This is a genomic window from Lysinibacillus sp. FSL L8-0312 (genome assembly GCF_038003285.1).
Taxonomy (GTDB): Bacteria; Bacillota; Bacilli; order Bacillales_A; family Planococcaceae; genus Lysinibacillus; species Lysinibacillus fusiformis_D.
Genome location: NZ_JBBOOV010000001.1, coordinates 862,086 through 1,784,831 on the forward strand (window position 1 = coordinate 862,086; position 922,746 = coordinate 1,784,831).

Sequence of the window (922,746 nt, forward strand, 5' to 3'; positions counted from 1 at the left end):
CTAGAATTGTTATAAGCGGTTTCCATTTTAGTTGTATAATATCCTCTTCCTCTATTTTCTCCATCCTTCTAATATCAAGCGTGCCTTTCATTGCGTGATTATCATAATCGCCATGTCCGTAATAAATAAAAATCGTTGGTTTAAAATCTTCCATAATTTGTTTAAAACTATTTTTTGATTCAATTTCTTCATACTTAATCTCAACTTTAAGTGGAGCAAAATAAGATTGAATTGCATGAAATAATGCTTTCCCGTATTTAAACAACATATCATCTGGACGTAGTGTATTAACTATTAAAATCTTAACTGTATCTACAGCAAGTTCATATTCTAATGATGCTCTCATATGATAGCGAATTAGATCATCACCTGAAGTAATAGGCAATCTACTTACAGTCTTTTGCAGGAATAAGGGTATTCCACCAATTTCCATCCACTCCAAAGGTAAGTCTGATATTAACTTGATATGTTCACTATGTATATTAATGATATCTATAACTTCATTAGAATAAGCATTGTTAATTATCTGTTTTAGTTTTCTCATTCCTTCATTAAACCTTGGCACCATATTCCTATCTTCCATATCCACACTTATTTGTGAAATAACTGAAGCTTCATCATAAAATTCTGATGCTGGTATATGTTTACTAGGTATGTAAGGTATTCTTCGTCCCAAAGCATATAATAAATACATGCTATTAATTAGATAAATTTCCTTTTTCCTATCATCTATCATCCCATCTACAAGGTCAAACTGAAATTTAGTCTTTTCCTCAGAAGAAGCCTGAATGACTTTTTCGTTTAATATAGGGTAATACCCGTCCGCATCACAAATTGCCTTCAGTATCTTATTCGGAATTTGCTTTTTTTTCTCTAAAAGATTATTTTTATATTTTACCATCGGATAATTTGCAGAGTGTGCTAATAATACAATATCAGTAGATAACATGTTTATTTTTTCATTTTCTTTAATTGATATCGCCACATTATTATATACATTCCAATTTTTTTTCAAGATTAATTGAATGTCTTCATCAGTAAACTTAAAAATTTCCTGAAAAGAGATATACGTTTCATTATCTTCATTCAAATAACAACTCAATATTGAAGTCAAAAGTTTTTCTGCAATTAATAACTTTATTTCTGAAGCTATTTTTTCCCCTTCCTCATTTTCATAACGTTGAATATTGTTTTTGGGAACTGCTATATTCAATCCCTCTCGTGAATTAGAATATAAACCACGAAGTTTTCTTTTGACAGCTACTAAAGGCAATCTTGATATTGTTGTCATCTCAGATAATGTCGGAAAATTAGTTTTGTCTAAGTCCCACGTAAATCCTGTAAATTTTGTTTCCCAAAATTCATACAGTGATTTCACTAATCTTTCGTCCGAAAAATGATACGTTTGAGGTGTTGATTCCGTTACTATAGGAAGTTCTATATTACCTATGCAATCAAGAATAGTACTATTGTCGTTACCGGGTAAAAAGAAAATACAACCATAAGTATAGCGTTTAAATAAATCTTTATTTGCTTTCAATTCATTTTCACTAATTATATCTATTTGATAATCTAACATCCAGTCTGAACTTAATGGCCAGCTGAGCTGGCATTCTAATATATGAGTAGGTAAGCATTCGATAATAGAAAGGGCTAATCCAATAGGAATTAGTTCTCTTGAAAATTCATTAAAAAAAGTTGGTATTCTAGTTTGGTGAGGGTAAACGATAAAATAATGAAATACCCCCCTAGAATCGTGCAAGTCTACATCATAAAAATCATTCATAGTTTAGCCTCTCTCTTCCATATATTTATCTTCTACTTAATAATTCCATCTTTCTTTTTTTGCAAAGAAGGGACAATACTAAAACCTCGAAAAATTAGAAGAATAGTAAAAAGGATGTAGTGTCTGAAAATTATAACATTTCCTTCAATATTTAGTTTTTTTCATTTTATCAACAGAATATCCCTTGCATAACTATAATAATCAATTCCTTTTTTAACGCAATTGATTAGTAACGGTAAAATTACTTCATTTGTTGGTGTAAACGTCAAAATTATCATATAGTACATATCTTAAATCTATTTCCTTATCGTAACCCACATCCTTCACAATTAACTACTCTGAGATTCGCGACTTTAATTGGAAATCAACAACAGTGTGATACTAGAATAATAGATACTTGTACCAACTGTAACATTAGTAAAGTAATTGTAGCTTAGGGTGATTGTGACGGAATTCCTCCTAAGTTAGTCCAACGTCGCACTAATTGGATTTAGATCGTCCTAGATATTGAAAAAGTTGTCATGTTGGAGACAAATCCATGGATGATAACCCTCGTCATGGTCGTATGTGGAACGGAAACCCTCTATTAAATAAAATGAATTAATTTGGTTTAAGAATACAATATAATTGAAGAGTGCAATAATAGTAATTATCACACTCTTCAACTGCTTAAAATCTATCTTTCATTTCGAATTTTTGATATTGATCTAAAATCGTGTGTTTTATATCTGCTCCATTATCAGTCCAACATATAAACCACTCTTCTTTTCTACTTCGCTCAGACATCTTCTCCATATAGAAATCCCATACCACTGATAGTTTATTTTCCCTTAAATACTTTTCTATATAATCAGCTCTAAATAACAAGTTACTTTCATATCCCATATACTGAGCATCAAAGGCAACTAAATTTTTCTCACTGTCTTTCCAAATTCCCTCAGATATTTGAAATAAATTAAAAAAATTCACTAAATTAGCATTTGGCAAAAGATAGCTACAAGAATTTCTTTCTCCAGAATCAGGATTGATATCTGTTTCCCACAGATATTCCCATATTGCATCTTCACAATCTACATCTTCAAATTCATTTTTATAAAACATATCTGAGAAGGATGGATGCCAATAGTATTCAAATGCAAATATACTATACGTATTTGCCCAAGAAACACTTATATCTCCTTTATTTTGTAATTTCAAAGCAATATATTTTTCTTTATCATTAATAGGTACAAAAACTGCTTTTGACTTTATGAAAAATTCATCTTTGTCTACAAATTTCTTTCCATTTTCTCTTTTTTGGAGAAGCATTTGTGCTAAAGAGATATATTTATTTCCCTCGTACTCAATAAATATAAAATCATCTAGATTATTAAACTCATCTTCACTTTGCGCCCATTTTTTATTTGGTTCATATGGTAAAAAAGATTTAATTAAATCTTTTTTACTGATATCTTTTGTGGGGTACTCCAATAAACTAGGATCAATGTTTCTTAGGAAGGGATCCCAGGGACCGTTATACCTCTTGTAATATTCTTTTTCAACTCCAAGGAAGTGGTCTTCTTCTTTTAAAGTTTCTTCGTTTTCTTCGACAACCGCTTCTATGTCTTCTCCTGATTTAATTTTGAATATGTTATCCATAAATGAATACATTTTTTTATTTTGCAACTCCTTATATTTTTGATATTCAGGAGTATACATCTTTATTTCTTTGAATATAGGATAGTTATCTGTTAATTTGGCTATTAGCTCATATAGCGCAATCCATTGATATTTTTTACCAATACGCTCCACTATATTTTCATGTCTATTATAATTTCTTAAATTCCTATCATAATATCCATGTTTTTTTTCATCATACCCATAGTCAAGAGTCCTCATTGTAGCAATATTACTTAAATCTTGGTCGTCAAATTGATTTTTCCAATCAGATAATGCACTCCCAAAAACATACCTTCCAAAATCTCCATACCCCCCTGTTCCTCTTCCGTATTCAGTTGTCATAGATCTTATTATCGCATGAAATCCACTAAACTCTTCCCCTGTGACTTGCTGCATTTCTATTAACTTTTCATCGACTTCTTGTAAAGAATATATTTTTTTATACCAGTTACTAGAATATGGTGGATTAATCTTTTTATATTCTTCAAGCTCAATAATTCCTTTATTAGCAGCAAATAAAATAATACTTCTCGCATAATCTCTAATTAAAACATTCGGATAGACTTCATCTTGATCGAATATTTTAGCATAAATAATATCAATTATTTTTTCTAATTGTGGTACTTCATTAGACCTTAGAATTGCTCCATATGCACTTGCAAATAGTCTTTCCAATATATATGGGTCATTAACATCAATAAACCTATTAATATTCTTTAAAATAATCGATGGTTCATTAATATATAGTTTTACTAAAGCTTTTGTAGAAGTATCTCTTAGCTTACGGTCTGTACTTGTAAACAACCAAATAATGGTCAAAGACAGCAATTCAAAATTCTCATACTTGAAGTGTTGAAAACTTAAATTTTGTTTTAGAATAATTTCTACCAATCGCGTAGGCACTTCTGGATTACTATTTATAGATATAGTCCAACCTCCGTCCCTTGTACACATTGCTAAAGGATAGATGTAATTATTTAAGAACTCGGCATTTAATGGTGATTCTAAAATATAAGACTGTTTTAATAAGCTTTCATAAACTAAACTTTGTAAATCTTCGTTTTCTTGTCTTAGACATAAATCAATCCAATAAAGAGTTCTTTTATTTATTTTTTGAACATTTCTCCATGATATCCCTCGAGCAAAGGATTCTACTGCATTAAAAGTTATAAATTCACTATCAACTAAATCAAATAATTCCATGTTTAACTTTTCAGGAACAATTATTGATAGACTCTCATTAACTCCATAAAAATAAGGATTATCAGATGACAATATCTCGTCAAATAGTTCTTTACCTTCTTGCTGATACTTTTCTAATAAAACTAAGGATATATATATATCTGCAAATCTTTCATAAGTAAAATATACTAAACTTTCACCACGATACCCTGAATTTATTGATAAAATATTTTCTTCTTCTAACCCTAAAATTATCTCTCTATAACCAGATGTATAAGGACTCGCTGTTCTTTGCAACACTTCGGAAAGTTCACTCAATTCTATATAATGACTTTCACTTTCAATAAATCTCGCAGCAATTTCCTTCAATATTTTATCAACCAGATTTAAAGAGTTTGTGTACGGAAACCTTTTATCAAGTGACAATCTGCTATTAATCTTTTCCACATATCTTTCTAATACCTCGACTATACTCCAACCTCTATATCCAACATATTCTTCTTGGATTGCTTCACAATAAATTTGTAAGAATAAAGGGTTATAGCACTCATTCTCTAAAGATGGGAATATTAATGGATTTATTCTATAGTAATTAAAAAAAGGCTCTAATGCTTCTAAACTTAAATCTTTAAACCCCTTGTGTTCTAATTTATGTAACGGAAAGTCTTCCTCAATATTTTCAGGTAATACGCTTCGAATATAATTACTTCTAACAGATAAGGCTACAGCAATATTGTCAAATTCATTAATGGAATTTAAAAAGTTCAACAAATAATTTTTCCAAAAATGTTTACCTTCACCCTCATTTAAAGCATCTATTATTATTACAGTTCTTTTATTTTTCTTATTTGCTCTATCATTAAATTCTTTAAGAAAAGACTCTTTAGAACCTTTATATTCAATCAAATCAAATAATTGTTTGAAGGGATGATCGTGCGTATTTAAATGTTGGCCTAAAAATAAAAAAACACTGTGACCTGCTTCTTGCAATCTTTTAGCGTTATCGGCTAATAAATGTGATTTACCTATTCCCGCATCTCCATAAATTAACAAATATGGCTCGTTAATTAAAATTGGTTTTACCAAGTCTATATAATCATTTAATTCGCTTTCAAATCTATTTATTGTTTGGATTGAATTAATTAACTCTTCCCTAACATTCTTTTTTTCTTCTTCATATAGCTTGTATCTTACACCATTTAATTCTGCCATAAAGCCATTAATCTCTTCAGAAAGACATTTCAACCTACTATGCAAATAGAATTCTTTATCTTCACAGTCAATCTCTTTTAAATAATTTATAACCTTTTCAATAAACTTTGTATCATCGTATCCTAAAACTTCTTTATGCTTATTGAAAGCTTTACTGAATTCCATAATACTCATTTGCAATTTATCTAAAAACCTACTGAAATGCTGAAAAACTTGATTATTACTTACTAAAGAATTAAATATTGCATTAAAATCCGTTTCTACATTTGCCTCGGAATTATACCGTTTTCCTAAATCCAATATGTTTTGATCTAATATTTTCTCTAGATGTTCATCCGTGTATTTTTCTAAATAGGCTCTTTCTTGAATTTCTAATAAATTTCTTTCGAAATATTCCTGTAAACTCTTATTACCTTCTGCAATACTATTTTGAATATTAGATAAAATACTCATTTCATTTGATTTAAAACTTTTATCTCGGTACTCTTCAAGATATGTAATTAAATCATAAAGATATTGCTCTACAACAGGATGATTTTCTATTTCTTTTAACTTCATAGAGTTTCTATAATGATTTATTTCATCTATTGCTAGCTTAGATAATTGCTCTACAAATGCAGCTTTAGAAACAGAGTTATACGTAGCTCCAAATACATAGTTAAATATTAAAAGCCCATTCTTTTCATCATTTAAAAAATTTTGAAATGTATTTGAATCCACAAATGTACCTTCATAATCCTTTTGAAACGTTTTTATCTTCTTAAATCTCCATTTTATCTTCAGTTTGTCTAATAATGTTACACTTGCTAAACTCACTAAATTCCTAAATAAAGGTTTTATCATAAATGAAATATTAACCATTTTTAATCCCCTTTTAGTAATAAGCTTATCATTGAATAAACTTATTAAAAGTATCAAAATACAGTTTTTTTGAATTGCAGCTTTAAAGAATACAAAATAACTTAAAAAACATGAATTAACCGTTTTTCAATTAGCAATTTGTTAACGCTCATTTTTCTATGTAACGTTTATTCCACTTGGAATTGCGAATAATCTTAATTGTTTATTGATGTTGTTTAAGTACGATTACCCATTATAATATTTTAGTAATTCAATAATCTTTTGTTTTGTAATTTCTTTTCCTTCTTTTATGCGTTCTGGTGTAACGATGTTTGGATGTGCTGAATCATTTCTAAGCTTCACGACAATATCTAATTTTAGTAAAAAGTCATTATTAAAAATGCTGTCCTCAAAATGTTTCTCCAGGTAATTTTTAAAGTCACGATATATTCTTCCTTCTCTTAGCAAGGAGCTTGCATCCTTAAATACCCTTTTCAAAACATATTCCATTGTTCCTAGCTCAAAGCGCCATTCAGTCTCATCATTTTTCAATTCTGTTGTAAAACGTTTAAGTGCCACTGCAAATCTCTTTGTTTGTATCTCATTAAAGTCTTTTTTGAATTTGGTTTGGACATTTGTTCCACATAATATTAAATATTTAATATACCCACTAAACATCTTTGTAAACAATTCTTTTTCCAACGTTTTACAATATGGCATAATAGCAGTAGATAAATCAAAGTCACTTGTCTCTTTATATTCTTGAAACAGAAGCTCTGCAGTGGGAAGAAATCTTTTAGATTCATCTTCTAGCTTATCCCAATAGGGTTTTATCCAATCTTGAACAAGAGGAATATAATATTCAATATCAGACTTTTCTATGAGTTGATTTATTTTTTCTTGTATTTTTTCAGTGATTGCTTCTTCATTAATACCTTCTAAATTTAGTTGATTTTTTATATCAACAACTGAAGTATTTAAAGTTATGAGCCTTGATTTTATATCATTTATATCTTCTATATTCTTCAGTAATTTTTTATACTCAATTACAGCCGTGTTACCTTTTATTTCAGAAACTTCATCATAGTCTTTTAGAAACTCTCTATAATTTTCTACTTCTTTAGAAAATGGATTTATCGTTACCCAATTTCTTTTCAAATTATGAGCTACTACTGGCAATTTTTGATCAGGATCATATGGTGCAAAGATCCAATCATTTTCATTTGTGACCATAGTAACTAAGTCAATAAAGTTTTCGGCCATCAAAGTAAAGGAACACTTCTCCTTAATATTAAAAAAACTACTCCAATTAGCTTTCCAAACTGAGGATTTTTCTCTTGGATTCTCCTTCAAGTAACTTTTTAAATATGCATTCTCTCCCTTAATTACTATCCGATTATCTTTAAATAATTCATTTAATTTATCTTGATTATATCTCCATTTTAAATTGCCGTTTGGCCTGATTCCTCTCCAAGTAAAATCAAATCGGCCCCTAGAATCCATAGGAAATACACGCATTAATGGGTCTAATCTATATCTATCTTTCTCATCTTTTAAGTTATATTGTTCTTTATAAGACTCAAATTTTTCGTAGACTTTATTTAATGTATAATCATTAGATTTTGAGTAAAAATATAACAATTCATGATTTATGGCTGGAGTCTTAATAAGCATCGGCCTCTTCCGCTTTTCAAGAGTTATTTGCATAACATATGAATTTGAGAAAACCTGATCCAACATGAGCTTATAATCTATTACTGAGTTTATAGGTGCTTTAAACACCAAAATTCCACAATCGTCTAGAATCCTTAAAGCGTTTTCTAATATTTTTGCAATAAAAGCTCCATATAAATCTAGCTCATTTTTTTGTCTCAAAGCTCTTCTATTTAAACGCTCTTCTTTTATTTCTTCAATGGAAATGTCTCTCTCTTTACACTTTTTTAGTTGAGCAAGATACCTTTTAATTTCTAAATTAGAATCTTCTTTTACCGTTTCTAAGCTATAGATGAAATCGTCCTTTCCTGTGAACCATGGTACATCTAAATATACAAAATTAAATTGGTTATCATTTATAGCTTCCATAATACTTATAACATCTTTATTGTAAATTAATGTATTCTTATTAAATTGCAACTGTATTTCTCTCCTTTCAATCAATAATTTTAATATCTCTTTTAAGTGAATCTTTACTAGAAGTTTATAAAATACAACTTAGAAAAGTCCTTAATGTATGCTGCCAATATTATAACATCATTTACCAACATTTTACTTTATTAGTAAATAACAATCCCCCAATCTAGTTACAGATAATTTTTGCTTACAAACAACAAAGAAAGCACTCCACTTCTTAGGATAATAAGACTGGAATACTTAAATCTGCTCCCCTGAAGTCTTTTGGAAAGCTAAATTCAATTTAATCACCTTTTATACGTTATTTTCCTCACTAAAACTTAACTCATCATTAATTATTTCTTCTTCTACTCTTTCAAATTCTTCGAACGCCTCATTCATAAATTTCCCAAGCGTTTTTATATATATTAAATTGTCAATTGAAGGTGTTGCATTAAGGTATGTTACTATAGTTTCGTACAATGTAAATATTTCCAGTTGCCCAGGGATTCTTAACCCTAAATTACTAGGCCCAAAAATATACGGTGGTGATTCTAGACCTTCTATATCTATTGTACCTAAACTATCAAACGTACCTAATGGACTTGAATGAATCTGATAATTTGCTTTCTGGTAAAAAGATAGTGTTTCTTCATGATTCCTAACATGAATTTCTAAATCTTTAAAGTAAATGCGTCTGCTAAGACTATCAAATATTGGTCTTGCCCACTCGTAGTCAAATTTAAAACTATCTCCATATTTTTTTAAAAGATTTTTATAATTCTTTTTTAAATCTTTAAAGTAATTATCATTTGAATTGTTATGCCATCTGCATTCTTTATATTCTTCAACTATTGATGCATCATTAAACCGAGTTAAAAGTTCATTCATAATTTTATCGTTATCGTAGTATTTTAAAAATATAAACAGAATAATTTTGGTTTCATGAGCTGTTCTCCAACGAGAAAGTGCTGCGTCAGCAAAACCTCCTTCTAAAAGATAATGTATTTCCTTTGCTAAAAGTATTTGTTTTGCAAGTAATTTCATGAATGTATAATATTTCAAAGAATGTTCAGATGTATTTTCATCTAATATCTTGATTTCATTTGTTTTATTAATATCATTAGTACAAATCTCTTCCGTGATAATAATTAAACTATTAAATAATGCTAATGGCCTTATCCAACGCTGTTTAATACGTGATCTAAATTCAGTATGTATTAACCTTTCTAATTCCAAGGGTTCATACATATTGTCTTTCAAGATTTGATAAAAATTCTCTGCAATATTATTAAATAAGTCATCATCAAGTGAATTATGAATGGCTTGTGTCAAGATTTCTTCAGAAAGAGATTCGCCCTTTTCTTTATAATCCTCAATTATTTTTCCTAATGCCTTATTGAATAAACGCTCAAAAGATAGATTCATTCTATTACCCCCTCAATAAATGTTGATATATCAATGAGTTCTCGTATGTTTGAAATATCGCCTAGATTTATTCCTTATTTTATAAGTATTAGCCCTTAAAAAGAAGGATATCTTTTCCATTATAGCGAACTGTAATAGTAGATTCAAAATGTAAGCTATCATGAAAATATAACATCTAAGTTTTAGTAATATTTTATAAGCTACATGTACTAATGAATAAGTCTGAACAGGCTCGAATCCTGTAAAGCACACATATCAATATGGAGGGATTAAAAAATGAGGCAATTTAACAAGACCCAATCAGTAGCAGTAATTGGACCAGCACGAACAGGTAAAAGCTCATTAATAGCAATGTTTTCGGCAAATGAACGTGAAATTAGAAAAAGTATCTCGGGTGATGGTCTTGACAAGACAAAAAGTCTTATGCGCTTAGTGGTACATCGTGAGTTGGATAAAGAAAAAACTAAAGTACACCTTTCCATAATAAATGATTATGAAAATTTAGAAGTATTAGATCCTGAACTCTATAGACGAATTCAAGAAGCAGAGGAAGTAATCAAGAGTCCTATGAGTTTACAAGACAAGGTAAAATATTTAGTAGATGTCGAGGGGCTAAAATGGAGCCTTACTACTGAAATGTCTGAATGGGCGAAAAAAGTCATCCATGAGGACGTTTCTGAACTAGTAATATTTGATACAGAAGGAGTTGGACTAGATAATAATCCATACATTCCTATCGTAGATAATTATCTTCTTATAGTTTCGAGTAAGAATCGTTTGGAATTAATGAATTGTTTAAAAACGTTAGAAGATTATCTGATTTCTAGTAAAGTTACTTACCTTTTTGCAACTGCAGATGCAGAATATATAAATGATGTAGAATTTTTGGATTATAAACGCGATGAAGTAGATAATATTATGAACGATATTCAGAAAAAAGTAATTAATAAATTAATACCTAATGAAGCAATGGAGCAACTTGATGCTTATCGATTAAGTTCTAATTATATTGTATACCCAAAATTTAGAGATGCTATTCGCGAAAATGGTAAGCTTGTAAAAGGTGTAGCTTCTGCAGTTGAAGCATCTAAAGGTGATTTCAAATTAGAAAGGTTTACAAGAGACTTAAAAATAAAGCTATCTAATCCTAATAATTTAGATACGAAATTAAAAGAATTAGAATCCCTGAGTGTTGAAGAACGTGAAAATATTATTGCATCAATTAAAGAAATTTTATTTGGCGGTCTAAAAAGTGAATTGGGTATATCCAAAAATAATGAACCCCTTACACTCGAAAAGATAGAACGTATTCTTATTAAAGATAGAAATGAAGATATAGATTTTGTGAAAAAAGAGAAATATATTACAAAAGGCCGGACTAGAACATACGACTATACTTCACTTCCATATAAAATTCCTGAATATTTAAAGAATGATGCTAAAGATATAGCGAATGCTCTCAAACAAGAGCTAGAGAAAATGTATGAAAATAATCATAATTTTGAAGCTGGGATACTTGTATTAATTATTCGAGATCTTGTTTCACATAATTTTAATTTTGATCCGATACAAAATGGACACCATTGGGATGAATTCCCACGAAATCTACAATCTATCTACTCACGTCTTTATGTGCCTCTATTAGTTTCAACATCAGATAACCGTGACTATGTTTTTAAACTGGAGAATTATGGTATTAATAGTGGATCATGGAATTATACTACTAGTGGTGAACGCTTGGAGAAAATACGTGAAATAGTTCTGTTTGCTAAGGACTTATATCAGACAGACAACTTTTGGGCAAACAATATCGAAGAGTTAGTTCGAAACTATGCTATAAGTATTTATAGAATTGCCATCGCAATTCAACTGTTTTCAAAACACGGTTATAGCTTATTTGAAGAACAAAAAGCATGACAAATAAAAGCGGATACTTATGAAATTACACACAAACAAGTGAAATGTACCGCGCTTTTAGAAATGTCTATAGAACTGATTGCTAATTGAATATTACTTTTTGACTTAGTTTTACTGATTTAAGCTAGTCTGTACAAGCGTAAATAAAATAACTTTTTCGTTTGTATTTAGTGTTAAAACTACCATATGTATGCCTTACTAAAAAAGAACCCCAAAACTAGCACATTTAAAAACATGCTAGTTTTGGGGTTCCCTTATTTATATATTTCACCATGACCAAATAAAAAACTCATAAACGATATTCAACGGTAATTATACAGTAATTAATCGAATTTATTTTAATCTACATACATTACTATGTAGAATGTACATTTACAAATTATTTAAAATACTAAAAGGTACTTTTGATTATTTTGTTGATAATGCATCAACAAAATTTTGACGTAAGTAAGCAAAGTAACCTTCAATATCTAATTGAGCAAACGGATTAGGATTATTTATTTGCGCATTTTGGCAAATAATTTTTTTGAACAAATGGATATTTATCATAGTATTATTAAATATAGATTCACGTTCAAAATACTTTAATGATAAAATTTCAAAAATTTTAACACTTAGATTATAAATATCTAGAAACGTATTTAAATCAACTTTTACTCTTTCAATTTCCTCTTGCTTACCTATATCATAATGTGCGATTTTACTGTTTCTTAAAAGACCTATGCTATTTTGATCGCTAATCCTTTCGAATTCTTTGAATAGTGATTTAACTTCTCTTAGTTTATTGCGTATAATATTTTTGGTCTCTTCAGTGTTTAAATGTTTAGAATTAACTAGGGCCTTCAAATAAGATAATCCACCATTCTTTTTAGAAGCAAGATTTGCATTGTCTAATACCAATTTATATGTCGTTAAAATCATAGAATCAACGGTATTAGTAATAAAAAGATTAAGAAACGTCAAGTCCCATGGAAAAACTCCGTTACTCTTAAATTCTTCATTAATAAAATGTACTATTTTTTCCATATAAACTAGGTTTGTATGGAATAGTTTCAGATCAGATTGAATAGACTCTAACACCTGCACAAATTCACCATGATATTCATTTGATAAAAGATTTATATAATAATCTTCTATTTTTAAACTCTCATTGGAAAATTGAGCATTTTTGTCCTGCTGCATTTTTTCATACATCTCCATTTCCTCATCATAAGACATAAATATCACCTACCATATTATGATTCGTTAGCATAAAAAAGCACCCTCTTAAATTGATACTTCTATCGTGCTAGTGTTGCCTGGGTGTTTATATGCGTTATTTGGTTGAGAGCTTACTATAAAAAACATGCAAAGTATAATTGCTCTCTTCTTTCAAATATTTAGATAAAAGCAGAAGTACTATCTAGTAATTTTCTATACGGTACTTCTGCTTAAAACAATAATACTTAAAGGTATTTTAAGTTAATAATTCCTCAAAAAATCCAACCTGAACATCAGGCGTAATGTTTAACAATAAACGACAATCAAGTAGCTGATTACCCCATTCACATGACGTTTCTGATACGTGCGCAGAACTATGACATGCAGCGGCATTGGCGTATAAATTGAATTGGAACTTTCCATCTGAGCAATTTGGATTGGAAGAACAGTGCTGCATGCGCTCAATGGCACGTAGCACAATCGGGTATAATAATCAGGCTGCGCAAGTGCTGTTAAACCACCTAAACTACCTTCTGAATCCCCATATGCATTATAAATGAACACACCGTGCATTGATTGGTCCACATATAAGCGTTCCTTTAGCGAAGTCGTTGCGTAACCTGAATGTGCTGCAAGTTCCTTTAATAACACATGGCTAAATGTATGCAGTAATAAGTGGCGTCCTAACAACGGCAATGGGTCTTTATCAAACTCATCCCGGTGATTGTTATATTTTTCAATGATTTCTTTCGTAAGTGTTTCATTGTTCCCACTTATGAAGCTTTTGTGCATCGAACACAAAGAAAATCCCTTCGCCGTAATTTCGAACAGCTGGTAGCCAGTTATTTTTCGGATACTGAGTTACGCGATTTATATGTACATCGCTTTCTTCGAAACGATCGATGTAATCAATGCGGCTAAACCCTTTTAAGACTTGTACTTCTGGTACCGAGTCTACGCGATTAATGGCAGAAAAATACGGTTGTAATGCTGGGTAGATATCGACGCTTTCAGATTTATAACGAATGGCTGTGTCGTTAAAGTACGGCTGAATGAGTGTATTCCATTCTTGTTTTCGAATTGATTCAAACGTTGGTTCCGCGCTCAGTTCGTTTCCAAGTAGTAATTGCTCTAATTTAGGCATGCTCTCCCCAGCCAAATGATAACGCTTTGAATAGAGCTAACATTATATTTATTATTAAAGATACACACAAAAGTATGAAAACCAACCCAATTTTACCATTACCTTTGTTAACAAGAGAAGCTATATTATATATAATATAAAAAATACATAAAAAATGAAATCATAGACATCGTACGTATATCAAATGGAACAAAATTGGAGATTACTTAAAATTTGAAATTGAACTTTCAAAATCCCCACCAAACTGCTGCTTCTTTCAAGCCTTCAATAAACTTTTCTAAGGTTTGAATGGTAATCTTCCTATCCCCTCTTTCAACCCCAAAAATACGTAGTTTGCAGTCAGCATCTTTCAGCTTATTCTTATTGATTGAGTTTTCCAATTTAAGTATTTATTTAATGTTGCCACCAAATAATTTTACTAAACTATCCACAAAATCATTTTATGATAATAAAAAAATTGATAAGGAGAAATACTCCATATCAACTTTTTTTCTTTTGTTAAGATAAGGTATCAAGCAGCTTAGTTTGTTCACACTTATGAATAATTTTCATAAATATTGGACAAATCTACATTAAACGATAATTAGCATTATTTAAACGAATAATCCCCTTTTGAACGATAAATTATAGGAACCATCCGATAATTAGAAAATTGTGACCAAGGTATTTATATTATGTAAACTAAAATTATTTGGCAAGGAGGATTTGGATACGTCAACTACCCATAAGCTGTTGTATATATGGACAAAACTGTGTCTCCCCCTTTAGTGAATTTGTTTAATTGGCAAGATTTATACTGCATATACTGTTTAAGGTAACTCCAATTCCACACGTTTTGACGCTTCTTCATCATCTGATAAAAAAGCTGTTATTGAACGAACTTGTTCGTAACCTGTTGCTATTAAAAATGTTGGTGCGTGTCTATATCTTTTAGCTCCAACTATCTATATAGAAGTCCTTTTCTAGTTGGCGCAGAATTTTTTCTCCATGCGCTCTTACTGTGCCACAACTATGCTTCACCACCATAGGCTTCTGCTACAAATTTTTTACGCATAATCCACACTAGCTTTGTTGCAGTATTCTCTGCTTGTAATTCAGCGAGTACCAATAATGTATTACTAGCCGAATGACCACCACTAATAACTGCAATTTTCTTATTGACATATCTCTTAGTATTAATGTATAGGATACCATATTCAATGTGATCTACTAATGCTTTTTCATTTTATAGCCATCCCCCTGTAGAATTTGCTGGGTTTGGATTTCCCCATGCACCCGTTGCATAACAGCTCTCGCTTCAATAATCAGGAAATCTTAGTAAAAGATGTTTACAAACAACTTAAAGAAAGGTATACTTACAAAGTAATCAAAAAATTCTTAAGGAGGTCGAATGAAATGATCGTTATCGTTAAATTAATGTCATTGGTAGCTACAACTTCAGTAAAAATGAAAATCACACATTCGACCAGATCGGAATGGATCGCTTAAGTTTTTTGTAATTAAGTATACCCATACCGCAGGGAGAAGTGTGCCCCTGCGGTATTTTTGTGCCTTTTTTTACCGTAGAGGAGTCTCTCTACGGTTTTTTTCATTTTTCATGGTAATTTAAGGAGGTGATAATAAATGATATTAAACATTTTTGCTCTCACGATAACTATTACAAAACGTAAGATCTCTCGTGAGCAAGCACTTCATAATGAAAATGTGAAAAAAATCTTTGAAGAGAACCAAAGAAAAATTGAAAGTTATATTCGTATTCGTCAATATTAATTTTGTTAATTAAAAAACATGGAAGGTGGGAATTGAAATGATTTATATGATCAAAAGACGTCATGCAGTTTTATGGCTGGAGAAAGACACAACCACCAGATGAAGTAATATAAAGTGACAATACAATATAGCTATTTAATTTTATAATCTCAGTAAAGCTAACCCGTTCTAATCTAGAACGGGTTAGCTTTAGGAGGCACTTTTTAAGCGATGTTTTATACATACAACTTGATGTAATTTAAGAAAATGCTGAATTACAATGTTAGGGAAATTCTAATTCTAAAAAGCGTAATTCCTCGATACTAAAATTGAACTTGGCATTTTTTATCTTAATTCCATTATTCCGTTAGCCATCCATGTAGCGCAAAAACAGCGCCCCATTGTGGAAGATCATAAGCATATGTCTTCTTAAATTAAAGCCCTCGTTAGTTTAAGATAGTACATAATTATGATATGGTTCACCTTAATGTAGTTAGTTTCCATTATATATATATCCTTACCAGCGATTTATCGCTATTTTCATTAAGACAACGTATAATAAGAGAAGCAGAAGAAAAAGAATTCATTTTTCCTCTAGTTAAAAAAAGAGGTGCAATTATTTGAAACAGTTTGAAACAGCATTACCTGAGCAGTATGAAACATTAAAAAAACAGGCAAATTATACATCTAGCTGGCGAGAGCGTTTAGACGCAGTCGAAAAGTTATCGGCTTATCAACATGACAAAATCATAGATTTATTAATAAATCGTATGCAACATGATACTGTCTACAAGGTGCAAGTAGCAGCCTATGAAGCACTTGCGGCGCTTGGCGAAGACGTAGAGAAGCCATCACCTGCACGTTTTGATATTATTAAAGGAACAGACAAAATTTTCCTGCGGGTTAAAAAGAGCTTGCCGAAGGATCATACAGTGGCAGACTTTGCGGATAAACTAAAACGTATGCGTTTAGATGTCTTTGATGCGTATGAAGGCGATAAAGGTGTACAATTTATGAACTGGTTAGAGGAACGTTGGGCAAAATTGTAATCAGTAGTTTTGCGATTTATGAAGGAAAGTCATTCTCTCCACTTGTGGAGGGAATGGCTTTTTCTTATCTTACGCTGCGGTTCATCGAAACTAATATTAACTTGTATTACTTCTTTTCTTTAATCATCTATCTTCTTTATTGTTTAATGATAAAACAAACACCTTAACAATTTTCTTTAAATATGTTACTCAAGAAAATGGCCTGATTATGGAGTAACATGTTAAACAACACCCTTCAACTAAACTGCCCCGTTAGTTCAATAATCAATAATAAAGAAAAAGATGGTTGCCTCCCCTACCCTACTTGAAGTCGTTGCTAGTTCAAAAAATGTTGGCAGATGACATTTAAAATTGTCTTAGAAATTAATCAATTAGCCTCCATTTTTAGAGAGCTATTATTTATCAATATATTAAAAAAGGGTAACCTATCATCCATAGAACCCTTCCAATTTCTTTTTACAACCATTTTATTCAGATAACATACTCTGCATAATTACTATCGTAGCCCTTTGCATAAAAAGCTGTAGAAACAATATTCAAAGGAAAATCCAAGAAATGTTGGTTTAATAGCATTTCTTGGATTTCGGTTTCTTTCCAAACTTTCATTTGATATTGTTATTAAACGTTTACTAGTGGATAAAAATTATTAATCTTACCAATCAAGCAAACTAAAAGGACTGTCTCCGTTGAAGAAGTATCATTTAAATGCAATGATTCAACTACTTTTTAATATTTATTACTTTGTATCCAATAAATAAAATTAAAAACCAAACTGGGGCGACATATAGAGCAACACGCATATCTGGAATAAACGCCATTAACACAATAACCATTAATAAGAACGTAATGGCAATGTACGTAGAAAGTGGATAAAGCGGAATTTTGAATTTCAGTTCAGCTACTTCCTCTTTCGTTTTTGACTTTCTAAATTTCAATTGTGCTAATAAAATAATCATCCAGCTTGTAATGACTGCAACCGTCGCAACAGCAGAAATATAGATAAACACTTTTTCAGGTACTATATAGTTTAAGACAACCGCCATTAATAATACCGCTGAAGAAAATAAAACTCCTCTATGCGGACTACCGTTTTTGCTTACTGTTTTAAAATATTTCGGACCATTTTTTTGTACCGATAAGTTGTGTAGCATACGCCCTGAACCGTATAAACCACTATTAAATGCAGACATTGCTGCTGTAATAACAACAAAGTTAATAATGTGAGCCGCAGCAGGGATGCCGACATAATCGAAAATTTGAACGAACGGGCTACCTTCTGAACCAACTTCGTTCCAAGGATAAATAACCATCATAACGCCTAATGCACCAATATAGAAAATTAAAATACGCCAAACGATATTGTTAATAGCTGAAGGAATGGATTTGCTAGGATTTTTAGCTTCGCCTGCAGAAATACCAACTAATTCAACCCCACCAAATGAGAACATAACCAATACTAGTGACATTAAAATACCATGGAAACCGTTTGGCATGAAGCCACCGTGTGCCCATAAATTATCGAAGCCAATTGCTTCACCATGGTTGCCAACACCGAAGAAAATAATGGCTAATCCTAGAACGATCATACCGATAATCGCAACAACTTTAATCATCGCAAACCAGAATTCGAATTCTCCGTAAGCTTTTACATTTGCTAGGTTTACAAGCGTCATAATAACAAGGACTACAAGAGCAGTTACCCATTGTGGAATATCAGGGAACCAGTAGTTAATGTATACACCGACTACTGTTAATTCTGCCATGCCAACGACAATCCACATGAACCAATACGTCCAACCGGATAAGAACCCCGCAAAGCGTCCTAAATATTTATTCGCGTACGTGCTGAACGAGCCTGATACTGGTTCCTCTACTGCCATTTCTCCTAATGCACGCATAATTGTGAAAATAACTAATCCACCAATTAAATAAGCTAGTAGAATAGATGGTCCAGCCATTTGAATTGTTGAACTAGAGCCATAAAATAAACCGACCCCAATGGACCCACCAAGTGCAATTAATTGCATGTGACGAGTACTTAATCCGCGCTTTAGCTGTGAATCTTGATGATTATCTTTCATAATGTCTTACTCCTAATACGTTTAGATTTTCAAATACTTGCTCAAAAAAGGAATAAAAAAACGCCCTTTTGGATTAACCAAAAGGACGATTCAACTCGTGTTACCACCTTTAATTTATAAGCAATTCACATTACTTACCTTAAGAAGTACGGTCAATTGACGATACTCTCGCACATGATTACGGGTGCTTACCGGCGTAGCCTACTTAGAATAATCTTTTCGGTACGCAGCTCCAAGATGAATTCCCAATCGTTTTACATGCACCTCTCATCAACCGGTAACTTTCTGTTCGTAAAAATAATTGATACTATTTCTTTTCATAGCCTTTGTTCTATACAAATATTTTTGAATTATTTTTCATTTTACACAAAAAAAATATTTTGTCAATAAAATTTTTCAATTAAAGCTATAAAGCATAATATAACAAGAATATTTGATATGAATCATACATATATTGATTTTAATATTTCATTAAAACAGAAGTCTATTATGATCCTAAGAAGGATTTATAATATATGCGAGAATTATCTATAAAGATAGGATGATGACAATTATTGAAAAATCGGTTCTTGCTATGGTTATTTTACGTGTATTGTCTGGAAGTATTGAAGTAAGTGCTGGCTTATTGATGCTAAAGTTGAATAATTTAGAAAAAGCATTCTATATTAATACAATGCTTGCATTGGTTGGTCCAACAGCTTTAATCGTAACGACAGCCATTGCGTTATTTGGACTAGCTGATAAAATTCCTGTGACGAGAATCATTTGCTTATTTACGGGAATAACACTTATTATTATTAGCTCACATATTAAGTAATATAGACATTCCATGCTCTAATGCTAATTAAACTCTTTCTTACAAACATCACATTTATGAGGCATACCTTTTCGCCCTTTTTAAACAAAATCTTTTAGATTATTTAGTTTGCTGTAGCGTGTGACGACGCTGCGTTTTTTTTATGTATAAGTAACCACTACCTGCACAAATTTATATTAAGTGTATCGCACGCACTTATTCGGTTGTGGCGTTGGTTGACCGCCACAACCTCCCTCATTCAGGGTCACCGTAACTCAGTGACCCTTTTCTAATTTCTATTGTCAGATTGTTTAGTAACATTACACTGCATCAGGCAGTTTTCTACTTGAATAAAGAATGTATCTATAAAGCAATTTCTTTCGGCTTAACAACGATCAACAATATTTCTTGACCTCTACCCATGTTGATAAATAAGTTCTTCTATCTTTGTTTTTGTCAGTTGTACTCTGCCTTGCCTAGTTCCAAAATCTCCTTAAATTATTGATTGCTAGTAAATTGAACTTTTGTGTGACTATTACCTTTATACACAACTCTTCTAGCGCTTCTCTTCTTTGCTGCATCAGCTTCGCTAATCGTGCCTATTATACCTCATCTATACTTTCTATATAATTTTAGTTACTTCATTACCAAACAGCGCTTGCCGCAACTCTAAAAAGTGATACAATTTGATTTTCTATACCCCAAATTTTTTAGATTCCGTATATTGCAGAAGTAACAAATGTTTATTACGTTACTACCCTATAAGAATATAGAATCTAAGGATTAAATTCCCACTCCAAAGACAATTTGTCCAAGACTTATTGTCTTTAAATAAAAAAAACCAAAACTATTAGTCCATTGTTAAGATAAATAGTTTTGGACAAAATATTTAACAATCCTTACAAATTGCTCATGTACTACTCTTTTATAAACCACTATGAATTAACGGATTCGAGCCTTACGGAATCCATCGAAGATACTGAGTGTTGCAGATAAAATGAATACGATGATGACGCCGACGACTATCCATATTTCCAATTGCTTAGTTGTTATGGTAAATAATTTACTCATGTACGTTATAAATTCTTGGTTCATTAAATTTGGATTGCTTAAGATAACAATGAATACAACGGTTGCGAAAAGCTCAACAATAGTATTAAAGATTGCCATTTTTTTCGTCCATTGTCCTTTCAATAATTTGTAGAGAGCTAACCCAATTTCGAGAGCGATGACAGCGATAACAATTGGCCAATAACGAAGTAAAACATCCTGATTGAAAGCTGGCATTACGAAGTTGAGGCCATCACCACCGCCTTCATATATACCTACAAGGTGATTTGCATAAAAATAAAGAGTTGCCCAAATCGCCGTCCACATTAAATAGCCAAATACTTCAAGCTTCGTAATCGCTTTTTTCTTTGGAATATAAATAATGTTTTTCAAATCTTCAGGGGTCCATTTTGTTAGGTTTGCTGACAACGGATGCTGATCTTTTCCTTTATCTGTTCGTTCAATAATGACGAATACGAGTGTTAGCCAGAAAAAGACATGTATTCCTACTTCGATGATTCTCCATATTCCTTCACCCATAATCGTGAGGACGGCATTAATAATCACTTCTTCCCCACCAAAACCAATAAAGTATTCGGCAATAATCGAAATTAACGCAATGACAGCGGCAATTGGGACAATCATTTTTAATAACGATAAATATACATCAAAATAGCGTGGACCAATTAAATGCATTGGTTGATCTCGATAACCACTCGCTAATGCTGCTGGGTTCCCTAATTTTTCAAGTACATCCTTTACATCATCCTCACTGTAATCGTCAGGTAGCATATCCTCAATGGTTGATCGTAACTCAAGTGCGATATCCTCACGATTTTTTTCAGGCAGCCTCCGAGTGACCTCTTGAATATAAATCTCAGTCAGATTCATCTTGATCATCATCTCCTTGTAATAACTCATAAAGTTCTTTTGAATTGTTAATCCATTCTCTTTTTAATTGCAAAAATACCTCTAATCCATAGTCACTTAATACATAATACTTACGCGGTCTACTCTCTGATGTATCCCAGCTGCTCGTCACTAACTCTTGTTTTTCTAAACGGCGAAGCAATGGATATAAGGTACTTTGATCGATGTTAATGCCCGCTTCCTCTAATAATTGAACAAGTGAATACCCATACTGGGGTGTTCGTAATTGACTTAAAACGGCTAATGTCAGCGTTCCTCTCCTAAGTTCTGTCGTTAATGAATTCAGTAACGTACTCATTTACTCACCTCAATTCCACTTACTATATGACATACACTGTATAACTTATACTATGTATCGTACACTATTATTGTTACAACAACAAGCAAATTCAAATACCCTTGTAAGAAATAACATGAAAATGATTTAAAAGGGTGCATAAAAACAATGTTTATATTCTTTGTTAAGAAAACTAAAAAAGCCCAATTTCTCTGAATTGTAGGAGAGAAATTGGGCTTTGACTGCTACACAAAACTTGCCGAACTGTTGCATAAGATAGTCGAGCTTAGTTTAAAATGATCAGTCTCTATATAAAATTATAGAAATGATAGATAAATAGCATACGTGATACGGATCGGCTTCATCTAGTCAATACTAAACATTTTTGTGGAAGGCCATAGTTAGTTCAGTGTGATAGCAAACTCCGAGTTCGGTGCACCAGCAAATACAACCGTTCCATTCTTCGGTAGCTTTACTTTGTTATTGCCGCTTACAACGGTAAAATTGACGCATACGCCCTTCTCATCATAAACCGCAAACGAACTGTTCGATGGCAATTCCACGTTCATTGTTTTCCCAGCTATCGCTTGTGGGATCGTAAACCATTTCGCATGTCCTTTTGCTTGCAACGTTACTTTGGATGACTGCCCTGTATAAAGCGGTTTTACGTTAGTTCCACTTACGTATAAAAATCCGGACATTTCCATATATTCATTCCCGCCTTCCGTATAGAAACGAGTCTCTGTCGTATCACGGCCATTCATCACTGGGATTTGAAGCTGATGCGCCGCCATGTTTGGACCTATAATTTTTCTGCCCTCCCAATAGCCCCCCAGGTCTTCCTGACGATTAATTTGTTTGGTAAGCAGCATTGGTATGAGATATTGAGCAGAACTATATTTTTCGTTCACAAGATAGAACTTCACGCCCTCCCGTTTCTTCCATGCAGCAGCAGTCTCCTTCGATAATACATTGTCTTCAAGCTTCTCAGCTAAATATTGAGTCATCGCAACTTGCCCAAAACCTGGTGCTGTTTGATAGGTGCTCTCTTTTAAATAAGTACGTCCGTTCTTCTCAGTGACGAAGTTGAGCTTGGATGTACCCTCCTCATTAATAAAGCTTCCGTCCGCAGTATATACATACTTTTCTTCGGGATTAAGGGATAAGAACAGTTTTCCGTTCTTCATAATTTCAAGTTTGAAATGACTGAAACTATTCCCGTAAAAGCCTGCTTTCTCTACTAGATCTTGAGGCATCTGAGTCGTTACTGGCTTGCCAAAGGATTTGTTTGGCTTAATATCCTTAATTGTGCCCTTCTCTTTAAGTGCAGCAAGCAGTAAGTCAGTCGCCATCAGTTGATTTGTAACACTGCTACCGCTAGATGACACCACAGCAGCGGCCATCTTCTGTTCTGGTAGAACGACCAGTGTCGCATGTTGTAATATTGTGTCACCGCCCTTAGCCAAACCCTTTATCCCATATTCACTAAATGGATATAGTTTCACACTATCCCATCCAAGACCATAGTTGAAAATATTATCTCCATCCTCTGGCCACATTCCTTTTTTATATTCCTCTTGCTCCATAGCCTTGACTGCCTTCTCAGAGAGAATCTCTTTTCCCAGTCCCATAAACAATTGTGAGAACCTTACCATATCTTCTGCTGTCGAAGAAATCCCTCCCGAACCAATCAAATTCACTGATTCAATAGGAAGTTGCCCTTGATAGGATGGAAAATAAAGTCCAGCCCGTATATCGTCTGCCCATTTATCCTGCGGTGTTTTCGTATTATTAAGCTCTAGGGGCTCTGTAAAACGTTGATGTAGAAATTCGGTGAAGCTCATACCGCTAACTCTTTCCACCAAAATCTCGGCCAGCGTATAGCCGTCATTACAGTATACTGAGAACGCGCCAGGGTCTGCCTTTAAGCTCTGGTTTGACAACTGCTGTAACAAGGTATCATGGACATAGGTATCATTATCTTTAAATAAAATTGCATTACTATACACAGTTCCTTGTAAGCCGGAGGAATGGTTCAACAGCATACGCGGTGTAATGCGTTTGTATCGTTCATCCTCCATCTTAAAATCAGGAAGATAGTTAACAACAGGAGTATCTAAATCGACTTTTCCTTCATCGACCAATTTCATCATAGCCGCTGCTGTATACACTTTACTGACCGATCCAATTCCATATTGGGTATCTTTGGTTAGAGACTGTTCCCCTTTTAAATTGTCCTTGCCTTTCTGACCCGACAAAATTAGCTTGCCATTATCAATTAACGCATATTGCACGCTAGCCGTCCCATAGGATTCCGTGAGTAACGCAGCCTTCTCTGCTGCAATCTTCTCCAGTTTTTGATTAGCTACAACTTGATTAGCTACAACTGTAGTCTTATTGTTAGAAAACGCCATTGCCCCTGTTGGCAGGAACATCGTTAGCGCTAATGTAGCAGCTAATACCCCAGATAGTTTACTTTTCATAACAGAATTTCCTCCTTAGATAAGCAATTGATTTCATCGCTTACGGTTATTTGGACCAAAGAGTTCTCTTTGTTGTCCTTATTAGCAGTATACTTCAATAAAACCAAATTTAGGAAAAATAAAGTAAACAAAAGGGAAAATTTATAGCAACTACCTTTCATTTATTAAAGGATGAATAACTGTATTATAGTTAATTTACCAGTACATAACATTTCAGACGTTAGTCTGAAGACAAGTAATGAGATAAATTGTATATTTTATTTATACTTTTTAACTATAAAAGTATTAGGAAAAATCCTAGACAACCATTACGTATAGATAAAAAATACTACTAAAACGTTCAAGTACATTTATTTGTACAAAACTATACGTAATGCGTTTGTTCTATTGGCATCAGAAAAATTATCAATCTGTATAAATTAAAGTCCAATGATTTTCTCATGTCGTTTTAGCTTTATGCAAATATTCAGACCGTTGACTAAATTTATCTGTCAATCATTGATGTTTCTAAATTGGGGCATTGTATTAAACATTTATTAATGAAGGGATATAAAAGTGTGTCGAGGTGATTTCTATGAAAAAGAAAATGCATTTTACAATTTTAAGTAACGATTCAACAGACGGAGATGGCGGTTACGGAGTAGGAACCCTTGATTTAAATAATGTAACGTCGATTATTATAGATTGTGAAAAAGAACAGGTGTTTATAGATTTAGAAGCCTTACATGGACGAAGTATAATCGAGAAAAAAGTTCGTTTTTCCTCTGATTTAGCTCATGCTAGTGACGATTATTATCGTTATTGGATAGTTTGGGTAGCTATTCAAATTTCTCAAAATGGTCCTTATTATGCGGGATGTACTGCAAGTGAAGTACGGGTATCAAAAGAAGTACGACGTATTAAACTTGGCTATAAATCTTTGCCAGAACAAGTAAATTATTTAGATAAGGCACTTAAAGGGAAAGTTCTCTTGAAACATGTAGATAGTAATTCAAAAAAACTACTTTATCAGTTTTTATCTGAATTTAATGAAGACTATTGGAAATACTCACCTGAAGAATTAAAACAACAATTGTCTGGATGGGAGGATTTATAATGGCATTTGTAATTACAGAATTATGTAGAGATGAAAAAGCGGCTGTCTGTTTGGATGTCTGTCCAGTAAATTGCATTGTTATGACAGATACCCAATATGTAATTAATCCTGATATTTGTATTGATTGTGGAGCTTGTGAATTAGTTTGTCCAGTAGAAGCTATTTTTTTTGAAGATGAATTGCCTGCTGAATATGATTCAGCAACCCTGCTAGCTCTCAATCATTTTCGAAACTAAAATGGATTAGGATTTTATACTTCATATCATAATAGTGCCGTTTGCCCAAAACACCCTCCAGATTTTTTCCCCTTTACAATATTATGCTAAGCAATTTCCTATCTAAAAAAAGTCGAATTCCTAGACAATAAGAAATCGACTTTTTTATATGGCTATTTACAATACCTGCAAACTAATTGTGGTTCGCTTATTAGGTACAACAATAAGGAAAAATATTAAAAAATGCTGGTTTCCTTTTACCCATCTTAACGCTAGGGTTCAAAACCCTTCTGGCTAATGAAAAGTTCTTCTTCCGAAAAATACTGCCTCATTCGTTTATAAACCATTTGATAGACGGATGGATGATACCATTCTTCCATTTCCAGTTTTCTATATAACGCCTGTAAGTCCATCTTGTGTGTGCGTTTACCACCGCGTCCGTCCCCCATAAAATAATCGTCAATACATACTCGGTTAACCAAGGGACGCAATATTTCTGCAAATCGCTCAGTACTTGGTAGTAAGGGTGCGATGGCAACCTGTGCAGGAATACCAAATTCAGCAAGCTGTTGGAGTGTTTTAAGCCTTGCTGAAATGGGTGGAGCATAGGGCGTAAAATGCTTGCGAATATCTTCCCTATCCGTCTCTATGGTCATACTTACCCGTACTTTATCTTTTAAAAGTTGCAGTAAATCGATATCTCGACTTACAAGTGGGCTTCTAGTCTGTACTAATAGGAAGTCAGGGGGATCTTCTACCATAACTTCAAGTAAAGATCGCGTCACTTTTTCCTTATGCTCTATTGGTTGATACGGATCTGTACTTGATGACATAAAAATGGTTACATTCCCTTTTGCTTTGGCCCGATGGAGTTCCTTTTGTAATACATGCGCAGCTCCGTTTTTAACATCGACCCAATGCCCCCACTCACCTTCCCTGAAAAGAGATACAGGCATTTCGCGAACATAACAATAGGAACAGCCAAATGAACAGCCTGTATAGGGATTTAGTGAATGCGTATAGCCAGACAGAAAGCCAGTTCCTTTATTTAGAATGGTTTTCGGATTTTTATAGAATATTTCATGTTTCATAATGGCCCCCATTCATTGTACAGCAATAATTATTCATTATTTGATGAAGCTCGCTTTTCAAGATCCAGGAGCAATGTCTTCATTTCTAATCCACCCCGATAGCCAGTTAAAAAGCCATTCTTCCCTGTTACGCGATGGCACGGTACCGTAAGTAATACTGGATTAGCCCCAATAGCCGCTCCTACAGCACGAACAGCAGCTGGTTTATTTATAGCATTGGCAATATCGGAATAGGATTTCGTCTGCCCATAAGGAATTTCACAAAGTGCATCCCAGACGGCTTGCTGAAATGGCGTACCTACGTACTCAAATGGAACAGTAAAGGTTTTCCGTTTTCCTTCTAGATACTGAGTAATTTCAACAACATAAGGTGCAAGCATTTCATCATCTTCCACAAGAGTACTTCCTGGAAAGCGTTTTTTTGTCCATTCGACTAATTCCTCGAATGGTTTGTTCTGTGAACCTACAAAGACAAGCCCCTTTGAAGTTGACGCAATATATAATTGCCAATCCTTGAACTTTAGTAAAGACCAATATAGACTTGAATTATTCTTTGTTTCCATTATACTTCTCCTCCACTTTACTCATTTGACGAAATTGTGCTGGCGTCTGTCCCGTTTTCTTTTTAAATAAAGTAATAAAATAAGGCGTATTAGCCATCCCCACACATAAAGCAATATCTCCAATCGCTTTATTTGACTGAATCAAATACTTTTTAGCTACGTGTACTCTAACTTCCTGTATATATTCAACTGGCGTCATGCCTTTGATCTTTTTAAATGTTCGATGCATATGATACGGACTTCCATGACAAATATTTGCTAACGATTCTAGCGTTAATTTTTCTGTGAAATTTTTATCAATGTATTCCGTAATTGCATCCACCCACTCGCTATCAGGCAGATTTTCATTAGTGGGCTTGCAACGTTTACAAGGGCGAAAATTTGCTTGGAGGGCTTGTTCTGCGTTTGAAAAAATGCATACATTTTCTTTTTTCGGAACGCGAGATTTACAGGATGGTTTACAAAATATCCCTGTCGACCTTACAGCGTAGAAAAATTGGTTATTGTACGCTGCATCATTATTTATAATGGCTTGCCACTTTTCCTCTGTTATCATTTCTACTTCATTTATCATTCTAGGATGATGGCTCTCTCGATGTCCGTTATCGATACTATCCGACATTTATCTCACCTCTCCTTACAATATACTCTCTATAAATTCAGAATGGACAATTCTAGGAATAGAATAGCAAGATATTGAAGTTTAATTTTTACTTAGAATCGTGAAAAATGATTCCAAGTCCGTAGCGTTCTCCAGCAGTAACTGTGCTTACTCCGTGACGAACCGTATTTTTGTAATATCCTTTTTTACCTAAAACAGGTCGATGGTGAGTAGGAAAGATTAGCGCACTGCCTTGTTCTAAAGTAATGACATGCCCTCTACTCTGAGCACGCGGAATTTGTTCCACTAATAGAGATTCACCACCACAAAAGTCTTGATCTCGTTGATTTAATAAAAATACTACTTGAAACGGGAAAAATATATCACCATATAAATCTTGATGTAAACAATTAAATCCGCCTGTTTCATACTTTAATAGTAAAGGTGTTGGTCTCGTTTGATTATACTCTTCACAGGTGTTCAAAAAATCTTGAAGTTGTTCTGGATACTGTTCTGTCTTCTTTAAATAGCTCAGCCACCGATTAGCTGTTTTTGCTAATGCCAAATAAAAAGCCTCTCTTAAATGTTGGATGATGTCAGGTAATGGATAAGAAAAATATTTGTACTCCCCATTCCCAAAGCGATATCTCGTCATATTGATTGTCGTTCTGTATGACTCTTCCTCACCATACATGTCTATGAAGAATTCACACTCCTCCTTTGTTAAAATCACAGGAAGCTTTGCAAATCCTTGCTCATCTAATTCATGTTGAATGGTCTCCCAATCTAAGCTCTCAACACGTGTTTTTATATGTTGGACCATTTTTATACCCTCCTTTACATTCCTGATAACTAACACTATAACCTCATAAATAGAAAAAAATAAGGAGTTGAGAATGTAAGAGCAAGATAACAAAATCAGTAAAGGCTATGATGTGATTGTTATTACATTACCTACAATTTTCGATATGATTGCAAACCTAGGCGATCTAACAAGGGGGGAAATTTGGACCTTAGTATAGGTAAGCGTAATAAATAATAAAACATCACTGAATCTCTTCTTTAAAAAATCCGGAAAAGCATAGATATCTGAGAAAAACATTGATTTATTTTCTAGGATTCGTTTTGTTTTTATCTTTCTTTGGTTCTGAAGTAAAAGCTATGGAAAGGGTTGATAGTAAAACATTAGAGATAATAGATGGAACAACACTTAACTCAAGGGAATTGGAAGACCTACTTAACTCAAATAAAGAGTTTACTGTTGAATTATCAGACCAACAGGTAGCTGAGCAATATGCAAAAATAAAAGGCGTTACAATTCAAGAAGCTTACTCTAAATTAGCTGAATATAACAAACTTGATACCTTTTCTCCCAAGGCAGAGTCCTGTTCATGGTTTGGAACAAATACGGAAATCCCGATTTTCGGAAAAACTTACAGACCCCTCTTACAAGTATATGTACAGATATGTAGCTCAGGCGGCACACCAAAATATATTAATACAAACCAAGCACCGCTTTTACAAGAATTTGTAGCTAATCCAATCTCTTTTTCAGGCACAATCAAAGTGGAACTTCATAATGGACATTTCTTATTCCTAATCAATGGAAATTTTTATAATTCAACTTCAACCACTCATACTGGTACAATAGGAGTTGGAAACATTTTCACTGCATCCTACTCTGTTGCTTCTTCAAGTAGTTTTTATGCATCATTAACAACAGGTCTAACAAAACGTGATGTTTTAGGTTATTAACCCATTTTTTTCCATTATAGGAGGCTGGTCCATGAAAAAAATACTTTCTATTATTATGCTAGCTACTCTTTTGATAATAGTCGGCTGTGATACTAACATATCAAATAACCAAATGTATAATGGGAATGATTTAAAAGTCGGGATTATCGGTCCATTTCCTGATTTTAGTGAGGAAAAAGTTGTCTTTGAAAAAATAACTTTTGATGATTTGAAAGGAAACACACAAAAAGTTTCAGACGACTTAGACGCTGTAATTATAACTAAAGAATTTCTTTCAGAAGCAGATGATGACCAATACGTTACTGTTTATAATGAATTAGAAATTCCGACGTTCTTTATGCAATCAACTAAGGCTCACATTCCTTTTGTCAATGAGGGAGTGGATTATGATACATTTATTGACATCCAACCCTTGAGTTATGCAACTGGTTATTTAAATACCTCAACTGATAAAGAAATCAAGTATGAAACTTGGAGGTATGAGCTTATCGATCATAAAGAGAACAATTCAAACATACAAGAGTTGTATTCAAGAATTTTTAAAACGATTGATTCACTTAAATAGAAAATGTATTCAAAATCATGGTGACATCCAATATCTGCATTCTATATAAATATACGATGCATATAAAGAATTGGTCTTATAATATCCATGTCTAGGATACAATAAAAAGAGATTAAGGAACCTGAAGCTGGTTGGTGCTGCGTCCCGATTGTTAGACACATACTAACAATTGGAGGTGCTGTTTTTCTATGGGAAAATTTAAGCAGCAAAGAAAGAGAAATCGAGAAGTCAACAAATGTAGATCATAAACCCCTTTATTCATAATTTTTTACTTTCAACATGAATATCCACGCTAGGGTTCGTAACTTTTTTCGCTATTGAAAAGTGCATCTTCCGAAAAATACTGTCACATTCATTTATAAACCATTTGATAGATGGTTGGTACCTTTCCCCATATCGATATCTCGTCATATTAACACTATAACCTGATAAATAAATAGAAAAAAATAAGGAGTTAAGAATATAAGAGCAAGATAACAAAATTAGTAAGGGCTATGATGTGATAAAGTAAAATTACTCTTAATAGGACGAGGAGAATGAAAAGTGACATGGTATGAAATCAATGATGATATTGTTATTACATTACCTACAATTTTCGACATGAATGCTAACCTAGGTTATTTAACAAGGGAAAAAAATGAATGCATGTACGAAATAGAGAACAATATTATGACGAAAGTTATAACTATTGGGAAAATTCAATCCTTAGTACAAATAAGCATAATCAATAATAAACAAATGGTGATTCAATTCCTAAATGATTCTAAACCTATTGAAAAGTGGAAGCGGCAAGAAATTGTAACATATATTCATGAATGGTTTGATCTCGATAATGATTTAACGTCATTTTATGAAATGGCAAAAGCAGACCCATTACTTAAAATACCTGTCCAAAAATTTTATGGATTACGAGTAATCGGCATTCCCGACTTATTTGAAGCTTTATGCTGGGGAGTTTTAGGCCAACAAATTAACTTAGCCTTCGCGTACACCTTAAAGAGGCAATTTGTAGAAAAATTTGGCGATTTCATTGAATGGAATGGTAAAAAATATTGGGTGTTCCCTTCATACGAACGAATTGCACAATTAACCCCTGCTGACCTAGCAAATATTAAAATGACGGTGAAAAAAAGTGAATATATCATTGGCATTGCGAAATTAATGGCAAGTGGAGAATTATCGAGGGAAAAATTAATGGAAATGGACTTTAAAGATGCTGAAAAAAGCTTAATGAAAATACGAGGAGTCGGCCCTTGGACAACCAATTATGTTTTAATGCGCTGCCTCAGGTTCCAAACAGCCTTTCCAATCGATGATGTAGGACTTATTAATTCGATAAAACTATTACAAAATATGAATCGAAAGCCGACAAAAGATGAAATCATGGAATTATCGATACCGTGGAAAAACTGGGAATCCTACGCTACCTTTTATTTATGGCGTGTCCTTTACTGAATAAGTTTAAGATGAGAACAATTATAAAGAGCATGCTTTGAAACAAATGAATCAAAACATGCTCTTTTCAACTATTCTTTGCGAGCTTTCATATAATCACAGGCTCTATTATAAATGTAAATCTATCCTACAATTCATCAATAATATCAATGTGTTACTATGGTAAACTCTCCACGATTTCCTCGTTGGAAGCCCCATCATGCTTTATGAAAAGTTTTCTTGTAAATGCACTAACTGCTAAACTCACTACAATATTAACGCCTAATGCAAGGAACCCAATGTTGATATCTTGTATAAATGTTGGCCAATTCGGGAAAAGGGTACTTAGATTTGCGCCTGTAGCGGCTTGCCAACCTACAATCATAACGCCAACAATTATCCCAGCGAACACACCTTGTAACGACAGTGGATTTTTTTTCATGAAACTACAAACAACAGCAGGTGCAAATTGTGTAACTAATCCATATCCCATTAAGAATAATAGAGTTATAGCACCACCACCACTAAAAGTAAAATAAAGGGCAATTAGGGCAACCAATGGAACCGTATAACGAGCAATAATACCAATTTGTCGATCCGTAATTTGAGGACGAAACGGCTTTATTATATTTTTTGCAAAAAGTGTAGCTGCAGACATCAAAATTAATGAGCCTGGAACAATTGCCGTTAACAGCCCTGCTGCTCCAATAAAGCCTACTATTACTGGGCTAAACGTTTGTGTGGAAATTTTGAATAATGCTAAATCAACATCGCCTCCCGATAAATTCGGGACTTGTAGAATAGCTGCTGCTCCGGTAAATAGGACAAATAATATAAATAATGCATAGATAGGTAGAATAATCGCATTTCTTCTTAGGGCATTTCCACTTTTAGCTGAAAAAGTAGCAACAAAGGTGTGGGGCCACATGTAAAATCCTAATGATGTCAGCATCATTGTTGAAACATACCAAGACGCACTTAAACCTGAGTCTGGAAGCGTTAAGAACCCTGGATTTGTGGCTTCAATAGCTTCCCACATTGGTTGAATACCACCATAATAATGAAATGGTAAGTAGATTCCTAGAAATAAAACAACACCAAGTATAAGGAAGTCTTTAATGACTGCTGTCCAAGCTGAGCCATGAATACCTGAAACCATAACATAGACAATCATCGCAATGGTTCCAATCCAAATCGTGATTTTGGAGTCAATGGCTCCATAAGAAGCTTCAGAAACAATAATGCCAAGACCTTTCAATTGAATGATTAAATAAGGAATTAAAGCCGCCAAACCGACTATTGCTACAACCATTCCAAGCGCTTTACTTTTATATGCCTTCTCAAAAAAATCAGATTGAGAAAGTAAATTATGTTTCTTTCCATAGCTCCATATTTTTGGCGTTAACCAGTAAGCAATGACATAGTTCAGCATCATGATGTTGTAGAATGCTGCCCCACCTTTTCCATACATCCAACCACTTATCCCTAAAAATGCACTTGTAGTATAAATTTCTCCGGCCATTAGCAAGAAAATGAAAATAGAGCCAAAACCCCGACCGCCAACACTCCATTGCTCTAGGCTCATATCCTTCCCTCTACTCGCCATAATGCCTAAAATTAATGCAATTCCTAAAAACACAGCAATAATACCAATAGATATTGTCATGTTACTCCACCTCTGCTTTTACGTCTGGATTTAAGCGATGTACTAAAAGCATGATACCTGTCCCTAATAAAATCCAAAGAACCATCCAAAATAACAAAAGCGGAAGTCCCAAGATATAAGGTTCGGTACTTTTAATAAAGGGAACTCCCAAAGGCATTCCAAAGTATGCAATGAATGATAGTAAATAACAAAGTCTTTTTCGAGTCATTTTATCTATCTCCTTCTTTTATAAGATGGCCTATTGTTTTATTAATTGGGCAAATCCATTATCAATAAACAAGCTTTTGACATCCCTTTTGTCAGCCGCAAATACGATTTGATGTTCATTATTTAGAAAATCAATGGTGTATTGTACAGTGGAAGCTACACCTAGCTTGAGAGCATCTTCATCTAGATCGAAGAAATCATTATGATGCTCTGCCCCAACCCCTTTTTCAAGATTTTTTATTCCAACGAAGGCAAATACACCTGGAAAGTATTTTTCATAAAACGCAAAGGATTCTGAGCCCATCCATGCTGGTGAAGAATATAACGTATTTACACCTAATGCCTTTTCTACAGCAAGTGATGCTATGTGTGCGCAATCGTTTTGGTTGTAAACAAATAAATCCGATTCAATGGGCTCTGTAATAAATTCATATGTGCAACGATGTAGGTCGCAAACTTTTTCTAGGATTCGTTTAAATTCGCTTGCAGCATGTGAACCTTGATCATCATCTAAATATCTGGCAGTTCCTGAGAATTGTAAGCTTTCTGGAATGATATTTACGGCAGAACCGGAATGAATCATGCCAATAGAATAGGTAATGGTTTTAAAAGGATCTAAAGTATTTATTCTCATAGCTTTTAAATTGCTGTAAAAATCTGTAAAGCAATCTAATGGAGCCACCGATAAATCTGGTCTGGAGCCATGTCCACTTTTTCCTTTCAATAGCACATTAAAACTAAAGGAAGCAGCCATTCTCGGTCCTGGTTCAACAGATATTTTCCCTGTTGGAATATCAGATTTTAAATGGATGCCCCAAATGCCGTCAGCCCCTAATTCATATAAGCGTGTTAAAAGATTGTAAATGCCTCCGCCCATTTCTTCTCCTTGCTCAAAAGCAAGAAGTACTTTTCCTTTTACCTTATCTTTATGTTGAACCAAAATCTTCGCTGCCCCTAGAAGCATTGCTGTATGTCCATCATGACCACAAGTATGAGCAGCTTGACTAGTACTAGAAACGACTATTTTTTTCATTTTTAAATTATTTTCGTTTTCTTTCATCGGAAGTGCGTCTAAATCAGCTCTAAGTATCAATGTTTTCCCTGGTTGTTCCCCATGAATAAATCCAATAATTCCACCATTCGGGACGATCTCGTAATCAATGCCCATTTTAGTTAATTCCTCTGTAACTACTTTAATAGTCCGTATTTCCTGTAACCCAATCTCCGGATGCTTGTGAAGATCTCTTCTTATATTAATGACATAGCCTTCGATTTCTTCTGCAACCTTTAAAGCATTAAGTTCAAACTCGATTGTTGTCATTTTATACACCCCTATTTTAATGGATTATTCTATTCCAAATCCTGAAATTCAACAGCAATCCGTTCAAGTGCTTGCTTTATAAGTGGTCTTGGCGAAGGGACACAAATTCTTTGAAAACCTTCCCCTTCTTTTCCGAACATCCATCCATCTTCTAGAAGAACATTCGCTTTATTATAGATACGATGATGAATCTCTCGATCGGAAAGACCATATCCATTAAAGTCCATCCACATCACATATGTGCCGTCTGGAATTCTTACTTTAACTGTAGGCATGTTTTCAGCTAAAAAGCTTTTTACAAACTCCATTGTGCCGTCAATATATTGCGTAACTTGTCCCAACCATTCATCTCCCTCGTTATAGACGGCTATAAGAGCTGCAATGGTAAACGGTGACGGTAACTGCATCCCCATTATGTCATTAAAGGTTTTTCTGCGTTCGGGGTTGGAAATGATGACATTTGTACAATGAAGACCCGCAACATTAAATGTTTTGTTAATGGCTGTACAAGTGACAATATGATCAGTATTTTCTACAACCTTACAGATTGGTGTAAATCTTTTATTTTTCCTAATTAAGTCACCGTGGATTTCATCTGCCACAATGATTACATTATGTTCCTCGCAAATTTTTGAAAGCCTTTTCAATTCTTTATTGGTGAATATATTTCCAGTTGGATTATGTGGATTACAAAGAATAAACATGGTTGTGTTTTTATCCTTTGCTTTCTCTTCAAAATCTACGAAATCAATTGAAAAAGATCCATCTGATTCACATTTCATTGCGTTATTTTGAACAATTCTACCATTACGCTCTATCGCAGTAGTGAACGGTGGATAAACTGGCCGTTGTATAATGATTCCTTCCCCAGGCTTAGTAAATGCTTGTACAGCTATATTCAAAGCATGAACCGTTCCAGGACTATATACGATTTCCTCTCTTTTGATCACCCAATCATGCCTTTTTTTAAACCAATGCTGAATGGATTCAAAGTACTCATTCGGAAAAATAGAATACCCAAAGATTCGATGATCAACCGTTTGATGAAGTGCATCTATCAAAGGCTGCATGACGGGTAAATCCATATCAGCTGTAAATAATGGAATCGTTTCATAATCATATCTTTCTGTATAACCGATGTCTTTAATTAATTCTTCCCCGTCCCACTTTAACGAATAAGTACGACGTCGACTAATTATTTCATCAAAATCATATATCATTCTTTCTCTCATCCCCCTTCCTCGTCATTGCTCGAAAATACGTTTTTTCCGTACCTGAGCAATTATTTTCATCAGTTTAGCACCTTAACTGTAAAATCGTCAATAAGAAAATAGAATTTTCCGAAAATTAAAATTGGGATGTTTGATCCCCTTCACAAAAATTGATTGGTTGTTGAAGCTTCATGATTAATTGAAGGAAATTATTTATGAATATGTTAAAATAAAGGGATGTTTGTTTACTAAGGGGGAATGATCTGTGGAGAAAGAAGAAATCTTTTATGAGCTAATGGAGACACTTTTTGAAACATCTCGATCCATTAGTACCTATGAAAGTATCCCGAGAAAGTACGGTACGGAAGATGAACTATATATGATAGAGGCTCACACACTCAATTTAATAGGTGATAAAATCAAAACAAATACTACTGAAATTGCAGAAATCACACACCGTACAAAAAGTGCAGTTTCTCAAATGATGGATAAATTAATAAAAAAAGAATTAGCATTTAAATATAGAAATCCTGACAATTATCGAGAATTAACGATTGAATTGACACCAAAAGGTCAACTGGTATATGAATATCATAAAAAACTCGATAAAGAAGAGTTTGGCAATTACTTAAAGGATTTGGAAAGATTCACCATTGAAGATTTTCAGAAAATCATTACACTTCTTAACCTAATTAATGAGCGAACAAAAAGTACACTTCATGAAAAAGCCTAAACCTTTTATTGCCATGGTTTGATCAAATTGATACTTTAAAAAAAGAAAAGAGCGTGTTTTGGAAAAAAGATTGATCCAAACACGCTCTTCCAGTCTAGCCATTCACCACAGCTAGAGCGTCTCATCCAATTTCTGAATTTTGGGAGTGGGAAATTAAATAGACATAGCCTAAAATGTCGATGTTGCCTCTCTTTACACGTACAGCGCAATCTTTGTTCGACGTATAAATATCTATGTCTTTCGATAAAGTTTATTTTCAAGATCAAAATGCGACAGGACGGAAAAATTGTCAAGACCGATTCCTTCGTATAAAAAGCTTTTTTCAACTGGATAACCAAAGTTTTTCGAGCATAACCATTTAGCGGACATATTGATTGTTCCTGCGCTTGCCCCCATTACAACAGCTGTGCTTTTTTTAATCAAATCCGTCAATTCATAGTCTATCAAAAACTCATTCTGTTTAAGAGTATCTCCACCTAACAAGAAAATAGCTGACGCATTTTGAAGTATGGTTTGGGCATCTTCCTTCTGTACATGATAATTAATTAAATGATAGTCATCGAACATAATACCTGATAGATGTCTATGATTTCATTTTTAAATATAAAATTCAGTTTTTCAGCCTCTTCCAGAAACAGTTGAATCCATTGCTCATCGTACAAACTGACTACTAGTTTTCGTAAAGTATTTCCTCCTAATCATTTCATTAACAAAGCTTTATCTATAATGTTCGTTTTTTACGCAAAAGTAAAAGTGTCCAGCCAGTGGATGATTCGCATTTCACCGTTAAAAACACGAACAATTAATTAATTCTCGAATATTAACATACGTTTTTATTCTCTTTACGGATTTTCACCAATAATTACTACCAACTATATATCTCACTCTACATACCTTATTGATTAAATAGAGTCAACCAAAACAGCATTGTACGTGTTCACGATTTTAAAGGTTAGCTTAAGAATGAGTTTTTAAAAAGTGTATAAATGGTTGTTCGATTAGATCGGATTTCCGCGAGCAAATATATAAACTTTGCTGAATATCTGCTTGCTGAACAGACACTTTCTCTTTATTATTTTACTGGTATTGTTAATTGGGGAATTGCTATTCCTGTTTCAATTGGCTCTATTGTTGGCTCTTTCTTAGGCTTAAAGATTATTCCGTACATCCAAACAAGATGGGTTCAAATTATATTACCAATCATTTTTTTGTTCTTAATTGGTCAGGTCGTTTCGGATTTAATAAAATAAATCACCCTTACTACTAAGATACCAAGTGATAACAACATACAGTTTAATAATTTAATATGATTTTAAAAAGGGTATGTTAAGAAGCGATTGCTCTTATTGAACAATCGCCTCTTCCCCTTACCTGTATGTATTGGAAAAATGAAACACTATAATGAATCATCCATTTATCTTGTTTTATTGCCTCAGCAATTTTTTTGATTAATTCTTCAAGTTCTGCTGATTGATATTCGACATTGGCTTCACTCACCATATTTAAAAATTGTCTATGAAAGCTCGGTGGTGTCAAGGTTATTCCCCAATAGGCGAGACTTTTAAACGGTCTATTTGTGTTGTGGGCGAATGTTTCAACGTGATGTATTTTTTTACTAAAAACCTTAGAAAGTTATACACGAAATGATTCCAAACTCGTGAATGTATGGCATGGTATCACTCCACCCATTTCTATAATAATTTCCTTTATGACCCGCTAATGATTACGTTTCTTGCAAGAGGATCTTTGCAAGACGAAAAATACCTTCCTCAATTGCTAACTCATCCATTTTAGCAAATCCGAGTACCCATCCTTTTCGATTATTTTCTAAACAATACTTACTAAGTGGATAAACACGTATCCCCTTTTCGAGTGCGAGGCTCGTCATTGCTTCTTCATCAAACGATTCTTCCGCTTCAAGAAGCATATGCAAGCCCGTTTCAATGCCACTTAGCTTGAAACGTTCCGCTAGTCCTGACGCTATGATTGCCTTCGTCATAGCTTCATGTCTACGTCGATAGACATTTCTTGCTCTCCTCATGTGACGCATAAAATGACCGTGCTCAATAAAATGAGCAAGTGTTAATTGCTCCATAATTGGGAGATGTCGATAAGTTAATTGTTGTACTTGCGCAAGTTGGCGAATGGCATCTTTTGGACCAATGACAGCCGAAATTCGTATGCCAGGAGCAACCATTTTAGAAAAACTCATCATATATAATGTGTTTTGGGGTTGTTGGCTAAACAAGGTAGGAAGCGGGCCACCCCGATACCTAAATTCACCATCATAATCATCTTCTACAATCCAAAATTGATCTTTCACAGATTTTTGCAGCAATTGTTGTCGGCGTGGCTCAGACATAATGACACCAACTGCACATTGGTGAGAAGGTGTAACAAAAACGAGCTTGGTTTGTGGATGAATAGAATCCACTTGTATTCCGTACTCGTCAACAGGCACAGCAATAACATTCATGCGCCGATATTTCATGGTCATCCAGGCAGCAGGAAATCCAGGATCTTCAACAGAAACCGTTTCTCCTTCCTTTAAAAGAGCTTGGGCAATCAGATCGATGCTATGCTGTGCGCCAGAGGTTAAGATGATTTGGTCAATATCTACATGTACACCTCTTTCAAATGTCAGGTAACGTTGAATCTGTTCACGTAGCGGTGTAAAACCGTAGGCATCGCCATAACCCCAATTGGTCAGGTCTGTTTCTGCTGAAGCCTGTAAAAAAGATTGTCTCCATTTTTTTCGGAAATGCTCGTCCAAATACGGCTCATGGGGGCAAAAATCGATTGCAACGTTTTGATTTGCTTTACCTCTAAACCAACTGTTTAACTCATCAACTGCCGCGTTTAATAAAGGTAATACTGGCGTAGATGGTCCCTGAAGAATGACCTCTTCTGACGAGTTCTTTTTATATCCCCATTCACTTACCCTTGTTCCACCACGCCAATTTGTCACGGTATATCCACGACTAAATAATTCCTCATAAACAATTTGTATAGTTGAGCGTGAAACACCTACTAATAAGGCGAGTTCTCGGGATGGAGGAAGCAACTCCCCTGGTGGCCATTTTCCTGTTGTAATATGATGAATAGCTTGGTCAAGTAACTGCTGCCATATAGGATTTTTATCGTCTCGGTTAACTTTTAACATTCAATTCACTTCCAATTAGAATAAAGATTGTTAAATTAAGTGAAAATTAATAGTTTCGTACAGTCAATCATTATTATACTATCAAATCGATAATTTTATAGGAATAGGATGGTTTTAGTATACTTTGCTTCATCTAAACAAATGCTATTATTCTTTTAAATGCTACTTCTGCAGCATGAATCGTTCTATCAATATCATGTATGGAATGGGCAGTCGATATAAATATGCTTTCATATTGAGACGGAGGTAAAAGTATACCCTGTTTAAGCATTTCCCTATAAAAACGACAAAACATCTCGGAATCTATTTTTTGAGCATCATCAAAATCTTGTAAAGGATGATCGATGAATGCGTATCCAATCATTGTCCCAGCTTTTGTTGTTTTAAGGGGAATATTATAGTTATGAGCTACTTTGGATAAGCCTTGAATAAGCCTATTAGATAACTTTTCTATATACTCGTAACTGTCAAGATTTAATTTATTTATTGTCGTATACCCCGCTACCATCGCTATTGGATTACCTGATAAGGTTCCAGCCTGATAAATATTCCCTTCAGGAGCGATTTGATTCATAATCTCTTTTCTTCCACCATATGCGCCAACAGGCATCCCCCCACCAATGATCTTACCTAAACAAGTTAAGTCTGGTTTTATGTTATAAAGCCCCTGAGCAGAATGATAATCTATCCGAAAGCCAGTCATGACCTCATCAAGTATAAATAGCCCACCATATTTTGTAGTGAAAGAGCGTATCGCTTGAAGAAATTCAGGATTAGCTGGTATTCCTCCCATATTGCCTGCAAATGGTTCTACTATAACGGCTGCAATTTGTGAGCCATATTTATCAAATATTTTCTTCAAGACTTCGATATTGTTATAGGGAATGGATATTGTATTTTTAGTTATTTCTAAAGGTACACCTAGACTATCAGGGAGGCCTAATGTAGCAATTCCTGAACCTGCCTTTACTAATAGATGATCACTGTGTCCATGATAGTTTCCATCAAATTTCACAATCATGTTTTTGCCAGTAAAGCCTCTAGCTAGTCTAATGGCGCTCATTGTCGCTTCTGTACCTGAGTTAACCATTCGAATCTTCTCTATGGAAGGAATACGAGTAGTTATTAATTCAGCTAGCTTATTTTCTTGTAAAGTTGGCAATCCAAAACTTGTCCCACTATGAATGGCTTCAAGAAGTGCACCTAAAACCTCCTTATCTGCATGTCCATGAATTAATGGTCCCCAGGAAAGAACATAATCTATATAGCTATTGCCATCAATATCATAGATTTTCGAGCCTTTCCCATGGCTAATAAAAATGGGCTTCATCCCAACCGATTGAAATGCTCTTACTGGGCTGTTTACGCCACCAGGCATAAGCTTTTTTGCTATTTCAAAGGCTTCTATTGATTTCATCGTATTTATTTTAAAAACCGCCTTTCTTATTGAACGATCTTAGCATAACGTATTACGGATTGATAAAAAACATCCAAAAATGCGAATTTTAACAGTCCATAAAGTAGGTACACTAAAAAACCACTAACCCTAGATAACTAGGATTAGTGGTGCTTAAAGTGATTTGATTTAACAAGTTTTGAAAACCAGTACTATGTATGTGGGATTTTTTCAATATTGAACATTTCCCCTAGTGCAATTGGATTTTCTTTCGCGGTAATATGTTGTGGAACAATTCGGTAAACTTGAACCGGCCCTCCGAAAACGGCTGATCGATATTTGTCCACATGTTGCTGGGATAAGGGACGGTTATAGTAACCAGGTACATATTTATTTATCATTTCTTGCAACATATGTGTCGCTTCATTTAGATCGACGATAGGTTGAGCCTTACCAAAAACCATGACACTCATATAAGCGGTGTCCGTTTTAGCGGGTACTGGATTAGTAATCGTTCCATATTCTTCGCAAACTGTAAAGCAGACCTCTGGATTCTCTTCCATCACTTGATTTCGTCTCCCGCCAGTGGCTCCATGGAAATAAAGCACCCCATTTGTCCACACAAAATTAAGTGGGATAACATATGGCAAATGACCGTCAACCATACCTAGATGCCCAATGCGAGCTTGCTGCAAAAATGTATCTATTTTGTTCTTGTCCAACACTTCTCTTACTTTGTAACGTACCTTAACCATGGTTATCACTCCTACTTGTAGTATGATGTGATTTTATCAGCCTTTGGATTGAATAAAAACGTCCATAATTATAGCAATCAAGCAATCCATTTTCAGAGGAGCGTTAAATTTTAAAAATTATGATTAACTATTAGCTGGTATAGTTCAAAGTTTTATTATGTGTAAAAGAAATGAGAGTGAAATAATGCTCAGTCCTTTTGCCATTATACAATTGAAATTCACAGAAAATTCTAGAACTACAATCGCATGCTAAGAAAAATTATTTATTCAAAAAAGTGAAATGGAGTTTGCTCTCTATTTCACTTTTTTATCATTTAATTAGCTAAATAGGTCTCCACTTGCCTTCCCCGTCAGCACCAGAAAAAAGCTGTCTGAAATGGCAGCTTTTTTCTGGTGTAACTATGTTTTTTTATAAGTTATCTATTGCTTCCTTTCCTTTCTTCCAATATTGCGAATTCGCCCCACCCCGCTTAACAAAGCAGGAATTAGAATTGGCAACATGACAAAAGTAAGTAGAACAAGCCCTAGAATAACCGTTATGGCTATTTCAATAAGCGTTATGACACCTGAAGGCATTAATGCCGCAAATGTACCTCCAAGAATGATCGCTGCTGATATCACCACACCTCCAATATGACGTGTGGCATCGATAATAGTTTTTGTCGAATTCCCCTCCAGCTCTCTATAACGCATCATCAAGAAGATACTGTAGTCTACTCCTAATGCAACAATCATGATGAAACTAAAGAATGGTACATTCCACGCTAGTTCACTCATATTGAGAAATTTAGCGCTTATAATGCTACTCATACCTATGGCAGTATAGTACGTTATGATTAAAGAGGCTAAAATAAAAATTGGTTTTAGGAAAGAACGAGTAATAATGATCAGAATGATACCAATGCCTATTAGCATGATGGCTGCTGTTCGAGTGAAATCCCCACTCGCAATTTCTTCAAGATCCACATTTTGCGATGTTCTTCCACCGATTGCTACCTTCGCATCACGAAACTCACTACTTTTAATGATCGCTTGTAGCTCTTGCTCAATTTGGTCAACAATTATCATGGCTTCCTTTGAATAAGGATTCACATCTAAAATGATGCCCATCTGAGTTATTTTCCGATTATCGGACATATACATGTTCAATGATTTTTGGAACTCATCACTCACTAAAACATCCTTTGGCATATATAACTTTTCAGAAGCCTCTGATTCACTAAGACCTGTTAAATAGTCTTGCACATCTGTTAAACCTGTGCTGACGTCTTGTAAACCTTTTGTGCTTGCTGATAATCCTGATTGTAAGGTTGCCATTCTATCTGCTAAATCCGTTAGTGCTGTTTGCAGTTGCTTTTGTCCCTCGTTAATCGTCATTAATCCTGATTCAAGGGAGGGTACTTGGCTTGCGATTTGGTTAGACCCCTTTGCTGCAGATTGCAAACCATGCGTTAAGCTAGAAGATGCTTCATATAGTTGATTCACACCTGTTTGTAATTGGGAGAAGCTACTGTTCACTTTGGCAAGTGAAGCATTTACTTCCCTAAATGATGTCATGGCCCCTTCGAATTGAGCTGTCACTGTGTGTAATTTCTCTGATAATTGCTCTAATTGCTGCTTTTCAGTTGATGCAATGCTAAGCGTCGTTTGTACATTCATATCATTAGCTAGCTCTGGTTTTGACTGTACGAGTGCATGCATTGCACTTTCAATTTGTCTATATCCTTTTTCTGCACTTTCAATCCCTTGCCCAATGCTGGTGAAATTCGTACTAAATGAGGACAAACCTTTTTCAAGTTCCGTATAACCATTTAATAATTGTGACATCGAAATGGATAAAGTGTTCGTATTTTCTTTTACAGAAGCTAAACCATTTTCTAGTTCTTGGACGCCATTTGCTCCTGCACTTACGCCGTTTGTTAATTGATCAATAGCAGTCCCTAAACTCGAAACACCTTTTTTCATTTCATCTGTTCCTTGAATTAATGCCTGAACATTTTGAGCAGCATTTGTATCTGTTTGTTGGAATTGTTGCTCAGCTGAAGACAAACCATTACTAATCTTACCTACACCTTCATTTGCATCACCTAAGCCACTCTTTATTTGTTTAGATTGCTCCGTGATGTATAGGTCATCCATTTTTTCTCCAACTGGTCGTGTAGCTGTTAATACTTTAGATATACCGTCAATCTGCGAAATCTTTTCAGCTATTTCATCTAATGCTTGTAATGATTTTGCATTATCCAGTGCTTCATTTGACTGTAAGGCAAGTGTAGTAGGTGATGAAAAACCTGCTGGGAAATGCGCTTCAATCACATTAATCCCTTGCTTTGAAGCATAACGATCATCGATTTCCAACAAGTCATTATAGCTTAGAGAATGACTAGAATTCATGATAAATGGAACGCACAAAATCGCTGTAAAGACTAATGCAACGAAAGGTCTTAAAACAGATAGCCTTGCTAAAAATCCCCAGATTTTACTGTCATTATGACCAGTAAAAGTTTTCGCTGGCCAGAACATCTTTTTCCCCAGTAAAGCCATAAAAAAAGGATTTAAGGTCAATAAGACCAATAAGAGTACAGCTACGCCAATTGCTACAGCTGAACTTGCTCGGTATAACCCGAATTCCGCCAAATAAAGAGCCATAAATCCAATAAACACCGCAAGCGCACTATACAGAACCGTTTTTCCAGCTGTTTTATACGTGCTGCGCACTGCTTTCCAACGATCTTCCTGCTTCACCAGTTCTTCCTTAAATCGAGTGAAGAGTAAGATATTATAATCTGTGCCGATACCGAATAAAATAACAACTAAAAATACTTGAGTAAAATTCGAAAATGGGTAATTAAACTGATCTACTAAGTGTGCAATGATTCCTAGTGACACTAAGTAAGCTACTCCAACCGATAAAAGAGAGACGAATGGCACTATTGGTGATCGGAAAACAAGAATGAGCACAGCGATAATAAAGATAATCGCTATTATTTCTGTTTTCTTAATCCCCTCTTGTGTGGATTGAACGAAATCTTCCATTACCAGACTGTTTCCTGTTAGATAGGTATCTACATTTTTACTATCTATAATTTTAGTAAGCTCCTTCGTTATCTCAGAAATTTCTCTATTATTCTGCTCAACAGAAAGCTGAGCTAGAATGGTAGTTCCATCTTCAGAAATGAGCTGTTTTTTCGTTTGCTCATTATCTAAATGAGTCATAATCTCCTTCATACCAAGCTGAGTTTGTTCTTTTTTTAATTCTTTAATGATTTTTCCTACTTCTTCTTTTTGTTCCTTTGTTAATGCTTGATCATTCCCACTATTGAAGACAGCAATAATTTGATACCTTTCCCCACTATCATTATCCATTTGATTAAGCAGATCTTCTGCAATATTGCTTTGAGCACTTTCGGGAATAGTAATTTGCCCTTTTTCTCTAACCAATTGATCTAAATTAGGCATCGTCGTGACGATAAAGACTGTCATGACTATCCATAAAACGAACGATGCTACTCGCCAATTCATGATTTTTTTCATCATCATTTCTCTCACTTTCACTTTACTAAATTAATAATTATCTAGAGAATGCTAACCTCTAGATAAACGATTATAAAATCATACAGGTGTATACTTTTATTCGTAAATCAAGTATACTTAGCCTCAGAAAACGGGACAATGTTCAATTTTCGTCTATATGTACAACTTTGAACATTGACATATCAATGTGTTCAACTTTAGAAAAATATTTTAGGAGTGCAAAAAAAATGAGTGGGAAAGCAGAATACAAAAGCGCAATTCGCTCAAGAAAAATGATTAGGCACGCATTTGTAGAATTAGTGCTGGAGAAGGATTTAGAAAAGATCACCGTAAAAAATATTGTTGAACGAGCTGAAGTAAGTAGAGGAACATTCTATGCTCATTACTCGGATATTTTGGCAGTTATTGAGGAAATTGAAAATGAACTAATGGGCAAAATGGTAGAGTTTCTGAATGATTTTAAAGCGGTCGAAATCATTCAAAATCCGATGCCTTTCTTTTTAAAAATGGTGGACTTTTTACAACAAGATATTGAATTTTACCGAAAGTTAATCTTTGTACAGGGGGCCTCTTGCTTTGTCGTGAAATTAAAAGACATTCTGATCGAGAAAATCATTAGTTTTCAAGAAACTATTCATCCCAGTCAAGAACGTCAAGAATTTGTATTACGTGTCCATTTCTTAGTAGGTGGGCTAATGTCGATGTATCAAGATTGGTTAGCAGGAAAATTCGATTGTTCATTAGAAGAACTCACAAAGTCCATCAGTCGAATGATGATACAAGGGCTACAATCTTATACGTTCAAATAAAGTGCTATTTACTGCAAAAAAGAAGCTGCAATCACAGCTTCTTTCATATTTATCTCTATACATCAGCTAGCTTTTGGCCATAAACACTTGCATAAATTGCTTAATGAATTTTAGCTTGTAAGAGGAAAATCTATTTATGCCAAAATATTCAATGTAAATTCAGCGAAAAAACAACGAAGGAATCATCAAGATCGAAATATCATTTTCTAGCATAGGCATTTTTAGAAGAATGTGCCAACACTATTATATTTTCCTTCACCATGTTCATATTAAACGTGGTCACTCCGAAAACTAGTTAAATTGGCCATTAAATAAGAAGGAAACACCCTTCTATACATTTAATAATTTAGATCAATAGCAACCAAGATAGCTTAGATGACTACTTGATTTTCACAATTATCTTCCCCTTTGCCCTTCCAGACTCAGCATATTCCATCGCTTTTTGAGCTTCTTCAAATGTAAAAGTTCGATCAATGACGGGTTTGATTTTACCAGATTCAATATAGTCCGCAATTATACGTAATTGATCACCGCTTGGCTTCATAAATAAAAAGGAATATTGCGCATGATGCTTCTTTTCAAGTGCAGTCAGTTTATAACTTGCTGCTGAAAATAATAGGGTTTTGAAAAATCCTGAATCATTTTCTTTAGCAAAACGGGCATTTGGCATGCCAGAAACAGAAACAATTTTCCCTCCATTTTTGATGATCCCGAAAGATTTTTCAAGCGTCTCACCCCCAAGTGTATCAAAGACGGCATCATAATTTCCCAATATCTCTTCAAACTTCTCTGTCTTGTAATTGATCACTTCGTCTGCACCAAGAGATGTGACTAAGTTTGCACCAGCTTCACTAGCAGTTGTTGCTACTGTAGCACCCATTACTTTAGCCAGTTGAATAGCAAAAGTACCTACACCACCAGACCCTGCATGAATTAAAATCTTTTGTCCTTTTTGTAAGTGCATGATGTCATGTAATGCTTGATATGAAGTCAACCCAACGAGAGGGATGGATGCAGCTTCCTCAAAGCTCAAGTTTTTAGGTTTTAGGGCTATATCATCTTCATGTATTGCGATAAATTCGGCAAAAGTACCGATTTTACTTTTACGTGGACGTGCATATATTTCATCGCCCACTTTAAAACGAGTTACTTTTGTGCCAACCTTTACCACAACTCCCGAAAAATCATTTCCAAGGATTAGAGGCATTTTATATTGTATTAACAACTTCACTTTCCCATCGCGTATTTTAAAATCAATAGGATTAATACTAGCGGCATGAATTTCTGCAAGTATCTCATATTCACCAATTTCAGGTGTAGGTATTTCTGCTAACTGCATCGGGGCTTTGCCATATTGATTGATAACCATTGCTTTCATCGTTTATTCCTCCAAATAACTTATCGTATTCTCAATAAAATTCCTTTAATAGCGTCTCAATATTCGTAACAAGTGTTTTTAGTAAACCTAATTTTGTGCGTATATCTATATAATAAAAGTTTTTTGTCCCTTCTTTACGCATTAAAATAACACCGGCATCACGTAAAATTTTAAGGTGATGTGACACAGCAGGTCTAGACAGATGGGTTTGTTCTGTGATTTCGCCTACACGTAATCCTGTTTGACAATCCGTAGCCATTAACACAAGTAAAATAGATTGACGTGTTTCATCACCAATGGCCAATAGTACCTTTTGACAGTTGATAAAATTTTCTTTAATGGTGTGTAGTTGGTCCTGTTTAGTCATGTAAATAATCCCTCCTTTAATTAGTTGAATAGTTTAAGTTATTGAACCATCCTATGGATACAACCATAAAGTACAATGCTATTCTGTGCAATATTGAGAAAGAAAATCGAGACGAATCCAATCTTTGGAGGTGAATTCTTTCTCGACAACAAAAAAACACAGAAGTCACATGGACCTCTGTGTTATTTGCTTTCCTTAATGAGTGCCTTCATATCTCCAACAATAGTTTCAACTGGTACGTTTGTCGCGCCATCATAGTCTTTTACAACTGTGCCGTCTGCGTTCACTAAATAATAGCTCGACATATGTATGACTTGGTCTGAGTTTGGATCATTTTTGACTAATGAATTGAATGATTTACGTGCAAATTGTTCGATAAATTTTTGTTGATAGCCCGTTAATAGCTGCCATTTGCTTTCATCGACAACATTATACGTATTTAAATAGTTCGTTAATACCTCAGGCTTATCCACCTCTGGATCTACACTAAATGCGACAATTTGATAATCCTCAAGGCCTTCATCCTGTAGTGCTTGCTGGACCTCTGTCATATTAAATGTCATTGGCGGACAGATTGTCGTACAGTTTGTAAAAATAAACATTGCTAGCCAAGGCTTACCTTTTAAATCTTCTAGGCTCACTTGTTCACTTTTTTGATTCATTACATTGAAATCTTGGACCTCAATGTTTACAGTTGGCTCAAATTTGTAGCTTCCGCAAGCAGCTAAAATGCTGCTGAATGCTAGAACTAAAACGAGCAGTATACTTTTCTTTTTCATTTGCGGTACCACTTCCCTTCATTTCATCATCTTATTTTATTCATTCTAGAAGCCAAATACAAGGTAATGGACTTACACCCAGATTGCTATTTGTATAACATGTGAACATTAACTGATTCTGGTATTTCATTACACTACATCTTCCAAATGACACATCCTTTTCAAAATTTTTTTGAAAGCTTTTTTTTATTATTTTCGTTATTTCCCAAGAGAAAGAACGGTTGTTATATAACAAACTATTTCTACCTTTTACACTTCTCTGGGTTTTAATAGAAGAATAATAAAATACAGAAAATTCTCTTTTGTGAATATATTTTCTCCTACATTCAACTTTATCAGCAACAAACTATTTCAATAATATTATTTCACTCGAAATTCTCGTTCTCTTTAATACCATTTTATTCTATTAAACACTTAATATTTCTATGTTATTTCTACGCAACTAAACTGACTAAAAATTATAAAAACTCAAAATTTAGTATTGCATTATAAGAATATCCCCCATAAAATAAGTGAATATAACGACGAAAGAAAAAGAAATATGTCGTTTAAAACAGAAATATATAACTTTAGGGGGAATAATAATGGCGAATGTTTCTAGTGAAAAACAGGCTCAATCAATTGATTATCATGCAATTGAGGCAATGGAATCGTTTAATACCTTTGTGAAAAAGAAAAATACCTTTCTTTTCTCGATTACAGCAGTGTTTCTAATTCTTTATATTTTGCTTCCGATCCTTGCCTTCCAACCTGTACTACAACAAAAATTATTCGGAAATATTACGGGTGTATGGGTATATTCTGCAGGGTTATTTATCATGACCATTGTGCTCTGTACAGTATATGTAAAAAAAGCTGCTTCATTCGATAAAGCTGCGGCGGCTGTGCTAGCCGAGTATCATGCGAAAGGTGGTAACTAAATGAATATTGTATCTGTAGGTTTCTTTTTAGCCATTGTTGGATTAACACTTGTCGTTACCTATATTGCAGCAAAACGCACTTCCTCGGCTGCTGATTTTTACACAGCCGGTGGTGGATTAAAGGGGTGGCAAAACGGCTTTGCGATTGCTGGTGACTATTTATCAGCAGCTGCCTTTCTTGGGGTGTCTGGTGCGATTGCCTTAACTGGTTTTGATGGTTTCTTCTTCTCTGTTGGCTATGTTGTAGCAAATTTAGTGCTTCTTTATGTCATTGCTGAGCCTATGCGTAATTTGGGGCGTTACACATTAGCAGATATGTTAACGGCTCGTTTTAATGAAAAACGAATTCGTGGCGTGGCTGCATCAGGTACGATTATTATTGTGATTCTTTACATGATTGCACAGCTTGTAGGTGCTGGTGCATTAATTAAACTACTATTTGGAATTGAATATTGGATTGCTGTGTTAATTGTCGGCGTTATGATGACAACATATGTATTGTTTGGCGGCATGACAGCAACTTCGTGGGTACAAATTATTAAAGCAAGCTTGTTATTATTTGGGACAGGTCTATTAGCGGTATTAGTGTTAATGAAATTTGATTTCTCTCTTATGAAAATGTTTGACACAATTGCAATGGATCATGGGGAAGAATTCCTTGTGCCAGGGATTAAATACACAAGTACAATCGGCTCCGTTTCGATGATGATGGCGTTAGTTTTAGGAACATCAGGTTTACCACATATTTTAATGCGTTTCTTTACCGTAAAAGATGCCAAGACAGCACGTTCTTCTATTTCTTGGACAACTTGGATTACAGCTATTTTCTTCTCACTAACGATCTTCTTAGGGTTCGGTGCGCTAAACTTTGTTGGATTAGATCAAATTCTTGCTGAAAGTAAGGCTGGTAATACGGCTGCCCCACTTCTAGCGCATTATTTAGGCGGAGATGTCTTGATGGCATTTATTGGCGCCGTAGCCTTTGCGACGATTTTAGCTGTTGTGTCAGGCTTAGTGTTAACGGGGGCTTCTGCTATTTCTCATGATATTTATGGAGAAATCATAAAAGGAGGGAAATTAACTGAAAAGCAACAGGTTGTAGCTGCACGTACAGGCTCTATTTCGATTGCGATTGTGTCTATTATTCTTGCATTGTTTGCCCAAAGCTTAAATGTTTCGTTCCTAGTATCCTTTGCCTTTTGTATCGGTGCCTCAGCCAACCTACCTGTGATCCTTTATACAATCTATTGGAAGAAATTTAATTCCACAGGAGCTGTAACAGCTATGGTAACGGGTTTAGTGTCCTGTTTAATTTTAGGCGCAATGGGACCGAATGTCTGGAGCCCCGTTGAAGGTGCAGCCATCTTTGTTGGTCAACCGCTTGTACCACTTGCTGTTCCTGCGATTATTACGATTCCATTAGGCTTTATTGCTGGGTACCTTGGTACAGTTTTGACAGCTAGCAAAGTACCACAGGAAGAAGCTGAACGTATTTATCAAGAAATTCGTGTGAAAGCGAATACAGGCGTATCTGTTTCTGATATTTCTCATTAATATTTATTCACCTCTTGCATAATGAATTCCAATTCAAAAAATGCAAAAAAATAGGCAAAAAATTCGATTTTTCATCGAGTTTTTCGCCTTTTTTGTTATTCAATATCTACTAATTTATTTATTGAACAATACTATTTCTCTTCCAAAAAACAGAAAAAATCCAATTCCCACTAGGTAAATGGTGTTTAATTTTAATTGAAAAAACAAGATTTTCTTGTAAATTTACCCTTCTATTTTTGTCAAGAATCTAGATTTCCCTTTGCTTTATTTATTTATCTGAATTTTCTAAAACCCCCTATATTCTTGAGTTTGTGCCATTTTTTCTCTCTCAGGACTATTTTCTGAAAAATTTTTTTTGCATAATTTTTCTGAAATGTATTGCAATTTTGTGAACTGTTTCATAAAATGAAAATGTGAATTCACTAAACTAGCAAAATCAAGTCTTGAGGTAGAAAAAATATACACAAAATGGGGAATGTTAATGGCGAACAATCAGGCAAAAAAAGGTATCGTGATTGACTATGATGCAATTGCAAACCAAGAATCATTTAAATCTCTTGTACGCAGAAAAAATTCTTTTCTTTGGTCTATAACTGTCATATTTTTATTGGCATACATGTTGTTACCAATTCTGACATCGTACACGACAATTCTACATCAAAAGGCATTTGGGGAAATTACTTGGGTGTGGATCTATGCAGCGGGGCTATTCATCATGACATGGGGGTTATGTCATTTATATGTAGCTAAGGCAAACAACTTTGATAGAGAAGCAAAAGCGATTATCGCTGAATACGAAAACGGAGGTGGCCGCCGATGAGTAACGGAATGAGTTTTACAGCCATATTCTTCTTCGTAGCCATAGTTGGTTTAACATTAGTTATTACATGGTGGGCATCTAAACGTACATCTTCCGCAAGTGATTTCTACACGGCAGGTGGTGGCTTAACAGGCTGGCAAAATGGACTAGCTATCGCTGGAGACTATTTATCAGCAGCCTCTTTCCTAGGTATCGCTGGTGCAGTCGCATTATTTGGATTTGATGGATTCTTCTTCTCTATTGGTTATTTAGTAGCTTACTTAGTGGTGTTATACATCGTTGCTGAGCCATTACGTAACCTTGGGAAATTTACATTAGCTGACATGATTACAGCTCGCTTCAATAATGCAAAAGTTCGTGGAACAGCTGCTTTAAGCACGATTACAATTGTTTTATTCTACATGATTGCACAACTAGTTGGTGCAGGAGCACTTATTCAATTACTTTTAGGAATCGACTACTGGATTGCCGTGTTAATCGTAGGTTTCATGATGACAACATACGTATTATTCGGTGGTATGACAGCGACATCTTGGGTGCAAATCATCAAAGCTTGTCTGTTAATGCTTGGTACAGTGATTATTTCGTTCTTAGTATTAAAAGAGTTTGGCTTCAGTATCTCGACAATGTTTACAGAAATGACAACAGCTACTGATAGTGGTGCTGCTTATTTAAATCCAGGTCTAAAATACACAAATGGACTTGATACAATCTCTATGTTAATTGCCTTAGTATTGGGTACTGCGGGTCTTCCACATATTTTAATGCGTTTCTTTACAGTAAAAGACGCAAAAACAGCTCGTTCATCGGTTATTTGGGCTACTTGGATCGTAGGTATTTTCTACGTTCTAACAATTTTCTTAGGTTTCGGTGCAGCAGCATTCGTTGGGAAAGAAGATATTATCGCTGCAAACGCTGCTGGTAACATGGCTGCCCCACTGCTTGCAGAAGCACTTGGTGGAGACATCCTATTCTCATTCGTTTGTGCGGTAGCCTTCGCAACAATCCTAGCGGTAGTAGCAGGCCTTGTACTTTCAGGTGCATCTGCCCTATCTCATGATATTTATGGACAAATTATCAAAAAGGGTAAAATTACAGAAAAAGAGCAAGTTCTTGCAGCTCGCATTGGTTCCATTACAATCGCTGTTATTTCTATCCTATTAGCACTTGGCGCACAAACATTAAACGTTGCATTCTTAGTATCTCTAGCATTCTGTATTGCGGGATCTGCTAACCTTCCAGTTATTATCTATACAATTTATTGGAAACGCTTTAATACAGCTGGTGCTGTAACGGCGATGTTAACAGGTTTAATTTCTGCATTAGTGTTAGTTGCTATTTCACCAAACGTATGGAATCCAGTTGAAGGTAAGGCGATTTTCGTTGGTGAACCATTAATCATGTTAACGAACCCAGCCTTAATCTCTGTACCACTTGGTTTCCTTGGTGGTTTCATCGGTACATTACTTTCTAAAGAAACGGATGACGCGAAGTATCGTGAAGTTGACGTTAAAGCAAACACAGGTATTTCTGTACAGGACGTATCTCACTAATCACTCAACACCCTCGTAAGCATCTCGCTTACGAGGTTTTACTTTTTCTTCCCTATTCGCTACTATAGAATGAGAAAAAGATTGGAGGTTATGCTCATGTCACAATCAAGGGCTAAAAAGAAACGGATGCATGTTAAACGAACTGTCGGCAAGGATGTTGAAAAAAACCGTCAATCTATATCCTTCAGTACACACGAGCGCATAACAAAAACAAAGAATGAGAAACTCGATCATGATTTCACAAAACATAAAAAGCAGTATAAGGACGACTAACGTTCCCTATACTGCTTTTTCTTTTAAAGCCGATAAAAGGCATTGGTGTTTTGCGTGATAATATGAGCCACTTCCTGTGTCGACAACCCCTTGATGGACGCTATGACCTCAATGGTCGAATGCATCATCCACGGAGATGTACGCTTATTTGTAAACGGTCCTTCAAAAGGCCAAGGACCATCCGTTTCCACCATCATTAGTTCAATGGGATAAGCTTGTATCAACTGTTGAATTTCTTGTTCATACAAACAATCAGGGGTGATCGAAATAAAATAGCCATGCTGAATCATGCGTTTCACCACAGCCTCATCCCCTTTAAACCAATGAAAATGTGCTTGGCGAAGCTGATGTTTGTCAAGTAAATCACAAACGATGCTAGCATCCTCATAGACAGCGTGTAACACTATTGGCTTATCCAATTCCTTTGCCAAGACTATAAAACGCTCTAATAGAGCCACATAAAGTCGGTCATCTATCGTTTGCTGTTGTCTTAAATAATAAGGTAAACCGACCTCACCAACAGCTACCATATGTTCTTTATGTGAACGGATCCAATCAAATAATGCCTCCTCATCGCTTGGATTTGGTAAAGGCTGTTCCGGATGAAAGCCAAAAGCGGCTTTCACTGGCTGATAGTTATTCGATAAATGCAATGTTCTTTTACAGGACGACAACTGCATGCTAACCGCAATCACCGTCTCTACCTCTTCAAGTAAGGCTGGAATTTCCTCATCTCGATACTGATCCAAATGAATATGAGCATCAATCAACAAACATATCACCCTTTTCTTCTTGTAAGTACATAAATAATTGTTGCTTTAACTCGGTGAACGCTGCTGAATGACGAATTTCCTCTTTTCGGGGTCTTTCAAAAGGCACAATGATTTCCTTTTTAACCGTCGCAGGACGTTTGCTTAAAACAAGGATCCGATCCGCTAAAAAGAGTGCTTCCTCAATACTATGCGTGACAAATAGTATTGATTTACGATAGGCTTCCCAGATGGATAATAGCCACGCTTGCATTTCCAGTCTGGTGAATTCATCCAGCGCAGAAAATGGTTCATCTAAGCATAAAATAGGCTTATCACTGACCATCGCACGTATAAAAGATACACGCTGTTGCATGCCGCCTGACAATTCGTTTGGATAAGCATGGATAAATGAACCAAGCCCCACCTTTTCAAGCCACTCTATAGCACGTTCAGCATTTGGTTGATGCTGTAATTCCTCTACGAGTGTGACATTCTCTAAAATCGTGCGCCAAGGTAGTAGACAAGGCTGCTGAGGCATATAACCAATCGTTCCTCTTTTTCGCTGAATGTCCTCTTCATTTAATAAAATGGACCCTTGATCAATCGTAGAAACGCCACCAATTAATTGAAAAAGGGTACTCTTACCACTGCCAGAGGGACCAACAATGGCCACAAACTCTCCATCTTTAACGTCAAAGGATACATCTTCAAGAACTTGCAGGGTATCAAAGGATTTAGCGATGTTTTGAATGCTGAGCATGATAGCCTCTCCCCTTCACCATGAATTTTTCAAGTAAGCGAATACTGCTAAACAACAGTAAGCTTAATAAAACAATCGCAAAAATGGCTACGAATACACGATCAGTGCGGAACGAGGACTGTGCTAAGGTCATATAAACGCCTATTCCTTTTTTTGCACCAAGCCACTCCGCAATAACAGCGCCCATCACACTATACGTCGCAGCAATTTTTACACCTGAAAAAATCGTTGGGTATGCATGAGGCCATTCAAGCTTCCAAAAAGTTTGCGCCTTTGTAGCACCAACCATGGCAAAATAATGCTTTAACTCAGGTGCTGTTTGCCGAAATCCGTCCATTGCCGCAATAACAATGGGGAAAAAGCACACGAGGCAAATAATGATGAGCTTTGGTAATAAACCAAAGCCAAACCAAATAATGAGCAATGGCGCTAAGACAAGAATAGGGATATTTTGCGACATAATTAAAATCGGATAAAACAACTCCCGAATAAATGTAAATCGATGCAAGACAATCGCCACCATTAATCCACAGGCAATACCAATGGCAAGTCCTAATAAGGCTAATTGCATCGTAGCCCAAGCATGTGGTAAAAAGGTTTGATAGGCTTTAAAAGCTTCCAACAAAATACGACTTGGTGCAGGTAATAACCAATGAGGAACTTCAGCCACATGCACAATGAGCTCCCACACGAATAAGAGGAAGGCGATAAAAATAATCGTCCTTCCCTTTTGCAAAGCTTGTTTCATTACTGGTATTTCTCCGTTAATGTATCCATTGTTATACCAGTTGGCTGATATAATATTTTCACTTGTGTAATGACATTGATAGCACCAAGCTCAATCATCTTGTCATTCATTTTTTCAATGATTTGCAGCAACATTGACAGCTCACCTTCCATCGTCGTTTCCAACGGATGTACCTCATATTTCACACCAGCAGCATCTATCACAGCAATCGCCGCATCGACATACGGTATAACATCCTCAAATTTCTCTGTTTTTGGAATGATTTGAACACTGATTAATGAATTCGCCATCTTATTTGGCCTCCTTTTTAGGTAAGAAATCATTTGTAAAGGCTTGTTTCGCATTAAATTCGCCCTCTAACACGTTGTTGCTAGACATCCATTTTGCATAGTTTTCCCATACAGAAAGCTTTTGCTCTCCCCATTGCTTGGCATCATCCTGATATTTATCGGCTAGCCATTCCTGACTTTTATGCACTAACGCTTGATCTAAATCGGGAGCCGCTTCTATTAAAATATCAGCCGCCTCACTTGGATGTGCTATGGCGTATTCATAGCCCTTCGATGCAGCCGCCACAAACGCTTGAACTAGGTCAGGATTGTCCTGGATCATTTTTTCATTTGTAGCTAGAACAGGTGTATAATAGTCCAGCTGATCACTATAATCTGTTAAGTACAGCATATTAATCTTTTCACCCCGTAGCTCAGCTTCAATACCTGTCCACGCGTAATAAATCCAAGCAAAATCAATATCCTTTTGCATCATCGTGAAAAAATCTAAATCTCCTGCATTGACGATATCTAGTTTATGAATGTCTGCCTTTTCTGTTTGCATCAATGATTGTAGGACAGCTTGCTCTAGTGGAGCCCCCCAACCGCCATAGGTTTTACCTTCGAAATCCTTTGGTGATGTAATACCTTTTGATGCAATAGAAGCAAAGCCAGATGTATTATGTTGAATAATAGCAGCAATGGAGACAAGAGGCACATCTTGCACACGAGCCTGTGTAATCCCTTCCTGATAGCTCACACCAAACTCTGCCTTGCCAGAAGCAACAAGCTGATCGGCTCCTGCCTCCCCAGGCATAATAATGTCAACATCTAAGCCCTGCTCCTCAAAATAACCGAGTTTTTTTGCGACATACAGTCCTGTATGATTTGTATTTGGTGTCCAATCTAAGACCACTGATACTTTTTTCAGCTGATCAGTAGCCTGCTTGTCCTCCTTGTCACTACAGCCCACTAACGTTAAAAGTGCAGCCACTAGAATAAATAACCATTTTTTCATGCGAAGTCCTCCTAGTTGATAATGTGAAAGTGTTCATGATTGAATGTTGTCACCAGAAAGAAAGCGTATGCGTTTGGCAAGATATTGCTTGAAAACATAAAAAAACGCCTAGGATTCCTCCCAGACGTATTGCAATCAATCTTCAAAACTTTGCTTTTTTGAATAGATGTTCCCTACGCTGGTACGAGCCAAATCAGGTTCAAAGGGTCAGCGTCTATCGGACACAATCTCAGCTAGCAACTACTAGCCCCCCTACATTCTTGTGCTATGAACTTTTCGTTGATTATTATACCCATAGTTACGCTAAAATGACAAGATGCTATTTTTGACTAACGACTGCTCTCGTAAAAAAACCCAGCACTCCTAAGAGACTGGGCTTATCATTAGCTTAGTTTCTGTTCTTTTTTAGCCGTTAAAACATGGGAAATGGCCCCATCTGTTGCAATATCCACTTTAAACGAACCGTTGGAATGGCGATCAGCACGCGTCAATGTTTGGACATCAATGAGCTCTTGTACACCTTTTTCCGTTTCAATCACTATTTGCTCCTCATTCGTTGCTTGAATAACTGCCACAATACGGTGAGGATTTGCTTTTAATTCTGTTAATACTTTTAGACCACGTTTTGCACGACTTGCCACTTCAACTTCTGCAACATTCATTTTCTTCACGGCTCCACGCTGTGTGACGATTACCACATATTGTGTAGCATCAGGCTGTAGCACATTGACACCGACTAAGGCTTCTCCATCCTTTAGCGTGATGCCTTTGACACCGCCTGTTTTCACCCCTGTAACTGGTAATTCTTCCAGTGGGAAACGAATCGCATAGGCTGTATCCGTTGTTAACATCAGTTCCACATCATCTGTCACAAACGATGCATAGATCATCGCATCGCCCGCTTTAACATTCATTGTTTTTATTGGCTTCGAATAACGCGTCACCGCATAATCTGCCAGTGGGGAGCGTTTAATTTGACCATCTTTTGTAGCTGTTAAAATATACGTATTTGGCTGCTCGAATGTTTCAAAGCCATACACTGCAATAATAGACTCATCTTCCCCTGTTGGCACAATACTTGAAATATGCTGTCCAAGATCCTTCCAGCGAATATCAGGTAGCTCATGAACAGGCTGGTAAATATAATTGCCTCGATTTGTGAACAGTAACAGATGATGCTGTGTATTTAAGGTTGCTTCATACAATAAGTAATCCGAATCCTTCATCGCAAAATCCTGACCATTGGAAGCGGCATGTGAACGTGTGGATGTACGTTTAATATAGCCATCCTTTGTCACCGTCACCACAACCTCTTCACTTGGCACAAGGACATCTAGCGTAATTTTAATTTCTTCTATTTCCTGCTCAATTTTCGAGCGACGTGGCTCTGTGAAGCGTTTCTTAATCTCTAGTAACTCTTGTTTAATGACACGTACAAGCTTGGCTTCACTTTGTAAAATTCCTTCTAGCTTCGCAATCAACTTATTTAACTCGTCTTGCTCTTGACGAAGCTCTGTAATGTCTGTATTCGTTAAACGATATAATTGTAAGCTAACGATCGCCTCGGCTTGTACCTCTGTAAAATCAAACTTCGCTTGTAAATTAAGCTTCGCATCCTTCTTATCGTTAGAAGAACGGATTGTCGCAATCACTTCATCTAAAATGGAGAGTGCTTTAATTAACCCTTCTACAATATGAGAACGATCCTTTGCCTTTTGTAAATCATAAATCGAACGGTTCGTCACCACTTCTTTTTGATGCGCAATATAGGCATCTAGCAATAATGGCAATGTCATCATCGTTGGACGACGATTATGAATAGCAATCATATTAAAATTATAAGCTACCTGTAAATCTGTTGTTTTAAATAGGTATTGTAAGATTCCTTTTCCCGGAACATCCTTTTTCAGCTCAATTACAACACGTAAGCCTGTACGGTCTGATTCATCTCGGATTTCCGCAATACCCTCTAAACGTTTATCTACACGTTGCTCATCAATTTTTTTCACAAGATTCGCTTTATTCACATCATATGGTAATTCCGTGATGACAATTTGCTCTTTGCCACCCTTGATCGGTTCTACTACGGCTTGCGCACGGACAATGATTTTACCTCGACCTGTTTCATAAGCCTTTTTGATGCCATCTACCCCTTGGATAATCCCACCTGTCGGGAAATCCGGCCCTTTAATCACAGTCATCAATTCATCTACTGTCACGTTCGGCTTGTCTAAGCGCATTAACACAGCATCTAGCACTTCATCTAGCGCATGCGGGGGAATATCTGTCGCATAGCCAGCCGAAATCCCTGTAGAGCCATTGACTAGTAAGTTTGGAAAACGTGCAGGTAAAACAGTCGGCTCCATATCTTGATCATCAAAGTTTGGTACAAACTCGACCGTTTTCTTGCCAATATCTCGTAGCATTTCACCAGCAATAGCAGACAGTCTCGCCTCTGTATAACGCATCGCAGCTGGAGGATCACCATCAACCGAACCATTGTTACCATGCATCTCAATAAGCATATGACGTGCCTTCCAGTCCTGACTCATACGTACCATTGCTTCATAAACAGAGCTATCACCGTGCGGATGGTAATTACCGATTACGTTCCCGACAGTTTTTGCGGATTTTCGAAACGGTTTATCCTGTGTATTGCCTTCTGTAAACATTGCATATAAAATACGACGCTGTACTGGTTTAAGACCGTCACGTGCATCAGGCAACGCGCGGTCTTGAATAATATATTTACTATAGCGACCAAAACGATCACCCATCACTTCTTCTAGCGGTAAATCTTGAAACTTTTCTGTACTACTCATGCTTGGTCCTCCTCTTGTTGGATGAATTCATTTTCTAAAATATTTGAATCATCCTCCATACCGAAGTCAACATTGGCTTCGATCCATTTACGACGCGGTTCTACTTTATCACCCATTAACGTCGTGACACGTCTCTCTGCACGTGCACCATCCTCGATTGTGACACGAATTAATGTCCGTGTCTCAGGGTTCATTGTCGTATCCCATAGCTGGTCAGCATTCATCTCACCAAGACCTTTATAGCGCTGCAATATGTAACCCTTTCCAACTTTCTGGATGGCCTTTTGTAAATCGTTTTCTGTCCAAGCATATTCAATCACTTCTTTTTTACCAGTACCTTTTGATACCTTATAAAGTGGTGGTAAAGCGATATAGACTTTGCCTCCTTCAATGAGTGGACGCATATAACGATAGAAGAACGTTAAGAGCAAGACTTGAATATGTGCCCCGTCCGTATCCGCATCGGTCATAATCACTACTTTATCGTAGGCTGAATCCTCCACAGCAAAATCCGTGCCAACACCTGCTCCAATCGCATGGATAATTGTTGAAATTTCTTCGTTTTTCATAATGTCCTGTAGCTTGGCTTTTTCTGTGTTGATGACCTTACCGCGCAAAGGCAAAATCGCTTGGAATGTACGATCACGACCTTGTTTGGCAGAACCACCTGCAGAATCACCCTCAACTAAATACAACTCATTCTTGGCCGCATTGCGAGACTGAGCTGGTGTTAATTTGCCTGATAGAATCGTACTACCTTTTTTGCTTTTCTTGCCATTCCGAGCGTCCTCACGCGCTTTACGAGCCGCTTCTCTTACTTGTTGCGCACGGATTGCTTTACGTACAAGAGAAGCCGATAACTCTGCATTTTCCTCTAGCACATACAAAATTTGCTCTGACACTACGCTATCTACGGCTGAACGAGCCTCACTTGTACCAAGCTTGCCCTTGGTTTGTCCTTCAAATTGTAATAAATGCTCTGGAATACGAACAGACACGATTGCTGCTAAACCCTCACGAATATCTGTCCCTTCAAGGTTTTTATCTTTGTCCTTTAGCAAGCCGATTTTTCTTGCATATTCATTAAATACACGCGTCAATGCCGCTTTTGCACCCGTTTCATGTGTGCCGCCATCACGAGTACGTACATTATTAACGAATGACAAAATCGTTTCTGAATAACCATCGTTATATTGGAAAGCGAATTCTACTTCAATATCATCTTGTATGCCTTCTACATATTTCACAGGATGAAGAACATCCTTTTCTTCATTCAAATACGCAACGAAAGCTTCAATGCCATTCTCATAAAAGAATACATCTTGTTTGCCTTCCTCGCGCTCATCGATTAATTCAATTTTTAAGCCCTTTAATAAAAAGGCTGATTCACGTAAACGTTCTGCTAACGTATCATAATTGAATTTTGTGACAGAAAAAATCGTTTCGTCTGGTAGGAAATGAACAAGTGTACCTGTTTGCTTCGTTTGCCCAATTTCTTCAAGTGTTGTGACAGGATGTCCACCATGCTCGAAGCGCTGACGATACTTTTTACCATCACGATGAATCGTCACCTCTAAAAATGTTGATAGTGCATTAACTACAGAGGAACCTACACCATGCAAGCCACCACTTGTTTTATAACCACCTTGTCCAAATTTACCACCTGCGTGTAGCACCGTAAAAATAATTTCAGGGGTAGGTTTACCCATTTTATGCATACCTGTTGGCATCCCACGGCCAAAGTCGCGCACACTCATACTTTGATCCTTATGAATTGTGACAATAATATGAGATCCAAAGCCGGCCAGTGCTTCATCCACCGCATTATCTACGATTTCATACACAAGGTGATGAAGTCCACGGCCATCCGTTGAACCGATATACATGCCAGGTCGTTTGCGTACCGCTTCTAATCCTTCTAATACTTGTATAGCGTCATCATTATAAACGCTAGTTGACTGTTTATTCGTCAAAAAATTCCCCTCCAAAAAACAAACGCATGTTCTATTTATGTTCTCATCCTAATAATAATAGCATTTCCTGTCAATAGCTAGCGACAGGTCCATTAAATTTTTAAAATTTGCTCACAGTTTTGATCATCTTTATCAATAGTAAACATCTGCAACAGTTGCTTAAAATTGGTATTTAAGCAGGGCAGACTGCTACTAGTATCCATAAACGTTTGACGCGTAGTAGCCGATTTAGTTTCAGCATACATAGAATCTAGTTCAGTGTAAACGCTACAATGTTTATTACGGTTAAACTGGATAAAGTTAGACTTCTATTCTACCAAAGGAATGAAGGATTGACAAAATTGCCTTTTTGCCTATATTTTTATAAAGGCTTTTTTTCACTTTCTAGAATCTCATGTCTGAAAGCCTACCCCTTATTAATAGGTTTTCTTTTGTATTGAATTCAAGGCTCCTAATGAAATCTCCTTCATAACATTGTAGATTAGCAAGAAAAAGTGTAAAATACTTGTTACAAACTATTAGTACCAAGTGATGGACTATGAATGAAAGGAGTCCAGCTATGATCAATGGACTTATTATTTTATGTGCTTATCTAATCGGCTCTATACCTTCTGGATTATGGATAGGTAAAATTTTTTATAATACCGATATTCGTGAACACGGGAGCGGTAATCTTGGTGCAACCAACACATTCCGAACATTAGGGAAAAAAGCAGGTATTGTTGTAACCGTAATGGATGTGCTCAAAGGAACAGCTGCGGTTTTATTAGTAGCACTTCCCGTTTTCTCTGACAGCACACTGCATCCCTTATTACTTGGTCTTGTTGCCGTAATCGGTCATATGTTTCCGATCTTCGCCAATTTCCGTGGTGGAAAAGCAGTGGCAACATCCGCAGGTGTTTTATTAGGCTATTCGTGGCCACTCTTTGTCCTATTATTTATTACCTTTATTGTGACATTAAAAATCACAAAGATCGTCAGCCTAACATCGATGATAGCCGCTTTAGTAGCACTTATCTATGCAATCGTTTATTATTTTGTTACGGGTGACTTTGCATTAGGCATCTTGGTAGCCTTTTTATTTACCTTTATTATTTATCGTCACCGTGCCAATATTACACGTATTAAAAACGGCACTGAGCCAAAGGTAAAATGGCTTTAGGAAGAGAGGAGCATTCGAAATGAACATTGCATTGACAGATGAAGCACTCCAGTGGTTCAAACACGAAATGGAAGTAGAACCAGGTGATACGATTCGTTTTTATGCACGCTATGGTGGCTCTAGTCCTTTTCATGAAGGTTTTTCACTTGGCATGACTCGTGAAGAACCTATTGCTATAGGCGTACAGACAGTGGTTGATGATGTAACCTATTACATTGATGAGAAAGATCTCTGGTTCTTTAACGATCACAACTTACATGTTGACGTTGATGCTAGTAATGATGAATTGCAATATGACTATCGTACATAAAACAGTCTATCCTTTCAGTCCATGAAAGGATAGACTGTTTTTTTATTTGGCTCCATCATGCCAATAGTTAGATTTTCACCCTCACCTCGTTTATCTCTCCAAAAAATTGTCCACTCTATAAATAATGAGCGTATATTTGAGGAGGAAAACACATGTCTATGTCTAACAATATCGATACCTCCCCATCCCATACAAACGATTTGTTGTATACATCCCTAGCTAAAAATAAAAAAATCATTGAACAGGCGCTTGGTCACAGTAATGACATCATCATACGTGAAATTACAATTGGTGAATCTGCCCCTCATAACATCGCTATCATTTCGATCGATGGCTTGTCAGATAAAACGACAATCTCCGATTCTGTTATTGATAAGCTTATGGCAAATATCGAGGAAGAACAAGACATTGAAATAACGACCATTAATCAATATGTACGAAACTCCTATTTAACAGTTGGGGATGTGTCGAATATCGAGCATTTCACAACACTCTACAATGCCATTCTCAATGGGGAAACGGTTATTTTATTAGATGGGTTTGCAGAAGGGATTGTGACAAGTACCAGAAGTGCTAAGGATCGAGCCGTTACAGAGCCATCGACTGAATCTGTTATTCGAGGTCCTCGGGAGTCCTTTACCGAAACCATACGTACCAATACCGCACTCATCCGTCGCAAAATAAAAAGCCCGAATCTCTGGATAAAGTCACGAGTTATCGGTGATGTGACACAAACAGATGTAGCTGTTATGTATATAAATGGCATTGCCAGTGACAAAATCGTCGCAGAGGTATTAGCCCGATTAGACCGCATTAATATCGATGGCATACTGGAAAGTGGCTATATAGAGGATTTTATTCAAGACTCTAAAAACTCTATGTTTCCAACAGTTTACAATTCAGAACGTCCAGATGTTATCGCTGGTGAATTATTAGATGGCAAAGTGGCGATTCTAGTTGATGGTACTCCCTTTGTCTTAGTAGTACCAGCGTTATTTACATCCTTTTTGCAATCAGCGGAGGATTATTATCAGCATTGGATGATTAGCTCACTTGTACGCATACTTCGCTTTTTTGGCATCGGTCTGGCATTAGTCGCGCCATCCTTATATGTGGCTATAACTACCTTTCACCAGGAAATGCTGCCAACACCAATGTTGATTAGTATTGCTTCACAAAGAGAAGGCGTTCCCTTCCCCGCAGTTGTGGAGGCACTCATTATGGAGATTGCCTTTGAGGTATTAAGGGAGGCTGGGCTTCGTATGCCTAGAACAATCGGCCCAGCGGTGTCTATAGTCGGTACTTTAGTTATTGGTCAGGCGGCAGTTGATGCGGGTGTGGTATCTGCTGTAATGGTCATTATTGTAGCTTTAACAGCAATTTGTAGTTTTCTTTTCCCTGCCTACGGTTTGTCGAATACGATTCGTGTGTTACGTTTCCCATTAATGATTTTAGCTGCTATGTTTGGTTTATTTGGTGTTATGTTCGGTATTATGGTCATTATTCTCCATTTATGCAGCATTCGTTCATTTGGTGTACCTTATTTAAGTCCATTTGCACCGTTAGTTTTAAAGGATCAAAAGGATGCCTTTCTTTTGTTCCCTCGTAGAAAGTTACTAACACGACCTCGTTTAGTTAATCAAAAAAATATTGTTAGAGGACATAAATATGTCAATGTAAAGGGCAGGAAATAACTACTGGATAAATGAGGAATGGAATATGGCAAAAATAAAAGTGATTTGCTTACTATGTATCCTCACTTTACTGTTAAGTGGCTGCTGGAGTAAGCGTGAATTAAATGAATTAGCCATTGTCGTAGCACTGGGTATTGACAAAATAGACGAAGAATATGAGATTACCGTTCAAATTGTTGATCCAAGTGAAATTTCGATGCGACAGGCTTCCACGCAACGCTCTCCTGTCGTTAGCTATCATTCGAGAGGCGAGACCATCTTTGAGGCAATTCGAAAAATGACAACCAACGCTGCCCGAAAACCGTATTTTGCCCATCTTCAAGTGGTTGTTTTAGGGGAAGATCTAGCAAAAGAAGGAATTAGTGATTCACTTGATTTAATTGTAAGGGACCATGAATTTCGTAAGGATTTCGATGTCATTATGTCTCATGAAGCGACAGCGAAGGAAGTGTTAAATGTACTAACACCCATTGAAAAGATACCCGCTAATAAAATGTTAAATTCCCTTGATGTCTCTGAAAAAGCTTGGGGCGCCACAATAGCTGTCAATATAGATGAGTTAGTCAATACATTAACGACTAAGCATAAAGGGGCATTAATTACTGCTATTGAAGTACATGGTGATAAGAAATTAGGTGTAGATCAAACAAATGTGCAACGAGTTAAAACGCCTGTGCTGTTGCAGTATGCAGGATTAGCGGTCTTTAAAGGGGATAAATATATTGGACTATTGACTGAGGGAGAAAGTAAAAGCGTTAGTTTCCTGAATGATAAAATACAGAGTACGATCGAAATCATAGCCTGCCCAAAGAAAGGAACTCTATCATCTGAAATCACTCAATCCACAACAAAAGTGAAAGGGTCTTTTGATAACGGAATGCCGAAAATTGATGTCCGTATTAATGTTGAGCAGAACATAGGAGAGGTCGAATGTGATATCGATCTTACAAAAAATAAATCCATTGATTATGTCAATAAAAAAACAGCTAAGGGCATTGATGAACGAATTCAAAAAACATTGGAGAAAATACAACAGCAATATGAGGTTGATGTGTTTGGTTTCGGTGATGCCTTACATCGTGCAGATCCAAAACAGTGGAAAAAAATTAAGGATGAGTGGGCTTCCATCTTTCCAGATTTGGCGGTAGATGTGCAAGTGAAAGTAACGACACAAGGTTTAGGTACGATGCAAAATTCATTATTAAACAAGCCAAAGGAGGAGTAACGAAATGGTGCTAGCTGTAGCCATCTTTATCATTTCAATGATCCTAGCACTTATTTTTATACCAAAGCTAAAAAAGCAGCATGATTCAAAAACCATTGTCGTATTTTCTATTTTGCTTCTCATCGGAACGGCTTTGAATATGGGAAATGCGCTAAAAATCCATATTCCCAGCCCATTGGATTTGATTACCTTTATCTTTACACCAATTAAAGATTATATTGTGTCATTAACAAAATAGATAGAAGGATAAAAAATGGAGGGTTGCTCGATGGAAAAAGAGATTATTAGTTCAAGACAATTTACAATCATTACATTCCTCTATTCTATCGGAACGGCAATTTTAATTATCCCTTCTAGTATTACGGGTGCCGCTAAGCAAGATGCATGGATTGCCGCCTGCATTGGAGTTGTCCTTAGCCTGCTGGCCGTTAAATTATTTTTAACACTAGCCAACCAAACACCGTCACTTAATTTTGTAGAGGCAAATGAAAAAATTCTTGGTCGTTTTTTTGGAAAAATCACAGCCAGTTGTTTCCTAATCTTAACCTTTCTATCTGCTGGAGAATTACTCTATTTTATCGGTATTTTTATGAAAACCGAAGTCATGCCGGAGACTCCGACATTAGCATTTGCCTTGATGTTTAGTATTATCATTATGTACGCTGCTTATTTAGGCATTGAGACCTTTGCCCGTTCAGCAGAAATTATTTTTCCAGCATTTGTATTTATTTTTATTTTTTTTATGGTTTGTATTACGCCTCAAATTACTTTTGAGAACATTCAACCCTTATTAGAAGCAACCAAAACATCTATGCTTTATAGTATTGCACGCTTTATGAGTATCTTTTCCTTTCCACTACTGGTGTTATTAATACTGTATCCTGCTGGTGTCAATGTACAGCCATCTGCACAGAAAGGGTTATATTTTGGGACAATCCTCGGTGGCATCGTCTTAATTACGTTGATTGTGCTATCGATTCTTGTTTTAGGACCTGAGAATACGTCATCTAGAACATTTCCTAGCTATGCCTTAGCGCAAAGAATATCGATAGGGAATTTTTTGCAGCGCATTGAAATCATCATGGCCTTTATGTGGATTTCATCTATTTATATTCGCACATTTATGTATTTCTATACGACTGTTGTCGGTCTTGCGCAAATTTTAAAAATCAAGGATCATCGCCCTCTCATATTACCGATGGGTCTAATTGTCATTGGGCTTTCTCAAATTATTCATCCAGACATTGTACATTCAACCAATTACAATAATGAAATTTGGCCAATCTTTTCTTTTATAATCACCATTTTATTACCGATCCTTTTATTGATTGTCGCAGTTATACGAAATCGCAAAACCAAAGCTCAAAGTACCGAAACGCCTAATACAGAAACAACGAATGACAATCAAAAAGTCTAATTTCTTTTATGGTGAGAAAAGAAATTAGACTTTTTATTAATTAAATATGATATTCAATTTCATCTACAAAATCCCATTCGTATGGTGTTTCTTGGTAAACATAGTAGTTCAACCAGTTAGAGAATAATAAATGCGTATGGGCACGCCATGTATTCATTGGCTCCTGTGATGGATCATCATTCGGGAAGTAATTCACAGGAACAGCGATATCTATGCCCTTTGCGACATCCCGGCTATATTCATCGGCTAATGTTGTCGCATCATACTCCAGATGCCCTGTAATCATAATGTTTTTATTATCTTTTGATTGGACGATGAACACACCTGCATCCTCTGAATAGGATAATAATCGTAAGTCTGGATGATTGCGAACCTCGTCGATCGAAACAGAAGTATAGCGTGAATGTGGAGCGGTAAATAAATCACTGAAGCCACGTACTAAATCCACTGTTAAATCGGTGATTACATGGGAATAGACACCTGAGCATTTAGCTGAAAGTTCTACCTTTCCTATCCCATAATGATGATACAGTGCCGCCTGTGCCCCCCAACAGATATGTAAAACGGATGTCACATTCTTTTTGGACCAGTCCATAATTTCTGAAATTTCCCGCCAATAGTTAACTTCTTCAAAGGCCATTTTTTCTACAGGTGCTCCCGTAATAATCATCCCGTCATAGCGACGGTGACGAATTTGGTTGAACGTTGTGTAAAATAGCTGTAAATGTGATTTACTGACGTTTTTCGACTCATGTGTGGCCGTATTTAAAAAGGTGATATTTACCTGTAGCGGTGTATTCCCTAATAAACGTAGTAATTGAAGCTCCGTTTTTTCTTTTTCAGGCATTAAATTCAATATTAATATGTTTAACGGACGAATTTGCTGTGTTTTCGCACGGTCCTCTTCCATGACGAAGATTTTTTCCTCACGTAAATGTTCTCCAGCTGGTAAATTTTTCGGAATATTAATTGGCATCTTGCGTTCCCCTCTCTTTGATCACTCTCTTTTAGCAAACCTTGCTGACAAATTAAAAAATCCTCCTCATTCCATACGAGATAGAATGAGAAGGATTTTTTCACGTCCACTCTTATCTCTCAAAGGAAAAATCCTTCGCTGGAATTAGCACCTTTCTAACAATTGTTAGAGGTTGCTGAAGCGTCATCGGGCCAAATCCCTCAGCTTCTCTTGATAAGATTATTTAATTACATCGAATTGTAGCATGAATTAGTTAGAATATCAATAATTCATAGAATATTTTGTGATTCAAATGCATGTTCCTCGTTTATTTGATGTACACTAAGCTTGCTATAAGTAGTGTTTCTACATTTAAAATTTATGGTAAACATGCCGTATTTATGTTACCATATAACTTTAGTAACAGAGAGGAACGTGAATACTTTGATTAAAATTGAATTTCCAAAACCTGATGTAGTCATCCGTCAACGTGAACAAGAAGTAAAACCTGGTGATGTGCCTATCACACCATACTTTGGTTTTATTGACTTCCATAAAATCACACGTGATAAAGGCGGCATTTTTTTATTCTATAATGACAAGAATGAGCTATTATTTGTCGGCAAAGCACGTAAAATTCGTCAACGTATTAAAAAGCATTTCGAGGACAATGTATCTCCGATGAAAAATCATCGTGATGAAGTGTTCAAAATTGAGGTCTATGAAGTAGAAGATCCAATGGAACGTGAAATTTACGAAACATATGCGATTAACACTTTCCGCTCCAAATACAATGTAGAGAAAGTCTTTTATTAAGATATCTTGTAAAGAAACCGAAATCTCATTTAATGGGATTTCGGTTTTTGTCTTATATAGAGGTTACGCGATCTATTGGCGTACTCTCGCCGTTTATTCGCAAATCAATCGTGTCTAGCTCAGGATCTTTGGTGATGATTTTATATACATAGGGTTGAGCCACTTTTCGTTGCTCGCTACCTTCTTTCAGTTGGATGACTTGACTATTTTCTTCAGCCGCAATACTTGCCAGCACATTCCCTTTCGAATAATAAACAAGATAATACGTAGAGTCATCTTCATACAATAATTGAATCTTATCATTAGCCTCAATTTTTTGTTGAATATTGTCTGGAACGACAGTTAGCTCATGAATCATTAGTAGTTTGGTAGGCGTTTTAGCGTTACATGCTCCTAACATTAATAAGCTCATTAAACCTAGCAACACGAATTTTTTCACGTTACTCCCCTTCCCTTATGACTATTCTAAGAAAAAAGCTTTACGCTCCTTAGCAATCCAGTCTTCTAATTCCTGATCATCACGTTTTACCAATCGATTGATAAGGACGTCATGCCAAACATAATCCTCTAACAAATAAATATGGACAGGGTCATTGGTGATAAAGGCCATTTCTTGCGTAGATGGAGAGTGACCATAAATCATTTCCTGACCATCTACCGATAAAATAAACCAATGTGGTGTAGACGTTTTTTTCGTGTAGTGTGTAGCTCTATGCTGGTCAATCGACTCTAGCTGTTCCCCTACATATAGGGTAATACCATGAATAGGAACATGCTGTGCCACTTCTTGAATATCTCCCCTTAAAGTATCATACATATCTTCCCACATCGATAGAATCACTTTTTTCTTGGCTTTTTTTAAAAGTGACTGGCAATAGTTGATGATCGCCTCCTTGCCCTTTAGCATGACTACTTTTGGCTCCACTTCCTGCACTTTTTCCTCTAATTTTTCTAATTTCGTACTCATGGATGTAAAATTCGATTGCCAGCGCTGCTGCATTTGCTGTAAAAACACAGACACAGGCATAGCCGCATAGGTCGTTTGTTCAGCCGTTTCTTCTTTTAGCACAATTCCCTTTTCTACAAGGACGTTTAAAATATCATAAATTCTTGCGCGTGGTATACCAGAATTTTTACTGACCTGATAGGCACTAACATGACTTTGCTGCACAAGTGCCGTATAGGCCTTTGCTTCATATTCTGTAAAGCCCATGTCTTTCAACTGGGCGATTAATTCCTCCATGTAATCCCTCCATTATCTTTATTATAGGCTACTGTTGTGAAGATTTGCCAATGAAAAAATGAGGGTTTACAGCGTAATTAAAATTAGTTACTATTTCAGTAGTAACTAATTTTAAAGAGGTGTATTATGTTTTTTGAAGTCGATGTACATATTCTTATCCTGTTAATTTCATTTGGATTTCTGGCGGCTTTTGTCGACTCTGTAGTGGGAGGGGGCGGTTTAATTTCATTGCCAGCTTTATTGTTTGCTGGTCTCAATCCAGCAGCTGCTGTTGCAACCAATAAACTTGCCGGGACAATGGGCTCACTGACATCTTCCATTTCCTTTTATCGTTCTGGTCAGCTTGAAATACGATCCGTTCTCAAATATTTCCCGCTTGCCTTTGTCGGCTCCTTATTTGGTGCATGGACCGTGCATTTAATCAATCCAGCATTACTAAAGCCATTAATGCTCGTGATGCTGGCAGCCGTTGCGGTTTATACAATTTTCAAAAAGGATTGGGGCGCTGTCTCTAGCGTAAAAACTCTCTCTAGAACCCACTTACTATTATTTATGGGATTATTATTTGGCATTGGTTTTTATGATGGGTTTCTTGGACCTGGTACAGGCTCTTTTTTAATCTTTAGCTTCTTGTTGATAGGCTTTGATTTTTTAAAGGCGGCAGGAAATGCAAAGTTTTTAAATTTGGCAAGTAACGTGGCAGGCCTTTGTATGTTCGCCTACTTAGGTCAAATCCATTTTGTTTATGGCTTCGTGATGGGCATTGCTCAAATTGGTGGCGCTATGCTCGGCTCCCGAATGGCGATCAAAAAAGGAAGCGGTTTTGTTCGTATGCTTTTTATCGTAGTGACAGTGACATTGCTTGCGAAAAATGCCTATGATTTTATGATTCATTAAACACAAAAACGCCACAGACTTGTATCTGCGGCGTTCTTTGATTTAAATCATAAGTTGCTCATTTTTGAATTTATGACTTGTGGCTAAGCTAACGAGAATAAAAATAATGAAGGATGCAACAATGGGAATCGTAACCGTGTGCATACCAAAGACGGAAGGATAAAAGCGATCAATGATAATATACAAGGACATGCCTGTAATCATGGACGCAATCGCACCGTATTTATTGGCTTTTTTCCAATACAATCCTAAAACTACTGTCCAGATAAAGACAGCCTCTAGCCCACCAAAAGCAAATAAATTCAACCACACTAATAAATCGGGTGGGTTGAGCGCAAAGATAATAACAGCTAAGCCAATAACCGTTGTCACAACAAAGCTTGCACGTTTAATCTCTGCATCACTAGCTTGTGGCTTCATGTAATTTAAATAAATGTCTTTGACAACCGTGGAGCTGACCAGCATAAGCAGAGCATTGACAGTTGACATGGTAGCAGCCATTGGCGCAGCTAAGACGATCCCCGCTAAAAATGGTGGCAATACCTTTAATGTCAGAAGCGGCATTACTTTATCACCAATCTCAATGTCAGGTAAGACAGGTCGTGCTAATACGCCAATTAAATGCATGCCAAACATGATTGTCCCGATGGCAATCGTGCCAATAATGATGGCTAAGTGCATACTTTTAGAATCCTTATAGCTCATGGCACGGACAGCAATTTGCGGAAGCCCTACAACCCCTACACCAATTAAAATCCAAAATGTCGAAACATACAGTGGTGTTAAATCTCCTTGCGCTCCAAATGGTGACACAAAATTAGGATTTTCAGCGACAAGTGAGTCCATAATATTATCGATGCCACCACCTGCAATAATAGTGCCGATTAATAGAATAATTGTGCCAACGACCATAATCGAACCTTGCACAGTATCCGTTAAAGCAACAGCTCGGAAACCACCAATAATGACATACACTAGCACCGAAATCGCAAAAATAAATAGTGCCGTTGTGTATTTTAGGCCTGTTAATGACTCAATTAAGCGTGCACCACCTACCCATTGCGCCATCATAGCCGAAAATAGAAAAACAATGATACTAATGGCTGATAAAATGACAATGACATGGCTTTTGTAGCGCTCTCGTAAAAAATCGATTAACGTAATAGCTTGGTAACGACGAGCGATAATAGCAAATTTCTTGCCTAAAATCATCAGTACAAAATAACCTGCAGGCAGCTGTGCCATTGCCAATAACACCCAGCCAAGCCCCTTCGTATAGGCTACGCCAGGTCCTCCGATAAAGCTGCTCGCACTGCCGTATGTAGCAATCATTGTCATCGCCAGGATAAAACCACCCATTTCACGACCACCAAGAAAATACTCCTGTAGGAATGAATTAGAGGACCGAATATGCTTATTGGACCAAACACCAATTCCGAAAATAATAATTAAAAATAATAGCAATGGAAATACAACTTGCCAATGCATTAGCGATCCACCTCCTCATCATCAAATGGCACCTCTTTGAAGAAGAGCTTCATTACAATCCAGATGAGTAGGATCATAAAGCCTGTCCCTGCAATACAGCTATAGAAAAACCAAGCTGGGAAACCAAAGACATATGAATAATTTTTGGGGTCTCCCGAGCCTAATCCATAGGCAAAGCCAAACCAAATCGCAAAGTTGACAAGGACTAGTCCTATCCCAATAAGCGCCTCTCGATGCGCTATTTTAAAGCGTTGATCTTTCACATGCAATCCCCCTAACCTTCTCTATTTTACTGATATGTTGGTCTGATGGGAAGAGATGCGAAAAAATTAGGGTAAGCTTACAAGAAAAATCTGTCTAAGGAAATCAAAAGTAAGAGCCTGTGGATGAACATGCATTCTTCTAAAAGCTTAGTACGCCACTATTTGAATCAAAAACAATGCATTTTTTTGTATAAAAATATGGGATATTATTTTACATTCCATATGACATCTAAATGCTTTTCAACACAATCGTTTATGATGATAAAAAATAATAACCTTCGTCACACTAGTTGGGCGAAGGTTATTTCCTATTTATAAAGGGCGTTGTTCCCAAGGCTGTAGCGTGCCAACGATATTGATAGATCGATCATGCTGAATAGCATCGATGACTCCTTGTGAAATTTCCTTATGTGTAAGCCATCTTGACTGACCGTTTTCCATTATGAAACCTAGCTGGACTTGACGATAGTGAGTGATATCAAGTAGATGGATTTTATCTTTGATTTCATTTAGATTAGCGCTGCTGCCTAATACATGAAACAGCTTCCATATTCCTGAAATTTCACTAGCTATGCTCTCTAATACAGTTTCAGCATAGGAGTGAATCCAAGCAATGACCAATTCAATGGGTCCATTATGCGCTATCGTTTCTTCTAGCTTCTCTTTAAGGCTATATCAAGATAATCAACTAAAATTGGTGTGACACGTGATGGATTTGATGATTTACTTATGAAACATTCCATTCGATTGGCATTACGTCCAATTACCGAAACGTCATATCCGTTCTTCACTAACCAAAGGGTTGTGTCAGCTAACATTCCTGTCCCACCAATAACTAATGCGTGTGCCATTCATTTGTTCCTCACTTTTAATTCTTATTTAAGAGAGACTCATCATACTTAGCAGGTGGAATCGACTAGCCTATGCAATGCCTTTTTATCAATTTTACCAACACTTGTTTTTGGTAGTTGATCTAAAAAAATGATTTGTTTCGGAATCTTATAACGTCCTAATTGTTGATGACATAGTTCGTTAAGTTCATCTAAGATAGTCGCTACTTGATGACAACAAACAATAAATGCGGTTACAATCTCACCCCAATAATCGTCTGCTACCCCAATCACGGCAACCTCCTGTACGTCTGGATGCTGCAGCATACATTGCTCCACTTCCTGAGGGTAGACATTTTCACCACCGGAGATAATCATCTCTTTTCTACGACCGACGATATAAAAATCACCATCCTCATCCATCATCGCCAAATCACCTGTTTTTAACCAGCCGTCTTGTAGGATATTGGCGGTTTCTTGCTTGTTATTCCAATAAAAACGGAACATATGCTTACCTCTTACCAGCAGCTCGCCCACTTCACGAGGTGCACAGCTTTGCCCAGCTTGATTAATGATTTTCGCCTCATTAAACTGCATGCTTTTCCCAACAGCCCCTTTTTTCGCGTAAGCATCTTCTCTCGCAATATAAAAATTATTAGGTCCCGCCTCTGTTAAGCCATAGCCCTCCTTAAAGAATAACCCCTTTTTATGAAAGACATCATAAATGGGATGTGGGCATGGGGCACCGCCAGATAAAAATACGTTCATCGAGGGGAAATGATTTTCTCGAAAGTATTCCGTAGCAATCATCGCTTGATACATCGTTGGGACAAAAAGGGAAATCGTCGTTTGATATTGATTCGTTGCCCGCAGTGCGGCTTCCGCTTCAAACTTATCGCCAATGATGACGGTTCCTCCCACCATAAGAAGAGGTATGCATAAAGCATTTAAGCCACCTGTATGAAACATCGGCATATAATTTAATGTCCGATCTTTCTCCTGTAAACCCCAGCTAATAATTGTATTGATTGCGTTCCAATTGACCGACTGAAAGGATAGCACAACACCCTTTGGACGACCTGTTGTGCCTCCGGTATAAATCATTAGCCATGGATCATTCAAGTCCACGTCTTGCCTACTTGGTAGCGTTGCCTTCTCGTGCTTAATGAGATGAAGTGGAAACATTTTTTCTACCACCAAGGAACAATGACTCTCTTCTTCATACAAGAGAATGGAAGGGGTCGCATCCTCCAAAATTTGAGTTAATTCCTCTCTACTTAATCGCCAGTTTAATGGCACATAAATAAGCCCTCGTAGCCCACAGGCAAATAGAATAGCAAAAAGTTGGATATGATTTCTCGCAAAAACTGCGACTCTACTGCCTTTTTTTAGCTGCTGACGCTCGAAAAATTGACTCCATTTGCCGATTTCCTCTGATAATTGCTGATAGGTCCATTGCTCCTCTGACGCTAGATTAATCAAGGCGATGTGATGAGGCGTTAAGGCGGCACGTTTTAAAATCCATTCTTGCTCAACAAACATCTTGACACCCCCATCACATCATAATGGCGCCATCTACATGAAGCGTATGACCATGAACATACGATGCCTCATCAGATGCTAAAAACAAATAGGCATTGGCTATATCCCGTGGGGTTCCTAAACGTTGTAACGGCACGATTGCCCGCATTTGAGCCAAAATATTTTCAGGCATCTTTTTGACCATAGCTGTTTCTGTAAAGCCAGGTGCCACTGCATTGACATTGATGCCTTTACGCCCTAATTCCTTTGCCCATGTTTTGGTCATCCCTACAATGGCAGCTTTCGTCGCTGCATAATTCGTTTGACCAACATTGCCATAGACCCCACTAACCGATGATGTATTAATGATTTTGCCACCTCCAGCTGCCACCATATGGGGAATGACCTCCTGTGTGCAATGAAAAACGCCTGTCAAATTGACATCTAACACCTGCTGAAATTGGTCATCTGTCATCTTTGTTAGCATTGCATCTCTTGTAATACCTGCATTATTCACTAAAATATCAATGCGTCCAGCCTGTTCGATCACTGCTGTCACCAGCTGGTTAACACTCTCTCTCCTTGCCACATCCACCTGTATAAATGAAGCATTTCCTCCTAGTTGTTGAGCTGCGAGATTCCCTGCCTTCTCATCGAAATCAGCGATAAACACCCATGCCCCTTCTTCGATGAAACGCTCGGCAGCCGCATAGCCGATGCCATTGGCTGCACCTGTAATAATGGCTACTTTATTGTTTAAACGCATACTGTCTTCCTCCAATTTCTAAAAAAGCCTCGATTTCAGCTGTTAATTGTGCTAAATCATCCATCAATGGTGAATGCCCACAATCTTTTAAGCTAACAAACTGTGCCGTTTTGCCTAAGTCTTGCAGTAATTCCGCATTCATTTCCTCTGTAATAACTAAGTCACGATCCCCTCTCAGTACTAAAATCGGTATCTGGAGTAGGAGAGCTTCGTGTGACCCTTTTGTCACATCATTGTCAACAGCACTTATATTAAATGTATTGAGTGCATGATACACCTCTGCTAAGTTGCGCTGTGTTAGCATATCCTCTATATATTCTTGGTATTTTTCCTCGTTTGGTTGCTGATGGGTATAAATTAAAGCATTCCATATCGACCGTAAACCTTCGCCGTTTTTTGTGTCATAAAAGCCTTGGATAAGCTTTGTTTTCGATGTATCCACAAGTACATCTTCATAGTTATAGGCTCGCTTAAAGCAGGCTGGATCGCCTGTTCCTAAATCCGTATAAAATGGATAGCCACGTGTAGAAGCGGAGGCCAGTAAGATTAATTGCTGGCAATAACCTGGATAATTGGCTGCAAACTGCATACAAACAGCTCCGCCAGTTGACCAGCCAATCATGTCAAAGCTTTGCAATTGCATCGCATCCACAAATAGCTTAACATCATCACTAAAATCTTTAATGGTATAGATTGGCTGATGATAGGATGAACCTCCAAAGCCTCGTAAATCGATTGCATAGATGGTGTATTTATCATCTAAAGCATCTATCAGCACATCCCAATGCTTAGAGGAAGTCATATTGCCATGAACCAACACTAAAGGATGACTTCCTCCAACTCTTTTGCGATATGCCATCGTCTCACCATTTGCTAGTTGAATTGTTTGTAACATACCATTTCCCCCTTATCCCCAACGTATTGTGATAGCCCCCCAAACATAGCCAATGCCTGCACTCACTAGTGTCACAAGAGCACCTGCTTGAATACGATTTTGCTCCTGAGCTAGCTGTAAGGACAATATTTGATCGATTTGCCCAATATGTCCATAGTCTTGTAAATAAATAGACTGTTCCTGCTGTAAGCCAAGCTCTGCTAAAATATAATCATGTGCAGACCTTTTCATATGCAGCATCGCTAAGTAGTCGAGCTGTTCTTCACTGTATCCACTTTTCGCTAGAGAACAGCGAATAACCTTCAAAAAATGGCTTAATGATTTTTGTTCTAACCTCTCCTTCATCCCAATCGGGTCCAAAACGTCAAGCTGATATAAATTTTCTGTTAAATGGAATGGTGTTAACGGTGTTTTCGTACCTCCAACTGGTACAACTACATCCTCTGAGAAAGAACCATCTGTCATAATTTCCGCCTCTAAAAGCTGATTTTTTTCATAGTTTTTTTGTAGCAATATGGCACCTCCACCAGCCGCCAAATTGTACATAAAGCGCGTTCGTGGATTGCTGTAATCGATAAAATCCACATTGCGATAGCCACCTGCTAAAAGAATGGTATGAATTGTGTCATCTGATGCCATTAAACTTTTCGCTACTTTCAACGCCATGATCGTCGTGCCACAGCGCAATTGCACATCAAATGCCCATGCATTAACCGCACCAAGCTCCTCTTGCATTTTGATGGAGGCTGTCCATAGTGGGTATTCCTTATGCTCTTCACCCATATAGATGATCACATCAATATCTTTCGGGTCCAGATTTGCTTTTTTTATCGCATCCTGTGCTGCCCATATACCCATTTGCACGGTATGATCATGCTCACCAGGGATTGGCTTTTCATGAATACCCATTTTTTGACGGATAATGTCCTCTGGAATATTTGAAAGAGCCGCAATGTCCTGCGAAGTCATTTTATTTTGAGGTAGATAGATACCTGTACTGACAATACCAACAGTCATTCAAATCGCTCCTTTTCCTGGGGCAGAGCTACGGGCTTTTTTCTTTGCTTTAGCTTTGCTCGCCATTTCCAAAACAGCAGTCTTAGTGAGCCAATAATACCTTTCGGGAAAAAGATAACGGCTAAAATATAGAGAATCCCAAAGAAGATAATCCAACGTTCAAAAATAGGGTAATCTCGTGCTAGCCCTGATAATGCATGCTGTGCATATTCAATCACTGCTGCTCCTAGTAATGGCCCTACTAAAGTGCCGACCCCACCAATAATCGTCATTAATAGCGCATCGAGTGTAATATCCATCGCCATCACACTCGTGTTAACGAAGCGTAAAGAAATCGCATATAAGGAGCCTGCAAAGCTCGCAACAATGCCTGCAACAACGGAGGCAATCACTTTATAGTGCAAGGTATTAAAGCCTAATGATTTCGTCCGTTGTTCATTTTCCCGAACAGCAATTAGTAGTCGACCTGTCGGCGAGTTAACAAAACGGTGGAGCGCTAAAAAGATGACAACTAAGCTTGCTAACACAAAGAAATAGAAGGTCATCCGATCTCTAAAAATATCTGGTGCTCGAAAAGTAAAGCCATCATTGCCATACGTGACAGAGCGCCACTTTTCAGCTACTACTAAAAATAACCCCGAGAAGGCTAGTGTGAGCATCGCAAAAAAATGACTTTTCAAGCGCAAGGTTAATAAACCTACTAAAAAACTAACAAAGCCTGCTATTACCATGCCTATCATGATGGACACCAGAAAGATGAATAGTGTGTTATCCATTTGCTTGAGCATGACCGCTGTCGTGTAAGCGCCAATACCAAAAAACATAGCGTGCCCAAAGGAAACGATTCCTGTATAACCGAGCAAAATATCATAGCTCATCGCCAGTATGCCAAAAATGAAAATTTGTGTCAGTAAAATAAGCAGCGTCCTTGAATCATTGACAAAAGGGAGTACGATAAAAATCGCCAATAACAGGAAAAAAGCGATAGAGCGTAAGGACATTTTCTTGTTCATGATGTTCGCTCCTTTCGCATCGTAAACAGCCCCTGTGGACGGAAAATTAAAACGCTGGCCATTAAAATCATATTGACTGCTAGTGATAGCACAGGCACATAATAAGCCATAAAGCTACCTGCTAGCCCTACTAAAATAGCAGCCAACAATGAGCCTGAAAAACTACCCATTCCGCCAATGACGACGACAATAAATCCTAAAATGGCGTACTCCATGCCCATCTCCGCATAGATGACGCCCGAATACGGAGCCATCAACATTCCACTAAGTGCCGCAAGAGCCGCACCCACCATAAAGACATATAGAAATACACGCTTAATATGAATACCAAGAGCCTGTGCCATTTCCTTATCCTGCACACCAGCTCGAACGATCAACCCAATCTTCGTGCGTTTCAGCATATATTGAAAAACACCAAAAATCACAAACCCTATAACAATAATAAATAGGCGATATTTGATGATAATCACGTCACCAAATTCCCAGCTTCCCGCTAAATAGCTCGGCGTTTTTACGGCCACACCATTTGGACCAAAAACCACCTTGATGAATTCCTGCAAAACGAGCATAAGCCCTAACGTAATTAAAATTTGCTGAATATGATTGCCGTAAACAGGCGTAATAATCAATTTCTCTGTAAGCAGTCCAAGTAACGCACCTGTCACAAGCGCACCTATAATTCCTACGATAAAGCTTTCTGTCCACATATAGGTAAAGATTCCCGCATAGGCTCCCCAAACAAATAATCCACCATGCGCAAAATTCAACACATCCATTAAGCCAAAAATTAACGTCAAACCTGCCGCCAGCAGAAATATCAACATCCCTGTTGCCAAGCCATTAATGAGTAAATTGATGAAAAGCTCCAATGATGGTCACCCCCTTTATCCAATTCCTAAATACTTGCGTTTTAGTTCTTCATTGACAATCAAATCCTCCATCATGCCCGAATTTACTGTTCTGCCATCATCGATCAAAGTATAGGTATCACCAATCCGGCTAGCCATCATAAAGTTTTGTTCAACAAGAACAATGGACGTTTTCTTTTTCATTTCCATAATCGCTTCCATCACCTTCTCCACCACTATGGGCGCAAGCCCCTTGGAAGGCTCGTCAATTAATATTAATTGGCTATCATTGATAAAGGCTCTTGCCATGGACAGCATTTGCTTTTGCCCTCCTGATAAATGCCCGCCAGCCTTTTTCCAAAACTTCTTCAAATCGGGAAACAGCTCCAGCACATATTGCTGTCGCTCTAACGTGGCAGTATCCTCCCTATACATGGCTACCTTCATATTTTCCTCTACCGTTAAATCTGCAAAAATCCCTTGATTTTCAGGCACATAACCTATCCCTAATTTAGCCACCTTGTATGTTGGGCTTTTTTTAATGGAGTGGGAGCGAAAGGCGATTTCGCCATTTGTCGCAGGTGTTAATCCCATAATTGTTTTCAAGGTCGTTGTTTTACCTGCACCATTTCGTCCAAGCAGTACGCTAACCTGTCCCTCCCTCGCTTCAAAATTAACTCCCTGCAAAATGTGATATTGGCCGATATGCGTGTGAACCTCATTTAATGTCAGTAAGGTGGTCATCGTACAGCCCTCCTAAATATGCTTGTTGTACGGTATCATTATTCATAATTTCCACGGGTGAACCATCTGCTAGTAGCTGACCATTAAATAACACCATAATGGAATCCGATAAATCTAAAATCATATCCATTTTATGTTCAATGAGCAGAATGGTTTTATTCCCTTGATTTTTAATGGTCCGAATGACCTCTAAAATCGTAGGTACTTCCTCTAAAGACATACCAGCTGTTGGTTCATCGAGTAGCAGAATTTCCGTATCCAACGCAAGTAGCATGGCAATCTCAAGCTTTCTTTTCTCCCCGTGTGATAGGATCGTTGTCAGGGCGTCCCGTTTATTGTCGAGTAAAACGAGTGATAATAGCTCCTCCGCTTTGTCGGTAATCGCCTTATAGCTTTTGTAGTGTCGAAATAGCTGATAACGAATCTTTTCCTTTGACTGCACGGCTAAACGAACATTTTCGAGAACCGTTAAATTTGGAAACACATTCGTGATTTGAAAGGATCGACCCAACCCCATACGTGTTCTTTCGATGGCCGACTTTTGGGCAAGTGATTGCCCTTTAAAATAAACATCACCCGCAGTTGGTTTTAGCTCTCCACTAATCAAATTAAAGAACGTTGTTTTTCCAGCACCGTTCGGCCCTATAATGGACTTTAAATGCTTTTCAGGCATTTGAAAATTAACGCAATCCACCGCCGTATGTCCCCCAAACTGAATCGTTAAATTGTCTGTGTGTAGTATTGGCTCCATCCTCTACTCCCTTCTCCTCTAATAGTTATGTAGAAAGACAGCCATGCTGCCTCTCATTTGTTTAATTCATAACAGGTGGTGCTGTTTCCTCAGGACTTAACTCCCGAATAAGTACGGGTACTGGATAATCCACGCCATCCTGTTGCTCTAAGCGAATGGAATACATCGATTGAAGGGCTTGATGGTCCTCTTCACGGAACGTCATCGTACCTTTTGGTGTCTCAAATGACATCCCCTCCATTATGCCGATCAGCTTGTTGGCATCTGCATCTCCCTCCGATTTTTTCAATGCCTCCATAATGGCAATCGCCGCAGACATACCGCCAGGTGTAAATAAGTCAGGTACTTCATTGAAACGTTTTTGATGTTCCTCAACTAACCATTTATTGACATCATTTTGCGGTAGTGTGTGGTAATACACCGAAAAACCTTCCATACCAACCAATGGATTCATAAATTGAAGCGCTATAATATCAGGTGCTCCCGTTGAAATTTTAATGCCCTTTTCTTGAATTTTAAGATCTGCGATTTGATTCCATGGTGAATTTGCTCCTGCCCAGACAACGAATAAATAATCAGGCTTAGCATCTAGCACCTTTTGTAAATTAGACGTAAAGTCTGTTGCTGCTGGGTCTGCATACTCCTCTAACACAATGTCAGCACCTAATTTCTCCGCTGCCGTTTTAAACGCATTCACCCCATCCCAGCCAAACGAATAATCTGGGGCAAATGTAGCAATCTTCACACCTTTACCAGCAATAGCCGCCGCGGCTGCATAGGCATCCTGTGATGAATTACGACCTGTACGGAAAATATACTCATTAAACTCAGAACCTGTAATACTGTCAGCCACCGCAGGCTCCACCACCATAATTTTTTCATACTCCTCCGCCAGCGGTAGAACAGCAAGGGTATCACCAGAACTTGAAGAACCTACTAAAAAATCAACCTGGTCATCTTCTAATAGCTTTGTTGCTTTCTGCACGGCCACCTCCGGCTTTGTCTCCGTATCCTCATACACAACCTCGATTTTCTTACCATTGACCTCCATCGTCCCACCAGTCGCATACTCAATCCCTAAATCAAATCCCCGCTGCGTCTGCTTCCCATATGATTCAAGCGCCCCCGTTAACGAAGCAAGCACCCCAATCTTAATCGTGCCTCCTTCCGCCGTCACCGCTTTTGTCTCACCATCGGAGGAATCTGCATCTGTTGCATCATCCTTCGTATCCTCCCCACTACAAGCTACCAACACCACAGCCAACATTACTAAAAGAAACCAATACCACCGCTTCTTCATCCTATAACCCCCTTTAAAATAAGCTCCATAGAAAGCGCTTTCTTGCTATGACAACACTATACAAAAGTCCAGTTACAAATTAGTTACAAAAAATGCTTTGCACAAAAGTACAAAGCATTTTTCTGTATCGATGTTATGGAATTATTTATTAAAAATTTAAAAGTGATAAAAGATTTGTCGCTACGCTATTAATTACATCAGGTAAAAAGAAAGACAAAAACGTTGAATGTACAACATTTTTGTCTTTTGTATTAGGAACTATTTTTTAGTGTTTCAAACTGCATTCTGTAGTACGCTTCATGAAGACCATTCCTGCTTCAATACACTATACAAGAAGGAATCTCGCCAAACACCGTCTTTCATTAACATATTTTCACGTAATATTCCTTCTTTGGCCATTCCAACCTTTTCTAAAACCTTTGATGATCCAATGTTTCTTGGGTCACATGTTGCATAAATACGATGGAGCTTTAATGTGTCAAAACCGAAAGTGATCACTAATTTAGCACTCTGCGTTGCTACTCCCTTCCCCCAATAGTCAGGGTTAACAATATAGCCAATTTCCCCCACCTTATTCGTGAAATCCCTAATCATTATCTCAACCGAACCTATTAAAGTTTCTTGATAAATAATAGCAAAAACATATCTTTCCCTTGGTGTTTGTCTTGCTTCATCGAGTGCATCCTGAATGAATTCTTTTGAATCCTCCTCTGTATTCGGTCCCCATGTTTGATACCTACAAACAATCTCCTGTGAGGCATATTTATGAACATCAATCCAGTCATGTGGCGTGAATTCCCTTAAAAATAATTTTTCATTTGCAAGTATCACTTTAATTCATCTCTCCTTCTACACGATTCAACCATTCACTCATCTTGTTCAATCTGCAAATTGTGGCCAGCCTTTTATTTGTCTGACAAAATGGCATTTAAATATGTTGCTTTTTTTAACTTGTTCATATAGTTCATTTCTACTTATGAGTGGCTCTCCCTGCACTACAAATTTGTACCACCCCAATAAGATTCCCTCATTTAAACGACGGAACTAGCTATCCCATAATTAAATCATAGACAGCCATGGTCGACTCCATAGGGGTTGTATTTAATTCGCTCTGTAACTGCTGGACACATTTTTCGTACCATTTGCATGCTAGAGAACGGTTTTGGAGTTGGTAGTAGCTGTACATAAGCAGGCGATAGCCCTCCTCCCATAGTGCATCCTCTCCAATTATTTTCTCTGCATAGTGGATGGCTTTTTTATATTGCTGCTGCCTTGTGGCATTTTGTGCCAAACGTTCTAGAACTTCTATATATAAAAATTGTAGCTTTTCGCGATCTTGAGTAAGCCAGTCGATTTGCTTTTTTTCTGCATATAAGGCGTCTGGATAACTCGCTTCCGCTAACAGTAGCCATTCATCGGACAACTGTGGATCAAATTCCTCCATTCCTAGGTTGTAATAATAGTGAAATCGTTCCACGTCAATTTGGAGAAAGGCAATATTTTGCAACTGATACATATTATTCTTACGTTGAATAAAAAAGCTCTCCTGCCTTGCATGTCGTTGTGGCTCCAACACTTTTAATAATGTATTTAAGACCACTTTAAAATCCCGATCTAAGGACTCGATAGTGCGGTCTGGCCATAATGCCTGCGCTATCTCTTCCTTTGGTGTAAAACGATTGCGATGACAATATAGATACACGAACAATTCCTTCGATTTATCACGTTGCCATTCTTTATCTTCGAGCTTTCTTTGTGCTCGAATTAAACTTAAACTCCCAAAAAGATTGATTTGTATTGCATCATGCGGATAATTGATACTGTCCTCCACTTGAAAATAGCTTCGTAATGCAAGAATGGCTGCATGTTCCACACCTCCTGTTTGGCTAAAATGCAATAGCTCATAGAAAATCATTCGATCACTTGGACCAAGTATCATTTTCCTTTGTAAAAAATAGTCATAGCCATTTGCCAAACATAATTGCGCAAACTGTTGAAAATACGGATGAAATTGGTCTCTATTATTTTCTTGAAACGCGATAACGGATTGATAGAATAGAACATGCATCAAGCCATTGCGATCTCCGCATTCCTGAAATAGTTGTTGTGCCTTCCTTACTAATTGCTTCGCTCGTTCTGTTTCTTGCTGGGAGAGAATGATTTTCACTTCCGCTAAAAGAATGAGGCCTGTCATCCAAGCATCTTGTACTTGCTCGGTTTCTCGTAAGCCCAATGCCAAGTATTTCTTAGCCGCTACTATATCTCCTAAATAATGTTTAGCAATCGCTAGCCCCATATAAGGTTCGGCCTTGACTCGAGAAATATTAATGGCATTCAATAAAGTCAACGCTTTTTCATAGGCTTGACATGCCCCTTGATAATCTGGGAAATCCATTAATAGTAGCGCATGTGCTTTTCTGATATAACCAACCGCCTCTATAAAAATAGACTTCTCTCTTAACCCCCTGCGTATCCCATACTGGGCTGCATACCAAGCTTCCTTTCCTTGTCCTAACAATGCATAGACAAATGCTGCTAGTAGTTCACTTTCACGATGGGTTGCCACAAGCTGAGGTGGCAATTCAAGGCGCTGTGCTAATAATTCCTTCGCCTCTCGTAATTGCCCAGTCCGTAGTAAAACTCGGACATCCACATTCGCTCGTTGCATGACATCCGCTGGCAATGCCACGTCCTCCATAAATAACTGTGCACCCTTGGCCTTCCCTAAGTTCACTAAGTTTTCAGCATATTGCCGTTGAAGTTCTAATAATTCCTCTTTTAGTAAGGGGGTATATTTGGCAAGCTCTAATGCTTTTTCTAAATAAGGCTCTGCTAATGCAGGCTGTATAGTGTCTAAGTAAATATGTGCCAAACCTGCTTGAGATTTTGTCATAAATAGGTGATCCTGCTGCTGCTGTGCGATCATTGCACACTTGTCGTAGGATTGTTTCGCCTTTTCATAATAAGCACGGTAGCGATGGCATTCGCCAACAAAATAATATAATCTATAAAATGTATCTTTTTCTTGTACAGTAAATCGATTGATTTTTTCTAATAACCATTCAAATTGTCCAGCACGTACTAATGGCTCTGCATGACGCTGTAATAGCTCTCCACAAAAATCATGGTCATTCGTTTTAAAGGCATGATAAAGCACAGCTTGAATATTATGCCGTTCCATATAATAGAATGCCGCTTGTTTATGAAGGTCCGTATAGCAACTTGTATGCTGACGCCATTTCATTTCTAAAAACCGACTAAACAAAGCATGGAAGCGGTATAAACCATCTGTTGTCACTGGTTGAATAAATAAATGACGCTGTGATAAAGTATTCAACATTTGTGCCATTTCAAAGCCATAAAAATCTTCCAATAGCTCCGCTGAAAATGTAGGAAAAATAGCTAGTTTTAAAATGGTCTCTTGCTCCGTTGCAGTCATCCTACTATAAACCTCTTCTGACAAATAGGTGAAAAGATCATTCGGAGAAATCATTAGCCAATAATCTAAAGAAACATGATGCCATTGCTCTGCTAACAAGGAAAGACTGATGGCCCAGCCTTCTGTGATCTCCAATATCTTGGCCATTTCAGCATCGGATAAATGCACGTCTACATATTCTTCAAAAAAAACAGCAATTTCCTCAGTTGAAAAGGCCAGCTCGTCCTCGTTGATCACTAGCCACTTCTTTTGCAGCTTTAATTTTCTCATAATATCCCAATTCGGTAATGTTCTAGATGCGATAATAAAATGAATCGCTGGTGGAGCAAATTCAATAACTTTCTCCATAAAATAATTAATTGAAAAGACGTGATCCACTAAATGAAAATCATCAATGACAATTAGAAATGGCTCCTCTATGCTACATAGGCAATTGACAAAAAGCTTATACCAGCGATTCAGCTCCTCCATTTTAGGGAAGCGTGACAATTGATTCCACTCATCGAATGTAGGACCAAAATTCGGCACAGCTCGCTGTATGCTAAAAAAAAGATGTCTTAAAAAGGGTAATAAATTATCATCTTCTTCGGAAATACTATACCAAGAAAATTTATTCGCTTCGTTCGAGAGAAATTGTGTGAGGATGGTCGTTTTACCATACCCTGCACCACTATGAATAAATGTACAAGTATGGTGATGGCTCTTCTTTAATGTCTTCATAAGTGCGGCTCTATTGATACAATGAGTGGATGGACTTGGTGCCATACATTTTGATTGAATAATAATATCTGTCATGTTAACGATAACCTCCAAATTTGTGTAAGGTTACAATAGCTCCATTTTTTCACAAAAATTCAGATTATTAAATTATTGACAGTTTACCATATTTTATCGAATGAATGGCAAAAATAAAAAACCCGATAATCAAATGAATGATAATCGGGTGATTTTCTATGATTATAGTAATTCTTTACGTAATTCAGCAGCTGATTTTGGTGAAAGCAGACTGAATGGAATATCAAATACTGTTTTCGCTCCTTTATCACCAGCTTGACTTAGACGATGCGCAGCACGTGCATAAGCCACTAATATACTAGATGTGAAGTTTGGATTACTTTCAAGTTTTAATGAGAATTCGAGAATTTGTTTATCGTTTGCTCCACTGTCACCACTGCGAATGACAAAACCACCATGTGGCATACCTGTGTGGTTTGCTGTAAATTCATCTTCAGAGATGAAGTTAACTGTTGTGTTATATTCATCGAAATAGTTAGGCATTGTGACAATTTCTTGTTCCACTTTTGCAGCATCTGCACCGTCTTCTAACACAACCCAACATTCACGTGCATGTTTTTCACGTGTTGTTAATTCAGGGTTTTCACCATTACGTACACGTTCTACAGCTTCTTTAATTGGCAATGTGTATTGAACAGCATTTTTAACACCTTCGATACGACGTACTGCATCTGAGTGACCTTGACTTAAACCATCGCCCCAGAATGTATATGTTGTACCAACTGGTAATACGGATTCTCCTAGTAGACGATTTAAGGAGAATAAACCTGGATCCCATCCAACTGAGATAACAGACACTTTAGCAGATTTTTGTGCCGCTGCGTCTACAGCATCGAAAAATTCAGGAATTTTCGCATGTGTATCGAAGCTATCAATTGTATTAAACCATTGTGCAAAATGTGGTCCTTGTTCTGGTAAATCCGTTGCAGAGCCACCACATAAAATCATGACATCAATGTCGTTTTGGAATTTTTCGGCGTCATCTACTAAATATACGCTCGCATTGCTTGCTACGTTTACTGTTGAAGGATCACGACGTGTGAACACCGCTACTACTTCCATATCTGGATTTTGTGAAATAGCATACTCCACACCACGTCCTAAATTTCCATATCCTACAATACCTACTCGAATTGCACTCATTAAAATTCCTCCTAACGATTTCGTGACTTTGTGAAAACTTTCACGTTAAATCTAATTACAATAATACTTTGTGTTAGAAAAATTCACAATAGTTTGAGTATGAGTTTTTCAAAAAGAATTTATATCAGTTTTCTATGGTTTTTATCCAAAAACGGTATGAATGCGGTTACAAATTACTAAATATTCCATGAATCTTAAAGTTATTGTAAAAGCCTTGTAAATAACGGCTATTTTTCCAACCAGTCTTGTACAATAAATGTAACGACAAAAGGGGGCATGTTGAATGAAAAGTACTGGTTACTCATCAAGCACGGCATTGGCACAAGGAGAACTACTTGCATTCCATATGACACAAAATAATACGGCGAACAAGCACCTTGAAGCGAAACAAACTGTTCGTAAACCACATGAAAGTCTTTTACCAAACAATCCTTTATGTATCGGTGTTTTACCTTTTGACGTTATGGAAAACACGCTAGACATCACCATCCAAAAAAATAAGGTGCATGAGGTAGACTTCTACCATAGTGGTAAGGACATCGCTCGCTGGTTCATTAAAAAAAGTGAATACAACAAGCCAAACCCAGACTTCTTTATATGAAGTCTGACATGGTACTTCGTAAGCGTTCTGCTAACTTAATCGGGCGCTTCCTTCTAGCACGATCTCCTGCAAGTCCATCGCTATTGTATCTCCTGAGCCAACTGTGCAAGACGCTTTTCATCAATAATATGGTAGCCTGTCTTACGTTTTTCTAATATCTTCTCTTCACAAAACTGTGCCAATACATATAATAAATGGCGATAAGAAACCCCTAAATACTCACAGATTTCCGTATGCTTTTCCTTATAGACACCTTGATCAGCAGATAATTGAATAAAGGCTGCTAAGCGATTCTCAAACGGATATGCTTGATTTTGTGTATATTTAGATGTCATGTTCGTGGCTTTTTCCCCTAGAAACACACAAAGTCTACGTAAAAACAAGGCATCCACAAGTAACTTTTCCTTACATGCCTGTGTAATGGAGTAACAAATTGTCTTGGTAACAGTTTGTATCCCCTTTGTATACCTCGCCTCATTAAGCAATTCAATTTCCCCCATAAAACGAGGAGCTTCCAAATATTCAATTAGTGAAACTTTGCCATTTTTATGCGTCATATAGAGCTTCGCCTTGCCTTCTATCATGTAATACAATGTATCTGGAAAGGAGCCTTCCTGAAAAATCCACTCTCCTTTGTCAAATTGACACACTTCCAGATAAGGATCGATAGCAAATGAGAAAAAATCATCTATCGGATATTTTTCAAGATATTGGGTACGTGCTTCAGCTGTTAGAATATGCATTTTTTACTCTCCCCTCTAAAAAATATGAGATATCTCACATTATTGTAGCGATGAACATGCTATTATTCAACTTAGTTAATGGAGGTACGGTAATTATATGAACAATCAACGATGGCTTTCTCAGAATTTCTTTACATTTTTCATCACCTGGGGCATTTTCTTACCCTACTGGACAGGTTGGCTTGTGGATGCAAAACATCTGACAGTATCGCAGGCAAGTGTTGTAATGGGCTGTGGGCTACTAGCTCGTGCCACGTCCAATCTTTTCTTCTTTCCAACCCTTGCAAAATATGTACACAATAAACGTCTTATTACGATTTTAGCAGTAGGTGCTCTACTAACTGCATTACTTTATATTCCAAGCACTGGCTTTATCGCATTATTAATCGTGACCATTTTATTTAGTGTCTTTTATCCAGCACTATTACCTGCTGTGGAAAGTAGTGCAGCAACGCTTGTCCAGCATGGCAATATTCACTACGGCAAAAGCCGTTCCTATGGTTCCTTCGGGTTTGTGATTGCTGTATTAATTATTAGTATGTTGACGGGCGTTTTCGGCAAAAACATCATCTTTTGGAGCATGATTATTGGGTTGATCGGCATGTTACTTATGCAGCAATTAGCCACTCCAAAGGAATTACTTGTTGTGCCAACAAAAGAACAACGTGCGAAATCATTATCGATGAAGACTTTATGGACTATCAAGGGCTTCCCGATTGTCTTATTTATCGTAATTTTATTACAGGGTGCACATGCCTCTTATTATAGCTATGGTTATATTTATTTAGAAGACTTACAGGTAGACCCATTCTATATGGGCATGATTATTAACATCGCAGTAATTTGCGAAATCCTATACTTTATGAAGGCCGATACATTATTGACGAAGTGGCGTTCATCGTCATTATTACTCTTAGCAGCAAGCGGCTCTTCCCTGCGCTGGTTACTTATCTTTATGTTCCCGAATGTCTGGGTATTTATTGCTTCACAAACCTTGCATGCATTATCCTTTGCACTAGCACATTTCGCTTTTATCCGCTACTTAACGAAAGCTCTACCAAAGGAACAAATTCCAAATGCACAAGGTCTCTATTCCGCATTAGCCATGGGCTTAAGTACAGCAATCCTTACGTTTTTAGGAGGATATTTATACGAAATATCTCCTGGCCTGTCCTTTGCAGCCATGCTTATTTGTACAGTGCCTGCCATCGCTATTTTGCTGCTGACGCGCAAAAAATATCAATATTAACAAAAAGCAGGTGAGAATAAATATAGAACTTAATTATCATGTATTTTATTAAAATATCACACATTATAGTGGGTAAAAAAAGGATAGATGAACAGGAATTATACCTGTTTACATCTATCCTTTTTGGACAACATATGAACCCATTTACTACTACAACATCTACCACAATACTACAATAAATAATCATTGGCTTCTTCCATGATCGCGCCAGATTGTGGAAGATCGTTATTGAACTAAAGCACTCCGTTAGTTTAAGTGAATTTTCTCACAAATTTATGATATTATACAGTTGAATAGAAAGACAAATTAGAATTTGGAGGTTCACTATGAAAAATGAAGATAAACAATATGCTTTAACTGTTATTACTAATATATTAAAAGTAATGCACAATAAAGAATATGAAAACATTTTAAATTATGTGGATGAATGTGAAGTGGATGATATTGGTGAGTTATTCTATTATGTTCAAGAAACATTAAACTTAAATGGATTTGATTCATTTGATGAATATGGCGCTCCATGTAATTTCCACCCCAAATACGAATATTCACAAATCAACTTCTATGAATTCAATGACAATAGTGGATTTGCTGTTGATTATGCTTTAACTTCAAATTCAAAATTGGCAGATATGTGTTTACAAATGGAGTTTTTATATACGGATGACGGATTAAAAAGTGTTTTTATCACAGTTGACCCACAGTAAAACAATATATTAAAAGGAGAACATATGGAAATATACAATATTAATTTGAATATTCATTATTCTGCTCCACAAGAAGTTTGGGATAAGTTGGAGCGTTTATATAGAGAAATGCCTAACTGGAACAACTTTGTAAACGGCTGTCCACAGTGGTATGGTTCAGATGATAAATTAATAGAAGTAAGTATTGAATCAAGTGGATTACAATTCTATGCTAAGTTACCATCAGAAGAATGGGATGAATGGATTACAATATTTAAGAATAGAGCTACAAAATTATTGGGATATGAAGTTGGCGAACCAGAAGACGGTTTTGAATTTCACTATTATGATTAACCTCACAAATTCCAAGTTGTACATAAGCTTAATTTGAAAATACATATGACACTTCGGTGTTTTTTATATCATCTCCAATTCTTCCAGTCACACCTAATTGCTATTCAACTAAATGCATCGTTAGCTTAAGTACATTGCTTCACAAACTCAAATCAAGATTAACATAAAGCCCCATTTTTAATTCAATTAAATGGCCCTATTAATGAAAAAGGCACAATTCCTTTTCAAGAATTGCGCCCGATTATTTAATATGTCTTCGAAATAGCGGTAATGAAAATAAATAAATATTATATAAAGGAAATATCCGCTTGAAAGTAGAATATTACCCTACAACCATAATTAACTATTCCGATGAGGAGGATTCATGTGCGTCCACGACCATTATTTATTGAAAATCCAGAGCATGATAGGTATGTTAGTCTTGTGCCAGATGGAGATATTGAAGAAATACTTAATAAGCAACAAGCTAAGACCCTTACCCTCTTAGGCAGCGTATCAGAGGAGTTAGCAAGTAAGACGTACGCACCAGGGAAATGGACTTTAAAAGAAGTGATTGGGCATATGACCGACTCGGAACGTGTGATGTCGTATCGAATACTTGCCATTGCACGAAATGAAATTGCACCACTCCCAGCAATGGATCAGGATCAATACGTTTCTGCGGCAAACTTCAACAAATTATCTTGGGAACAGTTACTAGCTGGTTTAGACACCGTACGCTCCAACACATTAAGCCTGATTTCAACTATTGATGAAGCTGCGTGGGTTCGTAAAGGAACTGTAATGAACAGTCCAGTTTCAGTAGGAACCATTGTATATGGCATTGTCGGGCACGAGTTACACCATATGAAAGTGATTAGCGATAAATACTTATAAATCTCTTTCTATTATTGAAAAAAACTAATTTTTCACTTCATACTGAGAAATTAGGTTTTCTCATAGTGAACCTTACTTAGCGTTATAAATCCGCATTTTCCTGACGTTATCCCTATTTATACATTATAATTTCTTATTCAATTATATGTCCCTATAATGATCGAGCACTGATCCTTATTACAGAACCACGCCCGATGGTGGAAGAACTTTATCTACTATATGAAGTCCAAATTCTATACATTTTTTTACCGTCTACCTCCATCTTATCTCTATGCATTGTAACATATACATTCATGTATTCCGCCCATTGTGGTATTAGTTCCGTTAAACAATCAATGACCTTTATATCAGGAGTTGCATAACCGATATTTTCTTTTCTCAAAAAGCCATTGGAGAAATCTTGATATAATGAGTCCGTCCATTCATAAACTTCAAACTGAGAATCAAAAATCCGCTCATCTTCTTGATATTGTCCGTTTACCCAGTATATTTCCATAACAATGCCCCCCTAATTAAATGCAGCGTTCCATAACACTTTGTCCTATAAAGACACTTTCCTAGTTTTCCATGAAAGCGCCCGATTGCTGAATAGCAAGACGGTGATTTGTCTTTTGCCTGTTAAAGTAAAGCATACTGTTAGCTTAACAAGAAATTATTTCCTTTTCTCATAGATTCCTTTTACGAATTGTTCCTTATAATCTGTGTATTCATTGATCCCACCATTTTTCTCTTCTACAAATTTCATTTTCAGTTCTCTGTACTCTTCCCTTGCTGTTTCGTTTGAATTTAAGTAGTTCCTAAAAAAGATTAAATTTTTCCAGAGTTCTTTGTTGTATTCTACTAAGTGAATAAAGTGTGTCTTTTCCTCATAATGATCATCATTAAACTTCGCAAGCACAATTTCATTAGGGCGTTCCACTTTGAGCTTTAAAAAACCAGCTTCCCTTAGCCCTTGAAATATCGATTTATCAACATTTTCAATATCATCAACACCAACGACTAAATCCAATATTGGTTTGGCAACGATATTCTTTATGGCTGTGCTACCAATGTGTTCAATTCTATTCTCTTGAATTGGCGTTGCATTTAAAATATCCTGTTTCACCCTAAAAAACTCTTTTTTCCACTCATCACAATGTGCTTCTAACCTTACCTCATCTCGTTTTAACCCTAATCTCATTTAGTCACCTCATTTTCAATATAGTTAACTAATTCGTTCGATGATTTCTTTATCCTTCTTAAACTCAACTGCAGTGTTAGTTTAAATACACTACTTCACAAGCTAAACTGAATTCTAATGTAATTTTGCCGAATTTCTTTACCATTTTAATCGCCCTTTAGATGATGAAAGACGCATTCCCAACTTTAACAATTGCGCCCTATTGTTCAGTTACTTCATCATAAAACTTACCATAACCGAAGTACGATTCCCACATGATTTTTAAATAATCATTTGAATAACAACAATAATATAATAAAAAACGAAATAAATATATTGATAAACGATAATAAATAGACTAATATCATATTATCATTAAATCGGAGAGGTGCTTCAAATGAATGTTAAACTAAGTTCAACTTTTTTCTTAAAGATCATTGCTTTTCTTATTGGAATTGCGGTACTTGCTGTGTGTATCTATTGGTTACCTCAAGCGGCTTTACGAGATGCCAAAGTGCGTCCAGGAGATTACTCGATATATCCATTGTTAATATGTGCCTATGGAGTATGCATTACGTTTTCTGTTGCGTTGTATCAAGCCTATAAACTATTGAGTTATATCAATATAAACAATGCTTTTTCTGAGCTATCCCTTAATTCCTTGAAGGTTATAAAAAAATGCGCTTTGACAATTATTTTCTTCATTTTGTTTTTAATAGTTTACTTAAGGGTTTCTGCTATGTTCACGGGTGAAGACGCAGCAGGTCCGATAGCACTTGGTCTAATAGGGATTTTAGTAACAGCTATCATCGCTGCCATTATAGACGTACTTCAAAAACCCATAAAAAATATCCTAGAAAATATGTAGGTGTTTCATAATTACCATTTTTATAAAACTCCCTTCGTTGTTGTAGTAATAAATGAGGTCTACTAAATAAAAAAGTACATCACTACTATATAAGTGATGTACCAACTATCCTATAATGTGTGACATTAAAGATAAGTTACTGTTTTAAAATAAAAACATGCGTTCACTTATCTTTAATTTTACAAAGTATTCACCTGCATTCTTATTTTGGATAATACGAAAAACCAGGGTATTTCACCACTGGCCATTTTTCCTTTCTAAGAGCCTGTAGCAACTCAGGGCCAACCTGCAAATTACTTTGCACCAATTCTGTTGGCGTTAAGGCCATCCATTGATTCAAAGATACATCCTGGAATCGGTCACTTTTAAACATTTCTAAAAACCATAATGGCTCTGTGCCAGTATTTTCAACATAATGCCCCGTCGCAAACGGCACATACCCAACATCACCTGCACGATAATCAAATGTTCGTGCTGTTCCATTCCCTGTGAAAACAGTCATTCGCCCTTTTCCTTGTAGATAATATTGCCATTCATCGTTGTTCGGATGCCAATGTAATTCGCGCATCGCCCCAGGCTCAATTTCCACCAGTGCCGCTGCGATATTTTGGGAAATCGGAAAATTAGTTGAATCCACAATACGCACACTGCCACCTGGTGTTTTCAGTGGTGGCTGTGCTAATAAGCGATGCTTAAAAGTTTGTGGAACCTGCCCATAAGGAGACTCCACTTTTTGTGAATTGATGGGACCAGGAACCTGATCCTGATAAATATACACTTGCTCATTCGGAATATGATCAAAAGCACTAATTGGAACCCCAAAATTGGCAGATAGCACATCCTTCGGGGTATGCGCAAACCAATCTGAAATCGACAATGTATTCAGATCTGAGAAATTGCCATCATCAAACACTAATAAAAATTCACAGCCATCCTCTAACCCCTGAATTGAATGAGGAATGCCAGGTGGAAAATACCATAAATCACCTGGTCCTACATCGGCAATAAAATTACAGCCATTTTGATCAACTGCCGTAATCCGAGCATGACCGAGTAGCATATAAGACCACTCCGCCTGCTGATGCCAATGCAGTTCGCGCACGCCTCCCGGTGTCAAGCTCATATTTACACCCGCCAATGTCGTAGCAATCGGTAATTCACGAACCGTAATTTCCCGTGACCACCCACCTTGATTTAATGTCATATGCGTGTCTGAAAACGAGAATCGTAGGTTAGGGATCAAACCCGCATCTGTCGTTGGTGGCACCAGCATATCCGGATTTTCTAAATCCCTCATAATATCGCGTGGCCCCTTATCCACCCCTCCAGCTCCATCATTCCGAATAGGCTGAGGCACCTGAAAATAACCCGGCGGCAAATTGTCCAATCGTTCACCTCTTTATCGTAGAAATTTAAAAAATACTTTCATCCTTCTAAATGTATGGGCACACAGCTTGTACTATTCACTTGCTTTTCTGTTGGGCGAGTGCATGAGAATGGCTATTTGGTTACGAGGAATGATTACTTTTTTGACCGCTTTCCTCACATTATGGAGCGGAGGCATCACTCCTCTAAACGTAGAGCAAATTCATTCCCATGAAAACATAATCAGTCACTGTAGCAAAGCCTCCACTACACATTTATGCAAGATTTGGAGGCCTTCCTGCAATTCGTCATATGTTGCATAGGCATAAGATAGACGAATATGATGATGATCTTGTGGGTCATAAATATAGCCAGGATTGATTAATACTTGTTGCTGCAATAGCTTCATAAAGAATTCTTTGTCTATAAGTGGCTCATGAAACTTGAGCCAAATATAAAAGCCTCCCTTTGGTTTGCTCCAAGTAGCAATGTCTTTAAATTTTCCCTGTAAAATTTGCTCAGTGAAATGGGCTCGATCCTGCAAGTGCTGACGTAAAGATGCAAGATGCGATTCATATTTTCCTGATTGTAGCCAATGTAGGACAATTTCTTGTGAGATAGCACTTGAGCCATAGTCCGTTTGCATTTTTATATCGGCTAATCGTTCGATGACGGTGGTTGGACCAATAAGCCAGCCAATGCGTAGCCCAGGGCTTAAGGTTTTGGAGACACTCCCAATATAAAGGACTTGTCCGCTGCTATCCATTGCTTTAATAGGAGGAGAGGTCGCTTCAAAAAGTAATTCATGATAGACATCATCCTCAATAATTGGAATACGTGATGCCTGACAGCCTTCATAGAGCTGCTTTTTTTCCAGAGATGTCCATACTTGGCCCGTTGGATTATGTAAAGTTGGGATAGCGTAAAATACGGCTTGTTTTTTCCGTTTCCTTTGAGACAATGTTTGGGCAAGCTGTTCATCGCGGTGAATGCTCACCATTTGCATCCCTACTGATTGAAATGGATGGACAGAATTTAAATAGGAGGTTGGCTCCTGAAATACAATAGACCCTTGTTCTAGTAAACCAACGGCAATTAACTGCAATGCCTGAAGTGCACCTGAGACAATGCAGACCTGTTGAGGCTCAGCAACGATGCCTCTTTTTCGTACATAGTCACAGATAGCTGCACGAAGGTGATCATTACCCTGTGGTGAGGAATAGCCCAATGCTTTGGGCTGAAAAGATAGCTCCCTTAGTGAAGCTTCTATGGCCTCTGTGGGCAATAAGCTTGGTGCTAGCTCACCCGTTCCTAAACGAATGACATCCTCACGCTGCTCGTATTCATTAATTAATTGGATAGTGTGATAGTTTGGCTTATGGATACTTGTTTCGATATAGGTTTGCCAATTCGGCTGTGTTTGTTGAATTAATGCATGCCATGAATTATGCGTAACGTAAACCCCAGAGCCTACCTTTGATTCAAGGAGACCTATTGCTTTTAATTCCTCTAAAGCCTGTTGAACCGTGCTACGATTGACGCCAAACTGCATGGCTAACTGTCTTTGGGTGGGCAGTTTTGTTCCTGCTACCCAGTCTCCTCGTTCCACCAGTGCTGTTATCCATTGCACAATTTGCTGTTGTAATGAGGTATCTCTTTGTCTATTTGGCTGCCAGTTCATTTATCCATCACCTTTCCTGCTAGAAAATTGGGTGGATAAAAAACCATCCAATTGGTCGTTTTCTTTTAGTTATACCATATCTAAAATGAGTAGTGAAAGGAGGGATGATTGTTGGAAGCTTTTCTTCATGGCATCATTTTAGCATTTGGACTCATTTTACCTTTAGGTGTACAAAATGTTTTTGTTTTTTCTCAAGGTGCTACACAACCCAATTTATTACGCGCCCTGCCAGCAAGTGTAACAGCTGCCCTCTGTGATACAATGCTAATTGTGCTTGCGGTATTCGGACTATCCTTAATTGTTTTACAATTTGAGTGGCTACGTATCGCTTTAATGACTGTTGGTATTGTTTTTTTACTTTATATGGGCTATACCATCTGGCGCTCAAATCCGAGCACTACAAAAAAAAGTGAACCACTGCCCATAAAAAAACAAATTCTCTTTGCCCTCTCTGTGTCGTTACTTAATCCACATGCTATATTAGATACAATCGGCGTCATTGGTACGAGCGCATTAAAATATAGTGGTACAGAGCAAATGATTTTCACGGTAGCCTGCGTGCTAATTTCTTGGCTATGGTTTTTCGGTCTCACGTTGACTGGTGCCTCGTTCAAAAAACTTGATAGCTCTGGTAAGTTGATGGGCATCTTGAATAAATGCTCAGCCATCTTTATTTGGGCAACAGCGTGTTATCTCGCAAGTGGCTTACTGTAGCCTACATAGAAAATGCTCAGGATTCCTCCTGAAGCATTTCATGTTGTTGAAAAAAGATGATGTCAACGGCAGAAAAAGCAAATTTGCAAGGTGAGAGGTTGATTTCCGTTCCGCCAGCGCCCTTTCCAGGGGGCGTCCGATGAGCCGCTTCACTCACTTACGCTCGCTCCAGGGTCTCATCTGTGACGCTAAATCCCCTAGGAGTGACGCTGGCTCCACTCCAATCAACCATTCTGCAAAGTGTCTTTACTTTTTTCATAGTAGTATAGCGATCAAATAGCCCATTATCTGTATTCTTAGAGGGGATAGGCTCTTATTTTCAATGTGGAGAAGTGATGCGTGACAACACCTCTCCATAAAGAGAAGTGAACACCTTCACTTTATTTAAAAACCTTTGCTAAAAAGGTAACACTTTTGTGGGGTGGAGTGGAAGGCTACTTGACTCCCGTGGGATAGCGAGACAGGCGAGCCTCTAAACGGAGCGGTAGCGGAGGAAGCGGCTCGGCGCTCGCCCACAGGAAAGCAAGTAGCCTGCAACGGAAATCCATTTCTCCCTTTCAATTGACTGTTTTGTTTTTCAACACTAAGAAATGCTCAGGATTCCTCCTGAGCATTTCTTTTAGAGTGAGACAAATACCGTGAGCTGTTCATTAAACAATGTTGTTTCAACGGATTTCGCTTTAGACCACGCTTCACCATAATGAATAGCCTTGACTAATACATTCGCTTGTAATATTGCTTCATGCTGTCGGATGATAGAAAGTACCTTTGTACTACCGTTAAAGGCAATCGACACATATTGGACCACTGGTAGCTGCCATTTTTTCCTTGCGTCTTGAATTGTGCGAATTAATTCTCGCATTTGCCCTTCTTGTAGCAAGCTTTCTGTTAGTTGAACATTCATCAATACACGACATGTGCTATCCTCAGCTAACCTATAATACTCCTTCACAACCGCTTCAGCAACAACATGGGCTGCTAATAATGTTAGCTGTTGTCCTTCCATCTCAAAATTAATCGAACCATTATGCTGAAGCTTTTGCTTTTCTTCATTCGTTAATGCCATCACATATTCTTTTACTTGATTAACCTTTGCACCAAATGCAGCTCCAGCAGTTTTAAAATTCAGCTTATATTGGATGCTTTCATAGGCTGAAAAATCATGCGCCCACCTACAGACTTTGATGTTTAACTCATCTTGAATGAGCTCACTATAGACTTGACAATCCATCAGGTCTCCTTTTACGGCAACAATGAGTTCACTTAAAGGTTGCTTAACCTTCATTCCCTGACTATTGCGAATGCTGCGTCCAAGTTCCACTACTGTTAAAACCATTGCCATTTCTTGTTCAAGCTTGACATCCACTAATTGTTCGTCACATGCTGGGTAGTTCTCCAGATGAACACTTTTCCCACATAATTGACGGTAGATGTCTTCAGCAATAAATGGCGTAAACGGTGCTACCAATTGACAAATAGATGTAAGCACTTCATAAAGCGTACTAAATGCACCTCGTTTATCTGCTGTCAGTCCATTTGCCCAAAATCTAGCTCGTGAACGGCGAATATACCAATTGCTTAACTCCTCTACCAACTGAGCAATTTCTCGTGTAGCCTGTGTAAATTGATAATCATCCATGAACGTTGTGACAAGTTGGATAGTGTGATGGAGACGAGACAAAATCCAATGATCTAGAGGTGATCGACTCCCTTTATTTGTAGCATCATACGTAAAGCCATCGATATGGGCATACATTGCATAAAATTTAAACGTATTGTCAAGTGTATCCACTAGTTTCGATTTCGCATCTAAGATAATTTTCTTAGAAAAACGCTTCGGATTCCAAGGGGAGCTGTCGACTAAAAATGCCCACCGTAAAGCATCCGCTCCATATTGCTCGATTAATTCAACAGGCTCTAAAGCATTACCTTTACTTTTTGACATCTTCTGCCCATGCTCATCTAAGACATGCCCTAACGATAGAACATTTTTATAAGGTGGCTTGCCTGTAAATAACGTCGATACCGCTAATAAGCTATAGAAAAAGCCTCTTGTTTGGTCGATTCCCTCAATGACGACATCTGCAGGGAACTGCTGACGAAAAGTCGTGACATCTTCAAAAGGATAATGCTGCTGGGCAAATGGCATCGAGCCACTGTCAAACCAAACATCAATAACTTCTGGCGTCCGCTTCATGTCTCCTTGACAGACAGGACATGTACAGACAATGTCATCAATAAATGGTTTATGAAGCTCTAAATTTTCATCGAAAGCCCCTTTAGCTAATTTTCTTAATGCTGCAACACTACTTGGAGCCACCTCATGAGCACACTCCCGACAAACCCAGACATTCAATGGTGTACCCCAGTAACGATTACGGCTAATATTCCAATCCACTAAATTTTCTAGGAAGTTGCCAAATCGACCGTCCTTAATATGACCTGGATACCATGTCACTTGCTGATTATTTTGTAAAAGCTGCTCCTTTAATGCTGACATCTTGATAAACCAGCTATCTGTTGCGTAGTACAGCAAAGGTGAATCACAGCGCCAGCAATGTGGGTAGCTATGCTCATATTTCTCTTTAGCAAATAGAAGTTTTTTTGCCGCTAGCATTTTAATGATATCAACATCACAATCTTTTACAAAGCGTCCGACAAGCTCAGACACAGCTTCTGTATAACAGCCTTTTAAATCAACTACATTGACAAAGGACAAACCATGGTACTGTACTGTTTTATAATCGTCCTCTCCATAGGCTGGAGCAATGTGCACAATTCCTGTTCCGCTATGCTCCGTCACGTAATCCGCCATGACGACAACATGCCCTTTTTCGACCGTTACATAAGAAAATAGTGGTTGATAGGAAACACCCGCAAACTCTTGCCCATCATGCTCACTTAGTACTTCGATAGGCTCTGTAAAAACCTTTTCCACCAGTGATTTAGCGAGGATGTATATGTTATCTTCGTGCTTTACACGTACATATTGAAGAGATGGATTCATAGCCAAGGCTACATTAGCAGGTAATGTCCAAGGCGTCGTTGTCCAGCCTAAGAAATATTCGTCGCGATCCCGAAGCTTAAACATCGCTGTAACGGATAAGTCTTTGACATCCTTATACCCCTGTGCTACCTCATGTGAACTTAAGGATGTTTGGCAGCTAGGGCAATAAGGTGAAACACGATGCCCTTTATATAAAAGTTGTTCCTTGTGTACATGGCTTAAAATATGCCACACAGATTCGATATAATCATTGCTTAGTGTCAGATAAGGATTATCCATATCAAGCCAGTAGCCAAGCTGCTCTGTAAAGGTACGCCATTTTTGCTCATAGGTAAAAACGCTCTTTTTACATGCCTGAATAAATCGCTCTACCCCGTAATTCTCAATTTCCTGCTTCCCAGAGATGCCTAATGCCTTTTCTACTCCTAATTCCACAGGCAATCCATGTGTATCCCAGCCTGCTTTTCGTTCAACGAGATAGCCTTGCATCGTTTTATAGCGTGCCACAACATCTTTAATTGTTCTGCCAAAAGCATGACCAACATGTGGTAAACCATTCGCTGTTGGCGGTCCCTCGTAAAATACAAAGGGCTGCTGTCCAGCACGATTGTTGATGGACTTTGCCAAGGTTCCTTCTTGCGCCCACAACGCACGAATCCTCGTTTCTCGTTCAACCATTGTTTCCTTCTTTTGTTCTTCCTGCATATGAGTTCCTCCTATACAATCCATTTTGTATAAAAGGCATACAAAAAACCCCGTCCCAAGGAAAGGGACGGGGTTAACCGCGAATACCACCCTAATTCTATTGACACAATGGTCAATAGCGCTCAGCAACGTACAATCATACGTGTTCTTTTTAACGGTAGACACCCGGATTGGCTTACTCTATTCAGCCAATCTTCTCAGAGAGGATTTTCATGTAACACCTGCACACCGACTTCCACCAAATGTCGGCTCTCTGTAGAACAAAATGAAACACTACTCTTTCTCATCAACGAATTTGTATGCTCTTATTGTCACTCATCGTAACAAATTACCAATTGTCTGTCAACAGTGGACAACCTTAAAAAATTTCATTGAGACAAGTGGCAATGCTTTGATGGAGAGTCATATATTGAGATTGCGGATTGGTTTGAATAAAGCTCTTCAGCAATATTTTGACATTAAATAGCCCGATATAAAAGTTTACTTCATCCAATTGCCCCTTTAATGTGGCTACTGTTGACAGTGTTTGCTGCAATATTTGGATGATTTCATTTTTCCAACATAGCGAAAATCGGGACTAACAACCTTTCCTCCTCATCATGAATAAATACATAAGCAGGTTGTAAATAGAAAGACCAAAGTGCATGTAACATAGCGACATAGGCTGATCCATTCATTTTAGGATTTTTCACTAGTTCATCAATAGCATCCGATACATGTGCCACACTATGTGCCCATCCTTTGCCAAGCACATAGCTTCTTACATCCTTTTCAGATGATATGTAAGTTCGTAACTTCGTTTGACAAGCCTCATGCTATCCTTAGATAAACAAATATCTGTGTAGATCCCTAGCTAAAATAAGTGCGAGCAATAAGATTGTAAACGAGTGAGTAAAAAACCCAATCAGATTCCTTTGAATAATAAATGGTTTAAGCTGTAATCCCAAAGTTCAATGAAGCAACGATGATTCAGCAAGTTTTTTTCTAAAATCCATTCATAAAAGCTGACCTAAATCCATGTATCTCGTAGCTCACTTCAGTAGAACCGATATGTGCTAGCATGGCATGCAAAAGCTGCTGTTGATGCTCTTGCTGCCAAGTAGCCTGACCCTTTTTCAATGCCATTAATCTAGCCTTTAATTCATCTTCCTTCAATACAACTGGCTAATTCCACTTTGCTTATTCATTGTGATACTCCGTACTACTTTCTCGGTATAGCCCATCCAGCTTCCATCCATTATAAAAACGGACATAGGTCAATTCCTTTTGCCAATTATCTAGGTGCACAATCACCTTGCTGCTCCAGGGGAAAGTAGCTGCATAAACCCGACCTCTGCGTACCTCAGCTATGTCATCCGCTACACCAAGAAGTGTAAAAGGTGCATTCGCATTATACATTAAATAATGCTGTCGATCTGAACTGATCTCAAGTTCTTCCATGACCTCCTGATGAAAAACAATCACTTGCTCATTTGCCTGATGAAGTGAATAGATGAGAGCTCCCCCAAATAGCAACATCAATGAAGCCACAATGAGTACATGCTTTTTCTTTAATCCTATGTAAAACGCCCACTGCTTTTCCTTATTGTATAAATGAATATATATTGCTAGACTTATTGGCCATAAAAATAATAACTGCCAACAAAGGACAACCCAAAAAATCTCGCCATCCGAGACAAAATATCGAATGACATTGTAATTCAACAACCATAAAGGCATCGACCACCGCCATAAGGATTCTTCCTGCGGTATACTTTTTAAATAAATCAGTAGAAGAGGTAAGCTTAGGAAAAAGGCTGTCGCATTATCTAATAGAGCAAATACCAATTCAACACCTCCTGCATAGAAAAATGTTACAACTATTGTATTTTAATCCAATTGTACAGAAAAGGCTAGACATTCTAAAACGTTGAATATCTAGCTTCCTTTTATTGAAGTTCCTCCACTATTTTCATCTCTAGGAAAATCGATGAGAGGTTGAGAGGCATTGTTCCCAATCACCTGGCTATATTGTACTTTGATAGCGTTTTGGGACATCCACTAAAGGAAAACGTGTACCATTGCTATGTTTTTGCACCAATTCATCTACAGATAATTATATCCACCACAGACATTGTTTTAAAAATGACCTCACGCTGCTTGAATAGGAGTGCTAGAATCACATTTTCAATCAAAATGCGTTCGTCTTGCTGTACAAGTATATCCTTCTAGTGGTAGTTTGCTTTGCAAAAAGCTTCTGTTGTACTTGAATTTTGCAATAGGCCCAACTGCGTAAATCTTTGCCTCGATGCTTCGATAAATAAGCCTTTAGCTCGCCACGTTCCTCATAGTTTTGTTGGTTATCATAAAATTTAATTAAGACATCCTGCACGATATCTTCTGCACTTTGTCAATCTCTTCCATAGTAAAAGGCAAGACGAATAAGCCTCTCTGTATGCTGTTCCATTATTCTTTCTAGTTCGTAAATGAGCCCTCTCTTTCCTATAAACGGTGCTCATAGCTTCGAGGTTTGCTTTTTTTGTCATTTATTCTAAATCATTGTCAGCAAACGGGCTAATAACCTTTTTTTCCGTTGAAGATAACACGATATTGGTAGAAGGTGTACCATAGGGCATAGCTGCATCAATAAACTGCTCTAATGTTTCTACTGAATAAGTCGCTAGTTTGACAATATAGCTAATTTCCCCCGCCACTCGATAGCACGCCAAGACATCAGGATGAGCCTTACAAAATGCAGAGAGGCTTTTACAATCAATGGATTTAAATAAAATAATGGCCTCAATAGTGCGCTCCATCTTTTTCAAATTCACCCTTGCATGATACCCTTCAATCACACCTTGTTCCTCCAGCTTTTTGACCCGTTCAATAACAGCGGGAGAAGATAAATGAACAATTGCTGCTAATTCCTTCATCGAGATTTTTGCATTGTGCTGTAATTGCTGTAATATTTGTATATCAATTTGATCCATGGTCCTTCACCTTTCTAAATCAATTATTTTTTCTATAATACCTTTTCAAATAAAGTTTTTTATCCAAAATACATTATACAGCTTCTGTTAACATTCAGCTCTTTTGATTACAATAAAAGCAATAAAGGAGGCAGAATCAATATGAAAAAAATATTATTACTTTTAGCAAATGGCTTCGAGGCCGTGGAAGCCAGTGTTTTTACAGATGTGCTTGGCTGGAATAAATGGGAAGGCGATGAATCAACAGAAGTCATTACAGTCGGGTTACATAAACAATTGCAATGTACATGGAATTTTAGCGTCATTCCTGAAAAATTGCTGCATGAAATTGATTTAAAGGATTTTGATGCTTTAGCAATCCCAGGGGGCTTTGAGGAAGCAGGCTTTTACGAAGATGCCTTTAGCGAGGAATTTCAAACAGTTGTGCGTCATTTTGATGAACAGAAAAAGCCTATTGCAACAATCTGTGTAGCCTCCCTAATATTAGGGCATAGCGGTATTCTACAAAATAAGAAGGCGACAACTTATAATCATCCAACAAGTAAACGATTAGAGCAGCTTCAATCCTATGGTGCAAATGTTGCTAATGAACGAATTGTCTACACAGAGCACATTATTACATCTTCGAACCCAGGCACTGCATTCGATGTCGCATTTGGCTTACTTGAAATGCTAACATCACCTGATAATACATTGAAAGTAAAGGATTTAATGGGCTTTAAATAATTTTATAAAGCTGTCCAAAAGAGTTCATTTTGGACAGCTTCATTATGTACATTTGTTTTCTGATATTGATTGTAATAACTTCACTCCTAACTCTTTACTTCTTGAAACTAATGATATAGTTCTGATTAAGGATCAATATATAGGTGTCAATCACGAACCGCTAAGGCACTGACTACCAGTTTTGAGTTAGTAAACATCGTTTAAACATGATTTACAGCAGGATAAAAAGCAGGCTTACACCAAATATTATGATGTAACCCTACTTTTTACTTTATTGCTATTATTTTTCTAATGGTGCTGTTTCTGATGTGTTAAAATCCATTTCCTTCGCGTTGTCTAGCACATCTTTTGGAATCGTAATCGTTGTTACCGCATTGAAATCATGATATTTAATTGTAGTTTGCTGTCTTGTTTTGATCGAATTGCCTTCCACTTTCATCTTTAAGGTCATATCCATAGCAATTTCTTCTACATCAAATGTTTCTTTATTAATCAATAATTTATATGTGAGACTATCAAAGGACATGTTACCTAATTGTGCCTCTAGATCAGCATCCATTCCTAAATTCATTGCGCCAAGCTGCTGCTTCACTAGCTCTGTGAATTTATCCCCAGCACCCTTTAGTGTTAATTCATAACGGTTTGCTGTTTCAACTAATGTGAAATCTTCAGCAAATGCTTGTAGCATCTCCAATTGTTCTGTTGCATCTGGCTGTATCCCTGTTTGGCTAAGTACATCCTCAAATAATTGTTTCGGGAACTTTACCCAAGCCTTTTGCTCTGCCTCATACATATACATACCATCTTTAGCCGTCATATACATTTTAATCGGCAAATTAATCGCTTCACCACTTGTTGGATCTGTTAGCGACATTGTACCATCAGCAAAGAATTGCATCGGCTCTGTAACAATTTCCATCTTCATGTTGCCTTTAGAATCCATTTTCATGGTTTCCTTGCCATCGTTTGCCTCCACTGACTGAGAGATGGTCATGGTAGCCTTCATGCTTTTTAGCTCTTTTTGCTTGGCTACTGTTTTAGTAAATACTTCCTCTAACAAAGCACTATTTTTTGTTGTAGTAGACTGTTCTTCCTTTACCTGCTCCCCTTTAGGGTCTTCCCCTTTTTCTTCCGGTATAGGCTGTGTATCCACAGGTAAGTCTAATGCGTTGACGATAAATGTTGCTAACTGACCACGCGTAACATTTTTATCTACACCAAATTCTGTGGCAGAAACCCCCTTCGCAACGCCTGCCTCATACAGTGCTGTTACTGCCTCTGCAAATGGACTATTTTGCTGTACATCAGTAAATGGGCTTTTGCCTTTCGCTGTTAAACCTGCTGCCTCTGCTACCATTATCGCCATTTGACCACGTGTAATCGTGTCATCTGGACGGAATGTATCATCCTCATAGCCTTGTACAACCCCAAGATTTACTAGTGTAACTATCGCCTTATAGTATGGGCTAGATGAGTCAACATCCTTGAAATTCGGATTTTCTACAGTCAAATCCGTTGTTGTTAATTGAAAAGCACTTGCTATCATCTTTGCCGCCTGTCCACGTGTTACGTCCTGTGAGGGCTTAAATGTACCATCTGGAAAACCATGAATAATATCTGCTGCATGTAATGTGGAAATACCGTTAAAATATGCATGATCTTCGCTCACATCTGAAAATGGACTAGCAGCCGAAACAGGTACTACTGCAACAGCTGTAACCGCCATTGCAGCTGTTGCCGCCGTATAAAGCTTATGTTTTTTCTTTGTCATAATTAATCGTCCCCCCATTTATGTAAAATGTAATGCTTACATATTAATTTTATCTAAAGATTTGGGAAAATGCTAGGTTAGTTGGAAATTAAAATATAATTATCCAATATATCCGTCATTTGGTTCGATCTAATTTTTATCCTCCATATAAAAAAACCGACCTCCTAAGAGATCGGTTTTTATGATGATGATTACTCAGCAGCTTTTGCGCGTAGAACCATTTGTAGGATACCACCGTGACGGTAGTAGTCTACTTCTACTTCTGAGTCGAAACGAGCTAAAGCTTGGAAAGTTTTAACTGTGCCGTCTTCAGATTTAGCAGTTACTGTTAAGATTTCACGTGGTTTTACGTTGTCAGTAATGTTAACAGAGATTTCTTCTTTACCAGTTAAGCCTAGTGTCTCAGCAGATTCACCTGGCATAAATTGAAGTGGAAGAACACCCATCATTACTAAGTTAGAACGGTGGATACGCTCGTAAGATTGTGCGATAACAGTTTTCACGCCAAGTAGGAATGTACCTTTCGCAGCCCAGTCACGAGAAGAACCCATACCGTAGTCATTACCAGCAAGTACGACTAAGCCAGTACCTTGCTCTTGGTATTTCATACATGCGTCATAGATATACTCTACTTCGCCTGTTGGCCAGTAAGTAGTGAATCCACCTTCTGTACCAGGAGCCACTTGGTTACGGATACGGATGTTTGCAAATGTACCACGCATCATTACTTCGTGGTTACCACGACGAGAACCGTAAGAGTTGAAGTCACGGATTGCAACACCGTTTTCAATTAAATATTTACCTGCAGGTGTATCTTTACCGATTGCACCAGCTGGAGAAATATGGTCAGTTGTGATTGAGTCACCGAACTTCGCCATAATGCGTAAGCCGTCTAAGCCTTGGATTGCTTCTGGCTCTTTTGCAAGACCTTGGAAGAATGGTGGGTTTTGGATGTAAGTTGATTTATCATCAAATGTGTATAGAGACTCAGTTGATGTTTCAATTGCATTCCATTTTTCGTTCGCTGTGAATACTGTTTCGTATTCTTTTTGGAATAACTCACGGTTAACAACAGTACTTAATACTGCATTAACTTCTTCTGTTGATGGCCAAATATCCGCGAAGAATACTTCATTACCATCTTTGTCTTTACCGAATGAATCTTTTTGTAGATCGATATCCACTGTACCAGCAAGTGCATAAGCAACAACAAGTGGTGGAGAAGCTAAGTAGTTAGCTTTTACAAGTGGGTGTACACGACCTTCAAAGTTACGGTTACCAGAAAGTACAGAAGTTACGAATAAGTCATTTGCTTTAATTGCATCTTCGATTTCAGGAAGTAATGGACCTGAGTTACCGATACATGTTGTACAACCATAACCTACAGTGTTGAAGCCGATTGTATCAAGGTACGTTTGTAAACCTGAATCTTCAAGGTAACCAGTTACAACTTTAGAACCTGGTGCTAAAGAAGTTTTTACCCATTTAGGCACTGTTAGACCTTTTTCTACAGCTTTTTTCGCCACTAAGCCCGCAGCAATTAATACGTATGGGTTAGATGTATTTGTACAAGAAGTGATCGCTGCAATTGCAACAGCACCTGTTGGAATTTCTACATCGCCTTCAGCGAATTTCGCTACAGAAGTTTTTGCGAATTCATCTTCTGTTAAACCGAAACCTTGTGTACCTTGTGGTGCCACCACTGCTTCTTTGTAACGAGAACGCATTTGAGATAGTGGAATTAAGTCTTGTGGACGTTTTGGACCAGAAAGGTTTGGTTCGATTTCAGCTAAGTTTACTTCTAAAACATCAGTGTAAACTGGCTCTAATGCTGGATCGAAGAACATGTGGTTTGCTTTAAGGTAAGCTTCAACAACCGCGATGTGCTCTTCGTCACGACCAGTTAAACGCATGTAGTTTAATGATTCTTCATCGATTGCGAAGTAACCACATGTAGCACCATATTCAGGAGCCATGTTTGAGATTGTCGCACGGTCAGCTAGTGGTAATTTAGATACGCCAGGTCCGAAGAACTCAACGAATTTACCAACTACGCCACGTTGACGTAATACTTGTGTTACTTTTAATGCTAAGTCAGTAGCCGTTGTTCCGTTTGGAAGATCGCCAACTAATTTAACACCGATAACTTCTGGAATTGGGAAGTATGAAGGCTGACCAAGCATACCTGCTTCAGCTTCAATACCACCTACGCCCCATCCAAGAACGCCGATACCGTTGATCATTGTTGTATGAGAGTCAGTACCTACTACTGAATCTGGGAAAGTTTCGAATGTGCCGTCAGCATTTTCATTTACGTGTACAACTGGAGCTAAGTACTCTAAGTTTACTTGGTGAACGATACCTGTTGCTGGTGGTACAGCACGGAAGTTATTGTAAGCAGTTTGAGCCCATTTTAAGAAGTTATAACGCTCAGCGTTACGTTCAAACTCAAGGTCCATGTTTGCTTGCAGTGCAGATGCATTACCGTATTTGTCAACTTGTACTGAGTGGTCAATTACAAGGTCAACTGGAATAGCAGGGTTGATTTTGCTTGGGTCACCGCCCATTTCCTTCATTGCAGAACGAAGTGATGCAAGGTCAACAACTACTGGTACACCAGTAAAGTCTTGTAATACAACGCGGGATGGTTTGAATGGTACTTCTGCTTCAGGGTCAGCACCATTGCCCCATTTTGCTAATTCGTTTACATGTTCTTCTTTAATTACATACGCATCATATTGACGTAAAACAGATTCTAATAACACTTTAATTGAGTAAGGAAGGTTTGAAACTTTTGCAACGCCAGCTTTTTCAATCGCAGCTAAGTCATAGTAATTGTAAGTTTTACCATTCACTTCGAATGATGCACGGCTGTTGTGTAAATTACCTTGTGCCATTTGCGGATCCCCCTAAATATATCTTTTTGAAAAGGCTTTAAAAATGTGTAGCATCTTTTCTCCAATACCCATGATAGCGCATTTATATTCATAAGTAAATTACATTAATATTATCTTTTTCGATAAGCATAACTTATGACCTTGATTTCTATCCTGATGTTTTTAATTTTTTGATGTGCATAATATCAAGGGTTTGTATTAACGCGGGTTTCTATACCTATCTAACGAAGCATATCTAAATGTATTTAACTGTGGTACAGATTGCGGTACGAGCTGCGGTACACTTTTTGTAAAAAGTGTACCGCAGGAATAAATAGTAAATAAAAATTCATCCTGACACGTATGAGTAGTAGAAAAAATCAATACAACAACTTTTACTTTTAGATTATTAACTTCTTTATAATTAAACATTAAAGAAATGATGCAACTATTTTAATAACTATATAATATACATATACACATATGACAATACCTTACAATTTGTTTCTTCTTGGATAATCAGTTCTGCTTTAATAAAAAACAAACCAGGTGCACATTTGAGCGTCTGGTACCATTCATATGATTAACCAACAGTTTTTCAACTTGTGTTTTTTAAATGTAAATTGCGGAAAAATTTAGGTACTTCTTTTTAAAGACATCGTACTATATTAAAGAGGAGGATTTAATGAAGAAAAATCCGCAGACTGAGGCGAATAAACGTTGGCAAGCGAAGAATAAAGAACGTGCTAAATATCTTAGTGCACGATCTGGAGCACGTAGCTTTATAAGAGACCACGCCTTAGAGGAAGATTTAGACGAGCTCATGGAATTAATATTAGAACGTAAACAAGTATTATTAGAAATGAAAATAAACCAAGATGGCATGTAGCTGTCTTGGTTTATTTATTTTTGTATTTTATTAAGTAATTAATTTGTGGAAATAAAAAAAACCAGGTACTCATTGTTGAATGAGCGCCTGGCCTTTGCTTTAAATCCTAATCAAATTCTTTTTTTATCTGTAATGCAAATTGTTCAATAGATTTTCTATCTTGATAAATTGTAATACCAATACCGGAACGAGTAGCTCTATGAGAGTTATATTCTCCTGCATCAATCCAAAATTGGAATTGATAAATCTGTTCATCAATTAGGTCACTATTATTCGCTAAAATAGCAAATGAAAAAGATGGATCCGTTGAGTCCCATACTTCTGCTTCCAATAATTCGTCCCAATTATTTAATATCAGCGTATGCAGCATTATAAGATCACTTCGTAAAACCAAAAACTTAAAATCTAAATGATGTTCACCACAATTAAATTTAATCAAAATATTACTGGAAACAGTATCACTCTCTATATTAACCACTTCTAAACTTGTCTTTGATGCATCAAATGATCTATCGTATAAGGTTGCCATAATTAAATCTTACCATCCCCAGTTACTACTAATAAATTTCTTAGCGATTTCCCCACTATCAGGTTTGTAAACCGTTACAACCTCTTTTGAATTCCCTATAAACACTACATTAATATTTTGATCTTTATCATAAATAGCTCTAGCACGTGTATGTTTATCCATGAATTTTTTTCCATTTACAATTGCATCAGCAACTTGTTTGGAAGAAAGTTGACGTGCATTAGCCTGTATAACTGCGTGTGAAGAAAATTTCACTGTTGCTTTTGGAATTTGTTTTACAACTAGTTTAACACATGTAGCTGCAACGAACCATACAATCGGAGCGACCCTCGGAGCAACAATAAATTGTTCAGATTCCAGTGAATTCATAAAAGGAGTTCGTGCAGTGTTAATAGAATCCCAAAAATATTGTCTTTCAACATCGGTAAATGATTCATATAGTTCCTTAAATTCTGGATGCTCATTTATATAATTTTCAGTATCTAAAATGTATTTATTATATTCCTCTGTATCTAGTTGAGGAACTAATAATTCAGTTTCCGAATATAAACTTTCATTTTGATCATTATCTGTGAATTCCATTGCTGAGGCAGCTGATGGAAATACAATGCTAATTAATAAAGTAAATGTTAGTAAAATACTAATAATTTTTGTATGTTTCATGATTTATCCCTTCAAACTTGTATTTGATTCACTAGCAAATCCTTACCTCGAGTTAATTATTATCCTATCATTGGTAACTTCCCCAATTCAATATTATGTTCACGCCACTTTTTTGACGGTGTGAACGCCATTAATTTAGCGCTACTCAAAGGAAATTCGTCAAGTCCGCCAAATCACGCCACTTATTCCCATCTTTTTTTAGTGGTATCGATATTTTTTTAGTGCTATATATACATTTATAGCGTTAACTCCATTTTATGCTTGACATTTTCAATAAAAACAAAAAATATTGCTAATAACAAGTTCACTAATTTGACTATTGGCATATCATTTACATTACTATTCTTATAATATTTTTATGAAATGCCCATTACCGATTAAGGTAACAGGCATTTGCTGTTAAACGCTACGTTGTGCAATGATAATCTTCAATCCTTCAAAATCACCACTTGTCATAGTTCCATTATCGAATTTTTCAAGCCATGACTTATCAATCACCTTTTTGTCTACGGCTTGTTGAATGTAATCACGTACTGCAGCTTTTGCGGTTGTGCTTGTGAATTTCATAGTATCATCCTCCTTTTGTTTTTGTGTATCCTCTACAATGAGTTGTACCTTTATGGCACTACTTGAGGGCACGATTACTTGTCCTTCAAATTTATAACCTGCAGGCATCTTCCATGTTGTAGGAATTTCAAAATGAGGTGCATCATACTGACCTACAGGCCAATAGCCTCCCCTAGTGATTCCTAATTTTTTAGCTATTGCCCCAACCTTTGAAAGAGTAGAAATATCATATAAATTTCTTGGCGGTGCTACAGCAATATCCCAAGCTCTACGCGATGTATGATTACTATTTCGTGTCCAGGTAACTACTTGCCCTGGTCTTGTTCTACCTTGCTCATATAGATAGTTTTGGCGAGCTTGGCTACGATATTTCTGTGATGAAAACAAAGTCAATACCTGCCTTGTAGCACTCTTGAAAGAGTAGTCGGCAGGCTGTTTGTGCCATCTTCTCCAGTGTCTTTATAACGCTTCAATAATTTACGGAAAATAGATGTATTGAAATAGAATGTGGCACTTTCTGGATACTCTGCACCTGTTGATCTATTCCCTTTAGCTACACGACCCATAATAGGGACTTGTGTTTTGGTTTTGTCCATACGTGCCTCTAGGTTGATTAGCTGTGCAAATAAATAACGTTTTCCTTCAACCCTCACATACGCTTTCCCTTGTGCACCATGAATAGCATCACGAGCATGCATGGTTGTGTCTGCAAAGTACTGAAGATTCAACGGAATCACTGGTTTCTTTTGTTCCAATTTATTGCCCTCCCCTCTGCTACTACCGTTGTGATATAGAGCTGAGATATAGCCCTGTTACGTTTACAACTTCGCTCGTAACAACAGATTTCAGACAACAGTAAAGTTGACGAATTTAATGTTTTGTTAAATGATTCTGTATTAAAATAGAAAAATAACCAGGTACTCATTCGAGCGCCTGGTTTTTTACGATAAGATGATACATTAAACAGTCATATTCAGTTAGTGCAGAGCTCTTAAAAATAAATGTTTCTTATCTCATAGGTTTATCTTGGAACCACCAATCGCCAACATTATCAACAGCAAAATCTATTTTCCAAGGTCCAATTGTTAGCGATGAATTAATATCTTGATAACGAAACTTGTATTGATATTGATTTATAGAACCTGGGTACCCAGTATTAAATTTATCTTTTGTTCTGACCAAATCCGCTTTCCATGTGCCGCTCACCTGTCTTTCTACTATTAGAGCTGTAACACCAATTGCGCCTAATGCTTTTGATACTTTATCAGATACTAATTTATTAGGAAGCTTTACTCCTAACCATGCACCTATAACAATTACACCTGTCATTAAAGTGGCTACATCACTAAATGATGTAGCTACACCTTTAAAAGAAAGACTGGCTGGAGCTACATAAACATAATCAGTAGCATAAACTGACATATCTGAATTTGTATCTGCATTAAAGTCAGGTTCAGTTATCTCAAGATTAATATCTTTACCATTTAAAGTAGCAATACCAGTAGAACTATTATAAATCAAAGTACTTTTTTCATTTCCGTTATTGAGTGAGTTTACTACAAAACCATCGTCAGTATATTCAACATTAATATCAATATTATTTAAAGAATTAACTAGATTAAAATTAAGCGAACTATCCGTAGTTACAGAATCTACTACCCTATACTCTGTTGGAGCAATTTCTGAGGCATATGCATTAGGAATACATACACTGCTACTTGCAAATAACATAGTTGAACAAAGAGCACTAGCAATTATTTTTTTTGAATTTAACATTTCATCACCTCATAATAGTATTTTTGGTACTATTTTACACCAACTTAATTAGGTATTTATGTAAAGTTATAATTTTCCGTCTCCTTTTTTTTCCTTTCTACTATAATAACTTCTAACAATTAAATTAAAGACAAAAGTCATGATTATCAAATATGCTGGAACTCCCCAATGACCTGTCGTAAATCTATCATAAAACCCCCAAACTAGGACGGATGTAAATAAAAAGACTACTGTTAGTCTTTCTGATTTTGGATAGATTTTATATTTATGCTTTTTTTCCACATCTTTAATATTGTTATTCATTTTTTCGTCACCCCTTTAAATTTTCTTATTAGTATTATATTCTCCAATTAGGGAAAAAATCCCTCTTTCATTTGTTTCTTAGTACTTGGATTCTTGTAGAAAAGCTTCACCCCGTGGATTTGCAACTAGTTATTCATTTATGCATTTTTAATTCAAATGGGGACATACTCATTCAACAAAGGTAGCCCTTCATGTAATACATTTTGTAAGACTACGAATTGAGCTGAAACTCCCCCACCCCTTTGATATCATAGAGTAAATATTTAATAAATACACATACCGATGATGGCTATAGACCCTTTTCAGAAGGGGCATATCAATTAAATTGGAAAGAGCCCAATACATTGGTCATAAGGTACGCGTTTGATTATACGTCTCTACACAGGTAGTTTCACTAAAATATAATTAGTACTTTTGAAGTTTGCACTAGAACTATGCTAGTAAAGGGTCACTACTCGCAGCGTGACCCTTTATTATTTTCTAACCCCACCATGAAACCCATTTAATGTACAATTTCTTTCAAAAACGATGCCGTTCATGCAATAATTCGATTTCATTATTAATTTTCATTCACATAGCCTGTTTTATCCTCAAAATGTGAAGTAACATAAAAGCTCTTAAATCGGAGAATATATTCAGTCCTTTGGGATGAATAATAAAAAAATTTGTAACATTAACATTCATAACACCAATCATTTCAACTCGTTATCACGTTGATATAACTATTTTTTATCTACGGGGCTTGAAAATGGAAATTTATATGCGTTTAGAATTGTTTGTACAAAATTTGAAAAGGTCTATTGACTTTTATAAAAATACAATTCAATTAGAGTTATATCCACAAAATGAGACTAGCTTTAAATAGAAAAACCTTAATGTACTTTTAACGCAATAAAATATTCTTTCAAAGGACCATTATTTCAGCAATATTAATACCTGGCGAAAAGGATATACGCGCTCTTTATATTTATTCTTTCCCAATTGCTCCTGTATCTTTTAAATCTTGCCATTCACTTTGGATTCAATGCCCTTAAAATCGCTAATACTCGAAGGACACTATTTAAATCAGTATCGGGACGTCAAAACAAACCGTGAAAGTTATTGGTGCTTAACAATTTTTTTCAAAAAATATTCCATCGATTTTGTCATATATGCATCTTTCCGTCGTATAAAGACGGTTGAAATAATGCCGTATTTATCTGGGATTGGATGACAATAAACCTTGCCTGTAGTAGAAAGATGTTCAACAGTTGATCGCGGAACAATCGTAACTCCTAGACCAATTGCAACACTTTTTAAAATGGTTTCTAATATGTTAAATTCAATGATCCTTTTAGGGAGTAAGCCCTCGTCTTTAAGCCACTGCTCTAGCTTCGCTCGATAACCGCAACCTTGATTTGACATAAGAATTGGTGTAGTCATAAATTCCTCTATATGAAAAGTTTTTTTGGGGGTTATAAGGACGAGTTCTTCATTACATACATCGTATTGTTCTAAAAGTGGATGTTTAATGGGCCCGGTAATAAAAGCCCCGTCTAATTGGTGATCTGTAACTTCTTTAATGAGTTCTTCAGTTAAACCAGCTTGCAGTGTTAAATCGACATTGGGACACTCTTTGTAATAAGAAGCAAGAATATTTGGCAATATATTCACCGTTTCAACTGTACCAATTTTTAAAGTACCTGCTGGTGAATCACTATCTAAAAATACTTGTTTCAATTCTTCGACATCCTGCAAAATTTTATTAACATATACTAGCATTTTTCTTCCTTCTGCATTTAATGTCATCCCCTTTTTATGGCGGTAAAAAAGCGATGTTTTGAGCTCCTTTTCTAATAGCTTTATACGCGCAGTTACATTAGATTGAACATAATTTAATTCCTTTGCTGCATGGCTCACACTTCCGTGATTTGCGACGCTCTTAAAAATCAACAAGTCTCGTAGTTCCATTAAGTGCTCCTCTTGTAAAATATCATTTTAAATGATGTTATTAATCGTTTTCAATCATTATACATGATGCATATTCTTTTTTATAATGGCTATTGCGGAATTTAAAAAGAATTGGGATATACGGAGTGATAAATGTGAAAAATGTTCAATTATTAAAAGGCGCAGTGGCATGTTTAATAGCAAGTATGTCATGGGGAGCAATGTTTCCAGTCGCGGATCATGCTTTGGCCTACATAGATCCATTCTATTTTTCAACTATACGATATGGAGCAGTAGCTATTATACTAGTCATTTTCTTATGGATAAAAGAAGGAAGACAGGCATTTCATTTTGAAGGAAAAGGAAAGCTGCTAGTCTTCTACGGAACGATGGCTTTTACTGTATATAATGTGCTAATTTTCTATGGCCAAATGTTAATGGGAAAATCAGGTATTATGGTAGCTTCTATTATGGAGGCGCTCATGCCGATGATTTCAATTGGCGTTTTATGGGGATTTAAACATGTGAAACCGAAGAAATACATGATGATCAGTATGGCTATTGCTTTTATTGGTGCAATTTTTGTCATTACAAAAGGTGATATAAGCTTCTTACTTACACTTAAGCATAATCTGTTTTCACTCGCATTTATCCTCATTGGTGTTGTTGGATGGGTGATTTATACGATGGGTGGAGCATCATTTAGTGATTGGTCTACCCTTCGCTATTCAACATTGACATGTGTTTTTGGAACAATTGTAACAGGTTTCTTAACAGTGTTATTTACAATCCAAGGGCATGTGTCTATGCCAAACATAGGAACGATTTCTGTAGTTAAGTATGATTTATTATTCATGATGATATTACCAGGTTTTGTGGCATTACTTAGTTGGAACTATGGCGTAAAAATTTTATCGTCCGTAAATGCAATTTTATTCATTAACTTCGTCCCAATCACAACATTAGTCATTATGATGATCCAAGGATATAAAATAACAATTTTTGATGTTGCAGGGACATTGCTTGTTATTATTGCCCTCATGCGAAACAATGTATATCAGCGTAAAGAAGAAAACGCGCATCAGAAGAATTTACTAAAGGAACAGTTGAGTAAGGTTATTTGATTTAAACGTTTGGAGGTTTTTATATGTATGAAAGTTTATTATTCTTCTTTGCTGCTGCAATTGGCTTAGAGCTTGCTGCAATTAATCGAAATGGTCGAAAAAAAATAGAACAGCAGGCTGAAATGATACAGCTATTAAAAGATGTACTTAGAAAATAATTAAGTTTAATAAAGGCATTATTAGGAATGTGATTACTATGTATCTTCAATGTGTTATAGTGCGTATCTGACTAAGCCATCGACGGGCATAAACCAATTCGAGCTGTGGCGTATACAAACGCTGCGGCTTTTTCTTTATTCATCGCCTTTAAACTATTTGAAACCTTTGCCAGTTTCATCCGTAAATTAATGCAGACAGTTTTCCTTTATCATTATTAGGAGGTTTCCGATGAATACTTTTGCTTTAATAGCTTTTCTATTTGCATCAGCTTCTTTTGCTTTTGCTTCATCAGCTGATGCTAAGATTAAAAAGCTAGAAAAACGTATCGAAGAACTTGAAAAACACAAGTAATTACTTTAATACATAAATAGGTTAATAGAGTGATTAAATTATTTTTTTACGAAAGGAAGGAATGATTAATTAGATGAATAGCATCTCTCCTATCTATAACTCTACATATTCTAGATTATAGAAAGGGGGAGATTTAATATGGGAAATGAAGTTTATAGTACAGACTATGGCAAACATGATAATTTATCATTTGCACTAATCGTTGTCCTATTTATTCTTTTAATTATTGTTGGCGCTCGTTTTATGCATAAGTAACACCTTTATTATTGGCTACATCCATAAACGCCTTCTTTAAGCTACCATAATCTAATGCTATCTAACATCCTTCTACACACTTATTATGATCAAAGGGTCTTCCCCCACCCCAGTGACCCTTTTATTAATTTCTTTTCTTCACCTGCATATATTGTCACAACTCGTTTACTGAACACTTCTTTCAACTATTTCCTTATCTCATTCCTATAGGCTTAACTTCCCTTTTGTCAGCACTGGCTTAGATAATACTTTCACTGTATTCAGCTTCCATGCATAACAACCACTCCTCAAATCACCAAAGTGCAGTTCATCGACCTCTAATTATTTCTGAATTCAATGACCATTTAACTGATTTAGAAGTTAAATGACAAGACCCATTGGTAAATTTGCATTTCCAATTCCATACTTTTGAAGCGCTTTTTTAATTAGAGGACATTCACAATATCCTATGTCCATTGTTTTACCAGCTTGGATAGCAATTGGATCAAGGTGTTGCCCTACTACATGTTTCAATTTTTTCTCACCAAGAGTGATTAAGCTCACTCAAGGTTGCTTAATTGTGGTAGCCTTCATCAGACAATCCCCTTCTAAAGCAAGCTCAACTGCTCATATATTTTTTGACAGGTATGTCTCAAACATGCTATGCACTGTTTCTACCATTTCAAGCAGAACGAACAACTACTTCTGCTACTCCAAAGTGTTCTAACAGCTCTTTACACTACATTAACCTTCATCATTTCGACAGTCTTTTATTTAAAAGATATCCATTAGCTTATGAATATCATTTAGACTGTCTCCAAAACAACATGCTACTACGCAAAAGAATGAAGAGTAAGATATCAAAAGAAAAAACTGTGACAAACATTGTATTTGCCACAGTCTAAAAGCCCCGAATTGAATTGTAGGTGCTATTATAAAATTTTATCCTTACAAATTTAATTATTATTGAATTGGACAGGAATGTACCAAAACTCCTCAAACTTGATGAATGTTCATCGTAACTGCTATACCCGACTATGCTTCCTTGGGTTCAACATGTACATGCACTTCATAAACGCCTTGTTCTTCAACCATATTTTTTTCAACAACAGACGCGACATCGTGAGCTTCCGTTATATCTAAGTTTGCATCTACAAGAATGACGACGTCTATCACCTCGTTGTTACCATAATTTCTTCCTCTGATTTCTTTTAGCCCTTTGACTCCCTCTATTTTTAAAATAATATCTTTGTATGTTTGAAGAATTTTCTCATCAAATCCATCAGAAAGTTCATGAGAAGCTTCTTTAAAGATGTCCCAAGCTGTTTTACAAATGATGAAACCTACCACTATAGCAGTTACCGTATCCAACCAAGGCATATGTAGTTGTGATCCTAAAATCCCTACAGCAGTGCCAATACTTACCCAAGCGTCTGACAAATTATCTTTAGCGGCAGCCATGACTGCTTTACTGTTTATCCTGTCAGCCAATTTTTTATTGTAACGATAGACAGCATACATAACCACTGCTGATCCTAACCCAACATAGGCTGCGATCATATCTGGAGATTCTTTTCCACCTTGAAAAATGGACGTAAAAGCACCCACTAATACTTGAATACCAACGGCCATCATAATAAATGAAGCTACCATCGATGCAATGGTTTCACTTTTCCAATGACCGTATCGATGATCATGGTCTGCAGGTTTTTGAGAAAGCTTTAGCCCTATAAGTACTGCAATAGAAGCAATAATATCGGTCGTATTATTTAGCCCATCTGCCTTCAAAGCTTCTGAACCCGTCATGTATCCCATTGCAACTTTTATGATGGACAAAACTATATAGGCAATAATACTGATGATTGCGCCACGCTCACCTAATTTAAGATTATTATATCTTTCTGCTTCCAATTCACTTACCTCCCACTTACGTACATTTTTATAATAACAACTCAACATCGAGTGGGTCTACAGCAACCTTTTTGCCTTACTATACATAAGTAGGAGGAGTATAAAAGTGTTGATTATGGGAAAAAATACAGCCTTGAGGAAGAAGCTTAGTCACTGGTTGAAAACCTAGAAATTATTATTTTAAACGAATAAAATAATATAGAATCTGTTCTTTAAGATTTTTTCCTCCAACGAACACACCTTACAAAACTTGGTCATTTCCATATTTGGGAGTGACCCTTTTTATGTTAGGTCATTTGTTGACATACAAAGAGCCTGCCCCAATGCCTAAGCAAGACTCTTAATCTCAACTTTCTATCCTCGCAAAAACCCACCTTCTGAATGAATGATTTGTCCAGTTATCCATGTAGCCTCTTCACTTGCAAGAAAGCTAATGGTTTTCGCCACGTCATCCGGCGTACCAATCCGACCCAGTGGAAATTTCGGTAACAGATGGGTTCTAATGCCGTCATTCATCCAAGTAGAATCTGTTGGCCCTGGATTGACAGCATTTACGGTAATATCTAAGGGAGCGAGTTCTTGAGCTAAGGACCTTGTAAACGCTGAAATAGCTCCTTTCGTCGAGACATAGGCTAATTCCCCAACCATCGGACCTAAATCCTGACCTGATGTCATATTAATAATTCTGCCTGCTTTTAAATTGGCCTTTTTCCACAGTCGGGCAAATTCAACAGAAAGAAGAAAGGTTGACCTCATATTGACTGCGTAATGTTGGTCGAGTGTTAGCGCATCTAACTTTAAATAGCCATCTTGTGCTGAATGAGCTGCATTATTTACTAGAATGGAAGGTACGCCTAGTTTTTCAACAACCTTCTGACATATCGTTTGTGCTGCCAGTGGATTTGATAAATCAATCGTCATATCTTCACAAGAGACCCTCATACTCTCTATCTCCATTTGGAATTCATCAATCCAAGCAGGATCAGCTTGCCAGTGTGTGAAAAAAATATTTACCCCATCCGCAGCCAATCTTCTGCAAATAGCTGTACCAATATCTCTTGGATGACTTGCACCTGTAACGATAGCTATTTTATTCATCATTCTTAACCTCCATTTTATAGGATATAGAGGTGTTCGTTGATATAAAAAAGGAGCATAACCAAACTGGTCTGCTCAGTCTTTAGTATTAACGTACAACCTCACCCTAAATAGGCTCTCCTCTCTATATAAGAGGGATGTGCTACTATTTATTTCATAGATTGTTTATGCCAGAGTTTTTCTATACAGCTCTTTCCTAATCAATGATCTGCATTTAAAAAACTTTTGTCATAACCCTTTAATCTAAAATTTTGATATTATTTTGAACATCGATAGAAAATTGCTCTACATCATAATGATGTTTCTTAATCATGTCTTCCGCTAGCTGATAAACCTGCTTTTGTATCCTGTTATTTTTCTCTTGTGTTAAATTAATCCTTATCTGAATTTCCTCAGATGTAATACTATGATCGATACTGAAGATGCCATAATTTTGGTCAATCATTTCTTCAAATAGATTGGCTAGGACATCATTATAGCTTAGTCGCGTTGAGCTAGGCTCTGCTGGTTCGTAAAGATTTTTTAACGTTAATTGAAAAAAAACGGGATTTAAATTATTTTCTTTCAACACGTTCAACATAATTTCTTCTATTTTTTGTTTGGTGCTAGTATCAGCCTTGTCTGGTAATGACACGAGAAGTTCGATTTTGTCATTAGGCAGAACCCCGTAATCTAATTGAAAGCTATAATTTTCTTTGCGCAGGGCATGGGAAATCTCACTGATTAAAAATTGATATTGCTGAATATAACCCAATAATTCATTATTGCTGGGCTGTGACACTGAAACATTGGATTTTTCAGCATATTGAATAGGTGCATTCGCCAAAAGGAAAAATCCACTACAAACAATAACAGCTAGTAGAAACCATAACGTAAATACCTTTTTGATAAACATTTATAGCCCCCTTATTCGGGACTATATGCAAGTTCTGTAAAGCTAATTACGGTAGAATCTTATAAAACAACACACGATCTTGATTTTCGCCACCGTAATTGCTGTGGACGGACACCTTATCCATCTCTTTGTCACCCTTTTCCATTCTAAAGCCCATATTCGTATGAAAGGCTATCGAAATTTCATTTATAGGTGACGTGACACATTTCACAATATTTCGATGATATTGCTTCACTACATGAAAGAATACGTCGTACAACCTTTTTGCAATATTCTGTTTTCTGTAATCAGGATGGACCCCAACAAAATGGATAAATGCTTCATTTGAGTTGGCCTGCGATAAAAACCCTACAAGAAAGCCAATAATTTCGCCATCCTTTTCCATAATTAGGCTAGTATTCGTAAAATGATCAAAAAATAATTTGGGCAGCTTATCTGACATATTCCTATCTCCCCACCACTCATTAATCAATGGAGATAAAATATAGTAATCTGAACTTTTTAAGCTACGAATGTTCATGGAATCCCTCCTCTATTTTCAACTCATCCTGTAACATTGGTAATGGATTAGGTGCTACTACAATTAAATAAATCGTTACAATCACCCTGGCAAACACGCTACCAATACGTATGAATTTGATTTACAAATCAGATAACGTTGGCGTTTCTTTATAGCGCCAACGTTCAAAAAATAAAACTTTCCTCTGGATTATATAAGCACCATATACAATAACCATAAACAGGTATGGATAAAACAATGCTGATGAATAACATCTATATACCCTCCATCTACAATGTTAAATCATATTCTCATTTTACCCTACCATTTATTTCAATTTCAATGATTCAATCAAACCTTTGCCATCACTAATGATTTTAACGTATCACTTAACGTCTGAATGCGATTGGTCGTATCGGTCATCCTCACCAGTAGCTGATTTTCATCTTCCACTGAATGTAAAATATCGCCAGTGGACTCAGCATTTTGCTCGGTCATTTTATTAAGTCTTTCAATTTGCACTTGGATTGTCTCGAACTGTGAAATCGCACTGCTTAATTCATGCATTCCCCTAGTTAAATCTGTATTGGTTTGAGCAAATGAATCCTTCAAGACATTTAAGAAATGACTGACTTCCTGCAACAATTGTTCCCCATGCTGTAACGCTTTCTCACCATCGTCAGAACGTTGATGTGCTGCTGTTGATTTTTCAAACAAGGTTTTCGTCACATTTGTAATACTTACGGTAATCGCCGCGCTTTCCTCTGCTAGCTTGCGTACCTCATCTGCCACTACGGCAAATCCTTTACCATGCTCCCCTGCTCTGGCCGCCTCTATGGCCGCGTTCAATGCCAATAAATTGGTCTGCTCTGCAATATGCGTAATTCCCTTTAATAGGCTATCTACCGTTTGCAAGCTGTGCTGTAGCTCATTTACAGTTTCTGCAGTTGAGCTCATCGCATCACTCATCACGCTCATCTGGGCCATCGCCTCCTGCATTTTGTTCCAACCTGCCAAAACCTCCTGCTGCAGCTCAGTTGATTTTCCTACAGTATCCTTTGATATGGTCAAAGTTTCATTCACGAAATGGACGGAATCGCCCATTGTGCCATGAATCACTTGCAGACTAGAGGCTTCCTGCTGAATACTTGCCGAAATAGCCTCTGTCGCTAGCAATATTTGTTTACTAGAGCCTGAAATCCTTTGCATCGTTTGCTGGAATTGCGTGACATGCTCATCCAAGGCCTGACTGCTTTTTTCGATTTCAAGAAAGGTATTTTGTAACTGATTGAAGGATGCTTGTACCTCATTTTGCTGCGCCTTTGCATGTTCAATCAGCTCATTCCCCCATTTGGCCAGCAAATAAAAGACAATAATCACGCCATTCATAATCGCTAGAAGTGTTACAAAGACGATGATATCATCAAATGGGCCCAACAAGGATGACGAGTTGACCATATATAAAATGAAAAAGCTAAGATTTGTTAGAATACCAAAGAAGACAATTAATTCTTTTTTAAAATACAAGGCAATAATGGCCACCGTGCATAGTAAAATATAATGCTTATTTAATGAAAAGCTATCAAGCAAAAATAGTGTAAAAACAACACTTGATGGAATTAAGCCAAAGATAAAACCTTTGACATACGTTTTGATGGGTAATAAATAATTACAAACTGCCAATGAAATGACAGCAAGCCCAATAAATAAAAAATGTATTCCTTTCGATAGAATCATTGGTCCGCAAATTAAAATGGCTAAGATTGAGATGATAGCCAAATTGACACGGTGGACTTTCCGTGTGTCGTAACGAATTTTATTCTCCATTTTTATCCCCCTAAAAAATGAATGGACATTCAGTTTAATTTTCTATTATTATATAGTATAACTACTACTTTTTGTAGCTAAATATTGCATTCGAAAGCATATTTTAGTCATTTTTGAAATAAAAGGGGGAAATACATTTGACTAATGTCCAACAAATCGCACCAAATTTCTATTGTATTGACACACATGATTTAAATCGTGTGCAGCGAACGAGCTCCTATTTATTAATGGATGAAAAAATTGCCTTGATCGAAACTTCTGCAAGCCCTTCCGTTCCTTATATTATGGCAGGATTAAAGGAATTAAATATTGCATTAGAGGATATTCACTATGTAATCGTGACACATATCCATTTAGATCATGCTGGCGGCGCAGGTTTATTTTTACAAAGCTGTCCTAATGCCAAATTAGTAGTCCATCCACGAGGGTCGGCTCACATGATTGATCCAAGTCGCCTTATTTCCAGTGCAAAGAGCGTTTATGGTGCTGAATTTGATAAACTCTTTGATCCAATTGTGCCTATCGATGCTACGCGAATTATTGAGGTTAGCCATGAACAGCGTCTATCTTTAGGACAACATCATTTAACGTTCTTTCATACAGAAGGTCATGCTAAACATCATGTTTCAATGCTTTATTCTGCTACAAATGGCTTGTTTGTCGGGGATACAACAGGCGTTCGTTACCCAGAAATGGATGGTGAAGCGATTGATTTAATCATTCCGTCGACTTCTCCAAACCAGTACGACCCAGAAACAATGGAGCTATCTCTTCAATTGTATGAAAAGCTCCATGCAAGTGAACTATATTTCGGCCATTACGGTGCGTATAAAAATCCAACAGAGGCTTATCGTCAGGTGCGCTATTGGACGCCTCTCTTTCTAGCAGAGGGTAGAAACGCACAAGCAACATCAAGCGACTTCCAGCAGCAAGTTCGCTATCTAGATGATCGCTTAAAGGCTCTTTTATTCAGCTATTTACAGGAAAACGACATTCCCACAGATCATCCAGTCTATCAAACAATCCCGTTCGATACGATTGTGTCATCAATGGGCATACTGGACTACTTAGAAAAAGTAAATACCCAGGCGTCACGCTAACAGTAAAAAGAGGTGTCTCTAGTGATTTTGGAGACACCTCTTTTCGGGGCCACAAGGAAACTTGCGAAACGCTTAGCTTCTCCACTTGCATCCCTATAAAGGGGACTGCTGCTAATGTAGTCAAAACTAGCCTGTTTTTCAGTAGGATTGCTTTTTTCCTACTAGCTGATGCTTGCTTATTCTTTTTACTAGGTTTAGAAGGGCCATGTATTCACCTAGATAAATTTGAAAAGGAATCATTCTTTTAAACGATCCAAAGCAGCTTGAAAATCCTGTTGCTCCCCCACCTCACGAAATGATTGAAAGGGGTTACTCCCTTTTTTCATACGTTCCATGACAGCAGGAATCGTGAAGAACTCTGGTGATAGACTCTCATGAACTTCCCCCCAATGCAGAGGTGTTGCGACTAAGCCCTGTACATTGCCACGAGTGGAATAGGGAGCAATAATGGTTTTACCCTCAGCATGCTGTAAATAATCTAAATATAATTTTTCATGACGATTCTTTTTTAAACGCTCCATTGTATATAAATTCGGTTTTTGCTGACATAAAAAACGACAAACAAATTCAGTAAACACACGCACCTCTTCATAGCTAAAAGTATTTTCGGGTAATGGAATATAAAGCTGTAAGCCTTTCCCGCCCGATGTTTTGACAAAAGATTGTAGATTAAAAAAGTCAATAATGTCCTTTAAATCAAGTGCACCTGTAATAGCTAATGAAAAATGCTGTGCTGAGGGAGGATCCAAATCGAAAACAATTTCTGTTGGATAAATGGAATGCTGTGTCTGAAATGGAATGTGCAGCTCTACAGCCAGTTGATTTCCTAACCACAAAAGGGTTTCCATATTGTTACATATTATAGTATCAATATGATCCATCGCCGTCGTTGCCACAAAATCAGGCAGTTTTTCTGGTCTACTTTTTTGATAAAAGCTTTCTCCTGGAACACCATGTGGAAATCGTATTAATGTTAGTGGACGATCCTTTAGAAAAGGTAATAAATAGGGCGCGATGCTTTGTAAATAGGATAAATAATAATCCTTTGTTATACCCATTGCAGGCCACACTGGTTTCTCTGGATGGGTAATGGGTACTGATTCGGGGATTGGAAAAAGCTGCCGCTGCATATGCTGCCATTGACAATCTTCTGGTGATAGCTCTAATCGAAAAGCATGAAATCTAGGCTCTCGAAGCTTACTGCCGTCGAAATCTATACATGCGATATCGACACAAATAGAGGGCTCTAACTGCCATAGTCCTTTATGGCGCTGCCCATTTGCCTGAAAGAATGCGACAAGTGTTTGCTGTTCTTCTTCAGCCATGCCATGCTTAAATGTAACGACTTCTCGTACTTGTCCCCCATCATAAATTGAGCCATGAAAATAGCCATTGACCTGATCATACTGCGTTACTATGACCGTCACATAACGCCAATTTTTAATTTTTAACCAATGACTAGAACGGGTGTTATCCAGCCATTTACTTGTTTTCTTCTTCGCCACCATGCCCTCACCATTGTAAACCTTGATGGCCTGCCATACATTCTCTCTGTCCTCATCACCTTGGATCATTTGTATAGACCTTGGATCCTCATAGTCGACGCTTGGCAGTTTTAATCTTGTTGCAAGCTTGGACAATTGCTCTTTACGTGTTTTTAAATAGCGGTTTTGCAGTGACACCCCTTTGAAAACTAGCACGTCAAACACAAGATAGCGAAAAGGAAAAGCTTTTGCATGTGTCTCAATGGCATCTTGATTTTGCATTCTCCCTCTTTTTTGAACAATGGCAAATTCGCTTTTGTATTGATTGCGTAAATAAACTAACTCCCCATCTAAGGTTAGTGGTAAAAATGCTTGAATGGACGCATGTATTTGCTGACAAAAAGCCAAAATTTCAGGAAACAAGTGGTTTAAATTTCGACCATTACGGCTAATGAGCAGCGGCTCTTCATCCCAAACTAATATACAGCGAAAACCGTCATATTTCGTTTCAAATAACCATTCACTGCCACTAGGAATATCATTTGTTTCCGTTAAAAGCATTGGTTTCATTTCACCATACCTACTTTGCTTTTTATTTTCAGTGTTTGATGATTTCAATTTAAGATACATAAAAAGCATCAAAATATATCATAGTAAGAAAAACGAGGTGACAAACAATGCATACAGTGTGGAAAGGCAGTATTTCCTTTGGACTGGTTAATATCCCTGTGAAACTACATGCCGCTACTGAAAATAAAGATGTTAAATTGCGACAGCTTCACAAGGAGTGCCATACGCCGATTAGCTACAAAAAGGTTTGCGAGGGCTGTAACCAAGAAGTAAAAGATGAAGAGATCGTCAAAGCTTATGAATATGCCAAAAATAAATTTGTCGTGTTGGATCAAGAGGATTTAGAAAACTTGCGTAAGGAAAATGAAGATAAAGCTGTGGAAATTATTGATTTTGTGCAATTAACTGAAATTGACCCCATTTATTTTGAGCGCACTTATTTCCTCTCTCCTGATGCAACCGGAGCTAAAGCCTATTCTTTATTACGTAAAACATTAGAGCAATCAGGAAAAATTGGCATTGCTAAAATTATTATTCGATCTAAGGAACAGCTTGCCATCGTGCGCGTCTATCAAAATGCCCTCGTGATGGAAACCATTCACTATCCAGATGAAGTGAGAAGTGTTGGGGATGTTCCAAATATTCCAAGTGAACAGGATGTTGTACCAAAGGAGCTTGAAACAGCTCTATTGCTGGTAGACCAATTGACGACTACATTCAACCCTGAAAAATATACGGACGATTACCGCAATGCTTTACTAGAATTAATCGAGGAAAAGAAAGGTACGAATACGATAGCGACCAGTGATAAACAACGTCCAATTCCTGATAATGTCACAGATTTAATGACAGCACTACAGGCTTCCTTAGATAAAACAAAAAAGCCAGCTACAAGAAAGCGTACTACACGCACAAAGAAAAATGCTTAAAAAAAGCGTATCCTTTTATCGGGATACGCTTTAGAATTGTTGAAGGAAGTGATCCAAATCCTTTTTATGCTGAACTACTAAAATTTTATTTAACAGATCGCTTTGTTGTTTAAAAAATTTAGGTTTCCCCTTCTGCTCAAAGCGTTTATTCCAACGAAACATTTTAAAGAAAATCGAAAATGTTGGCTGATAATGGGCTTTTTCGATACCGATTTTTTGTTTCATAAACCGCTTCATAATACGGAAGACACGAATAGGATAAGGCGTATTGAGAAAGATGATGCAATCAGCTTGTTGGAAGCTTTCAACAACCCACTCCTCTTGATGAATTCCTTCAATAATCCAAGTGTTCGTTTGGAGAATGCTTTGTAAGTGCTCCTTTTTTTCTTCATCTGTTCGCCTAATATCCCCTGAATCCTTTCGAATCCATGCCACATTATCTAATTCATAAAAAGGAATCTGATAGGTTTTAGATAATTCCCTCGCTAATGTCGTTTTCCCACTGCCAACAGATCCAATAATATGTATTCTTTGTGGAAATCCTATCGTCACCGAATCATCTCCCATCTTATGTATCTTTGTAGAAATATTCCCTTTATTATACAATAATTTCAACAATGGTAAAGAGGAGGTTCCTATTTCTTACCTCCATTTAGAAAGAGACTTTATCATCATATTTGATACAGTCGAATGTAAATTCTCGCATCTTCGGATAAAGAGGCTCGATTTAAGCCTCTTTTCTCACCTGATAATGCATTTGCACCATTTGACCATATCGCTTTGTCTCCAGTAGCCTTAAATTTTCGAACGGACGTGGAAATTTAAACAAAGATATCCCTGCACCTAGCAAATGGGGAGTAATGGTAATAATCCATTCATCAATTAACTGTTCCTGTAAAAAGGCGTCTAGAATCCCCGCACCACCAACCATCCAAATTTTTGCACCTTGTTGTTCTTTTAATTGCTTAGTAAATGCGACAACATCCTCTTGAACAAACGTCACATGTTTATCTTTCCCAGATTGAGATGTTGTAAACACATAGCACCTTTTATCAGGATATGGGAACGTATCGCTATGCGCTAAAATATAATCGTATGTTCGTTTGCCCATAATAACAGTATCAATAGTTTGATACATATCGGAGTAGCCATTATCTCCTTCCCCTTCTGTTTCTTCAAGCCACTGTAAATCATCATTTTCCTTGGCAATAAATCCATCTACACTTAATCCGATAAATACCACTATTTCTCGTGACATCTCGTCAACTCCTGTTCTTTTGAAAATCTCTTGTACAATCTCTATACTAGATATAAAACATGACAACTATTGGCATGATTAAATAAAAAGGTGAAAAAATATGTCCAAAGCCAAACGATTAATTGATATTTTGTTATTTGTCAGTGCTAAAAAGAAATTTACAGCGCAGGAAATTGCCGACACATTCAATATTTCGGTGCGAACGGTGCATCGTTACCTTTTAGATTTAAGTGACATGGGGCTACCTATCTATGCGGAGCAGGGCAGACATGGCGGCTATACAGTATTGTCAAATGCGATTCTCCCCCCTATCTTATTTACTGAGGAAGAAGCGGTCTCTATTTTCTTTGCGTTCCAATCTTTGCATTATTATCGTGACTTACCTTTTAATACCGAAATGAAGTCTGTTTCTCAAAAGCTTTATGATTCCTTACAGAAGGAGGCCAAGAAAAAGGTGGATACGCTGCAATCCTATATGGCCTTTTGGAATCCTAAAAGGGCCATTACAACACCACTCTTAACAGACGTTTTAGAGGCAATCATCAAGCAATCACAATTGCATATCCAATATGAATCAAAGTCTGGTATCACTTCAAAGCATGTCCAGCCTATTGGTGTGTACGCTCATGATGGCTTATGGTATATGCCTGCGTTACTATTATCAAACGAAAAAATTTTACTCTTTCGTGTTGATCGTATCCATGCCATTGAAGCCAGCGATGAAAGCCATAAGACGACTATGAATTTGCAGCAATGGCTCGAAAGTGCCTATGAACCTCAACATCCTATTCGCTTATATGTAGAATTATCAAGTGAAGGGGTTCTAAGTGAGCCACATCTTGAAAAAGCTGTTGTCCTACTTAGTGATGGTACAGGCTATATTGATACGATAATCGATCAAGGTGAACTTCAATTTAATAGCTCCCTTTTCTTTCGCCTCGGTCCACATGCGATTGTCAAAGAACCTCAAGCATTAATTCAACTATTGCGTCAGCATGCACACGAGCTATTAGAGATATATCCAGAGCCAAATGAAAGCTAATCTGTTAGATGACAATTTCGTCAGATTCGTGTAACCTTCATCGTTACTACTTTTTAGTAAACTATCTTATACTTGGCTTTGAAGGAGGAGATGACCGTTGCAACCAACCGACAACAACAAACGAATTGATACATTAGACTATTTAAGAGGATTCGCTCTACTTGGCATTATTTTAGTTAATATTCCCGCATTAATGTGGATTGAACCCCCTACATTAACGAGCGATATTGCCTATAGTCGCTTTTTAACTCTTTTTATAGAGGGTAAATTTTTCATCATTTTTTCATTTTTATTTGGTATAGGATTCTATCTTTTTATTTCTCGTGCCCTTGCAAGAAATGAAAAAGCTTATTCCTTATTTAGTCGCAGACTTTTGATGTTATTACTTATGGGGATTGTCCATTTCTATTTCCAACCAGGTGAAGCCTTAACGGTCTATGCCATTTTTGGCTTTTTAGCCTTGCCATTTTATAAAATACGCAAACAATTCAATCTAATCATTGGATTAATCCTATTAGCTATTACTGCTTATTGGGGCCTTAAAATTTTGATGCCCTTTCCACTTATTTTGCTAGGTCTAACTGCTGGTCAATATCGCTTATTTGAAAATATCTCAATTCATCGAAATAAAATCATACTAGTAACGATTGTTATGGGCTGTATAAGTATTGCTAGCTGGATTTATCAATGGCAGTATGTCCCTGATGCAATCGATACGATGGATCAGCTGTCCAAGGATCAGCTAGACGTCCATATTACAAATATCGAGCAATTTGCATTAATCGGATTACAGTTTAGCCCATTCGCTTCGGCATTTTACATGGGGACAATCATTCTATTACTACAAAACTCTTTATTTCAACAACTGTTATCACCATTAAAGGCATATGGACGAATGGCCTTAACCAATTACTTGGGGCAAACCGCACTTATTCTAGTAATCGGTCATGCCTTCCAGCTCATTGGACAGCTTCGTTACATTGAGTCTTTGTGGATTTGTCTAGGTATTTATGTTTGTCAATTGCTCTTTAGCAAGCTATGGTTACATTTTTTCCGCTTTGGTCCTATGGAATGGCTGTGGCGAATGTGCACCTATTGGACAGCCCCTCCCCTACGCCAAAGCAAAAAAGGGCACTAATTATTTATCGTCAATGATAAACACCTATCAGTATTGGATTAAACGTCATATATTGGTAATGTACCCTACTCGCTTTCCATCTTTGCTCATATCTTCAGCAAGAAACACATCCCCATTTTATTTGGTCACTTATTGCATACATACGATTACGGTCAGAAATATGCAGATGTGACTAATTTAAAAACAGCGTAAGCCCAGTGCTGACGCTGTTTTTTTATTTTTATAAAATAGCTATAAGAACCGAAAGTAAACATTTGGGACACTTTATAGGAAACAAAAGAAAATAAATCTAGTGACTCAAACTGTAGATAAACTATTTCTGGAGAGTTCAGATGCTAAAAATAGTTTGTCTCTTGCTTTATAGCAAATTTATCCAACATCATTTATACCTAGTGCTTTCTATGCTACAATTTACTATAAGTGAGGAAAGAAGGGTGTCTTATGAAAATATCTGTTTATGTTGCAAGTGCATTTAGCAAGGATCATAAAGGCGGAAATAAAGCAGGAGTGGTATTTATTGAGAATACATTGACCACTACTCAAAAAATGGCAATAGCCAAACAACTGGGCTATGCGGAAACCGCATTTATATCAGAATCTGAAATTGCTGATTATAAATTTGAGTATTTTACACCAAAAGAAGAAGTTGATTTATGTGGTCATGCCACAATTGGCTCTTTCGCGATACTGATGCATTTAAATAAACTTTTCAGGAATAGCTATACGATTGAAACGAACAGCGGTGTCCTTACTATTACCATAAAAGATGACATCATATTCATGGAACAAAACAAACCGAAATTCTATGATATTGTATCTCCAAACGAGTTCATCGACTGTATTGATAGTAAAGCTATAGACAATAAATACCCAATTCAAATTGTCTCCACAGGCTTAAAAGATATTTTAATTCCTATAAAAAGCGAAACACGATTACATGCACTGCAACCTAATTTTGAAAAAATTAAAACAATCAGCAAGTATTATAATGTTGTCGGGATGCATCTATATACTTTTAATGACAATCGAATTATATGCAGAAATTTTGCTCCACTATACGACATCAATGAAGAAGCAGCGACTGGAACTTCAAACGGTGCATTAGCTTGCTACCTTTATGAAAAGCACTACTTGCAAAAAGAAGTCTATGTATTTGAACAAGGGTATTCTTTACACTCACCTTCCGAAATATTAGTTAAATTAGCAACCAATAGCAAGAATGAAATAGAAAAAGTTTATGTTGGCGGCAAAGGCTATTATTGTGAAACTAAGTGTTTAAATGTAGAAAATATTGAGTGTAAATAAAAAGGTTGAGAAAATAATTTCTCAACCTCAGACTGTAGACAAAGTATCTGATTATTCGATGCTTTGTCTTTTCTTCTTGGTAAAATGCAATCAAATATACCGCTAAAAAAATAGTTGTTCGTCACTCTTATAATCCTTGGACTAACATCTATATACGCGTTAATGCGCCATTAGGCTTTGGTAACTCTTGGGCTGTTATTTGATTCATTTTGCAAAAATGTTTAAAAAATTGTTGTGCCAGCTCTCGTTCATTTGTGTCACTTTTTAATGAAACTATATCAAGCAAAATTTGAGCCATCCATAAATTTTCAAAATAACGATATTTACCTGTATTCCATGTCATTTTTTCAGGGAATTTTTCATTGATATAATAGTGCCAGAAAAGCAGCTGATCCGATTCCTGTTCTGTAAGTTGAATTCTGTATTTTGAATGAGCTGGAATATATCCATCTTCACAAAGCTTGCCGACAAAGTTTTCATTCACCATATAGACACCTAAGATACGTCTGTCTTTTTCAAGCATGCTGGAATCTTTTGCTGTTAAGAGGACAGCGCTATTTTGGTGCAAACGGCTCGGTTTGTTTGGCTTTCCTTTGTTATTACCACTTTTTAATATGCCCGAAAAAACTTTCCACTCTGAAAAAGAACTATCCTGTTCTTCTGTGTCACACCAAAAAACCATTTGTGATGCAGGATGAAGTTTATGGTTTTGCATAAGTTTTTCGTGTTCCAAACGAAGTACCAGTTTTTTTCTTTGTAGTATTTTTTCCTCTTCCTTCTTCCATTCTTCCTCTTTTCGCTCAATTTCCTTTTTTTGTATAATTTCTTCAAGTAACTTAGCATCACTTTTATCATGTATTTTTAGGTGCTTTCCAAATACATCAGGGAAAACAAACCTTTTATTTTCCGATCCGAAATGTATTTCAATACTAGAATCATTATGCTTAACTATACTACCTATGCCAAAACGCTTGTGTGTAACTTTCTTATTGATTAGATTCATTATTCTAGTCCTCCTTAAGGAATAAAAACTCGGTTACTATTAGATAGTAAATTAATCATTTTATTCAACTAACTTCCTTTAAAGCACACATAACTGTTTTGATTTTTTCTTCGGCTTAAAAAAGGATATTAAAAAAACGTACCCAAATTCTATCTGTAAAAAAGGACATCTGAATTCGAAATACGATTTTAAAAAAGTAATTGTAAGACTATTATAACATTTTTTAAAAAAATTACAAATTTATTATTGACATCATATTTTACCATAAGGTAAAATGATTATTTATTCTTTGAATTACCTTGAAATAGCTATGTAATAAAAGCCTCCAAAAATCGCAAAATTTCTGGAAAACACCTCTTTAAATAACCACTTGATTATTGGTGCTAAACATAGGAGGGCTTCATGAAATCAATGATGTTCCCTATAAAGAGACTCCCCTGTTGCAAAAGTTTTTTGTAAGAAAATCAAGTTAGGGGTTTTGTTCTAACAAGCTTCTCACCTTCCTCTGCTTTAGATAGCAGCTTATTTAATTGTGGTCGGTCTGCTTTCGCTCCAGTGAATTTCTCTTTGTTAATAACCGTTGCCCTTCACTCACCACTATTATTCAAAACCTGTCATTTTAAAAAAATGCATTTTATACGCCTATTTGCTTGCAGAATCAACAACCACTCCAATCAGAGCTAAAAAACGAGCCCAGTGTTATATTGTTGTAGGTGGTTTTCTATTGCCTCTTTGCCAACATCAGTAACCTTTTAGGCTATGTATGCCAAATGATTCTTCACCTGTCACTTATCCTAAACATATAATGCAAATAATACCCTTTTTTGTAGGGAGGATTTTATGAAAAATAACAAGGGCTATAGGAATAGCGAGGGGATCGAATCAGTTAGCCAAGCAGCTAAGCTGGCGGTCATTGCAGGAGCCATTACAACACTCGGTGACGCAATAGCGACTATTGCGGCTGGTCTTGCTTTAGAGGATGAGTTGAAGGAAAATGAAAGCAATAGCAATGATATTGACAAACTACAAAAGCAAATTGACGAATTAAATTATGAATTGAAGCAATTAAAAAGGATGTTACGTTAGAACAGTATTTATACCAAAAAACGACAATATCTTTTGGATATTGTCGTTTTTAGGCTATTTAGCAGCCCAAAGATCAATCTCTATTTTAATATCTGGTAGCCCTAAAGCCGTAACATAAGCAACAGTCATAGAGGGATAGGAATCACCAAACATGGCTTCCCATTGCTGATCGAAATAAGCCCAATCAATCTCCTCTGTTGCCCAAATGTTAGCCTTGACTACATGACTAGCATCCAATTCCTCAGCTGCTAAAATCGTTTCTATATTATTAAATGTATTGGTTATTTGTTCCTCGAATCCTTGAGGCAATTGATCATCTTGACCAATACCTATTTGTCCTGAAAATGCATACATTGTTGCATCTTTCGGGATGATTGTTACATGGCTATATTTTCCGACTGGGTAAGGCACCTGCATTGGATTTTTACGCACTATTTTTACTGTCATCTTCCATACTCCTTTAGGTTCTTATTTTTCTAAAAAAGGGCAAACTTATCCCTTGTTCAACGATTTTAGAAAAAAACAGCCGTGGAGAACCCTATACCCATGCTTAAAAAACGAATAGATCTTTTTTTCATGTAAATTCTCCTCCTGTTCCCTAAAGTTATTTTCACTTTACCATTTCTATCCTAGCTAATCAAGGAAGCGTAGAGACGATTTATGAGTTTCTTTATTATTATTTCTCAGGCAATTAACTATATAACCATAACGAATACAGCATATAAATAATAGTGTAAAGCGAAATTAGCCTTACACCTCCGAATTTGTTACCAGGGTCACACCATCCCAAGTGACTCTTCTCATCTTAAAAAACTAGGCTCTCCTAATCGAAGCACCTAGTTTTTTTGTTCCTATGCGTGTTCATTACTAAAATAGCATAGCATCCTCAACAAATTCTGAACAGACTATCTAAAATTGTTATATTCATAAATGCCATAATGGTTCTATACTGCACTTCATTTAATTTTTAACTTACCTATTACTGGATAGGCATAGATAGTCACTTCTTTTTTGGAGGGTGTTTTTCGAATTAGGTTCTATTAAAGGTGAATTGATTTTATACGTTTAGCCCTCTTCGCAATATGAATGCCAAATAAAAATTCACTTTTACTCCATACATAAATTTGCTATACCAATTGTAAAAACTGTTTCAATTGGTTGTCTATCTCAAGAGAATCCTGTTCGTTTTGTCCAATTCCGAAGCAATGTCCCCACTTAGATTCGATTGGTCGATAAACTGCATTAGGCATGTGCTTTACTTCATAAGTATTATCCTCTGGCGGAAAAAAAAGATCGGTCAACCCTGGCATAACAAGGGCTTGAGCAGTGATACAGTTTAACGCTTTTTCAAAATTTCTGTTGTCTTGAGGATTAGCACTTATATCTCCGTTAATACCTGTTCGTAGCATGGCAATCAAGTCGTTTGCATCAAAGGAAAGAAACACTTTATCCCAATAATCTTCTAAATATGCCTTTAATGTTGTGTACCCTTCTTCTTGATAGAGCTGTTCTAAATAGTAGGCTTGAGAAAATCCCCATGGCGCATAGGCACGTCCCATCGCAGCAAGTCCTGCTGTAGGCTGATTAGTGTAGAAGCCTCGCTTCCAGTTGGCGTCTGCTTGCAATGCTGTGATAAGGCTCTCAAAAACAACTTGTGCATGTGGTCTGGTCTTTGCTGTTCCGCCAAACGGTGCAATCCGTTCGACCATCTCAGGATAACTTCTTCCCCATTGAAAGGTTTGCAGCGCACCGAGTGACCATCCAACGACTAGAGCAATTTTCTTAATACCAAATTTTTCAGTTATGAGTCGATGTTGTAACCGAACATTATCATAGATCGTTACAAGTGGAAAATTACCTTTATCCATAGGAGCCTGTGTATTGCTTGGAGAGGAGGATAATCCATTCCCAAACATATTAGGCACGATTATAAAATATTTGTCTGGATCAAGTGCTTTGCCAGAACCAATCAACCACTCATTATCCGTATGCTGGCCAGCAAACCAAGTAGGATAAACAATCACATTTGATTTTGCAGTATTTAAAGTTCCATAGGTTTTATAAGCAAGAAAAGCTTGAGGCAATTTTTGTCCCGATTGTAGCAAGACATCTCCAAGTGAATAAATTTCGTAATCTTTCATAATTCAAATCCCCTTTTATAAAATTTTGCGCGTAGCTTGATTTTTACTCTACGATACTGTTACCATCAAATCAACGAAACGTTTTTGAATATAACGTTCATTTTTTTTGAATTAAGAGGTGCTGTATCAATGGAAATCCGTCAGCTTAAAACATTTTGGACGCTTGCTTCCACTCGCAGTTTTAGTCGCACTGCCGAAGTGTTGAACTATGTTCCGTCTACTGTAACCATGCAAATCAAGGCGTTAGAAGAAGAATTGGGCGTCAGGTTATTGGATCGCTTGGGCAAGAGTGTCGTATTAACAGATGCTGGCCACCAGTTATTGCCCTATGCTACCAAAATATTAAACGATATAGAGGAAGCCCGTTGTGTCTCCAGTCAGAACGGAGAATTAACTGGCACAATTATCATTGGTGCAGACGAAGTACTCTGTACATACCGTTTACCAGCATTACTCAGAGATTATCGTCAACAATATCCCCATGTTCGTCTGCTTTTTAAGCCTTTGTCTGGTCAAAATTTGAAACAAAGTCTAAGAGAAGGAGATGTTGATGTGGTCTTTATGCTAGATGAACCGATCGTATCATCAGATCTTCATACAGAAATTTTATTGGACGAACCGTTTCTTATGGTCGTTTCCCCCGACCATCCATTAGCTTCTCGTGCTACATTAAGCATAGAAGATTTTAATAGAGAGCATATTCTATTAAGTGAAAAAGGTTGCTCTTATCGGACTTTCTTTTATCGTACTTTGGTAAAGAATGGGGCAGACAGCTTGACCGAACTTGAGTTTAATAGTGTAGAAGCCATTAAACAATGTACAATGGCGGGACTCGGTATTGCCTTATTACCAAAAATGGCGCTAAAGGGAGAAATGGAGCGAGGTGAGCTGATCCCTCTACCTTGGGATTTATCTGAAATACAATTTGCCACTCAAATGTTGTGGCATCAAGAAAAATGGATTTCTCCATCGATAAAAGCCTTTACAGATTTAGCAAGAAATTTACTACAGTAATATTCTTAGGAGGAAGGGGCGGATTCAGAAGTTAATGATACTGAATCGACCTTTTTCTAAAGAAAGGAAACAGACTCAAATTAGTGCACAACGGACTTAAAAAATGTGACTACAACATCAAATTAAGGCTGCTTGAGGCTATGTTCAAAGCAATAGAAAAAGCCACCTCCCATTACGGGACATGACTTCTTCCTAAATCTCTTAATATTCACTTTTCAATATTGAAAAAATGGCAAGATCAACATACTTCCCTTTTTCAAGTTCGTGTTGTCTCAAAACACCCTCTTGACTAAAATTTAATTTTTCCAACAATCTTATAGATGAATTGTTTTCTGGCTCTATTTTCGCTTCAATTTTATTTATTGCCATCGACGTAAAAGCAAAATGTATGATCTTACTTAAAGCCTCTTGCATAATACCCTTTCCCCAATGTTCAGGGTTTAAATCATAGCCAATTTCTATGCGGTTATGTTCTTTTTCATAATTCAAATAACCACAAGTGCCAATCACTTTTTTGGTCTTAGCTTCTTCAATTACCCATCTTAAGCCAGTTTGTTCTTTGAAAATTTTATCATACCAGTTTAATTCATGTAATGCATCATCAACTGAAGCAAATAATGTTAATGGCAAATACTTGACCACTTTTTCATCAGAATAAAGTGCAAAAATATCTTTGCAATCATCAACTATACCTTTTCGTAAGATGAAGCGTTCCGTTTCCAATTTAGGAAAATCTTTAAATTCGAAATTTATACTCATCATAACTCCTTTTTTCACCATCATTAGCATTATTCATAAATAAATAGTAACACATTATATTCAGAAAATTATCATAACTATTCAATTTGTACATGCAACTCTTTTTATCATTACAAAAACAAAAGCCACATCTATTGGATGTGACTCAATAATTGATTATTTATAACAAAGTTCGAGACTTAGCACTATTGCCAGATACAATAAATTTATCTGTTTCTTCGTCAAAAGCTATAGTGAAACTAAATTCATTCATTAAGCTTCCTGTATAATCACTAAGACTTAGTGTAGGACTAACCCAAAACACAACTTCATTTCCATCAACCTTCCAGCCGCTCTCAAAGCCTTTGTGCTTATCTTCAAGACGCTTTCCGATAGTTTGTCCGTTATTACTAATGGTATTTTTCACTAAATCAATAAATTTATTTTGTGTTTTTATTTCCATTTAATTCCTCCATTCATACTAATAATAGCTTTAATAGTATTATATGGTTATGAATAGCAAATTAAAACATTTTTGATGCCTAATCTCTAAAAAAAGCAAAGGAAGCTCTCTCTGACACACTTAATATCTCTTTCTAAAATTAAAGAGCATCATTCCTTATTTGAATGATGCTCCACTAAATTAAACTAAGGATCTCCCCTTATTTTCCCAACCACTTGTTAGTGGTACTATGATTTATTATAATCGCTCTAAATCCTGGTATTCTTTCATGTAAGGACCTTCCTCTGCAACAAATGAATGATACAATGCCTTTACTGCGAAGTTTTTCTCTAAACCCATTTCAGATTTTAGCTTTTTTAATTCATCATGCAACGCTCGATGTTCATTGATAAGCTTTAGCATTGTTGTTTTATTATATTTCATTACATCCGTCCTTTTTGTTTATAACTTGAATAATAACTTTAAAATAGTTAAATTCAGGGGAATTATGTGGAACTGCAAAATCCTCGGGCATCTGATGAAGTTCTATTATTTTTTGACGTATATCTGGCCATTTAAATGCTTTATCAATAAACGTTTTAAATTTTTTCATGTCAAAGCTCGGGTTATTTGTTGAAGCTATATTACACCATTATCACTCATAATCGCAAGAACAACTTTAAAGATGCAACAGATACTTTAGTACAACATTACTTTATCACGAATACTTCATTTTCTACACTTCCCATTAATCTACCCCTATTTTCACTTGATTTGACCATTTAAAATGACATAGGATATATTTCCATATAAAAAGCCTCCATCCTAAGATGAAAGCTTTGTAAGTTAACAAAAGTCTATGGCATAAATTCATGAAAACCTTCTTTAAGAGAACTATTCGTAAAGGTTAAGTTCAATTCGGATAAATCACTTTAATCTTCAACTTTGAGGTACAATCATAAGTTACACCTCATAACCCTTGATAGGTAAGCATTTCTAGGCTTACCTAAAAATACTGTGCTCATAAATGCCAGGTTTTTAATTAAGGTTCTTTAATTTTGGAGTATGGCAGGTTTGAAGTAATTCTCGAATATATCCTCAAATCGATGTTAGTAATAAGGGTTTATTAAAGTAATTCAATTGGGGTAAAAGTGGGGTACTACCGTTTTTAAGAGATTGTACCCCACTTTATTAGTTAGCAATTACTATTATATGGCAGGTGTATAAAAATCACTACTCATTTAGGGAGTGATTTTTTTTAATTAACACGGGTTACTTAATTCATTTTTTCTTTTCATTGCAACATTAATTTCAAGTACGTTCATTACTTTATAAATTATTTGGCTATCTTCTAGACCTTGATGGTAAGCATATTCTAAAAAAATCGACTCAACTATATACAATGCACTTTCCAATTCATTTAATAAATTCCTTTGTTCTTCATGAGACAATACTTCCCTCAATCTATCCATTAGAGCGATTGTCTTTGAATGAGCGGATTGGTACTCAGGGTCATTAACACATTTACCAAATGCAACTTTATGTATACGTTCATCTATAATTTCATTAAAATCAACTTCTTTTGTTTTTTCCATATTTTACCCTCCGTTAAATGAGGACATTCACTTTTAATCACAATTGTTTTTGGTTATAATTAATTTTGGTTAGTGAGTGAATGAAAGTGAATGTCACTCGTAATTTTCCACATCTCAAGTTCCAGCTTGAGGTGTGTTTTTTTATTTTTCCTCTTTTTATATTTATCATCTCCGTTACAGATTTCAGAACAAAAGTTCTTCTTTCGCCTGTTACTTTTATGGTAGCACTGTCAACATTGTTTTTAAATGGGTTTAGCACCCAATCAAAAAATATTTGTACAGTTCTTACACAGTTCGACAATTTTCTTGTTTTCAAAGTGAAAAGACCCCAATTAATTTCCCATTAGGTGTCAATATTACTTTTTTTACCACGATTCTTCTCTTACATTTATATAGTCCATAAAAAGCAAAATTCCCTTCCTCCTCCATATAAGAATAAATCTTTAAAAATACACATCTTGTACGGATCCGGTCAAAATAATAAATAGCTAAAAGTTGTAATGTCTCGATGTCCATACTTCAGTATTTGATTTTTCATTAAAAATTAATCGATGGCTATAAAATATATACATGTTTAATTAAATAACCTTTTTTAAAACAAAAGTCACTCAACACATTAATACGTTGAGTGACTTTTAGTATTTTAAATAAAACTGTTCATGGCCTCTTTAGTTTCAATGGAGTACGTTTCTTCTTCATTAATGATAGGTTCATTTCGATCTATCCTTATTTCGCTTTTGAGTGGCCGTTTCATATCTTCCTCAATCAATCTTTTTACATACTTACTGAAGTTACGCGGTTTACCAGTCAACGGGTTTGTTTGTTCTGCATGATTTAATAGTGCAAGGTCGTGTTCATCTTTGATGTTAAAACTAACAGGTTTGTTCTTCCTGCTTTCATTACTCACCCAAATGCCCCCTTTGCTATTGCATAAAATCCAACTGCATTTGCAAAGACAGGGTGTAAAGTAGTCACCCCATTTCCACGCTGTATTGTTGGATTAATGATTTCTGCATTAATGTAATGTTCTATTATATATGGTGTTATTCCTTCTGTAATACCTCCGCAAATAAGTATCTTGTCATTTTTACTCCACTTTAGCTTAGTTGTATTACGTATTATTCCCCGAGCTATCTTCTGGACATCATCTTTATCAGCCACAGTCTCAACCCCGAAATTAAAAGTTGTGCTGGCTTTATTAATATGTCTCTTATCAATAATAGTAGCAGCATTAACAGTTCCACTTCCTATATCAATCACTCTGATAACTCCATCACTTGGTTGCGCCCAAAAAGCCCCACTACCTTCAGGAGCCACGGCCACTTGATCTATGAGGACTTTTCTAATCTTCCCATTAACCTTTATTTCATATTGTCCTTTTAGCATGGCTATAATTGATTCCTTCTCAGCTTGCTTATGCCGTTTAATCGGCTGGCCTGTAACAAAGCTTACTTGTTCAATGTGTGGACAGTAACGGCTTAAATAACGGTGAATTGCTAGTAAGACTCTGATTTTAGTATCTTCATGGGCCTTGCTATCTCCGTACCTGGTACCATCCCCGAATTCATCTTCAAACTGCGCGATTGTACCAGCATACCCTTTGCGACCACCTATCTCAAACTCCATATCATCAGGACCAAATGACTCCTCAACATCACGCTCAAACCAATCGCAGATATTCGTTTTAAATGAATCGACTCCAAATGGTCCTACTACCTTCGCTTTGTGATTCCCTGCATCGATTCCCAAAATTATTCTATTCAATAAAATCCCCTTTCGTTTTTGTATTACAAATGTAGTACATTTTATAACTCAAAGACTCTGATTATTACAATTGTAATAAATATTTTTACTGTGGTTCTTTTACACTTCCCTACCACGTATACCTACATTAAGTCTAGGAATCAATTATGGTTAGGATTAATTCCTAGGGATAAGGTTCAAAAAGGTATGGGGAGGAGGGGAAATTTCGATGGGGAACAGGAGAATCACTCGCTCAGATAAAAAAGTTGATGTGAAACCCACTATCTCAGAAAGTCTCAAGACCACATTATATCGATTTGCTGAAATCTGTGATGAACCTGTTAAAGATGTAGCAGAAAGATTATGTAATACTGGTGCTGTGTCAGAAATCATTGTAGAAGAAATAAGAAAGTGGTTTCGGAGAGATTATCGTTGGAAGAACACCATCACGTTAGGTTACCCAGAAAGACCGAAATTAAAGATAACCGTTCATGCTGATAAAGGTAAAGTAACGATCAAATTTAAACAGAGAGACTACGACCAATTGAGTGTATTAGCTTTTGCACTAGATATAACACCAACCACCACTGCTGCTGTTCTTATTCGTGTGACACTGAGTAATAGGAAGTTCATGCAATGGTACTTATCAACTTATCTTTTACACTTAGATCAGGTTAAGATACGGCAGATTTATCGGTTACTAAAATTATAAAAAGGAGATGACTTGTGGACATAATTGACTTTGTTGGTTATACATTTAGCAGTGGGATCATAGTCGTGTGGATTGCCGAAAAGGTAGAGCGAGTGGTTAAAACTGTGAAGTTTATGTTTGGTGAATCATTTGACGAGGCAATTACTGTGGTGATGAAGGTAGTACCTAAAAAGAAAGAACACGATGAATTAGAAGTTTAACAATTTAGGGCTCTTGTCTGAGCCCTAACCGTTTTTTAGATGTTCATTTATCAATTTTTCCACCTTGGTTTTAAGTGCTTGATTAGCATATCGAAGAACTACATCATCCCCTGCTGTAGCAACCTGTACGTCACTGAAATATTCATCTACATTAGTCCAACCTACTACTCGGATACGTTGTTGCCCTAGTTGTCTTTTGAGTTCAAAATACTCATGACGCAATGTCTTTAATAAGGAATCCATGATTGGAAGAAATACTTCTTTCATTTTAAATTGTTCTACTTGCGGATAATCAATCTGCAATGATTTCACGGCTAATTCTAATAATAAGAATTTGTGTAATAATTGACGCTGTTCCGGATTAATCATCCTCGTCAACCAATGATGCTTTTTGTATTAGATCGAATGAAATTCGTTTTATTGAAAACTCTGTATCTAATAGTAACTCCTTTTTATACGTATCAGCGCCTGTTATTAACCCTACCTTGTCATGTAGCTTATTGTGTTCCCATAGTGTTAATTTAACTAACTTCCTAAGTTTAAACGCTCGCTGGATGGTTTGCTCGATTTCTTCAAGCTCCCATTCCGTCAACTCACGCTTTTTATCGTAAAATTGTTCCTCTTTCCACTTCTTAATCTCTACAAGATGCTCTGGTAGCATCATAGCTGTCCACTTCATGTTTCCGCGGTCATGTAACATACAAATCACACTCCATTAACAGAACGTTCGTTTGTATTATTTTAGAACAAATGTTTGTGTTTTATCAAGTGTAATATCTGGAAATAAAAAAGCCCATTACCGATTGGGTAACGGGCGATTGTTGTTAAATGCTACGTTGTGCAATGATAATTTTCAAACCTTCAAAATCTCCGCCAGTTAACGTACCAGCATCGAATTTTTCCAAGTGTGACTTATCAACAAGCTTTTTATCTACTGCTTGTTTGAGGTAATCACGTACAGCAGCTTTAGTTGTCTCGTTTGTGAATTTCATTGTGTCATCTTCTTTTTCTGTTGGTTTATCGGATTCTTTTGGTTTCATTGCTTCTTCAATTCGTTTTAAGAAACTACTCCAACGATCTTCACTTAAGATTCGGTGAGGGCAATATTTACCGTTCCAATCTTGATGCTTCTTCACTCGGTCAATACCCCATCCAAATTGTTTTAAAAGCTCTGCAATATATTGGACAGCATTTTCTTCAGCCACTCCATACCGAACACCACCACTTTTGCTATAACAAATTTCTATACCAAAAGAAAGGCGATTACCTTTCTTTAGTGCGTTCGGATCTTTGTCACCTCCACCATCACCACAATGCCAGGCACTACGGTTAAATGGTATTGCCTGTATTATTTCTTTATCATCCACAGCAACATGGTAAGACACCTGATTGTTATTGCCAATCATGTATGAAATTTCGTTAGCTGCAGTAGCATCATTGGCTGTATTGTGTACAGTGATATATTGAGGTACCATTGTATATGGCGCCTTGATTGAATACTTGCTTGAAGGTAAAAATGATTGCTTGAATGCATACGTCATTTCACTTTTTCCTCCTTCGAATTGAAGATTTCTAAAGCTTTTTTTACTGGTGCAGGCATGTCCACTCCTAGTTTGGCTGAATTTTCCCCTAAGCTCACCAATTCGTTTAAGATGAACATCAATACCACGGCATCAGGAATAATTTGCCCAATTGAAAAGCCTTGGTCTTGCAGTACTAAATAAATTAAATTAGCTACTACAATCCAAACCCACATCATGCCTTTTTTAATGATGCCTTGATAGCCACGTTTGCTACTAATTGTTCCCCAGTTAGCAGCCATACCTGATAGAAAATCGATTGCATTAAGTATTAAAAGTACCGTCATTAATAGCCCCCAACCGCCTACAAGCCACGACACCACTCCGCCTACTGTGCTAAGTAAAAATTTAAATGATTGTTCCATTTATCCACGTCCTTTGCCCTTTTTAGTGAAAATAAAAAGCCATGAGAAGCATCGAGATTCAGTACTATGTACCGTTGCCCATCTCGGTTGCTCTCATAGCATAAAAAATAACGCTAGCTTATGCTGCGTCTACTTGTTTTCGTTTTTCTGTTCAGTCGCTTTTATTTTGATTGCCTCTTCTTCGGTTATTAACTCTTTTGTAACAGCTAAATCAATTTGTTCCTCGGTTGCTCTGCAATTACACCAATTACGTAAGAATAGATTGTATACAAGACTCAAATTAATTACCTCCTGTTGATAGCATTAATTGCATTAGCAGTTCATCTTGATCGGCTTGTGATTTTTCGAGTTCTGCATTTCTTTTTTCTAACTGTTCCATTCGTGTTAACTGAATGGCTCCGGCATCCGGTAAAAACTTTTCTGTCGACCACTGCCCATTTTCATACTTCTTCCACATATAATCAAAATCCATAGTCTCAATTGGAATATGGTTATCTAGATGCATTTCCTCTGGTACAGCTTTTACCCCTGTACAAATATTTTGTTCGTTTATTTCAGCATAGAAAAACATTTTATATTTCCTCCTTTTATGGGAACTCTACTAACCACCAATAGATAGTTGTAGCGTAATGATTAGATATTCTACCCCTAGCGAAGTTTAGTTGATTACCATTTCGCCAACTGTGTACCATCGAACGTGTACCGCCTTCATTAGAATTATCCTGAAAATGATAAAACAATAAACACTTATTCAGATTAGGCGTAGAACTTAAAGTTATACTTTGTAGATTACTATTTAGAATAGAGGTTCCGCCCCATTGTAATTTGATACTATCGTCAAACTCATAAACTTCATATATGACATTTAAAAAACTGTCTCCTTGATAGCCCTTGTCTCTACGAATAAAGCTAATGCTACTATCAGTAAGAAAAGAACCGGTTACGAAAGAACTCGCCGTAGTCCCTTCACTTGTAGTAAACATTACTCGGATAATAGCTTTATTTCTATTCACCGCATTAATGTTTATGGTTTTCGATAATTCATCAATAGTCAGACTAAATTGTCCCCATTGCCAACTTTTGATATAAGCACCCTTTATCATCGTTCCTACTTGTTCACCATTATCATTAGTGAATGTTTTGCCTGTTAGCACATCGCTAGGTTGTGCGTTTCCTGCCCCCCCTTCACCCTGTAAGATAAAAGACCCTGCACGATAACGAACTGTATATACTCCGTTAGCCTTTGCATTACTAAACGCTGTGCCATTAGCTTTCTTAATAGGAATAGCACCTAAGCCATTAATATTTAATGTCATCGCTGCGGTACTATTTGAGTTAACTGGAAAAGATACACCTAGGCCATCACTATAACTTGTTATCGCTGCATGTGTAACCGTTAATGCGTTCGCTGTCCCTGCGACAGTTCCAAGCCATTTAACTGAATCCGCCGGGGTAATAGTTGGCATTGAATCTTCAATACGTTTCATTTCTGTATCAATCTTATCTAGATTTGCATTAACAGTATTTACATTATAAAATTCATCTTCATTGTCCTTTGTAAACCCATAATTGTCAGTCTCAGTAGGCATTATGGTAACACTTCCTCTCTTAGTTGTTTATGTGTATAGGCAGCCAGTTGAGCATGTGTAAATCGCGCCAATGTGCTGTGTTGGTTGTATCTGACTTCTACATACAACATCATATTTTGAGGCGTCACCCTTTCAAGTAAAACCTCAACAATTTCAAACTGGCGAGACACTGTTAACTCTAACTTTACTCGGACCCACTTTTCAGATGTACTTCGAGTAAGCTCATATTTCCCCTCTCCTAGCAAGCTATCAAGTAGCTGTTTAAGGACAGGATAACTATATGGCGCTTGCTCTTGATACCTTGATAGAATGCGGAAACGACGTGTCTCAAGTGTTTCTGATTCACCTGCAACCAAACCAAGCATTTTCTCATAACGATTGGCACCACGTTCATCAAGAGTTAAGATGAATTGATTATTTAACAATGATTCAGTTAGTTCCCATACTCGCTCTAACGATGGATTTTCAAGTGATGCAATTCTTTGCAGCTCTTTTATTTCGTGCAGGATAGGGGGTAAATAGCTTAAAATATCTACTTCTCTAGCCACTTACAGTCCCCCTTTTAGGTATAGCCTCTTTATCTAACTCAAGATTGCTTGCTGTGCCACTTAATGTTGTGTTGGCTATGTCGATGACTCCATCAATGCCAAGAATACGTGTTTCAATTTGGCTAATACGAACGATTAACCCTGTATTATCTTCTTGTTTTGTAATTGCCTTTGCCCATTGTTCCGCAATTTCTTTAAAGTATCCATCGATTACTTCTTTAATAGCATTTTCCACATCCCCGAAGGACCATCCTGATTGTAAGGTTAATGTTGTAGCTATATTCACTACAGTTTCGTTAACAGCCGAGATTGTGACGACGTGGTCTATAGGAGCAAGTCCTACTCCATCCCCTTGACTATCTAATGGATCTATTAACTGCTGTACCAACTCTACTAAAGCTGTGGACGGCTTCGAATACGTTGAGTCAATGATCGTAACACCAACAGTGCCACCACCATATTTAGCCCGGTAGATGCGCGCACCTCCAACACCAGGTATATTACCCACACGTTCTTTGTAGTCAGCTCGATTTCCACCAAATGAAACACTTTCAAAACTATTGAAATAGCGTGATCTAAAAGCCTCCGTATCTTCCTCATTTTCTCCTGGAATTAACAAATCCGTTAACTGTGCTGTTTCAAGACCTGTAATGTAATCAATTGGTATAAGCTGCCCTGTCTCGAAATTCCCGACCTCGCCTACCGTTTCACATTCTAACTTGAAAATACCGTTTTCTATTTTCTCGAGGGCTACATAGTTGTATTCTTCCTGTGAAAAACGAGCACCTATAGGAACATCAATATTGAATACTCCTTTTCGAATAGCTTTCGTTGCAGGTGTTGGGCTAAGCCCTCGCTCAGCAGCACGTCTTACTAGGTTTTCACGAGGGGCAGTATCTGCGAACATTTGATTTTCATAGTTCAGCAATGTAAAAAGTATTTGAGCTGTCTCAGCTGTATTGGCTGCTGTTGCCTGATAAATCAACGATGTCTCTCGTTTATCCTGCGTTGGTACATTGGATAGTTTCTGAACTAATAAATCCTCATAGGAAGTATTTAATTCAAAGGCTACTGCCATCAATAATCCACCTCTTTCTCTGCTGTGATTTCACCAAATATGGTATGTGCTGTGTATTGAACATGCACTTTATTTTTATTTGTTGTTACTTCAAAAGTATCTACTTCCGTAATGCGATCATCCTGTAGTAAAGCCTCTCGGATGCGTCGTTTTACTTCGCTAGCAACATATACTGTTGGTTGACCAATTAAATCATTAGTTTCAAAGCCTGTGTTCCAACTGTAAATTAGATGATTGTATCGTTCGATATTGAGCATTAAAAAAATCGCTTGTTTCATGGCCTCTAGTTCATCAACGGTGCCATAACAGCGATCTAATTCGTTATTTATTTTGAAAGTATTAGAGGGTTCAACAACTTCCTCAAAGTCTATTAATAAACCATCATTTTCGACTTCCGGCAACATATCATCACACCCTATCCATTACTAAAAAGGGCATACCTCCTTGAATTCTAAGCAATACCACTTTTTCGTCTTGTTTTAGTGCATTAAACACTTTATACATTTGTTTAGCGCCACCGTCTATACTCATTTCCGTTTCATAATCGGTTACATTGCGAGTTAGTTTTAAGTGAGCATCACTAAGGATTAATTTTTGGTCTACTTGTATTTTAAGAGGGTTTTCATTAATCACGGTACCATAACGTACTTCTAAAGGGTTGCTGGCGCGAATGGCATCTAGTGATGTTTGTTTGATTAACACTAATAAATCGTTGATACTACGCATTAAACTCGCCTCCTATAAACACTAAATCCATCGTGTGCTGAGATTCTGTAAATGTGTGCTTGGCACTCTCCACGACCATGTGGTTAGATACAGTCATATCACCGAGATGCAACATAATCGGTAACAATGAGCCACCGCGTACACGAATATCTCCTTTTACTTTATTGATTGATAATTTCCGTGTTTTCTTATTGTACAATTTGAGCAACGTGTCGGCTTTAAGCTTCCCATTTGTGTTGCTTTGAATTGATTCAAAATATTGTAGTACACCCCACCTGTTTTGGTTAGATGAGTCTTGAGCAATATAAATTTCACGCTTCCCTTTATCTTTATTCTCGTATACTAACTTAATTTTGTTATACGTCTCTGAATCAATGGAAGTAGAGTATGAAAAGCTTTCGCTTGTTGTTTCATCAATCAAAATGTTGAGTTTCATGTCCTTCATGTTTTTTAAATTGATGCCATTATGATCAGCAAACAATACGTACATAGCTCCTGTAGCTTGTGTTGTTTGATCAAGAGCGTTTTGTACAATCTCGAAAAGCTCTTTATTGTCTTCTGCCCCAGAAGGGATTACGTACTTCGTGTCATCGACCAAACCAAACTTTAACTTAAAATCAGCAATCAACATTTTGAGTATTTGTGAGGCTGTTTTCTTTGTGTACACGTAGGTATCCTTGTTTTTAAAGTACCTTAGCGCATCGTATGCGACTACTTTTATTTTCTCATTATTAGAGCGTTCTTTTGTAAACACAAAGCCATAAAAGACCTTCTGACCATTATACATAAAGATAACAGGATTACCCTCTTGAAAGTCGAGGGCTTCATCCTTTAGAACTGTGAACGAGAGTTTGCCAGCTGTTTTTCGTCTAGCTGTTTCTAACACTATACCTTCCTCAACCACACATTGCTGTATATACGATCCGTTTTGGATGAGCAGTTTACATTCAGCCAAGCTTCAACACCTGCCCCTCCTTTATAAGATTAGGATTTGCTAAGTTGTTTAATTTCACAATTTCATTAATCTTTGAATCCGTTACAGTTCCGAAATACTTTTTACAAATGCCCCACAAAGTATCCCCCTTCACAACCTTGTGGGTCTTGGCTGTACTTTTTGTGCTCGTGTCACGCTTCTTTTCTACTTTAGAAGTCGCTGGAGCTTTTGCGTTTTTGGCTGTTGTAATAATTTCGACTTTTTTTGTACCCCATGTACGATATTGTTTTAATTCAATATCTACTTCTAAATCAAAACCATTCTCGGCTGATTCATAAATTCCATATGACTCTAATGAAACTAAGATATTTGTATCAAACAACAACGTACCATTAGGTTTCATACGATTGACAAGAAAATAAAAAGGCTTCTGATTAAGTTTCAGCGCCTCTAGTTTGTCCGTATAGTAAGTTGCCGGTTGAAACCCGTTAGGGTAGACCGCAAAAGGGTATTTCACATTTGGCAATAAGATCTTAAAACTAAAATCAGTGAGTCCAGCCTTTTTTAATAGATTAATCTCGCTATTATCAATGAGTGTGATAGTTTCGTTTTTGTTGTTTATATTTATTGTTAACTCAGCAGGCGCAATAGGTAACTGTACGCCATCTAAGAAGAAATTGTACATACCTTGTTACACCCCTTCCGCAACTGTTTGCATTGCTTCTTCTGTTTTTACGACCATTTGATCAATGATACCATCAAGGTCCATGTCATTGTTGATATGATTTTCATTGCTCATTTTGACTTCTATTTTTGCAGTAGTAAAACGATTGATGGCCTCTTGCGCTGCAATATCACGTAGGTATTTCAGATCTTCATTCATCATCTTAACGCCATCGGCTGTTTTCTTAGTATTGTCAGCAGTTTTCTTTCCTGCCTCATTGCCTTTATCGAGTTTATCGCCTAATCCAAGAGATTCATTAACTGACTTCATAAGCGCATCAGTATTGGCTCCTTGCCCTTTCATTGAATCAAGCATATTAGCACCCCAGTTATAGCCTGTGTCCCAAGCATCACCTAAAGACTTCATTTCCATTTTAGGAGCTTCCCAATAATCGTCTGGCGGTTCTCCGACCCAATCATCCAGTGTCCCTTTTAGATTCTCTATATCACTTGTAATGGACTCTCGGTGTGAATATTCAGTACCTGCTTTCAAACCAATAGTTTTACTTATACCATCTGGTAACTTATCGATAAACCAATTCCACGCTCGGATCGCTTTATTTACGGCATCTATTATGGCATTAACAAAACTAGTTGCAAAGCCATCCCAACCTTTAGTCATTGAAATAATTACATCTAACACGTTCGTAGCCAAATTGTAAAATAGTCGCCTTACCGCATAAGTCCTTCCTTGCGTAATATTAACAAAGAATTCAATGTAGGATGCCCACATATTCCATAAATAAGCTATGGAGTTATAAATGAAAGTACCTAACACCATGAATGCACCAGCAACAATGCCTGTAGCACTGATAGATGACCCTGTAAAATGGTTTATTGCAGCTATCGCTAAATAGAATATTACAATTAATACCACTATTGCTCCGATAAGCCATGCAATCGGATTTGCTGCTATCGCAATACTTAGGGCTGCCATAGCTGCTGTGAATCCATATGTTGCCCAAGTAGATAAAACGGTAGTTGCTACATACCATAAATTTCGTATCGCTGCTGTTGCAGTCATAAGTGCGTTTATAGCTATTTCTCTATTATTCCATGCCCATGCTCCTGCATTAATTATTAGCGCTGCTGTAACTCCTCCAATTACTGGAGCAATAAACGACCAGTTATCATATACAAAACTACCTACTGTTGTCATTGCTGTTAGAGTAATATTTATCGCATCTGCAATCATGTATAGAGCTTGTATTGCACTAGCACTAAATTCTTTAAATCGATCACTATTAGCAATTTCATTTATTTTTTGTAATACTGGTCCAAAAGCACGTAAACTTTCATTTTTGAAATAAGTCCACATTTGTGACCACGTCGCTGGCATACTGTCAAACTTTTTATTGATTTCGTCTGTGGCGGCAAACATGGCATTTTTTACGATGTCTGCTGTGATCATTCCGTCTGCAGCTAAGTCACGAATAGCTCCTAAGGGTTCTCCCATATAATCTGCAATAGTCGAAATTAAGTTCGGTGCTTGTTCAAAGATTGAGTTAAGCTCGTCACCACGTAAAACACCTGAGGCTAACGCTTGAGATAACTGGATAGTTGCATTACTTGCTTCAACAGCACTCGCTCCAGCAATACCAAATTGCTTTTGTACAAGTTCACTAAATGCTACCACTTCACTTAAATTACTAAACGAATCACGCGCATTAGTACCAATTCTCGAAACCATATCAGCAGTATCTTTGAATGACGAGTATGAACGTTGTGCAGCATCATGAATAAGTTGTTGGGCAAGTTCTATGTCACTCATGTCACCAAGACCGAAATCTACTTTTGCTAACTGATCGGGGATTACAGGCATATCCTCTACTAGTAGTTGTACACGGGCCTTAGTATTGGTTAATTCATCAGAAATCTCGATTGCTTTACTTAACCCTTGTAATGACAAATAAGCACCAATTAAAGCTCCAACTTTTTTTACCAACCCATTCATTTCATCTGTACCATCCCGTATCCGGTTGTTTAATCCTCCTTGTGCGTTATCTGCGGATCGAATTTCTTGTTCAATCTGATTCATAGAATTTGCTGCATTTCCTAGTTCTCTTCGCATCAACGCTATAGATGAAGTATCAAACAGAGTTCCAGAGGCAACATGCATAGCCTCCATTTGATTAACCATCATTGAAACAGCGTTATGCATAGCTCGAATAGGTTGACTCAAGCGATCTTCGATTTGAATCGCGGTGCGAATTGTTGCCATGAATTCACCTCTTTTGGCATAATAAAAAGCACCCCTTAAAGGATGCTTTATTTCATATATTCTTTTCCATCAATTATTAATGAAACCACATTATTATTTTTAATAATAAACTGGAACTCAGAACGTGTCATAGCTCCTAAACTATTTTGTGAATCTACATAACTTTGAACAATCGTTTGTCCGTTCTCTTTCCAGACTTTCCAATCTCTTACTCCTGCAAACTTAGCTGTTGAAGGGGATTTTAAAACTGATTTTATAGATTCTTGACATTTAATTTGTAATTCTGATTTTTCTGAACTAGTTACAATATAATCATTAATTTTAGATAAAACTTTACCATCTTTGTACATTTCGTTATCAGCGTATCTAATGTTATGTACTTCGCCACCATTCATATATAAAATGATGTTTGAAACATCTCGATTAGATAACCTATAACCTTTTTCTCCTTCGAAATGAGCATTATCTAAGCTTTCATCATGTTTTATAGTTATATCTTCACTTATTCCAACAGAAGCTAATGTTTTAATAACTCCTTCACCCTGTTCAACCGTTAAATCTAATTCTCTTATTAACTTACTTTTAGAATCCATATTGTGTTTTTCTGGATTTTGAGTAATAAATAACACAGGTATAACTATAAAGAAAATAACTATTACTAAACAACCTATTGGTAAACAACCTTTTTTCACATAATCCCTCCTTATACACAAATATACATAATAAGAAGAGATTACACTATAGCTATCTAGCATAATTATCTAATTTTTATCGTTTCTTGCCCTTTTTTGAACCACGTTTCACTTCACGTTCTTGCTTTTTGTCATCTGCAATTTTGATTTGTAGTGAAGCGATGATACACGCTTTATCAACCATGGGCAACGACATAAATTCAGAAGGAAGGCGACGCTGTTTTTGTATCCACCAATGCATTATATTGGCGTCAACATCGCCGTCCTCAATTAGTTTTTTACTTCTTCAACCATATCCTCTAGCTCAGCTTGATACCCATTGACTTCCTGTGCTACCGCTGAGGCATCTGCAATCTCACCGATTGTCAGCATCTTTCCAAGTAAAGCATCTGCCCCCATTACACCATAAGAATCCTGTAGCTCTTTATCGTTTAAATTAGGATATACAATTGATTCTACAGTTAGTAAACGTTGATATTTAAAGTGGTCAAAGTCTGTGTTAAATTGTCCTTTTCGTTTACCTTGTGTAATCATAGAGCGCTTTGTAGAGTCAGATTTCAATTCAACATCTCGCTCTGGCGTGATAGGCGCAAACTCCCATTCAATCGGATTGCCTTGTTCATCCACGAAATTTTTTGAAACAACTCGCTTAATATTTCCATTTTGCTTTTTGTTGTGTGCAAAGAATGCAGCTAAGTTTGACATGTATGATCACCTTATCCTTTTCGTTTTAATTAAAAAGAGCCCACAATGACGTGAGCTCTAGTCTTATAACATTTCCTGTAAAACTCCGAATTCTTCTGGCATATCCCAATCCTCGAATGTAAAGTCGATGGAATCCTCTAGGTACTCCGCATCTGCATCTAATGCAGCGATGATGCCACCATCCATATTACAATCGATTAGGATTGTCGTTTGACGGCCAACTGTTGATGATTTATCCTCATTCGTTACTTGGATATCAAAGTAAACATCTTCTCCAGTGTCTTTATAACGCTTCAACAACTTACGGAAAATGGATGTATTGAAATAGAATGTGGCACTGCCTGAATACTCCGCACCTGTTGATCTATTCCCTTTAGCTACACGGCCCATAATAGGGACCTGAGTTTTGGTTTTATCCATACGTGCCTCTAAGTTGATTAGCTGTGCAAATAAATAACGATTTCCTTCAACCGTCACATAAGCTTTACCTTGTGCACCATGAATAGCATCACGAGCATGCATGGTTGTATCTGCAAAGTACTGAAGATTCAACGGAATCAATATTTTCTTTTGTTCCAATTTATTGCCCTCCTTTATGCTACTACTGTTGTGATATAGAGCTGAGACATAGCCACTGTTACGTTTACAACTTCGCTCGTAACAACAGATTTCTTTGTTTCGCCTTTAGTAACAACAAGTGCATCTTTATCATAGTTTTCAATGGCGCGTAGTCGCTGTAACTCTGAGCGCTGTTTGCCGATATCGTTCCACAAAGAAACCCGTCCATCTTGGTCGTTTGGTACTTCACCTAAATATCGGGTATTAAATAACTTAGCTGTATCGATAGCGATTTGATCTAGCACTCGAACAACTTGGTTCAAGCTGAAATCCTCGTTTTTCACATCCGTGTACGATGTAAATGTATTCACATCTTCAAGCACTCGGACTTCATCACCTACTCGATGGAACACATACTTACCAGCCTTCAATAATGTAGTAAGTTGAGCTTGCGTCTTTGTTTCAGACATATCGAGCGCAAATTCACCGTTATACCTTTTATTAGTATTTGATTTGTTTACGGCCACACCTGCTTGTACGCCAGTTGCCCAATAAACTGCTCCGAATACTTCTTCATCTGTTCCTACTGCATTGTTTTGAACATCAATAATACCTTCATGATCTGTGGCACCTAGTTTATGACCGACTAGCTGGAATTTGCCACCCACCTCGTCACGAATACGTTTTGTATACTCCACGTACAAGGATTTAATCGTGCTTTCAGAAGATAAACAACCCAATGTGTTAAATCCATAAGCCTCTAGTGCATCTAGCGCCTCTTGATGAGCTCCACCTGTGATCGCTGAGCCATTGGTGCCTCCTGCTAACGGTGTTCCTGCTGTAACTGCAAGTGTTGCGTCTGCTTTAAACGTCACGTAATCATTTGCTTTGAGGTCTGTTGCTGTTGCCACACCTGTTTGCAAGTCTACAAGTACATTATCTAGCGCAGTCTGCACATCAAATTTCGTTGGTTCATCCACATTGGCCTGAATAACAATCGTGATATCGTTACCTCGTACGCCCTTGTAATTGGCTGTAGCGAAGTCGTTTGTGGCTGCCACAGCATCAACAGTAAGCTTATAAAAATAGACCGTGATGGCATTCTTAAATACATCACGGATCCCTTTTAGTTTCGGGTGCTTGTAATCATAACCAAATATCTTACGAGAATTGTTTTGAAAATCCTCTTGGGTTACAGCGAATACATCACCATCTACACCCCAATCGAGCGCAATGGGCAAACCAACGTAACCACGCTCACTTAGTTCTACAAATGCCCGAGCCGCACTAATGAAGTTATGGTACGTGCCTGGTAGTGTTTTGTTTTGAGTTAAGAAATTACCTCCGCCTAATGCCAAGTTATTTACCTCCCTTATCAAATTTCTTTAGAATCCCATCCACTTCGGTGAATGAGTACGGTTTGTCAGCTTCTAGTAATGCGTTTAATGCATCACGACGAGCCATGTATTTGTTGCTTTTTACGATTTGTGCTTTCGTAAATTTAGGTGCCTTAAAAGCATTTGATACGTCTTCGAGAGTTGCTCTTGTTTTGTTTTGAATCGCCTCTAATTTTGCCACCACATTCACCCTTTCTTTTTTATGCGTTGTTCTAGTGAGCCCATAAAAATTTTCTCTTCAACTTCTTGCAAGAAGAAATTGAAATGAATGAAATTATGACCTATACTGTCTACAACCTCACTGTTTGCTCCTGTTCCAAGCATTAGCGAGCCGTTTAACAGCGTTATTTCTTTCAATGCTTGTTGTACCTTCAATGTCATATTAGACGCCTCAGACAAACCGTTTTGAGGGAAATATTGCACGTTAAAAAGCGTTGTTACCTTCCACCGTTTACCGATTTGTCGAATATGTTCTAGGTTCAAAAACTGAATAAAAAAAGCAGGAGTGTTAAACCCCTGCGGAATTTCATCTATATATTTTTTGTAGCCATCTCCGAAAGCTTCGTGAAGCTTAACAGATATAGCATTTTGAATATCATTAATCTCCATCGAAAGACTCCCTTAACATTTCGAATAGTTTGCGTTCAAGAATAGCTGGTGCTTGCTGCTCTACTTCATCTGCTGAAATTGTCATCATGAATCGACCTTCTACCCATCCTTGATGGTTTGAAGTACGATGCCCAAATTCAATATACTGCGCATACTCTACTGGGTTAATTACTGAAAGTTCATAAACACTACCTTGCTTTTGAACACCCAACGACTCTGCATATTCTTTAGCATTTTTACTCGAACCTGATTCAGCCTCAGCATGTGTTTTGGCTGTCCACCCTCGTCTTAGAGTACCGTCATCTACAGGGGTTCTACGAATTACTTTACCTAGTAATCTAGCTGCCAATTCTTTAGCTGCAGCCTCACAAAACCTCTCGAAATCACCCCTAGCCAACTTAGCTAACTTTCGCTCAAATGCTTTCAGTTGCCTTAAATCAACGCGGCCACCTCTACCCATTTATGCGTACTTCTTAAATAACTCTAAGACAATTTCTTGGTGATCCATAAAGATACCAGGTTTGCCTGAGCGACTGTATTCTTCGGTAACCTCATCTTGAGTGACAATGAGTTTACATCCGGCAGGTATTTTGTATTCATTACCCAATGATAATTTGATTTGTTCGGCAATAATAGCTGGCCCACCTGAAGAAGAAGCACTTGTTAACGCTTTATGGGATAGCTTACATTTAAGATTTTCATGCAGTGTTACTTCTTGTGGTTTCGTGATATGAGTTACAGGATCTTCTGCGTCTTGCCATGCCTTTACTGTACAACTGCCTCTCCAAAGCATCTCTAATGCCTTTCGTCTAGCACTTACCATGACAGTACCCTGTAGCGAACAAAATCAACTTCATTGTGCCGTAGGTAGGCCATAAAGGCATTAAACTGAGCTTCTGGCGTTGTGTTAGCTTCAACAGCAAAGACAGTGTTTGTATCACCATCCTGTACTTGTTTAGCAACAACACCAAAGTTTAGTGTTTCGACATCCAATAAGCCCATAGCTTTTTTAGTAAGCAGGAACTCTCCTACTACCATATCAATAGCTATTTCTTTTAAACCCTTTGGGATCGATAATAAATTTGTTTGGTTTTTAATGTGACTAGTTACTTTATCAATAGCATGCTTCAACAACATATCGTCTGAACTACTTGGAGCGCTAGATAAGGCCACTCCAAGAGCAGATAGACGCATTACTACATCTAAATACATACGAATCACTCGCTTTCAGACGTTTTACTAGATTGTGCAGCTTTCTTCGGTTCTTCTAATTTTTCCATTGTTGATTCGTTTAAATGTTTTTCATCAATAGTGAATTCTTCACCAACTAAATAACGCTCTCCCTTATAACGTATTGGGAAAGCGCCCTTTTTCACTTTTACTTTAATGTTCGCCATTTCAAATAGCCTCCTTATGCAATTGGTTGCGCTTGGAATACATTTTGCGCTTCTGGGAATGATGGAATGGCTGTAGCTGCTGCTTTTGCCCATGTTGAAACAGGATCTTTCCCTTCTTCATATACCATTCCAATTACCTTACCAATGGTAGTCATTTCTACGTCAGAACCTCCACGTATAAGGCGTGATTCTTCAGGAGTCGGTCCATATAACGATTCGCCGAGTGGTCCATCACCAAACATTACGAATTTATTGTCTGGGAAGTAACTTTTTGTTGTATATGTGCCATCCGCGTTTTGCTCACGATATTTGGTGTTTGAAGTTGATTCATACACAGCGATAGTAGGTAAGCCTTGTTGTGTAAAGAAAGCATTTAAATCTGTTAAATTTGCCACACGAGCAGAACCAGCACCGTATAGATAACCAATAATCTTCGGATTACGTAAAATAAGAGCTGCTATCTTTTTAGATGTTAATGCACGTGTCGGAGTAATATCTAGTGCACCAGACCAACGTTCTAAATCTCCTAAGATATCCTCAGTACCTGAACCCCATTGATCAGCTCCAGCAAGTGCTTCTTTATGATCTGCTGGTACTCCGTATCCAACCGTAAGGGTTTTCGGTGTGCCATCCGCAGTATGCAACGCTAATTTTAATTCACCTGTACTCAGTGCTTGCATACGCATTAATTCAACGATTGCACGAACATCATTAGCTGCTTTATCGATTAAATTAAATACTCGTTGCATCAAGTATTGTTGCTCCTGTGCTGTTCGTGGGAATTGCAATGCGATTAAATCCTTTTCAGTAATTTGGTACTTTTTCTTGATATAAGCAGCCTCTAGTACCTGTTTAGCAGCATCTAATGATCCGATTTCAGCTTCTGTATCGAACGAGTGCACCTTTGCAATAACAGGAAGTTCGTTAGCACCTACAAGATACTCAAATTCTAGTGTATCGTGTTTAACTTCTGGGAAAAGCGCTTCTCCGACTCCGTAGCTTTGATATTTTCGTTCTTTCATGTAATCTAATACTGTTTTTTGACCAAATAATTCTAAAATGTCTGGCATATTGTTTTCCCTCCAATTATCGGAATTTAATTTCTTTTAATGCTGTTTTAGCTGCTGCATCTGGAGCAGTAGGTAGACGATCCTCTAAAACGTAAGCTTCCACAATCAACGAACCAGGTTGTGGTCCATTTGTTACATCAACATCGGTGTACAAGATTCCTTCTGCAGTAGCGTCATTTTTAGGTAAGATAGTTCCTGCCTTAACGACCTTCTTTCCATTTGCATCAGGAGTTACACCTACATCACTCACTAAATACGTAAACGCCTGTACCTTTGATGATGCTAAGAAATTTACACGTTGAAATCTTTCAATTGGTTTTACATATGGCATATATAGCCCTCCTTATTATTTATCCCCAAGGGTTGTTGCTTGCATCACTTGAGCCTTTGTCATTCGCTATTTTTGCGAAGTTAGAACCTACATCACTTGTGCCTGTACCACCGTCTGCGCCCCCGGCAGGATTCCACCCTCTAAATGTCGGTTGTTGTTTTTCTGGCACAAACAAAAAGGACTTTGATTCTTGCAACGTTTTAAGTTGCTCATCAAGCCCTTTAGTGACTTTTCCATCTTCACTTAATTCAATTGTAGTTTTATCAATGAGGCCAGTTACTAAATCAACATCATGTACTTTGCTGTGTAACGATAATTTCAGTGCTGCACTCATACGTTCGTCTTTCAATTGTTGCTCATACTCCGTTTTGGCCGTTTCATTAGCCTGCTGCAAATCAGTAATTGTCTTTTGTAGCTCATCATTACCTTTTGCTTTGTCTTGCAAATCCTTTAACTGAGTTTCGTGGTTTTTCACTTGATCTTCAAGCGTTTTCTTTGCCTTGTTGACCTCATCAAAGCGTTCTTTAGGAATCATTGTTCCATATTTACCAACAATAGCATCAGCTTGTTCCTCACTTAATCCCATTGCAATTAAATCTTCTTTTTTCATGTCTATTGCCTCCTATTTCGTTTTTAACGTGTAACGACACGTTAGGTTTAGCACATATTCTTTAACGTCTACATGCGCAAAAGACGACTATTATGCAACAAATCGTCGTTCCCATTCTGGGTATTTAATCTTGCTATCAATGTAATACACTTTGCCGTCCTTACCACGAGCTATTCGCTGGCTGTAATCATCCTCAAACCAAGGTGCTGTTGTAGTTCTGCATCTTGGATGAAACGGATTAGCAGTAACACCAGGTACGAAATCAGCAAGTTTGAACACCTTGCCGTCCATTGATTGACAGATACTACTTGTACGGCTGTCTAATGTAGCGATAATCTCGTACTTTTCAACATCGAGCTCACCAAATGCATCCTTTTGAGCAATAGCACTAAAAAACGCTGATTCAGTCATAACAAGACGAGCAGCGTTGGAACGTGAAGTTTTCATTTTTCTAGCGATACTAGTAATCATTCGATTAGGTGCTTCACCACGAGCTAATGATTGAATAAGTTCGGTATGCAATGTATCAAGCAATAGGTTTCTGTCTCGCCATATCTTAGCTGAGAAGGTTTGACCATCGACAGTCCATGGCTTACTGATTATTTTAGTGAGCTTTGTTTCATCAATTGCTTGAAGCGTAAAGCCAATTTCAAAAGCTGATTGTATCTCAAATGCGGTGTGATAATACTGTGATTGATACAACTCTTTCATTAACTCCTGCATACCCTCTATTTCCTCGCCATACAGTTCTTCTACATGTTGTTGAAGTTGTATCTGCAAGCTCTCTAAACGGCTTATATGAACACGAGCAGATGCATTTTCGAGTTGTTTCATCCACTTCTGATTTAAAGCATTCTCTTTGCCACGCCTAATGTATTCCTCAACAGTCCAACGAAACTCTTCCAATTCTTCACTTCTTAGTTGTTGTCGTGCTTCTTCTAAAGTCATTTCATTGTTATCAGCAAAACGTTGATACCACTTAGCTATATCCTTCTCAATTTCTTGCATGGTTCTGATATATGCCCTTTCAAGGTCCCTGTAGTAGCTTTCGCTTTTCTCATGCTGCGCTTGCTCCAGCATCTCAAACCGTCTACGCCAATATTCTCTACTCTTTGCCATTATCATCACCAGGCTTCGCACTCATTGATTTGAAATGATCATCATAGCCATCAAACTCATTCAATCGTTCCTGACGTTCTTTCTTATTCCGTTGTATTTCTAACGGAACGTCTTTAACGTAAGGATGTTGTGCTATCTTTGTTTCTTCAGACAAGTAAGGTGATTTATTTAGTACATCTACTACTTCCATCTCATTAATCAGGATGTCACGATTGAAGATGATATTTACGTATTCCCCTTCATAATCGCCCTGACCAGTGTTAGCTAAATGGACATTGATGAACCAAAGTAATTCCTCGAAGGATGCCTGAAATTCTGTTTCAATACCATCAGCATCGAGGTCAATTTCACTATACATAGCTCTAATATTTAATTGATTTGGGTTGTTCGCCATGCGATCATCTTTCGCATCATAACCTCGGCCGTTTTCAATCAGTGCTTTTTTAAATAACGATAATATTGACTTATAATTGTCAGCATTCACTTCAATGTTTAGCGTTTCAACGCCACCTTTTGTTCCATCTTCAGAAGTCACTTTAACAGCTCCAAATATAGAAAGATTGCGCCTAAATTCCCCTAAATCTTGCCCTTCATAGTTATGCAACACCAAGATTGTATTTCTCGCATCTTCCTGCATGTTGTTTTCAAAGTCACTTAACATGGTATTGATTCCATCTTGCAGAGATTTTACTCGTTTAATCAGTGGTATTTCTTTGTTGTTGAATTTAAATGGAATCAATGGAGCTCGCTGCCAATTCATGTTTAATCTATTTTCACCATCATCAATAGTGATATAGGATACTGGAGACTTTGTGACATCTTGTATAAGACGACCAGCAAACCACTGATAATGTTCTACTCCATTGACACTATAAACCTCTACCTTTTCCACTATAACTTCTCTATCACCCTCATATTCTTTCACAGGAAATAAACGAATTGCGAAGTCGAGAATTGTTTGTTCCGAATCCTTCCAATATGGAAGGATTTCGTGTGGAGGGAATCGTTTTATAGCAAACTCACCATTTTCATCGTAAAACGGATAAAGCCACCCGATACCTCCATTCAAGGCATCCTGCCCAATGCTTCTTAACGTACGATGGAATCGTTTGTTGAAAATATCTTGTAGTTTCTTTAAGTACTCGTTATTTTCTGTTTCAATTGTAATCGGTTTACCCAATTGATAATTCACCTTTTGATCTACAAGCTTCGCGTACTGATTATCCAGTATCTTGTTATTTGGAAGGTTATCATTTACTTCTAGCCTTCCTCCATTACCGATAACCCACCGTTTACGCTGTAAAATATCCTGAAAACCCTCATAATAAGCTTCACCTATCAGTATCCACTTTCGCTTCTCGGACTTTTTAAATTTATTTATCTCATTTTCTATCCATTTGATGTCCGTTATAACACTATTTGCGTTAGTTGTTATGTTTTCATTGATGACATCTGTATCTGTTATGGCACCCTGGTACGGAAAATAACTCATGTTCTCACCTCTTTCTAATCAAAACTGAATAATGACTTTTTCATAAGGACTGTATTTACGAAATACCGATCTGCATCAAGTTGATGGTCATTCTGTTTAACTGGCTTATCTTCTCCTCTATCTGCTGCTTTGGCATCCCACATGTATGAACTGAACTCACGAAAAGTCTCTGTACAACAGTCATTGTATTTGATTAGGTTGTTAACCAGCGCGTTTGCTAAGTTTCGTATACCATCAAGCACATCATTCTTGGCCTCTTTAACAGAAAATCCATGTTGCTTTAATGCCGTAATGAATGATTTTGCAGAAGGGTCAACGATAATCTTTACAATTTTTAGATCGCCAACAAATTCCTTCATGTCTTGGCAATATTGCTCGTCGGTTTTCTGTCTACTTGATTTACGACCATCGTAATGGTATTCCTTAACTTTGTACCAAACCTCGTCACATAAACCCCACAGACCGAACGTCGTAGGGTTCTGAGTACCATAATCGACACTTACATAATATTTGGTATAGTTCCTCGGGATTGTTTTGACTGAATGTATCTTCTCATCAAACATGTCGTAGATGATACCCTCTGCCAGCACCCATAACCCAAGGATAAAACGCTGATAAAACACGCCTTTATACATACGTTTGTAACGTTCTTTGATGCGTTGTGACAACGATAAGTTATCATCCATCGTAAAGTGTAAGTGCAACATGTTCTTATCTTCTAATTGGTCTAAATACTCTAATTTGAACCAGTGATAAGGTCCAGCAGGGTTACAGTTAAACCAGAACTTGGCACCATCAACAGAACATCGAGCCGTTGCTTGGTTAACGAATGATTGAGGCATAAGCGCCACTTCATCAAAGAACATTCCAGCGAGTGTAATCCCTTGAATGAGGTCTTGTGAAGCCTCGTCTTTCCCTCCGAATATATAAAAATAGTTCACTTTGCCATTTCGAGTGACAGTGAACATGTTTTCGGAACGATATTCTTTTACTTTGTAGCCTCTGGACATCAGCATTCGTTTTAACGGTTTGAATACGTTACGACGAAATGAGCCGATTGTTTTACCGGCCATACCAAGGTTCTCATCCTCAAAGGTCTCCATTGCCCACATAACGAACGATAGAGACATTACGACTGTTTTACCAGCACGAACAGAACCATCGCAAATAAGGCCATCCTTGTCCTTGTGAGGGGAGTTAGATTGCCACCATTTAAGTACTTTAAGTTGTTTCTGACTAAAGGGTTTGAAGGTGAATAGAGCAGGTTTCTTTCGTTTACTCATCCCAATTCACTTCCTTGCCCTCTAACGCATCTAAGAAACCATCATCCTCAAACTCATCATCATCCTCGCCATTTTCTTTGCGAATAGCGATTTTAGATAGTTCAATGTCTGTTTTAGTTTTCTCCATGTTAAGCTGCATCTGCTCAAGTTTTAGCCTACGTTCGTCATCCTCAGTTGTAAGGTCCATAAACTGCTTAACCAAATTCCGATGTTCAGCGAATGCCCTTGTCTGAGCCTTTATATAGGATTCATAGCGTTCGTGAGCATAGATGACTTTGTAATCTGTTTTGCTCATGCCCTCTGCATCCATCTCACCACTGATTTCTTTTAGATGGTCAAATGGATCTTCAACCCACATAATCTTTTGAGCACGAATGATAGCAGAAAAGCTTAATTCAATTTGTAGCCAAAGCTGATCAACTACGTCAAAGTCCTGCAAAGCCTCCATGATTTCTACTTGTTCATCGAATAGGAACTTGCTTCGCAAACCATGAATCATAGCAGCCCTGTTCCGTTTGGTGAACTGATTCTGTGGATTTGGGTTACCACTCCTCTTCTTCACTCTTCCATCCTTCTTAGGTGGTTCATCCTGTAGGATTTCATCGTTATGAGGTTCGGTTGCATCCTTACTAGAAATAGTTGCAACCTTCTTAATTTTGGTTGCATCCCTAACCCATGGATTTCCGTTTTTAGTATCCCGGCTCTTTTGGCTCTTTATAGTACCCAAAGGAACATCATGCTTTTCAGCTAGTTTAGCTAAAGTAATCTTTGTGGTTTCCCACTCCTGTTTAATTTCATCCCAATTAGCCATATCTCATAAACACCACCTCCAGAATCATGTCTGGTACACGTTGTACTAGACCTCTATATGTATTTCACTCTCAAAAGTAAGTACCGTTGCCCAGCAGTCAAAGGGGAGGAAACTGCTCGATACTCACTTTTCAGGGCAAAATAAAAACATCCCGAAGGATGCTTGTTAGATTACATATTATTAATAGCAATTTTTAATATTTTGTTATAAGGGATAAACAAAGTTTGACCCTCAAATGGCTCAAAAATTACTGTTCTATCTGTAGATCTTTTCATAAAAATATTATAAGCCTCTCCTGGCGAATTTGCTTCTACTTCCACATAGCCAGCACTTTCGCCGTTTTCTAACACTACCTGAACTCCGAATCTAGTCATAATTATCACCTCCCACCCAATCATAAACTAGAAGATGAAATATATGTAATAACTTTTTGCTCTCAAAACCACACCAAACTCTGCCCTCTCAACTCATAGTGTTTTGGCTGTTTGATGCAGTTTTCAAAGCAAAAGAAAAAGCCCTCGTTAGAAGGCTTAATCAGTGATTTCCCAATCCTCTGCTAATACGTCGTTAATCGAAGGTACCCACATTGCATGAGAACCGTTCACCATACGGATTTGTAAATAAGGTTCAACTTTAAACAAATCACCTTCATTCAAACCCCATGCTTCGGCAGTTTGTTTGTTACATTGGATACCTTGTGGATAGCCTTTTTGATACACAACAAACATTCCTTTGCCATTCCAACCTTTTCGGGATACTTTTTTACCTCTTTTTAGTAGTTCGACTGCTTGTCCAAAGTTCATTCGACTACCACCGTATTCCAATGATTGTCCAAATTCCATTTTTGTAATGCCCCCATTTCTCTAAATAAAAGAAAAGCCTCCATCCGAAGATGAAAGCTAAAATATTGTGGTAATCCTAATATCGAGTGCTCACTTTTGACATCGTGGCAGAGCGTACCACGTTATTTCGTAATTGTGTTTTAGATTTATAGTGCATTTCCGTGCACTTTGAACCTGTAGTAAGTTTGACTGAATTCTATGGAAAGTGGACGAAGTTCACATATAAACCACTCCTTAATGGTCAGAGTAAAGCTGTGAATTGATACATTGATAAATAAACCGCAAATAAAAATAGCCCGATTAATAACCAACCATAAACTTTTCTCTCGCTCTGAAATGCTTCAATTCCTTTTGTTAACATGAATAAACCTGAGAATAATACCATTAAAAAAGTCAGATCGTAATCCAGTGTTATAAGTAGGTAAGCTGAAAGAGAGACAGTTATGATAGCAAAAACAATTTGTAAAATGTTAAGCATAATATTCCACTCCTCTTTAAATATCATATAACAAATAAGAAGTCGTGGAAATGATTGTAAATATTTCACCTTTTATATTAATTAAGATACCTAATCTCTTAAAAAATATGGGCCGGCCGTGTATGTCATACTCCGAACAAGTTTGCTCAGCGCGGGTCGGTCGTCGGTCTGTCTTTCCCTAATATTTAGGATTTTATAAATACCAAGAGAGGAAAACCTTTCCGCGCCGACCTACCTCCGAGTTTAAATTATAAATATAAGTGGTTTCAACTATTCGTCATATGCGTTTTTTGCGTCATATGCGACACTTGCGCAATATCGTTTCCTATCATCATATTAAGAATACTTTCTCTGATTCTTCTAATTGTTGCTTCTGATAGCCCCATTGTTTGCCCAATTTTACGCATTGAATAACCATCTAAAATGCAATTAAGTACAAATACCTCACGTTCTCCTATTACGTTGCTTGCACGGTGCTGAATCTCTCTAACCTTCCACTCATAACGTAATACACCATCTGTATAAAATTGCGCTCGTCGTGTAGCCTCGTAGCTAACTGGATCACTGTTGCCACCGCTAGCTTTTGGTAATGTTGCTTCGATTCCCCACATTGCCGTTTTAATGCCACTGTATTCGACTTCTTTGACCATTTCGTTTTTGTTTTTTGCTATTTTAATTTGCAATACCATCCAAGAATAATCCTTTAACCACTGATCTAACATATACTTTTTTACTTCTGTTTTTTGCCCTTGTTTGCCCATTAGGTTTGCCCTCCTAAGTTGTGATATAATACCGTTATCTGACTAGCCTAGAAGGGCATAAACCAATTCGAGCTGTAGCGTCTGATCACGCTGCGGCTTTTTCTTTTCCTCAAAGTGTTCAGCAATTAGATTTTCTCATTCAACACTCTTGCAACATCGTAAAGATAAAAACCACTACTTATCGCTTCATGTAAATCTTCATCAACATTTTCTAAATCATCTAAATTACCTTTATGCGTTGCACCTGTTTCATTAATAATACCTGTTTCTATAAATTCACCTTCAACTGTTTGGGCTTTTAGAACCCATCCTTTTTCATCTATTTCTATAATTACTTTTGTCATTGTTACACTCCTTTACTGTCACTGCACAATATCTTTCAACTAACCACTTTCCTCTTACCTAACAGCCCTCCAGCCCTTGGTCTAATTCATCCTGCCATTGTCTTATATGGTCAATTGTTTCTTGCCAGCCATCTCGACATTCTTTAAAATAAAGCATAGATTCAACAACTTTATCTTTATCACAATCATCAGTGGTCATAGTATTTAGTTTATTGTCCAAACTATCAAAGCCTCGTTGGCATTCATCACGCTTTTTATACGCCTCTTGCATAGCTAATTGTAAGATTATCTGACGTTCATTTATAATTTTGAAATCCAAATTTACCAACTCCCTTACTGCATATTTTCTTTTAATTCTTCACTTCTTCCACCTACGCAAATTACTAATCTGCTCCAGCTCTTTTCCGATGCTACGTAGTTCCCTATAAACCTTGCATCCCCTGCATTTCTTGGTAGGATCATAGGCTCTCTTTTTCGGGCACCCTTTACACTTTAGAAAAGCTATGTGGTCCTGTTGATTGATTAGCCTGGCTCTACGTTGTTTGACTTCCTTGCGAACTGTATTCATTTCCATCACCCTGCTTTTGCCTCTTTACGTGCTTTCCTAGCCTTTTTAAGATCATCATGAGTTATCCAACCACCATCAATCTTTGAATACGTTAGAAGCTTTAATTCGTGAGGAAAACGGTATTCGAACAATTTCTTCCTCAATTCAAATTGCTGTGTAACCATTCCCTTGATGTCAACCACTTCTATATGACCATCTGCATAATGCACTGTGAAATCTGCGTTATAACCAATCTCACGATATTTCTTACCATTCTTTTCAAACTTCGGCAGCAATACAAACCTTGGCTGTAATTCAAAGGAGGTCACAATACCTTGTGCTTGCAGATGTTTCAAGTGATCGTAATATTTTGCTTCCATTGCTGAATCGAATGTATTTCCATCACGTACAACTTTCTTGTTGCCGTATTTTGTTTTGCTCATGTTCGCCCTCCTATTAGCACTCTTAGAAGTCTGCTGATAAAACAACCTAATGCCGTTTTACCAGCAGCGTGTATTTGGTTAAATTAAGCTTCCGTCAATCAACAGCAATTCAGGTTGGTCGCTTTTTAATTGTTCCAAAATTTCTTTGAATGGAGGTTGTTTACCATCCTCGCCCTTACCATAAGCAAATCTTGCTACTGCGTAGTAATCATTGACTTCTGTAAACTCTAAATCCCCTTCGTCCTCAGCGACATTTTCTACATACACCTTTTTAGCTTCTTCCTCAGAAGTTGCCATAATTAGCGCGTAATACGGTTCACTGAATTCATAAAACTTTGCATTATCCATTATTAATTCCTCCATTCAATCTTCTAATTTAACGAGCTGTAATCTGTTATTTACTTCACTTTTCGAACGTCCTTGATAAGCTTTAGATTGATAAAACCTAATTGTTGATGGTTTAACACCACGATCTGCAGCTATTTCATTTACTGTTCCAACGGCAACCATCTGTTCACCTTTGTAAAGTGCGTATTCGTTCATGCTGCACCTTAATAACCATTTTCCTGTCTAGCGTGGTTGACCTTATTCTTAGCGTAGTAAGCATCTTCTACCTCATCCCATTTGAAGCCTAGCAACTTACCTAACAGATAAAATTCCTCAAAAAGCTCCTCCCAAGAGTCGGTATTCTCCCACTGATCCACTTCAAGGATTCTAGAAGTAATCTCTAAAAATTTACGCGTAATATCTGATTCATCAGTTGTAATGTCATCCCAATCTAAAGTTGGATTAATGACTAATTCCAACCCAATACTCAAAATGAAATGCAAGCAATCAACATATTCAACTAACAATGGATTACATTCTTCTTGAACTCCTGTACCTTCACAATAAGTGCAATCTTCTTGTGCATTTTGAAAACCCAAGAAGAAGCCGTTTCCTTTACAAGAGTGACAATGAACCACTTTATGCGTCCTCGGCTCCTGGTCCTTACTCCACTTCTTAAACCCACGCCATTCGTTCGCACATTCTCCTAGCTCAACCTGTAACGCTAGCAACTTCCAGTCAAGATTGTTCTGCCCTTTTAGTTCTGGATGCTCCTGCATGATGTGCTCGTCCAATGCTGCTTGTGTTTCAAATAATTTTGTTAAGTTCAATATTCTCTGCCCCTTTTCCGAATCGTAATAATACTTGATATGGTCTTGCTTCATATTCAAAGAATTTAATTTCACTGATTGGATACCAACGGCTCCGTTCTTCAACTTTGATTTGTTTTTCGAGTGCTGCCCTTGTTTTAGCTCCAATGATTTTCTTCGTAGGTCGTTTTGTTATCATCAGTAATCACTCCTTAGAAAGGTAAATCGTCAGAATCGACCTCTATTGGTCCCTTACTATTAGCAAACGGATCTTCATCTGCTCTTGTATAACTTGGCTGGTTGTTATTACCGCCATATTGCCCCTGTGAACTACCTTGGTGCTGTCCACCTGTATTTGTACTAGATTCGTGGTTTGATGTGCCCTGCGAGCCTACTGTGCCGTTTCTTGGCTCTAAGAATTGGATACTGTCTGCAACGACGTTCGTAAAATAGATTCTTTGTCCGTCTCTCTCATACGAACCTGTTTGTATTTTTCCATCGATTCCAACTAGTGAACCTTTCTTGAGAAAATTAGCTGCATTCTCTGCCTGTTTGCGCCAAGCTTGTATCTGGATGAAATCAGCCTCACGATCTCCACTCTGATTAGCAAATGCTCTGTTAACAGCTAATGTAAATTGAGCCTTTGCAATTCCTTGTGGCGTATAAGAGAGGTCAACGTCTTTTGTAAGACGACCAGTTAAAATTACGCGATTGATCATACAGTTTTCTTACCTCTTTTCCTGTAAATATGAATATGATTTCTGACTGTTTTTTCATTGACCTGATATTGTTTAGCAATCTCTTGCCATGTATGTGTTTCTTTCAGCCTTAAAATGTTTTCATATTCATCTTTTGGTATCTTTTTAATTGCTTTATGGTGCCCATTTCTCAAGCAATCTTGTACATTATCTTTTTGAGTACCAATCGCTAAATTTTCAACTCTATTATCAGAAGGCTTATCATTTAAATGTCTAACAACCATTCCTTCAGGAATTTTGCCTACAATTGATTCGTAAACTAATCTATGAACTAGTTTCTGATATTTGCGTCCTAGTGAAATAGAGTAGTGCCCACTTCTTCCATTTACTTTTGGTTTTAATTTTTTATATTTATTTTCAAGAATTACACCGTGTCGCCCCTTGTTCACCCAACGAGAATAAACATTTCCTTTCACATCAACGTAATAACCTTCATGACCAGGGATAGGAAAATATTTAATCTCTCTCATGCCGAAACCTCCCTCTTATCCCACACCTCAATTATTTTGAATCCTTCTCTTTTGAGTGATTTAAAATCAGGATGTGCAATTGGTACCGTAGCCCATATTCGCTGGTCATTTTCTTTCTTGAACATCGTTGCAAACGTTTTGTATTTGTTGTACTCTACAGGCTTTTGCATATTAACCTTCGGAGTCCGTTTACGAGCACTGGGTATGTCGATTGGTATGCCGTTGCGTCGTCTCATGCAATCAACTCCTCTGCCTGTGCCGTGTAGTAAACCTTAGGTTCATACTGATGATAAAATCCTTTCGGATCAGCATGCATAGCCAGCGCAACTTGTACCTCCAGCTCGTCATAACAAATCGTTTTGGACTTAGCTTCTTCTCCATCCCTCCAGATAATAACTGCATACGGTGTAACGCCAAAGCCTAAATATGTTGGATTCATTGTGCTTCACCACCTAAAGCTTCTTGAGCAATTTTGTAAGCAGATGTTTCCCAACCTTCCATGATTGGTTCTTCAACTTCCATGACTTTTTCTAGTGCTTTACGTAATCGCTGCTCTTCATTTAAAAACTCATTTGTAATGTTTGAAATTGCACATTCTCTATCAATTACCAAACCTTCATTTTCACGCTTTAGTTGTTTTAACTCTTCATTTTGTTGCTTGAGTGTTTTGGCTGCATTGTTTACTAAATCAACATCTTCTTTTTCAATTTCAAAGTTAAAACCTAAATCAAAGTGACGTTCAAAAGTTCTTGCAAAAGATTGTAATTTTTCTACTTGTTCTTTATTCATCACTCATTCCCACTCACTTTCCTTAGAAATACGGCTGTGTTTTCCGCTGTATCGCATGCTAGTTCTTTGATTAGAGCTCGTAATCTCTCAACCTCGGCAACAAGAGCTGGCACATCGTCACGAGCATTAGCTATAAATGCAGCATCTAATTCTTTATTATCAGTCCAAACATCTGCTACATCTTGTGTATGTTTCAGGTAAACCGTACCGTCAGGACTGGAATACCATGGCCCTGATGTAGCCTTCGCCACACGCTCTTTAATAGCATTAAACTGTTTTTGATCCATCTCATTCACTCCCCACTAATTTGTTAAAAGCCTCACGGTTGCCAGTAGCCAAAGCTATGTCAATGGCATTAGCGATGTTAAACGCTTCAATTTCACTCATAAGCTTGTCCATTTCTCTTTCAAGTTGCTCTCTGTGAAGTTCATTAGCTGCTTTTGCTACATCGTTTACAAGCCTCCAAAAGTCCATCCCTTCACCCTCCATCAAGGGGCTGTTGCCCCTCTAAAATCCAATATTTTTAATACGTTTGTCCGTTGTTTCTGTAAAAATAATCGTTTCTAAATTCTTCATCATGCGGCTAATTAGCTTTGGATCATACATATTCATTAGCGCTTTACTTGATAGATTCGTAGTTACGATTGTTGATTTATCTTGTCTTCCATTAACAACAGCTCGTAATAATCTGCTGGTGAAATCCGTAGCCTGTTTGTTCGTATCGATGTTACCTGTTTCTGCTCCTAAATCGTCCAGTACCAAGTAGTCAACGTTCGTTAGTAAATCGGTGAAATACTGCTCAGTGAATGGAGAGTCCTTGTCGTTAAAACTAGATCTAATCTTTCTCAACATTTCATCGATGTCGATATACAAACATGATACATGCAAGCTATTGAGAGCCTTTAAGATGCTCATAGACAAGTGACTCTTCCCAACACCTGGCTTGCCGTTAAACCAAAGATTGAAACGGCGGCCTTGTTGGTAGCGTTCTAAATATTGCAATGCTTTTTGTTTATTTGTCTGTTCTTCGGCTGTCCGTGCAATATAGCTATCAAACGTGGCATCTAATAATGTTTTGTCCTGTATCAAACTTTTATTTGCGAGTGTATTAAACTTAACCTTTGCTTGCTGTTGCTGGAGTTCAGCTTTAAATTCAGCTTCGAATGCAGCATTTTCTTTCTCGCAAAAGCATCTAGGACAAGATTCTTTACCATTTACGATCATCAGTGGAATATCATGTTTCTCACATTTACTAGAAGCCCACATCAACCCCGAGTTCACTTTGTGTAGTACGCTGTCCTTTTGTAGTGTTGTGTTGATTGCCTGCAAGTTGCTGCGCCTCCTTTTTAGCTAATAGTTGGATAGATGTTACGCCTTCATGTTTCCAGTTGCGTAATGTTCCAGTAGCATATTTTTCTTTATTTGTAACTCGGCTATTTATAAGTGCTCGCTCAAACGCTTCGATAATAAGATCCACATCATGATAGGTTGCTAGGTAGTATTCAATGTCATCTCGTAACTTATCACTAGGAAACTTTTGCAGACGACTGACAAAAAACTCATATAGCTTTTGAGCATGCTTCGTGTCTGTAGTCAGTACTTGGTTATTATCAGTATTTGGTTTATTCAATACTTGGTTATTATCAGTACTTAGTAGTCTGCTGTTTTGTACATCTTCATTTTGTACATGTACGTTTTGTACATCTTCATTCTCTACATGTACAAAACCGCAAAGTAGAGAATCTTCTTTTTCTTGAGGAACTTCATGAACTATCGTTTCCCAACTTGCAATGCGTTGCCCTTCGCGTACAGGTTGACGTGTAATGTATCCATGATCTTGTAGTTCCTTAAATCCAGCCCTAAAAGCTCGCTCTCCATCAGTTGAGTGCGTCACTAGTTCATTCATGTGGAACACCCAATCATCCGGCATTGAAAGCATGTATGCCATTATGCCTTTAGCTTTCCAAGATAGCCGGTTATCGTTCAATGCCGTTCGATTCATCACTACATAGTTGCTGTTCTTAGCCACTCGGATGATGCCCATTTGCCCTCGCCCCTCCTAGCCTTTGTATGGTCGAATAATAACCTTGTCGAAATGCTCTAATTCGAAATCCCAGTCGTTAAATGGAGCAAGTAATTCGACTACTGAATCGGTAATTACAATCAATTGAGTTTCGCCTTCGTTTCCAACTTCCTGTACTCCAATACAACTTCGTAGACTGTGTATTAAAGCCTCATGCCTAATTTCATCCCTTTTCAACCTTTCGTATTCTTCAACTGGCATCGTTACTGTAATTTGTTTATCCATGCCTCGCCCCTCCTAGTACGTTTTCACTGACTCCCAACCATTCGCTTCACATGCTAGATTGAATTTATCTACTGGTATGTCGATGTTCACTGGCTCATAAGTTTTTAACCATTCCGTTACGTCATAACTGACCACAGCTTTGTCACCATACTTTTTTATCATCCCTCGCTTATGTGCCTCTGATAATAAACGCACCTCTTCGACATCTTCTGGACCTGGCTTTTGACGATCGTTACGAACAATGATGAAAGCATCTTGGATATCGTCCATCGTTATATCACCGTCTGGATCACTGAAATCTGCTACTTCAATATCTGCAGCTAGATAACGGCTTTCCTTTTCTTTGTGCTTTAACACAATGACTGGCACAGTAGAGATAATTTCATCCTCGCCACCGAAGATGTTTTGTTGAAATACTTGCATGGTTTGCCCTCCATATTTTCAATATTCAAATTTTTAATTACGGATTTGTTCACAAAATCCACATTAAGCTGATTTATCTTTTTCATCGATGATTTCAATGCCCCATGTTTCAGCAACTTTTTTGACTTTCTCATAATACTGATTTGCATCAAACACCATAGCGACATCAACAAGAGCAATGTTATTTCCTGAAAAATACATTCCAATCGTAGGTTCTAATGCACCGTACTTTATTCCCTCAGCATCTTTAGCTTTTGAATCTACAATTTTCACTGCAATTGTTCTTGTATCTGCCTTTTGTAAATAATAAAAAGCAAAATATGAAGGGAATTTTGTTTCACTCAATTGTTTAAACCATTCTGCACTACCAATTTTCATCATTTCTTTGACCTCCTACGGTATAAAAATCATCTTGCCTGTTGCTTAAACTAAGCCCCTATAAACCTTTAACTTCTGAATCAGCTCATAGCATTGTTCTTCATCCATCATGCCGATATGAGCCTTATCAGGTGGTAAATTCATTAATTCTTGCATTACTTGATACGCCTTGCCTCTACCCATTTTCCGATACTTGCCTTTCCATAGTGGATCAAACATTGAATGAGCAGTTTTACGCATTGATCGCAATCGTTTATTTGCTAATGTACCTAGTGGCGTTTTCCCTTTACCATGCGTACCTACATAGGCATCACAAGGTCTACACACGTACATGTTCACGCCATAATCTTGACCGTAAAAATCTTTGCTGGACATAAACTCAGCCTCGTTACCACAGTAACCACAAATCATTTCTAAACCTCCTATAACAGCCCGTCATACATATCACAATGTGCAAAACTACCACTAATTTTGACAATTCGATAGTTTGGATAACGCCTCATATAATCCAGCACCAAGCGTCTGATTTCATCGTTATCCTTCGCCTGCTCAAATATCCAAGCAGGCAATAACACCTTCGTTGGTACATTATTCATTCAGATGCACCACCTAATCTAGTAGATATTCAATTTCAAAAGTGCCACTTAGTTTCTTGGTTCCTCGGCAATATTCGCACTTGTCACATCGATGTGCATTTTTACGCCCTAGCTTCGCATCTATGATGCTTGGTAGCATCGATTGAACATATTCTTTCTCGAAGTCGAAACGCCCTGAATCGAAATGTAAAACGGCTTTGTCAGGTGGTGATTCTTTTGTAACTGCCACAATGTATGGATCATAGTAACGACCAGTGTTTTGAAAAATGATTTCTCGATACACCCACATTTGCAGTACATAATCAAAGGCTTGTACAAATGAAACCCACGTATTGTATTTCTCACTCCAGTAACGCTTTCGAAGCTCTTGAGTGCTCTTTAAATCACTGAAAAATCCGCGTTCATGATTGATGTTATCGACTTTGATTTTCCACTCTACTCCGAATAGTTCACCTGTATAAATGACCTCTTTCTCACCTTGTAAAGCGAACATGCAAAACTCGTCGTTTTTGATAGTCTCGATCATGTCGTCAGCTTTTTCATAATCCTTGTATTTCCCACCTCGACTGCCGTAAATGCTGTTGTGGTTCTGTTCTAGAAATTCAGTAAATGCCATATCATTCTCAAAGGCTGCGTGTAGATATGAACCAACCATTAGAGCTGTAGAGGGAGGACGAGAAAACTCGCCCCTTACCTCAGCAAATGTTCTAGCTTCACATTCCATAGCGCTTTTAAACTGAGATACTGACATATAGTGTTGGTTCGCCTCATTCGAGTGGTAATTCTGGCTGTTCAATCGGAATGTCGTTTGGTACATCTGGTTTCACCTCTGTTTTTGGTTCAACTTGAGCTTTAAAATCATTACCTAATCCACTAGATTGCTTTTTAGCATCCTCTTTATTAAACCAATCATCAACCTTACTCAAGCCATCTCTTAAGCTGTTAAATATGTTAATTAGCTCTACATAGTCATATTCAGTAAATGAATCAGCGTTGTAACCAAACTTTGCTTCTATCATTTCTTGTGTAACACGATGGTTTTCTTTGTAACTACGTAATGCATTTGCGATACGATCCTTTAAAGGACCCTGACTATTACCAGCTAACGTTTCATGACATTGAACAATCGCTTTGTCAATGATGTCACCAGGGATCACGCCTAAAATGCATGAACGTAAACGGCGAGCACCATCATTCGCAACTTTTTCGTAAATATCACGAGGATCTTCTAATTTTTTAATAGACCCTTTTGCTTTCATAGAATGTTTGACGGTAAATACCTTTTCTTGACGGACATTCGTTTCAAGATCCCAACAGAATGCTTTTGCTATCGATTCCCCTTCACGTTGCTCTAATTCCTGAATACCGTATGATAAATTGCCCCAGTTTTGTGCAATTGCTTCTGCTAATCGGATGGATGGACCTGTTACTCGTTGTCCACCACGAGGATATTGATACATAGCAACCTGCGCTAGTGCTGGACGACGGCAAGTATCTAAAACACGTTGCTCGGCTTGGAACACGTTTCGTGGAAACTGTTTTGCCATGAAAATTTGTCCTTTTACTTCCTCCATTTCACGAGATGCACTAGCTTGTGCTAGAGCTCCACCTTGAAATTGAGGTTGTCCCATTTGAGGATTATTGAATTGTTCTGCTAAGTTACTCATTGAAATTCCTCCTGTAGTGCGCTATAATTGCGCTAAATATTTTTTATGCTAAGACCACTCTGCCAAGTGGTTTATTTTTTTGTGCAAAATACTGCATTGTATTGATCCTCAAGATATGTGTGAATGTTATCCATGTGAACGATATCACCGTTTTGAAACTCCATGAAATCATCATTGAATACGATTAAACTTCCATAGATATCTCGAAAATCTCTTTTCATTTCTACATAACGAAATGTTGGTACATTATTTACTGGCTCAATTGTTCCTAACACCATTGGATTTTCAACTTCCATAAGTTGTCTCACGCTATTGCCTCCTTTTGTTTCCGTAACACTTCTGCATAAGATGCCGTGACAAAGCTTATATAACGTACATTATCCTCAACAGCTACTAAAGTAAGGATGATTCCTGTGAACTCACTGATGATGTCATACTCAGCAAATCGTTCCTCAAAATCTTCTGTATCTAGCCGTATCTCACGCATTTTCGGCTTAAATTGAGCAATACTCATGATCTCTCACCTTCTTTCTGATGGATAACCACCAATCTACTTACATCACGTCTTGGCGTTGGCTATTGCTGCTGCTCGGGATTTAAACGGTCCGTCTTGGCATGCTCCGCTCGGTTTATATAAGTAGATTGCTAGCCCCATCAAGCAACCAACAATTTTGGCAAAGCTTACCGTAGGGAGACGGCAAATTGCTGGCTGCTTGACGAGGGCGAATTTTCATTCGCAAACGTCTATGATTATAAAAACGAATTCACAACAGATTTGAATAACTTGTACTTTGTGCGCTGATACTCTGGTAACTCGCCATATCGCTTGATACATGGATGTGTTTTTAACTCCGAGTCCATTATGTGCCCATAAACCCAGCCTTCTTCACGCATTCGGACCAACCAATGTTCATGCATTTCTTCTGGTGTACGTTCATTTTCTAAAGCAAATTTGACTCCCCTTATAGCAGATTCTTTTTGCCAGTCAGGAGCAATGTCCCATAGTGTTTCCGAAAAATTGTATTGGCTCTTACAGTATTCGTAGATAACGTTATTACAAATTTTTGCAATTAATTCTATATTCATTTAATTACCTCCATGTGATATAATTGATTTGTATATGATTGTCAGGCTGTTTAATCCTCGCTCGATTAAACAGCTTTTTTGTATTCATTTAGCCTCACCAACACCCTCTTATCACAAAAGAAATGTACATAAATTAACCTCTGTTTTAACGTCATATGTCGCCACGCTCTAGGCTTGATGCGCATATTCGTCCACCGCCTTTTGTAGTGTCCCTTGACTGTTCAAAGTTTCTACAGCAGACCATAACCATTTTTGTCTATGAAGTATCTCTAGTTGTATTAGCGAATTATGTAGGTCTCGTTCTAGTTGTTTTGCTATGTTGATACGACCTGCTTTTACGTGTAGTTTGATTACATCTGTAAGATCATCGATGCAAGCTACTTCTCTTTTAATCTGTTGATTCAGTTTTTCTAAAGCATCCAAGTAAACATACCTCCTATAAACATCGGTACCATCGGTATTAACTGAGTTACTGCATTCACTGTGTCCATTCCGAACAACATTGCAGCAGCTGGTATCTCCGAGTTGGTTATGTTAATCCACTTCAAAAATGTTGATAAATCCAACACCTTCCTACCACTTTCATATTTGCTTACGCATGATTGAGTTATATTTAATTCTTCCGCAATATCCTCTTGAGTCATTTTTGCTTTCTTGCGAAAGATTTTTAGCATTTTCCCGTGTTCAAGTGCGTCGAACATATTCTTAAAGTCCTCCTAAATATTCCAAATTAGAATAAATTCCATTGTGGAATACTAATTTCTTCCAAGTTAACTTAATATAGTGATAAGAGGTAGTTGCCCCTACCTCTTAGATTTCTACTAGATTGGTAGTTTGATTGAGGCCATTTGCCCTGGCCTCTCCTATGTTTTTCTTGATATACACCTGCCCGTGTTTTATCAAATTTATTTAACAGCACCTATACAGAGCCATTCATTTTCAATGATTTCTTTAATCATCTTGGCTGTCGGTTCTCGTAACCAAACTCGTTTGCCACGAGGTACATCTTGTCTTTGATACTGAAGGATTCGCGGATCTTCAAGAAATTTTTCTTCAAGTGCTTTTCCTTTAAATGTGGTTGCTTTTTCAAGGTCTTTTACTTCCCAAACTAATTTTTCATCCGAAATATCATTTTTCATCTTTTCGAAAAATGCTTCTAAAAGAACTTCTCTAGTAATACCACTAGTTTCTAGTAAGGCTTTAGCAAACTGTTGTGGTTCTGTAAGATTTAATGCATTCATGCTATCACCGCCTTGTTTAGAAACTTTTTAATAAAATAAGCTTGTCCTTTACCAGTAATCTTTGATGTTCTGCTAATGCTGATTTCACCGCTGTTGTGATGAACAGGAGTTTCTTTAATTTCAAACAAACACAGTTCCATTGATTTTTGGGTTGGTGAATTATAATCTGAGCCTTTTCGTTTGATTAAGTAGCCATTTTCTCTTAGCCATTCGAATAGACGTTTTTGCCCAACATCTATACCGTTTTGTTTCAGAATTTTGGCAAATTCGCCAATTAAAATTGATGTATGACTAGCCTGCACTGCATCTGCAAAAAGCACTTTTGGTTTTTGATTTTCTATAATAATTTGCTGCTCGACTATTTTTCTCTTATTATTTTCAATAGTTTTGTTAGCAATCAACAAAGCTTTTGCCATAATTGAAGCTTCATCATCTGTTTCATTAGTAACGATGTAACCACCGTTTAGACGAATTTCTTTGAGAATCATTTTAGCCTGTCTTTTGAATTGTTTCGCAATCGGTTTACGTGATTGCATTAATACTTCATACAAACCATCTTCTGTTAAGAACCAAGATTCTTGTGTTCCGCCAAGGGTGTAAATATTGCTTACTACCTTCTCAGAGTCATCTACTGATTTCATCATCATGCGTGTGTTACTGTGTTCTATCCAATCAGCAACATCCTTGGCAAGAAACAAGGGATTCTCTGATGACCCATATACTTTAAATTTTTTTGTTAAGACAACTTGTTCATAAATTACATGTAATTGATTCATAACTGCCTCCTTGTTTATATGGCTTGTTTTTCACATTGTTGTAAGCTATGTGCAACATCTCGAATAAAAAAAATTTCTCTAGGGTCTTTATCGAAAAAATGACCCAATTTTAATACCATTTCAGCAGTTGTATTTCCGCCTTTTTCTATTGAAATTATTGTATGCCTTGAAACACCAAGGGCAGTAGCAAGTTCCTCTTGAGTTAAATCAAACTCTTTACTCAAACGAAGGTATTTTACAATGTTGTGCAATTTAGATCACCTCATTTCTTTGTTGTACATCGTTTACAATTTCATAGTAATCTATGTGCAACAATATGTCAACTATGTTCTACAGAAAAATTTAACGTAATTACTTAATATAATGTTGTATATGTTTTACAATGTGGTTAATAGAGTTTACAAAGGAGAGTTGGTATGAGTGAACTAGGAGATTTATTAAAAAAACTTAGAGGAAATAAATCGTTAAGAGAAATTGCTGAATTAACAGAATTAAGTCACACCTACATATCAGATATAGAAAAAGGTTTCAGACGTGGTTCAAAAAAACCACTACACCCATCTCCTGACACTCTAAGAAGATTAGCTAATGCTTATAATTATCCATATGAGAAACTAATGAAAATAGCTGGTTATATTGAATTCAATGGTGAAATTTTACCGCCTTTAACTGAGAAAGACGAAAGGGATCTAGAAAAAGACTTAGAAAGAGTACTCAGTGGGGTAGATAGTGGTAGTTACGCTAACTATGGCGGATTAACACTTGATGACCTTGATGATGAAGATCGCGAACTTTTATTAGCATCCATTGAAAATTCTATGAAATTAGCCAAAAGGTTAGCGAAGAAAAAGTTTACTCCTAAAAAATATAAAGATGATAACGAGCAATAGAGGGGTTTGATTGAATGGGTGTAGAAGATATTGTTTTGAACTTGATAAAAAAATATAAAACTGAAGATCCATTTAAAATAGCAAAAGAGTTAGGGATTGTCATTTTATATCACGATTTAGGAAATATTTATGGATATTTCAGAACTTATAAAAGAATGCCTATTATTCATATCAATAACAAAATAGATAAAGAGATGCAACGTGTTGTTTGTTCACATGAATTGGGACATGCTGTTTTACACCCTAAAATTAATACTTTATTCTTCAAAAAGTATACATTCTTTTCAACTGATAAATTAGAATTAGAAGCGAATTTTTTCGCTGTGCACTTATTAATCCCGAATGAAAGTTTATTTGATTCATATGATCAAATGACCATTTTTGATATAGCTGCCTTATATAATGTTCCTATAGAATTGGTGGAACTTAAATTTAAGGGGCTATTTTAATACTAAAAAAAGAACGTACATTCCCTATTTGAAAGGGGTGATGCAAAAACTATTTCCTAATTACACCTGCCCGTGTTGAAAAGGAGATATTAGATGGCTAGACAAAAACTAACTAAAACAAAAAAAGATAGTATCTATAGTTATATCGACACAGACAAAAAGAAGAAATATGCTTATCGATATAAATTTTATGACGACACTAATAAAAGAAAAGAAAAGTCGAGACAAGGTTTCCTTACAATCCAAGAAGCAGAAAAAGCCTTAATTGCAATTAAGGCTAGCATTATGAGTGGTAATGAACAAACTCTGATAAATGAAAATATTACTCTTAATCAGTGGTTCATAAAATGGATGAAGTTAAAAGAAAATAGCTGGGAAATTACGACACAGCGTCATAAAGAAATGTTATGCAGAAGGCACCTGTTACCACGTTTAGGTAAACTTAAACTCAATAAAATAACTAAGTTAGTAGTACAAAATCTTATTGTTGATGATTTGATTGCAAATGGTTACAGCAAAAATACAATTAAATCGGTTTGCGCTACCTTAGGTTCCATGTTAAATGATGCAGTAGCTGAGGAAATTTTAGATCGTAGACGATATACAAAATTGGATATGAGTAAAGCTAAACCTACACGTAAAAAAGATGCGTTAACTGCACCAGAACTAGAAAATGTAATATTGACTACAAAATCTACTGAAAATGCTACACGTTATGCAATTTTACTAACATTGGCTACTACTGGGATGCGTAAAGGTGAATTAGCAGGCCTTACATGGAGCGATTTGGATTTCAAGCAAAATACCATATCAATTACAAAAACACGTGATGAATATGGAGTTCGTTCACCTAAGACCCTAAATAGCATCCGTACTATTAATATGAGTGAGGAATTATCGGAGCATCTAAAAAGTTTTAAAATATGGTGTATTGAAATGAAAAAAATCTACAACGTTGAACTAAAAGAAGATGATTATATATTTATTACTGCTAACCTAGAACCAATTAGCAGTAATTATATATCTAAAATGTTTAATGCTTTAAAGAAGAAACATAATTTTGAACGTTTCTCAGCACATATTCTTCGCCATACATTTGTAAGTATTCTTATTGCAGAGGGAACCGCTGTAACTACAGTTGCAAAAATAATTGGGGATACTCCTGAAATGGTGATGAGGGTATATGCACATTCCCTCGCGGATGAGGAATTAAAAGCAACGCAAATTCTTTCTTCTTTAATTAAAATTGAATAAATCATGATAAACATCAAAATTGGGGTACAAAGTGGGGTACAATCATAAGTTATACCCCACAACCCTTGCTATATCAGCATTTCTAGGCTTACCTAAAAATACTGTGCTCATAAAGATAGTCATAGGAAAGGTCAACAAACAAATATTCATGTTCGTTGATGGCGATGGAGAATGTTCTAGTAATTTCCCCTGTTTCAATATCACGGTATAATTCTGAGATTTCCCCACTTTGATCATTCCGCATTTTAATAATTGTTTGGAGGAAGTATGGGCGCCAGCTCCAGTTCTTATTAATGGCTCTTGGCTGTACTTCCCAGTTACCATCAATTCGCATAATATTAGGTGTTAATTGGAAACCATCCTCATTACATATATAGAGTCGGAAAGAGTAATTATCCAATAACTCGGCAAGATATTCTAGCTGGGATACATTGTCGCTCGTTGGTTTCACACGGTGAACAATTGCCTCTAATTCCTCTCTTAATTTTTTCAACTGCACATATTGCGCCTCTAGCATTTTCTTTTCAGAAGTAATGAATTGCTGGCATTCCTTTTTAAAGCGTTCCTTTAACACATCTTTATCGACAAAGGTCATTGCTGGATTCGCTAGGTACGGACCTTGATAAAATCTACCGCCGTTTTTCCAGGCAAATTGTAGCTGGTACACCGTTTCGATATCTTCAAATAAAAGATTGGCACCAATTTTATAGGCAAGGCTACCAATAGCGGAAATCATGTCCGATTGAGCTGACCAAGAATCATAATTTAAATCACGTGTATTAACCTTTAAAATATGAGGTGCCAATAAAGCAATATGCTCTAAATGACTTTCTGCTCCAACTTCCTGCACAGCGGTTTTCACCCCAAAAGTCGTAAAATAACGCAGGGCGTGGTGTAATTTATTTATATCTCCTAAAAAACGGTGCTCTGATACAACCAGTACGATACGGCGTAAATCCTCTTCAGCTATATATTGTTGGATAATATTAAAATGACTTTCACCAAAATCTTGCATTAGTAAATTTGGATTACTTGGAATGTAAATATCTATATCAGATGCAATCTCATCAATTTGGGCTAATGCCGCATGTAAAATTTTATGCTCCATATCAATTCGATATTCTTCTGGAATATCTTCATTATTGACGAAATCCTTTAAATTAATTTGTTGCCCTTCAATTTGGAGATGTCCGGAAATTTCGTAGGCAATCACCGTATGCGCGTCTGCGCTAAATATCGGTTGATAATACCCATGTATTTGATCTAAATTTGTTAACACTTCAATTGCGTCCATCATCGAAACCTCCATTATGAATAACTTTTTATTGTTATTCAAAAATAACATTATATAGTGCATTAATAGCTTAAAAAATGCTCTCTGACTGTATAATAAGTGGTTTAAAGTAAAATCGCAACTTCACTTATCATAATTAATGGAAAATCTAACCTAAATTTTTGCCTTTTCTTCGCTTTAACCAGTGTTTGATTTTCACCATTTCTAACGACTTTCAGACAGAATAGGTTGCTTTCTCTACTATCTGATCATTTTTAAACCAGTAAAACATTTTTTCAAGGCTGTACTCTCACTATAACGTATGCAGCATACCGCGGAAACAGCCATGACAATACATGATAATAACCCTATCTATACTAAATAAATCAGTCATTTACCCAGCAATTCAGGACAATTTTATGTTATTTCAACCTTCAATACTTATTGTAAAAAAATCTATGTCCAATAGCCCATCTGCTCGAAAAATCTAAACAGTCTGTCGCCCAGAAGTCAGGGATGAAAAAAAGCAGCATTCCAAATTGGAGTGCTGCTCATCATTATTCAGACAGGAAGAAATACCAAATGATTGCTAGTACCATTAACGATAACAGAACAGCTATGGTTACGCGAAGTGGTGAAATTGGCGCATTGCCGCCTACTCGCCCCGTTTGTCCGTTCACCATAAAGCGATAAATCTTTTCCTTATAGCGGAAGGAAGATAGCCAAATCGGTAACATTAAATATTTGTATGTAATATCATCATGATTTGTGGAAAAGCGTAAATTTGATACTACATCCGCACGATTTTCCCAACGAATTTTGGACGTAATTTGTGCATGGAGATGATCATGGATTTCATTTTTTGCTTGGCTCCATCCATCCTGCAAGCCGATACTGTAACGCTCTGATAAAAATCCAGCTACATATTCTGGTTTATAGGCTTTATTATTTAAAAGATTAAAAGGTTCAATCTTGCGCATCATGTCGCGATCATATCGGGTCGTTGCACTGACTAAGTGATCATCGATAAACTCCTGATAAAAGCCACTTGTTGAATACCAATCGGTTTCCGTGTGCGTTTTCCCATCTTTATCAGTAACCGTTCGATGACGTCCATATCTAGCAGAATATCTAGAGCTTGTTTTGGAGTCAAATGTCCAATATGGAAGATATACTCCTTTAAAAGCATCGGGTCTTGCACTAGTTTTAGCAGCTTTCGGTGTAAACCATCTGCCTTTAATCCATTTTTGAAAATGTTCTCCTGCTTGCTTATCTGTTACTTCAAAAGCACATACCCCATTCGGTGCAAGTGTATTTTCAGCGCTAGCCTCCATAACCTGATTGGAACCACAGTAAGGGCAACTATCTGCAACCTGCAGAGCATCATATATCGTTTCAGCAGCACAGGCTTTACAAATGACCGTTTTTTTCTCCACGCCCCAATTGAAATTCCCACGTTCTTCTGCGTTGAAGAAGTCCATTTCCTGGGCAACTTTTTGTTCCTCCTGATCAGGCATTGCTATTTCAGTCTCAAAGCCACAATACGGACAAGTCAGTTTACCCGTGGAAGGATTAAATTCAATTGATGCGCTACATGACGGACATTCCGCATCAAAGTCAAGCTGCACTTGTTTGACATTTTCAACATCTTGCGTTGACATCAGTCTTCATCTCCTTACTTGACGTCATTCTCATCAAAAACATCGCCACATTCTGGACAGAATTTAGGCGGATTCACTGGGTCCTCTGGTGTCCATCCACATTTATCACATACATAAAGTAAAGCGCCAGCTGGTTTTTTTGCCCCACACTCACTACAGAATTTACCTTTATTGACCGCACCACAAGTACATGCCCAGCCCTCTTCCAATGGTTTTGCCGCACCACACTCTGAACAGAATTTCCCCGTGTTTTCATGACCACATGCACAAGTCCATGTATCAGTTGCTTTCGTTGCTTGATTTTGCATCGCAGCTTGCTTATTTTGCTCATTTATTTGATAAAGCTGACTAGCATTGACGCCACCAGCTTGTGCGGCCATATTCATGCCCATAAATCCTGCCATCGCACCGCCCTCATTGTTAGCAGCTGCAATCATAGCCTCTGCCTGCGCACCCGTTAAATGGGCAGCTGCCATGCCTGGATCACGCATAACGGCACTACGTTGTAGCTGTTTAATCATGGCTTCATCTTCATCAGAAGCCTTGAGCGTACTGATACCAAATGACACAACAGCCAAGCCACGTGTTGCAAGCCATTTTTCTGATAATACCTTATTGAGTGCATCTGCTAAAGCAACTGTATGAGCAGGTATTTCACTATAACGAACGCCACTTGCTGAAATTTGCGCGAAAGCAGGCTGTAATGCTGTCATTAATTCCGATTTTAACTGGCTATCAATTGCTACTCTTGTGAATTCATGCTCTACATTGCCACAAACATTTGTATAGAATAATAATGGATCAATAATTTTATATGAATATTCCCCGTGACAGCGAATTGCAATGTCAATATCTAAACCAATATTGCGATCGATGACACGGAATGGAATGGGTGCAGGTGTTCCATATTTGTTCCCTACAATTTCCTTCTTATTAAAATAGTAAACTCGCTGATCCTTCGCAGGCTCTCCTCCAAAAGTGAAACGCTTGCCTATTTGCTTAAACGTTTCCAGAATACCTTGCGACAAATCTGAATCAAACATTATCGATGGTTCTGTTGACGTATCATAAACATATTCTCCAGCCTCTGAAGAAAATTCAACAACTTTCCCCTGCTCAACAATCATCATACATTGCCCTTCATTGATGGCAATAATCGAGCCATTGCTAATGATATTGTCATTGCCTTTATTTGAACCTCGTTTAGAAGTACGTTTCACACCCTTTGTTACAAGAACATCTGCAGATAATGCCTCACAATAGAAATACTCACGCCATTGATCCTCTAAGACGCCTGTTAATGCCCCAACTCCTGCTTTTAATAAACCCATAATTTTTCCCACCTTCATATTAATGTTTAGCTTATTTTATCATCTATCAATACTATGTAATACGCAAAATCAGACAAATTGTTTCATTTTCTTCGTATAATTAAAAAAACGAGCAGCCTCTATGAAATGAATCATAAGAGCTGTCTCGTTACATTTTCTTTATTAGGATAAGGCAGCTATTATAACAAGCACCCATGCGACGATAAATAACATTCCGCCAATTGGTGTAATCGCCCCTAGCTTTTTCACACCTGTCACGGCAAGCACATATAAGCTACCAGAAAAGAAAACAATCCCTGTAAACATCAAATATACTGCCCAAGAAAGCAGACTAGAGCTTCCTAAAAGTGCCTCATTAGAGAGAATACCTAGCCCCATAATCCCTAAAGCATGATACATCTGATATTGCACAGCCGTTTCCCAAATCGCTGCATAATGCGGTGAAGCAAACTTATCCTTCAGTGCATGTGCCCCGAAAGCACCTAAAATAACACCAAGACCTGCCAAAATCGCACCTAACACTAAAAACATTTCCATCTGTTGCTCTCCTATTTTGCCTCAACAGCAATTTCTTTATATTTGGCATCCCAAGCAGGATCAATTTTACTTAAAGAGACCGGGCGCAATGTATCCTTATGCGCAAGAATATGTACGGATTGAGCTGTGGCTGCCACCGTGCCATCCTCATGTAAAATTTCATAGCCATAGGTTGTTCGTAAACGATCATGCTTCTCCAACCAAGTACGCACTGTCGCTACTTGTCCATAATGCATGGCGGCCTTATACGAAATCGATAAATCCATTACTGGCGAAACATAGCCATCTTTTTCTAAAGCAGCATACTCAAAACCTACATCATTTACCAGCTGCGAACGCCCAATCTCCATCCAAATGATATAGTTTGCATGGTACACCACGCCCATTTGGTCGGTCTCCGCATATCGAATCTCAATCTGTTTTTCACTCACAAACATTTTCTTCACCTCGTCCTACATTATAGCGTAAAAGTGTTGGTTTGGCGGGGTTTTTGCTCAATGGAAATTGGAACGTTGAAAAATAGAGGGAAGCATTTCTTAAATATCTAAAATAAATATAGATTTTTCTAATATGAAATATAATTCATATAAACACTGCGGTACCTCTTTATGATTTATAAATAAACATGCACGAGCAGGTACACTAATCTGTATTTACACACAGTGTGTCACTCATTTCATTCAAATAAGTGACCTATTTATTATTTATAACGTACTGACAACACCAAACAGGGTTGATATAGTTTTCTTATATTACCAACATTCTATATGGAAGGACGAAGTTAATTTGAATATACAAGAACAAATAAGAGTTTATTTATAGCCAGCTGGTAAACAGGTTATTTCGTTTGTTGAAGAAGATATAAATATTTTGTCAACTCTTATTGAGCATGATGAACAGATAATATCTGCGACAACCGGTTCAAAAAAGTTAACTTATTTTTTATTCTTGTTAACTACTAAAAGATTGCTTACATTGGAAAAAGATAAAAAAGGAAAATTATTTGTTTCTTACGATGTAATTGCTATTAGTAACTAAATCGTCAACAGAAAAATATTAGCTGTAGAAGTTGATTTCACCTATTTAAAGAATGAGATTAAACTCAAACTAACTAATGATAATGCAACCAAACCTTTCGCGAATGAATTTGAAAATATCTTCGGCATTCCAGAAAAAACAATACCTCAAAAGAAAGAAAAAGCACCTAAAGCAATCAAACTAAACATGACCATCCTGAATGGAAAAGAACAGATAAAAGAAAGTTGTTTTAATACAAACCAAACAAGGCTATGTAAATATTGCTGTCGACTACAAAGAACCAGAAACCTTCAAGTTAATTAAATGGGAACGTGTAGAAAATGTCCAAAAGAGTACTTCAAGTATAGTTGGCTGGACAGTAATCGGAAGTAAATTCGGTAATGCGGGAGCTATAGCTGGAGCAATGGGAGCTAATATCGGGAAAGATAAATCGGTAGCTACCCTATTTTTAAAACGAGAAAACGGAGAGAAAGTGCCTTTAGTCATCAAATCCGATAAGAAGGACCTTAAAAAGCTTTCATTGTTAATTGTTGCCGAAGAGGAAGAGACTACACAAGCAGCTGTCACTCCCCTCCTAACAACATTACCAATACCAACTGATGAATTAATTAAATTGAAAGAACTAATGGATGCTGGTATTTTAACACAGGAAGAATTTGATGCAAAGAAGAAACAGCTATTAGATATATGAGGCTGGGACAGAACTCGATTATTTTGAAAAATAGCGAAAATAGATAATAATTTTTTCGCCTCATTGAGTTAAATATTTCTTCCTAAATCAAAAAAATGTCAGACCGATTGTATCTTGGTCTAACATTTTTTCTTTTGTCCCAGCTTCTTTGTTTTATCAAATTTCACTTAACAGAATTTCATTTACTTATCTGTAAAATATCACTTATAGGTGATATAATTACCAATGTTATACATAATTATCTAGGAGGAATCTAGTAATGCATAGTAGATTTTGGACTATATTCTTTTTAATTATCTTCTTTCCATTAGGTTTATTTTTAATGTGGAAGTACAGTCATTTTACTAAACAAATACGCGTCATTATTACTTTATTTTTTGTAATTATAGTTTTACTATCTTCATGTTTTGGTGGAACAAATAGGGCAAAAGAAGAGGAGTTAATTAAAAAGGAACAGCAATTGGAAGAGAAAGAAAACAAATTGATTAAATTCGAAAAGGATTTAAAAGCAAGAGAAAAGGATATTGATCAGAAAATTAAAGATTACGAGCATAAAATTGAAGAGCAAAAGAAGTTGGAAGAACAAAGAAAACTAGAAGAACAAGAAAATGAACGTAAAAAACAAGAAGAGATAAAGCAACAAGAAGAGCAAAAAAAGCTTGAAGAAACACAAAAGCAAGAAGCTGCTCAACAGACTACTACAACAGCAACACCACAACATACTTTAAACTTCAGAAATTGTAAAGAAGCTAAAGCAGCAGGTTATTCGAACATTAGAAGAGGAGAACCCGGTTACTCATCAAGACTCGATAGAGATGGTGATGGATTAGCTTGTGATAAATAACAAAAGAAAGTCACTCATTATTTTAAATGGGTGACTTCTTATCTTGTTTATATAAAACTGTTCTGTTCTTGGCCACTTTAGTTTCAGTTCCATGATACTTTTAAACTCTTATCCCCTGTTTGTGAAACAGTTAAATTAAAATCAGTATTTCCTTTATTAATTGCCATAAATAATTTCCTCCTTGTGTTGTTTAATTGGTACATCTTAATAATAGACTTCCCACGATGTTCAAAACTCTGTAAAATATACATAATTATTCTAGTGAATATCTATCAAAACTCTATATAAACAAATAAAAAACCAGGTACTCTGTTGAGCACCTGGCTATTTCTTTGAGTGATTTACCAAGCTTGAACCATATTCTAGTATAATAAGTTTACATAACATGGTAATATTGATATAATTTAATAGTACTAACAACATATACAAAGGAGATTATTTTACATGAAAAAACCTTTCTACAAAAAATGGTGGTTTATTTTAATTGTTGCCATCATTGTAATCGGCGCCATTGGTAATATGGCAGGAGGCAATGATACAACAAAGGAGAAGGATTCTAAAGATAAAGTTGAGACTTCTGCAAAAGCGCCAGAAAATAAAGATTCATCAAAAGATGATGAAAAAGCTAAAGAAAAAGAAGAGATTGCCGTAATTGATACTCCTTTAGAAGTTGGAGATGCAGTGTTTACTCTAAATGGAGTTAGTTTAACAGATCAAGTAGGGCCTTCTGTATTACCTACAAAAGCAAGTGGTACATATGTTGTGTTAGATGTTACTTACAAAAACAATGGAAATAAAGCTGTAACAATTGATGCTAGTTTCTTCAAATTAAAACGTGGTGAAAAAACATATGAATCCGATAGTGTTGCTAGCATGTCAGCAAACCAAGGTGAAGATGGTAACATTCAAAATAGCTTCTTCTTACAAGAAGTAAATCCTGACATGGAGATTAAAGGTAAAGTTGTATTTGACCTTGCTCCAGAAGTAGCAGAAGCAACTGATTTACAACTGCAAGTACAAACGGGTATTTTCGGTACTGAAACAGGTATGATTAATCTAAGACATTATTAAAGTCACTCAAATGAGTGGCTTTTTTTAGTTCATATTTAGCTTTTATCTACAATTCTTCCACTAGCAGTCCATTCGTACTCACCTTCACCAGACATTATATGTCGTAATTTTAATAATTCTTCAATTACTATATCTAAACTCTCGACTTTATTAAAACCAAGTGTAACAGGAGCATCATTTAAATTTAATATTTTAGTAGCTTCTAATTTCGTTCAAACAGGTTCTAGGTCAATTTTAGTAAACTGAATAGCTCCAGAATCTCTCTCCTTAACCCTCAAACAAGAGTGCTTTTCTATAAAAATTATAGAATATCTTTTGATATTATTACGCGATTACCTTACAATATTTTTTGTTTACTTCTGAAATTCAGTTAACATTAAATAGTCCATTAATTATATCTGTAATACTATAAAAATAATTGCAGACATAGTTAAAGAGCAGAGCATAACATATTAGATATTTGTGGGTTCATAAGTTGGTAAAAAATACCTGCTACCAATCATTGATTATTGGCTAACTACACATCGGCGTATTGTTCTAGCTCTTGTATGTTGTTTAATGCCATCTTTCCTCATCCTTTCGAATACATAATAAAAAGCCTCCATCCTAAGATGAAAGCTTTGACATTGTGATAACCCTATTGTCGAGAGCTCATTTGCGACTCGTGGTAGAACACACCACATTATTTTGTAGCAAATTGTATTGGGTGCTTTTCCGGGCATTTTGTTGCTGTAGTAAGTTTAACTGAAATAAATGGAAAGTGGAGGAAGTTCATTTATAAACCATTCCTTTATTTATCTCCATATGAAACTTTGAATTGATGCATATGTTGAAAAGAAAAATACTCCTATTAGAAACAAACCATAAGCTTTTCTCTTACTTTGAAATTCTCTAATTCCTAAGGTTAACATAGATAAACCCAAAAAGAATATCATTAGGAAATTCAGCTGGTAATCACTTGTAATAAGTCCATAAGTTGAAAGAGATATTGCTATGATAGCAAAGGCAATTGGTAAAATTTTCAGCATAACCTTCTACACCTCTTTAAATTTCATATTTATTTATCATACTACAAAAAAGAGTAAATGTAAATAAATGTAAATAAATTACCTTTTATATTAATTAATAAACCTAATCTCTTAAAAATATAAATCGACCGTGTATGTCATGCTCCGACAAGTTTGCTCAGCGCTGATCGGTCCTCTATCTGTTTTTCCCTAATATTTAGGTTTTGATAAATACCAAGGGAGGAAAACCTTACCTCACCGACCTACCTCCGATTGTACATTATTATTTTCAACTCCCCTAATGTCGAGGAGATTTATGGAAATAAAAAAAGACTAGGTACTCATGTGAGCGCCTGAACTTGATTAATAACTTGCTGTTGATAATTATGTTGGTTATTTGATGGGTATTAATTCAAATCATTTTAAGAGATTAGAATATAATACTAAACAAACTATAAAGGAGGAATCTAGAAATGTTTAGTAGGCATACACAAACGAGCTGTTGTCAAAGTGAAGCGAACTACTTCCCTAAAATTGTTGCTACTCCTGGCCCCGTTGCACCTGTCACTCCTGGCGTATTAGGTTATGGGTCCCTGCGAGGAGATACATTAGATTTTTTATCGCCTGTATCGACACCCGTTACATTTGAGCAAGTGGGCCCTTTGTCTAATGTAACTGTCAGCCCATCTGGAAATGAATTAGTAGTGCAAAACAATGGCGTATATCAAATTACTATTTCAATAAATGCACAAGCAACAGCACTACCTGATCCAGATCAACCGTATTTCACTGTCAGCATTACCGTAAATGGACTACCTATTTTTTTAGAAGGAATAGCTATTTTTAATGTACTAAATAGAAGTAGTTCAAGCTACATTGTCCAAGCTACTTTATCTGCCGGAGACTTAGTAGGAGTTAGTGCCTCGTCGGATTCTCTAGTCGCTGGTTACGCCAGTCGTTCTTTAACCGTTATTCAAATAGGTGGTTAAAAAGCATTAAGGTAATTGACCTTTGCTGTTAAACACTACGATGTGCAATGTTAATTCCCTTCAAAATCACTTCTGGTAAGTGTACCAACAGCGAATTTATCTAGATGTGATTTATCGTTGGGCTTTTTATCTACTGCGATTTTAGTTAGCTTGTTTGTGAATTGCATTATGTCATCATCCTTTTCTGTTGGTATTTCAGATTTCTGCTGGCTTCATCGATGCCTTAATCCATTTCAAAAAACGATTCCAACGATCTTCATTTAAAATTCATTGCGGACAATACGTGCCGTTCCAACCCTGGTGCTTCTTCACTTACTTAATACCCCAACCGAATTGTTTTAAATGTTTCGCAATGTGTTGAACAGCGTTTTCCTCTGCAACTCGATAACGTAATCCACCACTTTTGCTGTGACACCAATAGAAAGCCAGTTTCCTTTCTTTATCGCATTAGGATCAGTACTACCCACACAATGCCAAACATTTCGATTAAAAGGTATAGCCTGAATGCTTTCTTTATCATCCACAGTAACATGATAAGACACCTGATTGTTGTTGCTAATCCTATATGAAATCTCATTAGCTGTGTGGCCTTGTTGCGTATAGTGATAAATTGAGGCGCCATTGTGTATGGTGCCTTGATTGGATATTTGTTTATTGGTAGCAAGGACTGCTTAAAGCATATGTCATTTCGCTTTTTTCTTCTTTGTATTGAATATCTCTAATGCTCTCTTAACTGGTACATACATATTCACACCGAGTTTTGCTGAAATTTCGCCTAAGCTAACTAGTTCGTTTAAGATAAACATTACTACAACAGCATCTGGAATAATCTGTCCAATTGTAAATCCTTGATCTTGCAGTACTAAATAGATGAGATTAGCTACGATTCAAACCAACTTCATGCTTTTTTTGATGATGCCTTGATACCGACGCTTACTGTTAATCGTTCCCCAGTTAGCTGCCATTCCAGATAAAATCGATTGCATTTAAAATAAAATGTACTGTCATAAACCTCAGCCGCCTACTGTGCTAAGTAAACTTAAATGTTTGTTCCATTTATCTACAATCTTTGCCCTTTTTGAAAGTAAAAAGCCTTGAGGCAAATCGAGAATATTGTGTACCGTTGCCCATCTCCATTAATAATCATAGCGCATAATAAAAGCCCTCCATGTTTGTGGAAGGCTAAAGAATATCCATACCGCCTGTTACTAATCAATATGTACAAAAGAACATCACTTCTTTTTCAAAAATATTTAAAGGTTAATCTTCTTCCATTTACGAATTTTGGTTCTAAAGTTTGTAAATGGAGCAACTGAATTAATGTGAACCCATTTCCAAACAGGCCAATTAGCTTGTGTTTTTGCCCATCGCCTTTGATCAACTTCAAATAATTCCTTCTCAGATAGAATATTTAACCACTCACATAAATTAGTGACCGCTTCATCAAGCATTGATTGTTGTTCTTTCAAAGAGTACGCTCCATATTGTTCATAAAAAGAATTGTACAATCCACCTAGATTATTCCACTTATAGCCTTCTGCTGGCGTGTGTACTTCTTCTCCCTGTTGTTCTTTTTGCTCCCAGTGAAGCAAAAGATTTATCCATCCAAGTTGATAAGAAAGGTTTTCGGATGGAGTTTTATCCACTTCCTCAATCCGTTTGTTTTTCAAGACTTCTGGTATATCATTAAATTCTGCAATATATTTTTTATACTTGTCGTTAATCGTACTAATCAATTCTTCCTTGTTTGCATACTGCCTCACTTTACTCCCCTCTCTTCCATTTATTAGTTCAGCAAAATTGAATGATTTCCTTCTAAAAAATGAAATTTAAAATAATGCTTACCTATCTGTTTGAGTGGCAGATAATGACAGTACACTCAATTATGTTGTGTTTATTCAATGATAGCCCCACTATATTCACAAAATTAGTGATCATTGGTCTACAATCTATAATTGCTAATTCGCTCTTTAAAGACTTGTAAATCTTCTTTCGTTATTGGAGAGATTGTAATAATTTGAATTAAATAAATTTGCATTAGGTTCATTCGTGACTTCCATAGATATATATTTTATTTCACCATTCTTTTCATAAGCAAAAATTAAATACTTCTCTATGATTGTGCTCGTTTTTTCCTTTGCCTCTCCACCAATTATAGCACCTAATGAACCAAAAAGATTATTCCCTGCTATAGCTTTACCAGCATCACTTACCCAACTTTTTTGAATTTCAACATCTGTTTTTATTAGAATATCAATCACTTTATTTATATTTAATTCAATTGTGGCTTGACTTCTTTCAAACACGATTTTATCTTTGCATCTGTAAACAAATATCTCAGCACCTTCGGCAACTGGTAATCCAGCCATATGTTTTACTTTAATACATAGATCTGCATTGAATAGCTGTTGTCGAGATTTAGAACCAAGTACTTTACTCTCTGCCTCGAACTGTTGTTTCTTTTTCGCAGCTTCTCTTTGTTTACGTGCTTCTATAGCTTCAGCGCTATAGGCTCGTTTATAAAGTTTAATTAGAAATCCCTCAAATAAAACAATAATTACCAATAAAATGATAGAAACTAGATAGTCAGCACCTTCATATCCTTTGCTATTTAAAAACATGTTAGTTAAGCCGTACAAGAAATAAAATCCAACTAATGTAATAGCTATTAGATGAAGAACTTTTTTCACCAATATCCCTCCTCCTATATAAATATACATATATAATGAATGGGATTCTATTACAATTTTTAAATTGCTACTTTTATCGACTCATGCACCGTATTATCATGGCTAAAGCTTTTCAGTGCCAATAGCTTTTGACTATAAACTTGTGGTATGTGGTGGTGTGAGAATCATAGATATTTTAATAAAGAAACTCATCTTAGGTTCAAACTATTTAATACTAGAATGCTTAGGCCAACCTGGCTAGGCTCTTAGATTTCTTATTAACTTCTAAAATATTTTTTCGATGCAGTCATGTTGCCCATGTTGAATGCCAAAAACTTTAAGAAAGCTTAGTTTATTGATTTGACCCTCCCCTTACAGGATGCTTTATATTTAAAGTAATTTATAAGGAGGTGATTGTTATGCTGACCATTGGTGAATTTTCGAAAATATCTCATCTTACACTGAAAACGCTTCGCTACTACGATGAAATCGGACTTTTAAAGCCTGCTTTTGTTGATGCTAGAAATAACTATCGTTATTACAATGTTCCTCAATTAGAAACTGCTTTATCCATCTCGCGATTGAAAAACTATTTATTTTCTTTAGAAGAAATCAAATTTATTTTAACTAATTGGGATGATACCGAACTTCTTAGTTCTAAATTGAAAACAAAACAAGAAATTCTTACACAACAACTTACATTTTATGCTTCATTGTTAAATGAATTAAAACTTGATATTCATGAGCTTGATAAAAAGGGAAGTATCATGGGCTATTTAAATGAGATTGAGATTAAACTTGTGGATCACTTACCATATGATATCTTATCTCAGCGAAAGACAATAAATACCGATGATTTTCTAAAACACTTTAATGAGTTGTTTAGTAAAATTATGTTCAATAATTTATTACCTAGTGCAAAACCACTTGCTATTTTCCATAGTGCCGAATATGAACCTGATAATTATGATGTAGAAATGGCCATACCACTTACAACCGCCACGAATGAAACAAGATTATTTAATCCTGGTCTTTGTGCAATGGCTACGCTTATTGGTTCTTATGATAAACTACCTTCCATCCATACAAAACTACATGTTTGGATAACCGAACATAACTATAAACTAAATGGTGCACCGTTCGAAGTTTATCAAACAGATCCCTATAGTACACAAGAGGATAATAATATCACAGACGTATTTTTTCCTATTAAATATAAATAACAAAGGAGTGCCTTACTTTGTACGGTATAAATAATTCTACGATAAAAGAAAAAATCTTCATTTTAGTTGCTGAGATTATCTATTTAGTTATTGCATATTATTTACTTTTCAATACATATGGAAAATCTGCCATTTCTCTAGGGCTTTATATTGCTTTAATTATTACAGCTTTGCGATTAACAGCTATGATGTTTATTTGGTTACCTAGAGGTATTGCAATGCAGGAAGCTATCATGAACAGTATAGCTTTTGGGATTTATTATTTGGGCTTTCCCATTTTAATGATTACGAGCAAACAGGATCCAAACATAACAATGCTAATTGTAGGCTGGCTATTATTTTTAGGAGGAAGTATATTAAACACAGTTTCAGAATTACTTAGAAAACCTTTCAAAGACAATCCTGAAAACAAAGGTAAGCTCTATACGGGAGGTTTATTTAAATATGCGATTCATATTAATTACCTCGGAGACTGCCTTTGGGTACTAGGCTTAGCACTAATCTCTAACAATATTTATAGTTTGCTTATCCCTCTTAGTTTATTCTTCGTATTTGTTTTTGGCTATATCCCAAAATCAGATAATTACTTACAAAATAAGTACGGAGAACAATTTACAATATATAAACAAAAAACTAAAAAGCTAATCCCTTTCATTTGGTAAATAAAAAACATCAGGTTCACCTATTATAGGGTGATCTCAGACTGTCGACTTAAGGAATCGAAAAGTTCACCCTCGATTCCTTTTATCTTCTTTCATTATGTTTAAATATGATAATATACCACCCAATAAAACAGACTCTTCAAGCAAAAGAACTCTTTTAAACAACTTGCCTAGCCAATTTCTTTAAATTCATGGCAGCAAAAATAAGCATCGCCTACCTGGACAATTTATTAAGACCTCTTAAGCTTGTCCATCATATTCCACACTTTTCCTTTGCATCCACAAAGGCGCTCAATACTTTCTTTATTGGATGTCATAGGAAAAGGGCGTACATTTCGAACATGTGGTTGAGCGATAAAATAAATGGCTTGATCACAAACTTAGCATTAACTTCTCGTGCTATAAATTTGTAATAAACCTTAATATGAGAACAATAAAGAGCGTGTTTTGAAAATAAAAACTGTCCAAAACACGCTCTTACTATATGTAGAAGTTTGAAGCCCATGTTGTACGAAAGCACCTATTAGTTGAGCAAGTAATCTATCTATAATCTTTAATGCCATCTTCAAAAGCCTGTCTATCTCCATTCTCAATTCCGTGCAATGCCTCTTGTAAAGCAAATGTACTTTTATAAAATTTAACCCGTTCAAATATTTCATCACCGTTAGGATATAGGTTAATACACATATCCAAAAAATCTTCGCCATAGCTAGAGAGTATTCCAGCAAAGTCATACGCTGGATCTCCTAAACCCGAACCACCAAAGTCTATTATCCCTGAAATCATACTTGTTTCTGGATTCCATAATATGTTAGATGCTCCAAAATCTCCGTGTATAAGTGTTATATCTAAATTTGAGAATACCTTCCCTTTTAGAAACGTTTCAAAAGATTGTGAAATTTCCTTTTGAGCGTCGCTTCTGATAAAAGGAAATACATTATTTTGAATCTTATCATACAGGCTATACATCTCTTCAAGTGGGTTACGAACCTTTAGTTTCAAATCTCGACTTGCTTTTTCCCCTGAAATAGAGTGGAGTTCTACAAGAAAAGAAACAAGTTGTTTGGCCAACCCCTTAACCAATTCAACACTATTAACACCTGTTAAGCTCTCCTTCCACAAAGGAACACCATCTATTAGGTTATAGCCGGTGAAGACTTTACCTGGTTTTAACTCTTCAAAAGACTGATAAATTGAATTCGGAATAGGGGTTGAGATGATACCTTTAATGTATTTTAAAATTTCCGTCTCTCTTCTTAATTGATTGATTCCATTTTTATATTTTGGAAATCTAAAAACCAAAGATTTGTTTACAATGAACACATCATTATTCTGTCCAATTTCATTAGGATAAAAGTCTTCAATGGAAAGGTCAGAATAAAGCGACTGAATGGTTTCAATAAAGTTATTATTCATTTAGTAATCCCCCTTTCGATCACTTTCTATTGTGTTGATCCCCAAATGCTTGTTGAACTAATTACCCGTTTGTTTAAGTACATGAAGCGTTCCTAAATGTAATTACCAATACTCATTGTTTTTATGATTTTTTAAATAAATATATTCTTCATTTTTACTTATCAATCACACAATTCCCCCCTATCAATCGATTTTTCATCATAATTTATATGGTTTATTTTACCATGTTTTTAATTTTTACACAAAGCCAATTTAGCATACATACTCAACAACAAGATCACCTCTAAGAAAAACTAACGAGATGATTTTATCAGCTTTATTTCGAAAGCCTTAATTAATTTTTTATATAATACTTATAATTCCTATCAGCATTAATATAATTATATAGAATCACTACCATAGACACAGGATGCTACAAATAACCTATTCTCTAATTTGTTATTTAGGAAAAAATACTTTTTAATCCAATCTTTACAAAACAATATATAGAAATATTATAAATGAATGGATATAATTTTTTTAGTAATCCTTTTACTATAAAGAATTACTAAAATTCATTTATTAGACGAGCTAAAATGTCTAATATTAACCACTCTATAAATAGTAGAGATTAATAAAGAGGTGTAGCAATTGGAAAATTACTCAATGAGAATAATACCAAGAATTTTTCTTCGCTATTATGAATTAATAGAAGATGAAATGATTTCTCAAGATGAAAAACAGCTAATTAAATTGGCTTTTACTTTATTAAATAAAAGAATAGAAAAAAATATTAGCCAAGATGAAATGGCTGAGAGAACTGGTCTATCCAAAAGTGTTATTTCGAGAATGGAAACCTTTAGCTCTATCCCATCCTCTTTAACCTTAACTAAATATGCAAGTGAATTAGGTATGGAATTAGTCCTTGTTGATAGAGAGCTTTATAAAATGTGGAATACAAAAAATAAATCGATAATGGAAAAGTGAGTTAATGTTAACCTTTTAAATAGTGAGCACTCCGCAAGTCCCTTACAGAAAGGTTGCAATTTTACTGATTACCATTATTCCTTATAAAATCAATACATCATTAAACATGCCCAGGTACTCATTTAAACTATCCTCAATTGCTAGACACTACCTAACAATTACGGTACGTTAACTGAATATCTGGGCTTTATAATTTATTCTGATGAACTTAATAAAATTGTGAGCACAGTACCCCACAAGAAAATCACACCATAATAAAGTCTTTGTAATAGACCTGCTGGCAATGGAAAGAAAAACAAAAGAATGATAAAGAAAAGAAGAGTTATAAGAACAATTAAATTTAAATAGGTCCACCTCTTACCTTTAGTCAATGATTTTGCATAAATCCACAGTCCAAACAAAACAGTAAACATACCTATTTGTGATAATATGGAATGCCAAAATAAATGAACATCTGCAGGTATAAAACCAGATACAATATTTCCTATAGCAAATATAAGAATAAATACTGTTCCTAATTTATTTATTCCATTTCTTTCCAGATACTGAGAAAGATACAACACTCCAACCGAAAATGTTAAACCGTTTACTATAAACAATACATTCATCCAAAAATGATAAGGTGAACAAATTTCATGAGGTGCAATTGAATATGTATACTTCCCACATGATGTTACTCCTAGATCACTCATAGCTTGTTGCATAAAATTATAGGGTACAAGTGCAGTCATAATAAAAATAGGCTCTATCACAAAATATAAAATGGTCACAACCCAACTTACTATTCCTATTTTTTTAGATATATGTAACAATATTTTTCCTCCTTTCTCTATTTATATATTTGATTTCAAAATAAATTACTTCGTTAAACGATAATGAGTTTTAATCCTGCAAAATCTCCATGGATCATTATTCCAAAAGCAAATCTTTCTATTCATTTCTCATATTTAGCTCCTCTAAATCTATATATTTTAAATAAAATTCAATAGACTTTTAACGGATTTTGGGTAAACCCCTTATTCATAGTTAGGAAAAGAAACTAGATGATGCTGTACTTTTTCGGAGGTGCTACTTCTTCAACAGCCCCTACTGCATTTGCTGCTCAATGTTACTGGGTAGGTAAAAGCATAGACATGTGATTACTTAATAATAAAATTATATTTTGCTTTATCTCCCTACGACAATATACTAATTGCTTTGCAAAATAAAAGGACATCCCTCTGTGTAAGGAATGTCTAAGTATGAATCGGCTACACTAAGTTGGACATAAAAAATAAGGGCTAGTACACTTAGACTACCAACTTAAAGGAGCGTGCTACTATGTCACGTCAACGTCGAACTTTTACATCTGAATTTAAATTGCAATTAGTAAAACTTTATGAAAATGGAAAATCCCGTGCAGATATTGCCAGAGAGTACGATATAACGCCTTCGGCTTTAGACCGTTGGATTAAAAACCATCAAGAAACCGGTTCATTCGCTGCCAAAGATAATCGCTCTGAAGAAGATAACGAACTAGCTCGATTACGCAAAGAAAACCAACGTTTACTGATGGAGAATGATATTTTAAAGCAAGCAGCGCTGATCATGGGACGAAAATAGATGTGATTCGAAATAACGCTCACAAATATTCAGTATCAGCAATGTGTGACGTCCTTGATATTCCGAAAAGTACGTATTACTATCATGCCGATGTTTGTGGCAAACGTGCGCTAAAAACTGAAGATAATGAGATTTCCAAAGAGATTGCTCGTATTTTCAAAGAAAGCCGTAATAATTATGGTACGCGTAAAATCAAGAAAGAACTAAGTAAATTACCAGAGCCAAAACACGTATCACGTCGTCGAATTGGTCGATTAATGAAAGGTCTTGGACTAGTATCAAACTATACAGTAGCACAGTATAAGGTGCATAACTCAACATGTAATGAAGCGCCGATAAAAAATGAATTACAGCGCCATTTTGAGCAAGAAGAGCCGTTGGCTGTCATCGTGAGTGATTTAACATATGTCCGTGTCGGAACAAAATGGCATTATGTATGCTTATTTGTCGACCTTTTCAATCGTGAAATCATTGGCCGTAGTGCTGGTGCAAATAAGACAGCAGAGCTGGTTTATCAAGCACTAGTAAGTATTAGAGGTAACTTGAACGACATACAAATGTTTCATACAGACCGAGGTAAAGAGTTTGATAATAAGCTCATTTCAAAAGCCCTAGAAACATTTGGAATCCAGCGATCCCTGAGCATGAAGGGATGCCCTTATGATAACGCCGTGGCTGAGGCGATGTTTAAGGTATTTAAAACCGAATTCGCTAACGGAGCACATTTCTCTACTCTTGAACAGCTCGCTCTTGAACTAGATGATTATGTTCATTGGTTCAATAACATTCGAATTCACGGGACACTAGGCTATTTAACTCCAGTGGAATTCAAGCAACAGACCTTATAATTTTTGTCCAGTTTAGTGTTGACATACCAGTATTTATCTATACAAATCCAACAGATTTAACAGATATCTTTCTAATTCATTGATTGCAAACAATACTTCCTTATGAAGTCTATCTTCAACTACGCTATTATCAGTAAAAACCTCTAAATATTTATTTACTTCTACAAAGAATTTTTCATATTTCTCTAAAAACTCATCAATTGTTTGATCACCAGGTGTTACAGATAAGTAGATAGTTTTGAATAGATTAAAGTCACTATATGCATTACTTAAAAAATAGATTGCCAGTGTTCTATCGCTATTAATATACAATTTTACAAAAGATAGGTTTTGTTTTATTTTATTCAATGCATTGATAAGATTTGTCGTCTGTTTAAGCATATTTGCCGTATTACTATACATCTCATACTCACCTCCATCATAAGCAGCAAATCGGTACATTTCAATATTTTTCCGTAATCCCAGAAACACAGCAACTCTGGGTCGGCCATGTTGTCATTTCTTCGCTGAAAGTTTACCTATGTAGACAATCGTCTGTCTTTCCCTACTATTAAAGTCATAAAAAATATCAAGGGAGGGAAATCTTTTCGCAAACTTTTAAAAATTTAATCCTCAAATATAGAATCAGCTCTGGTGACGATTTTATTTGTGACCTAACTTTATTTTATTAATTGTCTCATGATGATTTCTTCGCCGATTCGTCCTATTAGTCTCTCATTTGTATCTTCAAATCCTACTTTAAAATATAGTTTTTGTGCTGGTATATTATCTTTGTCTACAACTAAAACAATTTCATCGCAATTAGGGAATTCTGCTTTCACAAACTCAACTAGTAAGGTCATTCCCTGTTTTGCGTAACCTTTTCCTTGCTCTGTATGGTTAATTGATAATGCAGTTAATAACATTGCATTCAAATTAGTAGAGTATTTCTTTACTCTTTCATTTGTATTGAGAAGGAAGAAACCCACTGGTGTATTATCACTTAAAATGACAATACGATACTGTCCTTCATTAATTTCTCCAAATTTGCTTGGAAGGGCAGAAAATTGTTTTTGTTCTTCTGTAAGTACAAAAGAGTTCAATTCTTTCATATATTCACTTGAAAAATGCTTTAATTCAACCCTTTTCCATTTTTCCATAAGATCATTCTCCATTCATTTTTTCTATACTTTACCACTTAATTAGGTTTTGGTCATTTATTTATTTGAAATTTCAAAATATAATACCACATAAAAATTTTCTTATTTAACAGTGGATTGTTTCGCTTGCTGGATTCTGTGATGGGACACGTCTCAGAATATGATATTGCTTAATTTAGAGAAGGTTCAGTACTGGAGAAATGCGAGTACTGTAACACGTTTAAAGAAAACGGCATTGTACGAGATATGAGATATCTATTCAACCTGAAAAAAAGACGATTTTCCATTTTTATTTCATTAATTATTTATTTTATTCTTTTGTTAATTGTCCTGAATTCATAAACTTTTAAGAATTTGTGTGTTTCAACTTTAGAAGAAATAACGAAATTACATAAAAAGGGATTTTTGATTGAAGAGGAGTATTTAGCAGAGGTAAGATAGTTGATAAAAGATAGCTGCTTCACGATTTTAGTTTCGTTTATAAAAAAGACTGCTGACAAACATCAAATTTGAGTTTGTCAGCAGTCTGATACTACTCAATTAAGAGTGGTATGTTTCATTAAAAATTAAAGTTTTACGATGTTAGCAGCTTGTGGTCCGCGTTGACCTTCTTCTACTGTGAATTCAACTTTTTGACCTTCTTCAAGTGATTTGAAACCTTCACCTTGAATAGCTGAGAAGTGAGCGAATACGTCTTGTCCGCCTTCAACTTCGATGAAACCAAAACCTTTTTCTGCGTTAAACCATTTTACTGTACCTTGTGTCATGTAAATGACCTCCATTAATCAAATTAAATAAAATCACATTCATAAAAAAACACATATCACAAAAAGCATCTATCAAAACACGATTACTTTTTGTAATATGTGAATTCATTGCATCTTTTTTTTCGGATGATTCTATTGAATACAATATACCATGTAAAATCACCTTTGTCTAGTCCTAAACTGTTTAAATTTTGGAATATCCATTTTTTCTTGAGGTTAGGCATGAAAAGCAATGTTTTTTCCCCTTATCGGAACTTCACAGTATTATTGCGTTTTATAAACGAAAATCATCAGAAACATTTATTATCCAGCTGCTATCAGTGGAAGCCAGAAACGTTACTGCATCGGCAATATCCTCTATTCGCCCTATTCGATTGCAAATAGAAGATTAACTCCCGCTACAATGCTTTCTGAGCAACAGGCGATCATCAAGCATTCAAATCCGTTATTGCAGGAATAGTAATTTCCTTTACACATGAAACAGGTGATAAATGGATGACACATTGCACAATTGATACAATATCTTGTACAGGAATACGAGTCCCTTCATATAAATGAATTGCTTTCTCTGCCCCTTCTTCATAAGGTACTTCTGCTGCTAGCTCCCCTGGGTTAATACATGTGACAGAAATTTTATCTTTTCTTAAATGTTCACGAAGGGCATTTGTAATGCCACGTAAGCCGAATTTAGATGTAACAAATGAAACTTGTGCATTGTTCGTGTGATCTAAGCCTGCTGTTGAGCCAATTAAAATCACTTTTCCATTTTCCGCTTGTCTTAAATTTGGTAAAAGCGCTTGGATATATGTAATTGTAGAAGTTAAATTTATATTGATTATGTTTGAAATATCTACGACTTCATCCAAATCAAATGTATAGTCATCCTCGAATCCACGCTTTTCCCATACGCCAACATTGTAAATTAATACATCGAAAGGAATGTCTTTTACCTTCTCTTTTAAAGTTGGAATTGATTGCTGATTGGACAAATCAATAGCGAGCCAATGACGATTGACACCATCGTTGAGATTTAAGCTTTTAGGTCGAGAACGTGACACGATCCATACAGAGTCTCCCATGACGGGTAAACCTTTGACAAATGCATCACCCAGTCCTTGACTCGCTCCAAATATAATGAAATTCTTACTCATTCCACCATCTCCTTACCAGTTATTGCTATTCATTATAATAATTACAGAGTTATACAGCAATGAAAGTGGTTTATTGCTATGACAAACGTAATTTGACTTCTGCCTTTTTTGCTCTTATATTAACGACGCCACACTAGGGGATTAAAATCAGCACCCTAAGCCTGTAAAGCTGATGCAAAATCTTAAGAAATCTTCATAAATATTCTCAATAATTATTAATAATTCCCATTTACAATAAGGAAAGTCGACAATATTACATCAAGGAAAGCTAAATCATCAGTTAGGAGCGTTTTAAATTGGGCGTAACAGAAATTATCAATAACATTCAATCTTTAATGCTGCCAGTAATGATTATTATTGGTGTTGAGTTTTTACTCATTGCATTCTATTATTTCTTTTATAATAAAAAGGAACCATCCGTTCGGAAACGAAACCACGTAAAAAAACTTATGCTTGGAGCACTCTTCATCGGCTATATTGTTTTTGTTTGTGAGTTAACAATTATTGGCCGAGGCTCTTCTCATTTTCTGCAGATGAATCTCCAACCATTTAGTGGTTATATCGATGCATGGAAAAAATATTCGTTACGAGATCTTCAAAATTGTATTTTTAATATTTTAATGTTTGTACCATTAGGCGTTTTCTTGCCCCTGCTTTTCCCTAAATTTAAACTATTCAAGTGGCTTTTTCTCGTAGTCGTCAGTGCTACATTATCCATTGAAACATATCAAACACTTACAGGAGCGGGAATTTTCGAGCTTGATGACTTAATCAACAACTCAATTGGTGGGATTATCGGATACCAGTTATATAGACTTGTGGCTTCCATTGTTCAGCATAAAAAAGTAAAAATAAAAAGTCTAATTGGCAATCTGGCCATCCCACTCATAATGGGTTTGATTTTTGTTGGGATGATGATTGTCTACAACCAACAAGAGTTTGGTCATCTTGCAATAAATGCCTATACAAAATCGAATATGTCAGGTGTTGATGTCTCCACTTCATTGGACTTAAGTGCAGCACCCACAGTTGCCCCCGTGTATAAGAAAATAATGAAGAATGACGAAGTTGAAACCTTGCTGCAAAAAAAACTAGGTTTATCCGTAACGAGTACAACGGAAAATAGAGGGGATCGCGAAATTTTATTGGCAGACAATGCAGGTAATCCTTATACATTATTTATCAGTTCACAGGGCAATTGGTCATTAACAGAGAATCTGTATACACCTGACCAAACTACAGCAGCAGGACAAGATTCTGTTAACAAGGCGAAGGCAATAATGGACGAACTTGCTCTCCTCCCTCAAGAGGCAGAGTTTACTGTATGGGAGAATGGTGAATTAGAATGGACACTTCCAGATTGCGCTAATATCAACAAAGATTATTGGCTTGGGGAAGTAAGTCTTGGGCTGAAACCAGATGGCGATGTATATTCCTTATCATCTAATCTACGTAACCATCAATTTATAACGGAAGTAAACATTTTGTCCCCTACAGAAGTGTATGAACGTATTAAGAATGGCGAATTTCCACAAATAAAATATAATGCACTCGTAACAGACGAAGAACTTACAATAAAAAAAGGCGATCAACTGTCTATAGAATTAATAGAGCTTACGCATATGTATGATACAAAAGGTTTCTATCAGCCTGTTTACAATGTTTCCGGAACATTGAATGGCAAAAGCTGGTTCACCTTGATTCAGGCAAGAAAATAGCTTTTTATATTCTCCAAACATGAGAAAAGCCCAGGCTCGAATATGAGTAACTGGGCTTTAGGTGTTCGTCCAATTACTGAATTAAGTGTCGAATATACTACCTTTAGTAAATAAAAAGGAGGGTAGTTAATGTCTTATAAACATATAAATATGGGCTGTTGTCAAAAAGAAACAAACTCTTTCCCCAAAATTATTGCTATTCCTGGTCCTGTTCCCACACCCAATATTGGTGTCTTAAGTTATGGATCCATAAGAGGTGACTCCTTAGAAATTATATCCCCTATTGCGGCACCTATTCCATTTCAGCAAGTGGGCCCTTTATCTAATGTCACAGTAAGTCCATCTGGAAATGAATTAGTAGTGCAAAGCAATGGCGTCTATCAAATTGCCATATCGATAAATGCTCAAGCGACAGTAGAACCAGATCCATTACAATCCTATTTTACAGTTAGTATTACCGTCAACGGACAACCTATTTTTCTAGAAGGTCCCGCTATTTTTAATGTGTTAAATAGAAGCAGTTCTACCTATGTTGTTCAAGCTTCATTATCCGCAGGCGATCTAGTGGGAGTAAGTGCCTCATCGGCCAATCCAATCGCTAACTACGCGAATCGTTCCTTGTCCATTATTCAATTGAGTTAGTTGGAGCGTTCATAATATCTATTGAATTTTTCAAATAGCCATAACTGAACTGGGTTACAACAGCTGCGATACCATAGGAATTTAGCTCTCATATCTACCTTTTTAGAGATGGGAGCTATTTTTAGGGAGGCTTAACTTTTTATACTTTGAGTTTTATGTATACTGTGTTTATAGTGTATAGTTAAAAAATTTGTACTAGGTGTGGGTCTTTCTGAAAAATGCTGCAAAAAGTTCAGGAAAAACGAATGATCCTCTGCGATAATGTGTCGTGAAGTTACCGAAAATATCATCTTACACTGTCCATGCATTCCACTGCTTACTTCAGACAGTATTAATAATCAGTTTCATGGAAGAACCAGAGGACATACTAATATATTCTTGCAATGTAGGATAAACTAATGGAGACCCATGTTTTTAATCATATTAGTAGAGAATAAATAAGTAAACGATGTGTGTTAATGCGACTTACATTAACACATTCTCTTTTATTGTACCGCGCTATAAGTTATTTACTCCGTTCGTGAGGATTCACTCCTCTCCGCGAGTATTTCACCCCTCTTCGCGAGTATTTCACCCCTCTTCGCGAGTATTTCACCCCTCTTCGCGAGTATTTCACCCCTCTTCGCGAGTATTTCACTCCTCTTCGCGAGTATTTCACTCCTCTCCGCGAGTATTTCACTCCTCTCCGCGAGTATTTCACTTCTCTCCGCGAGTATTTCACTTCTCTCCGCGAGTATTTCACTTCTCTTCGCGAATATTCATATCCGTCATAGCCTATTCTCTATTCAACATTCATACTTATAAATCCTTATATTTTTGTCAAAACTATTTGATAACTAACCAAATATAAAAGTAGGGACATGATGACAAAAAAACATATCGTATTTCTCCTATTCATTTTAACGTCTGCCTTTTTTATGACCGGTTGTTGGGATGTGACGGAGCCTCAAAGAATGTATTATGTCAATGCCGTTGGGGTAGATTATGAGGATAATCAGTACAAGGTTTATTTACAAATTATTAATTTTGCTGATGTAGCGAAATCCGATCAGCCTAGTGGCAATGTTGCACCTGCTGAAGTAGGCTTTGCTGAAGGTAAAACCGTGGAAGAAGCAATTTATAAATTGTATCGTTCCTCTGACCAGGAGATTTTTTGGGGGCATATGAGGTATTTGCTCTTTACAGAACGAGCCATGGAAAATGAACGAAGTATCCCTGTGATTGATACGTTCATTCGTTTTCGAGAGACTCGTTATCATATTTGGGTCTACAGTACAACGGACCCTATTAAAGATGTCATGCTTATCACACCGATTTTAAGAAATTCTCTGACTTCTTCAAAATTAAGTAATCCTGTCAATACAACGCAACAAGAATCCTTTATTGAGCCTCAAAACTTAAGAAATTTAATTATTGGTTTAAATGAACCGAGCCATGAGGTCAGTATCCCCTACGTGTCCATCATGAAAGATTGGGAAACGATGGATGAAGAAGTTGAAGAAACAACGTTCTCAGGTGTAGGAATTCTCTCAAAGGATGGCTTTAAAGGCTTTATTAAGAATTCTGCAGCAAAAGGCAATCAATGGATGCATAATGAAACTAGTCGCGGAGAGGTCACCTTTAAATTAGAAGGTGGCGAAAGAGATTATCTAACCGCTGATTTAGATAAATTAGATGTCAAAGTGAAGCCTGTCATTAAGAATAATCAAGTGACATTTGATATTACGATTCATTTGCGTGCTACCTTGAATGGATTTAAAGGAAAAATAAACTCTGATGAGGTGAGAGCCAATATTATAAAAGAAGTAAAAAAACAAATATTGACAACCTATGAGGAAGGTTTAAAGTTGGACGTTGATATTTATCGTTTTTCAGAGTATCTCTATCGCTCCAACGTCAAGACGTGGAAAAAGTTAGAGAAAGATGGAAAAATCCCTTTAACAAAGGATTCCATTGGGGACATAACGATCCAAGTAACAAAAATAAACCCGGGTCGTAAAACGTATGAAGAAACCATTGAAGAATAAGACCCCTATACTTGTCAATCAAAACATAGCTGCCAGCAGACAATATATATGATAGAAAGCTGTATAGCCTGTTTTAGAATGATCGGAGGCATCATATTTTCTGACGGATTGATTTGTTGTCTGTATGCTACTACAAATTAAAAATATCAGCTAATATGAATAGTTGACCGCTAAAACAAAAAACCAGGTGCTCATCTTTGAGGAGCATCTGGTTTTATTGTGAAAGTGAATCTTACTAATTTGCTTAGTTTTGATTCGTTATAATACTACGATAAGTTGGAGCACTGAACAAGTTAAAATATTTTCCAATAAACTTTTAAGGGGATTTAATGGTTTTTCGAGAAAATAAATTGCCCTTTCAAATTTTATAGTGTTCATTCTATAAAATACTTTGCAGAGCAAGTAAACAAAAGGACCAGTCACTCTCCATGAATGCTGGTCCTCTCATATTGTTGAAAAAGATGATATTTCACTAAAATTCTATTGCTTGTTTTGTTTTTCAACACTATGAAAATCTCCTTGATCACTATAAAAACATACAAAAAGGACTAGGTCCCTACATCCTCATGTGGGTCCTAGCCTTTTTAGTGAAAGTGAATCTTACTAATTTTTGCTTAGCTTTTGATTCAATTAAGAATACGTCTAAATTCCATAAAGGTTTCATTTTTTCGTTAAAAATAGATAATGCTACACAAAAAGACCAGGAAAACACGAAAAATGTGCTCCTGGTCCCTTTGTGAAAAGTGAATGTTACTAGTTTGCTTTAGTTTTTGTATTCTACTAATGAGTTAGACGAGTGATGTTTTAAAAAAGTTACATCTATTTTAAAAAGTTTTTATTCCACCAATTTTACAGCAAAATCAAACATGCCCTCCGCACCATCTATCGTAATAATGGACATAGAACACATTCCTTCTGACATAGGTATAGCTTCTTCCAGTATTGCGGTGTGTATTTTTCTAGCAGTTAATGTCCCTCGAGCCCATCTCATGCCATCTGAGTCAATCATTTTCCAACTAAATTGTTGTGTGCCTTTATTTTTCACACTGTATTGAATGCCTAGCTTGTCTGGTGAATGGTTACTATAAAAGGTGTCATGAAACTCACCATTTCCAGTTGTTCCATCACATAATTTATAGAAAGCCTATGGTACACTGCTACTTCCTTTTTTTGGGGTTGAACAGCATTTTTCATAATTCTCAATTTTCTCTCTATTTCCCAGGCAATTAACTACTTCAATATAGAGAATCAGTATACTATAGTAGTGTAAAGCTAATTAGCCTTACACCTCCAAGACTTGTTACTAGGGTCACTGTTCATGCAGTGACCCGCTCATGATTGAAACCCCTAAAGGATTTCCATCTTTTGTTTTTCCCTCCCTCCTAGAGCATTGACTTTCACATCAGGGTCCACTAAAAATTGATAGGTCTCTTCGATTTTATGCAACATGAAATTAAAATATTTACCGACCCCAAAATGTATCTCTGGAAAACGTAATGGCTGGTGTTCCTTCGCTTTTACTAAACAAATGACGGTATTTTTCATGATAGCTGCCCCGTCTTCTATTATATAGAAGCTTAAATGACAATATGTCTTCATACCATTTTGCCGATATTTAGGGTTCTTTTATTAGGATAAAAATGATTTCTACACCTATTTCTACTTCCTTGATTGACATTTCCTCCATTTCCCCGCTTTTATACATACAGGTTCCCTTTCCATACTTTACTTTCCTCCAAAAAGAATCTCGTCGATATCGATTATTTTGCATGGCTTTTGCTTATCCTTAATAGTATCGGAAATGACTTAGCCCTTTTCCTAGAGGAGGTGCCCATCATCAAACACACACTATTTTTCATCCTACTGCTTAGCGTGATTCTTTTGCTAGGTGGCTGTTGGAATAAACGAGAGTTAAATGAATTAGCCATTGTTACGGCTGTTGGGGTCGATAAATCAGACGAGCTTGTTGAAATCTCCGTTCAAATCGTTAACCCTAGTCAAGTAGCCTCGAACAAAGCAACCAGCTTTCAAGTTCCTGTTTTCACCTATCACGCAAAGGGAAAATCCTTATTTGATGCCATTCGAAAATTAACAACGCTAACGCCAAGGAAGCCTTATTATGCACATGCTCAGATCATTATTATTGGAGAGGAAATGGCTAAAGAAGGAATGAATAGCATTTTGGATTTATTTCAAAGAGATGCTGAGGGTCGGAGCGAATTTAACATTATCGTTACCCAAGAATCGACTGCACAAGAAATTTTAAGTGTTTTAACACCGCTAGAGGATGTTCCTGCCAGTAAAATGTTTAAATCCTTAAAGGTTTCAGAAGCTGCATGGGGAACGACAGAATCTGTAATTTTAGATGATTTAGTCCAATCTTTAGGTGGTATTGATCATAGTGCCGTATTACCTTCTATTCAAATACTCGGAGATGCGGATATTGGAAAATCTATTAGCAATATAGAAAAAATTGAGAGCCCTGTACAATTACAATATGGTGGAATGGCCGTTTTTAAAAATTATAAGCTAATTGGCTTTTTAACCGAACAAGAAAGCAGAGATTATAATTTTTTAAACAATCATATAAAAAGTACGTTTGAAAATATTGCCTGCCCAGAGCAAGGAAAAATATCGACAGAAATTATCAACTCTTCAACAAAAGTGACGGGCCATTTTCAAAATGACAGCCCTTCCATTACGATTCAACTTGATATTGACCAAAACATAGCTGAGGTAGGTTGTCATCTGGATTTAACGAAACCTGAAACTATCGATACATTAAATAAAGAGACGAGTAGACAAATTAAAGAGAGCTTAGAACGCACGCTTCATACGATCCAAAAAACCTATCAAGCCGACATTTTAAAATTTAGTGAAGTGCTACACCGAGAGGACTACCATGCATGGAATCGAATAAAAAAAGACTGGCCAACCCTTTATCCCGAGCTAACTGTTCGTATTAAGGTCGATGTTCATACAAAAGGAATCGGGACTGCTACAAAATTAAAACTAAATTAAGCAACCAAAAATGACCAGACTCTTTTTCAGAGTGCTGGTCATTTCCATTAACAGCCGCTTCAAATGTAATGAGTGACGTTTCTTGATTAGGTTGTTTTAAGATACGTGTAATTCGCTGAACATATTATGCCAAAGAAAAATGGGAACATAGAGCTAACTATCATTATCTTGTAAATTTGAATTGAACGTTTAATTCAATATTTCTATTGATTTCATGTTGATGACCATTTAATGTACAAATTAGCACAAATTATCAAAAAATACTTTCGCTGAAACAGTACTATTAAGTCGAGAAAGGATGATGGTATGGATTATTTTGAAAGAATACAAAACGCCATAGAGTTTATTGAGGACAATCTACAGGAAAAGTTAACGATCACAGCTATTTCTTCCCAATCTTACTTTTCTGCATTTCATTTCCAACGACTTTTTCAAGCTATTACAGGATTTTCGGTACAGCAGTATATTCGCAACAGAAGGCTTTCTGAAGCGGCCTCTCTATTAGTAACTACTCCCAAGAACATACTGGAAATTGCGATCAACTTTCAATATGGTTCTCAAGAGGCGTTTACACGAGCATTCGTTCAATATTTTGGCGTCACACCTGCTAAGTACCGAAAAGAAGCCAACTCCATACCACTTCTAACCAAAATGAACTTTTTGGATTATAAACTGGAAGGAGAACTCCCTATGCAGCGACCAGAAATACTTCAATTACCTAAAAAATGTATCACTGGCTATGAATACAAAACGTCCTTACAAAACGATCAGTATTATGCAGACATCCCAAGCTTTTATTTAGATTTTGGCCAACAGCAGTATTATGAGCGAATCTCACATAAGGTAGCCCCTAATATGGCATATGGCATTTCTACAGGTTTTCAAGAGGATGGTCAATTTTCCTTTATTGTAGGAGAGGAAGTTCATTGCTTTGAGGAGCAATTAGAGAAAGGCTTCGTTCACCTTGAAATTCCTGCTGGTAAATATGCGGAATTCACATTGAATAGCACTGCGGAAGGAATTCAAAATACAAGACGTTACATTTACGGAGTATGGCTACCAAACTCTAATTATGAGCGAGATGCAGGCCCTGATTTTGAAATAACCGATGTCATGCAATCTATCTATCCACATGATATGAAGATGACAATATACATTCCCATTAAAGAATAAAAAGGAGCAACATCAATGATTATTGAAAAAGTATTTAAACAATTCCCAATCTTACATTCAACAACTTTGGAATTAAAAAAAATAGAAGAATCCCATTTACAAGAATTATTTGCCATTTATGATAATGACAAAGTATTTGAGTACTGCGGAATCATCCCAAAACACAACTTACAAACTGTTCAAAAAATGATTGCTCATTTTGAACGAGATTATTCGAAGAAAAGCAGAATTAAATGGGGTATTTTCGAAAAATCACAAAGTGAAAAACTAGTAGGTATTATCGAAGCAATGGACTTTAATCAAAAAGTAGATATGGTAACAATTGGTTACTATTTAGCTGAGACATCTTGGGGCAAAGGCATCGCTACAGAGGCAGTCGAAATCATTGTGAAATTTTTATTAGAGGATGTAAATGTTAATCGAATTCAAGCTGAGGTCATGCCGTTAAATGAGCCTTCGAAAAAAGTCCTGCTAAAAAATGGCTTTTTAAAAGAGGGTCTATTGAGACAAGCTTCATTATGGTCTGGTAAAGGAGTTGTCGATTTAGAAATATATAGTTTATTGCAAGGCGATTGCAAACATGATCTGCAAAGCTAGACTCTACTTGTGAGTCTAGTCTTTTCTTTTATTCTACAAACAATTGGACATTTTACCATCTCCCAAATGCTCTTTGACATAGATTAGAAATAGGTGCCTCGTGCTAGCAAGACATTCAAACCATAAAGGAGCGTTTAAGGAATGGATGAAAACAGATCTTTAACACGAATGAATTGGGAGTTTAATAATTATCATAAGTTTGCTAAATGCTATTGTGCCTCAAAGAATTTTTGCTCAGGTTACTATTCTGACATCGATCATCATGTGGATGAGGAAGAGTCATATACAATCAAATACTATAATAGCCCCCAATATGAAAAAACATATAAGAAGAAGGAGCAAGCCAAAAAGCAGTGTGACAGTTGTATTTGCCATCATTTAGAATATTTTAAACTTGGAACTTTAGTCGATGTATACCTCTCGAACGGCTGTCAATTTTTAAGTATTTACTTTATCTATCTTGATTCGCAAAGTTGCTGTGGGTATTTCCTTCAAATAGATGATCAAGCCGTTCCTGTGATGATTGACTGTCGACAAATTGATGCGATACGCAAAGCTTGTTCTGCAAGCTAATACTTTGGCTCTTCCCTTTTGGGAGTAGCCTTTTTTATGGTTAAAGAAAGGAAAAAGGCTGGTTATTTGCTATAAAAGCATCACCAGCCAAAAATAACTATCCTTCGTTTATCCATGCAATTAATTGTTCATCAAAATATTCAGGTTCTTCCAGCATAGGATTATGACCACTTTTTTCAAAAATAACTTTCTTTACATGAGGAGTACACTCCATTGCATCCCATAATGATACAGGCGCAACTAAATAATCATACCTACCTAGACCGACAAAAATCGGCATGTTTAAGTGATATATTTGCTGTAAAAGGTTCTGCTCAGCAAAAGCTACACCCCAAAGATAATCAATGATTTCCATATTCGGATACACGCCATCCCATGTAGAGGTAGCGTTGAATGTGTAATCATAAAAGCTATGTGCACCCATCCGAATACACATATGAACAAAACGTCGTTCAGGTTCTCTCTTTAGATCCTGTTCCAATAAAGCAATATCCTGCTGAAATTGATGTTTACGCTTCGCACTTGCATATGCCTCAAAATAAGACAAACTTTGTTGCTGTCTCTTTTGGCTATTCGTTGTTGCTGTATTTAATAGGATCATTTTTTGAACATGCTGAGGGTAGGCTTTGGCATACGCCACCGCCATAAATGCATGCCCCGAATGCCCTGCAATAATTAAGTCATCTAGCTTTAGGATTTGTCTTGCATGCTCTATATCCTCCACTATTTTATCCAATGTATAATCAGCTTGTTTAAATGCACGAGTTGGCTTGCCAAATCCTCGATGATCTAAAAAAATAAGCTGAAAATGTTGGGAAAAGTTTTCAGAGAACAAACGCGGATAATAAACACTGCTACCCACCACCAAAATCGGCTGACCTTGCCCTTTTATACAATAATTTAATTCAAATCCATCACAAATTATTTTTTGATAAGTCATCATCTTAATCCTCTTTTCTTGTTTTGTTTAATCACTTCCTTTCCTCTTGATGTTCCCGTGTCTTTTCCATTGAACGCTCTAGCATTCTATCACCTCATGAATGTTACTATGACATAAACAATACCATTCCTACAGGTTTCTAGCAATTCGAGATCATGTATAATAAACAAAAGGATCAGCATTCCTTAGTAGGCACTCCAGCTAGCCAAGAAGATCAGCAGCAACCTCATGTACAATTTCATGCTGATTATGTAACATTCATTGAAATATTTGGGGGTGCCTATGCTGGAATAGCAGTTCATGCTTTTTCTAATGGCTCTAGTATTGGAAACGAAACCTTTGTCGATTTAACTAACCCTGGATTTTCGTCACCAATACAAAGATGTTCTATCTCCAAACATTCTAGACACTAGCTATGTCTTTTCAATGGATGGTGAGGGCAATCCCATTTTTATCGATTCATCAGGTAAGGTTTTCATTTGTTATCATGATTCGGGAGAAATGAGGCTATTAGTAGATTCATTCGAATTGTTGATTGAAGATTATTTTCGCGAATGGTAATTTATTATAAAATATAACGAGAGGGTTAATAATATGGATAAACAAATAGCACATCTTATCACATTGAGAAAAAACGGACAGCTTGAGGAAGCAAATCAATTGATGGTGGGACTAGTCAAGGAACATCCTGAAAATGCTTACTATCAATTTCAATGTGCCTGGACCTTTGATTCTTTAGGAAAAGAAAAGGAGGCAGTCCCCCATTATGAAAAAGCGATTAAATTAGGACTGGAACCAGATGTTTTAATAGATGCTTATCTTGGTTTAGGTAGCACTTATCGGACATTAGGGCAATATGAGCAAGCCGAACAAATCTTTATACAAGCCATTCACGAATTCCCTGAAGCCGAGCATGTCAAGGTCTTCTATGCCATGACACTTTACAATCTTGGCAACCATGTAAAATCGATGGAGACATTACTTCAGACATTATTACGTACAACCAATCATCAGGGCATTCAAGATTATAAAAAAGCTATTCACTATTACAGCGATAAACTTGATCAAATATGGTCGTAAAAAAACAGGCTCCTATTTAGGGCCTGTTTTAGCATTATTTTGCGACATTCATATTTTTTATTTTTGAAAAAAGGGCCATAAATAAGAATGTCAGTATGCCACTAAAGAAAAATAGATAGCTTAATGGAATGAAAAAGAAATTCTTCTCCACGATCGTTCCATCCGCTAATATTTCATCACCAATAATCCCCTTTATAAATAAACATAAAACCCCAAGTACCATTGGAATTGTAGCTAGTAAATATTTTTTCATTGTTGCTTCCTCCATCTATTTGTTTAAATTTGTATTTGATCAATTATCAAACACCTATTCACTATTGTTATAATAGCTTTATACACATTCTAAGTCAACAATTATTTATCGATAAACAATAAAATATTGTTGTTTTATATAAAATCCTTTTTTTCGCAAAAAGAAGGCATATGTGATAAAATAAGAACATACATTCCATCTCTCTTAATTTTTTTTACGTGTGTTGTTTTGGCTATTAAGAAGGGCTGGTGCGAGTAGCTATAAATAATTATATTTTATAATGTCGGATAATCTGTTATGAAGGCAATAAAAAACAGTTACTTAGTAAAAAGCAACCGTTTTTTAGAATTTATATCGATTTAGAAGCCTGTTGTATGAGTGCAGCGACCATTTTATCCAACTGAGCAAAGCGGTCGTCCTGTGTTTGCCCCTTAGCATAACGATAATAAATTTGCTGACAAATAACGGCTAATTTAAAATAAGCAAATGTACAGTAATAATGAATAGTCGAAATATCTCGCCCACTTTTCTCCGCATATCGTTCAATAAACTGTTGTCGCGTATAAAAGCCTGGTAAAATGGTTACTGGTGGTTCTCCCAGTGCATATAACAACATTTTCGGGTCATCCGCATGCATCCAGTAGCTCATTGCTACACCAACATCGGCTAATGGGTCCCCTACCGTCGTCATTTCCCAATCAAAAAGGCCAATCATTTCGGCATAGTCCTCAGAAAACATCGCATTATTCAATTTATAGTCATAATGAATAATGGTTGCCTCATTATTGGAAGGAATATGATTTTTTAACCACTCTGTCAAAATAGCTACTTCCGCATGCTCTGCTGTTTTGGCCTTTTCATAGCGCTCTATCCAGCCATGAACTTGTCGTTCCATAAATCCATCAGGCTTCACCATATCCTTTAACGCTGTGTCCTCGTAGGGAATGGCATGAAGCGCCACTAAAGAGTCTACCATCATTTCGGACAACTGACGGGCTAGCTCCTCTGTTGGCTCTGTCCCATTTGGAAAATGCGTATCGAGGACAATACCTTTTTTGCGCTCCATTAAAAAGAAGTCGCTGCCAATAACATCTCGATCCTCTACATAGACATATGGCTTTGGAACCGCTGTTAAAAACGGATGCAATGCTGATAAAATTGTAAATTCACGCTTCATATCATGTGCTTTCTTGGCTACTGGTCCAAGCGGTGGACGACGAAGAACGACTTCGAAATCAGCTATTTTTAAACAATACGTTAAATTGGAATGCCCTGCACTAAATTGCGAAATTTCAAGTTCACCCTGTGGTAGCTCAGGAAAATAGCTTGCCAAAAAGGCATGTAATTTGTCCACATCTAAACGCTCACTTGCCCTTACTTGCATCGTATCCATTTTATTCCCTCCCTAAATGATAGAGCTCATGCCCCCATCTACAACAATGACATCACCTGTTACATAGTCTGAAGCTGGTGCTGCTAAAAATAACGCCACACCTTTCAAATCATTTTCTGAGCCTAAACGTTTTAACGGTGTAACGTCCATCAAATAGTCCTGTCCTCGTTCAATTAAAACATTGGACATTTTCGTTGGGAAAAATCCAGGTGCTATCGCATTGACATTGACACCATGTGGTCCCCATTTAACAGCTAAATCCTTCGTTAAGGTTATAACGGCCCCTTTACTCGCATTATAGGCAATGGTATCCATAAAGGCGGGAAGTGTGCCCCCCAGTCCTGCGATGGAAGCAATATTAATAATTTTGCCGCTTTTCTGCTCCAGCATAATTTTGCCCACTGCTTGGCTCATCAAAAAGGTCCCGTTGACATTGACATCAAATACTTTTTGCCAGGCTTCGTAGGGCATATCAATGGCAGGTGTCCCCCATGAAGCACCACTATTATTGACTAAAATATCTATTTTACCGAATGTAGTAATCGTTTTAGCCACCACATTAGCAATATCCTCTGGTTTTGTGACATCACAGGCTAGTGCTAATGTTTGAACACCTAACTTTTCAAGTGCTATGGCAATCTCCTCACACGCTTCCACTTTTCGTGAGCATAAGACGACATTGGCTCCAGCCTCTGCAAAACCTTGAGCAATTTGCGCTCCGAGTCCGCGTCCCCCACCTGTCACTATCGCTGTTTTACCTTTTAAGCTAAATAACTCTAGGACCGTCATTTCATCAGCTCCTCTTGTTTTTTCGCGTGCTTTTTCAATTCTAATTTAGCAATGGTATTACGATGTACTTCATCAGGACCATCTGCTAAACGTAATGTTCGTGAGTTTGCCCATTGTGCAGCAAGCGTCGTATCTGGCCCAACACCAGCCGCACCAAATGCTTGGATGGCTCGGTCAATAACCCTTAGTGCCATATTTGGTGCCACTACCTTAATCATAGCAATTTCAGCTTTAGCCTCTTTATTGCCTACTGTATCCATCATATAGGCTGCTTTCAATGTTAAAAGTCTTGCTTGCTCAATATCCATACGAGATTCAGCAATACGCTCACGCATTACTCCTTGATCTGCCAACGGTCGATGAAACGCCTGTCGCTCCTGAACACGCACACACATTTCCTCCAATGCGCGCTCCGCAGCACCGATGAGACGCATGCAGTGATGAATTCTTCCCGGTCCTAGTCGACCTTGAGCAATGGCAAAGCCTTTTCCTTCTCCCCATAAAATATTGTCCACTGGTACGCGTACATTGGTAAAGGTAACTTCACCATGACCCTCTGGTGCATGATCGTAGCCAAAAGCAGTCAGCATACGCTCTACTTTTACCCCTGGTGTATCCATCGGTACGAGAATCATAGACTGTTGCTCATGGATAGGGGCATTTGTATCCTTATGTTTCCCCATAAAAATGGCCACTTTACAGCGAGGATCCCCAGCACCTGTCGTCCACCATTTATGGCCATTTAAAATGTATTCATCGCCATCTCGCTCAATGCTCGCCTCTATATTGGTAGCATCACTAGATGCAACAGCGGGCTCCGTCATCGCAAAGCATGACCGTATTTCTCCTCGTAACAATGGTTCAAGCCATTGCTTTTTTTGTTGTGCTGAGCCATAACGTACAAGCACTTCCATATTTCCAGTATCTGGTGCATTACAATTAAACACTTCTGGTGCCAGTAGTGAACGTCCCATAATTTCACATAAAGGGGCGTATTCTAAATTGCTTAATCCTGCCCCATATTCACTATCTGGCAAAAATAAATTCCACAATCCCGCCTGTTGTGCCTTCTGTTTCAATTCCTCCATAATGGGTGGAATCGCTCCCCAACGATCCTCCATAGCCTCTACCTGCACTGCATAAACAGCCTCATTTGGATAAATGTATTGCTCCATAAAATTCGTTAGCTTGTCCTGTAACTTCACAACTTTTTCACTATAAGAAAAATTCATTGGAAGATACCCCCTTTGCTTGAACTTTAAAAATGAATGAAAATTCATTTTCATCGTGTTGAAAAACAAAACCATCCATAGCATTTTTGTGAAAGGTGAAAATGGATTTCCGTTGCAGGCTACTGCTTTCCTATCGGCGAGCGCCGAGCCGCTTCCGCTCCGTTTAGAGGCTCGCCTGTCTCACTATCCCCCTACCACTCCAATTCATATAAATGTTTCTTTTTAGCAAGGTTTTCAACTAAAGTGAAGTTATTCACTACCCTTTATGGAGATGTGTTGTCACTTACCACTTCTTCACATTGAAAATAAAGGGCTATTTTGTTCACTACGGCTCGTATGAAAGAGAAGGAAAAGACACTTTTACCACATGGTTGATTGGAGTGGAGCTAGCGTCACTAACGTCACAGGTGAGACCCTAGAGAGAACGCAGTGAGTGAAGCGGCTCATCGGACGCACGCTGGAAAGGGCGCTGGCGGAACGGAAATCAACCCTTCGCCTTGCCAAAAAGTCTTTTTCTGCTATTGCCATAATCTTATTTCAACAACATAAAATGAATGAATATTCATTTTCATTCTTACATTAAATGTTACCGCTATTTTTCTAGTAAAGCAATGTTCTATTATGAATTTTCTAATAAAACAGAAAAAACATGACTTAAGGATTGCTTGCAAGTTATAGCATCTTATTTTCAAAAGAATGCAAAATATCTTTCAATAATTGTCGGATAGCCAATGGTAAATGACGATTTTTTAAAGATACTAAATAAACATTGCGACTTAAATTTGCACCTTCAATCTCTTTTTTTACAATGGTTTTGGCTGTTGGTCCTTGCAAATAGTTTTCAGGTAATATCGTTATCCCTAACTGTTCACGCACTAGTGAGACAGCCGTTTCAAAACGTTCGATTTCAAATTGTATGTTGATGTTTTCCCCAGCCTTTTCAAACATCGTTAAAATATCGTGTCTTGTTTGAAAGCCCTCGGTACTAATAATAAATGGCTCTTCACTAATATCCGAGATGGTTAAAGTCTCTTTCCTGGCTAACGGATGGTGTAAGGGTAACACTGCAACCAACCTCTCTTCATATAAGGTTTGGACTTCCAACTCTGGATCATCCATTAACTGATTCGTTATGATTAAATGGGTTTTATAGCTTTTTAACGATTTCTTCACACGTTTACTGCCTAAAATATCGACTAAATGAATCTTCATTTGTGGATAATCCTTTTTATAGTTAGCGATTACTTTAGGCAACCAATGCTTGATCGATTCCATAACACCAATGGTGATGTCCCTCGTGCCATGAACAATGACTTCATCCATTTCAATTTTCAATACTTCCATATTTTTCACAATAACTTTTGCCCGTTCAAAAAGTAGCTCTCCAGCTTCTGTTAATTGCAGATTTCTAGTATTTCTCTCCAATAAGGGGGAACCAATCTCTTGTTCTAATTTTTTGATAGCATTACTTAAGGAAGGCTGCGAAATATGCATTCTTTCTGCGGCTTTCGAGAAATTTCTTTGTTCTGAAACAGCAATAAAATAGTGTAGTTGTTTAATATCCACTTAATATAATCCTCCTTCATTTATAGTTAAAAGCTATAAGTTAATATTAATTATATATTAGTAATTATAATTATGTGAATATATAATGAATTACAACAATACTTTTTCTACAATAATTTTAACAATGGGGTGAATAGGATTATGTACACACTGACAGATCAAAAACAATGGAAAGGCCGTATAGATTCAACGACAAATACAAGCAGTTTTCGTTTACATCAACAAGTAAAAAGATTGGCGATTAATGATGTAAGCGCTTCAGATAAGAAAAGGGCTGCACTCGTTGGTTTTATTTGCGATGAAGGGGTACGTCGAAATCAGGGTCGTTTAGGAGCAGCCAATGGACCGAACGCACTACGGGAAGGACTAGCTAGTTTACCGTGGACATTTGAGGATGATCAACAAATCATTGATGTTGGCAACATCGTTTGTCTTAATCATGATTTAGAGGAAGCGCAGCGTGAGCTTGGTGAAATTGTCGGAACAGTATTGCAAAAAAAATGTCCATGTATTGTGCTTGGGGGCGGTCATGAAACACTTTATGGCCATTATTTAGGTGTTCGTTCGGCATTATCAAAGGATGCTAAAATCGGCATTATTAATATAGATGCTCATTTTGATTTACGACCATACGATGAACAGCCTTCTTCTGGTACTATGTTCCGTCAAATTTTAGAACAGGATCCATATGCTGATTATTTTGTTGTCGGTATTCAACGCTATGGCAATACAAGAGAACTATTCGAAAAAGCGGATGAATTACAGGTAAAGTATGTGTTTGAAGATCACATGACAGTAGCCAACCAACAGCAATTATTGGATGAGCTACAACACTATATGGATCAACATGATTATGTTCTTTTAACCTTATGTATGGATGTCTTGAATGCAGCGTTTGCTCCAGGTGTAAGTGCACCTTCACCGTTTGGGCTTGACCCATCAACGGTACGCACGATCCTACAAAAAGTCACTGCACATCCCCATACACATTCATTTGATGTTTGTGAGGTCAATCCGTTATTAGATGAAAATGGACGAACGGTTAAATTAGGTGCTTATTTTGTGTATGAAGCACTGAACAACTTACTTAGGGGGCAAGGCTCATGATCGAAATTAATCAAATAACAACGGTGTTTTTAGCCGTCGCACTCTTTGCATTGGGAAGCTTTCTTATTAATAAAATTGGATTTTTAAAGCGATTTTGTATTCCAGCTCCGGTGGTAGGTGGTTTATTGTTCGCTGCTCTCGCTACCATCTTAAAAACAACTGGTGTTCTAGAAATATCGCTCGATACGTCCTTGCAAAGCTTATTTATGATTACGTTCTTCACAACGATTGGCTTAGGGGCAAGCTTTAAGTTAGTGAGACTCGGAGGAAAATTATTAGTTATTTATTGGCTAGCCTGTGGCTTCCTTGCTTTAATGCAAAATGTCATTGGGGTATCACTTGCCTCCCTCATGGGGATTCATCCTTTAATCGGAATGATGGCTGGTGCTGTTTCCATGGAAGGTGGTCATGGGGCTGCTGCCGCATTTGGACAAACATTAGAAGATTTGGGCATTTCCTCAGCCATGACGATTGGGGCTGCTGCCGCAACTTGTGGTCTAGTTGCTGGTGGATTAATTGGTGGTCCGATTGTCAAATATTTAGTCGGTAAATACAATTTAACACCTGATGAACAAGAAGCTGAAGCAGTCGAATATGAAAATAAACACGAACAAATTACATCTGACTCGTTCTTTACACAAGTCTTATTGATTACGTTCAGCATGGCTGTCGGCACATATGTTGGGACATTATTCTCAGAAGCAACAGGCTTCGTCCTACCAGGCTATGTAGGCGCAATGTTTGTGGCTGTATTAGTACGTAATATTATGGATAAAGTTAAACCTCAAGCAATTAATATGAAAAGCATTTCATTAATTGGGGATGTAACATTAGGCGTGTTCCTTTCAATGGCATTAATGAGTATCAAATTATGGGAAATTGCTGATTTAGCGCTACCATTATTCATCATCGTTTTTGTGCAAGTATTCTTTATTGTCGTATTTAGTATCTTCGTTTTGTTTAAGCTACTCGGCAAAAACTACGATGCAGCTGTGATGGTAGCTGGTTTTGCAGGACATGGGTTAGGGGCAACACCAAATGCCATGGCAAATATGTCAGCTGTTGTGCAACGCTTCGGACCTTCTCAAAAAGCCTTTCTTGTTGTACCAATTGTCGGCGCCTTTTTAATCGACGTGTTTGGGATTCCTATTATTATTACAACCATTAATTTATTTAAATAAAAGGAGCTGTGCAGTCTCTAGAAGACAATTGCACAGCTTTTCTATTATTGTAATATCTCACTCACTGTAACAAATTCATAGCCTTGTTTCTGTAAATAAAGAATGACATTTTCTAAACCATTCCCTGTCGTTTGATGAATATCATGCATTAAAATGATACTGCCATCTTTTACAGAGGCTTTCACATACGCTAAAATTTTATCCGCATTATGATGTTTCCAATCTAGTGTATCAATCGACCATAAAATCGAAGGGATCGTCATGAACGAGCGCACTTGATCATTTGTCGCCCCATACGGTGGACGGAAAACGGTTGGGTATTGGCCAATGGCTGTATAAATCGCATTACTTGTGCCATTGACTTCTTGTTTAACCTCCGCTATGGATAAAGCCGTTAATTTTTTGTGATTCAAGGTATGGTTGCCAATTTCATGCCCAGCCTCATAGACTTGCTTGACGATAGCAGCATTTCTTGACACATTTTTTCCTACCATAAAGAATGTAGCCTTCGCATCGTATTTATTTAAAGTCGCCAATATTTGCGGTGTTACCTTGGCGTTAGGCCCATCATCAAATGTTAAAGCTACACGTTTTTTAGCACCCTTCACTACTGGCACACCTTTATTATACACTTTATTATCGGTTAGCTGAATATTGGCTAGCTCAGAAGCTTTGACATACCCTTTTTGGTCGCCCGCTTCTACATAGGCCCAGCCTGCAAGCGTTATGTAATACTGGACAGCTGTATTATTGGCAAGTGTACCAAGAACTTCTCCATGCGGGCTAGCAGTTAAACGTAATTCAGCACCAGCCACAGCGTTGATTCGTTTCTTCGTTGGAACAGGTTTTTTTAAAGCATTTGTTGCCACATATCCTATATCCTGCCCATATTGGACGAAAGACCAGCCTCCAGGTGCTGTGCCATACACATAAATCATGCGTCCTTCATAAAGCGATCCTGCCTGCTGTGCATTTTGGCTTGGCGCAGTAAATAGCGTCGCACCACCCTTTTGAATGACTAAATAGCCGACAGACTTCAACTTGACTAAAACATCAGATGGCACAAAGCCTGCCTGCTCTGGCGTTTGAATATGTGTCCACCCTTTGCTTGCTTGCGTCACTGTGACAAAGTGTCCCTTCGCCAATTCCCCCATCTCATTGCTAGTTTTGGAAGGCTTTTCATAAATGACCGTATCCTTCATCACTTTTTGAATTACCACTGGCCCTTCAGCACTTGCTGACAATTGCCCAGCAAATAAACACATCATCAATGTCAACACGATTGCATAGGGTAAAAATTTTGTCATTGTTCTTCACCGTCCTTAGATGTCTTCCCATGTCGTTTGCTAAAAAAATGCTAAGAATTAACTATCATTATAGAGTAACCATTCAGACCAGAAAATAGTAGTAATCGACTAGATTCCATCTTCCAAGACCCTTCACATCTGTATAATATTAACCTTACTACATTTCTCCTTCCCTTTTTTCTATAAAACTATGCGTAAATTATGATAATGACATGTTGAGCCCTCCTTTTTGTGGAGTGATTGAGTGGCTCGCTCCTATTTTGGAGCGAATTCCCCAGAGCTTCCCCAACCATGAGGGCATCTTCCCCGCATCAATAAGCAAAGGGCTACAAAAAGTAATCGTTTTGCTTGATCCAGGAGAGACTTCCCTCAAAAATGGATTATCTAGCACCATCGCAAAACAAGAAATGTCTTCCTTTCAAATAAGACGTTGGAAACGATGAAAAAGTTGAGATGTTTTCATCTTTTTTCCACTTACAGGGCATCATAGGCAGTTAAAGCATCTTCGATATGAGGGGGTGGCGTCCAAACATAGGTCGGGGCATTGGTTGTAATGAAAAGAAATGATTTTCCTTCTTTTTCGATAATGGACGCCAGACAGAGCCCTGCTTCTGGTGTATATCCTGTTTTCCCTCCTAGTATGGGGCCATCTACACTAGGCACTTTTGTAAACAACGAGTTTGTGATAATTAATTCATTAGGCACATGGGTTGTATAGCTTTTCGAGGTAAATATTTGATAAAAGATAGGGTTTTCTAACGCATAGCGTAGAAGCTTACTGATATCCCGCACGCTAGATACATGTGCCTCATCATGTAGGCCACTGGTATTAACAAAATATGTATCATGCATGCCTAATTCCTGCGCCTTGTTATTCATCAAAGTGACGAATTTGTCCTCACTGCCTGCGATAGCATCTGCAAGAGTTCCTGTTGCATCGGCACCTGAGGCAAGGAGTGTGCCATATAATAAATCCTCCATTGTTACAAAGTCTCCTGCTTGAAAGCCTGCCATCGAAGCATTTTGGGCCGTATAGTTGGCAATCGTTTGAGGTTCTACAATTGTTTGTCTTTGTAAATCCTCTGTCATCTCTATGGCAACGATGGCTGTCATAATCTTGGTTAAGGAAGCTGGATAAATAATAGCATCTGCATTTTTTTCGTATAATACTTCGCCTTGTTCATTGAGCAATAAAGCATTATGACTATGTAATGATGGCAGTTCTAGCTGAGCGCGTTCATATATTTTGTTTGTATAATAAAATAAGAAAACCACGATACAAATACAACAACATAACATCCATTTTTTCATAAAAAAACGCCTCCTACACATTATAATAGGTGGCATTTCTGAATATTCCTTGAGAACAATGTGATGAACTCAAATATCTTTATATGTACTAATCATCTTCGATATTAGAACAAATTCTTGAGATTTCTTTATTGGTTGACTTGAATAATACATCTTGAGTGCCTTTTTTTATTAAGTCCTGCATAGACACCCTGTAAAATTCGCCCAGTCAGACCATGCGAGACAATAATCACTTTTGGGAATTGTTGAATCCCGTCAAGCCAAGATGTTAGTCTGCGCACAACAGTCTCATAACTTTCTCCATCCGGTGCACGAAAATACCAATTAAAGGCATCCGTGTTCGTTAACGATAGCGTATATTTTGTATTATATTACCATATCAAGCATAACTCATTAACTTTTATTGTTTTTATGGACATTTATATGATTATTTACTGTAACATGAATCGTTATTATCCGTGGTAAAATACAAGCACACACTAAAATAATGGCAAACCATTTTTTCATTCGTCTACTCCTTATCTTAAAAAGTGTTATCAAAAAGCTTTTCTGATAGGCCCTGTAAAATATCTTGCTCCTCAAAAGTCATCAATTCTTCTTTCGAGATTGTTGCCTGTTGAATCAATCGGTTTGATTGGATCGTCACCAATTTTTCAAACAGGTTTCGAATATAGCGACCATTCGAGAAATTAGGAATTGTTTCAATTGGCATTTGGCGTAGCTGCACTTTCATATGTTGGGCAAATGCTTCTCCGAATTGATAATCATTCGTTTGACAAAGCATAGCAAAAATAGCAAAGAGTTCATCGGTGCTAAAATTATCGAACTGGACAAAATGATTAAAGCGAGATTTAAAGCCTGGATTAGCTTGTAAAAACTCCTCCATAAGCTCTGTATACCCAGCAACGATAATTACTAAGTCATCACGTAGATCCTCCATTGCTTTTAATAAACTGTCAATCGCTTCCTTACCAAATGCATCCTGTTTATCATGAATTAATGAGTAGGCTTCATCAATAAAGAGAACCCCCCCCTTTGCTTTGTTAACAACTTCCTGAACCTTAAGTGCTGTTTGCCCTACATATCCAGCGACCAATCCTGCGCGATCTGTTTCAACAAAATGTCCGCTTGATAACACGCCAAGATGCTTGTAGATTTGGCCAATAATGCGTGCCACTGTTGTTTTACCTGTCCCTGGATTGCCTGAGAAAACAAGATGATACGTAATTGGAAAGCTTGTTAATCCATGATCGACACGCAGGCTTTGGATTTTAATGAAGTTTATTAAATTATGTAATTCTTTTTTTGCGTTCGGCAATCCTACAAGACTGTCCAATTGCTTTTGTAGTTTAGTAATCTCCTGTTCGATTTCAGGTGTAATGCGCAATCGTTCATCATTGATAAATTCACCACTGTAAATGATTTTGCCATCTTCATTAAAATAATCGCCTCGTCCATGTTTTTTGCCATGAACCAATTCCCCTCTATAGGAAGCCTGTCCATTGGCATAATAAAGCGTTCCATGCCCTGTCATCTTATCTTCTTTAAACTGTCCTTCCGCTTCCAGCATACCCTGCCTAGAAAAAACTTTCCCTTTGCCATGTTTCAGATCTTCAAAGAAATGACCCTCATAGTGGCATGTTGTGACACCACGGGCAAGCTCTTCAGCCGTTGGTGATTCTGTCGGATAATAGAGCTTACCAGCCCCTTGCATATGATGCCAAATAAAATCACCCTCATATTGTAAAAACCCATTTGGATAATACTGCTTGCCTTTTCCTTTTTTCATGCCATGTACAAAATCACCCTCATACTGTGGCTGATTTAAATGAGGATATTGTGCCCGCAATGCTTGATAAGGAGCCGTCACATCCTCTTCATAATATAAGATGCCATAGCCATCCATTAAATCATTGCGAAAATGACCCTCATAATGCTTTTGACCATCCTTATATAAAATGCCATGACCCTGTTTTTTATTTTGAATGAATTCTCCCTGATAAATAAGTTGCCCTTTTAAATACATGATGCCATTGCCTTGCTTCATATGATTGACGAATTCCCCCTCGAATAAGAGCTCGCCATCTTGATCAAAAAGCATGCCTTTCCCATCATAGATATCATGGCCAAAATCATTTTTTTTGACGCCGCCTCGATACATAATAGTTCTATCTGGATAAAATAGTTCTTTTTCTGCATAATTATATGTCATTTTATTGCCTTCCTTTATCATTTCAGTATATGCTCAATTATAGCGTGGAAAAGAATACATATGTGCGAATTTTTAGAATTTAAGGAGACGAGTATGAAAAAAAGATACAAACTACTTCTAGGCATTTTACTACCATTACTTATTCTGTATATCTCAACGATGCTACTAACAAGGGACACCGATTTTACAACAGAGGTAACAGAGCGTCTCGATTTGAAGGAAATTCATGAAATTGAAGTCATTCGTTCTTCGGATGAAAAAACGATCATGCTTACAAATAAAGCAGAAATCGACCAAATAATGCAGCCATTAAAAGACCTGCCATTAAAAAAAGTATGGTTTGCTAAATCCGATTTTAAAGAAGCTTATTGGCTGACGTTATCGATCAATGATGACAGGGAAATCGGTTTACGTATAGATGATAATCACCATTTATTCGTTTATTTATATGAAGAAAATTATATGAAAGATTACAAGCTCAATCATGATGTCGATTTGACATTCATTGAACAACTTTTTCAGTAATAGTAAAACCCGTGCTTAAAATTGCGCGGGTTTTTAAATACAATGATAATTTTGCTGCATTGCCTGTATAGTTTCTATCATCTCTTCTCTCAGCTCGATTGGCTCCAATATCTCTAGATCTGCTCCCTGACTTAAAAACCACCTATTGATGTCGTTTCCAAACACATTTGCTTCAAATAAGTAGGCATGATCATTTTGCGATACGAGCTTGGCTGTCGGAAATCGATTGAAAACAGTTTGGGGGTACTTTCCTCTATAGAGAAATCGTATAGGCTCACTAACATCAATCAATGGCTGATCCTTGTGGAGCTCACCTATTTGAAATGTTTTATCCTGTTCACGAAGATGCTGAATACGATCCATTCGGTAAACAGTTGGACTATCTTGATTATCTGCTAGAACATAAAAATAGGGTGCTGAAAAGATCACAGCTAGAGGCTTTACCATCTTTTCAGTCGAGATACATTCTCCCTCAGCTACATAATCAATTGTCATGACCTTGTTCTTTTGAATGGCTTCTGAAATGCTCCAAATGAATGGTACTAAGGATTGGTTATGTTGTACATCTACCTCTACCGATTTTTCCTTTAATAGTATTTGAGCATCCTGATCTGCTGCCACAATAGAAATAAGCTTCTCCAACAGTTCATTCATCTCAGTCTTACTAAATGCTCTTGATTGAATTAGTATTTTAATAATAACTAATACTTGTTCTTTAGATAAACGATTATGATCTGTTTGTATTAGTTTATATACTTTTTCTGTACGAACATATTGTAAGCGGCAATTGAGTTTAGCCTTTCTCAGATATGTACGAATTTCGTCGATATCCCGTTGTATGGTTTTTTCACCAACCTGATGTGTCAATGCTTCCTGCTTCTTGTTGATTCCTTGGCCATCCATCAATCGATCAAATATCGAAAGAACACGATAGCCTTTGCTTTGTTGTGAATCTACCATATATCCCACTCTTTCTTCTATCATGCCCAACAGATTCTAAGTTGGGCATCATTAACCTTTACTACCATAACCATTATACCTTATCTGCATAATAGGTATTATACGCATCTTATGATAAAACATCATTAAAGCAGCACAATAGACTGTATTTTTAACATAATTAACTAAAATTTTACAATAAATTCGATAAACGCAGCATTTTCGCAATAAAATAAAGTAAAGCCGTTGATTTCCGCTACAGGCGCAGTCAAGCTATTTCCCTCCGCTTCGCTTTCACACAGAAAACGTCCTCTCAGTCCAGAATCTCAACTTCCGCTTCTCCCGCAGGAGTCAGCGCTCTTCATTCCATCAGCTTCTACATAAAGAACTCCAACTACATATGTTGATGAAAAGCAAGCGTTTGAGGTGACCAAGCCTACCAAAATGTACAGAAAGTAAGAACTCATTCAACTTCCTATTTGGGGATTCTATGTGAAGGAAGCTGAACATTTACGATAGTTCAATAACATCAAACAAATCAAAGAAACCATTAAGCATGGTTTTACGGATGCGATGGGTAACTTTAAGAAGTCTAAAAAAATGTTCATGCACGCGCTCTTTTGGTAATAGTTTACCAAATATTGAATATGAAAGAGAGAAAAAAATGACAAAAGCCATCGAGAGCATATCAAACTTCTCGATGGCTTCTATCCCCCAGTCTGAAACTGTTATTTAAATCTCACAGCCGTTCCATATACCAACACTTCTGATGTGCCATCCATTACAGATGAAGTCGCATAACGGACACCTACAATGGCATCTGCTCCCATTTGTTGGGCTTCCTCTATCATTGCCTGTGTGGCGATTTCGCGAGAACGCACAAGCATCTCAGCATACTCTTTCATCTCGCCACCCACAATATTACGAAGACCAGCTATCATGTCTCGACCGATGTTTCTTGATTGAACAGAATTTCCTCGCACTAGTCCTAAAGTGTCGATAATGTCTTTTCCTGCTATCACGTCTGATGTAGCTAACAGCATGATTATGCCTCCTCGTTGTTCAATTTTTGTACGGCTTCCACAGCCTCTTCAATGGAAGACGTTATAACGCCATTACGTTTAATTAACCCCACAACAAATAGATTACGGTAAACGAACTGATTCTCTAGCCCATCTCGGATTAGCGCCTCTATTTTTTGCATATTGTCTCGTCCTTGCTGACGAACATCTGTCAGTACACCAATAATAGGACGATTCAGCATAGAGAACGCACCAATTTCAGCGGCCACACCTGAATCAATTTCAACCCCATCCAATACAGCTATCAATACATCACTATTTTGCAGCATTTCTAAATCTGCTTGAGCAATGGCTAAGCTATCTGCATAGGCTGATTTATCATTGATAGCATCGTTTTCCTGTGGTACGTATAAAGCGATGTCTGGCACGGCCTCCCGAATAGCTGCTGCCAATTGCTCATTGACGAAGCGATCTCCTAAAGAAAATAATCCGTTTGCTAAATATGCTTTCATGTTTAAAACTCCTTAATCGAATGTTTTTTCAAATATAATTTTATGTCTTCCTTTTTCATCAAGAAATGTTGAAACGATATCAAAGCCATGTTTGAGATTGGTAATGAGCATGGCTTTGCGTGTATTTCTACCATATGTACGAACTTTTTGAAATCCTACTTCCTGAATAGCCGCATGCTGCGCCTTCATTAATTGACTAGCAATACCTCGCCCCCGCATTGTCACATGAACACCACCCAACCAACTATAAAAAACGCCATCTGGATGTGGATAGCCCAGTTTAAAGCCGAATAGCGCCTCATCTTCAACTGCCAATAAACAAAGAAGACCTTCTTTCTTTTCTAGCTTTTCGACTGGCAGTTTGGCACCGTCAAAGACGTGAGCATGAATTTCCTGTAATGGCTCAAGCCAAGCATAGGGTATGCCTTCAATCGTCAAAATATGCATGTTCATCACCTCTGTCTGTCATTATAACAGTTCTATAGCCTGATGAAAAAGGCGGCCTTCTGCTCCGAAAGCAATCGTTGCTATCACATAAAAGCAACTATTTTAACCATTTTTCACCCATCCTATTTTCGTCATCCGTCAAATTCAGTATACTTGACCCACATAACAAACATACGTAAGGAGGAAGTCTTATTGACATTATTTACTAGTTGGCTAACAAATTCACTACGCCCTTATTTCGGTCTACATATGCTAGAAAATCATTGGGACACACATCAAATTCGAGAAGATTACTTTATTTGCTTCGAGGGGGATGTGATTAAAAAAAGAATTTTCGTTAATGAGCATAGCTACCAGGAAGCTGATGTGGACATTTTAACACGTAATCGTGAAATGATTGTCCCACAAACCGCACGTGGAAAGGAAAAGAAATTAAATTACACAACGATTTCTGCCGTGAAAGCAACAGGTGTTATTTTTTCTGCTGGTCTAGGCAATGAACACCAGCCATCAAGCTATATTACAGCTCGCAATGCAAAAACATATTATCAGCTTCCGCTTACAGGTTTTGAGCATTTAACGACTAAGTCGGCGATCATGGATTGGCTACTGCAATTTCCGACTCAGCTTCCTACAGATTACGCAGACAAGCTAAAAAAGCTGACAAAGATGAAAAGTTTACGTTATAAGGCTGTACCAGGCGATATTTTTCGTGTAGAGATTGATCTATTCGTCAACGGCTATGTGCTGGTTATTGGCGATTTACGGCAAATGCAAAAAGATCAGTTATTTGCAGAAGATAGTATTTGGCATAATGTGATGACTATGCCTTTATTTATTCGTCCCTATCTGTTGACCACGACAGAGCGTTTGCCTTCTCTTGAGGAAATTACCGCTGCTCCATTAGCTTCCCAAACACAAATCGTCATGGACGACTATTTTATGAGGGGCTGCTATGAAAAACTTGGTCATAAAACGTTAACAGAAGACGATATTTTATTCCCTCTAGGTTACGGACAGACTCTCCACTATGGGAAGGAGCCTCGTTACCGTCTTTCATGGGGCACAGGAACGATTAGCAAGCCAGCATCTATCACTACATTTCAAACAGGCAATCGTTTTACAAACCACGGTGTCTCTGCAGGCGTTGCAACTGATTGGTTGAAATCAGAGGAAGAAAATGTATCTAGATCACTGGCTCATCCGTACTATCATAAAGAACATCAACAGGCATTCGCTGAATTTGGCTTACCAGCAGATATTACTTATGATGAATTTAATCGTCAAACTGGCGGATTAACGCGTCATGAATATCTTCATTATCTCCATAAATCCGAAAATCGCTCACACAAAAAATAGAGGGAGTATCGTCAGGCTCCCTCTTGTCATTTTGTCGATGGTTGATTTCGCCCAATTATGACTTATAATATAAAGATATCATCAACCACTCCATCACTAGAGGTGCATTTTGTATGTATTTTGGCATTATTCCACTCATTCTTTTTGTCATTTTTCTCATTTCTTATTTAAAAGACCCAAGAAAAATGATCAATGGACTATTATTTAATCTATTTATTTGTTCTTTTCTGTTATTCTGCGTCATCGCATCTTTAGCATCTGACCATTACTTTTTAAGGCTCATTGTTATTATCCCTTTTATTGCCCTATTTATCTTGATTCCTTTTGGCATTCTTGCCTTAATGTTTGGTTTATTTTTAAATGCGAGAGTATTGATGAAGCGAGAAGGTCGACGTTTGGCCAATTCTTTAACATTACTGGTCGCCATAGGCATATTGCTATTTATCCTCTTACCGATTATCTATCCAGCGAGTGTGTTTTCAATCCACCTCCAACCGATCTTTGGTGGGATCTCGCTGATCACGTTTTATTTCTTTATCCATTTATCTAATTTTTTGTCCGCCTATTTTCTTTATCAATTCAATCGACCAAAGCTGAATCAAGATTTTATCATCGTGCTAGGAAGTGGCTTGATCAATGACAAAGTACCGCCGCTGTTAGCTAGTAGAATTCAAAAAGCAATGGATTTCTACCATAAGCAAGCGGCTGTTACTACGCCACCAACCATTATTTTCTCTGGTGGACAAGGTCCTGACGAGAATCTACCTGAAGCTGAAGCAATGCAACGATATGCGATTGAAAAAGGCATTCCAATTGAGCATACTTTACAGGAGAACAGCTCTGTCAATACCTATCAAAATATGTTATTTTCTAAACAACTGATGGATGATCGGAAACAAGGTAAGGACTATAACAGTATTTTTACGACGAATAACTTCCACCTATTTCGCGCTGGTATTTATGCAAGACTTGCGGGCTTGAATAGTCAAGGCATAGGATCAAAGACAGCCTTTTATTATTGGCCAAATGCCATGATTCGTGAGTATGTGGCGATTGTTGTGATGGGACGAAAACGACATATGAAAATGATTGGACCTATTGTTGGCATTTCCATCATCTTATCTTTATTTAGTTTTTTCTTTGTATAATGTCTTTCATATGGATTCGCGCACTCTCTATAGGAAGTGTCACGAATCCTTTTATGATTGGTCACACCATATAGTTCTTCATTTTTTGCTCAAATACCGTCTCGTAGTAGTATTTACGAGGATAGCTTTGTTCCTGCAGTACCTGATAGAGAATAGATTGACCTTCCTCGTAGCGAATGCCCTCATCACAATTGTCAAATAGTTTCCGAGATAACTGTCTTACTAGACAAACATCCTTCGCTGCCACCCTCCAGCCAAATCGAATTAAATCCTGCTGATCTAGTGGATCACGATAAGTATCAAGTACAATACAGGCATGCGGCAGATGCTTATTAGCAAATACTAAAACATGCCCTGTATGAATGGACTGATCAAAAAAACGTTCGTAAATTTCTTTTATTGGCACTTGGATATTAAGCACATCCATAATGGCTTGCAACGTTGGCTGAGGAATATAATGATCATTTTCCTCATCTGGATAGTCAAGCAATTCCATGATGGAAGCCATTATCCAAAAATCATAGGTCACTTCCAATGACCTCCCTTTTTTATTGCTGCAAACAGCTGATTTCTTGTTCAATCCTTTGTATAAGATAGGCTAGATTCGACTGCCATTCTAGCCAACTCTCGGACTCTCTCCATAGTTCTGTCATTTCTCTCCCTCCATGCTGATCAGGCTTTTCATCTTGAATGTCCTTTAGATACTGTAAAATAAATGTCAAAGAGTCTTCATTTGCTGTCCAGTGCACTTGTACATTCTTACTTTCGTAACCATAGATTTGACCTGTATCAAGATATTGGCAATAAAGCTCTGCCAGTGCCATAGCGCTAATATCGTAGAAAAAATCGATATCCTCAAAGTTGTCTCCAAAAAAGCCTTTATTTTTCATCATCTGGACAATGCTCCACAAGGTAATCTGACTCGATTCTTTGTGATGCTTCATAAAATCTTGTAAAAAGCCCACTACATCCAAACCTTCGTCACTTTCCAATGCTTTGTATCCCCATGCACCCATTTCCCTACACTTCTCCCTTCATCTATCTAATTAAAGCTTTTCGCAACCATTTGTATTTAAAATTAGCACACCATCAGCGCACATTACTAGGGGGCGTCTCCCAATGAACATGTCAACAGCAAACGATCAAATTAGAAGCATGCTAGAGCTCGTTCCATATGGTTGCGCTATCAGGATTGTCTAACAGAATATTGTCTTATGAGTTGGCGTAGCTAGTCCAAATTTACAGATAGGAGCCAAAGTAAAACTGCATCTTATCTTGCGAATAGCCATCTTGTCCTCTCCAGGTAGCCATTGACATAAAATCCGTTCCACGTCCACGCTCCTTGCGATAATCATCCTGTGATACTAGTAAACCAGCATAGCCCCAGATTTCCATCACAGCATCTCGTTCATATTGATTGGACTTAAATACATCCTTCCAGCGCTTCTCAAGCTGTCTAGCTGCATCCGTCTCATTACAGGATTCTATTGCCGCTATCATCTGTTTTACTATCATTATATCTTCCTCACACACCGTAAACGTCTCTTGTTCTTTCACTAAACATTCTAAATCTAGCAAACAATATAAGAGCCAATTGAGACGAACACCTCCCCACTTCATTCGTTCAAAATTAAGCACATTTAAATCTTCATTTACATATTCTTCATTTGACATGATTTTCTGCTCATTACAGTACCCACAGCCACTATAGGATACTAATGTAACAGGTCGCTCATGATACGTGTGGATTAGTAGGTCATGGGTAAGAGCCCAGCTGGATAAGGCACTGCGCAAATATACTTTACGCGTCGATAAGCTATGCAAAAATGCTGTCACCACAAGCTCCTTTGTTACACCTTCTTCATGAAGATGTCGTAACCTCTGTACACATTCATCATGAGTAATGGTTAATCGGTCAAACATCAAGCCCTTACTTTTGGCATACTGAAAATCTTCTTCTGTATAAGTATATCCGCCTGACCGCCATCTACCTGATTGCCAATAGGTTTGCATTAAAATTTTTTTTGCTTTCTGATCCATTGCACATTCCTCACTATCTATCACAGAATTTCAACTTTTCCTGTAGTATTTCTGCCATCTCTTTCCATGGTCGTTTCCAATAGGAGCTCGCTAGTTCTTCTTCTGTTTGTTCTAGCCAATACTCGCCTTCCATCAGTTCAAACATGTCCATCATGGTTATAGGTGCACATACTGGATTGGCTAACGCTGCAAGCATGGGCTCTGGTCCATCATCCCAATTATAGCCATTCACAATGGCATGCAAAATGACAGCTGATGACACCTTACTTATTTCATGGCACATTGTATCAAGGGATTCCTCATATAAAATGGACTCCACTTGCAGCTGTTCTGCTGCCTGCAAGGTCAGTCGAATGGCTCCAGGCGTATCCAGCAATAAATCCGCAATCCCTCTATGGTCTCTTGCTGCATACCAAGCTGTAGCGGTAATCCCCTCAGGCGCCTGTAAATCTACACCCTCAGCAAGTAGTAATGAAAGTACCTCTGCTTGCTTAAATTTTACAGCCTTTTTAAGCGCCGTATCACCTAGCTTATCTCGTACCTCTAAATCAATATTTTGTGCCAATAGCAGCTTGATTGCTTCAAGTGGCATTCGATTTGTTAGGAAAAGCATTAACGGCGTTCTCCCACGTACATCCCGCTCATTGACATCCAGCTTGCTTACCGCCTCTCGCACGCGCTCAATATCCTTAGTTTTACACACCTTCGCCCATTCCATTTAACTGCCCTCCTTTCATAAATCCATCCATTGCAATAATTTCTGCAGCTCATTTTTCATCGGTGCTTCTTCTTGCTTTAGACGTTGTGCGATCTTCTTGGAACTACCAAATATTCGATATAAAATAAATGCACGCTGGTAGTCTTCTTTTTTCTCCAGTTCTTGCACAAGTGCCGTAAGTAAGTCTAACCCCTTGATGTCCATGCCCTTTAATGGCTTAGCCGATTCACTCCCACCTAATAGAATAGCTACGAACACAGGCATCACCTCCACTGCTAGGCCATGTACCTCCTGAAAAGCCTCGGCATAAGCATCCTGCACAGATTGATGCTCTGTATCCACTAGTGCCATATAATGTTCAACGAGCGGGAAATAAGCCTTACTATAGAGACCTAAACCAAAGACCGCATAGGTGCCAGGCATCGCTGATTTTTCGCTCGGCTCGACATCTTGATACCATGCAAATTCCTCCATAGCAATCTGTGCATAATTCGCTACTAACGGAAAAAGGCTAGGATATTCAAGGCAATTGGCAAAAAACTGATGGAGCTTTGACTTGGCTAACTTTTTAACAGGAAGGTAATTTTTCACTTTACTCTTGAAGGTTAGCTTATAGCCCTTTGGAAAACCTTCCTGCAACAGTTGAATGATATAATGAAGCGCTTCACGATAAGCCGCTTCCTCTTCAACTATTACTCGTATATCAATTGTCTGTAAAACATCATTTGCTTGCCCTTGGAACATCTCACGCTTCCGTATGCTTTCAAAACGACCGCTTCCTTTTTGCAAATAATCAACAGCTTGCTGTGAGCCCAACTGTTTGGCAAGCTCGAGATACTCTAAACGGGTAGCTGGCTCTTTTTGACCAATTTTCAATGCTACATAAAGAAAGAAATTTAGCTTTTCCTGCTCCAGTTGCTGTGCCATATCCTCAGTTTTCAGCACCCACTCTTGGATGTAATCCCCTGTTTGTTCAAAATAGTACGGTAAAAAATATTTCTCTGCCCAGTGCTTAAACGCCATTGTATAATAATAAACCCATTGGTCTAGACGCTCTTTATTGGCACGATGTTTTACTTCTAGTTGACAAATAAGTGGTTCGATTTCACTGGCTGACTGATGAAAAAAATGCGGATTGACTAAATACTGTGCAAAGAAAAATTCATCATGATCACTTGGTCGTATAGGTAGCTCAGCCATTACCTTTGTTTCAATAAATGTGGCCAGCTGCTCTTTCACTAACGCTAGCTTATGATCATGGAGAAGCTTTTTCTGATAGCTAAGCATCGTCCCGTCATGCTCAAATTCAAGGACTACTTGAAAATGGTAATCAAAAAATCGGAAACCATATTGCTCGGATTGAAACAACGTCTCCATTTTTGTACAGAGAGCCGAAAAAAGCTCCTCTATCTGATTTACTTTGGTAAACTCCTGTATGTATGGACCTGCTTCTACCCTATAGGCACTATCACTCCAACTAAATGGCTCATAGACATCAATAAAGATATTGCCATTAGGACTTTTCCCTTTTTTCCAGGCAACTTTTAAATAATGAAAGACACCTGCTTGTAATTTACTTTGTTCTTTTAAGTCCATTATCCGTTTACTTTCTTGTTGATAAACAGCTGTGAGTTGTTCCCACACAGCTGCTAGAAAATGTTCTACACACTGTTGCAATGTCTCACCCTCCCTTTCTACTTTTAGAGAAAAATCTCCCGCTAAAAAGCCTTAGCGAGAGATCAATCTTATCCGATTGTTTTCACAACCGCTCCTTCTTGATTTTTAATATGTGTTTTCAAAATTTGAAAGCTTACACCTGCTAAAGAAGACACAGTGAATTGGCTTTCTTGTGGCACTAGCTTTTGACTTAATTCTTCTACCGCTGCCCTGTTCAATGAAATGGTAATTTCCTGTCCATCCTCACGATAGCCAACTTGGGAATCCGCTTTAAATTGGATTGTTATTTGTTGTCCGACTAAGCTTAGGTTTTTATCTTTTAAAATACGCCCACGTAGTAATTTACTAATGACCTCTGCCTGTTTCGCCCCGAGTTGAATAACATTGGACTGTTTGTTAAACCAACCTTTTTTCCCAATCTCCCAAGCGAGCTGGTCTACAAAAAGAAAACCCGTATTGGAGCCATCTTCCTCCATTCCGTGCTCAACTGCTGCGACAACTTCTTGATTTTGCAGGAGAGAATTACGTGTTAAATCCGTAATATAGCTTGGTATTTGCTCAATACCAGCCTCTAGCACCCCAAGTGTATTCCACGTCTGCATCGCTTCTAGCTCGTCCTCTGAAATACCAACCATTTGAATAAACTCCATTTTTCCATTTGGTGTATTTATTTCAGCAAGCTGTGGATCATATGTGAAGGCGAGTGCGGTTAATTGCGTGTCAGCATCAAGACAGATGGGTCCATTTGCATCTAAATAATCCCCTGCTCTAAAAACATTGCCACTATTAAAGACATATCTGCCCATATTTTGCAGTAAATTTAAAGCCCAAGCAGGTGGCTCCTCTTCATTCTCGTTGCGTACTAAGCGAAATGTCAGCTCAAATCCATACCCACTATATTCTTGATTGTCAAATTCTTTTTCATATAATTCCGAGAAACCATATGTAACAAAATGCCAATGCGGAATCGGGGTTTCACTTTTATAGGCACTTATCCCATCTAAAGGATCTTGTCCTCCTAGCGAGTAGGGAATCATGGTTCCGTAATGCATTGGCTCCTGCTCACTATACACCTGTCTTAATGCCTGATCAATCGCATCCCAACCAACTGCTGTTAGTTCTTCACTCATCTATATATCCTCCTTGCTGATGATTCAATCGTTACACATACGTACCTAGTATTTATGATAGCAATTTTATGGTAGTACTTTAACAGGAATAGGACTTATTTTCAGCTTTCCAACAATTAGGTGTATGGTCATCCTATATGAGGTAAATATTACTAATAAAAAATCAGCAGGCAATCTTCTATTTTACGAAAAAATAAAATGGAAGATTGCCTACCTGATTCAATATATTGATATTAATACGTAATGAAAGGCATTTATAGATTGGAGTATGTCTTCGTTAGCCATACAGCATAACTGGCTCACGAGTAGCTTGTAAATAGTCTGCTAGTTTTCCAGCAAACACTTTTTCTAAATATGGTAATTGTGCTAGGCAATGAGGCGTCATTAATGCTGGATTTTGATAGATTTTTAGACCACCCACTTTTAATAGCGTCGCTACAAATTGGGAACAAAAATAAGCACGCTCACGTCTCACTTCCTTTTGCATCACTACACCAAAAAGACCGATAAAATTATATTTATAGCGATCCCTATTCCAATACATATAGCGCACAATTTTCATCATCTCTAAATATTGATAATGGGATATCCGACAACGATAAATGACACAATCGGCAGACTCAAATAGGCCTCTTTCTGCATCCTCTCGTAAAAAGCCCCCACTTAACGGATTGTTTAATTGCCTTCGACCAAAGCTATACATCTCAGAAAGCCCCTCATCAAAGGCTATGGATGCATGATTCATCTCTTTGCCCGTATACATGCCTATCGCTTTCGATAGTAATGTCCCTGTTTTAGTTAATACTATGTAAATCGTATGTGCCATATCTTCACCTACTCCAATATTCTCTCTCCTACTACCAATACGTTTTAAATCTTCAAATGGTTTCGTGAATTTCCTTTTTTTAATAAGTATACACAACGAATCTTAAATATTTCCTTAGTAGAACCTGAAGTTTTTCTTAAGATTTAGTTTTATGGGGGTGTATTTAGAATTGAATAGGTACGTTGAAATCAAGATTTCTATGATTTCTTTACTACCTTTATTTATATGAATTTAATTGTATTCTTATGTGGGGTATATTTGGAATCCGGAGACTTAATGCGGTTGCGATTTCCTCTAAGTTGAGTTCATCTCCCTTACATAGAATGTTCGTTCGCACATACATTAGAATAAGTATTAGCAAGATAAAATTTATGGAATTAATTAAACCAGGTACTCAATTTAACGAGAACCTGGTTTTTTAATATTTTCATATTTAAATTTAAAATACATATGTAGAATAACAGAAATTATTAATCCTGCTCCGCAAACTATGTAATTGAATGTAGATGATAATGAAAAGATTTTTGAAACTATAAAAAAAACTACAAAATATAGTAATATAAAAATTGAAGCTATTTGCCTACCAGTACTCATAAAAATCACTTCCTAAAATTAATATCGTTCAAATTTCTAAATTAAAATTGAAATTTTTTTTCGTAAAATGACTATTCTTATCTTTTCCATAGTCAATTTTATAGATTTTGTATAAAACGGCTTTTGAATCTATTATTTTATTTTGATGAATCAGTTGAAAGGTCCAGGTACCTTCTAATAAATTAGGCGTAATTTTTAATCCTGCATAATAAATTCGTTCACCATTTTTTTATTCCTCATTAAGCACTCACAGTCCACAAAATGCAATTTTCCTTCTGGGTTAATTATTTGAAAAATAACCGCAGAGTCCTCGGTTATATCTTTTAAGTTTGCCGTATAACAAATTGCTGAATCTAAGGTTGAAAATGCTTTTGTTTTATTTATTACTTCAAAAGTGTTATTATTCAAATCTTTTCCTGTACTCGAATTGTTTACAACCACTTTATTTATTGGCTGGGTTAATAAGTCTTCAATATACGAAAAATTCATCTCATCAATAACATGAATACGATAGCAGTTAGGATCACAAACCCAAAATTGATCATTAATAATAAAAGAAAAGTATTCAACCTTACTTAATATTGAATTTTGATATGTAGGAATTAACCAAAGTAGACCATTTTCACTAACTAATTCTATTTTATTTCTACCTATATCCTTATCCAAATAAACTAATAACACAGAATCCAATTTAGTTAGACTATTATAAATGATATTATACATTTTTATCCTCATTAACAATAAAATTATAAAAGTAGAAGCTGGGACAAAAGTGTTTAATCTAACAAAAATACCGAACTATTATTGAAACGCTAATGAAGTGTTTCAATAATAGTTCGGTTTTTCTAATTATCGTGTTAGTTAATTTAGAGATTATTCGGCTTTATGAAGGAATCATTTAGTTATGTCCTATCCTCTACCTCTCTAGAACTATTTAGAACCACGAATTACATCATTATAAATATTATTTACAGATCTAACTCCAAATTCTAAAAGCATACCAGTTCCGCCGCCTTTTAAGGCACCTTTAGCACCTGCTTTTGCAGCATTATTAATAGCTTTACCTGCTTTTGTATTATTTAATGCTTCTCCCATACTTCTAGCAGTATTATAAGCATCTGAACGAACTGTTGCCATTTAAAAATCATCCTTTATTTTTAATTTAATACTATTAACTAACTATTTTTTTAAAACAAAATTATCAACAAATATTTATATTAGTAAAACATTACAGAACAGGTACATACTAATATGACATAAATAATTTTTTTCTAGCTATAGCTAAACTTAACTCGAGTAAACATTATCCTATCATCACCAACAACACCATTTAAAGGATGAATTGACGCCAAATTTCTGGCGTTCATAGTCTCATTTTATGGCGTGCATATACATTACACGCCAATTAAAGGAGGTGAAATTGGCGTGAATTGGCGTTTGTTTATTCCTTCATATGACAAAAGAAACAATTTTACTTAACCACAAGTAAACACTTGATTTTTTTACTTTTATAATTCTCATTTTAAAATGATATTTTCACAAAACTGTAATACTTTATTTCAGGATAGCTACTTCGCTGTTTTATAATAATTTTCAACCTTTCAAAGTCACCACCTGCCATAATGCCATTATCGAATTTATCCAACTGCTTCTTTAGTTATTGAATTTGTAAATTTTATAATGTCATCATTCTTTTTAATTAGTTCATTACGGTTACTCATAGTCATAGCATGGCTAATGCTTTGCAAGAAACTATTCCAACGATCTTCACTTAAAATTCGGGGAGCACAGTATTTACCGTTCCAGTTCTGATGCTTTTTCACTCGCTCAATACCCTATTGGAGTACTTAGTGTACAAAAAACTGGACTGGACAACTAGAAAATAATAGCTATTAAAAGTCACTCAGATGCAGTGAACCATAAAGTTGAACTATAACTACAATGAATTTCTTCATTTTATTTTAGTTGACTGCACTACATCCAAGTTTCACTAGGCATAGCTACGGTCAAATCGCTAATATCAACCTTATTATTAACTGATTAACTATTAAATAACCTCGTTAAATACACCTGTTGACATAAATAAAAATAAAATATAAAATTGAAATTGTTAACCAGTTAACTAAAATAAAATAAGGCTAGGTGACACAAATGGAGAAAAAAAATGATGTTATAGAAGCTTTGCAACGATTAATTACAGAAAGAGAATCGGCTGACAGAAGAAGAAAAGGAATGAAAGTCAGTCAGGAGGAAGCAATTGTTTCAGATTGGACATTGACACAATTACACATTGTTGCAGCAATTAAAGAGAAAGGAAAGGCGAATAACATCACACTCTCAGAAACTTTAAATGTTTCGAAACCAGCGATTACAAAAGCAGTAAAAAAGCTATTAGAGCATAATATCCTTGAAAAAATGCAGCAAGAAGATAATAAAAAGGAAGTATATTATATGCTAACAAAATCAGGGGAGATGCTTGCGCTTATCCACCATCAATTACATGAGCAGGCAAAAAATCGTTACTTAAGTATCCTTAATGATTTTAACACTTCGGAATTAGAGACAATTATTCGATTTTTAAACGCTATTACCGAAAACATGAAGTCACATTAAAGCTGTAAAAGGAGAATGTATATGTCTCGACTAGCTCAAACGAAAATACTTGCATTGTATTTGTTAAGTATAAGCAGTTTCTTCGCTTCTTTAAATCAAAATATTTATACGCCTGTCATTCCACTCATTCGGGATTCATTTAGCGTATCTATTAATTGGGTGAATTTCACTGTCAGTAGCTTTATTTTTATCATAGCCATGGTTCAAATTTTTTTAGGTGCAGTAATAGATACCCAAAATCAAAAACGGTTGTTGATCTTTAGTTTCTTGTTAATTAGTATCTCAACCACCGTCTGTGCATTTACAACCAACTTTTTAGTATTTATGGTCTTTAGGGTTGTTCAAGCCATTGGAGCTGGTGTTATTCCCTTGGTTACGATAAATATGATTTCACACTTATTTGATGGTGAAGCAAGGGGGAGCGCAATGGGGACGTATCAAATACTACTTTCCCTGGCCCCAGCAGTTTCTCCAATAGTAGGTGGAATATTAGGCGAATATTATGGCTACCAAGGTATTTTTTTATGTCTATTTCTTATTGCAACCCTATTACTTGTGTTTATTATGCTGGCATTTCCTAACAACGGAAAAAGAAATAACGGTCAAGAAAATGCTAGTAGCTTTATCCAAATCTATCGAGCCATTTTTTTGAATCGTGTCGGTTTAATGACGATGACGGTAAGCTTTTTTGTCTTCTTTATTTACTTTGTCATTCTAGTATTTTTACCGATCTTGCTCCACGATCATTATCATCTATCGTTACAAAACATTGGATTATTATACTTACCTTTAACTGTTAGTATGATTTTGGGGAGTGTTATCTTTAAAAAAATACAGAAGAAAGTGACGTTGAAAAAGCTATTTATCACTGTTTTATTTTTCCTCCCGTTGTTAATTATAGCTTTTGGTTTCCTACATACTCAATCAATTATCGTATTAAGTACCCTGTTATTTGTGTATGGCTTAGCAATTGGATTTGCCCCTCCACTATTTTCAACGATTATAAGTAATGAATATAGCGAATATAGAGGAGCTGCCTTAGGACTGTTTAATTTTATTCGCTATTCAGGTATGGCAATCGGTGGTATGTTTTCTGGATTAAGTCTTGTTCTGCCAAGTACCCTCCTCTTTGTTTTTTTGGGTGTTTTATTTTTTCTTATTTCGCTATTTCAGTATTCTAGTTTAAAGCATTGTACTATGTAATAAATATGGTTGCTAGTAGGTTGAGCTATCTTCAAAAATTGGCCGCTTCCCCCATAATTATTATGGTATAATAAACCAATAAGGAGGTTTTCATACAATTATGGAATTATTACTCGGCATTATCCCTGTTTTTCTGCTATTATTTTTTTATCTTGTCCCAGTTGTTTTCATTGTTTGGTTCTTACTTAAATTTATTAACTTACAAAAGGAACAAACTGAAATATTAAGAAATATTTCCGATAAGCTAAATAATTAAAAAAATAATAGACAAAGTCCGAATTTCGACTTTGTCTATTATTTTTTTGTGCTGATTCAAATTGTTAGGATGAGCTATTTTTTATATCAATTTACTTTCTTTTAGTAAATCATAAATGATTGTATCCTTTGTTTTATGAATACCTAATTTACCGATTTGTTTTAAGATAAATGGCGCATCTATATCTGTCAATTTTTTACCATCTAGTAAGCGAGCCGTTGACGCTAATAACGTACGAATATCAAAGGCAGAAGCAAATACTTCAGGAACCCCTCGGTCAATTGCTAATAATTGATAAACCGCCTCCATTGCTGTTCTTACTGAATATTCTGTTGTGAATACGGTATCTCTTTCAGTTTCACTAAAATTCCCTATAAAGGCTAGGTTTACAGATCCTTTTGGGACAACTAACGGACGATCGCCTATTGCTCTCGGCATAAAGTAAGATGTGATATATGGCATATAGCATGGGATTGTCTGACAAGAATTTTGCGCTAAATCTGGAATATCCTCAACAGGTACACCCATATGGTACAACCACTCTTGTGCTATCTCACTGCCACTACATTCCGTAATACTTTTTTTAATAAAATCCCCTGGCTTATTAGATAGTAAACCATAAATCCAAACAACTAATTGATCTTTTGGTTGATTTTTAAAATGAGGTTGTCGATTCAATGTATAGCTTAGCATCCAATTCGAATCTTTTGCTGTTACAATACCACCCGTAACGACTTTCCCCGCATATGGATCTCTTTTACTAATCTTTTCAATATAAGGTGCTACTCGATCATCTAATGTAGTGAGTGTTGCTGAAACAAACCAACTTTCTTTCGGCAAATTATCACAGAATTTTTCTGGTCTTCCAAACGCAGCATCTTGGGCAGCGATGTTTTTCCAAAGAGACCAGCTTCCTCCTAAGTCAGTTGTTTCAGGGGCTGGTGTGTTATTGTCTCCATACGTTGTACTTTCCGTAATACTACCATTTGTCACAAAAACCAATTCATTTTCGGTTAGCTCTATATTTTTTTTCTCACCATTTTGCTTTAACACTAATGTATGAGCTACCTTTTTATCTCCAACATTGTCAATTAGAACATTTTCGACAACCGTATTATATTGGAAATCAACATTATGTTTTTCTAAATAGTTGATCATCGGAAGTACTAGGGATTCATACTGGTTATACTTTGTAAATTTCAGTGCAGATAAATCTGGTAATCCACCAATATGATGGATAAAGCGCATAATGTAACGACGCATTTCCATAGCAGAATGCCATTTTTCAAAGGCAAACATCGTGGACCAATACAGCCAAAAATTCGATTCAAAAAATTCATCAGAGAAAACATCTGTAATTTTTTTATCCTCTAGCTTCTCTTCAGGCGTAAAGAATAATTTAATCATTTCTTCAGACGATTGATCGGATAATGTGAACTTTCCGTCATCCTCTAATCTTTGTCCTCGATTCTCCATTAATCTACATTTTGAATAATTAGGATCTTCTTTATTTAACCAATAAAATTCATCTAAAACCGAAGCATTTTCTATTTCTAATGATGGAATGGAACGGAATAAATCCCATAAGCATTCAAAGTGATCTTCCATTTCTCGACCACCACGAATAATAAACCCTCTTGTCGGATTTAAAATTCCGTCAAGACTACCGCCTGAAATATCTAACTCTTCAAGAATATGAATATTCTCACCTTTCATTTGGCCATCACGAATTAAAAAACATGCGGCTGAAAGTGAGGCAAGCCCCGAACCAATCAGATAGGCTGATTTTTCATCGACACCCTCGGGTTTTTTCGGACGTGCGAAAGCTTCATAATTACCATTACTGTAATACATAATATCGCCTCCATAATTATTATTCCAATATAGAATAACACTCATTGGCACCTAAATGGGAAAAAGAAAGATAAATTAACAAAAAATTCAAATTCGATAGCATGTCTCCTAAATGGATGCTCGTATCATTTGACATCACATCTTCTTGTATTTTTATAAATCATTTCAAAAAACCCTTTTTTAAAAAGGAATTATACAGTATCTACAAATTACATAGCTCCATCTCGATAAAGCATTTATACACTGTTCCATGCTCATTCATTATGCTATACCAGTGGGATAATTATACAATTTCCCGGTTGTTAAATTTGCATAATTATTATATTAAAAAATCTTTTTATAACTAAAAACACCTATTCACTGATCATTCTTTTTTCGAATCTCTCATTATCTCGTTTAAAATGACCTGTAATAGCTAATAATAATGGGACTTCTTTGATTTTAGCCTGCTACTTTCACTGACGCTACAATTTACATACATTACAAATAGAGGTGTTTAAATTGACTACATTCGGAAAATCTATATATATCACATTCATTATCGTTGTATTTTTATTATCAACAGGATGGGATTATTTTAAAAATGGGCATTGGGCGTTGCTTGAAAATCTTTTCTATTCGTTATGGGTGGCAAGCTTCTTATTCCTGACATCATTTATACTTAGAAATAAAAAAAATGACACAAAAAACCAAAGCTGATGGCGTTATTTAATAGGTTACCCATTAAAAATCACTCATGATATTGGCATGAGTGATTTTTTGATAAATCTATCTAGATGGATAACTCCAAGAAGCACATTGAATAAATGATAAATCTTGAAAACGTTTTTCTAAATTTGTTTGGAGGACGATGTTCAAAAACAAGTGTATATTGTTAATATCCAAATTAAGTACTTCTAATCTGCCCCTTTAGCACAGGAAGCGAGTGTACTAAATTGAACAATTGCTACCCGTTAGTTTAAGCAAATTTTATATTTCTCTTGAAAGAATTTTCCACCAAAGCATAAAGTATGCCTGCAATACCAAAAATAATAATAGAACTAATCATGCTAAAATTATATTCTTTTATAAAACGGGCATATAACGTGCACTATTAGTTTAAAAGAAAAAAGAGCTGCCGCTGCAACTCAATGTTCTTCAATACTTATACTTATTTAATATTTCTTTTGGAATATGACAATAATCATTTGGACATCTAGCTAACCTATCTTGATGTTCTTCTGCACTTCTTACATAGTTTGTAAGAGGTAATACTTCAACAACTATAAGATCGTAATCATTTCTCTCATCAAGAAACGCCTTCGCCTCTTGTAAGTGTTCAGGCTTTTCACTATATACTCCCGTTCTGTATTTCTCGCCAATATCCTGTCCTTGTTGATTCAAACTGTATGGATCAATGATTTCAAAAAAATACCCCATTAATTCCCTGATTGTGACAATGGTCGGATCAAATTCCGTTTTTACACATTCGGCGTACCCATCATAATCGCCCTCCAGTGTATGACCTGTGCCATTAGCTCTTCCTGCTTCTGTAAACGTAATTCCAGGTAAAGTTTTTATAAAAGCTTGTACTCCCCATAAACATCCACCTGCAAAATATACTATCTCCATACTGACTCTCCTTTTTATTTAAAAAAATTCATTTCAAGTAATATAGGAAGAACAAATGTAATTACTAAGTCTATTACACATTAAAATAATGACAAATTTTATTATGTCACATTATGGTCCGATTGTTGAACACAAGTCAAGCAACGCTCTTTAACTAACTGCGTCGTTAGTAAAAAAGCATCTCTGTGTATGGTGGGAGATTATTAGACCTGCTATGGTAGGAGGCTGGTCGCGATTAGCCTTTTTTACTTACAGTAATCATCAAAAGACATCATTACTTTAAAGAAAATTTTTCGTTTTTTCTAATTTACACACAGTGGTAATGTTTATAACCGTTTACACATACATTAATGGCGGGATAGCACCTTTAACATCGCCCCCAAGATGTTTTTGTACAATGCTATCCCTTTTGTATGCAATAAAGAATAGATCAACATATCACTACATTCTTCAGTAACACGGTTGCATTCATATTGTCTTAAATGGCCTTCTTCTTATAAAGTTGAATTTTATCAGTAACTTCCTTGCTGCTTTGTTTTCTTCTGTGAATAGTTTTTATCTTTACTTAAAAGAACACCCTCTTGCTTTTTTATGTAAATCAATATTCCCACTGAAAATCAGAAACCCAATTATAACTCCTATTCCTTTAGGATAATGGCAATTTAACAAATAACAGAGGCTACGATTTAATGAAAGTCACTTTATAGGCAAGCACCTCTAGCCACCACATTCATATATTATAATGAAAGGAGTGGCTATTGTGCCTTGGCAACATAAAATTGCTTACTTAATCGGTCAGCCTGTCGGTGTTTCTTTGACAAATGGTCAAGGTACTTCAGGTGTCCTCTGTGGTGTTTCAGGTGGGAAACTACTTGTCCTTGAATATTTGTATCAAAGTCAATTCGCCTTAAAGCAATATGATATTCATATGATTCAAGATGTCAACGGCTTTCCCCCTTGTCAGCAGCCATTATACTAAAAAACATCCGTCTAGGATTTTTTTAGCTTCTATTCCTTTATAGAAGGCTAAAGCCTTTTTCAAGGAAATACTTCCCGCAGCCTTCTCTTAGGTTTTTCTAGCTTTTTTATATGGACTTATAATTAAAAGCTAGTGTCTGAGATAGATAACTATCTTCAACAACTAGCTCAGGCATACTAATAGTAATGTAAAGTTCTTTCAACTTTACGTTATACTCCTTTATGGTACTTGAGGTCACTTTCGTCCAAGTGACCTCCTTTTACACCTACCCTTTTGTTTGTTTCATCCTTTTACCCTATCAAACGGAATCATTGGCACATCGATACGACAAATTCGTTTTTGTAGGAAGGAGGGAAACAATGGGAATTAATTTAAACTTTTGGTCATTTATTTTTTCTTTAGGTTGTACCCTACTATTTTTTCTATCAGGCACATTGAAAAACTTTTTTGACACCTACCTTCATGTTCATCCATTGACATTGACACTACTTTTGTCCATTGTCTGTTTCTATCTTAGCCTTATGGGCATGAAAGATGTAAGAAATTTAACGACCTTGCTTCGGGGAATATTGACAATGGTTATCACACTTATTTTGATTATTAGTATTTCTTTCATTTTATTTTTCGGTCACTTATTAAGTTAAAAAGTCCAAACTTGCATTATTTTTATACAAGCCTCCTTGACGAACATTTGTTCTGTAGTTAAAATAATAAAAAAGGAGGCTTTTTTATGCAAACAACAACGAGCATTGAATTAGTACATTTCTCTGAAGACTATGTGGAGCAATTAAACAGCTTTGAACTACCTGAAGAACAACACCAGTTTACAGCCCTTCCAAAAGAAATTACGATTGAAAAGGTTGGACAATATCCTATTGTCATTTTAAGTAATCATGTGCCAGTTGGTTTTTTTGTTCTTCATGCAACGGATAGAGTAAAAGAATATTCCAGTAATCCCCAAGCAATGTTACTAACCGCTTTGTCTATCGATCATCAACAGCAAGGTAAAGGTTATGCTAAAAAGGCTATGTTTGCACTAGCTGATTTTGTCAAACAGGAATTTAAAGAATGTAACGAAGTGGTGTTAGTTGTCAATCATAAAAACACGGCTGCCCAGCATCTATATGCCAAAGTTGGCTTTGTGGACCACGGAGAAAGAAGAATAGGCCCTATTGGTGAGCAAATCGTTATGAACTTGCCGCTTTGAATCAGAACCACCAGTATAACTGGTGGTTTGCTCTGCGCGTGAAACGCTGGGGTACTGGCCCATGTCTAAAGACATTCTGAATGGTCTGCCAACCGCACTCCGTTTTCACACAAACCGCTAAAGCGGCTTACTTATTTTTTCTTTCTCTTGATTTCTTCTCCTGTGAATGGGTCAATGAATTCTTTCATCGTCATTTGATCTTGCAGGATATCTTCTTGTAATTGATTTTTTATATACTCTTGTATCTTTTTCTTATTTCGGCCGACTGTGTCCACATAGTATCCTCGACACCAGAATTGACGATTACCGTATTTATACTTTAAATTCGCATGTCGGTCGAAAATCATTAGACTACTCTTCCCTTTTAAATAACCCATGAACGCAGATACACTCAATTTCGGTGGAATACTTACCAACATATGAATGTGGTCAGGACAGGCTGTTGCCTCTATGATTTCTACATCTTTTCTTTCACATAATTGGCGCAATATTCTTCCAACATCTGCTTTAATTTGACTATAAATAATCTGCCTTCTATACTTTGGCGCAAAGACGATATGATACTTACAATTCCACGTTGTATGTGCTAAACTTTTGTTATCCATTTATGGTGGCTCCTTTCGTACGAAGTCGGTTGACTAGACCTGACTTTATTGTACGTTTGGAGTTTTTTTATTGTCCATAGCTAAAAGCTTTCCGGAACCCCCTGCATAGCAGGGGGTTTTCAAAGCACACAAAAGTAAACGTCACTCATTTGCATTGTTCAAATGAGTGACGTTGCTATTTTTATGGTCCTTTCCTTATAGAACTAACACTTCATCACAAATAATGTCTATAAAAGCCTAATCATGTGTAATGACAAAAACAAATTTATTTTGATTTGCCATGTGCTACACCCATTTTTGCCCCATCTAACCCGCTAGTAGGCTCATCCAGTGGTACAATTTGTGCATCAGCTACAGAATACTGCTGATAGTGATGCGGGTGTCTGTCCTTTAGTGGGACAAGCAAAAAATTTTCCAGTGCTTCGATCGCCTTGTTGCTTAGAGTCTCTGTTACTTGCCGGCCTAACATGATTTCATTCCCAACACTTGCCACATAAAGTGGATAATCTGGGTCCTGCATCGCCTATCAAAAACATTTGAAAATATAGAGACCGTTAAATACATTAACGATTGGTATGAGAATGAAGAATATGCTTTTCTGAAATATATCCCTAAAGAAGAAAATATAATTAGAGAAATTGCAGATGAGGTTTTATCCTCAATAAAGGATATTCCGAAAAAACAGTCAGATTATGGTTTGATACACGGTGATTTATGGTTAGAAAACATATTGGTAGATAGTCATAATAATTTTACGATGATTGATTTTCAAGATTGCGAAAAAAACTTCTATATATTTGATTTAGCTGTTCCAATCTATAGTGCGATGGAATATTCATTTGTAGGAAACAGTAATATTGTTGACTATGGTCGTTCTATATCTAACGCAATAATTGAAGGGTATCAGGAAGAAAATTCTATATCATCAGAGATGTTAGAAAAACTCCCTCTATTTATAAAATTAAAGGAAATTTTTGAATACAGTTTAATGCATATGTATTGGGACATAGAAAAATTAACTGAAGAACAAATACGAATAATGAACCATTTCAGGATAAGAATTGAGCATAAACACTCCCTTCTGAAAATTTAGGTGAATTTTGTCTATTCAACTAACAGAGCTTTAGTTGAATAAGGCTCATTTAATTAATCAAATAAAAATCTCATACTTAACTCCATTTTGATCAATATTTTTTCAAAATGGAGTGTTTTTACGTTTGCTGATAAATGAAGGAAAAATTTTCTTTAATCAATCTTTATTTTAAAGCTACATGTATATGATGCATCAACAATTTTTCCACCTGTGATTTCAGAGCTTGATTTGCATAACGAAGTACTACATCATTACCTGCAGTGGCAACTTGTACGTCACTAAAGTATTCATCTACTAGTTGCCAGCCTACTACTCGTATACGTTTTTGTGCAAGTTCTCCTTTGAGGTGAAAATATTCCTGTCTTAGATCCTTTAGCAATGAATCCATCATTGGAAGAAATACCGTTTTCATTTTAAACTGCTCCAATCTACAGTAGTCAACCTGTAATGATTTAACTGCTAGCTCTAACAAAAGATATTTATGCAGTAACTGTCTTTCGTTGGCTTTAATCATAATAATCAGCATCCAGTTGAGCTGATTGAATACTTTGAATTGGAATACGTTTCGTTATAAGTAGTGTTTCAAGTATGAGTTCATTAGTATTAATCGATTTAATTATTCCAGTCCATTGTGTGATTTTGTAGTCCTCCCACACTTCTAATTTTATGTGCAATTGCTGATTAAAAGCTTGATCAATTGCTTTTTGTAGTTCTTCCAGTTCCCACTCAGTCAATTCTCTTGGCTGTTCTGGATGCTCTTGTTTATACTCTCTAAGAAGCTCTAAATGCTCCGGCAACATCATCGACGCCCATTTAATATGACCTCTGTCTTGTATCATTAATAAATCACTCCTATGCCAAATGACCACCAACTAAGCGATCGCGCTTAATAGCCGTCCCAGCTTTTGTGAAAGAAACTGCTCTTAATATTGAAGTAGCTCCAAACCTGTTGCGTATTGCATCCATTGTAGGACCGATTATTTGACGCTGTGGCTTACGATCATCGAATAAATCTAATTGGATACTATGCTCTCTTTCCAGGTTGGATATTCGGACAGCTATTTGCCGAGTTGGTTCACCTGTAAAATATTTATCCAGTAATTCAATACAAGTTTTATACATCACAAGTGTTTCACTTGTCGGTACTGCAATTGTTTTAGATCGATGGAATCCTTTGGTCAGAGCGTTTCGACTATAAGAAAGACCAATACTAATTGTACGACCAACATAACCTGCATCCCGCGTTCGCTTCATTACGTCCTCACACATTTCAAGAAGTACTACAGAGATTTCTTTACGTGTATGGTAATCCCTCATCAGCATTTGGCCCTTCCCAAAACTTAACGCTCCGTTTGTTATTAACGGCTCCCCTAATTTGGATAGATCTATTCCCCATGCATGGTAATAGAGTTGATTGCCCATTACACCAAAGCGCTTTTCTAATTCTTTTAAATCTGTATTAGCCAAACCACCGACTGTTTGTATCCCCATAGCATTTAGATTTGCTTCCATCTGTTTACCGATCCCCCACATTTCAGAAAGGGGTTGAACTGGCCATAATTTTTTTGGAATATCTTCATATGTCCATTTAGCGAAACCTGTTTTCTTTGCTTCAAGGTCTAAAGCTAATTTGGCTATTAACATATTTGGTCCCATACCTACTGCACTAGGTATATTAAATTGGTCAAGAATAGCTCTTTGTATTTCCTTAGCCGTTTCCTCAGGTGAACCCCAAAGCTTTTCAGTGCCAGTTAAATCAACAAAACTTTCGTCCACACTATACACATGTATCGCATCAACTGGTACATAATTAGAGATTAATTTAGTAATCGTCATCGACATTTGAATAAAGAAACTCATTTTAGGCTCAAACAATCTAATGTCAGGATGTTTTGGTATCTCATAACGTCTACTTCCAGTTTTGATTTTAAATTTCTCTTTCATCAATGGTGATGCCGCAAGCACTACGCTACCTGGTTGGTCAAAATTTGCTACTACGGCAACTGGCGTTTTTAAAACATCTAGCCCATGTAACATCGCCACGATACTGGCATAAAAGCATCTCATATCGATACACATAATTGGTCTATTGGGCATACCCTCATAATTCATATAACTTCACGTCCCTTACTAACAAAAGGAATAACAGCTAGAACATTCCCAATCAAAAAAGTACGTTTTGCATGTCTTGTAAAACAAAACGCCTGGAATGAATCACCAACAATTTTAATGACTTTTACACGCCTTTTTGTTATGGAGCCATCTTTTGCTATATACATCATATTCACTAATTGTTTATGCTGCATAGCTTTAATCAGTTGTTCTCTCATCTTAGTTTCCTCCCATTGCCTCTCGTAATTTTTTGAAATGATTGTTATTTATTATTAGCACAATGATTTTCCCTTTTACCTATATTACGTAAGAACATTTGTTTGTATACATAATAGAACGAATGTTCTTACCTTGGCAATGTTCAATTTTTGGAAAAAGACCAAGTACTCAAATTTATCCCTGTCAAGTAGAAAGTTGTAAAAAACTAAGCAGCCATCTAGCATTGATATTCTATCAGTGCCAGTGAGCCCTTTTTGGAAATGTTGTATCATCTGTGATTAGGGAATAGGTAAAAAAATCTTGATCAAGAAGTGAACTATGAATGGGAGAAATAAAGAAGAACTGATTTATATCAAATATGGCAAGAAAATTCGAAAGAATATGTCACAGTTAGTTTAGTAGGAGATAATTTTTTAAAAGGGACTTCTTTATAAATAATAGTAAAAAGAGAAATTGCGAGGTGCAATTTCTCTTTTTACTTGAACTGAAATTAACTATAAATCATCCACGGTGACTTCATTATTATATGATTGCCATTTCCGTTTCCATTACCATTTCCGTTTCCATTTCCGTTTCCATTTCCGTTTCCGTTTCCATTTCCATTTCCATTTCCGTTTCCGTTTCCATTTCCGTTTCCGTTTCCATTTCCGTTTCCATTTCCGTTTCCGTTTCCATTACCGTTTCCATTTCCATTTCCGTTTCCGTTTCCATTACCGTTTCCGTTTCCATTACCGTTTCCGTTTCCATTACCGTTTCCATTTCCGTTTCCGTTTCCATTACCGTTTCCATTTCCATTTCCGTTTCCGTTTCCATTTCCGTTTCCGTTTCCATTACCGTTTCCGTTTCCGTTTCCATTACCGTTTCCGTTTCCATTACCGTTTCCGTTTCCGTTTCCGTTTCCATTACCGTTTCCGTTTCCGTTTCCATTACCGTTTCCGTTTCCATTACCGTTTCCATTACCGTTTCCGTTTCCGTTTCCGTTTCCGTTGTCATCACCTTGCTTTACAAACACACCAAATGTTAGTGTGTGCTCACCATACGTTACCGTAATCGTCGTATTACCTTGACCTTTTCCTTTTACCACCCCTGCTTTTACAGTAGCTATTTTATCATTCGCTACTTCATAGGTTGCAAGCTTTGTAACATCTTTTTCTGTTGTTTTCCCATCAAAAGTAGTTACTTCAGTAATCTTCACGGCAACTTCCTTACCTATACTAGTTTCAACCTGAGATTGGTCAATTTCTAGTGTTACTACTTCTACAACAGGTGCTTTAACTGTAACATTTACAGTAACTTTATTATCACCATATGAAATAGTAATAGTAGTCGTGCCCTCACCTACTGCAGTGACTAATCCATTTGCTACTGTTGCAATGTTTTCATCTCCAACCACATAAGTAGCTTTTGTAGTTACATCTTCCTCTGTTGCATCACCTTTTGCAGGCGTTGACGTTTCTGTTACCGTCAGTTGTGCAGTTTCTCCAGCTTTTAGGTCTAGCTCAGTTGGATTTACAGAAAGTGCTGTTACTACTTCATTTTCATATATCTTTGCTTCACCAACATTTCCGGCAGCGTCAGTAATTTTTACTGATACAGCATTAGTTTCTGCTGTTACTGGGAATGTAAAGCTACCGTCTTGATTTAATTCAAAAGGAACTGGTGCTTGTACTTCACCATTTATCGTCGAAATATAGGAAGCTTTTAATTTATCATTTAAATTGTAATTTAAATCGTATAAATCTAACTCTTCATTGTAGTCGATATACTTATCTGTTACCTGTCCTGTAGCGACACCATCAGCTACTGAACCTGTAATTTCTGGTTTAGTCGTTTTCACGACAATTGGCCCAACATAATCGGAAACTGCTCCTGATGCTGCAAGACCAGTGAAGTCAATTGTATACAGGCCATCCGGAATCGTTGTGGCAGGTTCTGATCCCCATGGTTTGTACTGCCCACCAACATTTAGCGTATAAGAGCCTTTTCCTAGCGCAGTACCTGCATGTAGATAACCAATGTAGCCGTCTTCATATTCTCCACCTTCAGGATTCATAATATCCCAAAGCTCGATATAGTTAGTTGTTACGTCTCCAGTTAATGTGAATGAAAGTACAGCTGAATCTTTCACTCCATCGCCGTTAAAGGATAGGTCTGTTTCTGTAATCTTATAATCTTTAATTTCCGTTACTGCCTCGCCACCTAAGTCAGCTGCAAATGGTAATGAAATTTCTGTAGATCCTCCATTGATATAAATATACCCTAATATTTCAGAGCCATTTGGTGCCGTAGCTTGTGAAGCAGTTAATGTAATATTTAACACTTGCTCACCAACTAGATTAAATGTCGGCTGATCTACTGTAACAGTTGCATCACCAAATGTTTTTGTCACATCAATCGATACGTTATAATTGCCGCCGTTCCCTTTAATATCTTTTACTAAAACTTGTTTCGTTACAGAAATATCCTGATCTTTCAATGATTGTGGACCGAAAGTAACTGTCCCTTTCAAGTTTTCTGTAACTGCACCCGTACCATCCAAAATTGCGCTATCAAGTGCATAGGCAAGAATTTCTGGATGAGCTGCTGCATAAGCATTTACACGCCCTGCACCCTGAGAAAACACATCGTATTTTGTTGTATCTAAAACCTGTGCTGTATTAGAAAGCGCCACTTTTACATCGAACGCGTTCCAACTAGGATTTGCTTGTTTAACTAATGCAACAATACCTGCAATATGCGGTGTTGCCATAGATGTTCCTGTTTTACGACCATAAGCTTCCCCATAATCTGCATCAGGGAAATCTTTTTTATACATTGGAATGGTTGACATAATATTTGTTCCAGGTGCACTTACATCTGGTTTAATATCAAAGTTTGGTGTAGATGGTCCGCGCGAACTGGAAGAGTTTACCTCATCCCCCAGTGTCTTTGTGGAAGCGAATTTACTAAAACTTACTTTTCCAGTTCCGCCTGCTAATGCAGCGCGAATTGCATTACCATCCGTTTGAGACATGTCGAATGTTGGCAGAAATTCAAATGAATCACCAAGGAATGTGCCTGAAATGTCCGGTGCATTTGTTCCGCCAGCAAAGTTATGAATTATTGTTGCGACAGCTCCATTTGCCTTTGCATTCGCAATTTTATCAACAAATGCGATACCGCCACGGGAAATCAATGCCACTTTCCCTTCTACATCAATTCCTTCAAAGTCTTTTACTTCTCCGTTTCCAGGAACAGCAACTAGGTCAAATTCTCCTTGAAGCTGTTTTGCTACATCTTTCCCAAAAGTCGTTCCCATTAATGGAAGCTGTTTTGTTAAGTTGTAATTGCCAACTGTAACATTCACTTCCCCGTTATACATTGTTTCAGGATTTGTTGTGTTACCAACAGCAATGCCTAAACGAGCTGTTGCAGGAGTACCCATTGTTCCGCGATTTGGACCAGAGTTTCCTGTTGCAACTACTCCGATTGTTCCAGCCATCATTGCATTATTAATAGCAAAAGAACCAGCATCCGTTTCAGAATTGGCTCCCCCGCCAAGTGAAAGGTTGATAACGTCCATTTTTTCTTTTACAGCAGTTTCAATTGCTTTAACAATACCAGATGTAGCTCCACTTCCGTATGCTCCAAGAACACGGTAAGCATAAAGGTCTACTTTTGGCGCAATTCCTTTAATACCAAATTCGTTAGCGCCGATTGCTGCAATTGTTCCAGCAACATGTGTACCATGAGAAGTATAGAACGAGCTTCCTTTTTCATTAAATTCAGGTGTCCCGACTGGACGCTCTGAAGGTAATGTTTCCGATGCATCGTTATCTGCTCGAGGCTTCGTGTAAGTAGAGGAATTTGGAATAAAGTTTTTTCCGCCTTTATAAATTCCAGCGAATTCAGGGTGATCTGCATCAATACCAGTATCTAATACTGCTACTTTTATTCCTTGTCCTTCAATTCCTTCCTTCCAAAGCTGTTCGATACCAAGGAAAGAATTACTTGTATTCATTTGAGCTTCTACTGAATCTTTCTTCATAAGTTCCGATGATTTCATCGTATTATCTTCTGATGCGTAAACAATTGCATCAGGTTCAATTAATGTAATTCCATCAACTGTAAGCAGTTTTGGGAGATCCTTTGCCTTCACAGTTGCTGCGAAACCGTTTAAAACAGTATCAAATGTGTAACCTTGAGTCATCTCCACATTTTTAATAGCTAACTCTTTTTTAACTTCTGCTTGTTGTACTTTTACATTGGAACGAACTTCTTTTGCTTGGGCATTAGAGAATTTTCGGCCTTTGACTTCACTTATTCCTTGCTCTAATGCAACAGGCTTTTCGGATAAATGAACGATGACTGCAACCTTTTGATTGCCTGATACATTTTCTAAGCTTTCATGGAGGGTTGGACCATCTTTAGACAAGCTTAGCTGTTCAGCAATAGCCGCCTTTAGTTGAATTATACTTTCACTTTGACTATCTTGCTTGAATGGTTTCGATTCTTCAGCACTAGCACTCGACAATGGAACTAATAGAGAAAGCACCATAACGAAAACTAGAATACTACTTAAAAACTTCATAAACTTAAAATTTTTCAAATCTCATTTCCTCCTCTTCCTTTAATTGTCACACTTTTCAGTTTAGTGTGATATTTCCAATTTATCACAATGGAACTAATTCGAGAATCGGAATATTTAAATATTCTGAAATATTGATAATTTGTATCAATTTATGAAAAATAGATTAAATCTATTTTCCTAGTAATTGTATAAAAAAACAGAACTTTCAAACCATAAATAACTCACAGTAATTCATAATATTTCCAATTAACCCCATCAAGGCATCAGTGGCAGATACAGTCAGTGATGTAGTTGCTTATAGAAAATTAGGAGGGCTGTAAAAGGAGGGATTGGAAGGGTCGGTTTATATGTAATCTAGGAAATTAAAATAGCCAGCGACTGTTTTAAAAAGGCCGCCTGCTAATAGATTGTGGATCAAGTGCATCAGTTTTACAGTAATAAGAACGGTATTTTGTTTATCTAGATTCCTTCTATGCCCTATAAGAGCAGTGTAAATTTCATGATTGGATAGGTGAATCATAGAAGAGGTGTATAGGTAAAAAAAGAGCAGTTATAATATCCATAGAATACTATAACTACTCCATATAAAAACATTCCACATCAATATAAAAAATATCTTTTATGACCTTAGACTCTCGCTGTAAAATGGGCAGCATGGCTAAAATATTGTTTATAGGAAACGTACACCCCTCTTGCCTTGTAAAGTAAAAGATTCACCTGTTATGTTGATGATTTTTACACACCTTTTTGTAATGGCACCTGATTTCTCTATCTACATCATATGGACGATTTGGTGACGCTACCGATTCTTTCCTGTTGAACGCCCCTTTACAGCTCTGCATATGCCTTTTACACATTTACAATACTTTATATAAAAAGAACAAATATCTACTTTTCTTTACACGTACATACATTCTTAATTAGAGGTGGTAATTTTAGCTAATTTTTAAAAAGATACGTTCCGTAGCTGCTCTCTAGGCATCTGTGTAAGCCTATATGCTGTTGAAACATAATCTATGATGATGAATATCCCACTTTCATGAGAAAGGATGTAAGTATTAGCTCAAATATCGACTATACCTCTCCCTCTACAGAATTCACTTTTGATGTTAATAAAAGTACGCTTTTTAAAAAGGATTCACAAAATTACATTAATATTCTTAGTGTGGAACAATTAAATACAGTAGAAAATACATCTTTACTCGATATTTTTTTGAGTAAAGAAAATATCGTTGAGCCACACTACCATCAAAATGCCGCTGAGCTCGTCTATTGTATCGCTGGGGCAGCGACGGTTTCCATCTTGAATCCCTTTACAAAGAAAATACAAAACTATCCCATTAGACCTGGGCAAGTTGCCAATATACCGCAGGGCTGGTGGCATTATGAAATAGCAACAGAAGATAATACTCATTTACTTGCGATTTTTGATGCACCAACGCCAGAGGTCATTTTAGGTTCCGATATCTTGAAATTTTCACCAGCAAATATTATGGCGCATACGTATTGTTTAGATGAAGAACAATGGAAGAAAACAATTGCACCGATTGTTCCATCCACTTATATCGGACCACCAAAAGGCTGTCATCGTGTCCAGTCAGCAACCGATCAAACTCCGTCAAAACAAACAATACCGCAGCACTACATGAAGCCATGTCCATACCCTTATCCATATCGCTACCCTAATCCTCACATGTCTCCTTATGGCACCTATTATTAAAGGCTCGTTAGTAAACTTTTATTGTAAAAGATGAATAGAATGTCATTTCCTGTCCATCCTAATCTTAGATAAACTAAGAGTTAGGAAGTGCCATAATGATAAAGGACAATCTAGCATCGTTACAATTTAAGGAAATTTTCAAGCTTTGGTCACAGCTTGGTGTCAATCAAAGCTATATTGCTTCAAGCCATGCCTTTTTTAAGCATACACGTGATAAACATTTAAAAATCATGATCTTGGAGTTTATTCAATGTTTAAAAGAGGAAAATAAGCAGTTGACATTATTATTAAAGGAAAATGGCATGTTGGCACCCACTACAGCAATCGAGTACAGTAAGATGAAACTAACGGATCTTCGTGGAAAATCGGCTATTAATGATGGCGAAATTAGTGCTATTTTATCCATGAATATTGCCTCATCTTTAATTGCTGTAAGCCAAGCACTGGATTTGTCAGTAAAAAAGCTCCACTTAACTAAATATGGTGAACTTCATATGCGTTATGCACTATTAGGGGCAAAATTGATTGACCTCAGTAAGCGTAAAGGTTGGATAGTAGCACCTCAAAGCTAAAAAGAAGCATCCGTTTTATCTAACGGAAGCTTCTTTTTTGACCTACTATCGATTTCTCACGAACAGTAGCTTATACCATTGGTTCACTAGGAATGGTAATACCGATAAGCTATAAATAAAGCCTAGCTGAGCTGTCGTTAATGGAGCTACTTCAAAAACTATTGTGAGCATTGGCATAAACAAGACAATGTGTAAGCTAAATACACCGATGATAAAGGCAAGCCAAGTATATTTATTCGAAAATACGCCAATAGCAAAGATTGATTGTTTGGATCTGGAGTTAAAGCCATGCACTAATCTTGATAGGCATAATGTGGTAAAGGCCATTGTGCTGGCTGTTAACGTATCACCTGTCGATAAACCGATTTGAAACGCAATAATGGTGGAAATGGCGATTAATATACCTTCAAGCACTACTTGTGTTGTAAAGGCTTTATTTAATAAAGGAGTATGAATATTTCTAGGCTTGTCCTTCATTGTTTTCTTATTATTTGGCTCTAAACCGATTGCGATTGCTGGTAGACTATCTGTCAATAGATTGATGAATAATAGATGCACAGGTGCGAAAGGAACAGGTAAGCCTAAAACAGTGGCATATAACACGACAAAAATAGCACCCGCATTTCCTGATAATAAAAACAGAATGGCATTTTTAATATTCGTATAGATGCTACGACCATTAGCAATTGCCTTGACAATCGTCGAAAAATTATCATCAGTTAAAATCATGGACGAGGCATCTTTCGCAACTTCTGTGCCTGTCGCGCCCATTGCTACACCAATATCGGCTTGTTTCAGGGCTGGCCCATCATTGACACCATCCCCTGTCATGGCGACAACATGCCCTTTATCCTGCCAGGCTTTGACAATTCGAATTTTTTGTGCTGGTGTAACACGAGCATACACAGAATAATCATGTATTTTTTCTTGTAGCTCTTGATCGGTTAAACCTTCGAGTGCATGTCCTTCTATAGCTTCTGCTGGATTTTGTAAAATACCAATTTGTTGAGCGATAGCTGTTGCTGTAATTTTATGGTCCCCTGTAATCATGACGGGCTTAATACCTGCTTTTATACAGCTTTCCACAGCCTCTTTCGACTCTTTTCTTGGAGGGTCCATCATCGCTACTAAGCCAACAAAGATTAAATCTCGTTCAGCTCTTGTATCGACTTTTTGTAGAGGCAATACCTCCTTATAAGCAATAGCTAACACCCTTAAACCATTCATAGAAAAATCACGATTCACTGCTTCAATTTTCTGGCGATGCTGCGCAGTCATCTCAAAAATACCAGTTGTTGTTTTGATTCGTGTCACTTTTGGTAAAAGTACATCTAAAGCCCCTTTAGTAATCATGATAGGTTGCTTGTCCATCTGATTAACAGTACTCATGAGCTTTCTCGCTGAATCAAATGGAATTTCAGCCAGTCGAGGATATTGCTCGCGAACTGTCAATTCATCTAAACCATATTGTTTCCCTAATTTCACGAGGGCAATTTCTGTAGGGTCACCAATTTCTTTTTGCTCACGCTCGACAGCGTCACTACATAGAAGCGCTTTTACCATCAGCTCTTTTTCCACTGGGTTCGTTGGATTCAGCCAATCGTGTAGAATCTTTTTCTGGTCGACGAAAACTTCCTGTACGACCATTTTATTTTCGGTTAAGGTACCCGTTTTATCAGAGCAAATAACCGATACACTTCCTAAGCTTTCAACAGCATAAAGCTTGCGGATGATCGCATTTTCCTTCGCCATTTTCTGGGTGCCAAAAGCTAATACAATGGTCACAATGGAGCTCAATGCCTCTGGGATCGCTGCAACAGCAAGGGATACAGCAAACATAAAGGATTCCACTAAGGCCCTTCCTCGAATAAGGTCAATCGTAAAAATAGCTAAACAAATTAGGGTAATGCCTAGTGCTAATTTTTCACCGAATTGATCAAGACTAATTTGTAATGGTGTTTTCTTCTCCTTGGCCGTATCGAGTAAATTCGCAATTTTTCCGATTTCGGTCTGCATTCCGATCGCAGTAACCATCACGATGCCACGTCCATTAGTCACAAAGCTTCCTGAATACACCATATTTTTCTTATCCGCAATCGTTACATTATTTTTCCGAATAGGGTCCGTACTTTTTGCTACAGCAATCGATTCGCCTGTGAGCGAGCTTTCATTGATGTGTAAATTATGGCTTTCCAGTAGCCTGCCATCCGCATTGATGTAGTCGCCTGCCTCCAACATCAGAAGATCGCCTACCACAATTTCTTCAGAAGAAATCTCCACTAGTTGATGATTACGCATGACTTTGGCAATCGGAGAGGTCAATGCTTTCAGATTATCTAGTGACTGCTCTGCCTTCACATGCTGCACCGTGCCTAAAATAGCATTTAAAATGACCACGATCATAATCACAATGGTGCTTCCCACTTCTCCTAGTAGAAAGGAAACGAAGGCCGCAACGAGTAAAATAATGACCAATAAATCTTTAAATTGACCCATGAAAACAGCCCATGTACTTGTTCTTTTCCCTTCCTCTAATACATTATAGCCATAGATTTGTTGTCTTTTTTTGACGTCATCATCGGTCAAGCCTTGTGTGGTGACGTTCAATATTTTCATGACTTCAGCAGATGATTGTTGATGATATTCAGTCATTGGGTTCTCCTTCCATTTACAAGATTTGAAGGTTTCCTTTAAAAAGTAGTATTTACACTTAAATCTCAAACTCCTCAAGTCTGTAAATTCATTAACTACAACAATCTATTCCATAGAGAATTGGAGTATGCTAAGAAACCATAGAGAATTTAATTTTTGAAACGATTCGAAAATAGATTCAAAAAAAGGTATTGGGATGGCTTTCCCAATACCTTACAGGCAGTTGTTCTATTACGAGTTATGATGTGCTGATGAATAATCTACGTGCTGCTCCTGACCAAGAGGTGCTCTTTTGATAGAGAAGATGGCACAAGCTAATGCACAGAGAACTAGAATCGTACCAAAGCTTGCTAAGTGCATAACGGACCCTGTCCAAGCAAACATGGCGCCTCCTACTGCTGATCCGATGGAGATCCCGATTTGCAGGGCAGCTGTATTTAAGCTTTGCTGAATATCAGATGATTGAGGATCTGCCTGAATTAAATAATTTTGTAATGGTGGTGTCAAAGCCCAGCTCAACGCCCCCCATAAAACCGTAAATACTAAAAACAGTGGCAAGGCAATAACTGTATAAGGAATAGTAAATAACACAATGGCAAAGGCAGAGACGATTAAAATAATAGCCTTGCTTGTGCCAATTTTATCACTCACCCAGCCTCCTATAGCGTTCCCGCTAACAGAGGCAATACCGAAAATTAAGTAGCAAATACTAATCCATGAGGCACTCAGATCAAATGCTTCTACTAAAAATGGTGTTAAATAAGCGTAGAGCATGTAATGACCCGCTAACATAAACAGCGTAGTTAACTGTGCAGTTAGGATTTTCAAATTCGCCAATGATTTGATTTGTGCCTTCAGTGGCACTACTTCTCCGATTGGCATTTTTTCAAGCAATAAGGCAATTAAAACCATTGAAATCGTTGACAGGATACTAATACCTAAAAATACAGCACGCCAGCCAAACGCTTCTGTAATAAAAATACCCATTGGCACACCGATTACAAGCGCGGAACTTACGCCCATAAAAACAAGCCCTAATGCTTTGGCACGGTGGCGAGGCTCTACGATTTTAGTAGTAATCGTTAATGATAATACGATGACTAACGCTGTACTCATCGCTGTGAAAATACGAGCAATTAGCACAATGATGAACGTTGTACTAAAGAAGGTCATTAGATTCCCTAACGTGAAAATAAATAAAGAAATAAGGAATAAGCGCTTCCGTTCCACCTTGGCTGTCAAGGATAGTAGGACTGGCGCAGAAATCGCATAAACCAGTGCAAAAATTGTGATTAATTGTCCTGCTGTTGCTAATGATACATGTAAATCCTCTGCAATATTTGGCAGGATTCCACCAACAATTAATTCAACTAACCCTACTGCGAAGGTTGTCACTGCAAGAATATAAACTCTCCAATTCATCGTAATCTCCCTTTCATTACACTTCCATTTTTGTAGGAGATTTTTTTTAAACATAATAAAAAAATCCTGACTACAAAAATGAAGCAAAGTTTTGTAGTCAGGATTTTATGGTTCCTGGTAGAGACCCTCAATCCATATTATTGAGGTTATACAGATCAAATATTTACTTTAGCTATAGTAGCACATCAAAATTTCATTGACAATAGATTTTTTTCATAGAATGAACGCCATCATAAAACCGTGGAATCGAGAGAAAATTTTGAATTTCTGCTTATATTTCGACGAATTTGACCATACATATTAACATACAATAACTATTTTAAGAGGTGATTGTTTGCGCATAGTAGGATTTGTTTGCTATTTTTTAATACTATTTTATGGCGTAGAATTAGTAGTAGAAGAGTTCACGATTGAAGAACCAGCAATCCATTCTCCAGCAAAAAGTAGGCCGTCGCCCATTAAAGAAACCGTTGAAAACTCAAGAATTTGTGTCTATTATCCCACGTATAAAAGCTGTACAGATTTACCCCAAAATTAAAAAGAGGCTACTCAAGGGAGTGACCTCTTTTTCATCATTTTGAACCAATATGAAAATGGCTAAATGGATATAGTATTAATTTTGATTCACCGTAAACTGCATCCTCGGAAATTAAACCATAATGGCGACTATCACTACTTTTTAGGCGATTGTCACCAAGCACAAAAAACATTCCCTTTGGCACTTCTTGTTCATTCACTAATTGTTCCAACGTAAAGTTTTCCGTAATGCGTAATTGATTAGGATCCTCTGTTTGGCGATTGACATAATCTTCTTTGTACGCTTTGCCATTGACATACAATACATCATCTTTCATTTCGACTTTATCTCCTGGAAGACCAATTACACGTTTAATATATAACTCATCCTCTACAGGTGATTGGAAAACAATTTGATCGAAACGTTCGATTTTACTTGTTTTACTTACAATAATAATATCCTTATCATGATACGTCGGATACATCGATGCTCCCTGCACTTTGATCGGCGCAAATAAAAATTGCTTACAGCCAAAAACGACAACTGCTGTAATGACAATAATTTTAATGTAGGATATTATTTCTTTTTTAAAATTAGATGTTTTTTCCTCTTGCATGCTCATTCCCCGATACTGTTTTTTTATATAGTATAACATTTTCTCTATACTATTGACGAATGAATCACATAAATAGTTTCCAATTTATTGACTAAACTTTCGTATAATTGCGTCCAGATTTTTTCATGCTGACGAGTAAAAATGAACCTGTGATACCTGCTGAAATAACATAAAAAATAGACAAGGCTACAAGGTAGCATTGTCTAAAAATGAACGTTTTAGTTGTTTGGTCATTATGAATGGTTAGATAGTGTAGTAGAGTGACGCTGCTCGTTTAATAAATCTGCTGCTAATACGATACCCACTGGTAATGCAAATGCTAATAAAATTGTGCCTATAATCATCACAATCACTCCTTTAACCATTTCTAATGTCAGTATACACTTAATTTTCTGATATTTCAAGAAATATTGGAAAATGATTGATGAAGCCATAAAAAAATCATTCAACTAGGCATGCGCCCTACCTGAATGATTTTTTATCTCTTACATAAACAATTTTAAACACAATACTTGTAGGCCTCTTATCGCTGATTGGACTGGATTTTTTCGCACTTTACGTTTAGGTACATAGCTTTGCATGCAATGATTCAGTGCTGTATACCTAAGCACCTGGGTCCTCCCATTCATTCATCTCCCTCCCTTCATGGCCCAAAGTTGTAGCTAACTTACTTACTTTTTTGTAAATGATTTTTTAAATCTATTTGTATTTCTTCAAGCTCTGTCTCATTCGGAATGTAGTACCAAATATGGTTAATCCTTTGACCATCCCCCTCGTCAAATGACAACTGTTCAATATCTGCATCCATCTTTTTATAAAGACCTTGCAGCTGAATAAGATCCTTGACAGAAAAGTTCATACGCACATTATCACCTAGAACATTCAGCATATCTGTTGCTTTTAATAACGTAGATGGTGTAGAAGCTTTTTTCATTACAGCTTCAATAATTTGGCGCTGACGAATTTGGCGACCAAAATCACCGCGCGGATCTTCGTAACGAATACGTGAAAAAATCAGTGCCTCATTACCGTCTAACGTAATTTCTCCCTCTGGGAAATGATATTCATCAAAAGTTAAATCCATATCATTATTGATGGTTACGCCCCCAAGCGTGTCAATAATTTGTAGAAAACCCTCCATATTAATAAACACATAATAATCAATAGGTATATTTAGAAAATTTTCCACTGTATCTACAGCCATCGGAACGCCACCAAAGGCATAGGCATGATTAATTTTATCAACGGTATCATGACCAATAATTTCTGTACGTGTATCACGGGGAATACTAAGCATTTTCATTGTCTGTTTTTCAGGATTCACAGTAATCACAATCATAGTATCGGAACGGCCGCTATCATCTTTTCGTTCATCGACCCCAAGCATGAGAACCGAGAATGGTTCTTTTTTGATCACTGTTTTTTCTTCGAGTTGTGCAGCATCAGTTGTTTGAATAAGTGGTGTATTTATTTTATTCATAGTTTTTTGGATGGTAAAGTAAGCAGCACCTATAAAAATTAAAAATATTGCTAGTAGGCTACCGACTATCCACAGCCATAATTTTTTCTTGCTCTTTTTCTCTTTTGAGCGTTTCATATTTTTTTCCATACATTAGTCCTTTCTTGCTTAACAATTTTGCCCCTCTTTTTGACGTATTAAGTTGGAAAAAAGTTTATCTAGTCTACTTATATGCATAATGGACGAAAAAAAGACGTACACTAGTATTTACTAAATTAACAGCATACTATTCCCTCATTTGTAAATTCCCTTCCTATTAGAGCCACCTATTAGGCTGACATCCACTTTATTTATTGAAAATTCATTATTATTAATATATAATCTTAAGATACACTGTATCTATAATAGAAACAATTAATATAACTTATTTTAGGAGGAATGACCCTATGTTTCAAAATAGAAGAGAGAAACTAGTTTCCTATATGCAGCAACAGCAAATTGATGTGGCGATTCTTGTACCTGGGTCGAATATGTCTTATTTTACAGGTCTCCAGTTAAAGCAAAGTGAGCGCTTAACGTTAGTGGCTATCACGGCTAACAATCAATTATATTTTCTAGTACCACAAGTAGAACTAACAAAAGTTGATACGGAGTGTGCGAATGCTATCGTATCTTATTCAGATGAAGAGGGACCGACACAGGCCATCTGGCAATTTAAAAAAGAGCTGGGAGCGTCGCAAACACTTGGTGTGGAATTTGACACGATGCACGTAAAGGAACAAAAAGCAATCGAACACCTTACATATAACAATTTATGTGACATCGGTGAATCCATTCGTGAACTCCGTATGAAAAAAGAGCATCATGAAATAGCCTTGATGCGACAGGCTGTACAAATTGCAGAAGAAAGTCTTGAAGCAACATTGCCAACGATACGAGCTGGTGTTTCAGAAATGGAAGTCGCTGCACAATTAGAATATGAAATGAGACGACGTGGTTCAGAGGGAACACCTTTTGGAACCATTGTGGCATCAGGTTACCGAGGAGCGCTTCCCCACGGCAGAGCAAGCATGAAAAAAATAGAGACAGGCGAATTGATCGTCATAGACTTTGGGGCCATTTATAAGGGCTATGTGGCAGATATGACTAGAACGGTAGCTTTAGGGGAGATTTCTCCAACTTTAAAAACGATTTACAGCATTGTTAAACAAGCCAATGAAACGGCAATAGAAGCGATCAAACCAGGCATGACAGCACATGACATCGATGCTATAGCAAGAGGCATTATTCACGCCGCAGGCTATGGTGACAATTTCACACACCGACTTGGCCATGGTATTGGTTTAAGTGCACATGAGGAACCTTATATCATGCAGCGTAATCAGCTAGTATTAAAACCTGGTATGGCATTTACAGTGGAGCCAGGTATCTACGTTCAGGATGTCGGCGGTGTTCGTATCGAGGATAATTTAATTGTTACAGAAAATGGTTATAAGAATTTAATGACCTATCCGAAAGAATTAATCATTTTATAAGGCTGGTGCGCACAATGTTAAATATGATGAAAATACAAAAAGATATGCCGCTACTAGAGCACTATATTTATTTAAACACGGCTGCTGCTTCTGCCATGCCCCAGCCAGTAGTGGATGTAATGGCTAGCTATCTTCAAAAACAAGCGAGTATTGGTCCCTACTTCCCCTCTTTTCGTCAAGAAATATATGCACAGGTAGAGCGTATACGAGAGAAAAGCGCATTATTTATCGGCGCCAAAAAAGAAGAAATTGCCTTTGTGCCAAACGGTTCAATGGCTATTAATTATATAGCAGGGGGCTTGCAATGGGAACAAGGTGATGAGGTCATTGTGCTCGATACAGAAATGTTAAGTAACTATGTGCCTTGGCTTGCCCTTCAGCAACAAGGTGTTCAGTTAAAAGTTTTGAAAACTAATGCGGAGTATCTAGTAGATTTACAAGAGCTGGAGCAACTCATCACGCCACACACAAAATTGATTGCCTTTGCCCATATGTCCAATGCTGCTGGTGCACTCCAGCCCGCCAAGGAAATTTGTCAGCTGGCACAGCAACACCATGTATTAACATTGATTAATGCCAATCAAACTGTTGGTTTAACACCGATACATGTTGCAGAGCTTGGCTGTGACTTTTTAGTTGCCTGTGGCCGAAAATGGTTGCGCGGCCCTGAGGGTTCAGGTATTTTATATGTGCGCCAAGCGCTTATCCCAGCACTCACACCTATTATGATTGGCTGGGGTAGTACCCAGTGGGATTATCAAAACGATGAGTATTCTTTTTTAGAAACAGCGAAACGTTTTGAGCCAGGCTGTCCAATCATCCCAAGTATTTTGGGATTGGGAGCAGCGATTGACTATGCCAACGCTATTGGTATTCACTCTATTTATGAAAGAGTACAACAATTAACAAACTATTTAGTGGAACAGCTCTCAACCATCCCAGGTATTGTGTTATATGGTCCACAAAATAGTGCACATCGATTATCCATTACGCCGTTTAATATAGAAGGGATTTCTCCAGATGAGCTAACGAATGAATTAGCAGAACGTGGGGTCATTATTGAGGCTGGTACATTTATGGCCAATGCCATTATGGAACGTAATCAGATTAGTCAAATGGCTCGTTTTTCCCCACATTATTTTAATACGTTTGAAGAAATAGACACGGCTGTATCGTTCATGAAGGAAATCAGAGCAAAGGCCCAAGATAGATATTAACTATCTTGAGCCTTGTTTCAAGCTTATTCATGATACAGCTTAAAGCTATACTGATCGAAATAACGTTGAATATTCATCGCTCCATATTGAAGAATATTCACCATTTCAGGTAACTTTTCCTCTGTTGGTTTACGATAAATAGGTCCTGCAATCGTTAAAGAAGCAATTACTTCTTTTTTGCTGTTAAAAAGAGGTACACCAAGCCCAAAAACAGAATGAGCATATTCCCCCGTCGAGAAGCACCAGCCTTGTTGTTGAATTTTTTCTAAATCGGCTATCATTTCTTCGGGGTCAGTAATCGTTTCTGGGGTTAATCTTTTCATACCATGCTCCATAATCTCCTTCTTCCGATCCTCAGGTAGATAGGCCATGATGACTTTACAAGAAGCCCCAATATGTAGTGGTGTTCGTGTGCCCATTGACACCGAAAACTTAATTGTTTGAGAGCCTTCAGCTATTTCCACGGTGACGCCATCTTTGCCATCTAGCCAAGTTAGAAATACCGACTCTTTAATGGTTTCTGCAAGATTTTTCATAATTGGCAAAACAAAATCAGAAAGATTTAATTTATCTTTCACCATCTGACCATACTCTAAAAAACGAAGCCCTAATTCATATTTTTTTGTCTCAGGATTTTGAATCAGAAATCCATGACTCTCGAATGTAACTAAAATTCGATAAATAATAGAATGACTAATATTCATCTCCTTTGCTAATTCACGCACACCCCATGTAGGATTTTCTTTATTAAAATATTTTAAAACCTCTAATGAGTTATCCAATGTTTTTAATGTCATTTCACACCTCGATTGTCTCTATAATAGAACCGTATCTTGATTATAAAATGAAGCTGGACAATTTTCAATAAATTCAACTATTTTACAATTAGATTTTAAACAAAATATTGAGTTCGGGCATCCTATCTGTTTAGAGTGATTCTATTCGGGTAAAAGGTGCGCTCTATCCTTCGGTTTGGATATCCTATCCGTTCAAAGCTATTCTATCGGGTAAAAGGTGCGCTCTATCCACTAGTTTTCCTGTTCTATCCTTCACATATTGAGTTCTATCCTTCACATATTGAGTTCTATCCTTCACTTTGAGTATCCTATCCGTTCAAAGCCATTCTATCAGGCAAAAGGTGCGCTCTATCCACTAGTTTTCCTGTTCTATCCTTCACATATTGAGTTCTATCCTTCACTTTGAGTATTCTATCCGTTCAAAGCCATTCTATCGGGCAAAAGGTGCGCTCTATCCACTAGTTTTCCCGTTTTATCCTTCACATATTGAATTCTATCCTTCAGTTTGAGTATCCTATCCGTTCAAAGCCATTCTATCAGGCAAAAGGTTCGCTCTATCCACCAGTTTTCCCATTTTATCCTTCACATATTGAGTTCTATCCTTCACTTTGAGTATTCTATCCGTTCAAAGCCATTCTATCGGGCAAAAGATGAGTTCTATCCACCAGTTTTCTTGTTTTATCCTTCACATATTGAGTTCTATCCTTCACTTTGAGTATTCTATCCGTTCAAAGCCATAGACTTCCACCACCTATGACATTAATATAAATATCCAGCAAAAAGAAAATCAACTCACCTCTATAAAATTTCTTAGAGGCGAGTTGATAATTAGCTAGTCATTTTTCTGTTGAATTCCCTGTACTAATTTCTCTTGAATCAGCAAATATTGGGCAATTTCCTTGTCATCTAATACTTCAAAAAGCTGTACAAAGACCTCTTTCCCGATGGATTGAGCCTTCGCCAAAGCTACTTTCCCCTCTTCCGTAATTTGCAAGCGAATGGTGCGGCGGTCAGATGGATCATAAAGTCTTTCCGCTAATCCAAGCTTAACCAATTTTTCTGCAATGCTTGTCATAGCACCTTTCGTATAGCCAATGGTTTCAGCTAATTCTGCTTGTTTTTGAGGGCCTTTAACATGTAGCTCGTTTAACACTAAAATCGGTGAAATTCCTAAAGGATATGGAAACGCTTTTGTAAAGCGTATAATATTGGCATTATTCACCTGTTCAATCATATGAATGAGTTTAAAAATATTTGTCTGTTTCAAAAAAATCCTCCTCGAACGCCCAGAACTAATGAAGCATTAGTGAACCTCCATCCACCATAATCGTTTGACCCGTGATGTATTGGGAATCGTCAGAAGCTAAGAAAACAGCTACTCGACCGATATCTTGCTCAATATCACCAAAACGACCAAGTGGAATTTTACTTCTAACCGCTTCATAATATTCTGGTTGTGCTTTTGCCCATGCCTGTACACCTGGTGAATCCGCAAGTGGACTAATGATATTGACATTGATACCAAAACGTCCCCATTCATTTGCGGCAACACGAGAAATACCGCGGATTGCTTCCTTAGCTGCGGCATAAGCTGCCTGTGTCTCATGGCCTTGAATACCTGCCCCAGATGCAAAGTTAATAATATTGCCCTTCGTTTCTTTTAAATGTGGGAGTGCTGCTTGCATTAAATAGAAGGTTGGATAAAAACCTGTCCCAAACGATAAATCAAGATCTGCCTGTGTTGTTTCTTCTATTGTAACTTGTTTCGCAGCATGAGCGTTATTAACTAGCACATCTAGTTTACCGTATTTTTCTACGACTGTATCAATAATTTTTGGTAATTGATCGCGTTCCATTAAATTCGCCTGCAAAAACATAGATTTTGGTGAGATTTCTTGCAATTCTTTTGCCATTACCTCACCCGCCTCTGCATTTAAATCAACAATTGTAACGACAGCCCCTTCCTTTGCCATTGCTTTTGCCATCCCACTACCGATACCGCCTGCTCCCCCAGTAATGATAACCACTTTGTCTTGTAGTTTACCCATCGCTAACACATCTCCTTTTCTTTCATTCCTAAATAGTTTAACATTAAACTATTTAATTTTAAACTAAATTGCTTTACCTTTATCCGTCACTACTATCACTTTATAATCATTCAACTAGCTATTATTTTTTGTTAAACGAATAAAAAGAAAAGCCTATTTTGGAGAAAGGTTAATCCAAAATAGGCTTTTCTAAAATTGATCTTTCCTGCAAGATAGTGCCGATTACTCTTTTCAAAACTTCTATTTCTGATTTGATATTACACCAAATATAGACCCTTTAATGTATGCTTGTCCTTGTAATGACTCTAATTGCTCTGGTGTGCCCGTAACTACTGCCCCTATCATTTTCACATCACTTTTATCAATGGTTCCTTTTTCCCCTATTAAAGCTTGATAAACCTGGTTTGTTTCCCATTCGAAGTTCTTGCTTTTACGAAGAAGCTCAATGTTTCGAATAAAGGTGTCAACCTCGTCACTTGAAGAACGTCGAGCTTTTGGTTTTGATTGCTCTGATTGAAACCCATAAATGTACGGATAATTGGCTGCAATCGTATTCTGTCCTTGCTTCAAAAAATTTATGGTATCCTCTGTAAAGGTATCCACCCACCACCAATCTACTTGTACATCAATAGGTAACTTGCTTTTAATCTCATCAAAACTATATGCATTGTCAAAAGAAATTGCTAGTTCTACTAAAGTATTTTTTTCCAATTGATTCAGTTGGCTGATACTATCTTGATAATTATCGTATGAAATCTTTGGATGATAAAAAAACATTTCTAGATCACCAGTGTAGTCATTAAACCGTTCGAATTGATTTGTTTCTGCTAGTGATTCTGAACTTTCTATTTGGATGGAGCTAGAGCCGTAACTTCGTGTAAGCGTTCCAAATAGATTATAATCACTTTCGATAGGCTTCCAAATATATGGTCTATGCTGATCTCCAAGTACCTTATATGTTGTTGTTTTTATTTTGCCTCCAAACAAATTATAGTCATATATCTGATTACTAATTTGAATATTTGGAGCACTTATTTCGTTAAATAAATGAATGTCATCCATTACTTTTTGAGCACTATTTAACGATAAATGCCTAAGACCATACCACAATACTATTAGAACAAGGGGTGTAACGATGAGTGTTATGCTAATAATTTTTATTGTGGACCAAAACTTCGCCTTTCTCATTATTTTTTTCGTCTGTTTCTCATCAAACAAAAAATCATTTTGTTCTTTATTCATAATATATATCCTCCTTAAATCGTTCAGTAAATTCTTCCCTAGCACGTCTGACATGCGTTTTTAGTGTGTTTTCATTTTTATTCATTAAGGTAGAAATTTCTTTGTATGACAATCCCAACTCATATTTCAGTATTAATAATTCCTGATGCAAGATGGATAGCGTTTCAAGTGTGTCTCGTATATCCTTTAATTTTTCCTTTTTTAGAACCTGAAAATCAGGAATATGAATCAATGAAGTCAACTGAACTTCATCAAATTCTGTTGTTGGATGACGCTTTTCTTTTCTTTTGAGATCATAAAACTGATTGGTTGCCACACGATATAGCCAACTCATTACTTTATCTGACTGAATCCCATTTCTATGTAATAAAAATTTATAACATGTATCTTGGACGATATCTTCTGCATCCTCATGGGCTAATCCACGTTTTCTCAAATAACGGTAGAGCAGAGATCCTACTTGCTGCAGAAACTCATTCATTGATTGATTTACCATGTCTACCTCCCTTCTGCCTATACAACGCAGAGCTCAATGAAAAGTTTACATATTAAAAAAATTTCTACTAAATATTTCAGTTTACCGAAAAAATACAACAAAAAGGGAGCTGTGCATAATGGATGCTATACGGGGAGAGATTTCAGTAATATATTTATTGGTTTAGCTTTCGGCTTGTTTATGCACGATACCGTTCAGCTTCAATGGAAAACGACACGTATCGGTGTGGTAAGTTGGAAGACTACTAGATTTATTGGTTCAATTTATTCGACTAATAAAGATGCCGCGAAGACAAATCTCGCCAAAGCACAGTTCTGGTTTTGCAATGTTGGTTTACTATTGCTTTTTCTTGGCATGATAATGTACCCTACTGGTTATTTGAGCTTTTCATAGCAGGGGGTGGCGTTGCTGTAGTGCTGTCCGTTCTGTTGTTTTTTGTCAATATCTTTCCGTATGTAAGTTAAATAGGAAAGCCCCACTTTTATGAAGTGGGGCTTTCCGTAGATTTTATTGTAAGGAATTCGCTTGCATTTGATACATTTTGTTATAAATACCGCCAAGTGCTAGCAGTTCATCATGCGTGCCATTCTCTATAATTTGTCCTCGATCAAGTACAAGGATACGATCGGCATTTTTAATCGTAGACAGTCGATGGGCAATAATAAATGTTGTTCGTCCTTTTTTCAGGACATCCATTGCATGCTGAATAATTTCTTCCGTTTCCGTATCAATATTCGATGTCGCTTCATCTAAAATTAAAATCGCTGGATCAAAGGCAAGTGCCCGCGCAAACGAAATCAGCTGACGTTGCCCTGAAGATAACGTACTACCCTTCTCAATCACTGGCTCATCATAACCATTAGGTAAGTTCGATAAAACCCGTTCGCCTCCTACAGCATTTAAAGAAGCTTCTATTTTTTCGGATGATATATTAGGGTTGTTTAAGCCGACATTTGAAGCAATCGTACCTGTAAATAAGTAAGGATCCTGTAGCACTATTCCCATATGTTCACGCATCGTTTGACGAGGAACAGAGGTGATATCAATGCCATCAATGGTAATTTTGCCTTTTGATGGGTCATAGAAGCGGAATAACAAGTTCATAATGGAACTTTTTCCAGAGCCCGTATGACCAACTAAGGCAATCGTTTCACCTTGATGTGCCTCAAATGATAGGTTTTTCAGCACGTATTCATTGTCTTTATAAGCAAAGGAAACATCCTCGAAAACGACATTGCCTTTATATCGTTGGAGGCTTTTTTCAGAGACAGGCTCACCGTCTGTATCTAGCACCTCGAAAACACGTTTCCCAGCAATTAGAGAACGCTCAAGCTGAGAAAATTGGTTCACGATGTTCGTAATTGGATTAAATAGCTTTGTTAAATAATCGACAAACGCATACAAAGTACCCGCTGAAACCACTTGGGTTGCTGTAAATGATTGCGTACCAAAATAGAAAATAAAGACCGTAAACATAATTAGTCTTAACGTATTCACAAGGTTAAAGGATGTGGCTGAATCGAGCACTAATAGCTTACGTTCGTATGCATAATGCTCATTATTCATGTCATCAAATTCCTTCGTCATTTGCTGCTCACGACGGAATGCCTGAATAATGGTCATGCCTTGAATGGATTCATTAATCATGGCATTAATGTCAGCGATTTTTGTACGAATGACATCATTATACTTTGAGGCAAATTTTCGATACAAAATCATCCATACGTAAACAATAGGAATCATCGTTAAAGCTAGCATTGCCATTTTCCAGTTTAAAATAAAGAGTGCGATATATACACCAATGATGGAAATAAAGCTCGTAACAAAATTGGATAGCACCTGTACATATAAATTACGCACCGCTTCTGTATCATTTGTTACACGCGCAACAATTTTACCTGCTGGTAAATTATCGAAATACTGAATTGGTAAAGTTTGAATATGCTCAAAAACATCCTTACGTAATTTTTGAATGACGCGGTTTGCACCAATTTGTAAATAGATATACATAAAATAGCGTAATATAGCCGTTGCAATGGCTAACAGTAAATAAACGAGTAGTAGCCATGTAATCGGTTTGATTTCAATATGACCAATTGTCATGTAATTATCAATAATATGCTTAGCAATAAATGGCCCAACAAGCTCCGTAAATACGGCGATTGTAAGGAAGAATAAGCCTAGTAATATCGGCTTTTTAAAATGCATCGCATAGCGTGTTAAACGTTGACTCGTACTCATGAGGCACCCCCTTCTAGCTGCTGACGGTCAAATTGCTCTTTATACCATCCTTGTTGCGAAAGAAGTTCCTCATGTGTTCCCTGCTCTACGATTTGTCCATCATCCAACACGATGATAACATCCGCATGCTGAATACCAGATAGGCGATGCGTAGTAATAATCGTCGTTTTCCCATGACGTTCACGCTGAATATTTTCAATAATTCTTGCCTCTGTCTTGGCATCGACAGCCGAAAGCGAATCATCAAGCATTAAAATTTCAGGATCTTTAATCAGTGCACGAGCAATAGATACACGTTGTTTTTGACCGCCTGAAAGAGATACACCTTTTTCCCCAACAAGTGTTTCAAGGCCCATTGGTAAATTTTCTAAATCTTTTTCAAAATATGCGGCACGAATCGCCTGCTGTAATTCAGCTTGTGTCGCATCTTCTTTCCCAAATAATATATTTTCACGAATAGTACGTGAGAATAGCACATGATCTTGCGGCACATAGCCTATCCAATCAAGAATCTGCTCCTTGGTTTGAGAGGTGATGTCGATACCGTCAATGGAAAGCTGCCCCTGTCCGATTGGATACTCTCGCAATAATTGGCGAAGGAAGGTTGTTTTTCCCGCACCCGTCTTGCCGACAATGCCCAGCGTTTGACCTTTTTTCAGGGCAAGTGAAATTTGCTGTAAGTTTTTCACCTGACTCATTGGATATTGGAATGTTAAAGCATCAAAACCAATTGCATTAGGTGTCGCAATCATTTGTGGATTCGGAATATTTTGAACATCTGCATCATAGTTCAATGTTTCCTGCACACGATCCAGTGAGGCATTCCCTTGCTGCATAACATTGATGAGCTCTCCAATCGCAAAGATTGGCCAAACCGCTAATCCTAAATACACATTAAATGTGACCAGTTGCCCAACCGTCATTGCCTCTATCGCCACTAAATGAGCCCCGTAACCGAGTGCTACAACATAGCTAATACCTGTTCCGACTTTCGTAATCGGGCCGAATAATGCATTAATTTTAGCTGTATGAATATTTTTGGCATACACAATCTCACTCATATCCGCAAAATTAGCCTCATCCTTTTTTTCCTGCACATAGGCGCGCACCACTCGAACTCCTGCAACAGATTCCAGTACACTATCGTTCAGCTCACCAAAAGCGTCTTGAGCCTTCATATAGCGTTCATGAACAATTTTACCTAAATATTGTATGAGGATGGCCATAATAGGAACTGGTAACATCGCAAAAAATGTGAGCTTCCATGAAATCATATAGCCCATCGCAAAAATGATAAAGCCCATATAAATCGTTGAATCAATCAACGTCATAATGCCAAAACCAGCTGTCATGGATACGGCATTTAAGTCATTTGTTGCTCGTGCCATTAAATCCCCTGTACGGTTTTTCTCATAAAACGTTGGGGTCATGCGTAAAAAATGCTGCATTAAATTTCGACGTAATATTTTCTCAAGGTTTATAGCTCCTTCAAATAGTCGGAATTGCCACACAAAATTTAATAGATAGCCCCCAATAATAATCCCAATAAAAATGAATACATATTTTGTTAAAATAGCTGGTGTCATTTCTCCTGCAGTCAATAAATCGATAATGGAGCCTAATAAATATGGAGGAATGACCTCTAATCCACTGGCAATCATGAGTACCACAATGGCAACCGTATATTGCTTCCAGTATTTTTTAAAGAACCAGCCTAATTTACTTAACACATCAAACATACATTATAACCTTCTTTCTTCCATGCTGTTGTGGATGACTACCCACTTTCTAGAAATTCCTTTTTGAAAATCATTCGTTGTACTGTGTTTCTCATATACATACACTCCTTTTTAGTATTCACTACAACCTTTTTGGCATGAAAAAAGACACATACCCTAAAAAGAGCATGTGTCTCTTATAAAAGGCAGGATTGAACCCATACCTTTTTATGCAATCTTAAATAAGCGTTAGGCATGGACAATGTATGTAACTGTAATTGAATTTGATACTAATAAAATTAACATTGTCATGCCCTCCCTTGGTTTATTTGTTATAGTGTTCTTGAAGATTATCACACTATAGAAATATTTGTCAACTATCACCCTGTTATTTTTTTATCATTTTCAGGAAATAGTTAGTGCTTTAAAGCGTTGAATTATTGAAAAGAACCAAAAGGAAAGCATAGGCATAAGTGGTTGATTGACTTTAACATTACAGTAAATGTTAGGTCGCTTATATTGACCAAAAGGATGAAATGAACAAAAAGGGTAAAGAGAAAGAAAGTTCCTTCACAAGATTCAAGCACTCAAGGCTCGTTTCTTTTACAAAGCTATTGGTCATAACAAAATGATTATTACACGAAATCATTTTATAGGAAGGCTAACAGAAGAAATATTTCTAAAATTTTCATCTCATGATACACTTTCAATATAGTCATTTTTAGTAAGGGGTCTTTACGTTGAAGACATTTTTAGCAGTTAGCATCGGCGGATTTTTTGGCGCAATCAGTCGATATGGTCTTAATCTGATTTGGCCAAGCACAAACGGTTTCCCTTATACAACACTTTGTATAAATATAGTTGGATGCTTTTGCTTAGCATGGCTTTTCACCACTTTTATAAAACGCACACCGATTGTAGTAGGACTTGGGACTGGCTTTTGTGGTGCTTTTACTACTTTTTCGACATTTTCCTTAGAGACACTGCTCCTCCTTGAAAATAATGAGTGGCTACAGGCTGTACTTTATGTTGCCGTAAGTGTTTTAGGAGGACTAACAGGTGCATGGCTGGGGATACGACTTGCAAGGGGGCGCATGGTATGATTTTGGTCGGGATTGGGGGAATTTTTGGCGCTTTGTCAAGATTCTATTTAGGAAAATTACTTGTACATCCATATCCATGGGCAACTTTTATTATTAATTGTACAGGCTCCTTTGCACTTGGTTTTTTATTCGCCCTGCATGTCGGTGACTGGTTGTGGCAATTGATAGGCATAGGCTTTTTAGGAGCCTACACGACATTCTCTACGTTTGGGTTTGAAACACTACAGCTTATAGAGCAACAAAAATGGAGACAAGCCATTAGCTATATTGCCAGTACCTTGCTAGTTGGAATTCTATTTGCTGCTATCGGTTATCTTGTTGTGTAAAGAGGTGATATGTATTGACACAGCCATCAAATGAGCAACTCCAAGAACTTGAAGCTGAAATAGAACAAACACTCTATTCACTTATTGAGCTAGAATTAGAAGAAAATTATGCCGCAATGAATACACAATTTGCCTATTTACTAGCAAAGATTCAGGCAGCACGGCTAATTGATTACAAGCTGGATGTTCTCGTAGAACCTCAAGCTTATACAACGGAAACTTGTATTCTGCTACAAAGCTTAATTGAGGCCAAGACGAGGACAAATAAAAGGCATAGATTATTAACACACCGTATGATTTTAAAAATATGGTTACGTAAAAATCAACGATTCATGAGGGAATTTTTACCTCAAATGTTTTAGGCGCCTTCTAGTTTTATAAGGGCGCCTCTTTTAAATGTATACGTTCTTTTCCAAATAAAGTTGTCTGTTGTAAAATATCTAAATTAATATAGATGTTTTTCCTTCTATCATCATGGGCAGTTTTGGTTGACGGGATATACCTCAAGGCTCGCCCCATCGCATGCTGTTGCCCTTAACCTACTGAAAATAGGAAGTCCCTACTACTTTCAGCAGAAAAGGAAAAAGTTCGATTTGGAAAACGAATCGTTCTCCAATCGAACTTTTAAGGGCTTTAAGAACAACCTTTTTTTATGTTGAGGTTCTATAATTTAAAGTCGTTATTAACTGCTATTTTTTTATAGCTTCATACGTAAATACCTCTGAACCATTTGTTGGATATTTATTATACTCATAATCCGCAGAAATCGTAACATCTTTAAATCCAATATCTTGTAAAATTGCTCGAAACTCTTCTACTCCATACCACTTTAATGGGAAAACTTCTAACTCAGTGTCAATTAGTTTCGTATTTTGCCATTTCTGATATTTATTGTGAGTAATAGTAAATTGATTAATGTAGTCCACATCTACCAATACTTCTTCCAACGTTATAGAGTCACCGTCTTGATTTTTTAATATTCTAGTTGAAACATAACCCTTCTCAAACGACTCAGGAAGAAAAGTATCTACTATTAAGCGGCCTCCATCCTCTAGGTGATCATAAAAACACTTTAAGGCTTTTAAAGAATCTTCTCTTTGATGCAATAATAGGAACGAGCCAGTCGGAATAATAATCGCCTCATATTTTTGTTCCAAAGAAAAATTGCACATATTTAATGAATATAGATTTGGTGAAAGCTCTCTTTCTGCACAATTTTTTTTGCATAATCGTAACATGTCATCAGAAAGGTCAAAACCTTCAATATTTAGCCCTTTATGCAATAGAGGTATTAAGATACGTCCATTACCAACGGCAGGCTCTAATATCTTTCCCTTAACGCCTTCTAACCTTTCTGAATAATACTCTACATCGCCAAATGTTTTACCAATATATTTATCTATATCATATAATTCTGTAGATAAACTACCATAAAAACTTACCATCTCTAGTCTCCTATCTAGCATTTATTTATTTTCTGTGCTTGTACTATTTTCTTTTGTTTTAAAAGATCTCTATTTTCTCTTTTATCCTTTAATGTCTCCGCCCCCTCTTCTTTATATCTTTCTCTTAATTTATATCGCGGAAGATTTGTAGGTACTAAGCTTTTCGAAGGTTCAGCCTCTAAAAGCTTTGAAACGCCTGTTGATTCGTATGATTTTAAATCATACACTTCAGAGAAATAACTATCGGCTGTACCTGACTCATAGTGCTTTATCTCTGGATAAGAAGAAATAACGCCTTCATAATTTCTTAAAACGACTTTCTCAGGACTGTGAGAAAGTATATAATTTGGCTGTAAAGCTATCTTCCCACCTCCGTTTGGTGCGTCTACTACGAATGTTGGTACAGCATAACCAGAAGTATGTCCTCTTAAAGATTCAATTATTTCCAATCCTTTAGAAATAGGCGCTCTAAAATGGCTAATCCCTTCAGACAGATCACACTGATAAATATAGTATGGTCTAACCCGGATTTTAACTAAATCATGTACTAATTTTTTCATTATTGGCACGCTATCATTTATGCCTGTCAGAATAACAGATTGATTCCCAACTGGAACCCCCGCATTGACCAATTTCTCACAGGCTTCTTTCGCTTCATCGGTTAATTCTATCGATGTATTGAAGTGTGTATTTAGCCATACAGGATGATATTTCTTTAAAATCGTACACAAATCATCCGTTATTCTTTGAGGAAATACTACTGGTGCTCTAGTACCAATTCGAATGATTTCAACATGCGGTATGTCTCTTAAACTGCTTAAAATATATTCGAGAATTTTGTCATTAATTAATAAGGCATCTCCGCCCGATAATAAAACATCTCTGACTTCTTTATTATTCCTAATATAATCAATAGCTCTATCAAGCTGCTTTTTAGGTACTGCCATCCCCACCTGTCCAGAAAACCTTCTTCTTGTACAATATCTACAATACATGGAGCATTGATTGGTTACCAAGAACAATACTCTATCAGGATACCTATGAGTTATACCTGGTACAGGAGAATCTTCATCTTCATCCAACGGATCTTCTAGATCATAGTGACTCTTCATAATTTCAGCAGATAATGGAACAGATTGCATGCGTATTGGACATCGTACATCATCTGGATTCATTAAAGATGCATAATAAGGAGTTATATTCAAAGGTATTGTTTGTAGAGAAATTTTCACTCCTTCTTCTTCTTCAGCAGTTAAGTTTACAACTTTCTTTAAATCATCTAACGTTTTAATAGTGTTCGTTAATTGCCAATGCCAGTCATCCCATTGCTCTTGGGTAATATCTTTCCAAAGTTCAATTTCCCTATAATGTCTTCTTTCACCTGGTTTAAGTTTAGTCTGCATGAATCACCTCTCCTTTGATGTTGGTATAAATAGTCATGAGTTCCTTTGTCAATTCTTTCGCAGGCTCCTCATTCTCACTTAAGTAAAAATGACCACCATTAAAATACTTACACTTATAGTCATTGAGCGTCATTTTCTCCCATAGCTTCACTTCCTCATCAGGAACTGCTGAATCTTGTGCACCTAGCCAAAGTTCCATTGGATAGTTGATAAATGCTTTGTCATCGAATTTAAATGTATCAAGTAAATGAAAATCTCTGCCTGTAACATCAACGATTGAATTAAACAGCTTCGAGTCAGACTCAAGCTCATTTGGCACTCCACCTAGCCTTCTAATATCTGCTATGACACTTTCCCTCGTTCGCCTCGTAAACGGAGCTTCAGGATGCGTCGCATTATTAGATACAGTTATAGGGGACCTAGCAGCTGAAATGATTAATTTTTGAATATATTGACTTTTATCATCCAGTAAACTTGATAAAGCATAGACAAATAGTCCACCTAAACTATGACCAAATAAAACGGCTGGGCGATCAATATAATGAAATACTGTTTTAAAAAGATATTCTTTTGCCTCACAAAATGTTGATAGAAACGGTAAATCATTAGTCATTCCTCTACCAGGTAATTCGAACAAACATACTTCTATATCTTCAGATAAATCTCTCACTAAAGGAACCATCGAAAGTGCCGAACCTCCAGCATGATGAAAACATAGCAATTTTAATTTTGCATGTGGATTTGGGTTATATACTAGATATCCTTTTTCTTGTTTCATCTTCACAATCTATGACCACCTATTATTTTCATAGCTTCCTCCACTGAAAGCTCGCCTTGTTTCACTTTTTCAAGTACTTCAATTTTGCTGTAAGATGGAACAGTACTTTCTTGGATAGGCACAGCTTCTTTTCTAGCCGTAATTTCTTCTACAAACCGATTAATCGTTGGATATCTGAAAAGATCACCAACTACAAACTCATACGAAGGCAACACTTTTCTAAGTAAGTTATATAATTTCAGTACAATTAAAGAATGGCCACCTTGATCGAATAGGCTACGATTCAACTGTACCTTTTTTCCTAAAACTACTTCCCATGTCTCTCTTACAATATCAACCATATCTCCTGACATTGAGATAGTCGATGTATCGGTTAACTGATTAAGTAATTCTTCAGCTTGTTTCCTTAGCAAAACTCTATCAATCTTGCCATTCGTATTGCGGGGTAGCCTTTCTAAAGGAACAATAATATTCGGAATAGCGAAATCCGGAAGTATCTTAGAGATACTACTATTAATGGTCTCAATACTTTGGTCTGTTCCACTTATAAAGGCAATTAAAGTATTTTCACCGTTATTACTTGGAAGACAGATAACAAAACATTCCATACCTGGTTGAAGGGATAATAACGCGTTCTCTACTTCTCCTAATTCTAATCGATAGCCTCGAATTTTTACTTGCTGATCACTGCGCCCATAAAATTCAATCACTCCATTAGCGTTCAACCTAACTAAATCACCAGTCCGGAAGTAGTTAACATCATTCAGAGTATAACTATTTGAGGTAACTAAACCCTCCTCGGTTACATAGCCTTTTGTTACTTGTTTCCCTCCAATGTGTAGTTCACCTATCATGCCAGGGGCTACCGAATTACCTGATTTATCAACAATTCTCACCATTGTTCCTGGTAATGGTTTACCTATTGGACAAAGTCCGGATTTAGAACTGTCATGATTGTTATTACACGTATAAACTAGAGACTCAATTGTACATTCACTTAGACCATAACCATTGTAAAAATTGACGCCGTCCCAAAGCATGTCACATATTTCATTCTTTTCTTCAAGTCTGAACGTATCAGCACCTACCACTATCGTTTTTAAATCTTTTAAGATAATATTTACCTCATTTAAATAGTGAATAAATTCCCTTACTAAAACAGGTGTTGACTCCAAAAACGAAATTTTATATTTAGCTGCCATTTCTGCTAAATATGCCATATCAATTCTTTTATCTTCCTCGCAAACGAACAAGCAGCCATTCGTTGACCATGCCTTCAGCAAATCACCTAAAAAAACATCGGATGTCCAACTCCCTAGTTGAAGAACATGTTGTTCACTAGAAAGGTCATAAAATTGTTTCCAGCTTTGGATTAGTTGTGACAACCCTTCTGTTTTTAATGAAACGATTTTAGGTTCCCCTGTACTACCAGAAGTAGAAATATAATATGCCACATCTTCCGATTTAAATCTGTAAGCCTCGCTTATCATTTCTTTTTCATCCATACTACGTTCAATAATGGTTGGAATGTTATCTAGGAATAATGATGTTTTTGGCTGCAATATGTCTAATGTACGTTTAGTTCTTGCTTCAGGTATACTCGTATCAATAGCACACCATGCCGCACCTATTGTCCAAGCAGCAAAAATACCGATTGCTGTTTCAATACTTTTCTTTCCTACCAGTGCAACTGTATCCCCGCTCTGTACTCCTTCTTCGAGCAGTTGATTTGCCACAATATTGCTATATCTTTTCACATCACGATAACTTAAATTTCTTTGACCATCTGAAATGGCTAAGGAATCATCCCTATGGTCTCCTAAAATGGATTGAATTGAAAAATTTTCAGACGTAGTAGAAAATTCTGTCGTCAAAACATTTTTTAAATATAGCTCTTCGCCTTGTGTTAAGTTAATATTTTGGACCAACATATTATTATAGTTATCTATATTTTCAAATATATACTCAAGTGAATCTAGAAGTCTTAGAAGCTCCGTTTTCTCATAACGTTGTTGATCCCAACCTAATCGTAAGCATATGGAGTCTTGCGTAATATCAAATGTTACCGATAATGGATCAGAGCTTGTTCCATATTGGTGAACCAAATCACCATTCTTTTTATTATTTAAAGTTCCCTTGAAATTTTGGAAAATAACAGAGGTTTTAAAGATTTCTGTATCTCCAGACACCCCACCAAACTGTAATAATTTAGAATACGGAACTCCGCTGTTTTCAGAAACATCTTGCAGATGATCCATTGTCTGTAGACATACTTCTTTTAATGTTAGTTCATCTTCTATATCTATTTTGACGGGTAATGTGTTTATAAGCATTCCATTCATATCACTCGACTCTATTAATTGATATGGTCTTAATGCAAAAGTCGATCCTACGTATAGCTTATTCGTATGTTGATATCGATTGATTAACACGCCCCATATTGTTAAAGCAATACTTGAAGTTGTAACTCTATTCTTTATGCTATAGGCATGAAGATTTTCTGCCGCTCTCTTGCTTAACTCTTTATCGATATACATGAATAATGGCTTTTGAGTAATATGTTGTGACTTTTCTATAGCTAATGTTTCGGCTTCAGCTAAATCACTTAATACATTTCCCCAATATTTTTCCAGTCCTTTTTGATACATTGGATCACTAATATAATGTAAATAAGGTTCTATATCTGGACGAATGGCTAATGAAGTGACATCCTTATTTAACAGCTTAAAGAAATCTTCAAGTGTTTGAGCAATTGACCAACCATCCATAATGATATGATGATGCACCCATACTAATAAGTTTTTAGATGGTTTCCAATTTTGAATAAGATAAAATTGTTGCGTCTTATTCAGCATCGTTTGCTGTAGCCTACCAATCTCACTTTTAAACCAATTCTCTATATTCATAAATTCATCTTGAATCCTTAAATAATTAACCTCGACTACATTGATGTCTTCTACATTGTTTTGAATAATTTGGATTGGTTCTATCTCTTGCTGCCACTCAAATTTTGTTCTTAATGCTGGGTTGGCTTTGGCAGTATTTAACCAAGCATCTTGAATCTCTTCGAATGTAAATGAATTAGGAATTTCATAAGATAAAATTTGCCAATATGCATCTGATGTTGGGTCCTTTAACGTTTCCATTAACATAACTAGCTGCAATGGTGTTAACGCGAGTTTCTTATCATTTTGTAGCATTCTATACTAACCTCCTTCCATATTATTTAAGTATGAGAGACATTTCTGATACCGTCGGGTGCTTCAAAAAGTCTTTCGGAGTAATGTCAATACCATTGGTACGCAATTTAGATACTATTTGAAGAGATTTAATGGAATCTCCACCGATTTCAAAAAAGTTATCATCAATACCTATTTCATTAACCTTTAGTACTTCAGCCCATATTTCTACAATTGATTTTTCCAGTTCAGTTGTTGGCTCCCTGAAATTATTTTGAGCACCATCGGAAAGGTATTGTGAAGCTTCTAAGCTAAGTAGTTTTCTGTCTCTTTTTCCGCTAGATGTTAATGGTAATCTATCTAACTCAACGAACATTGATGGGATATACGTTGCCGGTAAATCTTTAGAGACAGCTTTTTTCAAGTCATTTCTACTTAGACTATCTTTTAAATTTAAAGTGTAGAAGCAAACTAAACATGGTTTGTTATTTTGATCATTCCCTAATACTACCGCTGCATCATTAACTTGTGGTTGCTGTATTACACATGCTTCAATTTCTTCTATCTCAATCCTTACACCGTTTACCTTAACTTGTGAATCCTTTCTTCCTAGAAAATCTAAACTGCCATTCGCTGAAATTTTTACCAAATCACCAGATTTGTAAAAGGTTTTACCATTTCGCTCTACAAAAGCTTTGCTCGTTTCTATTTCATCCTTGAAATAACCTTTTGCTAAAGAAGGCCCTCCAATCATTAATTCACCTGGAAAACCTTTTGGAACTGGTAGCCCAGCTTCATCGACAACTTCTATTTCTACATAAGGTAATGGAAAACCAATATTATAGTGATCTTTTGTTACCTGTTGAACAGTAACTTCAATCCCTGCCTCAGTTGGACCATATAAATTGAATGCTTCGACTTGTGGTAACAACTCATTTATTTTTTTAGCTAATGGAGCTGGCAGAGCTTCCCCACTTAAATGAAGATATTTTAATGGTAAATTGTAATCTTTTTGAGAGTCCATTTCATTGAGCATTAATTGCAACACAGAAGGGACAAAATGACACAAGTCAATTGACTTATCACTAATAAAATTCAATAAACCTAAAGGATCCCGATGCAAGTCTTTAGGAGCAACAACTAACGTAGCACCTGTACAAAGGGTATAAAATATTTCCCAAACAGATACATCAAATGTATATGGCGTTTTAAACAATGTTTTATTACCAGGTTTAATCTTATTTTGGTTTTTTTGCCATTCAATGCGTAAAGAAGCCCCTAAATGTGGACATACTACACCTTTCGGCTCACCCGTCGATCCAGAAGTAAACATAAGATATGCTGGATCATGGACAGAGACACTCCTCATTGCTTTTACATTATTTTTAAAGCTATTTTTTTCTAAAGTATTTACAATTTCCCATTCTCCATAGGGTATTTCATCTATTGTATTTACCATTAAAACTTTTGGATTTAATCTCGCTAATAATTTCTGTGTTCTTGCTATAGGATGCTCCGTATCTAAAGGAACGTATACTGCGCCTGCCTTCAGAACACCTAGTATTACCGCGATGACATCAATTCCCCTGTCCATATAAATAGGCACATAATCGCCTTTTGCAATACCCATTGATAGCAGTAATGAAGCATATTTTTCTGCTTCTTCATTGAGTTGTTCATATGTTAAAGCTCTATCCAGCTCTTGAATGGCAATATAATCCTTATATTTTCTCGCTGCCTCTTCAAATTGACAGTGTAGTGGCTTAGCCTTTTGTATTAGTCCTCCATTATCGTTAGCGGATATAATGGAACCTTTTGTAAATGCAGAACTCCACAAATTATCTGGTTCATTAATTAATGAAGCAAGTAATCTAAAATAATTCTTCACCAACAATTGAATCTCTACTTCTGTGAAATGAGCAAATGAATATTCTATATGTCCTTTTACTTCTCCGTTCTCCACATTGAAGAAACAACTTAAAGGAAATCTTGATCCACCAGTATCTTGCTCGATAAAACTTGTGTTGATATTCTTTAAATCCATTTCAAGATTCACTTTAAGACTGAATGTATTATTTACTACATCAAAATACTCTCTTTTATCAATGTTAGCCGCAATATCAACAATAGAGAAATCTCCATGAGCAATATTTTCATGTACAGTGTTACTGATTTCATGCAGAAGCTCTTTAAAGGAGGCATTTTTATTTAATGAAAGCGTTAAAGGAACTAAATTAACAAACATGCCAACATCATTTAAATTTTCATTTGTCCTACCATGATAAGGAACTCCTATCGTTATTGTGTCCTGCATACAATATTTTGCTAAATTTAGTGCCCAAGCAGTTAGTAATATTGTAAACTGACTCAATTTCATCTCCTGCGAAAATTGATCAATTTTTTTACCTAGCTCTCTAGTGCTTTCAATCTCAAAAATCTTTCCAATTCTTATATATTCTTCGGATTTCTCTCGAATAGGCAGTTGAGCGAGTTTAAATGTCTTAGATTGCTCAACCCAAAAATCCTTTAAATTTTGATCCTTTGATTTATTAACCAATTTATTTATATTATTATATAAATTTTCAGAACTACTTGATTTGATGTCATCTCTAGTAATTTCCTCATTATAAACTTTAGCTATATTTTGAAGTATATTTTTTAAAGATAAGCCATCACATACAATATGATGAGAGACAAGTACAAAAACGGCTCCAGCATTCTCTGTATGAATGACTGCCCCTCTAAACAATACATCGCTCTCTAACTGGAAAGGTTGATTATAAATTGTCTTTGCAAGTGAGCGTGCCTCCTCCATATTTTTCACCTGTAAGATTTGAATGTGATAATCCACGTGCTCTGCTATATCATCTATATTTCTAATTTTTTGTTCAATTCCATAGGAGGCATTTTCTCTAAAATTCACAAAAAAGGCAGCATTTTTCTTAATGTTTTGCACAAAGGCACTATAAAACTTACGTTCATCGAAAAGTCCGTTAATATGAAAAGTAGCACCTACATTATAAAACGGATTTCCTTCATTTGTTTTCCATAAATACCAAAGCCCTTTCTGCATACTCGTTGCAGGGAACCATTCGTTTTTATTATATATAGTAGGTTCATTGTTTGTTGATAGGGCTGGTAAAGTAGAAAGAATATCCAATAAATTACATGGTTTTCTCTGTTGCTGTACTTGCCATGGTAAACAATCAACATGAAACGTTTTTGACACTTTCACAGCAATTTCTGCCGCATCTAAGGAATTTCCTCCAACTTCAAACAAATCTGTTTGTGATGAGCATTTTAAGTCTAAGGTAGAAGAAAAAATATCAATAATCTTCTGCAAAGACTCACTTATATTCGTTGAAGATTCACTTAATTGTTTTCTGTTGAAATAGTCAATATGCTGTTTGTTCAACAATTCTCGATCTATTTTCCCGTTTCTAGTCAACGGTAAATGTTTATGAAAAATAAGTTGAACTGGTATCATATTGTTAGGCAGCTTGTCTTTTAAATAGTTAAATAATTCGAGTTCTGAAATAGAGGATTCCTCTTCTAATACAATGGATGCTGTCAATAGCGTATTTGAAGCTATATGTATTGGTAATGCTATAGCTTGACTTACTCTATTATGTTTTTGAAGAGTACTCTCTATATCCCCTAATTCAATTCTCACTCCATTAATGCTTAATTGAAAATCTTCCCTACCATGGAAATGGAACTTCCCTTGAAGATCTCTGCTGACGACATCCCCAGTGTTGTAGGCTCTTACATTTTCACCGTCAATGTCTAACTGTTTAAATTTTTCATTTGTCTCATGCGGCAAATTAATATATTCTCTTGCTAATCCCTCACCAGATATCCATAATGTTCCTTTTCTATCAACTTCATGAATGATTTGTAAATTTCGATCTAAAATAAAACACTTTACATAAGGTAAAGCAGAGCCTATATGAGGTAGCTTTTTCGCCTTGCCATCCGCTCTCTCCACAATTCCAGAAGTACTTACAACAGTCCCTTCACTTGGTCCATAATTGTTTACTACATGAAAAGGTAAATCTTTTGAAGGGTACTTTGTTAGTTTATCTCCCCCTACCAAAAGATATTTTAAAGCTACATGACTATGATCCCAGTCGAGTTCCATTAGTCGCTCTGCAATTGGCGTAGATACAAATGAATGCGTTACTTGATGCTTTATCCAAGTATTTTTTAATAGCTCTGGGTTCAGTCTTTCATCTTTTGTCGTCATATAAATAGATGCTCTTGAAGCTATTGCTCCCCAAATCTCCCATATGGAAGCGTCGAATCCAGGTGAAGAGGTTAAAGATACTATTGAAGCTTTTGTCACATCAAACGTTTTTGTATGCCAATCGATTAATCGATTTAAAGATTGCCACTCAACGACTACACCCTTCGGTTTGCCTGTAGTACCTGATGTAAAGACAATATAAGCAGCTGATTTTACAGAAAAATGAATATTTATGTTAATTTCCTTATGATCCAAGTTAAAATGTTGAAGAGCATCATCAAGCTTAAAAGTGATCTGATCTTGAAAAGCATTTGCCTTATAAATATCCTGATGCGTAATTATTATGCTAGGTTTGATATCGTCAATGATGTTGTCGATTCTGTCCTTTGGTGTCTCTGGATCGATACAAACAATAACTCCACCAGCAATAAATGTGGATAAATGTGCAACAAGAAGAGCTGGTGACCTTCTAAGAACAATCAAAACATTTTGTTCAGCACCCGGTTTAATCCCCTTCTCTTGCATTGCGGTTGCTAATTTAAACGCTTTATTAGCCAGTTGTTTTAAACTGTATTTATTTTGATTGAACCATAAGCTTTGTTCGTCATAGTAATTGATTTCTTCACTAAAAAAACTTTCATAGAAATTTGACATTCTATTACCCCAATCTAACAAATTATTTAGAAGCATTAATTTTTAGATATTTAGAATATAAATTTGGATTTGCGATTGATAATTTTAGAAATTCCAGTGTTTCATTTTTAGGAAACCCTTTATGCATTAAAATGGAAAAAAATTGTTGAGATAAACTTGCAACTCTGTGAGATTCCACTGTCATTTGTTTGCTCTCTTTCATCTCTTTTAATTCCTGTTTAATGATCTGATAGGGAGAATGGATTTCTTTCTCAAAGTCCTGCTTATCGATTTTCTCTTTAAAAGGAGTCCCAATAATAACTCTTAAACACGCTTGTAAAAAGTGGATAGTTTCTTCTATTTTGAATGTATTTTCATTAAGATTATTTAAAATAGAATGGATGCCATTTTTCTCGTTAACAGGTATTGCCCGATAGTCAGGATATTCCATCTTCATAATATCCGTTAGAATCGTTTTAGGACCCATCTCAATAAATGTGCCAACGTCTTTATTAATGAGTACGTCCATAACTTTTGGCCATCTCACACTTTCCGTAAGTTGTCTACTTAATTGATCTGCTATTTCGTCAGCCCTACTATATAGTTGACCTGAAGCACAGGAAAATATAGGATATCGACAATCATTCATCTGTGTTTGTTGCAGAGCTGCTTGAAATCTTTTTTCTGCTGGCTTCATGAGTCTACTATGAGCAGGAACACTAACAGGTAATATCTTTGTAACCGCTCCCTTTTTCTGTAACTCAATGGAGGCCTGCTCCAATGCATTTTTATGACCACTTAGTACGATTTGATTTGTCGAATTAAAGTTTGCAACAGTTACATGATTATTGTCAGTATCTATTCTTTGACATACTGCCTCCACTTCTTCTCCAATAAGTCCAAAACAAACAACCATACCGCCATCTTGAGTACATTCACTCATAGCAGTTGCACGAAGCTTTACTAATTCAACTGCCTTGGCAAAAGGGATTCCGTCGGCAGCAACTACTGCCGACAGTTCACCTAGACTATGTCCAGTTAAATAGAGTTGTTTTACATCATTATTTTTTTTAAATATCTCCCAGCAGGCAATGCTATAAACTAGAATTGCAGGCTGAACTATTACCGTATTACGAAGTTCTCCATTTTTATTTTCACATGCTTTCAATAAATCATAGCCTAATATATCGCTAGCCTCATTATACAGATCACGAGCTATTTGATAATTTTTGTATAATTCTTGTCCCATAGAATCGTATTGTGAACCTTGACCTGGAAATACAATTGCAGTGTTCAAACGATATCCCTCCCAATGTTAATAGTCATTTTCCTTTCAACTCAATGCTTATTCAATAGTAGAGATAATGCCTCTTCTGATGAAATGTCATCACTTTCAAATGCCTCAAGAATATCGCTTAATTCATCTTTGGCATTATAAAAATGATCGCAGTATACAATTTGGTCTTGGAATGTAGGATTACTATATAAATCAGAGATTTCAAATTTTAAATCAATGAATTTATTTTTAAATAAATGAACAAATCTTAAAGCACTTAAAGAACTTCCTCCTAAACTAAAGAAATTATCAATTTCTTTAATCGTTGAAATACCTAAAACTGTTTTCCAAATTTCACGTATACTCGCTTCAATCTCAGATAGTGTAAACTCACTTTTCACTACTACTTCTTCCGTTGAAATACTTTCGTTTTGATTATTTTTTGACTGATTAAAGCGCTCTACTTCGTTCCAAAAACGCTCGCCAAATGGAATTTTAATAACTGGTTTAAGATAATGGACTTGCTCTAAATCAAAACGTGAAATCAGACTCCATTCATAGCCTTTAGTGAAAAATAAGTTCAATGAATTTTGGAAATCTACAAAATCAATTGGAGGTATGGCCGTATCACTCCCAAAATCTTTTTTATCGTCTAGTATTAACGTAAAGTTCATCGTTTTACCGTTTATTCCTTTTTGATTCAAATACCCAGCCATTGAGTCTAAATATTGATTCACAGCGCAGCATTCACTTGCAGATTTTGTACCCATTAAAGAAGAGATTGAAGAAAATAGGATAAAGAAATCTAATGGCTCTGGATTTAATTCTTTTTCCACTAAATAAGTGCCGATTACTCGGTTATGAATACCTTTTTTGAATTGACTAAGCGTTAATTCTTTTATCCATAGATGGTAAAGTTGTTTGACTAACATGAACGCTCCATTGATTTCACCAAAATCCTGTCTAATTTTCGCAAATGTTTCTTTAACAGCATGTTCATCTGTCACATCACACTGCAAGATTGTAACTGTAGAACCTCGACTTTCAATCTCCAAAATTGACGTCAGTTTATAAATCAACATTTCATCTTCTGGTTGATTATTCTCAATAATCTTTGCCCATTCCATTCGGTCTGGTAATAAATTTCTAGCTAATAAAATTATATTGACATTTTGCTTTTCACTTAAAAACTTCCCTAATTGAACACCTAAATATCCTGTACCACCTGCAATAACATAGTTTCCATTCGCTCTTACTATAATTTCATTGCCATTAAAGTCATCGCTTTGTCTTTCAATAACTTTTGTATATCTTTTTGATTTTCTAAATGCCACTAATTCTGGGCGAAGCTCTTTATCTTGTTGTAACTCTTTTAATAATTGTGTAGCAATGTCTTGAGAACTTCCGTCTAAATCATGGTCGATCGAGTAGGATGAAATAGTCGGCTGTTCCTGTGAGATAACTTTCGCTAAGCCAAAAGTTGTTACCCTAGCAGGAATTATTTTTTCATTGTCCTGAACTTGCTCTGTTAATGACGACATGACATTTAATTGAATTGGATGTGTAACTTCAAACTCTAATAACATCTTTGTTATATTGAATAGTGAGAAAATACCTTCTTCTTGGGATTTCTCCATATTTTCTTTTGATTCCATTGTTTCATCTAAGTGCTTGAATGTGTAAGAATGGATAATCCCTTTTAAATTCCTTAATTCATCCACACCTATATTTTCAAACAGCTTATACATATCTTTTTCGGAATTTATGTCAATACCATATTGTTCCGTTGTATATTTTACAAATTTGTCTGATTCAAGTACTTCAATTATTTTTATACCTAAAGCAGCCATTCTATTTTTTAGCTCAACTATATTTTCATCATCTTTATTCACAAAGAAAAGCCAAGTTGATCCTGCTTTTAATGCTACATCAGTAGTCGTATTATCATAAGGATAATATAACCATTTCTTTTCGAAAAATAGCTCTTTCGTCTGATTTTGGAATGCCTCTTTACTAGATGGCCATATTCTTCTTGTATTAAAAATACTGACTGGCAACGGAAGTAATTGCCCATCTTTAAATAATTCGCGACATTCCTCTGTAACATTGTTACCTTCTAAGTATCGCTGCATTAGCGCTTTATCTGCTGATGATGAAGCGGTAAATTCATCTAGATTTTTAATACTATCAACTTGTGTTTCATGTTCATCAGCTAAAAATATGCCTTGTGTATAAAAATTCTTCGGGACCTTTTCAAATGTTCTTACATTTAATAATCTTTCGACTTTTCGAAGTAGTTCATGACAATCGCTTGCAAAAATACATACTCTAGACTGTTCATGGCTTCTTCTATTATTTAATGTATAGGCTAAATCTTGAATACTGTAATTTTCATTATTTTTAAGGTGACTAGCTAAGGTTTTTATTTGATCCCAAAGCGCTCTACGAGTTTTACTTGAAATAAACAACGGTGTCAGTTTTTCAGTTACTTGCTCCTGTTTATGATGTCGATACTCCTCTAGTACCACATGAACATTCGTGCCACTTATGCCTATTGAATTAACACCTGCTCTTAAAATTTTATGCTCATCAAACGTTTTATTTTCTGAGCTGACTTTGAACGGTGTTTCTTTGAAGCTTATTTTAGGATTTTCTGCTACAAAATGATTAAGACCTGGAACTGTTCTTTTTTCGATGGATAGTACAGCTTTTATTAATCCTGCAATACCTGCAGCATCACCCATATGGCCAAAATTCGACTTAATTGAACCTAATTGACATTCAACAGTCTTATTTGATTTTTGTAGATAGGCCTTTTTAAGTCCCTCTACTTCGAGTAAATCACCTACTTGAGTACCTGCGCCATGCGCCTCAACAAAATCAATATCATTAAATGATAACTTTGCATCTTCCAGAGCATCCATGATTGCTTTAGATTGAGCGTCAGGATTCGGAACTTGCATCCCATTTGATGCACCATCGCTACTTATACTTGAACCCTTTAAGACAGCATGAATGTGATTGTTGTCGTTTATGGCATCAGATAATCTCTTTAGAACAATAGCAGCAACCCCTTCACCTCCGATAATTCCATCTGCACTTTCATCAAATGGTGAACATCTATATTTTGTGCTTCTTACAACATAATCAGGCGCTTCCTCTTCCCAATAAGGAAATAAATTCAAATTCACTCCAGCGACTACCGCTAAGTTACAATCCCCCTGCTTAAGCGCATTTTTAGCAACATGAACAGCGGCTAAAGAAGAGGAACAACTCGTATTAATTGTCATAACTGGACCTTTAAGATCAAATGCATATGATAAATGATAGCCCAGATTAGCAGGTATATTTGAAATAAAAGCCCGCTCATCTTTTTCTTCAAATAAATTTAAATAATCAAATGCAGGATGAGGAGTATGCGCTATAAATACGCCAGTATTTGAATCCTTTAGATGATTTTCCTTGTATCCTGCCATGTACAAGGACTCTAATGCAACCTGTAAAAACAAACGCTCCGCTGGCCCCATAAATTGAGCTTCATGTTCATTCAATCCGAATTGTTCAGGGTCAAACTGTTCAATGTTCGTTAGCCATGAGCCATACGATCTTGGATCATTCGTTAAATTATTTTTCAAATGGTTATACATGTCATGCAATTTAGGGTTAGAATTAACAATTAAATCAAAACGCTCTTTTGAAAATTCAGTCACAAAATCCTTTTTATTTATGAGACCTGTCCATAAATCATCCAGGTTTGAGACATTAGGAAATCTTAAAGACATACCAACAATTGCGAGTGGTTCACTTGTTTCTTTTTCCATTTCATCTAGTAAATTTAATGCTAAATTTGTATCCAACTTATTTTCTTCTACTAAACTTAATATTTTTTTAGACATTGTGCTGTACATCATTTTCTTCTCTCCTATCAAAGTCTTTAATGTATTTTAGTTGAGCGAAAATTGCCACAGTTAATATAATTAAGCCTCCAGCTAGTAAGAGTAGTGTCCCATACACTCCTCGTTCTCCACTACCTAAATAAGGGATAATATTTACGTTTGAGGCAACTAATTTATCAGCAAGTATTCCTCCTAAAATGTAAGCGACGGGTAATGAAATCCAAGCGAATGTTCTAGCAATTGAAAAAACTCTTCCTAATAAATTGGGCTCCGTATGGAGTTGAATTAAAGTTAGTGTACCTGTATTAACCACTGGCAGTAATAACCCTAAACCACCCCAAAAAACGGCAATTAATAGCATATTATTGAATAACCCTGTTAACGTTATAAAAACACCAATACCAAAATTCGAAATTAGTACTAACCATATGATGTGTTTCTTCAATTTGATGAATGACATTAGTATTCCGCCTAATACCATCCCTCCTCCATATATAGAGCTTAGTAAACCAAATTGTTCAACAGTTCCAAAGCTCAATATATACGGCTGTCCAACTACTTGATTGAACCCTAGTGCAAAATTTAAAACCGTAAATAGTAACACTAACGTAAGAAGTGATTTATGCTTGATTAAATAATTGAAACCATCTTTTAGATCACCTAAAATGGAGTTATTTTCATTGCTATCTTCATTTTCACTGTTCTCTTTCACGCTTAATTTTGTCCAAAGTATTAAGAGAATAGGAATGGCAATACAATAAGTAACTAGCTCTGCCCCAATGATATAGATAATACTTCCAAATCCCATTATTACACCACCAATAACAGGACCCAGAACATCACTAGTCGATGATGCCATGGAAAATACACCATTAGCTCTAGATAACTTTTCCTTTGGCACTAAGTTAGGTGCTAATGTTTGTAATGCTGGTGTTTGCATAGAGCTAACTATAGAAAGAGATATAGCACCAGCAATTACATGAACCATACTTATATTCCCTAGTAAAAGGGAGGAGAAAATTATTGAAGAAATAATTAGTCCAATAATATCTCCTAGTAATATTAATAATCGTGGACCTTTCCTATCTATCCAAATTCCTATAAAAGGCGATAACACAATTGCTGGTAGAAATCCTGCAACTAAAACGACCGCAAAACTAGATACTTGACCTGTACTTTGGTAAGCCCAGACACCAAGCCCAAACCTTGCAACAGAAGAACCTAATAAAGATATAAAATGAGTAGCTACAACCATTAAAAAGATTGTAAATCCTCTGTTTATTGGTTTGCTAAAATAAGTTATCATGTACTTTGGGGCTCCTTTGCATTTCCACTACATTCAACCAAAGCTTCTTCAAACTTAGATAAGAGATGTTGAGCTTTTTCATTACTAATCACTTGTGTATCTACCTCTAAGCTTAGATTAAGTTTTCCATCCAAAATAAAGATGTTTATTTCCAAAATATTAGAAAGTTCATTATCAGGATGAATAGCAGGGGCCTGAGGAAGATTTGAGGAGTACTGTAGCACTCCGTTCCCTCCATTTTTACTATTTGTGGAAGTACTAATATCGTTATCAAAATCCCCTAAATAATTGACCAATATTGATGGTTGAATATGCGTAATGTTGTTATTTTCTTTGATCCACCTTGCTATCATAAAGTCCAGTCCACTGCCAATTTCGCTCAATGCTTGTCCAACTGTGTAAAGCATTTCTTCGACAGTATTTATTGTCACCTGTAGCGGATACATCGTAGTAAACCAACCTATTGTTCTACTAAGATCTAATGCTGATTGGCGACTATCTCGTCCATGCCCTTCAAAGTTAAATAACACATCTTTTTGACCGAATATTTGACTAAACGCTTGAGCAAATGTTACGGCAATAAGAACATCAGGTTTATAAATTTCTGAATGTTTTCTAGCATTTAAAAATTGCTTTGTACTTTCCTCACTTAGCGTTTTCGTTACATGATATCGATCCTTAAATAAATAATCTTTTCTGACAGGCTGAATGCATAATGGATGTACATTTTCCACATCTATATTCTCCCAATAAGAATAATTCGTGTGTAATTCTTTTTTATACAATTCTCCTATCCAATCCGAAAATTGCGTCATAGGGAAGCTAATCTTATCTTCACCATTTACAATAGCTACATAATTATTTTCTAATTCCTCTAATAGAACCCTCCATGAAACTCCGTCAACGACTAGATGGTGAATAAAGAATGTTAAAATAGGCTTCTTAGATGTTAGGAACACTACTGCTCCTATTGGTAATACCTTTCCAAAATTAAAGTTATTTTGTAATTGGAATTGAATCTTTTCAATTTCTTCTTTTAACATACTTGGAGGTGTTAATTTTAGATCTTTCACAATTAGCTTAAATGTGTTGACTAAGCTTGGTTCAACAAAAGCCTTTGGTTTGCTCTCGTTCACATCAAACCATGTCAGCAAGCTCTCATTAACCGAAATAATTGATTGGAAAGACTTTTCTAAAGCAGCCACATCCACTTTCTCAGGCAATTCTACTGACATTAATAAGTTCCAATAGTGGGCATGTTTAAATGTTTGTTGGAAGAACCATCTTTGCATTGGAGCAAGTGGAATCTCCTTAGAACTTAATTCCTGCCATTCTTTTTGAATGTCCATTTCTTTAGTAGTGTTCATAGCGATTTTTCGAATACTTCTACAATTAAAGATATGGTCAATTTTCAAATTAATATTTTTTTCCTTTGCCTTTGAGATAAACTTTAATGCCTTGATGGAGTCTCCTCCAATTTTAAAGAAATCAGAATCAATGTTAAATTGACGGTCACTTAAAATCCCTTTTAGTATAGACAGCAACTCTCTTTCAACCTCTGTCAAACTACTAATATCATCTGTCTGAACTATTCTGTCGTCGTATAATTCAGGGCTTGGCAGTGAAAGTCTATCTACTTTTCCACTATTAGCCATTGGAATTTGTTCTATTTTTTGATAATACGTAGGAATTAAAGATTCTGGTAAATATCGTAAAAGGTACTTTTCAATATCTCTTTGATTAATCTCTTGTTGACTGACTAAGTAAGCACACAGCTGTTCACCAGATTCATTTTTATATAATTTAACCACAGCATCTTTAATACTTGGGATTTCTCGCAAATATCTTTCGATTTCTTCTAGCTCCACTCTATGGCCACGAATTTTAACCATATTATCTTTACGTCCATAACAAACGATTTTTCCGTTAGGTAATACTTGCCCCAAATCCCCTGTCTTATATAAATAGCCTGAGTGTAAATGATTAATATGATTAGCTATAAACTTAGTTCTAGTTAAATTAGGCTCTCCCAAATAGCCTAGGGCAACACTCTCACCACTTAATACGATTTCACCAACACCATATGAAGGGACTAGCTGATTCTGATTGTTCAAAATGTAAACAGAAGTGTTATGAATCGGTAATCCGATTGGCGCATGGATATAATCTGAATGTAAATCTTCTTCTGTTACTTCATGATAAATCGTTCCAACAGTAGCTTCAGTTGGCCCATATTCATTAATGATACGAGCATAAGGGAATTGATCTCTCAACGTTTTACATAATGATATATCTAAAGCTTCTCCCCCTAGAATGAAGCACTCTACATTTGGTGCAAATCTCTCATCCTCAATTAAATACTGGATCTGTTTAGGTGTGCCTTTTATCGTTATTGTTTCTTTTATTTTGGCTACACTTTCAAAAGCCTGATCGATTTCTCCTTCACAGCATATTATTTTTCCACCCGTTATTAACGGAATAAACATGGAAGTAATCGTTAAATCGACAGATATTGAAGTGAAAAATGGCATATTTAACGATCTTCCAGTAGGTGAATAGTATGCAGTAGCCCAGTTCAAATAATTATTAAGGTTTTTACCTGAAACAACTACACCTTTTGGTTTTCCAGTACTACCGGATGTAAAGAGAATATATGCAGGAGAAGTTTTAGCAAAAGAATTTAACTCAATCTCTACATGCTCGTCTAGATGAATTGCTTCACTTAGCATATTTTTAGAGCTGCTTTGTTTATATTTTGCGCTCTTCTCTTTAACAATGATGACAGCATCAAATCTATATTGATTTAGCTCATTGCTTACAGTGTATGTCTTCTCAGAACATTCAATTTGTATATCAGCACCGATATCACTGAGAAGCTCTTTTAAAATTTCTTCATTAATAAATAAATCTGTATCCCAATCTAATTTAGTATTCTTATCCATATTTTCTTCTTTAAATGCTTGTAAAGAAGAGACAAATTCATCTTTTTTATCGATATTTAATAAATCTCCCAAGAAGATGATTCCGCCCTCTTTTAAAGAGTCAATAGCTTTTTGAAGTACCACCTTTAAATAGCCATAGCTCGGGAAACAATGAATAACACTATTAATGACAACCGCATCTAATGCTGTTTCAAACTTCTTAAAGGCATGAGCCTTCGAAATGTCAAATTGAATATTGTTAAAGTTAGATTTTTGAGCAATCTGTTTATTCCTCTCGATAATGGAGGAAGATAAATCCATAGCTGTATATGTTTTCGTATATGGAGCAAGAGCAAAAGTTGTCAAACCTGAGCCACATCCAAGCTCTAATACATTTGAATCTTGAGGTAAATACTTTCTTATTTTGTTTACTGCATTTTCCGCATACTCTTGCATTTCTAAGGAACTGAAAGCTTCACCTGTATAACTACTATTCCAACCACTAGCCTCTATTTCTGTTTTCTGCCCTTCTGCAAAATAGTTCCACAAAGATTCGTTCATTAATTCACTTGAATCAACAACAGCACACTGATCTAAATCTGTTTCTCCTAACACCATAACCGTTTGAATATTGTCATTTTCAAATAACAGCCTATTACACAATGAATAGAATTTCTTTTCTGAAATAATAACGTTAGCTTGACTTTGTTTGATAATAGATTCAATTCTTGCTTTTGGATTTTTAGGTGATACAGGTATAAATGTGACATTACTCATTAAACAAGATAAAATACCTAAAATGGCTGTTCTATTATTGTCAGAAATAATGACAATATTTTTGATTTCACTGTTGCTGTTCAATAATTTTCTTGCTATTGATTTACTTCTATCTACCAACTCTTGATATGTTAATGAACCTTCGTTATCTTCTAATGCTGTTTTTTGTGGGTTCTTTTCTGCCATCATTAAAATGGTCTTTAAAAAGTTTCTGCCGTCTTCGACAAATTGACCATTTATAACACTTTTACTATTTTCTACATCGGTGTTATTTAATTCATGCTCATGTAAAACCATTTCTAGTATTTGTAAATACGTTTCAATTAATGAATCAATAAACTTAGATGAATATACACCGTCATAATACTCAAGGTTGCAGAATAACTCTCCACTTGGTAATTCAACGAATTCGAATTCAAGATCCCATTTACTAGTTTTGTGTTCAGAAACAATAGGTGTTAATTCTGCATCGTCAAAAGCTGATGTCGTATTTTTAAATTTAAAATTTTGAAGTGCCACGTTTATATTAAATAAAGGTGAACGACTAGTATCTCGAGGTAAATCTAATTTCTCCACTAATAAATCGAAAGGATATTCTTGATGCTTAAAGCTATCCAATAACATGGTCTTGACATTTCTTAATAATGTAAGGAAATCATCCTGTTCTTCATAATTAATCCTTAATGGGATAGTATTTGTGAATAAACCAATAATTTTCTCTAATTCTTCATTCAATCTTCCAGATACTGGTGTTCCGATCACCATATCCGTATCTCCAGTCATCTGATTAATAAGTTTAAATACACTTGAAACTAAAACCATGTATAATGTACTTTCATGTGTATTAGCAAAAGTTCTTAATTGATCTGCTAATGTAGCACTAATATCAAACCTTTTTAGCTTTCCTGTATAGCGGAAAGTACTTGGTCTTAATTTATCGCCTGTGATTTCGGTAATCGGAAGACTTCCGCTTAATGTATGAAGCCAGTAATCTTCATGTTGTTTAAATCTACCACTTTCTATATTTTCACGTTGCCATGCAGCAAAATCTACATACGTATTTTCTATTTGTGGCAATGTTTCATGTATATTATTACTATTGTACAAAGTGAAAAGTTCATCCGATAATAGCGATAATGACCAGCCATCTACTATAATATGGTGCATCATTAAAGCAAACAGACTTTTATCTTTTCCTGTTTTATATACAAATACTCTTAAAAGGGGTCCCGTTTCCAAATCATACGGAGTTTCTTTCCAACGATTTATTTGATCCATAGCTTTTGCTTCAGCATTATCTTCTAAATGAAAATCTTTGTATTCAAATAAATAGTTTGGTTTTTGCAGTATTTTCTGTTTATTTCCATTCTCATGCTTTACAAAAACTGTTCTTAACGATTCATGTCTCTGTGAAAGTAAATCGAATGTTTGGCGTAATCTCTCAATGTCAACTAACCCGTTAACTTTAAAAATAAACGGAGTATTGTAAACCATTTTTTGATCTGTTAATTGTTCTATAATGCTTAATCTGTTTTGACCGTATGATAATGGATATTCATGATTTTCAACACTAATTTGAGGTATTTCCTCTGTTGATTTTGAATGATCATTGTTTAATTGTTTACTTAGTTGTTCAAATGTAAGGAATACATCATCTAATACAAAGTCTCTCTTAAATTGTTTTTTCAAACGAGTAATAAATTGTAGTCCTGAAAGAGAATTTCCACCTACTGATATAAAACTATCCGTCTGCTTAATATTCTCTGTTTCTAGGATTATTTCTGCTAAACGAATGATTTCTTCAAGATTTGTTTTTCCTTTTACCTCTATAGCCTTTACGCCAGCCTCACTCTGTAACCAATAAGATTTCTCATCAAAGTAGTATGTAGGTAAAGAAATTTTATGATTCTTCTCATCTTGGAATTGTTTATGCCAACTACATTTTTCACCTGTAATAAAATCTTCTGCCAATTTTTTGATATTGTGATCGTCATGGGTTGTCATATCAATAATTTTTTCCCAATTAGCCATATCAAGATTGATTAAATTTTTACATGCGGCTATTAGATCGTCTATTGTCTCAGCAATAATGGCTACTCTTATTTCATGATGCTCCCTACCTGTACACATCGTATATGCTAAATCACTTATATTAATCATATCCCCAGTTAAATTGGAGAAATGTTCAATAGTGCCTCGCAAAGATAATTCAGATTTAGCAGAAAAAGGAATAACATATGCTTTTTTATTATGATCTTTCTTATGGATTTCAGTCTTCGTTGGAGCTTCCTCTAATAGTAAATGTACATTTGTACCATTAAAGCCAAAACAACTTACACCAGCTACAATAGGTTCATTTTCTTTTTTATTTTTTTTAATATTAAATGGTAATGTCGGAATAAAAACTGGAGAATTGACAAAATCAATATGTGTATTTGGTTCAACTAAATTTATTGTAGGTGGAACTATTCCTTTTTTTATTACATGTAGTGCTTTGATTACACCCGATAAACCTGCAGCTCCATCAAGTAAGTGGCCAATATTTCCCTTCACAGAACCAATTGGCAAAAATTGTTTATCATTATTACTTCGTTCAACTGCTTCTTGAAGGCCTCGTATTTCAATAGGGTCACCTAAATGAGTACCTGTCCCATGCGCTTCAATATAGTCAATTTGCTCAGGCTTAATGCCAGCTAAATCCCAAGTTTCGGCTAATAAATCTGCATGTGCTTTAGGATTTGGTGCGGTAATACCTGCTGAAGTACCATCATTATTTACTTTAGAGGCAATTATAACAGCGTGGATATTATCATTATCTTCTATTGCTTGATCTAAAGGTTTTAATAACAGCGCTACTGCCCCTTCTCCTCTTCCTATCCCACTTGCTGAGTCGTCAAATGGCTTACACTTTTGTTGCTCAGACATAATACCCGCAGCATTCATAAAAAGTTTTTCACTATTTATTGGATAAGGAAAAATATTAACACCACCGACTAATGCCGTTTCACAATCATTATTCATTAAACCCACACAGGCTTCGTGAATTGCCAACATTGAAGAGGCACAGGTAGCATTCACAACATAAGACGGTCCTTTTAAATTAAAAATATAAGAAATTCTTGAGGCCGTAAAAGCAGGAATATTACCTGGAACACTTAATGGTGTGAATTCAGCCAATCCTTCAGAGTAATTGGTCATAGCTGCTGAAATGTAAACACCTGTATTTGAATTTTTTATACGACTCCCTGCATAACCAGCATCTTCAAAACATTGGTATGCAATTTGAAGGAATCTACGCTGTTGTGGATCCATCACTTTTGCTTCAGCGGCTGAAATATTAAAAAATCCAGCATCAAATTTATCAATTTCATCTAGCCATGCTGCATCCCAAAACGGCTTCTCCTTTGAAATTTTAAGCTTTTCCATATTATTAACAAGGAATCCCTCACACAACGCTTTCCTACTATCACTTAATTCTGTTATTTTGTCCTGTTCATTGCTTAAAACATTCCAAAATTCATCAAAATTTTTAGCACCAGGTAATTCCGCAGAAATTCCGATAATTGCGATCTTTTTATCTACTTTCGGTTTAGACTCACTTTTAATTTCATTCACCGATTCAATGATTTGTTTCGCTGCATTTTTTGTTAGTTCTTTATTTTTAAGAAGATTTAAAACTTGAGGTATTAATTTACTCATAATATTTACCCTCCTCTATTATCAGATTATTCAAAAAATATTTTTCTAAAGCCGAAAACTCTTTTATCTTTAGTTGTTGCTCTGAAGGAAATTCATTCATTTTACTGCATACGGAAATTTTATAACCATTAATCAAGTTATATTGCTTGAAATAATAAGGATAAGGACTAATATTTTGTTCAATTGAAATTTCATTATTACTAGTCTCTATGGAGAAAGAATCTAAAGGAATGCTTAAACCTAATCCAATATTTTTCACAAAAGCTTCCTTCAAAGTCCATAAATCATAAAAATGTTCTTTTTTCCTTTCAGTTGGCGTTTGATTGTACGAAGCGTATTCTATACGTGAAAAATAATTTTTAATTATTTCATCATCGTAATTAGCTTTCATCTCTTCAATATCAATTCCTACATCACAATTGCCAATGACACATATGACCCATTCACCTGAATGAGAAATGTTAAATTCATAATCTCCATTGATACAGTATGGCTTCCCATATGTATTCGTTTGGATATTTATTTCAGAAGGATGACATTTTAAATGCTTCATCAATAAATATTTCATCAACAATTCAGCTATTAAGGATCTATATGCATCTATTTTATTTAAGTAAGCTTCTATTCTTCTTGCTTTTTTTGTACATACAAAATTCATTAGTTCAGAATAATTTGAAATATGTACAGGTACTTTAATTAAACAAATTTCTATCACATATCACGCCCCCAAAATGTTCTCCACAACCCCAGAGTAAAAATTCCTTAAAATTACATTAAAGGATATTTACTTATAAAAACAAATCTATTTTCCAATTACAATATTAAACACCCTGGAATAAATAGTCAATAAATAACCTGCCTTATTTTATAAAAAATACCAATTATGTTATATTTACCATTCGTTGTTCTTAGTCTATGAGTATTTACATAGAGTCTTGTTAGAACTACTAAAAATCACAAAAAAAAAAGGATTCTTCCCTATAGAAGTCCTTTTAAAACAAAATTATACTATGTTGATATGTATGTTTATTAGGAAGTTTTCTATACCCAACACATTCAATCACTCAGATTAATTTCCAAATACAAATCAGCAGAAGAATATTCTTCATAAAGAAACACAACATACTAAATTGAACAGCTTAAAACATTCCCTCAATCACCTACTTTCAGTGTCCTGCTAAAAAACTTGGACAAGTCCAACAATTTTTAAGGAAGCTTCAATTTATTATTCACAGATAACATACGGATGATCACAATCAAAATAACAATGACTGACAATTGAAGTGGGCTGCTCCACCCTGCCCAGATGCAAAGCCCACACAAAAATGTTAAGACAGCATGGATTTCTTCTCTTAGTGCGAGCGGCGTTCTCCCCGCTAACAAATCTCGGATCATGCCACCGCCAACACCAGTAAACATAGAAGCTAGAATAATAATACCTAGATCATGATGGAGGCTTTGCGCTAACAATCCTCCTTGTATTGCAAAGGAAGCAAGGCCAATCGAATCAAAGAAATAGCCCCAGCGGTTCCAGTGATGAATCCAATTCCTTTTGACAAATAAAATAGTCGTCAGCGTGACTAAAACAACTAATAAGGATTGCCGCTCCCATATATCTGATACTGGTATATCCAGTACGACGTTGCGAATAATGGAACCTCCATAAGATGTAGTAAGTCCAAGCACAAATATACCAATAAAAGAATATTTGGCCTGTAACGCAACAAATGCGCCACTTATCGCATAAGCAATAATACCAATGACATGTAATACTGACCAGGTCACATGATTCAACTCCTCTTTTTTATACCTATATACATAAAAAAGCCCATCATAAAATAGTTGCGTGGTTACTACGCAAGCTATTTTATGATGGGCTAATATTCTAGCAGTTTTACCTACTAATTTATCCATCTCACCATATATACGTTCAAAATTCCATAGAAGCTATGCAATATTACTATGACATAACGACCATAAAATTTCCCAGTAAAATTATAATCGATTTCGTTGTTAAACTCAATATAAAATTTTGATTACAGTGTTTCATACATAATTTGGCCCATTTGGGAAATGTCATAATCACCTAATGCAGCCACCTCAGCTTGGAAATCTGGTGCGTTTAAAATTTCCTTCACCGCCTCAATTAGTTGTTGATTTTCAGGCGTTTTTAATAACACAATGTCGTAACGCTCTCTGACAGCGGGTATAAAATCGACAGGGATGAGCTTGGCGATTTTTTCAATCCCAATTCCAACGTCTGCATATCCATTTGCTACAGCAGAGGCAACGTCGAGGTGGCTCATTTCTTCATGGGTATACCCTTTAATCATGGATGGTGCGATTTCATGAATACGCAATTGCTCGTCTAGTAAAGTGCGAGCACCTGAGCCTTTCTCACGATTAATAAATGTAAATGACTTTGTTTTAAAATCTTCAAATGTGTGGATTTGCAATGGATTCCCTTTTTGAACATAAAAACCTGCTCTACGTGATACAACATTGATGAGGACAAAGGCATGACTCACAAAGATTTTTTTTACATAAGGCGTATTATAATCTCCTGTATCTCCATCAAACATATGTAAACTCGCAATATTACAGTCGCCATGATACATCGCCATGACACCATTAAAACTACCTTCATGTGAACGTAATACTTTCATTGTTTGTCTTTTCTCAAGATATTTTGCTACTATATCCAACACTAAATCTTGCCCACTAATAATAATTTTCGACTGATTTTTAGGTGAAGTAGCTACAGGGGACATAGCTGGAGTGGTACCTGTTTTACGTTTTTGTATATAGGCTTGCAAGTCCGCACGATCTACTCGCATTTGCCGCCCCACACGGAAAACTGGCAAATCTCCCTTTTTCACCAAATCATAAATGGTTAATTTCGAAACCTTTAATAATTGTGCAACCTCTTCAATCGTATAGGATTGATCTTGTGACATATAAACATTCTCCTCCTATAAACCTCTCTTTACATGGTAACGCATTTATAGCTTGATGAACATCTTGAAATTTTCTTCCAACACTATCTTTCTTTTTTACTTATAACTGATTATAATTAGCTATGTCTTGTTATAACGAGTTATAAAAGGAGTACAATCATAGTGAAAAAATTTTATAGTTTATTTGCGACACTATTATTACTAGTTGGTCTATTAGTAGGCTGTGGTAACCAAGAAAAAGAGGTGGCAGCAAACAAACCCGTTGAATTAACAATTTCTGCAGCAGCAAGTTTACAGGATGCCTTAGAAGAGCTTAAAACAACTTATGAAGAAGAGCATGATACGATTAAAATCCTCTATAACTTTGGTGGTTCAGGTGCATTGCAACAGCAAATTTTACAGGGTGCTCCTGCAGATCTTTTCTTTTCTGCAGCGGAAGATAAATTCGATGCACTTGTAGAGAAAGAAATGATTGATCAAAAGCAAGGAACGGATCTTTTAGCGAATGAATTAGTCTTAATCGTGCCAAAAGACAATGAAAAACAAATCCAATCCTTCGAAGATTTACAACAAGCAGAGAAAATCGCGCTCGGTACACCTGAAACGGTTCCTGCTGGACAGTATGGTGTGGACACATTAAAGCATATGCAACTTTGGGATTCACTTGAATCTAAAGTGGTGTATACAAAAGACGTTCGTCAAGTACTTACGTACACAGAAACAGAAAATGTGGATGCAGGAATCGTCTATAAAACGGATGCCCTAGTATCTGATAAAGTCGATGTCATTGCAACTGCAGATGATGCTACACACGCACCAATTATTTATCCTGTAGGTGTGCTAAAAGCGAGTAAGCATACGCAAGAAGCAGAAGATTTTTATCACTTTTTACAAAGTGATGAGGCTATGAATGTCTTTAAAAAGTATGGGTTTAAAGGAGCTCAATAAAAAATGAGTACCGATTTCTGGTCTCCACTTAGACTTTCCATTGAGATTGCCTTCGTCGCAGGCATTATCGCGATCATAGCAGGTATTTTCACGGGCAAATGGATGGCAACCCACCATTTTAAAGGCAAGCTAGTACTAGAAACCGTATTATTGTTACCCTTAGTATTACCTCCTACTGTAGTAGGCTTCCTGCTCATCGTCATTTTCGGGAAAAATAGTCTATTAGGAAATTTTATTATTTGGCTATTCGATCAGCCCGTCATGTTCACATGGTGGGCGGCGGTTATCGCTTCTACCATTGTTGCCTTTCCATTAATGTATCAATCGGCTAAAACAGGCTTTGCCTCTGTTGATCGCGATATTGAACATGCGGCACGTGTGGATGGGGCTAATGAACGGCAGGTCTTTCTTTTTGTATCAATTCCTCTTGCATTAAAGGCACTCGTATCTGGCGGGATTTTAAGCTTCACTCGAGCTTTAGGTGAATTTGGGGCTACCTTAATGTTTGCGGGGAATATTCCAGGGAAAACACAAACAACACCGCTCGCTATTTATATGGCGATTGATGCGGGTAACATGACCCTTGCCTGGACATGGGTTTTGTGCATGATGGCTATTTCCTTCCTTTTGCTACTTAGCATTCATCTTCTAAAAGTATAAAAGAGGTAGTTGGATTGAACCAACTACCTCTTTTTCTCATCCCCCACTGATAGGTGGAATAAAAGCGATTGTGTCACCAGACTTAATGATCGTTGTATCCGTTGCAAATTCCTCATTAATCGCTGTCATCATTTGCTGTAATGATAGCTGTGGATAGTGCTGTTCCATCCACTCTTTCAATTCAGCCACTGTCACATCTGACAGCTCTACAGTTAGCTTAGGCGCACCAACTGCTTCCTGCAAGTGAGCAAATAATAAGATATTAATCACGATTTTCCTCCTTCTGAATGCCTGGTTCCCCTTGCGGATAGGGGACATTTTCTAATTGATCGCCAATCCATTCCGTACCGTCCTCCCAATGCTCTTTTTTCCATATTGGCACAATTTGCTTAATACGGTCAATCGCATACTCATTCGCCATGTAAGCGACTTTACGATGTGGTGATGATACGGCAATGACTACAGCAATATCAGCAATATCTAAATGACCTACACGATGGGTAATGGCTACTTTCGCTTCTGGCCACTGCTCTTGTATTTCCTGCGCAATTTGTTCAAACATTTTAATGGCCATCGCAGGATAAGCTTGATATTCCAAGTGCAATGTTTTTTTACCATTTGTGATTTCACGCACGGTGCCAATGAACAGTGTAATGGCTCCAGCATTTCGACTCAGAACCTTTTGTCTAACTTCCTCTACATCAATGGGTTTATTGATAATTTCAAATAACGCTGTCGTCATGATTCTCTCCTCATTTCCTTCCATAAAAACTCCATATATTGCGCTTCTTCATGTATCGAAAAGGCTGGGACAGTGGGTGAGGAACCCAGTGGATAACTTGGCCAATAGAGCACACAAATGATCTGAGATACTTGCTGTAATAAAGCTTGATCCTGTGCAGTTCGTACAAGCACAACCTTCGGATAATGTTCATTTTTATACCCTTCAACCAGAATGATATCCATTGGAAGGGACGCATAAAGCGCAAGTATTTGAGACAGTTGCCAGCTATTTTGCTGAATACTCATACGTAAAGTACCCTCCCCCTCCACTGCTGTGACACTCGCACCTGCCAGCTCATGTCGACTACTATCCTTCGAAGCTTCTATCATCGGCACACCACCGTGACCATGATGCTTGATGGTTCCTACTCTTAACCCTTCCGTTGTCGCTCTCTTAATCAATTGCTCCATCAATGTCGTCTTACCACTATTTTGATAGCCAACTATCTGTAAGATTTTTCGATGTTGTCCCAAGGCCACTCACTTCCTTGCAAATCTTCTAACAATAAGACCGTTACTGACATGCCTTTTTCATAGCCACGCGAGCCACCTGGTAAGACGATGAACGCATTAGCTGATGCTAAAGAGGAAACTGCACTCGACTTATCAAAACCAGATGGCACAGCCACTAACTGACCTTTTTCATAATAAGCATGTGCTCTTACAAAGCGTGTAAATGGATTAGCCTTTGTGAAATCCTTACCTAAAATAGCTTGCTCTCTACGTAAATGGGGCTGTGAATTACTGTAGGCAGTGCGAATAATCGGACGTACAAAAAGCTCAAAGCCAACATAGCAAGCTGAAGGATTTCCAGAAAGTCCAAATAATAATTGTCCCTCTCGAGCAGCTACTGTAGTCACACTACCTGGGCGCATTGCCACTTTGTTAAACAATACCTTTGCATTTATCGCTTCGTAAATGGCTGGTAAGTAATCGTAATCCCCTACGGAAACGCCACCCGTTGTAATTAACATATCAACTTCCTGTAAAGCTTTTTCAACATTCTCAATACATAATTCAAGATCATCGCTAAACTTGCCAAAATATTTAACTTCTGCTCCAGCGCGCTCAATTTGAGCCATCATCATATACGCATTACTATTGCGAATTTTGCCTGGCTGTAAAGGTTCACCGGGATCTAGTAATTCGCTACCAGTGGCCATCACACCAATGACTGTTTTACGAAAAACAGGTACTTGTTCATAACCAAAAGTAGCGAGTAAGGCCATCACCCCTGGATTAATATATTGACCTTTTTCAATGAGAACAGCGCCTTGCTGCACATCTTCCCCTTTATACGAAATATTGGTCCCCGCTTCAAAATTCCGTTTAATCGACATACACATTTGTTGATTTTCTTCGAAAGTATGGGTTAATTCTAGCATGACTACTGCATCACACCCTTGTGGGATTGGCGCACCTGTCATAATGCGGACAGCTTGTCGATCACCAACTACTTCGTCATAGACATAGCCCGCGCCAATTTCCCCCACAACCTGAAAGCGGACTGGATGTTCTGAGGAGGCTTCTTTACTATCAATGGAGCGAATAGCGTAACCATCATAAGGAGAACGATCAAATGCGGGCACATCATGATCAGCTCGAACAGCTTCTGCTATAAAACGTCCATGGGCCTGTGTTAATGGTACAAGCTCTTTTTTTGCTGGGAAGGCATAGTCCATTACACGATGAACCGCTTCTGCCACAGGGATTGGTTGTCTTTTTTCTATCATTTGGCACACTCCTTTATCCTAATAAACGATAATAAATGCTTTTCGCTTTTTCTATATTTTGTATACCATGTATCACTACGCGCCCATCCTGGAAAATCACAATTCGGTAATCATCAGCTTGGCAGGAAAGCAAATAAGGATTTACCTGAATTTCACCATAGGGACGAAGCTGATTTGCCAACTGCTCGAACGAATAGTGAATTGGCTTCGGAGGGCGTATTTGTACTGCGTCTCGTCCACAAAGTATCTGTAATTTAGTTTGATTTTCATAGGATAAATAAGGGTATGTTGGTTGATTGCCACAAGATGGACAATCAGCTTGCCGTATTTTTTCCACATTGATTTCATAGTGTTGATTTTGCCAAACATCAAACGTTAAATAGCTTTTTCGCAAGGCTTTCTCATCACCAACGAGCAATTTTAAAACCTCTGCCACTTGATAAGCTGCAACGATTTGAACTGTTGGGCTAATAATACCTACCGTATCACAAGTCATTCCTGTATGTGGCATGACATGTAACAAGCAATGCAAACATGGTGTTTTGCCTGGTACAATCGTATAGGTCGCACCATAACTACCAACGCAAGAACCATATACCCAGGGAATACGAGACTTTTGTGCAAGGTCATTCATGAGAAAACGGACATCAAAATTATCGGTTGCATCGACCATCACATCGACATCTTCTAATAATGGCAGCAAGGACTCTGTACAAGCGTCCATAATAGCAGTATTGATTTCTATCTCTGAGTTGATGCTGTGAAGTCTTGTTTTAGCTGCGATGACTTTTGGCATTTTTTCTTGTGCATCTAGCTCTGTATATAATTGCTGTCTTTGTAAATTACTCCACTCTACGTAATCACGATCAATGAGGGTCAGCTTGCCAATACCAGCGCGCACAAGTGCTTCTGCGCTAGCACTCCCTAATGCACCTACACCAATGATTAGGACGTGTTTTTGTTGAATGGACTGCTGCCCTGTTTGTCCGATGGGATGAAATAATTGTTGTCTAGAATATCTATTTTGCATAAGTATGAGGCCTTTCTTTCTTTGAATTTTCGTTTGACCTTTTCATTTATAGCATTATAATAAAAGCAATGTTTTTCAGCAAAATACGTTTGAAGGAGGTCTTTTACTGTGCATCCCACACATCAACAGCAACTAATCCAAGTAGCTGTTTTAACGGTCAGTGATACACGCACTAAAGCAGATGATCATGCTGGTCAGCGCATTCAATCCTTACTTCAAGAAGCTACATTTGAAGTAGTCGACTACCAGCTAACAAAGGATGAACCACTGGATATTGCCAATCATATCAAGAAATGGTGCAGTGATCACACAATCAATACCATTATCGTCACGGGTGGAACAGGATTTACACCAAGAGACCAAACCTACGACACCATTCTGCCTCTTTTTGAAAAAGAAATGATGGGGTTTGGTGAATTATTTCGAACTCTCAGCTATGAAGAAATTGGCCCAAAAGCAATGTTTAGTCGAGCCACTGCTGGAAGCCGTCAGCAAACCGCTATTTATGTTTTACCAGGTTCTACAAATGCGGTGACATTGGCTATGATGAAGCTCATTCTTCCTACTGTCCAACATTTTGTCGGTGAGTTGAATCGCCTATGAAAATTGCTGGAGTTGTATTAGCTGGTGGTCAATCCTCTCGCTATGGTCAGCCTAAAATGTTTGAGCTGTTTGCTGGGCAGCCTTTATATAAACATAGTCTCACAGCCTTGCAAAAAAATCGGCTAGATCCTATCATTATTGCTACGAACGCGCACTTACAACATCAATTTGGGCAGGAAAACGTCCAATGGATCATCGAAAAGCAGCCACATCAAGGCCCACTTTTTGCTTTGCATTCTATCATGACAGCCTACCCTGATGTGGAATGGTTTTCTGTCGTAGCGAGCGATATGCCTTATATGAATGCCAATTTTATCAAAAAAATAGTAGGGCTGATTGATGACGCCTATGATGCTATTGTTCCTACGCAAGCGCTACGGGATCAACCATTGGCGGCATTATATCGACGTACAGCTTTACCAAGGGCAAAGCAATTAACGGAACAAAACAAGCGAAGTATGAAAGTGCTGTTAGAGCAAATTCGTGTTTGCTACGTTCCTTTTGATGACAATAGCCCAACATTTGTCAATATCAACGCACAACAAGATTGGTCACAAACGACTAAAAAGGAGTTTAACGATGAATAATTTTACACATTGGAACGAAGAAGGTCGTCCTAAAATGGTCGATATATCTGCAAAAGAAATCACGACACGTACAGCTATTGCTCGCAGTACGATTATTTTATCGGATGCAGTCTATGAAGCCATCCAACAAGGTGGCATTAAAAAAGGTGATCCGACGCAAGTTGCTCAAATTGCAGGGATTATGGGTGCTAAAAAAACGGCCGATATCATTCCTATGTGCCACCCTATCATGCTACAGGGCACAGATTTCCAGTTTGACTATGAAAAGGCGGAGAATGGCTATGAGCTCCATATTCAAGCCACTGTCAAATGTAGTGGGAAAACTGGTGTTGAAATGGAAGCCCTTACTGCTGTGTCGATTGCTGCCTTAACTTTTTATGATATGTGCAAAGCCGTTGATAAAACAATGGTCATTAAAGAAACCTATCTTGTTGAAAAAACAGGTGGAAAAAGTGGCACCTTTGTGCATAAATAAACAGAAAAATTCGGCATCGTTTTGCCGATTTTTTCTGTTTTTTTACACACTACCCCCCAATGTGAGACATTTCAATTTTTGAATTTTTCCTTTTTGCCATTGTTTGTTCATTGCGTTCATCTGAATAACGATCATTTCTTGTTTCCCAAACGTTCGTAATACATTTGATGATGGCTGCATCATCTTGCCCTGATCGTAACAGCTCTCTTAAATCAGTGCCTTCAGTTGCAAATAAACAAGTGTATAATGATCCTTCTGCTGAGAGACGAGCACGGGAGCAATTGGAGCAGAAAGAATCTGTCACAGACGAAATCACACCAACCTCACCTTGTGCATCTTGATATTGAAAGCGCGTTGCCACTTCCCCCCTGTAATTTGGAGCCACTGGCTGTAATGGAGAAAACTGATGGATATGCTCAATGATATCTTTTTTGGACACCACATCATCTAAACGCCAACCGTTCGAATTCCCTACATCCATATATTCAATAAAGCGTAAAATATGCTGTTTTTCTTTAAAAAATTGAGCCATTGTAACAATGTCTTGGTCATTCTTGCCTTTTTGAACAACCATATTAATTTTTACTTGTAAACCCGCTTCTGCTGCCTTTTCAATTCCCTCTAACACCGGCAATACCTTGCCCCGATGACCATTCATCTCGAAAAAACGTTCTTCATCAAGTGAATCTAGACTAACTGAGACTCGAGATAAGCCTGCTTGTGCCAATGGCTGTGCATATTTTTTTAATAAAGAGCCATTGGTTGTTAAAGCAATATCTTCTACACCCTCTATATGGTGAATACGGGCAATTAATTCGGGCAAATCACGACGTAGCAATGGCTCACCGCCCGTAATTCGCACCTTTTTCACGCCTAATGAAACAAAGATTTTTACTAATCGTTCTATCTCATCAAAATTTAATATTTTATCAGACGGTAAAAATGCATAATCTGGACCAAATACCTCAGCTGGCATACAATAGCGGCAACGAAAATTACAGCGATCTGTTACGGATATTCTTAAATCTCTTAACGGTCTGTGTAATTGGTCTTGTAGATTCGTCATTTAATCTCCTTCTTTCAGTGCATTCTGAGCTGGTAATAGGATGCGGTGTGGATGTGTATAAATATTCAATGAATGCTGTCGGATAAAGCCTACCGTCGTAATGCCAAGCTGCTCAGCCAATTGCAAGGCTAATTCAGTTGGAGCTGATTTAGACAGCACAATGGCACAGCCTATTTTGGAGACTTTGAGTAAAATCTCCGACGATATTCGTCCGCTAAAAACAATTATTTTATCTTGCATACGGATGTTGTTGCGTAAGCAATAGCCGTAAATTTTATCTAAAGCATTGTGGCGTCCAATATCCATACGACTTAACACAATGCCATTGACATCACATAGTGCAGCATTATGCACACCACCCGTTTTCTTAAAAATGTCGGCACCATCCTGCATCGCATGCATTAAACGGAAGCAATCCTCAGTCGACATTTGCACCTGAACGTCTTCCATTTTTTTTGCTGCTAATGCATCATTCGTAAAAACAAATCCTTGTCGACTCATCCCACAGCAAGAGGTAATATAGCGTTTGTTTTGCGTCTGCTGATAATAAGGATTGACATGCTTTGTTTTAATATGCACAAAGCCTTCTTTTTCTTGGTGCCAAATTTCCTCAATATCCTCAAAGCTACGAATCACTCGTTCAGAAGCTAAATAGCCGATGACCATATCTTCTACATACTCTGGTGTACATACCATCGTGACAAATTCTTGCTGATTAATTTTTACGGTCACCGCGTATTCTGAGACGATGAAATCATCCATTTCTTTCACTTGCTGTCCTTCAACTCGCACAATTTTCCTTGTTATTGCTCGCTCCATAAGGCATCCCCTTTATTCACTGATATTCTTTTCAAAAACAAAGACGGAAATCGCAAAATCCTCTTCAATTTTAATATCTGAAAATAGGTGGAGTAGTTTGCTACCCATCAATTCTTCCATACCCTCTGGTGGTGATTGCGTATATAAATCCTGAATCATACTCGTCCTTGCAGCATGCACCATTTTTAATCCTTCTGGTGTACTGGCAATAAATTTTTCTGTCGGTGTGATATTACCGTATAAAGTAGATACAGCCATATTCTCGACAAAAACGGTATGAATACGTTCAGGTCCTTTACCAAATACTTCCTTGCGTAACTTTCGAATCATGTCATTAAATTCGTGTATTTTTTTAGACATAGCAACGATTCTCCCATCGTAATTAAACTTTTTTAGGTAAATGGTTATGAGGGTCACCCTTACAGTTTGTTAATGATATAGCAACTTTTAAAAAAATAAAAGAGAAAATACTTTTTGATAATAATTCTCATTTAATAAATTTTATGATAAATATTGTTCATTTTGAAGGAAAGAGCTATAATATTCATATCACTAATGGAATTGATTTATTTTGATCCCTATGTCACGATGTTGCATAGTGTTTTTAATATTTAAATTCTATTGTTATTAAAAAATAAAAGTAGATTGAGTTTTTAGCAAGGCCTGCTAAGAATTTTATCCACCATGAATCATTAGCATGTCTTGGACATGTTATTTCATGGTGGATTTTTTATTTTTTTAAAAACCGAGACATGGATAACTTGTTATGATCTAGCAATTTGCCTATTTTGAGGTAGCTTCAAGAACAATTGGGAATTACAATGATAACAAGACAATCTTTTCAAAAATAACCAACTCGATTTGTTATTCCCTTTTTGTCTTAAGCTGCAACATGTTGTCCGATTAGTCTCAAAGTGCAAAAGGAGGAAGTTATCTTGACTCAAATTAATATTAATGGCGTATCGTATGATGTAAAAGAAGGAGCTACAATCCTTGATACCATTAATCAGCATGACATTCCGCATCCACAGATCTGTCATGTGCCTGCTGTTGATCCAATCGAAACATGTGATACATGTATCGTGGAGGTGAACGGTCAATTAGTTCGTTCCTGCTCCACAAAGGCAGTAGACGGCATGAATGTTTTATTAACTTCTGACAAAGCAAAAGCAGCACAAACAGAAGCGATGGATCGTCTACTCGAAAATCATTTACTGTACTGTACAGTTTGTGATAATAACAATGGAAATTGTGCATTACACAACACGGCTGAAATGATGGAAATCGAGCATCAAAAATATCCTTACCAACCGAAAGTGGAACCTCATGAAGTGGACATGTCCCACCCGTTTTATCGATATGACCCTAACCAATGTATCGCTTGTGGTCAATGTGTAGAGGTTTGTCAAAATTTACAGGTGAATGAAACATTATCCCTCGATTGGGAAGCCGAAAGACCACGCGTCATATGGGATACTGGCGTTGCAATTAATGATTCTTCCTGTGTAAGTTGCGGTCAATGTGTAACCGTTTGTCCATGTAATGCCTTAATGGAAAAATCCATGCTTGGAGAGGCTGGATTTATGACTGGTCTGAAACAGGATATGTTAGATCCGATGATCAGTTTAATTAAGGAAGTTGAACCGGGCTATAGCGGTATTTTTGCCGTTTCTGAAGTGGAAGCAGCTATGCGTAGTAAACGTACTCGAAAAACAAAAACAGTATGTACTTTCTGTGGTGTGGGTTGTTCATTCGAAGTTTGGACAAAAGACCGTAAAATTTTAAAAGTACAACCTTCCGAAGGTCCCGTTAACGCAATTTCTACTTGTGTCAAAGGGAAATTTGGTTGGGACTTCGTTAATTCTGAGGAACGAATTACTAAACCTCTTATTCGTAAAAATAATGAATTTGTTGAATCATCATGGGATGAGGCACTCGATTTAATTGCCACAAAGCTTGGTGGTATTCAGCAGCAATTTGGTCCTGGTTCTGTCGGCTTTATCTCATCTTCTAAAATTACAAATGAAGAGAATTACTTAATTCAAAAAATGGCACGTCAGTTATTTGGAACAAATGATGTCGATAATTGTTCCCGTTATTGTCAATCCCCTGCTACTGATGGTTTATTACGTACAGTAGGTTTAGGTGGTGACGCGGGTACTATCAAAGATATTGCCAAGGCTGGTCTTGTCATCATTGTTGGGGCTAACCCAGCTGAAGGACACCCTGTTTTAGCAACACGTGTGAAACGTGCACATAAATTACATGGTCAGAAATTAATTGTTGCGGATATTCGTAAACATGAAATGGCTGAGCGTTCTGACATCTTTATGCGTCCGAAGCAAGGTACTGACCAAGTTTGGTTAATGGCCGTTACCAAATATATCATTGACCAAGGTTGGCACGATGAAGCCTTTATTCAAGAAAACGTCCTTCATTATGATGATTTTAAACAAGTACTTGAAACATATACACTTGATTATGCGCAAGAAATGACGGGTATTAGTAAAGAAACATTGATCGAAGTGGCTGAAATGATTCGTGATGCAGATGGTACATGTGTGCTTTGGGGCATGGGTGTAACACAAAATACTGGTGGCTCTTATACATCCGCAGCGATTTCAAATTTACTTTTAGCAACTGGGAACTATCGTCGTCCAGGTGCGGGTGCCTACCCTCTTCGTGGTCATAACAATGTGCAAGGTGCCTGTGATATGGGTACACTACCAACTCTCTTGCCAGGTTATCAAAAGGTAACAGATGAGGCAGCGCGTGCAAAATTCGAAAAAGCTTACGGTGTCCCAATTCAGTCGCAACCAGGTCGAACTAATATGCAAATGTTAGATGCGATTATGGAAGGTAAAATGAAAGCCATGTATTTAGTGGGCGAAGATATGGCGCTTGTTGATTGTAATGCCAACCATGTAGATGAGGTGCTTTCACAACTAGACTTTTTTGTTGTCCAAGATTGTTTCCTATCACGTACAGCACAATATGCAGATGTTATTTTACCTGCTGCGCCTTCCCTTGAAAAAGAAGGTACATTCACGAATACAGAACGTCGTGTTCAGCGCCTCTATAAAGTATTACCAACACTTGGTGAATCGAAAGCAGATTGGGAAATCTTGCAAGCGGTTGCTCGTCGTTTAGGAGCAGATTGGCATTATGATCATCCAAGTGACATCTTTGATGAAATGACCAGCCTGTCCCCCCTCTTCTCACAAGCCAACTATGATGTCTTAGAAGGCTGGGGTAGCTTCTGCTGGGGTAGCCATGATGGTAAAGATACACCTTTACTATATGAAGATGGTTTCAATTTCCCTGATAAAAAAGCTCGTTTTGCTTTAAATGATTGGGTGCAACCTGTGGAATATGAGGCACAGTACGATTGTCTTATTAATAATGGTCGTATGCTTGAACACTTCCATGAGGGAAATCTAACAAATAAATCGAAAGGTATTCAATCGAAAGTACCTGATATTTTCGTTGAAGTATCACCGGAACTGGCGAAGGAACGAGGTATTGCAGATGGAGCCTTACTTCGTTTAGTATCTCCTTATGGTGCATTAAAGCTAAATGCTCTTGTCACAGATCGCGTGCAAGGAAACGAATTATTTTTACCGATGAACTCCGTTAATAAAGATTCAGCTATCAACTTCTTAACGGGCCCTGCAGCAGATGTGAATACATCAACACCAGCTTATAAACAAACAAAAGTACGAGTTGAAGTGCTAAAAGCAAAAGGAAAATCACCACTTCCTCGTACGAACCCACGCTATAAAAAGCGTCATCCTCAAAATGGTGTTGAGGTTCATCGGAAATGGAATCGTCCTGGCTACGTTCACTTAACAACTATTAACGAAAGAGAGTGAGAGCATGGCTGTACCTATTACAAGCATTAAAAAACAACAATTGACGGAAGAACAACTAAAGGAACAAAAATTAGACAATCTAAAAGAACTGCTTTCTGATAATGAAGAAGCCGTTAATCAAGTGTTTAGTATTATGGCTGAATTAAATGATATAGGTGCACTAGAAGCAGCAATGAAGCTACTAGAAGCGAAAGAGGATGTGGCCCATATTGCACTTGGACAATTAACTCGTAAGCCTGTAACCAATATCATTAATAATTTAATGGGCGTTGCAGGAGCATTGACGGAGCTCAATCCAGAAACAACGACTAAGCTAATTGACGGCTTAAATTCAGGTGTAGATGAAGCGAGCAAAGCACTTGAATCCAATGAAAAAGTAAGTGCCTTTAAGCTTATGAAAATGTTAAATGATCCAGATGTCAATCGTGCGCTCAATTTTGGAGTCCATTTCTTAAAGGGACTTGGCAAAGGCTTAAAAGAATAAGGTGGTTCCGACATGTTAGTAAAAGAAGATGTTATCAACGCATTACAACAAGTAGAAGATCCAGAGCTTCATCAGAGTATCGTCAAATTGAATATGGTGCGTAATATTCAAATAAACGGCACCCATCTATCGCTGGATATTATTTTAACCATTCCAGGTTGTCCTTTAAAAGCGAAGATCCAGCATGATGTGGAAAAAGCATTACAAGCGATTGGTGCCTCCAGTGTTGCCATTACCTTTGGGGCTATGACAGATCAGGAACGTCGCACATTAACTGCGTCTCTACAAGCGAAAAATGTGACAGAGCAAGGAATGCCGAATATGCTACTGCTTAATTCTGGTGTGCAATTCATTGCCATCACAAGTGGTAAGGGCGGTGTTGGGAAATCGACTGTGACCATTAATTTAGCAGTCGCCCTTGCCCGTCTCGGCAAACGGGTAGGAATACTTGATGCGGATATCTATGGCTTTAGTATTCCTGCTATGATGAATATTGACCAAAAACCTACTATGCTTGACCAAACAGCTATTCCAGTAGAAAGTCATGGGGTTAAATTAATGTCGATGGGCTTTTTTACCAATGACAACCAGCCTGTTATGTGGCGTGGCCCCATGCTCAACAAATGGATTCGCAATTTCCTTGTCAACACATTATGGGGAGACTTGGACTATCTTCTGATAGATTTACCACCAGGGACAGGCGATGTGGCCATTGATATGGCAGCCATGATTCCTCAGGCACAGGAAATCATTGTAACAACACCACATCTTGCTGCTTCTCACGTCGCATCCCGCGCAGGCTTGATGGCTCAACATACGAAACATACTATTCTTGGTGTTGTTGAAAACATGGCTTATTTTGAAGGAGCAGATGGTCAAAAAAACTATCTGTTTGGACAAGGTGGAGCCGATCAGTTAGCAGATTTACTGCAAACACAAGTAATCGCCCATGTTCCTTTCGCTCAGCCTGAAGAAAATACAGGCTCATCAGTATATGAGGAAGAAACGATTATCGGTGAGATATTTACTAACCTAGCAGAAGATTTGCTTTACCAATAAAACAAAAATCCCTTGATTTGCTTTTACACAAATCAAGGGATTTTTCTGTCACAAATAGCCTGCCTTTTTTAACACTTGCATGAAATAAAAACGGTACGTATTTTGAACGAAGGTATCTAAAGGTAGTCCAACATTGACCTGATATTTCGTAAAAATAAAATAAAACCGTTTATCCCATTTTAAATGCAGGAGCTCCCCTGCCTCTTCACCATATTTCATAGTAAATTCCTCAATCAAAGGCTCAATCATCTCATAACAATAGTCTTTTAAATGGGCGAGTGCTTCAATATCTTTATCCCTTTGAAAGCGTATAATCCAATCCACTAATTGCTCATTCATGTTTGTACGTCATCCTTTTACATAGAGTTTCTTCCTATTAAATTATACTCCTTTTTTACAGAATCGAAAAATGAACAGTTTTTTCAAATAGATGGTTTTAACTTGTTGTCAAAAGGATAAATATTGGCATTCGCCACTAATCAATAGGTCGATTCCACCGCAGATGATATTGAACATTCCTATTTTTCGTTTCTTTATCCAATACTAATAATCTGTCACCTGCTTGAATAACATAGGTCTCCTCTAATGTACGTATACCAGGTTGTTGTTGGTCAGGATTGATAACACCTATATTTTCTTCCCACAATACTTGATGATTATTCATATCATAAAACAAAACCATATGGTCAGCACTTTCCCGCTGTGTTTGACGATAAGACACGAGAGCTGTTTTTTTTGCGATATCCACATCAATCACTTTAGGTTCTAAATTTTGGTAGGCTTGAATGGCAGGCTCTGTTAGAACAGCCTGACTAAAATCTTGAATTACCTGATAGTCCTCTACAGACTGTGGGTGTGTGGCAAAATATCCAGGCAACCCTGTCTCAATGAAGAAACGAGCTGTTAGGAAATCTTGAGCTTTTGGGTTCTCACTTAAAGTTTCACCATCAAAGTGATAGAATTTGCCATCGACACCCTCCAAATATAAATTATTTTGTAAAATAACCATCTGATGTGCACCATTACTTAATTTATCTATTAATGGCTGATATTGCTGACGAAATTCTTGTTCAGAAAGTATTTCCTTTCCTGTTGCTATATCTAACAGTGACAATTGACCAAACTCATCATCACGATGATGAACAAGAAGACCACCCATAAAATTCCCAATCAATGTATCTTTATGGGAAGCTGATTTTGTCCATTGCTTTTCACCTGTCTCTAAATTCACAGCCACAATGAGATAATGAGCAAGCAAATGCGTAATGCCATTCGATGTTCCATTATTTTCAGAGCCCTGCACCATTTGGACAGCGATGTGTTGTGAATCATCTGTATAAATGGGCGAATCAGATTTTATAGGAAAGCTTCTCCCCGCTAAGCCAAAAACAATCATGACTAGATTGCTAACCACTATAAATACAACTAGTAAAATGCTAGAAATAACAAGGCTTTTACGTTTAATGACGATAAACAATAACAGTAAAAATCCTAATCCCAACACGATACATAAAAAAATATCATGCATCAGCCAGCCATTCAAACGCCATGAATACATATATCGTTGAAGAAATTGTTCCACCTCTCTACCTCCTCTAACAGCGATTAACTAAAATCTGAATAGAGCACATAACGGTCACATTCCAAGCACTGAAATAAATAGCCTTGATGATGACCATTGTTCATTAACGATGCTGAAAGCTCATCTTTCGAAAAGCCTGTATAATTATCAAATTGATCCTCAATACCTAGCTCCACTATATCACTCCAGCCAACATAGCCGATAAACGCACAATAGTCCGAACAATGAGCTACCCAATTATTGCCCTGCCAGCTTACGTAGCCGGGCGTTCGATAGAGAATTTCTTGTACAAAGGCAGGGTTAGTAACCTGTTCATCATCCATTAAATCTTGCTGGAAAGAGCCATCATATTTTTGGGCAGCCTCTCCACTGTGGATGCAAGAAGGACAAAGATAATCTACATCCTCAATAGCGTAAATACCTCCTGTGTAATAGACATCCACTTGCTGTTGACAGCAATCACAGACAACGATTTCACCTGTTTCAAAAATTTTCGCCTCAAGCGGTTTAGGAACATATTTAAAGGTTGGAATGATTGTTTGAGTTGGCTGTTGGTCGTTTATTTTTCGTGGTAGCAGAGGATTCACCAAATTTGGTTGATTTATGTAGGTTTGCAGAACACCATATTTTTTTCGATCTTTTTTATCAGCTTTATTCATAATGGTCGTAAAAAGCTGATAAGCCTCTAGGTACATCCTAAGCAAGCAATAGACTTCTACTAGTAGCCTTAACGTTTCTTCCGTTTGCTGCTCCTGCTTTAATCGCTCTTTGAAAACATGCATCTGATTAATCGTTATCGGATCTGAAGGATGAAATTTTTGTCTTAGCTCATGCCATTCCTTAGCAATTGTCATAAAAAATAGACCTCCTTCTCACTCGTCATTTTATTTCACAAAAGAGTAATCTTTTATCATTTGGCAAATTTCCACCTTATAGTTCGCGTACCATTTATCTTGTCCCAAGTGTTGTGCGGTTAAATGTTTGGCATTATCTTTCCATGCTTGAATAGCCTCTAGCGATTCCCAATAGGACACCGTAATGCCTTTTCCTTCCTCGTTCCTGACACTTTCAACACGCAGAAAACCAGGCTGTTGCTGTGCTAGGGCATCGATGAGGTCAGCCATTTTGCCATAGCCCTCCCCATCCTGTTTAGTTCTTTGAGATGTAAAAATCACTGCATAATAGGTTTCCATTTATTTCTCCTCCTCTATTACTTTTATTGTAAACGATAATGAAATTAACTAAAATCAAAATATAGAAAACTGAAAGGATTGTGACATATGGGAATTAATCCAAACATGGCGGAGGTAGCGGCACTTCTTGGCGAAAGGTCAAGAGCAACCATTCTTGCTAGCATGATGGACGGGCGTTTTCATACAGCTAGTGAACTGGCGTATATGGCTGCCATTAAACCACAAACTGCTAGCTTTCATCTTGCTAAATTAGTAGAAGGAAAGCTGATTAAAGTTGAAAAACAAGGGCGGCACCGTTATTTTCAATTAGCTGGTGAGGACATTGCTCAATTTCTTGAGTCTTTTCTCGTCATCTCACCGCCACCTGAAGTACGTTCTTTAAAACAATCTAGCCAAATGAAATTATTGCAGGATGCTAGAACTTGCTATGACCATCTAGCTGGTAAATTAGGTGTCCAATTAACAGAGTCAATGGTGGATGCAGGCTATCTAAAATTAGAGGACAAACAATTTATCCTGACAGATGAAGGCACTTTATTTTTTACTACATTCGGGATGGATCTAGCTGCTTTAAAAAGAAAACGACGCTCCTTTTCACCTGCTTGTTTAGATTGGAGTGAACGACGTTACCATTTAGCAGGTGCACTAGGCCATGGTCTATTAAACCAATTATTAAACCTCGGCTGGCTTACACGTGTACCATCTATTCGCGCCATTAAAGTGACTGAGAAAGGTAAAAGAGGTTTTAAAGAGGTATTTCATTTAGACAGCTAGAAGAATAGAGGGCTTTTGGATTGCCCCACTAGCCCTTTATTCTACTAAAAGTACGATTTACTAAATAAATCCCACTAATGATAAATAACCCACCAACCACTAACGATTCATGTAACGTTTCGTCTAATACTACCCATCCTGTTAGCACCCCAAAAAAAGGTGCTAAAAATAAATAGGCACTTGTTTTTCCTGGATCACTATTTTGAAGAAGATAGTACCAGCCTGCAAATTGAATGATGGAAGAAAAAATACTAAGCCAAAACAAAATCAATAATGACTGTGGATTGACAATAAAGTATGGTTGCTCTAACACAGCACTTCCTAGTAAAAGGAGTAAGCCCCCAAACAGCATTTGATAGGCTGATAAAACCCATGTATCAAAGAACATTCCCCATGTTTTCACTAAAAGTGTTGCAATCGCCCAAAATACAGCGGATAAAAGTCCAAATAGAAGACCTATTTTCAATTCAATTTGTGCCCCCATTGTAATGATCACTCCGATTAAGCCAAGCACAACCCCGATCCACTGATAGAAACGATAGCGTACTTTGGTAAAAATGGTGGCAAATATGACAACGAGTAAAGGGTTTGTAAATGTTAAAATAGATGATTCACTTGCTGTAATGGTGCGTAGACTTAAAAAAATACACCCCATTACACCAGCCGTTTGAAATGCTCCGATGATGCATAGCTTGAGCCATTCTCTCTTTGAGGTCGGATGAGGTCTTTTGAAAATCATGACAACAATGACCATTAGAATCCCTGCCAGCATAAATCGAAGGGCAGCCAATAATAATGGTGATGAATACGGTAATCCTAATTTTACGATAGCAAACGATGAACCCATTAAAAAGGTTGTTACTACTAGTAAAGCAATAAATTGATAGTTTTTCATACAAGATACTCCTAACCTGTTTCATTAATCACTACTATCTGATTATAAACAGGAAGCTATTCAACGCTTATCGAAGTATGGATTACATCCATGTAAAAGAATGGGACAATTAGATTGCTACTTAAAGCGACTTCATTGGGGGAGGTATTTTATTTTCATGAATTTCAATAAAAAATCTTACCTCTAACAACAAAGAGGTAAGATGCTATAACTATCAGTTATCCATAAATTCTTTTAGGTTTTCAACAATTTCTTGTGATCTTGTATGGTGTAAGTAATGGTCACCGTCCAATGTGATTACTTTTCCATGAACTGAATTTTTGACTTGCTCTTCATGCAATGGTATCCAATTTTTTTCAATGCCTTCACTTTTCGCCTGAACAAATAACAAAAGAGGTAAATCTTTAGGGAAAGTTACGTTTTTGGCAGCTATAAAATTCATTTCTATATTTGTTAATTCATTGGAAGTGCTCGTATTATAAAAGTTTTTGTTTGTAATCATCCGTATTTGTTCTTTTGTGTCATCATCATACGGTAGGCCAGCATATGGATCGTCTGAAAATTTTATAAGAACTCTAGCGATCCCGGTTTTTTTGAGAAGTTGTAACGACTTAATTGGGAATTTCGTATCCATACCGTCTTGAGTAGGCACACTGCTATCAATCCCGACAAATGCAGTCACCTCATTCGGATATTTATTGACATAATCAAGTCCATAAATACCTGCTATAGAGTGTCCCATGAGCATATAGCGGTCAATTTTCAACGCCTGTAAAGCTTCATGAATCTCACTCACTATGTTGTCGGTGCTTCGTTCTTTATCGGTATCATCACTTAAACCATAGCCAAAAGGCTCTATTGAAACGACTCTGTAATGAGGAGTCAGTTCTTCGATAAGTGGCTTAAAATCAAGTGTTGGTGCTGCTGTTCCGAAGCCTGGTAGTAGGACGATTGTTTCTGCCCCCTTCCCTTGGATGGTAACATTCATTTTTCCTTCATTCACAGTAATGAGCTGACCATAGTGTTCTATTTTCCCTTGCTCTATTTTGTTGCAGATAATATTTACAATAAACACAATAGCAAGTAGCAGTACTATCGTTAAACCGATAACAGCTATTGTTTTAAGTAAGATTCGAAAAAATTTTTTCATTTTTATGCACGAGGTTCATCTTTGCTCGTGCTTTCCTCCCTTACAACCGTTATTCCAGCTAGCTTACTTAGCTGTTATTGATCAGTGTAAAGGACGAAGATGTCTACTATATGACGGTAATATGAACGCAATATGAACAACAAAAAAATTTCGCTATCTCACGCATTTACTGTGTGATAAGAGGCAATTGGATAATAATGGTCGTTCCTTGTCCAAGCTTACTCTCTACTTGAATGTCTCCTTGATGCAATGATACGATTTGCTTAACGATTGCGAGACCCATTCCACTCCCATCATATTTACGACTATGTGAACGATCCGCCTTAAAAAACCGCTCAAAAATACGCTTCTGATCCTCTAAAGAAATCCCAATGCCCGAATCACTTACTCGTACTATCACATGATGAGCGTCCTGCTTCATACTGACCCCAATCATACTACCTTCATTGGAAAATTTAATACTATTAGTAAGAAGATTGGTCCATACCTGATTTAATTGGTCATAATCAGCCATTATATGAACAGCCTGTAAATGAAGATTAAACTGGATGTTGCGAGCAGACCATTGCGGCTGAATGGCAATAATTACTCGCCTAATTTGCTCATCCAGACTAAACGTCGCACATTGCATTGGCTGTGTCTTCGACTCGAGCAAACTTAGCTTTAACAGGCTATCACTCATCTTAGACATTCGCTTTGCTTCCGACATGATAATATCAAGATAGCGACTTTTCTCCTCGTCTGTAATATCTACTTGCTTCAATGCTGCTGCATAGCCTGATATGGAAGTAAGTGGTGACTGAACCTCGTGTGAGACGTTCGATACAAACTCTCTCCGCATTTGCTCCAATTGCTGTAACCCCTCCGCCATGTCCTCAAAACTTTTGGCCAAGGTACCTAGCTCCCCTGATTGTTTAATATTTAACTCGACATTGAAATCTCCACCTGCAATATGCTTTGTTGCTGTTGTCAATTTTTTTATTGGCTTGACGAGAAACCTAGCAGCCACTATAAACACGACACTGCCAATAACAAGAGCATAAGTAGCAAAATTCAATATCAATTTTATAGCAAAGGAAGTAGAAGGGAGGGAGATGGGTTCGATAAACATCGCCTTAGTCCCCATTGCAGTTTGTAGTGGCATTCCTACAAAAATAGACGAAACACCACCCGGATTAACTTGAATGACTTCCCCATCCTGTACACTTTGAACTTGTGTCATTGTTACATTGGCCAGTGGAACACCCTTTTGCTCTCCGTAGGATTTGAACTGCCCCTTTTCTTCATAAATGCGGATATAGTAGGATTCAAGCTGATGCATTTCACGAATAAATTGTTCTGCTTCATTAAATGGCAATGTCTCAAATATATGGACAATGTCCTGACCAAAATTCACTAGGGGGATTTGTAAGTTTTCATTCAATTTATCTTCAAATACCCATGTTGCCATAAAAAAGGATATAGTTGTGCCACCAATTACGGCAACTAGAAATGTTAAAACGACACGCGTATATAATGATTGAATCATTCGTTAACCTCAAGTCGGTAGCCAAGACCTCGTACTGTCTCAATCTGAAATTCAGTTGTTGCAGTGAAGCGCTCGCGCAGACGCTTAATATGTACATCGATCGTTCGATTATCGCCAGCATAGTCCATTCCCCAAATTTGATCGATCAGCTGCTCTCGTGTGTAGACCTGCCCAGGTGTTTCCGCAAGCTTAAATAATAATTCAAACTCCTTTAGCGGCAGTGAAATAGACTCTGTTCCATTTTTAATTTTATAGGTCTGACGATCCAGCATGATTTGACCAAGTTGAATGATCTGCGAGTAGCCAATCCTGTAGCGCTTTAGAAGAGCCCTTACTCGTACCGTCAACTCTAGTGGGTCAAAAGGCTTTGTCAAATAATCATCTGTTCCGAGCTCAAAGCCCTTCACTTTTTCCCATGTTTCCCCCCTTGCTGTTAGCATTAGTAAGGGAAGCTCAGCATTTACTTTGCGCAGCTCCTTACATAACGTCCAGCCATCCATCGTCGGCATCATAATATCCAGCACAACAAGATCGACAGGCATTGAGTGATAGATGGCTAGAGCTTCTTTGCCATTCTCGGCCTCCATTGTTGTGAACCCGTCTTTGCGCAGAAAAAGGCAAACAAGTTCACGAATATTCGCATCATCATCCGCAACAAGTATAGTCGGCATACGTTCGTTCCCCTTTTCCAATGTATTATTCACATACATTATACTATATATCTGCTTCACTTCCCTTTTACCACACACTGTTATCAATAGCTGACGTCCCAAAAATAAAAAACCCCCTTCCTCTATACGAAAAAACGATAAAGGAAGAGGATTCTATTCAAGCAATCAGCTGTGCAAACCACGCTACATAATGGGCGCCAGGAATCAATAATAGCTGTGCCACAATCGTTCCTAAAAATCTAGAGAACATCATCATAACGGAAGCTTTTTTTAATTCAAGATAACTTCCTCTCTTATTGATAACATCATCGGCCAGTATGGATATTTTAGGATCAATAAATAGAATCAAAAGTATCGTCGCTATGCCATTGATTAATCCAGATGCCATAACCGCAGTAGTCTTTAGTTCTGGTACTAACAAAGTGGCATACAAAGCAGATAAAACGCCAATGGTATAAATCGCTGTTATGACAATATTGATAACAAATAATTTCATTGGTATATCCCGTAAGCTAATACCTTTTAAATAAGTAAAATGAGGTTTATGAATGTGCTTCATACCTCGTCTTACATATTCAAACGTAAAGCCCTTTTTCAATAAAGCGGGGATTGAGCCTCTTTCCTCTGCCAAATGGACGATAGCCCTTGAAAAAATAGCTATGAAGGTTGGAATTAGTAAGATCCCTAGTAATGTTCCAAGTGATGCCGCTCCAATAATCAGTCGAAATTGGTTTTCTACATGTATCAAAGCCTGATCGGCTGGTGCTGTATCAACAAGACTTCCTGTAAATGGTTGCTGCATCATATTCGCCAGCCTCGACACCATGACCATCACATTAAAAAGAGATAAAGCCGATGCTAGTAATTTAACACGTGCCCCTGATAAACGTACGGCATAAGCAAGTGTTTCAATAGCATGAATGATTAAAATGAATAAAGCAATCATGATTAATTTATCTGTGATTAACTCCACTTCTATACCTACTCTTCGCTTTCCTACAATTTAACATTGTGACGCTTCTCCCACAAAATAGTTCCGATTGAAAAGATCTTACCCTAAAAAGATATGGGTAAGATCTAAAAAGCGCTTCTATACAATTGTGCTACGCTGCACTTCTAAACCAAATCACAGCTGGAACATTTATCTTTGTTCAAAGATGACGCCACTTAATTTTCTAGGTGGAGAAATCACCTTATAAGGGATAATGAACTTGTCCTTTTTGTCATGCACAGCGTGACATCCACGCTAGTAAGAGTGGCAGGTCTAAGATTATACACTTATAAATACTGTTCGTATGATAATCTTAACGAATTAGTTTCCACGTATAGGCTGACATTTTGTCATTGAAGTTATAAGACGTTAAATTGAATAATTGTGCTGAACCAGTTGTGTTTGCTATCGTTACACTATTCCCTGTAAAATTACTATGCTCATAGATAGTTATTTCTGTATAAGGTTTTAATAAAATGGATGACACTTGATCATTCCATTGAGAATGTGGAAGATAAGTCAAATCTATTCCCTCTCCATCTATATGCTCAAATAAGTGTGGCTCATCAGTTGGTAGATTGCGAAAATTAGAACGTATTATCTCTTCATGTAATTTCGGATTCCATCTATCACCTATATAGTCCATAATGATCCATCCAGCTTTTGTTTCAAGATTCTTTAGATGCTCTAATCTCACTTTAGCCGCAGTAATGCTATTCAAGTAGGAAGCATAGTAATACGGACTACTCCAAGCCGTACCACCAGAAGACAAACTCGTGAAATTGATATGAATGTGATTTGGGTTATCTTTATTTAATGCTGTCTCTTTTAGCATACTATCAATTGCTGCTTTCTTTTCCTCATAGTTCACATTATATTTATCTTGTACCGTTATTTTCACATTACCATTTGTCATAGAAGTAAATGTTGCGTTACCTTTCCACGCAAAATTTTTATATCCACCAGTCATCGTACTACCAGAATATCTTCTTAAGAGTACGATTTTTCCACGAGAATCCCCTAAAGTTATATTCCCTTCTGTCTTCAAGAAAATAGAATCTCCAAAATACTTATTTTCAAAGGTTCTAGCAAATGACTCTTTTGCTCCTGGCATGGATTCATACTCTTCTTTTAGAGACATTATAATGGTTTCACTTGGATGACTTTTTAAAAATTCTTTGGCTTCATTAATAAATTGCTGGAGTGTTACATAAAGATAAACAGGTCCATGATGTAGAACAATTGTATTATCATCCGTTACACGTCCTCTGATGTCAAAAAATCTGACACCTTGATCCATTTGAGAGCGAAAGTCATTTTCTTGCGTTTTTGCCCATACGGATTTTATAGGATCCTCCAGTTTGAATGTACCACTATCATGGGTTCCTGGAATAGAAATTTCTGCTAATGCACGAGAGTTAGGTATTTCTCTCATCCACTCTGATAAATTTAGATTATTTTGTTCGGAAGCTGCCAGAGAAGTTAAGTGGACACCACCTAAAGAAAAAAGCATTGTAAAGAAAAAACATATACTTGCGATTATTTTCTTACTTTTTAATATCACCATAAATACTATCTCCTTCTCTTTCACTCACTAAAAACTACCATTTATCCAATTTTAGTTGAGGTGAGTATGTCAGATCTAACAAAAGCATTCTATTATACTCCAATATCCAATGTTTTTTGAAAATGGATAGACAAGCTATAAAGAGTAGCTTCAAAAAACGTTTTTCCCAATCTACTTCTTTTAAAATACAAGTCTTATTAGATGAAATTAACAGGTGCATTGCATCGTTTTTTTTATCATAAAAAACGATGCAATAGAAATTCATACCAATTATCAATAGCAAAAAGTAAAGTAATCTACTTTGAAGATTCTAGATTTAATTCTTTTATTCCCTCTTTTAATGTGACTGCATCTATTTTTAATGTTTTCCAGCTGTCTTTAGCTGCATTCAAGTTAGGAAGTAAAAATTTAAATTTATTTTGTTCGGCCTTGTCAGCTGCATTCTCAATATGTCTGAGTACTCCTGTATATTGAGAATCTAAGTCATTCCATTGTGCAGACATAAAAGTAAGAGCATTAATCGCATCATCAAGTGCATTATACATCTCACTAATACTATTATGCGCAACTCCAACTACACGATTTAATGTTAATTTATAATCAACTGTCTGTTGTAATTGTTTTAATAACGGTTCTAATTGACTTAAATTCTCTTTTGCAATCCCCAACATAATACCGCCGGCAATTAGTGTAGGAATAGTAGGCACCGCTATTGTTATTATTCCATCAGATTCTAATTTTTTATAATAGTTTACTGATTCTAAAACTTCATTTAAGCGTTTTTGATCATCCTCAACTGCTGCCCCTTGGTTTTTTAAAATTGACTGTAAGAGCTCTTTGTTACTTCCAAATGCTCTGACATCTTTTCCAATATTGTCTCTTAATTCCGTTAACGCTTCTATTAATTGTTGTGCACATTTTTGATTTTCTTGAATTTCTTCTCGTAAATCTGTAATTCCTTCTATTAATGTTTCTCCATCATTTGCATTTATTGCATATACAATAACATCATAATAATTTTCAAATTTAGTATCGTATTCAATAATCCCCGTCAATGTATCGATCAACTGTTTTTTTACTTTTGTATCCCATGTAAGGGCGTGTGCTCTTGCATCCTTTTGGTCTTGTACAATTTTACCCGGTAAATCCTCGTATCCATTAATATTTATTCCTTCAAAGTTCACATCTGGATTTTTGATCAACATATACGAATAAGCATTCATAGATTTTGCAAAAAGCCCAGCCTTTTGCAAGGTTTCTCTCATTTTGGCTTCATTTGCTGAAAGAGACGTATCATCATAGTTCGTTTGCTCCATTTTGCTTGTAGTTGCATAAGCGGTTACTGGTGATACTATAGAAGTGGATGTCAGGGTTAAAGCGGCTGATACAGCAAGTAGATTGTAAAGAAACTTATTATTCATTTTATATTCCTCCCTATATACTTTTTAAGTTTTTGTGCATTAGTCTTGTGTGAAAGCAATGTCTTTTGCAATAAATTCCGCATCTTTATGAATATCATTCCAACTTTGTTTAGCTGCTTTTAAATCATCAGGTATTAAAGAGAGCTTATGATCTTGCATTTGATCGATATTATCATATAAGTCTTTATAATTTGCCCCCATTGTATTCCATTGCTTTTGGATGTTTGTTAGAGACATGATTGCTTGATCCACTGTTTGATACAAATATGTTAACGTGTCTTTTGTGTTATTAAGTGCAATAACTGCTTGGTTAGCAAGATCAGCTTTTGTGCTTAATTCCCCTATTTTATGGGAAATTTCGTTATAGGCATTCATATGATTAGATGCCATAATACCGGATGCTGTCCCTAAACCAATACCAGCTGCACCGAGTGCTGTAAGGCCACCAACAACAACCGGCGTTGCTGTTCCACCAGTCACAACAATTACTACCCCTCCTGCAATCGTTCCAATAACTAAAATAGCTGCTCCCAATCCTCCTCCAATTGACCATGCTAAAACATTGTTAAAATGATCTTTCTGAGTGGAAGATAGCTGCTGAATTTCAGCATGAAGTTGTGGAATCAATGCTTCTTTTCCAGCTAATATGGCTGTTAATCCACCCTTCCCATCTGGACCACCGACATTATTTTTAAAATCAATTGAATTTGTATAGAGTTTCGTTTTGAAATTTTCTAATATGTTAATTACTTCTGTCACTTCTTTTGAATTTGTATGAATTGAACTGATTAGATCACCAATGCCTTCTTTTAGCCCCTCCCTATCTTTTTTTTGGACAATGTCTATTAATGTGTCGTAATAATTATTAAATTGTTCATCGTAATTCACGATATTACGTGCTGTCTTTTGAATTTTTGGCTTCGCTGTATCTAACCAATAATTTGCATTGATTCGAGACAGATCCTGATTAAGGTGAATATTTTTGATTAATTCTCCCCCTTCTGACCCTAGATCAATATTGGAGAGATTTACATTCGGTTGCTTAATCATTGTTTTTGCGTACAAATCCATTACAAGAATATGAGATCCCGTTTCCGCTAACGCCTTCTTCAGTCCCTCAGGTCCTAATTCATAATTATCCTGTTTTTGAACGACCTCTTTTTGAGCGCTCCATTCTTGTGCAAACGCATGAATAGATGTACTATTATTAGCAGTTAAAAGCGTTGTCAATGCAGCCAAGGTTAACACCTTATACGAAAATTTCTTCATATTTTTTCCTCCCTACTTTTCGATAGGTTTTTACAAATTCTAAGCATCAAAATTTATTAACCTGTTCCTCAAGTTGATTGATTATATTTTTTAATCTTCTTAATGTATCTTGTTGAGACAGTTGATTCGCCGCATCAGCATCAGTTGATAATTTTGTTATATTATTTTTTATTAGGTTCAAATCTGCTTTATAGCGTTTCAATAGGTCAATTTCTACATCTACTTGACTAGCAAATGTATGCAAATCATGCTGCATAAGAAGAAGCATGGATTGTTGTAAATCTGCTATTGTTAGTTTCTTTGTTAAATCATATAGTTTTTGATTTTGGATCTCTAAATCATCTAAATATGCTCTTTGTTCAGCCATTAGTTTGTTAACTTCAGCGAAGGTATTATATGTTTTTTTGATTTTTTCTGGGTCAATTGTTTTCATAAGGTCATACTCTTTTGATTTTGTAGCAGCGGCTGCAGCAATTTCAGCTTGTTTATCTTTCTCAATTTTTTCACGAGCCTCTTTTTTAGCTGCTTCAATCTCTAGAATAGATTTCCCCTGTTCTTTTGCTTCTTGCTCTGCTTTTTTCTCTGCTTCTAGAATAGCGTTGTTAATTTCCTTTCCTTTGTTATAGGCTGCCACCGCTATTTGAGCTGCTGGTTCAATGATATCTTTTGAAAGACTATAAATCTCTTGGAAAATATTGAGTCCCTGTTCATTTAAAGCTCCTGGTATCAATGCGATTTGCTGTAAATCATTGTGAATTGATTTTTTTGTATTTAGTAATTCAGCCTTTAGCTTGTCTATTTTCCCTGTTCCCTCTGCGCTTAGTACCTCCTGCGCTTTTATCACATCAGTATCGAGATTTTTTAGTTTTTTATCAAGCTGTAATTTAAGATCTGTTAGCTCATTCATTTGATATTGAACACTTTCTTCGTTTGTCAGAACCATTTCTTGAAGAACTTCCAATCTATCCAAAAAGCCTTCCTTATTTTCCTTAGTGTCTACAAATTCTTTTAATGTAGGATAATAGGCCTGAAATTTTGTTACAAAGCCTTTACTTTTTGAATTGAGTAAAATTAACTTTGGATAAAGCTCCACTGCCCACTCTTTCATATCTTGTTTTATTAGAAATTGCTCTGTATTTAAAGCTGGTACTTCCTCTAACTGTACATTAGGGTTCATTAAAGCTTTGTCTATATACATTTGAATCAACTTTGATTGTGCACCTAATTTTCTTAATGATGAGGACAGAGCTACGTTCTCCTCTTGCATTTCTACTTGCACTATAGGCGTTGCAAAAGAATGGATAGGACTCACTCCAGTAGCAACAATCGATGTTATTATCAACCCTGTAATTATTTTCTTTTTCATTGTTTGTACCTCCCTACATAGATTGCCACACTATTTTTATTACAATTTGTTCTACATTTGTACACCTCTAATCTACTATTGATATTAGGAAAGTTCTTAATAAGAATAGACATCCCTAATAACATAAATTTTAGAGAAAGACACATATTTTGGCAAAAAACAACATAAATAGGCTATTTAATGATGAAAATAGATTTTTATGTCGTTTATTTTTTTGAAAAAACACTAAAACAAACTAAATAAGTCTATATTTGTTACATTTTCCTAATAATGAGTGGATTCAGGGATCAATATTGACATATTTTTTACTAAAAAACTATATTTTGTATGAATAGATAAACTTAGAAATTCTAATTTTCCCGCTTATTTTATAGAGTTCACGCTATTCACATTTCAACTTCTTCCATTTTCACACTGGATAAAAACTTTTGTCCCCATAGAAAAACACCTTCACGTTGATTTGATAAGTTTATCAACGAAAGGTGTTTTTATTTGTCTTGTTAGATTTTTACTTTGAAAAATGAGAGGTACAGCTTTCGTCTGCTTTTTCACCATTAGCAGCCATTTTTTCTTATTAAAATACTATTTATCGAGAAAGAAAATAACTATAGGAAAAGGTTCACTTTTCTTTGAAGCAACTCTTTAAACTTTGAAACTATCCCCAAACAAGATTGTTTCGTAACCAATGTAGTATATACTATGCTCAAGCTCTTTTAGACCAAATCACTACGGGAATGAGCAGTAAAGACAATAGCCCTCCTGCTAAGGACAATGCCGCATAACTAGCATTCGCTACGACCATTCCTGATAGAGCACCACCAGATGCCCCTGCTAGTGCAACTAAAACATCCATTTTCCCTTGTGTTTTTGCACGTGTAGACGGCTCGGTCGCATCAACAATTTGTGCGGTACCACTAATTAAACCGAAGTTCCAGCCTAACCCCAGTAAAGAAAGTGCTACTATTAATAAAACCATCGAATCGCTTGGAGCGAATGCCGCTAATAAACCCGCTAGTAGCAAGGTAACACCGGCGGCGATACTCATGGCTGTTCGTCCAACTTTATCAACAAGAATACCTGTTACAAGCGATGGCAGATACATAGCCCCTACATGAAATCCAATAACAATGCCTACTTCCGATATTCCATGTCCATGATGTTTCATATGTACTGGTGTCATCGTCATGATTGCGACCATGACAATCTGTGTCAGAACCATCACCGTTGCCCCTACTGCTAGCCCTCTTTTATTGCCAGCTGTATGCAAGGATGGTGCTTTATTATCTTTGTTCATTTTTTGCTGATGTGCCTCAATGGCCTTAGCTATTTCTAAAGGATCAGGACGCAACATAATAAATAACACAAGCCCTGCGACAATAAAGGCAACCGCAGATAATAGAAAAGGACCTGCAAGAGCTGGAACACCAATGGATAGCGCCACTCTCCCCATCATTTCTACTAAATTCGGACCTAAAACAGCACCGAACGTTGTCATCAGCATAGTCGTACTAATCGCCGTGGCACGTTGTTTATCATTGGCTAAATCCGTCCCAGCATAGCGAGCCTGTAAATTCGCCGCAGTGCCAGCACCATAGATTAATAGAGAAGCGAACAAAACGATCACACTATTCATTATAGCGGCCAAAACGACACCTACGGCCCCTATTCCACCGACTATAAAACCTGTTGCTAAGCCTGTGCGACGACCATATCGCTGCGACAGTTTCCCTACAATGAAAGCTGCTCCTGCAGAGCCTAACGTAAATAATGCAGACGGTACACCTGCATAAGCATCTGTTCCTAGCATTTGTTGGGCTAACAGAGCACCTACTGTAATACCTGCTGCAAGCCCAGCCCCACCAAAAATTTGAGATAGACTGACAACGATCAACACACGCCTATATAAGTTTTTTAGTTTCTCTGGGGACGCTATATAGGATTCTATTGAACCTTGATCTTTTACAACCATTTTTCAACCTTCCTTCTCTAAATATAATGTATTCTCTATGTAAATATCCCTTTTAAAGTGCCATCATCTTCAAGGTATTCTATGCATACCAATCAAGATTAATTGAATCTATAAAATAAAGAAGGAACCGTCCTCATTTCATAGACAGTTCCTTTCATCTGCCACCACCCTTATATCGCTAGAGGTATTGGTGTAGAGCATGGGTTACATTGAATTAATACGCATGCATAACCACTTTCTTCTTTTTAGAATAGAGTAAGAAAGTAGTTGTTAAACCTAAGCTAATAATCCCGAAAATAAGCCCCATGCCACTTAAACCGATTAAATCTAGCATCATCCCTGTAGATAAGAGCACGACTTGGAAGACGACCGAATCAATCATATTACGGAATGAGAAAAAACGTCCGTGGAACTGTTTCGGTACTTGTTTCTGGAAAATAACCATCGTTGTCGGGAAAAAACAGCCGACTGAAAAGCCAAAGACCCCAAATGCCACTAAAGCAAAAAAAGGAATTTCCGCCAGTAATAATAATAGCTCCATTGAGCCGATAATAAAGGCTAATGAAAAGAGCAGTGTGCCCATGTGTACACGTTCAGCAATTATTTTTAAGCCTGCAGCACCTAACATAAAGCCAATGCCTTCGACTGTATATAGCAATCCTGAGATGGTTGTTGATTGATGGATTTCAGAAATTTTCATAATGACTAAATTGAAAGAGCCTAAAAATAATGTGGGAATTAACATTAAGACGAGTGTCATCAGGACGACCGGATGCTCCTTCACCATAGGCCATACTTCTTTAAAGTTTCCTTTATCTTTGTGTGTCAGTGTTGCATTTGTCGTTTCATCTAATTGCAGTAAGCTTGTAATAACAAACATGATCACATAGACAATAAATGAAATAATATATAGCCATTTTAAGTCAAAGAAGCTTAACATAAACCCTGCTGCGGCTGTGCCAACAATTCTTGAAATGGTTCTGGCATTCATTTGCCAAGCATTAAGCGTAATTAAATCTTGTTCCTTCGCAATCATTGGAATAATCGATTGCAAGGCAGGCATATAAAACGCGGCGGCTATTTGCAACGTAATTAAAAAAAGAATCATCCAAATAACCGAATTGGTATAAAGTGCGATAAACATAAATAAAACACTAATGATTCGTCCGATGCTTGCCATTTGGACAACCGTTTTTTTCTTCGATTGGTCAATGATGCGTCCTGCCATTGGACCGACGACCAAGCCTGCTAAAATACCACAGGAAATAATTAATGATTTGTGAAAGTCTGAAGGTACTACCTCTTGCATAAAGGCTAGATTTCCAATAATGCCTGCCCATAGGCCAAGTCCGACGACAAATTCACCTAATAAAATAATCCATACGTTTCGATTTCTCCACATGCTGTTCTCCTTGTTGTTTCTTCAATAAAATTTATCGTAACAAACTATTAAATATTCGTACATAAAAATATAGAAAAATTTGTTAGAATCTAAGCCTTCTCTTTCTAGCATTTCTTAATGAGTATACTATTTTTCCTAACTGAAATACTCATCCAAAAGTTTGAACTTCCATCTAAAAGAAAAAACACCGTTTGATGAGCGCATCAAACGGTGTTTTTCGTTAAGACATTTCTAGCTTATGGACAAGTGCTTTTTTTCTACGTTCGATTATTTTTTGGCTGATGAACGTCACAATAAATATTAACCCTACCGTTGTCGCCATCATACCAGCTATAGAAGTATCCCAAAACTTCGCTAAATAATAGCCGATAACAGAAGCAGCAGCACCAAAGAGCATACTATAGACAAACATTTGCTTAATCGTCTTACTAATTAAATAGGAAGTGGCGGCTGGTCCAATCAACATGGCCACTACTAAAATGGCCCCTACACTATCAAATGCCGCAACAGTTGTGAACGAAATGGATGTCATAAAGCCATAATGAAGAAATACAACAGGAATCCCAATAGTAGCCGCATACACAGGATCAAAAGTGGCAAGCTTCATTTCTTTAAAGAATAATAGCAAGAAGGCAATATTAATTACTAGGACGAGTAACAACATCCACACGGCCTTAGGCATCGCTAGCCCAAGCAGTGTCCATTTATCCCAAGGTACAAAAGCAATTTCCCCCATTAGAACATGTTCAACGTCTAAATGGACATTGCCGGCATATAAGGTGATCAGAAGGACACCTGCCGCAAACAAGGAGGTAAAGACCACCCCTATTGCGGCATCTTCTTGAATGCCAGAAGAATGCAATAGTTGCACAAGGTAGGCTGTTAAAATTCCTGCAAACGCAGCGCCTACAAGCATCCAAAAGCCATTTAATGTCTGGGTAACAAGGTAGGCCATCACAATACCAAAGAGCACCGTATGACTGATGGCATCTGCGATCATGGACATTCTACGCAAGATGAGGAAGACACCTGCAATCCCACATGTCACACCAACTAATAATCCTGTGAATACAACCCAAAATTCGATCATCCTACATCACCCTGCTTTCGAAATTGCATTTTTCTACGATATTTACTAATTTGACCTGCAGGACTAATAAAATACGATATAAAGAATATTCCTGCTGCTACTAAGACGATAATCGGACCAGTCGATAACCCTGTTCGAATCGCACTAATAAAAGTTCCTGTTATGCCAGCAATTCCTCCAATCGCGGCACTCAAAATAAGCATCGTGCTTAATTTTTGTGTCCATAGCTTGGCACTTGCAGCAGGAATAATTAATAAAGCAGACATTAATATGACGCCGACAGCTTGTATACCTGTGACAATTGTCATCACAATTAAAACTGTTAAGGTTGCCTTTAAAGCCTCAATCGGTAAGCCAATCCCTTTTGCATATACAGGATCAAAGATGAGTAGCTTCCATTCCTTATAGAGTAAGAGGCTAACCATTATAATAATGGTTGCACTAATAAACAGCCACATTAAATCCGCTTTGGTCATCGTCGCTGCCTTGCCAAAAATAAAATTATTCAGACCGCTTTGATTACCAAGTGGACTACGGTTGACAACTGTTAAAAATACTACACCAACACCAAAAAATACAGTGAGGACTAAACCAATGGCAGCGTCAGCCTTCATTTTTGAAAACGATACAATCCATTGTATACAATACACAGATAATGCAGATGTGATGCCCGCTCCTAGCATTAAAACTGGCAATTCCTTTTGACCTGTTAGCAGGAATGCGAGCGCAATACCTGGTAATGCTGCATGTGCCGCAGCGTCACCAACTAAGCTTTGTTTTTGCAAGAAGGAGAAGGTGCCTGTTATACCAGCTGCAATGCCCAATAGCATTGTTCCACTAAGTACCCACAATAAATTACCACTTAACATTGTGTCCCTCCTTACGCATGCTGCATCATGAATAGTTTACCACCATACGTTTTTTGTAATTGTTCTGGTGTAAAAACATCTTCTGTTGCACCTGATGCTAAAATCGTTTTGTTTAATAGAATTGTATAATCAAAGTATTCTTTGACGGTTTGAAGATCATGATGGACGACAAAAATACTTTTTCCCTGTGCCTTTAAATCTTTTAAAATATCAATAATGGTTTTTTCAGTCGCAGCATCTACACCTGCAAATGGTTCATCTAAAAAATAAATATCTGCATTTTGAGCAAGTGCTCTAGCTAGGAATACACGCTGCTGCTGACCTCCTGACAATTGTCCGATGGAGCGCTCTGCAAAATCCAGCATCCCAACGCTTGCTAACGCTTGTCGCGCAACAATTTTATCTTGCTTGGATGGTCTTTTAAATAAACCCGTATGGCCATAACGCCCCATGAGCACTACATCCAGCGCATTTGTAGGAAAATCCCAATCCACAGCATTACGCTGAGGGACATAGCCAACAACTAAACTTTTCGGCTCAAACACCTTCCCTAAAATTTCAACCTTTCCTACTTTATTAGGAAGTTGATTTAAAATGGCCTTTAAAAAGGTTGATTTCCCTGCACCATTCGGACCAATAATGGCCGCTAGATGACCTTTAGGTACCGTCACACAGGCATTCTCTAATACTGTTTTTTTATCATATGCTACTGATAGATTTTCTACTGTTAATGCATCCATACCATTCACCTACTTTAATGCATCGACGATTGTGTCGATGTTATGTTGATACATACCAATATATGTACCTTCCGTTGTTCCTTCAGCACCCATGGCATCTGAGAATAATTCCCCACCGATGACAATGTCGTGACCTTTTTCTTTAGCCCCTTCAATAACAGCTTTCATCGCTTTATCGGATACACTCGATTCTATAAAGAGAGCTTTAATCTTATTTTCTACTAAAAAATCAACCATTTCCTGAACATCCTTAACACCATACTCTGAATCTGTACTAAGCCCTTGTAAACCACGTACTTCAAACCCTTGGCTTCTACCAAAATAATTGAACGCATCATGAGCAGTTACTAAGATTCGTTGCTGTTGTGGTATTTCGTTCACACGGTTTTGAGCATAGCTTTGTAAATCATCCAGCTTCTTTAGATAAGATGCTTCATTCGTTTGAAAATCATCTTTAAATTCAGGGTATTCTTCCTGAAGTTGTGTACTGATTGCTTTGACAACGCCTTTCCATAGCTCAATATCAAACCATATATGCGGATCATGTAGCATCGAATCATCGTCACTTGCAAGGAGCTGCTTTTCATCTAATGTCTCGCCCACTGCTAAAACCGTTTTGTCCTTCGCCATTTGTTCAAAAATATCGAGCATTTGGCCTTCTAAATGTAAGCCATTGTAAAAAATGACTTCTGCTTTATCCAATTTCGATAAATCACTTTGTGTCGCCTTGTATAAATGGGGATCTACCCCTGGGCCCATCAATGCAGATACTTGTAAATGATCGCCACTAATTTCTTTGATTGCATCGGCTATTTGTCCAGTTGTTGCGACAACAATGCCTTCTTTCTTTCCCTCTGTTTCAGTTGAACAACCGAATAATAGAAGGGAGAGTGATAGTACCATTACACCTAACCATTGTTTCATTTTTTTACCTCATCTTTCTCTTTTTTAGTGATTGCTTGAAAAATAGCTAATATGTACGAAGTAGTGAGTTAGCGGACAAGCCATACCTTTCCTGTCATGCCCGCCTTTTAGCAACTGCTGTCGTTCACATCACCGATTTTTCTCATACAATCGCTTAATTTATATTCATTTTCCTAATAAGCTGGCGCCAGCTCATCCAGAAAAGTATTAACACTATGCCTGCCCCTACAGAATCTGTGAGTTTCCATAGTATTGCCAGAAGGATTAAAATGACCATTGGAAAAATTGTCAGTTTGATATCACCTAAATCTTTCATACACGCACTCTTCTTTCTCTGTAGATATTTTGTTTCCCTTAGGAAAAATATATGCTTAAAACAAAAATAATTCAACCTTTTTATGAAAATTTCTTTTGAAAATTTTTTTTCATTAAGAAAATATAATTTCGCCCAAACAAAAAAATCTCTAATTATTTCATTAGAGATTTTTTATAAAAATACAAAATATATTATACAAACCTTTCACTCTTCTTTTTCCAGTGGCTTCCCTATAAATTCAAATGCATAAATATGAGTTTTAGTTAGTTCGATAATATCTTTAATTAAAGCGTCTTCCGATTTTTCATAACCACTTGCAATCCATTGCATCATCAATCCATAAAAACCGTATGAAGTATAATGCTTGAACATGTCCATATTGACTGGCTGCTGATTGATCGTTTCAAATTTAAATTGCTCTTGATATATTTTTGTAATGGTTAGGGGCATACGTGTATGCAATCCAGGAATTGTATCTTCAACATTCAGCAGCTCGAAAAATAGTCGATGCTTGTAAATATAATGAATAATATTAAAGGACGGTGCTTTCAATTTCGTCGTATACACCTTTTCCCCATATAAATAAGGTTCACCTACTGCGACTTCCAGACCATTCAACATCTGTTCGAGCAAATTTTCCGCTAACTCAAATTTATCTTGAAAATGCACATAAAAAGTACTACGGTTATAGCCAGCTCGTTCCACAATATCCTTCACTGTCAAGGCTTGAAACCCATGCTTTTTAATTAATTCGACAAACGCCTCATAAAAATGACGACGGGTTCTTTCCTGTCTTTGTGTCCATTTTGGCAATTTTACTTCCTCCCTTTTAGACATTTCGGGTAAATATGTCTACTAGTTAGACACTTGCTACGACATTAATGATTGTTTCCAATTTCAAGCGTTTTACAATAAAAGTACACCGTCATTTACGCAGTGTGCAAGAAAAAATTATAATTTAAGGGAGTGTCATATATGGGGAAATTACAAGATAAAGTCGCAATCATTACAGGTGGTGCTTCTGGTATTGGTGCCGCAACCGCTCAATTATTTGTAGCAGAAGGCGCAAAAGTAGTACTTGTGGACTTAAACGAGGAAAAAGGCCAAGCCTTTGCTGCCGAATTACAGGCAGCTGGTGCAAAGGCTATATTTATCAAAGCAAATGTAACAGATGAAAATGAAGTAGCAGCTATTTATCAAACAACAATTGAGACATTTGGCAAAATCGATGTCCTTTTTAATAATGCTGGAATTGGTCGTGTCACACCAACTGAGGAGCTTCCTTATGCGGAATGGCGTCAAACTGTCAATGTAGATTTAGATGGTGTATTTTTAATGGCGCAGGCTGCCATTAAAGAAATGCTGAAAGTGAATAGCGGTACAATCGTTAATACGGCTTCGATGTATGGTTGGGTTGGCTCACCAGGATCAGCCGCCTATAATGCAGCAAAAGGGGGCGTTATTAATTTAACGCGTTCATTAGCATTGGAGTTTGCTACTCGTGGTATTCGTGTCAATGCCCTATGCCCGGGTTTTATTGATACACCGATTATTCCAGAAGAAAGCAAAGAGCCACTACGTCAAGTAACACCTATGCAACGCTTAGGACAACCAGAAGAAATGGCAAAAGCTGTTTTATTCATGGCTTGTGATGATTCAACCTTTATGACAGGTAACACATTAACTGTAGATGGTGGCTACACAGCCCAATAATTACATCGTAAATAATCGCTTCCCCACAAGGGACAGCGATTATTTTTTGTGCTAGAAAAATTTGCAGTTTTTATCCATTTCCTGCAAACTATTACTAAAGCGAGCAAGAAAGGATGAAAACGACGAATGAAAAAATTAGTATGTACCTTATTATTTTCCATTCTGATTGTAGCCAGTGCAGGCAATGTACAAGCTTCTGGCTTTCGAGATGTATCAGAGGATCATTATGCCTATGAAGCGATTGTATGGGCAGAAGAGTATGATATTGTCAACGGCTTTACAGATGGTACATTTAAACCAAATGCCACGATTACTGAACAGCAGTTGGCCAAATTGCTAGCTAATTTTTATGAGCTTGAATCACCCATCGATGAGTTAAAGAAACAGACCCCTACGGCAAACTGGTCGGATGAATTTTATAACCAACTCGCTAGCTATGGTGTACCTTTAAATGGTTATTTTGATAACCGAATTCGAGCGGCTACTGTGAAGCGCGGTGTCATGGCACAAGCAATTGCTCATTTAGCTAGCGGGAAGAAAGGGTTAGATCAATCTATTCAATTTTTACTTGATACCTATATTTCTTCAGGGCAAAATCCACAGTATGAAGATCGAAATTTACAGAAGTTTTATGGCGTAATGAACAATATGACACGTGCACAAGTTGTCACGATGCTCTATCGCATGGATGAACGAAATTTTTATGAAATTTCAGCGGACGCACAGTCCATTCATGATAATGCCAACAATGTATCTTTAAGTACAAGAGCGAAAAATGCTCAAAACCAGCTCGATAAATCATTACAGCAAAATACCCCTAGCAAAAGTGCCTGGGAAGGCGTTTATACGTATTATTATAAATGGGGAAAAGGAACAAATGATTTTAATCGCCGCGATGCCATCATTTCCAATGCCACAAACAACAGCTTTTCTCTTGCTTTAACGGCGAATGATGGCACCGCTTCAGGTAGTGTCAATGGTACCGCCACAATCACAAGCAGTACAAAAGCCATCATGAATAAATCCTCTAATGGCAATCGTTGTGTCGTCGAGGTAGAGCGTTTATCTAATAACGCCCTGAAAGTGTCCGAGATTGATTGCCGTGCAGAGCGTAATGAAAGCACTAATTTCTCTGGTACATTAAAGAAGCAATAGCTTGCAACAGAGTCTGATTCATTCAGGCTCTTTTTTCATTGCCAAATGCTTCATAGCTAAGCTTGGCTATAGCAATAAAATCCTGTAAATAGGCATGCATATGCTTATCTTTATGCCATGCAATATCTGTATAAATGGGCGCTAGGTCGATTGAGGACGGTAGCTCCACTAAATTTCCACTTTCCAACTCTTTTTCTACAACCATTTTAGGCAAAAACGTGATACCTAAGCCTGCCATCACACATTGCTTTATCGCCTCAATACTGGCAAACTCAATCATTTGTGAAGGCAAGACACCTTCTTGCTGTAGCTGTGCTTCTAAATGGTTCCGATAAGAGCAACCCGTTTCTGTTAACAGCATAGTTTCAATTGATAGTTGTTGAGCAGATAAAGGCTGCCTGATTTCTTTAGAGGCACTGACAAAAACAAGCTGTTCTTGAATCAATCGTTCTCGCTGTAGCATGGCGGTTTCCTGATACGTATCTGTTATAAATGCAACGTCGAGTTTGCCTTCTTGTAATAATTCCTTCGCAATGTCTGTCGTATGCACTGGCTTAAAAATGATTTTCACATGCGGTTGCGCTTGTTGAAATTGTTGTAAAATAGTTGGCAGTCGATAGACACATTGGCTCTCCTGTGCCCCCACTTTTAAGACAACTTGCGCCTGTTCATTGGACATCGCTTTTTTCATATCACGATCTAGCTCTAGCATTTTTTTTGCATACTGTTGGAGATGTTTCCCCTCCTCTGTCAGGACAATGCGTTTTCCTAGCCGCTCAAAAAGAATAACACCCAATTCTTGTTCTAATGTTTTAATTTGGGCTGTAATACTGGACTGGGCATAGTCGAGACGCTGTGCTGTCTGGGTAAAGCTTAATGTTTCAGATGCCGTTAAAAACGTTTGGAGCTGCTTCATATCCATTCACTTAATCCCCTTCATTCGGATTTTTCGATAGATTTTACCGAAACATTCGTAAAAATCGATAGTAAAATCCAGTTTACACTAGTTAGTAGTTGAAAGAAAGAAGTTGCGTCTCATGATTCATCGTAAATTCTGGACAACAAAGCAATGTCGAATAATGAACAGATATCATGTTAGCAGGTGTACCACACGACAATTTATATAGCCAAGGATTCAACATTGAACCTATCTACGATTTACGTCACGACGTTATGACTTTCTGATGCTCGAGAGAATTTAAAAAAACATGGTAATCGATTTTGCCAAACCGAGCGACAACAAAAGAACCTTTAATCAAATAAAAAGAAACGGATTTGGAAGCTACATATCGTCCAAATCCGTTTTTAAATCGCGGGAGAAAATTTTGTTCTATTCTTTATATGTCTTTAACATAAGAGCATAAATGATCTTTTTTAGTAGCTAACATACATCAGAAACAAAATGCTATTGTAATTCTTTTCGAAGACATTCAGCTGCAGACAACGCTGTTAAATCTTGAAGGATATCTCCTGGTTTGTTTCCTTCTCCTAAAATATACCCTTCAAAGGTTGTGCCAATAAAGTCAAAGATATGTTGAAACTGCTGAATCATTGGTAAACCTTTCATATAAGGTTGATCTCCACCAACTGCAATTACATAGGCTTTTTTAGAAGACATCATTGCTTTGAAATTAGGATAATTTGGGTCTCTTAAAGTTTGTGACCACCGATCAATAAAGTTTTTCATCGCCCCTGTCATGCTATACCAATAAATAGGGGTCGAAAAAACAAGAATATCATGCGGGAGTATACGATCTATGATGGTGTTATAATCATCGTTTACTTCGGAAAATCCCCCCTCTTCATGTCGCTTATCTATTATTGGTTGAATGACATAATCCTTTAGATAAACTTCTTCAACATTTAAGCCTTGCGTGATTAATTTTGTCAGTGTCTCTACATTCCCATTCGGACGATTTCCACCGTAAATAACTGCTATTGACATATTGATTATCCCCTCTTCCTTAAAATTCCCTACTATTGTTTCCGAATGCTTATATCTTATTATGATTTTACAAATCGATAAAGATGATTATTTCGATAAAATAGATCGAAAAAATTGATTATAAAGAGGTTGCTAAATGGAAAAGAAACAAGTATTACTTTCAAGCACGCTAAAAGGAGAGCTTTCACCCTCCCCTTTTAAAGTCAAATCATATTATGAAGCCTTTGTTTTGGCTATTTTTTAATGTGAGTCGTTCTCTAACATTATTTATTGAACCTTACAATGTGATCAATTGAAAGACGTGAAGAGCCATAAGCTGGTGCAGCTGCTTCACCAATTGCTAATAATAGTATAGGTACTTCATTCGCAGGTAATTCCATGTACTCAGCAAATTTAGCTTTATCAAACCCACCCATTGGAACTGTATCATAACCCATTTCTTTCGCCAATAGCATTATTTGCATAGAAACTAAGCCAGCATCAAAGTGTACGATATTTTCTAATGTTTTTGTCGAAGCTGAGCCATACATTGTTAATGCGTCTTGAGCAAGCTTATTGGCAATTTCTTCTGGCATATAGCCTAATTCCACATTTTTTGCATAGATCTCCTTTGCATTTAAATACATTTCAGTATCACCAATGACAGCAATAATGGCAGAGGCTGTTTCGATTTGCTCTTGATTAAACGAAAAGAAATTAATATTCTTTTGAATTTCCCTATCATCAATGACAATAAATCGCCATGGTTGCATGTTACTTGAAGAAGGCGCTGAAGTAGCATCTTGCAACAGCTGCACTATTGTTTCACGAGAAATTTTAGTATTAGCATTGTATTTACGAACTGATTTTCGCTCCTGCATAATTTGTTTTAATGGTGTAGTTGATAACATGTCATTTCCCTCTTTTTCAAAAAAATTTAAACTGCTTTAATTATTACATTGATATTTCCCATTGTTGCCTTTGAATATGGGCACACTGTATGTGTTAACTCTAATAATTCCTGTGCTTCTTCCAATGCTAATCCTTCAATATGTCCTTCGATGTCAACAGCAAGCACATAGTCAAAAGTAGCTTGTTCCATTAATTTGACTGTTACTTTAATTGTTGATACGTTGTTTAGTTTTTTTTGGCGTTTAATTAAATCTAATGCACTATTAAAGCAGGCACTATAACCTGCCGCAAATAATTGCTCTGGGTTTGTCACATTAGCTAATTTTGAGCCTGGTGGTGCAATTTTTAAAGAGAGTGATTGATCCTCTGCATATGATGTACCACTACGCCCACCATCATTAATCATTGTAGTTGAGTATAATTCTTTCATAACCGAAAACCCCATATCTATATTAGTATTTTAAATTGTATACAATTTAATTTTTACAAATCGAATTGTACACAATTTAATTGCGTTTGACAAGTAGGAACTTTATTTTTAATATAAATGTAATGAGAAGAACTTTAAGAGGGGATTTTTATGCCTAATCATTTAGATAATCAACTGTGCTTTCTTTTGTATGCCACATCAAAGGAAATCATTCGACAATACACATTATTATTAAAGCCATATGATCTAACTTATACAGGTTATATCACTTTATTAGCCTTGGAGGAAAACGAACAAATAACAGTGAAAGAATTGGGACAACGTTTATTTTTAGATTCAGGTACATTAACACCGTTGCTCAAAAAGTTAGAGGCGAAGGGCTATATTTGTCGTGAGCGTTCCAAGGATGACGAACGACAAATGCAAATTTATTTATCAAAAGAAGGCAGTAATGTCCGTTGTATGCTACCAGAAGTGTCACGACAAGTAATGCACCAATCAAATATTTCAGAGCAGCAATTTATACAACTGAAAAATGTTCTTCAAGATATTATGCACAACGACTGGACAATAAAAGATAAAAAATAAAGTAATGAATATTGTAACCCTAAAACTTTTGATTCATGCTATAGCGGCGGTATCACGTAACAATAATTTTATATAATCAACATAAAGAACCGTATTTGGAATTTGCTTATCTTCCAAATACGGCTCTTCAAACCTAGGCATTTTATCAGATGCCATTAACAATTTATAAAATCACCGCTTAACTACCATTTCCCGCAACCCCCTTTTTTTAAGAATTTATCTCTGTGCCAATTACACAAACAAATCCAATAAAAATCCTATTAGAATACCTTCCAGAGCTACATTACTCCCTATCATTATAAAATCAAAAACTAAGTACACCTAATCTAATTGGTGTTGAAGCAATCATATATTTCGTCATTACCTTATTCCTTCATTTAACTATTTTTAGTGTGCAAAATTCAGATCCTGCCACCTACAATCAGAAGCTTAAAATATATTCTAAGACAATTATTTTTTATCGAAAAACAATATTTTTTTATCCTTTATCAACTATTTTATTATTGACATTTTAAATTTCAAATTATAAAATGACCAAAACCTTATATATAAATATGGAAGGGTGATTTGATGAACTATGAGGATTTGATACAGCAAAAAGGTTTTGTTTTTTTAGATAATATAGTAGAGCCTGGTACGAATTCATTGAGAATTTCTATTAAAAGAGCTTCTATCAGTTCTAAAAGCGAGGAGGTAAATGTTGGTGAATATACATTATATGATGTCAACCCAATTGAAATTGATAAGACATTACCAGTGATACATATAGAATTTGATTCGTATGTAGCCTATTCTGTTTTCGATGAGTCATTTCATTTTGTAAATTCAGAAGATAAATTTATTGGTCATTCAGTACGTTTATTCTCAAAGTCTACCTATTTAGATTTTGTAAGTAATGGAACAATTGCTCAGGAAATATACTCCTACAAAGACCTAATTCACTACCAAATTGTTTGTCTTGACCATATAATAGATATTGTTTCTTTCGATAAACCTAGTGTTTTAAAAGAATAATAGATCCTAAAACAGTCAATGAAATATGTTGTCTGTTTTTTATTTTTATCAAAAAGATTACTAAATATATAATTATCGGAAGTATAAAAGATGTCTCAGAGCTACTTAGATCAACACGAAATACAAAAACGACCTAAAGCTTTAAGCTATTAGGTCGTTTTCGTCTATGCTTCTACAGAGATGTGCTGGAAGGTTGTCACATCAAATAATCCTGTATCTGTTAGTTTTAGTGCAGGAATGACTGGTAATGCCACAAAAGAAAACGTCAGGAGAAAATGGAAATCTAATGTTGGGTTGAGCGTCTTTAATGCACTATGCAAGCCTGCTAGCTGTTCCTTTGCTTGCTGAGCAGGGGCATCTGTCATCAAGCCGCCAATGGTTAATGGCATCTCCGCTAGAATTTTGCCATCTGCTACAATCACAAAGCCCCCTTGGATTTCTTGAATGCGTGCAAGCGCAAGTATCATATCCTCATCGTTTGTCCCTACGACAAGGGCATTATGTGAATCATGTGCTACGGTTGTGGCTACTGCCCCTTTTTGTAAACCAAAGCCTTTGACAATGCCTAGGCCTGTCGTGTGTAAATGATGGTGTCGTTCAATTACGGCCAATTTCAGTAAATCTTGTTCTACAGATGGTTCAAAAACGCCTTCTTTCACAGGTACATCCATTACTACATGATTGGTAATGAGCTGATTTGGAACAATCTCCATAACATTAGCCTTCGTACCCTTTGTGAAAGCTAGTTGTAGCCTATCCTTTGTAATGGCTGGTAAATGCACTGATTGGTGGATATGAGCAGGAACAATTAGCTCTTGACGACTTGTCAGCATTTCCCCATTTTCAGCAACCTTTCGACCATTTTTCCATACAGCCTTTGCCTGCATCGTCGACAAATCCTCGACTAACACAAAATCTGCCTTATAGCCTGGGGCAAGTACCCCTCGATCAAATAAACGATAGCATTCTGCTGTGTTCACAGTTGCTAACTGGATTGCCTGTAATGGTGTCATCCCTTCGGCTATTGCCATAGCTATATCATAATTGATGCTACCTTCATCGATTAACTCATCCACATATTTATCGTCTGTACAAAAACCAAAGCGACGAGCATTATGTGGCTGAACAGCCGGTAATAAATCACGTAAATTTTTAGCTGCTGAGCCTTCTCGAATCAGTACATACATCCCTTGCTCTACACGATCAATGGCTTCTTCGGCTGTCACACATTCATGATCTGTCAGTATGCCTGCAGCGCGATAGCCTGTAATTTGTTCGCTCTGTAAGCCAGCACAATGCCCATCGATTACTAGGTTTGCTTGCTGTGATAATAAAATTTTCTGAAGCATGCCCTCTTCCCCATTTAATACGGCTGGAAAATCCATGACTTCTGCCAAGCCACGAACTTGTTCATGTTTTAGAAATGACGCCAAATCCTGAGCTGTTAGTGTTGCACCTGCATTTTCAAACTGTGTACCAGGTACGCTTGATGGCAGCATCACAAAAATATCCATATCCGCTTTTTGTGCATCATCGAGCATAAATTGGATGCCTTCCGCTCCTGCGACATTGGCGATTTCATGTGGATCTGTGATGACTGTGGTAATACCATGAGGTAGTAAAACTCGACTAAATTCCCCCGGCGTTAGCATGGAAGATTCTATATGTATATGACCATCAATTAATCCAGGAATGACGTAGCTTCCTGCTGCATCCTGTTCCTCTTTTGCCTGAAATTTGTGGTTGTGATCCAGTGCCACAATCGTACCATTGTTCACAACAATGTCTGCCTTTTTCCACGTTAACGTATAAACATCGGCCACTTGAGCATTTCTCAGTATGAAATCTGCCTCTAATTTCCCTTGAGATGATAAGATATTTTGCGTTAACTTTTGTAATTTTGTTGTCATAGCCTATACTCCTTTTTCTTTTAAGAACTATCATGCCTGAAAAATACCGATCATTGCAAGTATTTATAGTAGTACAGTAAAAAACGACCATCCATCAATGGTCGTTCGAAAATTCTAGCTCTTTTGGTGGTTGCCCCTTTTTATTCATCAAGCGCATGCGAATAGGTTCAATTTTCAAGGTCACCATTTCGTCTTGATTACCAACGAAGATACTCGTAAAAAATTCAGCTAGTTTATTTTTTAACCCCTCTTCATGGACTTCCGTAAGCCGGCCCTCTATTTCAACATACGTATCCCCAAAGCCTTCATTTTCATAGCCATATAAAATATGGGTATAGGGATTTTTACGAAGTTCTTCCATTTTCTCTGAATGTTTATTCGTTACCGTATATAATACAAAGTCCTCATGTTGAAACGTCATGTAACGAGAGTACGGTTTTCCATTTTCTACAGTCGCCATCGTTCCAATCTTTTCTCGATTTAAAACTTCTAAAATTTCATCACGTACAGAAGTCATTTCATCCCATCCTTTCATCTACATATCTATTTTGCCCTCTCCTCAAAAAGCTAAACCGCCTTTTTTTGAAAAATGTGAAATGACAATTTTCGGCCATATTGAAAATTTATTTGTTATACTAATTGGATGGATAATAGGAATTTTCGGATAAATGAGGGTTAAAAAATGAAACAAGCTTTCTTTACGCGCTGTTTGTTTTTCATAACAGGCATTATCGTGCTATCTTTTGGCATCACATTAACAATTAAAGGGCAGCTTTTTGGCGTTGGCTCTTGGGATGTACTACATATTGGCTTAACAAAAACAGTGGGTTTAACAATCGGCACTTGGTCCATTATATTGGGACTTGCCATTTTAGCATTTGATATGCTGATCACAAAAAAATTTCCATTACCAGGGACCTTTATTGATATGTTTTTAGCAGGCATTTTTATTGATATATTTAATTATTGGTTGCCAGATATCGATGGATTTTGGATGCAACTTGTCTCCTATCTTACAGGGTTAGTTTTATTAGGCTGGGGTTGCGGTATGTATATGGTAGCCAATTTGGGAATCGGTCCACGTGATACGTTAATGTTAATGATGGTCCATAAGCTTGGCTGGAGTGTTACACGTTCTCGTACAACAATGGAAGTGACTGTCGCTGTTATTGGCTTTTTACTAGGCGGTCCTATTGGAATTGGTACAGTCATTATGGCATTTGGGCTTGGACCCATTGTACAATTTGCCTTAACCTATAATGAAAAATTATTTATGAGATGGACTGGCGTGAAAAGCGCTGTCGTATAAGCTTACAAGACAATGCAAAAATGCATTGTCTTTTTTTATACAGTTGCAATATACAGTCCAACTATATATAATCAAACTATATAGTTAAACTGTATAGTTGAGGTGACCTAATGAAAAAACATAAATTACTGCCTTTATCAGAAACCATGCATTATATTTTACTTGCTCTACGTGAACCGTTACATGGCTATGCCATGATGCAAAAAATCGAGGAAATGAGTGCTGGCAGTGTGAGAATTGCTGCTGGCACCATGTATGGGGCAATAGAAAATTTGTTGAAATATCATTGGATTACTCCTGTTGCAACTGAGGATTCTAGACGCAAGGTGTATCAAACAACCGCTGAAGGGCTAAATATATTAGCTGCCGAGCAACAGCGATTGCAACGAATTTTATCTTTATATGAGGGAGCTGATGAACATGATAAAGTTTAAAATCTTTTTTGATATTGAAAAGGAAGAACAATGGTTAAATCAAATGTTATCCCAAGGCTTAGTTTGCACAAACATAAATTCAGCAGGCTTTTATACATTTAAACATACTACAGATCTTGAACAAGTTATCCGAATTGATTATCAGCAAGATCTTCGAAAAAAAGAGCAACCCAACTATAAGCAATTACATGAGGATTTTGGGTGGCGCCCTTTAAAAGAAAAGTCGTATGATGGAACCTACTATTGGTTAAAAAGAAAAGATGGCAACGATGAATTATTTTCGGATAATGATTCGTATATTGCTAAATATAAACGTTTAATGCAGCATGCGAGCCATTGGGCGTTACTCTCTTTTCTTTTGTTAATGATTTTGTATGCCAATGATGGCTTCGATTCCTTTTTCAGTATAAAAGCTGCCTATTATACACCTGGCTTATGGGAGAAAGAAGGTTTAGCATTCCTTTTGGCTTTTTTATTTGAAACACCCTTTGCCCTTATGCGCTTTATTCCACCTTGGCTATTTTTAGCAATATGTGGGATGTATGTAGTCGTTTATTATCGTTATCGGAAATCTATACAGCAGCTGTTATAGAAAATACCAAGGAGCCGCTTACATAGCGTAAAATGGCTCCTCTTTCCTCTATGCTTCTGGTTCAGCACCGTTTTGTCCTGTTGCTTCTATCACTTCTGGTGTACCATCCACAGTATCATCTTCTTGTACATTTTCAGCAGGTGGTGGTGTAATCGTTGCTAATGTAAAGTCATCCTCTTGTAAAATTTCAAATGAAAACTGCCGACGTATATCTCCTACATAAAGAGACGTGCCGATCGCTACATTCGTAACATCAATTTCTATAGTTTCTGGAATTTCAGTTGGCTTCACTTTGATGCGTACCTCACGATTTGGCTGTAGCAGGAAACCGCCATCCGCAACACCGACAGCATGACCAGTCACTGTTACTGGAATGTCCACTTCTAGCTCCTCTGACATATTGATGGACTTAAAATCAACGTGTTTAACATTGCCCTTTAATGCACAACGTTGTACTTCTGTTAATACGGCATTAATTCGTTTTCCTTCTACATCTAGTTGAAAAACACTTTTCGTACCATGTGCTGCTAACAGTTTTGCAAAGGTTCTAGCATCTAACGTAATCGCTGTTGATTCCATTTGAAAGCCGTAGACAACACCAGGAATGTCCCCATTTTGTCGAAGCTGTGTTAATGAAGATTGTCGTCCTTTTTGACGTTTACTGGCAGTTAAAACCATATTCATCGAATATTTCCCCTTTCATGGAAACTAGTCTCATAAAAGGTTTTGCCTTTTCTGTTGTATTTTATACCTACATTGTTTGATGAAAAAACGGATGATAAACTAAAAAACACTTCCTTTGTCTAGATAGCAAAGGAAGTGCCGTATTTCTTAATACAGAGCTATTTTTTTATTTAATAACCCATGTAATTCATGCAATTTTTTAATTTCATAATGCGGTTCAATGTCGCTCGTGTTTTCAACATTATGGATGTTAAACCAGCATGTATCGATCCCTGATAGTAAACCACCTTTTATGTCTGACGTCAAAGAATCACCGATAATAAGCGTTTTAGCTTTATCAAAATGATCAATCCGTTCAAATACATAATCAAAAAAGGCTGGCATCGGCTTTTGATAGCCCGTTTGCTCCGAAATAAAGATACCCTTAAAATATTGTGCTAAATTGGCATCCACTAATCGTTTATTTTGTGTCATCGTGATGCCATTTGACACAACATATAAATGATGACTTTCGGCTAATTGAGCAATGACTTCATAAGCCCCATCCACATAATGATGTGCCTCCTGTAAATATTTTTGGAACAGCGATTCAAAGTAGACGCCATCAACCTCTATCCCAAATTCTTTTAAAGCAATTGCAAATCGTGTATTATGTAGTGTATTTTTTGTTACTTCCCCACGCTCAAAAGCTCGCCACATCGTCTCATTTATCTCCTTGTAACGGGCAATCATCTCTGGCGTAGTAGCTATGTTTTCCTCTTTAAACATGCGGTCCAGCGCCGCATTTTCAGCTAAATCAAAATCTAGTAACGTATCATCCACGTCAAACAATAGTGTCTCATATTTCGTCATATCTGTTCCCACTTTCTTCGATGCATTGTGACTATTTACTCTCTACCATGATAACGTTTTTTATAAGAAATAACAGTAAAATGTCCTATAACAGAATATTAGGACATCAATGCGCTTTAACTCTTCAATTGCTAGCCATATGGAACGGTGAACATTTTCCTATATTGGGTAAAAAAATGTTCGTCTAGTCCTAAAATAGTCCGTTCGGTAATTTCATATTTGAAATTTTCGATGAATATGAGACAATAGAATGCTAGAAAGGAAGATGTACGAAAGATGACGACCTTACAAAAAATAACACCTGTCTTTGATCCATGGGAAGCGTATTTAGATGTGGAACAGCATGGACAAATGACACTATCAAATATTGAATTTACAACTACTAATCTTTGCAACATGCGCTGCGCTCACTGTGCAGTAGGCTATACATTACAAAATAAAGACCCTGAGGCACTACCTATAAACTTAATTTTACAGCGCTTAGACGAGATACCTCATTTAAAAACACTCAGCATTACAGGTGGAGAACCGATGATGAGTAAAAAGTCTGTTCAAAACTATGTATTGCCGCTTTTAAAATACGCACACGAACGAGGCGTACGGACACAAATTAACTCCAACTTAACATTAGAGCCAGCTCGTTATGTATTGATTGCCCCTTATCTAGATGTCCTTCATATTTCTCATAACTGGGGAACGATTGATGAATTTGTAGAAACCGGCTTTGCCATGATGGAGCGCAAACCAACTTATGACCAACGTGCAGCTTTATTCCAACGCATGATTGATAATGCTAAAATGCTAGCTGAGCATGGTGTTATGGTATCTGCTGAAACGATGTTAAATAAAAAAACATTGCCTTATTTAGAGCATATCCATCATCAAATCATTGAGGAAATGAAGTGTGCGAGACATGAGGTACACCCAATGTACCCATCAGACTTCGCAAGTGCACTTAGTTCTTTATCATTAGAAGAAACGCGTGAAGCCATTCACCATCTACTTGATATTCGTGATGAAAATACATGGATGCTATTTGGCACACTCCCATTCTACCCTTGCAGTAGGAATGAAGAGGATCAAAAGTTGCTGCACCGTCTGCGCACAGCGAAGAATGTCACAATGCGAAATGACCCAGACGGTCGTTCTCGATTAAACATCAATATTTTCACAGGCGATGTGATCGTTACAGATTTTGGTGATACACCAGCACTTGGCAATATTGTGCATGACGAGCTACCAGCCATTTTTGATAAATGGATGACAACTGACTTAGCAAAATCACTCAACTGCCACTGTCCAGCAGTCAAATGCTTAGGGCCAAATGTTCTTGTGAAAAATATGTATTATCAAGATGCCGCATTTGTGAGTGGCTCTGCTCGCGTATAAATGTTTTCCAGTAAGTAACTTTAAATAGATAACCTCCATATTGACCAAAGTTTGATCCAAGAAGAGTTTCACTAAATTGCTTATTTACTTAATTTATATTTTTTATAATTTGTTCAACAAGGTATAAAAAATAATGAATGGTCTATACTATTAAAGATTTCACTTCAAATCCAATGACTGGGAGGGTTAACCCGATGAGTGCGATTGATCGATAACTCAGAAGGACCATCAAAGCTGAGTAAAGTACAGTTTTCTTAGGAATATCTTAAGATCCTATACGGAAGCGAGGCAGTGTGTCATGGAGAAAAAAATGTAGTGGTAATCAGACCCGGAAATTTATTTCCGGGTTTTTCTATGTTGTGTGCAAGCCCATGGCCAATAAAAAATCACCTCGACGACTACATACACGAGGTGATTTTATCAAGCTTTATTTGTTCTATATTAATTCCTTTGCCAGGAATTTGTAGGTATTCAAACGACTTTCTAGTTCATATTGATTACAATTCAGCATGACTTCATCGAAACCATACTTCTCTTGCTCAGCGATTAAAAATGCAGCAATGTCTTTTGGTGTCCCAACAAGATTCGCCTTACGGTTATTATCAATTGTCATTTTATCCATTTCCGACAACGGATAATCCTTTGCTTCTTCTGGTGACATCGTTTGAATGATTTGCCCCTTCATCAGTTGAAGACGAGAGATATCAATTGGTTTTGCCAAATATTCCGCTTCTTCTAAAGTTGGTGCAACCGTTGCTGCATATGTCACAATAATTTGTGGCTTTTCCATATAATAAGAAGGCGTAAAATAGGATTTATAGGCATCAAAAATATCCTTCGACATATTGCCAGTGAAGAATTGTGCATATGAATAGCCTACTCCAAGCTGTCCAGCCTGCATAGCACTTTGTCCACTCGATCCTAGTAACCAAGCCTCTGGTAATGAAATATGAGCAGGGGCTGCGATGACTTGATCATAGACATGCTCACCTGTTTTTTGATTATTCATCAGCTTTAAAACGATTTCGAGCTTATCATACTGTTCCGTGAAGCGTTGACGTCTTCCCTCTGCTAATGCATAAATAGCGGCATGGTCGCCACCTGGCGCTCTACCCACACCAAAATCAATCCGATTCGGTGCTAAACCAGATAATGTCTTAAATACCTCTGCTAGCTTATAAGGCGAATAATGCATCATCATAACGCCACCTGTGCCAATGCGAAGACGTTTTGTTTTCGCAGCTAAAAAAGCGGCGGTCACTTCAGGAGCTGAACTTGCTAGTGACTGACTATTGTGATGTTCAGCTAGCCACATACGATGATAGCCAAGTTCTTCACCTAGTAGTGCCAGTTGTTCTGTACGTTGGAAGGCTTCCTCTGCAGAATGACCTTTTGGAATGGGCATTTGATCTAACATACTTAATCTCATTTAAAACATCCTCTCTGTCTCTAAGCTCCCCCTTTTACTGTAATACAGTTTGGATGATTTACAAAATAAAAAACCTTACTCATAAGCTAGTTGTTTCTTTTCCCATGTTTGATAGACCATGCCGACTAGCTTTTGTTGTTGCTGCTGGTTCAATACTACATCTTTAAATTTCATCGCCTGAAGTGAGAATTGCTGCGTTTGTTCGTTGACAACAAATTGTAAGATAGCATGTCCTTTTACACCTTGAAACGTAATATCACCCGATAATTCAACAACCTGCTCCCCTGTTTTTGCTTGATAATAACGCCAGTACGGTTCAAAAAAAGCATAATTAAACGCATTTCGAACTGTGACATCTGAAAAATTCTCCAAATAGCCTTCTTTTACGATATCAATATAATCATGGTCTGTTATATCTTTTTTTGCATTAAAGACATATCCTACAAGCACTCCCATAAAAACCACACAGAGAAATACGCGTAGATGATTTCCTAAACTCATGTCATCACGTCCCCTTTACGTAAAAACACCATCATTTACATAATACATCAAAATAATGACTTCAAGTAGAAATTATTTGAATAATGTAGCAATTACATTCATTTTCTATAAAACCTCTCCATGTACTTAAGCCCAAAAATAATCGATAGTATATTTACAGCTTATCTTCAGTTCGCTACTATCAGATTATTATGATAGAAAAGAGATGACCTGTTGTGCCTTTTGATTTAGATGTAAATATTTTAATGATCTTACTTCTTTTTGGTTTTTTAGCAGCATTTATTGATTCAGTGGTGGGAGGCGGTGGCCTTATTTCTTTACCCGCCCTTATGTTTGTTGGTCTTCCACCCTCTGCTGCAGTAGCAACAAATAAATTAGCAGGTACGATGGGATCACTGACTAGCACAGTGACATTTTATCGCTCTGGCAAGCTAGATATTAAAGCCGTCTATAAGTTATTCCCCTTTGTCTTTTTCGGCTCTATGTTAGGTGCTTGGATTGTCCACTTAATGGACCCCAGTGTTCTCAAGCCACTAATGCTGATAATGCTTGCAGCAGTGGCTATCTACACCATTTTCAAAAAAGACTGGGGAAGTATATCGAGCTATAAAACATTAACACCAAAACGTTATCTCATTTTTGTTATGGTGATCACACTAGTTGGATTTTATGATGGCTTTTTAGGTCCTGGAACAGGCTCATTTTTACTTTTTGCTTTTCTTATGGTTGGTTTTGACTTTTTACAATCAGCAGGAAATGCAAAATTTTTAAATTTTGGCAGTAATATAGCTGCCCTTCTTATGTTTATATACTTAGGACAAATAAATTATGCTTATGGTCTACCGATGGGACTTGCACAAATTGCAGGTGCTATTGTTGGCTCTAAATTTGCGATTAAACGCGGCAGTGGCTATGTACGTAAATTATTTATCGTTGTGACCATTCTATTACTCTTGAAAAATACATATGACTATTTTTCATAATCAGCATTATGCTTATGTATGCCGATACTATTGAAGGATAAAACTTATCTCAATCGAGGTAAGTTTTTTTCTTGGATTAAACTTTTTCCCTCTACTCGCACGTCTAGATAGTGTATACAATTTGACAATGTTAAAAAAGGAGCTTCTTTGGACATGAAAACAAGAAATGCATTTCAACATGAAGAGGTGTTTGTCCAATTCATTCGTGAACAAAAAGAGCGTTTTTATATGCTCGCGTATAGCTATACAAAAAATGAACAGGACGCACTAGATGTTGTACAGGACAGTATCCAAAAAGCCATGCTCTCATTAGATCGACTTGAAAATGTGACCTATATGAAAAGCTGGTTTTACAAAATAGTTGTCCGTACGGCCATTGATTTTTTGCGTAAGCATAAACGCTTACAAGTAACAGATGATGATACATTACAATATTTAACGCCAGCTCAAGAGGATGTTTATGAGAATGTAGACTTGGAGCATGCGTTGGATGAGCTCCCACAAATGTATCGTGAGGTTGTCATTCTCCATTATTTTGAGGATTTAAAGCTCGCTGACGTAGCGAACATCCTTGATATTAAGTTGAGTACAGCCAAATCGCGTCTTTATAAAGCGTTAAAACTATTGAAAATACAATTGGAAGATGTGAAGGGAGAAACTGCACATGGATAAAAAATTACAAAAATTAGAAAAACAATATATGGAGGTTCCTATTCCAAAGGAGCTAGACTTTGTGGTTGAAAGTGCACTAAAACAAGGTCGAAAAAAGAAAAAAAATCGCACACCACAATGGCTACTTGGATCAGCGGCTGCGGCTATGCTGTTTACAGCTAGTTTAAATGTTAGCCCTGCAATGGCACGAACACTTTCTGAAATACCTGTTGTTGGTAGTGTGGTGAAAGTATTAACTTGGACTGAATATGAGGTGGCAGAAGATAATTATGATGCCAACATTCAAGTTCCTTCCATTGAAAATTTAGAGAATCAAGAGCTTGCCAATGCTTTAAATGAAAAATATCGTGCAGAGGGGAAAGCCCTTTATGATAATTTTATTGCTGAGGTTGGAGATTTAAAAGCTAGTGGTGGTGGACATTTAGGTGTTGATAGCGGCTTTGAAATCAAAACAGATAATGACCAAATTTTATCGATTGGCCGTTATGTGGTGAATACGGTTGCTTCCTCTTCAACGGTCATGCAATACGATACAATCGACAAGCAAAATGAAATTTTAATTACACTACCAATGCTCTTTAAAGATCAACAATATGTTGAGACAATTAGTGAAAATATTAAGGAACAAATGCGTACACAAATTGCAGAATCTAATCAAGAAAAAATTTACTGGGTGAAAGGCGCAGGCCTTCCCGATGAAGAATTAATGGAAGCATTTACAACCATTAAACCAGATCAACCATTCTATATTTCAGATCAAGGGAAACTAGTGATTTCCTTCGATAAATACGAAGTAGCACCAGGCTATATGGGAGTTGTAGAATTTGAAATCCCAACAGATGTGCTAAAAGGAGATCTAGTTAGCACAAAATATATTCACTAATTGAGCTTACTATTCATAGGACGAGGTATTTGACGATTGAATCATCAAATACCTCGTTTTTTCATGAGGTCATGCCATTTTTTGCTTATAAAAATGACTTTTTTTGTCTAAGCTAGTATGTATCAATCAATGTTAGAGGGTTTTCATCATGAAAGGTGTAGGATCAATCAGTATTTTACATGTCATCTTCCTATCTATGACTGTTATTGGCTTAAAAAATCATGTAACGATTATTCCCCCGCTGTTAGATGTAGCCAAAAGAGATGGTTGGCTATCGGTTTTACTTGCTGGAGGAGTCATTTTCTTTTGGCTATTTCTATTAGTATATATTCAATCGAAGTCTAAACAGGAACCCATTCGAGACTGGTTAAACGAAAAAATCGGAAACATTGGCTCTTCTATTGTCATTTATACAATTGTCATTTTTATAATGATTATTACAGCTTTTACGATGGTTGAAACCTTGCAATGGGTTAACACAACATTTTTACCGCAAACGCCCGTTATCATCCTATTATTTATCTATACCATTTTGTGTATTCTTCTGGTGACGACGAGCTTGCAGACAATTGTGATTTTAAATGTCTTTGTGTTATTCGGAGTTGTGGTGTTTGGCTTTTTTGTTGCCTTTACCAACCTACAAGTAAAAGACTATGATTTATTACGACCGTTTTTTGAACATGGTTTCCAGCCCGTTTTTCGAGGCATGATTTTCCCAGCATCAGGGTTCATAGAGCTTTTAATGCTACTATTTTTACAACATCAATTTAAAGAACGAATTCGGTGGTATCACTTTGTCATTATGCTATCGATCTTAGTGGGACTCACATTAGGGCCATTAATTGGAGCCATTACCGAATTTGGACCAAGTGAAGCGGCTAAACAACGCTATCCTGCCTATGAAGAATGGGGTTTAGTGACAATCGGGCGCTATATTGAACATCTAGACTTTTTCTCTATTTACCAATGGCTAACAGGGACCTTTATTCGCGTTAGCTTCCTTTTGTATATCGTGGCAGATTTATTAAAAATGACCGGCAATCCGAAGCGAATATGGCAAATGCTTGCTCCTCCCTTCTTTATACTTTGCTTGCCACTCATTATGTTAAATGAAAATTTATTTTTAAAGGTAAAAGGAAATTATATCCTAACTTCTACGTTTATCTTTTTCTTTGCCCTGTCAATTTTTTTCGTAATCGTAGCTTTCTTGTCGGATAAATCTTCTAAAAAGGGGAAAACTGAAAAACAAGACATGAAAAGTGGTGAATCGTAATGCCTCAGCACGAGCAGGCGCTAGATCTTAGTACGCTCAGAAAATTATTTCAAAAATCGGCAGATATTCAATTTCAAGAATACACCTTTAATCAGCAAAAAGTACACTTCATTACATGTGATGCGATGATTGATCAACAAATGCTCAATGAAGTGATTATTGAACGTATTCAATATTTATTTGACCATTTGGATGAGGTCCCCCTTGAAGAGAATATTGCTAGGCATCTTCATATTCCGAGTATTCAAAAAATAGAAGACAAGGAACAGCTAATTACATTTGTTTATAGTGGTTTCCTGTTGCTGTATTTTGATGAAGATAATCTTTTATATGCTAGTAATATTGCGCATAAACCTAATCGTCAACCTGAAGAAACGCGCATGGAGGTTCTTGTTAAAGGACCGAGGGATAATTTCATTGAAGATATTCGCGTCAATATCGCACTGTTACGAAAACGATTGCCAACCAATTCCTTTTGTGTAGAAAAAATGGAGCTTGGGAAACGTTCAAAAACAACGGTTGCTATACTTTATTTTGATGATATTGTGGATATGGATATTTTACATGGGATTAAAAAGCAGCTAGCAGCCGTAGATACAGATATTGTATTTAGTGGTGATTTATTGATGGAACGGGTCAATAAAAATTCTAAGCTTTTTCCAAAGTTTGATTACACAGGGCGACCTGATTATGCCGTTCAAGCCTTAGCAAGAGGTCGATTTATAATTTTTGTTGATGGTGTTGCCTATGCTGTCGTAACACCAGTCAATCTGTTTTTATTACTTAAATCGGCTGAGGATAATGAATATCCTATTATCTTCAGTTCCCTCGAACGATTATTAAGGATATCAGGTATTTTAATCGGCTTACTACTGCCTGCATTTTGGCTAGCTTTAACGACCTATCATCAAAATCAATTACCGTTACAGCTACTCGCAACCGTTGTGCAGGCTAAATCGGGCTTACCGCTCCCCTCTTCGCTTGAAATGCTCTTGATGTTGCTAATGTTTGAATTGTTTCGTGAGGCAGGCTTACGTCTACCCTCTGTTATTGGTGGGACCATCAGTGTGGTAGGCGGATTAATTATCGGAGATGCTGCCATTCGAGCAGGGGTAACAAGTCCTGAAATGATTGTTGTGATTGCTATTTCTACTATTGCCTCTTTTACATTGGTCAATCAATCGCTTGTTACATCCGTTAGTATTTTAAGGATTGCCTTTATTTTTGCCAGTGCCTTTTTTGGACTGTTTGGCTTCTTTGTTTCATTATATTTAACACTCCTTTACCTATGTAATATTCGCATTTATGGCTACTCCTACATGAATCTGGCAACAGATTTAAATTGGGCTACCATTAAAAAATCCATCTTTCGTTTATCACCTAAGGGCTATACAGAGCGTAACAAAGCACTTGCTCCTCAGGATTATACACGAACATCAAAAGGTCACGAAAACAAAGAGTCCTAAAAACAAAGCAAATAGCATCCCTTCAAAAATGGTAGGGATGCTATTCTTTGTACACTCAAATAGTTTGTGCCCTTTCTTTGATACTGTCTAGCACGCTTTCCCAATGACGTTTCATTTCTTCTCGTACAGTCTGATCAGAAAGATGCTCTTGATGAAAGCTAATCGTCGTTTTATGTCGTTCTTTAGGTAGAATACGGATTTGTACAGTGGATGGTCTTGACCACGCTTCTTTTTGCCACGTGAGTCGAAGCTGCTCTAATGGTTTAACAATCCTGATTTCCCCTGTCCCTGTCCTTGAATGGTATTTATGCCCAGCTTCAAAAATAATCGTAGTACCTTCTCCTAACCAGGAATGTACTCCTTCTGCCGTCGTAATAAGCGCCCATGCTTGCTCCTGTGAAATTGGAAATGTCCTTCTAACCCCTACTTGAAAGCCTACACTTTTTGTTTGACCAATGATTTGTTGGTTATCCATTACTTCACCTCATCTATTTCATCATTTTTACTAGTGATTGTTCTATTCGATTTTTTTGCGTATTATTCCTTTCACCATTCAAAAATTTTGCTAACCTATCTAATCCCGCTTCAACATTACTAATTATTTCTATACTAAGTGTGCTTTTAATCAACGAGCTGAGGCCTTTTCATGATCAATAAAAAAAACCCAAGCTCAAAATCATTTGAGTACTTGAGCTATGCTTATTAAAACAAGAATTAGTCGTAATCATTCTCTTCTTCTATTTTTCGAATGACACCTGTCTTTGCATTTACTTCAACTTCATAAATCTTATTTTGAGCAGTCAAAATAAATATTTCATAGACCAAAGTCCCGTTTTCCATATCCATGCCATAATGTATGATTTGACCTGGTACTCTTTGTACAGCAATTTGCATGGCTTGTTGAAGAGATATCCTTTGATTATTTGATGGCATAACCATTCAATCATCCTCCCCTTGCTACATAAACCTATACTATGCATGTATGTGTTTTTATGACAATGCTTGAGAATATGTGTCAAATAGAAAAGGGAGATTGTTTTAAAACAATCTCCCCATTTCTCTACGTTAGTTCAACAAAATCTTGTTGTCTGCTTTGTTCCGATTGTCCCTTACGAAATTGAATATGATGAAGCTTCGCAAAAAGTCCATTTTGAGCCACTAGCTCATCATATGTACCATCTTCTTCAATACCGTTCGATGTCACAACTAGCACGCGGTCTGCATTACGAATAGTTGCCAATCGGTGAGCAATAACTAATGTTGTGCGATTTTCAGCTAGCTCTGTTAACGATTGCTGGATAATCATTTCTGTTTCTGTATCTAATGCAGAAGTTGCCTCGTCTAAAATTAAGATCGGTGGGTTTTTCAGGAACATACGAGCAATTGCTAATCGTTGCTTTTGACCCCCTGATAATTTCAAGCCACGTTCACCAATTTGCGTGTCGTAGCCATCTGGCAGCTCTGCGATAAATGATTGTAAATGGGCCTTTTTCGCTGCCTCTCGAATTTCTGCTTCACTTGCGTCTAATTTTCCGTAGGCAATGTTTTCACGAATCGTCCCTGTAAATAAAAAGACATCCTGCTGTACGATACCAATTTGAGCACGTAATGAAGCCTGCGTCATATTGCGAATATCAATACCATCTATCGTAATAGCACCTTCTGTCACCTCGTAAAATCGAGGAATTAACGAACAAATCGTTGTTTTACCCGCACCTGATTGTCCAACAAAGGCAATGGTTTGTCCGGCTTTTACATCAAATGATAGATCACGTAAAACCTGTTTCGATGCATCATAATTAAAATGAACATTGTTGAATGCGATATCACCTGCTAAGTGCTTGATGACCTTGGCATCCTCACGATCTTGAATTTCTGGCTCCTGCTCAATTAATTCACGGAAGCGCTTAAAGCCAGCCATCCCCTTAGGATAAAGCTCTAATAATGCACTAATTTTATCAATTGGTTTAATCAAAACATTCGTATATAAGACAAAGCTTACTAGTTCACCGTAAGAAAGCTTTCCATTAAAGCTTAACCAAGCACCGACAACAAGTACCACTAATGTTAAAAGGCGTGTCATCATGTAGATACTGGAGTGTGTTCCTGCCATTATTTTATAGGCATATAATTTTGCCGCACGGAAAAATCCATTCTGTTCTTTAAATCGGCTAATTTCAAAAGCTTCATTAGTAAAGGATTTTACGACGCGCACACCGGATACACTGTCCTCCACACGTCCATTGACATCAGCAATTTTGCCGTACATTGTTTTCCATGCATTATTCATTTTGACATTACTAAAGGTCACTAGCCATGTTAAAAACGGCACCATAATCACTGCAATCAAAGCGAGCGTTGGGTTCACATTAAACATAATAGCAAAGGCCCCAATAAAGGTCATAATCGCTATAAATAAATCCTCTGGCCCGTGATGAGCAAACTCCCCTATATCAAATAAATCGTTAGTAATACGACTCATAATATGACCTGTTTTTGTATTATCAAAGAAACGGAATGATTGTCTTTGTACATGTGTAAATAATTCCTGTCGCATATCTGTTTCAATATTAATGCCAAGTTTATGGCCTAAATAGTTGACGATAAAGTTCAAAAAAGTACTAATGGCATATACAAGCAGCAATAACACACTCACTTTTACAATCATGCCCCAATCGCCTGATGGCAACAGTTCATCGATAAACCACTGTACAGCTAACGGAAAGGCAAGCTCTAAAATGGCTACAATAATAGCACTCGAAAAATCGATGACAAACAATCGTTTATGTGGCTTGTAATAGGAAAAAAATTTTCTATACATGTTTGTCTCCTTTCTAAGTTGTAAAAATTTCGCCTATCTTTTAATAGTACCATTTGTGCAATGGTAACGGAAAAGTATTTTTTCCCCATAGCAGTATATTTTTATTTACTTTCATTTTGTCACATGCTATTATAAAAGTAAGAATTGAATAGCTTTTGACTTTATTGTCAAAGGGGAGTAGCTAGCAGATGCGATCGATGCATCTGATTTCACATTCGTCATTACATGGTATCTTACCATCGGGTGTGTTGGCATTTTTTGTCACACAGAATTTATTCTGTGGAATGAACAGTTAATTGCTTAGCAAGACCTTTGCCTGTTTTTTAGGCAGAGGTCTTTTTCTTTTGCTTAAAATAGGGAAAGAATAAGTTAGCAAGCCATTCATTTCTGTTCAACAATTAAAGGAGGAAATACATTTGGAGGCAATTATTTTAGAATACGCATGGGTACTTGTCGTATTAATCGTACTAGAAGGTTTGTTAGCTGCTGACAATGCTGTCGTAATGGCTGTTATGGTTAAGCATTTACCAAAAGCTCAACAACAAAAAGCTTTATTATATGGATTAGTTGGGGCATTTATTTTCCGCTTTGCCGCACTATTCCTTATTACAACACTCGTTAATTTCTGGCAAATTCAGGCAATTGGTGCTGCTTATTTATTGTTTATGTCAATAAAGCATATTTATGATTCCCGGAAAGCCTCGCAAAACTCCGAGGAAGTACAAGAGCCTAAAAAGAAATCTGGCTTCTGGATGACGGTTGTAAAAGTAGAGCTTGCTGATATTGCATTCGCAGTAGACTCTATTTTAGCAGCGGTAGCGATTGCTGTCACACTACCACATATCGGTGATTTTGATATCGGTGGCATTAATGCAGGTCAGTTTGCTGTTATGTTCTTAGGTGGTATTATTGGTGTGATCATGATGCGTTTCGCAGCTCGTTGGTTTGTGAAAGTTCTTGATAAATTCCCATCGCTTGAAACAGCTGCCTTTCTAATTGTTGGTTGGGTTGGTGTGAAACTAGCTGTGTTAACACTGGCACATGAGAAATTAGGCGTGATTCCACATGAATTCCCGCACTCGACTATTTGGAAAGCAATTTTCTGGATTGTTTTAGTTGCTATCGCACTTGGTGGCTACTTAATCGGTGTCAAAAACCAAAAGAAACAAGAACAATAAGACAAAAAACATCGCTTCGATTCATGTCGAGGCGATGTTTTCGTATTTCCTTCAAAGGAAAACGTACAAATTTTCTAATTGAGAACTAATATCAATTAACTTTTGCACAATTTGCCTCGAAAATTAAATTTTTTGTATGTAACCCCCTTTACACTGTATACTAGTAAAGAAGTCATTTACTGCAAAAGGAGGAAAACTTTTATGTTATCTGAAAAATTACACACAGCTCTTAACGAACAAATGAATTTTGAATTTTACTCTGCCCATGCTTATATGGCAATGGCAGCCTATTGCACAGACCAAGATTATGATGGCTTCGCTAACTTCTTTTTAGTCCAAGCCGAAGAAGAACGCTTCCATGCCATGAAATTTTATAATTTCTTAAGTGATATGGGCTATCGTGCAACAATACAAGGCTTTGAAAGCCCAGGTAATCATTTTGATTCGATTTTAGACGCCTTTAAAACAGCTCTATCGCACGAAAAAGAAGTAACACGACGCATTTACAATTTATCAGACATTGCTTTAGATGAACGTGAGCATGCGACTATGGCATTCTTAAAATGGTTTATCGATGAGCAGGTAGAGGAAGAATCAACATTCGATACATTAATCCGCAAAATTGAGCGTATTGAAAATGACTCCAATGCTATCTTTATGCTAGATGCAGAATTAGCTTCGCGTACATTTACACCTGATGCTGAAGCATAAAACATAGTTTTTTTTAAAATCATGAATCATTAGCTAAGAAATGACAAAAGCTACGAAGTTTCATCATAGAAGCTTCGTAGCTTAATTTTTGTACTACAGCTAATTCTGTAGGTGATCGTAATAAAAATCATAATCTGCATAAAAAAGAAACGTCAAAAATCAACGTTTCTCTTTTCTTAATTATGATTGTTTAGGCTCTCGAACTTCTCCATCAAATGCAGCTCGATAAATAGCATAGATATCTTCTCGTTCTAGTAGCATCGGGCTTCGTGCTAAAATTCTTGTTTGTTTCGTTGCATCATCCGTTAATTGTTCTAAGGCTTGTTCTGGTATATTAAATCCTTTTAATGTGGAAGGAATATTAACATCTTGAACGAGTTTTTGTAATGCGTCGACGCATTTATAGGAAGCCTCTTCTTGCGATAAATAGGCAGATGCTATACCCATTGCATCTAAAATATCTTTCAGACGTTTTTCACAGCTTTGACGAATATAGCCCATAACATATGGCAATAGCACTGCATTGGAATCACCATGTGCAATATGGAATTGGCCGCCAAGTGGATAGGCTAACGCATGGACACCAGCTACACCAGCATTAAAGAATGCCAAGCCTGCTAAATAGCTGCCATAGCTCATATCTGTTCGAGCCTGCTTATCTTGCCCCTCATGGACAGCCGTTCGAATCGAATGACTAATTAATCGAATAGCTTGCAGGGCAAGGGCATCTGTTACCTCATTCGCATTCACTGATACATAAGCTTCAATGGCATGTGTGAGGGCATCCACACCTGTAGCAGCCGTTACCTTTGGTGGTAAAGAAATCGTTAAAGCTGGATCTACAATTGCTACATCTGCTAATAAATAATCATGTGTTACGACATCCTTCGTTGTGTCGAGTGATAGCACAGAGATATTCGTTACCTCTGAGCCTGTCCCAGAAGTAGTTGGAATTAAGATTTTGGGCAGCCCTTTATTGTCCAATGTTTTTGTCCCTGTTAGGTTTAAATAATCTGCGACTTGTCCCTCATGTGTTGCTAATACAGCAGCGAGCTTTGCTAAGTCTAATGCACTTCCCCCACCTACACCAATGACTAAATCGAACTGATGATTTCGAGTAAAATCTACAAGTTTTTCGCCAATGGCAAGCGGTGGCTCTGGTGCAATTTCCGTATAAATAGTGGTTGTATACCCCTTTTCAATTAAAGGTTTTTCAACATGATCTGTTAACCCTATTTCTTTTAATAATGGATCTGTCACAATCAAAATATTGCGCGCGTTCAATTTCTCTACCTCTATCAGGAGCTGACTTAAGCTTCCCCAGCCGGTATAGCTTGTAGGTGTAAAGGTTAATTTATGCATGGCTTCTCTACTCCTATCTATTCATAATAACCTTCTGTTGATTTTCTAAATGATTTAAATTGGACAGGATCATGGCCAAACCATACTTGTGAATTCGTTTCATTTGCTAATCTTCGAATCCGTTCAACCGTCGCATTATAGCCTACAGAGTCATAGATAATGCCTGGTGGCTTAACGGGAGGACCAAAGCTTTCAGCCGTATAAATAGCATCCGAGGCTAAAATGATGCCTCCTGTATCGGGCATCTGTATATGCAAACCGAGCATACCCCAAGCATGGCCACTACCAAAATTCAATACTTGGATTCCTTCTGCTAGCTTCACTTGATCCTCGCCACGCTTAATTAGGCGCCATTGTAGATTGTTTTTAATCCACATATCAATGTCACCCCAAACATACGCACCGTCTTTGACGTTTCGTGCATAGGTTTGTAATGTACCGTTAAATTCGTCTTCTTGCACAATAATTGTTGCATTTGTGAACAATTCTAAGCAGCCTGCATGGTCGAGATGCAAATGGGATGCGACAACATATTTGATGTCCTCTGGACGAACGTTTAATTCTTCTAAGCGATGATGCAAATAGCATTCTTCTGGCATATTAATAGGAAATGCCTTTTGCGTAAATTCACCCCAACGGCCATCTGGCCCCATAGAATTTGGATTACACGCTGTATCAAAGAGAATTTTACCCTCTGGATGGTCAATCAGCACTGTATAAACAGGGAATTCCACAAATTCATTTGGTTGGTTTGGATGATCGATCGTTGCTGGATTATGCATGGCAATCATATAGTTTTTATCCATTCGCATCGTACCATTGTCCATTACATACAATTTTGGGTGTTGTTTGATCATTTTCATGTTTCCCATCTCCATTCGTGATTATTGGTTATTCCAAATTACTAGCTTCATTTCCGTCATTTCCTCTATTGCATATTTAATGCCCTCACGACCTGTGCCACTTTCCTTCACACCACCGTATGGCATATGATCTACACGATACGTCGGAACATCATTAATAATGACACCGCCAACCTGTAATGATTTCGTGGCTTGGAAAGCAATCTCAATAGAAGGTGTAAAAATCCCTGCCTGTAAGCCATAATGGGAATCATTGATAGCTACTATCGCATCCTCTATCGATGAGACTGTATTCACCGTAACGACAGGTGCAAAGATTTCCTCACAGGACACACGGCTTTGTGGTTGAGCATTATATAAAACAGTAGGTAATAAAATGTGATTCTCAATGCGACCACCAGTTATAATCTGTGCCCCTTCCGCAACTGCCTCTTCAATCCATTGATAGGCTCGCTGTTGTTCAGCTCGTGAAATCATCGTCGCTAAATCCGTCTTGCTGTCCAGTGGATCACCCATTATTAGCTGTTCTATTTTTACTTTCAGCAGCGATAAAAATTCGTGAATCATACTCTCCATAACATAAATACGCTGCAATGAAATACACACTTGACCTTGATTTGAAAAAGCTCCCATCACAATGCGATCCATTATACGGTCGAGTTGGACTCCTTCATCAATAATAACGCCTGCATTCGAGCCTAATTCTAATGTTACTTTTTTCAAACCAGCTCGATTACGTAAGGAAATGCCTACTGCAGGGCTTCCCGTAAACGTTATCATTTTAACGTGTGGATGTGCTAAAAACATATCCCCTACTAATTTGCCTTGTCCAGTTACAAGATTAAATGCTCCTGCTGGTAAATTGGTTTGGGCTAATAACTTGGCTAAAAAATGAGCAGATAATGCTGTTTGTGTGGCAGGCTTCAACACAATGGTATTGCCTGCCGCTAACGCTGGCCCTACTTTATGGGCTACTAGATTTTGCGGAAAGTTAAATGGCGTAATCGCTGCCACTACACCTATTGGTTCCCGTAATGTATAGGCAAAACGCCCCTCTCCATTTTTCGAGGCATCCATCGGAATCATCTCACCCGTAAGTCGCTTCGCTTCTTCAGCCGCAAATTTATAGGTTTCAATGGTGCGATCAATTTCTGCATAGGCATACTTTAACGGCTTCGCTGATTCCAATGAAATAATGTTTGCTGCTTCTTCCCGATGTTCCGCAAACAGCGTGGCTAAATGTTCCAATATCTCTGCGCGTTGAAAAGCGGTTAAAGCAGCCATTTGAGGAGCTGCAGCCTGCGCACTTTCAATGGCCTCCTGTACATCCTGTTCAGTAGCCATCGCAAATTGTGCAATCACTTCCTGTGAGTAAGGAGCTTGCACCTCCATCCAGTCAGCGGTCATCTTCCATTCCCCGTTGATCCATAAGCCCTTTTTCAAAACTTGTGTCACTCCTTTCTTTATGGTTACGTATTCATTTCAGAAAATAAAGAAATGAATACGTAACCATTTTAGTGTAAAAAACAAACTGACATTACATCAGTTCATTTTTACACGTTGTATTTCTTGGGAAAAGTTTAACAGACTCTGTTTGCTGGATGCAAGTACTTTTTTTTTCCATGATCTCAAATAATTTTTCGATGGCCATAAAACCAAGGTTTTCCTCTGTGGTTAAACCAACTGTTGTTAAAGCAATAGAATGATGTTTACTCAGCTCGACATTATCAATACCTATGACATTAAAATCCTTCGGAACCTGAAAGCCTCTTTCCAAACAAAGATTTAATATTTCAATAGCGATAGCATCTGTAGCTGCGCAAATAGCTGTTGGTCTACTAGCGAGTTGTAAAAGTTCCTCAAAGGCACGTTCAATATCCTTTTTATTAGTATTCGTTAAAAAAGTAGGCACGGCTTTGGCCTCTATCCCATGTTCCTTTAAGGCCCGTTCAAATCCCTGATAGCGCCCATAAAAAGTACTCATTTGATGGGGCCCACCTATCCAGCATAAGGATTGATGCCCTAACGATAAAACATGATTGGCTGCAAGATAACCAGCATGCACATTATCAATCTCTACAAAATGTCTATTTTCTTGATGCTTACGATTAAACATAATAAACGGGATGCCTAGTTTTTCTAGTTTAAAAAACAAATCATCTTGGTACAGCATAGAAGATAAAATGATCGCGTCTGCTTTCGTTTCCAAAACCGCATTATAAATTGAATGTAAATTATCCTCTGTCCCAAAATAGACATTGACTTTATAGCCACGTGCATTAACATAATTCACGATTGCTGTTGTTGTATCAACAAAAAAAGGGTTGTGTAACGGCCCCGAAATCAATGTTATAATGCCTGTTTTTTTCTGAACAAGCGATCTTGCTATATCATTTGGCACATAGTTTAGTTCCTCAATCGCCTTCATTACTTTTTCAATTGTTTTTGGCTTTACCAGCTCTGGCGTATTCAACACCCTAGACACGGTTGTTTGTGAGACACCAGCATGCTTTGCCACATCTTTTGAAGATACCAAAAAAACCACCCATTTCATCATTGTAAAGCTATATTATACCATTTATAGCATAATGGTAATAGGGAAGACCAATTATTGGTTTAGCCCTTTCGTTCATAGGGCTTAGCTGCTTCACTCGCTTTAAAATTGTAGACGGGTTGAATAACTTTTACAATATCCACTGTTTCCCCAATAGCAGCTGTAATTTCTGCCATTGGCTTATAGGCCATTGGTGCCTCATCCAATGTTTCTTCGTTAACAGATGTTGTCCAAACCCCTTTCATCGTGTCTTTAAAATCTTCCATATTCAACGCTTTTTTAGCCGCTCGACGTGAGAACATGCGCCCTGCTCCATGCGGTGCTGAATAATTCCATTCTGCATTGCCCTTCCCAATACAAATAAGAGAACCTTCTCGCATATTCATAGGGATGACAAGCTTTTCTCCTTTATTAGCACGAACAGCCCCCTTACGAAGGGTCATTGTTTCTGTCTCAATATAGTTATGGATCGTATCAAAGGTATCTACAAAATGCCAATCCATCTGTTTAGCAATCGTTTCTGCAATCGTCCAACGATTCATACGTGCAAACTGCTGTGCAATCTTCATATCGTGAATATAGTCATGGAAAGCTTCACCTTCTAAATAGGCTAAATCTTTCGGAACTGGCGGGTGTTGTTCCTTATAGGCTTGAATCATCGTTTGAATCTCCTGTTCCCGTCCTTGCTGCTTAAGCTCTACTATCTTTTCAGTCAAATCTTGTCTACGTAAATTTTCATAAGCTCTCTTTTGATGCCAATTGGCAACCTTTGCCCCTACATAGCGTGAACCTGTATGGATCAATAAATAGTAGTGATTGTCTTCATCCTTTGCCAATTCAATGAAATGATTGCCTCCACCAAGTGTCCCTAATGATAGATTGGTATAGTCATCTTTCAAGCCGCTTGCTCGAAATTGTTTACCTTCAAACTCTAAAAAATGTCGATTGGGTGATACTTCTTGATGAATGTCCTGCCCACTTGGTATATGTGTTCGAATAATGGTATCGAGCTTTTCATAATCCACTGTCGATACATTTAATTGAGCGACTAATACACCACAGCCTACATCTACACCGACAAGATTTGGTACAACACGACCCTGTAATTGAATGGTTGTGCCAATAACACAACCTTTCCCCGCATGATAATCTGGCATAATCCGTACCTTAGTACCTGCCATGAAAGCCTGATCTGTCAGCTCTTGAATTTGCTCGATGGCAGTTTGCAATGCTGTTTGTGCATAAATTTTGGCCTCTGTGTAACGACCTTTAATGTCAATCATGTCTATCCCTCCTTCCTATTTATACGTAAAAATGGAATGAAATGTTTCATAGTGTTGAAAAACAAAACCATCCATAGCATTTTTGTGAAGGGTGAAAATGGGTTTCCGTTGCAGGCTACTTGCTTTCCACTCCATAAAAATGTTTCTTTTTAGCAAAGGTTTTCAAATAAAGTGAAGGGTATTCACTACTCTTTATGGAGGGGTGTTGTCATTCATCATTTTTCCATATTGAAAATAAGAGACTATCCTTTCACTAATCATACAAATAATGGGCTATTTTGTTTACTAGGGCTTGGATAAAAGATAAGAAACAGATACTTTTACACATGGTGAATGAAGCGGCTCATCGAACGCTTCCTGAAAAGGACGCAAACAGAACGGACATCAATCCCTCGCCTTTCAAAATGGCTGCTGCTGCCATTGACATCACCTGTTCTCAACAACATGAAACGTTCTAAAAGATTATACTTTTAGAACGTTTTGCGAAGGCTTATTCTTCATACTGAATAGCTAATTTCTTTGGTATTTCTGGTATATCGTTTGATTTTACATCTTCTTCTTTTAACGTAAGCCTTTGTAGTGCGTACTTTTCTTGTACATCAAAAGGTATTGCAATACTTTCCATTTTATTATGCATTTGACTTCGTGCAAGTAAGCCTTTGTTGGATAAATCAATAGCTAGAATAGCCTGAACAGTTTCCTCTAGCATTTCAAGATCCTTCGTTTTCAGCGGCATTTGCTCGTTCATTAAAAATGGTTGAAGCTGCTCTTTAATATAACCCTGCGCTTCAATTAAGCAAGAAAATTCGTTTAACTTTTCAGCATAACGCTTTAATTGGCGCTTCTCTTTTGCACGTTGTTGATTTAATTCTTGTACTTTTTGTTCAATACGATGCATGCGCTCTTTCACTAAATCCACTAAATAGGCTTGTATACCTTGCATCATTTGTAATACAGTGGCTTCCGCTTGCTGTACTTTGTCATATTGAGCGACACAATCCAATTGCTGCTCATTTAATTTTTGAACTCTCTCTTTGAAAAATTCATTTTGTGTATGCTGACCAAAAATAGCTTTCATAAGCCCTTTGCCATGAATTTTTTTATGCTGCGCATCCAAACGCTCATATTCACGGGAATATTCACTATGCATGTTGCGGTATTCTCGTAACATTTGTTGGTAATACACAGCCATTTCAGTAAACTCTTCCACCTTATCATCCTGTAAATAATCATGTTGCGAGATCGTTTGTAACAGCTGATATAATGTTTGAACTTGTTTAAATGTATTCGCTACCTGCTCGTATTCTTGCTCATATTCTTTAACAATTGCTAAATCCCGTTGATAGCGAGAAAATTCATATTGGGTATCGCCTGCATATTTCTCAATATTCTCTACAGCAGATTGAAAAGGATCACGTTGTGGAATTACAGTTAATTCGAAGCGGAATCGTTCAAGCCATTGCAAGAAGCGGATTAAGATGGCGTAGGTTTTTTTATCACTATTTTCAGCCACACGATGGATGTGGGCAATTAAATGATCGTACTGGCTTTTTTGCCAAAGCTCCTGGTTGTCCGTTTGTTTGGCTTCTAGTGCATCGGTTGCTGAAACCGCTACAAAATCACTCATTAAATGACCAATACGTTGTTGTTCTGAGCTCATAAATGCTGTAGCATGCTCATCGATATCAATGCCATTGATGACACATAAAGGTTCTACCCCTTTATTTTTTAATGCATCTATCAATAATAGTTCGGCATCAATCGCCATAGAACCCGCACGCAGCACCCAGAAAATTTCATCGACACGGTTCATAAGCGCTTCTGAGAAATAAGCCATTTCGCCTCCACCTGCTTCTAATGAGACAGAATCGATAATAGTTACCGATTTTAATAAATCATTTTTCAAATAGACTTCAAGATAATCTAAATGTTCCCGTAAAATCTGAGAGGCAAACGTATCACCAGTTGTCAGTAGCTCTAGTTTACTCATATCAAATATAGCTACAACGCCATCTAAAAAATAGGCTTTAATCTCTTCTTGTTCACCATAGCGTATAAATGTATTTACACCTGTTGGATGCTGATCATCAACTGATAATATTTCACGTCCAAGAAGCCCATTGACAAGTGTCGTTTTGCCCACTCGCTCTTTTCCAACTACTAAGATCATCGTTTGGTTATTGGCATCTTGAATAATCCGATTTAAATGTTTCGCTGTATCTTTCACATATGTATTTTGCACAATGATGCCATACAAATGTCGCAGGTGATCAACAAATTGTGGCAAAATATTATTCGCTGAGGTTGTATATTCGATTGGCGTGTTGTCAATGTTCGTCATCCTCAAAACCTCTTTTCGTATGTATCTATAAAACTATTATAAAGGAAACCATGGCTTTTCTAATACATGGATTGATGAAAAGAGGACAATGTACTTATGTGATTATATAGTAAATAGGAATTCATCCTTATACTTATTCGATGTCTGCTCCATATATGAGCGGTTACTCGGACTAAAGGGAACAGCGTACCCCTCTGAATTCTACTAATTTTAATAGAAGTATGAGGTATTATCATTTTTATTTACCTCTGTTTTTCTATTGCAATGACCTTTCTCCTAAATGAAGTCTATTCCTCTACTCCAGCCATCCGAGCGTAAACAGCGCCAAGTGTTGGCATGCCGCCTTGTGCACCAAATTTTTCTACAGACAAGGAAGCAGCAATATTGGCGAAGTATACGGCCTCATCCAACGATTGTCCCTCTACTAAAGCATAGGCTAATGCCCCATTAAACGTATCTCCTGCTCCAGTTGTATCCACAGCTGTCGTCATATAGCCTGGTACATGGATTGGATAGGAGCCATCGAAATAACATGCACCATCACTACCTCGTGTCAAAATTATTTTATTAGGATACTTTTCTAAAAGTTGCTCGAACGGCTCATTAAAAATTTCAGCACATTCTGTTTCATTTGGCGTTAAATAGCTAATATCCTCCATCCACTGCACATCAAAATTGGCTGCTGGTGCAGGATTTAATAGGACAGAAACACCTGCTTCTTTACATAATTGAATGGCGTAGGCTGTCGTCTCTTTTGGGATTTCAAGCTGTATGATTACCATTTGACTTTTTTGTATCAATTCCTTAGAAGCTTCAAGGTGAGATGGGGATAACGCATAGTTTGCTCCAGGTACAACAACGATTCGATTATCGTCATTGTAAAGAAGAATATTGGCAATGCCTGTAGGAGAAGAAGTACTAGTTACAATCGCATCTGTCTGAATCTGCTCCTGCTGTAAAGTGGCTTGTAATGCCTTACCAAAATAATCCTCACCTACACAGCCAATCATTGCCACTTCACTGCCAAGACGAGCTGCCGCAACTGCTTGATTAGCCCCTTTTCCTCCAGGGACCGTTTGAAATGCATTGCCCAGAATGGTTTCCCCTTGTTTTGGAAAAGTATCCATGTGTACAACTAAATCCATATTTAAACTTCCGATCACTGTAATCATCAATTTCACTACCTTTCTTCTTTTTGATTAGCAAAAAAAGCTGAAATGAACACAATATTGTATTCATTTCAGTAGCTAATTTTATAGTAATATATTTGCAAAAACCGAAAAATCATCTAGATACTTTTCTAATATATCCAATGAAATCACTTGATAAGCAGAAACAGCAGTCATTTGAAATCCTGCATGTTCATTAAGTTTTCTATTGGAGCACCCTGGAAAAATTGAAAAGCCTCTCTACTTGTTACTCAACACTTAAATTTGGTATCAATGACTTGTTTTCAATAGGTGATGATAAGGAAATCAATGTAGTGGAATCGCCATACTTCATACTATCATTTTCAAATAATTCAAGTTCCTTTGTTGATTCAACTACTACTTTAATCAAATAATTATATTCTCCGCTAATTCGGTGACACTCTACTACTTGTGAGGCCTGCTTACAATAATCAACGAAATTATTGCACTTTGTAGTCCGGAAAAGGACAAACGCAACAGTGGTTTTCCCAACTTTTTCATTCGAAACTATAGCTCTGTAGCTCTTAATCACTTCTTGTTCTTCTAGTCTTTTTACCCTCTCTGTTATTGCTGGTTGAGATAATCCTATTAGTTTTCCAAGGGAAGTCATTGACAACCGAGCATCTGATTGTAAACGCATTAGTATATCTGCATCAATACTATCCATTTAAGCACCCCTTCATTTATACGATACTGACATTTCACAATTAATAGCTATCCTATTGTAAGGTGTCTATGCCTCCTACATTATTATATTATACTTCAAATGCAATATCATCAAAATACATTAATTTTATAGCTAAATACATAATAATACCTTTATTATCAAATGTAAAATCAAAAATGACATTAGTATAATTAATTCTATCAACTAATCAGGAGGTCTTTTATAAATGAATAATAATGATTTAACTAAACAAAATGAAAAATCTGTTGCAATACCTTCAGAACGTCTCCCTTGGGCCGGTTTAATTGCACTAGCTATGGCAGGGTTCATATGTATCCTTACCGAAACTATACCAGCTGGTTTATTAATACAGATAAGTGAAGGACTCGCTGTGTCCGAATCTCTTGCAGGTCAACTTATTACAGCTTATGCTCTTGGCTCACTAATTGCAGCTATTCCTATAACCACTGCAACACAAGGGTGGCATAGGAAACCCTTGCTGCTTTTATGTATTATTGGGTTCCTTGTATTTAATACTATTACAGCCCTTTCTTCTAGTTTTACCTTAACTATAATAGCTCGATTCTTTGCGGGTGTAACGGCAGGCGTCCTGTGGGGAATGAGCGCGGGATATGCACGACTTATGGCGCCAGAGTTACTTAAGGGAAGGGCAATGGCAGTGGCCATGATTGGTACTCCTCTTGCATTAGCTTTTGGTGTTCCTGCTGGGGCATTTCTCGGTTCCCTTGTTGGCTGGAGATCTGTTTTCGGAATAATGTCACTCTTAGCAGTATTATTGATTTTATGGATTATCTGGAAAATCCCTGACTTTCCTGGGCAAACATCTGAAAAGCGAATGACCCTGCTCAAGGTTTTCATTACCCCTGGGGTTCGTCCGATTTTATTTGTTGTATTAGTTTGGATACTTTCTCATAACATACTTTATACTTATATCGGACCATACCTCTCCGAAGCAGGTCTTGCGCAACGAGTTGATTTGGTTTTACTCGTTTTCGGTATTGCATCTTTAGTTGGAATTTGGGCTATTGGTATATTCATTGAGCGTATACTACGTACTTTAGTGTTAATGAGTCTAGCCGGATTTGGATTGGCATCATTATTATTAGGTATCGGAATTAGTCACCCTACTATCATTTACATTGCTGTAGCTTTATGGGGTTTAACTTTTGGAGGAGCAGCAACACTTACGCAAACAGCAATAGCAGATAATGCTAAAAAAGGTGCAGATATTGCCCAATCAATGCTAGTTACTGTTTGGAACCTCGCTATCGGTGGAGGGAGTGCAATTGGAGCAATCCTGATGGAATCATTTGATGTAGTATCTTTTCCATGGGTAATGTTTATCCTCATTCTTCTTGGATTTCTAGTAGCGTTTCGCGCAAATGTTTCTGGGTTTCCTCAAACAAAACAATGATTAAATCAGGATATTCCTTGAAACACATAGCCATTTCGTTGCGACTTTATTTCAAACATCTTATCTTTTTTTGTAAACACTGCAACTTTATTTCAAAGGTATATTGTATTGCTATTTAATCAGAGCGGCTGGGACAAAAGAAAAAATGTTAGACCATTTACAAGTTTGGTCTAACATTTTTTTGCGTTATTAGAACACATAAACTTTAATAAATCACAAAAATAACATTCATTTTTTGCTTTTTCTCAATAAAATGAGTTATGTCCCAGCCTCTTGCTCTGCGCGTGAAACGCTGGGGTACTGGCCCATGTCTAAAGACATTCTGAATGGTCTGCCAACCGCACTCCGTTTTTAAGCTACCACTAAAGTGGTCTTATTATTTTCGTTTGTTTGCTTTTATTTCTTCTCCTGTAAAAGGATCGATGAATTCTTTCATGGTCATTTGATCCTCAAGAATATCCTCTTGTAATTGATTTTTTATATATTCCTGAATGATTTTTCTGTTTCTTCCCACTATATCTACATAATATCCTCAACACCAAAACTTTCTATTTCCATATTTGTATTTCAGGTTCGCATGTCGATCGAATATCATTAAACTACTTTTCCCTTTCAAATATCCCACAAACGATGAAACACTTAGTTTGGGTGAAATACTCACCAACATATGAATATGATCAGGGCAGGCTGTTGCTTCTATAATTTCTACTCCTTTTTTTCACATAACTGGCGTAAAATTTTACCTATGTCTGCTTTGATTTGTCCATAAATAATCTGCCTTCTATATTTTGGCGCAAAGACAATGTGATACTTACAATTCCATGTTGCGTGTGCTAAACTTTTATTATCCATTTGGATCTCCTTTCGTACGAAGTCGGTTGACCAGACCTGAATTCATTGTACGATTGGGGTTTTTTTCTTGTCCCTAGCTAGAAGTTCTTTAGAACCCCTCGCATAGCAAGGGGTTTTCAAAAGATACAATAAAACAGCTTCGATTTCTCGGAGACTGTTCAGACTGTCGACAAAAGGAAGCGAGAAGTTCATACTCGCTTCCTTTTGTCATTTTTCATTATGTTTAAAAATGGTCATTCACTACATAATAAACATACTCTTTAAGCATAAAAATTCTTTTAAGCTGCCTGCCATGTTTAACATAAACCATCTCACCTGTAGTAGCGTTCCTTCATTTGTCCATAGGTTAAATTTTCAAGAGATAGTTGATATAAGAGGGTTTGCGGTAAGCCTTTTTCAAATACGAAAATGAACAGCTAACAAAACCTAGAAAATAAGGAAGTTCACCAACTAAGGTAATATTTTTAAAACAATGAAAATGAAAAAGCTATAGTAATACCCTTGTTCTAAATCATATTGATTAACTACAACTAAAGTACTATAATTAATTTTAAAATAGAGATAATAAAAAGAAGGTGGTAAGTGTCTATGGGTCAACAGCAGAAAAATGGTAGAGTCAGAAAAGGAAGCTTAAAAAATCGTATTATTGGAATATCACTTTTACTGTTTATTTCGATTATCAGCATCAGTTCCTATTTAAATATTAAGACAGTTAAAGAAAATGTTTCAGATGCTTTATTAGAAAAGAGTATACAGCAGGTCGATGAAATTGCACGTCAAGTGGAGAATATTCTAGTTTCTAATTCTAATCCTACAGTGGAACTGCAAAATTTCGTTGAAAACAAAGTACAACAAAATGGAATTGCTTATGCAGTTGTCATTGATAAAAATGTTACGGCAATTGCCCATAGTGATAAGGAGAAAATAGGTAAAAACTATGAAGATGATTCCTACTCTGTAGATGGAGCGAAAAATGGGAAAACGATGACTAGTAGATTCTATGCGGATGTTCAGAAAAGTTGGACGTTCGATATAATGGTACCGATTTATATAAATAATACGCTTTACGGATCTATGGATGTAGGTATTTTCGAGGGTGACATCACAAAAGTTACGAATGCCATTTTACTAAAGGAAATTATTACAGTTGCTGTTGGCTGTATTTTATTCATTATTTTAATGATTTTTATTTTAAATAAAATGTTCAAACCTTTACTGTTAGCAGTTGATAAATGCAATGACATGGGAAAAGGAGAATTCACTGAGTTAATCCCCCCAAAATATACAACTAGAAACGATGAAGTAGGTAAGCTTACATATGCTTTAAATGAGATGCAAAATCACTTTGTTGATTTACTTAATGAAATCAGTCTAACTTCGAATAAGGTTACTGCATCATCTGAAGAACTGCGAGATGCAACCAGTACTTCTTTAGAGTCTTCAAAGGATTTATCATCTGCTGTTGAAGACATTGCTAAGGGAGCTGTGGAACAAGCAAAAGATACCGAATACGGGACTGCAAGTATTGGAGAGCTAGGAGAATTAATTGAAAGTAATCAGGATCATTTAGAAAATCTGAATCTATTTGTCGATGAAGTAAGCCATATTAAAGATGAAAGCTTACTCATATTAAAAGAGCTTGTTGCTAAAACAGAAGAAAATAATAAGGCAGCAAAAGAAATTTATGACATCATTCTCACGACAAACGAAAGCTCTGGGAAAATTCAAAATGCAAGCCAGATGATAAGAACCATTTCGGAACAAACGAATTTATTAGCTTTAAATGCGGCTATTGAAGCATCTAGAGCTGGCGAAGCTGGAAAAGGGTTTGCAGTTGTTGCGGACGAAATACGAAAATTGGCGGAGCAATCAAATCAATTCACTAAGGAAATTGCCACTGTTATAGGAGACTTAACAGCAAAAACTGGACAAGCTGTTCAGACTATCCAAGAAGTGAATCATATTGTCAATTCTCAAGCTACAAGTGTTAAAACTACGAATGGCAAGTTTGAAGATGTTGCAAACTCTATTGAAAAAATAAAAACGGTCATTGAGGAATTATATAACTTAGGCAATAATATGGGTGAAAAGAAGGACGAAGTAATAGATATTCTACAAAACTTATCTGCCATATCGGAAGAAAATGCAGCTGGTACGGAAGAAGCAGCCGCATATTTACAAAATCAAACAAACTCCATTTATGAAATTGCCAATTCCAGTGAAGAATTAGCAAAGTTAGCTAATAAAATGCAGGAAAATGTCTCAAAATTTACGATTCAAACAAACTCAACTCGATTGTAAGAACAAAGCCCAATTTCTCTATTTAATTACAGAGAAATTGGGCTTTTTAAACTAGGAATGTCTTACGTACACTATTTAGTTTTCAATGCTACTCGTCACACTAAAAACAAGAATTTTCGTTTATCTTAAAAAATAGTATTAGTGTACATTAACAGTATATGTTCCATTTTCATTATCAAATTTATAAATATATAAATAATACTTTCCTGGTTTTGCATTTAATTTTCCTTTTATAATACTTCCATCTTCCTGTCCATAGGAAGTGTAATTTTGCATATCAGACTCATGATAAAGTACCCATGTCATGCCAATTTGATTTTCATTTACGACAGAAATATCTATTTCTTTTGGAGACGTAACATCGAATTGATATATATCCGTATTATCATCATCAAGCAAGCTACCTTTTATTGGCATATTAAATGGCATTATAGTCGCTTCTTCTGGATGATTATTTGGTTCTATCTCTGTTTGCGCTCCATTCCGTACATTTACTGTATATGTCCCGTTTTCATTATCAAATTTATAAATATATAAATAATATTTTCCTGGTTTTGCATTCAATTTTCCTTTTATAATATTCCCATCTTCCTGCCCATAGGAAGTGTAATTTTGCATATCAGACTCATGATAAAGCACCCATGTCATGCCAATTTGATTTTCATTTACAACAGAAATATCTATTTCTTCTGGAGACGTAATATCGAATTGATATACATTCGTATCCTTATCAATCAAACTACCTTTTAGAGGCATATTAAATGGCATGATAGTCGCTTCTTCTGGATGATTATTCTCTGTCTGCTCCCCTCTCCGTACAGTTACAATTGTTTTAGCTTTACTTGCTATTCCCTTATCATTTTGCACTGTTAATATCACATTATATGTTCCTTCAGCTTCATATATATGAATAGGGTTTGGCTCTTCACTTGTTTTTCCATCACCAAAATCCCAAAGATAAGAAACGATATCTCCATTGTGATCTTTTGAACCATCGCTTTTGAACTGGATTTTTTCATTTTTGATTCCAGTATATGGACCATTTATAGTTACAAAAGGCGCTTGATTTTCTCCCTCATCCGTCGCAATGCCATGGAAAACAACATCATATTCAAACTGGTTTGCCGCATTCACACGGTAGTTTACAAAATACGCTGTCGCTGTTTTATAGCCGCTCCACTCTTTTTGCGACAGTTGCTCCAATACTTGGTTCACTTGCTTACTCATCGTTTTCCAATCTTGAGATTCACCTTGTGTTTCACTACCTATATACGTGCCTTCGAGTGTAAATGTATTAAAAAATTGAGATTTATGTTTTGTCATATTTCCATCTTTTATGTTAGCAATATCGACAATTTCTTGCTCCACTTCGTCTAACGCTTTTGGTTGATGTTGCACTAAATAATCTTCTGATACTTGTGGTACCTCGTATTTTTCTTGATTATCAATCAATTGCTGCATATAGGCTTGGTATTCCGCATTTAGTTGTGGATCTTTACTTAAAGTGTCACGATACGCATCATAATTTTTCACATCGTTCGCTCGAATTAAATCTTGAATCCTATCAAATGTATCAAATTGGTGATTATACATATAAGATTGCAATGCAAATGAATAGTTATAAAAATCCCATGATCCATATTTTGCAAACATTGTTTGTTCAGCTGTATAGCGTTGTGATGGATCCTCCGATAATCCACTAATAATACTCTTACGTGGAACAATATCATTTGTACGCGTTGATCCTGCGAAAAATTCTGCATTTCCTTCCTGGAACCATGTTAGTCGCTCGTTTTGGTACATATCACCTGTTCCGAATAAACCAGGAACCTCATACCTACCCTGTAAATAATGTGTATATTCATGACGGAACAACTCTTCTAAACTATAAATACTTTGCTCTGGCGTCCGTTCATATGTAAAAAACGTTCCATTCTCTTCAATATAAATACCACCATTATTTGTTTCATATCCATACAATTGACGGTTTAATCGATATTGATCTGGAGAGTTATAAATAACTACTGTTAAGACATCGTCAGCATTACCTGGTTCTAATGCTTTATCATTCCCAATTACACGATGATATTGTGCTTTTACTTCTTTTGCAGCCCAGTATAATCTTTGAATTTTGTCTTCTGTTACTTGATCTCCTGTTTTAAATACAATGGATCCATCATCAAATGTATATGTTTTCGGTAGATACTGCTCCTTTCCTTCTTCACGTACTTGCTGTAAATCTACTGTCTTTCCACTATAGTCTTTTCCACCATAATTTGTAGTAATTTGCTCTACTGCTACAAAATAAGCTTCACTTAAATATGGATACATTTGCATCGCTTGTGTAACAACTTCTAAACCTTTATTCGGATTACTATGGAAGCCTCCTAAACGCCCTGCATAATAAATGCCATTATTGATTAACCAACTATTGTTATCTGTCACATTATGTATAAGAGCAATTTTATTAACTTCATTTATGAAGCTATCAATTTTGCCATACCACATCGTCGTATCAGCTTCTTTACGAGTATCATATAAATACGACTGTAAGTCATAATCAATGCCATGTATTACATCGTATATAGCTTGTCCTTTTGACGACTCGTCTTCAAATGTAGAGAGATTTTCGTTATACTGCTTTAAAATCTTCGTAGCAAGTTGAACTGTTTCCGCATCACTAGAAGCATTACCTATTAATTTCCCATAGGCAGATACTACTTTATCTTGTTCAGCTGTACCTAGTTTAAAGTTCGGATTCTTAGCTATTTCTTTTAATGCTGGTAAACACTTATCTTGGAAACTTCTCTCGTTTAAATAACCTAGTTCGTTATTATAAAATGCTACATAAAAAGCCGAACGCAATAGCTCAACAAATGTTTCAATCCCCTTTGAATCATCTTTCGTAAAAGAACTTCCTCTTTTCCCCAATTCATTAATAATCACTTGCATGCGTTCTTCATTTTGATAGAAAGCTTTTGTTTCCTCACTGAATTGGAACAAGTCTGTTATTTGATACCACCGAATATTTCCTAGCGTATCAATTAGCTCACGATCGTTCATTTTATTAAGCTCTGCCATCGAGTACTTTTCCTGCAATTGCTTCGTATCAGCCTGTTCTATAATTGGAGCTGGATGTTGCGAAAAATCTCCAATTTCCAAACGTTCATCAAATGATAATGTTTCATCAGCCTTTGTAGAGTGTACAATTTCATCTTTCGACGTTTCTATGCCAATTGGTTTCATTTGTAATACATTATAGGGCGTTTTTTCTGCTGCTGATGCTTCTGCTTGTAACCCTCCTAACGACAGTGCCATTGTGCTAATCCCAATTAACACTTGATTGAATTTAAATTTTTTCTTCATAATAAGCCCTCCTATAGTACTACATTACTTATTTGGTAATATATTTATTATTTGGTACTATATTACCTATTTTAAAATAACATATTATGTAAAAATATCAATAGATAATGTTATATTTAGGAATTTTTTCTTTTATAATTTGAACACTAAGACACAATTAGACCATAGAACTTAGTACCTTCCATTTATATATGAGTATGGGGAAGCTAAACATTTCTTTAATAGACAAATCACCAGAAACTCATTCAACATCATATTTGGGAATCGTCTGTGGAGGAAGCCGAACATTTACGACGTGAGAATGAAGGGATTAATACTTGGATGTTAGGCTGAAGAGAGGTTTTCTACTAGATAAATAAACGAAATCAATAGCAGTCTCTAGTTTTCATACTAAATGATCTTTGGGTGCTAATTGATCCATCAGTAGTGGAAATCAACAGCTTTACTTTATTTCACTGTAAAAGAAAAAACTGAAGACAACATAAAGTTGTCTTCAGTCTATCAAGTTAATAGGCTATCCGCTTTGCTTCATAGGCAGCAATATGGTCTTCGTATTTAAAGGTTAAGGCGATTTCATCCCAGCCATTGAGTAACGTTTCCTTATAATACGGATCAATCGAGAATTGATACACTGTACCATCTTCACCCGTTACAGTTTGCTCTGCCAGATTTACTTCCATTGTGTACGGCTTTGCCAAACCTTTAGCCAGAATATTATCGCATTCGGCTTCTGTTAGCTTAATAGGTAAAATTCCATTTTTAAAGCAATTATTATGGAAGATATCTGCAAAGGAAGGTGCTATTACTACATTAAAACCATAATCTAAAATGGCCCATGGTGCATGCTCACGAGATGAGCCACAGCCGAAATTATCTTGTGCTACTAGAATTTTTGATGCTTTAAATTCAGGTTTATTTAATACGAAGTCTGTTACTTCATTGCCTTGCGCATCATAGCGCCAGTGATAAAATAAATACTGCCCAAAACCTGTGCGCTCAATGCGTTTTAGAAATTCCTTTGAAATAATTTGATCTGTATCGACATTTTTACGATCAAGTGGTGTGATGACACTATTGACGATATTAATTGGTTCCATTTTTACTCATCCCTTCCGTGTAAAGCAAGATTTACACAGTTTCCTTGACAAATTCACGCACATCAACAAAATGACCTGCAATCGCAGCGGCTGCTGCCATTGGTGGTGATACTAAATGTGTACGAGAACCCGCGCCCTGACGTCCTTCAAAGTTGCGGTTAGATGTAGAAGCACAGCGTTCACCAGCTGGTACGACATCATCATTCATGGCTAAACACATGGAGCAACCTGACTCCCGCCATTCAAAGCCAGCTTCCATAAAGATTTTATCCAAACCTTCTGCCTCCGCTTGCTTTTTCGTAGTATGTGACCCTGGCACAACGATCGCTGTGACCTTATCGTGCACCTTGCGTCCTTTGATGATATTAGCTGCCGCACGTAAATCACTAATTCGTGAATTTGTACAGGAGCCAATAAAGACATGCTGGATGTCAATGGATGTTAAGGATTGCCCTTCCTCTAAGCCCATATAAGCAAGCGCTTTTTGAAGTGCCGCCTTATCAGAGTCATCCTCGTAATCTGCCTGTGTAGGCACATATCCTGAAACACCCGTACCCATCGAGGGATTGGTACCCCATGTAATGATAGGTTCAATTTCTTCTGCTTGTATGATACGAACTGTATCGTACGTAGCATCCTCGTCTGAGGCAAGGCTTAGCCAATAAGCAGCTGCTTCCTCTAATTTTTCACCTTGGGGTGCATATTTGCGACCACGAATATAATCGACGGTTGTTTGGTCAGGTGAGATGAGCCCTGCTTTTGCTCCTGCCTCAATCGACATATTACAAATCGTCATACGTTCTTCCATTGATAATTTGTGGATTGCCTCTCCAGTGAACTCCACAATATGTCCTGTACCAACGCCAATGCCGAACTTCGCAATAATGGCTAAAATAATATCTTTAGCTGCTACGCCAACTTGTAGCTCCCCTTCAACACGAATTTCCATCGTCTTCGGCTTATTTTGCCATAATGTTTGCGTCGATAATACATGCTCTACCTCTGATGTACCAATCCCAAAAGCAATTGCCCCAAAGGCACCGTGAGTGGATGTATGTGAGTCACCGCAGACAATTGTTTTACCTGGCTGTGTTAGCCCTAGCTCAGGCCCGATAACATGTACAATGCCTTGGTCAGGGTGACCCATCCCTGCTAGCTCAACGCCAAATTCTTCAGCATTTTTAGCCAATGTTTCGATTTGATTGCGTGCAATGGGATCATGGATAGTCGGTAAATTTTTCGTTGGTACATTATGATCCATTGTCGCAAAGCTTAAATCAGGACGACGCACTTTACGTCCATTCAAACGTAGCCCTTCAAAAGCTTGCGGAGATGTTACTTCATGAATTAAATGAAGATCAATATATAACAGGTCCGGTTTGCCCTCTTCCTGATAAACTACATGTTTATCCCAAATCTTTTCAATTATATTTTTACCCATTGTCTTCACCTATTTCTTTAAATATATGTTGTCATAATGCTTTGTGAAACAAAGCTAGTATCAATTTCATTAATTACTTTATCTGTCCATTCATTTGTCGAAAGAATACGATTGCCGTCACGGGCTAGATCTGCTGTAAAGTAACCATCATCAAATACCGCACTAACAGCACGCTCAATTTCTGCTGCCTCTTCTGTTAAGCCAAATGAATATTGTAGCATCATAGCGACAGAAAGAATGGTTGCTGCAGGGTTTGCGACTCCTTGCCCTGCAATTTCTGGTGCTGACCCATGTACTGGTTCATATAAGCCAAAATTATCGCCACGGATAGATGCTGATGGTAATACACCTAAAGAGCCAGTAATGACAGAAGCTTCATCACTTAAAATATCACCAAACATATTTTCGGTGACTACAACATCATAGTGTCCTGGGTTTGTAATAAGTTTCATCGCCACAGAGTCTACTAGATTATGTTCCACGATCACATCTGGATAATCTTTTTTCTTAGCTTCTACGACTTCTCGCCATAAGCGACTTGTTTCAAGCACATTCGCCTTATCAACAGAGCATAATTTGCCGCCACGTAAACGTGCTAGCTCAAAGGCATTTTCAACAATACGTTCCACTTCTGCTTTTGAGTAGACCGTTGTATCAATTGCGCCATTTTCAGTACGCATACGTGGTTCCCCGAAGTATACGCCGCCTGTTAGTTCACGGACAATCATTAAATCAACGTTTTCAGCTACTTCACGTTTCAGTGGTGAAGCATCTAGTAAACTCGGGAACGCCTTTACTGGACGTAGATTTGCAAAAAGATCGAAGTGTTTGCGAATTCGCAATAACCCTTTTTCCGGGCGTAATTCAGGTGGATTCTGATCCCACTTTGGACCACCTACAGCACCTAATAAAATCGCATCACTATTTTCACACATCTCGATTGTTTCTTCTGGTAGTGGATTATTATGCTGGTCGATAGCAGCACCTCCAATTGTTGCATACCCTAAATGAAAAGTATGATTAAATCGTTTACCAATCACTTGTAATACACGTACAGCAGAAGCAACAACCTCAGGGCCAATCCCATCACCAGGAAGTACTGTAATTTTTCTCTCCATCATCAAAACACCTTTCTTTGTATAGCGCATTCGCTAATTTAGTAAAGACGCCCACCTACCATTAATTTAGGTGGGCGCATTCATTACGTCTACGCGTAATTTTTTGTGAATGGATACAATACGCCATATCATCATTGCATCCGACTTGTGAATGGTATGTCATACGATTCACTACCTTTAAAACCTATACAGGATGTGCTCCCGAAGGCATGCTATTAAATGACGGTTAATGGCATTTAATAGCAGCTTCTAAACATCTTGAGAGGAGTTACGGCCGGTAGTCGATATATCCTCATAGTAAATTTTCAGCTGCGGTTAAGTAGATCTCAGCCAATTGTTCACCATTGTGAAGCGCAGTATCGAAAATATTAATTTTTCGCACTTGCCGCTACTTCTCGCACAACTTTTTCTTTCCCTTCGTTGATGAATGGCATCATAGCACGTAATTTCGCGCCAACTTCTTCGATTTGGTGGTTCGCACCAGCTTCCTTGAATTTTGTATATTCTGGACGACCATTTTCATTTTCTTGAATCCAACGACGTGCAAATGTGCCATCTTGGATATCTGTTAACACGTCTTTCATACGAGCCTTTACAGTTTCATCAATAATGCGTGGTCCTGCCACATAATCTCCCCACTCTGCTGTATCAGATACCGAGTAGCGCATTGTAGCCATACCACCTTCAAACATTAGGTCTACAATTAATTTAAGTTCATGTAGCGTTTCAAAGTAAGCTAGTTCTGGTTGGTAGCCAGCTTCTACTAACGTTTCGAAACCTGCTCTTACTAGCTGTGTTGCACCACCACAAAGTACTGCTTGTTCACCGAATAAATCTGTCTCTGTTTCTTCTTTGAATGTTGTTTCAAGTAAACCACCTCGCGCAGCACCAATTCCTTTCCCATAAGCAAGTGCTAAATCTTTTGCTTGCCCAGTAGCATCTTGATGGATAGCGAATAGACCTGGTACACCAGCACCTTCTTGGAATTGACGACGAACTAAATGTCCTGGTCCTTTTGGTGCTACTAAAAATACGTCAACATCTGCTGGTGGTGTAATTTGACCAAAATGGATATTGAAGCCGTGCGCAAACATCAGTGCTTTACCAGCTTGTAAATATGGTGCAATTTCTGCTTCATAAACGGCTTTTTGACGCTCATCTGGTAATAAAATTTGAATCACATCTGCTTCTTGTGCAGCCTCAGCCACAGTTTTCACGTCAATACCATCAGCTTTCGCAGCATCGAATGATCCACCTGGACGAACCCCAACTACTACGTCAAAGCCTGATTCTTTAAGGTTTAGTGCATGTGCATGACCTTGTGAGCCGTAACCGATAATAGCGATTTTTTTTCCTTTTAATACGTCCTCGTTGATGTTTTGTTCATAGTACATTGTAGCCATAGTTTATTTCCTCCTAGAATTTGGTTTGGTTTTCATAGCTTTAGCAACTTGCTGTTTCAATAAAGCTATCAATTTTATATGCAAACTATTTTAAAATAGAGAGCTGTGGGTTTGAGATTTTTTGCGTTTCACGCACAGAGGCAGTGGCTCCTGTACGTGTCAGTTCTTTAATGCCATATGGTCGAATGAGTTCGATAAAGGCATCAATCTTTTCTGGGTGCCCTACTACTTGATACGTCACAACATTTTTGGCTGTGTCAATAATTTGTGCACGAAATGGTTCAACAATCGAATTCATTTCCAAGCGTAGATTTGGTGGTGAAATAACCTTTACTAGCGCCAGCTCTCGCAGAACAATTGATTTGTCGGTAATATCATTGACTTTTAACACATCAATTTGCTTGGATAATTGTTTTACTAGCTGCTCGATTTTGCGTTCATCCTCAACATTGACAACAAAGGTCATCTTAGAAAAATTTGGTTGTTCAGTATGCCCTACTGTAATCGATTCAATATTGAACTGTCGCTTCATCAACAAACCTGTCAATCGGTTTAATACACCACTTTGGTTAATCACAGTTACAGTAATTACTCGTTTCAATTCTTTTTCACCCCAATCATTTCATGTAAGCCTTTGCCTGGTGCTACCATTGGGTAAACACATTCAAGCTGTTTCACTCGACAATCAATTAATACTGGCTCATCAGAAAGTAGTGCCTCACGGAAAATATTCTCCGCCTCATCGATTGTGTTAATACGATAGCCTTTAATATTATAGGCATCCGCTAATTTAACAAAATCTGGTTGGATTGGCATCAGCGACGATGAATAACGTTCTTCATAGAATGTTTGTTGCCATTGGCGCACCATTCCAAGACAACTATTATTCAAAATCACTATTTTTACTGGTAAGTTAAATTCCTGTAGAATAGATAGCTCCTGTGCCGTCATTTGGAATCCAGCATCTCCTACAATCGAAATAACTTTTTTGTCTGGCTTCGCAAACTGAGCCCCAATTGCGGCCGGGAAGCCGAAGCCCATCGTACCAAGTCCACCAGACGTTACCCATGCATGATCATTATTTAAATGGTAGTATTGTGCTGCCCACATTTGATGCTGCCCTACATCTGTCGTTACAATGGCATCACCCTCTGTAATCTTGTGCACTAATTGCAATGCCTCTTGTGGTAAGATTTCTTGCGTATTGGCATCTTTGCAATACCACAATGGGTATTCATTCGCATGATTATTTAAAAAGGCTAGCCAGTCTGCTGTATCAGGACCTTCGAAATCCTTTTTCAACAATGCCTTTAACGCCTCTTTTGCATCCGCAACAATCGGAATATCTGTCGGTACGTTTTTACCAATTTCAGCAGGGTCAATATCGATATGGATAATCGTTGCATTTGGTGCAAATGTGGCTAAATTTCCTGTTAAGCGATCATCAAAACGTGCACCGATATTGAGTAGTAAATCTGTTTTTGTGATGGCTGTATTTGCTGTAACCGTACCGTGCATTCCTGCCATTCCAAGGAATAAATCATGTTCCCCATGAATGGAGCCTAGCCCTAGCAATGTATTCGTTACGGGGATACGGTATTTTTCAGCAAAGGCCGTTAATTCCTCACGTGCGTCAGCAAAAAGAACACCTGCACCAGCTAAAATAACTGGATTTTTTGCCAAAGAAATTGCTTGGATCGCCTTTTGAATTTGTAAATAGTTTGGTTTATAGGTTGGTTGATAGCCTGGTAAATAAATTTCATCTGGTGCTTGTGGTGGATTCTCTACATCAAACAACATTTGTGAAACGTTTTTTGGAAAGTCCACAACCACTGGTCCCTTACGTCCAGTGCTTGCAATATGGAATGCTTCCTTCACAATACGTGGAATGTCATTGACATCCTGCACTTGGTAATTGTGCTTTGTGATTGGTGTCGTAATCCCCATGATATCAGCTTCTTGGAAAGCATCTGTTCCAATGACAGATGTAGCAACCTGACCTGTGAAGACAACTAATGGGATGGAATCAATCATGGCATCCGCAATACCTGTTACGAGGTTTGTTGCACCAGGTCCACTTGTGGCAATGACAACGCCTGTTTTACCTGAGACACGTGCATAGCCTTCAGCCGCATGAATAGCCCCCTGTTCATGTCTTGTTAAAATATGGCGAATCGGATTTTTATACATCGCATCATAGATTTGTAATACGGCTCCACCTGGATAGCCAAAGATGATTTCAACACCTTGATCATGCAAAGCCTGCACTAAAACATCTGCACCGTCCTTCGCTTGATAGGTTTGTTCAGCCGTTGCTGTTGTTGCTAATTGTTCTTGTTCATTGATTGAAACATTCGCACTCATCAATTTATGCCTCCTTCATTTCTTTCAAAGTCATACATCAGTGTTCTAGATTAGTAAAGTGCCACTAGCTGGTAAGTCTACCTCTCTTCCTTTTCATTGAGAGTTTGCTCATTACGTCGTGAAAATAATAAAAAAGCCCTTTTCTCCACACGCAAAGAACTACCTTACGTAGGGATGAAAAAGACTTTCCATGGTACCACCCTTTTTTATAGCAAATAATTGCTACCTCGCGAATAAATGACTGCATTTATACACCTATGCAAAAAATTTCACATCCAATAGGGTGTCATAAAACATTTATTCATTAATAACGAGCACTTTCGACTATGCCCGGAGCTATCTAATGGTGTAAACACGTTTAATAGCCCACTCCGAGGGGATGTCGGATCTAGTTGTATCGCCGGCTTCCAGCACGACCGGCTCTCTGGTAGATACAAGGCTCTAGAACCTTTAACCTCATCAACGTTTTCATTTATCTAGTTGTTAAATTTTCATTACGCCACCAGTGGAAGCGTTCGTCACTAATTTTGAATATCTTGCTAACCAACCACGTTTGATTTTTGGCTCAAAGACTGGTAATTTTGCACGACGTTCAGCTAAAACTTCATCTGAAACTTGTACATTAATCGTACGATTTGGTAGATCAATTTCAATAATATCTCCGTTTTCTACTAAGGCGATTGGACCGCCTTCAGCAGCTTCTGGTGAAATATGACCAATTGAAATACCTCGAGATGCACCTGAGAAACGACCATCTGTAATTAATGCAACCTTTGTACCAAGACCACGACCTTGAATCGCAGATGTTGGTGCAAGCATTTCAGGCATCCCTGGGCCACCCTTAGGTCCTTCATAGCGAATGACGACTACATGGCCCTCTTTCACTATTCCATTATCAATGTTTTCCTGCGCTGCTTCTTGGGAATCAAAGACGATTGCCTCTCCTTTGAATACTTTGATGGAAGGATCAACTGCACCTACTTTAATAACGGAGCCATCAGGTGCAATGTTACCAAATAACACCGATAACCCACCTACAGCACTATAGGGATTGTCTTTTGTTCGAATGACTTGATCATTCGTGATGTGATAATCTTTGACAAGCTCACCCATCGTTAAACCTGCAACGGTTGGGCGATCTGGATGAATAGCTCCCGGAATGGATGTTAATTCATTAATAATGGCACTAACACCACCCGCTTTATTGATATCATCCATTGAAATATCGGATGCAGGCATAATTTTCGCTAAATAGGGTACTCGCTCTGCTACTTTATTAATATCTTCAATGTTGTAATCTATTTCTGCTTCATTGGCAATGGCTAATGTATGAAGAACAGTGTTTGTGGAGCCTCCCATTGCCATATCAAGAGCAAAAGCATCATCAATTGACTCTTTTGTAATAATGTCGCGTGGCTTAATGTCTTCCTTGACCATACGAATTAATTGTTTGGCTGCTTCTTTAATCAGCTTGTGACGCTCTTCAGAAGTGGCAACGATTGTACCATTCCCTGGTAGAGCAACACCGAGCATTTCCATTAAACAGTTCATCGAGTTGGCTGTAAACATCCCTGAGCATGAGCCACATGTTGGACATGCATTATTTTCAATATCTAACAACTCTTCAGATGACATCTTTCCTGATTTATGGGCTCCTACGCCTTCAAAAACAGAGGTTAAAGAAAGCTGCTTGCCTGAAGCAGAAGTACCAGCCTCCATTGGACCACCAGAAACAAAGATAGATGGTACGTTTGTGCGAACTGCTGCCATCAGCATCCCTGGTGTAATTTTGTCACAGTTTGGAATATAAAATACACCATCAAACCAATGTGCATTAATAACTGTCTCTGCTGAGTCTGCTATAATTTCACGACTTGGTAATGAATAACGCATACCAATATGCCCCATTGCAATACCATCATCGACACCAATTGTATTAAATTCGAATGGAATACCACCCGCTTCAATAATGGCTTCTTTCACTACATCAGCGAACGTACGTAAATGAACGTGACCTGGTATTATGTCGATATATGAGTTACAAACCCCAATAAATGGTTTGCCTAAATCTTTTGCTTTTACTTTGCCTGTTGCATATAAAAGACTTCGATGTGGCGCTCGATCTACGCCTACTTTAATCATGTCACTTCTCATTTTAAACGCCCCTCATTGCTATCCATACTATGTTCGTTGCTATAGACAAAATGTTCTGTCTTTTTAATTTTTGTTTATAGAGTAGCAGCCTACTAGATGGCTACTGCTGTAACGAACGTGTTAAATTGTTGTTATCATAGTACGAAAAAAAGGTCTCGTCAACAGTATTTTTTGAATTGTTCAAACAATTAAAAAAATCTGTCAAAATTGAAATCGTTTACATGCTGATTAAGCATCAGTTTTATCTCGCTTTGATAAAAATTTTGACATTTCGTTCAAATTTTAATTTTTCAATAATAACCAACAATGTAAGAGACCATTGATTCCCATATTTTCGGACAAGTTGAATCATCTTATCTATAGAGATAACGCTTACAATAGAAACAATTTTTTTAAGTAGCCTGTAAAAAATACTTGATCGGGATCATATTGGTGTCGTATTTTTAAAAACTTTTCGATCTCTGGATACAGTTCGTAGACGGTTTGTGCTGTTAAATGATGTTGTTTGCCCCAGTGAGGTCGGCCATCATATTTTTGCATCAAAGTATGAACCCATTTAAAATAAGGCTCTTCTGACATCCCTTTATACATATGAAAGGCTATAAAAGCAGACTCGCGCCCCTGTGTTGGACTTAAAAAGCCTGCTTCCCCTGCAGTTGTTCGACACTCTAATGGGAAATGAACATTAAAAATCCCTTTTTTAAAGGTTGTATGAATTTCCTCCAAGCATGCTTCAAATTGAGCGAGTGGAATGGCATATTCACTTTCTTGGAACTTCACACTACGAGGAGAAGGATAAATTTCATAGCTTATGCCCACTTTTTCACTTTTCACCACATTTGCGGCTGCTATTTTACTCATAGCACCACTTAACGCTGGTTTCCACTTACAAAGTTCTGACATGGCAAAGAAAGCACCATTTTCTACAATTTGAAGCTTTAACGTTTCTATTTTTTTATTCCATTCACTTTGATAGATGGGTGCTACAGCATTCATCCGTTTTACTTGAATCGTCTCACTACCAGGGAAATAAAACCATTCCACATGGCGATGTTGGCGAATATCCTCTGCGAATAGTGTGAGACCATTGCTCAAAGTTTCTCTTGCCCCAACATAATGCAAGCTATAAAGTGGCATGACTTTGATCGTTACTTTGACAAGGACACCAAGCATACCGAGCGATACGTGTAGTGCTTCAGATAAATCGTCCATTCCCCTCCTGTGCTCCTGATATGTGCCAGTGCCATCTACAAACCCCCATGTCATGACAGCAGACGACAGAGAACCAAGTGTAATCCCTGTACCATGTGTACCCGTTGATACTGCTCCTGCAATCGTTTGCTCCTGAATATCCCCCATATTGATTAAAGCAAAGCCGTGCTTCTCCAGCATTGGTCCAATTTCATATAGGTAGGTACCAGCCCATAATGTTGCCTCCTGCTTTTCCTCATTCACAGCGATTAATCCACGCATATTATGTAAGGAAATAGCGATATGCTCAGGCATAGCCACAGCGCTAAAAGAGTGAGCTGCCCCTGTGACCCGAATCGTTTTTCCCGCTTCACGTGCATGCTTGACAATGGTTGAAACTTCTTCAACCGATTGTGGTAAGTACATTTCACTCGGATAAGAAATAACATTCCCCGCCCAATTTGTCCACTTTTCACCATTACGCCATTTTTCTATAGAAAACATTGTCCATCCCCCCTATATGTTGTGTAAGGCCCCATATACTTGTCCTCTCGAATCCCATGGAGTACTTGAAAACGCTCACAAAGCTCCCCTGCTTTTGCATGTCTAAAATAGATCGTATCACCAATATTAATATGTTTTCCTTTGACCTTTATAGGCGTTTGTACTTCTCCTGCTCCTTCTAAGCTAAGGTATGCAAAATTGCTAGGTTCATAGAATACAGGTAAGCGATCCAATCCAATTGCTCCAGAAGCCGTATAACCCCCACCATGACAAACAACAATATTTTTTTCAGGCTTTCTCGTTACACTCAAAGCAAATCCAGCTGCCTTTTCTAGCTGTAAATGTGTAAATTGATCGAACAATGCAGGTGCATAAAAAGCGGAGCCTACTGTAATTTCAGTCACTTCTTTCTGCTGATTGGTATATAACATGCTCCCTGAGCCTCCACCATTGACGAAGCGTAAGTTTGGAAAATACGCCTTGATATGGGCTATCGCTAAGCGACGAAATTGGGTTACTTGTTTTTTAGCTTGTACTTGCATTGCCTCAATCACTTTGCCTTTTAATGCATTCGCAGGACGATTGCCAACGCCTGCTATTTGAGCCTCATAGCCCATTGCACCTACAACCTCAATCGCTGACGTTTTTTGAATCTCTTGCAAAAAAGGTGTCAGCGTCTCAAGAGAATACAACGATGAACGTTTAGTCCCGAAATACAGTACTTTAAAATCATTCGAAACATTAATATCAATGCAAACCTGTACACGTACACCTATTTCTAGTCCCAGCTTCGCTAATAGTTGGATATGTTCTGGCCGATCCACCATAAAAGTAACGCTTTTCCCGTCTTTGACGAAATGTAGCAAGCGACGAATAGCTGCTTCCTCCATTACTGGATAGCCCAGTAATAAATCATCAAATTGCTGCTGTAGTAAAAAAATGGTCTCTGCCGCTGTGAATGTCATAAAGCCTACAACATTAGCAAGGTTTTTCTGAACATAACGAAGCACTTCAACAGAACGAATCGATTTTGTCGCAATACGAATTTGCTTGCCACCACAAGCCTCTTGCACAGTTCGTATATTTTTATCCAGCGCATCTAAGTCCAACCAAGCAAATGGTCTTTCCAAATCACTAAACGCTCGATCCAATCTTGTCGTCATTTAATCCCTCCTGTATATACTATGTATTTGACAATTTACAGAATAATTTTGTTATTCATGAGTCAAAATAAAAACAACCGTGCGCTTTTTATTCAATAAGTCGACACAGTTGTTTTAGAATGGGACAAACATTTCATTCACCTTTCTATTCAATTGGTTACGATGCGTATAAGAAATCGGCTGCAAGATTTAGCAGCACTAACAAATGCAGACCAGCAATCAGAAAACCTTGACGATTTAAACGTTTCATAACAGCCATATTCATATGCAACACGCTCCTTTTTTCTACATTATAATCCTTTTAAACAGAATTTTCAAACTATTAAAAGGTGAAAATTTAACCATTTTCCATTCATATAAATAAAAAATGAACAACCGTATAATTGATTGAAATTCTGCTTCAACAAAAAATGCATTTTTTCATGGATAAAAAGGTGGTTTTTGCAAATATTTAGTCAAACGGCTGATTTTGGAGCGTTCCATCTATTTTTGGTACGGATTGAATGCGTGAACATACTATAGAAGTAAGCGAAAATCGGTGTATGTACAATATAGAAGTAATTGTAGTTAATGTGGACATTTTCACAATCATTTATGCAGTTGGAGTTACGTTAGTGTGGGCATGATGAAAGAGCTGCATTCATTTGTCTACAGCCATTATGACAGCATGTAATAATTACTAAACAAAATCGCAGTGTTTAATCTACTCCATTCAGGGTATAACTAAGTAATCGCCATTATATCTTAATTTTAAGGAGATGAAAATAATGATTAGTTTCATTTGGTATTTAATCATCGGAGGAATTCTTGGATGGTTAGCTGGCGTAATTTTAGGTAAAGATGTACCTGGTGGCATCATCGGGAATATTATTGCAGGGATTGTTGGTTCTTGGATCGGTAGTATGGTTTTAGGGAACTGGGGTTGGAGAGTAAGTGATTTCTACGTGTTCCCAGCACTGATCGGTGCCGTTGTGTTGATCTTTATCGTCAGCCTTATTTTAAAAGGTATGCGTAAAGCAACTTAAATATGTAATAAAGAGCCATCCATGGTGATGGCTCTTTATTTTGCTTCATTTAGTAAAACGGTTGCTCGGAGTTCATCGTGATAATCATTATACAATTGGTAGTAATACAATACATTTTCCACATATTCCTCACTATGATTGTATTGATACACAGCTTTCTTAATATTACCTTTGGCAGCGCCGTATTTAGCTAAATAATTAGCTGCACTAAATACCGCATCCTCAATATCATAGGGATCGGCTATACCATCCCCATTCGCGTCTACGCCATATCCTCCATATTTAGCAATTGTCTCTGGATTCATTAATTCAGCCTTCGTGATGTTTCCTTTTCCTAGTCCTGAACAAGTAGGATGCTGCCAGCCAACGAACGTGCACGGCATAAATTGCATATGCCCTTCTGCCCCGGCAGATGAAACCATTGATTTCACTGTAGAAAATCTCGTTTCAATTCGATGATGTGCAGCAAGCAATGTCCATGGCACACCATATTTCTCCTCCGCTGCTACATATACCGGAATGTATTTCTCTGGAATGTCCATATCGAAATGTTGTTGAATCTCCTCAATTGCCTTTTGCTGTGCAAGCTTTTCGAAAATCGGTAATGTTTGAAGTTCCTTCCACGCAAAAAATGTCAGGACATACACCGTTATCGCAACGGGAATCAATAATGCTATCATACCCAATTTTGTAGCGGGTGATAACATGGCTTTGTTGTTCTTTTTCTTTGTCATACGTCACACCTAATCTAGTATTCTTTTTCTATATTACCAAATTTTTCGTTATATGTAGTAGATCTTTTAATTTTTGTAAGATAGAAACTTCCAGTTGTAGGATGCTATTCATTTTCACTATAAAAGCAGTTGAAAGGTTTGCTAAAAATATAGTAAAATACAGATTGATTCATTATATTGGATAATAATAGGGAGGCATTTATTTTGTGGAAAGACTTTAAAGAATTTGCAATGAAAGGCAATATTGTCGATCTAGCAGTAGCAGTAGTCATCGGTGGTGCTTTCGGTAAAATTGTTACCTCCTTAGTTGAAAATATCATTATGCCATTAGTTGGTATTTTAACAGGTGGTGTTGATTTAACAAAGAGCTTTGTTTTTGGCTCTGGTGAAGCCCAAGTCAATTTAGGTGTATTTCTACAATCAATTATTGATTTTTTAATTATTGCATTTGCCATTTTTATGGCCCTCCGAATTATGACGAAGCTTACACGTAAAAAAGAAGAAGCAGTCGTTGAAGAGCCAGCTCCTGAATTAGATGCAAAAGAAGAGCTCCTCAAAGAAATTCGTGATTTACTCAAAAAAGAACAAGCCTAACATATGACACCAAAGGATCTGCCTTATTCGAAAGAGGCAGATCCTTTGGTTTTGTATCCTTCTCTTTGGCTGTTCTATCCGCTGCTTTATGCGTATCCTCCACTTTCTCTGCTCTATCCATCTCTTTCCGCGTTTTATCCACTACTTTCCTTACTCTATCCACCAGTTTTATGCGTATCCTCCACTTTCTCTGCTCTATCCATCTCTTTCCGCGTTTTAACCGCTACTTTCCTTACTCTATCTACCAGTTTTATGCGTATCCTTCTCTTTCTCTGCTCTATCCATCTCTTTCCGCGTTCTATCCGCTACTTTCCTTACTCTATCCACCAACTTTATGCGTATCCTTCTCTTTCTCTGCTCTATCCATCTCTTTCCGCGTTCTATCCGCTACTTTCCTTACTCTATCCATCAACTTTATGCGTATCCTTCTCTTTCTATGTTCTATCCTGTTAACTTAACTAGAAGCTCCCACACATTGTTGCTCATAATTTAATAATCAATCTCCTACTATTCCTACGTGATTAACTATAAATAATCTAGCTAATTTTCAGAAAACACCCTTGTTCTTCTTTAGTATCCATGTTAAATTGGTAACAATTATTGAGAATACTAATAAATTGAAAGCGAAAATTGTCGCTTTTAATAATATTGGAGAAAAGAGTGACGTCATGACATTAAACAGAAGTATTGAAACAAAACTTGTACAACTAGGAAATTTAAGTGACCCCATAACAGGTGCTGTGAGCCCGCCGATCCATTTATCGACTGCTTATAAACATGCTGGAATTGGTGAATCTACTGGCTTTGACTATACACGTACAAAAAATCCTACACGTGCTCTTTTAGAAGAAGGGATTGCTGATTTAGAGGGTGGCGATATGGGCTTTGCCTGTAGTTCAGGGATGGCTGCTATTCAATTGGTGTTATCCTTATTTAAACCAGGCGATGAGTTAGTCGTGCCTGATGATTTATATGGCGGTACCTATAGACTATTTAACTTCTTCCAAGAAACCTATAATATCAAGCCTGTTTATTCAAAGTTTGAATCGGTTGAACAGGTGGAAGCATTAATAACTGAAAATACTCGTGCGTTATTCATTGAAACCCCAACAAATCCACTTATGCAGGAATTCGATTTACAAGTGTATGCAGAGTTAGCCCATAAGCATGGAGCCTGGTTAATTGTAGATAATACCTTCTATACACCATACTTCCAACGCCCTATCGAACTAGGAGCTGACATTGTCCTTCACTCTGCTACAAAATATATCGGTGGTCATAATGATGTTTTAGCTGGTTTAGTTGTGGCTAAAGGTAAGGAATTAGCTGAACGCATTGGCTTTATTCATAATGGCAGTGGTATGGTACTAGGCGCTATGGATTCGTGGTTACTTATTCGCGGTTTAAAAACTTTACATCTTCGATTAAAACAGCATGATGCGAATGCAAAAGCCATTGCCGCTTATTTAGAGGAAGAAGCATTAGTGACTGATGTACTTTATACAGGAAAAGGTGGCATGCTGTCATTCCGCTTGCAAAAACCTGAGTGGATTGACCCATTCCTTCGTCACTTAAAGTTAATTACTTTTGCTGAAAGTCTTGGCGGTGTGGAAAGCTTTATTACATATCCTGCCACACAAACACATGCAGATATGCCATATGAAGAGCGTGTTGAACGTGGCGTTTGTGATCGTTTACTTCGATTCTCTGTCGGTATTGAGGAAGCAGAAGATTTAATTGCAGACTTACAACAAGTATTCGATATCCTAAGAAAGGAGGCATAATTTATGAAGCAACATATTGAAACGAGCCTCATTCATGCAGGTGTTCGTGATGGCTATGGTAATAAAAAAGGGGCTGTCAATGTTCCCATGTATCTGTCCTCTACCTTCCATCAAGAAAGTATGGATGAGTTTGGAGAATATGATTATGCTCGCTCAGGCAACCCTACGAGAGACGCATTAGAAAAAGCTGTGACAGAACTTGAAGGTGGTGTTCGCGCTCATGCCTTTTCTTCGGGCATTGCAGCGGTATCAGCAGCGTTAATGCTGTTATCCCAAGGGGACCATATCGTCATGACCGAGGATGTTTATGGTGGAACCTATCGTTTTGTGACAAAGGTGTTACCACGCTTTGGTATTTCCCATACATTTGTAGATTTCACGGATCTAGCAGCAGTAGAATCAGCAATAACGCCAGCTACGAAGCTGCTTTATATGGAAACACCATCAAATCCGACATTAGGCATCACAGATATTCGTGGCGTGGTGGCACTAGCGAAACAACACCAATGTCTGACATTTTTAGATAATACCTTTATGACACCGTTACACCAACGTCCACTAGAACTTGGAGTTGATGTCGTCATTCATAGTGCAACTAAGTTCTTATCTGGTCATTCTGATATTATTGCTGGCTTAACAGTTACAGCAGATGACAAGCTAGGACAAGAGCTATACTTTATCCAAAATTCTTTTGGCAATATTTTAGGTGTACAAGATTCTTTCACACTGCTACAAAATATCAAAACAACAGATGTGCGCTTTAGTCGCTCTGCTGAATCTGCACAAAAAATTGCAACATTTTTAACTACAAATCCACTGGTTGAGCAAGTCTACTATCCTGGACTTGCCTCACATCCAGGGTATGACATTCATCAACGTCAAAGTACAAGTGGTGGGGCTGTATTGTCTTTCCGTTTACCGAATTATGCAGCCGCAAAAGCATTAGTCGAAGCAATGACAATTCCTGTTTTTGCGGTCTCTCTTGGGGGTGTGGAATCAATTCTTTCTTACCCAGCAAAGATGAGTCATGCTGCTATGGAGCCTGAGGAGCGTGCAAAACGCGGCATCACAGATGGACTTTTACGATTTTCAGTGGGACTTGAGCATGTGGATGATTTAATTGCTGATTTTGCACAAGCCTTAGAGATTGCGGCCAAGGCTTGATTGAACCAACCTGAAAGAGACCGTTAAAAAACCCTAACTATTTTACGAAACACTCATTGCGTGTTTTATCATAGTTAGGGTTTTCTATTTGTTAATAGCTAAAGTAGTCATGCCACCGCATCTTTATAATCCTACGTTCAATTTTTCACCTTTCCTAACACACGGTATAAATAATCACCATGCCCCTTTGCTAGTAGCGCTTCTTGCTCAGCAGAAATCCAATAAAATGAAAAAATTAAATCCGCTTCATTTAAGCCCGTTGGATGATGTTGCCATGAATCTTGTGTTTCATCGGATGTTAAATGATAAAAATAACGTTTCTGTAAAATACCTGACGGATGATTAAAATAGTCCTGTGCAATTAACCTCTGAACGACAAGTGTTGTTAGACCAGTCTCCTCCAACATTTCACGCTTCACAGCTTCTAAAGGTGTTTCGCCCTCTTCTACTGTACCTTTGGGCACTTGAATACCTGCACCAACTGAATTCTGTTCAAATACGAGCACTTGTAATTGTTCTTCATGCTCTCTCGTAATATAGCCAAATGCTTTTTCCACTACTTGCATGAAAGTGACCCCCCATTTCGACTGATTGAATGTTACAATAAAGATAAAAATTGGGATTGCAGGTGAAAAGTGTTGACATTTATTATACGACAGATGCTAGAAAATGACATTACATTTGTACAAGAAATTGCTAGAACAAGCTGGCACCATACATATGAAGGAATCATCCCTCGTGATATTCAAGATCGCTTTTTACAAATGGCGTATAGCAGTAACCGTTTAACACAGCGCCTCACTACTATCCTATTTTTAGTCGTAATTGTCGATGAATCGCTAGTAGGCTTTGCTAATTTCTCAAATGTTACACATGTTGAAGCAAAGCTGCTTGCCATTTACTTGCATCCTGATAGCCAGGGGAGTGGTATCGGTTCAGCTCTTTTACAAAGAGGGCTAAACATGCTTCCCAGCCTATCGTCATTATTTGTTTGTGTAGCAAAAGAAAATACAATTGGTATGCATTTTTATCAGGCAAAGGGGTTCGAAAAGCTAGTAGAATTCGATGAGTGTTTCGATGGTTATCCGCTTAAAACAGTGAAAATGGTGAAACAACATGAAAAAGGATAACGGTTGCTTTGACAACTGTTATCCCCATGTTGTTGAAAAAAGATCATGTCAAAGGCAGAAAAAGCAAATTTGCAAGGTGAGGGGTTGATTTCCGTTCCGCCAACGTCCTTTCCAGGGGGCGTCCGATGAGCCGCTTCACTCACTTACGCTCGCTCCAGGGTCTCATCTGTGACGCTAAATCCCCTAGGAGTGACGCTGGCTCCACTCCAATCAACCATTCTGCAAAGTGTCTTTACTTTTTTCATAGTAGTATAGCGATCAAATAGCCATTATCTGTATTCTTAGAGGGGATAAACTCTTATTTTCAATATGGAGAAGTGATGCGTGACAACACCTCTTCATAAAAAGTAGTGAACACCTTCACTTTATTTGAAAACTTTGCTAAAAAGGTAAAACTTTTGTGGGTTGGAGTGGAGGCTACTTGACTCCCATGGGATAGCGAGACAGGCGAGCCTCTAAACGGAGCGATAGCGGAGGAAGTGGCTCGGTGCGCTCGCCCACAGGAAAGCAAGTAGCCTGCAACGGAAATCCATTTCTCCCTTTCAATTGACTGTTTTGTTTTTCAACACTAAAAGGATAACGGTTGCTTTGACAACCGTTATCCCCCTTCGTTTTTAAAAGCATTGTAAGACAACCCATGTCTGATCAAAGCGGGTCTTTTGGCAATCATCCTCACGAATCCAAAAATACAATCTACCGCTATCTCCCCACATATATCCAAGCTCTTCTTCTGAATCAAGTTGAAGCAATAATCGCCAGTCTGTTGCCCCAGCCTCTAATTCCCTTCGAAGGGGATCATTATAACCAGTTGAATCGCCACAATATAAGCCATTGGAGACAAGCTGACATTGTAAGTACATATCCCCTTGAATAGCATCTGGAAAACCGTCTATGCGATGAACGGCTCCATTTGCATCAGCTTCTTCCATCGATTCATATGCAAGGTCTCTCAAATTATCTGCTTCCTCTTCCGTTAGAGTTTCTTCTAAATCATCCCAAAATGGAGATTCCCAGGGCGGGAGTGTCCATTCATTTTTAAATTGCAGACTTGCACTGGCAATGTCGCCATGTTTGAGTAAGATAGCAGGTATTTTTATTCTTGTAAGGCTACTAACTGGTTCTGTGAAATAGAAAACATTGAAGCCATCATAGTCTTTCGGATCGTATCCCCATGGTTGCTCGGCTGCATCATAGAAAAAGGACAATAATCCATCTGTAGGTAATAAATTGTTGGTATCGTAAGGTTTGATATCCTTTACATGTAGTTGGCAAAGGAAATACAACGGTCTCTTATCGTTCGTATATGGCCACACAAAATCTGTGGGAACATCCGGACAGCCACCTATTTTTGAATGGCCAATCGGAATTTCTTCATCAGCATTTTGCTTAGCTACCATACGTATAGAGCTTCTAGTATAAGCTGCTATTTGCTCAGCCTTATGTGCTAACCCATAGTCTTTCAACCATTTGTTCCATTTTTCTGTGTTGCTCAATGCCTTCCCCTCCTACCGTTACACACGTTTTTTATGTAAGATGTATATGCTCAGCTTGGATCACAAGTGCTGTCAAGCCTGTCGTACTACCAGATTCATGCGCCTGCCCTTGATGCCAAAGTACACCCTGTCCAGATTTTATGGTGATTTTTTCATCATCTTCACCACGAACCCAGCCTTCGCCATGCATCACGATAAAAAGCTGAGGAACAGGGGCTTCATGCATACCAACTACCCCATTTGGCTCAATATAGATGAAACCGATATTCACTGGCTCTTCTGTTTTCATAATGTTCCGATAAAATGCATTGTTTGATTGATATTGATGAATTTGCTTCGCTAAATCTTGTGTATATGAGATGAATTGCATTTTTCTATGTTCCTTTCATGCTAGGCTAATTCTTCCTGTGCAAATGCTAGCAGTGTACCATCTTCTGATTTGCCATAAAAAGCAAAGGCATCATAGCCAATACTTTTTATCGTCTCCCAATCTGCTGTTTCTCCGTTGAGTAGCTGTACATTGCCATGTTCATCTACCTCATAGTCTTCTGCTTCTTCGTCATAGTCAATATTATAGAAAAATGATAGGACAACTTCTGTTGTGGGCAAAAGATATTTCCGTAGTGGACGATGGATACGCTGCTCCTCCGTAAATTCATCACAAAATAGCGCATTATAGCCATGTAGGGTTGCATCAAATAGCAAAATTTCCTCCGCCGTTAAAGGGTCTTTTGCAACGATTCTAGCGGTTGCTCCAGTAATGAAAGGCAATGCCTCACCTTCGATTGTTAGTAAATCTCCATAGTACCAAATTTCAAACTGTTTATTCCCTGTGCTGGAACAAAGCTGTAACTGTGATTCAACTGCCTCTAGCTGTTCAACATTTTCTGCATATGACTGTAAATAAGTTGGAATAGTAATATTCATAGCCTTCCTCCCCTTTTCTTCCTTATAACGTATTATAATACATTCCGCCTTCTATTTTTATCCATAAAAAAACCCAGAATTTTTTCTGGGCTTGATGACACTTACTTTTCTAACATGATTAAAACTGACGGGCCTTTGCTTCACTTCGCAAGAGGCGATTATGGAGAGTTATCTCCGTTTCACCATTTACTTGCGATTTGGATCGCTTAATCCTTGACCAGTTGCGGTGGATTTTTTGAGATTTTGGATCTAATTGTTCGAACCTACTCATTTTTCATCCTCCTCATCATTATAGATTTCATAAGTGAAATCTTCTTTATTATGACCAGCTAGGATGAATTTATACAAACGGCCATTCATCAGAAAATAGCTCTACTTTATTGCAAAATGAATGCAGGTTTTACTTGCTTTTTATTTTTTTCTCCAATAAAACTTTGACAATTTTCTCAAGTTGTAGGTCTAAAGAGTAAGGATCTTCCATGACAAACTCATCATCGAACTCACCATACATATAAACATTGCCATTCTTAACAGCAGGTGCTCCCTGCCAAATCGGACTATTCAAAATTTCTTCTGCATCTTCTTGCGAATTGACATAGACAAATACATGATCGCCTAAATACTGTGGCAATACCTCTAATGAGATATTTTCAAAGCCCTCTTTCATGTTTAAAGCTTGCTCTGTTGGAGGTAATTTCAACATCTGATAAATGGTGTTACTACCATAATTCCCTCCCTCAGCAGCTAACACAAATAAACCTGTAGGGCTTAATTGCACGACTGATACCGTTTCACCTTCTTTAATGATGCCATCGATTTGTTTTCGAGCATCTTCTACCCTCTGTTCATAGTCTTCTATCCATAACTCAGCTTCCTGCTCTTTTCCAAATACTTCAGCAATTCTTCTAAATTTTTCTAATGGTCCAGCCGTCGAAAGCTCTTCCCAGTAAGGAATAAAAACAGTGGAGCCGATTTTTTCGTATTGTTCAATATTTTTCTCAATCGACCCAATGATTAAATCGGGCTCTAGCATAATGAGTTTTTCAGGATTCATTGGGAAGCCACCTAAATTCTCGATTTTAGCGAGCGTTTCTTGCGGAATCCCCGCTTTCTCAATCCAACCTTCCGTTAACATGCCTTCACGTACACCAACTGGAATAATTCCTAACTTTAAAAGCTGCCCCATATATTGATCAGCTGCTACACGCTGTGGCTGAGCTGGAATTTCTACATCACCTCTAGGCGTCGAAACAATTCTTGTCTTTCCTTCTTGTACAGCCTCTTGTCCATTCGCTTGTGATTCCACTTGATTTGTCGCAGATGATGAGGCTCCATTTGTATTTGAGCATGCTGCTAGCAGCAATGATAGGCACATAAACAACGTCATAGCCTTTACTTTCATATTTTTGTACTTCGACATTTCATTTACTCCCTTTCGTTGATAATGATTTTCAATTTCACCATCAATATAACACTCGAATTGTTTTGGGAGAATAGCATATCTTCTTTTCCAAAGTGGCAATTCTTCATCTTCCAGTTGCCGCTTTTGCCTCCATGCCACTTTAAATTGTGCTGGAGATACACCCTTGTATCGTTTAAAGCTTCGGCTCAAGGAATGACCGTCAGGATAACCGACATGCTCCGCAATTTCCTGCAACGTAGCATCTGTTTGCACGAGTAATGCCGCTGCTTTATTGACACGCATTTCACCTAAATAATGAATCGGGCTTGTATGCATTTTTTCTTTAAACAGTTTTGATAAATAACCAATGCTACAGCCTAACTCTTGCGCTATGATGTCTAGTGTTAGAGGCATATGCGCATGTTCCTCTATATAGCGAACTGCCTGCGCCACCATATCTGGCTTTACGGGATGAATTCCCTGTCCATGCATTTGCCGCAATAATTCATAGATAAATTGATAGAATAATGATTTTATATGTAAATTTTTCAGCTCTTTGTCATGGGCCTGTTGCCAAACTATCTTCATCTGCTCTGCTCTGTCAAGTAATGCAAGAGGATGAGCTGGCACAAAAGCATATTGATAGTGGAAAGGATTATGATTTTCCATCAAGGCTACCATTTCTTGGCGATGAGGTAACGGAAGTATTGCCTTATAGAAAATCATAAAGTATTCAAACTCTTTCTCCGCTACAATCTCTACATCCACCCCTTTTCCTGCATGCAGGACGTGAAACGGGTGTACCAGATGTCTGTTTTTATCCAGCCAGATTTGAGCATTCCCTCTTTTTGTATAGAGAAAGGCACTGGTCGGCAATCGATAGGGACCAAAATCCTCTCCCTGCTCCATCATTGTCAATCGTACATCCATAATTTTGATGTATGCGTGATTCCATAAAAGTATATGATCACTTAATTTCATCGAGCTCAAGCACTCCTTCTAGTTTAACCAATAGCATGTCTCTAGTTTAACAGAAATCCCACTAATTGATAATAATTCTCATAGATAAAATGCACTTCCTTCAAATGTAGCCAAACAAAATGGACTTGTCATTGCATTGACCAAGTCCATTTTATATCCTTCTTATTTTTTGAAACGATTGCCTGTGTTCACATAGATCATTAAAAAGATCGTCAATGCTACGAAAAGAACAAGTCCGATACTAAAAAATAACCACTGTGTATGAAAAAGTTCATTAAGAATCCATAAAAGCACACAAAAGCAGTAGCCATACATCATTTTCCCCATAAATTTCGCCAATGCTTGCTCATCATACTGCTTTTTTTCTTCTTCTGGCATCGTATTAAATCCTGCGATTAAAAACGCTCCTTTCCCTTGGGACAGCACAATGGCAAAGGTCAGAAATAGCAGCATGATAATTCCATATACAAAGATACTCATCGTTCATCATCCTACTCTTCATTAATAAATTGCTGAATCGCTGGTAGTAATTTTTCATGTAATGGCAATGAAGGGTCTGAATAGGTTGCTAAGTTTCCTGCACGATCTGCTGGAGCCTTTTTCAATACATGGTTCATACCCTCCATATAAAGTAGCTTCGCCTCTGGTTTGCCTTTCTTTAATGCCTCGGCATCGACTTCCTTTACTTGTAAATCTGTTGTTCCTTGTACGATTAATACACGGCTTTTTACTTTCTCCAACTCGTCAGCAGGATGGTACTTTAGCAAGGAAATCAGGAAAGGCTGAACAGATGGACGGAAGAGGGCTTGCAGCTCTGGCGAAGCAGTTGTCACCTGCTTGCCTTGCTTTAAAGCTGTCAAAATATCCGTTGATTCATTGTAAAGCTTCGGTGCTAACTGACCTTTTAATTGCTCTAAGAGTACTACGTCCAATGGTCTTCCAGCACCTGCGATAGAGACGAAGGACGCTACCCCTGTTTTTTGAGCTGCTAGCAAACCAATGAGTGAGCCTTCACTATGACCAATCACGTGTACACTTGTATAAGCTTTATCCGCCATCAATGTTTGTAGGATTTGTACTGCATCATCCACGTATTGATCAAACGTCCCATCTTCTTCCTTTGTTAAGAGCGCTTGATTATCACCAAGTCCTCGCTTATCATAGCGAACCGTCGTAATGCCCTCTTGTGCTAAACCTTCCGCCAGCATTTTTAAGCTATTATTTTTACCAGCTAGAGCGGAATTACCATCTTTATCAGTTGGCCCAGAGCCTGCTATAATGAGAGCCACAGGCGATGGCGACGTGCTCGCTTTTTGTAAAGCAACTGTTAAGTCTCCCTGTTGAACAGGAATTTTTAGTTTTTCATAGGTAACGGGCTGCTCTTTATAAGCCGTTAAAATTAGGGGGAAATTCCCACCATTTTGTTGAAATGTAGCCTCTATTTGTCCATTTTTTAATATGCCGTTTATCGCAATAACAGAGCCGTTCAAATGAATAGATACTTTCACATTGTCATCTGTATACTTGACACTTTGAAATGGAAAATTAGATAAACCTTGTGCTGGAACAGATAATGTACCACTATCCTTCTGTAAATCGACGATAATTGGCAGTGCTCCATTAGGCGTTTCAATATTTCCCTCCCATTTTCCGATAAACTGTTCATTCATTGCACTTTGCCCCTTTGTCTCTTGATTGTCCGCAGTGACCTCTTTTTGCCCACAGGCACTTAAAAGTAACAATGTGCAACATAACAATAACCATTTTTTCATCCAATCTTCCTCTCTATATGAAGATCACCAATAAAATTGGCAATAAGGTAATACCGATTATGATGTAGCTCCATTTATTCGCAAAATTGACAGTCCATCCGATTCCAAATTTTTTCGGCACTAATAAGGATGGATCGTTTTTGTTACAATAAAAAATCCCCCATTTCCAGTATTGATCATCTGCCGCAGCTGTTTCATTTGTATGTACCTCATCAAAACGTTCATTGCTTTTACTGAGCTTCCAAATTAATACTAGTAAGCCACCTAATGTAACGATATTAAAGACAAGAAAAAGGGGAAAAAAGTATGGGGCTGTTTGGTCATGTAAAATAACGGTTGTATAATGTAAAGCAATAAATAGAATCGTCATACTAAAATTAATCGCTGCTAAATACCAGCTACCATATTTGCGTTGAGTCAGTTCCCGATGAACTGAGGCTTCTCTAGCCTGTGCACTCAATTGAATTTTGGCACTTTTCATCCCTTGGCCCATGATGAAAAAGCTAATTTGTATCGCTAATAATATCAGTGGCATACTGATGACGGAGAGCCTAGTTTTTTCAGTCCAACCATCCGCCTCCCCTGCACCATTCCAATGCGTGGCAAAAATTGCTGGAATGGTGTCATAATTCATGTACGTAAAAACAATCAATGCCAGTGTCATGATGATAGGTAAACTAAAAAATAAGGGCGATAGTGTTTCATCTTTTTGGCGGATTGTTAAGTCTGTTACATGCACCGTTTTGATGTTTGTTTCCCATTGTTCCTGTCCCTTTAAATTTTTCGTTTTAACATGGTAACTCATGTAAAGACCAGATGATAGCAGGAGCATGACATACAAAAGGATAAAGGAGATTAAAGACGTTTTCTCCTCTTGCATAGGCGACAAAGAGAATCCGATTTGACCTAGTAAAAATAAGCCTGCAATTCCTCCGATAATTTGACTATAACGCTTCTTCCAAAGCTGTAATTGAGGATGCTTGACATAAGGTTCTGGTATGGAAACACCAAAAACATTCGTTTTTCTTGTTAAATGTGGTGTCATGGTTTCCAAAATACCAACAATGATAAAGATGCCTACTATTATAAGCATACTACCCCTACTTCCATTGTTTTAAAATTCGCTGGAACAAACTTGTTATTTGTTCTTTTTCAAACCCACGTGCAAAAGCTTCCGCCATAATTGGCTTTAAAGCATTTTCCACTTTTTCAACCTCTGTTTCTTCCAGCTCTCGCTTTTGCCCACCAATAATGACTGCCTTCGCTTTCGGTTTTAATTCGATTAACCCTTTTTCCTCGAGTTCATGGTAGCTCTTACTCACTGTGCTTACATTGATACCTAAATCCGTAGCCATCGCACGCACCGCTGGTAATGTATCACCATTTTTCAGTTCACCTTTTGCGATGAATTCAATTAATTGATTGGCTAATTGCTTATAAAGCTGCAATTCACTATTTGGATCTAACCGTATTTGCATATCGCTCCTCCAATCTGTATTGTTAATACCCAAACAGAATCTGTTATGTATAGAGTAATACAGATTTCTCAAAATGTCAAATGAAGGTAATGATGAAGGTGACTAACTCACCTATGTGAATGTCTTATATGATGTTTTACCTTTGAAAGGGGTGGAGTCTTGGCTTGGGTGAGTGCATTTTGCCTTCCTTATGAATTTTATTACCCTAGTAGGAGCGCCTTTCTCTCTGCTTCTCACCCTCAATTAGATTGTTAACAGTGAACCACAAAAAGGACCCAGAATAATTCTGGATCCATGGACACTTATTGCTTCTATTTGATTTTTTACTAGTAGGTTTACGCTTCAACTTAATCTACAGCGAAGCAGATCAATTCTGTTTCACCTTTAGGCTTAAGTTTTAAGAAGCTTCAACCTTAACCAGTTGTGGCGGACTTTCCTGAGATTCTTGGTCTTTGGGTGTTTGACTATTACTCATTCTGCATCCTCCCCATCATATTAGATTAATAAGTGTTTCCGAACTTATTATGAACCTTTGCCTGATTTTTTATTCATGCTTCAAATTTTTTCTGCAAAGACTTGCTGTGCAATGGTTAAGGCATTTTGCACTTTTGGAAAACCGATGTAGGGCACTAATTGTAACAGAGCCTCGACAATTTCTGTTTGTGTTAAGCCTGCATGGTATCCTCGTTGGATATGGGTTTTTGTTTGCGGCGCAGCACCTTGTGTGACAACTGCTGTTATCACGACAAGTGCTCGATTTTTGGCCTCCAATCCTGGTCGTGCATAGACATCACCATAAGCAAATTCAATAATCATTTTGCGTAAATCAGGTGCCACATCGGCTAATGGATCGGATGTAATCATCTGTGTTACTTCTTCCTCAGTCATATATTGTTTGATTGTGTCAAGCCCCTTTGTAAAACGTTCATTCATTTACTGGATTCCTCCCACCATTTTCTTATACAAAAACCCCAATTCCGCGTCTCCAGAATTGGGGATTGTCCTTCACGTATGTAAGGGTCTCTTTTTCACGTCACCCTCTGGCTTAGTTGAAAAAGGATATAGGTTTTCATAGTGCCTCACTGGACAGCTTTAATGAATATCTATGCAAAAGTCACAAGGACATGCACGCAACAATTAATGTTTTACAAGACAGGCTTTTGCTTTGTCAATTTGGATCTTCACTTGTTCGAAGCCGGTTCCACCTAAGGAATGACGGCGTCGAACAGCCGCTTCTGGCGCTAACACATCATAAATATCTGCTTCAATTAGTGCACTTTCCTGCTGCATTTCTTCCAGCGGTAAATTTAATAAGTAAATCCCCTTTTGAATACACGTGAAGACAAGCTTCCCTGTCACCTCATGTGCCTCACGGAATGGCATACCTTTTGTCGCAAGATAATCTGCTAGCTCTGTTGCATTTGAAAAATCAGCATGGACAGCTTGATGCAAACGTTCTGTATTGACGGTCATTGTACGAATCATGCCTTCAAAGATTTTCAGTGAACCAAGAATGGTATGCACAGTATCGAACATGCCTTCTTTATCCTCCTGCATATCTTTGTTATACGTTAAAGGTGTGCCCTTTAACACGGTTAATAAGCCCATTAGATTCCCGTAAACGCGCCCTGTTTTCCCACGAATGAGCTCTGCCATATCAGGGTTTTTCTTTTGTGGCATAATGGAAGAACCTGTAGAGAAGGCATCATCCAATTCAATAAATTTAAATTCATCTGTAGACCAAATAATAATTTCCTCAGCAAAGCGTGATAAATGCGCCATTAACAAGGATGCATTACTTAAAAATTCCACAATAAAATCACGATCACTCACAGCGTCCATAGAGTTGGCATATACCTCACTAAAGCCAAGTAATTCTGCGGATTTTAAGCGGTCGATTGGGAAAGTCGTTCCCGCCATAGCCCCTGCCCCTAATGGCAAAATATCAATGCGCTTGATGGATTCTGTAAAGCGTTGTTTGTCACGCTCTAGCATCCAAAAGTACGCCATTAAATGATGCGCAAAGGATATTGGCTGGGCACGTTGTAAATGTGTATAACCAGGCGCAATCGTTTCAATATGTTCTTGAGCCTTCTCTACTAATGTTTGTTGAAACGTCACGATTAAATCAATTGCTTCCTGCACACGCTTTTTCAAGAAAAGATGCATATCCGTCGCGACCTGGTCATTACGGCTACGACCTGTATGTAGCTTGCCACCAACAGGACCAATTAAATCAATCAGCATCTTTTCTAAATTTAAGTGTATATCTTCATTGGCAACGCTAAATTCAAGCTCACCTGCGATTGCCTTTTCTTTTAATTGGGCAAGACCACCTAGTATGGCCTCTACGTCAGCTACAGGTAAAATTCCTGTTGCACCAAGCATTGTGACATGTGCAACACTACCTTCAAGGTCCTCTAGCACAAGTTGCTGATCAAAGCCAATGGATGCCCCAAATTCGTCTACCCATGCTTCTGCTGATTTTTGGAAACGTCCACCCCAAAGTTTTGTCATGTCAGCTCACCTTTTCCTTTATTTCTTATTGAAAGGTGTAGTGAAAGCATAATGCCTTCCCACACCTCGCTTGTTAAATATTATTTTTTATTAACAGATGAGTTCACTACGGTTGGTAGACCCCATAACTCGATAAAGCCTACAGCAGAAGCGTGATTGAATTGATCTTCCTTCGAGTATGTTGCTAGCTTTTCATTGTATAGTGAATTTGGTGATTTACGTCCTTCTACAATCGCATGCCCCTTGAACAGTTTCACACGTACTGTACCATTTACATATTGTTGTGATTGCGCAAGGAATGCTTCAAGTGCATCACGTAATGGCGAGAACCATAACCCATCGTAAATTAATTCAGATAATTTTTTCTCAATCACTGGCTTGAAGTGTGCTAATTCTTTTACAAGTGTTAAATCTTCAAGCTCTTTATGCGCTGTTAACAGCACTTTTGCTCCTGGGATTTCATAAACCTCACGTGATTTAATACCAACGAGACGATTTTCTACATGGTCGATACGTCCTACACCATGCGCACCTGCTACTGCGTTTAATTCTTGAATTAAATCTGCTAGCTTCATTTCTTTTCCATTTAATGCTACTGGTTTACCAGCTATAAACTCGATCTCCACATATTCTGCTTCATTTGGTGCATTTTCAACAGAAACAGTTAAGCCGTAAGCTTCCTCTGGTGGAGATACCCATGGATCTTCCATAATTCCTGCTTCATTGGCACGTCCCCATAAATTTTGGTCAATTGAAAATGGTGAATCCAATGTTGCTGGAATTGGTACATTATGTTTCATCGCATATTCAATTTCCTCGTCACGACTCCAGCCCCATTCACGTACTGGTGCTAATACTTCTAGATCAGGATTTAATGCTTTAATAGACACTTCAAAACGAACTTGGTCATTACCTTTTCCTGTGCAACCATGTGCAACGGCATCCGCACCGACCTGGTTCGCAATCTCTACTAATTTTTTTGAGATTAGTGGGCGAGAAAGTGCTGATACTAATGGATATTTTTGTTCATACCAAGTATGGGCTTGTAATGAAATTAATGCATAATTTTCAGCAAATTCATCCTTTGCATCTACCATATAAGATTCAATAGCTCCTACTTGAAGAGCTTTATTTTTTACGAATTCAAGGTCTTTCCCTTCACCAACGTCAAGGCATACCGCGATTACATCCCAACCCTGTTCTTTTAACCATGGAATTGCTACCGAAGTATCAAGTCCGCCTGAGTAAGCTAATACAACTTTTTTATTTGCCATTAAAAATGCGCCTCCATTGCTCTATCGATATGTATTTTTATACATTCATTTAAAAGTTTATACACGAATAGTATCATGTTATAAAAATAAATACAAGTGTATTTTTATAAATTCATAGACATTTATTTTACTAGTTAAGCGAACGTCAACCAATCCATCAAATCATTGGAGAAAGTATGAATATTTACTCGAATAAGCGTTTTTTCACTAAAGGCATAAATGTATACTATATAAATGTATCAATAAAAAAGAACCCCGTAGAAAACGGGATTTTTTTTCACGATTTAATTGATTTTGTCTTGTACAATGCATTCTTTGGATTAATGATGATCAATAACAGGGCGGCTACTGAATATAAAATGGCATTATACATCATTAAATCAACGAGATGCCCATTCACTAAACCAATAAAAAAATTAACGAATTGGTGAATGATGATGGGGATGATTAAATTCTGATTGATATTATAAAATCCTGCCATAATAATACTCGTCGCTATGATGGCTATCATAAAGAAGCCACTATATTGGAGTAAATCCATGCCCATAAAGCCAGTCGTAAGCCATATCGGTAAATGCCATAGCCCCCACCAAAACCCGATGATGATAGAGGCGACTAATGCGGAATACTTCTTTTGAAGCTCCAGTAGGGCAAAACCCCTCCATCCCAATTCTTCACCTAATGGTCCTGATAAAAGATTTCTAAAAAAGTAATAGCTCAGTATAACCCAAGAAGAGATTGTAAAAATAGAATCTGTTTGATGATTATTCATAACTAGACTCAAAATAATAATAAAAATGACGACTTGAATCGTCAGCACTGAAAAAATCACCGATCCGTTCAACCTATTCTTAAATTTTTGTTTCACAAAGTGTAGAAAGCTCTGTCCAGGATATATTTTCGGAAATAATATAGCGAAGGCAAAGGTTGATGACCATGCTGATAGACAGCGTATTACATCGAAAACCCATGTTGGAAACCCTAACAGCTTGACAGCTCCTACAAGACAAAAAAGCGGCCAAAAAATGACATTGGTTAAGACAATAAAACTCGCTACAGGTCTTTTTAGCTTCTTATTTCTATTCATGTTGATCCCCCATTTCATTGCACTGAACTTCAGCATAAACCTGGGGGTTGCTCACAGGTCAATCATCTATCTCTATTTTTACTTTATTGGCACATACATTTCTAAAAAAATACGTTCCAGCCCTTCTTCATACGTAACTAGCAGTAGATTGATATACACAAGCCCTAACAGCTCATAGCCCATTTCCTCGGCTACTTTTCTCATACTGGCTTCCACTTGATCGTCCGTATTTTTACCACCTGTAGACCATCTACCATCTTCAATGATTGTATAAAGACATTTTGGATAGGCTCGAATTTCCCCAGCTATTGCCTTGTCATCATCTTCAACTTTTCTGGTAATTATAAATTGTTCTTCTAGTATCCCTTCATCATTAAACCGTATTACTCTTCTTAATGATGTAAGGACCACTGCTTTTTTTAAACTATCAGTGTTTTCTTTTAGAATGTCATATTCATCATAAGCTGTATAATGATCTATTTCTCCCATTATCTCTAGTGGTTTCATTTCTTTTATACTGTATGTTCCTAAACATTGTTTAATTTTTTTACAATCTTCCTTGACTCTTTGTAACTTTTTTAATTGTCGTTTTTTATAGGCAATCTCCTCCAACATTTCCTGCTCTTTTTCTTCTAATAATGAGCGAATGCCCTCGATACTCTTGCCTCTTCTTAATTCCTGTATTATTTTGATTTCCAAATCAATTTCTCGATAAAAATTGACCGTTGTTAGGTCATAGATATCAAAATGGGTATAGCTTCTGTAGCCATTTCCTTTATTTTGCTGAGGCTTTATCAATCCTTTTTCTTCATAAAATTTTATCGTATCTCTAGAAATGCCTAAAAATTTAGCAACTTGTCCAATAGTGTACATTGTATTCTCCTTTTTTAGCTTCATCTTCCCTACTATATCAACAATTTCAGGTAAATATGAAAAAAACTGTCGCCATGCATAGGGAGCATGGCAACAGTCTGATTATTGCTATTTTTTATTGAAAAATGATTTGCCTAGAAATTCAATGGTTGCAGGTGCGAGTGCATATAACTTACTCGATAATCCCATGATCCTTGGTAAATTTACCTCACGAACTGGACGGTCAATTGTTTGAACTGTAGCTTGTGCCACTTCTTCTGCTGATAATAAAAATCTTCCTAAGGACTCCCTGTAGCCACTTGCATCATTTGCCTTATCTAAAAATGGAGTATCGATGGGACCTGGGTGGATGGCGGTTACTTTCACATTGTATGGAGCTAACTCCATACGAAGTCCATTCGTGAAACCGACAATGGCATGCTTGGTAGCAGCATAAACACTCGCTTTCGGTGTTGCCACCTTTCCTGCCTGTGACCCAATAAAAATTAGATGACCATGCTGTTGTGTCATCATTGCAGAGGCTAATCGTTTGGCAAGGTAAATCGGTACACTTACATTCAATTCAATCATTTGAGCAATATCCCCATCCTTTAAAGCAGGGGCTACAGCAAATTTCCCTACACCTGCTGAAAGAATCGCCACATCAATGGGTGGGAGCTGTGAACAAACATCATCGAGTGTATGTAAATTGGTTAAATCAGCTTGGATAACGTGAGCTCCTAAACGTTCTAGCACCTTTAGTGCAACAGCATTACGACCCGTGGCATAAACTGTATGCCCTTGAGCTACAAGTAATTCTGTCGTTTTTAAGCCGACACCACTTGTTGCACCTGTTACGAAGATCGTCTTTTTATATTTATTCATGTGTAAACCTACTTCCTTTGAAATAAATAGATACCCGCTTCGGTCTTCGTTGATTTAATATAATCATTGGCTTCTAAATAATCTAAATGCCCTAGTGTTTTGGACAAGGTTAATCCTAGCTGATGCTGGAATATGGCTGGATACAAGCGTTTTGTTACTTGTACAACCGTTAATTGATCGTCACCTAGCAACTCATTAACTTTCAATGATTGCTGATGCTGGCGCTCTAATCGTTTATCAATTAAAGAAGGAATATCCTCTAAATCGGCCCCATGCCCTGTATGCATCATTTTGATGGGTAATTGGCGTAGAATTTCGAGTGATTCATTGTATTGCAGTAAGGATTTTGGACGTCCTAATGTACGATCTAATGGTGGCTCGATTAATGGATTGGGCGTTATTTTTTCGAGTAATAAATCGCCCCCAATAACATGATGCGTTTTTTCATCCCAGAAAATAAAATGGCTTTGTGCGTGACCTAATGTTTCAATTGCCTTTAATCCTGGATGACCAGGCACTTCATCTCCATCCACCAAAATTTGTGTTAATGGGCGTTCACCCACAAGCTCTAATTCACGACGAACATGTACACTTTTTGTAATATATTCTTGTGGTACCCCATGCTCTAATAAACGCTCACTGTAAAATTGCTCGTGATAGCTTAAAAACGCTTCATCATGACGAAGCCATTTATCATTATAGGCATGCCCCAAAATTTCTGCATGTGGAAAGGCATCGACCCATCCTGCATGGTCAGGATGATGGTGGGTTAACACAACCTGTTCAATATCTCGCATGTCAAAGCCAGCTGCTCGAATTCCCCATTTCAAAGCATCATAGGCTTCCATCGTTTTTGGTCCAACATCAAAAATGCTGAGTGCATCGCCCTTTACAATAAATGCATTGACATCTCCTACTTCATAGGGTGTTGGAATTTCTATTTTGACTATAGACAAAGTTGTCTCCCCCTTTTTACGAGCTAGTGAATACTGATTCATTCTATTTTACAAGTTTTTTCTGTTTTCGTCATCCTCCTGTTGACAGTTTGCTAATTCCTCACTATAATTTTGAATAATCTAATTATTTTTTGTGCGTTGAAGAAGCCGAGTACGTAACTGGTGAAGGTGTTAGAGAGTGTTACATTTGCTGAGAGTAACATCACCCGCTCCCATTACTGAACCTACTTCTGAGCAGTTATGCAAACATAACCGTTTCCCTTGCGATAAGAGGGCTAAGAGTTGTGCCAACAATTGGCAAACAAAGGTGGTACCGCGGAAACGAGAGCGTTTTCGTCCTTCAAGATAAGGACGAGAGCGCTTTTTTATTTTGAACTGGAGGTTTTGTTTATGAAAAAAATAGTATTTATCGGTGCAGGCTCAATGGCAGAAGCATTGATGCAGGGCTGGATAAAACAAAAGGTGTTTACACCACAGGAAATCTATGTCACCAATCGCTCTGACAAAGAACGTTTACAGTTCTTACACGAAACATATGGAGTCCAGTGCCTGTTTGATCAAGCCATTTATCAACAGGCAGATCTTATCATTTTAGCAATGAAGCCAAAGGATGCTGTTGCAGCCATGCGCGATCTAAAACCTAAAATGACAACGCACTCTGCCGTTCTGTCGATTCTAGCCGGTATTGCTATTGAGACGATTACTAAATTTTTAGGAAGTCGTCCAATTGCACGGGTGATGCCTAACACATCTGCCACAATCGGTATGTCAGCAAGTGGGATAGCATTCAATAATGAGGTGTCGGCGGCACAGCGTATTCTTTTCCTCCAGTTATTAGAGGCTGTCGGCTCCGTTATTGAAGTCGATGAGGATCAATTACATGCAGTTACAGCCCTTTCTGGTAGTGGTCCTGCGTATATTTATTATTTAATGGAAGCCTTTGAAAGAGTAGGAACAAAAGTTGGTCTTTCTAAAGATACTGTACGATTACTAATGACTCAAACACTGGCAGGTACTGCTGAAATGCTCAAGCAATCGGTAGATGAGCCGGATGTTTTGCGGAAAAAAGTAACGAGCCCTGGCGGTACGACGGAGGCTGGTATTCAGGCACTAGAGCAATATCAATTTAATGAAGCCATCGAAGCATGTATTAAAGAAGCGGAAGCGCGATCTCGTTCACTTGCAAATGGTTAATATTATGTGCAAAATAGAGTGTATCACTAGGAATTAGGGGGCTTTATTTTGAGTAAATTATTCGAACCATATGCATTACAATCCATTTCCTTAAAAAATCGCATTGTTATGGCACCTATGTGCATGTATTCAGCGCAAGACGATGGCATGGTGACACCTTTTCATTTAGTCCATTATGCGACACGAGCAGCTGGTCAAGTCGGGTTAATCATCTTGGAAGCTACTGGTGTTGTGCCAGAAGGCCGCATCTCCAATAAGGATTTAGGCATTTGGGATGATGCACATATTGAAGGATTAAGTCAACTAGTTGAAGGGATGAAGGCTTACGGCGCTAAAACAGGCATCCAGCTTGCACATGCTGGTCGCAAAGCAACGGTGGATGGCGAAATTTTTGCTCCATCAGCTATTGCCTTTAGCTCAGACTATAAAACACCAATAGAAATGACAGAAGAGGACATTCTTTATGTAATAGAAGCGTTTAAACAAGCAGCTGTTCGTGCCACAAAGGCTGGCTTTGATGTGCTCGAGATTCATGGGGCACACGGCTATTTAATTAGCGAGTTTTTATCACCTGCGACAAATAAACGTCAAGATCAATACGGTGGTTCACAGGAAAACCGTTATCGTATCCTTCGTCAAGTTATCGATGCGATTCGCAGTGTGTGGGATGGGCCATTATTGGTACGTGTATCTGCAGAAGATTACGCTGAGGATGGCACAACAATGGAAGATTTTATTGTTTTTAGTCGCTGGATGAAATCTCAAGGTGTTGATTTGGTTGATGTATCAACAGGCGGTGTTGTACCAGCAGCTATTCATGTCTTTCCAGGCTATCAAGTATCGCATGCAGAGGCCATTAAGCATGGGGCAAACATCCCTACTGGCGCAGTTGGACTTATTACAACAGCTGTTCAAGCAGAAGAAATTCTCCAAAATAATCGCGCAGATTTAATTTTCTTAGCACGCGTTTTATTACGAGACCCTTATTGGCCACTTCATGCGGCTAAAGAATTAGGCGAAGAAGTGCAACCTCCCGTACAATACGTGCGCGGTTGGTAAATTGATTTGCAGTAAAAAAACAGCTTGTTATCCCGCAAGCTGTTTTTTCATTAGAAAAGTGGGTTTTGTTTTAATTCTTCATCAATAGCCTGCACCAATGTCTCTGCGTCCTCTGCTGTCACGACTTCTCCATTAACTAGCGCAAAAATACTTTGCTCACAGATTTCACAGTGAGATGTACAACCAGATTCCTCTATCTCAATATCATCCCGTTCTACTAATTCATCATACGCATCTGCCGCACCAAGTGATAAATTAGTGATACAAAACTCCACTCTATTTTTTAGCTGCTGTTGTTCTTTCTTTTTTTTAAATAGAGAAAATACCATGTTTATTGACCTCCTACTCTTTAAAAACGATCATACCACAATTCGACAAAGTCTATGAAAACCCTTACACTGAACAGCATCATTTCAAAATCATTTTTGACCATCTTGTGAATTATAAATAATTTCTTGTTTGCAATAAATCTAATAATCCATCTGGTACTTGTGTAGATTCCTTATAAAAGAGGTATACGGGTACACTCGGTAATGGGAAATCTTCAAAAGGAACTATATTAAACCGTCCCTCCATCCGTTCTTTTCTCACAATCATACGAGGTAAAAACGACATCCCCAACCCATCCTTTATTAGCCTTTTTACCACATAAGATTGAGAAATGGATACTTGCTTCGTGAAAACATATGTTTCTCTTAATTTACGTAATAGCTCTCCCCAAATTGTTGGATGATGATGCGTAAATAAAGTATACGTTTGAAATAACTCCTCATAATCAATATAAGTGCCTGTTTCATCATCATAGGCATCTAGGGGGATTACTAACTCTACTGGACTATCAATCAGCAGCTCTTGATGCCAATGTCGATAACGTGTTGATAATAATGAAATACCAATATGAGCTTGATCTTGATTGACTAAATCCTCTATTTTAGCTGAATCCTCTACTAAAATTGATATCTCAAGTGAAGGATTGTCATTGATAAATTGATAGATCACATGCGGCAGAATCGTTTCAACCATTAACGGGGTCATAGCCATAATGATTTTTTCTTGAATACCTTTACTTGCTAATCGAATACGTTCAATGCTTTGTTCCCACTGATTGACCATTTGCTGTGCCTCTACTTGAAAAAGCTTTCCAGCGTCTGTTAATTGCACACGATTTTTTTCGCGCTTAAATAATTGTACATGCAGAAATTCCTCTAACTGCTGAATATGAACCGTAATACTTGGTTGAGATAAATGAAGTTGTTCCGCTGCTGTACGAAAATTACAAGTCTGGGCTGCGACGATAAAAGATTGTAACCATTTATATTCCAAAATTTCACCTCAGTGATTAAAAATATTAATTAAATTTATTAAATATATTTAATTTACTAAATTATACAATAAGAATAGAATGATGATGAACTTGATTATGTATGTAAAAAGGAGAGAATCATATGCCGCACACTATATTAAGTCGTCAATTTCAGATGTTTGCTCAACAGGAATGTCAAGGCTCAAGCCCCCTTTATGAACATTTAGCTACTAAAATTGCCAATGATGAAGATTTGTTAGACATTGCCTCCTTAATCCCACAGGATCAGCCTGCGCCCAATTTATTGTTGGCAGCAGTTCATTATTTATTAGCTACATCCAATGATCCTTTGACCAATTATTATGCATCTTTAACACCCTCCCCTCATCCAATACAGGAGGTGTTCCCTATTTTTAAAGCATTCGTACTATCACATACAAATGAATTAACGACATTGTTTCAAGAAAAGCTTGTACAAACAAATGAAATTCGACGTTGTGCCTATCTCTACCCAATGATGACTGAAATCTATGCCAAACATCAACAACCATTGGCTTTCATTGAAATAGGCGCAAGTGCAGGACTTCAGCTTGGTATGGATCACTACAATTATTGCTACAATCAACAATTATCCATTATCAATACGGAAAATGATTATATGTTATTCTCGGAAAATCGTGGTGAAACACTGCCTACCTCCCTTTCCCAATCTCCTATTGTTTGTCAAAGAATAGGGATCGATTTAAAGCCAATTAATCTTGGAAATAAAGTAGAAAGTCAATGGCTTCAAGCGTTAATTTGGCCTGAACATCATGAACGTAGAATATTATTCCAACAGGCCCTCCCCATCATCAATCAATTAGATATTCAGTTAATAAAAGGGGATGCGATTCAACTGATTAAAAAGCTTAGTCGAATAATTGAGCAAGAGGCGATGTTAGTGATTTATCATACACATGTCGCAAATCAAATCCCCATTGAATTACGTCATAAATTAATAGAGCAATTAAAAGAAATTAGCATGGGTAGGCCTCTTTATCATTGCTATAACAATTTATTTGATACAAAACTTCATCAAGATTTTATAGATCAAGGTACTATCATATCCATACGTACAATGCCGCGTCCAGATGGGCATGCACGATGGTTTGAATGGTCAAATAGTTAGCTTAGACGCAAAAAGAAACGCTGTGTCAGACTATTTACACAGCGTTTCATCTATTAATCTTTAAAAATCATATTCTGCATCTTTTTTTGCCCGAATTTCTGCAAAGGCATCTGCTACCATGACTGTATCCTCTGCTAACCGTGCTAGTCGGAAAAGGACATCATCGTTAACAATTTCTTTGCGTAAAAAATCCTTTTCTTCTATAAATACATAGGTCGGAACGATGTGTGCTTTCATATAAGCTAGTATCGGCTTTAGTTGCTGTTCCACCATTAAATAATGCTTGGATGTACCCGCTGTCACAATGACACTGATGACTTTATCGCGGAAGGCATTGACAGGTAAAAGGTCAAAGATATTTTTTAATGTCGCTGGAATCGATGCTTGGAATGTTGGCGTCCCAATAACAATTGCATCTGCAGCCATAATGGTTTCTGTTACATATTTTGTATCGCCTTCGTAGTCGAAGTAATTACGTCCATCACTAAAAACTAGTTGATAGTCAGCAAGATCCAGTAATGTTACTTCATGCTGTGGATATTTTTCTTGTAACATCTCAACTATTTTCTGTGTTGCTGTTCTTGTTTTAGAGCCGACAATAGAACCTGCAAGCGCGACAATTTTCATGATGAGCCACTCCTTATTTTGCTGTATATTTTTTCATCGCTGGAATAATATCCTGACCGATGATTTCAATATTTTTCATAATTTTATCGAATGGTACGCCACCAAAATCGATTTGTGCCATAAAGCGTTGCATGCCATATAGCTCGTACTGATAAAGTAGTTTTTCAATAATTTGCTCTTTACTGCCAACCATTAAAGCATCACGTGTATCGGGTGCTTGAGCAAATTGTTGCTTTGGATAACCTCCGCCACGAATGGCTTGGAAACCACCATTTAAATGTGGATACATGCCTTGCAATGCCTCTTTTGTTGTATCTGCTACATAAAACAAGCTTGTTGTGGCAATAGGTAATTCATTTGGGTCAAAACCTTTGCGTTCTGCCGCTTCTCGATAGGCATCAACAGATGGTTTAAAATTGATAGCAGGTCCACCTAATGTTGTAAGCATCATCGGAATTCCCATATATCCTGCTTTTATAGCGCTGGCAGGTGGACCACCAACTGCTCGCCAAATCGGTAAGGAGCCGTTTTTGGGCTGTGGTAAAATTTGTGCATGGTGAAGTGGTGCTCGAAATTGCCCTTCCCATGTCACCAGCTCCTCGTCATTGATTTTCATAAGTAGCTCTAATTTTTCCTCAAAAATTTCTTCATAGTCCTGTAAATCAATACCCAGCAATTGGTAAGCTCCTACACGTGACCCACGTCCCGCTACAATTTCTGCTCGACCATCTGATATTAAATCAATTGTGGCAAAATCCTCATAGATACGTACTGGATCTGAAACACTTAATACAGTTGCTGAGCTAGATAATTTAATAGTGGACGTTGCCTGTGCAATAGCCCCTAACACGACTGTATGTGCCTGTGTTGTAAAGTACGATTGATGACTCTCACCAATACCAAATACATCAATGCCTGCTTGCTCAGCCAATTGACTAGCCTCTACTAGCTCTTTTAGTCGTTGCTGGGCAGAAATACGCTCGCCTGTTAATGGGTTTGGAATATGATCCCCTAAAGAGTACAGCCCGAATTCCAATCCTTTTGATTGATCGATACGATATTTTTCCATCATGTTTCATCTCTCCTTATTCTAGTGGTTCTAAAATGGCTTCAATTTCTGCACGTTTCTTTTCTAAAAAGGGTGGAAGGTCTAGCTCTTTTCCAAGATCTTCGACTGCTGAATCCACAGTAAACCCTGGACCCTCTGTCGCCATTTCAAATAAAATACCGTTGCGATCTCTGAAATAAAGACTTTGGAAATAATAACGATCGACGACACCTGTACTATCCAAACCCTGTGTCTTAATTTTCGTATCCCATTCCTGTAATTCCTCGACCGTTGCTACACGTAATGCAAGATGGTGAATACTGCCTTTACCAGGTTTCTCGCTTGGCCCTTCTAATTCTTTGACGACAATTTCTCCAAGCACTTCTCCTTCTATCGATTGCAGAATCGTTTCTTTGTCCGTTTCTGCAACAACTGTATAGTGAAATAAATCTTGTAGTAAATTCACGGTTCTTTGTAAATAGCGTACAGTGATTTCAACAGTCCCCATACCTAAAATACGATGTTCCTCCGGTATATCATTGCCATCCCATGCTTGCCATTGTGCAGGCGTATCATGCCCCTGATGATTTAACAGCACCATTCGTAATCCCTCATGATCTTCAAAAAACAAAGCCTCTTTGCCTGCATAAGTAGTGATATCGCTATGTTCTACCTCTAGCTGTTGAAAGCGTTCTTTCCAATATAGTAAGCTTTCGGAGCTAGGTACAAGTAAGCCAATACGAGTAATAGCATTCGTGCCCCGCACTGTACGTCCTGCAACGGGCATTTCAAAAAATGTTAATTCTGTACCAGCTGCTCCAGTTAAGTCACCATAAAATAAGTGATACATAGATGGTGAGTCTTGATTCACTGTTTTTTTCACACGTCGTAACCCTAAAATAGTTGTATAAAAATGATTATTCTGTTTGCCATTTTTCGTTAGCATGGATATATGATGGTGTCCATTTAATTTATTCATCCTACTGTTCCTCCTTTTTCACTTGACTAAGCAAGTGATGTTGTAAAAAAAATTACACGGGCGGCAATTTTTTTTCTCGGCTATGCTTTTCAAGCTTTGTCATCACTTTATATAAAGATTTTATTTCTTCATCTGATAATACTTCTTCAAAAAATGAGGATTGGAAGTGAAGTTGACTTGGTGTTGCTGCATCAATCATTTGCTCCCCTTTTGCCGTCAATGAGATAGCTTTGGTCTTCCAATTTTGTTTACGCTCGATTAGTCCCTCTTTTTCAAGTCGGGCAAGCATGCGAGACATGCCACCTTGTGTAACTGTTACTTTCTCTGCTAATTGAGATTGAGTGATCGGTGCATACGTTTGGATTTGGATTAACACATCGAATTGTGCCGTTGTTAAATCGAAACGCTTTAAAAATTCATTCGATAACTGGTTACTTTGCGTTGTAAAGCGCATCATACGAATCCATGTTAATGTGCCTAATGTATGATTTCTCATGACTTCATCCTCCCTTCAGTTATCACTTTACCACGCAAGTGATAACATTGCAAGAACAATATCTCGAATTTGAGATATTGTTTTACAGAGGAGAGTCCCTATATGATGCCAGGTGATGTAATCGGGTATAAATTTCCCTGAAAAGCAAAAGAAATCCTACCTGTTTCTTCTGAGACGACCATCACAAGTGCATCACTTACTTCACTTAATCCTAACGCTGCACGATGTCTTGTTCCTAATTTTTTTTCACCAGTTTGACGGTCTGATAATGGCAGTACATTCGCTGCCGATTCAATTTGATTTTGATTGACGAGTACCGCTCCATCATGTAATGGATTACCTGGAAAGAAAATGGATTCTAATAAGGAATGCGTTAAATCTGCCCCAATATGAATACCAGGCTGCATCAAATTCACTAACGAATCCTGTCGTTGGATGACAATTAAACCACCATGTCTTCTCAACGACATATTTTGCACACTATGTGATAATTCCGGATACTTTTCTGTAAACGGGGAAAGATAACAATTTAAATAAAACGTCGCGGCTTTCATTTCAATTGTCATAAATCTCTCTTTAATTTTCTCAAAATTGCCAAGGAGACAATTTGCATCTGTATCCATTTCTTGCACACTTTGCTGTAAGGACATAATCACTTGGAGAAGCTCATCTTTTAATGTTTCTTTCATTGGTGAAAAATCACAATTTATTGGATTCATAAAAAGCACCTCTCTTTTCTAAAATTGTGAAGCTTCTTCTTCCATTAGTTTCTCTCGATAAACTATTTTTATGCGTCAAGGAGATGGTGGCTATTTGGCATTTGGCTTCTTCATATATAAAGACAGTAGTAGTCCCACAGCACTTAAAATCGTTGTGACAATAAACGCTGTGCGAATGCCATTTAGCATAGCATCAGCAACACCCATTTCTTGCTGTAAAGTAGTTACCGTACTCATGATGGTTACAAGTAATGCCGTTACTAATGCACCACCGACCATACGCAATGTACTATTCATCGCTGTCGCATGTGCCATCAAATGGGTAGGTAAGGCATTCATGCCAGCGGTTGTCAGCGGCATCATAATCATTGAAATCCCAAAGGAAATCATCGTAAAGAGACATGCCAGTAGCCAAAGTTTTGTATGCATTGATAATGCTAGGAAAGCACCTGAACCCATTAAGATACTGGTGAACCCTACCAGTGCTAAGCCTTTTCCACCCACTTTATCGAAAATCTTCCCTGTCACTGGCGACAATATACCCATTACAAGCGCACCTATCAATAAAACCAGCCCTGTTTCGAGTGCCGACAGCTGCCGTACATTTTGAATATAAAATGTGATAAGTATTTGTGTACCAATCATGAGGGCATAAACTAAACTCGATAAAAAAGTTGTAATAGAGAACATGGCGGATTGAAATACACGAAATTCAAGCATTGGTTTAGGCAATTGAAGCTGACGTCTAATAAATAGAAACAGCGTAATTCCTCCTACCATTAATGATGCAAGTACTGGCATTGATTGAAATCCAACAGCTCCTGCGATGCTGAAACCATATAACAGGCCACCCCAACCTAAAGAAGAATAGACGATAGAAAGAGCATCTAGCTGCCCCTCTTTTTTTGTCGTGACATTTTTCATAAAAATCGTGGCCACAGTCAAAACAATAACTGAAACGGGTAAGACAGTAAAAAACAGATGTCGCCATGTAAAATGTTCTAAAATCCAGCCTGATAATGTTGGGCCTATTGCTGGTGCAAAACCTGTTACAAGGCCAGCTAGCCCCATAATGGAACCTCGCTTTTCTTTTGGATACATCGTTAATAAAATCGTTTGCATTAAGGGCATGATCACCCCTGCTCCAGCCGCTTGAATAACTCGAGCCATAAGTAAAACCGTAAAGGTTGGGGCAAAGGCGCCTAAAAATGTACCCATACTAAATAAAGTGAGAGCCACTATTAACAGTAATCGATTGGAAAAACGACCAATCAGAAAAGCTGTAATAGGTATGAGAATACCATTCGTTAATAAATATACTGTCGTGAGCCATTGTGCTAAATTAGCATCAATCTTGAAATCGTTCATAATTGGTGGCATAGCTATGAGTAATAATGTTTGATTGAGAATAGACACAAATGCTGCAGATAGTAGAATTGCTACTATGACATTTCTTTTTTCGTTCATGAAACTTCCCCCTAAATAGTATGTTAGTTAGTGATAACTAACATTTTACTTAAAAAATATATGCAAACTATGTGAGTGAACCATTAAACACAGACTCCACTCACAAAAGTAGCAACTAAATGTTGAATAAAAATTTCTTGTTGATCTTTTAGAAAATGTTGGTCCCATAGCGCATTGGAAACAAAAAAACCAAACAGGCTCGTTAAAAAAACAATGGCTTGTCCGTTTGTATCTATTTCCTTCATCTTTCCTTGTTCAATTTGAGATTGAAAATAAACGGCCAGTAAGCTTAGTAATTGTTTAGTTTGGTTATCCGAAATTGTATCCATTAACCCTGGTAGCATACTTCTATCTTGTGTAGTAATGAGAAAAATTGGTTTATTTTTTTCCATAAAGGCTAGATATGTGTTAGCAATTTGCTTTAAATCATTCTCTAAGTTTCCGGATAAATCTTGTGCAAATAAATGTTCAAAGTATGGGATATATGAGTGGCTTTGCAGGACAGCATGAAGAATTCCTAGTTTTGTTTCAAAATGACGGAAGACAGTCATTTCACTAACACCAGCAGTGGCAGCAATATCTTTTACCGAAACATTCGAATAGCCCCTTTCTGTCATTAGACTTGTTGCTGCATCAAGAATTTTATCTTTTGTGCCTTTTTTCATTGTACACGCCTCCAAAATGTTAGTTATGACTAACAAAAATATAGAGGATAGAGCTCAGTTTGTCAAAAAAAATGTGTTGTTACTAGAATACATTCTAATAACAACACGGATGAGCTACATATGACCTGCCCGAATTTTCTTCACAATACTAAAAGTCGTGTAGGCAGCAGCAGGTGCTAATACGATAATAAAAATAATCCAAACGGTTAAATTATTTGTTGCTTTTAGCGTTTCATAATTCGAGATGACAAAAATAATTAATCCGAATAGTAATAAATAGCTCAGCACATTTGGAAAAATAACAATTAATCGCAATAGTGCTGGCGGCATCTTTTGTTGATTCAATTAAACCACACCCCTTTTTTCAATTATACGGGAAGTGAAGGATCGATTGTACTATATTTTTCCTTTTAAACGCTATATTTACCTGCAAATCGTTGGCGTTTTTCTACTGTTGTATTTAATTGGTTGATCAATGTAGTTATGCTTTTCATATTTTCCGCTTGATGTATAGCCTTCTGAGCAAATATCTTTCTCCTTGGCTAGTAACAAACATTCCATGAGTCGAACTGAAAATAGTGATAGTAAGAACTATATATAAAAAACATCTATTAGTTGCATGTCAATCAATAGATGTTTTTTAAATTAGTTTAGATTAATTTATTATTTTGCCAAGTAAAAATGGCTTGATCGGATGTCAGTAATGTTTGGGGGAAAATTGCCTGTGCTTCTGCCAAAAATTGTGGTAAATCCTGTGGAAGAAAACGGGCACTTAAATGATTTAAAAGCAAGTAGTCTGCGCCAGCTTGCTGTGCGACTTGTGCTGCTTCCACATTGGTAGCATGACCATAGCTGGCTGCTAAAGCAGTCAGTGTCCCATCAAAGGTCGCTTCATGTACAATGATGTCAGCATCCCTTGATAATTGAATGGCCTCTTCGCAATATTTCGTATCGCCCAAAATCGTCAGTGTGAAGCCCTTTTTTGAGGGGGCAACAACGTCTTTTGCTTGAATCACATGCCCATTTTCAAGCACGACATCGTAACCATTTTTTAATTGACCAAGCAAAGGGCCTTTAGGAACACCAAGTGCCTGTGCCTTGTCGATTAATAATTCACCAGGTAAATCCTTTTGTTCAATACGATACCCATAGCATGGTACAACATGGCGCAATTCCTGTGCATAAATTGCAAAATGAGCATCCTCAAAAATAATCCCTTCTTGCACTTCTACAAAATACAGTGGATACGTTAAATGGGTTTTAGATAAGGCTAATGTTTGTTCAATCCATTGCTGTAATCCTGGGGGACCAAAGATCGTTAAAGGCTCATCCCCTCCTTGAAAGGAACGAGAGCTTAAAAACCCTGGCAATCCAAAAATATGGTCGCCATGTAAATGTGTAATAAAAATTTTTGTTACTTTACGTGGCTTTAACGATGTGTGTAGGATTTGATGTTGTGTAGCCTCCCCACAGTCAAATAGCCACATTTCGCTCACTTCATCTAATAACTTGATCATCAATGCACTCGTATTTCGCTCTTTTGAAGGCATGCCTGCGCCTGTCCCTAAAAAATGTAGTTGCACATATGCCACCTCACTTCTTGTTTCTATCGTTTTATTGTACCTTAACATACCCAATAAGAAAAACCCTTGGTGAACAGATTTCTCCAAAGGTTTCTCTTTTATTTTGGTTGCCATGAGACAAGGGCTGCATGAAAGTCATGACGATAATAATAGCGTCCCTCTTTTTCTTCAATAAAAGGTGAGAGAGCTTCTTCCACATGTGCTTGCTGGACATTTGCCGTTAAAATTTTTTTACTTTGCGTTGTAACAAGCTGTTCATAGCTTTCATATTCATAGACACGTTCCAAAGGGATAATTTGACAATCCGCATAAATATTCATCTCATACAGTAGATTTAAAAATTCTATATAATCTCTACGAGGAAACTTAATTTCATAGCCATACTTTTCATATAATCGCTCATAGTGAGGCTGAATAGGACCTGTCGTCATGCCAATGATGGCACGCTTTTTCGCAAGCCGATTCATATGGGATAAGGCGGCTTTAATTTCATACATCCGATAAAAACAATTCACGCCCAAAACGATATCATGTGGCTCAATTTCATCACTTTCTAGACTTTCCCATTTCGCATGAACATATGAAACATGCTCCTGATGAGGCATACACTGTTGTAAGTAATGCAGCATGCTTTCAGAGCTATCCACACAGGTTAGCTTGTCCACTCGCTCAGCCAATGGAAACGTATAATTACCCCATCCTGGCCCAATTTCTAATACAGAATACTGTGGCTCAATACTTTTTTGAAGCTCCTGAAAAATGCGTTGGGCATAAGGATCAGTTTGTCCTATTTTTTTACGTGCAACGGATTGAGCCCAAAATTGCTCCTCTAACTGATCATTGACCATGCGCTCCGGCATCATTCCATGCCAGTCTTTCATGCCCTCCTGCCATAATGCCTCATAATTAATGGCTAATGGTCCTTTTCTTGTCATATAGATACCTCTAAAGATAAAATTTCATATATTTTTTTCATATCCAGATTTGCTCGAACATGGTCGGCTAACATATTATAGGCGTCCTCTCTTCGTTCTGCATCACTTTTTACATCATTCGGTAAAGCCATTAACCCTTTTTTCACTCGTATTTCATTGACAAGCTGACGAGTAAAGGTGCGATTATGGAACATGCCATGAAAATACGTACCAATCACTTGCTCATCATGACTCACTGCGCCATCTTCTCGACCATCCTCTAGCAGTAGAAAAGGTGATACTTCATCACGTAAAATTTTCGTACGTCCTAGATGTATTTCATAGCCCGTCAATGTATCCTGCCCTCTTGTTCCTGTCATTTGTACCGTTTTTTTAGTGCCTACAAAAATCGTTTCCATTGGCAATAGCCCAAGACCATTTGCAGCTTCACCATTTCCCTCCACTGCTTCAGGGTCTAGTAATGTTTCACCAAGCATTTGGAAACCACCGCAAATGCCAATAATTTTTGTGCCGCGCTCACGTAAATGGGTAATAGCTTGATCGAAGCCCTGTGCTTTTAACCAAGCTAAGTCATCCATTGTACTTTTTGTTCCTGGCAGTATAAGCAAATCCGGTGTGCCTAGCTCATGGACATTGCTAATTAAACGTACACCTACTTCTGGCTCATCGAAAAAGGGATCAATATCAGTGAAGTTTGAAATACGGGGTAAACGAATCATCGCTACATCGACAGTAAATTCGCCTGGTTTTGGCTTTTTAAAGCGTAATGACGATAATGCAAGGGAATCCTCTGCTTCAATATTGATATTGACATAAGGAATCACACCAAGCACCGGGATACCTGTTTCTCTCTCCACCCATTCAAGACCATCATCTAATAATTCACGCATGCCTCTAAATTTATTGATGATTAATCCCTTAACACGGGCGCGCTCATCATCATCTAGCAACGCCAGTGTACCAACAATCGAGGCAAAGACCCCACCACGATCTATATCAGCAACAAGCACTACCGCTGCATCTGCTAAATGTGCCATTCGCATATTAGCAATATCACGATCCTTTAAGTTAATTTCAGCTGGGCTACCTGCCCCCTCTAGGACAATGACATCATATGTATTTTGTAGCGTACGGACAGATTTTTCAACGATTGGCATTGCCTCTTGCACAAAATTATTGCGATAGCTTTTGGCATCCATATTTAAAAAATGCTTACCATGGACGATGACCTCAGACATCATATCTTGCTTCGGTTTCAGCAGAATAGGATTCATATCAGTCGTCGCAATAACACGGGCTGCCTCTGCCTGCACCCCTTGTGCACGGCCGATTTCGCCACCATCCTTCGTAACAAACGAATTAAGAGCCATATTTTGCGATTTAAACGGGACAACACTTAGTCCATCATCCGAAAATATACGACAAAGTGCCGTACAAATCATACTTTTTCCAACATCGGAAGCCGTTCCTTGAATCATAATCGATTTAGCTGGCATAGTCACTTTCCTCCGTCATTATTGGTGTAACGCAGTATATTGTATTAGAGCTGTGCGGGTTTGCCTTCATTTCGGGAGTATTCTCGGAGCAAGCACGAGTATTTCTCTCCGCTCCGCGAGTATTCTTTAGACAAGCGCGAGTATTTCCCTTCGCTCCGCGAGTATTCTTTGGGCAAGCGCGAGTATTTCCCTTCGCTCCGCGAGTATTCTCGGGGCAAGCGCGAGTATTTCTCTCCGCTCCGAGTATTCTCCGATTGATCGAGACTTTCGCGCCGCGCGTATATTTTTCACCCAGCAATGGTGAAGGGTTTTAAAATTCTAGCCCTTTCACCGCTGGGATGCCTTCATCATAGTAATGCTTTGTTGCATCGATGGTTGACACTAAATCAGCCATTGCCGTTAAGGCAGGGTTCGCGCTTCGACCTGTGACCACCAAATGCATCGTCGATGGACGTTGCTGGATCGCCTCTATGACTTCTGTTAGTGGAAGGACATCATCGATAGGAAACTTGGTGATAGCCAATGCATTGTTTAGTTCATCTAGCACCAATAAATCAATACTGTCGTCTTGCAGGGCGGCCTTCGTTTTTTTCCATGCTTTAGCTAAGGCAGCACGATGCTCTTCAGGTGTCTTTGTCCATGTAAAGCCGATACCCATTTGCTCCATTTCCACACCTAACTTGCGAAGGGCAATTTGCTCACCGTACGTACGCTCAGGTGATTTAATAAACTGCATATAGCGCACATTTAAGCCACGGCCAACTGCACGTAATGTGACACCTAGAGACGCCGTTGTTTTGCCCTTTCCTTCACCTGTATATACTAAAAACAAGCCTTTTCTTGCCATGTGAGTAGCCCCCTTACAGCCATGTTGTCTTTTCTGCAAATGGTGTACGCTTTTTGTCGCTTTGCTCCTGCTCTTGTGGATAGCCAATAAATATCGTACCGACTACTTTTTGAGAGGCACTTGCACCAATAAATGCATGCATACGTGAATCATGCACGAGCCCAACACCACGTGTACGCCAAACAAAACCAAGACCTAGCTCATCTGCAGTGAGCCACATGGACATAATGGCACTACATACGGCAAAAACATTATCCTCTGTCGCATCAGTATCACCTTCGACAATGTCTGCAGTAACAACAATGGCCACAGGCGTTGTTTGCACAACCTTTAAAGAGCTTTCCACTAAGTTCGGCTTTGTGGGGAAACGCTCTTGTAAATAGGCACTCGCCATTTCTTCATAACGCTTCATTGCCTCATCTTGAATAACATAAAAATGCCAAGGCTCACGCATACGGTCATTCGGAGCATAGGTGGCTGCTTGTAAAATTTGCTCAATTTTTTCTTTCTCTACTGGTTGTGTTGTGTAATTTCGAATGGCTCTACGCTTTTTTAATGCTTCTATAACGGTCATGTTGCTTCCTCCTTGTGCTCTTCTAAGAAATGATTATGAAAATGTTAATCCCTGCTCTTCAAACCATTGAATTTTCTCACGTACATTGACTACCTCTCCCACGACAATCATCGAAGGATTATGATACCCTTCACGTTCAATAATGGCCGCTATCTCATCTAGCTGTCCTGTAATCGTGCGTTGTTGAGCAGTTGTTCCCCACTCAATGACCGCTACTGGCGTTGTGGCCTGACGTCCGTTTTCAATTAATTTGCGAGCAATGTAGGCAATATTTCCAACACTCATGTAAAATGCGACGGTATCAATACCTGTAGCCAATGCTGGCCAATTCAAAAAATCCTGTCCTTTTTCTTCACGACCATGCCCCGTCACTAGGGCAAAGCTTGTCGCGAAGTCTCTATGTGTCACTGGAATCCCTGCATAAGCAGCTGCAGCAATGCCGGCTGTAATACCAGGAACGATTTCATAGGTTATGCCATGATTTTTTAATATTTCTGCTTCCTCAGCACCACGTCCAAATACAAATGGATCGCCACCCTTCAGACGTGTCACAACTTTACCTTCTTGTGCTTTTTCAACAAGTAAGGCATTAATTTCATCTTGAATAAGGTGGTGCTTGCCTGGAAGTTTACCGCAATAAACGAGCTCTGCATCCTTTTTTGCAAAGTCGAGCAATGTGGGATTCACAAGACGGTCATAGGCAATCACATCAGCTTTTTGAATACATTCCAGACCATACACAGTGATGAGCTTCGGATCCCCAGGACCTGCACCAACGATATATACTATTCCTTCCTTCATTGCTTCGCTCCCATCAAAAGTTGTTGTAAATAGGCTTCACGTTTATCAATCTCTCCATGACGTGTCCATTCCAGAATGCTTGGCTCTAGCAATGCTTGTAATGCCGCCCGTCTTTGCGAACCTTTGTCATACTTAGCAGCAATCATTAATCGAGCTTGCTGTAAAAAGCATACATAGTCATCATAAGCATCATCGAATTGATCTTCTAAATCTGCTTTGATCTTGCGCGCTAGACTGGGGCTTGCTCCCGATGTCGAAACAGTTAACACCAATGGGCCACGACGAACAGTAGCAGGTGTAATAAAATCACTTTCACTTTGTCTATCCGTTCGATTGATTAATTGCCAATGCTGTGCCGCCTCTTGAACAGCTTCGTTTACAGCCGTCACATTCGTTGCAGCAATAATGAGAATGGCATCATCCAAATCACGTGGTTCAAATTCCTTCTGCTTCCAAGTAATTTGCCCCGAATCGGCAAGTGGCTGTAATGTATCATGTAGGGTTGGACTGACTATGACAATATGGGCCTTTGCGGGTAATAGAGAGGCTACCTTCTGCGTTGCCACGTGTCCGCCACCTACAATCACTACGGTTTTATATTCTAGATTGATATGAATAGGAAAATAATTAGTCATCATTTTTCACCTTCTTACAAGCTGTTAACCAATTGTCAACTAGCTTTGGGTTTGATACAAAATGGAAATGTGTATAACCAGCCACCACATTCCCTTTTTTATAGCCTTCTTGCTTTTTGCCAAAACGACCAATCGTCTCGTAGGCTGGTGTGTTGTGGGTACCACTATATTTAGAATAATGGAATTCATGGCCCTTCGCTTCTTGCTCCACACCAATTAAGAAATTATCTGCTGTGCCAAAAATTTCACGATAGCCTAGTGCTGCAAGCTTTGTCTGCATGGCCACTTCCCCTGGAATCACACCTACCATTTCATAGCGTTCACCCTGACTATTTGTAATAGCCTCTGTTAAATACATAAAGCCACCACATTCCGCTAATGTTGGCAGTCCTTTGGCAATAGCGTCTTGAATAGAGTCTTTCACGACTGTATGTGAAGCCAATGTCTCTGCGAATTCTTCAGGAAAGCCACCACCAATATAGAGGCCATCTGCTTCTGATGGTACAGGCTCATTGGCAAGTGGAGAGAAAAATTGTAATGTCGCGCCTTTCGCACGTAGCAAAGCTAAGTTTTCTTCATAATAAAAATTAAATGCTGCATCCCTTGCAACCGCTATACAAATATTTTGTGAAGGCTCCTCAGCAAATAAATGACCTGATTCATGTAGGATAGGGGCTTTTGTTAAGTCAAGTAATTGATCCAAGTCAATCGTTTCTGCCATAAGGTCACCTAGTTTATCAATAAATGAATCTAGTTCTCCCCTTTCAATGGCGGGTACTAACCCTAAATGACGACTCGGAATATCGATGCCTTGTTCACGTTTTAAATAGCCGATGACAGGAATGCCACATTCTTGTTCAATAGCCGCCTTGGCGATTTCATAATGACCGACACTGCCCACTTGGTTCGCAATAACGCCAACGATCCTCGGTTTATCTGACAAAACTTGAAAGCCTCTTACAACAGCTGCTACACTACGCGCCATACTTGCACAATTAACAATTAAAATAACAGGGCTCTCTGTCACTACACTAATATCTGCGGCAGAGCCAGCATCTGATAAAGGACTTTTGCCATCATAGAAGCCCATCACACCTTCAATAATGGACACATCCGCATCCATACTTGCGCGTGCCACAATATCACGTACTGCTTCATGGGAGAACATCCAGCTATCAATATTGCGTGATACTCTACCTGTTACAGCCGTATGATACGTTGGATCGATATAATCAGGGCCACATTTAAAGCCCTGCACTACTTTTCCTTTATTTTGTAGTGCTTTCATCAGTCCAATGGTGAAAGTAGTTTTGCCTACCCCACTACCCGTACCAGCTAGTACAAAACGATTTGTTTGCATGGACTTCCTCCTTAAAATAGGTATCTCGCAACTGAAATCGTAGCATTACCCGATTTCTTCTTTTCTAATAGGAGTGACTTGACCTGTGCATAACGCATAGCCGCTGGTTCACTCACACCATAGGCACCTGTATATTTAAAGACTGTTTCAGAAGGGGAAGGAAATTCGATTTGATTTAATTCCGCCGGGGTATAAGTGACGAACTCCCAATCATATTTCTTGGTAATATCTAAAAAACATTGTTCATCTTTTTTTAAATCAATCGTGCATAATGCCTTCACACTTTTTTTCGAAAGCTTTAGCTCTGCCAAGGTTTCATCAATCACTTGTTCAATTTCTTCCACAGATGTCCCACGATTACAGCCCATACCGAGCACAATAGATTTTGGTCGATAAATAACACCGTTTTCTAGAAGAATCTCTTCCTCTTGTTCTATGATTCGATCCGTTATTAATAGCGTGGCATGAGGTTTAGCCTCGATGGCTGCCTGTGTGGATGGATAGATTTTGATTTGCTCTGGCATGGCAGTATCACGCATCCACCAATCGCGCTCACCCGTTTCCTGCACAATGGCCACACGCTCCTCATTTACAACGGAAGCACTCACTGGTGTCAATTTGTCGGCACTATCCCATACCCACCCAAAACGGGCGCCAAATAAGTCAACAGGAATCGTCTTTTGCACATCAGAAGCTGTTGTAATAATTGGATTTGCACCAAGTGCCGCTGCCACCTCATGCGTTAGCTCATTGGCACCGCCAAGATGCCCTGATAATACGCTAATGACATTGTCGCCTCGATCATCAATTACGACAACGCCAGGGTCTGTCTTTTTATCCTTTAAAATGGGCGCAATCATGCGTACGACCGCACCGAGCGAAATGATTAAAATCAACCCTTTATATTGTTTAAATAGCGTTGGCAATAACAAGCGCACGGTACCTGTAAATAATTGAATATGCTTTTCTGCTTCATCGCCTTGCTCAAATTTACTCATATAATATAAATCACTCGCTGCAAAGGTTTGTTGCAGGCGACGTCCAATTTGAACACCATGCTTCGTAATGGCGACAACCGCATAAGGATTGCGTTGATCAACCTCTGGTAATACACCTTCCTGTAACTCAATCACTTGTCTTCACACCTTTTCTAAAGCCATGTGTAAAGGTTGCATCATATAACTTCGAACGATATTGATCCTTATCATGAATGTTCGGGTCTAATGCCCAACCAGCTAGAATCATTGCATGCTTACGAATACCATTTACACGCATTGCTTCATCTAATTCGATTAAAGTCGTACGCACGATCTTTTGATCTGGCCATGAAGCACGTTGAATAACTGCTACTGGCGTATCATCAGCCCAACCAGCACTTTGTAATTCTTTAACAATTTTTTTTGTAAGTGTTGCACTAAGGAATAAAGCAATTGTACAATGATGGCTCGCCAAGTCACGCAGCTTTTCAAATTCTGGGACAGGTGTACGTCCTTCTGCACGTGTTAAAATGAGGGTTTGTGTTAAATCAGGAATTGTGAGCTCTGCACCAATTGCCGCTGCTGATGCAAAAACAGAGCTAACCCCTGGAATCACTTCATACCCAATGCCTTCCTTTTTCAATAGAGCCACTTGCTCCATGATGGCACCATACATCGCTGGATCACCTGTATGCATACGAGCTACTGTTTTCCCAGCATTAACACGCTCCACCATAACGGCCACCATTTCCTCTAAATGCATGCCAGCAGTTCGAATGACCTCTGCATCAGGTTTGGCTTTCGCAATAAGCTCTTCACTCACTAATGAATCTGTGTACATGACAACGTCTGCTGTTTGCAGCATATGTAAACCTTTAACTGTAATTAAGTCTGGATCACCTGGACCAGCGCCAACTATATAGATTTTCTTCATTATTTACGCACCACCATTAATGTTAGATATTCTAATTCCACACCATCCAATTCACGAACATCCCAAATAACTTCTTCATCAGAAGTGACCTTCGTCACGACAGATGCTTTATCTAATAAATCTAGATCACGTAGCACCTCAAGCATTAAATCGATCACCTTTGCCACTTTAATAAAGACAACGGCATCATGACTTTCAATGGCTTCACGCATTGCTTCATAATCATCATGGGCAGGAATAATGGCCACTCGGTCATCGCCATCAGCTAAAGCAATCCCTAATCGAGACGCGGAGCCATTGAACGAAGAAATCCCTGGCACCGTACGGATTTCTACATCTGGATGCATGTCCTGCATCAACTTCATCATATGAATAAACGTACTATATAGTAACGGATCTCCCTCTGTTACAAAGGCTACATCCTTACCAGCTTGTAGTTTTTCGTAGACAAGTTCTACTGATTTTGTCCATTCACGTTCAAGGACAGCCTCATCTTTGGTCATAGGGAATACAAGGCCAAGCATATCTTTTTCGTCTGGATTAATATAAACATCGACAATGCGATGGGCATAGCTTTTACTACCTCTTAGCTTTTTTGGATAGGCAATAACAGGTGATTCCTGAATCACACGAAACGCCTTGACTGTAATTAATTCTGGATCGCCAGGACCAACGCCCAAGCCGTATAGTACACCTAGATTACTCATTATTTTCTTCCTTTCGATAAGCCGAAATAATATAAATTGGATTTAATGGTACAAAGCGTGTCATATCTAAAATAGGTTTGCTGCGCGCAAGCTGTGCCTGTAAAATATCAACCGCAAAGCCACAAGCCTTAAACGCTTCCACCGCTTTATATAAATTTTCAATGGTCGCTGCATTTAAGACAATACGACCGTTTGGCTTCAAACGACTACAACATAACTGTAGTAACTCCACCATTTCGCCACCCGTACCACCAATGAAAATGGCATTAGGATCTGGGAAGCTGTCTAATCCCTCTGGTGCTTTACTATGAATCGCTGTGATATCAACACGGAACTTTTGCTGATTTTGAAGACAGTTGTCTAAATCAGGTGCATTTTTCTCTACAGCAAATACTTGACCCTCTGACGCAAGTTTTCCTGCCTCAATCGCCATAGAACCCGTACAAGTACCAATATCCCAAATAATGCTATTCTGTTGAAGCTGCATGGCCTGTAAGCTTAAAACACGTATTTCCTTTTTCGTGATCAGTCCTTTATCTGGCTTGCGTTGTGAAAACTCTTCATCATCAATCCCAAGCGTGTAACGTTTCGGTTCCATTATTTGTTGTAAAATCACGACATTTAATGGCGAATAATGAGCGCTTTCCATTTCATCTAACGAATACCAGCCACATTTTTCGTTTTCGCCCTGTAAATTTTCTGCAACAAACGCTCGGTATTCTGTCATACCAAAATGCTTTAAATAACGAGCGAGCGCATTGGGGCTATTATCAGCATCCGTTAAAAGCGCTACTTTCTTCTTCCCATCGATACGCTGTGCCAAGCCTTTCATTGGTCGTCCATGAATACTTGTGACATAGGCATCCTGCCAGCTTTCTCCCATCTTCGCAAAGGCCAGCTGAACAGAACTCATATATGGATAAACCTCAATATCTAGCTTTTTAGCTAGATAGCCCCCAATGCCATAAAATAATGGGTCGCCAGTGGCAAGGATTACCGTATTTCTTGTTTCCTTAGATAATCTTTCAACAAGTGCTGAAATTCCCCCTTTAATGCTGATTTTTTCACCTGTAAAGTTCGGGAAAAAATCCAGTACTCGCTCACCACCAACAAGTACCTCACAGTCTTCAATCCACTCGAGGTATTGGGGAAATAAGCTTGCTAATCCGTTATCCCCGATCCCAATCAATTTCATCGATCGATGCAATGTCATCAGCCCTTCCTAATAATTGTCCCTGCATCGAATAAATCGATGTGGAAAGTGTTAAACCACCTTTTATATGATGGATAGAGGAATAACAGCACGCCTCACATAAATGATGAAAGAATGCATCATAGCCCTTCTCCATCATGATTTCACCTACTTGTGACGCTGTATTTGCCTCACGTACTTGCGCTATTGTTTCTCCATCTGCTCCTGTATCCTCTGCAAGTTGTGCTAAAAAGTTAAAATCGATTGGTGCACTTTTGGAATGAACCATCATGACACCTTGTGCCACCTTAGAAAATTTCCCCATCATACCGACAAGAGAAACTTGTTTGATACCGAGTCGCTTACAATGTTTTAAAGTAAAGCCGACAAAGTCGCCCATTTCAATAAAAGACTCTTCTGGTAAATCGGGGTATTGTTTCATCGCAAATTTTTCGCTGCGACCGCCTGTCGTTACCACTAAATGCTCACAACCAGCTTCTTTAGCTACACTAATGGCTTGTACAATACTTGCCATATACGCAGAACTCGAAAAAGGCACGACGGTTCCCCTTGTGCCTAAAATTGAGATGCCTCCAAGTATACCAAGTCGTCCATTTAACGTTTTTTTAGCGATTTCTTCTCCTTTAGGTACGGAAATCACTACGTTCACGCCTCGTGTAATGTGAAATTCGTCTAATACCCCTTGAACCGTGCTATGAATCATTTTACGTGGTACAGGATTAATGGCTGCCTCGCCAACAGGCACTGGTAAGCCAGGCTTTGTAACACGCCCGACCCCAATCCCTCCATCTAAATGAATTCCAGGTGTATCAGCCCAGCTCACTGTGCCAACAATAAGCGCCTGATGGGTCGCATCAGGATCATCACCAGCATCCTTAATCGTTTCACAGCTGACAGCATTTTCTTCAAATATGCATTTTTCAATTGTAAAGGTTGCATCCCGACCAATCGGTAAATGAATGGTACTCGTCTCCTGCTCTTCCTTTGTAATCAGAGCGAGCAATGCAGCCTTTGTTACCGCAGTTGCACAGGCTCCCGTTGTATAACCGTGACGCATGTCCTTGGGATCCTTTTTTGGCTTCCGCTCCATTATTTTTTCGCCTGTTCATCCGCTAATAGTGAAATGGCATTTAACGCGGCAACCGTCACTGTACTACCGCCTTTACGACCAACATTGGTAATGTACGGAATCCCTTCGAGTTTCAGCAATTCTTCTTTTGACTCGGCTGCTGACACGAAACCGACAGGCATACCGATAATTAAATCTGGTTTTGCTAAGCCTTCTTTAATTAAACGAATCAATTCTAGTAAGGCAGTTGGCGCATTACCAATTGCATAAATCCCACCTTCATGTAATTTTGTAGCCTTTTGCATGGAAATGATGGCACGAGTTGTATTTTGTTTTTTCGCTTCTACTGCGACATCTTCATCCGCTATATAACAATGTAAATCGCCACCATGCTTTTGGAAGCGTTTTTTACCAGAGCCACTTTCAATCATTTGAACATCTGCAATGACATGTCGTCCGGCAAGGATGGACTCAATCCCTGCTTCAATTGCACCAGGTGTAATGATGACACTGCGACCTAGCTCAAAATCCGCCGAAGCATGGATAATACGGCGCACAATCTTCCACTCGTCCTCTGAAAAATCATGATCGCCCATTTCCTCTGCAATAATCGAGAAACTATAATCGTAAATTTTATCTGGGTCTACCGTTAATGGTTTGAAATCTGTTTTAAAATCCATGGATAATGCCTCCTAAAGTGTATGTTGTACAGCCTGTAATATTTCTTCAAATGTTGAATATTGTTGGCCATATTGAATGGTTGGTCTTGCAATAAGAATCGTTTCAATATGACAGGCAAGAGCTGCCTCAAGCTTCTCATCAACTGAGCCAACTTTACCGCTTTCTTTGGTGATCATCAAAGTTACTCCATATTGACGAAACAATGCTTCATTTAATTCCTTTGAAAACGGACCTTGAATAGCTACAATATCTCGTTGTGCCACACCAAGTGCCTCACATTTTTCCATATTGTCCAGTCGTGGAAGCATGCGAGCAATTACTCTCGTATTTTCTAAGCCTTGTAAAACCTTTGTAAAAGTAGCAAGTGTTTTGCTGCCTGTTGTCAGCATGATGACACCTCGCTTTTTTGCCGCTAATTGGGCAGCCTCCTCATAATCCTTCACTATCGTAATGAGAGGATGCGCATAGTGTTCATGGGCACGCTCATAGCGAATATAAGGAACTTGTGCCTGTTCGGCCGCTGCCATTGCATTTTTAGAAGCTTCCTCAGCAAATGGATGAGAGGCATCAACCACCATTTGATAGCCTTGCTCTGTTATGATGGCTGCCATTTCCTCAGCTGTCAGTCGACCTATTAAATGTGGTAGGCCAACGTCAGCAAGACTAGAGGCTGCCGAATCAGTCACGACGGTAGCTGTTACCGCATGTCCTGCGCTTTGCAGGGCAAGGGCTAGATCCCTTGCATCACTCGTCCCTGCTAACATGAAAATCATTTTACTGGCTCCTCTTCATGGTGGTGGTCATGGTCATGATGGTGGTCGTGTCCGTGATCATGATGATGGTGATGGTGATGATGGGCATGTCCATGAACTGCCGCATAGGCACGATAATTTTCTAAATCTTGCATGCCTGTAGATGTACCATTTATCGCTTGTTCAATACGCTCTAATAAAACATTTTGTAAACGTTCATGGTAGCCAAAATAATTGGCAATTTGAACAGTACAATCTGGATATTGTTCATTAAACTTCACACACATATCATTCATACGTTCCATTAAAATACCTGTGAATAAAAAGTATGGGAGCATGATGATTTTTTTCGCACCTAATTTAACACAGCGTTCAATACCTTCTTCAACACGTGGATCTGTTACGCCCATAAATGCACTTTCCACATATTTAACAGGTAATTTTTCCCATAAAAGTCGTGTAATTTTATAAAAATCACCATTTGCAGATGGATCACTGCCACCTCGTGCAATCAATAAAATGGCTGTATCTTGTTGCTCTTGTTCTGAATGAAAACCAATTTCCGCTAGACGATCTTGTAAAATCGCAAATATTTCATCATGAATGCCAATGGTTTGACCATAGGTAAATGTAATGTTCGGATAATGCTCACGCGCATGCTCGATCTCTGCTGGAATATGCAGCTTTGAATGGCCTGCATGAAGTAAAATAATCGGAATTACATGAACCTCTGTAGCCCCTTTCTTCACACAATTCGTAATGCCTTCTTCGATGTTCGGTGAAGCAAATTCTAGGAAACATGTTTCCACTAAAAATTGTGCATCAATACGCGGTGTCATTTGTTCAATAAATGTACGTACCTCATCATTTCCTGCTGCTAAACGGCTCCCATGGCCGACAAATAAAATAGCTTTCATCTCTTTTCTCCTCACTAGTCGCCGCACGGAGCTGGCTCTACTTTTATTTTGGAAGACATATCTTGATACGTAAAATGCAATATCTTTTTCACACGTTTAAAATATTTAAATAAACGTTCATTTGGGTGAGCATTTGCTTTATATTCTTCAATAATATCTGTAATTAGTGGAATCAGTTGTTCAGGCTCCAACCCTTCTACAACAGGCTGTGCTGCATGGGCCGTACGACCAACTGGCTTCGCCCCAATAAAGACATCAAATTTACTTTTGCGATAGACAATACCAATATCATCAAATACAGCCCGGTAACAGGCCATACCACAGCCGTTAAAACCGATATTTAATGTTTTCGGCAAAGACATTCCACCTAATTTTTGTTGTATTTCTTCTGCATAGGGAATCGAATCGGCCTTTTCACCATAGCAAAAATCACAAGCCTTCAAGGATAGCACATCACCAATCGGCGCTAATAAAAAGCCTACTTCCTGTAATTTCTCCGTGATACGTTCAGGGGCAGTCGTTGGGATTTTCAAATGGATTTGATGGTCTGGTGTATATTCCATCGTCCCCTCTTCCCCAACGACCTCTGCTAACGTCATCATTTGCTGAGGTGTGAAAAACTTATTCACCACTCCTGGGCTTACAGCTAATTCAAAAATGGATTCTATTTTTTGCTGTACAAGTTTCGGCGTTACTTTGACTGCACTTGTTCCTTTCACCATTGCGAGTGCCGCTGTAGCCATTTCAAGTGCTGTTTTTTTTGGCTTTGGCGTAGCGGCTACACTGGGTTTATTAAAACGCCCTGCATTAGGATCTGCTGTAAAGTCTTGTCGTGCAGTCCCTGTCTCTTGGTTCATTGCCCAAGGTTCATTTTCTTCACGTAAACGTTGATGTGGACGTAAGGGTTGTTTTTCTTCACCCAATGTATATTTACGTTGATAGCCACGTGGTGTAATCATTTTATTGTCATAGAAAAATGTCGACGAATTACCAATAATGACTGTCGTCAGCATTCCAATGTCATGCTCCAGCATTTCGGCTAATGTTGTCATCGTCACTTCTTGACGATCGCGGTAAGCACTTTTCACAAGTCCTACTGGTGTGTCAGGCGAACGATATTCTAAGAGAATGCGCTGTGCTTCGACAATTTGTCTTGTTCGGCGACCGCTTTTTGGGTTGTATAAAGCGATTACAAAATCCGCCATAGCGGCTGCCTCGACGCGCTTGGCAATTAAATTCCATGGTGTTAGATGGTCACTTAAACTAATCGTACAGGCATCATGCATAATCGGGGCACCAAGTAAGCTAGCACATGAATTGATGGCAGAAATACCAGGGACAATTTCTACCTCAATCCCCGTTGCTTCTGTCCAGCCTAGCTCAATCAATACCTCATACACTAATCCCGCCATACCATAGACACCCGCATCACCACTTGAAATGACTGAGACAATGCTTCCAGCCTCTGCTTGGCGCACCGCTTCCTGCGCACGGGACACCTCTTCGGTCATTCCAGTACTGACAATCGACTTCGCACTGACTAAATCTTGAATCAACTCCACGTAGGTTTTGTAGCCTATGATCATATCACTTTGTTGTAATGCCTCTACCGCCCGTGTCGTAATATGCTTAAAGTCTCCAGGTCCAAAGCCCACTACAAAAATTTTTCCTTTTTGCGCCATGTTGTTACCCCTCTTTCACCTTTTCGATCCCTTTAATGGCTGTCGTTTGTGCTGTACGCTGTAATGTACCTTCACGAAGTGTAAAGACATGTTCGTTGTATAAGGATTCATGATGTAAATCTTGTACAAGTGTTCTAGCATGCTCTGTTGATGGTACACGATACCAATTCCCTTGCGGATAGGCGATGACCACACAAGCATCCTTGCATCGTCCATTACAGCGCGTTCTTGTTGTATGTATCTCTTGATCAAGTGCTTGCTGTTGTATTTCTTCTCGAATAGCTAGGGTAATTTCCTCCCCACCTTTGTTCATGCAACTACTACCATTACAAATAAAGAGATGTGTTTTCATCCCCTCTAAATTCCATGTTGTCATCTTCTGTCTCCCCTCATTTGCTTTCTGGAAAAAGAAAAACCTTTACTCTAATTACGAAGAGTAAAGGTTTTGTAGAAGCCAAATAAAAACGAATAAAATAAAATACAGGTACTCGCTCTTGCTTCAACTTCTCCCTCCGAAAAGTTTGCATGCACAATCAAATAAGCAGGTTTCCTGACTTAAGCTTCATTTTACTATCGCACCTTCCCAAGTTTGCACCAGTGGCTTTGCAATTTCATCAGCTATTACAGTAGCGGGGGCTGTATTGGATTTTCACCAATTTCCCTATTATCTCGAGTTATTCGAGCACTTATCGACGTTTTATATGAAATTTATTATCTTCTTAATAGAATAGAAAACTGTCTCTATCATATCTCATTATTTTAAAATTTCAATATTTCTATAAAAATTTATGACAATTTTATCAATTTTGTGTGTAGACCAGGTATAAAAATTATAATATCTCCTTATTTATGACAATTCAGTAGTTATCAGAATCTTCTCTATTGACCTTCAATTGAAAATATTTTTAAAAAAAGTATAGCATATTTATGGAAAATCATGTTACACTTTGTCGTGAAATCTCACAACTTAATGTTTTTTCGGTGTAAAATACTTATCATTTTGCTTAAAAGGGAAGCCGGTTTGAGTCCGGCGCGGTCCCGCCACTGTATTAGGGAGCTTTATAGAACATGTCACTGTCCAACGGATGGGAAGACCTATAAAGTGTTGAACTAGAGCCAGGAGACCTGCCGAAAAATATGTGATCGTTTCAGCCTACGAGGATAGGTGTGCGGCTTAGCAGATGAGAATGTTATTTGCTTTTTTAGCTATGCACTTTTCCAACAACGGAGAAGTGCTTTTTTATTTACGCACGCTACATTCTAAAAATCTATTAGTAAGGAGGAAAGCTTTTGAAATTTTCATGGTGGAAACTTAGTTATTTTTTATTGGCCTTTTTACTCGTGCCAAAACGTGCCTTTGCTATGCATATCATGGAAGGTTTTTTACCAATCGAATGGGCTATTTTTTGGTGGGTCATCTCTATCCCATTTATTATTCTAGGATTGCGCTCCATTCGCAAAACAATTGAAGAAAACCCTGAAACCAAAATGCTTTTAGGTCTTTCAGGAGCCTTTGCTTTTGTGCTGTCGGCGTTAAAAATCCCTTCGGTTACAGGTAGTTGCTCCCACCCAACTGGTGTTGGACTTGGAACGGTTTTATTCGGACCTCTAGCTATGAGTGTCATCGGAACGATTGTTTTATTATTCCAATCTTTATTATTAGCACATGGTGGGATTACCACTTTAGGAGCGAACGCCTTCTCTATGGCGATTGTAGGCCCATTTATTGCTTACTTTGTCTTTAAAGGGGCTCAAAAAATAGGGTTGTCATTTTCACTAGCTGTTTTTTTTGCTGCGATGCTTGGTGACTTAGGTACATATGTTGTGACTTCTGTACAGTTAGCATTAGCCTTCCCTTCAGAGGTTGGCGGCTTTATGGCATCGTTTACAAAGTTCGCAGGTATTTTTGCCTTAACTCAAATTCCGTTAGCGGTGAGTGAAGGAATTTTAACGGTCATTGTGATGAATTTCTTGAAAAAGTACAATGTCAGCGAATTAAAAATGTTGCGTGTTTTCTCAACAAAGGAGGCACATTAGTAGATGAAACGAAATTTATTACTATTAGCGATTGTTGTGCTGTTAGCTATCATCCCATTGTTTATACAAAAAGGTGCAGAATTTGGTGGTGCTGATGGAGAGGCAGAAGCAGCCATTGGCGAAATCAATGCAGAATATGAACCGTGGTTTGAAAGCTTATGGGAGCCACCAAGTGGTGAAATTGAAAGCTTATTATTCGTGCTACAGGCAGCTATTGGAGCTGGTTTTATTGGCTACTTCATCGGCTATATGCGCGGCAAGCATAAAGAAGGTTAACCCGTTATGTTACTCATTGATAAGTATGCGTATCTTAATAAGCTAGCGTCCGTTCATCCGCTAGAAAAAATGATATTTTCAATTGGTCTACTTCTCGTAACGCTCATCATGAGAGATGAACGACTTTCACTCATTACATTTTTTGTAATGAGTGCTTTTATCATTTTAGGTGCAAAAATTCCGCTTACCTACTATGTTAAGTTATTATTGCTACCTGGATTTTTCTTACTAACAAGTCTTGTATCCATCTTGCTGTCAATCACACCAGCAACTCATGTATTACCTGCCCATCTGTGGTCTTTTACGTGGATGAATTGGACAATTTTCATCGGAAAAGCAAGTGCCCTGTCCGCCCAACAATTGTTCTTTATTGTCCTTGGCAGTAGTAGTTGTTTATACTTTTTAATTTTGACCACATCCGTACAAGGGATTTGCTATGTGCTCCGACAATGGCGACTGCCCTCTTTATTGGTTGAGCTTATTGAACTAACCTATCGTTTTATTTTTATATTTTTAGAAAGCATGTACAGAATACATCTTGCCCAGCAAGCGCGTCTTGGCTACCATTCTCCAATGCAATGGCTACGCTCCGTATCCATGCTTATTGTGGCGCTATTTGCTGAAATGTTTCAGCGTAGTCGTGAGCTTAATAATGCCATGCAGTCACGGGGTGGCGAAGCCGTCTACTGGCAAGAGATGGGCTCCTATAGCAAGAAAAATTGGCTAGGCATAGCGACACTGTTCCTATTCCTCATTGTATATGGAGGGTACTTCTCATGACAGCATTCTATTTTGAACTAAACCGCTTGTCCTATGCCTATGCAGATGGTACGAAGGCATTGTCAGACATTACTTTACACATTCCAAAAGGAAAAAAAATTGCCATCCTTGGTCATAATGGCGCTGGAAAATCAACATTGTTTCAGCATCTTAATGGTATTTTACAACCGTCAGCTGGGACGATTGTTTTTGATGGCAACGAGCTTCAATATAGTCGAAAAGCTTTAAAGGCACTTCGCCAGCAAGTTGGCATTGTTTTTCAAGATGCGGATCATCAACTTTTTTCAGGTACTGTCAAGCAAGATATCGCATTTGGACCACTAAATCTTGGCTGGTCTACCGAAAAAATCGAAGAAAAAATAGCATGGGCTGTTGCGCAAACGGAAATAGGCGATTTACTCGAAAAACCTATTCACTTTCTAAGCGTAGGTCAGAAAAAGCGTGTGGCGATGGCAGGTGTTTTAGCGATGGAGCCCTCTGTCCTCTTATTAGATGAGCCAACAGCAGGCCTTGACAATTATTATGCTACCCAAGTTCTACAGTACCTAGGTAAATTAGAAGACGGCGAAAGAACCATTTTACTTGCTACCCATGACATTCCCCTTGCTTATGAATGGGCGGATCAAATCATTGTCATGGAGGCAGGGAATATCATTTATAACGGAGACCCGATCGAGTTGTTTTATGAAGAAGAATTGCTGCAACGTGCACATCTCGAACGTCCATGGGTTTTTGATATGTTCATGACATTACAAAAAAAGAAGCTATTGCAGGAAAACATTACACCCCCCCGCTCCAAGTGTGAATTACAACAATTAATAGAACAATTGTAGACAAAAGTCATCGAGAAATTCTCTCTCGATGGCTTTATCATTTTTTATTTTCTTTCATATTCAAAAATTAGTAAACTACTACGAAATCAAAAGATTCGATTTATGTTAGCGATACGTCAAATTCGTTGCGATGTCTTTGATGGTTTGGCATGCCAAAAACATATTGGATAAACGTAAAAGAACGAAGCGTGCAATACTTGGAAGTCCATCAGCTGAATAGAGGCTTTCTACTAAATTAGTTGTAAAACAAAAAACTTTAGACAATTCGAAGGAAAAAATAGTGAAAAATTTTCCTCCTTTACGAAACTTTTCTAATCTTTATCCGTATTAATAGAGTCGAGACTTAATTTATAACACCAAGGAGAGATAACAATTGAAAAGTTTGTTTAAAAAATCAGTCGCTATTGTAGCATCCGCTACACTAATGGTTCCAGCTGCTTCTGCCTTTGCTGAAGTACCTCAGCATAAAGCCAAGAATGTACTGGCAAGTAGTATGAAACAAACAGAGCAGAATGAAGAAAAATGGATGAGTAAGGATAAAATTGTTATCAAGCATTCAGGACTTGATAAAAATGTACATAAAAACATTGGCTCCAAAGTCATCCGCTCCATTCCTTCATTAGGCTATGATGTGGTACAACTGAATAAAGGCGTATCAATAGAAAAAGCAGTTGCTTACTATCTAAAGCAAGATGGCATTACAAGTGTATCTCCTAGCTATGTGTATCGCTCTTTTCAAACAGAAGTCGATCCAAAGAAACAAGAGATGTATCATTTAAACCTACTGCAAATGGATAAGGCACTAGAATTAGCGGGTGAGCATGATGTGACAGTCGCTGTCATTGATTCTGGTGTAGATTTTAAACACCCCGATCTAAAATCTCAAGTACTCCCACCCTATAATGCAGCAGCACCAGCGAATACTACTTATCCAGGTGATCACGGAACACATGTAGCTGGTATTATCGCCGCAGCTAAAGATAATGGCATAGGCGGACACGGTGTAAATCCGAAAGCGAAGCTACTACCCATTGACGTATTTAATGGCAAAGAAGGTGCAAATGATTTCATTATTGCACAAGGCATTTTGTATGCTATTGAACAGGGTGTTGACGTCATTAATATGAGTCTAGGAGGCTACGGGGAATCTCCACTGATGAAAGAAGCCGTTCAGAAAGCCGTTGACAGTGGTATTACAATTGTGGCAGCCGCGGGCAATGAATCAACAGATGAATACTCCTTCCCTGCTTCTTATGAGGGTGTTATTAGTGTAGGTTCAACGAATGAGCGCAACAAACTATCAAGCTATTCAAATTACGGACCGTCCGTTGATGTTGTTGCACCAGGTGAAGAAATTTATAGTACCGTTCATGATGACAAAAAAGGATCATCCTTCGTCAAATTCAGTGGTACATCCATGGCATCACCTGTAGTGGCAGGCGTCGCCTCTCTTCTTAAATCAAAATATCCACATTTAAAGCCGCATGAAATAGAGGCAATTTTGGAAATGACGGCACAAGATTTAGGAGCGAAAGGCTATGATCTTACCTACGGTCATGGACTAATCGATCCAGTCAAAGCATTGCAATTCGATTTAAATAAACTACCTAAACACTATTCAGAGTCGAAAGAAGAACGCATACAAAACGCTAAAGTTCTTGCTAAAAATACGTTAAATATCGAACACGGCGCTTTCGAGCAGCAAGATGAAAAGAAATGGTATAAAGTCGATTTAGACGCAAATGAATATGCTCAGCTAACATTAAAAGGTGCAAACAAATATGATTATGCCTTTGATTTATATTTCTACCCAAATAATCATAAGGGTGAAGTAGAGCCGATTCATGTCAATGATGTTCGCGTAGGAAAAAAAGAAGGTTATTTATTTAAAGCAGATCAAAAAGGGACGCTTTTAATTGCTGTCAAAGATCATAATGGTAGCTATAGCTTAAAAGGCAAATCTACTTACACGTTTACAGCACAAACGACGAAGAGCTTGCCAATTGATACATTAGATAAATCTACTATGGCGCCGATAAATAAGTTCCCTTATAGTACGGCAGGCAAAAACTATACCCTTCTGTCAAAAGATCAACAACGAGATCAAGATTATTTCACATTCTCTGTAAAAGAACCAACGACATTACAATTCGACCTGTCGGGTATTCCAGGTGTCACAGCCTCTATGGAGCTTTATCTTAAGGATGACTTTCAGCCGATACCACCAGAAGAAGCTGAGCAAGCTAAAATTGATGACAGCGAGGAAGAACAAGCCTATCCTATGCAAACAGCAAATGGTACAGCGAAAGGTGAAGCAGTTAGCATGATTATCGATGCTGTACCGGATCAGGAATATGTTTTAAGTGTCTCTAATGACAGTAATAGTGAGTTTTCTATGGAAATGTTCTTTAGTGGTGGTATTGAAAAAGAAGAAACGGTTAGTGAATCGATGATTCCTTACACATTAAAAGGTGAAGTGGTTACCCTTCCACCAGACGAAGATGGGCTACCGTTAAATGAAGCCATGTTAGAAGAAGGAATGCCAGAGGGACAATTACCGATTACACCAAGTAAAACTAAAAAACGCAATGAAATTGACAGCCTAATGGGTATGCTAATGAATCCAACGGCGTCAGGGAATCTAGAAAATGTTGAGCCGATTATAAAACAGGCTATACGCTTTGAAATTGGTGAAAATAAGAAAGCTTATTTCCAAACAGACTATGATGAAGATTATTTCTTATTTAAAACGAAGGAAGATGCCCTTTATAGTTTCAGCTTTATCAAAGGGATGAACCAAAAGCCTGCTGGTACCGTATTTGAATATGATGAGGAAGCAAAGGAATTAATCCCTGTTTCTTCCTTAACAAATGACCTTGGATTACTAGCACTACTGCTTGGTTCGACTGGAAATGAAAATGATGCAAAGGTCATCCCATTGAAAAAGGATAAAACCTATGTGGTCGCTGTTGTCAATGCTGGAGAACGATCTGCTGAACCTTATACGTTGAAAACAAAAAAAATCGGTGATATTCCAGCAGATTACAATCCAGACAATCATGAGGAAGCAAAAGCACTGAAAATTCAGCCAGGTACGACTTATAAAGACCATCTTATTTATCAAGATGATGTAGATTATTACTACTATAAGCAAGAAGGCAATGATGAAGTGATGAGTCTGCTTCTTTCTTCTACCCCATTTACAAATGAACAATTAGCTCAACTACCAAAAGAGCTTCAAAAAGAGTTAAAATTTGCTGGCTCTATTATTGAAGATACGAACGGCAATAAGAAAATTGATCCGAAAGAAATGGAAACAGAAATTCCATTTGGACTAAGCGATAATATTCTTGAATTATTACTTGGAATGGGTGGAACAACAGATGTAAATACATCCTTCAAAGCCAAAAAAGACCGCGGTTATTTTATCCTTGTCAACAGCATGGGTCTTGGTCAAGTGTCTGTACAACCTTATACTTTAACGATGTTCAACCATCAGCAAGCAGATGAAGATGCAGATTCTGAATTAGTGAATGGTGTACCAACAAAACCATCTGCCCTGACAAAAAAAGATGATAAATGGGTTGCAACTCAATATTTAAATGCAGGTATTCCTTTCGGTGATAAGGACTATTTTGAGTTTAATAATGTCCAAAAACGCGATGTCGTTTTTTCACTTCAAACAGAAAAAGCATTAGATGGTGTGATCCGAGTGATTGATGCGAACGGAAAAACCGTTAAAACCTTCGATCTTTACGGAGCTGGCGATACTGAAGTTGGTACAGTTGAACTACAAGCTGGTAAATACTATATTGAAGTCAGTGAGTATTATGGCAAAGCAAGCACACAACCATATACACTTGAAATTAAATAAGTAACATCAAGCAACATCCCCTAGATACTATTTGCTATCTAGGGGATGTTTTGATAAAAAAAAGCATCTTCATCCGAAGACGAGATGCTGGCAAGTTCCACCTACATAAAATATTTCACATAATTACAATATTCATCTTGCTTCATATGAAGCTTTTCATAGAGTTTACGTGCATTTACATTATCAGCCGCCGTTTGCAGTGTGACATAGCGAGCACCTTGCTGCTCACAATATCGAAAAACCTTTTCCATCAATGCCTTGCCCACCCCTAGGCCTCTAGCATCTTCTGTTACATAAATATCATTTAAAATATAGGCACATTGTAAAGCGATGGATGAAAATGTTGGATACAATTGTGTAAATCCAATCATCTTGCCATCTACCAATGCTACAAAAATGACAGACTCTTTTAAAGCCAATCGTAATTGTAAAAATGCCTTGGCGCTGCTTATATCTGGCTCGATCCCATAAAATTGACGATATTCATCAAACAGTTTCGATAAATCCTCTAGTTCATGCATTGTCGCTTGTTGTATTTCCATTCCTGTCTCCCCTTGTGTCTTCCCATGATTGTCTAACATGATGAGTCTAGTTTTTATTATATAGGAAATAATGGTATAAAGAAAAGAATAGTCTTCAAAATCGAGAGAGGATTGTTTATTCATTTAAATATTCAGCAACCCTTTTCACAATATGGCACCAATTTAATTCCTTTCTAGCAAATGCTTGAAGCTGTACACAAGTATCGGCCAGCAATGATTCCTGTGTGGCAACTTGCTGCAATGTCCGACCAATCCCCTCCCAATCATGTGTCGGATGAATTGTACCGAAGCGTTGTTGCATTGTAATATCAGCAGCCCCATCAACATCAGTAGTCACGATATAGCAGCCATTTTTAGCAGCCTCTGCAAAAACATGGGCATAGCATTCTACTACAGATGTTAAACAAAAAATTTTAGCCTTACGGTACTCTTCTTCTAATTGCACCTTATCATAAATAGGCCCTACCATCGTTACTTGAGCGGCAGTTGGATGGCCATCTAGCAACTGCCTTAGCTCCTCTTGATAGGAGGCAGACATCGGTCCTACTAAACGAAGCTCCCAGTCTGGAAGCTGGGCAGCTAGAAAGGCTTTGACTGTCAAAATCGTTTGCTTCTCTGGTGCATCTAAGCGCCCCACTGCTAAAATTCTATTTTCCTTGTCATGAAAGGACACAGGTGCTGTGGGAAAATGCTCATAAAAGCCATTGGGGATATGTTTAATCGCTAATTGCGAATACACTTGAATAGCGGTTTGAATGGACACACATTCGGAGGATAGCAGATCACATAATTGCAGTAGCTCTAAAAAGTATGGATAGGATTTTAATCGATGTAACCAAAATCGATTTACATCTAACTTCATATAAATTTTTCCTTGCGGATTATAATGCTTATAGGTTTTCAAAATGGCTAAATAAGATGGATACGGCCCTATGGCAAAGGCAATGTCAATGTCCTTTGCATGCTTGGCTAAATAAGCATTCATATTCGCCACATAATCCTTCTCAAATGGTATGGACTCAAATTTTACAGTTGGAAAGGCCTGTTGAAGAAGGGCTTCATTCATCTCTGTTGTCACAATACTTACTTCATAGCCTAATTCCTCCCCTAGCAAAATAGGCACGAGACACAAATCTTTGAAAATATGTGCATCAGACAGTTTATAAGATTCCACGCTACAAATAAATGCGATCCTTTTTGACATTGTATCCCTCTTTCTAAAAAAGCGCTCTAGCTAGTTTATGACCCTTCCTGCTAAACGTGCATACCTTAGTAAATTTTTGCCCCTATCCTGCTTGTTCTCTAGTAAACAGAAATCGTATACAGAAAAGCGTCTCTCTTAAAAACTTCCTAAAACAAGCAATTGCCTACAATAGCTCTATGTCCACGCATATTGTATTAAAGAATCTGCTCAGTCACATAGAAGAACTCTACTACTAGATAAAGAATGGAGGGATAAAATGAAGATAAGTTTTTTATCACCTGCGTTTAATAGCGAAGAATGGATCTTAACAATGCTTGACAGTATTCCTAAAGAATATGCCTATGAAATTATCATTGTGGATGATGGTTCTACTGACAATACATTAGCCATTTTACAGGACTACCAAAAAAACTGTGCAGCTTTAAAAATCATCGTGCATCCAACGAACCTTGGGGCTAGTGTTGCTTATAATCGCTGCATTGCAGAGGCGACAGGAGACTATATAGCCATCATCGATAGCGATGACCACTACTTGCCAGCTATTCGCAATGTATTAGCACAAGTGGATGGCACATTTGATGTTTACTATTACAACATGATCATTAAAAATGGCTTCGCCTTTATTAAAGATGAATCGAATCGCTATTCCTTACCCGGACAATTTAAAATCATTCGAAGAAGTTTAATTGGGGATGCAAAATTTACAATACGCAAAGATATAGCAGGAGATTGGGATTTTAATTGTGCCCTCATGGATAAAAATCCGACAAGTAAATATACAAACGAATTTGCTTACTGGTACAACTATCCTAGAGAAAACTCAGAATGTGATCTACACCAAAGAGGATTGAAATAAAAGCATGCAGGAGGTGTAATGAACCATACAATGTTTACAAATAAAATATTACTGATTACGGGAGGCACTGGCTCTTTTGGTAACGCTGTACTAAAGCGCTTCCTCAATACGGATATTAAGGAAATTCGTATTTTTTCAAGGGATGAAAAAAAGCAAGATGATATGCGCAAGCTCTATCAGCATAGTAAAATCAAATTTTATATCGGAGATGTCCGTGATATTCAAAGCATCCATACTGCTATGTATAATGTGGACTATGTGTTCCATGCCGCTGCTCTTAAGCAAGTTCCCTCCTGCGAATTTTTCCCTTTAGAAGCTGTGAAAACTAATATTTTAGGAACCGATCATGTCCTAACAGCTGCCATTCAGGCTGGTGTCAAGAAAATGATCTGCCTCTCTACAGATAAAGCAGCCTATCCTGTCAATGCCATGGGAATATCCAAAGCGATGATGGAAAAAACGTTTATCGCTAAATCCCGAATGGTTGATCCTCATCATACGCTCATTTGTGGCACTAGATATGGCAATGTTATGGCTTCACGGGGCTCTGTCATTCCCTTATTTATTGAACAAATAAAAGCTGGAAAGCCGTTAACGATTACAGATCCAAACATGACACGTTTTATGATGACTCTTGATGAGGCCGTTGAATTAGTATTGTACGCTTTCTCACATGCACAAAATGGAGATATTATGGTACAAAAATCTCCCGCAGCAACAATAGCCAATTTAGCTCAAGCATTACTTGAGATTTTTCAGGCAAACAATGCCATCCAAATTATTGGGACACGGCATGGGGAAAAAATGTATGAGGTATTATGTACAAAAGAAGAATCGGCAAAAGCCGTTGATATGGGCAATTTTTATCGAATCCCCGCAGATAATCGGGATTTAAATTATGGAAAATACCTCGATGAGGGCTCTCCTAAAATTACATTAACCGATGAATATAACTCCAACAATACACAACAATTAAGTGTGGCTGACATCAAAGAAAAATTATTGACATTACCGCTTATTCAAGAAGAGCTTCTTTATTGGACTGGAGGAACGCCATGAAATTCTTAGTGCTCGGCGCTACTGGCATGGCTGGCCATACCATTGCCATCTATTTATGTGAACAAGGGCATGATGTGACAACTTACGCTAGAACCCCTTTCCCATCTGGGAACCATATAATGGGCGATGTGATGGACGCTATATTTTTACGGTCGTTGTTAGTAGATCATGATTTTGATGTCGTCATTAATTGTATTGGTGTCTTAAACGAAGCTTGTACGGTATATCCTGCACAAAGCATTTGGCTGAATAGTTATTTACCGCATGCCATTGTCTCTCTCCTAGAAAACCGACAAACTAAGCTGATTCATCTAAGTACTGATTGCGTATTTTCAGGGAAAAATGCCCCCTACTATGAAACTAGCATAGGAGACGGTGAAACTTTTTATGATCGCACAAAAGGCTTGGGGGAGATTGAGCACAACAAGCATTTAACATTTCGTAACTCGATTATTGGCCCTGATTTAAAAAACGATGGCATCGGACTATTCAATTGGTTTATGCAACAAAAAGGTCCCATTCACGGTTATACGGGGGCTATTTGGACTGGAGTAACTACACTTACATTAGCAAAAGCCATTGAACGGGCTGTCCAAGAAGATTTAACAGGACTCTATCATCTCGTCAATACTACGAATATTTCAAAATACGACTTACTTCAACTATTGAATAAACACTTTATGGACAGCAACATAAAAATTCTTCCTCATCGGCTCGTTAATGTCAATAAAACATTAATGAATACTAGAAATGACTTCTCCTTTGTTGTCCCTGGCTATGAGGAAATGATTGTAGAGATGAAGGACTGGATGTTACAGCATAAAGATTTATATCCTCATTATTTTCAAGCTTAAATACACTTTTCCTGTCAACTCCATTATGAGTTTGAATATTCATAATGGAGCCCCCCTATTGAATCACTGTCCCCTCAGGTAGTTGACCATTCTTAATCCAATTTTCTACAAAATGGTTGAAAAATGCAGGTTGGGCTAATGATACTCCATGACCAATGTTGTGCAATATGACACCATGACTATTTGGATGACTTTGAACAAGGGCTTTAGCTGATTTTTTCATAATGCTTTTCTCTTTAGCTCCTACCGTTATTAAAATTTTCCCTTGGGCTTTATGAAAATCATGCGGGATGGAAAACAACATATTTTCTCTCAAAATTTGAATCAATGTCTCTACTTTCATCGTAGCACTCTCTTGATAATAGCGTTCAAAATCAAGATCATTGATGTATAGGGCTTTAGCTTGAAGTTTCGCAAATGTTTTATTTTTTATAAGTGGAAATGTCAGCCGAATGAACGGTTGAAGCATCCATTCCATAGCTGGAGAAGGTATTACAAGTGCACTATTGATAATGGTAAAATCGATTAAACTAGGCTTTATACTTAGCATTTGAATAGCGATTTGTGCTCCTAAAGAGAATCCAATCAGTATGACGGGCTTTCCAGTCGCCTTTTCTTCTAGAAGCTGGAGAAGCTCTCTGGCACTCTGCTCAATGGAGAATGCATCTTGTGACAACAGCTCAGGAACAACACAGTGATAATTAGAAAAATGCTGAACTTGTTGTTCCCACATCCAGCCACCGACTCCACCTCCATGAATAAACAGCATTAGAGGATTATGGACATCTCCATATGTTTTGTATCGCATGTATACACCTGCCTTCATTTTCAATCATGGTCATCTAAAAAATCCTTACTAAAGCTTGTTTGTGATTGATAGGATGAACGTTTCCCTAAATCTACACCACGTTTTATAACCCCCTTCCCAAAACGTCCCTCAATTTCATCCACGATTTTGAGAATAGGTTCATCTTTTACATGTTCTTGAAAATCAAATATCGATAATTGTTGCGAGTAATCCTTACGATCCACTACATTAGAAACCGTCACGCCTAAAAGCCTTACTGGAGACTCATCCCAATGCTTATCAAACAAGGCACAAGCAATGTCATAGATATCTTCAAAACGATAAAGAACATTAGACATTGTTTTTGATCGTGTGTGATTATGCCAACTTGCATCCCGTATTTGAATACTTACAGTGGAGCCCGCTAACCGTTTTGCCTCAAGTCGTTCAACCACCTTTTTACACAGACCTTCTATTGTTTTATGTAGTGCACGGACATCTGTTACATCTTCAGGTAAAGTTGTTGAATTTCCTACGCTTTTCGTATCAAAAACCGCTTCAGGATCGACCATACGTTGATCCACCCCATTAGCTCTTGCCCGCAGTCGCACACCATTCTTTCCTAAAATTTGCTTCATCCTAAACTCTTCCGTTTTCGCCAAATCACCAATCGTAAATATGCCATGTACATTTAATTTTTTGGCCGTACTAGCTCCAATTCCATGCATATCAACAACCTCTCGATGCCAAAGCTGCTGTTCAATATCCCGTATTCGTAGTACGGTAATTCCCAACGGTTTCTTCATATCAGAAGCTGTTTTTGCTAAAAATTTATTTGGTGCAATACCGATAGAGCAAGGTAAATCAAGCTCAGCTAAAATGCGCTCTTGTATTTCCTGGGCAATACTTAATGCATGTTGCTCCTTACTTAACGCTGTCACATCCATATAGCCCTCATCAATCGAAACAGGCTCCACTAAAGGAGTGTAGCTACGAAGAATGGTAAACATTTCTTTGGATGCTTGACGATATTTTTTAAAATCTGGAGGCAATAACAATAGTTCAGGACATTTACGCTTCGCTTCATGGACAGTCATTGTTGTATAAATGCCAAGCGCTCTTGCTTCATAGGAACAGGTTACTAAAATGCCACGTCGCTCTTTTGGGTTGCCCGCAATGGCGATTGGCTTCCCTTTTAAGCTTGGATCATGTGCTTGCTCTACCGAAGCATAGAAACTATTCATATCCACATGAAAAATAACACGCCCTTTATGCGTCATGTCCATCACCTCTTCTCTCTCTTAGCTTTATTATACGCGTGATGACCTTTAGTCAACAAATGCATAATCACCATTACTTTCTAGCAGATCCTTTAAAATAATTAAAGCTTGCTCCAGTTGAGCTTCTGGCGCTGCAATCGCTAAACGTACGGCATTCACTGGCTTTGTATTGCCTACAGCAAAACGTTCCGCTGCATAGACTTGTACGCCGGCTTTGGAGGCTAGCAATTCAAATTGAACTCCCGTAAATTTATCAGGCAAGTATAACCACCTAAAAATACATTCCTCCTCCCCTAAAATGTCGTAATCGCCTAAATATTTATTAACAAGCGCATTTTGCTGCTTCGCATATGCTCGGTGCTTTTCTAAAATCGTTTGTGCCACGCCTTCATGAATCAATCTTGCTGCTAGTTCCAGCATGAGCGGTGACACTGAAATATTGATATTATAGAGCGTTTCTATTATTTTTTTCCTTAATGTTGAAGGTGTCACAAGGAAAGATAAGCGTAAACCTGGCGAGAGCGTCTTGGACAGGCTAGCGATATAAATAACCTTATCGGGTGCAAAAGAAGCAATGGGTGCAAGTGGCTGTTCTTTAAGAAAGCTATAAATCGCATCCTCAATCACAAGCAAATCCTTCTGCCTAGCCACTTCAGCAATCATTTTTCGTGTCTCCACCGACATCGTATGTGTCGTTGGATTATGAAAATCAGGGATCACATAGATTCCTTTAATATGCTCATTTTTACAGGCATATAGCAATCCTTCTCTGGTCATTTCTCCTTGACATTGTTGAATAGCTACAAGCTGTATACCTAACATATTGGCTGCTGTTTTAATACCAGCATAAGTAATGGGATCTGTCCCAATACGGTCGCCTGGCTGAAATAAAGCTGCCAGTGTGCCCACAATGGCATTTTGTCCCCCTGCACCAAGCAAAATAGGCTGATCTGTTTGAAAATTCACCAATTCGAATAGCTTCATCACGGCTTCATTTTGCCAAGCATTGCCCTCAGGCCGACTATACTGAAATAGCTTGCTAAAACTAGGCTCGTTCAACATCTTTTTCATAAAGCGTGCAATATCATCATTGACCAGGTTGTCTGGTAAAACAGAACCCATTTCAATCATAGATGTTGCATGATTGGCTGGCAGTAACATTTTATTGCTAGCCGCATCTGTGGAAACAAATGTCCCGCTGCCAATCGAGGCATAAATGAATCCTTTTTGTCCACACAGCTTAAAAGCTCGTGTAATGGTGCTTAAATTCACATCTAAAAAATCAGCTAATTCGCGTTGTGGAGGAAGTTTCGTTCCTGGCATTAGCTTTCCATCTTTTATGTCTTGTTCCAGTTGGTGCGCAATAGCTATATATAATGGGGCAGAAATATTGCGAATATCTGGCTTCCAACTCATTGGATACTCGTCAAATGAATTAATAGGCATTCACTAAGCCCTTCTTTCTCTTAATTTGCATACAATAGTTTAATTGTCTTGCATACAATGATAATATTGTATGCACACCATGACAATGATATAATTTTTAAAAAATCAGAAAAAAAGGACCGATCATTATGCAATATTCTGAAAGAATCTTAAAAACACCATCCTCATTTATTCGAAATATTTTGAAAGTAACAGATGCAGAGGATGTTATTTCCTTTGCAGGCGGACTTCCAAATCCCGTTTCTTTCCCTATTGATGCGTTAAGAGCATCCGTAGATCATGCTATTACGGAAAATGGTAGCCGACTATTTCAATATTCTTCCACACAAGGTTATGCACCATTACGTGAGTACATTGCCGCAAAGTACCAACGCGTGCATGGGCTTGATGTACAAGCTGAAGATGTCTTTATTACAACAGGCTCACAGCAAGCTCTTGAACTGATTAGTAAAGTACTCATCAATAAAGGCGATGGCATTATCATCGAAGAGCCTGGATACTTAGGAGCCATTCAAGCCTTTACATTAAGTGAGCCTACTTTCTATGGGGTAACACTTGAAAACGATGGTCTTAACTTAGAAGAGTTAGAACGTGCGCTACAACAACCAAATGTAAAATTCATTTATACGGTGCCTAACTTCCAAAACCCAACAGGGCTCACATACTCGAAAGAAAAGCGTGAGCAAATTTGCGAAATAGTGGCAAAATACGATGTTGCTTTAATTGAGGATGATCCATATGGAGAGTTACGTTTCCAAGGAGAGCCGCTTCCATATATCGGTGCTGGAAAATTAGATAATAGTATTTTACTAGGTTCTTTCTCTAAAACGGTCACACCTGGTATGCGACTTGGTTTTATCATTACAAAAAATAAAGAGCTTTTACAGCATATTGAAACAGCTAAGCAAGCGTCTGATCTGCATACAAATATTTTCTCGCAATATATCATCTACGATTATTTAGCAAGTAATGACTATTCGGAACATGTCAAAAAAATTATTACATTATATAAAAATCAATCCGAAGCGATGCTTGATGCGATGCAAGAGTTTTTCCCTGCCCATGTAGAATATACAAAACCTGAGGGAGGCATGTTCATCTGGGCAACAATGAAGGATGGTACATCAGCCCTTGATGTATTCCAGAAAGCGATGGAACAAAAGGTTGCCTTTGTGCCTGGAGATCCATTCTATACATCTAAAACGAATGTCAATACAATGCGTCTCAACTATACAAATGCAACACCTGAAGTCATCCGAGAGGGGATTAAACGTTTAGCAAGTATTTTATAAAAATAGCAACCGTATAAACGCTTTTCATAAACGCTTATACGGTTTTTTGTTGTTCATAAAAAACAGCCCTCTATCAGGAGAGGGCTGTCTCAAAAGCAATTTATTTTGTATATGTTAACACTGCATTTTTCTTGAATTTTGCTAAAGCTTCTGTTGCCTCATTTTTGTTTGTATACTCAAAAATTCGGACATCCTTTTTATCAAATACTGTAATAACCCACATATGAAAAGCTCCCTTCTCCCATTATTTTTGTAATATAACAACCACCAAAATTTGTGAGACTACTTATCAACTGTTTTATAACAATTCCTTACTTGATTCTTATTTTACGCTGTTTTTTTCAAAAAGAAAGCTTTATGTGAAGTTCTTCACAAACTGTTCAATTTCAAAACGCTTTCATTGAACAATTTGTGAAAACCTTTCTTTTATAGGTATAAAAACAGCTAGTGATATCAGATCTATCCATCATTTTTTTATTTCTATCCACTGTTTTTTTGATGTTTATCCACCACTTTTTGATTTCTATCCACCTAAAGCAAAAAACCGCACAGAAGTACGGTTTTGCTGTAGTAGTAGATTTTTCTTTCATAAGCTTAACAAAATGCTTTTTCTTGCTGTTGCGTTAATTCAATCTCGAAGCCTAAATCCTCCAACATACGATAATCACTATTTGCTTCTTGACCAGCTGTTGTTAAATAATCCCCTACAAAAATACTATTGGCTGCATAGAGACCAAGTGGCTGAAGTGAGCCTAGATTGATTTCTCGCCCTCCAGAAATGCGAATTTCCTTTGTCGGATTGATGTAACGGAATAATGCTAAAACCTTTAAACAGTAGCGAGGATTTAATTCCTTTGTTCCTTCCAGCTTTGTACCATCTATTGCGTTCAAAAAGTTTACAGGAATAGAATCAGCATCTAATTGATGAAGGGCACGTGCAATCTGGACAACATCCTCCTTCGTTTCCTTCATCCCAATAATGGCACCAGAGCAAGGTGAAATTCCATGCTTTTTCACTATCTCCACCGTATTAACACGATCCTCATACGTGTGGGAGGTTGTGATGAAGGCATGATGGCGCTCTGATGTATTTAAATTATGATTGTAGCGATCCACTCCAGCTGCCTTTAATTGCTGTGCCTGCTCTTCTTTTAATAAGCCTAGACAAGCACAAACCTTCAAGCCATACTTTTCTTTAATTTCCGCAACTGCCTCGCTCACTACATTGACATCCTTACGTGTTGGCCCTCGACCACTTGCAACAATACAATACGTCCCAATTTTATTGTCAAACGCTCGTTTAGCACCAGCCAAAATTTCCTCTTTTGTAATAAAAGGATATTTTTCAATAGGAGCAGTTGATTTAGAAGATTGAGAGCAATAACCACAATCCTCAGGACAATAGCCACTTTTGGCATTCATAATCATATTCAGTTTTACTTTTTTACCATAATAATGCTTCCGAATGACAAAAGCACCGTCCATTAGCTGTAATAGCTCATCATCCTCACTATTTAAGAGAGCAAGTGCCTCCTCATTGCTAATGATCTTGCCAGCAATTACTTCTTGTGCTAATTGGTAATAATTCATCCTATCTTCTCCCCCTCCACGTGTGAAATGTTCACAGTTCTTGCCGAATGAAATACTTTATACATTCTTTCTGCCAATAGGGCTGATGTTATTGCTAAGCAAACATCAGCGATAATACTACTGAAAAAGCCGATGACAAAAACATGTGACCAGCTTGATTTCATATCTAACCAGAAATTTAATGCTATATATAAATAAGGAATAGCCACCATATAAATAATGATAAGTCCTATAATCGTTGCTCCAATAAAATGCTTTTTCGTTGGGTTCTCTATTCTTTCAATGATGAACCCAATGACATAGGCAGCTAGGGCAAAGCCAATTAGATAACCAAATGTTGGCTGTAGGACATACGTAAAGCCACCGCCCTGTGTAAAAACAGGTAAGCCTACTAAGCCCACACCGATATAGACAAGCTGACTATAAAAACCATTCCGACTACCCAACAAACACCCTGCTAAAAATACAACAACAATTTGTAATGTAAACGGTACAACAGGCAATGGAATTTTAATAAACGCCCCAATCGCTGTTAGTGCTGCAAACATGGCGATCATGACAAGTGCTAATGTCTGATGTCGCTTAACCAACCTTAGCCCCCCTATCTTGGAAAAACTGTTCGATCGTTTCTTTCGTTGTTTGAATCATGAAGGACATTTCTTCTTCAGAAATAATATAGGGTGGCATAAAATATAAAACATTGCCGAGAGGTCTGATGAGTAGACCTTTTGCTAAAGCTCGCTGATAAATGTGATAGCCGATCCGTTCCTCACTAGCGAATGGTTCCTTTGTCTGTCGATTGGCGACAAGTTCAATAGCTCCCACTAAACCAACTTGTCGATACTCCCCCACATACGGAATATCATGAAAGGCTGCCATGGCTAATTCTCGCATTTGTTGTCCTTTGTGTTGAATCATCTCCATCACTTGCTCCTCTTCAAACATTGTTAACACTTCAAGTGCGACACGACAGGCCAAGGTATTGCCTGAATAACTATGTGAATGTAAAAATGCCTTCATCGTTCCATAGTCGTCATAAAAAGCGTTATAGATTTGATCGGTTGTTAAGACAACAGATAACGGTAAATAACCGCCTGTTAATCCCTTTGATAAACACATAAAATCTGGGGTGATGTCCGCCTGCTCACAGGCAAATAACGTACCTGTCCGACCAAAACCGACAGCAATCTCATCCGCGATGAAATGGACCTCATAGTGTGAACATAATGCTCGCAAGCGCTGCAAATAGATAGGTGGATACATTTTCATACCTGCTGCGGCCTGAATAAGCGGTTCAATAATAACGGCCGTAATTTCCTCATGATGTGCTTGAAGCTGTTCCTCTACAAATTGACTACATGGCGCTTGGCAGCTTGTTGGCTCTTCCTGAAATGGGCAACGGAAGCAATCTGGCCCTTTGGCACGAACAGTATCTAATAAAAGAGGTTGATATACTTCATTGTATAGCCCTACCCCTCCTACCGATAAAGCACCAATGGTTTCCCCATGATAGGCATCTGTCAAAGCGAGGAAGCGCTGTTTCGCTGGTTTTCCTGTCTGCATATGGTATTGAAAGCTCATTTTCAATGCCACCTCAATAGCAGACGAGCCATTATCTGCAAAAAAGACTTTATGTAATTCTTGAGGTGCTAAAGCTGCTAATTTTTCAGCTAAATTTATGGCTGGTTCATGTGTGAAATTAGCGAAAATTGTATGCTCTAATGTAAATGCTTGCTCACTTAAAGCTTGGCTAATTCGCGGATTGGCATGTCCAAATAAATTAACCCACCAAGAGGATACAGCATCCAAATAACGATGATTATGTTCATCATAAAGCCACACACCTTGCCCTTTTTTTATGACGATTGGCGGAAATGCTTCGTAATCCTTCATCTGTGAGCACGGATGCCAAACATGTCGTAAATCTCTTGCCTGCAAGTCAGTTAATGCTTGATTCATAGTGAAAGAGCCTTTCAAACAAAGTAGTGTGTGTCATGGCATAATCCATTAGCTGTGACTTGTCCTTCAGCTGTGGAATAATGGCATAAGGTATAGGATAGTACTGTAAAATTGTTTGTATATTGTCTTGTTCTATACTGCTACCCGTGTCTCCATTAAAGACAATGCCAAGAATATCAATTTGACGAGCGCGCAATGCCTCCATCGTTAACAATGTGTGATTGATCGTCCCAAGTGATGTCCTTGTGACCAACACGACTGGCAGCTTGCTACTGACAATAACATCAAGCAGAGTCGTACCATTTGGAGCAGTGAAAGGAACAAAGAGCCCACCAGCCCCCTCGCATATCACGATATCGTAAGCATCTTGTAAAAATTGAATTTGCTGTAATAGCTCTTTGACATCAATTGACTGTCCCTCTAGCTTGGCAGCATAATGCGGTGATGCCGCTTCCTTCAATGAATAGCTATTAATATGCTCTTTTTGCAGCTTTTGTAAAGAATGCTTTTCATACATAGCTGTATCATGATAATAGCCATGCCCATTTTCGTATACCTCACCTGTTTGCACGGGCTTATAGGGTGTGACTTGCAAACCCTGCCTTTGCAAATGACACATCAACATAGTAGTGACCATCGTTTTACCAACATCCGTATCTGTGCCTACAACCCAAAAATGTCGCATTGTTAACCTCCCCCTCTTTGTGTTAACTAATAACAATATAAAAGTTAACACATTTAATTTCATTTTGTAAATGCCTATTTGCATTTTCTAAGAAACTCGTTTTAAAAAAGGGAATTTTGCGATAATTTATGTAAAACTAAATCATTACCTCCTAAATCCTACTCGAGGCTACTTATTCATAAAATAAAAAGGATTGAAAATAACGCTGATATTGAAAGGAGTTTCATCTCATCTTGTAGTATTACACTGTATGGGGGTGGTTGTATGTTTGGCATTTTTAAAGAATCCGAGAAGATCATCGATACATATGAACAAGTGCATTCAATTTTAAAATCTTTACTGACCTATGAACTAAAAGAATTACCGACCCGTTATGAATTTTGGTATCGTGTGGCGATACGTCTTGAGGAGTTTCGCACATTACAGATGGAGCATCGAACTAAGATTTCGATGACCTCATCTGTTGGACGCTTTCATCAAACACAATATGAGACCATCACACAAAAATTAGCAAAGTTTGAGCGATTAGCTGATATCTATAAGCTATTTTGTATCGAAGAAGAACGAGCAGGATTAAATCATCGCCTTTATTTTCATCAAGAAGCTATTGCTGCTCTCTATGAGCACATACAACAGAAGGAGCTTTACACGTATTGTGACGATGTTCAACAGCAATTTTGGGAGGCCGTCCGTGATGACATGCTAAATGCAATCGCACACCTCGATTCATGATGTTGGAGGAGGCTGGGACAAAAAGAAAAAATGTTAGACCAAGATACAATCGGTCTGACATTTTTTGATTTAGGAAGAAATATTTAACTCAATGAGGCGAAAAAACTATTATCTATTTTCGCTATTTTTCAAAATAATGGAGTTCTGTCCCAGCCTCTTGCTGTTTATTAGCCATAAACAGTCCTCCCTGATTGCTTTGCTCTATAGGATATTGCAGTGTTAAAATGACACAAGCGCTAAACCTTCTCTTTCCCATCCGAGATAAAAGTTGGTATATTTTATAATAGGAAGGAGATTTAGTGATATGGTGAACGAGAAGATTTTAATAGTAGAAGATGACATAGATATTATGGAAGTTTTATCGCTAACGCTAGTGAATGCTAACTATACAGTATTAAAGGCACCCTCCCTATCCACTGGTTGGCATCTCGTTGGCACGCAACAACCCGATTTAATCTTGTTAGATGTTAATTTACCAGATGGTACAGGCTTTGAGCTAGCCAAAAAAATCCGAGAAGTATCGGATGCCATTATCATCTTTGTGACCGTCAATCATTTAATTGAACAAAAGCTTGAAGGCTTTGAGGTTGGGGCAGACGATTATATAACAAAGCCATTTATTCCGAAAGAATTATTGGCACGTGTTCAAGCCAATTTAAAAAGAAGAATCCCATCTAAGCAAAATCATGTTGTACATATTGATAATTTATCTATTCATTTTGACGAGAAAAACGTCTATAAAGATGGTCAGCTTCTAAACTTGTTCACAAAGGAAAAACTGCTCCTCTTTTTTCTAATGGAACATGCGAATCAAGTGATTAGTGTTGACCAGCTCATTGACCATGTTTGGGGCTATGACGGTGTCACCGATTTGAAAACTGTCTCTGTCCATATTAGTACCCTTCGGCGCAAAATTGAAGATGTCCCCTCTAAACCAAAATGGATTCAAACAGTGAGAGGATTTGGCTATCAATTCGTCTATAAAAGAGAGTGATGAGCATTAAGATAAGGCTCATCACTCTTGTTAACTATTTACCAATACTTTCGCTAATGGTAATGTAAAGCTAAATATGCTTCCTTCATTTTCAATGCTTTCAACAAAAATTTCGCCATTATGCTGGTGCACAATTTGCTTACAAATGGCTAATCCGATCCCATGTGAATCGGGTTCATGGATATGGGTAGCTCGATAATAGCTATCAAAGATAAAAGGTAAATCCCTCTCAGCAATACCAACACCACTATCGGCTATCGAACAAATCAAATGCTTGTCCTCCACATGCATGGACAATTGAATACCACCACTTGATGTATATTTCATCGCATTAGTCATCATATTTTCAATCACCTGGTTGATTCTTGTCTCATCAATCAGTAGCTGTGCTTCCTGATGACCATAAAAGTGAGCACTATAGGTTAATCCTGACCGTTTGATGTCATCCTTATATCGATTTGCCATTTTTTGATATAATTCCTTTGCCTTTACCTCTGTATAAGAAAATTCTGCTCTACCCGCTTCTAGATTCGCTAAATCAAACAAGTCTTGAATTAAGCTGTTTAATGATAGTAGCCTTTCCTTACTTCTTAGTAAGTATTTCTCTTTAGCCGCTTCCTCCACGATAACGCCCTCAAGCATCAATTCTATATATCCTAAAGTAGAGGTTAGTGGGGAACGTAGCTCATGAGAAATACTATGCAAAAGTTTTTTGCGTTCCAGTTCATTTTTTTCTAAACGTTCATTCATTTTTTTCAAGTGCCGATTGGTTTCATCCAATTCCTTTGTACGTAGCTGTACTCGCTTTTCTAAATCCCCATATATTTTGGCATTTTCAAAAGATACGGCAATTTGAGCAGCTATGACTTTCAGAAGCTGGACATGAGATGGATGGAAGGCATTTGTCAGCAACGTATTCTCAAAATATAAAATCGAAATAATTTCATTTTGATGAACAATCGGTAAGCAAAGAATAGATTTCGCCGTTGAATAAGATAAAAGAGGATGCTGTGTCTTTTGAGCATTTTGAATAATCACATGTTCTTTGCTTTTAAGAACATAGCGTATAATAGACTGCATATTCGCACTAAAGTCCTCTATTTTTTGTTGCTCATACAGCGTAAAGGCATTTTCCGCAGCTTCTGCCTTTGCCAACACCAGTAGTTGCTGCTGCTGTTTATGAATAAAGTAACCACTATCTGCCCCTACATGCTTTAACAGGGAAAACAATATGTTATGCAGGAGATCCTCCATGCGAATGGCTGTTGCAAAAGATTGGGTCGTCTCAAATACAGTCATCATATCAAACGTGAGTGATTGTCTACGCTGACTTTCTGGTTGGCGATTTACTTGATAATCACTTTCCCATCTTCTAGCAATCGTTTCGGCTCCCCATGCTTGCATGCTTTGAATACCATTTAATATATAGTGTCTTGCTGTTTTCATTTGCTGTTTGGCGCGATAATAGTCTGCTGCTCGTTCATAAGCAAGTGCCACATCTTGGATAAAGCCATTCATTTTTGCTAATTGTATAGCTCGGTCATAATAGAGCTCAGCATCTTTTTCTTTGTTGTTGAAACGGTAATTTTCTGCCATTAATAAGATATAGAGATGCTCGTAATTGGCAGGAGAATAACTGGCCCATTTTTTAAATTTTTTTATGCTTTGCTGTATGTCAGATAAATATAAGCGTCGCTCTTGTGCTTCACCATTGAGGCGCTGCAGAAAATGAAATTGCCACATAGCCCGATAAAAATAATAAACGGTAGAAATCGGTAATGTATAGGTTTCTTTACTTAATTCCTTTAAGTATATCAAAATCGCTTTTCCTTGCTTTTCATCGCCTAATAAAAAGGACATTTGTAAACGTACTGAATAATGCATGATTTTAATAGCAGGTTGATCCTGTATCGTAAAGGAGTACCCCCAATGTACAGGATGATGTGGATCGTGCAGAGCATTCATCCATCCTCCCATTTCAGCTAAAAAATCAATCGATAAAGTACTTGCATGTATGGAAAATTCATCTTGTTGTCGCCTAATTTCCTGCTGTAAATCTTGAATGGAAGCCCCCTGAATAAGTCGAATAGCGACAATAAAACAAGAGGCTGAGGATACTAAATGATATAAGCCGAGCTCTTGGCTTTTTTGTTGAGCCTCGTTAATATATTGAATGCTGGCTTCATACGGCTCTGTCCAATGGCTGATAAACACCCCATACACATAATAAGTATGTCCTTTGATATAAATACTCTCTTGCGTATCGGCAACGGTGATGGCCAGTTTTCCAAAGCGAGCAGCTTCTTTTATATTGCCAAATCCCGCATTTAAAAGCATGGCATAATTAATCAATACCATGGCACTTTTCGGTGTCGTACCATACTTCAACTGTAGGCGCATGCCTTTCATTAAAAGAATGCCCGTTAAGTTAGGATTTAACAGGAAAGCACTTGCCGTCATATTAATAATTAAATGAATTAATAGATCAATTTCCTTACTATTTGTTGCAGATTGTTGCAATAAATCCTGGTCAGACATATGTCGCAATGCTAATTTTAATAATAGATATTCTTTGAGAAGCTGTGATTTTTTAGGAGCTGCCGTAATTTTCAAATTTGCAACTTGTAACCCCGCCAAGCCTGCTTCTAGACCAATACTAGGATTATCAGATTCAATATATAATATCGTTTTTAAATTATTAATCATCAACTTTTCTAACACTGTCTCTGAATGCTGCAAAGCTTCTGTTAAATGTATTTCAGAGCGTTCATAGTGCCCTGCAATATATTCACATTCTCCTAAGTTCGCATATAATTTAACAGACAGTTCTCTCCTAGTTATCCAATGATCCGGTGTTAATAGTTCTTTACTAGTTGTAAAAAATTTAAGCGCATTATCAAACAACCCTATTCTTTTAGCCTCTATTCCTAGTTGATAATTCCAGAGAGCCAACTTCTGTTTTTCTTCCCTCGTCAATAATTGCCGGCTGTAATTAAAATGCATAACCATTTCGTTTAAACGATCATGGTCTGCAATCGTTGGAGAATTCTCAGTTAGTAATTGGCCAATTTGATAATGCAGCTTGATGCGCTTTTGTAACGGAATTTCTTGATAGGCTACTTGCTGAATACGATCATGGACAAATTGGAATTTTGTCGAAAATGTATGCAAAATTCCTTCATGTTCAAATGTACTCGCCCATTTATAATGTGCATCTAACGGAATAATAAAACCATTTTCCACAAGTGTTTCTAAATATTTCAATAATGTTTGAGCAGGTAGGGAGACAAGCTTTAAGACATCACTAAATTCAAAACGCTGACCAAAACATGCGACAAGTCGTAAAATAGCATGGACATCGGTCGTTAAATTAGCCATTCTATTCTCAATGAAAGCAAGTAGCTCGTTATTTAAACGAGATAAATTGAATTTCTGACGATTAAACTGCCACTCTTTTGTTGTCGTATTAAAATAAATCGTGTTATCTTGCTGGAGTGAACGGTACGCTTCTTTTACAAAGAGTGGATTCCCTTTGGTCAAATTAAATAATTGTTTAGCAATGACCTGTATCGTTTGCGGCTGAGCATTGAAAGATGCCTCAAGCCATTGCTGCACATGTTGTTCCTGAAGAAGGGGTAAAGGAATATGGTGACAATTGGAAAAAACAGTGGTTTTTTGCTCACTTTTTTTCTCTGTGCTGTCCTCATTCACTCGGAATGTCCCAATCATCATAAAGTACCCCGCTCGTTGCTGCTCATAAATTTGTGCCATAATTTCAAGCGTACTCTGATTGGCCCAGTGCAAATCATCAACAAACCATACAACCGGTTTCTTTTGCATTGCAAATGTTAATAAAATTTTTTGAATCGAAATAAACGTATAGGAATGGAGCTGTTTTGTATTTTGACGAACCTCCTTTTGAAAGCCTACTTCTTCCTTCACAAACCATTTGAGTTCAGGTAATAAATGAATAAGCTCATCTGTCACAACTAATTTGACTTCCCGGAATAATTTTTTCCATAATTGTACGGATTTTTCACCTTCCATATAAACCAATTTCAATAAATTTCTTAACGGATGAACCACAATGGTATAGTCATTTTCTAATTGTAATTGCTCATACTTCGTTGCAATAAAATAGCCCTTTGCCGCCGCAATTTCACCCTTCAGCTCTTGTACTAGCTTGGATTTTCCATATCCTGCTTGCCCTGAAATAGTGACCATTTTTTTATCACCTTTTGTGACCTGATAAAAGTGAGAGGAAAGCTCTGCAAATTGCTCTTCTCTGCCGTAAAGCTTAGTAGACAATCCCGAATTCAACTGTAAATCCTGTTGACCTAGTGGGAAGTCGTCAAGTGATTTATTTGCCGTAAGTCTATGTTGGATAAAGAGCAAATCCTCTTTCAAACCCATTGCACTTTGATAACGATCAACCGGATTTTTAGCTAAAAGCTTGTCAATAATCTTCCAAAGGAGAGGATGACAACTATTTTGAAGGTTCATCAAGGATTCTGGCTTTTTGGTTAAGATTTCGTAAATTAAATCTACAGCATCCTTTGCTTGAAAAGGTAATTGACCGCCCAATATTTCGTAAAAAATCATACCAAGTGCATATAAATCCGTACGATAATCCACATCTAAATGAAGTCTGCCCGTCTGTTCAGGTGCATAATAAGGTAACTGATCCCGTCTTTCATAGGGATTTTCAATTACAACTGGCGATTCTGCATCATATTTCGAACTAAACTCGGAGCTTAATAATTTTATTTTGAACGAATTTGGATTGATTAATATTTGATCAGGATGAAGGTGCAAATAAAGTAAATTACTTTGTTGCATTTTAATACAAATATTCACAAGCTCAATCGCTATTAGTAGAAATTGATGTAAAGAAATAAGGTTATTTCCGAGTTGCTTTAGGGGCACACCATTAAAATTTTCATAGATAATCGCATATTGTTTATCTATATAATCCATAGCAATCGGCTTCAATAGCCAAGGATTTTGCTCATTGGAAAACAAGGTAAATTCATATTGCAGTTTGGCTCTTGTCTCAGCAGAATTTTGATGAATACTTTTTACGAGTACCAGATTGTTAAATTTCTTCATATACATTCTTTGTAAGTGCCAATCTTGATTAGACTGCAAAAGGATACAATCATTCACAAACGAACCCCCTCTTCTATCTAGTTATACTACCTTCATTTGTTAATTAGAATTCCAACGAAACTAAATCACTATTTATACATTTATGCCAAAAATCGAGGTTGTTTTTCAAGCACATTAAAATGAGGTATACAAGAATGTAAATCTTTAAGATACATCCAGAAATTGTATATTAGTGTATAAGCTAATTATACTATTTTTCTATTGAAGGTTCTTCACCTTTTATTCAATACTCAGAAAATTTCACAAAGCTCTATCTAGTTTGGACACGACCTTTACATTCCCTTTCCTCCTACTTTTGTATATGAAATACTATAAAAAACGAAGGTTAAAATTTGGTTAAATAATATTATTATTTTTACAGGCTATACATAAGCCATCTTTATAGAATGGAACATCTTACTTTTACAGACTTACTTTGAGCGATTCATAAAACGGGTGCACGCATATTAGGAGCACCCGTTTTAGGATAGTTATTTTGTTATTCCTTGTTCAAGCATTTGTCTAAACTCTTGTACTTGATCAGCCTTGATGGCTACTTGATAATAGCGCTTTTTTATTCCTAGCATAAATGTCACTTCTACAGGCTCTTTCATTTTCAAAATGAATTGTGGGTAGGCTTCAGCAAAATCACGGGCTATAAAATCAATCGTATCTTTTGATAATTTTCCTTCTAGCTGCTCCTTATCTTCCACGATTGCTGCAATTTGAGCAAATGGAATGGCAGTTCGTTTCATTAGTCCAAGAGATAAATACAATGTATCATTTGTTACGTAAACAGGATTTAAACGAATGGCCTGCATATCCGCTAAAAAGAAAATCACTGAATACATATTAAAAAGGAGCAAAACAATGGAAAGTACTATTGATTTTTCGTGTAGCCACCAGTGAATACCAATCGTTTCAATGGCAATGCCATGAATAATCATGAGCTGAAAAGCGATGTAGCTCGAATTTTTATGTAAAGTTAAGCCCTGACGTTCTTGTCTTTTCCAACTTGCAAAACCATAATATAGCACTAGCATATCCGCACAAATCATCTGAATGATAGCATGCTTGGGTACATGATTTTCTACAGCTTTTGAAAATGAAAAGAGATCTGGCAATGAACTCCTACGCACTTCCATCAGGATTTGGGGCAAATAGCGCACGAGTGTTGCTAGTACGACAATTTCTAATAAAATAATAACTGATTCCATCACAAAACCTGCCCATGTCACAGCCACAAATGGCTGAAGATGCTCCATGGGAATCATAAAGCGTGCGGCAATACAGCCTGATGCGGCTAATAAAATGGCGTGCTTGAACGAAAACCTTCCTTTATAAAGCATCCATAATACGGGCATCACCACAATAAAGTCGATCAATGACCCCATGACAACCCCATTCGTTTCGATTGGTAAAATGGATACACCCAATCCAGTGTTATAGAGTGTATAATTGCTGGCTAACACGATTAATAACAAGCCTAGCCATATATTTTGCTTACTTTTTAAAACCATCCTTCCCTATCCCCCTCCTTATTGCTAATTTTACTTTATTTCAAATGGTTAATTTTGTATATATTTTGAGTATAAAAGATGATCTTTTTCCAAACATGTTCAATTATTTTTCACACTTAGAAATTTTTTACGGTAAACATGTGGCGAGTAGCCAGTGTATTCTTTAAATTTTTCGATATAGTAACTGACCGTACTAAAACCTGTATCACCAGCTATTTCGGTTATAGATAGCTCACCATTCCGCAATAATTCTATGCTTTTGCGCAGTCGGTATTGTAATAAATAGCTAAACGGCGTCATACCCACTATTTTCTTAAAAAAGCGACTGCATTCGGCGCGACTTATATAGACATGACTTGCTAAATCTTCTAACGTTACTTTTTGTTGATAATGTGCATGTAAAAAATCCAACATTACTTTTGCTCGTTCATGCTGTACGATGGAGGATTGATCCATCATTTCTTCTGTCAGCAAGGATTGAGTTAGCATCGATTCCCAAATGAATAGGAGCTCTCTCCAAAACTTTAATTCAAAAAATACGTCTTGTTCCCGCATCAATGCTGCAATCGATGCTATTTTCTGTGCTAACTCCCCCGTCAGCTTGACATAAGGCACTCGATTTTTTGTGATATAAGGCTCAACATATTTTGGGGCAAAGATACTGCCCTCATGACCAGCTATCAGCATTGGGTCCACATTGACACAATAAATCAAAGCTTGTTCAATTTCATAAGGCTTCGCTTCATGCAATACCGAGGCATTGATAAAGAGCCCCTCCCCTTGTTCTAAAATAAATGCATCTCCCCCTACTCGATACTGAGCTCGTCCACTTTTTAAATAAACAAATTGAATTTCCTTATGCCAATGGAGTGGTAGGAAATCCAACCTCTCTAATTGCATGACCGTTTCATACAAGGCAACGGGAAATTCTTTTGTCCCGTGCAGCGTTAATTCTTGTAAATCCTTTGCTATTTTAATATGCGTCAACGGCATCCTTAACACCTCAATATATTGATATTTTTATACGATTAAATCGATATTTATTTACAATTCTCTCCTTTATAATCACCTTATATTGATAGTTTAGGAGATGTGAACAAATGAATCAAATCATCCAAAGAAATCGTACCATGGGCTTCCTACTTGTTATATTAGGGGCAAGTTTTTGGGGAATAGGTGGGACCGTTGCCCAAAAGTTATTCCAACAAGACGATATAGAAGTGGGCTGGCTTGTATCTAGTCGGCTACTTTTGGCTGGCCTACTGCTACTAGCTATTTATAAAATAACCTACCGTCATGACTCAATTTTTGTCATATGGCGCACGAAACAGAATGCTTTTAAACAAATTTTATTTAGTTTACTCGGCATGCTCGCTGTCCAATATACCTATATGATGTCTATCGCGATTGGTAATTCTGCAGTAGCCACCTTATTACAATATTTAGCACCGCTGTTTATCATGGCTTATTTTTTACTAACGAGGCAAAATCCATTGACAAAACAAGATGGGATTGCCGTCACACTTACACTTGTAGGAACATTTTTATTATTAACAAATGGCTCCGTTTCAACCTTATCAGTTCCTTTTATGGCTGTGCTGTGGGGCGTGTTATCAGGGCTTTCAGTTGCCTTTTATACTCTCTATGCGATTCCACTTTTGCAACAATTTCATTCATTACTAGTTGTTGGCTGGTCAATGATTATCGGTGGGGCAGTAATGAGTATTTTCCATCCACCTTGGGCGATTGATGTATCAAATTGGACCTTTTCCACTGTTGCTTATTTTCTCTTTATCATTATTTTTGGCACAATGCTCGCTTTTTGGTTTTATATTGCTAGTTTGCACTATCTCTCCCCTAAGGAGTCAAGCTTACTAGGAAGCCTTGAACCATTAATGGCTGTTATTACGAGTGTCTGGTGGTTAAAAATTACCTTTGGGGGCTATCAGTTTATAGGCACATTACTCATTCTTCTTATGATTTTATACCTCACAGTCTTTCAGAAAAAACAGGTTGAAGCGTAACTTATTCAAAATGTCCCGAAAACAATAGTAAATACCTCCTAAAACAGGACTAGTAATATATAAATTTATACATAAAATTTACATATTTCATCTATCTTTTTTCCTGATTTGTCTACTATACTGAATTTAATAGCAGACAAAAGGAGGTATTTTTATGGATAAAAAAGTTATTTTTTTCGAGGTTGAGGGTGGCACAGATAAAGGACCCGACGGCTATCGCCCAGACACCCTACCGATGGTGGATGCCCTAAAGGAACGTGGGCAAGATGCAGAGGTGCTATTTTTTGATGTCACAAAAAAACAGCAAATCTTTGACTATGTGAAGGAACATGGTGTTGCCTATGTATCGCGTATAAACCCTGGTAACTTACAGCATGAGGAAGCGTATTTTACCATGCTACGAGAGCTGTGCCAGGCTGGAATTATCGGAATGCCACATCCTGATGCGATGATTAGCTACGGCTCGAAAGATGCTCTATCAAAGCTTACATCAACGAATTTAGTACCTGATGATACATATGCCTACTACACTATAGAAGCATTCAAAACGCAATTCCCTATCTCCTTAGCTTCGACAGAACGTGTTCTGAAGCAAAATCGTGGTTCAACGGGTGAAGGTATTTGGCGTGTACAATTGATGAATCCGCTTGCCAAGGGCATCACTGAAGTACCACTTGATGCACAAATCAAATGTACAGAAGCGAAAGATAATCATGTTGAATATTGGCAGCTTGGCGAGTTCATGACATTTTGTGAGCAGTATATTACAGGGACGAATGGTATGTTAATCGATATGCGATTTCTTCCGCGAATTACAGAAGGTGAAATTCGCTTATTCATGTTGAGAAACCGCCCTATTTATGTAGTACATAAAAAACCGGCAGATACTGAGGATGCCTTTAGCGCCACACTCTTCTCAGGTGCCCAATATCGCTATGACCAGCCTGCAGATTGGCAAGAGCTCGTACAAAATTTTTTAGCACAACTCCCACAAGTGACGAACCTATTAGGCAATTATGATTTACCATTGATTTGGACGGCTGACTTTATGTTAGATACGAATGAGGCTGGAGAAGATGGTTATATTTTAGGTGAAATGAATTGCTCCTGTGTGGGCTTTACTTCAGAACTATCGCTAGCGCATGAAGTAGCGGAAGAAATTATCGCCTGTATCCATGAGCATCAAGCAGCACTGATGGTACCATAAAAAAAGTGCGATCTAGAAGATCGCACTTCAGACTGTAGACAAACTCGCTGAATTTTGAGTTTGCCTACAGTCTTTTTTCTTTTACAATAAAATAAAGTAAAGCCGTTGATTTCCACTACGGGCGGACGCTTTCCGCGGGCGGGGTCGAGCTGCTTCCCTCGCTTCGCTCAGTCCAGGATCTCGACTTTCCCGCTTTTCCCGCAGGAGTCGCCGCCCTTCGTTCCAATCAACTTCTATATAAAATACTCTATCTACATAGGGTGTTGAAAAGTAAACTTTTGAGGTGATCAACCATGATGACGAAGAATCAAACCAATGAACGTGAACAATTAGAAATGTTAACGATTGATCAATTAGTTCCCAACGATCATTTAGTGCGAAAACTAGAGGCTGCTATTGATTTTTCATTTATCTATCCTTTAGTAGAACATCTCTATTCACCTAATGGGCGTCCAAGTATTGATCCTGTCGTTCTCTTCAAAATGACGTTTATTCAATATGTTTTTGGCATTCGCTCCATGCGTCAAACCATCAAAGAAATTGAAACGAATATGGCGTATCGCTGGTTTTTAGGATTTGGCTTCCATACAGAAGTCCCGCATTTCTCTACCTTCGGTAAAAATTATGCCCGTCGCTTTCAAGACACTGATATATTTGAACAGATATTCTATCGTATTTTAAAAGAGATTATGCATCAAGGACTCCTCCATGCAGACCATTTATTTATCGATTCTACGCATGTGAAAGCGAGTGCGAATAAACGGAAGTATGATAAAAAGGTCGTGCGAAAAGAAACACGGGCTTATGAAGAAAAACTTCAATTAGAGTTAAATATGGATCGTGAAGAACACGGAAAAAAGCCCTTTCCCCCGGAGAAATTTGAAAAGGAAGAATGGAAAGAAATAAAGGAAAGCACGACAGATCCTGAAAGTGGCTATTACGTGAAGGATGAACGTACGAAACAGTTTGCGTATTCTTTCCATGCAGCCACAGACGAAAAAGGCTTTGTCTTAGGTGCCATTGTGACTCCGGGAAATGTGCACGATAGCCATGTATTACAGCCACTTGTTGAAAGGGTCATTCAAAACGTTCAAAAACCAATCGCTGTTGCGGCAGATGCAGCCTATAAAACACCAGCGATTACGAACTTTTTGTTAGAGAATCAAATGTTGCCTGTTCTTCCGTATACACGTCCTAAAACGAAAGATGGATTCTTCCGAAAGCACGAGTACACATATGACGAGCACTATAATTGTTATCTTTGCCCACAAGGGCAGATATTGAAGTATGCGACAACGACGAAGGAAGGATATCGCCAATATAAATCGAATCCTTTGATTTGTGCGAAGTGTCCAAGCCTTTCCCAATGTACAGAAAGTAAGCATCATCAAAAACTCATTCAACGCCATATTTGGGAGTCGTATGTGGAGGAAGCTGAACATTTACGCCATTCCTATGACATCAAACAAATTTATGCAAAGCGCAAAGAAACGATTGAGCGTGTCTTTGCCGATGCAAAAGAAAAGCATGGTATGCGATGGACAACCTTAAGAGGTCTAAAAAAATTGTCCATGCAGGCGATGCTTACTTTTGCTGCCATGAATTTGAAGAAACTGGCTACTTGGACGTGGCAAGTAGCTTAAGAGAGCAACTAAGCTCGAAGAGTATGTTGAATTTGGTAGTATATTACCAAATGTTAAAAATAAAATAGGAAGAAAAATGACAAAAACCATCGAGAGTGAACTTCTCGATGGGCTTTTGTCTACAGTCTCAAGTGCGATCTAGAAGATCGCACTTTTCATATATAAATCTTAATTGCTTGAATAAATTCATATATAAAATAACCAGCAAAACCAATCAATAAGAATCCTGCAACAATTGTAAATGTCTTAATCATCTTACGGTTCATAGCTTTTCGAGTGACTGACACAATGGTCAGCAAACCGATGTCGTGGAGTAAAATACCGCTAAGAACGCCAGCAGCAATAATTAAAAAGTTTGTCGGCTGTCCTTGTCCATAAGATTTAGCTAGCACTACACCAAATACATTGACCCAAAATACAAGATTACCAGGCGAAATTGCGACCAATAAGCCATTAAAATAAGAGGCAAAAAACGATTTGGTTACTTTTTCTCCTGCTAATGTAATATCATGGTCTGCATTCTTGATAGAATCATAGCCTAACAAGAATAAAAAGCCTGCTCCAATAATCCACATAGGAAGTTGGACCATCGGCATAGCCAAAATAGAGGCTAGTCCCATGTATAAAGCAAAAACTAATACAATGTCAATGGTCATGCCACCAAGCCCTACAGCCCAGCCATGCATAAAACCATTTTTGAGTCCTTGCTTTGTCATTTCTACAGTAATAGCTCCTACAGGCATGGCAATGGCAAGTCCTACCAATACATACGCTACATATAAACTCAAAAAAACACTTCTTTCATGTAATCGATAAGCTTCATACGTCCGTTTATCTTTTTATGATAGCATAAATATACTTAAAATCAAATAATTATTAATACTTTGCTAGACAGTTTTTAATCGTTATAGCATTTGCTTTTTCCATTGTGTTAACAGATCACGTGACTTTACAAGATCCATTTTCAATGCAACTTGCTTAGCGCTACACCGTTTTTCAGCTTTGTTCCACGCCTCTTCTAAGGCAGGTAAATAGCTTAAATTTTTCGTCGCTGCTACTAGCTGTAAAAAAATATTGCCTTGAATATAGTGCCAACGTGGATTCATCCCATCTAGTAGAATAGCTTCTTCAATTAATCGTAATGCCAGATAGGGGCTGCCCTCCTGACGATTCAAAAACTGGGCAAAAGCTCCCCAATAGAGCGCCTTATTGGGCTGCAATTTGATTGCCTCTGCATACTGTGCTGTTGCCTTGTCTCGTTCTTCAGCAAGAACAAAGTATTCCGCCATTGTATAATAAGCATTCGCCTGTGCTTCAATAGACCCTGCTAATAATTCATCGATTACTTTTCCAAATTGCTCATCATCCTGACTCCCAATATAAGCCGTGAGAACATCTCGTTCTGGATAAGAACCATCTGTGCGTTCTACACTTTGTTTCACCTTTTCATCAGTGGGGTGAGGCATACTCGCATACCCGTTCGCCTCTAGCATGGCCACATGCTGTTGGATGAATTGATAGGCCTCCTCTTCAACCACTGCATGATTCATTATTATTCTTTTAGCCAGTTGATAGCTTTCCTTTACCTGTCCACTCAAAAATAAGTCATTAACTTGTTGAACTTGCTCATCCAGTTGTTTTACCACCATTTAAATCCTCCACTTCACAAAAGACAAATCTTATAGCTAGTGTACCATCTTCGCAATAGAAGCAAAAGACAACTTGTCCTAATCTTTCTACAATTCTTTTAATTTAAACGCTTTTACATGCTGTTCAAGTGTATGAGCCATATGATTTGTTTCATTAGAACCTTGTGCTACCTCATCAATACTTGCTGTTGTTTGCTGTGCTGCTACCGTAATCATATTCATCGTTTCTTCTATATCTCTAATGGATTCTGTTAATTGTTGAATCATTTGAACAATACGAGCTGATTTTTCATTTTCAGCGGTCATAGCATGAGAAAGCATAATCATTTCTTCTACCGTTATGGCTACTGCTGTGGAAATATTGCCTAAAGATTGCGCGGTTAAACGCACTGTCTCTGTGCCTTTTTCGATATATTGCGTATTATCATTCGTAGATGTCATCACTTGCTGAACATGTTTCATAATGTCTTGAATTAGCTGTTCGACTTGTAAAACCTCTTGATTGGACTGCTCGGCAAGCTTGCGTACTTCCTCAGCAACAATGGCAAAACCCTTCCCATGCTCCCCTGCTCTAGCCGCCTCGATGGAAGCATTCAAAGCTAGTAAATTCGTTTGGGAGGCTATAGTAGCAATAGAGGTAGTAATCGTTTGTATTTTGGTTGCTGATGTGACCAAGTTTTCGACTGTTTGTCGAACTTCACCTGAACCGTTATGAATCAATGCCATATCATTACTTATATCCTTCGCTAGTCGCTCACCCGCTGTTGCTAATTTCATCGTTTGTCGAGCATTCTCAGCACTGTCATTGGCATTGTGCTGTATCATTTGAAGGTCCTCTGCTAAAGATGTCAGAACATCTGTCGCATTTTCAGCATGATGCATCCCTTCCGTCACAGCACTTGTGACCTCTTCGATATTGTTCGCAACACCTTGAATCGTATTACTCATATCGTGCAACGTGGAAGCGGTTTCATCTGAGTTATTAGCTAAAGTATTAGAAGTGGAGCGCATCGTCATAATCATATTTTGCAAATTAGCGGTCATTCGATTTAAGGTATTTGCTAAATCCTCTACTTCATCCTTACTATGAATTTTTGTTTCAGGTACAGCTAAATTCCCATTCGCAATTTCTTTAGCCTGCTGAATTAGCACACTAATCGGTTTCACTTTTCGACGAATTAAAAAGCCTGTAATGATCGAAGCAATAAGCATAGGGAAAATACTTATTAAGATACCATTTCGCACGACATCCCACGTTCGTTCTTTTACGATATTGGCATCAAAATCGATGACACTAATTGCAATGATTTCTTTACTAGAATCATGGTCTTTAAAAATAGGTGCATAGCCTGATAAGCGATCCATACCAGCAAAATTATAGGGCTGTGAGTATGTTGGATGCTTATGTGTCAGCAACATATCAATGGCTTCTTTATCTAAATAAAATGAATCGCCAGGTGCGAGACCTTCCTCAGCTAAATGTTCATCCAGCGCTAATAATGTGCCATCGAGTGCTAAAATATATTGCGTTTGAAAAATGTCCTTATGGCCCGTTGTCCAGTTTAAATCATGTCCAATACGCGCCTGTGCATCTTGATCGCCCTGAATGGCCTTGTCCATTAATGCTGGATCAATTAAACCTGTTGTGATATTGGCACAACCATAGGCCTCCACGCCAGCAGCATCATATAGTTTATTGTAAGCAGTTATGTATGTAGCGAACGACGTAATCCCTAGCATCACCACTAAAATACCAGCAATAATCGTCCCAAGTTGAAAAGTTAATGAATTGCGTAATTTCACCATTCATCCTCTCCCCTTTCTAATAATCATCTATGAATATTCCCTATTATTCCTCAATCATACTACAAAAAGATGTATTTAAAAAGCATCTTTAATATTACTAATATAATAAAAGCGATGGATAAAAGTTCTGAATTATGCGATAATTGAAGCGAACTCTCTTCATCATGGAGCATTACCTTATCATCTAATAGGAGGGCTTGCTATGAATAAACGCTTTCATTTTATATCGCTTGTTACAGGAAATTTGTTAACGATAGGAGCTATTTTTATTTATGCTATGCAAAGTCAAGTGCATGTAGCCCTCAGTACGTATGCTCTTGTGATGGGGTTTTTAAGTACATTACTTGTGGTTTTCTTTTATATATGGGGAGAAGAAAAACAACAGATACCCAATCGCTTTTTGAAATAATTAGCATAAAATTAGCCTGTTTTGACACACTAAAACGATTGAAAGCAGTTGATTTTATTATGCTGTACATCCCTTTTTACCTTATAGGGTGAAAGGGATTTTTTATGTACAGCTCAAAAGGTGAGAAAAATAAAGCACATGAAATTCTATGATGAGAGGCTAGATTAGTTTGAACAACTTCATCTAACAAAATCTACAAATGAGCTCAATAAATTAGTTTTTTTCATACACAATTAGCTACTTTCTCGAGGTATTCCCCTCTGATTACGTCTAATTATTGTAGTAAAATAAAAATTTTTGTAGAAATTTTTAAAACAATGATTGAGTAGTATATCAATTTTCTGTATAATCAGCTTGTTTGACAATACTTTATATGAACTTGGGGGTAGACAATTGGGTAAAGCATTGATTATCGGAGCTGGCGGAGTTGCCAGTGTTGTGGTACACAAGTGTGTTCAAAATTCGGACGTATTTGAGGAAATTTGTATCGCAAGTAGAACTGTTTCAAAATGTGACGCTCTAAAAGAAAAACTAGACGGCGGAAAAACAAAAATTCATACTGCACAGGTAGACGCGGATAATACAGAAGAGGTTATTGAGCTTATTAAAGCTTTCGGACCGGATGTTGTGATTAACGTGGCATTACCTTATCAGGACTTAACGATTATGGATGCTTGCTTAGCGACAGGTGTGCACTATGTGGATACTGCAAACTACGAGCCACCTGAAACGGCAAAATTTGAATATAAATGGCAATGGGCTTATAAAGAGAAGTTTGAAAAAGCCGGCTTAACTGCATTACTTGGTAGCGGTTTTGATCCAGGTGTAACAGGCGTTTTCACAGCCCATGCTCAAAAACATGAATTTGATGAAATTCACTATATTGATATCGTGGATGCGAATGCGGGAGATCATGGCTACCATTTCGCAACAAACTTCAACCCAGAAATTAACATTCGTGAAATTACAGCGAATGGTCGTTACTGGAAAGAAGGCAAGTGGGTTGAAACAGCACCACTTGAGAAAAAAGAAGTGTATAACCTTCCAGAAATCGGACCAAAAGATATTTATCTTCTATACCATGAAGAGCTTGAATCACTTGCAAAAAATATCAAAGGTTTAAAACAAATCCGCTTCTGGATGACGTTCTCTGAAAAATACTTAACACACTTAAAAGTATTAGAAAACGTTGGTATGACATCTATTGAACCAATCGAATTTGAAGGTCAAATGATTCAACCAATCCATTTCCTTAAAGCGGTATTGCCAGATCCAGCTTCTCTTGGACCACGTACAAAAGGTAAAACAAATATCGGTTGTATCATCCGCGGTCTAAAAGATGGGCAAGAAAAAACGTATTATGTCTACAACGTATGTGACCATGAAGAGTGCTATAACGAGGTTGGTTCACAAGCGATTTCTTACACAACAGGTGTACCAGCTATGATCGGTGCTATGCTTGTGATGAATGGCGAATGGCGTAAACCAGGTGTTTGGAATGTAGAAGACTTCAATCCAGATCCATTCATGGATGCACTAAATAAATGGGGTCTACCATGGCAAGAAAGTCATAACCCAGAATTACTTGACCTTGATTTAGATGCAAAGGAATTAAGCCGATGAAACCAATTGATTTTTCAAAAGTTCCATCCCCTTCTTATGTAGTGGATGAGCGATTATTAACAAAAAATCTTGAGCTTTTAAAATCAATTCAAGATCGTACAGGCTGCCGCATTTTACTAGCCCTAAAAGGCTTTTCCATGCATTCAACATTCCCATTAGTTGGGGAATATTTAGCAGGTATTACTGCTAGCTCCTTGCATGAAGCACGTCTAGGCTATGAAAAAATGGGCAAGGAAGTACACGTCTATGCTCCTGCTTATATTGAGCATGAAATGGACGAGCTTCTAGGCTATGTGGATCACATCGTGTTTAACTCATTTAACCAATGGGCTCAGTTCAAAGAGAAAATAAAATCTGCTGGAAAAACAATTGAATGTGGTATTCGTGTGAATCCTGAGTACTCTGAAATTGAAACAGCACTTTACGATCCTTGCTACACGAACTCTCGCCTTGGTACAACTTTGGCTAACTTCGATAAATCACAGCTTGACGGCATTGATGGTTTACATTTCCATGCGATGTGTGAACAAAATTCCGACACGTTAGAACGTATTATTGAAGTAGTAGAAGAAAAATTTGGTGATGTGTTACATCAAATGAAATGGTTAAACTTCGGTGGTGGCCACCATATTACGCGTGCAGATTATGATGTCGAAAAACTTGTTAACATCATTAACTATATTCAAGAAAAATACAACCTGCTTGTTTACTTAGAACCAGGCGAAGCGGTAGCACTTAATACAGGCTATTTAGTCGCTACAGTACTTGATATTCAAAAAAATGGCATGGACCTTGCTATTTTAGATACGTCAGCAACATGTCATATGCCTGATGTACTTGAAATGCCGTACCGTCCAATGATTATCGGTTCTGGTCAAGCAAATGAATTCGCGCATACGTATCGCTTAGGCGGACTTACATGTCTTGCTGGTGATGTAATTGGTGATTATTCATTTGATCAGCCATTAAAACCAGGCGATCGTCTTGTCTTTACAGATATGGCTCATTATTCTATGGTTAAAAACCATATGTTTAATGGTGTCAACTTACCTTCTATCGTTTCTTATAACGATGAAGAAGGCAGTAAAGTCATTCGTGAATTTAAATTTGAAGACTACAGTGGTCGACTGTCTTAATAACAAACGAAAAGCCCTTCCAGCAAATTGGAAGGGCTTTTTATTATGACCATATTGTCAACCTATGAAAAAAGACGATGTCCATAAACATTTGGTGAGACGAGAGGTTGATAGCCTTTCCGCCATGTTGCAAAGGTGTCTTTTCTTTATCTTATGCCTTTATTTAAATGTGAAGGGATTAGTCACAACAAGGCTACTTGAGTCCCGTGGAATAGCTAGCCCCTAGGTTTTGCTCTGCGCGAAAGCAATGCGTCAGCGACAAGCCTTTTCGCCGTACACAAAATCCTAGTGATTGTGTTGTTTTTTCAACACTAAGAAAACTTAGAGTGCCTATGCCTCCACGTTTTCTTTTTCATTTTCAAGCATTTTGTGTAAATAATCGATAATCTCACGAATGCCATCTAATGAATTGACCAATATTTTTGGATCGACATAAGTAATCATACGGTTCTCAAGATTAGCTACAGCCGTAAAGTAGCGTGTTTTACTGTAATTAACAAGGCCCAATTGTTGAAGTACTGAATCATCAAAATCAAGAATTTCTCGAGCTTCTGTCACCAGTAATCCATAATTAACCACGTCTGTATTTAAAACAATAATACGAGCAGTTGCTGTATTAGATGAGCGGTTGTACAATATTCGTTCAAAATCAAGAACAGGTACAAGCTCACCACGAATTCTTGTAAAGCCTAAAAGATAATTAGGTAAATGAGGGATAGGTGTTACATGCTCTAATTTTTCAATTGAAATTGCTTGCTCCACAGGCACTGCGTATTCCTCTGTCCCACAAGCAAAAACGACTGCTTTGACACTTTCCATGCGGTCACATCCTTCTATTTGACTGTTAGTTTTTCGCCGATTCTTTGACGATTTCTACAAGTAAATCTGCTAATTTTTCTAATTCTTCTACTGGTATTTTTTCATTTGTTGTATGAATGTCTTCATAGCCAACTGATAGATTAACGGTAGGAATGCCAAAGCCAGCAATCACATTCGCATCCGAGCCGCCACCTGAAATACCTAATGTTGGTGTACGATCAATATTGCGTGCAGCTGCGATGGCTACTTGAACTACTTTATCTGTTTCTGTTACACGGAATCCTGGATACATCAGCTTCACTTCTACTTCAGCACGTGCGCCTAGTGAAGCCGAAACTTGCTCAAAAGTTTCCTTCATATGCTTTGTTTGTGCATCTAATTTAGCTTGGTCAATAGAGCGCGCTTCTGCTAAAATTGTCACTTCATCACAAACAATATTCGTCGCTTGTCCACCCTCAAAACGTCCAATATTTGCAGTCGTTTCTTCATCTAAACGACCTAGCTTCATTTGAGCGATACATTTTGATGCCACTGTAATAGCGGAAATACCCTTTTCAGGAGCCACCCCTGCATGTGCCGTTTTGCCAATAATCTTCGCAAAAATTTTCGCTTGGAATGGTGCTGCAGTCACGATGCCTCCCACTTTCCCATCACTGTCTACTGCAAAGCCATATTTCGCCTTAATCATGGTTGGATCTAGCTCTTTTGCTCCAACAAGCCCACTTTCTTCACCAGCCGTAATAATAAATTCAATATCTCCATGTGCAATATTTTGCTCTTTTAAACATTTTACCATCTCTAAAAGTGCTGCTAGACCAGCCTTATCGTCAGCACCTAAAATCGTCGTGCCATCTGATACGATATAACCATCTTCACGTAGAGAAGGTTTAATACCTTTCCCTGGAACAACTGTATCCATATGAGACGTAAAGTAAATTGGCTCCACATCTAATGTGCCTTTTAATGTAGCAATAATATTACCTGCTCCATGTCCATTACGCGTATGAGCATCGTCTTGGATAACTGTAAAACCAAGTGCAGTTAATTTTTCTACAAGAATTGGTGCAATTACTTGTTCATGTTTTGTTTCTGAATCAATTTGAACGAGCTCAAAAAACTCTTCTACTAAACGACTTGTCATGTTGTAAAACTCCCTTAGTTTACGTGTTTTGCCACGTTATAGTATATGTACTATTTTAGCACAAGGTCAGAAGAGTTGAAATCATTGAACAATCCTACCAAACTAAAAAGTCTGAGAAAAATTCTCAGACTTTCCCATATTGTTGAAAAAAGGTGATGCCAATAGCAGAAAAAGAACCTTTAGCAAGGTGAGAGGTTGATGTCCGTTCCGCCAGCGTCCTTTCCAGTGGGCGTCTGATGAGCCCCCGCTTCACTCACTGCGTTCGCTCCAGGGTCTCCTCTATGACGCTAAATACCCTAGGAGTGACGCTGGCTCCACTCCAATCAACCATGTGCAAAATTGTCTTTTCCTTAGCTCATTATTTGTCTTATTAGAGCAAGGATAGGCTCCTATTTTCAATGTGGAGAAGTGATGTGTGACAACCCCCCTCCATAAAGAGTAGTGAATACCTTCTCTTTAGTTGAAAACCTTTACTAAAAAGAAATATTTTTATGGATTGGAGTGGAGGGCTACTTGACTCCCGTGGGATAGCGAGACAGGCGAGCCTCTAAACGGAGCGGTAGCGAAGGAAGCGGCCTGCAACGGAAATCCACTTTCATCTTTCACAAAAGTTCTGTGGTAGTTTTATTTTCCAAAACTATGAAAAATTCTCAGACTTTCCTTAGGCATTGACAATAGCCTCTTTTTCTTTTTCTATAGCTTGTAGGTAGTTATTTGCTTTATTTTGTTTATCCTGTAAGCGCCAAATGGTATTATGTACATCGTCCTGAACCCGTGAAACTTGTTCTCTTGCTGTTGAAATTTTAGAATGGACAGACCATGCAGAAAAAATATCATCAAAGAAGTAGTCAGCAAACTTCACAAACCCATCTGTTTCTACATGCAGCGATTTCGTTGACATCTCATGAACATCCAATAATTCATTATGAAAACGTTGCAACGCGATTTGAGCCCGATGTAAATAGTTTTCTGACTGATCGAGTGCATCATGCTTTAAGTGAGTGGCAATCAGCCCGCCACCAAAGAAAGTATCCCAGGAGGAATAGCCACTAGCCGAATGAAGAGAGGCTGCTGCTTGCCCTAGCTTTGTTAGAGCTACTTCCCCCGCTTCCTCAGCCTCTTGAATTTCTGTTATGAGTTGCTTTGTTACCATTTCCTCATGTGCTAAATGCTCTAGCTTCTTTGCCTGAGCAACATCATGAAGCTGTAAGTACTTTTTCTTTTTCGCATAGATTTGTTGAAGTTCTTGTTGTAACGCCATTTCATCAAATTGAGCTAGCTTATTGGTTACTTGAACACTATCTTCTGTTAAATCCGCTTGCATTTTCTTCGCTTCACTAATCTTTAATTCAAGAACTGCTGCTTTATCAATTTTTTCAGCGCGTAGTTCATCTTGTTGTCCAGTCCACGTACGAATCATATTCATAAATGAGAAGCCATCCAATTTATCAAGTTTTAATCGAATTTGGTTGAGGGCTGTCGTATGTTTGTCTATTTCCTGTTGTGTATAGTGAATCTGCTTATGCAATAATTCGCTTTGCTCGTTTAATCTTGATGCCTTTCTTAGTTGTGCATGAATCTTTTCTTGCTCTGTTTGCAATTGCTTCCATTCCATTCATCTCAACTCCTCTTACTATATCAGTACGGATGGCAAGAAAAAATGTTTCACTTTTTAGCAATGAAAAACCTAGCAACTCATTAGCTACTAGGCTTGTACTCATTTTATAGAGGAATATTCCCGTGCTTTTTCTCAGGACGTGTTTCGTGTTTATTTGAAAGCATATCCAGTCCTTGAATCAGCTTCATACGTGTATCTCGTGGATCGATTACATCGTCTACCATGCCGCGAGATGCTGCCACATACGGGTTGGCGAATTTTTCTTTATATTCTTCAATTTTTGCTGCACGTGTTGCTTCTGGGTCATCTGATTTCGCAATTTCACGGGCAAAGATGATGTTCGCTGCGCCAGCAGCACCCATAACAGCAATTTCAGCATTTGGCCATGCAAATACAAGGTCAGCACCGATTGATTTAGAGTTTAAAGCAACGTAAGCGCCTCCATAAGCTTTACGTAAAATCACTGTAATTTTTGGTACTGTAGCTTCTGAATACGCATAAAGAATCTTTGCACCATGTCGAATAATACCGCCATGCTCTTGTTTAACGCCTGGGAAGAAGCCAGATACGTCTTCAAATGTGATAATTGGGATATTGTACGCATCACAAGTACGGATGAAACGAGCTGCTTTATCAGAAGAATCAATATCTAATCCACCAGCAAGTACTTTTGGTTGGTTACAAACAAGCCCTACTGATTCACCAGCAATACGTGCAAAACCAACTACTACGTTCTTCGCAAACTCTGCATGTACTTCCATGAATGAACCTTCATCCACTACCTGCTCAACTACTTTGCGAACATCATATGGACGTGTTGTTTCGATTGGCACTGTATCCACGATTTCTGGACGGTAGTCATCCCCTTCAGGTCGAGCTTGTCGAGGTGCCTTTTCTTTATTGTTTTGTGGTAAATAGCTTAATAGTTTTTTAATTTCTTCAATTGCCTCTTCTTCAGATGGCGCACGGAAATGAGCATTCCCACTTACCGCATTATTTACTTTTGAACCACCTAAATCTTCAGCAGAGATTTTCTCACCTGTTACAGTTTCAATGACTTTAGGTCCTGTTATGAACATTTGAGATGTTTTATCCACCATTAAGATAAAGTCTGTGATAGCTGGCGAATAAACCGCTCCACCAGCACAAGGTCCCATAATAACAGAAATTTGCGGAATCACGCCTGAATAAATCGCATTGCGGTAGAAAATATGACCGTAGCCATCTAGAGACAGAACACCTTCTTGGATACGTGCACCACCTGAATCATTAATACCGATAAATGGTGTACCGTTTTTAGCAGCTAGATCCATCACTGTCGCCATTTTTTTGGCATGCATTTCACCAAGCGCCCCACCAAACACTGTGAAATCTTGGGAGAATAAGTATACTGGACGTCCGTTAATTTTACCGAAACCAGTAACTACACCATCACCAGGGCCTTCCATTTTATCCATCCCAAAGTCTACTGTACGGTGAGTAATAAATGGGTTGATTTCGAAAAATGTCCCTTCATCTAGTAGCAAATCAATACGCTCACGAGCTGTTAATTTCCCTTTTTCATGCTGTTTTTCGATGCGCTCATAGCCACCACCAAGTTCAATTACAGTCTTACGGTCATACAAGTCATTGATTTTGTCGAACATATCCATAATGATCACTTATCCCCTTTTCCACTTTTATCACATAATTCATATAACACCCCGAATGAGGATTTAGGATGCATAAATGCAACCTCTGCACCTCCAGCACCAGGTCCTGGCTCTTCCGATAATAGACGTACACCCTTTTCACGAAGCTCTGCCATACGCTCACGAATTCCTGTTACACCGAAGGCAACATGGTGAATTCCCTCTCCACGTTTTTCAATAAATCCATAAATGGCACTTTTATCACTCATTGGTTCTAATAGCTCTAATTTCACGTTACCTGCGTCGATAAATGCCACACGAACCTGTTGAGATTCTACTTCTTCTACTTTCATCAACTTTAAGCCTAAAGTTTCTGTATAATATGTAATGCGTTCATCAAGATCGCGCACTGCAATCCCAATATGGTCTACTTTCTCCATGGTGACATCTCCTTCTGTTATGGTACATACTCTATTTTACAGATTTTTTTGTCAAAACTCTACTACTTGAGAAATTTTTCAGATTTGCTAAACTATTTATAAGAAAAGAAGGAGCGAACGAGCATATGAGTAATAAAAAATTTCAAAAAATCGTTGTTTATAGCATGATCGCGATTATGCTAATCTCATCTCTAGCATTCGGATTATCCATGTTAGTTTAAGGCAAAGCCCGAGGCGTCCACGTTACTGTGGGCGCTCTTTTTTAGCCTTTAAGCCCTTAAATGACTGCTTTATTTCTAAATACCTGTCCATCTCCTCGATAAACTGATAGAGAGCGGCTTGAGCGATAAATTGTTCATGGTTTTGCGGTAAAGGCAGCTGAGAAAAATCACGTTTTACATATTCTAATTTTTCTCGATAATGACTTGCCGTATTCCCCGAATGAACATGCTCACCGAGGTCTTGTAAAAAATCTGCCACAATTTCAGCCTCTTGTACTATAACAGGTAGTGTCGTCACTTTTGGCAATACTCGTTCGATAATTTCTAGCTGCTGCTCACGCATATCAAAATACACATAGTAATCATTTTTAAGTCTCATAAAATGGTTTTCAACATCTTTAAACGCCAATGATTTTGCCTCTTCTAGCGTTCGGATTGCTTCAATGATTTCATGTCCATTCCATAGCGTGTCTCCTTGACGTAAATAGGTGGCAATTTCTAAAAAAATCTTGCTGTATAGCTCCTCAATTTTAACTCTGTAGTAATTTAATTCCTTTTGTATGTCTGGCATATACATATTAATGGCAATCCCTGTGCCATAACCGATTGCCATCAACGCTAATTCATTATAAACAAGTGCTAATGAAAAACCTTCAGCAGCATAAATATGCATTATAATTACAACACTAGAAATAAATCCATCTGCTACCTTTAATGATACAATGGTTGGAATGAATAACAGGAGCATGCCTGCTAATGTAAGCGGATGATAAGTAAAAAATTCAAAGCTTACAAAGGCAAAAAGCATTGCCACAATACTCGCGACCAATCGTGTATAAGCTGCATGAATAGATTTTTTTTTCGTTGGCTGCACACATAATATGGTTAGAATACCAGCAGATGCATACGAGGCTAAATCAAAATACTGAGCAATGGCAATAGCGATGGCCGCACCAATTGCTGTCTTTAAAGTTCGATAGCCGATTGAAAATTTCTTCAGGCCGACTGCCTCCTATCGTTTAGTACTCTTCACTCTTTTAGCTAATTATTTAGCCAATATTACAAAAATTTTAGTAATAATGAAACTATCTATACATGATGATAGTAGGAAGCCTACATAGATTCTGTGATCTATGAGGCTTTTCTACTTCATTTGAATTCATTTTTGTTATGCAAGAATAGAATTAAAGCTCATCACAATATTCTTCAAAGTTTGCTTGTAAGTTTGTCACAACGGACATTGGATCATGCCCTTCAATTTCATAGCGACCAACTTCTGCAACTACTTGTCCATCTTTTAATAGAACGAAAGATGGTGAAGAAGGTAGGTGATCTTCTCCAAAATGATAACGTGCCGCTGCAGTCGCTTCTTTATCTTGCCCTGCAAACACTGTAACTAAATGATCGGGACGTTTATCATAATGAACACATTGTGCCGCTGCTGGACGAGCGATACCGCCCGCACAACCACATACTGAGTTCACCATTACTAATGTTGTACCTGGGCGAGTAAACGCCTCTTCAACAGCTTCTGGTGTTTGTAGTTGTTCGTAACCCGCTGCCTCAATTTCAGCACGTGCTGTTTTTAAAATTTCCTGCATAAATAAATCGTAATCCATATTCATATAGCGATAGCTCCTTTCAAGTTCGCGTCCATTCAGCATGATTGCCTATAAAAATTTTTTGACGCTCATCCATCTCTTATCATAGCAGTTTGCAACGAATTTGTGCACCTACTTGCTCATCACAATTCAGTTGAATACTAAGATTCGTTTACTTGTCTTCCTGCTCTTCGTTAAATAAACGATCGACACCTTGTGTGACAGTCAGTTGTCCACTTAAAATTTGACGTTCAAGTAGCAGTACCTGTGCTTTACGCTGTGGATTCCCATAAAATTGATCAATTAAATGGTCGGTAATCATCGATTGAAACCACTCTTTTGTTTGTTGTTGTCGACGAGTAGCCCAATAGTGATTGGCTTCAACAATTTGCTTGAAATCTCCAATTGTCTCCCAAACCTGATCAAGTCCCCGTTTTTCTAATGAACTAACAGGCATTGCTGTAGACATCCAACCGAGTGTAGCGGGCTGTAAAAAATGCAAAATTTGCTTATACTCTGCAACCGTTTTTTTGGCTAAACGAACATTATCGCCATCTGCTTTATGCACGACAATGGCATCCGCTAATTCCATGATGCCTTTTTTCATGCCCTGCAATTCATCTCCTGCCCCTGTTAACACAAGGAGTAGAAAGAAATCAACCATCCCACGGACGTAGGTTTCGCTTTGCCCTACACCAACCGTTTCAATTAAAATCACATCATAGCCTGCCGCCTCACAAACTAACATTGTTTCACGGGTCTTTTTGTGAACACCCCCAAGGGTACCTGCCGATGGAGATGGGCGAACAAATGCAGTAGGCTTCTTAACGAGCTCTTCCATGCGTGTTTTATCGCCAAGAATACTCCCACCTGATAAGGAAGAACTTGGATCAATCGCAAGAACAGCTACTCGTTTCCCCATGTCACAAAGCATTGTTCCGAAAGCCTCAATGAATGAACTTTTCCCCGCTCCTGGAACTCCGGTAATGCCAATTCGAATACTATTTCCTGTATGCGGAAGAAGCTCCTGTAATAATTCTTGTGCTTGCACTTTATGAGTAGCGTTGGCACTTTCAATGAGGGTAATGGCTTTTGATAAATGTGTGCGAGAGCCCACACGTACTTGTTGAGCAAGCTCTCCTACATTCATATTGTCTGCCTTTTTCTTTCGGAATTTTTTAGGTGTGCCATACTGCATACCGTCGTGAGTTGCCTCGACTCCGTCCATGACAAATAGCGCACTGTCTTCCATTCCTTTGTTTTTGTCCATTATTCAGACACTTCCTCATAGCCTAAACGTTTGTAGATTTCTTCAATAATTTTTTGTGCAGATACAGGAATCACTGTACCTGGTCCAAAAATGGCTACTGCACCAGCATCGTAAAGGAAGTCATAATCTTGCGCTGGAATAACACCACCAACAATAATGATAATATCTTCACGACCTAGCTTTTCAAGCTCCGCAATTAATTCAGGCACTAATGTTTTATGACCTGCTGCTAGTGAAGATACACCAATGACATGGACATCATTTTCAACAGCCATTTGAGCAGCCTCAGCAGGTGTCATAAATAATGGTGAAATATCTACGTCAAAGCCTAAATCAGCATAGCCCGTTGCGACCACCTTGGCACCGCGGTCATGTCCATCCTGTCCCATTTTTGCTACTAAAATACGTGGACGACGTCCTTCATTTTCAAGGAATTCTTCTGTCATTTGCTTCACTTCCGCAATTTGCTCCTCATCTGAGAAATTGGCAGAGTAAACACCTGAAATAGAACGAATCACGGCCTTATGACGACCAGAAATCGCCTCGATAGCATCAGAAATTTCACCTAAAGAGGCACGCGCACGTGCTGCATCCACCGCCACAGCTAGTAAGTTCTCCTCACCATCTTGAGCAGCTTTTGTTAAGCGAGCTAAATGTTTTTGAACTTCTGCTTCATCACGTGCTGCCTTCATCGCTTCTAAACGTTCAATTTGTTTTTGACGAACAATTGTATTATCAATATCCAAAATGTCAATTGGCTCTTCTTTTGCTAAGCGATATTTATTCACTCCTACAATGGTTTCTGTTTTAGAGTCAATTTTTGCTTGGCGTTTGGCTGCGGCTTCTTCAACCTTCATTTTCGGAAGTCCTGTTTCAATCGCTTTGGCCATCCCTCCAAGTGCTTCAATTTCTTCGATCAATGCCCAAGCGGATTGCGTAATTTCTTCTGTTAGTTTCTCCACATAGTACGAACCGCCCCATGGATCAATCACTTTCGTCATCGCTGTTTCCTCTTGTAAAAATAACTGTGTATTACGCGCGATACGTGCCGAGAAATCTGTTGGAAGTGCAATCGCTTCATCCAGTGCGTTGGTATGGAGGGATTGTGTGTGTCCCATTGAAGATGCATTCGCTTCGAATAATGTACGAGCCACATTGTTAAATGGATCTTGCTCCGTTAAAGACCAGCCCGATGTTTGAGAATGGGTACGTAATGCTAATGTTTTCGGATTTTTCGGATTAAATGTTGACATCATTTGTGCCCAAATACGACGTGCTGCACGCATTTTAGCTACTTCCATGTAATAATTCATACCGATTGCCCAGAAGAACGATAGACGAGGTGCAAAGGCATCGATATCAATTCCTGCTTTCAATCCTGTACGTACATATTCCAAGCCATCTGCTAACGTATAGGCAAGCTCAATGTCATTTGTTGCGCCAGCTTCTTGAATATGGTAACCAGAAATTGAAATAGAGTTAAATTTTGGCATATATTTCGCTGTATATTCAAAAATATCTGCGATGATTTGCATTGACATAGCTGGTGGGTAAATATATGTATTACGCACCATATATTCTTTTAAAATATCATTTTGAATTGTACCTGCTAATTTGTCTGGTGTTACCCCTTGCTCTTCAGCTGCCACAATATAGAAGGCAAGAACTGGTAAAACTGCTCCATTCATTGTCATAGAAACGGACATTTGATCTAACGGTATTTGATCGAAAAGGATTTTCATATCCTCAACAGAGTCAATAGCAACACCAGCTTTCCCTACATCCCCTGTTACACGTGGATGATCTGAGTCATAGCCTCGGTGCGTCGCTAAGTCAAACGCTACAGAAAGACCTTTTTGCCCCATTGCCAAATTTCGTTTATAGAAGGCATTGGATTCCTCAGCCGTTGAGAAACCTGCGTATTGGCGAACGGTCCAAGGACGTGCTACATACATAGTAGGGTATGGTCCACGTGTATTAGGTGCAATACCTGCTACATCGTTTAAATGTTTCGCATCTTTAATATCTTCCTTCGTGTAAATATCTTTAATTTCAATCCCTTCATTTGTCATAAACTTGTCGTCAGACGCTTGTGGGGCTTCAGCTGTTAACACTTTTTCTATTTCTACTACATTAAAATTAGGCTTGCTCATCGTTGGACCTCCTTCATGCTCGCAAACACGGACTGTAATTTTTCAATGATGTTCTGTCCTGCGAAAATAAAGCCGTTTAAACCATTTGCTAACCATGCTTCTTCTTCATCTTTAAATTTACCTGCAACATCTATAAGCACATTTGCTGGTTGTGCAGCTAAAATAGCCGGTACAAGTGCCTTTGTATCATCGTCACTGCCTGCAATTACAACATACTTAGCCTCTGTAGCCTGCAACCAAGCAATCGCCTCTTCAGCAGTTGCCACTGGCTCACTTTTTTCTGGAACAAGACCAACTGTATTTAAGAAACCAGCTACAAAATCTGCACGTGGCTTAGAGCTTTTTAATGACCCTAATGCTAAAATACCTGTTCTCACATTAGCTGCTGTCATTTCTGCACGCAACTTCTCAAATGGAACAGCAATACGTTTGATATCAGCAAATAATGGGTTTGTATCCTGCTCAAGTACATCTGCTGGATTTGCATAAATATTCGTTCCAATTAATGATTGCTTACGTGTTGATGCAGCTTTGATTCGAGTATGATAAGTGGTTGCCACTTCTTCCGCAAGCTTGCCAGACGCTATATATTCATCCATCCCGCCAGCAGCCTCGATATCTAAAAATAATGCCCATGCTTCTTTTACAAAGTCTGCTGTTAACGACTCAATAAAATAAGAGCCTCCTGCTGGATCTGTCACTTTCAAGACATTTGTTTCTTCTTTTAATATTAATGATACATTCCGAGCGATACGAATCGATTGTTCCGTAGGCTTCGTTAACACATCATGCGGATGAACAGTAAAGAGATCAGCTCCACCAATTAAACCAGAAAGCGCTTCATTGGAAGAACGTAATAAATTGACATACACATCTAATTTAGAAAAGCTTCTTAGTGATGTTTCAGCAACCGTTGGGATTTTTACACTGTCTGTCACACCATAAGCGGATGAGAACGCTTTCCAAAGTACTTTAAAAGCACGAAGTTTGGCAATTTCCGTAAAGAATTGTGTATCAATGGCAAAGATTACAAAAAACTTCTTCGAGAATGCTTCAAAGCTTTCTTCCTGTTCTGCAAACTTGGCTGCTAATGCAAGTGCATAGGCTAGCTCTTGTACTGCGTTGGCACCTTCATTGTGATAAACGGTCGTGTCAGCACTGACTGAGCGCACGTTCGGAAATGCGTTGAAAGAGATCGGGTCCTTAGAAACAATGAAACCTTTAACTGCTTCACGTTGATCCTCTGCAATATTGTCAAATAATGCTAATAATGGGTCTTTTGTATTTTTAATAGTAATTTTAAATGAATATTCTGAGAAATATGATGCTAATTTGACCAATACTTCTTCTGTCCAATCAAACTTCACACGACTATCCACTGTAATCACTTCATTGCCTCGCGCTAAACTATCTTCAAGCTGTGCAAAAAATGCTTCACTTGTATCAGCGTGAATTTGCTGTGCCACCTGAAACGCTTGACTATTTTGTAGGGAACGGATTGTGGCAACTTGTAAATCAAGCTCTTCTCCAAGCTTAGCTACTAAACTTTCTTGCGTGTAAAGCGGCTGTAATGTAACACCTTCATTTGTTTTGGAAAATAGTGACTCAAATGGTTTCCCTTTTAAAGCTTTGATTGCTGCATCTTGCCAGTCTGAATAGGCTGGTTTTTCAAATTCAATATTTTTCATGTTGTTTGACATGCGGACGCTTAATCAGCTTCCCCCCTTAGTAGTTTCTATTTGTTATTCTACATGACAAATTGCGACTCGAAAAGCATAAAAAAAATCGGAAACCCTTATACAGCAGGTTTCCGACGAGTCATCAGTAGACTGACGTTGAAGATTTATTTGTATTTTCGAGTATTTCTTTCACTCTATTTAGGAATTTACCACATACAAGTCCATCCAACACACGATGATCTAATGATAAACATAAATTCACAATATCACGTGCAGCAAACATTCCACCTGGTAAAACGACCGGTTTTTTTACAATGCTTTCCACTTGAAGAATCGCTGCTTGTGGGTAATTAATGATCCCCATTGATTGAACAGAGCCAAATGCTCCCGTATTATTAACAGTAAATGTACCACCAGTAATGTCACCCATTGCCAATTTACCTGTACGAACTTTATTGGCAAGTTCATGGATTTCTTTAGCAATTCCTTTAATGGATTTTTCATCTGCGTGTTTTATAACAGGCACAAATAGGGCATCATCTGTTGCTACTGCAATCGAAATATTGATGTCATGCTTTTGGATAATTTTATCTTCCGCCCACATTGAATTCAGCATTGGGAATTCCTTTAATGCTTGAGCAACTGCTTTTACAAAGAAGGCGAAATATGTAAGATTAAAGCCCTCTTTTTGCTTAAATTCATTCTTTAAGCTATCACGATAAGACACTAAATCTGTTACATCCACTTCCATCATCATCCAAGCATGTGGTGCTTCATGGACACTTTTTACCATATTATTTGCAATCGCACGACGCACTTTTGTCACTGGAATTTCAATATCTCCAGGATGAACAGGTACAGGTGCAACTGCTTTTTCCACTTGTTGCTGTGGTGCTGTCGGTGCTGGCTCAACTGTAGGTTGCACCGTTGATGAAGTTGGTGCGACATCATTTGCTGTAGGGATATTGCCAGTTTCAATTAGCTTTATCAGGTCTTTTCTTGTGATACGACCACCTTCACCTGTGCCCGTCACTTGATCGAGTGCAATATCGTGCTCCTGTGCAAGTCGAAGAACGGCTGGTGAGTAGCGTACTTTATCTTTACGCGCCTCTTTTGGTGCAGCTGCTGGAGTTGCCACCTGCTGTGGTGCCTCCTGTTTCTTTTGAACACCAGCATTTAAAATAGCTGTGCTTACTGCTGATTTTTTTTCAGCTGGTGGAGGTGGTAATTCGCCCTCTCCTGCTATTTCAATCGAGCATACGACTGCCCCAACTGGCAAGGTTTGACCTTCTTGCGCAAGAAGCTCCGTAATAACCCCTTCAAATGATGATGGGATTTCAGCATTTACTTTATCTGTAACAACCTCTGCTAATGAATCATATTTTTTAACTGTATCTCCAGGCTTAACAAGCCATTTTTCAATTGTACCTTCTGTTACACTTTCGCCGAGCTGTGGCATTGTAATATTTTGAACTGACATCCTTTATTCCTCCCATCAATTAAGCCTAGGCGTCCTTGTACCTGATGCAGCGCTAAAATCATTAAACGTAGATAGGCAATTAGACAAATTTTGACTTACCTACACGTAAGTCAAAATCTGTTCATCCGTCTGAGGCTTTTCGTTTTTTCATTCAGCCTTATTGTGATCTGTTAGAACGCAGCAAGTTCTCGCATTGCACGTTCAACTTTATCAGGATTAATCATAAAATATTTCTCCATTGTTGGTGCATATGGCATGGCTGGCACATCAGGTCCTGCTAGACGTTGAATTGGAGCATCAAGCTCAAATAAACAATGTTCTGCAATAATTGCGGCAACTTCACTCATGATACTGCCTTCTTTATTATCCTCTGTGACAAGTAATACTTTGCCTGTTTTACTTGCAGCCTCAATAATCGCTTCTTTATCAAGAGGATAAACCGTACGCAAATCAAGGATATGAGCGGAAATACCATCTGCAGCTAGACGTTCAGCCGCTTGGAGGGCAAAGTGAACTGCTAAACCATACGTAATTACTGTTACATCGTCCCCTTCACGTTTCACATCTGCTTTACCAATTGGTAATGTGTAATCATCTAGCGGTACTTCACCTTTTATTAAGCGATACGCGCGTTTATGTTCGAAAAATAATACCGGATCTTCATCACGAATCGCCGCTTTCAGTAAACCTTTTGCATCATATGGTGTTGATGGTATGACAATTTTCAAACCTGGTGTCCCAGCAAAAAGTGCTTCAACGGATTGTGAATGATAAAGTGCACCGTGGATGCCTCCACCAAAAGGAGCACGGATGACCATTGGACAAGTCCAATCGTTATTGGAACGGTAACGAATTTTCGCTGCCTCCGAAACGATTTGATTGACAGCTGGCATAATGAAATCAGCAAATTGCATTTCTGCAATTGGACGCATACCATACATTGCAGCACCAATTCCAACGCCTGCGATGGCACTTTCTGCAAGTGGTGTATCTAGCACGCGATATTCGCCGAATTGATCGTATAGTCCATTTGTGGCTTTAAATACCCCACCTTTACGACCAACGTCCTCTCCTAAAATGAAAACACGCTCATCACGTTCCATCTCTTCTTTCATTGCTAATGTAATCGCATCAATATAAGACATAACTGCCATTACATGTCACCTCCGTCCACTGGTGCATAAACATATTTAAGTGCATGCTCTGGTTGTGCATATGGAGCCGCTTCTGCATAATCTGTTGCTTCATTTACTTCAGCCATCACACGTTGTTCCATTTCAGTGCGAATTGTTTCTGTCATAACGCCAGCATCCATCAGATACTTTTCAAATAATAGAATCGGATCTTTTGCTTTACCTTCTGCAATATCTTCAGCCGTACGATATTGACGATCGTCATCATCTGAAGAATGGGCTGTTAAACGATATGTCACCGTTTCAATTAAGCTTGGACCTTCTCCATTACGTGCACGGTCTGCTGCTTCTTTTACCACTTTATACACTTGTAATGGACATTTACCATCCACCGTCACACCCGGCATACCGTAACCAATACCACGATCAGATACTTTGGCACAGCCTAATTGACGTTCAACTGGCACAGAGATAGCATATTGATTGTTTTCTACCATAATAATAACGGGTAGCTTATGAACACCCGCAAAGTTTGCTCCTTCATGGAAATCTCCTTGGTTAGATGAACCTTCCCCAAGCGTAACGAAAGAAACAAAATCTTCTTTTTGTAGACGTCCAGCAAGCGCAACACCAACTGCGTGCGGAACTTGCGTTGTGACAGGAGATGATCCTGTTAGAATACGATTTTTCTTTTGACCAAAGTGACCTGGCATTTGACGACCACCGGAGTTTGGATCTTCTGCTTTTGCAAATGCAGACAACATCAGTTCTCTTGGTGTCATACCAAAATGTAAAACCACACCCATATCACGATAATATGGTGCAATATAATCCTTATTATTATCAAGTGCAAAGGCTGCTCCAACTTGTGCTGCCTCCTGGCCTTGACAAGAAATAACAAACGGAATTTTACCAGAGCGATTTAATAGCCACATACGCTCATCTAATCTTCTGGCCATTAACATTGTTTCGAACATAGCAAGTACATCTTCATTTGACAAACCTAAATCTTCATGTTTGATTTGTACATCTTGCATACGAACACCCCTTTCGTATTATAGAGAAATAACTATCTTATCCTATATCCCCACATTTGGATACGTTAGTTATGAAATTCAGAAAATTAAAAATGGATAGCACGATCATCAACCGCTAAAGCAGATTCCACTAAAACCTCATTTAACGATGGATGTGGATGAATAGCCTGACTAATTTCCCATGGCGTTGCATCTAGTACTTTCGCTAATGATGCTTCCCCAATTAAATCGGTCACATGAGGCCCTACCATATGAATACCCAAAATATCATCTGTTTCTTCATCCGCAATAATTTTGACAAAGCCCTCTGCCTCACCATTAACTAATGCTTTCCCAATAGCCTTGAATGGGAATTTACCAATCTTTAATGAAAATCCACGTTCTTTTGCCGCACGCTCTGTCAAGCCAATGCTGGCAACCTCTGGATATGAGTAAACACATTTTGGTACTTTCAAATCATCCAATTTCTCTGTTTTACCTGTTGCAATATGTTCAATAGCTGCCATTCCTTCATGAGAAGCAACATGTGCTAATTGTAAGCCACCAATCACATCTCCTATAGCATACATATGGGATTCCTTCGTTTGATAGGAATCATTCACCTTAATAAAGCCATTTTCAACTTCGATTTCTGTATTTTCTAAGCCAATACCTTGCGTATTCGCCTCACGTCCTACACAAAGTAATAGTTTATCTGCTTCAAAAATTTCTTCTTTATCATCCACCGTCGCTGAAATGAAAACGTTATCATTTTCAATTTTGAATGTACTCGCATCTAGTCGAGCATTTGTCACAATGCGAACACCTCGTTTTTCAAGCTGTTTCGTCACTTCTTTGACGATATCTGCATCTTCTGCTGGTAAAATCGATGGACCGTATTCGACGATCGTTACATACACACCAAAATCGCATAGCATAGATGCCCACTCAATTCCGATGACACCGCCACCAACGATTAATAATGATTTTGGTAATTTTTCTAACGCTAAGGCATGATCTGAATTCAGCACATATTGCCCATCAACCGTTAAGCCTGCCATTCCACGAGGCTTTGAACCCGTTGCAATGACAACGTTTGTAGGAACAAGCATTTCATTTTCATCACCATTGGACATCTCTACAGAAATCGTGCCCGGCATAGGAGAGAAAATAGATGGCCCTAAAATTCGCCCTGTACCATGATAAACATCTATTTTGCCTTTTTTCATCAGTGTATTCACACCTTGACTTAATTGCTCAACGATGGCTTGTTTTCTAGCCTGAACTTTGTCAAATTGCAATGTCACACCTTCAATATCGACACCATAGTCACTAGCTGTTTTATTAGCCATGCGATATACTTCCGCACTTCGAAGTAAGGCTTTACTTGGGATACAACCTTTATGCAAGCAAGTTCCGCCTAAGCGTTCACGTTCTACAATAGCTGTTTTCAAGCCCAACTGCGCAGCTCGAATGGCAGCAACATATCCGCCTGTACCTCCACCTAAGATGACAACATCATAATTTTGAGCCATGTTTATTCCCCCTTTTGAGAAAAATGCTAAAGTAATCTATCTATTAAACAACCAACTTACCAATTTTCCAACGGTTAGTTCTTGCTTTAGAAGAGCTTTAGCTTCACTTCATCGAGATCCTTATTTCTGGTTGAAAATAGAAGAAGTCGACAATGCGACTTCTCATAATGTATCAACCATGTCGATTAGCGACCGTGTAAAATATTTTTTTCATTTTTTAAGAATTGGCTGCGAGATTTCGCTACACGAGCGATACGTTCCTCAGCTAAGCGATTCGCTGCCACATATGTTGGAATGCCATCCCGTTTAGAAATAGCAAAGATTTTTTCAATACTATCATAAATACCATCAACGCGTTTCATTGCACGTTCACGATTATAACCATATAATTCATCTGCAACGTTTATCACGCCACCAGCATTAATCACATAGTCTGGTGCATAGACGATACCTAATTCATGCAAATAGTCACCATGGCGAGAATCTTTTAATTGATTGTTAGCAGATCCAGCAATCACTTTCGCTTTTAGTTGTGGAATTGTTTCATCGTTTAAAATAGCGCCTAATGCACATGGTGAGAAAATATCGACTTCCTGCGCATAAATTTCATCGGGTGCCACTGCAATAGCGTCGAAGTCATTAACAACTCGATCAATGGCTGCCTGATTGATATCTGTTACAACAAGTTTTGCCCCTTCATTATGTAAATACTCGCAAAGCTTGTAGGCTACATTTCCTAGACCCTGTACAGAAACTTTTAATCCTTCTAATGAATCGGAACCAAATGCTTCTTTTGCCGCCGCTTTCATACCACGGTAAACGCCATACGCTGTTACTGGAGATGGGTTACCTGAAGAACCAAATGCAGGAGAAATTCCTGTTACATAGTTTGTTTCTTCATGGATTAAATCCATATCAGATACCGTTGTACCTACATCTTCAGCTGTAATATAACGGCCATTCAATCCTTGGATGAAACGACCTAATGCACGAAACATTTCTTCATTTTTATCTTTAAATGGGTCACCTATAATGACCGTTTTTCCACCGCCAAGGTTTAAACCAGCTGCAGCATTTTTGTAAGTCATACCCCTTGCTAAACGTAACGCATCTTCAATAGCATTTTCTTCTGATGCATATGTCCACATACGTGCTCCACCTAGTGCTGGTCCAAGTGTTGTATCATGGATAGCGATAACCGCTTTTAACCCTGATGCTTCATCTTGGCAAAATACCAATTGTTCATAATCATACTTTTCCATATACTTGAAGATTTCCATGAAACTCGCCCCTTTGCTTTGGAAAGTGCATCCCCAAATGCCCATCCAATCAAGTTTTATCTAACAATCCTGTCTCCATCGCGTTGCCATCTCAGTAAAACTGAGCCCCTCTTATTCAGTAGGTGTTTAGACCCCAATGTATGAAGAAAAAATTGTTTAGTAATGGATAATATTGCTCCACTTATTTTTACAATACTGACAAATTCACAATTTCGCAACTATTATTACATATTCTTATTTAAGTAAGAATTTTCTAAACATTCTGTTACAGCCGCTACTTTATGTCCTTCCTCGTTTTTATTTAAAAATATTATATTGATTTCTCCCTTCCTTGACATTCCATCATCCACAGGTACAATTAATTATAGGAATAAGGAGGGGTATGCATGGCCCGTTTAGCTGCATTTATTGTAATGCTTATTCCAGGTCTTATGGCTGCAGGTGGCATTAAATTTATGCGTGATACATTATTTGGTAAACTCATTTCACCATTCCCATTTTTATGGCTACAATTTGTAGTAGGTGTTATTTTCTTTGTAATAGGCTTTGGGTTTTTCGCAGGATTTTTACTACATCGCGACCGAAAAAATGGAAAAGTAGCACCACGCTTTCAGAAAAAATAAAAATAGCTATCCACATAAGTCTCACTGACTTACTGGATAGCTATTTTTATAGACGCTGCTGTGCTGCGATGACTCTATCAGGATAATCTGTAATCCAACCAATCACAGCATGGTGTGGATTTGTTAAGAAAGGCTCTGAGCCATCTATTGCATAAAAACGGCATGCTTTCTCACTTGTGACACAAGCCTCTAAGTATCTTGGTTTATAATATCTTTTATGCATATGGACACAGTCAGCCGCTTGATAATCAGTTAGCAAATCCCATTTTATTTTTTTCGTGGCAATAAGAGCTGTTTCATATTCAGGTCTATGCGCTTTCACAATCTCTAGAAGCTCGTAGTGAAAGGACGAAAAATGACTACCCGATGGCAGAACTAAGCCTCGAAGGAAGTTAATCAGACCACTTCTATTGTCCAGGATCGTTGATTTTAATTCAATATTCAATGGTAGCTGCTGTTGATTTGCCCATGCTAAAACCGCATCAAATGCTGGTATTTTATACGATGAAAATAGACGTCTCCAAGGCTTTCCTAGTTTAAAGCGCAGAAGCTCCTCTATCGTACAATCACTCACCAGTTTATTGGTGCCGACGAGTCTTGATAACTGTGGATCATGATAGATTACAGGTAATCCCTCTTTTGAAAATTGAATATCTAATTCAATCCCGTCCGCCCCTAGCTCTAATGCTTTTTCAAAAGCTTGAAAGGTATTCTCCAATGCATAAGCAGATGCACCTCGATGTGCAAAGACAGGGATACATGATGAATTAGACATTTAACTCACCAAATTCGAGCAGGAATTTACCATTCGTCATTTTGCTTAATAACGATGATTTTCTACCAATTTGAATATACGTACCAGGATGTGCCTCTTTTGTTACAATAATTTCTTCTTTTCCGACATGACGCATTTCATCCATTAATATTTTAACTTCACGATCTAATGTTAAGGCTTCAGCCTTTAATTTTGTTAAAGCTTGCTTTGTCTCTTCAAATGAAGCCGTTTGTTCTTTGGACATTTGATTGAGAAATGGCAATAAGCTTTTCATTTTCATCTCATGGGCAGAAATTTCCGCTTGAATTTCTTTTAGCTGCGCTGCTTTTTCTTGCATGACAGAATTATTTTCTTGCTTATTGATGCTTTCAATTATTAAATCAGTTCGGCGCTCTAAGCGATTGCCTGAAATGGCCGTGACAATAGTATTTTTAGCTACCGCACGTCCCCCAATAATTTTACCTTTTCGTTCGTCCACATAAATGGAATGGGCAGAAAGCTGTGAGCCTAGCGCATAAAAACCAATATGAATACTATCACCTGCAAATAAATTCGCTTCATTCACATGCTTTACAAATATATTGCCCCCTGCTTCCACTATTGTTGAACCGAGTCCAAAAATGCCCCCACGAATATAAACGTCACCCTCAATGGATTTAATAAGCTTGGCACCGCTTACACCCTCTGCACCATCGATGGAAATATCACCAGTCGCAATCACTGTATAGCCACTTGTCACCGTTCCTTTAATACTAAGTGAACCATTAAATTCGAGATTGCCTGTTTCCACTCCAACATCGCCGTTTATAGGAAGGTGTCGGTTTACACCAATCATCCCCTTAACATCATCTAAAACACCGGCAATTTTCGAGCGGATTACAACTTTTCCGTCCTCTTCCACTTCATAGGCAGATTTTGTATCGTATTTTATAGGAAAATCTCGCCCCGGTACAGCAGCAACTACTTCACCTAGCACATTTTTCCCTGCTTTACCTAATGTAGCAGGAATCTTTTCACCTAGCCATGAGCCTTCTGAAATTTCTGAAATGAAATTCATATCATAGTAATCTGCTTTACCGTCGTCACGAATGACCGGCTTTCTCTCTGGTTTAGGTAAGTATGTAATTTGTGCATCCATTCCTGCTACAGGTGGTTCTCCTTGAGCAATTAAAAATGCTTTTCCTGGCTCAGCCTTCGAAATATCAAAATCTAATATTCCATGTACAATGCCTTTTTCTTCAAGTGTTTCATGTACTTGTTGTGTCAATTTTTCGTGATTATTTTGAATATATTCGAGCGTTTCATATATAAAAATAGAGGCTGACATTTTATCACGTGCTATTTCAGCTTCCACATTCGGAAGCCAGCGACCAATTTCAACCAGGCTTGTATTTTGGGTTGACAACACGGTTTTTAAAATTGAAAAATTAGATAATTTAAGTCGTGGATGACTACGTAGAATGCTATCAAATTCTTTTAATGGGAAACCGGCATTAAAAGTAAGCATAAATACCTTGCCATTTTCTTCAGAAATTTCGAAGTTTTCATTTCGAACTAGAATCAAGCTACCTCCTCCTTCCCTCTACATGTAAGTATATACAATCACCTTCCATTTGTTTAGAGACCATTGTCACTACCTAGAAAGAAAATAGTACTACTAAACCATTAATGTATCCGACAATATTTTATTTTTTAAAAAATAAATTAGTTATTTAACACTATTTTTCTGCTTGTTTTTGTGTTTTTTTATTATAATTGCTGATATTTTCTAAGTTATTCCATTAGATTAGATTGAACAATCGTATTCCTAGAACAGGTAGTAAGGGGTTGCATCGCACTTAATCATAGTTCTTTTTAGTTCTTTTATACTACATTTTTTTAATTTTTCAATAGGTCATCAATACATATTTGGCTATTTTCAATATAGTAAGTGGAACCAATTTGTTTCAATTGCTCACGATTCATATAATTCATACTTATTTTACCATCTAATGCGACACGCACCTCAAATAAATTTTCCTCTATTTGTGTGATTTCTAGCGAATTCATTCCATCCAGTTGGAAATTTACAGTTTTCATTTTGAACACCTACTTTATAATTACTTCTCAATCAATGAATGCAATAAAAAAATACCCCAAACGGACGGGGTAGAAAAAATAAACTATTACCAAGCAGTATAACCAAAGTCATAAGTAAAATCTACTGTTGCCTTATTTGCCTATATTTTTATTTGATGTTTATGAAGAGGCGTAGCATTATCTTTTGCTTTTTTGCTGAAATTAAGGCTTAAGGTAACAAAGTTTAAGTACATGAGGGTACATTTTATAGAAAATAAACCAAGGCTTTTTTGCGGAACAATCCAACCCATTTCGATTATAAGAAACATAAAAATACGCCTTTCTAAACAGTGGTTAAACTGTCTAAAAAAGGCGTTATAAAAATATGCAGTATAATTGCTATAATCAGTTTTTCTGTCAATGTCCGCTAAGACTAGGCGTTTAGCTAGCCATCATATCAATGCGGATTTTGTCTGCGATCATGGCAATGAATTCACTATTTGTTGGTTTGGATTTTAAGTGATGCACAGTGTAGCCAAACATCGACGAAATGGATTCATAATTGCCACGATTCCACGCAACCTCAATGGCATGTCGGATGGCACGTTCCACGCGAGATGGTGTCGTATTGAATTTTTTCGCGATTTCCGGATATAAAATTTTTGTCACAGATCCTAGTAGCTCAATATCCTCAAAGACCATTTGAATGGCTTCACGTAAATAAGAATACCCTTTAATATGTGCAGGTACACCGATTTCTTTAATGATGGCCGTAATCGTGCTGTCTAATTGATGCTGATTTAATTTTTGAGGTACTGTCGGTTGTAACACGCTTGTCTTTTTCGGAAGTGTCGCCTTCTGTCCAGCACAATGTAGAATTTTTTGTACCAATTGATCGAATTCAAATGGTTTTAGCATGAAATAGGAAGCCCCTAAATCGACCGCTTGTTTCATGACATCTTCCTGGCCAAAAGCTGTTAGCATAATGACTTGGATGGATGCCATTTTCTCATTTTGATACATGGACTCTAATACAGCTAAACCGTCAAGATGAGGCATTATTATATCTAGAAGTAAAATATCTGGTGTGAATTCCTCAAGCATTTGTAGACAAACTTTCCCATTTGAAGCAGTTGCAATAATTTCTATTTCGGCATGTCCTTGAAAATACTGCTCCATTGTTTTTAATAACTCACGATTATCATCTGCAATCGCTACTTTTACCTTTGTCATTTCAATTCCTCCTTCTGGACTTGCTTTGAACACCTCAAAGCGTTAACCTAACCCCTAAATGCCGTTTTTGGCACACTGTGGAATTTTCGACATTTTTGTTTTAAAAACCTTTTCTATTTCCAAAAATGAGTATGTAGTCCGATACTTTCTTTTTATATCGACAAGTTACGCTAAATAGCTGCAACCTGTCGAATGCTCTTATTACTTATTTTAGATAAAAAATGTAGATAAAACTACAGTTTTTTTAAATATCATGACTCCTTCAGGAAGTTATCAGAAATACTTGTTGAAAAGGTAAAAATCCGCGTAGCTTCCTGCGGCTCTTGCTATGCTCACGGAAAAAAGCGGATTTTTACCATTCATCATTTTTTTAGGAAGATCTTCTTAACATTTCTGCTACAGTTAGTGCTGCTCCTTTTTTCGGCTCCTCCACAAACATATGTGTCACAGCACCGACAAAACGTCCGTCTTGAATGATAGGACTGCCACTCATTCCCTGCAAAATACCACCAGTTTTTTCGATGAGCTTTTTGTCAGATACTAAAAATTCAAGGCGTTCATTTTCAACTTTTGTAATTTCAATCGTAAAGGATTCCACCTTACTGCCTTCAATGGCTGTATAGATTTCAGCTTTCCCAGCTTTTATATCTTTTTCGTGCATAATTTCTATGGCTTTGGGCAATCTTTGTTGATAACCCTCTTCCCAACGGCCAAAAATACCATAAATAGTATTTTTATCTATACTGCCTAGTCGTTCTTGGTGCTTTTCAATGGAGGAAATTTTATAGCCTGGTTGACCCGGTGTGCTTTTACGAATTTGTTGGATGGAAGCTAAAAATATGGAGCCTGCTTTAAAAACAGGGGCTTCTTGTAGGGTTGAATCGACAATTTGATGACCTAGTGCACCGTAATTTTTTGTCTCTGGATCAATATAAGTCAGTGTTCCTACTCCATCTGTTTCATCTTTTAAAAAGGAAATGACATGCTCTGCTTCTTGGTCTTGTAACTCCAGTGTAATTTGTTGGCCACCACTATTGATCGTCCATTTCTGTTGGCCATCCTTTGCCACAGCTTGTTTGGCATCAGCAAGAGATTTTACTGGGACATCATTTATTTTTTCAATCACAGCACCTCCCTTCATCCACTGATTGGAAGCTAACAGTACATCATGTGCTACAAATACATGTGATAATTGAAGTTGAATTCCAATCGCTTCGCCCATTGGTATAAGCTTTTTGGCGGCAAAAGCTTGTATAGGCAACACTAACAAAAAGATGAGCATAGGCAAAATGACTAATTGACGCCAATGACGATTCATACGACACCTCCTTTTCATTTTTGTCTTTTTACTATGTGTTGTTGTGCCATTCTTATAAGCGGTAAATATTTGTGCAAAATGAAAAAAGCCAGAAACAGCAGACACTGTTCCTGGCATAAAAATTTAACGCATCTGTTTTTTTCGTTCATCCGCCATTTTTAAAAGTTCCGTTGCATGCTGTAATGTTAAGGCGGTAATTTCTGTTCCGGACATCATGCGACTTACTTCTTCAATTCGAGCATCTTGATCAATCTCTGATAAAGATGTAAATGTTCGATCATGCTCCACTTCTTTTTTTATAAAGTAATGATGATCAGCCATAGCAGCAACTTGCGGTAAATGTGAAATACATAAAACTTGAGAATTAACGGAAATCGCGGCTATTTTTTCTGCAATGGCTTGCGCCACACGGCCACTGACACCCGTATCAACCTCATCAAAAATAATGGATGTAATGCCATTAGAAGAGGAAAAAATGGTTTTTAATGCAAGCATCATGCGCGATAATTCTCCGCCTGATGCAATTTTTGGTAAAGACTTCGGCGGTTCTCCAACGTTTGTAGAGATATAGAAAATGATCTGATCTTTCCCGTTAGCATCAAAATATGGTAATTCATCGAAATTGACAATAAATTTTGCTTTTTCCATATGTAATTCACGTAACTCTGCCATAATTGCTTCACTTAATTGCTGGGCGGCAGCTTTACGTACAGTTGAAAGTTCACTCGCCAGCTCACTGAGCACAGCTTCCATTTCTAACACACGTCGTTCTTTCACTTGCAATATTTCATCACGATTCAACAGCTCATTTAACTCTGTTTTAATTTTTTCGTAATACGCTAAAATTTCTTCCACTGTTGAACCATATTTGCGCTTTAAATTTTGCAATAACGCTAAACGTTGCTCAACCTCATTTAAACGAGCTGGATCAAATTCTAATTCATCTAATACATTTTTGACCTGATAGGCTGCATCCTGCAAGGCATAAAACGCAGTTGTCACCGCTTCAGAAGCTTCTTTAAATTGTTCGTCAACTGTTGCAGCATCTTCTAGCGCGCCCATAGCAGCACCAATCCAATCGAGTCCTTTCGATTCGCCTTGAATGGCCTCATAAGCTGCACTAGAGCGTTCAAAAATTTTATTGAAGTTCATAAGACGGCGACGTTCATCTAGGAGCTCGTCTTCCTCACCTAGCTTTAAATTAGCTTCCTCTAGCTCTTTTATTTGGAATTGATACAAATCAATCCGTTGTGCCATCAATTGTTCATCGATGGATATGGAGGCTAAGTCTTTTTTGAGTAAACGGTATTCCTCATAGTGAGTACTATACGTTTTTTGAATGGGTGACAGCTCTTCCTCTGCAAACTGGTCAAGCAAATTAATATGCTGTTTTTCATCCATCAACTCTTGATTTTCATGTTGACCATGAATATCAATGAGACTTGCCCCAATATCTCTTAAAACGGATAAGGGCACAAGCTTTCCATTTACACGGCAAATACTTTTACCAGAATCATTTAAATCACGGCGTAAAATAACGGTATCTTCTTCTATTTCAATGCCTGCTTCTTCTAATTTTTTCAGAACGGGATGAATGGAACTCGAAATTTGAAATAAGCCACCCAATTCTGCCTTTCTTGCGCCATGACGAATAAATTCAGTATTGCCTCGTCCCCCCGCAAGTAAATGCACAGCATCAATGATAATGGATTTTCCAGCACCCGTTTCCCCTGTGAGTACAGTTAAGCCTTCTGAAAAACTCACTGTCAAATCCTCAATGATAGCAAAGTTTCGAATACTAAGCTCTCTTAACACAAATTGTCACCTCTGAATCAAATTCCCCATTTTTTAAAGCATGTCTAATAAGCGATTTTTTGTATTTTCACGCTCATTTTCATTTCGACAAATAATTAAAATGGTATCATCTCCAGAAATTGTACCTAAAATTTCTGGCCAATCTAAATGATCAAGTAAGGATGCAATCGCATTCGCATTCCCTGGGAGAGCTTTCATCACTAAAAAGTGAGATGCGCCATCAATACTTACAAATGCATCTGCTAATGCACGATGTAATTTTTGGACTGGGTTGAAACGCTGATCTGCGGGCAGACTATATTTATAGCGACCATCCTGTAATGGTACTTTTACTAAATGTAGCTCTTTTATATCGCGTGATACCGTAGCTTGTGTCACATTATAGCCTGCTTCTTTTAAAAAATCGACTAAATCATCTTGTGTTTCAATTTCATGATTGGCGATAATATCCCGAATCCGTATATGTCGTTGTCCTTTATTCAACGAAATCACCTCTTATAAATAATAGTATATGTGTATAATCACCCTACCATTTTCAACAAAAAAGCACAAGAAAAAACACGGCTCAATAAGCGAGCACGTGTTATTTTAAAGAATTATGCGCTTCTTCAACGAGTGCATTAAAAGCTGTATATGCAGGGATGACTTCTTCTCCAATAGGATTCACTAAATGGAATAAAAATTCAATATTTCCTTCTCCACCTGTGATTGGAGAGAAAGAGGCATCCTTCACGACAAAGCCAAGCGTTGTCGCCATAGTGGCCGTCTTTTCTAATACTTCTAAATGTACTTTTTTATCACGAACAATCCCTTTTTTACCAACCTTATCTTTCCCCGCTTCAAACTGAGGTTTCACCAATGCCATAACATCACCACCTGGCAGCAATAATGTTTTTAAGACTGGTAAAATCAGTGACAACGAGATAAAGCTAACATCAATTGTGGCAAAAGCAGGTAAGCCTTCTGATAAATCAGCTGCCGTGGTATAGCGAAAATTCGTTTTTTCCATGACCGTGACACGTTCATCCGAGCGAATTTTCCAAGCCAATTGGTTCGAGCCAACATCCAGTGCATAGCAATGTCTTGCGCCATGTTGTAAGGCACAATCTGTAAAGCCGCCTGTAGAGGAGCCAATGTCAAGCATTAGCTTCCCTTCTACAGACATATCAAAAATTTGCAGGGCCTTTTCTAGCTTCAGACCACCACGACTTACATATTTTAAATCAGAGCCCTTTACTTGTAGCGGTGCATCGACGGCAATTTTCTCGCCTGCCTTATCAATACGTATTTCATTCGAAAAAACAAGTCCTGCCATAATGGAACGTTTTGCTTTTTCTCGTGTTTCACATAATCCACGCTCTACAAGTAAAATATCTACTCGTTCTTTTGGTTGTTTTGTCATTATTTATTCAAACCTACTTGCTGTTTTTGTTGAAGTAATACATGCATACGTGCAACCGTATCCTCTGCAGTCATATGAATTTCTGCAAGAAGCTGATCGACGTTACCATGCTCGATATATTGATCTGGAATTCCCATACGATCAATGAGCGCATTTAAATAACCATGGTCGTGAGCAAATTCTAATACACCACTACCGAACCCACCTTGTAGAACTGCTTCTTCAATCGTTAAAATCGGTTTATGATCGGCTAATATACGGTGCAGCATATTTTCATCCATCGGTTTGATAAAGCGAGCATTGACTACTTCAATGTCGATCCCTTGCTGTGCTAACATGTCAGCCGCTGCCATTGCCATTGGAATCGTTGTTCCAAATGTCAAAATCGATGCATCTTTCCCCTCACGCAATACTTCCCAACTACCAATCGGTAATGCGACAAGCTCATCATCTAGTGGCACACCTATACCGTTTCCTCGTGGGTAACGAAGAGCAATAGGACCACCATCATAATCAATCGCTGTTTTCACCATATGCTGCCCTTCATTTTCATCCTTTGGCATCATAATCGTCATGTTTGGAATATGACGAAGGAACGCAATATCAAATACACCTTGATGTGTTTCTCCATCTGCTCCCACTAAGCCAGCACGATCAATACCGATAAAGACATTTAAATTTGGGCGAGCAATATCATGCAATACTTGGTCATAGGCACGTTGCAGGAATGTAGAATAAATTGCTAGAAATGGCTTCATCTTCTGTGTGGCTAGACCTGCTGCCATTGTTGCTGCATGTTGTTCAGCAATTCCTACATCAAAGAAACGATTTGGGAAGTCTTTTTGTATGCCTTGTAGCTTGGAGCCAACAGGCATAGCGGGTGTAATGGTCACCACACGCTTATCCTCATGAGCAATTTTACGTACCGTCTCAGCAACTAAACTACTCCAAGCTGGCCCCTTGGCCTCAGACTTGACAAAGGCACCGTTTTCAATTTTATAAGGACCTGTCCCATGCCAATTGCCAATAGTATCGTCCTCAGCAGGTTTATAGCCTTTCCCTTTTTTCGTAATCACATGAAGAAGGACTGGGCCTTTCACTTTTTTCGCATAAGATAAAGTCGTTTCAAGAGCCTCGAAATCATGTCCATCAATCGGACCAAGATATTTAAAACCTAGCTCCTCAAAAAACACTCCAGATACCACTAAATATTTTAAGCTGTCCTTCAAACGTTCAGCTGTAGAAGCAAGCTTACCACCTAATACAGGAATTTTATTAATGAGTGATTCTAGCTCTTCTTTCGCTTTGGAGTACTCCTTGGCTGTACGCAAACGACCTAAAACACTGTGTAAAGCACCAACATTTGGTGCAATCGACATTTCATTATCATTTAGTATGACAATCATATTCGTTTTCGCATGCCCAATATGATTTAAAGCCTCCAGTGCCATACCACCAGTTAAAGCGCCATCACCAATGATCGGGATAACATAGCTTTGTTCTTTTTTAATATCACGTGCTGCTGCCATACCCATGGCTGCTGATAAGGAAGTCGAGCTATGACCTGTTTCCCATTCATCATGTTCACTCTCCACGCGCTTTGGAAATCCACAAAGCCCTTTGAACTGACGCAGGGTGTCAAATTGACTCGCACGACCTGTTAAAATTTTATGCACGTAAGCTTGGTGGCCAACATCCCACAAAAACTTATCTTTTGGACTGTCAAACATTTTATGCAGCATTATCGTTAGTTCAACTACGCCTAAATTCGGCCCGATATGCCCGCCTGTGACAGAACATTTTTCGATTAAGAAGGTACGAATTTCTTGAGCAAGTTGCTCAAGCTCCTTCCTATTTAAGTTTTTTAAAAAGGATGGACTAGTTATTTTATTTAAATCCACCTTTCTCACACACCTTTTCAATAAAATATTCACCGCAATTGTGTTTCCACCATTATAACAGTGTTATCAATATGCTAAAAGTACGAACACTCCATTGTTTGCATATTGCAAACGTTCCCACCTATTCTAGCATATTCTTTTCCTTCAACGCCTTAATTTTCTCTTAGTTTTTACGATGAACAATATACGCAGCAAAGTCACGTAACAAGCTGACATCTATTGGTAATTGATCAAGTGCATTAATGGCATGTTGATAATGCTCAGCAAGCTTTTCTTTTGCTCCCTCTAACGTTAATAGTGCTGGGTAGGTGCTTTTATCACTAGCTACATCTTTCCCAGCTGTTTTTCCTAGTTCTTCTGTCGTTCCTTCAATATCTAAAATATCGTCTTGAATTTGGAAAGCAAGACCGATATGATGCGCATATTCCTTCAAAGTAGCACGGTCCTGCGCTGATACATCTGCTAATACAGCTCCCGCTTCAATACTAAAGCGCAATAAAGCACCTGTTTTATTGACATGGACCTGTTCCAGTTCAGCTAAATTCAGTTGACGTTGCTCCCCTTCCATATCAAGTACTTGACCACCAACCATGCCTTCTGCGCCTGCTGCTACGCTAAGCAATTGGACAAGTTCAATGCGTTTTTCAGCAGACACTTCCATACGTGCTAAAATGCCAAATGCCAATGTATTTAGAGCATCTCCAGCTAACGTAGCCAGTGCTTCTCCAAACACCTTATGATTTGTCGGCTTGCCTCTTCTGAAATCATCATTATCCATGCTCGGTAAATCATCATGGATTAATGAATATGTGTGAATGATTTCAATTACAGAACCGACAATCAAACCGTCCTGTAGATTTTTACGGTAAAGCTCAAGCACAGCTAAGACAAAAAGTGGACGAATACGTTTACCGCCTGCCTTTAATGAATAAAGCATGGATTCCTTTAAATCCGCTGGTGCATCAATTTTTTCAACAAGTGCATACATGGTTTCTTCAATTTGTGGTATATTGCTTTCGATAAAGTACTTTAATGGCTCATTCATTTCCTAATTCTCTCCCTTTAGTGGATCAAATGCTGTTGTTTCACCAGTTTCTTGGACAATCGATACAAGCTGCTCTTCTGCATGTTGCAGCTTACTATGGCAAAACTTTGATAGCTCCATTCCTTGCTTGTATAAATCAATCGCATTTTCCAATGGCACATCGCCTTGCTCTAGCTGGCGAACGATTTCTTCTAATGCCGTCATGGCTTCTGCAAATGTTTGTTGTTTTTCTGTCACAACGATTCCCCCTCATTCTTTGGCAAGATATTCGTCACTTCAGCCACTACCTTTCCATCATGGAAAGTGAGCGTAAGCTGATCCTGCTTTTGCACCTCAGTGGATGATTTAATCATTTGCTGATCTTTATATGCTACTGTAAAGCCTCTAGTTAGAATGGATAGTGGATTTAAAGCTTCTAATGTTCTAACAGTTGCCTCGAATTGTTGTTGCTGCTTCGCCACATAATACGTCGTAGCACGAGATAATTGTTGGATGCGTGCTTCAAGCTCCCGTTGATGGAAGGCTAGTGCTTTTTTTGGTGAATGTTGCTCCACCGTACTATGTAATTGTTGAAGCTGGGCGCCTTTCTTCATCAAATCCACTTGCATCGCTGTCTGCAATCCGGACTCAAGCTGTGCTAATCTTTCCGTAAAAGGTCGATAAAGTCTTTCGGGCATGGACAATGGATAAGACTGTTGGAGTTTATTTAGACGTTGACGTTCAGCCATAAGTTGCGACCTAACTATCTGATGAAGTTGTGATTTTTGCGAAAGCACACGTTGAAATAATTCCGCCTGATCTGGTACAGCCATTTCGGCGGCTGCTGTTGGTGTAGGTGCACGTAAATCAGCAACATAATCAGCAATTGTCGTATCTGTTTCGTGACCAACTGCGCTAATAATAGGGATTCGACTGTCGAAAATAGCCCGTGCGACTATTTCTTCGTTAAATGCCCAAAGATCCTCGATTGAGCCTCCCCCTCGTCCGACTATCAACACGTCACAGCTTGCCTCCTGATTAGCACGTTGAATATTTTGCACAATATTCGGGGCTGCTTGTGCTCCTTGAACGAGTGTTGGATAAATTAAAATCTCAGCCAGTGGGTATCGTCTCTTTAACGTCGTACAAATATCTCGAATGGCAGCACCGGTTGTCGATGTTAACACACCAATTTTTTCAGGAAACTTTGGAATAGGCTGCTTCCACTCCGGTTTAAAAAGCCCTTCTTTTTGCAATTGCTCTTTTAATTGATTAAAGGCTACAAATAAGCTTCCAATGCCATCAGGTTGCATTTCCTGCACATAGAGCTGATAGGTTCCATAGCCTTCGTAAACGTTTACATCACCGCGAATAAATACTTGCATACCTTCCTTTGGCTCAAATGCTAACTTCGCGGCCGCTGTTTTAAACATGGTAGCCGCTATTCGGGCACCATCGTCCTTTAATGTAAAGTAAATATGACCTGATTGATGAATTTTAACATTCGATAATTCACCCTTTACATATACTTCGCGTAAATGTGGATCGGCATCAAATTTTCGTTTAATATATTTTGTTAACGCTTTTACAGTTAAATAAGAAGCAGAGGACATGTTTTCGGCTCCTTTACTAAAATCAAGTTTTTCACAAAACTACACCTATCATAACATTTTTTACGGTCGTTGACGTGACTAAAATGCAGTTTCGCTAGAAAAAACGACGATGTTTCCTCTATCGAAAAATAACTATAACACATTCCTACACGTTCTCACTATTAGAAACCGTATATTGTAATACATTACAAAACAAAGTCCCATAACATGAGTCGTTATGAGACTTTATATTTTAATAGAATAGTAATAAAAGGGTCCCTACAATAAAGCAATAGTACGTAAAATAGCTAAGTTTACCACTTTTCATAATGCCCATAAACCAACGCATCGCAAAATAAGTCATAATGAGTGTTGCTAGGAAAGTAGCTGCATAGGGCAACGCTAATGTACCTTTATTCGGTTCGTCTAAAAAATCTGTAATCCCTAGGACAACCCCACCCAAACTTACAGGAATATAAAGCATAAAGGAGAAACGTAAGGCAGTATCCTGCTTCATCCCTACGGCTATTGCTGAAATAATTGTTGCTCCTGAACGGCTAATACCTGGCGTTAAAGCAACCGCTTGCCCCAATCCTACAATAATGGCATCTTTTGCACGTAAATCTGCATCTTTTTTCTTGCCACGCATATTACGTATTAACCATAATGCGGCCCCTGTGACAAATAACATGAGCGCAATCGTTGTCATACTGACATTATCAGCTATGACATCACTTAATAACACCCCTAAAACGCCAGCAGGGATCGAACCAATCACGATATACAAAGCAAAGCGAAAATCTGCATGATACCGTTTTTCACGTGTCTTCAGATAAAGAAAAAAATGGGTAATAAGCCGAACAATATCCTCACGATAAATATACATAATAGCAAGTAGCGAAGCTGTATTTGTTAAAATGGCAAACGTAAATCCTTGCTCCCCAAGTCCAAGTATTTCACTGGCGATCATCACATGTCCACTCGACGATACAGGAATGGGTTCTGTGAAACCTTGGACAAGACCAATGATGATATGTTTGACAATTAACACAATATCGATATTTTCCATAAAAACCTCCTTCTAAGTATGTATGTCCCAAACGTTACATTAGACGTCAAAAACAGCATAAAAGTTCTGAATTTACGTCACATAAAAAAGGCATCTCAAAACAATGTTGAGATGCCTTTTTTCGTAAGGTTATTTATTGTGCAAGCTTATTTTCAGCTGCTTGCACAGTGTTGAATAGTAACATAGTGATGGTCATTGGGCCTACGCCGCCTGGTACAGGCGTAATATGAGACGCAATTCCATCCACTTCTACAAAGTTTACGTCACCGCATAATTTATTGTTGTCATCGCGATTAATCCCTACATCAATGACAACAGCCCCTTCTTTTACATGCTCTTTCGTAATAAAGTTCGCACGTCCAACAGCGGCAATTAAAATATCTGCTTGTTTTGTAAATGAAGGCAAATCTGGCGTTTTAGAATGCGTATAGGTCACCGTTGCATCCTTTTGCAATAATAGTTGTCCCATTGGTTTACCAACGATATGACTACGTCCTACGATGACTGCATGTTTTCCAGCGATTTCAATTCCTGAATACTCAAGAAGCTTCATCACGCCAAACGGTGTACAAGGTAAAAATGTTTCTTGGCCAAGCATCATTTTCCCAACACTGACAGGTGAGAAACCGTCGACATCTTTCTCGACAGCTATCGTTGCAATGACTGTATCCTCATCAATATGTTTTGGGAGTGGTAATTGTACTAAAATACCGTGAATATCCTCACGTTGATTTAAACGTTGAATTTGCGCTAATAATTCCTCTTGCGTTGTTTCTTCTGGTAATTTAATGAGTTCTGAGAACATACCAATTGCTTCACAAGATTTTTGTTTATTTCTCACATATGTAGCTGAAGCTTGGTTGTCTCCAACTAATACAACCGCTAAACCAGGTGTTAACCCTCGTTCTTTTAAACGAATGACACGCTCCGCCACAGCATTACGAATTTCTTGACCAATCTCTTTACCATTAATAATTGCACTTGACATAAACCTTCGTTACTCCTTCCAATTCAACACATTATTCTTGTTCTGTAAATTTAGAAAGTACACCATTGACGAATTTAGATGAACTATCTTCGCCAAATGTTTTACATAACTCGATTGCTTCGTTTAGTACTACTCTTTTTGGTGTTTCAGGCATGTATAACAGTTCGTATACAGCTAGGCGTAATACCGTTCTTTCAATTTTGGGTAGACGGGCAAGTGACCACTTTTCAAGATGCTGTTCTAATGTAGCATCGATTTCCTCCAAATGTTCAGCTGTTCCATTCACAATCTTTTCATAGAAGGCATTGGTAGGTTGACCTTTAATATGGCCCATTGCTTCTTCAACTGTTAGATCCGTGTTGTCTAGCTGAAACAAAACTTGCAACGCTTTTTCGCGTGCTTCATGTCGTTTCATGTAAAGCTCTCCTTCTTAAGTGGCATTAAGGTTTATAATAGCATAAAATCGCCCGAGAAACACGATTTCAAGCAAGTTTTCAATAATCTGAAACCTTTTTCAAGGAACTTTTTGCTTCATTTAGCCTTTCATTCAATTGGAGCTCTCCTCTAATCAAATATGGTTATTCAAAAATGAAGGTTTCATTTCCATAATGGTATACTAAAGAAGAAAATAAAAAGAATCTTCAGAGGTGTTGACAATGCAATATGAGGCTGTATGCACGAGCTGTAAAAAACCATTTAAATTGATGGAAGGTGAGGAGCAATATAAACAAATGAAGGAACGAAAATCTCGCCTATTTTACTGCGAGGATTGCAAGCATAAAATTCGATTTGATGCCATTCGAAACTTCTTTAGCTATTACTAGTGGAGGCCATTTTATGAAGGAACATTATTATACCATTGGTGAGGTTGCCAAACTTTCAAATTTATCGATTCAGACGCTACGTTACTATGATCAAATTGATTTATTTAAGCCTGCTTATACTGATCCCTACACCCATTACCGTTATTATAAAGGCAATCAGCTTTTCTATTTAGACATTATCAAATCGCTTAAATATATCGGCGTTACGCTCGAAGATATAAAAAAAGCACTGACATTAACTTCCGAAGAATTGCTTGCTTTTTTAGCACAGCAAGAGCTACGCATAAACGAAAAGATTTCACGTTTAAACGAAGCCAAAAATACGTTACTGAAAACGAAAAAACAATTACAGGAGCAAATTGATATCCCGATTTTTGGTGAGGTCTATATGCAGATAGAAGAAGCTATGCCCGTTCTGCAAGTGACAACAACTGAATTAACACCAACATCGAGCACGAGTACATATTATGCAACATTAACTAAAATCATCGAAAAGGAAGGCAGTGTCTTAAATAGTCGATATGGTTGTACATATCCTCTTGTGCCCTATAAAGATGTCAATGATATTATTTATGATGCTGTCTTCACTCCTCTTTTAACGGAGCGCACATTTTCGAAGCTTTCACCCAATGTACAGCAAACCATCATCCCTGCTGGTAAGTATGTATGCATTGCCTTTATTTATGACCCCGATACTTATTTTTCGTTCTATGAAAAATTGAGAAATTATGTGTTGGCACAGCAAGAAATTTTTGAATCACAAGTGTATGAGCTATATATGCCAGCAACTCTAACGATGGAGAAAGAAAAGAAATTTATTGTAGAATTAAAGATTAGGCAAAAACAAGAAACAATGATTTCTGCGAAAAAGTAGCTACGGATTCGTATAACTCCTCATGAAAACTTCCAAACTAATAAAAACTTTTAAAAATGAAAACAAATCTTTTGACCCTATAGTTACTATAGGGTTTATCGTATTACATGGAAATAATCTAGTAGATTTAATACAAATGTATCGTGAACAAATAGAAGGAGTACTTTATGAGCAAGAAACAAAATATAACTTTAGCCATTTTACTGTCTAATCTTTTCATTGCCTTTTTAGGGATTGGCTTAGTCATCCCTGTTTTACCAACGATTATGAATGAGCTTCATATTTCGGGCTCTGTCGTTGGTTATATGGTGGCAGCCTTTGCTATCACACAATTAATCGCATCACCAATTGCTGGTAAGCTTGTCGATAATATTGGCCGCAAAATTATGATTGTTGCAGGTCTTTTTATTTTTGGACTTTCAGAGTTTTTATTCGGCTTTGGTCGTTCAGTTGAAATACTCTTTGTCTCCCGTATGCTAGGTGGCGTGAGTGCAGCTTTCATTATGCCAGCCGTAACTGCCTATATTGCCGATATTACAACATTGGCACAGCGTCCAAAAGCACTTGGTTATATGAGTGCAGCCATCAGCACAGGGTTTATAATCGGTCCTGGCATCGGTGGTTTTTTAGCTGAATATGGTACACGTGTACCATTTTATGCAGCTGGAGTACTTGGTCTGTTCGCGGCTATCCTGTCATTTATGTTTTTAAAAGAACCGACACGTGCTACAGACAATGAAGAATCGGCACCATCTATTGTTGGTAGTGTCAAGCGAGTTTTTAGCCCGCTCTACTTCATTCCATTCATTCTTATTTTCGTTCTGTCATTTGGCCTCGCTGCATTCGAATCGCTATTTAGCTTATTCGTCGATCACAAATTTGCGTTCACACCATCTGATATCGCCATTATCATTACAGGAAGTGGTATTGTAGGTGCCTTGGCTCAATTAATACTATTTGATTGGCTGACAAAGAAAATGGGCGAAATTAATGTTATTCGTTACTCACTAATCCTTTCAGCAGTTTTAACATTCGCCATGACGATAGTGAATCATTATTTTGCCATCTTATTTGTTACATTCTTTATTTTCGTAGGCTTCGATTTAATTCGTCCTGCAGTTACTTCCTATTTATCAAAAATCGCCGGAAATGAACAAGGATTTGTTGGTGGAATGAACTCTATGTTTACAAGTCTTGGTAATATTTTCGGCCCTATCTTAGGTGGTATATTGTTCGATGTGAATCTGAACTATCCATACTATTTTGCCACAATCGTCTTAGTGCTTGGCGTCATTCTTGCATTATTCTGGAGAAAGCCAAAGCATATTGAATTATAAAAATGAACGATACACATCTATACAAATGAATCCTAGAGAATCCTCCTAAAAAAGGATTGCCCTTGCGATGAACAAATCATCGTTGGGCAATCCTTCTTTTTATTCATGTACTACAGTTTCTTCTTTTTCGAAATGAATTCCTGTAATATGCACATTCACTTCTGCTGTTTCTAGTGCTGTCATATTCAAAATAGCTTGTCGTATTTGGGTTTGAACTTCCTTCGCTACCTTAGGAATGGCATATCCATATTTCACAGAGCAAAATACATCAATAGCAATTTCACCAGTTTCCGTTACACCTGATTTAATGCCTTTATTGTGTACTTTTTTACCGAAACGTTCAGCGACACCCGTCGCAATATTTCCACGAGTTGCAGCAATGCCTTCAACTTCATTGACAGCAATCCCAGCTACAACTTCGATCACCTCTGCTGCTACCTCAATTTTTCCAAGCTCTTCTTTTCCAGAAGGTGTTGGTTGTACGAAAGATTGTCCTACTTTCTCTGCCATACAAATATCATCCTTTCCCTTACACATCACAAACAAGTGCTGTACTTACGTTCATTATACTATAAAAAGGAAGGTTTGGCTGTCGAAAGCCGTTTTAATTTATCGATAGAATCGTTGAATTGAAATTATTGATCCTCGACATCTATTAGGTAAACCCCATTTTCAAATCCACCACGTATTATTTTCTTATACTCACGAGTTGCATCTAGCTCTTCATAGCTTACACCTAACACTCTTATGGCTGCATGAATAAGCTCAAGTATATCCGCTAGCTCCTCCATATTTGCTTGTCTATCTTTTGCGTCATGAAATTCTGATGCTTCTTCTATCATCTTAGCTTTTATTGCATTCAATAGCTCATTAGATTCTAGGGCTCGCGCATGATAAGATAAACCCTTCGCTTGAATAATGTCTAAAATCTTATCTCTCACAAGCTTATTGTATACAGGCATCTATTGATTAACTCCCATTCATCCAAAAGTTTTGTACTATCACCAACTTCTATTATATAGTATCATTTCTATAATATAGAAATAGTTTCAGAATAGAGGTGTAGGATGTTACGAAAATGGTTGTTGGGTATTGGGGCGGCTGTCATTATTTTTACAATGCTTATTTTATTATTAGGAAATAGAGCTACTGAAGATACCTTGCTCGCAAAAAATATAATGGAGCAAGCTAATGGTGGCTCAAAAATCGTTTCACTAAATCAATTGACTACTTTTGATTGGGAAAAAGCACAAGTTTATGGACCTTATACAACGAGAGATGCTATTGAAGTAACAATGGACATTCAGTTTAAAGGTAGCACCAGTGGAATAGATGTCCGAGAAGATATTTTTCTACTTGTATTTGCTAAAGAAGGTCATGCTATAAAGACAGCCGTGCTTTACAGAAAAGTTGGAGACTATACAACTAAGGGTGGTATGCTAACACCTGAGAACGACCTTCTATATATTGAATAGCAGTCATTCTAAATTAGTAGGAGCTGCTAAAAGGTTCTCTTGTTGTTAATGCTATTTGTTTTATTAAAATTTAATGGAAATATAAAAAACCTCCTAACTAATAAAAGTTAGAAGGTTTTAAAATTGCGAACGCTTACTTCGCTTTTTCTGCTACACCCAATACATCATTCTCTTCAAGGAACTTCGTATTGAATTGTGCTGATTTGAAAACGTCATTGTTCATCAGTGCTTGGTGGAATGGGATGGTTGTTCCATAAGGATTCATGAACATCTTCCAAAACTCAGAAACCCTTACAGAGCAAGAATTATACGGATATTTAAGAATAGAATGATTTCAGAACGCAATACTATCACCTTCTATTAAATAGAATAGCATTTTTAAAAGTTGAACGCTAGACGCTATCAGTTCGTTTCGTGAATCACTTCAATTCGTGTGAGTGTATGAGGTCACCTCTATATAGGAATATGCCCTACCTCATTATCGGAAACTACGCCCCCCTTCCATTAGGTCACAACAAACTCCTCAAGCATCCACTGTTTCACCACAGAAAATGAATCAATCTCACTCACAGGAAGGCTCATATATTCCAAAAGCTCCACAGATGCTATGTAAGACTTACCTGAACTACAACTTAATATTGTTATTTTGTCTTACACCAAGACTAATACCAAAATAAAAAACGAGATAAACCCTTAGTTTATCCCGCTTCTCTATAAACTGCGCAAGTTCTTAATCAGCAATGTCTAATTACCTTAAAATTTAATATATTATTAATAATTCAATCATATTTCTCTATTAATGAAATAATAGATATTAAGTATCCACTTATTTTTTCAAACTCTTTAGAGTCTTGTTTAACATCCTCAATACTTTTGATACCATGAAAAAACTTATTTCTCATTCTTTTAGCAATATAAAACAAATAAATAATTTTCGACTGTATCCTTGTCTTATCCATCGATTCTGCGAAAGTTTTAAAATAACCTTTCGCTTTTTGTGTCATTGCATCATTTTGATTAAATACAAGATTCAAAAATACTTCTTTATCTTTATCGTATTTCTGATAAAAATGATTAAATGATTTATTGATATTATCAATTAACCCATTACTTATACTATTATTAGATTTTTTGTCTTCGATAACTAATGAAAATTTATCTGTTTTAATATCTAAACTATTTACCCATGCTTCAAAATCACTAATACGCATATTATCAGACTTGAAAATACTACCTCTAGAATGATTTTCAAATAAACTCCATATAAATGTAAAATTTTTCGCTTCTTCAAGCCCACTATTTTGTGCATTATAAGTTTGTAGTACCCACTCAGTTATACTCATTAAATAACCCACTTCCTACTAATATCTATGATTCATATGAATGTTCTACTATATTAAGGAATGATTTTATCTATATATTTATTTCTGTAATATTTTTTGTATATCTACCTTTTTCAAACCTCTTAATAGAATATTCAATTCTTTTTCATGATAATTTCTTATATTTTCAAATTCTTCTGCAACTTGCTCTAAATCAATATCGGAATATCTACCTCCCGCTACCTCTCTTAAAAGTCTCTCCATTACATTTGGTAATAAAACTACTAAATTTTCATTTATTTTTTTTAATAATTCATCAATGTGTACTTTTACAATTTCTAATTCCGAAGTGTTCTGCAAGAGTATTAATGCTTTTATTTTCTTAACCAATATATGTGGCATATAGATACTATCTAACTTTACCTCTTTATTTTTTAAAAGCTCAAAGTTTTCTTTAGAAGGTTGTATTAAGTCAATAGGGTTTTCAATAGTTGAATAATTAATAAGCGAAGTAATTTCTTCTTCTAAATTAAACTTTATGGCTGTATATCTCTCTACAATTTTTTTAATAGAACTTTCATCAGAAAAAATATATCCGTAACTTTTTAATATACTAATGGCATTAAATATAGATAGCTCATAATAATTAATGTTAATTCCCTCTTTTAGTATCATCAATAATGATTCTTGCATTGGGTTCCCAATAGATTTTAAATAGGGATTTTCACCTCTTCTAAATTCGAAGTTTTCAATATTATCAATAAAAAATTCACCATTAGTCTTATCAAGCCACATCTCTACTAACCACAAAAATTCTTTAATACAAGCACTAAATTCTATATGATATATTTCATTGAGATAAACGCTTTCTAATGCACTATCTACTTTTAAAGTTTCTTGTATATCTCCAAAGTCTACTACCATTCCTTCTTCATCATTAATTTTCCTTAACAATAAATAACCTTCTTTGTTTGTAGGATTTAAAGATTTCGAATCAAGTAAATAATACTCTAAATTGACTTTAGATGTATGTATAAATAAATTTGGGTGCGTTCTTAAAGAAATAAACTTATTATATTTTTTTATCCATTTAATAATGTTTGCAACAATAATTCCAAGTTCTTTTTTAAAATACATAGAAGATACGAAATCCTTAAATATTAATGTAAGTTCCTCTTCTATTTCTCGAAAATTTTTGTGGACTTGAAAACCAATAAATTCTTTATTCAAAAGTAAATCTTGCATATCAGATTCACTTAAATTTAATAGTTTAGTTATACGATTAAGATTATTCCCTTCGGAATTATAGCCATATACTATATTGGCTAGACTTTTGAGAACAGTAAGTAACTGTGTATCTATCTTAACTTTAAAAAAATCATTAATATCATCATCTAATAATCCACTAAAAAACAATTCTTCGACAGTCGCAGATATTATTTTTGCTAATCCACTTCTAACTTCACTTTTAACACGATTATTTATACTATACGTTATAATCCTTCTAAATTTAATGTCAAACGGTAAGTCCTCTATACTACCATAATCTAGATTAAAAAAGCATAATACATTATTCCATCCAAGAGATTTAGCCGCATATCCTAATTCTAACAATACATTAGGATTAGGTGTTTTTCTTTCTTTGCTATTTGAGTTAATTATTGAAACATCTGCGATAAATAATTTACTAGAATCAATTTTTTTAAATAAAGTATCAACAATACCAGGTGTTCCAATTACTCCCTTTGTATCTCTTTCTATACTCATTTATAAATGTAAATATTTGTAATTTTTAATATTTCTTATAGCATTTTTTATACACTGTTTTATAAATCCTCTATTCGAAGAATTAGGGAAATTTGATTGCCATGAATAAAATATTGTGTTCTTCAATAAAAAATAACCTCCTCTATTAACTAAAACGTTATACACGTATTAACATTTATCAATCGTTCTATCATTCACTGACAAATAACTCTTATTAATTGTTTCAAGATTCTTATGACCACTCCGCTTTGCTAGGTCTGCTCCCACTTCGTATACAACTGTAATTTGAGTTTTTCGTAATGTGTACGGCATTTGTGAATAGCTTTACGATGAGCTGTGTTGCTCCCCTGATAGCTTCTCACTATAATACATTTCTTTATGTAATTATACCCTCCATTCACATCATCCGTTATCGTAAAGTCGGTTTAAAACAGCTTTAATGACTCGTAGACTGCTTTGTTTCCATACATCTGAAAATCCCCTAAGCTCGCAATCCAACCAAATATAGACTCCAATTTAATGTCATCTACGTATTCAATTTTCATTGCATCTACTAAACATGTTCTATAAAATATGAAATTCCAACTATAGATAATTGGATAAATATTCCAAATATGTTTCCCGTTAGATAACTACAAACAGGATTACCAAAGATTTTTCCTATATTTGTTGATAGAATAAATGATGAGCTTTGGGAAAAAGTATTGAAAAATATAATTTCTTGGTATTTTGATGCAATGAGTTCTAAATATTTAGAAACTAAAATAGTTGCTTTGTAAATTGCTTTAGAAAATATTGCATGGACATATATAGTGGAGGACTAAGAAATATTGGGTAGACAAGCATTTGATAAATTAAGAATGCTTTTGTATGAGTTTGAGGTATTCCACACATTGAGAGCTTTAAAAATTTGAGTGGTAAATATAATGATGGTGCACACTTATTTACTGAAATTAGAAATGATATTGTACATCCTAAAGAGAGATGGAGTGGGAAGTTAAATATTATGTTCTGAAATTAGGTATTAAATATTTGGAATTAAGTATTCTAAAACCCAATAATTTATCCATATTTCCAGAAATATAATAATCCCTTCCAAAGTTAAAAGTTAAAATATCTCCCTTACCAATCAATCCATTCTGTAAAATAATATTGATTTCGTTACTTGAATTTTTAATCCAGTTACTTAAAATGGAAATATCACTTTTTACCTTTCCATCAAAAATAATATTAGGTTATAGTAACCACTTTAGTATAATTTCCCCCTCAATTTCAACAGTTTTGATTGTTCTTGTAATTTATAATCCCTTCATAATTTTTCTTTCTTTATTTACGTTATCCATTGATATTTTCGAAATAAAGGCTGTTTCTGTTAACATAATTATTCCCCCTATTGTCATCCCATTTACAACAAAATATACCAATTTAAATTTTAAATCAAACTCCAATTTCATTTAGAATTGAGTAATAATAAGATTGGAGTTTTCCTATTATACTTGGATAACTTCACTAATAAATAAAATAGTTGCAGTCAAATAGTTTTATTTATTGAAATCCATTTATCAAATAATTTATTTAAATACTAATTCGGCACTTTATATTTAAAGTTCTATTTTAAACTTATCTTTATTAAATATGTATTTATCTCCTTTTATTTCAAAGTCATTTGATAATTTCACAATTTTATTACCATCTTTACTATGAATTGTTATTTGAATCTTATATTTCCCCTCTTCTAATATTTCCTCAATTTCCTCACCCAGGTTTATATTATTTTTTAGGGTTGATTGCTGTTTATTTGAATTAATTCTTGAAATCCCATTTGATTTATTTTCTAATAATGATGATGATTCATAAACTTCAAAAAAACTTCCACTAAAATCTTTTTTATCTATATCGATTTCCTTAATTAAAAACCAATCTTCCTTCTCTTGCATATAAAGATGAATTTTTAAGTTTTCTAATTGTATATTAGTTAATTGTATATCTATTGGGAGCATACTATTGTTTTCAAAATCAACATCAACAGTCTGCCCTTTAGAAAATGATAATACTGAATATGTAAAGAATAGAATAAACAGTAAAAATAGTATGTAGAACCAAAAACTCATATGTGTTTTTCTTAATTTTACTGCATCATAAATTTTTCTACATACTTCGAAAAATTTGTTTCTCATTTTTTTTATAATTAATACTAGTGAACTAATTAATACTAAAAAAATGAGTGTTGAAATCCACCAAAACAGATTAAAAAAATTCATCATTAATTCTATAAATAAAATAAACATAGTTGTAATAACAAATAAAGCTATATTTAAATATAAAATACTAAAAATTTCATTAAAATTTTTATTAGCCTCATTTTTGGCTTCTTCAAAAATAATGTCGTCATTAAAGTCCTTAAAAGTCTTCAATTCTGAAAAAATGTATCTGCTTCCTCCAATAAAAATGGTAACTAGCATTGTTACTAACACTAGAGCAATAATATGTTCAGAGCTAAATAAACTTTTAGTATTGAGATTATTAAAAACAAAAAAAGTAAAATCAAATGATTTTATTAACACGTACCAAATAACACCTAATATAGTTAAAGTAATACCTAACCTTGTTGCTCTATCAATATTACTATTCTGCATACATAACCAACCACCTTTAAAAAATAAAATTAGTTTAATTTAGATTTTATTCATTTAGGAGAGTGATTAAATCTATTACACTCTTCTATTATTTAAATTCACTTTAAATAAACACAAAAGAATATTTATCCAATTCGATCCTATCTCTAGAACTATACTTTATAGTATACTATATGATTTACTATTCTAAGCTTAAAGAACATTATTTTAAAAACACATTAGTAAATAATCCCCATTACATACTCCTTTTATTTTATAAGAGTTTGAATGGCTTGACTTTTCTAATAATACATAAAAATTCTGATTTTTCAATCCTACGGCTTCTCTAATTTCTGTAAATCTTATTGATTCTTTATCTGAATTATTTTCTATATAGTTATACCAAGCTTTCAAATTTTTATTATCGCCTTTAGAAAATTCCTTTTCTTTTATTAACTTTTCAGGTGTCCATTCTAAAATATTACACTTAGGAAATTTTAAACCAATTAATCGAGCAATATTTTATAATTATGAAAAATTAAAATCTCACCATCTACATTTCTAGAATTGTCTCTTTGATTACTTCTTTTAATTTCGTGTGAATAGTCAACTAACAAATGGCTTTATATCAAGGTTTTCAATGTATGCTAATTAGCAAAAGAATACATTTATCGTTAAATGGTACATACTTACGGCTTTATTACATTACAACTCAATCAAAATAAGAACTTACATTCCTTATTGGTGTAAATCACTATTTTTTTAGTAATTCATTTAAAACACTCTTCCTTAGTCAATGATTATACATTCCCCTGTATTTTTATTAATTTGATTAGTGGCGATTTAGAATTTGTCGTGTCGCATCTGGTAACAGTTAATCATTCTTGTTACAAATTTATAAGAAATATTTCATAAATTTGAAACTTTCTACATTTTTCATCGTATATAAAAATGAATTTGATTTTTACAATTCAAACTATGAGCAATTAATCATTTTGTTCAGCATAATTGAAGTAACTATTTAATTCAACTTATATATCTAAAGGAGGAATTTACCATGTTTTTTTCAAATACTAACCCAAAATTTGAAATCCTAAGAGCCACAAATAATCAATACTACTTTGTGCTAAAAGCTCCTAATGGTGAGATTATTGCAACAAGTGAAACCTACACAACAAAAGAAAACTGTAAAAATGGTATTAATTCAGTCAAGGTAAATGCACCAAAAGCAACTGTTGTAGACAATTCTTAAGAGAAACATTAATCAATCAAAAGGACTTGTGTGTAGAAGTTATACACAAGTCCTTTTTCACAGTCAACAAGTGTCATGACTTCATCAAAGCCCCCTATAGCGTGACTATAAGCTTCTGACATGACAACAAAAAAAGATAGAGCTGTTTGCTCCACCTTTTAAAAAAATTATCTATTCCAATGAATAAGTAATATCATATACATATCCATTCTTCATTGTTAAAACTACATCATCACCATAAGTCCAAAATTCAGCTTCTACATTTCTATGAGACAGCATCCTTATAATCACCTTGTTTATAATGTTCGTGTGCTTTAAGAAACTCTTCTGAAACTGCATTCAACTCCTGCCCTTGCAATAGTTGAATGGAGGTTTTCACCACCTCATTATGAATCAATTGAAAATCAATTCTAATCAATTGATTTTCAACTATTTCATAACCCAAAGAATTTTCTTTTAACTTCCTGTTAATTCTCTTGATTGCTCTTTGCCATTTTTCTTTGAATCTATAATCGTTCATGGCATAATCGTGATGGTAGAACACTAATAAATCGATTACATTGATTGCTGATTTATTATCGGTACTCAAGAGAAAAGACATTACATAATTTACACTAGAATCACTACTTTCATTATATCTTACAGTACAATCAAGATGTAATAATCCCAATTCAAACTTTATTTCACTTACCACAAATTCCTAAAATTAACTACTATCCGTAATGTACCCACGTTTAAATTCATTTACTACCTCACTGATTAGCATAGCAAATTGTGTTCTGAAACTATGTGGAATCTCATCATATTCATATACGTCTTCTCTTAATTCTATAGTGTTCCTTCTTGAAAACAGTTCAAAAACCATCTATGAATCCCTCAATGATGTTTAGTGCTTGATTAAAAATTTCTTGAGCCACTTTAGAGTCACGTAACATGAAGCCTACTACAAGGATTGCTCGTTTGTTAAACATTGTAGCACCACGTTTACCAATGCCATACCCAGTAACATTATAAAGTGACAAGTTGTTACTTTTAAAAACTTCACCAAACTCAGCGAATCTCATTACTTTCACACCGTTTGTTTCAAGTTCCTTACGATTGCGCTAAATAATTTGTCTAACCACTGTTTGGTCAACACCATAGAACTCAGCAACTTGTTTAGTTGTAGCGAGTGCAGTATTAGGTAGTAATGACAAGTTACCTACAGAATCAGTTATATTAGGTCACTACTGTTGTTTCTATCGCTGTTCATTGGCTTCAAAATCAACAATTGTACTTTTTGGCACTATATATTATATAGTGTAAATATCTACATTAGTTAATTTTTAAAAGGTAGTTGCTCCATAGTCACTACTATATCATCCCTTTTGTTGTAATCATCTTTTTGAATGGCTTTGATTACTGTAACTGTTTGCGTAGTAAGTAGTTGCCATTCTATCATCATCTGTCATACCTATCATATAGTAGTCTTGATTGAACTTGAAAGAAATCAAATTGTAACCCTTTAGAACATTAAGGTATTTAATCATTGTACGTCTTGGTAGACATGTTTCAATACTTAGTTTCTCGTAAGATACATCATAACCATTTCTAAAAATGTCATGCTTATGCTTCAACCAACTATACAGATAGAAGCCTATTGTGCCTATTTCATCATTTGCCATACAGTACATGAACACATTAAAGTCCACTGAATGTGTATTTGAAACATCAAAGAATGTTCCCTGCGCTTCTTCTTCAACTATCTGATTAGTTTCTACATTGTGCTTTAAAATAGTTCGCTCAAATGCTTTGAGTGGTTTCTATAAGAAAAACATCTTAGGAATCTCAGGTAATATATCTTTTGGATGAGGAACTCAAACTTCTCTTCTTAGTTTCTTCTTTTATTAGAACTTCACATAGTAATTTAAACATCTTTTCTATTTCAAGAATAAAATAATTACAAGCCTCTTCACCTAAAATAAAGCTTTTTCCATTCTCAGATAGACTAATGCTTTTATCAGATAAATCTTCAACAACCTTTATGAGCTTTTTGTCTGATTCACCCATCCAAGTAATATAGCCTCTTTTACGAACAATACAATTCCTTAATTTTCCATAGTCAGAAAAATCATTTTTGAAATTCTTAGGAATCTTATAATTCAAGGCTTTTTCTATAATGTTAAAATACTGAGTAAGTATGGGTAGCTTTCTATTTTCTTTTAATGTCTCTTCTATTTTTAAACGATACTTACAAATTTCAATGAATCTGTAAAGAACATCCTCTAAAAGACTGTATATACTTATAAATACAGAATTATTTAGTAAATATGGATACCTAATATCAATTCGGTGTGCATACTCATAATCATTCGACAATAAAAAATTAAATGCATCTAAATCTCTTTCAAGCATTTCATTCTTAATTTTCTCTACACTTAATTTCATATCGTCTAAATAGTATGTAAAATCTTGTAGTTCCAACCCAATTAGTCTGTAATACAAATCTAATGGTTTATGGATATCATATACCCTTGTAGCAATCACTCCATTTGCATCTTTTGCATCAATACCAAATCTAGTATATATTTCGTCCATAAAGTATCCTCCTAAAATAATCTAAATTGTTCAATTCCCTAATTGACTTCATCTTACCTTGAAGACATAGTAAGAACAATGGCATGTTGCTAAAATGACTGCCTACATCATAGAAACAAACTGAATCTAAGACATAGACAGCAATTAAAAATTATAGACTCTCTCAAATCCTTTGTTACATCTTCAACATCTATAAAGTTAAACAATCTTGATTAGATTACATGATTAACCTAGTAAGTCTACAAGTAATCCCTCAGCCCCTTCAATACATCATCAGAGCTTATCCCTAAGTACCTCGTTGTGGTTGATAATGATTTATGAGAAAGCGCCTTACTAATTAAAACAACATCCGCCCCCTTCTTCCTTAAGTTAATTGCATACAACCTTCTAATAGCATGAGCACTGATATTGTTTAACTTGTATTTCTTAGCATAGTAAGAAAGCCTCTTAGTAATTGCACATGGGTTTGATTCAACATCTAGAGAATCACCAAACTTACTTAAAAACACAACTTCATTTCGTTTCTTATAATGTTTACGAATAATATTATTTTGAGTTATCAAACGTTTCAAATACAGTGCTAATTCCTCATCGAAAGGCAATTTCAATACATCACATCCTGGTTCTTCATAATGTCACCTGTCAGTAGCGATGAGTTAGTCTTAAAGTTAATATGTTTCTCTTCTAGCTGTATTAACGTATTCATTCGAATGCCCGTCTTGTATATAGTCAGTATAGCTACCGCATCACGAAACTGAATGAAATTCGTCATATCAAGTAATGACAATAAAATTGACAATTGCTTCTCGTCAGCAGGAAGTTTAATCTTGGTATCAACACGTATACGAACGTCTTTCCAAAAGTTTCTCTCTATACATCCGTTATCGTAAAGCCGATTTAAAACAGCTTTAATGACACGTAGACGGCTTTGTTTCGATACATCTGAAATATCCCTAAGCTCGCAAGCCAACCAAATATAGACTCCAATTTAATGTCATCTACATATTCAATTTTCATTGCATCTACTAAACGTTTAAAAGTATAAATATATTCACTGATCGTCGCTTTACGAACGCACAGACGCATCTGCTCTTTCACAATTAACAAAGCACTATTAATTTCCACACCTTTCTTACCCTCGTGTAATTCGGCTACATCAATCATTAGCTTTGGTGGAGTAATCAGTATCGTATCTTTCTCTTTAAACGTACCCTCAAAACTTGGTAGCTGTATAGCTTCTGTTACATCTTCTAAATCAAAAATCCCTGTACGCTGACCTTTTTTAGCCAAATAAAAAACCTCCTAACTAATAAAAGTTAGAAGGTTTTAAAATTGCGAACGCTTACTTTGCTTTTTCTGCTACACCCAATACATCATTCTCTTCAAGGAACTTCGTATTGAATTGTGCTGATTTGAAAACGTCATTGTTCATTAGTGCTTGGTGGAATGGGATGGTTGTATTGATCCCAGGACCAGATACTTCGAATTCACTTAGCGCGCGGTTCATTTTCGCAATCGCTTCTTCACGTGTATCCGCATGAACAATGAGTTTTGCTACCATTGAATCATAATATGGTGGGATTGTATAGCCTGCATAGACAGCAGAATCAATACGTACACCATAGCCGCCTGGCGTTACATACGTATCTACCGTTCCTGCTGATGGCATGAAGTTTTTATAGGCATTTTCTGCGTTAATACGGCATTCAATAGCCCAACCATTTAATTGAATATCATCTTGTGTGAATGGAAGCTTCTCACCAGATGCGATTTTTAATTGTTGTTGTACAAGATCTACACCAGAAATCATTTCTGTAACTGGGTGCTCCACTTGAATACGAGTATTCATTTCCATGAAGTAGAACTTGTCTTCTTGATAATCATAAATGAATTCGATTGTACCGGCACCTTCGTAGTTACATGCTTGTGCCGCTTTTACTGCCGCAGCACCCATTTCAGCACGACGCTCAGAAGATAGTGCTGGAGATGGAGCTTCCTCGACTAGTTTCTGCATACGACGTTGAACTGTACAGTCACGTTCGCCTAAATGCACTACATTGCCATAGCCATCCGCTAAAACTTGGATTTCACAGTGACGGAAATACTCGATGAATTTCTCTAAATATACGCCAGGGTTGCCAAATGCAGCAGCTGCCTCTTTTTGCGTAATATCAATACCTTTCACAAGGTCTTCTTCTGTACGAGCTACACGGATTCCTTTACCACCACCACCAGCAGTTGCTTTGATGATGACAGGATAACCAATTTGAGCAGCCCATTCTTTACCTGTTTCGATATCTGGCACAATACCAGTGCCAGGAACAAGTGGAACGCCTGCAGCTTCCATTGTTGTACGTGCAACGTCCTTGATACCCATAATTTTAATTGAATCAGAGGATGGACCGATAAATTTAATGCCAGCGTTTTCACAAGCTTCAGCAAAATCAGCGTTTTCCGATACGAAGCCATATCCTGGGTGGATACCGTCTGCACCTGTTTTTTCGGCAACACTAAGCAGCGCTGGGAAGCTAAGATAAGAATCTTTTGATAGCTTTGGTCCGATGCAATAAGCTTCATCTGCTAATTTCACATGTAATGCGTCCGCATCTGCTTCAGAGTAGACAGCAACTGATTGAATGCCTAACTCTTTACAAGCACGAATAATACGCACAGCGATTTCGCCGCGGTTTGCAATTAAAACTTTTTTCATTTGTTTTGCACTCCTTACTCAGCTTTTACAAGGAATAGTGGTTGGCCATATTCTACTAAGTCGCCATCTTTCACAAGAACTTCAACGATTTCCCCTTGCACTTCTGCTTCGATTTCGTTGAATAATTTCATTGCTTCTACGATACATACGATTGTTTCATTTCCTACTTTATCACCTGGTTTTACGTAAACTGGTGAATCTGGGTTTGGTGCTTGATAGAAAGTACCGACCATCGGAGATACAATTTTATGTAACGAAGGGTCGTTAGTTGCTGATGTAGCTGCAGCTGGAGCTTCTTCCACTTTAGCTGGTGCAGGTGTTACTGCTGGAGCTTCTGCTGGTGCAGATTGTTGTACAACAGGGGCTACTACTTCTTTTTTAGGTGCTACAGTTTCTGTAACAATAACATTATTCTTTTTTAGTTTTACTTTTGCGCCATCTACTTCGTACACAAACTCGTCAATTGAAGAAGAATCTACTAATTTAATAATTTCACGAATTTCTTGAATTTTGAACATTTCTAACTCTCCTTATGAAATAAAATCTACTACAATAACTATTCTATATTTTTTCGTATCAATTTGAAATAGTTAAATGAAAATTAAGTAAATATGAACAAAATAAAAGGCTTTCCTTTACTAAACGAAAGCCTTTTCATAACGCTGATATATAACAACTATTTTCAAATTAACTAAATATTTATTTTTTTCTATATTTTTTAATAATTATTTGCACTAAACTTTACTTGCACATCATTTGCGCCTTCCATCTCTGTTTTCACCAAGTAAATAATTTCGTTTGCTTGTGCTTTTGACAATTCTTCAGCCATCACTGTAACAGAAACTTTTTCTCCTTCAGCGCGAACAAACGCATCTGAATAACCTAATGATTTAACGAGCATTTCAAGCATTGCTTCGGCTGATTCACGTTTAATCAGACCATCCATTTCATTAAATGCCTCATTTTTTTCTTCAGCAGAGGATTCCTCTGCAGCAATTTTTTGCGTTAACTGTTCACGTAGCTGACTTCTCTCATCACTTACCTGCATACGCATTTCTTCAAATAAGTGACTCGGTGAAGATACTTCTTGTGTGATATCATTTGTCGCTTCTTTATCTGTAACGCCTGTGACAGCTGTCTGTTGTAGTGTATCATCTGTAAAAATAGTTAGACCATTGAACTGTTTTGCTGGATCAACCAAATAATACACTGAAATGACTGCTACTAAACTTAATAATGTCATAAACCAAACTGTTCTTCTACGTACGCGCATTTACTTTTCCTCCTTATTTTCCATCGGAACGATTATGATTCGATGAATCGGTAACTGCATCACTTGACTGACGACTGCACGAATTTCATTTTTCACAAAGATATCGGATGCACCTTCTGAAACAACTAGCATTCCTGTTACGTTTTTCGCGCTTTGCTCAGTCCCTCGAAAATATTGGCTGAATAGTTTATTGGCCTCTTGGTCATTTGTCATCTCTCCATAATAAAAATAGACTTTAACCTCCCCAACACCTTGCATTGACTTCAAAGTTTGTTCAAGTTTTTCTTCATTGGTGAGTGGTGAACCTTTGTCGCTTGTTGAATTCGTCTGATACATAGGTAAAATGATGAATATTCCCATGGAGGCAGCTATCAAAATTAAAACCATCAATGACGTTGTTTTTTTTCGTGTCTTTTCCACATCACTTGTACATTGCCTCCCTTCATCTTCTCTTTTTCAAGTGTATGTACGCTTGTTTCTTCCTATGAATTGATAAATGGAATCTTTAATAGCAATTGCAAAAATACTAACGTGATGACCAATTTTGTTAGTGAAATTATTTCCTTATCATCCGTTAGAAACACAAATATCTGACATACAAAGAGCAATGCCAATAAAAGAATCAATCTATCTCCCCCCTGCCATCACTTGTACGAATACAATGAGGAAAAAACAAGAAAACATAAATGAAAAAGCAATGAGAAATGATACAGCACATAATGTAAATAGCGATTTACTAATTTGTTCTAGTAGTCTACAAATATCATCAAAGGCGATTGGTTCTAAAATAGCCGCCAACAATTTTAATGAATAAGCACTGACAACGAGCTGTACGGTTGGGATAAAGGACACTGTAATGACGGCGATAAAGGCACTAATACTAGTAAGTGAAGATGTAAATTGTGTCATATGCTGAAACATTGAAAAGCTGTCTACAATAAAAGACCCAACAACTGGAATATTTTCCTCAATTAATTTTTTGACGGGTTCCGCTACAGCAGCATTGACACTAAATGCTGCCACACCGCCTGCAGTCATCAACAGAATATAGCAAATAACGGAGGCAGAAACGATACTCATAATCGTAAAACGAATCAACTCAGCGATTCGTGTAAAAGAAATTTCCTTGACTATGACACTGCACACATCAAAGACAATGGCTAAAAGCACACCTGGAATAAGCCACTTACTACTAATAATGGTCAGGACTTGTACAAAAAACAGTAAAAAAGGCTGCCAGGAAGCAATCGCTGTAATACTACTTGATAGAAGAAAGCTTGAAGTTAAAATGGGATAAAATGCTGTAAATAGATGGGCTAGTCCTTGTGCAATTTCATCAATTAATGTAAAAGACTTAACTACAACTGGACCAATCGTTGCTAAAACAATCAGAAAAAAGAGTATCCTTGTCCCTTTTTCAAATTCTGGTAATACCATGTTCACAATCAAAACAATGATGACGTAGCTGCAAAGCATGAGCGTCATCTTTAGCAAGAGAAAGAATGGGTCGATTAAAAACGATAGTATTTGCTCCTGCAATGGCTTCGCTCCTTAGTTTAGCCTTTTTAAAATGGCCGACACCTCCTGTAAAACAGCCAAAAATTCTTTGAACCAATACAACAAAATCACGATTTTTACTGCAGCAAAAACGATGTTCCCGAGCACCTTATAATTATGTTCTGCCAGCAGTAAAGACATCCACTGCCCGACATAGAACATACTTGCACTGATTAAAATAGCTTTCGCATAAGGTAAAAAGGCAAGTGTTTCTAACAGCTGTTTGACGAAAGGCATTAAAAGTGTCGAGAACAACATGCCAAAAAGCAAGAACGAAAACATCACACTTATTAGCGCATGGAGTGGCTGTATAACTTCTTTTATCAGCAATAATAAAAGCAGCATGACAACAGCAACAATCACAATTTCCATTTACATTACCCGGAAGATGTAAGCCATTGGAAGAATGTTAAAATCTCATTAAAAAATAGACGTAAAAATCGAAGTAATTCTGCTGTCATATATAAGTAGGCAATGAAAAAGAGGAAAAATGAAAACTCCTTCTTCCCTGTTTGATCAAAGAAAACATGAAGAAGCGCAACGACTAGTCCCACTCCAGCAACTCTTAATACGTCTTGTAATTCCATTCCTACGCCCCCTCGTGTACAGCAATATATGTCGCTCTACCAAAAAAAAGACCTCTATACATATGTATAGAGATCTTTATTGATAAAATTTATAGAAGCTTTTCTACAATGCTTCTGACAGTGCCAGTTTGCTGTACGAGATAACTCTTTTCGCCCATCCACATCGATAAATATTCCGCATTACCTTGCTCGGCACTTTCTTTACGAATGGTAGTCGTTAAATAGTTTTGTAATGGATAAGGAGCTACTATCGCATCTTTCATACGTTTTGTAAAATCATTCATTAAGCCTCTTGCTGGTTTACCCGTAAAGGCGAGCGTAATCGTTGTTTGCTGTTCTTTCGAAGCTAACACAGCATTTTTATAAAGTGGCGAAATTTCGCATTCATCTGCCACTAGTAACGCTGTACCAATTTGAACAGCCTGTGCCCCGCCCTTTAACGCCCTTTGAATATCCTCTTTCGTCACAAGTCCACCTGCTGCGATAATAGGAATCGCAATTTGTCCAGCTACTTGTTGTAGTAAATCATATAACGGTATTAATTGCAGTGGGGCCGAAAAGGAGCCTCGATGACCGCCAGCCTCTCCTCCTTGTAGTACAACTGCATCCATTCCTGCTTGTTCTACTAGTATAGCTTCCTCTACTGTCGTAGCGGTACCAACCGTATAAATACCATTGTCTTTTAATTGCTGCAGAACCTCTGGAGAGGGCAACCCAAATGTAAATGAACAAATTGCTACCTGTTCCTCGATCACCGCCTGAATTTGACCTGCAAACACTTCCTTCGAAACAACACTTTGTACAGGTGATAATCCTAGTTCATCGTAAAAAGGTTGTAGTGCCATACGGGCTTGTTGTAAAACCTCGATATCAATTTTTGGTTCTTCTTGAACAAACAGATTGACCGCAAAGGGCTTTGCTGTTAACTTCTTTACTTCCTGAATAAATTGCTTTGTTTGTGCACCATCTAAGTAGCCCGCTCCTATTGAGCCTAATAGCCCAGCCTCAGCGCAAGCCGCCACAAATTTTGGGGATGTCACGCCTGCCATTGGTGCTTGAATAATGGGATATGTCATATCAAATGTTTGTAGCATACCTTTCACTCCTTACGATTATTGTAAACAATTCTCCCAGCAATGACCATCTATCTGATGATAGAATCTTGATGGACTCTTAGTAAAAAAGAGTACGTGCTTCTATCTATTATCACATTAAATGAAATGTTTGGCAGGATATGTATAAGAAAAAAATAAAAACCTACCCTTTTTTTAAAGAGTAGGTTGGCTATTATTAATTATTAAGCACGAGAAACGTAAGAGCCTTCTTCTGTGTTAACGATTAAAACATCACCTTGGTTAACGAAGAAAGGTACTTGTACGATTAGACCTGTTTCAAGTGTAGCAGGTTTTGTACCGCCTGAAGCTGTATCTCCTTTGATCCCTGGTTCTGTTTCTGTAACTTCTAATTGAACAGTATTTGGTAATTCAATACCTAACATTTCACCTTGGTAAGATTGAATATGCACTTCCATATTTTCTTTTAGGAATTTTAATTCATATTCAATAGCAGCTGAAGCAAGTTCAGTTTGCTCGTAAGATTCTAAGTCCATGAATACATGCTCGTCGCCTTGTGCATATAGGTATTGCATTTTACGGTTATCAATTTGTGCTTTCTCTACTTTTTCACCAGCACGGAATGTTTTTTCATTCACTGAGCCGTTACGTAGGTTACGTAATTTAGAACGCACGAACGCAGCACCTTTACCTGGTTTAACGTGTTGGAAATCTAACACGCGGTATAATTGGCCATCAACAATAATTGTTAGACCTGTACGGAAATCGTTTACTGAAATCATTTGTGTTCCTCCAAAGTTTATAAAATAATGAGTTCTTTTGACGAATGTGTTAGTAGTTCATTACCCGTTTCAGTGATTAAAATATCATCCTCGATACGGACACCACCGATTCCTGGTAAGTAAACACCAGGTTCAATCGTCACGGCCATACCTGGCTCTAGCACTGTCTCTGAACGCAACGATAAGCCAGGGCCTTCATGTACTTCAAGACCAATACCATGTCCTAAAGAATGACCAAATGCGTCGCCATATCCTTTTTCTTTTAAGTAGTCACGTGCAATCGCATCCGCTTGAATACCTGTTAATCCAGGACCCACTTTTTCAAGTGCTAACAGTTGAGAAGCAAGGACTGCATTGTACATATCTACTAATTTTTCAGATGGTTCTCCAACAGCCACAGTACGTGTGATATCCGAAATATAGCCATTATATAGCGCACCAAAGTCTAAAGTAACAAAGTCGCCTTTTTCAATCACTTTATTCGTTGCAACGCCATGTGGTAATGCTGAACGAAGACCAGACGCAACAATTATGTCAAATGAAGACTGAGTTGCTCCTTGTTTACGCATGAAAAATTCTAATTCATTCGAAACCTCAAGCTCTGTTTTACCAGGCTTGATGAAGCCTAAAATATGTGTAAATGCGTGATCTGCAATTTCACACGCAGCCTTAATAATATTAATCTCTTGTTCCGTCTTAATCAAGCGAATTTTTTCAATTAGCCCAGAAATCGGCACTAAATCTGCTTGAATGTTTGATTTATACAGTTCATATGTGCCATAACTTACAGTATCTTTCTCAAAGCCCAATAATTTGATGCCCATATTGCTTACTTGTGTAGCAATTTCTTCAATGATTGTTGCTTCATGTTTGACAATGCGGAAGTCCTGAATTTGTGCAGCAGCCTGCTCTGTATAACGGAAATCTGTAATAAACACAGCATCATTTTGAGACACAATTGCTACGCCTGCTGTCCCTGTAAAACCAGTCATATAACGTCGGTTATACCCATTTGTGATTAAAATGCCATCGATGCTTTGTTCTTGAAGTGCTTTACGTAGCTTTTGTAATTTCAACATAATCAATTCTCCCTCTCGATAAATGTACGTAGTGCCAGTTCATAGCCTTTCGTACCTAGTCCACAAATTTGACCAAGGCAGGCCGGAGCAAGATAAGAATGATGACGGAAAGCCTCACGTTTGTGGATATTGGAAATATGTACTTCGATAACCGGCACAGAAATTCCTGCAATCGCATCATGTAACGCGATGCTCGTATGGGTATACGCACCGGGATTAAAGATAATACCATCATATTTTTCGTCCTCTGCTTCATGCACCCAATCTACTAGTACCCCTTCGTGATTGGATTGACGAAATTCAACCGTAGCACCTAAAGAAGCCGCAAGATTTCGAACATTTTCTCTAACATCATCCAATGTTTCATATCCATAAATATGTGGCTCTCGTTTGCCAAGTCGATTTAAGTTCGGTCCATTCAAACATAATAACTTCACGCTTCTATTCGCCTCTTTCTATGTACTTGCCATTTATTTTATCATACACCGTGCATTCAGCAACTAATTTCAATTGATGGTTTCATAAATATCCCCTCAAACAAAGGGGATATTTTGTACCATTAACTTCCTTTTTGTGCTGTATGCTCCTTCTGATGAAAATTGGCCGTTTCCAACAAGAAACGTAATAGACAGACAACAATCACTATAAATGGAATGGACAGTTTTTTAAAGGACGTCAGTTGTAATGGTAGATCTAAAGCAATCCACTCCAATGTAATAGTCACAAGAAGACCTAGCAGCAGTGACGAAAAGAAAGCTGGAATGATATAGACATAGCGCATGGTCATATATAAAAATAAGCCGATGATAAACAGCAGAAAGATAAAGAAGGTCCATTGAAATAATTTAGAGCTATCTTCAAACCAATTCCACTTTTTATAAAACCCAATCGGATGCCATTTAATAAGATGGAAATAATGTAAACCCTTTAAGCACAGCGCTAAAACAAGCGCATTTACAAGTGCGGTAATCGTCGCTACTTTCATCATCTAACCTCCTTTTTGCACACTAATGTTTTCCTGAAATGTACGATTAGTGTAGCCATATAGAAAATTTACTATGCGTAACTGTAGAGGTTTTTCACTAAATTTAGTACAATGGTACAGTTGAAATATATAAAGAGAGTGGTGTTAGCCTTGAGCAATTCACCTGTATACGGGGGACAAGCACAATTAGAAGGTGTGATGTTCGGAGGAAAGGAACATACTGTTACAGCCATTCGTCGTAACGATGATTCCATTGATTATTATCATTTTAAAAAAGTTCAAAAGCCTATTTTACAAAAGCTCAAAAAAATTCCATTTGTACGAGGCGTTGTAGCGCTCATTGAGTCGGCTGGCTTAGGCTCTCGTCACATGCAATTTGCAGGGGATCGTTATGATGTGACACCTGGCGAAGAAGAAGATCATAAAGAAGAAGGTTCTAAACTTCAGATGATACTTGGAGTTGCTGTAGTAGGTATTCTTTCCTTTTTATTCGGAAAATTTGCCTTTACATTAATTCCTGTTTTTATAGCAGATTTTTTCTCAAAATGGATTGAAGGGAAAACGGGACAAATTCTACTAGAGAGTGGTATTAAACTCCTTTTACTGCTAGCCTACTTATACTTTATCTCATTAACCCCTCTGATTAAGCGAGTATTTCAGTATCATGGTGCCGAGCATAAAGTCATTAACTGTTATGAGGCTGGCTTAGACATCACAGTAAAAAACGTTCAAGCTCAATCACGTCTGCACTATCGTTGTGGCAGTAGCTTCATTCTGTTCACAGTGTTTGTCGGCATGTTTTTATATTTCTTTGTACCAACTGACCCACTGTGGCTTCGTATTTTAGATCGGATTCTATTAATTCCTGTTGTACTCGGTATTTCATTTGAAGTATTACAAGCGACAAATGCTTGCCGCAATATCCCAGTGTTGCGTTTCCTTGGCTACCCTGGCTTATGGCTTCAATTACTGACAACTCGTGAACCAAAGGACGATCAAGTAGAAGTAGCAATTGCTTCCTTTAATATGCTACGTCAAGTAGAGCAGCAACCTGAAATTGCTGCAACATTGAACCATGAATAATAGAACAGGCAGTCCCAACAAGTGTTGAGGCTGCCTGTTTTATATTATTGCTCTATTTAGTATAAATAAGTGCAGTAAACAGCCCTATTAAATTTGGTAAGATACTGAAAACTAAAAACAGCCAATTATTCGTCATGATGGAGATGCTTGTAAAAATAAGAATGGACGCAGCAATAATACCTATGCCCAGCTTCACTCGAGAAAGCTGAAACGGGATGGGACTAAACATGTTGATGGTCAAAACTCCCCCAATTATCCCCCAACTCCCTAAGTGCACTAAAAGAATACTACCTAAAACCATTGCTGCATTCAATTCAATGCCAAATACAATGAGTGTAAAGAAAATATAAATCGCCGCTAATGTCACATACCACGAATAGGATTTCGCTTTTTGCCAAATATAGTCGTGTAGCTCATCTAAACCTCTGTTTTTCTTCGCCTTACTCCGTCCTAACCACCAGCCTAAAATTCCACAAGTCATTCCTCCATACAACCCGATGATTCCCCCGATAGAAATCTCCATCACTCCGTCCCCTCCTCTTCGAATATAAACACTTCTTCAATTGTGCAATTGAAAGCTTTTGAAATATTGTAGGCGAGTTCTAAAGATGGATTGAATTTCTCCGATTCAATTGCAATGATTGATTGTCGCGAGACGCCAACTACTTTAGACAACTCCTCCTGCGTAATCTTTTTCGATTTCCGCAATTCACGAATTCTATTTTTCATAAAGCCTCCTCGTTAAATGTAAAGTAAACTGTACATTTTTAATAAGTAAAGTTTACTTTACACCATTTCAAATGTCAAGTTTACTTTACAATTTAGTTTTCGTTTAAACAATACAGGAATTCTTATGAAGAACGATCAGGAGACATAGTGAGGGCTATAATTAGAAAAGACACCACATGCTAATTGTGAAAAATGTAGTCAGTTTGTGAAGAAAAGGATCCACCTCCATTTAATAGTTCCACCTCCATCGTACCTATCTACACTGTAAAATAAAGTTAAATTCCAAAATAAGGAATATAAAAAGCGTGTTTTGAATGATAATCAAAACACGCTTTTTTATAGGATTTTTCCGCACCTTTTCCTTTAGCGTTAACCCGCCTATTTCAACACTCTACTATGAATTATATTTATAATTTTCTGTTGAGCATCTAGAGCTTCAGGGATAGGCATCACAGCAAACACATGATTCATTTGAGGATAAACAAAGGTAGTGATGTCAATGCCTTGTTCGGTTAGTTGTTCATCAAATTTTATGGCATCTGGATATAAACTTTCATGTGTTCCAATAAAATGAGTAATCTTCCCAAGTCCTTGAAAGTCACCGTAAATAGGACTAATCAATGGGTCCTTTAGATCTTTATCAGCAGCCCATATCTTTGTAATGACTTCCATTCCTTCACTAGCTAACATTGGGTCCTTTTCTTCATATTCAAGTATCTGAGGATTTTCTAAACTCATATCAACACATGCTGATAGTAAAATAATATCTTGGGGTTGAGGTAGATGGTTCTGCTTCAAAAGTTGGACCAGACCAAGTGCTATATTTCCACCTGCCGAATCTCCGATAATGGTCAATTGATTAGAACTTTCAACCGTTTTTAAAATTTCTTTATAGAAATTGAGCATTTTTTGGAAGGTGTCATGATGGTTAAAATGAGGCACTTTCGGATAAATGGGCGCAATAACTTTTGCATTTAACGATTGTGCCATCTTATCCATGAATAACCAATGTAAACTTAAAGGCTGATTCGTCCAAGCACCACCATGTATATAGAGAATAACTTTTTGCTTCAAGGACTTTTGGTCATTTAAAGTGAAGACCTGCATAGCCTCAAAGGTTTGCTCCTCCATATCACTTATAAATTGAACATCTTCCCCTATAACATAAAGCTGACTATTTTCAGTTCCCCTCTCCTCAATAAACTGTTTAGCATTTTCAATACTAGAAAAACTCTTTTTATTACTTTGCGCAAATAGCCATTTTTCAAATTGAACACTTTCTTCAGAACGATCTCCGCTAAAAATTTCTACAGTCATTTTTTCTCCCCTTTAAGTTTCATCACGCACATAGATTGATAACAGCCATGTATCAGAAGCTTTCACACGTACTATAATCCATACCGTATCATAGAGACAAACCTGCATCCGTTAAATAAAATAATTTTTTTCGTACTCTATGTTAATTCCACAGTATGTCGTATACTCCTTCAACATCCATCGTATTTAAACAAGTAACTCATTAATAATTTTTTAACTGTCTGATTATCAATTTGGCATCCAGCCGTTGCTAAAGATATGTTTTCAAGTTTTTTATTTTACATACTTAGAACGAACAACGGTCCTTTTGTATGGCTCACCTTGTAACGTTTCACCTGAAATATTTAAAGTTATATTATATACACCCGACTTTTTATTTTCTGGAAAATTCACCATAAAGTTTTGCTGATTAACCTTTTGCGTCTGTAGAGAAGAAGCAATATCTTTCCCTGTTGGATCCAGTACTCGTACATCGAAGGTAAGTTTTTGTAATTGGTCATTAGCTTGCATTGTCACGATATTATTCGTTTCTAATGATACTGTTGGAATACTTACCTTAATCAAAGATGGGCCCCCATGTTGAACTGCCAGTAAAAACGCATTATCTTCTGCCTGCGTGCTTATATTTATCTTCCATTCCCCAATCTCAGAAATAACGCCGGTAAATGTATGAGGTACTACGCCATTAAAGAAGGAGGCTTCATCCAATGATTGGATTGTTTGGTTGGTATATTTTTTTTCTGAAGGAGATACTAACTCTATCTTATCGCTAGTTAACCCTGTCCATAATTTAACATTATCGAGCGCAGTATCCACATAAAAAGAATGTGTCACATCATTTGACGATTGTAACTTCCCTCCGTAAAAATAATGAGAAACATCCAACTCTTGAAACATATCAGATTGAGAAAGGTATTCTTTGTTCATCATGATACGATCTGTAGAAGCAGACTGTAGATACTGTTCCAATCTTGAAAATACCGCAGATCCCATTCGAATATTGTCATGATCAAGTGAGGGATCGGTAAATAAATGTGTTCCGTAAGATAATTTAGTGCTTGCCTCTTTGACTAATCCATCATTTGGATCGGAAAGATATAGACCTCCCATCCAGAGTGCAGATAGAAATGGTCCTGTATTAGTACCAGCAATTGTATAATAGTTGTTCTTGCTAACATTGGGATGATTGTCTATTAGTGAGCGAAAATATTCCATTTCCCCAACTTGAAGTGAATAAGTTCCATCATCTTTTTCACCGAGTAATGTAGCTAGCCAACCTGCCCACCAGCTATATGCAAGATCAGCTAACTCTGATCCATAATGAGGGGATCCTAAAGTAAACACCCTCCCAACGTACGGATGAGCATTATGAAGAACTAATGCTGCTTGGGTATCAGGCCCACCCTTGCTATGGGCAATTATATTTAATTTTTTTCCGTGAAAATGTTGACTGATTTCTTTTAACATAGAGGCTAATAATTTTCCATTATCGTATTGACTATAAGAACCTTTACCTGCCGAATCGTATAATTGAACAAATACCGTTTGATATCCTGCTTCATAAGCTTTTGTATACATATCATTAAGACCGTGATATTCTGTATTGCCATACCAACTTGTAGAGTTACCGTTTTTCCCTTGAACGAAAACAAGAGGTGGTTTATTCAAATCAACATTAGGTGGGGTATTTCCTAGAAACCACTCTCCAGGTGTAAAGCTTTCACCTGGTGGCTTCAATCCATAAGGTTCAATCGTGTTTGAGGCAAAAACATCTGGAGTAGAAAAAAGCATAATTGTAACCATTACTAATAAAGAAAGTATTTTTTTCAAATTGTTTTCCTCCTAATCATTATAGATCAAGTGCGTAAAGCTGTAGAAAAGCAATTTATAATTGTAAAAAACTGGTGTTGAATAACAGCTATTAATGCTAATTTTCAAGCAGCAACCAACTAACCCCACCTTCCCTTTATACTAATATTCTATAAAAAGGAAAAGACTTCCTTCTAATTTAGACAAAAAAATATCATTATCTTACTTCGGTTAAGCCTCACTTAGAGAAGCAGCGAGATAGATTGTGTTAGCAAATAAAATAGCATAGAGCGAAATGGCCAATATTCAACACCATATGTTCATATAAACGAACCTAAGTCCTTAATTCTCATTTATTAACACCCTCTTCTCGCGCAATATGATGGATGCTTTCTTGTCCATTTATATAACGTAGTACGGTTTTTATTTTCTTATTGATCATAAAAACACCCCATAAAAGCTAGATTTTGTGTCTAGCTTTTACGGGTCAGAAGGTACTAGATTGTATTATTTCAACATATATGTACCAGTTAATAATAAACCTCCATCAAAGAATAAACACCCTATGTAAGCAAGCAAACTAGTCCAATTTTGAAATGGCTAGTTTGAACACTTACATAGAGTGCTTTAGGTCCCTCTAAATAGTTGGTTGAGGTTATGGAAGCTATTTAATTTAGAAAGCTTTTCATACTAATTCTTGTAACGCCTCAATTGCTTGAGCTACTTGCTCTTCTGTTAAATTGTGACGCACGATGTAGCGGTTGCGCGCATGCTTTGTACATTCGATTGTACAGCCACCTAAATGCTTTGCTTCATTTTCTTCAGATGCAATGATTTGTTTGTTACATTCAGGGTTTGCACAGTTAATGTAACGTTCACAAGGTTCACCGTCATAGTGATCACGACCGATAATCACATGCTCTACTTGATTGATTGGCACCGTTAAACGCTCATCAAATACGTACATTTGACCGTCCCATAATTGGCCTTTCGCAACAGGGTCTTTTCCGTATGTTGCAACACCGCCATGTAATTGACCAACATCCCCAAAGCCTTCACGTTTCATCCAGCCCGAAAACTTCTCACAGCGAATCCCGCCCGTACAATAGGTTAAAACATTTTTCCCTTCGAACAGCTCGCGGTTTGCACGTACCCATTCCGGTGTATCACGGAAGTTTTGTACATCTGGTCGAATCGCGCCACGAAAATGGCCGACATCGTACTCATACGTGTTACGCACATCTAATACTACTGTATTGTCATCTTGCATTTCAGCAAGGAATTGTTCTGGTGACAAGTAGCGACCTGTTAATTCATGTGGGTTAACGTCTTCTTCTAAGCCTAAGTTTACTAACTCAGGTCGTGGGCGTACGTGCATTTTTTTGAATGTATGCTCTTCTACTGCATCAATTTTGAAGACTATGCCTTCAAATAATGAGTCAGCTTGCATGTTTGCCATGTATTGCTCTGTTTGCTCAATCGTACCTGAAACAGTACCGTTAATGCCCTCGTTGGCTACTAAAATACGACCTTTTAAACCGATTTCTTTACACATTGCTAAGTGCGTTGCTGAAAACGCAGCTGGATCTTCAATCTTCGTGTAATGGTAATATAATAAAACTTGATAATTCATTGTTTTCCACCTATCATTTCAATATTTGCAGGATATTCCTGATAGTGTCTTTTACGACCTATTAACCATAAAGGATAATCATTTAATATGCTATCGGTAATTAGACTGAAATGGGCATAAATATTATTTTTAAAGAATTTGTGAATTGGTGAGTGGACTTTTTTTTATAAAAAAGTGTTATTCCACAATCTGGTCCTTAAATGGAAAAAGACACACTCCTTATGAAAGAAATGCACCTGTTAACGGAGGATTGTTAGCCAACTTCAGTACTAAGTAAACTGAGAAATTGAGTAATGCGTGCTTTTATTCAGGGAATCCCCAAATAGAATACATCGCGTATATACTCAAAAATATACCAAGCAAAAAGAATCCCGATTTTATGATATTTTCCTTTTTGAAGGAAATTTCACTGTATTCGGCATAGCTTAATATCATATAGATAATGGCTGGTGTAAAGATGACTATTGCCGCCCAATGTTGCTGAAAATTAACTCTTAACGCAGGGTTAAATACAGGCAAAAAGAATAATAAACCTAATAAAGCCCCTAAAGTATAGCCTTTTAAATATTTTTTCATCAAAGTTTATCCTTTCTTATAGGAAATTTTTAATTGCCCCTTCGGAATCTAGATGCTTTGCTTCAAGCAATGTAGTAGAGCCTTTTTCTACTTAAACTAAACCACTCTTTCTATAGCAATTAAAACTCGGCAGCTATAATTTGATAATTACTTTTCAATTTTGGGGATGAAAATGCTAAAGAGAAAATATGCACAAGCATTTCTCGATACTAATAAAAGGCCCTTTAACGGAAGAACCTTTTCACGATGAAAACACCCCTTTAGATATATGAATATCCAAAGGGGCGTAGCTTCGTAACATTTTTATAAATGTCGCGACTTTATTTTAAACTTTGTATCTGTTTGATAAACATCGTGACTTTAATTCAAATTTACAGACCACATTTTAACTGTGCACCACAGTTTGTACATGTATTACAGCCACCCATTTCTTCGACTGTTCCTTTACGACAAACAGGGCATGTATTCCCTACATCTGAGCCGATAACCGTTGTAGACTCTAATGCTTGAATTGTATCTACTAATACGACTGGACGTTTTGTCTGCTCTTCTACTAATTCTTCTTCAAATGATAATTGATCCATATCATTTTCTTCCGCTTTTAGTGTAAGAACTTGTGAATCACGGCTACCATCCACATAGACCGTACCACCTTTAGCGCCACCTTTATATAGTCGCTCGTATACTTTTTCTACTTGCTGTACTGTATAGCCTTTTGGTGCATTCACTGTTTTAGAAATGGATGAATCAATCCATTTTTGAATAATACATTGAACATCGGCATGTGCTTCTGGTTTTAGCTCCATTGCTGTGACAAACCATTCAGGAAGCTCTTGCTCATTTACTTCAGGATGACGATCTAAATACTCTTTTACAATTTCAGCCTTGACCTCAATAAATTTACCTAAACGACCAGAACGGTAGTACGTGAAGGAGAAGTATGGTTCAAGACCTGTCGCTACGCCTACCATCGTTCCTGTCGAACCCGTTGGCGCAACAGTTAGTAAATGCGAGTTACGAATACCAGTCGCTAGAATTTGTTCTTTGATGTGAGCAGGCATTTTTTGCATAAAGCCTGTCTCTGTAAAGGCTTTACGTAAACGAGCTGTTTCTTCGTCAGTAGCACCTACTAAGAATGGGAAGCTACCACGTTCCTTTGCAAGCTCTGTAGAAGCCTCATAGGCTGTTTCCGCAATTGTTTTAAAGATTTCATCGACTAAAGCATTACCTGCTTCTGAACCGTATTCCTTTTCACAGTAAATAAGTAAGTCTGCTAAGCCCATAACCCCTAAACCAACACGACGCTCACCAAGGGCTTGTACACGGTTCTCTTCTAGGAAGTAAGGAGTCGCATCAATAACGTTATCCTGCATGCGAACACCCACACGAACTGTTTCACGTAGTGCTTCGTAATCAACTGATTGATTTTCTTTATTCGCAAACTGTGCAAGGTTCACAGCTGCTAAGTTACACACAGAGTATGGTGCAAGTGGTTGTTCCAATAATTGTTATCCTAAAGGCTTTTTATCCTTTAGTTCTTACAGTTCAATTCCTGCAAGTTCAGCATACATTTTCATTACACATGGCGTATGCATACTCATAAGAGCTTCTTAAATAATGTAATTTATAAAAGCCTGCATAACCTCTATTCATTTCTATCACAGCCTTTCTTACATTAGGCAATTTTGAATTTTTATGAATGTGTAATGTTGCGGTCTCGTGCCCGGGTTATAGTCTACTAAGTAGGATCACCGGGTATGCGTTGCCCCTGACTAAAGCTTTACCATTAGCCTTCGGTTCGGATTAGCATCTCAGCCTTCCCGCTTTATCCCGCAATTTTTAACGTGAGGCGAAGTCCACCACACGGATTTGTCGCTACAACACTTTGACCATATGCCTTTGCATTTGTCATATCATTCGCGTTGTCGATGAAGAAAATACCTGGCTCTGCTGAGTATGTTGCACATACGTTTATTAAATTCCATAATTCTTTTGCTTTCATTGTACGGTATGTGCGGACTTTATAGCCCATTTTTTCCCATTCGCGAACATCGCCCACTTCATGCCATTTCGTATTGTACACGTTCATTTCTTCTTTTGTATATTCTTCCACAGCTGGGAAACGAAGCTCAAAGTCAGCGTCCTTTTCTACTGCTTCCATAAATTCCTTCGTTAATGTCACGGAAATGTTGGCACCTGTTAAAAACTCTGGGTTATGAACTGTGTATGTGCCACCATCACGTAATTTATTTTCAGCCTCACGAATGATCGCTGTATCGAATCCACCTAAGCCTTCAATGTTTTTGTAGTTCACGATACCTTGATACATCGCTTCTTCTTGCATAGAAAGTGGCTTGAAGTTTAATTTTTCTTTTGCTAGACGAATGATTGTTTCATCCGTTGTATTTTCGATCAGGTAACGCAGAATACGTGGATTTTGCATTTTAGAAATAATAAATTCCACAATATCTGGATGCCAATCTGCTAGCATAATCATTTGTGCCGATTTCTTACGCGGGTTCGCTACACCCACTCTCTATGTCACCATAGAAGTTGAGACCATATCTTACATCCAATTAGATGCCCTCGCACTTCGGAGTGGCTTCACTCCTACTCTACTCACTTCCGCTAACTTAGCGTGCTTTCGATGGTCGTTGAACCTTCCCCTTTAAAAGGAGCTTGGCTGCTGATTGTCTTTATCCCACTGCTATTTTCAAGCATTCACGTTTACCGTTTCCGATTACGTTGTAGCTAGCAGTGCATTTATAATGCGTTTTTTAACATTTTCAAAATCATTTTTTATCTCATCTTCCCAAAAACGGGGTAAAGTGTATCCATTAGCTGCTGCAATTTGATTTTTTTCGATATCCCTAGCTTTTATTCTCTTTTGTACCTCATAAAAAGAGGAATAAAATTTTGGATTCCCATGCCAAAAATCACCATCACATTCAATTAGAATATTTGTCCCAACTAGTAAGAAATCAAATTGTGCACCTTCAAATATAAAGGAATATTTGTAGGTGATTGATTGTTCAACTAAGAAATTCTCTAAAGCTGTTTCAATACTAGTTTTTCTAAACGTTTCCCTCTCTATTTGCTTTAATGCAGCTTGTCGAATCTTTTCAATGGTTTCTTTACTATAAACCCCTGTCTTACCGCTATTCCATGAAGGCGTTCCATTTATTTTTCTAGTTTCAGCTGTTTTTGAAATGATATTTTTAAAATGAAACTTTTTTGTTCATTTGGCATGTCATTATGCCACTTACCTGTATTTTGTGATCGAAGTCTACTCGCATACTCTTTACTACAAGTTTTAGTCTGCCGATGTTTTTCATCGAATAGTTTTCCACAAATTACACAAGTTAAAGGCCCACCTTTTCCTCGACAGCTTCTACTACAAAATTGATTTGGAATACCTCGCCTCAGTTTAACCTTTTTATTACATAAAATATATTGGCAGATCACCATTTCTATTGGATAAAAATAAGATATTAAATAATTATCTAATGTTAAGTTATGCTCATTTTTCAAATGAGACGTAAATCATCCTTGTTTATTATGATTTATTGTAAAGCCACATATTAAACAAGTTTGTGGTTGTATCGCATCATAAACATCCATATTTCCCACCTCGATTAAAGTGACAATATTTCCGTTAAAGAGTTCCCAGCAATTCACGAGGTTTGTTTACGCAGAAGCACCTAGATTATGCTTACCTCTGCGGCTACCACCTTGTTCGACAAGATGAGTCAGCTTCGCAATATCATCTAACCATGAGACAGAACCAGATGATTTACCATTTACACCACGTGCTAACGTGTTGCGTGGACGTAATGTTGAACCATTTGTTCCTACACCACCACCACGACTCATAATTTCCATTACTTGCTTACGGTGATCACTGATGCCTTCACGTGAATCTGCGACAAACGGCATTACGTAACAGTTAAAGAAGGTTACATCTGTTTCAGATCCAGCTCCATAAATGACACGTCCTGCTGGAATAAATTTCAATGAAACTAATTGCTTATAAAACTTCTCAAACCACTCTTGGCGTTTCTCTGGAGTTTTTTCAACAGCGGCAAGGCCTGTTGCATTTCGTTTTGCGATTTGTTCATAAAAAATTTCAAGAGGCTTTTCTAGCACGTCAATTGAACGCGTAATTACACCCGTTTCTTGCTCTTGCGGATCGTCTAATGCACTGCGGTAATCTTCCTCAATCAGAATATCTGCTGTTTTTGTAGACATGTCCAGCTTTTGAATTGTCCCTAAACCACGTGCAGGGAATTTTGGATCAGCTTTTACTGTTAAAACAACAAAGTCACCGGCTTTCAGTGTTTTCTTTTCTGTGTCTTTAAACGAGTAACGATCGATCATAACAAGTCTAGATACGCCTTTATGCGTAATATGCATATCAGGCGTTACTGGGTGTACTTGTGGGAATTGTTCGATATCTTTGTTTAACTGTTCAAATTGATTGTTTACTTCGGGTTGATGATTTGTAATTACCATCGTTTTGCCTCCCTTATTATCTTCATTACAAAATAAATACACAATATCATGTGCCGTTAAACACTACATATTGTGTACATGTCTTTAAAAAAGATACTATATATAGTTTTTTAATTCAACTCTTGCTTTTTTAAATAGAATCCGAACTACTTGTTATTACTAGGGTCGAACGTTAAAAAATTTTTTTCATACCATTTTTTACTTTTTAAAGTTCCATTCATCATTTGCATATTTTTTTTCTTCTAATGCACGAACATATTCTAACTGCTCCTCAGAAAGTGTAAATGGTTTTAATTCAATTTGCAACGATTTTGCAAACCCATCACGAAAAGCTGTTACACATTGTTCAACTGTTACTGGTTCTTTAACAAGACTGTTGATGGCAACCGCCTTTTCCGGTAACTTTCTGCGCATACGATTCTTCGCTTCTTCGCTTGAGAAATTAAATACGGATAATAACTTCTCTTGGTCTAAATCTAATAAAATGGCGCCGTGCTGTAAAATAACACCCTTTTGACGTGTTTGGGCACTTCCCGCTATTTTTTTTCCTTCAACGACCAGCTCATACCAACTTGGCGCATCAAAGCAAACAGCACTTTTCGGACTCTTGAGGTCAGCTCTTTTCTCCTCTGTATCAGGTACACTAAAATAAGCATCCATCCCAAGATTATGGAAACCTTGCAAGATTCCCTCACTTAATACACGGTATGCCTCTGTCACAGACTCTGGCATATCCGGATAGCTTTCCGTAACGATGACACTATATGTGAGTTCATGCTCATGCAAGACAGCTCGTCCACCCGTTGGACGACGCACAAAGCCTAAGCCTTGCTCACGTACAGCATCTAAATTAATATCTCTTTTAGCCTGTTGAAAATAACCAATCGATAGTGTCGCAGGCTCCCACTCGTAAAAACGAATCACTGGTGGAATTAACCCCTCACTATGCCAGTCAAGTAATGCTTCATCTAGTGCCATATTAAAAGAAGGACTACATTTCCCTGAATTTAGAAAATACCAAGTTGTCATATGTTCATCTCCTACAAATATAAAATGATCCCTCAGGCCCCACCTGTGGTTCAAACCTCTCAAAAATTAGCTACAGTGTAAGTTGCTAACGATGTACTTTCGTAATGATATAGCCGAATTCGCCACAACCTAGTTAATTTTATCAAACTCATTGGACTATCGCTAGCGCATCTTTTATAATAATAGAGAAGATAGAAAGGGGTAAGAAAATCTTGGACATACTTATCACAATCGGTGTCGTTTTAGTAGTCATAATTGCATATATCGGTATTAATGCACTACGACTCAAAAAAGCCGTAACCAACTTAACACAAGAGCAATTCATAGAAGGCTATCGTAAAGCCCAGCTAATCGATGTACGTGAACAAAAAGAATTTGATGCTGGTCATATTCTTGGTGCACGAAATGTTCCTTCCACAACACTACGTCAACGTTATAAAGAAATCCGCCCAGATTTACCAGTATATCTATACTGTCAAAATACAGGCCGTAGCTCACGTGCTGCACTATTTCTTAAAAAACGTGGGTACAACCAAATTTACCAACTTCAAGGTGGATTCAAAACTTGGACAGGTAAAATAAAAGCAAAAAAATATTAATGTCTACATGACAAAAGCCGTCTCAAAGAACTATGAGACGGCTTCTTTTTTAAAAAATTCAGAGTTTCTACTATATTATATCTATTGCAAATGATTAAGTACTAGCTTTTTGTTCACCAAGTCTCTAATCATGCATTGGACAGAAAAAAGGATAGCGACGAGAGACAAAATATATAGCTCATTCTTACTAACAATTCCTGACTGTAAATGATCCGTTCTTTGAGCGAATTAATGTCACTTAGGAATCGGTTCCCCCATAGCCCCCTTCTACACGTTAGGAGTGAGCTCCCTACAAAATCAACCACGCCAACACTATCTTTATGCAAATCTTCCACGACACTGATTCATTTTCACCTCATTTTAAATGGCATCCCATCAAATATTTTGTATGTTCAAAAATACTATTTTTCGTTAGAGATTTAGCATATTGCGTCCTATTCTGCTATTTTTCTGAAAATAGTCAGAATTTATTATTGAATAATGGGACGAGCACTGATAGGATGTATAATATCTTACAATAATAATTGATTATGAAGTTAATAAGCTATGAATGCTATGGATTAAACTATAGCAGGAGCAGTTCTGGAGAGAGCGCCATGTGCGTCGCCGAAGGGTTCACTATCTCAGGCAAAAGGACAGAGGAGTAATATCAGCTTTTATTAGCGATGTCACACGAATAGTTCATCTATTTCGTGTAACATTCGTGACTAAATGGTATTTGTTATTCTGACGTTTTTCCGAGACTAGTGTCACAACTAGTCTCTTTTTGTTTTTCCAGTCATAGTTTTTTATGTATCTTTGAGGGGGATTAACGTGGAACAGCAACAATTAAAACGAGATTTAAAAAATCGCCATGTGCAGCTTATTGCCATTGGTGGAACAATTGGGACGGGTTTATTTTTAGGCTCTGGCAAAGCCATTGCCCTTGCAGGCCCTTCTATCATCCTTGCCTACTTAATTGTCGGTACCGCCTTATTTTTTGTGATGCGTGCATTAGGTGAGCTGCTATTATCCAATGCAGGCTATACATCATTTACGGATTTTGCATCCGAATACATAGGCCCGTGGGCAGGTTATGTGACAGGTTGGACATATTGGTTCTGTTGGATTATGACAGCTATGGCGGACATTATCGCGGTGGGGGTTTATACACAATATTGGTTTGATATTCCCCAATGGATGCCAGCCATTGGTTGCTTAATCTTGTTATTACTACTCAATTTATTAACTGTTAAACTTTTTGGTGAATTGGAATTTTGGTTTGCCATCATTAAAGTGATTACGATTGTGGTTCTTATCATCATCGGACTGATTATGATTGTAACAGGCTTTCAAACTAGCTCAGGAACGGTAGCAGTGGAAAATCTTTGGGCACACGGTGGTCTATTTCCAAATGGAATGTACGGCTTTTTAATGGCTTTCCAAATGGTTGTATTTGCTTTTGTTGGCGTGGAATTAGTGGGGGTTTCAGCAGCTGAGACAGCAGATCCTCAAAAAAATATTCCCTCCGCCATTAATAAAATTCCATTTCGTATTTTACTCTTTTATGTAGGTGCATTGTTTGTGATTTTATGTATCAATCCATGGTATGAAATGTCTGCCTCAAGCAGTCCTTTTGTACAAGTATTTACACTGGCTGGTATTCCGATTGCTGCCGGTATTATAAATTTTGTTGTACTCACTTCAGCCGCTTCAGCAGGTAACAGTGGTTTATTTTCAACAAGTCGGATGCTCTTTAATCTTGGAAAAAATAAACAAGCATCACCTACATTTGCCAAGCTCAACAAAAACAGTGTGCCAAGTAATGCGCTCGTTATTTCAGCTATTGTTGTATCAATAGGTGCATTGTTAAGTAAGCTGATGCCAGAAAATGCCTTTAGTATTGTGACGACAATTAGTGCGATTTGTTTTATTTGGGTGTGGAGCATTATCGTTATTTCTCACATCATTTATCAACGAAAAAATCGTGCCTTACATGAAGCATCGAAATTTAAAGCACCACTGACACCTTTTATCAACTATGTAATTCTAGCATTCTTTGCCTTTCTCTTACTTGTAATGTTTATTTCTGAAGCTACACGTACAGCCCTACTATTAACACCAATTTGGTTTATCGCCTTATTCATTCTTTATAACATGAAAAAAAGATGACCTCAGCCTAAGTGCTGAAGTCATCTTCACGCATTAAAAAATAGTCATATCCCATTCTGTCGCTAAATGCTTTAGTAACTGCACACCAGCCACACTGTTTCCTATTGGATCGATTGCTGGCCCATAAATACCGATACCACAGCCAGTAGGAAATGGGGAATTCAAGCCTGCATGACCTGGAACAGCTGTAAGAATCGCACCGGAAACACCACTTTTAGCAGGCAGGCCAATAAAGGCTGCAAACTTTCCTGAAGCATTGTACATACCGCATGTCACCATCAAGGCCTTCGCTAATTTCGCCACTTGTTTAGGAAATAGCTGTTTCTTTAACAATGGATGGTAGCCATCATTGGCAATGACTAAGCCAATCATCGCTAAATCTGATACATTGACTTCAATTGCACATTGCTTCAAATACACCTCAAGTGCCGCCTCTACTGGACAATCTAGGAAGCCTGAATCCATTAAATAGTAGGCCAATGCTCGATTACGATTGGCGGTTTGCCATTCTGATTGAAATACCTCTTCATTAATACTTAATTGCTTGCCAATGATTTGTTCTAAAAATTGTAGAATTTTTATGACCTTCTCTTGCGGTGAATGACCAGCCAGCATCGAGGACACCGTAATGGCCCCAGCGTTTATCATTGGATTAAACGGTTTCCCTGGTTGATGGCTTTCTAAGCGAATAATAGAGTTGAACGTATCCCCTGTTGGTTCCACATCTACTCTTTCTAGTACATAAGGTAAACCTCGATCCATACAGGCTAATATAAATGTGATCACTTTAGAAACACTTTGAAGTGTAAATAGTTCTGTGGTATCTCCTGCTTTGATTTCGCTGCCATTTGAACCGATTATCGCAATCGCTAATTGGTTCGGATCTTTTTTGGCTAAAGCAGGGATATAGCTAGCACATTGACCTTCTTTGGCAGCAGTGCGAAACTGCGATACCCATTGTGTCATAAGGTGATCCTGCTGATGTGGTTGTATTGACATGTTTGTGTTCTCCTTTCAAAAATGAGGCAAAAACAGAGCCTTCATAGTTCTCCTATGAAGACTCCATCCAATGTCGCTAGCCTTTTATAGCTTAGGAGGCTGTGTTCCCTCTGGAATTAATGATACATATGTTTCTCCATCAAGACGTTCCTGCCATTCCTTTTTCGCTTCCTCGATATAGGCTGGATTATTAAGCACCGCAATAGCCGTACAAGCCATGATTTTAGCCGCCTGTAGCATCCCTTTATGCGCGATTGGCATAACTCCTTGAGAGACAACCTGCCATGTATGTAGTGGTGTTCCTAATGCCATACATACCGTTGTACATTGTACAGTTGGTACATTCCAGCTGACATCTCCTACATCTGTTGAGCCACCCATAATAAATTCGGGTAGCATGCCTTGAACGTGATCAGCAATCACTTTTCCCTGTAATTGCTTGACGTCTTCTTTACGCAAGCCTATTAATGAGGCGGCTTGTACTTCAGGAGTAAACGTATTGAAAATAGCCTGCGCATACTGCTCATCCTCTATTGTATAGTGTGGCATGCCAATTTCAAGTATTTGTTGATACATCACATCATAAAGCGTTTTATTTGTAATCAGATTTGAAGCAGCACCTTCAAAATCAACTTCAACTGAAGTACCTGTCATCAATGTAGCACCCTTAGCAATATTTTCAACGCGCTGATAAATTTCCTGCACTTGCTGCTTTTTAGGTGCTCTAATCAGATACGTTACCTCTGCATATGGTTGTACTACATTCGGTGAAGTTCCACCTGAATTCGTAATAGCATAATGGACACGAGCTTCTGGAATGATATGCTCTCGTAAATAGTTTACCCCAACATTCATAAGCTCAACAGCATCTAAAGCGCTTCTTCCAAGGTGCGGTGCGGCTGCGGCATGTGCACTTTTGCCTGTAAACTTAAAAGTTGCGGCATAGTTTGCTAGAGAGCTACAAGTCATAACCGTTGAAAATGTACCTGGATGCCAAGAGATTGCAATATCCACATCGTCAAAAAGACCAGCTTTCGCCATATAAGCTTTACCAGATCCATTTTCCTCTGCAGGACAGCCATAAAAACGGATTGTTGCTGATTGATGATTTTGCTCTAAGTAATCCTTCACTGCAACAGCAGCTGCAAATGCACCTGTTCCTAATAAATTATGACCACAGCCATGTCCGCTTCCACCATTCTCAAGAGGTTCATGTTGTGTCGCCCCACCTTTTTGACTCAAACCGGGAAGTGCATCATATTCACCTAAAAAGGCAATTACAGGCTTTCCACAACCAAAAGTCCCAACAAGCGCCGTTTCAAGTCCAGCAACGCCAACCTCTGTTTGAAAGCCCTCTTTCTCTAACGCCTCTTTCATATATTGCATGGATTTTTTCTCTTGAAAATGAAGCTCAGGCACAGCCCAAATAGCATCACTTAATGCTACACTTGCCTCTTGTTTGGCTTCAATTAACGCAGAAATTTTTTCATGAAAACTCATTTTTATCCCTCCAATTTTTATGCTTTCAACAATATTCCTTTTTGGTCATTTAGGGTGACAAGCGACACAATACAGATAAGCGCAAAGCCAATTAACATCCAAAAGGCTGCATCAAAGGAGCCATTAAAGGCATCGACCATAAATCCAATCGCCATTGGCGTGACAAAGCCCGCTAATTGCCCCCCTGTATTCGCAATCCCCATTGCCGAGCCTGTAATAGAAGAGGGTAATTTCTTCAGTACAATAACAGGTAGTAATGTAATGACAAACGCAATAAAGATAGAAACAACTGTTTGATAACCAATAAATAACGTCACTGTTTTTGCAGTAAACATTAAATACAATAAAAGACCAATAACTCCACAGGAGATGGAGCCTAACACTTTCTCCATTCCTTTTGGTAGCTTATCAATGATATATCCACTACCATACACACCAATAATCGTTGTAATGGCAGGAATTGTTTGTGCCCAGCCAATGGACATTAGATCCAATCCGCGATTTTTTTGCAGATAAGTCGGGATCCAGGAAACCAAGCCCCAGTTCACGGCATAAATACAGAAATAAGCAATAATTAAATTCCACATCAACGGTGTTTTCAATAGTTCTTTAAAGTTCACTTTGTGTGCAGAATTTTCTGTACTAGCATCTTCTGCTTCGTTTTGTGGAAGTTTAATATATTTCCAATATAAAAAGGCAATAATAGCGCCAATAGCTCCAATAATGATAAACATCATGCGCCAGCCAATCGTCCCTAATAAATAAGCTGCTAGCAGCGGCACGATGAGTGAAACAATGCCACCAGAAGTAAGCATGATGGACATCGCTCTGCCTCTTTCCTCTTTTGGGAAGATTGTGGCAATAATTTTAGAGCTTGCTGGCTGAAATCCACCCTCGCCAATCCCAAATAAAAATCGAATCACAATCATCGCTGTTAATGACCAAGCAATCGCTGTTAGACCCGTAAAAATAGACCACATAATAACAGCCATCAATAAAATTCTTTTAGCGCCAAATTTATCTGCCAGCCAGCCACCTGGTATTTGCATAATGGCATAGCCTAAAAAGAAAGCGCTTAAAATGATACCCGTAGAAGATGCATCCAGTTGCAAATCACCCGTAATCGATACAACTGCATAGTTCATAATGTAGCGATCTAAATTACCTAAAGACCAACCTAAAAATAATAGTGCAAGGATGACATTTCTAGATTTTTTCGTTACTTCATTTGCTGTCATTCATATCCCTCCCATTGATCAGAAACATTTTCTTGATTGCAATGTTTGCTTCATTGCTCTTATTGTTCTTGATGATCTTTGCCCCCTTGCCATAACTAGTAAAATCAACACCCCTTTTATATACCGACATTTTCGTTATATATTCGTATAATAATCAAAGTTCTATGAAATGACAATATTTTTTTGAAAATTTCTAATAGATAATCGTCTTTGATTTACTAAAAAGGTGTACAATTCGTTGATGTAGCTGGGTTGCTCAAAAAATGCCTAATTCTAAAAATAGCAAAAAAATGCCCCAAACCATTAATGGTTTGGGACATTTTTGCAAGATTCTAAACAAGCTGATACATTTTTATTGGTCTACCACGTGTATGCTGTAACTCTTCTCCACAGATTCTCGCTAAATCTACATTACATAAATCAGCTACGATCCGTTGGGCATTTCTTTCGCTCATTTGAAGCTGTGTCGCTAAATCCTTTGTTGTGAAATGCTTCCAGTGCATTTTCTGCACGAGTGCATTTATTTTCATATACGTTTTAATACTAATATTACCCTTTTTTAGTTTTTCTAAAATATAAGGATCTTCTGCTCGATAGGAATAAGCAAGCTCTTCTACATTCCCAACCGATTCAATAATCGTGCCATCATCCTGAATCATGACAATATCAATCGCTTCATTTTCCTTTGTCTGTCTTAGTCCTCGATGTGCATGTAACTCGGCATTAAATACCGTTTGAGCAAAGCCAATGCCTGCTGTCACCTTTGCTTCCATTTCGATCGACAGCTGGTACATTTTTTCTTGTAAAAATTTTATTTGTCCTTCGATGGCTCCCCTTGTACTAAAAATAGTATACTTTCCATTTCCCTCTTCAATAAGAGAGCCATCTATCTGTTCACAAAGCTGGAGCAAATATTCCTTCGTGCGCAATTCTAAATATTGAATGCGATAACCTTGCTTCATGCGCTCTTTCAATGAATCGAAGTCCTTTATTTCAAGCATAACTGCACCAATTTGTGTTTCTTTATAGTAGGATGTTTTGATTTTTTCAGTAAAAAGCTGAACGGTATGATAAATTTCCGTTTTCGTCGGTGAAACCCAATAAGATGGAACACCCTGTTTCCTCAGCTCTTCATCAACAGAAGGATAGCAAGTAATGGCAAAATCAATCTTTCCTTCCTGCCAGAGACTATAGTGGAAATTAAATAACTCCTGCGGATCAATGGCCACATCGAATTCCTTTAAATACATGTGATTTACATTGTGCTGAATCTCCGCGAGACTCTCTGACGCCATTTGAGAAGGGGATGGGATGATATCGATACTAACATTTTCAATAAACTTTTTTTGTTGATAGGACTGCTCTAAAAATCCACGATAAATGGCAGCCTCTGAAAAAATAATATGAGCCAATTTCTCCTGAGAAACATTCGTTTGACGAGCAAGCTTATAAGGGATATAGCCAGAAAATAGCCAGAAATCCACGTCCTGATTATGTTTCTCTACTAGATGCTTTGTTTCAGTTGCTACTTCATAAACATACGGAATAAATTCCATATCCTGTTCAATTTCCCGTGCTAATGCAATAATTCTTTCAACGGATTTAACGGGACCAACAACACCTATTTTATACATCTTTCGTTCCTACCTTCTTTGTGCAACTGCAATCGTTATGTAAAAATTTTCTTTCTCTGTTGTACATAGTATAGCGGACAATTAAATGACAAGACAAATAAAAATGGCTTCCTGTATAAAGAAAAGCCCCGAAAATAGTTCGGGGCCATCTTTGAATAAAAATTATTTTTCAGTTGGATACATTTTTGTATAAAGTAATTCTAATTTTTTGGAAAGCTTACCATAAGCAGTTTGCCATGCCTTCCGAGCCGCATCATCGCCATCTGCTTTGTATAAAGCATGGACTTCTGCTACCTTTTTCAAATCATTTTCAGCCTGAGTTAGCTTCGAATAATTTTTAACAATTTTCTTATCAGTAGCACTTAATTCATCATACTTGGCACGAATTTCTTTCACTTTGTCCTCTAAACCATCCACATACTCGCCTTTTACAAGTAGAGAATTTATGGATTCAATTAACATTAAAGCATTTTCATTCGTTTGTTGCTGACCTTGTTGCTTCTCCATAATTAATTGTCTAGTCGCCGCATCAATAAGACTCACTTGTTTAGACGTTAGCTTTTCAAATGCCTTAATGACTGTGCTCGGATTACTACTAAACGATTTTTCATAGGTCTTCATAAAGGATTCTACTTTTTTCACATCAGCTATTGCAGCTTTTAAAATATCATAATTCGTAATCAGCTTTTTATCACTTGAGCTAAGGCTACTATATTGTGTAGAAAGATTTTGAATTTTTTCCATTGAAACGGTATAGAGATCATTTGAAACGATTGTTGCAATTTCATTATTTAGCTGTGTGATATTCGGTGCATTTTCATCGATAATTTGATTATTTAATAAAGCTTCATACTGTTCTTTTGCTAAATGCTGCTGATTTGCAGGTAATTTTGCATAAGCCTTTTGCACCGTTTCAATTTTTTTAGCTTGTTTCGCAGCATCTGTTTCTTCTCTAGCTGTCTGTACTTTTTTATGGAATGATTTTACACCTGAAATATCCTTCTTCGCCGCTGTTAATAAGTAATAATTCGTCACGTATTTTCTTCCACCAGAAGATAGTGCTTTATAGGATTCTGATGCTGTATCAACAGCAGATTCCAATTGTTTAAATGTAAATGTAGTAACATTTGCCAATTTCGCGATATTCGCCTTTAAAGCCTCAGCTGCTGCCTTATCAGCAGGCACTTTACCATTGTCATCAATCGAAACTTTTGGCGTATTCAGTAAAAAATCATCTGCATTATATACAAGAGACTGTTGTAATGTCGTCAGCTTATTATAAGCTTTTAACGCACTGGAATAACTTGAAGTCAATTTACTTTCCTTAACACCTGTTATGCCCATCAACTTCTGATAAGCGTCCATATCTTTTATTACTTTTTCAGCCGTTTTCAAATCCTTTTGTAGCGTGACAAGATTATCATATCCAATAATTTGTGCTGCTGACGCTTTCGTTAAGCTCTTATATTCTTTAATCATTCGATTAACATTATTGACATGACTTTGCCATGAACTAGCCGATGGATTGATTGGATAGATATCATCGCCAATATAGCTGTCTATATCATGATTTAGTGCAGCAATTTGACTTTCTTCAGCACTTTCTGCAACTGTTAAACGCTGCAAATACGTATCTGATACTAATTTTAATTGCTTATATGTTAATTTTTCATAGGCAGAACGAATGGACTTGGCAGCCGTAACTTGCTTATTCGGCGTATTGTTTGGTGATAATTTATCAAATGACTTAATAAATTGCTCAACCTTTTTAATATCCGCTTTAGCTTCCGTTAAAATAGTCTGATTTTGAATAGCGCCTCGGTAATTTTGGGATAGCTTTGCGATATCCGCTTCAATGCTAGTAACTAGCGTTTGTAGGGCATCCTTATCTGAAGGTACATATTGCGCGAGAGAATTCTCGTAGGATAGTAAATGAACAATTGCTTGATTTAGTCTTCGTACTTCTGTTATTTCCTCAAGGTCATTTGGCTCATTTAAAAGATCTTTAATGTTCGTATATAGGGTATCATTCACATCTAAGCTACGTTGTAACTGATCGAGCTTATTATATGCCTCTTCAATTTCTTGAATATATTTAGGTCTGTCTTTTTCATTAACGTCCTTTATTTTATCGACTTTTTCTTCTAATTTACTGACTAGTTCCACATCAGCAAGTGCTCTCTTTAGGACTTCATAATTGGATACATTTGCTTTAGCTGGTACTGATAAGGCTTGATATTTACTTTCTAATGCTGTTAGCTGTCCCTTAAATGACTCTAGGCTCGATACATTATATTGATTATCATGCACCAGTAAGGCCTTAATATCATTCATTAACGTATCCGTTGGTTCTTTAGATACAGTAATAGCGGTAGAGAAATCTGACTCCACAAACGCAGTACCTACCTGTGCTTTTACTTTGACAATAATATCTTTGATGCCCTTTTCAATGGCATCCTTTGGTATTGTATATGTGCCACCAGCGGCTCCCTCAATAATGGTAAAGGAACTATCACCAAGTTTATAAAACCATTGATAACTATATGTAATTTGGCCACTCTGTAATTTCGCGCCTGCTTTATCCGTTACAGTAACACCTGCCACTTTAACGGTTTCCCCAGGTGCAACAAAATCAGAAGCGGAATAGCCCTCCAGCGTTGGAGCTGTTATCTCAAGATCTAATTGATTAATCTTACGTGTTTCACTTTGAAACTTTTTACCATCAGTTGTAGTAGCCTCCACGAAAATTGATTTTCCAGCCGCTTCAACCGGTACTTTTAAAGTAGACGATGTAGCACCTGAAATTGGCTTATTCGTCGTATTTTTTGAACCATCTTCACCATCAATTTTCTCTAAATAATACCACTGATAAGCATTAACTACTGTATTTTCTGGCAATTTATCAACTGTTAATGTTTCATTGACAATATTTTGTCCAGTAATGATAACCGTTTCTGCTGCACCTGCTACGGTTGGTACAATAAGTGCTACAGGAATAGCTGCTGCTGTTAAAAATAATTTCTTATTCAAATCGATTAACCTCCTCTATCCATCTAATGAATTATATCGACCATAAAGCCATAATTTCCTTTGTTCTGCAGAAAGAATTCTAAAAAGTGTATTTTCTCCTGAATTAATATTAAAACAATAATAATATTTTGATTAAACAATAAAAAATCTAGCAGAGATTGTCTGCTAGATTGCTGTTTATTATAAGTTTATTGCTTCATATAGCTGTTCTAATTTCTTAGATAATTTATTATATGCCTTTTGCCATGCTTCCTCATCATCTTTAAGTAATATTACTTCTTTCACTTTTTGTAAATCACTTTCAGCCTGTATAAGCTTGCTATAATTTTTGACAAGTTTTTGTTGCATAGCTGTTAAGTGATTATATTTGTTCTTTATATCAATTATTCGATTTTCTAAGTCCGACACATAATATCCATCTATTTGTAATTCATTGATTGAATCAATCGTCTCTAATACAAGATCATTGGCTGTTTGCTCACTTGTTTCCATTTTTTGAATCTCTTCCAATAAACTCGTTAACTGTCCATTCATCTCGGCCTCATAGCCCTCTAATAAACTAATCTGTAGCGTTGTGAGCTTTCGAAAATCTTTAATAATCGCCGATGGATTTTTTTCTAGATTCGTCTGGAATTTCTTAATGAAGGACTCAACAGCTTTGACGTCACTTATTGCTTGTTTAAGATCCTGAGCATTGGTAATTAGTTTTTTCTCAGCAGAGGAAAGAGCATTGTACTTGTTAATCATATCCTTTACTTCAGTTAGCGAAAAAATATAGCCATTTGCATCCATAAGTTCTTTATTTAAATCGTTATAATTCTCTGTATATTCTTCGATTTTATTGCTGATTTTTACATAAAGAGGTTGAGCTAATCCTTGCTGAATGGCATTTAATTTGCTGTATGCTTTTTGAACAGTCTGTAGCTTCGAATATTGTTTAGTGGAATCTGCTACAGATAATGCCTCATTGACCTTCTTATCAAAGGATCTGACCGCTCTCACATTGGCTTCGGCAGCTTTTAAGTCTGCATAATTTATCACATATTTCTTTACGCCTTTAGGCAACTCTTTATATTTATTGACTAATTCGTCCACAGCTCTAGCATAGCTTTCAAAGTCAGATGAATCGTTAAGAGCATTTTTAATGTCATCACTGAATTTCTTACCTACAGTTGCATCGTTACTTGTCTCACCAGGAATCTCATTATTCGTAGGAATTTCATTCAAAAGAGTAGCATTATAAACATACTTTTGCTGAGATATAGTTAATTTATTATACGCTTTTAATGCAGAATGAAAGGCCGACTGTATTTTGTTAAATTTCGTTTCAGGTTTCAATAGCGCATTATATTTTTCTATTTGGATAATGACTTTTTCAGCTGCCTTTAAATCCTTTTGCATTTGAAGCATTTCGTTTTTTGTCGCCATATCATTATAGGACTTTAAACTTTTTTGCAGTGAGATGATGGTATTGACTTTCGATTTAAGTGTTTCCCATTCATTCGCTAATCCTGCTGCCCCTTTCACCTCGGCTAGCAATTGCTCCAGCTCTTCGATTGTCGTACGTTCTGCGTTTTCAGCTTCCACTAGAAGGGGTAGCTTATATTCTACCAATCCTTGCTGACGTAAGTTCAGCTTCAAATAGGCTGACCGAATGCTTTTAGCTGTTGCTACCTTTTGTTTAGGCGTCTGCTCTTGCAATTTATCAAATAGTTTTTCAAATTTTTGTGCACTTTTTAAATCTGCTTTTGCCATTGTTAAAATGGCTTGATTTTGCACAACCGTTTTATACTCCGGTAAAAGGGCATTAATTTTAGCATCTATATCTGCTATTTTTTCCGCTAAGATACTCGTTGTTTCTGAAGCGTATTGTGGGATCGGATCCATACCGTCTCCCAATAACTCTGTAATCAGTCTATTGATTTCACCAAGCTTTGCAAGCTCCTTTTGACTATCTGGATTTTTCAGCAATAAATCTACTATTTGCTGATAAATATTACCAGCATCTAAGCTTCGTTGTAAATAATCCAGTTGATCATATTCAGCCTTTAGTTGTTGAAGCTGTTGGAGGCTACTCTTTCCATCTAATGCTTTTATTTGCGCTGCAAGACGCTCTACTTTGGCAATATCAGCTACAGCACGCTGCAATATCGAGTAGTTTGTCACCTGTGCCTTTGCTGCTGGTGTTAATTTTTGATATTGATTGTCTATCTGAGATAGAACTGACTTTATATCTTCTCTATAGATAACACGTTTTTGGGTATCCATTGTGAGCAACGTGGCAATTTGTTTTTCAATAGCTTTTATGTGATTGTCTGAAATACGGATTGGCGTTACGGCAATACCAGAAATCACTTGATCTCCCACTTTTGCAGTAACCTTCACCACAATATCCTTCATTGCTGAATCCTGTGTATCTTTAGGAATCATATAGGAAGGAGTGGAGGCATTGGGGATGATAGAATAACTACTTCCTACCTTATATAGCCATTGATAGGTAAACGAAATTTGTTTCGACTCTAACGTGATTTTTTGTGAAGTATCCGTTTCTGTTGTAACAACAGGGATTTTCACTTTAAGCGTATCTCCAGGCACGACAAAATCTCCACCTGTGAAGCCTTCAAATTCAATTGCTTCTATACTAAAATTCAGCTTCTGAATCTTTTTATTCAGACTTACATATACCAATCCATCTTCTGTTTTGGCCTCCATAAAGATCAGTTTATCAGCAGCTAAAGGTGGTATAACGAGCTCTAATTTCGTTTCATTTGCAATGGGTTTCGCCTTATTATCTTCTAGGACATACCATTGAAAATTTGTAAATACAGTCGGTTTATTTGTGTTACTTGATAAACCTTCAATTTTAGCGACTAACTTACCATTCACATAATCATTGCCTTCAGTCAAAAGAGTTCCTTTAACAACGATTTTTTTACTTTCATACATTTTCCCACGGTCATCTGTAACCTTAACAATAATGGATTTTCCTAATGCATCTGAAGGTATTAAATAGACGTTGCTAGTTTGTGAAGAAAGCAGCTCCTCTACGCCCGCTTTCACAAAATACCATTCGTACTGATAATTAGCATCTTTTGGTAAGGAGGTGATATCAGCCTTTAATTCTGTCCCTACCATACCACTTCCTTCAATAGTTACCTGCTCTGAAGCAGCATGTGCATCGATAGGCATAATAAAAGCTGCTGGGGCTACTGCCATTAGTAAGAATTTTGCCTTAGTCATTCAAAATCCGCTCCTTACATTATGTATATATCACATATTATAGCAATACTTTCCACCTACTAGCAATGACACTTCAAATAATGGGATCTCTAATGAGAGCGTTTCACTAGTATAAAATGTTATGAAAAACAAAAGCCTTCTAATCCACATTCGTAGCATCGACGAAGAGATTAAAAGGTGAAAAAAGTATGTCTATGTGCTTCTGCTTCATTTGCTTATCCACGAATCATATAAGTTGGACGGTTCAGGGTACTATACGTATAAGAGTGTGTATGATTCGTTTCACTTACGATAATTCGAATGGTCATCCCTTCTCCTACTTTGCTGTCTAAGGTGAATTTCCCATTAAAAGCCTGAACTCGCTCTTGCATACCTTGAATGCCCATAGAATCGGCAAGTAAAATATCATCTATATGACAACCCACCCCGTCATCGGTATACAATATTTCAAAGCCCTCTTCGGTACCCAATAAATAAATTTCTACTGTATGGGCATACGAATGCTTTAAAGCATTGTTTAATAATTCTTGGAACAGTCGATAAATCATTAAATTCAAACGCTCATCCTCTAAATAAAGACGGTCAATGGTATAGATCAAAACAAAATCAGCACGTTTATGGATTTTTTGTATAAGCTTCTCAAGGGCTGCATTTAAACCCAATGTATCTAAGAGTGGAGGCTTTAAATTTTCACAATAGCCCCTTAAATCATTCAATGAGGTAAGCATATGTTCATGAAGCTTCACAAGTTTTGTGGGGATCTCCTCTTTTTCCTTTGTATGCATGAGAACACCCATTTCTCTCGCAATATGAAGCTGTTCTTGTAAAATCGTATCATGAAGTTCCTGAGCAAGCTGATATTTTTCTTCCTCGAAGCGTAGCCAAAGTAATTTGTTGAGCCATGGCAGCTGTCGATTATCAGCCTCTTTCATATGCTTTAACTGATTTAAAAGCTCCTCGACCATTTTTGTATTTTCGATAAAATTATTTAAATAGAGCAGCAGCAATTCGAGCCATAACAATTCCTCATCCTTCAGATAAATCGATTTATTATGATCCACAACAAGAATGCGTTTATAATTTGCATCTTGATGAATAAAGGCGATATAGAAATGATCTGTTTTTTTAATATCCCCTAAACCTAATCGTTCGACTAGAACCTCATCAATCTGATGCTGCGTGTATTCCTTGGATTTGTTCGTCAATGTCACTTGATGTGTTTGAAAATCATAGGTTAAAACATATACCCTTTCCATTTCAAGCTGGAGCACAACCTCCTGCACAAATTTCTCCAATAAATCCTCAATCTTTACAACTCTCCCAATACTATCGACGGTTGTATACAAGCGGTGGATGTAATCCCCTTTTGTAGAAAATAAAATTTTCCGCTTACGATAATCAATCCGCTCTTTTATATAAAACAAAGCCATTAACGATAGAAAGGCGAAAAAGAAAATCTCCGTCATGCGCGTAATGGATAGATCGGTCAATAAATATAAACCGGCTAATAACCAAATTGTAAAGCCAAAGGAAAAATTAAAATAATAACGTAATCGAGAAATAAAATACTCCATATCGAAAATACGTTCAGTTAGCTGTGTGAATATGAAGCTAAATGGAATAAGCATTAAAAATAATGAACATACATCACCAGAGAGTATATGTTTATGAAAGAAAATTTCTGGTATTGCAAACAAAAAAAGAAATGGTAAGAATGGGATAATAATGCTCAATAAAAAAAGCTTTAACTGAGGTGTTTTATATATTATATAACCTCTTCCTAGTATAGAAAGAATTACTACTAGTAAAATTAAAAATAACAATAGAGTAATTTTTGAGAATAATGGATTTGTAGATGGGTAAATAATACTCAATATACTAAGGAAAACAATAGTTAAAGGTATTGAATATAATATTTTAATTTTTTGAATAAAACCCCATTTTAAATTCAAAAATAAAAAATAATTTCTTAAAAAATGTATTAAAATAACAAGACAAAGTAACATGCTACTTCGATTAACAACTGTACCAACACTATTTAGCCTTCCTGATGCACCAATACTCACATAAGCCAAAGAAACAGTTAGAATAAATAAAATAAGTAAATTAATTAAGCTTGTGTTCTTTTGTTTATAGTATAGGTAAATTGAGATAAGTAAACTTAATAAATAGAAGCTTCCTGGTATTACCAATACATATAATAGTTGTTCTGGGATGTCGAATGGGGCAATATGTAAATGTATAATTTCCCCGTTTTTTTTCAACAGTGTTAATTCTTTAGCAACTCTAATGACAGGATTATAAGTAATATTCTCCAATTCCTCGATCTTTTGCCCATCAATTTCTAGAATAATGTCACCAGAAGCAATTTTTTGCTTGTCTGCCCATTCTTTATAGTATGGATCAATTATTAACCACTGATCATTTTTTTCTTGTAATTTGATACCCAAAAAAGGTGTGCTATAAGTGACATAAAGTAAATAAATCCCCAAAATTAAATATGCACTTATAGCAAACCATAACCATTTATTTTTTATTAACTTAGTACCAAAGACCATTTTCTAATCGAACATCTTCATCAAACGAATCCAAGATTGCCTTTTGTTCAAGTGCTGAAATACCAATAAGAGAAGCTTTTTTTTCTTTTAACAATGTTACCAACGACGGATTTTGCTCTAAATATTGAATAACGTTAATCATTAAAATCTCCTCATTTCATTAGTTTTTTTAAGATTATAGTTACAAGTATTTGCCAATAAGTTCTTTATTAAAGTAATTATTAACCATATATGTAACTATATTTTCATTATACTATCTCCCTCCAATAATTCAACATAATTTTCTAAAAAATACAAAAAATTAATAGGATATGTAATAATTTTGCTATATTTCTCAAATCAAATTCTCCAAAAATAGACATAAAATCAAATAAAAAGCCTATTCCCAATAGTAGGAATAAGCTTCTAATAGTTTGCATAGCTATACTGTTTCTAACTGACAGCCATCTTGTAGCCACTTGTTTAAATCGGATGTGATTAACGTAGCATGTTGGGGATTCATATCACCACAATCCACCGCAAAAACGTGACCATCCTCTCCTTGTCTATTCATTAGAAAAACCATTCCACCTCCATCATCACCAATGGCTATATAGCCCTTCGCATATTCTGCTACTTCCCAAGTCTCGTTTCTTTCTAGCAATTCTACTGTACCGTAAATTAACACGCTGTTAGTGAACGATAAACCATTCATCTCTTTTAAGACATATCGATAAACTTGAGGGAGATGGAAAGTCAGGCCCTTCTCCACATGTAGAATTTCGTGCTCTGTAGCAGGTGGATTGGCCGCCGCACTATTATGTAGTGGGTACATTTCGTCACCATCCTTTCATTTGAAATAGCTTACACCTAAGCTGCACAAAATTCGTAAAATGCCATGATTAAGTGGTCAATCTCTTCTTTCTTAATCATTTTATCCAACCATTCATGTGGAATTTCATCCATATTCTTATACATACCCGCAATAGCGCCCGTAATGGCTGCAACGGTATCTGTATCTTCTCCCAGATTTACAGCCCTTAGAATAGCCTCTTTAAACGTTGTAGAATTACCTACACACCAGATTGCGGCCTCTAGTGAATGGACAATATAGCCACTTGAGCTAATATCACGCTCTGCAATCTTTAAAAAGTTTTCCTCAAAAATCCTTGCATATGCATTTAGCTCCGCTCGCAGATCATCCTGTAAATGACTTTGGAGCAATGAATATACCTCCTTTAAGGCTGCTTCTAGCGTATTATTTCGATACAAGCTTAATAGCAATTCAATATAAATGATGGACCCAACGATTGAACGTGGATGGGCATGCGTAATTTCTGTATATTGTTGTACCCACGCTTTTCTTTTATCAAAATCTAACTCATTCATCACCACAAATACGATAGGCGCTATCCTCATAAGGGTGCCATTGCCATTATCAAACTCGCCCGTTTTCCCACAATGCTCAGGTAAAACACCATTTTTATAGTTCGTAACGGCTTCAGCAGTCGTGATGCCTATATCAAACATTTCTCCAAATGGTGTAAGATAGCCCTGCTCCATGTATCGTACAAACTTATTCATTAAGGTTTTCGTATCGCCTTTTTCAATGATATTTTCGACTAAACATAACGTTAAAGAAGTATCATCAGACCAAGTACCTGGTGGCTGATTGTAAGTACCATACCCGGTCACATCCTGCACATGGAAAGTCCCTCTTTGCTTAAACTCAACAGGTACTCCCATTAGATCACCGATAATCCCACCATATAATGTTGCAAACACTCGTTCCTTCAAATTTGTATCTACCATCGGATGTCACTTCCCCTTTCTATGTCAAACATAATACAAAAAAGACGATAATTGAAGATGTGAATCTTCCCCCATCGTCTGTCCTATAAAGTGGACTCTATTGATATTTTTTCATAAATATTTATGTTTAAACTAATACCTCAATTGACTTTAGCAAAAACATATCTATTATTTTCATGTGGACATAAACAAAAGAGCATTTAACTGTTTCCAACAAACTACTTGTAATAAATTATAAAATTTTCGATAGTTTACTACCGACAAACGCATTCCCCCAACCATTATTCTCACCTATTGAGAATAGCTTAAAAGGATTTACATCGGGTAATGGTATATGATTTTCAATCAAATAATTAATTAATATCTCTAACTCATCCAAACTATCTTGCCCATAGTCAACTATTTTGGTATATGCATGACTAGTACCAATATAATAAATTGATGTCATCACAAATTCTATTTTCTTATCAAGATTTTGATATAATTTAGAAAGAAATTCAAAGTTTTCTTCATCTAAATATTCAAAGTCATGTTCTTCATACAATTTAAACTCCAGTAAATTTTCTGGAATTATTTCAGATATAACACCACTCCAATCATCAATATACTTTATACTTGTGAAATCCCACAAATATTCTAATATTATTCTCCATTCATTCACATCATAATCTAAATATTGTAAGGTATTTTCTAAACAGCTAATGCTAAATGAAACCCTACCATTCAACGAAATTTTTCTAAAAATTTGTATATTCACAATAAAACTCCCTCATATATAAATTTGTACAAAATGGGGATTGATAAAAAGAAAAACATATGTAAAAAAGAAACTTATGGCGTCTTCTTTACATATGTTTTTGTATCTTAATTAAGAATATTGCCAATAACTTTTTATGGGATTCTCAATTAATTGAACCTTCTAAAATATATGCATCTAAATAGACCCGAACGCAAAAAGATAACTTTAAGATCTACCTTCTTGTACTTTAATGGCCATTAAGTTCATTGAGTAAAAAAAAGACCTGCGTCATTCTCACTACAGTTTCTCTTTATAAATAAATATCCAATTGAGACAAAAATGATAATCATTTAAACCTAAGCTTTCTAGTTGTAACAGAGATGGCTTACCCCCAATTAACGATCCACAGTAAAACTCTATGTCATCAAAATCTTCATCTTCTTCATCTAAATCCAAATTCAATTCATCTCCTAAAATGGACTCTTAAGCCGGAATTAGGAAATTTGATTCATTTCGAAGATCACTTGCTTCGTGTAATAAAACTCTTGTAAATCCTTGTTTAATATTTTCAAATTCTTCTTTATCTCCATGAAAAGTGATTAAATCTAAAAAGTAATCATCCCTTTTATATGTTGTGAAAACAGATAGGATGTGTTCTTTTGGTAAGTTTAAATTTAGAACTTTGTTAAGAAAATTTGTTGGTAAACATAATATAAGAGCTAATTTATCTCCATTTGGATTTAATGGCCAATCAATATTTTTAGGCAAGAAGCTATATCCGCCTAGTCGTGGTACAAGGGATTCATTTTCAACATCTTTAAAAATAATTTCAACTGACATCTGTTCAACTCCTACATTTTTTGTACAAGTTTTTTTATATGTAAGGTATATCTAATACCTATTTTTTAGGAAAAGTCGCTTTATCTTTATAATAGAGAGGTGGTCAATCCCAATCGAAGAGTCATGCTTTTCATAATTAGAAAAGCTTTTATAAAGAAATGTTCATAATTTAAAAGAAACCGTAGTTAATAATAGGTTATATGTTTTCTACCCTTTTTTCACTTTTTTCAAGAATATACATAGGAATTATTACATTTCCGAGTGCGCCTGACCATATACATAGAAGCCATGTAAGTAATTCGTCACTAGGAATAACAAATAAATCCTTTAGTCCATTTTAATTTTGTTGGTTCCAGTAACTATGTATTCATCGTTTGAATATAAAATTATTATTCTCTTTAATATCAGGAGAGTTTTGAAATCAGAATATAAACAGTGACTGTTTCAATTTTTTGTTCATAATCGGTTAAAAGTTGAGAGATTCATTACAGATATACCATTTATGATTAAAATTCCATCAAACAAATAATAAAATTATTATTCCTATTCATACCACTCATCACCTGAATATTTTTCCATTAAGTCCATAGTTTTAGGTTCATTTTCAATACAAAAATTTAGTATTTCACCAATCAGTAAATGTATCTCCTCTTGTTTAACCTCAAAACCTCTATGTTCTTTCCAATCACAATTAATTATCACATTCAAACAATTATAATCCTCCATATTATATAAAAAATCCCTTATAATCATTGAAAATGCAACATTATAACCTTTATAATTAACCCAAACTACAGCATTTCCATTATCCAACATATTTACTTTAAATGCATAATCCTCATAACTAAACCATACAGTATTACTACGTCTTTTTTCCTCTTTCATAAATTAATTTCCTCCTTAGATGTCATAGAAACCTGTAAGAACATCTAACGTAGATTACTTTTTGTACTAGTATGACTTCACCGTACTTCTCATAAAATTGATTAGTGTTGTTGTATTAGGATTTCCATATTGCTATCTAGTTTTGACCACCTTCACTTATACACTTCGCTATAAAAATACGAAAAGCACTTGTTACCATTTATAACAAAAGTGGCTTGTAAGATAGACCTTTTTAAAGTGACTCCTTCTACCATTTTCGCTTATCGATTCATATGTAAAGGTCCTCCTATACGTTCCTCCTGGATATAGATGTTCTAAGAACATTGCATAACTTTCGAAATTATATATTATACCTTCTTTAATTTTACTTCTTTATTGAGTATATTTTCTTCTACTCTCATGAGTAGCTAAATCTGCATAACGTGTCGTTATTGGTAATCGGCTATTTTTTTCTACAAAATGTAGCGTTATTTTGATGGAAGTCTCCAAATCGATCCAGTTACCGCATGAAATAAAAATGGGCTTTACATCCTTTCTCGTTCTCATCACTGCCCCATATACTTCTCCATCAATCTCAATATAAGTAACATCTCCTATTTCATTTTTTGGCATTTGAAAATCGGTATCTTTTATCTTCAAATAACTTTTTGCAACACCTATTGTGGGTTTCTTCAAATAAAAAGAAGCATGTGTTGCAATGCCCATATGCCTATAATGAAGATAACCATTTCCATCAAACATATAAAGATCTGGTTCACATTGCAGCTTTTTCACTGCTTCCATTACCAAAGGTAGTTCCCTAAATGCTAGATATCCTGAAATATACGGCACATCTATTTGACTCGAATATTCTACTTCTTCTATAATTTGTTTTGTAATATAATCTATTACGACAATACAGCAAACGCCATAATCGATCTTTCCCTCTGTCCAATAGGCAATATCAATTCCCGCTACCAAATGGATATCTGCCAATAGAAAATTATTTTTTAATGAAATCTTAGAAATCCATTTTTCTTGTTCACTTTTAAAGAATTCTTCATCTATTTTTTCAACATACGTTGGATATAGTTCCATTAATCCGTTCTTTTCTTCTAATATATTGCCTTGTACATCATATTTTTTAAAACTCACTAAGCTACCTAATGCTCTATTTTCAATTAATTTTAAAACACCATTTTCATAAAAATCTTTTTGTATACCATCTAAAATATTTTTGTTGAGATGTTTAATTTGTTTGACTTGTCCATTCGGATAAAAATGAACCATCTCCCCGTTCTTCATCCCCTTCTTAACCATATAGTAGTTGGCTAAATGACCATTTTCATAACAGTCATAGATTATACCTGTAAAAAGATGTTCGTTATTATTTTGATCATATTCCACTATAAAAGAATCATACTCATCTCCTCCATACCCAAAGTTCCTCCCAAATTTCTTTCCATTTTTCATAACGTATTCTGTGTTTAATATTTCTTCTTTCAACTTTAGATACCTCCGATCTAACTTCACATCCATCTAATAAATACAAATAGTATGGATAACATTTAAACATAATTCCATTAGACTTATTCTTAATAATGCCAGTTCTTATTACATTCACCGTCAAATCTAAAAACCGCTATAAATCTCCCATTGTATTAACCACTTTGAATTTTCATTCTAAAGCCGTCTTGTTTTTACCCATAACAAAAAAACTTAGATGGCATATAGCTGATCAAGTTATTTTTTAGCTGCTATGATTCGAAAGTTGTTCTATCAGGGAACACACCACCCTCTTTTACTAGGCAAACTGCCAATCTTTGAGCAGCTCTATCATAATAAAACTTAGATGGAAAATTATTACCTGAGATAGCTTCTAACTCGAAAAACTTTCTAGTAAATTTATTTAGCTCAATTTTCCCCATAACATTTTCATTAGGTCCGAATCTGTAAACCACAGTTTCATTATCTTCACATTCTTTTAGTAATAAAACGTATGATGCCATCTTTCTTCCTCCTCAGATGGATACCTAGGGCTCGCTCAGGTTCTACTATTCTATTAAACCATTCATAATCCTGTTTCATAATCTTCTATCAAATGTGACCAATATCCTTCTGCTTCCTTCATTGCTATGGGATCAATTTGCTCATACACCTTCCTCAACTCAATGGCATAGTTATATGAAGTGTATACACCTTCTTTTTTCATTTGCATTGATATTTCCTGCCTAATCAAATGAAACAAGAAGAACGTTCTTACATTCTGATTAAGCGTATAAATTAAAGGATGATGTAAGGAAGAACTAGTAAAAAGCTCATCGCTCCCTTCTTTTAAATAAAGTCCGTATTCATTAGACGCACAATGTCCCACTTTGATAAATGGCACTTCTCTAATCGCAGTTTTTGAGAAGTTGTTAAATTCATAGAATTCAAAATCACCAAATTCTTTTGGCACTCCGATATCTTTCATAAAACTGGCATTTGTAACACTTATCCCAAAATCAACCAATTCGTTGAAATCATAGTTTCGTGTTTCTGAATCATAATATGCTCGTAGCTCTAGGATATCAAAATCCATACTTTCACTCCTTACTTAATTGCTTTCATACTATTTTATTGTAGGATTTTTTGATTAGCCTCCATATACTTGTAGCTATACTATTGACACAGGTTTCGTTTGTAAGGACTGTCGGGTATAGGGGCGTTTTGTTTCTTTGACCATTTGCTTTATTTAACTTGTATGTGAATAAGCTTCTTACTTCCAGTGTAACCTCTTCCCAATATCTGCTTTGAGAATGCTTCATAGCTTTCTTCCAATTAACTTCTTCAACAATGGTGCTACTAGTGCTAACCTCATTAAAATTCCCTCAATTTAAAAACCAAACCCTATCAATAATTTGTCAATAATCATTTGTTGCATCCTTGCATTAAGTTTTAGGGCTAAAACTAACTAGTAATCATGTTTAGTTTGGTTAAAACGTGTTTAATTCGTTCGGATAACTTTTCTTGTTCTTCTTTCGTAAGTTGTTCATCCGTTATATCTGCAATACTAAACGATTGCAGTTCATGTTTTACCCCTTTAATACCAAGTACATCTGTTAATTCATGATTATATAAACTCTCGGCTAGTGTTGTATAAATAATAAACTTTTCACTATTAGTATTTTTACATTCCCTCTTAAATCGATGTAAGACACTTGAAATAATGGATTCAAAACTTTCGCTTTTTTTTATATAAACGTCAATAAATTTTCGGGCTTCTTCGTTTAGTTCATTATAATACCAACAAACTCTTTGGTAATAATTCACTGGCTTTTTTTTCAATTCTTGCAAAACATATTCTTTCCGGTAAATTAAATTGTTCCATTGTTCAAAGGTTAAACTATTTTCTTGTTTGATTGCTTTGAAATCTATTTCCTTTAATGAGTGTTCAATATAATTCATGAAAGAATATGAAATTTTTTCATGGGTTAATGTAATTTCTGAAATTATTATACAAAACATCGCTTTATCTGTTTCACTTTTTTTGGCTAACATGTCATATTCATTCAATGTTCTTGCAATCGCCTCCCCTTTACTCATTTTTTCTCCTAATAAATCATTGTAATCTTCTAAAATATATTCTTCATATTCTTCATAACTATAAACCATAAGAACCCTCCTGATATTTTGGTCATTTATTATTATCACCATTATACTTAAATGGTCATATATCGATATTTCTTATCAAACTGTAATTTCTTCCTTTGACTTCTTTAATAGGCAAAAAAGGTTCATTCCAAACTCATAATTCAAGTTGGAATAAACCTTTGAAAGTTTATCAAATGGCTGTCAGTTTAAAAGTGTTTGTTTGATTGAAAAGTATTTGCATATCTTCTTAAATTCTACTCATCGTTCAATTTGTTCAAACTGTTGTTTTGTATCCAAATCCTTGCTTCTTTACCCATTAGCATTATTGGTTTTTCTGGGGTTCCAATATTGATACTTTTTATAAAGGCCTCTTCTATTCCACAAATTCCTGTTAATATAGCCCCGTTTAGCAAAACTCTTTCAAACATTGCTAATCGTATATCAGCATTTAATAAAACTGCTTCACGAAAATCAGCCCCGTCAAAAAGACCAGCTACTAAATTAGCGTCTGATAAATCAGCTTTAACAAACACTGTTTCAATACATTCACTATCAGCAAGCCTAGCACCTTTAATATCAGCATTTGTGAAGTCTACATATGAGACATTAGATTTACCAAAGTCTGCTCCTTCTAAATTGGCAGATATAAAAGTTGATGAACATAGTAAAGATGAAGAGATATCCTTGTTATTTAAATCCATGCCATCAAAGATACAATCTGTTATATACGCTTGGTCTAGTGGATACGGGGACAAATCCACATTTCGCAAATCAATCTCATCTATACCTAGTTTTTCTCCTTGTTCCCCAATAGTTTCAATCCAAAGACGGTGCGACTCTAATTGAATGATAATTTCTTTGATATCAGTTGTCATACGAACCTCCCTTATAGATACCAAATAACCTCATTCGTTACCCCAACTTTCTCTATGCCTTTTTTAAATGGGGAATTATGTCTTGAGCGGATCTGTTTTTTCATGTTCTATAATGGCTTGTTTACTTTTCTGTCACACTGCCTTCTAGACCATTATTAGCATTTTGAGACCTTCACTTGTACTCTTCGTTTAGTAATCCTGATTAACATAATCTCACCTATTCTCCCTCTTATTAGTATTTAAATAACATCTCCTGATGAACTGTCTTTATGAGTTATTAATACAAATTCAAGGATATTTTTTAATGTACTATATTTTTATTTATCGCCAGTAATTTGTTATCTCCATTAGTCTGTACGTACTCCTTTATTATATTTGAACTAATGACAACACTTCAAAGCTGGCACAGTAAAACTTAATGATGTTATTCTCATAATCTTCTACTAAATAATTATTTGGTAATTCAAAACCTTTATCTTTCAAACTATTAATTCTAAAGCCTGTTATTTGATTAGAACTATTTCCAAATCCTAATAAATCTAAAGTAGTAACATCATTAAACTTCATTTTCAAAATAAACTTCCTATTATCTAGCTCTAATAAAAAGCTAACTTCTAAAAATGAAACTTGGTCATAATAAGAATTGTATCCAATATAATAGTGGAAATCAGCAATACATTTGATATCTGTTGTTTTAAAAGAAGGAATTTTATTTTCTAACTCTGTTCCTTCATACCACTCATTTATCATTTCACTTTCTCCTACACTGTAATCTTATCATTTACTTCTTTAAAAGCACTTGTCGCCTTGTTATAGACAATCAAGTGCTTTAAGTAAATTACAAATCCTACTATACTTTTTGTTAGATAAAAAATACCTTTACAAAGTTACGTGTCAAATCCAATTACAATCCATTCATCTACATAACTCCAAAAATTAATATTATATTTGGGCTTTAATTTTGCAGACCAAAAGGTAGCATTGTTATCATCACAATTTGTATAATCTATAGCTATGTAGCTCCCCATACCATTAGAGAAAAAGCCAAAAGATGAATCTAGGTTAATTTTGATAGGTTCTTCTAAATCATCAATAATACTCCATTCAATTGGTATTACATCATCATCAAGTTTACCAATTTCATCCATTGTTAATATACGAACATTTTCATTGTACTTTTTTAAATATGTAAGTTTTTGCACCATCTACTGATGATCTCCCTTTTTATTTAATTCATTAAAATCATCTCGTAAAGTTTTATGATGTATTTAAACTGTCCACTTTTTCATTGCCATTTCCTTCAGTCTAAATCGAGTAGAATTCCTCTTAAGCAAATGCTTTGTTATCTTATTGGACATCGTTCTCTTAGTAGGGAATGTCTACAAGTACTCGTTTACAAATGCCTCTTATTTGAAATTCTCCAAACCATGGTATGGATTTAGTATGTTTTCTCCTACTTCATTGATTGTTTCTTGTATTTCTTGAAGTATTGCTTTATCAATGTCTTGTCTTTGGCTAATAGAATCTTTAATTTCTTGAAAGCATTTTTTTAAACCCAAGTTTACAACAATCGACAAAATAATATCTACATCATCATATGATTCAGTATTCCACAAATCACAAAGAACTCCATCAACATTAGCTCTTATGTCAGCATGTAATAACTCATAAGTCAGCACTTGCCTGTCCATTAATTGACTCAGTATCTGTAAAAATACATTTTTATCAATCTTATTAGATGAAAAATCATTTAAAACATCTCGAAATAATGAAGCTAGTTCATTTACTGATAAAAATTCTGGCAATTTTCGGTATTCCTCTAAATTCATCATCATTTCCCCCTGTATCGGTACAGGAATATCATTTAAAGTTTGATTTTTTGTCCAAGTACTGCCTGATTGTTTATTACCTATCTTTAGTAGAGCATTTTATAGTAAATGAGATGCTGGCCCAGAATATTACTTAGAGCAACAGGTTAGGAGCACGCCATCTAATAATGAAAGTTTATTTACCAGATAAGGATAATATATACTTCTCCCCTTTTAGGAGTGTGATTTATACCTCCAATTTAATCCATGTACCCCTCAGCAATTTGTATACTTCTCTTTAGATTTAAATCTGGGTATCTTTGATCTAGGGAGTATAGTAATTCAATATACACTTTACTTTGTAAATTATATGCCACTTCTTCAAAAATTTCACTTAAAAATGAAAGTTCTATTTTTGTACAAATCTGTAAAAATTTCAGAGTTAAGTTTTCATCTTCACTAAGTAAAACAACTAGTTCTTCCCATTTTTGATTAATTCTTGGGTCATTATCATCTAGTAATGCTCGTGCACCTAAGATTGCTCTAATTTTTTCTTCAAACATTATTAATGCTCCTCTTTAAAATAACAAATGAAACAAAATCTTGGATTAAGCCGAATTAACAAAACCTTCCACCTAATCACTTAGTTATCTAATTCCAGCAATATGGGGCCTTTGCACCTTTATTTACCCATTTTCCAGCTGTCACTGCATTACCCACCACTGGAGTCGTAGTCTCTGAGGAGAAGGTCACATTGACCTGATCACCCCTTTCCTTAAATACTACCTTAACCTAGCGGATCAACCGTAATATTCGGATCTCCAACATATCCATACAATGTCGGATTATTTTTTTCGAGCCCATTCGATTAGGTATATATTTCCATATTGAATAGCTTTGACAAAGTCCTCTTATGCCTTCCCTTTGTCCTGGATACGGATGTTTTAAGGAATTACATAACTTTCTTTAGTTTTAATTCCAAACGTTTCTTTCATATATGTATTTGAAGGCATATGTTAACCCTTTATATCGCCTTTTGATTTACTTGGATATTTTCCAAATTACCTATTCTTTAACACACTTCAAAGTAATGAATCGCTAGTTTGTGATATATTTGCTTCTTATTCTATATACTTTTTTTATAATGTTCTTTCATTTCATCACAAACATTTTTATCGCTACCCTTAGTTACTTCAACAGTTTTACTATTTACCCTCTATTTTTATTAGTTCTTCCATAAGCGTGCATTCCTAGTAGTGTTTTGAAGTGCGGTGTGATTTTATAATATTAACTAAATCTCACACCCTCTAATTTTAGAAATTGATCAAACCTAGTTACCATATCTTCTTTAGTTGTTGGAACTTCTTGAGGCATATAATTAATAAAACTCTCCATATCTTCTGGGTAGTGATGATTTCCATAAAACGCTGCAATTTTATTTAATAATTCATTATCTTCTTTACAGCTATCTTTTATTCCAGATAAACAAACAAATCTGAGTTTTCTATTCTCCTCTACTAATATGCTGCTTTCTTCATCTAATTTGGGGAAATAAATCGTTTTTATTTCTGACATCACTTTATCTAAATTTTCACTAGATACGCCCCATGCAAGTTCACTTACAAACCCACTTGCAACACCAATCTCCATCAACTCTACCGCATAATCCGAAATAACGTCTTTAGTAAAATAATTTTCTCGGACACCTATAAAAATAGTTTTCCAGTCATACTGAATGTGACTATTTTTTAAATCTTTTAAGTTCAAATTATTCACCTCCTACTTTTTTGGAATTTCATTTAGTTACCCGTTATAACACCATTTTCAATGAATTCTTTGTGGCTCACTCCACCATTTGGTTCAACAATCCATTCAAAAACAACTTTTTTTGCCATTATTACTCCCTGTTATTTGATAAAAGTTCCTTTTAATCTTGTCCCCTTTTACCAGTTGGAACTCCTCCGCTAATCTTGACTATTATCACCTTGATTTTCTCATTACTCTTCATGTATTCCTTTAATCTCTCTCCCTTCACATAAATTGTTGAGAGCTTGATATATTCCGCAACCTATTTTCCAAATATAGTAATCATCTCGTACTGCGTAAACTTCCCCTGCTTTAGACATATACAATACTGCATTATCTCTAAAAGCAGTACCAATGACAACCAAATCCTCACCTATTATAACTTCATATCTTTTATAATGTCTTCTGTCTAAATCCCCCAGCCCTTCCTCCGGATCTATCACAAAATCATCCAATTTTCCATTATATTCATAGATACACTTTAATTCACCAAATTGCTCCAGTACCTCTTTTACGCAATCGAAAACGACATATCCTTTATCTGCTAGATATTTTACTTGTGAACTAATATCTTTTTTTCGGTCTGGTATCCATCCTGATTGCTTTAAGATTTTTATTGTTTTTATCGACAGTCTTTCCATACTAAACACCTTACTTTTTACCAAAAGGTAGAATCAACATTAAACTTCTCAAAAATTACTCTATTATTAATTTAGAATAAAGTTAAAATATGCCTAACCAACTAATTATTTTTTATAGTCATTTCCTCTGGTTTGTTAATATTTATCAGATAAATTGAATCAGAGCTAGAATATACTTTTAATAAGTTTTCTTCTAGCTCAAGTTTATTAAATGGATTGGAATCCGTTGAAAAGAATGCCCATATCAAATTATTATTCAGGTCAACATTAGCAACAAACCCTTCATTCCCCATACTACCTTCACCACAAATAAATATTTTATCATCATGCTGTAGAACTTTAGGATGTTTCTCAAACTCACACCAAATGTCTTCATGAAAAGACATTAAAGTCGGACAAAATTCCCCTTCTTTTTAAAATATCTCCCCTATAATAATGACAATCCCTTTCTTTTAAGATAGTCTGCCACAAAGTGTTTTAGTTTTTATTTTTCCAGAAATGATTTTCTATCTTTGACTTTTTTGTAGAAATTCAACATACTTTTTTGCTTGATTTGCATTAATACTCTCGCTCTTAAATTTTTATTTTGTATCTTTCAAATCTCCTTTCATCCAACTAATTATTATATCTTTTATTTTTTCCAAGTTATTATTATTTAATGTGCAAACTATCACTAACTCTTTCTGGCTACTATTGTCCATAGAGCTATTCATCCAATAATAAAATACATCCTCATGCTTAGAGCTCTCTTGGATAATTTTTATTATTTTATTCTCTTTTTTTGATTTTGCTGAAAATATCGGATTTCCATCCATCATTTTTTTTCCATTACTGAAGGTAGTATTATAGTAGGGGCATATCCAATCACTTCCATCAATATTCTCTCTATGTAACAACATAAAAAACATATCAATCCAATATTTTTCTAAAGCTGTATACACATCTTCCTTATCCATGTAATTAACAAAGTAATGAAGCCTATTACTATTTTCCACAACACTTCCCCCAGCATCTTTAATAAACTTACGAGCCCTATCTAATTCGTTTTTCCTTATTTTTTTGTCCTTCTTGCTCTCATTATTATGTATTTTTAAATTTTCCTTACTTGTTGTTCTCTTGAAAACCCCAGACTTAACAAGCTTCCTTTCTCGATAAAATAAATTCCTTTAAATTTTAGACCCCAATAATTCATTTCTGGTCAATTCTAACTTTTGCACCTAACGACATAAAATAGTTAGCTAAAACTAGTGTATTTTCCCCATGTCCCTCACCTATTAGAAACCCATTACTAGTTAATCGGTTTCGTATCTCATCGAGTGATAGTCCTGTTTCTTTTTTTAATGCTAGGATCACTTTTGATTTATTTTTACCCGGATCATCAAGATACACATAATATTTTTTTACTTTTTCTTTAATGCGTTGCTCAATTGGAGTAAAATTTTCTGTTGATTTCATAATGGGAAGAAATCTACATATATTTCTAATTTCTTCATCACTTAATTTAATTTTCCACTCTTTCTCCATTAGCTCATAGAAATTAGATTGATATTCTCCGACTTTATAGTATCTATCATCATGTTTATCAAGCCAAACAGACAAAAAAAAGTCGAACTTTTCGAGTGAATCTACTAGGAGTTTTGGAGAAAACTCTTCTCCAACATCACCATAATAAATTGGAGTTTCAACTTTACTAATATCTGCAATTACTGGATTCCCACTCCAATTGGAGATAATAATCCAATTTTCATTCCATTTCATTTTTTCTGAAATATCTTTCCAACCTTTTTCATCTCTAATAAATCGATAACCTTCTAAAGCGACTAGTAGATTTTCCATACCGACTATATAGAAGTCGTTCGTCCAATAAAACAATATGTCTTTAGATTTTGGTAAACCACTGTACCATTTCAAAAGGGCTTGGCTTAAAAGAGGGAGTTTAAAAATCTTTTCTAACTCCCCTTTCGTTTCTGTAGATGTTCCTAAACATCTAACCTTACTGCTATTTTCATACTTAGAAATTGCATGAGCTAGGTACTTCACTGCTTTTTATAGCTCCCTCCACTGTTATATTTCTCATTGCTTGTCAATCAATTAGTCGACCAGAGTTACATTAGTATCGTTTTGTCTATGACCTCTCTCACCATATAAAGGTTCATTATCAAGTAAGGAGAAACAACCATATTACCCATTTACTTTTTAATAAAATCCCATAATACCCTAAGACTGAAGTTACAAAATTAATCACTAGCAAAAAAACGCTTCTTTAACTAATAAACCTAACCTTCTAAACTTTTTAACCACTTATTATAGTAGCTGAACTGTTCTTCAATTTTTACAAACCTCAAACCATTGTCAAATTCAAATATATTAACTATATCTTTTAATCTAGCTGGCTTTCCTATTTTTAATTTATATGCTAAATGTCCGGTACCCATCGATAGTTGCATTTGAGATGGATAAACATTTAACGCAGCCCCATTACACATGACTTGTATATGTTTATCCTCTAGATGTTGTCGCAGGCTTTGAAGTGCCAGGAAAAAGTTATCATGTTCGACACTTATTGTGTCATCTAATATTAATAGTTCTATTAAAACCATTTCTTCTTCATCTGGAGATTCCTCATACAGTTTCAAAATACCATCAAATATTTTTCCGTCATTCATAGCAAGTTTTATAGTTTTACTTTCATAATTCAAAATATCACCTTCCATATAGTGGGGTAGGAGGTATTAAACATTCTAATTGTTCTGGACTGGCGAACGAGCCCCGAGTGATTTATTAACTTCAATATAATTAGAGGTTTTAATTTCATAAAAGTGACACCATTCCTAACAAAAAACATATGTAAAGGAGATTTTTGAGTTCTTCATTATATTTGTTTTGAAAGTAATAGTAAAAACTAATCGTACCGTGTTTAGCTATTAACTAATAAAATTATATAACCTATTCAGCTTCTCCCTTGCATAACTTCCAGCATATCAAACAATAACTTAATATTGTTATTTTTCTCTGTGTATCCAAAATGCACTGGACAGCAAAACTTTTGATCCTCCGAAACTGCACGTGCTTGCCCAGTTATAATTTTACACCAATTCTCCTATTTTTCCACTATCACCCATAAACCGCTTCTGAATTTGTCATAGCCACAGTTAAACCCTATCAAAAAAGTAAATAAATTAATGAGTCATTTTATCAGATTTCAATCCCATCTTTTTATAAATTCATTCCTAACATCCTCTGAGTTCAGCAACCTCGCCGAATAATTTTCAACTATTTCTGCTCATTCATCAGCAGAAATAGATATAAAAACTGTTATGTCATCTTTTTCATGACAAAAATATTATCTGGAAGGTTACAAGCGTTATGTATAGCAAGCGTTTTATTCGACACTCCTCTATGTTCGAAGCAAAAAAACCATTCCTACTCGTGGTTCAAGAGAGAATGATCTTTTGAAAATTTATTAAATATTCGAAGCATTTAGTAATTGACTTGTTCGTTGTATTGAACAGTCTTATTATCACTTTGCAAACCTACCACTTTTCATGTATTTTCGAAAGAAGGTTTACTTAAATCAATGTGAAATTTTCACAAATATAAAACAGCCTTTATCTTGTCCTGAACTGAACCCCGAATAGTGGACACTTTAAAAAAAGTGGACCTTATTCGGGGTTTTTCTATTTTCAACGTTTGAAAACCCCGTTATACTAACCATACCATTTATGAACGGGAGAACATCATGAGTAAAATAATTTTTAACGAACACCAACGCAGACAAATTGAAGCGAATCCAAATGTCGCCTCAGTATCCGACCGCTCAATTCAATATACAGCCGACTTTAAATTAAAAGCTGTTCAGGCAAATTTACAAGGAAAAGGTCCAGTCCAAATCTTCAGAGAAGCGGGATTTGACTTAGAGCTGATAGGGATTAAGAAAGCTAAAAGTGCAATTAGCCGTTGGAAGAAAACATATCAAACACATGGTAAGGAAGGCTTTTTAGAGGAACGTCGTGGAAAAGAGAGTACTGGTCGACCACGCCTTGAAAACTTATCCGCAGAAAAGAAACTTGAGAAAGCGGAAGCGCGTATTCAACTGTTAGAGGCAGAGCTTCATCTGCTAAAAAAGCTCGACGAAATGGAAAGGCAGGCGAAAAAGAATCGTTTTTAACACCGAAAGAGAAATACCAAGCCATCAATGAAACAATTCGTTTCTATCAATTAAAAAAGATGACTCGTCACCTTTGTCAGGTAGCGAATGTCAGTCCAAGCGGCTATTATAAGTGGCTTCAAAATAAGGAGAAACACGCTTTACGTGAAGAAGCTGATTATCAAGATTACATCTTATTAAAATCAATTTATGATCAAGCGAAAGGCAAAATGGGTTATCGTGGATTTTATATGGCACTGGTAGATGTGCTGGACACACCGATGAACCATAAAAAGATTCTTCGTCTGATGCGTAAGTTCAATTTATATGCGAAAGTACGTCGTGCGAATCCGTATCGTCTGTTAGAAAAAGCAACAGAGGCGCATCGCCGTATACCGAACCATTTAAACCGAGCATTTAAGCAAGAAGAGCCAGGAAAAGTATTCTTAACAGATATTACGTATCTGCAATATAGAGGTGGTCAAAGGGCGTATTTATTATGCGTGAAAGATGTCGCAACACGAGAAATTGTAGCATACGAATTATCTACTACGTTAAAGATGTCCCTTGTCTATAAGACGCTTGAAAAGTTAAAAACACATCTAGAGGGCAATCTTCATCCAGAAGCGCTGATTCACTCGGACCAAGGTATTCATTATACACACCCAGAATATCAGCAGCGTGTAAAAGAAATGGGACTTTTTCAATCAATGTCCCGCAGAGGAAATTGTCTTGATAATGCGCCAATGGAATCGTTTTTCGGTCATTTCAAAGATGAAGTAGACTATAAACAAGCAGAAAGTTTGGCAGAATTACACACAATAGTGATGGACTATATGAACCATTATAATCACACACGAAAGCAATGGACATTAAAAAAGATGGCTCCGGCAACTTACCGAAGCCATCTCATTGCGGCTTAACCTAAAACTACATCCCTTTTTATTAAACTTTCTACCAAATAGGGTTCAGTTCACTAGTGTTGCTATTGACTCTTTTTATTTTATAAATTTGCTACTTTCAAATAATTTATTTTTAATAAAATAAATTCCATAGGTATATAATCAAAAAGTCACACATTTTCATTTCCAAAATACAATTTAATGCTTATCTCCAAAATCGTATTATCTAAGAGCTTTATACTCTCACAGTACCATATAAAACAAAATCTCTCATTTTATATTATCTACTGAAATATTAAGCTGTTAGGTTTTTAATATGTACTGCATATATATCCCCTCAATTATTATTTTCAAATTCCTTCATTTTATCAATTTTAATTCTGTCCCCTTCATCTTGTGGTATATTATTCAGATATTTACTTTCCCAATATTCCAACCTATCGGAAGGGCCAAAACTTGATTCTTTCCATTTAGTATAATCATATTCAATTTTTAACTTTCCTTCAGATGTAAGTTTCATGGTAATTGAAAACCAAGGATCTTGTCCATTATCTAAAAATACATTCTTCAAACTATTTGTTGTTTCTAATAATTTCCTCATTAAACCATTATATATCTGTAAATTGATATTGTACTTTTTTAAAATATCTCGGCAATAAACATAATATTCCTTATTTGTTGGTTTGTAAAAAAAGAAAACTCCTCCTTCTCCATTTTCCACCTCACCATTAAAATAAAATTCTTCCCAGTCTTCTGGTATTAATTCATTTATTGTTTCTGCTATTTTTCTATATAATACATTCATCTGTTCTTCCATTTTACTAACCTCCCGGTTGATTTAGTATTGTTCTAGTAACTTCTCTTTTATTTCCTATTTGGTAAGTTACTTCAAAAGAATCTGGTCGCATTGAATTCCCCGAGTATGTCGGATTAATTTGAACAGTAACTTTTTTCGGAGGTGTTTCTTTCAATGCATTTGCCCATTCTGTCTCCATATTGAACCATTCACCACCAGAACGGTTAATCTGGCTATTTTGTGGAACTAGGTTATCGATATCCTTTGGCCCTTTAAACTGTGCTCCTATTAAGTGTCCACCGTCGTCATCAGGTAATCGATCTTTTCCTCCCACTGTTCTCTGTGCGTATGCATTTCGTTCAGCTGTACCTAGTACAAGCGTTCCTTCACAATCGGTAATACGTCCATTGCTATCTGTACGATAAGTATAACCTTCTGGTGTTTTGTATTCTACATTTGGTTTTAAAACTTTTTTTCTACCATTCTTCGTGAAATGTTCACCGTAATTCACCGCTTTGGGAGAAGGCGTAGGTTGGGAATTAGACGGCTTCGGACTTGGAGTTGTTGTGTTTCTTCCTACTGTTCCTGTATCCTCCACGCGTCTAATGTCTCCACCTGCTCCTGCTAACTCCCACTGTTGTGGTGGTCGCAGCATCTGACGCAGTTGCTGTTTGACTTCGGCTACTTTGGTTTGTATCTGGGTTTTCACGTTCGCTACTTGCTTTTTGGCTTTTTCTACCACACGTCCTACTGGACCTTTCAGCACGTTTTGAACACCTTGACTGATACCCTTAACTACCCCGGCACCTTTTTTTACAAATTTTCCGCCTGTCGCCGCCCAGCCCACAATCGGAATCATCGCGCCAAAGGAGAGGGCTGCATTGACCTTATCACCTCTGGCCAGATAAATAAGACCATTCACGCCATCCGCTACTTCGCCGACACCTGGGATTAACCCTATTAAATCTAATCCTACTTGTAGCGTATCTAACAGATTTTTAGGTTTTACAGCATTTTTCACTACTTTGGTCGTCGCTTGAGCGGCTTTTTTTACAGCCGGTAGTACTTTTTCTTTGACTACCTGCTTCGTCTGTTTGACAGCGGCCTTTACCTGTTGCTTGGCCTTTGTCACAGTCGCCTTTGTTTTCTGTACCACCTTTTTCGTAGTCAAGACCGCTTTTTTAATGGCCTTCTTCGCCCGTTTGACCAATTTACTCTTGGATAAACTATTTTTCAGCTTCCGGGCCTTGGTAAAGAATTTCCCCCACTTCTTCTTTTTCTTCCTGCGCTTTTTCTTTTTCTTCTTTTTATTGGACTTTCGTTGTTTCTTCTTTGTCGAGCCCTTCTTTTTGGAAGATTTCTTGGAGCTTTTTCCTTTCGATCCTCCGCTCTTTCCTTTTTTCTTTCCACCTGGAGAGCCTACTTTTGGAATCATCCCCAGTAAGCTTCCCGCTAGTCCTAATAGACCCATTAGGGATCATCCCCATCATGTCTAGGGCGGAATCGAGGTCTGCTTCCTCTTGCGCAGAGACGGATACAGGGGCTTTAATTGAGCCATCCATCGTCACTACCTGTCCCTGGATATCGGTATTGCCATCAAATACAAGACTGCTGGAGCCGCAAGTAAAACGCATGAAGTCCGTTGCACTGAGGGCAATTTTCTTGCCAGGAAAGGTGAATGTGTCATTGGCTTTGATGAGTAATGGTGGCTTACTATGTACCGTGATACCACTGTCCTGCTGTAGTGGGATATACTGTCTATTATATATTATGATTTTGACCCAAGAATCTTATTATTTTAACCATAAAAAAACCTTGAAAGGTGTTAGCCAATCAAGGTTTGTTTGGTAATCAAAATAAATCTCTCTTGATACAAAATATCATTATTTGTTTCTTCGAAAGAAATAATGAGTTTAAATTAAATATTTTTTCGCATCAACTTTTAGTTTCAAAAACTTTGATACCCTAAATTTAATCCATGTGTTCCTCAGTAATCTGTATACTTCTCTTTAAATTTAAGTTTGGGTATCTTCCATCTAATCAATATAGTAATTCAGTATACTTTTTAGTTTGCAAATTAGATGCCACTTTTTCAAAAACCTCACTTAAAAATGAAAGTTCTATTTTTATACAAACCTGCAAAAAATTCAGAGTCAAATTTTCATCTCCGCTTAATAATATAATTAACTCTTCCCATCTTTGTTCAATTCTTGGATCATTATCATCTAGTAATGCTCGTGCACCTAAGATTGCTCTGACTTTGTCTTCAAACATTCTTTATACCTCCCTTTATAATTGAGGAGGGATTTAACATTATACATGAACTCACTATTACCATTAGTTCAATTATTCATGTTATTAACTATTCTTATCACAATTTCTTTGTCCCACTCATCAAGATTAGTCATTAATTCTTCATATTTCAATTTCGATTCAGGTGTATTTATAGTCCCAAGTGCCGCAATGCTATAATGGCCTATTGTATCAATACCGAAAAGTTTATTTACTTTCGGGTCTCTAAATTCACTAATCTCTACTAACCTCGATATAATTTTCTCATTACATAATTTTCTACTGACAATCTGATCTATAGCACTAACCAATACTTGATTATGATGAATATCCAAACATTTAATAATCTCTAGGTCGTTTAGTTTTCCCTCTCTAATTTCCCTTGATAAACTTAAAGGTTTCATTTCTCATTGCCTCCCTTTATTCATTTATAGGACCAAATGCATCTATCAAATACTGTCTTTCTTCCCTATAGTTGTTCCACAGTTGTTCAGCAAGAGCCTTGTTACCAATCCTTTCAGCCTCTTTGATTTCAACCATATACGCTCTTAGCTCCATAATAATTCTATTCTTGAACTCATAAGTAACTTCCAATTTTGGATACCCTTTTGACATATCATCTAAAAAATGTTGATACTCATGTCTCAAAGCACTTATTGATGCATTTTCATAAATATTTAATTGCCCCGGACCATTTCCTTTTGGTGCATACGCCATGATATCACGATCTAATATTCTTACTTCTACCCCCGCTTCCTTTGTTTTCTTAATAATACTTTCCCATTCTTCAGGATGTGAGAGACGTCCTGGACCATATATATCTCTAAATGGGTCAGCATCATTTTTCCCTAACATATGATCTGGTAACCTACTATTACCCGTACCCTTACTACTACTCGAACTGGTAGTAGACTTAACACTTGTTACTCCAGTCGAAGTCTTCCCTACTTTTGTTAGTGTTCCAACACCTTTTGTCCCAACGACAGCTGTAGCTGTATTTAGGGTTACTTTTGTTCCCCAGTATGCTCGTGAATAGTTATTACCATGAATAACATCTTTTTCAATAGAGTCTTCTATTGAACCAGCTATTGTTTTCACAGCTAGCAGTGGATCTGAAGCAAAATTTTTCAAACTGTTCAAACTGTCTGTTGTTTCTTTCACTACGCCTATCGGATCAGTTACTAATTTTTTTACATCATTGTAGGTGTTTTTAGCAACATCTACGGTTGCATCAAACTTTCCTTTAGATTTTTGGGTTTGTTGGAGGCCCATGTTAAACCCTGTCCGTAAGAATTTTTCTTTTTTAGACATATCCTTACTTATATTGAGTGGCTCCATTTTATCTAAAGACTTATAGACTTTGACAGCTTCTTTTGCGGCAGTTTTTACTTCCTTTACCGCTTGCTTTGTCTGGTTATAAACGGCTTTCGTTTTGTTTACTACTTGTTTATAGGTTTTCTTACCCGCTAGTACAGCACTTTTTACTACTTTCTTAAATTGCTTCGCTATTTTACTTTTACTTACTTTATTATAGAGCTTCCGGGCCTTGGTAAAGAATTTCCCCCACTTTTTCTTCTTTTTACTCGATTTCTTTTGTTTCTTCTTTGTCGAGCCCTTCTTTTTGGAGGATTTCTTGGAGCTTTTTCCTTTCGATCCTCCGCTCTTTCCTTTTTTCTTGCCACCTGGAGAGCCTACTTTTGGAATCATCCCCAGTAAGCTTCCCGCTAGTCCTAATAGACCCATTAGGCATCACCCCCACCAACAGGGATCATCCCCATCATGTCTAGGGCTGACTCAAGGTCTGCTTCTTCCTGCGAAGCGACTGATACAGGGGCTTTGATGGACCCTTCCATCGTGACAACCTGTCCCTGGATATCCGTATTGCCATCAAACACAAGACTACTGGAGCCACATGTGAAACGCATCGATTCAGCTGCACTCATAGATACACGTTTTCCAGCAAAGGTGATTGTGCCATTCGCTTTGACTAGTAGGGATGGCTTACTATGCACGGTTATACCGCTAAACTGACTATCCGCTATTTACCTAAAACTACTATCTATCCATTATAAATCTTTTTTTCACTTTATATTTCTTCACTCCAACATATAATTGTATGCCTGTACTTGTATAAAAATTAACACTTAGTACACTAATTAAATAATCGTAATCTTTTCAATTTACGTATTTAAACATGAAAAAGCACTTGTCGCCTGTTATAGACAATCAAGTGCTTTAAGTTTATAAATTTTCTAAGTTTATTAATATATTTGAAAGTTTTATAAGTTATTTTTATATCGACAGTATGACATCTTTTATACTACTTGGCAAGTGTAACGTTTAAACCCTTTAGCTTGTTTAATCTCGTGTGTTTGTTGCTTATGCCATCCATAAGGGGTCCTTGTAAATAAATTTCATCTCGCCTATTCTCGCTCTTATTGCTTAATTGTTAAAATAGCACTCCTTGATGGTCTAGCCTTCATGAGTTATTAATTCAAATTCAAGGATATCTTTAACTGTATACAATTAAAAAACTATTATTTCCTTGTTTATCACCACGAGCTTTGTCATTCTCGTTAGTTTGTTAGTTATTCCATATTTATACTACCCTTTCCATTAAAAGGTCTCGCCCAAATTTCGTTCTTTTCTCGCTATCCCTGTTCTTATTGCTCAATAAATCTTCCAGATTAAACTTGATATGTTATTTTAACTCATTAGTCTGCTTATCAAGTAATAGACAGGAGATTTTTTTCGCTCCAACAAAGTAATATTTTTCACTATCGAAACCCTCAGCAATGAACTTAAAAATATAATTACCTTTATCCACTTCAAATTTATCTGTTAAATTCTCTATTTCTTCCTCAGTAGCTAATCTAATTACGGGATATGATGTATCTGTTTTCCAGCCAAAAGGCAGAGAAACAAAGTGGACTTGCTCAAAATTAATCTCAATATTAACCTTCTTTGTGGTATTATCCAACCGGCCTATAATTGTTAAATCCCATCCATTTGATAAAGCAACATCAAAATCCATCCATAGCTCTTGAGAAGCATATTCATTGATTCGCGTTATTACTTGAAGTACTTCATTTTCATTCATAAAAAATCTTTGTTCACTCAATATTATCACTTCCTTATCTATTTAACTGAATATGCGTATCTCTTGCAGCCTCTTCATTAAATAAAGGGTTCGGCCGCCCATCTTTATGCGTTTCCTTTAATGTACTTTCATGGTGCCATTTCCTATTAGAATCCATATATTCTGTTCCGTTACCAGGCTTCTGTCTCCCCACTCTATAAATACTTCCCGATTTTCCATACTGAGTTTCAGCTTCGTGAGCTCTTATCTCGTATTTATAATCACCATCAACCCACTTTTCTTTGAATCTTCCCGGTAATTCATCTAGCTCTTGTCGCTTCATTACTTCATCTAAGAAATCTTCAGGGTTAGTTGTTTTAGTCAAATCGACTTTATCCGTACCCTTATTCGCAACAGGTTTACTATTGGTGCTATTCTATGATAGTTTACTGGGCTACTGTTTCAAAAATCCAAAAACCAACATATCCTATAATAGAACATTTCACAAAGTTATTACATGGGTAGATGTGTTAGTGGTTGAATAAATGACTGATTCGGCAATGAGTGGGGCCTTTTTAATCAGCCTTCGCTTATAGGTTTATGTTATTTGAGATATTACGGGTAGGTAAAAAAGAGCAACCACCACACGAGCGGTTATTCACATTGTGGCGTGGTTGTATAAATGAGAAGAACATCCGTATAATGTGATGAATCAGTTCATGTTTCAATATATTGTAGTAACGCATTGTTCTGCATATACCGCTTACTGTTAAACGGATCGGTTGTCTACTTCAAGCATAGTAGTATTTCATGATACGCTCGTTGAAAACTTTAATTCTTTTTATTAACATTTAATTCAGCTAGTAAAGTTTCGCCAATATTGTCGATTTGTTTATCTAAATCACCTGCTACAAACCCACACAAAGAATTATCTCTATTTTCAATGTAAAAGCTAATGCCGTCTTTAAAACCTATGTGATGGGTCAGGTCACTAAACCATGCTCTTTGGAAATCATATGTTTTTGAAAATTTTTCAATTATGTCAAAAACATCCGATTCATTGTTTCTCTTTATTGCTTCTTTAAGCATGTTAGGTGATCCAGCAAAGATTATACTCTTATCATAATTTAATCTTTCGTATTTACTAAAGGCACATTGAAATAAGAATTTTTCAAAGTTATCTGCAAAATAACTTACAAACTGGCTATCCTCATCAGTCATAACAATCTGAGGATTATCAGTTTGAGTAAAATCAAATGATAGTTGACCATAGAATAATTCAGTTTGAAAAAAATGTATATATTTATCACTTAAAGTGTCTGGTTCTTCTTCATGTATCCCTTCATAAGTATCAATTATCTCAGAAATGGAAGCATATCCTGGAAGTTGAATTTTTAGTAAACCCTTATCATCCTGCCCCATATAATTTAAATAAATCTCATATTCTTTAGGAAAATGATAGTTATATTTATTAATTTGTGTTAGATTTTTTAGCGTATCTATGTCCTCTGTTTTTGCAGGTTCTATTTCAGCTACCCATTTCTCATCAAATTTAGATATATATTTTGACAATCGTTCCAAAAGATTTGTACAATCTCCCATAGATGGGATGTGATTACTTTTTATTGGCATTTTCATATTTCATGTACTCCTCTATATTTTTATATCACTACATGTTAAACATGGATTCATTTGCTTTGAATTTTCTACATATGGATATTTTTGCTGAGCGCCAAACAGTATCGATACCTGTTATTTTACTTGAATTATCATGTACAGCATTTACCACTTTTGCTTCTGCTCAAGAACTTATTTCATCTAAAAACCCAACTGAAACCGTTCTATTCTATTTTTGTACGTTATTACAGTAACGACTGGTTTTTAGGCTTTTTTACCATCCCCTAATATGAAGCTCACCTATCACCTTTCATGCTTTTGCAGCAACCTCTAAAGCTCTTGATGGGTATGAAGACGGGAGCTCCAGGCTCTATAATTCAAATTTAAAATTGTGAATAATTCTTAAATAAATCTAAAATTGATTGCGCTTAAACTCTTTGAATAGGTAAATTGAATTTTTCTATATATTTTATCAATAGGTTATTCCTACCAAAAATAATATTCTCAACTAAATCACAAGAGTTATTTATTCGAATTAAAGCAAAAATCTGAGCCGACACCATTATAGATTCATTCCCATTTTCATATCAACTGCAGCAGTTATAACAGAAATACAAAAAGCTTATTCCTTTTTAGCATTCGAGTAGAAATAAGCTTTTCTGAAATTATCATATAAAAGTTAAGTTAAAATCATTATGTTATCTAGACTCTTCTATCAATTATATAGGGAAAATAAAAAATCTGATAAAGTATCACTGACCTTGTTAAAATCATCTAATTCTACACTTTCATCATAACAATATACCGCTGGCTCGTCCCCATCATTTAAATCAAAAAACCAGAACATATATCCTTGATGCATCATAAATATAAACTGATTATCTGTAAGTTTTTTTGTGTAGTTGTTTTCCTCCAAAAGTTCAATAGCCCACTCTTTTAAATCAAAAATATACTTCATGGAATAATCCGTACCACCTAAAAATTCAATTCCATTCCCAGCTTTATTCATAAAATCCAAATAAGTTTTAGGAAGTGTTCGAGTAGGAGAGAATTTTACTAATTTTAATATATCATCCTTACTGCAGGGTTTCATTGGATAAGAGTCCTGCTCTAAGGATGTCAAGAAATCCTCTATATTACTACTTTTAAAATAGTTTATACAAAATCTCCTCCTTATCCTACATCTACTATTTGTACTATTATATGTTTATCGCCACAAGCGTGTCATTATCGATTATTTAGTCACTAATCCATTCCTGTATGTAAAATGTCATCTTGCCTAAAAAGCACTTGTTGTAGATATAAAACAATCCATTAATTAAAGTTTGTCTATTTAAAACTAGTTCCCATAGAAAGGGCTATAATACTGTGTTTTTGTTTTAATCTGTGCTGTTTCCTGATTCTAAACATTGTAATGATAAGTGAAACATGTGCTAGTTAAACGATTTCTATTGAATTCTTTATTTAAACTTCTTTTAACAGTCAAATAATTCATTAGCCAATTGAGAAATTTCTTGAACTGCGTCTTCAATTCTGTTTTGTTTATCTAAAGAATATTTATCTTCATTTAAATAGAAATAATTACTAATATCAACAAAAGATAATGCAAGTTTTTTAGGAGTGACTTCTAAACTTTTATATTCGACTATTAATCTTTTCATTGCTGTAATTAATTCACTATATTTATCTTCGTTCAATCCTTCACCATTTCTTAATTGTATTAAAATTGGATGTTCTCCTAGAATATTTTCATAAACACAATTTAAAGCTTCATTCTTATTCATAACGTTCTCCTTTAACGACATGGCTTAATTGCTGTAGAAGGAACATGCCCTCCACTAGAAATTCTTAGCTGAAAAAGTATACGGAACATAATAACCCGTGGTAGATTAATCATAACTCCTAGATAACAGAAGACCAGATTGATCACAAGTTTGGTGCAGATATCTTACATGTCTATAAACCAAAAACAATCAACATATTTCTCAAAATAAGTATTGTTAGGTAGAAATCCGTGTGAATAATATCAACTATACACGGAGCGAAATTCGTTGCTTTATGAGAAAGAGGTCTGAGCCATATTATTTCTAGTTCCAATGCGGGCTGGTCCGAACCTTCTATTTGTCATGCTGTTTTATAGGAAAGACTCACCATGACTTTTCATATCATAACGAGTTTATTCTCTTTTTGTACCTAGGCCTCGTTTTTACTTTTCTAAACTGGTGTCTACTTTTTTGAGAATGATCCAGTCCTTACTCCCATCTTTTGCATAAATATTGCTCGTAAAAATTATCAATATCTTCCTGACTTAGTATTTTCATATCATAAAAAAGACTATCGAGAATATCTTCAGCAATCTCTACGTCTTCTGCACAACCTGTATTGTTTGCCAGAAGTTCTACCCCTACTTTTACTAAATACCCTCTATCTGTTTTAGACAGAGTACGATCATTATAAACTTGAATTATTAATTTTTTTATTTGTTCTTTGATCTTTTTGTTTTCAATGTAATCTTCCTCTTCACTTTTGAATTGCTTATTGTAGTAGTTCTTTAAAGAACTTCTAATTTTGTCAATTTCACTTCGATAATCTATTTTCATCATTTAAAGACACCATCCTTTATAGTATAAGTACCTCAGCATCTTTCGTAGCAAACTTATACGCTGGATCTCTAAAACAGGATCAATCCCATTAGATACATCAAAGCCCTTTTAGAGTCTAACTTATCAGTATAATAGCAATTAGTGTACTTGAAGTCATCTTTCCTTTTTTAAGATTTGGCCATGCATAAAACTCAGCAGTATGTTGCTTTTTCATAGTTGATATATATTGGGTATTCAATTTCTCATCATCAATATGCTCCTGAATTGAATAATTAGCATCACAGAATCAGAGTTGCTATATCTTAAAAGAATTTGAGAGTGTGGAGCATTAAAAAAAGAATAAGAAAAGTATGTAATGGATTACAATACAAAACGTATTAAGGCAACCAAGGTTTTCTATTCACATAATTCTATTTTGTTTTCACCGCTTCTTTTATTTGCTCTACTAATTGAATTAACCACTGTAGTGGTGTTAGTTCAATTGCTGGAAAATAAATTTCTACATTATTTTGAATGATTTTTTTCTTTTCTTGTTGTGTTAATTGACTATTTAAAAAATCTTCACAATATTTTATTGTAAACAGCAAACATACTTTACTAGCTTCTTTTATAAACTCATTTAATGCTTGTTCAGGAGAATTGATATCTTGGTGGAATGTCCCACCTAAAAAATCTTCTAATTCCTCTATAAAATCATAACTCTCACCCATTTAAATTCCCTGCTTTCTTATTTTTCTGGGTATCCTGTAAGAATAAAACTACTTCCTTTATCCTTTTTTAGTATAAAAAGCGATTTTATCCCTACTCCAAATGCTCATTACTTCTGAACCTATACAAAATCCTTTTGAACTCATAATTAGTATTGTCCTTGGAAGTAGGATTTGTACGGAGGTTTTGACTCATGCTATTTAAAAATTTTCTAATAAAAATCAGGAACGCCGTATATTAACGATCATATGAAGAAAAGTAATGTGGAATATCTTCCAATTCGATAAATCGAATTCCTTTCATATGCCTTTCCTCACAAAGTTGCTTAAACCTTTCTGAACAAAATAGATATCTTGCTAATTTTAAGTCATTCAAACAAAACACGTCTCTATCATTTTCTTTTAATACAATTTTTTGATATTTTTCAACCAAATAATTTAAGTCAAGAATCTTATTTTCAGAAACTCTCCTTTTTGTAAATTCCGACTTCTCGTAATCAACAAAATCCTCTCTATTATAGTACTTAATAAAATAATAAGGTTTTTTTACCTTAGATTTCCCTTTAGAACTAACTACTTGGAGATTCGATATAACATACTTTTGCAAAGTATTTACTTGATTCATCAAAGTAAGAAAATCACAACTGACGATGTGACCATTAAAACTCTCATAATAGTCGAATTCAATTTTATTATTAGTAATTAACCATAAATCTTTTGGCATATCTTGTTTTACAAAAAAAATCTTGTTCCATTCGTATCCCATTCCCTCATTATATTTTGTTTCGTCAAAAGATTCGTGAATAACACCTTCCAAAAAAATAGGAGACTTTATATTATCCTTAACAATCATATAGTAACTCATTATATCACCCTAATCTTTGACACTTAGGATTTTTCCTAAATTGCACAGTATCAAAGTGTCCTTTCTGTATTTTGTTTTTTAATTCTATTTGCAATTTGCGAATATCTGTCCTAGTCTCTTTTTCATTTATTAGACCAAGAGAATATTTATTGGAAATATCTATCACCCTACTCATGACAAAATCACTATACATAAGATGACTAGTATCATGAATCATACTAAAAGAACTTCCTTTTAATGTGGTAGGGTTGCTAGGCATCATAATACCATTAAATGCTTCATCTCTTAATCCCCCCATACCGATAGAGTCAAAGAAGGATTGATGTGTTTTCTATGTATTAGTTGTAATAACATGGTGAGCTTGAAATCTTGATAGTTTATCTCCTGCCCTTTTTCTGTTTCCAGCAAGACTTGACTAGGTGCTCTCGCTAAACCGAATGAATCAATTTCCATATTTGAATCGTGCACATACCCATAAAGAGTCGGATTCCCACCTGCAATTCCAATCGGATTAACTTGAGTATAATTCCCTTGTTCTGGGTCGTAGTATCGGATCGATTATAGTACAATCCTATAAATCCTTATATTCAACCTCTCTTCAATTGCTTTTGTTCATTTTTCCATCAGCTATTCTAAGTCCATCTAGCAAAATAAGATTGTATTCTTGAGCAACAATTTCAAAAACTTCATCATAACATTCAAGAAAATAATGCTTATATCCCTTTTCAACCAGTGACTCTTGCTGATTCAAAAAGTCGGAATCAATCACTTCACAAAAACAAGTATCCAATATATTTTCATTAAAATAATCAAGAGCACAAAGTCCAAATTTGACTACATTTTTAAAAATGAAAGAAATATCAATGTATCGTTCTTCTGTCGAAATATTTGATGCCAACTCTGTTGCTAAATTTAATGAAATTTCAACTTGGCTTGGAAATCGATCCATATTGAACTTTTTTAAAATCAACGCATCTCTAGCATCTATTACACCAATTGTTGTATCTATAAATTTGGTTTTCATAATGCCTCCATTTCTTTACCTAAGGACAACGAATTTCAATTGTCCTACCGGCTGTTTTAGTGCTAAATCGTTTATTTAAATTAATATTCCCTAAATTTTCTTTAGTCGCCCAAATGGAATTCACTCATCCGCTTCAATCGAGAGTTATTTAACAAAGTATGTCTCGTAAAGGGATTTGTTACGACAATTTCTTTATGGAGAATTTCTTCGGCATTTTAAAATTGAATTATAAAAATACATAACGTATTAGAATACAAAACGAGTTAAGGCCGACGTTAAAAGACATGAGTCCGATACAATATCGAACTCATGCCCAAACCTCTGCCTAATGAAATAACTCTGTCTAACATTTCGAGGTCACTTCATTACCAAGAGGCTATTTACTATTCTTTTGCTTTGCTTACTCAACTAAAAACCACTATCGACTAATTCAATATAATACAGACCGTTTTAAAGCTTGTTTACATCAATAATTTCAATTTTCGAATCGAAATAATAAAATATTGCTAAATAGACGGGGAAATTTGCCCATCATTGACTAACATAAAATATTTTATAAAATTGCCCCAATCGTTTACAAGCTGGATATTTTATTGAAGGAAGGGGCTTATCGTTCGTTCCTTACATATATTTTGCAATAAATTTACTAAATTAAAATATTAATTTTAATAACATAATTTTTTGATTAACTACTTCTTAATCTTTTTATTACGTCGGCTCCCTGAACATAACTCAAAAACTTTAGGAAGGGTATTTAGATATTTACCTAATTTTTTACTGGACTAATTAAAATTACATTCTTTGAATTGAGAACCTCTAAACAATTGTATTTTTGATTTAAACTTTCAATTACTTTGCCATACTTCATAAGTGTGATATCTTGTATAACCAAAAAAGGTAAACTATTCAGCTTTTCTCTAATATCGATAATAGAAAGTTTTAAATTAAAACATTTTCTTATTTCCATAATAAACTTGTTTGCATCATTTGGTATTCTGACAACATACACTTTTACCTCATCTATCAAATCCAGTTCGTCTGAGGGAAAATCTTCTTCATCTATAACTGGATTATTTTCAAGCCAACTAAATAATTCAATATCTAAAGAATAAAAAGACGACGACAATGCACCCAAATCTTGATAGAATATGTTTAGTTGGTCGCTATTCTTTTTTAAAAACACTCCTTGTCCCCCACCGTCATCCCCTATCAAAATATAATCAGGTGCGTAAACACTTACTTCATACAACCTGTTCCTTTCCACTGCAATGTCAAAACCATAAATATTAATTCCGTTTTCAAATGTAACTTCCTCGAAATATTTCCAAAATTCAATCATTCTCGAAGGTATATTAGTTTGAAAACTGATATTGATTTCATTTGCATCAATGTTTCTCTCTGTTCTAACGATTAAAGGTAACGACTTAAAATTTAAAATCATTGATTTCCTCCAATTAAATGTGACCTAGTCCATTAAAGTATTTATAAGCTTCTTTTGCAAGCCTTTGAATATGCTTTTTGGATACACCCGCTTGTACCATTTCTCTATAAGCAATATTAAATTCTGATTTTAATGAATTATTATACCCTGAATTAGCTCTCCTTAGATTTTGCAATCTACTAAGAGGAAGAAGGTATTAGTGTGGACGACTTAGATAACTTTCTTAATATCATTGTGAATTTTAATGAAAAGCAGTTTGCAATATTAAAACTTACTAACTCTGTCTGTGAGCTAGGAGAATTAGCTTTTCTAAATCTTGACACTTCAGATACATTCATTAATGGTAACCATTATAGTGACTATGAAGAGAAATAATTCTCTTCATAGTACTGAGGAAATTCATATTATGAAATAAGAGTATGTTTAAAATATGCTATTCATTTATTAGAGTTAAAGTCCTGTCCCTACTTTCATAAAACGCAATCCGTTAATTCCATTTTTTTCTATAAAATCTTTAAAATTTTGTGTACAGAAATAAAAGTTGTTAATTCTAATATCTCTAAAAATAGTTTCATTTTCTATTTTTTCTAAATTAAATGTAATGTTTTCACCTCGCAACATTGCAAGAGATTCTTGCATATCTAAACCATCAAAATTAATTGCTGTTAAAACATTTGTTATATTTATATATATATAATCCTCTGAAATACCAAATATCTCTGCGTTCCAATCCAGAGTAATTTTTTGCCCTGTAAAAGTTGAAAAAAGACGAACATAGTCCTTATTTAAAAAGGTTAAATCTTTAAAAACATCATCATTTACAAATCTATATACATTCATTTACAAAACTCCATTTACCAAATTTTAACGTTAAATAATAAATCCTCCCTAATATTTTCCGGATCAGCTAATACTGCTTCTTTTGCTTTTGCTCCACCAAAACGTTCTGCAGACTCCAACCTATCAGCAACATTTCTAAAATAATCATTAGTATGGATTATTCTATGATAAGCACCAGGTTATATACTATTTGGATCCATGTTTTAAATAAATCCCATTATCTGCACTATTGACATCAATCTTATGCCTTTCTAGAATATCCCTAGCTCTTTGAGCATTTGGATTTGAATGGTCCCCCGCCACAATATGATGAGCTGCTGAACTTTTATACTTATGCCAAGCACGTTTCATGTACCCTTCATTCTTTCTTAACTCACGATTAGCTTTGTTCATATTTTTCTTTAACTCTTTAGTACAAGAAAGACCAAAAATATCTATTGAGTTATTTGTATCTTGTACATAGCCATATAAGACCAAACCTCCATTAAGCCCAATTGGATCCTTTTGCGTATACATACCCTCAATTGGTGAATAATATCTAAATCTGTTGTAGTAAAGGCCAGTTTCTTCATCCTCGTATTGCCCTTGATATCGGAATGGTATAAAATTCTTGTCACAGGTAAACTCTTTTGACTGACCATAAATATCTAACTCATTGGACCAAACCTTATTACCATCAGTATCGTAGGCTTCAGAAGGTGTACCTAGATAATCACTAATAAGGCTTCTTCAACTAATCAATCGATCTAATAAATTCCTTAAATTGATATATTATTTACACCGCACTCATCAATTTAAAGTCTTTCCATACAAATTTCACATAACTAATTCTTTTTTAGCGTGGGCCTTTTATTCATATATCTTACCTACATATAGCATAATAGATAATAGTTTCCAGTCAATATTTTTGGGAGTATCTAAACCAGAATTTTCATAAAATCCTTCCATATCTTCCATCCATCCCTCAATGGCTTGAAGAAATAAATCTATAGATTTATTCTCCCATTCATCTATATTTTTTTTATAATCCGCTGATAATAAATTTACAAATTCTAAGAATTGTTGCTTGTTTGATACGTTTTCAATTTTGTTATACCAATCCATATTATTCACACCTCTCTATTTCAACTATTGACTCTATTTTTTCCTACAAATCACCTGTCTAGATCCATCTTCCCTCTTTAAAACAATTGATGTTCCACCATTTTTTGTTGACATTTTAAACCATTGATTCTTCACTTGTTTTTTACTTGCCCAGTTTACTGGAATTTCATCAATACCTGCGAGTCTAAATGCTGCGAGTCTTCTATGATCCAACGTCCATATTTTACCGTCTGTATCCTTCCAAACATTAACTGTAGGTAAGTCACTTACTTTAAGTGAACCATTCTTTAATGATTCAGCATTTTCTAAAACTGTAAATGCACCCGTACTATTCTTGATATTACTCTGCATAAAATGGATTTCATTTGGATCTAACGAAAGAGGTTTATTTCCTGATAACTCAGCAAAATTAAATTTAGGTTTTGGCTTTAATCCAAATGGATCATTTATAGCATTCGTATCACTAACATACCCATAAAGCGTAGGATTCCCACCCGCAAGTCCAATCGGATCTATTTGAGTATAATTCCCTTGTTCTGGGTCGTAGTATCGGAATGGGTTATAATACAATCCAATTTCAACATCCTCATACTGCCCTTGATATCTAAATGGAATAAAGTCTTTCTCACCTGTAACTTCTTTCACTCGTCCATAAACATCAAGTTCAGCTGTCCAAACCCTATTCCCTTTTTCATCATAGGCTTCAACAGGTGTTCCAAGATAATCACTAATAATACTATAATGACCTTCACTCGTAATCTTTGCAGAAGGGACAAACCCTTCATTAAATACCCATGTAACTAGATTATCTGCTATAGCAGTATCGGTTTGTGAAGATTTTAGATTGTCTAAAGTATCTGCAGCATTCTGCGTGGAATACTCATGCAGAATCGTATTACCATCCCATACAAAATGCGTTGCCTTATCCTCAGAACGCTTCTCTATTCGCCTACCTAATGAATCATACTTGAAAGTAACTTCCGTATTATCTGGCCTAATGACCTTCGCCATCATTCCATTGCCACAGTACTCATACTTCCACGTATCACCATTCTTTTCAACTTTCTCTACGAGATTTCCTTCTTCATCATAAGAGAATTTAGCATCTTTCGTTTCTAGTAATCTACTACCAGCGCCATAGACACGATCTTTTTTGTCTTTTGTTTCATACAAATTCCCGACATCGTCCACGCTGCGGTATAAGAAATCAAATTGGCGACTGTCTTGATTGGCCCACACAAGGTTACTAAATTCGTCGTAACCATAAGTCACTTTTACACCCGTTAGCTCGTTGACCATACTGCGTAATTGATGATTGATGTCCCAATTGTAGGCACGTCTTCGTGTATCTCGGCTTTGGCTACTTACGCGATGGTGTGTTGGTCTACCTGTGATATCATATTGCCATTTGCTAATAACATCTCCTGGTAGGATCCGCTCAATCTCTTGCCCAAGTTCATTGTACTGCATCGAGGCTGTCCACTGGGCTTGCTCGGAGCGAGAGGCTGTCATTTGCAAGATATTGCCCAGCTCATTACGCGTAACATCGATTTTGGCACCGAGGCTGCTTGTTATTTGGGAGCGATTGCCTAATTCGTCATAGCTACTGGCAATCCACTGGTCATTTTGCCACTCTTTGATGACTTGCCCAGATGGGTCTCGCTCTAGCTTGACGGTTACATGCTCGTTTTCCGTTTCTAGTAGCGAACCGTTTTTATCATAGGCAAACGTTTCCCAAGTGCCACCCTAGTAACCTTAGCGAATGACATTCCCTATATTCATAGGAATTGTCCTTTAATTGAACGTCGTCTCCATATGAAAGTTGGCCCGTACAAGACGATTTAAATAGTCATGACAGAACTTCTACGGTTCCTATCTCACGAATATTCCCATCTCTTGAAATCACAGTAAGATTAAAAGGGCAATAAATCCCTTTAAATGGATTTATCGCCCTATATAATTGATACTAATGTATTTCTCTTATACAATTTTAAGAATATACTGATTCAATCTATCTTTGCCACATTAAAGTTATATTTTTCATCTTCACGTGGATCATTAAATCCTTCAAATTCATTTACTTTTTCAAGAGAAAATAAAAAACCAAAATTTAGACTAGGAAAATCTAATTTCTTCATACGAGCATATCCTTTTATAGATACCGAATACTTACCAGAAGGAACACTGTATCTAAATCCTGAATATAGTGTTTTACCATCTAATGTTTGATAAAATACCTCATCATTTTTTAGAAACTCATTTTTATCAAATTCATAAAATGAACCAATATCTGCAATCCACAATGAATCTTTAACTTCAATATTGAAGTAATGATAAACGAATTTTTCTTCCCATTCATCGTCAAATGACTGATTACAATTTTCAAGTTTGATAATATACTCTATAGAATTTATAGGTAGAAAAGGTATCCAAATACCATTTTCAAGTGAAGCTAAATAACGGTTATGATTATCCTGAAAATTTTTTAAAATTTTTTTTGTCCTAACTTTTTCTTTCTTTAAAAAGTCTTGCAGGACGTCTATTGAAAACAAACAAATTCCGTAACTTCCAGTATCTAGAATTCTATCCATTATAACATCTCCTTTTTTCCTATTTACAAGGTATTTTTCCATTAGAATGTAATTCTTTTAATTTCTCTAAAGCTTCTGCAGGAGTTAAATCTTTGAATAACTTTTCTTTTGTGTATGGTATTTTTAAATAACCTTTAACGTCAATATCTTTGTATGCTTTAGCAGCTTTTTCAAAAAACTCATCTGTTGTACCAGTGAATTTTGAACCATGATAAGGTATTCCATCTTCTATAAGTTTTCTATGCAATTTTTTGTGAAGTTCTGCCGTTCCAGCTCCTTCATCTGGATACCAAGAAATGGAATGAATTTGACTTAACTCTGAAATATCTAAAGCCTTGGCTATTGATCTTGGCATCAAATGATGTCCCATGCCAGTATCCAATAAATCTGAATATAAGCCAAATTTATCTATATTATTATTTGTATCCCTGACATAACCATACAGAGTTGGATTCCCACCCGCAAGTCCAATCGGGTCAATTTGGGTATAATTCCCTTGCACCGGATCGTAGTATCGGAATCGATTATAATACAATCCTATTTCTACATCTTCATACTGCCCTTGATAACGGAATGGAATGAAATCTTGTCCACCTGATAATTCTTTTACCCTGCCGTAAATATCAAGCTCAGCCGACCAAACCTTTTTACCTTCTTCATCATAGGCTTCAACAGGCGTTCCGAGATAATCACTAATAATACTGTAATTACCTTCATTCGTGATTTTAGCAGAAGGTATGAACCCATCATTAAACACCCATGTAACTAAATTGTCTGGTATTTCAGATTTACTCCGTGAAGAATCCTCATCTAGATTTTCAAATTTATCTGAATCATTCTGCGAAAAATACTCATGTAGGATAGTATTCCCATCTCACAAAAATCTCGTTGTTTTTCGTCAGACTCTTCTCTATTCGTCTACCTAGCGAGTCATACTTGAAAGTAACTTCTGTGGTGTCCGGACTGAATAGTCCGGTTTCTAACGCAAGAAAAGAGCAGAAAAACCAACTATCACCATTGGTTTTACTACTCTTTTGCAATGCTTACTAACTAAAAGTCGGTATCAAATAATCCAATATAATGTAAGCCGTTATAAAGTTTGTTTACATTAGTAATCTCTATTTCCGGATCGAAGTAATAGAACATTGTGTTAACTTTGTCTAATCCTTTTTGATTACAAATATTTCTTATTTCAACCATCGTCTCATCATCTACTGATAGTTCTTCAATAAATTCATCCACATCTGTTAATTTATCTTCCCAGTAGACACCAATCCAATCCTCGTCATATACTTTTTCATTAATATCCTTACAAAATTCACATACCTTATAATTTGGATCATCAATATCCCTGTCTGGATCACTATAATCTATTTTAAAGTACTCGTTAAAGGTATCGTTATCTACGCTGCTTATTCCCATCCAAACATGAACCTTACTCATTATCTCCATTATTATCTACAACTCACTTTCATATGTTTTCTATGATGTTTTGCAATTATTATTCTTGCTTCCCTTTTGGAATTCGCTTCACTTAAAGCCTGAGACAGTTGTCTATGAAAATTACTACTTGCTTTACTAGATTGGCCTGGAAGACCTTTTAAACCAGTTGAATGTGGGCCAGAATGTATATTTCCCTTTCGGTCAACAACATCTACAAAGGTTATTTTATCCTTGTCTATAGCCATTTTTTTAAGTTCTTCCGCTGTAAAACCTAATTGTCTAGCTTTAGCAGCATCTGCAACAGGAAATAATTCATGTTTTCCACCACTATTTCTTAGTTGATCTTTAACAGCCTTTATGTTTGCCTTTACATCAGCAGGAGTAGCGTTATTGAACCATGCATTAAATTGTCCATTTTTCCAAGGTGCAAGGCCAAAAGGATCTACTTCAGCATTCAGATTACCAACATAACCATAAAGTGTAGGATTATTTCCTGCAAGCCCAATAGGATCTTGTTGTAAGTATATTCCTTCACTTTGCGAGTAGTATCGGAATCTATTATAATACAACCTTACTTCTACATCTTCATACTGCCCTTGATAACGGAATGGAATAAAGTCTTTCTCACCTGTAAATTCATTCACTTCACCATAAATATCAAGCTCAGCTGACCAAACCTTATTTCCTTCTTCATCATAGGCTTCGACAGGCGTTCCAAGATAATCACTAATAATACTATAATTACCTTCATTTGTGATTTTTGCTGAAGGTATGAACCCATCATTAAACACCCATGTGACTAGATTATCTGGTATTTCAGATTTATTCTCTGAGGAATACTCAACTGGATTTTCAAATTTATCTGAATCATTCTGCAAGAAATACTCATGTAGGATAGTATTCCCATCCCAAACGAAACTTGTTGTCTTATCATCAGAACTCTTCTCAATCCTTCTTCCTAGCGAGTCATACTTGAAAGTAACTTCTGTATTATCTGGTTTGATGACCTTTGACATCATCCCATTGCCATAGTACTCGTACTTCCACGTATCCCCATTCTTTTCGACTTTCTCTACGAGATTTCCTTCTTCATCATAAGAGAATTTGGCATCTTGTGTTTCTAGTAATCTACTGCCAGCACCGTAAACACGATCTGATTTATCTTTTGTTTCATATAGATTGCCGACATCATCGACGCTACGATATAAGAAATCAAATTGACCGCCTTGATTAGACCATACGAGGTTACTAAATTCATCATAACCGTACGTCACTTTTACACCTGTTAGCTCGTTGACCATACTCTGTAATTTATGATTAACGTCTCAATTATAGGCGCGTCTTCGTGTATCTCGGTTTTGACTACTTACTCTGTGATGCGTTGGTCTACCTGTAATATCATATTGCCATTTGCTGATGACGTCCCCTGGCAGGATACGCTCAATCTCTTGACCAAGTTCATTGTACTGCATCAAGGCTGTCCACTGGGCTTACTCACAGCGAGAGGCAGTCATTTGGGAGCGATTACCTAACTCGTCATAGCTACTGGCAATCCACTGGTTGTTTTGCCACTCTTTGATAACTTGGTCGGATGGGTCTCGTTCTAGCTTAACGGTTACATGCTCGTTTTCCGTTTCTAGTAGCGAACCGTTTTTGTCATAGCAAAACATTTCTTAGATATAACGGAATGATAACTGTTCACTTACGTATGGTATAAAAAAGAAGGCTTGAACGCCTTCTTTTTTATTTTTCAACTATTTTTTATCAAACTATGAATATTGCCAATATCCTACTATTGGATCCTTTATCGAATCCTCCGTCACAATTGCATACAAATACACAGCACCAAACCCAAATGGAAGGCTTGTGCCTGAATGGAATAATCCACTTGGATAACCGTCCTCATCAATTTGACACAAGAATTTATATCCTTTTTTCTCTAATTCTGTGTAATAGTATTCCTCTTCTTGTATATGGAAAGGATTACCTCCAAATTTAATAAAAAAAGGAGTTTCAAATGCTTGTTCTTCACTTACAAAAATACCTTCTGAAATATAGTGTTTAACTATTCCGAATTCGGTATAAGTAGAAGCCAAACTTTCTATCGAAATTGGATGTTCAAACACATACAATGAACAGTTTGGATATATATTTTTTGAAACTCGATTTTCGTATTCTTTTGGTATAAAGATAGAAATCATGTTATTTTTATCTAATGGATTGACAAAACAAAGATAGAAGTTATAGTCAGATCCTATTTCACTAAAAAGTTCGCCTTTAGCGTCAAAATATGCTGGAGCATTTCCACCAATCCATCCATTACCAACATTTCGGTTTTTGTCTAACTGAAATAAAATACTTTCTTTTCCCTCAACTAATATGTTATTTTTGTTCTCCATATTATTCATCCGAAAAACTAAATCCGGATTTCACACTCCTTTGCATTTAGTTATTTTCTACAGATTAATCCATGTCTTTCACCATGTTCAATTGCTTGTTTTCTTAAATCCATAACTTCTTCAGTTGCAAATACTTTTGCTTCCTTACTGTCCCAACCTCTCTTAATGAGTTCATTCATAATCCCGCGTCTTGTTAACGTGGCATTTCGATTAATGCTCTGCAACCATATCTAAACAAGGTACTAGATTTACTACATTCATGACGAAAAATAATTCATTGATTTCACCAGTGTTTGTAGACGTTATTATTTCAAGAATGAACTGACAATCTGATCCTCAGTGCTCAACTAGCTTCTTAGAGAAGATTAAAGTAGCTCTTCTAAAGAGTATGAAGATGCCATTAGTTCAATATAGCTGTCATATCCTTTAACAATATAATGTTTCAAATTCAACCTATTTCTGGGGTCGTACTTCTTTATATTTTTCTGCAAATACTCTGAATCTACCACTTCATAAAATCCCGAATCTGGATGATGAAATCTTTCTTCATCATTCTCCAAATGATTTCCAATGGACACTTCCTCTGAAATACAAAAACCATTATAATTAGATTCATCGAAATTTAACGTTACACATTTAACTTCCGCTACTATTGAAAAAATAATTGCTATGCTAACACATTTATTGTCTATGCTCTTTAATGGGATAGCACCAACTTCAATTCTTACGCCACCCGATTCTGTATACACTAACTCTAAATCAGTAGTAGATATTTTGAAATTAAAATTTACTGGCTTTAAAATGAACATCTTAATTCCTCCCAATTTTTAGCTTAGACAATTTGTAACATTCTTAACAAGACCAGAACCATCTTTATTCTTTGTAATAAATATTGTTTTTGATGGTGGTCTATTTTTTATATCAGCAACTAGATGACTAGGAACTTTATCATATGGAACAAAAATTGCGTGTTCTGGAAATTTGCCTCCTTCAGCTAATGCAGCTAATCCTCTATTATTTAATGTTACTACTTTACTTGTTGCAGGATCGATTGTGTATGAAATTAAAAAATCATTAGGATTGATGCTACCCAGACTAATATCTTTAGCAACCTCAAGTATTAGCCTACCAACAATCGAGTCATTAGCTTGAGATCCAATTGTACTAAAATTAGGTGCTATTCTATTTTGACCAAAATGTATGTCTCTTGGAAATGGGGTTATTTCACCAAATTCAAAAGGGTCAAAACTACTTAAACCTAGCGGATCAACCGTAATATTGGGATTTCCAACATACCCATACAATGTTGGATTATTTCCTGCCAGCCCAATCGGGTCAATTTGGGTATAATTCCCTTGCTCTGGGTCATAGTATCGGAATCGATTATAATACAATCCTATTTCTACATCTTCATACTGCCCTTGATAACGGAATGGAATGAAATCTTGTCCACCTGATAATTCTTTTACTCTGCCATAAACATCAAGCTCAGCCGACCAAACCTTTTTACCTTCTTGATCATAGGCTTCTACAGGCGTTCCAAGATAATCACTAACAATACTGTAGTTACCTTCACTCGTGATTTTAGCTGAAGGTACGAACCCATCATTGAACATCCATGTAACTAGATTATCATTTTCAAGTTCAGTTGAATCATTCTCTGAGAAACACTCATGTAAGATAGTATTCCCATCCCAAACGAAACTTGTTGTCTTTTCTTCAGAACACTTCTCTATCCGTCTACCTAGCGAGTCATACTTGAAAGTAACTTCTGTGATGTCTGGTCGGATGACCTTCGCCATCATGCCATTGCCGTTATATTCGTACTTCCACGTATCTCCATTCTTCTCAACTTTCTGAATCAGATTACCTTCATCATCATAAGAGAATGTTGCCTCTCTCGTTTCAAGCAATCTACTTCCGGCGCCATATACACGATCTGTCTTTTCTTTCGTTTCATACAAATTCCCGACATCATCGACACTGCGGTGTAAGAAGTCAAATTGATCGCCTTGATTGGACCAGACGAGGTTACTAAACTCATCATAACCATAGGTAACTTTTAGACCTGTTAACTCGTTTACCATGCTTCGTAAGCGATGATTGACGTCCCAATTATACACGCGTCTTCGTGTATCTCGGTTTTGACTACTTATTCGATGGTGTGTAGGTCTACCTGTCACATCATACTGCCATTTACTGATGACATCTCCTGGTAGGATTCTTTCAATCTCTTGACCGAGTTCATTGTACTGCATTGATGCTGTCCAATGCGCTTGCTCTGAGCTAGAGGCTGTGATTTGTGATACATCTCCCATTTCATTGCGAGCGACATCGATTTTTGCACCTAAGCTATTTGTAATCTGGGAACGGTTGCCTAATTCATCATAACTACTCGCAATCCAATGGTCATTCTGCCACTCTTTGATCACTTGTCCAGATGAATCTCGCTCAAACTTTACTGTCACATGCTCATTTTCAGTTTGAATTAACGACCCATTTTTGTCATAGCCAAACGTTTCCCAAGTATCATCATAATAATCAGCACGGATGACATTCCCTAGACCATCATGCTGATATGTTGTCCAACGATCGCCTGGACGTTGAATTCTTTGAACCAATCCGGCTAGACTTCGCTCATACGTTCTTTCAATCTCATCAAAGCCGATTTCCTTGATGATATTCCCTTTCGTATCGCGTTCAAACTGATACGCTTCGCCTTTTTCATTGATGACAGCGTTTAACTGCTCTTCTGTATCATAGGTGAAATTGACTTTCTTCCCACCTTGTTCTCGAGCCTTCAAACTGCCGAGAATGGTGTAATCAAAGGCTACTTGCGTATGGTTATCTTTCGCAAAAACAATATCTTCATAGGCATTGTACTTCAATTGTACGTCGTTACCATCTAATTTCTTTGGCATTTTGAAGTTAGAATTTCTATACCTTACAAAGCTTGAAAGTGTAGCACATTTTAAAATTGAATTAGAAAAATACATAACATATTAGAATACAAAACGAATTAAGGGCCACGTTAAAAGACATGAGTCCGATACAAAATATCGAACTCATGCCCAAACCTCTACATAATGAAATAACTCTGTCTAACATTTGAAGGTCACTTCATTACCATGGGGAATTTTACTATTTTTTTGCTATGCTTACTGAACTAAAAGTCGCTATCGAATAATTCAATATAATGCAGACCGTTTTATAGTTTGTTTATATCAATAATTTCTATTTTCCGAATCGAAATAATAAAAAATAGTGTTTATTTACAATATAGATTGTAGATAGTTAGGCACTGAATCTAAGTCCATAAATTGAATCCCTTTAAGATTATCTTTTTCACACAATGATTTAAATCTCTCTGAACAAAACAGGTACCTTCCCAGTTTTAAATCGCTTAATTGAAATAAATCAAGATCAGTGTCTTTTATCACCAACTTTATATACTTATCAACGAAACTTCCACCAACTTTTAATTTTGCATTACTTGGAACTTCTCTTGTAAGGTACTCAGATTTATCATAATCAACTAATGAATGTCTTTTAATACATTTAATAAAGAAAAATAAATCTTTTACTTTTGGTTTACCTTTTGTACTAACAACATGTAAATTAGCTATACCATAATCCTGTAATATATTTACTTGATCCATTGAAGATAAAAATTTTTCAGAGATTACATGACCAAAGAAATTTTCGTAGTAGTCAAATTGAACTTTGCTTCTCGTTATTAACCAAAGTTCTTTTGGGAAATCCATTTGTTCAATAAAAGGTCGATTCCAATTATAGCTCATTCCTTCGTCATATTTCTCATCAGTATAGCTTTCGTGCAAAACACCATCTAAATAGATGGGGGAATTTGCACTATCATTGACTAACATAAAATATTTCATAAAATTACCCCAATCGTTTACAAGTTGGATATTTTTTTGATGGTACATAATCTTTACTAAAATGTCCTGTTTGCAGTTGATTTTTAAGTTGCATTTGCAGTTTACGTACTTTTGTTCTAGCTTGTTTTTCATTTATAAAACCATCATCAAATTCTTCATATATAGTGGCTACTCTGTTCATTACATTCTTATTATAAGCACTATGAGAAGTATTATGAATAAAATCAAATGTACTACCTTTTAAAGTATCCGGATTACTAGGAATCATCATACCATTAAAAGCTTGATCTCTTAAACCTCCAATACCAATATCATTGAAAAATGTTTGATATTGCTTCCAAACATTTGTCGGAATCACATGATGAGCCTGAAAACCTGTAAAGTTTCTCCCTTTAAAACCTTTTTGAACATTACCTGAGAGTATTGTACTTGGCGCTCTCGATAATCCAAATGGATCAATACAACTATTTGTATCACTTACATATCCATATAGTGTAGGATTGTTTCCTGCAAGTCCTATAGGGTCTTGTTGGATATAAACCCCTTCGTTCGGCGAGTAATATCGGAATCGGTTGTAGTACAAGTCTGTTTCCTCATCCATATACTGTCCCTGAAAACGGAATGGAATGAAACCTTTATATCCTGTAAGTTCCTTACCTTGTCCATAGATGTTAAGTTCTATAGACCAGACTTGGTTTCCTTCCTCATCGTACGCCTCTACAGGAGTACCTTGATAATCACTGATAATACTAAAGTTACCTTCATTGGTAATTTTAGCTGATGGTGTAAGTGAATTATCTTCATACACCCATGTTACGAGATTTCCCTGTTGGTTTGTATTCGCATCTTGGGTACTTATCGTACTTGCCTTTACTACCCACTCATGTAAAGTCGTATTGCCATCCCAGACAAAGTGAGTCGCTTTTCCTTCACAATTTTTTTCCACACGTCTACCAAGTGGATCGTATTTGAAAGTAATCACTTTGTTTAAAGTTGAATTGTTCTTTGATAAGAACACAACCTTTGACATCATCCCATTACCATCGTATTCGTACTCCCACGCATCACCAGTTCTTTCAACTTTCTGAATCAGATTACCTTCATCATCATAAGAGAATGTTGCCTCTTTCGTTTCAAGCAATCTACTTCCGACACCATAGACACGATCTGTCTTTTCTTTTGTTTCATACAGATTCCCGACATCATCGACACTGCGGTGTAAGAAGTCAAATTGACCGCCCTGATTGGACCAAACTAGGTTACTGAATTCATCGTAACCATAGGTCATTTGTACACCCGTTAACTCATTTACCTTGCTTCGTAAGCGATTATTGGCATCCCAATTGTACACTCGTCTTCGTGTTTGATGATTTTGACTACATATTCGATGCTGTGTCGGTCTACCAGTTACATCATATTTCCATTTACTAACGACATCCCCTGGTAGGATTTTCTCAATCTCTTGTCCAAGAGCATTGTACTGAATCGTTGCTGTCCAATGGTCTTGAACTGAGCGAGAAGCTGTAATTTGCGACACATTTCCAATTTCATTACGAGCGACATCGATGTTTGCACCTAAGCTACTTGTAATTTGTGAGCGATTACCTATTTCATCATAGCTACTTCCAATCCAATGGTCATTTTGCCACTCCTTGATTACTTGTCCAGATTGGTCTCGCTCAAACTTTACAGTCACATGTTCATTTTCAGTCTCAATTAACGAACCATTTTTGTCATAGCCAAACGTTTCCCAAGTGTCATCGTAATAATCAGCACGAATTATATTTCCTAGGCCGTCATGCTGATACGCTGTCCAACGATTACCTGGACGTTGAATCCTTTGAACCAATCCTGCTGGACTTCGCTCATACGTTCTTTCAACCTCATCAAAGCCAATTTCCTTGATGATATTCCCTTTCGCATCACGTTCAAACTGATACGTTTCGCCTCTTTCGTTGATCACAGCGTTTAACTGCTCCTCTGTATCATAGGTGAATTTGACTTTCTTCCCACCCTGTTCTCGAGAAATTAAACTGCCAAGAATGGTGTAATCAAAGGCTACTTGCGTATGGTTATCCCTTGCAATAACAATATCGTCATAGGCATTGTACTTTAATTGAACATCGTTACCATCGGAAAGGTTGGCTCGTACAAGGCGATTCAAGTTATCATAACGAAACTAAATCCGCCACTTAACCCAATCGGATCTATCTGTGTGTACGTGCCAGTGCATGGGTCATAATAGCAGAAGCGATTATAATACAAGCCACTGCTCAAATCGTGATACTACCCTTGATAACGGAATAGAATAAAGTCTTTCGTCCCTGTGAATTCTTTCTATTAGCTTTTCTCCTGTATAACCACCATGACATAGACAGAAAAAGCAGTCCCTGACTTAAAAAACCTACGTAAAAAGGGGTTTTATACCTCTTCATACGTAGGTTCTAAAATTATATTTTCTCTGCAATATTACAATTAATTACTAATTATTATTTGAAGTTCACCGAATACTACTCACTAAGATTTCCCTCACACCTTTAGGTTTTGATAAATTCACCCCAGCCATAACTAATCACCTCATCTTCAGTTGGAAAATCATATTTTGCATATGTGTTAAATGGCAAACATTGTTCCTGAGTTATTTCATATGGACTTTTCCATTCAGATTCACATTCTTTACAACACAAATACAGATTTAATGTTTGAATATCTTTTACAATTATGACCCAGCCTTGATCACACAATGGGCACCAATCAACTTTATATTCATTAATCATTTTACTCTCTTCTTTCATCATTAGTTATTTTGAAGGAAATGCGGTAACAATTTTATTTGTTCCACCTTCTGTAATAATTGTAACGTTGTTTAAAACATCACCTGATCCTCTAAATCCACCTTCTAATCCAGCTTCTGGAGAAGAAATTACATATTTATCATTTCCGTTCGGTTGAGTAACAGGGGTCCCTTTATTTGTCCAAGCATCATTAGTTTGAGTAAAACCATCATCCGAAAATACGCCGTGCTTCGGTTTAGTTAAATCATCAACGTTATGTAGTTCCACATGCTGTTGAGTAGTGTAACCATCGTGCCTTGTTCGGCTCCAATCTGGCTTATCAATCTCACATTCATTTAATCCAAAAGGATCGGTCATTCTGTTTGGATCTTTTACATAGCCATACAAAGTGGGATTCCCACCCGCAAGTCCAATCGGGTCAACTTGCGTATAATTCCCTTGTTCTGGGTCGTAGTATCGGAATCGGTTATAATACAATCCAATCGCTACATCTTCATACTGCCCTTGATAACGGAATGGAATGAAATCTTTCTCACCTGTAAATTCTTTCATTCGTCCATAAACATCAAGCTCAGCCGACCAAACCTTATTTCCTTGCTCATCATAGGCTTCAACAGGCGTTCCAAGATAATCACTTATAATACTGTAATGACCTTCACTCGTAATCTTTGCAGAAGGGACAAAACCATCATTGAACACCCATGTCACTAGATTATCAGCTATAGCAGTATCAGCCTGTGAAGATTTCAGATTTTCTAAAGTATCCGCAACATTCTGCGTGGAATACTCATGCAAAATCGTATTGCCATCCCATACAAAATGAATTGCCTTATCCTCAGAACTCTTCTCTATTCGCCTACCTAATGAATCATATTTGAAAGTAACTTCCGTATTATCTGGCTTAATGACCTTCGACATCATGCCATTACCATAGTACTCGTACTTCCACGTATCACCATTCTTTTCAACTTTCTCTACGAGATTTCCTTCTTCGTCATAGGAGAATTTGGCATCTTTTGTTTCTAATAATCTACTGCCTGCGCCATAGATACGATCTTTTTTGTCTTTTGTTTCATACAAATTCCCGACATCGTCCACGCTACGGTATAAGAAATCAAATTGACCGCCTTGATTAGACCATACGAGGTTACTAAATTCATCATAACCGTACGTCACTTTTATACCCGTTAGCTCATTGACCATGCTGCGTAATTGGTGATTCACATCCCAATTATACACGCGTCTTCGCGTATCGCGGTTTTGACTACTTACGCGATGGTGTGTCGGTCTACCAGTTATATCATATTGCCATTTACTAATAACATCCCCTGGTAGGATTCTTTCAATCTCTTGTCCGAGTTCATTGTACTGCATCGAGGCTGTCCACTGGGCTTGCTCGGAGCGAGAGGCTGTCATTTGCAAGATATTGCCCAACTCATTACGCGTAACATCGATTTTGGCACCAAGGCTGCTTGTTATTTGGGAGCGATTGCCTAAGTCGTCATAGCTACTGGCAATCCACTGGTCATTTTGCCACTCTTTGATAACTTGCCCAGATGGGTCTCGTTCTAGCTTGACGGTTACATGCTCATTTTCCGTTTCTTGTAATGAGCCATTTTTGTCATAGCTAAAAGTTTCCCACGTACCATCATAGTAGTCAGAGCGAATAATATTCCCTAGCGCATCGTGCTGATACGCTGTCCAACGATTTCCTGGCCGTTGCATCCGTTGCACGAATCCTGCGAGGCTTCGCTCATACACTTTTTCCATGTTATCAAAGCCGTTTTCCTTGATAATATTGCCTTTGGTATCGCGTTCAAAGGTGTATGCTTCGCCTTTTTCATTGATAACAGCGGTTAATTGCTCCTTTGTATTGTGGGTGAATTGTATATTCTTGCCACCTTGTTTTCGAGACGTTAGGCTGCCTAGAATCGTGTAATCAAAGGCAACTTGCGTATGGTTATCCTTCGCAAAAATAATATCGTCATAGGCATTATACTTTAATTGAACGTCGTTACCATCGGAAAGGTTGGCTCGTACAAGGCGATTTAAATGGTCATAACGGAACTTTTCTGTGGCCCCTAGGGGATTTGTCGTGCTAATGCAGTTACCTCGACGATCATATGTCCAGGTTGAACTTGTCCCGTCTGGCAATGTCACTTGACTCAAGTTCAGATCAGCATCATAAGAAAGATGACCGATTTGTTGTAGTAATTAAAGAATGTGAAGTATTATTTACTTAGGAACAATGCATATAAGAGTTATTTGTAATGTTATCCAATTTTATGATCCCTACTAATACAAAAAAATATTAAACGGCCTGAGCTCTGTAAATTTAAGGCTCAAACCGCTTAACGTACTTTTATTATTGCCAATATCTACTTGGTAAGATACAGTTCATTAGTCCCTACTCTAATGTTTGAGATCAGCTGATTTCAAAATAGGTTTAGTCCCATTAATCTAGCGTTCTAGTGAAGCAAAATATTGTGGGATATCATCAATTTCAATAAAACGTATTCCCTTAATATTATTTATCTTACATAGTTGTTTGAAATTTTCTGAACAAAACAAATAACTCACCAATTTTAAATCATTTAAACAAAAAATATCCTTATCGGTTTCCTTTAAAATAATCTTATTGTATTTTTCAACAAATATACCATTAATGTTAAAGGATTTGTTTTTTGGTACTTCTCTAGTTTTAAAATCTGATTTTTCATAATCAACGATATCTTCTCTGTCATAAAATTTAAGAAAATAATACGGTTGATTAACTTTAGGTTTCCCCTTTGTACTTACAATATTAAGGCTAGATAATACATAATGTTGCAAATAGTTACTTTCCTTTATTAGATTTAAAAATTTGTTGCTAACTATATGTCCTAAAAAATCTTCATAGTAATCAAATTCAATTTTATTAGTAGTAATCAACCAAAGTTTTTTTGGTAAGTCCATCTTTTCAAAAAAGAGTCTATTCCAGTTATATTCCATACCTTCATTAAATTTTGTTTCATTAAATTCTTCATGCAACACACCTTTTAAAAAGATAGGAGAATTAACCTCATCTTTTACCAGCATATAGTAACTCATTATATCACCCTAACCTTTTACATTTTGGGTATTTTTTTGATGGAACTGTATCAAATTGACCCATTAATAATTTATTTTTCAACTCAATTTGCAATTTACGGATTTTAGTTCTTGCTAATTTAGCATCTATAATACCATTACCACTATTAAATTCGATTGAAATTTCTTTAACTCTCCTAGTAACGTGGTCGTTATATTTAGAATGCGACGTATTATGAATAAAGTCAAATAAACTATTTTTTAAAGTCTCTGGATTACTAGGAATCATCATTCCATTAAATGCTTCATCCCTTAATCCTCCCATACCTATAGAATTAAAGAAGCCTTGATATTTTTTCCAAACATCAGTTGGTATCACATGGTGTGCTTGATTTCCTGTAGTTTTGCTTCCTCCTTTTTTAAAATTTCCAGCAAGAACTTGGCTAGGTGCTCTCGCTAAACCGAATGGATCATTCTCCATGTTTGGATCTTGCACATACCCATAAAGCGTAGGATTCCCACTATTTTTCAGCTTCTGGGCTTTGGTAAAGAATTCCCCACTTTTTCTTTTTCTTCGGCTTCTTTGATTTTTTTTGCGGATCTTTTCTTTTTGGAAGATTTCAAAATGGGCTATAACTTTTTATAAACAAAAAACCTTGAAAGGCTTTTGCCAATCAAGGTTATAAAACATCTACACCCTTATTTAATATTTATTGCTTTCGTTATCTTTTTTATTATATCATTCAACCATTCCACTGGCTTTACATTTAGAATTGGAAAGTATATACCATCTGTACAAGATTGAATGTATTCATTTTTTTCAATATCTGAGTACTCGTTTTTGATAAAATCTGTTAAAATGACAACGATATATTCCAAATATTCTTTACTTTCATCTAATATTAATTCCTGTAGAGCATCTTCAGGCGATTCAATATCTTGATGAAATGTTCCAGCTAAAAATTGGAAAACTGGATCATCTTGATTATTAATAGATAACATACTACATCAATCCCTTCTAGATTATCAATCTGGATATCCTGTTAAAATATAATTTTCTTCTCCTTTTTTCTTTAAAACGATTCGGGCATTTATTTTATCTTCAACTGTTGTAGAACCTCTCTTTACTCCACGCCCAATTGCTTCATCTCCTTGATAATTTAAAACCAATGTAGATTTACTTTTTGGATTATTCAGCCAAGATTGAATAAGTTTTTTATTATTTTCATCACTTAAAACCTCACCGGTTACTTTCTCAGCTATGTCTATATTTGTAAAAGTTGAAGAACCAGAGATATTAGGGTTATTTTCTATTCTTTTCAATAATTCTTCGTCCGTTTTCCCAACATGTCTTTCTATTAAATGCCCTCCTTTTAGTTCATGTTCAGCTAATCCACCATTAATTATAGGAGAACTCTTATCTTCTGGTTTGGATTTATCCGTACCCTTATCCTCGGTAGGCTTTTTATTCGAGCCATTTTGTGATGGTTGGGTATTAGACGGCTTCGGACTTGGAGTTGTTGTGTTTCTTCCTACTGTTCCTGTATCCTCCACGCGTCTAATGTCTCCACCTGCTCCTGCTAACTCCCATTGTTGTGATCCCAGCTGACGCAGTTGCTGTTTGACTTCGGCTACTTTGGATTGTATCTGGGTTTTCACGTTCACTACTTGCTTTTTGACTTGGTCTACTACACTTCCTACTGGACCTTTCAGCACGTTTTGAACACCTTCACTGACACCCTTAACTACCCCGGCACCTTTTTTTATCAATTTCCCACCTGTCGCCGCCCAGCCCACAATCGGAATCATCGCGCCAAAGGAGAGGGCCGCATTGACCTTATCACCTCTGGCCAGATAAATAAGACCATTCACGCCATCCGCTACTTCGCCGACACCTGGGATTAACCCTATTAAATCTAATCCTACTTGTAGCGTATCTAACAGATTTTTAGGTTTTACAGCATTTTTCACTACTTTGGTCGTCGCTTGAGCGGCTTTTTTTACAGCCGGTAGTACCTTTTCCTTGACTACCTGCTTCGTCTGTTTGACAGCGGCCTTTACCTGTTGCTTGGCTTTCGACACAGCCGCCTTTGTTTTTTTCACAACCTTTTTCGTGGTCAGGATCGCTTTTTTTATGGCCTTCTTCGCCCGTTTGACCAATTTACTCTTGGATAGACTATTTTTCAGCTTGCGGGCCTTGGTAAAGAATTTACCCCACTTCTTCTTTTTCTTCCTGCGTTTTTTCTTTTTCTTCTTTTTATTGGACTTTCGTTGTTTCTTCTTTGTCGAGCCCTTCTTTTTGGAGGATTTCTTGGAGCTCTTTCCCTTTCAAACCTTTACTCTTTATCGCTTTGCCTTACAAAAAGATAATTTTCTTAGTTTCAATTATTGAACATGGGTATAAACTTATCATTAATGCAAGAATAAACAGCTCATATCCGCCATTAAAATGGAAGTATAAGCTGTTTAAAAGAAGATTTTGTTATTCTTTAAATATCAGTTTTCCTATAATTGGAGTATAAAAACATTAATTTACCAAATCGCCTTAATTTAGCAACTACTACTCTTTATCTAGAATTCTTGCAAAATTACTGTTTAATTATGAATATACTTTCTAAGGTACTCATATTCCTCAAATCTAAAATAAAAAGAAAAGGAGAATTATATATCACTCACTTCATCTTCAAATTTCTTCATTTTTTCTATTAAATCTATATCTAGTTCTTCATTGTTATTACTTACATATTTATACTCAAAATACTTAATTCTTGCTGCTGGTCCAAATTCACTTTTGTGCCAATTTGTATAATCAAAATGTACTTTTAATTTCCCTTTATCATTAAGTAATAATGTCACTGAAAACCAAGGTTCTTGGTCATTATTAATAAACAAATCTTGAAGTTTAACAATTAGTTCAAATAACTTATGCAGCTCTTTATTATAAACCCTTTTATCTACACCATATACTCTTGGAATAAAATGTGAAAATAGGTACTTTTCTTCATTACCTTTAGGTAAAAAAAAGAAAAAAACTCCTCCGTCTTTATCCTTAACTTCACCATTAAAATAGAAGTTACTCCATTCAACAGGTATAATATCATTAACCTGCTGTGCTATTTCTTTATATAACTTATTCAATTCTATTTCAAAACTCATCTATTTCATCCACCTTTTTTATTTGCTATCTCTCGAATTACTGGAAAGTCTCCTTCAATTTCGTATTCAACTATAAAAGAATCTGGTCGCATTGAATTCCCTGAGTATGTCGGATTAATTTGAACAGTAACTTTTTTCGGAGGTGTTTCTTTCAATGCATTTGCCCATTCTGTCTCTATATTGAACCATTCACCACCAGAACGGTTAATCTGGCTATTTTGTGGAACTAGGTTATCGATATCCTTTGGCCCTTTAAACTGTGCTCCTATTAAGTGTCCACCGTCGTCATCAGGTAATCGATCTTTTCCCCCCACTGTTCTCTGTGCGTATGCATTTCGTTCAGCTGTACCTAGTACAAGCGTTCCTTCACAATTGGTAATACGTCCATTGCTATCTGTACGATAAGTATAACCTTCTGGTGTTTTGTATTCTACATTTGGTTTTAAAACTTTTTTTCTACCATTCTTTTTCGTAGTCAAGACCGCTTTTTTAATAGCCTTCTTCGCCCGTTTGACCAATTTACTCTTGGATAAACTATTTTTCAGCTTCCGGGCCTTGGTAAAGAATTTCCCCCACTTTTTCTTCTTTTTTTTCTTCTTTTTCTTCTTTTTACTCGATTTCTTTTGTTTCTTCTTTGTCGAGCCCTTCTTTTTGGAGGATTTCTTGGAGCTTTTTCCTTTTGATCCTCCGCTCTTTCCTTTTTTCTTTCCACCTGGAGAGCCTACTTTTGGAATCATCCCCAGTAAGCTTCCCGCTAGTCCTAATAGACCCATTAGGCATCACCCCCACCAACAGGGATCATCCCCATCATGTCTAGGGCTGACTCAAGGTCTGCTTCTTCCTGCGAAGCGACTGATACAGGGGCTTTGATGGACCCTTCCATTGTGACAACCTGTCCCTTCCGTATTGCCATCAAACACAAGACTACTGGAGCCACATGTGAAACGCATTGATTCAGCTGCACTCATGGACACACGTTTTCCGGCAAAGGTGATTGTGCCATTCGCTTTGACTAGCAGGGACGGCTTACTATGCACGGTAATGCCGCTAAACTGGCTATCCGCTATTTACAAAACCGCTATCTGTCCATTATAAACCTTTTTTTCACTTTATATTTCTTCACTCCACCATATAATTGTATGCCCGTACTTGTATAAAATTTAACACTTAGTACACTAATTAAATAATCGTATTCTTTTCAATTTACGTATCTAAACATGCAAAAAAACACTTGTCGCCTATTATAGGCAATCAAGTGCTTTAAGTTTATAAATTTTCTAAGTTCATTAATATTTGCAAGTTTTATAAGTTATTTTAGTATTGACAGTATGACATCTTTTCTATCATATGGCAAGTGTAACGTTTAAACCCTTTAGCTTGTTTAATTTCGTGTGTTTGTTGCTTATGCCATCCATAAGTGGTCCTTGTAAATAAATTGTCATCTCGCCTATTCTCGCTCTTATTGCTTAATTGTTAAAATAGCACTCCTTGATGGTCTAGCCTTCATGAGTTATTAATTCAAATTCAAGGATATCTTTAACTATATACAATTAAAAAACTATTATTTCCTTGTTTATCACCACGAGCTTTGTCATTCTCGTTAGTTTGTTAGTTATTCCATATTTATACTACCCTTTCCATTAAAAGGTCTCGCCCAATTTTCGTTCTTTTCTCGCTATCCCTGTTCTTATTGCTCAATAAATCTTCCAAATTAAACTTGATATGTTATTTTAACTCATTAGTCTGCTTATCAAGTAATAGACAGGAGATTTTTTTCGCTCCAACAAAGTAATATTTTTCACTATCGAAACCCTCAGCAATGAACTTAAAAATATAATTACCTTTATCCACTTCAAATTTATCTGTTAAATTCTCTATTTCTTCCTCAGTAGCTAATCTAATTACGGGATATGATGTATCTTTTTTCCAGCCAAAAGGCAGAGAAACAAAGTGGACTTGCTCAAAATTAATCTCAATATTAACCTTCTTTGTGGTATTATCCAACCGGCCTATAATTGTTAAATCCCATCCATTTGATAAAGCAACATCAAAATCCATCCATAGCTCTTGAGAAGCATATTCATTGATTCGCGTTATTACTTGAAGTACTTCATTTTCATTCATAAAAAATCTTTGTTCACTCAATATTATCACTTCCTTATCTATTTAACTGAATATGCGTATCTCTTGCAGCCTCTTCATTAAATAAAGGGTTCGGCCGCCCATCTTTATACGTTTCCTTTAATGTACTTTCATGGTGCCATTTCCCATTAGAATCCATATATTCTGTTCCGTTACCAGGCTTCTGTCTCCCCACTCTATAAATACTTCCCGATTTTCCATACTGAGTTTCAGCTTCGTGAGCTCTTATCTCGTATTTATAATCACCATCAACCCACTTTTCTTTGAATCTTCCCGGTAATTCATCTAGCCCTTGTCGCTTCATTACTTCATCTAAGAAATCTTCAGGGTTAGTTGTTTTAGTCAAATCGACTTTACCCGTACCCTATGTTGTAATCTTAAAATCCGCTAATAAAAAAACAATCTATCTTAAACCTTATTAAACTACTTCTTCCTCCTTTATTATCGGCAATTTATAGGCTGTTTTGTGCTTCATCATGCCGTAAATAATGTTTACAAGCGTTCTCATGATACAAACCAATGCTTGTCCCTTTGTTTTACCTTCTTTTAGTTTCCGTTGATAGTATGCATGGAATACTGGGTTCCTTGGCAGCTTACTTCCTTTTGCCACTTGTACTTGCTGTACGGCTAAGTTGTAAAATAAAGCGTGTAGCGCCCGATTTCCTTGCTTGCTTTTTTGTTCCCTTCCTTTCCCACCAGAACCAAAGTAAACAGGCACAATGCCCGCAAATCGTGCTAATTTGTTGGCATTTGGAAAACGGTGTACATCGCCTATTTCGGCAATTAAAGCTGAAGCTGTAACGAGATCTATGCCTGGCATTGTGTCTAATTGAAAGTCTAGTAAACTCATTAACCCTTTTAATTCTCGTTCCACATAGCGCATTTCCTGCTTCTTAAATGAAATGTCTCTGACGATGCTCTTTACTAGAAAATCTCGTGTTTCTTGGTGTTCTCTTATTGTGTTTCCATCCTCTTTTACCAACTTTAAAATTTCACTCGCTTTTTTCACCGAACATGTATTGCTACTGGCTTCTAATAAAAATATGGTCAATTGCTTAACACTTACCCCTTCTAAACACGATGGAGACGGATATCGGTCCCAAAATGCCAATGCTGTTTTTCCATCTACCTCTGAAAAAAACTTTTTATAGCTTGAATAGTGGTGGCTTAATTGAATATGCAGTTGGTTCTTTAAAGCACCTTGTGCTTTTACTAATGCATTTCTTCTAGTGACTAACTGTTGTATGGACCAAAATAAATCATGTGGTTTAGCGTCTGGCAATTGGTCAAGTTTATTTACCAATATGCGTGCCACACATTCTGCATCCCAACTATCACTCTTTTGTGTGGTCATATGGCTTTTTCGTTCAGCGTATGACAGAGCTGGATTTACTTCTTTTACAACTTGTCCATGGTCGGTTAAAAACTGCGCTAACGATCGTCCATAGCCTCCAACATCTTCTAAGCCAAATACAGGCGTCAATCTTTCTTCCATCAGTTTATCAATATCTAGTAAAAACGTGGAGAAAGCAGATGGTTTATTTACAACTGTTAATTCAGCTAACTTCTCCTGCCAACAATTAATAATAGCCGCCACATGGTGTTGCTTATGTAAGTCTACTCCCACATAAAAATGTTTCTGTCGTTCGTGCATTAACTTATCCTCCTATTCAATGGAATGAAAATGCCGGCAACCTTAGTTCGAGCGTTCACCTTCCGGTGCGCATTGGTACGAAAGCCTATCCATTTTCACCCTTATATGAGGTTATATAAGTAAATGAACCCCTTTTTTAAGTAACTTTTTAAATTATAGCCTCATGTTTGCCATTTGCTTGTATTTGTCCGTATGTATAAGTCCCCCGATAAAAGCTCTCATGGTCTAAAATGCGCTTCACTTGTACTTTTGTAAATCGTTTTCCTTTCTCTGTTTGATAGCCTTCCATGTTAAGCTGTTCTGCCAATTTAGATAGTGACCAATGTTTAAAAAAATGTCTTAATTCAAATAGCCTCCGTACAACGATCGCTTTCTCTTTATCCACTTCTAATACTTTTCGCCCTTTCTGTACTGTATAACCAAACATGACACCGCCACCTGCATAGCCACCTTGTTCAGCTTTTTTCTTTCTGCCCCTACTTAGTTTCAATGCAATCTCTAATCGTTGATATTGGTCTAATAGCTCCAACATCCCATTCACTAAAAAATCATTTGGTTCATGTGTGTATATGCTGTAATTTGGCTGCTCAATCGCTTTTACATCTGCGCGTTATATTTTTTCAACTCTCGTTGTATTAATACTTTTGCCATATCAGAGCGCCACAAACGAGACGTATTTAATACAATTACTTGGCTCACTTGATGATATTCTATATCTGCCAATAGCTCTTGCAAGCCTTCTCGCTCAATAGTTAATCCATCCTCATCAACTGTCGCTCCGCTGAGTCCTCTATCCTCATATATGTAAAGCAGTTGTAGCTTATTTTCGTCACAATACCTCTCAATTTCTTCTACTTGATACGCTAAGCTATATCCTTCACGTACTTGCCCTTCTGTTGAAACTCGTACATAACCAACTACTTTTTCTTTCATAATACCCCTTCCCGTTACAGCAATTAAAGTCCCTGTAACGCTTACCCGTTTTTTGCGGATAACTTGTGTGTAACGTCTATCCGTTACAACATACTGTACGACCTTACCCAAATTTTGCACAACCCTTTATTTTACAGTCGTTTTTTCTCTAGTATGGTCGTACACTATACATAACCGTTACAATCTAACAAAGAGGTGTTTTTATTATGTCTTCTACTATTCGTTTACGTCTCAATGAAATTTTAATTGAAAAACAAATGAGCCGTCGGCAACTTGCCAGACAAGCCGCTTTACGTCCGAATACGGTAAATGACCTATGTACTCGCCCTGTACAATGTGTGCATACACGTATTCTCTCTATCTTATGCGATACATTACAAGTTTCTATTCAAGACCTCCTTGTATTAGAGCCAATTGACTAAGCAACCCCAAGTACCATCGAACATGGCTCATCTATCAGTTGTTTCCATACTGCTCCTGCTAACTCGTCGAAATCCACTCGATACTGGTTCGCAAGGGGCTTTTTTATTGCTCTACGTATATACTGCGTGTACATGTCTTTTCCATCTCGTAAATTAATGACTCGTTCTACTTCTTTCTTCTCCAACGCTTGCCAATCCATTATCACCGCCGCAAAGTATTGTTTATTCTGTTTTGGCGAATGTCTCTCTATATCTTTAAGCTCTATTTTTTCATCTGGTTTATAGACGACTTCAATCCTACTCAAATCATTTTCCAAATAAATACCTTTATTTCCAAATAGCTCTAGTCTCTTATCATAAATTCGACAATATCCATTCTGTTTTCTTTGATAACCTTCACCAAAATAACGTGTCTTTTCACAATGACTCATTTTCCTCCGCACATCTATTGGTATAACGACCACATTTTCTAGTTTTGTTGGTATATCGTACGCTACATCACAGCCCACAAATTCTACTCGGCTTGCCCGCTTCCCTATCATCTCTAATATTTCTCTGAAATGTGAGTAATGCTCTGGCCTTGTCTCAATCCTTAGGGTATGTAAGTGGCCTTCTGTTTCTCTAAAGTTTTTAAAATATAGATGAATGTATACATCGTCACTTTTCCACATATGTAGTTCATAGCTATATGTTCCACTATAAATCTTCATTTTCACTCTATAGAAACCTCTATTTCCATAGCCTGTTCTTCCCACTTATAAAGAATTTAACCCTTAGTACACTAATTAAATAATCGTAATCTTTTCAATTTACCTATTTAAATATGTAAAAAGCACTTGTCGCCTGTTATAGACAATCAAGTGCTTTAAGTTTATAAATTTTCTAAGTTTATTAATATATTTGAAAGTTTTATAAGTTATTTTTATATCGACAGTATGACATCTTTTATACTACTTGGCAAGTGTAACGTTTAAACCCTTTAGCTTGTTTAATCTCGTGTGTTTGTTGCTTATCCATCCATAAGTGGTCCTTGTAAATAAATTGTCATCTCGCCTATTCTCGCTCTTATTGCTTAATTGTTAAAATAACACTCCTTGATGGTCTAGCCTTCATGAGTTATTAATTCAAATTCAAGAATATCTTTAACTGTACACAATAAAAAAAATATTTATATCCTTGTTTATCGCCACGAACTTTGTCATTATCATTTATTTAGTCACTATTACATACAAAACTACCTCCTGCATGTAAAATATCATCTCGCCTAATTCTCACACTTTTCTTCCTAGACCAATGTTTACATAGAACTCCTTGATGGCCCAGCCTTCATGAGCTCTCGATTCTCAAACAATCATTTTTTCTTGTTGTCTCACTCAAATATCAGCTGATTTAATATAATCAAAGTAAAAAACCTTGAAAGACATTTGCCAATCAAGGAAATTTTTTAGTTACTACGATTCGAAAGCTGTTCTATCAGGAAATACACCACCTTCTTTTACTAAGCAAACTGCCAATCTTTGAGCAGCTCTATCATAATAAAACTTAGATGGAAAATTGTTATCTGGAATAACTTCTAACTCGGAAAAATTTCTAGTAAATTTATTTAACTCAATTTTCCCCATAATATTTTCATTAGGTCCGAATCTGTAAATCACAGATTCATTATCCTCATATTCTTTTAGTAATAAAACGTATGAAGCCATCTTTATTCCTCCTCTGGTGGATGCCATGGGGCCCCGACTCTAATTTTTACTTTTATTAAATACCGCTTTTCTTGTAGGGTTCATAAAGGTTACATCTATTCTCATAATTAAGGAAAATTTATTCGATTCTGGTTAGCCCCACTAAAAAACCTTGAGAGACATAAAGCCTATCAAGGTTCAAATGTTATTTTATATTTCATGCATAGCTAAATCTAATAAAAAATTACTAAACTCATTAGCAATTATCAAGATTCTATAGTTGTTCGGTCAACAAAGTTCTGATTCTCTTTAATAATCATTCTCGAAAGACGTCTTCCTGCTCTCTTAAAGAAGAAATCATCAGCAAACTCTTGTGAATCAATTGGTGAAAGCTGATTGATAACCCTATTTTTTTTATCATACTCAATTCGCCCCATTGAATACTCATTTGGTCCATATAGATAGACTACCCTATCTTCGTTTTCAAACTCCTTTAACATCAATACAAAAACTGCCATGAATCTTCACTCCTCATAGTTTTTCTCCCAATCCCATGGCCTTCCAGATTCTATTGTTTTGTCATGCGCTTTTCTATAGTTAGTCTGGAATATACCTTCAAATTTTGATTCAAAAATTTCGTGATGTAATAATTGTATATCAGAATCTACTTGTTTCCCATCCATCAATCTTTGCCATGCTTGAGCCAGTTCGTAGTCCGGGTCAAATCTCCCAACTCCGTGATCCTTTATATGGGAGTTATTAAAGACATGATCTTTAATCCTTTGTACCCTAGTAATAGAAAAGCCAGTATTATTAGCAATTGCATTTACGTCTTCTGTTCCTAACCCCCTAAATTTTTCATACATTTCTTCTGCAATAGCTTCTTCCTTGAAGAACTGCTCAGGGGATATATTTCTTCCGCCCGATTCAGCATATTGTATAGAATTACCCGTACCCTTACTACTACTCGAACTGGTAGTAGACTTAACACTTGTTACTCCAGTCGAAGTCTTCCCTACTTTTGTTAGTGTTCCAACACCTTTTGTCCCAACAACAGCTGTAGCTGTATTTAGGGTTACTTTTGTTCCCCAGTATGCTCGTGAATAGTTATTACCATGAATAACATCTTTTTCAATAGAGTCTTCTATTGAACCAGCTATTGTTTTCACAGCTAGCAGTGGATCTGAAGCAAAATTTTTCAAACTGTCTGTTGTTTCTTTCACTACGCCTATCGGATCAGTTACTAATTTTTTTACATCATTGTAGGTGTTTTTAGCAACATCTACGGTTGCATCAAACTTTCCTTTAGATTTTTGGGTTTGTTGGAGGCCCATGTTAAACCCTGTCCGTAAGAATTTTTCTTTTTTAGACATATCCTTACTTATATTGAGTGGCTCCATTTTATCTAAAGACTTATAGACTTTGACAGCTTCTTTTGCGGCAGTTTTTACTTCCTTTACCGCTTGCTTTGTCTGGTTATAAACGGCTTTCGTTTTGTTTACTGCTTGTTTATAGGTTTTCTTACCCGCTAGGACAGCTTTTTACTACTTTCTTAAATTGCTTCGCTATTTTACTTTTGCTTAGTTTATTATAGAGCTTCCGTGCCTTTGTAAAAAAATTACCCCATTTCTTCTTTTTCTTCTTATTTTTGGACTTTCATTGTTTGTTCTTGGCTGCCTCAAGATCTACTTCTTCCTGAGACCGACTGACACAGAAACTTTGATGGAGCCTTCCATTGTGACAACCTGTCTCTGATTATCCGTATTGCTATCAAAAACAAGACTACTGGAGCCGCATGCGAACTGATGCATCGGATTACCTAAAATCTACTTAAGTCACATAGCTGTCCCCATGAATTCCCCGTAAATTAAATAATCATTTTTTCTCAATCCATATATATGAAAATACGAAAAAGCACTTGTTTCCTATTATTGGCATTCAAGTGCTTTAGATTCGTTATCTTAGCTGATTAATATTAATATCATCATGATTCAAAACCAATTACTATCCATTCATCAACAATATCCCAAAAGTTAATATTATATCTAGGTTCTTCATCAGTCCACCACAAAACTGCATTTTCATTATTACAATTATTAAAATCTATTGCTACATAACCACCCATACCACTTTTAAAAAAACCAAATGTTGTTTTTAAATCTATTTGTAAAGGCTCTTCTAATTCTTCAATAATACCCCACTCATCCTCATCAAAAAAGGTTACATTTTCTAAAGGAACTAGTCCCATAGATTTACTTGCATAAAAATAGAAACCATTATGAATGTTTTGATAAAAACTTTGTAATGATGAAGGGAATTTATCCCAATTTTTTTTTAATTCTACATTATTAAATGCTTCTTTAGGATTTCTCCCTTCATAATATTGTATTTCACCATTATCTGTTTTAATCGTATATAAAATAGAATATTTGTTATTCTCCATGATAAGATCTATCTCTTTAAGATGACTGGATAAATAAGAAATAGTATTTCTCAGCTCTATTCCTACATATTTATTCCATATAAATAAAATTCTCTCTACTCTCTTATCTGGATTTTTTTCTTGAAACAAGTCGTACCAAAAATCAGGTACTTGACTATAATCAAATGTATTAATCTCATTACACAAAATCAATTGTACATTCTTTCTATATTTCCTTAGAAATTCAATTTTTTTATCCATATTAATACCTCGTTTTCTTTATTTGTCTATATTTTGTTTATTTTTTTCAGCTAAATCATCAATTTGTTTTTGTAATTTCTTTTCTAATTTCTTTTCTTTCTTTATCATTTCCTCCCTAAATTCAGGATTAATCTCTATATTTTCTTTTTTATAAACAGTCCACTCAGAATAGGATTTCGAACCTTTTTACTTATTAGCTGATTCGCTTAATCCTATAAAATTCTCTGGATTATTTAAAACATCGATCTGCTGTTCTTTCGTTAATTTATCAAAATTATCCATTTTGGCTATGTTATTCATTGATACAATATGGTCTGCTTGAAGTGTGTCCGTAATATACCTTCCAGGAAGTGCTGGATCAGGAGTACCTATTTTATCCTCAAGACCTTCATTAACCTGTTTTTGTATCTTTGAAGATGGAGTTTTCTTTCTTAGTTCTTTATATAATTCTGTTGGAATTCTTCTTTCATCATATCTAGGTGGTGTCCCAACTTCATTCGTACCATTAGCTGCTTCATCAGGCTTTTTATTCGAGCCATTTTTTGGAGGTTCGGAATTATTAGACGGCTTCAGATTCGTTGATGGTGTGTTTTTCCCAACTGTTCCTGTATCCTCCACGCGTCTGATGTCTACACCTGCTCCTGCTAACTCCATCTGTGATGGTCGCAGCTGACGCAGTTGCTGTTTGACTTCGGCTACTTTGGATTGTATCTGGGTTTTCACGTTCGCTACTTGCTTTTTGACTTGGTCTACTACACTTCCTACTGGACCTTTCAGCACGTTTTAAACACCTTTGCTGATACCTTTAACTGCGTCGATACCTTTTTTTCCTAATTTCCCAACTGTCGCCACACTATCCGCGAGAAATCATTGACCTGATAGAGATAAAAGATTAAAAAAGTCGCCTCTGTTATTAGAAGAAGCGACTTTTACTATCGTAATTATTAATAAAATTGTGAACGCCCTTTTGTTAAAACCCCATTCACTTTGCTTATTTCACATAGGGCAAGAGTATCTTTTTATGTTTCTTGTTGTTTATCGCCACGAACGTTGTCAATATCATTCGCTTTTTATTGTTTGGTAATACTCATGATGGCACTGCCTTCATGACATTTTGGTTCTGAACATAGCATGACTTTATCTTATCAACAAATTCTAATTTCTCTTTTATCAATGTTTTGATGCTTTAATTTGACTTTCATTATGACATCTTGTACTCTTTCAATGTTAATTTATGATATAGATGTATTGTAAGATCTGTTGATATAGGTCGAAAGTAAAATATAATCATGACCTATTACTAGTTTAGATACATAAATTTATCATAAAATTAGGTTTAACTTTAATTTCGATTGCTGGCTCTTTATTTTGTTGCTTTATTATTAATAATTTAACATTCTCTACCCTAATTTCCTCTACATCTTGTATTTCAATATCATATAATGGATTTTGTAATTGTTTATTATCCAATCTTATTGTTACATATTGGTCATAAACCGAAAAAGAAAATGCTATTTCTAATCCTAGAGAATCTTGCATTTTATATTTGTAAATTTCAGCTTCTTTATCAATTATTATTGGCTCACTATTAAATATTTCAAGCAGTAAATATTCATCATATTTTATTGCCATGAAAATCCTCCTTACTTCTTTTTGCTACCCTTTGGAATTACTGTAATAACATCACCATTTGTGTTAGTAATTACAGTAACGGCTTCACCATCATATTTTAGTGTATTCGGTCTATTTCCAGGAGTAGGTATTACATTTCTAATTGCATCCTCCACAACCATTGGTGGAACACCTCTTGGGTCAACAAATTTTTCAAATTCTTTAGTACCTGGCTTCAATCCCTTTTCAAGAGCTCTTTTTTCTAACTCAACGTTAACTTGGATAAGATTAGGCGCCATTCTTTCTAGTGCATGTTCTGAATATCTTCTTCCGTCTATCTCACCACCACCACGAGGAATATCCCATCCAGTTTCATTTTTACTCGTACCCTTATCAAGCTTCTTCACATACTCGCCTAGTTGATCGATTTCTTTTTGGGTTGACTGTGCATCCTTTGCCTTTTTGCTATTATTGGCAAGATCATAGGTTTCTTCTATTACCTTTTCCATATTTTTTATGGATTCTAATGCCTCTTCTCCCTTTTTCACTTTCCTAACAGGGTTAATTAATGAGAGCGCTGCTTCAAAATTTTCTTTTATTGGCGCATTTGCATCAGACAATTTGAGATAATCCTCAATAAACAGGGCGTATGACATTTTGGAGCCTAGCACGACATAAGGGGCTAGGCCGTCTGGAGTGGCAGTTGATTCTGCACTTAAAACCTTGCGTTTATCAATAAGCGTTGTGATTGGTTCACCATCACTGCCGATGACTCTCGTTTTTCTGTGCTCATCTAATAGAGCTTTTAGTTCGGCTTCACTTGTTATCCTGTTTTTATCCACTGACGCAGCTTTTGCTTTTACACTTGAATTATTCGTTGGTTTTTTCGTTGCTGGCGTCGGTAGTACTTTTTCCTTGACTACCTGCTTCGTCTGTTGGACAGCGGTCTTCACCTGTTGCTTGGCTTTTGTCACAGCCGCCTTTGTTTTCTGTACCACCTTTTTCGTAGTCAAGACCGCTTTTTTAATGGCCTTCTTCGCCCGTTTGACCAATTTACTCTTGGATAGACTATTTTTCAGCTTCCGGGCCTTGGTAAAGAATTTCCCCCACTTTTTCTTCTTTTTCTTCTTTTTACTCGATTTCTTTTGTTTCTTCTTTGTCGAGCCCTACTTTTTGGAGGATTTCTTGGAGCTTTTTCCTTTCGATCCTCCGCTCTTTCCTTTTTTCTTGCCACCTGGAGAGCCTACTTTTGGAATCATCCCCAGTAAGCTTCCCGCTAGTCCTAATAGACCCATTAGGATCACCCCCACCAACAGGGATCATCCCCATCATGTCTAGGGCTGACTCAAGGTCTGCTTCTTCCTGCGAAGCGACTGATACAGGGGCTTTGATGGACCCTTCCATCGTGACAACCTGTCCCTGGATATCCGTATTGCCATCAAACACAAGACTACTGGAGCCACATGTGAAATGCATCGATTCAGCTGCACTCATGGACACACGTTTTCCAGCAAAGGTGATTGTGCCATTCGCTTTGACTAGTAGGAATGGCTTACTATGCACGGTAATGCCGCTAAACTGGCTATCCGCTATTTACAAAACCGCTATCTGTCCATTATAAACCTTTTTTTCACTTTATATTTCTTCACTCCACCATATAATTGTATGCCCGTACTTGTATAAAATTTAACACTTAGTACACTAATTAAATAATCGTAATCTTTTCAATTTACGTATTTAAACATGAAAAAGCACTTGTCGCCTGTTATAGACAATCAAGTGCTTTAAGTTTATAAATTTTCTAAGTTTATTAATATTTGCAAGTTTTATAAGTTAATTTAGTATTGACAGTATGACATCTTTTTTACCACATGGCAAGTGTAACGTTTAAACCCTTTAGCTTGTTTAATCTCGTGTATTTGTTGCTTATGCCATCCATAAGGGGTCCTTGTAAATAAATTGTCACCTCGCCTATTCTCGCTCTTATTGCTTAATTGTTAAAATAGCACTCCTTGATGGTCTAGCCTTCATGAGTTATTAATTCAAATTCAAGGAATCTTTAACCGTAAACAAGTTTTAAATGACTCTGTCATATTATACCTTGTATTTATCGCCACGAGCTTTGTCAGTATCATTCGTTATTAACCATTCCCCTCGCCATGTAAAATGTCATCTCGCTTACTTCTCACGCTTTTTATCATCGGGTAACATTCTTGATGGTACTGCCTTCATGACATATTGATTTTGTAAATGTGGGAGCTTTATTTAACACCTACACTGTAAACCACAAATTCTCACAGTAAATATGGGTTGTCTTCCTAAAGTCGTATTGTTTTAACCATAACAAAAAACCTTGAAAGGTAGTTAGCCTATCAAGGTGATAGTTAAATATTGAAAAAATAATTTTATTCCTACTCCAAATTTAACATTTAACCCAAATAATACTTCTTCTCACATATATACTAGTACTTTTAATTAATCTAAAATCTGGTAAATGTGTCTTGAAATATCTATTTCTTCTCCATCTTAAATTATGATAAAATTAAAATTTCTTTTAGTTCTTTTAAGGAAACTTCAACTCTTGTTCGATCTTGAGGTCGTCTTGTTAAATAGTCTTCCCCAGCCTCTGATAAATATTGAAAAAATACATTTTCATCTACAATAGCATTTTCCTCAACTTCAGCCATAGGAGGTTGTATACTGAAGTTAACACCAGTTTCACCAAAATATCCCTCTTCTCCTGGCTGATATTCATTTGCAAAAATACAACATACTGGATCAATCCCAAAACCTTGTTTGTTTTTGAAATTTTCAATCGCTTCCATAAACTTCCCATCACCTATTATTTTGTAATATAGACGCATCAACTCAACTTTTTCTGAAAATTCTTCAATAATAAAAACTTCCTCACTCATAACAAACACTCCTTTAACATTTAATCTAGAACTGGGAAGAAATTCGAAATCTCACCTGTATTTTTGTCTTTAAAGCCCATAAATTTCAATTGTTTCCCATTTACATTGACATACCCTTCTACCATATCACTTGGTGACCTATCTCCACCTTGAATTATCCTATTATTACTAATACCTTCTTCCATTGCTTCCCTACCCAACTTTAATATCTGTTCATCAGAAAAAACCTTTGGGTCATATACTGTCTTAGGATTCTTATACTCTTTCCACTGTCCAGTAAAGTTACCTTTTCCACCATTTTCTTTACTCAATCCATCATAAACAGGAAGCTTATATTTTACCTCATAAATTCCTGAAATATCAGGATGAGACGTTTTAGTAACAGCTTGATTAATATCCTTAACTTGATTACCAAAGTTATCTAAAATAAATTGTTCAAAGTTCTCAAGATTGTGACCACCCTTTATTCCAATATTCGGTTTTGCTTTAAAACCCTCCACTTCGGTTAAATGTGTATCATAACCCTTTTTAAAAGTAACATCTTTTACCGTACCCTATGTTGTAATCTTAAAATCCGCTAATAAAAAAACAACCTATCTAAAAGCCGATTAAACTACTTCTTTCTCTTTTACTTCGGGTAATTCGTAGGCTGTTTTATACTTCATCATGCCGTAAATAATGTTCACAAGCCTTCTCATAATGCAAACCAACGCTTGTCCTTTTGTCTTGCCTTCTTTAAGTTTACGTTGATAGTAAGCATGAAACACTGGGTTCCTAGGCAGTTTACTTCCTTTCGCTACTTGTACTTGTTGGACTGCTAGGTTATAAAATAAAGCGTGTAGTGCCCGATTTCCCTGTTTACTTTTATGTTCCTTGCCTTTCCCACCAGAGCCAAAGTAGACTGGTGCAATGCCCGCAAATCGTGCTAATTTGTTGGCATTTGGAAAACGTCTTACGTCACCAATCTCCGCAATTAAAGCAGATGCTGTTACAAGTTCAATGCCTGGCATGGATTCTAATTGAAAGTCTAGTAAGCCCATTAACGTTTTTAATTCTCTTTCCACCTTGCCCATTTCCTGCTTTCCAAATAAAATGTGGCGCACGATACTTTCTACCAAAAAATTTCGTGTTTCTTGATGCTCTTTTGTTGTGTTCCCGTCCTCCTTTACTAGCTTCAATATTTCATTTGCTTTTTTCACCGAACAAGTATTGTTGCTTACTTCTAATAAAAAAGTAGTCAACTGTTTTATACTCACACCTTCTAAACAAGATGGAGACGGGTATCGTTCCCAAAATGCCAATGCTGTTTTTCCATCTACTTCTGAAAAAAACTTTTTATAGCTTGGATAGTGGTGACTTAATTGAATATGTAGTTGGTTCTTTAAAGCACTTTGTGCCTTTACTAATGCATTTCTTCTACTGACCAGCTGTTGTATCGACCAATATAAATCATGTGGTTTAGCGTCTGGTAACTGCTCTAGTTTGTTCACCAAAATTCTGGCTACACATTCTGCATCCCAGCTATCACTTTTTTGTGTGGTCATGTGACTTTTGCGTTCGGCATATGAAAGAGCTGGGTTCACTTCTTTTACAATTTGTTCATGGTCTGCTAAATATTTAGCTAACGCTCTCCCATAACCCCCAACATCTTCTAAACCAAAAATGGGTGTCAAACCATCGTCCATATGTTTATAAATATCCCGTAAAAACGTTGAAAAAGCAGACGGTTTATTTTCAAACTTTATTTCATCTAGTTTCTCTTGCCAACAATTAATAATCACCGCCACATGGTGTTGCTTATGTAAGTCTACTCCCACATAAAAATGTTTCTGTCGTTCGTGCATTAACTTATCCTCCTATTCAATGGAATGAAAATGCCGGCAACCTTAGTTCGAGCGTTCACCAACTGGTGCGCATTGGTACGAAAGCCTATCCATTTTCACCGTTATATGAGGTTATATAAGTAAATGAGCCCCTTTTTTAAGTAACTTTTTAAATTATAGCCTCATGTTTGCCATTTGCTTGTATTTGTCCATATGTATAAATTCCCCGATAAAAGCTCTCACGATCTAAAATGCGCTTCACTTGCACTTTTGTAAATCGTTTCCCTTTCTCTGTTCGATGGCCTTCCATGTTGAGCTGTTCTGCCAATTTAGATAGTGACCAATGTTTAAAAAAATGTCTTAATTCAAATAGCCTCCGTACAACGATTGCTTTCTCCGTATCCACTTCTAATACTTTTCGCCCTTTCTGTACTGTATAACCAAACATGACACCGCCACCTGCATAGCCACCTTGTTCAGCTTTTTTCTTTCTGCCCCTACTTAGTTTCAATGCAATCTCTAATCGTTGATATTGGTCTAATAGCTCCAACATCCCATTCACTAAAAAATCATTTGGTTCATGTGTGTATATGCTGTAATTTGGCTGCTCAATCGCTTTCACATCTGCGTTATATTTTTCAACTCTCTTTGTATCAATACTTTTGCCATATCAGAGCGCCACAAACGAGACGTATTTAATACAATTACTTGGCTCACTTGGTGATATTCTATATCTGCCAATAGCTCTTGCAAGCCTTCTCGCTCAATAGTTAATCCATCTTCATCAACTGTCGCTCCACTGAGTCCTCTATCTTCGTATATGTGTAGCAGTTGTAGCTTATTTTCGTCACAATACCTTTCAATTTCTTCTACTTGATATGCTAAACTATATCCTTCACGTACTTGCCCTTCTGTTGAAACTCGTACATAACCAACTACTTTTTCTTTCATAATGCCCCTCCCGTTACAGCAATTAAAGTCCCTGTAACGCTTACCCGTTTTTTGCGGATAACTTGTGTGTAACGTCTATCCGTTACAACATACTGTACGACCTTACCCAAATTATGCACAACCCTTTATTTTACAGTCGTTTTTTCTCTAGTAGGGTCGTACACTATAAGTAACCGTTACAATCCAAAAAAGAGGTGGTGTTTTTATTATGTCTTCTACTATTCGTTTACGTCTCAATGAAATTTTAATTGAAAAACAAATGAGCCGTCGGCAACTTGCCAAGCAAACCTCATTGCGTCCTAATACCGTCAATGATTTATGTACACAACCCATACAACGTCTGCATATAAGTACCCTTTCAGCTTTGTGTGACACATTACATGTCTCTATCCAAGATCTACTTGTATTGGAGATGAACAATTAACTCACTCGAAGTACAGTTGAACTTGGTTCCTCTATTAATCTTTTCCATTCCCCCCTTACTAATTCGTCGAAGTCCAATCGATACTGATTCGTAAGGGTCTCTTTTATTTCTCTCCGTATATACTGCGTATACATATCTCTTCCATCTCGCATGCTAGCTACCCGTTCTCGATGCTTGTTTTTAAGTATTTGCCAATCTATCACTACAGCCGCAAAATAATGTTCATTCTGTTTTGGTGGATGTTTCATGAGGTCTTTAAGCATTACTTGCCCATTTACCTTGTACACCACTTCTATTCGGCTTAATTCATGTGCTAAATAAATTCCTTTATTCCTTGCTAGTTCTAGCCGTTTATCATAAATCCTACAGAAACCATTCCGTTTACGTTGGTCGCTTCTACCAAAATACCGTGTTGTATCAAAGTGTGTCATATTCCTCCGTGCATCTGTCGGTATCACCACTATATTTTCTAAACCAGTTTGTATATCATACGCTACATCACAGCTCACAAATTCTACTCGGCTTGCCCGCTTCCCTATCATCTCTAGTATTTCTCTGAAATGTGAGTAATGCTCTGGCCTTGTTTCAATCCTTAGGGTATGTAAGTGACCTTCTGTTTCTCTAAAGTTTTTAAAATATAGATGAATGTATACATCGTCACTTTTCCGCATGTGCAGTTCATAGCTATATGTTCCACTATAAATCTTCATTTTCACTTTATATTTCTGCACTCCCACCATATAAACACGTAAAAATGCCGAATGTGGTACATCCTTATAATCTATAACAAACTTATCTATCGAAACCTCTATTTCCATTGCCTGTTCTTCCCCTTGTATGCTAGTACTTGTATAAAATTTAACACTTAGTACACTAATTAAATAATCGTAATCTTTTTAATTTACGTATTTAAACATGAAAAAGCACTTGTCGCCTGTTATAGACAATCAAGTGCTTTAAGTTTATAAATTTTCTAAGTTTATTAATATATTTGCAAGTTTTATAAGTTATTTTAGTATTGACAGTATGACATCTTTTATACTACTTGGCAAGTGTAACGTTTAAACCCTTTAGCTTGTTTAATCTCGTGTGTTTCGCGATTATAACATCCATAAGTAATCCTTTTAAGTAAAATGTCATCTCGCCTATTCTCGCTCTTATTACATTAGCGCTACAATAGCACTTCTTGATGGCTCTGCCTTCATGAAGTCTCGATTCTCAAACAATTATTGTTCATTGGGTCCATTCTTTAATCTTTATTTCATTGTTCCTTCTTCTTCTCGATGGTGACAATATAGCCAAGTCAAGGTCTTATACTTTATCAATAAAAATTCTAGTACATACAATTTCCACATTTAATGGTGGCATTAAAATATTAGTGTAATCAGATGCTTACTATGTAATTCTACTCCGCTTCCCTGATTCAGCTTAGGAAAACGGTTGCCTCCTCCCTATCGCTTGTGATATTTTTTGCCATGTTTTATTTTCCCCTTTGATTTCTTTATGCAAAAAAAGTTTATTCCTAACTCATAGTTCAAGTTGGAATAAACCTTTTGAAAGTTTATGAAGCGTAGTTGTGAATAGAGTTTGCTTATAGCTTAGTGCATTCCTTAAATTCTACTCATTGTTCAAACTTTTATTTTGTAACCATTTCCATACTTCTTTACCGAGAAAAAGATTATAAATTATTATTTTTCCGCATTAGAACCTCTATATTCAATTTCAATAATTGCTTCTTTAGCAGTTTCTTTTATTTCTTCGCTCGAATGATTTAAAAACGACTCTAGGATAGTAACATATTTTTGTTTTCCTGAAAAACCTAGGAACGTCAAAACATATGTTAAATGTTCTTCATTAAAAGTTGATAGATATGGCAATAACAGATCCAATGAAATTTCAGAAGCAATGTCTTGATAAACTATACCGTTATGAATTGTATGAAGAATACTTTCTTTCAGTGCATTATCCTTTTCCAATGCAATATACGATAGTAGTAAATTAATACCTTCTATTATCTCAGGACTATCAAAACATCCGTATTCTAAAATATCTCCTATATCTTCAATATTTTTTTCTTTCTCAACTTTATCATCAAATAATAATATACTTTTTATTTTTTCAACTAATTTCATGTTCCTTCCTCTTCTCTCTTTTTTAATCAGGAGATTTTATAGGGATATGAGTTCGATTAGCAAGATCCTCATTATAAAAAGGACTATCAGATTTTGAAATTCCAGGAGGCTGGTATTCACCCGTTACAGGATCTAAGTATTTTTTTCCTTCTTGAACTCTTACAATCCAACCTTTAGCAGCATTACTTCCTGGTGGTGCTGAAGGATCAGGACCATGAACTCGCACCCTCATAGTTTTCCCATCTTGGGTCCATTTGTACTCAAAACCTTCAGTCACCTTCCCCTCTACAGGCTTCAATTCTCTTCTACTAGCATCACTTGGAATTCTAGAAATAATTTCATCAATAGAAGTCCCTTCCAAATTTCTGAAATCTCCAACCTTACCCGTACCCTTATCAAGCTTTTTCACATACTCGCCTAGTTGATCGATTTCTTTTTGGGTTGTCTGTGCATCCTTTGCCTTTTTGCTATTATTGGCAAGACCATAGGTTTCTTCTATTACCTTTTCCATATTTTTTATGGATTCTAATGCCTCTTCTCCCTTTTTTACTTTCCTTACAGGGTTAATTAATGAGAGTCCTGCTTCAAAATTTTCTTTTATTGGCGCATTTGCATCAGACAATTTGAGATAATCCTCAATAAACAGGGCGTATGACATTTTGGAGCCTAGCACGACATAAGGGGCTAAGCCGTCTGGAGTGGCAGTTGATTCTGCACTTAAAACCTTGCGTTTATCAATAAGCGTTGTGATTGGTTCACCATCACTGCCGATGACTCTCGTTTTTCTGTGCTCATCTAATAGAGCTTTTAGTTCGGCTTCACTTGTTATCCTGTTTTTATCCACTGACGAAGCTTTTGCTTTTGCACTTGAATTATTCGTTGGTTTTTTCGTTGCTGGCGTCGGTAGTACCTTTTCCTTGACTACCTGCTTCGTCTGTTGGACAGCGGTCTTCACCTGTTGCTTGGCTTTCGTTACAGCCGCCTTTGTTTTCTGTACCACCTTTTTCGTGGTCAGGATCGCTTTTTTTATGGCCTTCTTCGCCCGTTTGACCAATTTACTCTTGGATAGACTATTTTTCAGCTTCCGGGCCTTGGTAAAGAATTTACCCCACTTCTTCTTTTTCTTCCTGCGTTTTTTCTTTTTCTTCTTTTTATTGGACTTTCGTTGTTTCTTCTTTGTCGAGCCCTTCTTTTTGGAGGATTTCTTGGAGCTTTTTCCTTTCGATCCTCCGCTCTTTCCTTTTTTCTTGCCACCTGGAGAGCCTACTTTTGGAATCATCCCCAGTAAGCTTCCCGCTAGTCCTAATAGACCCATTAGGCATCACCCCCACCAACAGGGATCATCCCCATCATGTCTAGGGCTGACTCAAGGTCTGCTTCTTCCTGCGGAGCGACTGATACAGGGGCTTTGATGGACCCTTCCATTGTGACAACCTGTCCCTGGATATCCGTATTGCCATCAAACACAAGACTACTGGAGCCACATGTGAAACGCATTGATTCAGCTGCACTCATAGACACACGTTTTCCGGCAAAGGTGATTGTGCCATTCGCTTTGACTAGCAGGGACGGCTTACTATGCACGGTAATGCCGCTGTCCTGATGGAGCTGAAGAAAAACGGCTCCCTCCTGGGCGGTGAATGTCACGGACTGTGGGTCTAGCTTCATGTCCTTCCCTTTTGACGTACCCCAGTATGACGTTTTCGGATCAGCCGTTTTTGGGTTGGCATCGCCGCCTTTTCGTACACTGTGGCGAACAATCGCAGCTTCCTCTCGATGTATTGGGAAGGCAAGGTGGACACTGTCCCCCACCTCTGGCGGACTGTAAAATCCGCTATGGCCTTCTGCTGTATAAGGCGTAGCCAGTGGGAACCAGGTAGCTTCTTCCTTCTTTTGCACCCCATCAATGGTAAGATGTACTCTTACTTGATCTTTTTTTACCTCTAAAACCTTACCTTCAATTGCTGTGCCAGGCAGGAACGGAATACTTCGTCTGTCTTGACGTATGCCTTTTTCAAACAACAAATGATATTCATAAGTAAGGATACCTTGCTTCATCTGGGCGATGGACTTGGCTACTACAAGCTTCTTACCTTGGAGCTGAACACGGTCACCGAGCTTCAATATTTTTCTAGAATCTATCACATAGGCGACTGTATCTCGTTCCTCCATTGGCCGCTCGATGTCATTATGCTTACTATGTAAAAACTTAGAGCGATCCTTTAAGATCGTATAATTTGCCGCCGACAGCTTTTCCATTCGCCCTTCAGGTAGTCCAAACCAGAACTTCGGTTTATCAGCATCCACTGCTGCAACTAACACGGTACGAAAATGGGAAGCCATACGTTGTAAAAATTGCCAATCCGTCTCCTTATATTGTAATATAAATTGCTTGAGAGGAGTAGCCTTCGACACAGTATCAATAACATCTGCACCAGAATAATCTTCCAGTACCTTTTTTAACATAGCCTGATAAGTCATCTGATTATGTTGGAAGGAGCGATATTTTTGTTTACAATCCATGGTGAATGTAGATGAAACAGCCTCTAGTTCAATTTGATATACTCCCCTTTCCATTCGAACTGCCATTTCTGTTACCTGTCCTTTAAAAAGTGCATGCAGTCGTTGTCCTTTACGTTTTTGATAGAGCTCTATCTTATCTGTTGTACTGGCAAGCTGCATACAACTATCTTTCTTTTCAGCAGGGATAAATCCTGTTATGGATAACCTTGCATGATCATTCACTGTTTGGGTCAACGTGAGATTATGCAACGTCTGGATTTCATAGGGGGATACGAGTTCAAGCTCGCCGTATCCGATTACTTCCTCGTATGTGTTCACATGAATTCCCTTCTTTCCTCAAGGGACAATGGCTTATTCTTGCCCATCATCTTCTACTTTTATCGTTCCACAATACATACACATATTAATCGATTGACTACTTAACGCTGGGTGATTTTCAATTAATTGATCATCCTTCCCATTAATCCAGGGCATCGTGATGACAGGTGTACAGGGCATTGGCTTTAAGACACCGTTATTGGCGGCTGTAGCGGCTGCAACGATAGGATTAGCTAATGTTTGACATAAGCCAAATGGTTGAATATTGATATTAGGCTTATAATCCATCGTATTCATTTGGGCTTTATTTTTCGTATATACGCCATGACTAACGGGCATTTTTAAGATACTGGTTTGATCTCCCTGCGAGCAGGATAATTTAGCACCAGCTACAACATAGCTGCGTTGATCGCCGCCCTTTGTCTGCATTTCTTCTGACATAGAAAAACCATCCTTTCCATACATAAGATTTGTGCGATATGTTTAGATAAACAGAGTCAGCTACAAGCATGTAAAATCGACGTCTTATTTGAAAATCCTCATTTTCTTTTGCACTTCTTGACCTTCTTCAAATAGCTCTATCTAAAAAATCCTTTTCTCACTATGTTCACCTTTATCTGACCCATAATCTACCACTAATAATGTCATGAATAAGTCCCCGCCGATTCTATTTATTTAATAGGAAGTATCTCATGCCATCTTCCGGAGGTTTGTACCTTGTGTAATCGTATCCCCTGAAAGGCTCTGCGAAGAATGCTCTCTGCTAATTCAATATTGATCACGATATAATTTTCTTTAATGCCCTCTATTTGAAAGCAGGAATAAGGGGCCGCCATTGCTTCGTCTATAATAAGCTTCTTCAACGTTCCATCTAGATGAAATTCTGACTGGGATGAAAGACAAGGAACTTTTGGTGGAATCACTAGCCAGTACAACGTTTGCATTGATTTAGGCATATCCGTGAGCACGACAGCTTTAAATAACATATTTGGCACATATTTTTCCACTAACTGTTTAACAGCATCCGAAAAGAGCGCTATTGGCTTTTCTATAAAATCGATATACAGCATATCGTTCTTTTCCAGTACTGGAAATTGGCGTTCTAGTCCCTCTAATTCTTCCATTCTATCCAATGTTAATAACTCTTTTTTAATCACTTGAGCTATACCAACTGGTTCAACAGCATTTGAAATTCGCTCATCCTGAGATAAAATAAAATAGTTCATCTTTGAGTCTCCTTTTCACACATCTACTTCCAAATAATACTTGCTGTTTGAAATGGGTCTAGCTTTAAATATTCCTTTGCCTCAATAGAGAAAATAGTCTTTTCTAGATTGGCTCCTGCAAAATTCGTATTTTTTACATTTGCTCCAATAAAGCAGGCTCCTCGTAAATTTGCTAGCTCAAAATTAGCACCTTCTAAATTCGCATTTTTAAAGCTGACTGGCAAATAACCGGGTACTTCCCACTTTTGAGGATCTAGAAGGCCACACGCTCCTTGAACCTGTTGGAAATTTGCATCCTGCAATTGACTATTACTAAAATCTGCCTCATGGATTGAACTAAAACTCAAATCAGTACCAATCAGCCGACTTTCCCGAAAATTAGCACCAATCAGCAGACAATCACGCAGACGACAGTTTGTTAAATTCGTTTTCTGGAAAAAGGTATAGCGAATATCTAAATCACTATAATTGCCATCAGCTAAATTCAAATGGCTAAATACCTCATATGGATATTCACCCTCTACTTTTTCTTCTAGCCATGCTTTTATCTCTTCACTATCCTTCGATGCGAAATCCTCGCTATACACTATCTCATTTATATCCATAAACTCACCTACACGTATTTCAACAGCCACATCCCGCTCCAAAGCTAAATATTCTGGACATCTTATAATGTCAGGTAGCGCATATCTAGCAAGGCTCAAGACATATTGATGAAAATGGTGGGCATCCTGAAGCTTTATACGCTCCATATCTGCTTGGGTAATAGCACCCATGAAAGTTTTACTATATAAACTTAATTCTTGGATATACTGCTCTAAAAAATGGTGAGCCCAGCCAGCATCATACGTAGTTAAAAGTGGATGAAGATCAAAAAACCATTCCTCATCCGTAGCTTCTACTAAATAATGGGGATTCTTCTCCAATAGCTCTGTTCGTAGCATCGAAAATGTGATGTGTGCAATCGGTCCTTTTTGTTGTAGCGATTGCTGTTCTCCTAGTTGCTGACATATTTTTTGAAAAGACGTCTTAAAATCCTCGGCAAGCTTATCCTTGGAAGCTTGGAAAAAATCCTCAAGCATCAAGAGATATTTTAACCTTCTTTTTTCTACTTCTACTTCATAAAAATGCTGTAAAACTCCCTGTGTCTGCATATAAGACTCCTTCCTTTTCTTTCGAGAGAAACATGCTAATTTGCCTTTACTTCTTTCCCAAAAATTTGCACACTACCATTCATTGCGATTTTACTTTCTTTGCATTGTAAAGAAATTTCTTCTTCTGCAGACAAAAGGATTTTCTTACTGGCGTTAACAGTAATATCTGCCTCTGAGATGAGTTTAATCTCTTTTTTACTAAATATTTCAATACCATTTGCTTCATTTAATCGAATAAAAATATCGCCATCTTGTGCGGTAATAACAATTTCAGTTGGGCTCATTTTAATTTCTTTACCAAAAGCTGTACGATAATATTTCGTTGAAGGATCATCGAGCTTGTTAGTTGCCGATGTATCTAAATTTTTTCTTATAGAGCTACTAGATATTCCTTCTTCCTCACGATGTGAAGGGAAATAAACGTGAACAAAGTCATTAATTTCAGGCATACAATACCATCCACTATGTCCCTCAGCTGTATAGCCTGTAGCATAAAGAAACCAATGCGCCTTTCCTTTATCCTGCTTATCATCAATAGCTAAATGCACCTTAATATGATCTTTTGCGACTTCTAACACTTTTCCTTCAAGTGACAATCCCGAGATTGCATTGTTAAATATTTCACTTTTATTCATGCCGTTTTTCGTTGAAAGTGTATAGCAATGTTTCAGCAATCCATCCTTCATGGTTGTAAATGCTTCATAAACAAATAGGGTTTGTTTATGAAAAGTGACATGATCTCCTATCTCCAGTACTTTATCGGTTTCAACCTCATAGTAGAGGAAATCATGTTCTCCCATGCCTTCATTACCATTCTCTGTATATACTAGGTAATCTGCTAGTTTTTTTCGGGTCGTATAATGATAATCTTCTAGCTTGCCTTTAGCTCTACCAGTGGGCACACCAAAATAAAACTTTGGCTTATCGAAGGTTACAGCAGGAACTAGCCCAGTATGAAAGCGTGAAGCAAGCCTCTTTAAGAATTGCCAATCCGTTTCAAAATATTGGAGGGTAAATTTCCCTAATTTTCCTCCCTTTGTAGCTTCATCTATAATATCTAGGCCAGGATAAGAGGGTTTCATCAGTTTAAAAAGAGACGAGTAGGTCATTTCCTTATCCTGATAGGAGCGATTTTTCTTTTTAATGTCTAGCTGATAAGTGTTAGAGGCAGCCTCTACCTCAATATAATAAATGCCGCGAACGGAACTTACCTTGACATCTAAAATAACACCTTTAAAAAGTGGAGTAGGTGTACCAAGATGACTAAGCTGATTTACCTCAATGGCAGATCGTGCCTCAGTCATTTCTACATATGTATCTCTAGCCTCTTCAGGTACAATACCAGTAAAATGTAATGTAGCATGTTCGTTCATTTTTTTTACAAGGGTAAGATCTTGGATACTAATAAGCTCAAAAGGTTTAATTTGTATATTATGATAGGCTGTCACTACCCCACTCATAGCACTGCACCTCCATTCCTGCTATTTGAAGCAAATTGTAAGGATTCCATCATGGCCCTCGCAATCGGACGCCAAGTTTCAAGGTCATCCTCCATACAATTAAAGGTTCCAATAAGAGCTTGTCCTTCGATAGAGACAAAGAACATTAAATTAAAAATATCGCCATCAATAGCTGGTGTAATGATCTCTAAAAAGCCAACTGACTTTTCGTCAATCGTTAGGACATCCGTGTCTAGCCAATCTGCTGAAGGCTGTGCTTGTTCAAGGATGTCAATCATATTTTCTTGAAAAGCAGCAACTCCCTCCTCCGTTAATCGATGTGGAGTTAAGTTGAAGGCAAGATTAATCGTGGAGGACTCATCTGTATAAATAAGATTAGGTCTACGCTCTGATGGGTACTTTAATGATGCTAATTCAGTAGACATCTCGGAAAATAGATCTGGCATACGAATCGACATTTTGCCATCCAAAAATGATTGCCCCATCACCTCCACCTTTTCATCATCAATTAATATGTAAGCTTGATAGATATTTACTTTTGGTAGTTCTTGTTCCTCCTGCTCAGAGGCTTGCTCTGGCTCCTGCTCTCTTTTTAATGCTGCTTCTTGCTGAGCTAACTCATGTTGCTCCTGCTCTCTCATTTCATTTCTAAGTGCAATAATCTTTTCATCTAAAAATTTCATCCCACTCACCTTCCGTTTCTTAAACGTTGTTCACCAACTGGATTTTAGTTAATCGACTATCATACGCTTTGGTCGGTCTGGACTATGTCCTCCTCGACGACCACCACTCTTTGATTCAGATAATATACGGTATAAATATTTATGAATTTGACTATTGGAAAACGCTTGAAATTCTAACTCTAATCGATTGCAAATATACATTTCAATGACATCCCGCTGTACCCGCTCCTGATTCAAACACTCAAAAGCAAAGGTAATATCATATACATTGGTTGGGCGATTTTTTAATAATTCCTTTGCGTAAAACTGTAAAACTTTAGGGTGGTATGTGCTTTCTTGTATACCTGCATACTGACAGTGCAGATAATTCACTGTATTGTATTCCGTGGCAAAATCTAAAAAATTATTTGGCTCGGATCGCAGCCTTGCTCCAGCCTTTAATTTAAAGCGGGCTATTTCTAATTCGTTTAGGGCAAGATTCAGAGACTCATCGAGAAAAATAGTGGCTGTAAAATCCGTGAAGTCTAATTTATTCACTGCTTCAGCAAACTTTATTTTTATAATGGTTTCTTGCCCTGTTGCCTCATATGGAAGTTCATAGCTATTATGCAGTAGATAAAGCCTATTATTATGTTTAACGATCCCTTTTGTAATATGGATAATAGTATCTGCAATCGTAATATTGGCACCTGCTATAATGCCATTTGAATAATCCTGGAAATATAAATCTAAAAATTCCCTTGGATAATCGCGCAAGTTCTCCAGCATTTCTCTTTTTAAAATTCTGCCTTTTTGAAAATGTGGATATTGATTGGTAAACATCTGTCACTCACCTCTTTTATTTTTTGGCAGATGCCTACTTACTTTAATCCATCAAAGAAATCTAGCTCTGATAAATCTGTTTCAAAGGCAAAGAATTCCTTGCTCCCGATCATTAGCTGCTCCTCTTTTCTAGCCACTGGCACGACATGGAAGCCCCAATGATCCTCTCCTGCAAAGACAAAGAATTTAACCTCGCCATTGACGATTGAATCTGTTTCGTCCTGTGGAATTTTATCAAAATAATTCGATGCAATACTTTCATATAGCACAGGGACAAAATCCTCTTGACGATTAATATAAGTATACTTATGTGCTGCTTGAGGATCGCTTCCAGTTAGGAAAAATTCAACCTCTGTGACGCCCCATGGACGGGAGATAGTTCCATGAATTTGATTCAGTCTCTCTAGACTACTAATCAGAAGCTTTTCCTGACGATTATGAGTAAATGCACTAACCGTATACGGTACAATAGGTGCAGCATTTGTTACTTCCGTTTCGATCATGCCAATCTTTTTCGCATTTAAGTAGCGTAATGCGCCTCTTAAACAAGCGAGCTTTAATTCTGGCACTTTTCCAACATTTTCAGCCTTTTGTCTAAATTCAATGCTACGACCTGGCACAAATTCCTTTAAAGCCTCTCGAAAAGCGTCAATTCTACAGGATTGCCCTGTCAGCTTAATAATGGAATATTCCCCAAGCATGCCACTTTCATAAAAACCTTCTAAAAACTCTCGTACAATATCATAAATATCCGCCTTGATTAGGTGGTTAATTTCTTTAATATTGAAATAAACGTTTGGATAGTCATAAACATCTTTAAATTGGTGGTTTTCTAATAGAGATAAACACCAGCGATCTACCGTTGTGATATTCAAATCACTATCTTGCTGTATATCGCTTTCTGAGTAAAAGCGACTCCTAAGAATGCCGGTTTTTCGGAAAAATTCTTTCTTCATTTCCTCGGCCATTTCCCATAAGAAATAATGATTATTACGAACCCTTAAATACTCATCACGTGTATGATTTTCATATTCTTTAAAACGTGTTGGGATAATAGACTCAGCATCCTCAAATGCCTTTTCAAATTGCTTGTACACCGCCTCGACCCCATAATCATCCACATACCGATAAATATCCTTCCCTGGAATATCAATTAACGCATCGATGTCATAGGCATTTTTCCCACGACTATAATAATTCGCAAAGACAATTTTCATAAATTGAAAAATTCGATACGTAATATTATTACCACCAAAATTGGTATCCCCATTTTCATAGGTTGTATGAATATCAATTTTGTAGGAAATATGTCCGTCCTCTATTCGAAACTTACAGGATGAGAGGTCTGTTGTTCCCCCTCCACAATCGATTACTAGAGCCTTGTATTCCTTGCCATCCATAAAGCTCTGATTCTCTATTTGATTGGCTATCGTATTATAGAGCACTGCCATTCCTTCATCGAGAGCATGCTCAATTTCAATTTGATATTCAGGTAAAATAGCGTGAAACATATCTAAAAATTGAGTTTTCAGCTTAACAGGGCTTGAAATATGCAAATGTTGAAAGCGACATTTAAATTGATGCTCAGCCATTTGAATGATATAGAGTAAAAATTCTCTTAGGATTTGACTGCGTGGGATAACCGCTGTATTCCCATTCGCATCCATTATTTCCTCCAATTTTGCATAATTACTAACCCAACGTTTGATGCCCTGAAATTTAGTGGCTAATGATGTATAGCTATTTTTTTTCATAACCTTCAAGGCTTCATAGCCGAAATGATAGTTTATGTGATCAGCGTTTGAGCAATCTGCAACCGCAACCACTGTAGGCACAACTTCAATCCATTCATTTTGGTGTAGTGGGTCTGGGAATTGTACAAAATTGATGCTATTGAGTGTAATTCTCTTATTTAAAAGATCATGGCTACAAGGTGATGAGACATAATCGCTATCCAAAAATACACCAGCTGTTGTATTGGTTGTGCCAAAATCAATGGCAAGAATGGCATTGGTTGTCTCTAATTGTTTCATCTCTAAATCTGGTATTGGCACTTTGTAGTAATGTAGATTTGTTGGTGGGAGTGGCGTCTCCTGATAATATGTTTTATAGATATACTCTGAGTCTTGCTTTCGCAAAAAAATAAAGCTATAGTTCTTATTCTTTGTCTCGCGTATTCCTAGCGCTTGATCTGCCACTAAGTAATAGCAATTCGCTTTTTCATCGTCTTTTACGATATTTAGAATGCCACATAACTCAAAATGCTCATTTACTAGTAGCACATTGGATTCTACAAGAAAGCCACCTGTTTCAATGAGGTATTGATCTGGCTTATCTATTTTCATGCCTTTATAGAGATTCATTTTGGCAGGTATTTTAATATCACCATTATCTGAAAGTGGTGTTTTTAAATACTTTTGCAGTGCCTCCTCGACTCTTTCAAAGCCCCCATCTTGATTTTCTTTAATCAATAGATGTTCTTCCGCTCCACGGTATCTTAAAATCTTCTCGATTAGTTCGTCCCTAGTTAGCGTATTAATTAAACCTGTTATGAGCTTTTCTTTATAACAAATATTTCTAAGCTGAAAAGTGGTCATCTCCATCAACTCTACACGTGTATAGGTCATATATTTCTTTTCTGTAAAACGCTTATTCGCATAAAGCTTATATGAATATTTGGTCGTCAATTTATACCCCTCCCCACTTTTTAATAAAGAGCTATTCGATCTAGCTTCATCGTCTCTTCTACGTCAATGATGCCAAAATGGTATTGCCAGTAAACCTCCATCTGAAAGCCAATAGGTAAAAAGATTTCTTGGATTAGCTGAACTTTATTGATATTTTCTATTGTCTTTTTTTGATGAATGTAAAGCAGTAATTCATCATTTTCCTCTGATTTCACATAAATAAAACAATTTCTAAATATATTTTTCAGCGTGTCCTTTATCAGATATAATGCTTCTCCTGTTTGATAGAGTCTGAGCATATTAAGCGCAATAATCTCTTGCTCTTTCTTTGAAAAAGATTTGATTTTATCGCGAACCAGTTTTCCAAATACATTTGCTTCAATGTCTCTCAGCATAAAGCGAATATAATATTCCTTTTTATTCAAGCCTTGCATTCGATCAATTTCAGCTAAAAAATGCAATGTAATATCTAATAAAGCGTCTCTAAATGCTTCATCAGTCGTATGATCAGGATGAAAGAGATCTTTAAAAATATCGAAGTACCGATAATAGGGGTTTACTTCCACATGTTGCTCTATTGCCTGTGAATTTAATAGTTGTGGACTAAGCTCCATATAAGGTGAATAGATTTTGGCAAGATGAAAGTAAATATCCTTTGTTAAAAAGCCCTCTTCTTCAGCTTGTATAAGTAAATCCCAAATATAGTTCATAACCATTTACCTACACATTTATATTCACTGAAATGCCTTTGGACTTCAGCAAGGAGAAAGCTTAAGACATCATTCGTCATAAAATCTCGCTCTTGTTTTGATAGGAATTGTAATAGCATCGTCTTTTTATGACTGGCATCTTCTGTTGCGTCTTTTAAAAATGGATGCACGAAGTGACGATTCTCTAAATGCCCTTCCAAAATATCTATTCTCAAAAGTTCAAGATTGTCTGCTGCCTGAAAGGAGTTTATCAGTCTAATTATTTCTCCTTTTGTTGAAACATTGACATTATATTTACTAGAAAGCTTGTGCATAAAGTGTTCATTTCGCCGATTCGAGACTAGTTCATAAGTCAATTTACCTACTTGTTCTTTTTCTACTTTAGCAACTTTAAGTAGCTGCCATACTCCTGATTGATCCTGAGGTGAAACAATGGTTAATTCGCTATCTGAACGTTTTATATATCTAATATTGTCTTCTTCCGCATCAATGAGATAACCATGTTGAGTACCTGTTTTTCGTAACGATAAGACATGCTCATAATTTATTCGATCGATGGCCGGAAATGGAAAACCGCTATTCTTAACCTCGTGACGCTGAACATTCCAAAGCGGAACCATATTCAATCGTTTTTGCTGCTCATATTCCTCTAAATCAATCATAACCTCGAAAATTTCTACATCCTCATTTAATGGTGGACAGCCTATCAGTATGACATCAATGAACTTACTCACAAAAGGATGATTGATTGTTTTCCAAGGTAGGCCATTTCTTTGGAAGATTGAATAAAGGTCTTTAATTTTTTGCAAATAGCGATTATTTTTGGTAAGACTCAGCTTTATTTCGACCAATCCCTGCGATGTAGCAAGATGACCATTGAAAATTCGTTGCTGTGCAAGTAAATGCTGTATTTCGATAGAATCACACTCTAAAAATAATGTCTTGAGTATGGCAGGTTCATTATTTTTAATGGATTCAAGAAGCTTCTCTATGTCTATTTTTGTCTCTTCCAAATCTGTTGGACATATCGGAAACAAACAATCATGAATGGGGTCGACATCTTCTCGGGCACTAAGCGTTGTGTAAATGTCATATCTATTCTCGTAATCATCGATTTCATTAAAAATACGTTCTTCAAGCTTTTTGTTCATATCTTCTTGATAATCAATTAGATTTACAAAAACGCCACTTACAATATCCTTTAGTAATTGACGTTGCTCTAGATTTTCTATTTTTCGTAAACGTTCAAACATGAGCTCTTTTAACAATTTACTTTCCTTCTTTCATGACTCAGGATTTGAATGCTAACTGGCATCAGTTACTTCATCTACTGGAGGTTCTGCTTCATTAGGAAGTGCATTATCTGCTGGTTGAACCTGTGGAACAGGGTTTAATTTATCATTTGCATTCATAATCTTTCTCTCTAGTCCAAGAACTTTTGCCAGTAATTCTGTTTCTTGATAAATCTCCTGCGCAAGCGTATAGGACTCTATCGCTTGAACGTATTCCTGACGGGCATAGCTCTGATCCCCACTTTTTTCTAACCCTTCTGCCTTTAATTCTTTTTGAACCTTCTTCAATTCATTTATTTTTTCTTGTGTATCTTCAATTTTTGTTTTAATTTGTGTCTCTCCAGTAAATGAAATGGCGAGTGCTTTTTTTCTAGCTTTCTCATAAATGGCTAAAGCCCCATTGTAGTCCTCTGCCTCAAAACGAAAATCTGCATCTTTTATAGCATCAACAATCTCCACAACGGAATCCATGTTGGCAATTCTTTGCTCTACTTCTTCCTTACCAAATCCATTAATGAGTTTGCCCTCTTTTTTAGCTTTTTCATAATGTTCTAATGCCTCTGTAAATTTTCCAGTTTCCGCTGATTTATCACCATTGATAATTAGTTGTGTCACTCTTAATTTTCTAGCTAGTAAATTTCTATGTATAGGATCTTTTAATTTTTTTGCTGCATTTCTTCCCTCACTATATGCAAGTAACGCTTCATCATAATTTCCGTCTTGAAAGTAAACATTTCCACTCTTTTCATGGTCCTTCATCTCGACTGTTAACTCTGCTAATTTTTTTGCTTGTTTTACTTGATAAAAAATCGTGCCGCCACCTACAACCAAGGCTAAAACTAATGCAGCAGCAATCATTTTTATATACTTCATCTTGTTTTTGTTCGTTTCTTGATACACCTTGTTCACAAATATCGCAGCAACCGTATAATTTTCTACAACTTTTCTTTGCCTACTCAACAATATTTCTTCCAACAAATCTGTATATTGTTCAGAATCTTTGACACCTTCCAAAGCGTCAGCCATCTCAATCTCACTGACATCTCCCCAAAAGCCAGCTGTACAAAGTAATAGGACATCACCATCAGTAAGCTTCATTTTTTTAGACACAAAGGGTTGAAATTTGTTTGGTTTACCTAGATAATTCAACAAATTCCCTCTTTCTTCATGCTGGCTAATATCTAATGAACGGTTCTGACTGTTTACTATTTCCTGTGCTAAACTTTGGTCTGTACTTTTGTAGGTTAATGTACCGTTTCGGAAGTGATACAATCGCGAATTCCCCGCTACTCCAACAATCATTTTTGAGTAGTCGGAAACAACTATGACAATACTAGCCTTTAATCTTACTCGTAAGCTTTGCGCTTGTAGTATATTTTGTGCATGTCTAAGGTATTTATTGATAGCTCTCCTTGACATAGCTGGCTTTTCCATAAACTTCTCCAAAATAGCCTTTACGGCAAGCTCTGCACTACTAATTTCCTGATCTGCATCCAAGCCCTTGACAGCTACCCAACAAGCTACATCGTCGAGTTCTGTATAGGCAAAATAGTCTTTATTTTGCAGAAAGGACCCTGCTTCAGATAAAAAGCCCGTTTTAAAGTCGCAATTTTCCTTTCTCATACGTCTCCTCCTTCTCTATTCCCTATTCATCGTCACCAAGTTTTTTCTAAAATCACGATGGTAGCATTATCTTGATTTTTTAAGCGTTTTTGTTCAACGGCTTTTATCATGCTTTGTGCTAAATCATAGGGTGGAGCTTGCTGAGAGAGAATTTTTTCCATTTCAACCTCCGTTAAAGCATCATAGATTCCATCACTAAAAAGACATACCTTGTCCCCTCTATTTAGCTGAATCGGATTATTTCCTGTATCCAAATTTTTAAAGCCTGCATATCCTAAATAATTGATTAATCTCTTTTTTAGAGGATTTTCCTGAACCTCAAGTTGCGAAATTTCACCTGAAATATATCTTTCGGTTAAAACTGACTCAAAAATATGTTTTTGGTTAATCTTTAGAAATTCACCATTTCTAAAGATCGTGAGAACACTATCCCCTACTGCACCCCAATGAAGATAGCCTTCACTATCAATAACGGCTGTGACTAATGTTGTTCCTCCATTGGAGCCATTTAAGTTTTCCACAATCATATGATTGCTTGCTATAGCAGCTTCCTTAAAAAAGTTTTGTAGATTTTTTAAGCTACTAAGCTTTTTAAATTCTTCTATGAAGGTTGTCACTGCGATCGTGCTAGCCATCCGCCCATTGGCTAAGCCGCTAATTCCATCTGCAAGCACCGCGATTGTGCCATATGTCGTTTCGGCAGTTGAGAAATAATCATCCTGCTCATCACGTCTTCCGATTGTTTGACCATTTCCAATATAAATTTTCCCTTTATCCATTTTTTGAGCAAGTATACTTCTTATTAGCAGTAACAAGATAAGGACAATGATAAAGATTAAGGTAATTATGTACGGCAATAACTTTTGGTCCATATGTCATCATTCCTCACTTTGATTGTTTTCCCATTCAAAGTGAACGCCACAAAGTGGAATAAATAAAAATATGCTTCTCCCTAGCTGTATCACATCATAGGCTGCTAATTCCGTTGGTGTATAAACGGCCTCATTATTCAGATAGGCTAATCCTGATGCATCTCCTGGCAGTAAGTAAAAATTACGTTTTTTAGGATCATACACAATGACTGCATGATTTCGCTTAGAGATGGAATTGTCCCCTGCAATGCGGATATGCATATCTTCTGCTCTACCTATAAAATTCTTTTCAGATAAGATACGATAATCTCTACCCATTTGTGGCCCTTCAATACAAACTAACCATCCTGTTACAGGATCTATCCCATCCATTTCTCCTAAGTAAGGCAATGTTTTATCATCTGCTTCAATGACAGGTGAGGAAGGACTATTTTGTCTTTGCTCCTGTTCTACCATCACGTTACAGTAAGGACAAATATTGCGATGTCTCCTTGAACTAAACATATGACCATTTGTACATCTAATCAAACTCATTTTGATATCCCCCATCTTTGTTACGAATTTTTTTCTCTATTTAACCAAAATTCGCGTATTCGCTATGTATATTGTGTCTCCATTACCTAATGGGTAAGGAATCTCATGTTTTAATCTATTTTTTACCCGCTTATTCGCTTTTTTTAAGCCAACACCATTAACCGAATCTATATCCTCTAAATACCAAATTCCAGCTACACAATTTAGTACAGCATGCTCATAATTCACAAGAGATTCATACTCTGTTCCACTTAAATCAATATCCGCCTTGTGTTCAGCTGAACTTTTTCCAATAAGCAATGAAATTTGATCGCCAAGTTCCCATTCATCTATTTCTACTCCACGTTCATTAAGAAGAACAAGCTTTGAAATGTCCTTCTTAGCCATCACTTGAGTGATTGCCTTGGCTTCGTATTTAAGCGATACATATATAATGGCGAGTATGACTATTACCGTCCCAATAACGAATTTCAAAAGGACATCCTGATTCATCACAAAAACATATAAAATGAAAAAGAAGGCGATTGTGACAATAATGATATCGATAATTTTTATAAACATTTTTTTTCGTGTATTTCCACTGTAAGCTTCAGCTGAAAATGGCTCATACATATAATCACACTCCTCTCTTTTTGCCATAGCTTATTTATTAAAAAAACGTTCAAATAAATCCGTTGTATCCAATGGATTTTTCTTCGTTTTTTTATGAAGCGTTGAGGACATCTCCTTTGTTTTAGGATTGAAGCCAAAGAAATGTTCAAAGTTTTTTTCAATATTATTCATATTAAAATCTGGCTTTTTCTCTGTAGACTGATGTCCGTTTGAATGCTTTTCATTTTGTTGTTCATTTTGCCAGCTGGTACCTTTGCCATCGAGACGGGCATCGTAAGTCTCTTTCAGCGCTGGATCCTTAAGCACCTTATATGCCTCTTGAACCTCTAAAAAAATTTTCTCTGACTCTTGATTTCCACCACTCACATCAGGGTGATGCTTTTTGGAAAGCTTTCGATAAGCTAATTTTATTTGCTCTTGTGTTGCATTTCGGTCTATACCCAATGTTTCATAATGCGTTTTCATGTTTTCAACCCCAATTTAGGATTATTAAAAATAATCTAAGGAACTATAAAAGTTCCTTAGATATAGTAGTGTTTTATCGTGCTGCAATCTTAGACAGCGTAGCCGCCTTCGATTTTTGCCAATTCTGTTTTGTCTTTCTTTTGCTTAATAAATAAGAAGAACTCACCAATACCTTCAGTGTCACCATATCTTTCTGTATAGTCCACAACGAAAGCATTTGGGAAATGAATTTTTCTTACTACTTGATCAGCTGAGATCACTTCAAGTGTCACTTTGCGGTAGCAATCAGCTTTTTCAGCTGGTACTAATGACCATAATCCTAATTTCATCGTATCATCAGAATTATCACCATCAGTGGCAGTTAAAATTTTACCTTTTACTTTTAAAGTTGCCCCAACATCTGTAGAGCGCGCGTTAGAATCATTCGGTGTATCTGTCTCATATTCGACAGTCATGATGCTTTCTAACCCTAATTCAATTGCTTCTGATCCTTCTACTTTTAATACAAAACCCATTTTTAGTACCTCCTAAATTTTGTTGAATCGTAACTTCTGACTGTTCTAATGAAATAAATTTAAGTACAGCTATTCATTTCACAGTGCCATGTTTCATACCGACACGATGAAATATGTAATATTTTTCATTTTAGCAATTAGTCGTTCGATTCATATTTATGTTAAAAGATTTATGAATGATAAATCTTAAACACCCTACTTAAATAATTGAAAATGGTGATAAATAAATTGTTAGGCTTTAACAGCACTTGTCCCTTTAGTAATCGTGACCTCAAGATTTTTAACATTACCGTTAAATACAAGATCGATCTGACATAAGCTTGTTTTCTCATCAATGATATAGCCAATATCATCTCCGTCATGAATGATAGAGTTTACATGACCTTTATCATTCAGCCACTTACTTTTTTGACTACTTGGATTATTACTAAAGAAGCGAACGATATTCTCGTGCTTAAAGTCACCAGATTGGAATCGAAGTATTCTTTCAATATACGTACTAACTTGCGTTTTATAGATTGAATCGAATCCATCTTCTTCCATTGCTAGACTTCTTGCTTTATAAACAGTAATACGTCTAATATCTTTATCCTGTAGTTGGGCATTTTCGGAAGAGAATACAAAACCGAAGCTTCTGCTGTTAATAGCGTCTTTAATATTATTCGTAAAACCTGAAATTTCCTTCGCCATCGTAGTTACAGCTCTAAGTGAGTTGTCTCCGGCTTCAATATCAAATCGAACTCCAGGGTAATTACGTTTTACATTTTTAAATGATTCCTTTAAATACTCTGGGCATTGGTAGGCGGAAACGATACCTGCTGCTACATAGCTAGCACCTACATAAACGCCTTCTATCCAAAGCTTTAAAATATCTTCCTTTTCTTTCGATAGACGAGCTCCATTTTCGGTAGTATGCATTCTCGTATCAATAACTACGCCTGATTTATCTTTTGGAATAATCGTAAAGTTTGGTAGGCATGGTATCGCGAACTCACTAAATTCTTTTCTGACAAGAACTGAGCATTTATCGATCAGGCGATCAATCCCAGCAGTTGCGATGCCGTTGAAGGTAGTTTCTTCTTCAGCCATAAAGTTAAAGAAAATTTGAACCTTGTAATCTTTTACCGTATCTAAGAGGATTGATAAAGATTCCATTGTGTTACCCTCTTGCTTTGTAACCTTTTCATTCCCTTTGAATCTTGAACGGCTAACTTTCATTTTTCCAGAAGATTCTAATTCTAGAGCAGGTACAATGCCATACCATACAGTATCTGTAAAATCATTTTTAGCGTTAACCGTATTTAAATACGTGCGTAATCTTGGCAGGTTATTACTTTTCACAAGCATATCGAGCTTCGTGTTTGTCACTAATAATGACGGCTGCATCCCTTTATTTTTCGTAACATATTGATCGAAGTACATTTTGACACCTAATAGCTTTTCGACTAAAGGCTTGACCGTTTTTACAAATTCATCCTTTGCATCCTTATAGAACTCCAGGTATGTATTGTAATTTTGAACTTCTGTTTCAACATCAAATTCGGCTTTTATAGCTGGTAGAGGTGAGAACGTTCTCACAACTAAATCTTTTACATAGGAAGACGGAGATTCTGTAATAGCCTCATAGTCTTCTTCGAAAACTGTACTCAAGCCGTAATTACTATTTTCTTCAATGACCATCAGTTCTGAACTATTCGTTTGAGGTGCCTCAATAATTTTCAATTCACCATTATCACCAATAGTAAGCGTACCTATTTGTAATTTTTCGGACTCATCCTCATCTTGACTAGCACCTAATAATAATCGTGTTTTAATATCTTCAATTGCTAAAGGCAGCATCGCCATTACATTGTTGTAGTTTCTACTAGCTACTTCAAACATAAGATTTAGCTTGTCACCAGTATCTAATTTTTTCGGATCTCCCTCATCCAGCTTGTCATACTCACTGTATAGGTAATGAATTTCCTTACGAACTTGGCGAATATCATCCATGACTTTTTTAGGAGAAATCATGTCTAGTAAATTTTCAAATTTAAAATCTACATTCGTGATGCCCTGACTTCTTTTTGTATCAATGAGCGTAAATAGCATCTTTAAAAAATCGTTATTTTGGTCGATTGCTATTTCAGATATACAATCATCTTGAATTCCTTCAGGCTTTTTCAAGGTATACATAACCTTTTGATTTGCCGCGTTATAAAATGAATACACAGTAGGTGAAAACTTATCTAAAAATTCGTCAAAGCTTTTTACAAGAAGATGTTGACTAATTTCTTTGATCTTTTCATCACTTAGACTGTCGATTCCTTTTACATCGCCAACAAGCGTAATTAAATCCAATTTCTCTGGGTTTATTTCTTCAAAGAGCATTGTTCTGTTCGTTTGACTAATAATCTCCATTCATTTGGCTGTATATTACTACAGCCATCCCTCCTTTAGATAACGAATTTCGAGTAAGCATAAACATTAGTGCGTAAAAAACACAGAATTAGAACTGTATAACTACTTGAATCGAGCATCTTAAAAGAACATTTAGACACTCAAATTAAGTCGATATATACATTTAAGATAAAATTTTACAATAAAAACAATAATGTACTGAACTATGTACGAGAAACTCTAATTCAACTTTATGCATTTTTTATACAAAATTCACTAATGGTTTTATGTATCACAAAAGTAACTATACAATACCTAAAATCAATGTCAATATTTTCTATAGAATATATTGTAAGCAAAAACATTTTAAGGACAGTTTATTAAAAATATTACATGGTAATAATTATGATATTTTTTAGGGAAATAGTGGATAAATCCTATTTTTTTATAAAAAAAACAACTAAAGGTCCGATTGCTATTAGGCCCTAAGTTGCTCTTTTGAATATCATCCTTTTAAGACAAAAATAAGTAAAAAGTATTAAAAATATAGTAATTTTGGTCTTTTAGAATTAATTCATTTAAAATAGTTCTTTATACATTTGAATTTTCTTTCCAAAATAATCATGTATTTAATAAAAGAAAGGGAAGAACATCTTTTTTTATGCTGCACTTGCAAGCCCCATAAAATAGTCAATGACATAGGAATGCTCACTTTTCTATTATATTTTCTCACATTTGCAAGTTTATCCTCGATTACTCTTTGTGAAACATCTAGTGGGACTTCGTTTGTTAATGCGAAGTATAAAGTTGCCATCAAACTATAAATATCTGTATAAATGCCTTGCTCTCCTTTAACGGAATACTGCTCAATAGGTGAGTATCCCGGTGTAGTAAATATTGGATATTTTTCCACCGTTTTATAATAAATTGCTGAACCGAAATCTAATAAGCAAGGTTTCCCTTGCGTATCAATTATAATATTATTCGGCTTTATATCCCGATGAATAATGCCTTTACTATGTAAATACGAGATGGCATCAATTAAGGGAAGGAATACTTCTTCATATAGATGATGCCTTTCATGAATAGCATATTTATGTATATATTGGTCCAGTAATATCCCTTCATAATAATCTGTAATTATATATATAGAACCGTTTTCAGTAAAATGATGTCTATACTTAACAATATTTTGATGGTTCAATTGTTGGATCATGAATGCTTCACTTAGAAATCTTTCCTTTAATTCCTGAAATTTTTCCTTTGTTGAGGGTACACGATTGATTACTGATTTGTTATCCAAATCTCGTAACGCTATTTCCATTGGGAAAAATTCCTTAATGATTAGTTGCTCTCCTGTATTTATATGTTCAGACATATACACAAAGGATAATTTACTAGTGGCAAGAACTTGCGTTATTTTATATGTATTATGTAATAGACTGTTTATTGGTAAGCTCAATTCAAATATTGCTGCCTGCATTTTAATCTCCCTTCAAAAATCGAATATACAAATTAATGTAATTATATCAATTACTATATTTTTATGTATAGTTTGTACTAGCCTAAAGTGCGCAAACAAAAAACCGTTCAATATGAAGTGAACGGTTTTTTGTGGATTATGCTTTTTGATAGCGCAGCACTGGTGTACGAGCAGCGCGTGTTTCATCAAGACGGGATACGACAGTTGTATGTGGTGCTTCTTGCACGATAGATGGGTTTTCTTCTGCTTCTTTCGCAATTTGAATCATCACATCACAGAATGCATCTAATGTTTCTTTTGATTCTGTTTCTGTTGGCTCGATCATTAATGCCTCTTCCACGTTTAATGGGAAGTAGGTTGTTGGTGGATGGTAGCCAAAGTCTAACAGACGTTTTGCAATATCTAATGTGCGAACGCCCAATTTCTTTTGACGACGACCTGATAAGACAAATTCATGTTTGCAGTGACGGTTATATGGTAAATCAAAGAATGGCTCTAAACGACGCATCATATAGTTTGCGTTTAATACAGCGTATTCTGTAACAGCTTTTAAGCCATCTGGACCCATTGTACGAATGTACGTATAAGCACGAACATTGATACCAAAGTTACCATAGTAAGGTTTTACACGTCCAATTGATTGTGGACGATCGTAGTCGAAGTGGTATGTGCCTTCTTCTGTTCTCACTAGTACTGGTTTTGGTAGGAATGGAATTAAATCTGCTTTTACGCCTACTGGACCAGAACCTGGACCACCGCCACCATGTGGGCCTGTAAATGTTTTATGCAAGTTTAAATGCACGCAGTCAAAGCCCATATCGCCAGGACGTGCTTTACTCATAACGGCATTTAAGTTCGCGCCATCATAGTAAACTTTCCCGCCTACAGAGTGAATAAGCTCCGCCATTTCAATAATGTTTTCTTCAAATAGACCGAGTGTATTCGGGTTTGTTAGCATTAATGCAGCTGTATCAGCACCAACGACTTTACGAAGGTCTTCGATATCAACTAAGCCATTTTCATCGGATTTCACAGTGATTGTTTCAAAGCCTGCTACTGTTGCTGAGGCTGGATTTGTACCGTGAGCTGAGTCAGGAACAATAACTTTGTTACGGTGACCTTCACCATTTGCCTCATGGAATGCGCGAATCATCATTAATGCTGTCCATTCACCATGGGCACCTGCTGCTGGTTGTAATGTTACTTCATCCATTCCTGTAATTTCTACTAAAGAAGTTTGTAAATCATAGAGAAGCTCCATCGCACCTTGTACTGTCGATTCATCCTGTAATGGGTGAACATTCGCGAAGCCTGAAAGACGTGCAACTGCTTCATTAATTTTTGGATTATATTTCATCGTACAAGAGCCGAGTGGATAGAAGCCAGAGTCTACCCCATGGTTTCTACGAGAAAGTGCTGTGTAATGACGCATAATATCAAGCTCAGACACTTCAGGTAACTCTGCAGCTTCCGTACGAACTAAGCTTGCAGGCAGTAAATCTGCTAGGTCTACTTCAGGTACATCAAGTGCTTCTAAGCTATAGCCAACGCGACCTTCTTTTGAAATTTCAAAAATGAGTGATTGATTTTCGTTATGCATTAAGAGCCCCCATTTCTGCAACAAGTGCATCAATTTCTTCTTTTGTGCGTAATTCAGTTACTGCAATAAGCACATGATTTTTCAGAGAGTCATAATTTTGCCCTAGAGGATATCCACCGATTATACCCTTTTCGATTAAGCCTTTATTGATTTCCTTCACACATTTATTCGTTTTCACAACGATCTCGTTAAAGTGTGCACCTTGGAATGCTACTGTAAAGCCAGCTGCTTCAAAGGCATTTTTTGCATAACGTGTTTTGGCAATATTTTGCGTAGCCATTTCACGAATACCTTGTTTACCTAAAGCTGTCATCGCTACAGATGCAGCAAGTGCTAAAAGTGCTTGGTTCGAACAAATATTAGATGTTGCTTTATCACGACGGATATGTTGTTCACGTGCTTGTAATGTTAATACATAACCACGGCGCCCTTCACCATCCACTGTTTCACCAACAAGACGACCTGGTACTTTACGCATTAATTTCGTTGTCACTGCAAAGAAACCACAGTGTGGCCCACCAAATGCTTCAGAGATACCGAATACTTGCGCATCCCCTACACAAATATCAGCACCTAGCTTACCAGGAGGCGTTAAAATGCCTAATGAAAGTGGGTTAGAAGAAACAACAAATAAGCTTTTCGCTTCATGTGCAATATCACTAATAACTTGAATATCCTCCACTTGACCGAAGAAGTTTGGATATTGAGCAATAACAGCTGCTGTGTTGTCATCGATTAACTCTTTTAATGCTTCGACATCTGTCACACCATCTTTTTGTGGGATTGTCACGATTTCAATGGATTGACCATAGGCATATGTAGCAACAACATCGCGATATTCTGGGTGCACTGCTTCAGACACTAATATTTTCTTACGACGCGTATGACCTGCTGCTAGCATACCTGCTTCTGCTAATGCTGTACCACCGTCATACATAGAAGAGTTTGCAAGATCCATGCCAGTTAGCTCGGCAATCATCGTTTGGAATTCAAAGATTGCTTGTAGCTCACCTTGTGAAATCTCTGGTTGATAAGGTGTGTACGCTGTATAGAACTCTGAACGAGAAATGACATGGTCCACGATTACTGGTTTATAGTGATTGTAAACACCTGCACCTAAAAACGATACATTAGCATTTGTGTCCTTATTTTTTGCAGAGAGTGCTGTTAATTCTTTTAATAAAGCAGATTCTGATTTTGCTTCCTTAATATCATAAAGGCCTTTAAAACGGACTTTCTCAGGAATATCCCCGAATAATTCATCAACTGAGGATACACCGATTACGTCTAACATTTCTTTTTGATCTTGCTCCGTCATTGGTAAATAACGATGTTTCATAAATGTAGGTCCCTCTTTTCAACTATTATTTTGAACGCTTGTAAAACGGTGTTTCTACTGTTATTACCTTTAAGTGTTTCCCACGAATTTCGATTTCTAGCTCAGTTCCGATTGTTGCGAATTGACTGTCAATTAAAGCGTGACCAACATTACGTTTAGATGAAGGAAGCTGTGTACCCGTTGTCACTTCACCGATTTCCTTACCGTCCTTGAACACTTTGTAGCCATGACGTGGAATGCCTTTATCAATCATTTCAATGCCTACCAATTTGCGTGTAAGACCATTTTCCTTCTGCGCTACTAATGCTTCATGACCAATGAAGTCTTCTTTATTTAATTTCACAGCAAAGCCAATCCCAGCCTCAAGTGGAGAAATTGTTGCCGATAGCTCTTGACCGTATAATGGTAGCCCTGCTTCAAAACGTAGTGTATCGCGGCATCCTAAACCTGCCGGTACTACGCCTTTATCATGACCAGCATCTAAAATTTTACCCCATAGTGCTTTAATATCTTCTGGAGCACCGTAAAGTTCAAAGCCATCTTCTCCTGTATAGCCACTACGAGAAACTAATACTTGATGACCCGCAACTTCAACGCCCTCTTGGAAGCGGAAAAATTTAATGGCACGAACATCAGTCGAAGTAAGGGATTGAAGAACTTCCTCTGCTAATGGTCCTTGAAGAGCAATTTGTGCATAAGCATCGGACTGGTTATCAATCGTCACATCATATTGATGTTGATTTTCCATCATCCAATCATAGTCTTTTTCAATATTGGCTGCATTGACACATAATAAATAGTGATTATCAGCTAATTTATACGTTAATAAATCGTCAACAACGCCTCCATCTTCATAACACATGGCTGTGTATTGCGCTTGGCCATTAACAATTTTAGATACATCATTTGATAAAAGATTTTGTAAAAAACCTAATGCATCGGGACCTGTTACTAAAATTTCTCCCATATGTGATACATCAAATAAGCCTGCACGATGACGCACTGCATCATGTTCTTCTTTAATGGAAGTAAATTGAACAGGTAGTTCCCAGCCACCGAAGTCTACTGTTTTTGCACCGTATTTCGCGTATTCTTCAAATAGAGGTGTACGTTTTAATTCATTCGTCATTCTTTTTTGCCCCCTTATTGTTCGTTACATTTTTACTGGTAGTAGTTCGTCTGCTTTTGTATTAGTACAGTCAGTGCGTATCGTTTCCAATCTTTAAAGCACCTGTGGACATAAAAAAAGACAGACGAACCCCTTTTCGGGATTCTCTGTCCTTGCACCTGAAAGTTACACCAGACTGGCTCGCAAGTTTTCACACTGCCAATCAGCCGGCTTTCCCCTTTGGTGGCTGTTATTGTTATACTACAGCTCTCTCCAGAGTTGCGTCTTGTACGAGTCCTTTTACCTGAGAGATTCATAGCCATTTACTACTTGCTCCTTCGGTGGCGTCTACACGCGCTCTCCCCGCACAATCATCCGCCCAAGATAGTTCTTGGTACTATTTAGTAGTCAATGAACATTTAGTTACTTATTTGTCTATATCCTAACATTAAATGCATTGAAAAGGCAATCATTTTTTAAAAGATAATAAAACACGAACATAATTTATCAATAATACAATCATCGTTCGTTTTTTAATCTTTTCACTTGAAATACTAAATACTCTAGAATATGACGGATAGTTCTACCTTCTGTCAATACTTGGATATGTCCTACCTCACGGTAAAACTTCCTTCTGTAATGATACAGGCTTTCTAGCTCTTCCTTTGTAGAGCTCTGTACAATGGGTCTGTTTGGATCATGCTGTATTCGTTTATAAATATCTTCAAAAGACGCATCTAAAAAAAACACTAATCCACTACGTCTCATAATTTTTCGATTCTCAGCATTAATGGCAACGCCACCCCCTGTAGAAATAATACAAGCCTCATCTCTGAAATTTTTCAAAAATTCTGTTTCTATTTCTCGAAAATGGGCCTCTCCGTATTTTTCAAAAATCTGTGGAATTGTCATTCCCTGCTGGCGCACAATCTCACGATCCATATCATAATATGGCATCTTTAATAAATAACTTAAACGTCTTCCTAACGCACTTTTCCCACTGCCCATAAAGCCAACTAAATATATTTTTCGCAATTCGGATCACCTTCTTATAACTACGATTCTACACTGTCTGACAAAATTTGTCCTAATAAATTTATCGTAGTTTGAACATTTAATTTTTCTAGCCCATCATATGTTCGAAACTGCATTTCATAAGACATACAATACGCAAGAACAAAAGTAGTTACAAAAAATAATAATGCAATTGCGATCAAAAAAATAGCCCCTCTGTCATTTTTCAATAATTGGCACATAGAAGCTTTGCTCCTTTTGAATACCGCTAGTCATTTCAACAGCTACCGTCAGCATGGTTTCTGTATAATTAAATTGGCATTTATTAATTCCGATTAGCATGGGAACATGTCCACCATTTATTTGCTCACGAATAATATTAGGATAGCAATCAATATGATGGATTGTATTTGCAGTTTGAAAGCTCACTCTTTTTCGATCTTCCCGAATAGCAAACGCAGAGACATTCTGTAGAGAATGATTTACATCATAAACAAATAGCTCCCACTTTGTTTGTTCATCTGTTAGCATGGTTGATTTCATTTCAGCAAACCACAGCATAATAAGAACAAAAAGATGAGATACAAGCACAAAAACAACCAATTGAAATATGGCTTCTATTAATGTATAGCCTTTGTCATTCACGGACTTCACCTGTATCTTGTATACATTTTTGGCGCAGTTCACGCATGTTTTGAAAACGGACACAAATTTGTTGTCCATCAAATTCCCAATGATACTCTACTTGTTCAATGGTCCTAGAGCCTTCTGTTTGCTGTACTGCCTGATATTGCTTTAAACCTTCATAGGCAGTTTCAGCTGCGATGAGTTCTAGTTTTTTATTTGTGAGATTCGTCTTCATCGTATAGGTAAGCGGTATTAACGACATACACAATATTGTTAAAATCCCCATAGCTAAAATGGTTTCTACAAAAGAATAGCCTGACTCATTCAACTCTAGCTCTCCCTCGTCCTAATGTAATAACGACCTTTTTCTTTCCTTGAGGGGTTTTAAAGGCAATGGTTCCAGCTGACATAACATTTCCTTTAGTATTATAACTAAGTGTATGAATAGAACTTTCTGCGTTCAAAAACTCGACTATGGAGTATGAGCTATGTGAACCAATTATCTTTGGTGGTTCTTATGCATTTAAGGCAACATTACGAGAAGAATTAGTACCGTACACAGATCCTCGCTCCGTTCATTATGACTTACCAATGGAGAACCCTGCATATTCAAAGTATTTTGATCAAACAGATGGTAGCGGCACGAAAATAGGTGGTTATGCATTTATGGATGAAAATAGCTTTGATGAGAATAATGGCAATGCTGAGCTGCTGTTTCAATTAGATATGGAGGGTGATGCCCAAAAGACATATGCCATGATAGCAGACTCTGGCACATTGCAATTTTTTATAGAGCGAGATTCTCTGATCGCAAAGGATTTTTCTAAACTTTATTATTATCTTTACAGCATGTAATAGAAATCGTATCGCTAAGGCAGTGGCGATACGATTTCTTATTACCTTCGTGTAAATATGCTTCGATCGTAAGCGTCAAATAGCGCCCCTTTAGTAACAGGTGGGCGCTATTTGACGCTTACTTTATATCTGTTATAAAATCCTTATTTTCATCTCGTAATACTTGCATAAAATTTGGATCGCTATAATAACGATAATCTGGATCATAATTAACCCATAGATCATAAATTTTATCCAATAATACCCTGGTAATTTAACTTATAACATTATTTTACTGAAGGAATAGATGATAGACAAAAAATTCACTAAAAAGATTTCAAAATTTAAAAAAGAACCTAGAAAATATTATCTAAGTTCTAAAAAATTCTGATATTCATGTTCTATTAGTAAAGAATTCCCTTGACCATTTAACCAATGTTTGATTTATTAAGTCAATAAATTTTTAATTCTTAGAGTTGCTGTTTTACAATAAAACTCTATTTAAGAAAGGTATATTTAATAGAATTCAGTTTCAATTTACTTTTTCAATAAAAATTTTGGTATTGTAGGTAAAGCACACCACTCAGCAATACTATTATATTTATCAGCTATATCTTGAAGGATTGAGTAGCCATATTTTGTTCCATTAATAGCTTTCCCAGTTGAACTATTTGGATCGCTGAGATCCTCTAAAATCCTTTTTATTTTGGTTAATGCACCAGATTTTTTTATTTCTTCTTTAGTCTCTAAACCCTCTGCACTTTCTATTGCTGCAGCCATCTTTTCAATATCTTCTTTAGCACTGTCTGGTACTTCTGACAACAATTCATTAATATTACCTTGTAATTCATGGAGAGTATTTTTAATTTCTATGGTTATATTATTTTCATTCGTTAAATTATTCTCTGCTCTTACCATAATATGTGGATTGTTATTGATAATAGGTTTAAAGTTAATTTCCACCATTTCATTATTCCTTTCCTTTTTCAACTCAATACCGTCTAATAAAGATAATATATTTACATCTTCAAAAGAATTTTTACATCTTTCCGTATAGAAATGCTTTTCTTCAAGCTTAAGTAAATATTTATAATCATGTAAGTACTCACAACTTGGAGAACAATTACATTGAACATATTCTGTAAATTCAATTTTAGTTATATTTTGATGTATCTCTTCGAAAATTTTCCTCACATTTGTTAATAACTCGCTTTTATTCCTCCTATTGTCTCCTACAACTTTTATATCTATATACCTTTCCGTTATTCCATCCTTTAAAATAGCTATACATATAGCATTTTTATATTTTAAATAAGCACCTTTTCTCCAACAAATTTTTGTACCTTTATCATCTAACAGTAATTTATGAGCCTTAACAATAAATTTCGTCATAATTCCAGCAGGTAAAAAATTATAACTAAACCTAAAGTGTAAACATTCCCTATTAAAATCAATCGGATAAAGTTGCTCTGTATTTCCCAACAATTCAGGGATTAAATATGTGCTATGTGATTCAACAGTAAAGGACAATTGAAAATTCTCCATAAGTTTTAATATATATGGATACATTTCTTGAGGATACTTACTTTTATCTTTCCAAATCTTACAAAGATCATCGTGAAATAATATACCATTTCTATTTTTCAAAACATTTGTTTGGGCATCCAAAATTTTATATACTGCATCCGTCCCCCATTCAGGACTTAAGATAACTATATTCTTTAAAAGTACGTCATTATGGAAATGTAGTACGACTCCTAAATCGTGCAAATATTTAATTAAACTTATTGCTTCATTTTCTTCAATTCCTTTAATTAAACAAATTTTTAAATATTCTTCAAAATTGATTATATTTCTTTCTTCAGATAAGGCTTCTAACTCTTCGCGGATCTCTGCCCATGAAGAAAACCAATCCGTTTCCATTAATGGTAAGTTCTTTGCCTGATGCAAAATTTCTTTTTTCAAAGTATCAATATTAATATCATCTAGACAACTTACCTCGAAAAAGTTTACAATTTGTGGGAAGCGTTTTTTCAAATCATGAACATCAGGAAGCCTGATATTTTTTCTTACTTGATCACATTTATTAATTACTACTATTATCGGACTGTCATCTGAAAAAGATTGGATTGTATTTAACCAATAATCCATTCTTCCATACTCATCTTCTTGCCTTGCATCCCATACAAAAATATATAGAGAACGTTTAGTTAAAAAGAATTGATGGGTCGAATGATATATTTCTTGTCCCCCAAAGTCCCATATATTCAATATATACTCTTCAGCATTTAATTCAAATTTCCATTTCTCAATATCTATACCTTCTGTAGATGGAGACTCTTTATAAATATCATTAACAATTTTATTAAGTAATGTTGTTTTACCCACTCCACCTTGTCCTACTATTATCATTTTCGATTCATTAAGTGTGATTTTATTTTCTTCACGCTGAAATTGAAGTATGTAATTTATAAGTTGAGATGGCGTTTGATTAAAGATTTCAGGAGGAATTTTTTTTGACAAAGGTGTTTCTTCAATTATAATCTCCTTTAAATTTATTAAAGAGGTCATAGACTCGGGTAATGTTTGAATTTTGCTTCTTCCAAGATATATCTTCTCTAAATTAGTAAGTTCTCCTATACTATCAGGTAAAGTATTTATCATTATTTCTGGTAAATATAAATATTTTAAATTTCTTAAAGATGCTATACTATTTGGAATTTCATTGTATATATTATCAATAGCTAGAAATTCCAAACTTTCGATACTAGTTATTTCCTCTGGGAAAGTTTCGAAATTATTTTCATTAAGATTTAAAAACTTTAGACTTTTTAAATTTGATATCTCCTTAGGTAAATTTTTCATATGAACCCCATAAAGACTCAACTCTTTTAAGTTTTTTAAATTCCCAATTTCTTTTGGAAGTGTATATAGTTTATTATATTCTTCTTCATTTTCATTAGTAAAGCTGTCTGTACTAAGCTTTAAGTATTCCAAACATTCTAAACAACCTATCTCAGCAGGTATTTCTTTTAAGCCGCAATTAGATAAATCTAATGCAATCCATTTCTCTTTTTTGGCTGTATTAATTAAGTTAATTAATTCATTTTTAGTCAAAGATTTATAAGTACGTTTATATTCCAATGATTTGTCAAAAGAACCAAAACTACCCAAATAATAACCATGGCTTAAATCATCATAATCATCTTCAAATTCAACTTCAAAATCAAATTTGTCTTCATTCATTAGATCGTTTACTAGCATATAACCCCTCCACAAACCATAATATAACAATTATACAACAATTAAATATAATTATGGCATCAATTAACAAAAAAGCTCAGAGAAAGCCTCCTATTCCTAGGCACTCCAAGCTTTTTCAAATTGCTATTTAATTAATCCTTGACTTTACTTTGTTCCATATAAGAGATTCCTAAAATGACTCTGCTCTTTACCTAAACTATCCCTCTAATTCTTTACTCGAACCTTTTACCACCTTATTCTAATGTTATTGTAATAAATACGGGAGATTGGAATCTCACTCACAATATGTACCATTTGAACTCTAAACTTATTACTTATAGTAATGGTGTCATATAATCAGTTACTATATCTAATTTGGGAAATAAACCATTTTAATACACTAAGTTTTACAGGGCTATTCCTGTTGTTAGAAAACTTAGTGTGCAGTTGAATCTCTGTGTTATCACCCTTATTTTAAGATTGTAACTTAATATAATATCCGAATTGCTTTCATGATCAATCATATAACGAAAGATTGTAAAACTTTTAGGTTGCACTTCTTGTTCGATTTGTTTTCATAAACCTTAAAAGATGATCCATTAAAGATAACATGTTTCTTTAGTTGTAAATTAAAGCATATATAGATATATAAGCCTTACAGCCCTTCTCATCAATGGTAGCAAAATGCTTCGTAACATTTGGAATCGTAATTAAAATAAGGATTGAAATGATTAATAAAACAATTAGCATCTCGATTAAAGTGAACCCTGCTTGTTCGTTGATACGTTTCATCTTTTCCCTCCTAAACTAATTCAATCATGTGATAGATGGGTAATAATAAACTGACATAGGCAGCTACTATACAGACTGCTATGAGGATAAAGAAGGTTGGTTGTACAAATGCTAATACTTTTTGCAGAAGTTGTTCCTGTTTTTCCAGTAATAATTCGCTATACAACACTAATTCTTTTCCTAAATAGCCGCTTTGCTCACCGTGCTCTACAAAAACAGGAAAATCCTTTTGAAAAACAGCTAGTCTCATTACGGCAAGTGTTAGCGACTCTCCAAAAATAACCCTTTCTTTTATGCGCTGCGAAAGAATTTGCAGAAAAGGTTGAAGTTGTTGCTCTTCTAAAAGTTGGAGGCTGGCTTGTAATGAAAATCCACTTTGCAGTAAGCTTCCTAAATAAGCAGCAAACTGTCTTGTTAATATCAGTCGCATATAGCGTTGAATAAAAGGAATCTTGAATAGGATGGTGAGTTGATGTGCAGTAGGCTGTCGATTGAGATAGAGACGAACAATAAATAAACTGCCTGTTGCGATGAAAATGGTGAGGATGACTACATCAGGAACATGTAATAACGTAGTGGACAACGTAATACTTGTTTCTGTTTCTGCGGTTCGGCCGGCTACCAGTCTTTCGATGTTTGGTAAAAAGATGGTACGAAACACCAAAAATAATAACAGCAAAAATACGATCAGCGTGACAGGATAGATCAGCAGCTTTATGAGCTTTTTCTTGGTCATTTCACTTACCTTTATTTGCTTAGCTACACCTTGTAAAGCTTCTATCATATGACCATTATTTTCTGCTACCTTGATGGCCATTAAATAATGCTTGCTCAGCTGTAAAGTTTCAAGTATCCCTGCAACCCCTTCCCCTTGCTTCAGTTTTTCATCAATTTGCTGCTGCATATCTTCATGCGCCTTTATATGATGAGGCAATAGCATTGAAATGGCCTGAGGAAATAAATATCCTTCTTGCATTAACACACATAATCGATTAAAAAATTGTGCCTGCTCCCTTACTCGCCATTTTGTCGCCCTACTATAATAAAGCAAAACATTATGGATATATGTTTGTAGGTGCATAAAAGCTCTCCACTAATTCTTTTTGTCCCATTAATGTTAATTCATAAGGGAGTTCATAGTTGACCTTTTCTTTAATCGCAGAAATGGCTCTTGTTAAATGAACATCCTGTAAAATTTCATATACCGCACGGCGCTCATCTTGTACTGCTGAAGTCTGAACAAGTATTTGTGCCACAATACCGATAATCGTTTGATGAAGCTCCTCTATCGACACATCTAAGTCCATTAAACGATACAGGCAACGAATGGTATCTTTTGCATGAATGGTTGAGACAACTAAGTGTCCTGTTAAGGCAGCTTGGATAGCAATTTTTGCTGTCTCTTTATCTCGAATTTCACCAATCATGATAACATCAGGAGAGTGACGTAAAATGGCTTTTAGTCCCATAGCATATGTAACGCCCGCTCGCTCGTTCACTTGAATTTGAAGTAAATTTGCTTGGCTATTTTCTACAGGATCTTCTAAAGAAATCACATGCCGATTTAATTCTGTGGAACAATAGTGGATTAAGGAATAGAGTGATGTAGATTTGCCAGAGCCTGTTGCGCCTGTAAAAAACAGAAGACCTTGACGATGTTGCACAAGCTCCATTAAATTGTGTGCTGCACTTTTGGAATAGCTTAATGACGTTAGTGGGAATGTATGATTTTGGAGAAGTAAACGGATAATCAGGCTTTCTTTTAAAAAGACGGAAGGCAGTGTGGATACTCGAAAGGCGTATGGATTGTGTTCCATTGCTTTTTGAAAGGAGCCGCTTTGAGGTTTTCGTCGTTCACTGATATCTAATGCCGCAAGAAATTTATAGTAGGAAATCATTCTTTCTGCAAGTTCATTTGGGAGCTCACCAGCTTGGAGTAGCTTATCATATTTTCGAAAATAAACCTGATATCTTTTATTACCTGGAACCAGTAATAAATCGGATGCACCAAAATGATAGGCCTTTAGTAAAAGTTGCTCACATTTTTGTTCGACAACTGTTTCAAAATTCTGCATATATGCACCTCACTTCTAGTTCATTCGAATATGACCGCTCTATTCGTTATTTCCTAGTATAAAGAGGAAAATGCCACGAGAAAAGCCCTTTTCTGAAAATAAAAATTTGTTGTACATTTTCCTGTCAATCATGTTTTTTGCTATAAAAATGTGGATAAAGTGCAGTTTCCCACTAAAAAAGAAGATAAATGCATGAAAAAATTAATATTTATGCCGAAATGAACTGTACCTTTTTCAATAATACAATATAATAGAATGAACATGATTATTTTCCTAACACTTGGTAGGCGAACATAATTTTTTAAAAAAATTTAAAGAGGTGAAGCGCATGATCCATCCATTGAAAATTACTAGTACATTAGCCGATGAAACAAGGTACTCTATTTATGAGTACATATTGCAAGAGAAAAAAACAGTCACAGTACAACATATTGCTGATCAATTCGGCATCCATCCAAACGTTGCTCGGCTTCATTTAACAAAGCTTTCAGAAATCAATATTATTTCTGCGGACTATGTCAAAACAGGCAAAGGTGGTAGACCTGGACGTGTTTATAAAGCTTCAGAGAAAGGCGTATCTCTAACATTTCCAAGACGCGATGAAGATCGTTTATTAAAATGGACGATCCAATTAATTGAAGACATTGGACCATCTGCCTTAACGAAGTGCCAAGAAATTAGCTACCAAGACGGATACCAGCAAATGAAAAATTATATCAGCGCTGAATTAACATTAAATAATTCTCTATCCTTCGATGAAAAGCTTCAGCTGTTAACGGACAATGCCGCTTTAATTGGCTATATTCCACAAATTCAACAAACCGAACATGGCAAAAAAGTGACCTTCTCCATCTTCAATTGTCCTTTCCAGGAGCAACTTACTTCGCATTCTGATATTGTTTGTTCATTACATGAATCCTATTTAAAAGGTCAATTAGATGCATTGTTTACGAACAATGAATTTGTGCAAATTGAAAGTATGATACATAATTGCGATTTATGTAAATATGAAATAAACGTGACAGAAATCGAAAGCTAGATTAAAAATCCATTTGTTTGTCACAAAGACGGAGAAGTTCCAGTTTACAGACACCTTTCATATCATTTATAATGAGTAAGAGATTATTGTGTCGTGGGCAAAAGGAGGGGAAATCTTCATGGATAATATGTATAAAGTTATGGCATTCTGGACAGGTATTTTTGCCGTTATGTTCTACCTTGGTGGTATGAACGAGGTATCGCTATTATTCTTAGGTAATACAGGTTTATTCTTATTATTAGGCTTCTTAAACCTTTCAGAACGTATGTACATGTACATTTTCGGAGCATATTTAACTGTATTCTTCGCTGGCTTCACGTACTATACAACATTCATTCACGTACCTGGTGGCGGTCATTAATACAAAAAAAATCGCGTATCTCACAATGCTGAGATACGCTTTTTTATGCGCTTTGGTTATTCCTTTTTAAAATCCATTTAAGAAAGGATTTGTCTCCATTTCTGCGCCTACTGTTGTATAATTTCCGTGTCCAGGATAAATAATAGTATCCTCGGGTAATGTCAACAATTTGTGATGAATGGATGCTAATAATACTTTTGTTGAGCCACCTACTAAATCTGTACGTCCCACACCTTGTTCAAATAACGTATCTCCAACAATGGCAAAACCGTCATTATCAAAAACATAAGAAATACTACCAGGTGAGTGTCCTGGGGTAAAAACAGCTTGGAAAGCAAAATTACTGATCTCAAATAGCTGTTCTTCTTTAATAATTGTGTCTTGCGCTGGTGCTGCTACCCTATAATCTGGTAATGCAGCATATTTACTAGAGCCATTCTTCGTTGGATCTCCTAGCCAGCTAACTTCCTTTTCATGAATCCATACAGGAATATCAAACACTTCGCGTACAGCATCTACAGCCCCTATATGATCAAAATGGGCATGTGTTAAAAAGATAGCAAGTGGTTTTAAGCCATTGCTACGAATTGTTTTAATAAGACGCTCTGCTTCCTCACCTGGATCAAATATAATACATTCCTTTTCTTTATTCGATACGATATAGCAATTCGTTTGAACAGGTCCAAGAGAATAACTTCGTACGTTCATCATAGTGATCACCTCAACTTTCTATTATACAGGCTTTGCCACAATTTGACGATAAATGTTCATAGTTTACGCTATTTTAGTTCTCGACAAAAACAAACAGAACGTTTACAATTAAGGAGGAATATTGTTTGCGACATTCATTTTCTGATGTCGAAAGGAGTGTCTATTTTTAATGAACTTATTAATGGTTATTTTTGGTCTAGTAGCGATTTTAGCTGTAGTTGGTACATTCCAAGCAATAAAAGAAAAGAACCTATTAAGCGTTGTTTTCAACTTATTAAGTGCCGCTGTATTCGGATGGTTCGTCATCATGACGATTGTTCACAGTGGGTATCCACCACAATTACACTAAAATTCAGACAAAAAGGAGCAGTCTCCCTGGAGATTGCTCTTTTTTTGTATTTATTATTTATTTAATTTAAGAAATCGTTTCTTACCAATTTGAATGACATCATCATTCATTAGTACAAGTGATAAATCATCCATCACTATTTTTTCTCCATTCAAGGATACTCCATTTTGCTTGATTAACCGCAGAAATTCACTCTTACTATGAATATAATCCATTGCCACTAGTTGTGGGATAATATCCACTATTCTTTCCTTATCAATTTCTAGGAGCAGTATAGGAATATTTTTTGGTATTTCCTTTCTTTGAAATGCAGCTTGGAAATAGGATTTAGCTTCCTCCATTGCTGTAGTCCCATGGTATAAGGCCGTTATAATTTCTGCTAACTGTAATTTTACATCACGGGGATTCTCTCCCATTTGCAGTCTATCTTGAATGGTTTGCACTTGTAGTGGATGCTCATCTGTTGCTAGTTCAAAATATTTGATGAGTAAGGCATCTGGTACTTCCATTACCTTTTTAAACATGACCTCTGGCGCTTCACTGACACCAATATAATTGTCAAGGCTCTTACTCATTTTTTCAATGCCATCTAAACCTTCGAGTAATGGCATAAAAATGGCAATTTGTTTTTCTAACCGCCGTTGCTTTTGTAAGGTGCGGCCCATTAAAATATTGAATGTTTGATCTGTTCCCCCTAATTCAATATCGGCCTGTAGCTCTACCGAATCATATGCTTGCATAAGCGGGTAGAAAAATTCGTGCATGCCAATTGGTATTTGCTGACGGTACCGTTTTTGAAAGTCCTCACGTTCTAACAGTCGAGCAACGGATGTCGTGGCTGCCAGCTGAATGACTTCTTCAAATGACAGCTTTGCTAACCATTCACTATTGAAACGAATAGTTGTCTTGTTCATATCTATCACTTTAAAAATTTGCTCACAGTATGTTTTAGCGTTTTGCTTGACCATGTCATCACTTAACGCGACACGGCCTTTTGCTTTACCCGTTGGATCACCAATACGCCCTGTAAAATCACCGATAACAATGACCGCCTGATGCCCTAAATCCTGCATTTGCTTTATTTTCCGTAGAACGACTGCATGCCCTAAATGAATATCCGGCGCGGACGGATCAAGCCCTAACTTAATGATTAAAGGCTTCTGCTCCTTATAGGATCGCTCTAATTTTTCGAGTAATTCCTGCTCATCAACGATTTGATGAGCCCCCTTCTTAATTATCGCTAATTGCTCTTTTGGTGTTAAAAACATATGAAACATCTCCTTGTAATATTAAATATTAATATTGCAAGCTCTATAAGAGTTCACTAATCAACTACGCCTCAGCGTAAGAGGACGGCCAAATCAAGATAAACACTTGGGCTGTAAAGGCATAAAAAAAGCCCTTAGGACTAATCCTAAGGACGTTCATGAACGTGTTACCACCTTTTTTCGAGAGCTATTCACACAGCCCTCCTCAATAAGTACAGCCATAGCGATACTTTTGCAATGATTACGGATGCAACCCCGTCGTAGCCTACTAAAATTTCGGTACGCAGCTCCAAGATGTATTCACTTTAATATCCCTTGCGCCTCTCAGCAACCGGCTACTCTCTGTCAGTTCGATTAAAGCTACTCGTTCTTTTCCATGCCTTTCACTCTTATACTCCGAAATGCAAAAACAAATCTTCGTTATGCAGATATTTAAATTTATTATAATTGCTTATAGTAATTTGTCAATCAAAAAAGAAAAGAGAGACCTCAACTTGAGATCTCTCTTTTGTTATTTGACGGAATCCTGTTTTAAATTACCTGTCTTTTCATCATAGAAACGTAGCAGGTCTCCATTTATGATAGCATCGGAATTTTCCAGCTCCATTGTCGCACGATCAGCATATGACTGGCATGGCTCACCATCTATTTCTTCACCAGTTGCTTTGTCATAGCAAGCTTCTCCAGCATAAACATATTTATCTGTTATAAAGCGTCCATCACGGAAGACAACAAAATCCTCATGCTCTGGAGAGAATAAATCTGCACCCATTTGCATGTCTTTTGACGTTTCAACGCCAAGAAGATGTAAGATTGTTGGACGTAAATCCATTTGTCCTGAAATCTCTGTCATTTCTTTACCATCGTCAGATCCTGGGATATGGATGAATAAAGGCACTTCTTGAAGCAATGCATTGTCCATTGGTGTAATTTGTTCTTTTCCTAAATATTGTGCCATCGCTTTATTATGGTTTTCAGAAATACCATAATGGTCTCCATACATTACGATAATAGAGTTATCATAAACACCTTGATCTTTTAACTCTTGGAAGAAGTCTTTTAAAGCTTCATCCATATAACGTACTGTCTGGAAGTAACGATTTAATGTACCTGAATTTGAATCATATTCAGGAATCATAATATCTTCAGGATCCAAAGTGAATGGATAGTGGTTCGTTAACGTAATTAATCTTGAATAGAATGGCTGTGGCATGTCTTTCATTAAAGCAGCAGATTGCTCTAAGAATGGTGTATCTTTCATACCCCAGTTGACAGCTTGCCCTTCTTCAACCGTATATGAATCTATATCGTAGAATTTATTAATTTTTAACGATTGATACATGATATCACGGTTCCAGAATGATTTATTATTCGGGTGCATGACATTTGTAAAGTAGCCATTTTCTCCAAGGCGTTCAGCCATTGAATTATACGTATTTCCACCATGCGTGAAGAATACAGCACCACGACCTAATCCAAACAATGAGTTTTCAACAATAAACTCTGAGTCAGATGTTTTTCCTAAGCCTGTTTGGTGATAGAAGTTACTGAAATAATACGTATCTTTATCTTTTGTTAAAGAGTTTAAGAATGGCGTAATTTCATGACCATTCATATCATTATTGATGACAAAGTTTTGTAAAGACTCCATCGACACAACAATTAAGTTGCGACCTTTATATTTCCCAAACATCTCTGGGTTAACGGCAGCCTGATTAGAACGCACATAGTTGTTTACTTCAACTAATTCACTGCCATCCGCTAATGCACGCTGAGCAGATGATTTAGTTTGAATATAAATATCATACAAATGGTAATTGTACGTACCAATATTTTTTACTAATAATTCGCGGTCAAAACTACGTGTTAATAATTGTGGACGCTCTGTTTCAGCTAATCCTAAGTTTAAAAATGAAATTGCGACTGCTAATACAAAAAATGCACGTCGGAATTCAATATTCACTTTAAATGCTTCTTTCATTTTCGGTAAAAATTTATTCGCTAAGATTAAAATAACGACATCAACGAAATATAATACATCCCATGGCTCAACAATGGCTGCTACTGATGTTCCTAAGTCACTGAAATTACTTGTTTGGAATAATACTGGTAGCGTAATAAAGTCATTGTAGAATCGATAGAACGCTACATTTCCGTATAAAACAATGGATAAAATAACGCTGACCGTAATCAGATAACGATTTCTAGCTTTTGCTGATTTAAAGAATAGTGATAAACCATACGTAAATAGCAAGAAGCTTAATGGATTAATAAACAAAATAAATTGTTGCATTGCATTTTCAATTTTCATCTCAAAGCTTGTGTGGTAAACAATGACCGTTTTGATCCATGTTGCTATAATTGCTAGTATCATAAATGAATGTTTAGGCCACTTTATTGATTTCATTCCTAACATCCTCCCTACTTCCTTACAAAAAAATAATAATTTTTTACATTTTGTTACGGAAACAAAATATATCTTAATCCTTTTTTAACAGATAATCAACACATATCTTTTGGAAATTTTTTTCTCCGCGCTCTTTTTATGCACCAGACATCTATATATACGTTTTGGAATGTAAAAAGTTTCTTAAAAACATAAAAACAGCGGAAATCCACTGTTTTTAAGAATATTACATACTTGTTACATTATTTTCACAATACTCCATTACATTATATTTTAAACATTACTTTTTATTTTCTTCCATACGAAGTTTTGTTGTTTCTTGTCGAATGAGTAACAATGCCATTTGATAGTCTTTTATGTCTAGTACATTTGCTTTATAGAGCTCACGTATTTCATCCTCCATTAACATCAAATCGCCAATGGGATCACGTGTATAAATAAAAGTACCATATGTTTTCAAAAGTTCATAAATATCTAACATTTTATCCATTTTCGCTCGCTCCTCGTTGTGCTAGACAATCAATACGTTCTGTCGGTGTCATAATGATGTCTACTGGGCAATCATGCTCCTCGGCTGGGACACAATCAATGATTTGCTCATCAAAGAGCAGCGACATCAGCTTCCCTTTTTTATAGTTTAATACATAGCGGTCATAATAACCACCGCCATAGCCGATTCGATAGCCATTACGGTCAAAAACAACGCCAGGCACAAGGATGACATCCATGTCATTTGCGTCAACTAACTCACATCTTGCTGGAATAGGCTCACGCAAATGCATATATACAGTTTCAAGCTGGGCAAATGAATCAATAATGTAAAATGACATTTCTCTTGTTTTTGGATGACATTTCGGAACAGCGACCTTTTTACCAAGTCGCCATAATTCTTCAATTAAAAGAATGGTGTCGACTTCTGGCTTATTTGAAATGGTCATGCCAATTATATTTGCTTCTATTATATATGATTCCTGTAGCACCTTTTTTACGATAGCTAATGATTGATATTGATAAGCTTCATCAGTCATTGTCGCAAGAGCTTGTCGCATCTTATTTCGTAATGTTGTTTTATCCATCCAGGCTACCTCCTATATCATCATACTTCGTATCCTTATACCCGAAATGATTTCATAAAATGTAGAAAGCCAAAACCACTTGTGGTTTTGGCTTAATGAGCGATTACTTAGTTTCACGGTGAAGAGTGTATTTCTTCTCGCGAGAGCAATATTTTTTAAGTTCAAGACGCTCTGGATTGTTACGCTTGTTCTTTTTAGAAATGTAGTTACGTTCGCCGCAATCTGTGCAAGCTAAAGTAATGTTTACGCGCATCATTAACCCTCCCACTCTATATCAAGAATTAAAATTTGAGCATGATTTATACGACTAACCTATTATAACATAAACTGAAAAAAAATCTACCTTCATTTCATATTAAGTTTGCATATGGTAAAATATCTTATAATTACATACTACATTGAGGTGAAACTATTGGATTTATCCATCTTACTAATGAGTATCGGCATAATTTTAATCATCCTATCGTTCTTTTTCAAAAATAGCTCGAAAAAAATCGAAAAAGATGTCGAAGAATTATCCATCTCGATCTTCCAAGAAACAAATAATTTAAAGCGTCGCCTAAAAATTGTCGAGGAAGAACTTTTATTAGAGCCTGAATTCCAAGTGAAATCAACATCAGCTCCGAGTCAAAAAGGACAAAACCCTAAAGTTCAACAAGTCATGCAAGCTGTTCAACAGGCTGCACAAGCGTCAAAAATTGCACAAACGACAACCCAAGTCAAACCGATTCATCAAATTATTGTTAGTCAGGTGCTCGAATTAAATAAACAAGGTCTTTCTGTAGCTGATATCAGTATTCGTTCTAATTTAACAGAAGAGCAAGTTCGTCAAGTCATTGCAAATGGAGGTCGATAAGTGATGAACAAGTCCGCCATCCGCGCATTTGGCATTGCCATTTTTCTTGTCGGAGCTTTGCTAGCACTCTCCAGTCGCTTTGATGTAAATATTGGTCTCCCTACTAAAGAAGCTGGCAATCTGCAACAGGTAGAACAACTGCAAGATAAGCTAAACAAGGCCAACCAAGAAATTGCCTCGTTAAAGGGACAATTAAAGCCAGTACATACAACAGAAGAAACGTCTACGACAGATTCTGATGAACAAGCCGTTGAAGAAACAAACGGTGATGTGACAAAGATGACATTGCAATTATACAGTGGAATCACACCCTATATTGTGGCACAAAAGCTTGAAGACGGCGGCATTATTACCAATAGTGTTGAAATGGAGTTACTACTCGCTAACGCAAAATATGCCCGCAGCTTACAAATCGGCTCCTATGAAGTCAATTCTTCCATGTCTTTAGAAGAAATTGCTAAGTTAATTACAGGCAAAAAGCAGTAACCTAAAAAGCTGTCGTCACATTAGACGACAGCTTTTTTGCGGCCATTACGCTATACTATCGAGGAAGGCTTGCATCATGATATTGCCTTCTTTTGTGCCGATTGATTCTGGATGAAACTGCAGACCATAAAGAGGATAATTCTTATGTTGAATGGCCATAATCTCCCCATCATCACCGGCTGTTGCAATTATGTTAAAATCCTTATGCAATGTCCTTGCTTCAATAATTAAAGAATGATAACGCATTACTTCAATATCACCCTTTATTCGCTTAAATAAACCTGTTTGCTCGTATTGTAATGGTGACAGCTTTCCATGCATAATATTTTGGGCCTGCACAATATTGGAGCCAAAAGCCTGCCCAATCGATTGATGGCCAAGGCATATACCTAAAATGGGGAAATTTTGATACAGTTCCTTGATGACAGCTACCGTGATACCTGCTTCAGCAGGTGTTCCTGGTCCAGGAGATAAAATGATGGCTTCAGGCGACATTTCTTGAATTTCTTCTATTGTAATAGCATCATTTCGCACGACTTTAACGTTTTTTCCCAGCACGCTGATTTGTTGAAATAGGTTATAAGTAAAGGAATCATAATTATCGATTAATAAAATCATTTTTTGACCTCCAATAGCGCACGGGCTTTATTGAGCGTTTCCTCGTATTCCGACAATGGGATGGAGTCATAAACAATTCCCGCCCCTGCCTGTACATGGGCTTTTTGATCCTTAATGAGCATTGTCCGAATAGCGAGTGCTAAGTCCATATCACCTGTTGTTGAAATATAGCCCACCGCTCCCGCGTACACGCCCCGCTTCACTGGTTCCAATTCATTAATCAGTTGCATGGCTCGAATTTTAGGTGCTCCTGACACAGTCCCAGCTGGTAGACAAGCACGCAGTACATCCAGAACATGGAGGTCGTCTCGTAATTCTGCCATTACCTCTGACACCATATGCATCACATATTTATACCGTTCAATATTCATGTATTTCATTAGCTTTACAGAACCGACTTTGGCAATGCATCCAAGATCATTGCGACCTAAATCTACTAACATACGATGCTCCGCTATTTCCTTTTCATCTGCTAATAGAGCATTTGCAATTGCTTCATCCTGTTCTGTTGTCGCGCCACGCGGCTTTGTACCAGCTATTGGATTGGTTGTCACCTGACGATTTTTTACCTTTACCAGACTTTCCGGAGATGTTCCTAAAATAACATAGGATCCAAAATCCATATAGAACATATAGGGTGACGGATTCGATGTGCGTAATTGACGATAAAGTGAGAATGGTGAACCTGTGAACGGTGCTGAAAAGCGTTGTGATAATACGATTTGAAAAATATCTCCTCTTAAAATATGCTGCTTAGCACGTTCCACCAAAGAAACAAATCGCTCCTTTGTCATCATTGGTGTAAAATGTAGTTCATCTACCTTCAATGCCTCAAAGGTCGTACCTGCACAAAGCTGTTGCTCTATTGTCGCAATAGCAGCCTCCATCTCCTCTATTGAACGCCCCTCCTGAAATAGATCAATCGAGGCTAGTGTGATTTCCTGTGTTACATGATCAAAAACAATAAAGGTATCATAGAAAAAAACATGCACATCAGGCATGGCTAAATCATCCTGTAAATAGTTTCCGATTTTTTCTGTATAAAAAGCTGTTTCATAGCCAAAGAAACCTATGATCCCACCAAAAAAGGCGAATGGATAGTGCTCCTCATGAAATGGCATAACTTGCTTTAATTGATCGAGCACATTCCCACTAATTGTGTCCTTTTCCATTCCTCTTGAAAAGATGAATTCTTCCTTGTTCCCTTTCAATTCAGCCACTGGATTGATGGCGATAAAGGAATATCGCCCACTTTCCTCATGCTTGGCTGATGATTCGAACAACATTTTATGCTGCCCGCTCAGTGATTGATACACAGAGATAGGGGTCATCATATCCCCCTGTAATACTTTCATGGCATACTTTCTAAGCTCAACTGTCATACTCTTCTCTCCTTCTCTAAGCTCTTCTCTGCTCTTCTACACCTATCTATCGCCTCCTCCTCAGCGTATGTGTGTTCAGATTTTTTCAAGTTACTAACATAGCAGCTCTTCAAAATCTGTGACATCCGATGGAGGGGCTTTCTCTTGCTTCAGCGGGTGTTTGAATCTGCTAAAAAAGTAAAACAAGCATCTATCTCCCCTACACAAGAGGAAAATTTCTGCACCTCACGCTTCACTTTCAGACAAAAACATGACTGAATCAAGATAAAAAAAGGCCTTTCCATCACAAAAGGACGGAAAAGCCGTGGTGCCACCTTCATTGGTCTCCAATCTAGAAGACCCTCTTGAAGCCTTATAACGTAGGCATACGCTAATCCCTACTGTCGTTCAGGATTAGAGCTCCGAAGTCCATTCACCATTCATTTGTACTAGTTTCCACCAACCACTAGCTCTCTATGACAAATTTAAATAGCTACTACTCTTCATCAACGCTGATTTGTAAGTTATATTGTAATGCAAACTATCTCACAATTCAATTTATTTTTTATTTCGTAGACTGTCATCCTCGTAAGGGGTAGCTAACGTAATGGATAACTCCTCCATTATTTGACGAATAGCAAATAAAATATCCTGACGCACTTCTAGCATAACAGCTGTATCATTTGTAGCAATAAAGAAACGAACAAGTACACGATATGAATCATGATGAAATTCATCAATAAAAACATGGATCATCTCTTTCTCCGTTTTGGCATGCAAATAAATTTCCTTATGAATGGCTGTTAAAGCACTACGTAAATGGTCCTCCTCATTTTCGGCTGCTACATAGATAAATTGCTCACATTTCCGTTTTTCTCGTTTTGATAAATTATAAATAGGGCGGTTGACTAAATAGGAATTCGGCACATAGACAAGCCCCTTATCCCCTGTTTGAATTAAGGTACTTCGCAGATTGATATCTTCAATTGTGCCTTCAATTTTTTGATCTTCCGTTGCGATCCAATCTCCTATTTGGAATGGATTATCCAACGCGACAGACATACCACCAAATACATGTGCTAAAGTATCACGAATCCCAAAGGCAATCGCCACACCAGTTAAACCGATCCCTGTTAAAAAGCCATTGAGGTTAAAATCCCAAAACGAAGCAATCGTGAACATAGCAAAAATCATAATGATTACTTTACCGATTCGTAGAAAAAACGGTAATAAGACATTCTGATCCTCTTCACTCGTTAATTCGAATGGTTGTTTCGTATAAAAATTTAATACATCATAAATCCCTTTAAACGCAAAAAACACCAGAATTGACAATACAAAATTTTTCGTTGATTTATGTGTAAATAAAGGAACTTCTATTAAATAAGATAAACTCAGGACAATGACTGTCGTCATAAATGCATAGCCAATTGCTTTACTGAATTGGGCAAGTACATTCGCCTGGAATTTCCGCTGGCGATTTCTTAAAAAAGTCACTACACAATGAATGATTTTTTTTATGATGAAACGTTGAATAAGCCAACCAACTAAACAAATAATGGCGGCAATCAAGACATCCATCCAAGTTGGGACTGTAAATTTAGGTAATAACCAAAGTAATGAATCCATGTATTTCTCCTTTAAAAAACCTATGTATCTCCACCAAAAAGGAGCAAACCTTCAGAAACGGTTAGCCCCTATTTTTTTATTGTATAGCATCATCCGCAAAAAAAGCCTTATTGGCAAACCAAAACTGCTGTTTATTAAAATTATGTTCGTGCATGGCGATCACTGAAAATTCAGCATGGTATTTCCGCTTCATTTCCTCTAGCATCGTTCTTGCTTGTTTAGTTACGAGATGCTGTCCATCAATAGGCGCTCCTTCTGTAAAAATAATGACATCCGCTTCAGCATCGAGTTGATTTTCCTGTAGTAATGCTTTAACAAACTGTAAAACAGGCAATATTGCGGCTTCTCCTTGTGCCTTATATTCGATAAAACTCTTAAAATCAGCTAAATTTAAATGACCATTTTCAAAGCGATAGTGAACATGAATTTGACGATCATATGGAACAATATATAAATCGCGACCTTCACGATGAGCATTCATAAATAACGGTAAAATCATACTTTTACAAAGATCAGAGTAAGCAGCCATCCCCGTCGTTTGTTCTAAACAAATAATCATAGGCCCAGGTTCCTGTTGATATTCATGAAATGGCACATAAAAAATATTACCACTTTTTGTTGTCTGTTGCTTGAGCTTTTGACGTCTCAGCTCTGACCATTTTCGTTCATAATATAGGTATTGCTCATGGCCGTTTGCTAAGCGTTCAGCTTTTTCAATAGCAGGGATATTTTCTCGAATTTCATGCATAATATCTGCCAATTCTAGTGCAAATGCTGCCATATTTCGTAATGGCTCGCTCTTGAAAAAATAGTCGATAAAATAATGTTGTTCTCCTTCACTTAACTCCTCTAAATGTAAGTTTTTATAGAGAAAACGTAAATAGTCTAGTTGTTCGTTTGACATCTGCTGGTCAAATTGCTCAATGAATGTTTCGATTGCATCTTTCACGTAGCAGCACCTCCTAAGCATCACATTTTTCGGATAATGTCTATAGTATAGCCAAAAAAAATTTTTGACAATACAATAGTGCTCGTTATAAAGACGCTAGGGAAAAAGACAATGTTGCTGCTACATAAAATTTTTTTATCCAAATGAAAAGAAGAGCTAAAAGTAGCTCTTCCTCATTAATTATTTAATTCATAATGCTTGCCTTTGACTAAGTAAAATAGATGTTCTGCAATATTTGTCGCATGATCGGCAGAGCGTTCTAGATATCGGCAAATAAATGTGAGATGGGTTATCTGCGAAATATGTGCAGGATTTTCTACACCCGCGCGAAGTAAAAGTGTAATTGTTGCCCCGTATAAATCGTCTACATAATCATCTAATTCTGCGATTTCTTTGGCACGTACCGTATCTTCCTCTGTAAAGGCCTTCATGATACTCTCTAGCATTTCGACTGTTTTATTACACATCGTTTGTAGATTGGTTATCGGAAACACTATTGGTTCTTTGCCAATTCGAATCGCTTCCTTAGCAATATTAACCGCATAGTCGCCCACTCTTTCCATATCTGCTGCTGCTTTTACAAGGACCATAAGGCGACGCAAATCTGTTGCCACTGGTTGTTGCTTAGCAATCATTAAAATCACATGGTCATTAATTTCCTCTTCAAGACGATTAATGACTAAATCATCTTCTAAAATTTTCAAGGCTTTTTCTAAGTCCTGCTCTACTAATGCTTCAAAAGCCGTTTGTAGCGCTAGAATACTGCTGTTGGCAAGGGCAATAAATTGACCCTGTACCTCTTGTAACTCTTGTTCAAAACGCTCACGAACTACCATCTATTGCTCCTCCTTAGCCGAAACGTCCTGAAATATAATCTTCTGTGCGTTGATCCGCTGGTGTTTGGAAAATAATATCTGTTTTATCGTATTCAACAACCTCTCCACTTAGGAAGAATGCTGTGCGATCAGAAATACGAGCCGCTTGCTGCATATTATGTGTCACGATGATGATGGAATAATCTTTTTTCAGCTCTTGCACAAGCTCTTCCACCTTCAACGTAGAAATTGGGTCCAAAGCAGATGTTGGCTCATCCATTAAGATGACATCTGGTTCAATCGCTAAGCAACGTGCAATACAAATACGCTGTTGCTGACCACCCGATAACCCATAGGCATTTTGATTTAAACGATCTTTTACCTCATCCCAAATCGCTGCCCCTCTTAGTGACTTCTCCACAATCTCATCCAAAATCTTTTTATTTTTAATCCCATGGATTCTTGGTCCATAGGCAATATTATCATAAATAGATTTTGGGAATGGGTTCGGCTTTTGGAACACCATCCCTACACGTGTCCTTAATTCCTCTACTGTATAGCTTTTATCTAAAATATTTCGCTCACGATAGACGATTTCACCTGATGTTCGAACGCTTGGTACAAGTTCTACCATTCTATTTAATGTTTTTAGATACGTAGATTTACCACAGCCAGATGGCCCAATAATAGCCGTTACTTCATTTTCATAAATACTTAAATTAATATCTTTTAAACCATGGTGATCACCATACCATAAATTTAAGTTTCGTGTATCGTAGACAATCTTCTTCGCTCTATCATCTGAAGACTTAGTTGCCATTTGATTCAACTTGACAATCGTTTTTTCCTCTTTTAAATCTAGCACCATAAGGTCACCTCATTAATAACGTTTTTGGAATTTATTTCGTATAAAGATAGCAATAGAGTTCATTAATAGCAGAACCGTCATAAGCACTAAAATACCTGCGGCCGCCACATACTGAAAGGCTTCTTGTGGTCGCTTTGCCCAATCATAAATTTGCATCGGTAATGCAGTGAATTGACTTAATAAACTATTCGGTAAAAACTGTAGAATAACTGGAATCCCGATGACAACAAGTGGAGCTGTTTCTCCAATGGCACGAGACATGGCTAAAATACTTCCTGTTAAAATACCCGGAATGGCAGCTGGTAGCACCACGCGTAAAATGGTTTGCCATTTCGTTGCACCCATACCATATGATGCTTCTCTTTGTTCATTTGGTACGGCACGAATAGCCTCCTGTGCAGCTACAATGATAACAGGCAATATTAATAAACTCATCGTAAACCCTGCGGCTAAAATACTTTTGCCTAGCCCCATCATACGGACAAAAATTGTTAATCCAAGTAATCCAAAAACGATGGAAGGTACACCTGCTAGATTCGATATGTTCATTCGAATAAAGTCGTTAATTCTATTTTTCTTAGCATACTCCTCTAAATAAATCGCAGTACCTACACCTAAAATAATAGATACTGGCGCAACAACTGCCATTAACCACAGTGACCCAATTAAGGCAGCTTTAATCCCTGCCTTATCTGCAAATCGTGATGCAAAATTAGTTAAGAAATCGATATTTAAATAACCAATTCCCTGTGACACTATGCGATATAACAAAATAGCTAAAGTCACAAGCGCAAACATAGTTGCTAAGAAAAATAAGGTTTTCCAAACTTTATTAAATGTAATACGCTTGGTCAATCGTTTCATGACGACCGTGTCATCCATATAGCGCATGCTAGTAAACCTCCCTGAAGCGTTTCGAAATATAGTGAGCAAGTAAATTCATGATTAGTGTAAAGATAAATAATGTAAATCCTACTGAATAGATAGAGTAGTAGATTGTTGTACCATAACCTGCATCACCTGTTGAAACTTGTACAATGTACGCCGTCATTGTTTGAATGGAATCCGTTACATTTAAATCAAATTTCGGTGTAGATCCTCCAGCAAGTGAAACAATCATTGTTTCTCCAATTGCCCGGGAAATAGCTAACACGATTGAAGCAATAATTCCCGATAGTGCAGCTGGTAATACTACTTTAATAGCTACCTCAAATTTCGTCGCACCTAGAGCTAAAGCTCCTTCACGCATACTATTTGGTACGGATGACATCGCATCCTCTGATAGAGATGTAATCATAGGTAAAATCATGATACCTACAACAATCCCAGGACTTAATGCATTAAATAATTTGAGTCCAGGTACAATTTCTTGTAAAACAGGTGTGACAAACGTTAATGCAAAGAAACCATAGACGATTGTTGGTACACCTGCTAATACCTCTAAAATCGGTTTCACTGTACGTCGTGTTTTCTCACTTGCATATTCACTTAAATAGATAGCTGAAGCAATTCCAAATGGTACGGCTACTACAACTGCAATAAGTGTCACTTTTAATGTACCTGCGATTAATGGCAAAATTCCAAATAACGGTTCATTTCCTGAAAACGGTAACCACTTTGTCCCAAATAGGAAATCCGTAATCGACACACGTTTAAAGAACTCAAACGTTTCAAAAATAAGGGTGAAAACAATGCCAAACGTTGTTAAAATCGAAATAATAGCGGCAGAAAATAATAGAGCTGGCATTGCTTTTTCCACTATTTTCTTTGTTTTTTGATTGCGAGAATTTGCAATTAATTGCTGCACAGATGATGTCTTATTTTCCTTTTGAGAAACCATTGGGAGCTCCTTTCAAATAAGTGAGGGAAAGAGCATACATCTCTTTCCCTCTATGCATGTCTACTTATTTTAAGCCTTCTAAAGTTTTTAAGCCTTCAGTATATTTTTCTTCTGGTAAACGAACATAGCCAACTGCCTCAGCCATATCGCCTGCATTTTCAAGTGTAAATTGAATGAAGTCATATGCTGCTTCATTATCTTTCATAGCACTATTTTTCACGTAAGTGAATAGTGGGCGTGAAAGTGGTGTATATTCGCCACCCTCTATTGTTTCATTTGTTGGTTCAACACCATTTACTTTGACAATGTTTAATTTATCTTTATTTTCAAGGTAGTAAGCATAGCCGAAGAAACCGATTGCGTTTTTGTCACCAGCTACACCTTGCACTAGCATATTATCATCCTCTGATAATGTTGCTGAGCTTACTAGATCCGCACCATCTAAAATGACTTCATCGAAGTAATCGTATGTGCCTGAATCAGTACCTGGTGAATAGTAAACGATTTTTTCATCTGGCCATGATGGATCAATATCAGACCATTTTTTCTCTTTTCCATCTTCAACCCAAATTTTTTGTAATTGTTCTACTGTTAAATCCTTTGCCCAATCATTTTCTGGGTTCACCACTACAGATAAACCGTCATATGCTAAAGCTAGCTCTGTAAAATCAATACCCGCTTCTTCTAATTTCGATTTCTCTTCATCTTTTATATTACGAGATGCATTTGAAAAGTCTGTTTCACCTGCGATGAATTTTTCAAAACCACCACCAGTACCAGAAACCCCCACTGATACTTTGACATCTGGTTGTGCGCCTGCATACTCTTCAACAACTGCCTCAATGATTGGTGCTACTGTTGATGAGCCATCTCCAGCTACAGATCCTTGTAGCTTTTCATCAGCAGCTTCTTGTCCTGAACTAGCTGGTGCGTTCGTTTCTGCATTGTTTCCATTTTGTGCAGAATCGCTACCACATGCACCTAGCATTAATGCAGAACCCATTACTGCTGTCATCGTTAAGTACTTCCACTTTTTCATCTCATTTGCCTCCGTCGTGAACTGTTTTATAGTTATTTGTCTTACAATCTTTACTATAATGACTGATTGTTGAAGTCGTATAAACGGTTCGTAAAAGAGATGTAAAGGAATGTAATGCTTTGTAAACGATTGTAAAGATGCATTTACAATCGTCACGGTAAATGGTGTCCTGAGAGTAGATGATTCGACACCTAACGAAAAGAGACCACCCCCTCATTCATTTCACTATCTTAAGGCGCGAGGGTCTTCTTCTACTTGCTTCCTATAGGAAAGATGCTATAATAAGCACTTGTGTCAGGAAATATTTTATGTTGATGCAGTGTTGAAGGCCCCCTCCTTAATCGCGGGAGATCAATACTTGTTTTGCTTTTTAGCAGGTGTTCAAACGTCCACTGCATCGAAATAAAGTTTCCGGCGATTGTTACAAATGGCAGGCACGAAAAAATCTAGACGTATTGTTTTTCTGAACAAAAGCGAAGCATCAGCGACAATCACGTTGAGGCTAATGGATGAGGAGAGTTTGACCTTTGTCATGAAACATGCAAAAGTACAAAATGCCGATTATTTTAAAACCTATCTATTACTAGTAATGGAACATCGGGAATATTCACTTCAGGAGGCGATTGATTTTATGATAGCTTCTTATTTCTATCACAATATAGAGCTTTATGGAGTAAAGCCAAGAGAGCAGTTTGAATTGGCTATTCAGCAATTATCTGTGTAAAGCTTACTTTAATAGAAAAAACCGCTAGGCATTCTCATGCCTAGCGGTTTCATAGTGTTGAAAAACAAAACCATCCATAGAATTTATGTGAAAGGTGAAAAAGGATTTCCGTTGCAGGCTACTTGCTTTCCTGTGGGCGAGCGCCGAGCCGCTTCCTCCGTGCAGGGGCTCGCCTGTCTCGCTATTCCCACGGGAGTCAAGTAGCCTTCCACTCCAATCCATAAAATAAAAATGTTCACTTTTTAGCAAAAAAGTGAAGGTATTCACTACTCTTTTATGGTGGGGTGTTGTCACACATCACTTCTCCACATTGAAAATAAGAGGCTATCCTCTCTTATAATATAAATAATGGGCTATTTTGTTCAGGAAAAGACACTTTTGCAGAATGGTTGATTGGAGTGGAGCCAGCGTCACTCCTAGGGGATTTAGCGTCACAGAGGAGACCCTGGAGCGAACGCAGTGAGTGAAGCGGCTCATCAGACGCCCCCTGGAAAGGACGCTGGCGGAACGGAAATCAACCCCTCGCCTTACAAAATTGCTTATTATGCCGTTGACATTACCTTTTTTCAACAACATGAAACCGCTAGGCATTCTCATGCCTAGCGGTTTTCTTATTGTTGCTCATCCTCACCAATTTTCTCTTGTGTAACGGCAGGTAAAATTGGTTGTTTTACATTGCTATCTGTCACTTTTTCAGCTTGATATTTTGCTTTTAATTCAAAATACTTGTCTAAAGCACGTCTAGCAATGACATTATTTTGATAGTAGTGTGGAGCTAAGTTTGTATTAACCCATGGGATAACAACTGCATAGGCAATTTCAGGGTTTTCATATGGTGCAAAACCGACATGTGTTAAGTTAATCGTGTTTGTACCATAGTACTCTCGTAATGGACCATAATAAACTACCTCTGCTGTCCCTGTTTTCCCAGCAGCTGTATATGGAATATCCGCAAATTGAGCTCGTGCTGTACCGTGTTTACCAGTGTATACACGACGCAATCCTTGCTTTACATAATCGATCTCTTCTTTGGAATTATCAATTTGATTCAAAATAGTTGGTCCTACTTCTGTTACTAACTGGCCTAATTGTTTACCATCTTGAGATGGATCACGAACCTCTTTCACGACATGTGGCTGAATACGATAGCCACCATTGGCAACTGTTGAAATATATTGTGCTAATTGCAGAGGTGTATAAGTGTCATACTGACCAATGGCCAAGTCAAGCGTTTTCCCTCCCATCGTTGCACCTGATGGACCACGCACCCCACTAAATTCATTTGGTAAATCAATGCCTGTTTTCACACCTAAACCAAATTGCGCATAATTATTACGCATTCTGGGGAACGTATCGTCCTTTAAGCGTAATGGCATACCATAGCTATAAGGTGTTCCATTAAGCAGCAACGCAATCTTAAACATATAGGAGTTGGAAGAACGTTCTAAAGCCATTAAATCATCCATTGGAATATATCCACTACGGTTAAAAATAGACGTTTTAGGGTCTGTACCAGCTAATACAATAGGCTCATCTCCCATAGAAGTACCCATCGATATAACACCTTGATTGTATCCAGTAAGAACAGTTGCTGCCTTTACAGATGAACCTGCCTCATAAGCTGTTGTAAATGATCCATATGCATAGTCAATGACTTCATTTTTCCCTGTCTCAGCATTTTTTTCTATTTTCTTACCAGTCATGGATAGGACATCCCCTGTATTCGGGTCCATCATGATTAAGAAGGCGCGATCTAATAAATACGAGCCTGGGAGTGCTTTTAGGTTAAGCAGCTCTTCTTCCAAAATTTTCTCTGTTTCCGCCTGTAGCTCACTATCCATTGACAGGATTAAGTCTTTACCTGGTTCACCTTCATAGGTTGTCACCGTATCGACGACCTGCCCTTTTTTATTGGTAATATTTTTGACAACTGTTTTTTGACCTTGTAGTAACTCTTCATATTGAGCTTCGATATAACTTTCCCCTACTCGATCATTTCGTGAATAATCACGGGCTAAATAATAATTCAGCTTCTCTTTTGGTATCCCTTTTGTTGGGACCGTTGTACGACCAAGAATCGATAGAGAAGATAATTTTACGCGTTTCCAATCTGTCGTTGTGTTAACTCCTGGCAGTTCCGTTAAACGCTCGGAGACACGTGCAAATTCTTCTGCCGAGACATCTTCACTTTTTATAATTTGAGGTGATAAATTATAACCAGATGTCATCTCTCTAAAGATTGCTAATACTTCTAAATCTTTCTCTGACAATTGCAAAAGTTCTTCATTCGTAATGCGTTCACGTACTAGTTTATCAATCTCTGCATTGATTTGACTTGTCGTAATATTTTCTTTCGCTCGAATTTCAGCTTCTTCTGCCTTTGTCACTTTTTCATAAGCCGCATCATGATTTTTGATAATCCAAAAATCTTGTTTATCACGCAATGTGACGCGTTTTGTTGGTTGTTCAATTAATTGCGCCAGCTTTTCAGCTATATTTAGCATTTCATCTGTTGTGGTCGTTTGCATTTTCGTATAGGTAATGGCATTTTCAGGGTGATTATCGACTAAAATACGCCCGTAACGATCATACATGCGGCCCCTTGGCACACTTGTATTAACAGGAACTTCCTCTTTACTCTCTAAAAGTCGTACATACTCTTCCCCTTTGACGATTTGCATATAACCCAGTCTAAAAATTAACATTGAAAATACGATAAATATTGCAAAGAAAAGGATATTCATACGAAATGTTAAATTAGAATGATGTTTTGCTTTAACACTCGCCGCGCGATTTTTTCCGGGTGCTTTGCGCATATGTATTCCCCTCCTCATCTTCTGATCATTTCAATACACGATACTTAGTATACCATTCGAAGGTATGACAGAAAAGCACGCACTTACGAAATCTTATGTAAAACATCATTTATTTGACGGCACTTTCTGAGGAAAGGTTGCTTTTTTTTATACTTTCCCTCACGCTTACTTTTCTATCCAATAAAAAAGGCTATGCCTTGGTGATTACTCACCTTTGGCATAGCCGAAGATTCATCATTATTTTGCAGCTTGGAATTTAGCTTCTACTACGTCCCAGTTTACTACATTCCAGAAAGAACCGATGTAATCTGGACGACGGTTTTGGTAGTTTAAGTAATATGCATGTTCCCAAACATCTAAGCCTAGAATTGGAGTTTTACCTTCCATTACTGGAGAGTCTTGGTTAGGAGTAGACGTAACAGCCACTGAGTCACCATCAACGATTAACCAAGCCCAACCAGAACCGAAGCGAGTTGTAGCAGCTTTAGCAAATTCTTCTTTGAAAGCATCGAAAGAACCGAATTTAGCATCGATTGCTTTTGCTACTTCGCCAACTGGTGTATTTGAACCGCCTGGAGCGATAACTTCCCAGAATAATGTATGGTTAGCATGTCCGCCACCGTTGTTGCGTACAGCAGTTTGTTTGTCAGCTGGAAGAGCGTCAAGGTTTGCGATTAAGTCGTTAATGTTCTTTTCTGCAAATTCAGTACCTTCTACTGCTGCGTTTAAGTTTGTTACATAAGTATTGTGGTGTTTAGAATGGTGAATTTCCATTGTTTTTGCATCGATATGTGGTTCTAATGCATCATAAGCGTAAGTTAATTGTGGTAATTCGTAAGCCATTGTTAAGTTCCTCCCTAAAATAAGAAATAAATAGTACATCCTTAGATTATCAAAATTGGTCAAACCATTCAATGAAAAATACTTCAAATTGAAGATTTCAGCCTTTTGACTGAAATATCAATACGTTTACTATCTTACCCTTTCATCATAAACACTAAACCTTAAAAGTGAAGCATTAAATCGCGATAAAAAATACAATAATCATCACGATTTGAATGACAGCCTTTGCAATGGTAGATGTTAAAAAGCCTATTAGAGAGCCCACACCACTTTTCACAGCCTCATTAAAGGTACGTTTCTCAACAATAAGTTCTGCAATCACCGCGCCTAAAAATGGACCAATTAATATCCCTGCAACGGGAATAACAAATGGACCAATTAATAAACCGATAGTACTTCCCCACATTCCTGCGTTAGAACCACCAAACTTTTTAATGCCGAACGCATTTGCCACTGTATCGGCACCAAATAATAGCACTACAAATAGGATTTCAATCACCCAGAACCACCAGCTCAGCTCTGCGAATGAGAAAAATACACCATAAAGCAAAAATCCGCCAACTAAAAATAGTACACCCGGAATAATCGGATACACTAAACCAATAAACGAAATAATAAAGCAGGCAATCACTAAGATCCAGCCAATAACTTCCATAAAGTTTCTCTCCTTTTACCGTGCATTGCCTTTCATACGGAATAACAAAGTGAAAAGTTTCATCTCGCTAATGACGAATGCCTAAAATCGAGTCGGCAATGTTTACTGCATGGTCTCCTATACGTTCTAGATTGCTTACAATATCCATATAAACAATTCCCGCTGCTCCACTGCATTCATTAGTGTTCAAGCGAGCGATATGTTTTTGACGGAGTTTATCTTCCATATCATCTATTAAGCTTTCTAGCTCCGTTACCTCCTGAGCTAAACTTAAGCTCGCCGTATCTAAAGCTTCAATGCTTTTCCGTACTGCTTCAATGGCTAAACTAAACATACCAATTAAATCTTGTCGTGCTGATTTACTTAAACTCACTTCATGATGATCTTTGTATTGTAGAAGCTCTAATATATTTTCAAAATGGTCTCCAATCCGTTCAAAATCTCGCACATTTGTTAATAAGGTATGGTGTCTTACTGAGTCTGCTCGAGATAGCGGCTGCTTAGACACCATGACTAAATAATCCGTAATTTCATTGTCGAGATGATTGAGGCCGACCTCTAATTGCAAAACCGTTGGAATATGTTCTGCTTCCCCCGTTTTCATATATAAAAACGTTTCTTCCAGCCCTCGCAATGCATGTTCACCCATTCGTAACACTTCCTCTTTCGCTTGACCAAGGGCAATGGCAGGAGAGGAATCAATAAAGGATGGGTCCAGATGCTTAGTTGTCACATTGATATGACCGTCATTTCCTGGCAGCAACTTCGTAACTAATGTTGCAAGTCCAGCGATAAATGGAAGTTGAATCATCATATTAAATACGTTGAATGAACCATGTGCAAGAGCAATTTGCATGCGAGGCTCTAAATGAAATAACTCACTTACCCACTGGACAAACTGTATAAATGGTGTAAAGAATAGCATGAAAATGATCGTGCCGATGACATTAAAAAGGACATGTGCGGCAGCTGCACGCTTTGCATAAATAGAAGCACCAAGGGAAGCTAATACCGCTGTAATGGTCGTGCCAATATTTTCACCAAACAAAATAGGTAATGCACTATTTAAACCAATTAAATGTTCAGCATATAACCCTTGCAGCACACCAACCGTCGCAGTAGAACTTTGCACCAATAATGTGAATACGGTTCCTAAAAATATGCCTAAAATCGGTTGATTACTTAAATGAAGCGTTAATGATGCAAAGTCTGCCAATTGATGTAGTGCCTGCATACTTGCACTCATTAGCTCTAGCCCTAAAAATAAACCACCAAAGCCAAAAAGAATCTGGCCAATATGTTGATACGTTGCTTTTTTCAAGAAAAACAAACAACCTGCACCGATTGCCAACAAAGGGTAAAAATAGATACCAATATTAATGCCAATAATAAATGCTGTAATGGTTGTACCGATATTTGCCCCCATGATGACGCCAATGGCTTGACGCAATGTTAAAAAACCAGCACTCACTAAACCTACAGTTATGACTGTTGTTGCAGAACTTGACTGAATACAAATCGTTACAAATATACCCACTAAGACACCCATAATCGGGTTTGTAGTAAAGCGATTTAACCATTCACGTAATCGATCATCCGCTGATTTCTGAAGTCCATCACCCATAAATTTAATGGAAAATAAAAATACCCCTAACCCACCTAAAAATTGAAAGAGTATGCTTTGCCAATCTATTGTCAATTGTTTTCGCTCCAATTCCTACATCTCTACTACTCTATTTGTAATCATTAAATGATTACCAACAAAAAGTAAAGAAATCCTTTAACTTCTTTACATAATGTTAACATTTTATCATCTAGTTCCTCTTCATTTATACTTCTTTCATATCCTGTCCTCTTTGAACATGTTAAAATATCGATTGGAGGAGATATAGTATGAAACACTCACAGCTTTTTATCGATAGTCTCATTCATCCTAAAAAACTAGCAGCCTATCGTTTATTACCTATTGGAAAGGTTATTCAATATACTTTTCTACTCATTACCATTGTGTCCGTATTTTCTTTAGGTCGCTTTGCAGCAGGTATGTCTGTTGATACATTTGATATGGATAGTTTAACTGGTTTAACGGAATATATAGAAGGCATTAAATGGCTCTTATATCCATTCACCTTCCTCATGCTTTTTGTTGTGACAACCATGCTCATATTTGCACAAATTGCTCTCTATGCTTTAGCTGGTTTATTTATCTTAAAGGCAATGAAGCGTCGAGGTGAATATCGTCACATCTGGCGAACAGCTACCTTTGCCATCACTTGGGCAACTTTGCTATCAATGCTAGCAGACTATTTACCAATTAACAGTACCATTATCACTGTATTCTCTTTATTGTTAACCATTACTCTATTAATTGTGGCCTTTACAAAATATCCAAAACAACCAATTACAAAATAATGTGCATGAATCCCCTCTCTTCTCAATATAGTGTAGAAAAGGAGGGGATTTTTTGCGCGCATTCATCTTAACAGCCATCATCATTGTGATCGCCTTTGTCGTCAAAGTAGATTTAACCGAAGGATCTATCCCACTGGCAGCTTTATCTACCAAAAATACAGAAAATACTCTTTGTGAAAAACAGCGTGAGCCAAATTATATTACAGTACAAACGATTGAAGGTGACACTATCCATAGTTTATTTGCCCTACATCCTGCAAAAGTTCCTATGACCTTTCCAGAGCGCTTACAACTTTTTTACAACTTAAACCCACACTTACAATTACAAGCTCTCATTCCAGGTGAAAATATCAAGCTTCCACTGTCGTTTGAGCTTGAAAACAAATGTGGAAAATGAAAAGTTAGCGTTTCTTCCTTGTCCTTATTTTCCTACACTGCTAAAATAAATGACAGTGACGGCTGAAAATAGTGGCCCGAAAAGGAGAGAAAGTTAATGAGTGAAATTTGTCACCGTTCAAATACGCGTCCCGTACGTGTCGGTAACTTAACAATTGGTGGTAGTAATGAATTATTCATTCAAAGTATGTGTACAACCAAAACACATGATGTAGAAGCAACAGTTGCGGAAATTCTTCGTCTTGAGGAAGCGGGCTGTCAGGTTGTTCGTGTTGCTGTACCAGATGAGCGTGCAGCGGATGCGATTGCCGAAATTAAAAAACGTATTCATATTCCATTAGTAGCTGATATTCATTTTGACTATAGATTAGCATTAAAAGCCATTGAAAATGGTATTGATAAAGTACGTATTAACCCAGGTAATATTGGCCGTAAAGAAAAAGTGGAAGCTGTTGTTAATGCTGCCAAAGCGAAAGGTATCCCCATTCGTATTGGTGTTAATGCCGGCTCATTAGAGCGTCATATTTTAGAAAAATACGGCTATCCTACAGCTGATGGTATGGTTGAATCAGCTCTACACCATATTAAAATTTTGGAAGACTTGGACTTCCACGATATTATCGTGTCAATGAAGGCATCTGATGTTAATCTTGCTATTGAAGCTTATGAAAAGGCGGCGAAAGCCTTTAATTACCCGCTTCATTTAGGGATTACAGAATCAGGGACACTGTTTGCTGGTACAGTAAAATCAGCAGCTGGTCTTGGAGCCATCCTTTCAAAAGGCATTGGGAACACATTGCGTATCTCCCTTTCAGCTGACCCTGTAGAAGAAATAAAAGTAGCAAGAGAATTATTAAAATCATTTGGTCTAGCCTCTAATATGGCCACACTTATTTCTTGTCCTACATGTGGGCGCATTGAAATTGATTTAATTTCGATCGCAAATGAAGTGGAAGAATATATTTCAAAATTAAAGGTTCCTTTAAAAGTAGCTGTGTTGGGCTGTGCCGTAAACGGTCCAGGTGAAGCACGAGAAGCGGATATCGGAATTGCTGGTGCTCGTGGTGAAGGCTTACTTTTCATGAAGGGAAAAACAGTTCGTAAAGTACCTGAAGAAACGATGGTGGAAGAACTGAAAAAAGAAATTGATAAATTAGCAGCAGAAATGGAAGAAAAGCAAGCAGCAGAAGCAGCACAAAAAGCGAATGCTTAAGGAGGTGCTAGCATGAAAAAGCCTCGTTTTGGTATTGATATCGATGGGACTGTGACATGTCCAAGTACACTCATTCCACATATTAATAAGCAATACAATGTAAATATTACACTTGATGATGTTTGTGAATATGATTTTTTATCCGCCTTTCCACACCCTGTTGACCGCAGTGCATTTAATACATGGTTTAAGGAAAATGAGCCTTATATGTATGAAGTCTCTGAAGTGGCAAAAGATGCAAAAAATATTCTAACCGCTTGGAAAAATAATTTCGAGCTGTATTATATTTCTGCACGAGGTGAAAATGTAGCAAACATCACTGTCAATTGGTTTAAAACGCAAGCTATACCATACGATCATATCGAACTTCTAGGTAGCCACGATAAACTAGCTGCCGCGAAAAAGCATCATGTAGAAGCTTTCTTTGAGGATAAGCACGATAATGCGGTAATGCTGGCGGAGGAACTAAAAATCCCTGTTGTGTTATTTGACACACCATATAACCGCCTCACTGTTCCTGATAATGTTATACGAGTATATAATTGGCAGGAAGCCAATCAGTTTATTACAGATTATTTCAAATAAAGCAGAGGCGTGTTCAAACTTGGACACGACTCTTTTGTTTAACTTGTCTACTAAATCGAGTGTTACCGTTTTTTCAATTTTTCAGAGCATGCTCAAAAAATTCGGACATCATTATCAAGGCGGCATTGATGATTGCTATACCTCAAGAATTCCTCGTAGCCAACGATCCACAAAGTTTTCAAAGGTAATACCATAATTATCATAAACAGCATGATAGACAAAATAAGTTCCTAATCGATCAAGCATTTCATCATTAATTTTCATCCAAACCGCTCCCTTTCTCTCATCATTTTACTAAATCTTCAGACTTATATACTTTCCAAATGCCGAACAATCAAGTGGAGATCGCATCGTTGCAAAACCGTCACAAACTGCCGCCTTCATGCCCTTTCTTCGTATTTTTCTTTTCGTTAAGATAGTAATAACAACTTACTAGACTGGAGGGACTACTTGTGAAATGGATGACGAAGGTAGCTTGTATAACATGCATCTGTGCTTTACTAACAGGCTGTGGTGATCGATTAGCAGAAATTAGAGATGCTGCTTCAGGCATCAATTCAGCGGCCAATTCCGCAGCTAGTGCAGTTAGTCGAGATGTCCATGCCATGCGCGCTATAGACATTAACTATCAAGATACATCTTTTACAGTTAATGACCTATTTAAAACTATTTTACGTGACATCCGCTGGGATTATGACCTTGAAAAAAATGAGCTACATGTGAGAGGCACTTGGCAGCCCCCACTATTTTCTGACCAGCCCTGGGATGGAGATATGAAAGAAAAGCTAGCGGAAGCGGGCTTTGTCACGGTAACGTGTAAATTCATTGATGATAAAATCGATAGTAAGCACACAAACGTCATACTTACATATAATGAGGAAATTCTCTTACAAGAAAATGGTGAGGAAGCACTCCATCACCTATACGATACCTATTTACTTCCCTAATCTTAGTAACGTTTCTACCAGTTAACAATGGCAGAAACGTTATTTTTTTATTAAAAAAATCTTACAATTTTGAAATATTGAAGCCTATCATTTGAATATATTTAGACCATCACGTTATAATCAAAGTATCACGTGATGGTTTGGAGGTGTTTGCATTGGGACAGAGAAATTAAAAATTGGCGAACTTGCAGAAAAAACAGGCATTACTAAACGAACAATCGATTATTATACCAATATTGGTTTGTTGGATGCAGAACGTTCTGCAACAAATTATCGCTTCTATGATCCAATCATGATTGAACGACTTCAATTTATTGAACAACGCAAACAACAGGGACTCTCACTCGTAGCAATCCAACATGAATTGAACATCACACCCTATGAAGAAATCGATGTACAAATGCTTCGTTTAAAAATGCAAGATTTAGAGCATGATGTAGCTTCATTGCTAGAGCAAATGAACAAACAAGATGATAAAAAAATTGAAACCATTAAGAAAAACGTTTCACCCGAAAGTATTGCATTAATGCAATCCTTACTATTACTTATTCATAATTAGGAGGTGACGTTCTGTTTTTACAGAACGACTATTTGGAGACCATTATAAACCTATCGATTTTTACCATTTTATTAGCTTTAACAGGCTTTTTCGTAGCAACAGAATTTGCCATTGTCAAGGTGCGCTCCTCAAGACTCGATCAGCTGGTTGCAGAGGGCAATAAAAAAGCAATTGCTGCTAAGCATGTTGTCCATCATTTAGATGAATACTTATCTGCCTGCCAATTAGGTATTACAGTAACCGCACTTGGTATCGGGATGGTTGGTGAAAAAACCTTTGAATTTATGCTTCACCCACTTTTTGAAATGGTCGGCATTTCTGATAAATATATGACGATCTTTACAATTGGTACAGCCTTCGCTATCGCAACGTTTTTACATGTAGTAGTTGGCGAACTAGCTCCAAAAACGGCAGCTATTCAAAAGGCTGAAGCTATTACACTTCTTTTCGCAAAGCCAATTATGTTTTTCTACAAAATCATGTACCCATTTATTTGGTTTTTGAACGGTTCTGCACGTGTTTTAATTGGACTATTCGGCATGAAGCCCGCTAGTGAACATGAGCTTTCTCATACAGAGGAAGAATTGCGATTATTAATGTCTGAAAGCTTTAAAAGTGGTGAAATCAATAAATCTGAGCTTAAATATGTGAACAATGTCTTTGAATTTGATGAACGTATTGCTCGTGAAATCATGGTTCCCCGAACAGAAATAGTTGGTATTGAACAAAATGAATCGTTTACCCATATCATTCATACCATTGCCGAGGAAAAATATACGCGCTACCCTGTATACGATGGTGACCGCGATAATATTCTAGGCTTTATCAATGCCAAGGAGCTATTTACGCATGGGTTACTTGAACAACTTACAGACGACACATTAGTTTTAGAGGATTTCATTAATCCTGTCATTCGTGTTATTGAAACAATTCCTATTCAGGAATTACTTGTACGCATGCAAAAAGAACGAATCCATATGGCCATTTTAATGGACGAATATGGTGGTACATCTGGACTAGTAACTGTTGAAGACATTTTAGAGGAAATTGTTGGTGAAATTCGGGATGAATTTGACGGTGATGAAATTGCTGATATTCGAAAAATCACAGATCATCACTATATTTTAAATGCCAAAATGCTTGTGGAAGATGTTGAAAATCTATTAAACATTACGCTGGATGCAGAGGAAGTAGAAACATTAGGTGGTTGGTTCTTAACAGTGAATAATGGCATTAAAGCTTCAAGAAATATTGAATTAGACACCTATCTCTTTAGCATCTATGAGCAACAAGGGCATCAAATTCATTATATTGAGGTTCGACCTCTACGAAAAAGTGCACCAGTTATCACAGAAGTACAATCAACATAACAGAATGAAACTGGTATTTATTATTCCATTATTAGCCATTCCACTATATAATGGATAACGTAATAAGATTCTAGTTTCAGGGGGCAATACACATGACATTGTTTAAGCTATATCATTCAGATGGTATTCACATTATTACCGACGTAAAAAAACACAAAACAAATATTGAATTAAAAACGGTTACAGGAGAAATTTTATATATTATCGTTGTAACAGACGAAAATTACACAGTCTATGACGATCGTTTTGCAGGAGCTTCTAAGCAATTAAATTCTGTGGAAGCCTTCGATATTGATGGTAGTTTCCGCAGTTTAGATTTCGATAATATGCGTGCCTTATTTAAGGAGGCTTTTACAAACCTATTACATGAGATTGCCTTATGTGTCAAAAATAAAGAAGAACTGGTGGATATTGATACGCTCCGCCATAAAGTAAGTGCACAGATTAAAGGCATCCATTTCCGTGTAATCTCTGATACGAAAAAATATGAGATTTAATCATCCAACAGACTGTTCCATTATGGGCAGTCTGTTTCATTTTTAATTCCACTATCGAAAGAAAAACACGTATCTTTACTTTCATGTATAATGGAACATAACAATCTGAAAAAAGGGGTGTTAGGATGAATCGTGAACAATTAATCACACTCATTTCAGAAAAACTGAAATTAATCCGTACAGAAAAAGCTTTTACACAGGATCAAATGAGTGATTTATTAGGACTATCTAAGAAAACACTTGTACAAATTGAAAAAGGCCGTATCCTAGCTGGTTGGACAACTACTGTTGCCATTTGCACTTTGTGTCGTGACAGCTCGATTTTACAGCATGAGCTTGGCGGTGATCCATTGGAGGTAGTAGATTTAATCGCGAATAATGGAACATTGCAGCCAAAGGAAAAAACAATGGGTGGATACATATGGTGGAAAAATATTCATGAGCACGATGGTTATAAACTACAGCAAAACGTTATCAGTCAGCATTTCCGCATTTTAGACAATAATAACTTTCGCCTTATTTCAACATTTGATGAACAGATCGTTAAACAAGCTTGGGACGAATTAATGATTTAATCTAATAGGTTAACAGTATAAGTATTCTAACCTGCTTCTGCTGTTAACCTTCAGCCCCTCCCCTCTCGCAAAACCCCCACCCCTGACAAATGAATAAGGAAATAAAATCTCCTTTCATATGATAAAGAAAAATAGTAGGAAGTGAATTATTTCTTCGACCATTCTATGTAAAAGCTGGAAAAGTCGAAATTTGTAGAAGAATTCTCTATACTGAATAGTAATGCTTTACTATTAGAAAGGATGCTCGAAAATGAATCGAATACTAGCAATTAGTGATATACATGGAGAATTAGGGCTGTTAGAAGAATTACTTTTAAAAGCAAACTACGATCCACCGAATGACCAACTTTTTTTACTTGGTGATTACGTAGACAGAGGTCCCGCTTCTAGTGGTGTATTAAATTTGGTTAATGAATTACAAGCAAAGGGTGCACGTGTTTTGCTAGGTAACCACGAGGCAATCATGCTCAATGCCTGTCGTTCTGGCCTTGCTAAGCCATGGAACCATTGGGTCGGACTATGTGGTGGAGAGGCCACACTGGCAAGCTATGGCTACCAGTTGGAAGATTTTGAGGAAGCTATTGAAAACAATACATTGCCTAGCTTTATTCAAACATTACCGAAGCTTGAAGAACATTTACAACTAATTGAAACATTTGAAATATATATTGAGTTAGAGGATGCTATTTTTGTCCACGGGGGCGTTGTTCCTGGTGTCGCTATCGCAGACACTGACCCCATGCGTTTACTGTGGATTCGTGAGGAATTTCATGCAGGTTATAATGGGGATAAAACGGTGATCTTTGGACATACCCCTACGTATAATCTTCACCAAAATCCAACGGACTATCGTGTCTATTTCGGAGAAAATAACATCATAGGCATTGATGGTGGCGCAGTTTTTGGCGGACAGCTACATGCATTAGAGTGGCCAAGTCGCCAAATTATTTCAGTAGCTAATAAAAAACCAACAAGTAACGAATAACTTGTTGGTTTTTATTTTGAAGATTGTTTTTTCAAGCGAGCTCTATAAATCTGGACGCCATGACGTCTAGTCATCATTGATTGAATCAATATAACTTAAAGATAACCCCTACTAATGAGTATACAATGACAGTTGAAAATAGTATTGTCATATGGAAAAGTGAAAAGACAAACATTTTAGTAGCCCATTTCACTTGATCCGTATTACTATGATAGCCGTAAATACTCATCACTAACCAAGCAACACTTAAAATCAATGCCACAAGCATAATTCCAACACTTAACGAGCCAAATAAAAAGCTTGATAGAATCAATAAAACTAAATAAAAATTGGTTTGATAATACGTACGGCGCATTCCTTTGACAACGGGCAGCATAGGTACGCTGGCTGCTTCATAGTCTACACGTTTGCGGATCGCAATGGCATAAAAATGGGGCATTTGCCAAATCACCATGACAAAAAATAAACCAAGTATCGCAGGATGTGTAATATCTGTTGATACCGCAGACCAACCAATTAATGGCGGCACTGCCCCACTAATACTACCAATTTCCGTATTATAAATCGTACGACGTTTTGTCCACATTGTATAAGGGACTACATATAAAAACACACCTAATAGACCAAACGCAGCTGCTAATGGTGAAGCCAGTGCCAACACAGCTACCCCGATGATCAACATCGCAACGGCTAAAGATAGCGTCGTTTTTGCTGACATTTCCCCTGTTACAGTTGGTCGGCTTTGTGTACGAGGCATAATCGCATCAATATCACGATCATAGACATTATTAAATGCCCCTGCTGCTCCAATTACAAGGGCAGAACCGATTGTTGAAAAAATAATTTCTGGTATATTGTCCATTAACGTCATTTTATTTTTGTACATGCCTAGCGTTAAACCAGCCCACATCGGTATTAAATTGGATTTGATAATGCCAGTTTTGACCGTTTGCGCTAAAATAGCAGAGCGTGATGACTTCCCTCGTGATTTTTCGGAGGATTGCGGTTTATGCTCCGTTTTCAGATTTTGTTCCATTCATCTTAATTCCTTTTCTCCATAATTTCTACCCGCTTCCATCGATAGAAAGCGACAAAATTTGCATCTAGCACATCAAATTATTATTTTACCCCTTTTAGATTGGTTCTGTCTCTATGTTCACATAAAGTACATGTTTTCATCTAACCAACCACGCTCATTCACAACATCTTCTATGATACCACCGACTGACATGAATTTGAACCTTCTTGCCTCGATTCTTCTAATCACTATTGGAGAAAAATAATTTGATAAGTGATCTTTTTTCCATAGCAAAAAAAACCGAGACATTTATTTGCCTCGGTTGTCATTTTATTGAAGATCTTCTTGTAATTGCTGTGCTAAAAATGCTACAAGGTCACGAAGATTATCAGGTGTGACACCATGTCCATCTGGATATTGCTTAAAGGTTACCTTTGCACCAAATTGTTCAAAAATCTCCTTACTCTCCATGCCCCATTGAGAAGGAATGACATAATCATAATCACCATGAGAAATAAAAGCATGTAAATGCTCTACTGAGCGGATGGCATATTCCTCCGTTACAAATTTAGGGGTATAGCCACTTAAAGCAACGATTCCTGTCACTAAATTCCCCATGACAAAGGCAAGTGATTGTGCTAATACGGCGCCTTGGCTAAAGCCTAAGACGAATACTTTATGAGGATCGATTTGATATTCATCGATCGCTTCTAATATAAAACGTTGAAGCGCCATTAATACTTTATCAAAAATTGCGCGATCTGGTTGTCCCACCTCTTGAATCGTGAAAAAAGCATAGCCAGGATTCTGTGTAATCGGCCCTCGTAAGCTAAATATATGACATTGCTCTTGAAAATCTTGCACTAATTGTGGTAAGTCCTCTTCATGACTACCCATACCATGCAATAAAAAAATAGCAGGATATTTTTTCGTAGAATCCATTTCAGTTGGTTGTGTATGTTTAAAAGTAAATGGTGTATTCATTCAATTAAATTCCTTTCACGTAAAACTTCGTAACAAAGTTAGCATAATTTTGTTTTATTAATCAAACCATCTGTATGATAAGCAATATACCCATTTACAATACGAATTGTTTCTTCTGGGTCTGCATCAAAAAGTACTTTTGATTGCTCTGGCGTTGATACAAAAACAGTTAATAAATCCATCCGCATTGAATGACCGGCTGAGCTATATGCATAGTCATAAATGATGGCTTCCTCTGTCATGTTTTCCGTCTCATACTGCTTATGGAATAATTCCTTCGCTGCCTCCATTTGCTCTGCTACTTGCTGACGAATTCGCATCTGGTGCATTAATAACTCTTCCTCCAGCGCTGCAGGCTTTAGCCAATTTTTTGCATGAAGCATTTTTAAAAATTGTTGCTCCCAAGCCTGTTCATTCTCAGTAAAAAAGAGCATATTGACCATCAGCATATCCCAAAAGTCCTTAGTGGATGCGGCTGATTGTCGCTGCACGGCAATGGTTTCTTTAAAATGCTCTTCCACCTTCGTTATATTCATATTGCGAACTAAATGATTACATACGTTTTCAATAAATTTATTTGCCACTTCTTGTGCCATAAAAAAATCCGTCCTTTATATCTACAAATCATTTTCTTTCTTATCATACCATGATTGTGGAATATGGCAACGAACCTCTCTCAGCCGAAAAAAGATGCCTCCATTTACAGTTGGAGACATCCTACATAAATTAAGAGAACACATAGCTATCCATAGTATCCATTGTATTTTGAATGGCATCTTTCAATGATCGTTGCTGTTCTCCGCAAGAGGCTAGTGCATCCTCCAAAGCGAGTGCGGCATTCGCCATAAATGGAGCCATTTGTAAATCCTTCGCCAATTGAATAAGGACTAGTGCTTTATTCCATTTCCAACGAGGATTTATAGGATCTAGTTGAATCGCTTGCTCTAAATAACCAAGTGCATCAAAAGGCATCCAACCAAAGCGATGCATTGTCTGCCCCGTAATCCCCCAGTAGACAGCCTTATTTGGGTTTTCCTTTACTGCTTGTTGAAAGCAGTGAACACTCTCATTGTAGTGGTGAGCAAATAAAAACAGCTCCCCTTGTGTAAAAAAGGATTGAGCCCTATCGGATGGTGTGCCTGTTTTCGCAGCTTCCTCTAATTGCTGAATACGCTTGGCAAATGCCTCTTCCTCTTCTATTGCACGTATTTCCACCACCAAATCCGATTCAGGGTAGCTTTCATCAGCTCTTTCTGCATGCTGTACTTCCCCATGTGCTGTAGGCTTTGGGTAGCGATCAAGATCATATTGTTCGAATAAAGCCATGTATTTTTGTGCCCGTGCTTTTTCTTCTTCGCTTGTCACCTGCTTCGCCAATTCATAGCATTTCATCAGTTCACCGTTATAAAAATAATCATCCATTGACATTGTCGATTCCTCCAGTGTACAACTTTTCAGTATTTTTAGTATACACTACAAAAACCAAAAGAGACTGTATCAAAAGTTATTTTGATACAGTCTCTTAATGTGGAAAAGAAAACCATCCATAATAGCATTTTTGTGAAAGGTAAAAAAGGATTTCTGTTGTAGGCTACTTGCTTTCCTGTGGGCGAGCGCCGAGCCGCTTCCTCTGCTACCGCTCCGTTTAGAGGCTCGCCTGTCTCGCTATCCCACGGGACTCAAGTAGCCTTCCACCCCATAAAATAAAAATGTTAACTTTTTAGCAAAGGTTCAAGTGAAGGCATTCACTACTCTTTTATGGAGGGGTGTTGTCACACATCACTTCTCCACATTGAAAATAAGAGGCTATCCTCTCTTATAATATAAATAATGGTCTATTTTGTTCAGGAAAAGACACTTTTGCAGAAAGGTTGATTGGAGTGGAGCCAGCGTCACTCCTAGGGAATTTAGCGTCATAGAGGAGACCCTGGAGCGAACGCAGTGAGTGAAGCGGCTCATCGGACGGCCCCCCTGGAAAGGACGCTGGCGGAACGGAAATCAACCTCTTACCTTGTTAAAAAGTCTTGTTCTGCTATTAACATCATCTTTTTCAACAACATGAGACTGTATCAAAAGTTATTTTGATACAGTCTCTACTTCTCTATTTCTTTAACACGACGGTATTTAAAAAAGTACGTAAATCCTCTTCTTTAAGAGCTCCTACAAAGCGATTTACTTCTTTACCACCTTCGAAATGAATAAATGTCGGTGTTGCTTCAATATTATACTTATTCCATAAATCTTCATATTCATAGACATTCAATTGTGCAACATCAACACCTAGCTCATCGGCAACTGGCATTAATACTGGTGTAAATGCTTGGCAGTGAACACAAATTGGACTGAAGAAGTAAGCATTAACTGCTTCACCAGCTTCAATTTTAGCTTCTAGTTCATCTGGTAACATAATGTTTTGATAGTTTTTATCGTCTAATTGATCGATTGTTTCTTGTTTTAGCTTTTTATCGCCGTAAGGGTTGTTTGCGCTTTCTAATTTACTCTTGTTTGAGACATTGGTAAGCACAATAATTGCTGCAAATAATACAACAATCACTGAGCCAATAATTAATAATTTTTTCACTAAAATAGTGACCTCCTTTTTTACACTAAAAGCCTAATTTTAGTGTATTCGCGTTTGATTATAAAGTGTTTTGAAAACCTAGTAAACTAATTTGCCTTTAAATGAAGATATTTCACATTTATAACATAATTTTAAGTATATTTGGGAACATACATAATGAGAGATCATGCAAATTTTGAAATGTGGGGTGATTTAGATGAAAAACTCGTTCCAGCATGTTTTTCAAATTTATACAAAGGATATCCGAAATATTGTTACCAATTGGGTCGTAGCTGTCATTATAGGTGGACTTATTTTCCTGCCTTCTCTTTACGCATGGTTGAATATTTATGCTTCCATGGACCCGTACGCCCACACAGCTAATATGAAGATCGCAATAGTCAATGAAGATAAGGGAACTACTGTTAGAGATGATGCCATCAATGTTGGAAAAGAGGTCATAGAGAATTTACGTACTAATAATAGCTTTACATGGGAGCTAGAGACGGAGAAACAAGCGCTGGCACAATTAAAAAATGGCGAATACTTCGCTGCCATTGTCATCCCCCATGATTTTTCCGAAAAGCTAACTTCCATTCTAACCGATCAACCAACGAAAGCTCATATCGATTATTATGTAAATGAAAAAAAGAATCCTATTGCCCCTAAAATTACAAGTAAAGGTGCAAGTGTCCTTACACAGCAAGTTTCGAATGAATTTGTGTCGACTGTCAATGGCACTCTTTTTTCCATTTTTAATACAATTGGCGTTGAAATGGAGCGTGACATTCCTGATTTTCGCAAATTTGAAAACTATGTCTTTACAATCGAACAGCATTTACCTGATATCAATTCATTTTTGACTCAAGCCTCTACGCAAGGGCAGGATGCAAATCAATTACTGAATCAAGCACTTACACAAATACCTCAAGTAGAACAACTTACAACAGATGGTTTAACGACCATTCAGAAGGGTTTACATTTAGTGAATGAAGCGGATGTTCTGTTTAATGAGCTGTCACCTGTTATCAAACAAGATGTAGCCACTGTCCAAACTATCGCACAACACTTTTCAGATATCATAAATAAGCTCAATAATATCGACTTAGATCCATCCTCCTTTGCTCAAACGAAGGAAGCATTGCAACAGCAATTGACAACCGCCAAAGATAACATCACTAATAGTATTCAAACGCTTGAAGCTTTGCAAAAATTAATTCAAGCTGATGCCTTAACACGACAGCAATTAGAGAAGTCTTTGACAACTATTATCAATTCTTTACAGGAAAATAATGCCGAAGAGAATCAGTCACTCATTGAACAGCTTACAACGATCCGTGAAGCCTTACAGCATCAACCAAGCTTCATTGATTCCACGACAAACGCTCTTAGCGCATTACAACAGTTACATGCTTTACATGACGATGTACTAAATAAACTGGCACAAGTAAAGCCAATTGATAAGGAAGTCATCAAGCAGGATATTGTCGCTATTCAAAACATGGCACAAAACGCAACGACTAATTTGCAGAAATTTTTATCCTATTATAATGATAGTCTAGAGCCACAAATTCGATCCACCTTAGCTAGTGCTAAACAAACATTAACAAATGCTTCGGCTATGCTGACGGATGTAAAGCAATTCATTCCACAAGCAACAGCTAAATTGTCACAGGCTAAAAATACACTAGGAACGGCTAATAATGCTATTCAAAAAATACAAACGGAATTTCCGACTTTAAGCTCAAAAATTAAGGAATTAGCGACTAAACTGCGGACACTAGAAGAGGAAGCCGATATTGCAGAGATTGTGCAATTACTGAAAAATGACGTCAATGCTGAACGCAATTTCTTTGAGGAACCTATTAAACTGCAGGAGCATCGCTTATTCCCTATTGCAAATTATGGAACAGCTATGACACCGTTTTACACTGTGCTATCTATTTGGGTAGGTTGTTTACTGTTAATTTCATTATTATCTGTGAATCTTCATGGCAATTCATCTTACAGTATTCGTGATATATACTTTGGTCGACTTTTAACATTTGGAACTTTTTCTTTTATCCAAACATTGATTATTACCATCGGCGATACATTTTTAGTAGACGGCTCTATTCAAGCACCCGTTTACTTTATCTTATTTGGTCTTTTCATTAGTCTCGTATTTATAACCGTTGTGTATACACTCGTATCCGTCTTTGGAAATGTAGGGAAAGCATTAGCTATCGTGATGCTTGTGCTACAAATTGCAGGGTCTGGTGGGACATATCCTGTCGAATTATTACCAAGGTTTTTCCAAATAATCAATCCATTTTTACCTTTTACGTATGCTATAGAATTAATGCGTGAAGCTGTAGGAGGGATAATTTGGTCCACAGTTTGGGTGGATCTCCTCTTCTTAGCAGGTTTCTGGTTCATTTTTATCCTGTTCGGCTTTTTCTTAAAGAAATTATTGAGCGAGAAAATGGAACATTTCATGAACAAAACACGTGGATTAGATATATTTCATTGATTTTCAAATAGACTGCCTGTAAATGTTTACGGAAACGATGTTATAATGGAAGTATTGTAAACATGTAGGAGGCGCTATTTTTGAAGAAAACGATTTCTATTTTTGTTGTATTGGCGTTATTATTATTAAGTGCATGTGGTAAAGATAAAAACAGTGTTGAATCGAACCATGAAGCTAATGACGCTTCACATGAAGGACATACACAAGCTTCAGGTGATATACAGGAAGAAACCGCTTCGGCTGATGTCCTGCCATCCTTTTTAGACGATAAACAGGAAAATATTCGTTTAGTCTATCAGCTTGCAGGACAATCGACAGAGGTTCTAGAATGGATGCCATGCTATTGCGGTTGTGGCGAATCAGTAGGCCATAAAAGTAATTTAAACTGCTTTATTCAGGACAAACGAGAAGACGGATCCATCGTCTGGGATGATCATGGAACACGTTGTTTAGTATGCTTAGAGATTGCTGTACAGTCCGCACAAATGCATAAAGAAGGAAAAAGCCTAAAAGAAATTCGTCAGGTCATTGATGATACTTATAAAGAAGGCTATGCAAAGCCAACACCAACTGATATGCCTGCATAAAAAAGCAAAGTCGCACGCGACTTTGCTTTTATTTTTTCAATTGATTTTTCTTCCTTTTGCGAAGAATGATATATAGAATTACTGCGATGACAATAATCAGCCCCACAAATTCCGCAATTAAGACATAGGAGATCTCACCTTTTTTATCTACGTTTATAACGCCGTTATTAGCATGCTGATTCACTGCCACTACAAATTGTCCTTCTTTTGTTTCAATCGCAGCAGCTATCTGTGAATCCGTCTCTTTTAAATGGCTATAAAAGTCTCCCGTTATGGGAGTATCTCCAAATGAATGAATCCATAGTAAAGGCTCATTAACCTGCCAGAAATTTTTTGTTATAAATGCATATTGACCAATAGCCTCAGGTAAAAATCCTTGTTTGATGAACTGCTTAGTTGTATGCGGAATCGTGGTAGCATGTTGTGACAGCCATGTCAGATGCTCCATATCTCCCGTAAAAATAACTGCATGCTTTTGTAACTTTTCCTTTGTGACATTTTTGTCCTTCATCAGTGTGATTTGCGCCATTTTTCCATTCATCATTAATGCTTTATAAAGCGACACCATTTTTGTATCATCCATATTTTCGTTACTAGGGATGACCATTAACGTATTTTCATGAAAGGCATTGGGGAAATCACGTAATGTAAAGGTTGGCTCTGCTGTATCTTTTACAATGGACAATGTGCTGTCACTATCAATATACAGCCAGTATCGCTCATTAGTTGTTTCACACGGATCTTCAAGTTGGAAGCCCGTTACCTCAAATTGAAGATCTGTCATTGATTGCTTGTTAAGCACGTTGGTTTGGATCGGTATGATCGCCTCGTACATATCTGATGTTGTTTGTTCTAATTTTCGTAAATCTACAGCATGTGGCACATTATTAATATAAGCAATCAATTCTAATTTTCGATCCTCGTCCTCTTTACTGCTCGGTATAGTAGCAGATTTTTTTAAGATCAATCGCATCGTCGCTTCTTTATTTGCCTCTAGTTGCGGCAAGGAAACATAATAATGAGGTGTCATTGTGACTTGACTAGATAAAAGTCGGTCCTCAAAGCCAAATTGCTGGAATGGAATCGTTGTGTCGGATGTCTGTTCCACTGTCGGTACATCTTTAATCGCTACTGTATTACCGATTAATTGCTCGAATAGTCTTGCTTCGGTTAAAAATGATAGTCGATCCTGTATCGCTTGAGCATTCGAAGAGGTTACCACTAAAAGTTGAACTTTTCGATTAGAGTCTGTATTCAAAAGTTCCTGCATTGTCAGTGTCATTGCATCATCCGTAACACTTATGTTGTTTACTATTTTTTTCAATAGGCTTGTACTAAATTCGGTTTTCGCCCCGACGATAATGATTGGACCTGACGCTTTACTAACAGCATCTTCTCGTTTAATCTGTACATCTATATCACCATGTTCGGATAAAAAAGCAGCAAGCTGATAGCCACTGTTTAATGTGGCTTCAGAGGCCTGCTTCGGTAAAACAACCGTCGTGACATAGCCCTCATAACCTAAAAATGCAGCAGGATAACTTGTTAAGGACCCTGCCTGACTTTCCTCGCTGAATGCTGAAATAGATGATAATATTTCGATGCGTAACCAATTCCCTGCATTGCCTGGAGCGACGCAAATTCCTTCTTTCAGAATGCCATAAAAACTAGCTGTTATTTTATGTGAGCCTTGTAACAGTGCTTCTTTTGGAAGATTGACCGTAACAGTTTGTTTTAATAAATCGGCTCTCAATGGCACTGTTTTAAGTGCTACATCATCCACTTTCACCGTGAAGGAGGACGGTGCTATCAGTAGTTCTGAATGCTGAATTTGAAATGTCACTTGTTGATTATTTGAGGGAACATCCTCAGTTAAATTGTAGTAAAAATCTCTGGACGAAGAAGGCCCCTGTAATTCGATTGGCTGTGCTAATAACGGCTTTTTCTGCTGTTGATTGCCCTCTATTGCAATTATGTTGTCATCCACGGTAATGGTTGCCGCAACTGCATCGTTAGCAAAACATAAAAAACCAATACAAAATAACAATGAATAGAAGAATTTGGTTCTCATTATTCTGCTCCTTTATCTGATTGCTTGGAAAAACGCTCTGTTTTATACCATTGAACTTCCTGCCCTGTAAACATGCGTTTTATTTCTAATAGTAATGACCAAACGACTAGCACGATCCACATTTGCGAATAGGTAAAATACATAAGTATGACATAGAAGAAATTTTTTCGATTCATTTCTGTTTTTTCAATACTTAAAGTAATCATAACTTCGCCTAGGAAAAGTAAAAAGGCTAATACCCATAAAACAAGGGCAATATCGCCAACGGTCAAACCAATATCATAAAATAAATTAATGATAAACAAAGTATTGGATAGTATAACGCCAAAGAAAAATAAGAAATACGTAAAGAAGAAGTAAAATAAATCAAACATAATACTTTTTCTTTTTAAGGTAAAAAATTGACTCAAGAACTTTAGCACTACATATTGATTGCCCCTTGCCCACCTTGTGCGTTGCTTCCACCATACTTTTAATGTTTCTGGCTCTTGCTCCCATGTAATTGCCTTTGGGAAAAAGCGGATGTGGTAGCCTAAATTATAAACACGAATGGTCAGCTCTGTATCTTCTGCTAATGCTTTTACATCCCAACCACCTAATTGCTCTAAAACAGTGCGCCGGATAGCAAAATTAGTGCCAGGTATGGTAGCCACCTTAAACCATTTCCAACGCCCTCCCTGAGCCATCCATTGGAAACATATCGTTTCAATATTAATAAAGCGTGTCAACCACGTTTCCGCTGCGTTGATAACACGAAACTTCCCTACAGTAGCAGCTGCTTTCGGATCATTTATTAATCCCATCACTAAATACCAAACTGCCATCCGTTCAGGAGTATTATCAGCATCATAGACCACTACGATATCGCCTGTTGAATCAGCAAGTGCCGAATTTAACGCAGAGGATTTCCCTTTCCCCTTGTTCGGCTCTACTGTTTCAATCACACGAATAAATGGAAATTTCTTAGCGTATTGCTCTGCAATCGCACCTGTTTCATCAGAGGAATTATCATTAATGACAATCACCTCTAGTTGATCTTTAGGATAATATAAACGAGACATGGCCCTTAGTGTCTGGTCGATCACGAGCGCTTCATTGTGAGCAGGGATAAAGACACTAACAGAAGGAACTTTGTCCATTTTTTTAGCCCATTCATCAATCGGTTTTTCAAATGTACGAAAGTGTAAATAACCACCCTCCATTAAAAACATATGATAGAGTAACATGATCCAAATGAGGAAAAGTGAAATAAAAAATAATGTATTAGCCATTTGTTTTCCTCTCCTCAAATAATCTCTTACGTAATGTGATACGTAAACGTAAGGTACTTATAAAAAATAATGTAACAAACAGGGAAACAATGAAAACGAGCGCCCATAATATTAACTCAAATGGTCGTTCATCAAATGAAATTTTTAATCGTTCTAATTTCGAAAACGATAAGTGAATGGTTTGTTTACCCTTTTCATCCTGCACGATCGAAACGTTCTCTGACGTTACTTGCTGTTTCGTATGACGGAAATCGAAAAATTCGATTTGTGGATGTTCCCTTAAATAAGCTACAAGACCCTCTACGTAGGAAGCATTTAAATAGGCTGGATATTGAATACCAATGATGGAGCTAGGCACTTTTAATAATCGATCTATTTCCTGTTGGACAGGATATAGAGGAAGATTATCCGTATTGGCAATAGACCCAACCGTCATCGGGTAAATGATGCGATTGTCACTTTTAGATAGATATAGTTGTTGATTTCCTTGTTGTATACTCCCTTTAAATAAGGGGCTATCACCATTGATGACTGTAGGATAAATTTTACGAAGTACTAAATAATCAAGACTTCTTTCAGTTGGAATAGTAGTGGATGATGAAAGAATAAATGGATAATTTTCCTTTTGCAATTGTTGCAAATAACTTAATAATTTTTTATTGTCGTGCAAGTGATAGGATTTTTTTTCATGCTCATCCATGAAAATGGGTGTGACTTCAAGAGCAATGGGTATTTTTTTTTCAGAAAATCCCATCACTACCTCTTTTAACTTTTGCACATCTGTTTTCATATTAATATCTGTTAACACAATATAGCCAGGATGTATCTGTGGCTTGGGTAATTGTAAAAGCTCGCCTATAATAGCAGGCCATTGATAGGACCATGTATCTTTATTGATGAATTCTCCAATAAATGACCATTTGTCCTTGCTGATGATAAAAGGATAGGATTGGTTTACTGATAAAGCCCTCTGGATTATTTTTGAATCATCGGTTGGTAGTAAACTGTTCCACCGCACAGGGCTATGTAAACTTTCTTCTCCTATCGCTCTAAGTTCCACTACTGGACCTTCCTGCCATTTGGAAAAGGGTGAAAATTGAAGCGCATTGTCACCTATCAACAGTACGAACCCTTTGAATTGATTCAGTGCAGACAGTGCTTGAGGAGGAAGTTTTGTTGGGTAGGCGTTCATTACAACGACGCGTTTGTATGGTTGCAGCTTTTGTTTGTTGATATCTTCTATCGAAACAACATTTACTGATGTGTAACTCTGCAATATGGCTTGCAATGCGATTACATCCTCATTTGGCTGTTGGTTACTTGTGACATAGATCAAAGCTACGTCCTTATCAGAATCGGCTGCAAAGACCAACTCTTGGTTGATGAAAGTATAAAAACAAAGCATGCCAATGGCGAACCATAAACGATAGTTAGAGCGCACTTGTTTTCATCTCTCTTTCCAGTTCTTCTAATAATTCATCAAATGTTGATTCCTTCAGTGGATGATAGGTAAAAAAGCTTGTTTTATAACGGAGCGTCACCCATTTTTCATTTAACAATTGGTGATTTTTTAAAGCCTGGTCCAATTTGTCATAAATAACTTCCATATGCTCATCCGTCGTATCAATTAGCAGTAAGCCGATATGGTCTTCACGAAATCGAAATTTTTTATCTGTCTGCCTAACAGTTTGTTGAATCCTTTGAGAGAGCTGTTGCCATAAATGTTGGACTTCTTTCGCTCCATAAAGTTGTTGGAACTTGCGATAATTTTCAATCTTCAACACCATAAAAACAAAGGTATGCTTATGTCGATCCGCTCGTCGCATTTCCTCATTGACACTAATATACATACGTGCCTCATTATCAAATCCAGTTTCAACATCAATCGCTACATATTTTCTAACATCTTCTTGCAACTTTTTTAAATAGTTTTCCTGTTCTTTCATTAATTCATGCATCTTACCAGCACAAAGAATGAGCAGCAGCAATATGATGCCATATATGAAAAATATCTGCATAGAGAAGGTAGAATTTAAAAATGTCATGGATCCAGATATTCCTGTATAGAGAAGTGTTGATCCTGTAATAAAAATAAAGACAAGGCTACTGATAAGCCCAAATACCGTCCCTCTCCAAAGGGTGAGAACAAGTAAGAGCATTAAAAACATGTATAGTAATAAGCCTTCAACATCCTGTCGCAATAAAAAATAAGCAGGTATTTGCAAGAGTAAAATAAGAATGGTCCCATATACCAAAATCGCTCTATTTTTAGTCATTGTTGTACGCATTTTCTACCTCCCTTTCTGCTAATAGTGGTAGTAAATTATCAAAACTATGCGTTGACTGCGTTTTTTTATCAACATAGCCTGTTGTAGGGTCTTTCAAAGCTGACATTTTTTCGATGAACTGTTGTGCTAATTGCTGCTCATTTAAGGCAATCATATAGCGAGCTGCCATTGCATAAACGGCTGGTGATTCATAGCTAACTGTTGATTCATTTGTTTGTGCATTGTATCGACCATACAATTTATCGTCTCTTTTTAGAAGGTTTAACAGCCAGTTTTTAAATGCGGCTGTATCTCCATTCATTGAAGCCAGATGATAAGCCGTATACAACTGATCAATCATGTGTAGTTCCTCGTCAAACACATAGCTTTTAGAAGGAATATCATAATATTTTGGAAAGAACCCTGCCTCAGTAAGTGGCGCATTTTGCAAAATTGCTAACTGATGCTGAACTTGTTGTTGTGATAACACATCATATTTTTCCATTTCTTTGAAAGCAGAAGGCATAATATAGCTAATTGTTAGTGTCTGGGCTTTATCATGAGTATAAACATCCACATAATCGACAAATAGATTTTGATTCATCCCATATTGAACTAACTGATCTCCCATGTTTTTACCCAATTGTATGTAAGACGAATCATGCCATTTTTCACCTGCTTCCAGTAAAACACGAATGATTCGTAAATCATCAATCAGGGCGTTTACCGTAGCTTTTTTTGAGCCCTCTATTCTCCAGACAATCATATCATTTGTTAAAAAATAGGATTTCATGACATTCACCTGGTCATTGAAACGAGCTTGATCGTCTTTTTCTAATAGGTACGCAAGCCATAACCCTACTGATTCTGATAAAAATAAATCCTTTTGGTTTGTTAAATCTGTGCTTAACAACCCTTTATCATTTAGTAAATCTTGAATAACAAACTGTTCCGTTGGTGAAAGAGGTTCTTTTTGAACAGTCATTTCTTTGGCCGTACAACTAATCAAAAAAAGAACAACACTACCTATAAACAGCAACCATTTATTATTTTTACGCATTGTCATCATCCTCATTAATCGTTATTTCCCTATAATGAAATCCCGCCTTTTTATTATAGTATACAATAATTAGAATGGCGAAGCTTTTATAAGAGTAGTGTCCTACGCGTATCTGTTTCCATAAAAAAAAGATGTCCGAAAAAGGTCTATAGACCCATCGAACACCTACCATATTTATATAAAATCATTATATTTTTGTACATTATTATTAAAAGCAAAAATTATTATTACAAAGATTGCATGTTCCAGACCAATTGTTTCAATTTTAGTTTCCTTTTACTTCACTAACTGTAAAATTGTTTTAAAATGTTCATGGTCTGCACGTTGTAACAGCTCGTATAAAATCATCTCTGTGCTCGTTGGATAAATACCAAGTGCATTCATCTTAGTTAGCCCGATTTCTTTATTTGCCTTTGTTCGAGAAGACACAGCATCTACCACGACTTCCACTTCAAATCCTTGTTCCTTCAATTGTCTCGCCGTTTGGTACACACATATATGTGTTTCGATACCCGTGACAATAAATTGTGAACGTCCGCTTTCCTTCATCGCCTCCACAAATGCCTCTTCCTGGCAAGCACTAAAAGCCATTTTAGCAATGGGTTGCCCTTGTAAATGCTGGGCTATATCCAGTGCTGTTCCACCTAAGCGACTTGGATTTTGTTCGAGCCATAAAATAGGTACTTCAAGTGCTTGCATGGCTTGTACCAACTTTGCTACATTGTCAATCATCGCTTCACTGTCATCCACAATTGTCGCTAACTTTCCTTGTACGTCCACAACCACTAAACAAGCTTTCTCTACTGTAAACATTTTGAACACCTCTTTTTCCTATTCTCTCTTATGATTATACAAAATCTTGCTTTACCTGTCGTAAAGTAAGAAGTCCCTTTCTTCAAAAATAGAGAGTACTGCAATCGATTTTGCTTGTTTTGGTGCTTTTTATACATTTTATCTATAATAGTAGAATAATTCACATAACTTTAAACACGAACATTGCATGAATTAAATCACAACAATATGTATAAATCACGAAATATATAACTTATTTATGTGACCAAAACTTCTTTTCATTCGTATTTAACCTTCAAAACAGACTTAAATGTGACCATTTTGTTGCGAGTCTGTCGCTATTCTGCTCAAATATTAAGAATTTTATTTTTTCTCTTGAAAATTGGGGTATAATCCAGTAAAGTTCTGTTATTAACCAAACAAGGAGTGTACCACTTTGACACAACGTGCATACAATTTCAACGCAGGTCCATCTGCACTACCACAAGAAGTATTAGAAAAAGCTCAAGAACAATTAGTAAACTTCCGTGATTCAGGTATGTCCATTATGGAAATGAGTCACCGTAGTGCTATTTTCGACGAAGTACATAACGAAGCCATTGCTTTATTAAAAAAACTTTATGCCATTCCAGAAAACTATGAGGTGCTATTTTTACAAGGTGGCGCAAGTCTTCAATTTACAATGATTCCTATGAACTTCTTAACAACTGAGCAAAAAGCTAGCTATGTATTATCAGGCTCATGGTCTGAAAAAGCTTTTAAGGAAGCGAAATTGTTTGGTACACCTGTTGAAGCTGCAAGCACAAAAGAAAACCAATACCGCAATATTCCTGCTTTAGCAGACATTCAATTCAATGAAGATGATGCCTATGTACACATCACATCGAATAATACGATCTACGGTACACAATGGAGTAATTATCCTGACACAGGACATGTTCCATTAATTGCCGATATGTCTAGTGATATTCTGTCAAAACCAGTGGATATTGAAAAATTCGGAATCATCTATGCAGGCGCTCAAAAAAACCTTGGTCCATCAGGGGTAACGGTCGTCATTATTCGCAAAGATCTGCTTGAGAAAGCCAATAAAAATATCCCAACAATGCTGAAATACACAACACACGCTGATAGTAATTCACTTTATAATACGCCACCCACATTTGGTATCTATATGTTAGGAGAGGTATTAAAGTGGGTAGAAGCTAAAGGTGGCGTAGCTGCAATTGAAAAACACAATGAATTAAAGGCCAAAGTGATTTATGATGCCATTGACAATAGTAATGGCTTCTACAAAGGTCATGCGGCTTCAGATAGCCGTTCTTTAATGAACATTACATTCCGTGTTGCAGATGAGGAGCTTGAAAAGCAATTCCTTGTAGAGGCGAAGGCAGCAGGCTTTGTAGGGCTAAACGGGCATCGATCTGTAGGTGGCTGTCGTGCTTCCACTTACAATGCAGTGCCTCTTGAGGCTTGTGAGGCTTTACGAGATTTCATGGTAGCGTTCCAACAAAAACATCAATAGACTTATACTAAACGACGACGAATTACGTTTCTGTAATGACTCGTCGTTTTTTGTTTAAAAAAATCATGCAAATCTATCCTCATACAAATCATTTGAATTAGATATTTATAGCAATTTTTCAGCTTAGGGCTTTACACAATGCAAAAGATTTTGAGAGAAATATAGATTTTTAAGCTGCCTATCGGACATATCGCCAACCTCTAGTTATGCACCAAACATAGATTATTAGTGTAAGGGTTACCCTTACGAAACTAGAGGAAGGGAGGTCTAGACGATGGAAGATAAACGATATACGACACAGATGAACTGGCAAGGCTGTAAATGTCCTAAAAAGGTGGAAAAATGCTGTCAACGTAAAGTTGAGAAATGTCCTTGTCAAAAAGAGGAAAAATGTACACCAAGAATGAGCAGCAACTGTAGAAGTTGTATTTGTCAACAATTAAGAAAATTAGAGCTTGCTACTACACTAGATATCTTCTTATCTGGAGGTATTAGCTTCTTAGGTGTGACTTTCATTTCCTTCGATCCACGAACTTGCTGTGCATACTTCCTTGAGCCAGGTGCAGCACCTGCTTCTCCTTTAATTGTAGATTGTAATAAAATTGTTGCGATCCGTAGAGTAGCAGTAGCTTAATAAGTTAAGAGGGTAGCCAGCCCTATATAGGTGCTACCCTCTTTCTACATAGAAAAAACGCTGTCGTCTTTTAATTTGACAGCGTTTCATGCTTACAATCTGGACATTTGCCATATATTTCGAACTTATGATTTTCAATTTCATAGTCAGGCAATTTTTCTCCTAGCATTTCCATTGGGCAAAGATTCAGCTCTTTGACGTTGCCACAGTCCATACAGATGAAATGATGGTGATGATGGGCAGATTCACAGTGCATACGGAAGTTACGTTCTCCTGATAGCTCCGTTTCTTCTAAAATCCCCAGCTTCACAAAAGTAGCAAGGTTGCGATAAATAGTATCAAAACTCATTCCTGGAAAATCCTTTTTTAAAACGTCCAATAAATCGCGGGCCGTCAGATATTTATCTGTTGCAGCAAACATATCTAATAGTAACTCCCGTTTATCTGTTTTTTTATAGCCATTTTCTTTTAATATTTCCCACGCTCTTGAAACATTCATTGTGCTACCTCCCCCTGCTTTGCAGCCATTTTAAATGCTACTTTCTTTCCTAGGATTACTAGTAACAAAATCAAAATCGAAGTGACAACAATCGTACCACCCGGCGCTAAATCCATATAAAAGGCACTAATTAGACCAATTAAGACAGCCGTTTCTCCAAAGAGGATAGCATAGATGATCGTTTGCTTAAAGCCTTTTGCCAAGCGCATTGCAGCTGCAACAGGTAACGTCATTAATGATGACACAAGTAAAATCCCTACTATGCGCATACTTGCTGCAATGACAAGTGCTGTCACAATCATAAATAAAAGATGAACCCAACGTGCCGGCAGTCCACTAGCTTTTGCATATTCCTCATCGAAAGATAAAACAAATAATTCTTTAAAAAATAAAAACAAAAAGACAATGACAACAGCTGCAATTCCGATTACAACCCATAAGTCTTGGCGTGACACTGCAGATACCGAGCCAAATAAATAGCTCATTAAATCTGTGCTAAAGCCACTAGCCAGTGAGATGAAGATGGCACTTATGCCGATACCACCTGACATAATGATGGGAATGGCCAACTCCTCATAGTGTTTATACAAACGTCTTAGACGCTCAATTAAAATAGAGCCACTAACAGAGGCTAGTATTCCTAGATAAATAGGATTGAGCATGGCTAAGGCTGTTACAGACTGGCTGATATATAAGCTCCCCGCAATTCCTGCAAGTGTTACATGTGACAAAGCGTCCGCAATTAAGGATAACCTTCGTACAACAATAAACACACCTAATAATGGAGCAAGAATGCCAATTAATAATCCAGAGAAAAAGGCATTTTGTAAAAATTCATAGTTTAAAATTGCTTCAATCATGGTGCCTACTCCTTCTAATGAATCTTTCTCACGGAATGACCATACCAAGCGTCTAGCGCATCCTGGGAGATATTATCAAAGTCATTTTTATAGCCGTGGAAGTGAATGGTTTGATTTAAACATGCCACATGGCTAATGCGATTCGATACCGTATCGACATCGTGTGTGACAAGAATCATGGTAATTCCTTGTTCCCGATTCAATTTCGCCAGCATATCATAAAATGACTGCACATTCTCATGATCAATGCCGACAGTTGGCTCATCTAAAATGAGTAGTTTTGGATCACTAACTAAAGCTCTTGCAATAAAGACGCGTTGTTGTTGTCCACCAGATAGCTCGCCAATGTTACGATGCATAAAAGCATCCATGCCAACTGCTTTTAAAGCTGCTTGAACTTTCCCTTTAGCATCTCGCCCTGGTCTTTTAAAGAGCCCTATTTTTTTCGTTAATCCACTTTTCACGACCTCTTGCACAGTTGCTGGGAATCCGGAATTAAAGGCATTAGATTTTTGAGAAACATAGCCAATCCATTCACGATGCTTGAAGGTTGCACTTGGTTCACCAAATAATTTTATTTCTCCAGACAAAGGCTTTAATAAACCTAAAATGATTTTTAATAGCGTTGATTTCCCAGAACCATTCGGACCGAGAAGTGCTAAAAAATCACCCTCTTCTACACGAAAAGAGATGTTTTTTAAAACGTGTGTATAGTCATATTGAAATGACACATTTTCAATATCAATAAGTGTTGTTTTCATGCATGATCGCTTCTTTCTAATTCAAAATCATTACGATTTACAAATTGTAAGTATAAAGGAAAGTGCAGTTTTTGTAAAGAAAAGAAGACAGATGCTTTTTCGAATGGGCTGATTGCGCGTGTGTACATGATGTCATGAAAATAAAACGCGATAAAGGAGGATTGACTTTGAGTATTCAATTTTTACAGCAATTGTCACAAAGCACAGATAAGGAAATTGTCGCGATTGCTCGTGAAGAAGGCTTTAACATTACGACTTCGGAAGTCAAAAAACTTCGACCTTATTTGGAGCAATTCTCATTTTCTTGGCTTTTTTTAGGCATTCCAAAGGACATTCTAGTAGAAGTTGAGGCGGTTTTAGGAAGAAAGCGCTCTCGTCAACTCATCGCATTGTTTACAAAGTAAAAAGAAGCCCGAAATCAGTGTACTATACTGATTTCGGGCTTCTTTATCTTGCTCCATATCGGGTATTAGCCTTTTAACGCTTCAATATGCTCAGGCTTAAATGTACCACTTCGTAACATTTCAATTTCAACTTTATACGGAGCTACCTTAGATTTTCCATCACTATTTAGCGGCACAAATGGTGTTTCTAAAATTTTAGGAACATTCATCAATTGCGGATGGTGCACCACATAGTTTAGGGCATCAAAGCCAATATGACCAAAGCCAATATTTTCGTGACGGTCTTTACCAGCACCTCGCACATTTTTTGAATCATTAATATGCAAGACTTTAATGCGATCCACACCGATAATTTTATCAAATTCGTTTAATACACCATCAAAATCTTCCACAATATTATAGCCAGCATCATGTGTATGACAAGTATCAAAGCAGACAGAAAGACGTTCGTTATGAGTGACGCCATCTATAATTTTCGCAAGCTCTTCAAAGGAGCGTCCACATTCTGTCCCTTTCCCTGCCATTGTTTCTAAAGCAATTTGAACGGGATAGTCTTGTGTTAATACCTCATTTAAGCCTTCAATAATTTTCGCAATCCCAGCGTCAGCACCAGCACCGACGTGAGCACCAGGATGCAAAACAATTTGCGTTGCTTCCAGTGCTGCTGTACGTTCAATTTCAGATTGTAGAAAATCAACCCCAAGACGGAATGTTTCTGGTTTTTCTGTGTTGCCGATATTAATAATATAAGGTGCATGCACAACAATATTCGTCATGCCGTGCTCTTTCATATGCAGGAGACCATTCATAATGTTTAAATCCGCAATGGCTTTACGACGCGTATTTTGCGGAGCTCCTGTATAAATCATAAATGTATTAGCACCGTAAGATAGTGCCTCTTTACTAGAGCCAAGCAGCATTTCTTTCCCACTCATCGAAACATGTGAGCCAAGTAACATGTAAAAGCCCCCTTATTTTTTACCTCGTGCTTTTAAGCGACGTTCACGTTTTTTTATTTTTTCCATTTCCCATTTCATATTACGTTTATAGCCAGGTTTAACTTTTTTAGGCTTACGCACTAACGCTTTCGCTTTCACATCGATTTCATTCTCTTGCTTCACTCGATTTTTACGTGCGTGACGTTCTTTTAACTCAGACCATTCGCCATCTTTTACGTCTTTTTGCACAAATGGAATGCCCATTTTTTCGACACGAACTACTGCATCCTCATCAGACGGTTCAAATAAAGTAATGGCTGTTCCTTTATTGCCTGCACGTGCTGTACGTCCAACTCGGTGAATGAAGAATTCCAAGTCCTCTGGAATTTCATAGTTAATAACATGAGAAATTCCTTGAATATCAATACCACGTGCCGCTAAATCAGTAGCAACAATGTATTGATAGTCGAGTTCACGAATTTGCTTCATCATCTTTTTACGATCACGTGGACTTAAATCACCATGAATTTGGCCACAACGGATGCCATGCTCATTTAAATAACCAGCAACATGCTCTGCCGTTTTACGTGTGTTAGTAAAAATAACGGCTAAAAACGGATTGATACCTTCAATGACTTCTAATAAACGTTTGTTACGAGATTTTGAGCGCACTGGCACAAGTACAAAATCGATACCTTCTGCCACTGGTCGTTTATCATTCATATGGATGTGCACTGGAGCTTCCATATATTTCTTTAAAAATGGCTGAAGTTTTTCTGGAATCGTTGCAGAAAAAACATACATTTCAAGCTTTTCTGGCATCTGTGAAGCAAATCCATCAATCTCTTCTATGAAGCCCATATCGAAAGCTAAATCTGCTTCATCGACAACTAACATTGGTGCCGTATGCACAAATAACGCTTGTGCTGAAACAAGATCACGAATACGTCCAGGTGTTCCAACAACAATTTGAGGTTGTGTTTTTAATTTATCAATGGAGCGTTGTTTGTCCGTACCCCCAATAAATAGTTTCGCTTGAATAGCAGTTCCTTCTATTAATTGATTTAAAGCATCAAAAATTTGCTGTGCCAGCTCTCGTGTAGGGGAAGTAATAACGGCCTGTACTTCCTGTTTTTCTGCATCAATACGTTGAACAATTGGAATTAAAAAACTATGTGTTTTCCCTGTTCCTGTATGTGCCTGTCCAATGGCACTCTTCCCTTTTAATAAAAGTGGAATAATTTCTTTTTGAATTGGTGTCGGTTCTGTAAAGCCAAGTTTTGCAATGGCGTCCTGCAAAAATGGCTGAAAATTATAATCAGTATATTTTGACATCATTCGTTCCTCCTAACATCTTTCTCATTGTACCATGATTCGAACTTTAAGGTATATTTACGTCCTATTTCTTACAAGCATAAACATAATTTTAGTGTTTTATAATCACCGTAACAAAGCCCTTATCAAAGGTACTTGAAATACGCAGAATATGCAATCAAAAAAGCGCTGTAACAATGTTCGAAAACGCTAGTAATATGTAATTTTTATGTCAATTTATAGTGAACTAATGATTAGCATATTTCCCACATGTTATGATGGTGCTGTAAGATATTATAGGAGGTTGATAGATTATGAAAGCAGCAAGATGGTATAAAGCAAAAGACATCCGTGTAGAAAACATTGAAGAACCAGTCATCACACCTGGAAAAGTAAAGATTAAAGTACATTGGACAGGCATTTGTGGTAGTGATTTACATGAATACGCAGCTGGGCCAATCTTTATTCCAGTGGAGCAACCTCACTATGTAAGTAAAGATATCGCACCAATTGTTATGGGACATGAATTCTCAGGAGAAGTCGTAGAAATTGGCGATGGTGTAACATCCGTTAAAGTGGGAGATCCTGTCGTTGTTGAACCGATCCTTGCATGTGGTGAATGTGCAGCGTGTAAAAAGGGGAAATACAATATTTGTAAACACCTAGGTTTCCACGGTTTATCAGGCGGTGGCGGAGGATTCTCTGAATATACAATGGTAGATGAAAAAATGGTTCACAAAATGCCAGAAGGTCTTTCTTATGAACAAGGGGCACTTGTAGAGCCAGCAGCAGTTGCCTTACATGCAGTACGTCAAAGTAAATTGAAAGCTGGCGACAAAGCGGCTGTATTTGGAACAGGTCCAATCGGGCTTCTTGTGATCGAAGCATTACGTGCAGCAGGCGCAGCAGAAATATATGCTGTAGAGCTTTCAGCAGAGCGTGCCGCAAAAGCTTTAGAACTTGGTGCAACAGCCGTAATTAACCCTAAAGACGAAGATGCAGTAGCTCGTCTACATGAATTAACAAACGGCGGCGTAGACGTTGCCTTTGAAGTAACAGGTGTTCCAGTGGTATTACAACAAGCCATTGATTCCACAACTTTTGAAGGCGAAACAATCATCGTATCTATTTGGGAGTCTACTGCATCTATTCAACCAAACAATCTTGTTCTATCAGAGCGTTCAGTCAAAGGAATTATCGCGTACCGTGATATTTTCCCAGCAGTAATGGAGCTCATGACACAAGGTTACTTCCCTGCGGACAAGCTTGTCACAAAACGCATTGCACTTGATGAAGTGGTGACAGAGGGTTTCGAGGCATTAATGAAAGAGCGAAATCATATTAAAATCCTTGTAAATTCACAAGCTTAATATAGAGAGACAGGTAGAGAGGCTTCCTCTACCTGTTTTTTAATCTTTAACTTTATCCATTTTCCCCTTAATTTCCAGATTCGCCATAAGGAAGTTCACCTTATTTTCTCCAAATACTCCTAATGTACGTTTTTGTATATTTGCCTCTATAATTTTATTAATTTCTTCCTTTGAAAGCCCACTTGCTTGGGCAATTCGGTCCACTTGTATTTGTGCCGCCTTCACACTAATATGTGGGTCTAATCCTGAACCTGAGGCAGTCATTAAATCAGAAGGTATATCTTGTCGTTGTACGGATGGATTTGCAAGTAAAAACTTCTCGATATCTGCCTCTATCCGTTTCTTCAATTCTGGATTCGTTGATGCATAGTTAAATGTACCAGAGCTAACACCACTGTAGCTCACTTCGCCATTGTCATCTGGTAGCATATCCTCTTTCGTATAAATATTATAGTTAACAGATGAAACACGCCCCCAGAAATATTCTGGAGCAGTAAAATTTTGACCGATTAATTCAGAACCAACCGCTTGACCGTCCATTTCTAGTAAACTGCCATTTGCTTGTTGATGAAACACCCCTTGGGCTAAAGCTGTCACGGCAAACGGGTATATTAAACCACATATAATGAACATGGCGATTGTTATAAGTAATGCCTGCTTAGAACTATCAAAAATTTTTCGCATATAGCTTCCTCCCTATAATCCAACTATACGAAATAATGGTCCTACTAGTAGATCAATGATTTTAATGCCAATAAACGGGGCTATTATTCCGCCAACACCGTACACAAGCAAATTTTTATTCAATAATTTCGCGGCACTCATTGGCTTATACTTAACGCCTCTCATGGCGATTGGAATAAGCAATGGAATAATGACCGCATTAAAAATTAAGGCAGAAATAATGGCACTAGTAGGTGAATTGAGATTCATAATATTTAATGCTTTCATCTCAGGTACAGCAACCATTAGCATAGCTGGAATAATAGCAAAATATTTTGCGATATCGTTTGCAATACTAAATGTAGTTAAAGCACCGCGAGTCATTAGCAACTGCTTGCCAATTTCGACAACTTCAATAATTTTAGTTGGATTTGAATCTAAATCAACCATATTCGCAGCTTCCTTTGCTGCATTGGTTCCTGAATTCATGGCAAGCCCTACATTCGCCTGTGCCAGTGCTGGCGCATCATTCGTACCATCACCCGTCATCGCTACAACTTTACCTTGTGCCTGCTCGTCTTTAATCACTTGAATTTTATCTTCTGGCTTACTTTCTGCAATAAAGCTATCTACGCCCGCTTCCTTTGCGATTGCTGCTGCAGTAAGTGGATTATCACCCGTACACATAATCGTTTTAATGCCCATTGCACGAAGTTGTTCAAAGCGTTCCTTCAGTCCAGCCTTGACGACATCCTTTAAATAAATAACCCCTAATATTTTATCGTTTAACGCTACTAACAGTGGTGTACCACCAACAGAAGACACTTGTTGAACCAATTGATCCAAATTGCTAGGAATGCTATGACCTGCTTTCATACATTCTTTTTTTATCGTATCAGTGGCTCCCTTTCGAACTTTAGTGCCATCGAGTGTATCTAAACCACTCATTCGTGTCTGTGCGGTAAATGGAATATGCTCACTTGACTTAATCATGTTTTCTTCACTGTCCGTATTTACCCCTAATTGGGTGGCCAATGATAAAATAGATTTCCCCTCTGGTGTATCGTCTGTTAGAGAACTTAGCCATGCAGCTTGAATTAAATCTTTACCCTCCACCCCTTTTACTGGTAGAAATTCAGCAGCCATGCGATTTCCATACGTGATCGTTCCTGTTTTATCTAGGATTAATGTATCTACATCTCCACATGCCTCTACCGCTCTACCAGACATCGCAATAACATTAAATTGCGTTACTCTATCCATTCCTGCAATTCCGATCGCCGACAATAATCCACCAATTGTTGTCGGAATTAGACAAACTGTCAGGGCAATTAATGTAGCGATAGAAATCGGCACATTTAAATAAGTTGTCATTGGGTAGAGTGACACCACAACTAATAGAAAAATAATCGTTAAACTTACAAGAAGTGTGTTAAGTGCTATTTCATTTGGTGTTTTCTTGCGACTAGCTCCTTCAATAAGCGTTATCATTTTATCTAGAAATGATTCACCAGGCATGGAAGTAATTTCGATTATCAACCAATCACTTGTCACCGTCGTCCCGCCCGTAACTGACGAAAAATCTCCGCCCCGTTCTTTCACTACAGGAGCAGATTCACCTGTAATTGCGGATTCATCTACAGTAGCAATTCCGTCAATGACCTCCCCATCATTGGGAATGATCTCTCCAGCTTGAACTAACACCATATCGCCTTTTTTTAATTCATGTGCCAGTTTAAAAATTTCAGAACCATCATTTAGCAAAACACGTGCCTGTGTCACTGTCTTTGTTTTTTTTAATGTTTGGACCTGTGCTTTCCCTCTTCCTTCTGCAATCGACTCTGCAAAATTGGCAAATAGAATCGTAACAAATAGAATAATAGCTACAATACCATTATATAATCGTGCATGTTCTCCACTCTCATTACCAAACAAATTTGGAAAAAGAACTAATAGTAACACGAACAAAAATCCTACCTCCACAACAAACATAACAGGATTCTTCAGCATATATATGGGGCTAAATTTCTTAAAAGCATCTATTAATGCTCTTTTTAGTATGACGCCAGTCATAAAACTTTTTCTTGCTGTTTCCATATGTGTCTCTCCTCATTAAGAATAAAGTTGTAAGTGCTCTGTAATTGGACCAAGTGCTAAAGCTGGTAAAAATGTCAGCGCACCAATCATCAAAACGACAGCCACAAGTAAAAAAGTAAAAGTTGTCGTATCCGTTTTTAATGTCCCTACTGAATCGCTATGCCTTACTTTATTAGCAAGTAAAGAAGCGATAGCTAATTGAATAATTATAGTTACATAACGACCAAAGAACATAGCAAAACCTGTTGTTATATTCCAAAAGGTTGAATTATCCGCTAAACCTTCGAAGCCAGAGCCATTGTTGGCAGAGGCAGAGGCAAATTCATATAGAACTTGTGATAATCCATGTGCCCCTGGATTCGTTATTCCAGCTATTCCAGATGGTGTTGCAACCGCAAGTGCTGAAAAGAGCAAAATAATAGCAGGATGAATTAGAATACAAAGAGCAATTAATTTCATTTCTTTTTCTTCGATTTTTTTACCTAAAAACTGTGGAGATCGACCAATCATTAGACAGGCAATGAAAATGGTCAGCAGGACATACATCATCATGTTCATCAGGCCAACTCCTTTGCCTCCGAACACAACATTGAGCATCATATTAAACATAGGTACTAGACCACCGAGTGGCGTTAAAGTATCATGCATATTGTTAATAGACCCTGTAGTAAATGCAGTCGTTACAGTCGTAAATAATGCCGATTGTGCTACCCCAAAGCGTATTTCTTTTCCTTCCATACTCCCAAGCTCCTGTGTAATGCCGAGTTCACTAATGAATGGATTACCAGCCTTCTCTGCAATGTACACAGTCACTAATCCTACGAGGAACAATATACTCATTGCCGTAAAAATAGCTAACCCCTGTTTTCCAAAAATAGTTTTCTCTTTTCTGTAGGCAACCATCAGACTAAAAGCGACGACACATGCCCCTGGTAATAACATCATAGATAACATCTCTACTATATTTGAAAGAACGGTCGGATTTTCAAAAGGTGTGGTTGAATTGGCTCCGTTAAAACCACCACCATTTGTCCCTATATGTTTAATAGATTCAAGAGAAGCAATAGGTCCAAGTGCAATATCTTGCAATTTACCTTCTATTGTTTGTACTGTTTGATTGCCATTGAAGGTTTGGGGTGATCCTTGAGATACTAAAATAAGAGCCACAACAATGGAAAAAGGCATTAAAATACGAGTAATAACACGAACAAAATCGACAAAAAAATTCCCTATCGTATCTGTTTTAGCTACTAATCTACGACAGAAAGCCATACAAGCGGCATAACCTGTAGCTGCTGATGTAAACATCATAAAAGTAATGACTAGCATCTGTGATAGATAGCTGAGTCCAGATTCACCACTATAGTGTTGAAGATTTGTATTCGTTATAAAAGAAATAATTGTGTTAAACGAAAGAGTAGCTTCCATGTTGTCAATATTATTTGGATTTAAAAATAGTAATGCTTGAATGCGTAGTATGATATATCCCACAAACACCATCATGGCATTTGAAATAATTAATGAAAGTACATATTCTTTGCCCGTCATATCAAGTCGTTTAATGCCGCAAACTTTATAAATTGCTGCGTCGACTTTATCTAATAGAGGATCAAGCCAAGTTTTTTGTTGTAATGTTACTCGATATAAATAATGACCCGTTAAAATAACGAGCGGTAGATAGATAATGAGTACAATGGCTATTTGCCACATAGTGTGTCCCCCCAGCCTTTAATAATTTTCTGGATAAAGTAATGCATGCCCTAAATAACCAAATAGAAATACTAGTACTACTCCCATAAAAATCCACAAATTGACTTCCTCCTCGTTACTCTTCTACTAGTTTGTAGCACCATACTGTTAATGCCAAAACACAAGCAAAGCTTATGATTAGTAAGCCCATCATAAAAAAATCCATCAATCGTAACACCTCTTCTCCTTAAGGATGCTCTCATCATACTGACTTTCAAATTAATGTAGTGTTAGGAAATCCTTTTTTCTATTAAGAAAGGATAAAGAAGCAAAATCTTTACACTTTCTTAATGGAAGTTAACGCTATAATACAAATGAGGTGAAAGAGGATGGAAGATAAACGCCCAACTCCAGAGATGTTTCTTGCGAGGCTTCAACAGGAGGAACAAACTAAAGGGAAATTAAAAATCTTTCTCGGCTATGCTGCAGGGGTAGGTAAAACTTATGCCATGTTAGATGCGGCACATCAGGCACAAAAACTCGGTAAAGATGTAGTGGTTGGCTATGTGGAGCCGCATCCTCGTCCAGAAACGTTAGCATTACTAGAAGGACTTGAGCAAATTCCTACAAAGATAATAACCTACAAGGGAAAAATATTTCAGGAATTGGATATAGATGCCGTATTGCAGCGCCAACCAAAAATTGTCCTGATCGATGAATTGGCCCATTCTAACGTGCCAACGATGCGGCACAAGAAGCGTTTTGGAGATGTTGAAGAACTACTTGCTAAAGGGATACATGTTTTTACAACTGTAAATATTCAGCATATTGAAAGTCTTCATGATTTAGTAGAAGAAATCACTGAGATTAAAGTGCGAGAACGTATTCCTGATTATTTAATTGATCAAGCTGCACAAATAAAAGTGGTCGATATTGAACCAGACGAATTAATTCAACGTCTGCAAGATGGAAAGGTATATGTCAAGCAACAGGCAGAGAAAGCTTTACATTCTTTTTTCCGCAGACAAAATTTAGTATCACTACGGGAAATCGCATTACGACGAACAGCCGATACAATCAACTATCAACAATTAAACAGTAACGAATCTGTCAGAAATTATGTACAAATTGAAGAACACTTACTTGTAGGAATCAGTAGTTCTCCTACAAATGCAAAAGTGATTCGAACTACTGCAAGGCTTGCACAAGCCTTACATGGCAAATTTACCGCTCTCTATGTTCAAAACATGCAGGCACATGAAAGAAATCACGCCGATTCAGAACGCTTACAACAGCACATCAAACTTGTTGAACAGCTTGGCGGTCATGTTGTCATTGTTCAAGAAGATGACGTAGCCGCAGCCCTTGCCAACTATGCTCAAGTTAGTGGTGTCACTAAACTTGTCATCGGTCGAACAAGTATGAGAAAAAAATGGTGGCAGCCAAACACCAAAATTAGTGATCGCCTTAACGAATATGTGCCGAATTTATCTATACACATAGTGCCAGATCAAGAAAATGAACAATTCTACTTTCCTAGTATCAAAAATAAACTGGCATTTGAATGGCTTGATCTATTTAAAATGTTTATCGTATTTAGCGTAATATCCATAGTCGGCTTATATTTGTATTCCATTGATATTAGTGAGCCTAATATTATAACCATTTATATTCTAGGTGTTCTCATTCTTGCTATTTGGTCATCAGGATGGATAATGAGCATTATTAGCTCTATCGTTGCTGTTTTACTTTTTAATTATTTGTTTACAGAGCCACGGTTTTCATTTGATGCGTATCATCGTGACTATCCTATGACTTTTTTTATCATGTTTCTCTCTGGTGTAATTACAAGTAGTTTAACGAAAAAGATCAAGGCGCAAACTACTATAGCCATACGGAAATCTTATCGAATGGAAGTACTCCTTGAAACGAATCGGAGACTGCAACACGCAAAGTCTATCGAAGAAATTATTACGGAAGGTATGACTCAAATTGTCAAATTAGTAGAAAAACCTGTGCAATTTTTTGAAATAGACAATCAGGTAATTGGGAAATCTACTTTTTTCCGAACGGAGAAAATATCTGCAATAGAAAATCAAAAAATAGCTACACTTTTCAATAATCCAAACGAGCATGGCGTCGTGAGCTGGGTGACGAATAATAAGCATGTAGCTGGTGTATCAACAGATATATTTCCTGAAGTGAGTGCTTACTATATACCTGTTATTTCTAATAGTCATGTTAAGGGGGTTATTGGTATTGCACTGTCTAAATTATTGCCTCTACCTGCATTTGAACGCAATATTTTGCACGCCATCATTAATGATTTTTCATTCGCAATGGATAAATGGTATTTACAGAAGCTCAATGAAGAAGTAGCGCGAGAGGCTGAAATGGAGCAGATGCGAGCTAACCTGTTACGGGCCATATCCCATGACCTTCGAACACCGCTTACTGCTATTTCTGGAAATGCGGATATCTTACTGAATAATGCATCATTAATACCTGATAGTGAAAAAAACAAATTATATGAGGATATTTTTAATAATTCAAAATGGCTTGTCCAAATGGTAGAAAACTTACTAGCTGTTTCTAAGCTAGAGGATGGACAATTTGCTTTAGAAATGCAAATGGAATTAGTAGAAGATATTATTCAAGAGGCTCTTTCCCATGTTGTTCACCAAAACAATTCTCATAAAATATCCTATCAAATAGAACCAGAATTTTTATTGAGCCTAATGGATGCTAGATTGATTATACAGGTTTTCGTCAATATCATTGATAATGCATTGACTTACACCCCTCCAGGCAGTGACATTACTATCTCGGTGAAGGAATGTGATGGTTTAGTAAATTTCAGCATTTCGGATAATGGGCCAGGAATTGATGATTCCTTAAAAGGTAGCTTATTTGAGCCGTTTACGACTGGCAAGGTCCAACGCAGTGATAGTAGACGAGGACTGGGGCTAGGCTTAGCACTGTGTCAAACAATTTTAAAGTTACATGGTAGTCACATAACTGTTTCAGATAATAAACCGCAAGGAACAATTTTTAACTTTTCACTGAAAAAGGAGTAAAGAAATTTGATGAATAAACGAATTCTAGTAGTAGAAGATGATGTGGCCATTGCCAATTTAATTAAAATGACATTATCTACCCAGCATTATGAATTCGACATTGCTCAAGATGGGAACAGTGCACTTCAAAAAGCTATTACCATGAAACCCGATGTTTATATTTTAGATTTAGGACTACCGGACATGGATGGTGTAGAGCTTATTACAAAAATTAGAAGTTGGACTCAAACGCCCATTATTGTCGTCAGTGCGCGTGGGGAAGAATATGATAAAATTAACGCTTTGGATGCAGGTGCAGATGATTATGTCACGAAGCCCTTTAGTGTGGAAGAATTATTAGCAAGAATTCGTGTAGCATTGCGCAGAGCAGCCTATGAACATCCACCTGAACAGGAAAGTTCAACATTTACCAATGGTTATCTTCAAATCAATTATGTCAATCAAACAGTATTAGTGAATGGAAAAGAAATACATGTCACACCTATTGAATATAAACTTTTAGTTGTTTTATCCAAGCATGTTGGAAAGGTTCTAACCCATAATTTTATTTTAAAAGAAATCTGGCATAATGCCCTTCAATCAGATATTCCAAGTTTACGAGTTTTTATGGCAACACTTCGAAAAAAAATAGAAGCCGACCCAGCACAGCCTAAACTTATACAGACACATGTGCGAGTCGGCTATCGAATGCTTCGCTATCATGAAGATGAATAAAATAAGAAGATCGAAGCAGAAGGTTTATTTGCACTTCTGCTCTTTCATTGATGAATTCGCCTTAGAAATTATCGCACCCCACCATTAGCCTTTGCATATCATAGCTATAGTCAGGTATGTCATCAATGAAAAACAAGTAGAAAGGAGATCATTATGGTATTTCGACAACCTTATCCATACCCTATGTATCCGGGTGGCATGAGAATGCCCATGCCCATGCCAACACCTTCACAGATGTCGCCACAGTCCTTTTTTCCGCCTGGAGGCTTCCCTGTTCCACCACGAATTCCAGGCGGCTTTCCAATGGCTAATGGAATAGGTTCCTTTGGAGGGCAAATGCCGATGCCACCTGTGCAAGAAGCTTCGAAAGTCGGTTCGTTTTTACAGCAAGCCAACAGTTTATTCAATACGGCTAAAACCTATACCCCTTATATCCAACAAGCCATGCCGATGGTGAAAAATATTCCATCTCTTTTAAAATTGTATAAAGGATTCCAAGGACTTCCTTCCGCTGGAGCTGGCGCTGAAGCAGCAGGTAGTGATAGTAAGGCCGCTACTGGAAGTAGACGATCATCTAGGCAAAGTGCATCATTTACGCCAGCTGAACCACTTCCATCCAAACCACGTATTTTCCAACCACCTATGTAAATGAACGTTTCTTTGTATTCACCGTCCCTGTCCGTTATAATGTAGATAGGTAAGCTTGAAAGGAGTCACAACCATGCAAGTATTGAAAATTAATCCACGTGGCTATTGCTACGGTGTTGTCGATGCGATGGTGATCGCACGTAATGCCGCACTTGATAAAACATTACCAAGACCTATCTACATCTTAGGGATGATTGTGCATAATAAACATGTCACAGACGCGTTTGAAGAGGATGGTATCATCACGTTAGATGGTGAAAACCGCCAAGAAATTATTGAGCAAGTTGAAACAGGTACGGTCATTTTCACAGCACACGGTGTTTCACCAGAAATTCGTGAAATTGCGAAGCGAAAAGGCTTAGTGTCCATTGATGCTACATGTCCTGATGTAACAGTTACTCACGATTTAATTCGCGAAAAATCTGCAGAAGGCTATGATATTATTTACATTGGTAAAAAAGGACATCCCGAGCCAGAGGGTGCCATTGGCGTTGCTCCGGATCATGTCCACTTAGTGCAGTCCTCTATTGATATTGATGCGTTACAATTAACGAACGATAAATTACTTGTCACAAATCAAACGACAATGAGTCAATGGGATGTCGCCCATTTAATGGATAGTTTAAAAGAAAAGTTCCCACATATAGAGGTACACAAAGAGATTTGTTTAGCTACACAGGTTCGTCAAGAAGCTGTTGCTCAGCAAGCAGGAGAAGCGGATTTACTAATTGTTGTAGGTGATCCTAAATCAAATAACTCCAACCGTTTAACACAAGTCTCTGTAGAAATTGCAGGAACACCATCCTATCGAATTGCTGACGTTTCAGAGCTAAAAGTAGAATGGTTAAAAGGCATTAACATTGTAGCTGTCACAGCAGGTGCTTCTACGCCAACACCGATTGTAAAAGAGGTTATTTCCTTCCTTGATCAATTTGATGAAAATGACCCTTCTACACACGAGATTAAGCGTACGGTAACATTAAATAAAATCCTGCCGAAAATTAAAACACCAACACCTGTTGATAAAATTTTGCCTTATTAATTAACAGCTAAAAAATCCTGGTTGCCATGATGACAATCAGGATTTTCTCTATTTACTAAAATAATAGTTGATAGGGCGACCAATGCCTCCATAATGGACATCCATTGTAATTTCCTCTTGCTTCTCTAAATAATCCAAATATCTTCTGGCCGTTACACGGGCAATTCCTATTCCACTTGCTACCTCTTCAGCCGATGCACCATCTACCGATTGTAAAAAGTGCACCACCTTTTCGAGTGTTGTACGATTAAAACCTTTTGGAAGATTTTTCTCTGATTGTAGTGTATGTGATAGCTCTATGTTATTTTTTTCATCACGATAATGAAATAACTGATCCAATTCTCCCTGTGTAAGCTCTCGTTCTATTTGTGTTTGCTTCTTAAAGCGTAAATAATTGTCAAGTGTCCCTTTGACTCGTTCAAATGAAAATGGCTTCATAATATAATCAAAGACACCTAGATGCAGTACCTGTTTCACCGTCTCCATATCATTCGCAGCCGTTACAGTGATGACATCCACTGGTAAATCCAGCTCGCGTATTTTGCGTAAACTCGTAATACCATCTTGCTCGGGCATAAAAATATCCATAAAGACTAAATCAGGCTGATGATGACGAATTTGTGTAATGCCCTCTAAGCCATTAGATGCCTGTCCAATCACTTGAAAATGTTCTACCTTTTCAATAAATTGACGATTTACCTCTCGCACCATTGGATCATCCTCAATTAATAATACTTTGATTTGTGCCACTGTCTGCCCTCCATCCAATTATGAATAATAAAAGGTGATTAAAAAACTTGTCCCTTTGTTGGGTTCACTGATGACTTCAATATCACCCTGTCCTTTTTCAACGATTTCTTTTATTAGGAACAACCCTATTCCACGGTAGTTTTTCTCTTTTGTAGAATAACCATTGTCAAATATGTGCTGTTTGACCTCTTCCGTCATGCCAACACCGTTATCCGTTACTAAAATCGCAAGGACATCCTCATCTTCATCTACTGAAACATGAATCACTTTCTCCTCAACCTGTACATCTTTTAATGCATCAAATGCATTCTCGATTAAATTACCAAATAGAATAACGAAATCATGATGATCCAAATTAGGTGGGAAGGTTGTTAATCGACTTTCACGATCAATCTCTAGTCGAATTCCTTGTTCTTTAGCATAAGAAATTTTACTAAGCAATAGCCCAGAAATATTTTCATTTTTTATACGTTCATTTAAAAAATTCGTGATTTCATCATGTTCTTCCTTCACTTGCGTTATATAAGTGAGTGCCTGTTCATGATGACCGAGCTGTAAAAGACCTGCTATCGTATGCAGTTTATTTTTATGCTCATGCGTTTGTACGCGCAGAGCTTGGACAAAAGCTCGAACGCCCGTTAGTTCTTCTGCAAGCTTTTTCACTTCCGTACGGTCTTTAAACATGGCTACTGCCCCGACGGTTTCCCCATTAACCTGTATCGGAATTCGGTTACTCATAATACTATGATTATTAATATATAGCTCACGATTAAATAATGGCTGATCTAGCTCTAAAATTTCTGGAAGTCGTGTATCAGGCAGGACATGAAAGATTTTCTGACCAATTAGTACAGAGGGTTTTTCATGAACACCTAATATATCACAAGCTTTTTCATTAAAAATTGTGATGGTTAAATCATTGTCGATGGCAATGATGCCTTCATGCATGGCATTAAATGTTTCTGTACGCTCCACATACATTTTGGCAATTTCATGAGGCTCTAATCCAAACATTTGCTTCTTCATATGAAGCCCTAAAGTTCGTGCACCCCATACACTAAAGATTAAAGATAATAGAACAGTAATCATCAGCTCTGTTTCCATTGATTGTAGTAATTCCACTACTGTAAGTACACTGAACCCCACTACCGTAACACCGATTTGTTGACCTTCTTGATTCATAATCGGTACAAATGCACGCACCATATCACCATGCTCTCCACGAGCGATCGACGTATAATAATGCTCAGAAAACGCAGCGTTTAAATCACCCGATTGCGATATTCGACCAAGTTCCTGGCTATTGGGGTGAGAATATTTTCGACGTTCCATATCAAGAACAACAATATACTTTGCTCCATTGATATCACGGATTTCTTCTACTACAGGGTTAATATGTTGAATGGCCTCGAGGTGATTTTCGCTAGCAATATACGTTTTTATTTCAGGAAGCTGTGAGACGGTTTTGGCCACTAGTAGTGCTTGATCACTTAGTTTTGTTTTCTGTTCATTCATTACAAACCCTAACAAGAAAGTACCACCAATACTAAAGGAAAGCATCAGAATAAAAAACGTCAGTGACATGATTTTTCTCTGCATCGATAACTTTTGAAATTTCAAGATGGCCGCCTCCCTCCTACTATATTTTAGCGTACTCCATATGTTAGAATAACAAAAACATCAGAAAATACGAATAAATTGGGTGTATTCAATGAAAAAATTTATTATAGGAACGATGATTACTGTCTTTGCTTTAATCGTTACCATTAGTATTCAGCAAGGATTACTCTTTGCCAAGCCACTTCCCTATGATGATGAGCAAAATGGGTTAGACACACAAATAACGATTCATTTGAGTCATGTAGTTGCTGAGAATACGCCTAAAGGACAAGCGGCCAATAAATTTGCTGAGCTAGTAGAAGAAAAAACAAATGGGAAAGTTAAAGTACATGTCTACTCAAATTCTTCTTTATTCAATGATGAAAATGAGTTCCAGGCTTTACAAAAGGGAGACGTAGAAATGATTATTCCTACTTTTTCGAAGATGACCGCTTATGTTCCTAATTGGCAGGTATTGGATTTACCTTATTTATTTAAGACAGATGATGAAGTCAAGGAGGTTCTGACGGGTTCTATAGGTGAACAATTAGTCAACGAACTAGAGCCGTTTCATATTAAGGGACTTGGCTTTTGGTACAATGGCTTTAAGCATTTAACCTCTTCTGATCATCCTATCCATACATTTAAGGATTTACAGGGCTTACGTGTGCGAACGATGCCTAGTAAAACATTGGAAAAGCAATTTGAAGTGGTCAAAGCAACGCCTATGCCCATTTCCTTTAGCGAGGTTTTTACAGATTTAGAGAAGCATGCGATTGACGCGCAGGAAAATACAGCATCGAATATTTACTCAAAAGGTTTTTACAAAGTACAGAAACATATGACCATCACCCAGCATGGTATTTTGGGCTATGCTGTGTTAATGAACGAAACCTTTTGGAATTCCTTGCCTGTAAAAATTCAACACCAATTGTTGGATGCCATGAAAGAAACAACAGATTGGCAATTTGAACAGGCTGCACTGATGAATGAAAAAGATATGCAGAAGCTTAAACAGCAAGATGACTTTGATGTTTATACAATGAGTCCACTAGAAAGACAGCGCTTTAAAGAGCAGCTTGCGCCTGTCTACGATTTTTATAAAGCCCATATTCAAAATGATCGCATCTTAACAGAGATTGAAAAAATCGTTGCGCCTTAATACTTTTGTTCATTAATGAAAGATCCTTACTAACCGTAAGGATTTTTTCTTTTGTATTATAATAGATTAGATAATCTCAAATCTACTATAAAACAGCCTGAAACCCCTGTTATTACTAGCTTTATCTCTCCCCTCCCTAAAAAATGAACAAAATGAACAATACAAACATTACGGTCATAAACACTATTGTCGGAAAATTTCAGCTATGATAACCACATGAAAGCGTTCACACAATATTCATAGATGTTGTAGGGGGAGAACTATTATGCGGATAAATTTTAAAAACTTAACAGTACAAGTGTTGATTGCCATTGTACTAGGGATCATTGTCGGGGCAACATTCCCTGAGTTCGGGGCAAAGCTAAAAATATTAGCGGACATCTTTATTAAACTAATTAAAATGTTAATAGCACCGATTATTTTCTTAACAGTCGTCATCGGTATTGGTAGTATGGGGGATGTCAAAAAGGTTGGGAAAATTGGTGGGAAGGCTTTAATTTATTTTGAAATTGTCTCAACATTTGCACTTGCGATTGGCTTAATTGTTGTCAATATTGTTCAACCAGGAAAAGGCTTTAATACAGATGCTGCCAGCGGTGCTGATGTTTCACAATATACAGATGCGGCGGCTGCAGAACATGGCTTAGGTGCTTTTATCATGCAAATTATCCCTGAAAATGTGGTAGGTGCATTAGCGAATGGTGAATTATTACCTGTCTTATTCTCAGCTGTTTTATTTGGACTAGCTGCAGCAGCGATTGGAGAACCAGCAAAACCTGTTATTAAATTTTTTGAACAAGTAGCAGATATTTTCTTTAAAATTGTTAACATGGTAATGAAAATTTCTCCTATTGGTGCGTTCGGTGCCATGAGTTATACAATCGGAAACTTCGGACTTAAATCACTTGGAAATTTAGGGTTTTTAATGTTATCCGTCTATACTACAATGTTTATTTTTATTGTTGTGATTATCGGATTAATTACACGCTACTTCGGCTTTAGTATTTTTAAATTTATTAAATACATTAAAGATGAAATTTTTATCGTTATTGGGACATCTTCATCTGAATCTGCACTACCTTCCATGATGCGTAAACTTGAAAACTATGGTTGTTCTAAGCAAGTAGTAGGGCTCGTTATCCCAACTGGTTACTCGTTTAATTTAGATGGCACTTCCATTTATTTATCAATGGCTGCTATCTTTATTGCACAGGCATATGGGGTGGATTTAGATGTTTGGCATCAAATTACGTTACTAGCCATCTTAATGCTTACCTCTAAAGGAGCAGCTGGTGTAACAGGCTCTGGCTTTATTACACTTGCCGCAACATTGGCAGCCTTTCCTATGATTCCAGTAGAAGGAATTGCCCTATTAATTGGCGTAGATCGCTTTATGTCAGAGGCACGTGCAGTGACAAATCTAATTGGAAACGGCGTGGCAACAGTGGTCGTGTCAAAAATGGAAAAAGAATTTGATACGGAGCAAGAAAAACGTGCTCTTGCAGGACATACTTCAATGCCATAACAACAAAAAGGCTACTGAAAGCGAAATATTCGCCATTTCAGCAGCCTCTTTGTTTGGAAATAAAGTGATTATGTTACATTGCTCGGCTTGTTCTTTAGTAAGTAAATTTTCTTGAAACCTCCTCGACTGCTTACTCGTATAGATAATGACTGGAGGTTTCTTTATGGCAACATTTACACTTACCTACCCAAAAGCTTTTAAAAGCTTTACGGATATCCCAATCGTGAATGAACACAACGAAACAATATGTATGCTTCAAAAAGTAGATCGTTCCTCTACTGGTAAAATACTGAATGCCGTCCTGCTAGTAGCGGCTCAGCAAACATTACCGTATCGTTATGAAACGCGAACTACGTCAGGAGCACCACTTTTTCAAGTACAATCTACCCTATTAGCAAAAGGGGTCAGCCATCAAATTAGGATGCCTGATGGTAGCTCGATACCGATTCAGCGAAAAACAGTCCAATTATTAGAATCCTCTTATGCATTCAAAATGGACGATTTACATTTTCGATTTGAAAAGGATTTTACCTCTACAGCTTATTTATATTGCAATGATGAAAAGATTGCCAGTGCAAGTCCTATTGAAAACGAACTAGTACGAACAGGCATACTATTTAAGCTTTTCCAAGCAGACGATATGCACTTCGTTGCACTCCTAGCAACCCTTTATCAAGCACTCTTTGCATTCACTACATAGCCATGACAAAGGCATCGAGCGTTATTTCTCGATGCCTTTGTCATGGCTTAAGATAGCTAATTTAGTTTTTCCCGCTGTGTATTTAATATGTTAATGACATAGGACTGATTTGGTGATGCATTTGTTTGTAAAATCTTCTTAATGGCTTGTTCCATCCTCATAGCTAACTGTAAATCTTCATGAGTGGCACTCTTTATCGTTGTTTGAATCGTAATGGTTGTTCGATTTTCAATGACTAAATATTCGTATACATCAAAAGTCTCTAAGCCTTTGATTAAATCTTCCATCAACAGGTTAATATCAGCCCCCAGCATTTTGTTGTCATCAAGCAATGAAGTAAACTCCCATCTTTCAAAAACAATCGGATAGTCCTTTAATGCGGAGGTTTTAATCACATTTTTTGCAATGGATTCCATATCTTTTTTGACGGACTGGAAATAGTCTTCTTCGCCTACAACCTGGATCACCAATTCCTTTTCTGCAGTCGTTTTGACATCAATGCCAACATACTTTTCAAGAAGCTTATCCTTCAATCTAGATAGGCTCAACTCTTCATTCGTAATAAGCGGTTGTCCCTCTTTTGTTGTTTCTGATTTATTATCTATTTTTATTTTATCAAACAGGATCAATAGAGATATGATGACGACTAACAATCCTATAACAAGCCCAAACCGTTTGACCATTGAATCCCTCCTGTTACGAAGGTATGACCCCATTCAAAACAATATTCACTGTTTTCATGGTCCTGTTCTATCAAATTTATCTCATGGAATAGCTTGTCATTGGATTGCTTATTTTTACCTACATATTCCGGGACACGAAATAAATTTGCTTGTTTTTGTCCATTCTGTGTTACGCTTTTCAAAAAGGAGTACACTAAAGGGGTAGTAATTCTATCATTTTGGAGGGTTTTATATGGGGACAAAAGCAGCGGAAATTAAAAATATGCTAACATTGAATCTACTTATACAAATTTTAGAGGAACGTGGCATTATGACTGATAAAGAATTAAAGGAACGCCTCACAAATACAGTAAAACTATCTTCTATGGAGAATGATTTAAAAGAAAAAGTCATTGAAGAAATCAAACATTAATGGTAGCTGTCTCAACCAAAGGGCCACTTTCATGTTGATCGTATTACTGAAAGTGGCCGTTCTATTAATTTGAAACTCATAGGAAAAATCTCTACTCCTGTTACGATTTCCATTGTAAAGTTGCATTTTATTTTAATATGGAACTACCTTCAAAAATGATCCTCCAGTATCCTTTGATTAATCCCTAATCCGATAGATTATTTCCTGTAAATTGATCAGGGGCCACTTGTTTCTTTACTTTCATTGCGATTAAATAAACAACGATCGAAACAAATAAAGATAGTACTGCAGGTAAACCCATTGGATTTACATATTGGAAATAGTACCCAATCATAACAGCTGCAATGACAGCAATGGTAGCCATCCAATTCCATCCTTTTATTTCAACCCATTGTCTTTTACGGATTAAAAAGAAGTCAGCAAACATAACACCTGCTATTGCTGGATAAAGCAAAGCTGTTAAATACAGAAAGTCTGTGAAGTAATCTAGAATGCCCATTAACGCAATGATTATGGCAATTATGGTACCAATAAATGTGAGTAACGCACGCCCCTTACCTGATGTCACATTTAAAACATTAGCTAACGCTAATCCCATACTGTAATTGTTAACCAATTGAGATGTCCAAGTAGCTAACCATAAGATGAGAAAGCCCCAAACTGGAAAACCTAAATTCATCATAACATTCACGATATCAGGATCTCCCACACCCACAGACATGATGGCTCCTACAATAAATAGAGGGAATCCAATTAAAACTATCCCACTTGGAATAATAAAATTGTCTTTCCAAGTCGGCTTTGCGTAACGAGTGTAGTCAGAAGCAATTACCCATTGTGACACATTGACACCAATTACAAGGCTAATAGCTGCCATTATGGTCATCGATGGTTCAGGACTCCAAGATGCAATTGTCTGCCAGCCCGTATTTTTTAATGCTAAATAAATACCACCAACAATTAACAATAAACCCGATGGGACAGCTAAATAATCTGTCCACTTCATTGAACCATAGCCAATAATTGAAGGTGCAGCAAAAAGAAGACCTGCCACTGTCGTGACTATTGCCCAAGCTAACCAGTCATGTTTATAGTCAATCCCAAACATAGCAGCAATAGCATTTCCAGCAACAGCCGTTTGTAATGCCCACCAGCCAAGTGAAACAATAAATATTGTCAATCCAACTATTAACTTAGCTTGAACCGTTCCAAAGCTTGTTTTGGCAATAACTGAAGAAGGTAGCCCTGTTTTTGCACCGATATATCCTTGTAATGCATTACCAAGCCATTGAAAAACAAATAAAGCAATGATCAATATTAAAAAAATCTTACCTAATCCGAAACTAGCTGATAAACTTGCTCCTACCATTAAAACAGGAATGGTAAATTCAAGCCCACCAAATATCATTGTTGGTGTCATCCAATGTTGACGATCATTCTCTGGTATTGGCGTTAATGCAGGATCTTTCCCAAGCATAGATGTTTTTTCTGTGTTGACTTCATTTTTCATTTTACTTAACCCCCTTACTGTATGTGTTTATTCATAGCTTGTTTTCTATTAAATCTCTTTATCTTATATCCAATAGCGCATAGACAAGTTCAACCACTTCATCACTATCATTTTTACACCAATGAGGTTCTCCAGCAGGAATATAGGAAGCTTCTCCTTGTGAAATTCGGTAATTTTCTCCACCGGATTCTCCAGTTAAAGTACCTTTTACAATAAAGGAGTACTCATTTTCTAAATGAGAAGTTGTCCCTTCTAATGGTAACCGCTCCCCTGGTTTTATTTGGACAAAGCCAAACTTTATTTGGCTATCGTTGTATTTGTCTTGAAATAGGTTCTGTTGAACAATATCTTTCTGTGATACTTCTTTAATAATCATAGTTATTCTCCCTTTACTACTCGATTTCTTTCTGGCATTTCTTTAAAGCTGTAGTCTGACTCATCTACAAGAACATGAAAAATAGCTTCTGCTTCTTTTCTTGAAAAATAGCCATTTTTCACATCATGTGCTACCTGTTCCGCTGGACGTTTAAGTGGATTGCCATAGCCTCCACCCGTGCCAGTCATTAATTGAACCACATCATTTTTATCTAGTTTATATCTTGGATAGACCCCGAATGGTCCATCTACCTGGCCATTCGCTTTTTTTACATAAAATTCATTCGGCGAACCTTCATGTCCATTGTCAATCCCCCATGGTAAAAACTTATTCCTACCAAAGGTCACTGTTACTGCTTGATTGTCCGTCATGGCTCTATAGGATCTGATTACTCCTTTGCCACCAATGTATTCTCCAGCCCCTGCTCCATTTCTATCTTCTCTTAAACAATATTCATCAATTAACACACCATAGCGAGTTTCCGCTACCTCAATTGGCACATTATACGTCTCACCATCCGAAAAACAGAATTGACCAGAGGCTCCATCAGCATCGTTTCCACCACCCCATCCACCTACTGATGGCTCAACAATTAAAAATGGCTCTCCTGTATCATGATGTGTACCACTTAACGTTACAGCACAAACGGATAAAAACTGACCAGCAGTTAATCGACTCGGTATATGTGGTGCCAAGGCTTTCCATACTAAATCTAAGCTGCCAAGCAAGGTTTCAAAATAATTGGACACAGGTACTGGTCTTTCCGCAGACATAATTGATTGAGGATCAACAATTATTTTTAGTGGTCTAAACACACCATCATTTACATCCTGCGCTGGATTTGTAATAGCTAAGAAGATTGCACGTACAGCTGATGCTAAACCTGTATAGGAACAATTCATTGGTCCAGGTACTTGAGGAGAACTCCCCCTAAAATCACAAATAAATTCATCATCTGATATTGTCACTTTCACTTTTATTGGAAATGGTCCGTTACCAATCCCATCTGTATCAATAAAATCTTCTGCGTAAAATTCTCCTTTAGGTAATCTAGCAAGCTCCTGCTTGGCCATCGCTTCGCCATGATCTAAATGATATTCAATTGCTGCCAATATGGTAGCTAATGTGTATTTATCACACAATTCTCTTACTCGTTTTTCTCCTGTTCGAAGAGCTGCAACTTGTGCAAACATATCTCCTAAAGATAGATCTGGGAATCGCACATTTGAACGTATTATTTCAACAAGTGCTTCATTCAATTTACCTTCGTCATAAAGTTTGATACATGAAAACTGTAGTCCCTCTTGAAATATGTCAACAGAATCGTTAGTAAATGAACCCGGATCCTTCCCTCCAACTTCAGTCCAATGAGCTTTATTAGCTGAAAAGGCAATTAATTGACCTTTATAAAAAATTGGCATTACGAGTCCAACATCTGAAAGGTGTGAACCGCCGCCTTGATAAGGATCATTAATTATAATGATATCTCCTTCTTTTAATTTATCTCCTGGATATTTTTTTAACGTTTCTTTTACCATAAAAGTGAGCATGCCGATAAAACCTGTCACACCATTACCCTGAGTTAATAAATTACCTTCTGAATCTGTTAAGCCACTCGCATAATCTAATACTTCATAAATAATGGGACTCATTGAAGTTCGTGCTAAAGCTACAAACATTTCATCTCCAGCAGATAGCAGTGCATCCTTCACAATTTCTAAAGTAAATGGATCAATTTGCGGATTGATTGCAGTCATTACGCTTCCTCCTTTTCAATAACAATATTTCCATAAGCATCTATATAGAGTGATTGCTTATGATAGATTACGGTAGCTGCAGCTCTTTCTTCCACAATAGCAGGACCACTTATCTTCATTTCAATAGGTAATAGCTCACGATCATATATATTTGTTCTCACCCAGCCATCATTTTCAAAATAAACATTGCGTTGTTCTATTAATGCGTCTTGTAAGCTAGTATGGCGCTCAATCGTTTTTAATTTAGGTTTACCAACCTTCCCAAAGGCCGTCACATGAATATTAACGATTTCTGTCTCTGCTTCTGGTAGTTTAAATGTAAAATTCTTTTCATGTAATAAATTAAAATCTGCAATCGCTTTATCTAACACTCGTTGATTCCATTCACCGCCCTCTACAGGTACCTTCACAGTATGCTCCTGGCCTAGATAACGCATATCTGCATAGCGTTGGAAAAATACATTATCTTTGTCCATACCTTCTTCTTGGAAATGTTGGAATGCCTGACGCTCAATATTTGCCCATATTGAGTTCATTTTTGTTAAATCAAGATTATTCATTCGTTTAATGTATGTTTGAATATAATCATGACGTAAATCTGTCATGAGCATCCCCCATGCGGAAAACACCGGTGATGCGATTGGAATAATAACCTTTTTAACACCTAATTCCAATGCTAACGCAGGTGCATGCATCGAACCTCCCCCACCAAATGCAATCAAGGTAAAGTCTTGAGGGTTATGACCTTTACGAATAGAAATCAACTTTAGAGCATTTAACATATTGGAATTGGCGATACGAATAATTCCAAGTGCCGCTTCTTCAGCAGACATATGAAAATGTTTCCCAATTTTTTCTTCAATTGCATTTTTCACATTGTTCAAATTCACCTCGTAATCAAAGTTCTTCGGTGATAATCTACCAGTTAATAAATTTGCATCCGTTGTGGTCGGCTCTGTTCCACCTTGACCATACGCAACTGGGCCTGGTCGAGCACCCGCTGACTGCGGCCCTACTTTTAATGAACCTGCACCATCAATCCATGCAATGGAACCACCACCGTTACCAATCTCAACAATATCAACAACTGGTGTTTTAATTGGATAACCTGCGCGTCGAGTATCTTTTTCGATATAGTAATCTGTAGAAACTTTTACTTCGCCATTTTCAATCAATGAACATTTTGCTGTTGTTCCACCAATGTCGAAAGCAATAATATTTTTTTCTCCTAGTAATTCACCGAGTACCGCTGCACCTAAAATACCAGCAACTGGGCCTGATTCTACCATATTAATTGGTAAACGCTTCGCATTATCAAATTTAGTGGTACCACCATTTGACTGCATAATATAACTTTGCTCTATATCAATAGTATCTTGTAATTTTTGCTCAAGTCGATCAATATAAGTTGTTGCAGTTGGTTGTACATAAGCATTTAAAACCGCTGTATTAGTGCGTTCATATTCACGCCACTCTTGTGTAATTTCACTGGAAGCGGTTACCTGAACTTCTGGCCACAATTCCTTTATTTTTTCTACAGCTGCTTTTTCATGCTCGTTATTAACATAGGAGTGTAAAAAAGAGATTGCAATGGCCTCAACCTGTTCCTTCTTGAAATATTCAACTATTTCTTCTAGTTCATTCATTTCCAGAGCTGCTAATACTTGTCCCTTATAATTAAGTCTTTCAGTTACTTCTCTGCGTAAATATCGTTCTACAAATGGCTGTGGTTTTTGATACTTAACATTAAATAAATCAGGTCGATTTCCACGAGCAATTTCCAACACATCCCTAAACCCCTTAGTTGTAATTAGACCCGTCTTTGCTCCTTTACGCTCAGTTAAAGCATTGATAATAACCGTTGTGCCATGGATAAACATTTCTAAATGCTGTTGATCCACTCCACTTTTCTTAATAACATCAATGACTCCTTGTTCAAAATTTGGAGGAGTTGTATTACTTTTTTCATAGCCGAAGTTTCCATGTTCATCAACATACACTAAATCTGTAAATGTACCCCCAATATCTGTTGCGACTCTCATTCCATCCACCCAACCTTCCTTTTTTTTAGAAAATCACTGGCGTTAACACACTTAAAACAATACTTTCTTCATTCAAAGGATTTTCCCATGAATGTGGAACTTCAGAAGGATAATGAATTGTTTCACCTTCTCTAAGAAAATATTCTTGCCCATCAACCTTAAATAGGACAGCACCCTTTAATACGTAATAAAACTCTTCCCCTGGATGACTCGATTCTTGATTTTTGTCCATTTGACCCGGGGCCAGCTTCACAAGCAACGGTTCAAGATTTCTTCCACTAAAATGTCCATTAAGTCGCGTATATTCTATCGAAGATGCTTCTAATTTAAATGGTTTGCGATCAGTTTCTTTTACGACATACGTATTATTTGAATCGGACTCAAAAAAGTAGGTGATCGGAACTCCAAATGCATCAGCTATTTTTTTTAGAGATGTAATAGCCAGTGAAGATGACCCCCTTTCTATTTGTGAAAGAAAACTAATCGATAAGTTTGTTTTTTCACTTAAATTCTTTAATGTCATGCCTTGATCAATCCTTGTTTTTTTTATGGTTTGATGAATATCTTCCAAATTGCCACCTCTTTTTTGATTACACTGTATTTTTTGAAGTATAACTATAATTTTTTTAATAGTATCATATTATTTTCTGAATTGAAAGAATATTTTTAAATATTAGTATTTTATTAAAAATAAAAAAACTCCATTCACCGTACTAGTGAATGAAGAAGAGTAATTTTATCAACACATTTAAATAAAAAAACAATATGCACATAGGGAGTGCATATTGCCATGAAATTATGATCGAATTGTTTTTAAAGCGGTTGCCCACGGTACGAGCTGATCTAACATTTGATGAACAGAATCTGCTTGCACCTCTTTTGGTTTAAAGACAGAGCCATTTTCAAAATCAGTAAATAAAGATAGTGCTGGATGCACACGGACATCGGCAACTAGTAATTCTCCAAGAATACCTCGTAAATGCTCAGCTGCACGAGCACCTCCAACAGAACCATAAGAAACGATTCCAGCAGCTTTATTATTCCATTCCACTCGTAAATAATCTAATGCATTTTTTAATGCACCTGTAATGGAGTGATTGTACTCAGCAACAATAAAGACAAAGCCGTCGCATGCTGCGACTTTTTCTGACCAGGCCGCTACTCCTGAAGCATCTCCGCCCGGCTCCCCTAAAAGCGGTAATTTAAAATCAGCGATATCAATTATTTCATATTCCGCATCACGACGTTTTTCTGCCACTTCCTTTACCCATGTGCCAACCTGTGGGCTTACACGACCCTCTCGCGTACTTCCTAAAATAATGCCGATTTTTAACATATGACGCCTCCTCTTTTTCATCCGTTCTTGTGACTCCATCATCGTTCATTGTACGCGATCGCCACTCGTAACCATTTTGGTCAGGAACATACCCCTTTATTCATCACTAATTTGTCAGCCTAGAATAATCAGAATTAAATTAACATAATTTTTTATTTTCTGTCAATTGTTTAAACTAGAGGGGCGATTATTTCATTTTAATAGGTTGCTCCAATGCCTCCAATTCCTCCTCAATAGAGGCGTATTGTCTTTCCACTACATATTTGGCATCGGATAGAGCGGCATTATAAATATGAGGAGCAATATGTTCCTTGATAAAATCGAATACACGCTCTGCTTCAAATTCACTAATATCTTCATCACGCTGATTATAGAAAAACCGTTGAATATCAGCCAGTATCATTTCTTGCTGATCTTTTGATAATCGAATAAACAAGTCAAATCTCCCCATTCCTATTCTTTGATTTCTCCTCCATCTTATCACTACCTATAGATTCTTTGCCTATTAAAAAGGCTGAATACTAGTTCCACTAGCATTCAGCCCATAGTGTTGAAAAACAAAACCATCCATAGAATTTATGTGAAAGGTGAAAAAGGATTTCCGTTGCAGGCTACTTGCTTTCCTGTGGGCGAGCGCCGAGCCGCTCCGTTTAGAGGCTCGCCTGTCTCGCTATCCCACAGGAGCCAAGTAGCCTTCCACTCCACTCCATAAATTTAGCAAAGGTTCAAGTGAAGGTATTCACTACTCTTTTATGGAGGGGTGTTGTCACACATCACTTCTCCACATTGAAAATAAGAAGCTATCTTTTGCAGAATGGTTGATTGGGGTGGAGCCAGCGTCACTCCTAGGGGATTTAGCGTCACAGAGGAGACCCTGGAGCGAACGCAGTGAGTGAAGCGGCTCATCGGACGCCCCCTGGAAAGGACGCTGGCGGAATGGAAATCAACCCCTCGCCTTTCAAAATTGCTTATTCTGCCGTTGACATTACCTTTTTTCAACAACATAGGCTGAATACTAGTTCCACTAGCATTCAGCCACCATCTTATTGTTTACATTCAAATGAATAGCTAGTGGATAAAAAGTTTTTTTCCTTTGATACAATCGCTTGTCCACCATCATTTTCACATTGCTGTGTCATCGCATCTATTTTCTTGTCATTGATCGTATTTGTCATCACCGTCATACCAATGCCAAAAACAGCAATGAATAAACCAATTATAATCCATAACTTACCCGTCTTATTGCCTCCAGGTCTATCATTCGCCACATTTGTTCCCCTCGCTTATACAAATAAAAATGGTTCTGTATTGATGGTTGATTGTACAAATTCAACATGGTATTTTTTATCCTCACATAGTTCAGCCATTTTTTTGGCTACCCCTGCAATCATCACCTTTTCTACATGATGACCCGGATCTACAATTTGCAAATCAATGGCTTGTGCGTCCTGTGCTGTATGGAAGTACATATCACCCGTTAAGAAAACATCTGCTCCAGCGCGTTTTGCCGCATAAATATATTTATTGCCGTCTCCACCAACAAGCGCCACTCTGTTAATCTTCGATTGTAAATCACCAACCACACGAACTGCTGGAACTTCTAACTGCTGCTTTACAAATTCTGCAAATTGTTGTAGCGTCATTTCTTGTGGCAAGTATCCTACTCGCCCCAACCCCATAACATTAGTTTGCTGCTCAAGACGTATCACATCATAAGCGGGTTCCTCATAAGGATGACTAGTAAGCATCGCCTTTAATACGCGGTTTTTGATGGATTCAGGAAATACGACCTCGACCTTTACCTCTTCCTCCACATGTAATTCATCAATAGTGCCAACGAATGGATTTGCTCCTGCTAATGCACGGAATCGTCCTTCTCCAGTCGTCGTATAACTGCATGCTTCATAGTCACCAATACGACCTGCCCCAGCCTTTGCTAGAGCCTCACGTAATACTTCTGCATTGGCAGTAGGTATAAAGACAGCTAGCTTGAACAGATTTTCGGCATACGTTTCTTCTAATATGGAACAATTTTTTAGCTGTAGGGCATCTGCTAGTAGATCATTGACCCCACCTTCAGCTACATCTAAATTAGTATGGGCCGCATAAACAGCGATATCGTGTTTAATCAGCTTTTCATATAGGCGTCCCGCTGGTTGATCTGTGCGGATATTCGACAGACGTCTAAAGATTGGTGGATGGTGCGCGATAATCAGCTCACAGCCCTTTTCTATTGCCTCGTTTGCAACAGCATCATTAACATCTAACGTCACCAATACTCTATGGACAGGTTTATTGAGTGTCCCTATAGCTAACCCAATTGGATCATTGTCCATGCAAGCAAGTTTCTTGGGCGACCATGCTTCGAACACTTGAATGATTTCTTGACCATTCACGGTTTTCATCTTACAAAACTCCTTCCACTAAATGTATCAGAGCCATTAACTCTGCACGCTTTTCTTCAATTTCAGGTGTTTGTTCTGCCTCTTCAATGGATTGTAGCACTCGTTGCCAGTTGTCTTTTTCGCGTAACCATTTTTTCATAAATGCTGGTGATTTGCGTTGGCTTAATTTAGGACCAAATAAAATCTCTGCTGTAGATAGCTTCATTTGTCCTCTTTGCAATACAAGGATTTCATAGATTTTATCATCTTCCTCTAAGATCTCTTCATCCAGAATCGCCCACTGATGTGCTAACGCCCACTCACGAATGACCTTAGCATGAATATTGGGCTGTAAAATAAGACGTGTGACACCTTGAAGCTTTTCAGGATACTTATCTAGGATGGAAACAATCAAAGGTCCACCCATCCCAGCAATTGTGACTGTGTCCACATGGTCAGTCATTTCAATCGCTGCTAATCCATCTGCAAGACGTACGGTAATCTTCTCCGTTAAGCCTTCCTTTTGTACTTGTCCTACAGCTGATTCATAGGGTCCTTTTACAACCTCTCCTGCGATGGCACGAGAAGCAGTTCCCTGATGAATCAAATAGCATGGTAGATAGGCATGGTCACTACCGATATCTGCCATAATAGCTCCTGTGGGAACAAATTTTGCTACTGTTTCTAATCGTTTTGAAAGTTTTTGTGCGTTCATTTTATACCGCCTATCTTCAATAGAGTCCATTAATAGTATGGATGATGTCGTGAAAAAAAACAAATGGAGTTGCCCCACATTTTTTGTGGACAACCCCATTTTCATTATGTAGCTGAAGATAAAAGTAGCTGTACTATGTCAGTACAGCTACTTGTCAGTCATACTATTCTAAAGTAGAAATGTATTCAGCGATTGCTTTTGCTTCCTCTTCAGTTTTCATGTTCGGTTGCATTGGAGTACCTTCGATACCCTTTGTTAAAACTTCAACGATATGGGCTTCATCTAAGCCATGTAGGTTTGGACCCATACTACCACTTAAATCATTACCGTGACAACCGATACAAGATTGTACTAGTGCTGCACCATCATCGTTTGCATCTGTAGTTTCAGTAGTTTCGCCACCGCCCTCATGTTCAGCAGCAATTTCTTTCTTGTTATCTGCACCTTGTAAAGACATGAAGAAAATAAGACCAATACCAAATGCCAGAATTAAGATGTAAGGAACGACTGGATTGTTTTTCATAAGTTTCCCCTCCTCATTTTAAGTCTACTTCTATTATAATATAGAATCAGTCAACATCTAATATTGTACTTCATTAACAAAGAAACGAAAAGCCCTATTCGCTAAGTTTTCCTTTGTTTGTAACAAATTCGACATTTCTGTATCTATTGGATAAAATATGTCTTGCCAACCCCAAAATTTGGTCATATTTATCCTTTTCCATACCATTGTTTTCATTACGATTCTGTTGTTATCATACCCTTTGCACACGTACATATACCAAAAAATTAAAAAATCTGTATGTCTTGTATCAACATACAGATTCTCATGTAATAATAATTTCAATATAATATTTGCTGTATCAAGATAGATTTATGATATAATATCCAATCAGTGCTACTAACCCTAAAACACCTGAGACTGTGAAATATAGCAGTTTCATTTTAATACCCGACCAAAGCCAAATTATACAATTCGCTGCAATCAAACAAAACAAAACCGTATTATTTCCACTAAAATATGTAGTGCAAATACGAATAGACATACTAAATAGCAGAATGGCTGCCAGTACATGAAAAATAGGCGCCAGTAGATGTTTTTTTTGTGCCATTTGCCATGCAGCAATAAATAAGATACATGCCCCTAATCCCACAACCACAGTTAATATCAAAGTCAAAGATTGCATTGTAAAATAGAGTGTCAAAACAGCCATGATGGCGATACATAGACCCACTACTAATAGGACCATTTTTCTTTTTTCTGATGGCAAAATCGCTTGTTTAGGATGTTGCACTGGCTCTAACTCCTCTATATCAGCCCCTTCTGTATAAAGAGCTGCTAAAAAGTCACAATAGTGCTCTGGTAAAAGTTTATTTTGCTTCCAAAATAAAATTTCATTAAGGATTATTTTCTTTCGAGGATTTGTCATAGTGATAGCTCCAAACATTGCTTAATAATGGTTGTATTACAATTTTATCTCACAATTTTGGAAAACACATCTGTATAAAGTCGCAAATCTTTCATTTCCTTCATTCTAATTATCTATTATTGTCGAAAATAAGAAAGTCGAGTAGCGGGGCTTATTACCTTTTCAGTATATAAAAAAGGAGCTATCCCAACTAGGTATATTTACACTAGTCGGATAGCTCCATCTATTTAAATTTATTCTAAGAAATCTTTTAAACGTTTACTGCGAGAAGGATGACGTAATTTTCTTAATGCTTTCGCCTCGATTTGACGAATACGCTCACGAGTTACGCCAAAGACTTTTCCTACCTCTTCTAATGTACGTGTGCGACCATCATCTAATCCAAAACGTAAACGAAGTACGTTTTCTTCACGGTCTGTTAACGTATCTAGTACATCTTCTAATTGCTCTTTTAACAGTTCATAGGCTGCATGGTCAGATGGAGATTGTGCTTCAGAATCCTCAATAAAGTCTCCTAAATGTGAATCATCTTCTTCTCCAATTGGTGTTTCAAGAGATACTGGTTCTTGTGCAATTTTTAAAATTTCACGAACTTTTTCAGGTGTTAAATCCATTTCCTCTCCAATTTCTTCTGGAGAAGGCTCACGACCCAAATCTTGTAAAAGTTGACGTTGTACACGTATTAATTTATTAATGGTTTCGACCATATGAACAGGAATACGAATCGTACGAGCTTGGTCAGCAATCGCGCGTGTAATTGCCTGACGAATCCACCATGTAGCGTAAGTAGAGAATTTAAATCCTTTACGGTAATCGAATTTTTCAACAGCCTTAATCAGACCCATATTCCCTTCTTGGATTAAATCAAGGAATAGCATACCACGACCAACATAACGTTTTGCAATCGATACAACTAAACGTAAGTTCGCCTCTGCTAAACGTTTACGTGCTTCCTCGTCTCCTTGCTCAATACGCTCTGCAAGTGCAATTTCCTGCTCAGCAGATAGTAAATCTACTCGGCCGATTTCTTTTAAATACATACGTACAGGGTCATTTATTTTAACACCTGGTGGTACACTCAAATCGTTTAAGTCGAAAGTTTCTTCATTTGCTTCTTCTTTCATTAGACTTTCTTCTTCAAATTCTTCTTTTCCAATGATTTGAATGTCTTTATGCTTTTCAAGATCCTCAGCAAAATGGAAAATTTCTTCATTTTCCAATTCATAAGGTGTTAGTTTCTCTGAAATTTCTTTCATCGAAATTTCACCTTCTGTTTTCGCTTTTTCTTGTAGGAATTTTTTTGCATCATCTAATGTAATTTCTACTTCTATCTCTTTTGAACGTTCTGACTTGTCCGCCATAAACCTTCCTCCTTCTAAACAACCGAATCGGGTTAAATCGCCGATAACGATTTTCTTAAATGAATAATCTGTTGGGCGATTTCAAGTGCACGTGCATACTCATGCATCTTCTCCGCTTCCTTTGACTCATGCATCTTTTGATAAATTTCTTGCTCAATTCTATATTTTTGAAGCTGACGGATGGAGTCCATTACCTCTGCCTCTGCTTGATCAGGATCTCGCTCAACTAAAGCTGCTTCCATGACAATTTTTCGTAATTCAGCGTCATCCAAAATTTCCACAAAGCGTTGATAATCAGGATGACCATATTCCTCATAAAACCCTACTAAGCGAACAAAAACAGCCATATAAGCATCTCGTACAAATGGCTCCTTTTGCTCACTACGTAATACCCTGTCCACTACATCTATATTATGAAGCATATGAGCCAGTAATAAACGTTCGGCACGTTCGGCTGCGTCCATAGGCTTTTGCTGCTGCGTGACTGGCATTGAAGGCATCTGTGTAGGCATTTCTGATTTTGCAGAACGTACCTGATTAGCCTCCAACTTTCGGAATTGAGCATAAATGGCTTCTTCCGATATATTGGTTTCATTTGATAACTGTCGTATATACAAATCTCGTTCAACTGGTGAGGATCTCCCTACTAGTTGTTCAAGGACTTCTTGAATATACTGAAGCGTATCATTTTCAAATTGAAAGTTCTTATTGCGTCTAGCATGCATCATCATAAAAGCAATATACGCATGAGGATTTTCCAAAATTTGTTCCTTAAATGCTTGTCCACCTAAAGAGTGAATGTATTCATCAGGATCTAATTTTTCTGGCAATACAGCAATATCGACTTTCATGCGCTCCGTATGCAGTAATTGCGCCGCTCGTTTCGCTGCATCAAATCCAGCATTATCACCATCATAGCAAATCGTAATTTGCTCTACTAAGCGTTTTAGCTTTGTGATATGCTGATTTGTTAGCGAAGTTCCCATTGTCGCAACCACATTCATGACACCTACAGAGTTGGCCGCTAAAACATCCATAAAACCTTCCATCAATACTACTTGACGATTTTTTCTGATAGAAGTTCGTGCTTTATCTAGGTTATAAAGCACTTCACTTTTTTGAAATATTGGTGATTCTGGACTATTTAAATATTTCGCTTCTTCACCAGTTGATGTAAGTATTCGACCTGAGAAGGCAATAATTTTACCATTCTCATCTCGAATCGGAAACATAATACGTCCTCTAAAGCGATCAAAGTAGCGTTCTTCTCCCTCTCGCTTAATGATGAGGCCACTTTCCGCAATTTCTTGTAAGTTATAACCTTTTCTTTCAAGCAATATTGTTAATGCTTCAAAGCTTGGGAGAGACCAACCAATGTTATTAGATTCTATAAGTTCCCTTGTAAATCCTCTTTCTAGCAAATAATTTAAAGGTTCTTCGCCATCCTCTGTATTCAACAGTAGATGATGAAAAAAATCTGCTGCAAAAGCGTGTGCTTCTTTCATCCTTTCTTCTGCTTTAGATATCTTTTTTGTTCCCTCTGGAAAGCTTGGCTCAACATCTAAGTGTATGCCAGCACGTTCCCCAAGTTTCACAACGGCATCAGGAAAAGAAATGCCTTCTATATCCATTACAAAAGTAATAGCATTCCCCCCTGCACCACAACCAAAGCAATGAAAGATTTGCTTGTCTGTTGATACAGAAAAAGACGGTGTTTGCTCTCCATGAAATGGACAGAGGCCAAACCAATTTCGCCCACGCTTGGTCAGCTGCATGTATTCACTAATCACATCAACGATATCCGATTGTGTACGAATCTGTTCAATTACTTCTTCTGGAATCTTCCCTGCCAAATCCATCACCATCTTTAATATTTGCGTTCTAGAAACACAATTCGCTATTCGTTTCAAAATTCCTTTATTTCTCGACAAAAAATTAGGATTTTTCTCTTATAAATATTTTTACCACAATTTTATTATTATAAAACAAAAATTAGTTTTTATCTATACTATTTTCAAAATACACTCAAAAAAACCGCCTCTACTAACCGAGGTGGTTTAAATTTCCATCTTATTTACGAGTAAAAATATGTTCAATGATCGTATTTGCAGTCTCTTCGACAGCTTTATTAGTCACATCAATAACTTGACAACCTATTTTACCGACAATTTTTTCAAAATGTTGTATCTCATCTAAAATCCGTTCATGTTGTGCATAGATAGCATCATCATTTAATCCGAGTGACATTAATCTTTCTCTTCTGATAAAGTTTAACTTTTCAGGTGAAATGATTAAGCCAAAGCATTTTTTCGGATCTATTTGTAAAAGCTCTTCCGGTGGCTCTACCTCTGGTACTAAAGGAACATTTGCCACCTTATATTTTTTATGGGCTAAATACTGTGAAAGTGGTGTTTTGGATGTTCTTGATACGCCTACGAGTACGATATCAGCCTGTAATAACCCACGTGGATCTCTGCCATCATCATATTTTACCGCAAATTCAATGGCTTCAATTTTTTTAAAATAATCATCATCCAACATATGAACAATCCCTGGCGTTTCTAATGGGTTTTCTTCCATAAAGGTTGCCATAGTTTGTAAGGCTGGTCCTAAAATATCTACTGCCTGAATTTTTTCTTGCTCACATAAATCATGTAATAATTTACGCATTTCTTGACGAACTAATGTATAGACGATAAATGCTCGTTGTTGGGCTGCAAGGAAAACAATTTTACGGATTAGCTCCTCGGACTGAATGTGAGGAAACCGACGAATCACAGTATTTTCTAAACCCGGTCGGAACTGGCTAATAACCGCTTTGGCAACTTGATCACCAGTTTCGCCGACAGAATCAGATACAACAAATACGCGTAGTTTTTTCATGCAGCTCTCCTTCTAATTTAGACGTTTTGTGCAAGAGATAAGAAAGCTCGTGTAATCGTTGTTTTTGTAAGACGACCTACTATGGTTAAACCACCCTCCTGTGGTTCAACTACTGGTAGCGAATCAACTTCTCGTTCAATAAGCTTGTTCGCTGCAACAACTAATGAATCTGATCTTTCACAGTACGAAATATTTGGCATACGTGTCATAATAATATGTACTGGAATTTTATTTAAATCCTGCGTACCAATACTTGTACGTAGTAAATCTTTGCGAGATAGTACGCCTGTCAAAAACTCATTCTTATCTACGACAAAGAGTGTACCAACATCTTCTGAAAACATAAAGCAAATTGCATCATAAACCGTCATTGTTTCCGGGACCACGACAGGACCTGAATGAAAGTCTTTCACTTTTAAATTGTGAATACTATCCAATAAATTAATGGATGTTTTTTTACCTGAATAAAAATAACCAACTCTTGGTCTCGCATCTAAAAATCCTGCCATCGTTAGAATCGCTAAATCTGGTCTTAAAGTTGCTCGTGTCAGATTGAGACGTTCCGCAATATGTTCCCCGGTAATAGGGCCATTTTCTTTCACAATCTGTAAAATGTCTTCCTGACGTTTATTGAGTTCGATTGGACTCACCGCCTCAAATCTAATAGTGTTATACTTATGCTCAATTATTATATACTATTTTAATAATTATTGCGAATTAAAGAACTGCATGCTACAATATTGACACATACGCTTGCTCTATCTGTATTTTCGAGCAAAATTGCGTTATACAGGCGATGATGGGAAAAAAGTATCTGTTCCATTCAATAGCGAGTAGAAGATGGTGAAAGTCTACACAGCAACAGAGAAAAGGCACTCCTTGAGCTAACTTTTTGAAAAGAGGTTTTAAACATTCGTTTAAAACAATCAGGGTGGAACCGCGGGTCTTAGCACTCGTCCCTGGGCATGCATTGTGCCCGGAGACGGGTGCTATTTTCATTTAGTTACTACTAGATGAAATAACTTTAGCGTTTTACCGCTAAAAGAACAATAAGAAAAACTTAGAAGGAGGCTATTTTTATGGCTAACAAATCAATGGAAACCATCGTATCATTAGCAAAACATCGAGGCTTTGTCTTCCCTGGTTCTGAAATCTATGGTGGTTTAGCAAACACTTGGGATTACGGTCCACTAGGTGTCGAATTAAAAAACAATATTAAAAAAGCATGGTGGCAAAAATTCGTTCAAGAATCAGAACACAATGTAGGTATTGATGCTGCGATCTTAATGAACCCAAAAGCATGGGTTGCTTCTGGTCATGTTGGTAACTTCAACGACCCAATGATCGACTGTAAATCATGTAAGGCTCGTCATCGCGCAGATAAAATTATCGAGGATGCTGCATTAGCAAAAGGCGATGAAATCATTGTGGATGGTATGACATTCGATCAAATGAAAGAAACAATGATTAAATATGACGTAGTATGTCCGGATTGCGGAAAAGCGGATTTTACAGATATTCGTCAATTCAACCTAATGTTTAAAACGTTCCAAGGTGTGACGGAATCTTCTACAAACGAAATTTATTTACGTCCCGAAACGGCACAAGGTATTTTCGTGAACTTCAAAAACGTTCAACGTTCTATGCGTAAACGTACACCATTTGGTATCGCACAAATCGGTAAATCTTTCCGTAACGAAATTACACCTGGTAACTTCACATTCCGTACACGTGAATTCGAGCAAATGGAGCTAGAATTCTTCTGCAAACCTGGCGAAGATCTCCAATGGCACGCCTATTGGAAAGAATTCTGTAAAAATTGGTTACTAAACTTAGGCATGAAAGAAGAATCTATGCGTCTTCGCGACCATGAAGATGATGAGCTATCTCACTACTCAAATGCTACAACAGATATCGAATTCAAATTCCCATTCGGTTGGGGAGAGCTTTGGGGCGTAGCTGATCGTACAGATTATGACTTAAAACAACATATGGAACACTCAGGTGAAGATTTCACTTATATCGATCCTGTATCAAACGAACGTTATGTTCCTTATTGTATTGAGCCATCTTTAGGGGCTGACCGTGTCACATTAGCATTCCTATGTGATGCCTATGATGAAGAAGAGCTAGAAGGTGACGATAAACGTACAGTTTTACGTTTCCACCCTGCACTAGCACCATTTAAAGCTGCTGTTCTACCGCTTTCTAAAAAATTATCTGATGAAGCGGCAGATGTTTGGGCAGAGCTCCGCAAAGCGTTCCCTGTTGATTTTGATGAATCACAATCAATCGGTAAACGTTACCGCCGTCAGGATGAAATTGGTACACCATTCTGTATCACATACGATTTTGACTCAAAAGAGGATGGCCAAGTAACAGTACGTCATCGCGATTCTATGACGCAAGTTCGTATGCCAATTGCAGAAGTAAAAGCATATATCGAAAAACATCTTCAATTCTAATCGTTTTGCTGAACAAAAGAGGGAGTAGCCAGTCTGGCAACTCCCTCTTTTTATGCTTTATATGTGGAAAATAAGCGCTCTTGCATTTTTTCCTCGAATGAAAACTTTTTCATGCTCATCCCTACTAAGCTCACTAGTATCTCTTCAATATCAGCTAATGAATAATAAAGAAAGGCACCTTCTCGCATTGGACGAACTCGTTTGTCAACAGTTTGTTCCTCTTCAATAAAATAGGCGACATTGACATCACAATGCCCCATCAATTGTGTAATACGTTGATCATCACCTGGATTGATAAAGAAAGGTACTATTTTATCGATATACAAAATACTTTGCACAAGTTTAATGAAGAAATTTTCACGTAAGGAAGACTCCACCACTAAAATGGTCGTTTGTTCATGCTGATAATCCATATATAATACATTTAATTGCTCTTCTAATAGCTTTTTTAAGATACTAATAGAATTTCTATATTTCGTCATATCTGTTTGTATTTCTCGTGTTAGCAAACGTAGTATACGAAACGCTGGTAAGAAAATTTTTAAGACAATTTCTTTAGGATGTAAATGATCAATTAATTTACTAAAATGAATTCTCAGATTATTCTCATCACAGCGGATTAATTGCTCCACAAATAAGTTAAAAATCTCTTCGAAGCTATTCGCCCTGTAGTCAATCATCTTCGTAATTTTCACACTATAGTTTAAAGGCAAGTTCATAGATTTTTGCTCATCTAGCAACCTCACCTTTGGTAATGTCGGAAATAAATCATAAACTAGCTCTACTTGTGCACTACGATTATCCGATAGCATAACAACCGAGTTGACTGGGTAAATGCCTAAACATTCAACAAACTTATGCATAAAGTTCTCATTATATAAATGACGATCCCTGTATAAAACAGCTAATGCATCTGTAGCACCGTAGCCAACATGGTAGACTCTTTTCGATGTCATGGCTGAATACACATCAATAATTTGTAATAATTGCACACCGTCACTCATTTCATCTGCACAAAGTTGATTTGGATAGCCCTTCCCTGCAAAGCGTTCATGATGATCTCTCGCTAAATAGGCAATGTCTTCCTCCTGATATTCTATTAGTAAGTCATAACCTTTTGTTGTATGTGTTTTGACGATTTCAAACTCATCTTCAGAGAGTTTGCGCTTTAAATTTAATATTTCCTGCGGTATAAAGACCTTCCCAATATCGTGGAATAAATAACCTCTTGCTAATGTTTCAATATCCGTTAAACCTAGATATCTAGCAAAGATTGTCCCTAACACAAATACATCAAATGAGTGGACAAATGAATATTCATCCCATTCCTTTAAGCGCATAAGTAGCTCATAGCGATGTTTTTTTTCTAAAATTTTTTCAAAAACACCACGTACATAAGCCGTATCTTGCATGCTTTTCAGTATTTGTCCATATCGTAATTCATGCACAACATTCTCCAACGTTGTCATAAAAAGCTGACTTACCGTTTCTTTATATTCATCTACTGGTTCAGTTTTTTCAATTAATGGAGCAAATAAATCTTCATATTCTCTTGTTCGTTGAATACTTAAATCATGAACAACTCGAACTGAATCAGATGGTAAATAGACTGACAATTCATCTACTTTTCGAAGTTTAAGTAAGGCAATAATTCGCTCCGTTAAAACTAAATCTTTTTTAGCTAATAGACGATAGTCTGAGAAAATATCTTCAGCTAATATATCATTCGCTTCAACTTCCTGAATACTTAAGGTTACTTTTCGTAGCATATTTTCTGCCACATACGCAATGTACTAAGCACTATGTGACTCCCTCCTTCTTCCATAGGACTGCGTTATTCTGATAACGTATCAATGACTCCTCGCTTTCGCACAGATGAATATGTCCTGATTTTTCCAAGCGTGCTTGAAAAGCTTCTTTTTTAAAACCGTGACATCTAGCGGAGGCTTTATCTTGATTCAGCCAGTGTTTAAACACCCGTTAAAAAAAGCAAAACAAGCATTTATTTTTCCCTATAGAGAGGGAGGCTTTTGTACCTAATGTTGTGCTTTTGATACAAAAAAACATTTGCTGAATCAAGATAAAATACGTTTTGCTGATAGAGGCTTCCATTTCATAGGCATGTCTAAATTGATCTAGCGTACATTTGTGTCGATGGGGATGAAACGACTAAATTATATTTTTAAAATATAAATACGATTATCTATATTTATTACAATATCATAGGTTAAAATACCTTTTCAACTAGTATATGGGACTCAAGTGATCGGTTTCTACTATTAATATATTGAAAACTAAAGAAAAACACAAAACCTTTTACCTATTATTTTTCATTTATCATCGAAATAAAAATTAATAAAAAGTCAAATAGACCCTTTACTCAAATTTCACAATCATAACTTTATTATATAAAACTAATTTTCTATAATCATTTTAATTTGTAAAAATTGAAATTTTATTCATTTACAATCCGCCTCTCATTCCCTTAAAGTATAACCAACGATGCTACTATTGACCTATCCAACTCTCTCCATATAGATGTATAGTTCAAGAGGCAAATCAAGTTTTTTCGTTGCTGTTAAACATTTAATTACCAGTAATGTCATGCTCAAGGATGATATTTCCTCTATTCGCAGTTCCAACTTTTTGGTATAAATAAGGTATTATAGTTAGTATTAGCTGTTAAATAATGAATAATTAACATGCTAAAGACATCCCCCTTTTTAACATTCAATCGTCCGGAAGTTTGAACTGATACATAGGAAGGTCTGAACGAAACATTCATACTATAAAATTTTATATTGTACTATTTGGAGGAATTCAATTGAAGTCTCAACGTTTATTTCAACTAGCCATGGCATCTGCCTTAGTAACAAGTGCGATTGTTATCGCACCACCAGCACATGCAGCATTTTTTCCTGATGTTAATCCATCCACTGAAGAAGGAAAAGCTATCATTCAGTTAGCAGAGCGTGGCATTATTTCTGGCTATATGGACGGAACGTTTAAACCTGCAAACCCCATTACACGCACACAGGCTGCGAAAATTTTAGCAGGTATTTTAAAGTTAGATACAGTTCATGTAAAAAATCCTCAATTTAAGGACATTAAACCTGGCGATGAAAATTACGGAGCGATTGCCGCATTAGCCAATGCAGGAATAATTAATGGGGCAAATGGTTACTTCTACCCAAATCAAAATATTACACGCGAACAAATGTCAAAAATGATTGCTAAGGGCTTTGGATTAACGAGTCCAAGTAATACACAATTGCCATTTACAGATGTCAAAAAAGGAACTGAATTCGAGCCTCATATTAAAGCTTTATTTGCCAATGGCATTACAAAAGGAACGTCAGCCACTACATACGGTCCAAAGAGTCCTGTGAAGCGTTCCCAATTGGCTGCTTTCGTTGTACGTGCTGAAAAAATGTTAAGCAATGCAACCGTTTATGCAAGTCAATTTAAACAGGACTATATCTTTGCTTCTTATGGTGGTCTTGAGCCAGCAGAGGATATTTTCACATGGACTGAAGAGGAAGATATGACAGAGTCTATCACGATTACCCCTATAAAAGAAGGTACGGGCAAATTAGTGATTACTGGATTTACTGATGATTCAGAGGACTTTACAACTATTTTTTATTTAGTTCATGTGAAAAATGTCAATGGAAAGCTGAAGGTAACGCTTGAGGAAGTAAAGGAAGAGGATTATACAGAAAATTCACCACTTGATTTAGCAGAAAGTAATTTACCATTCGTGCCAACTGAGGTAACAGTTCAAAATATGAACGGGCAGGCACTTGCATCGAATTTATACAGCTTTAATCAGGATGATCAAACATTAACTATCTCGAAAAATGGACAGTTCATTGTTACATTTTCAGATGGGACACAGCAACAAAAGATGGCGGCTGATGTGTATGCCTATGACTTTGTTCGCGGTATTGATTTGTACCATTTAACTGACGAATTAACACTATCAACGCCAGTATTACCTTTCGAGCCAGCTAGTGTAGCTCTTGAAGTTTTTGACTTTGAGCCAGCGCCTGTAAAAGCAACTATTCTTAATGGACAACTACATGTTACACCAAAAACAGAAGGTATTGCCATTCTTCATCTAACAGGTAAAAACGAGGAAACAGTCTATCTCTATGTGGAAAGTAAAAAAATTGCTGGACAATGGGCTTTTCTATATGAATTTGATATCTGAAATAATTTTTTAATAGCACAAAATGCCAGAAGAACATTATGAGTCTTCTGGCATTTCATTTTTAGATCGTATTTGCAATTCAGGCGTTCGCTCTAGTTGCTCAATAAATTTTTTCGTCTTAAAGCGGATACCTGTTTGTTCTTCATAGATGGTTGTAATAATTTTTTTGATGAAATATTTTGTTTCTTTTTTTAGCTCTATTTTTCCGATTTGATCGATTGGAACAGTATAAAACATACGTATAAGCTTCAGTTGTGTTGGTGTTAAACGAATGATATAGGGGTCATACTGATAACAGCGATGACATAAAAACCCTCCTTGTGCAAAGGAAAAAGCAAATTCCCCATCGACAGCACCACACGCAGCACAGGCATGTAAAATAGGTTGCACACCTGTATAGGGTAACATTTTCCACTCAACAAATAGTGTGATAGCTTCGGGATCATAGCCTTCCTCAATTGCTTGTAATGCGTGTAATAATACATCAAAAGCAAATGACTCTGGTTTCCCTTCTTCCACGACACGTTCCACCAGTTCCATGATATAGCTAGCATAGGCAGTGGCCATAATATCTTCACGAATATGACGCATCGAGTTCAAATGCTCTCCTTGTTGTAATGTCCCCATACCAGTATGATGTTGCACCATAAACATGCCATAGGTAAAGGGTTGTGTGACGGACGCCAATCGACTAGAAGGCTTTTTTGCCCCCCTAGCCATTGTAGCCACTTTGCCAGCTTCTCGTGTTAGCAGAGTGACAATTTTATTGGATTCCCCATAAGCACGTACCTTTAATACAATGCCTTCCCATTTATGAAGCATAGTTCTCCTCCTTTCCTAAAAGAGCTATCCAAGAAAAGAGAGCTATCCAAAATGCTTTGGACAGCTCAAAGTAATACCTCTCAATTACACTCAGATTTTACTGAGCAGACGATTTGAAAAAAGACCTCCAGGAGGCAATCTATAACATCTACTGAAGTCTATATTTTAATTCAGCAGGCGTTTGAACATCTGCTAAGAAATTCACCCGATAAACACTGCTGGATTAGGATCACAACAGCTTAATATTCATCATCACGGAATCCAAAATCGCGTAAATGTGTAGATTTATTACGCCAATCTTTTTGTACCTTAACCCATAGCTCTAAATAGACTTTTGAGCCTAACAGCATTTCAATATCCTTTCGTGCACGTGTCCCTACTTCTTTCAGCAAGGCTCCACGTTTCCCAATGACAATGCCTTTTTGAGAATCGCGCTCCACAATAATCGTCGCGGCCACATGAATTTTGTCAGCATTTTCTTCATCACGGCGAATTTTATCAATCACCACTGCAATCGAGTGGGGAATTTCTTCACGTGTTAAATGTAAAACTTTTTCGCGTATCAGCTCTGAGATGATAAATCGCTCAGGATGATCCGTCACTTGATCTGCTGGGTAATATTGTGGTCCTTCTGGTAAATATTTTGCTAACGTCGCTAATAAATTTTCTACATTATTCCCTTGTAGTGCTGAAATCGGTACAATTTCTGCAAAATTATAGCGCTCTTTATAGTTCTCAATAATCCCTATTAATTCGTCTGGATGAATGGCATCAATTTTATTGATGACCAAAAAGACAGGCGTCGGATTCCCCGCCAACAATTCTAAAATGAATTCATCGCCTTTACCAAGTTTTTGCTCAGCATTGACCATAAACATAATAACATCCACTTCACGCAATGTATTTTTAGAAACTTTCAGCATGAAATCGCCTAGTTTATGTTTTGGTTTGTGAATACCTGGTGTATCAATAAAAACCATTTGGCTATCATCTGTTGTCAGTACACCTTGTACTTTATTTCGTGTTGTTTGTGGCTTATCACTCATGATCGCAATTTTTTGGCCAATGACACGATTTAAAAATGTCGATTTTCCTACATTTGGACGACCAATAATGGAGATAAAGCCTGACTTGTAGCCATTGTTAGTTTCCTGCATTCTCTAAATCCTCCGTCGTAAATGCAAACGGTAGTAATTCGCCTACCGACGTTACCGTCACATCACCTTTTAAGTTCGTTAAATAAACAGGCATAGTTGGCGCACAAAACTCCATCATTACCTGACGACATGCTCCACACGGTGCGCATGGCCCGTCCGTATCAGCAACAATGGCAATGGCTTCGAATTCATAAATGCCCTCTGATACAGCTTTAAAGAACGCTGTACGCTCCGCACAATTCGTCATACTATAGCCTGCATTTTCAATATTGCAGCCGTGAATGACCTCTCCCTCTTTTGTTAAAAGAGCTGCACCTACTTTAAATTTCGAGTATGGAACATAGGCTTTTTCACGTGCTTTTTTTGATTCCTCTAATAATCCTTGCATATCCACTGTCATCTATACAAATTCTCCCTCACATTATGGTTTATTTTCATTAAGAAGACACTCATTTCCATTAAAACCATTTTGGCAGAAAGATGAGTAATCCGATTATAGCACTGAATAGCGCAAATACAAGCACTGCACCTGCCGCAATATCTTTCGCCTGCTTAGCAAGTGGATGTATCTCTGGGGAAGCTAAATCAACCGCCCGTTCGATAGCTGTATTGATCATTTCCAGCGCAAACATTAGTGCTATTAATAGTAGCACAATATACCATTCCATACGAGATAAACCTGTCCAATAACCAGCCATTATAACAATGATTGCACTAATTATATGTGATTTTAAATTTTGTTCTTTACTTGCTGTGATAATGCCTTCCAATGCATAGCCAAAAGATCGCAAGTATTTGCGCAAATCCATTTAGTCTCGCCCTAAGCCGAAAGTTTGTAAAATTTCATCTTGCTTTGTAAACATTTTTTTCTCTTCTTCTGGCTCCATATGGTCATAACCAAGCAAATGTAAAAAACCATGTACAGCTAAAAAACCTAATTCTCGTTCAAAGGAATGATTGTATTCCTCAGCCTGCTCTTTGGCACGGTCTGTAGAAATGATAATATCACCTAGTACACGTGGCATTCCTTCAAAAGTTACCTCGATTTCCCCTTCCCCTAGCTCCTCTAACGCAAAGGAAATGACATCTGTAGGCTGATCCTTGCCACGATACTCACGGTTAATATCTTGAATCGTCTCATTCGTTACAAACGTCACTGAAACCTCAGTTTCTGGCTCAATATTTTCAATACTCGCTGCATGCTGTAAAAGCTTTTCAACAAGCTCTGTATGTGGTGTAGCCACTTCATTTGTTTCATCTGTAAAATCAATTGTTAAAATCATAGATCCTCCTACTTATCTGCCTTTGGATATTCAATACGTGAGTGGAAAATACCATTCAACGTTTCACAAAGAACTCTCTCTATACATTTTAACTCTTTTATCGAAATATCGCATTCATCAAACTGATTATCCTGTACACGATCATCAATGATCGCTCGTACTAGCTTATGGATTTTTTCAGCATTCGGCTCTTTCATTGAACGAACTGCTGCCTCAACACTGTCAGCAACACTAATAACCGCTGCTTCCTTAGTTTGTGGTTTTGGACCTGGATAACGGAGCTTTGCCTCATCAATGCTTTTTCCTTGTTCCTTCGCTTTAAACAAGAAGAACTTTAATAAACTTGTACCATGATGTTGTAAAGCGATATCGATAATTTCTTGCGGCATTTTATAGCGTTTTAACATGTCGGCTCCATCTGTTGTATGGGCGATAATAATTTCTGCACTTGTCTCAGGCGGTAAAGAATCATGCGGATTAATACCTGACATTTGATTTTCAATGAAAAAGGCAGGACGCTTTGTTTTACCTATATCATGATAATAACAACCAACACGCGCTAGTAAACCATCTGCACCAATTTCTTCACAGGCAGCTTCTGCTAAATTCGCTACCATTACACTATGATGATATGTCCCTGGTGCTTCCATTAGTAATTTTTTTAATAAAGGATGATTAGGATTGGATAGCTCAATTAAACGCAGCGACGATAATAAGCTAAATGCTGACTCAAAGAATGGTAAAAGTCCCATTGTTAATGCCCCTGAAAGCAAGGCAGATAACATAGCTGCAATCAAGTAAAACACTAATTCTGGCAAGCCGTAGGATGATTGTGTCATGAGTAAATAAAAGGCGATAAATGCCATGTTGACAAGGGAAATCACACCAACTGCATGTAAAATATGTGAGCGTTTTTCCACACTGCGCAAAAAGAACAGGCTTGCAAGCCCTCCAAAAATAATATACAACGTAATTTCCATTTGCATAACAGATGAATAGCCTTCTTGAAAAATAACACCTGCTGAGGCTGCGGTCATAACGGTAATGAGCACAGCTGCTCGTTCATCCGCTAATAATCGTACAAGCATTGTAGCTAATGCCGTCGGGAACAGAAAGGCAATCGTTACATCAAAGCCACCAGACACTAAGCTAATAAATTTCATGAGCAGGATTGACAACGTATAAACAATCACTGTCACTAATAAGGCATTGCGTTTTTTTCGTTCGTCAGCATCCCAACGCTCAAATAAAATATACATAAACATCATTTGCAGTAGCGTTAAAATAATAAGTCCAGCAATTGGCTTCAAGGATGCTTTATTACTTACCATACCCAATAGCTCTAATTGTCGGTAAGCCTCATTATCAATAATTTGACCTTCCTGCACAATGATTTGTCCTTGTAAGATTCGTGTCGGCTCGACGCTTTCCTTCGCCTGCTCTTTGCGAATTTTCGTTTGGTCTTCGTTAATCGTTTCATTTTCAATAATACTTGTACGCCCTATTAACACGACTGTATTGAATATTTTATCAGGATACCCTCGTTGCCCTCGAATCTTTGTCTCAAAATCATTTTGAGCAACAAAGACATTTTCAGGTCGGATAGACTTTTGTAAATAGTCCTCTACAAATTTGGATAATTGCGTACTAGTTCTGTTTAAATCTTCATCACTTTGCACTAACAGACCTTCCAGCTGTGAATCTGTAAAGATTAATGGCATCTGGTCTTCATCTATTGATTCGAATTTTTTGCGAAGCTGTGCAACTTGATCGGCAATAGGTATAGGTTCCTTACTGTTTGCAACATCCTTTTTCACTTCTAGTACATAATCAAACAATGATGTTACAATCGCTGCTCTTTGCTTGGCGACATCCTCCGAAAATTGATAGACTGAATCCACTGCATTGGCGGCTTTTTCCCGCTCTAGCTGCGTCTTATAAGTGTCTTCAATCGTTTTGGTAGATCGTACGGTTTCAGGCGCAAGCTGTAGTGGTTTGAAATCATATGTAACTCCCTTAACATTGCCATACATAAACGCAAACTGTAGGCCGCCTGTTAAAATGAGAATGATGATAATAAAGTAGCGAAAACCGATAAGCTCTGTAAATTTTCGAAGTTGTTTCTCCATTTGGCACCTCCTCTATCTACCTACTATCATACCAATTCAACATACATTTTTCTCGAAAAATGTATAAGAAAGCAAAAAACAGCTATACAATTTTGCATAGCCGTCACATTTTTTTCCATATTTTGATTAATTTCGTAGTTTAGCTATTTGCTTTGTAATGATGATTTTAAAACACTATCACATCTGTCACTTCGCTTGCGGGGCAGACTTTTTAAACCTCGTTGCCCCTGACGCTTCGCTTACGGGGCAGACTTTAGAATTGCTTCGCAATTCTAAAGTTGCTGTTCTTCGTAGGCTTGGATGATTTTGGCTACGATTGGGTGGCGTACGACATCGCCTTGTTCTAATACTTGGAAATGTATGGATTTTACATATTTTAATGTACGCTCTGCTACAATCAAGCCAGATTCCGTATTTTTAGGTAGGTCAATTTGCGTTTTATCACCTGTAATGACCATTTTAGAACCGAAGCCTAGACGTGTTAAAAACATTTTCATTTGCTGATGTGTTGTATTTTGAGCCTCATCCAAAATAACAAAGGCATCATCTAATGTACGACCACGCATATAAGCTAATGGCGCGATTTCTATTGTTCCGCGTTCAATCAGTCTTTGTGTTTGTTCAGCCCCGTAAATGTCGTTTAAAGCGTCGTAGAGAGGTCTAAGATAAGGATCTACCTTTTCCTTTAAATCTCCTGGCAGAAATCCTAGAGACTCTCCTGCTTCAACAGCAGGGCGAGTTAAAATAATTCGCTTTACATGCCCATTTTTAAGTGCCTGTGTTGCCATGACTACCGCTAAATACGTTTTCCCAGTACCGGCTGGACCAATACCAAAAACAACGTCTTTATGACGGATTGCTTGTATGTATTCTCGTTGACCAATTGTTTTTGCACGGATTGGCTTGCCTTTCGTCGTACGTGCTATTTCTTCATCATAAAGTTCTGCAAAATATTCAATCGTGCCTTTTTGTATCATTTCAATCGCTGTTGTAACATCCCGTTGATCAATATTAATTCCTTTGCGAATGACCTTCAATAGTGCATGCAGAAGTAAGGTTGCCTGCTCCTTAGCATTTTCTTCACCAGCCAGCTGAATTTGCTCACCGCGCGTAATGATATGAACATTTAGTGCTTCTTCGACTAATTTCATATTTGCATCTGAAATACCGAGTAGCATAACCGCTTCGTTTGGATTATCCACCTGTAATACAGTTAACTGTTCTGACATAATCATTCTCCTTGTAGGCCTTGTATTGGACTTGCAATGTTTTCATTGACTAAAAATAGAACTTTCCCTTCAACTGTACCATTCCCCCACTTTGCCTGTAAAAGGTTTTCTTTCTTGATCATTGTTTTTGCAGGTAACGAACGTAACACTTTTTCATGCAGTAGAGGGATTAGCAATGACTCTATTTTCGATTCATCAAGCTCCACTTGCATCGTATTTGTCTGTTGTTCCTCTACAATCGAAACATAGGGGTCTAACCAATTCGGTAAATCCTTCTTTTGTACATAATCTACTTTTTCTTTGTGTATCCCCTTTAGCAATACTCGCCACTGCTTTTGCTGCACAGTTTCCATTGTAATCGTTGTTGGGATTTTGAACGAGCATTCAAGCCAATAGTCTGCAAATACCTCTCCCTTAGCCCCAACATAAACTTGATCTGTACCACTTTCAATAACACCACTCACAAGGACGTCTCCCTCATAGGCTGTATCATTTATTGAAATCTTCCGTTCACCATTTTGTATATTAAAATGAGTAATGACACCACTTTTCGTTGCGACTAAATGCGAAGCTAATTTGTCATTCGATTGCTCTGTTTGCTTCGGTGATTCCTGAGGTCTCAGTATTACTCGTCCGCCGTGTTTATCAATATGCACCCATGATAGCTCTCGATGTTGCTCTAACAGCTTTTGACGTATGATGGTATTGGAAGGTAAACTTTTTTTAGAGAGCGGTGTTTCTAGTTGAAAGGTCTCTTGAAAGGTTTTGCCTAGCCGCTGCTCCAGTTCGGGTGTCGCTGCCTCAATGTCCACTCGCCAAATGACTTGTGCGCAGATAATAGGAATGACAATCATCAAGGTTAAGCCAAGCAAAGTCCAAAGCTGTGCTCGGAAAACTTGCAGCTCATCTGCATAAAAAACAGCCATTTTCAAACGAAACTGTCTTCGAGCACGGCGAATTTTTGGTAAGTAATGCATAGTTGTTTCAAAGGAAACTTCTTGCTCACGAAAGACTACACGCTTTAACGGAACATGCTGGGCGTGCAATGCTTGAATAAAAGGATGAACATTTTCATGGCGCTTTATACGTATAATGATAGGCCGATTATTCCACATTTTAGCTCACATCCATATTCTTTGCCTTTTTCATCTGAAGCTCCTGTAGATTATCAACAGAGAGATGAAGCATTTCTTCTTTTAGAGCATTAATCTTCACGGAATCTGCATTGACAGTAATATGATAATCTGCATAAACAAACGAACAGGTCGTAGCATCTGCATGGATAAACCGATAAGGTCCAATAATTTTTAATGATTCGTATTCTAACAATTCGAGTAGTGGCGTTAATTGAAATAATTTTTTCATAAAAAATGCCTCCTTCTTCGGCAATATATGCATCGAAAAAGGAGGACATGCTAGTTATTTTCTTTTTGCTTTAGGTGGTCCTAATATTTCAGCCATTACGATCGCTTGCATGAGATCGTTTTTCGATTGAGGTAATTGAAAAGTCGATGGCGCACCGACTGTTTGCACCTCTTTTTTCCCAGCAGCTAGACGTCCTCTACTTTCTCGAATAGAAGTACGACTAGGAACATCCGTTGGCATAACTGGCGGGGCCATATAGCTTGGTATTTCCTGCTTCACCTGTTCTTCGACCAACTTTTTAGGCTCTTCGGCTTTCTCATTTTCAGGAATCCAATCACCAATAAACTCTCGTGCAAAATCTTCAAAACTTTGCGCTCTCCCTGCACGATGCGGCGTTGTTTCCGCCATAACTGGAGGCTCTGCCGCTGTATCTTTATTAAAAGGAGGCATCTGTTTCTGAGGCTTTTTATTTTTTGATTTTCCGAAAATAGAGCTGGCTATGGCAATTAAGGCAAGAATTATTAATTGTTCCATATGTTAGTTCCGCTCCTTTCCGTTTTTAAGCATTTGGATCATTCGTGTCTGGCTTATCAGTGCTTACTTTTGAAATCGAGTCGCGCATCGCCGTATCCGCTTGAATGTTACGATAATTCATGTAATCCATAATGCCAAGATTACCAGAACGTAATGCTTCAGCCATAGCCTGTGGTACTTCTGCTTCAGCCTCTACTACTTTCGCCTTCATTTCTTGAACACGGGCAATCATTTCCTGCTCATTCGCTACAGCCATTGCACGGCGTTCTTCAGCTTTTGCCTGAGCAATGTTTTTATCCGCCTGTGCTTGTTCAATCTGTAATTCTGCACCGATGTTTTTACCGATATCTACGTCGGCAATATCAATGGATAAGATTTCAAAGGCTGTTCCTGAGTCCAAACCTTTTGATAATACTGTTTGTGAAATCATATCAGGATTTTCTAATACTTCTGTATGGTGCACAGCCGAACCGATTGTCGAAACAATCCCTTCACCAACACGGGCAATAACTGTTTCTTCACCAGCACCACCGACTAAACGCTCGATATTTGCACGCACTGTAATACGTGCCTTTGCTTTAACTTCAATCCCGTTCATTGCTACACCTGAAATAAATGGTGTTTCAATAACTTTTGGATTAACAGACATTTGAACCGCTTCTAATACATCTCGACCAGCTAAATCAATCGCTGCACAACGTTCAAAAGATAGTTCAATATTGGCACGGTGAGCTGCAATTAATGCATTGACAACACGGTCAACATTACCACCTGCTAAATAGTGACTCTCTAACTGATTAATCGTAACAGGTAAACCTGCTTTATGTGCTTTAATCAACGGATTGACAATTCGAGAAGGGATAACTCGACGTAAACGCATCCCAATTAATGTGAAAATACTAACACGAACGCCTGCTGCTAATGCAGAAATCCACAGTGCTACCGGTACAAAGGTAAAGAATACCGCAAGAACAATGAATAAAATAACCAGTCCAGCAATTGGACCAATTAAAGCTAAATCAAAACCCATTTTCTATTCCTCCATCTCTTTATCTGTTTGTCTCACAACAATACGTGAGCCTTCAACTTTAATAATTTCTACATGTTGATTGGCATCGATATAGCCACCTTCTGATACAATATCAATGCGTTCACTACCAAGTACCATTGTACCTGATGGACGTAGTGGTGTAAGCGTTTTCCCAATTTTTCCTAACAGTTCTGTGCGATTGACATTGGACACATACCCTTCTTCTGTCGTAGTTGCATCCATTAACACGAGCCTGTTTAAGACATGCATTTTTTTTCCGAAAAATTTCATCAGAATCACCATTCCTATCATCGCTATCACAAGCGCAATGAGAATTGCTACTATCATTTGCATCATATTTGCACCTGCCAGTATCAGACTTAGTAATATGAGCACGCCACCTAAAATTCCCACAATTCCTCCGGGGACAAAAAACTCTGCAATTACAAGGGCTAAACCAACTATAAATAACAATAATGTTTCATAACCAGCGAAGCCTGCAACCATATGTCCAAAGAAAAATAAACCAAGAGCTGATAGCCCCATTATACCTGGAACGCCAAATCCTGGCGAATATAGCTCCATCACCAGCCCTAAACTTGCGATAGACAATAAAATGGGTACAATGATTGGATTTGTAATAAAACGAGCCAATTTTTCAGAAAATGTTGGTTCGATGGGAATAATATCACTACCCTTAAGGTTTGTTTTCGCTAAAAGCTCCTGAAAATTTTTAACCGTTCCTTCAGAATAGCGAACCTCCAATGCCTCCGAAGCAGATAAGGTTAACAAATTCTTTCCGCCAGCACGGTATTCTGGTAGTTCATAGTTGGTATCTGCCATTGCTAATGCATACTTAGGATCGCGACCTGATGTTTCTGCCGCTGCCTGCATTTGAGCAAGCCAGGCACTATTAGCTTTTAAATCTGCTGCATTACCTGCTGAATCAATGACCGCTGCTGCACCGATTGTTCCATTCGGCACCATGTAAATCTCATCCGCATGTAAGGCTAAAAAAGCACCAGCTGAATGCGCATCCTTATTAATATAAGCAATTGTACGTATCTCCGTTGCATCCATAAGCATGGCGATATCACTTGCAGCATTCACAAATCCGCCAGGCGTATGTATATCTAAGATAATCGCCTCTGCATAGTTTTCTTCAGCCTCTTTAAAAGCTCGTTCTAAAAATGCATGAAGCCCTCGCTCTACTTCATTATGAATTGGAACATGGTAGACCTTACTACTTGCAAAAGCTGACGTTAATGGAAACGCTAACAAAAAAGTCATCCATATTACTAGCAAATAGCTGAGGATTCTCCGTCTTCGCATCTTTTTCCCTCCCTTCTAACATGCTTCTCCCTTGTATATACGGTCAATCATGCGAAAAGTTTCACAAATCTTAAAATTTTTTAAGTTTATTTAAGATTCATTTCCTTTGAATGATTGACACTTAGTATGCTACAAAAAAAGCCGAATGAATCAATAAGATATCATTCGGCTTTTTCATATGTACGTAAGCGTGAGCAATGTAAAATACCTGAAATCAATCCTCCATGTGATTAATTTCAGGTATAATTTTGTCTGCTCAGTGAATCATACAATTGCGTGTTATGAACGTAGGGATTTTTAATGGGAAATTAAATTACCACTTACGTTTACGTGCAGCTTCTGATTTCTTTTTACGTTTTACGCTAGGTTTTTCGTAGAACTCGCGCTTTCTAACTTCTTGAATTGTACCACTTTTTGATACAGTACGTTTGAAGCGGCGAAGAGCATCTTCAAGCGATTCGTTTTTGCGAACGACAGTTTTTGACATCTCTCTTTCCCTCCCTCCGAACACACGTCAATACACAATTAGGCAAATTACCTTCTGTTGTGTACTAAAAAATTATATCGTATTGTCTAATAATGGTCAATAGAAAGTGTGCGAAATTATCAAGTGAATTTTTGGTTTTATTTTTGTTAACTTATTCAAATTGTATTTAGCTAGCAATATATCCAATATTTATTCTTCCTTCTAGTAAAACATGATTTATTGACAAACAAAAAGGCTGTTTCAAGTCCCCCTTGATCCAGCCAGCCACTTTTTAGAAAACTTTCTTCTGATCTCTATCATCTTTTAAAATTTCAACAGCCTCTCTAAAACGCTGGGAATGGACAATTTCCCGTTCACGTAAAAACTTTAAGCTATCATTTAAATCTGTGTCATCTGATAAATCAATAATCCATTGATAGGTGGCACGCGCCTTTTCCTCAGCAGCTATATCCTCATACAAATCTGCAATAGGATCACCCTTAGCCTGAATATAGGATGCTGTAAATGGTACCCCTGAAGCATTCTGATAAAATAAAGCACGATCATGATTTACATAATGGTCGCCTAGACCAGCCTCCTTGAGCATTTCAGGTGTCGCATCTTTTGTTAGCTTATAGATCATCGTGGCAATCATTTCTAAATGTGAAAATTCCTCCGTTGCTATATCGGTTAAGAGCCCTACCACTTTGTCTGGTATGGTATAGCGCTGATTCATATAGCGAAGGGCTGCTGCCAGTTCCCCATCTGCTCCTCCATATTGCTCAATTAAAAACTTAGCAAGCATTGGATTGCATGTACTAACTTTTACCGGATACTGGAGCTTTTTTTCGTAATACCACAAAAATTATTCCTCCTAGTTCTTTTGATTAGACCTGCCATGGCCACGGCGTATCAATCCAATTAAACGGATAATTCGAATAGCTTCTTCCAAAATTCATGAGCGGTCCATATTTCTGTTCGAAATCAACTTTAAGCTTCATGCTTTTCTCTGTATTTTCATTAAATTGCTGGATGGCATCATAATCGTGTGGATGGGTGTCTAAATAGAGGTTTAATTCCACAATGACGAAATCAATTGCCTGTATTTCTTCTAATTGCTGATAAAATTCAGGCGGCATCTTTTTAGTCATGCTTCACCCCTCCTTTTTAGGGGAAATGGATACGGGCTAAATAACTGTGGCCAAAGTGTTCCTGCCATTAGAGCTTCTCGTGGGGTTAGGAATTGTGGTAGTCCAGGTGGTTGAAAACCCATATATAATTGTGGTGGTGTAGCAAAGTATTTTACTTCGATAGGCTTACAAGGATCAAAAGGGCTAATATAGGGTCTCCAAGCCTTATACTGTGTAAACATGGCATCCTCCTTTCTGTCTTCACATTCATCAGTGGAGTATATGTGCGGAAAAAAATATTATGTTTATTCGACACAAAGAAGCCATAAGCTCATGCAAATCTGTGCAAGAGCTTATGGCGTTAAAATTAGTAATTGGAATCAGCAATTAAGCCATTCATAATGGCAACACCAGAGCTTGCTCCAATACGTGTAGCACCAGCTTCTACCATTTTTTTCATATCGTCTAGGCTACGAACGCCACCTGAAGCTTTTACGCCCAATTCAGGACCTACTGTTTTACGCATAAGAGCAATATCTTCTGCTGTTGCACCACCAGTTGAAAAACCTGTTGATGTTTTCACATAGTCAGCACCTGCTGCCACAGCTAGCTCACATGCCTTCACTTTTTCTTCATCTGTTAATAAACATGCTTCAATAATCACTTTCACAAGTGCACTGCCTTTAGCCGCTTCTACAACTGCTGCGATATCAGCTTGTACATGCTCATAGTTTTTATCTTTTAACGCACCGATATTAATGACCATATCTACTTCTTTTGCACCGTTAGCAATCGCATCTTTTGCTTCAAATGCTTTCACTGCTGGTGTGTTGGCACCGAGTGGGAAGCCAATAACTGTACAAACTAAAACATCTGACCCTTGCAATAATTCGCTACTACGCTTTACCCATGTTGGATTGACACATACAGAAGCAAAGTTAAATTGCTTAGCTTCTGCACATAATTTTTCAATTTGTTCCTTTGTTGCCTCAGCCTTTAATAATGTATGATCAATCATACGCGCAAAATTTTGTTCCATTGTTAAACGCTCCTTCATTAAGCAAGATGTACGTACCTCTTCGAATCATACCATTTTTTCTCGTTGCCGTCTAATTTCTTTCTTAGCCAATTATTCATTAAATGCTATGTCATTGTTTTTTGAAACTCTACTAAATAAAAATCCGCAGTTAATGGCTTTTCTGACCCTTCCTTATGCCAGTCGTGATAAACGCTCAGTAAGCTTATAAATGACTGATATATCCTCTTCTATTTCTTCTCTCGTCACATTCATTTCTACTCTCTCAGTTTGATTTTCTTCATTATAACAAGAAAAGTGGAATATTCATCCAATAAAAAAGGATTGCCTCAAAAGCAGGCAACCCTTTGCATATTAATTAACTGTTTCTAAAACACGTACAAATTGTCCTTGTGAGTGTGGATAGCCTGCTTGTGTAATTTTTACTTTTACAAGCTGTCCAATCAGACTTTCTGGACCTTCAAATACGATTTTCAAGTAATTATCAGTATAACCTGTTAGAAGACCTTGCTCTTCACTGCCATCATGCACAAATTCTTCAGGAATCACTTCTAATACTTGATCTTCAAAACGAGATGCATATTCTTTTGCCAGTTGGTCATTTAAAGAGATCAGACGGTGTACACGCTCATTTTTAATGTCTTCATCAATTTGATCCTCCATGCGGGCAGCTGGTGTACCTGTACGTGGAGAGAATGGGAAGACGTGTAGTTCAGAGAATTTATGATCACGAATAAAGTTGAACGTTTCCATAAACTCTTCCTCTGTCTCACCTGGGAAACCAACAATAACATCAGATGTTACAGCTAAATCTGGTAAAGCTTCATGTAATTTCGTTAAACGTTCCCCGAAAAATTCCATTGTATATTTACGACGCATACGTTTTAACACCGTATCAGAACCCGATTGGATTGGAATGTGTAAATGATTAACGACAATCTTCGACTCACGAAGGACTTCGATGACTTCATCCGTCAATTGACTAGCTTCAATGGACGAAATACGAAGACGCTTTAAGCCTTTTACATTAGCCTCTAAATCACGTAGTAACTGAGCAAGATTATAATCTTTTAAGTCTTGTCCATAGCCACCCGTATGAATACCCGTTAAAACAATTTCAAGATAGCCAGCCTCAACTAATTGCTGGGCTTGATGTAATACTTCTTGGGGATCACGAGAACGCATTAAGCCACGTGCCCATGGGATAATACAAAATGTACAGAAGTTGTTACAGCCTTCTTGTATTTTTAAGGAAGCACGTGTACGGTCTGTAAATGCTGGTACATCTAATTCCTCATAAACGCGATTTTTCATAATATTACGTACGGCATTAATCGGTTGTCGTTCTGAACGATATTGATCGATATAGCCTAATAATTTCGTACGATCCTGTGTTCCTACAACAATATCTACGCCAGGAATCGCCATAATTTCAGCTGGGGATGTCTGTGCATAGCATCCCGTTACACAAATAACAGCATCAGGATTTTGTCGAACTGCGCGACGAATCACCTGACGAGATTTCTTATCTCCAGTATTGGTAACTGTACATGTATTAATGACATAAACGTCTGCTTGATGATCAAACTCTGTACGATCATAGCCATCTTCTTTGAACAGTTGCCAGATTGCTTCTGTTTCGTAATGATTTACTTTACAGCCAAGTGTGTGAAAAGCCACTTTTGACAAGGCTGAACACCTCTTTCATTCAAATTCATAGGATATGGCAGACAGTGCGTATAATGGCGCTGTTTCTGCTCGTAAAATTCTTGGTCCTAATGACATAGTTTGAGCGCCTGCATGTAACAGCGCTTCTGACTCTTGACGAGAAATGCCCCCCTCTGGACCAAAGATTATAAGCATTGATTTCGACTTCTTATCATACACGTTTTTTAGCTTCTCCGCAAACCTTGTGCGCTTTTCAGCCTTTGCATCCTCTTCATCTGCAATAAAAACGGCATCGAATTGATCTATTTGTTGTAGGAGCTGTTTAAAGGTAATTGGTTCAAAAACCTCTGGGATATGTGTACGATGGGCTTGTTCTGCGGCCTCTTTAGCAATTTTTTGTAATCTTTCTTGCTTTTTTGCCCCTTTTTTCTTGTCCCATTTCACAATGGAACGTTCAGCTTCAAATGGCTGTAATGCAAACATCCCAAGCTCCGTCGCTTTTTGTGTAATTAGCTCTAGCTTATCGCCCTTTGGCAAGCCACAAGCTACTGTTACATAAATAGGTAGCTCTGGTGAAGGTATTGTTTGACCAGTCGTTTCAATCACGACCTCATCCCCTTCAAACCCTTCGATTGTACATATATGAGCGGTGTTTTGTGCAACAACAACGATTTTGTCGCCCTGCTTCATCCGCATTACTCGCTCAATATGGCGTGCATCTTCTCCGCTAATACGTGCATTTTCTATGGCTGTTTCAATAAAATAACGTTGCATGCTACACAGTCCTTTCTAGCAAGACAGGAAAACGCCAAATCACAAGCACACGGCTTACGATTTGGCGCTTCTTCAGTCAGGTTATAGCGGTCGACGAGCAATAATAGCTACCCAATCTTCCATTAATAATACTTCTTCAATCACAAAGCCTGAAGCTTCTAGTGCTGCTTTGACATCATCACGTTTTGCCCCGATAATGCCTGAAGTGACATATAATCCACCTGGTTTCACAATTGTAAATGCGTCGTCAGTGAAAGACATAATGATTTCGGCCAAAATATTAGCCACCACCACGTCTGCTGGTTCTTTGACAGTATCTAATAAGTTACCATGGAATACCTCTACCTTATCTTCTACTTTATTCAACGCCACATTTTCTTGTGCCGAACGTACAGCTACCTCGTCTAAATCGAGAGCATGCACACTTTTAGCACCAAGTAATGCTGCACCAATAGATAATACACCGGATCCTGTACCGATATCGACAACTGTATCCTCTTCTTTAATGACCTTTTCAAGTCCTTGTAAACACATCACCGTCGTTGGATGTGTACCTGTACCAAAAGCCATACCAGGATCTAATTCAATAATCAGTTCATCTGTTGAAACAGGTGTATAATCCTCCCATGTTGGTACGATTGTAAAGCGTTCAGAAATTTTGACAGGATGGTAGTATTGCTTCCAGGCAGTTGCCCAATCTTCCTCATTGACTTCAACAATGGAGACAACATTTTCACCGATATCAATGTTAAAGTTCGTCAAGTTTGTGATGGCTGCTTTAATTTCTTCGACCGTTTCATTTAAAAAACTAGACTCTGATAAATAAGCTTTGACAATGACGCCATCTTTCGGAAAATCATCTTCATTTAGCGCATAAATTTCACCATATTGATCTTCACGTGGCTTCGCAAATTCTGCAGAATCTTCGATGACAACACCACTTGCACCTGCTTCATGCAAAATATTCGAAATTGCTTCTACCGCTTCATTTTTTGTATGAATGGATAATTCAGACCACTTCACGTAGCTCTTCAGCTCCCTCTAATTATTCACCTTGGAATTTTTTCTTAATTTTATCGAATAGTGAACTACCTTGTTCTTCAGGGATATCGCCACTAATTTCAGCAAATTCTCGTAGTAATTGCTTTTGCTTTTCTGTTAATTTCTCAGGTGTCATGACTTTGACCGTTACATACTGATTCCCCATACCATAGCCATGAACATTTTTAACGCCTTTATCTTTAAGACGGAATTGGGCGCCTGACTGTGTGCCAGCTGGGATACGTAATTTGACTTTACCATGCACTGTAGGCACTTCAATTTCATCTCCAAGTGCGGCTTGAGGGAATGTCAACTTCAACTCGAAGTAAATATCGTCCCCATCACGTTCAAATTCTTTATGCCCTTGAACACGGAACATAATATATAAATCCCCTGCAGGACCACCGTTAATACCTGGTTCACCTTGACCCGATACACGAATTTGTTGTCCATCATCCACACCTGCTGGAATCGTCACTTTAATTTTCTTGCGTTTTTGAACTTTTCCTTCTCCACGACAAGTTGAACATTTTTCTTTAATGATTTTACCTGTACCATGGCAAGTCGTACATGCACGACGGTTCATCATGCGACCAAACGGTGTATCCACTGCTTGGTTGATTTGTCCAGCCCCATTACATGTCGAACATGTTTCTGGCTGTGTGCCTGGCTTCGCTCCTGAGCCATGACATGTTTCACACGTTTCATCTTTCGGAATTTCTATTTCTGTTTCTTTCCCAAAAATAGCTTCCTCAAATTTAATATTCATGCGATATTGTAGATCATCGCCTTTACGTGGCGCATTTGGGTCTTGACGGCGACCACTACCACCGAAGAAAGAGCTGAAAATATCCTCGAAGCCGCCAAAGCCGCCGCCTCCAAAGCCACCACCAAAGCCCGCATTCGGGTCTTCATGACCAAATTGGTCGTAGCGTGCTTTTTTCTGGTCGTCGCTTAATACTTCATATGCTTCAGCGATTTCTTTGAATTTTTCATCTGCACCCGGCTCTTTATTAAGATCAGGGTGATATTGTTTTGATAATTTACGGTATGCTTTTTTAATTTCATCTTTAGAAGCTGATTTTGTTAAACCAAGCACCTCGTAATAATCGCGTTTCTCCATGATTCACACTCCGCTCTGTTTGCATAAAATCTATTGTAACATGCAGTTGTTAAAACTGCCTTATTTTTTCGATTAATCATCCCATAAAATTGAGGTTTTCACTTCCTAGCAGCTAACGTATGCAACTATTCCATAAATGGTGTCATTTGCGTGAAGCGATCACAACATCATGACAAAAGCCAAAGCCGCAAGCGGTCTTTGGCTTTTTCACTTAACTGTGTTACTTCCTATTTATCATCTTTTACTTCTTCGAAATCAGCGTCTACAACACCGTCATCTTTTTTACCAGCGCCAGTGTCTGCACCTGCGTCGCCACCTTGAGCCGCTTGAGCTGCCGCTGCCGCTTGCTCATAAACTTTCATCACTAGTGGCTGTAATACGCCTTCTAATTTTTCTTTTGCTGCTTTAATGCCTTCTAATTCACCAGCTTCAAGCGCTTTTTTCAATTCATCACGAGCGTCTTCAACAGATTTTTTCTCATCTTCTGTAATTTGCTCGCCTAAGTCAGCAATTGTTTTATCCACTTGGAATACTAATTGGTCTGCTTCATTGCGAAGATCTGCTTCTTCTTTACGTTTAGCATCCGCTTCAGCATTAGACTCTGCGTCTTTTACCATGCGTTCAATTTCTTCCTCTGATAAACCAGAATCAGATTGAATCACAATTGTTTGCTCTTTGTTTGTACCAAGGTCTTTCGCTTTGACAGATACGATACCGTTTTTATCAATATCGAATGTTACTTCGATTTGAGGTACACCACGTGGTGCTGGTGGAATATCTGCTAATTGGAAGCGACCTAATGTTTTATTGTCAGCTGCCATTGAACGCTCACCTTGTAGAACATGAATATCTACTGCTGGTTGGTTATCAGCTGCTGTAGAGAATACTTGTGATTTAGAAGTAGGAATTGTTGTGTTACGGTCGATTAATTTTGTGAACACGCCACCCATTGTTTCAATACCAAGTGAAAGTGGTGTTACGTCAAGTAATACTACGTCTTTTACATCACCTGTTAATACGCCACCTTGTACAGCAGCACCCATAGCTACTACTTCGTCAGGGTTTACACCACGGTGAGGCTCTTTACCAGTTTCTTTACGTACCGCTTCTTGTACTGCTGGAATACGCGTAGAACCACCAACTAAAATAACTTGGTCGATTTCAGAAGTTGAAAGACCTGCATCAGATAATGCTTGACGTACTGGTCCAACTGTACGATTTACTAATGGTAATGTAATTTCGTCAAATTTTGCACGAGTTAAAGAAATTTCTAAGTGTAAAGGACCTGCTTCACCAGCTGTAATGAATGGTAAAGAGATTTGTGTTGATGTTACACCAGATAAATCTTTTTTCGCTTTTTCAGCGGCATCTTTTAAACGTTGCATCGCCATTTTATCTTTTGATAAATCAATACCGTTTTCTTTTTTGAATTCAGCTACTAGATATTCAATAACCGCGTCATCGAAATCATCCCCACCTAGTTTGTTATCACCAGCTGTAGCTAATACTTCAAAGACACCGTCACCTAACTCAAGGATAGATACATCAAACGTACCGCCACCAAGGTCAAATACTAATACTTTTTGGTCTTGGTCTTGTTTGTCTAAACCATAAGCAAGTGCAGCGGCAGTTGGTTCGTTGATGATACGCTCTACTTCTAGACCTGCGATTTTACCAGCATCTTTTGTAGCTTGGCGTTGTGCATCATTAAAGTAAGCAGGAACTGTAATAACTGCTTTTGTTACTTTTTCCCCTAAGTAATCTTCTGCATAACCTTTTAAGTATTGAAGAATCATAGCCGATACTTCTTGTGGTGTGTAATCTTTATCTTCTACTGTTACTTTATCAGCTGTACCCATTTTTGATTTAATAGACATAATTGTATTAGGGTTTGTTACAGATTGACGTTTCGCTACTTCACCAACTTGACGTTCACCATTTTTAAATGCAACAACAGATGGTGTCGTACGGTTACCTTCTGGATTTGGAATTACTTTTGGTTCTCCACCTTCAAGTACAGAAACGCAAGAGTTTGTTGTTCCTAAGTCAATACCAATAATTTTGCTCATTAAAATTTCCTCCTATTATGTCAACGCAAGGGATGCGTTTTCTAACTAATTTTAATTGACTAAATAGTACAAGGACTATTCGTTCACAGATACCATTGTTGGGCGTAAAACACGATCCTTTAAGATATACCCTTTTTGGAGCTCGCGTAAGACAACACCCGTCTCTTTTTCACTATCTTGTTCTTGCATAACAGCTTGGTGAATAGTTGGATCAAATTGCTCACCTTCAGCTTTAATGACTTGTAGACCTTCTTTTTCTGTCGCTTCAATTAAAGAGCGGTACACCATTTCAATCCCTTTAATGATGGATGCAGTTTCTTCAGAAGTTGTCTCTACTTGTAGAGCACGCTCAAAATTATCAAGAACTGGCAATAAGTCAGATAGTAGGTTTTGCGCACGGTACTTCTCAGCAGCCTCACTGTCTAACTGATGACGACGACGCATATTATCGAAGTCAGCACGTAGACGTAGGTGACGATTTTCCTCGTCATCTAGCTTTGCTTGTAGCTCAGCCAGCTTCGCCTCATACTGTTCTTCAATAGATAATTCTACTGCTTCTTGAACTTCTGATTGTGTTACTTCCTCTGCTGTCGTTTCAGCTTGTACATCTTCTTGTACTAAATCTTTGTTTTCCGTTGTTTCCGTCACTTGAATCCTCCTCATTATCATTCACTACGATTTTTCATAAAGGCTTGTGTTAAATCCAAGCGCATTATGTCTAATAAAGCCACGACACGCTTATAATCCATACGTGTTGGGCCAATGATAGCAATGGCTCCCTGTTGGTCATCACCAATGGAATAGGTAGTGGTAATGACACTGCAATTTTCCATTTCTAATTGTTTATTTTCTGAGCCTATCCGAATATGAATACCTGATTCGTTCGGATGGAAAAGGGACTGCACTTGGCTAGTCGTCTCCATCAAGTCCAAAATCATGCGAACCTTATTTAAATCATGGAATTCTGGTTGGTTGAACATATTCGTTTTCCCACCATAGAAAATTTTACTTTCTGAATTATGCATTGTTGCTGTTACGAGCGCGCGAATAAAATCATCCGCTGATCTAATATGTTGCTGTAACACGGCTAGCACTTCAGCTTCAAGGCTTTTATGGAGATCTTCTAAGGATACACCAATCAGGCGATCATTTAAGATATTGACCATTTTCTCTAAATCAGAAGCGGTAAAATCTGGCGGTAAGTTGAACATGCGATTTTCAACATGCCCATTATTCGTTACGATAATTGCTACTGCTGTATCGCTAGAAAGAGGGACAATTGAAAATCGTTTGACACGATGCCTTTGAACATCAGGTCCTAAAAGTATGGAAGTATACGATGTCAGCTCCGATAGAATGTTGGCTGACTTTCGGATAATATGCTCTACTTCTACTAGTCGATCATTAAAAATTGATTGGATTTGTTGAATGTCCTTCGAATTAATGCCTTGAGGACTCAACAAATGATCTACATAAAATCTGTAACCCTTTTCTGAAGGCACTCGACCAGAGGAAGTATGTGTTTTCTCTAAAAAGCCTAATTCCTCTAAATCCGCCATTTCATTTCGAATAGTGGCTGGACTAAATGTAATCCCTTGTTTTTTGGAGATTTGGCGAGAACCTACCGGCTGTGCAGACACAATAAAGTCGTCTACAATGACTTGCAATATCTGTAACTGCCGATTTGTTAGCATGATTATCACCTCTGTTAGCACTCGACTAAGAGGAGTGCTAATACTATTATTAAGTTATCAAATCCCACATTTTATGTCAACGATATCGCTCAATCTTCTAGCAAAAATTGTTGAAAAACTTCATTGCCCACAAAACGTCCTTTTCTAGTTAGACGAACACCCACCTTATCTTGTTCTAAAAGATCTTTTGATACTAAATCTTTTATAACAGTCTCATAATGAGCAGCCATTGGTGTTTTAAATTTTTCTTCATATATAGTGTGCATAACCCCCGCTGTTTTTCGCAGCCCTAAAAACATTTGTTCTTCTCTTTTTTCCGCTTGAGATACTTCATGTTCATGAACAATAGGTAGCTCATTTACAAAAACAGCATCCATATATTTTCTTAATGGACCATGATTGGAGTAACGTATGCCCTTTAAATAACCATGGGCACCCGCCCCAAACCCTGCATATTCATCATTATCCCAATAAATTTTGTTATGCTCTGAATGGAAGCCTGGTTTTGCAAAATTACTAATTTCGTATTGTTGAAGTCCATGTAAAGCCATTTGCTGCATCAACACATCATACATATCTGCTTCGAGATCTTCCGTTGGTAAATACAACTTGCCTTTTGTGTATTGATTATAAAAAATCGTTTTTGGCTCTACAATAAGAGAGTAGGCAGAGAAATGGGGCAAATCAAGGGCAAAAGCTTTGTCTAATGAGTCCTTCCATTGAGCCATCGTTTGCCCAGGTAAACCATACATTAAATCAATGCTAATGTTTTGAAAGCCAATTTTTCTAGCCAAAGCGATTGTTTCATAAACATGGTCATTACTATGAGTGCGTCCAATCTTCTGTAACAGCCCTTGGTCAAAAGATTGCACACCCATGCTTAGACGATTGACACCACCATCAAACAACACTCGCAATTTTGCCGCAGACAATTCATCCGGATTAGCCTCTGATGTAAATTCTGTCACACTCTCCATCGGAATATACGTATGAATATACGTTAGTAGTTTGTCCAATTGCTCCGGTGATAAAGCAGTTGGTGTCCCACCTCCAAGAAAAATCGTTTCGATATTACGAAAATTGTCCGGAGATTTTTGTGTGGCAAGAGCCATCTCTTTACCAAGTGCTTCTATATATTCATCCACTGGTTGGTTTTTAAAGTAAAATTTATTGAAATCACAATAATTACAAATTTGATGACAGAAAGGAATATGAATGTAAACACCTCGTGCCATAGCAATCCCTTCTTTCTCGTTAAGTCTTTTCCATTTCTACATTATAACGAATCAATAGAAGGAACGCTATGAAACCATCTAGCGAGTTTTCCATACATATCTGCAAGGGTAGCTTCCTTGTCATTTAGTTCTAGAAAAAAACAAACTGCACTCCGATTGTTAGCGCGTTGGTAGTGACCCCTTAAAGTTAGAGTTTTTATTTATGCAGCTAATTGGCTGGCATGAGTTCGGTATTTTACCGGACTCATGCCGGCCAATTTTTGTTTAATACGTTCGTTGTTATAGTAGTGGATATATTTTTCAATTTTCTTTTTTAACACGTCATATGAGACTAATTCTTCCCCGTGATACATTTCTTGTTTGAGTAAGCCAAAGAAGTTTTCCATTGCTGCATTGTCTGCACACGTTGCTTTGCGAGACATGCTTTGGAAAATCTTGTTCTGCTTTAATGTTTTCACCCATTTATTATGTTGATAGTGCCAGCCTTGATCTGAATGGATTGTTGTTCGATATTCTGCACGTTCTCGAATGACTGGAAGGGCTTGTTTCAATGAGTCCAGCACAAAATCCATTGTAGGCCGTTTAGACATACTGAACCCAATAACCTCTCCGTTATATAAGTCCATAATTGGGCTCAGATATAGTTTTTCATCATCTGTACATTTGAATTCAGTTACGTCTGTCACCACTTTTTGTACGGCGTAATGCGTATAGAAACGGCGATTTAAACGATTTTTCGCCACTTTTCCAACCGTACCTTTATACGATTTATAGCGCGACTTGCGGACGAATTTCTCACATTTCAAATCTAATTCCTGCATAATGCGCTGTACTTTTTTGTGATTAATGATGTAGCCTTGCGCTTTTAACTCCGTATGTATACGACGATAGCCATATCGTCCTTCATGTTTCTTAAACGTCTCTAAAATCAACGTTTGCCATCCCTTATCTGGATCTTCCTGATGCAGTTGCTTGATGTGATAATGATACGTAGCTTCTGGAATATCTACACGCATTAAAATGTCTTTTAATCGGAATCCTTCTTCTTTGAGTTCAAAGGCAATGACTGCTTGTGCTTTCCGAGGAATGCTTCCGGGTTCTCTCGAAAAGCCTTCAACTTTTTTAAGTATGCCACCTCTAGACGAAGCAGTTCATTTTCACGTTCTAACTGCTCCTCACGTGACATTTCTTTTTCTTGTTTAGTTGGTTTTGATTTTTTCGACATAGATGGGCGCCCCTTTGCTTTTTCTTGCAGGCCCTCTATCCCTTCTTCCAGAAATTTTTGGTTCCATTTAGCGATTAAACGTGGATTGTTCATCTTAAATTGAATCGCTGTCTCTTGATAGGAAGCACCTGTTTGTTTCATAAAGTGTAATACATCTACTTTAAATTGAACAGAATAGACTTCCTTACTTCTTTTTCGTTTAATACCATTATTCCCATATGCTTTGTAGGCAGCTACCCATGTTCTAATTGCTGTATTAGATGGAATGGAATATTTTTTAGCTAATCGTTTAAGACCTATTTTTCCTGTTAAATACTCTTTCACAACCTTTAACTTAAATTCATCGCTATATTTTGCCATAAAAAAACACCCCAAAAGTTTTTTACTCTAACTTTTGGGGTGCAGCACCGTTTCTAACAAATCGGAAGTGCAGTTTTTCATATATAACAAATGACTACAACTTTATTCTTTTTTTATTTTGATGCTGTCAGCAACTTTACTGCCATCCTTCTTGATAGGAATTAATGTATAATTTTTTTCTGTTAAATAAAGTGCATCTACGCGACTTCCCCACTTTGTCCCCTCTTTATTTAATGGATAGGGTGTAGCAAAGTTCCATGATTGTCCTGCCTTTGATTGGATTTTAAAATAAACTGCATCATTGACAATGCTTTGATCGGCATGAAAATAAATCGTTGTTGAGATGGGTGTGGAGACAACTTTATCAATCGTTATTTCCTGTTGATCGACATGATTGACTTTTTTATTAATCACAAAGATTTTTCGATCTTCTTGTAATTGTTCCTGAGAAGCCTCTACCTGAAATTCCCAAGGTTTATCAATCGGTGTTTCTACATTCCAATCTTTATAACGAATAGCTAATGCTAAATCTTCGTCTGACGGAAAATCATCCATTTTGATACTATTGTATATGGTATATACATTTTTAGACTGGACAATGGATTGACCTCCATTACGAACCATATAATCTTTCCCATTGACGAGTATTTGAGGGAAGAAAAATATTTGGTGTTTTGGTGTAAATGCTTTCACAGGCTCAAAGGTAGCATTCAGTAAAATTTGATTGTCATCAATAATCACTTCATTTAACGTTAAACGCCCTAAGCTATTGCTTGCTGTCTTCCCCACCTCTGTTTTATAGGCTTCGAAATCCACATCTCGATTCCACCACAAATACAGCAATGATCCACTAACGACCATCAATAAAAAGATAACAACTATTCCTCGTTTTTTTCTGCGTCCTCGATTTTCCTTATCCAAATCCACTACTCGCAGTATATCATTGGACAACCGTACACCTCATTTTTATAAATATCGTTATAATTCATTGTAGTTTGTAACAAAGCATTATATAACCTTGTTTAAAAGCAAGACAGGACGAATCCATTATGTATAAAAGGAATTTTTACATTCCTTTATGCTGATGACGAACTTTATTGGCTATTTGCATTAAATAGTCCACAAAGAGATCATCTCTTACTAACCACACCTGATAATTTCGCTTTAAAAACCACTCCGCTTCATGAAAGCTAGCAAAGTTTTGCGCTAATGGCGTGTTATTCTTTTCAATCCCCCAGTCAATATCGTCGCTTGAAAAAAGAATAAACACATCCTCTTGCTGATTTTTATAAAATGTTCCAAATGAAGAAGCCTTTAAATTATAACGATTCCTTTTCGCATCCTCTGGAATAGGTTCTATGTGGAAGGTTGCCAATACAAACTGTTTGTAGGCTTCCATCGTTAAAGAGCAGCCCGCAGCCTTTTGATGTCCGCCTCCACCATAAACAGCGGCAATAGCTGACACATCTATATGGTCATGAACCGTTCGAAAGGATATTCTTTTACTGCCCATATTGATCATCGCGATATAATCAAGATGCATGTTTTCCTTACCTAATTCATTACCAAGCTCAGAATGATAGGATTCTGCATAAACAACGCCAGCATAAAAGTCGCCCAAATTGGTTTGCACAAGTTCTCGTTTCTTCCGCCGAATATAACGCTCTATTTTTTCTTCTTCCATGCTTAAAATTTTCTTTTCAAATTCATCAAAATCAAAGCGATCACTTGTTTTTAAACGATCCAGCATTTTCTCTTCAAATTCTTCAATGGATACTAGAAAAAACAGTGCATTTAATCGTTGCGCTTGAAAATTGTCGTTCTTTTCCCACTCCCATGTATCATATTGTCTTACTAACTCTACGAATTCTGAAATGGCGGCTGTTTTCTCTAATAAACCATGGGTCACCAAGTACTGATACAATAAAGAAGTAGCGGACGTTAAATAGCCATGCTCATCTTCAATTAAAACTTTTCCCCATTCATACTGATTGAAATGCAACGCTGTTTTATGATGATCCAGCAATTGCACATTCCCAGTTGCCTGATAATAGTCCTGAATCCTTTTTTCATTTTCTTCGTTTGGAGAAAGATCTGTAATAAACAAAAATGTTTTCTGTTGATCATTCTCCAAAAAGAATTCTATTTCACGGTCAAGTGCCGTAATAGAATTGTAGCGTATCCTTACCTTATCGTTAAAAGCAAGCTTTGCTAAAATCCCACACCCTACTCCATCTAAATCATTATGTGATAATAATTTATACATCTCTTCACCTCCCATGTAGTATGGTTATTTTTTTGTGATTCAAACAGAAAGTGGTAGCTAAAAATTGCAGTACGGACAAAGCGTCATTGAAATTGGATTCAAGTTAACATACATTTAAAACATGATATCGATTTGGACAAAGAGAGGAGTCTGTTCATGAAACGGAAACTAATTACTATTGGCATAGTTCTTCTACTAATGTGTGCTTTCGCATTTTCAGCTTATAAACTAATGAACGCTCGTAACTATCAATTGTTTGGCAATATTACTTCTCATGTTGACACACAGGAAAAGGTGGCTGCCCTGACATTCGATGATGGACCAACTGACAAGACAGACGCTATTTTAGCGTTACTAGAAGACTACCAAGTAAAAGCAACGTTTTTTCTAATTGGACAGGATATTGAGAAGCATCCAGAAGAAGCAAAGAAAATTGCAGTAGCAGGCCATCAAATTGGCAACCATACGTATTCGCATAAGCGTATGGTATTGAAAAGCCCTTCCTTTATTAAAAATGAAATAGAAAAAACAGATGCACTCATTGCTAGCATTGGCTATCAACAAACACCTTTCGTCAGACCACCCTATGGTAAAAAACTAATCGGCTTTCCCCATTATTTACATAAACATCAACGTGAGACCATTACATGGAACTTAGAGCCCGATACGTTCTTTACAAAGGCAGAGGAAAAAATAAATTATGTGAAAGAAAATATTCAACCAGGTTCCATTATTTTAATGCACCCTATGTACGACCATACAGACAATGAATTACAGGCAATAGAAGGCATTCTTCAAACGCTTATTGATGAAGGCTATACATTTGTTACGATAGAGGAACTTTTACAATATCAAAAATAATCACCCCTGTTGCCAAGAATCTGCATCATCTTTCGTGCAGATTTTTTTAGTTAGAAAGGATTAGATTTTCACTCTTTTTCTACGACCTAAACATTATCTAATTTATAATTTCTAATCTTCCTCTCAATCTCCATATCCAGTAGCATGTTCGTCTTATAAACCCCATGGCATAAAGGAAAACAACTTATTTAGAATTTATAAATTGAAGTTGGATTTTTCAGAAATGTTAATAAATATTTTTTCAGTAAAATATAATCACCATCTCTGCTAAAATATGCTATTATACCTTTAGTATAATGTCCTATTTTTATTATATTAAAAATAGAGGAAATATGAACTATAAAAGGATGATGATTATGCAAAATATCCAACAATTATTCCAGAGCGAAGATGGAAATATCCAACAAAGAGAGAATTTTTTATCCCTATTAGAGAAAATTGTTTCCTCATTAGATGAATTAAAAAATCCACATAAGACAACACTTGGTCCAATGAAAGAGCGTTCTGCTAATTTCTATCAAGAGCTGATGCAAGAACATCAAGTGCCAACTACAGGGGTTGGGCTCGATCAAGTTGTAGAAGAAATGACACAATTAATGCAAGGACATCCTTATCATACACGTAACTTTGTAACCAATGTTTTACCAATGGCAAGCATCCCAGGTGTATTAGGTCAATTTACAAATGCCCTATTAAATGGCAACAATTTATGGGATGTTTATGGTCCTGCTGCCGCTGAGTGTGAGGTCAAAGTAGTGGCTATGATGTCTAAATTAGTTGGCTATGATTATACGAAGAGCTTTGGTTATACAACATGGGGTGGACAAGGTGCCGTTTTCAGTGGACTTCGCCTTGCCATCGCCAAACAATTTCCACATGCCAAAGAAGATGGTGTTCCGAATAACTTATATTGCTTTGCTTCAGAAAACGCACATTATAGCCTTTTAAAATCTGTTGAGGCAGTGGGCATTGGTAGTAAACATTTAGTACGTGTAAAAGCTGGCAAAGACCACTCAATGGATGTGGAAGACCTACGTACCCGTATGACAGAAGTAATCGAAAACGGCGGTATCCCTGTCTATGTAGTGGCTACTACAGGAGCGACTGATCAATTTGGTATTGATGATGTACATGCTATTAAAGAGGTTACTACAACGCTTGAGAAGAAGTACAATTTACAGCCAGTACATATTCATGCTGATTCAGCTTTAGGTGGTTTTTATGCCTTCTTCAATGATTATGATTTCGAAAAAAATCCTCTACAATTTGAAGACGATGTCGTACAAGGCTTACAACATATCCATGAACGCATGCAACATCTAGCTATGGCAGATAGCCTTTGCTTTGACTTCCAAAAGCTTGGACAAACACCTTATTTAACTAGCTTATTCTTAATTAAAGAAGGTAACAGTTTACAGCTATTAGATATTGAGGACTTCGATACACCTTATGTGGGCAATCGTGGTTACGGTTCATACCATACTGGTTATACATTAGAGTGCTCTCGTATGGGTAGCTCCATTGCTATTTTTGCTGCTCTCCAAGCATTCGGTAAGGAAGGTTATCAACAACTATTAGCTAACTATGTACGTGTAAATTTAGCGTTCCGCACACAATTAGCTGAGAAAACACCAATGCTACAGGTCGTTAATGACACAAATATTGGTCCAGTTACAGCCTTTCGCTTGTATCCTGATGGCTTCAATTGGCAGGCTGAACAAGCTGGTCATTATACACAGGATCAAATCGAACACATTAATGGCATCAATGCATCATTCTTTGAAATTATAGGTGAAGGTCGTGATGATGTATTCTTCGGTGATACAACACGAGTTTGTACGGTTAGCACGAGTGATACAACACAGCATGTTCCCGTTGCAGCGGCAAAATTCTTCTCTATTTCACCATACACAGAGACAGATCATATCCCAAACATGATTCATTTCTTACAGCAAAAGCTAACAGTATTGGAGGCGTCTCACATTGCGTATCGTCACTAAATTTAAAAGTTCTTTACTCTATAAATATATAGCCAGTTTCACCATTCCAATAGCCATTATTTCATTGCTATTTAGTGTTGTATTATTCGCGGTTTCTTACCGTATTATCGACAATTTTGTCATTAAACAATTCGAAACTACTTTAGAGATCACATCGAATACGATTTTTGAAGATCTTGAGAAAAATGATGTAAAAGCGGCGGATAACGGTAGCTCTGACAATTATAAAAAACTATTAGATCAATTAAACGCTACGGTTAAAAAGTTTGATATAGAAAACGCCTATGTGCTTTCAAAAGCCAATGGTAAGGAGCATATCGTGGCATTAAGTAATACTGACAATCATCAGCAAGACTATGAATTTAGTGATGAAATGCGAAAAGCCGTCGACACGCAAACCATTCAAACAAGTGATATATACAAAGATGAATATGGTATCCATAAATCTATTTTTATCCCATTTAAAGATACTGATATTATTTTTGGTTTAGATATGGATGCTTCCTTCATTTCTAAGCTACAAACAGAAACACTTTGGATTTGTATTATTCTAACCGTTGTTTTTGTGATTTTTGGTATTATCGTTGCTTACTTTATTAGTGTAGGTATTACGAAACCAATTAAAAAAATGACTCGCTATGTCGGTCAGGTTGCACAGGGAGATTTAGCCGTCGAGCCTCTCCACATAAAAGGTTCCAATGAAATTGCCCAGCTATCATCAGGCATTGAAAATATGACGGAAGATTTACGTACATTAATTCAGCAAATAGCTCAAAATGCTGAACAAGTGGCAGCCATGTCAGAGGAACTAACTGCAAGCTCCGAGCAAACAAGTGCTTCCATACAGCAAATTACATCTTCTATGCAAGAGGTTGCAGTGGGCTCAGAAAAACAAACCTCTTCGATTGAAGAAGTGGAAAGCCATATTACAACCATCTCTAGCAAAATGACAGAGGTTGTCACAAGCGTAACTGGTGTGACAGAAAAGGCATTCCAGGCATCTGCGATCTCAGAAAAAGGCAATACAACGATTCAAGATGCTACAGAAAAAATGGCCGTAACATCCCAAGCCATTCAAGAATCAGCAACTGTCGTTGAACGTTTAAGCACATACACGAATGAAATCGGGGATATTGTAGCATTGATTACCCAGATAACGGATCAAACCAACTTACTTGCGTTAAATGCTTCCATTGAAGCAGCGCGTGCAGGCGAGCATGGCAAAGGCTTTGCAGTAGTAGCTGAGGAAGTACGTAAGCTGGCCGATCAATCTTTAGATGCTACAAACAGTATTCGAACACGTATCGAAACCATTAAGGAAGAATCGGCTCAAGCCGTAAAATCGATGGCTATTAGCAGCAGTAATCTTGCGGAAAGCTCCACAACATTTAATGCATCAGGAGAAGCATTTGCTGACATCTATAGCCACGTCACATCACTTACGCAGGAAATGGACCATGTCAATAACATAATGTCCAATATCAATGAAGGCGTTAGCAGCATCGCGATCTCTGTTGAACAAGTGGGCGTAGTAGCTGTGCAAGCCTCAGGCAATATTCAAAACGTTGCTGCTGCTTCTGAGGAGCAATCTGCAAGTATCGAGGAAATCACAGCTTCTTCGAATAACTTAGCAGAAATGGCTCAACAGCTTCGCAATATCACTCAAAAATTTAAGTTATAAAATTAAGAATCCGCTATGCTCCTTTTCGGCATAGCGGATTTTTCTCTGCATAAAAAATCTCCTACCAAAATGGTAGAAGATTAGGCAATAATATTTTTCACAACTTTTGAGATAACTGCACCTTCCGCTTGGCCTGTAAGCAATGGCTTCGCAATTTTCATGGCTTCTCCCATGTTCATTCCTTTACCAACACCTGCCGCTACTAATTTCTCAGCAATCGCTTCTTCGGATAATTGCTTCGGTAAGAAAGATTTCAAAAGTGTCAATTTGGCTTCCTCTTTTTCAATCAAATCTGCTCGTCCAGCCGTCTGTGCGCCTTCTAACGCTTGATTCGTTTGTTTGACCTCTCGATGAATAATGGCTATCTCTTCTTCAGCGATTAATGCTGCTCCCTTTTCTTTTTCAGCAGAATCTAAAGCTGATTTCAAAAGAGATAATACACCCTTTGCTAAAGTATCTTTCTCTCTCATTGCCGTTTTTAATTGTTCAAATACTTCTGTTTTTAACAATGATCTCACTCCTTCAAGCCATCTATATTAGAAAACATTATACCATAAAATACCTCAGAACATGACAGTCAGTGCCTCAGTCAAGCAAATAAGCATCTGCTAATTTTACTTGATAATGCAACATCCCTTTTAACTCACCTCGATAAGAAAAGACCCCTTGCTGAATTAATTGACGCAGGCGATATTCAATCCATTCCGCTTCTCTATACTGTTCCATATGCCCTAGCACTTCCCCAATGAGTCTAGCCGCCATTAGATATGGAGCTTCTTCTTGGTCTTCATGTAATCGTTTAGCACAGGCAATGATCCAGTCATCATCTACATTTTCATTGTGATGACTCCAAAGTTCATTGTATTCCCAGGTATGTATACAGTAGTCATCCATTAACATCTTTAATCCTTCTTTAGATAAAGCCTGCTGTACTGATTTTTTTAATGGGCGTCCCTGGTATTGCTCATAAATATGAAGTACATTCTCTACACTGACCTCTCCAGAGGATCTTGGATAATTGTCCTCTGCTAACTGGGGGAATATATGCAACTCATGGAATAACTGAAAAGTATCTAATACATAGATATCATTTGGTTTCTTTTCTAGCATCGCTAAGACAAGTCGAAGCCCTATTTGTTCATGGGCATTTTGACAAGTCCATATGATTATATCTTGTTGTGGCGGAATAGATTTTATTTTCTCTACGGCTTCCTTCACCTCGCGCTCAAAAATGGCCAATCCATCGTCTTCTATAAAATAGCGCTCTTGTAGCCATTGAAAACGAGCTTCAATCCCTTCACATAGATGTAAATCTTTCAAAGGACCAACAGAAAAATTACCAGGCATAACGATGATTTCTTCCGTTTTCACGTAGTTACTATTGCGAAATGCAGCCTTCAAACTCCCTCCAGGTGAATGACCAAACACAATATGAACCGTTTCGATCGTTGAAACATCCTGCTCCTCATTTTGCTGCAATAAAAACTGTACCATATCGTCCTTCGACTGTTCATTCATTAAAGTCAAAAAGAGCATAGACTTCGCATCAGCCTCACTCATTCGCTTTATCGCCTTTTTTAATTTGTTGACATGTTCCATTATCTAAACTCCTTTGCACAATGGCCTGTATCTTAAATTCCCTTTCCATAAAAACAGTTACTTCCATCATACCGCAATTTCCGATTACCTTAAATTACTAATTTAGTTTTTTATGGAAAGAAAGGATAAAGAATTGCCCTATTTATGTAAAGGTTCTATTCTTTTAAGCGAGGGAGACTTCTTTAGGTAGATTATTTACTTGTTGGAGCGAGGTCATCCTCTTTATGAGCAGATTAACGACTTTCTCATTGTTGGAGCGCATTCCCCCTCAATAGAAAGAAAAACACTACTACCATCAATAAGAGCTTACAATAAGTTCCTTAACACTGAAGGTAGTAGGGTTCTTAATCAAAATTCGTTAAAAAAATCTTTCCTTTATTAGTAGCTTCAACGGCAGCTATTGCCTGGTGTATGTTCACTAGTGGGAAATGGTCCTGTACCTGCATCATTTTTAACGAATCCGTATGTACCATATTGACGAGCTGTTGCATAGTTTGCTGCCATTTTTCGATTGGTGTTTGGCGTTGCCAGTGGCGCAAATGAAACATCATCGCTTGTACCTTTGCTTCCCTTACAATATTTGTCCAATTTACCTGTATTCCCGATAAAAGACCGATGGCTAAAAATTTCCCACCAGGCTTCACACAGTATGCAAGTTGATTGCCCGCCTCCCCACCAATCGAATCAATCGCTGCATCAGCACCTCTGCCATTTGTTAAAGCCATTATCGTTTCATGAAGTGGCATCTTAGAAGTATCTATGACAAAGCGGGCCCCAAGCCGCTGTAATTCGTCTGTATGCTGATGACTTCGTGTGACAGCAATAAGCTGAAAACCTAGTAATTTGGCAAATTGAACATAGATATGTCCAATAGCAGAGCCACATGCATTCACTACTAGTACATCATTTGATTGTAATTTGAGAACTTCTGTACAGGTGACGAAGGCTGTTATCGGATTAATATACATTTGTGCTGCAGTAAAATGATCCATCGTAGAAGGAATAGCTACAGCAAAGTCCGCCTGAGTCTTCACCATTTCCTGCCACGTGCCCTCTCCTCGTAGTGGCAAGACTCGCTGACCAATGAGCTTTGAAGAGATAAGTGGTCCAACATCTTCAACGATTCCAACGCCCTCATAACCCGGAACAGTCGGTAAAGTGATTCGGTGGGCATATTTTCCCCAAATCGGTATTAAATCCGAAGGGTTGATGGGTCTTGCTAGCATACGCACAAGAATTTCTTGACCTTGTGGAGGTGTAATCGTTTTATTTTCAATCCTTAACACCTCATGTGGATTTCCAAATTCATATAGTTTAAGGCATTTTGCTTTCAACGATTCTTGCTCCTTTTTCTGATTAATTCTAGCTCTGTATAATCGTTCTGATACTCGCTCCACTTAGGTATGCCCATCTTATCTTTTTTGACTGATGGTCAATTGACCTTTTTCATCTACAAATAATTGTAACATATCGTTTATTTCGATACAGATTGGACTGATTACTGCTTTCTTATCAGAGAAATACCAAAGTCGTTCACTTGGTCCTAATAGAATATTGGCTCCATCTTCGTAGTTACCTAAAAAATGAAGAGCATCTGGTTGGATTTTCTGATCATTAATAGGTTTAATAGCATATTCATTTAATTTTCTAGCGGCTGCTAGAATGTCGTCGGTCGTTACATTGATTTCACCAATCTGTAGCACTTGCTCCATAGAAAAATAGGCTGTATCCTGTTCTGGATTTACTTCCTGCCTCGCAATAAATTCTAGTATATTGCCTTCAGGATCGTAAAAATAACAAGAGTAAGCTTTTAAAAAATCAAAATACACTTCATCCTGCCCCTCTGAAGTAAGCAAGCCAACACGTTCTTTGGCCCAAATTTTTGCCTGATAAAATAAATTTCTTGGAATATTTAATGCAATATGATATTGCTTTTGAATCGTAGTGGGCACTTTTTCAAAAGTCATCTTACTTTCACCAACTGCTATTGTAAAATAGTCACCTGTACTTTCTAATAAGGCAAAGCCTAGCTGGTCGCTATAAAATTTCTGCATCTTTTGTAAATCGTGAACAAATAGTTGAACCTTCGTAATTTTCATCTTCAAGCACCCCTTTGCTACTCCCCACTATACAAGCAAATATATGATATGGCGTCATGCAAAAGAATGAAGTTCCCTTCGGTCCATTTTAAGTAATTCGTTATCCCTATTATTTACAAAAATCATGTAATGGTTCATTCGATAAATTCAGCTAAGCTAATTTTCTTTTTTTGATAGTTTGCACGAATATGCTGGAGCTCGTCTTCTAACCTTAAAGCACCCGCTTCAACTCCTCTATAAATTAATAGTGGAGGCTGTTCTAACATCTCTCTTGCTCGCGAATAATCACAAGAGAATATTTTCTTAAGTAACAATAATGTCTTTAGCTTATTTTCCCCATCTCCTGTTATAGTCAGTTCATAGTAAGTAGTAGAGTTGTCTTCAGGCAACATCTCCTCTAAACCAGGCGGAATTAGCACACTCTCAAGAAACATGATTAGATTGTCATAGGCCATTGTGAAATCCCAACAGCCTGTCCCATGAAGAGCAGAAAAAATTGCCGTATCCCCTCTTGATAAATCCAAACAATATGGATCTCCTTCATCTGTTGCGATGACCAAATAATTGTGCGGCCAATCCAGAATCACCTCTTCTGTCACTGGATTATAATGATAGCCTTCCTGCCCACGCATTAAATCTCTTGCTCCATAGATTTGTAGATTTATATAATCACCCGTATTCCATGTAACTCTTTCAACGACATAACGCCTTAAAAAATAGACATATTCCGTTGGTAATGACCACTGACTGTCTACAAATTGGCTAATATCCTCCTCGATTTGATTGTGAAAAAACATAGGGTAAGCTGAATCCCTCTCTTGAATATCTTGGATAAAACTGCGCATTTGCTCTAATACTGCATCTAGTTTCTCCTGCAACTCTTTCAACTGCATTCCCTCCTTTCGTTACCTAGTGTCTTTCTTTATATTTTAACATATTCCATCATTAACCAATTAAGGTGAACATGTTATAATCATTAAAATAGACTGGTAGTATGCATAACGTGCTCAACAATAACGGATGGGGGCTATCTGTCATGTCACAATATGCGAACGAACAGACAGTACAATAAACCAAGGTGGCACAAGGAGAACAATGTCTGAAAAAATTAGCTCATCTGGTGAATATCCAACCCTCTATTTGCTATAGAGAGTTGCTTTGGCATACTGAAAAATATGATGCCTCCTATTATTGGCTACAAGCTTGCACTTGATCGATTAACCGCAGTACAGGCAGATATAGATGTTGACGTGCAAAGAGCTCATACCTTATTAAGCCAAAAATCACCAAATACGAAGGAGCGTAAGAAAATTTGAAATTACTCATAAGACGTCCCGAACAATCGGACATACAAACATTACATCAATTCTTTTTCCACGTCATTCAAGATACTTATGCAAAAGAAGGGATTGCCGAGCTAGTGGACGATCAACAGCGTGAATGGGCAATGAAAAAGCAGTATGTCGCAATGGACATAGAGAGCCAAGGCAAAAAAAGATTTTTCTGGGTAGCTGTGGACGAAGCAACAAATGACATAATAGGAACGATCGAATATGGGGAAGCCAACGAGATCATTCAACAAACGATTAAAGAAGATCTTTCCCATTGTCCAGAAATCGGTACCGTATTTGTTCATCCGGACTATCAAAATCGTGGTATTGGCACCAGGCTATTACAGAAAATGCTAACGACGTTGGAAAAACAAAAGGTGCATAGCTTTTGTTTAGATAGTGGATATAAACAGGCACAAGTCATCTGGCAGAAAAAATTTGGACAGCCTGACTATATACTTGAGCACTTTTGGGGAACGAATAGCCATCATATGATTTGGCAACGAGTACTACCATTGCGAGAAAAGAAGTAAAAGATGTCTTATCAAATCACACAAGAACGACATAAGAAGAACAAAGCTTATGTCAATAACATGCTTTATGAATACAATGTAAAACACTTTCCAAAAGATTTACAAGGTCGATATCAGGAAATTAATTTATTTCTAACTGATAGCAATGGTCACGTTTATGGTGGCATACTGGGTGAAATTTGCTGGAATTGGTTAGAAATACACACGCTAATGGTAGACAAAAAGCTTCGTGGGTTAGGGTATGGATCAAAGTTGTAGCAAACAATTGAACAAATTGCCTTCAACCATGAATGTGATTTCATTAAAGTTGACACGCTTAGCTTTCAAGCGTTAACATTTTATGAAAATCATCATTATGAAATTTACGGGACTCTCGACCATGTTGGCAGAGATTTTAAACATGATTATTTAAAAAAGACGCTACGATCTGATCTTTAAAGGGGAGATATTATGAAGGTCCATCAACGATTTTTTTGGATTAGTATTTTACTACCTGTATCTCTCTATTTTTCGTGACCTATCAACAGACAACTTTTGGAGGACCGATTCCATGGGTACGTTATATCGGAGAAGAAGAAGTCTCAGCCCTTTCCTATTTCAACCCCGCCGTCCTAGTGAAAAGCCATTATCATATGTTTCATTCTTTATGAATGTCTGTATAATCTATCTCACTTTAGCTTTAAGTAAAAACTTTCTGCAATTAGTTAAAGAATAAATCGTTTGTAGTGCCCATACTTATTATGTTTGGAGGGAAATGAAATGTTAAAATTCATTGATGATTTAGCTGGTGCGGTTTTCGATGTTTTTATGTTATTTTGTTATTTCTTTGCAGGCGTAATAATTGTAGGAGTCCCTATTTTTTTATTGGCTAAGTTCTTCCTATTGTTTCATTAAATTGCATACAAAGAATATTACAATAGGAGGGGTCTCTATTTCAATAGCGATTCCTTTTATTGTTTATGGCGCTTCAGCTTTCTCAGCAGACAATAAAAATGGTTAGGATTTCTTTTAAAAGTAGAGAATCTATTTATCTTTTACTAAAGTTTTCTCAAAATGAACATGATAGCTACAAATTATATAAAAATCACCAAGAAGCAAAATATTTAGGTGCAGTTTAACTAGAGAAAAAAACAGGGAATGCTACAAAAAAATAGCATTCCCTGTTTTTGAATAGTTGTGTCTTACTTCGAATCATCCATCTTCAGCACAGCCATGAATGCCTCCCAAAGAAATGCTGTATTCAGGCGTATCATTTTATACTTCTATATAACCGACAATCCTATGATATATAAGGGTTTGTCGGTTGTTTTTTTATTTAATTTTATCTAGTTGTATATTCATTTTATCTCTATTTATTTTCTACCACTGGTGGGGATATGATGGGGAAAATTTAAGACCACCCATCATAGAGTGGTCTTTTTTAAATGGTTTTATAAGATTAAAGCTATGTGTAACAAAAAGGTAATAAAGGAACTGTTTTACTTCTGGTTTCATATGCTGATATGAGTCTAATCTCAAATAAAAAAAAAGGAGTTATAATTTGTATCCATTTAATTATTTGTATCCATATTTTTATCCATTTAATTATATGAATTCAACTGGCGTATATGGTGGTTATAACCATATGGCTGTAAACCCTGGATCTAATACTGGAAAAAAGCTTATTGGTCGATGTGCTTATGCACCTACTTATTGTCCTGAATATCCTCATTGTCTAGATTGGTACGAAGATGGCAGCTACGATTGTAATTATTGTTGTGTAGCATATGACCATTCTAATTCTAGACAAAATAATATTGCTTTTGATAATCAAGCACCTGGTTACATTACTAGGTCAATACAATATTATCGAGATTTACAAATAAATGATCCCCATGCTCTAGTTCCCCTTGTTAATAAATTAACACAAGGACAAAAAGTACCATTACCTTGTACAAATGACCCAAACATCCCTTGTGATTTTCTTGGTGTTAGCAAATATCCTTCAAGTAATTTTATCGACATAATAGATCAATTAAAAGGCTGTGAAAAGCTATGGTCAATATTCTTTTTTAAACCAGGATCACTTCCAGGAGGTCCATATGTTATGATCCCATATTATATCAATTCAATAATTCAAAATGATGTAGGGAATGTTTTAGGTATAAATGTTTATGATTCTAATTCACCAGTACCATACAATTTAAGCATTATAACTTTACAAAGAAATGGGATAAAAGCGGTCCAATGCTAATTAATCAAAATATATTACCATTCCTGACAGTACGCTATATTTTACACGCTGTTTATATGTACACAACTATCTCTTTCCACTAACCAGTTATAGAAAGGTATTTGACGTTTCCTATCTGCTGTTTCATCTATAGATGCTGATCTCCTAAGCTTCACACTAGAACGCTCCACAGCCTTGTTATATGTTCCTGCAAATACGGCTCTCAATGTGCTTGTAACTGTCAGAATACCTTCTTTTATGTCCATAGCAATTTTAAATAGCACGTTCTTAGCTTTTATAAATTCAGGTGTATTTTGAACCTGTGTAGCCAATACAACCTTGTGTAATTCATCTTTCAAGTTGTCTGCTAATGGCAGGCTATTCATGAAGTCCAATAGCATCACCTGGTACTCGTTCATGTATTCCTTATGAGCTTCTTTTTCAGCGTGAGCATTATTATATATTTCTTGTAAAGTGCTTGTTTTGCTGATCTCCAATGCCGCAGCAATTGTGGCAGCTTTCAAATGACAAGCTCCTGGGTGCTCTAAAGCATGACTAGCAAGCTTGAAAACGATGGCACGTTCTGATTCTGTTAAATCATAGTAATGAACTGCCATGTGATTTTCTACAGCTGTGTCCATGTCCTCTACAGTTTCAAATGTTGTGTATTGTGCTAAGTATTCGAATGCCAACGTTATTCACCTCACCTTCTATTCCAAACTTGCTTAGTCATAAAAATGAACTTTAACAATTTGAGCCTTTTGCTCACTACCTGTTTCCGTCGTCTTTTTGAAATTAGTTTCATCAACCATTTCAAATCCAATATTCATCAAAACACTTTGAGCACGTTCTAATTTTTTATAACCTGTGTCCACTCCATTGAAGTACCTTTGCTTTTGTTTCCGTTTTTTGTACTTAGATGGATTACGTAAATATCCATACCAACACCTCCATTACGTATATACGTTTATTCGTAATTCCTAATAACAGTATGTTATACGCATATTCGTATAGTCAATATGAATTTATACTTTTATTTGATATTGCGTATAAACGTATATTCTGATATATTTTGAATAAGAGATCAATTAGCGAAGGGTGGTTTACAATGCGGATAAAACTAAAAGAAGTAATGGAAGAACGAGGACTCACACAATCAAAATTGGCTGAAATGACAGGCATTCGCCAAGCTGCTATCAGTGAAATTGTTAACAATCGAAGAGACACGATTAACAAAGCGCATCTAGAAACCATTTGTAAAACATTAGAAATAAAAAGCTTTGACGACATACTGGAATGGGATTAACAGATAACTAAATAAGGTTGTCTGTTTTTTGTATATACATTTTCCATATAGTTACCTAAAATGGAATGTAAGGAGGATGAACGATTAAATGGATACTTTATTTTTTATTTTGTCTGGACTAAGTGCAATCGCTATTTTTATTTTTGTATTCATTGCTACTATTCACTTTGGTAGAAAAAACAAATCAAAAGGTAAAAAGCAATTAATGTTTGCTGGTGCTTCACTAGTAGTAATGATCGTTTCTTTTACAGTTTTTATGTTCACGTTTGAAGTGCCTGAAGAGGAGAAAATTGATGTAATAGAAACAGTGGCAAAATCAGAAGAAGAAAGCTCCACAAATACATCAGATGATACAATGAACAAAGAACAAACTGTTATTACTGAAAACTCACAGAAACAACCACAGGCAACAAAAGATAATCAAAAAGAAGATACAAAACCCGCAACGGAGCCAAGTAAACCTAGCGCTTTGACAATAGTTGAAAAAAATGCAGAATTAAATCCTGCAAAGCCTGGAGCAATGCTTTATGATAAAACTGAATCGAAATATAAAGGTATGGAGTATTATTTCAAAGGTGAAGTAGTTGGTGTTAAATCATTAGAAGGCTTATTCGGAAATATGGAAAACGCACTATTACTTAAGAATGACCACGGTTATGTACTTCCTGTTTTCCCTCCATATGAAATAAATGTGAACATAGGTGATACTGTAGAAGCATCAGGACCATTATCAGGTGATGGATATGCTGCATCTGATTTAGGTGTAAGTAATGTAGTAGGAATGACAGGAGCTATGAACGCAACTCAAGTTAATGTTAATGGAGAAACACAATAAATCAGTCACTCAATCGAGTGGCTTTTTTTATTAAATATACACGATATTTATCATGGTAAATAAGTACCATATTGGTTAAAGTTGTTTTTATAGGTTATTTATAATAGCCTTGTTAATTTAAAGGAGGATACATAAGTGGTTAATTTGTTTAAAAAAAGTTTTATTTATTTAGCATTAATTTTGCTAGTACTTGTTAATTTTAGTACCGAAAGTGCTCATGCAGAAGAAGGTTATACCGAAAATTTAATACCCATAATGACTTCAGATGAATCTGAGTTTGGTAAAGCATCCTCTTCAAATAATTGGAGGAATAATACACCAAGTTGGAAAGCATTTGATGGGGTATTCAACTATCATAGTGGGAAAATGTACTATGCTTGGGGAACTGCTGAAAATTCAGGTTGGCTAGCCTATGAGTTCACAAGCCCAAAGGCAATTAGTAAATATTTAATGCATAATGAGGGGCAATGGCCTGAACAATTTCCAAATACTTGGACGTTCGAAGCTTGGGATGGTTCTAAATGGATAATATTAGACTCTCAAAGCAATGTTACAAGAGACGATTGGATTAAGAATCCCAAACAAAGTTTCACTTTCGAAAATACTAGTTATTATAATAAATATAGAATTAATGTTACTCGTACCAATAGTACAAAAAATGACGTTAATACGGCCATAGTTGAACTTCAAATGATGGAAAAACTATCAACACCTTCTGAACCTGAATCAATTACTTTAGATAGAAATGTGTTAGAACTACTAGAAGGTAGTCAAGATAAGTTAATAGCAACGGTTACACCTGATACAGTAAAAGTAATTTGGTTATCAAGTGATGAATCAATTGCTACTGTAGATCAGGATGGTAATGTCACGGCCCTTCACGAAGGCGAAGCAATAATTACTGCCAAAATTAAAGGTACTGATAGTGCAGCCACTAGTACAGTAATTGTTAAGAAACCAAACAATGAATTTTCAAATGCTATTTTAAGCATTACATTAGTAAACGGTATAACAAAAGAATATGATGTAACGAATACAGTTTTAAACAATTATTTAAATTGGTTTAAAAGTGCACAAGGTACATCAACGTTCAAATTTTCTAAAACAATTTCACCTTATAAAAAGGTAACAGAATATGTTGTACATGATAAAATTGCTTCATTTGAAATAAGAGAATATTAAATTTAAAAATGATCAGGTACTCAATTGAGCGCCTGATCTTTATTTTGGTGACTGATTAATAAATTTTCTACCTGAGTTTTTAGTGCCATATTAGCATACCTAAGGACCACATCATTGCCTGCCATAGCTACATGCACAACAATAAAATATTCGTCTACCCTTTCCATTAAATTGATTACTAACTTTTATTTATATATACAAACCATGTCAAAATCCCTAAAATGGGAAATAGTAGATAGATATATTGAGGTGAAAATTAATGAATAATTGCCCTAATTGTTTAGCCAATAATTCTTTTACGAAAGTATACGAAGATGGTTTAGTATTAATAAGGTGTGAATACTGTAATACAGTTATAGAAGATAAAACAATACCAAAAGAGACTGTTAAGTCAGAAATCCAGGATGAATTTGAAAATGAATATGGAGGTAATGCTAATGAGGGAAATACTCATATTCATGGATGCTTATTTTTGGTACTATTGGTCATAGGTATATTTTTTTACATTATTTCTATGGATAACTTGGAAATTATACACTGGATTATTATCTTTATGATTGGAATAGTAATTCTTCCTTTCGTTATATTGTTTTTCTTTTTTGACCAATAATTTGTGGAAATAAAAAAAGAGGCTGGGACATAACTCATTTTATTGAGAAAAAGCAAAAAATGAATGTTATTTTTGTGATTTATTAAAGTATATGTGTTCTAATAACGCAAAAAAATGTTAGACCAAACTTGTAAATGGTCTAACATTTTTTCTTTTGTCCCAGCCTCAATTACTTACATTATCAAATTGTTTTAGCCATGGTTATATTCGTAATTTCATAACCCATTTTTTCATATAATCCACGTGCTATTTTATTATGACCAAAAACGTTTAAACCAATTTTATTCATACCTAACTCTTTAGCAATAATTTCAGCTTCTTTCATTGCTTTCTTGCCATACCCTTGCCCTTGATATTGTTCAAAAATCACAAAATCATAAATAAAACCTTCATTAGGATTTTTAGGGGCTTTTTGCGAAATCCAAATCATTCCAACTAAAATATCGTCATGAAAGATAGACAATAAATGATTATTTTCGGTCTTCTCACCATTTGGTAGTAGTCGTTCAAATGATTCCCTCGACAAGTTAATCGCTTCATCTTCACTCCAATTTCCGGAAGCGATTTTGTCTTTTGCATAGTCTTCAATTGCATAACTAATATATTGTTTGAACTCTTCTTGGTTCATAGGTTTTAATGAAATCACTTTATTTCCCTCCTAATCTATCTTTTAATCTTAACATTTTTTCAAAATTTCTCATAATTACACTTAAAATTAGTTTTTTAATTATTAAATGCTACGCTGTGCAATAATAATTTTCAAACCTTCAAAATCACCATTTGTCATAGTGCCATTATCGAATTTTTCCAACCATGACCTATCCATCAATCCTTTACCGACTGCTTGTTGAATATAATCACGTACAGCAGCTTTTGCAGTTGTCCTTGTGAATTTCATTGTGTCATCATTCTTTGCAATTGGTTTAGTTGTATTGCCTTCCACAATTAATTGCACTTGGTATTTACTATTAGTCGGAATAATCACTTGTCCTTCAATTTTGTATCCCTTTGGCATAATCCAATTTGGCTTAACCTCAAAATGGGGACGATCAATATTACCTGTCCAATCTCCACCCCATGTAATACCTAGCTGACGTGCAATAGCACCGGGTTGCCACATCATATAAAGACTGTGGAGGACCAACAGCGATATCCCATGCTAATCGTGACTTATGATTGCTGTCTAGTGTCCAAGTAACAATTTGTCCTGGTCGAGTTCTTCCTTATTCACAAAGGTACTTTTGACGTTCTTGTGAGCAATATGTTTCAGTAATAAAAATGTTCTTAATACCTGCTTTAAAGCTCTCTTGGAATAACAATCTACATGCTGTTTGTGCAGCTGGCAATAGTTTAGAGATCTCCCTGTATGTTGTAGTAATGCTTGTCATTTTACATCACCCTTTGGCTTGTCATCATTCAATGCCTGCTTGCTGTCCGAAGTGCCTTTTGTAGTCGAGGCAATAAAATAATACCAAGCAAGCCTAAAATACTTAATACAGTCTCTGAAATGGCTGTGATTTGTACATTGTAAATCGTAATATCGACATTAAAAATGCCCGCTGTTTGATTAGCGAGCACTAATAGTAATGCAATTTATGACACCCCAAATTGCTTATATTGCAAACATGCTTTCCAGTTAATTCCCATGTATAATTCCCTCCATTTTATCTAAACGTTTATGTGCTTGTTTACTTGATTCCTCTACAAGAATCACACGCTCTGATAACTCTGTAACACGCATTTCTTGCGCTTTAATATCAATTTTATCCCAGCATTAATATTGTGCGTATTACAGCTGAATCAGATGCATCATTTTTTACATCCTTGTCTCGATTGCAATTGTAAGTAAATACTCCAATAAAAGCTCCTAATACTATACATAAAATTCTGATTAAAGCTACTGTTTGACTGTCCATGTCAATACCTCACAAATAGAAATAGCACTGCTCAGCACAGTGCATTACTTAGGTCTTGTTATATAAAAAGAACCCTTCACAGATGTCAAAGGAAAAAGGACACATCATAATGACATGTCCCCTAACCATTTAATAAAAAAATAATAAATTTATGGTGCAGCTTGAACTGTTACGCTTAAAACGTTTGTAGGGTCAAAAGGTAAACGCACTTCGACTATTTGTCCTATTTGTGTACCCCACATAATTGTTCCATCAACAAAAGTAGTAACTAATGTCCAATTAGAAATTGGTGTAATACCATCTGATTGTAAATGACGTATTTCAATTTGCGTGGATGACGGTAACCCTACAACTTTACTGTTTGGGTTTGCATAAGCAGCACCTATTGTTATTATGCCATTCTCGTCTTATTCATGTACATGCTTTATAACGAGCCTTCACCACACAGGCGACTTTCATCGCATACGGCGATCCGTCAGCAGTAAATCTAGTACTTATTTCCCCGTCAACATTGTAATTTTATTTCTAAATTAATTCAATAGAATTTTGACAAGGTAAAGAAATCTTAACCTTCCATAGACCTTATCATTTTTAGACAATAAAAATAACGCTAGCTAATGCTGCGTTTACTGTTCACCTGATTCTATAATTGCTTGTTTATATTATCATTCCTTAAGGTACACACATGCTACAACTTTAATCAAAAACGGTACACCTGTTAAAACAGTATAAAAAAGATTAGGACATAGTCGAGCTGCCGTAACAGAAGATCGCTATGTCCACCTCACTGAAAAAATGGCCAGAGATGCTGCTAACATCTTTGACTCATTCGTTCAAGATATATAAGAATTACTAACGTATTTTTTATGGTGGGAAACACCACAAAACACTTATTTCAAACCCCTATAAACGCTGTTATATCAACGTTACTTCGAATCATCCATCTTCAGCACAGCCATGAATGCCTCCTGAGGGACTTCGACGGAGCCTACTTGTTTCATACGTTTTTTACCTTCTTTTTGTTTATCAAGAAGTTTGCGCTTACGAGAAATATCCCCACCGTAACATTTCGCTAAAACGTTTTTACGGATGGCTTTAATTGTTGAACGTGCCACAATTTTTTGTCCAACTGCTGCTTGAATTGGTACTTCAAATTGTTGGCGTGGAATTAATTCTTTTAATTTTTCTACGATGATTTTGCCTCGATCATAGGCAAAGTCACGGTGTACGATAAAGCTTAGTGCATCGACCTGCTCACCATTTAATAAAATATCCATTTTCACTAATTTCGATGGCTGGTAACCGATAAGTTCATAGTCGAAGGATGCATAGCCCTTCGTATTTGATTTTAAATAGTCAAAGAAATCATAGACAATTTCGGATAAAGGCATTTCATAAATAATGCTTACACGGGATGTATCAATATAATCCATCGTCATGAAATTACCACGCTTCAATTGACAAAGCTCCATAACCGCTCCCACATAATCATTTGGCACCATAATGGTTGCCTTTACATAAGGTTCCTCAACACGCTCGATTTTTTGTGGGTCTGGCATAAAGGATGGGTTATCTACTTTAATATCAGTGCCATCTGTCATATGAACATTGTAAATTACAGAAGGTGCTGTTGTAATTAAATCAATATTAAATTCACGCTCAATACGCTCCTGAATAATTTCCATATGGAGTAATCCTAAGAAACCGCAGCGGAAACCAAAGCCAAGTGCTTGAGATGTCTCTGGCTCATATTGTAAAGCAGAGTCATTTAGCTCTAGTTTTTCTAACGCTTCACGTAAATCATTGTATTTCGCCGTATCAATTGGGTATAAACCACAATAAACCATTGGGTTCAAGCGACGATAACCTGCTAATGGCTCGGCTGCTGGACGATTTGCATAGGTTACAGTATCACCTACGCGTGTGTCACCTACGTTTTTAATAGATGCTGTTAAATAACCTACATCACCAACTGTTAATTCAGCCTGTGGCACAACCTTTGGTGTATGTACCCCAACTTCAATAACCTCAAATTCCGCACCTGTTGCCATCATACGGATTTTGTCGCCAGGCTTGACAGTCCCGTTGATTACACGAATTGAAATGATAACACCTTTATAGGCATCATACACAGAGTCAAAAATTAAAGCTTGTAGTGGAGCATCAGGATCACCCGTTGGTGCTGGTACCTTTTCCACGATTTGCTCTAAAATATCCTCAATACCAATACCTGCTTTCGCAGAAGCTAGTACCGCTTCAGACGCATCCAGCCCGATGACATCCTCTACTTCTTGACGCACACGCTCAGGATCAGCTGCAGGTAAGTCAATTTTATTAATAACAGGTAAAATTTCTAAATCATTATCAAGTGCTAAGTAAACATTTGCTAGTGTTTGCGCTTCAATACCTTGTGCGGCGTCCACAACTAAAATGGCACCCTCACAAGCAGCTAAACTACGGGATACTTCATATGTGAAATCGACGTGTCCTGGTGTGTCGATTAAATGGAATGTATACACTTCGCCGTCTTTTGCTTCGTACTTTAATTGAACTGCATTTAATTTAATCGTTATCCCTCGCTCACGCTCTAAATCCATTGAGTCGAGGAGCTGTGCTTTCATTTCACGGGAAGTTAAAGATTTTGTTTGCTCTAAAATACGGTCAGCAAGCGTTGATTTCCCATGGTCAATATGTGCAATAATAGAGAAATTTCGTATATTCTCTTGTCGTTTTAAACGTGCATCTCGGTTCATCTTTTCCACTCCTAATTAAACTATAATGAATTATACTATGAACATAACGCAAAGTACAACAGCAACTAGACTAGAAAGCCTATAATATCAATACTTTCAGTGTTTAATGCTGTTTTTAGATTTTACAGTATTAAGTATATAAATGCAGAGAAATTAAGGGCGCATTTGTCCAAATTCAACTTTAGACCATATATTTGCACAGAAAAAGTCAGTCAACAGACAAAGCTGTGTAGACTGACTTTTTTCATTAATTTTTCTTGTTTAAGGATTGTTGAATCAGGTTTGTTAAAACTTCTACCCCTTTTTTCTCTAAATGAACGCCATCTGGGGCGAAGTATTCTGGATGATTGAGTGCTGCAGCATGCCAGTCAATGAGTGTAATATGTTCATTCTCCTGGGCTTTTTGCTGTAATGCTTCATTCACTTTTGCCTCCCATGAACGGGGCACACGTGTATTCACTAAATAAATATCAGCATTTGAAAAAGCGGCAAGGAGTGTGTCCATTTGGTCATTTGTAAAATAACCATTTGTCCCCAATTGAAGAATGACTGCATGATTAGGTTGATTAAAACTTGCATAATTTGGTGCTAGTTTGACAGCTTGTGAAACTTGACGACCTATTTTTCCATCGATTGTAATAGTTGGGTAAATAGTATGTAAGCTCGGGCCAATATCAATCATAAGTGAATCACCAATCGCTACTATTCCACGATAAAACTCATCCCGTTCAGGCACTTTATTTACATCATTTTCTTCTTGCTTTGGTGTTTCTATCTGCTGAACATCCTCCACTTTCTCTTCCTTGGAAGGTTCGTTAGTTGGTAGCTCTGATTGCTGGTCATGCTTGTTTAAATTAGTTGTAGGCTCATCACCATTAATTTTGATGTTTGTTGGATATGAACTCGAAGTGCTTTGCTGACCTTCCCCTACTACTCCTGTCATTCCTGTGAAAAACATAAGAAGGAAAAGTGGAGCCATTACCGTTGAAATTTTTCGTGAGAATGAAAGACTTCCCCATTTATTTTTGTTAAAGACAAAGTATTTCCCATAATAGGCTCGGAATCCTTCTTTACGGATAGGCATTTCAATGAAGCGATAGGATAGCTCTGCTATCATAACAATAAGTATGATTTGAAGTGCAACCCGCCAATAAGATGGGTTGCCAATTTCATGAATAGGTGTACCTAGTACCATGACAGGATAATGCCATAGATATATGCCGTAGGATCGAGAGCCAATCCAACAAAGCGGCCTCCATGCTAGTAGTTTTCCTAAAATGCTGACGGGGTGACAGATACATGCAATCAAAACTGCTGCATTTAAGCAAAATAAGAACATGCCACCTCTATAAAGGAAGGGTTGATATTCATCTACATAAACAATACTAACTAGAAAAATCATAAGCGTAATGAAACTCAAACTATTTAGCTTCTTCACATGGTTTGTTGATAATTTTTGTGCAGATAGCCTTTTCATTGGCCAAACAAGAGCTAGCCAACAGCCAATTAATAGTTCAAAACAGCGTGTGTCCGTTCCATAATAGACACGGCTTGGATCTGCACCTGGCTCATAAAGAATCGCCATTACTAGAGCTGAACAAACCGCTCCCATAAAGACAACTTTAGCCAGTTTGCTTTGTTTTTGAAAAATATAAAGGCCAATCATTAAGAGCAAGGGCCAAATCAGATAAAATTGTTCTTCAATAGCTAGCGACCATAAATTTTTTAAAGGTGACGGGGAGCCAAAACTATCAAAATAAGAAAGTTTATGAAAAATGAACCACCAATTACTTGAATAAAAAATAGAGGACAACGCATCTCCACGTAATGTATGAAGAAGTTCTTTATGAAAGAGCGTTGCCCAGACAAATGATATAACAATCATCACGTAGGCCGCTGGTAGTAACCGCCTAAATCGTCCAACCCAAAATTTCTTTAGACTGACTGTTAATTGATTGCCCTTTACAGGCAAAATGGTAGAGGTGATTAAATAGCCTGATAATACAAAAAAGATATCTACTCCTAAAAAGCCACCTCTAGCCCAATTGAAGTTAAAATGATAAGCAATAACTGCTAATACGGCTAATGCTCGAATCCCGTCTAGTCCAGGAATATAACGATGATTTAATGACTTGCCTGACATACTATTCCTTCCTTCAATAATCTATCAATTTCCTTTTGCATAATGGCCTTATAGCTACTATATCAAGATAAAACCTGTTATCCCTTAATAGCACCTGTGATTTGAACATCATCTCCTCTTTATACTTTTTCATTTGTGCACTTATATGTTTGACGTTTGAAATACGATAAAAGTTTTAGAGAAAAATGAAACGTGATCACTCTTTGTCTTTTTAAAATTCATATGTATGTTTGCTATTGTCTTAAAAGGCATTCCCAAAAATGGTAGATGCTTCAAAAGCACATTTTGCCTTACTTGCATATGCCTTCATTAACGTTTTATCATGAAAATCGAAAGCCAACTTGAAAATTATAAGACAAGAATGAAGCAATGGAAAGACAAATAATTAGATTTTGTTCTGGAAATTTTTATGCTGAAATAGCAAAAAGTGAGCCTGTAACAGACTCACTTTTTGTCATCCTGTTCTATTGTTTTGAATCATTTACAAATGCTTTTGATATGGCCTTGCCAATTACGGCAATCGTACGATTAACCTCTTCCTCCGTATTACCAATTCCACCAATCTCAACAATCATCATTTGCTTTGCCAAATCCTGATTATATCGCCCATCAACACCATCACCACTTTTGGAAATAACACCTTTTGATATTTTTGGAACGATGGCATTTAATGTGGAGGATAAACTTTCTGCATACGCTGTATTCCAGCGGTAATTTGCATGCTCTGCACCAACCACAATAGCAATTTTTGCATAGTTTTCCCCATTATATGAGATCGTTGTAAGATCATGTTTTAATGAGTCACGATGTAAATCTAGTATTAAATCATAATTATTTGTTTCTAAATGCTTACTTAAATAAGGTCTCATGACATTATAGGATTCATGATATCCCTTACCCTCAGCTTGTAATTTCTTCATAATATCTACATCGAGGATATTTGTCTTCAAGCCATTTACATTAAAATGATTCACAATCTTATCCTTTAGACTCATAATATTGACTGTTTCATGAGAAGTCGCTACCTTACCACTCACAGCTTTCACCATTGGTTCGTATGCTTCATGTGAATGAGTAAATAACACTAACACTTTAAATGGGTCCGGGTCTAGGGCTTGATCTGGTTCAGGCTCTTTCGTTTGTTCCAGTACACTTTGTTCAGCTAAATTGGTAGCGGCAAACACGACTTGCTTATCTTCTGATTGTTTAATCGGAGTCGATGCTTGCTTGTTGAACGGAAGTTGCCCAGCAATGACAGGTAATACGAAAAAGAACAATAATATACCAAATGACCATTGTAGTTTTTTTAGCAAAGTCACACCCTCCTCCCCATATCGTATGGAGAGGGGGTGTCATTTAGAACGAAAATAATTTTCTTGTTTTACGCATAAATCTGAGTGTTTTAGAAGGTCTATCAAGAACATTTTTTTAGCCTTTATTATAAATCACTTGCCCAGTTCATTAGCATGGAAGCCACTAGTTTTGCATAGCGATCAATCCAATAGTCTGCTTCCTTTGGTGTAACCATCAATTGTGTATGTGAGCCAGCGAAGGTTTCTTCAAACAGCTGCTGACGTTCCTCCTTCGTCCATGTCGCCCATTCTCCAAAAATAGGTTGTACTAACGTCATATCAAGCTCTTTATTGATATCGGGTTGCCAAGAGGACAATGAGAGCTTCGATGATGGTTTACTGCGCTCAGCTACACGAGCAGCTATCGAGCGAAGCATCGTTTCTACCGCATCAGCAATTAATACAGGTGCATCTACTACTGTTGGGATACCAATTGCCGTTACAGGAATCCCTAGCATCTCATAGGAAATTTCTTGCCGTTGATTGCCTACACCTGAGCCAGGATGGATGCCGGTATCTGTTAATTGAATTGTTTTACAAAGACGATTACTCGCCCTTGTAGCAAGCGCATCAACCACAATAATTAATTTTGGTTGTAGACGCTCAGCAATCGCAGCCACAAACTCCCCTGTTTCATAGCCCGTTTGCCCTGTAACACCTGGCGCATACATGACAAACTTTTCATCTATCACATCTAAGCTATGCAGATGATCAATTAAATAAGGACCTATGGCATCAGGTGTAATGGTACGATTGCCCAAACCAACAATTAAAATTTTATCATCTTCTTGCCAAGAAAGTGATTCATGCATGTTTTTAAAATTCACAAGTAATTCTTGCTCAAGCTGTGCAAAGCCATCTTGATCTTCTAATGTCAGTGTTGGGACAGAAAGTGTAATATACTGCCCTTCTTTTTTGCCAATTTGCTTTTCACCCTCAGCATCTACAAGGACATCTGTAATTTTCACTCGACCAGCATTCCGATCTTCTATTTGAACGCCACTCGATTGTTCTAGCTTTTCTTTTTGTTCTTTGGTCTGATGGACAACTACCTCTTCAGATTCATCGATTAAATCTGTTCGTTGCCAATTAAAATTTTGCATACAGTTCACCTCAAGCTGTAGTTTGTTCAAACTGTCAAGTAAATATTCTTTGCATTTATCTATTGCAATTTGGTCAAGCGTTTGTTAAAATGATTTTTGTTGTATTAACACAAGAAATCAATGAGAAGATATCATCTCGTACCTAATTTAGGAGGTGAAATATATGCCAAACATTAAATCTGCGATTAAACGCGTAAAAGTTAACGAAAAAGCAAACATTGCTAATTCTCAAGCTAAATCTGCAATGCGTACTACAGTGAAAAAAGCTGAAAACGCTGTTGTTGCAAACGCTGAAAACAAACAAGAACTTTTACAAGCAGCTTTCAAATCATTAGATAAAGCAGCTTCAAAAGGACTTATCCACAAAAACGCGGCGGCTCGTAAAAAGTCTCGCCTTGCTAAAAAAGCGTAATTGTTTAAAGGATCAGATACTCTATTAGGAGTAGCTGATCTTTTTCATTTTGATAGATAACACAAAAGCTGCCCTTTATTGGACAGCTTTTTATGTTACAGTTGACGTAATAGAAATAATTCTAAATGTCTCTCTCGATTACCACCAGTCGATTTCAGCTGTAAATCAACCTCAGCTAGTTGATATAATGCTCTCAATAAACTTTCTTCTGATGGGCGATGATGCTGCTCAGTCATGAGTTTGACACGATACGGGTGAATTTTTAAATTTTTGGCGATTTGTTGTGGATGATATCCTTTCTTCAACAAATAAAAAACATTGGACATGGTACGAACATTGGATGCAAGCAAGCCAACTAACATAATAGGCTCTTGTTTTTGTCGTAATAAATCATGATAAATGGACAAAGCGCTGACCGAATCATTAGCCAAATAAGCATTGAGCATTTTAAATGCATCTTGCTCCAATGTTTTTGCTACTAGATCCTCCACTAACGAAGCTGTAATTTCTCCACCCTCACCTAAATAGAGGGTAAGCTTGTCAATTTCCATCTGCAATTGCAGCATGTTGGCGCCCACCATCGTTACAAGCAGCTCAATAGCCTCTTGTGTGATGCTGTTGCCCTGTGCCTTGACAACGCCTTGAATCCATACGGCTAAATCCTGCTCTTTTGGGGTTTCGGCTTGTACAAGTAATGCATGCTCTTTGAGCATTTTGGTCACTTTTTTACGTTCATCTAATTTTTCATAAGGGGCAATAAAAACCGTTACGGAGAAATCAGATGGATTCGATAACCACGTTTCCAAACGTTTTACATCATGATCGATTTTTTCTTTCCCTTTCTCAGTTGCTTTTAAAAACGAAGCGTTTTTAGCAATAATAAGCTTACGTTCTGAGAAAAAAGGAATCGTATCTGCTTCATCCATAACCACATCTACTGGCACCTCTTCTAAATCAAATGCGGTCATTTCCAGCTCTTCTTCTGACCCCATCGCTTCTTTTAAACGTTTAATGGTTTCATCTATAAAATAGCTTTCTTCACCAACAAGTAAATAAACCGGTGCCAGCTCACCTTTTTTTATTGTATTCCAAACCTTTGAAATCATAATTTTCCCTCCATCTAGCAATACTATTAGTATACATGATTTCATGGTCCTTTGTGACTTTGACCGAATTGTGTCTATTCCTTGCCAGACTGGGAATTCTCCTTTTCGATATAGCTTTTATGACCATGTTGTCTTATAATAAATAACAGAATTGGAGGGATAACAATGAATCCATTTGAAGGAAAGAACATACAATGTCGACGTAACGATGCCATCGATTCTGGTGTTGGCTTCGGTGTATCATTTGGCGTTTTCACAATTATGTTTATTATTGCAACTATAGTAGAATTCGTATCACAGTAATTGGACTTATGCAGGAAAAAGGCCTTGGTCATTGGACAAGGCCTTTTTCATTTACTGCAGCAGACCAACCATTAGCACGAATACGTATTTCAATGGTTCCATCCACCCCTGTTGTCAAAGTCGCTAAATTGCGACTGACAAAACGTTGTACTACTTCTTCATGTGGATGACCATAGCGATTATGGAGACCTGCACTGAAAACCGTTAATTCGGGCTGGAGCAGCTCAACAAAGGCTTCTGAACTAGATGTCTTACTGCCATGATGTCCCGCTTTCAGCAATGTTAGATTGGCTAATAGATGCCCATAACGCTTGATTAGCTGTTGTTCACCATATTGTTCCAAGTCACCTGTAAATAACGCTGTAAAGTCGTTCTGTTGCATGTACAATACGAGGGAATCATCGTTTCCTTCATAAAGGGTGTCATCAGGCGATAAATAATAAAAATTTGTCCCACCACTATGCCATGCTGTCCCCATCATCTTTTCTTTAACAGGTACATTGTGCTTATTTGCTTCTAGCAATAATTCTTGCATTAAAGGCTGCTGTAAAGAACTTGGTGTCACGTGTATTTCCTTCATCTTAATTTCTTGTAAAACCTCTTCGGCACCTTCTATATGATCTGCATCCGCATGGGTGGCGATAAAAATATCGATGGTGCGTATTCCTTTAGCTTTTAAAAATGGCACTACAACTTGCTTCCCTACCTCATAAGGACTATCTGCTTTTTTCCACTGCTCCTGTTCAAAGCGTAGTATCCCACCCGCATCAATGACATAGACAGCTTTTCTAAAAGGCAATTCAATAACGATACTATCTCCCTGTCCTACATTTAAAAATGTGATCTGTGTTTCGTTAGACAGCATGGGTGACAGATGAATCCAAATGGCGGGAATAACAAGTGCGACAATAGCCTTCCTGAACCTTCTCGTTTCTAAGTAATATAAGCTTGCTAAAACACTTAGCAGTGCTACACAGCTAAGCCAGATCGTTGGCTTACCCGGTGACCATAATTGAAATGGTAGCTCCTGCATCTCCATAATCATATGGGTCAGTCCATTACGTAGCGGTTCGTAGCCAGCAAATAGCATATTGGCAAGCGGTAAGGAAATATAGGATAACATAAACACTACAATATTAAATGGTAATATAACAAAGGAAAACAATGGAACAAACAGAATATTGACAAAAAACGAGGACATAGATAATTCATAAAAATGATGAAGTAATAGAGGATAAACGAGCAGCTGGCAGACAAATGTGACGAAAAAAGAACGACTGAGCCAATTCTCCGTCTGTTTGAAAATGATACCTGAATAAACCAAACTAGCGGCAGCTAAATAGGACAGTTGAAAGCCAATTTGAAAAATGACACCTGGTTCAAGCATAACGAAGCCTATAAAGCTAATGGCTAGTGCATCATCTATTGAAAGAGTCCACTTCAAAAAGCGCAGTAACATCATTAGTTCAACTACAGAGACTGCACGCCAAACAGAAGGTGCACCTCCTGCAATGACCCCATAAACGGGTAAAAGGATCAGTAGTGCAGCCGTAGCCATTTCTTTGCGTATGCCTATTCGAAGTAAGCCTTCAAAGAATAACCAAGACACGAGTGCGACATGTAGGCCAGAAATCGCAAACAAATGGGTGATACCAAGCTTTTGATAGGCACGCTGCAGTTCACCCTCCATTTGATCTTGTGCCCCTATCAGAAGTGCTTGTGCCTCTGCTACAAGGGCTTTTGGAAAGGTTCTTTCTATATGTTTTTTCATACTGTGTCTTATTTCAGCCAAAAAGGTGAAGATGGAAGACTGCTTTTCGACATAACGCCAGCTAGCGATTTCCACAATGCCTGTTGCTCCCTTGCTTGTTAAATAGTCAGTCATTGAAAATGCATAAGCATGCGCAGATGGAGACGGTACTACAAGCTCACCCCTGGCAAGATATGTTTTGCCTGCTAATGAAGTATTTTCATACAAACTTTTTTCTTGCTCTGATGAAAAGGTATATATCACATAAAGCTTTTGACGATTTGTAGTTGTAGCAAAACCACGGAGTTTTTGGCCGTTTATTTTATAATCGTTTGACCAGGTTATAGGGAAGGTTTTTGGTAAGGGGGAAGGTTCCGTCAGTTGATAGGTAGAAAGAAAAAAATAAGCGAATAAAGCACTTATCATTACAAACGTCACAAGAAAACATGACTCACCTTTTAAGATGAGCCACAGGGCTAAAAGCAATAAAAAAGTGAGTAGCCATGCTGACGAGTGTGCTGCAATAGCCGCTATAAGTACAGCAAGAGCTACAAAGATCCATTTATGCTTTAAAGCTCGATGCCAAATAATGCACTCACCTTCTGTTCATATGGGAGCAACTTTTCGGCTGGCACGCCACTCTCGCGAAGCTCATGAAGCATTTCTGTGTACAAGGCTAGTTTTTCATCTCGTAAAAAATCGATTTTACGGTCATCAAAGGGTACATGGACAACTTCCACGCCCGCTTTTGCAAATAATTCCTGGGCATAGGGATTATTTTTATAATCTGTTGCGTAATAGACACGTTCAATGCCCGCTTGAATAATGGATTTTGTACATGGTAGACATGGGAAATGTGTTACATACAAATCAGCACCTTTTGTCGGTGTTCCATATTTAGCACATTGCAGCAAGGCATTCATTTCAGCATGCACCGTACGCACACAATGGTTGTCAACTACATAGCATCCTTGTTCAATACAATGTTCGTCTCCTATAATGGAACCGTTATAACCGCCTGCAATGATGCGTTTTTCACGCACAACAGTTGCTCCTACTGCTAGTCTTGTACATGTACTACGTAATGCGAGTAAATGGCTCTGTGCCATAAAAAATTGATCCCAAGTAATTCGCTCCATATGATTACCTCCAAAAATTGGCTTACAAATTATATTTCTCTTGCTTTTCTACTATAGTGTATCCCTTATAGAAAAGAGGCGTCAATATTACATCCTGTAAAACGTTTACTTTACAGTAATCGCATCTTTTAGCTTCTCAAATGTTTTATCACCAATACCACTTACATTTTTTAAGTCTTCGATCGCTTGAAAGTGTCCGTGTTCCTCTCGATACGTAAGAATACTTTGCGCTTTCGAGGGGCCGATTCCTGGTAAGGTTGCTAGAATTGCTATATCGGCTTGATTAATATTAATCTTCTGCTCTTTAGGAGCACTTTCAGTAGGTATTGTTAAAAGAGTTGTAGCTCCATCTTCTAGCTGTTCACCCTTTGTGGGAATATAAATCACCATTTCATCCTGCACTTTTTGCGCATGATTCATGCGCTGTGTGTCAGCTTGCTCTGTATAGCCACCTGCAAGCTCGACAGCATCTTTTATGCGTTGGTCTTGCTGAAGCTCATAAACGCCTGGATACATCACAGCACCCTTTATATCAACAAATATCTGCTGAATCACCGCTTCTTCAGCAGTTTCACTATGATTTTTTTCTTCAAACGATTGGATTGTCTCGATGAGCTCTTCTTGGGGAGGTGAAGAGTCAAAACTCGAAAAATAGAAGTAACAAAGTCCACTGACTACCAGTATGCTGGGGAATAACATACTTTTTTTATACTTTTGCCATAAAGATTGGAGCATAGCACCCATCCTTTCCTTGCAAAAGGTCATCATATGGAGTTATCTACATCATACACTATGACTTGTTGATTGAAAATAATAATAAATATCAGGAGATTCTATTGACCTGCTTAAGAGAGCTATTCTTCGCTTTCGCCTTGCTATCCACCGATTTAAGCTTGCTATCCTTCGCTTTCGCTTTTCTATCCACTGATTTAAGCACGCTATCCTTCACTTTAGCCTTTCTATCCACCAAAAGAGCCACACTGCCCATTGGGGGACAGTGTGGCTCCGTTTTCTTTATTTCACCGCACGAATAAAAATGCGTTCGCTTTCATATTCAGGTGCTTCATCCGTAAAATCAGCTGTGATTTCCACATCATGAAAACCAATGGCGCGCAGCCAAGCCATATACTGCTCTATTGAGAAAGTACGTTGTAAATGCTCTTCATCAAAACGTTCATATAACTCACTTGCGATATCTCGCACATAAAAGGTCATTTGATGTGTAACAGAATGCTCGAAATCAGCTGGCGCTGTATGCCATACATAACTAATGTCCCCATCATCATACGTAAACGGTCCGTCTAAAAAAATCTCATTCATCTTAAATAATGAATGAACATCAAAAAACAGCTGTCCTCCATCACGTAAAGCATGATAAATACGTTCTAATGTTGTATAGACGGCTTGCTCCTCTACAACATAATTAAGGGAGTCAATGGTAATCGTCACAACATCTAACGCCTCAAAGCCATCTAATTCGTCCATCGACATACAATATAACGGAGCTTGGTAGCCTGCATCAGCAAAGCGTTTTGCTGCGATGGACAGCATCTCTTCTGATAAGTCGACTCCGCTGACCTTATAACCAGCATGGGCGAATAACAAGCTAAGCACACCTGTACCACAACCAATATCTAAAAGTGTGGGGTATTGGCTGCATGGTGCATGCTGTACAACCCAATCTACATAAAGATTGTAAGGAATATCCGTTTGTAGCTCATCATAGACATGGGCAAAGCGTTCGTAACTACTCACTTAGCTTAGGCCTCTGGCATGTCTAGCTGCGGTGCATCGCCCCATAGACGTTCTAAATTATAATAAGCACGCTCATCCTTATGGAATACGTGCGCCACTACATCTCCAAGGTCAACAAGTACCCAACGAGCTGCATCGAAACCTTCGACACGACGAATTTCATAGCCTTGTTGTTCTGCTATATCCTGTAACTCACGCGCGATTGCTTGCACTTGGCGGTCAGAGTTACCATGGGCGATGATAAAATAATCTGCTAAAAGGGAAATTCCTTGCATATTTAAAACGACAATATCCTCACCATGTTTGTCGTCAATTGCTTTGTACGCTGCTTGTAATAAAGTTGAAGTCATCCTTCACTATCCTCTCTGTTCATCGTATCGTTATAACATTCTATTGATAAAGGATAAATTGGTTGCTTTGTGTCTATTAAAAATGCCAAAGTATGGCGTACACATGCACTCATCGCCTTATCCAAATTTTTTTGCGCCTTCTTTCGCAGACGCTCCACACCATCAAATCGACGGTTTGGCTCAATCATATCTGCGACAAAAATGATTTTTTCTAAACGACTCATCCCAACGCGTCCTGTTGTATGGAAACGAATCGCATTTAACAACTCATCGTCTGTGATGCCAAACTCACTTTGCGCTATATAGGCACCGACTGGGCCGTGGAGTAATTCACTGCCCCAGCCAATTAATTGTGGATCTAAATTTTCATCACGAACGATATTCTCCATCCATTCAATGTCTTCATATTTAGCAATATCATGGAGGATTGCTGCTATTTCAGCTTTTTTAACATCCTCGCCATATTTTTGTGCTAAATCGATGGCTGTTTCCATTACACCGATTGTATGAATATAACGTTTTTCAGGCATTCTTGGCTTAATCGCCGCTAAATACTGTTCGCGTTCCATAAAGACCTTCCTCTCGTATGAACGTCTCTACCGCTTCTGGTAATAAAAATGTTACCGTTCCCCCAGTCGCAAGGCGTTCACGAATCAGTGTGGACGATAAATCGATTTGAGGCACTTCCACCATACTTATAGGGTACTCTGTTGTCGCCGCTGTTCCTGGACGCTTTACTCCGACAAACCGCACGATTTTTACTAAATCATCAATACAATGCCATGTATGTAGCGAATCAATCATATCGCCACCGATGATAAAGTAAAATTTCACATCCGGTTCTCTTCTACACAAGGCAGAAAGTGTCTCATAGGAATAGGATACGCCACCCTTCTCAACCTCATACGACTCTACTGAAAAATAAGGAAATGGACGAATTGCACGCTTCACCATTTCGAGTCGTTCGACATTACTAGCATCAAATCGTGCCTGCTTATGTGGTGGTATAGCATTTGGCATAAAACGGATTTCATCAAGCTCTAGCGCATGAAAAACCTCATTAGCCATCATGAGATGCCCTATATGTGGTGGGTTAAATGTGCCACCTAGTAAACCGACCTTTTTCATCGTCTCACCTTATTTCGTTGCTTTTGGTAATACAATCTTTTTATGATTGCGTGACTCTTTATATAAAACAACTGTCAGACCGATTAATTGGACAAGCTCCGCACGAGCACCTGTTGCCAGTGATTCAGCAACTTCATGTTTGTCCTCTTCACAGTTATCTAAAATACGCACTTTAATCAGTTCACGTACTTCTAGTGCCTCACGAATTTGCTTTGTCATTTCGTCATTAACTCCACCTTTTCCTACTTGGAAAATAGGTGTTAAATGATGTGCCTCTGCACGTAAAAAACGTTTCTGTTTACCTGTTAACATAAAAATTAGTTTCCTCCTAATTGCGCCTTAAGCTGCGCAATCATTGAATTTGTGTTTGGATAGTTTCCTAACCAGTGTTCAAAAGCAATGGCTCCTTGATGGACAAACATCCCTAAGCCTGTGACAATCGTTGCTCCTTTTTCTTCAGCCGCTTGTAAAAAAGGCGTCATTAATGGATTATACACAATATCCGCAACAATTGCTCCTTTCGCAAGTCGATCTAATGAAAATGGCATAGAAAAATTGCCCGTAGCAAGGCCAGCCGATGTCATTTGCACAATAATGCCGAAATCAGCTAATGTTTCTTCTGCTTCTTGTAATGACATCGCACGACCCATATCCATTTCATCAATTATCGCTTGGGCATTTGCCACCGTACGATTGGCGATAGTTAAATGGTGATAGCCTTGTTGCTGCATAGCAAAGGCAATACCGCGAGCAGCGCCACCAGCACCAACAAGTAATACAGGCTTGTCCTTTCGAGATACACCAACGGCTTCTTCTAGTGAGCGAACAAAGCCAATCCCATCTGTATTATAGCCCTTCAGCTTTCCCTCTTTTGTTCGTACGACTGTATTCACTGCGCCCATTTTTTGCGCCAGCTCATCTAGCTCATCTAAATATGGAATGATTGCTGTCTTATGAGGAATTGTCACGTTCCAGCCACTCGCCCCTAATGTTTTCAAACCAGCAACTGCTGATTCTAATTGATCAGAAGGTACATGCAAAGGAATATATGTCGCATCTATTGACATGTCCTCAAACCAAGCATTGTGCATGGCCGGTGATTTTGAATGTTCAATTGGATCACCCATAACTGCAAACCATTTCTTCATTTTCTAGTCCCTCTCTCTACTACATCCTTCTGTTTAGATTAATGAAGGACGAATTGAAACTTGTACACCTTTTGGCGCGTAGGCTGCTACGACTACATTAGCATGCTGTACTGTAATCCAGCCCAGGCCAGAAAATACAACGTCTGTTTTCGCTTCTTTGATGGAAAACTCATGACGTACTAATGGTGGAAGTTGGTCGATAAAATCTGCAGTTGGAGGTGCCAGAAGCTCGCCTTTATGTTCTGCATATAATGTATCGGCCTTCTCAAGCTTTGTACGGTGAATCGGTAGATCGTTTGCCACATGGATTGTAAAGGCTGAACGCTCTCCCTGGATAAAGTCAAATCTCGCCAATGCCCCAATAAATAGGGACTGTCCAGGATTTTGCTGGTAGACTTTCGGTTTAATTTCCTTTTTCGGCATAATATATTTTAATTCACTTGAATCAATATGATGAGCCATTTGATGATGATTAATAATACCAGGCGTATCATATAATGCACTACCATCATCCAGTGGAATGTCAATCATGTCTAAAGTAGTACCAGGGAAGTGTGACGTTGTAATGACTTCCCCTTCTCCTGTAGCCTGTTTAATAATACGGTTAATGAATGTAGATTTCCCAACATTTGTACAACCTACAACATAGACATTTTGTCCGTTACGGTACTCGTCGATGGCCTCCATTGCTTCCGCCATTCCCTTGCCTTTATGGGCACTGACTAATAGAACATCGATAGGCTGAAGTCCTAGTGCCTTTGCCTCGCGTTTAAGCCAATTGATTACTTTTTTCGGTTTCACTGATTTTGGTAATAAATCTGCTTTGTTGGCAATCAAAAGAACAGGATTCTTCCCTACAAAACGGTGAAGCCCAGGTAGCCAGCTCCCATTGAAATCAAATATATCAACAATTTTTACGATTAAGCCCTGCTGTGTTCCAAGGCCGTTTAAAATACGTAAAAAGTCGTCATCTGTTAATGACACGGGTTGAATTTCATTGTAATTTTTCAAACGGAAGCAGCGCTGGCAAATGACCACATCCTTTTCTAATGATGATGGGGGTGCATACCCAACTGCTGTTTTATCTTCTGTTTGAATTGTTGTACCACAGCCAATACAATTTGGCATTTCAATCATTCTTGTTCCTCCCAAGTTATTATTCCTTTACGTTTCAAATCATTAAATACTCGACGCTCAATGAAACGATTCAATTTTGTTACCAGCCCATCTGATTGTGCAACAGGCTTTACTAACACTGTATGCAAGCCTAAACGATTTGCGCCCATCACATCAGTCAGGAGTTGATCTCCAACCATGACTACTTCATTTGGGCGTAAACCTAGTTGAATCAGTGCATTATAAAAAGCATTACGAAGTGGTTTTTTTGCCTTGTGAATATACGGGATATCTAATGGCTCAGCAAAATGCTTCACACGCGCTTCATTGTTATTCGATGCAATAATAACTCGAATACCTGATTCTTTCATAATACGTAACCAAATAATCAGCTCTTCTGTTGCGTCTGGGCGATCCCATTCAACAAGCGTATTATCTAAATCCGTAATGATGCCTCTAATCCCTAATTCTTGTAACTTTTCCGGCGTAATTTCAAAAATATTCGTCACAAATTCGTTCGGTAATAAAAAATTATACAAAATAGCGACCCCTAATCTTAACGTATTATTCGACCATTATAGCATATTTGCAAAAGCTTCACCCATTCGAATTGGGCTTCCCTGTACAACATTATCCGTAAATTCAACCGTATCCTTTTCAAACAGCATAACCACTGTGGAACCAAATGAAAAATATCCAACTTCCTGACCTTTACGCCATTTCGTTGTCGTATTCGTAAGCACAATGGAATTAACAAAAGTCGCACCAACTTTAATAAAGGCTACATGCTGTTGATTGGCTGCTTTCAGCTCTGTCACTAAACGATAATTATGAGAAATTGGTTTTTTACCGTATGTAAGACCTAGCTGATTCACGGGATAAGATTTCTGACCAAGTGTATATTGTCGTACTACTTCCCCATCTATCGGACTATGGATACGATGATAATCAGCAGGACTTAAATAAAATACGATAAAATGACCATCTGCATATTGTGCGGCTCTCTCTGTATTACCTAGTAAATCTTGTAATGCATAAGGCTTACCCTTAACTAGAAATGTCATATCCCATTCAATGCGACCAAAAGATTCCACCTTGGCATCTACTGGGCTAACATAAATCGTTGGATTTTTTTCAATAGGTCGAGCTTCTTCTAGAAGTTCTCTTGTGAAAAAATCATGTAAACTTGAAAATTGTTGTTGTTTTTTTGAAACTTCTTCAATGTTAATATCGTATAACTTCATGTAGCTTGGAATTATACGTTTACTCCACTTCGCTTTTGCAATTGCCTGCAAAAGATGGGAAGATTGCTTACCATTCGTTAGTTCTATCAAGCGTTGATATAGTTTTTCTTTCATACAGTAAAACCCCTATCCATTAATTTAGACTGTCAATTTTTTCGCATTCGAAGTATAATGGTACAATATCTTAAGTGCAAAGGAGTGATCCCCCTTGTTTTTTTATCACAAGTTGGTGGATACCACGGTTAAGAAAATGAAATCGCACGCAGCTAACTTCATCACAATTAGTAATATGTCCTTTGGAGGCGCGGCTATTATGGCCACTTTACATGAATACTATAGCTATAGTGTCTTGTTTATCTTTATTGCAGCCCTTCTTGATCGCTACGATGGTAAGGTAGCGAGAGCACTCGGACAAGTGTCTGAGTTAGGTAAACAATTAGATTCTATGAGTGATATTATATCATTTGGTGTGGCACCTGCATTATTAATGTATGAAGTTGTTCTAGTTGATTTTGGTTTTGCCGGCATGATGATGGCCGTATTATTTATCGTCTGTGGCGCGATGCGTTTAGCTCGCTTCAATATTAGTGAAGCGAATGGTTATTTCACAGGTTTACCAATTACAGCTGCAGGTACGTTCTTAACTTTAACGTATTTCGCAGCCAATGCGTTCCATCCGGCATTTTATCTTTTCCTTTTTCCCATCTTAGCTTTACTCATGATTAGTACATTTACGTTAAAAAAAGTGTAACAGCACATTTGCTGTTGCACTTTTTTCATTTCCCACAGCTTTTAAACATATACTGTCGAAAAATGGGGAAAGGATGAAATCATTCAATGAGCGGAATTTTTACATCAATGTTGCAGTTATGGCTTGAAATCCCTGCGTTGCTTGGCTACTTAAAGGGGCAAACATTCCATAAACCCTTTTCAAAAGAAGAGGAAGCTGCTTGTATTGAACGATTTTTAGGTGGCGATGAGCAAGCACGTCTTGACTTAATCGAACGCAATATGAGGCTTGTCGCGCACGTCGTAAAAAAATTCCATCCAAAACATGAACAACTAGATGATTATATTTCCATCGGAACAATCGGTCTAATGAAAGCTGTCGAGAGCTATACCCCTGACAAAAAAACTAGACTTGCCACATATGCAGCCCGTTGTATTGAAAATGAAATTTTAATGCATCTGCGCACACAAAAAAAAGTGCAGAAAGACGTATCACTGTTTGAGCCTATTGGGACTGATAAAGATGGTAATGCACTGCAAATTCGTGATTTACTTCAGTGTGACGAAGAAAGCGCCACAGAAAAACTAGAGCATAAAGAACATGTGGCACAGTTATATCACTATTTGCATATGCTTGATGAACGTGAGCTCGAAATTGTGACACTACGCTATGGTTTAAACCAACAGGATGCCCTTACACAAAAGGAAATTGCTGCTCGTTTAAATATCTCACGCAGCTATGTATCTCGCATTGAAAAGCGAGCACTTATTAAACTCTATCAACTATACAAACGAGACCAAAAGTCTATTGAATAATATATTGTAAAATGGACAGTAGAAAAATTCAATGCATCATTGGCGGAAGATGTGCCTATTTCATGGCATATAAAAAGCTCCCCTGCGACATGACTATGTCGCAAAGGAGCTTTCCCGTCATACTAATGCGCTGACTCCGATAGTTCTGCTGAAATCAACGTGCCTATTAAAGTTGTAATAATGACTACACCCGCTGTTAAAAATAACATCATGAATGCCTCCCATTCTATTATGAAGAGATTTATTACTGTCAGTGTAGCATTTGTCCATTGCTTTAACTGTGATTTTTCTCACAGAATAACACGCACATTTTGACCATTTTGTGTAGTTTATAGAGAGGCAATTGCTTTTAAAACGACTTGTGTAGAATGCTTTGCAGCAACTGGTAAAAACTCATCGAAACTAATATTCGATTCTTTCCCAGCAATATCTGATAAAGCACGAATGACAACAAAAGGTGTAGCAAATTGATAACATACTTGAGCAACCGCAGCCGCTTCCATTTCTACAGCCTTCATTTGAGGGAAATGACGACGAACCGCTTCTACACGTTCAGGATCATTCATAAAAGCATCTCCAGAGCAAATTAAACCGATGCCATACTGATGCTCTCCAACCGCCTTGACGGCCTCCTCAGCGACTTTCATCAATTTCTCATCTGATTTATAAGCTGCTGGCATCCCAGCCATCTGTCCGATTTCATAGCCAAAAATTGTGACATCTACATCATGGTGGCGAACTTCATCAGAAATGACGATAGCGCCTACCTCAAGTGCCTCGTCATATCCACCTGCAGAGCCTGTATTCATAACAACATCTGGCTTAAACTCATGTAAAAGGATTGTCGTAGACATAGCAGCATTCACCTTACCAATACCACTTTTTAATAACACGACTTCCTTGCCTTCATAAGTCCCTGTTGTATACTCACTGCCTGCAATCATTGTACTTTGTGCATCGTTTAATGCTGCTCTTAGAAGCTCTACTTCCTCTTCCATTGCGCCAATTACTGCTATTTTCATGTACTGTTACTTCCCTTCTTTATCAACTCTATTAAAAATAATCAAAAGAGTGATTTTCGTCAATAGGCGCCTTCTAATGTGTTAAGTTGCTCTAACTTCACGGGCTTCCATCCTTCATTTTCAACCCATTCCATACTGACACGGTACATCTGAGATTTATCATTCGTTGAAACTGTCGCAACGGATGAATTAGGACCACCATTATTTTGCATACGCCAAATAATCATATTGCTTTGTTCGATGCCTGTCACAGTCGAAACAGTGGCTACCTTCTCAGCCCAGTCTACAGACTTGTCATCATATGAAGAAACATGCTGACCTGTTTGAGTTGTAGGTGTTGGCTGCCAATTTTTATTCGTGATAACCTTGTCAACAATTGGATTATCCGATGTCGACTCTTCTGGCGTACCTTGCTCTGCCTGAGATGTATCAGGCTCCGATTCTTCCTCGGAAGTTTTGTCTTCTTCAACAGCGAGATCTTTATCCTGTTCTTTCGCAGGTTCTTTATCTACTTCTTTTTCGTTATCACCGCTCTTTTCCTCTTGAGCTGGTTCATCTTTCACTGCTTGATCTGCATCATCTTGCCATTTAAACACATAGGTTGCTGTAATAATAATAAGTACAACCACAACACCTATTAAAACATTCAATAGTTTATCTAGCTTTTTATTACGAGATGGCTGCAAATGACGACTACTTCGAGTTTGTCGTTCACTCATAATGTCTCCCCCTCTCTAGCAAATATTCTATCAAGTTCAACAGCTCTTGCAAAATAATTATACTCACTATTTTATTGCCAAAGAATGTTAAAAGCAGCCAGCCTAAGGCTAACTGCTTGTACACTTACACATTATTTAATGGAAATAATTTTCACTTTCATTTCGCCACCAGGTGTTTGTACGGCAACTTCTTCACCTTCAGCACGACCAAGTAGACCCTTTGCAATTGGCGATTCATTTGAAATGCGGAATTCCATTGGATCTGCCTCAGCAGAACCAACAATTGTATACGATTCTTCATCTGATGACGGTTTACCATTAATGATTTCAACAAATGTAACCGTTTTCCCAAGTGATACAACACTGTTATCTGTCTCATCCTCAGAAATAATCACTGCGTTACGAATCATTGATTTTAATGTAGAAATACGACCTTCTAAAAAGGCTTGCTCTTCTTTTGCTGAATCATACTCAGCATTTTCAGATAGATCTCCAAAATCACGTGCTATTTTAATACGTTCAACGATTTCTTTACGTGTTTCTGTTTCTAATTTTACTAATTCTTCTTCTAATTTACGTTTTCCCTCAGCTGTCATAGGGTACTGTTTTTCATTTGCCAAAGTCCTTCACTCCTTGTTTCTTCAATATAAAAACATAAAACTCGACTAAATGCACGGAAGATGCATTTAATCGAATTTTATTATTTTTAAACTTTTTCAAATTACGCTTTGACCTAATAGTATGCATGCTTTTTTTAAATATGCATGAAAATATTGTCAATACCACTCTATCTTATTACAATACGTTGTCGGTTTCAAGAATAGTTTTAATTTTCGTTACCATTAAATCAATTGCTACCTCATTATCCCCACCTTCTGGAATAATGATATCAGCATAACGTTTCGTTGGTTCAATAAATAAATTATGCATAGGTCGAACCGCTGCTAAATACTGCTCAATAACCGAATCAGTTGTACGACCACGCTCTTTAATATCACGCATGATACGACGAATAATTCGTAAATCTGAGTCTGTGTCTACGAATAATTTAATATCCATTAAATCACGTAAATCAGCATCTTCTAGCACTAGAATACCTTCTAGGATAATAACATCTACTGGTTCAACATGGATCACTTCTTCTGCTCTCGTATGCTGCACATAGTCATAAACAGGTTTTTCAATTGGTTGACGCACTAACAATTTTTTTATGTGCTCAATTAATAAATCATTATCAAAAGCCAACGGATGATCGTAGTTTGTACCTAAGCGTTCTTCAAATGTTAAATGACTTTGATCTTTATAATAAAAATCTTGTTCAATCACCACAACGGAATGCTCACGGAAAACTTCATAAATGGCGCGCGTCACACTCGTTTTTCCAGAGCATGAGCCACCAGCGATTCCGATGACAACTGGTCGCTTTGCTGCCATTAGTTATTCTCCTTTCGCATCATATTATGCGGTTTTAATGGTGTGTCACATTTAAATTTCACAATTTGTAATGGATGACGAGCAGCATCTAGGCTATTGCCATCCTCGTCCCAAATTTCGCCCATTGTTAAACGGAAATTTTCAATTTCAGGACCAAAGAATTCTACTTCATCACCAGGTTTAAAATAATTTCGTTGTTGCATCGTCACTATTTTTGTTTCTGGATCATGATCTAAAATAAGACCCGCAAATTCATACGTTGTTTTACGACCATGTACTCCAAACATTTGCTCCTCGAAGCCAGGTGCATCATGGAAGAATGCTTCAGCCGTATCACGGTTGGCGCATTTATCCAATTCTTCGAGCCACTCGCGTTTAATTTTAAAGTTTGCCGGATCTGCACAGTAAGCATCAATCACTTTACGGTACACTGAAACAACTGTCGCAACATAATGAATGGATTTCATACGACCTTCAACTTTTAACGAATCGATCCCAAGCTCAATCATATGAGGAATTGCTTCGATTAATTTTAAATCTTTTGGACTCATCGCAAAAGATGCGTGCTTGTCATCGAACAGTGCTTTTTCTTCACCATCTTCTAATTCATATAAATCATAGTCCCAACGGCATGATTGACAGCAACCACCGCGGTTAGAGTCACGAGCAGTCATATGATTGGACAGAACACAACGACCAGAGTAGGCGATACACATTGCACCATGAACGAAAGCCTCGATTTCAATATCAACCTTTTCCTTCATCAGCTTCATTTCTTCTCCGCCTACTTCACGTGCTAAAACGACACGATGTAAGCCTTCTTCTTTCCAGTACTGAACAGCCTTCCAATTGGACAGTGATTGCTGTGTAGAAAGATGAATTTCAAGCTTAGGTGCTGCTGTACGACATGTTTCAATAATCAGTGGGTCTGCAACGATAATTCCTGTTACGCCTGCTGATTCAATATCCTTTAAGTAACGCTCTAAGCCATCCATATTTTCATTGTGAGCAAAAATATTTGTCGTGACATAAATTTTTGCCCCATATTGTTTGGCAAATTCGACACCTTCACGCATCTCTTCAATCGAGAAGTTGTCTGCATTGGAACGTAGTCCAAATTCTCGTCCACCAATAAATACCGCATCTGCTCCATAATGAACAGCTACTTTTAATTTCTCTAAGCTACCTGCTGGGGCAAGTAGCTCTGGTTTTTTAGTAATGACACGTTTACCGTCGACAATCTCACGGATTTTGTCATTTTGTTCTAATGCTAATGCCATGGTATTGCCCCTCCTAGTAAACTGTTTCCTTGAAGATAAAGCCTGTATCTAATGGTCTAATGGCTGGTTGAATATCTTCAATTCGTGCTAATAAATCATCTTTTATCTCTTCATACGCGTTTTCTGATTCATCAAAATACGTATCGATGGCTTTGCGATAGATTTCTGTAACCGTTACTACATAGTCTGGTGTTTGTAGAACACCCTCGATTTTCAGGGCATCAATGCCACCTTCGAATAATTCACCAAGCTCATCAATTATACACATATCATTTGGACTGAAAATATGTGTCCCATTGACATCTTCATAAATAGGATATTTATTATTTCGCTCATCGTCATGTAGGAACATATTACGATTTTCTTGACGGTTTTCAATGGCCATCACCTTATCTTGATATAAGAAATAATGACCAAGTAATGGGCGTTTCGATTGGAACATACACGTCATGCCATGTACTTGTACCTCAATCTCCATCTCAGTATTTTCTTTAATTTCTAATACTTCATCAAGAGAAAGTTCACGTGCTAATACGGCACGCTTTGCACCACGTTTCCCCCAGTAATTCGCTGTAAACCAGTTTGTAGCAGTCGTTTCTGGATTCCAATGTAATGGAATCGTCACGGCTTGCTCGCGGCGAATAATAAGTACCGCTGGATCACCATAAATTAAACGATCCACTCCGATACGTTGCATTTCTTTTAAATAGTCTGCCAGTGCCTCCAGTTTCTCATTATGAAAAAGTGCATTGACCGCAACATAAACCTTTTTACCTGCTGCGTGAATTAGCTTCGTCGCTTCTTCCACCTCTTCAACAGAGAACTCTCCAGCTAGACGTAGACCAAATTGTTGCTCACCAATAACAAAAGCATCTGCTCCAGCTTCTAAAAGTGCTTTTATATGTTCTACTGATTGTGGTGTCACAAGCAATTCTGGTTTTTTCATAGTAGTCACCTCTTCAAACATAGTAATAAACCGTCACCGACTGGCAAAAAAGCACTTGTATAATCTGGGTGCTGCATAATCCAATCTGTGAAGTTTTTTAAATTGCGAATCATTGTCCGCTTACGACGTGGCACATCCTTCAGCTCTAAATCAGACAGGCCATGCATGTACATATTATCGATATACAAAACCCCACCTGAATTCACTAAAGGGGCGTATTTTTCAAAAAAGCGTTGATACTGTCCCTTTGCGGCATCGATAAAGACCGCATCGAAAGTCGTATCAATAGCCTCGTCGTTCACCTCTAAAGCGTCACCCTCAATGACCGTAATTCGATCTGATACAGTAGAACGTCGAATATAGGCTTTCGCCCTTGTTACACGCTCTTGATCACGTTCAATTGTAACAATTTGGACATTGGGCAATGCCTCTGCCATTCGAATAGCAGAATAGCCAATTGCTGTGCCTATCTCTAAAATTTTTGACGGATTTTGAATACGTAACAGTTGATTTAATGCATCAATACCTGCTAATTGCATAATCGGTACATGATTCTCCTCCGCGTATGCTTCCATCTCTAAAAGCAATTCATTACGTGGCTGTATAAATGATTGTATATATGCATCTGATAATTCCATTGTTTCACCCTCATTTAAAAGGCAACGGGCGTTTGCCGTTGTCTGTACTTCATCATTTATCAACAAAAAGAAAAAGACCAAACGTGATGTCTTGGTACTTTGCCATACAAAAATGAGCAATTGTTTAGATATGCTCCAACAATTGCTACCACGCATATTTGTCCCGCATAAATGAACGGATTGATCAAAAATCACACTTTATAATAGCATGAAAATAGAAGGAAAGCTATTTTTCTTTCCTTCTATCCATCTGTTTGCTATATACTTTTTGCTCTTCCTAAACGCTTATTCTTCTTTTTGTAAATATTTTGCTATTTTCTGTAAATGCTCATCATATGTTTTCGAGAAGTGATTAACACCCTCTTTATCTGCTAAGAAATAGAAATAGTCGGTTTGACTTGGATTTAATGTTGCCTCAATAGAAGTTTTACCAGCACCAGCGATTGGTCCAGGTGGTAAGCCTTTATTTTTATAAGTGTTATAAGCATTATCCACTTCTAAATCTTCAAAAAGCACACGATCTTTATGATCACCAAGTGCATATAACACGGTCGGGTCTGTCTGTAATGGCATGCCTTCATTTATTCGATTATAGAAGACACTTGCGATTGTCTCTCGATCTGTTTGAGCTGTCGCTTCTTCTTCTAATAATGAAGCAAATGTTAACAGCTGATGCACCGACATTTGTTTTTCTGCTAAAACATCACTATAGTTCTTCACCACATTATTCATCGCCGCTATCATCTCTTCTACAATTCCCTGTAATGATGGTTTTTCTTCATAGTAAGAGTAAGTGGCTGGGTAAAGATAGCCCTCTAAATCATAGCGAATATTATCCGCTAACACAGCCTCCGTGACAAGTTCAGGATAATTGGCCATCATTTGCTGAACAAATGTATCACTCGTCACAAGATCCATAAATTCCTGTTTTGTGTATGGTGTTTTCTTTTCAATCACATTCCCAATTTGTTCAAGTGTTAAGCCCTCCGGAACTGTCATTGTAAAGACAGGCTTACGGTAGACTTTCCCTGTTTTCAAGCTTTCGATCAGTTCATCGAATGTCATCGCCTGTGTTAGATCATAATTTCCTGCTTGGAATTGAGATTCATTTTTAAATTTTGCATAGTATTTAAAAACACGTGCATCTTTAATGACGTCTTTTTTCTCTAGCAGCGTGGAAATGGATGATAAACTAGAACCAATAGGTACTTCCACAGCAATGGTCTTCGTCGCATTAGGATCGAGTGGCTTTAATGCACCCTTGACATAGTTGTACCCAAGGATACCAACAACACCGATTATAAGCACGAAAACAATCGCAATAATTGCAACGATTTTTCTCACGATTTTTACCTCAGATTTTCTTTCCTGCATTTTTGAAAACATTTCTTGTTTTTTAGAACCGTTATCCACGGGTTTCCCCCCTATCACTAATCAATATCATACTAGAAATCAACTTTCACGACAAACAGAAATCGACAATTCAGGAGAAATTGTATATGTAAAAAAAATCTGCCAGCTATTTTTACTGGCAGATCCTCTCTCTATAAAATCTTGCACGGTTCAAAATCTTCATTATATAAACTATAATTGAAAAGTTACTTGCTTCTTATCCGCAAGTAACTCCATAGCAAGTTGAGCTATCACCACATCATCTGCTGGTGGATTAAAGCGACTACATTGAACATCTCTAAATAGACGCTGGATTTTGTTTTCTTTAGATAAACTTCGTCCCCCTACAACTTGCATGGCTTTTGTTACTATATCGATGGCGTAATTACAAATTACATACTTTGCGATACTAACAGACTCTGATAGTTGCTCCTTAAGAGCTGGATTTTGTTCTACCTGTGTTGCAATACTATACAATGTTCTTCGTGCAGTTTGATAAAGTACTTCTATTTCACCAATCCTTTGTTGGACATGACTAGCATGAGCGATTGTATTTTCTAAGCTATGTGAATACGTATTTTTGGCAAAATCAATTGCATAATCTCTTGCTGCTCCTGCCACTCCTAAATAAACGGCTGGAATCTCTAACGAATAGACTCGACCATCAGCTAAAAAACGATTAACTCCATTTGGATGATGTCTGTAAAGCAACGCTGCCTCTGGTACAAACGTATCATGAAAAATAATATCATGACTACCTGTTGCCCTCATGCCCATTGCATCCCATGTTTCAACAATTTCCACCTGTTCGTTTTTCGTTATTAGAAATTCCGCTGTTAGGTTTTCTTCTTCCAGATAAGCAATAATGGTGAATTGTTTTAAAATCGGCGCTAATGAAGCAAATGCTTTTTCACCAGTAATGCAATATCCCCCTGGCACCTTTTTAGCAATTGTACCAGGTAAACTCCCCCGAGAAATATTCCCCTTTCCACGTTCACTGCTAATAATATTCAAAAGTGAGCCTTCCTCAACTGCTTTTCGGCATAATTCTGCAAAGATAGGTTCCGGCCATGTTTTTGCCTCACGAACATTCAAAAACGTCAATAAATGCCAGCCAACAGACAAGGCAGTGGAAGCATCGCCTCTAGCTAATTGTTCCTGCACTAATAACATCTCGTATAAAGAAATTTCTTCTCCTCCATATTTTTGAGGCACTGTTAGTCGAAAATAGCCTGCATCTTCTAAAATTTTAAAATGCTCAAACGGAAATTTTCCACTCTCATCATATTGGTTAGCTGTCTTCTCAATTTGTTGCGCTAAATTCTGAGCATATTGAACAAGCCTTTGCTCTCGTTCATTTCGAATAAAAATATCCATCATTCCTGATTCACCTTACTTTTAGCAAAACGATTCAGCGGCTTTTTCAGGCCTAAATGTTCTCTTAATGTTGTGCCCGTATAATCTTTACGATAAATACCTCGCTCCTGCAAAATCGGTACAACCTTGTCAACAAAATCTTCTAAATCACGTGGTAATAACGGAAACTGTAGCATAAAGCCATCTGCTGCTTGCTCTATTATCCAACGCTCCATCTCATCTGCTATTTGTGTTGGTGTTCCGACAAAAGCATCGCGCTTTGCAGGTCCAAAAAGGCGTGCATACAAATCACCAACTTTTAAATTTTCCTTCTTAATAATCTCTAAGTGTTCATAGAAGTGACTTTGAATACTATTAACTTCTGGGAATTCCACTTCAATAGCAGGTGTATCGAGGGAATACTTTGAAAAGTCAACATTCCCCATGTACCCCGAAACAAATTTTAAGCTTTCGTATGGATCAATCAATGACTGTAATTCATTAAATTTACGAATTGCCTCCTCCTCTGTATCACCTACTATTGGGGAAATTCCTTGTAAAACAAGGAGCTCCTCCTCCTTACGTCCAAAGGGAGGAAGCTGTGCCTTTAATTGCCGATAGTGTTCTTTCGATTTTTCAATATCATCCCAATGGACAAATACAACTTCCGCTGTACGTGCAGCTAATTGTTGGCCTGGTTTAGATGCACCAGCCTGCACAATAACAGGCTGCCCCTGTACAGAACGAGCAATATTTAATGGACCTTTGACAGATAAATAGTTGCCCTTAAATGATGTTTCATGCACTTTAAGACGATCATAAAATAGATTATTATCTCGATCATAGAGAAAAGCATCGTCTTCCCATGAATCCCATAGTGATTGAACAACATCGATAAATTCCTCTGCACGTTCATAGCGATGATCATGCTCCCAATGCTTATCACGGCTAAAATTTAATGCCGTTTCTCCTGTGGCATCTGCTGTGGTTACTAAGTTCCAAGCAACTCTCCCATTGCTTATATGATCGATGGACATTAACTGTCTTGCCAGCACATATGGCTCACTGTATGTGGTTGAAGCTGTTGCACCCAGTCCAATTTTAGTTGTTGCCGACGCTAAAGCCGTAATTTGAATTAATGGATCAAAGCGATTTAAAATATGTGGATGTGACTCATGATTAATGGCTAAACTGTCGGCAACAAAAGCTATATCAAACTTTCCTCTTTCCGCAATCTGAGCTACTTTTTGTAATGCTTGAATATCGATGCTTGCATTTGCTTGGGCAGATGGGTGCCTCCATGCAGCAACATGCATACCTGCTCCTATTAAATACAAGGCTAGCTTTATTTCTTTTTTACTAGTCATTGTTATCACCCTTCCTAATATGAATAGAAATCTTTCCATGTTGCTAATTCATCCAGTGGTAGCTCCACTGGAATATAGTTACCATTTGACACTTCTTTAATAAACTTCCCCGTTTCATCTCGCTGATAAATTTCCACGATTTTCTTCAATATGTCATTATTTTTGTCTTCTGCCTTTGCCACGATAACATTAATAAATGGCTTAGCTGTTTCACTTTCGTGAATGATGGCATCCTTCAATAAAAGACCAGCTTCTACAGCAACTCCATTATTAATAATGGCAAAATCAGCATCCTCCATCACACGTGGCGTTGTTGCACCATCAACAGGCAAAATGATTAAGTTTTTGGGATTATCCTTAATACGGTCTTCTCCACCGTTACCATCAAAATCATCCGTTACTGTTAGTAGTCCATGCTCCTGAAGCAGTAGCAAAGCTCTACCCCAGTTGGAAGGATCATTTGGTACAGCAATTTTTGCGCCTTCTTTTATATCATCTAGCGATTTATATTTGTTTGAATATAAGCCAATTGGTGCCATTATTGTTGTGCCAATTGCCTGTAAATCCGAGTTATTGTTCGTATTAAATAAATTTAAATATGCAACATGTTGAAAAGCATTAATATCTACTTCTCCCTCTGCCAATGCTTGATTTGGGTCATATTGAGCAGAGAATGTTACTAATTCCAAGTTAATACCTTCCTCACTAGCCTGTTCTTTTATATACGCCCATGTTTTCAATTCCGAGCTACGGATACCCACTTTCACAGTATCTTTTTCATCCGCTTCTGCACATGCCATTAGTAACAATAGTAATGTAAAAAATCCTATTAAATATTTCAGTTTTTTCATGCTCACATTCTCCCTAAGACACCCTACGTATTTTTCGTTCAAGACTGTTGCCAATGCTTTGAATAATTTGCACAAGTACAACTAAAATGACCACTGTAACCAAAATCGTTGTATTATCAAAGCGTTGATATCCGTAAGTAATGGCAACATCACCTAAACCACCACCTCCAACAGCTCCAGCCATGGCCGTCGCACCAACAAGCCCAATCGTTGCAGTTGTGACACTTAAGATTAACGATGGGAAGGCTTCAGGTAACAAAAACTTTCGAATAATCTGAAATGGAGAGGCTCCCATTGCTTTAGCTGCTTCAATGATGCCTTCATCCACCTCTAATAATGAATTTTCTATTAATCTTGAAATATATGGTCCAATATGCAAGATTAGCGGCACAATGGCAGCAGTCGTACCAATGGCAGTGCCAACGAGTAATCTTGTGAATGGAATAATTGCAACAAGTAAAATAATGAATGGAATGGAGCGCAATGTATTGACGATCGGATTGACAACCGAGAAGATTAATTTATTTTCAAGAATATGCCCTTTTCTCGTCACAACTAAGATTACCCCTAAAATAAAGCCTAAAATAGCACCAAAAAATAAGGAAATGCTAACCATGTACAGCGTATCTAGAACCGCGTCGATAATGATTTGTGTGCTCACTTTCACGTGCAACAACCTCCTCTATTTGAATATTTTTAGCCTGAATAAAAAGAAATGCTTTTTGTATATCTTTTTCAGAACCAACGAGCTCCACGATTAAATGGCCGAATGGAATTCCTTGTAATTCTGTGATATTGCCGAATAAAACATTGACATCTACAGCAAACTTTTTCGCCACCTGTGAGACAATCGGCTGCCCAACGTCTACTCCTATGAATTTTAAATTGTAAATTTTTTTAGAAGCATCTATACTTTTTAGCTGCTCATAAACAGAAGGTGGAACTTCATCACGAACAACCGATTGGACAAAATTTTTAGTTGTCTCTTCTCTTGGTGAGGAGAAAATTTCAAGTACATTGCCTGTTTCAATAATTCTTCCATTTTCCATGACAGCGACACGATTACAAATATCCCGAATAACCTCCATTTCATGAGTAATCATTAAAATTGTAATACCGTACTCGATATTGACCTTCTTCAGTAAGGCTAAAATCGATTTGGTCGTTTGTGGGTCGAGAGCCGAAGTTGCTTCATCGCATAAAAGGATAGTTGGTTTTGTCACTAATGCTCTTGCAATGCCGACTCTTTGTTTTTGCCCGCCTGATAGCTCATCAATATAGCGATCCGTTTTGTCAGCTAAACCAACAAATGCTAAAACCTCTTTTACTTGACCTTCCAAATTTGATTTTTTTACTCCACTTATGATTAAAGGCATTGCTACATTTTCAAATACTGTTTTAGAATGCAGGAGATTAAAGTGTTGAAAAATCATGCCGATATTTTTCTTCTCCTCTCGAAGCTGCCTTTTAGTGAGCGTGGTTAATTCTTTGCCATTCACAAGTACTTGCCCAGATGTTGGCTCCTCCAGTAAATTTACTGTCCGAATCAGTGTGCTCTTACCAGCACCACTAAAACCGATAACACCAAAAATATCCCCCCTCTGAATTGTTAAATTGATTTTATTTAGAGCCGTTACAGTCGAAGTACCGACCTGGAATTCTTTTGTTGTCTCAATAAACTCAATCATGCACGTCTACCTCCTTAGCATTTATGTGATTGCACAGCTTTAAAATGCTGGGACAACAGCACCTTTATATTGATCTTCAAAGAACGAACGTGCCTTTTCACTTGTTAACCACTTAACAATTGTTTGTATAGCTGGATCATCCTTTTTTTCATTTGTCGAGGCTATTATATTGACATAAGGTGATTCTGAATCTTCTATAATCAGTGCATCCTTCACAGGATTATAGCCCCCTTCTAATGCGTAATTTGTATTGATAGCAGCTGCTTCTACATCATCTAATGAACGAACAAGTAGTGGAGAATCAACACCTATAAATTGAATACTCTTCTCATTTTTCGCAATATCTTCGACTGTATAATCACCTTTCTTCGTTTTATCTAATTCAATCAAACCATTATTTTGAAACAGTAGTAACGCTCTTGAGAAATTGACAACATCATTAGGTACAGCAACCTTTGCATTTTGTGGCAAATCACTAATTTTTTTTATTTTTTTTGAGTACACACCAAATGGCTCAATATGAATTCCTTTTACACTGACTAAATCTAAATGACTTTCTTTATTCGACTGTTCTAAAAAAGGGACATGTTGAAAATAGTTAAAATCCAACTCACCATCTGCCGTTTGTTGGTTCGCTTGCACAGCATCTTTTATAATGGTAATGTCTAGTTTCACTCCATCTTTTTCAATATCTTTTGCTAAATACTCCAATACTTCCGCATGAGGAACATTGGCTGCCCCTACTTTTAATGTTACAATCTCCTCTTTAGTAGCCTCTTCTTTGTTTGTGCAACCAGCCAACAAGCCTATTACCAATGCACCGATAAGCCATTTCCAACCTAGTCTCATCACATTACCTCCTTAGTTAATAAATTTACTTGGTTTAATTTAAAACAAATCTTATCTATTTACTAAGAATTGGTCAATGCTCCTTTTGTTCCATTTATTAAAAAATTCAGAAAATTTAAAGTTAAAATGCATATTTTTTCTCGAAAATTCATTAAATTTAATCGAAAATGCAAAAATTCCATTTGCAGATAGAATATTTTTAGACCCTTGATAGAAAATTTCTATTAATAAAACAAAAACCTCTGAGTGGCTAACAACCACTCAGAGGTTTCATAGTATTGAAAAACAAAACGATTCACAGTATTTTTGTGAAAGGTGAAAATGGATTTCCGTTACAGGCTACTTGCTTTCCTGTGGGCGAGCGCCGAGCCGCTTCCTCTGCTACCGCTCCGTTTAGAGGCTCGCCTGTCTCGCTATGAACTGACCCCAAAAATTTGAACTTTTAAGAAACTCTTCGAAACTCAACTGGACTTTTTCCGTTGAGTTTTATTTTTATCCGTTCATGATTGTAGTAGTGAATATAGTCTACTAACGCTTTTTTGAATGCTTCGTAGTTCTTAAACGTTGTTGCGTATAGAAATTCTGATTTCATAATGCCAAAAAAGCTTTCTATCACGGCATTATCTAAACAATTTCCTTTCCGTGACATACTTTGCTTGATTTCATGTGTTGCCAATAACGCTTTAAAACGTGGTATTTGATATAACCATCCTTGATCAGAATGGACGATTAAGCCACTCTTTTTCGATAACTTTGTATACGTAAACGCCTTCTTAAAAGACTGTTGAACTAACTCAAAATTAGGTGATTTTGATACCTCATACCCAACGATTTCTCGATTGAATAAATCTAATACAGCGGATATATAGATTTTTTGACCGTTTATTTTAAACTCCGTTACATCGGTTACCCATTTCTGATTGGGTGCAGTGGCTTCAAAATCACGTTGGATGACATTCTCTGCGACATAGCCGACTGTCCCTTTATACGAACGGTATTTTTTAGGGCGTACCGTCCCTTTTAAGCCCAATTCTTGCATCAATCGTTGGACCGTTTTATGGTTGATGAAAAACCCTTCATTTCGGAGGGCTAAACAAATACGACGATAGCCATAACGCCCCTTATGGTAATGAAAAAGCGTCTGAATTCGTTCTTTGATCGCCTGATATTTATCTGGTTTTACCCATTTTTGGAGATGATAATAATACGTACTTTTCTTAAGTTTCGCGACTTTTAATAGAGCTTGAAGAGGAAAATCCAACCTTAGCTCATAGACAGCTCTTACTTTTTCTTGGATTTGAAGGCATCCTTTTCTTGAACTAAGGCTTTCAACTTTTTTAAATAGGCATTTTCCATCCGTAAATACTCAATTTCGGCTTTTAACTCATCCGTTGTTTTTCCATTTAAATCGGACGAAGGTGGTTGTTTTTTTGGCATTGATTGGCGCTCCTTTTCTACTTGATAGAGCACCTCACCAGCCGTTGACATCCATTGTTTTTTCCATCTCCGAACGGTTTCACGGGAAGGAATATTAAACTTCGCAGCAGTCTGAAGGAGCGAATCGCCCGTCTCTATCAGGTGTTGAATTACTTTTATTTTAAAAGAATCTTCGTAATTCGTGAACCCTTGAGGACGAATAATTCCTTCGATGCCATGATAGCGATATAATTCAATCCATAATCGAATGTACTGTCGATCCCTCTGTAATCGATTGGCAATCTGATACGTACTTTCTTTTTCTTCAAAGTAAGCTAGAACTGCGGCTAATTTTTGTTCATCAGAAATCACTACCTGCACCCCCTATAGTAGATTTTTAAGTCCAATATTTTGGGTGCAGCTCAGAAGTGGCTCATCGGACACCCCCTGGAAAGGACGCTGGTGGAACGGAAATCAACCCCTCGCCTTGCTAAAGGTTCTTTTTCTGCTATTGACATCACCTTTTTTCAACAACATAAAAAAAACTGTGAGTGGCTAACAACCACTCACAGTTTTTACAATTCGTTTAATACATCCTCAACAAAGGCCCATTCTTCATCCGTTTCAATTGGTAATAATTCTTCTATAGAACCGTCATTTCCAGACAAATATTGAGCTGCAAAAATATCACGTTCTTCCATAGGTTCATCCGTCGCTGGAACATATAAAACATACGATTTACCAAATTGCTCAGATGAAAAAGTATGAATAACCTCACAAATTTGATCTGTTCCATCTTCATTGGTCACAGTAATAAGCTGGGGCTCTGCATCGAATTCATCAAGAAGTGTCAACACTACCTCATTAATCATTTCCCATTCGGCATCCGTTTCAACTGGCTGTAAATTGGCCATTTCACCCGTATTGTCATCATAATCAAAGGTCATCGCTGAAATATCCCCCGGGATTTCTTGCCCCTTGTCATCTACAAGTGAAAATAGCACATAAGACTTGTCCTCTGCATCAAATGTAAAGACCACACGGCATTTTTGCTCTTTGCCACCTTCGACTATTATCGTAAATTCTTGTGTTTCTTCATTCATTTGGGTTCCTCCTTTATACCTTTGCTGTCATTTATTAAGTGGATTTTATTTACCCCCACGCTATTATTGTTGAGTATTTTATTAGCGGGCTCTTGAGTAGTTCCAGTCATTTGATGAGTGCTGTCACCCTACTTTTGAGCGGTTTCTCTCACTTTACGAACGATTTACAACACTCTTGAGCGAAACCCACATGTATCTCCACAATTCAACTACTAGACAGAGGCTCAATAAAAAAGGAACAAGGAATGCAAGCTGCGATCCTTGTTCCAAGCTTTGAGTTAGAAGATTATTCTTCGTTTTCATCCTCTAAAGCATTTAAAACGTCCTCTACCATATCCCACTCTGCTTCAGTTTCGATTGGCGTTAATTCACCATCTTCACCATTTTCAGATGGTACAAATGAAGATACGAAGATTTCAACTGAGCCATCTTCATCTTCTTCTGCGCCTACCATTGAGTAAAACACATATGATTTGCCAAACTCTGGAGATTCATGAACGTGAATCACTTCACAAAGCTGTTCGTTTCCGTTTTCGTCAATCACTGTAATGTGTTGAACATGTAGTTCTTCTTCATGGTTATGCTCGTGTGTCATGCCTAAGTCACCTCATCAATTAATTTTTGCTATCTAAGTAGCCTTGTAAAATCATCACAGCCGCCATTTTATCAATGACCTGCTTGCGCTTTTTGCGACTCACGTCCGCTTCGATTAGCATACGTTCTGCAGCCATCGTCGTTAAACGTTCATCCCATAACTTAACCGGTAGTGAAAATGTTTCTTCCAACAACTTTTTATAGTCCTCAGATGCTTCTCCACGCGGTCCTACCGTATTATTCATGTTTTTCGGATATCCTACAACAAATTCTGTTATAGCATATTCCTTTACTAGCTCGGCGATGCGGTCAATACCGAACTCTCCGTTAGCCTCATCAATTTTTACGGTTTCAATACCTTGGGCAGTCCACCCGAGTGCATCACTAACAGCAACCCCAACAGTTTTCGACCCAACGTCTAATCCCATAATTCTCATTTCTAGTCCTCGTTATTCTTTTTAATATAAAATTTAACAAGCTCCTCTAGAATTTCGTCACGCTCAAGCTTGCGAATTAAATTACGAGCATCCTGATGGCGAGGAATATACGCCGGATCACCAGAAAGTAAGTAACCAACAATCTGATTGATAGGGTTATATCCCTTTTCCTCTAATGAAGAATGTACTTTCAACATTACTTGCTTGACTTCCTGTTCCATTGATTCTTCTGGAAAATTAAATTTCATCGTTTGATCAAATGAACTCATGACCAGCACCTCGCTTTCAGAAATAAGGAGATGTGCAGACAAGCTCATCTCCAATTTCTCTTTATTATAACATGTTTTGGCGTATTATCAATTATACCTCGGCATAATTACGTTCGGAATCAGCCAGAGGCTTTCACTTCTTTTCGTTGAAAGAAGTTAAATGGATTTAATATAATCATACACAGAAACTAATGCTTCTTCAAGTTTTGAGGCATCCTTTGCACCTGCCATCGCCATATCTGGGCGACCGCCACCTTTACCGCCACAAGCTTCTGCAACCATTTTCACAATATTCCCCGCATGGTAATTACCACCAACTAATTCTTTGGAAACCCCAGCGCATAACATAACTTTTTCGCCATCAACCGCTCCAAGAACAATAACTGCTTTTGGCATTTTCACTTTTAAGTCGTCCATCATTTGACGCAGTTGATTATTATCCTTCGCCTCTACTTTTGTCGATAGAACTGTCACATCACCAATTGTTTGTGCTGCATCAACGATAGCTCCTGCCTGTGCATTTGCGATTTTTTGGGATAAGGCTTCATTTTCTCGTTGTAACTCTTTATAGTCAGCCTGCAATGCCTGCACTTTTGTCACGATATCTTTAGGGTTTGCTTTTAATAATGCTGCTGCCTCATTTAATAAAGCTTCTTCCTCTTTTACTGCTTCATAGGCAACCTTACCTGTCACAGCTTCAATACGGCGAGTACCTGCACCAATACCACCTTCTGAAACAATTTTGAAGAAGCCAATTTCAGAAGAACGTTTGACATGGATACCACCACATAACTCAATCGAATAATCTCCTATTGATACGACACGAACTACATCGCCATATTTTTCACCGAACAATGCCATTGCACCCATCGCTTTCGCTTCGTCAATGCCTTTTTCTTCAATAACGACCTCTATATCATCCCACACTTTCTCATTTACAATACGCTCGATTTGCTGTAATTCTTCTTTTGTAACTTGACCAAAATGAGAGAAGTCAAAACGTAATCGGTCAGGACCTACATATGAACCAGCTTGATTAACATGATCGCCTAGCACATCTTTTAATGCACGTTGCATAATATGTGTCGCTGTATGGTTTTTAATAATTAAATTACGGTCATCACGATTGACCACTGCTTGCACTGCATCTTCTACATGCATTTCACCAGATTCAACTACTACTGTATGAAGCGGTTGACCATTCGGTGCTTTTTGAACATCTTTTACGATAGCCGTAAAACGATCATTTGAAATGGTACCGCTATCAGCAATTTGACCACCCATTTCTGCATAGAATGGTGTCTTCGCTAAAATAACGAATGCTTCTTGTCCTTCAGAAGCAACTTTTGCTACTTGACCATTGACGATCATTGCAGCGATTTCAGTAGAAACCGTTAACGTATCATAGCCAACAAATTCACTTGCAACTGTTAAGTTTGCTAATACTTCATTTTGTACTTGCATAGAATCAACATCTTGACGAGCTGCACGAGCACGTTCACGCTGTTCTTCCATCGCTGCCTCGAAGCCCTCATGATCAACCTTCATGCCCACTTCTTCTGCATATTCCTCTGTTAATTCGATTGGGAAGCCATACGTATCGTATAAACGGAAGGCATCTGCACCAGGAATATAATCGTGGCCAGCTGTTTTTTGCGATTCCACTACTGCATTAAAGATTGCTAAACCACCGTCCAATGTTTCATGGAAACGAATTTCTTCATTTTTAATGACACGTTGAATAAATTCACATTTCTCCGTTACTTCTGGATAGAAGTCTTCCATGATTTTCCCTACAGTTGGTACCAGTTCAAACATAAATGGCTTCTCAATGCCAATTTGTTTAGCATAACGAACAGCACGGCGTAATAAACGACGCAATACATAACCACGTCCTTCGTTTGAAGGAAGAGCACCATCGCCAATGGCAAAAGCTACTGTACGAATATGGTCTGCAATAACTTTAAACGGTGTATTAATATCCTCTTCTGAGCCGAAAATTTCATTTAAATCTACTTCGCTAGGACGCTTATATTTACGGTTGGCAAATTCCTCGATTTTTTCAATGATTGGCATGAATAAATCTGTATCGAAGTTTGTTGGTACATTTTGAACAACAGATACAATACGCTCTAAGCCCATACCTGTATCAATATTTTGCTTTGGTAGGGGTGTGTATGTACCATCAGGATTATGGTTGAATTGCGAGAACACAAGGTTCCAAATTTCGAGATAACGTTCGTTCTCCCCACCTGGATACATTTCAGGATCATTTTCATCTGAGCCATATTCTACACCACGATCATAAAAAATCTCTGAGTTAGGACCAGATGGACCTTCTCCAATATCCCAGAAGTTTCCTTCTAAACGGATTAAACGCTCTTCAGGAATACCGATTTCTTGATGCCAAACATCATATGCTTCCTGATCTTCAGGGTGAATTGTGATAGATAATAACGCTGGATCAAAGCCCATCCATTTTTTATCCGTTAAAAACTCCCAAGCATAATGGATTGCTTCTTTTTTGAAGTAGTCACCAATGGAGAAGTTTCCTAACATTTCAAAGAATGTATGGTGACGAGCTGTTTTCCCAACGTTCTCAATATCATTGGTACGAATCGATTTTTGTGCATTCGTAATACGTGGATTGTCAGGAATAACACGACCATCAAAATATGGTTTAAGAGTGGCAACACCTGAGTTAATCCATAGTAGTGATGGGTCATTTATTGGCACAAGTGGCGCTGATGGCTCATGATGATGTCCCTTTTCTTTAAAAAATTCCAAATACATACGGCGAATATCTACTGCTTTCATTGGATAAATTCCTCCTATTTTATATTGTAAAATCACGATAAGAATCCTGCGATCTACATGAATTACACTTTGGAGAGTACTATCGAAGAAAATAAAAAAAGCCCTCATCCCCAAAAAAGGGACGAGGACTTGTCATTTGTCTCGCGGTACCACCCTAGTTGTAAGTAAAAAATGCTTACTTACCTCTTTAGCACTTGTAACGTCAGTGAACGGCAGGGATTAGCTGCACTCTGGAGTAGCTTTCGGCATTTGCTGTCGTGAGGATTTTTCCAGCCTAGAAATCCCTTTCTTGTACACGCACAAATACGTACTTTTTCCATCATCGTTTTTACTTTTTCTAACGAAATTATAAAAAAAATCTATTGTGCTGTCAATTAGTACTACTATGACTAATGCTATCTAAGCAATCATTTTTTTAAAATATACCCACATACCCCAAGTAAAGAGCACTAGAAAAGCACTGATTGCAATCGTTGCAATAGGTGAATCCTGATAAGGTAACGGCACATTCATACCAAAAAAGCTAGTGATCACAGATAATGGTAACATTATTGTAGAAATAACTGTTAGTAAATTCAGCTTTTCAATGGATTTACCACTATTAATTGAAAAATATGTGTCGAGCGTACTGTTAACTAAATCGCGGTATGTCTCTGTAGAGTCAACAATACGTTCTAGATGGTCATTTAAATCTTTATAGAACGGGATATTTTCTTCCTGTATCTCAAATTTCCACTGACCATTGATTGTTGAAAAAATTCTTCTTTGCGGCATGATGGCCTGGCGAATTAAAATAATGGCCCGCTTTAGTGCAAGAAATTCCTCAGTCACTACTTTAGGTTGATACTCATAAATTTCTTCTTCTAGTTCATCTATGCGAGTTCGAATTCGCTCTAATACTGGAAAATATTCATCTGTAATGCCATCTATAATGGTATGCAATAAAAAATCAGTACCCTTTTCCATATATTCGGAACGATTAACACAAACATTTTCCATGTGACCTAGCCATTGCAATTTCCGTTTGTGTACAGTGACAACATAGTTTGGACCCATAAAAATATTGAGCTCAACGGTTGTAATTTCATTATTACTTTTTTCATTATAAATGGGTGCATGGAAAACAAAAAATTTATAATCGCCATAATTGTCCATTTTCGGACGGGAGCCTTCATGTAAGCAATCTTCAACTGCTAATGGATGAAAGCCAAATACATCTGCTATATTATTCAATTCATTATAACTATACGCATATAAATCTACCCATAATAAATCTTCATTATGAATAGGTAGTTGTAAATCCTTCATGTTGAAATCATGTTGGACTGTCTTGTTGCTGCTATTAAAATAGTGGATTTTAATCATTGCACTTCACCTCATGTTTTGTTATTGAGGGAAACAAAAGGTCATCCTTTATCGCCTTTTGTCTGCGTTGGTGATCCGAAATGGATGCCTTTTATTTGTTTCCGTTTGCCTAGAATGATACTTATTCGGTTCAGGACTACTATCCATTTCTCATCACCTTCCTTTCATAACAAAAACACGCCTTCTACGAATGAAGGCGTGTTGAATACACATATCAAAAAAGAGCAATAAAAAATCGTTGCATGCGTGTTACCTTCAAACGTTGAGTTTTAGCACTATGCGGCATAGGAATATGTCCAGCTACGTTAAAAAACACCTTATTTCGATGATTTCTGTTGACCCATTGGCGTCTCTCGACATTTTTGGGTAGTAGCGTATCTCCAGCATAGGAGCCTCACCTAACGAAGGGATGTTATTCTTTTATTCCTATAAATCATAGCGGATTGAATTCAAACTGTCAAACTGTAAATCATTCATTTTTCAAAAAGTCTTCTACTCTTTGCACGAATTGGTCCCGTTTATACGATTGATAGAGCAGGCTAGATAAACGCACTGGATCACCAAAGAAAAAGCGTTCATACAGTGTTTGCCTTGTGCCAAAACTACTCATTGTTAAATCCCAAGCTAAACGAAATTTTTTCACTCGCTCTTCGCCTTTATCTTGGAATGATTGCAAATAGTGATCAAGATCTCCTTCATCTGCTGCAAATGCTTTGGCACTTGGTATGGACATTAAGCCGCTTGCCCCAAGTTGTTGGATGATTTCCGTAAAAGTCGGATATACTCTCGGGAAAATTTGAATGGCTACTTGCAAAGTTGAGAGGTCTGGTCGAAGAAAGCCGAACATATCTCGCTGTGCATCTATTTCTGATTTTACGAGCATTGCCTTCATCGTTTCTAGTGTCACAATTACATCCACTACTTTTTGTTGTACATGTTGGTAATCACCGATATTAATGGTGTCCACAATCGACTGCACAACACCTAATACAAATTCAGTCTTCGCAATTTGCCGAGAAAGTACTTGATGTAAACTGTATGCTTGGAAGCCACTAACATTCATAAATTGATTGGCAACATCTACATTTTCGTAATAAAAAACCCGTTCCCAAGGGACAACTACATCATCAAAAACAACAATCGCATCCATTTCTTCAAAACGAGAGCTTAATGGATAATCAAATGAGGAATCTCCACCTACAAAAGATTGGCGACATAAAAACTTTAAGCCCTTTGTATTACTCGGTATCGAAAAGCCGAAACCTTTTCCTTCATCATAACCATTTGTTGATAAAACGAGCAGTTCATCCGTTATGCCGCCCTGTGTTGCTAGTAATCTCGCCCCTTTAATGATTAAACCTTCACTCGTCTTGTCAATAATTTTGGCAGCAATCGTCACTTCTTCATCCTCATAGTAATAGCGCTTACGGTTTACCTGTGGTTCGATAAAGGTATGGGTCATAGTAATATCATTCTCACGAGCATACTCATAAAACTTCAGTAAATGCTCTGGAAAACAATTTGGCTTATCTTTTAAAAAGTCTGACGCTGAAGCTAAGGCCATTAAGGTCGTATTCATATAATCTGGGCTTCTCCCCATAAAACCATGGGAAGATAATGCCCATTCCCTTGCCGCATGGCGCCTTTTCACAAGATCTTCTGGCGTCATTACTTGAAGAAAAGACATGCCAACTCTCTGCTTGCTAGTTGGCGATTCATAGGTCATTTTTTCAAGAAGAGCCCCTTGATGTTGTAAGTCAAAAAGTTTTGCTTGACTCTGCATAATTCCCTTAAATGCAGGATGTTCTGACACCTTTCCTGTCACGACTTCCCCATCAATCGAAATATACGTTTTTAAAGCATCTATACGTTCAATATACTGTTGCCCTGTCATTATTGGCATGCTGTCACCCCTATACATTCCCTATGTTTTTGTACTCACCTAGTATATGAAATGTCCAAATATTAGGTGACGATGGGCTAAATAGAAAAGCCCGACTAGACAGTCTAATCGGGCATATACAGCAAATAGTAATTATTTTAGTCATTTAAAAAATCATAAGGGGAGATATCATTCATCCCAATCATTGGATGAATATATGGTGCTGTTTCTACTGTTAGCTTTTGTGCTATGGAGACAGGATTGTTCAACTCCTGCTCCTCTATTGACATAGCCTCCACTTCCACAATTTCTTCATTGATATCCATCGGATTAAGTCTTGCACGTAAAGAAGTGAAACGCTGTAGGTCATCTGTACGCTGTAAGCCATCTGAAAGTACATCCGGTTCACCACATAAAATCAAAAAGTTTTTAGCACGAGTAATCCCTGTGTATAAGAGATTACGCCGTAGCATTTTTGAATATCCTCTGACAACTGGCATAATAACTGTTTGAAACTCAGAGCCTTGAGATTTATGAATAGAGCAGCAATAGGCTAGTGTCAATTGGTTCAAATCACTGCGTTGATAGGTTACCTCGATACCATCAAAGGATACGATCAGTAAGTCCTGTTTTTCGATCGTTTCTTTTGCTTTAATAATACTGATGACCTCTCCCATATCCCCGTTAAAAACATTGCTCTCAGGTTGATTGACCAACTGAAGTACTTTATCTTTTATGCGATAAGTCACATCACCAAAGACCAGCTCTTTTCTTGTTCCCGTATCATTTGGATTAATGAGCTCTTGAATCCTTTTATTTAAATTATCAATACCAGCCGTACCTTTATACATGGGTGCTAGCACCTGAATATTGCGAATTTCCTGTCCTTTGGCTACTGCACTTTTGACAACCTGCGTGACAACATTGGCAACTTGATCGGCTGAAGCCTTTATAAACGAACGATCAGATGTTTTAGCTGTTAAATCATTTGGAATCGTTCCCTTTTTAATTTGATGGGCAAGCTCAATAATTGTAGAGCCCTCTGCTTGTCGATAAACATCTGTTAATTCAACAGTTGGCAGTTGCTTTGATGCTAATAAATCCTTTAACACCTGTCCTGGCCCTACTGGTGGAAGCTGGTCCTGGTCCCCTACAAAAACAACCTGGACATCTTCATGTAAAGCTTTTAATAACTGATGGGCAAGCCATGTATCCACCATAGACATTTCATCCACAATGATGAGCTTTCCTGTTACCTCACGCTCTGTTTCTTCCTCTTTTTCTTGCCCTGTAAAGCCAAGTAGACGATGAATGGTCATTGCAGGAAGCTCAGTTGATTCAGCTAACCGCTTGGCAGCACGTCCAGTTGGTGCACAAAGGATGATAGGAAATGGTTCTTCTTTTTGAGCATATTCTTTTGGATTTAATGATAAACCATGTAGCTTTGCATAAACTTCAACCACTCCACGTACAACCGTTGTTTTCCCAGTACCCGGTCCACCTGTCAAAATCATGACGGCTGAATTTAAAGCCTGTTCAATAGCATTTGCTTGTGTCTCAGCGTAGGTGACATTGAGTAGCTCCTCTGTTTCTCCAATGGCTTTTCTAATTTCGTCCTTACTAAAATGCTCAGCCTTATTATTTCGCTCAATGAGCGATACGATTTTAGAGGCAATCCCTACTTCAGAAAAATAAAGGGATGGTAAATATAATCTAGTTTCTTCACCACAAATTTTACCTTCTTCACGTAGCTCAATACAGGCTTTAGAAATGTCCTCAAACGGGATCTCCTGCCGCTGACTTTGTTGAAGCATATCCTTTACAAGCGGTAGGACATGCTCCGCATCTAAATAGACGTGTCCATCTGATAAAGCAGCTGTATTTAACACATGAAATATCGCTGCTTTGACACGATCAGGATGTTTACCAGTAATTCCTAGTTTAGCCCCTAATTCGTCAGCCCGAAAGAAACCAACGCCTTCAACATCTTCGATCAAGCGATATGGATTTTCAGTTAGTAATTCTATGGCTTCAGTTCGATAGGTTTGATAGATTTTCATACCGAGCTGTGGACCAAAGCCCCACTCATTCAGTTGAATCATCACACGTTCTAGGCCTAGATTTTGTTCGATGGTGCGATGAATAACTTCTTTTTTTTCAGTGGATAAGCGTGGAACGGCGTCAAGTGCACTAGGATCTTCTAAAATAACACGAAGAGCATTAGCCCCTAGTTTTTCTACAATCGTTTCAGCCGTTTTTTTCCCAATTCCTACAAATAAGTCACTAGATAAATAATGAATAATCCCTTGCTCAGTTGCAGGAACCTCTTTCGTAAATGTCTCGATTTGAAATTGAGCACCATATTTAGGATGCTGTTTTAAGATACCCGTAAAACGATATTGTTCATCCATTTGTAATGGTGGAAAATAACCAACAACGATAATTTCTTTATCTTCATATTGTAAGTTCGTCTCTTGTATTTTCACACGTACAATCGAATACATATTTTGTGCATTATGAAAGATAGAGACGATTGGACGTCCGAGTATAAAAAATTTATTGAGTTCAAATAAATCTAGATGATCGGTCATGTTCGGTCCGTCCTTTCTTATTGTCTTCAATCTTTTTATTTTACCATAGCCTCATCAAAATATCGTAGATAAAAATGTATTCTCTACTTTATTTTTACATTATTGCGACAAATGACAATTCTCTGCCTTTATCTCTTATTCCATGCTATGATAAATAAGAATTAGTCGCACGGAAGGATTGTGAAGTTAGTGGAATTTAGACCTTGCATCGATTTACATGAAGGCAAAGTAAAACAAATTGTAGGAAGTACTTTGGGTTATGCAAATCAAGCTGTCGTAGAAAATTTTATTTCTACACATGACGCTAGCTACTATGCACAAATGTTTGCAAAAGATCGCCTAACAGGTGGACATGTTATCATGCTTGGTTCTGGGAATGAAGAAGCCGCCTTAGCCGCTTTAGCAGCCTATCCTCAGGGCTTACAAATTGGTGGCGGCATCACGGCTGATAATGCACAAAAATATATTGAAGCAGGCGCTTCGCATATTATCGTGACATCCTATATTTTTCATGATGGACAGCTAGACCTAGCACGTTTAAAGCGTTTAAACCAACTGATAGGTAAAGAACGTCTAGTCATTGATCTTAGCTGCAAGATGCGTGATGGAAAGTGGTTTGTCATGACAGATAAATGGACTACATATAGTCACTTCGAAGTCAATGCAGCATCTATTGCCTATCTAGAAGATTTTTGTGATGAACTTTTAATTCATGCCGTCGATGTTGAAGGAAAAAAGGGGGGAATGCAGGAAAGCCTAGTAAGGGATTTGGCTGCCTGGACTTCTATTCCTACTACCTATGCAGGTGGTGTTCGTTCGCTGGAGGATTTAGAAAAATTTAATCAATTAGCCAACGGAAAATTGCATGTAACCATTGGCAGTGCCCTCTCTATTTTTGGTGGGAAGTTACCTTATACAGATGTAGTAAACTATTGTGAAAGAGGTGGGATCTTGTGAAGCTAATTTATAAAGATTATGTTTTTCCATTTCAAGAAACAAATTTAGAGAGAATCATAGATGGTAAATATTTTAAAGTAAATAAAAAAGATCATTCTCTTGTGATTCACGTGCAACTGGACAACGAACAAATGTTACTAGAGTTTTCAAAATCATTAAAGGCAACTTGTGGCTTGTTACGCGATCAAGAAACAGAGCCGTATATCGGAACATATATTGATTTACAGGTTTTTGTCGATGAGTTTAATAAGCGCTATAACTTAAATGCTGAAATTATTACTTAAACCGAAGGGGCACTAGCTCCTTTTTTTCATTTTCTCACCTCCGTCTCCTCTATTCCTTTCAACAATTTCTGAAACCTTTTGTTTGTCATATGAGTTATATATTGTATAGCATTACGTATAAGGGGGTCACATGACTAAACTCCATATTAAACATATACTACCTTATTTTTTTATGCTTCCCGCACTTCTTATAGGAACGATCGCTATGATCTTCTACGGTGTAGACATAAGTATTTGGATACAAAATATATTCATCTGGATGTTAGGCGTTTGTTTTTGCTATGTCATTTTAAATAAAACACCCCTAATAGAACTACATAAGAACCCTCTTTTGGTCACATCTATTTTAACTATTTTACTTATTCTGCCCTTTTGGTTTAATGGCTTAGAGGGTGTCCACCGATGGGTAACTTTGGGTCCATTCAATTTTTATATGGCCAGTATTATTTTACCTATGCTCATTGTTTATTTGTGGAGGCTATCAAAAAGTAATTATTTACCATATGTTATAGGATTCATGATTCTCATAGGTGGTATTTTATTATTGCAACCAGATGCAGGGCAAATTACTGCTTTTGCTTGTGCCTCCACCATTATTTTATGGCGAGCTATAGAAAACCCTAAATGGCAGTATATTACGCTAATCATACTAACCCTATATGTCTTTACATCCTGGATTTACATCGATCATTTAGCTCCTGTACCATATGTAGAGCAAATAATATTTTTAGTAGCAGATATGGGAAGTATGTTACTTATTTTAGGAGTTGGAGCCCTTCTATTGTTAGTCTATCCATTCTTTATCACATGGAAAAAAGATATATTAGGACTCTATTTCTTGATGACAATTCTTGTCACTTTCTTTGGCCATTTTCCAATGCCTATTATGGGCTATGGAATTTCACCCATTATTGGCTATCTCATTGCGATGACAGCCACACAGAAAATAAAAATGGCACAAACCAACTAGAAAGGATTTACAAACTATGAAAACTGGACTAGAGGTAAACTCTTTAAAAACATTCCAAACTGAATTAACACGTTTCTTTTTAGCCTACAAATTTGCTCTACAGGAAGTAGAAACGAAAATAAATATATTGCAAGAAGAATTTAAGTTGATTCATGAATACAATCCAATTGAGCATATTTCCACTCGTGTAAAATCACCGAAAAGTATTTTAGCGAAGATGATGAAAAAAGAGCTTCCCCCATCCATGGAGGCTGTTCGTGAAAATATTCGTGATATAGCAGGCGCTCGCATCACCTGCTCTTTCGTGGAAGATATTTACAAGGTTAGTGCCATGTTACAGGCACAGCATGACATTGAGGTTGTTGAAGTGAAGGATTATATTGCTTATCCAAAAGAAAATGGCTACCAAAGCTTACATCTCATTATTAAAATTCCTATCTTTATGTCAGACCATATGGAAAAGGTTTACACAGAGATCCAAATTCGTACAATAGCAATGGATTTTTGGGCAAGCTTGGAGCACAAAATTTATTATAAGTATAACAAAGATGTACCCGAGCATATTCGTATTGAATTAAAAGAAGCCGCACTACAAGCAGCCGAATTAGATCGAAAAATGGAGCGTTTGAATAAAGAGATCAATATTTTAAAAGAAAATGAAGCAGAGCCATCATTACTAGACAGTACCCCTATTTCACATTTAGCGAAATACTTAACAGAACTACCTAACAATCAATGACACTCCGTTGTCATTATGACCAAAACTAAATGAACATAAAAATCCACCTAGCTTTCGGTGAGAAAAGCAAAAGACCCAATTGTCCAATGTTCTTTTTCACAGAGAGTGAGGTGGATTTTTACAGTTTTAAAGCTTTGTAACGATTATGCCTGCTCCTTGGATTTCGTCGCTACAAAGAAGGAGAAAATAAGGGCACAAATGGCAAAAACAAAGGTAGCGACATAAACATAGCTTACGCCATTCGCAATAGTTTCTTTTAAAAAGCTTACTTCTTCTAGACTAAAGCCACCTCTTGCAAATTCACCATTTAATTGAATTTCACCTTTTCCTAATGAAGCCATTTTTTCACTCGTTGCTAAGTTAAAAATCATCCCAAATAGTGCTGCCCCAATCGCTTGACTAAATGTATTTGTAAAGGAGTTTAAACCAATTGAGATGCCAAGCTGCTTCGGATTTGCCACCTTTTGAATGGAAATCATCAACATTGGCATGATAAAGCCCATTCCTAGCCCAACTAATGATGAAGCGAAATAAGCGCTGAAATCGCTAGAACCTGAAGATAGTCTTGCCAGTAAGAGAGTACCCGTAACCAGTAAAATTGTCCCCATTTGAATAATTCTTTTATTCGTTAAACGCCCGATTAAATAACCTGCCATAATGGAGTTTACCGTCCAGAAAATAGACATCGGTGTTAATAATAAGCCTGCTTGTGTTGCATTTTTACCAAGAACACTTTGGGCAAATATCGGAATATAAACCGTTACACCAATCACAATAGACATCCCGCTTAATGTTAAGGCATTTATGACCATTAGTCGCCCATTTTTAAACAGTGCTAACGGAATAATTGGCTCTTCAGCTCGTAATTCCACCCAAATAAAAATACCAAGGAAGACAACCGCAATTAGATACATTAGCAATGATTGACCTGATAACCAAGCCTGCGTTTTACTGTTTTCGATAATCACAAATAACAACGCCACCATGCCAATTGTAAATAGTACAGCACCTAGGTAGTCAATTTTACGCTTCACCGCTTCTATTTGCTCTTTATAATGTTTCGCAATTAAATAAATAGATGCTAAACCAAATGGTACATTAATGAAAAAAATAAAGTGCCATGACACTTGGTCTACAATAAAACCTCCAAATAATGGACCAACTACGCCAGACACGCCCCATACCATACTTAAATAGCTTTGTCCTTTGGCACGCGCTTTTTCAGTCTTATACAACTCCCCAACCATTGTTAATGTGATGGGTAAAATTGAACCTGCACCAATACCTTGGATTGCACGAAAGACAATTAATTGCTCCATCGATTGGGCTAAACCACATAACATCGAGCCTACTAAAAAAATAATAATCCCTGTAATAATCATCCGCTTGCGTCCAAATAAATCAGCTAGCTTGCCAAAAATAATCGCAGCAATAGCAGAGGCTAGTAAATAAGCGGAATAAATCCAGCTAATTAAGTCTACGCCTAATAAATCAGCTGTAATACTTGGAATAGCCGTACTTACAATTGTTCCTTCAATTGCGGCAAGTGCTGTTACAAGTAATAGTGCAATAAATACTTTATTCATCCTGTCACCTTTTCCTTTCCTGCATAACAAACATTACCAAGTTTGAACGAAAAATAAAAGAGGAAGGAATTCATTTGCTGAAAAATAATAAATGAGATTTATAGATTGCTTTGCATTTTGATAGAAAAAAGCAGCAAGTTCATCAATTGACACTTGCTGCTAATCACCTATCAGTTAAATCGTTGGGCAATCATATCATATATATATCGTGCTTGGTCATATTCAGGTTGTAATGTAAAGGCTTGTTTCAAATGATACATTGCATCTTCCGTTTGTTCTGTGGAAACGGCATAGAGCACGCCTAAATTATAATGTGCATCTGCATTATTCCAATCCTGCTCGATTAAGAGATCCAGTTCCCTCTTCCCTTCCTCAAACATTTCTAGCGCACATAGCACAATCGCATAGGTTAAACGAATTTGTGTATCTTCTGGCGCAATTTCTACGGCACGTTGTAAATAGGGCAATGCCAGTTTTGAGTTCTCCATACGCTCAAAGCATTTCCCCATCATATAATAAACATCTGCCCCTTCAATCTGATGTTTAAGTGCTTGTTCATACAGTTTTGCAGCTTCCGCATAGCGTTCCGCATTATAATATAAATTGGCTAAACCGTAATAAGCTGTCGCTGCAGTTTCATCTACAGTAATCGCCTTTTGGAAGAAACGTTCTGCACGTTCTGTATCCTCTAACACAGCTAACAAATTGCCGAAATTCACATAACCAATGGCATTTTCGGGCTCTGCTTCAATTGCTTTTGTAAATAGTTGGGCAGCATCCTCATAACGTTTTTCTTGAAATGCTTGAATGCCCTGTTCATTATAATTCATTTGTTCTTCACCTCTATGTAGCGAAAGACTGCTTCTAGAAAGCCAAGAGGCAGTAAGAGCAGTCTTAACGCAAGTTATCCAACATATGTTAGTTTTTCATTACTTTTAAAGACTTCGTCAATCGTACCGCCACCCATACATTCATCACCATTGTACAGCACTACGGCTTGTCCTGGTGTAATCGCACGTACAGGCTCTGCAAATGTAATGTGTGCACGACCATCTGGTAAAATTTCTACTTCTACTGGTGTATCTGTTTGACGATAGCGGAATTTCGCTGTGCAAGAAAATTTCCCAGGCAATTTTTTTGTCGAAGTATAGTTCATTTTCACAGCAGTCAATGATGTAGAGTATGAAAACTCATTGTCAAAGCCTTGTCCAACAAGTAACACATTACGCTCTAAATCTTTCCCTAGCACAAACCAAGGTTCACCGTCTCCACCAATACCAAGACCATGTCGTTGCCCAAGTGTATAGTACATTAAACCATCATGTTGTCCCATCACAACGCCATCCATTGTTTCCATTTTGCCAGGTTGAGCTGGTAAATATTGACTCAAAAACTCCTTGAAGTTACGTTCTCCGATAAAACAAATTCCTGTTGAATCCTTTTTCTTAGCAGTGGCAAGTCCAGCTTCCTCTGCAATTTTACGCACTTCTTTCTTCTCAATATCGCCAATTGGGAACATCACATGGGCTAATTGCTCCTGTGATAGTTGATTTAAAAAGTATGTTTGATCTTTGTTATCATCAACGCCACGTAACATTTTCACTTCACCATCAACACTTCGATCAATACGTGCATAGTGTCCTGTCGCTAAGTAATCGGCGCCTAAGTTCATGGCATGCTCCAAAAATGCTTTAAATTTAATTTCTTTATTGCACATCACGTCAGGGTTTGGTGTACGCCCTGCTTTATATTCTTCTAAAAAGTATGTGAAAACTTTATCCCAATATTGTTTCTCGAAATTGACAGCATAGTATGGGATACCGATTTGATTGCACACTTTAATCACATCATCATAATCTTCAGTCGCTGTACAAACACCGTTTTCATCCGTATCATCCCAGTTTTTCATGAAGATCCCGATTACTTCATACCCTTGTTGTTTTAACAAGTATGCAGCCACCGATGAATCTACCCCACCTGACATGCCGACGACAACGCGAATTTGTGAGGGGTCACGTGTTTCTTTCATTGTGGTCACCTTTTCTTTTATCTAATTACAGTTGATGCTTCAAAAGATATAGAAACATAACGTCGTATTGCGCAAATTATTTGGTAGCTAGTTTTTTCACAATTTGAGCTGTTTTTTCCGCTGCATCGCGTATATCGTTTTCCGTTAAATCTTGCCCAAAGCTAAATCGGATGGAGTTTCGTAATTCCTCTGCTCCTTGCCCAAACATCGCTACTAACACATGCGATGGATCAATCGAACCAGCGGTACATGCTGAACCACTTGATACACAAATACCTGCCATATCAAGATTCACTAGAAACGATTCTACTTCCATCCCTTTAAAGCTAATATTTAGTACATGAGGCAATGAATGCTTTTCTTCACCATTCACATGGAACGCTAGCTTTTCCTGTGTAAAAACTTCGAGCATAATTTGCTTAAAGTGATTGTATAGTGAACGCTTTTCTTCACGCAACTTATTTGCAACTTGCACAGCAGTCGCAAAACCAATAATGGCTGGAATATTTTCAGTACCTGCGCGACGTTTTTTCTCTTGTGCGCCCCCAAGAGCAAAGCTCGCTAACGGTGTTCCTGTCTTTTGGTAAAGGAATCCAACACCTTTAGGACCATTGATTTTATGTGCAGATACACTCAATAAATCCACCTGTAATTGGTTGACATCTATTTTCTCCAAGCCGTAAGCTTGAACTGCATCTGTATGGAATGTGGCATGATGCTCACGTAATAGCTCACCAATTTCAGCAATAGGCTGAATTGTACCTACTTCATTATTACCATACATAATCGTCACTAAAATAGTATCTTCGCGAAGGGCTTCTTGAACATCCTCAACCGCTACACGTCCCAATTGATCTACTGGTAAATAGGTCACCTCAAAGCCATCGCGTTCAAGTTTTTCACAAGTATGTAACACCGCATGATGCTCTACTTGTGTTGTAATGATGTGTTTCCCTTCGTTCGCACGGGCATAGACAGTGCCTAAAATGGCTGTATTATCAGCTTCCGTGCCGCCGCTTGTGAAAATAATTTCCCCTGCTTGGGCACCGATGGATTTCGCTAATAACTCACGTGCATTGTCTAAATATTTTCGTGCTTCTCGACCTGCGCCATGAATACTTGATGCGTTGCCAAAAACCTGCTGCATAGCAGTCGTCATCGCTTCTATTACTTGGCCATTCATCGGAGATGTAGCCGCATGATCGAGATAAATATATGAATTCATGTTGAAAACTCCTTTTTGATCAATTACGCCTCGACGTAATTGCCGCTGACACTTCACTTTCGCGCAGATAAACAATACGTCCATTCTTTTCAAACTAATGAGTAACAGTTAGCCTACTCTCGTCACATTCTGTGACAACGGTAACTGACCTGCATCATGCAGACCTCTCTTCAAAATCTGTGACTTTCGCCAGAGACTTTATCTTGATTCAGTGATCGTTTGAACACTCACTGAAAAAATGAGCACCGCATTCAGCTCACCCTTCATAAGTGGAGTCCTCTCCTGAATCAAGATCAGAAGCGCAAAAACCCACATCACTCATCGTAAAAATAGCCATTGCGATAAGACTATTTCACAAAATGAATGAGATTGATGCGGGCGTAGCACTTTAGCTCGAACATTTTAAATATAGAACATGTAACCTTCCGCTACATTTTCTTCTGTATATTGTGCTAGGTCTTCAATTGTCGTTGTATCTAACACATTTTTTACTGCATCGCGAATACGTAGCCATAACTCTCGTTGTGGCGCTTCCTCATTTTCAATACCCTCTACTGGTTGAATAGGCCCTTCTAGCACACTAATAACATGGGCTGCTGAAATTTCGCTAGGTGGATTCGCTAGCATATAACCACCATAAGCACCACGTACACTTTTTACTAAGCCTGAATTACGAAGCGGAGACACTAATTGCTCTAAATATGCTTCAGAAAGCTCCTTTTCCGCAGCAATTTTACGCAATGGAATCGGCCCTTCACCATAATGCTTTGCTAATTCAATCATAATCGTAAGCCCGTAACGGCCCTTTGTTGAAATTTTCATTTTATCACCCTCAATTAGTCTAGTCAAAATACTACAAACAGTATATCATAATCTCCTCTTGATGAACTCGGAAATACACCTAGAAGGATGTGATATACTAATAAATGCGATTCAAAATCGTTCAAAAATAACAATCAGCGCTTTATTTTAGCGTATAAACATGGTTGAAGCAAAAAATGACAACGACTGAAAGGGGGAACTAAATTGCATAATGAACCACTCGCTTTTCGAATGCGTCCTTTAACCCTTGATGAAATAGTTGGGCATCAGGATTTCATTGGTCCCAATACAGCCCTGTATAAAATGATTCAAAATGAACATGTACCTTCCATGTTGCTATACGGAGAACCTGGAATCGGTAAAACTTCTATTGCCAATGCCATTGCAGGAAGCTCCAAGCTCCCTTTCTTTGCACTCAATGCAACGCGAGCTGGCAAAAAAGATGTGGAGGATATTGTACAAGAAGCCAGAATCTCCGGAAAAGTACTTCTTTTTTTGGATGAAATTCATCGTTTCAATAAATTACAGCAAGATACTTTGTTACCACATGTTGAAAATGGCTCAATTGTATTAATTGGGGCCACAACAGAAAATCCTTACCATGACGTCAATCCAGCTATTCGTTCACGCTGTGGAGAAATTTACCAGCTAAAACGACTGACAAAGGAAAATTTAATTGAGTTGATTGAAAAAGCACTAGCAGATGAAAAACGAGGGTTAGGTAAATATCATTTTGTATTAACACCCACTCAAATTGAGCAAATTGCAGGAGCCGCAAACGGGGATGCGCGGAAGGCATTAACACTACTAGAATCCATTTATTATGCGAGTGATGAGGTTGATGGGCAGACGCTTGCAGCCGATCATGTTATTGAGCATCTCATTAGCCGAATCGGTGTTTATGGCGATAAAAAAGGTTCACATTTTTATAATTTACTTTCCGCCTTGCAAAAGTCTGTACGTGGCAGTGATACCAATGCTGCTTTATATTATTTAGCGCATTTACTGGAAACAGGCGATTTAGTGGCCGTCAGCAGGCGCCTGCTTGTGATGGCTTATGAAGATATTGGTCTTGCCAATCCCGATGTTGGTCCTCATATGCTGGCTGCCATCCAAGCAGCCGAACGACTAGGGTTACCTGAGGCACGTATTCCACTCGCAAGCGCCGTCATAGAAATGTGCCTTGCCTCTAAATCCAATTCTGCCATAGCTGCAATAGACGCTGCCATTACAGCAATTCATGAAGGCAAAACGGGTGATATTCCTCATCATTTACGAGATGCTCATTACGAGGGAGCGAAAGATTTAGGACATGTTGGCTATCAATATCCACATAACACACCCATTGGCACTTTTGGTGGTTGGGTAGACCAGCAATATTTACCGGATGAACTTGTAGGAACAGAATTTTATAAACCTGTTATTGCTGGAGAAGAAAAACGAATGGCAGGCATCTATGAAAAGCTCAAATCGTTCCATCAATAACAGCACAAAAGCAAAGTCACGATTTCCAGTACTGATAGTGACTTTGCTTTTTTACAAAATAACAGGATGGGCTGCTTTGATGATCATCCTGTAAAGCTCTGGTTATTTGCTGTGTATCGCTCTTTATAAAACAAATTTAATGGTTCTGCTACATGTCGAAGTAATGACAGAAGGGATTCTTTCCCATCCTCTTCATTGACCTTACTATGCAAAAAAACAATCAAATTATACGATTGATACAACACACTCGCGAATTCTTGATTGTTTTCTCTCACTTCAAAGCGAATTGCTTTTACAGCAATAGCTTGTGCAATTTTTTGTTCTCTTGTTTCATAGGATGGCTCTCTAGTTAATTCATCATCCGTCACTCTGTATAACCGCTTTAATGCACCATATACCTCTTGGTTTCCACTAAACCGATCCTTTAACCACTGCAAGACAAATTGTATAAGAATAACTGCATATATAAGGGAAAGACATGCATCACCACGCGACTTTTTTGCTAAGCGCTGGAAAGATTCTGCTTGTGTCACTAATTCAAAAAGAATTAAACGAATTGGGTACAGCATGGCATGACCACTATTAATGTATAACTTTTCTCGATCCCTATACATTGCCAACCAAATATCTTTGACCAATGAAATAGATTTTCTTGTAGAGAGCGCTAATTGACACTGTATAAGTTCCTTCTCAATCGTTGGTTGGATAAGTCGTTGAAATAAATGCTCATCTTCCTCACTAACTAGTAAAAGCGGTTTTTCCAAATTCGCCAAATCTAATTTTATACCGTTTACAATCATTGCCTAGCCCCCTTTCAATAAGTTCTTACAGTGTTGAATAAAATGATCATAGGAGAACCCATTTTTTAACTATAATTCGACAAAAAATCATAATTCCCTTTAAGTAAAATGGTCTTTTTTTACTTTCCAAATAACAAAAAAGAACCCACGAAACAAAACGAAGCAAGTAAATCCACTTTTTTCTAGTATAGAAAAACGAGAATTACTTACAAAAGTTACGTAGATTCTTGTCGTATAGGCTATTTTCTGAAAATAGCTAGTCTAATAATGTCTAGGCTGTCAGTTCTTCATCAACAAATGCTTTGAACTGTTCCAGACACTGCTTCACATCACCCTTTTGTGCAAGCACTTCATTGCGTATCGTTGTCATTTTCTCTTCATCCTCTAGCACTTCCGTTAAGAGAGCAAAGATATCTGTTAATAATAATTCATTCTCTTCCTGTTCAATTCCCGGTAAGGAATAAGCTGCTATTGTTAATAAACGCTCCACTTTTTCAGGCGTTTTTTGCAAGGCATTCGAAGAATAATAGGTCGATGCAGCTAAAAAATAACATAATTTTGCACAACAATCGATAAACAAATGCCAATACGTATTTGCGCTTGGTAATTCCCCTGATCGATGATCAACATACTCTTTATAATAAGTTGTTACTTGACTATATAAAGGATTCAACCCTCTCATAGCTTTCGGATAATTATTAGATGTATCCAAATAGTCAAATACAATGGCATTCATTTTCTCTTGAAGTTTGACAATATCTAAATGATCACGAATTACTTGAATTTCCATTTTCCCACTCTCCCATATGTCATTTGCTGTTTTAACTTCCTGGCTATTTACTAAGTAGCTCGGAGCATCCCAAACAAACTGATCGATTATCTAATGGATGATTTAAATTATATCAATAAACTATATGGAGTAGTGAGGACATGAAAAAAATAAGACAATTTCGTGAATTAATAGCATTTTATGTACATAAGACGAACTATTTTGGTAAAATTATACCCTTTGTACATAATCATCAAATAACCAGGGTTCCTTTGCGCGATCAACAATTTCAATAATGCTCCCCTGCATATATTTTTTAATGCGCTTTTGAGGTATATAAAAATAAGCATTGTTCATAATTAACCATTCACTTAATGTTACATTATTATCTGCTTGATGATTCGTTAAGATTTTCTTATGCCGCAGAACATCCGCCATTTTATAAAAACCATCGGACAATTCATAGGCAGATACATCAAAATTAAAAATGGGGCTGACTACTTGTCCAACATCAAAAATATGTATAGTTTGCTTCTCTTCATCAATCGCTAACTCTACAGTGCTAATTTCATCGAAAAGATTTAAACCTCTATATTCCATTTGATAAATTTTTTCCATCTGTATGCGCCTCCTTTTTTCAACGGTCTAATTGTAACATAGAAAAAGTAGCTACTTCTCAAAACAATGAGGCAGCTACTTCTACGAAAATAATCCATTATGTTGTTTTTTTTAAGTAATTCTCTGACATTATCCTTGTACGCGCGTAATTTTTACATCTTTTAAGATGGTATTGACTACCCAGCTCGCCGCAATTAAACCTGCTACGGACGGTACAAAGGCATTGGATGAAGGCGGCATCTTTGCCTTACGAATTGCCGCATCAGGCTTACCAACATGCTCTACGACATCAGGACGTACAACAATTGGACTTTCATCAGAAAAAACAACCGTTACACCCTTATGAATACCCTCTTTACGAAGCTTTGTACGAATTATTTTTGCTAATGGATCTGTATGTGTTTTTGATATATCCGCAATTTGGAAACGAGTAGGATCCATTTTATTTGCTGCACCCATACTCGAAATAATAGGAATATTACGTTGCAAGCATTCCTTCATTAGATGAATTTTGTACATCACTGTATCGCTTGCATCAATGACATAATCAATGCCTTGTGCGAAAAACTTTTCATAGGTTTCTTCCGTGTAAAACATGTGCATATCAATGACTTCACATGCTGGGTTAATATCTGCAATGCGCTCTTTCATGACAGCTGATTTAGATTTGCCTACAGTTGATAGATATGCCACTAGTTGTCTGTTGACATTTGTAATATCGACATTATCCTTATCAACTAAAATAATGCGACCGATTCCACTTCTTGCGCATGCCTCGGCTGCAAATGAACCAACACCACCTACACCAAGTATGGCAACCGTTGTATTTTTTAATTTTTCGAGACCCTCTGTTCCTATAGCGAGCTCGTTACGTGAAAATTGATGTAACATCCTGACACTCTCCATCTGTATATTTTATTAGTAAACCTAGTTATATACTAAGATAAAATCAAAATCTATCTTACATTTTATCATGTTATTGTTCAAGAGAAAATTATAAAGAAAAAAATGAAGATTGCCTACTGAAAACCATCCAAATAAAAGTAATTAAACAAGGATTTTAAAATAAAGTCGGAATGCTTCCTCGGCATTATTTTCTAAAGGGAAACGGTTGATTTCCACTCCAGGCTGATACTTTCCACATGCGGTGTCGAGCTGCTTTCCCCGCAGGAGTCACCGTCCTTCGCTATATTCAACATCTATATAAAGCAACTCCATCCATATATGTTGATGAAAAGTAAACTTTTAAAGTGAAAAACGATGCTGACGAAGAATAAAATCAACGAATGTAAACAATTAGAAATGTTTACGATTGATCAATTAGTACGACAAAATCATTAAGTGCGAAAATTAGAAACCACTATTAATTTTTCGTTTATTTATCCATTAGTAGCAAACCCCTATTCTGATTATGGAATGGTTTATCAACTATTGAACAAAGAAAGAAAAATGACAAAAGCCATCGAGAGTGAAGTTCTCGATGGCTACAGTCTGTGAGATTGATGACTCAATCCCTTTCTCACCTTTTTTCATTTTGTAAAGCCGAATGATGCCCATGGTTGAATATGTGCTAATAAAAATTGTTCTTCCTCAACAACGCTAGCGATAACATTGCTCGACCCGGCATTTGGGATTTCTTTTAGAACAATTTGTAGCTCTCCCTTATAACGAACATCCAAATTATTATCAATCGTGATATCGCCTCTTTTTAATGGTCGTGTATCATGCACAGGAAAATCTCCGTTTTTATATTTAACCCGAGATTGTGTGCTACGAATGACATACTCAGAGACATCCCCTCTATTAAAATGGGGCTCTTTAAAAAGAATCGTTTCCTCTAAAATACTCGTGTCTGCTGACGGGACAACCTTTATTTCAAGCTTATTGCGATTTAATTGACCTAACGCACGTATTTCCTCCTCTGAGGCATACATATTGCCAATAATACAATCATCAATGAGCCCTGTATGCCATAAATCTTTCGCTTGTACAGTGATAGGAAGATGACGATGCTCCTCTAATGTAGGTAACCCGTACTCCGTTTGCTCCCAAGGCCCAAATTGACCATGCTGCGAGGAGATCATCGCGGCAGTTCTCAAGTTGTGTGCTTTAAAGTGTTGGGATGTTTGTAAAAAGTGCTGACGAGATAGCCCAGTAAAGCGTCTTGGATAAAAATTATGACACCCGATAATGTTCTCTTTATTGGGCTGGTAAGAAACAATATTGTCTACATATTTCGTCCCGTTACTAATGTTTAATTCTATTTTTAGATTACTTGCGTCAAGTGACATCAACGCTTCTTCCTGACCAGAAAATCCCATATCTAAACGTAAGGCTGCCAAATAATAATGTTCCTTCAAATAGCCAATATCTTTAAAGGTTAAGCCTAAATCATCAAAAACAGCTGGTGCGATATCAGCCGATATGTCAAAACCAAGCTGCTGCGCAAAGGCATTAATTTGCTGTAATTTCTGACGCTCCCCCTCCTGTTTTAATGACATCAAACAGGTAAAGATCCGATCAAAGCCATTGTCATGAGCAAGTTGAACATAGCGCTTCATTTCGTCTAGTGTACTATGCTGTGGATATAGCGAAATTCCTAATCTTCTCACTTCAAACCCTCCGTTAATTGACGCTTATACTTCTACTTTTTCCCCTTGGGATTCCACAACAGATTGTTCGCTCTGTGCTGCTAAAGCAGCCTTTTGTTCATTCTGTCTTGACAAGCGATTAGCCATGGATAAAAATGGTAAATAGATACAAATAGCTACAACAATTAAGACAATACTCAGTACAGCTCCACGCCAAGATTGCGTGACTAGGAAACCATTAATAATTGGAGGCGTCGTCCATGGAACAGCAATCGTTGCTGCTGGCACCCAACCCCATTTTGTTACAAAGAAAGCAATTGTCACATTGACCATTGGTGTCAAAATAAATGGTACAAATAAAATTGGATTTAAGACAATTGGTAAACCAAATAGTAATGGTTCATTAATATTAAATAATCCGGGAGCAGCGGATAATTTACCAACCGTATTATATTGTTTGTTTTTACGAGCAATAATGAATATTGCGATAATTAAAGCAATCGTTGTACCTGAGCCACCCATATTAATAAAAGCGTCAAAGAACGGTTTGTTAATAATGTAAGGTGCTACTTTTCCAGCAGAAATGGCTGCAACGTTAGCATCAATTGCTTGTAGATTAATCGATTGCATAAACGGCTCGATAATATTTGCCCCATGAATACCAAATGTCCATAAAAATGTTGGAATGAAGGCTAAAATAAGTCCAGCTACCCATGTATTTGTTAAGCCCATAAATGGCTCTTGAATCGATGAATAAAACGTTCCAATAATATCAGGTATATCAAACCCAGCAGAAATGATCGTACGAACTAATGCTAATAAACCAATTGTTATAATTGCTGGAAGTAATGCTGCAAATGACTTTGACACAGCGGATGGCACACCTGCAGGCATTTTAATTAAAAGCTTTGGATTGCCAGATAAACGAGAAAATAGTTCTGCGGAAATTAAAGCGGTAATGAGGGCAACAAATATTCCTCCTGTACCTGTCGTTAAACCCGTTAATCCCCCTTCACCAAACGTACCAAATGTCATATAACTGGCAAGCCCTATTACCCCACCAGATAATGCATCCTTGTCATAGCTTTTTGTCAGATGATAGGCAACACAAAAGGCTAATAATAGAGAGATAATTCCAAATGTCGCTCCCCAAATATTCCCCCCAAACTGTGTCCATGTCTCATGCTTCCAAATGGCATCGAGTGCATTTTGATATAATTTAATGGGCAAATTGTTAATAAGTACAGCTAATGATCCAACAATTGTCAACGGCATGATCGTAATAAAGCCGTCACGAATAGCAACTAAATGACGCTGATTCCCAACCCTAGCAGCAACCGGTACAAATTTTTCTTCTAAAAAACGGAACATCCACATACACTCCCTTTGCTTTTTATTGTGACATCAAAATTTGATGTTACTCCCCTTTGATTCGTTCATATAACTCAATCATTTCTTGCGCTAAATCGCGAAAAGTAATAGCATTCATTAAATGATCTTGCGCATGAATTAATAACATGGAAACCTCTACTTTTTCTCCCCTTGCTTCTTGAGATAGTAACCCCGTTTGAGCATGATGTGCTTCAATTAAAGACTCATTTGCTAATTTAATTTTTTCTTTTGCTTCCTCAACTTGCCCCTTTTTTGCTAGCTGAAGAGCTTCCATACACTCACTTTTCGTATTGCCACTATGCACAATAAGACCCATAATGGACTCCATTAATGCTGCTTCTCCCATTCCCTTTAACCCCTTTTTCATCCAATTAAGTGTAGTGCTTGCTTCAGGACATTTTCACCATTCATCATGCCATAATCTGCCATATTGATGACATCGATTGGAAAGCCCCTATCCTTGAATTTTGTTTCAAATGACCCCTTTAAATAGCGAACCTGAGGACCTAATAACAGCACATCCGCTTTTTTCGTCGCTAATACTTTTTCCACCTCACCTTCAGCAATGGCATAAATATCAGCTTCAATATTTTGCTCTTGAGCAGCTTTTTGCATCTTTGATACTAATAAACTAGTACTCATGCCCGCTACACACACTAACATAATATTTTTCATTCGAAACACTCCTTTTTATGTTTTTTTGATTGTGTAATCGCTTACTTATTTTGAGAATAGCACCTATTGGTATATACCACAATACACTTTTTACATTAATTTTATATCCGTGTAATTATTTACAAAATTGGGCTATTGTTTTTTTATAGCAACATAAACGATTCTACTCAACTGGTATAGTCCAGAAAAAAATCCAAAAAAATTTAAAATTTTCAAACCATTTAGTGCTTAAAAATACTCATAAAATGCTGGCTTTTCAGTAGGCAATGCCCTTTGCCATCGTTGTAGAGTCTTTTCCACTGTCGATTGATTAGCATAGACAACAGCCTCTTTGACGGAAAGATAACCAACCATCATTGCAGAAAAAAGATTAATTGGTAGTGTTAACATATGCTTGTCAGAGACCGAATTTGTCTCAATTATGGACACTTGACCATTTTTATTTATTTGATAGACATGCTCATTCCAATGACAAAATGGATCGTCAATACGTATCGTCAATGTTTCTGTGATATCTCCCCATGGATATTGCTGCATAAAAGCTGCAACGTCTACGACTCTAACCATCACATCCTGTATGACTTCCCTTTTGAATTGCGGCTCTTTGAAATAAAAACCAAAGGGATAATGATTGCTAGTAACACCTGTAATTTGATCGACACTTGCTGCATGTGACGTAATATAACGCCATATGGCTTGCTCCGCTAAATAATTAGCTACAATAAAGTCTTGAATGACAAACGTCCCCTGCTGAATGGTATAACGAATATAGCCCTCTATTTTATCTGCTTGAAAATAGGCTGCAAAATGGCTGTCAGGGCTCCTTCTCTCAATTCTTTTCCACCAGGCATCATCTCTTACCATACCTCCATTTTGCAATATTGCCATTATATTATGAAAATCCTTTATTTCCTTGAACAGCTCAGGCTCAACCCATTCAAAGCTCATCCGTTTGACGATATCCAGTTGTTTCCCAAACGACGGAAATTGTGCTTGTGGGATCGTGTAATGAAGCTTCTCAAAAAATAATTCCCAACCAAAATGTCGATAGAAGGACACAGAAAAAGGCGCTAAAACTGAAATGGTTTGCCCATTATCACGCATTTTTTGTAGGGCTTCTATCATGAGCCTTTTAATAACCCCTTGTTGTCGGTACTCAGGATATGTTGCAACAAAGCCGATTCCGCCCATTTTATAAGGAACACCATGAACCGTCATGTTGAGTGGCAATATTAAAAGTTGACCGACAATCTTTTTATGATCATAAGCTCCTAATGTCGTACTCTGCTCTATCCAATAATGAAAGTCCTCTCGTCGAGCCCCTGTGTATTTATTCGGAAAACAATAATCTCTTAATTGATGAATCTGCCTATAATCATTAGGCGAGACGATGTGGATATCCATATAATCACCCCTATTTTAATTCTGAAAATTCAGTTATTTATAAAAGATTCTTCTGCAGTGAGATGAAAACAATCACTGCAAGAATCTTTTGTCCTCTTAACATTCTTCTCCTATTTCTTTTGACACCATGATTTCTGTTACGGTTTGAAATAATTTTTCAATATCTGGACCAGCCGCTGAAATTTCTACTATACTACCAGGTGTTACACCCAATGACATAACGCCCATAATGGACTTTAGATTAACAGATTTTCCCTTGTACGTTAATTGAATATCACTTTCGAATGGAGTTACTGCAGTTACTAGTAGTGCAGCAGGTCTGGCATGAATGCCCTCAGGTGAAGTAATTTTATACGTTTTTTTCATTTACGATGTCTCCCCTTTTTCATGTAAAATCTATACGATGTTGATAGTTGGCCATCATTGTTTCATTATGCGACCAATCCGAGTCAACATTATTGCTGACAAAAATAGGTAACTCCTTTGTCGTCTTTGCTATTATTTCGATGACTTCGCTGAACAAGGCGTTTAATAATAAGGAACCAATGACAGTAGAAGCTGGCGCATACTGCATTTCATGTAGATGCAAAACACCATCTCCAATAGGGATATGTGTATTGATCACAAAATCTACCACGTCTTCAAGCCTGTGCCCACTGTGATGACGTGCAACCTGCTCTCTATAGAGGAGCGATTGTAGAGATAACACGTATACCCCTGACTCCTTTGCCAACAAAGCAGCATCTATAGGGACCGCATTTCTCCCTGAAGTTGAAATGACAATGCAAACGTCATTTTCACGAAAATCAAACTGTTCCTTATGTTGTTCAATAATAGTGGGATCCTTCTCATTGATTGAGGAAGCTAATGCTCCAGCATGTAATGCCAAAGATTCTATAAAAATCGGACGAACAGGTACTAAACCACCAGCTCGATAAAAAGCCTCCTGCGCTAATAGCTGAGAATGGCCGCAGCCAAATAATTGGATGATTCCACCTCTTTGAAGACGTTGAACAATGATTTGTGCTGCTTCCTTTAAATGAACAGTCTCCTGCTCCTTCACAATCTGGATGAGCTTTTCGATTTCAGAAAAATATGCATGCATATAATCACCTTTTAATTTCACTTATAAATTTATAGCGATCAGCTCGATACGTACTGCGTACAAGCTCAAATGGTTTACCGTCCGATAAATAACTCGTACGTTTGATAATTAAAACAGGTGCTGTTTGATTTATCTGTAGAAATTTACTATCTTCTTTTGAGACAATGGCTGCCTCCATTTGCTGTACGGCATTCCCAATCTTTTGATGGAACTTTGCTTCGATTAAAGCATAAAGCGAGCCCATTATCTGCTTTTCATCCAACTCTGGATAGATTTTGACTGGGATATACGTTCTTTCAATCGCCATTGGCTGAGAATCGGCATTTCTAATTCGCACCACAAAGAATACCTCTTCTCCAGGCTCAATCATTAAATCTCTTGCAATATCCACTGGTGGTATGATTTTTTCAAATCGTAACACCTTACTGCTTGGTTCCATTCCTCTAGCGCGCATATCTTCCGTAAAGCTTGTTAAGCCCTTTAATGGCTGCTCCAATTTGGGATTAGCAACATAGGTACCTCTCCCTTTTTCTCGATATAACAGACCGCTGTTTACGAGATTGGTAATGGATTGACGCACAGTCATTCTACTAACATTAAATTGTGCAGAAAGTTCACGTTCTGAAGGTATCGTTTCACCAATTCTGTATTCTTCTAAATAAATTCTTTGTTTAATAATCTCTTCTATTTGTATATAAATAGGTATATGAGAATTTTTCTCTAACAAATCTTGCACCTTCCTTATCGCCTCTTTTATGATTTCTCAAATACAACTTTACCTCGACAAATCGTTTTTTGCACATTTAATTGTTGATCTAGCAAGACAAAATCTGCATCAAAGCCTTCTTCAATTCGACCTTTCATGGGAAGCTGCAATTGTTCAGCGGCATTCGTAGAAGACATGGCGACTATTTCTTGTAAGGAACAATTCGTAATGGCCTTCATATTTTTAACCGCCTGTTCCATTGTTAACACACTGCCAGCTAATGCTCCGTTCGCTAAATGGGCTCCTTTTTCACTTACATACACCGTTTGCCCACCTAAATCATATTCACCATACTGCAAGCCTTTCGCTCGCATGGCGTCCGTAATAAGAATGATCCCCTTGGCACCTTTTGTCCGATAGGCTAGCTTGACTGCTTGAGGATGACTATGCACACAATCAACAATTAATTCCACTTTGATGTTATCTTCTAATAATACCCCACCAACGACACCTGGATCACGATGATGAAATGGTCGCATTTGATTATATAAATGAGTGGCTTGACTTATACCTAATGTTACTGCTTGATGGACTTCCTCTATTGTAGCATCTGAGTGACCAATAGACGGAATCACATTAAAGTTCTTTAATGCTTCAAGAAATGTGAATCCACCTTCTATTTCTGGTGCGACGGTAATTTGTTTGATACGATAACAGCTCATTTTTTGCCAATTAGCAAATTGTTCAATCGTAGGACTAATCATGTATTCTTCTGGCTGTGCACCTGCACGTATTTTCGAAACAAATGGACCTTCAACATGAATGCCCAGTAAAACGGCTTCTCCCTCTTGCTGTTCAAATTGCGCCACATTGACTAAAGCGCTTTCAATTTTGGCTATAGTTTGTGTCATAGTTGTAGCAAGGAAACCTGTAACGCCTTCTTGCACTAAGGACTGTGCTATTTCATGCAAAGCTAATGGACTAGCATCCATCGTATCATGCCCAGCTGATCCATGAATGTGCATATCAATATAGCCAGGGAGCAGTAGCCAATCATGATTTTGCCCATCAATACGTTGCATTGCCTTTCTTGACAAACACTGCCCTATTTGAATGATCTTACCATCTTCTATATAGACGTCACCTTTAAACGGCTGATCATCAGGATTAATAATCCTCACATTCGAGATTAATAATGTGTCCTTCAAACTTATCACCTCCAACCTTTTTATGAACGCTCTCCAAAAGGTATAGTTGTCTATACCAATTATATGCTCGTTCATCTAAAATAAAAAGTTATTTTTTCATATTTTCAAAATTTTTCTATAAATCTTTCTTTTAAAAATTGGCAACAAAAAAGGAGCTACTCTCAAGCTCCTTTTTAATCCTATGTATAGGACGAATCCCAATTGTGCCGTAATGCCAAGAAACATTCGTTTTGAACCCGCAATTTGCAGGGGGGTGCCCGCTTTGCAGCTTTAAACGTCCCGCTCCGCTAGGGGCATGTTTGCGACTACAAAATGAAGGCTCCCGATTCGATAGTGTTCGGTCAAAACTGTGAAGTAGATTTAGCAGTTAGACAAACACATCAGGATTCGTATTACAGTTATCATAACACCACTTTTCTGATAATTCAAACGATTTTCTCTCATAATCTATATTTTCCTGAAAAAACACAAAAAAATACCTAGATTCTCAACAATATTTGCTAGGAAATCCAGGTATTTTGTTTTATTCATTATTTTTTAAATGGTTTGATGGCTAAGCTTAATTCACTTAGTTGCTCTGGTGATACTTCGCTCGGTGCTTCTGTCATTAAGCAGCTAGCACTTGCTGTTTTCGGGAATGCGATAGTATCACGTAAATTCGTACGTCCTGCTAGTAGCATCACAAAGCGATCAAGACCAAAGGCAAGACCTGCATGTGGTGGCACGCCATACTCAAATGCTTCTAATAAGAAGCCAAATTGCGCTTGTGCTTCTTCTTCTGTAAAGCCAAGTAATTCAAACATTTTTTCCTGTAGGTCACGTTCATAGATACGTAATGATCCACCACCAAGCTCGTAACCGTTTAATACGATATCATAGGCTTGTGCACGAACTGCTGAAGGATCTGTATCCATTAACGCTATATCTTCATCGAACGGACGTGTGAATGGATGATGTGCTGCATAGTAACGTCCATCTTCCTCAGAGAATTCAAATAATGGCCAGTCAGTAATCCAAAGGAAAGCAAATTGTGATTCGTCAATCAAGTTTAAATCTTGTCCTAATTTCGAACGTAATGCCCCTAAAGAAGCTGCAACAACAGGTGCCTTATCCGCCACGAATACAAGAATATCGCCAACTTCTGCTCCCATACGTTCGATTAAAGCTGCTGCTAACGCTTCGTCAAAGAATTTCGCGATTGGGCCATTTAAGCCTTCTTCTGTAACCTTTAACCAAGCAAGACCTTTTGCTCCGTAAATACTAACGAATTTTGTTAATTCATCCATGTCTTTACGAGAATATTTGTCCGCTGCTCCTTTAATATTGATACTTTTCACTTGTTTTCCTTGTGCAACAGTATCTGCAAATACTTTGAAATTACAGCCTTCAAAAATATCATTTAATGCTACTAGCTCTAATCCAAAACGTACGTCTGGCTTATCTGAACCATAACGATCCATTGCTTCTTGATACTTCATACGCTGGAAAGGTGCAGGGATATCGATTCCTTTTACTTCTTTCATAACAGCTTGAATTAAGCGTTCATTCATTTCTAATACTTCTTCTTGTGTTAAGAAGCTAGTTTCAATGTCCACCTGTGTAAACTCTGGTTGACGGTCAGCACGTAAGTCTTCATCACGGAAGCAACGGGCAATTTGGAAATACTTTTCAAAGCCTGCAACCATTAATAATTGTTTAAACAATTGTGGTGATTGTGGTAATGCATAAAATTCACCCTCATGGACACGGGATGGTACTAAATAATCACGAGCACCCTCTGGCGTTGATTTTGTTAAAATCGGTGTTTCTACTTCTAAGAAGCCTTCATTTTGTAAGAAGTTACGGATTGTACGTGTAACATCAGAACGCATTTTGAATGTATCGAACATGACTGGACGACGTAAGTCCAAATAGCGATATTTTAAACGTAGGTCTTCTGATACGTCTGTGCGATCTTCAATTTGGAATGGTGTTGTTTTGGCCGTATTAATTACGATTAAACTTGTTGCTTCTACTTCAATTTTACCGTTTGGTACATTCGGATTAATTTGATCCTCTGTACGAAGGATAACTGTTCCTTCCACTTCAATCACATATTCACTACGTACTTTATCCGCTAGTGCATGTGCTTCAGCCACGTCTGGACTAAATACGACCTGTGTAATTCCCGTACGGTCACGTAAATCAATGAAAATCAAACCACCAAGGTCACGACGACGCTGCACCCAACCTTTTAATACGACTTTTTCGCCTTGTAACGCCTCTGATAGCTCGTTACTAGCATGTGTTCTTGTAGCCATTGTTAAATTCCTCCAAAATATCTTCAATTTATGTAGCATCTACTAGCAATGCCCCTGTATCTACTTTAAGATTGTTGTGATAAATAATTCACTAGCTCTGAGAATGCCACTTTGTGCTGTTCACCAGATTCCATATGTTTCACGGCAGCTGCTTGCTCTTCAAGCTCTGTTTCGCCAAGAACGATTGTGTATTTTGCACCTAGACGATCCGCTGATTTCATTTGGGCTTTCATTTTACGATCTAAATAATCCATTTCTGTCGCAAGACCCTTTGCACGGAAAGTACTAGTTAGCTCTACAGCCTTTTGCTTGGCTTCAGCGTCCATTGCGATAATATAAACATCTAGTCCTGAAGCGGTATCTAATTCAACGCCCTCTGCTTCAAGTGCTAATAATAAACGCTCAATACTTAATGCAAAACCAATACCTGGTACATCTGGACCGCCAATTTCTTGCACTAGCCCATTGTAGCGTCCGCCTCCACATAGTGTTGTAATCGCACCAAAGCCAGCTGCTGTAGACATAATTTCAAATGTTGTGTGATTGTAATAATCAAGCCCACGTACAAGATTTGGATCCACCTCATAAGAAATGCCCAATGTATCTAAATACGATTTCACCTGACTGAAATAAGCAGCTGACTCCTCTGTTAAGAAATCAGTTAACGCTGGAGCCGTTTGCATTAATGGGTGTTCACGATCCACCTTACAATCTAAAATTCGTAATGGATTTTTTTGCAAACGATTTTGACAGTCAGAGCAAAACTCTTGAATATGTGGCTCAAAATGCTGTAACAAGGCTGTACGGTGAGTATTACGCGTTTCTTTATCACCCAGTGAATTAATCACTAGTTTTAAATCCTTTAAGCCAGCTGATTCATAAACATCCATCGCAAGAGCAATGACTTCCGCATCAATTGCAGGATCTGCTGAACCAATGGCCTCTACTCCAAACTGTACAAATTGACGATAACGCCCAGCCTGTTGACGCTCATAGCGGAACATTGGTCCTAAGTAAGAAAGCTTAACGGGCTGATCTGGAGCACCAAACATTTTATGTTCTACGTAGGCACGTACGACACCAGCCGTATTTTCAGGACGTAATGTTAGTGAACGTCCCCCGCGATCCTCAAATGTATACATTTCCTTTTGCACAACATCCGTTGTTTCACCAACACCACGCGCAAACAAATCCGTTTGCTCGAAAATCGGTGTGCGAATTTCGTTATAACGATAAACACGACAAATATCACGAATAATCGCTTCAACCTTTTGCCATTTTTCAGATTGACCTGGCAAAATATCTTGTGTCCCTCGTGGCACTTTAAAACTCATGTAAATCCCTCCTATATCGATTGCTTATGATAGAGCAGCTGTCATTCTACTTGGGGCGGAGGCATGCTTCGATTGAGCAGTTTTCATTCAGGTTGGAGTTTGGTTAGCGATCTTCACTTTGATTAGAGCGGGTTCGCAATTTTGATGAGCAAACTCACGACCTAAAACCGAACCCATCCCTTTTCTCAAAAGAATCTCGCAGTTTTTTCGAACAACAAAAAAGCCCCCGTCACCTTGCCATAGCAAGGGACGAGAGCTATATAAGCTTCCGCGGTTCCACCCTAGTTGACACAATTAATTACATGTGTCCTCCTCGTAATCGGATAACGGCCGATTCCGTTTTTTCCTACTAAGCACTGCTTTTCAGAAAAAAGCCTCTCAAGTGTTATTCGCGTGATACATTTTTGTAGGAAAGATTGCAGCCTAAGTCTTTCCCTCTCTGTTCCAATAGAGGTATACGCTACTTGCTTGGTCATAAGCGATTAATCATTTTTCGATTACCCTTTATGTTAGTCACTAGCCATGCCAATGTCAACTGTTTTTGTATTTTTCATAGGGCTATAATGAAAATAACAAATTCCATTACCATTTTACCACGAATTTTATGACAAAAGCATGGTAAAATAGCACAAGGAATAGGAGGAATCTGATGAGAACAAAAATTTTACATAGTATAATCATATTCGTACTAATGGTAACGATTGCGATGCCAAATAAGAACTTTGTTCAAAGAGCTTCCGCTGACACCAGTGATCTAAAAGTCGCTGGAACGATTCTTCATTTGCGTGAGGGTCCTGGATTATCATATCCCATTATTACGACATTAGAAGAAGGTGATCCTTTAACCTCTATCGGTCGTGAAGGTGATTGGATTCAAGTAAAAGCAGGTAACTATGAGGGCTGGGTTGCTTCATGGCTGACGGCTCCTACAAGTGCTAAACAGGCCATCGATAAAACCGTCATCTCACAAGTTGACCGTTTAAATATACGAACAGATCCAGATATTTCTTCAGCTGTTCTTGGTCAACTTTCTACAGGCAACCAAGCCAACCTTATTGAAGAAAATGCTGAATGGGCAAAAATTGGTTGGAATGGACTTACGGGATGGGTTTCAAAGGATTATGTCACGATTAATGATAATCCTAAAAAAGAAAAGGAACCTAAAGATGATGCCGTAGAAGTAACGACAACTACAACACCTGTTAACAAGGACACAACCTTTACTATTTTAGTAGACGTCCTCAATGTTCGTAAAAAACCAGACTTGAATGCTAAAAAAATCGGCACTGCGAAAAAAGGTCAAGCCTTTAAAGTAATTGCACATGAACATAATTGGGTACAAATTCAGTACAATGATAAAAAAACAGGCTGGGTTTATAGCTTTTATGGTACTTTCTCCAATAAAGTTAAAAGTACATCCAAAACTTCCTCTTCCAAAGAGTTGGAATCCGTTACCATAATCTATAATGGGACAAACTTACGAACAGATGCCTCAACAGCAGCTGAAGTGGTTGAACGGGTAGATGCTGGCTTAAATTATCCAATTGTCGGCGTAAAAAATGATTTTTATGAAATTCAATTAGATGAAGATCAAACAGCATTTGTTGCAAACTGGGTTGTAACAACAAGTTCTAATAAAACGATGATTCCTCAAAAGGAAAAAGAAGAGCCTCGTAAAAAAGGGACGTTAAGTGGGTTAACAATAGTTGTTGATGCTGGCCATGGGGGAAATGATCATGGCACAACGGGTCAACGTGGTACAGAGGAAAAAGGCATTACGCTGAAAACAGCTACTATGCTTGCATCCAAGCTAAGTGCGGCTGGCGCCAATGTAGTCATGACGAGGGAATCCGATGAATATGTGGCATTGCGTAAGCGTGTATCAATTGCCCATCAATATGAAGCAGATGCCTTTATTAGTCTCCATTATGATGCAACAGACGATAGTTCTATTAACGGCTTCACCTCCTATTATATGAATAGTAATCAAAAAGGGCTTGCTGAAGCGATTCATGATGGACTATCAAGTAAATTAGAGTTAAGAGATCGTGGCACACAACAAGGTAACTATTTAGTACTACGAGAAAATCGTCAAAAAGCAGTCCTTATTGAGTTAGGCTTCTTAAGTAATTCAAGTGAAGAGCGTGTCATCACTACAGCGAAGTTCCGTGAACAGGCGACTCTCGGTATTTATCAAGGAATTCTCAACTACTTTAATGAGCAAGAGGAATAATGAAAAAAGATCATGTCAAAGGCAGAAAAAGCAACTTTGCAAGGGGAGGGGGAGATTTCCGTTCCGCCAGCGTCCTTTCCAGGGGGCGTCCGATGAGCCGCTTCACTCACTTACGCTCGCTCCAGGGTCTCATCTGTGACGCTAAATCCCCTAGGAGTGACGCTGGCTCCACTCCAATCAACCATTCTGCAAAGAGTCTTTACTTTTTTTCATAGTAATATAGCGATTAAATAGCCCATTATTTGTATTCTTAGAGGGAATAAGCTCTTATTATTAATGTAGAGAAGTGATGCGTGACAACACCTCTCCATAAAGAGCAGTGAAGACCTTCACTTTATTTGAAAACCTTCACTAAAAAGGTAACACTTTTGTAGGTTGGAATGGAGTCAAGTAGCCTGCAACGGAAATCCATTTCTACCTTCCAATTGACTGTTTTGTTTTTCAACACTAAGAAAAAAGCTGCGGATGCTATCCACAGCTTTTTTCACGTATTAAGAAACCCCTATTGCTACCGCAGCAATTAACGCCAGGCATGCAATCACTGCCCAGCCAAGAATCATCTTCCAAATGAATTTGATCCACTTTTCATAGGGAATGCCTGCAACCGCTAAATAGGCCATTAAGGCAGATGAAGTAGGAATAATAGAGTTCGTTAAGGAATCACCATATTGGAAGGCTAATACAGCCACTTGTCGTTCTAACCCTAATAAATCGGTAATTGGTATCATAATCGGCATTGTTGCGGCTGCCTGTCCACTACCAGATGAAATAAATAAATTTAACAGTGCTTGAATAAATAACATACCGATTGCACTGATAGCATGTGGTAAATGCCCAATTGTTTCCGATGCCGCATAAACGATAGTATCGATAATTTTCCCTTGCTCTAAAACAACCGTAATCGCACGGGCAAAACCTACAATTAAAGCACCGAATGTTACAGCCTTCGCTCCTTCAATGAAGGAATCAAAAATAGTTGCAGGTTTCAACCCACCAATTAGCCCTGCAATTAACCCCATAATTAAAAAGGAGGCGGTTAACTGTGTTAAGAACCAGCCCCAATTAAATACACCATAAATATTAAAGCCAATTCCACAAGCCATCACAATAAATACAAATTTATGCTTTCCTGTTAATGTAGGAATGTCAATAACGGATACATTAGATTTAGCCTTTTGCTCGATGTCGTAAATAACACTTGCCTGTGGATTCTTTTTCACCTTAAAGGCATAGCGAGATACATAGAAAATAGCAAAACCTAACACAAAAACATAGACAACTGCACGGAAGCCGATCCCAGAGAATAACGGTACATCTGCTAATGATTGTGCAACACCCACCGTAAAGGGATTAAGCATCCCTCCAAAAAATCCACTGGCCGCTCCAAGTGTGATCATGGCAGTCCCTGTCACAGCATCGAAGCCCATCGCACGCGCAATTGCTACACCAATCGGTACGAAAATAATTGTTTCTTCGGCCATCCCCATTGTAAAACCACCAACAGAGAATAAAATCATTGATAATGGGATAAGTAATTTTTCTCTTCCCTCTAAAGCTTTTACCCCTTTATAAACACCAGCTTCAATGGCACCCGTGGAACGAATAATCCCAAAAACACCACTGACTAAGAAAATGTAGAAAATAATTTGAGCCCCTTTTTCAAGACCCATTGGAATAGCTGTAAACATTTCGAAAAATGAAACTGGATCACTCTCAATATGATGATAGCTTCCATCTACAACGAGCATTCGCCCTTCCTTATCCTCTATTCGTTCAAACTCACCTGCTGGAATAATATAGCTTGCAATACCCGCTAAAAAAATAATAGCAAAAATAATGGTATATGTATGAGGTACTTTCAGCCAGCTTCTTTTCTTTACACCTTGTTCATTTTCCATGACATCACCCTCCTTTTAATCAATTTAGACATTTGCATTATATTGTCGCTATATGTCGTTAATTGAAAATAAATATACATGAGTTCAAATTTATTGTAAAGTATTAATTTTCTATTATTTCAGAAATTCTATTTATTTGTTGCCATAGCAAGCTTTCTCAGACGACCCTGCTGATAAGGATGCTTATCCTCTGCTAGCATAAAATATTCATACTCGATTAATTGGATAATTATGCGTTCAGCAGAGCGCCGTAACTTGAGTATTGTGACCAAGGTTAACAACTTCTATAGCTACATTTCACGAATGAGAAGAGTAACTGTACGTAAATTGACAAATTTTAATAGATTTGAAGATTTTATTATAATACCTAATTATTTTTAATAGAAAACAATCCTCTAAAGTAAGATATTTACCCAATTAAGGTCTATATACTCATTAATTTTGCAACAAAAGTTATTTGCACAACAAAACTATTATCCTATAAAAACAGACTTTGAATAATTTTTAATATATTGCTATCATACTAGTTGCTATCCAATTCCAACAAAAGGAGACTAGTTATATGAATACTAAATTCGCAAAAAAGTTAAGTAAAAAGGGAATAAGTGCTGCCATATTAGCAGCAGGAATCATGGGTATTTCAATGGCACCTAATGCATATGCCCATGGATTTGTTGAAAAACCAGCTAGCCGAGCTGCTTTATGTAGTCAAAATTATGGAGCACTTAATTTAATGTGCGGAAACATAATGTATGAGCCACAGAGTTTAGAGGCACCTAAGGGATTTCCACAAAGTGGGCCGGCTGATGGAAAAATCGCATCTGCTGGAGGTCTATTTGGTGGCATACTCGATCAACAAACCGCTGATCGTTGGTTTAAAAACACGATTACAGGAGGTTCAAATACTTTTACATGGAAGTATACAGCTCCACATTTAACAAGCAAATGGCACTATTATATTACTAAAAAGGGATGGAATCCAAATAAACCATTAAACCGTGCTGACCTTGAACTAATTGCAACTGTAGAACATAATGGTTCTGCTGCATCGAATAATTTAACTCATACAATTAACGTGCCAACTGATCGTAGTGGTTACCACATTATTCTAGCTGTTTGGGATGTAGCTGATACTTCAAATGCATTCTATAATGTAATCGACGTTAATTTAGTGAATAATGGAAATGTAGATATAGAAGCTCCAACTCAGCCAAATGGATTACATACTACGAAAGTTACTTCAAACAGTGCCGAGCTAAAATGGAGTCCTTCTACAGACAATGTGAGTGTAAAAGAATATCAGATATTACGTGATAATAAAGTAGTTGGAGTGGTACCAGGAACAACATTCACAGATAAAAATTTAAAACCGACTACCAAGTATACATATACGGTAAAGGCAGTGGATGCAGCTGGGAATGTTTCTAATGAAAGTGAATCGATAGTTGTAGAGACAATGCATACAGCTCCAGATACAGAAGCACCAACGCAACCGACTGCACTTCACACAATGGGCGTAACATCTTCAAGTGCAGACTTAATGTGGAGTGCATCAGAGGATAATGTAGCAGTTGACCATTATGTTATATATCAAGGAACACAAGCAGATCAAATGTCTGTTGTTGGAACATCAAAAACTACATCATTTATGGACATGAATCTCCAATCCAATACAACTTATATGTATGCAGTAACTGCAGTGGATGCGGCTGGAAATGAATCAATTAAAAGTTCCATTTTAACTGTGACTACAAAAGATCTAGGGGCTTCTTATGAGCAATGGAGTCCATTTAAGGCGTACACAAAAGGAGATAAGGTTGAGTACCAAGGAAAGATTTATGTAGCCGTTCAAAGCTATCAAGGATACGGAGATCCAAATTGGATAAACGCATTGTCTTTATGGAAAGAAAATGAGTAAAGTCCTAGTATGAGATTGCAGTGATTGAAAAGATCCTTTTAAATCAACAATAGTTTTATTTCTATAGATAATAGCTATAAATTCATTTTAGAAGTTAAATAAATTCATACAAAGGCCATCGAGAAGTCGCTCTCGATGGCTTTTATCATTTTTCTTTCTCTTCAATTTCCAACATTTAGTAAAATATTGCCGTACCCAACCCCTGCACGGAGTGGGAGCGAAGAGGCGCTCGCCCACAGGAAAGCAAGTAGCCCATGCATGTGTATATACTAATTATATCGCTTGCATTATTGATTCTGCTTCCACAAGTTACAATTAACAAAAGTAAAAAAGACACATTATAAGGAATTGAAAACCTTTTTTACCCATTCAAGAAACTCTCTCATATAGTGTTCCTGCTTAAAGCCATGATTCTGACCTTCTACTACAATTTCAGTAATATTCGCATCTGCTACTCGTGCAGATTGAATATATTCTTGTGGCCCTTTTACCCCAACAGCTAAATCATTCGTCCCATAAGCAATAAACTGAGGTATATTTGCTGTGCTAAAATGTTTAGATAGATCTGTCTGATTCAAAAGCTCTTCACGCACTTCTGGACTTTTTACATCTTCATCTTTAAAAGAAGCAAAGAGCATAGGCACATTATAGCGATAGGTCAATGCTGGATAAATCATAGCTGCAGAGACTACTTGATCATCGACTGCATCGATGTCATCAAGCTGATAACTATTAGGAAACAGATTTTTCCCCTGAATGAGATTAATAAAGCTACCGGTTTGAAAACCACCCGCGCTAAAACCGATCAATCCAATTTTATCTGGATGAATACCATAATCATTTGCATGATAACGTAGATAACGGACAGCCCGCTGAACATCCAATTGGGGAATAGGCCATTCATATGGGTTAGAACGATAGTGTAGAACGAATGCATTGATACCTGCCTTATTTAATGATTCAGCTACTTCTTTTCCTTCAGCAGTTCCACCATCCATTTCCTTAAAGCCATAGCCACCTCCTGGAATAATAATGATGGCACTGTCACTGTTTGATCTCGTATAAGGAATCAGATATGGTTCATCTTCATAGGTAGATTTTTCATAGCCCCCTACAATTTCATGGACATATGTAAAGGTATCAATTGCAGCTTCATTGTCTTTATATTCTTCTCCCACAATACTAGTAGAAAATTTGAATGTCGCTAAGAGTCTGTTAGGATTACCCTTAATATTCATATCGTCTAGCTTACTTCCAGAATGATTTCCTGCAACTTCTTCTCCCCAAATTTCAACCTTGTGCTCAATATCCGCAACTGGCTTGCCTAGTTTATTCCCAAATGGATTAATTTCAAGAATAGCGTATCCACCTCCTATAAACAAAGCGAAAATAGCTAGAATTATTCCCACTATCTTGGCTATTTTCTTCATTATGTTCATAATATATAACCTCCTTTAAACCTATTCATGACAGTATTAAATAGTATATTAGCAGCCATTACTACTTGTTTCTTAGTTGAGTATAATTCTAGTCGCTTTATGACCGATTTCACAAGAGACATACCAAAAGTGTCTTTCTCCATGAACGATCCCTGCTTCCGCCCTCAAACCAATATAAACTCAATATTCTAATAATTAAATTTGCTCATTATACCTTAAAATATAAAAAAGAACCTTCTATCATCTTTTATGATTCGAAGGTTCGTACTTCATCAATTTTTTGTAGTTTCCAATGTAACCCATACAATTTCCTCCATTCGAATGAAGAAAGGGGTACGATTCATCTCAAGGATCATATGGTCAGGTAGTATGGATAATAAAATACCTTTTTGCATCGTTTTTTCTGTTTGCACCACTACTGCCTGGCCAATCATCATGTTAAGTGTTTCGTATAAATATGGATTAGATCTACTCCCTATCTGCGTCAAGTTTAAGACACTCCTTCCTATAAAACTAACCATACTCATTAGTATATGAAGGATTTATAGGAAATGTTCCATTATTTTGATTCTAGAAGTATTGTTACTGGACCATCGTTGATTAGTGCAACATCCATCATTGCACCAAAAATACCTGTTTCCACATGTAAGCCGAGCTCACGCAATGCTTGATTAAAAGCTTCCCACAGCGGTTCGGCTACTTCTGGTCTAGCTGCACTGATGAAACTAGGACGATTTCCCTTTTTTGCATCCCCATACAATGTAAATTGTGAGACGGATAAAATTGCGCCTCCATGCTCTAGGATCGAATGATTCATTTTTCCTTCCGCATCTTCCCAAAGGCGTAAATTAGCTACTTTTTTCGCTAAATAAGCGACATCCTCATGTGTATCCTCATGTGTAATACCTACTAGAAGAACATAGCCATTATCAATCGCTCCTGTGACAGTTCCGTCAACCGTTACAGAAGCAGCTTTACTGCGCTGTAATACTACTTTCATGCATTAAAACCCCAATTCTATGTTGTTGCCAATCATTAATTGATGACACGCTGCACCGAATAAATATCAGGTGTTTGTTTAATCCGCTCAACAACCTTATGCAAATGTGAAATGTTTGAAATGGAAATCGTTAAATGAATTGTTGCCATTTTATCACGATCAGCACGACCACTGACTGCTAAAATATTTGTTTTTGTTTCACTAACAATTTGCATAATTTCATTTAAAATACCAGGTCGATCAAAGGCTGACACTTCGATATCCACTGGATATTCTTTTTTCTCAGGGATGATTCCATGCTCCCATTCCACTTCAATTAAACGTTCTTGCTCATCCTCAATTTGAATATTTGGACAGTCTGCACGGTGTACAGAAACACCTCTACCTTTTGTAATAAAGCCTACAATCTCATCACCAGGTACAGGCGTACAACAACGAGAAAGTCGAATAAGCATATTATCAATGCCCTTGACGATGACACCCGATTCCGTTCGTTTTTGCGGAATTGGATTTTTCATTTTTTGTTCAATTTTCTCTAAAGCTTCTTCCTGCTCACGCTCTTTACGACGTTTTTCTGCTAAACGATTAACCACTTGCTGTGCAGTAATGCCATTCACCCCTACTGCTGCATACAAGTCCTCCTCATTCGTATAGTTGAATTTATCACATACACGTTTGAGGTTTTCTGATGACATCGTTTCCTTTAAATCGAAATCCTGAGCACGAATTTCCTTTTCAATCATTTCTTTCCCTTTGATGATATTCTCTTCACGTAAATGTCGTTTAAAGAATTGCTTAATCTTATTTTTCGCCTGTGAGGATTGTGCTATTTTTAGCCAATCGCGGCTCGGACCAAAAGATTGCTTAGATGTTAAAATTTCAATGATATCGCCGGTTTTCAGTGGTGTATCAAGTGGCACCATTTTCCCATTGACTTTTGCCCCAATCGTACGATTTCCGACCTCTGAATGGACACGATAGGCAAAATCGATGGGCACAGAACCCGCCGGCAATTCGATGACATCGCCTTCAGGTGTAAATACGTAGACCATATCAGAAAATAAATCGAATTTTAAGGATTCCATAAATTCTTCGGCATTAGAAGATTCATTTTGGAATTCTAAAATCTCACGGAACCATGTTAATTTTTGATCGACATTTTGCTTTTGATGATCAACATTTTTGCCCTCTTTATACGCCCAGTGTGCCGCAATCCCGTACTCTGCAATTTTGTGCATTTCCTTCGTACGAATCTGAACCTCTAATGGATCACCATAGGGTCCAATAACGGTCGTGTGTAAGGACTGATACAGGTTTTGTTTTGGCATGGCAATATAGTCTTTAAAGCGCCCTGGCATCGGTTTCCAGAGTGTATGCACAATCCCTAAAACCGCATAGCAATCTTTAATACTATCGACAAGTACACGTATGGCTAATAAATCATAAATTTCATTAAATTGTTTCTTTTGGAGCACCATTTTTCGATAAATACTGTAAATATGCTTTGGACGACCATAGATATCTGCTTCAATTTCAACCTCATTAAGCTGTGACTTCATCTCAGCCATGACATTCTCTAAATAAGCCTCACGCTCATCACGCTTTTTCTTCATCAAACTGACAATACGATAATATTGTTGTGGGTTTAAATAACGAAGTGCTGTATCTTCAAGCTCCCATTTTACAGTCGAGATTCCCAGACGATGTGCAAGTGGTGCAAAAATTTCTAGCGTCTCTTTCGAAATGCGTCGCTGCTTTTCAGCAGGTAAATGCTTTAACGTACGCATATTATGGAGACGGTCTGCTAGCTTAATTAAGATGACACGAATATCCTGTGCCATAGCTACAAACATTTTTCGATGATTCTCCGCCTGCTGCGCCTCTTTTGATAAATATTTAATTTTCCCTAGCTTTGTCACACCATCAACAAGCACGGCTACTTCTTCGCCAAATTCCCGTACCAAATCATCCCGCGTAAAATCCGTATCTTCGACAACATCATGTAAAAAACCTGCCGCTACTGTTTCCGGGTCCATTTGTAATTCAGCTAGAATACCTGCCACTTGTACTGGGTGAATGATATAAGGTTCACCAGAGCTACGGAATTGCTCAATATGGGCATCCCTTGCTAATTCATATGCTTTTTTCACGAATGTGACATTTTCATCATTCATGTAGGATTTGACTAACTCAAAAACGTCCTCAGGAGTCAAAATTTGCTCTTTCGCCATAACATGTCCACCTTGCTCGTCAAATTTTTCAGATTAGATATAAACTTAATTGTATAAAATTTTGTAGCCTATTGTAAAGAGACTGTGTCATTTAGTTTAGTTAATCTCGTGAACAGTTCGAAAAATGGAAAAAATATTCTTCTTTTTAATGAAAAAGACCCTTTGCGACAGGATGTCACAAAGGGTTCTTGTTTCGACAAATGATTAGTGTAATTGATTGTAGGCAACAGCAATTTTTGCGCCAACGACTGCATTGTTTTTCACTAATGCAATGTTCGCATCAAGACTTTTACCTTCTGTTAATTCTTTTACTTTACCAAGTAAGAATGGTGTAACGTTTTTACCTTGAATACCATTCTCTTCAGCTTCAGCTAAAGCTTTTTCAATAATGTTTGTAATAAATGTATGATCTAATGCTTCAGCTTCTGGAATTGGGTTGGCAATGACAGCGCCACCTTTTAACCCTAATTGCCATTTCGCAGATAGCATTGCTGCAATCTCCTCTGGTGTATCAAGCTGGAAGTTGACATCGAAACCACTTTGACGTGTGTAGAATGCTGGTAATTCATCTGTACCATAACCAACTACTGGTACCCCTTTTGTTTCAAGGTATTCTAATGTAAGACCAATATCTAGAATAGATTTTGCACCCGCGCAAATAACAGCCACATTAGTTTGTGCTAATTCTTCTAAGTCAGCAGAGACATCCATTGTTGTTTCAGCACCACGGTGTACACCACCAATACCACCTGTTACAAAGATTTCAATGTCTGCAAGTTCAGCACAGATCATTGTAGCTGCAACTGTTGTCGCACCTAATTTTTTTGTTGCAAGTAAGTAGCCTAAGTCACGACGTGAAGCTTTTGCAACGCCTTGTGAATTTCCAAACATCTCTAGCTCTTCATCTGATAAACCGATTTTGATTTTGCCATCTATTAAGGCAATGGTTGCAGGTACTGCACCATTATCGCGAATAATTTGCTCAACTTCACGCGCAGTTTTCACATTTTGTGGATATGGCATACCGTGTGAAATGATTGTAGATTCTAATGCCACGATTGGTAGACCTTTTGCTTGTCCTGCTTTTACTTCTTCTGATAATACGATGAATTCTTTCATGTTGTTATTCCTCCATTTCATTTTTTAACAAATCTACTGATAATTCAGGTCTTACTGTATAAGGAGATGCCAATGTATTTTTAGCATTTGTTAACCCTGCATCAATACATGTCTCAAAAGATTGACCTGTCAACCAACTGTGTATCACAGCGCTGACAAACGCATCTCCTGCTCCTGTAACATCTTCAATTTTGTTGATCACTTTCGCAGCGAAATGACGAGGTGTGATCGTCGTAGATGCTGCATAAACACCCTTGCTACCAGCTGTGATAATGACATGTTCAGCACCTAGTTGTAAGAGCTGTTGTAATGCTTTTTCATAATGGGTAGCGCTTTCAATTTTATGTCCAACAATTGTTTCTGCTTCATCCGTGTTACAAATAAACCAAGTTACACCTTGTAATGTTTCAGGTAGTCGATTCATTTTTGGCGAAGATACTGGCACAATGACTAATGGAATGGCACGAGCAATGGCTACTTGCTGGATATACGCCACTGTTTCTTTCGGGCAATTTAAATCCAAAATAAAGCAACCAGCATTCACTAGCATTGTTTCATGCTTTTTCAACAAACTCGGTAACAGCAGGTCATAAACCTCCATATTGGCTACAGCTAATGCTAGCTCACCTTGTTCATCCATAATAGCTGTATAGGAACCCGTAGAAGCCTCAGCTAGCTGCTCCACATAACGTAGATTCATAAAGGATTCCGAAGCTTCTTGGATCACTTGCCAATCAGCATCTTTACCAGCCGTTGTTAATAACGTCACTTGATGGTTTAATCTGCCTAAGTTTTCAGCAATATTTCGACCAACTCCACCTACACTAAAAGAAGAGCTGGCAGGGTTAGATGTTCCAAATTGAACATTGCCCTTCACATGGAATTTTCGGTCTAAATTAGCTCCCCCGATGCAAATAATTTCATTTTCCTCGGGTAAAATATAAGCACGACCTACAATTTTTCCTTGCTTTGTTAAACTAGACACTAAATTAGCAAGCACGGGACGGGACAGATTCATTGTATCTGCCATCTCTTGCTGAGACATAAACGGGTTTTGGCGAATTAAAGCAAGCACCGCCTGTTCTCTTTCATTCATAGCATCACCTTTTATTATATTTGTTTATATTATAAACTTTTGTTTGTTAAATGTCAAACTAATATTGATAAAAAAAGTTGAACCTCTTTCTGTCGAGGTTCAACTTTTTTAGTCGACTGTTTATCCTTGCTGAGGCGTTTGTTTTTTTACAATGATAACGAATAAGCTTGCCAATGCACAGAATAGGCCAGCAAGGAAAAAAGCCCATGTGTAGGAATTGAAAAATTTATAAATCAACCCACCCCCATACGCAGCAACTGCCGCTCCTGCCTGATGTGAGGCGAATATCCATCCGTAAATAATGCTGCTTTTTTGCATCCCAAAAATTTGTCGTGTAATGCTGATAGTTGGTGGTACTGTGGCAATCCAATCGAGTCCATAAAAGATGCTGAAAATCGTCAATAAAACAAAGGAGCCTTGAGTGAGTGCATAAGGGAGTAGCAAGAGAGAAGCTCCCCTTAACAAGTAATACCAAAATAATAGCCAACGATTATCAAAGCGATCCGATAGCCAGCCAGAGGCAGTCGTGCCTAATAAGTTAAACACCCCCATAAAAGAAAGAAGAGATGCAGCGGTTACTAGCGGAACGCCAAAGCTAATACAATATGACACAAAGTGAGTTCCGATTAATCCACTTGTCGAAAGACCACAAATGAAAAAGCTGCCTGCTAAGAGCCAAAATGCTTTGACTTTAACTGCCTCTGCTAAACCAAGAAATGCCATACTAATTGGATTCTTCTTGGGCTGTACTTGCGGCTCTTCTATAATCTCATCATGACCGTAAGGGGTTAGACCAATATCTTGCGGCTTGTTTTTAATAAACATAGCAATCATGACGAACATCATGGTACTCAGGAGTAGGATTAATCCCATTGCCCATCGCCAAGAATAATGTTCAATAATAATGGCTAGCACTGGCAGTAAAATTAATTGACCTGTGGCTGTACTAGCCGTTAAAATCCCAACTGCCAGCCCTCTGCGTTTAACAAACCAATGATTCGCTACATAGGGACTGAGCACCGTTAAAAAAAGGCTCGCACCAAGCCCAATGATGCCTCCCCAAATAATGATTAACTGCCAGGATTGGCTCATCCAAAAGGTTAAGGTCATTCCTACTATTAAAGTAGACATGGCACTAAGCATCATTTTCTTTAAACCAATGACTTCAAGCAGCGCCGCCATAAATGGTCCAGATATGCCATATAAAAATAAACTTACAGCAAATGCTAAAGCAATCGTTGAGCGATCCCATTGAAATTCTTTTTCGAGGGGATCCAGGAAAACACCAGACGATGACATTGTAATCCCTGCTACAATAATCGAGAAAAATGTGACAATCAAAATCAACCAGCTATAATGAACTCGCTTCATCCTAACACCTTCTTTTCTTGTGAGATGCATAACAAAACATGTATATACATGTTTTGCGATCTCTCCATTCCATTTATATGTATATACATGCATAATGATAATAATCGTTCCTATAGCTGTCAAGCAGTCTTTTCTAGCTCTTAGGTGTATACTTACAATTAGTAGAATCCCCTCAAAGGAGTACTGACGATGAAGAATCAACTTAAAACAATCGATTATACACAAATCTGTGTTTGTGCAAACCTTAGAAAAAAAACAAGGGTTGTCACACAATTATATGATAAGCTGCTACAGCCCACTGGTTTAAAGGTTACACAATATTCCATGCTGGCCCATATCGACCTTCAGCAAGCTGTCTCAATTAGCCGTTTAGGTGAAATTTTACAACTTGATCAAACGACTGTGACCCGTAATATTAATCTATTAAAGCAACATGGCTATGTTGAATTAAAGCGAGACACAAGCGATGCGCGCACTAAAAAGATTACGCTCACTGAAAAAGGATTAGAAAAGCTGCATGAAGCCGCACCCATTTGGCAAACGATTCAAGATAGAATCATCGAAGATATAGGGGTTGAAAAATATGCAGATTTCTATGATACCTTGCGCACAATACAAAGGATCATCCAAACATATGATGAAGATTAAAAAGTACCTACTTTATTGAGCGCTTCAAACTGCAAACAACAGCCATCGAAAAGTTCACCTCGATGGCTGTTGTCATTTTTTCTTCTAATTACTTACCAAATATAGAGTGGCATGATCAATATTTGGGCATCCATAAGCTTAGTAAGTCGTTTCTACTAAAGGGTAAATAGCAGCCTCTAATTTTCGCTCGAATGGTATAAATTGATCAACCGTTACCATTTCTAATTGTTCACGTTTATTGATTTAATTATCCGTCTTCAGCTTTCATCAGCTTAAAAGTTTACGGTTAATCAACACAGTAATAGGGAAGAAGTTGGATGGAGCAGGGAAAGCAACTCGGCCCGTATCGGCTTTACTTTATTTCATTGTAAAAGAAAAAGACTGTAGGCAAACTCGTAATTTCTTGAGTTTGTCTACAATCTGAAGTGCCCACTATGGTAGACGCTTTCTCTTAATATTGAATAAGTGTTTTAATATTTAGATCTCCAAGCTTTGCACGACCATTTAATTCTAAAAGTTCGATTAGGAAGGCACAGCCTACTACCTGACCACCTAATTCTTCTACTAAACGAACAGTTGCTTCAACTGTCCCACCCGTTGCTAGTAAATCATCACAGATTAAAACCTTTTGACCAGGCTTAATCGCATCATGATGCATTGTTAACGTATCTTGACCATATTCAAGACCATAGTCTGCACTAATAACCTCACGTGGTAATTTACCTGGTTTACGAACAGGTGCAAAGCCAATTTCAAGTGCATAGGCAACTGGGCAACCGATGATAAAACCACGAGCCTCAGGGCCAACTACAATTTCAGCTCCCACTTCTTTTGCATATTCTACAATTTGGTCTGTTGCATATTTGTATGCTGGTCCATTATCCATAATTGTCGTAATATCTCTGAAGCTAATGCCCTCTTTCGGCCAGTTTTCAACTGTTGTAACATATTGCTTTAAATCCATGTTATTGCTCCTCCTACGAAACGCTGTACGTCCGTTTATGTTAATCGTTCATCAAACCATTGTTTTAATTCTATATAAGGAGCATAGACAAGCTTTTGCTCCATTTCAATCTGTTCTGAACGTTGTTTGTAAGACGGTGCCTCTGTTAGTGCTTGTTTTGGGGCATTCACGTTGACAGTCGTCAGTCCACTCTCCATTTTAACAAAACCAAGCTCAAAAAACACCTGTGTCATAAATTTTAATACATCCAATGGCCAACCTGTATGCTTTGCTAAATCTGCTATATGCATATCAAGCGGAAAGGCTGGTCGATTTTTCAAAAATTTATAATACCAAGAAAATTGCTCACGAGTAGGTAAACCACTAAAGTATTGCGAATCAGGCATATAAAAATGCGCATAAATACGTGAAGGTGTCGTCTTCTGTAACACCTCTTCTAGTCTTTGAACTTGTTGTGGCAAATCTAAGAGCACAATATAATCACTTTGTTCCACATTGGATAGTGCTGGGTCAACTACTGTAATAGGAGCACCAATCAATGATTGATAATACGCCATCGTTGCTGGATGAAAGGCAATAAACTGTGCCTCATCCTTTGGTACCGTATTAAGCCAACGCGCAGTTTGACGGATACCACGAATATCAAATAGCTGCCATTCCGTTGTTTGGACATCCTCGATCATAAATTGGGCTTTTTTACGTCCCTGCCATTCATTAATTTGTAAATCGCCTATAAAGGATACTTTAATGCCATACGTTAATTCATCATGTAAATGCCCTTTATTAAAGCCGACACTATCTAATTTATCATAGCCATTTGTTAATTCCATTTTAATATGATTCTCAGCTGCTCCAATTTTACGCATAGATGAGATTTCAACATCCTCAAGTACGTAAACAGGCTTTGGAAAATCTGTTCCAAATGGTCCTAGTGCTGAAATTTCTTCAATAGCATCTGCTGAAACTTCATCGATGCTTAACGGAATATCAATATGGACGATTGGTGTTAATTGCTCCTCTGTTAAACATTCTCTTGCCTGTGCATCCAAGCGTGTACGTAGTTCATCCACATGCTCTAACGATAAGGTCATGCCTGCGGCCATAGGATGTCCACCAAAATGCGGTAAAATATCTCGGTTTTTAGCTAGTTCATTATATAGATGGAAGCCTTCAATGCTTCGAGCGGAACCCTTT

The 922,746-nt window shown here is 37.2% G+C and carries 911 protein-coding genes, 1 other RNA gene, 20 pseudogenes, 8 riboswitches and 6 other annotated features (2 of these 946 running past the window's edge); of the genes and pseudogenes, 212 read left to right on the forward strand and 720 right to left on the reverse strand.

Features of this window, described 5'->3' with window-relative positions; translation table 11 throughout:
• The 4 genes from MHI22_RS04450 to MHI22_RS04465 all read right to left on the reverse strand — a co-directional run.
• Positions 1-1,786, reverse strand: the 5' portion of a protein-coding gene (locus MHI22_RS04450) for a hypothetical protein (RefSeq protein WP_340811139.1). The gene continues 569 nt to the left of window position 1, outside the view; 1,786 of the gene's 2,355 nt are visible here — the first part of the coding sequence; it begins with the start codon at positions 1,784-1,786; the stop codon falls past the left edge of the window.
• Between the two features lie 669 nt (positions 1,787-2,455).
• Complete coding sequence (locus MHI22_RS04455; protein ID WP_340811140.1) at positions 2,456-6,700, reverse strand: ATP-binding protein; 4,245 nt, start codon at positions 6,698-6,700, stop codon at positions 2,456-2,458.
• A 225-nt stretch (positions 6,701-6,925) separates the two neighbouring features.
• Positions 6,926-8,812, reverse strand: coding sequence for a hypothetical protein (locus MHI22_RS04460; protein WP_340811141.1), 1,887 nt, complete (start codon positions 8,810-8,812; stop codon positions 6,926-6,928).
• Between the two features lie 291 nt (positions 8,813-9,103).
• Positions 9,104-10,216: a DUF5677 domain-containing protein gene (locus MHI22_RS04465; RefSeq protein ID WP_340811142.1), complete on the reverse strand. Its 1,113-nt coding sequence runs from the start codon at positions 10,214-10,216 to the stop codon at positions 9,104-9,106.
• Positions 10,217-10,492: 276 nt separating this feature from the next.
• Here MHI22_RS04465 and MHI22_RS04470 point away from each other — a divergent pair, with 276 nt between their 5' ends.
• On the forward strand, positions 10,493-12,133 hold the full coding sequence (locus tag MHI22_RS04470) for a hypothetical protein (protein ID WP_340811143.1): 1,641 nt from the start codon (positions 10,493-10,495) through the stop codon (positions 12,131-12,133).
• A 408-nt stretch (positions 12,134-12,541) separates the two neighbouring features.
• On the opposite strand, the gene MHI22_RS04475 is transcribed toward MHI22_RS04470, so the two are convergent.
• From MHI22_RS04475 to MHI22_RS04495, 5 genes and pseudogenes are all read right to left on the reverse strand, one after another.
• A complete protein-coding gene (locus MHI22_RS04475) occupies positions 12,542-13,351 on the reverse strand; it encodes a hypothetical protein (protein WP_340811144.1) in 810 nt (269 codons plus the stop codon).
• Between the two features lie 288 nt (positions 13,352-13,639).
• Positions 13,640-14,125: a hypothetical protein gene (locus MHI22_RS04480; protein ID WP_340811145.1), complete on the reverse strand. Its 486-nt coding sequence runs from the start codon at positions 14,123-14,125 to the stop codon at positions 13,640-13,642.
• Positions 14,094-14,477, reverse strand: coding sequence for a hypothetical protein (locus MHI22_RS04485; RefSeq protein WP_340811146.1), 384 nt, complete (start codon positions 14,475-14,477; stop codon positions 14,094-14,096). Before MHI22_RS04485 ends, MHI22_RS04480 begins: the two co-directional genes overlap by 32 nt.
• 227 nt (positions 14,478-14,704) lie before the next feature.
• Positions 14,705-14,857 carry a hypothetical protein gene (locus tag MHI22_RS04490; protein WP_340811147.1) on the reverse strand — a complete coding sequence of 51 codons (153 nt, stop codon included), beginning with the start codon at positions 14,855-14,857 and terminating at the stop codon, positions 14,705-14,707.
• Positions 14,858-15,254: 397 nt separating this feature from the next.
• Positions 15,255-15,759, reverse strand: a pseudogene (locus tag MHI22_RS04495) (flavoprotein); the annotation flags it as partial.
• 341 nt (positions 15,760-16,100) lie between these two features.
• On the opposite strand from MHI22_RS04495, the gene MHI22_RS04500 reads away from it, so the two are divergent.
• Both MHI22_RS04500 and MHI22_RS04505 read left to right on the forward strand, forming a co-directional pair.
• Positions 16,101-16,247 (forward strand): YrzI family small protein, encoded by a 147-nt coding sequence (locus MHI22_RS04500; protein ID WP_080717122.1) that lies wholly within the window; start codon positions 16,101-16,103, stop codon positions 16,245-16,247.
• Between the two features lie 599 nt (positions 16,248-16,846).
• Entirely contained in the window at positions 16,847-17,275 is a 429-nt protein-coding gene (locus MHI22_RS04505) for a HEAT repeat domain-containing protein (protein ID WP_036126241.1), read from the forward strand.
• 719 nt (positions 17,276-17,994) lie between these two features.
• Here the strand turns inward: MHI22_RS04505 and MHI22_RS04510 are convergent.
• Positions 17,995-19,356 carry an amino acid permease gene (locus MHI22_RS04510; protein ID WP_340811148.1) on the reverse strand — a complete coding sequence of 454 codons (1,362 nt, stop codon included), beginning with the start codon at positions 19,354-19,356 and terminating at the stop codon, positions 17,995-17,997.
• Between the two features lie 78 nt (positions 19,357-19,434).
• Positions 19,435-19,686 (reverse strand) — a binding site (T-box leader).
• A 211-nt stretch (positions 19,687-19,897) separates the two neighbouring features.
• On the opposite strand from MHI22_RS04510, the gene MHI22_RS04515 reads away from it, so the two are divergent.
• Positions 19,898-20,173, forward strand: coding sequence for a YqhV family protein (locus tag MHI22_RS04515; protein ID WP_058843557.1), 276 nt, complete (start codon positions 19,898-19,900; stop codon positions 20,171-20,173).
• A 921-nt stretch (positions 20,174-21,094) separates the two neighbouring features.
• Here MHI22_RS04515 and MHI22_RS04520 read toward each other — a convergent pair.
• The 3 genes from MHI22_RS04520 to MHI22_RS04530 all read right to left on the reverse strand — a co-directional run bounded on the left by MHI22_RS04520 (position 21,095) and on the right by MHI22_RS04530 (position 24,892).
• Positions 21,095-22,093 carry an HAAS signaling domain-containing protein gene (locus MHI22_RS04520; protein ID WP_340812696.1) on the reverse strand — a complete coding sequence of 333 codons (999 nt, stop codon included), beginning with the start codon at positions 22,091-22,093 and terminating at the stop codon, positions 21,095-21,097.
• On the reverse strand, positions 22,080-22,430 hold the full coding sequence (locus tag MHI22_RS04525; protein ID WP_036126229.1) for a PadR family transcriptional regulator: 351 nt from the start codon (positions 22,428-22,430) through the stop codon (positions 22,080-22,082). The genes MHI22_RS04520 and MHI22_RS04525 overlap by 14 nt, the downstream gene beginning before the upstream one ends.
• A gap of 380 nt (positions 22,431-22,810) precedes the next feature.
• Positions 22,811-24,892: a serine hydrolase domain-containing protein gene (locus tag MHI22_RS04530; RefSeq protein ID WP_340811149.1), complete on the reverse strand. Its 2,082-nt coding sequence runs from the start codon at positions 24,890-24,892 to the stop codon at positions 22,811-22,813.
• Positions 24,893-25,466: 574 nt separating this feature from the next.
• On the opposite strand from MHI22_RS04530, the gene MHI22_RS04535 reads away from it, so the two are divergent.
• Both MHI22_RS04535 and MHI22_RS04540 read left to right on the forward strand, forming a co-directional pair.
• Positions 25,467-25,988: a YwhD family protein gene (locus tag MHI22_RS04535; RefSeq protein ID WP_271913491.1), complete on the forward strand. Its 522-nt coding sequence runs from the start codon at positions 25,467-25,469 to the stop codon at positions 25,986-25,988.
• Entirely contained in the window at positions 25,988-26,224 is a 237-nt protein-coding gene (locus tag MHI22_RS04540; protein ID WP_036126223.1) for a DUF362 domain-containing protein, read from the forward strand. Before MHI22_RS04535 ends, MHI22_RS04540 begins: the two co-directional genes overlap by 1 nt.
• A 251-nt stretch (positions 26,225-26,475) precedes the next feature.
• Here the strand turns inward: MHI22_RS04540 and MHI22_RS04545 are convergent, their stop codons facing one another.
• The 4 genes from MHI22_RS04545 to MHI22_RS04560 form a co-directional block, all read right to left on the reverse strand.
• On the reverse strand, positions 26,476-27,294 hold the full coding sequence (locus tag MHI22_RS04545) for an SPL family radical SAM protein (protein ID WP_271913493.1): 819 nt from the start codon (positions 27,292-27,294) through the stop codon (positions 26,476-26,478).
• 29 nt (positions 27,295-27,323) lie between these two features.
• The gene (adaB, locus tag MHI22_RS04550; RefSeq protein WP_340811150.1) at positions 27,324-27,857 is read right to left on the reverse strand and encodes a methylated-DNA--[protein]-cysteine S-methyltransferase; all 534 of its coding nucleotides are present in this window, start codon (positions 27,855-27,857) and stop codon (positions 27,324-27,326) included.
• Positions 27,841-28,479, reverse strand: coding sequence for a bifunctional transcriptional activator/DNA repair enzyme AdaA (locus tag MHI22_RS04555; protein WP_036126216.1), 639 nt, complete (start codon positions 28,477-28,479; stop codon positions 27,841-27,843). Before MHI22_RS04555 ends, adaB begins: the two co-directional genes overlap by 17 nt.
• Positions 28,480-28,567: 88 nt before the next feature.
• Positions 28,568-29,281 carry a 2OG-Fe(II) oxygenase gene (locus tag MHI22_RS04560; RefSeq protein ID WP_058843555.1) on the reverse strand — a complete coding sequence of 238 codons (714 nt, stop codon included), beginning with the start codon at positions 29,279-29,281 and terminating at the stop codon, positions 28,568-28,570.
• A 94-nt stretch (positions 29,282-29,375) separates the two neighbouring features.
• On the opposite strand from MHI22_RS04560, the pseudogene MHI22_RS04565 reads away from it, so the two are divergent.
• From MHI22_RS04565 to MHI22_RS04580, 4 genes and pseudogenes are all read left to right on the forward strand, one after another.
• A pseudogene (locus MHI22_RS04565) lies at positions 29,376-29,477 on the forward strand (hypothetical protein); the annotation flags it as partial.
• 82 nt (positions 29,478-29,559) lie between these two features.
• Positions 29,560-30,213 carry a hypothetical protein gene (locus tag MHI22_RS04570; RefSeq protein WP_340811152.1) on the forward strand — a complete coding sequence of 218 codons (654 nt, stop codon included), beginning with the start codon at positions 29,560-29,562 and terminating at the stop codon, positions 30,211-30,213.
• A 31-nt stretch (positions 30,214-30,244) separates the two neighbouring features.
• On the forward strand, positions 30,245-30,778 hold the full coding sequence (locus MHI22_RS04575; protein WP_036126209.1) for a hypothetical protein: 534 nt from the start codon (positions 30,245-30,247) through the stop codon (positions 30,776-30,778).
• Between the two features lie 543 nt (positions 30,779-31,321).
• On the forward strand, positions 31,322-32,233 hold the full coding sequence (locus MHI22_RS04580; protein WP_340811154.1) for a DNA glycosylase: 912 nt from the start codon (positions 31,322-31,324) through the stop codon (positions 32,231-32,233).
• 157 nt (positions 32,234-32,390) lie between these two features.
• On the opposite strand, the gene MHI22_RS04585 is transcribed toward MHI22_RS04580, so the two are convergent.
• The 4 genes from MHI22_RS04585 to MHI22_RS04600 are packed head-to-tail and all read right to left on the reverse strand — an operon-like array spanning position 32,391 to position 36,626.
• Positions 32,391-33,878: a sodium:solute symporter family protein gene (locus tag MHI22_RS04585; protein ID WP_036126203.1), complete on the reverse strand. Its 1,488-nt coding sequence runs from the start codon at positions 33,876-33,878 to the stop codon at positions 32,391-32,393.
• Position 33,879: 1 nt separating this feature from the next.
• Positions 33,880-34,086 (reverse strand): DUF3311 domain-containing protein, encoded by a 207-nt coding sequence (locus MHI22_RS04590; protein ID WP_036126201.1) that lies wholly within the window; start codon positions 34,084-34,086, stop codon positions 33,880-33,882.
• A 30-nt stretch (positions 34,087-34,116) separates the two neighbouring features.
• Complete coding sequence (locus MHI22_RS04595) at positions 34,117-35,406, reverse strand: amidohydrolase (RefSeq protein WP_340811155.1); 1,290 nt, start codon at positions 35,404-35,406, stop codon at positions 34,117-34,119.
• Between the two features lie 29 nt (positions 35,407-35,435).
• Positions 35,436-36,626, reverse strand: a complete 1,191-nt coding sequence (locus MHI22_RS04600; protein ID WP_089932832.1) for a MalY/PatB family protein — start codon at positions 36,624-36,626, stop codon at positions 35,436-35,438.
• A 256-nt stretch (positions 36,627-36,882) separates the two neighbouring features.
• Between MHI22_RS04600 and MHI22_RS04605 the strand changes: the two genes are divergently transcribed.
• Positions 36,883-37,350, forward strand: coding sequence for a MarR family transcriptional regulator (locus tag MHI22_RS04605; RefSeq protein WP_036126198.1), 468 nt, complete (start codon positions 36,883-36,885; stop codon positions 37,348-37,350).
• A gap of 111 nt (positions 37,351-37,461) precedes the next feature.
• Here MHI22_RS04605 and MHI22_RS04610 read toward each other — a convergent pair.
• Positions 37,462-37,926, reverse strand: a pseudogene (locus tag MHI22_RS04610) (Type 1 glutamine amidotransferase-like domain-containing protein); the annotation flags it as partial.
• A gap of 410 nt (positions 37,927-38,336) precedes the next feature.
• On the opposite strand from MHI22_RS04610, the gene MHI22_RS04615 reads away from it, so the two are divergent.
• Entirely contained in the window at positions 38,337-38,600 is a 264-nt protein-coding gene (locus tag MHI22_RS04615; RefSeq protein WP_058843549.1) for a sulfite exporter TauE/SafE family protein, read from the forward strand.
• A 76-nt stretch (positions 38,601-38,676) separates the two neighbouring features.
• Here the strand turns inward: MHI22_RS04615 and MHI22_RS04620 are convergent, their stop codons facing one another.
• From MHI22_RS04620 to MHI22_RS04640, 5 genes are all read right to left on the reverse strand, one after another.
• Positions 38,677-38,886, reverse strand: a complete 210-nt coding sequence (locus tag MHI22_RS04620) for a hypothetical protein (protein WP_230593923.1) — start codon at positions 38,884-38,886, stop codon at positions 38,677-38,679.
• 187 nt (positions 38,887-39,073) lie between these two features.
• Positions 39,074-40,513 carry a MocR-like pyridoxine biosynthesis transcription factor PdxR gene (pdxR, locus tag MHI22_RS04625; RefSeq protein WP_089932825.1) on the reverse strand — a complete coding sequence of 480 codons (1,440 nt, stop codon included), beginning with the start codon at positions 40,511-40,513 and terminating at the stop codon, positions 39,074-39,076.
• A 133-nt stretch (positions 40,514-40,646) separates the two neighbouring features.
• A complete protein-coding gene (gene hemL / locus MHI22_RS04630) occupies positions 40,647-41,939 on the reverse strand; it encodes a glutamate-1-semialdehyde 2,1-aminomutase (protein ID WP_340812697.1) in 1,293 nt (430 codons plus the stop codon).
• 182 nt (positions 41,940-42,121) lie between these two features.
• Complete coding sequence (locus MHI22_RS04635) at positions 42,122-42,664, reverse strand: pyridoxamine 5'-phosphate oxidase family protein (RefSeq protein WP_058843546.1); 543 nt, start codon at positions 42,662-42,664, stop codon at positions 42,122-42,124.
• 420 nt (positions 42,665-43,084) lie between these two features.
• Positions 43,085-46,198, reverse strand: coding sequence for an MMPL family transporter (locus tag MHI22_RS04640; RefSeq protein ID WP_340812698.1), 3,114 nt, complete (start codon positions 46,196-46,198; stop codon positions 43,085-43,087).
• 227 nt (positions 46,199-46,425) lie between these two features.
• Here MHI22_RS04640 and MHI22_RS04645 point away from each other — a divergent pair, with 227 nt between their 5' ends.
• Positions 46,426-47,007, forward strand: a complete 582-nt coding sequence (locus MHI22_RS04645) for a TetR/AcrR family transcriptional regulator (protein ID WP_036126188.1) — start codon at positions 46,426-46,428, stop codon at positions 47,005-47,007.
• Between the two features lie 379 nt (positions 47,008-47,386).
• Here MHI22_RS04645 and MHI22_RS04650 read toward each other — a convergent pair whose 3' ends face one another.
• The 3 genes from MHI22_RS04650 to MHI22_RS04660 all read right to left on the reverse strand — a co-directional run bounded on the left by MHI22_RS04650 (position 47,387) and on the right by MHI22_RS04660 (position 49,531).
• Positions 47,387-48,385, reverse strand: a complete 999-nt coding sequence (locus MHI22_RS04650; protein WP_036126185.1) for an NADP-dependent oxidoreductase — start codon at positions 48,383-48,385, stop codon at positions 47,387-47,389.
• Positions 48,386-48,416: 31 nt separating this feature from the next.
• The gene (locus tag MHI22_RS04655) at positions 48,417-48,761 is read right to left on the reverse strand and encodes an ArsR/SmtB family transcription factor (protein ID WP_340812699.1); all 345 of its coding nucleotides are present in this window, start codon (positions 48,759-48,761) and stop codon (positions 48,417-48,419) included.
• A 173-nt stretch (positions 48,762-48,934) separates the two neighbouring features.
• Entirely contained in the window at positions 48,935-49,531 is a 597-nt protein-coding gene (locus tag MHI22_RS04660; protein WP_271909944.1) for an SCO family protein, read from the reverse strand.
• Positions 49,532-50,115: 584 nt separating this feature from the next.
• Between MHI22_RS04660 and MHI22_RS04665 the strand changes: the two genes are divergently transcribed.
• The 5 genes from MHI22_RS04665 (at position 50,116) to MHI22_RS04685 (ending at position 54,651) form a co-directional block, all read left to right on the forward strand.
• The gene (locus MHI22_RS04665; RefSeq protein WP_058843543.1) at positions 50,116-50,451 is read left to right on the forward strand and encodes a DUF485 domain-containing protein; all 336 of its coding nucleotides are present in this window, start codon (positions 50,116-50,118) and stop codon (positions 50,449-50,451) included.
• A complete protein-coding gene (locus tag MHI22_RS04670) occupies positions 50,452-52,005 on the forward strand; it encodes a solute symporter family protein (protein ID WP_340811156.1) in 1,554 nt (517 codons plus the stop codon).
• 481 nt (positions 52,006-52,486) lie between these two features.
• Positions 52,487-52,825, forward strand: coding sequence for a DUF485 domain-containing protein (locus MHI22_RS04675; RefSeq protein WP_036125957.1), 339 nt, complete (start codon positions 52,487-52,489; stop codon positions 52,823-52,825).
• An 8-nt stretch (positions 52,826-52,833) separates the two neighbouring features.
• Positions 52,834-54,378, forward strand: coding sequence for a solute symporter family protein (locus MHI22_RS04680; protein ID WP_058843561.1), 1,545 nt, complete (start codon positions 52,834-52,836; stop codon positions 54,376-54,378).
• A gap of 96 nt (positions 54,379-54,474) precedes the next feature.
• Positions 54,475-54,651, forward strand: coding sequence for a hypothetical protein (locus MHI22_RS04685; protein ID WP_170829828.1), 177 nt, complete (start codon positions 54,475-54,477; stop codon positions 54,649-54,651).
• A 23-nt stretch (positions 54,652-54,674) separates the two neighbouring features.
• Here MHI22_RS04685 and MHI22_RS04690 read toward each other — a convergent pair whose 3' ends face one another.
• From MHI22_RS04690 to parE, 7 genes are all read right to left on the reverse strand, one after another.
• Complete coding sequence (locus MHI22_RS04690) at positions 54,675-55,424, reverse strand: TatD family hydrolase (RefSeq protein ID WP_340811157.1); 750 nt, start codon at positions 55,422-55,424, stop codon at positions 54,675-54,677.
• Positions 55,414-56,163: an ABC transporter ATP-binding protein gene (locus MHI22_RS04695; protein ID WP_271909946.1), complete on the reverse strand. Its 750-nt coding sequence runs from the start codon at positions 56,161-56,163 to the stop codon at positions 55,414-55,416. Before MHI22_RS04695 ends, MHI22_RS04690 begins: the two co-directional genes overlap by 11 nt.
• Positions 56,138-56,911, reverse strand: a complete 774-nt coding sequence (locus MHI22_RS04700; RefSeq protein WP_036125944.1) for an ABC transporter permease — start codon at positions 56,909-56,911, stop codon at positions 56,138-56,140. The genes MHI22_RS04695 and MHI22_RS04700 overlap by 26 nt, the downstream gene beginning before the upstream one ends.
• Positions 56,911-57,201, reverse strand: coding sequence for a thiamine-binding protein (locus MHI22_RS04705; RefSeq protein WP_036125941.1), 291 nt, complete (start codon positions 57,199-57,201; stop codon positions 56,911-56,913). Before MHI22_RS04705 ends, MHI22_RS04700 begins: the two co-directional genes overlap by 1 nt.
• A gap of 1 nt (position 57,202) precedes the next feature.
• A complete protein-coding gene (locus MHI22_RS04710) occupies positions 57,203-58,198 on the reverse strand; it encodes an ABC transporter substrate-binding protein (RefSeq protein ID WP_058843539.1) in 996 nt (331 codons plus the stop codon).
• A gap of 153 nt (positions 58,199-58,351) precedes the next feature.
• Positions 58,352-58,462: riboswitch (TPP riboswitch) on the reverse strand.
• Positions 58,463-58,581: 119 nt separating this feature from the next.
• Positions 58,582-61,020: a DNA topoisomerase IV subunit A gene (parC, locus tag MHI22_RS04715; RefSeq protein WP_089932810.1), complete on the reverse strand. Its 2,439-nt coding sequence runs from the start codon at positions 61,018-61,020 to the stop codon at positions 58,582-58,584.
• Entirely contained in the window at positions 61,017-62,993 is a 1,977-nt protein-coding gene (gene parE / locus MHI22_RS04720) for a DNA topoisomerase IV subunit B (RefSeq protein WP_036117619.1), read from the reverse strand. Before parE ends, parC begins: the two co-directional genes overlap by 4 nt.
• A gap of 559 nt (positions 62,994-63,552) precedes the next feature.
• Here parE and plsY point away from each other — a divergent pair.
• From plsY to MHI22_RS04750, 6 genes are all read left to right on the forward strand, one after another.
• Complete coding sequence (gene plsY, locus MHI22_RS04725; RefSeq protein ID WP_036117616.1) at positions 63,553-64,155, forward strand: glycerol-3-phosphate 1-O-acyltransferase PlsY; 603 nt, start codon at positions 63,553-63,555, stop codon at positions 64,153-64,155.
• Positions 64,156-64,174: 19 nt separating this feature from the next.
• Complete coding sequence (locus MHI22_RS04730; RefSeq protein WP_036117611.1) at positions 64,175-64,465, forward strand: HesB/YadR/YfhF family protein; 291 nt, start codon at positions 64,175-64,177, stop codon at positions 64,463-64,465.
• Positions 64,466-64,617: 152 nt separating this feature from the next.
• Positions 64,618-66,159: a spore germination protein gene (locus MHI22_RS04735; protein WP_340809049.1), complete on the forward strand. Its 1,542-nt coding sequence runs from the start codon at positions 64,618-64,620 to the stop codon at positions 66,157-66,159.
• A 25-nt stretch (positions 66,160-66,184) separates the two neighbouring features.
• Positions 66,185-67,384, forward strand: a complete 1,200-nt coding sequence (locus MHI22_RS04740) for a Ger(x)C family spore germination protein (RefSeq protein ID WP_340811160.1) — start codon at positions 66,185-66,187, stop codon at positions 67,382-67,384.
• A gap of 4 nt (positions 67,385-67,388) precedes the next feature.
• Complete coding sequence (locus MHI22_RS04745) at positions 67,389-67,622, forward strand: hypothetical protein (RefSeq protein WP_036117602.1); 234 nt, start codon at positions 67,389-67,391, stop codon at positions 67,620-67,622.
• 30 nt (positions 67,623-67,652) lie between these two features.
• Positions 67,653-68,801: a GerAB/ArcD/ProY family transporter gene (locus tag MHI22_RS04750; protein WP_036117599.1), complete on the forward strand. Its 1,149-nt coding sequence runs from the start codon at positions 67,653-67,655 to the stop codon at positions 68,799-68,801.
• Positions 68,802-68,841: 40 nt separating this feature from the next.
• Here MHI22_RS04750 and metA read toward each other — a convergent pair whose 3' ends face one another.
• Positions 68,842-69,777 (reverse strand): homoserine O-acetyltransferase MetA, encoded by a 936-nt coding sequence (gene metA, locus MHI22_RS04755; protein ID WP_036117598.1) that lies wholly within the window; start codon positions 69,775-69,777, stop codon positions 68,842-68,844.
• Between the two features lie 109 nt (positions 69,778-69,886).
• A riboswitch (SAM riboswitch) is annotated at positions 69,887-69,997 on the reverse strand.
• A gap of 149 nt (positions 69,998-70,146) precedes the next feature.
• On the opposite strand from metA, the gene MHI22_RS04760 reads away from it, so the two are divergent.
• Complete coding sequence (locus MHI22_RS04760) at positions 70,147-70,572, forward strand: nucleotide excision repair endonuclease (RefSeq protein WP_170829836.1); 426 nt, start codon at positions 70,147-70,149, stop codon at positions 70,570-70,572.
• 52 nt (positions 70,573-70,624) lie between these two features.
• On the opposite strand, the gene MHI22_RS04765 is transcribed toward MHI22_RS04760, so the two are convergent.
• Both MHI22_RS04765 and MHI22_RS04770 read right to left on the reverse strand, forming a co-directional pair.
• Positions 70,625-71,011: a hypothetical protein gene (locus MHI22_RS04765; RefSeq protein ID WP_340809051.1), complete on the reverse strand. Its 387-nt coding sequence runs from the start codon at positions 71,009-71,011 to the stop codon at positions 70,625-70,627.
• A gap of 21 nt (positions 71,012-71,032) precedes the next feature.
• Complete coding sequence (locus MHI22_RS04770) at positions 71,033-71,815, reverse strand: TrmB family transcriptional regulator (RefSeq protein WP_089932801.1); 783 nt, start codon at positions 71,813-71,815, stop codon at positions 71,033-71,035.
• Positions 71,816-71,941: 126 nt separating this feature from the next.
• Between MHI22_RS04770 and MHI22_RS04775 the strand changes: the two genes are divergently transcribed.
• A complete protein-coding gene (locus MHI22_RS04775) occupies positions 71,942-72,712 on the forward strand; it encodes a TSUP family transporter (protein WP_036117587.1) in 771 nt (256 codons plus the stop codon).
• 42 nt (positions 72,713-72,754) lie between these two features.
• Here MHI22_RS04775 and panF read toward each other — a convergent pair whose 3' ends face one another.
• The 16 genes from panF to MHI22_RS04855 form a co-directional block, all read right to left on the reverse strand.
• Positions 72,755-74,200 (reverse strand): sodium/pantothenate symporter, encoded by a 1,446-nt coding sequence (gene panF, locus MHI22_RS04780; RefSeq protein ID WP_340811163.1) that lies wholly within the window; start codon positions 74,198-74,200, stop codon positions 72,755-72,757.
• Positions 74,200-74,463, reverse strand: a complete 264-nt coding sequence (locus tag MHI22_RS04785) for a YhdT family protein (RefSeq protein WP_340811165.1) — start codon at positions 74,461-74,463, stop codon at positions 74,200-74,202. Before MHI22_RS04785 ends, panF begins: the two co-directional genes overlap by 1 nt.
• Before the next feature lie 312 nt (positions 74,464-74,775).
• Positions 74,776-75,084, reverse strand: a complete 309-nt coding sequence (locus MHI22_RS04790; RefSeq protein ID WP_340811166.1) for a short-chain dehydrogenase — start codon at positions 75,082-75,084, stop codon at positions 74,776-74,778.
• Between the two features lie 32 nt (positions 75,085-75,116).
• Positions 75,117-75,314 (reverse strand): hypothetical protein, encoded by a 198-nt coding sequence (locus MHI22_RS04795; protein WP_271909954.1) that lies wholly within the window; start codon positions 75,312-75,314, stop codon positions 75,117-75,119.
• A gap of 48 nt (positions 75,315-75,362) precedes the next feature.
• Positions 75,363-76,835, reverse strand: a complete 1,473-nt coding sequence (locus MHI22_RS04800) for a class I adenylate-forming enzyme family protein (protein WP_340811168.1) — start codon at positions 76,833-76,835, stop codon at positions 75,363-75,365.
• A gap of 13 nt (positions 76,836-76,848) precedes the next feature.
• On the reverse strand, positions 76,849-77,580 hold the full coding sequence (fabG, locus tag MHI22_RS04805; RefSeq protein ID WP_340811170.1) for a 3-oxoacyl-ACP reductase FabG: 732 nt from the start codon (positions 77,578-77,580) through the stop codon (positions 76,849-76,851).
• The gene (gene phaZ, locus MHI22_RS04810; RefSeq protein ID WP_340811171.1) at positions 77,564-78,475 is read right to left on the reverse strand and encodes an intracellular short-chain-length polyhydroxyalkanoate depolymerase; all 912 of its coding nucleotides are present in this window, start codon (positions 78,473-78,475) and stop codon (positions 77,564-77,566) included. The genes fabG and phaZ overlap by 17 nt, the downstream gene beginning before the upstream one ends.
• Before the next feature lie 12 nt (positions 78,476-78,487).
• Positions 78,488-79,492 (reverse strand): 3-oxoacyl-ACP synthase, encoded by a 1,005-nt coding sequence (locus tag MHI22_RS04815; RefSeq protein WP_340811172.1) that lies wholly within the window; start codon positions 79,490-79,492, stop codon positions 78,488-78,490.
• Positions 79,489-80,505, reverse strand: a complete 1,017-nt coding sequence (locus MHI22_RS04820; protein ID WP_340811173.1) for a branched-chain amino acid ABC transporter permease — start codon at positions 80,503-80,505, stop codon at positions 79,489-79,491. The genes MHI22_RS04815 and MHI22_RS04820 overlap by 4 nt, the downstream gene beginning before the upstream one ends.
• On the reverse strand, positions 80,502-81,374 hold the full coding sequence (locus tag MHI22_RS04825; protein ID WP_058843533.1) for a branched-chain amino acid ABC transporter permease: 873 nt from the start codon (positions 81,372-81,374) through the stop codon (positions 80,502-80,504). Before MHI22_RS04825 ends, MHI22_RS04820 begins: the two co-directional genes overlap by 4 nt.
• A 15-nt stretch (positions 81,375-81,389) precedes the next feature.
• Complete coding sequence (locus tag MHI22_RS04830) at positions 81,390-82,097, reverse strand: ABC transporter ATP-binding protein (RefSeq protein WP_089932777.1); 708 nt, start codon at positions 82,095-82,097, stop codon at positions 81,390-81,392.
• Complete coding sequence (locus MHI22_RS04835; protein WP_036117677.1) at positions 82,072-82,848, reverse strand: ABC transporter ATP-binding protein; 777 nt, start codon at positions 82,846-82,848, stop codon at positions 82,072-82,074. The genes MHI22_RS04830 and MHI22_RS04835 overlap by 26 nt, the downstream gene beginning before the upstream one ends.
• 61 nt (positions 82,849-82,909) lie before the next feature.
• A complete protein-coding gene (locus MHI22_RS04840) occupies positions 82,910-84,148 on the reverse strand; it encodes a substrate-binding domain-containing protein (protein ID WP_036117673.1) in 1,239 nt (412 codons plus the stop codon).
• 297 nt (positions 84,149-84,445) lie between these two features.
• Positions 84,446-84,979, reverse strand: a complete 534-nt coding sequence (locus tag MHI22_RS04845) for a GNAT family N-acetyltransferase (RefSeq protein ID WP_036117670.1) — start codon at positions 84,977-84,979, stop codon at positions 84,446-84,448.
• Between the two features lie 217 nt (positions 84,980-85,196).
• The gene (locus MHI22_RS04850; RefSeq protein WP_340811174.1) at positions 85,197-88,382 is read right to left on the reverse strand and encodes a BTAD domain-containing putative transcriptional regulator; all 3,186 of its coding nucleotides are present in this window, start codon (positions 88,380-88,382) and stop codon (positions 85,197-85,199) included.
• A 162-nt stretch (positions 88,383-88,544) separates the two neighbouring features.
• A complete protein-coding gene (locus tag MHI22_RS04855) occupies positions 88,545-89,525 on the reverse strand; it encodes a diaminopimelate dehydrogenase (protein ID WP_340811175.1) in 981 nt (326 codons plus the stop codon).
• 283 nt (positions 89,526-89,808) lie between these two features.
• On the opposite strand from MHI22_RS04855, the gene MHI22_RS04860 reads away from it, so the two are divergent.
• Entirely contained in the window at positions 89,809-90,126 is a 318-nt protein-coding gene (locus MHI22_RS04860) for a hypothetical protein (protein WP_036117662.1), read from the forward strand.
• 80 nt (positions 90,127-90,206) lie between these two features.
• Here the strand turns inward: MHI22_RS04860 and yeiL are convergent, their stop codons facing one another.
• Positions 90,207-90,869, reverse strand: a complete 663-nt coding sequence (gene yeiL / locus MHI22_RS04865; RefSeq protein WP_036117659.1) for a transcriptional regulator YeiL — start codon at positions 90,867-90,869, stop codon at positions 90,207-90,209.
• Between the two features lie 97 nt (positions 90,870-90,966).
• On the opposite strand from yeiL, the gene MHI22_RS04870 reads away from it, so the two are divergent.
• The 4 genes from MHI22_RS04870 (at position 90,967) to MHI22_RS04885 (ending at position 94,034) form a co-directional block, all read left to right on the forward strand.
• Positions 90,967-92,118, forward strand: coding sequence for an MFS transporter (locus tag MHI22_RS04870; protein WP_036117657.1), 1,152 nt, complete (start codon positions 90,967-90,969; stop codon positions 92,116-92,118).
• A 326-nt stretch (positions 92,119-92,444) separates the two neighbouring features.
• Positions 92,445-92,825: a DUF7668 domain-containing protein gene (locus MHI22_RS04875; RefSeq protein ID WP_036117654.1), complete on the forward strand. Its 381-nt coding sequence runs from the start codon at positions 92,445-92,447 to the stop codon at positions 92,823-92,825.
• Between the two features lie 24 nt (positions 92,826-92,849).
• A complete protein-coding gene (locus tag MHI22_RS04880) occupies positions 92,850-93,158 on the forward strand; it encodes a hypothetical protein (RefSeq protein WP_036117651.1) in 309 nt (102 codons plus the stop codon).
• A gap of 366 nt (positions 93,159-93,524) precedes the next feature.
• Positions 93,525-94,034, forward strand: coding sequence for a DinB family protein (locus MHI22_RS04885; RefSeq protein ID WP_058843526.1), 510 nt, complete (start codon positions 93,525-93,527; stop codon positions 94,032-94,034).
• 208 nt (positions 94,035-94,242) lie between these two features.
• Here the strand turns inward: MHI22_RS04885 and MHI22_RS04890 are convergent, their stop codons facing one another.
• Together MHI22_RS04890 and MHI22_RS04895 are read right to left on the reverse strand one after the other, a co-directional pair.
• Positions 94,243-94,530, reverse strand: coding sequence for a hypothetical protein (locus MHI22_RS04890; RefSeq protein ID WP_058843525.1), 288 nt, complete (start codon positions 94,528-94,530; stop codon positions 94,243-94,245).
• Between the two features lie 156 nt (positions 94,531-94,686).
• Positions 94,687-95,214, reverse strand: a complete 528-nt coding sequence (locus MHI22_RS04895; protein ID WP_340811176.1) for a GrpB family protein — start codon at positions 95,212-95,214, stop codon at positions 94,687-94,689.
• Between the two features lie 376 nt (positions 95,215-95,590).
• Between MHI22_RS04895 and MHI22_RS04900 the strand changes: the two genes are divergently transcribed.
• Positions 95,591-96,061: a DUF2975 domain-containing protein gene (locus MHI22_RS04900; protein ID WP_340811177.1), complete on the forward strand. Its 471-nt coding sequence runs from the start codon at positions 95,591-95,593 to the stop codon at positions 96,059-96,061.
• 202 nt (positions 96,062-96,263) lie between these two features.
• On the opposite strand, the gene MHI22_RS04905 is transcribed toward MHI22_RS04900, so the two are convergent.
• The gene (locus MHI22_RS04905; protein ID WP_058843522.1) at positions 96,264-97,448 is read right to left on the reverse strand and encodes an oxalate decarboxylase family bicupin; all 1,185 of its coding nucleotides are present in this window, start codon (positions 97,446-97,448) and stop codon (positions 96,264-96,266) included.
• A gap of 225 nt (positions 97,449-97,673) precedes the next feature.
• The gene (locus MHI22_RS04910; protein ID WP_340811178.1) at positions 97,674-99,107 is read right to left on the reverse strand and encodes an aminotransferase-like domain-containing protein; all 1,434 of its coding nucleotides are present in this window, start codon (positions 99,105-99,107) and stop codon (positions 97,674-97,676) included.
• Between the two features lie 111 nt (positions 99,108-99,218).
• On the opposite strand from MHI22_RS04910, the gene MHI22_RS04915 reads away from it, so the two are divergent.
• A complete protein-coding gene (locus MHI22_RS04915) occupies positions 99,219-99,821 on the forward strand; it encodes a LysE/ArgO family amino acid transporter (RefSeq protein WP_058843520.1) in 603 nt (200 codons plus the stop codon).
• A gap of 619 nt (positions 99,822-100,440) precedes the next feature.
• Here MHI22_RS04915 and ileS read toward each other — a convergent pair.
• The 6 genes from ileS to MHI22_RS04945 form a co-directional block, all read right to left on the reverse strand.
• On the reverse strand, positions 100,441-103,533 hold the full coding sequence (ileS, locus tag MHI22_RS04920) for an isoleucine--tRNA ligase (RefSeq protein ID WP_340811180.1): 3,093 nt from the start codon (positions 103,531-103,533) through the stop codon (positions 100,441-100,443).
• Positions 103,534-103,593: 60 nt separating this feature from the next.
• Positions 103,594-103,832, reverse strand: a binding site (T-box leader).
• Positions 103,833-103,891: 59 nt separating this feature from the next.
• Positions 103,892-104,068: a hypothetical protein gene (locus tag MHI22_RS04925; protein ID WP_340811181.1), complete on the reverse strand. Its 177-nt coding sequence runs from the start codon at positions 104,066-104,068 to the stop codon at positions 103,892-103,894.
• A gap of 13 nt (positions 104,069-104,081) precedes the next feature.
• On the reverse strand, positions 104,082-104,285 hold the full coding sequence (locus MHI22_RS04930) for a DUF2785 domain-containing protein (RefSeq protein WP_230593787.1): 204 nt from the start codon (positions 104,283-104,285) through the stop codon (positions 104,082-104,084).
• A gap of 232 nt (positions 104,286-104,517) precedes the next feature.
• Complete coding sequence (locus MHI22_RS04935; protein ID WP_340811183.1) at positions 104,518-104,658, reverse strand: hypothetical protein; 141 nt, start codon at positions 104,656-104,658, stop codon at positions 104,518-104,520.
• A gap of 54 nt (positions 104,659-104,712) precedes the next feature.
• On the reverse strand, positions 104,713-105,360 hold the full coding sequence (locus MHI22_RS04940) for a hypothetical protein (RefSeq protein ID WP_340811185.1): 648 nt from the start codon (positions 105,358-105,360) through the stop codon (positions 104,713-104,715).
• 698 nt (positions 105,361-106,058) lie between these two features.
• Positions 106,059-106,502, reverse strand: a complete 444-nt coding sequence (locus MHI22_RS04945; protein ID WP_036120896.1) for an Lrp/AsnC family transcriptional regulator — start codon at positions 106,500-106,502, stop codon at positions 106,059-106,061.
• Positions 106,503-106,643: 141 nt separating this feature from the next.
• Between MHI22_RS04945 and MHI22_RS04950 the strand changes: the two genes are divergently transcribed.
• A complete protein-coding gene (locus MHI22_RS04950) occupies positions 106,644-107,228 on the forward strand; it encodes a DJ-1/PfpI family protein (protein WP_036120893.1) in 585 nt (194 codons plus the stop codon).
• Positions 107,229-107,508: 280 nt separating this feature from the next.
• Here MHI22_RS04950 and MHI22_RS04955 read toward each other — a convergent pair whose 3' ends face one another.
• Both MHI22_RS04955 and acnA read right to left on the reverse strand, forming a co-directional pair.
• Complete coding sequence (locus MHI22_RS04955) at positions 107,509-108,999, reverse strand: S-layer homology domain-containing protein (protein ID WP_058843691.1); 1,491 nt, start codon at positions 108,997-108,999, stop codon at positions 107,509-107,511.
• Between the two features lie 191 nt (positions 109,000-109,190).
• Positions 109,191-111,896, reverse strand: coding sequence for an aconitate hydratase AcnA (gene acnA, locus MHI22_RS04960; RefSeq protein ID WP_036120887.1), 2,706 nt, complete (start codon positions 111,894-111,896; stop codon positions 109,191-109,193).
• Positions 111,897-112,560: 664 nt separating this feature from the next.
• Between acnA and MHI22_RS04965 the strand changes: the two genes are divergently transcribed.
• Positions 112,561-112,764 (forward strand): hypothetical protein, encoded by a 204-nt coding sequence (locus MHI22_RS04965; RefSeq protein WP_058843690.1) that lies wholly within the window; start codon positions 112,561-112,563, stop codon positions 112,762-112,764.
• Positions 112,765-112,870: 106 nt separating this feature from the next.
• Here the strand turns inward: MHI22_RS04965 and MHI22_RS04970 are convergent, their stop codons facing one another.
• From MHI22_RS04970 to MHI22_RS05000, 7 genes are all read right to left on the reverse strand, one after another.
• Positions 112,871-113,293: a hypothetical protein gene (locus MHI22_RS04970; protein WP_036116903.1), complete on the reverse strand. Its 423-nt coding sequence runs from the start codon at positions 113,291-113,293 to the stop codon at positions 112,871-112,873.
• A 9-nt stretch (positions 113,294-113,302) separates the two neighbouring features.
• On the reverse strand, positions 113,303-113,956 hold the full coding sequence (locus MHI22_RS04975) for a DUF4258 domain-containing protein (protein WP_089932753.1): 654 nt from the start codon (positions 113,954-113,956) through the stop codon (positions 113,303-113,305).
• 399 nt (positions 113,957-114,355) lie between these two features.
• Positions 114,356-114,910, reverse strand: a complete 555-nt coding sequence (locus tag MHI22_RS04980; RefSeq protein WP_036116908.1) for a M15 family metallopeptidase — start codon at positions 114,908-114,910, stop codon at positions 114,356-114,358.
• A gap of 2 nt (positions 114,911-114,912) precedes the next feature.
• On the reverse strand, positions 114,913-115,278 hold the full coding sequence (locus tag MHI22_RS04985) for a phage tail tube protein (RefSeq protein WP_170829827.1): 366 nt from the start codon (positions 115,276-115,278) through the stop codon (positions 114,913-114,915).
• A 253-nt stretch (positions 115,279-115,531) separates the two neighbouring features.
• A complete protein-coding gene (locus MHI22_RS04990) occupies positions 115,532-116,299 on the reverse strand; it encodes a hypothetical protein (protein WP_058843688.1) in 768 nt (255 codons plus the stop codon).
• A gap of 66 nt (positions 116,300-116,365) precedes the next feature.
• Complete coding sequence (locus MHI22_RS04995) at positions 116,366-116,602, reverse strand: hypothetical protein (protein ID WP_036116996.1); 237 nt, start codon at positions 116,600-116,602, stop codon at positions 116,366-116,368.
• A gap of 1,098 nt (positions 116,603-117,700) precedes the next feature.
• Positions 117,701-118,552, reverse strand: coding sequence for a LysR family transcriptional regulator (locus tag MHI22_RS05000; protein WP_271910046.1), 852 nt, complete (start codon positions 118,550-118,552; stop codon positions 117,701-117,703).
• A 185-nt stretch (positions 118,553-118,737) separates the two neighbouring features.
• Between MHI22_RS05000 and MHI22_RS05005 the strand changes: the two genes are divergently transcribed.
• From MHI22_RS05005 to MHI22_RS05020, 4 genes are all read left to right on the forward strand, one after another.
• Positions 118,738-119,655 (forward strand): DMT family transporter, encoded by a 918-nt coding sequence (locus MHI22_RS05005; protein ID WP_445668845.1) that lies wholly within the window; start codon positions 118,738-118,740, stop codon positions 119,653-119,655.
• Positions 119,656-119,678: 23 nt separating this feature from the next.
• Complete coding sequence (locus MHI22_RS05010) at positions 119,679-119,813, forward strand: YrzO family protein (RefSeq protein ID WP_080717008.1); 135 nt, start codon at positions 119,679-119,681, stop codon at positions 119,811-119,813.
• A gap of 229 nt (positions 119,814-120,042) precedes the next feature.
• Positions 120,043-120,165, forward strand: a complete 123-nt coding sequence (locus MHI22_RS05015; RefSeq protein ID WP_340811187.1) for a hypothetical protein — start codon at positions 120,043-120,045, stop codon at positions 120,163-120,165.
• A gap of 138 nt (positions 120,166-120,303) precedes the next feature.
• A complete protein-coding gene (locus tag MHI22_RS05020; RefSeq protein ID WP_082673696.1) occupies positions 120,304-120,420 on the forward strand; it encodes a YjcZ family sporulation protein in 117 nt (38 codons plus the stop codon).
• 360 nt (positions 120,421-120,780) lie between these two features.
• Here MHI22_RS05020 and MHI22_RS05025 read toward each other — a convergent pair whose 3' ends face one another.
• The 6 genes from MHI22_RS05025 to MHI22_RS05050 all read right to left on the reverse strand — a co-directional run bounded on the left by MHI22_RS05025 (position 120,781) and on the right by MHI22_RS05050 (position 126,629).
• Positions 120,781-120,963, reverse strand: a complete 183-nt coding sequence (locus tag MHI22_RS05025; RefSeq protein WP_340811188.1) for a hypothetical protein — start codon at positions 120,961-120,963, stop codon at positions 120,781-120,783.
• A gap of 471 nt (positions 120,964-121,434) precedes the next feature.
• Positions 121,435-122,310 carry a cation diffusion facilitator family transporter gene (locus MHI22_RS05030; RefSeq protein WP_340811189.1) on the reverse strand — a complete coding sequence of 292 codons (876 nt, stop codon included), beginning with the start codon at positions 122,308-122,310 and terminating at the stop codon, positions 121,435-121,437.
• A gap of 354 nt (positions 122,311-122,664) precedes the next feature.
• Complete coding sequence (locus MHI22_RS05035; RefSeq protein ID WP_371327984.1) at positions 122,665-123,411, reverse strand: SDR family oxidoreductase; 747 nt, start codon at positions 123,409-123,411, stop codon at positions 122,665-122,667.
• Positions 123,412-123,646: 235 nt separating this feature from the next.
• Positions 123,647-124,303, reverse strand: a complete 657-nt coding sequence (locus MHI22_RS05040) for a hypothetical protein (RefSeq protein WP_340811190.1) — start codon at positions 124,301-124,303, stop codon at positions 123,647-123,649.
• Between the two features lie 46 nt (positions 124,304-124,349).
• Positions 124,350-124,823: a GNAT family N-acetyltransferase gene (locus MHI22_RS05045; protein ID WP_036117011.1), complete on the reverse strand. Its 474-nt coding sequence runs from the start codon at positions 124,821-124,823 to the stop codon at positions 124,350-124,352.
• A 330-nt stretch (positions 124,824-125,153) separates the two neighbouring features.
• Positions 125,154-126,629: a methyl-accepting chemotaxis protein gene (locus MHI22_RS05050; RefSeq protein WP_036117013.1), complete on the reverse strand. Its 1,476-nt coding sequence runs from the start codon at positions 126,627-126,629 to the stop codon at positions 125,154-125,156.
• Between the two features lie 137 nt (positions 126,630-126,766).
• On the opposite strand from MHI22_RS05050, the gene MHI22_RS05055 reads away from it, so the two are divergent.
• Entirely contained in the window at positions 126,767-127,729 is a 963-nt protein-coding gene (locus tag MHI22_RS05055) for an MBL fold metallo-hydrolase (protein WP_340811191.1), read from the forward strand.
• Positions 127,730-127,965: 236 nt separating this feature from the next.
• On the opposite strand, the gene MHI22_RS05060 is transcribed toward MHI22_RS05055, so the two are convergent.
• Positions 127,966-129,783 (reverse strand): DNA ligase D, encoded by a 1,818-nt coding sequence (locus tag MHI22_RS05060; RefSeq protein WP_340811192.1) that lies wholly within the window; start codon positions 129,781-129,783, stop codon positions 127,966-127,968.
• Between the two features lie 107 nt (positions 129,784-129,890).
• Here MHI22_RS05060 and ku point away from each other — a divergent pair, with 107 nt between their 5' ends.
• Complete coding sequence (gene ku / locus MHI22_RS05065; protein WP_340811193.1) at positions 129,891-130,712, forward strand: non-homologous end joining protein Ku; 822 nt, start codon at positions 129,891-129,893, stop codon at positions 130,710-130,712.
• 30 nt (positions 130,713-130,742) lie between these two features.
• Here the strand turns inward: ku and MHI22_RS05070 are convergent, their stop codons facing one another.
• Together MHI22_RS05070 and MHI22_RS05075 are read right to left on the reverse strand one after the other, a co-directional pair.
• Positions 130,743-131,264 carry an AAA family ATPase gene (locus tag MHI22_RS05070; protein ID WP_338651274.1) on the reverse strand — a complete coding sequence of 174 codons (522 nt, stop codon included), beginning with the start codon at positions 131,262-131,264 and terminating at the stop codon, positions 130,743-130,745.
• A 175-nt stretch (positions 131,265-131,439) separates the two neighbouring features.
• On the reverse strand, positions 131,440-131,970 hold the full coding sequence (locus MHI22_RS05075) for a dihydrofolate reductase family protein (protein ID WP_340811195.1): 531 nt from the start codon (positions 131,968-131,970) through the stop codon (positions 131,440-131,442).
• A gap of 100 nt (positions 131,971-132,070) precedes the next feature.
• Here MHI22_RS05075 and MHI22_RS05080 point away from each other — a divergent pair, with 100 nt between their 5' ends.
• The 3 genes from MHI22_RS05080 to MHI22_RS05090 all read left to right on the forward strand — a co-directional run bounded on the left by MHI22_RS05080 (position 132,071) and on the right by MHI22_RS05090 (position 135,455).
• The gene (locus MHI22_RS05080; protein ID WP_340811196.1) at positions 132,071-133,012 is read left to right on the forward strand and encodes a helix-turn-helix transcriptional regulator; all 942 of its coding nucleotides are present in this window, start codon (positions 132,071-132,073) and stop codon (positions 133,010-133,012) included.
• Between the two features lie 97 nt (positions 133,013-133,109).
• A complete protein-coding gene (locus MHI22_RS05085; protein ID WP_340811198.1) occupies positions 133,110-134,150 on the forward strand; it encodes a DUF418 domain-containing protein in 1,041 nt (346 codons plus the stop codon).
• Between the two features lie 441 nt (positions 134,151-134,591).
• The gene (locus tag MHI22_RS05090) at positions 134,592-135,455 is read left to right on the forward strand and encodes a PhzF family phenazine biosynthesis protein (protein ID WP_340811199.1); all 864 of its coding nucleotides are present in this window, start codon (positions 134,592-134,594) and stop codon (positions 135,453-135,455) included.
• A gap of 148 nt (positions 135,456-135,603) precedes the next feature.
• Here the strand turns inward: MHI22_RS05090 and MHI22_RS05095 are convergent, their stop codons facing one another.
• Positions 135,604-136,458: a hypothetical protein gene (locus tag MHI22_RS05095; RefSeq protein WP_058843676.1), complete on the reverse strand. Its 855-nt coding sequence runs from the start codon at positions 136,456-136,458 to the stop codon at positions 135,604-135,606.
• Between the two features lie 840 nt (positions 136,459-137,298).
• On the opposite strand from MHI22_RS05095, the gene MHI22_RS05100 reads away from it, so the two are divergent.
• Positions 137,299-137,544 carry a hypothetical protein gene (locus MHI22_RS05100; protein ID WP_036117032.1) on the forward strand — a complete coding sequence of 82 codons (246 nt, stop codon included), beginning with the start codon at positions 137,299-137,301 and terminating at the stop codon, positions 137,542-137,544.
• Between the two features lie 54 nt (positions 137,545-137,598).
• Here MHI22_RS05100 and MHI22_RS05105 read toward each other — a convergent pair whose 3' ends face one another.
• A complete protein-coding gene (locus MHI22_RS05105) occupies positions 137,599-137,991 on the reverse strand; it encodes a RidA family protein (RefSeq protein WP_036117034.1) in 393 nt (130 codons plus the stop codon).
• Positions 137,992-138,671: 680 nt separating this feature from the next.
• The gene (locus MHI22_RS05110; RefSeq protein WP_340811200.1) at positions 138,672-139,685 is read right to left on the reverse strand and encodes an alpha/beta fold hydrolase; all 1,014 of its coding nucleotides are present in this window, start codon (positions 139,683-139,685) and stop codon (positions 138,672-138,674) included.
• Between the two features lie 129 nt (positions 139,686-139,814).
• Here MHI22_RS05110 and MHI22_RS05115 point away from each other — a divergent pair, with 129 nt between their 5' ends.
• Positions 139,815-140,699 carry a LysR family transcriptional regulator gene (locus tag MHI22_RS05115; protein WP_089932724.1) on the forward strand — a complete coding sequence of 295 codons (885 nt, stop codon included), beginning with the start codon at positions 139,815-139,817 and terminating at the stop codon, positions 140,697-140,699.
• Positions 140,700-140,900: 201 nt separating this feature from the next.
• Here the strand turns inward: MHI22_RS05115 and MHI22_RS05120 are convergent, their stop codons facing one another.
• The 7 genes from MHI22_RS05120 to MHI22_RS05150 form a co-directional block, all read right to left on the reverse strand.
• Positions 140,901-141,458, reverse strand: coding sequence for a GNAT family N-acetyltransferase (locus tag MHI22_RS05120; RefSeq protein ID WP_036117046.1), 558 nt, complete (start codon positions 141,456-141,458; stop codon positions 140,901-140,903).
• Positions 141,459-141,618: 160 nt separating this feature from the next.
• On the reverse strand, positions 141,619-141,900 hold the full coding sequence (locus tag MHI22_RS05125; RefSeq protein ID WP_036117048.1) for a hypothetical protein: 282 nt from the start codon (positions 141,898-141,900) through the stop codon (positions 141,619-141,621).
• 237 nt (positions 141,901-142,137) lie between these two features.
• Complete coding sequence (locus MHI22_RS05130; protein WP_058843670.1) at positions 142,138-142,323, reverse strand: hypothetical protein; 186 nt, start codon at positions 142,321-142,323, stop codon at positions 142,138-142,140.
• On the reverse strand, positions 142,313-142,492 hold the full coding sequence (locus MHI22_RS05135; protein ID WP_340811202.1) for a hypothetical protein: 180 nt from the start codon (positions 142,490-142,492) through the stop codon (positions 142,313-142,315). The genes MHI22_RS05130 and MHI22_RS05135 overlap by 11 nt, the downstream gene beginning before the upstream one ends.
• A 649-nt stretch (positions 142,493-143,141) precedes the next feature.
• Positions 143,142-143,474, reverse strand: a complete 333-nt coding sequence (locus tag MHI22_RS05140; protein WP_340811203.1) for a hypothetical protein — start codon at positions 143,472-143,474, stop codon at positions 143,142-143,144.
• A 643-nt stretch (positions 143,475-144,117) separates the two neighbouring features.
• Positions 144,118-144,381, reverse strand: a complete 264-nt coding sequence (locus tag MHI22_RS05145) for a hypothetical protein (protein WP_340811204.1) — start codon at positions 144,379-144,381, stop codon at positions 144,118-144,120.
• Positions 144,378-145,238 carry a ParM/StbA family protein gene (locus MHI22_RS05150; RefSeq protein ID WP_340811205.1) on the reverse strand — a complete coding sequence of 287 codons (861 nt, stop codon included), beginning with the start codon at positions 145,236-145,238 and terminating at the stop codon, positions 144,378-144,380. The genes MHI22_RS05145 and MHI22_RS05150 overlap by 4 nt, the downstream gene beginning before the upstream one ends.
• A 208-nt stretch (positions 145,239-145,446) precedes the next feature.
• On the opposite strand from MHI22_RS05150, the gene MHI22_RS05155 reads away from it, so the two are divergent.
• Positions 145,447-145,929: a hypothetical protein gene (locus MHI22_RS05155; RefSeq protein ID WP_051891666.1), complete on the forward strand. Its 483-nt coding sequence runs from the start codon at positions 145,447-145,449 to the stop codon at positions 145,927-145,929.
• A gap of 14 nt (positions 145,930-145,943) precedes the next feature.
• The gene (locus MHI22_RS05160; RefSeq protein ID WP_340811207.1) at positions 145,944-146,129 is read left to right on the forward strand and encodes a hypothetical protein; all 186 of its coding nucleotides are present in this window, start codon (positions 145,944-145,946) and stop codon (positions 146,127-146,129) included.
• Between the two features lie 24 nt (positions 146,130-146,153).
• Here the strand turns inward: MHI22_RS05160 and MHI22_RS05165 are convergent, their stop codons facing one another.
• The 67 genes from MHI22_RS05165 to MHI22_RS05495 all read right to left on the reverse strand — a co-directional run bounded on the left by MHI22_RS05165 (position 146,154) and on the right by MHI22_RS05495 (position 183,261).
• Positions 146,154-146,498 (reverse strand): aconitate hydratase, encoded by a 345-nt coding sequence (locus MHI22_RS05165; protein WP_340811209.1) that lies wholly within the window; start codon positions 146,496-146,498, stop codon positions 146,154-146,156.
• On the reverse strand, positions 146,491-146,808 hold the full coding sequence (locus tag MHI22_RS05170) for a YolD-like family protein (RefSeq protein ID WP_340811210.1): 318 nt from the start codon (positions 146,806-146,808) through the stop codon (positions 146,491-146,493). The genes MHI22_RS05165 and MHI22_RS05170 overlap by 8 nt, the downstream gene beginning before the upstream one ends.
• Positions 146,809-146,953: 145 nt before the next feature.
• Positions 146,954-147,670, reverse strand: a complete 717-nt coding sequence (locus MHI22_RS05175; RefSeq protein WP_445668836.1) for a peptidoglycan recognition protein family protein — start codon at positions 147,668-147,670, stop codon at positions 146,954-146,956.
• A complete protein-coding gene (locus MHI22_RS05180) occupies positions 147,667-148,074 on the reverse strand; it encodes a phage holin family protein (protein WP_031417102.1) in 408 nt (135 codons plus the stop codon). Before MHI22_RS05180 ends, MHI22_RS05175 begins: the two co-directional genes overlap by 4 nt.
• 129 nt (positions 148,075-148,203) lie before the next feature.
• A complete protein-coding gene (locus MHI22_RS05185; RefSeq protein WP_340811211.1) occupies positions 148,204-148,353 on the reverse strand; it encodes a hypothetical protein in 150 nt (49 codons plus the stop codon).
• Between the two features lies 1 nt (position 148,354).
• The gene (locus MHI22_RS05190; protein WP_340811213.1) at positions 148,355-148,645 is read right to left on the reverse strand and encodes a hypothetical protein; all 291 of its coding nucleotides are present in this window, start codon (positions 148,643-148,645) and stop codon (positions 148,355-148,357) included.
• Positions 148,646-148,661: 16 nt separating this feature from the next.
• On the reverse strand, positions 148,662-149,663 hold the full coding sequence (locus MHI22_RS05195) for a hypothetical protein (RefSeq protein WP_340811214.1): 1,002 nt from the start codon (positions 149,661-149,663) through the stop codon (positions 148,662-148,664).
• The gene (locus MHI22_RS05200) at positions 149,663-150,211 is read right to left on the reverse strand and encodes a putative phage tail protein (protein ID WP_340811215.1); all 549 of its coding nucleotides are present in this window, start codon (positions 150,209-150,211) and stop codon (positions 149,663-149,665) included. The genes MHI22_RS05195 and MHI22_RS05200 overlap by 1 nt, the downstream gene beginning before the upstream one ends.
• On the reverse strand, positions 150,204-151,289 hold the full coding sequence (locus tag MHI22_RS05205; RefSeq protein ID WP_340811216.1) for a baseplate J/gp47 family protein: 1,086 nt from the start codon (positions 151,287-151,289) through the stop codon (positions 150,204-150,206). The genes MHI22_RS05200 and MHI22_RS05205 overlap by 8 nt, the downstream gene beginning before the upstream one ends.
• A complete protein-coding gene (locus tag MHI22_RS05210) occupies positions 151,289-151,693 on the reverse strand; it encodes a DUF2634 domain-containing protein (RefSeq protein ID WP_340811217.1) in 405 nt (134 codons plus the stop codon). Before MHI22_RS05210 ends, MHI22_RS05205 begins: the two co-directional genes overlap by 1 nt.
• A gap of 4 nt (positions 151,694-151,697) precedes the next feature.
• Positions 151,698-152,015 carry a DUF2577 domain-containing protein gene (locus MHI22_RS05215; protein WP_340811219.1) on the reverse strand — a complete coding sequence of 106 codons (318 nt, stop codon included), beginning with the start codon at positions 152,013-152,015 and terminating at the stop codon, positions 151,698-151,700.
• A complete protein-coding gene (locus tag MHI22_RS05220; RefSeq protein WP_340811220.1) occupies positions 152,008-152,970 on the reverse strand; it encodes an XkdQ/YqbQ family protein in 963 nt (320 codons plus the stop codon). Before MHI22_RS05220 ends, MHI22_RS05215 begins: the two co-directional genes overlap by 8 nt.
• Positions 152,963-153,634, reverse strand: coding sequence for a LysM peptidoglycan-binding domain-containing protein (locus tag MHI22_RS05225; RefSeq protein WP_340811221.1), 672 nt, complete (start codon positions 153,632-153,634; stop codon positions 152,963-152,965). Before MHI22_RS05225 ends, MHI22_RS05220 begins: the two co-directional genes overlap by 8 nt.
• Before the next feature lie 6 nt (positions 153,635-153,640).
• Positions 153,641-155,833 (reverse strand): tape measure protein, encoded by a 2,193-nt coding sequence (locus MHI22_RS05230; protein ID WP_340811222.1) that lies wholly within the window; start codon positions 155,831-155,833, stop codon positions 153,641-153,643.
• A 107-nt stretch (positions 155,834-155,940) separates the two neighbouring features.
• Positions 155,941-156,585: a hypothetical protein gene (locus tag MHI22_RS05235; protein WP_340811223.1), complete on the reverse strand. Its 645-nt coding sequence runs from the start codon at positions 156,583-156,585 to the stop codon at positions 155,941-155,943.
• 76 nt (positions 156,586-156,661) lie between these two features.
• A complete protein-coding gene (locus MHI22_RS05240) occupies positions 156,662-156,826 on the reverse strand; it encodes a hypothetical protein (protein ID WP_340811225.1) in 165 nt (54 codons plus the stop codon).
• A gap of 29 nt (positions 156,827-156,855) precedes the next feature.
• Positions 156,856-157,290: a phage tail assembly chaperone gene (locus MHI22_RS05245; RefSeq protein ID WP_340811227.1), complete on the reverse strand. Its 435-nt coding sequence runs from the start codon at positions 157,288-157,290 to the stop codon at positions 156,856-156,858.
• A 63-nt stretch (positions 157,291-157,353) separates the two neighbouring features.
• The gene (locus MHI22_RS05250) at positions 157,354-157,869 is read right to left on the reverse strand and encodes a phage tail tube protein (protein ID WP_340811228.1); all 516 of its coding nucleotides are present in this window, start codon (positions 157,867-157,869) and stop codon (positions 157,354-157,356) included.
• A 14-nt stretch (positions 157,870-157,883) separates the two neighbouring features.
• Positions 157,884-159,206: a phage tail sheath family protein gene (locus MHI22_RS05255; protein WP_340811229.1), complete on the reverse strand. Its 1,323-nt coding sequence runs from the start codon at positions 159,204-159,206 to the stop codon at positions 157,884-157,886.
• Position 159,207: 1 nt separating this feature from the next.
• Positions 159,208-159,426: a hypothetical protein gene (locus MHI22_RS05260; RefSeq protein ID WP_340811230.1), complete on the reverse strand. Its 219-nt coding sequence runs from the start codon at positions 159,424-159,426 to the stop codon at positions 159,208-159,210.
• A gap of 5 nt (positions 159,427-159,431) precedes the next feature.
• Positions 159,432-159,854, reverse strand: coding sequence for a phage tail terminator family protein (locus MHI22_RS05265; protein WP_340811231.1), 423 nt, complete (start codon positions 159,852-159,854; stop codon positions 159,432-159,434).
• Positions 159,844-160,314, reverse strand: a complete 471-nt coding sequence (locus tag MHI22_RS05270; RefSeq protein WP_340811232.1) for an HK97 gp10 family phage protein — start codon at positions 160,312-160,314, stop codon at positions 159,844-159,846. Before MHI22_RS05270 ends, MHI22_RS05265 begins: the two co-directional genes overlap by 11 nt.
• Positions 160,315-160,677 carry a hypothetical protein gene (locus MHI22_RS05275; RefSeq protein ID WP_340811233.1) on the reverse strand — a complete coding sequence of 121 codons (363 nt, stop codon included), beginning with the start codon at positions 160,675-160,677 and terminating at the stop codon, positions 160,315-160,317.
• The gene (locus tag MHI22_RS05280) at positions 160,671-161,075 is read right to left on the reverse strand and encodes a hypothetical protein (RefSeq protein ID WP_340811234.1); all 405 of its coding nucleotides are present in this window, start codon (positions 161,073-161,075) and stop codon (positions 160,671-160,673) included. Before MHI22_RS05280 ends, MHI22_RS05275 begins: the two co-directional genes overlap by 7 nt.
• Positions 161,072-161,251, reverse strand: coding sequence for a hypothetical protein (locus MHI22_RS05285; RefSeq protein ID WP_340811235.1), 180 nt, complete (start codon positions 161,249-161,251; stop codon positions 161,072-161,074). Before MHI22_RS05285 ends, MHI22_RS05280 begins: the two co-directional genes overlap by 4 nt.
• 14 nt (positions 161,252-161,265) lie before the next feature.
• Positions 161,266-162,321 carry a major capsid protein gene (locus MHI22_RS05290; protein WP_340811236.1) on the reverse strand — a complete coding sequence of 352 codons (1,056 nt, stop codon included), beginning with the start codon at positions 162,319-162,321 and terminating at the stop codon, positions 161,266-161,268.
• A gap of 16 nt (positions 162,322-162,337) precedes the next feature.
• Positions 162,338-162,652 (reverse strand): hypothetical protein, encoded by a 315-nt coding sequence (locus MHI22_RS05295; protein WP_340811238.1) that lies wholly within the window; start codon positions 162,650-162,652, stop codon positions 162,338-162,340.
• A gap of 19 nt (positions 162,653-162,671) precedes the next feature.
• Positions 162,672-163,262 carry a phage scaffolding protein gene (locus MHI22_RS05300; protein ID WP_340811240.1) on the reverse strand — a complete coding sequence of 197 codons (591 nt, stop codon included), beginning with the start codon at positions 163,260-163,262 and terminating at the stop codon, positions 162,672-162,674.
• Between the two features lie 90 nt (positions 163,263-163,352).
• Complete coding sequence (locus MHI22_RS05305) at positions 163,353-164,381, reverse strand: minor capsid protein (protein WP_340811242.1); 1,029 nt, start codon at positions 164,379-164,381, stop codon at positions 163,353-163,355.
• Complete coding sequence (locus MHI22_RS05310; RefSeq protein ID WP_340811244.1) at positions 164,368-165,873, reverse strand: phage portal protein; 1,506 nt, start codon at positions 165,871-165,873, stop codon at positions 164,368-164,370. The genes MHI22_RS05305 and MHI22_RS05310 overlap by 14 nt, the downstream gene beginning before the upstream one ends.
• 14 nt (positions 165,874-165,887) lie before the next feature.
• Positions 165,888-167,156 carry a PBSX family phage terminase large subunit gene (locus tag MHI22_RS05315; RefSeq protein WP_340811246.1) on the reverse strand — a complete coding sequence of 423 codons (1,269 nt, stop codon included), beginning with the start codon at positions 167,154-167,156 and terminating at the stop codon, positions 165,888-165,890.
• Positions 167,149-167,967, reverse strand: coding sequence for a hypothetical protein (locus MHI22_RS05320; RefSeq protein ID WP_340811248.1), 819 nt, complete (start codon positions 167,965-167,967; stop codon positions 167,149-167,151). The genes MHI22_RS05315 and MHI22_RS05320 overlap by 8 nt, the downstream gene beginning before the upstream one ends.
• 170 nt (positions 167,968-168,137) lie before the next feature.
• A complete protein-coding gene (locus MHI22_RS05325) occupies positions 168,138-168,341 on the reverse strand; it encodes a hypothetical protein (protein ID WP_330493035.1) in 204 nt (67 codons plus the stop codon).
• A gap of 156 nt (positions 168,342-168,497) precedes the next feature.
• Complete coding sequence (locus MHI22_RS05330) at positions 168,498-168,770, reverse strand: DUF2829 domain-containing protein (protein ID WP_340812700.1); 273 nt, start codon at positions 168,768-168,770, stop codon at positions 168,498-168,500.
• 280 nt (positions 168,771-169,050) lie between these two features.
• The gene (locus MHI22_RS05335) at positions 169,051-169,287 is read right to left on the reverse strand and encodes a DUF3953 domain-containing protein (RefSeq protein WP_036120785.1); all 237 of its coding nucleotides are present in this window, start codon (positions 169,285-169,287) and stop codon (positions 169,051-169,053) included.
• 266 nt (positions 169,288-169,553) lie between these two features.
• Complete coding sequence (locus MHI22_RS05340; RefSeq protein ID WP_340811251.1) at positions 169,554-170,048, reverse strand: LuxR C-terminal-related transcriptional regulator; 495 nt, start codon at positions 170,046-170,048, stop codon at positions 169,554-169,556.
• A gap of 125 nt (positions 170,049-170,173) precedes the next feature.
• Positions 170,174-170,392 (reverse strand): hypothetical protein, encoded by a 219-nt coding sequence (locus MHI22_RS05345; RefSeq protein WP_340811253.1) that lies wholly within the window; start codon positions 170,390-170,392, stop codon positions 170,174-170,176.
• A gap of 58 nt (positions 170,393-170,450) precedes the next feature.
• A complete protein-coding gene (locus MHI22_RS05350) occupies positions 170,451-170,711 on the reverse strand; it encodes a hypothetical protein (RefSeq protein ID WP_340811254.1) in 261 nt (86 codons plus the stop codon).
• 254 nt (positions 170,712-170,965) lie between these two features.
• Positions 170,966-171,382, reverse strand: coding sequence for a DUF1064 domain-containing protein (locus tag MHI22_RS05355; RefSeq protein ID WP_340811256.1), 417 nt, complete (start codon positions 171,380-171,382; stop codon positions 170,966-170,968).
• A gap of 78 nt (positions 171,383-171,460) precedes the next feature.
• The gene (locus MHI22_RS05360; RefSeq protein ID WP_340811258.1) at positions 171,461-171,730 is read right to left on the reverse strand and encodes a hypothetical protein; all 270 of its coding nucleotides are present in this window, start codon (positions 171,728-171,730) and stop codon (positions 171,461-171,463) included.
• Positions 171,731-171,745: 15 nt separating this feature from the next.
• The gene (locus tag MHI22_RS05365; RefSeq protein ID WP_340811260.1) at positions 171,746-171,925 is read right to left on the reverse strand and encodes a helix-turn-helix transcriptional regulator; all 180 of its coding nucleotides are present in this window, start codon (positions 171,923-171,925) and stop codon (positions 171,746-171,748) included.
• 8 nt (positions 171,926-171,933) lie between these two features.
• Positions 171,934-172,539, reverse strand: coding sequence for a dUTP diphosphatase (locus MHI22_RS05370; RefSeq protein ID WP_340811261.1), 606 nt, complete (start codon positions 172,537-172,539; stop codon positions 171,934-171,936).
• Positions 172,517-172,717 carry a hypothetical protein gene (locus MHI22_RS05375; protein ID WP_340811263.1) on the reverse strand — a complete coding sequence of 67 codons (201 nt, stop codon included), beginning with the start codon at positions 172,715-172,717 and terminating at the stop codon, positions 172,517-172,519. Before MHI22_RS05375 ends, MHI22_RS05370 begins: the two co-directional genes overlap by 23 nt.
• A 13-nt stretch (positions 172,718-172,730) precedes the next feature.
• A complete protein-coding gene (gene ssb, locus MHI22_RS05380; protein WP_340811265.1) occupies positions 172,731-173,237 on the reverse strand; it encodes a single-stranded DNA-binding protein in 507 nt (168 codons plus the stop codon).
• Entirely contained in the window at positions 173,234-173,746 is a 513-nt protein-coding gene (locus tag MHI22_RS05385; RefSeq protein WP_340811267.1) for an HNH endonuclease, read from the reverse strand. Before MHI22_RS05385 ends, ssb begins: the two co-directional genes overlap by 4 nt.
• Positions 173,743-173,982 carry a hypothetical protein gene (locus tag MHI22_RS05390; RefSeq protein ID WP_340811268.1) on the reverse strand — a complete coding sequence of 80 codons (240 nt, stop codon included), beginning with the start codon at positions 173,980-173,982 and terminating at the stop codon, positions 173,743-173,745. The genes MHI22_RS05385 and MHI22_RS05390 overlap by 4 nt, the downstream gene beginning before the upstream one ends.
• The gene (locus MHI22_RS05395; protein ID WP_340811269.1) at positions 173,979-174,185 is read right to left on the reverse strand and encodes a hypothetical protein; all 207 of its coding nucleotides are present in this window, start codon (positions 174,183-174,185) and stop codon (positions 173,979-173,981) included. Before MHI22_RS05395 ends, MHI22_RS05390 begins: the two co-directional genes overlap by 4 nt.
• Positions 174,182-174,535 carry a hypothetical protein gene (locus tag MHI22_RS05400; protein WP_340811270.1) on the reverse strand — a complete coding sequence of 118 codons (354 nt, stop codon included), beginning with the start codon at positions 174,533-174,535 and terminating at the stop codon, positions 174,182-174,184. The genes MHI22_RS05395 and MHI22_RS05400 overlap by 4 nt, the downstream gene beginning before the upstream one ends.
• Positions 174,535-174,822, reverse strand: a complete 288-nt coding sequence (locus tag MHI22_RS05405; RefSeq protein ID WP_340811271.1) for a hypothetical protein — start codon at positions 174,820-174,822, stop codon at positions 174,535-174,537. Before MHI22_RS05405 ends, MHI22_RS05400 begins: the two co-directional genes overlap by 1 nt.
• A gap of 1 nt (position 174,823) precedes the next feature.
• Complete coding sequence (locus MHI22_RS05410) at positions 174,824-175,009, reverse strand: hypothetical protein (RefSeq protein ID WP_340811273.1); 186 nt, start codon at positions 175,007-175,009, stop codon at positions 174,824-174,826.
• A gap of 33 nt (positions 175,010-175,042) precedes the next feature.
• On the reverse strand, positions 175,043-175,864 hold the full coding sequence (locus MHI22_RS05415; RefSeq protein WP_340811275.1) for an ATP-binding protein: 822 nt from the start codon (positions 175,862-175,864) through the stop codon (positions 175,043-175,045).
• Entirely contained in the window at positions 175,788-176,579 is a 792-nt protein-coding gene (locus MHI22_RS05420) for a DnaD domain protein (RefSeq protein WP_340811277.1), read from the reverse strand. The genes MHI22_RS05415 and MHI22_RS05420 overlap by 77 nt, the downstream gene beginning before the upstream one ends.
• A gap of 15 nt (positions 176,580-176,594) precedes the next feature.
• Positions 176,595-176,843 carry a hypothetical protein gene (locus MHI22_RS05425; protein WP_340811278.1) on the reverse strand — a complete coding sequence of 83 codons (249 nt, stop codon included), beginning with the start codon at positions 176,841-176,843 and terminating at the stop codon, positions 176,595-176,597.
• 12 nt (positions 176,844-176,855) lie between these two features.
• Positions 176,856-177,266, reverse strand: coding sequence for a hypothetical protein (locus tag MHI22_RS05430; RefSeq protein WP_340811279.1), 411 nt, complete (start codon positions 177,264-177,266; stop codon positions 176,856-176,858).
• Positions 177,267-177,329: 63 nt separating this feature from the next.
• On the reverse strand, positions 177,330-177,647 hold the full coding sequence (locus MHI22_RS05435) for a hypothetical protein (protein WP_340811281.1): 318 nt from the start codon (positions 177,645-177,647) through the stop codon (positions 177,330-177,332).
• Between the two features lie 42 nt (positions 177,648-177,689).
• Entirely contained in the window at positions 177,690-178,055 is a 366-nt protein-coding gene (locus tag MHI22_RS05440) for a zinc-finger-containing protein (protein ID WP_340811282.1), read from the reverse strand.
• Between the two features lie 11 nt (positions 178,056-178,066).
• On the reverse strand, positions 178,067-178,240 hold the full coding sequence (locus MHI22_RS05445; protein WP_340811284.1) for a hypothetical protein: 174 nt from the start codon (positions 178,238-178,240) through the stop codon (positions 178,067-178,069).
• Between the two features lie 13 nt (positions 178,241-178,253).
• Complete coding sequence (locus MHI22_RS05450) at positions 178,254-179,057, reverse strand: PD-(D/E)XK nuclease-like domain-containing protein (protein ID WP_340811286.1); 804 nt, start codon at positions 179,055-179,057, stop codon at positions 178,254-178,256.
• Positions 179,008-179,907: a hypothetical protein gene (locus MHI22_RS05455; RefSeq protein WP_340811287.1), complete on the reverse strand. Its 900-nt coding sequence runs from the start codon at positions 179,905-179,907 to the stop codon at positions 179,008-179,010. The genes MHI22_RS05450 and MHI22_RS05455 overlap by 50 nt, the downstream gene beginning before the upstream one ends.
• Positions 179,908-179,978: 71 nt before the next feature.
• Positions 179,979-180,215 (reverse strand): YqaI family protein, encoded by a 237-nt coding sequence (locus MHI22_RS05460; protein WP_340811290.1) that lies wholly within the window; start codon positions 180,213-180,215, stop codon positions 179,979-179,981.
• Positions 180,212-180,421, reverse strand: coding sequence for a hypothetical protein (locus MHI22_RS05465; RefSeq protein WP_340811293.1), 210 nt, complete (start codon positions 180,419-180,421; stop codon positions 180,212-180,214). The genes MHI22_RS05460 and MHI22_RS05465 overlap by 4 nt, the downstream gene beginning before the upstream one ends.
• Positions 180,422-180,657: 236 nt before the next feature.
• Entirely contained in the window at positions 180,658-180,993 is a 336-nt protein-coding gene (locus tag MHI22_RS05470; protein WP_340811295.1) for a RyR domain-containing protein, read from the reverse strand.
• Between the two features lie 168 nt (positions 180,994-181,161).
• A complete protein-coding gene (locus MHI22_RS05475) occupies positions 181,162-181,416 on the reverse strand; it encodes a hypothetical protein (RefSeq protein WP_340811297.1) in 255 nt (84 codons plus the stop codon).
• Complete coding sequence (locus MHI22_RS05480) at positions 181,404-181,694, reverse strand: helix-turn-helix domain-containing protein (protein ID WP_340811299.1); 291 nt, start codon at positions 181,692-181,694, stop codon at positions 181,404-181,406. Before MHI22_RS05480 ends, MHI22_RS05475 begins: the two co-directional genes overlap by 13 nt.
• Before the next feature lie 204 nt (positions 181,695-181,898).
• Positions 181,899-182,234 carry a hypothetical protein gene (locus MHI22_RS05485; RefSeq protein WP_340811300.1) on the reverse strand — a complete coding sequence of 112 codons (336 nt, stop codon included), beginning with the start codon at positions 182,232-182,234 and terminating at the stop codon, positions 181,899-181,901.
• Positions 182,231-183,010, reverse strand: coding sequence for a phage antirepressor KilAC domain-containing protein (locus tag MHI22_RS05490; protein ID WP_340811302.1), 780 nt, complete (start codon positions 183,008-183,010; stop codon positions 182,231-182,233). The genes MHI22_RS05485 and MHI22_RS05490 overlap by 4 nt, the downstream gene beginning before the upstream one ends.
• A gap of 14 nt (positions 183,011-183,024) precedes the next feature.
• On the reverse strand, positions 183,025-183,261 hold the full coding sequence (locus MHI22_RS05495; RefSeq protein WP_340811303.1) for a helix-turn-helix transcriptional regulator: 237 nt from the start codon (positions 183,259-183,261) through the stop codon (positions 183,025-183,027).
• 165 nt (positions 183,262-183,426) lie between these two features.
• On the opposite strand from MHI22_RS05495, the gene MHI22_RS05500 reads away from it, so the two are divergent.
• The 3 genes from MHI22_RS05500 (at position 183,427) to MHI22_RS05510 (ending at position 185,603) form a co-directional block, all read left to right on the forward strand.
• Complete coding sequence (locus MHI22_RS05500) at positions 183,427-183,900, forward strand: helix-turn-helix domain-containing protein (protein WP_340811304.1); 474 nt, start codon at positions 183,427-183,429, stop codon at positions 183,898-183,900.
• A 14-nt stretch (positions 183,901-183,914) separates the two neighbouring features.
• Positions 183,915-184,349 carry an ImmA/IrrE family metallo-endopeptidase gene (locus MHI22_RS05505; RefSeq protein ID WP_340811306.1) on the forward strand — a complete coding sequence of 145 codons (435 nt, stop codon included), beginning with the start codon at positions 183,915-183,917 and terminating at the stop codon, positions 184,347-184,349.
• A gap of 93 nt (positions 184,350-184,442) precedes the next feature.
• Entirely contained in the window at positions 184,443-185,603 is a 1,161-nt protein-coding gene (locus MHI22_RS05510; protein WP_340811307.1) for a tyrosine-type recombinase/integrase, read from the forward strand.
• A gap of 88 nt (positions 185,604-185,691) precedes the next feature.
• On the opposite strand, the gene MHI22_RS05515 is transcribed toward MHI22_RS05510, so the two are convergent.
• From MHI22_RS05515 to MHI22_RS05535, 5 genes are all read right to left on the reverse strand, one after another.
• Positions 185,692-186,897 carry an EAL-associated domain-containing protein gene (locus tag MHI22_RS05515; RefSeq protein ID WP_334312331.1) on the reverse strand — a complete coding sequence of 402 codons (1,206 nt, stop codon included), beginning with the start codon at positions 186,895-186,897 and terminating at the stop codon, positions 185,692-185,694.
• Positions 186,898-187,433: 536 nt separating this feature from the next.
• A complete protein-coding gene (locus MHI22_RS05520) occupies positions 187,434-188,537 on the reverse strand; it encodes a TFIIB-type zinc ribbon-containing protein (protein WP_340811310.1) in 1,104 nt (367 codons plus the stop codon).
• Between the two features lie 14 nt (positions 188,538-188,551).
• On the reverse strand, positions 188,552-189,868 hold the full coding sequence (locus tag MHI22_RS05525; protein ID WP_340811311.1) for an SPFH domain-containing protein: 1,317 nt from the start codon (positions 189,866-189,868) through the stop codon (positions 188,552-188,554).
• Positions 189,869-190,030: 162 nt separating this feature from the next.
• A complete protein-coding gene (locus MHI22_RS05530; RefSeq protein ID WP_089932718.1) occupies positions 190,031-190,405 on the reverse strand; it encodes a DUF423 domain-containing protein in 375 nt (124 codons plus the stop codon).
• Between the two features lie 11 nt (positions 190,406-190,416).
• Positions 190,417-190,842, reverse strand: a complete 426-nt coding sequence (locus tag MHI22_RS05535) for an acyl-CoA thioesterase (RefSeq protein ID WP_340811313.1) — start codon at positions 190,840-190,842, stop codon at positions 190,417-190,419.
• 1,199 nt (positions 190,843-192,041) lie between these two features.
• On the opposite strand from MHI22_RS05535, the pseudogene MHI22_RS05540 reads away from it, so the two are divergent.
• The 3 genes and pseudogenes from MHI22_RS05540 to MHI22_RS05550 form a co-directional block, all read left to right on the forward strand.
• A pseudogene (locus MHI22_RS05540) lies at positions 192,042-192,134 on the forward strand (SHOCT domain-containing protein); the annotation flags it as partial.
• 259 nt (positions 192,135-192,393) lie between these two features.
• Complete coding sequence (locus MHI22_RS05545; protein ID WP_340811314.1) at positions 192,394-192,978, forward strand: excalibur calcium-binding domain-containing protein; 585 nt, start codon at positions 192,394-192,396, stop codon at positions 192,976-192,978.
• A gap of 444 nt (positions 192,979-193,422) precedes the next feature.
• Positions 193,423-194,049, forward strand: a complete 627-nt coding sequence (locus MHI22_RS05550; protein WP_036117064.1) for a DUF4352 domain-containing protein — start codon at positions 193,423-193,425, stop codon at positions 194,047-194,049.
• A 794-nt stretch (positions 194,050-194,843) separates the two neighbouring features.
• Here MHI22_RS05550 and MHI22_RS05555 read toward each other — a convergent pair.
• A complete protein-coding gene (locus tag MHI22_RS05555) occupies positions 194,844-195,077 on the reverse strand; it encodes a DUF3953 domain-containing protein (RefSeq protein WP_340811317.1) in 234 nt (77 codons plus the stop codon).
• Positions 195,078-195,529: 452 nt separating this feature from the next.
• Here MHI22_RS05555 and MHI22_RS05560 point away from each other — a divergent pair, with 452 nt between their 5' ends.
• Positions 195,530-196,045 carry a hypothetical protein gene (locus MHI22_RS05560; RefSeq protein ID WP_036117068.1) on the forward strand — a complete coding sequence of 172 codons (516 nt, stop codon included), beginning with the start codon at positions 195,530-195,532 and terminating at the stop codon, positions 196,043-196,045.
• A gap of 338 nt (positions 196,046-196,383) precedes the next feature.
• Here MHI22_RS05560 and MHI22_RS05565 read toward each other — a convergent pair whose 3' ends face one another.
• The 4 genes from MHI22_RS05565 to MHI22_RS05575 all read right to left on the reverse strand — a co-directional run bounded on the left by MHI22_RS05565 (position 196,384) and on the right by MHI22_RS05575 (position 198,735).
• The gene (locus tag MHI22_RS05565) at positions 196,384-196,692 is read right to left on the reverse strand and encodes an N-acetylmuramoyl-L-alanine amidase (protein ID WP_340812701.1); all 309 of its coding nucleotides are present in this window, start codon (positions 196,690-196,692) and stop codon (positions 196,384-196,386) included.
• 36 nt (positions 196,693-196,728) lie between these two features.
• Entirely contained in the window at positions 196,729-196,932 is a 204-nt protein-coding gene (locus MHI22_RS23385) for a phage holin family protein (protein ID WP_139149515.1), read from the reverse strand.
• 366 nt (positions 196,933-197,298) lie between these two features.
• Positions 197,299-197,808 carry a ClbS/DfsB family four-helix bundle protein gene (locus MHI22_RS05570; protein ID WP_036117070.1) on the reverse strand — a complete coding sequence of 170 codons (510 nt, stop codon included), beginning with the start codon at positions 197,806-197,808 and terminating at the stop codon, positions 197,299-197,301.
• Positions 197,809-198,015: 207 nt separating this feature from the next.
• Positions 198,016-198,735 (reverse strand): hypothetical protein, encoded by a 720-nt coding sequence (locus tag MHI22_RS05575; protein ID WP_330493283.1) that lies wholly within the window; start codon positions 198,733-198,735, stop codon positions 198,016-198,018.
• Positions 198,736-199,133: 398 nt separating this feature from the next.
• On the opposite strand from MHI22_RS05575, the gene MHI22_RS05580 reads away from it, so the two are divergent.
• Both MHI22_RS05580 and MHI22_RS05585 read left to right on the forward strand, forming a co-directional pair.
• Entirely contained in the window at positions 199,134-199,937 is an 804-nt protein-coding gene (locus MHI22_RS05580; protein WP_036117073.1) for a MerR family transcriptional regulator, read from the forward strand.
• A 17-nt stretch (positions 199,938-199,954) separates the two neighbouring features.
• Entirely contained in the window at positions 199,955-200,599 is a 645-nt protein-coding gene (locus MHI22_RS05585) for a methyltransferase family protein (RefSeq protein ID WP_058843659.1), read from the forward strand.
• 540 nt (positions 200,600-201,139) lie between these two features.
• On the opposite strand, the gene MHI22_RS05590 is transcribed toward MHI22_RS05585, so the two are convergent.
• Positions 201,140-202,015 carry a phosphotransferase family protein gene (locus MHI22_RS05590; RefSeq protein ID WP_340811319.1) on the reverse strand — a complete coding sequence of 292 codons (876 nt, stop codon included), beginning with the start codon at positions 202,013-202,015 and terminating at the stop codon, positions 201,140-201,142.
• Between the two features lie 630 nt (positions 202,016-202,645).
• Here MHI22_RS05590 and MHI22_RS05595 point away from each other — a divergent pair.
• A complete protein-coding gene (locus tag MHI22_RS05595; RefSeq protein ID WP_036117079.1) occupies positions 202,646-202,981 on the forward strand; it encodes a helix-turn-helix domain-containing protein in 336 nt (111 codons plus the stop codon).
• Positions 202,982-203,175: 194 nt separating this feature from the next.
• Here the strand turns inward: MHI22_RS05595 and MHI22_RS05600 are convergent, their stop codons facing one another.
• Positions 203,176-203,796 (reverse strand): DUF998 domain-containing protein, encoded by a 621-nt coding sequence (locus MHI22_RS05600; protein WP_340812702.1) that lies wholly within the window; start codon positions 203,794-203,796, stop codon positions 203,176-203,178.
• 505 nt (positions 203,797-204,301) lie between these two features.
• Between MHI22_RS05600 and MHI22_RS05605 the strand changes: the two genes are divergently transcribed.
• Positions 204,302-205,431 (forward strand): IS3 family transposase gene (locus MHI22_RS05605; RefSeq protein ID WP_340811031.1). Its coding sequence is split into 2 segments (ribosomal slippage): positions 204,302-204,548 and positions 204,548-205,431, totalling 1,131 coding nucleotides; the frame shifts between segments, so codons are not numbered across the junction.
• Positions 205,432-205,464: 33 nt separating this feature from the next.
• Here the strand turns inward: MHI22_RS05605 and MHI22_RS05610 are convergent.
• From MHI22_RS05610 to MHI22_RS05630, 5 genes and pseudogenes are all read right to left on the reverse strand, one after another.
• Positions 205,465-205,872: a hypothetical protein gene (locus MHI22_RS05610; RefSeq protein WP_257982904.1), complete on the reverse strand. Its 408-nt coding sequence runs from the start codon at positions 205,870-205,872 to the stop codon at positions 205,465-205,467.
• A gap of 218 nt (positions 205,873-206,090) precedes the next feature.
• Positions 206,091-206,570, reverse strand: coding sequence for a GNAT family N-acetyltransferase (locus MHI22_RS05615; RefSeq protein ID WP_340809112.1), 480 nt, complete (start codon positions 206,568-206,570; stop codon positions 206,091-206,093).
• Positions 206,571-207,136: 566 nt separating this feature from the next.
• Positions 207,137-207,337 (reverse strand): cold-shock protein, encoded by a 201-nt coding sequence (locus MHI22_RS05620; protein WP_004225195.1) that lies wholly within the window; start codon positions 207,335-207,337, stop codon positions 207,137-207,139.
• Between the two features lie 274 nt (positions 207,338-207,611).
• Positions 207,612-207,725: pseudogene (locus MHI22_RS05625) on the reverse strand (short-chain dehydrogenase); the annotation flags it as partial.
• Positions 207,726-207,765: 40 nt separating this feature from the next.
• A complete protein-coding gene (locus MHI22_RS05630) occupies positions 207,766-208,488 on the reverse strand; it encodes an SDR family NAD(P)-dependent oxidoreductase (protein WP_101966723.1) in 723 nt (240 codons plus the stop codon).
• Positions 208,489-208,784: 296 nt separating this feature from the next.
• Between MHI22_RS05630 and MHI22_RS05635 the strand changes: the two genes are divergently transcribed.
• The 3 genes from MHI22_RS05635 (at position 208,785) to MHI22_RS05645 (ending at position 212,875) form a co-directional block, all read left to right on the forward strand.
• Positions 208,785-210,206 (forward strand): VanZ family protein, encoded by a 1,422-nt coding sequence (locus MHI22_RS05635; RefSeq protein ID WP_340811322.1) that lies wholly within the window; start codon positions 208,785-208,787, stop codon positions 210,204-210,206.
• A gap of 129 nt (positions 210,207-210,335) precedes the next feature.
• The gene (locus MHI22_RS05640; RefSeq protein ID WP_340811324.1) at positions 210,336-210,848 is read left to right on the forward strand and encodes a hypothetical protein; all 513 of its coding nucleotides are present in this window, start codon (positions 210,336-210,338) and stop codon (positions 210,846-210,848) included.
• Positions 210,849-211,711: 863 nt separating this feature from the next.
• Entirely contained in the window at positions 211,712-212,875 is a 1,164-nt protein-coding gene (locus tag MHI22_RS05645) for a Ger(x)C family spore germination protein (RefSeq protein ID WP_036117094.1), read from the forward strand.
• Between the two features lie 835 nt (positions 212,876-213,710).
• Here MHI22_RS05645 and MHI22_RS05650 read toward each other — a convergent pair.
• Entirely contained in the window at positions 213,711-213,920 is a 210-nt protein-coding gene (locus MHI22_RS05650; RefSeq protein WP_036117096.1) for a hypothetical protein, read from the reverse strand.
• Between the two features lie 302 nt (positions 213,921-214,222).
• Positions 214,223-214,474 (reverse strand): hypothetical protein, encoded by a 252-nt coding sequence (locus tag MHI22_RS05655; protein ID WP_340811326.1) that lies wholly within the window; start codon positions 214,472-214,474, stop codon positions 214,223-214,225.
• Between the two features lie 228 nt (positions 214,475-214,702).
• On the opposite strand from MHI22_RS05655, the gene MHI22_RS05660 reads away from it, so the two are divergent.
• The 4 genes from MHI22_RS05660 to MHI22_RS05675 all read left to right on the forward strand — a co-directional run bounded on the left by MHI22_RS05660 (position 214,703) and on the right by MHI22_RS05675 (position 218,239).
• The gene (locus MHI22_RS05660; RefSeq protein WP_340811328.1) at positions 214,703-215,896 is read left to right on the forward strand and encodes a Ger(x)C family spore germination protein; all 1,194 of its coding nucleotides are present in this window, start codon (positions 214,703-214,705) and stop codon (positions 215,894-215,896) included.
• Between the two features lie 306 nt (positions 215,897-216,202).
• Positions 216,203-217,069 (forward strand): AraC family transcriptional regulator, encoded by an 867-nt coding sequence (locus tag MHI22_RS05665; protein ID WP_036117097.1) that lies wholly within the window; start codon positions 216,203-216,205, stop codon positions 217,067-217,069.
• A gap of 15 nt (positions 217,070-217,084) precedes the next feature.
• Entirely contained in the window at positions 217,085-217,666 is a 582-nt protein-coding gene (locus MHI22_RS05670) for a GNAT family N-acetyltransferase (protein WP_036117099.1), read from the forward strand.
• A 141-nt stretch (positions 217,667-217,807) separates the two neighbouring features.
• On the forward strand, positions 217,808-218,239 hold the full coding sequence (locus MHI22_RS05675; protein WP_036117101.1) for a hypothetical protein: 432 nt from the start codon (positions 217,808-217,810) through the stop codon (positions 218,237-218,239).
• Positions 218,240-218,336: 97 nt separating this feature from the next.
• On the opposite strand, the gene MHI22_RS05680 is transcribed toward MHI22_RS05675, so the two are convergent.
• Positions 218,337-219,182 (reverse strand): alpha/beta fold hydrolase, encoded by an 846-nt coding sequence (locus MHI22_RS05680; protein ID WP_340811331.1) that lies wholly within the window; start codon positions 219,180-219,182, stop codon positions 218,337-218,339.
• A gap of 152 nt (positions 219,183-219,334) precedes the next feature.
• On the opposite strand from MHI22_RS05680, the gene MHI22_RS05685 reads away from it, so the two are divergent.
• Complete coding sequence (locus MHI22_RS05685) at positions 219,335-219,592, forward strand: hypothetical protein (RefSeq protein ID WP_340809117.1); 258 nt, start codon at positions 219,335-219,337, stop codon at positions 219,590-219,592.
• Positions 219,593-219,773: 181 nt separating this feature from the next.
• Positions 219,774-220,259, forward strand: a complete 486-nt coding sequence (locus tag MHI22_RS05690) for a tetratricopeptide repeat protein (RefSeq protein WP_058843653.1) — start codon at positions 219,774-219,776, stop codon at positions 220,257-220,259.
• A gap of 34 nt (positions 220,260-220,293) precedes the next feature.
• Here the strand turns inward: MHI22_RS05690 and MHI22_RS05695 are convergent, their stop codons facing one another.
• The 5 genes from MHI22_RS05695 to MHI22_RS05715 all read right to left on the reverse strand — a co-directional run bounded on the left by MHI22_RS05695 (position 220,294) and on the right by MHI22_RS05715 (position 225,492).
• Entirely contained in the window at positions 220,294-220,512 is a 219-nt protein-coding gene (locus tag MHI22_RS05695) for a DUF3955 domain-containing protein (protein WP_036117114.1), read from the reverse strand.
• 349 nt (positions 220,513-220,861) lie between these two features.
• Positions 220,862-221,905, reverse strand: a complete 1,044-nt coding sequence (locus MHI22_RS05700) for a phosphotransferase family protein (RefSeq protein ID WP_340811333.1) — start codon at positions 221,903-221,905, stop codon at positions 220,862-220,864.
• A gap of 12 nt (positions 221,906-221,917) precedes the next feature.
• The gene (locus MHI22_RS05705; RefSeq protein ID WP_036117118.1) at positions 221,918-222,694 is read right to left on the reverse strand and encodes an SDR family oxidoreductase; all 777 of its coding nucleotides are present in this window, start codon (positions 222,692-222,694) and stop codon (positions 221,918-221,920) included.
• Entirely contained in the window at positions 222,691-223,926 is a 1,236-nt protein-coding gene (locus MHI22_RS05710; protein ID WP_340811335.1) for an acyl-CoA dehydrogenase family protein, read from the reverse strand. Before MHI22_RS05710 ends, MHI22_RS05705 begins: the two co-directional genes overlap by 4 nt.
• A gap of 672 nt (positions 223,927-224,598) precedes the next feature.
• Positions 224,599-225,492, reverse strand: a complete 894-nt coding sequence (locus MHI22_RS05715; RefSeq protein ID WP_340811336.1) for a LysR family transcriptional regulator — start codon at positions 225,490-225,492, stop codon at positions 224,599-224,601.
• 141 nt (positions 225,493-225,633) lie between these two features.
• Between MHI22_RS05715 and hutG the strand changes: the two genes are divergently transcribed.
• Positions 225,634-226,599: a formimidoylglutamase gene (gene hutG / locus MHI22_RS05720; RefSeq protein ID WP_340811337.1), complete on the forward strand. Its 966-nt coding sequence runs from the start codon at positions 225,634-225,636 to the stop codon at positions 226,597-226,599.
• Positions 226,596-227,780 carry a sodium/glutamate symporter gene (gene gltS / locus MHI22_RS05725; RefSeq protein ID WP_058843652.1) on the forward strand — a complete coding sequence of 395 codons (1,185 nt, stop codon included), beginning with the start codon at positions 226,596-226,598 and terminating at the stop codon, positions 227,778-227,780. Before hutG ends, gltS begins: the two co-directional genes overlap by 4 nt.
• Positions 227,781-227,824: 44 nt before the next feature.
• Here gltS and MHI22_RS05730 read toward each other — a convergent pair whose 3' ends face one another.
• From MHI22_RS05730 to MHI22_RS05745, 4 genes and pseudogenes are all read right to left on the reverse strand, one after another.
• Positions 227,825-229,087, reverse strand: a complete 1,263-nt coding sequence (locus MHI22_RS05730) for a polysaccharide deacetylase family protein (RefSeq protein WP_340811339.1) — start codon at positions 229,085-229,087, stop codon at positions 227,825-227,827.
• Between the two features lie 474 nt (positions 229,088-229,561).
• On the reverse strand, positions 229,562-230,398 hold the full coding sequence (locus tag MHI22_RS05735; protein WP_036117134.1) for a D-alanyl-D-alanine carboxypeptidase family protein: 837 nt from the start codon (positions 230,396-230,398) through the stop codon (positions 229,562-229,564).
• 128 nt (positions 230,399-230,526) lie between these two features.
• Positions 230,527-230,685: pseudogene (locus MHI22_RS05740) on the reverse strand (histidine phosphatase family protein); the annotation flags it as partial.
• A gap of 236 nt (positions 230,686-230,921) precedes the next feature.
• A complete protein-coding gene (locus tag MHI22_RS05745; RefSeq protein WP_089932690.1) occupies positions 230,922-232,610 on the reverse strand; it encodes an AAA family ATPase in 1,689 nt (562 codons plus the stop codon).
• Between the two features lie 93 nt (positions 232,611-232,703).
• Here MHI22_RS05745 and MHI22_RS05750 point away from each other — a divergent pair, with 93 nt between their 5' ends.
• Positions 232,704-233,135, forward strand: a complete 432-nt coding sequence (locus tag MHI22_RS05750) for a hypothetical protein (protein ID WP_036117138.1) — start codon at positions 232,704-232,706, stop codon at positions 233,133-233,135.
• A gap of 33 nt (positions 233,136-233,168) precedes the next feature.
• On the opposite strand, the gene MHI22_RS05755 is transcribed toward MHI22_RS05750, so the two are convergent.
• From MHI22_RS05755 to MHI22_RS05770, 4 genes are all read right to left on the reverse strand, one after another.
• Positions 233,169-234,095, reverse strand: a complete 927-nt coding sequence (locus MHI22_RS05755; protein ID WP_082673695.1) for a helix-turn-helix transcriptional regulator — start codon at positions 234,093-234,095, stop codon at positions 233,169-233,171.
• A gap of 707 nt (positions 234,096-234,802) precedes the next feature.
• Positions 234,803-235,117 carry a YbjQ family protein gene (locus tag MHI22_RS05760; RefSeq protein WP_036117142.1) on the reverse strand — a complete coding sequence of 105 codons (315 nt, stop codon included), beginning with the start codon at positions 235,115-235,117 and terminating at the stop codon, positions 234,803-234,805.
• Positions 235,118-235,119: 2 nt separating this feature from the next.
• Complete coding sequence (locus MHI22_RS05765; protein WP_058843648.1) at positions 235,120-235,608, reverse strand: nucleoside 2-deoxyribosyltransferase; 489 nt, start codon at positions 235,606-235,608, stop codon at positions 235,120-235,122.
• A gap of 12 nt (positions 235,609-235,620) precedes the next feature.
• A complete protein-coding gene (locus MHI22_RS05770; protein WP_058843647.1) occupies positions 235,621-236,055 on the reverse strand; it encodes a GNAT family N-acetyltransferase in 435 nt (144 codons plus the stop codon).
• Between the two features lie 192 nt (positions 236,056-236,247).
• On the opposite strand from MHI22_RS05770, the gene MHI22_RS05775 reads away from it, so the two are divergent.
• Positions 236,248-237,414, forward strand: a complete 1,167-nt coding sequence (locus tag MHI22_RS05775) for an immunity 26/phosphotriesterase HocA family protein (RefSeq protein WP_058843646.1) — start codon at positions 236,248-236,250, stop codon at positions 237,412-237,414.
• Between the two features lie 113 nt (positions 237,415-237,527).
• Positions 237,528-238,562: a YdcF family protein gene (locus MHI22_RS05780; protein ID WP_058843645.1), complete on the forward strand. Its 1,035-nt coding sequence runs from the start codon at positions 237,528-237,530 to the stop codon at positions 238,560-238,562.
• Between the two features lie 61 nt (positions 238,563-238,623).
• Here MHI22_RS05780 and MHI22_RS05785 read toward each other — a convergent pair whose 3' ends face one another.
• The 9 genes from MHI22_RS05785 to MHI22_RS05825 form a co-directional block, all read right to left on the reverse strand.
• Positions 238,624-239,091, reverse strand: coding sequence for a hypothetical protein (locus MHI22_RS05785; RefSeq protein ID WP_036116918.1), 468 nt, complete (start codon positions 239,089-239,091; stop codon positions 238,624-238,626).
• Between the two features lie 19 nt (positions 239,092-239,110).
• The gene (locus MHI22_RS05790) at positions 239,111-239,578 is read right to left on the reverse strand and encodes a DUF4259 domain-containing protein (RefSeq protein ID WP_036116920.1); all 468 of its coding nucleotides are present in this window, start codon (positions 239,576-239,578) and stop codon (positions 239,111-239,113) included.
• Positions 239,579-239,801: 223 nt separating this feature from the next.
• A complete protein-coding gene (locus MHI22_RS05795) occupies positions 239,802-240,602 on the reverse strand; it encodes a hypothetical protein (RefSeq protein WP_036116923.1) in 801 nt (266 codons plus the stop codon).
• A gap of 13 nt (positions 240,603-240,615) precedes the next feature.
• Positions 240,616-241,320: a DUF4274 domain-containing protein gene (locus MHI22_RS05800; protein ID WP_036116926.1), complete on the reverse strand. Its 705-nt coding sequence runs from the start codon at positions 241,318-241,320 to the stop codon at positions 240,616-240,618.
• Positions 241,321-241,335: 15 nt separating this feature from the next.
• Positions 241,336-242,997 (reverse strand): DUF6138 family protein, encoded by a 1,662-nt coding sequence (locus MHI22_RS05805; protein ID WP_340811344.1) that lies wholly within the window; start codon positions 242,995-242,997, stop codon positions 241,336-241,338.
• Between the two features lie 68 nt (positions 242,998-243,065).
• Positions 243,066-244,127, reverse strand: a complete 1,062-nt coding sequence (locus tag MHI22_RS05810) for a suppressor of fused domain protein (protein ID WP_036116930.1) — start codon at positions 244,125-244,127, stop codon at positions 243,066-243,068.
• Positions 244,128-244,404: 277 nt separating this feature from the next.
• Entirely contained in the window at positions 244,405-244,953 is a 549-nt protein-coding gene (locus MHI22_RS05815; RefSeq protein ID WP_036116978.1) for a hypothetical protein, read from the reverse strand.
• Between the two features lie 789 nt (positions 244,954-245,742).
• The gene (locus MHI22_RS05820) at positions 245,743-246,270 is read right to left on the reverse strand and encodes a hypothetical protein (RefSeq protein ID WP_340811346.1); all 528 of its coding nucleotides are present in this window, start codon (positions 246,268-246,270) and stop codon (positions 245,743-245,745) included.
• A gap of 207 nt (positions 246,271-246,477) precedes the next feature.
• Complete coding sequence (locus MHI22_RS05825) at positions 246,478-246,684, reverse strand: hypothetical protein (protein ID WP_340811349.1); 207 nt, start codon at positions 246,682-246,684, stop codon at positions 246,478-246,480.
• A 1,014-nt stretch (positions 246,685-247,698) separates the two neighbouring features.
• On the opposite strand from MHI22_RS05825, the gene MHI22_RS05835 reads away from it, so the two are divergent.
• Together MHI22_RS05835 and MHI22_RS05840 are read left to right on the forward strand one after the other, a co-directional pair.
• Entirely contained in the window at positions 247,699-248,160 is a 462-nt protein-coding gene (locus MHI22_RS05835; RefSeq protein ID WP_058843643.1) for a MarR family transcriptional regulator, read from the forward strand.
• Positions 248,161-248,181: 21 nt separating this feature from the next.
• Positions 248,182-249,363 carry an MFS transporter gene (locus tag MHI22_RS05840; protein ID WP_340811352.1) on the forward strand — a complete coding sequence of 394 codons (1,182 nt, stop codon included), beginning with the start codon at positions 248,182-248,184 and terminating at the stop codon, positions 249,361-249,363.
• Between the two features lie 337 nt (positions 249,364-249,700).
• Here MHI22_RS05840 and MHI22_RS05845 read toward each other — a convergent pair whose 3' ends face one another.
• Positions 249,701-251,473 (reverse strand): oleate hydratase, encoded by a 1,773-nt coding sequence (locus tag MHI22_RS05845; protein WP_036116942.1) that lies wholly within the window; start codon positions 251,471-251,473, stop codon positions 249,701-249,703.
• A gap of 1,137 nt (positions 251,474-252,610) precedes the next feature.
• Positions 252,611-253,084 (reverse strand): peptide-methionine (S)-S-oxide reductase, encoded by a 474-nt coding sequence (locus tag MHI22_RS05850; protein ID WP_340811353.1) that lies wholly within the window; start codon positions 253,082-253,084, stop codon positions 252,611-252,613.
• A 760-nt stretch (positions 253,085-253,844) separates the two neighbouring features.
• On the opposite strand from MHI22_RS05850, the gene MHI22_RS05855 reads away from it, so the two are divergent.
• Both MHI22_RS05855 and MHI22_RS05860 read left to right on the forward strand, forming a co-directional pair.
• Positions 253,845-254,063: a hypothetical protein gene (locus tag MHI22_RS05855; RefSeq protein ID WP_340811355.1), complete on the forward strand. Its 219-nt coding sequence runs from the start codon at positions 253,845-253,847 to the stop codon at positions 254,061-254,063.
• 730 nt (positions 254,064-254,793) lie between these two features.
• Positions 254,794-255,270 carry a GNAT family N-acetyltransferase gene (locus tag MHI22_RS05860; protein WP_340811357.1) on the forward strand — a complete coding sequence of 159 codons (477 nt, stop codon included), beginning with the start codon at positions 254,794-254,796 and terminating at the stop codon, positions 255,268-255,270.
• Between the two features lie 131 nt (positions 255,271-255,401).
• Here MHI22_RS05860 and tnpA (MHI22_RS05865) read toward each other — a convergent pair whose 3' ends face one another.
• On the reverse strand, positions 255,402-255,875 hold the full coding sequence (gene tnpA / locus MHI22_RS05865) for an IS200/IS605 family transposase (RefSeq protein WP_271912593.1): 474 nt from the start codon (positions 255,873-255,875) through the stop codon (positions 255,402-255,404).
• Positions 255,876-256,140: 265 nt separating this feature from the next.
• Positions 256,141-256,395: a hypothetical protein gene (locus MHI22_RS05870; RefSeq protein WP_340811360.1), complete on the reverse strand. Its 255-nt coding sequence runs from the start codon at positions 256,393-256,395 to the stop codon at positions 256,141-256,143.
• On the opposite strand from MHI22_RS05870, the pseudogene MHI22_RS05875 reads away from it, so the two are divergent.
• Positions 256,390-256,968 (forward strand): annotated as a pseudogene (locus tag MHI22_RS05875) (phosphotransferase enzyme family protein); the annotation flags it as partial. The gene MHI22_RS05870 and the pseudogene MHI22_RS05875 overlap by 6 nt on opposite strands.
• Positions 256,969-257,131: 163 nt before the next feature.
• Here the strand turns inward: MHI22_RS05875 and MHI22_RS05880 are convergent.
• The 5 genes from MHI22_RS05880 to MHI22_RS05900 form a co-directional block, all read right to left on the reverse strand.
• Positions 257,132-257,482 carry a hypothetical protein gene (locus MHI22_RS05880; protein ID WP_036116956.1) on the reverse strand — a complete coding sequence of 117 codons (351 nt, stop codon included), beginning with the start codon at positions 257,480-257,482 and terminating at the stop codon, positions 257,132-257,134.
• Positions 257,475-257,807, reverse strand: coding sequence for a YolD-like family protein (locus MHI22_RS05885; protein WP_058843639.1), 333 nt, complete (start codon positions 257,805-257,807; stop codon positions 257,475-257,477). The genes MHI22_RS05880 and MHI22_RS05885 overlap by 8 nt, the downstream gene beginning before the upstream one ends.
• Positions 257,808-257,820: 13 nt before the next feature.
• A complete protein-coding gene (locus MHI22_RS05890) occupies positions 257,821-259,080 on the reverse strand; it encodes a Y-family DNA polymerase (RefSeq protein WP_340809134.1) in 1,260 nt (419 codons plus the stop codon).
• Positions 259,077-259,298: a transcriptional regulator gene (locus MHI22_RS05895; RefSeq protein ID WP_340811361.1), complete on the reverse strand. Its 222-nt coding sequence runs from the start codon at positions 259,296-259,298 to the stop codon at positions 259,077-259,079. Before MHI22_RS05895 ends, MHI22_RS05890 begins: the two co-directional genes overlap by 4 nt.
• Positions 259,299-259,789: 491 nt before the next feature.
• Positions 259,790-263,887: a S8 family serine peptidase gene (locus MHI22_RS05900; RefSeq protein WP_340811362.1), complete on the reverse strand. Its 4,098-nt coding sequence runs from the start codon at positions 263,885-263,887 to the stop codon at positions 259,790-259,792.
• A 1,039-nt stretch (positions 263,888-264,926) separates the two neighbouring features.
• On the opposite strand from MHI22_RS05900, the gene MHI22_RS05905 reads away from it, so the two are divergent.
• On the forward strand, positions 264,927-265,589 hold the full coding sequence (locus MHI22_RS05905; RefSeq protein WP_340809825.1) for a cupin domain-containing protein: 663 nt from the start codon (positions 264,927-264,929) through the stop codon (positions 265,587-265,589).
• A 95-nt stretch (positions 265,590-265,684) separates the two neighbouring features.
• The gene (locus tag MHI22_RS05910; RefSeq protein ID WP_058844181.1) at positions 265,685-266,161 is read left to right on the forward strand and encodes a DUF3231 family protein; all 477 of its coding nucleotides are present in this window, start codon (positions 265,685-265,687) and stop codon (positions 266,159-266,161) included.
• Between the two features lie 45 nt (positions 266,162-266,206).
• On the opposite strand, the gene MHI22_RS05915 is transcribed toward MHI22_RS05910, so the two are convergent.
• Positions 266,207-268,813 carry a cation-translocating P-type ATPase gene (locus MHI22_RS05915; RefSeq protein WP_340811364.1) on the reverse strand — a complete coding sequence of 869 codons (2,607 nt, stop codon included), beginning with the start codon at positions 268,811-268,813 and terminating at the stop codon, positions 266,207-266,209.
• Positions 268,814-269,044: 231 nt separating this feature from the next.
• Entirely contained in the window at positions 269,045-270,235 is a 1,191-nt protein-coding gene (locus tag MHI22_RS05920; RefSeq protein ID WP_036129111.1) for an MFS transporter, read from the reverse strand.
• A 74-nt stretch (positions 270,236-270,309) separates the two neighbouring features.
• A riboswitch (purine riboswitch) is annotated at positions 270,310-270,409 on the reverse strand.
• Positions 270,410-270,569: 160 nt separating this feature from the next.
• Here MHI22_RS05920 and MHI22_RS05925 point away from each other — a divergent pair.
• The gene (locus MHI22_RS05925) at positions 270,570-270,773 is read left to right on the forward strand and encodes a hypothetical protein (RefSeq protein WP_036129108.1); all 204 of its coding nucleotides are present in this window, start codon (positions 270,570-270,572) and stop codon (positions 270,771-270,773) included.
• Between the two features lie 34 nt (positions 270,774-270,807).
• On the opposite strand, the gene lepB is transcribed toward MHI22_RS05925, so the two are convergent.
• The 3 genes from lepB to MHI22_RS05940 all read right to left on the reverse strand — a co-directional run bounded on the left by lepB (position 270,808) and on the right by MHI22_RS05940 (position 272,977).
• Positions 270,808-271,368: a signal peptidase I gene (gene lepB / locus MHI22_RS05930; protein WP_338654622.1), complete on the reverse strand. Its 561-nt coding sequence runs from the start codon at positions 271,366-271,368 to the stop codon at positions 270,808-270,810.
• A 233-nt stretch (positions 271,369-271,601) separates the two neighbouring features.
• Entirely contained in the window at positions 271,602-271,712 is a 111-nt protein-coding gene (locus tag MHI22_RS05935) for a hypothetical protein (RefSeq protein WP_036129103.1), read from the reverse strand.
• A gap of 323 nt (positions 271,713-272,035) precedes the next feature.
• Positions 272,036-272,977 (reverse strand): LCP family glycopolymer transferase, encoded by a 942-nt coding sequence (locus tag MHI22_RS05940; RefSeq protein WP_340811365.1) that lies wholly within the window; start codon positions 272,975-272,977, stop codon positions 272,036-272,038.
• 296 nt (positions 272,978-273,273) lie between these two features.
• On the opposite strand from MHI22_RS05940, the gene MHI22_RS05945 reads away from it, so the two are divergent.
• Both MHI22_RS05945 and MHI22_RS05950 read left to right on the forward strand, forming a co-directional pair.
• On the forward strand, positions 273,274-274,362 hold the full coding sequence (locus tag MHI22_RS05945) for a M24 family metallopeptidase (RefSeq protein ID WP_340811366.1): 1,089 nt from the start codon (positions 273,274-273,276) through the stop codon (positions 274,360-274,362).
• Positions 274,363-274,376: 14 nt separating this feature from the next.
• Positions 274,377-275,579 carry an aminotransferase class V-fold PLP-dependent enzyme gene (locus MHI22_RS05950; RefSeq protein ID WP_340811368.1) on the forward strand — a complete coding sequence of 401 codons (1,203 nt, stop codon included), beginning with the start codon at positions 274,377-274,379 and terminating at the stop codon, positions 275,577-275,579.
• Between the two features lie 23 nt (positions 275,580-275,602).
• On the opposite strand, the gene MHI22_RS05955 is transcribed toward MHI22_RS05950, so the two are convergent.
• The 5 genes from MHI22_RS05955 to MHI22_RS05975 form a co-directional block, all read right to left on the reverse strand.
• Positions 275,603-276,376 carry an IclR family transcriptional regulator gene (locus tag MHI22_RS05955; protein ID WP_036129090.1) on the reverse strand — a complete coding sequence of 258 codons (774 nt, stop codon included), beginning with the start codon at positions 276,374-276,376 and terminating at the stop codon, positions 275,603-275,605.
• An 832-nt stretch (positions 276,377-277,208) separates the two neighbouring features.
• Positions 277,209-277,643: a MarR family winged helix-turn-helix transcriptional regulator gene (locus MHI22_RS05960; protein ID WP_036120548.1), complete on the reverse strand. Its 435-nt coding sequence runs from the start codon at positions 277,641-277,643 to the stop codon at positions 277,209-277,211.
• A gap of 25 nt (positions 277,644-277,668) precedes the next feature.
• Positions 277,669-278,424, reverse strand: coding sequence for an SDR family NAD(P)-dependent oxidoreductase (locus tag MHI22_RS05965; RefSeq protein ID WP_036120550.1), 756 nt, complete (start codon positions 278,422-278,424; stop codon positions 277,669-277,671).
• 240 nt (positions 278,425-278,664) lie between these two features.
• On the reverse strand, positions 278,665-279,666 hold the full coding sequence (locus MHI22_RS05970) for an anti sigma factor C-terminal domain-containing protein (protein WP_340811369.1): 1,002 nt from the start codon (positions 279,664-279,666) through the stop codon (positions 278,665-278,667).
• A complete protein-coding gene (locus MHI22_RS05975; protein ID WP_058844585.1) occupies positions 279,659-280,162 on the reverse strand; it encodes an RNA polymerase sigma factor in 504 nt (167 codons plus the stop codon). The genes MHI22_RS05970 and MHI22_RS05975 overlap by 8 nt, the downstream gene beginning before the upstream one ends.
• A 36-nt stretch (positions 280,163-280,198) precedes the next feature.
• Between MHI22_RS05975 and MHI22_RS05980 the strand changes: the two genes are divergently transcribed.
• Positions 280,199-280,555, forward strand: coding sequence for a hypothetical protein (locus MHI22_RS05980; RefSeq protein WP_340811371.1), 357 nt, complete (start codon positions 280,199-280,201; stop codon positions 280,553-280,555).
• Positions 280,556-280,669: 114 nt separating this feature from the next.
• On the opposite strand, the gene MHI22_RS05985 is transcribed toward MHI22_RS05980, so the two are convergent.
• Together MHI22_RS05985 and MHI22_RS05990 are read right to left on the reverse strand one after the other, a co-directional pair.
• Positions 280,670-282,403 carry an ABC transporter ATP-binding protein gene (locus MHI22_RS05985; RefSeq protein ID WP_036120553.1) on the reverse strand — a complete coding sequence of 578 codons (1,734 nt, stop codon included), beginning with the start codon at positions 282,401-282,403 and terminating at the stop codon, positions 280,670-280,672.
• Positions 282,400-284,142 (reverse strand): ABC transporter ATP-binding protein, encoded by a 1,743-nt coding sequence (locus MHI22_RS05990; protein ID WP_036120555.1) that lies wholly within the window; start codon positions 284,140-284,142, stop codon positions 282,400-282,402. The genes MHI22_RS05985 and MHI22_RS05990 overlap by 4 nt, the downstream gene beginning before the upstream one ends.
• Before the next feature lie 719 nt (positions 284,143-284,861).
• Between MHI22_RS05990 and crcB (MHI22_RS05995) the strand changes: the two genes are divergently transcribed.
• The 3 genes from crcB (MHI22_RS05995) to MHI22_RS06005 are packed head-to-tail and all read left to right on the forward strand — an operon-like array spanning position 284,862 to position 285,912.
• On the forward strand, positions 284,862-285,224 hold the full coding sequence (gene crcB, locus MHI22_RS05995; RefSeq protein WP_036120558.1) for a fluoride efflux transporter CrcB: 363 nt from the start codon (positions 284,862-284,864) through the stop codon (positions 285,222-285,224).
• Positions 285,221-285,550 (forward strand): fluoride efflux transporter CrcB, encoded by a 330-nt coding sequence (crcB, locus tag MHI22_RS06000; RefSeq protein WP_036120561.1) that lies wholly within the window; start codon positions 285,221-285,223, stop codon positions 285,548-285,550. The genes crcB (MHI22_RS05995) and crcB (MHI22_RS06000) overlap by 4 nt, the downstream gene beginning before the upstream one ends.
• Before the next feature lie 14 nt (positions 285,551-285,564).
• Entirely contained in the window at positions 285,565-285,912 is a 348-nt protein-coding gene (locus tag MHI22_RS06005) for a hypothetical protein (protein WP_036120563.1), read from the forward strand.
• Positions 285,913-286,239: 327 nt separating this feature from the next.
• Here the strand turns inward: MHI22_RS06005 and MHI22_RS06010 are convergent, their stop codons facing one another.
• From MHI22_RS06010 to MHI22_RS06065, 12 genes are all read right to left on the reverse strand, one after another.
• The gene (locus MHI22_RS06010; RefSeq protein WP_036120565.1) at positions 286,240-286,995 is read right to left on the reverse strand and encodes a class I SAM-dependent methyltransferase; all 756 of its coding nucleotides are present in this window, start codon (positions 286,993-286,995) and stop codon (positions 286,240-286,242) included.
• Between the two features lie 14 nt (positions 286,996-287,009).
• Positions 287,010-288,398: a lysine 2,3-aminomutase gene (ablA, locus tag MHI22_RS06015; RefSeq protein WP_036120568.1), complete on the reverse strand. Its 1,389-nt coding sequence runs from the start codon at positions 288,396-288,398 to the stop codon at positions 287,010-287,012.
• Positions 288,388-289,176 carry a thioesterase II family protein gene (locus tag MHI22_RS06020; protein ID WP_058844597.1) on the reverse strand — a complete coding sequence of 263 codons (789 nt, stop codon included), beginning with the start codon at positions 289,174-289,176 and terminating at the stop codon, positions 288,388-288,390. Before MHI22_RS06020 ends, ablA begins: the two co-directional genes overlap by 11 nt.
• A 2-nt stretch (positions 289,177-289,178) precedes the next feature.
• Positions 289,179-292,376, reverse strand: a complete 3,198-nt coding sequence (locus tag MHI22_RS06025) for an AMP-binding protein (RefSeq protein WP_249645918.1) — start codon at positions 292,374-292,376, stop codon at positions 289,179-289,181.
• 22 nt (positions 292,377-292,398) lie between these two features.
• Complete coding sequence (locus MHI22_RS06030; protein WP_340811374.1) at positions 292,399-297,255, reverse strand: amino acid adenylation domain-containing protein; 4,857 nt, start codon at positions 297,253-297,255, stop codon at positions 292,399-292,401.
• Positions 297,256-297,277: 22 nt separating this feature from the next.
• On the reverse strand, positions 297,278-298,531 hold the full coding sequence (gene fabD / locus MHI22_RS06035; RefSeq protein WP_340811376.1) for an ACP S-malonyltransferase: 1,254 nt from the start codon (positions 298,529-298,531) through the stop codon (positions 297,278-297,280).
• 41 nt (positions 298,532-298,572) lie between these two features.
• The gene (locus MHI22_RS06040) at positions 298,573-302,421 is read right to left on the reverse strand and encodes a beta-ketoacyl synthase N-terminal-like domain-containing protein (RefSeq protein WP_340811378.1); all 3,849 of its coding nucleotides are present in this window, start codon (positions 302,419-302,421) and stop codon (positions 298,573-298,575) included.
• The gene (locus MHI22_RS06045) at positions 302,399-303,712 is read right to left on the reverse strand and encodes an MFS transporter (protein WP_340811379.1); all 1,314 of its coding nucleotides are present in this window, start codon (positions 303,710-303,712) and stop codon (positions 302,399-302,401) included. The genes MHI22_RS06040 and MHI22_RS06045 overlap by 23 nt, the downstream gene beginning before the upstream one ends.
• Entirely contained in the window at positions 303,709-311,109 is a 7,401-nt protein-coding gene (locus MHI22_RS06050; RefSeq protein ID WP_340811381.1) for a condensation domain-containing protein, read from the reverse strand. The genes MHI22_RS06045 and MHI22_RS06050 overlap by 4 nt, the downstream gene beginning before the upstream one ends.
• Complete coding sequence (locus MHI22_RS06055) at positions 311,102-311,824, reverse strand: 4'-phosphopantetheinyl transferase family protein (RefSeq protein ID WP_340811383.1); 723 nt, start codon at positions 311,822-311,824, stop codon at positions 311,102-311,104. The genes MHI22_RS06050 and MHI22_RS06055 overlap by 8 nt, the downstream gene beginning before the upstream one ends.
• A gap of 491 nt (positions 311,825-312,315) precedes the next feature.
• Positions 312,316-312,894: a trimeric intracellular cation channel family protein gene (locus MHI22_RS06060; protein ID WP_036120593.1), complete on the reverse strand. Its 579-nt coding sequence runs from the start codon at positions 312,892-312,894 to the stop codon at positions 312,316-312,318.
• A 251-nt stretch (positions 312,895-313,145) separates the two neighbouring features.
• Positions 313,146-314,066 carry a helix-turn-helix transcriptional regulator gene (locus MHI22_RS06065; RefSeq protein WP_036120596.1) on the reverse strand — a complete coding sequence of 307 codons (921 nt, stop codon included), beginning with the start codon at positions 314,064-314,066 and terminating at the stop codon, positions 313,146-313,148.
• Between the two features lie 162 nt (positions 314,067-314,228).
• Between MHI22_RS06065 and modA the strand changes: the two genes are divergently transcribed.
• Together modA and modB are read left to right on the forward strand one after the other, a co-directional pair.
• Entirely contained in the window at positions 314,229-315,014 is a 786-nt protein-coding gene (modA, locus tag MHI22_RS06070; RefSeq protein WP_340811386.1) for a molybdate ABC transporter substrate-binding protein, read from the forward strand.
• A 3-nt stretch (positions 315,015-315,017) separates the two neighbouring features.
• A complete protein-coding gene (modB, locus tag MHI22_RS06075; protein ID WP_340811387.1) occupies positions 315,018-315,674 on the forward strand; it encodes a molybdate ABC transporter permease subunit in 657 nt (218 codons plus the stop codon).
• Between the two features lie 36 nt (positions 315,675-315,710).
• On the opposite strand, the gene moaD is transcribed toward modB, so the two are convergent.
• The 5 genes from moaD to MHI22_RS06100 are packed head-to-tail and all read right to left on the reverse strand — an operon-like array spanning position 315,711 to position 319,220.
• A complete protein-coding gene (gene moaD, locus MHI22_RS06080; RefSeq protein WP_141903735.1) occupies positions 315,711-315,944 on the reverse strand; it encodes a molybdopterin converting factor subunit 1 in 234 nt (77 codons plus the stop codon).
• Entirely contained in the window at positions 315,937-316,416 is a 480-nt protein-coding gene (locus MHI22_RS06085; RefSeq protein ID WP_058844577.1) for a molybdenum cofactor biosynthesis protein MoaE, read from the reverse strand. The genes moaD and MHI22_RS06085 overlap by 8 nt, the downstream gene beginning before the upstream one ends.
• A complete protein-coding gene (mobB, locus tag MHI22_RS06090) occupies positions 316,413-316,937 on the reverse strand; it encodes a molybdopterin-guanine dinucleotide biosynthesis protein B (protein WP_340811389.1) in 525 nt (174 codons plus the stop codon). The genes MHI22_RS06085 and mobB overlap by 4 nt, the downstream gene beginning before the upstream one ends.
• Positions 316,901-318,187, reverse strand: a complete 1,287-nt coding sequence (locus tag MHI22_RS06095; RefSeq protein ID WP_340812703.1) for a molybdopterin molybdotransferase MoeA — start codon at positions 318,185-318,187, stop codon at positions 316,901-316,903. The genes mobB and MHI22_RS06095 overlap by 37 nt, the downstream gene beginning before the upstream one ends.
• Positions 318,188-318,203: 16 nt before the next feature.
• Complete coding sequence (locus tag MHI22_RS06100; RefSeq protein WP_036120630.1) at positions 318,204-319,220, reverse strand: thiazole biosynthesis adenylyltransferase ThiF; 1,017 nt, start codon at positions 319,218-319,220, stop codon at positions 318,204-318,206.
• A gap of 108 nt (positions 319,221-319,328) precedes the next feature.
• Here MHI22_RS06100 and MHI22_RS06105 point away from each other — a divergent pair, with 108 nt between their 5' ends.
• Genes MHI22_RS06105 through moaC form a run of 3 tightly spaced genes read left to right on the forward strand, consistent with a single transcriptional unit; the run spans position 319,329 to position 320,885 of the window.
• Positions 319,329-319,823: a MogA/MoaB family molybdenum cofactor biosynthesis protein gene (locus MHI22_RS06105; RefSeq protein ID WP_036120634.1), complete on the forward strand. Its 495-nt coding sequence runs from the start codon at positions 319,329-319,331 to the stop codon at positions 319,821-319,823.
• Positions 319,820-320,410 (forward strand): molybdenum cofactor guanylyltransferase, encoded by a 591-nt coding sequence (mobA, locus tag MHI22_RS06110; protein WP_340811391.1) that lies wholly within the window; start codon positions 319,820-319,822, stop codon positions 320,408-320,410. Before MHI22_RS06105 ends, mobA begins: the two co-directional genes overlap by 4 nt.
• Positions 320,403-320,885, forward strand: coding sequence for a cyclic pyranopterin monophosphate synthase MoaC (gene moaC / locus MHI22_RS06115; RefSeq protein ID WP_036120641.1), 483 nt, complete (start codon positions 320,403-320,405; stop codon positions 320,883-320,885). Before mobA ends, moaC begins: the two co-directional genes overlap by 8 nt.
• Positions 320,886-320,934: 49 nt before the next feature.
• Here moaC and moaA read toward each other — a convergent pair whose 3' ends face one another.
• Genes moaA through MHI22_RS06130 form a run of 3 tightly spaced genes read right to left on the reverse strand, consistent with a single transcriptional unit; the run spans position 320,935 to position 323,130 of the window.
• Entirely contained in the window at positions 320,935-321,951 is a 1,017-nt protein-coding gene (gene moaA, locus MHI22_RS06120; protein ID WP_036120644.1) for a GTP 3',8-cyclase MoaA, read from the reverse strand.
• Positions 321,952-322,770, reverse strand: coding sequence for a formate dehydrogenase accessory sulfurtransferase FdhD (gene fdhD / locus MHI22_RS06125; RefSeq protein ID WP_340811393.1), 819 nt, complete (start codon positions 322,768-322,770; stop codon positions 321,952-321,954).
• 12 nt (positions 322,771-322,782) lie between these two features.
• Entirely contained in the window at positions 322,783-323,130 is a 348-nt protein-coding gene (locus MHI22_RS06130) for a DUF2294 domain-containing protein (protein WP_036120650.1), read from the reverse strand.
• A gap of 575 nt (positions 323,131-323,705) precedes the next feature.
• Between MHI22_RS06130 and fdhF the strand changes: the two genes are divergently transcribed.
• The 3 genes from fdhF to MHI22_RS06145 are packed head-to-tail and all read left to right on the forward strand — an operon-like array spanning position 323,706 to position 328,185.
• Positions 323,706-326,642: a formate dehydrogenase subunit alpha gene (gene fdhF, locus MHI22_RS06135; protein ID WP_340811395.1), complete on the forward strand. Its 2,937-nt coding sequence runs from the start codon at positions 323,706-323,708 to the stop codon at positions 326,640-326,642.
• Between the two features lie 4 nt (positions 326,643-326,646).
• Positions 326,647-327,126 carry a DUF1641 domain-containing protein gene (locus tag MHI22_RS06140; RefSeq protein ID WP_058844573.1) on the forward strand — a complete coding sequence of 160 codons (480 nt, stop codon included), beginning with the start codon at positions 326,647-326,649 and terminating at the stop codon, positions 327,124-327,126.
• 12 nt (positions 327,127-327,138) lie between these two features.
• Complete coding sequence (locus MHI22_RS06145) at positions 327,139-328,185, forward strand: Mrp/NBP35 family ATP-binding protein (protein WP_058844572.1); 1,047 nt, start codon at positions 327,139-327,141, stop codon at positions 328,183-328,185.
• Positions 328,186-328,233: 48 nt separating this feature from the next.
• On the opposite strand, the gene MHI22_RS06150 is transcribed toward MHI22_RS06145, so the two are convergent.
• The 4 genes from MHI22_RS06150 to MHI22_RS06165 form a co-directional block, all read right to left on the reverse strand.
• The gene (locus tag MHI22_RS06150; RefSeq protein WP_036126901.1) at positions 328,234-328,524 is read right to left on the reverse strand and encodes a hypothetical protein; all 291 of its coding nucleotides are present in this window, start codon (positions 328,522-328,524) and stop codon (positions 328,234-328,236) included.
• A gap of 136 nt (positions 328,525-328,660) precedes the next feature.
• Entirely contained in the window at positions 328,661-329,767 is a 1,107-nt protein-coding gene (locus MHI22_RS06155; RefSeq protein ID WP_036126903.1) for a PA2928 family protein, read from the reverse strand.
• Between the two features lie 23 nt (positions 329,768-329,790).
• A complete protein-coding gene (locus MHI22_RS06160; RefSeq protein WP_340811398.1) occupies positions 329,791-330,621 on the reverse strand; it encodes a CbrC family protein in 831 nt (276 codons plus the stop codon).
• Positions 330,622-330,651: 30 nt separating this feature from the next.
• Positions 330,652-330,960 (reverse strand): antibiotic biosynthesis monooxygenase family protein, encoded by a 309-nt coding sequence (locus MHI22_RS06165; RefSeq protein ID WP_036126906.1) that lies wholly within the window; start codon positions 330,958-330,960, stop codon positions 330,652-330,654.
• 87 nt (positions 330,961-331,047) lie between these two features.
• Here MHI22_RS06165 and MHI22_RS06170 point away from each other — a divergent pair, with 87 nt between their 5' ends.
• On the forward strand, positions 331,048-331,734 hold the full coding sequence (locus tag MHI22_RS06170) for an ArsR/SmtB family transcription factor (protein WP_058844570.1): 687 nt from the start codon (positions 331,048-331,050) through the stop codon (positions 331,732-331,734).
• A 28-nt stretch (positions 331,735-331,762) separates the two neighbouring features.
• Here MHI22_RS06170 and MHI22_RS06175 read toward each other — a convergent pair whose 3' ends face one another.
• From MHI22_RS06175 to MHI22_RS06250, 16 genes and pseudogenes are all read right to left on the reverse strand, one after another.
• Positions 331,763-332,629 (reverse strand): DMT family transporter, encoded by an 867-nt coding sequence (locus MHI22_RS06175; protein WP_340811399.1) that lies wholly within the window; start codon positions 332,627-332,629, stop codon positions 331,763-331,765.
• A 214-nt stretch (positions 332,630-332,843) separates the two neighbouring features.
• Positions 332,844-333,779 (reverse strand): alpha/beta fold hydrolase, encoded by a 936-nt coding sequence (locus MHI22_RS06180; RefSeq protein ID WP_340811400.1) that lies wholly within the window; start codon positions 333,777-333,779, stop codon positions 332,844-332,846.
• 166 nt (positions 333,780-333,945) lie between these two features.
• Entirely contained in the window at positions 333,946-335,307 is a 1,362-nt protein-coding gene (locus MHI22_RS06185) for a sensor histidine kinase (RefSeq protein ID WP_340811403.1), read from the reverse strand.
• On the reverse strand, positions 335,304-335,978 hold the full coding sequence (locus tag MHI22_RS06190) for a response regulator transcription factor (RefSeq protein WP_340812704.1): 675 nt from the start codon (positions 335,976-335,978) through the stop codon (positions 335,304-335,306). The genes MHI22_RS06185 and MHI22_RS06190 overlap by 4 nt, the downstream gene beginning before the upstream one ends.
• Before the next feature lie 157 nt (positions 335,979-336,135).
• Positions 336,136-336,924 carry a lipid II flippase Amj family protein gene (locus MHI22_RS06195; protein ID WP_036126929.1) on the reverse strand — a complete coding sequence of 263 codons (789 nt, stop codon included), beginning with the start codon at positions 336,922-336,924 and terminating at the stop codon, positions 336,136-336,138.
• 631 nt (positions 336,925-337,555) lie between these two features.
• Positions 337,556-338,536 (reverse strand): annotated as a pseudogene (locus MHI22_RS06200) (phosphatidylinositol-specific phospholipase C domain-containing protein); the annotation flags it as partial.
• Between the two features lie 296 nt (positions 338,537-338,832).
• Entirely contained in the window at positions 338,833-339,957 is a 1,125-nt protein-coding gene (locus tag MHI22_RS06205; RefSeq protein ID WP_036126924.1) for an HBL/NHE enterotoxin family protein, read from the reverse strand.
• Between the two features lie 39 nt (positions 339,958-339,996).
• A complete protein-coding gene (hblD, locus tag MHI22_RS06210) occupies positions 339,997-341,226 on the reverse strand; it encodes a hemolysin BL lytic component L1 (RefSeq protein WP_340811405.1) in 1,230 nt (409 codons plus the stop codon).
• Between the two features lie 46 nt (positions 341,227-341,272).
• On the reverse strand, positions 341,273-342,592 hold the full coding sequence (gene hblC, locus MHI22_RS06215; RefSeq protein ID WP_036126937.1) for a hemolysin BL lytic component L2: 1,320 nt from the start codon (positions 342,590-342,592) through the stop codon (positions 341,273-341,275).
• A 703-nt stretch (positions 342,593-343,295) separates the two neighbouring features.
• Entirely contained in the window at positions 343,296-344,561 is a 1,266-nt protein-coding gene (locus MHI22_RS06220; RefSeq protein ID WP_058844564.1) for an MFS transporter, read from the reverse strand.
• Positions 344,562-344,775: 214 nt separating this feature from the next.
• Complete coding sequence (locus MHI22_RS06225) at positions 344,776-345,963, reverse strand: MFS transporter (RefSeq protein WP_036126945.1); 1,188 nt, start codon at positions 345,961-345,963, stop codon at positions 344,776-344,778.
• A gap of 220 nt (positions 345,964-346,183) precedes the next feature.
• On the reverse strand, positions 346,184-347,053 hold the full coding sequence (locus MHI22_RS06230) for a metal ABC transporter permease (RefSeq protein ID WP_089932599.1): 870 nt from the start codon (positions 347,051-347,053) through the stop codon (positions 346,184-346,186).
• Positions 347,050-347,922, reverse strand: coding sequence for a metal ABC transporter permease (locus MHI22_RS06235; protein ID WP_036126949.1), 873 nt, complete (start codon positions 347,920-347,922; stop codon positions 347,050-347,052). The genes MHI22_RS06230 and MHI22_RS06235 overlap by 4 nt, the downstream gene beginning before the upstream one ends.
• An 11-nt stretch (positions 347,923-347,933) precedes the next feature.
• On the reverse strand, positions 347,934-348,662 hold the full coding sequence (locus MHI22_RS06240; protein ID WP_036126951.1) for a metal ABC transporter ATP-binding protein: 729 nt from the start codon (positions 348,660-348,662) through the stop codon (positions 347,934-347,936).
• Between the two features lie 9 nt (positions 348,663-348,671).
• A complete protein-coding gene (locus tag MHI22_RS06245; RefSeq protein ID WP_036126954.1) occupies positions 348,672-349,586 on the reverse strand; it encodes a metal ABC transporter solute-binding protein, Zn/Mn family in 915 nt (304 codons plus the stop codon).
• Between the two features lie 520 nt (positions 349,587-350,106).
• The gene (locus MHI22_RS06250; RefSeq protein ID WP_089932598.1) at positions 350,107-350,715 is read right to left on the reverse strand and encodes a TetR/AcrR family transcriptional regulator; all 609 of its coding nucleotides are present in this window, start codon (positions 350,713-350,715) and stop codon (positions 350,107-350,109) included.
• 162 nt (positions 350,716-350,877) lie between these two features.
• On the opposite strand from MHI22_RS06250, the gene MHI22_RS06255 reads away from it, so the two are divergent.
• Positions 350,878-351,615: an SDR family NAD(P)-dependent oxidoreductase gene (locus MHI22_RS06255; protein WP_089932596.1), complete on the forward strand. Its 738-nt coding sequence runs from the start codon at positions 350,878-350,880 to the stop codon at positions 351,613-351,615.
• Positions 351,616-351,741: 126 nt separating this feature from the next.
• Entirely contained in the window at positions 351,742-352,770 is a 1,029-nt protein-coding gene (locus tag MHI22_RS06260) for an S-layer homology domain-containing protein (protein WP_340811406.1), read from the forward strand.
• Between the two features lie 22 nt (positions 352,771-352,792).
• Here MHI22_RS06260 and MHI22_RS06265 read toward each other — a convergent pair whose 3' ends face one another.
• The 4 genes from MHI22_RS06265 to MHI22_RS06280 form a co-directional block, all read right to left on the reverse strand.
• A complete protein-coding gene (locus MHI22_RS06265; RefSeq protein ID WP_340811407.1) occupies positions 352,793-353,692 on the reverse strand; it encodes a LysR family transcriptional regulator in 900 nt (299 codons plus the stop codon).
• 483 nt (positions 353,693-354,175) lie between these two features.
• A complete protein-coding gene (locus MHI22_RS06270) occupies positions 354,176-354,715 on the reverse strand; it encodes a flavodoxin family protein (RefSeq protein WP_340811408.1) in 540 nt (179 codons plus the stop codon).
• A 263-nt stretch (positions 354,716-354,978) separates the two neighbouring features.
• Positions 354,979-355,605, reverse strand: a complete 627-nt coding sequence (locus MHI22_RS06275) for a nitroreductase family protein (RefSeq protein WP_340811409.1) — start codon at positions 355,603-355,605, stop codon at positions 354,979-354,981.
• Positions 355,606-355,631: 26 nt separating this feature from the next.
• Positions 355,632-356,036: an Ohr family peroxiredoxin gene (locus MHI22_RS06280; RefSeq protein WP_058844560.1), complete on the reverse strand. Its 405-nt coding sequence runs from the start codon at positions 356,034-356,036 to the stop codon at positions 355,632-355,634.
• Positions 356,037-356,186: 150 nt separating this feature from the next.
• On the opposite strand from MHI22_RS06280, the gene MHI22_RS06285 reads away from it, so the two are divergent.
• Both MHI22_RS06285 and MHI22_RS06290 read left to right on the forward strand, forming a co-directional pair.
• Positions 356,187-356,624, forward strand: a complete 438-nt coding sequence (locus MHI22_RS06285; protein ID WP_340811410.1) for a MarR family winged helix-turn-helix transcriptional regulator — start codon at positions 356,187-356,189, stop codon at positions 356,622-356,624.
• A gap of 570 nt (positions 356,625-357,194) precedes the next feature.
• On the forward strand, positions 357,195-357,638 hold the full coding sequence (locus tag MHI22_RS06290; RefSeq protein ID WP_101966755.1) for a hypothetical protein: 444 nt from the start codon (positions 357,195-357,197) through the stop codon (positions 357,636-357,638).
• Positions 357,639-357,802: 164 nt separating this feature from the next.
• Here MHI22_RS06290 and ade read toward each other — a convergent pair whose 3' ends face one another.
• Both ade and MHI22_RS06300 read right to left on the reverse strand, forming a co-directional pair.
• Positions 357,803-359,548: an adenine deaminase gene (gene ade / locus MHI22_RS06295; protein WP_058844558.1), complete on the reverse strand. Its 1,746-nt coding sequence runs from the start codon at positions 359,546-359,548 to the stop codon at positions 357,803-357,805.
• Positions 359,549-359,642: 94 nt separating this feature from the next.
• Positions 359,643-360,083 carry a pyridoxamine 5'-phosphate oxidase family protein gene (locus MHI22_RS06300; protein WP_445668837.1) on the reverse strand — a complete coding sequence of 147 codons (441 nt, stop codon included), beginning with the start codon at positions 360,081-360,083 and terminating at the stop codon, positions 359,643-359,645.
• A gap of 147 nt (positions 360,084-360,230) precedes the next feature.
• On the opposite strand from MHI22_RS06300, the gene MHI22_RS06305 reads away from it, so the two are divergent.
• From MHI22_RS06305 to MHI22_RS06315, 3 genes are all read left to right on the forward strand, one after another.
• A complete protein-coding gene (locus tag MHI22_RS06305) occupies positions 360,231-360,857 on the forward strand; it encodes a YczE/YyaS/YitT family protein (protein WP_036123571.1) in 627 nt (208 codons plus the stop codon).
• Between the two features lie 110 nt (positions 360,858-360,967).
• Positions 360,968-361,291 carry a PadR family transcriptional regulator gene (locus tag MHI22_RS06310; protein WP_058844556.1) on the forward strand — a complete coding sequence of 108 codons (324 nt, stop codon included), beginning with the start codon at positions 360,968-360,970 and terminating at the stop codon, positions 361,289-361,291.
• Positions 361,278-361,883, forward strand: a complete 606-nt coding sequence (locus tag MHI22_RS06315) for a DUF2812 domain-containing protein (protein ID WP_271910150.1) — start codon at positions 361,278-361,280, stop codon at positions 361,881-361,883. The genes MHI22_RS06310 and MHI22_RS06315 overlap by 14 nt, the downstream gene beginning before the upstream one ends.
• A 48-nt stretch (positions 361,884-361,931) precedes the next feature.
• Here MHI22_RS06315 and MHI22_RS06320 read toward each other — a convergent pair whose 3' ends face one another.
• Together MHI22_RS06320 and MHI22_RS06325 are read right to left on the reverse strand one after the other, a co-directional pair.
• Positions 361,932-362,567: a 50S ribosomal protein L25/general stress protein Ctc gene (locus tag MHI22_RS06320; protein ID WP_340811413.1), complete on the reverse strand. Its 636-nt coding sequence runs from the start codon at positions 362,565-362,567 to the stop codon at positions 361,932-361,934.
• Positions 362,568-362,714: 147 nt separating this feature from the next.
• The gene (locus MHI22_RS06325; protein ID WP_271910151.1) at positions 362,715-363,419 is read right to left on the reverse strand and encodes a YjjG family noncanonical pyrimidine nucleotidase; all 705 of its coding nucleotides are present in this window, start codon (positions 363,417-363,419) and stop codon (positions 362,715-362,717) included.
• A gap of 276 nt (positions 363,420-363,695) precedes the next feature.
• Here MHI22_RS06325 and yfkAB point away from each other — a divergent pair, with 276 nt between their 5' ends.
• Complete coding sequence (gene yfkAB, locus MHI22_RS06330; protein WP_036123554.1) at positions 363,696-364,808, forward strand: radical SAM/CxCxxxxC motif protein YfkAB; 1,113 nt, start codon at positions 363,696-363,698, stop codon at positions 364,806-364,808.
• Positions 364,809-365,244: 436 nt separating this feature from the next.
• On the opposite strand, the gene MHI22_RS06335 is transcribed toward yfkAB, so the two are convergent.
• Together MHI22_RS06335 and MHI22_RS06340 are read right to left on the reverse strand one after the other, a co-directional pair.
• Positions 365,245-366,237 carry an LLM class flavin-dependent oxidoreductase gene (locus MHI22_RS06335; protein ID WP_036123551.1) on the reverse strand — a complete coding sequence of 331 codons (993 nt, stop codon included), beginning with the start codon at positions 366,235-366,237 and terminating at the stop codon, positions 365,245-365,247.
• A 75-nt stretch (positions 366,238-366,312) separates the two neighbouring features.
• Positions 366,313-366,738: a hypothetical protein gene (locus MHI22_RS06340; protein ID WP_340811415.1), complete on the reverse strand. Its 426-nt coding sequence runs from the start codon at positions 366,736-366,738 to the stop codon at positions 366,313-366,315.
• Positions 366,739-366,953: 215 nt separating this feature from the next.
• Here MHI22_RS06340 and MHI22_RS06345 point away from each other — a divergent pair, with 215 nt between their 5' ends.
• The 5 genes from MHI22_RS06345 to MHI22_RS06365 all read left to right on the forward strand — a co-directional run bounded on the left by MHI22_RS06345 (position 366,954) and on the right by MHI22_RS06365 (position 372,015).
• Positions 366,954-367,721: a sulfite exporter TauE/SafE family protein gene (locus MHI22_RS06345; protein WP_141903695.1), complete on the forward strand. Its 768-nt coding sequence runs from the start codon at positions 366,954-366,956 to the stop codon at positions 367,719-367,721.
• Between the two features lie 153 nt (positions 367,722-367,874).
• Positions 367,875-368,393 carry a sigma-70 family RNA polymerase sigma factor gene (locus tag MHI22_RS06350; RefSeq protein ID WP_036123541.1) on the forward strand — a complete coding sequence of 173 codons (519 nt, stop codon included), beginning with the start codon at positions 367,875-367,877 and terminating at the stop codon, positions 368,391-368,393.
• Positions 368,386-369,276 carry an RsiV family protein gene (locus tag MHI22_RS06355; RefSeq protein WP_036123538.1) on the forward strand — a complete coding sequence of 297 codons (891 nt, stop codon included), beginning with the start codon at positions 368,386-368,388 and terminating at the stop codon, positions 369,274-369,276. Before MHI22_RS06350 ends, MHI22_RS06355 begins: the two co-directional genes overlap by 8 nt.
• A 148-nt stretch (positions 369,277-369,424) precedes the next feature.
• Complete coding sequence (locus MHI22_RS06360; RefSeq protein ID WP_036123536.1) at positions 369,425-370,549, forward strand: endospore germination permease; 1,125 nt, start codon at positions 369,425-369,427, stop codon at positions 370,547-370,549.
• Entirely contained in the window at positions 370,549-372,015 is a 1,467-nt protein-coding gene (locus tag MHI22_RS06365; protein WP_036123533.1) for a spore germination protein, read from the forward strand. Before MHI22_RS06360 ends, MHI22_RS06365 begins: the two co-directional genes overlap by 1 nt.
• Positions 372,016-372,070: 55 nt before the next feature.
• Here MHI22_RS06365 and MHI22_RS06370 read toward each other — a convergent pair whose 3' ends face one another.
• The 3 genes from MHI22_RS06370 to MHI22_RS06380 form a co-directional block, all read right to left on the reverse strand.
• Positions 372,071-372,490, reverse strand: coding sequence for an SRPBCC family protein (locus MHI22_RS06370; RefSeq protein ID WP_036123529.1), 420 nt, complete (start codon positions 372,488-372,490; stop codon positions 372,071-372,073).
• Positions 372,491-372,729: 239 nt separating this feature from the next.
• Positions 372,730-372,954, reverse strand: a complete 225-nt coding sequence (locus tag MHI22_RS06375) for a PepSY domain-containing protein (RefSeq protein ID WP_036123527.1) — start codon at positions 372,952-372,954, stop codon at positions 372,730-372,732.
• A 121-nt stretch (positions 372,955-373,075) separates the two neighbouring features.
• On the reverse strand, positions 373,076-374,836 hold the full coding sequence (locus MHI22_RS06380) for an ABC transporter ATP-binding protein (RefSeq protein WP_058844551.1): 1,761 nt from the start codon (positions 374,834-374,836) through the stop codon (positions 373,076-373,078).
• A 416-nt stretch (positions 374,837-375,252) separates the two neighbouring features.
• Here MHI22_RS06380 and MHI22_RS06385 point away from each other — a divergent pair, with 416 nt between their 5' ends.
• Together MHI22_RS06385 and MHI22_RS06390 are read left to right on the forward strand one after the other, a co-directional pair.
• The gene (locus tag MHI22_RS06385; RefSeq protein WP_036123522.1) at positions 375,253-376,014 is read left to right on the forward strand and encodes a TerC family protein; all 762 of its coding nucleotides are present in this window, start codon (positions 375,253-375,255) and stop codon (positions 376,012-376,014) included.
• A gap of 201 nt (positions 376,015-376,215) precedes the next feature.
• Positions 376,216-376,725: a ferritin gene (locus MHI22_RS06390; RefSeq protein ID WP_036123519.1), complete on the forward strand. Its 510-nt coding sequence runs from the start codon at positions 376,216-376,218 to the stop codon at positions 376,723-376,725.
• Positions 376,726-376,905: 180 nt separating this feature from the next.
• Here MHI22_RS06390 and MHI22_RS06395 read toward each other — a convergent pair whose 3' ends face one another.
• From MHI22_RS06395 to MHI22_RS06430, 8 genes are all read right to left on the reverse strand, one after another.
• On the reverse strand, positions 376,906-378,087 hold the full coding sequence (locus tag MHI22_RS06395) for an iron-containing alcohol dehydrogenase (protein ID WP_058844550.1): 1,182 nt from the start codon (positions 378,085-378,087) through the stop codon (positions 376,906-376,908).
• A gap of 17 nt (positions 378,088-378,104) precedes the next feature.
• Positions 378,105-378,950 carry an AhlS family quorum-quenching N-acyl homoserine lactonase gene (gene ahlS / locus MHI22_RS06400; RefSeq protein WP_371327981.1) on the reverse strand — a complete coding sequence of 282 codons (846 nt, stop codon included), beginning with the start codon at positions 378,948-378,950 and terminating at the stop codon, positions 378,105-378,107.
• A gap of 21 nt (positions 378,951-378,971) precedes the next feature.
• The gene (locus MHI22_RS06405) at positions 378,972-380,393 is read right to left on the reverse strand and encodes an aldehyde dehydrogenase family protein (RefSeq protein WP_058844549.1); all 1,422 of its coding nucleotides are present in this window, start codon (positions 380,391-380,393) and stop codon (positions 378,972-378,974) included.
• A 94-nt stretch (positions 380,394-380,487) separates the two neighbouring features.
• Positions 380,488-381,495, reverse strand: a complete 1,008-nt coding sequence (locus tag MHI22_RS06410) for a LacI family DNA-binding transcriptional regulator (protein ID WP_231745076.1) — start codon at positions 381,493-381,495, stop codon at positions 380,488-380,490.
• Between the two features lie 71 nt (positions 381,496-381,566).
• A complete protein-coding gene (locus MHI22_RS06415) occupies positions 381,567-382,787 on the reverse strand; it encodes an RtcB family protein (RefSeq protein WP_330493253.1) in 1,221 nt (406 codons plus the stop codon).
• A 490-nt stretch (positions 382,788-383,277) separates the two neighbouring features.
• Positions 383,278-385,128 (reverse strand): dynamin family protein, encoded by a 1,851-nt coding sequence (locus tag MHI22_RS06420; protein WP_036128322.1) that lies wholly within the window; start codon positions 385,126-385,128, stop codon positions 383,278-383,280.
• Between the two features lie 287 nt (positions 385,129-385,415).
• Positions 385,416-386,300 carry a ribokinase gene (rbsK, locus tag MHI22_RS06425; protein WP_271910164.1) on the reverse strand — a complete coding sequence of 295 codons (885 nt, stop codon included), beginning with the start codon at positions 386,298-386,300 and terminating at the stop codon, positions 385,416-385,418.
• A gap of 244 nt (positions 386,301-386,544) precedes the next feature.
• On the reverse strand, positions 386,545-386,985 hold the full coding sequence (locus tag MHI22_RS06430) for an Lrp/AsnC family transcriptional regulator (RefSeq protein ID WP_271910166.1): 441 nt from the start codon (positions 386,983-386,985) through the stop codon (positions 386,545-386,547).
• A gap of 226 nt (positions 386,986-387,211) precedes the next feature.
• Between MHI22_RS06430 and MHI22_RS06435 the strand changes: the two genes are divergently transcribed.
• Positions 387,212-388,420, forward strand: a complete 1,209-nt coding sequence (locus MHI22_RS06435) for an MFS transporter (protein ID WP_101966764.1) — start codon at positions 387,212-387,214, stop codon at positions 388,418-388,420.
• A gap of 376 nt (positions 388,421-388,796) precedes the next feature.
• On the opposite strand, the pseudogene tnpA (MHI22_RS06440) reads toward MHI22_RS06435, so the two are convergent.
• A pseudogene (gene tnpA, locus MHI22_RS06440) lies at positions 388,797-389,272 on the reverse strand (IS200/IS605 family transposase).
• Positions 389,273-389,860: 588 nt separating this feature from the next.
• Between tnpA (MHI22_RS06440) and MHI22_RS06445 the strand changes: the two are divergent.
• Positions 389,861-391,573, forward strand: coding sequence for a methyl-accepting chemotaxis protein (locus tag MHI22_RS06445; RefSeq protein ID WP_058844545.1), 1,713 nt, complete (start codon positions 389,861-389,863; stop codon positions 391,571-391,573).
• Between the two features lie 138 nt (positions 391,574-391,711).
• Here the strand turns inward: MHI22_RS06445 and MHI22_RS06450 are convergent, their stop codons facing one another.
• From MHI22_RS06450 to MHI22_RS06495, 10 genes are all read right to left on the reverse strand, one after another.
• The gene (locus tag MHI22_RS06450) at positions 391,712-394,939 is read right to left on the reverse strand and encodes a collagenase (RefSeq protein WP_340811422.1); all 3,228 of its coding nucleotides are present in this window, start codon (positions 394,937-394,939) and stop codon (positions 391,712-391,714) included.
• A gap of 506 nt (positions 394,940-395,445) precedes the next feature.
• Positions 395,446-396,036 (reverse strand): 3-isopropylmalate dehydratase small subunit, encoded by a 591-nt coding sequence (leuD, locus tag MHI22_RS06455; protein ID WP_058844543.1) that lies wholly within the window; start codon positions 396,034-396,036, stop codon positions 395,446-395,448.
• Between the two features lie 31 nt (positions 396,037-396,067).
• Positions 396,068-397,477 (reverse strand): 3-isopropylmalate dehydratase large subunit, encoded by a 1,410-nt coding sequence (leuC, locus tag MHI22_RS06460; protein WP_271910172.1) that lies wholly within the window; start codon positions 397,475-397,477, stop codon positions 396,068-396,070.
• Between the two features lie 17 nt (positions 397,478-397,494).
• Positions 397,495-398,595 carry a 3-isopropylmalate dehydrogenase gene (gene leuB / locus MHI22_RS06465; RefSeq protein WP_036123302.1) on the reverse strand — a complete coding sequence of 367 codons (1,101 nt, stop codon included), beginning with the start codon at positions 398,593-398,595 and terminating at the stop codon, positions 397,495-397,497.
• 368 nt (positions 398,596-398,963) lie between these two features.
• The gene (ilvC, locus tag MHI22_RS06470; protein WP_036123296.1) at positions 398,964-399,998 is read right to left on the reverse strand and encodes a ketol-acid reductoisomerase; all 1,035 of its coding nucleotides are present in this window, start codon (positions 399,996-399,998) and stop codon (positions 398,964-398,966) included.
• Positions 399,999-400,083: 85 nt separating this feature from the next.
• Positions 400,084-400,599 carry an acetolactate synthase small subunit gene (ilvN, locus tag MHI22_RS06475; protein ID WP_036123293.1) on the reverse strand — a complete coding sequence of 172 codons (516 nt, stop codon included), beginning with the start codon at positions 400,597-400,599 and terminating at the stop codon, positions 400,084-400,086.
• Positions 400,596-402,362, reverse strand: coding sequence for a biosynthetic-type acetolactate synthase large subunit (gene ilvB, locus MHI22_RS06480; RefSeq protein ID WP_058844541.1), 1,767 nt, complete (start codon positions 402,360-402,362; stop codon positions 400,596-400,598). Before ilvB ends, ilvN begins: the two co-directional genes overlap by 4 nt.
• A gap of 483 nt (positions 402,363-402,845) precedes the next feature.
• The gene (ilvD, locus tag MHI22_RS06485; protein WP_340811425.1) at positions 402,846-404,516 is read right to left on the reverse strand and encodes a dihydroxy-acid dehydratase; all 1,671 of its coding nucleotides are present in this window, start codon (positions 404,514-404,516) and stop codon (positions 402,846-402,848) included.
• Positions 404,517-404,888: 372 nt separating this feature from the next.
• Entirely contained in the window at positions 404,889-406,211 is a 1,323-nt protein-coding gene (locus MHI22_RS06490; RefSeq protein ID WP_036123277.1) for a D-arabinono-1,4-lactone oxidase, read from the reverse strand.
• The gene (locus tag MHI22_RS06495) at positions 406,199-407,374 is read right to left on the reverse strand and encodes an amino acid deaminase/aldolase (RefSeq protein ID WP_036123274.1); all 1,176 of its coding nucleotides are present in this window, start codon (positions 407,372-407,374) and stop codon (positions 406,199-406,201) included. The genes MHI22_RS06490 and MHI22_RS06495 overlap by 13 nt, the downstream gene beginning before the upstream one ends.
• A gap of 767 nt (positions 407,375-408,141) precedes the next feature.
• Here MHI22_RS06495 and MHI22_RS06500 point away from each other — a divergent pair.
• Positions 408,142-408,399 carry a GlsB/YeaQ/YmgE family stress response membrane protein gene (locus tag MHI22_RS06500; RefSeq protein WP_036123271.1) on the forward strand — a complete coding sequence of 86 codons (258 nt, stop codon included), beginning with the start codon at positions 408,142-408,144 and terminating at the stop codon, positions 408,397-408,399.
• A gap of 35 nt (positions 408,400-408,434) precedes the next feature.
• Here MHI22_RS06500 and MHI22_RS06505 read toward each other — a convergent pair whose 3' ends face one another.
• A complete protein-coding gene (locus MHI22_RS06505) occupies positions 408,435-409,133 on the reverse strand; it encodes a lytic transglycosylase domain-containing protein (protein WP_036123269.1) in 699 nt (232 codons plus the stop codon).
• 204 nt (positions 409,134-409,337) lie between these two features.
• Here MHI22_RS06505 and mscL point away from each other — a divergent pair, with 204 nt between their 5' ends.
• Entirely contained in the window at positions 409,338-409,727 is a 390-nt protein-coding gene (gene mscL, locus MHI22_RS06510; protein ID WP_036123266.1) for a large conductance mechanosensitive channel protein MscL, read from the forward strand.
• Here the strand turns inward: mscL and MHI22_RS06515 are convergent.
• Positions 409,708-409,890, reverse strand: coding sequence for a hypothetical protein (locus tag MHI22_RS06515; protein ID WP_340811427.1), 183 nt, complete (start codon positions 409,888-409,890; stop codon positions 409,708-409,710). The two genes, mscL and MHI22_RS06515, sit on opposite strands and share 20 nt — an antisense overlap.
• A gap of 505 nt (positions 409,891-410,395) precedes the next feature.
• Between MHI22_RS06515 and MHI22_RS06520 the strand changes: the two genes are divergently transcribed.
• Positions 410,396-411,511, forward strand: a complete 1,116-nt coding sequence (locus MHI22_RS06520) for a methionine biosynthesis PLP-dependent protein (RefSeq protein WP_036123256.1) — start codon at positions 410,396-410,398, stop codon at positions 411,509-411,511.
• Positions 411,512-411,514: 3 nt separating this feature from the next.
• Positions 411,515-412,675 (forward strand): aminotransferase class I/II-fold pyridoxal phosphate-dependent enzyme, encoded by a 1,161-nt coding sequence (locus tag MHI22_RS06525; RefSeq protein WP_340811428.1) that lies wholly within the window; start codon positions 411,515-411,517, stop codon positions 412,673-412,675.
• A gap of 137 nt (positions 412,676-412,812) precedes the next feature.
• On the opposite strand, the gene MHI22_RS06530 is transcribed toward MHI22_RS06525, so the two are convergent.
• The gene (locus MHI22_RS06530) at positions 412,813-413,241 is read right to left on the reverse strand and encodes an NUDIX hydrolase (RefSeq protein WP_036123251.1); all 429 of its coding nucleotides are present in this window, start codon (positions 413,239-413,241) and stop codon (positions 412,813-412,815) included.
• Between the two features lie 69 nt (positions 413,242-413,310).
• Here MHI22_RS06530 and MHI22_RS06535 point away from each other — a divergent pair, with 69 nt between their 5' ends.
• The gene (locus MHI22_RS06535) at positions 413,311-413,805 is read left to right on the forward strand and encodes a GNAT family N-acetyltransferase (protein WP_445668838.1); all 495 of its coding nucleotides are present in this window, start codon (positions 413,311-413,313) and stop codon (positions 413,803-413,805) included.
• 614 nt (positions 413,806-414,419) lie between these two features.
• Here the strand turns inward: MHI22_RS06535 and MHI22_RS06540 are convergent.
• The 16 genes from MHI22_RS06540 to MHI22_RS06615 form a co-directional block, all read right to left on the reverse strand.
• Entirely contained in the window at positions 414,420-415,298 is an 879-nt protein-coding gene (locus MHI22_RS06540; RefSeq protein WP_036123248.1) for a YwqG family protein, read from the reverse strand.
• Positions 415,299-415,329: 31 nt separating this feature from the next.
• Positions 415,330-415,668, reverse strand: a complete 339-nt coding sequence (locus MHI22_RS06545) for a cupin domain-containing protein (protein ID WP_036123245.1) — start codon at positions 415,666-415,668, stop codon at positions 415,330-415,332.
• Positions 415,669-415,688: 20 nt separating this feature from the next.
• On the reverse strand, positions 415,689-416,225 hold the full coding sequence (locus MHI22_RS06550) for a hypothetical protein (protein ID WP_058844535.1): 537 nt from the start codon (positions 416,223-416,225) through the stop codon (positions 415,689-415,691).
• 118 nt (positions 416,226-416,343) lie between these two features.
• A complete protein-coding gene (locus MHI22_RS06555; RefSeq protein WP_004231380.1) occupies positions 416,344-416,496 on the reverse strand; it encodes a YpzG family protein in 153 nt (50 codons plus the stop codon).
• A gap of 129 nt (positions 416,497-416,625) precedes the next feature.
• Complete coding sequence (locus tag MHI22_RS06560; RefSeq protein WP_340811432.1) at positions 416,626-418,608, reverse strand: AraC family transcriptional regulator; 1,983 nt, start codon at positions 418,606-418,608, stop codon at positions 416,626-416,628.
• Positions 418,609-418,770: 162 nt separating this feature from the next.
• Entirely contained in the window at positions 418,771-419,088 is a 318-nt protein-coding gene (locus MHI22_RS06565) for a DUF3784 domain-containing protein (RefSeq protein ID WP_340809170.1), read from the reverse strand.
• 11 nt (positions 419,089-419,099) lie between these two features.
• The gene (locus MHI22_RS06570) at positions 419,100-420,380 is read right to left on the reverse strand and encodes an alpha/beta hydrolase (RefSeq protein WP_340811434.1); all 1,281 of its coding nucleotides are present in this window, start codon (positions 420,378-420,380) and stop codon (positions 419,100-419,102) included.
• A gap of 13 nt (positions 420,381-420,393) precedes the next feature.
• A complete protein-coding gene (locus MHI22_RS06575; RefSeq protein ID WP_036120134.1) occupies positions 420,394-421,473 on the reverse strand; it encodes a DUF1648 domain-containing protein in 1,080 nt (359 codons plus the stop codon).
• Between the two features lie 7 nt (positions 421,474-421,480).
• Complete coding sequence (locus MHI22_RS06580) at positions 421,481-421,858, reverse strand: GntR family transcriptional regulator (protein ID WP_036120131.1); 378 nt, start codon at positions 421,856-421,858, stop codon at positions 421,481-421,483.
• A gap of 555 nt (positions 421,859-422,413) precedes the next feature.
• Positions 422,414-422,791 (reverse strand): carboxymuconolactone decarboxylase family protein, encoded by a 378-nt coding sequence (locus MHI22_RS06585; protein WP_036120128.1) that lies wholly within the window; start codon positions 422,789-422,791, stop codon positions 422,414-422,416.
• Positions 422,792-422,995: 204 nt separating this feature from the next.
• Positions 422,996-424,375, reverse strand: a complete 1,380-nt coding sequence (argH, locus tag MHI22_RS06590; protein ID WP_340811437.1) for an argininosuccinate lyase — start codon at positions 424,373-424,375, stop codon at positions 422,996-422,998.
• Positions 424,376-424,455: 80 nt separating this feature from the next.
• Complete coding sequence (locus MHI22_RS06595; protein WP_058844532.1) at positions 424,456-425,649, reverse strand: argininosuccinate synthase; 1,194 nt, start codon at positions 425,647-425,649, stop codon at positions 424,456-424,458.
• Between the two features lie 277 nt (positions 425,650-425,926).
• Complete coding sequence (locus MHI22_RS06600) at positions 425,927-426,736, reverse strand: CPBP family intramembrane glutamic endopeptidase (protein WP_340811439.1); 810 nt, start codon at positions 426,734-426,736, stop codon at positions 425,927-425,929.
• 78 nt (positions 426,737-426,814) lie between these two features.
• Entirely contained in the window at positions 426,815-427,609 is a 795-nt protein-coding gene (locus MHI22_RS06605; protein WP_340811441.1) for a MerR family transcriptional regulator, read from the reverse strand.
• Positions 427,610-427,717: 108 nt separating this feature from the next.
• Positions 427,718-428,473 carry an SDR family NAD(P)-dependent oxidoreductase gene (locus MHI22_RS06610; protein ID WP_340809177.1) on the reverse strand — a complete coding sequence of 252 codons (756 nt, stop codon included), beginning with the start codon at positions 428,471-428,473 and terminating at the stop codon, positions 427,718-427,720.
• A gap of 8 nt (positions 428,474-428,481) precedes the next feature.
• On the reverse strand, positions 428,482-429,471 hold the full coding sequence (locus tag MHI22_RS06615) for an MBL fold metallo-hydrolase (protein ID WP_170829910.1): 990 nt from the start codon (positions 429,469-429,471) through the stop codon (positions 428,482-428,484).
• A 348-nt stretch (positions 429,472-429,819) separates the two neighbouring features.
• On the opposite strand from MHI22_RS06615, the gene proC reads away from it, so the two are divergent.
• Complete coding sequence (gene proC, locus MHI22_RS06620; protein WP_101966769.1) at positions 429,820-430,623, forward strand: pyrroline-5-carboxylate reductase; 804 nt, start codon at positions 429,820-429,822, stop codon at positions 430,621-430,623.
• Between the two features lie 48 nt (positions 430,624-430,671).
• Entirely contained in the window at positions 430,672-431,682 is a 1,011-nt protein-coding gene (namA, locus tag MHI22_RS06625; protein WP_340809179.1) for an NADPH dehydrogenase NamA, read from the forward strand.
• Positions 431,683-431,732: 50 nt separating this feature from the next.
• Here namA and MHI22_RS06630 read toward each other — a convergent pair whose 3' ends face one another.
• Complete coding sequence (locus tag MHI22_RS06630; RefSeq protein WP_080717045.1) at positions 431,733-432,011, reverse strand: DUF1450 domain-containing protein; 279 nt, start codon at positions 432,009-432,011, stop codon at positions 431,733-431,735.
• Between the two features lie 112 nt (positions 432,012-432,123).
• Positions 432,124-433,005, reverse strand: coding sequence for a LysR family transcriptional regulator (locus MHI22_RS06635; protein ID WP_340809180.1), 882 nt, complete (start codon positions 433,003-433,005; stop codon positions 432,124-432,126).
• 122 nt (positions 433,006-433,127) lie between these two features.
• On the opposite strand from MHI22_RS06635, the gene MHI22_RS06640 reads away from it, so the two are divergent.
• On the forward strand, positions 433,128-434,153 hold the full coding sequence (locus MHI22_RS06640; RefSeq protein WP_340809181.1) for a DUF2332 domain-containing protein: 1,026 nt from the start codon (positions 433,128-433,130) through the stop codon (positions 434,151-434,153).
• A 60-nt stretch (positions 434,154-434,213) separates the two neighbouring features.
• Here the strand turns inward: MHI22_RS06640 and MHI22_RS06645 are convergent, their stop codons facing one another.
• From MHI22_RS06645 to MHI22_RS06770, 26 genes are all read right to left on the reverse strand, one after another.
• On the reverse strand, positions 434,214-434,780 hold the full coding sequence (locus MHI22_RS06645; RefSeq protein WP_058844525.1) for an NADPH-dependent FMN reductase: 567 nt from the start codon (positions 434,778-434,780) through the stop codon (positions 434,214-434,216).
• 13 nt (positions 434,781-434,793) lie between these two features.
• The gene (locus tag MHI22_RS06650; protein WP_101966785.1) at positions 434,794-435,849 is read right to left on the reverse strand and encodes an LLM class flavin-dependent oxidoreductase; all 1,056 of its coding nucleotides are present in this window, start codon (positions 435,847-435,849) and stop codon (positions 434,794-434,796) included.
• A 16-nt stretch (positions 435,850-435,865) separates the two neighbouring features.
• Positions 435,866-436,807 (reverse strand): ring-cleaving dioxygenase, encoded by a 942-nt coding sequence (locus MHI22_RS06655; RefSeq protein ID WP_340811445.1) that lies wholly within the window; start codon positions 436,805-436,807, stop codon positions 435,866-435,868.
• A gap of 52 nt (positions 436,808-436,859) precedes the next feature.
• On the reverse strand, positions 436,860-437,303 hold the full coding sequence (locus MHI22_RS06660; protein ID WP_036120090.1) for a MarR family winged helix-turn-helix transcriptional regulator: 444 nt from the start codon (positions 437,301-437,303) through the stop codon (positions 436,860-436,862).
• Between the two features lie 98 nt (positions 437,304-437,401).
• Complete coding sequence (cdaS, locus tag MHI22_RS06665) at positions 437,402-438,022, reverse strand: sporulation-specific diadenylate cyclase CdaS (RefSeq protein WP_036120087.1); 621 nt, start codon at positions 438,020-438,022, stop codon at positions 437,402-437,404.
• A gap of 90 nt (positions 438,023-438,112) precedes the next feature.
• Entirely contained in the window at positions 438,113-439,489 is a 1,377-nt protein-coding gene (locus MHI22_RS06670; RefSeq protein ID WP_340811447.1) for an MDR family MFS transporter, read from the reverse strand.
• Between the two features lie 83 nt (positions 439,490-439,572).
• On the reverse strand, positions 439,573-440,154 hold the full coding sequence (locus tag MHI22_RS06675; protein WP_036120081.1) for a TetR/AcrR family transcriptional regulator: 582 nt from the start codon (positions 440,152-440,154) through the stop codon (positions 439,573-439,575).
• A gap of 114 nt (positions 440,155-440,268) precedes the next feature.
• Entirely contained in the window at positions 440,269-440,499 is a 231-nt protein-coding gene (locus MHI22_RS06680; protein ID WP_036120078.1) for a hypothetical protein, read from the reverse strand.
• Positions 440,500-440,804: 305 nt separating this feature from the next.
• Positions 440,805-441,737 carry a ribonuclease Z gene (rnz, locus tag MHI22_RS06685; RefSeq protein ID WP_058844523.1) on the reverse strand — a complete coding sequence of 311 codons (933 nt, stop codon included), beginning with the start codon at positions 441,735-441,737 and terminating at the stop codon, positions 440,805-440,807.
• 98 nt (positions 441,738-441,835) lie between these two features.
• Complete coding sequence (locus tag MHI22_RS06690; protein WP_089934751.1) at positions 441,836-442,672, reverse strand: class I SAM-dependent methyltransferase; 837 nt, start codon at positions 442,670-442,672, stop codon at positions 441,836-441,838.
• Positions 442,669-444,168, reverse strand: coding sequence for a cobyric acid synthase (locus MHI22_RS06695; protein WP_089934749.1), 1,500 nt, complete (start codon positions 444,166-444,168; stop codon positions 442,669-442,671). Before MHI22_RS06695 ends, MHI22_RS06690 begins: the two co-directional genes overlap by 4 nt.
• Positions 444,169-444,478: 310 nt before the next feature.
• Positions 444,479-445,015, reverse strand: a complete 537-nt coding sequence (locus MHI22_RS06700) for a cob(I)yrinic acid a,c-diamide adenosyltransferase (protein ID WP_058844520.1) — start codon at positions 445,013-445,015, stop codon at positions 444,479-444,481.
• 13 nt (positions 445,016-445,028) lie between these two features.
• On the reverse strand, positions 445,029-445,589 hold the full coding sequence (locus tag MHI22_RS06705; protein WP_036120059.1) for a nitroreductase family protein: 561 nt from the start codon (positions 445,587-445,589) through the stop codon (positions 445,029-445,031).
• 33 nt (positions 445,590-445,622) lie between these two features.
• Positions 445,623-446,390: a uroporphyrinogen-III C-methyltransferase gene (gene cobA / locus MHI22_RS06710; protein WP_036120058.1), complete on the reverse strand. Its 768-nt coding sequence runs from the start codon at positions 446,388-446,390 to the stop codon at positions 445,623-445,625.
• Positions 446,387-447,025, reverse strand: coding sequence for a precorrin-2 dehydrogenase/sirohydrochlorin ferrochelatase family protein (locus tag MHI22_RS06715; RefSeq protein WP_036120061.1), 639 nt, complete (start codon positions 447,023-447,025; stop codon positions 446,387-446,389). The genes cobA and MHI22_RS06715 overlap by 4 nt, the downstream gene beginning before the upstream one ends.
• Positions 447,018-448,385 carry a cobyrinate a,c-diamide synthase gene (locus tag MHI22_RS06720; RefSeq protein ID WP_340811452.1) on the reverse strand — a complete coding sequence of 456 codons (1,368 nt, stop codon included), beginning with the start codon at positions 448,383-448,385 and terminating at the stop codon, positions 447,018-447,020. The genes MHI22_RS06715 and MHI22_RS06720 overlap by 8 nt, the downstream gene beginning before the upstream one ends.
• An 11-nt stretch (positions 448,386-448,396) precedes the next feature.
• On the reverse strand, positions 448,397-449,518 hold the full coding sequence (locus MHI22_RS06725) for a cobalt-precorrin 5A hydrolase (protein WP_089934741.1): 1,122 nt from the start codon (positions 449,516-449,518) through the stop codon (positions 448,397-448,399).
• On the reverse strand, positions 449,511-450,296 hold the full coding sequence (cobM, locus tag MHI22_RS06730; RefSeq protein ID WP_036120052.1) for a precorrin-4 C(11)-methyltransferase: 786 nt from the start codon (positions 450,294-450,296) through the stop codon (positions 449,511-449,513). Before cobM ends, MHI22_RS06725 begins: the two co-directional genes overlap by 8 nt.
• Positions 450,296-451,003 (reverse strand): precorrin-2 C(20)-methyltransferase, encoded by a 708-nt coding sequence (gene cobI, locus MHI22_RS06735; protein WP_058844517.1) that lies wholly within the window; start codon positions 451,001-451,003, stop codon positions 450,296-450,298. Before cobI ends, cobM begins: the two co-directional genes overlap by 1 nt.
• Positions 450,996-452,216: a precorrin-6y C5,15-methyltransferase (decarboxylating) subunit CbiE gene (gene cbiE, locus MHI22_RS06740; RefSeq protein WP_340811455.1), complete on the reverse strand. Its 1,221-nt coding sequence runs from the start codon at positions 452,214-452,216 to the stop codon at positions 450,996-450,998. Before cbiE ends, cobI begins: the two co-directional genes overlap by 8 nt.
• Positions 452,173-453,306, reverse strand: coding sequence for a cobalt-precorrin-5B (C(1))-methyltransferase (locus MHI22_RS06745; RefSeq protein WP_036120040.1), 1,134 nt, complete (start codon positions 453,304-453,306; stop codon positions 452,173-452,175). Before MHI22_RS06745 ends, cbiE begins: the two co-directional genes overlap by 44 nt.
• Positions 453,306-453,965, reverse strand: a complete 660-nt coding sequence (locus MHI22_RS06750) for a precorrin-8X methylmutase (protein ID WP_058844515.1) — start codon at positions 453,963-453,965, stop codon at positions 453,306-453,308. Before MHI22_RS06750 ends, MHI22_RS06745 begins: the two co-directional genes overlap by 1 nt.
• Positions 453,966-453,977: 12 nt before the next feature.
• The gene (cobK, locus tag MHI22_RS06755; protein ID WP_089934737.1) at positions 453,978-454,739 is read right to left on the reverse strand and encodes a precorrin-6A reductase; all 762 of its coding nucleotides are present in this window, start codon (positions 454,737-454,739) and stop codon (positions 453,978-453,980) included.
• Positions 454,736-455,635: a sirohydrochlorin chelatase gene (locus tag MHI22_RS06760; RefSeq protein WP_340811457.1), complete on the reverse strand. Its 900-nt coding sequence runs from the start codon at positions 455,633-455,635 to the stop codon at positions 454,736-454,738. The genes cobK and MHI22_RS06760 overlap by 4 nt, the downstream gene beginning before the upstream one ends.
• 14 nt (positions 455,636-455,649) lie before the next feature.
• Positions 455,650-457,317: a precorrin-3B C(17)-methyltransferase gene (gene cobJ / locus MHI22_RS06765; RefSeq protein ID WP_058844512.1), complete on the reverse strand. Its 1,668-nt coding sequence runs from the start codon at positions 457,315-457,317 to the stop codon at positions 455,650-455,652.
• Between the two features lie 4 nt (positions 457,318-457,321).
• Positions 457,322-457,693, reverse strand: a complete 372-nt coding sequence (locus MHI22_RS06770) for a (2Fe-2S) ferredoxin domain-containing protein (protein ID WP_036120017.1) — start codon at positions 457,691-457,693, stop codon at positions 457,322-457,324.
• Between the two features lie 147 nt (positions 457,694-457,840).
• Positions 457,841-458,022: riboswitch (cobalamin riboswitch) on the reverse strand.
• A 257-nt stretch (positions 458,023-458,279) separates the two neighbouring features.
• Positions 458,280-458,464: riboswitch (cobalamin riboswitch) on the forward strand.
• A gap of 143 nt (positions 458,465-458,607) precedes the next feature.
• Here MHI22_RS06770 and MHI22_RS06775 point away from each other — a divergent pair.
• From MHI22_RS06775 to MHI22_RS06790, 4 genes are read left to right on the forward strand one after another with little or no spacing between them, the layout of a single operon-like run.
• Positions 458,608-459,354 (forward strand): energy-coupling factor ABC transporter permease, encoded by a 747-nt coding sequence (locus tag MHI22_RS06775; RefSeq protein ID WP_036120014.1) that lies wholly within the window; start codon positions 458,608-458,610, stop codon positions 459,352-459,354.
• Positions 459,355-459,357: 3 nt separating this feature from the next.
• Positions 459,358-459,630, forward strand: a complete 273-nt coding sequence (locus MHI22_RS06780; RefSeq protein ID WP_058844510.1) for an energy-coupling factor ABC transporter substrate-binding protein — start codon at positions 459,358-459,360, stop codon at positions 459,628-459,630.
• A gap of 6 nt (positions 459,631-459,636) precedes the next feature.
• Positions 459,637-460,410 (forward strand): cobalt ECF transporter T component CbiQ, encoded by a 774-nt coding sequence (gene cbiQ / locus MHI22_RS06785; RefSeq protein WP_036120002.1) that lies wholly within the window; start codon positions 459,637-459,639, stop codon positions 460,408-460,410.
• Positions 460,407-461,243, forward strand: coding sequence for an energy-coupling factor ABC transporter ATP-binding protein (locus MHI22_RS06790; protein ID WP_340809188.1), 837 nt, complete (start codon positions 460,407-460,409; stop codon positions 461,241-461,243). Before cbiQ ends, MHI22_RS06790 begins: the two co-directional genes overlap by 4 nt.
• 105 nt (positions 461,244-461,348) lie before the next feature.
• Here MHI22_RS06790 and MHI22_RS06795 read toward each other — a convergent pair whose 3' ends face one another.
• On the reverse strand, positions 461,349-461,507 hold the full coding sequence (locus MHI22_RS06795) for a hypothetical protein (protein WP_340809189.1): 159 nt from the start codon (positions 461,505-461,507) through the stop codon (positions 461,349-461,351).
• Between the two features lie 109 nt (positions 461,508-461,616).
• On the opposite strand from MHI22_RS06795, the gene MHI22_RS06800 reads away from it, so the two are divergent.
• Complete coding sequence (locus tag MHI22_RS06800) at positions 461,617-465,117, forward strand: S8 family peptidase (RefSeq protein WP_340811459.1); 3,501 nt, start codon at positions 461,617-461,619, stop codon at positions 465,115-465,117.
• Between the two features lie 101 nt (positions 465,118-465,218).
• Here the strand turns inward: MHI22_RS06800 and MHI22_RS06805 are convergent, their stop codons facing one another.
• Positions 465,219-465,659 carry a GNAT family N-acetyltransferase gene (locus MHI22_RS06805; protein WP_036119982.1) on the reverse strand — a complete coding sequence of 147 codons (441 nt, stop codon included), beginning with the start codon at positions 465,657-465,659 and terminating at the stop codon, positions 465,219-465,221.
• A gap of 115 nt (positions 465,660-465,774) precedes the next feature.
• Entirely contained in the window at positions 465,775-466,863 is a 1,089-nt protein-coding gene (locus MHI22_RS06810; RefSeq protein WP_058844508.1) for a glycosyltransferase family 4 protein, read from the reverse strand.
• A gap of 256 nt (positions 466,864-467,119) precedes the next feature.
• Here MHI22_RS06810 and MHI22_RS06815 point away from each other — a divergent pair, with 256 nt between their 5' ends.
• Genes MHI22_RS06815 through MHI22_RS06825 form a run of 3 tightly spaced genes read left to right on the forward strand, consistent with a single transcriptional unit; the run spans position 467,120 to position 469,632 of the window.
• Entirely contained in the window at positions 467,120-467,719 is a 600-nt protein-coding gene (locus tag MHI22_RS06815) for a glycosyltransferase family 2 protein (protein ID WP_036119976.1), read from the forward strand.
• 30 nt (positions 467,720-467,749) lie between these two features.
• Complete coding sequence (locus MHI22_RS06820) at positions 467,750-468,778, forward strand: polysaccharide biosynthesis protein (protein WP_058844588.1); 1,029 nt, start codon at positions 467,750-467,752, stop codon at positions 468,776-468,778.
• Positions 468,775-469,632, forward strand: a complete 858-nt coding sequence (locus MHI22_RS06825; RefSeq protein WP_058844507.1) for an SDR family oxidoreductase — start codon at positions 468,775-468,777, stop codon at positions 469,630-469,632. The genes MHI22_RS06820 and MHI22_RS06825 overlap by 4 nt, the downstream gene beginning before the upstream one ends.
• A gap of 55 nt (positions 469,633-469,687) precedes the next feature.
• Here MHI22_RS06825 and MHI22_RS06830 read toward each other — a convergent pair whose 3' ends face one another.
• From MHI22_RS06830 to MHI22_RS06840, 3 genes are read right to left on the reverse strand one after another with little or no spacing between them, the layout of a single operon-like run.
• On the reverse strand, positions 469,688-470,440 hold the full coding sequence (locus MHI22_RS06830) for an alpha/beta fold hydrolase (RefSeq protein ID WP_058844587.1): 753 nt from the start codon (positions 470,438-470,440) through the stop codon (positions 469,688-469,690).
• 20 nt (positions 470,441-470,460) lie between these two features.
• Entirely contained in the window at positions 470,461-471,699 is a 1,239-nt protein-coding gene (locus MHI22_RS06835) for a DNA polymerase IV (RefSeq protein ID WP_036119957.1), read from the reverse strand.
• A gap of 48 nt (positions 471,700-471,747) precedes the next feature.
• Positions 471,748-473,145, reverse strand: coding sequence for an aminotransferase-like domain-containing protein (locus tag MHI22_RS06840; protein ID WP_340811463.1), 1,398 nt, complete (start codon positions 473,143-473,145; stop codon positions 471,748-471,750).
• 128 nt (positions 473,146-473,273) lie between these two features.
• On the opposite strand from MHI22_RS06840, the gene MHI22_RS06845 reads away from it, so the two are divergent.
• The gene (locus MHI22_RS06845; protein WP_340811465.1) at positions 473,274-474,437 is read left to right on the forward strand and encodes an aminotransferase-like domain-containing protein; all 1,164 of its coding nucleotides are present in this window, start codon (positions 473,274-473,276) and stop codon (positions 474,435-474,437) included.
• A gap of 100 nt (positions 474,438-474,537) precedes the next feature.
• Here MHI22_RS06845 and MHI22_RS06850 read toward each other — a convergent pair whose 3' ends face one another.
• The 5 genes from MHI22_RS06850 to bioD all read right to left on the reverse strand — a co-directional run bounded on the left by MHI22_RS06850 (position 474,538) and on the right by bioD (position 478,671).
• The gene (locus tag MHI22_RS06850; protein ID WP_255358819.1) at positions 474,538-474,660 is read right to left on the reverse strand and encodes a hypothetical protein; all 123 of its coding nucleotides are present in this window, start codon (positions 474,658-474,660) and stop codon (positions 474,538-474,540) included.
• 371 nt (positions 474,661-475,031) lie between these two features.
• Entirely contained in the window at positions 475,032-476,027 is a 996-nt protein-coding gene (gene bioB, locus MHI22_RS06855) for a biotin synthase BioB (RefSeq protein WP_036119950.1), read from the reverse strand.
• The gene (locus tag MHI22_RS06860) at positions 476,024-476,584 is read right to left on the reverse strand and encodes a biotin transporter BioY (protein ID WP_369802783.1); all 561 of its coding nucleotides are present in this window, start codon (positions 476,582-476,584) and stop codon (positions 476,024-476,026) included. Before MHI22_RS06860 ends, bioB begins: the two co-directional genes overlap by 4 nt.
• Before the next feature lie 25 nt (positions 476,585-476,609).
• Entirely contained in the window at positions 476,610-477,986 is a 1,377-nt protein-coding gene (gene bioA, locus MHI22_RS06865) for an adenosylmethionine--8-amino-7-oxononanoate transaminase (RefSeq protein WP_036119945.1), read from the reverse strand.
• Complete coding sequence (bioD, locus tag MHI22_RS06870) at positions 477,967-478,671, reverse strand: dethiobiotin synthase (RefSeq protein WP_340809197.1); 705 nt, start codon at positions 478,669-478,671, stop codon at positions 477,967-477,969. The genes bioA and bioD overlap by 20 nt, the downstream gene beginning before the upstream one ends.
• Positions 478,672-478,935: 264 nt before the next feature.
• Here bioD and MHI22_RS06875 point away from each other — a divergent pair, with 264 nt between their 5' ends.
• Both MHI22_RS06875 and MHI22_RS06880 read left to right on the forward strand, forming a co-directional pair.
• On the forward strand, positions 478,936-479,403 hold the full coding sequence (locus MHI22_RS06875; RefSeq protein ID WP_340809198.1) for a hypothetical protein: 468 nt from the start codon (positions 478,936-478,938) through the stop codon (positions 479,401-479,403).
• Between the two features lie 304 nt (positions 479,404-479,707).
• Positions 479,708-480,397, forward strand: a complete 690-nt coding sequence (locus MHI22_RS06880) for a response regulator transcription factor (RefSeq protein ID WP_036119936.1) — start codon at positions 479,708-479,710, stop codon at positions 480,395-480,397.
• A 30-nt stretch (positions 480,398-480,427) separates the two neighbouring features.
• On the opposite strand, the gene MHI22_RS06885 is transcribed toward MHI22_RS06880, so the two are convergent.
• From MHI22_RS06885 to MHI22_RS06895, 3 genes are all read right to left on the reverse strand, one after another.
• Positions 480,428-485,563, reverse strand: coding sequence for an ATP-binding protein (locus MHI22_RS06885; RefSeq protein WP_340811467.1), 5,136 nt, complete (start codon positions 485,561-485,563; stop codon positions 480,428-480,430).
• Between the two features lie 473 nt (positions 485,564-486,036).
• Positions 486,037-487,065 (reverse strand): beta-carotene 15,15'-monooxygenase, encoded by a 1,029-nt coding sequence (locus MHI22_RS06890; protein WP_340811469.1) that lies wholly within the window; start codon positions 487,063-487,065, stop codon positions 486,037-486,039.
• 99 nt (positions 487,066-487,164) lie between these two features.
• On the reverse strand, positions 487,165-488,058 hold the full coding sequence (locus MHI22_RS06895; protein WP_036119929.1) for an AraC family transcriptional regulator: 894 nt from the start codon (positions 488,056-488,058) through the stop codon (positions 487,165-487,167).
• Positions 488,059-488,165: 107 nt separating this feature from the next.
• Between MHI22_RS06895 and MHI22_RS06900 the strand changes: the two genes are divergently transcribed.
• The 3 genes from MHI22_RS06900 to MHI22_RS06910 all read left to right on the forward strand — a co-directional run bounded on the left by MHI22_RS06900 (position 488,166) and on the right by MHI22_RS06910 (position 491,939).
• Positions 488,166-489,089 carry a DMT family transporter gene (locus tag MHI22_RS06900; protein WP_271910221.1) on the forward strand — a complete coding sequence of 308 codons (924 nt, stop codon included), beginning with the start codon at positions 488,166-488,168 and terminating at the stop codon, positions 489,087-489,089.
• 154 nt (positions 489,090-489,243) lie between these two features.
• Positions 489,244-490,296: a Cj0069 family protein gene (locus MHI22_RS06905; protein WP_340811472.1), complete on the forward strand. Its 1,053-nt coding sequence runs from the start codon at positions 489,244-489,246 to the stop codon at positions 490,294-490,296.
• Between the two features lie 293 nt (positions 490,297-490,589).
• Positions 490,590-491,939, forward strand: a complete 1,350-nt coding sequence (locus MHI22_RS06910) for an IS1182-like element ISBsp5 family transposase (protein WP_340811474.1) — start codon at positions 490,590-490,592, stop codon at positions 491,937-491,939.
• Between the two features lie 155 nt (positions 491,940-492,094).
• Here the strand turns inward: MHI22_RS06910 and MHI22_RS06915 are convergent, their stop codons facing one another.
• The 3 genes from MHI22_RS06915 to MHI22_RS06925 all read right to left on the reverse strand — a co-directional run bounded on the left by MHI22_RS06915 (position 492,095) and on the right by MHI22_RS06925 (position 495,394).
• A complete protein-coding gene (locus tag MHI22_RS06915) occupies positions 492,095-492,727 on the reverse strand; it encodes a LysE family translocator (protein ID WP_036119920.1) in 633 nt (210 codons plus the stop codon).
• Positions 492,728-492,844: 117 nt separating this feature from the next.
• Positions 492,845-493,588 (reverse strand): tetratricopeptide repeat protein, encoded by a 744-nt coding sequence (locus tag MHI22_RS06920; RefSeq protein ID WP_036119916.1) that lies wholly within the window; start codon positions 493,586-493,588, stop codon positions 492,845-492,847.
• Between the two features lie 87 nt (positions 493,589-493,675).
• Positions 493,676-495,394, reverse strand: a complete 1,719-nt coding sequence (locus MHI22_RS06925) for a methyl-accepting chemotaxis protein (protein WP_340811476.1) — start codon at positions 495,392-495,394, stop codon at positions 493,676-493,678.
• 202 nt (positions 495,395-495,596) lie between these two features.
• Between MHI22_RS06925 and MHI22_RS06930 the strand changes: the two genes are divergently transcribed.
• From MHI22_RS06930 to nspC, 3 genes are all read left to right on the forward strand, one after another.
• On the forward strand, positions 495,597-495,803 hold the full coding sequence (locus MHI22_RS06930) for a hypothetical protein (RefSeq protein ID WP_036119912.1): 207 nt from the start codon (positions 495,597-495,599) through the stop codon (positions 495,801-495,803).
• Positions 495,804-496,196: 393 nt separating this feature from the next.
• A complete protein-coding gene (locus MHI22_RS06935) occupies positions 496,197-497,426 on the forward strand; it encodes a saccharopine dehydrogenase family protein (protein ID WP_036119909.1) in 1,230 nt (409 codons plus the stop codon).
• Positions 497,423-498,562, forward strand: a complete 1,140-nt coding sequence (gene nspC / locus MHI22_RS06940; RefSeq protein ID WP_089934712.1) for a carboxynorspermidine decarboxylase — start codon at positions 497,423-497,425, stop codon at positions 498,560-498,562. The genes MHI22_RS06935 and nspC overlap by 4 nt, the downstream gene beginning before the upstream one ends.
• A gap of 330 nt (positions 498,563-498,892) precedes the next feature.
• Here nspC and MHI22_RS06945 read toward each other — a convergent pair whose 3' ends face one another.
• The 5 genes from MHI22_RS06945 to mce form a co-directional block, all read right to left on the reverse strand.
• Positions 498,893-499,381, reverse strand: coding sequence for a chemotaxis protein CheW (locus tag MHI22_RS06945; RefSeq protein WP_036119903.1), 489 nt, complete (start codon positions 499,379-499,381; stop codon positions 498,893-498,895).
• A gap of 25 nt (positions 499,382-499,406) precedes the next feature.
• Complete coding sequence (locus MHI22_RS06950) at positions 499,407-500,522, reverse strand: M20/M25/M40 family metallo-hydrolase (RefSeq protein ID WP_089934711.1); 1,116 nt, start codon at positions 500,520-500,522, stop codon at positions 499,407-499,409.
• Positions 500,523-501,183: 661 nt separating this feature from the next.
• A complete protein-coding gene (locus tag MHI22_RS06955) occupies positions 501,184-502,137 on the reverse strand; it encodes a hypothetical protein (RefSeq protein ID WP_340811477.1) in 954 nt (317 codons plus the stop codon).
• Positions 502,138-502,244: 107 nt separating this feature from the next.
• Positions 502,245-503,792: an acyl-CoA carboxylase subunit beta gene (locus tag MHI22_RS06960; RefSeq protein ID WP_036122848.1), complete on the reverse strand. Its 1,548-nt coding sequence runs from the start codon at positions 503,790-503,792 to the stop codon at positions 502,245-502,247.
• 5 nt (positions 503,793-503,797) lie between these two features.
• Positions 503,798-504,211, reverse strand: a complete 414-nt coding sequence (gene mce / locus MHI22_RS06965; protein ID WP_141903613.1) for a methylmalonyl-CoA epimerase — start codon at positions 504,209-504,211, stop codon at positions 503,798-503,800.
• Positions 504,212-504,336: 125 nt separating this feature from the next.
• Here mce and prli42 point away from each other — a divergent pair, with 125 nt between their 5' ends.
• Complete coding sequence (gene prli42 / locus MHI22_RS06970; protein WP_155273190.1) at positions 504,337-504,432, forward strand: stressosome-associated protein Prli42; 96 nt, start codon at positions 504,337-504,339, stop codon at positions 504,430-504,432.
• Positions 504,433-504,454: 22 nt separating this feature from the next.
• On the opposite strand, the gene MHI22_RS06975 is transcribed toward prli42, so the two are convergent.
• The 10 genes from MHI22_RS06975 to MHI22_RS07020 form a co-directional block, all read right to left on the reverse strand.
• Positions 504,455-505,432 (reverse strand): aromatic acid exporter family protein, encoded by a 978-nt coding sequence (locus MHI22_RS06975; RefSeq protein WP_340812705.1) that lies wholly within the window; start codon positions 505,430-505,432, stop codon positions 504,455-504,457.
• Positions 505,433-505,616: 184 nt separating this feature from the next.
• Complete coding sequence (locus tag MHI22_RS06980) at positions 505,617-506,057, reverse strand: BrxA/BrxB family bacilliredoxin (RefSeq protein WP_036122837.1); 441 nt, start codon at positions 506,055-506,057, stop codon at positions 505,617-505,619.
• Positions 506,058-506,205: 148 nt separating this feature from the next.
• Positions 506,206-507,303, reverse strand: coding sequence for a methylmalonyl Co-A mutase-associated GTPase MeaB (meaB, locus tag MHI22_RS06985; protein WP_340811479.1), 1,098 nt, complete (start codon positions 507,301-507,303; stop codon positions 506,206-506,208).
• Positions 507,303-509,456, reverse strand: coding sequence for a methylmalonyl-CoA mutase (gene scpA, locus MHI22_RS06990; protein ID WP_036122829.1), 2,154 nt, complete (start codon positions 509,454-509,456; stop codon positions 507,303-507,305). Before scpA ends, meaB begins: the two co-directional genes overlap by 1 nt.
• Positions 509,453-511,156, reverse strand: a complete 1,704-nt coding sequence (locus MHI22_RS06995; protein ID WP_271910236.1) for a methylmalonyl-CoA mutase family protein — start codon at positions 511,154-511,156, stop codon at positions 509,453-509,455. The genes scpA and MHI22_RS06995 overlap by 4 nt, the downstream gene beginning before the upstream one ends.
• Positions 511,157-511,277: 121 nt before the next feature.
• Entirely contained in the window at positions 511,278-512,615 is a 1,338-nt protein-coding gene (locus MHI22_RS07000) for a dihydrolipoamide acetyltransferase family protein (protein ID WP_340811482.1), read from the reverse strand.
• Between the two features lie 170 nt (positions 512,616-512,785).
• On the reverse strand, positions 512,786-513,769 hold the full coding sequence (locus MHI22_RS07005) for an alpha-ketoacid dehydrogenase subunit beta (protein ID WP_008179931.1): 984 nt from the start codon (positions 513,767-513,769) through the stop codon (positions 512,786-512,788).
• Positions 513,769-514,785 carry a thiamine pyrophosphate-dependent dehydrogenase E1 component subunit alpha gene (locus MHI22_RS07010; RefSeq protein ID WP_036122822.1) on the reverse strand — a complete coding sequence of 339 codons (1,017 nt, stop codon included), beginning with the start codon at positions 514,783-514,785 and terminating at the stop codon, positions 513,769-513,771. Before MHI22_RS07010 ends, MHI22_RS07005 begins: the two co-directional genes overlap by 1 nt.
• A gap of 86 nt (positions 514,786-514,871) precedes the next feature.
• The gene (gene lpdA / locus MHI22_RS07015) at positions 514,872-516,299 is read right to left on the reverse strand and encodes a dihydrolipoyl dehydrogenase (protein ID WP_058844036.1); all 1,428 of its coding nucleotides are present in this window, start codon (positions 516,297-516,299) and stop codon (positions 514,872-514,874) included.
• A gap of 185 nt (positions 516,300-516,484) precedes the next feature.
• Entirely contained in the window at positions 516,485-517,579 is a 1,095-nt protein-coding gene (locus tag MHI22_RS07020) for a Leu/Phe/Val dehydrogenase (protein ID WP_048392303.1), read from the reverse strand.
• Positions 517,580-517,965: 386 nt separating this feature from the next.
• On the opposite strand from MHI22_RS07020, the gene MHI22_RS07025 reads away from it, so the two are divergent.
• A complete protein-coding gene (locus MHI22_RS07025) occupies positions 517,966-518,202 on the forward strand; it encodes a DUF2627 domain-containing protein (RefSeq protein WP_004231186.1) in 237 nt (78 codons plus the stop codon).
• 46 nt (positions 518,203-518,248) lie between these two features.
• Here MHI22_RS07025 and MHI22_RS07030 read toward each other — a convergent pair whose 3' ends face one another.
• The 15 genes from MHI22_RS07030 to nusB all read right to left on the reverse strand — a co-directional run bounded on the left by MHI22_RS07030 (position 518,249) and on the right by nusB (position 533,792).
• Positions 518,249-518,977, reverse strand: a complete 729-nt coding sequence (locus MHI22_RS07030) for a glycerophosphodiester phosphodiesterase (protein ID WP_340811484.1) — start codon at positions 518,975-518,977, stop codon at positions 518,249-518,251.
• Positions 518,970-520,541, reverse strand: coding sequence for a DUF342 domain-containing protein (locus tag MHI22_RS07035; protein ID WP_058844034.1), 1,572 nt, complete (start codon positions 520,539-520,541; stop codon positions 518,970-518,972). Before MHI22_RS07035 ends, MHI22_RS07030 begins: the two co-directional genes overlap by 8 nt.
• A gap of 314 nt (positions 520,542-520,855) precedes the next feature.
• Positions 520,856-521,056 (reverse strand): hypothetical protein, encoded by a 201-nt coding sequence (locus tag MHI22_RS07040; protein ID WP_058844033.1) that lies wholly within the window; start codon positions 521,054-521,056, stop codon positions 520,856-520,858.
• 420 nt (positions 521,057-521,476) lie between these two features.
• A complete protein-coding gene (gene spo0A, locus MHI22_RS07045) occupies positions 521,477-522,268 on the reverse strand; it encodes a sporulation transcription factor Spo0A (protein WP_036122798.1) in 792 nt (263 codons plus the stop codon).
• 370 nt (positions 522,269-522,638) lie between these two features.
• The gene (locus MHI22_RS07050; protein WP_036122795.1) at positions 522,639-523,586 is read right to left on the reverse strand and encodes a SpoIVB peptidase S55 domain-containing protein; all 948 of its coding nucleotides are present in this window, start codon (positions 523,584-523,586) and stop codon (positions 522,639-522,641) included.
• A gap of 123 nt (positions 523,587-523,709) precedes the next feature.
• Positions 523,710-525,401 carry a DNA repair protein RecN gene (recN, locus tag MHI22_RS07055; RefSeq protein WP_340809205.1) on the reverse strand — a complete coding sequence of 564 codons (1,692 nt, stop codon included), beginning with the start codon at positions 525,399-525,401 and terminating at the stop codon, positions 523,710-523,712.
• 33 nt (positions 525,402-525,434) lie between these two features.
• Complete coding sequence (gene ahrC, locus MHI22_RS07060) at positions 525,435-525,884, reverse strand: transcriptional regulator AhrC/ArgR (protein ID WP_004231170.1); 450 nt, start codon at positions 525,882-525,884, stop codon at positions 525,435-525,437.
• Between the two features lie 100 nt (positions 525,885-525,984).
• On the reverse strand, positions 525,985-526,803 hold the full coding sequence (locus MHI22_RS07065; protein WP_036122784.1) for a TlyA family RNA methyltransferase: 819 nt from the start codon (positions 526,801-526,803) through the stop codon (positions 525,985-525,987).
• Positions 526,803-528,704, reverse strand: a complete 1,902-nt coding sequence (dxs, locus tag MHI22_RS07070) for a 1-deoxy-D-xylulose-5-phosphate synthase (RefSeq protein ID WP_036122781.1) — start codon at positions 528,702-528,704, stop codon at positions 526,803-526,805. The genes MHI22_RS07065 and dxs overlap by 1 nt, the downstream gene beginning before the upstream one ends.
• 163 nt (positions 528,705-528,867) lie before the next feature.
• Positions 528,868-529,749: a polyprenyl synthetase family protein gene (locus MHI22_RS07075; protein ID WP_340811486.1), complete on the reverse strand. Its 882-nt coding sequence runs from the start codon at positions 529,747-529,749 to the stop codon at positions 528,868-528,870.
• 3 nt (positions 529,750-529,752) lie between these two features.
• Positions 529,753-529,986, reverse strand: a complete 234-nt coding sequence (gene xseB / locus MHI22_RS07080; protein ID WP_008179899.1) for an exodeoxyribonuclease VII small subunit — start codon at positions 529,984-529,986, stop codon at positions 529,753-529,755.
• Entirely contained in the window at positions 529,983-531,341 is a 1,359-nt protein-coding gene (xseA, locus tag MHI22_RS07085) for an exodeoxyribonuclease VII large subunit (RefSeq protein WP_340811487.1), read from the reverse strand. Before xseA ends, xseB begins: the two co-directional genes overlap by 4 nt.
• A gap of 232 nt (positions 531,342-531,573) precedes the next feature.
• On the reverse strand, positions 531,574-532,389 hold the full coding sequence (locus MHI22_RS07090) for an undecaprenyl-diphosphate phosphatase (protein ID WP_058844030.1): 816 nt from the start codon (positions 532,387-532,389) through the stop codon (positions 531,574-531,576).
• Between the two features lie 133 nt (positions 532,390-532,522).
• Positions 532,523-533,377, reverse strand: a complete 855-nt coding sequence (gene folD / locus MHI22_RS07095) for a bifunctional methylenetetrahydrofolate dehydrogenase/methenyltetrahydrofolate cyclohydrolase FolD (protein WP_058844029.1) — start codon at positions 533,375-533,377, stop codon at positions 532,523-532,525.
• A 31-nt stretch (positions 533,378-533,408) separates the two neighbouring features.
• Positions 533,409-533,792, reverse strand: coding sequence for a transcription antitermination factor NusB (nusB, locus tag MHI22_RS07100; protein ID WP_036122758.1), 384 nt, complete (start codon positions 533,790-533,792; stop codon positions 533,409-533,411).
• Positions 533,793-534,214: 422 nt separating this feature from the next.
• Between nusB and MHI22_RS07105 the strand changes: the two genes are divergently transcribed.
• Both MHI22_RS07105 and MHI22_RS07110 read left to right on the forward strand, forming a co-directional pair.
• Complete coding sequence (locus MHI22_RS07105) at positions 534,215-535,075, forward strand: MerR family transcriptional regulator (RefSeq protein ID WP_058844028.1); 861 nt, start codon at positions 534,215-534,217, stop codon at positions 535,073-535,075.
• Between the two features lie 167 nt (positions 535,076-535,242).
• Positions 535,243-536,412, forward strand: coding sequence for an MFS transporter (locus tag MHI22_RS07110; protein ID WP_058844027.1), 1,170 nt, complete (start codon positions 535,243-535,245; stop codon positions 536,410-536,412).
• Positions 536,413-536,511: 99 nt separating this feature from the next.
• On the opposite strand, the gene MHI22_RS07115 is transcribed toward MHI22_RS07110, so the two are convergent.
• Together MHI22_RS07115 and MHI22_RS07120 are read right to left on the reverse strand one after the other, a co-directional pair.
• A complete protein-coding gene (locus MHI22_RS07115) occupies positions 536,512-536,922 on the reverse strand; it encodes an Asp23/Gls24 family envelope stress response protein (RefSeq protein WP_036122753.1) in 411 nt (136 codons plus the stop codon).
• A gap of 125 nt (positions 536,923-537,047) precedes the next feature.
• The gene (locus tag MHI22_RS07120) at positions 537,048-537,374 is read right to left on the reverse strand and encodes a nucleoside triphosphate pyrophosphohydrolase (protein ID WP_036122750.1); all 327 of its coding nucleotides are present in this window, start codon (positions 537,372-537,374) and stop codon (positions 537,048-537,050) included.
• Between the two features lie 105 nt (positions 537,375-537,479).
• Between MHI22_RS07120 and MHI22_RS07125 the strand changes: the two genes are divergently transcribed.
• The gene (locus tag MHI22_RS07125) at positions 537,480-537,887 is read left to right on the forward strand and encodes a hypothetical protein (protein ID WP_338651440.1); all 408 of its coding nucleotides are present in this window, start codon (positions 537,480-537,482) and stop codon (positions 537,885-537,887) included.
• Positions 537,888-538,020: 133 nt separating this feature from the next.
• Here the strand turns inward: MHI22_RS07125 and MHI22_RS07130 are convergent, their stop codons facing one another.
• The 4 genes from MHI22_RS07130 to MHI22_RS07145 form a co-directional block, all read right to left on the reverse strand.
• Positions 538,021-538,152: a hypothetical protein gene (locus MHI22_RS07130; RefSeq protein WP_340811488.1), complete on the reverse strand. Its 132-nt coding sequence runs from the start codon at positions 538,150-538,152 to the stop codon at positions 538,021-538,023.
• Between the two features lie 514 nt (positions 538,153-538,666).
• Positions 538,667-539,230, reverse strand: coding sequence for a hypothetical protein (locus MHI22_RS07135; RefSeq protein ID WP_338651441.1), 564 nt, complete (start codon positions 539,228-539,230; stop codon positions 538,667-538,669).
• Positions 539,231-539,308: 78 nt separating this feature from the next.
• Entirely contained in the window at positions 539,309-540,976 is a 1,668-nt protein-coding gene (locus MHI22_RS07140) for a hypothetical protein (protein ID WP_340811490.1), read from the reverse strand.
• 1,601 nt (positions 540,977-542,577) lie between these two features.
• Complete coding sequence (locus MHI22_RS07145; RefSeq protein WP_338651444.1) at positions 542,578-543,612, reverse strand: hypothetical protein; 1,035 nt, start codon at positions 543,610-543,612, stop codon at positions 542,578-542,580.
• Positions 543,613-544,648: 1,036 nt separating this feature from the next.
• On the opposite strand from MHI22_RS07145, the gene MHI22_RS07150 reads away from it, so the two are divergent.
• Positions 544,649-544,843 carry a YegP family protein gene (locus MHI22_RS07150; protein WP_338651445.1) on the forward strand — a complete coding sequence of 65 codons (195 nt, stop codon included), beginning with the start codon at positions 544,649-544,651 and terminating at the stop codon, positions 544,841-544,843.
• A 265-nt stretch (positions 544,844-545,108) separates the two neighbouring features.
• On the opposite strand, the gene MHI22_RS07155 is transcribed toward MHI22_RS07150, so the two are convergent.
• The 17 genes from MHI22_RS07155 to MHI22_RS07235 all read right to left on the reverse strand — a co-directional run bounded on the left by MHI22_RS07155 (position 545,109) and on the right by MHI22_RS07235 (position 557,466).
• On the reverse strand, positions 545,109-545,537 hold the full coding sequence (locus tag MHI22_RS07155) for a hypothetical protein (protein WP_340811492.1): 429 nt from the start codon (positions 545,535-545,537) through the stop codon (positions 545,109-545,111).
• A 160-nt stretch (positions 545,538-545,697) separates the two neighbouring features.
• Complete coding sequence (locus MHI22_RS07160) at positions 545,698-545,907, reverse strand: hypothetical protein (RefSeq protein ID WP_340811493.1); 210 nt, start codon at positions 545,905-545,907, stop codon at positions 545,698-545,700.
• Positions 545,908-546,670: 763 nt separating this feature from the next.
• Positions 546,671-547,420 (reverse strand): hypothetical protein, encoded by a 750-nt coding sequence (locus MHI22_RS07165; RefSeq protein WP_340811494.1) that lies wholly within the window; start codon positions 547,418-547,420, stop codon positions 546,671-546,673.
• 239 nt (positions 547,421-547,659) lie between these two features.
• Positions 547,660-548,028 (reverse strand): site-specific integrase, encoded by a 369-nt coding sequence (locus tag MHI22_RS07170; protein WP_051891660.1) that lies wholly within the window; start codon positions 548,026-548,028, stop codon positions 547,660-547,662.
• 289 nt (positions 548,029-548,317) lie between these two features.
• On the reverse strand, positions 548,318-548,710 hold the full coding sequence (locus tag MHI22_RS07175) for a hypothetical protein (RefSeq protein ID WP_271910254.1): 393 nt from the start codon (positions 548,708-548,710) through the stop codon (positions 548,318-548,320).
• Between the two features lie 52 nt (positions 548,711-548,762).
• The gene (gene accC, locus MHI22_RS07180; RefSeq protein WP_089934541.1) at positions 548,763-550,130 is read right to left on the reverse strand and encodes an acetyl-CoA carboxylase biotin carboxylase subunit; all 1,368 of its coding nucleotides are present in this window, start codon (positions 550,128-550,130) and stop codon (positions 548,763-548,765) included.
• A gap of 14 nt (positions 550,131-550,144) precedes the next feature.
• On the reverse strand, positions 550,145-550,648 hold the full coding sequence (gene accB / locus MHI22_RS07185) for an acetyl-CoA carboxylase biotin carboxyl carrier protein (RefSeq protein WP_036116828.1): 504 nt from the start codon (positions 550,646-550,648) through the stop codon (positions 550,145-550,147).
• Positions 550,649-550,848: 200 nt separating this feature from the next.
• Complete coding sequence (locus MHI22_RS07190; RefSeq protein ID WP_036116826.1) at positions 550,849-551,403, reverse strand: SpoIIIAH-like family protein; 555 nt, start codon at positions 551,401-551,403, stop codon at positions 550,849-550,851.
• Positions 551,404-551,823, reverse strand: a complete 420-nt coding sequence (locus tag MHI22_RS07195) for a hypothetical protein (RefSeq protein WP_036116824.1) — start codon at positions 551,821-551,823, stop codon at positions 551,404-551,406.
• Between the two features lie 207 nt (positions 551,824-552,030).
• Positions 552,031-552,942: a stage III sporulation protein AE gene (locus MHI22_RS07200; protein WP_036116822.1), complete on the reverse strand. Its 912-nt coding sequence runs from the start codon at positions 552,940-552,942 to the stop codon at positions 552,031-552,033.
• A gap of 12 nt (positions 552,943-552,954) precedes the next feature.
• Positions 552,955-553,332, reverse strand: coding sequence for a hypothetical protein (locus tag MHI22_RS07205; RefSeq protein WP_036116820.1), 378 nt, complete (start codon positions 553,330-553,332; stop codon positions 552,955-552,957).
• Positions 553,333-553,337: 5 nt separating this feature from the next.
• Positions 553,338-553,547 carry a hypothetical protein gene (locus tag MHI22_RS07210; RefSeq protein ID WP_012295089.1) on the reverse strand — a complete coding sequence of 70 codons (210 nt, stop codon included), beginning with the start codon at positions 553,545-553,547 and terminating at the stop codon, positions 553,338-553,340.
• An 89-nt stretch (positions 553,548-553,636) separates the two neighbouring features.
• On the reverse strand, positions 553,637-554,641 hold the full coding sequence (locus MHI22_RS07215) for an NAD(P)H-dependent flavin oxidoreductase (RefSeq protein WP_036116814.1): 1,005 nt from the start codon (positions 554,639-554,641) through the stop codon (positions 553,637-553,639).
• 203 nt (positions 554,642-554,844) lie between these two features.
• A complete protein-coding gene (gene efp / locus MHI22_RS07220) occupies positions 554,845-555,402 on the reverse strand; it encodes an elongation factor P (RefSeq protein WP_036116812.1) in 558 nt (185 codons plus the stop codon).
• A gap of 17 nt (positions 555,403-555,419) precedes the next feature.
• Positions 555,420-556,481: a M24 family metallopeptidase gene (locus tag MHI22_RS07225; protein WP_340811496.1), complete on the reverse strand. Its 1,062-nt coding sequence runs from the start codon at positions 556,479-556,481 to the stop codon at positions 555,420-555,422.
• A gap of 2 nt (positions 556,482-556,483) precedes the next feature.
• Positions 556,484-556,918, reverse strand: a complete 435-nt coding sequence (gene aroQ / locus MHI22_RS07230) for a type II 3-dehydroquinate dehydratase (RefSeq protein ID WP_036116808.1) — start codon at positions 556,916-556,918, stop codon at positions 556,484-556,486.
• Between the two features lie 122 nt (positions 556,919-557,040).
• Positions 557,041-557,466 (reverse strand): hypothetical protein, encoded by a 426-nt coding sequence (locus MHI22_RS07235; RefSeq protein WP_036116806.1) that lies wholly within the window; start codon positions 557,464-557,466, stop codon positions 557,041-557,043.
• Between the two features lie 111 nt (positions 557,467-557,577).
• Here MHI22_RS07235 and MHI22_RS07240 point away from each other — a divergent pair, with 111 nt between their 5' ends.
• On the forward strand, positions 557,578-558,549 hold the full coding sequence (locus MHI22_RS07240; protein WP_051891552.1) for a DUF1385 domain-containing protein: 972 nt from the start codon (positions 557,578-557,580) through the stop codon (positions 558,547-558,549).
• Between the two features lie 52 nt (positions 558,550-558,601).
• On the opposite strand, the gene MHI22_RS07245 is transcribed toward MHI22_RS07240, so the two are convergent.
• The 12 genes and pseudogenes from MHI22_RS07245 to MHI22_RS07295 all read right to left on the reverse strand — a co-directional run bounded on the left by MHI22_RS07245 (position 558,602) and on the right by MHI22_RS07295 (position 570,154).
• Complete coding sequence (locus MHI22_RS07245) at positions 558,602-559,072, reverse strand: hypothetical protein (protein ID WP_036116802.1); 471 nt, start codon at positions 559,070-559,072, stop codon at positions 558,602-558,604.
• Entirely contained in the window at positions 559,072-559,278 is a 207-nt protein-coding gene (locus MHI22_RS07250; protein WP_036116800.1) for a helix-turn-helix transcriptional regulator, read from the reverse strand. The genes MHI22_RS07245 and MHI22_RS07250 overlap by 1 nt, the downstream gene beginning before the upstream one ends.
• A gap of 378 nt (positions 559,279-559,656) precedes the next feature.
• A complete protein-coding gene (locus MHI22_RS07255) occupies positions 559,657-560,595 on the reverse strand; it encodes an alpha/beta hydrolase (RefSeq protein ID WP_340811499.1) in 939 nt (312 codons plus the stop codon).
• Between the two features lie 273 nt (positions 560,596-560,868).
• Positions 560,869-562,425, reverse strand: a complete 1,557-nt coding sequence (locus MHI22_RS07260; protein WP_340811501.1) for an esterase/lipase family protein — start codon at positions 562,423-562,425, stop codon at positions 560,869-560,871.
• A 664-nt stretch (positions 562,426-563,089) separates the two neighbouring features.
• The gene (trhO, locus tag MHI22_RS07265; protein WP_271910265.1) at positions 563,090-564,037 is read right to left on the reverse strand and encodes an oxygen-dependent tRNA uridine(34) hydroxylase TrhO; all 948 of its coding nucleotides are present in this window, start codon (positions 564,035-564,037) and stop codon (positions 563,090-563,092) included.
• Between the two features lie 303 nt (positions 564,038-564,340).
• Positions 564,341-564,613 carry a hypothetical protein gene (locus MHI22_RS07270; RefSeq protein ID WP_340809210.1) on the reverse strand — a complete coding sequence of 91 codons (273 nt, stop codon included), beginning with the start codon at positions 564,611-564,613 and terminating at the stop codon, positions 564,341-564,343.
• Positions 564,614-564,984: 371 nt separating this feature from the next.
• A pseudogene (locus tag MHI22_RS07275) lies at positions 564,985-566,112 on the reverse strand (vitamin B12-dependent ribonucleotide reductase); the annotation flags it as partial.
• Positions 566,113-566,474: 362 nt separating this feature from the next.
• Positions 566,475-567,146: pseudogene (locus MHI22_RS07280) on the reverse strand (ribonucleoside-diphosphate reductase); the annotation flags it as partial.
• A 207-nt stretch (positions 567,147-567,353) separates the two neighbouring features.
• Positions 567,354-567,827 carry a DUF559 domain-containing protein gene (locus tag MHI22_RS23390; protein WP_445668846.1) on the reverse strand — a complete coding sequence of 158 codons (474 nt, stop codon included), beginning with the start codon at positions 567,825-567,827 and terminating at the stop codon, positions 567,354-567,356.
• Positions 567,794-568,144, reverse strand: a complete 351-nt coding sequence (locus MHI22_RS07285) for a hypothetical protein (protein ID WP_340811503.1) — start codon at positions 568,142-568,144, stop codon at positions 567,794-567,796. The genes MHI22_RS23390 and MHI22_RS07285 overlap by 34 nt, the downstream gene beginning before the upstream one ends.
• Positions 568,145-568,327: 183 nt before the next feature.
• A pseudogene (locus MHI22_RS07290) lies at positions 568,328-569,125 on the reverse strand (ribonucleotide reductase N-terminal alpha domain-containing protein); the annotation flags it as partial.
• A gap of 198 nt (positions 569,126-569,323) precedes the next feature.
• Complete coding sequence (locus MHI22_RS07295; protein ID WP_036122964.1) at positions 569,324-570,154, reverse strand: lipoate--protein ligase family protein; 831 nt, start codon at positions 570,152-570,154, stop codon at positions 569,324-569,326.
• Between the two features lie 212 nt (positions 570,155-570,366).
• Between MHI22_RS07295 and MHI22_RS07300 the strand changes: the two genes are divergently transcribed.
• On the forward strand, positions 570,367-570,753 hold the full coding sequence (locus tag MHI22_RS07300) for a rhodanese-like domain-containing protein (protein ID WP_036122960.1): 387 nt from the start codon (positions 570,367-570,369) through the stop codon (positions 570,751-570,753).
• A 572-nt stretch (positions 570,754-571,325) separates the two neighbouring features.
• A riboswitch (glycine riboswitch) is annotated at positions 571,326-571,402 on the forward strand.
• Positions 571,403-571,566: 164 nt separating this feature from the next.
• The gene (locus MHI22_RS07305) at positions 571,567-572,904 is read left to right on the forward strand and encodes an amino acid permease (RefSeq protein WP_340811505.1); all 1,338 of its coding nucleotides are present in this window, start codon (positions 571,567-571,569) and stop codon (positions 572,902-572,904) included.
• Positions 572,905-572,937: 33 nt separating this feature from the next.
• Here MHI22_RS07305 and MHI22_RS07310 read toward each other — a convergent pair whose 3' ends face one another.
• The 29 genes from MHI22_RS07310 to MHI22_RS07450 form a co-directional block, all read right to left on the reverse strand.
• A complete protein-coding gene (locus MHI22_RS07310) occupies positions 572,938-573,903 on the reverse strand; it encodes a glutaminase (RefSeq protein ID WP_058844017.1) in 966 nt (321 codons plus the stop codon).
• Between the two features lie 84 nt (positions 573,904-573,987).
• Positions 573,988-575,403 carry a M20 family metallopeptidase gene (locus MHI22_RS07315; protein ID WP_340811508.1) on the reverse strand — a complete coding sequence of 472 codons (1,416 nt, stop codon included), beginning with the start codon at positions 575,401-575,403 and terminating at the stop codon, positions 573,988-573,990.
• A 17-nt stretch (positions 575,404-575,420) separates the two neighbouring features.
• Positions 575,421-576,641 (reverse strand): MFS transporter, encoded by a 1,221-nt coding sequence (locus tag MHI22_RS07320; RefSeq protein WP_340811510.1) that lies wholly within the window; start codon positions 576,639-576,641, stop codon positions 575,421-575,423.
• Positions 576,642-576,973: 332 nt separating this feature from the next.
• Complete coding sequence (locus MHI22_RS07325; RefSeq protein WP_036122937.1) at positions 576,974-578,275, reverse strand: hypothetical protein; 1,302 nt, start codon at positions 578,273-578,275, stop codon at positions 576,974-576,976.
• Positions 578,276-578,437: 162 nt separating this feature from the next.
• Entirely contained in the window at positions 578,438-581,305 is a 2,868-nt protein-coding gene (locus MHI22_RS07330) for a hypothetical protein (protein WP_340811513.1), read from the reverse strand.
• Positions 581,306-581,485: 180 nt separating this feature from the next.
• A complete protein-coding gene (locus MHI22_RS07335; RefSeq protein ID WP_340811515.1) occupies positions 581,486-584,545 on the reverse strand; it encodes a hypothetical protein in 3,060 nt (1,019 codons plus the stop codon).
• A 215-nt stretch (positions 584,546-584,760) separates the two neighbouring features.
• A complete protein-coding gene (locus tag MHI22_RS07340) occupies positions 584,761-587,103 on the reverse strand; it encodes an ATP-binding protein (protein WP_058844012.1) in 2,343 nt (780 codons plus the stop codon).
• Positions 587,087-587,245: a competence pheromone ComX gene (gene comX, locus MHI22_RS07345; protein ID WP_058844011.1), complete on the reverse strand. Its 159-nt coding sequence runs from the start codon at positions 587,243-587,245 to the stop codon at positions 587,087-587,089. Before comX ends, MHI22_RS07340 begins: the two co-directional genes overlap by 17 nt.
• A gap of 279 nt (positions 587,246-587,524) precedes the next feature.
• Positions 587,525-587,917 carry an SMI1/KNR4 family protein gene (locus tag MHI22_RS07350; RefSeq protein ID WP_340811518.1) on the reverse strand — a complete coding sequence of 131 codons (393 nt, stop codon included), beginning with the start codon at positions 587,915-587,917 and terminating at the stop codon, positions 587,525-587,527.
• Between the two features lie 35 nt (positions 587,918-587,952).
• Complete coding sequence (locus tag MHI22_RS07355) at positions 587,953-588,894, reverse strand: ADP-ribosylglycohydrolase family protein (protein ID WP_340811520.1); 942 nt, start codon at positions 588,892-588,894, stop codon at positions 587,953-587,955.
• A gap of 232 nt (positions 588,895-589,126) precedes the next feature.
• The gene (locus MHI22_RS07360; protein WP_340811522.1) at positions 589,127-589,651 is read right to left on the reverse strand and encodes a hypothetical protein; all 525 of its coding nucleotides are present in this window, start codon (positions 589,649-589,651) and stop codon (positions 589,127-589,129) included.
• 279 nt (positions 589,652-589,930) lie between these two features.
• Positions 589,931-590,089: a hypothetical protein gene (locus tag MHI22_RS07365; RefSeq protein ID WP_340811523.1), complete on the reverse strand. Its 159-nt coding sequence runs from the start codon at positions 590,087-590,089 to the stop codon at positions 589,931-589,933.
• Between the two features lie 27 nt (positions 590,090-590,116).
• Complete coding sequence (locus tag MHI22_RS07370) at positions 590,117-590,473, reverse strand: DUF1963 domain-containing protein (RefSeq protein WP_340811525.1); 357 nt, start codon at positions 590,471-590,473, stop codon at positions 590,117-590,119.
• A gap of 543 nt (positions 590,474-591,016) precedes the next feature.
• Positions 591,017-591,358, reverse strand: coding sequence for a hypothetical protein (locus MHI22_RS07375; protein WP_340811527.1), 342 nt, complete (start codon positions 591,356-591,358; stop codon positions 591,017-591,019).
• 372 nt (positions 591,359-591,730) lie between these two features.
• Positions 591,731-592,435 (reverse strand): endonuclease V, encoded by a 705-nt coding sequence (locus MHI22_RS07380; RefSeq protein ID WP_340812706.1) that lies wholly within the window; start codon positions 592,433-592,435, stop codon positions 591,731-591,733.
• A gap of 659 nt (positions 592,436-593,094) precedes the next feature.
• On the reverse strand, positions 593,095-593,346 hold the full coding sequence (locus MHI22_RS07385; protein WP_271910288.1) for a hypothetical protein: 252 nt from the start codon (positions 593,344-593,346) through the stop codon (positions 593,095-593,097).
• A 62-nt stretch (positions 593,347-593,408) separates the two neighbouring features.
• Positions 593,409-593,918: a hypothetical protein gene (locus MHI22_RS07390; protein ID WP_340811530.1), complete on the reverse strand. Its 510-nt coding sequence runs from the start codon at positions 593,916-593,918 to the stop codon at positions 593,409-593,411.
• Between the two features lie 368 nt (positions 593,919-594,286).
• Entirely contained in the window at positions 594,287-594,991 is a 705-nt protein-coding gene (locus MHI22_RS07395; RefSeq protein WP_340811532.1) for an Imm3 family immunity protein, read from the reverse strand.
• 233 nt (positions 594,992-595,224) lie between these two features.
• Positions 595,225-595,845, reverse strand: a complete 621-nt coding sequence (locus MHI22_RS07400) for a pentapeptide repeat-containing protein (protein ID WP_340811534.1) — start codon at positions 595,843-595,845, stop codon at positions 595,225-595,227.
• 369 nt (positions 595,846-596,214) lie between these two features.
• On the reverse strand, positions 596,215-596,595 hold the full coding sequence (locus MHI22_RS07405; protein ID WP_340811536.1) for a hypothetical protein: 381 nt from the start codon (positions 596,593-596,595) through the stop codon (positions 596,215-596,217).
• A gap of 137 nt (positions 596,596-596,732) precedes the next feature.
• Positions 596,733-597,050, reverse strand: coding sequence for a hypothetical protein (locus tag MHI22_RS07410; RefSeq protein WP_340811538.1), 318 nt, complete (start codon positions 597,048-597,050; stop codon positions 596,733-596,735).
• 201 nt (positions 597,051-597,251) lie between these two features.
• A complete protein-coding gene (locus MHI22_RS07415; RefSeq protein ID WP_340811540.1) occupies positions 597,252-597,674 on the reverse strand; it encodes a hypothetical protein in 423 nt (140 codons plus the stop codon).
• Between the two features lie 239 nt (positions 597,675-597,913).
• Positions 597,914-598,216, reverse strand: a complete 303-nt coding sequence (locus MHI22_RS07420; protein WP_340811541.1) for a hypothetical protein — start codon at positions 598,214-598,216, stop codon at positions 597,914-597,916.
• A 724-nt stretch (positions 598,217-598,940) separates the two neighbouring features.
• Positions 598,941-599,420, reverse strand: a complete 480-nt coding sequence (locus MHI22_RS07425) for a DUF2247 family protein (RefSeq protein WP_340811543.1) — start codon at positions 599,418-599,420, stop codon at positions 598,941-598,943.
• A gap of 230 nt (positions 599,421-599,650) precedes the next feature.
• A complete protein-coding gene (locus MHI22_RS07430; RefSeq protein ID WP_340811544.1) occupies positions 599,651-600,124 on the reverse strand; it encodes an SUKH-3 domain-containing protein in 474 nt (157 codons plus the stop codon).
• A gap of 77 nt (positions 600,125-600,201) precedes the next feature.
• A complete protein-coding gene (locus tag MHI22_RS07435; protein WP_340811546.1) occupies positions 600,202-600,486 on the reverse strand; it encodes a hypothetical protein in 285 nt (94 codons plus the stop codon).
• A 195-nt stretch (positions 600,487-600,681) separates the two neighbouring features.
• On the reverse strand, positions 600,682-601,095 hold the full coding sequence (locus tag MHI22_RS07440) for a hypothetical protein (RefSeq protein WP_340811548.1): 414 nt from the start codon (positions 601,093-601,095) through the stop codon (positions 600,682-600,684).
• Positions 601,096-601,288: 193 nt separating this feature from the next.
• The gene (locus MHI22_RS07445; protein WP_271910305.1) at positions 601,289-602,140 is read right to left on the reverse strand and encodes a hypothetical protein; all 852 of its coding nucleotides are present in this window, start codon (positions 602,138-602,140) and stop codon (positions 601,289-601,291) included.
• 236 nt (positions 602,141-602,376) lie between these two features.
• Positions 602,377-602,799: a hypothetical protein gene (locus MHI22_RS07450; protein ID WP_271910306.1), complete on the reverse strand. Its 423-nt coding sequence runs from the start codon at positions 602,797-602,799 to the stop codon at positions 602,377-602,379.
• 1,040 nt (positions 602,800-603,839) lie between these two features.
• Between MHI22_RS07450 and MHI22_RS07455 the strand changes: the two genes are divergently transcribed.
• Positions 603,840-605,170 (forward strand): IS3 family transposase gene (locus MHI22_RS07455; protein ID WP_340811550.1). Its coding sequence is split into 2 segments (ribosomal slippage): positions 603,840-604,218 and positions 604,218-605,170, totalling 1,332 coding nucleotides; the frame shifts between segments, so codons are not numbered across the junction.
• A 316-nt stretch (positions 605,171-605,486) separates the two neighbouring features.
• On the opposite strand, the gene MHI22_RS07460 is transcribed toward MHI22_RS07455, so the two are convergent.
• The 9 genes and pseudogenes from MHI22_RS07460 to MHI22_RS07500 all read right to left on the reverse strand — a co-directional run bounded on the left by MHI22_RS07460 (position 605,487) and on the right by MHI22_RS07500 (position 612,954).
• On the reverse strand, positions 605,487-605,966 hold the full coding sequence (locus tag MHI22_RS07460) for an immunity protein YezG family protein (protein WP_340811552.1): 480 nt from the start codon (positions 605,964-605,966) through the stop codon (positions 605,487-605,489).
• A 4-nt stretch (positions 605,967-605,970) separates the two neighbouring features.
• Positions 605,971-606,498: pseudogene (locus MHI22_RS07465) on the reverse strand (DNA/RNA non-specific endonuclease); the annotation flags it as partial.
• Positions 606,499-607,985: 1,487 nt separating this feature from the next.
• Positions 607,986-608,219: a hypothetical protein gene (locus MHI22_RS07470; protein WP_244504883.1), complete on the reverse strand. Its 234-nt coding sequence runs from the start codon at positions 608,217-608,219 to the stop codon at positions 607,986-607,988.
• A 68-nt stretch (positions 608,220-608,287) separates the two neighbouring features.
• Positions 608,288-608,641, reverse strand: a complete 354-nt coding sequence (locus MHI22_RS07475; protein ID WP_036150223.1) for a hypothetical protein — start codon at positions 608,639-608,641, stop codon at positions 608,288-608,290.
• A gap of 16 nt (positions 608,642-608,657) precedes the next feature.
• A complete protein-coding gene (locus MHI22_RS07480) occupies positions 608,658-609,980 on the reverse strand; it encodes a hypothetical protein (RefSeq protein ID WP_340811555.1) in 1,323 nt (440 codons plus the stop codon).
• A complete protein-coding gene (locus MHI22_RS07485) occupies positions 609,980-610,249 on the reverse strand; it encodes a hypothetical protein (RefSeq protein ID WP_340811557.1) in 270 nt (89 codons plus the stop codon). Before MHI22_RS07485 ends, MHI22_RS07480 begins: the two co-directional genes overlap by 1 nt.
• 689 nt (positions 610,250-610,938) lie before the next feature.
• Positions 610,939-611,358, reverse strand: coding sequence for a hypothetical protein (locus MHI22_RS07490; RefSeq protein ID WP_248716456.1), 420 nt, complete (start codon positions 611,356-611,358; stop codon positions 610,939-610,941).
• A gap of 13 nt (positions 611,359-611,371) precedes the next feature.
• Positions 611,372-611,701 carry a hypothetical protein gene (locus tag MHI22_RS07495; RefSeq protein WP_340811562.1) on the reverse strand — a complete coding sequence of 110 codons (330 nt, stop codon included), beginning with the start codon at positions 611,699-611,701 and terminating at the stop codon, positions 611,372-611,374.
• A 446-nt stretch (positions 611,702-612,147) separates the two neighbouring features.
• Positions 612,148-612,954, reverse strand: coding sequence for an SMI1/KNR4 family protein (locus MHI22_RS07500; RefSeq protein WP_340811564.1), 807 nt, complete (start codon positions 612,952-612,954; stop codon positions 612,148-612,150).
• Between the two features lie 74 nt (positions 612,955-613,028).
• Between MHI22_RS07500 and MHI22_RS07505 the strand changes: the two genes are divergently transcribed.
• Entirely contained in the window at positions 613,029-613,187 is a 159-nt protein-coding gene (locus MHI22_RS07505; protein WP_180957833.1) for a hypothetical protein, read from the forward strand.
• Between the two features lie 461 nt (positions 613,188-613,648).
• Here the strand turns inward: MHI22_RS07505 and MHI22_RS07510 are convergent, their stop codons facing one another.
• From MHI22_RS07510 to MHI22_RS07540, 7 genes are all read right to left on the reverse strand, one after another.
• Positions 613,649-614,056, reverse strand: coding sequence for an SMI1/KNR4 family protein (locus MHI22_RS07510; RefSeq protein WP_231745023.1), 408 nt, complete (start codon positions 614,054-614,056; stop codon positions 613,649-613,651).
• A gap of 352 nt (positions 614,057-614,408) precedes the next feature.
• On the reverse strand, positions 614,409-614,717 hold the full coding sequence (locus MHI22_RS07515; RefSeq protein ID WP_058844002.1) for a hypothetical protein: 309 nt from the start codon (positions 614,715-614,717) through the stop codon (positions 614,409-614,411).
• A 468-nt stretch (positions 614,718-615,185) separates the two neighbouring features.
• A complete protein-coding gene (locus MHI22_RS07520) occupies positions 615,186-615,536 on the reverse strand; it encodes a hypothetical protein (RefSeq protein WP_340811566.1) in 351 nt (116 codons plus the stop codon).
• A gap of 410 nt (positions 615,537-615,946) precedes the next feature.
• Positions 615,947-616,246 carry a contact-dependent growth inhibition system immunity protein gene (locus MHI22_RS07525; protein WP_340811567.1) on the reverse strand — a complete coding sequence of 100 codons (300 nt, stop codon included), beginning with the start codon at positions 616,244-616,246 and terminating at the stop codon, positions 615,947-615,949.
• A gap of 235 nt (positions 616,247-616,481) precedes the next feature.
• Positions 616,482-617,096 carry an Imm43 family immunity protein gene (locus tag MHI22_RS07530; protein ID WP_340811569.1) on the reverse strand — a complete coding sequence of 205 codons (615 nt, stop codon included), beginning with the start codon at positions 617,094-617,096 and terminating at the stop codon, positions 616,482-616,484.
• 297 nt (positions 617,097-617,393) lie between these two features.
• Positions 617,394-617,561, reverse strand: a complete 168-nt coding sequence (locus MHI22_RS07535; protein ID WP_340811571.1) for a hypothetical protein — start codon at positions 617,559-617,561, stop codon at positions 617,394-617,396.
• A gap of 145 nt (positions 617,562-617,706) precedes the next feature.
• Entirely contained in the window at positions 617,707-618,132 is a 426-nt protein-coding gene (locus MHI22_RS07540) for a hypothetical protein (protein ID WP_058844151.1), read from the reverse strand.
• A gap of 116 nt (positions 618,133-618,248) precedes the next feature.
• Here MHI22_RS07540 and MHI22_RS07545 point away from each other — a divergent pair.
• Positions 618,249-618,461 (forward strand): annotated as a pseudogene (locus tag MHI22_RS07545) (IS3 family transposase); the annotation flags it as partial.
• Between the two features lie 437 nt (positions 618,462-618,898).
• Here the strand turns inward: MHI22_RS07545 and MHI22_RS07550 are convergent.
• The 16 genes from MHI22_RS07550 to MHI22_RS07620 form a co-directional block, all read right to left on the reverse strand.
• A complete protein-coding gene (locus MHI22_RS07550) occupies positions 618,899-619,573 on the reverse strand; it encodes a hypothetical protein (protein ID WP_340811573.1) in 675 nt (224 codons plus the stop codon).
• Positions 619,574-619,586: 13 nt separating this feature from the next.
• Entirely contained in the window at positions 619,587-619,748 is a 162-nt protein-coding gene (locus MHI22_RS23395) for a hypothetical protein (RefSeq protein WP_445668839.1), read from the reverse strand.
• Between the two features lie 275 nt (positions 619,749-620,023).
• Positions 620,024-620,413: an imm11 family protein gene (locus MHI22_RS07555; RefSeq protein ID WP_340811575.1), complete on the reverse strand. Its 390-nt coding sequence runs from the start codon at positions 620,411-620,413 to the stop codon at positions 620,024-620,026.
• Between the two features lie 186 nt (positions 620,414-620,599).
• Positions 620,600-621,133 (reverse strand): RHS repeat domain-containing protein, encoded by a 534-nt coding sequence (locus MHI22_RS07560; RefSeq protein WP_180957843.1) that lies wholly within the window; start codon positions 621,131-621,133, stop codon positions 620,600-620,602.
• Between the two features lie 129 nt (positions 621,134-621,262).
• Positions 621,263-621,517: a DUF7660 family protein gene (locus MHI22_RS07565; RefSeq protein WP_036127392.1), complete on the reverse strand. Its 255-nt coding sequence runs from the start codon at positions 621,515-621,517 to the stop codon at positions 621,263-621,265.
• A 33-nt stretch (positions 621,518-621,550) separates the two neighbouring features.
• Entirely contained in the window at positions 621,551-623,029 is a 1,479-nt protein-coding gene (locus tag MHI22_RS07570; RefSeq protein ID WP_340811576.1) for an RHS repeat-associated core domain-containing protein, read from the reverse strand.
• A gap of 494 nt (positions 623,030-623,523) precedes the next feature.
• Positions 623,524-624,108, reverse strand: a complete 585-nt coding sequence (locus MHI22_RS07575) for a hypothetical protein (protein ID WP_340811577.1) — start codon at positions 624,106-624,108, stop codon at positions 623,524-623,526.
• Positions 624,109-624,127: 19 nt separating this feature from the next.
• On the reverse strand, positions 624,128-624,865 hold the full coding sequence (locus tag MHI22_RS07580; protein ID WP_340811579.1) for an RHS repeat domain-containing protein: 738 nt from the start codon (positions 624,863-624,865) through the stop codon (positions 624,128-624,130).
• Positions 624,866-625,158: 293 nt separating this feature from the next.
• Positions 625,159-625,551 (reverse strand): immunity 22 family protein, encoded by a 393-nt coding sequence (locus tag MHI22_RS07585; protein ID WP_340811581.1) that lies wholly within the window; start codon positions 625,549-625,551, stop codon positions 625,159-625,161.
• An 11-nt stretch (positions 625,552-625,562) separates the two neighbouring features.
• Positions 625,563-626,852, reverse strand: a complete 1,290-nt coding sequence (locus MHI22_RS07590) for an RHS repeat domain-containing protein (RefSeq protein WP_340811582.1) — start codon at positions 626,850-626,852, stop codon at positions 625,563-625,565.
• Positions 626,853-626,876: 24 nt separating this feature from the next.
• Positions 626,877-627,023 (reverse strand): hypothetical protein, encoded by a 147-nt coding sequence (locus tag MHI22_RS07595; protein WP_340811584.1) that lies wholly within the window; start codon positions 627,021-627,023, stop codon positions 626,877-626,879.
• Positions 627,024-627,041: 18 nt separating this feature from the next.
• Positions 627,042-627,221: a hypothetical protein gene (locus tag MHI22_RS07600; RefSeq protein WP_340811586.1), complete on the reverse strand. Its 180-nt coding sequence runs from the start codon at positions 627,219-627,221 to the stop codon at positions 627,042-627,044.
• Positions 627,222-627,320: 99 nt separating this feature from the next.
• Entirely contained in the window at positions 627,321-627,959 is a 639-nt protein-coding gene (locus MHI22_RS07605) for a hypothetical protein (RefSeq protein WP_340811588.1), read from the reverse strand.
• 41 nt (positions 627,960-628,000) lie between these two features.
• Positions 628,001-628,129 carry a hypothetical protein gene (locus MHI22_RS07610; RefSeq protein WP_340811590.1) on the reverse strand — a complete coding sequence of 43 codons (129 nt, stop codon included), beginning with the start codon at positions 628,127-628,129 and terminating at the stop codon, positions 628,001-628,003.
• A 186-nt stretch (positions 628,130-628,315) separates the two neighbouring features.
• Positions 628,316-628,759: a hypothetical protein gene (locus MHI22_RS07615; protein WP_058844145.1), complete on the reverse strand. Its 444-nt coding sequence runs from the start codon at positions 628,757-628,759 to the stop codon at positions 628,316-628,318.
• Between the two features lie 18 nt (positions 628,760-628,777).
• On the reverse strand, positions 628,778-630,871 hold the full coding sequence (locus MHI22_RS07620; protein WP_340811591.1) for an RHS repeat domain-containing protein: 2,094 nt from the start codon (positions 630,869-630,871) through the stop codon (positions 628,778-628,780).
• Between MHI22_RS07620 and MHI22_RS07625 the strand changes: the two are divergent.
• Positions 630,837-631,037 (forward strand): annotated as a pseudogene (locus MHI22_RS07625) (IS3 family transposase); the annotation flags it as partial. The gene MHI22_RS07620 and the pseudogene MHI22_RS07625 overlap by 35 nt on opposite strands.
• 185 nt (positions 631,038-631,222) lie before the next feature.
• Here MHI22_RS07625 and MHI22_RS07630 read toward each other — a convergent pair.
• From MHI22_RS07630 to MHI22_RS07700, 16 genes and pseudogenes are all read right to left on the reverse strand, one after another.
• Entirely contained in the window at positions 631,223-631,849 is a 627-nt protein-coding gene (locus tag MHI22_RS07630) for an Imm43 family immunity protein (RefSeq protein ID WP_036124943.1), read from the reverse strand.
• Between the two features lie 4 nt (positions 631,850-631,853).
• Positions 631,854-634,013: an RHS repeat-associated core domain-containing protein gene (locus tag MHI22_RS07635; RefSeq protein ID WP_340811594.1), complete on the reverse strand. Its 2,160-nt coding sequence runs from the start codon at positions 634,011-634,013 to the stop codon at positions 631,854-631,856.
• Entirely contained in the window at positions 634,010-634,126 is a 117-nt protein-coding gene (locus MHI22_RS23400) for an RHS repeat-associated core domain-containing protein (protein ID WP_445668840.1), read from the reverse strand. The genes MHI22_RS07635 and MHI22_RS23400 overlap by 4 nt, the downstream gene beginning before the upstream one ends.
• A gap of 260 nt (positions 634,127-634,386) precedes the next feature.
• The gene (locus tag MHI22_RS07640) at positions 634,387-634,647 is read right to left on the reverse strand and encodes a hypothetical protein (RefSeq protein WP_340811596.1); all 261 of its coding nucleotides are present in this window, start codon (positions 634,645-634,647) and stop codon (positions 634,387-634,389) included.
• Between the two features lie 3 nt (positions 634,648-634,650).
• On the reverse strand, positions 634,651-636,804 hold the full coding sequence (locus MHI22_RS07645) for an RHS repeat domain-containing protein (protein WP_445668847.1): 2,154 nt from the start codon (positions 636,802-636,804) through the stop codon (positions 634,651-634,653).
• 300 nt (positions 636,805-637,104) lie between these two features.
• Positions 637,105-637,722 carry an Imm43 family immunity protein gene (locus tag MHI22_RS07650; protein WP_340811598.1) on the reverse strand — a complete coding sequence of 206 codons (618 nt, stop codon included), beginning with the start codon at positions 637,720-637,722 and terminating at the stop codon, positions 637,105-637,107.
• Positions 637,723-637,738: 16 nt separating this feature from the next.
• Complete coding sequence (locus tag MHI22_RS07655) at positions 637,739-638,194, reverse strand: AHH domain-containing protein (RefSeq protein ID WP_340811600.1); 456 nt, start codon at positions 638,192-638,194, stop codon at positions 637,739-637,741.
• 218 nt (positions 638,195-638,412) lie between these two features.
• Positions 638,413-638,715, reverse strand: a complete 303-nt coding sequence (locus MHI22_RS07660) for a contact-dependent growth inhibition system immunity protein (protein ID WP_036165521.1) — start codon at positions 638,713-638,715, stop codon at positions 638,413-638,415.
• 24 nt (positions 638,716-638,739) lie between these two features.
• Positions 638,740-639,816: an RNase A-like domain-containing protein gene (locus MHI22_RS07665; protein ID WP_340811605.1), complete on the reverse strand. Its 1,077-nt coding sequence runs from the start codon at positions 639,814-639,816 to the stop codon at positions 638,740-638,742.
• 558 nt (positions 639,817-640,374) lie between these two features.
• Positions 640,375-640,869, reverse strand: a complete 495-nt coding sequence (locus tag MHI22_RS07670; RefSeq protein ID WP_340811607.1) for an immunity protein YezG family protein — start codon at positions 640,867-640,869, stop codon at positions 640,375-640,377.
• Between the two features lie 5 nt (positions 640,870-640,874).
• Positions 640,875-641,642: a DNA/RNA non-specific endonuclease gene (locus tag MHI22_RS07675; RefSeq protein ID WP_340811609.1), complete on the reverse strand. Its 768-nt coding sequence runs from the start codon at positions 641,640-641,642 to the stop codon at positions 640,875-640,877.
• A complete protein-coding gene (locus MHI22_RS07680) occupies positions 641,642-641,782 on the reverse strand; it encodes a hypothetical protein (protein ID WP_340811611.1) in 141 nt (46 codons plus the stop codon). The genes MHI22_RS07675 and MHI22_RS07680 overlap by 1 nt, the downstream gene beginning before the upstream one ends.
• Positions 641,783-642,594: 812 nt before the next feature.
• Positions 642,595-643,014 carry a hypothetical protein gene (locus MHI22_RS07685; RefSeq protein WP_340811613.1) on the reverse strand — a complete coding sequence of 140 codons (420 nt, stop codon included), beginning with the start codon at positions 643,012-643,014 and terminating at the stop codon, positions 642,595-642,597.
• Positions 643,015-643,027: 13 nt separating this feature from the next.
• The gene (locus MHI22_RS07690) at positions 643,028-643,357 is read right to left on the reverse strand and encodes a hypothetical protein (RefSeq protein WP_340811615.1); all 330 of its coding nucleotides are present in this window, start codon (positions 643,355-643,357) and stop codon (positions 643,028-643,030) included.
• Positions 643,358-643,429: 72 nt separating this feature from the next.
• Complete coding sequence (locus tag MHI22_RS07695) at positions 643,430-644,665, reverse strand: IS110 family transposase (protein ID WP_340811617.1); 1,236 nt, start codon at positions 644,663-644,665, stop codon at positions 643,430-643,432.
• A 148-nt stretch (positions 644,666-644,813) separates the two neighbouring features.
• Positions 644,814-645,598, reverse strand: a pseudogene (locus MHI22_RS07700) (recombinase family protein).
• Positions 645,599-645,804: 206 nt separating this feature from the next.
• Between MHI22_RS07700 and MHI22_RS07705 the strand changes: the two are divergent.
• The gene (locus tag MHI22_RS07705; protein WP_340811619.1) at positions 645,805-646,020 is read left to right on the forward strand and encodes a helix-turn-helix domain-containing protein; all 216 of its coding nucleotides are present in this window, start codon (positions 645,805-645,807) and stop codon (positions 646,018-646,020) included.
• On the opposite strand, the gene MHI22_RS07710 is transcribed toward MHI22_RS07705, so the two are convergent.
• The 13 genes and pseudogenes from MHI22_RS07710 to MHI22_RS07770 all read right to left on the reverse strand — a co-directional run bounded on the left by MHI22_RS07710 (position 646,017) and on the right by MHI22_RS07770 (position 657,685).
• Positions 646,017-646,730, reverse strand: a complete 714-nt coding sequence (locus MHI22_RS07710) for a replication initiation protein (RefSeq protein ID WP_340811621.1) — start codon at positions 646,728-646,730, stop codon at positions 646,017-646,019. The two genes, MHI22_RS07705 and MHI22_RS07710, sit on opposite strands and share 4 nt — an antisense overlap.
• A 741-nt stretch (positions 646,731-647,471) precedes the next feature.
• The gene (locus tag MHI22_RS07715) at positions 647,472-647,723 is read right to left on the reverse strand and encodes a hypothetical protein (protein ID WP_340811623.1); all 252 of its coding nucleotides are present in this window, start codon (positions 647,721-647,723) and stop codon (positions 647,472-647,474) included.
• Between the two features lie 245 nt (positions 647,724-647,968).
• Positions 647,969-648,220 carry a hypothetical protein gene (locus MHI22_RS07720; protein WP_340811624.1) on the reverse strand — a complete coding sequence of 84 codons (252 nt, stop codon included), beginning with the start codon at positions 648,218-648,220 and terminating at the stop codon, positions 647,969-647,971.
• A 6-nt stretch (positions 648,221-648,226) separates the two neighbouring features.
• The gene (locus MHI22_RS07725; protein ID WP_340811626.1) at positions 648,227-649,102 is read right to left on the reverse strand and encodes a hypothetical protein; all 876 of its coding nucleotides are present in this window, start codon (positions 649,100-649,102) and stop codon (positions 648,227-648,229) included.
• 584 nt (positions 649,103-649,686) lie between these two features.
• Complete coding sequence (locus MHI22_RS07730; RefSeq protein WP_340811628.1) at positions 649,687-650,385, reverse strand: SMI1/KNR4 family protein; 699 nt, start codon at positions 650,383-650,385, stop codon at positions 649,687-649,689.
• A 186-nt stretch (positions 650,386-650,571) separates the two neighbouring features.
• A complete protein-coding gene (locus MHI22_RS23405) occupies positions 650,572-651,165 on the reverse strand; it encodes a hypothetical protein (protein WP_445668841.1) in 594 nt (197 codons plus the stop codon).
• A gap of 525 nt (positions 651,166-651,690) precedes the next feature.
• On the reverse strand, positions 651,691-652,017 hold the full coding sequence (locus MHI22_RS07740) for a hypothetical protein (protein ID WP_340811630.1): 327 nt from the start codon (positions 652,015-652,017) through the stop codon (positions 651,691-651,693).
• Positions 652,018-652,028: 11 nt separating this feature from the next.
• Complete coding sequence (locus tag MHI22_RS07745) at positions 652,029-652,994, reverse strand: hypothetical protein (protein WP_340811632.1); 966 nt, start codon at positions 652,992-652,994, stop codon at positions 652,029-652,031.
• A 133-nt stretch (positions 652,995-653,127) separates the two neighbouring features.
• Positions 653,128-653,559 (reverse strand): hypothetical protein, encoded by a 432-nt coding sequence (locus MHI22_RS07750; RefSeq protein ID WP_340811634.1) that lies wholly within the window; start codon positions 653,557-653,559, stop codon positions 653,128-653,130.
• A 968-nt stretch (positions 653,560-654,527) separates the two neighbouring features.
• Positions 654,528-654,911: a ribonuclease toxin immunity protein CdiI gene (gene cdiI, locus MHI22_RS07755; RefSeq protein WP_340811636.1), complete on the reverse strand. Its 384-nt coding sequence runs from the start codon at positions 654,909-654,911 to the stop codon at positions 654,528-654,530.
• A 20-nt stretch (positions 654,912-654,931) separates the two neighbouring features.
• The gene (locus tag MHI22_RS07760) at positions 654,932-655,411 is read right to left on the reverse strand and encodes a CdiA family toxin C-terminal domain-containing protein (RefSeq protein ID WP_340811638.1); all 480 of its coding nucleotides are present in this window, start codon (positions 655,409-655,411) and stop codon (positions 654,932-654,934) included.
• Between the two features lie 108 nt (positions 655,412-655,519).
• Positions 655,520-656,755, reverse strand: a complete 1,236-nt coding sequence (locus MHI22_RS07765; protein WP_340811640.1) for an IS110 family transposase — start codon at positions 656,753-656,755, stop codon at positions 655,520-655,522.
• A gap of 148 nt (positions 656,756-656,903) precedes the next feature.
• Positions 656,904-657,685, reverse strand: a pseudogene (locus MHI22_RS07770) (recombinase family protein).
• Positions 657,686-657,893: 208 nt separating this feature from the next.
• Between MHI22_RS07770 and MHI22_RS07775 the strand changes: the two are divergent.
• The gene (locus MHI22_RS07775; RefSeq protein ID WP_340811642.1) at positions 657,894-658,109 is read left to right on the forward strand and encodes a helix-turn-helix domain-containing protein; all 216 of its coding nucleotides are present in this window, start codon (positions 657,894-657,896) and stop codon (positions 658,107-658,109) included.
• Here MHI22_RS07775 and MHI22_RS07780 read toward each other — a convergent pair.
• From MHI22_RS07780 to MHI22_RS07910, 27 genes are all read right to left on the reverse strand, one after another.
• Positions 658,106-658,927, reverse strand: a complete 822-nt coding sequence (locus MHI22_RS07780; protein WP_340811644.1) for a replication initiation protein — start codon at positions 658,925-658,927, stop codon at positions 658,106-658,108. The two genes, MHI22_RS07775 and MHI22_RS07780, sit on opposite strands and share 4 nt — an antisense overlap.
• 870 nt (positions 658,928-659,797) lie before the next feature.
• Positions 659,798-660,241 (reverse strand): hypothetical protein, encoded by a 444-nt coding sequence (locus MHI22_RS07785; RefSeq protein WP_340811646.1) that lies wholly within the window; start codon positions 660,239-660,241, stop codon positions 659,798-659,800.
• 22 nt (positions 660,242-660,263) lie between these two features.
• Positions 660,264-661,556 (reverse strand): polymorphic toxin type 30 domain-containing protein, encoded by a 1,293-nt coding sequence (locus MHI22_RS07790; RefSeq protein ID WP_340811648.1) that lies wholly within the window; start codon positions 661,554-661,556, stop codon positions 660,264-660,266.
• Positions 661,556-663,082 (reverse strand): contractile injection system protein, VgrG/Pvc8 family, encoded by a 1,527-nt coding sequence (locus MHI22_RS07795; protein WP_340811650.1) that lies wholly within the window; start codon positions 663,080-663,082, stop codon positions 661,556-661,558. Before MHI22_RS07795 ends, MHI22_RS07790 begins: the two co-directional genes overlap by 1 nt.
• Before the next feature lie 33 nt (positions 663,083-663,115).
• Entirely contained in the window at positions 663,116-663,523 is a 408-nt protein-coding gene (locus MHI22_RS07800) for a DUF4280 domain-containing protein (RefSeq protein ID WP_089934858.1), read from the reverse strand.
• A 230-nt stretch (positions 663,524-663,753) separates the two neighbouring features.
• Positions 663,754-664,308 (reverse strand): serine protease, encoded by a 555-nt coding sequence (locus tag MHI22_RS07805; protein ID WP_271910309.1) that lies wholly within the window; start codon positions 664,306-664,308, stop codon positions 663,754-663,756.
• A 23-nt stretch (positions 664,309-664,331) separates the two neighbouring features.
• Complete coding sequence (locus MHI22_RS07810; protein ID WP_340811652.1) at positions 664,332-665,462, reverse strand: pentapeptide repeat-containing protein; 1,131 nt, start codon at positions 665,460-665,462, stop codon at positions 664,332-664,334.
• A gap of 35 nt (positions 665,463-665,497) precedes the next feature.
• Complete coding sequence (locus tag MHI22_RS07815) at positions 665,498-666,922, reverse strand: hypothetical protein (protein ID WP_340811654.1); 1,425 nt, start codon at positions 666,920-666,922, stop codon at positions 665,498-665,500.
• A complete protein-coding gene (locus tag MHI22_RS07820) occupies positions 666,919-667,605 on the reverse strand; it encodes a hypothetical protein (protein WP_340811655.1) in 687 nt (228 codons plus the stop codon). Before MHI22_RS07820 ends, MHI22_RS07815 begins: the two co-directional genes overlap by 4 nt.
• Before the next feature lie 48 nt (positions 667,606-667,653).
• Positions 667,654-668,427, reverse strand: coding sequence for a hypothetical protein (locus MHI22_RS07825; protein ID WP_058844138.1), 774 nt, complete (start codon positions 668,425-668,427; stop codon positions 667,654-667,656).
• Between the two features lie 38 nt (positions 668,428-668,465).
• Complete coding sequence (locus MHI22_RS07830; RefSeq protein WP_051891607.1) at positions 668,466-671,054, reverse strand: molecular chaperone; 2,589 nt, start codon at positions 671,052-671,054, stop codon at positions 668,466-668,468.
• Positions 671,055-671,134: 80 nt separating this feature from the next.
• Entirely contained in the window at positions 671,135-671,830 is a 696-nt protein-coding gene (locus MHI22_RS07835) for a hypothetical protein (RefSeq protein WP_058844137.1), read from the reverse strand.
• On the reverse strand, positions 671,821-673,092 hold the full coding sequence (locus MHI22_RS07840) for a normocyte-binding protein (protein WP_340811656.1): 1,272 nt from the start codon (positions 673,090-673,092) through the stop codon (positions 671,821-671,823). Before MHI22_RS07840 ends, MHI22_RS07835 begins: the two co-directional genes overlap by 10 nt.
• Positions 673,093-673,128: 36 nt before the next feature.
• Positions 673,129-674,739, reverse strand: coding sequence for a PP2C family protein-serine/threonine phosphatase (locus MHI22_RS07845; protein ID WP_231745035.1), 1,611 nt, complete (start codon positions 674,737-674,739; stop codon positions 673,129-673,131).
• Between the two features lie 32 nt (positions 674,740-674,771).
• Positions 674,772-675,611, reverse strand: a complete 840-nt coding sequence (locus tag MHI22_RS07850; protein ID WP_271910313.1) for a PP2C family protein-serine/threonine phosphatase — start codon at positions 675,609-675,611, stop codon at positions 674,772-674,774.
• 6 nt (positions 675,612-675,617) lie between these two features.
• Entirely contained in the window at positions 675,618-676,145 is a 528-nt protein-coding gene (locus MHI22_RS07855; RefSeq protein WP_036120184.1) for an FHA domain-containing protein, read from the reverse strand.
• Between the two features lie 36 nt (positions 676,146-676,181).
• On the reverse strand, positions 676,182-676,757 hold the full coding sequence (locus MHI22_RS07860; RefSeq protein WP_036120187.1) for an FHA domain-containing protein: 576 nt from the start codon (positions 676,755-676,757) through the stop codon (positions 676,182-676,184).
• A 30-nt stretch (positions 676,758-676,787) separates the two neighbouring features.
• Complete coding sequence (locus tag MHI22_RS07865; RefSeq protein ID WP_036120190.1) at positions 676,788-677,222, reverse strand: J domain-containing protein; 435 nt, start codon at positions 677,220-677,222, stop codon at positions 676,788-676,790.
• A gap of 89 nt (positions 677,223-677,311) precedes the next feature.
• On the reverse strand, positions 677,312-677,737 hold the full coding sequence (locus MHI22_RS07870; RefSeq protein WP_036120193.1) for a hypothetical protein: 426 nt from the start codon (positions 677,735-677,737) through the stop codon (positions 677,312-677,314).
• Between the two features lie 231 nt (positions 677,738-677,968).
• Positions 677,969-680,137 carry a transcriptional regulator gene (locus MHI22_RS07875; protein ID WP_338651478.1) on the reverse strand — a complete coding sequence of 723 codons (2,169 nt, stop codon included), beginning with the start codon at positions 680,135-680,137 and terminating at the stop codon, positions 677,969-677,971.
• Between the two features lie 553 nt (positions 680,138-680,690).
• Positions 680,691-681,599 (reverse strand): serine/threonine protein kinase, encoded by a 909-nt coding sequence (locus tag MHI22_RS07880; protein WP_340811661.1) that lies wholly within the window; start codon positions 681,597-681,599, stop codon positions 680,691-680,693.
• Between the two features lie 136 nt (positions 681,600-681,735).
• Positions 681,736-683,199 (reverse strand): aminomethyl-transferring glycine dehydrogenase subunit GcvPB, encoded by a 1,464-nt coding sequence (gene gcvPB, locus MHI22_RS07885; protein WP_089934849.1) that lies wholly within the window; start codon positions 683,197-683,199, stop codon positions 681,736-681,738.
• Positions 683,192-684,538, reverse strand: coding sequence for an aminomethyl-transferring glycine dehydrogenase subunit GcvPA (gene gcvPA / locus MHI22_RS07890; protein WP_036120201.1), 1,347 nt, complete (start codon positions 684,536-684,538; stop codon positions 683,192-683,194). Before gcvPA ends, gcvPB begins: the two co-directional genes overlap by 8 nt.
• A gap of 25 nt (positions 684,539-684,563) precedes the next feature.
• Complete coding sequence (gcvT, locus tag MHI22_RS07895; protein WP_141905508.1) at positions 684,564-685,667, reverse strand: glycine cleavage system aminomethyltransferase GcvT; 1,104 nt, start codon at positions 685,665-685,667, stop codon at positions 684,564-684,566.
• Between the two features lie 261 nt (positions 685,668-685,928).
• Positions 685,929-686,021, reverse strand: a riboswitch (glycine riboswitch).
• 144 nt (positions 686,022-686,165) lie between these two features.
• A complete protein-coding gene (locus MHI22_RS07900; protein ID WP_036120210.1) occupies positions 686,166-686,681 on the reverse strand; it encodes a shikimate kinase in 516 nt (171 codons plus the stop codon).
• Positions 686,682-686,879: 198 nt separating this feature from the next.
• Complete coding sequence (comGF, locus tag MHI22_RS07905; RefSeq protein ID WP_340811665.1) at positions 686,880-687,305, reverse strand: competence type IV pilus minor pilin ComGF; 426 nt, start codon at positions 687,303-687,305, stop codon at positions 686,880-686,882.
• Complete coding sequence (locus MHI22_RS07910) at positions 687,298-687,615, reverse strand: type II secretion system protein (RefSeq protein ID WP_036120217.1); 318 nt, start codon at positions 687,613-687,615, stop codon at positions 687,298-687,300. Before MHI22_RS07910 ends, comGF begins: the two co-directional genes overlap by 8 nt.
• Before the next feature lie 146 nt (positions 687,616-687,761).
• Here MHI22_RS07910 and MHI22_RS07915 point away from each other — a divergent pair, with 146 nt between their 5' ends.
• Positions 687,762-688,142 (forward strand): DUF1963 domain-containing protein, encoded by a 381-nt coding sequence (locus MHI22_RS07915; protein WP_340811668.1) that lies wholly within the window; start codon positions 687,762-687,764, stop codon positions 688,140-688,142.
• 516 nt (positions 688,143-688,658) lie between these two features.
• Here the strand turns inward: MHI22_RS07915 and MHI22_RS07920 are convergent.
• The 4 genes and pseudogenes from MHI22_RS07920 to comGA form a co-directional block, all read right to left on the reverse strand.
• Entirely contained in the window at positions 688,659-691,367 is a 2,709-nt protein-coding gene (locus MHI22_RS07920; RefSeq protein WP_340811670.1) for a COR domain-containing protein, read from the reverse strand.
• 636 nt (positions 691,368-692,003) lie between these two features.
• Positions 692,004-692,156: pseudogene (locus tag MHI22_RS07925) on the reverse strand (prepilin-type N-terminal cleavage/methylation domain-containing protein); the annotation flags it as partial.
• Positions 692,157-692,166: 10 nt separating this feature from the next.
• Positions 692,167-693,237 carry a competence type IV pilus assembly protein ComGB gene (gene comGB, locus MHI22_RS07930; protein ID WP_036120223.1) on the reverse strand — a complete coding sequence of 357 codons (1,071 nt, stop codon included), beginning with the start codon at positions 693,235-693,237 and terminating at the stop codon, positions 692,167-692,169.
• Complete coding sequence (comGA, locus tag MHI22_RS07935; protein WP_036120226.1) at positions 693,212-694,231, reverse strand: competence type IV pilus ATPase ComGA; 1,020 nt, start codon at positions 694,229-694,231, stop codon at positions 693,212-693,214. Before comGA ends, comGB begins: the two co-directional genes overlap by 26 nt.
• 328 nt (positions 694,232-694,559) lie before the next feature.
• Between comGA and MHI22_RS07940 the strand changes: the two genes are divergently transcribed.
• The gene (locus tag MHI22_RS07940; protein WP_036120229.1) at positions 694,560-695,270 is read left to right on the forward strand and encodes a helix-turn-helix transcriptional regulator; all 711 of its coding nucleotides are present in this window, start codon (positions 694,560-694,562) and stop codon (positions 695,268-695,270) included.
• 118 nt (positions 695,271-695,388) lie between these two features.
• On the forward strand, positions 695,389-695,631 hold the full coding sequence (locus tag MHI22_RS07945; protein ID WP_004231035.1) for a DUF2626 family protein: 243 nt from the start codon (positions 695,389-695,391) through the stop codon (positions 695,629-695,631).
• Positions 695,632-695,697: 66 nt separating this feature from the next.
• Here the strand turns inward: MHI22_RS07945 and MHI22_RS07950 are convergent, their stop codons facing one another.
• Positions 695,698-696,342: an MBL fold metallo-hydrolase gene (locus MHI22_RS07950; RefSeq protein WP_058844132.1), complete on the reverse strand. Its 645-nt coding sequence runs from the start codon at positions 696,340-696,342 to the stop codon at positions 695,698-695,700.
• Positions 696,343-696,511: 169 nt separating this feature from the next.
• On the opposite strand from MHI22_RS07950, the gene MHI22_RS07955 reads away from it, so the two are divergent.
• Complete coding sequence (locus MHI22_RS07955; RefSeq protein WP_036120238.1) at positions 696,512-696,691, forward strand: DUF2759 domain-containing protein; 180 nt, start codon at positions 696,512-696,514, stop codon at positions 696,689-696,691.
• Positions 696,692-696,744: 53 nt separating this feature from the next.
• Here MHI22_RS07955 and tyrS read toward each other — a convergent pair whose 3' ends face one another.
• The 5 genes from tyrS to rpmG all read right to left on the reverse strand — a co-directional run bounded on the left by tyrS (position 696,745) and on the right by rpmG (position 701,695).
• Positions 696,745-697,959 carry a tyrosine--tRNA ligase gene (gene tyrS, locus MHI22_RS07960; RefSeq protein ID WP_340811672.1) on the reverse strand — a complete coding sequence of 405 codons (1,215 nt, stop codon included), beginning with the start codon at positions 697,957-697,959 and terminating at the stop codon, positions 696,745-696,747.
• 145 nt (positions 697,960-698,104) lie between these two features.
• Positions 698,105-698,345 (reverse strand) — a binding site (T-box leader).
• A 125-nt stretch (positions 698,346-698,470) separates the two neighbouring features.
• Positions 698,471-700,366 (reverse strand): LTA synthase family protein, encoded by a 1,896-nt coding sequence (locus tag MHI22_RS07965; protein ID WP_271910317.1) that lies wholly within the window; start codon positions 700,364-700,366, stop codon positions 698,471-698,473.
• Between the two features lie 280 nt (positions 700,367-700,646).
• The gene (locus tag MHI22_RS07970) at positions 700,647-700,856 is read right to left on the reverse strand and encodes a YqgQ family protein (RefSeq protein WP_036120247.1); all 210 of its coding nucleotides are present in this window, start codon (positions 700,854-700,856) and stop codon (positions 700,647-700,649) included.
• Complete coding sequence (locus tag MHI22_RS07975) at positions 700,849-701,442, reverse strand: 5-formyltetrahydrofolate cyclo-ligase (RefSeq protein WP_340809229.1); 594 nt, start codon at positions 701,440-701,442, stop codon at positions 700,849-700,851. Before MHI22_RS07975 ends, MHI22_RS07970 begins: the two co-directional genes overlap by 8 nt.
• 103 nt (positions 701,443-701,545) lie before the next feature.
• Positions 701,546-701,695, reverse strand: a complete 150-nt coding sequence (rpmG, locus tag MHI22_RS07980; RefSeq protein ID WP_008408521.1) for a 50S ribosomal protein L33 — start codon at positions 701,693-701,695, stop codon at positions 701,546-701,548.
• Positions 701,696-701,875: 180 nt separating this feature from the next.
• Here rpmG and MHI22_RS07985 point away from each other — a divergent pair, with 180 nt between their 5' ends.
• Both MHI22_RS07985 and MHI22_RS07990 read left to right on the forward strand, forming a co-directional pair.
• A complete protein-coding gene (locus MHI22_RS07985; RefSeq protein WP_308302774.1) occupies positions 701,876-702,298 on the forward strand; it encodes a hypothetical protein in 423 nt (140 codons plus the stop codon).
• A 3-nt stretch (positions 702,299-702,301) separates the two neighbouring features.
• The gene (locus MHI22_RS07990; protein WP_036120279.1) at positions 702,302-702,784 is read left to right on the forward strand and encodes a hypothetical protein; all 483 of its coding nucleotides are present in this window, start codon (positions 702,302-702,304) and stop codon (positions 702,782-702,784) included.
• Positions 702,785-702,829: 45 nt separating this feature from the next.
• On the opposite strand, the gene MHI22_RS07995 is transcribed toward MHI22_RS07990, so the two are convergent.
• The 9 genes from MHI22_RS07995 to MHI22_RS08035 form a co-directional block, all read right to left on the reverse strand.
• The gene (locus tag MHI22_RS07995) at positions 702,830-703,402 is read right to left on the reverse strand and encodes an anthranilate synthase component II (protein WP_036120254.1); all 573 of its coding nucleotides are present in this window, start codon (positions 703,400-703,402) and stop codon (positions 702,830-702,832) included.
• Positions 703,399-704,784 carry an anthranilate synthase component I gene (gene trpE / locus MHI22_RS08000; RefSeq protein ID WP_340811674.1) on the reverse strand — a complete coding sequence of 462 codons (1,386 nt, stop codon included), beginning with the start codon at positions 704,782-704,784 and terminating at the stop codon, positions 703,399-703,401. Before trpE ends, MHI22_RS07995 begins: the two co-directional genes overlap by 4 nt.
• Before the next feature lie 286 nt (positions 704,785-705,070).
• Positions 705,071-705,282, reverse strand: a binding site (T-box leader).
• Positions 705,283-705,321: 39 nt separating this feature from the next.
• A complete protein-coding gene (locus tag MHI22_RS08005) occupies positions 705,322-706,392 on the reverse strand; it encodes a mechanosensitive ion channel family protein (protein WP_036120260.1) in 1,071 nt (356 codons plus the stop codon).
• A gap of 76 nt (positions 706,393-706,468) precedes the next feature.
• Positions 706,469-707,341, reverse strand: coding sequence for a hypothetical protein (locus tag MHI22_RS08010; RefSeq protein ID WP_058844129.1), 873 nt, complete (start codon positions 707,339-707,341; stop codon positions 706,469-706,471).
• Positions 707,342-707,517: 176 nt separating this feature from the next.
• Positions 707,518-708,177 (reverse strand): phosphate signaling complex protein PhoU, encoded by a 660-nt coding sequence (phoU, locus tag MHI22_RS08015; protein WP_036120292.1) that lies wholly within the window; start codon positions 708,175-708,177, stop codon positions 707,518-707,520.
• A 13-nt stretch (positions 708,178-708,190) separates the two neighbouring features.
• A complete protein-coding gene (gene pstB / locus MHI22_RS08020) occupies positions 708,191-708,976 on the reverse strand; it encodes a phosphate ABC transporter ATP-binding protein PstB (RefSeq protein WP_230593777.1) in 786 nt (261 codons plus the stop codon).
• Between the two features lie 60 nt (positions 708,977-709,036).
• On the reverse strand, positions 709,037-709,915 hold the full coding sequence (gene pstA, locus MHI22_RS08025; protein ID WP_036120300.1) for a phosphate ABC transporter permease PstA: 879 nt from the start codon (positions 709,913-709,915) through the stop codon (positions 709,037-709,039).
• A 1-nt stretch (position 709,916) separates the two neighbouring features.
• Positions 709,917-710,864 (reverse strand): phosphate ABC transporter permease subunit PstC, encoded by a 948-nt coding sequence (gene pstC / locus MHI22_RS08030; protein ID WP_036120302.1) that lies wholly within the window; start codon positions 710,862-710,864, stop codon positions 709,917-709,919.
• Between the two features lie 64 nt (positions 710,865-710,928).
• Positions 710,929-711,903: a PstS family phosphate ABC transporter substrate-binding protein gene (locus tag MHI22_RS08035; protein ID WP_036120305.1), complete on the reverse strand. Its 975-nt coding sequence runs from the start codon at positions 711,901-711,903 to the stop codon at positions 710,929-710,931.
• 532 nt (positions 711,904-712,435) lie between these two features.
• Between MHI22_RS08035 and MHI22_RS08040 the strand changes: the two genes are divergently transcribed.
• Positions 712,436-712,627, forward strand: a complete 192-nt coding sequence (locus MHI22_RS08040; RefSeq protein ID WP_058844127.1) for a hypothetical protein — start codon at positions 712,436-712,438, stop codon at positions 712,625-712,627.
• Between the two features lie 611 nt (positions 712,628-713,238).
• Here MHI22_RS08040 and MHI22_RS08045 read toward each other — a convergent pair.
• The 4 genes from MHI22_RS08045 to MHI22_RS08060 form a co-directional block, all read right to left on the reverse strand.
• Entirely contained in the window at positions 713,239-715,443 is a 2,205-nt protein-coding gene (locus MHI22_RS08045; RefSeq protein ID WP_340811676.1) for a peptidoglycan D,D-transpeptidase FtsI family protein, read from the reverse strand.
• Between the two features lie 237 nt (positions 715,444-715,680).
• Complete coding sequence (locus MHI22_RS08050) at positions 715,681-716,286, reverse strand: superoxide dismutase (protein ID WP_036120319.1); 606 nt, start codon at positions 716,284-716,286, stop codon at positions 715,681-715,683.
• Positions 716,287-716,461: 175 nt separating this feature from the next.
• Entirely contained in the window at positions 716,462-716,941 is a 480-nt protein-coding gene (locus tag MHI22_RS08055; RefSeq protein WP_058844800.1) for a DUF456 domain-containing protein, read from the reverse strand.
• 67 nt (positions 716,942-717,008) lie between these two features.
• Positions 717,009-718,640, reverse strand: coding sequence for a Na/Pi cotransporter family protein (locus MHI22_RS08060; protein ID WP_036120325.1), 1,632 nt, complete (start codon positions 718,638-718,640; stop codon positions 717,009-717,011).
• Positions 718,641-718,834: 194 nt separating this feature from the next.
• Here MHI22_RS08060 and MHI22_RS08065 point away from each other — a divergent pair, with 194 nt between their 5' ends.
• The 4 genes from MHI22_RS08065 (at position 718,835) to MHI22_RS08080 (ending at position 721,547) form a co-directional block, all read left to right on the forward strand.
• A complete protein-coding gene (locus MHI22_RS08065) occupies positions 718,835-719,353 on the forward strand; it encodes a DUF1189 family protein (RefSeq protein ID WP_036120327.1) in 519 nt (172 codons plus the stop codon).
• 52 nt (positions 719,354-719,405) lie between these two features.
• Positions 719,406-719,750, forward strand: coding sequence for a hypothetical protein (locus tag MHI22_RS08070; RefSeq protein WP_340811678.1), 345 nt, complete (start codon positions 719,406-719,408; stop codon positions 719,748-719,750).
• Between the two features lie 105 nt (positions 719,751-719,855).
• The gene (gene ispG / locus MHI22_RS08075; RefSeq protein WP_170829863.1) at positions 719,856-720,962 is read left to right on the forward strand and encodes a flavodoxin-dependent (E)-4-hydroxy-3-methylbut-2-enyl-diphosphate synthase; all 1,107 of its coding nucleotides are present in this window, start codon (positions 719,856-719,858) and stop codon (positions 720,960-720,962) included.
• A gap of 12 nt (positions 720,963-720,974) precedes the next feature.
• A complete protein-coding gene (locus MHI22_RS08080; protein ID WP_036120338.1) occupies positions 720,975-721,547 on the forward strand; it encodes a 5' nucleotidase, NT5C type in 573 nt (190 codons plus the stop codon).
• Between the two features lie 135 nt (positions 721,548-721,682).
• On the opposite strand, the gene MHI22_RS08085 is transcribed toward MHI22_RS08080, so the two are convergent.
• Positions 721,683-721,811 (reverse strand): hypothetical protein, encoded by a 129-nt coding sequence (locus MHI22_RS08085; RefSeq protein WP_255358828.1) that lies wholly within the window; start codon positions 721,809-721,811, stop codon positions 721,683-721,685.
• A 197-nt stretch (positions 721,812-722,008) separates the two neighbouring features.
• Here MHI22_RS08085 and MHI22_RS08090 point away from each other — a divergent pair, with 197 nt between their 5' ends.
• From MHI22_RS08090 to MHI22_RS08115, 6 genes are all read left to right on the forward strand, one after another.
• Complete coding sequence (locus MHI22_RS08090; RefSeq protein ID WP_230593778.1) at positions 722,009-722,494, forward strand: hypothetical protein; 486 nt, start codon at positions 722,009-722,011, stop codon at positions 722,492-722,494.
• A gap of 217 nt (positions 722,495-722,711) precedes the next feature.
• Entirely contained in the window at positions 722,712-723,053 is a 342-nt protein-coding gene (locus MHI22_RS08095; RefSeq protein ID WP_036120344.1) for a MerR family transcriptional regulator, read from the forward strand.
• Positions 723,054-723,085: 32 nt separating this feature from the next.
• Positions 723,086-724,423, forward strand: a complete 1,338-nt coding sequence (locus tag MHI22_RS08100) for a hemolysin family protein (RefSeq protein ID WP_036120348.1) — start codon at positions 723,086-723,088, stop codon at positions 724,421-724,423.
• Between the two features lie 92 nt (positions 724,424-724,515).
• Positions 724,516-724,920, forward strand: a complete 405-nt coding sequence (locus tag MHI22_RS08105) for a hypothetical protein (RefSeq protein ID WP_036120352.1) — start codon at positions 724,516-724,518, stop codon at positions 724,918-724,920.
• Positions 724,921-725,045: 125 nt separating this feature from the next.
• A complete protein-coding gene (locus MHI22_RS08110; RefSeq protein ID WP_036120355.1) occupies positions 725,046-725,495 on the forward strand; it encodes a helix-turn-helix transcriptional regulator in 450 nt (149 codons plus the stop codon).
• Between the two features lie 250 nt (positions 725,496-725,745).
• Positions 725,746-726,480: a metallophosphoesterase gene (locus MHI22_RS08115; protein ID WP_036120358.1), complete on the forward strand. Its 735-nt coding sequence runs from the start codon at positions 725,746-725,748 to the stop codon at positions 726,478-726,480.
• An 85-nt stretch (positions 726,481-726,565) separates the two neighbouring features.
• On the opposite strand, the gene cyoE is transcribed toward MHI22_RS08115, so the two are convergent.
• The 5 genes from cyoE to MHI22_RS08140 all read right to left on the reverse strand — a co-directional run bounded on the left by cyoE (position 726,566) and on the right by MHI22_RS08140 (position 731,063).
• Positions 726,566-727,516 carry a heme o synthase gene (gene cyoE, locus MHI22_RS08120; RefSeq protein WP_036120361.1) on the reverse strand — a complete coding sequence of 317 codons (951 nt, stop codon included), beginning with the start codon at positions 727,514-727,516 and terminating at the stop codon, positions 726,566-726,568.
• 312 nt (positions 727,517-727,828) lie between these two features.
• On the reverse strand, positions 727,829-728,482 hold the full coding sequence (locus MHI22_RS08125; RefSeq protein ID WP_058844801.1) for an alpha/beta hydrolase: 654 nt from the start codon (positions 728,480-728,482) through the stop codon (positions 727,829-727,831).
• 38 nt (positions 728,483-728,520) lie between these two features.
• Positions 728,521-729,078 (reverse strand): hypothetical protein, encoded by a 558-nt coding sequence (locus tag MHI22_RS08130; RefSeq protein ID WP_058844802.1) that lies wholly within the window; start codon positions 729,076-729,078, stop codon positions 728,521-728,523.
• A gap of 130 nt (positions 729,079-729,208) precedes the next feature.
• Positions 729,209-729,910, reverse strand: coding sequence for a tetratricopeptide repeat protein (locus MHI22_RS08135; protein ID WP_058844803.1), 702 nt, complete (start codon positions 729,908-729,910; stop codon positions 729,209-729,211).
• A 673-nt stretch (positions 729,911-730,583) separates the two neighbouring features.
• A complete protein-coding gene (locus MHI22_RS08140) occupies positions 730,584-731,063 on the reverse strand; it encodes a thioredoxin family protein (RefSeq protein WP_036120381.1) in 480 nt (159 codons plus the stop codon).
• 196 nt (positions 731,064-731,259) lie between these two features.
• Here MHI22_RS08140 and MHI22_RS08145 point away from each other — a divergent pair, with 196 nt between their 5' ends.
• Positions 731,260-733,554: a YhgE/Pip domain-containing protein gene (locus MHI22_RS08145; RefSeq protein ID WP_340811680.1), complete on the forward strand. Its 2,295-nt coding sequence runs from the start codon at positions 731,260-731,262 to the stop codon at positions 733,552-733,554.
• 80 nt (positions 733,555-733,634) lie between these two features.
• Positions 733,635-734,141, forward strand: a complete 507-nt coding sequence (locus MHI22_RS08150) for a PCYCGC motif-containing (lipo)protein (RefSeq protein ID WP_036120389.1) — start codon at positions 733,635-733,637, stop codon at positions 734,139-734,141.
• 28 nt (positions 734,142-734,169) lie between these two features.
• Here the strand turns inward: MHI22_RS08150 and MHI22_RS08155 are convergent, their stop codons facing one another.
• The 6 genes from MHI22_RS08155 to MHI22_RS08180 all read right to left on the reverse strand — a co-directional run bounded on the left by MHI22_RS08155 (position 734,170) and on the right by MHI22_RS08180 (position 741,623).
• The gene (locus tag MHI22_RS08155; protein ID WP_036120392.1) at positions 734,170-736,212 is read right to left on the reverse strand and encodes a cellulose biosynthesis cyclic di-GMP-binding regulatory protein BcsB; all 2,043 of its coding nucleotides are present in this window, start codon (positions 736,210-736,212) and stop codon (positions 734,170-734,172) included.
• On the reverse strand, positions 736,212-737,483 hold the full coding sequence (locus MHI22_RS08160) for a glycosyltransferase family 2 protein (RefSeq protein ID WP_036120395.1): 1,272 nt from the start codon (positions 737,481-737,483) through the stop codon (positions 736,212-736,214). Before MHI22_RS08160 ends, MHI22_RS08155 begins: the two co-directional genes overlap by 1 nt.
• Positions 737,476-738,924, reverse strand: coding sequence for a DUF2334 domain-containing protein (locus tag MHI22_RS08165; RefSeq protein ID WP_340811682.1), 1,449 nt, complete (start codon positions 738,922-738,924; stop codon positions 737,476-737,478). The genes MHI22_RS08160 and MHI22_RS08165 overlap by 8 nt, the downstream gene beginning before the upstream one ends.
• Entirely contained in the window at positions 738,914-739,771 is an 858-nt protein-coding gene (locus tag MHI22_RS08170; RefSeq protein ID WP_271910335.1) for a diguanylate cyclase domain-containing protein, read from the reverse strand. Before MHI22_RS08170 ends, MHI22_RS08165 begins: the two co-directional genes overlap by 11 nt.
• Entirely contained in the window at positions 739,752-740,819 is a 1,068-nt protein-coding gene (locus tag MHI22_RS08175) for a glycosyl hydrolase family 8 (protein WP_340811684.1), read from the reverse strand. The genes MHI22_RS08170 and MHI22_RS08175 overlap by 20 nt, the downstream gene beginning before the upstream one ends.
• 267 nt (positions 740,820-741,086) lie before the next feature.
• Positions 741,087-741,623 carry a hydrolase gene (locus tag MHI22_RS08180; RefSeq protein WP_036120402.1) on the reverse strand — a complete coding sequence of 179 codons (537 nt, stop codon included), beginning with the start codon at positions 741,621-741,623 and terminating at the stop codon, positions 741,087-741,089.
• Between the two features lie 415 nt (positions 741,624-742,038).
• Here MHI22_RS08180 and serC point away from each other — a divergent pair, with 415 nt between their 5' ends.
• A complete protein-coding gene (serC, locus tag MHI22_RS08185; RefSeq protein ID WP_340811685.1) occupies positions 742,039-743,127 on the forward strand; it encodes a 3-phosphoserine/phosphohydroxythreonine transaminase in 1,089 nt (362 codons plus the stop codon).
• 274 nt (positions 743,128-743,401) lie between these two features.
• Entirely contained in the window at positions 743,402-743,761 is a 360-nt protein-coding gene (locus MHI22_RS08190) for a hypothetical protein (RefSeq protein ID WP_036120408.1), read from the forward strand.
• 70 nt (positions 743,762-743,831) lie between these two features.
• Here the strand turns inward: MHI22_RS08190 and MHI22_RS08195 are convergent, their stop codons facing one another.
• From MHI22_RS08195 to MHI22_RS08205, 3 genes are read right to left on the reverse strand one after another with little or no spacing between them, the layout of a single operon-like run.
• The gene (locus tag MHI22_RS08195) at positions 743,832-744,260 is read right to left on the reverse strand and encodes a Fur family transcriptional regulator (RefSeq protein ID WP_036120410.1); all 429 of its coding nucleotides are present in this window, start codon (positions 744,258-744,260) and stop codon (positions 743,832-743,834) included.
• Positions 744,257-745,120: a metal ABC transporter permease gene (locus MHI22_RS08200; RefSeq protein WP_036120412.1), complete on the reverse strand. Its 864-nt coding sequence runs from the start codon at positions 745,118-745,120 to the stop codon at positions 744,257-744,259. Before MHI22_RS08200 ends, MHI22_RS08195 begins: the two co-directional genes overlap by 4 nt.
• A 14-nt stretch (positions 745,121-745,134) precedes the next feature.
• The gene (locus tag MHI22_RS08205; RefSeq protein ID WP_036120413.1) at positions 745,135-745,881 is read right to left on the reverse strand and encodes a metal ABC transporter ATP-binding protein; all 747 of its coding nucleotides are present in this window, start codon (positions 745,879-745,881) and stop codon (positions 745,135-745,137) included.
• A gap of 167 nt (positions 745,882-746,048) precedes the next feature.
• On the opposite strand from MHI22_RS08205, the gene MHI22_RS08210 reads away from it, so the two are divergent.
• Positions 746,049-746,285 (forward strand): endonuclease IV, encoded by a 237-nt coding sequence (locus MHI22_RS08210; RefSeq protein WP_036120418.1) that lies wholly within the window; start codon positions 746,049-746,051, stop codon positions 746,283-746,285.
• A gap of 65 nt (positions 746,286-746,350) precedes the next feature.
• Here MHI22_RS08210 and MHI22_RS08215 read toward each other — a convergent pair whose 3' ends face one another.
• Positions 746,351-747,244, reverse strand: a complete 894-nt coding sequence (locus tag MHI22_RS08215; RefSeq protein WP_036120421.1) for a deoxyribonuclease IV — start codon at positions 747,242-747,244, stop codon at positions 746,351-746,353.
• 12 nt (positions 747,245-747,256) lie between these two features.
• A complete protein-coding gene (locus tag MHI22_RS08220) occupies positions 747,257-748,558 on the reverse strand; it encodes a DEAD/DEAH box helicase (RefSeq protein WP_036120423.1) in 1,302 nt (433 codons plus the stop codon).
• A 293-nt stretch (positions 748,559-748,851) separates the two neighbouring features.
• Between MHI22_RS08220 and MHI22_RS08225 the strand changes: the two genes are divergently transcribed.
• Positions 748,852-749,907 carry a 2,3-butanediol dehydrogenase gene (locus MHI22_RS08225; protein ID WP_036120426.1) on the forward strand — a complete coding sequence of 352 codons (1,056 nt, stop codon included), beginning with the start codon at positions 748,852-748,854 and terminating at the stop codon, positions 749,905-749,907.
• 39 nt (positions 749,908-749,946) lie between these two features.
• Here MHI22_RS08225 and kdpC read toward each other — a convergent pair whose 3' ends face one another.
• From kdpC to kdpA, 3 genes are read right to left on the reverse strand one after another with little or no spacing between them, the layout of a single operon-like run.
• Complete coding sequence (gene kdpC / locus MHI22_RS08230; protein WP_340811686.1) at positions 749,947-750,591, reverse strand: K(+)-transporting ATPase subunit C; 645 nt, start codon at positions 750,589-750,591, stop codon at positions 749,947-749,949.
• A 12-nt stretch (positions 750,592-750,603) separates the two neighbouring features.
• A complete protein-coding gene (gene kdpB, locus MHI22_RS08235; protein ID WP_340811689.1) occupies positions 750,604-752,667 on the reverse strand; it encodes a potassium-transporting ATPase subunit KdpB in 2,064 nt (687 codons plus the stop codon).
• Positions 752,668-752,682: 15 nt separating this feature from the next.
• Complete coding sequence (gene kdpA, locus MHI22_RS08240) at positions 752,683-754,377, reverse strand: potassium-transporting ATPase subunit KdpA (protein ID WP_058844118.1); 1,695 nt, start codon at positions 754,375-754,377, stop codon at positions 752,683-752,685.
• Positions 754,378-754,745: 368 nt separating this feature from the next.
• Here kdpA and MHI22_RS08245 point away from each other — a divergent pair, with 368 nt between their 5' ends.
• The 4 genes from MHI22_RS08245 to MHI22_RS08260 all read left to right on the forward strand — a co-directional run bounded on the left by MHI22_RS08245 (position 754,746) and on the right by MHI22_RS08260 (position 759,837).
• Positions 754,746-757,433, forward strand: a complete 2,688-nt coding sequence (locus MHI22_RS08245; protein WP_340811691.1) for a sensor histidine kinase KdpD — start codon at positions 754,746-754,748, stop codon at positions 757,431-757,433.
• A 9-nt stretch (positions 757,434-757,442) separates the two neighbouring features.
• Complete coding sequence (locus MHI22_RS08250) at positions 757,443-758,147, forward strand: response regulator (protein ID WP_036120442.1); 705 nt, start codon at positions 757,443-757,445, stop codon at positions 758,145-758,147.
• A gap of 153 nt (positions 758,148-758,300) precedes the next feature.
• Positions 758,301-758,795 (forward strand): VrrA/YqfQ family protein, encoded by a 495-nt coding sequence (gene vrrA / locus MHI22_RS08255; RefSeq protein ID WP_036120445.1) that lies wholly within the window; start codon positions 758,301-758,303, stop codon positions 758,793-758,795.
• A 73-nt stretch (positions 758,796-758,868) separates the two neighbouring features.
• On the forward strand, positions 758,869-759,837 hold the full coding sequence (locus MHI22_RS08260) for a 4-hydroxy-3-methylbut-2-enyl diphosphate reductase (RefSeq protein WP_036120448.1): 969 nt from the start codon (positions 758,869-758,871) through the stop codon (positions 759,835-759,837).
• Positions 759,838-759,885: 48 nt separating this feature from the next.
• On the opposite strand, the gene MHI22_RS08265 is transcribed toward MHI22_RS08260, so the two are convergent.
• On the reverse strand, positions 759,886-760,587 hold the full coding sequence (locus MHI22_RS08265) for a response regulator (RefSeq protein ID WP_036120451.1): 702 nt from the start codon (positions 760,585-760,587) through the stop codon (positions 759,886-759,888).
• An 18-nt stretch (positions 760,588-760,605) separates the two neighbouring features.
• Positions 760,606-762,186, reverse strand: a complete 1,581-nt coding sequence (locus tag MHI22_RS08270) for an ATP-binding protein (RefSeq protein WP_445668848.1) — start codon at positions 762,184-762,186, stop codon at positions 760,606-760,608.
• Positions 762,187-762,298: 112 nt separating this feature from the next.
• Here MHI22_RS08270 and MHI22_RS08275 point away from each other — a divergent pair, with 112 nt between their 5' ends.
• The 3 genes from MHI22_RS08275 to MHI22_RS08285 all read left to right on the forward strand — a co-directional run bounded on the left by MHI22_RS08275 (position 762,299) and on the right by MHI22_RS08285 (position 765,573).
• Positions 762,299-763,348 carry a TRAP transporter substrate-binding protein gene (locus tag MHI22_RS08275; RefSeq protein ID WP_036120455.1) on the forward strand — a complete coding sequence of 350 codons (1,050 nt, stop codon included), beginning with the start codon at positions 762,299-762,301 and terminating at the stop codon, positions 763,346-763,348.
• A 265-nt stretch (positions 763,349-763,613) separates the two neighbouring features.
• Entirely contained in the window at positions 763,614-764,873 is a 1,260-nt protein-coding gene (locus MHI22_RS08280; RefSeq protein ID WP_036120458.1) for a dicarboxylate/amino acid:cation symporter, read from the forward strand.
• Between the two features lie 163 nt (positions 764,874-765,036).
• Positions 765,037-765,573, forward strand: coding sequence for a tubby C-terminal domain-like protein (locus MHI22_RS08285; RefSeq protein ID WP_340811693.1), 537 nt, complete (start codon positions 765,037-765,039; stop codon positions 765,571-765,573).
• Between the two features lie 56 nt (positions 765,574-765,629).
• Here MHI22_RS08285 and MHI22_RS08290 read toward each other — a convergent pair whose 3' ends face one another.
• Complete coding sequence (locus tag MHI22_RS08290; RefSeq protein WP_271910342.1) at positions 765,630-766,256, reverse strand: hypothetical protein; 627 nt, start codon at positions 766,254-766,256, stop codon at positions 765,630-765,632.
• Positions 766,257-766,488: 232 nt separating this feature from the next.
• On the opposite strand from MHI22_RS08290, the gene MHI22_RS08295 reads away from it, so the two are divergent.
• A complete protein-coding gene (locus tag MHI22_RS08295) occupies positions 766,489-766,668 on the forward strand; it encodes a hypothetical protein (RefSeq protein WP_036120467.1) in 180 nt (59 codons plus the stop codon).
• A 184-nt stretch (positions 766,669-766,852) separates the two neighbouring features.
• On the opposite strand, the gene MHI22_RS08300 is transcribed toward MHI22_RS08295, so the two are convergent.
• The 16 genes from MHI22_RS08300 to MHI22_RS08375 form a co-directional block, all read right to left on the reverse strand.
• The gene (locus tag MHI22_RS08300) at positions 766,853-768,178 is read right to left on the reverse strand and encodes a purine-cytosine permease family protein (RefSeq protein WP_340811696.1); all 1,326 of its coding nucleotides are present in this window, start codon (positions 768,176-768,178) and stop codon (positions 766,853-766,855) included.
• A gap of 58 nt (positions 768,179-768,236) precedes the next feature.
• Positions 768,237-768,554 carry a cupin domain-containing protein gene (locus tag MHI22_RS08305; protein ID WP_036125397.1) on the reverse strand — a complete coding sequence of 106 codons (318 nt, stop codon included), beginning with the start codon at positions 768,552-768,554 and terminating at the stop codon, positions 768,237-768,239.
• Positions 768,555-768,556: 2 nt separating this feature from the next.
• The gene (locus MHI22_RS08310) at positions 768,557-770,311 is read right to left on the reverse strand and encodes a hydantoinase B/oxoprolinase family protein (RefSeq protein WP_036125401.1); all 1,755 of its coding nucleotides are present in this window, start codon (positions 770,309-770,311) and stop codon (positions 768,557-768,559) included.
• Positions 770,311-772,353, reverse strand: coding sequence for a hydantoinase/oxoprolinase family protein (locus tag MHI22_RS08315; RefSeq protein ID WP_036125405.1), 2,043 nt, complete (start codon positions 772,351-772,353; stop codon positions 770,311-770,313). The genes MHI22_RS08310 and MHI22_RS08315 overlap by 1 nt, the downstream gene beginning before the upstream one ends.
• A gap of 25 nt (positions 772,354-772,378) precedes the next feature.
• Positions 772,379-772,924: a helix-turn-helix domain-containing protein gene (locus MHI22_RS08320; protein ID WP_036125407.1), complete on the reverse strand. Its 546-nt coding sequence runs from the start codon at positions 772,922-772,924 to the stop codon at positions 772,379-772,381.
• Between the two features lie 225 nt (positions 772,925-773,149).
• Positions 773,150-773,689, reverse strand: a complete 540-nt coding sequence (locus MHI22_RS08325) for an NAD(P)H-dependent oxidoreductase (RefSeq protein WP_141905094.1) — start codon at positions 773,687-773,689, stop codon at positions 773,150-773,152.
• A 187-nt stretch (positions 773,690-773,876) separates the two neighbouring features.
• Complete coding sequence (locus MHI22_RS08330) at positions 773,877-774,140, reverse strand: DUF2164 domain-containing protein (RefSeq protein ID WP_445668812.1); 264 nt, start codon at positions 774,138-774,140, stop codon at positions 773,877-773,879.
• A 592-nt stretch (positions 774,141-774,732) separates the two neighbouring features.
• On the reverse strand, positions 774,733-774,957 hold the full coding sequence (locus MHI22_RS08335) for a hypothetical protein (RefSeq protein WP_036120485.1): 225 nt from the start codon (positions 774,955-774,957) through the stop codon (positions 774,733-774,735).
• A 15-nt stretch (positions 774,958-774,972) separates the two neighbouring features.
• Positions 774,973-776,094, reverse strand: coding sequence for a Nif3-like dinuclear metal center hexameric protein (locus MHI22_RS08340; protein WP_036120488.1), 1,122 nt, complete (start codon positions 776,092-776,094; stop codon positions 774,973-774,975).
• A 1-nt stretch (position 776,095) separates the two neighbouring features.
• Entirely contained in the window at positions 776,096-776,788 is a 693-nt protein-coding gene (locus MHI22_RS08345) for a tRNA (adenine(22)-N(1))-methyltransferase (RefSeq protein WP_058844762.1), read from the reverse strand.
• A gap of 163 nt (positions 776,789-776,951) precedes the next feature.
• Positions 776,952-777,311 carry a cytochrome c550 gene (gene cccA, locus MHI22_RS08350; RefSeq protein ID WP_036120495.1) on the reverse strand — a complete coding sequence of 120 codons (360 nt, stop codon included), beginning with the start codon at positions 777,309-777,311 and terminating at the stop codon, positions 776,952-776,954.
• A 340-nt stretch (positions 777,312-777,651) separates the two neighbouring features.
• Entirely contained in the window at positions 777,652-778,218 is a 567-nt protein-coding gene (locus MHI22_RS08355; protein WP_036120498.1) for a hypothetical protein, read from the reverse strand.
• Positions 778,219-778,451: 233 nt separating this feature from the next.
• Entirely contained in the window at positions 778,452-779,579 is a 1,128-nt protein-coding gene (gene rpoD, locus MHI22_RS08360) for an RNA polymerase sigma factor RpoD (protein WP_004227165.1), read from the reverse strand.
• Positions 779,580-779,611: 32 nt separating this feature from the next.
• Positions 779,612-781,444 (reverse strand): DNA primase, encoded by a 1,833-nt coding sequence (gene dnaG / locus MHI22_RS08365; protein WP_080717049.1) that lies wholly within the window; start codon positions 781,442-781,444, stop codon positions 779,612-779,614.
• Positions 781,445-781,649: 205 nt separating this feature from the next.
• Positions 781,650-782,462 carry a pyruvate, water dikinase regulatory protein gene (locus tag MHI22_RS08370; protein ID WP_036120506.1) on the reverse strand — a complete coding sequence of 271 codons (813 nt, stop codon included), beginning with the start codon at positions 782,460-782,462 and terminating at the stop codon, positions 781,650-781,652.
• Positions 782,463-782,479: 17 nt separating this feature from the next.
• Complete coding sequence (locus tag MHI22_RS08375) at positions 782,480-783,112, reverse strand: helix-turn-helix transcriptional regulator (protein WP_036120509.1); 633 nt, start codon at positions 783,110-783,112, stop codon at positions 782,480-782,482.
• A 429-nt stretch (positions 783,113-783,541) separates the two neighbouring features.
• Here MHI22_RS08375 and MHI22_RS08380 point away from each other — a divergent pair, with 429 nt between their 5' ends.
• The gene (locus MHI22_RS08380) at positions 783,542-784,927 is read left to right on the forward strand and encodes a glycine--tRNA ligase (RefSeq protein WP_036120515.1); all 1,386 of its coding nucleotides are present in this window, start codon (positions 783,542-783,544) and stop codon (positions 784,925-784,927) included.
• 50 nt (positions 784,928-784,977) lie between these two features.
• On the opposite strand, the gene MHI22_RS08385 is transcribed toward MHI22_RS08380, so the two are convergent.
• Positions 784,978-786,708, reverse strand: a complete 1,731-nt coding sequence (locus tag MHI22_RS08385; protein ID WP_254777872.1) for an HD-GYP domain-containing protein — start codon at positions 786,706-786,708, stop codon at positions 784,978-784,980.
• 1,043 nt (positions 786,709-787,751) lie between these two features.
• On the opposite strand from MHI22_RS08385, the gene MHI22_RS08390 reads away from it, so the two are divergent.
• Positions 787,752-789,140, forward strand: coding sequence for an S-layer homology domain-containing protein (locus MHI22_RS08390; RefSeq protein WP_058844759.1), 1,389 nt, complete (start codon positions 787,752-787,754; stop codon positions 789,138-789,140).
• A gap of 36 nt (positions 789,141-789,176) precedes the next feature.
• Here MHI22_RS08390 and recO read toward each other — a convergent pair whose 3' ends face one another.
• From recO to MHI22_RS08535, 29 genes are all read right to left on the reverse strand, one after another.
• Positions 789,177-789,962: a DNA repair protein RecO gene (gene recO / locus MHI22_RS08395; RefSeq protein WP_340811702.1), complete on the reverse strand. Its 786-nt coding sequence runs from the start codon at positions 789,960-789,962 to the stop codon at positions 789,177-789,179.
• Between the two features lie 239 nt (positions 789,963-790,201).
• Positions 790,202-791,119, reverse strand: a complete 918-nt coding sequence (gene era, locus MHI22_RS08400) for a GTPase Era (protein ID WP_036120526.1) — start codon at positions 791,117-791,119, stop codon at positions 790,202-790,204.
• Positions 791,106-791,519, reverse strand: a complete 414-nt coding sequence (locus MHI22_RS08405) for a cytidine deaminase (RefSeq protein WP_080717050.1) — start codon at positions 791,517-791,519, stop codon at positions 791,106-791,108. Before MHI22_RS08405 ends, era begins: the two co-directional genes overlap by 14 nt.
• Positions 791,520-791,577: 58 nt before the next feature.
• Positions 791,578-791,928: a diacylglycerol kinase family protein gene (locus MHI22_RS08410; protein ID WP_036120529.1), complete on the reverse strand. Its 351-nt coding sequence runs from the start codon at positions 791,926-791,928 to the stop codon at positions 791,578-791,580.
• On the reverse strand, positions 791,929-792,402 hold the full coding sequence (gene ybeY, locus MHI22_RS08415) for an rRNA maturation RNase YbeY (protein WP_036120532.1): 474 nt from the start codon (positions 792,400-792,402) through the stop codon (positions 791,929-791,931).
• An 8-nt stretch (positions 792,403-792,410) separates the two neighbouring features.
• A complete protein-coding gene (locus tag MHI22_RS08420; protein ID WP_058844758.1) occupies positions 792,411-794,531 on the reverse strand; it encodes an HD family phosphohydrolase in 2,121 nt (706 codons plus the stop codon).
• 272 nt (positions 794,532-794,803) lie between these two features.
• Positions 794,804-795,760: a PhoH family protein gene (locus MHI22_RS08425; RefSeq protein ID WP_036121651.1), complete on the reverse strand. Its 957-nt coding sequence runs from the start codon at positions 795,758-795,760 to the stop codon at positions 794,804-794,806.
• A 2-nt stretch (positions 795,761-795,762) separates the two neighbouring features.
• On the reverse strand, positions 795,763-796,875 hold the full coding sequence (locus MHI22_RS08430; RefSeq protein ID WP_036121654.1) for a sporulation protein YqfD: 1,113 nt from the start codon (positions 796,873-796,875) through the stop codon (positions 795,763-795,765).
• Between the two features lies 1 nt (position 796,876).
• Positions 796,877-797,125 carry a hypothetical protein gene (locus tag MHI22_RS08435; RefSeq protein ID WP_036121657.1) on the reverse strand — a complete coding sequence of 83 codons (249 nt, stop codon included), beginning with the start codon at positions 797,123-797,125 and terminating at the stop codon, positions 796,877-796,879.
• Between the two features lie 54 nt (positions 797,126-797,179).
• Positions 797,180-797,659: a hypothetical protein gene (locus tag MHI22_RS08440; protein WP_058844757.1), complete on the reverse strand. Its 480-nt coding sequence runs from the start codon at positions 797,657-797,659 to the stop codon at positions 797,180-797,182.
• A 25-nt stretch (positions 797,660-797,684) separates the two neighbouring features.
• A complete protein-coding gene (gene floA / locus MHI22_RS08445; protein ID WP_036121665.1) occupies positions 797,685-798,689 on the reverse strand; it encodes a flotillin-like protein FloA in 1,005 nt (334 codons plus the stop codon).
• 3 nt (positions 798,690-798,692) lie between these two features.
• Positions 798,693-800,021, reverse strand: coding sequence for an NfeD family protein (locus MHI22_RS08450; RefSeq protein WP_058844756.1), 1,329 nt, complete (start codon positions 800,019-800,021; stop codon positions 798,693-798,695).
• Between the two features lie 313 nt (positions 800,022-800,334).
• Entirely contained in the window at positions 800,335-800,508 is a 174-nt protein-coding gene (rpsU, locus tag MHI22_RS08455; RefSeq protein WP_004227078.1) for a 30S ribosomal protein S21, read from the reverse strand.
• Positions 800,509-800,779: 271 nt separating this feature from the next.
• Positions 800,780-801,349: a manganese catalase family protein gene (locus MHI22_RS08460; RefSeq protein ID WP_036121670.1), complete on the reverse strand. Its 570-nt coding sequence runs from the start codon at positions 801,347-801,349 to the stop codon at positions 800,780-800,782.
• 25 nt (positions 801,350-801,374) lie between these two features.
• Positions 801,375-801,638, reverse strand: a complete 264-nt coding sequence (locus MHI22_RS08465) for a spore coat protein CotJB (protein ID WP_036121673.1) — start codon at positions 801,636-801,638, stop codon at positions 801,375-801,377.
• A complete protein-coding gene (locus tag MHI22_RS08470; protein WP_340811705.1) occupies positions 801,635-801,859 on the reverse strand; it encodes a spore coat associated protein CotJA in 225 nt (74 codons plus the stop codon). The genes MHI22_RS08465 and MHI22_RS08470 overlap by 4 nt, the downstream gene beginning before the upstream one ends.
• Before the next feature lie 125 nt (positions 801,860-801,984).
• Positions 801,985-802,656: a deoxyribose-phosphate aldolase gene (gene deoC, locus MHI22_RS08475; protein ID WP_340811707.1), complete on the reverse strand. Its 672-nt coding sequence runs from the start codon at positions 802,654-802,656 to the stop codon at positions 801,985-801,987.
• A 351-nt stretch (positions 802,657-803,007) separates the two neighbouring features.
• Positions 803,008-804,342 carry a tRNA (N(6)-L-threonylcarbamoyladenosine(37)-C(2))-methylthiotransferase MtaB gene (gene mtaB, locus MHI22_RS08480; protein WP_036121680.1) on the reverse strand — a complete coding sequence of 445 codons (1,335 nt, stop codon included), beginning with the start codon at positions 804,340-804,342 and terminating at the stop codon, positions 803,008-803,010.
• Between the two features lie 15 nt (positions 804,343-804,357).
• Positions 804,358-805,095 (reverse strand): 16S rRNA (uracil(1498)-N(3))-methyltransferase, encoded by a 738-nt coding sequence (locus MHI22_RS08485; RefSeq protein ID WP_340811710.1) that lies wholly within the window; start codon positions 805,093-805,095, stop codon positions 804,358-804,360.
• Positions 805,096-805,176: 81 nt separating this feature from the next.
• Positions 805,177-806,118 (reverse strand): 50S ribosomal protein L11 methyltransferase, encoded by a 942-nt coding sequence (gene prmA / locus MHI22_RS08490; protein ID WP_036121686.1) that lies wholly within the window; start codon positions 806,116-806,118, stop codon positions 805,177-805,179.
• A gap of 22 nt (positions 806,119-806,140) precedes the next feature.
• Entirely contained in the window at positions 806,141-807,259 is a 1,119-nt protein-coding gene (dnaJ, locus tag MHI22_RS08495; protein WP_036121690.1) for a molecular chaperone DnaJ, read from the reverse strand.
• Positions 807,260-807,486: 227 nt separating this feature from the next.
• The gene (gene dnaK / locus MHI22_RS08500) at positions 807,487-809,328 is read right to left on the reverse strand and encodes a molecular chaperone DnaK (protein WP_036121693.1); all 1,842 of its coding nucleotides are present in this window, start codon (positions 809,326-809,328) and stop codon (positions 807,487-807,489) included.
• A gap of 75 nt (positions 809,329-809,403) precedes the next feature.
• The gene (gene grpE, locus MHI22_RS08505) at positions 809,404-809,976 is read right to left on the reverse strand and encodes a nucleotide exchange factor GrpE (RefSeq protein WP_340811712.1); all 573 of its coding nucleotides are present in this window, start codon (positions 809,974-809,976) and stop codon (positions 809,404-809,406) included.
• 17 nt (positions 809,977-809,993) lie between these two features.
• The gene (gene hrcA / locus MHI22_RS08510; protein ID WP_058844752.1) at positions 809,994-811,022 is read right to left on the reverse strand and encodes a heat-inducible transcriptional repressor HrcA; all 1,029 of its coding nucleotides are present in this window, start codon (positions 811,020-811,022) and stop codon (positions 809,994-809,996) included.
• Positions 811,023-811,111: 89 nt separating this feature from the next.
• Entirely contained in the window at positions 811,112-812,257 is a 1,146-nt protein-coding gene (hemW, locus tag MHI22_RS08515; RefSeq protein WP_089933517.1) for a radical SAM family heme chaperone HemW, read from the reverse strand.
• A 200-nt stretch (positions 812,258-812,457) separates the two neighbouring features.
• The gene (locus tag MHI22_RS08520; protein WP_340812689.1) at positions 812,458-813,387 is read right to left on the reverse strand and encodes an IS3 family transposase; all 930 of its coding nucleotides are present in this window, start codon (positions 813,385-813,387) and stop codon (positions 812,458-812,460) included.
• Positions 813,285-813,842, reverse strand: a complete 558-nt coding sequence (locus MHI22_RS08525) for a helix-turn-helix domain-containing protein (protein ID WP_141903571.1) — start codon at positions 813,840-813,842, stop codon at positions 813,285-813,287. Before MHI22_RS08525 ends, MHI22_RS08520 begins: the two co-directional genes overlap by 103 nt.
• A gap of 102 nt (positions 813,843-813,944) precedes the next feature.
• Positions 813,945-814,793, reverse strand: coding sequence for a DUF4179 domain-containing protein (locus tag MHI22_RS08530; protein ID WP_340811714.1), 849 nt, complete (start codon positions 814,791-814,793; stop codon positions 813,945-813,947).
• 115 nt (positions 814,794-814,908) lie between these two features.
• The gene (locus tag MHI22_RS08535; protein WP_340811716.1) at positions 814,909-816,108 is read right to left on the reverse strand and encodes a DHH family phosphoesterase; all 1,200 of its coding nucleotides are present in this window, start codon (positions 816,106-816,108) and stop codon (positions 814,909-814,911) included.
• 156 nt (positions 816,109-816,264) lie between these two features.
• On the opposite strand from MHI22_RS08535, the gene MHI22_RS08540 reads away from it, so the two are divergent.
• The 3 genes from MHI22_RS08540 (at position 816,265) to MHI22_RS08550 (ending at position 820,650) form a co-directional block, all read left to right on the forward strand.
• Entirely contained in the window at positions 816,265-816,969 is a 705-nt protein-coding gene (locus tag MHI22_RS08540) for a polysaccharide deacetylase family protein (RefSeq protein ID WP_036121717.1), read from the forward strand.
• A gap of 356 nt (positions 816,970-817,325) precedes the next feature.
• Complete coding sequence (locus tag MHI22_RS08545; RefSeq protein WP_340811718.1) at positions 817,326-818,969, forward strand: pyridoxal phosphate-dependent decarboxylase family protein; 1,644 nt, start codon at positions 817,326-817,328, stop codon at positions 818,967-818,969.
• Complete coding sequence (locus tag MHI22_RS08550) at positions 818,953-820,650, forward strand: methyl-accepting chemotaxis protein (protein WP_340811720.1); 1,698 nt, start codon at positions 818,953-818,955, stop codon at positions 820,648-820,650. The genes MHI22_RS08545 and MHI22_RS08550 overlap by 17 nt, the downstream gene beginning before the upstream one ends.
• An 80-nt stretch (positions 820,651-820,730) precedes the next feature.
• Here MHI22_RS08550 and MHI22_RS08555 read toward each other — a convergent pair whose 3' ends face one another.
• The 5 genes from MHI22_RS08555 to MHI22_RS08575 form a co-directional block, all read right to left on the reverse strand.
• The gene (locus MHI22_RS08555) at positions 820,731-821,159 is read right to left on the reverse strand and encodes a GatB/YqeY domain-containing protein (protein ID WP_340809243.1); all 429 of its coding nucleotides are present in this window, start codon (positions 821,157-821,159) and stop codon (positions 820,731-820,733) included.
• Between the two features lie 76 nt (positions 821,160-821,235).
• On the reverse strand, positions 821,236-822,249 hold the full coding sequence (locus MHI22_RS08560) for a DUF1835 domain-containing protein (protein ID WP_340811722.1): 1,014 nt from the start codon (positions 822,247-822,249) through the stop codon (positions 821,236-821,238).
• Positions 822,250-822,593: 344 nt separating this feature from the next.
• Positions 822,594-823,583: a zinc-dependent alcohol dehydrogenase family protein gene (locus MHI22_RS08565; protein WP_340811724.1), complete on the reverse strand. Its 990-nt coding sequence runs from the start codon at positions 823,581-823,583 to the stop codon at positions 822,594-822,596.
• A gap of 78 nt (positions 823,584-823,661) precedes the next feature.
• Positions 823,662-824,348 carry a VOC family protein gene (locus MHI22_RS08570; RefSeq protein WP_036121737.1) on the reverse strand — a complete coding sequence of 229 codons (687 nt, stop codon included), beginning with the start codon at positions 824,346-824,348 and terminating at the stop codon, positions 823,662-823,664.
• Between the two features lie 134 nt (positions 824,349-824,482).
• Positions 824,483-825,235 (reverse strand): SMI1/KNR4 family protein, encoded by a 753-nt coding sequence (locus MHI22_RS08575; protein ID WP_036121739.1) that lies wholly within the window; start codon positions 825,233-825,235, stop codon positions 824,483-824,485.
• A gap of 288 nt (positions 825,236-825,523) precedes the next feature.
• Between MHI22_RS08575 and MHI22_RS08580 the strand changes: the two genes are divergently transcribed.
• From MHI22_RS08580 to MHI22_RS08605, 6 genes and pseudogenes are all read left to right on the forward strand, one after another.
• Complete coding sequence (locus MHI22_RS08580) at positions 825,524-825,664, forward strand: hypothetical protein (RefSeq protein WP_170829861.1); 141 nt, start codon at positions 825,524-825,526, stop codon at positions 825,662-825,664.
• The gene (locus MHI22_RS08585; RefSeq protein ID WP_036121742.1) at positions 825,661-826,212 is read left to right on the forward strand and encodes a GNAT family N-acetyltransferase; all 552 of its coding nucleotides are present in this window, start codon (positions 825,661-825,663) and stop codon (positions 826,210-826,212) included. The genes MHI22_RS08580 and MHI22_RS08585 overlap by 4 nt, the downstream gene beginning before the upstream one ends.
• Before the next feature lie 3 nt (positions 826,213-826,215).
• Positions 826,216-826,650 (forward strand): annotated as a pseudogene (locus tag MHI22_RS08590) (GNAT family N-acetyltransferase).
• Between the two features lie 321 nt (positions 826,651-826,971).
• The gene (locus tag MHI22_RS08595) at positions 826,972-827,106 is read left to right on the forward strand and encodes a hypothetical protein (protein ID WP_004226973.1); all 135 of its coding nucleotides are present in this window, start codon (positions 826,972-826,974) and stop codon (positions 827,104-827,106) included.
• A gap of 65 nt (positions 827,107-827,171) precedes the next feature.
• On the forward strand, positions 827,172-827,330 hold the full coding sequence (locus MHI22_RS08600) for a hypothetical protein (RefSeq protein WP_340811726.1): 159 nt from the start codon (positions 827,172-827,174) through the stop codon (positions 827,328-827,330).
• Positions 827,331-827,752: 422 nt separating this feature from the next.
• Positions 827,753-828,445 (forward strand): hypothetical protein, encoded by a 693-nt coding sequence (locus MHI22_RS08605; protein ID WP_340811728.1) that lies wholly within the window; start codon positions 827,753-827,755, stop codon positions 828,443-828,445.
• Positions 828,446-828,486: 41 nt separating this feature from the next.
• On the opposite strand, the gene MHI22_RS08610 is transcribed toward MHI22_RS08605, so the two are convergent.
• On the reverse strand, positions 828,487-829,116 hold the full coding sequence (locus MHI22_RS08610; protein WP_340811730.1) for a hypothetical protein: 630 nt from the start codon (positions 829,114-829,116) through the stop codon (positions 828,487-828,489).
• Between the two features lie 33 nt (positions 829,117-829,149).
• Positions 829,150-829,299 carry a hypothetical protein gene (locus tag MHI22_RS08615; protein WP_340811731.1) on the reverse strand — a complete coding sequence of 50 codons (150 nt, stop codon included), beginning with the start codon at positions 829,297-829,299 and terminating at the stop codon, positions 829,150-829,152.
• A 233-nt stretch (positions 829,300-829,532) separates the two neighbouring features.
• Between MHI22_RS08615 and MHI22_RS08620 the strand changes: the two genes are divergently transcribed.
• The 4 genes from MHI22_RS08620 (at position 829,533) to MHI22_RS08635 (ending at position 832,357) form a co-directional block, all read left to right on the forward strand.
• Positions 829,533-829,730 (forward strand): helix-turn-helix domain-containing protein, encoded by a 198-nt coding sequence (locus MHI22_RS08620; RefSeq protein ID WP_340809465.1) that lies wholly within the window; start codon positions 829,533-829,535, stop codon positions 829,728-829,730.
• An 88-nt stretch (positions 829,731-829,818) separates the two neighbouring features.
• Positions 829,819-830,565: a hypothetical protein gene (locus tag MHI22_RS08625; RefSeq protein WP_340811733.1), complete on the forward strand. Its 747-nt coding sequence runs from the start codon at positions 829,819-829,821 to the stop codon at positions 830,563-830,565.
• A 135-nt stretch (positions 830,566-830,700) separates the two neighbouring features.
• On the forward strand, positions 830,701-831,747 hold the full coding sequence (locus MHI22_RS08630; protein WP_340811735.1) for an Ig-like domain-containing protein: 1,047 nt from the start codon (positions 830,701-830,703) through the stop codon (positions 831,745-831,747).
• 259 nt (positions 831,748-832,006) lie between these two features.
• The gene (locus MHI22_RS08635) at positions 832,007-832,357 is read left to right on the forward strand and encodes a hypothetical protein (protein WP_340811737.1); all 351 of its coding nucleotides are present in this window, start codon (positions 832,007-832,009) and stop codon (positions 832,355-832,357) included.
• 181 nt (positions 832,358-832,538) lie between these two features.
• Here the strand turns inward: MHI22_RS08635 and MHI22_RS08640 are convergent, their stop codons facing one another.
• From MHI22_RS08640 to gpr, 9 genes are all read right to left on the reverse strand, one after another.
• Positions 832,539-833,003 (reverse strand): GNAT family N-acetyltransferase, encoded by a 465-nt coding sequence (locus MHI22_RS08640; protein WP_141905127.1) that lies wholly within the window; start codon positions 833,001-833,003, stop codon positions 832,539-832,541.
• An 84-nt stretch (positions 833,004-833,087) separates the two neighbouring features.
• Complete coding sequence (locus tag MHI22_RS08645) at positions 833,088-833,480, reverse strand: M15 family metallopeptidase (RefSeq protein WP_271910466.1); 393 nt, start codon at positions 833,478-833,480, stop codon at positions 833,088-833,090.
• 100 nt (positions 833,481-833,580) lie between these two features.
• On the reverse strand, positions 833,581-833,745 hold the full coding sequence (locus tag MHI22_RS08650) for a hypothetical protein (protein ID WP_340811741.1): 165 nt from the start codon (positions 833,743-833,745) through the stop codon (positions 833,581-833,583).
• Positions 833,746-833,773: 28 nt separating this feature from the next.
• Positions 833,774-833,935 (reverse strand): hypothetical protein, encoded by a 162-nt coding sequence (locus MHI22_RS08655; RefSeq protein ID WP_340811743.1) that lies wholly within the window; start codon positions 833,933-833,935, stop codon positions 833,774-833,776.
• A gap of 185 nt (positions 833,936-834,120) precedes the next feature.
• Positions 834,121-834,273: a hypothetical protein gene (locus MHI22_RS08660; protein ID WP_340811746.1), complete on the reverse strand. Its 153-nt coding sequence runs from the start codon at positions 834,271-834,273 to the stop codon at positions 834,121-834,123.
• Between the two features lie 926 nt (positions 834,274-835,199).
• A complete protein-coding gene (lepA, locus tag MHI22_RS08665) occupies positions 835,200-837,026 on the reverse strand; it encodes a translation elongation factor 4 (protein ID WP_058844222.1) in 1,827 nt (608 codons plus the stop codon).
• A 247-nt stretch (positions 837,027-837,273) separates the two neighbouring features.
• Entirely contained in the window at positions 837,274-839,169 is a 1,896-nt protein-coding gene (locus MHI22_RS08670; RefSeq protein ID WP_340811748.1) for an acyltransferase family protein, read from the reverse strand.
• A 464-nt stretch (positions 839,170-839,633) separates the two neighbouring features.
• Positions 839,634-840,488 (reverse strand): stage II sporulation protein P, encoded by an 855-nt coding sequence (gene spoIIP, locus MHI22_RS08675; RefSeq protein WP_230593800.1) that lies wholly within the window; start codon positions 840,486-840,488, stop codon positions 839,634-839,636.
• A 119-nt stretch (positions 840,489-840,607) separates the two neighbouring features.
• Positions 840,608-841,624, reverse strand: coding sequence for a GPR endopeptidase (gene gpr, locus MHI22_RS08680; RefSeq protein ID WP_036121869.1), 1,017 nt, complete (start codon positions 841,622-841,624; stop codon positions 840,608-840,610).
• Positions 841,625-841,787: 163 nt separating this feature from the next.
• Between gpr and rpsT the strand changes: the two genes are divergently transcribed.
• The gene (gene rpsT, locus MHI22_RS08685; RefSeq protein ID WP_036121871.1) at positions 841,788-842,036 is read left to right on the forward strand and encodes a 30S ribosomal protein S20; all 249 of its coding nucleotides are present in this window, start codon (positions 841,788-841,790) and stop codon (positions 842,034-842,036) included.
• Between the two features lie 95 nt (positions 842,037-842,131).
• Here rpsT and holA read toward each other — a convergent pair whose 3' ends face one another.
• Positions 842,132-843,142 (reverse strand): DNA polymerase III subunit delta, encoded by a 1,011-nt coding sequence (gene holA / locus MHI22_RS08690; protein ID WP_058844220.1) that lies wholly within the window; start codon positions 843,140-843,142, stop codon positions 842,132-842,134.
• 165 nt (positions 843,143-843,307) lie between these two features.
• On the opposite strand from holA, the gene MHI22_RS08695 reads away from it, so the two are divergent.
• Positions 843,308-843,445, forward strand: coding sequence for a YqzM family protein (locus MHI22_RS08695; RefSeq protein WP_036121877.1), 138 nt, complete (start codon positions 843,308-843,310; stop codon positions 843,443-843,445).
• Positions 843,446-843,473: 28 nt separating this feature from the next.
• Here MHI22_RS08695 and MHI22_RS08700 read toward each other — a convergent pair whose 3' ends face one another.
• From MHI22_RS08700 to MHI22_RS08755, 12 genes are all read right to left on the reverse strand, one after another.
• Positions 843,474-845,621, reverse strand: a complete 2,148-nt coding sequence (locus tag MHI22_RS08700) for a DNA internalization-related competence protein ComEC/Rec2 (protein ID WP_340811750.1) — start codon at positions 845,619-845,621, stop codon at positions 843,474-843,476.
• 143 nt (positions 845,622-845,764) lie between these two features.
• The gene (locus tag MHI22_RS08705) at positions 845,765-846,334 is read right to left on the reverse strand and encodes a ComE operon protein 2 (RefSeq protein WP_036121883.1); all 570 of its coding nucleotides are present in this window, start codon (positions 846,332-846,334) and stop codon (positions 845,765-845,767) included.
• A 105-nt stretch (positions 846,335-846,439) separates the two neighbouring features.
• The gene (locus MHI22_RS08710) at positions 846,440-847,069 is read right to left on the reverse strand and encodes a helix-hairpin-helix domain-containing protein (protein WP_058844218.1); all 630 of its coding nucleotides are present in this window, start codon (positions 847,067-847,069) and stop codon (positions 846,440-846,442) included.
• A 279-nt stretch (positions 847,070-847,348) separates the two neighbouring features.
• A complete protein-coding gene (locus MHI22_RS08715; protein ID WP_036121889.1) occupies positions 847,349-848,089 on the reverse strand; it encodes a class I SAM-dependent DNA methyltransferase in 741 nt (246 codons plus the stop codon).
• A 5-nt stretch (positions 848,090-848,094) separates the two neighbouring features.
• Positions 848,095-848,439: a ribosome silencing factor gene (gene rsfS / locus MHI22_RS08720; protein WP_036121893.1), complete on the reverse strand. Its 345-nt coding sequence runs from the start codon at positions 848,437-848,439 to the stop codon at positions 848,095-848,097.
• Positions 848,436-849,008, reverse strand: a complete 573-nt coding sequence (gene yqeK, locus MHI22_RS08725; protein WP_036121894.1) for a bis(5'-nucleosyl)-tetraphosphatase (symmetrical) YqeK — start codon at positions 849,006-849,008, stop codon at positions 848,436-848,438. The genes rsfS and yqeK overlap by 4 nt, the downstream gene beginning before the upstream one ends.
• Positions 848,977-849,567: a nicotinate-nucleotide adenylyltransferase gene (locus MHI22_RS08730; RefSeq protein WP_036121897.1), complete on the reverse strand. Its 591-nt coding sequence runs from the start codon at positions 849,565-849,567 to the stop codon at positions 848,977-848,979. The genes yqeK and MHI22_RS08730 overlap by 32 nt, the downstream gene beginning before the upstream one ends.
• Positions 849,568-849,576: 9 nt before the next feature.
• On the reverse strand, positions 849,577-849,879 hold the full coding sequence (gene yhbY / locus MHI22_RS08735; RefSeq protein ID WP_036121900.1) for a ribosome assembly RNA-binding protein YhbY: 303 nt from the start codon (positions 849,877-849,879) through the stop codon (positions 849,577-849,579).
• Positions 849,880-849,884: 5 nt separating this feature from the next.
• Entirely contained in the window at positions 849,885-850,715 is an 831-nt protein-coding gene (gene aroE / locus MHI22_RS08740; RefSeq protein ID WP_036121902.1) for a shikimate dehydrogenase, read from the reverse strand.
• A 33-nt stretch (positions 850,716-850,748) separates the two neighbouring features.
• The gene (gene yqeH / locus MHI22_RS08745) at positions 850,749-851,852 is read right to left on the reverse strand and encodes a ribosome biogenesis GTPase YqeH (protein WP_036121905.1); all 1,104 of its coding nucleotides are present in this window, start codon (positions 851,850-851,852) and stop codon (positions 850,749-850,751) included.
• Entirely contained in the window at positions 851,849-852,370 is a 522-nt protein-coding gene (locus tag MHI22_RS08750) for a YqeG family HAD IIIA-type phosphatase (protein WP_249646111.1), read from the reverse strand. The genes yqeH and MHI22_RS08750 overlap by 4 nt, the downstream gene beginning before the upstream one ends.
• Positions 852,371-852,406: 36 nt before the next feature.
• On the reverse strand, positions 852,407-853,189 hold the full coding sequence (locus MHI22_RS08755) for a phosphatidylserine decarboxylase (RefSeq protein ID WP_249646110.1): 783 nt from the start codon (positions 853,187-853,189) through the stop codon (positions 852,407-852,409).
• A 136-nt stretch (positions 853,190-853,325) separates the two neighbouring features.
• Between MHI22_RS08755 and pssA the strand changes: the two genes are divergently transcribed.
• Both pssA and sigK read left to right on the forward strand, forming a co-directional pair.
• Positions 853,326-853,826 carry a CDP-diacylglycerol--serine O-phosphatidyltransferase gene (pssA, locus tag MHI22_RS08760; protein ID WP_051891644.1) on the forward strand — a complete coding sequence of 167 codons (501 nt, stop codon included), beginning with the start codon at positions 853,326-853,328 and terminating at the stop codon, positions 853,824-853,826.
• 86 nt (positions 853,827-853,912) lie between these two features.
• Positions 853,913-854,620, forward strand: a complete 708-nt coding sequence (sigK, locus tag MHI22_RS08765) for an RNA polymerase sporulation sigma factor SigK (RefSeq protein ID WP_036121917.1) — start codon at positions 853,913-853,915, stop codon at positions 854,618-854,620.
• A gap of 329 nt (positions 854,621-854,949) precedes the next feature.
• Here sigK and mtnN read toward each other — a convergent pair whose 3' ends face one another.
• The 24 genes from mtnN to recD2 form a co-directional block, all read right to left on the reverse strand.
• Positions 854,950-855,642, reverse strand: coding sequence for a 5'-methylthioadenosine/S-adenosylhomocysteine nucleosidase (mtnN, locus tag MHI22_RS08770; RefSeq protein ID WP_036121923.1), 693 nt, complete (start codon positions 855,640-855,642; stop codon positions 854,950-854,952).
• Between the two features lie 59 nt (positions 855,643-855,701).
• Positions 855,702-856,361 carry a YrrS family protein gene (locus MHI22_RS08775; RefSeq protein WP_249646109.1) on the reverse strand — a complete coding sequence of 220 codons (660 nt, stop codon included), beginning with the start codon at positions 856,359-856,361 and terminating at the stop codon, positions 855,702-855,704.
• Between the two features lie 131 nt (positions 856,362-856,492).
• Complete coding sequence (greA, locus tag MHI22_RS08780; protein ID WP_036121930.1) at positions 856,493-856,981, reverse strand: transcription elongation factor GreA; 489 nt, start codon at positions 856,979-856,981, stop codon at positions 856,493-856,495.
• A gap of 175 nt (positions 856,982-857,156) precedes the next feature.
• Positions 857,157-857,795 (reverse strand): uridine kinase, encoded by a 639-nt coding sequence (gene udk / locus MHI22_RS08785; RefSeq protein WP_036121933.1) that lies wholly within the window; start codon positions 857,793-857,795, stop codon positions 857,157-857,159.
• Positions 857,795-859,075, reverse strand: a complete 1,281-nt coding sequence (locus MHI22_RS08790) for a peptidase U32 family protein (RefSeq protein WP_340811757.1) — start codon at positions 859,073-859,075, stop codon at positions 857,795-857,797. Before MHI22_RS08790 ends, udk begins: the two co-directional genes overlap by 1 nt.
• A 13-nt stretch (positions 859,076-859,088) precedes the next feature.
• Positions 859,089-860,021, reverse strand: a complete 933-nt coding sequence (locus MHI22_RS08795) for a peptidase U32 family protein (RefSeq protein ID WP_036121940.1) — start codon at positions 860,019-860,021, stop codon at positions 859,089-859,091.
• Between the two features lie 5 nt (positions 860,022-860,026).
• On the reverse strand, positions 860,027-860,659 hold the full coding sequence (locus MHI22_RS08800) for an O-methyltransferase (RefSeq protein WP_036121943.1): 633 nt from the start codon (positions 860,657-860,659) through the stop codon (positions 860,027-860,029).
• A gap of 285 nt (positions 860,660-860,944) precedes the next feature.
• The gene (mltG, locus tag MHI22_RS08805) at positions 860,945-862,072 is read right to left on the reverse strand and encodes an endolytic transglycosylase MltG (protein WP_036121947.1); all 1,128 of its coding nucleotides are present in this window, start codon (positions 862,070-862,072) and stop codon (positions 860,945-860,947) included.
• 171 nt (positions 862,073-862,243) lie between these two features.
• Positions 862,244-863,431 carry an acyl-CoA dehydrogenase family protein gene (locus MHI22_RS08810; RefSeq protein WP_036121950.1) on the reverse strand — a complete coding sequence of 396 codons (1,188 nt, stop codon included), beginning with the start codon at positions 863,429-863,431 and terminating at the stop codon, positions 862,244-862,246.
• Positions 863,428-864,774: an LLM class flavin-dependent oxidoreductase gene (locus MHI22_RS08815; RefSeq protein WP_249646107.1), complete on the reverse strand. Its 1,347-nt coding sequence runs from the start codon at positions 864,772-864,774 to the stop codon at positions 863,428-863,430. The genes MHI22_RS08810 and MHI22_RS08815 overlap by 4 nt, the downstream gene beginning before the upstream one ends.
• A gap of 14 nt (positions 864,775-864,788) precedes the next feature.
• Positions 864,789-865,625, reverse strand: coding sequence for a MetQ/NlpA family ABC transporter substrate-binding protein (locus tag MHI22_RS08820; RefSeq protein ID WP_340811760.1), 837 nt, complete (start codon positions 865,623-865,625; stop codon positions 864,789-864,791).
• Between the two features lie 13 nt (positions 865,626-865,638).
• Positions 865,639-866,241: a methionine ABC transporter permease gene (locus MHI22_RS08825; RefSeq protein WP_230593802.1), complete on the reverse strand. Its 603-nt coding sequence runs from the start codon at positions 866,239-866,241 to the stop codon at positions 865,639-865,641.
• Positions 866,234-867,313: a methionine ABC transporter ATP-binding protein gene (locus MHI22_RS08830; protein WP_338651584.1), complete on the reverse strand. Its 1,080-nt coding sequence runs from the start codon at positions 867,311-867,313 to the stop codon at positions 866,234-866,236. The genes MHI22_RS08825 and MHI22_RS08830 overlap by 8 nt, the downstream gene beginning before the upstream one ends.
• A gap of 39 nt (positions 867,314-867,352) precedes the next feature.
• Positions 867,353-868,162, reverse strand: a complete 810-nt coding sequence (locus MHI22_RS08835) for a MetQ/NlpA family ABC transporter substrate-binding protein (RefSeq protein ID WP_036121966.1) — start codon at positions 868,160-868,162, stop codon at positions 867,353-867,355.
• 442 nt (positions 868,163-868,604) lie between these two features.
• Positions 868,605-869,459 (reverse strand): IS3 family transposase, encoded by an 855-nt coding sequence (locus tag MHI22_RS08840; RefSeq protein WP_145991300.1) that lies wholly within the window; start codon positions 869,457-869,459, stop codon positions 868,605-868,607.
• Positions 869,444-869,950, reverse strand: coding sequence for a helix-turn-helix domain-containing protein (locus MHI22_RS08845; protein WP_180957783.1), 507 nt, complete (start codon positions 869,948-869,950; stop codon positions 869,444-869,446). Before MHI22_RS08845 ends, MHI22_RS08840 begins: the two co-directional genes overlap by 16 nt.
• A 203-nt stretch (positions 869,951-870,153) precedes the next feature.
• The gene (locus tag MHI22_RS08850; protein WP_036124330.1) at positions 870,154-870,681 is read right to left on the reverse strand and encodes a DUF1292 domain-containing protein; all 528 of its coding nucleotides are present in this window, start codon (positions 870,679-870,681) and stop codon (positions 870,154-870,156) included.
• A gap of 286 nt (positions 870,682-870,967) precedes the next feature.
• A complete protein-coding gene (locus MHI22_RS08855) occupies positions 870,968-871,276 on the reverse strand; it encodes a DUF1292 domain-containing protein (RefSeq protein WP_036124332.1) in 309 nt (102 codons plus the stop codon).
• Between the two features lie 19 nt (positions 871,277-871,295).
• Positions 871,296-871,712 (reverse strand): Holliday junction resolvase RuvX, encoded by a 417-nt coding sequence (ruvX, locus tag MHI22_RS08860; protein ID WP_036124334.1) that lies wholly within the window; start codon positions 871,710-871,712, stop codon positions 871,296-871,298.
• 2 nt (positions 871,713-871,714) lie between these two features.
• A complete protein-coding gene (locus tag MHI22_RS08865; RefSeq protein WP_004226839.1) occupies positions 871,715-871,981 on the reverse strand; it encodes an IreB family regulatory phosphoprotein in 267 nt (88 codons plus the stop codon).
• A gap of 156 nt (positions 871,982-872,137) precedes the next feature.
• A complete protein-coding gene (alaS, locus tag MHI22_RS08870; RefSeq protein ID WP_271910488.1) occupies positions 872,138-874,798 on the reverse strand; it encodes an alanine--tRNA ligase in 2,661 nt (886 codons plus the stop codon).
• 114 nt (positions 874,799-874,912) lie between these two features.
• Positions 874,913-875,130 (reverse strand) — a binding site (T-box leader).
• Positions 875,131-875,197: 67 nt separating this feature from the next.
• The gene (locus tag MHI22_RS08875; RefSeq protein WP_036124338.1) at positions 875,198-876,163 is read right to left on the reverse strand and encodes a magnesium transporter CorA family protein; all 966 of its coding nucleotides are present in this window, start codon (positions 876,161-876,163) and stop codon (positions 875,198-875,200) included.
• A gap of 247 nt (positions 876,164-876,410) precedes the next feature.
• Positions 876,411-876,576: riboswitch (M-box (ykoK) riboswitch) on the reverse strand.
• 56 nt (positions 876,577-876,632) lie between these two features.
• Positions 876,633-878,066 carry a 4-hydroxyphenylacetate 3-monooxygenase, oxygenase component gene (gene hpaB / locus MHI22_RS08880; RefSeq protein ID WP_036124339.1) on the reverse strand — a complete coding sequence of 478 codons (1,434 nt, stop codon included), beginning with the start codon at positions 878,064-878,066 and terminating at the stop codon, positions 876,633-876,635.
• Between the two features lie 137 nt (positions 878,067-878,203).
• Positions 878,204-880,636, reverse strand: a complete 2,433-nt coding sequence (gene recD2 / locus MHI22_RS08885; protein WP_340811764.1) for an SF1B family DNA helicase RecD2 — start codon at positions 880,634-880,636, stop codon at positions 878,204-878,206.
• 189 nt (positions 880,637-880,825) lie between these two features.
• On the opposite strand from recD2, the gene hisA reads away from it, so the two are divergent.
• The 4 genes from hisA (at position 880,826) to MHI22_RS08905 (ending at position 883,586) form a co-directional block, all read left to right on the forward strand.
• Complete coding sequence (gene hisA / locus MHI22_RS08890; protein ID WP_340811765.1) at positions 880,826-881,593, forward strand: phosphoribosylformimino-5-aminoimidazole carboxamide ribotide isomerase; 768 nt, start codon at positions 880,826-880,828, stop codon at positions 881,591-881,593.
• Positions 881,590-881,877, forward strand: a complete 288-nt coding sequence (locus MHI22_RS08895; RefSeq protein WP_340811767.1) for a hypothetical protein — start codon at positions 881,590-881,592, stop codon at positions 881,875-881,877. The genes hisA and MHI22_RS08895 overlap by 4 nt, the downstream gene beginning before the upstream one ends.
• 433 nt (positions 881,878-882,310) lie before the next feature.
• On the forward strand, positions 882,311-882,847 hold the full coding sequence (locus MHI22_RS08900) for a hypothetical protein (protein WP_340811768.1): 537 nt from the start codon (positions 882,311-882,313) through the stop codon (positions 882,845-882,847).
• 16 nt (positions 882,848-882,863) lie between these two features.
• Positions 882,864-883,586 carry a GTP pyrophosphokinase gene (locus MHI22_RS08905; RefSeq protein ID WP_036124348.1) on the forward strand — a complete coding sequence of 241 codons (723 nt, stop codon included), beginning with the start codon at positions 882,864-882,866 and terminating at the stop codon, positions 883,584-883,586.
• 143 nt (positions 883,587-883,729) lie between these two features.
• Here the strand turns inward: MHI22_RS08905 and MHI22_RS08910 are convergent, their stop codons facing one another.
• The 5 genes from MHI22_RS08910 to cymR all read right to left on the reverse strand — a co-directional run bounded on the left by MHI22_RS08910 (position 883,730) and on the right by cymR (position 889,248).
• A complete protein-coding gene (locus tag MHI22_RS08910) occupies positions 883,730-885,172 on the reverse strand; it encodes an MDR family MFS transporter (RefSeq protein ID WP_036124350.1) in 1,443 nt (480 codons plus the stop codon).
• 170 nt (positions 885,173-885,342) lie between these two features.
• On the reverse strand, positions 885,343-886,002 hold the full coding sequence (locus MHI22_RS08915) for a tetratricopeptide repeat protein (RefSeq protein WP_058844059.1): 660 nt from the start codon (positions 886,000-886,002) through the stop codon (positions 885,343-885,345).
• Positions 886,003-886,076: 74 nt separating this feature from the next.
• Positions 886,077-887,201 carry a tRNA 2-thiouridine(34) synthase MnmA gene (mnmA, locus tag MHI22_RS08920; RefSeq protein ID WP_058844058.1) on the reverse strand — a complete coding sequence of 375 codons (1,125 nt, stop codon included), beginning with the start codon at positions 887,199-887,201 and terminating at the stop codon, positions 886,077-886,079.
• Positions 887,202-887,277: 76 nt separating this feature from the next.
• Positions 887,278-888,426, reverse strand: a complete 1,149-nt coding sequence (locus MHI22_RS08925) for a cysteine desulfurase family protein (protein ID WP_036124356.1) — start codon at positions 888,424-888,426, stop codon at positions 887,278-887,280.
• Between the two features lie 402 nt (positions 888,427-888,828).
• Positions 888,829-889,248, reverse strand: coding sequence for a cysteine metabolism transcriptional regulator CymR (gene cymR / locus MHI22_RS08930; protein WP_008181126.1), 420 nt, complete (start codon positions 889,246-889,248; stop codon positions 888,829-888,831).
• A gap of 204 nt (positions 889,249-889,452) precedes the next feature.
• On the opposite strand from cymR, the gene MHI22_RS08935 reads away from it, so the two are divergent.
• Complete coding sequence (locus MHI22_RS08935; protein WP_058844057.1) at positions 889,453-890,733, forward strand: replication-associated recombination protein A; 1,281 nt, start codon at positions 889,453-889,455, stop codon at positions 890,731-890,733.
• Between the two features lie 83 nt (positions 890,734-890,816).
• Here the strand turns inward: MHI22_RS08935 and MHI22_RS08940 are convergent, their stop codons facing one another.
• From MHI22_RS08940 to MHI22_RS08955, 4 genes are all read right to left on the reverse strand, one after another.
• A complete protein-coding gene (locus MHI22_RS08940; RefSeq protein ID WP_058844056.1) occupies positions 890,817-891,533 on the reverse strand; it encodes a hypothetical protein in 717 nt (238 codons plus the stop codon).
• 271 nt (positions 891,534-891,804) lie between these two features.
• On the reverse strand, positions 891,805-892,323 hold the full coding sequence (locus MHI22_RS08945; protein WP_036124364.1) for a hypothetical protein: 519 nt from the start codon (positions 892,321-892,323) through the stop codon (positions 891,805-891,807).
• Between the two features lie 210 nt (positions 892,324-892,533).
• Entirely contained in the window at positions 892,534-892,920 is a 387-nt protein-coding gene (locus MHI22_RS08950; RefSeq protein ID WP_036124366.1) for a hypothetical protein, read from the reverse strand.
• Between the two features lie 129 nt (positions 892,921-893,049).
• The gene (locus MHI22_RS08955; protein ID WP_036124368.1) at positions 893,050-893,811 is read right to left on the reverse strand and encodes a tRNA threonylcarbamoyladenosine dehydratase; all 762 of its coding nucleotides are present in this window, start codon (positions 893,809-893,811) and stop codon (positions 893,050-893,052) included.
• Between the two features lie 369 nt (positions 893,812-894,180).
• On the opposite strand from MHI22_RS08955, the pseudogene MHI22_RS23410 reads away from it, so the two are divergent.
• A pseudogene (locus MHI22_RS23410) lies at positions 894,181-894,336 on the forward strand (IS5/IS1182 family transposase); the annotation flags it as partial.
• A 113-nt stretch (positions 894,337-894,449) separates the two neighbouring features.
• On the opposite strand, the gene MHI22_RS08960 reads toward MHI22_RS23410, so the two are convergent.
• From MHI22_RS08960 to hisS, 12 genes are all read right to left on the reverse strand, one after another.
• Entirely contained in the window at positions 894,450-895,532 is a 1,083-nt protein-coding gene (locus MHI22_RS08960; protein ID WP_036124370.1) for a DUF871 domain-containing protein, read from the reverse strand.
• A gap of 24 nt (positions 895,533-895,556) precedes the next feature.
• The gene (locus MHI22_RS08965) at positions 895,557-896,882 is read right to left on the reverse strand and encodes a PTS sugar transporter subunit IIC (protein WP_036124372.1); all 1,326 of its coding nucleotides are present in this window, start codon (positions 896,880-896,882) and stop codon (positions 895,557-895,559) included.
• Between the two features lie 46 nt (positions 896,883-896,928).
• Positions 896,929-897,249, reverse strand: a complete 321-nt coding sequence (locus MHI22_RS08970) for a PTS lactose/cellobiose transporter subunit IIA (RefSeq protein ID WP_036124376.1) — start codon at positions 897,247-897,249, stop codon at positions 896,929-896,931.
• Positions 897,250-897,266: 17 nt separating this feature from the next.
• Positions 897,267-897,578, reverse strand: a complete 312-nt coding sequence (locus MHI22_RS08975) for a PTS sugar transporter subunit IIB (RefSeq protein ID WP_036124378.1) — start codon at positions 897,576-897,578, stop codon at positions 897,267-897,269.
• 228 nt (positions 897,579-897,806) lie between these two features.
• Positions 897,807-898,982 carry a GNAT family N-acetyltransferase gene (locus MHI22_RS08980; RefSeq protein ID WP_340811771.1) on the reverse strand — a complete coding sequence of 392 codons (1,176 nt, stop codon included), beginning with the start codon at positions 898,980-898,982 and terminating at the stop codon, positions 897,807-897,809.
• 96 nt (positions 898,983-899,078) lie between these two features.
• Positions 899,079-899,348: an HPr family phosphocarrier protein gene (locus MHI22_RS08985; RefSeq protein WP_340811772.1), complete on the reverse strand. Its 270-nt coding sequence runs from the start codon at positions 899,346-899,348 to the stop codon at positions 899,079-899,081.
• A 19-nt stretch (positions 899,349-899,367) separates the two neighbouring features.
• The gene (locus MHI22_RS08990) at positions 899,368-900,087 is read right to left on the reverse strand and encodes an SIS domain-containing protein (RefSeq protein ID WP_340812709.1); all 720 of its coding nucleotides are present in this window, start codon (positions 900,085-900,087) and stop codon (positions 899,368-899,370) included.
• Positions 900,088-900,091: 4 nt separating this feature from the next.
• Positions 900,092-900,814, reverse strand: a complete 723-nt coding sequence (locus MHI22_RS08995) for a GntR family transcriptional regulator (RefSeq protein WP_058844065.1) — start codon at positions 900,812-900,814, stop codon at positions 900,092-900,094.
• Positions 900,815-900,840: 26 nt separating this feature from the next.
• Positions 900,841-902,001 carry an N-acetylglucosamine-6-phosphate deacetylase gene (gene nagA / locus MHI22_RS09000; RefSeq protein WP_340811775.1) on the reverse strand — a complete coding sequence of 387 codons (1,161 nt, stop codon included), beginning with the start codon at positions 901,999-902,001 and terminating at the stop codon, positions 900,841-900,843.
• A gap of 190 nt (positions 902,002-902,191) precedes the next feature.
• Positions 902,192-902,391, reverse strand: a non-coding RNA gene (ssrS, locus tag MHI22_RS09005) — 6S RNA.
• A 140-nt stretch (positions 902,392-902,531) separates the two neighbouring features.
• Positions 902,532-904,301 (reverse strand): aspartate--tRNA ligase, encoded by a 1,770-nt coding sequence (gene aspS, locus MHI22_RS09010; protein WP_101966510.1) that lies wholly within the window; start codon positions 904,299-904,301, stop codon positions 902,532-902,534.
• Between the two features lie 65 nt (positions 904,302-904,366).
• On the reverse strand, positions 904,367-905,635 hold the full coding sequence (hisS, locus tag MHI22_RS09015; RefSeq protein ID WP_058844051.1) for a histidine--tRNA ligase: 1,269 nt from the start codon (positions 905,633-905,635) through the stop codon (positions 904,367-904,369).
• 242 nt (positions 905,636-905,877) lie between these two features.
• Positions 905,878-906,120, reverse strand: a binding site (T-box leader).
• Positions 906,121-906,284: 164 nt separating this feature from the next.
• Between hisS and MHI22_RS09020 the strand changes: the two genes are divergently transcribed.
• Positions 906,285-907,868, forward strand: coding sequence for an N-acetylmuramoyl-L-alanine amidase (locus MHI22_RS09020; RefSeq protein WP_340811777.1), 1,584 nt, complete (start codon positions 906,285-906,287; stop codon positions 907,866-907,868).
• Positions 907,869-908,359: 491 nt separating this feature from the next.
• On the opposite strand, the gene MHI22_RS09025 is transcribed toward MHI22_RS09020, so the two are convergent.
• Positions 908,360-909,766 (reverse strand): YfcC family protein, encoded by a 1,407-nt coding sequence (locus MHI22_RS09025; protein ID WP_058845150.1) that lies wholly within the window; start codon positions 909,764-909,766, stop codon positions 908,360-908,362.
• 128 nt (positions 909,767-909,894) lie between these two features.
• Entirely contained in the window at positions 909,895-910,038 is a 144-nt protein-coding gene (locus MHI22_RS09030) for a hypothetical protein (protein WP_157492983.1), read from the reverse strand.
• A gap of 290 nt (positions 910,039-910,328) precedes the next feature.
• Between MHI22_RS09030 and MHI22_RS09035 the strand changes: the two genes are divergently transcribed.
• Positions 910,329-911,684: a lytic polysaccharide monooxygenase gene (locus tag MHI22_RS09035; protein WP_340811779.1), complete on the forward strand. Its 1,356-nt coding sequence runs from the start codon at positions 910,329-910,331 to the stop codon at positions 911,682-911,684.
• A 338-nt stretch (positions 911,685-912,022) separates the two neighbouring features.
• On the opposite strand, the gene MHI22_RS09040 is transcribed toward MHI22_RS09035, so the two are convergent.
• The 7 genes from MHI22_RS09040 to MHI22_RS09070 form a co-directional block, all read right to left on the reverse strand.
• Positions 912,023-913,123, reverse strand: coding sequence for an alpha/beta hydrolase (locus MHI22_RS09040; RefSeq protein WP_249646132.1), 1,101 nt, complete (start codon positions 913,121-913,123; stop codon positions 912,023-912,025).
• A 272-nt stretch (positions 913,124-913,395) separates the two neighbouring features.
• A complete protein-coding gene (locus tag MHI22_RS09045) occupies positions 913,396-913,611 on the reverse strand; it encodes a DUF2642 domain-containing protein (RefSeq protein WP_036124402.1) in 216 nt (71 codons plus the stop codon).
• Positions 913,612-913,682: 71 nt separating this feature from the next.
• Positions 913,683-914,123, reverse strand: coding sequence for a D-aminoacyl-tRNA deacylase (gene dtd, locus MHI22_RS09050; protein WP_036124403.1), 441 nt, complete (start codon positions 914,121-914,123; stop codon positions 913,683-913,685).
• Positions 914,124-914,158: 35 nt separating this feature from the next.
• Positions 914,159-916,354 (reverse strand): RelA/SpoT family protein, encoded by a 2,196-nt coding sequence (locus MHI22_RS09055; RefSeq protein ID WP_036124404.1) that lies wholly within the window; start codon positions 916,352-916,354, stop codon positions 914,159-914,161.
• A gap of 204 nt (positions 916,355-916,558) precedes the next feature.
• Positions 916,559-917,473, reverse strand: a complete 915-nt coding sequence (locus tag MHI22_RS09060) for a pseudouridine-5'-phosphate glycosidase (RefSeq protein WP_058845311.1) — start codon at positions 917,471-917,473, stop codon at positions 916,559-916,561.
• 4 nt (positions 917,474-917,477) lie between these two features.
• Positions 917,478-918,569 (reverse strand): carbohydrate kinase, encoded by a 1,092-nt coding sequence (locus MHI22_RS09065; protein ID WP_058845310.1) that lies wholly within the window; start codon positions 918,567-918,569, stop codon positions 917,478-917,480.
• A 120-nt stretch (positions 918,570-918,689) separates the two neighbouring features.
• Positions 918,690-919,940 carry an MFS transporter gene (locus tag MHI22_RS09070; protein ID WP_058845309.1) on the reverse strand — a complete coding sequence of 417 codons (1,251 nt, stop codon included), beginning with the start codon at positions 919,938-919,940 and terminating at the stop codon, positions 918,690-918,692.
• Between the two features lie 189 nt (positions 919,941-920,129).
• On the opposite strand from MHI22_RS09070, the gene MHI22_RS09075 reads away from it, so the two are divergent.
• Positions 920,130-920,588, forward strand: a complete 459-nt coding sequence (locus MHI22_RS09075; RefSeq protein WP_340811781.1) for a MarR family winged helix-turn-helix transcriptional regulator — start codon at positions 920,130-920,132, stop codon at positions 920,586-920,588.
• Between the two features lie 451 nt (positions 920,589-921,039).
• On the opposite strand, the gene MHI22_RS09080 is transcribed toward MHI22_RS09075, so the two are convergent.
• Both MHI22_RS09080 and recJ read right to left on the reverse strand, forming a co-directional pair.
• Complete coding sequence (locus MHI22_RS09080) at positions 921,040-921,552, reverse strand: adenine phosphoribosyltransferase (RefSeq protein ID WP_036124410.1); 513 nt, start codon at positions 921,550-921,552, stop codon at positions 921,040-921,042.
• A gap of 35 nt (positions 921,553-921,587) precedes the next feature.
• On the reverse strand, positions 921,588-922,746 hold the 3' portion of the coding sequence (gene recJ, locus MHI22_RS09085) for a single-stranded-DNA-specific exonuclease RecJ (protein ID WP_101966517.1). It continues 1,160 nt past the right edge of the window; the window shows 1,159 of its 2,319 coding nt (coding positions 1,161-2,319); its start codon lies off the right edge, out of view; the stop codon is at positions 921,588-921,590.

Excerpts from the sequence above, each read along its gene's own strand:
- MHI22_RS06260 (WP_340811406.1), top strand. The coding sequence starts at position 351,742 with ATGAAAAAATTAGTATGTACCTTATTATTTTCCATTCTGATTGTAGCC.
- MHI22_RS08370 (WP_036120506.1), bottom strand. The coding sequence starts at position 782,462 with ATGAAAAAACTACGCGTATTTGTTGTATCTGATTCTGTCGGCGAAACT.
- trhO (WP_271910265.1), bottom strand. The coding sequence starts at position 564,037 with ATGAATTATCAAGTTTTATTATATTACCATTACACGAAGATTGAAGAT.
- MHI22_RS07385 (WP_271910288.1), bottom strand. The coding sequence starts at position 593,346 with ATGGCATCATACGTTTTATTACTAAAAGAATGTGAAGATAATGAAACT.
- MHI22_RS05110 (WP_340811200.1), bottom strand. The coding sequence starts at position 139,685 with ATGAAAGATTACGAAATTTATTCACTTGGAGATGTCTTGCTACAATCG.
- MHI22_RS08275 (WP_036120455.1), top strand. The coding sequence starts at position 762,299 with ATGAAAAAATTTATTATAGGAACGATGATTACTGTCTTTGCTTTAATC.
- ade (WP_058844558.1), bottom strand. The coding sequence starts at position 359,548 with ATGACAACAAAATTACAAAAGTTAACGCAAAATATCTTATCATCTCAA.
- MHI22_RS08540 (WP_036121717.1), top strand. The coding sequence starts at position 816,265 with ATGAAACGGAAACTAATTACTATTGGCATAGTTCTTCTACTAATGTGT.
- MHI22_RS07370 (WP_340811525.1), bottom strand. The coding sequence starts at position 590,473 with ATGTCAGTTGAAATTATTTTTAAAGATGTTGAAAATGAATCCCTTGTA.
- MHI22_RS08340 (WP_036120488.1), bottom strand. The coding sequence starts at position 776,094 with ATGAAAACCGTGAATGGTCAAGAAATCATTCAAGTGTTCGAAGCATGG.
- MHI22_RS05515 (WP_334312331.1), bottom strand. The coding sequence starts at position 186,897 with ATGGACGCAATTGAAGTGTTAACAAATTTAGATCAAATACATGGGTAT.
- gcvPB (WP_089934849.1), bottom strand. The coding sequence starts at position 683,199 with ATGCATAACGAAAATCAATCACTCATTTTTGAAATTTCAAAAGAAGGT.
- MHI22_RS07825 (WP_058844138.1), bottom strand. The coding sequence starts at position 668,427 with ATGTTTACCAATCAATATCCACATTTTCAAAAAGGCAGAATTTTAAAA.
- MHI22_RS07940 (WP_036120229.1), top strand. The coding sequence starts at position 694,560 with ATGATCCATCCATTGAAAATTACTAGTACATTAGCCGATGAAACAAGG.
- MHI22_RS08135 (WP_058844803.1), bottom strand. The coding sequence starts at position 729,910 with ATGTCAATGGATGATTATTTTTATAACGGTGAACTGATGAAATGCTAT.
- modB (WP_340811387.1), top strand. The coding sequence starts at position 315,018 with ATGAGTACCGATTTCTGGTCTCCACTTAGACTTTCCATTGAGATTGCC.
- udk (WP_036121933.1), bottom strand. The coding sequence starts at position 857,795 with ATGGCAGCAAAGCGACCAGTTGTCATCGGAATCGCTGGTGGCTCATGC.
- MHI22_RS05630 (WP_101966723.1), bottom strand. The coding sequence starts at position 208,488 with ATGAGTAAGAATTTCATTATATTTGGAGCGAGTCAAGGACTGGGTGAT.
- MHI22_RS04800 (WP_340811168.1), bottom strand. The coding sequence starts at position 76,835 with ATGTTTGTTGAGCAAGAATGGATTTTAAAACGTGCCGCCTTAACGCCT.
- MHI22_RS06660 (WP_036120090.1), bottom strand. The coding sequence starts at position 437,303 with ATGAGAAATCATACATTAGGCACATTAACATGGATTCGTATGATGCGC.
- MHI22_RS05045 (WP_036117011.1), bottom strand. The coding sequence starts at position 124,823 with ATGAACATTCGTAGCTTAAAAAGTTCAGATTACTATATTTTATCTCCA.
- MHI22_RS07340 (WP_058844012.1), bottom strand. The coding sequence starts at position 587,103 with ATGGTCTTTGGTACTAAGTTAATAAAAAATAAATGGTTATGGTTTGCT.
- MHI22_RS05615 (WP_340809112.1), bottom strand. The coding sequence starts at position 206,570 with ATGGAAAAATGGAAAAGGGTTGAATTAAAGCATTTTTCAAGTGAATAT.
- fabG (WP_340811170.1), bottom strand. The coding sequence starts at position 77,580 with ATGCGTTTAAACAATAAAGTAGCCATTATTACAGGTGCAGCCAATGGC.
- MHI22_RS05860 (WP_340811357.1), top strand. The coding sequence starts at position 254,794 with ATGCAAACAACAACGAGCATTGAATTAGTACATTTCTCTGAAGACTAT.
- MHI22_RS07235 (WP_036116806.1), bottom strand. The coding sequence starts at position 557,466 with ATGAAAGTAGCGACGATTACCGCACTTGTAAATGCGCTTGTTTTAGCG.
- MHI22_RS06285 (WP_340811410.1), top strand. The coding sequence starts at position 356,187 with ATGCCTAATCATTTAGATAATCAACTGTGCTTTCTTTTGTATGCCACA.
- cccA (WP_036120495.1), bottom strand. The coding sequence starts at position 777,311 with ATGAAAAACAATCCAGTCGTTCCTTACATCTTAATTCTGGCATTTGGT.
- MHI22_RS05935 (WP_036129103.1), bottom strand. The coding sequence starts at position 271,712 with ATGATTATAGGCACAATTTTATTAGCATTTGCATTACCAGTGGGTATC.
- MHI22_RS06980 (WP_036122837.1), bottom strand. The coding sequence starts at position 506,057 with ATGAATATGGATTACGATTTATTTATGCAGGAAATTTTAAAAACAGCA.
- MHI22_RS05550 (WP_036117064.1), top strand. The coding sequence starts at position 193,423 with ATGAAAAAACCTTTCTACAAAAAATGGTGGTTTATTTTAATTGTTGCC.
- MHI22_RS07065 (WP_036122784.1), bottom strand. The coding sequence starts at position 526,803 with ATGACAAAACAACCAAAAGAACGAGTAGATATTTTACTTGTAGAGCGT.
- MHI22_RS07920 (WP_340811670.1), bottom strand. The coding sequence starts at position 691,367 with ATGAATGAAGACAAATTTGATTTTGAAGTTGAATTTGAAGATGATTAT.
- MHI22_RS08380 (WP_036120515.1), top strand. The coding sequence starts at position 783,542 with ATGGCTAACAAATCAATGGAAACCATCGTATCATTAGCAAAACATCGA.
- MHI22_RS07135 (WP_338651441.1), bottom strand. The coding sequence starts at position 539,230 with ATGAGTATAACTGAGTGGGTACTACAAACTTATAATGCACAAAATAGT.
- MHI22_RS06380 (WP_058844551.1), bottom strand. The coding sequence starts at position 374,836 with ATGTATAGAAAATTTTTTTCCTATTACAAGCCACATAAACGATTGTTT.
- MHI22_RS07830 (WP_051891607.1), bottom strand. The coding sequence starts at position 671,054 with ATGACCTATACACGTGTAGAGTTGATGGAGATGACCACTTTTCAGCTT.
- aroE (WP_036121902.1), bottom strand. The coding sequence starts at position 850,715 with ATGAAGAAATGGTTTGCAGTTATGGGTGATCCAATTGAACATTCAAAA.
- MHI22_RS07190 (WP_036116826.1), bottom strand. The coding sequence starts at position 551,403 with ATGCGCGTACGTAGAAGAACAGTTTGGTTTATGACATTATTAAGTTTA.
- MHI22_RS05695 (WP_036117114.1), bottom strand. The coding sequence starts at position 220,512 with ATGAAAAAATATTTACTAGCTACAATTCCAATGGTACTTGGGGTTTTA.
- MHI22_RS07410 (WP_340811538.1), bottom strand. The coding sequence starts at position 597,050 with ATGGTGCAAAAACTTACATATTTAAAAAAGTACAATGAAAATGTTCGT.
- MHI22_RS08260 (WP_036120448.1), top strand. The coding sequence starts at position 758,869 with ATGCAAGTATTGAAAATTAATCCACGTGGCTATTGCTACGGTGTTGTC.
- MHI22_RS07475 (WP_036150223.1), bottom strand. The coding sequence starts at position 608,641 with ATGAAACCTTTAAGTTTATCAAGGGAAATTAGAGAGGGAAAACTAAAC.
- MHI22_RS08105 (WP_036120352.1), top strand. The coding sequence starts at position 724,516 with ATGACATTGTTTAAGCTATATCATTCAGATGGTATTCACATTATTACC.
- MHI22_RS05850 (WP_340811353.1), bottom strand. The coding sequence starts at position 253,084 with ATGGAGATAGTATATTTTGCAGGTGGATGTTTATGGGGAGTACAAGCT.
- MHI22_RS08205 (WP_036120413.1), bottom strand. The coding sequence starts at position 745,881 with ATGAAAACAACACTTATTGATATTGAAAATGTGTCATTTCAATATGAC.
- MHI22_RS07315 (WP_340811508.1), bottom strand. The coding sequence starts at position 575,403 with ATGAGTTTTCATGAAAAAATTTCTGCGTTAATTGAAGCCAAACAAGAG.
- MHI22_RS06705 (WP_036120059.1), bottom strand. The coding sequence starts at position 445,589 with ATGACCGTTATAGAAGCATTAAAAAAGCGTAGAGCCATTCGAAATTAC.
- hemW (WP_089933517.1), bottom strand. The coding sequence starts at position 812,257 with ATGGCACGAGGTGTTTACATTCATATTCCTTTCTGTCATCAAATTTGT.
- MHI22_RS06900 (WP_271910221.1), top strand. The coding sequence starts at position 488,166 with ATGAATCAAATCATCCAAAGAAATCGTACCATGGGCTTCCTACTTGTT.
- MHI22_RS07565 (WP_036127392.1), bottom strand. The coding sequence starts at position 621,517 with ATGGATTGGTATAACAAAATTGAAAACGTATCAAACAAGCAACAATTC.
- MHI22_RS07705 (WP_340811619.1), top strand. The coding sequence starts at position 645,805 with ATGTCTTCTACTATTCGTTTACGTCTCAATGAAATTTTAATTGAAAAA.
- MHI22_RS05510 (WP_340811307.1), top strand. The coding sequence starts at position 184,443 with ATGGCTAGACAAAAACTAACTAAAACAAAAAAAGATAGTATCTATAGT.
- panF (WP_340811163.1), bottom strand. The coding sequence starts at position 74,200 with ATGCATTGGCAAGTTGTATTTCCATTGCTATTATTTTTAATTATTATT.
- MHI22_RS06575 (WP_036120134.1), bottom strand. The coding sequence starts at position 421,473 with ATGCTTATAATAGTAGGCATCTTTATCATTGTTGGTATTTTGGAAACC.
- MHI22_RS08220 (WP_036120423.1), bottom strand. The coding sequence starts at position 748,558 with ATGTCAAAATATACTGATTATAATTTTCAGCCATTTTTGCAGGACGCC.
- accB (WP_036116828.1), bottom strand. The coding sequence starts at position 550,648 with ATGTTCAAAATTCAAGAAATTCGTGAAATTATTAAATTAGTAGATTCT.
- MHI22_RS08115 (WP_036120358.1), top strand. The coding sequence starts at position 725,746 with ATGAATCGAATACTAGCAATTAGTGATATACATGGAGAATTAGGGCTG.
- MHI22_RS07845 (WP_231745035.1), bottom strand. The coding sequence starts at position 674,739 with ATGAGAAAGGAAAATTGCGACTTTAAAACGGGCTTTTTATCTGAAGCA.
- MHI22_RS06820 (WP_058844588.1), top strand. The coding sequence starts at position 467,750 with ATGTTTACAAATAAAATATTACTGATTACGGGAGGCACTGGCTCTTTT.
- MHI22_RS06570 (WP_340811434.1), bottom strand. The coding sequence starts at position 420,380 with ATGAAAAAATGGTTATTGTTATGTTGCACATTGTTACTTTTAAGTGCC.
- MHI22_RS04705 (WP_036125941.1), bottom strand. The coding sequence starts at position 57,201 with ATGGCGAATTCATTAATCAGTGTTCAAATCATTCCAAAAACAGAGAAA.
- MHI22_RS06265 (WP_340811407.1), bottom strand. The coding sequence starts at position 353,692 with ATGGATATGAAGCAGCTCCAAACGTTTTTAACGGCATCTGAAACATTA.
- MHI22_RS06675 (WP_036120081.1), bottom strand. The coding sequence starts at position 440,154 with ATGAAAAAAGGCACAAAAGATAAAATTCTTGATGCAGCAACAAGTCTA.
- MHI22_RS06140 (WP_058844573.1), top strand. The coding sequence starts at position 326,647 with ATGGCTGTACCTATTACAAGCATTAAAAAACAACAATTGACGGAAGAA.
- MHI22_RS08695 (WP_036121877.1), top strand. The coding sequence starts at position 843,308 with ATGAATCCATTTGAAGGAAAGAACATACAATGTCGACGTAACGATGCC.
- MHI22_RS09055 (WP_036124404.1), bottom strand. The coding sequence starts at position 916,354 with ATGGCGAAAGAGCAAATTTTGACTCCTGAGGACGTTTTTGAGTTAGTC.
- MHI22_RS05115 (WP_089932724.1), top strand. The coding sequence starts at position 139,815 with ATGGAAATCCGTCAGCTTAAAACATTTTGGACGCTTGCTTCCACTCGC.
- MHI22_RS05455 (WP_340811287.1), bottom strand. The coding sequence starts at position 179,907 with ATGAGTAACTTAGCAGAACAATTCAATAATCCTCAAATGGGACAACCT.
- MHI22_RS06700 (WP_058844520.1), bottom strand. The coding sequence starts at position 445,015 with ATGGCAAGAAAAGGCTTGTTTTTAGTATATACAGGTGAAGGAAAGGGC.
- MHI22_RS06495 (WP_036123274.1), bottom strand. The coding sequence starts at position 407,374 with ATGACGACAAGATTGGATCGAGCGTTTAGTGATTTGGAAAGACCATTT.
- leuB (WP_036123302.1), bottom strand. The coding sequence starts at position 398,595 with ATGGAGAGAAAAATTACAGTACTTCCTGGTGATGGGATTGGCCCTGAG.
- MHI22_RS05815 (WP_036116978.1), bottom strand. The coding sequence starts at position 244,953 with ATGGCACATACGATTTACATAGTATTAACTAAAACAGGGACATTACTA.
- MHI22_RS06355 (WP_036123538.1), top strand. The coding sequence starts at position 368,386 with ATGGATAAAAAATTACAAAAATTAGAAAAACAATATATGGAGGTTCCT.
- MHI22_RS08660 (WP_340811746.1), bottom strand. The coding sequence starts at position 834,273 with ATGGACAGTCAAACAGTAGCTTTAATCAGAATTTTATGTATAGTATTA.
- alaS (WP_271910488.1), bottom strand. The coding sequence starts at position 874,798 with ATGAAAGCAGTAGATATTCGCCGTATGTATTTGGAATTTTTTAAAGAA.
- MHI22_RS05390 (WP_340811268.1), bottom strand. The coding sequence starts at position 173,982 with ATGAGACGACGCAACGGCATACCAATCGACATACCCAGTGCTCGTAAA.
- MHI22_RS06450 (WP_340811422.1), bottom strand. The coding sequence starts at position 394,939 with ATGAAGAAAAAATTTAAATTCAATCAAGTGTTAATTGGGATTAGCACA.
- MHI22_RS05555 (WP_340811317.1), bottom strand. The coding sequence starts at position 195,077 with ATGCTGAAAATTTTACCAATTGCCTTTGCTATCATAGCAATATCTCTT.
- MHI22_RS04515 (WP_058843557.1), top strand. The coding sequence starts at position 19,898 with ATGATGACAATTATTGAAAAATCGGTTCTTGCTATGGTTATTTTACGT.
- MHI22_RS04600 (WP_089932832.1), bottom strand. The coding sequence starts at position 36,626 with ATGATATATGATTTTGATGAAATAATTAGTCGACGTCGTACTTATTCG.
- MHI22_RS05195 (WP_340811214.1), bottom strand. The coding sequence starts at position 149,663 with ATGCCTACTGAGACTGACAATTATGGGTTTACAAAGGACAATGAAGAT.
- MHI22_RS07660 (WP_036165521.1), bottom strand. The coding sequence starts at position 638,715 with ATGTTATCTATTAATAATCAAGATGATCCAGTTTTCCAATTTTTAGCT.
- MHI22_RS06240 (WP_036126951.1), bottom strand. The coding sequence starts at position 348,662 with ATGGATGCATTAACAGTAGAAAATCTATCAGTAGCATATGATAAAAAA.
- MHI22_RS06645 (WP_058844525.1), bottom strand. The coding sequence starts at position 434,780 with ATGAAAATTGTCGCGCTTGCAGGTTCTATTGTCGGCTCTAAAACAAGA.
- fdhD (WP_340811393.1), bottom strand. The coding sequence starts at position 322,770 with ATGGAGCGAGCAATAACAAGGAAAATTGTGCGAGTTGAAGGACAGCAA.
- MHI22_RS06600 (WP_340811439.1), bottom strand. The coding sequence starts at position 426,736 with ATGAATAGAAATAAGAAGCTAAAAAGACCTGTAGCGAGTTTTATTGTC.
- MHI22_RS05680 (WP_340811331.1), bottom strand. The coding sequence starts at position 219,182 with ATGATGACTTATCAAAAAATAATTTGTGATGGATTTGAATTAAATTAT.
- gcvT (WP_141905508.1), bottom strand. The coding sequence starts at position 685,667 with ATGACGAATGAATTAAAACGTACACCTCTATTTGAAGAATACGCGAAA.
- MHI22_RS04660 (WP_271909944.1), bottom strand. The coding sequence starts at position 49,531 with ATGAAAAAGAAAAGTATACTGCTCGTTTTAGTTCTAGCATTCAGCAGC.
- MHI22_RS06760 (WP_340811457.1), bottom strand. The coding sequence starts at position 455,635 with ATGAAAGCTATTTTATTTGTCGGCCATGGGAGCCGTTTAGCAGCAGGA.
- MHI22_RS07295 (WP_036122964.1), bottom strand. The coding sequence starts at position 570,154 with ATGACAACTTGGTATTTTCTAAATTCAGGGAAATGTAGTCCTTCTTTT.
- MHI22_RS05800 (WP_036116926.1), bottom strand. The coding sequence starts at position 241,320 with ATGGAATGGGCGAAGGTGTGTAAAACTAAGGATATTGAGCGCGTGCGA.
- MHI22_RS04560 (WP_058843555.1), bottom strand. The coding sequence starts at position 29,281 with ATGGTCCAACATATAAAAACACGTGTTGAGAGCTTAGATTGGGAGACC.
- MHI22_RS05230 (WP_340811222.1), bottom strand. The coding sequence starts at position 155,833 with ATGCATAACGCTGTTTCAATGATGGTTAATCAAATGGAGGCTATGCAT.
- vrrA (WP_036120445.1), top strand. The coding sequence starts at position 758,301 with ATGGTATTTCGACAACCTTATCCATACCCTATGTATCCGGGTGGCATG.
- MHI22_RS05405 (WP_340811271.1), bottom strand. The coding sequence starts at position 174,822 with ATGGATCAAAAACAGTTTAATGCTATTAAAGAGCGTGTGGCGAAGGCT.
- MHI22_RS06390 (WP_036123519.1), top strand. The coding sequence starts at position 376,216 with ATGTTATCTGAAAAATTACACACAGCTCTTAACGAACAAATGAATTTT.
- cbiE (WP_340811455.1), bottom strand. The coding sequence starts at position 452,216 with ATGACATTGCATCGATCGATGAAATTGATTGGGATCGGGGATAACGGA.
- MHI22_RS07595 (WP_340811584.1), bottom strand. The coding sequence starts at position 627,023 with ATGCAGTACAATGAACTTGGTCAAGAGATTGAGCGTATCCTGCCAGGG.
- MHI22_RS06365 (WP_036123533.1), top strand. The coding sequence starts at position 370,549 with ATGCCTCAGCACGAGCAGGCGCTAGATCTTAGTACGCTCAGAAAATTA.
- MHI22_RS06845 (WP_340811465.1), top strand. The coding sequence starts at position 473,274 with ATGCAATATTCTGAAAGAATCTTAAAAACACCATCCTCATTTATTCGA.
- MHI22_RS08970 (WP_036124376.1), bottom strand. The coding sequence starts at position 897,249 with ATGGGAGAAGCAGCATTAATGGAGTCCATTATGGGTCTTATTGTGCAT.
- MHI22_RS07995 (WP_036120254.1), bottom strand. The coding sequence starts at position 703,402 with ATGATTTTATTAATCGATAATTATGATTCCTTTACTTATAACCTATTT.
- MHI22_RS08730 (WP_036121897.1), bottom strand. The coding sequence starts at position 849,567 with ATGAAAAAGGTCGGTTTACTAGGTGGCACATTTAACCCACCACATATA.
- MHI22_RS05745 (WP_089932690.1), bottom strand. The coding sequence starts at position 232,610 with ATGACATATAATTATGCAGAAAAAGAACTATTTTATCCAGATAGAACT.
- kdpB (WP_340811689.1), bottom strand. The coding sequence starts at position 752,667 with ATGGAAACAGCAAGAAAAAGTTTTATGACTGGCGTCATACTAAAAAGA.
- MHI22_RS06835 (WP_036119957.1), bottom strand. The coding sequence starts at position 471,699 with ATGACGCATAAAGGGCGTGTTATTTTTCATGTGGATATGAATAGTTTC.
- MHI22_RS06255 (WP_089932596.1), top strand. The coding sequence starts at position 350,878 with ATGGGGAAATTACAAGATAAAGTCGCAATCATTACAGGTGGTGCTTCT.
- MHI22_RS08915 (WP_058844059.1), bottom strand. The coding sequence starts at position 886,002 with ATGAATTATAATGAACAGGGCATTCAAGCATTTCAAGAAAAACGTTAT.
- MHI22_RS08045 (WP_340811676.1), bottom strand. The coding sequence starts at position 715,443 with ATGCGCAAAGCACCCGGAAAAAATCGCGCGGCGAGTGTTAAAGCAAAA.
- MHI22_RS07470 (WP_244504883.1), bottom strand. The coding sequence starts at position 608,219 with ATGTTTGAAGACAAAGTCAGAGCAATCTTAGGTGCACGAGCATTACTA.
- MHI22_RS07395 (WP_340811532.1), bottom strand. The coding sequence starts at position 594,991 with ATGGTTTATAGTTATGAAGAATATGAAGAATATATTTTAGAAGATTAC.
- MHI22_RS07520 (WP_340811566.1), bottom strand. The coding sequence starts at position 615,536 with ATGATGAAAATAGATTATCGAAGTGAAATTGACAAAATTAGAAGTTCT.
- pdxR (WP_089932825.1), bottom strand. The coding sequence starts at position 40,513 with ATGTTAAAAGTTAACCGAGACGATAAAAATCCTATATGGCAGCAGTTA.
- MHI22_RS08225 (WP_036120426.1), top strand. The coding sequence starts at position 748,852 with ATGAAAGCAGCAAGATGGTATAAAGCAAAAGACATCCGTGTAGAAAAC.
- MHI22_RS07620 (WP_340811591.1), bottom strand. The coding sequence starts at position 630,871 with ATGCCAAAGAAATTAGATGGTAACGACGTACAATTGAAGTACAATGCC.
- MHI22_RS08940 (WP_058844056.1), bottom strand. The coding sequence starts at position 891,533 with ATGATTGTAAACGGTATAAAATTAGATTTGGCGAATTTGGAAAAACCG.
- MHI22_RS08005 (WP_036120260.1), bottom strand. The coding sequence starts at position 706,392 with ATGGATTCATTACTTTGGTTATTACCTAAATTTACAGTCCCAACTTGG.
- era (WP_036120526.1), bottom strand. The coding sequence starts at position 791,119 with ATGCAGGAAACTAACAATGGCTACAAGTCAGGCTTTATCTCCATTATT.
- MHI22_RS05140 (WP_340811203.1), bottom strand. The coding sequence starts at position 143,474 with ATGGAAAAAACAAAAGAAGTTGATTTTAATGAAATTATAGATGAACGT.
- MHI22_RS05435 (WP_340811281.1), bottom strand. The coding sequence starts at position 177,647 with ATGATGAAAATTGGTAGTGCAGAATGGTTTAAACAATTGAGTGAAACA.
- MHI22_RS04945 (WP_036120896.1), bottom strand. The coding sequence starts at position 106,502 with ATGGATCAAATTGATATACAAATATTACAGCAATTACAGCACAATGCA.
- MHI22_RS05645 (WP_036117094.1), top strand. The coding sequence starts at position 211,712 with ATGACAAAAAAACATATCGTATTTCTCCTATTCATTTTAACGTCTGCC.
- MHI22_RS05750 (WP_036117138.1), top strand. The coding sequence starts at position 232,704 with ATGAAAAAAAGATACAAACTACTTCTAGGCATTTTACTACCATTACTT.
- MHI22_RS06160 (WP_340811398.1), bottom strand. The coding sequence starts at position 330,621 with ATGACAATTGCTAAGGAATGGCATGAGCTAAGACAAAAATTTCATCCT.
- MHI22_RS04635 (WP_058843546.1), bottom strand. The coding sequence starts at position 42,664 with ATGGTTAAGGTACGTTACAAAGTAAGAGAAGTGTTGGACAAGAACAAA.
- MHI22_RS04470 (WP_340811143.1), top strand. The coding sequence starts at position 10,493 with ATGAGGCAATTTAACAAGACCCAATCAGTAGCAGTAATTGGACCAGCA.
- MHI22_RS06435 (WP_101966764.1), top strand. The coding sequence starts at position 387,212 with ATGAATAATAATGATTTAACTAAACAAAATGAAAAATCTGTTGCAATA.
- spo0A (WP_036122798.1), bottom strand. The coding sequence starts at position 522,268 with ATGACAAAGGTAAAAGTAGCGATTGCAGATGATAATCGTGAGTTATTA.
- MHI22_RS05880 (WP_036116956.1), bottom strand. The coding sequence starts at position 257,482 with ATGATTAAAGCCAACGAAAGACAGTTACTGCATAAATATCTTTTGTTA.
- meaB (WP_340811479.1), bottom strand. The coding sequence starts at position 507,303 with ATGGACAAAAACAAAGGAATGGAAGACAGTGCGCTATTTGTCATGGAC.
- MHI22_RS08425 (WP_036121651.1), bottom strand. The coding sequence starts at position 795,760 with ATGTCAGAACAGTTAACTGTATTACAGGTGGATAATCCAAACGAAGCG.
- MHI22_RS06655 (WP_340811445.1), bottom strand. The coding sequence starts at position 436,807 with ATGAATAAATTAAATGGACACCATCATATATCCATGCTAACGAAAAAT.
- comGB (WP_036120223.1), bottom strand. The coding sequence starts at position 693,237 with ATGCACCTACAAACATATATCCATAATGTTTTGCTTTATTATAGTAGG.
- ahlS (WP_371327981.1), bottom strand. The coding sequence starts at position 378,950 with ATGAAAATGATCAAACAACACCCAAAATTGTATGTAATGGACAATGGT.
- MHI22_RS04995 (WP_036116996.1), bottom strand. The coding sequence starts at position 116,602 with ATGAATAACAATATTAAAGATGTGGAAAAAAAGCATAAATATAAAATC.
- MHI22_RS08775 (WP_249646109.1), bottom strand. The coding sequence starts at position 856,361 with ATGAGTGAACGACAAACTCGAAGTAGTCGTCATTTGCAGCCATCTCGT.
- MHI22_RS08865 (WP_004226839.1), bottom strand. The coding sequence starts at position 871,981 with ATGAGTTCATTTGATCAAACGATGAAATTTAATTTTCCAGAAGAATCA.
- MHI22_RS08955 (WP_036124368.1), bottom strand. The coding sequence starts at position 893,811 with ATGTTACATCAATTTTCACGTAACGAGCTCGCTATAGGAACAGAGGGT.
- MHI22_RS06375 (WP_036123527.1), bottom strand. The coding sequence starts at position 372,954 with ATGGTTATGCCATCAAATAATCAAAGGATATCTCTTCAACAAGCCATG.
- MHI22_RS06030 (WP_340811374.1), bottom strand. The coding sequence starts at position 297,255 with ATGTCAAATTTCTATGAAAGTTTTTTTAGTGAAGAAATCAATTACTAT.
- pssA (WP_051891644.1), top strand. The coding sequence starts at position 853,326 with ATGAAATCGCACGCAGCTAACTTCATCACAATTAGTAATATGTCCTTT.
- MHI22_RS07950 (WP_058844132.1), bottom strand. The coding sequence starts at position 696,342 with ATGATGAACGTACGAAGTTATTCTCTTGGACCTGTTCAAACGAATTGC.
- MHI22_RS05890 (WP_340809134.1), bottom strand. The coding sequence starts at position 259,080 with ATGAATTATGAGGGTATGCCCAATAGACCAATTATGTGTATCGATATG.
- MHI22_RS08305 (WP_036125397.1), bottom strand. The coding sequence starts at position 768,554 with ATGATTATTAAAGAAGTATCACAGAAAGATATTGTTCAACAGAACCTA.
- MHI22_RS05395 (WP_340811269.1), bottom strand. The coding sequence starts at position 174,185 with ATGAATCCAACATATTTAGGCTTTGGCGTTACACCGTATGCAGTTATT.
- MHI22_RS07525 (WP_340811567.1), bottom strand. The coding sequence starts at position 616,246 with ATGGGTGAGAGTTATGATTTTATAGAGGAATTAGAAGATTTTTTAGGT.
- lepB (WP_338654622.1), bottom strand. The coding sequence starts at position 271,368 with ATGCAAGAGGAAAAAACATCTAATTTTAAAAAAGAAATAATATCCTAC.
- MHI22_RS06335 (WP_036123551.1), bottom strand. The coding sequence starts at position 366,237 with ATGAGATTAAGTATGTTAGATCAAATGCCCATTCCAAAAGGTCATTCT.
- trpE (WP_340811674.1), bottom strand. The coding sequence starts at position 704,784 with ATGACAGTTGAGCTTAGAAAGTATGCCATGAAAGTATTACAGGGGGAT.
- MHI22_RS04870 (WP_036117657.1), top strand. The coding sequence starts at position 90,967 with ATGAACAATCAACGATGGCTTTCTCAGAATTTCTTTACATTTTTCATC.
- MHI22_RS05205 (WP_340811216.1), bottom strand. The coding sequence starts at position 151,289 with ATGGCAGTAGCCTTTGAATTAAATACTTCCTATGAGGATTTATTAGTT.
- MHI22_RS09075 (WP_340811781.1), top strand. The coding sequence starts at position 920,130 with ATGAAGAATCAACTTAAAACAATCGATTATACACAAATCTGTGTTTGT.
- MHI22_RS08355 (WP_036120498.1), bottom strand. The coding sequence starts at position 778,218 with ATGACAAATCCTCGAAAGAAAATAATCCTTAATGAAATTTTATTTTGG.
- MHI22_RS05665 (WP_036117097.1), top strand. The coding sequence starts at position 216,203 with ATGGATTATTTTGAAAGAATACAAAACGCCATAGAGTTTATTGAGGAC.
- MHI22_RS06810 (WP_058844508.1), bottom strand. The coding sequence starts at position 466,863 with ATGTCAAAAAGGATCGCATTTATTTGTAGCGTGGAATCTTATAAACTG.
- MHI22_RS05005 (WP_445668845.1), top strand. The coding sequence starts at position 118,738 with ATGTCATGGGGAGCAATGTTTCCAGTCGCGGATCATGCTTTGGCCTAC.
- MHI22_RS06580 (WP_036120131.1), bottom strand. The coding sequence starts at position 421,858 with ATGCAAATACGGTTAGATCCAAATAGTGAATTGCAGCTTTATAAGCAA.
- MHI22_RS08795 (WP_036121940.1), bottom strand. The coding sequence starts at position 860,021 with ATGAAAAAACCAGAATTGCTTGTGACACCACAATCAGTAGAACATATA.
- MHI22_RS07040 (WP_058844033.1), bottom strand. The coding sequence starts at position 521,056 with ATGAAAACTGTAAATTTCCAACTGGATGGAATGAATTCGCTAGAAATC.
- hblD (WP_340811405.1), bottom strand. The coding sequence starts at position 341,226 with ATGAAGAAATTTTCGTATAAGGTGTTAACCTTGGCTGCATTGACAACG.
- MHI22_RS07670 (WP_340811607.1), bottom strand. The coding sequence starts at position 640,869 with ATGAGTTTTGAAATAGAATTGAATAAGTTATATAAAGAAATAGCACAG.
- MHI22_RS08710 (WP_058844218.1), bottom strand. The coding sequence starts at position 847,069 with ATGCTCCAATCTTTATGGCAAAAGTATAAAAAAAGTATGTTATTCCCC.
- dnaJ (WP_036121690.1), bottom strand. The coding sequence starts at position 807,259 with ATGGAGAAACGCGATTATTACGAGGTGCTTGGTTTAACAAAATCAGCT.
- MHI22_RS07800 (WP_089934858.1), bottom strand. The coding sequence starts at position 663,523 with ATGTCAGAAGAAATGCAGACAAAGGGCGGCGATCAACGCAGCTATGTT.
- MHI22_RS06085 (WP_058844577.1), bottom strand. The coding sequence starts at position 316,416 with ATGACGACAGCGTTATTTGAAATTATCAATAAACCCATTGATGTAGAG.
- MHI22_RS06750 (WP_058844515.1), bottom strand. The coding sequence starts at position 453,965 with ATGGATTTTAAAACAGATTTCAAACCATTAACGGTAGACCCAGATAAA.
- MHI22_RS05730 (WP_340811339.1), bottom strand. The coding sequence starts at position 229,087 with ATGACAAAATTTTTACCCTATGCAATCGTGTTGACATTGATGATGTGT.
- MHI22_RS06780 (WP_058844510.1), top strand. The coding sequence starts at position 459,358 with ATGAAACGAAATTTATTACTATTAGCGATTGTTGTGCTGTTAGCTATC.
- MHI22_RS07270 (WP_340809210.1), bottom strand. The coding sequence starts at position 564,613 with ATGAAAAAATATTTAAAAGGCTATACTTTAGGGGCTTTATTAGGTTTA.
- MHI22_RS04875 (WP_036117654.1), top strand. The coding sequence starts at position 92,445 with ATGAAAAATGAAGATAAACAATATGCTTTAACTGTTATTACTAATATA.
- MHI22_RS05885 (WP_058843639.1), bottom strand. The coding sequence starts at position 257,807 with ATGATACAAGACAGAGGTCATATTAAATGGGCGTCGATGATGTTGCCG.
- MHI22_RS06350 (WP_036123541.1), top strand. The coding sequence starts at position 367,875 with ATGAAAACAAGAAATGCATTTCAACATGAAGAGGTGTTTGTCCAATTC.
- MHI22_RS06560 (WP_340811432.1), bottom strand. The coding sequence starts at position 418,608 with ATGAAATTAAGTGATCATATACTTTTATGGAATCACGCATACATCAAA.
- MHI22_RS08850 (WP_036124330.1), bottom strand. The coding sequence starts at position 870,681 with ATGAATGAAGAAACACAAGAATTTACGATAATAGTCGAAGGTGGCAAA.
- MHI22_RS07575 (WP_340811577.1), bottom strand. The coding sequence starts at position 624,108 with ATGGATAGAATTCTAGATACTGGAAGTTACGGAATTTGTTTGTTTTCA.
- MHI22_RS08635 (WP_340811737.1), top strand. The coding sequence starts at position 832,007 with ATGAATAATTGCCCTAATTGTTTAGCCAATAATTCTTTTACGAAAGTA.
- MHI22_RS06770 (WP_036120017.1), bottom strand. The coding sequence starts at position 457,693 with ATGACAACATGGAATTTAGAGGGGATGAAAACACATCTCTTTATTTGT.
- MHI22_RS07205 (WP_036116820.1), bottom strand. The coding sequence starts at position 553,332 with ATGGAAATTGTGATTGTTGCTGTTGTCATGCTGCTTTTATTATTGCTG.
- MHI22_RS04740 (WP_340811160.1), top strand. The coding sequence starts at position 66,185 with ATGGCAAAAATAAAAGTGATTTGCTTACTATGTATCCTCACTTTACTG.
- phoU (WP_036120292.1), bottom strand. The coding sequence starts at position 708,177 with ATGGTAGTTCGTGAGCGTTTTGAACAAGAGTTACAAGAGGTACAGGGT.
- MHI22_RS04595 (WP_340811155.1), bottom strand. The coding sequence starts at position 35,406 with ATGACAACAATCGAGTTTGAACTTAATGCTTTAAAGGTTGCAGAAGAA.
- MHI22_RS05920 (WP_036129111.1), bottom strand. The coding sequence starts at position 270,235 with ATGAATTGGAGAGTTTATATTCTTGCAGTGACAACCTTCGCAGTAGGG.
- MHI22_RS05670 (WP_036117099.1), top strand. The coding sequence starts at position 217,085 with ATGATTATTGAAAAAGTATTTAAACAATTCCCAATCTTACATTCAACA.
- MHI22_RS06670 (WP_340811447.1), bottom strand. The coding sequence starts at position 439,489 with ATGAACGAAAAAAGAAATGTCATAGTAGCAATTCTACTATCTGCAGCA.
- MHI22_RS05470 (WP_340811295.1), bottom strand. The coding sequence starts at position 180,993 with ATGAATATAGAATTAATTGCAAAAATTTGTAATAACGTTATCTACGAA.
- MHI22_RS09025 (WP_058845150.1), bottom strand. The coding sequence starts at position 909,766 with ATGGAAAATGAACAAGGTGTAAAGAAAAGAAGCTGGCTGAAAGTACCT.
- MHI22_RS05965 (WP_036120550.1), bottom strand. The coding sequence starts at position 278,424 with ATGGGTAAACTACAAGACAAAGTGGTTATCATTACTGGGGGAGCAGGC.
- MHI22_RS08985 (WP_340811772.1), bottom strand. The coding sequence starts at position 899,348 with ATGAAAAAAACGTATAAAATTACTTCACCTGAGGGCATTCATGCCAGA.
- prli42 (WP_155273190.1), top strand. The coding sequence starts at position 504,337 with ATGAGTAATAAAAAATTTCAAAAAATCGTTGTTTATAGCATGATCGCG.
- MHI22_RS05340 (WP_340811251.1), bottom strand. The coding sequence starts at position 170,048 with ATGGGCAAACAAGGGCAAAAAACAGAAGTAAAAAAGTATATGTTAGAT.
- MHI22_RS06490 (WP_036123277.1), bottom strand. The coding sequence starts at position 406,211 with ATGTTTTCTATAGAAAAATGGCGTAATGGTGAAAAGTGGACAAATTGG.
- MHI22_RS06180 (WP_340811400.1), bottom strand. The coding sequence starts at position 333,779 with ATGAAAAAATTTTTTCGAATCTTACTTAAAACAATAGCTGTTATCGGT.
- leuC (WP_271910172.1), bottom strand. The coding sequence starts at position 397,477 with ATGGGTAAAAATATAATTGAAAAGATTTGGGATAAACATGTAGTTTAT.
- MHI22_RS06445 (WP_058844545.1), top strand. The coding sequence starts at position 389,861 with ATGGGTCAACAGCAGAAAAATGGTAGAGTCAGAAAAGGAAGCTTAAAA.
- proC (WP_101966769.1), top strand. The coding sequence starts at position 429,820 with ATGAAAAAAATAGTATTTATCGGTGCAGGCTCAATGGCAGAAGCATTG.
- MHI22_RS08600 (WP_340811726.1), top strand. The coding sequence starts at position 827,172 with ATGGCGCTTCAGCTTTCTCAGCAGACAATAAAAATGGTTAGGATTTCT.
- MHI22_RS05215 (WP_340811219.1), bottom strand. The coding sequence starts at position 152,015 with ATGCGTAGTATCAACGATTTATTAGTGTTAATCAAACAAACATCACTA.
- MHI22_RS05010 (WP_080717008.1), top strand. The coding sequence starts at position 119,679 with ATGTATGAAAGTTTATTATTCTTCTTTGCTGCTGCAATTGGCTTAGAG.
- MHI22_RS06595 (WP_058844532.1), bottom strand. The coding sequence starts at position 425,649 with ATGGCAAATAAAAAAGTTGTATTAGCTTACTCAGGCGGACTTGATACT.
- MHI22_RS06010 (WP_036120565.1), bottom strand. The coding sequence starts at position 286,995 with ATGGTAAGTTTTTATGGTAGTTTATCTACAGAATTATATGATATAGAT.
- MHI22_RS08125 (WP_058844801.1), bottom strand. The coding sequence starts at position 728,482 with ATGAATACACCATTTACTTTTAAACATACACAACCAACTGAAATGGAT.
- MHI22_RS08300 (WP_340811696.1), bottom strand. The coding sequence starts at position 768,178 with ATGAAAAATGAAGTCAACACAGAAAAAACATCTATGCTTGGGAAAGAT.
- MHI22_RS08405 (WP_080717050.1), bottom strand. The coding sequence starts at position 791,519 with ATGACAGTGGATATGCAAGGATTATTAGAGGAATCAAAAAAAGCACGT.
- MHI22_RS06235 (WP_036126949.1), bottom strand. The coding sequence starts at position 347,922 with ATGTTAAGTGGTAATTTATTGTGGGTACTTAGTGGAACAATGCTATTG.
- MHI22_RS05360 (WP_340811258.1), bottom strand. The coding sequence starts at position 171,730 with ATGGATAATGCAAAGTTTTATGAATTCAGTGAACCGTATTACGCGCTA.
- MHI22_RS06150 (WP_036126901.1), bottom strand. The coding sequence starts at position 328,524 with ATGAATGAGCAATTAGTGGATTGGATTATACGCTTTCAAAGGGATAAA.
- MHI22_RS05505 (WP_340811306.1), top strand. The coding sequence starts at position 183,915 with ATGGGTGTAGAAGATATTGTTTTGAACTTGATAAAAAAATATAAAACT.
- MHI22_RS04830 (WP_089932777.1), bottom strand. The coding sequence starts at position 82,097 with ATGACCACCTTACTGACATTAAATGAGGTTCACACGCATATCGGCCAA.
- MHI22_RS05770 (WP_058843647.1), bottom strand. The coding sequence starts at position 236,055 with ATGCATATTTTGACGATTGAAGGCATACCCTATGCTTGGCTTGAGCCA.
- argH (WP_340811437.1), bottom strand. The coding sequence starts at position 424,375 with ATGACAAAACTTTGGGGTGGACGTTTCCAAAAATCAGCAGAAGCATGG.
- MHI22_RS05320 (WP_340811248.1), bottom strand. The coding sequence starts at position 167,967 with ATGGCTAATTGGGATGAAATTAAACAGGAGTGGGAAACCACAAAGATT.
- MHI22_RS07165 (WP_340811494.1), bottom strand. The coding sequence starts at position 547,420 with ATGGACGAAATATATACTAGATTTGGTATTGATGCAAAAGATGCAAAT.
- MHI22_RS07640 (WP_340811596.1), bottom strand. The coding sequence starts at position 634,647 with ATGATGAAAGAAGAGAGTAAAATGATTAATGAATATAAAGTTGATTGG.
- MHI22_RS04730 (WP_036117611.1), top strand. The coding sequence starts at position 64,175 with ATGAACATTGCATTGACAGATGAAGCACTCCAGTGGTTCAAACACGAA.
- MHI22_RS05620 (WP_004225195.1), bottom strand. The coding sequence starts at position 207,337 with ATGACACAAGGTACAGTAAAATGGTTTAACGCAGAAAAAGGTTTTGGT.
- MHI22_RS08545 (WP_340811718.1), top strand. The coding sequence starts at position 817,326 with ATGCAAAATATCCAACAATTATTCCAGAGCGAAGATGGAAATATCCAA.
- MHI22_RS08160 (WP_036120395.1), bottom strand. The coding sequence starts at position 737,483 with ATGGCTAATACATTATTTTTTATTTCACTTTTCCTCATTTGGATCATG.
- MHI22_RS05300 (WP_340811240.1), bottom strand. The coding sequence starts at position 163,262 with ATGAAAAAAGAAGATTTAATTGCAATGGGATTAAGTGAGGAACAAGCT.
- MHI22_RS06720 (WP_340811452.1), bottom strand. The coding sequence starts at position 448,385 with ATGCAAACAAATCGTTTTGTACTAGCTGGTACGGGTAGTGGGGTAGGC.
- MHI22_RS05015 (WP_340811187.1), top strand. The coding sequence starts at position 120,043 with ATGAATACTTTTGCTTTAATAGCTTTTCTATTTGCATCAGCTTCTTTT.
- MHI22_RS05560 (WP_036117068.1), top strand. The coding sequence starts at position 195,530 with ATGTTTAGTAGGCATACACAAACGAGCTGTTGTCAAAGTGAAGCGAAC.
- MHI22_RS08085 (WP_255358828.1), bottom strand. The coding sequence starts at position 721,811 with ATGAAAATTAATGATGAAATGCTTGATCGATTAGGAACTTATTTTGTC.
- MHI22_RS07150 (WP_338651445.1), top strand. The coding sequence starts at position 544,649 with ATGTTTTTTTCAAATACTAACCCAAAATTTGAAATCCTAAGAGCCACA.
- MHI22_RS08525 (WP_141903571.1), bottom strand. The coding sequence starts at position 813,842 with ATGGCAAAATATAGCGATGAATTTAAGTTAAAGGTTGTGAAAGAGTAT.
- MHI22_RS07985 (WP_308302774.1), top strand. The coding sequence starts at position 701,876 with ATGAGTATCGGCATAATTTTAATCATCCTATCGTTCTTTTTCAAAAAT.
- MHI22_RS06065 (WP_036120596.1), bottom strand. The coding sequence starts at position 314,066 with ATGTCACAAGATCAATCCTATACGATTGAAGAGGTTGCACAATTATTA.
- MHI22_RS07785 (WP_340811646.1), bottom strand. The coding sequence starts at position 660,241 with ATGAAATTAGTTGAAAAAATAAAAAGTATATTATTATTTGATGATAAA.
- MHI22_RS06605 (WP_340811441.1), bottom strand. The coding sequence starts at position 427,609 with ATGTACACTATTGGACAAGTTGCTAAATTTTTAGGCATTTCTAGAGAT.
- ilvD (WP_340811425.1), bottom strand. The coding sequence starts at position 404,516 with ATGAGAAGTGACATGATTAAAGTAGGCGTAGATCGAGCGCCACATCGA.
- MHI22_RS06500 (WP_036123271.1), top strand. The coding sequence starts at position 408,142 with ATGATTAGTTTCATTTGGTATTTAATCATCGGAGGAATTCTTGGATGG.
- MHI22_RS06025 (WP_249645918.1), bottom strand. The coding sequence starts at position 292,376 with ATGCTACAAAATGATAAGAAACTCGCGTTAACACCATTGCAGCTAGTT.
- MHI22_RS06905 (WP_340811472.1), top strand. The coding sequence starts at position 489,244 with ATGGATAAAAAAGTTATTTTTTTCGAGGTTGAGGGTGGCACAGATAAA.
- MHI22_RS06270 (WP_340811408.1), bottom strand. The coding sequence starts at position 354,715 with ATGTCAATAGCAGTTATTTACGGTGGAAATCGTCCGAATGGGAATGTA.
- MHI22_RS06955 (WP_340811477.1), bottom strand. The coding sequence starts at position 502,137 with ATGGAATGGAAGCAATTGCAAACAGAGCAAGAAAAGATTCATGCACAA.
- MHI22_RS08420 (WP_058844758.1), bottom strand. The coding sequence starts at position 794,531 with ATGGAGAAACAACTTCGAAAATTTACAGAGCTTATCGGTTTTCGCTAC.
- MHI22_RS07715 (WP_340811623.1), bottom strand. The coding sequence starts at position 647,723 with ATGGCTTCATACGTTTTATTACTAAAAGAATATGAGGATAATGAATCT.
- MHI22_RS06360 (WP_036123536.1), top strand. The coding sequence starts at position 369,425 with ATGAAAGGTGTAGGATCAATCAGTATTTTACATGTCATCTTCCTATCT.
- MHI22_RS04840 (WP_036117673.1), bottom strand. The coding sequence starts at position 84,148 with ATGAAGAAGCGGTGGTATTGGTTTCTTTTAGTAATGTTGGCTGTGGTG.
- MHI22_RS08245 (WP_340811691.1), top strand. The coding sequence starts at position 754,746 with ATGGAAGATAAACGCCCAACTCCAGAGATGTTTCTTGCGAGGCTTCAA.
- MHI22_RS06825 (WP_058844507.1), top strand. The coding sequence starts at position 468,775 with ATGAAATTCTTAGTGCTCGGCGCTACTGGCATGGCTGGCCATACCATT.
- MHI22_RS07765 (WP_340811640.1), bottom strand. The coding sequence starts at position 656,755 with ATGCACGAACGACAGAAACATTTTTATGTGGGAGTAGACTTACATAAG.
- MHI22_RS08180 (WP_036120402.1), bottom strand. The coding sequence starts at position 741,623 with ATGTTTACAGTAGAGAAAGCTTGTTTAGTGGTTGTGGACGTACAAGGA.
- rpoD (WP_004227165.1), bottom strand. The coding sequence starts at position 779,579 with ATGGCGGACAAGTCAGAACGTTCAAAAGAGATAGAAGTAGAAATTACA.
- MHI22_RS05700 (WP_340811333.1), bottom strand. The coding sequence starts at position 221,905 with ATGGATACGATGCAAGTAAGGGCAAGTGAGCGTTTAGATGTGGACAAA.
- MHI22_RS06545 (WP_036123245.1), bottom strand. The coding sequence starts at position 415,668 with ATGCAATTCATCTCATATACACAAGATTTAGCGAAGCAAATTCATCAA.
- aspS (WP_101966510.1), bottom strand. The coding sequence starts at position 904,301 with ATGGCTACAAGAACACATGCTAGTAACGAGCTATCAGAGGCGTTACAA.
- MHI22_RS06790 (WP_340809188.1), top strand. The coding sequence starts at position 460,407 with ATGACAGCATTCTATTTTGAACTAAACCGCTTGTCCTATGCCTATGCA.
- MHI22_RS05430 (WP_340811279.1), bottom strand. The coding sequence starts at position 177,266 with ATGCAAGTATTTCAACAAAACATCTTCGGTGGCGAGGATGAAATTATC.
- MHI22_RS06745 (WP_036120040.1), bottom strand. The coding sequence starts at position 453,306 with ATGGAGCGGAAGCCAAAAAAGGATCCCAAGGACATGCGTCACGGTTAT.
- MHI22_RS07805 (WP_271910309.1), bottom strand. The coding sequence starts at position 664,308 with ATGAACTATTTTATTTTATCTCAGGATGAGCGAATTTCAAATGCTGTT.
- MHI22_RS05530 (WP_089932718.1), bottom strand. The coding sequence starts at position 190,405 with ATGGAAATGTTTTTAGTGTTAGGTGCGATTTTGGCAGGTCTTGGTGTT.
- gcvPA (WP_036120201.1), bottom strand. The coding sequence starts at position 684,538 with ATGAAACATCGTTATTTACCAATGACGGAGCAAGATCAAAAAGAAATG.
- MHI22_RS08900 (WP_340811768.1), top strand. The coding sequence starts at position 882,311 with ATGGCCAGTATTATTTTACCTATGCTCATTGTTTATTTGTGGAGGCTA.
- MHI22_RS08825 (WP_230593802.1), bottom strand. The coding sequence starts at position 866,241 with ATGGTTAGCATTTCCTTATTTTTTGGTGCTATTTTAGGCTTTATTTTA.
- MHI22_RS07600 (WP_340811586.1), bottom strand. The coding sequence starts at position 627,221 with ATGTTTTGCTATGACAAAAACGGTTCGCTACTAGAAACGGAAAACGAG.
- MHI22_RS07590 (WP_340811582.1), bottom strand. The coding sequence starts at position 626,852 with ATGGTCAACGAGCTAACAGGTGTAAAAGTGACGTACGGTTATGATGAA.
- MHI22_RS07555 (WP_340811575.1), bottom strand. The coding sequence starts at position 620,413 with ATGAATGTATATAGATTTGTAAATGATGATGTTTTTAAAGATTTAACC.
- adaB (WP_340811150.1), bottom strand. The coding sequence starts at position 27,857 with ATGGAAACAAAGAATAATTCAAGTCTATATTGGTCTTTACTAAAGTTC.
- MHI22_RS05120 (WP_036117046.1), bottom strand. The coding sequence starts at position 141,458 with ATGAGTATAAATTTCGAATTTAAAGATTTTCCTAAATTGGAAACGGAA.
- MHI22_RS06395 (WP_058844550.1), bottom strand. The coding sequence starts at position 378,087 with ATGCATAAATTAACCTTTACACCTACAAGCTATACCGGCTGGGGAAGC.
- MHI22_RS08080 (WP_036120338.1), top strand. The coding sequence starts at position 720,975 with ATGAAAAAGCCTCGTTTTGGTATTGATATCGATGGGACTGTGACATGT.
- MHI22_RS05520 (WP_340811310.1), bottom strand. The coding sequence starts at position 188,537 with ATGTCAACGCAAGATGTTGAAAATGTCAAACAAGTGCAGCTTGACTTT.
- MHI22_RS05355 (WP_340811256.1), bottom strand. The coding sequence starts at position 171,382 with ATGAGCAAAACAAAATACGGCAACAAGAAAGTTGTACGTGATGGAAAT.
- MHI22_RS08450 (WP_058844756.1), bottom strand. The coding sequence starts at position 800,021 with ATGCGAAGACGGAGAATCCTCAGCTATTTGCTAGTAATATGGATGACT.
- MHI22_RS07320 (WP_340811510.1), bottom strand. The coding sequence starts at position 576,641 with ATGACAGCAAATGAAGTAACGAAAAAATCTAGAAATGTCATCCTTGCA.
- plsY (WP_036117616.1), top strand. The coding sequence starts at position 63,553 with ATGATCAATGGACTTATTATTTTATGTGCTTATCTAATCGGCTCTATA.
- MHI22_RS04965 (WP_058843690.1), top strand. The coding sequence starts at position 112,561 with ATGAAGAAAAATCCGCAGACTGAGGCGAATAAACGTTGGCAAGCGAAG.
- MHI22_RS04855 (WP_340811175.1), bottom strand. The coding sequence starts at position 89,525 with ATGAGTGCAATTCGAGTAGGTATTGTAGGATATGGAAATTTAGGACGT.
- MHI22_RS04700 (WP_036125944.1), bottom strand. The coding sequence starts at position 56,911 with ATGAAACAAGCTTTGCAAAAGGGAAGGACGATTATTTTTATCGCCTTC.
- MHI22_RS07970 (WP_036120247.1), bottom strand. The coding sequence starts at position 700,856 with ATGGATAAAATGTTAGATATTTATGAACTTTTGAAAACATATGGTACT.
- MHI22_RS07610 (WP_340811590.1), bottom strand. The coding sequence starts at position 628,129 with ATGAATGAACTCATTAAGAGAGGTTGGGACAGTAAGGAAGCAAAAGTA.
- MHI22_RS08330 (WP_445668812.1), bottom strand. The coding sequence starts at position 774,140 with ATGGGGAGATTTGACTTGTTTATTCGATTATCAAAAGATCAGCAAGAA.
- MHI22_RS08325 (WP_141905094.1), bottom strand. The coding sequence starts at position 773,689 with ATGTTAAAAATCGGCATTATTTTAGGAAGTACGCGAGAGGGTCGTGTA.
- MHI22_RS06185 (WP_340811403.1), bottom strand. The coding sequence starts at position 335,307 with ATGATTCAATCATTATATACGCGTGTCGTTTTAACATTTCTAGTTGCC.
- cyoE (WP_036120361.1), bottom strand. The coding sequence starts at position 727,516 with ATGGAACAAAATCTGAAAACGGAGCATAAACCGCAATCCTCCGAAAAA.
- MHI22_RS07675 (WP_340811609.1), bottom strand. The coding sequence starts at position 641,642 with ATGGGTCTATTAGGACTAGCGGGAAGCTTACTGGGGATGATTCCAAAA.
- MHI22_RS07480 (WP_340811555.1), bottom strand. The coding sequence starts at position 609,980 with ATGGGTCTATTAGGACTAGCGGGAAGCTTACTGGGGATGATTCCAAAA.
- yeiL (WP_036117659.1), bottom strand. The coding sequence starts at position 90,869 with ATGCATATTCTAACAGCTGAAGCACGTACCCAATATCTTGAAAAATAT.
- MHI22_RS07505 (WP_180957833.1), top strand. The coding sequence starts at position 613,029 with ATGGATATTTTTGCTGAGCGCCAAACAGTATCGATACCTGTTATTTTA.
- MHI22_RS07945 (WP_004231035.1), top strand. The coding sequence starts at position 695,389 with ATGGATAATATGTATAAAGTTATGGCATTCTGGACAGGTATTTTTGCC.
- MHI22_RS06925 (WP_340811476.1), bottom strand. The coding sequence starts at position 495,394 with ATGGTGAAATTACGCAATTCATTAACTTTTCAACTTGGGACGATTATT.
- MHI22_RS04900 (WP_340811177.1), top strand. The coding sequence starts at position 95,591 with ATGAATGTTAAACTAAGTTCAACTTTTTTCTTAAAGATCATTGCTTTT.
- metA (WP_036117598.1), bottom strand. The coding sequence starts at position 69,777 with ATGCCAATTAATATTCCGAAAAATTTACCAGCTGGAGAACATTTACGT.
- cobM (WP_036120052.1), bottom strand. The coding sequence starts at position 450,296 with ATGAAGAAAATCTATATAGTTGGCGCTGGTCCAGGTGATCCAGACTTA.
- MHI22_RS07125 (WP_338651440.1), top strand. The coding sequence starts at position 537,480 with ATGTTACGAAAATGGTTGTTGGGTATTGGGGCGGCTGTCATTATTTTT.
- yfkAB (WP_036123554.1), top strand. The coding sequence starts at position 363,696 with ATGACGACCTTACAAAAAATAACACCTGTCTTTGATCCATGGGAAGCG.
- MHI22_RS05100 (WP_036117032.1), top strand. The coding sequence starts at position 137,299 with ATGAAAAATAACAAGGGCTATAGGAATAGCGAGGGGATCGAATCAGTT.
- MHI22_RS08830 (WP_338651584.1), bottom strand. The coding sequence starts at position 867,313 with ATGATTGAGTTTATTGAGACAACAAAAGAATTCCAGGTCGGTACTTCG.
- MHI22_RS04530 (WP_340811149.1), bottom strand. The coding sequence starts at position 24,892 with ATGAAAAGTAAACTATCTGGGGTATTAGCTGCTACATTAGCGCTAACG.
- dtd (WP_036124403.1), bottom strand. The coding sequence starts at position 914,123 with ATGAAAGTAGTATTACAGCGCAGTAAAGCTGCTTCTGTAACGGTTGAC.
- MHI22_RS05315 (WP_340811246.1), bottom strand. The coding sequence starts at position 167,156 with ATGAGTAAACGAAAGAAACCTGCTCTATTCACCTTCAAACCCTTTAGT.
- MHI22_RS04935 (WP_340811183.1), bottom strand. The coding sequence starts at position 104,658 with ATGGCATTGAAAAAGGGTCAGGCTACTTGGCAGCAAGAGCATCAACAG.
- MHI22_RS05835 (WP_058843643.1), top strand. The coding sequence starts at position 247,699 with ATGGAGAAAAAAAATGATGTTATAGAAGCTTTGCAACGATTAATTACA.
- bioB (WP_036119950.1), bottom strand. The coding sequence starts at position 476,027 with ATGAATTATTACCAATTAGCACAAGAAGTAATTGCTGGCAAGATCATT.
- MHI22_RS05975 (WP_058844585.1), bottom strand. The coding sequence starts at position 280,162 with ATGGTAAATCAATCAATGAATGAGTTTCTGCAGCAAGTAGGATCTCTG.
- MHI22_RS05895 (WP_340811361.1), bottom strand. The coding sequence starts at position 259,298 with ATGAGAGAACAACTGATTAAAGCTATGCAGCATAAACAATTAGTGAAT.
- MHI22_RS08065 (WP_036120327.1), top strand. The coding sequence starts at position 718,835 with ATGAAACACTCACAGCTTTTTATCGATAGTCTCATTCATCCTAAAAAA.
- moaA (WP_036120644.1), bottom strand. The coding sequence starts at position 321,951 with ATGACGAATCTACAAGACCAATTACACAGACCGTTAAGAGATTTAAGA.
- MHI22_RS04955 (WP_058843691.1), bottom strand. The coding sequence starts at position 108,999 with ATGACAAAGAAAAAACATAAGCTTTATACGGCGGCAACAGCTGCAATG.
- sigK (WP_036121917.1), top strand. The coding sequence starts at position 853,913 with ATGAGCGGAATTTTTACATCAATGTTGCAGTTATGGCTTGAAATCCCT.
- MHI22_RS08315 (WP_036125405.1), bottom strand. The coding sequence starts at position 772,353 with ATGAGAGTCGCAACAGATATTGGGGGTACATTTACAGATTTAGTGTAT.
- MHI22_RS08535 (WP_340811716.1), bottom strand. The coding sequence starts at position 816,108 with ATGTATAAATTATTATCACATAATGATTTAGATGGAGTAGGGTGTGGG.
- MHI22_RS08430 (WP_036121654.1), bottom strand. The coding sequence starts at position 796,875 with ATGTGGAATAATCGGCCTATCATTATACGTATAAAGCGCCATGAAAAT.
- MHI22_RS07990 (WP_036120279.1), top strand. The coding sequence starts at position 702,302 with ATGAACAAGTCCGCCATCCGCGCATTTGGCATTGCCATTTTTCTTGTC.
- MHI22_RS05610 (WP_257982904.1), bottom strand. The coding sequence starts at position 205,872 with ATGTACCGATTTGCTGCTTATGATGGAGGTGAGTATGAGATGTATAGT.
- MHI22_RS06315 (WP_271910150.1), top strand. The coding sequence starts at position 361,278 with ATGATAAAGTTTAAAATCTTTTTTGATATTGAAAAGGAAGAACAATGG.
- MHI22_RS05060 (WP_340811192.1), bottom strand. The coding sequence starts at position 129,783 with ATGAAACCAATGCTTTTAACGGAAACAAATGATATTCCTAGTGGCAGT.
- MHI22_RS04615 (WP_058843549.1), top strand. The coding sequence starts at position 38,337 with ATGGTTGTTCGATTAGATCGGATTTCCGCGAGCAAATATATAAACTTT.
- MHI22_RS08925 (WP_036124356.1), bottom strand. The coding sequence starts at position 888,426 with ATGAATTCATATATTTATCTCGATCATGCGGCTACATCTCCGATGAAT.
- MHI22_RS04880 (WP_036117651.1), top strand. The coding sequence starts at position 92,850 with ATGGAAATATACAATATTAATTTGAATATTCATTATTCTGCTCCACAA.
- mobA (WP_340811391.1), top strand. The coding sequence starts at position 319,820 with ATGAAAATTGCTGGAGTTGTATTAGCTGGTGGTCAATCCTCTCGCTAT.
- rsfS (WP_036121893.1), bottom strand. The coding sequence starts at position 848,439 with ATGACTTCAACTTTATTACAAGCAGCGTACAAAGCAATTGACGACAAA.
- MHI22_RS05240 (WP_340811225.1), bottom strand. The coding sequence starts at position 156,826 with ATGCATTGGTGGATACAAAAACAGCGTCGCCTTCCTTCTGAATTTATG.
- MHI22_RS08170 (WP_271910335.1), bottom strand. The coding sequence starts at position 739,771 with ATGCGTACAACAATGACTAAAAATAGAGCGATTTTGGTATATGGGACC.
- MHI22_RS07140 (WP_340811490.1), bottom strand. The coding sequence starts at position 540,976 with ATGAGTATAGAAAGAGATACAAAGGGAGTAATTGGAACACCTGGTATT.
- MHI22_RS05310 (WP_340811244.1), bottom strand. The coding sequence starts at position 165,873 with ATGAGTTATTTTCCGTACCAGGGTGCCATAACAGATACAGATGTCATC.
- MHI22_RS08700 (WP_340811750.1), bottom strand. The coding sequence starts at position 845,621 with ATGATAAGTGCTTTATTCGCTTATTTTTTTCTTTCTACCTATCAACTG.
- MHI22_RS08800 (WP_036121943.1), bottom strand. The coding sequence starts at position 860,659 with ATGGAATTATCAGATGCATATATACAATCATTTATACAGCCACGTAAT.
- MHI22_RS08705 (WP_036121883.1), bottom strand. The coding sequence starts at position 846,334 with ATGGAGCGAATTACTTGGGATCAATTTTTTATGGCACAGAGCCATTTA.
- yqeH (WP_036121905.1), bottom strand. The coding sequence starts at position 851,852 with ATGATTGAAATGCCAAATTGTATTGGCTGTGGTACAACAATTCAAACA.
- MHI22_RS06550 (WP_058844535.1), bottom strand. The coding sequence starts at position 416,225 with ATGAATATTACTATTCCAACTTATTTACAGTCATATGCAGAAAATGTT.
- MHI22_RS07025 (WP_004231186.1), top strand. The coding sequence starts at position 517,966 with ATGGCCCGTTTAGCTGCATTTATTGTAATGCTTATTCCAGGTCTTATG.
- MHI22_RS06430 (WP_271910166.1), bottom strand. The coding sequence starts at position 386,985 with ATGGATAGTATTGATGCAGATATACTAATGCGTTTACAATCAGATGCT.
- cobA (WP_036120058.1), bottom strand. The coding sequence starts at position 446,390 with ATGAAGGAAGGAATAGTATATATCGTTGGTGCAGGTCCTGGGGATCCG.
- MHI22_RS05225 (WP_340811221.1), bottom strand. The coding sequence starts at position 153,634 with ATGTACAATTTCTTCTTAGATGGCGTACAGTTACCTATTGCGCCTGCT.
- MHI22_RS05445 (WP_340811284.1), bottom strand. The coding sequence starts at position 178,240 with ATGAATAATGTACCAACGAAGGTGTTATTGCCTGCTTGGATATTTGAG.
- MHI22_RS07310 (WP_058844017.1), bottom strand. The coding sequence starts at position 573,903 with ATGTCAATACAACCACATCAGCAGGATCACCTTATGACACAATGGGTA.
- MHI22_RS05735 (WP_036117134.1), bottom strand. The coding sequence starts at position 230,398 with ATGAAAAAATGGATGTTATGTTGTTGTATTTGTATCGTGGTTTTCTTA.
- MHI22_RS06245 (WP_036126954.1), bottom strand. The coding sequence starts at position 349,586 with ATGAAACAATGGTTAGGTGTAATGGTACTATCACTCTCCCTTCTATTA.
- mnmA (WP_058844058.1), bottom strand. The coding sequence starts at position 887,201 with ATGAAAGAAACACGTGACCCCTCACAAATTCGCGTTGTCGTCGGCATG.
- MHI22_RS06565 (WP_340809170.1), bottom strand. The coding sequence starts at position 419,088 with ATGAGTATCTTTGTATATGGAATTATCATGCTGCTATTTCTGACCTTT.
- MHI22_RS05175 (WP_445668836.1), bottom strand. The coding sequence starts at position 147,670 with ATGACGTATGCATTCAAGCAATCATTTTTACCTTCAAGCAAGTATTCA.
- lepA (WP_058844222.1), bottom strand. The coding sequence starts at position 837,026 with ATGAACCGAGATGCACGTTTAAAACGACAAGAGAATATACGAAATTTC.
- accC (WP_089934541.1), bottom strand. The coding sequence starts at position 550,130 with ATGAAAAAAGTTTTAATTGCAAACCGCGGCGAAATCGCTGTGCGTATT.
- MHI22_RS05780 (WP_058843645.1), top strand. The coding sequence starts at position 237,528 with ATGTATTTTGGCATTATTCCACTCATTCTTTTTGTCATTTTTCTCATT.
- MHI22_RS07975 (WP_340809229.1), bottom strand. The coding sequence starts at position 701,442 with ATGGATAAAACAACATTACGAAATAAGATGCGACAAGCTCTTGCGACA.
- MHI22_RS07540 (WP_058844151.1), bottom strand. The coding sequence starts at position 618,132 with ATGAAAACCAAATTTATAGATACAACAATTGGTGTAATAGATGCTAGA.
- MHI22_RS06170 (WP_058844570.1), top strand. The coding sequence starts at position 331,048 with ATGGGAATTAATCCAAACATGGCGGAGGTAGCGGCACTTCTTGGCGAA.
- leuD (WP_058844543.1), bottom strand. The coding sequence starts at position 396,036 with ATGGAACCAATTAATATCGTCAATAGTGTCATCACACCACTTGATCGT.
- MHI22_RS04555 (WP_036126216.1), bottom strand. The coding sequence starts at position 28,479 with ATGTCGGATAGTATCGATAACGGACATCGAGAGAGCCATCATCCTAGA.
- MHI22_RS06300 (WP_445668837.1), bottom strand. The coding sequence starts at position 360,083 with ATGAAAGGATGGGATGAAATGACTTCTGTACGTGATGAAATTTTAGAA.
- MHI22_RS08270 (WP_445668848.1), bottom strand. The coding sequence starts at position 762,186 with ATGCAGAGAAAAATCATGTCACTGACGTTTTTTATTCTGATGCTTTCC.
- MHI22_RS04480 (WP_340811145.1), bottom strand. The coding sequence starts at position 14,125 with ATGCACAAAAGCTTCATAAGTGGGAACAATGAAACACTTACGAAAGAA.
- MHI22_RS09035 (WP_340811779.1), top strand. The coding sequence starts at position 910,329 with ATGAATACTAAATTCGCAAAAAAGTTAAGTAAAAAGGGAATAAGTGCT.
- MHI22_RS04545 (WP_271913493.1), bottom strand. The coding sequence starts at position 27,294 with ATGAAACATGAAATATTCTATAAAAATCCGAAAACCATTCTAAATAAA.
- MHI22_RS05525 (WP_340811311.1), bottom strand. The coding sequence starts at position 189,868 with ATGGGTTTATTAAAAGCAGGAGTTGGGGCATTAACAGGCGTCTTAGAG.
- hisS (WP_058844051.1), bottom strand. The coding sequence starts at position 905,635 with ATGAGTTTTAAAGTGCCACGAGGGACACAAGATATTTTGCCAGGTCAA.
- MHI22_RS07335 (WP_340811515.1), bottom strand. The coding sequence starts at position 584,545 with ATGACTAAGGCAAAATTCTTACTAATGGCAGTAGCCCCAGCAGCTTTT.
- MHI22_RS05345 (WP_340811253.1), bottom strand. The coding sequence starts at position 170,392 with ATGACAAAAGTAATTATAGAAATAGATGAAAAAGGATGGGTTCTAAAA.
- MHI22_RS05375 (WP_340811263.1), bottom strand. The coding sequence starts at position 172,717 with ATGATAACAAAACGACCTACGAAGAAAATCATTGGAGCTAAAACAAGG.
- MHI22_RS07790 (WP_340811648.1), bottom strand. The coding sequence starts at position 661,556 with ATGGGTCTATTAGGACTAGCGGGAAGCTTACTGGGGATGATTCCAAAA.
- MHI22_RS07325 (WP_036122937.1), bottom strand. The coding sequence starts at position 578,275 with ATGTATAAAATAGGTGTTGTTGGTCCCGTTAAATCCGTTGAAAGAATT.
- MHI22_RS05940 (WP_340811365.1), bottom strand. The coding sequence starts at position 272,977 with ATGGAAAAAAATATGAAACGCTCAAAAGAGAAAAAGAGCAAGAAAAAA.
- MHI22_RS05985 (WP_036120553.1), bottom strand. The coding sequence starts at position 282,403 with ATGAGTACGAGTCAACGTTTAACACGCTATGCGATGCATTTTAAAAAG.
- MHI22_RS06415 (WP_330493253.1), bottom strand. The coding sequence starts at position 382,787 with ATGATTGACATTAAAGGTCGTTACACAGAGGCCAAAATTTATGCACAA.
- MHI22_RS04835 (WP_036117677.1), bottom strand. The coding sequence starts at position 82,848 with ATGGAGCCAATACTACACACAGACAATTTAACGATTCAGTTTGGGGGA.
- MHI22_RS04760 (WP_170829836.1), top strand. The coding sequence starts at position 70,147 with ATGCCGTATTTATGTTACCATATAACTTTAGTAACAGAGAGGAACGTG.
- MHI22_RS08200 (WP_036120412.1), bottom strand. The coding sequence starts at position 745,120 with ATGATTGAAGCAATTTTAAACTATGAATTTTTACAAAATGCCTTTTTC.
- MHI22_RS06860 (WP_369802783.1), bottom strand. The coding sequence starts at position 476,584 with ATGATCGCCATGTTTGCAGCACTAACAGCGATTGGGGCGTTTATTAAA.
- MHI22_RS06290 (WP_101966755.1), top strand. The coding sequence starts at position 357,195 with ATGAACTATGAGGATTTGATACAGCAAAAAGGTTTTGTTTTTTTAGAT.
- MHI22_RS08980 (WP_340811771.1), bottom strand. The coding sequence starts at position 898,982 with ATGGATATCCACATCGTCTCGCCTAATGATTATAGGCAGATTCATCAA.
- MHI22_RS06690 (WP_089934751.1), bottom strand. The coding sequence starts at position 442,672 with ATGACAAGAAAAGGACCATTAGCCATTAATTATGAGGCATTATGGCAG.
- comX (WP_058844011.1), bottom strand. The coding sequence starts at position 587,245 with ATGATTAACGTTATTCAATATTTAGAGCAAAATCCGTCGTTGGTAACA.
- MHI22_RS04795 (WP_271909954.1), bottom strand. The coding sequence starts at position 75,314 with ATGGCACACGCATTAGTTATTGGTGGGACAGGAATGTTAGCTGACACA.
- MHI22_RS05180 (WP_031417102.1), bottom strand. The coding sequence starts at position 148,074 with ATGGAACAATCATTTAAATTTTTACTTAGCACAGTAGGCGGAGTGGTG.
- MHI22_RS08290 (WP_271910342.1), bottom strand. The coding sequence starts at position 766,256 with ATGGTCAAACGGTTTGGGCTTGTTATAGGATTGTTAGTCGTCATCATA.
- MHI22_RS07380 (WP_340812706.1), bottom strand. The coding sequence starts at position 592,435 with ATGGAACTATATCCAACGTATGTTGAAAAAATAGATGAAGAATTCTTT.
- MHI22_RS04540 (WP_036126223.1), top strand. The coding sequence starts at position 25,988 with ATGGCATTTGTAATTACAGAATTATGTAGAGATGAAAAAGCGGCTGTC.
- MHI22_RS07390 (WP_340811530.1), bottom strand. The coding sequence starts at position 593,918 with ATGGATTTTGATATCCTAGAGCTACGAGCATATTATGATTCAGAAACA.
- MHI22_RS04970 (WP_036116903.1), bottom strand. The coding sequence starts at position 113,293 with ATGGCAACCTTATACGATAGATCATTTGATGCATCAAAGACAAGTTTA.
- MHI22_RS04850 (WP_340811174.1), bottom strand. The coding sequence starts at position 88,382 with ATGACAGATATTATTATTCAATCAAAATGTATGGCACCAAGTCCATCC.
- MHI22_RS07225 (WP_340811496.1), bottom strand. The coding sequence starts at position 556,481 with ATGTTGAAATTACAAAAGCTACGTAAAGCACTTCAAGAACAAAGCATC.
- MHI22_RS07740 (WP_340811630.1), bottom strand. The coding sequence starts at position 652,017 with ATGGCAATAAAATATGATGAATATTTACTGCTTGAAATATTTAATAGT.
- ilvC (WP_036123296.1), bottom strand. The coding sequence starts at position 399,998 with ATGGCTACAATGTACTATGAACAAAACATCAACGAGGACGTATTAAAA.
- MHI22_RS07720 (WP_340811624.1), bottom strand. The coding sequence starts at position 648,220 with ATGGCAGTTTTTGTATTGATGTTAAAGGAGTTTGAAAACGAAGATAGG.
- MHI22_RS05075 (WP_340811195.1), bottom strand. The coding sequence starts at position 131,970 with ATGTCACGAGAAATAGTGGTATTTATCGGATTAAGTGTAGATGGATTT.
- MHI22_RS05465 (WP_340811293.1), bottom strand. The coding sequence starts at position 180,421 with ATGAGTATTGCTCAATTTAAGCCGAAAATGCGTGAGATACGGCTAGAT.
- MHI22_RS06220 (WP_058844564.1), bottom strand. The coding sequence starts at position 344,561 with ATGGTTGTAAAAGATCAAGGTTCAATAGAATCCTATATAGCGTCCCCA.
- MHI22_RS05285 (WP_340811235.1), bottom strand. The coding sequence starts at position 161,251 with ATGGCGAACATTAAAGTAAAAGTGAAAAAGGGCGCTTTCCCAATACGT.
- MHI22_RS05155 (WP_051891666.1), top strand. The coding sequence starts at position 145,447 with ATGGGGAACAGGAGAATCACTCGCTCAGATAAAAAAGTTGATGTGAAA.
- MHI22_RS05295 (WP_340811238.1), bottom strand. The coding sequence starts at position 162,652 with ATGCCATATGTAAAACCAATTGAAAGATTTCAACGTGTAAATTTCTTA.
- MHI22_RS08990 (WP_340812709.1), bottom strand. The coding sequence starts at position 900,087 with ATGCATGCATATTTTTCTGAAATCGAAAAGCTCATCCAGATTGTGAAG.
- MHI22_RS07120 (WP_036122750.1), bottom strand. The coding sequence starts at position 537,374 with ATGCCTGTATACAATAAGCTTGTGAGAGATAAGATTTTAGACATTATT.
- MHI22_RS08410 (WP_036120529.1), bottom strand. The coding sequence starts at position 791,928 with ATGGATTTGCGCAAATACTTGCGATCTTTTGGCTATGCATTGGAAGGC.
- cobK (WP_089934737.1), bottom strand. The coding sequence starts at position 454,739 with ATGATTTTCATGTTAGCAGGGACGAGTGATGCAAGGGATCTAGCCCTT.
- MHI22_RS08645 (WP_271910466.1), bottom strand. The coding sequence starts at position 833,480 with ATGATGTGGCAACCCGGTGCTATTGCACGTCAGCTAGGTATTACATGG.
- MHI22_RS08215 (WP_036120421.1), bottom strand. The coding sequence starts at position 747,244 with ATGTTACTTGGCTCACATGTTTCGATGAGTGGGAAAGAAATGCTGCTT.
- MHI22_RS07030 (WP_340811484.1), bottom strand. The coding sequence starts at position 518,977 with ATGTCTAATTCATCATGTATCCCTGTCTTTGCACATCGAGGTGCATCT.
- MHI22_RS06910 (WP_340811474.1), top strand. The coding sequence starts at position 490,590 with ATGATGACGAAGAATCAAACCAATGAACGTGAACAATTAGAAATGTTA.
- MHI22_RS05980 (WP_340811371.1), top strand. The coding sequence starts at position 280,199 with ATGAAAAGTTTACATATTAAAAAAATTTCTACTAAATATTTCAGTTTA.
- moaC (WP_036120641.1), top strand. The coding sequence starts at position 320,403 with ATGAATAATTTTACACATTGGAACGAAGAAGGTCGTCCTAAAATGGTC.
- MHI22_RS07145 (WP_338651444.1), bottom strand. The coding sequence starts at position 543,612 with ATGCAGAATAGTAATATTGATAGAGCAACAAGGTTAGGTATTACTTTA.
- MHI22_RS07915 (WP_340811668.1), top strand. The coding sequence starts at position 687,762 with ATGGAGTATGAGCTATGTGAACCAATTATCTTTGGTGGTTCTTATGCA.
- MHI22_RS06190 (WP_340812704.1), bottom strand. The coding sequence starts at position 335,978 with ATGCCGACTATACTTGTTGCGGATGATGATGCGAATATTCGTGAACTT.
- MHI22_RS05825 (WP_340811349.1), bottom strand. The coding sequence starts at position 246,684 with ATGGCAACAGTTCGTTCAGATGCTTATAATACTGCTAGAAGTATGGGA.
- MHI22_RS04590 (WP_036126201.1), bottom strand. The coding sequence starts at position 34,086 with ATGACTCGAAAAAGACTTTGTTATTTACTATCATTCATTGCATACTTT.
- MHI22_RS06555 (WP_004231380.1), bottom strand. The coding sequence starts at position 416,496 with ATGAGTAGGTTCGAACAATTAGATCCAAAATCTCAAAAAATCCACCGC.
- MHI22_RS04745 (WP_036117602.1), top strand. The coding sequence starts at position 67,389 with ATGGTGCTAGCTGTAGCCATCTTTATCATTTCAATGATCCTAGCACTT.
- MHI22_RS08625 (WP_340811733.1), top strand. The coding sequence starts at position 829,819 with ATGGATACTTTATTTTTTATTTTGTCTGGACTAAGTGCAATCGCTATT.
- MHI22_RS07870 (WP_036120193.1), bottom strand. The coding sequence starts at position 677,737 with ATGGGTTTTGTATTAAAAGTAGAAGGATCAGAAGCAATTGAATTAGGG.
- MHI22_RS04675 (WP_036125957.1), top strand. The coding sequence starts at position 52,487 with ATGGCGAACAATCAGGCAAAAAAAGGTATCGTGATTGACTATGATGCA.
- MHI22_RS06420 (WP_036128322.1), bottom strand. The coding sequence starts at position 385,128 with ATGACGAACATTGACAACACGCCAATCGAATATACAACCTCAGCGAAT.
- MHI22_RS05090 (WP_340811199.1), top strand. The coding sequence starts at position 134,592 with ATGAAAATATCTGTTTATGTTGCAAGTGCATTTAGCAAGGATCATAAA.
- MHI22_RS07500 (WP_340811564.1), bottom strand. The coding sequence starts at position 612,954 with ATGAAAATGCCAATAAAAAGTAATCACATCCCATCTATGGGAGATTGT.
- MHI22_RS08130 (WP_058844802.1), bottom strand. The coding sequence starts at position 729,078 with ATGGCACAAGAAGTGGCAAATAAATTTATTGAAAACGTATGTAATCAT.
- MHI22_RS04665 (WP_058843543.1), top strand. The coding sequence starts at position 50,116 with ATGGCGAATGTTTCTAGTGAAAAACAGGCTCAATCAATTGATTATCAT.
- MHI22_RS05410 (WP_340811273.1), bottom strand. The coding sequence starts at position 175,009 with ATGGACTTTTGGAGGCTTGTAAACGATGTAGCAAAAGCAGCTAATGAA.
- recO (WP_340811702.1), bottom strand. The coding sequence starts at position 789,962 with ATGCTTCATAAATGGGAAGGCATTGTATTAAAGGTACGTGCTTATGGG.
- dnaK (WP_036121693.1), bottom strand. The coding sequence starts at position 809,328 with ATGAGCAAAATTATTGGTATTGACTTAGGAACAACAAACTCTTGCGTT.
- MHI22_RS05020 (WP_082673696.1), top strand. The coding sequence starts at position 120,304 with ATGGGAAATGAAGTTTATAGTACAGACTATGGCAAACATGATAATTTA.
- MHI22_RS05755 (WP_082673695.1), bottom strand. The coding sequence starts at position 234,095 with ATGGTAGATTCACAACAAAGCAAAGGCTATCGTGTTCTTTCGATATTT.
- kdpC (WP_340811686.1), bottom strand. The coding sequence starts at position 750,591 with ATGCGAAAAATTTTTGATAGTTCTAAGCAGGCATTACTTATAACAATC.
- MHI22_RS08155 (WP_036120392.1), bottom strand. The coding sequence starts at position 736,212 with ATGAGAACCAAATTCTTCTATTCATTGTTATTTTGTATTGGTTTTTTA.
- MHI22_RS05820 (WP_340811346.1), bottom strand. The coding sequence starts at position 246,270 with ATGTATAATATCATTTATAATAGTCTAACTAAATTGGATTCTGTGTTA.
- MHI22_RS06175 (WP_340811399.1), bottom strand. The coding sequence starts at position 332,629 with ATGAAAAACTATCAATTTATTGCTTTACTAGTAGTAACAACCTTTTTA.
- bioA (WP_036119945.1), bottom strand. The coding sequence starts at position 477,986 with ATGAATCAAGCATTAACTGACTTGCAGGCAAGAGATTTACGACATGTT.
- MHI22_RS06305 (WP_036123571.1), top strand. The coding sequence starts at position 360,231 with ATGAAACAAGCTTTCTTTACGCGCTGTTTGTTTTTCATAACAGGCATT.
- MHI22_RS04815 (WP_340811172.1), bottom strand. The coding sequence starts at position 79,492 with ATGACTGTTGGTATTGTCAGTACAGGTATCTATCTACCTCAAAATAAA.
- MHI22_RS06650 (WP_101966785.1), bottom strand. The coding sequence starts at position 435,849 with ATGGAAAAATATCGTATCGATCAATCAAAAGGATTGGAATTCGGGCTG.
- comGA (WP_036120226.1), bottom strand. The coding sequence starts at position 694,231 with ATGCAGAATTTTGAAACAGTTGTCGAACAAAAATGTGAGCAACTTTTA.
- MHI22_RS05690 (WP_058843653.1), top strand. The coding sequence starts at position 219,774 with ATGGATAAACAAATAGCACATCTTATCACATTGAGAAAAAACGGACAG.
- MHI22_RS05365 (WP_340811260.1), bottom strand. The coding sequence starts at position 171,925 with ATGAACGAATACGCACTTTACAAAGGTGAACAGATGGTTGCCGTTGGA.
- MHI22_RS06830 (WP_058844587.1), bottom strand. The coding sequence starts at position 470,440 with ATGCGATACAAAACATATGGAGATGTCCATAATCCTCTAATGCTGTTT.
- MHI22_RS05590 (WP_340811319.1), bottom strand. The coding sequence starts at position 202,015 with ATGAATAATAACTTTATTGAAACCATTCAGTCGCTTTATTCTGACCTT.
- MHI22_RS05130 (WP_058843670.1), bottom strand. The coding sequence starts at position 142,323 with ATGAAATATAATAAAACAACAATGCTAAAGCTTATCAATGAACATCGA.
- MHI22_RS04535 (WP_271913491.1), top strand. The coding sequence starts at position 25,467 with ATGAAAAAGAAAATGCATTTTACAATTTTAAGTAACGATTCAACAGAC.
- MHI22_RS06230 (WP_089932599.1), bottom strand. The coding sequence starts at position 347,053 with ATGATCGAATTTTGGGTTGTATTCACAGGATTATTAGTTGGTGTGACA.
- MHI22_RS07400 (WP_340811534.1), bottom strand. The coding sequence starts at position 595,845 with ATGACAACTGATATCAAAGAAATTATCATTCAATTAGAGTCGCACCGT.
- MHI22_RS07115 (WP_036122753.1), bottom strand. The coding sequence starts at position 536,922 with ATGGCAGAGAAAGTAGGACAATCTTTCGTACAACCAACACCTTCTGGA.
- MHI22_RS06520 (WP_036123256.1), top strand. The coding sequence starts at position 410,396 with ATGACATTAAACAGAAGTATTGAAACAAAACTTGTACAACTAGGAAAT.
- MHI22_RS05915 (WP_340811364.1), bottom strand. The coding sequence starts at position 268,813 with ATGACTGAATATCATCAACAATCATCTGCTGAAGTCATGAAAATATTG.
- holA (WP_058844220.1), bottom strand. The coding sequence starts at position 843,142 with ATGATTTCAAAGGTTTGGAATACAATAAAAAAAGGTGAGCTGGCACCG.
- MHI22_RS06585 (WP_036120128.1), bottom strand. The coding sequence starts at position 422,791 with ATGAATGAACGTTTTACAAAGGGGCTTGACACAATCAAACAATATATG.
- MHI22_RS06370 (WP_036123529.1), bottom strand. The coding sequence starts at position 372,490 with ATGGATAACCAACAAATCATTGGTCAAACAAAAAGTGTAGGCTTTCAA.
- MHI22_RS07820 (WP_340811655.1), bottom strand. The coding sequence starts at position 667,605 with ATGAAATTTTTAGATGAAAAGATTATTGCACTTAGAAATGAAATGAGA.
- MHI22_RS08040 (WP_058844127.1), top strand. The coding sequence starts at position 712,436 with ATGAAACATGCAAAAGTACAAAATGCCGATTATTTTAAAACCTATCTA.
- ilvB (WP_058844541.1), bottom strand. The coding sequence starts at position 402,362 with ATGAGTGCGAATGTTTCAATCAATGAACAAGAACAATTAGCAACAACA.
- mtnN (WP_036121923.1), bottom strand. The coding sequence starts at position 855,642 with ATGAAAATAGCAGTAATTGGCGCAATGGAAGAGGAAGTAGAGCTTCTA.
- MHI22_RS05845 (WP_036116942.1), bottom strand. The coding sequence starts at position 251,473 with ATGTATTACAGTAATGGTAATTATGAAGCTTTCGCACGTCCGAAAAAA.
- MHI22_RS07250 (WP_036116800.1), bottom strand. The coding sequence starts at position 559,278 with ATGAAAAATAGAATTCGTGAATTGCGGAAATCGAAAAAGATTACGCAG.
- MHI22_RS05840 (WP_340811352.1), top strand. The coding sequence starts at position 248,182 with ATGTCTCGACTAGCTCAAACGAAAATACTTGCATTGTATTTGTTAAGT.
- MHI22_RS06320 (WP_340811413.1), bottom strand. The coding sequence starts at position 362,567 with ATGAATATGGTTTTAACTGCCAGTAAACGTCAAAAAGGACGACAATCT.
- MHI22_RS04910 (WP_340811178.1), bottom strand. The coding sequence starts at position 99,107 with ATGAACTGGCAGCCAAATAGACAAAGAGATACCTCATTACAACAGCAA.
- MHI22_RS07105 (WP_058844028.1), top strand. The coding sequence starts at position 534,215 with ATGAAGGAACATTATTATACCATTGGTGAGGTTGCCAAACTTTCAAAT.
- MHI22_RS06960 (WP_036122848.1), bottom strand. The coding sequence starts at position 503,792 with ATGGATATGTTCGACAAAATCAATGACTTGTATGACCGTAAGACTGTA.
- MHI22_RS07775 (WP_340811642.1), top strand. The coding sequence starts at position 657,894 with ATGTCTTCTACTATTCGTTTACGTCTCAATGAAATTTTAATTGAAAAA.
- MHI22_RS05325 (WP_330493035.1), bottom strand. The coding sequence starts at position 168,341 with ATGACTAGATTCGGAGTTCAGGTAGTGTTAGAAAACGGCGAAAGTGCT.
- MHI22_RS06640 (WP_340809181.1), top strand. The coding sequence starts at position 433,128 with ATGCCGCACACTATATTAAGTCGTCAATTTCAGATGTTTGCTCAACAG.
- MHI22_RS08965 (WP_036124372.1), bottom strand. The coding sequence starts at position 896,882 with ATGTTCCGTTTTTTAGAAGAAAAATTTGTACCGGTTGCTGCTAGGGTT.
- acnA (WP_036120887.1), bottom strand. The coding sequence starts at position 111,896 with ATGGCACAAGGTAATTTACACAACAGCCGTGCATCATTCGAAGTGAAT.
- MHI22_RS08595 (WP_004226973.1), top strand. The coding sequence starts at position 826,972 with ATGTTAAAATTCATTGATGATTTAGCTGGTGCGGTTTTCGATGTTTTT.
- MHI22_RS08950 (WP_036124366.1), bottom strand. The coding sequence starts at position 892,920 with ATGGAAAAAATTTATCAAATGGAATATAGAGGTTTAAATCTTTTCGAT.
- MHI22_RS07585 (WP_340811581.1), bottom strand. The coding sequence starts at position 625,551 with ATGAGTAAGGTTCATGTTTGGATGGGAATAAGCAGCGTAGATAACGAT.
- nusB (WP_036122758.1), bottom strand. The coding sequence starts at position 533,792 with ATGAAACGACATGAAGCACGCGAAAAAGCGTTGCAAGTTTTGTTTCAG.
- MHI22_RS05125 (WP_036117048.1), bottom strand. The coding sequence starts at position 141,900 with ATGGAAATAAAAACACAAAATAAATTTATTGATTTAGTGAAAAATACC.
- lpdA (WP_058844036.1), bottom strand. The coding sequence starts at position 516,299 with ATGGCTCAAAATTATGATGTTGTCATCTTAGGTGGAGGTACAGGCGGA.
- MHI22_RS06615 (WP_170829910.1), bottom strand. The coding sequence starts at position 429,471 with ATGAATCAGTATTCACTAGCTCGTAAAAAGGGGGAGACAACTTTGTCT.
- MHI22_RS04510 (WP_340811148.1), bottom strand. The coding sequence starts at position 19,356 with ATGAAAGATAATCATCAAGATTCACAGCTAAAGCGCGGATTAAGTACT.
- MHI22_RS06340 (WP_340811415.1), bottom strand. The coding sequence starts at position 366,738 with ATGAGTTTAGGAAATCATCTACGCGTATTTCTCTGTGTGGTTTTTATG.
- MHI22_RS05760 (WP_036117142.1), bottom strand. The coding sequence starts at position 235,117 with ATGCTGTTAGCTACATCAGACGTGATAGCAGGAAAAGACATTATCGAC.
- MHI22_RS07000 (WP_340811482.1), bottom strand. The coding sequence starts at position 512,615 with ATGTCAGTTCAAAATATTACAATGCCACAGCTCGGCGAAAGTGTAACA.
- MHI22_RS07655 (WP_340811600.1), bottom strand. The coding sequence starts at position 638,194 with ATGGAGAATGATCCATTCGGTTTAGCGAGAGCACCTAGCCAAGTTCTT.
- MHI22_RS04710 (WP_058843539.1), bottom strand. The coding sequence starts at position 58,198 with ATGAAAAAATGGTTATTTATTCTAGTGGCTGCACTTTTAACGTTAGTG.
- MHI22_RS04485 (WP_340811146.1), bottom strand. The coding sequence starts at position 14,477 with ATGCCTAAATTAGAGCAATTACTACTTGGAAACGAACTGAGCGCGGAA.
- MHI22_RS07090 (WP_058844030.1), bottom strand. The coding sequence starts at position 532,389 with ATGGAAAATATCGATATTGTGTTAATTGTCAAACATATCATCATTGGT.
- MHI22_RS04455 (WP_340811140.1), bottom strand. The coding sequence starts at position 6,700 with ATGGTTAATATTTCATTTATGATAAAACCTTTATTTAGGAATTTAGTG.
- MHI22_RS08815 (WP_249646107.1), bottom strand. The coding sequence starts at position 864,774 with ATGACTAGTAAAAAAGAAATAAAGCTAGCCTTGTATTTAATAGGAGCA.
- MHI22_RS07730 (WP_340811628.1), bottom strand. The coding sequence starts at position 650,385 with ATGGATAAAAAAATTGAATTTCTAAGGAAATATAGAAAGAATGTACAA.
- rpsT (WP_036121871.1), top strand. The coding sequence starts at position 841,788 with ATGCCAAACATTAAATCTGCGATTAAACGCGTAAAAGTTAACGAAAAA.
- MHI22_RS07570 (WP_340811576.1), bottom strand. The coding sequence starts at position 623,029 with ATGACAGCCTCTCGCTCCGAGCAAGCCCAGTGGACAGCCTCGATGCAG.
- MHI22_RS05545 (WP_340811314.1), top strand. The coding sequence starts at position 192,394 with ATGCATAGTAGATTTTGGACTATATTCTTTTTAATTATCTTCTTTCCA.
- MHI22_RS07215 (WP_036116814.1), bottom strand. The coding sequence starts at position 554,641 with ATGCTACAAACATTTGATATGACATATCCCATTATTCAAGCACCAATG.
- MHI22_RS08470 (WP_340811705.1), bottom strand. The coding sequence starts at position 801,859 with ATGTTTACACAGTATAAGGCTTGGAGACCCTATATTAGCCCTTTTGAT.
- MHI22_RS07355 (WP_340811520.1), bottom strand. The coding sequence starts at position 588,894 with ATGGTAGATACAAATTTGAAGGAACGAGTGTTTGCAACATTATATGGT.
- efp (WP_036116812.1), bottom strand. The coding sequence starts at position 555,402 with ATGATTTCAGTAAACGATTTCCGTACAGGTCTAACAATTATTGTTGAT.
- MHI22_RS06100 (WP_036120630.1), bottom strand. The coding sequence starts at position 319,220 with ATGCAAAATAGATATTCTAGACAACAATTATTTCATCCCATCGGACAA.
- MHI22_RS05535 (WP_340811313.1), bottom strand. The coding sequence starts at position 190,842 with ATGTTTGTGAGTGAAAAACAGATTGAGATTCGATATGCGGAGACCGAC.
- MHI22_RS06805 (WP_036119982.1), bottom strand. The coding sequence starts at position 465,659 with ATGGAAATACAACAAGCGACAATGCATGAACTAGAGGATTTATCGAAA.
- MHI22_RS04585 (WP_036126203.1), bottom strand. The coding sequence starts at position 33,878 with ATGACAATATCTATTGGTATTATTGCTGTGTTTTTAGGAATTGCATTA.
- MHI22_RS05050 (WP_036117013.1), bottom strand. The coding sequence starts at position 126,629 with ATGGAGAATAAAATTCGTTACGACACACGGAAAGTCCACCGTGTCAAT.
- MHI22_RS08285 (WP_340811693.1), top strand. The coding sequence starts at position 765,037 with ATGGCAACATTTACACTTACCTACCCAAAAGCTTTTAAAAGCTTTACG.
- MHI22_RS06875 (WP_340809198.1), top strand. The coding sequence starts at position 478,936 with ATGTTTGGCATTTTTAAAGAATCCGAGAAGATCATCGATACATATGAA.
- MHI22_RS07875 (WP_338651478.1), bottom strand. The coding sequence starts at position 680,137 with ATGGAGATTATTAGTCAAACGAACAGAACAATGCTCTTTGAAGAAATA.
- MHI22_RS06045 (WP_340811379.1), bottom strand. The coding sequence starts at position 303,712 with ATGATAACTTATTTTAGCAAACCAATAAACAGAGGATTTACAATCTTT.
- MHI22_RS08465 (WP_036121673.1), bottom strand. The coding sequence starts at position 801,638 with ATGACTAAAAAGATGCCGCCTGAATTTTATCAGCAATTAGAAGAAATA.
- MHI22_RS07865 (WP_036120190.1), bottom strand. The coding sequence starts at position 677,222 with ATGAAAACGCATTATGAAACATTGGGTATAGACCGAAATGCAACACAA.
- cymR (WP_008181126.1), bottom strand. The coding sequence starts at position 889,248 with ATGAAAATTTCAACAAAGGGCCGTTACGGGCTTACGATTATGATTGAA.
- rbsK (WP_271910164.1), bottom strand. The coding sequence starts at position 386,300 with ATGATTACAGTGATCGGAAGTTTAAATATGGATTTAGTTGTACACATG.
- phaZ (WP_340811171.1), bottom strand. The coding sequence starts at position 78,475 with ATGTTACAAACAATTCAACTAGCAAATGGTGAGACGATGGCATATCGC.
- MHI22_RS07850 (WP_271910313.1), bottom strand. The coding sequence starts at position 675,611 with ATGGACCAAAAGTTATTGCCGTACATAATTACCTTAATCTTTATCATT.
- MHI22_RS05400 (WP_340811270.1), bottom strand. The coding sequence starts at position 174,535 with ATGAATAAAGAACAAGTAGAAAAATTACAATCTTTTGCAAGAACTTTT.
- MHI22_RS07725 (WP_340811626.1), bottom strand. The coding sequence starts at position 649,102 with ATGGAGCCACTCAATATAAGTAAGGATATGTCTAAAAAAGAAAAATTC.
- MHI22_RS04895 (WP_340811176.1), bottom strand. The coding sequence starts at position 95,214 with ATGAGATTAGGGTTAAAACGAGATGAGGTAAGGTTAGAAGCACATTGT.
- MHI22_RS05500 (WP_340811304.1), top strand. The coding sequence starts at position 183,427 with ATGAGTGAACTAGGAGATTTATTAAAAAAACTTAGAGGAAATAAATCG.
- MHI22_RS08975 (WP_036124378.1), bottom strand. The coding sequence starts at position 897,578 with ATGAAAAATATTATGTTAGTGTGTGTAGCGGGCATGAGTACTAGTTTA.
- MHI22_RS06050 (WP_340811381.1), bottom strand. The coding sequence starts at position 311,109 with ATGAGTAAATTAATACCTCAAGTTTTAAATCTTCTTAAAAATAAAGAA.
- MHI22_RS08835 (WP_036121966.1), bottom strand. The coding sequence starts at position 868,162 with ATGAGACTAGGTTGGAAATGGCTTATCGGTGCATTGGTAATAGGCTTG.
- MHI22_RS07650 (WP_340811598.1), bottom strand. The coding sequence starts at position 637,722 with ATGCTGGTAAAAGATGAGGTTAATTCTCCTATCTTTTTAAAAGGTGTG.
- MHI22_RS04650 (WP_036126185.1), bottom strand. The coding sequence starts at position 48,385 with ATGAAAGCAATGGTTATCAATCAATATGGCAAAGCCCCGATGCAGTTA.
- MHI22_RS07780 (WP_340811644.1), bottom strand. The coding sequence starts at position 658,927 with ATGGAAATAGAGGTTTCGATAGATAAGTTTGTTATAGATTATAAGGAT.
- MHI22_RS05425 (WP_340811278.1), bottom strand. The coding sequence starts at position 176,843 with ATGGATAAACAAATTACAGTAACGATGCCAGTTGAAGAATACGAAAGG.
- MHI22_RS06530 (WP_036123251.1), bottom strand. The coding sequence starts at position 413,241 with ATGCAAGTAGTGGAAAAAGCATTTGGCTATATTACGAGAGAGCATGAA.
- MHI22_RS05765 (WP_058843648.1), bottom strand. The coding sequence starts at position 235,608 with ATGAAAGCATATTTAGCAAACGGATTATTTTCTTTAGGAGATCGCTTC.
- cbiQ (WP_036120002.1), top strand. The coding sequence starts at position 459,637 with ATGTTACTCATTGATAAGTATGCGTATCTTAATAAGCTAGCGTCCGTT.
- MHI22_RS04990 (WP_058843688.1), bottom strand. The coding sequence starts at position 116,299 with ATGTTAAATTCAAAAAAAATAATTGCTAGTGCTCTTTGTTCAACTATG.
- ruvX (WP_036124334.1), bottom strand. The coding sequence starts at position 871,712 with ATGAGAATTATGGGATTAGACGTTGGGTCGAAAACTGTTGGGGTTGCT.
- MHI22_RS05305 (WP_340811242.1), bottom strand. The coding sequence starts at position 164,381 with ATGGCAAAGAGTAGAGAATATTGGCGTAGACGGTTTGAGATGCTGGAG.
- MHI22_RS05275 (WP_340811233.1), bottom strand. The coding sequence starts at position 160,677 with ATGGTAAGTGCTAGACGAAAGGCATTAGAGATGCTTTGGAGAGGCAGT.
- MHI22_RS05095 (WP_058843676.1), bottom strand. The coding sequence starts at position 136,458 with ATGAATCTAATCAATAAGAAAGTTACACACAAGCGTTTTGGCATAGGT.
- MHI22_RS07050 (WP_036122795.1), bottom strand. The coding sequence starts at position 523,586 with ATGAATCGTCATTGGCGTCAATTAGTCATTTTGCCTATGCTCATCTTT.
- MHI22_RS08580 (WP_170829861.1), top strand. The coding sequence starts at position 825,524 with ATGATGCCTCCTATTATTGGCTACAAGCTTGCACTTGATCGATTAACC.
- MHI22_RS05450 (WP_340811286.1), bottom strand. The coding sequence starts at position 179,057 with ATGTACCAAACGACATTCCGATTGAACAGCCAGAATTACCACTCGAAT.
- MHI22_RS07020 (WP_048392303.1), bottom strand. The coding sequence starts at position 517,579 with ATGGAAATCTTCAAGTATATGGAAAAGTATGATTATGAACAATTGGTA.
- MHI22_RS07695 (WP_340811617.1), bottom strand. The coding sequence starts at position 644,665 with ATGCACGAACGACAGAAACATTTTTATGTGGGAGTAGACTTACATAAG.
- MHI22_RS08110 (WP_036120355.1), top strand. The coding sequence starts at position 725,046 with ATGAATCGTGAACAATTAATCACACTCATTTCAGAAAAACTGAAATTA.
- MHI22_RS06850 (WP_255358819.1), bottom strand. The coding sequence starts at position 474,660 with ATGTGGGTTATTACAGTATTTGATAAAAAGGATGTCCGAATTTTTGAG.
- MHI22_RS06280 (WP_058844560.1), bottom strand. The coding sequence starts at position 356,036 with ATGAAAGAATTATACTCAACTACAATGATTAATGATGGTGGGCGTAGT.
- bioD (WP_340809197.1), bottom strand. The coding sequence starts at position 478,671 with ATGCGACATTTTTGGGTTGTAGGCACAGATACGGATGTTGGTAAAACG.
- dnaG (WP_080717049.1), bottom strand. The coding sequence starts at position 781,444 with ATGGTGATGGATTTGGCAGGGAAGATTCCAGAAGAAGTAATTGAACAG.
- ku (WP_340811193.1), top strand. The coding sequence starts at position 129,891 with ATGCATACAGTGTGGAAAGGCAGTATTTCCTTTGGACTGGTTAATATC.
- MHI22_RS07965 (WP_271910317.1), bottom strand. The coding sequence starts at position 700,366 with ATGAAATCAATAAAGTGGCCTAAACATTCATTTATGATACTAGCAATT.
- MHI22_RS06815 (WP_036119976.1), top strand. The coding sequence starts at position 467,120 with ATGAAGATAAGTTTTTTATCACCTGCGTTTAATAGCGAAGAATGGATC.
- MHI22_RS07210 (WP_012295089.1), bottom strand. The coding sequence starts at position 553,547 with ATGGAATTACAAGACGTATTAAGAGTTGCTGGAGTGGGACTAGTCGTT.
- MHI22_RS07460 (WP_340811552.1), bottom strand. The coding sequence starts at position 605,966 with ATGGAAGAACAGATGAATGTATTATATAGAAAAATAGCAGAAACAATA.
- MHI22_RS07615 (WP_058844145.1), bottom strand. The coding sequence starts at position 628,759 with ATGTTCATTTTAAAGCCAGTAAATTTTAATTTCAAAATATCTACTACT.
- MHI22_RS07130 (WP_340811488.1), bottom strand. The coding sequence starts at position 538,152 with ATGAATCCTTATGGAACAACCATCCCATTCCACCAAGCACTGATGAAC.
- MHI22_RS05210 (WP_340811217.1), bottom strand. The coding sequence starts at position 151,693 with ATGTTGCCGGAAGTCGAAAATGATGGTTTATTAATAGACTTTGAGGAA.
- MHI22_RS05165 (WP_340811209.1), bottom strand. The coding sequence starts at position 146,498 with ATGATTAATCCGGAACAGCGTCAATTATTACACAAATTCTTATTATTA.
- MHI22_RS05955 (WP_036129090.1), bottom strand. The coding sequence starts at position 276,376 with ATGACATTAAAAACATTGGATAACTCATTAGAGGTTTTAAAATATTTT.
- MHI22_RS05290 (WP_340811236.1), bottom strand. The coding sequence starts at position 162,321 with ATGCCAGACATTTTAGAATTATTTGGTCAAAAAACAGTATTAGATTAC.
- MHI22_RS07550 (WP_340811573.1), bottom strand. The coding sequence starts at position 619,573 with ATGATTTTAAATTTTAAGTCGTTACCTTTAATCGTTAGAACAGAGAGA.
- MHI22_RS07710 (WP_340811621.1), bottom strand. The coding sequence starts at position 646,730 with ATGAAGATTTATAGTGGAACATATAGCTATGAACTACATATGTGGAAA.
- MHI22_RS08175 (WP_340811684.1), bottom strand. The coding sequence starts at position 740,819 with ATGATGACAATGCGTAAAAATAATAAATGGTTGCTGTTTATAGGTAGT.
- MHI22_RS08190 (WP_036120408.1), top strand. The coding sequence starts at position 743,402 with ATGGAAGATAAACGATATACGACACAGATGAACTGGCAAGGCTGTAAA.
- MHI22_RS04820 (WP_340811173.1), bottom strand. The coding sequence starts at position 80,505 with ATGAACAAGAAAATGTCCTTACGCTCTATCGCTTTTTTCCTGTTATTG.
- MHI22_RS06895 (WP_036119929.1), bottom strand. The coding sequence starts at position 488,058 with ATGCCGTTGACGCATATTAAAATAGCAAAGGATTTACAAGAATTAACG.
- xseA (WP_340811487.1), bottom strand. The coding sequence starts at position 531,341 with ATGTCCTCTGCTTCTTATTTAACTGTAAAAGCGTTAACAAAATATATT.
- MHI22_RS07835 (WP_058844137.1), bottom strand. The coding sequence starts at position 671,830 with ATGGTTATGAACTATATTTGGGATTTACTTATACAAGCTGAAGAAGAG.
- MHI22_RS05330 (WP_340812700.1), bottom strand. The coding sequence starts at position 168,770 with ATGAACTTTGGACAAGCAGTCGAACTACTAAAAAGAGGTAAAAAAGTA.
- MHI22_RS08195 (WP_036120410.1), bottom strand. The coding sequence starts at position 744,260 with ATGAATGTTTCAAGAGCGTGGGAAATATTAAAAGAAAATGGCTATAAA.
- hutG (WP_340811337.1), top strand. The coding sequence starts at position 225,634 with ATGTACACACTGACAGATCAAAAACAATGGAAAGGCCGTATAGATTCA.
- MHI22_RS07605 (WP_340811588.1), bottom strand. The coding sequence starts at position 627,959 with ATGAATAATATGGAGAACAAAAATAACATATTAGTTGAGGGAAAAGAA.
- MHI22_RS09040 (WP_249646132.1), bottom strand. The coding sequence starts at position 913,123 with ATGAACATAATGAAGAAAATAGCCAAGATAGTGGGAATAATTCTAGCT.
- ssb (WP_340811265.1), bottom strand. The coding sequence starts at position 173,237 with ATGATCAATCGCGTAATTTTAACTGGTCGTCTTACAAAAGACGTTGAC.
- MHI22_RS04750 (WP_036117599.1), top strand. The coding sequence starts at position 67,653 with ATGGAAAAAGAGATTATTAGTTCAAGACAATTTACAATCATTACATTC.
- mce (WP_141903613.1), bottom strand. The coding sequence starts at position 504,211 with ATGGAGAAAGTAGACCATATTGGGATTGCAGTGCGCGATCTTGATGAA.
- MHI22_RS05420 (WP_340811277.1), bottom strand. The coding sequence starts at position 176,579 with ATGGGCATCATCCGAGTGGCTAAGAACAGCAACTATGTAGTGATGAAT.
- MHI22_RS05040 (WP_340811190.1), bottom strand. The coding sequence starts at position 124,303 with ATGTTTATCAAAAAGGTATTTACGTTATGGTTTCTACTAGCTGTTATT.
- folD (WP_058844029.1), bottom strand. The coding sequence starts at position 533,377 with ATGTCAAGTGCAATTATTAATGGTAAAGAGATTGGTCAAGAAATTCGT.
- MHI22_RS07435 (WP_340811546.1), bottom strand. The coding sequence starts at position 600,486 with ATGTCTTTTCATGAAGACATTTGGTGTGAGTTTGAGAAACATCCTAAA.
- MHI22_RS04695 (WP_271909946.1), bottom strand. The coding sequence starts at position 56,163 with ATGCTCAGCATTCAAAACATCGCTAAATCCTTTGATACCCTGCAAGTT.
- MHI22_RS05080 (WP_340811196.1), top strand. The coding sequence starts at position 132,071 with ATGTCCAAAGCCAAACGATTAATTGATATTTTGTTATTTGTCAGTGCT.
- MHI22_RS07110 (WP_058844027.1), top strand. The coding sequence starts at position 535,243 with ATGAGCAAGAAACAAAATATAACTTTAGCCATTTTACTGTCTAATCTT.
- MHI22_RS05135 (WP_340811202.1), bottom strand. The coding sequence starts at position 142,492 with ATGAAAAAATTTAAAACGTTTATTGATAAAGCATTTAAATGGCCAGAT.
- MHI22_RS08050 (WP_036120319.1), bottom strand. The coding sequence starts at position 716,286 with ATGGCTTACGAATTACCACAATTAACTTACGCTTATGATGCATTAGAA.
- MHI22_RS06995 (WP_271910236.1), bottom strand. The coding sequence starts at position 511,156 with ATGTCAAACAACATGAAAAATATTGAATTTGAAAAACCAGCCTATTCA.
- MHI22_RS08560 (WP_340811722.1), bottom strand. The coding sequence starts at position 822,249 with ATGGAACATGTCAACAAATTAAAAAAGGCGATAAAGCGAATGAGTGAG.
- MHI22_RS07535 (WP_340811571.1), bottom strand. The coding sequence starts at position 617,561 with ATGGAAATTGATTCATTCGGTTTAGCGAGAGCACCTAGTCAAGTCTTG.
- MHI22_RS07240 (WP_051891552.1), top strand. The coding sequence starts at position 557,578 with ATGGTACAGTTGAAATATATAAAGAGAGTGGTGTTAGCCTTGAGCAAT.
- hpaB (WP_036124339.1), bottom strand. The coding sequence starts at position 878,066 with ATGCCAATAATGACAGGGCAACAGTATATTGAACGTATAGATGCTTTA.
- MHI22_RS07860 (WP_036120187.1), bottom strand. The coding sequence starts at position 676,757 with ATGTATGAGCCATTTTCAGCTGAAGCTTACAGTGGAAATACACGAAAA.
- MHI22_RS04645 (WP_036126188.1), top strand. The coding sequence starts at position 46,426 with ATGAGTGGGAAAGCAGAATACAAAAGCGCAATTCGCTCAAGAAAAATG.
- MHI22_RS07005 (WP_008179931.1), bottom strand. The coding sequence starts at position 513,769 with ATGGCAGTTATGTCTTATATTGATGCGATTACATTAGCAATGAAAGAA.
- MHI22_RS07680 (WP_340811611.1), bottom strand. The coding sequence starts at position 641,782 with ATGGCAATACGGAAGGGACAGGTTGTCACAATGGAAGGGTCCATCAAA.
- MHI22_RS05580 (WP_036117073.1), top strand. The coding sequence starts at position 199,134 with ATGCTGACCATTGGTGAATTTTCGAAAATATCTCATCTTACACTGAAA.
- MHI22_RS07420 (WP_340811541.1), bottom strand. The coding sequence starts at position 598,216 with ATGTTTGAAGAAAAAATTAGAGCAATCTTAGGTGCACGAGCATTACTA.
- pstB (WP_230593777.1), bottom strand. The coding sequence starts at position 708,976 with ATGGCAACTAAGTCTTCAGATGATAGAGCGAAGAAGATTGTCTACGAT.
- MHI22_RS06225 (WP_036126945.1), bottom strand. The coding sequence starts at position 345,963 with ATGTGGAGAAATCGAAACGTATGGATTATTTTATTAGGTGAATTTGTC.
- MHI22_RS07415 (WP_340811540.1), bottom strand. The coding sequence starts at position 597,674 with ATGAATTTAGAGGAATACCGAAAATTGCCAGAATTTTTATCAGTAAAT.
- MHI22_RS06695 (WP_089934749.1), bottom strand. The coding sequence starts at position 444,168 with ATGCCAGCTAAATCGATTATGATTCAAGGAACGGCTTCCGATGTTGGA.
- MHI22_RS08295 (WP_036120467.1), top strand. The coding sequence starts at position 766,489 with ATGGGGACAAAAGCAGCGGAAATTAAAAATATGCTAACATTGAATCTA.
- MHI22_RS05870 (WP_340811360.1), bottom strand. The coding sequence starts at position 256,395 with ATGCAGGACCCAGATTATCCACTTTATGTGGCAAGTGTTGGGAATGAA.
- MHI22_RS08945 (WP_036124364.1), bottom strand. The coding sequence starts at position 892,323 with ATGGAAATTCAAGTAATTCGTGATCATTTAGATATTGTCAAACTTCAA.
- MHI22_RS05265 (WP_340811231.1), bottom strand. The coding sequence starts at position 159,854 with ATGGAGATTAATGATATTCAAAATGCTATATCTGTTAAGCTTCACGAA.
- MHI22_RS05000 (WP_271910046.1), bottom strand. The coding sequence starts at position 118,552 with ATGGAACTACGAGACTTGTTGATTTTTAAGAGCGTCGCAAATCACGGA.
- MHI22_RS06325 (WP_271910151.1), bottom strand. The coding sequence starts at position 363,419 with ATGACGAAATATGAGACACTATTGTTTGACGTGGATGATACGTTACTA.
- MHI22_RS04525 (WP_036126229.1), bottom strand. The coding sequence starts at position 22,430 with ATGAGTACGTTACTGAATTCATTAACGACAGAACTTAGGAGAGGAACG.
- MHI22_RS05970 (WP_340811369.1), bottom strand. The coding sequence starts at position 279,666 with ATGAATAAAGAACAAAATGATTTTTTGTTTGATGAGAAACAGACGAAA.
- MHI22_RS08310 (WP_036125401.1), bottom strand. The coding sequence starts at position 770,311 with ATGACTGCAATCAATCCGCAAATTGATCCATTTACTTTAGAAATTGTG.
- rpsU (WP_004227078.1), bottom strand. The coding sequence starts at position 800,508 with ATGTCAAAAACTGTCGTTCGCAAAAACGAATCGCTTGAAGATGCTCTT.
- MHI22_RS04685 (WP_170829828.1), top strand. The coding sequence starts at position 54,475 with ATGTCACAATCAAGGGCTAAAAAGAAACGGATGCATGTTAAACGAACT.
- MHI22_RS06145 (WP_058844572.1), top strand. The coding sequence starts at position 327,139 with ATGTTAGTAAAAGAAGATGTTATCAACGCATTACAACAAGTAGAAGAT.
- MHI22_RS08670 (WP_340811748.1), bottom strand. The coding sequence starts at position 839,169 with ATGTCAGGCAAGTCATTAAATCATCGTTATATTCCTGGACTAGACGGG.
- MHI22_RS08345 (WP_058844762.1), bottom strand. The coding sequence starts at position 776,788 with ATGAACGCACAAAAACTTTCAAAACGATTAGAAACAGTAGCAAAATTT.
- MHI22_RS04465 (WP_340811142.1), bottom strand. The coding sequence starts at position 10,216 with ATGAATCTATCTTTTGAGCGTTTATTCAATAAGGCATTAGGAAAAATA.
- MHI22_RS04890 (WP_058843525.1), bottom strand. The coding sequence starts at position 94,530 with ATGGAAATATACTGGGTAAACGGACAATATCAAGAAGATGAGCGGATT.
- scpA (WP_036122829.1), bottom strand. The coding sequence starts at position 509,456 with ATGAGCAAGCCTAATTTTAATGTAGTAGAAATAGAAAAAGTGTTAACA.
- cdiI (WP_340811636.1), bottom strand. The coding sequence starts at position 654,911 with ATGAGTGAGGAAGTTTTTATTATTGAAGAATTTTCAGAAAAAGTTGAG.
- MHI22_RS05335 (WP_036120785.1), bottom strand. The coding sequence starts at position 169,287 with ATGCTTAACATTTTACAAATTGTTTTTGCTATCATAACTGTCTCTCTT.
- MHI22_RS04735 (WP_340809049.1), top strand. The coding sequence starts at position 64,618 with ATGTCTATGTCTAACAATATCGATACCTCCCCATCCCATACAAACGAT.
- tnpA (WP_271912593.1), bottom strand. The coding sequence starts at position 255,875 with ATGGATAACAAAAGTTTAGCACATACAACGTGGAATTGTAAGTATCAT.
- MHI22_RS07530 (WP_340811569.1), bottom strand. The coding sequence starts at position 617,096 with ATGATTGTTAAGGATAATATAAAGTCTCCTATTTTTTTGGAAGGTGTT.
- MHI22_RS07375 (WP_340811527.1), bottom strand. The coding sequence starts at position 591,358 with ATGAAAGAGGAAAAAAGACGTAGTAATACTGTATGGTTTAGTTATGAG.
- MHI22_RS07350 (WP_340811518.1), bottom strand. The coding sequence starts at position 587,917 with ATGTACCCACTACATAATAGTGCGGCGGCCAATCCACCTGCTACAGAG.
- gpr (WP_036121869.1), bottom strand. The coding sequence starts at position 841,624 with ATGCAAAATTTTAATTGGCAACGAACAGATTTAATCGATGAATCTGAA.
- MHI22_RS08905 (WP_036124348.1), top strand. The coding sequence starts at position 882,864 with ATGAAAACTGGACTAGAGGTAAACTCTTTAAAAACATTCCAAACTGAA.
- MHI22_RS09060 (WP_058845311.1), bottom strand. The coding sequence starts at position 917,473 with ATGAAAGAATTCATCGTATTATCAGAAGAAGTAAAAGCAGGACAAGCA.
- MHI22_RS06890 (WP_340811469.1), bottom strand. The coding sequence starts at position 487,065 with ATGGTTTTAAAAAGTAAGCAAAATATATGGCTAGGCTTGTTATTAATC.
- MHI22_RS09020 (WP_340811777.1), top strand. The coding sequence starts at position 906,285 with ATGAGAACAAAAATTTTACATAGTATAATCATATTCGTACTAATGGTA.
- yqeK (WP_036121894.1), bottom strand. The coding sequence starts at position 849,008 with ATGGAACGCGAACAGTATTTAGCGGCGATTAAGCCAAGAATGCCTGAA.
- parC (WP_089932810.1), bottom strand. The coding sequence starts at position 61,020 with ATGAGTAGTACAGAAAAGTTTCAAGATTTACCGCTAGAAGAAGTGATG.
- rpmG (WP_008408521.1), bottom strand. The coding sequence starts at position 701,695 with ATGCGCGTAAACATTACTTTAGCTTGCACAGATTGCGGCGAACGTAAC.
- MHI22_RS08650 (WP_340811741.1), bottom strand. The coding sequence starts at position 833,745 with ATGACAAGCATTACTACAACATACAGGGAGATCTCTAAACTATTGCCA.
- MHI22_RS07810 (WP_340811652.1), bottom strand. The coding sequence starts at position 665,462 with ATGCAGACACAGGGAGTTTTACAGCATTTTTATGAAGTAGAAGTAGAA.
- MHI22_RS06195 (WP_036126929.1), bottom strand. The coding sequence starts at position 336,924 with ATGATTGCTTTATTCATTTTAATCATTCATGCTATTGAAACACTTGCT.
- crcB (WP_036120561.1), top strand. The coding sequence starts at position 285,221 with ATGATTTTGGTCGGGATTGGGGGAATTTTTGGCGCTTTGTCAAGATTC.
- MHI22_RS07010 (WP_036122822.1), bottom strand. The coding sequence starts at position 514,785 with ATGCAAGATGTACAAATCAAACATGAAGATTTAGGTTTGTCAAATGAA.
- kdpA (WP_058844118.1), bottom strand. The coding sequence starts at position 754,377 with ATGTGGCAAATAGCCATTGTACTCATTATCTATCTACCGCTCGTTATT.
- cobJ (WP_058844512.1), bottom strand. The coding sequence starts at position 457,317 with ATGGCGCAAAAAGGAAAAATTTTTGTAGTGGGCTTTGGACCTGGAGAC.
- MHI22_RS05710 (WP_340811335.1), bottom strand. The coding sequence starts at position 223,926 with ATGAATTTTTCTTATAGTGAAAAAGTTGTGAAGTTACAGGACAAGCTA.
- MHI22_RS07245 (WP_036116802.1), bottom strand. The coding sequence starts at position 559,072 with ATGGAGATTTCTATCGGGGGAATCATCGGGTTGTATGGAGGAATGACT.
- MHI22_RS05440 (WP_340811282.1), bottom strand. The coding sequence starts at position 178,055 with ATGATTTGTGGTTACTGTGGTAACGAGGCTGAGTTTATGTCCAGCAAA.
- MHI22_RS05245 (WP_340811227.1), bottom strand. The coding sequence starts at position 157,290 with ATGTCAAACTTAGCTGCATTCTTTGCACACAACAAAAAGCAAAATGGA.
- MHI22_RS04950 (WP_036120893.1), top strand. The coding sequence starts at position 106,644 with ATGAAAAAAATATTATTACTTTTAGCAAATGGCTTCGAGGCCGTGGAA.
- MHI22_RS07630 (WP_036124943.1), bottom strand. The coding sequence starts at position 631,849 with ATGAAATATTTTATGTTAGTCAATGATAGTGCAAATTCCCCCATCTAT.
- MHI22_RS08435 (WP_036121657.1), bottom strand. The coding sequence starts at position 797,125 with ATGAAAAAATTATTTCAATTAACGCCACTACTCGAATTGTTAGAATAC.
- MHI22_RS07160 (WP_340811493.1), bottom strand. The coding sequence starts at position 545,907 with ATGAGATTCGCTGAGTTTGGTGAAGTTTTTAAAAGTAACAACTTGTCA.
- MHI22_RS08035 (WP_036120305.1), bottom strand. The coding sequence starts at position 711,903 with ATGAAAAAGTGGAAGTACTTAACGATGACAGCAGTAATGGGTTCTGCA.
- MHI22_RS04680 (WP_058843561.1), top strand. The coding sequence starts at position 52,834 with ATGAGTTTTACAGCCATATTCTTCTTCGTAGCCATAGTTGGTTTAACA.
- MHI22_RS05480 (WP_340811299.1), bottom strand. The coding sequence starts at position 181,694 with ATGTTCGACGCACTTGAACACGGGAAAATGCTAAAAATCTTTCGCAAG.
- MHI22_RS08570 (WP_036121737.1), bottom strand. The coding sequence starts at position 824,348 with ATGAAAATTACGAAGGTTCAACTATTTGTTCACGATTTACAAAAGATG.
- MHI22_RS08280 (WP_036120458.1), top strand. The coding sequence starts at position 763,614 with ATGCGGATAAATTTTAAAAACTTAACAGTACAAGTGTTGATTGCCATT.
- MHI22_RS05270 (WP_340811232.1), bottom strand. The coding sequence starts at position 160,314 with ATGGGTAGAGGTGGCCGCGTTGATTTAAGGCAACTGAAAGCATTTGAG.
- MHI22_RS09070 (WP_058845309.1), bottom strand. The coding sequence starts at position 919,940 with ATGAAGCGAGTTCATTATAGCTGGTTGATTTTGATTGTCACATTTTTC.
- MHI22_RS05685 (WP_340809117.1), top strand. The coding sequence starts at position 219,335 with ATGTATAATAAACAAAAGGATCAGCATTCCTTAGTAGGCACTCCAGCT.
- MHI22_RS08755 (WP_249646110.1), bottom strand. The coding sequence starts at position 853,189 with ATGAAAGAAAAACTATATCAACGCTTGATAGAACTAACGAATGGTAAG.
- cobI (WP_058844517.1), bottom strand. The coding sequence starts at position 451,003 with ATGAGTAATCTAGGTGTACTATACGGCTTGGGCGTTGGTCCTGGCGAT.
- MHI22_RS05810 (WP_036116930.1), bottom strand. The coding sequence starts at position 244,127 with ATGAGTGAAGAACTAACAGCAGTTGGTTGGGATGCGATTGATCAGGCA.
- pstC (WP_036120302.1), bottom strand. The coding sequence starts at position 710,864 with ATGGTTTCTCAAAAGGAAAATAAGACATCATCTGTGCAGCAATTAATT.
- MHI22_RS05910 (WP_058844181.1), top strand. The coding sequence starts at position 265,685 with ATGATAAAGGACAATCTAGCATCGTTACAATTTAAGGAAATTTTCAAG.
- MHI22_RS06715 (WP_036120061.1), bottom strand. The coding sequence starts at position 447,025 with ATGACTAATTATTTTCCTATTCATATCAATCTAGAATATAAAACCGTA.
- MHI22_RS06275 (WP_340811409.1), bottom strand. The coding sequence starts at position 355,605 with ATGTTATCAACTACACCATTAAAACAAATTATGCAGGAGCGAAAATCA.
- MHI22_RS09080 (WP_036124410.1), bottom strand. The coding sequence starts at position 921,552 with ATGGATTTAAAGCAATATGTTACAACAGTTGAAAACTGGCCGAAAGAG.
- ablA (WP_036120568.1), bottom strand. The coding sequence starts at position 288,398 with ATGCAGACTAAACTTAAACCAGGTGAAAGAAGACATTATAGGGAAATT.
- MHI22_RS05490 (WP_340811302.1), bottom strand. The coding sequence starts at position 183,010 with ATGAATCAATTACATGTAATTTATGAACAAGTTGTCTTAACAAAAAAA.
- MHI22_RS06920 (WP_036119916.1), bottom strand. The coding sequence starts at position 493,588 with ATGGTGGTAAAACAACTGGATGAGCAAGTTCAACAAGTTAATGACTTA.
- ileS (WP_340811180.1), bottom strand. The coding sequence starts at position 103,533 with ATGCAGGAAGAACAAAAGAAGGAAACAATGGTTGAACGAGAAACGAGG.
- MHI22_RS06610 (WP_340809177.1), bottom strand. The coding sequence starts at position 428,473 with ATGAATAAATATAAAAAGACGATCTTCGTAACAGGTGCAACAAGTGGT.
- MHI22_RS04475 (WP_340811144.1), bottom strand. The coding sequence starts at position 13,351 with ATGTCTTATGATGAGGAAATGGAGATGTATGAAAAAATGCAGCAGGAC.
- MHI22_RS05790 (WP_036116920.1), bottom strand. The coding sequence starts at position 239,578 with ATGGGTGCATGGGGATACAAAGCATTGGAAAGTGACGAAGGTTTGGAT.
- MHI22_RS06930 (WP_036119912.1), top strand. The coding sequence starts at position 495,597 with ATGAATAAACGCTTTCATTTTATATCGCTTGTTACAGGAAATTTGTTA.
- MHI22_RS08055 (WP_058844800.1), bottom strand. The coding sequence starts at position 716,941 with ATGGAAGTTATTGGCTGGATCTTAGTGATTGCCTGCTTTATTATTTCG.
- MHI22_RS06840 (WP_340811463.1), bottom strand. The coding sequence starts at position 473,145 with ATGCCTATTAATTCATTTGACGAGTATCCAATGAGTTGGAAGCCAGAT.
- MHI22_RS08820 (WP_340811760.1), bottom strand. The coding sequence starts at position 865,625 with ATGAAAAAACTGAAATATTTAATAGGATTTTTTACATTACTATTGTTA.
- tyrS (WP_340811672.1), bottom strand. The coding sequence starts at position 697,959 with ATGTTTTTAACACCAAAAGAGCAATTAGCGATAATTAAGAAGGGGGCT.
- MHI22_RS04640 (WP_340812698.1), bottom strand. The coding sequence starts at position 46,198 with ATGAAAAAAATCATGAATTGGCGAGTAGCATCGTTCGTTTTATGGATA.
- MHI22_RS06630 (WP_080717045.1), bottom strand. The coding sequence starts at position 432,011 with ATGGTATTTTCTCTATTTAAAAAAAAGAAAGAACAACAGCAGCTAAAA.
- MHI22_RS08250 (WP_036120442.1), top strand. The coding sequence starts at position 757,443 with ATGAATAAACGAATTCTAGTAGTAGAAGATGATGTGGCCATTGCCAAT.
- MHI22_RS07955 (WP_036120238.1), top strand. The coding sequence starts at position 696,512 with ATGAACTTATTAATGGTTATTTTTGGTCTAGTAGCGATTTTAGCTGTA.
- hrcA (WP_058844752.1), bottom strand. The coding sequence starts at position 811,022 with ATGCTAACAAATCGGCAGTTACAGATATTGCAAGTCATTGTAGACGAC.
- cdaS (WP_036120087.1), bottom strand. The coding sequence starts at position 438,022 with ATGAATCCAATAAATTGTGATTTTTCACCAATGAAAGAAACATTAAAA.
- MHI22_RS05675 (WP_036117101.1), top strand. The coding sequence starts at position 217,808 with ATGGATGAAAACAGATCTTTAACACGAATGAATTGGGAGTTTAATAAT.
- MHI22_RS07405 (WP_340811536.1), bottom strand. The coding sequence starts at position 596,595 with ATGATAAATGAGTGGTATGAAGGAACAGAGTTAGAAAATAAAATTCCT.
- MHI22_RS05795 (WP_036116923.1), bottom strand. The coding sequence starts at position 240,602 with ATGGATCAGAAAGCAAAAAAAATTTTAATGCAAACCTATTGGCAATCA.
- MHI22_RS04575 (WP_036126209.1), top strand. The coding sequence starts at position 30,245 with ATGAAAAAAATACTTTCTATTATTATGCTAGCTACTCTTTTGATAATA.
- MHI22_RS06205 (WP_036126924.1), bottom strand. The coding sequence starts at position 339,957 with ATGAATAATAAGTTTCTTTACAATCTACTTGCTGTATCAGCCGCTTTA.
- gltS (WP_058843652.1), top strand. The coding sequence starts at position 226,596 with ATGATCGAAATTAATCAAATAACAACGGTGTTTTTAGCCGTCGCACTC.
- MHI22_RS05990 (WP_036120555.1), bottom strand. The coding sequence starts at position 284,142 with ATGTTTGATGTGTTAAGTAAATTAGGCTGGTTCTTTAAAAAATACTGG.
- MHI22_RS08790 (WP_340811757.1), bottom strand. The coding sequence starts at position 859,075 with ATGGCATTAGCATTAGAACAAAATGACAAAATCCGTGAGATTGTCGAC.
- MHI22_RS04670 (WP_340811156.1), top strand. The coding sequence starts at position 50,452 with ATGAATATTGTATCTGTAGGTTTCTTTTTAGCCATTGTTGGATTAACA.
- MHI22_RS05035 (WP_371327984.1), bottom strand. The coding sequence starts at position 123,411 with ATGATGAATAAAATAGCTATCGTTACAGGTGCAAGTCATCCAAGAGAT.
- MHI22_RS05705 (WP_036117118.1), bottom strand. The coding sequence starts at position 222,694 with ATGACGGTCCTAGAGTTATTTAGCTTAAAAGGTAAAACAGCGATAGTG.
- MHI22_RS05385 (WP_340811267.1), bottom strand. The coding sequence starts at position 173,746 with ATGAGAGAGATTAAATATTTTCCTATCCCTGGTCATGAAGGTTATTAC.
- MHI22_RS08485 (WP_340811710.1), bottom strand. The coding sequence starts at position 805,095 with ATGCAACGTTATTTTATTGAAACAGCCATAGAAAATGCACGTATTAGC.
- MHI22_RS08910 (WP_036124350.1), bottom strand. The coding sequence starts at position 885,172 with ATGAATAAAGTATTTATTGCACTATTACTTGTAACAGCACTTGCCGCA.
- MHI22_RS08145 (WP_340811680.1), top strand. The coding sequence starts at position 731,260 with ATGAAAAACTCGTTCCAGCATGTTTTTCAAATTTATACAAAGGATATC.
- MHI22_RS06130 (WP_036120650.1), bottom strand. The coding sequence starts at position 323,130 with ATGTCTAAAAAAATACACGAATTTAATGACATGATTCGAAAGTTACGC.
- MHI22_RS07255 (WP_340811499.1), bottom strand. The coding sequence starts at position 560,595 with ATGACTGTAGAAATTTTTAGCGGAGATCGTTCTGAAGAAAGTGTTCAA.
- MHI22_RS04975 (WP_089932753.1), bottom strand. The coding sequence starts at position 113,956 with ATGAAACATACAAAAATTATTAGTATTTTACTAACATTTACTTTATTA.
- MHI22_RS05950 (WP_340811368.1), top strand. The coding sequence starts at position 274,377 with ATGTTAAATATGATGAAAATACAAAAAGATATGCCGCTACTAGAGCAC.
- MHI22_RS06945 (WP_036119903.1), bottom strand. The coding sequence starts at position 499,381 with ATGGAAAGTGTCAAAGCAGTCGTTTTTGCTTGTGGGACAGAGGAATAC.
- MHI22_RS05485 (WP_340811300.1), bottom strand. The coding sequence starts at position 182,234 with ATGAATGCATTAAATCTTACAGAACCACAACAGTTTGCTAAAGCCTTA.
- MHI22_RS05945 (WP_340811366.1), top strand. The coding sequence starts at position 273,274 with ATGTTTCAAAATAGAAGAGAGAAACTAGTTTCCTATATGCAGCAACAG.
- MHI22_RS06505 (WP_036123269.1), bottom strand. The coding sequence starts at position 409,133 with ATGACAAAGAAAAAGAACAACAAAGCCATGTTATCACCCGCTACAAAA.
- MHI22_RS04520 (WP_340812696.1), bottom strand. The coding sequence starts at position 22,093 with ATGAATCTGACTGAGATTTATATTCAAGAGGTCACTCGGAGGCTGCCT.
- MHI22_RS08090 (WP_230593778.1), top strand. The coding sequence starts at position 722,009 with ATGACGAAGGTAGCTTGTATAACATGCATCTGTGCTTTACTAACAGGC.
- recD2 (WP_340811764.1), bottom strand. The coding sequence starts at position 880,636 with ATGACCGATCATCTAGATTTATTTGAACTCAATAAATTTTTTATACTC.
- MHI22_RS06020 (WP_058844597.1), bottom strand. The coding sequence starts at position 289,176 with ATGAAACAAGAAAAAGGATATCTAGTATATAACCCAAATCCACATGCA.
- ybeY (WP_036120532.1), bottom strand. The coding sequence starts at position 792,402 with ATGATTTTAACAATTGATTTTACAGATGAAACAAATGAAGTGGCTACA.
- MHI22_RS07855 (WP_036120184.1), bottom strand. The coding sequence starts at position 676,145 with ATGAGTTTGATTAGATGTACAAATGGTCATATGTTTAGTTCAAGGAGA.
- nspC (WP_089934712.1), top strand. The coding sequence starts at position 497,423 with ATGAAACCAATTGATTTTTCAAAAGTTCCATCCCCTTCTTATGTAGTG.
- MHI22_RS04860 (WP_036117662.1), top strand. The coding sequence starts at position 89,809 with ATGAAAAGTACTGGTTACTCATCAAGCACGGCATTGGCACAAGGAGAA.
- MHI22_RS05655 (WP_340811326.1), bottom strand. The coding sequence starts at position 214,474 with ATGAAGACATATTGTCATTTAAGCTTCTATATAATAGAAGACGGGGCA.
- MHI22_RS08855 (WP_036124332.1), bottom strand. The coding sequence starts at position 871,276 with ATGACACACGAGCATAACCATGAAGAAGAACTACATGTTCAACACATT.
- MHI22_RS04775 (WP_036117587.1), top strand. The coding sequence starts at position 71,942 with ATGTTTTTTGAAGTCGATGTACATATTCTTATCCTGTTAATTTCATTT.
- MHI22_RS08620 (WP_340809465.1), top strand. The coding sequence starts at position 829,533 with ATGCGGATAAAACTAAAAGAAGTAATGGAAGAACGAGGACTCACACAA.
- MHI22_RS06165 (WP_036126906.1), bottom strand. The coding sequence starts at position 330,960 with ATGGAAACCTATTATGCAGTGATTTTTACATCTCAAAGAACTAAACAG.
- MHI22_RS07815 (WP_340811654.1), bottom strand. The coding sequence starts at position 666,922 with ATGAGTGGGGTAGTGACAGCCTATCATAATATACAAATTAAACCTTTT.
- MHI22_RS06310 (WP_058844556.1), top strand. The coding sequence starts at position 360,968 with ATGAAAAAACATAAATTACTGCCTTTATCAGAAACCATGCATTATATT.
- yhbY (WP_036121900.1), bottom strand. The coding sequence starts at position 849,879 with ATGTTAACAGGTAAACAGAAACGTTTTTTACGTGCAGAGGCACATCAT.
- MHI22_RS06880 (WP_036119936.1), top strand. The coding sequence starts at position 479,708 with ATGGTGAACGAGAAGATTTTAATAGTAGAAGATGACATAGATATTATG.
- MHI22_RS08810 (WP_036121950.1), bottom strand. The coding sequence starts at position 863,431 with ATGATGGATATTTTTATTCGAAATGAACGAGAGCAAAGGCTTGTTCAA.
- MHI22_RS05640 (WP_340811324.1), top strand. The coding sequence starts at position 210,336 with ATGTCTTATAAACATATAAATATGGGCTGTTGTCAAAAAGAAACAAAC.
- MHI22_RS07515 (WP_058844002.1), bottom strand. The coding sequence starts at position 614,717 with ATGAATAAGAATGAAGCTTTAAATTGTGTTTATGAAAATATTCTAGGA.
- MHI22_RS06525 (WP_340811428.1), top strand. The coding sequence starts at position 411,515 with ATGAAGCAACATATTGAAACGAGCCTCATTCATGCAGGTGTTCGTGAT.
- deoC (WP_340811707.1), bottom strand. The coding sequence starts at position 802,656 with ATGGAACAAAATTTTGCGCGTATGATTGATCATACATTATTAAAGGCT.
- pstA (WP_036120300.1), bottom strand. The coding sequence starts at position 709,915 with ATGCGCTATATGGATGACACGGTCGTCATGAAACGATTGACCAAGCGT.
- MHI22_RS04770 (WP_089932801.1), bottom strand. The coding sequence starts at position 71,815 with ATGGAGGAATTAATCGCCCAGTTGAAAGACATGGGCTTTACAGAATAT.
- MHI22_RS06950 (WP_089934711.1), bottom strand. The coding sequence starts at position 500,522 with ATGACAAGTCGTTTAGTAGAAGAGTTTTTTGAGCTCGTTCAAATTGAT.
- MHI22_RS07880 (WP_340811661.1), bottom strand. The coding sequence starts at position 681,599 with ATGCAGGCAGCAATATTTGAATTGAGCTTACCAATAAACAGTCTATTA.
- MHI22_RS06040 (WP_340811378.1), bottom strand. The coding sequence starts at position 302,421 with ATGATGTACAGCACAATGTCTAAAAAAATATTAAGTTTAGTAGAAGAA.
- MHI22_RS09065 (WP_058845310.1), bottom strand. The coding sequence starts at position 918,569 with ATGAATGAAAGAGAACAGGCGGTGCTTGCTTTAATTCGCCAAAACCCG.
- MHI22_RS05105 (WP_036117034.1), bottom strand. The coding sequence starts at position 137,991 with ATGACAGTAAAAATAGTGCGTAAAAATCCAATGCAGGTGCCTTACCCA.
- MHI22_RS05190 (WP_340811213.1), bottom strand. The coding sequence starts at position 148,645 with ATGTTTTTCTATGCTGAAATAAACGAACAAAATATTTGTACAGGGGTA.
- MHI22_RS05170 (WP_340811210.1), bottom strand. The coding sequence starts at position 146,808 with ATGAAGTGGACAGCTATGATGCTACCAGAGCATCTTGTAGAGATTAAG.
- floA (WP_036121665.1), bottom strand. The coding sequence starts at position 798,689 with ATGGGTTTTGATTTAGCTTTAATTGGTCCAATTGCTGGACTGGTTATT.
- hblC (WP_036126937.1), bottom strand. The coding sequence starts at position 342,592 with ATGAAAAAGAAAATAATTACAGGGTTGATAATAACATCGATTGTTGCT.
- MHI22_RS04500 (WP_080717122.1), top strand. The coding sequence starts at position 16,101 with ATGATATTAAACATTTTTGCTCTCACGATAACTATTACAAAACGTAAG.
- MHI22_RS08440 (WP_058844757.1), bottom strand. The coding sequence starts at position 797,659 with ATGGAACAATTAATAATTCTTGCCTTAATTGCCATAGCCAGCTCTATT.
- MHI22_RS07075 (WP_340811486.1), bottom strand. The coding sequence starts at position 529,749 with ATGAATGAGCCATTAAAGTACTTTATCGAAAGCAATATACCACAAATT.
- MHI22_RS08875 (WP_036124338.1), bottom strand. The coding sequence starts at position 876,163 with ATGATTAAAATCCACTATTTTAATAGCAGCAACAAGACAGTCCAACAT.